Source organism: Agromyces sp. S2-1-8 (genome assembly GCF_021129215.1).
Classification (GTDB): domain Bacteria; phylum Actinomycetota; class Actinomycetes; order Actinomycetales; family Microbacteriaceae; genus Agromyces; species Agromyces chromiiresistens.
In genome coordinates this window covers 2,905,250-3,827,995 of record NZ_JAJOLP010000001.1, presented here as the reverse complement: position 1 = coordinate 3,827,995, position 922,746 = coordinate 2,905,250, and the positions used below count along the sequence as shown (strand labels likewise).

The following is a 922,746-nucleotide window of genomic DNA, read 5'->3' as shown; positions in this document are numbered from 1 at the left end:
AGCGGCTCGCCGAGTACCTCGTCCAGAACCGGCTCGCGTAAAGGGGATCGACATGACTGACTTCCAGGCCGACTCGATCCTCGTCCTCCTCGACCTCACCCCCTCTGGCGAGCTCACCAAGAGCGCCGCAGGACTGCTCGGCGCCGCCGCCGGGGTCGGCACTCCGGTCGCCCTCATCGTCGGCGCGGCCGGCGCCGGTGAGCAGGCCGCGGCCGATGCCGCCGCGCTCGGGGCGACCCATGTGCTCGTCGCCGAGGGCGCCGAGGCCGGTGCGCAGGTGACGGTGCCCGGGGCCGACGCGCTCGCCGCGGCCGCCGAGCTCGTGCGACCCGACGCGATCCTCGTCCCGAACTCCATCGAGGGGCGCGAGGTCGCCGGCCGCTACGCGGCCCGCTCGCGCTCGGGTCTCGCGGTCGACGCCGTCGCGGTCTCGCGCGACGCCGAGGGGGTCGTCGCGCATCACTCGGTCTACGGCGGCGCCTACAACGTCGACTCCGCGGTCACGTGGGGCGCCCCGGTGATCACCGTACGCGAGGGCGCGGTCGATGCCCGCGCCGAGGCGCAGCCGGTCTCGACCGAGCAGCTCGCGGTCGAGGCATCCGGTCGTCGGGCCGCCGCCATCGGGCGCGTCGACGAGGCGGTCGTCACGTCGTCTCGTCCCGAACTGCGCGGCGCGGCGAAGGTCGTGTCGGGCGGCCGCGGTCTCGGCTCGGAGGCGCAGTTCGCGCTCGTCGAGCAGCTCGCCGACGTGCTCGGCGCCGCGGTCGGCGCCTCGCGCGCGGCGGTCGACGCCGGCTACGTGCCGCAGTCGTACCAGGTCGGCCAGACCGGTGTCTCGGTGTCGCCGCAGCTCTACATCGCACTCGGCATCTCGGGCGCGATCCAGCACCGGGCCGGCATGCAGACGGCGAAGACGATCGTCGCGATCAACAAGGACGGCGACGCCCCCATCTTCGAGATCGCCGACTTCGGCATCGTCGGCGACCTGTTCACGGTCGTGCCGCAGCTGATCGCCGCGCTCGAGGCGCGGAAGGCGTAGCGACCGATGGCGACGTACGGGCGAACGACACGGCAGGGCCTGCCCCGCTTCGCGGGCGGCGACCCCTGGCCTCCGGTGTCCGAGGTCGCGGAGGCGGCGACGATGCCCGCGGGTGTCGTGGCGGCGACCGGTACCGCTGAGTCTCCGGCGGTCGCGGCGGCTGCCGCCCCGGCGACCGCGGTCGCGGCGACCGCGGCAGCCCCCGCGACGGCGGTCGTCGTCCTCGCTGCGCCGTCGCCACGGCCCGTGCGGCGCGGCCTCCCGCGCGTTCCCGGCGGCGAGCCATGGCCCCCCGCGTCGTCGGCTCCGGCCGCGGCGCTCGACTCGACGCCGCCGACGGATGTCGCGCCCGCGCCCCCCGCTACGGCGGCCCCCGCCGCCACGGCCCCGCCCGCCGCGAAGGTGGCTCCGGCAGCGACCCCCGCCGGCGCGAGCACCGTCGCCGGGGCGGTCGCCCTGCGACGCGGGCTGCCGCGCACGCCCGACGGCGACCCCTGGCCCCCGGCCGGCACTGCGCCCGCCCGGCCCGAGCGCGTCGTCGAGACGCCGGTCGCCGAGGTCGCCCCGACGGTCGAGGCCGCTGCCGTCGTCGCGCCCACGCCCACCGTCGCGCCCGCGCCCACTCCCGTCGCCGCGCCCGGTGCCGCGCCCCGGCGCGCCCCGATGCCGCAGCCTCGACGAGCGACTTCCGTCGCATCCACCCCGCCCGTCGCCGAACCATGGCCGAAGCTGTACGGACCGTACTCGCGCGCCGAGTGGGCCGCCGTGCTCGTCATCGGCGGGTTCGGGCTGCTGCTCGCGGGCACCGGGGTCGTCGTCGTCGTCAACTGGCTGCTCGCCACCGCGCCGATGCAGGACTTCATCGCGAGCTACCCGGGCGAGTACCACCTGCCCGAGTCGGCGCCCGTCGGCATTCCGGCGTGGCTCGGCTGGCAGCACTTCTTCAACGTGTTCCTGATCGTGCTCATCATCCGGTCGGGCCTGCAGGTGCGGACGCAGAAGCGCCCGACCGCGTTCTGGTCGCCGCGCTGGAACGCGAAGCGCAAGATCAGCCTCGCGCTGTGGGTCCACCAGTCGCTCGACATCCTGTGGCTCGTCAACGGCGTCGTGTTCGTCGTGCTGCTCTTCGCGACCGGCCAGTGGATGCGCATCGTGCCGACGAGCTGGGAGGTCTTCCCGAACGCGATCTCGGCGCTGCTGCAGTACCTCTCGCTCGACTGGCCGACCGAGAACGGCTGGGTGAACTACAACAGCCTGCAGCAGATCGCCTACTTCATGACCGTCTTCGTCGCGGCCCCGCTCGCGGTGATCACGGGCGTGCGCATGTCGGGGATCTGGCCGAAGAACGCGAAGACGCTGAACCGCATCTACCCGGTCGAGTGGGCTCGTGCCGTGCACTTCCCGGTGATGCTGTACTTCGTCGCCTTCATCATCGTGCACGTCGGGCTCGTGTTCGCGACCGGGATCTTGCGCAACCTCAACCACATGTACGCCAGCCAGGACGCCGTGAACTGGGTCGGCTTCTGGATCTTCGTCGCCTCGCTCGTCGTGATCGCGGTCGCCTGGATCGCAGCGCGGCCGCTCGTGCTCGCTCCCATCGCCCGCCTGTTCGGCAAGGTCAGCGGGCGCTGACGTGGGCGACGGTTCGGGGCGGCGCGACGAGATCATCGCGATCGCGACGAGGCTGATCGCCTCGCGCGGATACTCGTCGACGACGGTGCGCGACATCGCCGACGAGGCGGGCATCCTCTCGGGCAGCCTGTACCACCACTTCTCCTCGAAGGAGGCGGTGCTGCAGGAGATCCTGCGCGCGTTCATGGGCGACACGCTCGCGCACTTCGAGCGCATCGTCGCGAGCGAGGGCAGCTACCGCGAGCACCTCGACCAGCTCATCGAGCACGCATTCCTCACGATCGAACAGCGCCCCGACGAGGTGCGCATCTACCAGAACGAGACCGGGTTCATGATGACCCAGCCCGGCTTCGAGTTCCTCGCCGACGGGGCCGCGCGCATCGAGGAGCTCTGGCTCGAGCAGATCACGGCCGGCCAGGCCGACGGCGCCTTCCGCGACTCGGTCGATCCGCGGCTCGCGTTCCGGTTCATCCGCGACGCGGTCTGGTCGACGGTGTTCTGGTACCGGCCGGGTGGCAGCCACACCGCGGCGAGCGTCAGCGAGAACTACCTCGAGCTGCTGCACGCGGGACTGCTCGCCGACTGACCGTCACGGCGGCCGCGCCGGCGACCGCTCCGAGTCATCGGCCGCCGAGCAGGCGTCGGGCGACGATCATGCGCATGACCTCGTTCGTGCCCTCGAGGATCTGGTGCACGCGCAGGTCCCGGACGACGCGCTCGATGCCGAACTCCGAGAGGTAGCCGTACCCGCCGTGGAGTTGCAGCGCGGCGTTCGCCACGGTGAATGCGGCATCGGTCGCGAAGCGCTTCGCCATCGCGCACCTCGCCGTCGCGTCGGGCACGCCGTCGTCGATCGCGGCGGCGGCGTCGTGCACGAGCAGTCGCGCGGCGTGGAGTTCGGTCGCCATGTCGGCGAGCGTGAAGCGCACCGTCTGGTGCTCGGCGAGGGGGCGCCCGAACGTCTCGCGCTCCCGCACGTGCCGCAGGGCACGATCGAGCGCCCACTGCGCGCCGCCGAGCGAGCACGCCGCGATGTTCACCCGTCCGCCGTCGAGTCCCGACAGGGCGATCGGGAACCCGTCGCCCTCATCGCCCAGGCGGTGGCCGACCGGCACCCGGACGCCGTCGAGCACGACCTGCCGGGTGGGCTGGGCGCGCCAGCCCATCTTCTGCTCGTCGGGACCGAAGGACAGGCCGGAAGCCTCGGCCGGAACGACGATCGCGCTGATTCCGCGTGCACCCGGCTCGCCGGTGCGGGCGAAGACGAGGTAGACGGCCGAGACGCCGGCGCCCGAGATGAACTGCTTCACCCCGTTCAGCACGTACTCGTCACCCTCGCGCCGTGCCGTCGTGGTGATCGCCGCGGCGTCGGAGCCCGCCGACGGCTCGGTGAGGCAGTAGCTGGCGCGGTCGACGAGCGACGTCAGCCCGGGCAGCCAGCGCTCCCGCTGCGCGTCGTCGCCGTACCGATCGATCATCCACGCCACCATGTTGTGGATCGACAGGTAGGCCGCGATCGTCGTGTCGCCCTTGGCGAGCTCTTCGAAGACGAGCGTCGCGGTCAATCGATCGAGCGCCGAGCCCCCGACATCCTCGCCGACGTAGATGCCGCCCAGGCCCAGCAGGCCCGCCCGCTCGAGCGTGTCGAGCGGGAAGTGCTTCGTGCGGTCGCGCTCGTTCGCGAAGGGCGCGAGCTCGGTCGCCGTGAACTCGCGCACGGCGTCGACGATCGCCAGCTGATCTTCGGAGAATGCGTTCGACCCGGCCATCTCAGCCCTTCCACGTGCCGAGGCCGAGCCTAGTCGGAATGCCCGGTGCACCAGAGCGTTGCATTTCATCGTGTGCCGCCATCGGGGCGGCAGGAGGAGAGCAGCATGGCACGCATCGTCGTCATCGGAGGCACCGGCTACGCCGGCGGACACATCGCGACCGAAGCCGCGTCACGAGGACACGAGGTCGTGTCGGTGTCGCGCAACGAGCCGAGCGAGAAGGTCGCCGGCGTCGAGTACGTGCGCGGGTCGATCCTCGACCTCGACGGACTCGCGGCGCAGTTCGACGGTGCCGATGCCGTGATCTCGGCGGTCGCCCCGCGCGGCGACATGACCGACGAGGTGCCCGGTGCGCTGCGCGCCCTCGCCGACCGGCTCACCGGCACGCCCACCCGCCTCGGCGTCGTCGGGGGAGCGATGGGCAGCCTCTCCGCCCCGGGCGGACCGCGCCTCTACGACCTCGGCGTGCCCGAGCAGTACCTGCACGAGGCCACCGTCGGCATCGAGTCGCTCGACCTGCTCGAGGCGAGCGAGCCCGGGCTCGACTGGTTCCTCGTGCACCCTCCGAAGGTCTTCGGCTCGTGGCAGCCCGGCGAGCGCACGGGCGCCTACCGCACGGGCGGCGAGGTCGTCGTCGTCGCCGAGGACGGCTCGTCGTTCATCTCGGGCGCCGACTTCGCGATCGCCGTCGTCGACGAGGTCGAGAACGGCGACCACCGGCGCGAGCGGTTCACGGTCGGCTACTGATCGGTCACCCGCGCGTCGACGCGGCTCGGCACCGCCGGCACCGCTCGCGGCGGTGCCTCCTGTGGATGAATTCGTGCGGGAGCCGGCTGAGGCGCGTACCGTGGGAGGACGGGTCGTGATCGCCGAGCCTCGAGGCAACGACGACCGATCCGGCGGGCACCTCTGAACCAGCGCCCGAACGGAGCGAACCACCTGATGTCCTGGAGCGACGAGTCCGACGTCGACGACCGCAGCGAGTACCGGCCGCCGCGCGAGCGGGCGACCGGATGGCGGCTCGTCCGTCGCGTCGCCGTCATCGCCGGGTTCGCCGTCGGGGGCGTCGTCGGTGCCGTCGCGCTGGTGGTCGGCGTCGTGTTCGCGGTCAACGTGATGGGCACGGCGGCCAATCCGGGCGGGTTCGCCGCACCGGCCGCGTACGGCGCGAGGGTGGCGCTGCCCCCGGTCGCCTCCGAGCCCGACTCCGAGCCCGGGACGCCCGAGGCGACCGACGGCGAGACCCCCGAGGGGCCCACCGTGCTCTCGGAATCCGAGGTCGTGCCGCTTCCGACGGTCGACACCGAGTGGATCTCCCGCATCGCTGCCAACGCCGGCATCCCCGAGCGGGCGCTCGCGGCTTACGCGGCCGCGCACATCGTGCTCGCCGAGGAGGCGCCCGACTGCGGAGTCGACTGGGCGACGCTCGCCGCGATCGGCGACATCGAATCGGATCACGGCAGACACGGCGCGAGCTCGCTCGACGCGAGCGGGTACGCCGACCCGCCGATCATCGGTCCTGCGCTCGACGGCAAGGGCGTGGCCGCCATCGCCGACACCGACGGCGGCCGGCTCGACGGCGACACCACCTGGGACCGCGCGGTCGGCCCGATGCAGTTCATCCCCACGACCTGGTCGAAATGGGCGAGCGACGGCAACGGCGACGACGTCGCCGACCCGCACCAGATCGACGACGCCGCGTTGACGACCGCGCGGTACCTCTGCGCCTCGGGGGCGATGACCGACCCCGAGGGCTGGCGCGCCGCGGTGTACTCGTACAACCACGACAACGACTACGTCGACAAGGTCGCAACCGTCGCCAACGAGTACGCGGCGGCGGCCGTCGAGTAGGCCGAACGGGGCGACGGACGCCTCGTGGCCCGCGAGGCCGCCGGTCCACGCTGCCGGGCGGGGCTGCGAGCCGCAGCGCCCGGTCGGGGCGATGATGGTCGCATGTGGAGCTCGATGTTCGAACTGGACGTGTCGGTCTGGGAGAAGCTCATCCGCACGGCCCTGCTGTACGCGTTCCTGATCGTCGCCCTCAGGCTCAGCGGCAAGCGGCTCATGGCGCAGCTGACGACCTTCGACTTCATCCTGCTGCTGCTCGTCTCGAACACCGTGCAGAACGGGCTGATCGGCGACGACAACACCGTGAGCGGTGCCATCATCGGGGCCGTCGCGCTCTTCGCACTGAACGCCGCGCTCGCCTACGTCATGTTCCGCAGTCCGCGCGCGCAGAAGCTCGTCGCCGGCGATGCCGTGGTCGTGGTGCGCGACGGCAAGCCCGACGAAGCGGCCCTCCGCCGGCAGCGCTTCACGCATTCCGACCTGAAGATCGCGCTGCAGGATGCCGGCGTGCCACGCCTGAAGGACGTGAAGCGAGCGCGGCTCGAGCCCAACGGGCAGTTGCTCGTCCACGTCGTCGAGCACGACGGCCCGACGCGGGCCGAGCTGTTCGCCGCCGTGCAGGAGCTCAACGCGAAGGTCGACCGGCTCACCGCCCGGCTCGGCGACGGGAAGGCCGGCGACTGACCGATCAGGGCTCGAGGAGCTCGGCGAGCGCCCCCTGCACGGCCTCGAAGCGTTCCGCGCCCAGCCTGCGCGCGTAGGACGCTTCGATCGACGCGACGACGCGCAGGCAGTCGGCCAGCGCGCGTTCGCCTTTCGGGGTCGCGACGATGAGTCGCGCCCGCCGGTCGGCAGGGTCGGCGCGCCGCGAGAGGTAACCGCCCTGCTCGAGGTCGTCGACCAGTTCGCCCATCGCCTGCGGGGTCATGCCCGCCTGGGCGGCGAGCTGGGTCAGGCGCAGGCCGGTGCTGTCGAGCGCGCCGAGCAGCACCGAGTGGCGCACGCGCAGATCGGGGTAGCCGGCCCGCGTGAGCTGCTCGAAGACCTCGCCCTCGAACTCCTTCGCCAGGCGGGCGGCGAGCATCCCGAGGGGCAACGCCGGCGAGTGGGCCATGGCTCAACGGTAGCCGAGACGTAAATCTTCAAGTAGCCTGTTGATCAGGCAACCTGAATAAATAGCGGAGGAGACGACATGATCACGGCAGGTACTCGGATGCCGAACCTCGAACTGCAGAGCAGCACCGGCGAGCCCGTTCGACTGCTCGATCACCTGGGCGAGCGCGGGATGGTCGCGTTCTTCATGCGAACGACGACGTGCCCGGTCTGCAACGCGCACGTGCGCGACCTGGTCGGCCGGGCCGGCGAGCTCTCGGCGCGCGGCATCTCGGTGCTGATCGCCGTGCCCGAGGATCGCGACGAGGCGGCGGCCTGGAAGGATCGCCGCCGCGTGCCGTTCCCCGTCGTCACGGGCGCCGACGGCACGGCCCACGAGGCGGTCGGCCTCACGAAGCGCGTCTTCGGGTCGATGCAGCAGTCGGGCACCGTGCTCGTCGACGCCGCGGGGCTCGTGCGACACGCGCACGGGTCGACGCTGCCGACCGCCGGTTACGATCGACGGGCGCTCCTGGCCGCGATCGACGAACTCGCACCGGCCGCCAGGGTCTGACCCCGGCGGCACTAGGCTCGCGCCCATGGAACAGCCCGCCCTCACCGATGGCCGCCTCGCTCCGCCGACCGGATCGCGGCACCTCCTGCGGTGGATCCGGATCTGGCTGGTCGTCATGATCGCGGGGCTCGTGGTGAGCGGGGTCACCGCCTTCCCGCTCGACGTCGAGCTCGCGTTCGGTGCCGAGGTGCTGCAACGCCTCGGTGCCGCGGACTGGGCGCCGGGCGTCGTCGAGTGGGTGCAGCGCGTCGACGAGGCGTTGCGCGAGAGCTACCGTGCGCACCCCTTCCTCGCGTACGGCACCGACTGGCTCGCGTTCGCGCACCTCGTCATCGCGGCGGCATTCATCGGTCCCTACCGCGATCCGGTGCGCAACGTCTGGGTCACCCAGTGGGGGATGCTCGCCTGCCTCGGCGTCGTGCCGCTCGCGCTGATCGCGGGCTCGATCCGAGGCATCCCGCTCGGCTGGCAGCTGATCGACATCTCGTTCGGCGTGATCGGCATCGTGCCGCTCCTGATCGTGCTGCGGCTCACTCGCCGGCTCGAGCTGATTCAGGCGGCGACGAGCGCCGCGAGCTCTCCCATGTCGGTGAACACGAGCCCGGCGCCGGCGGCCGACAGGGCCGCGGGGTCGGTGCGCGTCGGCCCGAGCGGGGCGAAGCCGTAGACCGTCGCGCCTGCGGCGACGCCCGCGGTGACGCCGGCGACGGAGTCCTCGATGACGAGCGCCGTGGTCGGGTCGACCTCGAGCGAGCGGGCGGCGGCGAGGTAGACGTCGGGCGCGGGCTTCGTGCGCGCCTGCTCCATGCCGCTGAAGATGCGCTCGCCGAAGAACGGACGCAACCCGGTCGTGTCGAGTTGCAGCTCGACCTTGCCGCGGTCTGCCCCCGAGACGCACGCCATGCGCTCGCCGACGAGGCCCGCGATCGCCGACAGGGCGTCGGCGACCCGCGGGATCGGTGCGACCTCCGCCGCGAGGGCGGCGTCGCGCCGGGCCCGGAACCCGAGCACCCAGGCATCGTCGATGCGGAAGCCGGTGTGCTCGAGGATGACGCGCCACTCGTCGCGCAGCGAGCGCCCGAGGAAGTGTCGCACGACGTCGGCCTCGGTCGCCCGCCAGCCGAGTTCGCCCAGCATCTCGCGCAGTACCCGAAGCGTGATCCGCTCCGAGTCGACGAGCACGCCGTCGCAGTCGAAGAGCACCGCTGAGAACCGGGAAGCCGTCGTCGTCACTCGGCAAGGATACGGGGCTGCCGGGCGCTGCCCGTGCCTGCTGCGAGTGGACGGATATCGGCCTGCACGTGGATCTCCCAATCAGATCTGAAATCGTATATGATCGAGCGCAGGTCGTCGTCGACCCTTCACGGCGGCCTCCTCGGTGAGGCGCCGCGCGCGTCACCGGGCCCCTCACCAGACGAAGGAGTCGCACGATGAGCGCACCCGACCAGCCCGGATTCACCCCCACCGGCACGATCTCAGCGGTGGGCGACCGAAGACGGGTCGTCTTCGCGACGGTCGTCGGCACGACCGTCGAGTGGTACGACTTCTTCATCTACGCGACAGCGGCCGGCACGGTCTTCGCACAGCTGTTCTTCGCTCCGGCCGGCGAGCAGTTCGCGCAGATCCTGGCGTTCATCACCGTCGGAATCAGCTTCCTGTTCCGCCCCCTCGGCGCGTTCCTGGCCGGTCACCTCGGCGACAAGTACGGCCGCCGGCTCGTGCTGATGCTGACCCTCATCCTGATGGGTGCGGCGACGACGCTCGTCGGCGTGCTGCCGACCTACGAGGCGATCGGCATCGCGGCCCCGATCCTGCTGATCCTCCTGCGCATCCTGCAGGGCATCTCGGCGGGTGGCGAGTGGGGCGGCGCGGTGCTCATGGCCGTCGAGCACGCGCCGAAGCAGAAACGCGGCATGTTCGGGGCCTCGCCGCAGATCGGCGTGCCGCTCGGGCTCCTGCTCGCCTCGGGAACCATGGCGCTCATGGCGGTCATCGCCCCAGGCGACGCCTTCCTCGCGTGGGGCTGGCGCGTGCCGTTCCTGTTGAGCGTCGTGCTCATCCTCATCGGCTACTACGTGCGTCGAAAGGTCGAGGAGAGCCCGGTCTTCACCGAGATCGCCGAGCGCAAGGAGCAGACGCGCATGCCGATCGTGCAGCTCTTCCGCAGGCACGCGCTGCTCGTGCTCATCGCCGCGCTCGTCTTCGCCGGCAACAACGCCGTCGGCTACATGACGACGGGCGGGTACATCCAGCGCTACGCGACCGACGAGAAGGGCCCGATCGGGCTCGCCACCGCCGACGTGCTCGGCGCCGTGACGGTCTCGGCCGTCTCGTGGCTCGTCTTCACCTGGGTGGCGGGCTGGCTCAGCGACCGCATCGGCCGTCGCACGACGTACATCATCGGCTGGATCCTGCAGCTCGTCGGCGTCTTCCTGCTGTTCCCGCTCGTGAACACCGCGAACCTCGCACTGCTGACGCTCGGGCTCGTGACCCTCACGATCGGCCTCGGTTTCACGTACGGGCCCCAGGCGGCGCTGTACTCCGAGCTGTTCCCGGCCTCGATCCGCTTCTCAGGCGTCTCGATCTCGTACGCGATCGGTGCGATCCTCGGCGGCGCGTTCGCCCCGACCATCGCCCAGTGGCTCGTGCAGACGACCGGTTCCACCGACGCCGTCACGTGGTACCTGGCGGGCATGACGCTGATCGGCCTCGTGGCGACCCTGCTGCTGCGCGACCGCTCGGGCATTCCGCTCGGCCCCGACCACGAGGCCGAGCAGGAGAAGAGCCCGATCTACGGACTCGCGCGGGCCTGACGCCGGCGAGCGGCTCATCGTGCCGCGACGACCGAGCGACGAAGGGGCGGATGCCTGGGCCCAGGCATCCGCCCCTTCGTCACGTCAGCTCGACCCGCCGGCCGCGCGCGCCGCCTCGGCGGCGCGCAGGACCCACTTCGGCGTCTCGCCGTAGCGCTGGAACGGCACGAGCTCGCCCGCCGCGCTGTCGTCGATGAGCTGGGCGAGCCGGCGTTCGCGGGTCGCCTGCTGCTTCGCCTGCAGCACCCAGTGCGTCACCTGCCGGCGGTACGTCGGCGTCGCCGCCTCGAGGAAGGCGGATGCCGCGGGGTTCGCCTCGACTCGGGCGGCCCACTCGGGCGGCAGCTCTTGGTCGGGGTTCTCGTGCGAGTACACGCCCGTGCGATCTTCGCGCCGGCGGGCGTATGCGGCGAGGCCGGCTTCGGTCATGAGGCCCTGCGCGGTGAGCTCTTCGACGAGTGCGATGTTGACCTTCGACCAGATGCTGGAGGGCTTTCGCGGCGACCAGCGCTGGCGCGTCGCATCGTCGTCGATGCGCTGGGCGACCGAGTCGATCCAGCCGTAGCAGAGGGCGACCGGCACGGCCTGCTCCCACGTCAGCGGGCGATCGGCGACGTGCTTCTTGTAGAGGCCCATCCACAGCTCTGTCTCGGTGTCGTGGTTCGCCTCGAGCCACGCACGGAACTCGTCGGGCCCGGAGAAGAACACCGCGGGGCGTTCGGGCGTGCCGCCCGGGGTGCCGATCTGCTGCGCCATGCCGCGAGTCTGCCATGCGCCGCCGACACGTGCGGCGCCGCGCCGAGCCGACGCGGCGCGGCGCCGTTCAGCGCCGAGGCGTCCACCCCGGCGGCAGCGGCTCGTCGATCGTCGCCCGCTCGAGGTCGGCCGCGAGCGACCACCCCTGCGCGGCATCCGCTTCGTCGAAGCCACCCCGAGCGACGCGGAAGCCGACGTCCTCGTGGTGCATGCCGGGCGCACCGCCGCGCCGGGTCGACGCGCGCACGCTCCACGCGTCGTCGGCGAAGCCGCCGCCGCGGAACACGCGGTAGTCGTCGTAGCGCGCCGGGTCGAGCAGGTCCCAGCACCACTCCCACGTGTTGCCGAGCGTGTCGAACAGCCCGTTGAGGTTCGGCAGCTTGAGCCCGACCCGCTGCGGCGCGGAGACGCCGTCGGCCGCCGTCCACGCGACCTCGGCGAGCGGGCCGTAGTGGGGCCCCGTCGACCCGGCACGGCACGCGTACTCCCACTCGGCCTCGGTCGGCAGGCGATAGCCGTCGCTCGTCGCGTCCCAGTGGACGTCGAGCCCGTCGAACGCGTACGCCGGGTCGAGCCCCTCCCACTCGGAAGCGGCGTTGCAGAAGCGGATCGCCCGCAGCCAGCTCACATCGGCCGCCGGGCGAAGCGGATGGCTCGCGGTCTCGCCGATCGCCTCGGCGAGCTGCTCCTGGGTGACGGCGAAGCGGCCGATCTCGAACGATTCGAGCTCGACCGTCCACCGCACCTTCCGGCGCGCGTCGTGGAGGCCCACCATGCCCGCGGGCAGGCGCACCATCTCGAGATCGGGCATCAGCCGGCGTCGGCCTCGGGGACGAGCCGGATCGTGACGTCGTAGCGGCGCTCGCCCACCACCGTGGCGACGATGCGCTCGGCATGGTGGGCGTACTTGGCGCGGTACGCAGCGTCGAGGTCGCGCTGCACCTCGGCCGAGGCGCCCGCGAAGCTCACGTCGCGTTCGACACCGCCGGCCCTGACACGGCCCGTGCCGCTCGCGACGGCGCGGCGGTACCAGCCGGCCTCGGGGCCGTACGCCGAGCGCACGAAGAGGTCGTCGCCGACGCGGGCGACCCACATGGTGACGTACGGGCGCAGCGACCCGTCGGCGCGCCGAGACGCGAGCTGCAGCTCTTCGGCGGCGCCGACGCGGTCGAGCTCGTCGGCGGTCCAGTCGGTCATCGGCGGCTCCTTCGGTCTCGGATGATGTGCCGGCAGGTGAACGAGCCTACGCTCGAAGGAGGTCGCGGGACGGAGGACGGCATGATCCAGGTGCGGGTGCTCGGCATCGCGCTCGACCAGTCGGGGCAGCATCTCGTGCTGCTGCGTCCGCTCGCCGACGACCCGGACGGGCCGGTCGTCGTGCCCATCTGGATCGGCCGGAACGAGGCGAACTCGATCCTCATCGCACTCAGCAGCGAGTCGACCCCGCGCCCGCTCACGCACGACCTCATGACGACGCTGCTCGGCACCCTGGGCGCCCGCCTCGAGCGGGTCGAGGTGACGAAGCTCGACGAGGGCACGTTCTACGCCGAGCTCACGCTCGTCACCCGGCAGGGGCCGCGCATCGTCGATGCCAGGCCGTCCGACGCGATCGCGCTCGCCGTGCGGTCCGAGGCGTCGATCTGGATCGCCGAGCAGGTGCTCGAGGACGCCGGAATCCCGGCGGAGCTCGCCGGCGAGGCGGCGTCCGAGCCCTCCGGGTCGTCGCACCACGGGGATGCCTCGGGCGGAGCCGCCATGCCGATCGACGAGTCGAAGCTCGAGGAGTTCAAGCGGTTCCTCGACGACGTCGACCCCGAGGACTTCGAGGGCTGAGCGCCGCGCCGCGCGATGCGCGCGACGGCGCGGCAGAATGGCAGGCATGGATGCCTCGTTGCCGGCGCGAACCGTGATGCCGAAGCCGCAGTACGTGATGGCCGCCGACGGCACCCGCATCGCGACCTACACCTGGGGCGACGACGACGCGCCGACCGTGCTGTGCGTGCACGGGTTCGCCTCGAGCTGCAAGGACAACTGGGTCGACACCGGCATGGTGCGCGACCTCACGGCGGCCGGCTTCAGGGTGATCGGCGTCGATCAGCGCGGCCACGGTGCGAGCGGCACGCCGCACGAGGCATCCGCCTACCGCATGTCGGCGTTCGTCGACGACCTCGTGACCGTGCTCGACACGTACCTGCTGGTCGAGGGGGTGCGCTATCTCGGGTACTCGCTCGGCGGGCGCGTGGGCTGGCAGCTCGCGGTGCAGGCGCCCGAGCACGTGTCACGCGCGGTGCTCGGCGGCATCCCCGACGGGCGGCCGCTCGCCCGCCTGCAGATCGACCAGGCGCGCGCCTACGTCGACGAGGGCGCGCCCGTCGACGACCAGGTCACCCGCAACTACGTGACCCTCGCCGAGCGCGTGCCCGGCAACGACCTGCGCGCGCTCATCGCGCTCGCCGAGGGCATGCGACTCGGCGACGCCGACCCCGACCCGGCCGACCCGCCGCGCCAGCCGGTGCTCTTCGCGACCGGCACGGAGGACGCCATCGTCGAGCAGTCGCGCAGCCTGGCGGCGGCGACGCCGAACGGCACCTTCGTCGAAGTGCCGCGGCGGCACCACTTCAACACGCCCGGATCGCGGGTGTTCCGGCAGGCGGCGGCGGAGTTCCTCGCGGTCGGCTGATCGCGGCCGGGAGCGGCGCCGATCCGATCCCCGCGCCGCGCGATCGTCGGAGGGGTACCGTCGCCGGGTCGACTTCGATACGGTGAGTGCGTGCGCAGTCCGGGGGGAACGGGCAGGTCGAACGTGGCGGCGAGTCGCTCGCGGCGGCGATCCGGCGGTGGGCGAGCGCGGGCGGCCGTTGCCGTCGGCGCGCTGATCGCCGCGCTGTTCGCCCCGTTCGGGGCGGCCACCTCGGCGACGGCCGCGACCCTCCAGCCGTCGGGCCTCGCGACCGGCATGATCGTCGACGGCACCGTCGACCCCGGCACTCCGCCGAACACCTTCAACTGGGGCGACTTCATCACCGGCGTGCAGCCCGACAGCAGCTTCACGTTCACCCCGACCGGCCCGTACACGACGACCCAGGGCCTGGCGTCGACCGGCATCATCGAGGGTGCGTTCGACTGGGACAACAGCTCGCTGGCCGCTGCCTGCGCCGCGGGCGCCGAGCCGACCGGCGCCCCGCCGAGCCAGAGCCCGAACACCAACCCGTGGCTGCCAGGCACGGCGAAGCCGAACGAGAAGGGCGATCTCTGCTCGACGGCGTACGGGCTCGAGGTGGTCACCGATGCGGCGGGCACCCGCCACACCATCCTCTACGGGTACTGGACCCGCTACGTCGGCAACGGCGAGGTCAGCATCTTCCAGCACCTCGAAGGGCCCGGCAACGGGCGCTGCAACGACGTGCTGATCGAGTTCGACTACGAGTCGTCGGGCACCACGGCGCGAGTGCTGCGCTGGGCGCCGACCGCGGGAGACGCCTGTGCGAACCCACTCGGCGCCGGCACGTGGGTGGCACAGCCCGGCACGGCCGACTTCACCTGGGCGACGGGCATCCGGCAGGAGGGGCCGCCGCTCACGAACCAGCCGCTCGACACGTTCGGCGAGTTCGCGATCGACCTCAACACCTCCGGCATCTTCGCCCCGACCGAGTGCCGCACCTTCGAGGTGTCGGAGATGTTCACCCGCACGGGCAACTCCGCCCAGGCGAACATCCAGGACTTCGCCGACCACGCACCCGACGCCATGAGCCTCTCGAACTGCGGCGCGCTCACGGTCACGAAGGCGACCGTGCCCGACGACGTGGAGCCGACCGACGACTTCGGGTTCACCATCACCCGCGAGGGCGGACCGGTGATCCCGGGGCCGCCGCCCGTCGACTCGATCGTCGACACGCTCGCGGCCGGCGAGACGAAGACGTACGAGGACGTGCTCGTGAGCTCGCAGTACCACCTCACCGAGACGTCGATCCCACCGCCGTGGTCGCTCCAGTCGATCGTCTGCACGGCGATCCCGCTCGGCGGCGGTCCGCCGCAGGAGTTCGTCATCGACGACCCGTCCGACGCGTTCCTCGTCTCACCCGAGAACACGACCGACTGCGTCATCACGAATGCCGCGGCCGTCGTCACGGTCGAGAAGCAGACGCTGCCCGACGGGGCGGCCGGTGCCTTCGGGTTCGAGGTGACCGGCCAGGACGACGTCACGCTCGGCGACGGCGATCGCCGCTCGTTCGCCGTGCCCGTCGGCGAGGACGTGACCATCACCGAGGCGGCGGCCGACGGCTGGCTCGCGCCCGACATCGCGTGCGACGGCGGCGGCGCCGAGGTCGACGGTCGCTCGGCGACCGTGACGCCGGCGGCGGGCGAGAACATCACGTGCACGTTCACGAACACGCAGCTCGGCACGGTCATCGTGTCGAAGGAGGCGCACGGGGTCGACGGGCGGACGTTCTCGTTCGCCAGCGACCTGCCCGGTGGCGAGGCCTTCGACATCGAGGTGCCGAACGGCGACGGGACACTCTACGAGGAGACGTTCACGGGCGTGCCGCCCGGCGAGTACACGCTCAGCGAGGACTCGGACGCGGCCGATCCGCCGACCCGGCTCGCCGACCTCTCGTGCACCTACGGCGGCACCGATCACACGGGCGACACCGCTGCGCGCAGCATCGACTTCACCGTGCTGCCGGGCGAGACCGTGCGCTGCTTCTTCACGAACAGCCTTCCGGGCTCGATCGCCGTCATCAAGCGCACCGTGCCGGTCGAGTACGACCAGCTGTTCGACTTCGTGTTCACGCCGCCCGACGCGGCGCCGACGGGATTCCAGCTCAACGGCGACTCGACTCCGCCGAACGTCGCGCTCCGGTCGTTCGGGTCGCTCGAGCCCGGGTCGTACACCGTCACGGAGCCTGCGGACGTCGACGGCTGGACGCTCGAAGGACTCGACTGCAACGGCGCCGAATGGCAGCCGAGCGCGGACGGCCGCGGCGTCGTCGTCGACCTCGCCGACACCGACGCGGCGGTCTGCTTCTTCACCAACCGTGCCGACACGGCCTCGCTCACCCTGACGAAGACGGTCGCGGGCGCCGATGCGGATCTCGCGTGGTCGTTCGCGTTCGACCTCGTCGGACCCGACGGCACCACCATCGGTCGGACCGCGACCCAGGCAGCGCCGACCGTGCAGTGGGACGAGCTCGTGCCGGGTGCGACGTACACTCTGCGCGAATCGGGCGCCGCCCAGGCGGGGTGGTCCCGCGGTGCACCCGTCTGCGGCCTCGAGGACCTCGATCCCGCTACGGCGGGACTGCAGTTCTCACCGACGCCGGGACAGGCCGTCGAGTGCACGGTCGAGAACACCGCCGAGGCATCCTCGATCAGCGTCGCGAAGGTGGCCGCGGGCATCGGCGACGACTTCGCGTGGTCGTTCGACCTCGGCATCGATCCGGTGCCGACGGGCGAGTCGAGCCCGAAGGTCGTCAGCGGTGTCGGGCAGTCGGGCGAGATCGTGACCTGGGGTGCGCTGATGCCCGGCCGCAGCTACTCGATCACCGAGTCGGGTGCGTCGGGCTGGTCGAGCGACGTCGCCTGCACGGGGCTCGCGGACGAGGACCTCGAGGCGCCCGGGCTGCAGTTCACGGCGCCCGTCGGTCTGGACCTCGAGTGCACGATGACGAACCGGGCGACGGCCGGCACGGGCGCGCTCACCAAGACCTCGCTCGGCGGCGACGGCGAGTTCGAGTTCGTGCTCACCGACCTCGACCACGCGATCGACCCGATCACCGTGGGCGTCACGACCGCGGGCGGCGGCGCGGAGGTCGAGCTGCCGCAGATCATCCCGGGCGTGCGCTATTCGTTCGTCGAGGTCGACCGCCCCGACTGGATCGAGGGCGCGCTCACCTGCACGATCACGCCGGGCGACGGCGGCCCCCCGTTCGTGCTCGACGATCTCAGCGACTTCTCGGTGAACCCCGGCGACGTGGGCGCCTGCAGTGCGGTGAACTCCGCCTACGGCCGCATCGTCGTGGTGAAGGCCGTCGACGGGGCCGACGGCGAGTTCGGCTTCACCGGCGACTGGCGGTCACCGCCCGAGTTCACGATCACGACGAGCGACGGCACGGGGGCGGCAGCGTTCGACGGGGTCGTTCCCGGCAGCTACACCGTCGAGGAGCTCGCGCGCGACGGCTATGAGACGACCGGGCTCGCCTGCGTCGACGGCGCCGCCGACGGCACCCCGTCGACGACGGCAGACCTCGTCGGCTCGATCGGGCTCGACCCCGGCGAGACCGTCACCTGCACGTTCACGAACACCGAATGGGGCGTCATCGTCGTCGACAAGTCGACGACACCGCCAGGCTCGTCGCAGGAGTTCGGCTTCGAATGGGGGCCGGACGGCGGCGACGAAGCGGGCTTCGCTCTGTCGGATGCCTCGGAGCCGTTCACCACCGCGCCGCTCGCGCCCGGCGACTATCGGGTGACCGAGCTCGAGACCGCCGGGTGGGCGCTCGACGGGGTCACGTGCACCGGCGGGGCGTCGGAGCCGACGATCGACGGCGCGAACGCAGTGATCGCGCTCGGGCTCGGCGAGACGGTCGTGTGCACGTTCGCGAACTCGCAGGTGCCGCCGCCCGAGCCGCCCGAACCCCCCGAGCCGCCCGCGCCCGAGCCGCCGGACGCCGGGGCCCTGCCCGCCTCGGGTTTCGAGGCGCTGCAGCCGATGCTCGCCGCGATCGCGCTGCTGCTGGCCGGCGCCGGCGCGTACGCGCTCGGCCGGTCTCGCGATCGGCGCGCCGCGTCGGGTCCGCGCTGAGCGCACGCCGGGGCATCCGGCCTGTATCGGCCCCACCCCCGGTGTCGGCGCGAGCGCGTACGATGAATGCCGGACGGAACGGGTAGGAGCGAGGCGACCGGATGACTGACGAGCACCCCACGGTGGGCGGGTCGTCGGCGACGCACGCCCACGCCGCCACCGAGTGCCCCGAGTGCTTCGTCGAGTTGCGACGCGACGGCGACTGGTGGATGGCGCGGCCCGAGGGGTCGCGTCTGGTGGGCCTGGTCGTGGCCAGGGCCGACATGCCCCCCATCCTCGAGCAGCGCGAAGACCTGCTCGCGTTCGGGGTCGCGATCCTCGACTTCCGCTACCCGGCGCCCGAGAACGTCGGCGAGTCGTGGGAGCAACGACTCGCCCGGTTCTTCGGCACCCTGCACGGCGGCGACGTGCTCGTCGTCGCGAACGTGCACGCGCTCGGCCGCGACGTCGAAGAAGAGTTGCGCACGCTCGCCGAGCTTCGCCGGCGCGGGGTCGTCGTCAAGGTGCTGAGCCACGGGGCGCGGCACCTCGCGAGCACCGGGCTCGACTGATCGGCACCGGGCATCCGCGCGGCCGCGATGCGGGCACGAGCGTCGTGCGCACGGCCCGCATCGGTGCCCGAAGATCGCCGCTCAGAAACCGAACTGCTGGGCGGTCCCGAGATTGACGGGAGCGCTCACCACCGAGGGGATGCCGTCCTCCTCCACGGAGTCGGACGCCACGACCGCGTACGCGTTCGGCACCCCTTCAGATGACGGCGGCCCGAGCTCGGGTCCCGTCTCGAGCGCGACGATGCCGATGGTCTCGGGGTACCCCGGGTAGATCGGTTCGTCGGCGAGGTAGGCGGCGAGGTCGTCGCCGGGCGCGACCCCGCGCTGCGTGGTCACGGCGACGCCGTCACCGACGACCGGAAGGGTGAACTTCACCGCGACGTTCGTCGGCATGCGACCCGGTCCTTCGCCGAGATCGTCGCTGACGCGGATGCCCGGCCAGACATAGGCGAGGTACTCTTCCGCGCCCTCCTCCTCGACGGTCGGCACCTCGCCGAGCACCGCGGTGAGCGTCCCGACGATCAGGCCGGTGTCGTCCTCGTACGAGGTCGAGGTCACGACCTCGCCGGCGGCGTCTTCGAAGTCGAGGCCTTCGGCGCGCACGACGATCGTCGTCACGGCGGCGAGCCGATCCGCCGGCTCGGTGGCCGACTCGGTCGACGTCGGCCCGGACTCGTCGGGTGCGGGAGTCGCGTCGGTCGGCGGTGCGGAGGTCGCCGGGGTGGGCCCCGGGCCCGCGAACGGCGCCGGGCCTCCGGTGAAGGCGACGAGCGCGCCGCCCGTCACGAGCACGATGAGCAGCACCGCCGCGACGAGGCTGCCGACCAGCAGTTCGGTGCGGGGACGCCGTCGGGGCGTTCGTCGGGCCTCGGCCATGAGTCCGCCCTTGGCGGACGCCAGCAGGCGAGCCATCTCGTCACCGTTCGGTGGTTCAGTTCTCATCGACGGTCACCGCCTTCCTCAAGCGAATCCGACTGCGGGAGACCCGCTGCTTGACCGCGCCGACGCTGAGGCCGAGCTCGGTGGCGGCCTGCGCGTACGGCAGGCCGTCGAGGAGACACAGTTCGCAGACGCGGCGGTCGACCGGCTCGAGCCGCTCGATCGCGTCGAGCACCCATCGCAACTCCTCGCGGGCGGACTCGCGCGCCTGGTCCGCCCTGACGATCGACAAGTGCGCCGGCATCCATTCGTCGGGCAACGCGTCGGTGGCGGCGCGTGCACGCTTGCGGGCTGCGTTCGCGGCGATGTTGCGGCAGGTCACGAGCAACCAGGGCAGCAGCGACCGATCGAGCAGCGCGATCTCCGGGCCTCGTCGCCACAGTGCCAGGAACGTGTCCTGGACGATCTCCTCGACATCCATGCGGCTCGGCGCGAGCGCCCACGCATAGCGGGCGACCGTGTTCGAATGCCGGTCGAACGCCTTCGACAGGGCTCGCTGGTCGCCGGCGCCGATGCTGCGGAGCAGTTCGGCGTCCCCGGGTTCATCGTCCTCCACGGAGTACCTCCTCACTGCAGGAATGTCGCGGAAGCACTCGAAGGTCACACGCGGGCCTCGAACTTCTCGGTTTCGAGCGTTCACCCTGCCAGATTCCGACCCGCCCCGCGACGGCCTCGGGGTGGACGTCCCGACCCTCGCACGGGGGCGCGAAAATGAACGGCCGCATCCTCGCGCCCCGCCCGGGCGGCGTGCGGGGGCGTGCGTAAATGAATCCGCCGCGCCGGCGGCTCACCCGCGGGCGCCCCATGCTCGTAGGCTCCCTCGCGACGGCCGCATCGATGCCGCCGTCGACGGCTCGACGACCGAGCGGTTCGAGGACTCGATGAGGAGCATGAACGTGAGAGAGATCACCCGGGACGTCGTCGTGATCGGCGGCGGCGTCAGCGGTCTGGTGACCGCCCGCCGACTGGTCGAGGGAGGCGCATCGGTCGCGCTGCTCGAGGCCCGCGACCGCGTCGGCGGCCGCACCTGGTCGGACACGGTCGACGGCGAGTGGTTCGAGCTCGGCGGCCAGTGGATCTCGGCCGGCCAGGACGCCCTCGAGTCGCTGCTCGGCGAGCTCGGCAAGGAGAGCCATCCGCGCTACCGCGAGGGCCGCTCGGTCTACCTCGCGCCCGACGGGCGCCGCACCGAGTTCGAGGGCGACGACTTCCCGACCGCGTCCGAGACGGTCGCGGCGATGAACACCCTCATCGCCGCGCTCGATGCGCTCGCCGCCGAGCTCGACCCCGCCGCGCCGTGGGAGCACCCGCGCGCCGCCGAGCTCGACGCGATCAGCTTCAGCGCGTGGCTGCGCACCCTCAGCGACGACGAGGAGGCGATCCGCTCGTTCGACCACTTCATCGCCGGCGGCATGCTGACGAAGCCGGCGCACACCTTCTCGGTGCTGCAGGCGATGCTCATGGCCGCGTCGGCGGGCTCGCTGCACGAGCTCGTCGACGACGGCCTGCTGCTCGACCGGCGCGTCGTGGGCGGCATGCAGTCGGTGTCGACCCAGCTCGCCGACGAGCTCGGCGACGACGTCGTGTTCCTGTCGTCGCCCGTGCGGAGGCTCGACTGGACCGACGAGGGGCCGGGCCGCGCGGCATCCGTCGTCGCCGAGAGCGACGAGCTGCGGGTCAGCGCGCGCTTCGCGGTCGTCGCCGTGCCCCCGAACCTGTACTCGCTCATCCGCTACGAGCCGCACCTGCCGCGCGAGCGCATGGTCGCGCAGCAGCACCAGTCGATGGGCCTCGTCGTCAAGGTGCAGGCCGCGTACGACACGCCGTTCTGGCGCGAGCGGGGCCTCGCGGGTACGGGCTTCGGGCGCGATGAGTTCGTCTGCGAGGTCTACGACAACTCGACGCACGACTCGTCGCAGGGCATGCTCGTCGGGTTCGTCGTCGATGTCGAGGCCGAGCGGCTCTGGGCGATGCCCGAGGCCGAGCGCAGGGCCGCGGTGCTCGACTCGTTCGCCGCGTACTTCGGCGACGAGGCGCGGAACCCGGTCGCGGTCGCGATGTCGGACTGGGGTGACGAGGAGTGGACGCGCGGCGCCTATGCGTGCAGCTACGACCTGGGCGGGCTCAGCCGCTGGGGTCACCTGCAGAACGAGCCGGTCGGCCCGATCTTCTTCGCGTCGAGCGACATCCAGGGCGTCGGCTACCTGCACGTCGACGGCGCGATCCGCATCGGCGCCGACACGGCGAAGCGCATCTTGGCCGCGGGGTAGGGCGGCGACGGCGCGGATGGCTCGGCCGCGTGCCGAACTCGCGCGATGCATCCGCGCCCGCGCGCCGGCGCGGGCGCGGGCGCGCAGTGTGCTGCATCGCCGTCAGCGTGCGGGCGCGATGCGGTATCGCGCCGTGAGCCCGTCGAGCAGCAGTCCGAGTGCGAGCTCGAACGCGCGGTCGGCGACCAGCACGCGCTCCTCGACGAGTCGCCGGCGGTGCAGTGCGTACGCCTGGGCGACGATCCCGGGCGCCTCGGGGGCGTAGACGTCCTCGGGGCCGAGCGAGTCGATGGCGCCGCCGAACACGAGCTGCTCGATCGCCGAGATCGACGCGAACACCTCGGGCGGCGGGAAACCGGCAGCCTGGAACCCGACGATGACGCGCTGGTACATCTGCGTCGCCTCGGGGGTGTCGCGGATCGGCAGGTGCGCGTAGATCGCGACGCACTCCCGGTGCGCGCGCAGCACGCGAAGGTAGCTCCACGCCCAGCGTTCGGTCGCCGCTCGCCAGGGAAGCGGGCCGAAGCCCGAGACATCCACCTCGCGCACGAGGCGCTCCTGGATCCACCCGAGGATGACGGCTCGCGATGCGGCGTGGTTGTAGATGGCGCTCGGGACGACGCCCAGACGGTCGGCGAGCGCCTGGATCGTGAGTGCGCCGGCGCCCTTGCGGTCGACGAGGCGCAGCGCCTCGTCGGTGATGCGCTCGCGGTTCAGCACCGCGACGCGCGGCCGGCCGGCCCCGCGGCGGGGCGGCCGTGCCGCGTCGTCGGTCATGAGTCGGGGTGTTCCCGCGGGCCGAGGGGCCGCTCGAGCCGGCCGGTCAGCTCGCCGCGACCGCGGTCGCCGTCACCGCGGCGAGGCTCTCGCGCACGATCGCGAGGCCGCGCAGCAGCTCGTCGTCGGTGATCGTGAGCGCCGGCAGGAACTTCAGCACCTCGTCGAACGCGCCAGAGGTCTCGATGACGAGCCCGCGCGTGAAGGCCTCCTTCGAGATGCGCCCCGCGAGGCCGCGGTCGCCGTCGGAGACGAGGCCGTACATGAGGCCGCGCCCGCGCACGGTGAGTCCGAGCGACGGGTTCTCGGCGGCGATCAGCTCGAGCTCGCCGGCGAGGAGCGCCGACTTGCGGGCGACCTCGTCGACGAACGCCGTGTCGGCCCAGTACGCCTCGAGGGCGACACGGGCGGAGACGAACGCGAGGTTGTTGCCGCGGAAGGTGCCCGTGTGGGCGCCCGGCTTCCACACGTCGACCTCGGGGCGCAGCAGCACGAGCGACATCGGCAGGCCGGAGCCCGAGATCGACTTCGACACCGTCACGAGGTCGGGCACGATGCCCGCGGCCTCGAAGGCGAAGAAGGCACCGGTGCGGCCGACCCCCGCCTGGATCTCGTCGAGGATGAGCAGGATGCCGCGCTCGGCGGTGATCGCGCGCAGGCGCTGCAGCCACGGCACGCTCGCGACGTTGATGCCGCCCTCGCCCTGCACCGCCTCGACGATGACCGCCGCAGGCAGGTCGAGGCCCGATCCCGGGTCGTCGAGCATCTTCTCGAAGAGGTCGAGGGTGTCGACGTTCTCGCCGAGGTAGCCGTCGTAGGGCAGGCGCACGACGTCGTCGAGGGTGACGCCAGCAGCCTCGCGGTAGTGGCTGTTGCCGGTGGCCGCGAGGGCGCCCATGCTCAGGCCGTGGAACGCGTTCGTGAACGCGACGACGGTCGGGCGGCCGGTCGCCTGGCGGGCGACCTTGAGTGCGGCCTCGACGGCGTTCGCACCGGTCGGACCCGTGAACTGCAGCTTGTGGTCGAGCCCGCGCGGCTCGAGGATGAGGCGCTCGAACGCCTCGATGAACGCGCGCTTGGCCGAGGTCGCCATGTCGAGCCCGTGGATGATGCCGTCGCGCTCGAGGTACTCGATGATCGCGCGGGTGAACGCCGGGTTGTTGTGCCCGTAGTTCAAGACGCCGGCCCCGGCGAAGAAGTCGAGGTACTCGCGGCCGTCGGCGTCGACGAGGGTCGAACCGGTCGCCCGGTCGAACACCGTCGGGAACGAGCGCACGTAGCCGCGCACCTCGGACTCGCGGCGGTTGAAGACGTCAAGGTTCGCGGCGTCGCTCATGGCAGGCGGACTCCTCTGCAGATCAGGGTTTTGCGGTGCATCGAGCCTACGGCCTCGAACGGTGAGTCGGCTGCGAGCGGCCGCCCGGGGGGTCTGCCCGGGGATCAGGCCGTCACGGCGGCGTCGCCGTTGCGCCGCGACGTCGAGTCGCGGACGACGAGCTCACTGGCCGGATCGAGGCTCGACCAGTCGACGGGCTCTCCGTCGAGCAGGCGGATCAACGCGTCGACGGCGAGCCGCGCGGTCTCGACGGGGCGGAGGTCGAGCGCGGTGATGGTGGGGGTCGAGGTGCGGTTCATGACCGCGTCCGAGCCGGCGACGACGAGCAGGTCGTCGGGGACGCCGACGCCGAGTTCGCGGGCCCCTGCGACGAATCCCGCCGCGTGACGACCGGTCAGGCAGTACACGCCGTCGGGCGGGGCGTCGCCCGTGAGGAGTTCATGCGCGACCGTGCGACCGCCGTCGACTCCGCTCGTCTCGTCGCGTGCGCGAATCATCGGCTCGATGCCGTGCTCGGCGGCCCACTGCTCGTAGCCGCGCCGTGCGTGCGCGTTCCACGAGTTCTCGTCGGTGCCGGTCACGAGCGCGACCCGTCGCGCCCCGGCGTCGAGGAGGTGGTCGAGGGCGAGCCGCGTGTCGCGCTCGGTCTGCTGCGCGATCGCAGGGAAGGCGTCGGCGCGCGCGGGGTCGACGCCGACCGCGACGAACGGGATGCGCTTGCGGTCGAGCAGGGTGAGCGCGGGATCGTTGCGGATCGGCGCTTCGACGAGGCAGCCGTCGGCGGCGAGCGACGAGGGCGGCGCGCCGGGCTTCGTCGGGTCGGAGATGAGCATGAGCGAGTACCCGTGGTCCATCGCGGCCAGGGCGGCGGAGCCGGCGAACCGGAGGAAGTAGTCGACCCCCTCGGGCATCGCGGTGTCGAGCGACTCGAGCGGCCGGATCAGCAGCGAGATGACCCCGAGCTTCGACTGCCGGAGTCCGCGGGCCATGGCGTTGGGCTCGTAGCCGAGTTCGTCTGCGACGCGCTTGACCCGCTCGATGGTCTCGGCGCCGATCGTGCCCTTGCCGTTCAGCGCGTTCGAGACCGTCGTTCGCGAGACGCCGGCGCGCTCGGCGACGTCGTTGATCGTCGGTCTCGCCGCATCGATGGACACCCGGCCAGCGTAGCAAGCGGACTGCGCTGATCGCAGCAGGGATCCTCACAGAGAGAATCGATTTACGGAATCGATTTACAAGAATCGATTCTTCTAGTAGCTTCGCCGTAGCTCATCGCACTCGACGGCGTGAGATTCGACGGAGAAGCTCAGGAGGACACAGTGAAAACCGCAATGACAAGAGCATCGATCGCGCTCCTCGCGGTCGCGAGCCTGGGGCTCGCGGGATGCACGGCGGATCGAGGCGGCGATTCCGGCTCGACGCTCGACGAGGGCGAACTCCTGCAGCTCACGCCGGCCGCGACCGGCGAGGTCGACAAGGTCACGTGGAACTCGACCTACGGCGAACTCGCGACGCTCGACCCGGTCAAGGCGTTCAACTACCCGGAGAACACGATCCTCTCCAACCTCTGCGAGTCCCTGTTCCAGATGCAGCCGGACTTCTCGGTCGAGCCGAACCTCGCCTCGAGCTTCGAGGTCTCCGACGACGCACAGACCTACGTCTTCCAGATCCGTGACGACGTCACCTTCTGGGACGGCACGCCGATGACCGCCGATGACGTGGTGTTCAGCCTGAACCGCCACCTCGACCCCTCCGAGGGCAGCTACCTCGCATCGAGCTTCGCCGATGTCACGGGCATCGAGAAGACCGGCGAGTGGGAGGTCACGCTCACCCTTTCGGAGCCGAACACCATCCTCGACGAGGAACTGGCCACGAACCTCGGCGCGGTCGTGCAGCAGCAGCAGCGCGAGGCCGCGGGAGAGGACTACGGCAACCCCGAGGCCGGCGTCATGTGCACCGGGCCGTTCCAGGTGGGCGAATGGAAGCAGGGCCAGTCGATCTCGCTCGACCGCTACGACGACTACTGGAACGCCGAGAAGCGCGCCAAGGCGAAGGAGGTCGAGATCGGCTTCGTCGTCGACCCCACCGCCATCGCGACGGGGCTCTCGACCGGTGAGATCCAGGGCTCCTACGACGTTCCGCTGCCGGCACTCGGACAGCTCTCGACGAGCAGCACGGGCGCACTCTCGTACGGCGAGGGCATGCAGATCATGGCGATCATCTCGACCGGCAACGGCACCTTCGGCGACCCTGCAGTGCGGCGCGCCCTCACCCGGGCGACCGACCGCCAGGCCATCGCCGACACCGTCTACGAGGGCACGGGCACGCCGTCGCGCTCGATCGTGCCGCAGGGACCGTGGAACCACTACCCCGACGTCGCCGAGCAGCGCGACGCCGAGCTGCCCGACCTGAGCTACGACCTGGACGCCGCGAAGCAGGAGCTCGAGGCCGCGACCGTCGACCTCTCGCAGCCGATCAAGATCGCCTATCCGAGCGAGCGCTCGTTCTACGCCGACATCCTCAACGAGATGGCGAACGGTGCCAAGGAGCTCGGCCTCACCCTCGAGCCGACCGGCGTGCCGAGCGCCCAGTTCGGAGCGTTCTTCTCCGACCCCGAGGCGCGCAAGGGCTACGACGGCTTCGTCACCACCAACTACCTCTCGAGCCCGTCGCCGCTCGCGCACCTCGACAACGTCGCCTACACGGGCAGCCAGCAGAACTACGCGGGCTTCTCCGACCCCGAGATCGACGCGGCGATCGACGCCGCCTACGCGGAGAGCGACCCCGCCAAGCGGGCAGAGCTCACGGTCGACGCGGAGGCGCTCGTCATGCAGCAGCAGCCCTGGGTGCCGATCAACGACCTCGCGGTCCGGCTCTACCTCGACCAGTCGGTGACCGGGGTTCCCGCCTCCTTCATCTACCTGTACTACCCCTGGGCCGCCGACCTCGGCTCGGCCGAGTAGCCGGGTGCGCGCGGGAAGGGATCGTCCATGCTCTACGTACTGAAACGCCTCGTCGCACTGGCGCTGGTGCTGCTCGTCTCCAGCTTCATCGTGTTCAGCGGGATGTACCTCGCTCCGGGAAGTCCCGAGCAGTTCCTCGTGCAGGGGCGCACGGTCAGCCCCGAGGTGCTCGACGCGATCCGGGCGCAGTACGGGCTGGATGATCCCTTCCTCGTGCGCTACTGGAACTGGCTCATCGACGTGCTCCACGGCGACTTCGGCCGGTCCCTGCTGACGCAGCAGGATGTCTCGACCCTCATCGAGTCGCGCCTGCCCACCACGCTCTTCCTCGCGGCATACGCGGCGATCCTGATCGTGCTCCTCGGCGTCGGGCTGGGCATCCTCGCGGCCACGCGCTCGGGCGCCTTCGAGAAGGTCGTCGTGTTCGGCTCGAACCTCGGGTTCGCCGTGCCGACCTTCTTCGCCGCGCTCGTGCTGATGGCGCTGTTCGGTGCGAACCTCGGCTGGTTCCCGGTGTCGGGATCGGGGGAGGGGTTCGCCGACCGCGTCTGGCACCTGACGCTGCCGGCGATCGCCCTCGCGTTCCCGGCGATCGCGGTCGTCGCCCGGATCACCCGCACGGCGGTGCGTGAGGAGCAGGGCTCCGAGCACGTCGTGATGGCGGTCGCGCGCGGGGTGCCGAAGCGCATCGTGCTCGGTCGGCACACGATCCGCAACTCGATGCTGCCCGTGACCACGGTCATCGGCACGAACATCGCGGGCCTGCTCGCGAGTGCATTCGTGATCGAGTACGCGTTCACGCTCGACGGCATCGGATCGCTGCTCGTCAACTCCGTGCAGAAGAAGGACTTCGCCGTCGTCCAGGCGATCGCACTCATCATGGTGCTCGCGTTCGGCCTCATCAACCTCATCGTCGACCTGCTCTATGCCGTCATCGATCCGCGGGTACGACTCGCCAGGGAGGTGTCGGCATGACGAGTCGGCAGATCACCACGGAGCCGCCGGCGAACACCGTCGGCCAGGACACCGTCGCGGTGCAGGCGATCCGCCGGCAACGACTCGACGGCCCGGTCACGGGCTGGCGGCGGCTGCGCCTGCGGCTCGGCACCCTCGGGCTCGTCTGCGTCGGCATCCTCGCCGTCGTCGTGCTCACGGCCGTCTTCGCGCCGTACATCGCACCGTACGACCCGTACGTCGGATCGATCGTCGACCGGCACCTCCCGCCGAGCCTCGAGCACTGGTTCGGCACCGACCAGTCGGGTCGCGACATCTTCTCGCGCATCGTGTGGGGAGCGCGCACGAGCCTCATCGGCCCCACGGTCGTCGTGCTCGTGGCCGCCGTCTCGGCCTCGCTCCTCGCGCTGACCGCGGTGTGGTTCGGCGGCCGGGTCGACGCGTTCATCGGTCGCGTCCTCGACGTGCTGTTCGCGTTCCCGAACATGCTGCTCGCCATCCTCGCGGTCGCGATCTTCGGGCCGTCGCTGCTCACCGCCTCGATCGCGCTCGCCATCGGCTTCACGCCGTACTCGGCCCGCGTCATCCGGTCGGTGGCGCTGCGCGAGCGCAACCTGCCGTACGTGTCGTCTGCGCAACTGCAGGGCATCTCGGGACTCGTCATCACGGGGCGCCACATCCTGCCGAACGTGCGCACCCAGATCTTCACGGGCATGACCATCAACTTCGGCTACGCGATGATCGACCTCGCCGCGCTCTCGTTCCTGGGGCTCGGCGTGCAGCCGCCGACGCCCGACTGGGGCCTCATGGTCTCGAACGGCCAGGCCTCGCTGCTGCAGGGGTACTGGGAGCAGAGCGTCTTCGCGGGCCTCGCGATCGTGATCACCGTGGCCGCGCTCGGTTACGTGGGAGAGCAGCTCGGCGGACGCCGGGCGGCGGGAAGGACGCGCTGATGCTGAACGTCGAGCACCTGACGCTCGCGGTCGCCGACCCCGACACGGGCGAGGAGACCGAGATCCTGCGCGGCAACTCGTTCTCGCTCCGCCAGGGCGAGGCCCTCGGCCTCGTCGGCGAGTCGGGCTCGGGCAAGTCGATGACGTTGAAGTGCCTCCTCGGCATCGAGCCGGGCGGCGCCCGCGTCGGCGGATCGATCGAGCTCGACGGAACCGACCTGCTCGCCGCGCGCGGCGAGCAGCTCCGGCGGATCCGGGCGAACGACCTCGCGCTCATCGCGCAGAACCCGCACGGCGCGCTCAACCCCGTGCTCCGCGTCGAGCGGTTCCTCGTCGAGGGCATGGCCGATGCCCGCGGCATCCCCAAGGCGGCGGCGAAGGCCCGCGCCGCGGACTTGCTGCGGCAGGTGGGAATCACCGACACCGAGCGGGTGCTGGGCTCCTACCCGCACCAGCTCTCGGGCGGGATGCTGCAGCGCGTCGTGATCGCGGGGGCGATGTCGGGCGAGCCGAAGCTGCTGCTGGCCGACGAGCCCACCACGGCGCTCGACGTGACGACGCAGGCCGAGGTCGTGGCGATCCTCGACGAGAAGCGCCGCCAGCACGGGCTCTCGATGATCTTCGTGACGCACGACCTCGACCTCGCGGCGGCGGTGTGCGATCGGCTGGCCGTCATGAAGGACGGTGCGATCCTCGAGATCGGCACGCCCGACGACATCCGCGACCGGCCGAAGACCGAGTACACGCGTGCGCTCATGGCCGCCCGACCCCTGCTCCACCCGGCGGGGCGTGCGCCGGTGCCCGCGAACGGAACGGAGGCGCACGAATGAGCGAAGACCTCATCCTGGAGGCGGTGGGACTCCGCCGCACCTTCCATGTCGGGCGCCGGTCGAGCGTCACGGCGCTCGACGACGTCTCGTGCACGGTGCGCCGCGGCACCTGCCTCGCCGTCGTCGGCGAGTCCGGGTCGGGCAAGTCGACGCTCGCCCGCGTGATCGTCGGGCTCGAGACGGCCGAGGCCGGCGCGGTCCGCATCGACGGGAACGAGGTGCGACCGACCACGTCGCGATCGCGCCTGCGCGCGCGATCGAAGCTCGTGCAGATGGTCTTCCAAGATCCGCAGGGCTCGCTCAACCGGTCGCTGCCGGTCTCGGCGACCATCGACGAGATGCTGCGCGTGCATCGGCCCGACCTCGATCGCGCCGGGCGCCGGGCGCGGCTGCTCGAGCTCTTCGCCGAGGTGGGCCTCACCGAACGGCACGCCGACGCGAAGCCCTCTGCGCTCTCGGGCGGCCAGAAGCAGCGGGTCGCGATCGCCCGCGCGCTCGCCGCCGAGCCCGAGATCATCGTGCTCGACGAGGCGGTCTCGGCGCTCGACGTCTCGGTGCAGGCGCAGGTGCTCGACCTGCTCGCCCGGCTGCGCAGCGAGAAGGGGCTCACCTACCTCTTCATCACGCACGACCTCTCCGTCGTGCGCGCCGTCGCCGACGACGTCATCGTCATGCGCAGGGGCCGCATCGTCGAACGTGGGACGGTCGGCGAGATCCTCGACCGCCCGACCCATCCGTACACGAGACTGCTGCTCGAGTGCGCGCCCCAGCCCGGCTGGGTGCCGCGGCGCGGCGTCATCGAGCAGCTCGCCCACCAGCTCTGAACCGCGCCGGGAACCCGTCGCGCCATCTCCACCGCAACCGCTGAAGGAACGATCCATTGCACAGCATCACCGACCGCCTGCACGTCGTCGCGAACGGCGCCGATCCGCTCGAACGCGGTCGTGAACGGGGCGCGCAACTCCGCGACGCCCTGCCCGCAGGGCTGCGGACCTATCTCGAGCTCTTCGCGAAGTACGAGCTCGACGAGGCCGTCGTGCGCGACCTCGCCCTGAGCTGCGCCGACGCGGTCGGCGGATGGCGGCCCGCCCGGCTCGCCGAGATGGACGGGCTGGCCGCCGGAGCGGGGGTCGAGCCGTGGCACGTGTACGCGCTCAATGCGCGCACCGAGATCCTCTCGCAGGGCGTGGGCGCCGCGCCGGGCGAGTGCTCGACGATCGGCCGGCGGGTGCGGTTCGCCGACGGTTCGGTGCGCACCTTCGGACTGCAGACCTGGGACTGGCACCACCAGCTCGACGGCGAGTGGCACACGCACGAGACGCGCGGCGGCCGGTACGACGTCGCGGGCCTCACCGAGCACGGCATGCTCGGCAAGATCGGCGTCAACAGCGCGGGGCTCGCCCTGCACTTCAACATCCTCGGACACCGCACCGACGGTGCGGGCGGCGTGCCCGTGCACGTGCTGTCGGCGACGGTGCTCGAGGAGGCGGCCTCGGTCGACGAGGCGGTCGAGCTCGTGCGCGACGCGCCGCGCAGCGCGTCGAGCTCGTTCACGCTGCTCGACGCCGACACGGTCGTGACGACCGACATCACTCCGATCGGGGTGTTCGTCGTCGAGCCCGTCGACGGCACGGTCGTGCGCACGAACCACTTCCTGAGTCGCGAGGCGCAGGCACAGGAGAAGACCGAGATCTACCAGCCCGACTCCGACGAGCGTTACGGCCTGATCGCCGCCCGCTTCGCGGACTACCCCGAGCCGCGCACCGACGAGGAGCTGCTCGCCTTCCTCTACTCCGATCCGGGCCAGCCGCTGCTCTGCCACCGCCCCGACCTGACGCTGCCGTTCGGCGAGCGCTGGGCGACGCTCGCGACCGTGCAGCTCGACCCGGCCGCGCGCACGGCTCGCATCTCGAACGGCACGCCGATCGACGCCCGGGCGGGGGCCTGGCGGCAGCTCGTCGCCTGACCGGCCGGCCGGCCGACGGCCGCGCGGATGCCTCGGGGCGGCGCTCATGCGCCGGCGATCTCCGTCCTGCGGCGGATCCGGTGCTGCGCACGACTCGGTAGCGTGGCCAAGATGAGCGAACAGCCGAGGATCATGGCGGAGGCGGTCGGTGCCGAGGAAGCCGAGGGCGCCGAGCGGGTCGACGGTGCCGACCGGCACGTGCACTGGGCTTCGGTCGCGGTGTTCGCCGTCGTCTCGTGCGGGCTCGCCTGGCTCGTGGCCTGGCCGCTCTGGGCGCGCGGCGAGGGCATGGCCGACCCGTTGCTGCCGCTGGTCGCGACCGCCATGATGCTGACGCCGGCCGTGGCGACGCTCGCGGCGCTCGTCGTGGACCGGCGGACCCGCGGGCGGCGCCCGGCGCGCGACATCCTGCGGGGTCTCGGCATGTGGCCGTTGCGTCCGGCGCGGCGCACGATCGGGATGAGCGTCGTCATGGTCTTCGCCATGCCCCTGATGGTCGCGATCGGCTTGGGAATCACGTGGATCGCGGGGCTCGCGGTGCTCGACCCGGTCGGCTTCTCGGGGTTCGCCGAGGCGCTCGCCGGCGAGCTGCCGCCCGGCACCTCCATGCCCCCGGTGGGGCTCGTCGTCGCCCTGCAGCTCGCGATGATCCCGGTCGGCGCCGTCGTCAACGCCCCCTTCGCGTTCGGTGAGGAGGTCGGCTGGCGCGGCTGGCTGCTGCCCGCCCTGCGCCCGCTCGGCGTCTGGCCGGCGCTCATCGTCTCGGGCGCGTTCTGGGGGTTCTGGCACACCCCGCTCATCCTGCTCGGCTACAACTTCGGCCTCACCGACGTCACGGGCGTGCTGCTCATGGTGCTCTCGTGCACCCTGTTCGGCGTGCTGCTCGGCTGGACGCGCCTGCGAACGGGCTCGGTGTGGCCCGCCGTGTTCGGCCACGGGGCGTTCAACGCCTCGGCCGGGCTCGGCGCGCTGCTCGTGGCCGCCGGGTCGCCAGTGCCGCCCGCCTGGCTGTCCGGGCCGCTCGGTCTCATCTCCTGCGCGGTCTTCGCCGGCGTCGTCGCCGTGCTCGTCGCGGCGGGCCAGTTCCGCCGCTCGCGCCTCTCGGCCCGGCTCGGCTGAGCCGAACCGGGCCGGGCGGCGGCACCGCGGGCGTCAGCCGAAGGGAATCGCCCCGACGAGCACCCCGACGACGAGCATCACGAGCGAGACGAGCGTCGCCCGCCACAGCACCTTCTTGTGGTGATCGCCGAGGTTGACGCTCGCGAGCGACACGAGCAGCAGGATCGCCGGCACGAGCGGGCTCTGCAGGTGCACGGGCTGGCCGATGACCGAGGCGCGCGCCATCTCGGCGGCGCTGATGCCGTAGCTCGAGGCGCTCTCGGCGAGGATCGGCAGGATGCCGTAGTAGAACGCGTCGTTCGACATGAAGAACGTCATCGGGATCGACAGCACGCCCGTGATGATCGCCAGGTACGGGCCGAGCGCCGGCGGCACGATGTCGACGACCCACTCGGCCATCGCCGTGACCATGCCGGTGCCGTCGAGCACGCCGACGAGCACGCCCGCGGCGAGCACCATCGACACGACGCCGACGATGCTCGGCGCGTGCGCGACGATCTCGGCCGACTGGTCCTTGAGCTTCGGGAAGTTCAGGATGAGCGCGAGCGCCGACCCGATCATGAAGACGAACGCGAGCGGCATGACGTCGAGCACGAGCAGCACCATCACCGCGACGGTGAGCGCGAGGTTGAACCAGATGAGCTTCGGCCGCAGCGTGGGCCGGTCGGGGTGCAGCATCGTGTCGGCCATCGCCGTGTCGCGCTCGTCCTCGGCGACGGCGACGGGCGCGGGCGTGCCCGACCCGCTCACGGTGACGATGTTCGTCGTGGCGAGGGTCGCCCGCGCGCCGACCGAGCCCTGCGCGCCGCGCACGAGCCGAGGCACCTTCATGCCGAAGCGACCCGCGCTCGTGCGGCCGTCGGCCGCGGCATCCGCCCATTCATCGATCATGACGTTCGAGGTGGCGAGCGTGCCCAGGCGCTTGCGCTCGGCAAGGCCCAGCATCCAGGCGAAGGCGAGCGCGATCGCGAGGCCCACGGCGAGCGACGGCAGCATCGGCACGAAGATGTCGGTCGGCGAGATCTTGAGCGCGGTCGCGGCGCGCACGGTCGGGCCGCCCCACGGCACGATGTTGAGCGTGCCGTTCATGAGGCCGGCGACGCACGTGAGCACGACCGGGCTCATGCCGAGCCGCAGGTAGATCGGCAGCATCGCCGAGGTCGTGATGATGAAGGTCGTGGAGCCGTCGCCGTCGAGCGAGACGGCACCCGCGAGAAGCGCCGTGCCGAGCACGACCTTCGCCGGGTCGTTGCCGAGCATGCGCGTGATGAAGCGGATGAGCGGATCGAACAGCCCGACGTCGATCATGATGCCGAAGTACATGATGGCGAACATGAGCAGGGCCGCGGTCGGGGCCATGCCGCCGATCGCCTCCATCACCATGTCGCCGATGCCGAGCCCGGCGCCCGCGAAGAGGCCGAAGATCGTGGGCACCACGATGAGGGCGACCATCGGCGTGAGCCGCTTGGTCATGATGAGGGCCATGAACACGAGGATCATGGCGAATCCGAGGATCACGAGCATGGTGACGTCCTTGTCAGTGAGCGCCCGCACGGGGCTGGTGGGTCTCGAGGAGCGTACGGACTGCGGAGGCCGGCCGGCCGATAACTCGCATTGCGCCGCGTTCTGCGCGTAGCGTTGGTTCTGCGCATTCTGCTCACGACGTGCCGGGCCGGATGCCTCGGGGCGCGTGCTTCGTCGGCCGACGATGCATCATCGGATCGCGCACCATCGGGCCGACGAGCGCGGAGGGAGCCGCATGAGGTTCACCACCCGCATGCTCGTGACCCAGCTCGCTGCCGCGGCGGCGGTGATCGCGGTGTGCGCGGCGGCGTTCGCGTGGATCGGCGTGCAGCAGCTGCGCACGGAGACGCAGTCGACCGCGCTCGCGATCGCGCGAACCGTCGCCTCCGACCCGCAGTTGCGGCGGGCGGTCGCCGAGTACGCCGGCGACGCCGAGCTGGACGCCGCGGTGCTCGCCGACGGCGAGGTGCAGCGGCAGGCGACGGAGATCGCCCGGCGCACCGGTGCGCTCTTCGTCGTCGTGGCCGACGACGACGGGCTGCGGCTCGCGCACCCCGATCCCGCACGGCTCGGTGAGCGGGTGAGCACCGAGTACGAGCGGGTGCTCGCCGGCGAGGAGATCGTCACCTGGGAGCGGGGCACCCTCGGCGAGTCCGCCAGGGCGAAGGTGCCGGTGTACCGGCCGGGCGCCGGCCCGACCGGTCCCGGCGGCGGGAGCGCCGGCATCGTCGGCGAGGTGAGCGTGGGGTTCGCCCCGGCCAGCGTCCTCGCCGAGGTGCCGGGGCTCGTCGCCGCGATCGCCGCGGCCGTCGCGCTCGCGTTCGGCGTGGCCGCGCTCGCCGCCTTCCTCATCCGCCGCCGGCTCGAACGGCTCACGCTCGGCGTGCAGCCCGAGGAGCTCGGCGCGCTGCTGCAGAACCAGGCGGCCGTGCTCGACGGCGTGAACGACGGGGTCGTCGCCGTCTCGGGCGACGGCGTCGTTCGCGCGGTGAACCGATCGGCGCGAGACCTGCTCGCGCTCGACGAGGCGGCGATCGGCCGCCCGCTCGCAGAGCTCGAGCTGCCGCCCGCGCTCGTCGAGGCCATCCGCCGGGGACTCGACGGCGAGCCGCTCGCGCTCGGCGAACTCGTCACCGCCGACCATGTCGGCTACGTCGAGGCGCGACGGGTGCGCCGCGGCGACCGCGATCTCGGGGTCGTCGCCGTCGTGCGCGACCGCACCGACGTCGTCGCGCTCGCCGAGCGACTCGACGCGGTGCGCACGGCCACCAACGCCCTGCGCGCCCAGCGGCACGAGTTCGCGAACCGCATGCACGCCGTGTCGGGGCTGCTCGCGGTCGGGCGGATCGTCGACGCCCAGGAGTTCCTCGCCGAGCTGTCGAGCCGCGGCGCCGTGCCCGAGGCGGCGGTCGAGGCGATCGACGACCCCTTCCTGCAGGCGCTCGTCGGAGCGAAGGCGGTCGAGGCCGCCGAGCGCGGCGTCGAGCTGCGGGTCGCCGACGACACCCTCCTCGTCGGCATCGTCGACGAGCCCGAGGACGTGGCCGCCGTGCTCGGGAACCTCGTCGACAACGCGGTCACCGCCGCGGTCGCGGGCGACGAGCCGAGATGGGTGGAGCTCTCGCTCCTCGACGACGGCGACACGCTCGCGGTGACGATCAGCGACTCGGGCCGGGGCGTCGCCGACCCCGAGCGGCTCTTCGCCGGCCGCGCCGACGACGGTGCCGACGACGCGGAGGACACCGACGAGGCCTCCGATCGGGTGCACGGCCGCGGCATCGGACTGCCGCTCGCGCGACGCTTCGCGCGCCGGCGGGGTGGCGATCTCTGGCTCGTCGATGCGGGCGGGGCGGGTCGTGGCGCCGTGTTCGCGGCCCGGCTGCCGGCCGTCATGCACCGGCGCCCGACGGGCGACGGAGACGAAGGAGAGGTGCGGTGATGACCGCAGACGTGCGGGTGCTCGTGGTCGACGACGACTTCAGGGTGGCGGGGATCCACCACGACCTCGTCTCGGCCAGGCCCGGGTTCGAGGCGCTGCCGCCCGTGCGCGACATCGCGTCGGCGCGCACCGCGATCCGCGACTGGCGGCCCGAGCTGCTGCTCGTCGACGTCTACCTGCCCGACGGCGACGGCATCGAGCTCGCCCGTGAGAGCGGGCTCGACCGGTTCGTGCTGAGTGCCGCGAACGACGCGGCGACGGTGCGTCGTGCCCTGCGCTCGGGGGCGCTGCACTACCTCGTGAAGCCGTTCGAGGCCCGCACCCTGCAGGAGCGTCTCGACGGGTACCTGCGGTACCGCAACCTGCTCGCGGTCGAGTCGCCGCTCGCGCAGGACACGATCGATCGGGCGCTCGGCGTGCTGCACGGTGCGGCGCCGACCTCGTCGCGCTCGGGCACCCAGCAGTTGATCCTCGACGCCCTGGCCGACGGCGGTGAGGCGTCGAGCGTCGAGGTCGCCGAGCGCGCGGGGGTCTCGCGCGCGACCGCCCAGCGGCATCTCGCCGAGCTCGCCGCGCGCGGCGCGGTCACGGTGTCGCTCCGCTACGGCAGCGCCGGCCGACCCGAGCACCGCTATCGCAGCGGCTCGAGCTGAGCCGACCCGCGCGTGCCCGCGCGCCGGCCTCATCCGCCCGGGTGTGCACTCCTGGCGCGAATCCGGGCGACGAGTGCACACTCGATGCGCTGTCTTCAGGGGTTGGGGTTCGTGGCCTTGCCGTCGAGCCAGAGCGTGTCGGTCGTGTCGCGATGCACGCCGTCGGTGCCGACGTGCTTGGTGCTGATCTGCGGGCCCTTCGTGATGACGTGCACGAGCGCCATCGCGTGGCCGCGGCCGAGGCCGTAGTCGTCAGCGAGCCACGTGACGATGGGGGTCGCCTTGGTGGTCTCGTCGAAGCCGCGCTCGCGCGCGAGCTCGACGAACTGGCGCGGCGTGAGGCCGGTCTTCGTCTCGATGTTGTCGAGGTAGGCCTGGAACGACATGGGGTTCTCCTTCTCGAGTGGTCGGCGTGCGGGGTGACTCAGTCCGATTCGTCGGCCCAGGTCTGCACGATCGTCTCGGCGGCGTGGATGCCGATGAGCTGCAGGCGCCCCTCGCCGACGTTCTTGAAACCGTGCCACACTCCGGCGGGCGCGGTGGCGGTGTCTCCGGCGCGGGCGATGAGCTCGGTGTCGCCGACGGTGATGCGCGCGGTGCCCTCGAGCACGATCCACGTCTCGCTGTAGGGGTGCCAGTGCAGGTCGGCGCCCTGGCCGGGCTCGTTGTCGACGAAGAAGTACGAGATGCGGGCGCCGTGCTCGAGGCCGACGAATCGGCGCGTGCGACCGGTGCCGATGCGGAGTGCGTCGGCCGGCACGACGACGGGCGTGACGGGCGGGGTCATGGTGGGCGTCAGGGTGATCTCGGCGGCGTTCATGCTCTGCTCCTCGGTTCGGTTCGGTTCGGTTCGGTTGGTCCGGTTCTGGGATGCCGCGGCGCGAGTCGCGGGGGCGGTGCTCGGGCCGATCGGGCGGTTTCGTCTGCGAACAGCCTCGGCCCGCGGCATCCCGTCGCTGTAGTGTTTCGATGTGGATCGAAACTTCGTCGAGTTCCGGCTGGCCCCGGGCGACATCTCGGCGATCCGGTTCGGGATCTCGCCCGGTCACGAGCTCAGTCACGCGGTGCGCGTGCTGCAGCGGCCCGAAGCCCACCCGCTGCAGTGGGGATGGCTCCGCGCGGTGCGCGGCCGCGTGCCCCGAGAGGCGTTCGAACTGCTCGCCGTGGTGATCGGCGTCGACGGGTACATGCCCGACTTCCTCACCTCGGAGCCGGGCTGGGACCTCGAACCCGAGGAGGAGGCGGCCAGGATGCGCGTCGCGCCCGTCGAGCCGATGCTCGTCGACCTCAACAAGATGGTCGCGCGGTCGGAAGGCGCGCGGCAGCAGGCGATCCGGCGCATGATCGACGAGCCCGAGCGGGCGCGTGCGATGATCGCCGACGCGTGGAGCGAGGTGTGGGCGGCGGTGCTCGCGCCCGTGTGGACGCAGCTCGAGCGGCTGCTGCGGGCCGACATCGCGGTGCGTTCGCGGCGCATCGCGACCGCCGGGGTCGGGGCGATGGCCGGCGAGCTGCATCCCTCGGTGAGCTGGAGCGACGACGCCGTGCGGGTCGAGCTGCGCCTGCATCGCGAGGCGCTCGACTGCCGGGGGTCGGGGCTCGTGCTCGTGCCCTCGGTGATGTCGTCGTTCGGGTGCATGGTGCTCACCGAGCCGCCCGCGCAGCCCACCGTGTTCTACCCGGCGCGCGGCGTCACCGAGACGTGGGCGCGCGACCCGGCGTCGACCGCGGCGGCGCTCGGAGCGCTCATCGGGGCCGCGCGCGCAGAGATCCTGCTCGGGGCGCACACCGCGCGCACGACCTCGCAGGTCGCCGCCGACGTCGGGCTCGCGGTCTCGACCGCCTCGCATCATCTCGGCGTGCTGCGGGAGGGCGGGCTCATCGCCTCCGCCCGCGACGGCGCCCGCGTGATGCACCTGCGCACGCCGCTCGGCGAGGCGCTCGTGGGGGCGATGCTCTGAGCCGCGGCTACACGGCCGCCTCGTCGACCCAGCGGAGCACGCGGAGGGCGCGCAGCGTGTTCCAGCGGCTCGGCTCGCCCTCGGGGGCGTCGAGCGCGAAGTACACCTCGCCGTGCCACGGCTGCCCGGCGAGCCAGCGGCCGTCGTCGCCGCGTTTCGAGAGCAGCAGGTCGACGGCGTCGGCGACACGCGCATCGGGCGCGTCGCCCGCCGAACGGAAGTGGTCGAGCGCTCGCAGCACGTCGTAGAACCAGTAGGTCGGGAACGAGAAGTTGCGGTATCGGGGGAGCACGATCTCGCCGGTCGAACGCCGCCGGAACAGGTTGCGGTCGAGCAGGTACTCCTCGCCGCGACGGCGGGCCGCGGTCACGGCCGCGAGGTCGGCGGTGGGCGCCGCGGCGCCGTCGGCGACGGCCCCCGTGCCCGTGCCGCCCGTGACCGCCTGCTCGTACCGGAGCAGCCCCTCGAGCACGCAGAGGGTCGAGTCGAACGACGACCGCTCGGACTCCTCGCGGGGTTCGCAGTTCCAGCCGCCGTCGGGCAGCTGCTCGTCGAGCAGCCGCGCGATGATGCGGTCGCTGCCGGCGCCGAGCACGCCGAAGTACGCGCCGGCGGCGAGCACGCCGCCGTTGATGCACTCCTCGACCTCGCCGTGGAAGAACGGCAGGTCACCCCAGTAGTGCCACGTGACGCCGTCGCGCACGCGCGCGATCGCACGACGAACCGGCGGTGCCTCGGGTTCGACGCCGAAACGGTGCAGCGACTGCAACGACCACATGACGCTGCGGCGGTCTCCGTCTTCGCCGTACTCATCGTCGTTCCAGTACCCGCGGTCGTCTTGCAGGGCAGCAGGCGCGCGCCCCAGCCCTCGGTCGCGACCCTCGAGCGCTCGGCGGCGGCGCCCTCGGCGTCGCCCTGCAGATCGTGCAGCACCTGCCAGCGGATCGCCGGGTCGGCGTCGAGCAGCCAGTCGATGACGTCCATGCGGTCATCTTGGCCGCAACCGCCGACAGCCGCCAGCGGTTGCGGACGCCTCGCGGGCGGGCTCATCGTCGAAGGCGGGGGTGCGCCGCTGCGAGACTGGCTGCATGCTCCCTGCCGCACCTGCGCTTCCCGTCGACCTCGATGTCCGCGGGGACCGCTACACCCTCCGCCGCGCCACCCGTCACGACCTGCCGGCGCTCGTCGCGATGACCGCCGCCGATTCGCTGCGTCGCGACGACGACAGCTCCGACCCCGAGCACTTCGCGCGCTACGAGCGGGGCTTCGAGGCGATCGACGCCGACCCCGCCAACACGCTCGTCGCGGTCGACGATGCCGCCGGCCGCTTCGTCGGCACGATGCAGCTCACGATCATCCCCGGGATCTCGCGCGGCGGCGCCTTCCGCATGCAGATCGAGGCCGTTCGCGTCGCCGACGACCTGCGCGGCCGCGGCGTCGGCAGCGCGATGATCAGCTGGGCGGTCGACGAAGCGCGCGCGAGCGGCGTGGCGCTCGTGCAGCTCACCTCCGACGCCCGCCGGGTCGACGCGCACCGCTTCTACGAGCGGCTCGGCTTCGCGGCATCCCACGTCGGGTTCAAGTTGTTCACCTCGGCCTGACGATGACGGATGCCTCGGGTCGATGCCCGAGGCATCCGCCATCGCTGCGGGTGGAGCGAAGCGTCAGGCGGCCGGTCCGAGGTCGCGCATCGGGTTGCCGGCCGTCGGGTTCGCGGGCTTCACCTTGCGGCGCTCGCCGCCCACCACGACGGTGACGTTCGACATGTTCGGCGCACGGTCGGCGACGACGTCGTACGAGACGACCTCACCGTCCTTCCACTCGCAGCTCACCGAGTAGCCGCCGCGGGCGCGCAGCCCCGTGAACGACCCCGACGCGGCCCAGTCGGCGGGCAGCGCCGGCAGCAGTCGGATGACGCCGTCGTGGCTCTGCAGCAGCATCTCGGCGATCGCGCCGGTGATGCCGAAGTTGCCGTCGAGCTGGAACGGCGGGTGGTTGCACCACAGGTTCGACAGCGTGTTGTAGGTGAGCAGGCCGCGCACCATGACGCCGGCGCGCTCGGCGTCGCCGAGGCGGGCGAAGAGCGCGGTGCGCCAGGGCCACGTCCACGAGCGCCGGCTGTCGCCGGACACGGTCGCCGCGGTGAACGGCACGCCCTCCTTCTCGCCGCAGCGGGCCTTGAGCGACACGAGCGCCGCCGCCGCGAGCTCGGGCGAGGCCGCCGTGATCTGCCGGCCCGGGTACACCGCGAAGAGGTGCGAGGTGTGGCGGTGGATGTCGGTCGGGCTGTCGCGGTCGGTCTGCCACTCCTGCAACTGGCCCCAGCTGCCGATCTTGTTGGGCGCGAGCCGCGACTGCAGGTCGGCGACGGTCGCCCGGTACTCGGCGTCGACGTCGAGGGCGTCGGCGCAGTCGAGGTAGTTCTGGAACAGGTCCCAGATGATCTGCTGGTCGTACATCACGCCGTCCTCGCGCGGGCCGTGCTCGGGCGACCAGCCGTCGGGCGCCACCAGGCTGCCGTCGGGCAGTTCCTTGAGGCGGTCCTGCCAGAACTCGCAGATCTCCTTGATCATCGGATAGGCGACGTCGCGCAGGTACGTCTTGTCCTGCGTGAACGCCCAGTGCTCGTACACGTGCTGCATGTACCAGGCACTCGCGACCGTGTTCCACTCCCACGAGTTGCCGCCGAAGATGCTCTGCGAGGTGCGGGCGGTCCAGCCGCGGGTGTCCTCGCCGAACGCGTTGCGCGTCGCGACCCGGCTCGGCACCGCGACCTGCTGCACGAACGCGATGAGCGCCTCGTGCGCCTCGGGCAGGTCGGTCGTCTCGGCGCCCCAGTAGTTCATCTGGACGTTGATGTTGGTGTGGTAGTCGCTCGCCCACGCGGGCTGGTTCGAGTTGTTCCAGAGGCCCTGCAGGTTGGCGGGCAGGCCGCCCGGCCGCGACGAGCTCAGCAGCAGGTAGCGTCCGAAGTCGTACATCGACTGCTCGAGCGTCGGGTCGGACTCGCCCGCCCCGTAGCGTGCGAGGCGCGTCGTGGTCGGCAGCGCCAGCACCGAGGCATCCGTCTCGCCCCATTCGACCGCGGCACGCGACATGAGCTTCGAGACCTGGGCGACGTGCTCGTCGTGCAGGTCGTCGAAGCTGCGCCCGCCCGCCGCCTCGAGGGCGGCGTCGATGCCCGGCTGGGGCGCGGCGCCGCGCCACCCGTCGGCGGCGCTGAGCTTGTAGTCGGTGCGCGCGTCGAGGTGGAGCGTGATGACCGAGGCGCCCGACACCCGCAGGCCCCCGCCGTCGGCCGTCACCTCGCCGTCGGTCTCGGCGATGCGCACCGTCGCCGCGTGGCTGAGGTCGTTCGCCATCGTGCCCGCGAAGCCGATGCGCCGTGCCGCGGCGTCGACCGACGTCGGCGAGTTCTCCTGCTCGGAGGCGAGGGTGATCGTGCCCGTCAGCGCGCCGGCGGTGTCGCTCGTGTAGCGCAGCACGACCACGTCGGCGTCGCGGCTCGCGAACGCCTCGCGCAGCACGGTGCCGCCGATGGTCGCGAAGTGCGCGGTGTGAACGCCGACCGTGGGGTCGAGTGCGCGCCGGTACCCGACCACGTTGCGCTGTCCGCGCGTCGAGTAGCCGCTGCCCGTGAACGCGACGCCCGCGAGGCGGAACGCCCCGGGCGACGTGAACGTGAGGCGGTACCGGGTGTAGGCGGTCGAGTTCGCGAACGTGAAGGCCTTCGCCTCGCCGCGGGCGGCGAACGCGACGCCCGACTTCGTGTCGAGGGTCTTCCACGCGAGCCCGTCGTTCGAGGCGTCGAGCACCCAGTCGCGCGGATCGGCTCCGGGTGCGTCGGGTCCGCTCGTCAGCACGTACCCCGTGAGGGCCCGCTTCGCGACGAGCTCGAGCTGCCATGCGGCACCCGACCCGGCGTCGGCGACCTGCCAGACGGTGGACGCCTCGCCGTCGACGCTGCCCACGAGGGAATCGGCGTGGCCCGTCGGCGACGACACGTAGACGCTGCCGCCCGCCGCCAGCTCGACGCCGCCGAGCCCGATCTCGGACACCTGGAAGTGGCTCACCCCCGCCTTCGGCACGAAGTCGACGCGGTAGAAGCGGTAGGCGGTCGTGTTCTGGAACTCGTAGGTCTTCGTCTGGAAGCGCTGCTCGAACGGTGCGCCGGTGCGGCTGTCGAGCGTCGCCCACGTGCCGCCGTCGTTCGAGCCGAGCACCCGCCATTCCTGCGGGTCGCGGGCGGGCACGTCGTTCGCGCTCGTGAAGCTGTACGACGAGACGACGGCGGCGCTCGGCAGTTCGGCCTGCCAGAGCACGTGCGCGGGCGGACCGTCGATGCACCACTTCGTCTGCGGATTGCCGTCGTAGCTCTTGTCGACGTCTTCGGCACCCCAGATCTTGTAGGGGCCGCCGGGCGCGGTGACCTTGGGTCGTGCGCCGAACGCGATCGTGAGGGTGCCGAAGTCGCGGTACGAGCCGAAGCCGGTGACGCTCGTGTCGTACGCGCCGTCGGGCTTGCCGGCGAGGGCGTTGTCGTAGTCGTTGAGCCCGCCCCAGAGGCTCTGCTCGTTGAACTGCACGACCTCCTCGTCGGGGTTGCCGAAGAGCATCGCACCGAGGCGCCCGTTGCCGATCGGCAGCGCCTGCGTCTCCCAGTCGGTCGCGGGGGTGCCGTACCAGAGCGCCTTGGGCGAGAGGTCGGGAACGGGGATGCCTCCGCCTGCGGCGGCCGCCGCTCGGCCGCCGATCAGTGCGGCGGCGGGCTGGGCGGCGAGGAACTGGGGCACGAGCGGGGCCAGTGCGACGAGCCCGCCGAGCTGCAGGGCGCGTCGGCGCGGAATCTCGCGTTGGAGCATCGGGGAACCTCCGGAGCATCATTGATCTGGTGTTTGGTGGGGTAGTGCTCGACGTTCAGACGCAAACGGTGAGACTGGACCCATCCTGCCCGATTAAAGATCCGATGTATAGCCGCTGATTCTTCGACGAGTTCGAGCGAGTGCTGTCAGGTGAGGGCCCGCGCCATCAGCGCGACGAGCGCCGGGTCGAGCGTCGGCGCGGTCGCGAGCGAGACGACCCGCGAGAGTTCGAGGCCCGTGACCTCGAGCACGGCCAGGTCGTCGCGCTCGGGCGGCAGCGCGAGTTCGGGCACGAGGGCCACGCCGAGGCCGGCCGCGACGTACTCGACGACGACGCGGTAGTCGTCGCTGCGCGGCCCGATGGCCGGGTCGAAGCCCGCCCGCAGCGCCGCGGCGCGGAACCCCGCGTCGATCGGATCGTCGTCGTGGGTGCCGATCACCCAGCGTTCGCCCGCGAGATCGCGCAGCTGCACGCGGTCGGCGGCGGCGAGGGGATGTCGCGACGGGATCACGAGTGAGAAGCGTTCGGTGAACAGCGGGGTGCTGGCATGGCCGGGGGCGGCACGAGGCGCCTCCCCGGGGGCGGTGTACACGACCGCCGCGTCGAGGTCGAGCCGGTCGAGCGCCGCCTCGACCACGTCGAGCTCGGCCTCGGTCACGTGGGCGACGAGGCCCGCGCCGTCGAACGCGGCGACGAGTGCGGGCAGCAGGCGTGCGGCCGCGGTGGGGAACACGCCGAATCGCACGGTCCGCCGGGCGTCGTCGAGGGCGCCTCGGACCTCGTCGAGCGCCCGGTCGGTGCGCTCGAGGATCGCCGCGGCGTGCGGCAGCCACAGCCTGCCGGCGACGGTCAGCCGGGTGCCCGCCGCCGAACTCGCGACGACCGGCGCGCCGGTCGCCCGTTCGAGCCCGCCGAGGTGGTGCGCGACGGTCGGCTGGCTCCAGCCGAGCTCGCGCGCGGCGGCGGCGACCGAGCCCTGATCGGCGATGGCACGGAGTGCGCGCAGCTGGCGCAGGTCGATCATGCTCGCTCCGATCTTCGATGATCAATACGCCATATTGATGATTGCAGAAGAATCGCTATTCCGTATTGAATTCCGAGCGGGAACGATGGAAGCATGCCCACGCCCTATGCCGACGCCGTCGCCCGCTACGCCGAAGACGACCGCGCCCGGGTCTACGTGCCCGGCCACGCGGCCGACCCCGACGCCGCTCCCGCTCTCACCGGATGGTTCGGGGCCGAGCTGCTGCGCCGCGACGTGCCGCCGCTGCTCGCCGGCATCGACAAGGGACCCGGCAACCCGCTCGCCGAGTCGCTGGCGCTCGCCGCACGCGCGTGGGGCGCCCGTCGGACGTGGTTCCTCACGAACGGCGCCTCGCAGGGCAACCGCATCGCCGCACTCGCCCTCGGCGCCTACCGCGATGCTGCGGCCCCGGTCGTCGGCCAGCGGAGCGCCCACTCGTCGTTCATCGACGGCGTCATCCTCGCCGGGCTCTCGCCCCGCTTCGTCGCGCCCGCGATCGACCCGCGGCTCGGCATCAACCACGGGGTGTCGCCCGCCGCCCTGCGCGCCGCGCTCGCCGGCGTCGAGTCGCCGAAGGGCGTCTACCTCATCTCGCCGAGCTACTTCGGCGCGGTCGCCGACGTCGCCGCCCTCGCCGACATCGCCCATGCCGCCGGCGCGCCCCTCATCGTCGACGCGGCATGGGGCGCGCACTTCGGCTTCCACCCCGACCTGCCCGAGAACCCGCTGCGGCTCGGTGCCGACCTCGTCATCTCGAGCACGCACAAGCTCGGCGGCAGCCTCACCCAGTCGGCCATGCTGCACCTCGCCGGCGGGCCGTTCGCCGACGACCTCGAGCCGCTCGTCGAGCGCGCCTTCATGCTCACCCAGTCGACGAGCGCGAGCGCGCTGCTGCTCGCCTCGCTCGACCTCGCCCGCGAGACCCTCGAGACGGGCCATGGTCGCATCACCGCCTCGATCGCCGCGGCCGACCGCCTGCGCGACGAGATCCGGACCCGCGGGCGGTTCGGCATCGTGAGCGACGGATTCGGCGACTTCGACGACATCGTCGACGCCGACCCGCTGCGCGTGTCGATCGACGTCGCCCGCGGCGGCCTGCACGGGCACACCGTGCGCGACCGCCTCGAGCGCGAGGGCGTCTCGTTCGAGATCTCGACCGACTCGTGCGTCGTCGCAGTGCTCGGGGCCGGCGTGGTGCCCGACGTCGACCGCATCGCCGGGGCGCTGCATGCGATCGCGCCCGAGCGGGCCGCAGGCGAGGCATCCGAGCCGCTCGTCGCCACGGGTGGGCCGGCCGCGGTCGGCGCGTCGACCGGCGCCCCCGAACCGGCGCAGGTGCGGGATGCGAGGCCCATCGTCGCGCTGCCGTCACCGGGACCGCTCGCGATGCTGCCGCGCGAGGCGTTCCTGGCGCAGGGCGAGCCGGTACCGGTCGCCGCCGCGATCGGGCGGGTGTCGACCGACGCGCTCGCCGCCTATCCGCCGGGCATCCCCAACGTGCTGCCGGGCGAGGTCATCACGGCCGAGGTCGTCGAGTTCCTGCAGCGCATCGCCGCGACGCCGGGCGGGTACGTGCGCGGCGCGGTCGATCCGACCCTCGCGACCCTGCGGGTCGTGCGCGGGGCGACGGGCGCCGACGCCACCGGCCATGCGGTCGCGGCGTCGCCCGCCGACTGCGCCCTGTCGCTCGTCAGCTGACGTCGCGTCGCGCGACCTCGAGGCCGAGCCACTCGGCGAGCGATGCGATCTCGTCGTCGACCGCTCGCCGCGTCGCGCGATCGAACGGCACGTCCTCGTGCACGGCTTTCACGACGAGCACCCCGGCCGCACGATCGGCCTTGGCGTCGAGCTTGCCGACGAGACGGTCGCCCGCGAGGATCGGCAGCGCGTAGTAGCCCCATCTCCGCTTCGCAGCCGGCTTGTACATCTCGAGGGTGTACTCGAAGTCGAAGAGCTGCAGAGCGCGCTTGCGATCGTAGATCAGCCGGTCGAACGGCGACAGCAGCGCGGTGCGCCCCTCGAACGGCGGGCCGGATGCCTCGTCGCGGAGTCCCTCCAGCAGCACCGGGTCGACCCGCCACTCGCCCGGAACGCCGTCGACGACCGCGGGCTCGCCGGTGATCCCGACGTCGATCGGTTCGAGCGGCATCTTCGTGCTCTTGGCCCGCGCGATGCCGAGCGACGACAGTCGCCGGGCATTGCGCTCGGCCGTCGCCGCCTCGACGGTGAGCGCGCGGCCGTTCGCCGCTTCGGCGGTCGGGTAGACCCGCTCCGCGAGCGTCCACAGCCGCTCGCGGCCCTGCCGGCCCGCGATCGCGACCTCGCCCCGCAGGGCGAGGAACTCGAGCATGCGCCCGACGTTGCGATCGTGGGTCCACCCGGTCGACTCCCACGGCACCGCCGACGTGTCGGGGATGTCGCGCGACGGCAACGGCTCCCTGGCGCCCTCGAGGAGCTTCAGGACGTCACGACGGAAGTCGTCGTTCTGCTCGAGCCAGGTGCGGGAGCGCGGCCACTCGGGAAAGGACGCCATCTCGGGCCGCAGCAGTTCGAGGGCGTCGATCGGCCGGATGAGGGCGTCGAGCTCGAAGAGCGTGCGGTCGTGCTCGAGCGCCTCGACGAGGTCGCTCGGCCGGTAGGAGCCGCCGAGCCGGCTCCATGCGACGAGGTCGGCGTTCGGCGCGATCGCCGCGGTCGGGTCGATCTGCAGCAGGTCGAGGTCGCGCACGAGGCCGACGAGATCGGTCGGCCGGGTCGCCTCGAGCCGTTGCGCCCGCACCGCGAGGCGCCGCGCCGTGGTGGGGTCGAGTCGGTGCGGGGCACCCGTCGTTCCGGTCATCCGAGATCGAGCCGCATGATCACGCGGGGGTGGCCCGAGAGCACCGAGGTCGTGTCGGAGGCCTTCGTGAACCCGGCCTCTTCGAAGACCGCGCGAGTGCCCACGTAGGCCATCGTGAGGTCGACCTTCTCGCCGCGGTTGTCGACCGGGTAGCCCTCGATCGCGGGCGCGCCGTTCGCGCGGGCGAAGTCGACCGCGCCGGCGAGCAGGTGGTGCACGAGCCCCTGCTTGCGGTGGCCCGGGCGCACCCGGAAGCACCACACCGACCAGACGTCGACGTCGTCGACATGGGGGATGCGCCGGTTCTTCGCGAAGCTCGTGTCGGCACGCGGATGCACCGCCGCCCAGCCGACCGGCTCGTCGCCGTCGTAGGCGAGCACGCCCGGTGCCGGATCTTCGGCGCACAGCTCGCGCACGCGGGCCGAGCGGTCGGGCTCGCGCAGCGCGACGTTCTCTTTCGACGAGAGCAGCCGGTAGCTGAGGCAGAAGCACACGTTGGACGTCGGCTTCTTCGGGCCGATGACCGCGGCCACGTCGTCGAACACCGTCGCCGGTCGCACCTCGATCGCCATGGCTCCACTTTGCCAGAGGCCGCCGACGTTCGGCGACGACGGTCCCATCGGCCGGGGGTAGACTCGGCGACCGTGAATCGTGCTGACCTGCCCGCGAGTGCTCGCGGGCGTGAGGGGGTATCGGGCGCCGTGCGCGCCGCGATGAGATGACCCCGCCCGCGGTCCACGGCGCCAGGCGCCTGGGCCGCCGACGGTCGCGCCCGGAAGCGCCGCGGCCGTCGTCGTCTCGAGTCAGCAGGCCGCCCGAGCGGGCGGCGAACAGAACAGGTTCCGATTCCCATGCGTCCCATCACCGACGCGCAGATCCGCGCGTCCTTCGTCAACGCCACCGTCCGCGAGCGCAACACGCTCACCCTGCCCGCCGATTTCGCCGAGCTCGACTGGGAGCGCCGCGACTTCCTCGGCTGGCGCGACCGCAAGCTGCCGAACGTCGCCTACGTCGTCGCCGAGGTCGACGGTGAACTCGTCGGCGTCATGCTGAGGCGCGCCGAGGGTCGCATGCGCTCCCGGCCCCAGTGCGCCTGGTGCGAAGACGTGCACCTGCCGAACGACGTGCTCTTCTTCGTCGCGCGTCGAGCCGGCCAGGCCGGCCGCAAGGGCGACACGGTCGGCACGCTCGTCTGCGCCGACTTCCAGTGCTCGGCGAACGCCCGCAAGCGCCCGCCGACCGCCTACGTCGGCTTCGACGTCGAGGCGGCCCGCGAACGCCGCGTCGAGACGCTGCGCCAGAACGTGCTCGGCTTCATCCGCGCCGTCGGCGCGGGCGAGGGCTGAGCGACCTCTCTCCGAGGCCGGCTCCTCCGATGCGTCGGGTGAGCCGGTCCGGCGGGCGGCTCAGGAGGGCCGCCGGTCGAGCACGAGCGTCGCGAGCAGCACCTCGAGCGACGCCTGCACGCGTTCATCGGTCCACGCGCCGGGGTCCTCGATCGCCTTGACCTCGTAGCCGCGGCAGTACAGGTAGAGGATGTCGGCGATGTGCGCGGCCTCGTCGTGATCGACCGGCTCGCCGCCCTGCGCGATGTGCTCGGCGCCCGCGAGGAACTTGCCGTATGTGGCATCCGTGACGCCCCGTACGACCTCGTAGGCGCGGCGGTTCGCACCGCGCACATCGGCGATGACCTCGATCCACAGGCTCCGCAGCACGTTCTCCTCGGGGGAGGAGGTGCACATCCACCGGGCGAGCGCCGCGAGCCGCTCGACGCCGACGAGGTCGCCGAGGTGGGCCGCGCGCTCCTCGTCCCACTGCCCGCGCGCCTGCTCGAGGGCGTTCGCCATGAGGTGGGCCCGCGACGGCACGTAGTTCGTGATGAACGCGGTCGAACGGCCGAGACGTTCGGCGACGGCGCGCAGGGTCACGGCGCGGGTTCCGCGCTCCCGCGCGATCTCGACGGTCGCGCGGGCGATGTCGGCGAGCCGTTCGTCGTGGTCGACCTCGATCGGCACGGGCCCTCCCTCCGCTGGCTCGATGCTCGTTTGACAGCCTGCCATGGCGAGGGTACGTTTCAAAACACTGTTGTACAACACGCCGATATCTCGCTCCTCGAACGGGATGCCTCGGCCGGCCGCCGCTCGCGGCCGCACCCTCGACGGAGAGATGGAGCACACCTCGCATGACGGTCAACGGCGGCGTCTCGTTCTGGCTGCAGCAGGTCGGCGTGCCGACCCCCAGGCCGGCCCTTCCCGGCGACCTCGACGTCGACGTCGCGATCGTCGGCGGCGGCTACACCGGGCTCTGGACGGCGTACTACCTGAAGCGCGACCAGCCCGACCTCCGCGTCGCGGTGCTCGAACGCCGGTTCGCCGGGTACGGGGCCTCGGGGCGCAACGGCGGCTGGCTCACGAACTCGGTGACGGGCGGCCGCGGCCAGTACGTCTCGTCGCACGGCCGCGACGCCGCGATCGCCCAGCAGCGCGCGCTCAACGCGACCGTCGACGAGGTGATCGCCGTCGCGGCCGCCGAGGGCATCGACGCCGACATCCACAAGGGCGGTGAGTTCGAGGTCGCGCTCAACCCGGCGCAGCTCGCACGACTGAAGGCGGCCGCCGCCGAAGAGCAGTCGTGGCCCGCGACCGACGTCGAGGTGCTCGACGCGAAGGCCGCCGCCGCCCGCATCAACGTCGCCGGCGTGCAGGGCGGCATCTGGCACCCGCACTGCGCGCGCATCCACCCCGCGAAGCTCGCGCTCGGGCTCGCCGGCGCCGTCGAGCGACTCGGCGTCGCGATCTACGAGGGCACGACCGTCACCGAGATCGTGCCGGGCGAGGCGCGAACCGACCACGGCACCGTGCGGGCGCCGCACGTGCTGCGCGCGACCGAGGGCTTCACGCCCGACCTGCGCGGCGAGCACCGCACGTGGCTGCCGATGAACTCGTCGCTCATCGTGACCGAGCCCCTCGCTCCGGCGGTCTGGGACGAGATCGGCTGGAACGGCCGCGAGACCCTCGGCGACTTCGCCCACGTCTACATGTACGCGCAGCGCACCGCCGACGACCGCATCGCCTTCGGCGGGCGCGGGGTGCCGTACCGCTACGGCTCGCACGTCGACCAGGACGGCGAGACCCAGCTGCGCACGATCGAGAGCCTCACCGCGCTGCTCAACCGCTTCTTCCCCCAGACGGCCGGCGCCGCCATCGACCACGCGTGGTCGGGCGTGCTCGGCGTGCCGCGCGACTGGGCGGCGACCGTCGGGCACGACCGGGCGACCGGGCTCGGCTGGGCCGGCGGCTACGTCGGCACGGGCGTCACCGCGACGAACCTCGCCGGCCGCACGCTGCGCGACCTCGTGCTCGGCGACGACACCGAGCTCACCCGCCTGCCGTGGGTCGGCCACCGCGCGCGCAAGTGGGAGGTCGAGCCGCTGCGCTGGCTCGCCGTGCAGGCGATCTACGCGGCCTACCACGCCGCCGACCGCGGCGAGCAGCGCGGACGCGCCACGACCTCGCCGATCGCGAAGATGGCCGACCTCGTCGCCGGCCGCTGAGGCGCGACGAACCACCACAGGAGGACACCATGAGCGATCTGCCCGCCGCCACGTCGACCGTCGCGGGGCTCGCCCCGCTCGCCCGCGACCTCGGCCCCGCCGCGCCGAAGCCCACCGCCCTGACGGAGAGCGTGCTCGAGGCATCCGGCTCGCTGTGGGAGGTGCCGGGCGTCGACGTCGGGTACTGGGAGTGCACCCCCGGCCGATTCTCCGCCACCCGCGAGGGCTACACCGAGGTGTGCCAGTTCCTCTCCGGCCGCGTGACGATCGAGGTCGACGGCGAGGAGCCGGTGACGTTCGGCGCCGGCGACACGCTCATCACCCCGAGCGGCTGGCGTGGGGTGTGGGACGTGCACGAGACCGTGCGCAAGCTCTACGTCGTCATCGACAACCGCCGGCCGGCCGAGTAGCGCGAAGCGCATGGCCGGTCCGCCGCCCGTCGGACCGACCCGATACGGTCGGGCTCATGCAACCCTTCACGATCTCCGTGCCCGACGACGTGCTCGACGACCTGCGCGCACGGCTCGCCCGCACGCGCTTCACGACCCCGAGCGCGTCGGCGTGGGGCGCCGGGGTCGACCCCGCCTACCTCGCGTCGCTCGTCGCCTACTGGGCGAACGACTTCGACTGGCGCGCCGCCGAGGCGCGCCTCAACCGCTCCCCGCAGTTCATCGACCGCGGGCAGCACTTCGTGCACCTCCGTCGCGACGCAACCAGGCCGCCGGTGCTCCTCGCCCACGGCTGGCCGAGCAGCTTCATCGAGATGCTGCCGCTCGCCGAGCTGCTCGACGTCGACGTCGTGATCCCGTCGCTGCCGGGATTCCTCTACTCCGAGCTCGTCGACGGCCCGCTCACGAGGGCGGCGATCGCCGAGACCTTCCACGCGCTCATGACCGAGACGCTCGGCTACGAGCGGTACTTCGCGTTCGGCGGCGACATCGGCGGCGCGGCCTCGAGCTGGCTCGCGACCATGTACCCGCACGAGGTCGCCGGCCTGCATATGATCCACGGGCCGTTCCCGGCCGCCTTCGACGCCTCGCCGATCACGCCCGCCGAGCAGGCGTTCTTCGACGCCGAGGCGGCGTACGACGAGGGCGACGAGGGCTACAGCTCGATCATGGCCACCCGCCCCGACACGATCGCCGCCGCGCTCGCCGACTCGCCGGCAGGGCTCGCCGCGTGGATCGTCGACAAGTACCGCGACTGGAGCGACTGCGGCGGCGACGTCGAGTCCCGGTTCGACCGCGACGCGCTCTGCACGATCCTCACGCTCTACTGGGCGACCGGGTCGATCGGCACCTCGTTCCGGCAGTACCTCGACTACCCGCACAACGCGACCCGCCCGAACATCACGGTGCCCGTCGCAGTCACCCTCAGCAGCGAGCCGGGCATGCGGGGCTTCCCGCGGTCGATCGCCGAACGCGCCGCGACCGACCTCCGGCAGTACTCCGAGCCGGGCCGCGGCGGGCACTTCCTCGCGTTCGAAGAGCCCGAGCTCGTCGCCGACGAGCTCGGCGCGTTCATGCGGTCGGTGGGGTAGCCGCGGTCGGATGCCTCGGCGCGCGCCGCTCGTCGTCGAGGCGTCCGCGGGTCAGCGCGCGAGCGCGCGCAGCTGCAGCCACGCGGCCAGCCGCTCGTCGGCGTTCTCGAGTCGCACGCCGTGCGTCTCGACGACCCGGCGCAGGCGATGTCGCACGGTGTTCTCGTGCACGCCCAGGCGTTCTGCCGCCTGCGCGACGTTGCCGAAGCACTCGAGCCACACGAGCAGGGTCTCGGCGACGGCCCGCGTCGCCGCCGACCCGTGCAGGGCGTCGAGCCCGGGATCGCGCAGTTCGACACCGTCGGCGAGCAGCTCGGCGACGCGGTCGACGACGAGCAGCGGCCGCAGGCTCGCCGCGCTGACGATGCGGCGCCCGGATGCCGCGTCGCGCCCCGCGACGTCGAGCAGCCGGTCGGCGAGCTCGCGGACCCCCGCGACATCGCCGGATCGGTGAGCCGGCCCCGTGACCGCGATGCGAGCGCCCTCGCCGACGAGGCGGTCGACGAGCGGCAGCAGCGGTTCGGCGAGGGCCGTCGCCTCGTCGACGGTGCGCGCGGCGAACAGCGCGTAGACGCGTGAGCGATGGGCGACGGCCACGGCGTCGGGCCGGTGCAGCACGAGGTGGCGGATGACGGTCGAACGGAGCTGGGCGATCGCGGTCGGGCCCGCGCTCGGCACCTCGAAGGCGAGCAGCGCGGCGCCGCGCTCCTCGTCGATGCCGAGCTCGGCGAACTCGGTGCCGGTGAGGTCGATGCCCGTGAGCAGGGTGCGCAAGCGGTCCTCGCGCGGTCGCTGGTCGGTCGCGTGCGCGCGGAGGTCGTCGAGCAGGTGAGCGCCGGCGAGGGCGCTCGCACGCCGCATCCGCTCGTCCTGCTCGGGGCTCACCGGCCCCTCGCCCGAGGCGTCGATCGCCCAGATGCTGCCGAGGGGCAGTGCACCCGCACGAATGGCGAACGCGACCCGCGGCTCCTCGTCGCCGAGCCGCGGGTACTTGATCGGGCGATCGGAGCGCAGCACGGTGCGGTACTGGTCGTCGTTGTAGGGGGAGGCCGGCACCTGCCGGGCCAGGATGCCGTGGGTGCGGAGCGTGTCGATGAGCTGGCCGGGCACCGACGAGTAGGCGAGGATGTTCCGGCTGAGGTCCTCGATCGCGACCGAGCCGCCGAAGAACTCGGCGAGCTCGTTGGCGATCGCGAAGAGCGGTTCGGCGCCGCGCTGCGGAGCGGCGAGCGGCGTCTCGGCCTCGCCGAGCAGGCGAGTGAGCTGCGCATCGAGCAGCCGCCAGCTGATGCGGTCGGCGATGCGCACGAGGGGGAGGCCCGTCGCCTCGACGATCGCCGCGAGGGCGGGCACCCGCTCGGCGCTGCACTTGAGGGCGAGGCCGGCGGCGCCGTGCTCGGCGGCGCCGGTGGCGAGCGCGGCGATGCGCGAGGTGCTGAGCGACGCGGTCGACGGCGCGAGCAGCAGGGTCGACGAGACATCGCCGAACTCCTCGGCGGTGTCGACGAACTCGGTGCCCGTCACGGCGATGCCGGGTGCGGGCGGCCCGATGGGCGTCACGGTGCGCGGTCCGAGCTGGTCGACGAGCTCGGCGAGCGTCACCTGCGGGTGCGGTGGGCGCTCGATTGGAGAAATACCTGCATCCACACCGCAAAGCTATCCGAGATCGACAACCAATGGTGAACGAGATCTTCCTAGGCTGGCCACCGCGACGGCGACGGCGCCGCGCGAAGGAGGAACGATGACCGCGAACCGTCCAGCCCCTGCGGGCACCCGCCTCGGGGAGCTCTGGCGCATCCTGCCGGAGGAGTCGACGGCGAGCGCCGACGGCGTGCTCGAGATCGGCGGGGTCGCCGTCACCGAGCTCGCGGAACGGTTCGGCACGCCGCTGCACGTCTACGACGAGCAGGGGTTGCGCCGCCAGATCCGCCGGTTCGTCGAAGGGCTCCGAGACCGCTGGCCGAACTCCGAGGTGCTGTTCGCCTCGAAGTCGCTGCCTGCCGTCGGCATGTACCGGCTCGCGCACGAGGAGGGCCTCTCGATCGACATCGCAGGCGGCGGCGAGCTGCGGCTCGCGCTCGCCGCGGGCGTCGACCCCGAGCGCCTCTACTTCCACGGCAACGCGAAGACCGACGCCGAGCTCCGGCTCGCCCTCGACGCCGGCATCGGCGCGATCATCGTCGACAACGACGACGAGCTCGATCGGCTCGAGCGACTGCTCGACCGTCCACAGCGGCTCCTGCTCCGCGTCATCCCGGGCGTCGAGGCGAAGACGCACGCCTCGCAGGCGACGGGCGGACTGAACTCCAAGTTCGGGCTGCCCATCGACCAGGCCGCCCGGGCGATCGCGCGCATGCAGGCGCACCCGCTGATGGAGTTCGAGGGCGTGCACCTGCACATCGGCTCGCAGATCCTGGACGTCGCGCAGTTCGGCGAGGCGGTCGAGAAGATCTCGAGCGTCGGCACGTTCGGCACCTACGACGTCGGGGGCGGCCTCGGCATCGCCTACACGTACGACGAGGAGGCGCCGGAGGTCGCCGACTACCTCGACGCGATCGTCGCCGCAGCGCGGGCCCACCTGCCCGCCGACGCGAAGCTCATGATCGAGCCGGGCCGCTCGGTCGTGGCGCGCGCCGGCGTCACGCTCTACCGGGTGACGACCGTCAAGCGCACGGGCCGCACGTTCGTCGCGGTCGACGGCGGGCTCGCCGACCAGATGGACATCGCGCTCACCCAGCAGCGCTACGAGGCCGTCGTCGCCGACCGGCTGCTCGAGCCCTGGACGGAGTCCGCGCAGCTGGTCGGACGCCAGTGCGAATCGGGCGACCTCCTCGTCGACGGCGCCGCCCTGCCGGCCGCGCAGGTGGGCGACCTCGTCGTCATGGCGGCGACCGGCGCCTACGCCTACACGATGTCGAACAACTACAACGGCGCCCTCAAGCCCGCGATCGTGTTCGCGAGCGCGGGCGACGCCCGCCTCGTCACCCGCCGCGAGACCTACGACGACCTGCTCGCCACGCACGCGCCGGCCATGGCCGACGCATTCGTCTGAGGCATCCCCGACCGATCACCCCACCACGACAAGGAAGTCACCGATGATCGCACGCACCACCCTCCTGCTCGGCGCGACGGCCGTCGCCGTCGCCCTCGCCCTCACCGGCTGCTCGGGAGCCTCCGGCTCCGGGGCTGAGGCCGCAGCCGGCCCCGACCTGCCGGCCGGCGACGAGGTCTCGACGACCGTCGACGAGTCGCTGACCGATCTATTGCCCGACGACATCGTCGAGAAGGGCCGCATCGACGTCGCCGTCGACATTCCCTACCCGCCGATGGCGATGTACGGCGACGACAACCGCGAGATCGGCTTCGACCCCGAACTGGCGCGCCTCCTCGGCCAGAAGCTCGGCATCGACGTGTCGCTCAACAAGCAGGCCTTCGACTCGGTCATCCCGTCGCTGCAGGCCGACAAGAACGACCTCATCATGAGCGGCATGAACGACACCCCCGAGCGCGAGGAGACGCTGAGCTTCGTCGACTACACGTACGGCGGCTTCGCGATCGTCGTGCCCGAGGGCAACCCGAACGGCATCGGCACCCAGCAGGACCTGTGCGGCATGACGGTGTCGATCCAGAAGGCGACGGCGCAGGGCGAGATCCTGCGGTCGATGGACTGCGACGGCGACCCGGTCAACGTCACCGAGCTGCCGAGCGACCTCGACGCCCAGACGGCATTGCGCGCGGGAAAGAGCGACGCGTACGTCGCCGACGCCCTCGTCGCCGGCTACGTCGCCGACACCGTCGAGGGCGGTGACGCCTTCGACATCGTGCAGGACCCCGAGAACCCCGCCGGCTTCAGCCCGGTGTACAGCGGCATCGGCATCCTGAAGGACGAGGCCGAGCTCGTCGAGGCCGTGCGCCAGGCGCTGCAGGCGCTCATCGACGAGGGCACCTACCAGCAGGTGCTCGAGCGCAACAGCCTCGCCGACTACGGCGTGGAGGCCGCCGAGGTGAACCAGGGCGGCGAGGGATGACGGCCGTGGAGGCGCGGGGCGTCGCGCTCGCACCAGAGGCCACCGACGACGACGTCCGGGCCATCCCGCTCCGTCGTCCGTGGCGATGGATCAGCGCCGCCGTCGTGCTGCTGCTCGCCGCCGGGTTCGCGTACTCGGTGCTCACGAACCCGAACATCGACTTCGCGGCCATCGGCCAGTTCCTCGTCGACCCCCGCATCATCGACGGCGTCTGGCTGACGCTCCTCATCACGCTCGTCGCGATGGTCGTCTCGACGGTGCTCGCCGTCGTCATCGCGGCGATGCGGCTCTCGTCGAACCCCGTGCTGTCGAGCGTCGCGTGGTTCTACGTGTGGGCGTTCCGCGGTACCCCGCTGCTCGTGCAGATCGTGCTGTGGGGCTACCTCGGCCTCCTCTACGAGAAGCTCTCGATCGGCATCCCGTTCACCGACATCGTGTTCTGGCAGGCCGACACCAACCTGCTGATCACCGCGATGGTCGCCGGCATCCTCGCACTCACGCTCAACCAGGCGGCCTACTCCTCGGAGATCGTGCGAGCCGGCATGATCTCGGTCGACGAGGGGCAGCGCGAGGCGGCGTACTCGCTCGGCATGTCGCCGCTCTACACGTTCCGCCGGGTGCTGCTGCCGCAGGCGATGCGCGTGATCATCCCGCCCATGGGCAACGAGACGATCTCGATGCTCAAGAACACCTCGCTGCTCTCGGTCATCGCCGTGCTCGAGATCTACACGCAGGCGACGGTGATCTCGTCGCAGAACCTCAAGCAGGTGGAGCTGCTCATCGTCGCGAGCATCTGGTACCTGCTCATGACGAGCATCCTCTCGGTTCCGCAGTACTACCTCGAGCGGCGGTTCGGACGCGGCTCGAGCCGCAACCTGCCGCCGACGCCGTTCCAGCGCCTGCGCCAGGCGTTCGCATCGCGCCGGCCCGGCCCCGCGCCCGCGCCGGAGACGAAGGCGGTCAGCGCCGTATGAGCACCATCACCACCACCCGGACCGCGCAGGACGCCGCAGTGGACGCCCGCCCCCTCGTCGAGATCCGCCGCGTGCGCAAGAGCTTCGGCGCCCACCAAGTGCTGCGCGACGTCTCGCTCGCCGTGCCCGAGGGCACCGTGACCGTGCTGCTCGGCCCGTCGGGCTCGGGCAAGTCGACGCTGCTGCGCTGCATCAACCACCTCGAGTCGATCGACGGCGGCCGTATCATCGTCGACGGCGAGCTCATCGGCTACCGCCAGGCCGGGCACGACATCCATGAGATGACGCCGAAGCAGATCGCCCGCCAGCGACGCGAGATCGGCATGGTGTTCCAGCGGTTCAACCTCTTCCCGCACATGACGGCGCTCGAGAACATCGTCGAGGCACCGGTCGGCATCGCCGGCATGCCTCGGGCGAAGGCCCGCGCGAAGGCGACCGAGCTGCTCGACCGGGTCGGCCTCGCCGACTTCGCGGGGCACTACCCGGCGCAGCTGTCGGGCGGGCAGCAGCAGCGGGTCGCGATCGCCCGGGCGCTCGCGATGGGGCCGAAGCTCATGCTGTTCGACGAGCCGACCTCGGCGCTCGACCCCGAGCTCGTCGGCGACGTGCTGGACGTCATGCGCGAGCTCGCGAACGACGGCATGACGATGATCGTCGTCACGCACGAGATCGGGTTCGCGCGGGGCGTCGCCGACCAGGTCGTGTTCATGGACGGCGGCGTCGTGGTCGAGGCGGGCCGCCCCGAGGACGTGATCGACCGGCCGCAGCGGCAGCGCACGCGCGACTTCCTGGAGAGCGTGCGCTAGGGGAGCGCCGCCAGGAGGGCTCGGGCGACCGACCGCGAGGGGGAACGCGGCCGGTCGCCCATGATCGCGTGCGGGCTCGTCGCGCGACCCTGGCCGGATGCCTCGGCGGGCGCATCCGGCCGGCCGGTCACCGATCGGGGGAGTCGGCTCAGCCGAGTGCGACGAGCAGGCCCAGCAGCGAGCACGGCGATGAGCGCGGACGATCGCGGCGACGGGCATGGCGCTGAGCCGAGCGACCGCCGAGGCATCCGGCCGCCGCCTGCTCAGTGCGCGCTACGCGTTCTCGAGCTCGGCGATCACGACCTTCTTCTGCCGCATCATCACCTGGATCTGCTCGGGGCGCTTCGTCAGCTCGCCCATGTTCGCCGGGATGATCTGCCAGCTCACGCCGAACCGGTCCTTGCACCAGCCGCACTGCTCCGACTCGGGCACGTGCGAGAGCGCCGCCCAGTAGCGGTCGATCTCGGCCTGGTCGGCGCACGAGACGACGAACGAGATCGACTCGTTGAAGGTGAACAGCGGTCCGCCGTCGAGGCAGACGAAGTCGACCCCGTTCAGGGTGAACTGCCCGTTCAGCACCTTGCCGCTCATGCCTGCGAAGTGCTCGTCGAGCGACTCGTCGGGATACTCGTCGATGCGCGTGATGCGCGAGTTCGGGAAGACGCCGACGTAGTACTCCATCGCCTCGCGTGCCTGGTCGTCGAACCACAGGCACGGCTGGATGGGTGCGAGCTCGGCCATGTCGGAACCCCCTTGTTCGGCCCTTGCTTCCGGCGGCCACGATACGCCGGTCGGGTCGGTCGCGATACCGGGGGTGGCGGCTAGGCCGTGGACGCCTCGGCCGCCCGACGGCGTTCGAGGCCCTCGAGCAGCAGGTCGAGCCCGAACTCGAACTCGGTCTGGTCGTCGCACCAGCCGAGGGTCGAGTCGGGGTCGTCGTGCACGACGTCGGCGAGCATCGCGGCGAGGTGCGGGGCCAGCGCGGCGAACTCGGCGGGGTCGCCGGGCGGGTCGGCCGAGTTGTCGTCGTTGAGCTCCTGCACGTAGCCGTACATGCGGCTGCCGATCGCATGCAGTCCGTGGTGGATGAGGTCGTGCGAGAGCCCGCCGGCCCGCATGATGCCGACGACGCCGTCGGCGTACCGCACGGCGAGCACGCCCGGGGCACCGCGCGTGTTCATGAGGTTCGGCGCCCAGGGATGCCGCAGCAGCACCCGCCTCGCACCGAGGATCCGCGAGCGGAGCGCGGTCGGCCAGTCCGCGGCGTCCAGCTCGGTCGGCGGTGCGAAGCCGCCGATCTCGACCTCGACCTCGGCGAACACCTGCTCGACGAGTCCGTCGAGGATCGCGTGCTTGTTGGGCAGGTGGTAGTAGATCGACATCGCCTCGACGTCGAGCTCGTCGGCGAGGGCCCGCATCGTGAGGGCGTCGAGGCCGTCGCGGTCGGCGAGGCGCAGCGCGGTCTGCAGCACGCGCTCACGGCTGAGCGGGCTGCGCGTCGCGGTTCTGGCCATAGTTCACCGTACAACGTCAGGTAATCGGCTGGAGGGTCTGGACGTAGGCTCCGCGGCGGCGTATCTTACGACGTAAGACTTACGACGTAAGGGAGTGCATCATGTCCACCGCATCACGCCAGGGATCGACGTCCGACGCACCCGCCGCCACTCGCGGCGCCATGCGGGTCGCCCGTATCGACCGCTTCGGCGCGCCCGAGGTCGCGCGCGTCGTCGACGTGCCCCGCCCCGAGCCGGGGCCGGGGGAGCTGCTCGTGCGCGTACGGGCGTCGACCGTGAGCATCGCCGACCACCGCCTGCGCACCCGCCGGGTGCCGCGCGGGCTCGCGCTCGTCGTGGCGCCGACGATCGGGCTCTTCCGACCACGGCTGCGCGTGCTCGGCATGGATGCCGCCGGCGTCGTCGAGGCGGTCGGCGCGGGGGTCGTGCGATTCGCCGTCGGCGACGAGGTCGTCGTCATGCGCGGCTCGCGCATGGGGTGCCACGCCGAGTACGTCACGATCGCGGCCGACGGCGAGGTCGCCCGCAAGCCCGCGAACCTCTCGTTCGAAGAGGCCGTCGCCATCGTGTTCGGCGGACACACGGCGCTCCGCTACCTCGACCGCGTCGCGATCGGGCCGGGCAGCGAGGTGCTCGTGAACGGCGCCTCCGGCGCGGTCGGCTCGGCGGTCGTGCAGCTCGCGACGGCGCGCGGGGCCCGGGTCACGGCGGTCACGAGCGGACGCAACGCCGAGCTCGTGCGTTCGCTCGGGGCGTCTCGCGTCGTCGACCACACCCGCGAGGACTTCGCGGCGGGCGACGTCGACTCGGGGGCCGCGTCGGGCGGGCCGGCACGCTACGACGTGATCGTCGAATGCGTCGGCAACGCGCCGTTCGGCCGCGTCGCGCACCTGCTGCGTCCCGGCGGCGCGCTGCTGCTCGTGATCACCGACCTGGCCGGCATGCTGAGGGCGGGTCGGCAGGCGCGCCGGAGCGGGCTCGTCGTCGACCATCGCGGCGGCGAGCTGGGCGCCGACGGCATGGAGCGGCTCGTCGCCCTCGCCGAGACGGGCGCGCTGCGCCCCGTCATCGATCGCACGTACGCGCTCGACGAGATCGTCGAGGCCCACCGCTACGTCGACGGCGGGCACAAGCGTGGGAGCGTCGTGCTGCGCATGGGCTGAACCGCCGGCGACATGCAATCGTGGGGTTGCGCTCCGATCCACCTTGTGCAACTATGAAGTTGCAGGTGATCGATCGATCGCCGAGACATCCACTGCAGCATCCGCTGGAAGGAGCGCGACCATGGTGAGTCAGACCCGCAACGAGGCATCCGTCGTCGACGAGGGCGCATTCACGGTGCGACGCACGATCCGCATCGCCGCACCGATCGAGAAGGTGTGGCGCGCGGTCACCGAGCCCGAGCACATCTCGCGGTGGTTCGGGCAGACGGTGCTCGACGGCGCCGGTACCGGCGCGACCGGAACGATGACGTTCGAGGGGTACGGCGTGATTCCGATCCGCGTCGAGGCGATCGACGCCCCGCGCAGCGTGGCGTACCGCTGGGGCAACGACGACGCGGTGCGCCGTGCGGGCGGCGCGATCGACGAGACGACCACGACCGTCTTCACGTTCACCCTCGACGAGGTCGACGACGGCACCGAGCTCACGGTCGTCGAGACCGGGTTCGACCGCACGAGCGACCCGGCGGCGAACATGGCCGACCACGCCGAGGGCTGGGTCTCCGAACTCGACAAGCTCGTCGCCCTGCTCGAGGGCGACGCATGAGCACTGCGACGCTGGTTCCCGTGTTCGCGGCGCTCGGCGACGAGACGCGCTGGAGCATCCTCGCGGCACTCGGCGAGGGGGATGCCTCGGCGTCGGCCCTCGCCGGGCGCCTGCCGGTGTCGCGGCAGGCGATCGCGAAGCACCTCGCCGTGCTGCAGGAGGTCGGGGTGGTCGAGCCCGTGCGCGTCGGGCGCGAGGTGCGCTACCGCGTGCTCGGAGCGTCGCTCAGCGCCACGGCGGCACGCCTCGACGCGGTGGGGCGCGAGTGGGAGCGCCGCCTGGCCGCGATCAAGGAGATCGCGGAGGGGCTGTGACGGCTCTCCGGCTTCTCGAAGATGCCCCTGGGTATTCCCGGGTCGGCGAACCGTCGGGCGTGGTCGAGACCGTGCCCGCGCCCGCCGGGTCGACTCGCTCGAGTTCGTCGAGCAGCGCACCGCTCGAGGCATCCCGCCGGATCGAGGCGCCCAGCCGCTCGGCCGCGAGTCGGACGCGCCCGTCGCCCAGCACCTCGGCGACCGCCCTCGCGATGCGCGGCGACGCGGCGCGACGCGGCACGGCGAGGCCGGCGCCCCGCTCCGTGACCCGTACGGCGTTGTCGACCTGATCTCGTCCGTGGTGCAGGATCACGAGCGGGCGGCCCGCCGCGAGCGCCTTCATGACGGTGCCGTGCCCGCCGTGCGTCACGACGACGCTCGCGGCGTGCATCGCCGCGGCATGCGGGGCGGATGCCTCGACGACGACGTTCTCGGGAGCCCGGAGCTCACCGGGCTCGATCGAGGGCCCCGTCGTCACGAGCCCCCGCACGGGCAGCGCGCCGAGCGCGTCGACGATGCGCTGCAGGCAGTCGGCCTGGTTCTGGAAGGTCGACGACATCGCGACGAGCACGAGCGGCGCGTCACCGGGCGGCGGCGTCCACTCGGGGTCCGCCGCCCAGGCGGGATCATCGAGCACGGGGCCGACGAACCGCACGTTCGGGCCGAACGCACCGGCGAAGTCGAACTCGGCCGTGGTCAGCACGAGCTCGCGTCGCGCGCGGTGCAGCTGGTCCCACGTGGTGCCGATCGGGGCGAGGCCGTGGACCGCACGCACGTCGTTGAGCGCCGCGAGCGTGTAGCGGTCGAGGAGCCGCGTCGTGCCGCTCGACGCCACCCGGTCGCGCAGGCCGCCGAGCGGGCCGGCCATCGGCTTCAGGCCGGCACCGCCCGGCGGGCGCCCCGGAGCGGGCGCGATGTAGATGTTCGGCATGAGCACGTCGAACGGGATGCCTCGAGCCTCGGCGCCGATCATCGCGCCGACCGTGAAGAACGTGGTGACGACGAGGTCGGGGCGCGCCGCGTCGATGGCCGCGACGATGTCGTCGGCCTGGCCGGCCGCCGGGCCGGCGAGGTAGTGCTCGGCCATGCCGCGCGCCATCTCGAATGGATTGCGGATCGCCCAGTCGCGGTACAGGCCGGCGGGCGCGGCGCTCCAGGTGCGGACGTCGGCGCCGGTGCCGCGGGCCGCCTCGAGCATGCTCGCGTCGACGATCGCGGTGACGCGGTGCCCGCGCTCGACGAGTCGGCGCACGACCCCGAGCTCGACCGGAACGGTGCCGCCGCCGTCGGCGAGCGCGACGAGGTACGCGTGCGAGGCGGTGGCCGGCGCCCGGGCGTTCATGGGCGCGAGCCTACGGGGGTGGCCGTGCCGAGGCATCCGGGCTGACGCTGAGCCGCGGCACGGCCCCGCATCACCCGCCGAACACGCCGAGTTCCCAGATCGAGTAGCCGTAGTCGGTCGTACGCTCGGTGCACAGCACGCGCACGTACCTGGCGCTCGTCGGTGCGAAGGCGGCCGTGTCGAGTCCGCCGTCGCCCGACGTCGTCGACCACGCCGTGCGCCAGTTCTGGCCGTCGTCGGAGAGCTGCACGTCGTACTTCTTCGCGGCCGAACGCTCCCAGTTCACCGTGACCCGGCTGATCGGCAGCGACTCGCCGAGGTCGACGCGCAACCACTGCGGGTTCACGCCCCAGTTGCCGCTCGCCCAGCGGGTGCTGCCCTTGCCGTCGACTGCGCGCCCGGGGGCGTAGCTCGTGAACGGGTTCCACTCGCTCGAGCTCGCCGTCGCCGGCTTGCCGGTGGCGAGATTCTGCGTGCTCTCGTGGTCGAGCGTCGCCTGCCAGGTCTGCAGGTACGACTCGGCGCCCGACATGAGGTCGTCGACGAGGGCCTGCCCGCCGCCGGCGAGCCGCAGCTGCTCGATGTAGTCGGGGGTGAGGCCCGAGTGCGCGAACCCGTCGGTGTTGATGTCGAACGTGCGCTCGCCGCTCACCTGCCGGTCGACCGTGGTGCGGCCGTCGGCCGCGGTGAACGGGTACGAGACCGGCACGGGCGCGGTTCCTCCCGCCGGGTGGCTGCCGACGCCGTTGAAGTCGAGGCCGAAACCGTAGCCCTTGCCGTACTGCTCGCGCAGCGCGGCGCTCGCGCGCCATTCGCCGAGGAAGCCCTCGGCCGCATGCGGGTAGCCCGTCTTGAAGCCGCCGAGCCGGTAGAGGCGCTCGGTCCAGGTGTCGTCCATCCAGCTGTGGCTCGAGAGCACGCCGGGGTAGTCCTCGGCCTCGAGGATGTCGAGGGCACGGCCCGCGGCCTTCACGCTCATGTGATCGAGCTCGATCATCATGCTGCGCGACATCGCCGCGCGCAGGGCGTACTCGCCGAGCGAGGTGAGGCCGCGGGTGTTGCACTGCGCCCCCGACGGGTAGGTGGGCGGGTCGGCGCCGGGCAGCTCCTCGGGCACCTCGGCGTTGCCGATCGGGTTGTCGTGCGCGGGCCCGGTGCAGGCTTCGGTCTGCCAGTACGTGCCGGTCGAGTAGAACTGTCCGACGTTGATGATCGTGCCCTGCGTGCCGGTGTCGAAGCGCACGCCGCAGAGCGCGTTGTCGAACTTGTGGCAGAGGAACATGCTCGACACGCCCATCGCCTTGAACTCGTCGAGGCCGCGATCGATGTCGGCCTTCGAGCACTGCGCGACGTCGAGGATCATCTTGCAGCCGAACGGCTCACTCATCTCGACGCCGATGACGACGGCGAGCCGGCCGCTCTCGATGACCTCCCGCGCCTCGTCGGGGGTCGTCACGATGCGGAAGAAGCCCTTGCCGGGGCCGCCGTAGATGCCGTCGATGTACGACTCCATCTCGCGCACCTTCTGCGCTTCGAGGCGGATCGCGCCCATCTCGTCGCACGAGCGGTCCTTCGGCATGATCGGCAGCGAGCAGATCACGCCGTTCGTGACGAGGTCGTTGACGAGCACGCGCTGGCCTGCTCGCCACGAGCGCTCGATCCAGGCGTAGTACGAGGCCTGGTGGCTCATCGAGGTGGTCTTCGGCCAGTCCTCGAACGTCGGCCAGCCGACCGGGTCGTGGTGGCCGTCGGGGTCGCTCGTGAGGTTCTCGAAGAGGGCGCCGCTGCCGTCGGGGTAGTGCTCGGGGCAGTCCTTCAGGGCGTCGGCGACGCCGTTCGGCGAGAACGGGGCGCCGCAGATCATGCGGCCGCCGAAGCCCTCGTTGGAGTTGAGGTGGGTGTGCGAGTCGATGAAGCCGCGCACTTCGCCGCCGGGTGCGCCGGTGATCGGGGCCCCGGTGACGTTGAGCTCGACGTCGACGGCCGGGCGGGCGGGGGCATCCCACCAGTTCTCGGCGGCTTCCGCCGGAGCGACGGGGATGGTGATGAGCAGTGCGCCGATCGCGGCGATGCCGAGGATGGAGCGGATGGAGCGTCGTCGCCGACGGTCGGCGAGCGGTGTTGCGGCGGATCTCGAGTGAACGTGGTGCGCCATGTGAGCCTCCTTGCTCGATGGCACGCAGCGTATTGTGGGTCGATCGTCCCAGTCAAGCGTCCCAGAGTATTCGCGTGGGGCTCGGTCGGCTCATGCGGCGGTGAATGCCCCGAGCACGACCGCGATCGTCGCGTCGGCTGCGTCCTGCCAGGCGACGCCGTCGAGCAGGTCGTCGGTCGCGAGCGCGGCGACGCCGTGCACCGCGGCGAAGACGACCAGCGCCTGGCGCTCCACGTCGCCCTCGCGGATCTCGCCCTTCGCCTGTGCCTCGGTGATGAGCGCCACGACCGCGGCCATGCTCGCGCGGCTGACCTCGAGCAGTCGGGGGGAGGCGTCGGCGTGGTGCTTCGCCTTGTACATGAGGTCGAGGATCGCCGGGTGCTCGACCGCGAAGCCGATGTAGGCGAGGCCGGCCGCGCGCAGCCGCCCGTCGAAGCCCGGCTCGGTCGCGACAGCGGCCTCGAGCGCCGTGTTCATGCGCTCGAAGCCGGTGACGGCGATCGCGTCGAGCAGGGCGGTGCGGTCGGCGAAATGGCGGGCGGATGCCCCGTGGCTGACGCCGACGTCGCGCGCGAGCTGCCGGAGCGAGAGGGCGTCGAGGCCGTCGGCGTCGATCGTCTCCCAAGCGCGGGTGAGGAGCTCCTGGCGCAGGTTGCCGTGGTGGTACGCGCGTTCGGTCACCCCTGCACCCTATCCGAAAGTAGGCATTGACAACAATGCTGGCACTGTCTACATTTGCGGTTATGACCACCGACTTCACCGGAACCACCGCTCTCATCACCGGCGCGAGCTCGGGCCTCGGCTCCGAGTTCGCGACGCGACTCGCCCGCCGCGGCGCCGACGTCGTACTGGTCGCCCGCCGCGACGACCGGCTGCGCGACCTCGCCCGGCGCATCGAGCACGAGCACGGCGTGACGGCGACGCCGATCGCGCTCGACCTCGCGCGACCCGACGCCGCGTCGACGCTGCGGGCCGAACTCGAGGGGCGGGGCATCCGCGTCCAGACGCTCGTCAACAACGCCGGCTTCGGCATGAAGGGCGGCTTCGCCGAGGCGGATGCCTCGCGCATCGCCGAGCTCGTCCAGGTGAACGTCGCCGCGCTCGTGTCGATCACCCGCGAGTTCCTGCCCGACATGGTGCGCGACGGACGCGGTGCGCTCGTGAACATCGCGAGCACCGCGGCGTACCAGCCGTGCCCGAACATGGCGGTCTACGGAGCGTCGAAGGCCTTCGTGCTGAGCTTCACCGAGGCGCTCGCGTACGAGACGAGGAGCTCCGGCCTGCGCGTGCTCGCGCTGAGCCCCGGAGCCACGCGGACCGAGTTCTTCGACGTCGTGGGCACCGAGAACGCGGCGGTCGGCCGCTTCCGCACGACCGAGCAGGTCGTCTCGCTCGCCCTGCGTCGCCTCGACCGGCGCCGCACTCCCGCGAGCGTCGTCTCGGGCCGGGCCAACGCGCTGACCAGCAGGCTCGTCGGGTTCATGCCCCGAAGGCTCGCGCTGGGCGCCAGCGGGCGCGTCCTGTCGTCGTCGCGGTGACGATCGGCGCGTCAGCCCGTCGTGGTGAAGTCGCTCGTCACCGCACCGAACGGGAAGGGGAACCAGAGGCTGCCGCCCTGGTCGAGCACCTGCTGCACCGGCAGCATCCAGAACCACACCAGGCTGATGACGATCGAGCCGAGCGCGATCGAGATGATGACCACCCGGGTGCGGTCGAGCGAGCGCAGCGCGGCGAGCGGATCGGGACGCCGCGCGGCGGCCCCGAGCCCGACGAAGAAGGCGACGGCCATCGCGGCGACCACGATCCAGCTCGGACCGAGCGTGTACGTCTGGCACTGCGCGGCGGAGACGTCGCCGGTCTGCGCCGGGCAGGCGCTGCGGCTCGCGTGCGTGAGCGCGCCGTAGACGATCGCGGCGAACGCGCCGCTCAGCAGCAGCCCGCGAACCCGGAGCAGCAGCATCGCCCACCTCGGCGGCTCGGACTTCCGGGCGGGCGGCGACGTCGGTGCGTTCGCGGGCGCGGCTGCGTCGGTCATCGGACTCCGTTCTGCGGTCAGCCCATGTTGGCAGCGCACCGGTTGCGGTCGCAACGGTTTCCGCCTGCCGGGATGACGGCGGCTCGGCCTACGCTCGAGAGATGACGACCGATCGCGACATCGCCCGCTGGAGGCTGCGATCGCAGTCGCTCGCCACGCCCCGCGACGACGCCGAGCAGGTCGTGCGATCGCTGCTCGCCCTGCAGGCCGAGAACGCCTCGCAGTCGGCGTGGGCGGTCGCGACGCGCACCTCGGCGCCCGAGGCCGCCGACCTCGCCGATGCGCTCGCGTCGGGGCGCGTCATCCGCACCCATGTGCTGCGGCCGACCTGGCACTACGTGCACGCCGACGACGTGCGCTGGCTCCTCGAGCTGACGGCGCCGCGGGTGCTGCCGGTGTTCGACCAGCAGCTGACGCAGGTGGCCGATCGCATGACGGCGATCGCCGACACGATCGAGCGGGTGCTCGGCGAGGCATCCGATCGCACCAGGGCCGACCTCGGCGCCGCGCTCGCCGAACGCGGAACCGAGCTCACGGGGCAGCAGCTCATGCTCGTCGTCGGCAAGCTCGAGATGCTCGGGCTCGTCTGCAGCGGTGCGCCGCGCGACGGCGAGCACACGTACGCGCTCATGAGCGAGCGGGTGCCGCCCGCGCGTCCGTTCGATCGCGACGAGGCGCTCGCCGAACTCGCGCTGCGCTACTGCACGTCCCACGGCCCGGCGACCGAGCGCGATCTCGCGTACTGGGCGACGCTCACCGTCACCGACGCGCGCCGCGGCATCGCCGCTGCCGCCGACCGGCTCGAGTCGTTCGAGCACGACGGGCGCACCTTCTGGCACGCACGCGGCGGTCCGGCCGCGGGGGCGCTCGTACCGGCCGGTCACCTGCTGCAGGTGCTCGACGAGATGTACCGCGGCTACCAGGACTCGCGTTGGGTCATCGACTCCGAGGGGGTCGTGCCGCGCGAGCGCGAGACGGCGATCGGCATGGCCCTCGTCGACGCCCAGCTCGTCGCGGCGATGAAGCGCACGGTCACTGCGAAGGCGGTCACCTTCGCGCTGCGGCCGCATCGGGCGCTCGACGCGCGCGAGCGGCAGGCGATCGACGACGCTGCCGCGCGCTACGCCGCCTTCCTCGGGCTCGAACCCCGCGTGACGTTCGACGCCGCCTGAGCGACGTGCTCAGGCGGTGACCCACGACGGGTCGGCGAACAGCTGCTCGAGTTCGCCGACGAGGCGCGCGGTGTGGAATCCGTCGGCCGACGCGTGGTGGATCTGCACCGCCAGCGGCAGCAGCGTGCGCCCGTCGCGCTCGACGTACCGGCCGAGCGTGAAGATCGGCGCGAAGTGGTTCGAGCCGCCGTCGAGCTGGAGCGTGAACCCGGTGAAGCTCGCCCACGGGATGCTCGAGACGTCGAAGCCGTTCGCGGGCAGGCCGCCCTGCGGGAACATCTCGGTCGCCGACGACGCACTCGCGAGCACCTCGGCCGCCGCGTCGTGGAACCGCGCGAAGTCGGCGTCGTACGGCACCGACACCGCGGCGAAGGTCTCGCGCTCGGGGTTGAACACCGTGAACGCGGGCTGCACGACCGGCCACGTCGCCGGTGCCCCGTCGTCGGTGAGCGTCATGCGGAACTCGGGATGCCGGTTGACGACGTTCGCGATCGCCCAGATCTGCGCCGGATAGGTCTTGCGGGTCGAGGCGCGCAGCGCCGCGACGAACGCGGTCGCGTCGATCTCGACCGTCATCGCGTAGGTGCAGGGCACGCGGTGCCGGTAGTGCTCGAAGGCCTCGCGGCGGGGCCAGCTGTCGAGGTCGATCGGGGTGGGCGTCGGCATGCGTTCGATCCTTCCACGCCGACCCCGCCGATCGACGTCGCTCAGGGCGTGCGCCGCCGGAAGACGTCGAACAGCACCTTGAGCGTCAGCAGCCCCGAGACGATCACGAGGAGGTAGCCGAAGAGCTGGTAGAGCGTGAAGTCGGGCGCGACCTCCGGCCCGCCGTCGCTGACGAGCAGCATCGCCGCCATGATGCCGAACACCCCCGCGAGGAACGCGACGGCGACGAGGTTCACGAGATCGCGCACGAGCGAGCGGTCGCGACGGTCGGCGAACAGGCGCACGTTGAACGAGAGGCGTCCGTCGGCGAGCGCCGCGCTGATGCGGTCGGCGCGCCGGGGCATGCGGCGCAGCATCGGCAGCAGGCCGCCGATCTCGTCGACGGCGGTCGAGAAGAGCGCCGACGGGCGCGTCGCCTCGGCGACCCGGGTCTTGGCGAAGCCCTCCGCCTCGGTGAGCAGGTCGAACCCGGGCTTCACGAGGCGGAGCGTCCCCTCGAGCGTGCCGATGGCGCGGAACGCTGCGGCGAGATCGCCGGGCACCGCGATGCGGTTCTCGGCGAGAAGTCGCACCATCTCGGTCACGACGGTGGCATCGACCGTGCCGCCCGCGCCGAGCCGGCGCGACATGAACGCCCCGATCCGCCGGCGCAGGGCGACCTCGTCGAGGTCGTCGGGGAGCTCGACCAGCCCGATCAGTGCGTCGCCGAAGCTGCGGGCGTCGCCGCGGTAGAACGCGAGCAGCACCTCCCCGATCTGGCGCCGGAGTTCGGAGTCGAGCCGCCCGATCGAACCGAAGTCGAGCAGCACGATCTCGCCCGAGTCGACGATCACGATGTTGCCGGGGTGCAGGTCGGCGTGGAAGACGCCGTCGTCGATGATCTGCGTCATGGCCGAGGAGAAGAGACGGTCGGCCAGTTCGGCGCGCTCGTCGCCGGAGCGTCCCTGCAGGGCAGCCGGATCGCTGAGCGTGCGGCCTTCGACGAGGTCCATCACGAGCACGCGCTCACCGCTGAGCTCGGCGTGGTGGCGGGGCACGCTGACGCGCTCCCGCGCCGGATGCGTCGCGAGCGTCGCGCGCATCGCCGCCATGTTCGCCGCCTCGATGCGGTAGTCGAGCTCCTCGCGGAGGTTCGCGGCGAAGGCCTCGGCGAGCCCGCGTACGCCGAGCGACCGGCCCCACTCCGTCGACCGGTCGAGCTGGTCGGCGAGGCGCAGCACGATGTCGAGGTCGCGGTCGACGAGCGGCACGATGCCAGGACGCTGCACCTTCACGGCGACGGGCTCACCCGACGCGAGCGTCGCCCGGTGCACCTGCCCGATGGATGCCGCGGCGAGCGGGGTCTCGTCGAAGGCACCGAACACGTCGCCCATCGGCCGCGGCAGTTCGGCCTCGAGCAGGGCGCGCACCTCGGCCCATTCGGCCGGGGGCACCCGCTGCTGCAGCCGGCTGAGCTCGGCGACGAACTCGGGCGGCAGTACGTCGCTGCGCGTCGAGAGCACCTGGCCGAGCTTCACGAACGCGCCACCGGCGTCCTCGAGCGCGGCCCGAAGGGCGATGGCCTGCCGGGTGCGCTCGGCGTGGCCGGCGGCCGTCGGCTCGGCGTTGGGCCGGAACGGCACGAGTCCATGTCGAACGGCGATGCGCGAGATCTCGGTGTAGCGGCGGGTGCGCGCGGCGCTGCGCCGCAACGACGGCAGCCACTGGTCAGGCCGCTGGATGGATCCGGGCGGCACGATGATCTCGGCGATCACCAGGAACGCGACCGCCGCGAACATGACGATGCCGAGCTGCACCGGCAGGAGCGCGGCACTGTAGTCCTGCTTGCCCCAGACGACCTGCGACTCGAACCCGACCTCGGCGGCGAGGCCGACGAACCCCGCGATCACGATGCGCACGATGCCGACCCGCACGCCGAGCACGCGCCGGACGAACGCGGTCAGCACGGCCAGGAACAGCAGCGTGAGCGCGACCATGAGCGCCACGTTGAGCAGCACGTCGCCGACGTTCATCCCCGACTCCCGCCTGCGGCCGGGCGGCCGCCACCGCTCACGCTAGCCAACGCGGCGCGAAGCCGGCGCTGCACACGGCGTGGGACTCAGACGACCATCGAAAGTTGGACCCGCAACGCCGCGTTCGCACGTTGACGAACGGTCGACGCGAGTCGTCGGAACATCCGGGGCGCGCAGGCACCGTCGGTAGACTCGACGCCGGCTCCAGGCATCCGTCTCGCCACTCGGCCGCAGCGCGCCGAACGCACCCCGACCCCCGAAACCGAGGACCCTCGTGAGCCTGATCCGCCTGAACGACGTGAGCATCGAGTTCGACGGGCGGCCCGTGCTGAAAGAGGGATTCCTCAAGCTCAAGAAGGGCGACCGCGTCGGGCTCATCGGCAAGAACGGCACCGGCAAGTCGAGCCTGCTCGAGGTCGTGCTCGGCCGCCGCGAGCCGTCGGGCGGCACGCGCGACGCCACGCTCGGCACGACGATCGGGTACTTCTCGCAGTTCTCCGAGCTCGACGGCGAGCAGAGCATCCAGCAGACCCTGAGCGCCCACTTCGCCGACGTGCACGAGACGCAGGCCCGTCTCGACGAGATCGCGCTCGCGCTCGCCGAGCCCATGGGCGACGACGAGATGACGCGCCTCCTCACCGAGCAGGGCGAGCTGTTCGAGCGCATGGACCACATCGGCGGCTGGACCTACGAGACCACGATCGACACGGTGCTCACCCGGCTCGGCTTCGACGACGAGCGGCGCGCCCTGCCGGTCGATCGGCTCTCGGGCGGATGGCGAAACCGGGCGGCGCTCGCGCTCATCCTCGTGCAGGCGCCCGACGTGCTGCTGCTCGACGAGCCGACGAACTTCCTCGACCTCGACGGCGTCAAGTGGGTCGAGAACTGGCTGCAGACGTTCGCGGGCGCCGTGCTCGTCGTGTCGCACGACCGGCAGTTCCTCGACGGCGTCGTCGACCGAATCATCGAGATCGAGAACTATCGACTGCAGGAGTACGAGGGCGACTACTCGGCCTACGTGCACGCCAAGCAGTCGCGGCTCAAGATGCTCGAGAAGCAGTTCGCGCACGAAGAGGAGCTGCTCGCGTACGAGCAGGCCGCCGCGTCCGCCCGTCGCGAGGCGGCGCGCAACCCGTCGAACGCCGTCGCGCGCCGGCTCGCCGACATCAAGAAGCGGCAGGCGCCCCGCCCCATCGACCAGATCATCACCTCGATCTACGACGGGCTCAAGGTCTCGAACGACCTGCTCACCGTGACCGGGCTGACGAAGGGCTTCGGCGGCGACCCGCTCTTCGAGGGCGTGTCGTTCGACCTGCAACGCGGCGACCGGGTCGCGATCATCGGTTCGAACGGCTCGGGCAAGTCGACCCTGCTCGACGTGCTCACCGAGGATGCCGCGGCCGACGCGGGCTCGGTGCGCTGGGCGAAGGGCGCGCGGTTCGTGTCGTACAACCGGGTCTACGCCGAGCTCGACCTGACCGACACCGTGGGCCACGCCGTGAACGCCTACCCCGACTCGCTCGCGTTCACGGCGACGAAGAAGAGCGTCGCCCGGTTCCTCGCGATGCTGCAGTTCTCCGACGCCGACCTGCAGCAGAAGATCGGCAACCTCTCGGGCGGCCAGCGGGCGCGCGTGGCGATCGCCCAGTGCCTGCTCTCGGGTGCGGCCGTGATCGTGCTCGACGAGCCGACGAACCACCTCGACATCACCTCGACGCAGGTGATGGAGCGCGCGCTCACGCACTTCCCGGGCGCCGTGGTCGTGGTGTCGCACGACCGGTTCTTCGTCGACAAGCTCGCCGACCGCCTGCTCGTGTTCGAGGGCGGCGGGCGCGTCGTCGAGAAGCCCGCGACCGGAGCGCTGTAGGGCCGGCAACCCACGGCGCCCGCGGCCGTCGACCGGGGCACGCCCGCGATGTCGGCCGCGACACGCAACGGACTCGCCGCCCGGCGCCGCCCGGCACCCGGGGCACGCGAGAAGCGCGCCCGCGGTCACTCGGGCCGGTTGCCCGCCTCGCCGTTGATCGTGAACAGCGTCGTGACGCCCTCGTACATGACATGCGCGACGAGCCCGTCGACCGCGTGGGGGAGCGTGTGGCAGTGGTCGCTCCAGATGCCGGGGTTGTCGGCGACGAAGGCGAGGTCGTACGTCTCGCCGGGGTGCACGTCGAGGGTGTCGACGACCCACGGGCTGCCCGAGGCGGCGACCCCGTCGCGCGCGAGCACGACGACGTGGTGGCCGTGCAGGTGCATGGGGTGCACGTCGCCCGAGTCGTTGCGGACGTGCATCGCGACGACGTCGCTCTCGGCGACCTCGAACATGGGCACGTCGGGGAACATGCGGCCGTTGATCGTCCAGAAGTTGCCCGGGCGGCCGTCGATGATGCCGAACCGGCGTGAGATCACGTAGTCGAAGCTGCGGTCGGGCGAGGCCGCGTCGAAGGTGAGCGGCTCCGGCGTTCCGTAGGCGAGCAGGTCGAGGGTCGTCGACGGCTGGCGAACCGGCGGGGCGGATGCCTCGGCGGACGCGTCGCCGATGACGATGCTGCGGGCGCCGCCCACGTGCAGCCGCACAGCGCCGCGGTCGGGCGCCCGCACCGCGACATCCACCCTGCCGCCCGCCGGTACGAGCACGCGCTGCCCCTCGATCTCGCCGGGCTCGTGCACGTCGTGGCCGTCGACGGCGACGACGCGGAACGGTGCTCCCGCCCACACGGCGGCGGTGCCCTGGTCGGTGTTCACGACGCGCACCCGCACCGTCGAACCGGGCGGCGCCGAGACGCGCTCGTCGGCGACGCGGCCGTTCAGGGTGTGCTGGCCGCCGTAGATGTGCAGCAGCGCGGTGACGTCGAGCGGCGAGCCGTCGGTCGGGGCGGCGATCCGCCCGTCCGGCTCGGCCGGTTCGATCACGATCGCGCCGAGCAGTCCCCGCTCGACCTGCACGTGCGACACCTGGTGCGAGTGGTACCAGTAGGTGCCGGCGTCGGCCGCGACGAACCGGTAGACGTGGCGGCCACCGACGGGCACGGCGTCCTGCGTGATGCCCGCGACGCCGTCGGCGGCGTTCGGCACGTCGATGCCGTGCCAGTGCAGCGTCGCGCCGTCGGCCACCGACTCGTTCACGAGCACGACCTCGACGAGGTCGCCCTGCCTGGCGCGGATCTCGGGCCCCGGTGACGTGCCGTTCACCGTGTAGCCCTCGATCGACCGGCCGCCGGGCACGTCGACGGTGCCCTGCCGGGCGACGAGTTCGACGCGCACGTCGGCCGGGCGGTCGGGGTCGGCGGCGAGGTCGGTCACGCTCACGGTGTCGAGCAGGCCGGATGCCTCGGCGGCGCCGCCCGCCGCGGCGCCCTGCCCGCCGTGGCCCGCGTGCCCGGCTCCGCCGGTCGTACCTCCCGAGCCCATGCCCATGACGGAATACTCGCCCAGCAGCGTGGAGCTCCACGCGAGCGCACCGGCGCCGAGCGCGGTCGCGACCGCGACGCCGACGACGGCGCACCGCAGGAGGTCACGCCGCGACGGCATCGGTGCTCGCCCCCTCGGAGCGAGACCCCGACGCGGCGTCGGCACTCGCCCGATCGGCCAGTCGCGCCCGGCGCACGCGCAGCGCGGCGACGGAGGCCGCCACCACGATCGCGAGCGCGTTCGCCCCGTGGATGAGTCCGAGGTAGGGCGAGCCGACGATCGCGAAGCCGAGCGTCACCTGCAGCGCCACGAGCCCGAGCGTGAGCGCCGCCCACAGCTTCGCCCCGCGCACGCGCACGAAGAACGACACGATCACGAGGGCGAGCGCCACGAGCGGGATCAGCAGGCCTCCGACGAGCCCGTGGATCATGAAGCCGAGTTCGCCGACGCCGCCGGCCTGGAAGCTCTCGAGCAGCGCCTTGTCGACGACGCCGCCCTCGGCGATGAGATTGAGCATGCCGCCGAACGCGAACGCGATCGCCGCGGCCTGCACGACGACGGCGCCCGCGACGGTCCAGGCGAGGCCCGAGTACAGCTTGCGCATGATGCCTTCTCCTTCGTGCGGCGCCGGTCCGCGGCATCCGCTCGCCTTCGACGGTCGCGGAGTCCGGTCGGCGCCGGAACACGGCGGGCCGGATGCCTCGTGGCGGTGCACCGCACGCCGGATGGAGGCTGGCCCCCAAGGGCGGGTACGGACCGCCCCCTCCCGCGCGATGCCCGACAGGAGGACGATGGAACCGTGAACCGCAGGTGGGTCTGTCTCGCGACGCTCGGCCCGATCGGGGTCGCCGCGCTCGTCTACATCGTCGTGCAGCGCGGCTTCGTCGAGGCCGACGCCGACCACGGGCTCGCATGGCCCATCCTCGGAGCCGTGCCGCTCTTCGTGCTGGGCCTGTGGCTGCTCACCGTCTCGAGGTCGCGCACGGCGGTGCTCATCGCGCTCGCGGCGACGGCCATCCTCGTCGGGTCGGCATACGAGACGTTCGTGCAGCGCAACATCGAGCTCATCGTGGAGCCGTGGTTCCCGCTGTTCAACATGATCGGCCTGACGGCCGACGCGGCCGCCACGTCGGCGTTCCTCATCGTCTTCGCGACGTTCCCCGACGGCGTGCCCGAGCGGCGCTGGCAGCGCGTCCTCGTCGCCTTCCTCTGGATGCCGATGCTCGTGGGACCGCTGACGCTGCTCACCTCGCCGCACCTCGTGATGTCGCCCTACATCGGCATCTCGGGCGACGGCATCCCGAACCAGTACGCCGTGCCGTGGCTCGAGTGGGCGGCGCCGTTCGTGTACGCGGTCTTCGTCCAGTCGTGGCCCGCGGTTCTCCTCGCTCTCGCGGTGCTCGGCTCGCGTGCGCTGTTCGGCGCGCCCGAGGTGCGTGCCCGCACTCGATCGATGGCGATCACCGTCGTGGCCTCGGCTGCGGCGTTCCTCCTGTGGCCGGTGCTGCCGTGGCCCGGAGTCGGCGAGGTGATCGTCTACGCGACCCTCATCGCCATCCCGATCGTCGCCGTGCACGGCATCTTCCGCTACGGCGCCTTCGACGTCGCCCCCGACGACCGCGGGCGAGCCGTCTCGCGTTCGTCGAACCTGCTCATCACGGTCTTCTACGGCATCGCGGTCGCGACGCCGGCCATCCTGCTGTCGGGTCGGCTGCGCGTCGTGCCCGCGGTGCTCATCACCGCGCTCGTCGCGATCGCGCTGCTGCCGGTGCGCACGTGGATGCAGCGCTGGATCCACCGCCGGCTCTTCGGCGACCGCGAGCGGCAGTTCGAACTGCTCAGCGAACTGGGTGCGCGCCTCGAGGAGGCGGGCGAGCCCCGCGACCTCCTGAACCGGCTCGCCGAGGCGGTGCGCGACGGCCTCGATGCCTCGTGGGTGCGCATCCGGCTCGCGTCGGGCGACGGCGGGCTCGCCGCGGAACCGCTCGGCGTCGCCGGCGAGGACGGGGGAGCCGCCTCGCCGGCGCTCGCCGCCGAGCTCGTCCGCGGCGACGAGACCCTCGGCAGCATCGAGGTCGGGCCGCGCCATCACGGCGACTACAACGACGCCGAGCGCGCACTGCTGCGCACGGTCGCCGGCCAGGCCGCGGCATCCGTGGCGAACGTGCGCCTCACGGCGCAGCTCGCGGCGCAGCTCGAAGAGCTGACCGCCTCGAGGGAGCGGCTCGTGGCTGCGCAAGACGACGAGCGCCGGCGTCTCGAACGCGACCTGCACGACGGCATCCAGCAGAACGTGGTGGCGCAGATCGCGGGGCTGCGCCTCGCCCGCAACCGGTTGGAGCGCGGTCAACTCACCCCGGCCGAGCTCACCGAACTGCAGGACCAGGCCCGCGAGACGCTCACCGACCTGCGGGAGCTCGCGCAAGGGATCCACCCGCCCGTGCTGAGCGACAACGGGCTCGTCGCCGCCGTCGAGTCGGGTGTCGCGCGGTACCCGATCGCGCTCTCGGTCGACGCCGACGCCGCGGTGCGCGCCGAGCGGTACCCCGAGGATGTCGAGACGACCGCCTACTACGTCGTGCGCGAGGCGCTCGCGAACACGGCGAAGCACGCCGACGCGATGCACGCGACGGTGGTGCTCGCACGGTCGAACGGGCATCTGCGCATCTCGATCAGCGACGACGGTCGCGGCATCGGGGCGCCGGCGGGCGGCGCGGAGCCGGTGTCGCACGGCGGGCTCGCGAACATCCGGGACCGGGTCGCCGCACTCCGGGGGACGGTGCGCGTGTCGGCACGCGAACCCTCCGGCACGACCGTGCTCGTGGAGCTGCCGGTCGACGGGGTGGCCGGCGAGGAGCCGCCCGCGGCGCAGGGAGGCGCGCATGGATGACCCGGGCGTGCTGCGCGTCGTGATCGCCGAGGACAACTACCTCGTGCGCGAGGGGCTGCGGCGCCTGCTCGAGGACTCGGGCGAGGTCGACGTGGTCGCCGCGGTCGGCAACGCCACCGAGCTGCTCGATGCGGTGCGCCGCCTCGCGCCGCATGCGGTGCTCACCGACATCCGGATGCCGCCGAGCCACCACATGGAGGGCATCGAGGCCGCGCACGCCATCCGTGCGTCGTCGCCCTCGACCGGGGTGGTCGTGCTCTCGCAGCACGCCGACGAGAGCTACGCGCTCGCCCTGTTCGCCGACGGCTCGGCCGGCCTCGGCTACCTGCTGAAGGATCGCATCGGCGACCTCGAGGACCTCGTGCACGCGCTCCGAGAGGTGTGCACCGGCGGTTCGGTGATCGACCCGCAGATCGTCGACACCCTCGTGCGCCGCCGCACGGCGTCAGGGGCATCGAGCCCGTTGGCGCGGCTCTCGGCCCGTGAGCTCGAGGTGCTCCGCGAGATGGCCGCGGGAAAGACGAACGCCGGCATCGAGCAGTCGCTGTTCCTCTCGACCTCGACCGTCGAGAAGCACGTGAACGCGATCTTCACGAAGCTGCGGTTGCCCGAGTCCGGCGTGCATCGGCGGGTGGCGGCGGTGCTCGCCTTCCTGAAGAACGACGGCGCCGGGGGCGCCGACGAGGGCCGGGATCGGTGAGTCCGGGCTCAGCCGGCGCGCCCGACGGCTACTTCGCGGGCGCCGGCGCATCCGCCTGGGCCGAGAGCCACTCGGCGAACGTCAGGGTCGACAACCGGGCGCCGGGGCTCTCGGGCACGAGCTCGGTGCCGCGCAGCTTCGTGCCGAAGTAGGGCGCCTCGGGGTCGCCGACGACGATGCGCGCGTCGCCCTTCGCGGCGAGGCCGGCGCGGACGAACTCGTCCTGGCCGATTCGCTCGGGCCCGCCGATCTCGAGGGTGCCGTTCAACGGTGCGCCTGCGGCGACGCGGGCGACCGCTGCTGAGACGTCGGCGGCGGCGATCGGCTGCATCAGCCCCGTCGACAGGGTCGCGACGCCGTCGACGGTCGCCTCGTCGGCGATGCGGGTCGCGAACTCGAAGAACTGCGTGGCCCGCACGATCGAGTACGGCTGTCCCGACTCCTCGATGAGGTGCTCCTGCGCCACCTTGGCGCGCAGGTAGCCGCTGTGCGGCAGGCGCTCGGCGCCGACGATCGAGAGCGCGACGTGGTGGCCGACGCCCGCTCGGCGCTCGGCCTCGAGCAGCGTGCTCGTCGAGGTCGTGAAGAAGGCGAGCACGTCGTCGTCGGCGAACGACGGCGAGTTCGAGACGTCCACCACGACATCGGCGCCGGCGAGCGCCGCGGCGACGCCCTCGCCCGTGATGGTGTTCACGCCCGTGCCTGGCGAGGCGGCGACCGCTTCGTGTCCGTGCTCGGCGAGCAGTTCGACCACCTTCGAGCCGATGAGGCCCGTTCCTCCGATGACGACGATCTTCATGACTGGTGCCTTCCGTCCCGGGCTGCGGCCGATCCGCCGCCCTCACACAGCTCTGACCGGACACGCCGCGCGGTTGTGACGGATTCGACGGAGTCGGTCGATCTCGTCGGCCGGCCGTCGACCGCGCCGTTCACCGGACCGTCGGCCGGCCGTTCCAGTGGGCGAGCTTCGACGGCGCCGTCGACAGCCACAGCCCGTCGATCGCGTCGCCGCCGTCGACGCCGAGCACGCCGATCACTTCGCCGTCGACCTGTCGAAGCACGAGTCCCGGGCAGCCGTTGACCTGCGACGCCTCCAGCGAGGCATCCACCCCGTTCGTCAGCCGCTCGACGAGGGCGCGCACCACGCTGCCGCGCCCGACGAGTTCGCCGCCCGTCTCGTCGCCCGTGTCGATGACGAGCCGCACGTCGCGGTGCAGGCAGGCCGTCAGCGCGACGTCATCGCCCGTTCGCAGCGCCGCGAGAAGCCGGGCGGCCGGTTCACGAGGCGGCACGGGAAGCCAGCGCGCCGAGCTTGTCCGGGTTCATCATCCAGAGCACCTGGTCGATGCCGTCGCGACCCGTGACGATCGTGATCACGGCGAACGTCGCGCCCTCTTTCGAGAGCAGCACCGACGGCTGACCGTTCGTCTCGGCCTCGGTGAGGTCGACGCCGTCCCAGAAATGGGTGTGGAACGCGCGCACGAACTTCGCCACGCGCTCTCGCCCCACGACCGGCACCTTCGATGCACGCACGACTCCGCCGCCGTCGGAGTACGACACGACGTCCTCGGCGAGCAGTCGCTCGAGCGCGACGAGGTCGCCCGTCTTCGCCGCGGCGAGGAAGGCGGTGAGCAGCCGCCGCTGCTCCGACGCCGGCACCGCGCGGCGACGGTCGCCCGCGAGGTGCTTGCGGGCCCGGCTCACGAGCTGGCGCGCCGCAGCCTCCGAGACCTGCACGATCTCGCAGATCTGGTCGTAGGGGTACGCGAACGCCTCGCGCAGCACGTAGGCGGCGCGTTCGGTCGGGCTGAGCCTCTCGAGCATGACGAGCACCGCGAAGCCGAGCGCCTCGGCACGCTCCGCGCCGAGCGTGGGATCGGCGCTCGTGTCGACGGGTTCGGGCAGCCACGGCCCGACGTAGGTCTCGCGGCGGGCGCGCGCCGACTGCAGCGCGTTGATCGCGAGTCGCGTCGTCGTGGTCGCGAGGAACGCCGCCGGATCGTCGACGACCGTGCGGTCGGTGCCCTGCCAGCGCAGCCACGCGTCCTGCACGAGGTCTTCGGCCTCGCTTGCGCTGCCGAGCATGCGGTAGGCGATGCCGAACAGCCTTCCGCGCACGCGCTCGAACGCGGTCAGGGCGTCGTCGAGGTTCGCCTCCATGCGGGCTCCCGTCGGTCGGAGGGGTGGGACTGCAGCCGTCTCGCTGACTGAGACCGGATGCCTCGTGCGAATGTGACGGCTTCGCCGGAATCGGTGTGGGAGATATTCCGGATGATACGTCGGGATGCCTCGGGCGCGGGCCCGAGGCATCCCGGCACCGGCGCGCGGCACAGCGTTCGGGATCTCGCGGTCTTCAGTGCCATCCGTCCGTGACATCGACCGGGGTGCGGGGCAGGCTGGGGCGCATGGGCAAAGTGACGATCTCATTCGAAATGACGCTCGACGGGGCTTTCGACCAGATGGAGCACTGGTTCGACGAGAACGATCCGGGGCTGCAGCGGGCGAGCGACGAACTCGTGTTCGGGGCCGACGCCGTGCTGCTCGGACGACGCAGCTACGAGTTCTTCCGCGAGTACTGGCCGGCGCAGACCGACGAACGGGGCTTCGCCGCGCACTACAACGCGCTGCCGAAGTACGTCGCGTCGACGACGCTGACCGAGCCGCTCGACTGGAACTGCACCCTCATCGAGGGCGATGTCGCCGAGTACGTGCGCGGGCTCCTCGACCGGTACGACTCGATCATCTCGCACGGCTACGGCGATGTCGCGGCCGCCCTCGTCGATGCGGGGCTCGTCGACGAGGTGCACGCGGGAATCCACCCGTTCATCGTCGGCAACGCCGAGGACCGGCTGCGCTCGCCGCATCCCGTCGGCCTGCGACTGCTCGACACGCAGGTGTACGACTCGGGCATCATCGCGGCGAAGTACGCGCCGTTGCGCTGAGTTCGAGGCGACCGCGCCGAGCGACGAGCGCTGACCGGCAGAATGGGCGGATGCGCCTGCACGACGACGAGCTGCACATCGACGCCGCGCTCGTCGCTGCGCTGCTGCGCCGCGAGCGGCCCGCGTGGGCCGAGCTGCCGATCGTCGAGGTGGGCGCCGGCACCGACAACCACATGTTCCGCCTGGGCGACGACCTGCTGGTGCGGATGCCTCGCACGAGTGACAAGGCGGCGTCGCTGCGCAAGGAGCGGGAGTGGGTGCCGCGGCTCGCGCCGCGGCTGACGCTTCGCGTGCCGTCGCCCGAGCACGCGGGTGAGCCGAGCGGCGAGTACCCGTCGGAGTGGGCCGTCGTGCGCTGGATCGACGGCGCCGTGCCCGACGCGCACAACGTCGAGGACTGGGCGACGTTCGGCGCCGACCTCGCGACGTTCGTCCGCGAGCTGCACGCGATCGACCTGATGGGCGCCACCCGAGACGGCGACCTCAGCTGGTACCGCGGCGGAAGCCTTCGCGATGCCGACCGGTGGATCGGCGGCTACTTCGACGAGTGCCGACCGCTCGTCGGGCACGACCTCGACATCGACCTGCTCGAACGATGGTGGCGCGCGGCGGTGGAGCTGCCCGATTCGACGGCCGGCCCCGTGTGGCTGCACGGGGACCTGCGCCCGGGCAACCTCCTCGTGCGCGGCGGCCGCCTGCACGCCGTGATCGACTTCGGCGCGCTCTCGGTCGGTGCACCCGACGCCGAGCACGCGGCGGTCTGGGACCTGCCGGCCGAGGCCCGCGACGCCTACTTCGCGGCGGCGCAGCTCGACGAGGCGACCTGGCTGCGAGCCCGCGCCTGGGCGATCGGCGTCGCCGTCTCGGGCGTCGCGTACTACTGGGAGACGTTCCCCGAGTTCGTCGCGGAGTGCCGGGCGCGGCTGCACGCCGTGCTCGCCCGCTCGCGCTGAGCCGCCGCTCCCGACCCGGTGGGCCCGCGAGGTCGGCGCCGGCATGGTCCGACCACCTGTGCCGGTTCCGCCTCATCGTGAGGGGGAACCGGCACAGCTCGAGTGGACGACCCGCGGTCCGACGACCGGTGCCCTTCCGCTCGCACGAGCCGAAGGGCACCGGTTCAGCCGGTGGTGTCGAAACGGCGCCGCGCGCCTGCTCGACCGACCGGAGTGCTACTTCGCCGCGTAGATGCCGAACTCCCAGATCGAGTAGCCCCACGTGGTCTTGCGGTCGATGCCCTGCATGCGCACGTACTGCACCGGGTCGGCCTCGTCGACCGTGAACAGGTCGAGCGCGCAGGTCGAGTCGTCGACCGTGCGGATCGTCGTCCACGTCACGCCGTCGTTCGACGTCTGCAGCTCGTAGGCGTTCGCGCAGGCCGACTCCCAGTTGAGGGTGATGCCGCGCACGACCGTCGGCTCGGCGAGCTTCACCTGCACCCACGAGTCGTCGCTGTAGCCCGATGCCCAGCGCGTCGACAGGTTGTCGTCGTTCACGTTCTTGGTGCCGAACTGCGGCACCTCGACGCTCGACGCGGTCGCCGTGCCCTTGGGCGCGACGTTCACGACGTCACCGGCCTCCCACATCGCGAGGGTGAACCCGATGCGGCCGTGGAACACGTCGAGCACGCCGTCGGCGATGCGCACCTTGGCCTTGCCCCAGGTGTTGTCGGCCGGATCGACCACGATCGCGGCGGCCTCGGCGGCCGTCGCCTTCGCCGCGGTCGCGAGCGAGGCAGAGGAGGCCTCGTCGCCGTCGATCCTCGCCTGCACGGCGTCGAGCAGCGTGACGGTCGCCTCGCCCCACAGGGTCGTCGCGTCGAGCCATGGGCTCGCGTCGGAGAGGAACGCCGGGTCGGTCGGTCCGCTCCGGATCGCGTCGGGCGCCTCGGCGATGGCGACCGCGTACTCGCGCAGGTCGGCGACGGCGCCGGCCTTGTCGCCGGCCTCCCAGCTCGCCCAGAAGGCCGCGATGCGGGCGTTCAGCTCGGGCGACTGCGGCTGCCACGGCGCTCCGAAGCTCGGCGCGAGGTGGTTCAGGTCGGCGAAGACGCGCAGCGCAGCGGCGGTCGAGGCATCCCCGTTCGCGATGAATCGCAGTGCCTGCGACCAGTTGTGCTCGGCGTCGTACGCCTCGTCGTTCCACGTGAAGTCGGCGACGCCGAAGATCGCGATCTTGCTCGCCGCGGCTTGGTTCATCGGGTTCGAGACGATGCCCGAGAGGTACTCGCCGAGGCCGGCCTCGCGCTTGTCGTACGGTGCGAGCAGCAGGCGACCGGAGGTCTGGCCGTAGTCGTTCACGGGGTAGTTGTCCCAGAGGAAGGTCGGACCGCCGAAGACCGTCGCGGCCTTCTGCGCCTGGGCGACCGTGACCTCCTGCGGCACGACGCCCTCACCGGTCCACATCACGACGACGTCCTCGTCCATGGCGCGCAGTGCGGTCTTGTAGCCCGAGTCGGTCGTGTTGTAGTACTCGGTCGGCACCATCTGCAGCGGGTACGCGCCCTCGTGGGTCTCGATGAACTCCTTCTGCACCCGGTCGAGGAACCAGGCCTGTGCGATGCCGGCGGTGCGGCCGCTCGGCGCACCGAACTTCGTGCGGTCGGCGTCGCAGTGCCAGCGACCGTAGTCGATGTCGTCGAGCGGGATGTTGAACGCCCGCACCCCGAGGTCGTACATCTGCTGCAGCTTGCCGGTGAGCGCCTGGTAGTCGGCGTCGCTCGAGTAGCAGACGGTGTTGCCGGGGGAGAGGGCGAACGTGAACCGCACGTGGTTGTCGGTCGCCGTCTGCACGAGGTCGCCGAGCTCGGCGAGCTTGTCGGCGGGGTACGGGTCGCGCCACTTGTCGCGGTGGTACGGGTCGTCCTTCGGGGCGTAGATGTAGGTGTTCGCCTTGACGTCGCCGTAGAACCCGAGCTGGTCGAGGCGCTCCTCGTGGGTCCACGGGTTGCCGTAGAAGCCCTCGATCGTGCCGCGCAGCGGCATCGACGGGAAGTCGCTCACCGAGGCGCCGGCGATGCGGTAGCCGCCGTCGTCCTTCGGCACGAAGAGCTGCTCGAGCGTCTTGACGGCGTAGAACTGGCCCGCCGCGTCGACGCCGCCGAGCGCGACGGTGCCGAGCGGACCGCCCGTGGCGTCGGCGCGGATCGCGTAGCCCTCGGCGTGGTCGGGAACGTCGGTCTCGCCGAGCGCGGCCTGGATGTCGCCACGCGATGCCGCACCCAACTCGATCGTGAGCGGGGCGGTGCCCGAGCGCTTCGCGCGCTCGTCGATGCGGTCGACGCCGTGGGCGGTGAGGGTGTCGCGCAGTGCGGCGAGCGCGGCGGCGTCGGTGCCGCCGTCGACGACGACCTCGACGCGCGCGGGCACGTTGAGGTCGGAGCCGGCGCGATCGATCGACTGCGGGGTCGGGCTCACCGTGGGCAGGGCACCGGCCGGTGGGGCCGCCGCGGCCGGGAGCGGTACGAGCACCCCGGCCAGGGCGACGGCGCACACTCCCGCCGTGGCCAACGTCTTGCGGATCGATTGCATCATTGCCTCCAACTTCTCGACGACTCTGTCTCTGGGTGACGCGGTTCGGGGCCTCGGATGCCGCGGCGCATGCCGCCGGCCGTCGGCGCGCAGCACGACGCATCGCGGTAGGGAACGCGCAGACGGAGCCGGAGTCCCGCGGCCAATCCCCGACCGCGGGACTCGCGCCACGGGAAGAAATCCCGCGCATCAGGCCCACTTTGTTGACTTAGTAAACTAAGTTGGTTCGAACCTATGCGATTCGTCGTCGAGGCGTCAAGGGGCAAGATGATCTCGTGCCCCCCGATGTCACCCGCGCGACCGCATCACGGGTGCCGCCCGCGACACACTTCGCCCGATCGAGGAGACCATGACCGTGAGCAACGCCGGCCCGCAGCGCAAGTCCGACCTCCTGCGCCGCTTCGCGAGTACGGGTGGACTCGACGCGCAGACGGCGATCCGCCGCGAGAACCTGCTGCGGGCGCTCGCACTGATCGCGCGCGAGCCGGCCCCGGTCACCCGCGCCGTCATCGCGCGCCGCACCGGGCTCACCTCCGCAACGGCGTCGTCGCTCGTGGCCGAGCTCATCGAGTTCGGGCTCGTCACCGAGACCGGCCCTGCCGAGAGCACGGGCGGCAAGCGCGCGACCCGTCTCGAGATCGACACCGAGACGCACCTCATCGTGGTCGCGGTCGTGCGGACCCGCGCGATCGACGTCGCACTCGTCGACCTCGCCGGGCGCACGGTCGCGAGCAACCGGGTCGAGCTCGCGGGAGAGGTCGAGGTCTCGGCGGTCGTCGACGCCGTGCGCTCGCTCCTGCGCGCTGAGGGGGCCGAGTCGCGCGTGCTCGCCGCGTGCGTGCAGGTGCCCGGCGTCACGGCCGACGGGGTCGTCGTCGACAGCGTGCAGCTGGGCTGGTTCGGCGTGCCGCTCGCGAGCCTCCTCGAGGAGGCGATCGGCGCACCGACCTCGGTCGTGAACGACGTCGATGCCGAGGCGCTGACCGAGGCCGCCGACGCTGCCGACGGCGCGATCCGCCTCGTCGTGCACCTCGGCGAGGGCGTCGGCGCCGCCGTCACGAACGGCGGCACCCTCATGGCCGGCGCGACCGGCCGGGCCGGCGAGATCGGTCACGTGCGGGTCGTCTTCGAGGGCGCGCGGGCGACGTGCCGGTGCGGCCTGTCGGGATGCCTCGAGTCGGCCGCCTCGATGAGCGCGATGCTCGGCGACGCCTACACCGACGAGTTCGACGAGCACGACACGAGCCTGCTCGCCTCGACCGCCGAGTCGCGCGAGCGCATGGCCTTCGGCGCGCGCGCCCTGTCTCGTGCCCTGCGCATCATGTCGGCGTTGCTCGACCCGCAGGAGGTCGTCATCGCCGGCGCCGCCCCCGCCCTCGGCCCGCACTTCCTCGGCACGGTGCGCGACGAGTTCGAGATGTACCCGGCCAAGGGCACCGCGCCCGTGCCGATCCGCTACGGCCGGCTCGAGCTCGGCCGGTACCTCGGCCCGGCGCGCTCGGCGCTCGCGCCGATCCTCGGTGACGCCCTGCCGCTGACGGAGCGCCCGGCTGCAGGCCTCGCCCCGGTGATCGGTGAGGTGCACTGACCGAAGACGTCGGTCGGGTCGGTCAGTCGTCACGTCTGTGCACCGGTCGTGCCGTGGCCGGCGGAACGCCGATCTCGTCGACGGTGTGTCCGGTGCACGGGATCGCGGTGACACGGGCCTGCTGGACTCGAGCGACCACGAACCAGCGCATCGCGTCGCGCAGTCGGCACCAGCCGACCAGGTACCACTGGCCGTTGGTCGATGCGAACAGCACCGGTTCGACGTCGCGCGAGGTGTTCGTGCCGTCGGCCGAGGTGTAGCGGATGCGGACCACCCGCTGTTCGGTCATCGCCTCCTCGAGCGCCGACCTGACCGCCCGCCGCGGCGGGGCCGGCGCGTCGACCCAGACGCGATCCGCCAGACGTCGGGCTCTGGCCCGGGCGGCGGGATCGAGCACGTCGAGGATCTTCTGCATTCCGGACGAGGCGAGGTCGGAGTAGGGGGCATCCGGGGCGGCGGACACCGCAGCCAGGATCGCGACCGCCTGCGCGGGGCTCAGGCTCACCGGTCGAAGCGAGGCGATCTCAGACAGCCCGTAGCCGCCGCCGGGGCCAGGACGGGACCACAGGGCCGCGCCGCTGCGTTCGAGGGAAGCCAGGTCTCGCTTGATGGTGCGGACCGAGACGCCGAACTCGGCAGCCAGTCGGTCGGCGGTTGCACCGCGAGACCCTTGACGGCGCAACATCTCCGAGAGCGCATGCAGGCGTTCAGCTCTCTTCACCAGTGAATCATCCCAAATTCATGCCAGAAACAGTGACACCCAGCTGTCCATGCCGTCAGCGAGGGTGGGAGGCATGACGAGTGATGAAACGGAACCGACCATCTTCCTGATCCCCGGCCACTGGCTGGGGGCCTGGGCCTGGGACGACGTCGTCGAACACCTGCGTGCAGCCCGACACCGCGCCATCGCGATGACCCTGCCCGGGCTCGATTCCGAGGACGCGCAGCGGTCGTCACGGACCCTGGACGACCAGGTCGACGCGATCGAGCGTGCGCTGGCGCAGGAGGCCGCGACCGCCCACCGGTCGGCGGTGATCGTCGCGCACAGCGGCGCGAACGCGCCGGTGAGCATGGTGCTCGACCGGCACCCCGAACGGGTCCGCCGCGTGGTCTGGGTCGACAGCGGCCCGCTCGCACCGGGCAGCGTCTTCGCCCCCGACGCCCCCGCCGACCTCGAAGAGCTCGCCCTGCCCCCGTTCGAGGCGCTCGCAGCGCAAGCCAGCCTCGACGGGCTGAGTCCCGACGACCTCGAGCGTTTCCGTCGCCGCGCCGTGCCCGAGCCGGGGCCCGTCCTGCGCCAGGCCGTCACCCTCACCGACGACGCGCGCCTCGACATCCCCACCACGCTCGTGTGCTGCTCCATCTCGAGTGGCCAGATCCGGGAGCTGGCCGCCGCAGGGCATCCGATGTTCGCCGAGGTGGCCCGGCTGACGCACGTCGATCTCGTCGACCTCCCCACCGGCCACTGGCCCATGTGGAGTCGGCCAGCAGACCTTGCGCAGGTCATCGCCTCGGCAGTCTCCCCGACGCGGTAGTCCGCACCGGACTGCCCGCCTGCCCGTCCGAGCTACTCCCGCGCGCGAATCCGCCCTCGCGTGAAGGGCAGCACCGGTGCGACGTACACGAGCGATTCCGGATGCCCCGGCCCGAGCCCGAACTCCGCCGACCCGAATCGCCACACCCGGTTGTAGAGGTAGACCCCGATCGTCGTCGCCCGGTCGGCCGGCACCTGCCAGGTGCCGACGCCCCACTGGCTCGGCTGGCCGCGCCCGCCGATGACGACGGTCGGCCTGACACCCCAGTAGAGCGCGAACCACGGCTTGTGCAGCGTCAGCTCGATGCGTCGGGCGGCCTGGGGAACCGGGCTCATCGGGTGGCGGCGGCGGGTGCGGGGGAGGCGTGGGTCACGTGGTGAGTCTAGGTGGAGGCGGACGGGTCGGCAGGAGGTCCGCCGCTCACTGCAGGTGCTCGAGCTTCTTCGGGTTGCCGATGCCGTGGATGGCCGCGATGCGGTCGCCCGCGAACTCGAGTGCGAGCACCGAGACCACTCGGCCGCGACGTCGCACGACGATGCCAGGCGCGGCGTTCACCTCGGCCGTCTCGAAGTCGAGGCCGCGCCCGCCGACGCCGCGCAGCAGTTGCCGCGCGACCGTCTCGGCGCCGACGACGACCTCGGTCGAGGCATCCGGATAGAAGCCGTTCGAGTCGAAGTGCCCCTGCGCGTCGCCCGCCAGCACCGAGATGAGCCCGTCGAGGTCGCCCTCGGCGGCGGCGCGGGCGAACCGCTCCGAGAGCCGTCGGGCGACGCCTGCGTCGACCGAGAACCGGGCGTCGCCGTGCGCGGCGATGCGCCGGCGCGCCCGCGACGCCGACTGCCGCGCGCTCGCGACGCTCACCCCGAGCACCTCCGACACCTGGTCGAAGCCGAGGTCGAACACGTCGTGCAGCAGGAACGCGGTCCGCTCGGCGGGCGTCAGCTGCTCGAGCACGACGAGCAGCGCCATGCGCACCGAGTCGTCGAGCGTGACGCGGTCTTCGGGCAGGGTGTGCTCGTCGGTCACGATCGGCTCTGGCAGCCACGGGCCGACGTAGGCGCGCCGCGAGTGCTCGTGCGCGCGCAGCCGGTCGATCGACAGCCGTGAGGCGACGGTGACGAGCCAGGCGCGCGGGTCGTCGAGCGGTTCGTCGCCGCGGGCGAGGAGGCGCACGTACGTCTCCTGCGTGACGTCTTCGGCGTCGGCGACCGAGCCGAGCACCCGGTAGGCGACGTCGCGCACCACGCGTCGGTGCTCGGTCCACAGCTCTGCGAATTCGGTCATGTCAGTACGACGATCCACCCGGGCCCGGTGTGACGGCAAGGGCCGATGTCACGTTCGCGAGGCCTGGATCGTCTCCCTGGTATGAACGAGATGCTCTCCGCACGACCGGCCGACTCACGACGGTCGGGCAAGGATGCCTCGGCCGGACCGCCCATGCGCCTGGTCCATGCGACCGAGCCGGTCGCCCGGGCGCTCGCCGGCCGGAGGTGGATGCCGATCTGGGCGGTGATCCGCCACCGGGGCCGCAAGAGCGGCACCGCCTACGAGACCCCGATCGCGATCGTGCCGACGATCGACGCCGCGATCGTGATGATCGGCCTGCCGTGGGGCGTCAACACGAACTGGGCTCGCAACGTCGTCGCCGCCGGCGGCGCATCACTGCGCTGGAAGGCGCGCGACGTCGAACTCGTGCACCCGCGCATCGTCGACGCCGCCGTGGCGCAGCGCCTCGCGAAGGCGCCCTTCCGCCGGGTGCTGGGCCGCTTCCCCGCGGCGATCGTGCTCGACCGGGCGGCTCCGCCGGTCGAGTAGGCACGCGGCGGTTGCCCGGCCGCCGCCGGTCGACGATCGACGATCGACGAGGAGTTTTCGCCGCACCTGTCACACGCGAGCGCGGGCCGGTGTCTTACCTGCATCGACGGAATGTTCCGGGAACCGAACACCGGCCGTCGACCACCGCAGGAGGACACGATGACCACCCAGACCCGCATTCCGCCGACCGAGCTCACGGGTGTCTTCGGCACGGTCGTGAAGGTCGCGGCCCGCCGCATGCTCGGCCAGGTGCCCGACTCGATGGGCGTGCTCGCGCACCATCCCGCGCTCATGCGCGCGTCGATGGGCATCGGGCGCAAGATCGAGGCGCTCGACGAGCTCGACGACAACCTCGCGAGCTACGCCGTGATGGCGACGGCGGCCTACATCGGGTGCAGCTGGTGCCTCGACTTCAACTACTACAAGGCGCACAACGAGCGCCTCGACGAGGCGAAGGCCCGGCAGGTGCCGGCCTGGCGCGAGGCATCCGTCTTCACGCCCCTCGAACGCAACGTCATGGAGTACGCGGAGGCGATGAGCCAGACCCCGCCCGCCGTCACCGACGAGCTGTCGGCGGCGCTGCTCGACGAGCTCGGCCCGGCCGCGCTCATCGAGCTCACGGCGAAGGTCGCCTTCATGAACATGAGCTCGCGCATGAACCTCGCCCTCGGCATCCACTCGGAGGGCTACGCCGATGCGTGCGCCCTGCCGCCGCTCGCGACGAGGGCGACGACGACGGATGCCCCGGCCGAGGTCGTAGGCTCGGCATCATGACCGACGACCCGTTCGTCACCCACCGCACCCTGCTCTTCACGATCGCGTACGAGATGCTCGGCTCGGTGGCCGACACCGAAGACGTGCTGCAGGAGTCGTGGCTGCGGTGGAACGCCGTCGACCGATCCGAGGTGCGCGAGGAGCGCGCCTACCTCGTGCGGATCGTCACGCGCCAGGCGCTGAACCACCTGCGCACCAAGTCGCGGCGCCGGGAGTCGTACGTGGGCGAGTGGCTGCCCGAGCCGCTGCTCACGAGCCCCGATGTCGCGGAGGACGTGGAGTTCGCCGAGAGCGTGTCGATCGCGATGCTGACCGTGCTCGAGACGCTCGGACCCACCGAGCGCGCCGTGTTCGTGCTGCGCGAGGTGTTCGACGTGTCGTACGACGAGATCGCCGACGCGGTCGGCAAGACGCCGGCCGCGGTGCGCCAGATCGCCCACCGCGCGAAGACGCACGTCGCGGCCCGGCGGCCGCGGGTGGCGGTCGACCGCGCCGAGCAGGAGGCGGTGGTCGCGCGGTTCGTCGCGGCGATCAACTCGGGCGACCTGCAGGGCCTCATGGACGTGCTCGCACCCGACGTGGTGTCGGTCGCCGACGGCGGCGGCTTCGTGCGCGGCGCGGCGCCGAGGCCGATCGTGGGCGCCGACAAGATCGCCCGGTACCTGATCGGCGGCCTCGCGAAGCTCGGCCTGCCGTTCGAGGCGCGACCGACCTGGGTGAACGGCCAGCCGGCGATCCGCGGCGAGATCGACGGCGCGCTCGCCGGGGCGATCAGCTTCGAGATCGAGGACGGGCGCATCACCCGCATCTTCTCGATCGCGAACCCCTACAAGCTCGGCCACCTCGACGAGGAGGCCGAGCTGTCGCGCTGACCGCCGACCCCGGTGGTCGAGGAGCGACGAAGGAGCGTCTCGGGGCCCCTGCGCTGCCCGATCCGCGGGATGATTGAGGGGAAGCACTCGCCACCAGAGGGAGGCGATCCCCATGGCCTTCGACACCCCGAACGGCACCCGCGGCGCGCGCAGCCCGGCCGGCACCCGGCTCGAGCGGTGGGGCAACCAGCGCATGGCCGAGCACATCCGCCGCAAGGGCGACCGGCGCGGCAACAAGCTCGCGCTCGTGACGATCGGCCGCAAGACCGGGCGGGAGCGCGTGACACCCGTGCGCTGGTTTCCCGAGGGCGACGGCGCGCGGTTGATCGTCGCGTCGGCGAACGGCGCCGCGAAGAACCCGTCGTGGTACTACAACATCGCGGCGCATCCCGACCGGGTGCGCATCGAGTTCGCGGGCAAGCGCATCGACGTCACCGCCGAGCAGCTGCACGGTGCTGAGCGCGCGGCGGCGTGGGCGCAGATCACGTCGACGGCGCACGGCTTCGCGAGGTACGAGCGCGTCACCGATCGGGAGATCCCCGTGATCCGGCTGACGCCACGCCGCACGCCCCGCACGGATGGCGCCGCATAACGCGCACGGCTCCCTACGATGGGCGGCGTGGACTTCTCCTTCGCCCTCACCCCCGACCTCATCGCCGTCTTCGTCACGCTGTTCGTGCTCGAGATCGTGCTCGGCGTCGACAACGTCATCTTCATCTCGATCCTCGCGTCGAAGCTCCCGAAGGAGCAGCAGGCCAAGGCGCGCAACCTCGGCCTGACGCTCGCGATGGTGATCCGCGTCATCCTCGTCTTCTTCGCCGGCTGGATCATCACGCTGAAGGAAGACGTCGTCGAGCTGTGGGGCATGGGCTTCTCGGTGAAGGACTTCATCCTGATCGCCGGTGGCCTCTTCCTCGTCTACAAGGCGGTCACCGAGATCCACCACAAGCTCGAGGGCGCGGAGGAGGAGCACGGTGCCGCGCCGAGGCGCATCACGTTCGGTTCGGTGCTCGCGCAGATCCTGGCGCTCGACATCGTCTTCTCGCTCGACTCGGTGATCACGGCCGTGGGCATGACCGAGAACCTGCTCGTCATCGTCACGGTCGTCGTGCTCTCGTTCGGCATCATGCTGTTCGCGGCGCGCTTCATCTTCACGTTCGTGAACCGCCACCCGACGGTGAAGATGCTCGCCCTGTCGTTCCTGCTGCTGATCGGCGTGTTCCTGATCGCCGAGGGCTTCGGGGTGCACATCGACAAGGCCCTCATCTACGCGCCGATGGCGTTCGCGATCCTCGTCGAGGCGCTCAACCTCCTCGCCGCTTCGCGCAAGGCGAAGCGCGAGCAGCGCCGCCGCGAGCCCGTGCGGCTGCGGCCGCAGTACCCCGACGTCGACGAGTCGGTGGCGGTGGCCGCGGCGCTCTCGACGGGGGCCGGCAAGGGATCGGTCGGCCTGTCGGGCCGCCCGGTCGAGGGCGAGCAGGATGCCTCGGAGGAGCGCGCCGGGCTCGGTTGATCGGTCCGCGACGAGCGACCCCTCGTCTCGGGCATTCGCTTCCGAAGTGCAATCGAAAGGTTGCACTCTGTTCTGAATAGTGCAACTATCAAGTTGCACAATTCAGAACGAGATTCGGAGGTCGTGACATGCTGCTCGAGAACAAGGTGGCCGTGATCCACGGCGGTGGCGGTTCGATCGGTGGAGCGGCAGCGCGGGTGTTCGCCCGCGAGGGCGCACGCCTCTTCCTCACGGGCCGGTCGCTGCCACGGCTCGAGGCCGCGGCATCCGCCGCCCGTGCAGCTGGCGCAGACGTCTCGATCGCCGTCGTCGACGCGATGAGCCAGGCCGAGGTCGACCGGCACGTCGACGAGGTGGCCGAGATCGCGGGTCGCATCGACATCGCCCTCAACGCGGTCGGCTTCGACCACGTGCAGGGCCTGCCGATCGCCGAGACCTCGCTCGACGACTACCTGCACCCCGTGGACGGCTACCTGCAGACGAACTTCGTGACCGCGAAGGCCGCCTCGCGGCACATGATCGCGCAGGGCGGCGGCGTCATCCTCACGATCTCGACGCCGGGCGCCCGGCTCACCGGTCGCGGGCTGCTCGGCAACGCGGCCCAGTCGGCCGGGCTCGAGGGGTTCTCGCGCGCGCTCGCGGGCGAGCTCGGGCCCGACGGGGTCCGCGTCGTCTGCGTGCGCCCGCACGCCATGTCGGATGCGCTCGCGACCTCGTACACGGGCGACATGTTCGGCCGCACCGCGGCGGCCGGAGGCATCCCCATCGATGAATGGCTCACCGGGCTGGCGGGCATGACGGTGCTGGGCCGGCTGCCGGTGCTCGACGACGTCGCGGAGTACCTCGCGTTCGCCGCCTCCGATCGCGCCGGCTCGATGACCGGCGCGATCGCGAACCTGTCGGCGGGGGCGCTCGTCGACTGAACCGGCACGCTCCTCGAGGGCACCTGTCACAAATCGGGCCGCTGCGGCGTCGTATGTGCAGAGGGCCTGAGAGGAGACCGACGTGTCGGCAACGCAGGAGCGTCGAACGGGATTCACCGAGCGGGCGGCAGAGCGGCTGGGCCGCACGACCGCGGGACGGCGTGGTGCGGCGTTCGTCGCGGAGCTGCGGGGTCGTGTCGTGCCGGTGCACTGGACGAACCTGTTCGGGGTGGTCGCGATGGCGTGCCTCGTGGTCATCACGGTGACGGGCGTCATCCTCATGTTCTGGTACACGCCGTCGAACGCGACGGTCGCCTACGACGGGCCCTACCCGACGCTGCTCGGGGCGCAGGTCTCGGAGGCCTACGCGTCGACGATGCGCATCTCGTTCGAGGTGCCCGTCGGCCTGCTCGTGCGGCAGGCGCACCACTGGGCGGCCCTCCTGCTGCCGGCGGCGATCATCGCGCAGCTGCTCGTGACGTTCTTCACGGGCGCGTTCCGGCGGCCGCGGCGCGCGGGGTGGGTGCTGCTGTTCCTGCTGCTCGTCGCGGCGCTCGCGGGCGGCTGGAGCGGGTACGCGCTGCCCGACGACATGCTGTCGGGCACGGGGCTGCGCATCGTCGAGGGCATCGTGCTCGGCATCCCGTTCGTCGGCACCCCGCTGAAGGACCTGCTGTTCGGCGGTGCCTTCCCCGGCGAGATCATCGCGCACCTGTACCCGCTGCACCTCGCCGTGGTGCCGCTCATGGCGGTGCTCATCGCGGTGCGCGCCGCGCTGCTCCTCCGGCACCGCCCTCCGCGGTTCGCGGGGCCGGGCCGCACCGGCGTGCCGCTGCTGCCGACCGCCGCGGCTCGGGCGGGCGGCCTGCTCCTCATCGTCATGGGGGTGCTGATGCTGATCTCGGCGACGGTCACGATCAACCCCATCTGGCTGTACGGGCCCGCTTCACCGGGCGACGCCGGCGCCGGAAGCCAGCCCGACTGGTACACCGGTTTCCTCGACGGGGCGCTGCGCCTGGTGCCGCCGGGCTGGGAGCTCGTCGCGTTCGACCGCACCTGGACGCTCGCCGTGCTCGCCCCGCTCGCGGTCGTCACCGCCTACCTCCTGCTCGTCGCCGCGTACCCGTTCATCGAGGAGTGGATCCTCGGCGATCACCGCGAGCACCACCTGCTCGACCGCCCCCGCAACACCCCGACGCGCACGGGCGTCGGGGTGGCGGGCGTCGTGTTCTACGGCGTGCTCTGGGGCGCGGCCAGCGCCGACGTCATCGCGGCCGCGTTCAGCGTCAGCATCGAGGGCGTGGTGCTCGTGTTCCAGCTCCTGCTGCTGGCGGGCCCGGCCGTCGCGTTCGCGCTCACGCGGCGAGTGTGCCTCGGCCTGCAGCGACGCGACCGCGACATGCTGCTGCACGGGTTCGAGACGGGGCGCATCGTGCGCCTGCCGGGCGGCGAGTACGTGGAGGTGCACGAGGAGCTCGACCGCGACGAGCGCCGGCGCCTGCTCGACGTCGACCGGCCCGCCACGGCCGCCATCGCGGCGGCCACGACCGCACCGCGCGGACGCCCGCTCGAGCGGCTCCGTGCGCGCCTCGCGCGGGTCTTCTTCGACAGCCGCCTCGAACCGGCCGACCCGCCGCACGATTCCGTCGACAGCGAACGGGATGCCTCGGATCTGCGCATTCCGGTCGGGTGAGCCCGTTCGGGGTTCAGAATCGGTACATGGTCGAGATCTCGGACGACGACTTCGAGCAGATGGTCTCAGAGGTCTACGACGCGCTGCCCGACGAGATGGTGCGCGGACTCGAGAACGTCGCGGTGCTCATCGCGAACCAGCCGCCGGGGGAGCGGCCGCGGCTCTTCGGGCTGTACAGCGGGCGCCCGCTGAAGACGCGCGGGGTCTACGGCTACGGCGAGCTGCCCGACCGCATCACGCTCTTCAAGAACAACATGCAGGCCTACAGCCCCGACCTCGACGCACTGCGCACCCGGGTGCGCATCACGCTCGTGCACGAGATCGGCCACTACTTCGGCTTGGATGACGCGCGCCTCGGGGAGCTCGGCTGGGCGTAGCCCCCTTCGCCGGGGCGGGCGAGGTTCAGGTGGATGCCTCGGCCGCGTCGGCCTCGGCGTGCCGGGCGGCGATCTCGGGCTCGAGCAGGTGCCGCTTCGCGGCCTGCAGCGTGTGCGAGTACCCGACGAGCTCGTGCCCGACGACCTCGATCACGCACGAGAGCGACACGAGCCCGATGACCGTGACGAGGGCGGTGAGGTCGCCACCGGGTTCGAGGTCGATCGGCGCCCCGGCGTCGACGACCGTGGCGATGACGACCGCGGCCACGAGCGGCACGAGGTTCGCGATGAAGAGCGGCACGTGCGTGAAGTCCATGGAGTGCATCAGCACGCTCCAGATGAGGAAGACGAGCACGACCACGCACGCGACCGGCACCGCGAGCGCGAGGGTGATCTGCAGCAGGCTGAGCTCCTGGTGCTCGACGCCGACCGCGGCGACGTGGAGTCCCGCGCCGACCGCCGCGATCGCGCCGAAGAGGGGCAGGTGCACGTACCGCCAGCCCCAGGTGCGTTCGGGCCAGCGCTCGAGGATCGTGCGCGACGGGACGAGGTAGTACGCCCACCAGAGCCCGGCGGCGATCACGAGCCCTGCGGCGACGATCGCGACCGCCGCGATCGACCATCCCTGCTCAGCGACGAGAGCGCCGACGGCTGCGACCGTTCCGGCGATGACCTCGCCGATCGTGATGAGGGTGAGCAGTCCGAATCGCTCGGCGATGTGACCGGCGTTCCACGGCGCCCGACCGAAGCGGCGCTCGAGCACGACCGGCGCGATGAGCTCGGCGGTCGCGAGCACGACGATCGCGGCGATGGTGGCGCCCGTCGGGATGCCGGGGATCGTCGTGAGCAGCCAGCCGACCTGCGCGACCGCGATCACGGCCGCGTACGCGAGGGAGGTTCGCCGATGCGCCGGGTCCTCGCGCGCGGCGCGCAGCCAGAGCGCGATCAGCGGGACGCGCATGACGATGTAGCCGGCGACGAGCAGCATGTTGTTCGGGCTGGCTCCGTGCGCGGCATCCTCGAAGCTGACGGGCAGCCCGAAGATGAAGATCACGACCCCGACCATCTGCGCGACGACGGCGGCCCGCACGAGCGCGTCGTCGTTGTCGTAGGCCGACGAGAACCAGGTGAAGTTGAGCCACGCCCACGACACCCCGAATACCGCGAACAGGTACGCGCCGATGCCCGGTCCGACCTCGCCGACGAAGAGCGCATGCGCGAGCTCGTCGGCCGCGGCGGCGAACGCGATGACGTACGTGAGGTCGTAGAGCAGCTCGAGCGGGGTGACGGCACGATGCGGTTCGTCGGGGTTGCAGCCCCGCATGGGGCGCAGGCGATGCCTGAGGTCGAGCCTGAGCTGCGCAGTGAGGGACGGCGTCGTCATGGGGAAATGATGCGCCGGTGCGCGCCGCGCGTCGAGACCCTCGGCTTGCTCCGTCAGTCGAATCGCGCCGGCTAGGGCGTGATGTCGATGTCGACGTTGCCGAACGTGAACGGGATCGTGAAGGGCTCGCCCGGGCCCGGCGGCTCGAGCGGAATCGCGAAGAACGAGACCATCGTCAGCGCCGCCCAGGCGAGCGTGCCGGCGATGATGATGACCACCGCGCGGTCGATGATGCGCAGGGCGGATGCCTCGGAGCGGCCAGGCCGCAGCACGAGGGTGATCGCGACGATGACCGCCACCGCGATCGCGATGAACACGATGGGGCTCGGATGCAGGGTGAGGTTCACGCACGCCGAGTCGGCGGCGGCCTCTTCGCTCACCGCGTCGAAGCAGCCGCCCTTGCTCGCCGTTCCGAGGATCGAGTACCCGAGCGCGGCGCCCAGGGCCGAGAGGAGCATTCCCCGGATGCGGCCGATGATCGTCGCGCCCGGCAGGGGCGAAGCGACGCCGGCGGGTGTTCGGTCGAGCGTCTCGGACATCCGGTCTCCCTCGGTTCGGGCTACCGGCATCATGGCAGCGGCAGGCGCCGCCTCGCTACCTCAATTCGTGCTCGACCCCTGCCCGATGCCCAGCCACCCGTCGGGGCCTTCGCGATGCTGCTGCGAGGAGGTTGCGCCCGAGCCATCCTTCATCGCCTGCAGTTGACGGTCGACCTCGGCCTTCGCCGAGAGCGTCGCGAGCTGCCGCTCGATGTCGGCGTCGGGGGCGGCGGTGAGGTCTTTGAGCGCCCCGCTGGCGAGCAACTCGTCGGTGGCGGCGGCGCGCGCCTGCATCTGCGCGACCCGATCCTTCGCCCGGTCGAGGCTGGCGCCGACGTCGTTGATGCTCGCGCCGATGCCGGCGACCGCCTCGTTCGCCTTCACCTGCGCCTCGGAGGCGGTGTAGGTGGCCTTGATGGTCTCCTTCTCGACGCGGAACGCGGCGACCTGCTCGGAGAGCTGGCGCTCGCGTTGCTGCAACTGCGCGGTCTGCTGCTGCAGCGCGGAGTACTGGTCCTGCAGCTTCGAGACCTGCGACTCGAGCAGCGCACGGCGCTCGAGGGCCGCCCGGGCGAGGTCTTCGCGCCCCTGTGCCATGGCCTCGCGGGCCTGCTCGCCGAGCCGCTGGAAGCGGGCGCCCATCTCCTGCCCCTGCAGGTCGATGCGCTTCTTCGCCGTCGCCACGTCGGCGACCGCCTGACGCACCTGCTGCAGCAGCTTCACCTGCTGCTCGTAGCTGTCGTCGAGGGTCTCACGCGGGTCCTCGATCTTGTCGAGGGCCTTCTTGGTCTTGCTGCGGAAGATGGTGCGGACGCGCGAGGTGTTGTCGCTCATGGTCGGGTCTCCTTCAGGTCGAACGTCTGACGTGGTCGGCGTGCGGGCGTGCTCTGGGGGTGACCCGGTGGCCGGGTCGGGGCGACGCGTTCTTCGCGACGGTTGAGCCGCTGCAGCTCGTCGACGCCGACGGCGAGGGCGGCGACCTCGCGTTCCATGTCGGCGTGCAGGGCGCTGAGCGTGTCGTCGGTGGAGCCGGAGAGACCGGATGCGACGGCCGAGCGCAGCCGGCGCACGAGCCCCGCGACCTGGTCGACACGATCGGCGGCGAGCGGAAGCTCGGCGGCGAGCACGGCCTGGTCGGTCTCGCTCTCGAGCAGTCGCAGCTGCAGGCCGAGCGCCTCGCCCTCGGTCTTGATGCGGCGGAAGAGCCGCGGCAGTTCGCCGTGCCCGCCGCCGCTCTGCGCGGCGAGGTCGATCGCGGCCTGTCCGCTGTCGAGGGTGTCGCCGAGTCGCACGCGCAGGGCGAGCACCTTGCGGCGCGGGCCGTGGCTGAAGCCGGCACGGGTGCGCAGCGCTGTGGCGGCGACCGCCCTGTTGCGGCGGATGCGCCGGTAGACGGCTCGCACGACGAGCGCGACCGTCGTGATCGCGACCGCGACGAAAATCAGGAACGCGATGAAGATGCCGAGCAGGACCTCCACGATCACCACCCCCCGTCGGCATGGTCGTGGCGGTCGGGCGCGGTGCCGCGCCGTTCGAGATTCAGGTTCATGGCCCCCGCCTTCGTCCAGTTGCGAGGCGGCATCCTCACCGCATCGCAAACGCGATATAACGCAATTTACGCTCGACTCGGCCGAAGCCCTAGCGCTCCCTGCGAATTCGGAGCGTGGGCGCCCGTCGCGTTCGGGGCGGTTGAGCGAGCGAGCCGCCCGCAGCGCACGCACAGTCGTGACATTCGTCTCTGCCGATGCCCGACGCCGATTCGTAGCGTCGAAGGCATGAACACGACCACACCAGCAGTCCAGCCGAACGCCGTCGCCGACCGCATCGGTGTCGACGCCCCGCCATCCCGCCGCCGGCTCGCACGGGCGGCGACCGTCGCCGTCGCCATCGTCTCGCCGCTCATCGTCTGGGTCTTCGCGGTACCGCTCGCCGGACTCGACCTCGTCGCCGGTTCGGGGACGACCGCGCAGACGATCACCCCGGCGTCGATCGTCGTCGCGGGCCTCGTCGCGGGTCTCGCCGCGTGGGGGTTCCTCGCGCTGCTCGAGCGATTCACCCGGCTCAGCGCCCGCATCTTCGGCATCGTCGGGTGGACGATGCTCGCCCTCTCGCTGCTCGGCCCGATCGGGGCGGGCGGGTCTGGGGCGGTGATCGTCGCGCTCATCGCGATGCACCTCGTCACGGGTGCGACGCTCATGGTCGGACTGCCGATCGCCGCCCGGCGCCGCCCGACCGCGACGGAGCTCTGAGTAGATTGGCTGACGGACCGAGCCCCATTCGGAGTCGAACCGGGATGCGTGACGTGATGACGACGATCGATGAACCGCAGCCGACCCCGCGGACCGCGGCGTGGCTCGCCTACCGCCCGGCCGCGTGGCTCGCGCTGATCGCGGCGCCGCTGCTGCTGGTCGCCCCGTTCGTCTCGGCGATCGTCGCCGGCGATGCGGCGCGCGTCGCGTACGTCGTGCTCATCGGCGTCGCGTTCGGATTGGCGGTCTCCCGCCCGTTCGGGGCGGGTCGTCGCCCGAGTGCCGCGACGGAGCTCGCCTTCGTCGCCCTGCTGCTGCTCTGCGCCGGCTACTTCTTCCTCCAGCAGGGCGGTCAGGCGTTGCTGTTCCCCCTGCTCGCGGTGGCCGCCTCGCTCGCCGTCCGCCGGCGGTGGGCGATGGGCGTGGTCGGTTCGATCGCGGCGACGGGTGCGCTCGCCGTGGGGTTCGAGTCGTGGTCGCTCGAGGCGGCCGTGCTCGTCGGGTTCGCCGCGTTCGCGGGCGGTGCGGGCAACTACCTCGTGCAGTACTACGTGGCGCTGGCCCACGAGCTCGATCGCACCCGCGAGCGGCTCGCCGTCGCGGCCGTCGGCGAGGAGCGGCTGCGGTTCTCGCGCGACCTGCACGACCTGCTGGGGCACTCGCTGTCGGTGATCGCGGTGAAGGCCGAGGCGGCGCGCCGCCTGATGACCCCGGATCCGGATGCCGCGGCCGAGCACATCTCGGACGTCGAGCAGATCGCGCGCGAGGCGCTCGGCGAAGTGCGTTCGGTGGTGGCCGGTTCGCGGTCGGCGAGCCTCGGCGACGAGGTGGCGAACGCGCGTCGCACGCTCGAGCAGGCCGGGGTCGCGACATCCGTGACCCTGCCCGACCGGCCGCTGCCGGTCACGGTCGATGCCGTGCTCGGGTGGGTCGTGCGCGAGGGTGCGACGAACGTGCTGCGCCACTCGGTGGCGCGCGAGTGCGTGATCGCGGTCTCGGTGGTCGACGGCCGCGCGATCGTCGAGGTCTCGGACGACGGGCCCGGGCGGGCTGTTCGCGCGGTGTCGTCGACGGACGCGGCAGGATCGACCTTCGTGCCCGGCAACGGGCTGCGCGGACTCCGCGAGCGCGTCGAGGCCGCCGGTGGCGAGTTCGCGGTCGAGGTCTCGCCGTGGTTCCGTGTCACTGCTGCCGTGCCCCTTCCCGGGGAGGCGGGACGGTGAGCGGGGCGACGACCATCCTCATCGCCGAGGACCAGCGCATGATGCGCTCGGCGCTCGCGACCCTGCTCGAGCTCGAGCCCGACCTCACGGTCGTCGGCGCGGTCGAGCGCGGCGACGAGGTGGTGGCCGCCGCCGAACGCCTGCATCCCGACGTCGTGCTGCTCGACATCGAGCTGCCGGGCGCGAGCGGCCTCGACGTGATCGGGCCGCTGCGGTCGGCGGTGCCCGGCTGCCTCGTCGTCGTGGTGACGACGTTCGGCCGGCCCGGCTACCTCGCGCGGGCGCTCGCTGCGGGGGCGAACGGATTCCTCGTGAAGGACGACCCCGTCGAGCAGCTCGCCGCGGCGATCCGGCGGGTGCGAGCGGGGGAGCGGGTCGTGGACTCGAAGCTGGCCGCCGAGGCGCTCGGCGTGCGCGACAACCCGCTGACCGCGCGCGAGGCCGAGGTGCTGCGGGCCTCGGCCGATGGGGCGACGATCCACGACATCGCCGAACGGTTCTTCCTGTCGACGAGCACCGTGCGCAACTACCTCTCGAACGCGATCGGCAAGCTCGACGCCCGCAACCGCATCGAGGCGCTCACGATCGCCCGCGACCGCGGGTGGTTGTGAGGAGCACTTGGTCGTTCGAGTAGCGCGGAGCGCGTCTCGAGACCACCGCGCGAGCGGCGATCTACGTCATCGTCGAGCGAGATGATCCGCCGCACGGGGGAGGCCGGCCCCCGCGGCGTGCCAGCATGATCGGGCGCATGAGCGAAACGATCTTCACACCGGGAGCCGAGGTGGTCACGCCGCGCGGACGCGGCCAAGTCGTCGATGTGCGCGCGACCGCCTCGGGCAAGTTCGTCTTCGGGATCGAGGATGCCGATGGCGAAGTGAGCCACTTCACCGAGAAGGGGCTTCGGCTCGCGAGAACCTAGTGCGCGTGCCCTCTGACGGCTGACGACGAGGATGCTGCGACCGGTTCGGGCGCGGCAAGCGCCCGCTCTGCGCGCCGCCGCACCGGCGCATTCGCGATGAACACCCCGGCGACGAGCACGAGCCCGCCGACGGTCTCCCACACGTTCGGGATCTGCCCCAGCAGCAGCGCCGCCGACGCCATCGCCACGACGGGCGCGAGCAGCACCCACGGCACCACCGACGCCGAGCGGTTGCGCGCGAGCAGCGCGTTGAAGATCGCGTAGCCGACGAGGGTGCAGAGCCCGGCCGTGTAGAGCGTCGACACGACGGGCCGCCAGCCGAACGCCGCGATGCCCGCCGCGATCGCATCGGGCCCCTCGATGAGCGCCGACAGGCCGAGCGCCGGCAGCGGAACGACGAGCGACGACCACACCGTCAGCGACAGCGCGCCGAAGCGCCTCGCGGGCGCGACCGGGCCGGCCTTGCGCGAGATGACGTTGCCGATCGCCCACGAGAGCGCGGCGAGCAGGCACAGCACGACCGCGATCGCCGGCGCATCGCCGCCGCGACCGAGCGCCACGACGCCGAGCCCGACGGTGCCGACGAGCACGCCGATCGTCTGCATGCGGCTCGGGCGCTCGCGCAGGGCGAGCGCCGCCACCACGATCGTCAGCACGACCTGCGCCTGCAGCAGCAGCGCCGCGATGCCGGGCTGCAGCCCGAGCGCGATCGACGTGTAGAGCAGGGCGAACTGGCCGAGGCTCATGAAGAGGCCGACGCCGACGACGGTCTTCCAGCTCGCGAGCGGGCGGGGCACGACGACCACGGCGAGGGCCACGACCGCGAAGCGCACGGCGACGAAGAACAGCGGCGGGATGCCGGCCATGCCCCAGTCGATCACGACGAAGTTGAAGCCCCACATCGTCGCCACCAGGGCGGCCAGCAGCATGTCGCGTCTCGTCATGGAACCAGCTTCGCGCCGAGGCATCCGGAAACACCAGCGATCATTTCTGCGCTCGATTCGGTAGCATCCGTACATGATCGATCTCGAAGCCGTGGTCGCGCTGCGCGCCGTGGCCACCAACGGAAGCGTCGCCGCCGCGGCCGACGCGCTCGGCTTCACGCCGTCGGCCGTGTCGCAGCAGATCAAGCGCCTCGAGCGCGGCACCCGCGTCGCCCTGCTCGAGCGGGCCGGCCGCGGCGTCGTGCTCACCGACGCCGGGCGCCACCTCGTCACGTCGTCGGCGACCGTGCTCGCCGACCTCGAGCGCCTCGAGGCCGACCTGCACCTGGCCGGCGGGGTGAGTGCTGCCGACGGTGCGCCCCGCCGGGTCACGGGCGAAGTGCGCATCGGTGCGTTCTCCACCGCCGTGCGAGGCATCCTCGTCGATGTGCTGCCGCGCCTGCGCGCGGAGCACCCCGAGCTGCGGGTGCCGATGCGCGAGAGCGAGCCGTGGGAGACGATCGCGCTCGTCGCGTCGGGGCAGCGCGACCTCGGCATCGTGCACCGGTGGGGCGGGGTCGCGCTCGCGATGCCCGATCATCTCGTCGAGACGCCCCTGTTCACGGATGTCGCGGACGTGATCCTGCGGCGCGACCACAGGCTTGCGCTCGCCGGGGTCACTGAACTGACGCCGGCCGACCTCGCCGACGAGGAATGGATCGCGACGTTCGACTCGACCATCTGCCGGCAGTGGCTGAGGCGCCTCTTCGACGGCGTCTCGAACGCGCCGCGGGTCGTGCACGAGTCGATGGAGTTCGAGAACCACCTCGAGCTCGTGCGGGCCGGACTCGGGGTCGCCTTGGTGCCGCGGATGGGGCGGCCGGAGCTGCACCCGGATCTCGTGGCGATTCCGACGGTTCGCCCGGCGTCGACGCGCGGGGTGTCGGCGGTGCATCGGCGGAGCCAGGCGGACTCGCCGGCGCTGCAGGTGGTGCTGGATGCGGTGCGCGAGGTTGCGACCGCCGGGCTCGGCGGTTCCCGAGGCTCGCAGCGAGAGAATGCCCTGTGACCTCTTCGAACCAGCCGCGAACGAACCGAGGCCGCGGCATCCTCATCGTCGCGTTCGCGGTGTACCTCGCGCTCCTCGCATGGGTGGTGCTGTGGAAGCTCGACGTGCCGTGGATCGGCGAAGCCGCAGGCCTGACGAGGCCGATCAAGTTGGTGCCGTTCGTACCGGCCGGAGACGACGGGGCGAGCAAACCGGCTGAGCTCCTGATCAACCTCGCGCTCTTCGTGCCCTTCGGGCTGTTCGCCGGAGCCCTCGCGCCGGCCTGGAAGTGGTGGAAGACCGGCCTCGCCGCGCTTGCCACGAGCCTCGTGCTCGAGACGGTGCAGCACGTCATCTCGACGGGCAGCTTCGACACCACCGACCTCATCGTCAACACCGCCGGCGCACTCATCGGCTGGAGCATCTTCGTCGCCGTGCGCCGCGTCGCAGGCGAACGCACCTCGGTCGTCATGTCACGCGTCTGCGTCGCTGTCTCGGCCCTTTCGCTCGTCGCGGTGATCGCGTTCGTGGCATCGCCGCTGGAGTACGGCCCGCAACGCGACGTCGTCGTGGAGGGCTCGAACCCGACGCCGTAACCGGTGCGGGTGCGGCTTGCGATTCAGGCCGGGTCGATGCGCAGCACCGGCGCCGATTCGCCGACGGTGAGGTCGTCGACGATGCGGATGCCGCGTGCGAGGTCGTCGACCGCACCGATGACGGTGCCGAACCGTTCGCGGTCGCTGCACACGGCAGTGACGGTCACGAGGTGCGTGCCGAGATCCCACGTGTACGTGGCGAACGGCGGGCGACCGCCCGGCGGAAGCGGCATGGCGAGCTTCTCGCCCAGGCCGAGGTAGGTGCCGCGGAACTCCTCGGTGTCGTCGTACTCGATCGGCATCGAGGCCCGCGCGATGCGGATCTCGGGGGTCGCCGCCTGAACCTGGGCCATCACCACGAGCAGGTCGGGCTCGGCCTTCCAGACCCAGACGAGCACCCGCCCCGCCGCCTTGCGCATCAGCAACGGCACGGCCTGACTCAACGCCCACGCGCTGAAGCCGCCGCCGCGCTTCGAAGGCTCGGCGCTCGGCCCCTTCGCCTGCGACAGCAGCATGCCGATCGCCTGCTTGCGGGCGCGACGGCCGCGGAATCCGAGGGAGTCGGTGACGGGCACCCACTTGGAGCGGTCGGGTTCTGCGTGGAGTCGGGGCACGCTCTCAGCCTAGGAGGGACTCCTGTGCGGTGGGCGAGCGTTGGCGTCCGCCCGGGTGGCGCCGGGCCGGGTTCCGCCGACGCGTCGTTCAGACTGGGGGCGCACGAGCCGAGCAGCGTGCGGTCAAGCCCTGCCCGGTGGCGCTGGGCGGGCGGCAACCCATGCGCCGCGCGAGGCGGGCGCCACGAACCGCACCGCGCGCGCGGTCAGGCCGCCCGACCGTCGCGCAGCTCGAATCGCGCCCGCCCGCCGAGCCTGGGCAGCTGGTCGGGGTCAATGTGCGGTGGCGGAATGAACCACACCTCGCTCGGGCCCGCGTCGATCCTCCACCCGTCGCGGTGGATGCGGTGGTGGCAGAAGCTGCACAGCATCACGCCGTTCGAGAGGTCGGTCGGGCCGGTATCTCGCTCCCACCAGCGGATGTGGTGCGCCTCGACGTAGGCGATGTTCTGGCCGCACGAGGCGCAGCCGCCGTCGCGCTCGCCGAGGGCGAGACGCTGCGCCTTGGTGAAGAGCCGGGCCGCCCTACCGAGGTCGAGCGGGAGGCTCTCGCCGCCGAGCACGGCCGGGATGACCTCGGCGTCGGCGGCCATGCGACGCACGGTCGACGCCGGGACGGGCTGGTCGAGCCCGTCGATGTTGGCGTGCCCGAGGCCGCTCACGAGCGTGTCGAGGTCGACGCGCACGACGACCGTGGTCTTCGCGAGGGGCGTGAGGGTCTGGGTGCAGCCGAGTGTGTGGCGCGCGAGCGCGGCGAGTGCGTCGGCCTGGATCTGCGGGATCGAGCGGTCGTCGTCGACGACGGGCGCGTGGTCGCCGTCGACCGGCCGACGTCGGCGCAGCGCATCGCTCACGAGCGCCTCGATCGCGGCCTTGACCGGCGCGGCGCTCTCTGGGTCGAGCCGGGCCTGCAGGTGCACCATGCCGTGGCGGTCTTCGCGCATCGTCAACGAGCGCTCGGTGCGGAGTTCGTCGTCGCGGGGTTCGACGCCGTCGGGGTCGAGCCTCGCCTCAGCCTCGCGGACTCCGCGCAGGAGGGTCTCGAGCGGAACCTGCGCCGCCAGCTCGACGAGCGCCGCTTCGACGACATCGATTCGAGAGGCGTCGGCCCTCGCCCACGCCCGGTCGAGCATCGAGGTGATCGCGGATGCCGCGTCGAGACCGATCGCCGCCGTCGCGAGCGCAGCCGCCACGTGCGGATGCCTCGAGGGCGCCCGCTCGCCGCTGAAGGTGTGCCGCTCGGCGGTGGCGGTGCCCACCGCGATCAGCCGCTGCGCGTCGGTGCGCGATGCCCCGGTGGATGCCGCGATGAGCCGGGTCGGATTGTGGAACCCCTGCGCCTTCGCGAGCCCGGTCTCGCCGAACTCGGGCCCGGAGCGGCGCGCGACCTCGGCGGCGACCCGGGCGAGCACGGCGTCGATGTCGCGCCGCGTCTTCGCGAGGGCGTCGGTGACCCGGATGAGACCCGGGTCGCTCATCTGCTCGAGGTCGAACTGCGTCGAGCCGAAGCTCGCGCCCCACGCCGGCATCGCGCCGGTCCACGCCTCACGGAGACTCGCCACCTCGCGCTCGAGGGCGGCCAGCGCGTGCAGCGCGGCCTGCGCCGCGGGTGCGGTGTGCCCGGGTGGCGAGGTCTCTTCCATGGTTCAATCCTGTACCCACCCACTGACATTCGAGATCGCTGGAAATCAGTGATGATCTGGGATTCTGCCTGTGGATAATCGACGTACACGTGGCCCTGTGGAGGAGAAGTCGCGCGCCGTGGCATCCATCATTCGGCGTTGCACCGCGATTGCCGGGTGCGAGCGTCACTCGGACTCCGAGGCTGGTCAGGAGCGGCATCCGCCCGCTTCGGAGGCGAGTCGGCGATGATCGCATCCTTCGCCGCTCATCGGGTGCTCCCACCCGTGGTGCCGGGCGAAGTCGCGTTGGTCATGTAACCGAAGGAAGAAGGGGTGTAGGCGAAGGTTCCGTACGCCTCCGTCGGCACCTCGACGGTGAAGACTCCGTCGGGGTGGTCCAGGCCGTCGTAGAAGTCCCCGTAGACGAGCAGCGCCTCGGCCACGAGTCGCTCGGCAGCGCGTCGTTCCTCATCATTGGCGAAGCGGTATCGGGAGGTGCCGGCCTGCTCAGCGGCGATCGGGCTCGTGCCGAAGCCAGAGACGCGACCGACGAAGCGCTTGCCGGCTTCGGCGGCGACGGGCTCGAGCTCGTATTCGAACGGGATCACCCGCTCGCCCCACACGAGCTTCATCAGCCGGATCGCTTCGTACGCGCGCATGCCGAGGGGTACGAGCGCGGCATCTCGTTCTCGATCGACGACGCGGCGTTTCCGAGGCCGCTCGGGATCCGGTTCGATCACGAACACAGGGCGCTTCTCCATTCAATCGTCGACGATGACGGCAGCGAGCATCGCCACCGTCGCTTCAAGCGAAGGGTCCGGGTCAGTCGAAGCGGAGACGTCGGCTTCACGTGAGCCTATCGACGCCGTTCTCACGGCGTACTCCCCAGTTCGCGGGGAGTACGAATCAGGGCGACGAGCCCGCATGACCTGTCACGATGTGCCGGCATGGGCCGGGGGGGGCGAGGGGCGTCGGCTCTCGATGTGGACGCTCGTGGCCGAGCGTCTCGCCGAGTCGACCAGCGGCGTCGCGCAGGAAGCAACTCGGGAGCCGGTGCCTCCGCTCGCGACCGAACGCCGTGAGCGCGGGCCGATGCGGATCGAACGGAACGTCAGTTCGCCGGTGGCTTCGGTGGCGTCGCCGACTCAGGAGGCGGGATCAATGCGAAGCGCGGCAGCTTGAGCGCAGTCAGCCCGAAGGGCCTCATGGGGCTGCAAGATGGGAGATGTGGCGAATCCGATTCCGCGCTCGCTGACCAGCCGTGAGCGTGCCTTCCTCGACGCGCTCGTCGAGCCCGAGTTCCCCGGCGCAGTCGAACTCCGTCGGTAGGCGGCAGCCGCTGAGGTCAGTGGTGGCTGTGCCTGTGGGTGCGCCTCGGTCGACTTCGTGCTTCCCGCTGTCCGACCCGGGATGCGGATCATCACCGAGGCGATCCACCGCGACGGGACCGGGGAGGTCATTCTCTTCACACGTCACGCCCACACCGGCCAGGAGGTGCTCGCCGGTATCGAGTGCTTCTGGTACGAGGGCGACAGCATGACGCAGCTGCCCCCCGCCCAGCGAGTTCGAGATCAAGGCGTACGATCCCGATCGCCGCGGCGTCCGCGACTGATCTCGAGGCAGCTAGTCGGTCGCTACATCATCGACTGCAGCAGCTGCGTCGCCTTCTGGTTGTCGCTCGTCGCGAGCACGACCCGGTTTCGGGATGCCACGTAGACGAGCGAGATGTTGATGCCCGCCTCGGCGAGGGCCCGAGCCATCTCACCGAACACGCCCGGCGTGTCGAGTTCGGGCTCGGGCAGCGCTGGACTGACGATGACATCGGTCTCGGCATCGACCGTGATGCCGGCGCCCTCGAGCGCGGCCCTGGCGCCCGCGACGTCTTCGACGAGGATGTGGACGGCGCCCCGACCGCCCTCCATGATCGCGCAGAGGCCCTCGATATTCACGCCCGCGTTGCCGAGCGCCTCGCCGAGTCGAGCCCCCTCGCCGGGCTGATCCTCGAGGGTGACCAAGAGATCCTTCGCCATGACGGCACCTCCTTCTCGGGATGCCTCAGGTCTACGCCGGTGGGAGGGGTGCGTCAACGGATACCGGAGCAGCTCCGCGAGGACGTTTGGCGAGTCGATCGGCTCGTCGGGTACCGCGGACACGGTGTCGCTCCATGGATATGGGCCAACGGGTATCGGAGGTCGGTGGCTCGTGATCTGATGCTCCAATGGGGAAGTCGCGCGATAGAAGAGCACCAGCACCCGTCGATGTCCACGCGGAGGCAATTGCGCATTCACTCGATGTGATCACCCAGACAATTTCCGGGCTTGACCCAGACCGACTCGTCGAGGGGCTAGACGAGCAAATTCGTTCGGCAATCGCGAGGATGGTCGAGCTAATGCGCGGACAGAGCGCGCTCGAAGTAATCGAGCAGGGACGCCTCTGGGCGTTGCCTTGGCATTCAGGTCACCCGACGTACCAAGCCGGTATCGAGAACGGTTTTAGCTGTGTCGAGCTGATTGCGATTGTGGCCATGAAGACGGCGGGTTCGGCTGCGACTTCTACGACCCAACCAGCGGCGGTCATTGAAGAATGCCTCCAGATTGCCGAGGATTTGCGGCACCTGGCCAGTGTTCGAGCGGTCGCCGCCGCCGACGAAGATGATCCGCTCGGTTGGATCAGTGCCACCTTGCAGATCACAGAAATGTCGATGAGAGGTTCTTCGTACGCGGAGTTGCTAGAAGAAACCACCCGGGCTCTGTTCGGCGAGGAATCGGTTGATAAGCATCTTCGGGCCGCAATAGGCTTCGGCGTCTCCGAGGCGATTGTTGTCTTGACCAGCTTGAACGATCTCCAGACTAGGAACATGAATCGACGGAAGGAGGCCGCACTCCGAAAATACGAGAACACGAGGCAAAACCATGAACATGGGATAGCAAACGATGATCAACTGCGCGACGCGACTCGACAACTCGACCTTGCACTCCAGCCCGACGCGGTCGCGGCATCCGTTTCGGTCGCCGATGTTACTCGCGCCACTCAACTTCCCGCCGAGTTGGTGGGTGCGGTCTTCGACCGATTCACGTGGGCGCCGAGTCCCGTCATTGATGTTGAAGGGGCGGTTCGGGCATTTCTGACGGGCGACAATCCACTCCGTTCGAAACCAATCGTGCGGACGGATTCGGGCCGCGCCCTTCTCATACACCCGGCCCTCACCCAGGTGGCCATACGCGAGGGACTCGAGGCTGCGATGCGCTCGACGAGCGGTTGGGAGCCTTACCAAGCGCACAGGGGCAGTCTCTTGGAGCTGCGGACTCGGCAAGCATTCGAACGGCTGCTCCCGTCCGCTCGAGCGTGGCACGCATTTCGCTATTACGTGCCCGCGGACGGGGCCGAGAAGGCCATGGAACCCGATCACTACACCAAGCGTGTCGAGGGTGACCACTTGCTCATCGTGGATGATGTCGCCATCGTCATCGAAGATAAGGCGGTGGCGCTCAGCGCCCAGTCTCGATCTGGCACCAGTTTTCGCCTGCGCAAGGACCTTACGGGCATTATTACGAAAGCGGCTGAGCAGGCTGATCGACTGGTCCAGCGGATCAAAGAGGACGGTGGCGTCCGCATTCACGGACTGGGGTGGATCGACTTGGCTGGCGTGCGAGAGGTTCACACCGTGGCCGTCAGCCTTGACGACCTCACGTCAACATCAACTGCTACAGCGGAACTCGTGAAAGCTGGGTTGATTTCGGTGGAGTCTGTCCCGTGGACGGTCTCCATTCATGACCTCGATTTGATCGCAGAGCTGATTCGTCATCCGGCGGAGTTCCTCCTCTATCTTCGGAGACGCCGTCACTCCGAGGCGACAGTCCTCTATACAGCGACCGACGAACTCGACCTCTTCCTGTATTTCTTCGAAGCCGGCCTCTACGTTGAGGAGGACCCGGAACTGTTGAGGTCTACCTTCACATTTCTTCCGGCCGTCGGGGCGTCCGAGCGAGAGCGGTGGCGGCAACAGATCCCCGGAGTGATTACGAGCCGCACGGATCACCTTGATGCTTGGTACTTCGAGGACCACCTCCGTGGGCGACAGGGCAAGACCAGGCTGCCGTCGGCCCCTCCCAAACCACGTATGACTCCGACCCCTCTCGAACCGCTCATCGAAGGGATCGACAAGCAGGGCACCTACGGTGCTTACTCGATCGCTGCATCCCTGTTGTCCGGGGACGCAAGAGCGCAGCGGAGGATGGCACGCCATGGCGTCGACGTATCTAGGGCGTCTGACGGCGGGTCGATGGAGCGGACTATCACCACACCTCTACTTACGCTCGACGACGGCGGTTGGATCCTCGTGTGGGCGACTTGCCCAGCTGGCCGCGATCGCGAGAAGTGGGAGGTCGAGAAGCGTAAGTACCTCCGGGCTAAAGGGCATCAGCTAGGGGTCGCTAGATCTGCGCTGTTTGCCTTCGACGGGGCAACTGGAGAGATGTTCGGCGCCTACTACGAGGCGATACCTGACGAGCTCACTGAATCCGAGCAGGCTGTTGCCGCCCGGCTGCAGCCCGCGACCGCCATGCAGAGCACCGAGCACGTATTGAAGAAACTAGCAGGGCAGAGGGCGCAGCCCCGCCGGAGACGGAAGCGCCGGTAAGTGCGCCTTCCGACGGGAACCGGTTGCCGTGGCATGCTCACCTGAGATCTCAGTTGATCGGAGCGTGTGATCAAAGCGGCAGCCGTGATGCAGGGCAGGAACGCAGGCGACTCTGTCCTCTGGGAGCGTCCTCGCTCGGCGTGCAGCGCCAGCGCGTCATCGTCGCATTCGTCGCCTCCGTGATTTCGGGCCGCTTGGCTGGGCGAGGCTCGCTGCGGACTCGTTCGGGCGTGCGACACTCGGGCGATGAATATTCTGATGGAACTTGCCACAGAAGCATTGGCGCGTGGTTGGGTATCAGCTCGCGGCTCCATTGCCGCGTTGGCAACGGAAGCAAGGGATGCCGGATGGCTGTCAGTGCCGATTCGCCGCGGTGAACCTGAAATAACAACGTTGCGTGCAGTAACCGCAGAGGAAGCACATCCTCGTTCCTTGAGCGCGATGGTCGGCTTGGAGGGGCAGCCCCTTCACACAGATGGCGCCCACCTCCGACGAATGCCGGACATCGTAATCCTCGCGTCTTCGAGTCCGTCGTCCACTCCGACGCTACTGAGTAGGCCCAATTCTCCAACTGAGTCGCAGGCTCAGGGCGTCTTCCGCGTGACGGGTGAACGAGGCTCGTTCTATTCTGTCGCGACGGATGCCGATGGAAGGTGGCGTTACGACCCAGGCTGCATGACACCGGCCGACGAGAACGCGCGGCGAGCAGTGGGCGACTTTGAAAGTCTCCTGGTGAGGGCAGTGCGGCACGAATGGACGGAACCGAACATGTTGCTAATGATCGCCAACAGACGTGCACTTCATGCACGTGGTAAGGCCGTCGATCCGGCCACGCGCCGTGTACATCGAGTCGCATTTGTGAGTGGGATGGACGCATAATGCCAGTCCCCGAACACGGTGAATTATGGGCAAAGGCCAAGCTCTTCATCACGCGAGCCCTTGAGTCGGAGGGCGTCCGAGATTTCGAGGAAAGAGCCTTCTGGGCGGCTGCGGCCTTGGAGCTACTTGCGAAGGCGGCGCTGGCGCGAGTGTCTCCTCTGCTAATCATTCCGCCCGACGCAGAGGGCAAGAACGTGTTGGCGGCGCTAGGAGTCGTGGCGTACGACGGTTCACCGGTGGAAACGGTCGCGGCTAAGACGCTTTGGGCGCGCTCCGAACGAGCCTTTCGCCCGTTCGCGCAGAAGGAGGCTGCGCTCATAAGTGCTGGCCGAAACGAATATCTGCACGGTATAGGGACGGGGCTACCGAACCTGCCCGAGCATGTGTGGTGGGGACGGTACTGGAACCAAGCAAGCATCCTGGTTGTGGCCCTTGATCAGGATCTTCACGCGTTCGTGGGGGGCGTCCGGCTCGAACAAGTCGAACGCTATCTTCAGGGGCACACCCACCACGTTCAGGAACACGTCGACTCGCTGATCGCCCGGTCTCAACAGCGGCTCGCGCAGCGCGGGAATCCAGCGATCGCTGCTGGCCTTAGAGATGAGCTAATCCACGCTAGAGACCTGAGTGCAGGTCTCCTCTATGTGGAGACAGCCGCATGTCCGGCGTGTGGCGGAGACGGAGTGCTCGAAGGAGAGGAGACTGGTGGCCAAGAAATTGACTGGGACAGCGATCCGTGGAGTCCAATCGAAACGCTGGAAGTGTACGCAGACCACTTCTCGTGTCCGAAGTGTCAGCTCGTGCTGAATAGGGCGGAACTCATCGAGCTTGTCGATCTGCCCGTGAGATTCACTATCAAACGGGACTATGAGCCCGATGAAGAACCCGACTACGGCAATGATTAGGCTCTTGGAGCACGTCGGACGCCCACTTTTAGCTCGTGGCGGGGCCGCAGCTCGCACAATGGTCCGCTTCGAAGAAGCGCTCCGTCGTCCCGCTCGGCAATATCGGCAACAAGACGTGCGCCTGCTCCGAATGTGGTTGACGCCGTCCGCACAGGCCGTCCCGAAGTCGTCACCGACTCGAGCACTCGCGCGAGCTCGAGGAGCTTCGCCTCTGAGAACACATCCTCGGGCCCAGACGGTGCGATCCCGTCGAACGGCGGGTCGTACAGCACGCTGATCGGCACCGAGCCGGTGGCGGTGAGCTGCGTCATGATCAGGTCGACGAACGAGATCTGGCGCGCACTAAACCCCTGATCGGGCCCAACAGTTTCTAGTTGACAGGGGTCATTGGGTAGTGATCTAGGTTGACGAGGACAGGTGTGGATGTGTTGAACGCGGGCCCAACACAAACTGCCTGAAAGCGTTCAAGGCTCGCCACCGTGTCGCGGAACCCTTGACCAAGCACGCCCTCGACGTACTGGAGGCTCGTCTCATCGATCGTTCGGAGCACGATGTAGCTCTCGCATTGTGAGAGCGCAGACTTGCTAATGACAGCGGTGCGCTGGGATATCAGTACGAAACTCAGGCCGAACTTCCTTGCCTGCAGAATGTAGCGGCAACTCCTTGCAACGAAGTCACCCTCGTTGCGAGCGGCCGTGAAGTTCCATTCCGGAAGGAATGAATGTGCTTCTTCCAACAGGATGGTCCGGCTCACTCTTGTGCCAGTCATGTATTCGCTGCTCGCTTGCGCCATCGCGCCCTCGATGAACTCGGCAGCCTTCTGCGCCTGTACGCCGGCGGGCTCATGCACCCATGCGCCAGGCTGGTTGACTCCGACCGAGTCCGTCCACAGCTGCATTCCAAATCTTGACCGGTACTCGCCTGTGCCGTCTAACGCAAACACGATCGAGTTGGGTGCCATGATGTCGATCACCCTTCGCGCTATCGTGCTCTTTCCCATACCTGACATACCGAGGATGGCAAGGTGATGCCCCCGAAGGTGGTCAGGCGAAAGACCAAACGGCAGCTGGGTGCCGTTTACCGCGCCGATTCGTTCGTAGCCCGCTGGGAGATCTCCGCTCAGCTCCGCTGCGTCAAAAACTGGGACATATGGATCAGGAAGGTGGGAGCTGTGTTCGATCCCCGTCGCGGTGAGCTTCCCGAGGATGGCTGCGGAAGCGAACTCCGCGATCACAGCTGAGTTGTCCCAGGTTTCACGCACGAGTTCGCGGCCGTGGACCTGGTAGAGATGCTTGCCGCCGCCGTTCGGATCCTCGCAATAGAAGGTGGCACCGCGGGCCAGTGTGCCGAAAGGTCGAACTCTAAGCGCCTGATCAGTGGATCCTTCAGTGACATAGGCGACTGCGCGGCGGTCGGTGCTCTCGTGAGGCACAATCGTGCACAGTTGGCCACTTGTTGGAGCAACGTCGCTCCAGTGGCCCCTAATGGCGATTTGGACGCGATTTCCCCCCTTGTGCGCCAGCGTGCCAATGACAACACCTTTTGCGGTTCCCATCCCTGCCACGGTCACATCACTGCCAGGCACGAAGCGTTTGTCACTTGCGATGAGAAGCAGGTTCGGGTCAACGGCTGTTTCGATCGTTGCAAGCCCCCCAAGATCCGGCGTAGTGGATGCAAGGAGCTGATACCAGTCTGGAAATGCAATCAGTACGGCGATCAACGTACCGACGGCAAGTGGGACGACATTTGCCATCGGCTCGAGCATGGTCTGACGAACGAGCTCGATACCAACGGCAGAAAGGCCGAGCAACTGTGGGCGGCCGAATCGTGTGGCTGCCCACCGGGCACCGTCGCGTGTTCGGCCCGGAGGTACTGCCATAGCGACAATCGAGCAGGTGAGGACCGAGCCGGCAAGGACGAAGTAGGTCACCCAGAGTGCTTCAACACCAGTGCCGTTTGCGGTCAGACCCGCGCCAATTGCGCCGAGGCTGAACAGCATCGCGCTGGACACGCCAGTGAAGTAGGGCTCGACTACCGACACAGTTATGACTGTCGTGGCGGCAACCCAAAACCACCACTGAGTGAATGGATTGGTTTCCGCGATAAGGCTCGCCATGATCAAGACGAGCACTGAGGCGGTCGCCTGCCCGAGCCGTACTCTGCGGATCCAGGTTGCCGCGGGGGAAGATTCCTTAGAGGCTTTCACATTGCTCACTTACTGCGCCGGGAAACAAGAAGGACGGCTTCGGGTGGCGGCCGCGTCGCTCTTACGACCTTGGCATGACACCCGTTCGCCGCTCGGGGGAGGCGTGGCCCCCAAAATGGGGTACAGCAAGCGCCCCCGTCGGAGTGCAGCGGAATCCGGCTCTCCTGAACGATCAACTTATGACGATGGGAATACCCCCGCCGCCCCCGCGTTGAACTTGAGCGAACCACACTCAACTTCAACCAGGAGGCCAGGTGCCCAACGACTTCAACGAGGCCGGCGCAAGCTCGTTCGACGAGTTCCTTGCCCGATACCTCGCGGGTGAGCAGGCGCGACAGGCGCGGTCGATCGACCTCAGCCGGTTCCTTACCGCGCGCACCCAGAGCATTCTTCAGCAGGCTGGGCGCTTCGCCCTCGAGCGCGGGCAGACCGAGCTCGACGCCCTGCACATCCTGCGCGTGATCATCGAAGACGAGAGCGTGCAGCAGGCGATCCGCCGAGTCGGGGCGAGCCCCGAGCGCATCATCACGGCGACCGAGGCGCGTCTGCCCGGCGCCGGTGACGTCGCCGACATCAACGCGGCGACGATCACGCCGAGCGCGTCCCGCGCGCTGTTCCACAGCTACCAGGTGGCGCGCTCGAGCGGGTCGACCTACATCGACCCTGAGCACCTGTTCTTCGCGTTGGTGCTGGGGCAGGATGCGCCTGCGGGGCAGGTGCTGGCTCGGGCTGGTGTGACCGCTGAGGCGTTGACGCAGGGGATGCGGGAGGGCATCGACGGCGACGGATTTCGAGACGGCGCTGGCGCGCCTCCTCAATCCGCTGATTCTCCTCAACCCACTCAAAGTGAGACCCCGATGCTCGACAAGTTCGGCATGGACCTCACCGAGCGTGCCGCGAACGGGGAGCTCGACCCCGTGATCGGCCGTGCCGACGAGATCGAGCAGACGATCGAGATCCTGTCGCGCCGCACGAAGAACAACCCCGTGCTCGTCGGCGAGGCGGGCGTCGGCAAGACGGCGATCGTCGAGGGCCTCGCCCGCGCGATCGTCGAGGAGAGCGTTCCCGAGGCCCTGCTCGGTAAGCGCGTCATCGCGCTCGACCTGCCCGGCATGCTCGCCGGCACCCGCTACCGCGGCGACTTCGAAGAGCGCCTCACGAAGACGATGGAGGAGATCGCCGCCAACAAGGGCGACCTCATCGTCTTCATCGACGAGGTGCACACGGTCGTCGGCGCCGGTGGCGCGGGCGAGGGCGGCATGGACGCGGGCAACATCCTGAAGCCGCGCCTCGCGCGGGGCGAGCTGCACCTCGTGGGTGCGACCACCCTCAACGAGTACCGCAAGATCGAGAAGGACCCGGCGCTCGAGCGCCGCTTCCAGCCCGTGCGCGTGGGAGAGCCAAGTATCGAAGACGCCGTGCTCATCCTGCAGGGCCTCAAGCCCGCGTACGAGGGGCACCACGGCGTCGAGTACACGGATGCCGCGATCCGCGCCGCCGTCGAGCTCAGCGACCGCTACCTCAGCGATCGCGTGCTGCCCGACAAGGCGATCGACCTCATCGACCAGGCCGGCGCGCGCCTGCGGCTGCGCCTCGGCGTGAAGGTGGATGTCTCCGCGCTGCAGTCGCGACTCGGCGAGCTCGAGGCGGAGAAGAACGCCGCCGTGCGCACCGAGCACTACGAGGAGGCGTCGCGCCTGCGCGACGAGATCTCGAAGGTGCAGGCGAAGCTCGACGAGGTGACCGAGCAGGGTCGCGCCGCGGCATCCGATGCCACCGTCATCGACGAGGCCGAGATCGCCGCGGTGATCTCGCGGGCCACCGGCATCCCGGTGAACCGCCTCACCGAGACCGAGCGCGAGCGCCTCGCCGACCTCGAGGGCGAGCTGCACCAGCGCGTCATCGGGCAGCACGACGCGGTCACCGCGGTCGCCAAGGCCGTGCGCCGCAACCGCACCGGCATGGGCGACTCGCGGCGGCCGGTCGGCTCGTTCCTGTTCCTCGGGCCGACGGGTGTCGGCAAGACCGAGCTCGCGAAGGCCCTCGCCGACCGCCTGTTCGACGACGAGACCGCCGTGATCCGCTTCGACATGAGCGAGTTCGGCGAGCGGCACACCGTGTCGCGACTCGTCGGCGCCCCTCCCGGATACGTCGGCTACGACGAGGCCGGCCAGCTCACCGAGCGCGTGCGGCGCAACCCGTACTCGATCGTGCTGTTCGACGAAATCGAGAAGGCGCACCCCGACGTGTTCAACCTGCTGCTGCAGGTGTTCGACGACGGACGCCTCACCGACGGCCAGGGCCGCACGGTCGACTTCCGCAACACGGTCGTCGTGATGACCTCGAACCTCGGCAGCGAGTTCCTCGCGTCGCGGTCGGGTGCGCTCGGCTTCGTCGCGGGCGCGGATGCCTCGGGCTTCAGCTCGTCCGACGACGTGCGCCAGCGCGTCATGGGCAAGGTGCGCGAGGCCATGCGCCCCGAGTTCCTGAACCGCATCGACGAGATCGTGCTGTTCCAGAAGCTCGACCAGCCGCAGCTGGCGTCGATCGTGAAGCTGATGCTGGGTGCGACCGAGCGTCGCCTCGCGTCGCGCGAGGTCGGCTTCGAGGCCACGGATGCCGCGGTCGCGCTGCTCGCCGAGCGGGGTTACGAGCCCGAGTACGGTGCGCGGCCCCTGCGCCGGGTCATCCAGCGCGAGGTCGACGACCGCATCAGCGACCTGTTCGTCTCCGGCGCCCTCGGCGACGGGGGAGCGGTGCACGTCGACGCCCGTGACGGGGAGTTCGTCGTCGCGGCAGCGGGTGTGGTGCCGCTCGCGGCTTAACCACGTCTGCCGGTCGAGTGGCGACGAAGGAGCGTGTCGAGACCTCCTGAGGGGTCTCGATACGCTTCTCTACTCGACCGGCCGCGACTCCAGGAGCAGAAGAAGCTAGGCCGAGTCGGCGTCGGACAGGTCCTCGATCGCGCACGGACTCGTCCCGTCGAAGAGCACCCCGATTCCGTACGGGTCCGCGATCTCGAGCCGTGACTCCGCGAACCGGAGCATCCAGCTGCCATCAGCCCAGATCACCGCCTCGGGTTCACCGAACGGCGGTTCAGCGCCCTGCAGAGCCAGGAGCTCGACGTCGCTCAGCCTGTATTCCGGTTCACCGAGTCGCTGCTGCAGATACTCGGCGGCGAGATCGGTGAACTCGTCGAATCGCGCCACCACGACAGCGGCGAGCTGCAACACGCCCTGCTCAGGCGAGGCAGCCGGCTCGATGACGATGCTCACCGATCGATCATCGTCCCCGCCTGCGGAATCGAGGGTCGCCGTCCAGCATGCGATCGAATCGGGCGAGTCGATGCGTGCGAACTCGGTTCCGGCGATGTTCAGATGGGTGGGAATGTCGGGCACCGACCCAGTCAATCACCCAATAGGCACGGCGACGCCCCACCTCGATCGAACACCCGGCCCTCGTGATCGAGGACCGGGTGTTCGCCGCGTCAGCGGCAGCGTGCGCCTCCGTGACGGAGCCGGACTACGAGGTCGTCCAGGAGCAGGCTCCTCCACCGATGCCGTTGACGGTACAGACGACGCCGGCGTGCAGAGAGCGAGCGGCTTGCCTCACTTGTCGAAGGAGTTGACGTTCACGTAGGCGGGCGTCGCGTTGACCTGGAAGCTTGCCGTGGTCTTGCGCGGAGCGCGATCGCCGTTCGCAGTTGCCGCCGGGTCCCCTCCCCGACGGCGCGAACGTCGGAGTCGCGAATCGATCAGCGGCCGTGCCGTCAGTACGGGGACTGGAGTTCTTCGGCCGGAAGCAGCGCGGTGCCCGGGCTGCACCCGAGCTCGCCGGGCTGGAGCAGGATCGCCGTAGGGCCCGCGTTCGCGGTGACGGCGCCCAAGCCTCAGGCGCGCGGGGCCGGGCGCTCCTCGTTCAGACGGCCGCGCTCGCCGCAGTCGACGTCGGAGCGGAGGCGGCATCCGGCCGCTCGTTCGAGCCGCGGATGACGAACACGACGCAACCAAGGCCCAGCAGGCCGGCCACGAGGTACAGCACCGTTGCGATCGAGGCGACGTCGCCCGCATGTCCGACGCCGGTCGCGAAGACCGAGAAGTCCCACAGGCTGTGCAGCAGCATCGCCCAGACGAGCGACCCGGTCGTGCGGCGCAGGATGTAGAACACGGTGCCGCCGAGGAACGCCGCACCGACCTGGGGCAGCGTGGCCTCGACCGACGCGCCGAGCAGCACGTTGACGAAGTGCATGAGCGCGAAGAGCGCGGTGGTGATGAACCAGACCCAGCCCTCGCCGAGCCGGCCCCGCAGGGCGGTGAGCAGCAGGCCGCGGTTCACGAGCTCCTCCGTGAAGCCCACGAGCAGCAGCGCGAGCGACGCCCCGAAGAACGCAAAGGAGTATGCGCTCCAATCGGTGCCCGCGAGGTTCATCACCGCCGCGACCGCCGCCAGGATCGGCACGAAGATCGGCCAGCGGTGCCGGCTCGGCGCACGGTCGAACATCGCGGGACGCCACCAGCCGAGCAGGGTCGTCGTGATCGCGAGCAGCGCCGTCGCGATGATCAGCGAGATGCCGCCGCCGAAGAAGAGGTTGCCAGCGCTGTCGCCCCAGGTGTCGTACCGGATGCCGCTCGCGGACTGGATCGCGAAGATGATCGCGACGTAGGCGAGCCAGATCGCCAGGCCGATCCAGATGCGAGGGCGGACCTTCAAATGGTCTGCGGCGTTCGCGGTCATGGGCTTCCTCTCGAGGGGTCGAGGCGACGGGGCGTCGAGTCGACCGTATCGCGCGTGCCGCTTCAGGACGCTCGGCGTGCGGGTGCAGCGGCAGCCGCACGAACAATCACGGCCGACGGGCCGGGCGGCGCGCGACGAACTCACTCAGGCGAGTGCTCGCTCAACTCCGCGAGGCGGGCCGCCCCCGGCCCCGAGTGGGTCTTCACGCGATCGATGATGTCGTCGAGCACGGCCGAGTGCGGGGCATCACGTGGGATGCGCGCCGGATTGATCGCGACCGTCGACGCCCAGGAGGAGATGTCGCGTTCAGCCCCGAACGATCCCGCGTTGCGGGCGCCCACGGCCGTCATCCGCGCCCACGACGCCATCGAGTCGGGGTAGGGCGACGGCGGGCAGAGCCGGTTCTTCTCGTCGTCGTCGGAACGCGTGGCCTCGACGTAGCCGGCGATCGCCGCACCGAAGCAGGGGAACCCCGCCCGGATCGGCTGGAGCGTCATCGCGCCGGGCGACCAGACCGGCACGAGCGGGCGGTAGACGAGGCCCTCGCCGGCGCAGTGCACCACGAGCGCGTCGGAAGGGATCGTGATCGAGCCGTCGTCGAAGTGGATGCTTCCGCGTTCCGCGCGACGGAGGTGCCCGAGACGCACGACGTGCTCGATCGTGCGCAGCAGCTCGAGCTCCCACAGCGCGAGCGTGGGAGCCTTCGCCATCGTGGGCGTCACCGAACGGTCGACCCGCAGCATGATGCCCGCGTCCTCCATCCGCAGGAACAGGTCGTCGAGCGTGCTCGCCGCCTCGGCGGCCTCCATCATGTCGGCGACGAAACCGAGGAACACCTCGGGCACGGGCTGCACGACGGCGCGGTTCAGCATCCACGGGTCGCGGGGGCGCACCCACGTGATCGCGTCGGGGGCGACGCCGCGCCCCAGCAGCCAGACGCACGCATCGGTCGCGGTCTTGCCCGACCCCACGATCACGTAGCGGCTCGGCGGCCCGTCGAGGTGCGCGAGTTCGTTGACCGGCACGACCCGCGCGCCGTCGCCGACCTCGAAGGGCGGCGGCACCTCGGCCGGCACCCGCGGAGCGAGGTAATGCGCGTCGACGACGCGGCAGCGATCGGGCACCGCGAAACGCTCGCCCGAGACCCGCGAGACGAACGTATGGTCGCCGAGGTGCTCGCAGCCGGCGAAGAACTCGACCCGGCCCGACTCGAGCAGGCGCTCGGCGAGGATCCGCTCGTAGTACGCGCAGATCTCCGACTTCGTCGCCCGCTCCTGCAGCCCCGCCTCGGGCCCGCGGTGCTGCACGCGACCGCCGCCGAGCAGCGTCGACGCGACGCCGTAGAGCGCCGAGGCCTGGTGCAGGCGCACGAAGGGATAGGCCTCGAGCCAGTGCCCGCCGACGCTGTGACGTCGGTCGACGAGCGCCACCCGCGCGTCGGGCGCGTGGTCGACGAGGGCGTCGACGAAGGCCATCCCCATGGCGCCGGCGCCGACCACGAGGTAGTCGGCCTCGACCGGGGTGGACATGCGACCCTCCCGGCTACCCGACCTTGTCGGCGTGCCGGTGCACGACCCGCCAGCCGTCGTCGCCCCGCCGGTAGACCTGGGTGGCGCGCAGCGTGAAGGTGCGCGGCTGGCCGTCGACCGACCCCGCGACGCGTTCGTAGCCCACGGTGTACGCCATCTCGCCGCCGACGTCGAACGAGACGAGGTCGAACGCGTAGTCGGTGCAGTCCGAGAAGCTCGTCGCGAGCTCTTCGAACGCCTCGATCAGCTCGGCGCGATTCGTCGCGTTGCGCCAGGCGCCGAGCACGCTCACGGGTTCATCCTCGGCCCAGATCGCGCGCCGGGGCCCGTCGTCGCCGTTGAACATCGCCCGCTCGGCCCGCACGAAGTCCTCGTGCAGCCAAATCAAGAAATCCTCACGATCGCTCATGGTCTCAGGATCCTCCGGTCTGCGGCCCGGCACAACGAGCAGCGCGCCCGCGTGTCGGTGGTCAGCCGCGACCCCCGTTCTCGGGGCTAGCGGATCGTGCCCCACGGGGGCGAGTATCGGCCCTAGTTCCGCATCGAGCCCGACGATCGCGGATGGACGGCGCTGGCGCCGCCTCGAGGAGGACCCATGTCCCACGCGTCCCGCCCGCGCACCGTCGAGGTGCTCACCCTCGAGGCGCGGCGGCCGGCGCGACTCGCCCTCGTGCTGTTCACCGTGCTTGCGATGATCTTCGTGCTCGCTGCGCCGTCGGTCGCCTACGCCGCCGACGATGCGACGCAGCTGCGCTACGCGTGCGCCCAGAAGTCGAACGGGCTGCTGCGCGCGGCCTCGGGCGCCGGCGACTGCCGCCCCAAGCAGGAGACGGTCGTCACGATCTGGCCCGGGCCGACCACGCTCTGCGTCCAGCCCGACGGCTCGGTGCGCCGCTTCACCTCCGCGAAGTCGTGCACCGGCACGAAGCCGGCCGGCACCAAGCTCGTCGTGCCGACCACGACGGGCGAGCCGATCTCCTTCTGCGCGCCGAGCTCGGGCGTGCTGCGCCGGGTGGATGCCTCGACCGCCTGCCTCGCCGGGGAGCAGCGCTGGCTCATCAGCAACCACGACCCGAGCGCCCTCACCCTCTCGAACGACGACGTGCTCGAGAATGAGCCGGCGGGCATCGTCGTCGGCACGCTCGCCCTCGTCGACGGCGACCCCGCCGCGACGGCCGCGTTCGCGCTCGTGAGCGGCACGGGTGACGACGAGAACGCGAGCTTCACGATCACCGGCTCGACGCTGAAGACCGCCTCGAGCTTCGACTACGAGGCGAAGCAGAGCTACTCGATCCGGGTGCGCGGCACCGACGGCTACGGCGGCAGCCTCGAGCAGGTGTTCACGATCCACGTCGGCGACGTCGACGAAGACATACCGCCGACGGCGGTCGCCGACACCGCGACCGTCGACGAGGACAGCGGCGCCTCGGCCATCGACGTGCTCGCCAACGACAGCAACACCGACGGCGGGCCCATCGCGATCGACCAGGTGACCCAGCCCGACCACGGCACCGTCGAGGTCGCCGACGGCGAGGCGTCGCTCACCTACGAACCGAATCCCGCGTTCTGCAACGACCCGCCCGGCACCACGACCGACGACTTCACCTACACGCTCGCGCCCGGCGGGTCGACCACGACGGTCGGTGTGACCGTCACGTGCGTCGATGACCTGCCCGACGCCGTCGACGACGCGGCGATGATCGACGAGGATGCCTCCGCCACCGCGATCGACGTGCTCTCGAACGACCCCGACGCCGACGGCGGTCCCCGCAGCATCACGAGCGTCGTGCAGCCCGACCACGGCACGGTCGTCATCACGGGCGCCGGCACCGGGTTGACCTACCAGCCCGACCCCGACTACTGCACCGCTCCAGGCGGCGACCCCGACGTGTTCAGCTACACGCTCACCCCGGGCGACGCGAACGCGCAGGTCTCGGTCACGGTGACCTGCATCGCCGACGCGCCGCATGCCGACGACGAGGCCTTCGACGGTTCGAGCGCAGCGGTCGGCAACACCCTCCTCGTCATCGACGACCCGACCGACGGTGCGATCGACCCCGCCCGCCCGCACCTCGTCGTCGTGGGCGATCTGCTCGACGGCGACACCGACGCCGACGCCGGCACCGAGCTCGCGATCGTGTCCGGCGTCACCATGACCGAGCAGGGCGGCACCGTCTACATCGAGGCCGACGGCGACGTCGCCTACCTGCCGCCCGACGGCTGCACCGCCACCACCGACGGGTTCGAGTACGCCGTCACCGACGGCACGCTCACCGACACCGGGCACGTGACCATCGCCATCAGCGACTGCGTCTGGTACGTCGACAACGCCGCCGACGGCAACAGCGGCAACGTGAGCCGGCCGTTCGACACGATCGCGCAGGCCGCGGCGGCGAGCAGCGCGGGCGACGACATCTTCGTGTTCGACGGCGACGGCACCACGACCGGGTACTCGACGGCGATCGCGCTCGACGACGACCAGCAGCTCATCGGCGAGGCATCCGACCTCGTCGTCGGCGGCCGCACCCTGCACACCGGCGACCCGGCGAAGCGGCCGACGATCACCATGGCCTCGGGGATGTACGTCGTCGGACTCGGCGTCGGCAACCGCATCGCCGGGATCGAGGTGCACCCCACGACTGCGGGCGGCGGCATCGGCGTCGTCGACATCGCAGGCGACCCGGGCGGTGACGCGACCATCGACGACGTGCGCATCGTCGACACCGTCGAAGGGGGTATCGCACTCGCGCTGCAGGGCATGACCGGCACGAACCTGATCGGCGACCTCGAGGTCGACGTCGTCGGCTTCGGCGTGTTCGTCGACTCCACCCCGAAGGTCGTGTTCGACCCGGCATCGACTGTCAAGATCCGCACCACGGGGACCGGGTGGACCTTCCTCGCGCGACTCTGCAATCTCGAAGGAAGCCAGATCGACCAGGTCGTCACCGCCGGTGTGCCCAACGGCGGCGGCGTCAACCTGCAGCAGACGACCGGCGCCCTCACGTTCGGCGACCTCGACATCCGCACGAACGGCACGGGCCAAGCGGCATTCAGCCTCAGCCTGACCGGCCCGGTGACCGTGCCCGCGAGCGCGACCGCGAAGATCGTCGCGACCAACAGTCCGGCCGTCCACGTCGGCGCTTCGTCGGGCTCGAACCTCTCGTTCGACGAGGTGACCGCGACGAAGAGCGGCGTGTACGGCATCAACATCGACCAGATCGGCGCGGGCACGTTCTCGGCGGCGACCGGTGAGCTCTCGGGCGGCGGGTCCGGTCTCACCCAGTTCCGCGTGCGCGGCGGCAACGGCGACATCTCCTACGGCGGCTCGATCACCGACGGCCCGGCGACCGCGAGCGTCGACATCCAGAGCCGCACCGGCGGCACCGTCACGCTCTCGGGCTCGATCACCGACGGCAGCGACGCGGGCGGCGGCATCATCGTCGCGAACAACACCGGCGGCGCCACCGTGCTGTCCGGCCCGTCGAAGCACCTCGAGACCGGCGCCGTCGACGGAATCGAGTTCGGATCCTCCAGCGGGCACAGCCTCTCGATCACGGGCGGCGGCCTCGACGTCACCACGACGAGCGGCCGAGCGCTGGACGTCTCCACCTCGGGCACCATCGTCGTCACCGGCACGGGGAACAAGCTCGCGAGCACGACCGGCACCGCGCTCTCCATCGCGCTGACCGGCATCGGGGCCGACGACGTCACGTTCGAGCGCATCTCGTCGAACGGGGCGACCTCGGGCATCGTGCTCGCCGGCACGGGCTCGGCGGGCGGCCTGCACGTCACCGGCGGCGGCAGCACGATTCAGGGTGGGGATGCCTCGGGCGGCACGATCGCGGCCGCCACGGGCCACGGCATCTCGCTGCAGAACACGGTCGATGCCTCGCTCCGCAACATGCGCATCGAGAACAGCGCCGGCGACGGCGTCTGGGGCGCCAGCGTGGACGGGTTCTCGTTCACGAACGGCACCGTCACCGGCGCAGGCGACGGCGACGGCGAAGACGGCATCGCGTTCGACGGGGCGAACCTGGTGAACCTCTCGGGCGCGGTCGACATCTCGAACAACGTGCTCACCTCGAACGAGGCATCCGGCATCTCGATCGCCAACCGCGGGGGCACCATCTCCGGGGCGACGATCAGCGGCAACCGCATCGCGGACTCCGGCGACGAACTCACGCCGGGCTCGGCCGTGTTCGTGTCGGCGACCGGCAGTTCCGTCGGTGCGGCGACGATCACGAAGGCGACGATCTCGGGCAACGTGATCACCGACTTCCGCGACGGATACGGTGTTCGCGTGGTCGGTGGAAACCAGAACGGCCCGACGGAAGCGGTGCTCGGCACGCCGGGCAACTCGACGAACGTCATCGCGATCACCGGCAACCGAATGGACGGGGGTGCCGGCGGGCTCGAGCACCAGCCCGATCGATTCGTCGACGTCCAGCTGCTCGGTGCCGGTGACGGCAACCTCGACGTCTCGGAGAACGGCACGATCGCGGAGCCGATCCGTCACCTCGACTGCGACGGGATCGGCCTGCGGGCGGGCGGGCCCATGAACGTCACCGCCGAATTCGATGCCAACGTCATCGCAGCGGGCAACACGGGCGGGTGCGCCGGCATCAGTGCGACGGCGTTGTCGTTCGAGAACGTCGGCGCGACGCTCGCGGCGCGCATGACGAACAACAACGTCGGCGCGACCAGCGGACCAGGTGTGCGAGTCGACGCGTATGGCGTCTCAGCAGTCACCGCCCAGATCCTCAACAACACCGTGCAGGCCCCGACCGGGGGCGGGTACGGTGGAATCCGGACCGAGTCGGGCGCGACGGCGTCGGACGACGCCCGACTCTGCGTGAAGATCTCGGGCAACACCACCAAGGGCGGCACCAGCACAGGGGGCGTGGTCGCTCCCGGCATCCACCTCGCCAAGAACTCGACGAGCCCCACGACGAACGATTTCGGCATCGACGGGCTGCCGGCCGGAGTGACCGGGACACCCGGGGTCGAGAACTACGTCAACGGACTGAACGCGAGCGCGTCGGGCAGCATCGGCGTCAACGGAACACTGCTCGCACCGGCGACGACCGGTTTCACGAGCTGCACCGCGCAATGATGACCTTCTGCCTCGGGTGGCCGGACGAGGCCGGCGCCCGACGAGCCGAGACGGGAGCAACCCCGTGAGCCGGTTGGGAACACGGCTCACGGGGGCGGAGGTGCTCGTCGCTGCGCTGGTCGAGTGACGCCGACGCGGAGCGACTCCGCTGGTTGAGAAGCGCCGACGCGGAGCGGCGAAGCGTCTCGAAACCGGACGAGCAGGTCAGCGACGGGTCGCCGTGACGACCAGGTACTCCCAGCGCATCGTGCCGTCGCCGTCGCTCTTCAACTGCGTGTCGCCGAGCGCCGCGAGCGCGTCGTCGAGCGCCCGCACCGCGTCGGCGTCGTCGGCGATACGGCGGTAGACCGCGATCGTCGGGCCGTAGTTGGCCTTGAAGTAGTCGCGGAACTCGGCGCCCGTGGCGAAGCGGTCGATCGCGACCGAGTCGCGCTGCACCTCGACGCCGTCGACGGCGTCGCCGAGCAGTCCGCGCACGTGCGACTCGTCGCCCCAGAGCGGGGCGGGCTGCGCGCCCGGGGGCAGTGGCGCCGCGAACGGCTTCATCGCCCGGAACATGCGGCCGATGAACCCCTCGGGCGTCCAGCTGAGCACGCCGACGCGGCCGCCGGGGCGCACGACGCGCAGCAGTTCGCCCGCCGCCGCCTCGTGGTGGGGCGCGAACATGACGCCGATGGCCGAGATCGCCGCGTCGAAGGCGGCGTCGTCGAACGGCAGCCGTTCGGCGTCGGCCTCGACCCATTCGAGCTCGACGCCGGCGTCGGCCGCGTTGCGGCGGCCCGCCTCGAAGAGTTCGGGCACGAGGTCGCTCGCGACGACGACGGCGCCCTGTTCGGCGGCCCGGATGGCGGCGCTTCCGGTTCCCGCCGCGATGTCGAGCACGCGGTCGCCCGCGTTCACGCCCGTCGCGTCGACGAGCTTCGCGCCGAGCGGCCAGACGAGGTCGGCGGCGACCGCCGGGTAGTCGCCCGACGCCCACATGCTGCGGTGCCGGGACTTGAGTTCGCGGTCGGCATCACTGCCGATGCCGGCGGAGGTGGTCGGGTTCGATTCGGTCATCGGGGGCTCCTTCGGTCGGGTGATGACAACAGGAGCGAGTGTCGGCGCGGTGCGACGTCGCCGCATCCGTGCGCGCACGGAGATCGGGCTCGGGGCGGCAGGTTGCCTCGAAGGGCGCGGTGCGCCTCGCGTAGCCTGACCCGGTGACCAGCAGCGGACTCAGCCATGTGACGTTCATCGTGCGCGACCTCGACCGCATGGAGCGCATCCTCACCGAGGTGCTCGGCGCGATGCGCGTCTACGACAGCGGCCGCGACACCTTCTCGCTGTCGGAGGAGCGGTTCTTCCTCGTCGGCGAGGGCGACGCCGCGACCTGGGTGGCGACGATGCTCGGCGACGGCGGGCTGCCGCGCAGTTACAACCACGTCGCATTCCAGGTCGAGCGCGCCGACCTGCCCGCGCTTCGCAAGACGGTCACGGGGCTCGGCCTCGACGTGCGCCCGCCGCGGTCGCGCGTCGACGGCGAGGGCGAGTCGGTCTACTTCTACGACGACGACGGGCACCTCTTCGAGCTGCACGCGGGATCGCTGCGCGAGCGCCTCGCGGTGTACGCGCCGCCTGCCGCCGAATGACCGAGGCGCGAAGCGACGAACGCGTGTCGGAAACTCGCGTGGGTCTCCGATCCAGCAACGTCGCTTGCGTCTCGCGATGAGGCGCAACCGACCTTGCCGTGAAGCGCGACCGGTACCGGCGTCGGTCAGTCGGCGGCGACACCGGCGCCACGTGGGGCGCCGTCCGCCCAAGGCGCCGAACGGCCGAGCGCGAGCGAGCGCAGGCGAGCCGCGTACAGCGCGATCGCGACCGTCGTGACGGCGTAGAGCACGACGGCCTGCAGTGCGTAGGCCGGGTAGTCGATGATCCACAGCGGGGCGGTCGGATCGGTCGCGGCCGCCGGGTTGTCGTGCACGTACGGCACCGCCTCGCCGACGAGGTAGCCGGCCGCCTGGCCCGCGCCGTAGACGAGCACGAGCAGTCCGAACGCGAGCCACGCCTGCCCGGTGCGGCGACGCCAGACCTCGCGGGCGGATCGCAGCGCGGTGCGCGGCTCCCATGTGCCGGCCACCGGTGCGGCGATCGCGTTCAACACGGGCGCGAACACGATCGCGGCGGCGAGCAGGGCGACGAGCAGCAGCATCCCCACCATCAGCAGCGACTCGCTGCCCGCGCGACTGCGCATGAGCTGGGGGAGGAGCATGAGGGCGAAGAGCGGCAGGCAGCCGACGGCGACCGCCGCCCACCCGCGCAGGAACGTGACGAGAGACATGCCTCGAGCCAAGCGGACCCGCGCGGGCGGGCGGTATCGGGTGAACCCCCGAATGCCTCGCGCGTGGCGCGTCAGGCCGCCGCGGCCCGGGCGTCGCGCCCGAACTCGGCACCCAGCCGCCGCGCTTCGGCGTGCGCGGCGAGGCGACCCGGCTCGGCGTCGGCGATCGCGAGGTTCGGACGGAACTCGATCGAGTCGATCTCGCTCACGCCCGCCCAGCGCAGCCAGCCGTCGAAGAACGGCTGCTGGAAGTCGGCGCCGAACGACGGCGGACGGCCCTCGCCGTAGACCGCGCTCGAGTAGACGACTGCGGCGCGCTTGCCCTCGAGCAGGCCCGAGTACCCCGTCTCGCCGTCGAAGCCGAACACCCAGCCCGGCTGGCTCACGACGTCGATGAACTGCTTCGCGATGTACGGCACGCCCGAGTTCCACATCGGCAGGCTGAACAGGTAGAGGTCGGCGGCGGCGAAGCGCTCGAACGCGAGGCGCGCGCGGTGCCAGGCGATCTCCTCGGCGCCCTCGGGCTCGTCGCCCGCGAACACCCGCATCTTGGCGCCGGCCCCGTCGGGGCCGAAGGCGGGCAATGACCCGTCCCAGAGGTCCCAGTGCGAGACGGATGCCTCGGGCGAGACCTCCGCGAACGACTCGACGAAGCTCCGGGCGATGGCGAGCGAGTGCGAGGCCTCACCACGAGGCGAAGCGGAGATGTGCAGGAGCGTGGTCATGGCTCGATCCTTTCAAGTGTGTGCAAGCGCACATAAATCGACGAGGGCGAGTCTGGCATATGTGTGCGCACGCACGCAAGTGGTAGGGTTCGGGACATGAGCAAGCCGAGTGATGCCGAACGCGCCTGGGAGTCCCTGCTGCGCCTGCACGCCGCCGTGCTGCCCCGGCTCGAGCGGGCGGTCGCGACCGAGGGCGGCCTGCCGCTCAGCTGGTACGACGTGCTGCTCGAACTGCACGACGAGGGCGGGCCGCTCACGATGGGCCAGCTGGGCGAGCGGGTCGTGCTGAGCCGCACCCGCGTGAGCCGGCTCGTCGACGACCTCGTCGACGCGGGGCTCGTCGCCCGCGAGGCGAACCCCGACGACCGGCGCTCCGCCTACGCCGTGCTCACCGCCGCGGGGCGTCGGCGCTTCCTCGACGGGGCGAAGGCCTACCTGCCGGCGATCGACCGCGAGTTCGCGCCCGCCGGCGCCGACGGCGTGCACGCGCTCGCCGAGGCGCTCGAGGCGGCGCTCGCCGCCATCGACCCGAGCGCGCCGATCCGCAGCCGATAGCCTGACGGGCATGACCGCAAGGGACCGCACCGTGCGACGCCGCGCCCAGCGCGCCCGCGCCGGGCGCGAACTGCGCGACCTCAGGTTCGTCGAGGTGCCCGAGACGCGCGCGTCGGCCTTCGCCCGCACCGCGGTCGGCCTCGTGAACGCCTTCGCGGTCGGTGCCGGTGCGACGTGGCTGCTGCTGCTCGTCGCCGCGATCGTCGGCGACGAAGCGCTGGGCGACCTGTCGCGCGCCCTCGAGTTCGACGAGTTCCTCCGCGCGACGGTGCTGCCGCTCTTCGGACTCGCCGCGGTGCTGGCGCTCGCGATCCCACTGCTCGGAGCCCTCGATGCCGCGACGGCGCTGCGGCTGCTCGAACACCACGTGACCGCGAATCCCGGTCAGGTGCCGTCGGCGGCGCATCGCGGCCGACTCGCGATCCTTCCGGCCCGGCACCTCCGCCGTGCGGTGCTGGCCGTCGCGGTGATCACCATGGCCGTCGGCGGATTCTGCCTGCTGTTCGCGCTCGTCGACGACGAGGGACGAACCCCCGTCGTGTGGACGGTCGTCGGCGTCAGCGCGGCACTGGTGGTCGCATGGCTCGTGGTGCGGTCGCTGCTGCTCGGCGTCGAGGAGGGGCAGGAGGCCCGCCGTGCCGAGCTCGAGGTGGGCTGGGCGCGCTCGGTCGTCGCCGCCGACCTCGCCGAGGAGCGTCGGCGCGAGGCATCCCCGGTCGCAGACCCGCCCGCGCTGCTGCACCCTGGGTTCTTCGAACGCGTCGACCGCGCGCTCGTCATCGCCGTGTGCGCGCTCTTCGCCGTCGGGGCGATCTGGTTCGTCTCCGTCTGGCTGCGGCAGCCGTGCAAGCGCTGCGACGAACGCTACTTCGACGAACCGGTCGAGCGGTTCATCGACGGGCTGAGCCTCTGGGGCGGCGTCGCGATCGCCGGTGTGCTCGTGATCACGGCCGCCCTCGGCATCGCCCGGCTCGCGATGATGCGCCGCGTCGAACTGGCCGCGGTGCGCTGGGTCGCCGACGGCGGCCCGAGGCGTGCCCCCGAGGAGGTGGCCGACGCGCTCCTGCTCGATCCGCGCGCCGGGCGCTGGGCGTCGTCGGCGATCGTCGCCGCGATCATGCCGCTCGCGCTCTTCGTGATCGCGGGGCTCGCCGGAACGGACCTCGGGACCGCCCGCCCCGGCGTCGCGCTCGCGGTCGCCGTGGTCGTGGCCGCGCCGGTGCTTGCGACGTGGGTCGGCATGGCCGACCTGCGTGCCGCCGCCCGCGAGCGCAACCTGCTGCGCGCCGCCCTCTCGCCGGGCGACCCCGACCAGTCGTCGCTCGCGGCCCGCCGGCTCGCCGAACAGCGTCGGCGCTCGAAGCGCGATCGACGCGCGCAGCGGCGCGCCCCGGCCGGTTGAGCAGGGCCGGCGCCCGCCCGCTCCTCACCCGGCGGCGAGGGCGGATGCCTCCTGCTCGCGCCGCTCGGCGATCGCGAGGTCGGTCGGGTCGCCGACGCGCGGCAGCGGTCCGAGCGCGACCCAGATCACGGCCGAGAAGGTGAGCAGCACGCCGATCAGGATGCCGAGCTGCGTGCCGACGAGCTCACCGACGATGCCGCCCGCGGCGGCGCCGAACGCGATCGTGCCGTACGAGACCCAGCGCATGCTCGCGTTCACCCGGCCGAGCAGGTGGTCGGGGGTGCGCAGCTGGCGGATGGTGATGAGGATGACGCTCGACAGCGTCGCACCGGCGTCGCCCACCGCGAACACGAGGCCGAGCACGATCACGAGCGTCGGCGCTCCCCACGAGGCATCCGCGACCGGAAGCAGGAGCAGCACGAAGCACTCGGCGACCGCGGTCCACAGGATGGGGCGGCCCGCCCCGAACCGTCGCACGAGCGGCCCCGCGAGCAGCGACCCGGCCAGTGCGCCGGTCGCGCCGATCGCGAGGATGAGGCCGACCTGGAAGGCATCGAGGCCGAGCTGCTCGACGGCGTGCAGCAGGAACAGCACCATGACCCACTGGATGAACGGGTTGTAGAGCGCCGAGAAGCCGAGGTTGGCGACGAGGTACTTGTCGCGACGCACGTACGACATGCCCTCGCGCAGCTCGGTGGCGAACCCGGCGCGGCTGGTCGACGGCGACTCGGGCGCGCGGATGCCGGTGACCGAGACCGCCGAGACGACGTAGCCGACGGCCGTGACGAGCAGGGCGAGCGGGGCGGAGATGAGCTGCACGAGCATGCCGCCGAGGCCCGGCCCGCCCACCTGCACGGCGGCCGCGGTCGCCGCGAGGCGGGAGTTCGCGCGCTCGAGCCCCGACGGCGGCACGACGCTCGGCACGATCGACTGGTACGACACCTCGAACAGCACGGTGAAGCAGCCGATCGCCGCGGCGAGCAGCAGCAGCGCGGGCGTCGTCAGCACGCCGGCGACGGCCAAGGCGATGATCGCGACGGTCAGGGCCGCACGGCCCCAGTCGGAGATGACGATCATCGGGCGCCGCCGGTGCCGGTCGACGAGCACGCCGAGGGGGAGTGCGAGCAGCAGGAACGGCAGCCAGCGTGCGACGCCGAGCAGGCCGAGCTCGAGCGCGGATGCGTTCAGCATGAGCACGGCGAGCAGCGGCAGCGCGAGCTCGGCGACCTGCGCGGCGGCGACGCCGGCGCCCTGCGCGACCCACAGGCGCGAGAAGTCGGCGGAAAGCGGTGCGCGGCGCTGGATGTCGCGGACCGCAGCTCCGCGGCTGCTAACGGATGATCGTGCAAGCATGCATTACACACTGGCAGAAATGATCGAATGCGTAAAGCCCGAAGTGTGCATTAGAATCAAGGCATGGCGAATCCGGTCACGTACCGCCGGCGCGACACCCCCTTCGCGCAGATCGGCGGCGCCGTCGGGCTCGACCTCATGAACACGATGTCCGAGCGGCTCGCCCTCGACCGCATCGTCGACTACCTGGTCGACTACGACGAGGTCGTGCGGTTCGCCGTCGAGTCGGGGCTCGTCGACGCCGCGCAGGAGACGGTGCTGCACGGGCTCGCGGTGAGGCACCCGGACGAGGCCGCCGCCGAGTGGGAGCGGGTGCGCGAACTGCGCGAGGCGCTCTACGCGGCCTGCTACGAGGGCGGGCCGACCGACCTGGTCGCGCGCGAGCACGCCGAGGCCGCTGCGGCCGGCATGCTCGCGCGCGGGGGCGACGGATGGGGCTGGAGCTTCGACGTCGACCTGGCGCTCCCGCGCCGACGCCTCGCGCTCGCCGCGGTCGAGCTGCTGCTGCGCGACGACCTCGATCGGCTGGCGCAGTGCGCCGACGCCGAGTGCGGCTGGGTGTTCCTCGACACCTCGCCGCGCCACAACCGGCGCTGGTGCGTCGCCTCCGACTGCGGCAACCGCAACCGGGTGCGCGAGTTCTACGCGCGCCGGCAGGCGGCGGGCGCCGGCGCCTCCGCCGGGTAGCGCGCCGGCCGGCGCGTCATGCGGTCGGCGCCGCGGCCGGGATCGCGGCCGGCACCTCGTCGAGCGAGAAGTAGACGGGGATGCCGCGATCCCGTGCGATCGCGACGTCCTGGTCGGCCCCGCGCGACGCTCCGGGCAGGCGCAGCACCGCATCGCAGTGCTGGAGGAGCCGCTCGGCGGTCGGGTACATGACCTCGGCCGCCAGTGGATCGGACGGGCCGCTCGCTCCTGCGCTCGCGAGCACGGGGAGTGCCACCCACTCGCCGATCATCGGTACGTGTCCGGCCTGGAAGATCGGCCAGGCGGCCTCTTCGAGCCGCCGCAGGTTCTTCGCCATCAGTTCGGGATCACCGCCGGTGCCCGAGGCGTAGGGTCCGGCGATCAGAATCAACATAGGCTTGGTCATATCGGGCACAATACAGCAGAAACGTGCAAAAACAGGAAGGAACCCGAATGCTCGCCGCTGCACGCAAAGACCTGCTCCTGGAGCGTCTTCGACGCGACGGACGCATCGTCGCCAAGGAGGTGGCGGTCGAGCTCGGGCTGTCGGAGGACAGCATCCGCCGCGACCTGCGCGAACTCGACGCCGCGGGCCTGGCCGTGCGCGTGTACGGCGGTGCGCTGCCCGCATCCCCGGCCGTCGCCGACTACACCAGCCGCGAATCGGTGGCGCCCGAGAGCAAGCGGCGCGTCGCCGCGACCGCCGCTGCGATGATCGAGCCCGGCGCCACCGTGATCCTCGACGGCGGCACCACGACGCTCGCGATGGTCGATGCCCTGCCGAAGACGCTCGAGTGCACGATCATCACGCACAGCCCGACCATCGCGGCCAGCCTGCTCGACCACGCGGCCGACGTGTTCCTGATCGGCGGTCGCCTGTTCAAGCACTCGGCCGTCGCCTGCGGCGCAGCCGCGGTCGAGGCCGCCGGCACGATCAGCGCCGACCTCTTCTTCCTCGGCGTGACCGGAGTGCATCCGACCGCCGGCCTGACGACCGGCGACCCCGACGAAGCGGCCATGAAGCGCGCCCTCGCCTCACGCGCCGCCGAGACCTACGTGCTCGCGAGCGCCGAGAAGATCGGCACCGCCTCCCGCTACGCGGTCGTGCCGCTCGACGCCGTCGCCGGCATCATCACCGACGGCGAGCCGGGCAGCCGGACGCTGAGCGGACTCGCCGCGGCGGGAGTTCCGATCCTCTCGGCCGACGCGCACGCGCGCTGACCGCGTCGTCGGTCGTCGGTCGCCGGGCGTCGGCCGTGGCCGGGACGACGACGGCTGACGGATGCCGCGCTCGGGCTGCCGCCAGAGCGCAGGCAGTCCGCGGCGGGCGATGAGCCACTCGGCGACGATGAGGTTCGGCACCCAGCAGAGGAACGGGACGGCGGCGTACGCGTTCGCGAAGACGGCGTCGAAATCGGTACCGTCGGCGATGAACGGCAGCTGCACGAGCAGCAGCAGCGGCAGCCAGATGCGCAGCGTCACGGCCGCGTAGGTGAGGGCGAAGTTGCGCATCATCCAGGCGCGGTGGGTGTCGACGTCGTGGCGTCGGATCGCGCGGTAGGCGAGCCATCCCGTCACGAGCCAGAGCACCCCGAGCCCGCCGAAGCCGAAGAGACCGACGAGTCCGGCATCGTTGACGGGTGCGATGACGAGCGCCGCGATGCCGCCGACGCCGATCGCAGCGATATACACCCGGCCCGTCCAGCGGTGCACGCGCGGGCGCCGCTCGCGCAGGCCGCGCCAGAACTGCAGCGGTCCCAGGACGAGCGCGATGCCGCCGGCCACGATGTGCGCGTAGAACGCGATCCGGATCGGCAGCGGCTGCTCGGCGTAGTTGCCCGCCAGCCCGCCCGACGGCGACTCGGCGAGCTCGCGCAGCGGCGCGGTGAGATACGGCACGACCGCGAACGCGGCGATGCCGAGCGACGAGAGCAGCACCCACGTCCAGGCGATGCGGGTGCCGGTGCGGCGCGCTGCTGGGGAGGCCTCGGAGGTGTCGCCTGGTGTGCTCGGGCGGTCGGGAGCGGCGGTCTTCTGGGTGGTGTCGGTGGTCACAGCGGCAAGCTACGACCGCGCCGATCGTGCCGACAGGGGGCGAACCCCCGATTCGCGGAGGCGGTTCTCGCCCGTTCGGCCGTCGGTGGCGCGGGGTGTGGTCGTGTGGCCGTGCCGGGTGTGTTCGTGTGGTCATGTGGTGCGGGTACGCCGGGGTTGACGCCGGACGCGCGCCCGTGAAACATCGGCGGCATGAACACCGACCAGCAACAGCTCACGTCGATCGACTCGGTGACGCTCGAGGTCGACGACCCCGAGGCATCCGCGCGGTTCTACGACGGCGCCTTCGGGCTCGGCGAACGGTTGCGTCTCAGGCCGTCGGATGCCTCGACGAGCGGCTTCCGCGGATTCACGATGTCGCTCATCGTGGGCCAACCGACCGACGTCGTGCACCTGTTCGACGCGGCCGTCGCCGCAGGCGCGACCGTGCTGAAGCCCGCGGAGAAGTCGCTGTGGGGGTTCGGCGGCGTCGTGCAGGCGCCCGACGGCACGATCTGGCAGATGGCGAGCGAAGCCAAGAAGGACACCGGGCCGGCGACGCACCGCATCGAGAACGTCGTGCTGCTCATCGGCGCCGACGACGTGTCGGCGAGCAAGCGCTTCTACTCCGAGCGCGGGCTCTCGGTCGCGAAGAGCATCGGCGGCTACGTCGACTTCGCGATGCCGGGCAGTCCGATCGGGTTCGGCCTCTACAAGCGACGCGCACTCGCGAAGACCGTCGGCGTCTCTGCCGACGGTGCCGGCTCGCACCGCGTCGAGATCAACGGGAATGCCGCGGCGTTCGTCGACCCCGACGGATTCGCCTGGGCGCCTACGCCGTGAGCAGCTCGCCGATCTCGGGGAACGCCTGGCCGTAGCGGTCGACGAGCGATCGGGCGACGCCGACCGAGTCGACGAGCGGGTGCGCGGCGAAGCCGCGCCAGGCGAGCTCGCGCGAGCGCTCGTGCACGGCGCCGATGATGAGGCGCTCGGCCGACTTCACCTGCGTGATGAGGCCGAGCATCTCGCCCGCCACCGGCGCGATCGACCACGGGTGCACGCCGTCGGCGTCGACGACGCAGCCGACCTCGACGACGGCGTCGTCGGGCAGCTGCGGAACCAGCGTGTTGTTGCGCACGTTCAGGATCATCGTCGCCGAGCGCCCGCTCGCGAGCGCCGCCATGAGGTCGAGCGCCACCTGGTGGTACCCGCCGCCGTCGACGTCCGACTCGTGGCGCTCCTCGTCGTCGTCTCGGCTCTCGGCCATGTAGCTCGACTCGCGCTCGTGCCGCGCACGCATCCACGTCTCGAGCGGGTCGTCGCCGGGGGCGCTGTAGAACGCCGACTGCTGGCGGTCGATGAACTCGCCGCGGGTCGCCGCCGCCGAACGGATGCGTGCCGTCGCCTCGCGCGTGAAGTAGTAGTAGTACAGGTACTCGTTCGGCAGGGCGCCGATCGCACGCACCCAGTCGAAGCCCATGAGCCGCGCCTCTTCGATGCGTTCGAGCGAGGCGTCCGACTCGAGCAGCCGTGGCAGCAGTTCGTCTCCGCCGGCCGTGATCGATCGCAACCACCCCAGGTGGTTGAGTCCGACGTAGTCGAACGCGATGGCGTCGGCCGAGCTGCCCGTCGCAGCGGCGGCGCGGCGCATGAGGCCGATCGGGGTGTCGCAGATGCCGACGACCCGGTCGCCGAGCACGCGCTGCATCGCTTCGGTGACGATGCCCGCGGGGTTCGTGAAGTTGATGACCCAGGCGTCGGGGGCGACCCTGCGGATCGTCTCGGCGAGGCGGGTCATGAACGGCACCGTGCGCAGTGCGTAGGCGAGGCCGCCCGGGCCGACGGTCTCCTGGCCGAGCACGCCGAGGTCGAGGGCGGTGCGCTCGTCGAGGATGCGGCCCTGCGTGCCGCCGATGCGCACGGCGCTGAAGACGAAGTCGGCGCCGCGCAGCGCCTCCTCCAGGTCGGTCGTCGTCGTGATCGCCGGCACGTGCCGGCGCTCCTGCGCGAGGCGCGACACGATCGCCCCGATCGTCTCGAGTCGCGACGCCGACACGTCGTAGAGCGCGAGCTCGTCGATGCGCACGGGTGCGTCGTCGGCCGCGACCGCCTCGAAGACCTGCGGCACACGGAACCCGCCGCCGCCGATGATGGTGAGCTTCACGCGACCATCACCTCGACTCCCGCCTCGCGGAGCAGATCGAGGGTGGAGGCATCCGCATCGTCGTTCGTCACGACCGCCGAGATCTGGTCGGGGCCGCAGACGCTCAGCACGCCGACGCCGGGGAACTTCGAGCCGTCGGCGAGCACGACCGTGCGCTGGGATGACTCGATCATCGCCCGTTTGATCGGCACCTCCATGCCGGTGGTGTCGGAGATGGTGCCGTCGGCGCGGATGCCGCTCGTGCCGAGGAAGCACGTCGTCGCGCGGATCTGGGCGAGGGCCTGCTCGGTGAGCGTGCCGATCATCGAGTTGTAGTTCTTGCGCACGGCACCGCCGAGCACGATGAGCTCCACCACGTCGTCGTCGCGGAGCTCGTCGATGACCGCGAGGCTCGCGGTGATGACCGTGATGCGCCGGCCGCGCAGCTGCGCCGCGAGCAGGGCGGTCGTCGTGCCGATGTCGATGATGACGACGTCGCCCTCGGCGACCAGCTCGGCCGCACGCTCGGCGACCCGCGACTTCTCGGGCGCGTGCTGGCGCTCGACATCGGTGAACGGGATCTGGTCGGGCTCGATGCTGCCCCCGCCGCGCACGCGACGCAGCAGGCCCTCGGCGCTCAGCGCGTTGAGGTCGCGACGGATGGTCGAGAGCGAGACGCCGAACTGCTCGGCGAGCTCTTCGACCGTGACCTCACCGTCGGTGCGCAGGGAGTTCAGGATGTGCGCCTGTCGCGTTGCTGTGAGCATGAGCATGATGCTAGCAGTCAACTTCGAGCATGAATTGACAATTTCGCGCATGAATTGACGCAGCACCGTTCATTCGAGAGTATGTTCAGTCAAAGCCGATCGACGATCGCGCAGGCGATCGCAATCAAGGAGGATGCGTGGCTGAACGGGCTGCCGACGACGGCGTCGACGTGCTCCTCACCGGGCCCGTCTTCTTCGACCTCGTGTTCACCGGCGTCGACGGGGCACCGCGCCCGGGCACCGAGGTGTACGCAGAGGGCCTCGCGTCGAGCCCGGGCGGCGTCGCCAACCTCGCCGTCGCCACCGCCCGCCTCAGCCTCGGCACCGCGCTCGCGGCGACGCTCGGCGACGACGTCTACGGTCGCTGGTGCTGGGAGTTCCTCGCCGACCGCGAGGGCATCGACCTCGGCCGCTCGCGCCTCGTGCCCGACTGGCCCACGCCCGTCACCGTCTCGATCGCCTCCGGCAGCGACCGCAGCATGGTCACCCGCGAGGAGCCGGCGCCGTTCACCGCGGGCGAGCTCGTCGGCGACCGACCCGCCGCTCGCGCGACCTTCGTCGACCTCGGCGCCTCGCGCGGGGGCCGGGAGGTCGACGCCTGGTGGCGGGCCGCAGCCCACTCGGGCACGAAGATCTTCGCCGACCTCGGCTGGGACTCGAGCGGACGCTGGGACCCGGCCGACCTGCGCCTCCTCGCCGACTGCTACGCCTTCACCCCCAACGAGACCGAGGCCATGGCCTACACGCGCACCGACTCGGCGGCCGGCGCGGCCCGCGCGCTCGCCGAGCTCGTGCCGCTCGTCGTCGTCACGCGCGGCGAGCACGGTGCCGTCGCGATCGACTCGGCGAGCGGCGACGAGGTCGTCGTGCCCGCGGTGCCGACGAGCGGACGGGACGCCACGGGCGCCGGCGACGTCTTCGGTGCGGCCCTCGTGTTCGGCACCCTGCGCGACTGGGACCTCGAACAGCGGCTCTCGTTCGCGTCGCTCTGCGCGGCGCTCGCCGTCGAGCACCCCGGCGGCGCGGTCGGCGCCCCCGGCTGGGGCGACGTCGCCGACTGGTGGAGTCGTGCGCAGGGCGGCGACGATCGCGAGCTCGCGACGAGATTCGCCTTCCTGAGCGACGCCGTCCCCGAGGCATCCGGGCGCCGCAGAGCGGAGCTCACCTTCCCCTTCGCCGACTACGGCACCACAGCGGCCCGGCGATCGAATCCCGAGAAGAGAGGTACATCATGAGACGGAACACCCGACTGACCGCGGTGGCGCTGACGGGCGCCGCCCTCGTCGTCGCCCTCACGAGCTGCGCCCCCGGCACCGGTGCGAGCCCCGGCAACACCGCCGACACGGGCGACATCAGCACCGACATCTCGGATGTCGGCGACGTCACCCTGACCGTGTGGGACCAGGAGGTGCGCGGCGGCCAGAACGAGCAGATGGAGCAGCTCAACGCCGCGTTCATGGAGAAGTACCCGAACGTGACGATCGACCGCAACTCGCAGTCGTTCGACGACCTCGCGACCACGCTGCGGCTCGCCCTCACCGACGCCGACGCACCCGACGTCGTGCAGGCGAACAACGGCCGCAACACGATGGGCCAGTTCGTCGCCGCCGAGCAGTTGCGCCCGCTCGACGACTACGCCGAGGCGTACGGCTGGTTCGACCGGTACTCGCCGTCGGTGCTGCAGTACTCGACGTACAGCGATGACGCGAAGGTGTTCGGCGACGGCAACCTGTACGGCCTGCCGCAGGTCGGCGAGGTCGTCGGCGTCTTCTACTCGAAGTCCAAGCTCGAGGAGCTCGGCCTCGAGGTGCCGGCCGACTGGTCCGAGTTCGACGCGGCCCTGAAGACCGCGAAGTCGGCGGGGGAGACGCCGATGCTGCTCGGCAACATCGAGAAGTGGCCCGCGCTGCACGTGTTCGGCCCGGTGCAGGGCGACGACGTCGACGCCGAGGTCATCACCGACCTCGGCCTCGGCAACGCCGGCCAGAGCTGGACCACGCCCGAGAACGTCGCGGCCGCCGAGACCCTGCAGGGCTGGGTCGAGGCCGGCTACTTCAACGACGGCGTGAACGGCACCGACTACGACGCGGCCTGGCAGTCGCTCGCGGCCGGCGACGGCGTCTTCCTCATCGGCGGTTCGTGGCTCGCCGCCGACCTCGCCGACGCGATGGGCGACGACGTCGGGTTCTTCATCCCGAACACCGGCGACGGCACGCCCGCGACGACGGGCGGAACCGGCCTGCCGTTCACGATCACCTCGGCGGCCGACAACACCGACGTCGCCGCGGCGTACATCGACTTCATCACGAGCGATGAGGCGATGGACGTGCTCGCCGAGACCGGCAACCTGCCCGTCAACCGCACCGCCGAGCTCGCCCCGAGCGAGGGCGTGATGGCCGACGTGTTCACCGTGTTCGGCGACGTCACCGGCAACGGCAGCCTGCTGCCCTACCTCGACTACGCGACGCCGACCTTCGGCGACACGATGGGACAGGCACTGCAGGACCTGCTCGCCGGGCAGGCGACACCCGAGCAGTTCACCGAGACCCTCGAGGCCGACTACTCGGAGTTCGTCGAAAGCAATGGCTGACGGCACGACCACGGTCGGGCGGAGCGCCTCTCGGCGCTCCGCCCGATCGGCGTGGGTTCCCTGGGCGTACCTGGCCCCCGCCCTCCTGCTCTACGGGGTCTTCCTGCTGTTCCCGCTCGTGCGGGCCGCGCAGTTCTCGTTCTTCGAGTGGGACGGGCTCGGAGCCTCCACCTTCGTGGGGTTCGACAACTACGTCGAGATCATCTTCGACGAGCGCCTGCGCGAGGCCTTCTGGCACGCGCTCGTGCTCGTGTTCTTCTACGCGGTGCTGCCGCTCGTGATCGGCCTGCTGCTCGCGAGCCTGCTCACCCGCGCCCAGGTGCGCGGGCTCGGGTTCTTCCGCAGCGTGATCTTCCTGCCGCAGGTCATCGCGATGGTCGTCGTCGCCGTCACCTGGCGGCAGATCTACGCGCCCGACGGCCCGCTCAACGGGTTCCTGCGCATGATCGGGCTCGGCGCGCTCGCGCGTCCGTGGCTCGGCGACTACGCGTTCACGCTGCCCGCGGTCGGACTCATCGGCACGTGGGTGTGCACGGGCCTCGTGACCGTGCTGCTCATGGCCGGCATGAGTCGCGTGCCCCGCGAGCTCTACGAGGCGGCGCGGCTCGACGGCTCGGGCCCGGTGCGCGAGTTCTTCGCGATCACGCTGCCGATGGTGCGCGGCGAGATCACCGTGGCGCTCACGCTCACGATCGTCGCCGCCCTCAAGACGTTCGACCTCGTCTACGTCACGACGAGCGGCGGGCCGGGCACGTCGACGACCGTGCCGAGCTATGAGATCTACCGTCGGGCGTTCGAGCTCGGCGAGGTCGGTGTCGCGACCGCGGTGGGCGTCGTGCTCACCATCATCGTCTTCGCCATCAACGGCGTCGTGAACATGATCGGAGACCGCAAGTGAAGGTGTCCCCGATCGAACGAGGCGCGAACTACGTCGTGCTCGTCGCATTCGCGCTCATCGTGCTCGGCCCGATCGCCGTCATCGTCTCGCTCGCCTTCGGGCCGCAGAGCGCGTCGGCCGCACGCGAGGGCGGGCTGTTCCACCCCGAGAACTTCCCCGAGGCGTGGGAGATCGGCCGGTTCGGCCAGTACATGCTCAACTCGGTGATCGTCGCGGTGATCGTGGTCGTCGTGGCGGTGCTCGCGTCGATCCTCGCCGGGTACGCGCTCGGCACCATGAAGTTCCGCGGCGCGACGCTCATGTTCTACGTGTTCCTGCTCGGCATCATGGTGCCGACCGAGGCGTTCATCGTGCCGCTCTACTTCGACCTGCGGGTCGTCGGGCTGACGAACACGGTCTGGGGCGTCGCCGCGCCGCAGATCGCGATGTCGATCGCGTTCGGCACCTATTGGATGCGCACGTACTTCCGCACCTCGAGCCGGGCGCTCATCGACGCGGCGCGCCTCGACGGGGCGGGCTCGATGCGCATCCTCTGGCAGGTGCTCGTGCCGATCGGGCGCCCGGCGATCCTGACGCTCGTGCTGCTCACGTTCATGTGGACGTGGAACGAGTTCCTCATCCCGCTCGTGATGTCGCCGAGCGGGTCGGTGCGCACCGCGCCGCTCGGGCTCGCGTTCTTCCAGGGTCAGTACACGCAGGGCACGGCGCTGCTCGCCGCGGGCGCGGTCATGGTCGCGCTGCCGATCGTGCTGCTCTACGTGTTCCTGCAACGGCACTTCATCAAGGGCATGATCGAGGGCGCCGTGCGCGAGTGAGGCCCGCGCGCCGTCCGGCGCAGAGCGGGGTGCGCGCGTCGTCTCGGCGTGCACCCCGCATGGGCGTGCCCGCTGTGCGCAACTCCGCGCACGCGTTAATGCGTGAAACTGCGTGAAACTGCTTGATTGTTCGATCGAGTCTGCTCTAGCTTGATGGGAGATCGGGCGGCAGTCCGTCGTCCGAGCGTCCAACGGAGGACCGCATGAAACGACATCACGCCATGCTGCTGACCTCGCTGGTCACGGCCGCCGTACTCATGGGACCGGGTACCGCGATGGCAGCGACGATGGGCACCGAAACCCCGGCGGCCGATGCCGCCACGAAGCTCGAGGCGGGCGACCCCTCGATCGCGATCGACACCGAGCGCGGCAAGATCGACATCATGGGCATCTGGGCCCACCCCGACGACGACGCCGGGTTCACGACGCCCTGCGGCGTCTGGCACGACCTCTACGGCGTGCGCTGCGGCATCATCATGGCCACGCGCGGCGAGGGCGGCTCGAACTCGGTCGGCCCCGAGGCCGGCCCCGACCTCGGCCTCCGCCGGGAGAACGAGGACCGCACCTCCCACGTGCGCTCGGGCACGATCGACATCTTCAACCTCGACCGGGTCGACTTCTTCTACAACACCTCGGCGGCGCTCACCGCGCAGGTGTGGGACGCCGAGGAGACCCTGCGCCGCACCGTGCGCATCATCCGCGAGACCCAGCCCGAGATCCTGGTCGGCTCGACGCCGTCGCTCGCGGCCGGGCACGGCAACCACCAGTACGCGCAGGGCCGCATGATCTGGGAGGCCGCGGCCGCGGCCGCCGATCCCGAGATGTTCCCCGAACAGCTCGAGGGCACGGGCGCCGTCGACACCTGGCAGGTCAAGAAGATCCTCGCCGGCGGCCTCACGACCGGCTCGGGAGGCACGGCCGCGCCGAACTGCAACACCGGCTTCACGCCGGCCGCGACGAACCCGTTCACGGTCGTCGGCACGTGGACCGGCTACGACTCGCCGTACGTCTGGGCCGAGGGCAACGTGCAGGGCCAGCAGGCGGGCACCGCCAAGTCGTGGGCGCAGGTCGGCCGCGAGGGCGGTCGGGCGCACCCCACGCAGGCACGCGTGATGGAGAAGGGCCTCACCAACCCCACCTGCCAGCGCTACGGCGTCTCGCAGTCGATCGTGCCGATGCAGCCGAACAGCTCGCCGGCCTCCGCGAACGACGACGCGGTGCTCTACGGCGCCGTCGTCGCCGACCCCGGCGGCATGCCGCTCGGCTCCGAGTTCTCGCTCGCGGTCGACGACTACTACGAGGCCGCCGGCGAGCCGTTCGAGGTCACCGTCTCGGCGCGCTCAGGCGAGGGCGACCTCGGCGGCGGCACCGTGAGCCTCGCGGTTCCCGCGGGCTGGCAGGTCTCCGACCCCGTCGAGCTCGACGGCATCGGCGACGAGGATGCCTCGACGGCGACGTTCACCGTCACCCCGGCCGCCGACGCGGCAGCGGGCGTCTACAAGCTCGCCGCTTCGTTCGACGGCGAGGTCACCGCGTACAACGACACCCGCATCGCGCTCGTCGCGCCCGTCGAGGGTCGCTTCGAGCGCTGGGGCAACATGGCCGAGTACGAGCAGTGGACCCGCGACCACGACGCCTACGTGGGCGGTCGCTCGAACGCCGTCGCCCAGATCGGCGCCGGCGAGACCGTGACGGTGCCGGTCGAGGTGACCAACCGCACCGCCTCGACGGAGTCGGGTGAGGTCGCGCTCGCGCTGCCCGCCGGGTTCGTCGCCGACGAGGCATCCAAGCCGTTCACGGGGCTCGCCGCGGGCGACACCGCGACGGTCGAGTTCGTCGTCACGCACACCGACCCAGCCGACCCCGGCAGCCGCACGGTGACGTTCACCGCGACGACGACCTCGGGTGCGGGCACCTCGACCGAGAACGAGACGGTGTACCTCGTGCCGACGGTCGTGATCCCGCAGCTCGCCTCGGCACCGACCGTCGACGGCACCGCCGACGACGTCTACACGGGCGAGCCGGTCGACATCGGCACCCGGTGGGAGGGCGCGGCCTGCGCCGTCGAGGGCGTCGACTGCGGCGACGGCAGCCTCGCGAAGCTCGGCTGGTACGACGACGCGCTCTACGCGCAGATCCGCGTGACCGACGACGTGGCGAGCGCCGCCGCGACGCCCGACCGGTGCTTCGGCCACTGGCTCGTCGACTCGGTCGAGCTGCTGCTCGACCCGCGCGGCGACTCGGTCGACACGTCGACGACGTTCAAGCTCGGCATGTTCCCGTTCACCGACGATGCCGAAGCCGCCAACGGCAACGGCGAGGACGGCCCGTGCTGGTCGCGCGACGCCGACAACCACCAGGGATTCTCGACGGGGCCGCTCGCCGAGACCGTCGAGGGCGGGCTCAACGCCGTCGGCGTCGAGGTGGCGGTCGAGGTCGCCCGCGAGGCCGACGGCACCTACGCCGGCGGCGGCTACGACCTCGAGGTGAAGGTGCCGCTCGCGGCCCTGCCCGCCGCGGTCGGCCCGACCGGCGCCGTGCCGTCGGGCGACGCCGCGCAGAACGACGTCGACCCGCGGTACCTGGGGCTCAACGTGACCCCGTACGACTCCGACACCCAGGACTTCATCGGCCAGACCCGCACCGCGTGGTCGGCCTTCGGAAGCCAGCAGTCGGAGCCCTACCGCTGGGGTCACGCCTACCTCGACGGGTACGCCCCGCCGGCCGACCGGTCGACCGAGGCGTCGGCGCCGATCATCCCCGACACCGCCCTGCAGGGCGTGCAGTCGCCGCAGACGGTCGCGCAGTCGGCGACCAGGGGCGGCACGATCTCGGGGGTGCAGCCGAGCGATGCGATGAGCGTCACCGACGTCAAGGTCCAGCAGAAGAACGTGCGCATCTCCTACGACACCGAGGAGGCGGGCACCGTGCGCGTCTTCCTCTGGAAGGGCGATACGACGTTCATCCCGGTCTGGACCACGAGCTGCGCCGGCGACGTGTACGGCTTCGAGGCCTGCTCGCCGGCCGACGGCGCGGCCCCGCCGTGGGCGCCCGACATGAGCGGCCGACTGCTGGGCTCGTTCGAGCAGGCCGTCGACGCCGGGACGGGCAAGCTCGCCGTGCCGATCGACGCGGCCACCCGCGCGGCGCTCGCCGACGACGCCCGCATCCTCGTCTCGTACGCCGAGCAGGGCGGCATCGAGGCGGGCAGCGGCGACGGCGTCAACGCGTGGAGCTTCCCGATCGAGGCGACCAAGCCCGGCAAGGGCTGATCCGCCGCGCGAACGCCCGGCCCGCATCCAGCGGGCCGGGCGTTTCGCGCGTCGCCGGGAGGCCTCCGCGCGATCGGAGATCGCCGCAGGATCGGAAGGATCCGCGCCGGTCGGACCGAGACCGTGGCGATCCCCGATGTCGCGGTGCGCCCTACTCGGGCCCGTCCAGCCGCAGCCGCTGACCTCCGAACCGCTCGCGCAGCAGACGGTCGTGCGAGACGAGCACGACCGCGCCGGTGAACCGTTCGAGCGCGCCTTCGAGGTCTTCGACCAGGTCGGGCGACAGGTGGTTCGTCGGCTCGTCGAGCAGCAGCAGCTCGTGCGGCTCGCTCACGAGCAGCGCGAGCTCGAGCCGCCGCCGCTGCCCGTACGAGAGCGCGCCGACCGGCACCACGAGGTCCCGCGGATGGAACAGCCCGAGCGACATCAGCCGGGCCTCGGCCGTCTCGCGGTCCTCGCGGATCCCCGCCGCGTACGCCTCGAGCAGGGTGCGACGACTCGGCCGGATCGCGCTCTGCTGGCGCAGGTGCCCGATGCGCGGCGTGGCCGTCACCGTGCCGGCATCGGCGCGGAGCTCCCCGGTGATGACGCGCAGCAGGCTCGTCTTGCCGACTCCGTTGCGTCCGGTGATCAGCAGCCGGCCCCCGGGCGCGAGCACGAGGTCGTCGACGGATGCCTCGGCCACCCGTACCCCGGAGAGCACGAGCAAGGGGGCGCCCTCGACCTGGGCGTCGACCGAACCGGTGAAGGCCGTCGGCGCGAACGAGAGCGGCTTGGCCGGCGGGATCACGGGCGCGGCGAGCAGCCGCGACATCCTCGCCTTCGCGTTGCGGATGCGGCCCATCGCCCCGTGGTCGCGGCCACGGGGCCGGAACGCGCCCGTGCCCATGCCGGCCTTGTCGAGCTTGCGCGGGATCGCGGCGAGCCGCCCCGCGTTCGCCGCGACGAGCTCGCGGTTGCGGGCGAGCTCGGCCTTCCACGTCTCGTAGGCGAGCCGGTGCCGTTCGCGTTCGTTCGCCTTCGCGATGAGGTAGCCGGGGTAGCCGTCGCCGTAGCGCGCGACCGAGGCGGCGTCGACCTCCCAGATCACCTGCGTGAGCGCCTGCAGGAACGCGCGGTCGTGCGTCACCACGACCACGGTGCCGTCGTGCACCCGCAGGCGATCGACGAGCCACTGCCACGCGTCGTCGTCGAGATCGTTGCTCGGTTCGTCGAGCAGCAGCAGCTCGGGGTTCGCAGCCACCGTCGCCGCGAGCGCGACGCGCGAGCGTTCGCCGCCCGAGAGCGTCTCCCACGCGCGGTCGCGGTCGAGGCCGCCGACGCCCAGCGCGTCGAGCGATGCATCGAGCCGGGCGGGAGCGCCGTAGCCGTCGCGCGCCTCGAAGCGCTCGGTGATGGCCGCGTACTCGGCGAGGGCGTCGTCGAGCGCGGCACCCTCGAGGTCGGCGAGCCCCTGCTCGGCCGCGTGCATCTCGCGTTCGAGCCCGCGCAGCTCGGTCGAGCACGCGTCGATCGCGTCGTGCACGGTCGCGTCCGACGCCAGCTCGAGCACCTGGTCGAGCGCGCCGACGCCTCCGGCGAAGCGCGCGACGAGCTCGCCGGCGTCGGGGCTCAGCGCGCCGCCGATGAGGCGCAGCAGGGTCGACTTGCCCGAGCCGTTGTCGCCGATGATGCCGACGCGCTCGCCGGGGCGGAGCGAGAGTTCGACCCGGTCGAGCACGACGCGCTCGCCGAAGCGCTTGGTCACGGCGTGGAGGGAGAGTTGGCTGGTGGGGTACATGGAGGAAGCTCCTTCCCGGCCCGTCTCGCGAGGTCGCGAGCGCCGGTCGAGGTTCGTCGGCGGACACCGCCCGAAGGGGGTGCGCGCGAGCGTCGACGGCTGCGAGCCGAATGATCAGTGGCGGTCGATTGCGCGTCGATCAGCGGCGCTCAGCGCCGGCATCGATGCGGAAGCCGTGGAGCATTGCTCGACACGGCTCACCACTCAGGAGTAGATCAGCGTACCCATCGCCGAGCGACGTTAGTGGGCGCTTCGGCCGGTGTCAAGGGTCGGTGGCCCTCGCGCCCGACACGAGCGTCGCGTCGAGCCCGGCGATGAGTGCTTCGAGGCCCTGGTCGAACGTTGCGAGTTCGCGCATGCCGGCGACGTCGGCCGTCGAGGCGGCGGCGACCCCTGCGCCGGACGGGCGCTCGGCCGCATGGCTGCGCGCCCACACCACGAGGAACCCCGAGGCGTAGGCGTCGACGATGCCGAGCACCTGCCGGGCCTGGTCGGCCGTCAGGCCCGCATGCTCGAGGCCGGCGAGCACGCCGGCGAGGTGCGGTGCGACGGGAGAGGTGTCGTACGGGGCGAGCGCCAGCAGCTCGAACGCGTGCGGCACCTGCACGGCGAGGTCGCGGTACGACGCGAGCGTGCGGCGCACCGCCTGCTGCCACGTCTCGCCGGGCTGCTCGTGCAGGTCGAGGCGCTCGATCAGCTGCTCGACGATCGCGTCGACGAGGTCGTCGCGACTGCTGACGTGCGTGTAGAGGCTCATCGGCGCGCAGCCGAGCTCGGTGGCGAGGCGGCGCATGGTCAGTCCGTCGAGGCCGTCGCGTTCGACGAGGGCGATCGCCGCATCGGTGACCTCGCGGCGGGTGAGGGTCTGGCGTGCCGTGCGAGCTCGCGACCACGGCTTCGCCGGAACTGCCGCTTGACGTGAGGCCATGCGTGCAAGAGTATCGTCCGTACAGTGTACGGAAGCGTACGACGTACGGGTCGATCTCGACACGTTCGGCACGCCCGACGCGCTCGCGACCGACCCCCGCCCCACCCCGAAAGGCACCACATGGAACTCTTCCGGCTCACCGCCACCGAGGCATCCGAGCTGATGCGCCGGCGCGAGCTGTCGCCCGTCGACCTGCTCGAGTCGGTCATCGCCCGCACCGAGGCGACCGAACCCTCGATCAACGCGGTCACCGAGCAGTGGATCGACGAGGCGCGCGACGCCGCACGCACGTCGGAGTCGCGCTTCGCCGCGGGCGACGACCTGCGCCCGCTCGAGGGCATCCCGCTCATGCTCAAGGACGAGCAGCCCGTCGCGGGCCGGCTCCTCGAAGACGGATGCCTCCTGGAGCAGGGGCACGTCGCCTCCGAGACCCACCCGATCGTCGAGCGGATCCAGGCGGCAGGCGCCGTCATCCACGCCCGCACGACGACGCCCGAGTACTGCTGCGCGCCCGTCACCCACTCGAAGCTCTGGGGCGTGACCCGCAACCCGTGGAACACCGACCTCACGCCCGGCGGCTCGTCGGGCGGGTCGGGCGCCGTGCTCGCCGCGGGCTCGACCCTGCTCGCGACCGGCTCCGACATCGGCGGGTCGATCCGCATCCCGGCGTCGTTCTGCGGAGTCGTGGGATTCAAGCCCCCGTTCGCTCGGGTGCCGGGCATGGCGCCGTTCAACTCCGACACGTACTGCGCCGACGGGCCGATGGGGCGGAGCGTCGCCGACGTCGCGATGCTGCAGAACGTCATCTCCGGCCCGTGGGTCGGCGACGCGGCATCCCTGCGCGACATCGCGACCGTCTCGGGGACCGTGGGCTCGCTCGAGGGCGTGCGCATCGCCCTCTGCCTCGACCTCGGCGGCTACGACGTCGACCCGGCCGTCGAGCTCAACACGCGCACCGTCGCGCTCGCGCTCGCGGCTGCGGGCGCGACCGTCGACGTCGTCGAGCTGCCGTGGGGCCCCGAGCGCACGCTCGCGACCGCGTGGCCGCACTTCGGCGCCGTCATGGGGCCGTTCATCGAGTCGATCCTCGAGGGCGACCCCGCCCGGGCCGAGCAGCTCATGCCGTACACGCGGGCGTTCGCCACGGCCGCCGCCGAGGGCGGCGCCTACGTCGACGGACTCGTCGCCGAGACGGCGTTCTACCGCCCCTTCGCCGAGCTCATGACGGACTACGACGTGCTCGTCTGCCCGACGATCGCCACGACCGGGTTCGCCGCCGACGAGCCGTCGACCGACAGCGCCGCGATCTTCTCGAAGCTCATGACGCTGCCGTTCAACGTGATCGGCCGCGTACCGGTGCTCGCCGTGCCGTCGGGCATCGCGCCGAACGGCGTGCCGACGGGCGTGCAGATCGTCGGCCGCACGTACGACGACGCGACCGTCTTCCGCGTCGGCGCCGCCCTCGAGCAGGAGCTCGCCCTCTGGACCGATCCGGCCTGGTGGCCGGAGCTCTGACCCACCGGGCCGGGGCGGCCGCAGCCGCCCCGGCCCGAACCTCCCCCATTCCCTCCGTCACCACCGTCGCTGACCAGGAGCAACCATGACCTCCACGTCCACCACCCCCACGACCGCCGCCGACGGCACGCTCGCCCGCGGCAAGCTCGGCACCTTCGACATCTTCTTCTTCGTGGTCGCCGCGGCCGCCCCGCTCGCCGTCATGGCCGGCGCGGCCCCGCTCGCGTTCCGGCTCGGCGGCATCGGCGCCCCGGGCGCCTACGTGTTCAGCGGCATCGTATACATCCTGTGCGCGGCCGGGTTCACGGCCTTCGCCCGCCACGTGCGCAACGCCGGAGCGTTCTACGCCTTCATCGGGCGCGGCCTCGGTCGGCGCGCGGGCGGCGCCGCGGCGCTCGTCGCGCTGCTGTCGTACGCACTCATCTGCGGGGGCTTCTACGGGTTCCTCGGCTTCTACGCCGCCGAGACGTTCAACGGCATGCTCGGCGTCGACGTGCACTGGTCGGTCTACGCGCTCGCGGGTGTCGCGATCGTGGCCTTCCTCGGCTACCGGCAGATCGACGTCGGCGCCCGCGTGCTCGCCGTGCTCATGACCCTCGAGGTGCTCATCCTCGTCGTGCTCGCGATCGCCGTGCTCGCCACCGAGGGCACGGCGAACTTCACCGTCGAGCCGTTCGCGCCGGGCAACGTGTTCAACCTCGCCTCGGGCGGCATGTTCGTGCTCGCGCTCGGCGCGTTCATCGGCTTCGAGGGCACCGCGATCTATGCCGAGGAGGCGCGCGACCCCGAGCGCACGGTGCCCAGGGCGACGTACATCGCGGTCGGGTTCCTCGCCCTGTTCCACGGCTTCATCGCGTGGGTCGCCGTCGCCGCGCTCGGCATCGACGGCCTCACCGAGTTCTCGCTGTCCGATGCGTTCCAGGGCCTCTACTTCATGCTCGCCGAGTCGTACCTCGGCGCGTGGGCGTCGATGGTGATGGGGCTCCTCATCGTCACGAGCATCCTCGCGGCGACGATCGCGTTCCACAACGCGACCTCCCGCTACCTCTTCGCGCTCGGCCGCGACGGCGTGCTGCCCGCGAAGCTCGCGCGCACCCACGCCCGATTCCACTCGCCGGTGCTCGCGAGCCTCGTGACGACGATCGCGTCGGTCGTGCTCATCGCGATCACGCTCGGGCTGCGCGGCGACCCGTACCTGCACCTGCTGCTCTGGACGAACGGCGTCGGCATCATCGGCATCGTCGCGCTGCAGCTGCTCTGCATGGTCAGCGTCGTGCGGTTCTTCAGCCGCGACCGCCGTGGGCACGGCGTGTTCCGGGTCGTCGTCGCGCCCGTGCTCGGCGTGGTCGGCCTCGCGGCCGGCCTGTACCTGATGCTCACGAACCTCGACCTCCTCACGGGCCGCACCGACTGGATCAACTGGGTGCTCATGGCGACGCTCGTCGTCGCGGCCGCGATCGGTGCGCTCCGGCCGGGGCGAGCGCCGACATCGGTCGAGACCGAGCCGACGACCGAGGGCGCCGGGTCCGCGTAGCGCGTCGCGGGGGCGGCGGGTACGGCCGGGTCAGCCGGCGGATGCCTCGGGCGCGCCGCCGAGGGCGGTGGGCGAGTCGAGCGCGCCCGCGGCCGCCGCAGCGGCGGCGGGGTCGGCGCCGGCGAAGCGGTCGAACCGGAACGGCGCGAGGTCGACCGGCGGCGTCTCACCCTCGGCGAGGTCGGCGAGCACGAGCCCCATGAGTGCCGAGAACTTGAAGCCCTCGCCCGAGTCGCCGCAGGCGACGGTCACGCCGGGCAGCGGAGTGCCGATCACGAAGCGGCCGTCGGGGGAGTCGGTCCAGCTGCACACCTTCGCGTCGACGACGGCGGCCCCCGTCATGCCGAGCGCCGTGCGCGCGTAGTCGAGCAGCGTCGCGGTGCGGGCATCGTCGGGCGTGCGGTCGTCGTCGACGCCCCACCGGGCCTCGCGCAGCGGTGCGTCGAGGCCGAGCTTGTAGCCGACCCCCGGCGTCGCCATCGCGTAGAGCGTCGGCCGCTCGCCCGCAGCGATGTCGATGAGGTCGGGCAGGTCGTCGAACGCCTGCGCCGGGTCTGCGACGTGCACGACCTGCTCGAGGTGCGGACGCAGCGGCACCGCGAGCCCCAGGCGGTCGAGCAGGGCGGATGCCCCGGGGCCGGCCGCGATCACGAGGGCGTCGGCCTCGAGCACCTCACCGCCGGCCAGGTGCACGCGGCGGGGGCCGTCACCCGAGGCATCCGCCTCGACGTCGACGACGTGGGCGATGCGCAGCTCGCCGCCCGCCTGCTCGAAGCGCCGCAGTTGCGCGCGCAGCGAGACCTCGGCGAGCACGGGGCCCGCCTCGGAGGTGTAGATCGCGCCGCGCCCGTCGGGCACGAGCCCCGGGAAGCGGGAGCCGACACGGTCGGCGCCGAGGCGCAGGTGCGGGATCCCCTCCATCGCGAGCGCCCACTCGAAGCCGTCGAGGGCGGCCGCCTCGTCGCGCCACACGAGCCCGCGCCGCAGGAACACCGGCTCTCCGGCGATCGACGAGAGCCGCTCCATCGCCTCGAGGCTCTGCCGGGTCATCGCGATCTTCGCCGGGTCGGGGTCGGCGAGCCGCCAGATGCGGGTCGGTCCGTGCGAAGAGGAGAGGGCGTTGCCCGGCCCGTAGCGGTCGACGAGGGTGACGTGGTGGCCGCGCCCGGCGAGCTCGGCCGCGGCCGGAAGCCCCCAGGCGCCCGCGCCGATGACGATGATCTGCATGCCCTCCATCTTCGCCGGTGAGCGGGGTGCCTCGAGCCTCCCGTCGACTCGGCCGGTCACTCGTCGGCGGAGCCCTCGTCGCCGGCCGCCCTCGCCACTGAGACGATGAACCCGCTGACGGCGCCGCCGAGCGCGGCGAGCGGGCTGAGCACCATGGCGATCGACCAGACGATGTCCTGCGTCAAGCTCGTCGCGAGCCACGTGAAGCCCGGGCTCGCGATGAGCAGCGCCGACCACCAGGGGGCTTCGAACGCGAATGCCGCGAGCCCGCACACGATGCTCACGATGCAGCAGGCCACCGTGAGCGGACCTGCCCACGGATTCGAGTTCTCGGAGCCGAAGCTGCCGAGGCCGTCGGCGAGGACCGCCACGATGAGGGTCGGGCCGACCAGGATCGCGACGACGAGCCAGGCCGTGCGCAGTGCGGCCTCGGCAGGGAGCTCGGGCCTCGTCGAGTCGGTCATGCGCGCCAGTGTAGGGAGCGCGAACGTCGAGCGCGGCCCCACATCGAGGGGGTGCGGGGGCTGCGATCCGGGCGTCCCTCGAGGGGTGGCGGCCCGCACACCGATGTGATATACCCACAGGGGGTATAGATATCCGGTGATGCGCATCAGCGAGGAGGCATCCCGATGAACCGGCTCGAATCGACGGCGGCCACGGCCGATCGCACACAGCAGACGACGACGAGACAGCCCGCCTGGCTCATCGTCGTCGTGCTCGTCATCGGCGTCGCGAGCGGCGTCGGGCTGCTCTTCAGCGGCTATCCAGAGGCGCTCGGCACGACCGTGCCGATGACCGCCCTCGGCATCGCGACGCTCTGCTACCTCGCTGCGGCCGTCACCGGCGTGCGCTGGGTCGCCTGGCTCGTCGTCGTGCTCGGCACCGTGCTCGTGTTCGGCGCCGAGCTGCTCGACGTGCCGAGGTGGCTCGTGATCGCGGCGGCGGGCCTGGTGCTGGCGGTCGTCGGTGTCATCCGCCGTCCGCGGGTGACCGCTCCGCAGGTGGTGGCGATGCTCGCCTACTTCGGCGTCGCGGTCGTCGCCCTCGCGCTCGACCCGCGGGCCGGGCTCGCGATCGCCGGCCTCGCGCTCGCCGCCCACGCCGGCTGGGACGCCGTGCACTACCGCCGCAACGTCGTCGTCGGTCGCTCGCTCGCGCTCTGGTGCATGGGGCTCGACCTGTTCCTCGGCCTCACCTGCGTGGGGGTCGCGCTCGCCGCGTGATCGGCCGTCCGGTCGCGGCGCCCGCTCGCAGGGGTGCGGAGCCGCGGACGATCAGATGACGACGTCGACCGCGTCGTCGGCGAGCAGGCCCACGTACTGCGCGTCGACGAGGATCGGCAGGTGGTCGCTCGACCCGCGCGGCAGCGTCTCGACCCGGCGGATCTCGAAATCGGCCGACGTCGCGAAGTCGAAGTGCCCGCGGAAGTACTTGTACCGCGTGTACGTGCGGCTGTCGCTCAGCGTGAGCTCGTAACCCGCGTCGCGCACCTTCTCGGCCAGGTTGTCCTTGAAGACCGGGTAGTTGTAGTCGCCCACCATCAGCGTCGGCAGGTGCGGGCCCATGAGCTGCAGCGAGCCGAGCGCCGCATTGATCTGGTGCCGTCGCAGCGAGTTGAGCGCCGTGAGGGGTGCCGCGTGGAACGATGCGACGACGATGTCGCGCCCGTGCTCGCGGTCGGTGAGGCGTGCGCCGAGCAGGCGCTCGTGTGCCGGGCGGAGGATGCGGTCGTGCAACGACTTCTTGAGGGCGAAGGCGCGGATGTCGCGGGGCTCGAAGCGATCGGCGCGGTAGTACATCGCAAGGCCGAGCCGGTTGCCCGTCGTGGAGTGCGCGAGCCGGAGCCGGCCGACGGCCTCGGCGAGGTCGGTGGTGTCGCATTCCTGCAGGCAGAGCACGTCGGGGGAGTACCGCTCATCGAGCGCCGCCAGCTCGGAGATGGCGCGGTGCTTGCGCAGGTTGTAGCTGATGACCAGCATCCCCTCAGCCTAGGCGTTCGAAGGTGAACGCCGGCCGTGGATGTCTCGTCACGTCATCCTCGCCGGACGCTCGCCGCCAGGGCCGCGCGCACCTCCTCCTCGACGAGGTCGGCGTTGATCGCCGCTCCCGCCATGCTGCCGGCCGCCATCGCGAACGGCACCGAGGAACGGGGATCGGTCACGTTGCCCGCGGCCCAGACGCCCGGCACGCTCGTGCGGCCCATCGCGTCGACCACGACGAACTCGCCGCCCATCGGGTGCGGCGCACGATCGGCGCCGAGGCGCCGGAGCACGGGGTCGTTCGGCTCGGGCACGGGCCCGGCGAAGATCGCGTCGGTCGCGAGTTCCGTGCCGACAACGAGCCGGATGCCTCGAAGGCGGCCTCCGTCGTCGGCGACGACGGCCGCGACCGCGCGATCCTCCACCGAGATGCCGCGTGCGATGAGGCCGGCGCGCGCCTCGGCGGTCAGCTCGGCACCGTGCGCGAAGAACGTCACATCGACCGAGAGCTGCCGCATGAGCTGGGCCTGGTGCACCTGCGCGGCGCTCGCGGCGAGCACGGCGATGCGCCGGTCGCGCGCCTCCCACCCGTCGCAGTACGGGCAGATGAACGCGCCGCGGCCCCACTGCTCGGCGAGACCGGGCACGGGCGGCAGCGCGTCGCGCAGGCCGCTCGCGACGAGCAGTCGCCGGGCGTGCAGGCGCTCGCCGTCGGCGAGCTCGAGCGCGACGCGCGGCCCGCGGCCGTTCGGCTCCGCAGTGCTGCCGGGCTCCGCTGCGTCGTCGAGGGCGCGCGCGTCGACGGCGATCCCGCCGCGCACGGTCACGCCCTCGTATCGTTCGAGTTCGGCGCGTCCGTCGGCGAGCAGGTCGAGCGGCGAGGTGTGGTCGCGACCCAGCACGCCGTGCATGTGACCGGCGAAGCGGTTGCGCGGGCTGCCTTCGTCGAGCACGAGCACCCGGCGGCGGGAGCGGCCCAGCATGAGCGCGGCGCTGAGTCCGGCGCTGCCGCCGCCGACGATGATGACGTCCCACGAGGTCTGCTGCATCTTCCGATCGTCGGCCGCACATGATGGAATGGCAAGCAAGTTTGCCGAAACGGCAAGGGGACACCATGCCAGACGACGCCGAGCACCTGCACCTCGACCGCATGCTCGAGGGCGTCGCACCACGACTGCGAGCGCTTCGCACCCGCCGCGGGTTCACCCTCGCCGAGCTCGCTGAGGAGACCGGCATCTCGGCGAGCACCCTGTCGCGGCTCGAGTCGGGTGGCCGCCGGCCGACCCTCGACCTGCTCATCCGCCTCGCCGCGGTGTACCGGGCGAGCCTCGACGACCTCGTCGGCGCACCGCAGATCGCCGACCCGAGGGTGCACCCCAAGCCGTTCTACCGCGACGGCAAGGCGATCATCCCGCTCACCCGCAGCAACCCCGACGTGCACGCGTTCAAGATGGTGCTGCCCGGGCACCCGCCCGAGGCGCCCGTCGAGCGGCGGGCGCACGAGGGGTACGACTGGGTGTACGTGCTGAGTGGTCGCGTGCGGCTCGCGCTCGGCGACGAAGAGCTCGTGCTCGAGCCGGGTGAGGCCGCCGAGTTCGACACGCGCGTGCCGCACGGCACCGCGAGTGCGTCGCTCGAACCGGCCGAGATCCTCAACCTGCTGAGCGCCCAGGGCGAGCGCGTGCACCTCCGTGAGGCGCCGTGACCGGCGGTCCCGGCCGTGATCGCGCCGTGCTCGACCCGCCCGGCCTCGTCGCCCTAGGCTGGCGGCCATGCCGTTGATCTTCTCCGTCGTCGTCGTCGCGGGCATGGTCTACGCGCTCGTCGACCTCATCATGCGCGACGAGTCGCAGGTGAAGCACCTGCCGAAGTTCGGCTGGATCCTGCTCGTGGTGCTGCTGCCGCTCATCGGCACGATCCTCTGGTTCGTGCTCGGGCGCGAGTACGCGCCCCGCGGTGCCGGCCTCGGGGGCTTCACCCCGGCCGGGCGCAGCCCCGAGCCGTGCGTCGCACCGCCGGCGGTGCCGCGCGACACCCGCAGCACCGAGGAGCAGCTCGCCGACCTCGACCGAGAGATCGAGTTCTACGAGCAGCGCGCCGAGCTCGAGCGCCGTCGGCGCGAGCTCGACGGCGGCGCCGCGCCGGGCGGGTAGCGACGGCCGAGTCGCGACGGCCGATGCCTCAGCTCCCGAGCGCGGCCACCTCGGCGCGCAGGCGCCCGGGCTCGAGGCCGAGCGCCCATTCGGTCGCGTCGGTGACGAAGCGCCAGTAGGCGTCGGAGTCGAACGCGCCGGTGTTGTTCGCGTAGGCGCCGAAGCCGTCGATCGCGACGAAGATGCGCACGCACGCGGCGAACGCGTCGTCGGGCGCGAACACCCCGGAGGCGATGCCGGCGTCGACGAGCTCGGTGAGCCGGGCGCGGTCGAGCGCCTCCTGCTCCTCGAGCGCCTCGTCGAGTGCGGGGCTGAAACGGCTGAGATGGCGCGCGTTCAGCCACAGCCGCGAGATCGGGCGGGCCTCGGGGCTCTCGACCCGGGCGACGAGACGGGCCATGCGTTCGAGCGGCTCGCCGCCTTCGGGCACGAGCGTCTCGCGCTCGTCGGAGACGGCGTGCACGAACGCGGCGATGACGAGGTCCTCCGCGACGGGGAAGTAGTGGCTGATGAGCCCGGGCCGAACGCCGAGCCGATCTGCGACCGCACGCAGCGTGATGCCCTCGAGCCCGTCGTCGAGCGCGATCGCCGCGGCGGTCGCGACGATCTCCGCGCGACGCTCCGCCGGCGGCTTGCGGGCGCGGGTCGCCGGCGCGCTTGACATCATGTCGATCATGTTATTGGATAAGCGACCAATAGCCCATTGGTCAAGCGACCAATAGCAGCGTCGCCACCGGCAGGGCCCTGACGACGCGACCCAGGCCCCGCCGAGAGGATCCCCCGTGTCATCCCAGACTCCCGCAGCGTCGCAGGACTTCGTCGACGCGCCGACCCAGCCCGAGACCCGCGGCATCGAGGTCGTCAGCCCGTCCGAGCGGCACGGTCGTGCCCGTGACCTCTTCGGGGTCTGGGCGGCCCCCAACGTGAGCATCCTGAACTTCACGATCGGCGCGACCATGATCCTGCTCGGCCTCGAGATCTGGCAGGCCGTCGCCGTCATCGTCGCGGCCAACCTGCTCTGGGTCTTCCCGGGCCTCATCGCGATCGCGGGTCCCGCGGCGGGCACGTCGGGCTCGGTCATCAGCCGCGCCCTCTACGGCATCATCGGCAACAAGGTCATCATCGCCTTCACCGGATGGCTCGTCTCGGCCGTCTTCCTCGCGCTGAACTGGCTCGCCTCGTCGTTCATGGGTGCCGACCTGCTCGCGCAGTGGGGCTTCGCCGACCCCGTGCTCGGCCCCGTCGCCGTCACCCTCGTCGTCTCGGCGATCACGGTGCTCGTCGCGGTCTACGGCCACGGGCTCATCATCAAGAGCTACACCGCGATCTCGATCGGCCTGCTCGTGATCTTCCTCGCGGTGACCGCGTTCGCACTGCCGACCGTCGACTGGGGCTACCAGGCGCCCGAGGCGCTCACCGGAGTGCCCCTCTGGTCGGCCATCACGATCGGCTTCACGATCCTCGCCTCGACGCCGCTCTCGTACATCAACAGCCCCGACATCGCCCGCTACCTGCCGCGCGAGACGAAACCCTCGCACATCATCGCGGCGACCGCGCTCGGCGGTGCACTGCCCGGCATCTTCTTCACCGTCGTCGGCGCGCTCATCGTGACCGGGCTCACCGGTCCCCAGCTCGAGGCGGGCATCGAATCGGCCATCCTCGGGCTGCTTCCGACCTGGCTCGGCCCGCTGCTCGTGCTCGCGGTCATCGTCAACACGATCGCCCTCAACGGCATGACGACGTACACCTCGAGCATGGCGCTGCAGTCGGTCGGGGTGCCGATCCGCCGCATCCCGTCGGCGATCGTCATCGGCGTCATCGGCACCGCGCTCACCCTCTACCTCGTCATGTCGACGAACCTGCTCGACGCCGTCAACCTCATGCTGCAGTTCCTCGTGATCGTCTCGGGCCCGGCGATGGCGATCTTCGCGACCGACATCGTGCTGCGCCGCAACCGCTACGACGCGACCGACCTCTTCGACGAGGAGCGCGGCGGCAGATACTGGTACACCGCCGGCTGGAGCATCCCCGGCATGACGTCGGTGGTCGTGGGCGGCATCGCGACCGCGGCCTGCCTCTCGACCGACGTCTGGACGGGGCCGGTCTCGGAGGCGATGGGCTGGGTCGACCTGTCGGTGCCCGTGGGCATGATCGTCTCCGCGCTCGTCTATCTCGGCCTCTCGAAGACCGGCCTCGGTCGGTTCGAGGAGGTGCCGACCGCTCGGGCCGCACAGGTGGCGGAGGCCGCGCAGCCCGCGCGGGCCGCGAGCCCCGCCGACCCCTCGACCGAGCCCGCGGCATGATGGCGGACATGAGCGACGCGACCCTTCCGATCGATCCGCACGACCCCGCCGCGACCGGCCCGCACCCGCCGCGCTACCCGGGCGCGCCGGCCGGGGTGCCGACGCTCGACACCTGGCAGGAGTCGCCGGGCAACCGCTGGGCGTTCGGCGACCTCGGCGAGCTCGTGCCGACGGCGACGATCTCCCGCACCCCGCCGAGCGACCGCGCCGGCGCCGCGACCGTGCGGCTCGAGGCGTTCGGCGACGCGCTGCCCGACCTCGAACGCCGGCTCGAGGCCACGTTCACCGACGCGTTCCTCGTGCTGCGCGGCGACGAGGTGGTCGCCGAGTACTACAAGCCCGGCTTCGCGCCCGACCAGCGGCACCTGCTGATGAGCGTCTCGAAGTCGATCTGCGGCCTCACCGTCGGCGCGCTCGTCGACGCGGGTCGCATCGACCCGGCGCGCCGCGTCACCGACTACGTGCCCGAGTTGGCCGGCTCGGTCTACGACGGGCCGACCGTGCGCCACGTGCTCGACATGCAGGTCGCGATCGACTACGACGAGAACTACGTCGACCCGGCGGCAGAGGTGCAGACCCACGACCGCTCGGCGGGCTGGCGGGTGCGCCGACCGAGCGACCCCGTCGACACGTACGCGTTCCTGACGACGCTCCGCGGCAGCGGAGCGGTGGGGGAGTTCCAGTACTGCTCGGCGAACACCGACGTGCTCGCCTGGATCGTCGAGCGGGTCACCGGCGCCCGCTACCACGACGTCGTCTCCGAGCTGGTCTGGTCGAAGCTCGGCGCCGACCGAGACGCGACCATCACCGTCGACCGGTCGGGCTTCGGCTTCGCGAACGGCGGCGTCTCGTGCACGGCGCGCGACCTCGCCCGGGTGGGCCGCGCCGTGCTCGACGGCGGCGTCGCGCCCGGCGGCCGGGTCGTCTCCGAGGCGTGGGCCCGAGGCATCCTCGCCGGGGGCGATCGGGAGGCGATGACGTACGAGGGCTTCACGAGTGCGTTCCCCGGCGGCTCGTACACGGCGCAGTGGTGGTGCATGGGCAACGATCGCGGCAACGTGAGCGGCATCGGCATCCACGGGCAGAACCTCTGGCTCGACCCCGCGACCGACTCGGTGATCGTGAAGTTCTCGACCTGGCCCGACCCCGACACCGCAGAGTGGAACGCCCTGCAGGGCACGTTGCTCGTCGACGTGAGCGAGGCGCTCGACACGATCTGACGGGCGGGATGCCTCGGCGCGCACGCTGCGCCGAGGCATCCGTCACGCGTTCGTCATGCCCACGAGGGCGGATGCCCGGGCTCGCGTGATTCGGTGGCAGCCCGGAGGACGCGGCGAAACCCGAGCTTCTATCATTTCGATGGTTCAGCCCAGCCGCATCGCGGCACGCACCATCGGGAGGAGACGTGGACGGCACCCTCGCAATGATCGCGTCCGTCGCCGCCGAGGCGGACGACGCGTCGGACTGGGGACTCTTCCAGGCCGGCTTCATCGGGCCGCTCATCGACTTCGGCGTCGTCTGGGTCGCGGTCTGGCTCGTCGCGGTCGTGGCTGCGCGACTGCTCTCGGCGCTGAGGTTCTGGACGAGGCGGCCGACGACGCGGCACCGGAGCATGACGGCGAAGGTGCTCGGAGGCCTCATCACCGCCCTCGCCGCCGCCGCATTCGTCGCGGTCGGTGCGATGACGAGTGCCATCGCGCCGCTGACCCCGCTCGCGTGGGTCACGGTCGGACTCCTGGGCGCCGCCGGCGTCGTCGTGCTCGCCTTCGGCATGGCGACCACACCCTGGCTCAAGATCACGGTGACCGGCACGGGCGGCGCGACGAACGACGCGTGGGCCACCGAGGTGACGGTGCGCATGCGCGAGCTCAACGCCGACAACCCGAAGGGTCGCATCGAGCGGCCAGACGGATCCGACCTCAACGAACTCGTCGCGATCGCCGACCGCACCGACAACTGGGCGGTCGCGCTCGTCGGCGGCGCGATGGCGATGCTGCTCAACCTCACCCCGTGGCGACTCGAGGTGACGGTGTTCAACGCGGACTCGGGCGTCGCGCGGCTGCGCCGCAACGGCCGAGTCGTCGAGGACGCCTCCCTCCGGTTGCCCGCCCCGCCGGCCGACGGCGAGCATCCCGGTGAGCTGCTCACGCTCGCCGCGGCGTTCGCCGCCGTGAAGGTCGCGCACGAGTACCCCGACATCGTCGGCTTCTACAACACCGAGAACTGGCTCGGACTCGGGCTCATCGGCGTCGCGCGCCGCACCGACGATGCCGAACTCCGAGAGCGGTACATCGCGCGGGCGAGGGACGCCGATCCCCGAAGCATCCTGGTCGAATTCGAGGACGTCTACGAGCGGTACGCCGGGGTGACCGACGCGCGACGACTGCGCGAACTCATCGACCGGCTCGAACCCATGATCGAGGTCGCCGCCGAGCAGACGGGGCGGCACCTCGGACTCGCGGGCGCACAGCGCAAGCCCTGGCACGGCACGACACCGCCCGTCGACGCAGACCCGGCTCGCGAGGCCGCCGAGGCCGCTGCCGGGGCCCGGAGGCGCCGCCGGCAGTTCGACGAGCCGCCGATGCTCATGCTGCGGCTGCAGAGCTACTACCTCATGACGATGCGCAATTGGCTCGTCTCGGACGACGACGTGCTGAACGAGGCCACCGAGCGTCGGGACCGGCTCCGTCGGGCGACGAGCGTCGCGGGCGAACTCGTGGCCGCCCTCGGCGAGCTGAAGCAGGAGGAGGAGAAGCGGCGGCGGAGGGCCCAGTACGCCGACCAGCGCACGTCGCTCGAACGCATGGAGCAGCGCGCTGCGCTCGGCCTGCTGCTCCTCTCCGAGGAATGCCGGCGCCTGGGTGAGGCAGCGGACGACGAGGTCTCGCGCGAGCGGATCCGCCTCGCGACGGAGTGGAAGCGAGCCGCGATGGAGTCGGATGCGATCGAGGTGAAGTACTCCGTCGCGTGCTACCAGAGCCGTTGCATCGTCGACGAGGAATCGGGCGACGGGGCCGAGTTCGACGACCTCGTCCGGCGGCTCGGCGGCGTCTGCTGGGTCGACGAGTACCGCGACCTCGCGCTCGCCGATCCAGAGCTCGCCCCGCTCGTCGACCCTCGGCGGTCGGAGCGGCCGCGCCGTGTCCGGATGCGCGACGCGGTGCTCCTCGAGATGGAGGACGCCTGGCAGATCGAACGGTTCCGCAGGGTCAGGCTCCAGCTCGAACGGGCGGGGGTGCGTTCACCCGAGGACCTCGTCGTCCCCGCGACGCAGACGCGGGTCGTGCAGCGGTCGGACCTCGATGCGAACGACGTCGAGGCGCTCGCCGACGCCGCGCGCATCCTCCGGGCCGCGCTCGTGACGGAGTGCGACCTGATTCCCGACCGGTTCGACGGCCGCGACGCGGAGCGCGAGCGATGGGCGCGCCGGCGCGCTGCACGCGCGCTGCTCGACGACGGTCGGCACACGGTGTCGACGCTGCTGGCCGAGTACGCGGAGGTGCCGGAAGCGCTCATCGACGACGTCGCCCGGGCGATGTTCTGGCGGCCGGACGATGACGAGGCGGCCGCCGTCGCGCTCTACGTCGACCGCATGATCGAGCAGCTGCAGGGCCCGCGCGGGCTGTCGCTGCGCACGGAGGACGAGCCTGCGGCGTGATCAGGCCGCGCCGCTCCACGGCGCCGGCACGATGATCCAGGCGACCTCGGCGCCGCCGTCGCCGGCCTCCCACGAATGGGGCTCGCGACCCGGGAAGGTGAGGGCGTCGCCCTCGGCGAGCTCGACGACGCGGTCGACGAAGCGCGCCGTCACCGACCCAGAGATCACGTGCAGCACCTCGACGTCGCTCGAGATCGTGTAGAGCTCTGCGCCGCCGGATGCGCCGGGAGCCATCGACGACCGGATCACCTGCACGCGCGACTCGCCGCGCGGCGAGACGAGCCGCTCGACGACCCCGGTGCCGCCGAAGTTCACGCGCGGTGCGCCGTCGAGCGCGATGTGCTGGATCTCGGGCTCGGCGAAGAGCGAGCCGATCGTGAGCGAGAGCACCTGGCAGAGCTGTACGAGCGTGGCGACGCTCGGCGAGGTCTCGTCGCGCTCGAGCCGGCTGAGGAACCCCTTCGTGAGTCCGCTCGCCTCGGCGACCTGGGCGAGCGTCATGCCCTGGGCGGTGCGGGCGTTGCGGATTCGCGCGCCGATGGCGAGCGGGGAGCCGCTCGGACCGGGCGGGACGGGTCGTGGCATCGGTGCCCCCTTCGCAGTCGACGGCCGCGGCGTTGACAGCCCGGCACGGGCGACGTAGCATGGCCGCAAGTTTCCTCAAGGATATCAAAGGTTTACTGATATGCAACTCGATGACACCGAGAACACCTCCGGCGCCGCCGCATCGGGCGCTGTCCGGCCGACCCCCGTCGGACCCGTCGACGCGAGCCGCGTGCCCCGCTTCGCGGGCATCGCCACGTTCGCCCGCCTGCCGCGCCTCGACGAGGTGCCGCACGCGGACATCGCGGTCGTGGGCGTGCCGTTCGACAGCGGCGTGAGCTACCGTCCGGGCGCGCGCTTCGGCCCGTCGCACGTGCGCGAGGCCTCGCGCCTGCTGCGCCCGTTCAACCCCGCCCAGGGGGTGCTGCCCTTCGCCGTGCAGCAGGTCGCCGACGCCGGCGACATCGCCGTGAACCCGTTCGACATCGACGAGGCCGTCGCCGACGTCGAGGCCGGCGCGAAGGCGCTCGACGGGCAGGCCGACCGACTCGTCGTCATCGGCGGCGACCACACGATCGCCCTGCCGCTGCTGCGCGCCGTCACGGCGAAGCACGGCCCGGTCGCGGTGCTGCACTTCGACGCCCACCTCGACACGTGGGACACGTACTTCGGCGCGCCGATCACGCACGGCACGCCGTTCCGCCGCGCCTCGGAGGAGGGGCTCATCGACCTCACCGCGAGCATGCACGTCGGCACGCGCGGCCCGCTCTACGGCGTCGAGGACCTCACGGACGACGCCCGCCTCGGCTTCGCGATCGTCACGAGCGAGGACATCGAGGAGCGGGGCGTCGAGGCCGCGATCGAGCGCATCCGCACCCGCATCGGCGACAAGCCGCTCTACATCTCGATCGACATCGACGTGCTCGATCCCGCGCACGCCCCCGGCACCGGCACCCCCGAGGCCGGCGGGCTCACGAGCCGCGAACTGCTCCGCATCATCCGCGCGCTCGCCGACAAGCGCATCGTCGGCGCTGACGTCGTCGAGGTCGCCCCGGCCTACGACCACGCCCAGCTCACCGCCGTCGCGGCATCCCATGTCGCCTACGAGCTCATCAGCGCGATGGCGCCTCGCGCCTGACCTTCCCTCGCCGCCCACTCCACGATCGAAGGAGATCGACATGACCACCCGTGAACCGAGCCGCGACGAGGTGCTCGCCGCCGCCGACGCGATCGTCGACGCGTTCGCCGCAACCGACGGCCCCCGCTACTTCGCGGGCTTCGCCCCCGACGCGAGCTTCATGTTCCACACCGAGCCCGCCCGACTCGACGACCGCGCCGCCTACGAGGCCCTCTGGGCCGAGTGGACGGCGGGCGGCTGGCACGTGCTCGCGTGCGAGTCGGCCAACCGGCTCGTGCAGACCCACCCCGGCGGCGCCGTGTTCTCGCACGACGTCGCGACGCGGGTCGACACCGGTGACGGCGAGGACGCGTACCGCGAACGGGAGACCATCGTCTTCCGCGTCGACGGCGACGCGCTCCTCGCCGTGCACGAGCACCTCTCGCCCCTGCCCGGCGCCGGCGCCGAGGCATCCGCCGACTGACGACCCACCCCGACCTCCACCCCCGAGGAGAAGCAGCAATGTCGCTCTACACCCGTCTCGACCGCCGCCTCGCCGAGCAGGCCGACAACTCCGGGCCGGTCCGCGGCACGTTGTCGACGCCCCGCATCGGCATGATCTGGCTGGCGGCGAACCTCGTCGTCACCACCCTGCTCACCGGCACCCTGTTCATCCCCGCCGTCGACTACGGCGTCGCGATCACGATGATCGTGCTCGGCACGCTCGGCGGCGCCGTCGTGCTGACGCTCGTCGGCAACATCGGCACCCGCACGGGCCTGCCGACGATGGCGCTCACCCGAGGCGCGTTCGGCACCCGCGGCGGCTACCTGCCGATGGCGGCCAACGTCATCATCCTCATGGGCTGGAGCTGGGTGCAGGCGATGCTCGCGGGCGTCACCGTGAACTACCTGGTCGAGAGCCTCACCGGGTTCTCGAGCCCCATCCTCTTCTCGGTGATCTGCCAGGCCATCGTCGTCATCCTCGCGATCTTCGGCCACGAGGGCATCGCGCGCGTCGAGCCGTGGCTCGCCGTGCTCATGCTCGCGATCATCGCGTGGATCTTCGTCGTCGCGTTCACGGGCTTCGCGCCGAGCGCGTACCAGGCGATCCCCGTCGACGAGGCGATCGGGTACACCCCCGCGATCGTGCTCGACATCGTGATCGCGACCGCCGTGTCGTGGACGGTGCTCTCGGCCGACTTCAACCGGCTCGCGGTGTCGAGCCGCGCCGGCATCCTCGGCTCGGGCATCGGCTACACGCTGTCGACGGTCATCGCGATGACGCTCGGCGCGACGGCGATCGGCTACGTGATCCTCTCGGGCGGCGAGGCGGCCCCCTTCGACCCGGGCGTGCTCGTCGCGGCGTTCGGCGCCCCGATCGCGATCGTCATCTTCGTCTCGGTCATGGCGACGAACTCGATGGTCGTCTACGGCATGACCACCTCGATCGTGAACGCGAGCGCCGGGCGTGCGAGGCTGCGCTTCCTGCCGACCGCGCTCGTCGTGGGCGTGATCTCGATCGTCGGCTCGACGTGGCTCGCGCTGCTCGACCAGTTCACGACCTTCCTGACCGTGATCGGCGCGTTCTTCGTGCCGGTGTTCGCGATCATGATCGTCGACTACTACCTGATCAAGCGGTCGTCGTACGGCCGCGACCTGCTCGAGCACCGCGGCGGCCGGTACTGGTATCTCGCCGGCGTCAACTGGATCGCCGTCGCGGCGTGGGCGATCGGCGCCGTCGCGTCGTACCTCATGGTCTACGTGTGGCCGAGCCCGGTCGGCGCGACGATCCCCGCGTTCGTCATCACGTTCGTGCTCTACCTCGTCGCGATGCTGCCCGAGCGGGCGCGCAACGTGCGCGAACCGAGCGTGCACCTCGCCGAGGTCGAGGCGAACGACGACGCGGATGCCTCGGCGCATGCGTGAGCTCAGCCGGCCCGTCGTCGGGGGCATGCGGGTCTACCCCGGCGACCCCGACGTGCGCATCGAACCGGCGCTCGAGCTCGCCGCCGACGGGGTCGACGTCGCCCGGCTGCACCTCGGCTCGCACACCGGAACGCATCTCGACGCACCGTCGCACACGGTCGCGGGCGGTCGCACCACCGGGGCGATCGGCCTCGACGAGCTCGTCGGCGACGCGATCGTCGTGCACCTCGGCGGCCTCGCGCCGCGCTCGCACTACGGCCTCGCCGACCTCGAGGCGGCGCTCGGCGCCCCGCTGCCCGATCGGGTGCCGCCGATCGTCGTCGTCGACACCGGCTGGGCGCGGCTGTTCGACACCGACACCGCGCTCGAGCATCCGGCGATGGACCCGGCCGCCGCGGCCGAGCTCGTTCGCCGGGGCATGCACGTGCTCGCGGTCGACACCCTGAGCCCCGACCCGACGGTCGACGGCGGCACCGCGTTCCCGGTGCACGAGGCCGTGCTCGGCAGCGATCGGCTCATCGTCGAGAACCTCACCGGGCTCGAGGGGCTCGCCGAGCGGGTGCGCATCGGGTTCTTCCCGCTGCGCGTCGACCTCGACGGGGCGCCGGTCAGGGCGGTCGCGTTCGACTGACCGCGGCGGGGTTCGGGTGACCGCCGGTCGGGACGGGCGGTCAGCCGCCCGCGCGGATCGCCACGATGCCGGCGACGGCGCACAGGCTCGCGACGAGGCGCCACGGCCGGAGCCGTTCGCGGAACACGACGTAGCCGATCGCACTCGCGGCGATCACGCCCGTCTCGCGCAGCGCCGAGACGACCGCCAGCGGGGCCACCGACTGGGCCCAGACGACGATCGTGTACGCGGCGAGCGAGATCACCCCGCCGATCACCCCGAGCATCGCGTGCGTGCGCAACCCCAGCACGAACGCCCGGCGATCGGGGGCGAGGGCGAGGCACACGAGCGGGATCGCCGCGCCCTGCAGCAGGAAGAGCCACGCGGCGTAGCCCAGCGGCTGCCCCGAGGCGCGGACGCCGATGCCGTCGAGCACCGAGTAGACGGTCACGGTCGCGCCGACCGCGATCATGAGCAGCGTGCCGACCCGGTCGCCCGGTGCGCCCCCGCGCGTCCACGACAGCGAGAGCAGCGAGAGCGCGACGACCGCGATGCCGAGCAGCTGCACGGGGGTGAGCCGCTCGCCCAGGAGCGTCGTCGAGGCGAGCGTGATTCCGAGTACCGACAGCCCGCGGGTCAGCGGGTACGCGCGACCGAACTCGCTGCGCGCGTACGCGGCCGTCAGCAGCACCAGGTAGAGCGTCTGCGCGATCGCCGACGCGATGAGGTACGGCACGCTCGCCGCCGCGATCGGCGGCAGCACGAGGCATCCGACGGCCCCCGCGACGAGGTAGACGGCACCGATGAGCGCCGAGGCGACCAGGCGCGCGGGGATGGCCTTGGCGATCGCGTTCCATGTGCCGTGGAGCACCGCGGCGCCGAGCACCGCGGCGAGCACGATCGGGCTCACGAGGTGCCCTGGTCGCCCCCGGGGAGGTCGGCGAAGACCTCGGCGTCGACGGCGGTCACCTCGAGCAGGACGGCCTGTTCGGGGTGCAGCGCCGGCATCGCGACCCCGGCCGAACCGAGGGCCGCGCCGGTGAGCACGAGCCGGCCGGAGTCCCACCAGGCTGGGCGGTCGCCGGCATCGGGCTGCTCACCGAGGCGCACGGGCTCGACACGGTAGTCGCGGTGCGGCGCGAGCCCGGGCAACCGGATCCGGCCCGCGCCCGCCAGCGGCGAGCGCGCCCGGGACGAGTAGGCGTAGAGCGCGCGCGAGCGGTCGTGGGCCACGACCCCCTCGAGTGCGAGCGACGTGTCGGGGTGGTCGAGGCGCACGAGGTCGCCGTCGTGCAACAGCTCCCGGTGGCGGCGGTGCAGCGCGACCCAGTCGGCGAGCTCGGCGAGCTCGGCATCGTCGGCACGTCGCAGGTCGGTCTCGATGCCGAGGTGGCCGAACAGCGCCGTGATCGCGCGGTACGAGAGCGAGTGCGTGCGTCCGGTCGTGTGCGAGCGGGCCGAGGCGATGTGGGTGCCCATGAGCTCGGGCGGCACGAGCTGGGTCGTCCATCGGTTGATGTCGCCGCGGTCGAGCGGATCGTTGTTGTCGGAGATCCAGACCCGGTCGGTGCGCTCGAGTGCGCCGAGGTCGACCCGGCCGCCCCCCGACGAGCACGACTCGATCTCGAGGTGCGGGTACCGCGCCTTCAACTCGTCGACGAGCCGGTAGAACGCGGCCGTCTGCCGGTGCACGCCGGGTCGGCGGCCGGGTCCCGAGCCGGCGTCGACGAGGTCTCGATTGTGGTCCCACTTCAGGTACGAGATGTCGTACTCGTCGAGCAGCGCCACGAGCGCATCGCGGATGTGCGCGTAGCAGCCGGGATGTGCGAGGTCGAGCACCTGCTGGTGGCGCGACTCGACGGGCCATCCGTCGCGGGCCGACATGATCCACTCGGGATGGCTCCGCGCGAGCTCGGAATCGGGGTTCACCATCTCGGGCTCGACCCAGAGGCCGAACTGCATGCCGAGTCCGCGCACCCGGTCGACGAGCGGATGCAGCCCGTCGGGCCAGACCTCGCTCGACACGGTCCAGTCGCCGAGGCCCGCGCGGTCGTTGCGGCGGCCGCCGAACCAGCCGTCGTCGAGCACGAACCGCTCGACGCCGACCGAGGCGGCGAGCTCGGCGAGCTCGGCGAGCACGTCGAAGTCGTGGTCGAAGTAGACCGCCTCCCAGGTGTTGAGCGTCACCGGCCGCGGCGATCTCGGGTGCTGCCGGCGGGCGCGCAGCAGCCGGTGCACGCGGCGCGCGGCTTCGTCGAGCCCGTTGCCGTGCACGCCGTACACCCACGGGCTCGTATAGCGGTCGCCGGGCTCGAGCACGATCTCGCCCGGCAGCAGCAGTTCGCCGCCGCCGAGCAGTTGACGGCCGCCGAGGTCGCGTTCGAGCTGGTGCACGTGGTTGCCCGACCACGCGGTGTGCACGCCCCAGACCTCGCCGCTCGCGAAGCCGAACCCCGGCTCGCCGGCGAAGAGGAGGGTCGCCGCATCGAGGCCGGTTCGGCCGTGGCGTCCCTCGCGACGGTGCAGGCCGACGCCGACCTGCTGCCGCTGCGCTGCGCGCTCGCGGCCCCAGCGGCCCGCGAAGTCGAGCGTCTCTGCGGCGAACGGCGGAACGGGCAGGCAGAGCAGCAGCTCGTCGAGCCGGTAGGGCATCGGCTCGAGGTTCTCGAGCACGGCCCGGCATCGCACGACGCCCGACTCGGTGAGTTCGACGGTGAGCTCGAGGCCGAGCCCGGTCACCCGGTCGGAAGCCTCGAAGACGACCCGACCCGCGCCGCAGCTCACGAGGGTTCGTCCCGAGGCGCGAGCCTCGGCGGGCGACGCGATCCCGGTGTCCGCGAGCACGTCGAGCCGCCTCCCGTCGAGCCGGGCACCGGTCGTGGTGAAGCGAGGCGACCAGGCCGAGCCGTCGCGCGAGCCGCTGATGCCGGGCTGCCCGAGCCAGCCGCGGCTGTGCTCGGGAAGCAGCGAGAGCTGCACCGGCTCGTCGACCTCGCTCGCCGCGACCGAGGCGATTCCGGCGTCGGCGAGGGCGCCGAACCCGACGGCGTCGAGATCGCCGAGGTCGGGCCCCCAATGCACCACCGTGGGCAGTCCGCCCCCGCGCACGTCCAGCGCGAGCGCGACGCCGCCCGAGCGCAGGAGGAGGCCGAAATCTGAGACGACGGTCATGGGAGGGTTCCTCTCGCTGGGCGGTTGTGGATAGTGTTTACGTTGCCATGAAGCAAGGTCCGAATTCTTCCGCCCGAGCCTCGATCAACGACGTCGCGGCGCACGCCGGCGTGTCCGCGCAGACCGTCTCGCGGGTGGCGAACGGGCAGAACAACGTACGGCCGTCGACGCGCGATCGTGTGCTGGCCTCGATGCGCGAGCTCGGCTACCGTCCGAACAGCGCAGCTCGCAATCTCAAGTCGGGCCGCTTCCGCAGCATCGGCTTCGTGACCTTCAACCTGGCCACGCTCGGCAACGAGCGCACGCTCGACGCCGTGACGGTCGCCTCCGAGTCGGCCGGTTACACGACGACCCTGCTCTCGATCGCCGACCCCACCCAGCTCGACGTCGCGGGCGCGTTCGGCCGGCTCGAGGAGCAGGCGGTCGACGGCATCATCCTCGTCATGTCGGCGGAGGTCGGTCCGCTCGACGAGTGGACGATCACCGCCGGGCTCCCGGTCGTGATCGTCGACTCCGACGCCGAACTGCCGTACACGATCGTCGACACCGACCAGGAGCAGGGCGCGAGGCTCGCCCTCGACCATCTGCTCGGCCTCGGCCATCGCCGCATCGTGCACGTCTCCGGCCCGCAGAACTCGTACTCGGCGACCCGCCGCGCCGACGCATATCGTCGTGTGCTCGAGAAGGCCGCACTGCCGGTGCCCGAGGTGCTCGTCGGCGACTGGTCGGCCGCCTCCGGGCTCGCACACGGCCGCGCGCTCATCGAGTCGGGCGAGGTGCCGACCGCGATCTTCGCAGGCAACGACCAGATGGCGCTCGGCGTGCTGCACGCCCTGCACGAGGCGGGGCTGCGCGTGCCCGACGACGTGAGCGTCGTCGGGTTCGACGACAGCGACGAGGCGCTCGCCTTCTGGCCCGCGCTCACGACCGTGCACCAGAACTTCGACGACGTCGGCCGCAAGGCGACCGAGTCGCTGCTCGCGCTCATCGACGGCGGGGCCGTCGAGCGGCAGAAGATCCTGATCCCCACCCGGCTCGTCGTGCGCGACAGCACCGGGCCCGCCCGCGTCACCGCATAGCGGGCGGATGCCTCGTGCCGGCAGTGGGCCGCTGGAGTTCATCAGACCTCGGTCGGTCCGAGGTCGGGCCGGTCGGTGAACCGCGCCGTCGCCGAGACGAGGCCCGACAGTTCGAGCACGATGAGCTCGTTCTCGCCCGCCCGCACGAGCGGCGCGGGCACGTAGAGGGTGCGCTGCGGTCCGCGGCTCCAGTGCCGTCCGAGGTTGAAGCCGTTCACCCAGGCCACCCCGGCGCCCCAGGCCCGCGTATCGAGGTGCAGGTCGCTCGGCGCGTCGAGGTGGAAGGTGCCCGCCGCGAACGCCGGACCGACGACGGGGGCGGACGAGCGGTGGTCGGCGGCGGCGATCGCCGAGCGCACCCGATCGATGCCGAGATCCAGTCCGCCGGCACGCCAGCCCTCGAGCAGCCGCCCGTCGAGCGTCGCCGGCCCGATGAGCCCCTTCGCCTCGCCGAGGCGCGGGCCGTAGTTGACCCCGCCGAGATGCTCGACGAGCAGCGAGAGCCGCCCGGCGCGCGGCACCGCGATGACCCGCTCGCCGTGCTCGCGGTCGATCGTTCCGACCCGGGCGCCGTCGAGGAAGACGTGGGCGCGGTCGCGCACCTCCGAGAACGCGAGGAGACCGCCGTGATCGACGTCGACGGCGTAGTGCGAGAAGCCGCGGGGAGCGCCGAAGGCGGAGGCATCCGGCAGGCCCTCGTAGGTCGCGTCGCAGACGAGGTCCGTGTCGCCGACCGCCGCCCGGCGGTCGAGCGCGATGTCGATGACCGGCGCGTCGGTGCGCTCGGCGGGAGCCTCGTCGGGAACGGGCGCGTACTTCGCGATGACCTCGCGGAAGCGCCAGTACTTCTCGGTCGGGGTGCCGTCTTCGGCGAGCGGGGCGTCGTAGTCGTAGGAGGTCGCGATGGGTCGGTAGATGCCCTTGTCGTTCGCCCCGGAGGTGAACCCGAAGTTGGTGCCGCCGTGGAACATGTAGATGTTGACCGAGGCGCCCGCGGCGAGCATGGTGTCGAGCTCCGCGGCCGAGTCGGCGGCGGGCGTGGTGTGGTGCGGCTCGCCCCAGCTGTCGAACCAGCCGCACCAGAACTCGGAGCACATGAGCGGGCCGGTGGGCTGATGGCGTCGCAGCGTCGCGAGGCGCTCTGACGCGCGCGAGCCGAACGAACCCGTGCGGTGCAGCTCGTCGAGGCCGCCACGGGCGAGCATGCCGTCGAGGGGCTGGTCGACGGTCGTGAGCGGAACGCCGATGCCCGCATCGCGGGTGCGCTCGACGAGCGCCCGCAGGTAGTCGGCGTCGTCGCCGTAGGCCCCGTACTCGTTCTCGATCTGCACGAGCACGACCGGGCCGCCCTCGTGCACCTGGCGGGTGCGGACGACGTCGTAGACCGCGTCGAGGTACTCGCCGACGGCGTCGAGGTACGCGGGATCGCTCGATCGCAGCGTCACGGACGGGTCGGCGGTGAGCCATCCCGGCAGGCCGCCGTCGTGCCACTCGGCGCAGATGTACGGGCCGGGGCGCACGATCGCGAACAGGCCGGCCTCGTGCACGAGGTCGAGGAAGCGTGCGAGGTCGAGGCCGCCGGAGGTTCGGAAGGCGCCCCGCTCGGGGGAGTGCTCGTTCCACGGCACGTAGGTCTCGATGGTGTTGAGGCCCATCATCCGAGCCTTCCGAATCCGGTCGGCCCACTGGTCGGGGTGCACGCGGAAGTAGTGCATCGCGCCGGAGATCACCTGGAACGGTGCTCCGTCGAGCAGGAAGTCGGTCTCGCCGATCGTGAAGGAAGGCATCGGGGCTCTCTCGGAGGTGCTGGCTCGGGCGAAACGCTCGGAGCGGTTGTGGGGAGGCATGCCGCGGGGGATCTGCGCGAGCAGATCCCCCGCGGTTCGGTGCGGCTACTCGTTGACGGTGAAGCCCTGCGAGTTGCCGTACTCGACGAGGGTGTCCTGCCACTCGAGCAGGGCGGCGTTCAGGTCGCTCTCCGAGGCGAGCGCCTTGCCGACCGAGTCGCCGAACACGCTGTTCGCGTAACCCTGGTAGGGCAGGTACTGCCAGCCGGGGATGACGGACTCGGCCGCGGCGGCGCCGACCTCGTTCGCGGTCTGGTCGCCGTAGACCTCCGGCCAGGTGCGGCCGAGCCACTCGGGGTCGCTCATGGTCGCGGTCGTCGACGGGAAGCCGCCCTGGTTGACGAGGTCGCGGCCCTCGCCGGTGGCGAGCCACTGCAGCACGGCGGCGGCCGCCGCCTTGTGCTTCGACTGCTCGGTGACGGCGATCGCGCTGCCGCCGTTCTCGGCCGAGGCGGGCTGACCGTCGGCCGACGGCATCGGCGCGACCTTCCAGGTGTCGCCGGCATCGGTCGGGCCGCCGATCTCCCAGGCCCCCATCATGAGCGTGCCGAGCTTGCCGGCCGCGAGCGCCCGGTTCCACTCGTCCGACCAGGTCGGGACCTGCGACAGCTCGCCCTTCTCCAGCATGCCGCCCCAGAAGTCGGCGAACTGCTTCGAGCCCTCGTCCTGGAGGTCGATCGTCACGTTCTCGCCGTCGGTCTTGAACGGCTGGCCGCCGAACGACCAGATCATGCTCGTGAAGAAGCCGGCGTCGCCCGCGTTGGCGATGTACGCCTCGGGGTCGTAGGCGTGGATCTTCGCGGACGCCGCCGCGAACTCGTCCCACGTCTTCGGGGCCTCGGCCACGCCCGCCTTCTGGTAGAGATCGGTGTTGTAGATCATGACCATGGGGCCCGAGTCGAGCGGCAGGCCGACGAGCTCGCCCTGCACGTTGACGGCGTTCCACGTCGATGCGGTGAACTCGTCCTCGTTGTCGGCGAGGCCGTAGGGCGTCAGGTCGGCGAGGGCGTCGCCGAGCGTCAGCTGGGGCAGCGTCTGGTACTCGACGGGGATGATGTCGGGGGCCCCGGAGCCGGCCTTCACGGCGTTCTGCAGCTTGGTCACCGCGGCGTCGGGGTTGTCGACCTTGACGACCTCGATCGTGATCTTCGGGTGCTCCTTCATGAACGCGTCGGCCCAGGCCTGGGTGGTGTCGCCCCAGGTCCACCAGGTGAGCGTGGTCTCGGTGTCGAGGGCGGCCTCGATGTCGGTGCTCTCATCGCCCGACGCGCCGGCGGCGCAGCCGGAGAGCGCGCCGACGAGGAGTGCGCCGGTGCCGGCGACGACGCCGGCGCGCTTCCACAGGCGCTTGGTGGTGTTCTTCACGTGCGGTCCCTTTCTCGGGTGCTGTATCTGAGGTGTTTGCAGGTGTCTTGCGGGTGGTGCGGGTGGTGCGGGCCGACAGGGGCGGCTATTTCACGCTCCCCGCGGTGAGCCCCGACTGCCAGTAGCGCTGCAGGTAGAGGAAGGCCGCGGAGATCGGAATCACGGTGAGCAACGATCCGGTGATCACCAGGTTCGGGATGGGCAGGGTGCCGACGGCGGTCGACTTCGAGGCCCATTGGTTGAGGCCGACCGTGAGCGGGTACCACTCGGGGTCGCTCAGCATGATCAGCGGGAGGAAGTAGTTGTTCCACGTCGCGACGACGGCGAACATGAGCACGGTGATCAGGGCGGGAGCCAACTGCCGCAGCGAGATCGAGAAGAAGATGCGCAGTTCGCCCGCGCCGTCGAGGCGCGCCGCCTCGAGGAGTTCGTCGGGGATCGCCTCGGCGGCGTACACCCACACCAGGTAGAGCCCGAAGGCGCTCACGAGCGACGGGATGATGACCGACCAGGGAGTGTTCGTGAGGCCCATTCCGCTGAACATGAGGAACTGCGGGACCGCGAGCACGGAGCCGGGGATGGCGAGCGCGCCCAGGATGATGGCGAACACCGCGCGGCGTCCGGGGAAGCGGTACTTCGCGAGCCCGTACCCCGCGAGGGTGGCGAGCAGGGTGGCGCCGCCCGCGCCGACGACGACGTAGAGCAGGGTGTTCGCGAACCAGCGGGTGAACTCGCCGTCGTTGTACGTGAACACCTCGACGATGTTGTCGAAGAGGGCGAAGTCGGGTGCGAACCAGAGCGCGAAGGTGTCGTAGAGGTCGGATCGGCTCTTGGTCGCGTTGATCACGAGCCACACGAGCGGCACGACGCAGTACAGCAGCATGAGCATCATGAGGATCGTCAGCGTGATCGAGGCCCGGCGGTTGCGCGGACCGCGGCGCTGCGCAGGGCGGCTCGCGAAGGGCACCCGCCCGCTCGCGAGACGGCTCGGCCGACGGCCGGCGGTGGTGATCGATTCGGTGGCCATCAGCGCTTCTCCTGCTTGTTGCCCGTCGACTGCGCGAAGTACGCGACGACCATCGTGATGAGGCCCGAGACGATCGCGATCGCCGCGGCGTAGTTGAACTGCGAGCCGGCGAACGACAGGTTGAACGCGTACAGGTTCGGGGTGAAGTAGCTCGTGATGACGTTCGGGGCGATCGACTGCAGGACGGCCGGCTCGTTGAAGAGCTGGAAGCTGCCGATGATCGAGAAGATCGTCGCCACGAGGATCGCTCCGCGGATCGACGGGAGCTTGATGGCGAAGATCGTGCGGAACGCGCCCGCACCGTCGATCTCGGCCGCCTCGTAGAGCTCCTGCGGCACGGCCTTCAAGGCCGAGAAGAAGATCAGCATGTTGTAGCCGACGAACTCCCAGGTCACGATGTTGGCGATCGCGGGCATGATGTAGCTGTCGGAGAGGGGGGCCGGGATGGTCGTGCCGAGCCAGTGGTTGAGGTCGGCGACGAGCCCGAACTGGGAGCCGTACATGTAGCCCCAGATCATGACGGCGACGACGCCGGGCACCGCGTACGGCAGGAAGATGCTGAGTCGGTACAGCGGCACGAACCGCAGGCGCGCGCTGTCGAGCGCGAGCGCCACGAAGAGGGCGAGCCCGAGCATGATCGGCACCTGGACGCAGAGGAAGACCGTGACCCGGATCGTCGCGTCCCAGAACTTGGGGTCGGTCAGGGCGAGGGCGTAGTTCTCGAGCCCGACGAAGTGGGTGCCGCCGACCAGGGTCTCGCGGAAGAGGCTGAGGAAGATCGCGTAGGCGAGCGGCGCGATGAGCACGAGCGCGAAGACGAGCATGAACGGTCCGACGAACCACCAGCCCGCCCAGTCGCGGCGCACCCTGCGGCGACCGGTTCGACCCGTCGCGGCATCGGGTGCGACCCGGCTCGCGTACGTCGCGGCGGAGACGCCGGATGGGGGATCGGCCTGCACGTGCGCCGTGGTCATCTGCGGCCTGCTCTCGCACCTCGGGCGGGTGACGTCTTCGTCATGCGCGGTCGCACTCCTTCGTGAATGTTTGCGTTCCCAGTGGAGTATACGTCAGGATCATGTTTGCGCAAACACCAGTTATGCAAGACTGTCGGCGAAGGAGCCAGCACCGCATGATCAGCACCATTCACGTCGTCTTCAAGACGCACCTCGACATCGGCTTCACGGCGCTCGCCAGTGACATCGCCGACCGGTACCTGCACTCGTACCTGCCGAGGGCGATCGACCTCTCCGAGGAGCTCGAGCGGCGCGGCGGCCCTGCGCGGTTCACCTGGACGACCGGCTCGTGGCTCATCCACGAGTCCCTCCGATCCAGCGCTCCGGCCGAGCGGGCGCGGCTCGAGGAGGCGATCCGGAAGCGCCGCATCCACTGGCACGGCCTCCCCCTGACGACGCACACCGAGGTGATGGACCGAGCCCTCGTCGACTACGGCATCTCGATCGCGAAGCGCCTCGACGAACGGTTCGAACGTCGTACGCTCGCCGCGAAGATGACCGACGTGCCCGGCCACACCGTCGGCCTCGTCCCCGCGCTCGCAGCGGCCGGGCTCGACTACCTGCACCTCGGGGTGAACGGCGCCTCGGCGGTTCCCGAGGTCCCCGAGTTCTTCCGCTGGGTCGCACCCGACGGCAGCGAGGTCGTCGTGAACTACGCCGGCAGCTACGGAGCGACCGACCTCGGGCTCGCCGTCGTGCCCGGCGGCACCGACGCCCTGCACCTCGCGTTCACGGGCGACAACTTCGGCCCACCCTCGGCCGACGAGGTCGAGGTGCTCTTCGCGCAGCTCGCGGAGGCGCACCCGGATGCGCGCATCGTGGCCTCGGGCCTCGACGACTTCGCACGAGCCGTACTCGCCGTGCGCGACGAGCTGCCCGTCGTCGACGACGAGATCGGCGACACCTGGATCCACGGGGTCGGGGCCGACCCGCTGCTGACCGCGGGCCTGCGCGGCCTGCTCGGGCTGCGAGCCGAGTGGATCGCGAACGGCGACCTCGTCGAGGGCGATGACGAGTGCGACCGGTTCAGCGAGGCGCTGCTGCTCATCGCCGAGCACACCTGGGGCGAGGACCTGAAGACCTTCCTGCCCGACTACGCGAACTACACGAAGGACGACTTCGCGGCGGCCCGTTCGCGCGACGAGATCGACCTCGCCGCCAACCCCCCGGAGGCGGCGCGGTTCGAGTGGGCCGCGGAGCACGCCGGGGCGCAGGGCCTGCGCTACTCGGGCTTCGAAGCCTCGTGGGCGGAGCAGCGCGGCTACCTCGACCGTGCGGTCGATGCCCTCGCACCCGAACGCGGTGCGGCGGCGCGCGCGGCGATCGCCGGCCTCACGCCGACGTCGGCGGGCGAGACGCGGGGCACATCGAGCAGCGACGCCCGGCGCACACCCGTCGAGCGCGGCGACGACCTCGCGCTCGGCGGGTTCACGGTGCGGTTCGGCGACGACGGCTCGATCGTCTCGCTCGTCGACGAAGCGGGCCGGCAGTGGGCAGGTCCCGAGCATCGACTCGGTGCGTACCGCCATCAGACCTTCGACGAGCGCGACGAGGCGCGCTGGGTGGACGAGTACTGCCGCGACCTCGACGAGACCGGCTTCTGGGCGATCCCCGACCAGTCGAAGCCGGGGCTCTCGATCGCCGAACGCCAGCCGGCGCAGGTGTCCGCACCGGTGGTCGAGTCAGCGGGCCGCATCACCGAGGCCGATGCCGACCGCGTCGAATTCGAACTCGTCATGCCCGAGCGGGCCGCCGCGCTCTGGGGTGCGCCCCGCCGTCTGCGGTTGCGCTATCGATTCCCGCACGCCGACGCCCCGATCGGCATCGAGCTCGACGTGCTCGACCGCGAGGCGTCGCGGCTTCCCGAGGCGAGCTGGTTCGGCTTCCGCCCGAGGGTCGACGGCGACTGGCGTCTCGACAAGCTCGGCGTGCCGGTCGACCCCCGACGAGTCGTCTCGCGCGGCAACCGCAGCCTGCACGCGGTTTCCGCGATCGAATGCCGAGGTTCGCAGCACTTCCGCCTGCGCACGATCGACGCCCCGCTCGTCGCGGTCGGTGAGCCGCGCCTGCTCCGGTTCGACGATCTCGTGGCCGAGCCGGCGGACGGCCTGCACGTCAACCTGCACAACAACGTCTGGGGCACGAACTTCCGGATGTGGTTCGACGACGACCTCAGCTACCGCTTCGAACTGGAGCTCGGCAGGTGAGCGACGAGCTCGTGACGAGCCCGCCCGTCGTGATGGCGCCGCGCGCCGACGGGTTCGAGGTCGTCTGGGGTGTGAGCCGGCTCAGCCGGGGATGGCTCGAGTGGGAGGGGGCCGACGGCACGCGCGGCACCGCGACCGCCGACGCCTTCGGCATGGTGCCCCAGGGCGACCGGGTGCTGCGTGTCCGCACCGCGGGGTGGCCCGCCGGCACCGCCCTGCGCGTGCGCTCGGTCACCGAGTCGGTCGAGGCGCCGGCGGAGCGGCACGAGAGCGGGTGGAAGCCCGTGCGCACCCTCGACGCGGCATCCGATCGCGCGCGCTTCGCCGTGTGGAACGACACCCATCAGCAGGACGACACCCTGCGGGCGCTGCACGAGGCGACCCCCGAAGTCGACGTGCTCGTCTGGAACGGCGACCTCTGCAACGACTGGAAGGACCCGTCGTGGTTCACCTCGACGGTGCTGAACCCGGCGGGCCTCGACGTCAGTGCGGGGCGCCCCCTCGCGATCGTGGTGGGCAACCACGACGTGCGCGGCACCTGGGCGTACCAGCTCGAGGACTTCGTGGCGACGCCCGAGGGGCGGCCGTTCACCGCGTTCCGCATCGGGCCGGTCGCGTGCGTCGTGCTCCACACCGGCGAGGACAAGCCCGACGCCCACCCGACGTTCGAGGGGCGCGTCGCCTTCGAGCCGCTGCGCGCCGAGCAGGCCGAGTGGCTGCGCGAGGTGACCGCGCGCCCCGAGTTCCGGGACGCCCCGTACCGCGTCGTGTTCTGCCACATCCCGCTGCGCTGGATCGACGAGGCGGTCGTCGACTACGACGACGAGGGCTACGACTGGTTCAGCCGGATGAGCCGCGATGCCTGGCACGACGCGCTCGTCGAGTGGGGCGCCCAGGTCATCGTGTCGGGGCATACCCACTACCAGACGTGGATGCCGGCGACCGAGGACTTCCCGTACGCGCAGCTCATCGGCGGCGGGCCTGACTTCGACGTGACGAGCGAGGAGGCGGCCGCCTGGATCGACGGCGAGGCGAGCGCCGAGGAGCTCGTGCTCACGATGCGCGACCTCGCGGGCACGGTGCTGCAGGAGGTGCGGCTCGCGCCGCTCACCTGACCTCTCACGCCCGAACGAGCAGGGGCCGGGTCGCGATCGCGACCCGGCCCCTTTCGTCGTTCCTAGCCGAGCGTCCCGACGAACAACTCGTTCAGCCGCAGTCCCGAGCCCGAGGTCCATTGCAGCTTGAACTCGGAGATCTCCCCGAACCTGCTCAGATCGACATTGACATAACCGCCGGTCAGTGTCCCCGCATCGATCCACTCCTGACCGTCAGCCGGCTTGACCTTTAGGTCGACCTCCGATTCTTCGTCCTTGACCAGGATGAGGTTGGTCGCGTCGGGCGTGTTGACGTTGCTGTACGTCAATGCGCCGGCCGTGTCGCCCACGTCGACGGAGGTGAAGAGGTCGAGATCGAGCAGCCTCTCGAGGCCGCCCGGATCACCGGTGAGCACCGTGGTGTCTTCGTCGACAGTCGAATTGACCGCGACGTCCAGCACCTTGAGCCAGTTGCTCTGCACGCCGTCCGTCAGCTTCACGTAGCGAGCCGACTCGCCGCCGAGCTTCACGACGTTGTCGGCCCCGGCCTTGGCGAACGTGACCGGATCACGCCAGTTCGTCCCGTCAGAACTCAACTCGATGCGGCCCGAAGACACGAGGTCCTTCTCCGATCTGATCCACAGGTCGTAGACCGGGATTTCGCGTCCCAGATCGAAGACGAAGTGCCGGTCACCGCCCGCCCCTCGGAGCCAGAAGGACGTGACCGGGTCGCCGTCGACGATGTTCTCGACCTTTCCGGAGTAGACGCTCACGTTGTGCGCGCTCGCCGTGGGGCGGATGGAGCCGCCGAGTGCAACGGAGAGCTCCTGTAGCGCGATGTCCTGCGCGACCGTCGACGTGTTCACCACGCGAATGTACGTCGCTGCGTTGATGCGCGGATCCGACCAGTTCATCGCGGTCCATGCACGTCCGTCGGTCGAGAACTCGGCGCTCAGGAACCTCAGGTCATCGTCGATCCTCAGCGAATGCGCGTTCTTGAGCTTGTTGAAGCGGAAGCCGAAGTACTCTCCCGGCTCCACGGTGAGATCGCCGGAGCCTCGCAGCGCGACGGTCGATCCTTCGAAGGAGAGGGCACGACCCTGCAGACCGGCCACGTTCGTGAAGACCTCGGCAGGGTCTTCCACGTTCACGCGGAACTCCTTGACCGACAACCCGCGATTGGGCGAGCCGGTGACCTCATCCGTGAACTCGTCGGTGGCGCGGTAGCGCAGGAACTGTGCTTCGACGTCGAGTTGCCGAGCGGAGACCGAACTGCTGTCGAAACCGGCCACTTCGAACCAGGTGGCGTTGTCGATCGATGCCTCGAGCACGCCCTGCTTGTAGTAGTTCTTGGCGTCCATGCTGATGAGCACGTTGTCGATGCGCGTCGTTCTGCCGAGATTCACACCGAAGTACGCTCCACGGGACACGAATGCGCCCGATCCGGCCGCTGTGGACAGGTCGCCGTCCAGCATCTTCGGGTAGTCCAAGGTCGTGCTTCCGAAGCCATGCATCTTGGGCGGCAGCGAGAGCGCGTTCATGAGTCGAATCTCGACGAGCGAGAGGATCTCCTCGATGAAGGGAACGAGCTCCTTCTGCGCAATCACCTTCGGCGAAGACGAGACTGCGGCCTTGAGGCCGGCTCGCTGGTCCGAGATGAGGGTCATCGCAGCTCGGATCGACGCCGGATCATCCGGAGTGAGGTCGTCCAGGTCGAGGATTCCCTGAACCGTGGCCCTGCTCACTTGCGCGATCCGTTTGAGCTCGTCGAGCCAAGGCCCCACTTCTCCGGAGATGCCGTTCGATCCGTCGTACGCCTCGAGCGTGTCGATCGCGCTACTGATCTCGTCGAAGGATCGGATCAGGGTCGCGCCTGATTCGTCGACCTCACCGTCGGCAGCGAGCAGTTGTTTGAAGGAGGCCAGCTCCGGCAGCAGATAGGCGGACTCCGGGGTGTCGAACGGATTCAGGCCGGCTGAGGCATGGGCCGAGAAGATCCGCAACGCCCGGGCCGCCGTCGCATCGTCCGGGATGATGCGGGCGAACGAGGCCTGCCAACTCAGGTCTGCATTGTAATCGTCGGTGTTCCACGTGTAGTCCGCGACGCTGAAGAGGGAGACCTTCGATGCCTGGGCCTGATTCATCGGGTTCGCGGCGAAGCCGGAGACGTTCTCCACGCCCGCGTGCAGGCCCTTCGACGGTCCCATATGGACATATCCGGCGCGCCCGAGATCGTTGACCGGGTAGTTCCACCACATGTAGACGGGCCGGTCGATGTATTGCGTCACCCAGTCGATGGCGCTCTGCGAGACCGGCGACACCACGTTGTCGCCGGTCCACATGATCTCCACATCCTTCGGGAAACGGCTGATGCTCTTCAGGTAGTTGATCGTCGCTGGACTGCCGCCGTCTTTTCGGTAGTACTGCGGGCAGAAGATGATGGGGCGGACGTCGCCCTTGGGCTTGATGTACTCGCGATCGATGCGGGTGATGAAGTTCACCAACTGATCGTTGTTCGTCGCGGCGTCATCGAAGAAGATCGCGAACTGTCGGACTCCGATTTCGTAGAGCTGATCGAACTTGTCCTCGAGGGCTCGGACATCCGCATCGGAGCCGAGGTCGATCTTGCCGCCGACGTGTGCCGCCCAGACGAACTGCACGTTGGTTTCACGTCCCGTGTCGACCAACTCCTTCAGTTCAGCAAGCTTCTCGGCGGGATACGGCTCTCGCCAGCGGGCGGCGTGGTAGGGATCATTCTTCGGTCCGTAGAGGTAGGAGTTCATCTTGTGATCGCCACCGAAGACCATGAGGTCCTTCCGATTCTCGTGCGACCAGGGGGTTCCATAGAAGCCCTCGATGAATCCCCGGAACTTGACGTCCGCGTAGTCCTCGATCAGTGTGTCGCGGAGGACCACGCCCGCCTGGCTGAGGATCTGATCGAGGGTGGTCACGCCGTAGAACGCAGCGTCGTTGTCCCTGCCCTCGATGGCGACGACCCGATCGGCGGCATTGATCTCGAGTACGTAGCCGTCGTCATTGGCAATTGAACGAGCCGGGTCGTACGTCCCGTCGAGGTAGGCGTCATCGGCGCCCTCGTCGTCGTCGATACCCACCAGAACGTCGATGTCGCGCCGCGATGAGTCCGGGCTCGCCGTCGTCACCGCGAAGCCACGCGTCTCGAACAGTGCCTCCGCTTTGGCGGCGGTGTTGGGGCCGACGCCATCGTCGACGACGAGATTGATCGTCGTCTGTTCCGGAATCGCCATGCTTCTCGGCCCAGAGGTGCAGCTGTGGACCTTGGGATACAGGTCGTACTTGCACGGCCGCGTTGCGGACGGCTCCGCGTTCGCAACCCAGGGGGAAAGCAATGACAGCGTCAACGCTGACATCAGCACCGTTCCGAGCATCATTTTGCGGCCTGCTATCGGGCGCATCATCCAGCCTCCTCGACCCAGGGTGTGGGTCGGTGTTGCCTCTGATCCGTCGCGGTGACTCGTCACCGGCGACGAATCCGAGGAGTGTGAAAGTTGTGAACGCGTCGCCGCTGGAGGGCTTCGCGCTGGTGACTTTGTTGACTTAGTAAACTAAGTTGGAGTCGAACCTAGGCGATCGCGAAGTCTCGCGTCAAGCGTCGGCGGCCGATTCGCTCTCGATGCCGGGAACGGCCCGCTGGTCTCACCGGGCACGCGTGGACGCCGGCCGAGCAGCCGGGGCGGAATGAAGGGGCCGGGTCGCGATCGCGACCCGGCCCCGTTCGTCGTCCGCCGATCAGGTCAGCGGCTTGCAGAGCAGCGCGTCGGGCACGCCGCCGTGGTTCCAGTTGTAGGTGAAGGCAACGCCCGCGATGTACTCGGTGTCCTTGCACTGGCCCTTGTAGTTGCCGGGCGCCCAGTCGCTGGCGGTTGAGCCGCCGCCCGCCGGGCGGTTGTCGCCCTGGTCGAACCAGATCAGGCGGCCCTGGCTCGCCGGCAGCGCCGTGGTGCTCGTCGCGCAGGCGAGCTTCCACATCGCGGCCTTCGTACCGGTGCCGGTGCCGAGGCTGTAGCCGACGGCGACCTCGCCCGGGTTGCACTGCAGCTTGCTGTACCCCGGGGCCCAGTCGTTCGTGATGTTGCCCTCGCCGCTCTGCACGCGCGGGTTCGAAGTGGCGATGCCGCCGATGTCGGTGCAGAGGCCCCGGTTGGTGCTCCGCGCGATGCCCTGCAGGCGCTGGCTGTCGGGGCAGGTGCCCTTCCACTGGCCCGGCGACCAGTCGCCCGCCTGCAGCATGCGCAGCGACGACTGACTGTCGACGAAGCTGCCGCTGCCGATCATGTTCCAGCGCGGCGCGGAGGCCACGGGGCCGGTCTTGCCGTTCGCGTTCACGAGCTTCACCCACTGCGGGTATCGCCAGTCGTCGGCGATGCTGAGCTTCGTGCCGTCGGGCTTGTAGGCGAGCAGCGAGTAGCCGTCGGCGAAGTTCCCGGCGGCATCGGCCTGCGTCACGAGCGGCCACGCCGCGAAGTCGCTGTCGTTCGCGATCAGGATGTCGGTGAAGTTCACCCACCAGGCCTTGTCGAGCGCGCCGGTGTCGGCGGCGTGGCCGATGCCGAACTCGCTGAACCACACGGGGGCGGTGTAATGCTGGCCCGCCGTATTGACGTACGCGGCGGCCCGGTTCACCTCGGCCACGAGCTCGCTCTGGGTGAGGTCGCGGTAGCGGGGGTCGTGGGTCTCGCCGAGCCCCGTCGCACCCGTGTGCTTCGGCCCCGTGTAGGCGTAGATGTGCGCCGCGTAGACGAGCTTGTCGGGGTAGGGGAGCGCGTTCGAGAGGTTCGCGACGGGCTTGAGGTGCGGCCGGTCGTGGAAGAAGCCGTCGAGCGGGATGCCCTGCCAGTTGATGCCCTCCATGATGACGAGCACGTCGGGGTTCGCCTGCTGGATGGCGACGCCGGCCTTCTGGAACGCCTGGTAGAGATCGTTGCCGTCGCCCATGCCCCAGTTCGGGTCGTTCCAGACGTCGCGGCGGACCTCGTTGCGGAGGTCCATGCCCACGACGCGGGGGTTGTCCTCGTAGCGCTCGGTCAGCATCACCCAGTCGCTGATCCACTTCTCCGTGGTCTGGCTGCTGTACCACTTCGAGTTGCCGTCGTCGGCGCCGCAGCACCAGCGCGACGTCGTGGTGTGGTTGTTGAGGATCACCGCGAAGCCGTCGGCCGTGAGGGCGTCGACCACCGCGTCGAAGACCTGCAGCGGGGTCTTGCCCTTCAGCGAGGGGTTCGCCGCCACGGCGACGTCGGGCACTGGGGTGGTCATTCCGAGCATCTCGTTCGAGTACGACAGCCGGATGCTGTTGAGCCCGAGTCCGTGGAAGTCGCTCATCAGCGTCGCCATCGGCACGCGGTCGAGCCCCATGGGGATGTCGTAGCTCATGCCGCTGTTGTGGTTGGCCGGGTCGTTCTTGTCACCGCTGCCGTTCCAATGGCCCTGTGCGCCGTCCCAGTTGGCGGACTCGAGCTTGAATCGGTCGCCGTCGGCGTCGACGATGTACCGGCCCCTCGTGCTCAGCGGCGGCGTCCACGACGCCGCGAGCTGCGGCCCGGTGACCTGTGCGATCGGCGTCGACTCGGTCGCCGCATGCGCGGGGACGATGGCCGAGACGGCGAGCGCCGCGGTGACCGCGGCCACTGCGAGTGTCGCGATGCGACGATGCATTCGAACCTCCCTGTTCGTTTCTCCGCGTCGTCACGCTGTCGGGCTGCACTCGCGGCGACGCCTGGCGGTCGCAATGCTATGGGGGTGCCAGCCGCAATGTCAACGTAAACATGTTTGCGTTGCCAGAGCACGTCGGCGCACATCGGTCAGGATTCGAGAAGCGTCGGGGCGGGCCTCGCTCGTAGCGTGATCGACATGTCAACCATCGAATCCATTACCCTCGACGTCGACGACCCCACCGCCGCCGACCGCTTCTACACCGACGCCCTCGGCCTCGACGGACGGGTGCGCACACGGCTCGCCACTGAGCCGTCGACGGGCTTCCGCGGCTACACGCTGTCGCTCGTCGTCGCGCAGCCCGGCAACGTGCAGGCCCTCTTCGACGCCGCCGTCGCCGCCGGCGCCACGGTGCTGAAGCCCGTCGCCAAGTCGCTCTGGGGCGTCGGCGCATCGGTGCAGGCGCCCGACGGCGCGATCTGGAAGTTCGCGACCTCGGCGAAGAAGGACACGGTTCCCGTCGGCCGCGACTTCGATCGGCTCGTCCTGCTGCTCGGCGTCGACGACGTCCCGGCGAGCAAGCGCTTCTACGCCGAGCACGGCTTCGCCGTCGGCAAGAGCTTCGGCAGCTACGTCGACTTCGACACGCCCCGCAGCCCGATCGGCCTCGGCCTCTACAAGCGCCGCGCGCTCGCGAAGGACGCGGGCGTGCCCGAGGAGGGCTCTGGCTCGCACCGCCTCGTGATCGCGAGCGGCGACGGCGCGTACACCGACCCCGACGGCTTCGCCTGGGCGCCGGTCACGGCCCCCGCCGACGCGTGAGTCGTCGCGGTGCGGCTCAGGGCGTTCCGACCCTGAGTCGCACGTCGACGACGTCGCCCACCTCGAGCGACTCGGCGCTGCGCACCCACGCCTTCACGGGCACGATGTAGCCGCCGTCCTTCGGCCACAGCGCGGTCGGCCACTCGCTGTCGCCGATGCGCACGGTCGCCGGCACCATGCCCCAGCCGTAGCTCACGAACGGCGCGATCGCCGCGAGGTCGTCGCACGCTGCGTCGGGCACCGTCACGAAGTGCCACGGGGCGGGACCGCGCCAGAACCACAGCGCACCGCTGAAGTCGAGCTCCATCGGCTCAGGATACGGGTGGCGTGTTCACGCCGGCGCGTTCCACCGCCCGAGCTTCTCGGGGTTGCGCATGACCCAGGCGTTGGTGATCGCGTCGCCGCGCACCTCGATGACGGCGACGGTATCGACGATCCCGTCCTCGCCGAAGGCGAGCGTGAGCCCGTCGGCCGTCTCATGCAGCGACCACTCGAGCGCCGGACCGCGCTGGGTGAGGGTGCCGGCGATGAATCGGGCCACGCGGTCGGGGCCGAGCACGGGGCGTCGCGTCGCCGAGACGAATCCGCCCCCGTCGGAGTGGAGCACGACGTCGGGGTCGAGCAGCGACAGCAGCGACTCGAGCCGCCCCGTGCCCGCTGCGGCGACGAACGCGCGCACGACCTCGTCGTGGCGCTCGCGGCTGACGACGCCCGCTCGTCGCTCGCGCACGTGCCGGCGGGCGGAGGCGGCGAGCTGCCGGCAGGCCGCGGACGTGCGTCCGACGACCTCCGCGATCTCGGCGAACGGCATCGCGAACACCTCGTGCAGCACGAACGCGACCCGCTCGGCGGGGGTGAGCGACTCGAGCACGACGAGCAGCGCCGTCGAGACCGACTCGTCGCATCGCGCGATCGAGCGGGTCGTCGGCGGCCCGCACCGCGAACCGTGCGGCGTCGGCGGTCGGCAACGGCTCCGGGAGCCACTCGCCGACGTAGTGCTCGTGTCGCCGACGTGCCGAGCCGAGCTGGTCGAGGCAGATGCGGCCCACCGTGCGCATCAGCCACGCGCCGGGCCGGTCGACCGAGTCGCGGTCTGCGGGAGGCATCCGGTACCAGCGGGCGAAGCCCTCCTGCACCGCGTCCTCGGCGTCGGCCACCGTGCCGAGCATGCGGTAGGCGAGGCCGACGAGGGCGGGCCGCTCGGCGTCGAGCGCCTCGTCGCGCGCGTCGGTGGGAGCGATGGGCGCATCGGGCATGCCCCCAGCCTCGCACGCGGCGACGCGCCCGGCACCTTGCATTCCGGCGGGCTGCGTCGTCGAGATGGTGAAGGGGCGAACGGATGCCCCGCCCGCCGCCGCATCCGCGGCCCGAATGCAGAGGAGCCCATCATGAAGATCGCCGTTGCCGGGGGAACCGGAACCGTCGGACGCCACGTCGTCGACGTCGCCCGCGAACGCGGGCACGAGGTCGTGGTGCTCACCCGCTCGGCCGGGGTCGACGTGATCTCGGGCGAGGGACTCGCCCGGGCGCTGCAGGGCGTCGACGCGGTCGTCGACACGAGCAACGTGACGACGCTCGACGCGAAGAAGGCCGAGGCGTTCTTCACGACGGGGTCGCGGAACCTGCTCGCCGCAGAGGCCGCGGCCGGCGTGCCCCACCACGTGCTGCTCTCGATCGTTGGCATCGACCGTGCGCCGTACGGGTACTACGCGGCGAAGCTCGCCCAGGAGCGCGTCGTCGAGCAGGGCGACGTGCCCTGGACCATCCAGCGCGCGATGCAGTTCCACGAGTTCGCCGGGCAGATGCTCGAGGGCATGTCGTTCGCGGGCGTCCACCTCGCGCCGAAGGTGCGCACCGCGCCGGTCGCGGCGCGCGAGGTCGGCGAGCGACTCGTCGCGCTCGCTGAGGCCGGCCCCGCCGGGCACGTCGCCGACCTCGCCGGCCCGCGCGAGGAGCGGCTCGAGGAGATGATCCGCAAGCTCGCCAGAGCCCAGGGCCTGAAGGGACCGGTGCTGGCCGTGTCACTGCCCGGCAAGCAGTTCGCCGCGATGCGATCCGGCGTCACGTTGCCCGGTCCGGGCGCCGTGCGTGCGACCCGGACGTTCGACGAGTGGGTGGCCGACCGATAGCCTGCACCAGTGAAGACCATCGATCTCGCCGGCATCGCGGCGCCCAACGTCGTGCTCGGACTCATGCGCATCGAGCAGCTCGGCGACGACGAGGTGCGCACCCTCATCGGCACGGCCCGCGACGCGGGCATCGACTTCTTCGACCATGCCGACATCTACGGCGAGACGCTGCACGCCTGCGAGCGCCGCTTCGCCGAGGCGATGCAGCTGACGCCCGCGGAGCGCGAGCAGGTCACCCTGCAGACGAAGTGCGGCATCGTGAAGGACGGCCCGTACTTCGACTTCTCGTACGAGCACATCATCGAGTCGGTCGAGGGGTCGCTCGAGGCGCTGCAGACCGACTACCTCGACATCCTGCTGCTGCACCGCCCCGACGCCCTGGTCGAGCCCGACGAGGTCGCCCGGGCGTTCGACGAGCTCGAGGCGTCAGGGAAGGTGCGCGCCTTCGGGGTCTCGAACCACACGCCGAGCCAGCTCGAACTGCTGCGCCGCTCGGTGCGGCAGCCGATCGTCGCCAACCAGCTGCAGCTGTCGATCACGCACGCGCCGATCATCGCGCAGGGCATCTCGGCGAACATGCAGGGGTTCTGGCAGTCGACGATGCTCGACGGCGGCATCGTCGACTACTGCCGGATGAACGGCATCACGATCCAGGCGTGGTCTCCACTGCAGGCGGGGTTCTTCAGCGGCGTGTTCCTCGGGTCGGCCGACTACCCCGAGCTCAACTCGGCCATCGACCGGCTCGCCGAGAAGTACGACGTGGCGCCGATCGCGATCGCGACCGCGTGGATCACCCGGCACCCCGCGAACATGCAGGTCGTGCTCGGCACGACCAACCCGTCGCGCGTCGCCGACGCGGCGGCGGGCTCGGCCGTGCCGCTCACGCGCCCTGAGTGGTACGAGCTCTTCCGCGCCGCCGGCTACCAGGTGCCCTGAGCGCCCTCAGGCCGGTCGCCACCGAGGCCGTCCGTACCGACGCCTCGCGATCTGGTGGGCCGTCGCGCTCGCGCGCATCGTCGCGACGGCGCACCGCTCGCCGCGCTCAGCGGATCCGGCGGGGAATCGCGCCGGCGGCTGTGTGGATTTGTGGATGTGTGGACGCCTCGGGCGTGGATTTGTGGATTCATGGACGCCTCGGGTGTGGATTTGTGGACTTGTGGACGCCTCCACGGAAGTGGATCTCCCGCCCAGCCCGATTCAGCCCGATTCAGCCCGATTCAGCCCGATTCAGCGCGATCTCGTCGACGTGCCGGCCGTCGCCGGCGTCGACCTTGCGAACGCGGCATCGAGGATGCTGCGCCGGAGCCCGTTCGCCCGCTCGGCGAACCCGCGCTGCCGACGCACGTACTCGGCCTTGCCGTCGGGCGTCTCGATGCGCACGGGCTCGCCGCCCCACGGCTCCATGTCGTAGGGCGACGCCTGCATGTCGAGATAGCGGATGTCCCTGGCCAGCTCGAACGCGTCGAGCAGCAGCTCGCCGGGCACGAGCGGACCGAGCTTCACGGCCCACTTGTAGACGTCCATGTTGGCGTGCAGGCAGCCGGGCTGTTCGAGCCTCGGCTGCGTCTCGCGGGTCGGCTCGAAGCGGTTGCGCGGCACCGCGTCGGCCGTGAAGAACCGGTAGGCGTCGATGTGGGTGCAGCGCAGCTCGTGCGCTTCGACGACCTCGTCGGTCGCGGCCTGGCCGAGCCGCAGCGGCACGGGGTGGCGGTGCTCGCGCTGGCGGTACACCATCGCCCACTCGTGCAGCCCGAAGCATCCGAACGCGCCCTGGCGTGACGCCGTGAGCCGCAGCATGCGCTCGACGGTCGCGAGCATCGGTCCCTTCTCCGCCTGCATCGCGTCACGGTCGACGACGAGCGATCCGGGGGAGCGGCCGGCGCCGTACCAGCGCCACTCGGCGCGAGGCGTGCCGGCGGCGCCGTCGAGCTCGAGGCCGGGGCCGGGATGCCAGCGGCGCAGCAGGCTCGGCGAGTACGAGTAGTACGTGAAGAGGAAGTCCTCGATGGGGTGCTTCTCGCGCGCCGCTGCGCGGGCGCGATGACCGGCCGTGAGGGCGTCGGCCCGCTCGGCGTGCGCCCCGGCGCGGGCACGCCAGTCGTCGGCGGCGAGCACGGTGGTCATGCTCCAAGGGTACGTTCCCGGCCGGTCGAGGAGCGCGAAGCGCGTATCGAGACCACCGTCGGCGAGGGCTCGTGGTCTCGATACGCCCCTGCGCGCCCACTCGACCACGGATCGCATGTCGGCGGCGGGTGCGAGACTGGGCGCGTGCTGCTCCAAGAGCTCGTCACCACCGCCGACGCCGTCGCGTCGACCCGGTCGCGCCTCGCGAAGGTCGACGCGCTCGCCGAACTGCTGCGCCGGCTCGAACCCGACGAGATCGCGCCCGCCGTGGGCTTCCTCGTCGGCAAGCCGCGACAGGGTCGGGTCGGCGTCGGCTGGCGCGGGCTCGCCGCCGCGGTCGATGCCACGCAGGCGGCAGTCGAGCCGTCGCTCACGGTCGACGAGCTCGACGAGACGCTCGACCGGCTCGCCGCGGCGGGCGGTGCCGGCTCGTCGGGCGACCGTGCTCGCGAACTGGCCGACCTGCTCGGGCGCGCGACCGACCGCGAGCAGCACTTCCTCGGCGGCGTGCTGCTCGGCGAGATGCGCACGGGGGCGCTCGAGGGCGTGCTCACCGATGCGATCGCACGCGCGGCCGACCGGCCGGGCGACGTCGTGCGCCGTGCGGCCATGCTCTCGGGCGACCTCGGCGAGACCGCGCGGCTCGCGCTCACCGGTACGGTCGAACAGCTCGAGGCGGTCGGGCTCGTCGTGGGTCGGCCCGTGCTGCCGATGCTCGCCGCGACCGCATCGACGCCGACCGCCGCGATCGAGCTCACGGGTGAGGCATCCGTCGAGTACAAGCTCGACGGCGCGCGCATCCAGGTGCATCGCGAGGGCGACGACGTGCGGGTCTTCACGCGCAACCTCGCCGACGTCACGCACCGGCTGCCCGAGGTCGTCGAGGTGGTGCGTTCGCTGCCCGTGCGCGACGTGATCCTCGACGGCGAGACGCTCTCGCTCGACGAAGAGGGGGCGCCGCGCCCCTTCCAAGAGACGATGTCGCGGTTCGGCGCCGAGCGCGCCCGCGAGACGGTGCTTCATCCCTGGTTCTTCGACGTGCTGCATGTCGACGGACGCGACTTGCTCGACGAGCCGCTCGCGACGCGGCTCGCCGAGCTCGAGCGCATCGCGCCCGCGCACCGCATCCCCGGAGAGGTGACCGCCGACGCCGAGACGGCCGAGCGGGTCTCGGCCGAGGCGCTCGCAGCGGGGCAGGAGGGGGTCGTCGTCAAGGCGATCGGCTCGACGTATGCCGCCGGGCGGCGCGGGTCGAGCTGGGTCAAGGTCAAGCCGGTGCACATGTACGACCTCGTCGTGCTCGCGTGCGAGTGGGGTTCGGGGCGCCGCACGGGCTGGCTCTCCAACCTGCACCTCGGCGCACTCGATCCCGATGGCGAGTTCGGCGAGCCCGGCGGCTACGTCATGGTCGGCAAGACGTTCAAGGGCCTCACCGACGAGCTGCTGCGTTGGCAGACCGAGCGCTTCCAAGAGATCGAGGTGCGGCGCACCCCGCACACGGTCTGGGTCGAGCCCGTCACCGTCGTCGAGATCGCGATCGACGGCGTGCAGCGGTCGAGCCGCTACCCCGGCGGCATCGCCCTGCGCTTCGCGCGCGTCAAGGGCTATCGCGACGACAAGCGGCCGGCCGACGCCGACACGATCCAGACCCTGCGGGGGCTGCTGCGCGGGTGACGGCCGGTCGCCCGGCCGATACTGTGGCAGCGTGAACTGGCAACTGCTGGTTGTGCTCACCCTGCTCGTCGCGTCGATCGTGATGTTCGCGATCAACCGTCCGCGCATGGACGTCGTCGCGGTGGGTCTCCTCGTCGCCCTTCCGCTCACCGGGGTGCTGACGGTCCCTGAGACGCTGTCTGGGTTCTCCGACCCCAACGTCGTGCTCATCGCCGCGCTCTTCGTGATCGGCGAAGGGCTCTCGCGCACCGGGCTCACCTACCGGCTGGGCGACTGGCTCTCGGCGAGGGCCGGAACGAGCAGTACCCGGCTCATCGTGCTGCTCATGCTGGGCGTCGCGCTGCTGGGCGCCTTCATGAGCTCGACCGGGGTCGTGGCGATCTTCATCCCGGTCGTGCTGAGCATCGCCACGCGACTGCGCATCTCGCCGCGCCAGCTCATGATGCCGCTGAGCTTCGCCGCGCTCATCAGCGGCATGCTGACCCTCATCGCCACCGCGCCGAACCTCGTGATCGACGCCGAGCTCGTGCGTGCGGGCGAAGCGGGGTTCGGGTTCTTCTCGGTCACCCCGTTCGGGCTCGTGGTGCTCGCGCTCGGCATCGGCTACCTGCTGATCGCCCGCCGGTTCCTCGGCGCCGACACGGCCGACGACTCGGCAGCGGACGACCGCACGTACGGTCACCTCATGCGCGACTACCGGCTCGCCGACCGCGATCGGCGAGTGCAGGTCGGGCGCGGGTCGCCGCTCATCGGGCGGAGTCCCACCGAGATCGACCTGCACCGGCACGGCATGCGCGTCATCGCCGTGGAGCGCCGTCGGTGGCTGCAGCGCACGCTCCGCGTCACGGCGACCGGACTGTCGTCACCGGTCGTCAGGGGCGACGTGCTGCTCGTCGACGTCTTCGCACCTCGCGACGACCTCGCCGAGGACCTGCGCCGCCTGCACCTGCGCGTCCTCCCGGTCGACGAGGGGTTCCTCGCCGAGCGATCCCGCGAGGTGGGCCTCGGCGAGGTGATGCCGCCGCCGAATTCGGCCGCGCTGGGCCGGACCGTCGGCGAACTGCGCACCCGCGAGCTGTACCGGATCGACGTGATCGGCCTGCGTCGCGGCACCGAGGCGTTGCCGGGCTCGCTCGCCGCCGAACGCGTACGACTGGGCGACACCCTGCTCGTCGTCGGGGCCTGGGACGACGTCAAGCGGCTCACCGCCCGCAGCACGGACTTCGTCGCACTCGAGCTTCCCGCCGAGGTGCGCGAGCAGTCGCCCGCGGCGAACCGCGCGCCGTACGCGCTGCTCAGCGTCGTCGTCATGGTCGTGCTCATGGTCACGGGCATCGTGCCGAACGTGATCGCCGCGCTCATCGCGTGCCTCATGATGGGCGCGTTCGGCTGCATCGACATGCCGAGCGCCTACCGGTCGATCCACTGGCCGACGCTGTTGCTGATCGTGGGCATGCTGCCCTTCGCGCTCGCCCTCGAACGCACGGGCGGCATCGACCTCGCGGTCGACGCCCTGACCGGCCTCCTCGGCGAGGGGAGTCCCGTCGTGCTGCTCGCGGGCCTGTTCGCCACGACCGCGGTGATCGGGCTGTTCGTGTCGAACACCGCCACGGCGGTGCTCATGGGGCCCGTGGCGATCGCCACCGCCGAGAAGCTCGGGGCCTCGCCGTACCCGTTCGCGATGGTCGTCATGCTGGCAGCCTCGGCCGCGTTCATGACGCCCGTGTCGTCGCCCGTGAACACGCTCGTGCTCGGACCGGGCCGCTATCGGTTCGCGGACTTCATGCGGATCGGCACGCCGTTCGCCCTCGTCGTGATGATCGTGGCGATCACCATGGTTCCCTGGCTGCTGCCGCTGTACCCGAACGGTTGAGCCGTCTCAGCGCGGCGTGATCGAGTCGACGAACTCGTACGCCTCACGCGCGACCTCGCGCCACCGATCGACGCCCTCGCCGACGGGCACGACCGCCCACTCCCGCATCGGTCGCCCGCGCATCACCATGTTGTCGAGGCCGGACTCCTCGATGCGGTCGGCATCGAGCTTCACGACGAGGTCGCCCTGCGACGACACGAACGCGAAGAACTTGCCGCGCACCGACAGGCCCTCCGAGCCGAACATGCGGCCGAAGCCCACGTCGGGCTCGGCGAGCAATGCCGGCGCGAGCTCTTCGAGGAGTGCGAAGCCCTCGTCGCGCGTCGCCACGTCGTCGGTCCTCCCGCTCAGACGTTCACCCGTCGACCCTGATCCCCGTCACCGGGACTCCGGCCCGGTCGTACGCGAGGCCGATCGCGCCGCTGCGGTACGTGCGCGCGGGCTCGGCGAGGGTGAACGCCGCCGGCTTCGCCCCGTCGCGGAAGACCCGCTTGCCGGTGCCGAACGCGACCGGGTAGACGAACAGGTTCAACCGGTCGACGAGGTCCTCGTCGAGGAGGGTCTGCAGCAGGTCGCCGCTGCCGATCGTGTGGATCTCCGTGAACCGCTCCTTCACGGCGGGCAGGTCGCGTGCGGCGTCGCCGAGCACGGTCGTGCCCTCCCACTCCGCGTCGCGGAGCGTGCGCGAGACGACGAACTTCGGCACCGCGTCGAACTTCTCGGCGATCGGACCCGTCTGGTGCGGCCAGTACGCCGCGAAGATGTCGTAGGTCTTGCGTCCGAGCAGCAGCGCGTCGAGCCGGTCGATGCCGGCCATGATGTCGGCACCGTTCTCGTCGTCGAGGTACGGCGCCTGCCATCCGCCGTACGGAAACCCGTGCTCCTCGTCTTCGTCGGGGCCGCCCGGGGCCTGGTACACCCCGTCGAGCGTGACGAACAGGTCGGCGGCGATGATGCCCATGATTCGCTCCTTCGCATGCCGGGCGGTACGGGCGCCTCGGCTCGTCGTCGGTGCGGTTCGCGGGCGTGCTCCGCACCGCTCTCCATCATTCGCGCCTTCGGCCCGGGATGGAACCCCCGGGCGGGATGCCGCAACAGCAGCGTCACCGGGCCGCCGCCCGGGCCGCGGCATCCCGGTCACGGATGCCTCGGCCTCCGCCGGCCGAGCTGTAGGAACTCGCGCGCGGCACGCCCGTGCCGGGTCCCGGATGATCGGCGTGCCGCGCGAGAGTTCCTACAGCTCCGCCGGGGATGCCGCCGCCGACGTCGGCCGAGAAGCTGTCGTCCGCCCTCGGAAGAGCGCGCGATGCGCCGCGGGGCTCACGCCGAGCCGGCGCTGGAAGTGGTGACGCAGCGTGACGGCGCTGCCGAAGCCCGATCTCGCGGCGACGAGCTCGACCGGGACGTCGTCGCTCTCGAGCATCGACCTCGCGTGGTCGACGCGCTGCTCGAGCAGCCACTGCTGCGGACTCGTCGCCGTTCGATCGCGGAACCGCCTGGTGAAGGTGCGCCGGGAGAGGTGCACCGCCCTGGCCCACGAGTCGAGGTCGATCGGGTCGGCCACGCGCGCCCTGGCCCACGCCATCGCCACCTCGATGGGATCGTCGCCCGCGGGATCGGCGATCGGCACCGGGATGTACTGCGCCTGTGAGCCGCTGCGATGCGGTGCGAGCACGAGCGACCGGGCGTACCGGGTGGCCGCGGCGCTGCCGTGGTCGGCGCGAACGAGGTGCAGGCAGCAGTCGAGCGCGGCGGCGACCCCCGCGGAGGTGACGACGTCGCCGAGGTCCGACCAGAGGATGTCGCGGCGGACGACGACGCCGGGATGCTCGTCGGCGAGGCGGTCGGCGAGCGCCCAGTGCGTCGTGACCTCACGGCCGTCGGCGATGCCGGAGGCGGCGACGACGAACGCGCCGAGGCAGAGTCCGACGATGCGCACGCCGCGAGCGTGGGCCGTGCGGATCGACTCGAGCAGCCGCCCGGACGGCTCGCGATCGACGGACCAGCTCGGGATCACGATCGTATCCGCGTCGTCGAACGCCTCGAGCCCCGCGTCGACCGCGATCGAGAAGCCGGCTCCGGTCGTGAGCGAACCGGGCCGCTCGGCGCAGACCGTCACCCGGTAGAGCGCTTCGGCGCCGTCGAGGCCCGCCGCCCCGAGCACGAGCGTGGGCACCGAGAGGTGGAACGGGCTCATTCCGTCGAACGCGAGCACGACCACGCGGGGCAGGGGCGAGGCATCCATGTTGGCCTGATCTTATCGCAGCATCGCCTGCGGGCCACTGGCTCGAAAGTGTTCGAGCCGCGAGCATCGGAACATGACCGAAACCTCCACGTCCACGACCACCGCCGCCACCGCCCTGTCCGTCCGTCTGGTCGGCGGCCCGACGGTCGCGTTCGAGTACGCCGGCCTGACCTTCCTCACCGACCCCACCTTCGACGAGCCGGGCGTGTACCCCGGCCGCGTCGACCTGCACAAGCTCACCGGTCCGGCGCTCTCGCCCGACGAGCTCGGCCGCATCGATGTCGTGCTGCTCTCGCACGACGAGCACGCCGACAACCTCGACCACGCCGGGCGCGACCTGCTCGCCCGGGTGCCGAAGGTGTTCTCGACGCCCGGCGCGGCCGAGCGCATCCCAGGCGTGACGGGGCTCGAGAACTGGCAGACCGTGCAGGTCGGCGACGTCGAGGTGACCGGTGTTCCGGCGCTGCACGGCCCGGAGGGTGCCGAGGCCGTGACGGGCGTCGTGACCGGGTTCGTGCTGCGGGCCCCGGGCGAGCCGGTCGTGTACGTCTCGGGCGACAACGCCTCGGTCGACGTGGTGCGCGAGGTCGCCGAGCGGGTCGGGCCGATCGAGGTCGCGATCCTGTTCGCGGGCGGGGCGAACGTCGGCGCGTTCGGCGACGTCGACATCACGCTCAACTCGGGCACGGCGATCGCGGCGGCGCTCGCGCTCGGCGATGCGCTGATCGTGCCCGTGCACGCCGAGGGCTGGGGTCACTTCACCGAGGGCGTCGACGAGCTCGCGCGCGCATTCGCACGAGCGGGGCTCGCCGATCGCCTCCGCGTGCCCGTCCGGGGCGAGAGCGTCTCCGTCGGCTGATCGGCCCGCTCCCGACCGGGTGCCCGCCGTGCCGCGACGGCGGGCACCCGCACCGCGCACGACCGGCGCTCAGTGCTGCTCGCCCACCGGCCCGGGCGCCCCGGCCAGACGACGTCGCCAGACGACGACGTAGCCGGCCGCGGCCACGACCGCGACGACGGTCGCGGCCGTGAAGACCGACTCGACGCCGAACGAGGCCGCGCCGAGGCCGGCGATCGCCGAGCCGAGGGGCAGCGCGCCCCAGCTGATGACGCGCGACGCGGCGTACACCCGGCCGATGAGCCCGGCGGGCGTCGTCCGCTGCCGGATGACCGAGACGACGATGCGCCAGATGCTCGAGCCCGCCCCGGCGACGACGACGCCGGCGGCGACGGCCCACAACGGCGCGCCGAACGCCGACGGGGCGACGAGGGCGATCGTGCCGAGGCAGTCGACGAAGAGCAGCACGCCACTGCCGAACGTGCGTTGCAGCGCGCTCGTCACGAGCGACGCACCGATGCCGCCCGCGGCCATCGCCGTGAGCAGCCAGCCGTACGCGGCGGGGGAGAGGCCGAGCGGCCCTGGTGCGACGGCGTGCACGACGAAGAGCGCGAGCCACATGCCCCACACGAGGTTCATCGCCGCGGTGAGCAGCGTCAGCGAGCGCTGCAGCGGATGCCGCCACAGGAAGAGGATGCCGTCGCGCACCCGGCCGGCCCGGGCGGAAGGTGCGCCGCCGCCCGCCGTCGTCGCGACACCGGACCGCGACCGACGCCATCCCGCGGCCAGCCCGACGGCGGCGAGACCCGCGAGCGCGTACAGGCCGCTGCCCGTCGCGGCGGACAGCGCCGACGAGATGCCGACGAGCCATCCCGCGAGCGGTGGGCCGACGAGCTGGTTCGCGACGTTCACGGTCGCCTCGAGGCGGGCGTTCGCGCTCGTCAGGGCGCTGCCGGGCACGGTCGCCGGCACGGCGGCGACGAGCGACGTGTCGACGAGGGTCTCGGCGACACCGTAGACGAACGCGGCACCGAGCACGGCCGCGACGACGGGCCCGTCGAGCACGACGACGACGGTGAGCCCCGCGAAGGCGATCACGCGGATCGCGTTGACGGTCGCAAGCAGGCGCGGTGCCGGGACCCGGTCGACGATCCACCCCGCGTGCAGCCCGAAGAGCGGCCACGCGATCGTCGCGATCGTCGCGACGAGCGCGATCTCACCCGGCGACGCGCCGGCGGTGAGCGCGATGAGGGGCAGGGCGGTGAGCATGACCCCGTCGCCGAGGTTGGCGGCGCCCGCGCCGGCCCACAGCCAGCCGAACGGCCCGGGCTTCGTCGCCTCGTCGGTCGCCTCGTCGATCACCTCACCAGTAAAATGCTCCATAGCGGTGAGGCTACGCTTGGAGTGTGTAACCTGTCAATCCCATCGAACAGGTGAGAGAATGGGTCAGTGGAATTCGAACACGTCGCGAACTCCCTCGCGCTCGAACTCGTGAACTCGGTGACCGGCCGCGACCAGAAGACCGACTGGCTCGCCGACCCCGCGGTCGCCGCAGCGTGGGCCGACTCGCTCGGGCTGCCGCTCGAGGCGACGATCGACGAGCAGGGCCATCGGCGGCTCGCCCGGCTCCGCACCGCGATCACGGAGGTGTTCGCCGCGATCGCCGCGGGCGAGACCGGCGATCCCGCGGCGGTGCGCGTCATCGCGACCGCCCACGCCCGCGGCCTCGAGGCCCACGGATTCGTCGTCGACGGAGCATCCGTCTCGCGCGACTGGCCCGAGCGCTGGGGCGTCGAGGCCCTCGTCGCCCGCTTCGCCGAGTCGGCGGTCGACGAGCTCACGGGCGACCGGCTCGCGCGCGTGAAGGAGTGCCCGAGCTGCGGTTGGCTGTTCGTCGACACGAGCCGCAACCACGCGCGCCGCTGGTGCTCGATGGAGATGTGCGGCAATCGCGACAAGGCCTACCGGCACTACCATCGCCGTCGCACCGCGATCGACCCGGTGGAGGATGTCGCGGGCCCGGCGTAGCCTGTGCCGCGTGACGGCCGCGACCGCCGGCCGCTCGAGGAGGGACGGACGATGGCCAACCTGGTCGTGCACTTCGAGATCCACGCGAGCGAGCCGCAGCGGCTCGTCGACTTCTACTCCCAGCTGCTCGGGTGGAGCTTCACGCAGTTCGGCGACACGCCCTACTGGGTGATCGACACCGGTGAGGGCGCCATCGGCAACGTCGAGGGCAAGCCGGGCAACGGCATCAACGGCGGGCTCACGCAGCGACAGGGTCCTGCGCCCGAACCCGGTGCCGCGGTCAACGGCTGCAACATCGTGGTCGGCGTCGATGACGTCGATGCCCTCTTCGCGCGAGGCATCGAACTCGGCGGGACCGAGGCGCTGCCGCCCGAGGACATGGAGGGCGTCGGCCGCGGCGCCTACCTCCACGACCCCGACGGCAACCTGTTCGGGCTCATCACGCCGGTGATGAGCGACGGCACGACGGCCATGTAGTGCTCACCCCGCGCGCTCGAACCAGTCGAGTGCGAGCGCCGAGACGGCGTCGGAGGCGTCGTCGGTGATGAAGTGCGCGGCGCCGTCGACGAAGGCGAACTCGAGGCGGTCGGCGAACCGGGCCGGATCGCCCGAGATCCGCCGCACGAGGTCTTCGGTGAACGGCTCGTCGTGGCGGCCGAACACGATCAGCGTCGGGGCATGCAGGCGCTGCTTCTTGTAGGCCCCGCGGAAGATCCGGCCCGCCTCGGGCAGGATCATGCCGCGGTACAGCCTGCCGATCGCGCCGTCGATCTCGGGTCGGCGCGTCGGTGAGAGGTACGACTCCACCGTCTCGGGCGCGAAGCCCTGCGCCGCGTACTCGTCGGTGAAGAGCCAGGCGAGCGAGCGGCCGCGTCGGTGCAGGCTGAGCGGCGGCAGGTGATCGAGCCCGCTCATCAGCTTCGGGCTGAACGACATGAACGTCGGCGGCACCGAGAGCATCACCATCGAGGCGACGCGCTCGGGGTGGGCATAGGCGAACTGCGCTCCCGTGATCGCACCCATGTCGTGGCAGACGAGCCGCACCCGGTCGAGCTCGAGCACGTCGAGCAGGGCGACGAGGTCGTGCCGTCGCGTCTCGCGCCGGATGCGCGGGTCGTCGGCCGCCGTCCAACCCGCGCCGCGGAGGTCGGGGCAGATCGCCCGGTACCCGTGCTCGGCGAGCCGCGGTGCGATCTCGCGCCACTGCCACCAGTGCTGCGGGAATCCGTGCAGCAGCACGACCGGCTCGCCCTCGCCGATCGCGGCGACATGGCTGCGCAGGCCGGGCGTCTCGACGACGAAGTGGTCGAAGCCGGTCGCCGCAGGCAACGGCGGCGACCAGGTCGACGCGTCGGCGGGGACGGTGCGGGGAACGGATGCGTCCATGATGACCTCCGGCTACTCGGTGCGTGGGGACGGCTCGGTCGTGCGCCCGAAGTGGTCGAGCGCGAGCTCGGCGACCGCGTCGGGCGCATCGTCGACGATGAAGTGCGCGGCGTCGTCGACGAACGCGAGCCCGAAGTCGTCGGCGTACCGGTCGGCGTCGCGGCACAGTCGCCTGATGAGCGACTCGTCCCAGGGATGGTCGAGGCGGCCGAACACGACGAGCGTCGGGGGGTGCAGCCGCTGTCGGCGGTACTCGCCGCGTGCGAACCGCAGCGACATCGGTATCGCCATGCCGCCGAAGATCCGGCGGACGGCGCCGTCGACCTCGGGGCGCGACGCGGGCGCCAGGTGCGCCGCGACCGTCGCAGCCGACGGCGGGTGCGCGATGTGGCCCTCGTCGTAGAGCCAGTCGAGCGAGCGGCCCGGGCGGTGCGCGAGGAGCCGCGGCATGTGCCGGAACCCCGGCGCGAGCTTCGGGCTGAACCCCATGAAGAACGGCGGCACCGAGAGCTGCACGAGGGAGCGAACGCGCTCGGGATGCCGGTACGCGAGCTGAGCGGCCGGGATCGCGCCCATGTCGTGGGCGAGGAACCGCGATCGTTCGAGGGCGAGCGCGTCGAGGAGGGCGATCAGATCGTCGAGGTACGTCTCGGGCCCGATGCGCGGGTCGACCGCCTCGGTCCAGCCCGTGCCGCGCAGGTCGGGGCAGACGGCCCGATAGCCGGCGGCGGCGAGCCGTGGCGCGACCTCCCGCCACATCCACCAGTGTTCGGGGAATCCGTGCAGCAGCACGACGGGTTCGCCCTCGCCGATCGTCGCCACGTGGCTGCGCAGTCCGGGCGTCTCGACGACCAGATGCTCGAAGCCGGGCGCGTCGGGCAGCGGCGGCGACCAGGTGGGTGCTCGGGCCTCGAGCGTGTGGCGTGCGTGCTCGTCCATGACGACTCCTTCGTCGCGGCGCTACTACGTTCGTAGTAGGACTATGTTCATAGTAGACCCGAACGAGCGAGGTGTACATGCCCACGACCCGAGATCGTGCCCTCGATGCGGCGATCGAGCTGCTCGGCACCGAGGGGGTGCGCGCGCTCACCCACGCCAGGGTCGATGCGGCCGCCGGGCTGCCCGCCGGCAGCACCTCGAACTGGTTCCGCACCCGCAGGTCGCTCCTCGCCGGCTGCGTCGACCACCTCGCCGAGCAGGAGCGCGCCGACTTCGACTCCTCCGGCGCGCCGGCCCCTCGCAGCCCCGACGAGTTCGTCGAGGGGCTCTGCCAGATCTTCGACCTGCAGACCGGACCGCTCGCCGCGAGAACCCGAGCGCGGTACTCGCTGTGGCTCGAGCTCGGCAGCGACCCCGAGCTCGGCACCCCGCTGCGCCGGCAGCGACTCGAGTTCGAACGCTGGACGGAAGCGTTCCTGGTCGGCTTCGGCATGCCGCACCCGGCGACCGCGACGAAGACCGTCATGGCGCTCGGCGACGGACTGGTCCTGCACCGGCTCACCGTCGACCCGGTGCTCGACGCGCGACCCCTCCTCGAGCGGGCGGTGCGCGCACTCATGGCAGAGGCGTAGCGGTCGCACAGCCCGAGGCGAGGCATCCGGGCAATGCTCGCTGCCGACGTGAGGAGCCAGCCGTGACCGACCGAACCGACGCCCGATCGACGAACACCGCCCGCGAGGCCGACCGCCGCTGGGTCGACGCCGACGGCAACGAGATCGACGAGGACCACCGGGGCCTCGTCCACGACATCCGCACCCTCGTCGATCGCCGTCGCGCACTCGGCATCTTCGTCGGCATCGGGCTCACGACGCTGCCCTCGTCGGAGCCGGCGTCTACCTCTGGCACGGCGATCGCGCCGGGAACTACTCGTTGTGCTCCCCGGGCGTCGAGCACGAGAACTACCCGCGCGCCGTGCAGGCGACCGACGAGACGGGTACCGTGCGGTCCACCTCCAACTACCCCGCCTGCTATTCGGGGCGCCGGCCGCACATCCACTTCGAGATCTACTCCGACGTCGACAACGCGGTCGCCTCGGGGCCGATCGTGAAGACCTCGCAGATCGCGCTGCCCGAAGAGGTCGACTTGCTCGTCTGCGCGACGAGCGGCGATGAGCAGAGCGTGCGCGGCGCCACCCCGAGAACGAGGATGCCTCGTGCCGCAGGTGCGGCACGAGGCATCCTCGTTCGATCAGGGCCGGAGCCCCGTTGCTCAGGCCTTCCGGCGGCGGGCGGCCACGAACAGTGCGGCACCGACCAGCAGGGCGAGCCCGCCGGCGATCATCGGTGCGAGGCCGTCGAAGCCCGTCTCGGCGAGGTCGCCGTGACCCGGAGCCGCCGGGCTGGAGGGCGACGGGCTCGGCGACGGGCCGGGCCCGGGCGACGGCGTCGGCGTCACCGCGGCGGCGGTGTTCGTCACCGTGACCTCGACGTTCTCGCCGTCGGCGATCGTGACGGTCGAAGCGCTGAGCTCGGGCGTGCCCCACTCGATGCCGTCGATCGCGGGCAGGTCGACCTCTTCGAACGTGACGACCGTGCCGGCGGGCAGGTCCTGCGGTCCGTCCACGACCGTGCCGTCGGCCGGCAGCGAGAGTGCTCCGTCGACGGTCTCGCCGCCGAGGTCGTACGAGTACGCGAGCGTGAAGGTCGTGCCGGCGGGAACATCGCCCGCCGCGTCGCCCGCGATCTCCTTCGAGGCCGAGAAGCCGCCGGCCGTCGTGACGACGTCGGCTCCGGCGCGGTTCGTGACGCTCACGAGCGTGTTCGCGCCCTCGGCGATCGTGACCTGTTCGGGACTGATCGTCGGGGTGCCCCATTCGACACCGGGGACGGCGGGCAGGTCGACCTCCTCGAAGTCGACGATCGTGCCGACCGGCAGGTCCTGCGGGCCGTCGACGACCGTGCCGTCGGCGAGGAGGGTGAGCTGGTCGGTGACGGTCTCGCCGTCGAGGTCGTACGAGTACGCGAGCGTGAACTCGGTCTCGGCGGGCACGTCGCCGGCTTCGGGGCCGGACACGGTCTTCGCGGCCGAGAAGCCGCCGACCTTCTGGCAGCCGAGCGGGCCGCCGCCGGTCCAGGGGTAGTTGTGCAGCTCGTTGCCCGCGCCGCGGGTGGTGAGGTCGCCGCCGACGTGCACGCGACCGTTGGTCGAGGCTGTGATCTCGGCGTCGGCGTTCGGCGCGAGGATCGAGCCCATGACCTGGCTCGTGCCGCCGACGAGCAGCGTCGTCGTGTCGGTGAAGTTCCAGAGGATGCGCGATGCGGCGTTGCCGAACTCGGCGCTCGTGAGGTCGTCGACGCGCACGCCGTCGATCGCGAAGTAGTTCGGCGCGAACGCCACGTCGTCGCCGGTGACGTTGATGACGATCGGCGCATCCGTGGGCACCGAGGTGAACGTGATCTCGGTGATCGCCGAGATCGCACCGGTGTCGAGCGTGAAGACCTGCGGGTCGTCGCCGGGCGTGCCGACGAACTCGACCTGGTTGCCCGAGACGAGCGTGGTGCCGGTGGCAGGGTGGCCCGCGAGATCGGCCGAGGCGTCGGCGACGACGGTGTGGAAGTCGGCGTTCGGGTCCATCGCGGCGGCCTGGCCGAGGCCGGTCTGGATTCCGCCGCCGTTCGTGACGACGGTGCCGGTCGAGGTGCCGCCGACCTTCACGGCGCCGCCACCGGTGATGTTCGCACCGACGTCGAGCGTCGTCGTCGCGCCGACGACGAGGTCGCCGCCGACCGCGAGCATGGTCTCGCCGCCCGCCGGCACGATGCCCGAGCCCGCGCCGACCACGCCGACGTTGAACACGCCGCCGCTCGTCTTGTCGAAGGTCGCGTTGCCGCGCACGAGCAGGAGCCCCTCGGATTCGGCCGCGCTCGAGGTCGCGTGGAAGTCGCCTCCGGCGTAGACCGCGACATTCGAGTCGGTGTACGTGGGCACCGGGCCGATCGGCGGGGCTTCGCCGTCGGGCGGGCAGAGCGGCAGCGGTTCGGCGGCGTTGGCAGGCGCGGCGGGCGCCGCGGTGGCGAGTGCCACGGCGCCGATCAGGGCCAGGCTTCCGGCGGCGGCGATGGTCGCGCCCGTGCGGAGGGCGCGTCGGATTCGTTGGGGCTTCACGTCTCGGGCTCTCTGTGTTGCAGACGGGGGGATGAGTCGGCGTCGTGCGGGCGCACGATGGTACCACTCGAACAGAGAGACGGTGACGGCGGCGAATCATGACGCAGGTCGCGCGAGTTTTTCAGGTTTCCTTTCGAAGGGCCGGCTGGACGGGGCGTGTCGAGCGGGATGCACGATCGGATCGCATCGGTTAGGTTAGGGTTACCTAAGTAGCACGGAGGGCCCTGTGGCAGTCAGCAACATCGCGATCACGCACGCATCGAGCGGCGTCGTCGAGGCCGAGGTCACGAGGGCGGCGCGAATCTCGCCGCACTTCGTGCGCCTGACCGTCGCGGGCGACGGGATCGCCGACTGGCGCCACCTCGGATTCGACCAGTGGTTCCGGCTCGCGGTGCCGACCGCCGGCGACACTCGCTTCGACAACCTCGCCGAGACGTACGACATGGCCGGCTATCTCCGCTACCTGACGCTGCCGAAGGCGACGCGACCCGTCATCCGCAACTACACCGTGCGCGAGTTCCGCGCCGAGACGGGGGAGATCGACATCGACTTCGTCGTGCACGGCGAGGCCGGTGTGGCCGGGCCCTGGGCGAACGACCTGCCGGTCGGTGCGCGGGTCGCGCTCATCGACCAGGGTTGCGGATTCCAGCCGGTCGAGTCCGACTGGACGCTGCTCGTCGGCGACGAGAGCGCCCTGCCCGCGGTGCTCGGCATCCTGCGCGACCTTCCGCGCGACACCCGGGGTCACGCCATCGTCGAGATCCCCGACGCCGACGACTTCCAGCACGTCGATGCGCCGGCCGGCTTCGATGTGCACTGGGTCATCCGCCGGCCCGAAGCGCCCGCCGGGCGCACAGCCCTCGAGCACCTGCGCGAGCTGCCGTTCCCCGACGGCAGGGTCTACGCGTTCGCCGCAGGCGAGTCGAAGCTGGCGACCGGCGCCCGCCGCCACCTCGTGAACGAGCGCGGCGCGCCGAAGCGGAACGTGTCGTTCTGCGGGTACTGGCGCGCCCGCTGAGCGGCCGGGTCGCCGCGGTCGTAGACTGCGAAGATGGAGGCTCCGTCCAGCACCACGCTGGTCGTCGTCGGAGATGAGACGGCGAGTGCCATCCACGCGCTCGAGAGGTTCGCGAACGTGCGGGCCGCATCGCTGCCCGATGCCTCCGACGCCGAGGTCGCCCGTTGGTCGTCGGGTTCCGATGCCCCGTACGTCGTGCACGACCACGACCCGCTCGCGCACGTCGCCGCGGCCTGGGTGGAGTTCTTCGACGACCTCTCGACCTACGGCGTGCTCGAGCTCGAGATCGCCCGGGCGCTCGAGGCGGCAGGGCGGCACGATCTCAGCGTGCCCGACTACTACGTCGTGATCCACCCCGAGAACCTGCCGGTCACGTGGAAGCACTGGTGGCTCGGCGTGCTCGCGAGCGCGTCGCCCAGTCGCGTCATCCCGTGGCCCGATGCCGACGCCTCGCTCGCGCAGCTGCTGCGCCGGTTGCCCGCCGCGCGGGCGTGGCCGGAGGTCGGCACCTGGCTGCCCACGGTCGCCGCCGCGGTGCCCGACCGCGTCGGACTCGGGTGAGCTCGAGCCCGATGCCCCGGCGATTCAACCGGAAGCGGCTCGGGCGTACCGCTCGGAGTAGGTGCGCAGCACCGAACGGAGTTCGGCGGGCGACTCGACCGTGAAGTCCATGCCGAGCATGCCGATGTACGCCGCGATGGTCTCGAGGCTGTCGGCACCCGTCATCAGGACCGAGGTGCCGTCGTCGACCGGTTCGACGGCGCCGACCGCGGGATTGATGCGATCGAGCACGGCCTCGGCGGACGCGGCGATGTGCAGACGGGCGTGCACGTTCCAGCCCGTCGTCGCGATCGTGCGCATCGCGAAGGCCGTCGGGTCGCCGCCCGGCACCGGCTGCGGATCGAATCGCCGCCGGGTCGGCATGCGGGGCTCGATCCAGTCGACCCGGTAGGTGCCCCACACGCTGCTGCGCGGGTCGCGCGCGATCAGGTGCCAGCGTCGCTGCCAGCTCAGCAGCCGATAGGGCTCGACGAGCACGGGTTCGCCCTTGAAGTCGAAGCGGAGCCACTCGACGTCGCGGATCGCGGCGGCGACGGCCTGCAGCACTGCGGGGTCGACCTCGGGGTCGGGGGCGTCGGTCCCCGTGTTCTCGGGGGCGCGATCGACCGTTCCGTGCAGGGCGGCGACGGTCGGCCGCAGCCTGGCGGGCAGCACCTGCTCGAGCTTCGCGAGCGCCCGCCCGCTCGATTCCTCGATGCCGGCGACGCCGGTGGCGGCGCGCAGGCCGACCGCGACCGCGATCGCCTCCTCGTCGTCGAGCAGCAGCGGCGGCAGCTTGCCGCCGGCGCCGAGTCGGTAGCCGCCGGCCGCGCCGCGGGTCGCGTCGACGGGGTAGCCGAGCTCGCGGAGGCGATCGATGTCGTTGCGGATGGTGCGCGGCGTGACGTCGAGGCGCCGGGCGAGCTCGGACCCGCTCCAGTCGGGGCGAGACTGCAGCAGCGAGAGCAGGGCGAGGAGGCGCGCGGCGGTGTCGGTCATCGCGTCGATCTTCCTTCCGAATTAGGAACGAATCATGCCTATATCGAACGTACCGTCGAAGACATGAACACGACCAGCGCTTCCACCGCCATCCGCCCCTTCCGCATCGAGGTCGCCGAGGCCGAACTCGACGACCTGCGCGAGCGCCTCGCGCGCACCCGGCTGCCCCAGCCCGCCCCGGTCGACGACTGGGATGCCGGCACGCCGAACTCCTATCTCCGCGAGGCCGTGGACCGCTGGCGCGAACTCGACTGGCGCGCCGTCGAGGCCCGCATCAACGCGGTGCCGCACTTCATCACCGAGGTCGACGAGCAGCCGATCCACTTCATCCACGTGCGCTCGCCGCACCCGGGCGCGACGCCGCTGCTGCTCGCGCACACCTACCCCGGCTCGTCGGTCGACTACCTCGACCTCATCGGTCCGCTCGTCGACCCGGTCGCGCACGGCGGCCGCGCCGAGGACGCGTTCGACGTCGTGGTGCCCGACGCCCCGGGCTTCGGCTCCTCGAACCCGGTCGGGGCCGGTTGGACCACTGCCCGCGTGGCCCGCGCCTACGACGAGCTCATGCGCCGGCTCGGGTACGACGAGTACGGCATCCACGGCTCCGACAACGGCGCGCTCGTCGCCCGCGAGCTCGGCCTGCTGAACCCAGACGGCTTCCTCGGGCTCCACGTGCTGCAGCTCTTCTCGTTCCCCTCGGGCGACCCCGCCGAGTTCGAACGGCTCGAGCCGCAGGACTACGCGGGCCTCGAGCACATGCAGTGGTTCCAGTCGGTCGGCGGCTACAACACCATGAATGCGAGCCGTCCGCAGACCGTCGCGGTCGGGCTCAGCGACTCGCCGGTCGGGCTGCTCGCCTACAGCGAGCTCTTCAACTCCTTCGGCAACGGCACGTCGCTCGTGCCGCTCGACGCGATCCTCACCGAGGTCAGCGTCAACTGGTTCGCGAACGCCGCGGCGGGAATGAGCCGCATGTACCTCGAGGACGCCCGTGCGGCTGCGGCGGCGGCCGCGGCGGGGGACACCCCCGCCGTGAACGCGGCGCCCACCGGTGTCGCCGTGTTCGCCGACGACTTCCAGACGATCAGGGTCTTCGCCGAGCGCGACAACTCGAACATCGTGCACTGGAGTCGCTTCGACCGCGGCGGGCACTTCGCGGCGCTCGAGGTGCCCGAGCTCGTCGTCGGAGACATCCGGGAGTTCTTCGCGGGGCTGCGCTCGAGCTGAGCGCAGATCGCCGACCGGGATGCCGTGGGCCCGTGCTCACGGCATCCGCTCGCGTTTGCGCGCGCGAGTCGCCGGCTTAGTTGCTCGCGACGAAGCCGAGGGCGAGAAGCGGCGCGACGAGCGCGAGGAGCGCCGGCGCGGCGAGCAGTCCGATGCCGCCGAACAGCCCGGTGAGGGCGGCACCTCGGCCGATGCCGTCGAGCTGCCCCGCTCGATGCGCGCCGATCGCGCCGAACACGATCGCTAGCACCATGAGCACGAACGCGGGCAGGCCGCCGATCCAGACGAGGACGACCCCGACCGTTTGAGCCCTGGGGTCCGGAAGGAACGTGAGCATCATCGGGAGGAGCCAGAAGCAGACCCCGACGCCGAGCGCCCAGAAGAAGACGGTGCGGGCCCACCGCGCGATGCGATTCGTCGCGTCGGGCGCTGGCGGTCCCCAGCCCTGCAGCGGCTTCGGGGCGAACCCGGTCTCGGACCAGCGGTGCCCGTCCCACCAGCGGAGGACGTCCGGTGCCTCGGGGTCCTCGTACCATCCCGGCGGCGCCGAGATCGTCGGGTCTGCGCTCATCCTCTACCTCCTCGGGGGTTGGTCGATGCTATCGGGATACGGCGAAGGCGCGGACCCATGCGGGTCCGCGCCTTCCGCGCGACGTGCGGGCTGTTCGGTCAGGCGACCTGCCCCTGCGTCGCCTGCGCGTGCTCGGTCGCCCAGTTCAGCGCGAACTCGGCGACCTCCTCCCAGCCGTCCTGGCTGACGATGCGGTGCGTGCGGCCCGCGAACTCGCGGTACTCCACGACCGACGGGCTGCCGGTCTGCGTGTACTTCTTGACGATCGCCCGGCCGATCGCCGGCGGCACGACGTGGTCGATCTCGCCGGTGATGACGAGCAGCGGGGCGCGGTCGGGCTTCGCGTAGTCGACGTGGGTCACGCCGCCCTTCTCGTTGATCGTCGAGGCGACGCCCTCGAAGAAGACGCGGTTGTACGAGTTCACCGCGAACTCCTCCCACAGGCGGTCGGATGCCTCGCGGGCGAGGTCGTTGCCGAAGGTGAAGTGGAAGTGGGCCTTCGAGAGGGGCTTCGCGCCGTTGCGGTCGAACGGGTTCGCGAGGATCGGGAAGCCGGTGCGGAGGGTCGATGCCGGCAGCGTCGTGATGCCGGCGGCCTGCCCGGGCTCGACGCCCACGTAGGCGGCGCCGAGGCCGCGGTCGGCGAGCATCTGGGTGATCACGCCGCCGAAGGAGTGGCCCATGATGATCGGCTTCTCGGGGAGGGCGCGGATGATCCGCTCGTAGTGGTCGGCGATCTGCTTCAGGCCGATGCCCTTGAGCGACTCGGGGTTCGAGCGGATGTCGGCGACGTCGCGGTCGTCGATGCCGGGCCACCCCGGGACGATGACCTCGTGGCCGCGGGCCCGGAAGTACTCGGCCCAGGTGTCCCAGCTCTTCGGGGTCATCCAGAGTCCGTGGACGAGGACGATGGTGGCCTTGCTGCTGTTCGCGCCGGTGGTGTTCATGGTTCCTGCTCCTTGTGGTGGGGCGATCGGGTGACCGCTTCGTGATCTGTGAAGTAGAACGATCGTTCTATCTCTTTGTATTCCCGGACTGTACGCCCAGGGCGGAACGGATGTCAAGCAAAAAGAGAAAGATCGTTCTATCATCTTTGGTATGGCTGCACGAACCACCTCCACCGGCGCCTCCGCGGCGCGCGAACGGCTGCTCCAGACCGCGTCCGAGCTCTTCTATCGAGAGGGCATCCACGCCGTGGGCGTCGACCGCATCATCGCCGAGGCCGGCGTCACCCGCGCGACGTTCTACCGTCACTTCCCGAGCAAGGAGGATCTCGTCGAGGCCTACCTCGGCGTCGAGGACGCGAACATCCGAGGAGCGTTCGACGCGGCGGAGGCGTCGGGAGCCGAGCCGGGGCAGCTCGTCGGACTCGTGATCGAGGGGCTCGCCGACGACGTCGCACGGCATCACACGCGCGGTTGCCCGTTCATCAACGCCGCGGCCGAGTACCCCGACCCCGAGAGCGGCGTGCGGCGCGCCGTCGCCGAGCACCGCGAGTGGTTCCGGTCCGAACTCGAGAAGGTGCTCGGCGCCGCCGAGGCCGACGACCCAGGGGCGACGGCCGGTCAGCTCGTGCTGCTGCGCGACGCGGCGATGGTCGGCGGCTACCTCGACGGGTGGGAGCGAGTCCGTCCCTCGTTCATCGCCGCGGCGACGCGCACCGCCGGTCTCGATCGCTGACTCCCCGAGGCATCCCCCGCTTCGCGAGGTCGATGACAGCGTCGCCGAAGCGCGGTAGCGTGCCGGAATGACCTCAGCCCGACCGGTCGATCGCGACGCGATCGACGACCTCGAGCGCGAACTGCTCGGCCGCGTGCGCGGGCGCGTGCTCGAGATCGGTGCGGGCGAGGGCGAGAACTTCGGGGCGTTCGACCTCGATGTCGAGTGGATCGGCTTGGAGCCCGACGCCGACCGTCGCGCGGAGCTCGCGACGCGGGCGCGCGAGTGGCGTCACACCGCCGAGCCGCTCGGCGCGGTCGCCGAGGCGATTCCGCTGCCCGACCACTCGGTCGACGCCGTCGTCGGCACCTACGTGCTCTGCTCGGTGGCCGATCAGGCCGCCGCGCTCGCCGAGGTGCGACGGGTGCTCGTGCCCGGCGGCCTGGTGGTCTTCGTCGACCACGTCGCCGCGCCGCCCCGAACGCTGAAGCGGGCGGTGCAGCGCGTCGCGACGCCGATCTCCAAGCGGTGGTGCCACGGCTGCCATTGGGATCGCGAGACCGAGCGAGCGCTCCTCGACGCGGGGTTCATCGGCACCGACGTGCGACGGATGCGCGCGAAGTCGCTGCCGTTCGGCCCCGTGCCGATCCTCATGTTCGAGGGGCGTGCGCCGGATCGAACGACGACGTAACCCCGTCGAGCGCCGCCCGCGCGAGCATCGTCGACCCGGCCACCGCGGCCGGCATCGTGAACACCGCCCCGAGCGGCACCATGAAGCAGAGCTGGGTCGCGACGCCGAAGCCGAACATGGCCCCGCGATGCCCGCGCAGCAGCCTGCGGCGGTCGGCCCCGTGAAGGTCCCGCGCCGCGAAGGCGCGCGACACGAGCTCGGCGGCGAGCAGCCGTCCGGAGAGCACGACGCCCAGCACCGGGCCGACGACCGCGCCGACGAGCGGCACGAAGCCCACGAGCCCGACGCCGATCGCGATGAGCGCGCCGAACCCGATGAGCGCGAGGGAGTCGCCGACCGCGCGCCAGAACCCCGCGCCCTGCTCGGGAACGGGGCCGCCGAGGTCGGTCTCGACCGCGCGCCAGATGCGTTCGTAGAACGGGTCGCCGACCGCGAGCGTGACGGCCGTGAACGTGACCGCGGCCAGCACCACGGCGGCCGCGAAGACGACCGTGCCGAGCACGCCCCGCACGATGCCCGGCCAGGGGTCGACCCAGTCGTCGGCGAACGGCGTGAGCCAGTCGGTGATGGACGGCAGTCCGAATCCGAGGCCGACGAGCCCGGCGACGACCACGACGAACACGATCGCGGCGGGAAACAGGCCGAGGAACATGATGCCCGGCCGCTTCGACCAGAACGCGAAGCCGCGCGCGAGCATCCGCACGCCCGAGAGGAATCCGCCGATCACCCGCCCAGCCTAGGCGTGCGCCTCGGCCCCTCCCGAGCCATTGCGCACGCCGTCGGATCCTGCAAGACTCGCGCGACAGGTGCCGGCGAGTCGAAGCGAGGTCGCATGTCCCATCCGTGGCGGGTGCGTACGCGAGATGCCGCCCGCCGATGCGCCGGGGCGGCCGCGGTGCTGTCGGCGCTCGCGGTGCTCGCCGGATGCACGCCCTCGGTGAACGACCTGCCCGTGTTCGACCGCGAACAGCGGCCGAGCGACCTGCCGCCCGCGTTCGTGGACTTCCAGGACACGATCGATCGCGAAACGGTCCGTCGGGTCGGGGAAGACTCCATCGGCACCGTCTACTACGCTGCCGAGGACCCGCAGGATCGGACCACGTGCCTGATCATCCTGAGCGAGACCGACTGGTCGTCCGGGTGCGGGGGACTGCCCGTGAAGGTCAGCATCCCGTCGGGCCTCACCGCCACCCTCGAACCCGCCGCGGTCGCCGGCGACGAGCAGGTCGGCGACGTCGTCTCCGTCGAACTGCCTCCGGTGCGGGCCGACGGTCGTTGACGACATGACGCGCATGGTCACCGAACACGAGGTCGGGCTCGACGACGGGCGCGTCCTGCATGCCTACGACTCGGGGGCGGATGCCTCGGCGAGACTCACCCTCATGTGGCACCACGGCTCGCCCCAGACCGGGGCGCCGCTCGGCGCGGTGCTCGCAGCGGCGACGGCGCGAGGCATCCGGCTCATCTCGTACGGACGGCCGGGCTACGGGGGCTCTACGCCGAACCCGGGGCGCGACGTCGCATCGGCCGCAACCGACGCGGTCGCGGTCGCCGACGCGCTCGGCGTCGAGGGCTTCGCCGCCATGGGCGCCTCGGGTGGCGGCCCGCACGCCCTCGCCGGGGCTGCGCTCGCACCCGATCGCGTGATCGGCGTCGTCACGCTCGCCGGCGTCGCGCCCTACACCGAGGCCTTCGACTGGTTCGGCGGCATGCGGGCGCCCGGGGCGCTCCGCGCCGCCCGCGCGGGCCGGGCCGCCCGGGCGGCGTTCGCCGAGACCGACGAGTTCGACCCCGACGTCTTCCTGCCGGTCGACCTCGCCGCGCTCGAGGGGACGTGGGCCGATCTCGGTTCCGATTCGGCTCGAGCCGGGCGCGACGGCCCCGACGGGCTCGTCGACGACGATGTCGCCTTCGCGAAGCCGTGGGGTTTCGAACTCGAGCGGGTGGCGGCGCCCGTGCTGCTCGTGCAGGGCGATGGCGATCGCATCGTGCCGCGCACGCATGCGGCGTGGATGCTCGGCCGCCTGCCGAACGCCTCGCTGTGGATGCGCCTCGACGACGGGCACGTCTCCGTGCTCGACACGGTGCCCGACGCGATGGACTGGCTGCTCGAGCGGCTCTAGGCGATCGCGTCGAGCGCGCCCGCGAGGTCGCGCCAGAGGTCGTCGACCTGCTCGATGCCGACCGACAGCCGCACGAGCCCGTCGGGAATGGTGGGCTGCTCGGCCGGCCAGCGCCGGCGACGCTCGAACGTCGACTCGACCCCGCCGAGGCTCGTCGCGTGCACCCACAGTCTCGTGCGCCCGACGAGCGCATCGGCCGGCGCGGCGCCGCCGCGCACGACGATCGAGACGACCGCCCCGAAACCCGGGTAGCGCACCTCCTCGAGCGCGGCGTGGCCGTCGAGGCGACGCACGAGCTCCTGCGCGTTCGCCTGTGCGCGCTCGAGTCGCACGGCGAGCGTCCGCATCCCGCGCAGCGCGAGGAACGCCTCGAGCGGCGCGGGGACGGCCCCGGCGAGCGTGCGCCGCTGCAGGATCGAGTCGGCGCGCTCGTCGGACGCGGTCACCACGGCCCCCATCAGCACGTCGCTGTGGCCCGAGAGGTACTTCGTCGCCGAGTGCACGACGAGGTCGGCGCCGAGCGCGAGCGGACGCTGGAGCAGGGGCGTCGCGAACGTGTTGTCGACGGCGACGAGCGCCCCGTGCAGGTGCGCGGCGGCCGAGATCGCGGCGATGTCCGCGACCTCGAGGGCCGGGTTCGTCGGCGTCTCGAACCACACGAGCGCCGACCCCTCGCTCGCCGCGGCCACCGCAGCCGTGTCGGCGATGTCGACGAACTCGACACGCAGGCGCCCCTGGCCCGCGCGTTCCTCGAGCAGGGCGACCGTGCCCGTGTACGAGTGCCGCGGCGCCACGACGAGTCCTCCCGGCTCGACGAGGTCGAGCACGGCCGAGATCGCGGCCATGCCGGAGGAGAACGACACGCACCGCCCGCCCTCGAGCGCGCCGAGGACGTCCTCGAACGCCGTCCAGCTCGGGTTGCCGTAGCGCCCGTACTCGAGGTCGCCGCCGGCGACGTACGTCGAGGTCAGGTGCACCGGCACGTTCATCGGCGCGTCAGGCGCATGCGCGGGGCGACCGGCGATGACGGCGAGGGTGTCGGGATGGAGTTCTGAGTGGGCGGCCTCGTGCATGCCGAAAGGCTAGTCGAGCGCGTCGCGCGCCGCGGCGGCCTCGTCACGTGCCGACTCGGCGACCCGCGCCGCCCGGTCGCGATCGCGCGCGAGCCTCCGCCGCTCACGACCGCCCTCGGCGAGACGCTCCTCGAGACCGCGCAGCTCCTCGTCGAGCTCGTCGCGCCGGGCGGTGTCGGCGTCGATGCGCTCGTCGAGCGCCGCGAGTTCGCTCTCGAGGTCGTCGAGGGCGGCGGATGCCTCGGCGGCGTGCTCCTCGGCGGTTGATGCCGCGCGCTCGCGTTCCCGGCGCTCCTGCTGCTCGCGTTCCTCCCGCTCACGGGCGGCGTCCGCGGCATCGGCCTCGGTGCGTCCGGCCCCCTTCGAGCGTGCGGACCGCTTCGCCGGCCTCGCCCCGTCCGGTCCGCCCGCCACAGCGCCGTCGAGGTCCACGTCGACGCCCACCGCCTCGAGGCTGCGCACGAGCCGGCCGCTGCGCACGGCGTCGGCGGCCGAGGCATCCGCCATGCCGGCTTGCAGCGTCTGGGCGAGTTCGTCGAGCACGGGCTGGCGCACCGGGGCGCCGAGCTCCTCGGCGAGTCCGCCCGCCTCCTGCGCGAGGGCCGAGACGAGTCGGCGCCGTTCCTTCGCGAAGCGGGCGAGCGCCGCCGCGTCGAACCCGTCCTGCGCCTCGCGCAGCTCGTCGCCGAGCTCGAACAGCGCCTCGACCTCGTCGGCGCGGTGTCGCACGAGCTGGTTCGCGAGCCAGGCCGTGGGGGAGGGGCGCCGCAGCGCCGCCACGGCGTCGGCGAGCTCGCGATCGTCGTCGCGCAGCTCGCGAGCGCGGGCGTTGCGGGCGGCCGTGAACTCCTCGGGGCGGAGCGCGTACAGCGCTCCCGCCTCGTCGATGAGCGCATCGGCCGGCATACGGCCATCCTGCAAGATCGTGCGCGATTCCGACAGCCCGTGGTCTCATGGAGGCATGCGGGTCGTCGTGCTGACCGGGGCCGGCATCTCGGCCGAGAGCGGGGTGCCCACCTTCCGCGATGCCGGCGGCCTGTGGGAGGGGCACCGGGTCGAGGACGTCGCGACGCCCGAGGCCTTCGAGCGCGACCCCGAGACCGTGCAGCGCTTCTACGACGCGAGGCGGCACGCGGTCGCGCTCGCCGAGCCGAACCCGGCGCACCGGGCGCTCGCCCGCCTCGAGGAGGCGCTCGGCGACGACCTGCTCGTGGTCACCCAGAACATCGACGACCTGCACGAGCAGGCGGGCTCGCAGCGGGTGCTGCACATGCACGGCGAGCTGGCGCTCGCGCGTTGCACCGGATGCGGGACACGGTCGCCGGTGCCCGGCGACCTCGTCGGCCGGCCGGCCTGCCCGTCGTGCGGCGAGCGGATGCTTCGCCCCGACGTCGTCTGGTTCGGCGAGATGCCCTACGGCCTCGACGAGATCGAGGCGGCGCTCGCCGCGTGCCACGTGTTCGCCGCGATCGGAACATCGGGCGCAGTGTACCCGGCGGCCGGCTTCGTCGTCACCGCGGCCGAGCACGGTGCGCAGACGGTCGAGCTCAATCTCGCGTCGAGCGAGATCACCCCGCTGTTCGACGCCGTACGGCACGGGCCCGCGAGCGAAGTCGTGCCCGAGTGGTGCGACGAGGTGCACCGGTCGGTCGGGTAGTACGACGCGCGTCTCGCGACACCCGCCCCGAAGCGTCCACGGTCTCGAGACGACGCCGCGCGCCTACTCGACCGACCGGGGCGGCGACGCCGCGAGCCGCGTCTCGAGCGCGGCGAGCACCTGCACCTGCCCTTTGGTCACGAGCGTCCGTGCCTCGTCGATCGCCACCCAGCGCGCGTCATCGACCTCGGGGAACGCCTGCACGCGGCCCGAGCGGGGCGGCCACTCGAGCTCGAACGTGTTGCTCGCGACGACGGCGACGTCGAAGTCGGGAGCCTCGCCCGTGAACACGCGGATCAGCTTGCCCGATGCGTAGCGGAACTCGCCGAGGTCGGCGTAGTCGAGCTCGGGTGGCGCGACGCCGATCTCCTCGCCGAACTCGCGCCGGGCGGCGAGCAGCGGGTGCTCGGCCACGGCCTCGTACTCGCCCTTCGGCACCGTCCACGCGCCTTCGTGCTTGCGCGCCCAGAACGGGCCGCCCATGTGCGCGATGAAGACCTCGACACCCGCACCGAGGTCGCGATGCAGCAGCAGCCCCGCACTCGTCACCGGCATGATCGCGCACCTTGCACGGTCGTACCCGACGGGTAGCGTGGATCGGGAAACGCGAAGGAGTCGCCCATGGCACGCATCGTACTCATCGGCGGTCACGGCAGGGTCGCCCTGCACCTCGAACGCCTGCTCGCCGAGCGCGGCGACGAGGTCGACGCCGTCATCCGCAACCCGGAGCACGCCGACGACGTCGCAGCGACCGGCGCGACGCCCGTCGTGGCCGACATCGAGACCCTCGACGTCGACGGCCTGACCGCGCTGCTGCGCGGGCACGACGCCGTCGTCTGGTCGGCGGGTGCGGGCGGCGGCGATCCGCGGCGCACGTACGCGGTCGATCGCGACGCCGCGCTGCGCTCGATGGCCGCGGCCGACGCCGCCGGTGTGCGCAGGTACGTGATGGTCTCGTACTTCCGGTCGCCCGATCACTCGGTGCCCGCGGGCGACTCCTTCCACGCCTACGCGGAGGCGAAGGCCGCGGCCGACGAGCACCTCGCGACGACGACGCTCGACTGGACCATTCTCGGGCCGAGCCGGCTCACCGACGGCGACGGCACGGGCGGCATCGACGCCGAGGCGTCCGAGAGCCTGACCGTCGACCGGGCCGACGTCGCAGCGGTCGCGGCCGCCGTGCTCCTCGAGCCCGCGACGATTCGTCGCACGATCCGCTTCAATGCCGGCGCGACGCCGATCGCCGAAGCCGTCCGCTGAGCGCGGCGCCGGTGACGACCGCGCGACTACTGCTGGCGCGGTCGGCGCACGAGCGCCCAGAGCGCGGCGAGCAACCCGATTCCGCCGACCACCGCAATCGCTCCGAGCACCGACCACAGCATCTGTTCGACCGACATCGCCCACCTCCGAGTCCAGTGGCACCCATTCTGCTCCCGCAGGCGACCGGAACTCCAGCGTCGGCCGCGGTTCGTGCGAGGATCTGGGCATGTCCGCCTCTGAGCTTCCGCTGTCGCGTCGTGTCGGCCCCTCGCCCGAGCCGCAACGGCCGGCTCACCCCGACATCGACACCTGGCGCCCCGCAACGGTGGGCGACGTCGACGAACTGCTCGCGTTCCACGCCGACGTCGCGAGGGCCGACCACCCCGAGTGGATCGAGACGCGCGACGAGGTGATGGAGGCGTTCGAGGTCTCGCACATCGACCCTGCTCGCGACACCATGCTCGGTATCGACCGTGGCGGGCGCATCCTCGCCTCGGGCTCCGTCGTCGTGCCGACCGGACGAGAGACGCTCGTCCGCGCGATCGCGTTCGGCGCCGTGCGCCCGGAGGCGCGCGCCCGCGGGATCGGCCGGGCGCTGCTCGGCTGGCAGCTCGAGCGGGCGCGCGAACGACTCGCAGCGTTCGACGACGCGCTGCCGGGTTGGATCATCGCCTACGCCGAGGAACGGGCACCCGATGCGGGCGCGCTGCTCGAACGGGCCGGCTTGCCGCAGCGCCGTCACTTCTTCACGCTCGGCCGCGACGTCTCGCTTCCGATCGAGTCGATCGCGCCGCGTACCGACGACGTCGATCTCGTGCCGTGGGCGGCCGAGTGGACCGAGTCGACCCGCCTCGCCCGCAACGAGGCCTTCGCCGACCACTGGGGCAGCCAGTCGACCGCACCGGAGACGTGGAGCCGTATCGTCGGCGGCGAGCAGTTCGCGCCGTCGCTCTCGTTCGTCGCCGTCGAGCACGGCGCGGCCGGCGACCGCGTCGTCGGGTTCGTGCTCGCGCTCCGCAACGAGGGAGACTGGGCGGGCCAGGGCTTCAGCTCGTCGTACGTGCAGCTCGTCGGGGTGGTCCGCGAGCGGCGCGGGCGCGGCATCGCGCAGGGACTGCTGGCCCGGCATCTCGAAACATGCCGCGACGAGGGGCTCGACCAGTCCATCCTCGACGTCGACGCCGAGAGCCCGACCGGGGCGCTCGGGCTCTACGAGGGGCTCGGGTACGTGGTCGCCAACACGCACCACAGCCACGTGCTCGAGTACTGAACCCGCGCGGTGCATCCGTCAAGCCGTTGACGGATGCCTCGCAGCCGCGCAGGCTCGAATCGACGACGTGAACTCGACGAGCGGAGGCGGCATCATGACCGACGAGCGACGACCGGGGCCGACCCCGCGCGACCCCGACGACACGACCGGCGCAGAAGAGCGGCTCGATCGCGAGGGCGAACCCGCCGAGGCGCCCGACGGACCCGAGCGCGGCACCGACGCCAACGACGTCGAGGCAGACAACCCGGTCGAGGAGGACACGATCGAGACGATCGATCCCGACAACGCGCCCGCCTGAACATCGCCGGCTCGCCGCCCGTTCGGAGCTGATAGGTAAGGCAATCCTCAGAAGAAAGTCCGACTGATCTGCGGAAAATCGGCCCGCAGGTGCTGCGGTCGAGCGGGTGGCGGGGCTACCATCCGAACACAGCAGAGTCGCAACCGCCTCAGGAGGTCACCATGAGCATGACGCTCGACGAGATGCCCGCGGTCGCCGAGTGTTCGGTGGCCGGTTGCTCCTACAACGACCACTCGCACTGCCACGCGGCAGCCGTCACGATCGCCGGCTCGCCCGGCGACGCCGAGTGCGTCACCTTCATCCCGCTCGGCTCCAAGGGCGGGCTCGACAAGGTGCTCACGCACGTCGGAGCATGCCAGCGCTCGGAGTGCATCCACAACTCGAAGCTCGAATGCACCGCAGCCGCAGTGCGCATCGGCGCCGGCCACGACGACGCCGACTGCCTCACCTACGAAGTCGCCTGAGACCACCTGCCGAACGGGCCGTTCCGCGCATGCGGAGCGGCCCGTTCTGCTGTGAGCGGATCGCCCTGTCGTCGCGTACCGGCCGCGGTTAGCCTCGGGGCATGGGCAAGGTCGTCGAGTTCCCAACGGTCCCGCGCAGGTCGAAGCCGCTCTGGCGCGACGTGCTCGGCGAGGTGCTGCGAGGCGAGCGGCTCGCCCAGGAGCGGATCCTCACCGAGGTGGCGGCCTCGGCCGGCGTCTCACCGCAGTATCTCTCCGAGATCGAGCGCGGCCGCAAAGAGCCGTCGAGCGAGGTGCTCGGCGCCGTCGCCGAGGCGCTCGGGCTCGAGCTCTTCGAGGTCGCGCACCGGGTGGGCGAGGTGCTCGGCGCCCGCCACGAGGCCGAACGGCTGGAGGCCGAGCGGCGCGAGCGCCTCGACCACGAGCGCGCGCTCGCGTTCCGCGCCGACGCGCCGGCGAGGCATCCCGCCGTCGACGTCGGCACCGTGCTGGTGCTCGACCTCGACGAGGCCTCGGGCGCGATCGCCGACGGCGGCGCGACCGTCGCCGCGCCGCGCGGCGGCGTCTACCTGCTCGCCGCGTAGGCGGCCGCGCCGGCGCCGACCGGCACCCGTGCCGTCAGCACGTGGTCGGCGAGCCCGTACTCGACGGCCGCCGCCGCGGGCAGGATGAGGTCGCGGTCGGTGTCGTGCCGCAGGGTCGCCACGTCGTGCCCGGTGTCGGCGGCGAGGGCCGCCTCGAGCTCGGCGCGCACTCGCACGACCTCGTCGGCGTGGATGATGAGGTCGGGGATCGTGCCGCGGCCCTGCGTCGAGGGCTGGTGCAGCACGACCCGGCCGTGCGGCAGGATCGCACGCTGCCCCTTCGCCCCGCCGGCGAGCAGCACCGCCGCCGGTCCGCCCGCCTGGCCGACGCACGTCGTCGCGACATCCGGCCGGATGTGCTGCATCGTGTCGTAGACCGCGAGCGCCGCGCCGGGCGAACCGCCGGGGGAGTTGAGGTAGAGGCTGATCGGGGTGTCGTTCGACTCCGACGCGAGGTGCAGGAACTGCGCGATGAGCACGTTCGCGACGCCGTCGTCGATCTCGGTGCCGAGGTAGACGATGCGCTCAGAGAGCAGGCGGCTGTAGACGTCGAGCGAGCGCTCGCTGTTGCCCCGACGTTCGACGACGTAGGGGATCGTGTAGCTGGTCATGCGGGCACTCGCAATCCGGTCTGGGGCCGCACAGCCCTCGGGAACATCTCGTCGAAGCCGTCGACGACGCGGTCGATGAAGCCGTAGTCGACCGCCTCGTCGGCCGTGTACCAGCGGTCGCGCAGCGAGTCCTCGGCGATCTTCGCGATGGGCTGGCCGGTGTTCTCCGCGGTGATGCCGAGCACGGTGTCCCGGGTGTACCGCAGCTCGTCGGCCTGCAGCTCGACGTCGACCGCCGTGCCGCCGATGCCGGCCGAGCCCTGGTGCATGAGGATGCGCGCATGCGGCAGGGCGAAGCGCTTGCCCGGGGTACCGGCGCTCAGCAGGAACTGGCCGGCGCTCGCCGCGATGCCGTACGCGATCGTCGCGACGTCGTTCGGGATCGAGCGCATGAGGTCGGAGATCGCCAGCATGGCCGACACCGAGCCCCCGGGCGAGTTGATCCAGAACCGGATGTCGCGGCGGGGGTCGTCGCCGGCGAGGGTGACGAGCTGCGCGCAGAGGCGGTTGCCGCCCTGCTGGTCGAGCTCGTCGCCGAGCACGATGATGCGTTCATGGAAGAGCCGGGCGGTGAGCTCGGCGTCGATCGGCTGGATCGCCGGGGTCTGTTCGCTCATGAACCCAGCCTGCGCGGCGTCGGCGCACGGTGGGGCGGATGCTGCCGAGAGCAGTGCTGCTCTCGGCGGAGAGAATCCACTTGCTCCTCGGCTCTCGAGCTCAGGAGAGCTCGAGCTCAGGAGCGAGGCGCGGCGCGCTCCTCGCGACACGCTCCTCACTCGGCGCTTATCGCTGGTCGTTCCTCCCTGGTCGTTCCTCCCTGGTCGTTCCTCCCTGGTCGTTCCTCCCTGGTCGTTCCTCCCTGGTCGTTCCTCCCTGGTCGTTCCTCCCTGGTCGTTCCTCCCTGCTCGTTCCGCGCTGGTCGTTCCGCGTTCCGCGGTGGTCGTTCCGCGTTCCGCGGTGGTCGTTCCGCGTTCCGCGGTGGTCGTTCCTCGCTCCTCGCTGGCCCGCCAGGTGGCGGGGCCTCATTGGGAAGACGTGTGGAGTTGTGGACTTGTGTCCTGCAGGGGTGTGGAGTTGTGGACTTGTGTCCTGCAGGGGTGTGGAGTTGTGGACTTGTGTCCTGCAGGGGTGTGGAGTTGTGGACTTGTGTCCTCGTTCCCCGGAGCGATGTCCACGCAGGATCGACGCCGACGCGTGGAACCGACGCCGACGCGTGGAACCGATGCCGACGCGTGGAACCGGCGCCGACGCGTGGAACCGATGCCGACGCGTGGAACCGGCGCCGACGCGTGGAACCGGCGCCCCACGCGACGGACCGGCGTTCAAGGGACGGATCGACGATTCCCACGCGACGGGCCGGCGCTGAAGGGAGGGATCGACGATTCCCACGCGACGGACCGGCGCCCGCACGCGGGATCGGCAATGCCCGTACGCGGGACCGGAGTCCATGCGGGGGACCGGCTAACCCCGCGTGCGGGATCTACGCGGAGTCTCCGCGGCACCGGCGCCCAGGCGGGTGAAGCCGGCAGGGCGCACTCCCGACGAGCTCGGGAGGCCTCAGCGAATCGAGGCCACTACCCCGCGAGGGTGCGGACGACCGGGCCCTCGCTGAACTGGCACGACGTCGCGGTGAGCCGCTCGTCGGGGTCGAGCTTCGCGAGCACGGCGCCGGCGATGACGTAGAGCTGCTCGAGCTGCTCGGCCGTGAGCGCGTCGAACACGTTGGCGCGCACGGTGTCGACGTGCCCGGGCGCCGCCTCGGCCATGAGGTCGAGCCCGGCCTCGGTGATGGTCGCGTTCGTGGCGCGACGGTCTTCGGGACACGGGAAGCGGCGGATCAGGCCGCGCTCCTCGAGCCGGCGGGCGACGTGCGACAACCTCGGCAGTGTCGCATTCGTGCGGGAGGCGAGCTCGGTCATGCGCATCGTGCGCGAGGGGGCGTCGGCGAGCGCCATGAGCGCGACGTACTCGAAGTGGGTGAGCCCGGCGTCGCGCAGCAGCTGCGCGTCGAGCGCGCCGGGCAGGAGCTCGGCGACGGCGATGAGGCGCACCCACGCCGCCGATTCCTCGGCGTTGAGCCACTTCGTGTCGTCGGTCATGCGGCCAGTCTACCGCAATAGTTGACGGGACAACTTATTTGCCCTAGAGTGATGGTTGTCGAAACAAGTAATCGCGTCGACGAGGCGCGGGGAGGAAAGACAATGACGACCGTCAGCATCATCGGGAACGGCAACATGGGCCAGGCCATCGGGGGCATCGTCGCCGCAGGCGGCAACAGCGTCGAAGTGCTCGGCCGCGATCTCTCGCAGCCGGTCACGGGCGACATCGTCGTGCTCGCCGTGCCCCACTTCGCGATCGCCGAGATCGCCGAGGCGCGCCGCGCCGAGCTCGCCGGCAAGATCGTCGTCGACATCACCAACCCGCTGGACTTCGAGACGTTCGACTCGCTGGTTCCCGCTTCCGACAGCTCGAAGGCCGCCGAGCTCGCCGAGCTGCTGCCCGAGTCGCGCGTGCTCAAGGCGTTCAACACGAACTTCGCCGCGACCCTCGCCTCGAAGACCGTGGGCGACGAGGAGACGACGGTGCTCGTCGCGGGCGACGACGCGGTGGCCAAGCAGGCCCTCATCGACGTCGTGCGCGCCGGCGGCGTCAAGGCGATCGACGCCGGTGCCCTGAAGCGGGCCCGCGAGCTCGAGTCGATCGGCTTCCTCCAGCTCACGCTCGCCGTGCAGGAGAAGATCGGCTGGACCGGCGGCTTCGCCGTCGCGGCCTGACCTCCGCACCTCGCCGTATCGATCGAATCGCCCGGTTCCCCGCGGAGCCGGGCGATTCGGCGTCGGAGGGGGCGTCAGGCCAGGTCGCGCAGGTACGCCAACTGGGCGCGCATGGATGCCTCGGCCGCACCCCGCACCGAGGCATCCGTGTCGGCGTAGACGAGATCGGTGACCTCGCCGACCGTCGCATCCGCGCCGAGCCGGGCGAGCGCGGCGCGCACCTGGTCGAGTCGCTCGGCGCGGTGGGCGAGATACGCGTCGCAGATCGCGGCGAGGTCGGGCAGCTCGGGGCCGTGGCCCGGCAGGACCGCGACCGGGCCGGGGGTGCCGATCGCGCGCAGGCGCTCGAGCGAACCGAGGTACGGGCCGAGCGCCCCGTCGGGATCGGCGATGATCGTCGTGCCCCGGCCGAGCACGGTGTCGCCCGTGAGCACCGCGCGCGGCGGGTCTGCGTCGGCGGCGGCTCCGGCGCTCGCACCGGCTTCGCCGAGCAGTGCGAAGCACACCGAGTCGCGCGTGTGACCGGGGGTGGCGACGACTTCGAGCGCCAGGCCGGCGGCGACGATGCGCTCGCCGTCGGCGAGGGGGGCGGCGTCGCGGCAGAACGTCGGGTCGATCGCGCGCACCGGAGCCCCGGTCAGCCGGGCGAACGCGTCGATCGCCTCGGTGTGGTCGGCGTGATGATGGGTGATGAGCACGAGTTCGACGGGAGCGGCGGCGAGGCGGGCGAGGTGGCCGGCATCGGCGGGCCCCGGGTCGACGACGACGCTCGTGCGCGCGCCGGGCGCCTGCAGCACGTAGCTGTTCGTGCCGTCGAGCGTCATCGGGCCGGGGTTCGGCGCCAGCACGGCGCGCGCGAATCGCGACGGCCCCGCGGGGTCGACGTGCGGCTGGTCGGCGGGCTCCTGCATGTCGGCAGTGTAGCGGCGGCCTCGGCGCACGAGGTCTGGCCCGGCCGCGGCCACCGGCTTAGGCTGAAGGGATGGACACCGTGCCCGAGTCCCGGTCCACCTCCACCTCCGTCTCCGTCGCCGCCCCGCCCGCCACCGGCTCCGCCGCCACCGTCGTGCTGCTGAGGGACGGCGAGCTCGGCGTCGAGGTGCTCCTCGCCGAACGGCCGAGCGATCGCGGCTCGTTCGCGGGCGCCTGGGTGTTCCCCGGCGGTGCCGTCGACGACGGCGACCTGCACGGCACGCCGCGCGACGGCATCGACGCCGCCCGGCGTGCCGCGGTGCGAGAGGTCGCCGAGGAGGTGGGTCTCGTGCTCGCCGCCGACGAGCTCGTGCCGTTCTCGCGGTGGACGCCGCCGAAGGGGGCGCCCAAGCAGCTCACCACCACGTTCTTCGCGGTGCGCGTGCCCGACGGCGAGTTCCGGCTCGCCGCAGACGAGGTCGTCGCGGTCGACTGGCTGCGGCCGGCCGACGCGCTCGAGCGGCACGCGGCGGGCGAGCTCACGCTCTGGCCGCCGACGTGGGTCACGTTGCACGGCCTCGCGGGCGTCGACTCGGTCGACCACGCGCTCACCGCCTTCGCCTCGGGCGACGTGCTCGAGTACGTGGCGCGTCGCGACGACGCCCGGCGCATGGTGCTCTGGCAGGAGGACGACGAGGTGTCGGGCGCGAGGGGCCACCGGCACCGGCTGCTGATGGACCGCCTGCCCTGGGTCTACCAGCGCGAGTTCTGACCGTGGCCGACCTCACCGTCGTGGGCTCGGGGCCGAACGGCCTCGTCGCCGCGGTCGTCGCCGCCCGGGCCGGCCTCTCGGTTCGCGTGCTCGAGGCCGCCCCGACGCTCGGCGGCGGGGTGCGCACCGCCGAACTCACCCTGCCCGGGTTCCGGCATGACGTGTGCTCGGCCGTGCACCCCGCCGGGCTCGCCTCGCCCGTCTTCCACAAGCTCGGCCTCATCGACGGCCCGCATGCCCCCGAGTGGGTCGTGCCCGAGGTCTCGTACGCCCATCCGCTGCCCGGCGGGCGGGCCGGCATCGCCTGGCGCGACCTCGACCGCACGGCCGACGGGCTCGGCGTCGACGGTCCGGCGTGGCGCCGCCTCGTCGCACCGCTGCTCGCCCGCCAGCGGGGGGTTGTCGCGTTCACCGGTTCGCAGCTGCTGCAGGTGCCGCGCGACCCGATCGCCGCCGTGCGGTTCGGGCTGCGTGCGCTCGAACAGGGCACGGCCGCGTGGAACTCGCGCTTCAGGGGCGACGTCGCCCCCGCGCTGCTCACCGGGGTCGTCGCGCATGCCGCGGGCGCGATGCCCTCGCTCGCCTCGGCCGGCGCCGGGCTCCTGCTCGCGATGCACGGCCACGGTGTCGGGTGGGGACTGCCCGTCGGCGGGTCCCAGGCGATCGCCGACGCGCTCGTCGCCGAGCTGCGCGAGCGCGGCGCCGAGATCGTGACCGACGCGCCCGTTCGCGCGCTCGACGAGGTCTCGGGCTCGCGGGCGGTGCTGCTCGACACGTCGCCCGAGCTGCTGTTCTCGGCCGACCTGCCGGGCCGCTACGAACGGGCACTCCGCCGCTACCGCTACGGTTCGGGCATCGCGAAGGTCGACTTCGCGCTCGACGGGCCGGTTCCGTGGGCGAACCCCGCCGTAAGGCTCGCGCCGACCGTGCACGTCGGCGGCAGCCGGCGCGAGATCGCGCTCGCCGAGAACGCGGTCGCGCGAGGCCTGCAACCCGGGGTGAGCCTGCAGGTGTCGGGGCACGGCGGGGCGCCGAGGCATCCCTACGTGCTCGTCTGCCAGCCGAGCGTGGTCGACGCGACCCGCGCACCCGCCGGCAAGCACGTGCTCTGGGCGTACACGCACGTGCCGGCCGGGTCGACGCTCGACGCGACCGAGCTCGTGACCGCCGCCGTCGAGCGGTTCGCACCGGGGTTCCGCGACGTCGTGCTCGCGTCGGCCGCGAGCTCGGCGGCCGAGGTCGGCGCGTACAACGCGAACTACGTCGGCGGCGACATCTACTCGGGGGAGCTCACGCTCGCACAGCTCGTCAAGCGGCCCGTGGTGTCGACGGCGCCATGGCGCACACCCGTCGAGGGGGTGTACCTGTGCTCGAGCGCGACCCCGCCGGGGCCGGCCGTGCACGGCATGAACGGGTGGTACGCGGCGAAGCTCGCGCTCAAGGAGCGGTTCGGCATCGGCGCCTGAGGGGCTCTGAAGTCTCGAGGCGGTTCCGCTCCTATTCGCCCGACGGGCCCGGGCGTAGCGTGGACATGTGGACTGGACCGCCTGGTTCGACGCGCACGACTACGAGGTCGCCCGCCAGGTGCTGCAGCGCGGCGTCGCGGCGCTCGCCGTGGTCGCGTTCGTCTCGACGCTGAACCAGTTCCGGCCGCTGCTCGGCGAGCGCGGCCTGCTGCCGGTGCCCGAACTCCTGCGCCGGGCGAGTGCGCCCGGTGCGCGACTGCGGGGGCCGAGCCTCTTCCGCTGGGGGTACTCCGATCGTCGGCTCGTGGTCGTCGCCGCGGCCGGCATCGTGCTCGCGGCATCCCTCGTCGCCGGCCTGCCGCAACTGGGGCCGCCCTGGCTGCCGCTCGTGCTGTTCCTCGCGCTGTGGGTGCTGTACCTGTCGATCGTGAACGTCGGCCAGACCTTCTACGGCTTCGGGTGGGAGATGCTGCTGTGCGAGGCGCTCTTCACGGTCGCGTTCCTCGGCTCCGACGAGGTGCCGCCGCCGGTCGTGACGATCGTCGCGGTGTGGTGGCTCGTCTTCCGGCTCGAGTTCGGGGCGGGCATGATCAAGATCCGCGGCGGGCGCGAGTGGCGCGACCTCACCGCGCTCATGTACCACCACGAGACGCAGCCGATGCCCGGCCCGCTCAGCAGGCAGGCGCACCTGCTGCCGCCGTGGTTCCATCGGGGCGAGGTGCTCGGCAACCACTTCGCGCAGCTCGTGGTGCCGTTCCTGCTGTTCGTGCCGGGGCCGGCGGGCTCGGCGGCCGCGGCGGTCGTCATCCTCACGCAGCTGTGGCTCATCGTCACCGGCAATTTCGCCTGGCTCAACTGGATCACGGTCGTGCTCGCGGCCTCGGCGATCACCGATCCGGTGTGGCACTGGCTGATCCCCGCGATTCCGGCCGACCTCGGTTCGGATGCCTCGGGCTCGCCGCTCTGGTTCACGATCGTGGTGCTCGCGGTGGGCGCGCTGATCGTCGTGCTCAGCTGGTGGCCGCTGCGCAACCTGTTCGCGCACCGCCAGCTCATGAACGCGAGCTTCAACCGGTGGATGCTCGTGAACGCCTACGGCGCGTTCGGCACCGTCACGACGCGGCGCATCGAGATCGTCGTCGAGGGCACCGACGACGAGGTTCCCGACGAGGATGCCTCCTGGCGGGAGTACGGCTTCAAGGGCAAGCCGGGCGACCTGCGCGCGCTGCCGCGCCAGTGGGCGCCCTACCATCTGCGGCTCGACTGGCTCATGTGGTTCCTGCCGCTCGGCCGCATGTGGGAGCCGTGGTTCGCGGTGTTCCTCGAGCGGCTGCTCGCGGCCGATCCTGCGACGCTCGCGCTGCTCGCGCACGACCCGTTCGACGGGGCGCCGCCGCGCTGGATCAGGGTGCGGGCCTACCACTACCGCTTCGCGACTCGCGCCGAGCACCGCGCGACCGGCGATCGCTGGGTGCGCACCCTCGAGGGCGAGGTCATGCCGCCCGCGGGCCGCTGGGACTGAGACCGGCTGGGCTCAGCTCGCGGCGGCGGCCTCCACGGGGCGGTGCTCGATCTCGTCGACGCGGGCGCGCGGCATCGCGACGGCGGCGATGATCGTGAGCACCGCCGCGACGGCGACGGCGAAGAACACCGCGGCCGACGCGGCCTGGATCGCGACGGGGGAGTGGTCGCCGAGTCCCGACCGGGCGATCGCGCCGTTCGCGATCGCGCCGAAGATCGCGACGCCGACGGCACTGCCGACCGACCGCAGGAACATGTTGGCGCCGGTCACGACGCCGCGCTCCTCCCACGGCACCGACGACTGGGCGGCGATGAGCGTCGGCGAGGCGATGAGCCCCAGGCCGAGGCCGACGATGAAGCACGCGATCGCCGTGGTCACGACGTTCGGCACGAACGACACCGCGAACAGCGCGATGCTGCCGAGCACCGCGATCGTGATGCCGATGAGCGCCGTGTTCTTGAACCCGATGCGCAGGTACAGCCGGCCCGAGTTCGACGCCGAGATCGGCCAGCCGAGGGTGAGCGCGGCGACCGCGAGCCCCGAGACGATGGGCGTCGCGTCGGCCGTGATCTCGAGGAACGTCGGCACGTACGACGTGAGCCCGATGAGCACGGCGCCGACGCCGAGCGAGATGAGCGAGGTCGTCACGATGAGGCGGCGCGAGAAGACCCAGAGCGGCAGCACGGGTTCGGCTGCGCGCAGTTCGATGAACACGAACGCGACGAGCAGCACGGCGCCGACGCCGAAGGCGACGAGACTCTGCCACGAGAGCCACGCCCAGGCCTGTCCGCCCTCGAGCACGCCGAGGATCACGAGCGTGAGCCCGACGGTCAGCACGATCGAGCCGGTCAGGTCGATGCGATGCTTCTTGCGCTCGAACGACTCGTGGTAGGCCCGCCAGAGCATGAGCGCCGCGATGAGGGAGAGCGGGATGTTGATGAAGAAGATCCAGCGCCACGACAGGAACTCGGCGAACACCCCGCCGAGGGTCGGGCCGAGCACCGACGACGCCGCCCACACGCTCGCGATGTAGCCCTGCACCTTGGCGCGCTCGCGCACCGTGTAGATGTCGCCCGTGATGGTGATCGAGACCGGCAGCACGGCGCCGGCGCCGAGGCCCTGCACCGCGCGGAACACGATGAGCGACGTCATGTCCCACGCGAACCCGCAGAGCACCGATCCGACGAGGAACAGCGCGATGCCGACGAGCATGATCGGCTTGCGGCCGACGGTGTCGGCGAGCTTCGCGTACACGGGCACCGACACCGCCTGCGCGAGCAGGTAGATGGAGAACAGCCACGGGAACTGCGCGAACCCGCCGATGTCGCGCACGATCGACGGCACCGCCGTCGCGAGGATGGTCGAGTCGATCGCGATGAGCCCCGTCGCGAGCATGACCGCGATGAGCACCGGCCCGCGCTCGGATCGGAAACCCACACCTGCTGCGTCGCCCACGCCACTCCTCACCCGGGCGCGCGGCGGCGCCCCGTTGATCACAATCGCCGCGGCATCCGTTTCATTCCCGGGGGATGCCTCGGCGCGGCGGTAGCGTCGGCACCATGCGAATCCGTACGAAGCGTGCGCCGGCGGCGCCACCGCCCGCGGCCGAGGTGACGAGCGACGGCGATGCGCGCTCGCCCGAGGTGAAGATCCGTGCGTTCCGCATCGGGTTCGTCGGCGCGATCGGCGTGCTGCTCGCCCTCGTGCTCGGCGGCATCGTCGGGCAGCTGGGCACGGTCATCCTCTACGTCGCGCTCGCGCTCTTCCTCGCGCTCGGCCTCGACCCGGTCGTGAGCTGGATGCAGCGACGGGGGCTGCCCCGCTGGGCTGCGATCCTCATCGTGTTCGCCGTCGTGATCGGCCTGTTCGTCGGGCTGATCGCGACGATCGTGCCGATCGTGGTCGAGCAGACGACCTACGTCATCGAGAACTGGCCCGCGATCGTCGAGAACGCCCAGCACAGCGACCTCGTCATCTGGCTCAACGGCATCACCGGGTCCGAGGACGCGATCAAGGGAGCGATCGAGTCGGCCGGCGAGTGGCTCGCCGATCCGGCGAACCTCGGCTCGCTCGGCGGCGGAATCCTCGCCGTCGGCGCCGGCATCGCGGGCGGGTTCACCGGGGCGACCATCGTGCTGATCCTCACCCTGTACTTCCTCGCCTCGCTCGACTCGATGAAGCGCTACGCGGCGCGGTTCGTTCCTGCGTCGTCGCGTGCCGGCTACCGGGACGTGTCGGAGGAGATCACCGGGTCGGTCGGCCGATACGTCATCGGGCAGGTCAGCCTCGCCGCCGTCAACGGCGTGCTGAGCCTCTTCTTCCTGTCGATCATCGGGGCTCCCGCGCCGATCCTGCTCGCGTTCATCGCCTTCCTCTTCTCGCTGGTCCCCCTCGTCGGAACCCTCACGGGTGCGGTCATCATCTCGCTCGTCTGCCTCGCCGCCGGGCCGTACACCGCGCTCGCCGCGGCGATCTACTACCTGATCTACATGCAGGTGGAGGCGTACGTGCTGAGCCCCCGAATCATGAACCGCGCGGTCGCGGTTCCCGGAGCCCTCGTGGTGATCGCGGCGGTCGCGGGCGGCACGCTCGGCGGCGTGCTCGGTGCGCTCGTCGCCATTCCGGTCGCGGCGTCGCTCATCATCATCATGGAGAAGGTCGTCTTCCCGCGGCAGGACTCGATCTAGCCGGCGGCCCCGAGCCGGCCCGGGAGCGGCCGACGAACGAGGGCGCTGACACCCTCAGAACCAGATGCTGAGATGCGGGGTGCGCGGCGACGCGAACACGCGGTCGGCCAGCGCCAGCGAGCCGGGCGTCGTCTCGACGATGCGTCCGGCGCGGGCGAGCAGCGACGGCGCCACGTCGCCGAGGTAGATCGCACCGAGCTCGGCGACGCCGAGGCGCAGTCCCAACCCCTGTGCGGGCCTCGACCGGCGCGCGGCGCGAGCCGAGGCATCCCCGCCGTTCGACTCGGCCCGTCGCACCTCGGCGTGGCCCTTGGCCGAGAACTCGATCTCGAACCGGCCGGCCGCGTACCCCTGCGGGTCGTCGATGTCGAGCACGAGCGACCCCGGGCCCGAGTAGCGCCGCGCCTCGAGCGCGGCGACCGGGTCGAGGATGCGCAGCCAGAGGTGGTCGGTGACGTCGCTCACGGTGATCGCGCGCCGATCGGCGATGAGCCAGGGCAGCGCCTCGTCGACCGAGCGCAACCGGCCGCGCACCCGGGAGACGAGGTCGTGCTCGGTGAGGAATCGCCAGAGCGCGCGCTCGGCCTCGTCGGTCGCCGCTGCGAGGAAGTCGAACTCGAGCACGCCCGCAGGGTCGTCGTGCTGCGGACGGATCCGGTACACGACGAACCCCTGCGGCTGGTCGTGGCGGTCGTCGTAGCGGGCGACCCGAACGGCGCGCGATCGCTCGCTGTCGGGGTCGTGCGTGCCGAGCACCCGGTCGAGCAGGCCCGGCCAGCGGTCGATCTCGCCGGGCGTGCGGGCGACGGCGCGTCGGGCGATGGCGCCGGCGGCGGTGCGCATGACGTCGGGCGCGACGAACTGCACGCGACCGGGCTCGGCCGGAGTGATCCATTCGACGCGACGACGCTCGACCTCGACGGTCGAGATGCGCGCAGCGGGGGCGTACCCGTAGCGGGCGTAGAGCGTGGCCTCCGACGCCGTGAGCATCGCGAGCGAGGCGCCGGCCGCCTGCGCGTTGCGCAGCTCGGCCTCCATCATCGCGCGGGCGATGCCGCGACGGCGGTGCGTCGGGGCGACGGTGACCGACGCGACGGCCCAGCTGTCGACGCTGCGGCCGCCAGGCACGCTGAGCCCGGTCGGCCAGCTCGCGGTCGTGGCGACGGGAACCTCGGGCGCGTCGAGCGTCGGGTCGTAGACGGCGGTGACGCGGCGGTCGGCGATCACCGACAGTTCGCGGGCGAACTCGGCGGCACCGGCTCGCCCCTCGTTGAATCCGCGTCGGTCTGCCTCGACCCACGCCTCGAGGCCCTCGCGTTCATCGGGACGGACGACGCGGTACTCGAGGCCGCGCGCCGCGAGCGCGGCCTCGGCCTTCGGATCGAGCGGGATGTCTCGGAGATCGAACGGCACCGATCCAGCCTACCGACGCGGGGCACCGCACGGTCGGGCCGATCGATGCACGATCTCCGCGGCGGGGGAGGTCTCGGGCTTGATGGCGAGGCACCCGCGTCGGGTAGAATCGTGTCTTCTCGAATCCTTTCGAATCGATTCGAGTTCGGCGTCCGACGGCGTGCGCCGACGCATCCAGCCTTTCTCCCTCCCGCCTCGAGCACGCCAGGAACCGCATGTCCGCCACGAGCCCCATCCCCATCATCCGCCCCGACGACACGCGGTCGACGCCGGTCGTCTCGACGCACCCCGGCGACGCGCTGTCCAGCCGTCAGCGGCTGGTCTACGTGCTCGTGCTCGGCGCGCTCACGGCGCTCGGGCCGTTCACGGTCGACCTCTACCTGCCCGCGTTCCCGGTGCTGCAAGACGAGTTCGGCGTCTCGGCCGCCGCGGTGCAGATCACGCTGACCGGCACGATGATCGGGTTCGGCTTCGGCCAGCTCATCGTCGGCCCGTGGAGCGACAAGGTCGGGCGGCGGCTTCCGCTCATGCTCTCGACCGCACTGCACATCGCCGCATCGGTCGGCGCGGCGCTCGCGCCCGACATCGCGTGGCTCGCGGCGTTCCGCCTGTTGCAGGGCTTCGGGGCGGCGGCGGGCGGCGTCGTCGCGATGGCGATGGTGCGCGACCTGTTCGGCGGCAAGCCGCTCGTGAAGATGCTGTCGCGGCTCGCCCTCGTGAACGGCCTCGCGCCGGTGCTCGCGCCCGTGATCGGCTCGCAGCTGCTGCAGGTCATGGACTGGCGCGGCATCTTCTGGGTGCTCGCCGGCTACGGCGTCGTCGTCGTGCTGTGCGTCGCCCTCCTCATCGTCGAGACGCTGCCCCCGTCGCGCCGGCACGTGTCGGGACACTCGACGATGCGCGACCGGTACGCGGCGCTCTTCCGCGACCGCGTCTACCTCGGTGCGGCCCTCGTCGGCGGCATGGTGTTCACCGGCCTGTTCGGCTACCTGTCGACCTCGTCGTTCCTGTTCCAGGAGGTCTACGAGTTCACGGCCCAGCAGTACGGGCTGCTCTTCGGCGTCAACTCGGTCGGCATCATCATCGGTGTGCAGACGAGCTCGCGGCTCATGCGCGGGCGGGTCGCGCCGCAGTGGATCCTCGCGGTCACGACCGTGGTGCTCTTCGGCTCGGCGATCGCGATCGGCGTGCTCGACGTGACAGGTGCGGGGCTCTGGGGCACGATCGTGCCGCTCTTCCTGTTCATCACGGCGTGCGGATTCTCCTTCCCTGCGGTGCAGATCCTCGCGCTCGCGTCGCACGGCAGCGAGGCGGGCACGGCGGCGTCGCTGCTCGGCGCCCTGAACTTCGGGCTCGCGGGGCTCATCTCGCCCCTCATCGGCCTCATGGGCGTCGGCAGCGCCCTGCCGATGGCGGTCGTGATGACGGGCGCCGCGGCGGTCGCGATCATCGGCCTCTGGGCGCTCGTGCGCCCGAAGACGGTGCCGCCGCTCACCGACTGACCGGGGTCGCGCCGTTGCGCCGCCCCGCCACCACCTCGGGTTAGCGTTGGGGGATGCAGGCGGCGAAGACCATCGAGGCGAAGCAACGGGATGCCTCGGTGCGGACGATCCGGCGGCGTGCGCCGCTCATCGGAGGCATCGTCGCGATCGCGACCGCGGCGCTCCTCGGATTCGTCATCATGGGGCGCAACGGCGGCCTGCCGTTCGGCGTCGACGAGGAGTGGGTCGAGGAGATGCTCTCGCTCCGGGGCCCGGTGGGCGACATCTTCGCGTACTTCATGAACGCGCTCGGCGGCGGCATCGTCGGCGTGTTCATCGTGCCCGTCGGCACGGCGATCGTGCTGCTCCTGCTGCGCCGCCCATGGGGGGCGTTCTACTTCATCGTCGCCTCGGCCGCGAGTGCCGGCGTCGTGCAGGTGCTGAAGAGCGTGTTCAGCAGGGCGCGTCCCGAAGACATGATCGTGGTCTCCGACCACGGTTCATTCCCGTCGGGGCATGTCGCGAACGCGGCGACGATCGCGGTGGCGATCGGGGTCATCGTGCCACGCGTCTGGGTCTGGGTGCTCGGTGTCGCGTACACCGTGCTCATGGCGATCAGCCGCACCTACCTCGGTGCGCACTGGCTGAGCGACACGGTGGGCGGCGCGCTCGTCGGCGCCGGGGTCGCACTCGTGCTGTGGGCGGTGTTCGCCGTGCCGCTCGAGCGAGAGCGCCTCGAGTGGATCTCCCGCGTCTCCGAACGCAACGCCGCGCGCGCCCAGGCGCACGTCACCCCGCCGCGCGCGCCGCGCGCCTGACGCGCCCACTCCGGTGTCGAGTAGCGGTCGACGAAGGATCACGCGTCTCGAGACCCGGTCACCAGGTCTCGATACGCTCCTTCGTCGCTACTCGACCGCCGGACAGGCGAACGTCGCTATTCGACCGGAGTCGAGTGGTCGCCGCCCGCGAGCTGGTCGAGCACGTGGTCGAGCACCTCGCCGAGCAGCGCGAGCCCGTCGCGCACCCCGCCGCGCGAGCCGGGCAGGTTCACGACGAACGTCGTCCCGGCGACGCCGGCCACCCCGCGCGTGAGCAGTGCGGTCGGGGTCGTCGCGGTGCCGCGGCGACGCAGCTCCTCCATGAAGCCCGGCAGTTCGCGATCGAGCACGGCGGCCGTCGCCTCGGGGGTGAGGTCGGCGGGCGCGAGCCCCGTGCCGCCGGTCGTCACGATGACCGACGGCGACGCGTCGAGCGCCCGGCCGAGCGCAACGGCGAACTCGGCGCCGTCGGCGACCACCACGGGGCCCAGCACGTCGAACCCGCGATCGGCGAACCACGACGCGATCACCGGCCCGGTCGTGTCTTCGTAGACGCCCGCCGCGGCACGCGTCGACGCGACGAGCACGGTCGCGGCACGAGGCATCCCCTCGTCGGCCGACGAATCGGCGGTCGCAGCGTGCGCGGTCATTCCCGGCTCCAGTCGCCGCTCTTGCCGCCCTCCTTCGCGAGCACCATGATGTCGGTGATCACCGCGCGGTTGTCGACGGCCTTGATCATGTCGTAGAGCGTGAGCGCGGCGACGCTCGCGGCGGTCAGCGCCTCCATCTCGACGCCCGTCACGCCCTTCGTCGTCGCCGTCGCGATCACGCGCACCTGCGAGCCGTCGGCCGTGATGTCGACGTCGAGCTTCGTCAACGGCAGCGGGTGGCAGAGCGGAATGAGCGACGAGGTCTGCTTGGCCGCCATGATGCCGGCGATGCGCGCGGTGCCGATCGCCTCGCCCTTCGGCAGGGTGCCGTCGGCGATCATCGCGACGACCTCGGGGCGGGTGGTGAGCACGGCCTGCGCGCTCGCGGTGCGCTTCGTGATCGCCTTGTCGGTCACGTCGACCATGTGCGCGGATCCGTCGTCGCGCAGGTGCGTGAGGCGGGGCGGGGTGTCAGTCATCGATCCTCCAGACGTCGACGAGGGAGCCGGCGGGAAGCGCATCGACCCCGATCGGCAGGTGCACGAGCACGGTGGCGTTCGCATAGGCGTGCAGCAGGTGCGAGCTCGGGGCGCCGACCTCGACGGCACCGTCGCCGTCGATGATGCCGCGACGCACCTGATGGCGGCGCGCGGGCGAGACCACGTCGTGCGCGAGGCGCAGTCGGGCGCGGTTGCGGTCGGGCGTGAGCCCCTCGAGATGGCGCAGCACCGGTCGCAGGAACAGTTCGAACGACACGAGCGCCGACACCGGATTGCCGGGGAACGACACGACCGGCACGCTCACCGCGCCGGTGCTGCCGGATGCCTCGGCCGAGGCATCCTCGTCGGTGTGGTCGTCTCGGGGCGCGGCGGCGCGGCCGGCAGCGTCGCCCGGCCCGAGCGTCGCGGTGCCGAGTCCCTGCGGCCCGCCGGGCTGGATCGCGACCTTCGTGAACTCGACTCCGAGCGGCTCGAGCGCGTCGCGCACGACCTCGAACGCACCGGCGCTCACGCCGCCGGTCGTCACGACGAGGTCGACCGGCTCGCCGTCGGCGGGGTGGATGCCTCGGGCGATCGCCGCTCGCACCGCCTCGGGCTCGTCGGGAGCGACGGCGTCGACGACGTTCGCGCCGCACTCGCGGAGCGCGGCGGCGAGCATCGCCGTGTTCGCATCGTGGATCTGCCCGGGCCGCAGCGCCGACCCCGGCGGGCGCAGCTCGTGCCCGGTCGAGAGCAGCAGCACGCGCACTCGGCGGCGCACCGCGACGTGCGTGAGGCCGGCCGCCGAGATCACGCCGAGCTGCGCCGGACCGAGGCGTGACCCCGCCGGCAGCAGCAGCTCGCCCGCGGCGACATCGCTGCCCGCCGGTCGCACGAAAAGGCCGTGCGCCACGGGAGCGGTGAACGCGACGACCGAGCCGGCGGGGGAGTCGTGCCGTCCGCCGCCGAGCCCGATGAACGCCGGCGGGTCGGCGACCTCGATCTGCACGACGGCGTCGGCGCCGCGCGGAATCGGTGCTCCGGTCATGACCGGCGACGCGGTGCCGGGCGCGAGGTCGAAGATCGCGTCGCCGGCCGCGCTCGTCGGCCCGATCGGAAGGCGCACCGGAGCACCGGGGCTCGCTGCGGCGAGGTCGACCGCGCGCACGGCGTAGCCGTCCATCTGCGAATTGTCGAAGCCGGGCAGGTCGGCGGGGGAGACGAGGTCGTCGGCGAGCACGCGGCCGAGCGCGTCGTCGACCGCGACGACCTCGGCGCCGGCGCCGAGTCGCGCGCCCAGCGGATCGAGCAGTTCGTGCACGGCGCGCTGGTGTTCGGCGTAGGTGCGCATGCGGCCTCCTGCTGGTACGTCGTCGCCCAGTGGGCAGTGTAGTCGCGGCCCGCGCTCCCTGAGCCTGCCGAAGGGAGCCGGCCCGCTCCCTGAGCGCGTCGAAGGGAGCCCGGTCGCCCCTACGCCGTCGCGCCCTGGCGGCGCACCATCTCGCCGATCCAGGCGGGTGCGAACGGCGACGTGCAGTTCGGCGGCGTCGGGTAGTCCTTCAGCACCTCGAGCCGCTCGCCGATCGCGATCGCCCGATCGCGCCGGTCGGCGTGGTGGATGCCGATCATCGCGAGGCAGGTGTTCATCTCCCACTGCAGCGGCTCGGCCGCATCGCGCATCTCGAGCTCGATCTGGTCGAGCAGCGCGTCGAGGTCGACGAGTTCGGGCTGCTTCGCGACGACGTCGGCGGTGAGCGCCCAGCCTGCGGCGGCGACATACGGGTCGACGTCGGACAGCCAGGCGAGCCGCAGGGCCTCGCGGTGGGGGCTCTTCTTGACGATGTAGTTGACGAGCCAGTCGCGCACCTTGGGGGCGCGGGCCTCGCGCAGCATCGCGTCGAGCTCGGCCGCGTCGAACGACTTCGGCTTCGCGACGAGGATCGCGACGAGCCGCGCCGCGGTGTCGTCGGTCGCCCAGAGCTCGAGCGCGAGCTCGTGCTGCGTCTTGAGCTCCTTCGCCACGCCGCGCAGCTTCGTGAGGTTGACGCCGTGGTCGTCGCCATGGCGCTCGTTCACGGCGCGCATCTTCGGGTCTTCGAGCTCGGCGAGGCGAGCCAGCACGTCGGCCGCGGTCGCGTCGGCGGTCATCGTGGTCGTCGCAGTCACGTCGCCCCTCTCACCCTCCGGCGAACGGCGGCAGGATGTCGACCGTCGCCCCGACCGGGTGCGCGGGGTCGCGGCGCACGGTGCCGTCGACGAGGAACGAGCCGCTTCGCAGTACCCGCTCCATCGCGACGCCGTAGCGGGCGACGAGCTCGTCGCGGAGGGCGCCGAGGTTCGCGCCGTCGGCGATCTCGAGGCGCTCCTCTTCGACGCCGGCCGCCTCGGCGGCCGCCGCGAAGTACCGCACGGTCACGGGAGGCATGCGTCGATCGTACCCCGGCGCGGGATGCCTCGGGCTCACCGAGGCGCGAAAATGGAAGCAATCATCCATACAACGGAAGGCGGCGCGCGGGCCCTGCGTACAATTGGCGCATGCCATCGACCTCCGCAGCACGCGCGGCGCCGCGCGTCGGAGACGCGTGCCGCCGACCGCTGGTCGAGCCCGCCGCGCCGCTCACCCCCGAGCACATCGCCCGGTACAGCCGGCAGATCATGCTGCCGGGCTTCGGCGAGCTCGCGCAGCGCCGGCTCGCCGCGGCACGGGTGCTGGTGATCGGCGCCGGCGGCCTGGGCGCGACGGTCGTGCCGCTGCTCGCGGCGACGGGCGTCGGCACGATCGGCATCGCCGACGACGACGACGTCGAGCTCTCGAACCTGCACCGCCAGCTCGGGCACGGCCTCGCCGACGTCGGCCGGCCGAAGGTCGACTCGCTCGCCGACACGGTCGCGGCGACCGACCCCGAGATCCGCGTCGTGCGCCATCGCGAGCGGTTGACGGCGGCGAATCTCCGCGACATCCTCGCCGACTACGACCTCGTCGTCGACGGCAGCGACAACTTCCCGACCCGGTACCTCGCGAACGACGCCGCCCTCCTCGCGGGCGTGCCGCTCGTGTGGGGGTCGATCCTGCGCTTCCACGGCCAGGTGAGCGTCGCCTGGCACCGCGAGGGGCCGACGTACCGCGACCTGTTCCCGGTGCCGCCGCCGCCCGACGAGGTGCTCTCGTGCGAGCTCGGGGGCGTACTGCCGTCGCTCTGCGTGACGGTCGGCGCGCTCATGGCGGGCGAGGTCGTGAAGCTCGTCACCGGCGTCGGCACGCCGCTGCTCGGCAGGGTCACGACGATCGACGCACTCACCGGCCGCACGCGCGAGCTCGCGTACGAGGCGATCGCGGACGCGCCCGAGATCACCTCGCTCGTCGACTACGAGCTGTTCTGCGGGATCGAGCCGGTCGCGCTCCAGGGCGGCGTCGAGCACGAGGCATCCGGCCCGCGCATCTCGGCCGCCGAGCTGCTGCGCCGCCTGCGCGAGGGCGCTCCCATGCGGCTCGTCGACGTGCGCGAGCCGGCCGAGGCCGAGCTGCGCCGCATCGAGGGATCCGAGCTCGTGCCGCTCGGCGACCTGCTGATGGGTTCCGACCCGGCAGAGGGCGACGGCGCGATCGTCGTCTACTGTGAACGGGACGTCCGCTCGCGCCGCGCGGTGCGGGCGCTCGCCGAACGGGGCCACGTCGACGTGACGTACCTCGCCGGCGGCATCGACGGCTTCGCCGCCGTCGCCTCGGAGTTCGTGCGCCGATGACGGTGCCGACGAGTCGGAAGCGAGACGCATGAGCACGACCCTGGCCGCGATCACGGCGGAGCCCATCGACGAGCAGGCGGTGCGTGCTGCCGTCGAGGCCGACGAGAGCGGCGCGATCGTGCTGTTCTGCGGCGTCGTGCGCGACCATGACGGCGGCCGCGGCGTGCGATCGCTCGACTACCGTGCGCACCCCGAGGCCGAGCGGTTCCTCGCCGAGTGCGTCGAGCGGGTCGCCGACGAGACGGGGCTCGCGATCGCCGCGGTGCACCGGGTGGGCGAGCTGAAGATCGGCGATGTCGCGCTCTACGCGGCGACCGCGGCGGCGCACCGGGCCGAGGCGTTCGACGCGTGCGAGCGGCTCGTCGAGGAGATCAAGCGCACTGTGCCGATCTGGAAGCGGCAGCACTTCGCCGACGGCGTCTCGGAGTGGGTCGGGCTGTAGGAGCCTCGTCTCAACCCCCGATGTAGCTCATTTCGACCTTCTGCCGCGACGCCCGCAGCTCGGGCGTGAGCGTCGAGCGGATCTCGCTATAGCGGTCGTCGCGCGCGCCCCAGATGCCGGCCATCGCGCGTGAGAGTCCCTCGTCGTCGATGCCGGCGCGCAGCAGCGCCCGCAGGTCGTGCCCCTCGTCGGCGAACAGGCACGTGAAGAGCTTGCCCTCGGTCGAGATGCGCGCGCGGTTGCATGTGCCGCAGAACGCGTTGGTGACGCTCGAGATGAGGCCGATCTCGCCGCCGCCGTCGGCGTAGCGCCAGCGCGTCGCCGTCTCGCCCGGTGCGGTCGCGCCGAGCGGCTCGAGCGGCATCTCGGCGCCGATGCGCTCGACGATCTCGGCCGACGGCACGACCTCGTCGAGCGACCAGCCGTTCGAGGTGCCGACGTCCATGTACTCGATGAAGCGCAGGGTGTACGGAGTTCCCTTGAAGTGCCTGGCCATCGGCACGATCTCGTCGTCGTTGAGGCCGCGCTTGACGACCATGTTGAGCTTGATCGGGCCGAGCCCGGCCTCGTGCGCGGCGTCGATGCCGTCGAGCACGCGCGACACCGGGAACCGCACGTCGTTCATCGCCTGGAAGCGCGCGTCGTCGAGCGAGTCGAGCGACACGGTGACGCGCGCGAGCCCGGCGGCCCTGAGCGACGCGGCCTTCACGGCGAGGGCCGACCCGTTCGTCGTGAGGGCGATCTCGAGCGGCCGCCCGTCGGGGGTGCGCAGCTCCGCGAGCATCGCGACGAGCCCGTCGACGCCGCGCCGCAGCAGCGGTTCACCGCCCGTGAGACGAAGCTTCTCGACGCCGTTCGCCGCGGCGACCCGTGCGATGCGCGTGATCTCCTCGAAGCTCAGCAGCTCGTCGCGGTCGAGGAAGGCGTAGTCGCGTCCGAACACGGCCTTCGGCATGCAGTACACGCAGCGGAAGTTGCAGCGATCAGTGATCGAGATGCGCAGGTCGCGCATCGGCCGGGTGAGGCGGTCGACGACCAGTCCGGTCGCCGGAAGTCGGCGCGCGCGGGTGCGCGTCGTCGCGTCGTCGCGCGTCGGAACGGTCGTCGTCATGGTCACCCCCTCGTGGTGGCCACTACGGTAACACCGCCGCGGGCCGCCTCCGCAAACGGCGTCACCGTTCGGCGCGCAGCGAGACGTCGGCCTCGGCGACCGCGAAGGCGAGGCGCGACCCGGTGCCGAGGTCGAGCGCCACGGCCTGCGACGACGGCACGTCCGCCGCGAGCGAGGGGTGCTCGGCGACGTGGATGCGCACGCCCCCGGGGGCGGGTTCGACGAGCGCGACGGTGCCCAGCCATCGGTTCGGCTCGGTCAGGTCGACGGATGCCTCGGGAGCGACGTGCACGGCAGCCGGACTGAACACCGCCGAAGCCGGCGAGCCGGGGCGCAACGCACCGACGCCGCGCAGTTCGAGCCCGTCGGCCACGATTCGGTCGGCCGTGGCGGCCACGCCCGTCACGAGGTTGACCCCGGCGAGCGCCGCGATGAACGGCGTGCGCGGGTGGCCGAGCACCTCACCCGTCGGTCCCTCGTCGACGATCGCGCCGTCGTGCAGGATGGCGGCGCGCCGGGCGAGCACGATCGCGTCGAGCGGGTCGTGCGTCACGAGCACCGCGGGCGCCTCGAGTCGGGCGAGCTCATCGGCGACCAGCCGCCGCATCGACGCGGCGGCCTCGACATCGAGCGCGGCGAACGGCTCGTCGAGCAGCAGCACGTCGGGCTCGGCGGCGAGGGTGCGCGCGAGGGCGACGCGCTGCTGCTGCCCGCCCGAGAGCTCGGACGGGCGGCGGTCGCCGAGTCCGTCGAGGCCGACGCGCGCGAGCCAGTCGTCGGCCGCGGCGCGAGCGGTGCGGGCGGGAACCCCCCGGGCGCGCGGCCCGAACGCGATGTTCTCGCGGGCGCTCAGGTGCGGGAAGACCAGGGCGTGCTGGCCGAGCAGGCCGACGCAGCGGTCGGCGGGCGGCAGCGCGATCCGCCGCCGGCCGTCTGCGCCGTCGTCGGCGGGGAGGTCGGTGAGCGCGCGTGCCCCGAGGCGGACATGGCCGTGCGACGGCACGACATGGCCGGCGATCGTGCCGAGCAGCGTCGACTTGCCCGAGCCGTTCGGACCGAGCACGGCGAGCACGTCGCCGGGTTCGACGACGAGTCGGGCGCCGAGTGCGAACGAGCCGGCCTCGACGTGGACGTCGACGTCGAGGGCGCCTGCGGGTGTCGCCGCGATCGAATCGCCCGATCGCGGAGCGCCCGTGCGCGGGGGAGTCGGCGCGCTCATCGCGGTGCGTCCGCCCGCCAGCCGCGCATCAGCAGCAGCACCCCGATGGCGACGAGGATCAGCATGAGCGAGAGCGCGATGGCCGTGTCCTCCGCGACGCCCGCGCCGTTGAACGCCGTGTAGATCGCGAGCGGCATCGTGCGCGTCGTGCCGGCCGCGTTGCCCGCGAAGAGCGCGGTCGCGCCGAACTCGCCGAGCGCCCGTGCGAAGCACAGCACGACGCCGGCGACGAGCCCTGGAGCGACGAGGGGCAGCGTGATGCGGCGGAACACCGTGAACGGGCTCGCGCCGAGTCCCGCCGCGACGAGCTCGTAGCGGGTGCCCGCCGTGCGCAGCGACCCCTCGACCGAGATCACGAGGAACGGCAGGGCGACGAAGGTCTGGGCGATGACGACGGCCGTCGTCGTGAACGGGATGCGGAGGCCCAGCACGGCGAGCGCGTCGCCGAAGAGCCCCTGGCGACCGAGCAGCGAGAGCAGCGCGATGCCGCCGACGAGGGGCGGCAGCACGAGCGGCAGCGTGGTGAGCGTGCGCAGCACCGCGGCGACCGCGGGCCCCGAGCGGGCGATGACGAGTGCCAACGGCACGCCGAGCACGACGCACGCGATCGTCGCGATCGACGCCGTCGCGAGTGAGAGGCCGAGGGCCTGGAGGGCCTCGGGCGAGGTGATCGCCGCGGGCACGCCGGGCCAGTCGAGCCGCGCGAACAGCGCCGCGAACGGCAGCACGAGCACGCCCGCGCCGACGGCGGCGGGCGCGTAGAGCCACAGCGGGAAGCCCACCGTGACACGGTGCGCTTCCCGGCGCGCGGGTGGGGTCACGGGGCGGGATGCCGCAGCCGGGGTCACGGCGCCCCGAAGCCGAACGACGCGAGCACCAGCTGCCCCTCGTCGGACGCGACGAACTCGACGAACGCGGCAGCGGCGTCGGGATTCGGGGCGTCGGTGAGTGCCGCGAGCGGGTAGACGTTGGTCGCGGCAGCCGCGTCGTCGATCTCGACGCCCGCGACCGCGTCGCCCGCGGCCTGCACGTCGGTGACGTAGACGAGGCCCGCGTCGGCCTCGCCCGACTTGACCTTCGTGAGCACCGCCGAGACGTTCTGCTCCTCGCTCGCGGGCGTGATCGTGATGCCGGCGGCGTCGACGAGTGTCTGCGCCGCGCTGCCGCACGGCACCTCGGGAGCGCAGAGCACGACGGTGAGCGGGGTGCCGTCGGCGGACGTCGTGGCGCCGTCGGCGAGGTCGTCGAGCCCGTCGATGCCGAGCGGGTTGCCCGGGGCCACCGCGATCTCGAGCACGTTGGTCGCGAAGTCGACGGGGTCGCCGGCGAGCTGTGCGCCGGTGACCTTCGTCATGTTCTTCTCGTCGGCCGAGGCGAACACGTCGGCGTGCGCGCCCTCGATGAGCTGCGTCGCGAGCACCGAGGAGCCGTCGTACGTGATCGGCGCCACGTCGACCGACGGATGGGCCGCCTCGAACTGCGCGGCGAGCTCGTCGAAGGCCCCGCTGAGTGACGCGGCGGCGAAGATGGTCAGGTCGCCCTCCGGCTCAGCCGGCGAGGATGTCGCGGCCGCCGTCGCATCGTCGGCGGTGTCGGCCGAGGTGCACGCGGTGAGGGCGAGCGCGGCGAGGCCGATCACGGCGGGCACGGCGAAGCGGCGGAGGCGGGTCACGGCGAGGCATCCTTCTCGGTCTCGATGATGACCGTGGTCGCCTTGACCACGGCGACGCCGCGTGAGCCGACCTCGAGGCGCAGCTCGCGCGCGGCCTCGGCCGACATGAGCGAGACCACCCGGTGCGGGCCGCACTGCAGCTCGACCTGGGCCATGAGGCCGTCGATCTGCACGTCGGTCACGAGGCCGACGAACCGGTTGCGCGCGCTGCGGCGCACATGGCTGCGGTCGGCCACGGTCGCGGCGACCGCCTTCGCGCGTTCGGCGAGCTCGGCGCCGGGCACCACCTGAAGGCCGGCCTCGTCCTTCGCGGAGGTCAGCAGGCCGTCGTGCACCCATCGGCGCACCGTGTCGTCGCTCACACCGAGGAGCTCGGCGGCTTCGCTGATCCGATACTGCGTCATGATGAGGAGAATATCGCCGCATCTGCGGGAACGCAATCCATATGTCCACAATGTGGAAACGGGATTCCGAAAAGGTCTGGACGCACGCCTGCCCGGCTGCTAGCTTCGAACCCGGCCGCCGCAGGAACCCAGCTGAACGAGCGGCCGCCCATGAGTCGGATCAACGGAGATCCACCCGGTACCCCGGGGAGTCCACCGCGCCGGCGATGAACAGCAAGGAAGCCCTCTCATGGATTCGACCACCCGCGCCGGCGACGACGCCGCCGTGACGCAGTCCGACGGCACCGCCGGGACCGCAGATTCCCAAACCCCCGACCCGACCGAACCGCCGCTCGACACCTTCGCGGTCGCGAGCATCCCGAACCCGCTGCCCACCGGTGCGACGACCACCGTCGACGCCGCACCCAAGAACGCCTTCGACCGGTTCTTCGAGATCACGGCGCGCGGCTCGACGCTCGCCCGCGAGTTCCGCGGCGGCATCGTGACCTTCGTCACGATGGCGTACATCGTGATCCTCAACCCGCTCATCCTCGGCAACGTGCCCGACGTCGACGGCAACGTGCTGAACCCCGCGATGGTCGGCGCAGCCACCGGCCTCACCGCGGGCGTCATGACGATCCTGTTCGGCGTCTTCGCCCGACTCCCGTTCGCGATCGCGGCCGGACTCGGCATCAACTCGTTCCTCGCGGTCTCGGTCGTCGGACAGGTCACCTGGCCCGAGGCGATGGGCCTCGTCGTGATCAACGGCATCATCATCGTGCTGCTCGGGGCCACCGGCGCCCGCACCGCGATCTTCAAGGCCGTACCGCAGGCGCTCAAGGCGGCGATCACGGTCGGCATCGGCCTCTTCATCGCGTTCATCGGCTTCGTCGACTCGGGCTTCGTCAACCGCACCCCGGGCGGCCCGCCCGTGCAGCTCGGCGACGCCGGCTCGATCACCTCGGTGCCGACGCTCATCTTCCTGCTCGGCCTCATCACGATCGGCATCCTGGTCGCGCGGCGCGTGCCCGGAGGCATCCTCATCGGTATCGTCGCGACGACGATCGTCGCGATCATCGCGCAGGCCATCCTGAACCTCGGCCCGTCGTACGAGGATCCGAACGGCTGGCACATGACGATCCCCGAGCTTCCGACGTCGTGGGTCACGGTTCCCGACTTCGGCCTCGTCGGGCAGTTCGACCTCTTCGGCGCCTTCGGCCGCATCGGGGCGCTGAGCGCGACGATGCTCATCTTCACCCTCGTGTTCTCGAACTTCTTCGACGCGATGGGCACGATGACCGGCCTCGCGAAGAACGCCGGCCTCGCCTACAAGGACGGCACCTTCCCCCGCCTGCGCTCGGCGTTCGTCGTCGAGGGCCTCGGTGCGGTCGCGGGAGGAGCGACGTCGACGTCGTCGAACACCGTCTACGTCGACAGCGCCTCGGGCATCGGGGAGGGCGCCCGATCGGGTGTCGCGTCGCTCGTCGTCGGCGTGCTCTTCCTGCTCTCGATGTTCCTCACCCCGCTCACCCTCGTGGTGCCGATCGAGGTCGGTTCGGCCGCCCTCGTCGTCGTGGGCGCGATGATGATGGGGCAGATCAAGGAGATCAAGTTCTCGAACTTCGCGGTCGCGCTGCCGGCGTTCCTCACGATCGTGACGATGCCGCTCACCTACTCGATCGCGAACGGCATCGGCGTCGGCTTCATCGCCTGGACCCTCGTCAACGCCCTCTCGGGTCGCGCCAACAAGGTGCACTGGCTCATGTGGGTGGTCTCGGCGGGCTTCGCGCTCTACTTCGTGCGCGGCCCCATCGAGGCGATGCTGGCAGGCTAGACGCAGCCGGCACCGCGTCGACGGCCTGAACCGTGCGCACCTCGTGTGCGACGGGTCAGGCCGTCGCGGTGCGTCGGGGCGCGGCGCGGGCGATCGCGCCCGGCGGGCGATCGGCTGAGGCAACCCCGCGATCGTCGACAAGAGGAAGAGGAACGCACGTGACGGGATCGGTCTGGCGCGCACCCGGCATGCCGGCGCTGCTGACGATGGTCGCCGCGGGGTTCTCGGGCTATGCCGTGCTGCTCCCCGTCGCTCCGCAGTGGGCGGTCACGGGCGGGGCGGACGCCGCCGGCGCCGGACTCGTCACCGGCGTGTTCATGCTCTCGACCGTGCTGTTCCAGACCTTCGTGCCCGGCGCACTGCGCCGCCTCGGCTGGGGACCGGTGCTCGTCGCCGGGCTCGTGCTGCTCGGCGCGCCGTCGCTCGCTCACCTCGCGTCGAACGAGCTCGGGCCGGTGCTCGCGATCGCCGCGGTGCGCGGGGCCGGCTTCGCCGTGCTCACCGTCGCCGGATCGGGCGCGGTCGCCGATCTCGTCGAGCCCGCCCGGCGCGGCCGCGCGATCGGGGCGTTCGGGCTCGCCATCGCAGGCCCCCAGCTCGTGCTGCTGCCGCTCGCCCCCTGGGTCGCCGAGACCTTCGGATACCAGTGGGTGTTCGTCGCCGGCGCGCTGCCGCTCGTCGGCATCGTACCCGCCGTGCGACTCGCGCGACGCCTGCACGTCAGGCACGCCGAGCAGGCGGCCGAGACCGAGGCGGCGGGGCACGTGCACGCCGCACCCGGTCGGTGGGCGGCGCTGCGCGCGCTCGCGGCGCCCGTCGGCGTGCTGCTCGGGGTGACGCTCGCGGGTGGCGCGCTCATCACGTTCACCCCGCAGCTCACCGGCGACGCCGTCACGGTCACCATCGGGCTCGCTCTGCTCACGGCGATGGCGGCGCTCACCCGCTGGCTCGTCGGCGGACTGGCCGACCGCTTCGGCACGCACCGGCTGCTCTGGCCGTTCGTCGTGGTGACGACGGTCGGACTCGGACTCGTCGCGTGGGCCGCGATCGGTGCGGGTGCCGGGACGGCGGGCACGGGCGACGCAGCGGCATCGGGTGCGGATGCCTCGACCGTGCCGCTCCTCGTCGGGCTCGCCTTCGTCGGCGTGAGCTACGGCGCGCTGCAGAACCTCACGATGGGTGAGGCATTCGCCGTCGTGCCGCCGAGTCAGTCGGTGTTCGCGAGTGCCGTGTGGAACATCGGCTTCGACGCCGGCAGCGGCATCGGCGCGATCATCGTCGGCCTCATCGCGACCGGCAGCTCGTTCAGCGTCGCGTTCCTGGTGGCGGCCGCGATCTCGCTCGCGACCCTGCCGCTCGCGCTCCGCCGCCGCCCGGAGGTGCCAGCAGCTTGATGCGCCCGGGGTAGCCGCAAGGTCGCCCTGGGTAGCCGCAAGGTCGCTGGGCTGCTGGGTCGCTGGGCTGCTGGGTCGCTGGGCTGCTGGGTCGCTGGGCTGCTGGGTCGCTGGGCTGCTGGGTCGCTGCGCCGCTGCGCCGCCATGCAGCGCCGCCGTCCGGCTCCGCTCCGCGCCGCGGCCGTCGTGATGTCGCTCACGCGCTGTGACGAGGACGTCGACCGCACCAATCGAGGGTGCAGTCGACGCGCGGGTCTGGGCATCGAGTGCAGCTCCGATGCGTTCTGGATGGCACCGTCGGGCATACGCGCTCGGGAGGGACGTGCACAAGTCGACATGTGCACACGTTGGATGTCGACAAGTCGACAAGTGCACACGTCGGTTGTCGACAAGTTCACTTGTCGACAGGCTGTGTGGGTGGAGAGCCGGGGCGGGGAGCGGTCGCGATGCCGAGGGCGGGGGAGCGGTCGCGATGCCGGAGGCGGGGGAGCGGTCATGATGCCGGCAGTCGGAGCGACCTGCACTAGAGCGGGCGGTTGACGACCGCATGACCACAACGTGCGCGACCTATGGCCACATGGCCACATGGCCCCATGGCCCCATGGCCCCATGGCCCATGGCCCATGACCCCATGACCCCATCGCCGTGGAATGGACGCGCCCTGATCGGCGACGACGGTCGCCGGCGTCGACGGGGTGTTCAGCCGCGGCCGATGAACGGCATGCCCGCGGCGGTCGCCGTCAGCTGCGGCACGCTCACCTCTGAGGGCAGCGAGGCGAGCTGCACGATGAGGCCGGCGACGATCGCGACGTCCATGGTCGGTTCTACGACGCGGCGCCCGTCGGCCTGCAGCGCACCCTCGCCGACGAACCCGTCGAGCAGCTCGGTGCGAGCGTTGCCGACGTCGAGCTGCGTGCAGCTGATGCCGTACGGCCGGCCGTCGAGTTCGATCGACTTCGTGAGTCCGGCGATCGCATGCTTCGTGGTCGTATAGGCGACCGACCTCGGACGCGGCGACTGCGCCGAGATCGACCCGTTGTCGATGATGCGTCCGCCGCTCGGGTGCTGGGCAGCCATCTGCCGGAACGCCGCCCCGGCGCACAGCACCGCACCCGTCAGGTTCACGGCGACGACGGCCGCCCAGTCGTCGGGCCGCAGCTCGCCGACGTCGGCGATGGGGCCGGGCACGCCCGCGTTGTTCACGAGCACGTCGAGCCGCCCGAAACGCTCGACATGGGCGGCGACGAGTGCGTCGACCTCGGCTGCGTCGGTGACGTCGCACGGCACGACGAGCGCATCTGCATGCCTCGTGCCGTCGTCGCCCGTCGCGGCGGCCTCCTCGAGCGGAGCGCTGCGCCGCCCCGCGAGCGTGACGCAGAAGCCTGCGGCGAGCAGGGCCCGGGCGGTCGCCCGCCCGATGCCCGTGCCGGCTCCCGTGACGATGACCGATCGCGTCGGCGCGGTCATGCCGCGGATCCCGCGCCCGGAACCCGAGGGTCGTCGGCCGCGACGGCGACATCGGCCTCGGCCGCGTCGGCGACATCGGCCTCCGCCTTGTCGGCATCGGCGACCCGGGCCGCGTCGGCGCCTGCGGCCGCGTCGGCCCCCGCGTCGGTATCGTCGACCTCGGCCGGCTGCGCCTCCTCGATGAGCTGCAGGATGCGGGCCGCCACGCTCACCGCGATCGTCGCGGGCGCCTTGCCCGCCACCTCGGGGATGCCGATCGGCGTCGTCACCCGCGCGAGCGCCGCGTCGTCGTGGCCGAGCTCGGTGAGCTTCGCCTGGAACCTCACCCACTTCGACTTCGATCCGATGAGTCCGATCGATCCCAGACCCTCGCGGCGCAGTGCGCTGTCGGTGATCGCGAGGTCCTCGAGGTGGTCGTGGGTCATGATCAGCACATGGGCGCCGGGCGGCAGCCCAACGAGGCCCGCCTCGGGCACGGGCTCGTGGTGCACCCGGACGTCGGCGACGGCGTCGGCGAGCACACCCGAGACGCCGGGCATGCCGAGGCGCTCGGGCGCGAGCATCTCGGCCCGCGAGTCGACGAGGTGCAGTTCGAGCTCCTGCCGCGCGAGGATGCGCGCGAGCTCGAGGCCCACGTGCCCCATGCCGAACACGGCGACCGACGGCACGACCCGCACGGGTTCGAGCATGAGGGTGACCTCTCCTCCGCAGCACTGCACGCCGTACTCGGTCGTGGCCTTGTCGCTGAGCTTCAGGGTGAGCAGCTCGGGTTCGGCCGAGCCGGTCGCGAGCAGGTCGCGCGCTCGGTCGATCGCCGTCTGCTCGAGATTGCCGCCGCCGACGGTGCCGAACACCGTGTCGGGTGCGACGACCATCTTCGCGCCGCCGTTGCGCGGCGCGTGGCCGCGCACGATGGCGAGCGTGACGATCACCGCGGGCGTCCTCGCGTCGCGGAGGCGTCGGAGCGCGTCGAGCCAGTCCATCGTGCGCGACCTCCGTTCAAGAGTCCGCGCCCGCGAACGCGGGCTCGGGGCCCGCGTCGGCGCCGACGCCCGTGCGGCTCTGCTCCGAGGCATCCAACTCGGCGGATGCCTCGGCCCGCGCCGCCTCGACCGCCCAGTAGACCGCCTCGGGGGTCGCGGGGGAGCCGAGCACGACGCCGCGGCCGGCCGGGCCGAACGCCCCGACCGCCGTGCGGATCGCCTCGCGGGCGCTGAACGCGAGCATGAGCGGCGGCTCGCCGACAGCCTTCGAACCGTAGACCGCGCCGTCTTCGCGGGCGTTCTCGAACAGGCGAACATTGAACTCCTCGGGCATCTCCGAGAAGCTCGGCAGCTTGTAGGTCGAGGCCGACTGGGTGAGCAGGCGCCCGCGGCCGGGGCCGTCGGTCTCGTCCCAGCGGAGCTCCTCGAGCGTGAGCCATCCGACACCCTGCACGTACGCGCCCTCGACCTGGCCGATGTCGAGCATCGGCGAGAGCGAGTCGCCCACGTCGTGGATGATGTCGACGCGGCGCACCCGGTAGGCACCCGTGAAGCCGTCGACCTCGACCTCGGTCGCCGCGGCACCGTAGGAGAAGTACTTGAAGGGCGAGCCCTGCATGAGATCGGGATTCCAGTGCAGCCCCTCGGTGCGGTAGTAGCCCGCCGCCCAGAGCTGTACGCGCTGCAGGTACGCCGCCTCGGCGACCTCGGCGAAGCTCAGCCGCAGGTCGCGGTTGCCGAGGCCCGTGACGTAGCCGCCCTCGAAGCGCACGTCGCGCTCGTCGACGTCGAGCAGCCGACCGGCGACCTTCGCCATGCGCTCGCGGATCTGCTCGCACGCGTTCTTCACGGCGCCGCCGTTGAGGTCGGAGCCCGAGCTGGCCGCGGTGGCCGAGGTGTTCGGCACCTTGTCGGTGCGGGTCGGTGCGAGTCGCACCTGGTGCAGCTCGAGGCCGAGCGCGGTCGCGGCCACCTGCAGCATCTTCGTGTGCAGGCCCTGGCCCATCTCGGTGCCGCCGTGGTTGATGAGCACCGAGCCGTCCTTGTAGACGTGCACGAGCGCGCCGGCCTGGTTGAACGCGGCGAAGTTGAACGAGATGCCGAACTTGATGGGCGTGATCGCGAGTCCGCGCTTCACGTCGTCGTGCTCGGCGTTGAACGCCGCGACCTCGGCGCTGCGCGCGTCGAAGTCGCACTCGCCCTTCAGCTGCGACCAGATGAGCGGCATCCGCTCGGCGTCCTTCACCAGCTGGCCGTACGGGGTCGACTGGCCCTGGACGTAGAAGTTCTGCTCGCGCAGCACGGTCGGGTCGATGCCGAGCTCAGGGGCGATGCGGCCGAGGACGTCCTCGATGAGGAAGACGCCCTGCGGGCCGCCGAAGCCGCGGAACGCCGTGTTCGACGTCTTGTTCGTCTTCGCGATGCGCCCGTGCGCGTGCACGTTCGGAATCCAGTAGGCGTTGTCGAGGTGGCAGAGCGCGCGGCCGAGCACCGGCTCGGAGAGGTCGAGGCTCCAGCCGCCGTCGGCGGTGAGCGTCGCGTCGAGCCCCTGCAGGTACCCGTCGGCGCTCACGCCGACCTTCCACGTGATGTGGAAGGGGTGGCGCTTGCCCGTCATCGTGAGGTCCTGCGTGCGGTTGAGCCGCAGGCGCACGGGACGGCCGGTGAGCTTCGCGCCCAGTGCGGCGATCGCGGCGAGTCCGTGCGGCTGCATCTCCTTGCCGCCGAAGCCGCCGCCCATGCGGAGCTGCTGCACGGTCACCTCGTTCGAGGGGATGCCGAGCACGTGCGCGACGATCTCCTGCGTCTCGGACGGGTGCTGCGTCGAGCACTGGATGAAGTACTGCCCCTCGCTGTCGCGCACGGCGAACGAGGCCTGCGTCTCGAGGTAGAAGTGCTCCTGGCCGCCGAACTCGGTGACGCCCTCGAAGACGCGGTCGGCCTCCGCGATGGCGGTCGCGGCGTCGCCGCGCTCGACGGTGCGGGCGATGCCCTGGAACGAGCGGGCGTCGATCGCCTCGCGCACCGTGATGATCGACGGCAGCGGTTCGTACTCGACCTTCACGGCCTCGGCGCCGAGGCGGGCCGACTCGGGAGAGTCGCCGAGCACCCAGACGAGGGCGTGCCCGTAGAACATGGCCTCGCTCGGGAAGAGCGGCTCGTCGTGCTTGATGCCGGCGTCGTTGAGACCGGGCACGTCGTCGGCGGTGAGCACGCGCACGACGCCCGGCACGTCGTAGGCGGGGGCGACGTCGATCGTCACGCGGGCGTGCGCGTTCGTCGACTGCACGGGCCACGCGGTGAGCACCCCCGTCGAGAGGCCGGCGACGTCGTCGGTGTACATGGCGGCGCCGGTCACGTGCAGCGCGGCGCTCTCGTGCGCGGCACGACGGCCGACGACGGGGTTGGCGGGACGGTCGGCGAGGGCGCTCATGCCGACACCTCCTTGTCGTCGTGGATCGTGGTCGAGTAGAGCTTCAGCAGCGCACTGCCGAGCATGAGCGAGCGGTAGTCGCTCGAGGCGCGGTGGTCGCTCATCGGCGTGCCCTCGCCCTGCAGCACCGTCGAGGCCGCCTTGACGGTCGCGATGTTCCAGGCCTTGCCGATCAGTGCGGCCTCGGTGTCGTACGCGCGAAGCGGGGTCGCGGCGACGCCGCCGAGTCCGATGCGGGCGTTCGTGACGACGCCGCCCTCGAGGTCGAGTGCGAAGCCGAGCGCGACGCTCGAGATGTCGTCGAAGCGGCGCTTCGCGATCTTGTTGAACGCCGTGACGCGCGCGAGCGGGAGCGGGATGCGCACCGCGCGGATGAGCTCGTCGGGCCGGCGGATCGTCTGCCGGTAGCCCGTGAAGTAGTCGGCGAGCTCGACCTCGCGCTCGCCGTCGGCCGAGGCGAGCACCAGCCGGGCGCCGAGCGCGAGGAGCGCCGGCGGGGTGTCGCCGATGGGGGAGCCGGTGCCGAGGTTGCCGCCGAACGTGCCGCGGTTGCGGATCAGTCGCGACGCGAACTGCGGGAAGAGCTGGGCGAGCAGCGGCACCCGGCCGTCGAGCCGGCGTTCGACCTCGGTGAGCGGCAGTGCCGCCCCGATCTCGATCACGTCGTCGCCGACGCTGAGCGTGCGCAGCTCGTCGAGCTGTTCGACCGCGACCACGAGCGGGGCGCGGCGGCCGCGCAGGTTGACCTCGACGCCGAGGTCGGTCGACCCGGCCACGAGCAGTGCCGACGGTTCGTCGCGGATCAGTCGCAGGGTCTCGTCGAGCGTCGCCGGCCGGACGAACCGCCCGCCGCCCGCCGTGAAGTCGGTCGGCACCGCTGCGGGAGCGGGGCGGTCGCGGCGAGCGGCGAGCTCGTCGCCCGGCTCGGGCATGCCGAGCTCGTAGGCGGCGTCGCGGATCGGGCGATACCCGGTGCAGCGGCAGAGGTTGCCGCTGAGGGCGTGCAGGTCGAAGCCGTTCGGCCCGTGCTCGGCGTCGTGCACGAGGCATCCCTCGTCGTGCTCGTCGACCACGTCGTGCGCGTGGGCCGGCGCCGGAACGCGGTCGGCGCGGTAGTACTCGCCCGCCATGCTGCAGGCGAAGCCCGGGGTGCAGTAGCCGCACTGCGAGCCGCCCGCCTCGGCGAGCTTCTCCTGCACCGGGTGCAGCGACTCGGGGGAGCCGAGCCCCTCGGCCGTCACCACCTCCTGGCCGTTGAGCGCGGCGACGGGCACGAGGCACGCGTTGACCGCGGTCCACTCGGTGCCGCCGTCGGTGCCGGGCGTCGCGACGAGCATCGCGCACGCGCCGCACTCGCCTTCGGCGCAGCCCTCCTTGCTGCCCGTGAGCCCGGTGTCGCGCAGCCAGTCGAGCGCGGTGGTGTGGGCGGTGGCACCTTCGAGCGGGCGTCGAAGCCCGTTGACGGTGATGGCGATCTCGTCCATGGGATCTCCTCGGGTGAGGCGTCGTCGATGACGCCTGCGGCACCGGGGCCCCGGTGGCCCCACCTCGCACCGCGCCTGCTTCAGCAGTACATACCGATAGTACTGCGTCGGTGGCAGGTAGTTCTTGCGATTCGGAATCCCTATTTCGCAGAACGGATATTCAGTCGTGTGCTCGTGCGTGCGCGCGTGCGCGCGTCGCTCGCGTGCTCGCGTGCTCGCGTGCGTGCGTGCGTGCGTGCGCGCGTCGCTCGCGTCAGGCCACCCGGCGACTCAGCTCGGGCGCGCGGTGGAACCAGCGGGCGAAGAAGCCCCGTCGGTCGGCGCGCGCCGGAATGTAGATGTCGGGATCGACCTCGATCGAGGCGTAGCTCACGGCGAGCGGTCGGTTGACGCGCGCGGCGTCCTCGTGGTCGTGGCGGTCGCGCATCGTCACCCTCCTCTCCTCGAGCAGCTTCCGAATGACGGAAGCATAATTCTGAATCACGGAAAGAGTATGACGATGAGGGATGCCGCGTCAAGAGGTCTCCACCGAGCGTTGCCGTTCCGACCGAGGGTTGCCGAAGCGTCGGCATCATTCGGTCGGAACGGCGACACTCGGCGATCGGCGGATGCGGGTGCGGGTGGGGGTGCGGGTGCGGGTGCGGATGCGGGTGCGGGTGCGGGAGCGCGCGCGGGCGCGCGGGCGCGCGGGTGCGCGGGTGCGCGCGTGCGGGGGTGTGCGGCGCGAACCGCGTGGCGTTCGCGCGGCGTCAGGCGGCGGCGGTGGCGTCGGCGATCTCCTGCACGACCTCGCGCAGCACGGGGATGGCTCGCTCGGCGAAGTCCTCGTCGACGCGGGCGACCGGGCCCGACACCGAGACCGCCGTCGGGATGGGCGCACCCGGCACGGTCATCGCGTAGCAGCGCACGCCGATCTCCTGCTCGCCGTCGTCGATCGCGTAGCCGCGCTCGCGCGTGACGCGCAGGTCTTCGAGCAGTGCGTCGATCGAGTCGATCGAGTGCACGGTCGACTGGGGCAGGCCGGTGCGACTGATGATGTCGCGCACGGTGTCGTCGTCGAGCTGCGCGAGGATCGCCTTGCCGACGCCCGTCGCGTGCAGGTGCGAGCGGCGGCCGACCTCGGTGAACATGCGCATCGCGTGCGGCGACGGCGCCTGCGAGACGTAGATGACCTGGTCGCCGTCGAGGGTCGCGAGGTTCGCGGTCTCGCCGAGCCGCTCGACGAGCTCCTTCAGCTGGGGGCGGGCGAGCCGCCCGAACTGGCGGTTGGCCACCTCGCCCAGGCGCACCAGGCGTGGTCCGAGCGCGTAGCGGCGGTTCGCGAGCTGACGCGCGTAGCCGAGCGCGACGAGCGTGCGGAGCAGGCGGTGGATCGTCGGCAGCGGCAGTTCGGCCATCGTCGAGAGCTCGCTCAGCGTGACGTCGCCGCCGGCGTCGGCGATCAGCTCGAGCAGGTCGAACACCCTCGCGACCGACTTGACGCCTTCGGGCTGGCCCTCCGCCATGCGCTGCTCCCGTTCGTGATCGTGGCAGACCATATCCGCATCGCGGAAAACCTGCCGGGTTGCAGTCAACATACCGCACGACTCCACGATGGGCGGCGAGCGGATTCCCGTGCCGGTCACGGTCGCCGCATCCCGGGGTTGAGTTTCCGAATGGCAGACATTAACATCCGTAATACGGAAACCGCCGCGCTTGAAACAACGCGGGCATTCAAGAAAGTCGATCCGATGGCGAATCCCAGTCCCGGTTACTCCATTCAGCTCCGCGTCGAGGCGCCCGCCGGCGTCACCGCGACGAGCGAACTCGTCGTCGCGGCGGCCGACGCCGGTGCGGTCATCACCGCGGTCGACGTCAGCGAGTCGAGCACCGATCGCGTGCTCGTCGACCTCACCTGCTACGCCGGGAGCGCCGAGCACGCCGCCCAGGTCGCCGCAGCGCTCGCCGCACGCGAGGGCGTCGTCGTGCACGAGGTCGCCGACCGCACCTTCCGCCTGCACCAGGGCGGCAAGCTCGAGATCGTGCCGAAGACGCCGCTCCGCAACCGCGACGACCTCTCCCGCGCGTACACCCCCGGCGTCGCCCGGGTCTGCCTCGCGATCGCCGACCGCCCCGCCGACGCCCGCCGCCTCACCGTCAAGGGCAACACGATCGCCGTCGTCACCGACGGCTCGGCGGTGCTCGGCCTCGGCAACATCGGCGCGACCGCCTCGATCCCCGTGATGGAGGGCAAGGCCGCCCTCTTCAAGCAGTTCGCCGACATCGACGCCTGGCCGGTCGCCCTCGATACGCAGGACACCGAGGAGATCATCGGCATCGTCAAGGCCCTCGCGCCCGTCTACGGCGGCATCAACCTCGAGGACATCGCCGCGCCGCGCTGCTTCGAGATCGAGCGGCGCCTGCGCGAGGAGCTCGACATCCCCGTCTTCCACGACGACCAGCACGGCACAGCGATCGTCACGCTCGCGGCGCTCATGAACGCGCTGCGCGTCGTCGGCAAGCGCCTCGACACGGTGCGCATCGTCGTGTCCGGGGTCGGTGCGGCCGGCAACGCGATCATCCAGCTGCTCAAGGCCGAGGGGGCGGTGAACATCGTCGCCTGCGGCCGCAACGGCGCCATCCACCGCGGCGAGCGGTACGCCGACGAGCACCGCACCCGGCTCGCTTCGAACACCAACGCCGAGGGCCTCACCGGCTCGCTCGCCGAGGTGCTCGCCGGCGCCGACGTCTTCATCGGCGTGAGTGCCCCGAACCTGCTCGGCGAGGCCGAGATCGAGAGCATGGCCGACGACGCGATCGTCTTCGCCATGGCGAACCCCGACCCCGAGGTCGACCCGGTCGTCGCGGCCCGCCACGCGGCCGTCGTCGCGACGGGGCGCAGCGACTTCCCGAACCAGATCAACAACGTGCTCGCCTTCCCCGGCTTCTTCCGAGGGCTGCTCGACTCGGGCGCCGTCGACATCACGCCCGAGATGCTCGTGGCCGCATCAGAGGCGATCGCGTCGTGCGTGCGCGATGATGAACTCAACGCGAGTTACATCATCCCGAGCGTCTTCGACCCGGATGTCGCCCGTGCCGTCGCCGAAGCCGTCGCCGGCGCCGCGCACCGCGAAGACGCCCGGCAGGAGAGCGCTCCTGCCGCCGACACCGAGCCCACCGCAGAGACGCAGGAAGCCGCCGCATGAGCACCGACACCAGTTCCCTTCGGATCACCCGCCCCGCCGAGATCGACGGTGCCGACGAGATCCTGACGCCCGAGGCGCTCGCCTTCGTCGAGGCGCTGCACCGCGAGTTCGACGGGCGCCGCCTCGAGCTGCTCGCCGCCCGCACGGTCAAGCGCGACCGCATCGCCGCCGGCGGCACCCTCGACTTCCTGCCCGAGACGCGCGAGATCCGCGAGTCCGAGTGGCGCGTGGCCCCCGCCCCCGAGGCGCTCCTCGACCGCCGGGTCGAGATCACGGGGCCGCCGTCGCCCGCGAAGATGGCGATCAACGCCCTCAACTCCGAGGCGCGCGTGTGGCTCGCCGATCTCGAGGACGCCGCCGCCCCGAACTGGGAGAACGTCGTCGGCGGCATCCTGAACCTCCGCGACGCGGCGCGCGGCACGCTCGCGTTCACGTCTCCGCAGGGCAAGGCGTACGCGCTCCGCACCGACGTGCGTCGCCCCACGGTCGTCACGCGGCCCCGCGGCTGGCACCTGCCCGAGCGGCACGTGGTCGTCGACGGGCGCGAGGGCAGCGGCTCGCTCGTCGACTTCGGCCTGCACTTCTTCCACACGGCGAAGCAGCTCATCGAGAACGGCGAGGGCCCGTACTACTACCTGCCGAAGATCGAGAGCCACCTCGAGGCCCGCCTCTGGAACGACGTGTTCGTGTTCGCGCAGCAGTACCTCGGCATCGCCCGCGGCACGGTCCGCGCGACGGTGCTCATCGAGACGATCCCGGCCGCCTTCGAGATGGACGAGATCCTCTACGAGCTGCGCGAGCACGCCTCGGGCCTCAACGCCGGCCGCTGGGACTACCTGTTCAGCCTGATCAAGGTCTTCCGCGACGCGGGCGACGCGTTCATCCTGCCCGACCGGGCGCAGGTGTCGATGACGGCGCCGTTCATGCGCGCCTACACCGAGCTGCTCGTGAAGACCTGCCACCGACGCGGCGCCTTCGCGATGGGCGGCATGGCCGCCGTCGTGCCGAACCGCAACGACCTCGAGGTCACCCGTGCGGCCTTCGACAAGGTGCGCGCCGACAAGACCCGCGAGGCGAACGACGGCTTCGACGGCTCGTGGGTGGCGCACCCCGACCTCGTGCCCGTCTGCCGCGAGGTGTTCGACGAGGTGCTCGGGGCCCGCCCGAACCAGCTCGACAAGCTGCGCCCCGAGGTCGAGGTCACCGCGGCCCAGCTGCTCGACGTCGCCTCCGCAGGCGGCGACGTCACCGAGGCGGGCCTGCACGACAACCTCTACGTCGCGGTCGCCTACACCGCGGTCTGGCTGTCGGGCAACGGCGCCGTCGCGATCCACAACCTGATGGAGGATGCCGCGACCGCGGAGATCTCGCGCTCGCAGGTCTGGCAGCAGGTGAGGAACGGCGTCGTGCTCGCCGACACCGGCGACACCGTGACCGTCGAGCTCGTGCGCCGGGTGCTCGCCGAAGAGGTCGACCGCCTCCGCGGGGAGGTCCCCGCCGAGCGGTTCGCCGCCTACTACGAGCCGGCCGCCGAGCTCATCGAGGAGATCTGCACCTCCGACGAGTACGTCGACTTCCTCACCCTGCCCGCCTACGAGCTGCTGGGATGAGCATGGCAGCCAGTGACGTCGCGGGCGCACCGGGCACGGCGCTGCCAGGCGCCGCCGTGCCCCGCACCGCCCTGACCGCCGACGACCTGGCTCGCGTCGAGGCGCGGCTCGCCGACACCGACGAGCTGCTCGCGACCGTCTACCCGGGCGACGACGGCTCCCGCCAGCCCGTGCACACCGTGTACGTGCCGGCCGACACCTTCACTCCCGAACTGCCCGCGGCGTGGGGCCGCGCAGCCGAGGAGTCCGTGACTGCGAACGGCGGGTTCGAGGCGCTCGCCGTCCGCATCGGGGTGGATCCCGCACTCGCGGCGCGCATCGCGCCGCGAGTGCGGGAGAAACTCGCCCGCGAGCCCATCGAAGACCTTCGCCTCGACTTCGAGGACGGCTACGGCGACCGCGGCGACGAGACCGAGGACGCCGATGCCGTGCGCGCCGCCGAGCAGGTCGCCGCCGCCGTCGCGGCGGGGGTCGCGCCGCCGTTCATCGGCATCCGCTTCAAGTGCTTCGAGGCGCCCACGAGGGCACGAGGCATCCGCACCCTCGATCTCTTCATCGGTGCGCTCGTCGCGCAATCGGGCCCCGCCGGCCTGCCCGACGGGCTCGTGCTCACCCTGCCGAAGGTCACGACGGTCGCGCAGGTCGAGGCGATGGTCGACGTCGTGACCGCGCTCGAGCGCGCCCACGGGCTGCCCGACGGGCGCCTGCGCTTCGAGGTGCAGGTCGAGACGCCGCAGCTCATCCTCGGCTCGGGCGGCACGTCGCCCGTCGCGCAGCTCGCGGTCGCCGCGCCCGGACGCATCAGCGCCCTGCACTACGGCACCTACGACTACAGCGCCTCGCTGCAGATCGCGGCCCGTTACCAGTCGATGGAGCACCCCGTCGCCGACCTCGCGAAGGAGGTCATGCAGCTCGCGGTGGCCGGCACCGGCATCCGCCTCTCCGACGGCTCGACGAACATCCTGCCGCTGGGCGACCGCACCGAGGAGGCGTGGCGCCTGCACGCCCGGCTCGTGCGCCGCTCGCTCGAGCGGGGGTTCTACCAGGGCTGGGACCTGCACGCGCACCAGCTTCCGACCCGGTACCTCGCGACCTACGCCTTCTTCCGGGAGGGCTACCCCGAGGCATCCGCACGCCTGCGCAACTATCTCGAGCGCACGCCGGGCGCCGTGCTCGACGAACCCGCCACGGCCCGCGCGCTCGCCGACTTCGTGCTGCGCGGCGTCGAATGCGGCGCGGTCGGCGAGGCCGAGATCGTCGCCGACATCGGCATCGACCGGCGCGCGCTCACCCTGCTCGCGCATCCGAAGCTCGCCGCGACTGCGGCGAACGACTGAGGATGTCGCGACCCACCCCTGATCACGAGGAACACGCATGAGCTACTACACCCCGCAGGGCGGGCTGCCGCCGCAGACCGACCTGCTCACCGACCGCGCCGTCGTCAAGCAGGCGTACACCTTCATCCCGAAGGGCGTGCTGCGCGACATCGTCACGAGCAACCTGCCCGGCTTCCGCGGCACGCGGTCGTGGATCATCGCCCGGCCCGTCGCGGGCGGCGCCACGACCTTCTCGCAGCTCATCGTCGAGATCGCGCCGGGCGGCGGTGCCGAGAAGCCCGAGGTCGAGCCCGGCGTCGAGGGCGTCGTGTTCGTGACGACCGGCTCGCTCACGCTGACGCTCGAGGGGGAGCGGCACGTGCTCGAGGCCGGCGGCTACGCCTTCCTCGCGCCGGGGGCGGACTGGTCGCTCGCGAACGAGGGCGCGGAGCTCACGAGCTTCCACTGGATCCGCAAGGCGTACGAACCCGTCGACGGCATCGCGCCGCCGGCGTCGTTCGTCACCCGCGACCAGGACATCGAGCCCGTGCCGATGCCCGACACCGACGGGGCGTGGGCGACCACGCGGTTCACCGACTCGAACGACCTCGCGCACGACATGCAGGTGAACATCGTGACGTTCCAGCCCGGCGGATCGATCCCGTTCGCAGAGACCCACGTCATGGAGCACGGGCTGTTCGTGCTGCAGGGCAAGGCCGTCTACCGGCTCAACGACGACTGGGTCGAGTGCGAGGCGGGCGACTACATGCTGCTGCGCGCGTTCTGCCCGCAGGCCTGCTACGCGGGCGGCCCCGAGCCGTTCCGCTACCTCCTGTACAAGGACATGAACCGGCAGATCCGGCTCACCTGAGTCGCGGCATCCGTTTTCAGGACGGGGTGTGGGAAGCAGGGGTGTTCTGCGGTCGAAGACGGCCATGACACCCCGTGCCCGCCACACCCCTCCCTGAAAGGTGTTCACACACGGGCGCCCGGGACGTATCGTCGCCGGGCGCTTCGTCGTGTCCGGGGCGCCCCGCGCCGAGATGTCGGAGGAATCGGCCGTTCGGCTGGCGCTTCGAGCTCTGGGTGCTGAATTCTCCGACATCTCGTCGCGGATGCCGCGGCGAGCGTCCGACGAGGGTTGACGTCTCGCCACTCGGCGCCTACGATTTCATACAGCAGAAGAATTCTTCCGGAATACGGAAAAAGATACGCGAAGGAAGTCGACGATGACGTACACGGTGAACTGCTCGATCCTCCTCACCGAGCTGCCCCTGCTCGAGCGCCCCGCCGCGGCCAAGGCCGCCGGCTTCGACGCCGTCGAGTTCTGGTGGCCGTTCGCCGAGTCGGTGCCCGCCGACCGCGACGTCGACGCCTTCATCGGCGCGATCCGCGACGCGGGCGTGCAGCTGACGGGCCTCAACTTCAACGCGGGCGACATGCCCGCCGGTGACCGCGGCCTCGTCTCGTGGCCCGCGCGCTCGGCCGAGTTCCGCGACAACATCGCGGTCGTGGCCGGCATCGGCCGGGCGCTCGGCACGAAGGGCTTCAACGCCCTGTACGGCCTCCGGCAGGACGGCGTCGACACGGCCGAGCAGGACGCGGTCGCGATCGAGAACCTCGCGGCGGCCGCGGCCGGCGTCGCCCCGATCGGCGGCACCGTGCTGCTCGAGCCGGTCTCCGGGGCCCCGGCGTACCCGCTGAAGACGGCGGCCGACGCGCTGCGCGTGATCGACGCCGTGAACGCGGCCTCCGGCGCCGAGAACCTCAAGCTCCTCGCCGACTTCTACCATCTCGCGGTCAACGGCGACGACGTCGCCGCCGTCATCGAGGCGCACGCCCCCTCGTTCGGCCACATCCAGATCGCCGACGACCCGGGCCGCGGTGCCCCCGGCACCGGCGGGCTGCCGCTCGAGGCGTGGATCGCCCGCAGCCGCGAGCTCGGCTACGGCGGCCCGATCGGCCTCGAGTACAAGGCCCCGATCGACGAGGCGTTCACCTGGCTCGCCGGCGCCGAGCCGAGCGCTGCGACCAGTACCGCCGCCACCGCCTGACCGCCACGCGCAGGCACCGACCGACCCGCACGACGCAACACGAAGGACCAACTCATGAGCAAGATCGCGATCATCGGCCTCGGCATCATGGGCCTGCCCATGGCCAAGAACCTCGTCGCCGCCGGCCACGATGTCACCGGCTTCAACCGCAGCCAGGCGCCCATCGACGCGCTCGTCGCGGCGGGCGGCCGCGGTGCCGCGAGCATCGCCGACGCCGTGAAGGGCGCGGAGGCCGTCATCACGATGGTGCCCGACTCGCCCGACGTCGAGTCCGTCGTGCGCGGCGAGGGCGGCGTGTTCGCCAACGCCGAGCCGGGCACCCTGTGGATCGACAACTCATCGATCCGCCCCGACGTCGCCAAGGAGCTCGCCGAGGAGGCCGTCTCGAAGGGATTCGGCGCGGTCGACGCGCCCGTCTCGGGCGGCGAGCAGGGCGCCGTCGACGGCGTGCTCTCGATCATGGTGGGCGGCTCGGAGGGCGACTTCGCGAAGGCCCTGCCCGTGCTCGAGGGCATCGGCAAGACCATCGTGCACGTCGGCCCCGCGGGCGCCGGCCAGACCGTGAAGGCGGCCAACCAGCTCATCGTCGCCGTCAACATCCAGGCGCTCGCCGAGGCGGTCGTCTTCCTCGAAGCCTTCGGCGTCGACACCGACGCCGCGCTGAAGGTCCTGGGCGGCGGACTCGCCGGCTCCAAGGTCCTCGACCAGAAGGGGCAGAAGATGCTCGACCGCGACTTCGCCCCCGGATTCCGCCTCGCGCTCCACAACAAGGACCTGGGCATCGTCACCGCCGCCGCACGCCAGGCCGGCATCACCGTTCCGCTCGGCTCGGCCGTCGCCCAGCTCGTCACCTCGCTCGTCGCCCGCGGCGACGGCGGGCTCGACCACTCGGGCCTCTTCAAGCTCACGACCGAGCTCGCCGGCCGCGAATAACTCGCGCCGCGGCATCCACCCACGTTCTCCACCTCTCTCCGAAGGAGCACTCCCATGACCCGCATGCGCGCCGTCGACGCCATCGTGCAGATCCTGATCAAGGAGGGCGCCACCGAGGCCTTCGGGCTGCCCGGTGCCGCGATCAACCCCCTCTACTCCGCGATGCGCGCGAACGGCGGCATCCGGCACACCCTCGCCCGCCACGTCGAGGGCGCCTCGCACATGGCCGACGGCTACAGCCGCACCGGCGACGGCCGCATCGGCGTCTGCATCGGCACCTCGGGCCCCGCGGGCACCGACATGATCACCGGCCTCTACGCCGCGATCGCCGACTCCATCCCGATGCTGTGCATCACGGGCCAGGCGCCCGTCGCGAAGCTCGACAAGGAGGACTTCCAGGCCGTCGACATCGCCTCGATCGCGAAGCCGGTCACGAAGTTCGCGAAGACCGTGCTCGAGGGCGCCCAGGTGCCCGGCGTCTTCCAGTCGGCGTTCCAGATCATGCGGTCGGGCCGCCCGGGCCCCGTGCTCATCGACCTGCCGTTCGACGTGCAGATGACCGAGATCGACTTCGACATCGACACGTACGAGCCGCTGCCGGTGGCCAAGCCCGCCGCGACCCGCGCGCAGGCCGAGAAGGTGCTCGACCTGCTCGTCGCCTCGAAGCACCCCGCGATCATCGCGGGCGGCGGCGTCGTGAACTCGGGCGCCTCCGCGAAGCTCGTCGAACTGGCCGAGACCCTGGGCGTGCCCGTGTTCCCGACCCTGATGGGCTGGGGTGCGATCGGCGACGACCACCCGCTGGCGGCGGGGCTCGTCGGCATCCAGACCTCGCAGCGGTACGGCAACGCGAGCTTCCTCGAGAGCGACTTCGTGCTCGGCATCGGCAACCGGTGGGCGAACCGTCACACCGGCGGCCTCGACACCTACCGCACGGGCCGCACCTTCGTGCACGTCGACATCGAGCCGACGCAGATCGGCCGCGTGTTCGCACCCGACTACGGCGTGGTCTCCGACGCGGGCGCGTTCATCGACGCCCTGCTCGAGGCGGCCCGCGACCGTGTCGCCGAGCTGCCCGACTACCACGGCTGGGCCGAGGAATGCCGCGACCGAAAGGCGCGCCTGCAGCGCAAGACCAACTTCGACGACGTGCCGATGAAGCCGCACCGCGTCTACCAGGAGATGCTCTCCGCGTTCGGCCACGACACCACGTACGTCACCACGATCGGCCTGTCGCAGATCGCGGGCGCCCAGCTGCTGCACGTGTACGAACCGCGCCAGTGGATCAACGCCGGCCAGGCCGGCCCGCTGGGCTGGACGCTGCCCGCCGCGCTCGGCGTCGTGCGCGGCAAGCCCGAGGCGAAGGTCGTCGCGCTCTCGGGCGACTACGACTTCCAGTTCATGATCGAAGAGCTCGCCGTCGGTGCGCAGCACCAGCTGCCGTACGTCCACGTCGTGGTGAACAACAGCTACCTGGGACTCATCCGCCAGTCGCAGCGCGGCTTCGAGATGGACTACGAGGTGTCGCTCGCGTTCGACAACGTCAACACCCCCTTCGATCCCGCCAGCGTCGCCACCGGCTACGGCGTCGACCACGTCAAGGTCGCCGAGGGCCTCGGCTGCAAGGCGATCCGCGTCGAGCGCCCAGAGGACCTCGCGGCGGGCTTCGCCGAGGCCGAGCGCCTGAAGGCGGAGTTCCAGGTGCCGGTGGTCGTCGAGGTCGTCCTCGAGCGCGTCACCAACATCGCGATGGGCGCCGACCTCGACACCATGAACGAGTTCGAAGACCTCGCCGAGACGCCCGACGACGCGCCCGAGGCCGTCTACGCCCTGCTCGACTGACGCCTGTCCATCGTCCTCACGACACGGAAGACTGAACACATGCGCATCGTGATCGCGCCCGACAAGTTCAAGGGGTCGCTGTCGGCTCCCGAGGTGGCCGCCAGGGTCGCCGAGGGCGCCCGGCGCGTCGACCCCGCGATCGAGATCGACGCGATCCCGGTGGCCGACGGCGGCGAGGGCACGCTCGAGGCGGCGCTCGCGGCCGGCTTCGAGCGCCGCACGGCGCTCGTCGCCGGCCCGCTCGGCTCGCCGGTCGAGGCCGACTTCGCCCTGCGCGGCGACGAGGCGGTCGTCGAGATGGCGCGGGCGTCGGGGCTCGACCTGGTTCCGACCGGCGGGGCGGATGCCTCGGGCGCCACGAGCCTCGGCACCGGGCAGCTCATCGCGGCCGCCCTCGACGCCGGCGCCCGGCGCATCGTGCTCGGCATCGGCGGCAGTGCCTCGACCGATGGGGGAGCCGGCGTGCTGCAGGGACTCGGGGCAAGGCTGCTCGACGCCACGGGTGCCGAGCTGCCGCACGGAGGGGCCGCGCTCGCCGGGCTCGCCCGCATCGACCTCGACGGACTCGACCCGCGGTTGACCGAGACCGAGATCGTGCTCGCGAGCGATGTCGACAACCCGCTGCTCGGCTCGTTCGGCGCCGCCGCGGTCTTCGGCCCGCAGAAGGGCGCGACCCCCGATGACGTCGCCGTGCTCGACGCGGCCCTCGCGAACCTCGTCGCGGTGCTCGCCGAGCACGACCCGATCCTGGCGGTGCCCGCGCGCGTCGGCGCCGAACGACCCGGTGCCGGTGCCGCCGGCGGCACCGGCTTCGCCGCGCTCGCGGTGCTCGGCGCCGAACGCCGGCCCGGCATCGACGTCGTGCTCGAGTTCACCGGGCTCGAGGCCCGGCTCGCCGGGGCCGACGCCGTGATCACCGGCGAGGGCAGCCTCGACGCGCAGAGCCTCATGGGCAAGACGCCGATCGGCGTCGCCCGCGCCGCCCGGCGTGCGGGGGTGCCCGTCTACGCGGTGAGCGGCCGCCGCCTGCTGAGCGACGACGAGGTGCACCGCGCCGGGTTCGCCGCCGCTCGCGCCCTCGCCGAGCTCGAGCCCGATCCGGCTCGCAGCATGGCCGAGGCATCCGACCTCTTGACCCGACTCGCGGAGGAACTCGTGACCGACCTCATCGCCGACCAGGCATCCCAGCGGGCCACCGACCAGACGGCGTCTCCCGCCGGGTACGACGTGGTGTTCCGCGCAGCACGCGCGCTCGTCGCGAGCGACGGCGGACCGGTCGAACGCGCCGTCGAAATCGGCGTGCGCGACGGCCGCATCGCGTCGATCGCACCGCTCGGCACGGGCCTCGTCGGCGACGAGGTCGTCGAGCTCGCCGCCGACGAGGTGCTGCTGCCCGGCCTCGTCGACACGCACGTGCACGTCAACGAACCCGGTCGCACCGAATGGGAGGGCTTCTCCTCGGCGACCCGCGCGGCCGCGGCCGGCGGAGTGACCACCATCATCGACATGCCGCTCAACTCGATCCCGCCGACCGTGTCGGTCGCGGCGCTCGACGAGAAGCGGGCGGCGGCGGCCGGCCAGACCTTCGTCGACGTCGGCTTCTGGGGCGGCGTCGTGCCCGGCAACCTCGACGAGCTCGCACCGCTCGCGGCCGAGGGCGTGTTCGGGTTCAAGTGCTTCCTGCTGCACTCGGGCGTCGACGAGTTCCCGCAGGTGACCGCCGACGAGATGGAGCAGGCGATGCGGGTCATCGCCGAGCACGACTCGATGCTCGTGGTGCACGCCGAGGATGCGCACGTCATCGACGCGGCACCGCACGCCGGCGGCCCGGGCTACGCCGACTTCCTCGCCTCGCGCCCCCGCGAAGCGGAGGACACGGCGATCGCCGAGGTCATCGACCGTGCGACCCGCACGGGCGCCCGGGCGCACATCCTGCACCTCAGCTCCTCCGACTCGCTCGGGCAGATCGCCCGGGCCAAGGCCGCGGGCACGGATCTCAGCGTCGAGACGTGCCCGCACTACCTCACCCTGTTCGCCGAGGACGTGCCAGCAGGCGCGACGGCGTTCAAGTGCTGCCCGCCGATCCGCGAGGATGCGAACCGCGACGCGCTGTGGGCGGGCCTGCGCGACGGCGTCATCGACTTCGTCGTCTCGGACCACTCGCCGTCGACGCCCGAGCTGAAGTACGCCGGCGACGGCGACTTCGAGCTCGCCTGGGGCGGCATCGCATCGTTGCAGCTCGGCCTGCCGCTCATCTGGACCGAGGCGCGCGAGCGCGGCATCGGGCTCGATCGCGTCGTCGAATGGATGGCGCAGCGGCCCGCCGAGCGCGTCGGCCTCACCACCAAGGGGCGCATCGCGACCGGCCTCGCCGCCGACTTCGCGGTCTTCGCGCCCGACGAGCGATTCACCGTCGATGCGAAGGCGCTCGAGCATCGACACCCCGTCACGCCGTACGACGGCCGCGAGCTCACGGGAGCCGTTCGCGGCGCCTACCTCGCCGGCGCCCCCGTCGACCGCGAACGGGCCCAGGGCCGGATGCTTCGAAAAGGGAACGCGTAGCATCCCGGGGGCCGTGAGGCCGGACGGTCCGATACCGTACCGGCCCACGGCCGTATCCCGTTCCCGACCCCTCCACCCGCCGCCAACAACCACCCACCTCCCGCCAACCGAACCGGACCACCGGACCCCGAGAGGGACACCGGCGCCGAGGCATCCCGTCGACCGCTGAAACGGAGCACCTCATGATCAACTCGTCCGAAGAACTCGAAACCGGCCAGGCGGCCCCCGACTTCGCCCTGCCCGACGCGACCGGAACGGTGCGCCGGCTGAGCGACCACCGCGGCGGCCCCGTCATCGTCTACTTCTACCCGGCCGCGTTCACGCCAGGCTGCACGACCGAGGCGTGCGACTTCCGCGAGAACCTCGCCTCGTTCCAGTCGGCCGGCTACACGGTGCTCGGCATCTCGCCCGACCCGGTGTCGCGGATCGCGGAGTTCGCGGAAGCCGAGCAGCTCGCCTTCCCGCTGCTCTCCGACGAGGACGCGCAGGTCGCCAGGGCGTGGGGCGCGTGGGGCCAGAAGACGGTCGCGGGCCGTACGTTCGACGGGCTCATCCGCTCGACCGCGGTCGTCGACGACGAGGGGCGCGTCGCAGTGCTCGAGTACAACGTCGACCCGAACGGGCACGTCGGCCGGCTGCGCGAACAGCTCGGCCTGTAGGGGTCGACACCCCCTGAACCGGATGCCTCGTGGCGCGACTTCTTCATGCGAAATCGTTGCCCACGAGGCATCCGTTCGCTAAGATTGTCACATGCTGAAATAACAGTTCCACGATGCGAAACATGAGTTTCGTATATCCGTACACCGTGGATGCCAGCAGAATGAGAAAGTGACTCAAGCGATGAAGCTTGAACAGTTCAACGAAGCCGATCGTTCGGAGGCGATCGCCACGCTTCGACCATGCGTCGACGTCACGCGGTGGTGCGAGCACCTCGCCGACCGTCGACCGTACGGCTCGATCGACGAGCTCGTGAGCGAGGCCGTCACCGCGGCGTCGCCGTTCACGGCCGGCGAGGTCGAGCAGGCGCTCAGCCACCATCCCCGCATCGGGGAGCGTGCGAGCGGTGCGAGCACCGAAGCGGCCATGTCGCGATCGGAGCAGGCGGGCGTCGACCCGGCCGACGCCGAGATCGCACGGGCCCTCGCCGAGGGCAACGCGGCGTACGAGCAGCGGTTCGGGCGGGTGTTCCTCATCCGTGCGGCCGGCCGCTCCGCCGGCGAGATCCTCGACGCGCTCACCACTCGGCTCGGCAACGACGAGGCGACCGAAGACGCGGTCGTCGCCGAGCAGCTGCGCGAGATCGCCGTTCTGAGATTGAAAGGGGCCATCGCCGCATGACCGTTTCGCAGATCACGACGCACGTGCTCGACGCCCAGCGCGGCAGGCCCGCCGCCGGGGTGCCCGTCGAGCTGTACCGGCGTTCCGTCGGCGGCTCCGGAGCTTCCGGCTCCGCTTCCAGCGGGGACGGCTGGGAGCTCCTCGCGAGCGCCGTGACCGACGACGACGGGCGGGCGAAACAGCTCGGCCCCGAGACGATCCCCAACGGCGAGTACCGGCTGCGGTTCGACACCGGCGCCTACTTCGCCTCCACCCAGACCGACGCCTTCTACCCCGAAGTGCTGCTCACCTTCCTCGTCGCCGAGGAGGGTCGTCACTACCACGTGCCGATCCTGCTGAGCCCCTTCGCCTATTCGACCTACCGAGGAAGTTAGATCCACCATGACCGACACCCTGATCAACACCGTGACCACCACCGACACCGCCGCAGGCGGCGCGTCGAGCGCCGAGCCCGGCGCCATCGTGCTCGGCCCGAACCAGTACGGCAAGGCCGAGGTCCGCGTCGTCAAGGTCACCCGCGACACCGACCGCCACGAGATCGAGGACCTCAACGTCACCTCGCAGCTGCGCGGCGACTTCGCCGGTGCCCACCTCGACGGCGACAACTCGCACGTGGTCGCGACCGACACGCAGAAGAACACCGTGTTCGCCTTCGCCCGCGACGGCGTCGGCTCGCCCGAGGCGTTCCTGCTTCGCCTCGCCGACCACTTCATCGGCGAGTTCGACTGGGTGACCGGCGGACGCTGGCTCGCCGAGAGCTACGCGTGGGAGCGCATCACCGCCCACGGCCAGCCCCACGACCACTCGTTCGTGCGCAAGGGCCAGGAGATCCGCACGGCCGCGGTCATCGCCGACGGCGACACCCGCCACGTCATCGCGGGCCTCAAGGACCTCACGGTGCTGAAGACGACCCAGTCGGGCTTCGTCGGCTACCCGAAGGACCGCTACACGACCCTCCAGGAGACGACCGATCGCATCCTCGCGACGAGCGTCGCCACGCGCTGGCGCTACCAGCCGGGCGCCGAGGTCGACTACAACGCCGTCTACGACAGCGTGAAGGCGATCCTGCTCGAGACGTTCACCGAGAACTACTCGGCGGCGCTCCAGACGACCCTCTTCGAGATGGGCCAGGCGGTGCTCGAGGCGCATCCCGAGATCGCGGAGATCCGCTTCTCGATGCCGAACAAGCACCACTTCGTCGTCGACCTCGAGCCGTTCGGCCTCGACAACCCCAACGAGGTGTTCTACGCGAGCGACCGGTCGTACGGCCTCATCGAGGCGACCGTCACCCGCGAGGGTCTCGCCGAGGTCCCCGAGGTCTGGGCGTCGACCGGCGCCTTCTGCTGATCGGGTCGGCTCACGAGCGCCCCGTCCGGCTCCGCCGGGCGGGGCGCTCGCGCGCGGTGGCGGCGCGGCGCCACCTTGCCCGCTTCGCTTGTGTAGGAAGTTCCGTGACATCGCCGGCGTGTCGCCCGCCCGGCCGACGGCATGTCGCGAGAAACTCCTCCATCTCGGTCGACGACCTCTCCTCCCCACCTCGACACGTATCCGATCGGTGGCCGCTTCCACCGCGCGATCGCATTCGGACCAGCCGACACGGGCACGATCGCGTCATGACGGCGCTCCTCACGAAACTCCACCTGCTCGGCGAGATCGCCCGAGTCCGCACGCTGCGAGAACTGGGTGAGACGGATGCCTCGCTGCGAGTGGCCCTCCGCGCCGGAGCAGTCGTGCGGCCCCGACGTGGCTGGATCGCCTCGCCGACGGCAGACCGCGACCAACTCCGCGCGATCGCCGTGGGCGGCCGTATCGGCTGCGTCTCCGCGTTGCGTCGCCTCGGCATCTGGTCGGGCGTCGACGAGTCGTTGCACATCGCAGTGCCCCGATCGACACCGCGGGTCGACCGCGCACCGAATGTCGACGATCCGGGGAACTCGGGCGTCTGGCATCCGGTCGCTTCGGAGCGTACGCGAGAACGTGGCACCGTGCGGCTGGGGAGGGCAGGGCCGGTACGGCTGCACTACGTTCGCGAGCTGGATCCGGGCGCCGGTCGCGATTGGGTCGTCTCGCCCAAAGGAGCCCTCGCGACCGCACTTCGATGTCTGCCTCGGGAACATGCGAACGCGGCGATCGACTCGGCGCTTCACGAACGGGTGTTGACGCGTCGGCAGATCGACGACGTACTCGCCGCGCTGCCCGGCACCTGCCGGGATCTGGTGGACGAGTTCACCGGGATTCCTGAGTCGGGGGTGGAGAGCCTGTTCGTTCGGCGCCTCGCGCGCGCTGGATACCTGGTGGAACCGCAGGTCGGGCCGGCGGGACTCGGCCGGTTCGACGGTCTGATCGACGGATGCGTGTTGTTCGAGGTCGACGGTAGGGAGTTCCACTCGGGACGCGAGGAGTTCTACGCCGATCGTGATCGGACCCTGGTCTCGCAGTCGTTCGGGGTCCCGGTCGTTCGACCGAGTGCGAAGCACGTCTTGGACGACTGGCCGTTGGTCGCGACGACGGTGGAGCGGATGGTCGCCGATGCGAAGGTCGTGCTCAAGGCGCGGATGACCGGAATCCGACCGCTCGCATACGGGTCGGAGGAGTTCGATCTGTAGGAAGACTTGGCTCGGTCGCGGAGTGGCGTGCAGCGAAACGCGGGATGTCGGCGGGTTCTTCCTCCAGTTCATCGACGAGCAGGCGGCGGCGGCGGCCCTGTCGCCGGGTGAGAGGCCCGACCACTCCCGCGCGCCGCGGCGCGACCGCGCTCGGCTAGCCTCGACACATGGACGCTGTCGTCGCCGAGGCCCTTGCCGCCGCCGATCGCGCCGACCTCGGCGCGGGCGTCATCACGCGCGGGGCCGCCGAGCACGAGATCGAGGCGGTGCTCGCCCGGTTCGAGTCGACCTGGGGCGAGGGGCGCGGCCCCGACCACTCGATGATCCGGGCGCTGGCGCACGCGGGCGCGACGGTGCTCGTCGCGGTCGCCGACGACGAGGGCGGCGTGGATGCCTCGGCGACGCCGCCGTACGCGATCCCGGGTGAGCTGCTCGGCGCGACGCTCGGGTTCCTCGGCTGGAACGAGGGCCTCCACCTGCACTCGCACATGAACGCGGTCGCCCCGGCGGCGCGCGGGCACGGCATCGGGCTCGCGCTGAAGCTCCGCCAGCGGTCGATCTGCCTCGAGCACGGAGTCGACGAGATCCGCTGGACGTTCGACCCCCTCATCCGCCGCAACGCCCGCATGAACCTCGTGCGGCTCGGGGCCGAGGTCGCCGCCTACCTCCCCGAGTTCTACGGCGTGCTCGGCGACGAGATCTCGGGCGCCGACCGCAGCGATCGCTTCGAGGTGCGCTGGCGACTCACGTCGCCGCGGGTGCTCCGCGCGCTCGCCGGCGGCGCGCCTCCGCGCTGGTCGGGGGAGTCGGGCTTCGCGCTCGTGCCCGACTTCGAGGCATTCAGGCGGGATGCCGCGGCCGATGCCGTACGCATGCGCGAGGCATCCGTGCGCGCGTTCACCGAGATGGCGCGGCAGGGGCTGCGACCCGAGCTCGACGACGCCGGGGACTACGTGTTCACCGAGGCCGAGCCCGACTCCGAGGAGGCGAGATGACGACGAACCCGACCCGCATCGAGACGATCGCGCTGCATCGCATCGAGGTGCCCCTCGTGCGGCCGTTCGAGACGAGCTTCGGTCGCGAGACGGTGCGCGAAGCGCTCCTCGTGCACGTGAGCACCGACGCCGGCGAGGGGTGGGGCGAGTGCGTCGCCGGCCGCGAGCCCTTCTACTCCTCCGAGTACGTCGACGGCGCGGCATCCGTGATCGAACGGTTCCTCGGCCCAGCACTGCTCGCCGCGACCGCACACCGTCGCGCGTACGACGCCGCACACCACGCGGCCGAAACGGCCGGAGTCGCCGGAGCGGCAGGTGCCGACGGCCCCGGCACCCGCGGCGCCTCGGTGCCGCTCGCACGGTCGGTCGCCGGCACGCTCGCGTTCGTCGCGGGCCACCGCATGGCGAAGGCCGCCCTCGAGTCGGCCGTCCTCGACGCCGAGCTGCGCGCCCAGGGCCGATCGATGGGCGAGGCGTTCGGAGCGGAGCGCGAGTGGGTCGACTGCGGGGTCTCCGTCGGCATCGCGCCGACGCTCGAGGAACTGCTCGACGAGGTCACCGGGTACCTCGAGGCCGGCTACCGCCGTATCAAGCTCAAGATCAAGCCCGGCTGGGACGTCCTGCCCGTCGCGGCCGTCCGCGAGCTCATGGGACGCGACGGTCTCCTGCAGGTCGACGCGAACACGGCGTACACGGGCGACGACATCCCGCTGCTCGCGAGCCTCGACGCGTTCGACCTGCTGCTCATCGAGCAGCCGTTCGCCGAGGAGGACATCGCCACCCACGCCCGGCTCGCTGCCGCGTGCGAGACCCCCGTCTGCCTCGACGAATCGATCCTGGATGCCGCGACGGCGGTGGACGCGATCGATCGCGGCGCGACGAGCGTCGTCAACATCAAGCCCGGCCGGATGGGCGGTTACCTCGAGGCGCTGCGCGTGCACGACGCGTGCCGTCAGCTCGACGTGCCGGTGTGGTGCGGCGGCATGCTCGAGACCGGGATCGGCCGTGCGGCGAACGTCGCGCTCGCCGCGCTGCCCGGGTTCGCGCTGCCCGGCGACACGTCGGCCTCCGACCGCTACTACGCCGACGATGTGACCGAGCCGTTCGTGCTCGGCGACGGCGAGCACCGCGGGCAGCTCCGGGTGCCCGACGGCCCGGGTACCGGGGTCGCCGTGCGCACCGAGCTCGTGCGCGAGTGGGCGTCGCGGCCGGTCGTCGAGCTCTCGCAGCGGAGGCTTCTGTAGGAAGAACCGTCGGGTCCGCGGCGAGTCGCGGCGCGGCGCGACGCGCCGCGCGGTTGCGGAAGTTCCTCCATGCGCGAACGGGGCGCAGCATCGCTGACGGCCGGAAACGTCGCCGAGGCGGCTCAGAGCGCGAGATCGGCGGCGGTCACGCCGAGACGTGTGACCGACTCGGCGTGCGACGGGTCGTCGGCGATCGCGAACCACGTCGACGACAGTGCGCACCAGGCCACGAGCCAGTCTCGCTGCCGCGACGGCAGCACGCCGGTCTCGGCGACGACGATGCCGAACTGGCGCTCGAGCCGCCCGGGCATGAGCGCCCGCGCGTGCGACGGGTTGCAGAGCAGGTTGCAGTAGTCGAAGGCGGCCTCGCCGACGAGCCCCTTGGGGTCGATGACGAGCCATCCGCGCTCGCCGAAGTCGAGCACGTTCCCGTGGTGCAGGTCGCCGTGCAGCACGCGCGCGTCCCGCTGCGTCGACAGCAGCCGGTCGGCGTAGTCGGCGCCCTGCCGATGGAGCGGGTCGAGGTCGTCGGCGTGCGCGAACAGCTCGCGGAACCACTGCTCGAGCGGCACGAGGAGCGGCACCCCCGAGTCGGTGAGCGTGGGGAGCTCCGCCGGGTCGAGGTGCACGCGGCGCGCCGCTGCGCAGATCACCCGCGTCGCACCGTCGTCGTCGCCGTCGACGACCATGCGCACGAGGTCGCCCGTGCCGGTGGCCCGTTCGAGCAGCACCGCCTGCCCCTCGCGCTGCAGGACGCGCGCAGCGCCGTGTCCGTCGAGCTGTTCGAGCAGCTCGGCGCCGCGCTCCTCCTCCTCCACGTGGGCGACCTTGAGCACCGCCGCGACCCCGTCGATGGTTCTCACGGGGATCAGCGTGCTCGACGCCGTCGTCTGCGGGTCGCCCTCGGGATGCAGGCGCCAGCGGTGCAACCATTCGATGTCGGCGTGATGACCGGGGTCGACGGGACCGAAGTCGCTCACGAGGCGCGGCCAGTCGTGCCGCCGGAACGATCGCCGGGGCGGCCGCCGGGGAACGACAGCTCGCCGTTCTCGTCGCGGTACTTCGCCCACGGGTCGTAATCGACCTCGAGCGGTTCCTGCGGCGGCCGCTCCGCCTCGGGCACATGCTGCAGGTTCACCCGGATGCGGTACCAGAGCGACGAACTGCCTCGCATGCCGTCGACGAGCACGTCGGCCGGCTCGAGCCGGGGCACGACGTCGGAGTGACGTTCCTTCCACCGCTCCAGGCCCTCGAGGGCCTCGGGCTTCGTCTTGGCGCGGGCGATCTCGATGAGCGGCATCGTCGACTGCCGTTGCCCGGAGCCATCGCCCGAGCCGCGGCGCGGGGGCTTCTCGGCGGGGCCGAGCTCCTCGGCGAGTCGCAGCAGACCATCGAGACGGCCGACCGCGTCGTCGATGCCGGCCGCGGCGTCGCCGCGCTCGGCGAAGCGTGCGAGGACCGTCGCGACGGTGAAGCGCTCGGGACGACTCTCGCGGACCTCCGCCCAGTCGAGCGGGGTCGAGACGCGGGCGTCGGGCAGCGGACGCACCGAGTACGCCGAGGCGACCGTGCGGTCCTTCGCGTTCTGGTTGAAGTCGACGAACACGCTCTCGCCGCGCTCCTCCTTCCACCAGCGGGCGGATGCGAGGCCGGGAGCGCGGAGCTCGACCTCGCGCGCGAGCGTCTCGGCGGCGAGCCGCACCTCGGGATAGGTCCACTCGGGTGCGATGCGCACCGAGATGTGGATGCCGCGAGAGCCGGACGTCTTCGGCCAGCCGACCAGCCCGACGTCGTCGAGCACCTCGCGCGCGACGAACGCGACGTCGACGATCTGCGACCAGTCGACGCCGGGCATCGGGTCGAGGTCGACGCGCAGCTCGTCGGGATGGTCGAGGTCGCCGGCTCGCACGGGGTGGGGGTTGAGGTCGATGCATCCGAGGTTCACGACCCAGGCGAGCGCGGCCGCATCGTTCACGACGACCTCTTCGGCGGAATTGCCCGACGCGTAGTGCAGCGTCGCGGTCTCGATCCACTCGGGGCGCTTGTCGGGAGCGCGCTTCTGGAAGAAGGCCTCCTGGTCGATGCCCTTGACGAAGCGCTTGAGCACCATCGGGCGCCCACCCGCGCCGCGCAGCGCACCGTCGGCGACCGCGAGGTAGTACTTCACGAGATCGACCTTGGTGAGCCCCGGCTCGGGGAAGACGACCTTGTCGGGGTGCGAGATGCGCACCTCGCGACCGTCGACTTCGATGACCTCGTCCGCTCGCGCTGCAGGGCTCACGCTCCTCACCCTAGGTCGGCCGGTGGCCGGAGGGAACCCCCGCCGCCCGGGTCGCCTGCGCCGCTGCGGCGTAGCGCCGCGGGGTCTCGCCGATGACCGTGCGGAACTCGCGGGTGAAGTGCGCCTGGTCGACGAAGCCGAGCTCCGCGGCGAGGTCGGCGAGCGACGGCGGGTCGTCGGCGGCGAGCCGATGCGCGGCCTCCTGCATGCGGTATCGACTGATCAGCCACTTCGGGGTGAGGCCGAGCCGCGCGCGCACCAGACGCTCGAGCGCACGCAGCCCGAGCCCGCTCGCGTCGGCCAGCTCGCCCGCCCGCAGGATCGTGCGGTCGGTCTCGGCGAGCTCGACGACGCGCGCCGCGAGGGCTGCATCGGGGTCGAGGACGATGTGCTGCGCGCCGAGCCAGTCGGCGAACGCCGCGACCGCCTCGTCGTCGCGGCCGTCGTCAGCGGCCGTTCGGACTCGCGAGACGCCCGCCGCGGTGCCCCGCAGCCGCAACGCCTCGACCGGCACCGAGCCGCCGACGAGCGAGCGGACCTCGCCCGGCGCGATGAGCCCGGCGACGCCGGGCTGCAGGAGGGCGCCGACGGCCCAACCCTCGCCTTCGAGCCGTGAGACGCCGCGACCGATCGACGGACCGTGCAGCGCGGTGCCGTCGGGCTCGACGACGAGGTTCGCCGACGGGTACTCGAGCACGCCCTGTTCGATGACCACGCCGGCGGGCAACCGCCACCTCGGCACCCAGAAGTGCCGCACGACGTGCGCGACGGCGGCCGGCGCCGGGAATCGGGCCAGCCGCACGGGCGCGTCGGCGGCGTGCTGGGCGGCCGCGTCGGCCGCGATCGGTGCCAGACCCGGCTCGCCGCGCCTCGGCGCGAGCACGCCCTTGTCGGCGGCGCCGGCGCGCGTGCGCCAGTAGTCCGAGGGCTGCATGGTCCGAGTATGGCGTCGCCCGCCGACACCCGCCGCCCGGCCGCCCCCTCACCGAGTCGCTGTCGCGTTTCTGCAAGACGCCCGCCACGCGGCATCCGTACCGTCGAACCGAATCGACCGGCGGAGACCGACCGGGCAGAACCAGAGAGCGGAGAACCGACCATGTCCGATTTCGAGATGACCCTGTACGTCGCGGCCGAGCCGCAGCAGGTGTGGGACGCGATCACCGGCGACGAAGGCAGCCGTGCCGTCATGTGGGGCTCGGTGCTCCGCGGCGAGCTCGCCCCCGGCGAGCGCTACGAGTACGTCGGCCCGGGCCAGGACGGAGACGAGACCGTCCACGTCTACGGCGAGGTGCTCGCCGCCGAGCCCGGAGCGCTGCTGCAGCTCTCCGAGCACCCCGGCCCGACCTACCGCGAGAACCACGCGGAGCTCCGCAGCCGCATGACCTGGCGCATGAGCTCGGCGGGCGACGCGCTCACGAAGCTCACGTTCACGAACGACGAGTGGAGCGAAGGGCATCCCGCCGAGGCCGAGACGAGCGACACCTGGCCGCTCGTGCTCTCGAGCTTCAAGTCGTGGATCGAGACGGGACGCGCGCTGCCGTTCCCGGCATGAGGCGAGGCGCGCGAAGCCTCGTCAGAGCTTCGTGAGCTTCTTCGGGTCGGGCGTCTGGATGCCCTCCCAGCCGCGCTTCCGCCCGCTCGTTCCCGGGCGGGTGCTCGCGGCGTCGCGCGAGCGGTAGACGATGTACGGCCGGAACAGGTAGCCGATCGGCGCCGAGAACACGTGCACGAGTCGCGTGAACGGCCACAGCGCGAACAGCAGCGTCGCGCACAGCACGTGCAGCTGGAACATGAGCGGCACGTCGGCCATGAGCTCGGGCTGGGGCTGCATGAGGATGAGGCTGCGGAACCACGGCCCCACCGTGCCGCGGTACTCGTACCCCGGCCCGAGCACCTGGTACATCACGGTCGCGAGCGTGCCGAACAGGATCACACCGCCGAGGAAGACGTACATGACCTTGTCCATGCGCGTCGTCGCGAGGAACACCGGTCCGACCGTGCGCCGTCGGTAGATGAGGATCACGAGGCCCGCGATCGTGAGCAGTGCCGCGAACGAGCCGAGCACGGTCGCTCCGAGGTGGTACATGTGCTCGTCGATGCCGATCGCGTAGAGCCATTCCCGGGGGATGAGCAGGCCCACGACGTGCCCCGCGATCACCATGAGGATGCCGAGGTGGAACATCGGCGACCCCCAGCGCAGCAGGCGGTTCTCGTAGGTCTGGCTCGACCGCGTCGTCCAGCCGAACTTGTCGTAGCGGTACCGCCAGATGTGCCCGACGACGAACACCGCGAACGCCGCGTACGGCAGGGCGACCCAGAGCAGCACGTTCCAGGCGTCGTTCATGCGCGGACCTCCTCGTGCGCGGTGCCGACCGGCCGGTACGGCGGGATGCCACCGAGGAACGACAGTCCGACCGTCTCGGCGGGCGGCCCGTCGTTCACGAGTGCGAGATAGCGTTCGCGGGTCGCGTCGTCGAGCTCGGGGAGCGACCGGCACACGGCCCTGACGAGCCCGGCCCACGGGCTGCCCTGCTTCTCGAGGGCCTCCCGCAGCACCTCGAGCCCGTCGCGGTGGGCGGCGATCAGCTCGGATGCCTCGGGCGAATCGCTGCGGGCGGAGAACTCGAGCACGGCGGGCAGGAAGTCGGGCAGCTCGTCGGCGTCGAACTCCCACCCGGCGGCGCGGTACGTCTCGATGAACGAGACGAGCGCGGCGCCGCGCTTGCGGGTGTCGCCCGCCTGGAAGTACGTCAGGTAGAGGCAGCACTTGCGCTTGAGGTCGAAGGTCGCGACGTACTCGGCCTCGAGCGCGGCGGCGGGCGTCGACGAGACGTGCCCGAGGAACCCGAGGAACTCGCCGGACAGCTCGGGCGGCAGTCCCGGGACGGATGCCTCGACCGCGGCCGCGCGCTCGGCGAAGCCCTCGCCCGGGTAGTCGAGCAGCAGCGAAGCGGCCATGTGCGCGAGGCGACGCTGGTCGTCGCTCAGCGCGATGCGCGGAGCCGACGCGTTCGGCACCGAGCCGGGGCGGCGGAAGATGAGCGGCAGCCTGGCCATCATTCGCCCCCGTCGCCCACGCCGTCGCCCTTCGGCGGGAACAGGCCCTGCGGCGAGCCGTTGCCGTCCCAGTTGAGCAGGTTCACCCGGCCCGGTGTCGACGGCCGGTCGGCGGTCTGCCGGTTCTTCAGCGCGTGGAAGTTCTCGACCGCGACCGGCACCGGCTGGCCGCTCGACGAGCCGAAGGGGCCGGCGCCGCCCATGCCCGGGCCGCCGTCGTAGTCGAGCGAGCACGCGAGCTCGTCGAGCTCGCGTGCCTGCTCGGTGTGCGCGGCGGGGATGACGTAGCGCTCCTCGTACTTCGCGATCGCGAGCAGCCGGTACATCTCCTCGATCGTCTCGCCCGTCATGCCGACGGCGTCGGCGATGCGTTCGTCCTTGCCCTCGCCGAGGTTGATGCCGCGCATGTACGAGCGCATCGCGGCGAGCTTGCGCAGCGACGCCTCGACAGGGCGGGTGTCGCCCGCGGTGAAGAGGCCGGCGAGGTACTCGAGCGGGATCCGCAGTTTCGAGATGGCCGAGAACAGCGTCTTCGCGTCCTCGCCGTCGTTGCCCGACGAGGCCACGACGTCGACGACGGGGGAGAGCGGCGGGATGTACCAGACCATCGGCATCGTGCGGTACTCGGGGTGCAGCGGCAGCGCGACCCTGTACTCGTTGATGAGCTTGTGGATGGGGGAGCGCTGGGCCGCGTCGATCCAGTCCTCCGGGATTCCGGCCTCGCGCGCGGCCTGCACGACGGCGGGGTCGTGCGGGTCGAGGAAGACGCTGCGCTGCGACTCGAGCAGCTCGTGCTCGTTCTCGACGCGGGCCGCCTCGGCGACCTTGTCGGCGTCGTAGAGCACGAGCCCGAGGTAGCGCAGCCGCCCGACGCAGGTCTCGGAGCACACGGTCGGCAGTCCGACCTCGAGGCGCGGGTAGCAGAGCGTGCACTTCTCGGCCTTGCCGGTCTTGTGGTTGAAGTAGACCTTCTTGTAGGGGCATCCCGACACGCACATGCGCCAGCCGCGGCACTGGTCCTGGTCGACGAGCACGATCCCGTCCTCGACCCGCTTGTACATCGCGCCCGACGGGCAGGAGGCCACGCACGACGGGTTGAGGCAGTGCTCGCAGATGCGCGGAAGGTAGAACATGAACGTCTGCTCGAACTCGCTCGCGACGTGCTCCGACATGTGCTGCAGGATCGGGTCGTCCTGCATCGTCTCGCGGGAGCCGCCGAGGTTGTCGTCCCAGTTCGCCGACCACGAGATCTTCATGTCCTCGCCGGTCAGCAGGCTCTTCGGCTTCGCGACCGGGGTGTGCTCGCCCGCGGGGGCGTTGAGCAGCATGTCGTACTCGTAGGTCCAGGGCTCGTAGTAGTCGTGGATCTCGGGCAGTTTCGGGTTGGAGAAGATCGTCGCGAGCTTCTTGAGCCGGCCGCCCGAGCGGAGCTTCAGACGGCCCGACTTCGTGCGCACCCAGCCGCCGCCCCACTTCTCCTGGTCCTCGTAGCGACGCGGGTACCCGATGCCGGGCCGCGTCTCGACGTTGTTGAACCAGACGTACTCGACGCCCGAGCGGTTCGTCCACGCCTGCTTGCAGGTGACGCTGCAGGTGTGGCAGCCGATGCACTTGTCGAGGTTCATGACCATCGACATCTGCGCCATGACCTTCATCAGTACTCGACCTCCTGGCTGCGACGGCGGATCACCGTGACTTCGTCTCGCTGGTTGCCGGTCGGCCCCAGGTAGTTGAACGCGAAGGCGAGCTGCGCGTAGCCGCCGATCAGATGGCTGGGTTTCAGGAGCACCCGGGTCAGCGAATTGTGGATGCCGCCGCGGAGGCCGCTCGTCTCGGTCCGCGGCACATCCACCGTTCGGTCCTTCGCGTGGTACATGTACACCGTGCCCTCGGGCATGCGGTGCGAGACGATCGCGCGGGCGACGACGACGCCGTTGCGGTTGTACGACTCGATCCACTCGTTGTCGCGCACGCCGATCTTCTCCGCATCCTGCGGGCTCATCCAGATCGTGGGGCCGCCGCGCGAGAGCGAGAGCATGAAGAGGTTGTCCTGGTACTCCGAGTGGATCGACCACTTCGAGTGCGGCGTGAGGTAGCGCACCGCGACCTCGGCACGTCCGGCCGCCGCGGGGTCGCCGCTCGGCGCCGTCGATCCGGGAGCCGGCGAGTCGCCGAAGAGTCGCGCGAGGTCGAGCGGCGGCCGGTAGACCGGCAGGTTCTCGCCGAGCTCGCTCATCCAGTCGTGGTCGAGGAAGAAGTGCTGGCGCCCGGTGAGGGTGTGCCACGGCTTCAGGTGCTCGACGTTGATCGCGAACGCCGTGTACCGCCGGCCGCCGTGCTCGGAGCCCGACCACTCGGGACTCGTGATCACCGAGACGGGTCGCGACTGCACGTCGGCGAAGCGGATGCGCCCGCCCTCGTGGTCCTCCGCGAGCTGCGCGATGCGCTGGCCCGTGCGCTTCTCGAGCTGGCGGAAGCCCTGCACCGAGAGCCGCCCGTTGGTCGTGCCCGAGAGCGCGAGGATCGCCTCGCAGACCTTCACGTCGGTGTCGAGCAGCGGCTGCCCGGCGCCCGCGCCGCTCGTCGCGACCCCGTTGAGCCGTCCGAGCTCGGCGACCTCGGGGGTGGGGTCGAACACGATGCCCTTCGTGACCATGCCCGCCTTCACCGCGAGCGGGCCGAGCGTCGCCATCTTGTCGGCGATCGCGGTGTAGTCGCGCTCGACGACGACGAGCTTCGGCATCGTGACGCCCGGCACGAGCGGCAGCCCGTCCTCGACGATGCCGTGCGGAGTCGCCATCGCGTCGGGGGTGTCGTGCATGAGCGGCGCCGCGACGAGGTCGCTGCGCGTGCCGAGGTGCACGCGGGCGTACTCCGAGAGCCGCTGGGCGATGAGGTGGAAGATCTCGAAGTCGGTCTTCGTCTGCCAGGGCGGTGCGATCGCCGGGTTGAACGAGTGCACGAACGGGTGCATGTCGGTCGACGAGAGGTCGTGCTTCTCGTACCAGGTCGCGGCGGGCAGCACGACGTCGGAGAACAGCGTCGTCGAGGTCATGCGGAAGTCAGTCGTGACGAGCAGGTCGAGCTTGCCCTCGGGAGCGTCGTCGTGCCACTCGATGGTGTTCGGCCGGCGCTCGGGCGGTGCCTCGGCTGCGCGCACCGCCGAGTCGGTGCCGAGCAGGTGCTTGAGGAAGTACTCGTTTCCCTTGCCCGAGGAGCCGAGGATGTTCGCCCGCCACACGTTGAGCACGCGCGGGAAGTTCTCGGGCGAGTCGGGGTCCTCGCACGCGTAGCGCAACGACCCGTCCTGCAGCGAGTCGACGACGTAGTCCGCGGGTTCGCGGCCGGCGGCCCGGGCCTCGTCGACGAGGTCGAGCGGGTTGCGGTCGAACGTCGGGTAGCTCGGCATCCAGCCGCGCTTGGCCGACTCCACGAGGCAGTCCGCCGTCGTCCGCCCGGCGAACAGGCCCGAGGCCAGCGGCGAGGCGAGCTGATCGGCGGGCAGCCCGTCGTAGCGCCACTGGTCGGTCGCGAGGTACCAGAACGCGGTGCCGATCATCGCGCGGCCGGGTCTGGACCAGTCGCTCGCGGTGCCGTACTGCGTGTACCCGGTGACGGGCCGCACCTTCTCCTGGCCGACGTAGTGCGCCCAGCCGCCGCCGTTCACGCCCTGGCAGCCGGTCATCGTCGTGAGCGCGAGGAAGGTGCGGTAGATCGTGTCGGAGTGGAACCAGTGGTTCGTCCCCGCGCCCATGAGGATCATCGAGCGGCCGCCCGAGCGCTCGGCGTTGTCGGCGAACTCGCGCCCGATGCGCTCGGCCTGCTCGGCGGGGACGCCGGTGACCTCCTCCTGCCAGGCGGGCGTGCCGGGCGTCGACGGGTCGTCGTAGCCGGTCGGCCATTCGCCGTGCAGCCCGTCGCGGCCGACGCCGTACTGCGCGAGCAGCAGGTCGAACACGGTCGTCACCGTACGGCCCGCGACCTCGAGCGTCGGCACGCCCCGACGCACGACGCCGGTGCCGCCCTCGTGCTCCGCGCCCGGCTCGGGCGCGACGTCGAAGCGCGGCAGGTCGACGGCCGCGGTCGCGCCGAGCCATGCGGCGTCGTCCATGATCGAGAGCAGCGGGTCGACGCCCTCGAGGTCGAGGTTCCACTTGCCCTCGTCTTCGGTGCCGAACCGGTGGCCGAGCGAGCCGTTCGGCACGACGGGCTCGCCGCCCTCGCCGAGCAGCACGGTCTTGAACGCCGCGTTCGCCGACTCGGCCGCCTCGCCGCCGAGGTCGGCCGCGGTCAGGAACTTGCCCGGCACGAACCCGTCGCCCCGCGATTCGAGGGTGATCAGGTACGGGGCATCCGAATAGGTCTTCAGGTAGTGCACGAAGCGCGGGGTGCGTCGCTCGACGAGGAACTCGCGCAGGATCACGTGACCCATCGCCATCGCGAGTGCCGCGTCGGTGCCGGGGTGCGGGGCGAGCCATTCGTCGGCGAACTTCGTGTTGTCGGCGTAGTCGGGCGAGACGGTCACGACCTTCTGGCCGCGGTAGCGCGCCTCGGTCATGAAGTGCGCGTCGGGCGTGCGGGTGACCGGCACGTTCGAGCCCCACATCATGAGGTAGCTCGAGTTCCACCAGTCGGCCGACTCGGGCACGTCGGTCTGGTCGCCGAAGACCTGCGGGCTCGCGACGGGAAGGTCGGCGTACCAGTCGTAGAACGACTGCATCGTGCCGCCGATGAGGTTGACGAAGCGCGCGCCGGCGCCGTGCGACACCATCGACATCGCCGGGATCGGCGAGAAGCCCGCGACCCGGTCGGGGCCGTGCGCCTTGATCGTGTGCACGTGGGCCGCCGCGATGATCTCGAGCGCCTCGTCCCAGCTCGCGCGCACGAGCCCGCCCTTGCCGCGGGCCCGCTTGTACGCGCGGGATGCCTCGCGGTCGGTGACGAGCGCCTCCCAGGCCAGCACGGGGTCGCCGCCGACCCGGGCCTTCGCCGCACGGTACCGCTCGAGCAGCACGCTGCGCAGGTACGGGTAGCGGACGCGCGTCGGCGAGTAGGTGTACCAGCTGAACGCCGCGCCGCGGGGGCAGCCGCGTGGCTCGTACTCGGGGGAGTCGGGGCCGACCGAGGGGTAGTCGGTCTGCTGCGTCTCCCACGTGATGATGCCGTCCTTCACGTAGACCTTCCACGAGCACGAGCCCGTGCAGTTCACGCCGTGGGTGGAGCGCACGACCTTGTCGTGCGACCAGCGGTCGCGGTAGAAGACGTCGCCCTTGCGGCCGCCCTCGAGCGTCACGGTGCGGAGGTCGGGAGACACCTCGCCGGGCCGCACGAAGCGGCCGAGCTTGACGAGGGCATCGGCGAGCGCGCCGTCGGTGGCTGGACCGCTCGAACTCGGGGGCGTCTGACTCACGAAGGCCTCCTCGCCTGTGCGACGAACGCCGTTGCCGGCGCCGCCGGTGGTTGCCGCTTGACGCGGACACTACCGACCGTATTGGTCGCGACGGCGGTCTGTCGAGGCGTTTCACCGGGTTTATTCGATGTTCACGAACTCGGCCGAAATGGCTGGCCACACGGGTCATGCGCCCGGTACTGTCGGGCGCAGACGGCGGGTTCGCCGGCACATCGCACCGATCGGGGGCAGCGTTGAGCGAGTCATCGAAGCAGGCCGGGGCAGTGGCCGAGGCGCAGGGCGGTCCCTCGCTGAAGGGGCAGCTCGGACAGGTGCTGCTGGCCACCTTCGCCTCGGCGATCGGGTTCTGGGCGTGGATGCTCATCGCCCCGCTGCAGAAGACGTACGCGACCGAGATGGGGCTCGACGAGGGGCAGATCTCGCTCATGCTCGCGACGCCCGTGCTCGTCGGCGCGCTCGGCCGCATCGTGACGGGTGCCATGACCGACCGCTTCGGCGGACGCAGGATGTTCACCATCGTGCTGCTCGGCTCGGTGCCGGCCGTGCTGCTCGTCGCGCTCGCGGGCGAGATCAAGAGCTTCCCGCTGCTGCTCGTCGCGGGGTTCTACCTCGGCGTCGCGGGCACGATCTTCGCGGTCGGCGTGCCCTTCTCGAGCGCCTGGTACGAAGCGAAGCGACGCGGTTTCGCGACCGGCGTGTTCGGCATGGGCATGATCGGCACGGCGATCTCCGCGTTCCTCACGCCGCGTCTCGCGGAGTCGATCGGCTACCTGCCGACGCACCTCCTCGTCGCCGGCATCATGGCCGCGACGGCGATCATCGTCTGGCTGTTCCTGCGCGACTCGCCCGCCTGGGAGTCGAGCCGGCAGCCGCTCGTGCCGAAGGTCGTCAGCGCACTGAAGCTCCGCATCACGTGGGAGATGGCATTCCTCTACGGCATCGTCTTCGGAGGCTTCGTGGCCTTCTCGACGTTCCTGCCGAAGTACCTCACGACGATCTACCCCGACGAGGTCGACCCGGTCGGCGCGGGCACGCGCACCGCACTGTTCGCCACCGCCGCGGTCGTGGCCCGGCCGATCGGCGGTGCGCTCTCCGACCGCGTCGGTCCGAAGGTCATCTCGCTCATCTCGCTCGCGGGCATCGTGTCGCTCGCGTACATCGTCGGGCAGCAGCCGCCCGAGGGCATCGTGACCGGGGTGACGTTCATCCTCATGGCCGCGGCGATGGGCCTCGGCATGGGCGCGGTCTTCGCCTGGGTCGGGCCGTCGACGCCGAAGGACAAGGTGGGCGCGGTGACCGGCGTCGTCGCCGCGGCCGGCGGTCTCGGCGGGTACTTCCCGCCGCTCGTGATGGGTGCGACCTACAACGCCGAGACGAACTCGTACGCCCTCGGGCTGTGGTTGCTCGTGCTCGTCGGGGCCGTCGCACTGGTCGTGGCGGGAATGCTCCGCGACGCGCGCCCCGGCTCGGCGAAGGCGGCCCCGGGTCCGGTACCGGCGCCTCGATAGGATCGCCGCATGGCCGATGACGCGGTGAAGCAAGCTCAGGAGGCGGCCGCCGCTGCGGCCGAGGCGGCGAAGACGCTGCAGGCGCAGGCGGAGGCGGCGATCAAGGCCGCCGAGGAGGCGGCGGCGCTCGCGAAGGCGGCCGCCGAGGCGGCGACGAAGTCGGATGCCGCGGCCGAAGCCGTGGCGGAGGAACCCGCGTCGGAGGCACCACCCGCCGCGCCGGCGGCGGCCTCGCCCGAACCGGTCGCGGCGCCCGAGCAGGCCGCGGCCGAGGCATCCGGCCCCCTCGACGCGAAGCACATCGACGCGGTGCGCAGCGGGTACGCCTTCGAGGGCCCGGCCCTCGAGATGGGCGCCCTCGTCAACGGCGACGCGATGCCCGACGTGCCGGTGCGCATCCCGATCGCGATGACGAACCGGCACGGCCTCGTCGCCGGCGCGACCGGCACCGGCAAGACCCGCACGCTCCAGGTGCTCGCCGAACAGCTCTCCGCGGCGGGCGTCGCCGTGTTCGCCGCCGACATCAAGGGCGATCTCTCCGGCGTCGCGACGCCGGGCGAGGGCAACGAGAAGCTCCTCAAGCGCACGGCCGGCATCGGGCAGGACTGGACGCCCGCGAGCTTCCCGACCGAGTTCTTCTCACTCGGCGGCGTCGGCAGGGGCGTGCCCATCCGCGCGACGATCTCGGGCTTCGGGCCCCTCCTGCTGTCGAAGGTGCTCGGCCTCAACGACACCCAGGAATCGAGCCTCGGACTCGTCTTCCACTACGCGAACAAGAACAACCTCGCGCTGCTCGACCTCGAAGACCTGCGGGCGGTGCTCGCCTACCTCGTGAGCGACGAGGGCAAGGGCGAGCTCGAGGGCCTCGGCGGCCTCTCGAAGGCGACTGTCGGCGTGATCCTGCGCGAGCTCATCACGTTCGCCGACCAGGGCGCCGACGTCTTCTTCGGCGAGCCCGAGATCGACACGGCCGAGTTCCTGCGCACTGCACCCGACGGTCGCGGCGTGATCAGCCTGCTCGAGGTGCCGGGCGTCGCCGACAAGCCGGCGCTCTACTCGACGTTCCTCATGTGGTTGCTCGCCGATCTGTTCACCGACCTGCCCGAGGTCGGCGACCTCGACAAGCCGAAGCTCGTGTTCTTCTTCGACGAGGCGCACCTGCTCTTCAAGGACGCGTCGAAGGAGTTCCTCGCGCAGATCACCCAGACGGTGCGGCTGATCCGGTCGAAGGGCGTCGGCGTGTTCTTCGTCACGCAGACGCCGAAGGACGTTCCGGGCGACGTGCTCGCCCAGCTCGGCTCGCGGGTGCAGCACCAACTGCGCGCGTTCACGCCCGACGATGCGAAGGCGCTGCGGGCGACCGTGTCGACCTACCCGAACTCGGGCTACGACCTGGAAGAGACGCTCACCGTGCTCGGCACGGGCGAGGCGATCGTCACGGTGATGAACGAGAAGGGCGCGCCGTCGCCCGTCGCGTGGACGAGGCTTCGTGCACCGCGGGCGTCGATGTCGCCCTCACCCGACGCGGCGATCGATGCGGCCGTCGCCGCGTCGCCGCTTTCGGCGAAGTACTCGACGGGCATCGACCGCGAGTCGGCGCACGAGATCCTGACGAAGAAGCTCGCGGATGCCGCGGCGAGGGTGGATGCCGAAGAGGCCGCGGCGGCCAAGGCGAAGGCCGACGCCGAGTACGCGAAGATGCAGGCGAAGATCCAGGCCGACGCCGCGAAGGCCGACAAGAAGGCGCAGGCCGAGTACGACCGACTGATGAAGCAGACGTCGGGGAGTTCCCGGTCGTCGTCGCGGTCGCGGTCGAAGGAGAAGTCGGCGCTCGAGGAGGTGCTCGGCTCGCGCACCACCCAGACCGTGCTGAAGCAGGTCATCACCGGCATCTTCGGCATGGCCAAGCGCCGCTGAGGCTGCACTGATGAAGTAGCGCCCGACGAACGAGGACGCGTATCGAGACCCGGTACGGGAGGATGGGCGTGATGTTCCAGATCCGCCCGTACCGCCCAGCCGACCGCGACGACGTCGCACTGGTCTGCCTGCGCACCGCGGCAGCGGGCGGCGACGCGACGGGGGTGTACTCCGACGACACGCTCATGCCCGAGGTGTTCGCACTGCCGTACGTCGAGTACGCGCCCGAACTCACCTTCGTCGTGGCCGACGAGCAACGTGCCGCGGGTTACGTGATGGCCGTCGCCGACACGGCGGACTTCGTCGAGTGGTGGCGGCGCGAGTGGGCGCCGGGCTTCGCGGCGAGGCATCCCGTCGCCGCGCCGCCGACCGAGCACGCACCCGCGTTCACCGAGGCCGCCCTCATCGACGCGGGCGTGCACCCCGAGCGCATGCTCATCCCCGAACTCGACCGGTACCCCGCCCACCTGCACATCGACCTGCTGCCCGAACTGCAGGGGCAGGGCTGGGGGCGCCGGCTCATCGACACGGTGCGCGGTGCACTCGCCGAGCGAGGAGTCGCTGCGCTCCACCTCGGCCTCGCGGCCGAGAACACGGGTGCGCGGGCGTTCTACGACCGGCTGGGATTCCACGAGCTGCCGTCGAGCACGCCGGCGTCGCCGAAGCTCGGCGTCGCGACGCAGTGACCCGGCGGTCGAGGAGCGCGATGCCGTCGGCCGAGCAGCGCGAAACGCGTGTCGAGACCACTGGCCTCGCGGCTCAGGCCATGAGCGAGCGACGCTCGAACCAGTAGAGCAGCCCGGGATCGCTCTCGCGCAGTTCGGCGAGCGTCACCGGTTCGTCCCGCGTCGACTCCTCGACGTCGAGCACACCGGCGACGAGGTCCATCGCCGACGCGTCCCAGAACCGGCCGCGCATGCGGAACCGGCCGCGGCCGCTGCGGCACACGACGAACAGCTCGTCGGTCGTGTCGAGGCTGTTCGACCGGTAGAGGTCGAGCCGCAGCACCTTCGAGACGTCGCGGGCCGCGACGACCGTGGTGGTGCCGAAGAATCCGCGTTCGACGATGCCGTAGCGGCTGATCGACACCCGGGTGCGGCGGTAGGCGATCCAGGCGAGGCACATCAGCCCGCCGACGATCGCGGCCGTTGCCGCGACGATCGGCCACGACCCCGTCGGATCGAGCACCCACAGCTCGACGGCGAGCAGTGGAAGCACGAGCGCCGCTGCCGCGACGCCGTAGCTCCATCCGAGCGTGCGACGAGGCCTCAGGGTGATCACCCTGAGGCCGTCGCCCCCTGCTGCCGCCGCGCTGATGGAGGAGCCCCCTGCATCCCCACTCCTCGCTTCCACCGGTGCCGCTGACATCTCTCACATCATGCGCCTCGCGCGAGGTGCACGCTATTCGGCATTAATGAGGACACGGCGGGGCGCGACGCGCGCGGACGCGGCGATCGGACGGAAGGGGAAGAATGTGCCGGCGTCGTGGGGTCAACGAGAACGCCGTCGTCTTCGTCGACATCTCGGGCCCTCACGACCCGGCTCAGGACAGCATAGGCGCTGCCGGCGACGATGGTGGACATGGGGGCACGGGCGGATGCCTCGACGCAGAACACCCCTCGACCGGCATCGGGAAGATGCCGGCGAGGGGCGGTGCCGATCGCGTGACGGGCGTGATCGTTCTTGGCGGAGGACGGGGGATTCGAACCCCGGTGTGGGTGCTGTGCGCGCACCCGGCGTGATCGTTCTTGGCGGAGGATGGGGGATTCGAACCCCGGTGTGGGTGCTGTGCGCGCGCACCCGGCGTGATCGTTCTTGGCGGAGGATGGGGGATTCGAACCCCCGAGGGCTTTCACCCAACACGCTTTCCAAGCGTGCGCCATAGGCCACTAGGCGAATCCTCCAGTGACCCCCCACGCACCCGCCAGAGCCCGGTTACCCTTGCTGCGTTTCCGCCCTGGGGGAGTTGGCCTGGATAGCGCCACGTGGGGAGCCTCGGACAGTCTACCCGAGTCGAGCGGCCCCGCTGCACCGCGGGCCGCACGAGCCCCGCACCCGGAGGGAGCATCGCTCGGAGAAAGCCGGCCACAATTCCACATTTCCACACGTCGCCGGGCCACTGTTCCACTTGTCCACACGTCGCCCGTCCACAATTCCACTTGTCCACACCGTCTGCGGAGCGAAACCTCCGGCGGCGCCGCCGAGCGCGCATCGAGTAGGGGTCGAATCCGCCACCTCGCAGCCTGGTCGACTCGTGCCGACGTGACGGACTCGTGGTTGCACCTGCTGTGGTCATGTGGTCATGTGGTCGCACGAGGCGTGGTCACCTGATCTTGTGGTCGGTCTCGTGCACGGGGCGCGAGGGGGGGGCGATGGCCGGACTCGGCCGAGTCGAGGGTGGCGCCGTCGCGGGCGCGCTGGTCGGCATTCTCGCGCTCGCCGGGTGCGCCGCCCCATCGGTCGAGGCGCGCGCCGTCGGCCCGACGACCGTCCTCATGAGGGTCGGCGGCTCCGACATCGAGGAGCAGGCGGCCTTCGTCGGCAGCATCGACGTCGAGAGCGGATGCCTCGTGGCGCGCGCCGAGGGCGGTGACGTCATCGGCATCGTCCTGCCCGACGAAGCGCGGGTCGCGGACCTGGCGGGCTCGAGGTGGAGTTCGACGGTCTCGTCACGGAGGTCGGCGACCCGGTGTTGCTGGGTGGCGGTTATCGTGAGGCGGCGTCGGTCGGCAGCGTGCCCGACGAGTGCGAACACTCGGAGTACTTCCAGCCGAACGCCCGGCAGGGCGAGGAGCCCGCCGAATAGGCTGGATGCGTGGCGCACAGCATCTACATCTGCTCGGCCGAGGGCAACACCGGCAAGTCCACCGTCGCGCTCGGCACGCTCGACACGCTGACCCGACGCGCGGCGAAGGTCGGCGTGTTCCGGCCCATCGCGCGATCGACCGCCGAACGCGACTACGTGCTCGAGCTGCTGCTCGCCCACGACGGCGTGGTGCCGCTCACCTACGACGAGGCGATCGGCGTCTCGTACGACGAGGTGCACGCCGATCCCGATGCGGCGCTCGCGACGATCGTGCGCCGCTTCAAGGCCGTCGAGGGCCGCTGCGACGCGGTCGTCATCATCGGCTCCGACTACACCGATGTCGGCAGCCCCACCGAGCTCGCGTACAACGCGCGCATCGCCGCCAACCTCGCAACCCCGGTGCTGCTCGTGCTCGGCGGACGTGTCGGCGAGTACCAGGGGCGTGCACTCAGCGAGCGGCTCGGCGACAGCGACGCTCGCACGCCCGACGAGCTCGCCCAGCTCTCGGAGCTCGCCGTCGAGGAGCTCGAGCGCGAGCACGCCTCACTCCTCGGCGTCGTGGTCAATCGCGCCGACCCCGACCGGCTCGACGAGATCGTCGACGCGGTCCGTGCGGCGGGGCTCGGCCCGGTGGCGGGCGCGCGGCCCGGCGGCGTCGTCGCCGGCGAGGCATCCCAGGTCGCCGTCTGGGCCATCCCCGAGGACCAGTTCCTCGTCGCGCCCTCGATGCGCACGATCATGCAGGCCGTCGACGGCGAGCTCTACGCGGGCGACCCCGACCTGCTCGACCGCGAGGCGCTCGGCGTCGTGATCGCGGCGATGTCGATGGAGAACGTGCTCTCGCGGCTCATCGAGGGCTCGGTCGTGATCGTGCCCGGCGACCGCAGTGAAGTGCTGCTCGGAGTGCTCACGGCGCACTCGTCGCAGACGTTCCCGTCGGTCTCGGGCATCGTGCTGAACGGCGGCTTCCCCCTCTCCGAGCACATCGTGCGACTCGTCGAGGGCCTCAAGGCGGGGCTGCCGATCATCCGCACCGAGCTCTCGAGCTACGAGACCGCCCTCGCGATCACCCACACCCGCGGGCGGCTCGCCGCCGAGTCGCAGCGCAAGCGCGACACGGCCCTGTCACTGTTCGAGCACCACGTCGATGCCGAGGCGCTGCTCGACCGGCTCGAGATCGCGAGCCCCGAGGTCGTCACGCCACTCATGTTCGAGTACGGCCTGCTCGAGCGGGCGCGCCGCGAGCGCAAGCACATCGTGCTGCCCGAGGGCTACGACGACCGCATCCTGCGGGCTGCGGCGACCCTGCTCGCCCGCGACGTGGCCGACCTCACGATCCTCGGCGAGGAGATCGAGGTCCGCTCGCGTGCGATCGGGCTCGGCCTCGACATCTCGCGCGCGGCGGTGCTGTCGAATCACGACTTCGTCTACGTGACGCGCTTCGCCGAGGAGTACCAGAAGCGGCGCGCGCACAAGGGCGTCACGCTCGAGCAGGCGCGCGAGCGAGTGCAGGACGTGTCGTACTTCGGCACGATGATGGTCGAGCTCGGCATGGCCGACGGCATGGTGTCGGGCGCGGCGCACACGACCGCGCACACGATCCGCCCCTCGTTCGAGATCATCAAGACGAAGCCGGGCGTCGACATCGTCTCGAGCGTGTTCCTCATGGCGCTCGCCGACCGGGTGCTCGTCTACGGCGACTGCGCGATCGTGCCCGACCCGACGGCCGAGCAGCTCGCGGACATCGCGATCTCGTCGGCGCAGACCGCCGCCCAGTTCGGCATCGAGCCGCGCATCGCGATGCTCTCGTACTCGACGGGGGAATCGGGCGAGGGCGCCGACGTCGACAAGGTGCGCCGCGCGACCGAGCTCGTTCGCGAGCGCGCCCCCGAGCTCGCGGTCGAGGGGCCGATCCAGTACGACGCGGCCGCCGACGCGGCGGTCGCGCGCACGAAACTGCCCCAGTCGGATGTCGCGGGCCGGGCCACCGTGTTCGTCTTCCCCGACCTCAACACGGGCAACAACACCTACAAGGCGGTGCAGCGGTCGGCGGGCGCCGTCGCGATCGGGCCCGTGCTGCAGGGCCTGCGCAAGCCCATCAACGACCTCTCGCGCGGCGCACTCGTGCAGGACATCGTCAACACCGTGGCCATCACGGCGATCCAGGCGGCGGATGCCTCGTGAGCGTCGTCCTCGTCATCAACTCGGGCTCCTCGTCACTGAAGTACCAGTTGATCGAGGCCGGCTCCGGGCGCTCGCTCGCGTCTGGGCTGGTCGAGCGGATCGGGCGCCCCGGCGGGCGGGCGAAGCACGTCGTCTCGACGGACGGGCCCGACGGCGCCGACGGCGCCGACGGGGGCGGCGGGGGCGGTGACGAGGCATCCGTCACCCGTGAACGCGACGTCGAGGTGCCCGACCACTTCGCGGCCTTCGACGTGATGCTCGAGGCGTTCGCCGAGGCGGGGCCGCCGCTCGCGGCGAACCCGCCGGTCGCGGTCGGGCACCGGGTGGTGCAGGGCGGTGCGCGCTTCTTCGAGCCGACCGTCATCACCGACCTCGTGAAGATCAACATCGACGAGCTGTCGACCCTCGCGCCGCTGCACAATCCGGCCAACCTCGAGGGCATCGAGGCGGCGCAGCGGGCGTTCCCCGACGTGCCGCACGTGGCGGTGTTCGACACGGCGTTCCACCAGACGATGCCGCCGGCCGCCTACACGTACGCGATCGACCGCGACGTGGCGGCCAAGCACCGCATCCGGCGGTACGGGTTCCACGGCACATCGCACCGGTACGTCTCACGGGCCGCGGCGGAGTTCCTCGGCCGGCCGCTCGAGGAGCTGCGCCAGATCGTGCTGCACCTCGGCAACGGGGCGTCGGCGTGCGCGGTCGAGGGCGGTCGATCGGTCGACACGAGCATGGGCATGACGCCGCTCGAGGGGCTCGTCATGGGCACCCGGTCGGGTGACCTCGACCCTGCGGTGCTCCTGCACCTGCAGCGGCGCGCGGGGCTCGACGTCGACGGCGTCGATGAACTGCTGAACCGCCGCAGCGGCATCCTCGGGCTCGGCGGGCACGCCGACATGCGCGACCTCGTCGAAGCGGCCGGGGCGGGCGACGAGCGCGCGGCGCTCGCGCTCGACGTGTACGCGCACCGGTTGAAGGCGTACATCGGGGCCTATCTCGCGCAGCTCGGCGGTGTCGACGTGATCTCGTTCACCGCCGGGGTCGGCGAGAACTCGGTGCGCGTTCGGGCCGCCGCGCTCGCCGGGCTCGAGCGGCTCGGCATGGAGCTCGACGCCGAGCGGAACTCGGTGCGCTCGGGGCAGACCCGCGTGATCTCGACCGACGGCTCGCCCGTCACCGTGCTCGTCGTGCCGACGAACGAGGAGCTCGAGATCGCCCGCCAGGCGCTCGAGGCGATCTGAGCAACTCTGCAACAACTGTTGTGCAATAACTATTGCAGAGTTACCATGGCGGTGTGAGCGAACACGAGAACTCCATCGACCTGCGCGACGCAGGGGCCATGCGCGCCATGGCGCACCCGCTGCGGTTGCGCATCCTCGGCCTGCTGCGCATGCACGGGCCGCACTCGGTCGGCATGCTCGCCGAGGCGACGGGCGCGGCATCGGGGTCGATCAGCTACCACCTGTCGACCCTCGCGAAGTACGGCTTCGTCGAGCCCGCGCCCGAGCACGAGCGCGACGGCCGCGAGCGCTGGTGGCGGTCGGCGCACGAGATGACGAGCCTGAACGCCGAGTCGTACCTCGACGATCCCGACCGCCGAGAGGCCGCCGAGGCGATGCGCAGGACGGTCATCGACGCGTACCATCGCGAGCTGCTCGACGCGCTCGACGCCGAATTCGCGCTCGAGCCCGAGTGGATCGCCGCATCGGACTCGAGCGACGGGGGCGCGCAGCTCACGCTCGACGAGTTCCGGGAGCTCACCGCAGACCTGGCCGCCGTGCGCGAGAAGTGGTGGGCGGTCGGGCGCGAGCCGCGCCCCGGCACCCGAGCGGTGCGCTGGATCACCCACACGTTCCCGAGGACCGAGCAATGAGCGCCGAGATCGACCTCGAGCGGGTCGCGGATCTCCCGACGCAGGAGGACGCGCCTCGATACCCACCGGCGACCCGGCGGCTCCCGCTCTTCGCGAATCTCGCCGCCGCGCTGTTCTCGCTCGGGGGCAACGCCATCGCCCTGGTCGCGCTGCCGATCATCGCCCTCACCGAGACGGGCTCGCCGCTCGCCGCGGGGGTCGTCGGCGTGTTCTCCACGGTGCCGCTCGTGATCGGCGGCGCCCTCGGCGGCGTCCTCGTCGACCGCTTCGGCTACCGGGTGTCGAGCATCGTCGCCGACCTCGCGAGCGCCGTGACCGTGCTCGCGATCCCGTTGCTGCATGCGACCGTCGGCCTGCCCTTCGGCGTCATGCTCGCGCTCGTATTCCTCGGCGGCCTCCTCGACCCTCCCGGCGACACCGCCAAGACCTCGATGACGCCCGACCTCGCGGCGCTCGCGCGCTGGCCGATCGAGCGCGCGGCCGGCGCACAGGCGGCCGTGCAGCGGACGGCCGTGATGCTCGGCGCGGGCACGGCGGGCGCCCTCGTCGCCTTCCTCGGTCCGATGCCGGCGCTCGTCGTCGACGCGGGCGGGTTCGCCGTCTCGGCCCTGCTCGTGGCGTGCTTCATCCCGCGCACCGCCCGCACCAAATCGACCGACGGGCGGGCGCAGGAGCAGTCCGCCGCGACTCGCTCCGAGCGCGGCGGCTTCGTCGAGGGTCTTCGCTTCGTGGCATCCTCGCCGCTGCTGCGCTCGATCGTGCTGCTCGTCACGCTCACGAACGCGATCGACGCGGCCGGCATGACCGTGCTGAAGCCGCTCTACGCGACGCAGGTGCTCGGCGACCCGGCCCAGCTGGGCTTCATGGTCGGCTGCTTCGCGGCAGGCGCCCTCACCGGGTCGATCGTCTTCGGGGCGGTCGGGCATCGCTTCTCTGGACGGCTCATGTTCGCCGCATGCTTCATGGTGGCCGGCACGCTGCCGTACCTCACGATGGCGCTCGGCGCGCCGGTGCCGGTGCTGCTGCCGGTGCTCGCGCTCTCCGGATTCGCCGCAGGCGCGATCAACCCCATGATCTCGACCGCGATGTACGGCCTCATCCCCGACGGCATGCGCGCCCGCGTCTTCGGGGTGACCACGGCCGGTGTCGCCGCGACGATGCCGCTCGGCGCGTTCCTCGGCGGCCTCGCGGCCGAGCAGCTCGGCCTCGTTCCGACGCTCGCGGGCTGTGCGGCCCTCTACGTCGTGCTCGCATCGTCGCCGCTGTACCTGACGTCGTTCAGGGGGCTGCGGAGCTCGACCTGACCCCCGTTCGGGGGTGATTTTCCTCGCTTCCCCTATCGGGTGGCGCCGTGCCGCAATATGTTGAGCCCATGCGGCGCGGGGGGCGTCGCACGCTGACTCTGGGGGGACGTCACATGTTCGTCGCGCGCGCCCGTACGACCGTCGAACGGAGGCGCCGAGGAGCGCACCGAGCCGAAGACCCGCGAGGGCACCGGGCCCTGCGATGGCTCGCCGCCGTCGGGGTCGTCGCGCTCACCGCGGGCGGCGGTGCGATCTCCGCGCAAGCCGCACCGGGGGACACGTCGTACGCCGAAGGACAGTTCCTCTCGGGCACGCTGCTCGATTTCGTCGATCTGAGCGCTGTCGCCGGCATCGACGGCGAGACGGCCTCCAGCGACGGCGTCACCCCTGAGACCAATTCGACGAACCTCGACCTCTCGGCGCTCTCGGTGCTGAGCATCGACATCGGCGGCGGCGTGCAGGTGCCGCTGAACTTCACCGAGGCGGGCGTCGTCGGCCAGTACGCGAGCGCAGCGATCGACGGATCGTCGATCGGCGCCTCGGGGCTCATCTCGGACTCGGGTGCGATCGGCACCGGGGTCACCCCCGCGCCCGGCGTCGCGCCGGGCCCGATGAGCCTCGACCTGGCCCAGCTGCTCGGCCCCGAGTTCGCCACGACGATCTCCGACCTCGACGTCACGCTCGGCGCGATCAGCGCGAACGCCGCGGCGAACACCGGCGGTGCGCCCGTCGGCGACTACGAGATCGCAAGCGCGACGGTCGTCGTGGACAGCCCGGTCGTCGAGGGCATCACCGGCACGGTCGACGCAGCCGTGGCCGACCTCGACGCAGAGGTCGACGCACTCGCCGGTCCCGATGGACTGCTCGTTGAGGGCGTCCTCTCGGCCGTCAGCAGCGTCCTCGCGGTCGGAGGCCTGGGAGACGCCTCCGCGACCGTGACCGTCGACCTGCAGGCCGCGGTCGACGCCGTGCTCGACATGCCGCTCGACTCCGGCGGCGGCGTCGTCATCGACCTGCAGAACGGCACGATCACGCTCGACCTCGACCAACTCGTCGGAGGGCTCAATGACCTCGACCCGAGCACCGAGCTGCTCTCGAGCGCGGTGCTCACCGAGGTCACGAGCCAGGTCGCCGAACTCGTCGACGGACTCGTCGCCGATCTCGATCTCGCGGTCACGAACGCGCTGAACAACGCCGCCGTCTCCATCGACGTCGACATCAACGGACCGGCACCGCTGTCGCTCCCGCTCGTCAACGTCACGGTGACGGGAACGCTCCTGCAGATCTCCGACGGCACGGCGACGGTCGGCATCACCGCGCTCGGCGGCCTGCCGATCGGAGGACTCACCGACGAGATCATCCTCGATACCCTCGGCCCGATCGTGGACGCGGTGATCGACCCCGATACCGGCGCGCTCGGAACCTTCCTCACCACGCTGACCGACGACGTCCTGAACCCCGTCATCAACGAGTTGAACCCTGCGCTGCTCCTCCTCAACACGGTCGTGTCGCTGCTCGCGAACGTGCAGGAGCCGTCGCCCGGCGTCGCCGGCCAGGTCTTCGAGGAGACCGCCCTGCGCCTGAGCCTCCTGCCGACGACGATCGTGCCCGAACTCCTCGAGCTGAACCTCGCTCGCGCCCTCGTCGGACCGAATCTCGTGGCGCCGGTGCTGACGACGCTCACGCCCGACGAGGGTCCGACCGCAGGCGGCACGCTCGTGACGATCGACGGCACGGCGCTCGGCGGTGCGACCGCGGTCACCGTCGACGGTGTCTCGGTGCCCTTCACGCAGGTGAGCGAGACCCAGATCACCTTCTCGACTCCGCCGCACGCCGAAGGCCCGGTCGGGGTGACGGTCACGACCGCGGCGGGCGTGAGCGCTCCGCTCACGTTCACCTACGTGCCCGCTCCGGTCCTCACGACGCTGACGCCCGACGAAGGGCCGGCCGCAGGCGGCACCCCCGTGACGATCGACGGCACCGACCTGGCCGGGGCGACCGAGGTCTCGGTCGACGGTGTCTCGGTGCCGTTCACGCAGGTGAGCGACACGCAGATCACGTTCTCGACGCCCGCGCACGCTGCCGGCCCCGTCGACGTGACGGTCACGACCGCCGGCGGCGAGAGCGGCCCGCTGACGTTCACGTACATTCCTGCGCCGGTGCTCACCGACCTCGATCCCGAAGCGGGCCCGGTTGCGGGTGGCACTCCGGTGACGATCACGGGCACCGATCTTGGGGATGCCTCTGAAGTGACGGTCGACGGGGTGTCGGTGCCGTTCACGCAGGTGAGCGGCACGCAGATCACGTTCTCGACGCCCGCGCACGCCGCGGGCCCCGTGGACGTCGTCGTGACGACGCCGGGCGGCGACAGCAATGCGCTGCCGTTCACGTACTTCGACGAGCCCGTGCTCACGACCCTCACGCCCGACGAGGGCCCAGCGGCGGGCGGCACGCCGGTGACGATCGACGGCACGGCACTCGGCGGCGCGACCGAGGTGACGGTCGACGGGGTGTCGGTGCCGTTCACCCAGGTGAGCGACACGCAGATCACATTCACGACGCCGGCGCATGCCGCCGGCCCGGTCGACGTGGTCGTCACGACGCCGGGCGGCGCGAGCGACCCGCTCGTCTTCACCTACCTGCCCGGTCCGCTGCTCACGGGGCTCGACCCCGATGCGGGGCCGGTGGCGGGCGGTACGCCGGTGACGATCACGGGTACCGATTTCGGTGGGGCGACGGCGGTGACGGTCGACGGGGTGTCGGTGCCGTTCACGCAGGTGAGCCCGACGGAGATCACGTTCGAGACCCCCGCGCACACGGCGGGACCGGTCGATGTCGTCGTCACGACTCCCGGTGGTGAGAGCAATGCGTTGCCGTTCACGTACTACGACGTGCCGACGCTCACGGCGCTCTCGCCGGAGGAGGGGCCGACGGCGGGTGGCACGCTCGTGACGGTGACCGGGACGAACCTTGCCGGTGCGACTGAGTTGACGGTCGATGGGGTGTCGGTGCCGTTCACGCAGGTGGACGACACGACGGTTGCGTTCCAGACGCCGTCGCACGCGGCGGGCCCGGTCGACGTCGTGGTGACGACGCCGGGCGGTGAGAGCAATGCGTTGCCGTTCACGTACGTGCCGGCGCCGGTGCTGACCGATCTCGATCCGGATGCGGGTCCGGTGGCCGGTGGTACGCCGGTGACGATCACGGGTACCGATCTCGGTGGGGCGACCGAGGTGACGGTCGATGGGGTGTCGGTGCCGTTCACGCAGGTGAGCCCGACGGAGATCACGTTCGAGACCCCGGCGCACGCGGCGGGCGAGGTGAACGTGGTCGTCGTCACGGCGGGTGGGCCGAGCAACGCATTGCCGTTCACGTACTACGCGGTGCCGAGCCTGACGAGCCTCACACCCGACGAGGGACCGACCGCGGGCGGCACGTCGGTGACCGTCACGGGTAGGGCGCTCGGCGGTGCGACCGAGCTCACGGTCGACGGGGTGTCGGTGCCGTTCACGCAGGTGAGCGACACGGAGATCACGTTCGAGACCCCGGCGCATGCGGCCGGCCCGGTCGACGTGGTCGTCACGACGCCGGGCGGCGCGAGCGGTCCACTCGCGTTCACCTATGTGCCGGCGCCGCTGCTCACGGGGCTCGACCCCGATGCGGGCCCGGTCGCAGGCGGAACTCCGGTGACGATCACGGGCACCGATCTCGGCGGCGCGACCGAGGTGACGGTCGACGGGGTGCCGGTGCCGTTCACGCAGGTGGGCCCGACCGAGATCACGTTCACGACGCCGGCGCATGCCGCCGGCCCGGTCGACGTGGTCGTGACGACGCCCGGCGGGGACAGCAACGCACTCCCGTTCACGTACTACGCGGTGCCGAGCCTGGCCAGCCTCACGCCCGACGAAGGGCCCACCGCAGGCGGCACGCTCGTGACCATCGACGGCACTGCGCTCGGCGGCGCGACCGAGGTCTCGGTCGACGGCGTCGCCGTGCCGTTCATCCAGGTGAGCCCCACGCAGATCACGTTCTCGTCGCCGCCGCACGCGGCCGGACCGGTCGACGTGGTCGTGACGACACCGGGCGGCGCGAGCGATCCGCTGACGTTCACGTACATCCCCGCGCCGGTGCTGACGGCGCTGGCGCCCGACCAAGGCCCGGTCGCGGGCGGTACTCCGGTGACGATCACGGGCACCGACCTCGGGGATGCCTCGGAGGTGACCGTCGACGGGGTGTCGGTGCCGTTCACCCAGGTGAGCGACACGGAGATCACGTTCGAGACCCCGGCCCACGCGGCCGGTGAGGTCGACGTGGTGGTGACGACAGCCGGCGGCGACAGCAACGCGCTGCCCTTCACCTACTTCGACGAGCCCGTGCTCACGACCCTCACGCCCGACGAAGGCCCAGCGGCGGGCGGCACGCTGGTGACGATCACCGGCAGCGCGCTCGGCGGTGCCACGGAGGTGACGGTCGACGGGGTATCGGTGCCGTTCACCCAGGTGAGCGACACGCAGATCACGTTCACGACGGCGCCGCACGCGGCGGGTCCCGTCGACGTGGTCGTGACGACCCCGGGTGGCGCGAGCGACCCGCTCGTCTTCACCTACCTGCCCGGCCCGGTCATCACGGCGCTCGACCCTGACGCGGGGCCGATCGCGGGCGGCACGCCGGTGACGATCACGGGTACCGATCTCGGCGGCGCGACGGAGGTGACGGTCGACGGGGTGTCGGTGCCGTTCACCCAGGTGAGCCCGACGGAGATCGAGTTCGAGACTCCCGCGCACGCGGCCGGGGAGGTCGACGTCGTCGTGGTGACCGGCGGCGGTGAGAGCAACGCGCTGCCGTTCACGTACTACGCGGTGCCGACGCTCGCCGCGCTCGACCCCGACGAGGGACCGACCGTGGGCGGCACGATCGTGACCGTGACGGGCACGAACCTCGCAGGTGCCAGTGAGCTCACGGTCGACGGCGTCGCCGTGGCATTCACCCCGGTGAGCGACACGACGATCGTGTTCACGACTCCGCCCCACGCCGCCGGCGAGGTCGACGTGGTCGTCACCACACCCGGCGGCGAGAGCGACCCGCTCACCTACACGTACGTGCCGGCGCCGGTGCTCGCCGCGCTCGATCCTGACGCGGGTCCGGTCGCGGGCGGTACGCCCGTGACGATCACGGGTACCGATCTCGGTGGGGCGACCGAGGTGACGGTCGACGGGGTGTCGGTGCCGTTCACGCAGGTGGGCCCGACGGAGATCGACTTCGTCACGCCCGCCCACCTCGCAGGCGAGGTCGACGTCGTCGTGACGACCCCGGGCGGCGAGAGCAACGCCCTGCCGTTCACCTACGTCGCCGCGCCGGTGCTCACGGCGCTGGCGCCCGACGCGGGGCCGGTCGCGGGCGGTACGCCGGTGACGATCACGGGCACCGATCTCGGGGATGCCGCTGAGGTGACGGTCGACGGGGTGTCGGTGCCGTTCACGCAGGTGAGCGACACGGAGATCACGTTCGAGACCCCGGCGCATGCGGCCGGCCCGGTCGACGTGGTCGTGACGACGCCGGGCGGCGCGAGCGGTCCGCTCGCGTTCACCTATGTGCCGGCGCCGCTGCTCACGGGGCTCGATCCCGATGCGGGCCCGGTCGCAGGCGGTACTCCGGTGACGATCACGGGTACCGATCTCGGCGGGGCGACGGCGGTGACGGTCGACGGGGTGTCGGTGCCGTTCACGCAGGTGGGCCCGACCGAGATCACGTTCACGACGCCGGCGCATGCCGCCGGCCCGGTCGACGTGGTCGTGACGACGCCCGGCGGGGACAGCAACGCACTCCCGTTCACGTATTACGCGGTGCCCGCGATCACGGGGCTCGACCCGGATGCGGGGCCGGTGGCGGGCGGTACGCCGGTGACGATCACGGGCACCGATCTCGGCGGGGCGACGGCGGTGACGGTCGACGGGGTGTCGGTGCCGTTCACGCAGGTGAGCCCGACCGAGATCACGTTCGAGACCCCCGCGCACACGGCGGGACCGGTCGATGTCGTCGTCACGACTCCCGGTGGTGAGAGCAATGCGTTGCCGTTCACGTACTACGACGTGCCGACGCTCACGGCGCTCTCGCCGGAGGAGGGGCCGACGGCGGGTGGCACGCTCGTGACGGTGACCGGGACGAACCTTGCCGGTGCGACTGAGTTGACGGTCGATGGGGTGTCGGTGCCGTTCACGCAGGTGGACGACACGACGGTTGCGTTCCAGACGCCGTCGCACGCGGCGGGCCCGGTCGACGTCGTGGTGACGACGCCGGGCGGTGAGAGCAATGCGCTGCCGTTCACGTACGTGCCGGCGCCGGTGCTGACCGATCTCGATCCGGATGCGGGTCCGGTGGCCGGTGGTACGCCGGTGACGATCACGGGTACCGATCTCGGTGGGGCGACCGAGGTGACGGTCGATGGGGTGTCGGTGCCGTTCACGCAGGTGAGCCCGACGGAGATCACGTTCGAGACCCCGGCGCACGCGGCGGGCGAGGTGAACGTGGTCGTCGTCACGGCGGGTGGGCCGAGCAACGCATTGCCGTTCACGTACTACGCGGTGCCGAGCCTGACGAGCCTCACACCCGACGAGGGACCGACCGCGGGCGGCACGCTCGTCACGATCACGGGCACCGACCTGGGGGATGCCTCGGAGGTGACCGTCGACGGGCTGCCGGTACCGTTCACCCAGGTGAGCGACACCGAGATCACGTTCGAGACCCCGGCCCACGCGGCCGGTGAGGTCGACGTGGTGGTGACGACGCCCGGGGGCGAGAGCAACGCACTCGCGTTCACCTACGTGCCGACGGTGATCGACGACGTCGATCCGCCGAACGGACCTGAGGCGGGCGGCACAGAGGTGACCATCTCCGGTCAGTGCTTCACCGACGCGACCGAGGTGCTGTTCGGTGACGCACCGGCGACCTCGTTCGAGGTGATCGACGACGGCACGATCGTCGCGGTGGCTCCTGCCGGTACCGGCGTCGTCGACGTCACGGTCGTCGGCACCGAGGAGTGCGGCGAGGCGAGTCTGCCCGCCGGCTTCACGTACGAGTCGTCACCCGCATCGACGCCCGGAACGAAGCCGGGAGCGATCGCCTCGACCGGCGTCGACCTGATCGGGCCGCTCGTCCTGGGCGGCGGGGTGCTCCTGCTCGGCCTCGGCATGCTGTTCGTCGTGCGGCGGCGCTCCGGCCGGGCCTGAACCCGCGGACGGGGTGCCCGGCGCCGAGCGCCGGGCACCCCGTCGTCACCGAGCGAGGCGTGCGCAGTCGATGCAGAGCGTCGCGGTCGGCCGGGCGTCGAGCCGGGCGACGGTGATGCGCTTGCCGCAGCGGGCGCAGACGCCGTAGGTGCCGTCGGCGATGCGGGCGAGGGCGTGGTCGATGTCGGCGAGCTCCGCCTGCACGTCGGCGAGCACGGCGGTGCGCTGCGACCATTCCTGGGTCATCGTGGGCCCCTCGGGGTCGTGCTCGTCGTCGGCGCTCGCCTCGGACCGCGCATGGCGGACCTCGCTCATCTGGTCGTCGAACTCGGCGGCGCGCTCCTCGGCGTCGGCACGCTCGGCGAGCAACCGGGCCTGGAACCGTTCGAGCTGAGCCGGGGTCATCGTCGTCACCGTGATCACGCTCCTTCCGTCCGAGCATCGTACGCCCGAGGCATCCGGATGCCGTGTCGGACGCGGCAACTACGATTGATGCGTGGTCACCGCCCTATATCGCCGCTACCGGCCAGAGACGTTCGCCGAGATGATCGGCCAGTCCCAGGTGACGGAGCCGCTGATGACGGCGCTCCGCACCGATCGGGTCAATCACGCCTACCTGTTCAGCGGGCCGCGCGGGTGCGGCAAGACGACTTCCGCTCGCATCCTCGCGCGTTGCCTCAACTGCGCCGAGGGGCCGACCGACGCCCCGTGCGGTGTGTGCCCGAGCTGCGTCGAGCTGTCGCGCGGCGGGGGCGGCTCGCTCGACGTCGTCGAGATCGACGCGGCGAGCCACGGCGGTGTCGACGACGCCCGCGACCTGCGCGAGCGGGCGATCTTCGCCCCCGCGCGCGACCGCTACAAGATCTTCATCATCGACGAGGCGCACATGGTGACCTCCGGCGGCTTCAACGCGCTGCTGAAGATCGTCGAAGAGCCGCCCGAGCACATCAAGTTCATCTTCGCGACGACCGAGCCCGACAAGGTGCTCGGCACGATCCGGTCGCGCACGCACCACTATCCGTTCCGGCTCGTTCCGCCCGCGCCGATGCTCGAGTACGTGCAGCAGCTCTGCAACGAAGAGGGCATCGCGGTCGAACCCGGCGTGCTCGCACTCGTCGTGCGGGCCGGCGGCGGGTCGCCCCGTGACACCCTGTCGCTGCTCGACCAGCTGATCGCGGGCTCCGAGGGTTCGGCGATCGACTACGAGCGCGCGGTCGCGCTGCTCGGCTACACGCACGGGGCCCTCCTCGACGAGGTCATCGACGCGATCGGCGCGCACGACGCCGCCGGCGCGTTCGCTGCGGCCGACCGCGTCGTGCAGACGGGCCAAGACCCTCGTCGATTCGTCGAAGACCTGCTCGAGCGGCTGCGCGACCTCATCGTCGTCGCGGCCTCGACGCCCGAGGCCGCGGCCGCCGTGCTGCGGGGCGTCCCCGAAGACGAACTGGCGCGCATGGCCGTGCAGGCGCAGTCGTTCGGCCCGGCCGAGCTCTCCCGGGTCGCCGATCTCGTCAGCCAGACCCTCACCGAGATGACCGGTGCGACCTCCCCGCGCCTGCATCTCGAACTCATGCTCGCGCGCGTGCTCGTGCCGTCGAGCGACGACACCGAGCGCGGTGCGCTCGCGCGCGTCGAGCGCCTCGAGCGCCAGGTCGGCGCCGGGGGAGCGGCGGCGCCGATCGCGCCGCCTGCCGGCACGCCCGCTGCCGTCCGAGCCGAGGCGCCGGCTCCGCGCGCCGCCGAGGCACCGCGGGTCCCGGTCGAGCCCGCGCGCCCCGCCCGCGGTACCGAGCCCGCGGCGGCCGAGCCCGCCCGGGCGTCCGAGGTGATCTCGGCCGTCATGCCCGAGACCCCTCCGGCGTCCGCCGAACCGTCGGCCGGGCCTCCGGTGGCCGACACGTCCCCGGCCGAACCGGCGTTCGTGCGTCCGAGCGGGCCGATCACCGTGCAGCAGATGCGCGACGCCTGGCCCGAGGTGCTGAGCGTGCTCCAGCGCAAGAAGCGCACGGCATGGATGGCGGCGCTGACGGCCCAGGTGCTCGAGTACCGCACCGACGAGGCAGTCCTCGTGCTCGGCTTCACGAGCGCGGGCGACGTCGAGGGCCTGCGCAACGGCACAGGTGCGCAGAACTCGGCCGAGCTGCTCCGTGCGGCGATCGACGAGGTGCTCGGGGTGACGGTCAAGTTCGTCCCGCGCGTCATCGGCGGCGGCGCGCCGGGCGGTTCCGCACGTCCCGAGACGCCCCCGTCGGCACCCACGCGCCCGAGCGGCGATGGCGCCGGGGCGCTGGTCGCCGCGCCGGCGAGCCCGGCATCAGACTCCGCGACGCCGAATCGGGCAGGGGCCTCGGCGCCCGCGGTCGACGCGACGCCGAACGCGCCGAGCACCGTCACGCCCGCCTCGTCGGGGCCCGTCGACTCGTGGGCGACGGTCGCCATTCCGCGCGACCCCGAACCCGCATCCGACGCGGGCACGGCCGCGCCGCTCGCCCGCACCGCGACCGCACTCGCCGAGCGACCGGCCGCCGAGCCGGCGCCGGTCGCTCCGGGCACTCGCCCCGAGGCCACGAGCGACGCGCCCGATTTCGTGCCCGACGACAGCGAGGCGCCGCCCATCGACGACGAGCCGCCGTTCGATCCCGGTCCCGAACCCGAGCGGTTCGACCCGCCTGCGCCGACCCGGCCCGCAACAGCCCCACGGCCGGCACCGAGCCGGCCGCGCCAGGCGGCCGCGACGACCGACGGCGGTATCCAGCGGTACGGCGAGGCGGTCGTCCGCGAGGTGCTCGGCGCGACCTTCCTCGAAGAGATCGAGGTCCCAGGCAGCGGCTTCGGGGAGCGTGTGTAGCCCGTGTACGAAGGCATCGTCCAAGAACTGATCGACGAGCTCGGCCGGCTGCCCGGCATCGGGCCGAAGTCGGCGCAGCGCATCGCGTTCCACATCGTGCAGACCGAGCACTTCGACGTCTCGCGCCTCGCCGAGATCCTCCTCCAGATCCGCGACAAGGTGCGCTTCTGCGAGATCTGCGGCAACGTCTCCGAGCAGGCGACCTGCTCGATCTGCCGCGACCCGCGGCGCGACCCGTCGTTCATCTGCGTCGTCGAGGAGGCCAAGGACGTGGTGGCGATCGAGCGCACCCGCGAGTTCCGAGGGCTGTACCACGTGCTCGGCGGCGCGATCAGCCCGATCGACGGCATCGGCCCCGACGAGCTGCGCATCCGACAGCTCATGCAGCGGCTCGCCGACGGCTCGGTCACCGAGGTCATCATCGCGACCGACCCCAACCTCGAGGGCGAGGCGACGGCGACCTACCTCAGCCGGCTGCTCACCACCCTCGAGATCAAGGTGACGCGACTCGCCTCGGGCCTGCCGGTGGGCGGCGACCTCGAGTACGCCGACGAGGTCACGCTCGGTCGTGCGTTCGAAGGGCGTCGCGTCGTCACCTGACGGGCCCATTCCATCGTTCGAAGGAAGCCCCTCGCGTCGAGCGTGCACTCGTCGTCCGATTCAGGGCCGCGACCGCACGTTCGGCGGGTGAGCTCGGCGCGAGCCGGCGGGGGGAGTGCGCCGCCGGGCGGTTGACGCACGCCCGCGGCGCGCGTAGACCGAAGGCATGACCGAGACGAAGCGCGAGCAGGCATCCGAACGCACCGCGACCTGGGTCGACGGGTACGTCAGGGCGTGGCGCAGCAACGACCCCGACGACATCCGCGCCCTCTTCACCGACGACGCGATCTACCTCCTGGCGCCCGACGCGGAACCCCTGCGCGGGCACGAGGGCATCGTCACCGGCTGGCTCGAGCACGCCGACGCCGACGGCGAGTGGTCGTTCGAGTGGAGCGCCGTGCACGAGGCATCCGACCTCGCGCTCGTGCAGGGGCGCACCGAGTACCCGGCCGAACGCGACTACCTCAACCTGTGGGTGATCCGCTTCGCGCCCGACGGCCGTGCGTCCGAGTTCACCGAGTGGTACATGCCGCGCCCGCACGGCGAGTGAGCGGGCGCCGCCCGGCGTCACATGGCGGGGCGTGCATGCGGGCCGCCGTATGATGAAGCATCCGACGACGGGCCCGTCGGCCCGCGCGCGCCCAGAACCCCCTGGAGGCCCCGTGAGCTTGATCGTGCAGAAGTTCGGCGGGTCGTCCGTCGCCGACGCGGAGAGCATCAAGCGGGTCGCGAAGCGCATCGTCGAGACGCGCAAGGCGGGCAACGACGTCGTCGTCGCCGTCTCCGCCATGGGCGACACGACCGACGAGCTGCTCGACCTCGCGAACGAGGTCACGCCCATCCCCGCGCCGCGCGAGCTCGACATGCTGCTCTCGGCCGGCGAGCGCATCTCGATGGCGCTGCTCGCGATGGCGATCAAGAGCATGGGGCACGAGGCGCGCAGCTTCACCGGCAGCCAGGCCGGCATGATCACCGACGCCCAGCACGGCGCCGCCCGCATCGTCGACGTCACGCCCGTCCGCCTGCGCGAGGCGCTCGACGAGGGCGCCATCGTCATCGTCGCCGGCTTCCAGGGCTTCAACCGCGACACCCGCGACATCACGACCCTCGGCCGCGGCGGCAGCGACACGACCGCCGTCGCCCTCGCCGCGTCGCTCGACGCCGACGTCTGCGAGATCTACACCGACGTCGACGGCGTCTTCACCTCCGACCCGCGCGTCGTGAAGAAGGCGCACAAGCTCGATCGCATCACGAGTGAAGAGATGCTCGAACTCGCCGCGTCGGGCGCCAAGGTCCTGCACATCCGCGCCGTCGAGTACGCACGCCGCCACGGCGTGACCCTGCACGTGCGCTCGTCGTTCAACAACAACGAGGGGACGATCGTCTACGACCCCTCGCGTCTTCCCGAAGGAGCAGCTGTGGAAGAGTCCGTCATCGCCGGAGTCGCGATCGACCTGTCCGAGGCGAAGATCACGGTCGTCGGAGTGCCCGACAAGCCGGGCGCCGCGGCGAAGATCTTCAAGATCGTCGCCGGCACGAACGCGAACGTCGACGTCATCGTGCAGAACGTCTCCGCCGCCGCGACCGGCCGCACCGACATCTCGTTCACCGTGCCGAAGGCCGACGGCGAGAAGGCGCTCACCGCCCTCGCCGGCGCGCAGGACGCGATCGGTTTCGAGGCGCTGCAGTACGACGACCAGATCGGCAAGCTCTCGCTGGTCGGCAATGCGATGCGCTCGGCGACAGGGGTCTCGGCGAAGCTCTTCGAGGCGCTCTACCAGGCGGGCATCAACATCGAGATGATCTCCACGAGCGAGATCCGAATCTCGGTCGTCACGCGCGCCGACAGCGTGCACGCCGCCGCCCGCGCCGTGCACACCGCCTTCGACCTCGACGGCGACGACGACGCGGTCGTGCACGGGGGCACGGGCCGCTAGACGCCGGATGCCTCGGGCGCATGCCGACTGCCGGCCGGCGGCGGCCGGCCGAAGGCCAGGCCAGGAGGCATCCCGCCCCGAATCAGGGGAATGCTGCCAATTCGGGCCGGATTCACGCGATCCGGCCTGCGGCACATCCGAAGTCCTGCAAACTGAAGAGAACTCGAAAGCAAGAGGGTGACATGAGCAATGGTGTGAACATCGGCGTCGTCGGCGCCACCGGCCAGGTCGGCGCGGTCGTGCGGCGACTGCTCGAGGAGCGAGACTTCCCGGTCGCGCGGATCCGCTTCTTCGCGTCGGCGCGCTCGGCGGGCACGACGCTGCCGTTCAAGGGCGAGGAGATCGTCGTCGAAGACGCGTCGACCGCCGACCCGACCGGTCTCGACCTCGCGATCTTCTCCGCCGGCGCGACGCTCTCGAAGGCGCAGGCGCCGCGGTTCGCGGCCGCCGGCGTGACCGTCATCGACAACTCGAGCGGCTGGCGCATGGACCCCGAGGTGCCGCTCGTCGTCAGCGAGGTCAACCCGCACGCGATCGACGAGGCCGCGAAGGGCATCATCGCGAACCCGAACTGCACCACCATGGCCGCGATGCCGGTGCTCAAGGTACTGCACGACGAGGCCGGGCTCGAGCGTCTCATCGTCTCGACCTACCAGGCCGTCTCCGGTGCCGGGCTCGCCGGCGGCGAGGAGCTGCTCGAGCAGGCCCGCGCCGCCGTGGCGCAGGACGCGATCGGCCTCGTGCACGACGGTGCCGCCGTCGAGTTCCCCGAGCCCGAGAAGTTCGTGCGCCCGATCGCGTTCGACGTGATCCCGCTCGCGGGCTCGATCGTCGACGACGGCGACAACGAGACCGACGAGGAGAAGAAGCTCCGCAACGAGAGCCGCAAGATCCTCGAGCTGCCGGGCCTGCTCGTCGCCGGCACGTGCGTGCGCGTGCCGGTCTTCACGGGCCACTCGCTGTCGATCCACGCCGAGTTCGCGAACCCGATCACGCCCGAGCGCGCGACCGAGCTGCTTGCCGACGCGCCCGGCGTCGCGCTCTCCGACGTGCCGACCCCGCTGCAGGCGGCGGGCAACGACCCGAGCTACGTCGGCCGAATCCGCCAGGACCAGTCGGCGCCCGACGGCCGGGGCCTCGTGCTCTTCGTCTCGAACGACAACCTGCGCAAGGGCGCGGCGCTGAACGCCGTGCAGATCGCGGAGCTGGTGGCCGCCAAGCTGCCGGCGCGCGTCTAGCGTTCACCTCACCCAGTACGACACGGATGCCCCGTGGCCGATCGGCCATGGGGCATCCGTCGTTTGCGCGCCGCCGAGCAGTGTGAACTCGCGCGTCCGTGCGCAAGTCAGGAGTGGAGCGGCGTTTCGCGCATCGGCATCGCGCAGAACCGGGTGCGACACGCCTCCGCACGTGAATGACGCACCGACTGGGTATGCCGTTGCGCGTTCGTGACCTGCCGCACCTTGACGGAATTGAGTTTTGTATACAGAATAATGACGAGCAATCCCCCTCACGCCGGCTCCCCACGCCGGCTCCTCCTGCAATGACGAAAGAGGTAGCGGAATGGCCCGCTCGAACTCGAAGATGAGGCGTCTGCTGGCGATCGGTGCTGCGAGCGCCATCGCGATCGGACTCGCGGCGTGCAGCGGCGGGGGAGGTGGCAACGACGAGAACACCGTGGTGTGGTCGACCTGGGGCACCGCAGAGGAGCTCACCCGCTACGAGGACTTCAACAAGGAGTTCATGAAGCGCCACCCCGACATCACCGTCAAGCTCCAGCCGGTGGCCGACTACGGCGACTACCACTCGAAGCTGCTCGCCCAGCTCGCAAGCAACACGGCGCCCGACGTGTTCTACGTCGGCGACGACAAGATGGGCCAGTTCGTCGACTCGGGCCGGCTCATGCCGCTCAAGAAGCTCATGGAGTCGAAGGACAGCCAGACCAAGCCCGACGACTTCTACCCGGGCCTGTTCGGCGTGGCCGAGAAGGAGGGCGAGTACTACGGCGCCCCGAACGACTCGAACCCCGACGTGCTCTGGTACGACAAGGCGGCGCTCGAGGCGGCCGGCATCACCGAAGACCCGGCGACGCTCGCCGAGAACGGCGAGTGGACGACCGACAAGTACCTCGAGATGAACGCCAAGCTCAAGGACGCCGGCCTCACGGGCACGATGTTCTGGAACTACTGGGCCACCCATTGGAGCTGGCTGTCGTCGCAGGGCCTGCCTGCGCCGTACGACGAGTCGGGCGCGTTCACGGCCAACACCGACGCCGCGAGCGTGAAGGCACTCGACGAGTTCGGCGGTCTCTTCCAGGACGGCACGTTCGTCGTCGCCGACACGCTGCCCGAGGGCGCGGGCGCCGACAGCGTCTTCGTGACCGACAAGGCGGGCTTCTTCGTGCAGGGTCGCTACACGATCGGAACCGTCCAGACGGCCGGAAACCCCGACAACTACGACATCGTTCGCTGGCCGACTCCTGACGGTCAGGAGGCCCCGACGGGCGTCGCCGCCTCGTACCTCGCGATCAACGGCAAGACCGACGCGAAGGATGCGGCGTTCACGTTCTGGACCGAGTTCCTGAGCGCCGAGGGCCAGAAGTTCCGGCTCGAGGGCGGCGGCAACGCGGTCCCGTCGATCAAGGGCGCCGACGAGGTCGTGCTCGAGGACGGCTACCCCGCGCACGCGCAGACCTTCCTCGACATGCGCGACATCGGCTTCGAGGACTACGCCCCCGAGGCGCGCGTGCCCGGGCTCTCGATCGACATCAGCGACGAGTTCCTGAAGCTCTACGAGGGCAAGGCCGACGCGCAGGCGACGCTGGACGCCGCCGCCGACCTCGTCGCGGAGAAGTCGGGCGAATAGACGTGAGTCAGATCGCTTCCGGTGAGCGGATGCTGCAGGACCTCCCTGCGGCATCCGCCCCCACGCCGGGCCGGTTCCGCAAGGAGCCGGCCTGGCGTCGCCGCGACCGGCGTTGGGGGTACGTCTTCATCGCGCCCCAGCTCTTCGGCATGGCGCTGTTCGTAGTCGTGCCGTTCGCCGCGAGCCTCGTGCTCGCGTTCGCGAGCTGGGACGGCCTCGGCGACCTGACCTGGGTCGGGTTCGAGAACTTCACGGCCCAGTTCCAGGACGAGTTGCTCTGGAAGTCGATCGTCAACACGCTGATCATCGCGTTCGTCACCGTGCCGATCGGCCTGGGGCTCGCCGTGATCATCGCGGTCGCGCTCGAGAAGCTGAAGACGCGGACGCTCTACCTCATTCTGTTCTTCGCACCGGTCGTCACGTCGACCGTCGCGGTCGCGATGATCTGGCAGCAGATGTTCCGCGGCGACGGCGTGCTCTCGACGGCGATCTCGAAGATCTTCGGCATCGCGCCGCCCGACTGGCTGCAGGACCCGAAGCTCGCGCTGCTCGCGGTCTGCATCGTGACGATCTGGTCGTCGCTCGGCCTCAACGTGGTGATCTTCCTCGCGGGCCTCCAGAACATCTCACCCTCGGTCATCGAGGCCGCACGCATCGACGGCGCCGGTCCGTGGCGCCTGTTCACGAGCGTCCGCCTGCCGCTGCTCTCGCCGATCGTGTTCTTCTCGTCGGTCGTCGCGTTCATCTCCTCGCTGCAGACGTTCGACACGGTCTACGTGCTCGTGCAGAACGCCGGGCCCGACAACGCGACGCGCACGATCGTCTACCACATCTACGATCTCGGCTTCGGCAAGTTCGAGATCGGGCCGTCGAGCGCGGCGAGCGTCATCCTGCTCGTGCTGACGCTCATCATCACGGCGATCCAATTCGGCGCCCAGAAGAAGTTCGTGCACTACGAGGACGACGAAGCATGAGTCTCACGAATCCGCGCCTCGCCGACGGCACGCAGACGCCGCTGACCGACTCGACGGTCGCGATGAGCGCGCCCGGGTACCGCCCGTCGGCGCCCCGCACGGGCAAGGGCAAGCGCCGCCTCAGCTCGACCGTGCTGCACGTCGCACTCGTGGTCGGCGGCCTCGCGATGGTCTTCCCGTTCCTCTGGATGCTGCTGACCTCGTTCAAGACGCTGCCGCAGCTGCTGCAGGACCCGCTCGCGTTCCTGCCGCAGCCCTGGACGTTCGACAACTACGTCGATGCCTGGAACGCGGTGCCGTTCGGCCAGGCGTACCTCAACAGCCTGTACATCGCCGCGCTCGTCGTGGCCGGCACGCTGCTCACGGCCGCCATGGCCGGTTACGCGTTCGCGCGCATCCGCTTCCGCGGCGCGAAGGTGCTGTTCATCGTGTTCCTCGCGACGCAGATGATCCCGAAGCAGGTCACGCTCATCCCGTTCTACCTGCTCATGACGCAGCTCGGCTGGGTCGACTCGCACCTCGCGCTCATCGTGCCCGGCCTGCTTGCGAACCCGTTCGCAGTGTTCCTCATGCGCCAGTTCGTGCTGAGCCTGCCGAGGGAGCTCGAGGAGGCGGCACTCGTCGACGGCGCCGGACGCTGGCGCATCTTCTGGAGCATCATCCTGCCGAACCTGAAGCCGGGTCTCGCGGCGCTCAGCATCATCGTCGCGCTCGACGTGTGGAACGCCTTCCTGTTCCCGCTCGTGCTGCTGAACACGCCCGACCTGTTCACGGTGCCGCTGCTGCTGTCGAGCTTCCAGGGACAGTTCGGTTCGGTGAACTACGGCCTCGTGATGGCCGCGAGCGCGATCTCGACGATCCCGATGCTCATCGTGTTCGTCATCGGGCAGCGCCGCATCCTCAACAGCATGGCCGCCTCGGGACTGGGAGGGCGATGACGTTGGCCGGTCGAGCAGGCGCGCAGCGCCGTATCGAGACCATGGATGCCTCGGCGCTGGCCGGCCTCGCCGGCCGCCACCTCGACCTGGTGCAGGCCCCGTTCACCCTGCCGCGTTCGCGCGTGCTCGTGTTCCGGGCCGACCGCGCGGCGGTCGAAGCGCGTGGGGGCGTCGGCGCCGGCGCCCCTGCTTCGGCCGTGCGCGTGCACACGTCGGAGTACGAGCGCCGGCTCGACGACTGCCGCGTCATCGACGAACTGACCGTGCGGGATGCCTCGGGGCTGGCGCTGCCCGTCACCGGGGTGCTGCCGCACGCGATCGAGTTCGGCGACGGCGCGGCGACGCTCACGTTCGCCGGGGCCGGTGCCCTGTCGGTCGGCGGAGGCGCAGGCCTCTCGGTCGAGTGGACGACCCCCGACGGCGAGTCGACCCGAGTCGAGCTCGCGCCGGAGGCGCCCTCGGTGCGCCTGCACGTGGCGGCCGACCGCGGCGTGCGGCACGAGGCATCCACGTCGCACGGTGACGACCTCGCGGGCACCGAGGGCCTGTGGCTCGACTGGTTCGCGAAGTGCCCGCTCGTGCGCGACGACCTGCAGCAGATGGCCGCGTTCTGCTGGTGGGTGCTCGGCGCGAACATCGTCGAACTGCCCGGCCTCGGCGACGCGCGCGGCGTCGTGCCGTCGAAGGTCGGCTACGTCGGGGTGTGGCAGTGGGACGCGTACTTCATCGCGATGGGCCTGCGCCACGGCGACCCCGAGCTCGCGCGCGAGCAGCTCGAGATCGCGTTCCGGTTCCCGAGCGAGAACGGGCAGCTGCCCGACGTCGTGCACGAGGAGGGCGTGCTCGCCACGAGCGACGACCTGCCGCAGGCCGACCGCGACCGGTTGCGGCGTGCAGGGTCGCAGATCGCCGACCCGAACGCCCCGGTGCCGCTCACGAAGCCGCCGCTCGCGGCCTGGGCGCTCGGCAAGGTGCTCGAGGTCGAGGATGCCCCCGAATGGGCGGAGCGGCAGCTCGCCGTGATCCGCCGGTCGCAGGACTGGTGGTTCTCGGGCAGCGACCTCGACGGCGACGGCATGCCCGAGTACGGGCACCCCTACTCGTCGGGACTCGACGACAGCCCGATCTTCGACGGCCCGCTGCCGACGACGGCGCCCGACCTCGGCGCCTACCTCGTGCTGCAGGACCTCGAACTCGCCCGGCTCGCCGAGCGCTACGGGGCGGACGCCGCCGGCGACCCCGCGGCGCACCGGTCACGTGCCGCGCGCACGCTCGAGCTCCTGCTCGGCATGTGGGACGAGGCATCCGGCCGCTTCGAGGCCCGCGCGGCCGGCGAAGCGGTCGCGAGCGACGCGATCGTCGGGTTCATGCCGCTCCTGACCGGAGCACTGCCCGAGCCCGTGCTCGCGGCGCTCGTCGAGGCGCTCGGAGATCCCGAGCGGTACGCGCTGCCCTGGTCGGTGCCGACGGTCTCGGCCGCCGACCCCGACTTCTCGGCGACGCGCATGTGGCGGGGGCCGGTGTGGGTCAACACCAACCGGCTCATCGTCGAAGGCCTGCGGGCGTCGGGGCGCGAGGATCTCGCGCACGACCTCGCCGAGCGCACGGTCGCACTCGTCGTGCACGGCGGCGGGCCGCACGAGTACTTCAACCCGCTCACGGGCGAGAAGGCGCCGACCGCGACCACCGCGTTCGGCTGGTCGGCAGCGCTGTTCATCGACCTCGCGGTCGAGCTCTCCGAATCGTCGGCCGAATAGCGGCGAAGCGCAGATCGAGACCGCCGCCCCGAGGCATCCGCGGTCTCGATACGGCGCTGCGCGCCTGCTCGACCGACGCTCAGCAATGCAATTCCCAACCAGACAAGGAAGTCAGATGAGAACACGCACACTGCTCGCTCCCGCGGTCGCCCTCGGCGCCGCGGCTCTCCTCGCCGGATGCGCCCAAGTCAACCACCGAACGCGCGAGCGCCGGGCACGCTTCCGGTCTGTCGAGTAGGCGCACAGCGCCGTATCGGGATCACCGACACGCGATAGCTCCTACCCGTCCGTCTTCTTCGGGAATCGCTTCTTCGCCAGCGCGGGCAAGAGGTCGAATCGTCCCTCGATCAGGGCGAGGCGCTTGGCGCGGCCCCACCCTGCACCTGCTTCTCCGCGAAGTACGCTTCGTCGATCCGGTCGAACTCCTGCCGCAAGACGAGCGTCACGGGCCGACGCCGCTTCGTGTACTCGGCGCCGAGACCTGAGGACCTTCACGAGTCGTGGTCTCGATACGGCGCTTCGCGACTACTCGACCGACCTCCAGGAGTGGTGGTCTCGATACGGGCTTCGCCCCACTCGACCGACCTACGCGGTGAAGTAGGGGCTCGACGCGTTGTCGAGGATGCGGCGCATGCCGTGCAGCCAGTTGACCTTGAGCGCGGCGACCGCGCCCGGTACGTCGCCCTCGGAGAGACGGGCCGCGATGGCGGCGTGCTCGGCCGCGACGCGCTCGATCATCACGTTGTTCGGCACAAGCAGCGACTCGTAGCGGTGGAACGCCCCGCGCACGCTCTCGATCACATCGAGGAGGCGGCGGTTCGGGCAGGCCGAGAGCATGATGCCGTGCCACTCGTCGTCCTTCGTGACCACGAGGGCGTGCTCGACGACCTCCTGGTCGAACTCGGCGGCGAGCTTCGAGAGGCGGGTGCCGATCTCGCGCAGCTCGTCGACCGGGCTCAGTTCGAGCGCGAGGCTCTCGAGGGCGGCCATCACGGGAGCGAGGTCCTCGAACTCGCTCGCGCTGAGCGGCACGAAGCGGAAGCCCTTGCCGTTCTCGCTCGTGATCTGGCCTTCGCTCTCGAGGGCGATGAGGGCCTCTCGCAGCGGCGTTCGACTCACGCCGAGCTCGCCGGCGAGCTGCACCTCGTTGATGCCCTCACCCGGCTGCACCTCGCCCGCGCGCATGCGCGCGAGCAACTCCTCACGGACCTGCGAGCGCAGGTTCTTGCGTTCGATCGCCATGTGTTCGCCCTTCGGACCCCTCGGCCGTCGCGGTAAGCCTAGGGCTCAGCCCGGGCTTGACCGCTTCCGGCATCCGGTTTACGGTGTCTGTATACAGAATACATTCTGCACCGCAGACTGTACATCCCCGCGCACTCAGAGAGGAGCAGGTGTGACCGACGAGTCCCCTCGGCCGATCCGCCTCGACGCGCTCGCCTACGGCGGCGACTACAACCCCGACCAGTGGTCGGAGGAGGTCTGGCACGAAGACATCCGCCTCATGCGCGATGCCGGTGTCAACATCGTGAGCCTCCCGGTGTTCTCGTGGCCGCAGCTCGAGACCGCGCCCGGGGTCTACGAGTGGGGCTGGCTCGACCGCATCATCGAGCTCCTGTGGGAGGGCGGCATCAAGGTCGACCTCGCCACCGCGACCGCGACCCCGCCGTCGTGGCTCATCCGCAGCCACCCCGAGATGCTGCCGTCGAACGAAGACGGCCAGCGCCTCGAGTTCGGCTCGCGCCAGGCGTACTGCCCCAGCTCTCCGGTCTGGCGCGAGAACGTGGCGCGGATGACGCGCGCGATGGCCGAACGCTACGGCGAACACCCGGCGCTCGCGCTCTGGCACGTCTCGAACGAGTACGGCGATCACGTCTCGCGCTGCTGGTGCCCCGAGTCATCCGCGCACTTCCGCCGCTGGCTCGAGGCCCGCTACGGCGACCTCGACGGACTCAACGAGGCATGGGGCGTGAACGTGTGGGGCCAGCGCTACACCGACTGGGCGCACATCGAGGCGCCGCGCCGCTCGACCGGACCCGTGAACCCGACGCAGCTGCTCGACTTCGAGCGCTTCTCGTCGGACGCGCTGCTCGAGCTCTTCCAGCTCGAGGTCGACATCCTGCGCGAGGTCACGCCCGAGATCGGCGTCACCACGAACTTCATGTCGATCCTGCGCGACCTCGACTACTGGGACTTCGCCGCGGCCGAGGACCTCGTCACCGACGATGCGTACCCCGACCCCGCCGACCCGCTCGCGCACGTGCCGGCCGCCCTCAACTACGGCTACATGCGCTCACTCAAGGGCGGGCGGCCGTGGCTGCTGCTCGAGCAGGCACCGAGCGGCGTCAGCTGGCGCGACGTCAACGTGCCGAAGGCACCGGGCCAGTACCGGATCGGCAGCCTGCAGGCGATCGCCCACGGCTCCGACGGGGCGATGGTCTTCCAGTGGCGCCAGGCGAAGTACGGGCAGGAGAAGTTCCACTCGGCGATGGTCGGGCACCGCGGCGAGGCATCCCGCTCGTTCCAGGAGGCGAAGGCGTTCGGCGCCGAGCTGAAGCGCCTCGAGCCGGTGCGCGGCAGCCGCGTGCGCTCGCGCGTCGCGCTCGTCGTCGACCACGACTCGTGGTGGGGCTCGTCGGCGACCGAGTCGCTGCCCTCGCAGCGGCTCAACTGGCTCGCACAGGCCCGCGCCTGGCACGCGGCGCTGCACGCGCTCGGGCACGCGGTCGACACGGTGCGGGCGACCGGCCCGTTCGACGGCTACGACGTCGTCGTGGTGCCGAACCTGTACGTCTCGGATGCCTCGCAGGCCGAGGCGCTCTCCGACTTCGTCGCACGCGGCGGCCAGCTCGTCGTCGGTCCGTTCTCGGGCGTCGTCGACGACACCGAGAAGGTGCACGACGGGGGAGCGCCCGGCCCGCTGCGGGGCCTCCTGGGTGTCGAGGTCGACGAGCAGTGGCCGGTGCCCGACGGGATCGCCGAGCGCGTCGCGTTCGTCACCGGCGCCGAGTTCGACGCCCCGACCTGGGGCGAGTGGATCGAGGTGCACGACGGCACCGAGGTGCTCGCCCAGTACGCCTCGGGCGAGCTCGACGGCCGAGCGGCGATCACCATCCGTCGCTCGGGCAGCGCGCGAAGCGAGCGTCTCGAGACCACGGATCCCGCGGAGGGCGGTGGGCTCGATACGGGCTCCGCCCTCCTCGACCGACCGAGTGGCACCGCCTGGTACGTCAGCTGCGTGCTCGAGCGCGACGGGCTGATCGCCCTCTTCCGCGACGTGCTCGCCGCGGCCGGCCTGCCGGCGCGCGAGCGCATCGACCTCGACCTCGAGGCGGTGACCCGCAGCGACGAGACGACCGACTACACCTTCGTGCTCAACCACGGCCGCCGCGAGATCACGGTCGACGTGCCCGCCGGGGCGCGCGACCTGCTCACCGGTTCGACCGACGGCCGCACCCTCGCCCTCCCGCGCTTCGGCGCCGCCGTGCTCGCCACCCCGCGCGCGGCGAAGCCGCCCTTCATCACCCTGTCCGACACCACCGACTGAGGCACCATGACCGACACCTTCGTCCATCCGTACATCCCCAACACCGCGCCCGCGACGAAGCAGGCGATGCTCGACGCGGTCGGCGCCGCCTCGATCGACGAGTTCTACGCCGACGTGCCCGCCGACCTGCGCCTCGGCCGTGCGCTCGACCTGCCGGCGCCGCTCGTCGCCGAGCAGGACCTCGCGGGCCACGTCCGGGGCCTGCTCGGCAAGAACCGCTCGACCGTCGAGCGGCTGAGCTTCCTCGGCCACGGCACGTACCACCACTACGTGCCCGCCGTCGTCGACGAGGTCATCAACCGCAGCGAGTTCCTCACCGCCTACGCGGGCGAGCCGTACGAGGACCACGGTCGCTTCCAGGCACTGTTCCAGTACCAGTCGCTCATGGCCGAGCTGCTCGCCATGGACGTCGTGAACGTGCCCACCTACGACGGGTACCAGGCGACCGCCACGGGCCTCTCGATGGCGGGCCGCATGACCGGGCGCCGCCGCGTGCTCGTCGCGAGCGACGTGCTGCCGGCCAAGCTCTCGAAGGTGACCGACTTCGTGCGCGTGCACCTCGACCTCGAGTTCGTGCCGACGGTGAACGGCACCGCGGACGCCTCGGCCGTCGCCGCACGCCTCGACGACGACGTCGCCGCTGTCTGGGTCGAGACGCCGTCGGTGACCGGTGCGCTGGAGACCCGCCTGCGCGAGCTCGCCGACGCGGCCCACGCCGCAGGCGCCGTGCTCGTCGTGGGCACCGACCCGATCGGCTACGGCGTGCTCACGCCGCCCGCCGAGCAGGGTGCCGACATCGTCTGCGGCGACATCCAGTCGCTGGGCCTCCACCAGTGGTTCGGCGGCGCGCACGGCGGCTTCATCGCCGTGAACGACGACCCGAAGTTCATCATGGAGATGCCCTCGCGCCTCTTCGGGCTCGCGACGACCGACGTGCCCGGCGAGGTCGGCTTCGGCGACGTCGCCTACGACCGCACCTCCTTCGCGCACCGCGAGGAGGGCAAGGAATGGGTCGGCACCGCCGCAGCCCTCTGGGGCATCGCCGCCGGCGTCTACCTCGCGCTCATGGGCCCGCAGGGCATGCGCGAACTCGGCGAGCTGCTGCTCGCCCGCACCCGCTACGCCCAGCAGCGGCTCGCCGCGATCCCCGGCGTCGCGCTCGGCGACGGTGCGCTGCACCTGCGCGAGTTCACGGTCGACCTCGCGGGTGCCGGCCTCACGGCGCACGGCGTCGTCGAGTCGCTGCGCCGCCAGGGCATCGAGCCGGGCGTCGTCGTCGGCGAGCACCGGCTGCTCGTCTGCGTCACCGAGATGACCGGCCAGGCCGCCATCGACCGTCTCGCCGCCGCGATCGGCGCGCTCGCCGAGGCATCCACCCTCAACACCACTCAGGAGGACCGCGCATGACGCTCCCCATCGCACCCAAGCCCGCCCTCCGCCGCTTCCACCAGGCCAGCTGGGACGAACCCGTCATCTTCGAGCTCTCCACCCCGGGCGAGCGCGGCGTGCTCGTCACGCCGATCGAGCCGGGCGTGCGCGACGCGGTCGGCGACGTCGTCTCCGACCTGCCCGCGGGCCTCCGCCGCGACGTGCCGCCCGCCCTGCCCGAGATGGGCCAGCAGCGGGTGCTCAAGCACTACCTGCGGCTCTCGCAGGAGAACCTCGGTGCCGACCTCAACGTCGACATCGGCCAGGGCACGTGCACGATGAAGTACTCGCCGAAGATCAACGACCAGCTCATCGGCGTGCCGCAGCTCACCGCCATGCACCCGCTGCAGGACCCGGCCGACGCGCAGGGAGTGCTCGAGATCACCTGGAACCTCGAGCGCATGCTCGCCGAGATCTCGGGCATGGACGAGGTGTCGCTGCACACGCAGGGCGGCTCGGCCGCGATCTGGGCGAACGTCGCGATGATCCGTGCGTATCACGAGGCGAACGGCGAGGGCGAGCAGCGGCGCGAGGTCATCACGACGATCTTCAGCCACCCGTCGAACGCGGCGGCCGCGAAGGCGGCCGGCTACGACGTGATCACGATCTTCCCCGACGCCGAGGGCTACCCCGACCTCGCGGCGCTCAAGGCGGCCCTTTCGCCGCGCACCGCGGCGATCATGGTCACCAATCCGGAAGACACGGGCATCTACAACCCCGCGATCCGCGAGTGGGTGGATGCCGCCCACAGGGTCGGTGCGCTCGCCTCGTACGACCAGGCGAACGCCAACGGCATCCTCGGCATCACGCGCGCCCGCGACGCCGGCTTCGACGTGTGCCACTTCAACCTGCACAAGACGTTCTCGACGCCGCACGCGTGCGGCGGGCCCGGCGCCGGGGCGAACGCGGTGAGTGCCGCGCTCGCGCCGTTCCTGCCGGGGCCGCGCGTCGTGCGCGAGGTGGATGCCTCGGGCGAGGTGCGCTTCGACGTGCGCGAGGCGGGCCCGCAGTCGATCGGCGCGGTCGCGCCGTTCCACGGCGTCGTGCCGAACATCGTGCGCGCCTACTCGTGGATCATGGCGCTCGGTGCCGAGGGGCTGCTCGCGGCCGCCGAGATCGCGGTGCTCAACAACAACTACCTGCTCAAGAAGGTGACCGACATCCCGGGCGCCTCGGCGCCCTACGCCGAGGGCCGCCGCCGCATCGAGCAGGTGCGGTACTCGTGGCAGGAGCTCTTCGAGGAGACGGGCATCTCGTCGGAGGAGATCGGCGTTCGCCTCTCAGACTTCGGCATGCACTACTGGACGAGCCACCACCCGTACGTGGTGCCGCAGCCGTTCACGCTCGAGCCGACGGAGTCGTACTCGATGGCCGAGATCGACGAGTACGTCGCCGCGCTCGCCGAGGTCGCCCGCGAGGCACGCGAGACGCCCGAGGTCGTGCGCACCGCACCGCACAACCAGACGGTGCACCACACCCACCACGACGACCTCGACGACCCCGAGCGCTGGGCGATCACGTGGCGCGCCTACCGTCGCAAGTACTTCGGCGAGAGCCCGGCCCGTCGAGCGGCGCAGCGACTCGAGTCGACCGCCGCCACCGCGTCGGAGTCGGCCGCCTGAGCATGCTCGCCCTCGTCGTGAACCCCGTCGCCGGGGTCGGCGGTCCTGCGGGACTCGCCGGCTCCGACGGCGCGGCCGTGCAGGTCGAGGCCGCCGAGCGCGGCGCCCGGCCGCAGGCCGGCGAGCGGGCACGGGTCGCGCTCGAGGTCGTCGCGGCGCATCTCCGTCGGTCGAGCAGCGCCGACGGGGTCGACGCGTCTCGAGACCGCGCCCGTGTCGCCGGTCGTCCCGGTACGGCGCTGCGCGCCGCCTCGACCGGCCGTCTGCCCGTCGTGCTCACCGCGGCGGGTGCGATGGGGGAGGACGCGGTGCGCGCCGCCGGCCTCGAGCCGCGCGTCGTCTACCGGCCGAGCGTCGCCGACCACGCGACGTCCGCGGCCGCCACGACGGCGGCTGACACGACGGCCGCCGTGCGCGCACTCGTCGACGCCGGCGCGACCCTCGTGCTCTTCGCCGGCGGCGACGGCACCGCCCGCGATGTCGCGGCCGGGCTGTCGGAGGCCGGTCGAGGGACCGCGACGGGATCCTCTGCCGACGGCCGGAACGGCTCCGGAGGAACTTCCGTGCCGCACGCCGACGTCGTGGTCGACGATTCCGGCATGTCGCCGAGAAGTTCCTACAGAGCATCGGTGCCGACGGCGTGGGGCGGCCGCCCGGGTGCGGTGGCGGTCGCCGCGCTCGGCATCCCGGCCGGCGTCAAGATGTACTCGCCCGTCTTCGCGGTGAGCCCGCGCGCCGCGGGCGCGCTCGCGGCGGCGTGGTCGGCGGCATCCGGATCGGACGGCGCCCTGCCCGTGCAGGAGCGCGAGGTGCTCGACATCGACGAGGCGGCGATGCGGCGTGCGCGCGTCGAGCCGCGCCTCTACGGCACCATGCCCGTGCCCTACCGCGCAGGCCGCACGCAGTCGCGCAAGGCGGCGACGCCGGTGACCGAGCAGGCCGCCGTCGCGGGTGCCGCGCGCGGTGCGGCCATGGCGATGCGCCCGGGCATCCGCTACCTGCTCGGCCCCGGCGGCACGATGGCCGAGCTCGCCCGCGAGCTCGGGGTCGCGAAGACCCCGCTCGGCGTCGACGTCGTGCTCGACGGCCGGGTCGTCCGCGCGGGGGCGAGCGAGCACGAGCTCGTCGACGAGATCTCGCGCGGCCCCGCGAAGGCCGTCGTGAGCGTCATCGGCGGCCAGGGCTTCCTGCTCGGCCGCGGCAACCAGCAGCTCTCGGCGCGCGTGCTGCGCCTGCTCGACGACGACCCGCTCATGGTCGTCGCCCCCGAGCAGAAGCTCATCGACCTCGGCGGCCGCCCCCTGCTCGTCGACACCGGCGACCCCCTCGTCGACGCCCGCCTCGCGGGATTCGCGCGCGTGATCACCGGCCCCTCCACCACGAGCCTCTACCCTGTGCACGCGCCCGACGCCGAGCCATCCGAACCCTGAACGTGACCGGTCGAGCCCGACCGGCCCTACACACCCACCCCGAACCGAAGGAGAAGGCCATGCGCCTCGAGAACAAGCAGGCCATCGTCACGGGCGGCGCGGGCGGCATCGGCCGCGCCACCTCGATCGCCCTCGCAGCCGAGGGTGCGAAGGTCGCCGTCGTCGACCTGAACGCCGACGCGGCGGCCGCGGTCGCCGACGAGATCCGGGCGGCCGGCGGCACGGCCATCGCGATCGCCGCGGATGTCGCGAGCGAGTCCGACATCGAACGCGTCGTGCAGACCGTGGTCGACGAGTTCGGCGGCGTGAACGTCGTCTTCAACAACGCGGGCATCATCCGTCGCACGACCGCGGTCGAGACGACCGTCGAGGAGTGGGACCGCGTCTTCGGCGTGAACGTGCGCTCGATCTTCCTCATGTGCAAGCACGTCGTGCCGGTCATGGCGGCCGCGGGCGGCGGCTCGATCGTCAACACGGGTTCGGGCTGGGGCCTCAAGGGCGGTGGGCAGGCGATCTCGTACTGCGCCTCGAAGGGCGCCGTCGTCAACATGACCCGCGCGCTCGCCATCGACCACGGTCCGCAGGGCATCCGGGTGAACTCGGTCAACCCGGGCGACGTGAACACGGGCATGCTGCGCGACGAGGCCCGCCAGCTCGGCCAGGCCGAATCCGGATTCCTCGCCGAGGCCGCCGACCGGCCGCTGCGCCGCATGGGCGAGCCGTACGAGATCGCGGCGGCGGTCGTCTGGCTCGCGAGCGACGAGTCGAGCTACGTCACCGGTTCGGCGCTCGTCGTCGACGGCGGCGGCATCGCGTAGGCGGAGGTCGGTCGAGGAGCGCCGACGGAGGCGACGCGTATCGAGACCGCGCGCAACGGGCGCGTGGTCTCGACACGGCGCTTCGCGCCGACTCGACCGACCAGGCAGGGATCAGTCGTGCGGGATGGCGGCGACGACGTCGATCTCGACGAGGATGTTCGCGAGGCGCGAGCCGACCGTCGTGCGCACGGGGTAGGGCTCGGTGAAGAACTCGGCGTAGGCCTCGTTGTACTCGGCGAAGTCGGCGAGGTCCTCGAGGTGCGCGGTCACCTTCACGACGTCGTCGTGCGTGAGGCCGTACTCGGCGAGAACGGCGCCGATGTTGCGCAGCACCTGGCGGGTCTGCTCCTTCACGCCGCCCTCGACGACGAGGCCCGTCGCCGGGTCCTGCGGGCCGAAGCCCGCCGTGTACAGGAATCCGTTCGCGACGACGCCGTGGCTGTATGGCCCGGCGGGCTTCGGCGCGTTCGAGAGGGTGACGGCGGTCTTGGACATGGTTCCTCCTGTGTGGTGGTGGTGGTCGTGGTGCGTCGGTGGTCGTCGGGGATGCCTCGGCGTGAGACCCGAGGCATCCGTCAGCCGAGATCGCGGGCGATGAGCTCGGCGGTCTCGCGCATGGCGGGCAGGTCGGCCTTCAGCCGGTCGAGGTCGGCGACCATGCGGATCGCCGTGATCGAGAGTGCGCCGACGATGCCCATGGAACTGCGGATGGGCACGGCGATGCAGTTCACGAATGCCTCGAACTCGCGGTCGTCGGTCGCGTAGCCGCGGGCCGAGACGATGGCGAGCTCGCGGTCGAGTCGCTCGCGCGAGTCGATGGTCAGGTCGGTGTAGCGCTGCCACACGACGCCGTCGAGCACGGCGTCGCGCCCCGCACGGTCGAGGTCGGCGAGGATCGCCTTTCCGACGGCGGAGCAGTAGGGGATCACGGCCCGGCCGATTCGCGAGTACATGCGCACGCCCGACTCGTCCTCGGCCTTGTCGACGTAGACGATCGAGCGGTCCATGAGCGCAGCGAGGTGCAGGGTGTTGCCGGTGCGCCGCTGCAGGCGGCGTACGTGCTCGGAGCCGGCCTCGCGCAGGTCGAGCGAGTCGAGGGCCTGCTTCGAGAGGGCGGCGAGGTGCGTGCCGAGCGTGTAGCGGCCCGAGCCTCGCCTGCGCACCCAGCCGACCTGCTCGAGGGCCTGCAGCTCGCGGAACATGGTCGAGCGGTGGAGTCCGAACTCCTCGGCGAGCTCGGCGACCGTGCGCGGGCCGGCCGCGATGGCGTCGATGATGCGCGCCGCGCGCGTCACGCTCTGCGACATGTCAGGCCTCCAGCGGTTCGGTCGGTCGAGCGGCGCCCGACGAAGGAGGGCGCGCATCGGGACCACGGCCTCGATCGGCTCGCAGCCCCGTGCCCGGCGTGGCCCCCGTGAGCACCCCGTCGGCGAGCACGGGCACGCCCGCGACGAACACGTCGTCGATGCCGTCGGCGAACTCCAGCGGCGCGGCGTAGCTCGCGCCCGCGCCCACCCGGTCGGGGTCGACGAGCGCGAGATCGGCGATCGCGCCCTCGCGGACGACGCCCCGGTCGCCGAGCCCGAAGCGGCGCACCGCTCGCGTCGAGACGAGGGCCGAGGCATCGGCCCAGCCCAGCGCGCCCTGTTCACGGACCAGCAGCGCGAGGTACCGTGCGAACGAGCCGCGCGCCCGCGGATGCGGGTGCCGGCCGAGGAAGATGCCGTCGGATCCGCCGATCGCTCCGGGCAGCGAGAGGATCTCGGCGAGCTCGGCATCGCTGCGCTCGTGCTGCACCGCCATGACGACGTTGACCTCGAGCCGAGCGGCGACGAGCACGTCGAGCGCGAAGTCGATCGGGTCGCGCACCGTGCGGGCCGCTCCCTCGGCGAGGGTGAGACCGTGCGCCCAGTCGAACTCGGGTGCGGCGATGTGCGCGAGCGTCAGCATGTCCGGCCAATCGGGCCCGAGGCTCGCATACCCCGCGATCGTCGGGAACCAGTCGAGCCGCAGCCGCTCCCGCTCGACCGGATCGGCGAGGACCTGCAGCACCTCGTCGGCGGCTCGAACGGTGAGCTCGGCGGGCAGGATCGGCATGGCGAGGATCGAGCAGCCCCGCGTGTACGGGTAGGCGTCGAAGCTCGCGCGGTCGCCCGCCGACGCGAGCCGGCTGAGCTCGTGCCGCACGATCGCAGGCTCGGCGTGGAAGTGCGAGACATGCACCCGCACGCCGCTCGCCGCCGCGATCGCCGCGATCTCGTCGATGCCCGCGGCCGAGTTCGCCTCGTACCCGCCGCGCATGTGCGACACGTACACGCCGCCCGCGTCGGCGACGGGGCGGCAGAGCTCGGCGAGCTCGGCGGCATCGGCGAAGAGACCCGGCACGTAGTCGAGTCCGGTCGAGAGGCCCACGGCGCCGTCGGCCAGGCCGGATGCCACGAGCGCGCGCATCTCGGCGAGCTCGGAACTGCTCGGTGCCGCGGTGGAGCGGCCCATGACCGCGGAACGCACCGTACCGGCGGGCACGAGGGTCGCGACGTTGAGCGGGGTCGTCCCCTCGTAGGTCGCGAGCAGGTCGGCGACGCCGCCGCCCGCGTAGCGCGGGTGCCGCCCGTTGATCGCCGCGAAGTACTCGGTGCCGTACGCGCCGTCGCCTGGGGCGAAGCCGACGCCGTCCTGCCCGCCGATCACGGTGGTGACACCCTGCCGCAGCAGCGCCAGCTGCACGTCGGGATCGAAGACCGCCCCGTCGGCATGCGAGTGCGCGTCGACGAATCCCGGCATGAGCAGGCGTCCGCCGGCGTCGATCGACTTCGTCGGTCGCGGGGATCCCGGCGAAGGCGGACGTGGATCGAGACCACCCGCCCACGCGGCATCCGTGGTCCCGAGACGGCGCTGCGCGCCTGCTCGACCGGCGGATGCCGGCGCGATCCGCGCGATCCGCCCGCCCGCGAGCAGCACGTCGTGCGGCCCCCCTCGTTCACCCGCCTCGTCGACGACGCGCGCATTCCTGATCAGGACGGTCATGGCGACGATCCTCAGAAGTACGTGCGCACGAGGTCGACGACGAGGTCGCTGCCCGAATGCTCGACGACGGGGATCCACCGCCACTTGTCGAACGCCGTGCACGGGTGCGACAGCCCGAGCGCGACGACGTCGCCGATCGCGACGGGCAGCGTGCGGCCCGCCTCGGCGCGCAGGTACGCGTGCTGGTCGTTGACCGCCGTGACGGATGCCTCGCCGAGGGGTCGCAGGTCGGCGCCGGGCGCCCCGGCGACGCCGACCGGCATCGGCAGCCCCTCGTCGTACGGCAGGTCGCGCTTGCCGCCGTCGAGCAGCGCCAGCCCCGGCTCGGGGTGCGAGACGACGCGGGCGTGGCCGCGCATGGCCGCGACGAGTTCGGCGTCGATCGGCGAGATGCCGCGGTAGAAGCCGTCGTCGTGCACGAGCGTGGCGCCCGAGCGCAGCACCCAGCGAGTCGTGTGCACGTCGTGGTCGGCCTCGATGCCGGGTGCGAACACGTCGGCGACGAGGTCGAGGTAGGCGCTGCCGCCGGCGGTGACGACGAGGGGCCCGTCGGCGGGGTCGGCGAGGTCGCGCACCGCGTCGTGGAGCTCGAGCAGGTCGGCCAGGTAGTCGCGCACGGCGGCGACGGCGACCGAGGAGCGATCGTGCCCGAGGCTGCCCTCGTAGCCCGCGACGCCGGCGAGCCGCAGCACGGGGGAGTCGGCGATGCGGCGGGCGATGTCGATCGCCTCGTCGAGGCCGCGCGCGCCCGTGCGCCCGCCGCCCGCGCCGAGCTCGACGAGCACCGCGAGCGGGCGAGCGGGAGCGACGGATGCCGCGGCGAGTCCGCGCTCCATGGTCTCGACGGTCTCGATCGAGTCGGCCCACGACCAGAACTCGAAGTGGGCGTCGTCGTCCTGCTCGGCGGCGATCCACGCGAGGGCGTCTGGCGCCACGAGGGCGTTCGCGAGCATGAGCGACCGGACGCCGAACGCGCGGGCGGTGCGCACCTGGCCGGGGGTGGCGAGCGTGAGCCCGTTCGCCCCGGCGTCGAGCTGCAGCCGCCACAGCGCCGGTGCCATCGTGGTCTTGCCGTGCGGCATGAGCTCGAGCCCCCGCTCGTCGCACCAGCGCTGGATCGTCGCGGCATTGTGTTCGAGCGCCGCCCGGTCGAGCGCGAGCAGTGGCGTCCAGAACTCCGCGAGCCGCGGCGCGGTGGCGAGGAACTCGCGCACGGTGAGTCCGGCGGCACGGGCGGGCAGCCCCTTGTCGCCCGCCTCGAGGCGGAGATCGGTGGTCTCGGAGAGCGGGGTGAGGCGCGACATCCGGAGCTCACTTTCATTTGTTGCGTATGCTGCAACGCGTTTGCGCAGCAGTTGCACACCCGTCAGCATAGACCCGTGACCGACGCTCTGCTGCCCGAGATCATCGCCATCGGCGAGACCATGGCGCTCGTGACGCCCGCGCTCGCCGAGCCGCTCGAGCGCGCCGTCGACTTCCACCTCGACGCGGGGGGAGCGGAGTCGAACGTCGCCTCCCACCTCGCCGCGCTCCGCGGTAGGGCCGCGTGGGCGGGCCGGGTCGGCGACGACGCGCTCGGACGACGGCTCGTGGCGCAGCTCGCGAGCCGCGGCGTCGACACCCGTTTCGTCGAGCGCGATCCCGACGCGCCGACCGGACTCTACGTCAAGGACCCGGGCAACGGGGTGCAGTACTTCCGCGTGGGCTCGGCGGCGTCGCGCATGTCGCCGGCGTTCGCCGAGCGACTGCCCCTCGAGGGGGCGCGCGTCGTGCACCTCAGCGGCATCACGGCCGCGCTGTCGAGCTCGTGCGACGCGATGCTCGACGCGATGATCGAGCGCGTCGCCGCGACTCCCGCGCTGCTCAGCTTCGATGTGAACCACCGCGCGGCACTCTGGCGAAGCGCGGAGGCCGCCGCCGCGCGACTGCGCGCGCTCGCCGCCGCCGCCGATCTCGCCTTCGTCGGGCTCGACGAAGCAGCGCGACTGTGGGGCACCACGACGGCATCCGACGTGCGCGCGTTCCTGCCAGAGCCCGCCCGGCTCGTCGTGAAGGACGGCGATGTCGGCGCGACCGAGTTCGCGCGGGGCGTCGACGGCATCGACGCGGTCGAGCACGTCGCCGCGCACCCGGTCGACGTGGTCGAGGCCGTCGGCGCCGGCGACGCGTTCGCCGCGGGCTACCTCGCCGCGCTCCTCGACGACCGCGACGCCGCCGGGCGCCTGCGCGCCGGACACGACCGAGCCGTGCTCGTGCTCGGCGAGACGAGCGACTTCCCCCGCGACCCCCGCCGCTGAACCCACCGAGAGGCCCGACCCCCATGACGACGATCGACAACACCGCCTTCGACACGCTGCTCGCCGGGCGACCCCTGATGGCGATCTTCCGCGGTCTCGGCGCCCGGCGCAGCCTCGAGCTCGCACGGCAGGCGTGGTCGCTCGGCATCGACGTCGTGGAGCTGCCGATCCAGTCCGAGGCCGATCTCGAGGCACTGGCCGCGGTCGCCGAGGCCGGTCGCGCCGAGGGGCGCGTCGTCGGCGCGGGCACCGTCGTCGCCGTGCGGCACGTGGAGCAGGCCGCCGCGGCCGGAGCGGCGTTCACCGTGAGCCCCGGTCTCGACGAGCGGGTCGTGCGCGCGTCGTTCGAGGCCGGGTTGCCGCCCCTCCCCGGCGTCGCCACGGCGACGGAGGTGCAGCAGGCGATGGCCCTCGGCCTCACCTGGCTGAAGGCCTTCCCGGCCTCGCTCCTCGGCCCCGCCTGGTTCGGCGCCATGTCCGGTCCGTTCCCCGCGGCGCGCTTCGTCGCCACGGGCGGCATGGATGCCTCGAACGCGGGTGTCTTCCTGGCGAGGGGTGTGCGAACGGTGGCCGTCGGGTCGGCGTTCGAAGACCCCGAGCAGCTGCCGGCGCTCGCCGCGTTGCTCGCCGAGCGCTGATCCGGGCTCCTCGGGCTCCACGGCCCCTCGTCGGCGACGCCACACCGGCCGACTTCTCCGCGCCACGCGGGCCGAGGTCGCCCGTCGGCGCGCTCGAGGAGCGGCGCGGGCTCGTGTTCGGGTGTCCTCGAGGCATCCTGAATTAATTGGATGAATTGTTTCCGGTTAGATTCTTTTCTGTTAGGGTCGCTTCCAGTAGCGCCCTGCGCACCAGGCTCCTGCAGGCGGCGTCACTGCTCTTCCCACGCAACGAAGCACGAGAGGACTGTCGGAACGATGAATCGAACCAAGCGCTCCATCACGGTGGCATTCGCCGCCGGAGCGGCCGCTATCGCCCTCGGGATGTCCGGGTGCTCGCCCTCGACCGGATCCGACGGCGACGCCGCGGTCCTCCGCGTCTGGGCCGGCAGCGCCACCCCGATCAACAACAACTTCAACCCGTTCGCCGTCGACACGGCCGTGCACGCCACCTTCGGCGCCATCTACGAGCCGCTGTTCTTCTTCAACCAGCTGTCCGCCGACCCGCCCGTCGGGCTCATCGGCGACAGCTACGAGTACAGCGAGGACGGCAAGACCCTCACCGTCACCATCAAGCCCGACCTGAAGTGGAGCGACGGCGAGGACCTGACGGCGGAGGACGTCGCCTTCACGTTCGGCTACGGCTCGAACAAGACCGAGCAGTTCGTCTCGGCCGAGGCGACCGACGACACGACCGTCGTGCTCACCTACACGGAGCCGCAGTTCACCAGCGCCTCGCTGACGCTCGGCTCGACCTACATCATCCCGAAGCACATCTGGGAGGGCATCGACGACTTCATGGCCGAGACCAACCCCGAACCGGTCGGCTCGGGCCCGTACGTGCTCAAGGACTTCTCGGAGGCCGCGTACACGGTCGAGGCGAACGACCTCTTCCGCGACGGCGCGCCCGCCGTCGAACAGGTGCAGTACCTCGGCCTCGACTCGAACCAGTCGTCGCAGGACCTCTTGACCACCGGCAAGATCGACTGGGTCGGCCAGTTCATCGCGAACCCCGACGCCGTCACCGGCAAGGGCGACATCTCGACGCTCAACCTGCAGCAGGACCCGACGACGATCACCACCTGCGCGAACGCCGACCTCGGCTGCACCGGCCCCCAGACCGACCCCGCGGTGCGCCAGGCCATCAACCTCGCGATCGACCGGGCGACCATCCGCGAGAAGGCCTTCGCGGGCCTCGCGGGCGAGTCGTCGCCGTCGTTCACGCTGCAGCCCCGCGACGAGCAGTGGCTCGCCGACCCCGCGCTCGCCACGAGCCCGCAGGAGGCCGACCCCGCCGCGGCGGCCGAGGTCCTCGAGGCGGCCGGATACACCAAGGGCGACGACGGGTTCTACGGCAAGGACGGCACGGCGATCGAGATCGACCTGTTCTCGCCCGACGGATGGACCGACTACAACGATGCGGCGAAGCTCATCTCCGAGCAGGCCGCCGAAGCCGGCATCCGCATCAACGCACGCACCGTCTCCGACGCCGAGTACTGGACCCCGATCCAGAACGGCGACTTCCAGATGGCGCTCTTCGGCCTCACCCAGAGCCTCGTGGCCGACCCGTACTCGAACTACCACGAGTACTTCGCCGGCTCGTCGACCGCGAAGGTCGGCGAGGGCCCGCTCGACGGGCAGAACTACTCGCGCTACGCGAACCCCGTCGTCGACGAGGCCGTGCTCGCGGCCGGCGCCACGCAGGACGTGGCGACCAAGCAGGCGGCCTACGGCGCGATCCAGGCCGAGATCGCCCGAGACCTGCCGTACATCCCGGTGGTGCTCAACGCCTCGCAGTCGTTCTTCAACACCGAGAAGTTCACCGGCTGGCCGAGCGAGAGCGACCTGTACGCCGCTCCGCTGCCCTACCTCGCGGTCGCGAACGCGATGGTGCTCACGCACCTGAAGCCCGCCGAGTAGGCGCCGACGGTCCCATGGAACGAACCTTCCCCGCATCGAGGACGGCGGCAGCATGAGCTTCTACCTTCGGCGGGTCGCCTTCTACCTGGTGACCTTCTGGGCGGCGATCTCGCTCAACTTCCTGCTGCCGCGGCTGCTGCCGGGCGATCCGGCCGCGATCATGCTCGGCAAGCTGCGCCGAGCCAGCGGCGGGCGACCGCTCTCGGAGGAGACCGTGCAGGCGATCACGTCGATCCTCGGTGCGGGCAGGGACATGTCGCTGTGGGACCAGTACGTGGCGTACTGGGGCCGGCTGCTGCAGGGCGACCTCGGGGTCTCCTCGACGCGGTATCCGGCCCCCGTCGCCGACCTGATCTCGGCGGCGCTGCCGTGGACGATCTTCCTGGTCGGGACCGCGACCGTCATCTCGTTCCTGCTCGGCATCATCGTGGGCGCCTGGGTGGGATGGCGGCGCGGCACGAGGCTCGACCACCTCGTGCCGATCACCACCGTGTTCCAGTCGATCCCGTACTTCTGGCTCGCGCTCGTGCTCGTCGCGGTGTTCGCGGTGCAACTCGGGTGGTTCCCGATCGTCGGCGGCTACGACGTGTTCGAGTTCCCGGCGGGGCCGGAGTGGAGCTGGGCATTCCTCGGCAGCGCGATCTACCACGCGATCCTCCCGGCGACGACGATCGTGCTCTCCTCGGTCGGCGGCTGGCTGCTCGGCATGCGCAACATGATGGTCTCGACGATGTCGGAGGACTACGTGGTGACGGCCGAGGCGAAGGGACTCACCTCGCGGCGGACGCTCACGCGGTACGCCGCCCGCAACGCCGCCATCCCGAGCCTCGCGGGCTTCGGCATCGCGCTCGGCTTCGTCGTCGCCGGATCGATCGTGATGGAGCAGGTGTTCAGCTATCCGGGCCTCGGCAAGCTCATGATCCAGGCCGTGCAGGGTCTCGACTACGCGCTCATGCAGGGCGTGTTCCTCGTGATCACCCTCACGGTGCTGGTGGCGAACTTCATCATGGACCTCATCTACGGCTTCATCGACCCGAGAGTGCGACACAATGGATGACTCCCAGCCGACGCTCGATCGCGCGCCAGACGACTCGGGCTACGCGATGGGCGACGACGCCCCGTTCCAGGCCCCGGTCTCCGCGGAGGCGGTGCGCGAATCCGCGCGCGAGGCGAGTGCGACCGCGGCGTTCGCCGTCGCGCAGGCCGGCCGTGGCGGGCGGTTCCGCCACATCCTGCCGAGTCGCTCGGGCAAGCTCATCAACGGCCTCGTGATCGTCGGCCTGATCACGCTGTTCGGCATCTTCGGCCCCATGATCGCGCAGCCGCCGCGCGACTCCGACAACGACGCCCTGCTGCCGCCGTCGGCGGAGCACTGGCTCGGCACGACGAAGCTCGGCTACGACGTCTTCTCGCAGCTCGCGTGGGGCACTCGCGGGTCGTTGTTCATCGGGCTCGTCGCGGGGGTGGTCGCCCTCGTGCTCGCGATCGTCTTCGGCGTGTTCGCCGGCTACTTCGGCGGCGTCGCCGACGAGGTGCTGACGCTCTTCACCAACATCGTGCTCGTGATCCCGGGGCTTCCCGTGGTCATGGTGATCGCCGCGTACGTGCAGACGGCGGAGGGGCTCGGTCCGCTCGCGCGGAGTTCGCTGCTCGTCGCGCTCGTCCTCGGCATCACCGGCTGGGCGGGGTCGGCCGTCGTGCTCCGAGCGCAGGCCCGTTCGCTGCGCACGCGCGAGTACGTCGCCGCCGCACGGGTCGCCGGCGAGAGGCCCGCCCGCATCATCTTCGTCGAGATCCTCCCGAACCTCGTGCCGCTGCTCGCGGCCCAGTTCATCTTCGGCGTGATCTTCGCGGTGCTCGGCGAGGCCGGCCTCTCGTACCTCGGGCTCGGGCCGACCGGGTCGATCACCCTCGGCACGATGCTCAACGACGCCCAGACCGGGCAGGCCGTCGGCACCGGCGCCTGGTGGTGGTTCGTGCCGCCCGGCCTCATCATCGCCGCACTCGGTGCAGGGCTGTCGCTCATCAACTTCGCGATCGACGAGGTCGTGAACCCGAAGCTCAGGCTCGCACCCGAGAACGCCAAGCGCCAGCGACAGGCTGCGAAGGCCGGCAAGGGCGTCGCCGACACGGGAGCGTTCGCATGAGCCGCGCCGGCCGTGCGAACGGCATCGACCGCACCGGCATCCCCGTCGAGGCCGGCGTCACCGGAATCGACCCCTCCCGACGCGGCGAGCCCGTGCTGACCGCCCGGGACGTGTCGATCGAGTACGAGGTGGAGCCGCCCGTGAAGGCGGTGCGCGGCGCGTCGATCACCCTGCATCGCGGCGAGCTCCTCGGACTCGCGGGGGAGTCGGGTTGCGGCAAGACGACGCTCGCCTACGGGCTGAACCGACTGCTCAAGGCGCCCGCCCTCATGACGGGCGGCGAGGTGGTCTTCCACGACGCCTCGGGGCGCGACATCGACGTCGTCGGGCTCGACGGCGAGGCGCTCCGCACCTTCCGGTGGAGCAAGGTGTCGATGGTGTTCCAGGGGTCGATGAACTCGCTGAACCCGGTCATGAGCGTGCGCAAGCAGCTGCACGACGTGTTCACGACGCACCGGCCCGGCATGCGGCGCGCCGAGCGCGAGGCGAGGAGCGCCGAGCTGCTGAGCCTCGTGGGCGTCGACCCGGCACGGCTGTCGAGCTTCCCGCACGAGCTCTCGGGCGGCATGCGGCAGCGCGTGATGATCGCGATGGCCCTCGCCCTCGACCCGCAGGTCATGATCATGGACGAGCCGACGACCGCGCTCGACGTGGTGGTGCAGCGGGGGATCATCCGCGAGATCATGCGGCTGCGCGAGCGGTTGGGGTTCGCCGTCGTCTTCATCACGCACGACCTGCCGCTGCTGATCGAGATCAGCGACCGCATCGCGATCATGCTCGAGGGGCGGATCGTCGAGCAGGGCACGGCGGAGGAGATCTACCGCACCCCCTCGCACGAGTACACGAAGCGCCTGCTCTCGAGCTTCCCGAGCCTGCGGGGGGATCGCGGCGACTTCATCAGGACCGGCGTCGGGTCGGGCGCCGTCGAGGGAGGTGCCGCATGAGCGCGCACGGCACGGCGACGAGCGGCACGAGCGCGACTTCGGCGAGCCTCGAGGCCCGCAATCTCGTGAAGGACTTCCGCCTGCGCAGCGGGGTGAAGTCGCGCATCCTGCACGCGGTCAGGGACGTCTCGTTCACCCTCGAACCCGGCCGCACGATCGCCCTCGTGGGCGAGAGCGGCTCGGGCAAGTCGACGATCGCCCGCATGATGGCGAAGCTCGAGGCCCCGAGCTCGGGCGAGATCCTGCTCGACGGGGCGCCGAGTGCGACGGGCGGCTCGCGGCTCGCGAGCTACCGGCGCGACGTGCAGATGGTCTTCCAGGATCCGTTCGGGTCGCTGAACCCGTTCCATCCGATCCGGCACCATCTCGAGCGGCCCCTGCGGATCCACCATCCGAGGCTCTCGTCGAAGGAGATCGGTGCGCGCGTCGACGAGCTGCTGGAACGGGTGCGGCTGTCGCCCGCGTCGACCTTCGCGGATCGGCGGCCGCACGAGCTGTCGGGCGGCCAGCGGCAGCGCGTGGCGATCGCCAGGGCGCTCGCTCCGGGCGCGAGGTTCATCATCGCCGACGAACCGGTGTCGATGCTCGACGTGTCGATCAGGCTCGGGGTGCTGAACCTGCTCGCCGAACTCCAGCGGCAGGAGCAGCTCGGCGTGCTCTACATCACGCACGACCTGGCGACTGCGCGGCACTTCTCCGACGAGATCCTGGTCATGTACCGCGGCGAGATCGTCGAGCGCGGTCCGAGCGAGCGGGTGATCCTCGATCCGCAGCACGAGTACACGAAGACGCTGCTCGAGGCGGCGGCCGACCCCGATCGCCTCGGGCGGCTTCGTGACGAAGTGCGGAACGGCGGTTGAATGTCAATTCAGTAAAGAACGTTTTTAGATAGAGTTGCGACAGTGCGATCCGCACCAGGGGAGGGACGGCATGAACCAGATCGATCCGGGCACGCCCACGTGGCTCGCCGCGCGCAACGACCGCACGGCGTTCCGGCTCCTCCTCGAGCACGGTCCGCTCACCCGCTCGAAGCTCGGCGCACTGTCGGGGCTGTCCAAGCCGACGGCCACGCAGATGATCACCCGGCTCGAGCGGGTCGGCCTCATCCACCCGGTGGGCGAGGTCTCGGGGGGCCGCGGTCCGAACGCCGTCAGCTACGGCGTGCGCGTCGATCGCATCACGGGCGTCGCGATCTCGATCGTGGCCGGCGCCATCCAGGCGGTCGTCGTCGACGCGATCGACGGCGATCACCCGATCGTCGAGATCGAGGCGGCATCCTCGGGGCGCACCCCAGAGGGCGACGTCCGCGCGGCGGTGGGGGCGGCCTGCGAGGCCGCGGGCCTCGATCGTTCGTCGGTCAGCCGCGTCGTCATCGGCGTGCAGGCCGCGTTCTCCGTCGACGGAGACGAGCTCTCGCTCACCGACACGCTCCCGGGCTGGCCGGCGGTCGGCGCCCGCGAACGGATCGAGGCCGCCCTCGGGCTCGCCGCGACGATCGACAACGACGTGAACCTGGCGGCCATGGCCGAGCGCGCGGTCGGCGCCGCGCAGGACGCCGCGAGCTTCGCCCTGTTCTGGATCGGCGACGGACTGGGGGTGGGCGTCGACCTCGGGGGCGTCGTGCATCGCGGCGCGTCGGGCAGCGCGGGCGAGATCGGCTACCTCGGCGTGCCGAGGGCCGCGGCCGAGCTCGCCCCCGAGGCGAACGACCTCACCGACCTGCTGGGCGGGCCGGCGGTGGCCAGGCTCCTCGGCGCCGCCGGGCGGCCGCTCGCCACTGCGCTGCCGCGGCTCGCGGAAGACGATGTCGCGCTCGCCTCGCTCGCCGATCGGGTGGCGCTCGCCGTGCATCCGCTGCTCGCGATCCTCGACCCGGCGATGATCGTGCTCGGCGGTCCGACCGGCACGGCCGGCGGGGCCCGGCTCGCCGCGCTCGTCGCCGAACGGATCGACCCGGCCGACCATCCGAGGGTCGTGGTGCGCACGAGCGGCACCGGCGTGCAGCCGGTCCTGCTCGGCGCCCGGCAGCAGCTCGTCGAACAGATCAGGGACCAGCTCGAGGCCGATATCTCGCTCGCGGGCTGACGCGCCCGCACCTCACACCACCGACACGGATGCCGCGAGGCATCCGGCGGTCGACCACACCTGCGCGCAGCACCTGCGCGCCAGCCTGCTTCCAGCGGAATGAGGAGACATGAAACTCGCCATCGTCGGCGGTGGATCCACCTACACCCCCGAGCTCATCGACGGCTTCGCCCGGCTGCGCGAGACGCTGCCGCTCGAGGAGATCCGGCTCGTCGACCCCGACGAGCACCGTCTCGCCCTCGTCGCCGGGATGTCGCGGCGCATGCTCGCCCACGCCGGCCACCCCGCGCGCGTGATCGGCACGACCGATCTCGTCGCGGGCGTCGCCGACGCCGACGCGGTGCTCGTCCAGCTGCGGGTCGGCGGGCAGCACGCGCGCCACGCCGACGAGACCTGGCCGCACGAGGTCGGCTGCATCGGTCAGGAGACCACCGGGCCCGGCGGCCTCGCGAAGGCGCTGCGCACGGTCCCCGTGGTGCTGCGCATCGCCGAGGCCGTGCGCCGGCACGCGAAGCCCGACGCCTGGATCGTCGACTTCACGAACCCGGTCGGCATCGTGACCCGCGCCTTGCTCGAGGCCGGGCACCGTGCGGTCGGCCTCTGCAACGTCGCGATCGGGTTCCAGCGTCGCTACGCGTCGTTCTACGGCGTCGAGCACGACCGCGTGCACCTCGGCCACGTCGGGCTCAACCACCTGACCTGGGAGCGCAGCGTCACGATCGACGGGCGCGACCGGCTTCCCGACCTCCTCGCCGACCGGCTCGGCGACCTGGCCGACGAGGTGCACCTCGCACCCGAGCTGCTCGCACAGCTCGGCGTCGTGCCCTCGTACTACCTGCGGTACTACTACGCCCACGACGAGGTGCTGCGCGAGCAGCTCGCCGAGCCGACGCGGGCCGAGGCGGTGCAGGCGATCGAGCGCGAGCTGCTCGAGCTCTACGCCGACGAGTCGCAGCACGAGAAGCCCGCCGCGCTCGAGGGGCGGGGCGGGGCGTTCTACTCGGAGGCCGCGATCGAGCTGCTCGCCGCGATGCGCGACGGCGCGAGCCGGTCGCGGGTGGTGAACCTCCGGAACGACGGCGTGCTGCCCTTCCTGCCCGACGATCACGTGATCGAGGTGCCGGCCGTGTTCCGCGACGGGGGATTCGTCGCGGAACCGGTCGCGCCGCTGCCCGACGACATCTCGGGCCTCGTCTCGGCGGTCGCGGGCTACGAGCGGCTCGCGCTCGACGCGGCCGTGCACGGCGGACGCGACCGCGTCCTGCGCGCGATGCGGGCGCACCCGCTCGTGCTGCAGCACGAGCGGGCCGAACGGCTCACCGACCTGCTCATGGCCGAGAACGCCCGCTTCCTGGAGTGGGCATGACCGGCCGGGGCGGCGTGCCGCTCGTCGTCGCGGTCGACGGCGGCGGCTCCAAGACCGATGCCGTCTCGCTCGAGCTCGACGGCACGCTCGTCGAGCATCGTCGCGGTCCGGGCTCGAGCCCCCACTTCGACGGGCTCGACGCCTCGGCCGCGGTGGTCGACGAGCTCGTGCGGGCGGTCGCGGGCCGTCGCCCGGTCGTCCACGCGGGGCTCTACCTCTCGGGGCTCGACCTGCCCATCGAGATCGAGCGGTACGAGGCGGCCATCGGCCGGTGCGACTGGGCCGCGGCCTCGGTGACGGTCGACAACGACCTGTACGCGCTGCTGCGCGCCGGCACCGACGAACCCGACGCCGTCGCGATCGTGTGCGGCACGGGCGTGAACGCGATCGGACTCCGCGCCGACCGCGCCGAGGTGCGCTTCCCGTCGCTCGGGTCGCTCTCGGGCGACTGGGGCGGCGGTTCCGGCCTGGGCGAGGCGGCGCTCTGGCACGCCGCCCGCGCGATCGACGGGCGCGGCCCGTCGACGGCGCTGGTCGGCGAGATCGAGCGGCGCCTCGGCGTCGGCTCGGTCGGTGAGCTGATCGAGGGCCTGCACTTCGGCGAACGGGATGCCTCGGAGCTGATCTCGCTCGCCCCCGCGGTGTTCGAGGCGGCCCGGGCCGGAGACGCCGTCGCGATCGGTCTCGTCGACCGGCAGGCGACGGAGCTCGCGGACTTCGCGCGGGCCTGCCTCACGAGGCTCGAGCTGCTCGACCGCGAAATCCCGGTCGTGCTGGGCGGCGGCATCGCGCGATCGCGCGACGAACGCCTGCTCCGAGGCATCCGCTCGGAACTCGCGGCGGCCGCGCCGCTCGCGCGCCTGAGCGTCGTCGACGATGCCCCCATCGTCGGGGCGGCACTGCTCGCGCTGGAGGCCGCCGGCGGCGACGGCGCCGCGCTCGTGCGTGCACGAGCGGCCGTGTCGGCGGTCACGGCGGCCGAGCCGGCGCTGCTCGACGCGTGACGTCGTCGATGCCGGGGCGTACGCTCGGCCCATGAGCATCCCGCAGCGATTCTCGCTCGTCACGCTCGGCGTCGCCGACGTCGAGGCGGCGACCGCCTTCTACCACCGGCTCGGCTGGCACGAGGCCCGGTCCTCGGTGCCCGGCGAGATCACCTTCTTCGCGACCCCGGGCGGGGTCGTCGCCCTCTGGGAGACCGCCGAGCTCGCGAAGGACGCGGCGCTGGGCACGTTCCACGCGAACGCGCCCGGTTTCCGCGCCGTCGCACTCGCGATCAACCTGGGCTCGCGCGACGAGGTCGACGAGGCGATCGGCGACTGGGTGCTCGCCGGCGGCTCGATCTCGAAGGCCGCGGCCGCGACCGAGTGGGGCGGGTACAGCGGGTACGTCGCCGACCCCGACGGCAACCTGTGGGAGCTGGCGCACAACCCGGGCTGGCCGCTCGACGAGCGAGGGCTGCCCCAGCTCGGCTGAGATCCGGGGCGAAGAGTACCCCGGTCAAGGGCACCCTCCCCGCCCATCTAGACTGGAATCCGTGAATTCAGAGGAAACCGTCGACGTCGTGCTGATCGGCGGGGGCATCATGAGCGCGACGCTCGGCTCCCTGATCTCCCAGTTGCAGCCCGATTGGACGATCCGCCTCTACGAGCGACTCGGCGAGGTCGCGCAGGAGTCCTCCAACGCGTGGAACAACGCGGGCACCGGCCACGCCGCCCTGTGCGAGCTCAACTACATGCCCGAGAACCCCGACGGCACGGTGAGCGCGGCGAAGGCCGTCTCCATCAACGAGCAGTTCCAGATCAGCCGCCAGTACTGGGCGTACCTCGTCGCCCAGGGTGCGCTGCCCGAGCCGCACAACTTCATCAACTCGACGCCGCACATGACCTTCGTGCGTGGCAAGGCGAACATCGAGTACCTGCGCAAGCGCGTCGCCGCGCTCAAGGACGAGCCGCTGTTCCCCGACCTCGAGTACACGGAAGACCTCGAGCGCATCGCCGAGTGGACGCCGCTGCTCGCGAAGAAGCGCAACCCGAAGGCGCGCGTCGCCGCGACCCGCATCGAGGCGGGCACCGACGTCGACTTCGGCGCCCTCACCAAGTACCTCATGCACGACATGGCCGCGCGCGGCGCGTCGATCCAGACGAACCACCAGGTCACCTGGCTCAAGCGCCAGAAAGACGGAACCTGGAAGCTGCGGCTGCGCCACACCGTGGGCAACACCCCGAAGACGGTGCGCGCCCGCTTCGTGTTCGTGGGCGCCGGCGGAGGTGCGCTCGCCCTGCTGCAGCACTCGGGCATCCCCGAGATCAAGGGCTTCGGCGGGTTCCCGATCTCGGGCCAGTTCCTCCGCACCACCGACCCGAAGATCGTCGCCCAGCACCAGGCGAAGGTCTACGGCAAGGCCGCCGTCGGCGCTCCGCCGATGTCGGTGCCGCACCTCGACACCCGCGTCGTCGACGGCGAGACCGCCCTGCTGTTCGGCCCGTACGCCGGCTTCACGCCCAAGTTCCTGAAGACGAGCACCTGGTTCGACCTGCCGTTCTCGATCCGCCTGCACAACATCTGGCCGATGATCCAGGTCGGCCTCAAGAACTTCGATCTCGTGAAGTACCTCGTCGGCGAGCTCATGGCCAACCGCGAGAAGAAGATGAAGGCGCTGCGCGAGTTCATGCCGACGGCGAAGACCGGCGACTGGGAGCTCATCACCGCCGGCCAACGCGTGCAGGTCATGAAGAAGGACGGCGCGAAGGGCGGCGTGCTGCAGTTCGGCACCGAGGTCATCACGGGCGCCGACGGCACGATCGCGGGCCTGCTCGGCGCATCGCCGGGCGCCTCGACGGCCGCGCCCATCATGCTCGACGTGCTCGGTCGCTGCTTCCCCGACCGCATGGCCGATTGGGAGCCGAAGCTGCGCGAGATGATCCCGAGCTACGGCATGCGCCTGTCCGACGACCCGGCCGCGGCCGAGGCGTCGCTGAAGGCCACCGCCGACGTCCTGGGGCTCACCGCCTGACTCGACGGGCGCTTGCGCCGTCGTGCGACCGTCTGCTACGGTCGATCCCGCTATGAAGTGAGTACAGCCCACCGTCCCGCGCCTGAGGCGCCGTAGACATCGGGTGTGCTCACGGGGTTGACGAACGCCCACTGATCGCGACGGCGCTCTGCGCACCCATCTCGGCAATGCCCGGCGGGAACTCTCCTGCCTCCGAACGGTCGTCGCGCACGCAACCGCGATAACCGGCGACCGTTCGGAGGCCTTCCGCGAACGGCGGTCTCCATGCCGGTACAACTCTCCTTTTCCAACCATCTCCGGGCCGACGGACTGTCGGTCTCCTTCCCCGATCGGCGCATCTTCGCCGATCTCGGCTTCACCGTCGCGCCGGGCCAGCGCGTCGGCCTCATCGGCGAGAACGGGGCGGGCAAGTCCACGCTGCTCCGGCTCCTCGCCGGCGACCACGACGGGGATGCCTCGCCGTCGGGCCTGCCCGACGAGGCATCCGTCTCCGGTCGCCTGACCCGGCCGCGCCGCACCGCGCTGCTCGAACAGGAAGTGCCGTTCTCACCCGACGCGCGAGTCGGCCTCGTGCTCGAGTCGGCGCTCGCCGAGGTCCGGGCCATCGAGCGCGAGCTCGACGCCGCCGCCGTCGCACTCGGCGGCGCGGACGCCGAGGCCGCCTCCTCCCGGTACGCGGCGGCACTCGACGCCGCCGAGCGTGCGGAGGTCTGGACGGCCGAGACGCGCCGCGACGAACTGCTCGAGGGGCTCGGCGTCGCCGGCCTCGGCCTCGACCGCCGCATCGACGAGCTCTCGGGCGGCCAACGCTCGCGGTTCGCGCTCGCCGCGCTGCTGCTCTCGGCGCCCGAGGCGCTGCTGCTCGACGAGCCGACGAACCACCTCGACGACGCCGCCGCCGACTTCCTCGAGTCGCGGCTCCGAGCCTGGCGAGGACCCGTGCTCTTCGCGAGCCACGACCGGGCGTTCCTCGACCGGGCGGCGACCGGGCTCATCGACCTCGACCCGGGGCGGCAGGGCGCGCTCGCCGCGTCAGCCGCGGCCGGTCGCGGCGCGAGCAGCAGCGAGGTGCTGAGCGCCTCGGGCGGCACGGTGTTCGGCGGCGGATTCAGCGAGTTCCTCGCGGTGAAGGCCGACGAGCGGGCCCGCTGGCAGCGCCAGTACGAGGACGAGCAGGAGGAGCTGAAGCGCCTGCGCGCGGCAGTCGCCGACACGGCGCGGAACGTCGCGTACGGCCGAGCGGCGACCGACAACGACAAGTTCATCCGCCACTTCAAGGGTGAGAACGTCGCGCGCACGGTCGCGCGTCGCGTGCGCAACGCGGAGCAGCGACTCGAGACGCTCGAGCGCGAGCAGGTGCGCAAACCCCCGTCGCCGCTCGAGTTCGCCGGGATCCCCGCGGGTTCGCACGCGCTCGAGGAGGCCGCCGGCCTGCTCGTGCAGGTCGCCGACCTCGAGGTCGAGGGGCGACTGCGCCTCGACGAGCTGCAGCTCGCACCGCTCACGAGACTCCTCGTCACGGGTGCGAACGGCGCGGGCAAGTCGACGCTGCTGGGCGTGCTCGCGGGCGGGCTCGCGCCCGATCGCGGTACCGTGCACCGGCGCAAGGGGCTGCGGGTGCAGCTGCTCGAGCAGGACGTGCGCTTCGCCGACCCGTCGGCGACGCCGCGCGCGCTCTACGAACGGGTGCTCGGCGAACGCCGCGCCGGCCAGGTGCCGCTCTCGAGTCTCGGGCTCATCGCGCCGCGTGATCTCGAGCGGCCGCTCGGCACGCTGTCGGTCGGGCAGCAGCGGCGGCTCGCCCTCGCGCTCGTGATCGCGCGGCCGCCGCACGTGTTCCTGCTCGACGAGCCGACCAACCACCTGTCGCTCGCACTCGCGACCGACCTCGAGGAGGCCCTCGGCGGCTACCCCGGCGCCGTCGTCATCGCGAGCCACGATCGCTGGCTCCGCCGGCGCTGGGCGGGGGAGCGGCTCGAGCTGCACGCGGGCGCCGCCGTTCCGGCCGCGGTGGGGGACTGAGCGAGCGGATGCCTCGGGGCCGGGCCCGAGGCATCCATCCGCACTGTCCGATGCAGGCGACCTCGCTCGGAATCGCATTCGACTCTCGCCCGAATTTGGACGAGACTCGAATGAGCAATACGGACGCCGTGCCGGGTGTCGCTTGCGCCAGACTCGAATACATGTTCGAATGTACGAATGAGATGGAGCGGGCAGGAACTCGGCGTCGACCAGGTCGATGCGCTGCCCGGCCTCGCCCGGCTCAACAATCTCGTGCGCTCGGTGCAGACGCCCGAGTTCGCGGGCATCACGTTCCACGAGGTGCTCGCGAAGTCGGCGCTCAACCGGGTGCCGGGCCAGTCGATGATGCCGTTCGGCTGGACCATCAACCCGTATCGGGGCTGCAGTCATGCGTGCGTGTACTGCCTGGAGCCCTCGACGGCCATCATGATGGCCGACGGTCGGACCAAGGCGCTCTCCGACGTCGAGGTCGGTGACGAGGTCATGGGCACACGGCAGATCGGTCAGTACCGGAAGTACGTGGAAACGATCGTGCTGGCCAAATGGGCGACTCGTAAGGCCGCGTACCGCATTCGCCTGGCCGACGGTACTGTTCTCGTCGCGAGCGGCGACCACCGATTCCTCACGGAGCGCGGATGGAAGTACGTCACCGGAGCGATGGCAGGCGGGCCGGGTCGACCGTATCTCACCGTCGACGACCGCCTCATCGGATTCGGCGCAATGTCTGGGAGACCGGTTCCATCGACCGCGTCCGACGATTATCGCCGTGGATATCTGACGGGCATGATTCGCGGCGACGGCATGATGCTTCGACGGATCCACCCGCGTGCGACAGGTGGGGCGTTGGTCGCCCACCGCGTTCGTCTGGCGCTCGCTGACGACGAGGCGCTGTCGCGCTCGCGCCGATTCCTTGAACACTTCGGGGTGATGACGTCGCAATTCCGGTTCACTCCCGCCACGGCCACCCGCCGAGAGATGGCGGCGATCCGAACTTCGAAGTCCAGGGATTTCGACGCCGTCGGCGCCATCATCGAGTGGCCGCAGGATCCGGCCGAGGCGTGGCGTGCAGGGTATCTCGCCGGCATCTTCGACGCCGAAGGCTCGTGTGCTCGGGGCGTGCTGCGCATCAGCAATTCAGACGATGTCGTCCTCACCGCAGTCGAGCGCTCGCTGTCGCATTTCGACATTCCGTACGTCCGTGAGCCCGCCCGCGCGAACGGGGTGTCGAGCGTTCGGGTGCGCGGCGGGCTCCGCGCACGGAACGACTTCTTCTCGATCAGCCGGCCTGCGATCAAGCGGAAGCTTGCGCTCGCCGGCACCACGGTCAAGACAATGGCCGACCTCCGCGTGGTGTCGGTCGAACCGCTCGGTACGCAACTCGAGATGCTCGACATCACGACGTCGACCGGAGACTTCATCGCGAACGGGGTGGTGAGCCACAACTGCTTCGCTCGCCCGACCCACAGCTACCTCGACCTCGATGCCGGTGATGACTTCGATCGGCAGATCATCGTGAAGGTCAACGTCGCCGAGGTGCTCCGGCGCGAGCTCGCCCGGCCGTCGTGGCGGCACGACTCCGTCGCATTGGGTACGAACACCGACCCGTACCAGCGGGCCGAGGGGCGCTACGAGCTCATGCCGGGCATCGTCGACGAGCTCACGGCGAGCGGCACGCCGTTCAGCGTCCTCACGAAGGGCACCCTGCTGCGCCGCGACCTGCCGAAGCTCGCCGCTGCCGCCGAGCACGTGCCGGTCGACCTCGCGATGTCGATCGCGATCTACGACCCCGAGCTGCAGCAGTCGATCGAGCCGGGCACGCCGTCGACCAGGGCGCGACTCGCGACCGTCACGGCGGTACGTGAGGCGGGGCTCGACTGCGCCGTCTTCCTCATGCCGATCCTGCCCTACCTCACCGACACCCGCGCCCACCTCGACGAGGCACTCCGTCAGGCCAAGGCAGCCGGCGCGTCGAGCGTCCTGTACACGGCGCTGCACCTGCGCGGAGCCGTGAAGCCCTGGTTCATGCAGTGGCTCGAGCGCGCCCACCCCGAGCTCGTGCCGAAGTACCGGTCGATGTACTACGGCACCAACGCCTACGCGCCGAAGGAGTACCGCCGCTGGCTCGGTGAGCGCATGCAGCCGCTCATCCGCGCACACGGCCTCGCCCGCGGAACGGAGGATCCGGTCACGGGCGGGGTGCGTTCGTCGGCGGGGCGGGGCGGCAAGCGCACGACGCCGCCCCGCCCCGCCGGCGAGCTGCCCCTCGGGACCGCCGCGCCCGGCGATCCCGCCATGCTGTTCTGATTCCGCCCGCCGAGCCGCCGTGCGCGCCACGGCCTCGGCGTGCGCGTTCGCGATCGAGACGCGCCCCGGATGCGCGGAAGCGCGCAGAACTGGGATAATTCGCTGAGTCCGGTCCACATGGCGCGATCGGGCCGCCGGTCGCGAGTGGAGGTTCACGATGAGCCTGGGGTTGCCGGGGCATCTCGCACGCGACAGCCTGAGCCGGGCGCTCGCCTTCGCGGGACACTGCGCGGCCTTCGCATGCCTCGCCGTCTCGATCTCGGTCGGCGTCATCGTCGCCACGGTCGGCGGAACGCCCGGCGGGTGGGCGGGCGCCGCACTCGCCGCGATCATGGCGCTCGCGCTCGCCGCCGTCGCGCGGTTCCCGACGGTCACGCTCACCGTGCTCGCGCTCGTCATCGGCACCGGCATCATGATCGCGCTGACCGTGCTCATCATGCGGCCGGGCGGCTTCGCGACGACCAACAACGCCCTGCTCGCGATGCCGCGGATCGCCCTGCTGCTGGTCGGCGGTGCCGGCAGCGGATCGCTCATCGCGATCGTGTGGGCGTCGCTCGGCTACGCCCTCGGCGAGGCGGCGATGTTCCTCGGCGTCGCGCTCGTGGGCGGGGTGTATGCGCCGAACATGGCGGCGGCTGCGGCATTCGGCATCCTCATCGTCGTCAGGGTCTTCGACGGCGTCTCCCGCCGTTCCGACGCCCGCCAGGAGACCGGCCTGCACCGTGCGAGCCAGCAGACCCGTGAACTCGCCATCCGCCACGACTACGAGCTCAGGGCGACCGCGCGGCTGCACGACACCGCGCTCAGCCACCTCATCGCGATCGCATCGGCGGGCTCGGGCGTCGTCGACGAGCGGTTGCGCGCCGGAATCCGCCAGGATCTCGGCCTCATCGTCGGCCGGGACTGGGCGATCGACCACGCCGGCCCGACGACGGCAGGGTCACCGCAGCGTGCATCGACCGGCGCCCGCGCAGGCGGGAGCGACGTGGCACCCGCGACCGCCTCGGCCGCCGGCACCGGGGCGGGCGCCGTCGACGACACCGTCGCGACGACCGGGGGTCGATCTCGACGGCGTGCCGCCGCTCGGCGCACGAGCGCACCGTCATCGTCCGCCCGCCCCGATGGCGGCTCGGCTCGTGAGGTGGCTGCCGCCGACGGCGAGCCCTCGCTCGTGCAGGCGTTCACGGCGGCCGAGCACGCCGGCCTCACCGTGCGCGTCACGGGCGACGTCGGGGTGATGCGGGTGCTCGGCCCGGCGCGGGCGGAGGCGCTCGACGCCGCGGTCGCCCAGTGCCTCATCAACGTCGCCCGCCACGCCGGCGTCGCCGAGGCCGAACTCGCCCTCGGACTCGGCGGGGGAGAGGTGACGGTCGCCGTCATGGACAGCGGCGTGGGGTTCGACGAGTCCGCCGTGCCCGACGACCGCATCGGGCTGCGCACCTCGATCAGGGCCCGCATCGAACAGCAGGAGGGCACGGTGCGGCTGTGGTCGACGAAGGGCATCGGCACGACGATCGTGCTCACGGTTCCCGAGGGGGGTGCGTGAGCCGGTGAGACTGACCCAGCAGGAGGCCGACCCGATCGGCGCGATCACCGCCGCCCCCATCGTCGTGATCGGCGCCGTGCTCTCGCTCGGCACGTCGCTCGCGCTCACGTGGGTGCACCGCTCCGAGATCGTCGCACCCGTGGCGGCGGTCGCGGCGATCGTGCTCGTCGCCGCCGCCGGTGCGGTCGCAGCGGTGTCGGCGGCCCCGTCGCGGGCCCCGTTCACGGCGGAGCGCCTGTGGCTCGTGGTGACGCTCGCCGTGGGGGCGGCCATCGCCGAGTACATGAGCACCGTCGGGTCCAACCAGTACCTCTACGACGACTACGGGCCGGTCGTGATCGGCATGCTCATCCTCTCGGTCGCCCCGTTCTGCACCTGGCTCTCGCTCGCGCTCGCCGGAGTGCTCGCCTCGATCGTGCTGTCGATCCTCGTCGTCGGCGCTTCCGCCTACGTCGTCGCCGACGCCCCGGTCGCCGCGCTCATCGCCGTCAACGCGGCGCCCGTGGTCGCGCTCTCCGCCGCCGCCGCGGGCTACGCGTACGCGATCATCGCCGAGACGCTCGCGTGGCAGCGGGAGGCGAACCGGGCGGCGCTCCAGCGCGACTCGGAGCTGCGGGCCGGCATCGCAAGGTCCGTGCAGCAGAGCCGCGTCTCGGTGCTCGGCCGCGAGGTGCTGCCGTTCCTCGCGGGCGTGATGACCGCGGAGCGCATCTCGGTCGCCGATGCCGACCGCGCGCGCGAGCTCGCCGAAGAGCTCCGGCGGGCGCTTCGTGCGGGCATCGAGTCGACCTGGCTCGACGATCTCGCGGCGAACCTGCGGGTGAGCCGCGGTGTCGAGACCCTCGTCGACGACCCGACGGGCGCCGCCGACGTGCTCGGCGACGACCAGCGGTCGGCGCTCACCGCCCTCATCACGTGGCTCGCCGACACGGGCCGTTCCGAACGCGTCAGCGTCGCATTCTCGCCCGAGCCCGAGGGCGGACTCATCCGGATCGTCGCCGATCCCGCGGCGCGTCCACCGGCCAAGCGCGAACTCGATCGGTTCGTCGCCGTGGCTCGTGCCGTGGCGTTGGGTGCCGAATCGGTCTCGACGCGGGAGAATGTCACTGTGGAGCTGAGATATGTCATCGAGTGAACCGGCCGCGACGCCGCGCCATCGTCTCGCGATCCTCGACGACCACGGGTTGATCGTCGACAGCCTGGCGCGGTGGTTCGCCGATCTCGCGCCCGATTTCGAGGTCGTCGTGACCGCGACCTCCTGGATGGACCTGGTGCGCAGCCCCGCCTTCCCGGTCGACCTGGTGCTCATGGACCTCCAGCTCGGCGACAGCGTGTCGATCGAGTCGCGCATCCGGGCGTGCCGTGCCGCCGGCGCGCGGGTCATCGTCGTCACCGCACTCGACGACGACGAGTCGCGAGAACGCAGCATGGCCGCCGGTGCGGCGGGGTTCGTCTCGAAGACGCTGCCCGCCGAGACGCTCGTCGACTATGCACGGCGCGTGATGCGCGGCGAACGACTGCCGAGGCATCCACGACCGCAGGGGCGACCGGGCGAGGCGCCCGGCTCGCACACGACGATGTCGGGGGTGCACCTCAGCCCGGCCGAAGAGAAGGCGCTGCGCTACTACGCGCAGGGGCTCAGCACGCTCGAGGTCGGCCAGCGCATGGACGTCGGCTACGAGACGGCGAAGACGTACCTGCGACGGGTGCGCGAGAAGTACGCGAAGGTGGGCAAGCCGGCCAGCCGCAAGGCCGAGCTGATCCGTCGTGCCGCAGAAGACGGATTCCTCGAGTAGATGGCGAAACTGTACTTCCGCTATGGGGCGATGAACTCCGGAAAGTCGACGGCGTTGCTCCAGGCGGCGTTCAACTACGAGGAGCGGGGCCACCGGGTGCTGCTCGCGAAGCCCGCGGTCGACACGAAGGGCGACCGGGACATCGTGTCCCGGCTCGGCGTCGTGCGCGAGGTCGACTTCGTGATCGAACCCGACGCACCCGTGCTCGACCGCTTCCAAGGGCACCGCACCCGGGTCATCGAGGAGGCCGGCCGCGACGTGAGCTGCCTGCTCGTCGACGAGGCGCAGTTCCTCTCGTCCGACCAGGTCGACGACCTCCTGCGCATCGCGCTCATCGACGGCATCCCCGTGCTCGCGTACGGCATCCGCACCGATTTCCAGACGGTCGCCTTCCCGGGCAGCCGGCGCCTGCTCGAGGTCTCGCACTCGCTCGAGGAGCTCAAGACGATCTGCCGCTGCGGTCGCAAGGCGATCTTCAACGGCCGCCGGGTCGACGGCCGCTACATCTTCGACGGCGACCAGGTCGCCATCGACGGGGTCGAGGTCGCCTACGAGTCGCTGTGCGGCGTCTGCTACCTGCAGGAGTCCGGCGGGGTGCTGAACGGCCGTCACTGACGAGGATGCCTCGGCGCGAGCCGTGCCGCTGTCATCCCCGTCCGTCGGGCCGCGGCCACCTGCCCGAGGGTGGTGCCGACGAGGCATCCGCGTGATGATGGAGGCAGGAGGGCCGCCGCATGAGCGAAGTCGTCGTCGGAGTCAGCACCGCCGAGAGCGCCGGCCTGAGGGCGGTGCGCTGGGCCGCAGAACGGGCATCGGCGCGTCGCTGCCCGCTCCGGCTCGTGCACGTGGTCGACAGCGCCGTCGAGGCGACCGGAGACGCCCAGTTGCTGCTCGCCGCGCTCGTCCGGGCCCGCGCGTCGCTCGCCGACGCCGCCACAGTGGCGCTCGACGTCGACCCTGGTCTCGAGGTCGCCACCGAACTCGAGCAGGGATCGCCCGTCGAGGTGTTCGCGGAGCGGTCGCGGGGTGCGGAACTGCTCGTCGTCGGCAGCGACTGGCACGGCGGAAAGCGTCCGAGCCGGCGAGGTGTGCACAGCCTGCGCATCGCCGCAGCGAGCGAGGCGCCCGTCGTCGTCGTGCCCGACATCGACGTCTCGGCGCGTCGCGGCGTCGTCGTCGGCGTCGACGGATCGCAGGTCGGCGCGCGTGCACTCGCCTTCGCGGCCGACGAGGCGGAGCGGCGCGCCGTGCCGCTCGTCGCGGTGCACGCGTGGGACATGGCGCTGATGGCCGGCGGCGAATACGGCTACGGCCCCGCGATGGTCGCCGTCGACGACCTCACCGACGCAGCCCGCGAGGTGCTCGACGACGCGCTCGCTCCCGTGGCGTCCGCCCGTCCGGCACTCGAGATCGACCGGCGGGTCGAGGCGGGCGACCCGGTGACGGCGCTCGCCGAGGCGGCTGCCGAGGCCGAGTTGCTCGTCGTCGGCAGCCACGGCAGGGGTGCGATCGCCAGGTTCCTGCTCGGTTCGGTCAGCCACGGCGTGCTCTCGCGGCTCGAGGCGCCGACGGTCGTCGTGCGGTGAGCGCCGCGCCGGTCGTGCGATCGCCGCGCAGCCGGCTGCGCGCCGCACTGCCGGCCCGGGTCGACGGCATCGACGCCGCCCGCGGCCTGGCGCTCATCGGCATGTTCGTCGCGCACGTCGCGCCGGCCGCCGCAACGCTCGACGCGACAGAACTCCTGGCCATCGCCGACGAACGCCCGCGACTGCTCTTCGCCCTCACGGCGGGCTTCGGGCTCGGCTTCATCTCGGGCGGCACCCGCCCGATCGGCGAGGGGCGCGGGCTGCTGCGCCGTCAGATCACGATCCGCGCGCTCATCCTCATCGCGCTCGGGCTGCTGATCGCCGCGACCCTGAACCCGCTCGTGTACATCATCCTCGACGTGTACGGCGTCGCGTTCCTGCTCATGCTCCCGCTGCTGTTCCTGCCGCCGCGCGTCGCGCTCGGGCTCGGCGCCGTGCTGCTCGCGATCGCGCCCGGCCTCGCGGCGGCGGCGCAGTACAGCCCGGGGATCGTCGCCGCGGGCGAGGGCGAGGTCGGGCTCCTCGTCGGCTGGGTCCTGACCGGGGCGTACCCGGTGATCATCTGGGTGCCGGTCATGCTCATCGGCCTCGGGCTCGCGAGGCTCGGCGCCTCGGCTCCGCGAGTCGTCGCCTGGTACGCGCTCTGCGGCGCGGCGGTGGCGGCCGTGATGCTTCCGCTGACCCGGGTGCTGCCTGCCGAGACGGATGCCTCGGCGTCGGTGCTCGAGCACGCGGTCTCCGCCTCGGCGCTCGCCATGGGCAACGTCGGGGTGGCGCTCGTGATCGTCGCGGCCACGGTGACGCTCACCGGTCTCGCGAGGCCCGCCGTCCGCCGCGTCGCCGGCCGCGTGCTGTCGCCGGTCACGGCGATGGGGTCGATGCCGCTCACGATCTACACGCTGCACCTCATCGTGATCGCAGCGGCGAAACGCGCTGAAGACGGATACCTGACCGACGACTCGTGGGCGCTCACGTTCGGGCTGATCATCGGCAGCATGATCTTCGCGTGGTGCTGGCGCCGGTGGCTCGGTCGCGGACCGCTCGAACGACTGCTGCGCGCGGCGAGCGGCCGCAACCGCGAGAATGGAAGTCCCGCTCGAAAGGACTTGCCATGCGCATCTCGGTGATCGGCTGCGGCTACCTCGGGGCGGTGCACGCGTCGGCGATGGCCGAACTCGGACACGAAGTCGTCGGCGTCGACATCGACGCCGCGAAGGTGGCCGAGCTCGCTGCCGGCCGACCGCCGTTCTTCGAGCCGGGGCTCGCCGAGATCCTCACCTCCGCCACCGCGTCGGGTCGCCTGCGCTTCTCGACGGACATCGCCGACGCCGCCGACGCGGAGGTGCACTTCGTCGCGGTCGGCACCCCGCAGTCCGCGGGCACGAACGCGGCCGACCTGAGCTACGTCGACGCGGCGTTCGCAGCGCTCGCCCCGCATCTCGCCGACGGGGCGCTCGTGGTCGGGAAGAGCACGGTGCCGGTCGGCACGGCGTCCCGGCTGGCCGACCTGCTGGCCGCGGTCGCGCCGCAGGCGGAGGTCGCCTGGAATCCGGAGTTCCTGCGCGAGGGCTTCGCGGTCCGCGACACCCTCGAGCCCGACCGACTCGTGTACGGAGTCCGCGATCCCGGCGGGGACGGACGTGCGGCGTCGGTGCTCGATCGGGTGTACCGTGCGGCGATCGAGGCCGGAGCGCCGCGCATCGTGACCGACTACGCGACCGCCGAACTCGTGAAGGTCGCGGCGAACGCCTTCCTCGCGACGAAGATCAGCTTCATCAACGCGATGGCCGAGATCGCCGACGTCACGGGAGCCGATGTCACCGCCCTCGCCGACGCGATCGGCCATGACGCGCGCATCGGCCGCCGCTTCCTCAACGCCGGTGTCGGGTTCGGCGGGGGATGCCTCCCGAAGGACATCCGTGCGTTCACGGCACGCGCCGAAGAACTGGGGCGCGGCGAGTCCCTCGCCTTCCTGCGCGAGGTCGACGCGATCAACCTGCGCCAGCGGCAACGGGTCGTCGACCTCGTCGTCGCCGCACTCGGCGGACAGGTGCACCGCAAGCGCATCGCGGTGCTCGGCGTGACGTTCAAGCCCGAGTCCGACGACGTGCGCGATTCACCCGCGCTCGACGTGGCGGTGCAGCTCAAGGGGCTCGGCGCCGACGTGGTCGCGACCGACCCCGAGGGCATCGAGAACGCCCGTGCGCGGCACCCCCAGCTCGACTACGTCAGCTCGACCCGTGAGGCGTTGCGCGGGGCCGACCTCGTCGTGCTCGTGACCGAGTGGAGGGAGTACCGCGCGCTCGATCCCGTCGACTCGGCGCGACTCGTCGCGGGTCGCCGCATCATCGATGCCCGCAACGTGCTCGACGCAGCGGCCTGGCGCGCGGCCGGCTGGGAACTGCGGGGCATCGGGCGCCCCTGAACGTACGGATACGACAGAACCCCCTCCGATCTCGGAGGGGGTTCTGCGTGTGGTCGGGGTGACAGGATTTGAACCTGCGACCTCTTCGTCCCGAACGAAGCGCGCTACCAAGCTGCGCCACACCCCGGTGGCCCCGCAGGGCCTCAACAAGGATAGCCGATATTTCCGGCGCCGCTGACCAGTCCGCCTCATGCCTCGTGCCGACGCGCGGCACGAGGCATGCGGTTCGTCACCGATCGGCCGGAACGAGCGTGATCAGCGTCGCCTCGGGTGGGCAGGCGAAGCGCACGGGGGCGAAGATCGAGGTGCCGAGCCCGGCCGAGACGTTGAGGAATGCCGAGCGCAGCCCGTGCCGCCAGACGCTCAGCCCCTTGACCTGCTTGCGCGGGATGTCGCAGTTCGTGACGAGGGCTCCGAAGCCGGGCACGCAGACCTGGCCACCGTGGGTGTGACCCGCGAAGATGAGCTGGGCGCCGTGGTTCACGAAGGAATTGAGCACCCGCTGGTACGGGGCGTGCGCCACCCCGATGGTCACGGTGGGGCGAGGCGTCGATCTCCGAGCGCGACGAAGCGGACCGGGATCGGGCCAGGTCTCGTCGCCGAGCGGGTCGTCGGCGCGCAACTCGTCGATCGCGCCCGCGATGAGGTCGAGACGGTCGTAGCCCTTGTGCGGGTCGTCGACGCCGAAGAACTCGAAGTGCGTGCCGCGCAGGTCGAGGCTCGTCGCCGTGTTGTCGAGGTCCTGCCAGCCGAGCTCGGCGAAGTACGCGTGCAGCGCGTCGATGTCGAGCCGCTTCGACGTCACGCGGTGCCGCGACGGGCCCATGAAGTAGCCGAACGGGTTCTTGGGCACAGGGCCGAAGTAGTCGTTCGACCCGTTGACGAACACGCCGAGGATGCCTCGGAAGGGCTCGAAGGCCCGGCGGATGCCCTCGAGGCCCTGCTCGTGCCCGAGGTTGTCACCGGTGTCGACGATGAGGTCGGGCTCGAGGTCGGCGAGCGAGCGCACCCAGTCCTGCTTGTCGCGCTGCCACGGCGCCATGTGCAGGTCGGAGAGGTGGAGCACCCGGATCGGTTCGGCCCCCGCGGGCAGCACCGGCACCTCGGCGCGCCGGAGCGTCCACCGGGTGCGCTCGACGAGCGAACCCCACGCGAATGCGGCGACGCCCGCCGCGCCGATCGCCAGGGCGATCCGCGCGGCGGGCGTCAGTCGACCGTTCAACCGGCTTCCGGAGCTGTGCCGCCGTCGGTGCCGCCGTCGGTGCCGCCGCCCGGGTTGTCGCCGCCGTCACCGCCGCCGGTGAAGCGGCCGATCACGATCTTGACCTTGTCACCCGGCTTGGCGTTCTCGCCCGCGCCCGGCGACTGGGAGATGACGATGCCGTCCTTGCTCTGGTCGTCGGTGTCCTCGCGGTCGCGATCGACGCGGTAGCCGGCCGCGGCGAGCGTGGCCTCGGCCTGGTCGGCTTGCATCCCGGTCACGTCGGGCAGCGCGCTCAGGTTGCCGCGGCTGACCTTCAGCGAGATCGACGAGCCCTTCGGCGCCTGGCCCGAGGCCGACTGGCTGCCGATCGTGCCCTTCGGCTGGGCGGAGTCGACCTCGCCGTCCATCGTCCAGCCGAAGCCGGCGTCCTGCAGCGCCTTCTGCGCTGCCTCGGGTGCGAGGCCGATCACGCTCGGCACGTTCGCCTTCGGCGTCGTGAGGTACTTCTGGTCGGGCTCGGGGAACGCGTCGCCGCCGTACTTGTTGTTGGCGACGTCCATGATGCGCGGCCAGATGTTGTGTCGGAGGACCGCGGCCTCGGTACCGTTGATGTAGGTGTCGCGCAGGTTGACGAATCCGGTCGCGTTGTACACGCCGACCACCGTCGCGACCTTCGACGACGCGCCGCTCATCCAGGTGGCGACCGCGTCGTCGGTCGTGCCGGTCTTGCCGATCATCGGGGTGCCCGCGGTGTCCATCTTGTAGCGCGACGAGCGGCCAGTGCCGTCGGTCATGACGCGCTGCAGCGCGTACGTCATGCCGGCTGCGACGTCGGGCGTGATGGCCTGCGTGCAGGTCGACTTGGGCACCTCGATCGGCTCGCCGTTCGCATCGGTGATCTTGTCGATCGCGATCGGCGTGCACGACTTGCCGCCGCCCGCGACCGCGGCGAAGGCGGTCGCCATCGAGATCGGCGCGATCTCTTCAGTGCCGAGCACGGCCGAGGGGCCGAATGCGATGCGGTCGCCCTCGCTGTTGATGCCCTCGCCGAGCGGCTTGCCGTCGGCGCGGCCAGAGCTCATGAGCGCCGTCGCGGTGTTCTTGATGCCGCAGAGGTCGAGCTGCTTCGCCATCGCGACGAAACCGGTGTTCTCGGAGTTGACGGTGTTGTAGAGCGCCGACCAGTAGCCGCCGTTGCCGCCCTCGTCGTTGCGCGGGTCCCAGTCGCCGGCGTAGACGTTGTCGGCGGGGCAGCTGCTCTTGAACGTACCCCAGTTATTGCGCTTGCGTGCGTCCATGCTCTCGTTGACCGAGTGCCCCTCCTTCAGCCACTCGCCGAGGGTGAAGATCTTGAAGGTCGACCCGGGCTGGAAGCCGCTCGAACCGCCGTAGTCGATCGTCGAGTTGTAGTTGACCGCGTCGTAGCCGTCGCCGGTCACCTCGGGGTCGACGTTGTAGACGGTGTTCTGCGCCATCGCGAGGATGCGGCCGGTACCCACCTGCACCGAGACGGCCGAGGCGCCGATGTCGGCCTCGGGGATCGCCGTGGGCACGTTGTCGTGCACGGCCGAGTACGCCGCCGCCTGCAGGTCCATGTCGATCGTCGTGTAGATGTCGAGACCGCCGCGCTCGAGCATCGCCGCGCCCTCGTTCTCCTCGGTCTCGGGGTTGTCGAGCTTGTTCTTGATCTCCCACGTCACGTAGTCGCAGAAGTACGCGTAGCTCGGGGAGGCCTGGCAGCCGCTCGAGGGCTCGGTGATCTTGGGGGCGACGGGCTCGGCGATCGCGGCGTCGTGCTCCTCCTTGGTGATCTTCTTCTGCTCGAGCATCTTGTCGAGGATGTAGTCGCGACGCTCCTTGTTGCGCGCATACGGAACGGTCTCGCCGTCGACGACCGTCTTCGCGCCGTTGAGCTCGTCGTCGGGGTAGTCGAGGCGGAACTCCTCGGGGCTGTTCACGATCGCGATGAGGCTCGCGGCCTGCGCGAGCGAGAGGTCGTGGGCGTTCGTGCCGAAGTAGTACTGCGCGGCGGTCTGCACGCCGTAGATCTGCCCGCCGAAGCCCGCGATGTTGAGGTAGCCGCGGAGGATGTCGTCCTTCGAATACTGCTTCTCGACGGTGATCGCGTACCGCATCTCCTTGAGCTTGCGGTCGATCGAGGTCTCGGTGTGCTTCTCCCACGCCTCGAGACGCTCTTCCTGCGTCTTGGCCTTCGCCATGTCGTTCGAGACGAGCACGTTCTTCACGTACTGCTGCGTGATCGAGGATCCGCCCTGGGTGCCGGCGCCGCTCACCGTCGAGAGGGCACCGCGGATCGTGCCCGCGATGTCGATGCCGCCGTGGTCGTAGAACCGCGGGTCCTCACCGGCGACCGCCGCGTCCTTGAGGTACGGCGAGATGTACTCGAACGCGACCTCTTCGCGGTTGTCGTCGTAGAACCACGCCATCGGCGACGGCGTTCCGTCGGGCTTCACCGCGTAGATGGTCGACTTCTGCGCCAGCTCGCCGATCTCGAGCGAACTCGGAAGGTTCTCGAACATCGTGATGCTGTTGTTGGCAGCCATACCGGTGACGGCGAGTGCCGGGGTCACCGCGGCGGTCACGAGGACGCCGGCGACGACGCTCATGCCGACGAATCCGAGAATGCCGGTACCGACGTCGCTCATCGTGCGTTTTTGGGCAGACATATAGTGGAGCTTAACGGAGAAGGCTGGCAAATCCCGCTACGCGCGCTGGGCGTCGCATCCGGGCACGACACGCCGAGACCCGTCATTCCGCACGCATCGTGCACGAGACATCCAACGAGGGAGCCCATATGCCGGCCTGGGAGTACATCACCACTCCGCTGCTCATCCACAACACCGCCGCGATCCTCAACAACTGGGGCTCGGAGGGGTGGGAGCTCGTGCAGGTCGTCCAGGGGCCCGAAGGCGGGCTCGTGGCGTACCTGAAGCGCCCCAAGGGCGGCGAGTCGTCGCACGCTGCCCAGGCGGGTGCCGCGGCGGCCGCGCAGGCCGCGAAGCAGTTCGAGGGCGAGGGGCACGCCTGATGGCCGGATTCGAGGCCCGTCTCGCCGAGCTCGGCATCGAGCTCCCCGAGGTCGCAGCACCCGTCGCCGCCTACGTGCCGGCCGTCGTCACCGGCTCCCACGTCTACACGTCGGGCCAGTTGCCGTTCACGGCGGGCGCGCTCCCCGCGACCGGCAAGGTCGGCGACGGGCACGGGCTCGTGCCCGCCGACGACGCCAAGGCGTACGCGCGCACGTGCGTGCTCAACGCGCTCGCCGCGGTGCGCGCCGAGGTCGGCTCGCTCGACCGCGTGACCCGCATCGTGAAGCTCGTCGGCTTCGTCGCGAGCGACCCGGGCTTCACCGGTCAGCCCGGCGTCATCAACGGCGCCTCCGAGGCGCTCGGCGAGATCTTCGGCGACGCCGGCCGGCACGCTCGCTCCGCGGTCGGCGTCGCGGTGCTGCCGCTCGACTCGCCGGTCGAGCTCGAACTCGTCGTCGAGTTCGCCTGACGCACTGACCGAAGGCGGATGCCTCGGCGGGAAGCTTCCCGCCGAGGCATCCGTCGTCTGCGCGAGGCGCCTACTTCACCTGCTCGCTGATGATCTGCATGATCGACGTGTCGGCGAGCGTCGTCGTGTCGCCGATCTGGCGGCCCTCGGCGAGGTCGCGCAGCAGGCGCCGCATGATCTTGCCCGAGCGCGTCTTCGGCAGCTCGTTCACGATGAACACCTGACGCGGGCGCGCGATGGCGCCGATCTGCGTGGCGACGTGCTTGCGGAGTTCCTCGGAGGCGGCGGCCGTGTCGGCCTGGGCGGCCTCGGCCTGGCTCTGCTTGAGGATGACGAACGCCACGACCGCCTGGCCCGTCGTCTCGTCGGTCGCGCCGACGACGGCCGCCTCGGCCGTCCACGGGTGGGCGACGAGCGACGACTCGATCTCGGCCGTCGAGAGCCGGTGCCCAGAGACGTTCATGACGTCGTCGACGCGGCCGAGCAGCCAGATGTCGCCGTCCTCATCGCGACGGGCGCCGTCGCCGGCGAAGTACTTGTCGCCGAACTTCTCCCAGTAGGTCTCCTTGAAGCGCTCGGGGTCGCCCCAGATGCCGCGCAGCATCGACGGCCACGGCTCGGTGATGACGAGGAGCCCGCCGTCCTCGCCCTCGACGGGGGTGCCGTCGTCGCTCAGGATGTCGATCGAGATGCCGGGAATGGGCACCTGCGCGGAGCCGGGCTTCAGGTCGGTGATGCCGGGCAGTGCCGAGATCATGATCGCGCCGGTCTCGGTCTGCCACCACGTGTCGACCACGGGGATCGAGCCGCCGCCGATGACGTGGCGGTACCAGATCCAGGCCTCGGGGTTGATCGGCTCGCCCACCGAGCCGAGCAGGCGGAGCGACCGCAGGTTGAACTGGTGCGGGATCTGCCGGCCGAGCTTCATGAAGGAGCGGATCGCGGTCGGCGCCGTGTACAGGATCGAGACCTTGTACTTCTCGACGATCTCCCACCAGCGGCCGGGGTGCGGCGTGTCGGGGGTGCCCTCGTAGAGCACCTGCGTCGCCGCATTGGCGAGCGGGCCGTACACGACGTACGAGTGGCCGGTGATCCAGCCCACGTCGGCGGTGCACCAGTAGACGTCGGTCTCGGGGTGGAGGTCGAAGACGTTCTTGTGCGTGAACGCCGCCTGGGTCAGGTAACCGCCGCTCGAGTGCACGACGCCCTTCGGCTTTCCGGTGGTGCCCGAGGTGTAGAGGATGAAGAGCGGGTGCTCGGCGCCGAACGCCTTCGGAGCGTGTTCGCCTGAGGCCCCGGCGACCGTGTCGTGCCACCACACGTCGCGGCCGGCCTCGACGCCGACCTCGTTGCCCGTGCGCTTCACGACGAGCACCTTCTCGACCGAGCCGGCGGACTTCGAGATCGCCTCGTCGACCGTGGGCTTCAGCGGGAAGACCCGGCCCTTGCGGTACCCGCCGTCGGCGGTGATGACGAGCTTGGCCTCGGCGTCGTCGATGCGGGAGGCGAGGCTGTCGGAGCTGAAGCCGCCGAACACGACCGAGTGGATCGCGCCGATGCGCGCGACCGCGAGCATCGAGACGACCGCCTCGGGGATCATCGGCAGGTAGATGGCGACCCGATCGCCCTCGCCGACGCCGAGCCCCTCGAGCACGTTCGCCGCACGCTTGACCTCGTCGGTCAGCTCGGCGTAGGTGATGTCGCGGCTGTCACCGGGCTCGCCCTCGAAGTGGATGGCGACGCGGTCGCCGAGGCCGGCCTCGACATGCCGGTCGAGGCAGTTGACGGCGACGTTGAGCTCACCGTCGTCGAACCACTTCGCGAACGGCGGGTTCGACCAGTCGAGGGTGCGGGTGAACGGCTTCTCCCAGGTGAGCAGCTCACGGGCCCGGTCGGCCCAGAAGCCGACGCGGTCGGCCTTCGCTGCTTCGTAGAGTCCGTCGTCGGCGACGGCTTGGGCGGCGAACTCGGGGCTCGGACGGAAGCGCCTGATCTCCTCGAGTGCGTGATCGATCTGAACGGTCATGGTTCTCCGGTCGCTCCTTCGCGATCTGTTTCATCGGTTGGGTCGCCTGCCCCACCCAGCACACTACCCCGCGCCCGAGACCGTGTTGCGCGCGTGCAGAAACACATCGTGCGATTGCTCTTCCGCGCGGCTTTCGGAGGCGCTACTGTGCCTTTGCGCAGAGATTTCTGAGTGTCCGCACAAATGAGGACAAAAAATGCTTGCGCATTGTTTCTGAGGCCGTACACTGAGTACCGCCCGAACACTCGTTTCGAGGCCTGCAGCACCTGCGATTCCCCCCAATCCTTGTGCTGCCGAGGCGGCACCTGTTCCCCCCAATGGGTGCCGCCCCCTTCTTTTAAGGCACCGCCCCTGCTGAGCCAGCGTTCGGCGGAGCCCGGCGAGTCCTCCTCCACAGCGTCGTGGGGGAGGACTCTCTCCACATCCGGCCGACGGGATGCCTCGCGGCCGGCCCGGCTTCGTACGCTCGCCGCATGAGCCTCCCATTCGTCGCGACGCCGTCGTGGCGTGCGCATGCCCCGACGGCAGGGGCCGTTCGCGTCGACGGCGGCGCGCGCCGAGATGCGCGCGGGTCGAGCGGCACGTACGACGGCGCCGGCGGGTTCGGTGCGCCCGTCGTCGGCGAGGCCTCCGGCGACCACCCGTCGCCCCGAACCCTGCTCGGCGGGTCGATCGCCACGCCGGCCGAGCACCGGCCGTTCGTGCCGACACCGCCCGACGGTCCGCCGGGCGGGTCGACGGACGCCGATCCGATCGACCTGTCCGAGCTCGGCCCGCTCGAACCGTTCGCGGCCGACGGCCCCGTCACCGATCTGTTCCTCAACGGCGCCGCAGGCCTGTGGGTCGACCGCGGCGGGGGCGCCGATCGTGAACCCGCCTGGGCCGCCGACGAAGCGGAGGTGCGGGCGCTCGCCGTGCGCCTGATCGCGCGCGGCGGCCGGCACGTCGACGAGGCGACGCCGGCGGTCGACGTCCGGCTCGGCCGCGGCATCCGCGTGCACGTCGTGCTGCCCCCGGTCTCGACCGCGGGCACCCTCGTCTCGGTGCGCATCCCGCGGGCTGCCGGGCGGTCGCTCGACGACCTCGCGGCGGGCGGAATGCTCGACGAGGCGCAGCGCGCACGGCTCGCGACCGCGGTGGCCCGCCGAGAGAACCTGCTGATCACGGGGGCCGGCGGCACCGGCAAGACCACGTTGCTCGCGGCACTGCTGAGCGAGGCGCCCGAGCGCGAGCGCATCGTCGTCATCGAGGACGTCGCCGAACTGCAGCTCGCCCACCCGCATGCGGTCGCACTGGAGGCCCGCCAGCCGAACCTCGAGGGGACGGGACGCATCGGGCTCGACTCGCTGCTTCGCGAAGCGCTGCGGATGCGGCCCGACCGGCTCGTGGTCGGCGAGTGCCGGGGCGCCGAGCTGCGGGAGCTGCTCGCCGCGCTGAACACCGGCCACGACGGCGGCGCGGGCACGCTGCACGCCAACTCGCTCGTCGACGTGCCCGCCCGGCTCGAGGCGCTGGGGGCGACCGCGGGGCTCACGGCCGAGGCCGTCGCGCGCCAGACCGCGAGCGCCTTCGACCTCGTGCTGCACCTCGAGCGCATCGACGGCCGGCGCCGTCTCGCGCAAGTGGGGCGGTTCGTGGTCGACGGCGACCGGCTCGGAATCGAGGCGCAATGAGCGCCCGGCTGCGACGTCGGCGACGTGCCGACCCGGGTGCGGAGGTCGATGCGATCGCCGGCGTCACCGAACGCCTCGCCGTGCTGCTCGCGGCCGGCGTTCCCGCCGCCAACGCCTGGCGCTACGTGTCGATCGGTCCACGGGCGGAGCCCGCCCCGGGTCGCGCCGGCCGAGAACGGCACGCTCACGTCGACGAGCCGGTCGAGCCGTCGCCCGATGAGTGCATTCTCGCGGCCGCCGCGGCGGCGGCTGCTGCGGGCGACGACGTCGTCGAGGCGATCGAGCGGGCACGAGCGGAGCAGCCGGGCGCCGCACCGACCTGGGCGGTGCTGGCGGCCGCATGGTCGGTGGCCGCCGAGGCGGGTGCCCCGCTCGCCGCGAGCCTCAGGTCGCTCGCCCTCGTGCTCCGCGACGAGGCGCAGTTGCGACGCGACGTCGGCACCGCCCTCGCCGGACCGGCGGCCAGTGCCCGGCTCGTCTCGGCGCTGCCGGTGGTCGCGCTCGGCTTCGGCTCATTGCTCGGGTTCGACACCGTGGGCGTGCTGGTCGGCAACCCGCTCGGCCTCGCGTGCCTCGCACTCGGCGTCCTCTTCCTCTGGGCGGGGGCGCGGTGGAACCGCCGCCTCGCGCGATCGGCCTCGGTCTCGCGCGCCGATGCCGGTCTCGAGCTCGAACTGCTGGCGATCGCGATGTCGAGCGGTGCCTCGGTCGACCGATCGCGCGACCTCGCACGTCGCGCGATGCGACGTCACCTGTCGCTCGGTGGCGGCGACAACGCGGTCGATGGGGTCGTCGAGCTCGCGGCACGGGCCGGAGCGCCCGTCGCCGAACTGCTGCGTGCCGAGGCGTTCCGGGTGCGCCGCGCGGCCCGCACCGAGGGCGAGTCGAGAGCGGCGGCACTCGGGGTGCGCCTCATGCTGCCGCTCGGGCTCTGCGTGCTGCCCGCGTTCGTCCTGCTCGGGGTCGCGCCGCTCATGATCTCCGTCGTCACCGGCACCCTCGGCGGTGCGATGTGACGGCCCCTGCCTCGTGCCGCTCATCCGCCGGGCAACCGGCGCAATCGAAGGGAACACCGACATGCAGAACCGATCCACCGAGGCGATCGACGTCGTCGACGCGAGCGCCGACGGTTCGACGACCGCCGGATCCGACGCCCGGCACCGGGCGTCGGTCCGGCGATTCGTCCGCCGCATCGCGGGCGAGCGCGGTGCGGCGACCGCCGAGTACGCCGTCGCCACGATGGCCGCCGTCGGCTTCGCCGGGCTCCTCGTCGTCATCCTGCGCGGTGACGAGGTGCGCGGCATCCTCACCGATCTCGTGCGGAATGCGCTCACGGTCGGCTGATCGCGAGCGCGGCAGCGTGACGGCGGAATTCGCCGTCGCGCTGCCGGCGATCGCGCTGGTGCTCGCGGCATGCCTCGGAGCGGTGCAGCTCGCGGCGCAGCAGGTGCGGCTCACCGACGCGGCGGCCGACGCGGCCCGCGCGCTCGGTCGCGGCGAAGACGCAGGGCGGGCGCGCACGATCGCCTCGCATGTCGCGGGCGACGTGGCGATCGAGGTGTCGCACGACGGCGACATCGTCTGCGCCCTGCTCAGCAGCTCGGGCGCGGGACTGCTCGCCGCCGTGCGGCTCGAAGCCCGCTCGTGCGCGCTGGGCGGTGGACTGTGAGGTGCGACGTAGATCGCGTCCGCGAAACCGACACCGGCACCGACACCGGCGACGACGTCGCCGACCGCTCACGCGATGACCGGGGTGCGGCGACGGTCGTCGCGGTCGGTCTCGTCGGCGCGATCGTGCTCGTGGCGTCGCTCGTCGTGCCCCTCCTCGGTGCGTTCATCACATCGCAGCGCGCAGCGAACGCCGCAGACGCCGCGGCGCTGGCCGCAGCCGACGCATCGGCCGGGATCGTCGCAGGCGTGCCCTGCGAACTCGCGGCCGAACTCGCCGCCCGCAACGGTGCGAGCCTCACCGCCTGCGCACTCGACGGGCCGGTGGCGGAGGTCTCGGTGAACGCGAGCGTCCTCGGCCTCGTCATCTCGGCGAGGGCGCGGGCCGGCCCGCCGGGGTGGGTGGGCTGACTCCGGGGCTCAGTCGAAGACGGTCTCGATGAACCGGTAGTCGACCGCCGAGGGGCGATCGTCGCCCGGGGTCTCGAACTCGAGCCCGGCCGCGCGCGAGTAGATGTAGCGCTTGCCGGCGTCGGCGTTGAGCTCGAGCCGCGGCTTGGGGTCGCCCGTGTCGAGGAAGCCCGTCGCGACGGTCTTGCCCTCGAGCGGTCCGTCGATCAGCTTGGCCGTGTACGAGCCGTGAGATGACGTGTCCATGCGGCCATTCTCCTCCGCCGGGTGCGAACCGCAAGAGGGCGCGGCGAGTGGGCGCGAGAGGTTTCGACGCGGTGGAGTGGGCGTACTCCCGGTGGGAATGTGTATCGTGTGGCTGTCGGCGGAGCGTACCGCCGATCACGGCACACCGCTCGGGGGCGCGGCATTCGAAGTGCGTTCTCGTCTCAAGTGGAACAAAGAGGAGTCTGGTGTCAGGCGCGAAGAAACTGGTCATCGTTGAGTCGCCGACCAAGATGAAGTCCATCGCCCAATACCTGGGCGAGGGTTACGAGGTGCTGTCGTCGGTCGGCCACATCCGTGACCTGATCGAGCCGAAGAACCTGCCCGCCGAGCTCAAGAAGGGCCCGCTCGGCAAGTTCTCGGTCGACGTCGACAACGGCTTCGAGCCGTACTACGTCGTCTCCGACTCCAAGAAGAAGACGGTCGCCGAACTCAAGCGCGCGCTCAAGGGCGCCGACGAACTCCTGCTCGCCACCGATGAGGACCGCGAGGGCGAGGCCATCGCGTGGCACCTGCTGCAGGAGCTCAAGCCCAAGGTGCCGGTGCGCCGAATGGTCTTCCACGAGATCACGAAGGACGCGATCCAGAAGGCGAAGGACAACACCCGAGAGCTCGACACCGCGCTCGTCGATGCGCAGGAGACCCGGCGCATCCTCGACCGCCTGTACGGCTACGAGGTGTCGCCCGTGCTCTGGCGCAAGGTCGGTCCCGGCCTCTCGGCCGGCCGCGTGCAGTCGGCCGCGACCCGCCTCGTCGTCGACCGCGAGCGCGAACGGCTCGCCTTCGTCGCCGCGGGCTACTGGGACCTCGTCGGCACGTTCGCCACGGATGCCCCCGGCAGCGCGTTCGAGGCGAAGCTCGTCCGTGTCGGCGGCGAGCGCATCGCCACCGGTCGCGACTTCGACGACGCCGGAAGGCTCACGTCCAAGGCCGTCGTCATCGACGAGCCGACCGCTCAGACGCTCGCCTCCGCCCTTCGCGACGACGCCGTCGCCCGTCGCGTCTCGAAGCTCGAGACGAAGCCGTACTCGCGCCGGCCCGCCGCTCCCTTCACGACCTCGACCCTCCAGCAGGAGGCCGCGCGAAAGCTCCGGCTCTCGGCGAAGGACACGATGCGGGTGGCGCAGTCGCTGTACGAGAACGGCTACATCACCTATATGCGCACCGACTCGAACTCGCTCTCGCAGCAGGCGATCTCGGCCGCGCGGACGCAGGCGACCGCGCTCTACGGCGCCGACTCGGTGCCCGACAAGCCGCGTGTCTACGCCGGCAAGTCGAAGAACGCGCAGGAGGCCCACGAGGCGATCCGCCCCTCGGGCGAGGTGTTCCGCACGCCGGCGTCGCTCCAGGGCGCGCTGCGCGGGCGGGAGTTCGACCTCTACGACCTCATCTGGAAGCGCACGGTCGCCTCCCAGATGGCCGACGCCAAGGGACAGACGGCGACCGTCACGATCGAGGTCGGGCCGACGGCCGCCTCGGCGACGTCGCCGGCAGCGACCACGACGAAGATCGGCGGCACCATCGCCGAGTTCACCGCGAGCGGCACCGTCATCACCTTCCGCGGCTTCCTCGCCGCCTACGAAGAGGGTCGCGACGAAGAGCGCAATCGCGACGACGCCTCAGGCGATGCCAAGCTGCCGCAGCTCGCCGAGGGCCAGGAACTGTCGCTCGACGAGCTCGAGGCCAAGGGGCACGAGACGAGCCCGCCGCCGCGCTACACCGAGGCGAGCCTCGTCAAGCGCCTCGAGGAGCTCGGCATCGGCCGCCCCTCGACGTTCGCCTCGATCATCTCGACCATCCTCGATCGCGGGTACGTCACGCAGCGCGGTCAGGCGCTGGTGCCGAGCTGGATCGCGTTCTCGGTCGTGCGACTGCTCGAGGAGCACTTCGGCGACCTGGTCGAGTACGACTTCACCGCCGAGATGGAGGACGACCTCGACCACATCGCCGCGGGCGAAGCCGATCGCGTCGACTGGCTGTCGAGCTTCTACTTCGGATCCGACAAGCACCGCGGACTGCGACAGGTCGTCGACAACCTCGGCGACATCGACGCCCGCGAGATCAACTCCGTCGTGATCGCGCCCGACATCACGCTGCGCATCGGCAAGTACGGCCCGTACCTCGAGGCGGTCGACGCCGATGCGGCCGCCGACGCCACGCCCCGCCGTGTGAACCTGCCCGAGGGGCTCGCCCCCGACGAACTGACCGAGGCGAAGGCGCGCGAACTCATCGAGGCGCCCGTGCAGAGCGACCGCGTGCTCGGTGCGAACCCAGACAACGGCAAGCAGGTCGTCGTGAAGGACGGCCGCTTCGGGCCGTACGTCACCGAGCTCGAGCCCGAGCCGGTCGCCGAGGCGGCCGAGGCGACCGTCGATCCCGCGACGGGCGAGGTCGTCGAAGCGCCGAAGGCCAAGCGCGCCCCGAAGAAGGCGGCGGCTCCCAAGCCGCGGACGGCGTCACTGTTCAAGAGCATGCACATCGAGGAGATCGACCTCGAGACCGCGTTGAAGCTGCTCGACCTGCCCCGCGTGGTCGGCCTCGATCCCGAGTCGGGCGTCGAGATCACCGCGCAGAACGGCCGGTACGGCCCTTACCTCAAGAAGGACGCCGACACCCGCACGCTGCCGAGCGAGGACGCGATCTTCGACATCGACCTCGCCGGTGCGCTCGAACTCTTCGCACAGCCGAAGTACGGCGCCCGACGCGCCTCCAGCGCCCTCAAGGAGTTCGACAACGACCCCGTGAGCGGGAAGCCGATCAAGGTGAAGGACGGTCGGTTCGGCCCGTACGTGACCGACGGCACGACGAACGCGACGATCCCGCGCGCCGAGTCGGTCGAGGACATCACCTTCGAACGTGCGGTCGAGCTGCTGCAGATCAAGCGCGACAAGGGCCCGGCGGCACCGCGCAAGAAGGCACCCGCGAAGAAGCCCGCGGCGAAGAAGACGGCGTCCAAGAAGTGAGCGCGCCCGGCCTGTTCATCACCCTCGAGGGGGGCGACGGCTCGGGCAAGACGACGCAGGCCGAGCTGCTGCGCGAGTGGCTCGCGCACGACGGGCGCACCGTCGTGCGCACGCGAGAGCCCGGTGGCACCGCGGTCGGCGTCGAGGTCCGCGAGATCGTGCTGCACCACCGCGGCGACATCGCGCCTCGGGCCGAGGCGCTGCTCTACGCCGCCGACCGCGCCCATCACATCGCCACCGTCGTGCGGCCCGCGCTCGAGCGCGGCGAGGTCGTCATCCAGGATCGGTACATCGACTCGTCCGTCGCCTACCAGGGCGCGGGCCGGGTGCTCGACCCCGAAGCCGTTCGGGGCATCTCGGAGTGGGCGACCGAGGGGCTCATGCCCGACCTCACGATCCTGCTCGACCTCGACGCGACGGCCGCGCGCGGTCGCCTCGACGAGGCGCGCACGCGGTACGACCGGCTCGAAGCCGAGGCATCCGAGTTCCACGATCGGGTGCGCGCCGCCTACCTCGCGCTCGCCGAGGCCGACCCCGCGCGCTTCCTCGTCGTCGACGCGTCGAAGCCGGTCGACGTGATCGCGGAGGCCGTCCGCGAACGGGTCGCCGCGCTGCTGAGTGCCCGCTGAGTCCGCCGTCGGCGGCGGAAGGTAGCGTGGATCCCGTGAGCGTGTGGAGCGAGCTGACCGGCCAGGACGCGGCGATCGCCGTGTTCCGAGCGGCCGCGGAGGCCGCCGGCGCCCGACCCGAGGCATCCGCCCCGACGCGCGGCGTCGACGACGATGCGGCGACGGCCCCGACGGCAGGCCCGTCGCAGCAGATGACCCACTCGTGGCTCATCACAGGCCCCCCGGGCTCCGGCCGGTCGAACCTCGCCTACGCCTTCGCGACGGCGCTCATCTCGGGTGCGCCCGACGGCGACGAGGCGACGCGGATCCAGGTCGACGCGCGAAGCCATCCCGACCTGCACGTGCTCGCGACCGAGGGCGTCATCATCAAGCGCGACGACGTGCGCGACATCGTCAAGCGTTCGCACTACGCGCCGTCGATCGGGCGGCACCGCGTCATCATCGTCGAAGACGCCGACCGCATGACCGAGCACACGTCGAACTTCCTGCTGAAAGAGCTCGAGGAGCCGCCGGAGCGCACGGTATGGATCCTGTGCGCGCCGAGCGAGGCCGACCTCATCCCGACGATCCGGTCGCGCGTGCGCTCCGTGCGGCTGCAGGTGCCCAGCGTCACCGACGTCGCGGCCCTGCTCGTGCGTCGCGACGGCGTCGACGCCGGGCTCGCCGAGCGCGCTGCTCGCGAGGCGCAGAGCCACATCGGCATGGCGCACCGCCTCGCGACCGACCACGATGCGCGCGCCCGGCGCTCCGAGACCCTCGAGCTCGCGCTCGACGTGAAGTCGACGGCCGGCGCGGTGATGACCGCCGCGCGGTTCCTCGAGATCGCCGGCGACGACGCGAAGGCGATCACCGAGCTGCGCGACGCCGAAGAGCGCGAGCACGCGCTGCACTCGCTCGGCATCGCGCCGGGGCAGGCCGTGCCGCCCGCGCTCCGTCCGCAGTTGAAGGCCCTCGAAGACGATCAGAAGCGTCGGGCGACCCGCAGCCTGCGCGACGGCATCGACCGCATCCTCGTCGATCTCTCCTCGCTCTACCGCGACATCCTGCTGATCCAGCTCGGCGCCGACGTCGAGCTCGTCAACCGCGAACTCCTGCCGAGGCTCGAGCACGCCGCCGAACAGGCGTCGCCCGCGGGCACGCTCGCCACGCTCGACGCGATCCAGACCGCGCGTACCCGCATCGAGGGCAACGTCCAGCCCGCGCTCGCGCTCGAGGCCATGCTGGTCTCGGCCGTGCGCCCCCCAGAGACCCGAAGGGCCGCATGACCGACACGACCATCAGCACGTCGGGCCGCGGCGCCCGGTTCCCGAACATGCGGATGCCTCGTGGCCGGCGTGGCGCGGCCATCGCCGCCGCCCTCGTCGCGGTGCTGGCGCTGACGGGGTGCATGCCCTCGCTCCTCGAGCGGCCGCAGCCCGTCTCGACGCCGACCGGAGAGCACGTCCCGGCCGAGCTCGAGCCGTTCTACACGCAGGTGCTCGAGTGGGAGCGCTGCGGCGACGGGCTCGGCTGCGCGACCGCGAAGGCGCCGCTCGACTGGAGCGACCCGTCGGCGGGCGAGATCGACCTCGCCCTCGTGCGGCGGGTCGCGAGCGGCGACCGGCTGGGCTCGCTGCTCGTGAACCCCGGCGGGCCGGGCGGCTCCGGTTACGACTTCGTGCACGACTCGCTCGACTACGCCGTCGGGCAGCCGCTCCAGGAGCGCTTCGACATCGTCGGGTTCGACCCGCGCGGAGTCGGGCGGTCGACCCCGGTGACGTGCTACGAGCCCGCCCAGATGGACGAGTACCTCTACGGCGTGCAGCCGGCCGAGCGGGGCAGCGACGAGTGGATCGCCGCGGTGGGCGACGCGAACGCCGACTTCGGCGAAGCCTGCGCCGAGAACACCGGCGACCTGCTCGCGAACGTCGACACGGTGAGCGCGGCGCGCGACCTCGACCTGCTGCGGGCGGTGCTCGGCGACGAGAAGCTCAACTACCTCGGGTACTCGTACGGCACGTTCCTCGGGGCGACCTATGCCGACCTGTACCCCGAGAAGGTCGGCCGGCTCGTGCTCGACGGGGCACTCGACCCGTCGTCGAGCGACTACGAGGTGTCGAAGGCGCAGGCGGTCGGGTTCGAGGGCGCGTTCGACGCCTACCTCGAGGACTGCCTCGTACGCGACGGCTGCCCGTTCGACGGCACCCTCGACGAGGCCCGCGATCAGGTCGGGCGCCTCGTCGCCTCGGTCGACGCCAGTCCGTTGCGGGGCAGCGACGGTCGCACCGTGGGCGCCGACACGCTCGTCACCGCGATCATCTACCCGCTCTACAGCCCCGACATGTGGGGGTACCTCGACGACCTGTTCGACGCGACGATGTTCGGCGACGGCGACCCTGCGCTCGCCTATGCCGATGCGTACAACGGGCGCGACCCCGACGGCACCTACCTCGACAACTCGACCGAGGCGTTCCGTTCGATCAACTGCCTCGACTACCCGTCGCAGTCCGATGTCGCGGTGATGCGCGAGCGGGCGGCCGAGATCGCCGACGCGGCGCCGACCTTCGGACCGTACATGGGCTTCGGCGACCTGTCCTGCGGAAACTGGCCGCACGAGGCGAAGCGAGAACCCGCCCAACTGCACGCCGAGGGCGCCGATCCCATCTTGGTCGTCGGCACGACCGGCGACCCGGCGACGCCGTACGAGTGGGCCGTCTCGCTCGCCGACCAGCTCGACTCCGGCGTGCTCGTCAGTTATGACGGCGAAGGGCACACGGCCTACAACAAGTCGAACGCCTGCGTCGACGACGCGGTCGAGTCGTACTTCATCGACGGCACCGTGCCCTCGAGCGATCCGAAGTGCTGAGCGGTTCGACGCGTCGGCGAACGCGCCGTCGCCCGGCCCGAGGCATACGCGTCGCCGAACGCCGAGCGTGGTCATTCGCACCCCGGAGCATCCGCTAGTATTGTCTCTCGTGCCACGCGGTGCGCTTCGCGCGACGCGGGTCACGCCGCCTTAGCTCAGTCGGCAGAGCGTCTCACTCGTAATGAGAAGGTCGTGGGTTCGATTCCCACAGGCGGCTCCATTCGAAGGCCCCGGTTCGCCGGGGCCTTCGGCGTTTCGCGGGGTGTGCGCGAGCGCGGACGCCGAGGTCGGCGCGCACGCCTCGCAGACGTCGGCGCCCACGTCGGGGATGGGGCGTCGCGCACGATGGGCCCGGTTTCACCGGGCCCATCGCGCTCTCCCGCGGGAGGCAGCGGGAGTGTCGTCAGCCGAGCGCCGGCTTCACGAGCGTCGCGTAGTTCGCGTACCCGGTCGAGTTCGGGTGGAACGCCGCTGTCGTGTTGAACCAGCTGAAGCTGTTGATCCATGGTGAGGAGCTGCCGATGCCGTGCCCCGCGAAGGCGGCCTCGACGTCGACGAAGCCCGCGCCGTTGGCGACCGCGGTCGCCTCCAGCACGTCGTTCAGCAAGACGGTGTCGGCGTTGACGCGGGCGGCGTACGCGTAGCTCGACGGCTCGTTGAAGAGCTTCGGGTACCCGGCGAGCACGATCTTGCCGTCGGCGGCGAGCCGCGGCTTGATCTGGGCGATGACGCTCGCGACCCGGGCGGCGATGGTGCCGTCGGCGACCTTGCCCTCCGCCGCGGTGAGCTGCGACTGGCAGGTGCTGTTCGAGATGAGCACGAAGCAGTTCTGCATGATGCTCGAGAACCCGAGGTCGTTTCCGCCGACGGTCAGCGTCACGCGCTTCGTGCCGGCCGGGATCGCGGCGATCTGCCCGGCGGCCACCTCGATCGTCGAGGCGCCCGAGCACGCGGGGAACGCGGTGAGCTTGAGCTTGCGCTCCGCATCGAGGCGCCTCGGGTAGCTGTTGCTGCTGCGATAGCAGGTCGTGTCGAGGTAGCTGCCGCCGCCCTGGCCCGCGGCGAACGAGTCCCCGAGCGCCGCATACGTGAGCTCGGCCGTCGTGCCGCCGCCCCCGGGCTTGCCGCCGCCCTTCGCCGCGAACGCGGGCGACGCGCCCGCCAGCGCGAGCGCGGCGACGACGACCGCAGCTGCTGCGGCGGCGAAGTTCCGGCGGGCGTTCATGATGCCGACTCCAGGTACGCGCTGTGCAGGAGTTCCGCGTAGGCGTCGTAGCCCGCCGCGTTCGGATGGAGGAACGTGACCGGGTCGGCCGGGTCTGCACCGATCCAGGCCGCTGGGCCCGAAGCGGCCCCGTGCCCGGCGAACGCCTCGGCGACCGGCACGAACGAGACGGGCGCACCGCTCGCGGCGGCACCCGTCGCCGCTCCGCCGACGAATCCGTTGAGTGCGATCACGGCCTGGTCGATCGCGGTCGGGAAGCCCGGGACCGCGAGGTCGAAGGGGACCGGATAGCCGGTGACGAGGATCTGCGCACGTGGCGCGCGTTCGTGCGCCGCGGCGATGAGCGCCGCCATCCGGGGGCCGATGACGCCCGAGGCGAGCACCTGCTGCGCCGCGCCGTAGGCGGCCGCGCACGCGGGCGTCTGCGGGTCCGGCACGCACGCGGCGTAGACGGCTCCGATCTCGAGGTCGCCGGCGCCGGCGGTGATGGTGACGAGCGTCGTGCCCTGGTTGAGCTGGCCGAGCTGTTGCTCGACGACATCGGTGATCGAGGCGCCGCTGCAGCCGGCGTTGCGCAACAGGTTGATCCGGGGCTGGTCGTCGAGCAGGTTCGCGTAGCCCGCGCCGGTGCGCAGGCACGAATCGAGTGGGACACCCGCGCCCTGCCCTGCGGCGATGGAATCGCCGAGGGCGACGTACTTCGCGATCGGGAGCGCCGGGGGTGCCGCCTGCGAGGGCGACGCGAATCCCATCGGGATCGCGAGGAGGGCGGAGGCGATCAGGGCGGCGAGGATGCCGCGTCGATTCGGCCGGGGGGAAGGCGCGTTCATGGACCAACGCTAGGCGCGAAGGTGAGCATTCCGCATCTCCCAGATCAGGGGGTGCGCAACGTGCCCGCATCCTCGCGCCCGCCGTTTCGCGATGTCGCTCGAACACCCGGTCGGCGGACGTGCCGTCGCGGCAATAGTGTTGAGCGCATGACCGAACCTCTGCGCTGGGGCATTCTCGCGACGGGCGGCATCGCCCGCATGTTCACGAACGATCTGCGCCGCCACGGCTTCGACGTGCGGGCCGTGGGCTCGCGCTCCGAGGCATCCGCCGCTCGATTCGCCGACGAGTTCGAGATCGAACGCGTGCACGACAGCTACGAATCGCTCGTGAACGACTCCGAGGTCGACGTGGTGTACGTCGCGACCCCGCACCCCATGCACGCCGAGAACGCGGTGCGCGCGCTCGAGGCGGGCAAGCACGTGCTCGTCGAGAAGGCGTTCACGCTCAACGAGGGCGAGGCGCGTCGCATCGCCGACGCCGCCGAGGCGAACGGCCGAGTCGCGCTCGAGGCGATGTGGACGAGGTACCTGCCGCACATGGTGCGGATCCGCGAGCTCATCGAGGCGGGCGTGCTCGGCGAGGTCCGCGGCCTCATCGCCGACCACACGCAGCTGCTCTCCGAGGACCCGCTGCACCGGCTGAACGCGCTGGAACTGGGCGGCGGCGCGCTGCTCGACCTCGGCATCTATCCGATCTCCTTCGCGTGGGACCTGTTCGGCGAGCCCGCCGAGATCACGGCGACGGCGACGTTCAAGCCGACCGGCGCCGACGCACAGGTGTCGGCCGTCTTCGGGTACGAGGGCGGGCGCATGGCGTCGACGTTCTCGGCCTCGAACACGCAGGGACCGAACACCGCCGTCGTGCTCGGCTCGGAGGCCCGGATCGACATCGACACGGTCTGGTACTCGCCGACGACCTTCCGGGTGGTGCGCGCCGACGGCGAGGTCATCGAGGAGTACGTCTCGCAGGTCGATGGGCGCGGCATGCAGTACCAGGCCGCGGCGCTCGAACGCTGCGTCGCCGAGGGCCGCCTCGACGGCGGCGACATCCTGCCGACGCGCGAGAGCGTCGCGATCATGGGCACGCTCGACCGCATCCGCACCCAGATCGGGCTCGTGTACCCGGGGGAGTGAGCCGACCCCGCACGCGGCCCTCGGTGACGGAGCCGCGCCACGGTCGGGGATCTCCCTGAGTCGACCCCGAATCATCCGTGCGGAGGATGGCGCCCTGGCGCGGGGCCCCGCTAGGCTCCCGAGCAGGCCGCCCTGCCGGCGCACCGGGCCCCCGACCGGTCGACGCGATGCGAGGCCACGCACCGCCCACCGACCCGAAGGAGTTCCCGTGCCCGCTCGCCGACCCGTCGCCGGCCTCATCGCCGCCTCGGCAGCCGTCCTCATGCTCGCCGCCTGCACCGCAGGTCCCGCCGGAGGCGGAGGAGGCGAGCTCTCATACGAGGACAGCCCCCTCACGAAGTACCTCGAGGCGGTCAACGGCGAATGGACCGAGGAACGCGCGATCGCGGACGCGAAGAAGACCGAGGAGCTCAAGGCCGAGTGCATGGCCGGGGAGGGATTCGAGTACGTGCCCGTCGACCAGTCGCAGGGCATGTCGATCATGGGCGAAGACGAGATGGCCGAACGCGAGACCGAGGAGTGGGTCGCGTCCAATGGCTGGGGCATGGTCCAGACCCAGGAGGAGATGGAGCAGCAGCAGGAGGAGGCCGAGGAGTTCGTCGACCCGAACCAGCCGTACGTCGAGACGCTCTCGCCCAGCGAGCAGGAGGCCTACTGGGCGACGCTCTACGGCGTGCCGCCGAGCGAGGAGGAGATCGGCGAGGACGGCTCCTACGAGTACAAGTGGGAGGAAGCGGGCTGCGAGGGCGCCGCCCAGCATGAGATCAACGGCGACAACTACTGGGAGGACGAGCAGTTCGCCGACCTCAACGAGGCGATGGGCAAGCTGTGGGAGAGCACCGCGAAGCAGCCCGACATGATCGCGCTCGACGAGAAGTGGGCCGAGTGCATGGCCGACGCCGAGTATCCCGACTTCACGACGCGCAGCGACGCGCAGAACTCGATCATGGAGGCCCAGAACGCCCTCTACGAGGTCGGCGACGACGGCCAGACGTACGAGGAGCCGAGCGCCGAGACGCTCGCCGAGCTCAAGCAGCAGGAGATCGACGTCGCACTCGCCGACTTCCGCTGCGCGGAGAAGCTCGACTACCAGGACAAGCAGCTCGCCGCGCAGTTCGCACTCGAGGAGCAGTTCATCGAGGACCACGAGGCCGAGCTCGAGGAGCTCGTGGCCGCGTACGGCAAGGGCGAGGAGTGACCGACCGCGACGGGGTCGCCGGCGACGGCTTCGACGCGATCATCGACCCCGAGACATCGCGCGCCGAACTCCTGACGGAGGCCGAATACGGGCTCGAGATCGAACCCGCATCCGCCGAACCCGCACCGACCGAAGACCCGGCCGCCGACCCCGCCGTGCAGGGCTGGCGGCGGGTGCTGCGCGGCAACCGCGTGCTGTGGGTGCTCGCCGCCGTGGCGGTGGTCTCGCTCGCGGCCGGTGTGGGGCTGAGCTTCGTCATCGTGTCGCCGGGGCAAGCCGCCGCCGACGCCGCGGCGCCCGACGCCGGACCGATCACGGTGCCTGTCGAGTCGCGCACGCTCTCGAACGACGTGACGATCCGCGGTGACGCGGCGTTCGCCGACTCGGTCGAGGTGAAGCTCGAGACGGGTGAGCTCGGGGGACCCGCGGTCGTCACCGGGCGCGTGCCCGAAGTCGGTGCGACGCTCGGGCCGGCGTCGGTCGCGCTCGAGGTCACGGGCCGGCCGGTGATCGTGCTTCCGGGTGAACTGCCCGCATACCGGACGCTCAGGGCCGGGCTCTCGGGCCCCGACGTGATCCAGCTGAAGCAATCGCTGCGGGCGATCGGCCTCGACCCGGGCGACGTCGCCTCGAACGTGTTCGACTCCGCGACCGCCGACGCCGTCGCAGCGCTCTACGAACGGGTCGGCTACCCGCTGCCCGAGGCGCCCGAGGGCACCGACGATGCGGTGCGCGCCGCGCGCGACGGCGTGACCGCAGCCGAGGACCAGGTCTCCTCCGCGGAGCGCGCGCTCGCCGAGGCGGGCGGAGGCCCCAGTGCCGTCGAACGCGTGCAGCTCGACAACGCCGTTCGCTCGGCCGAGCGGGCGCTCGCCGCCGCGAAGGCGTCGGGTGATGCGAACGCCGTCGCGGAGGCCGAGGACGCGCTGAAGCTCGCTCGGGTCGAGCGCGACGCCGCGCTCGCGCCGCGCGACACCGCGGCCGAGCGCGCAGCGCTCGAGTCCGCCCGGGCGCAGCTCGGCGACGCGCAGGAACTCCTCGCCGAGGCCGAGACCGGCACGCTCGCCTTCCTGCCGGTGAGCGAGGTGCTCTACCTCGACGAGCTGCCCCGGCGGGTCGACGAGGTCATGGTCGAGCGCGGCTCGATCGTCGAGAGCGCGGCCATGCTCGTCTCGGGCGCGACCCTCGCGATCGAGGCATCGGCGGCCGAGAGCGACGCCGAGCTCCTGAAGGTCGGCGATGTCGCGACGCTCGCGGTTCCCGATGGATCCGAGCTGCAGGCGACGATCACCTCGGTCGCGCCGCGCGAGGCCGCGGGCGGCGACGCCGCCGAGTCGGGCCCGCGCTACGACGTCGTGCTCGCGCCCGTGAAGCCGACCGACGCGCAGGTGCAGGCCCTGCGCGGTCAGAACGTACGGGTCAAGATCTCGATCGGCGCGACCGACGGCGAGGTCCTCGCGGTGCCGCTCGCGGCGCTCACGGCCGGCCCCGGCGGCGAGTCGCGGGTCGAGGTGCTCGTCGACGGTGACGGTGCCCCGAGCTCCGGCGCCGACGCCGAGACCCGTCTCGTCGAGGTCGAGACGGGCCTCGCCGCCGAGGGGTTCGTCGAGGTGGTGGGCGATCTCGAGGAGGGAGACCTCGTCGTGGTGGGCGAATGAGCGACCGCATGCGGACGAGCCCGGCCCCCGTCGTCGAGCTCGTCGACGTCACGCGCTCGTTTCCCGGTCCGCCCGAGGTTCAGGCGCTCAAGGCCGTGAACCTCACGATCGGGCGCGGCGACTACCTCTCGATCGTCGGCCCGAGCGGCTCGGGCAAGTCGACCCTGCTCAACGTGCTCGGCCTCCTGGACCGCCCGACCGTCGGCGAGTACCGGCTCGGCGGCGTGCTCACCGGCACGCTCGACGAGGAGGCGCGCGCGGGGCTCCGCGCCCGCACGATCGGGTTCGTGTTCCAGGCGTTCCACCTGCTGCCGCGTCGCACGGTGCTCGACAACGTGCTGCTGGCGACGCTCTACAGCGGGGTGCCGAGGGCCGATCGGATGCCTCGGGCGCGCGCCGCTCTCGAGCGGGTCGGCCTCGCGCATCGGGCCGACTTCCTGCCGACGACCCTCTCGGGCGGCGAGCGTCAGCGCGTGGCCGTGGCTCGCGCAGTCATGGCTGCGCCGGAGATGATCCTCGCCGACGAGCCGACGGGCAACCTCGACGAGCGCACCTCGGGCGAGGTCATGGACCTCTTCGAGGAACTCAACGCGGACGGGCTCACGCTCGTCGTCATCACGCACGACCAGCAGGTCGCGGGTCGGGCGGGGCGAAGCATCCGCATCGCCGACGGACGGGTGAGCGAGCTGTGAGACGACGATCGCTGCTGCGGCGGGGCGGCGATGCCGGCCGCACGAGAGCCGCAGCGCCCGCCGTCGCCGACGGCGCGCAGCCCGACGCGACCCCGCGGGCCGACCGATTCACCGCGCAGGACCTGCTCGTCGAGGTCAGCCACGGTATCGGCGGACACACGGGCCGGCTCGTGATGACGACGCTCGGCACGGTGCTCGGCATCGCGTCGCTCGTCGTGACGATCGGGTTCGCGCAGACCGCGGCGGGTCAGATCAGCCGGCAGTTCGACGCGGTCGCCGCAACGCAGGCGGTCGTCGAGCCGGGCACGACCGACTCGGCGAACGGCGAGGTCGCGACGACGATGCTGCCGTGGGACGCGCCGGATCGCGTCGAGCGGCTGAACGGGGTCGAACGGGCCGGGCTCATCGGCGAGGTGTCGATCGGCGAGGAGCGCATCACCGCGGTGCCGGTCAACGATCCGTCGGCGGCGGAGGCGCTGAGCCCAGCGCTCGTCGCCACCTCGCCCGGCCTGCTCGACGCGGTACGGGGCGACGTGACCGCGGGCAGGTACTTCGACGCCGGCCACGACGAACGAGGCGATCGCGTCGCCGTGCTCGGCTCGCGCGCGGCCGAGAAGCTCGGCATCAACCGGGTCGACCGTCAGCCGTCGATCTTCATCGGCGAGCGGGCCTACACGGTCATCGGCATCGTCGACGGCATGGAACGGCGCGTCGACCTGCTCGACTCGGTGATCGTGCCGCTCGGTGCTGCGCGCTCGGATTTCGGGCTGCCCAGCGCGAGCGAGCTGCAACTGCGCATCGCACCGGGCGCCGGATCGCTCGTCGCGAAGCAGGCGCCCGTCGCGCTCGACCCGAACGCACCCGAGAACTTCGACGTGCAGGCGCCGCGCAGCGGGTCGACGCTGCAGGAGAACGTGCAGGCCGACATCAACGTGGTGTTCCTGATCCTCGGCGTCATCGCACTGCTCGCGGGCGGGCTCGGCATCGCGAACGTGACGCTGCTCTCGGTGTCGGAGCGCACCGGCGAGATCGGCCTGCGGCGCGCCCTCGGCGCGACCCGGCGGCAGATCGCCCGGCAGTTCATGGTCGAGTCGATCGTGATCGGCCTTCTCGGTGGGCTCATCGGCGCCGCCGTCGGCGTGTTCGCCGTCGTCGCGGTCGCGCTCGTACAGCAGTGGACGCCGATCGTCGACCTGCCCATGGTGCTCGGCGCGGCGCTGCTCGGCGCGGTCGTCGGTCTCGCCGCCGGCGCCTACCCCGCCCGCAAGGCCTCGCGCATCGAGCCGATCGCGGCGCTCCGCGCCGGCGTCTGAGCCGCGACCGTCCCTCAGGAACGTGACTGCGAAGCCGGCGCGGTCCCGCGCGCTTCCGGTCTTCGACGGCCGGTCGACCGCCACTCGTTCCTGAAACGGGATCGGGGGTGCGGCGCGTATGATGCCCGGGTGAACGACGAGACGGATGCCACGGGCGCGACGCCGCTCCCGGGTGACCCGCCGCGCGGGTCCGGTGACGAGCACTCGTTCGACGGAACGCCGTCGAGCGACGGTGCCGAGCGTGCCGACGACACGACCGATGCCGAAGGCACGACCGGTGCCGAAGACATGACCGGTGCCGAGCGTGCCGACGACACGACCGGTGCCGAGCACGCCGACGGCGACACCGGTGCCGACGAGGTCGACGCCGCGAGCGATGCGGGCACCGAGTCATCCTTCTTCGCCTTCGTGCGGAAGCACCGTGCACCGCTCGCCGTCGTCGGCGGCGTGGTCGCACTCGCGCTCGCCGGAACCGCCGCCCTGTTCGCGGGGTCGGCGACCGTCGCCGACCCGACCGCCGCGGCCGCGCCGACGCCGAGCGAGACCCCGACGCCGACGCCCGAGGCGAGGCCCGTGCCGACCGCTGCGCCGGTGAGCCGGATCCGCACCTGCTCGGTCGCCGACCGTGCGGCCGACGCGCGGCTCGCGAACCTGCAGGCGCAGGTGCTCAACGCGAGGACCGGCGAGGTGCTCTTCGACCGCGGGGGCGCGACCGCATCGCGCACGGCGAGCGTCATGAAGGTGCTCACCTCGGCCGCCGCGCTCTCGGTGCTCGGCCCCGACCACCGGGCGGCGACCACCGTGGTGAAGGGATCGGAGCCCGGCTCGGTCGTGCTCGTCGGCGGCGGCGACGTGACGCTCTCGCGCACGCCGTCGGGCGACGAGACCGCGTACCCGGGCGCCGCGCACCTCGACGAGCTCGCCGCGCAGGTGCAGGACGCGTGGGCGGCCGACCCCGCGAACCCGCCCATCACGAAGCTCGTCCTCGACGCGTCGTACTTCGGCGGCGACGAGTGGCAGCCGAGCTGGGACCTCGTCGAACGCGACGACGGATACATGTCGAACATCACCGCGCTGATGGTCGACGGCGACCGCGACGACCCGTACTCGAATACGTCGCGTCGCAGCGACGACCCGATCGGGCGCGCGGGCCAGGCCTTCGCCGACGAGCTCGGCGGCATCGCGACCATCGAGCGCGGCACGGCGCCCGCCGGCGCCCAGCAGCTCGGGCAGGTGCTCTCGCCGACCGTCGCCGAGCTCGTCGACAAGGCGCTCGTCGTCAGCGACAACACCGTCGCCGAGATGCTGGCCCGGCTCGTCGCGATCGAGACGGGATCGGGCAACACGTTCGCGGCGATCAACGCCGGCGTGCTCGAAGGCCTCGCCGGCTACGGCGTCGACACGGCCGGCATCGCGGTCGTCGACGGCTCGGGCCTCTCCGACGACAACGCCGTGCCACCCGCCTACCTCACGCGGCTCTTCGTGAAGATCAACGCCCGCGAGGGCCAGCTCGGCCATCTGCTCGATTCGCTGCCCGTCGCGGGCGAGCGCGGGTCGCTCGCCTACGACGACCGGTTCTGGGGCGACAACGCGGTGGCCGACGGGCGGGTCATCGCGAAGACCGGCTGGATCAACACGGGCTACACGCTCGCCGGCGTGATCCGCGCCGAGGACGGCACCGACCTCACCTTCGCGATCTACGCGCTCGGCGACGTCTCCGACGACGCGAAGACGGCGATCGACACCCTCGCCACCGGCTTCTACCTCTGCGGCGACAACCTCTCGAACCGGTAGCGGCGCCGGAGGGATCGTCGCCGGGGCTCCCGGTCGCGGCGCGACAGGGGGAGAATGGAGCCATGACACGGGCCCTGTTCATCATCGACGTGCAGAACGACTTCACGGAGGGCGGCGCACTCGGCGTCGACGGCGGGGCGGCCGTCGCCGCCGGCGTCAGCGAACTGCTCGCGAACCATCGCGACGCCTACTCGCTCGTCATCGCCTCGCGCGACTGGCACTCGAGCGACAACGACAACGGCGGCCACTTCGCGACCGACGCCGAGCCCGACTACGTCGACACCTGGCCGCCGCACTGCGTCGCGGGCACGCTGGGCGCCGAGTACCACCCGGCGCTCGCGGTCGACGAGATCGACGTGCACATCCGAAAGGGACAGGGTGTGCCGGCGTACTCGATCTACGAGGGCACCGACGACGCCGGCGAGAGCGTGAGCGAGGTGCTCGGGCGCCACGGCATCACCGATGTCGACGTCGTCGGCCTCGCCACCGACTACTGCGTGCGGGCGAGCGCGCTCGACGCGCTCGAGCACGGGCAGCACGTGCGCGTGCTCACCGATCTCGTCGCAGGCGTCGCACCCGAGTCCTCGATCGCGGCCCTCGCCGAGCTCGGCCACGCCGGCGCGGTCATCGAGACCTCGGCCGCGGTCGGGGCAGGCACCGCCGGAGAGGCCGGCGCCGAGGCATCCGGGTCTCCCGAATGATCGGTGCGACCGACCGGTCGCCCGCGCTCTACGCCGAGGGCGCCGACGGCGTGCTCATCGCGTACCGCGTGCACCGGGCGGCGACGACTCGGGACGACTCGGCGACGGCTGCGCTGCCACCGGTGCTGCTGGTGCACGGCTTCGCATCGACCGCTCGCGTCACGTGGGAGGGCACGGGCTGGGTGAAGGCGCTCAACGAAGCCGGACGCACGGCGGTCACGGTCGACCTGCGCGGACACGGCGAGAGCGACAAGCCGGTGGGCGACGACGACTACCGGCCCGAGCGGCTCGGGGCCGACCTCATCGCCGTGCTCGACACCGAGCGCATCGCGCGCGTCGACGCGGTCGGGTACTCGATGGGCAACCGGGTGATCTCGGCGCTCGCCGCACTCGCGCCCGAGCGGTTGCGCCGGGTCGTCGTCGGCGGTGCCGGACCGAACGAGTTGTTCGCGTCGTGGCGGCTCGACGAGGTGCGCGCGTTGCTGATCGACGGCGTGCCGACCGCGAACCCCGTGATCGAGCAGGTGCTCCGCCCCGCCATCGAGGCGGGAGCCGACCCCGAGGCGCTGCTCGCCGTCGTCGCCGGGGTGTCGGGCGCGCCGCTCGCGATCCCCGGCGACGTGCCGACGCTGTTCGTCGCGGGCGAGGCCGACCCGGTGCCGGCCGGAGCGCAGCAGCTCGCGCTCGACTGGGGTGCCGACTTCGTCTCGATCCCCGGGCGCGACCACGTGTCGACGCTGACCTCTCGGCTGTTCAAGGACGCGGCGATCGGGTTCTTGGCGGCTTCTGCAGGAGAAGTGCGCTGACGCGGCCCCGAGGGCGCCGTCGCGGATCCGCTCCTGCAGAAGCCTGACGCACTACAGCGTGTTGCCGAGCTTGAAGCCGTGCTCCTCGTCGCCCCGGCGCGTGTATGAGAAACCGTCGGCGCCGATCGTGACGGCCATCTCCGACGAGTCGGTTCGGGCGACGACGGGCTTGGGGTTGCCGTCGAGGTCGAGCACGAGGGATGCCTCGGTGTACCAGGAGGGCACGACCGGGTTGCCCCACCAGTCGCGGCGCTGGTTGTCGTGCACGTCCCACGTGACGACGGGGTTGTCGGGGTCGCCCGTGTAGTAGTCCTGCGTGTAGATCTCGACGCGGTGGCCGTCGGGGTCGCGCAGGTACAGGTAGAACGCGTTCGAGACGCCGTGGCGGCCCGGCCCGCGCTCGATCGCGTCCGACCGCCGCAGCGCGCCGAGCTTGTCGCAGATCGCGAGGATGTTGTGCTTCTCGTGCGTCGCGAACGCGACGTGGTGCATGCGGGGGCCGTCGCCACCGGTCATGGCGGTGTCGTGCACGGTGGGCTTGCGGCGCATCCACGCGGCGTACACGACGCCCTCCGCGTCCTGGATGTCCTCCGTGACGCGGAACCCGAGCGACTGCATGAAGTTCACCGCGCGGGGCACGTCGGGCGTGACCTGGTTGAAGTGGTCGAGGCGCACGAGCTCGCCCGGCGTGTGCAGGTCGTAGCGCCACGAAAGGCGCTCGACGTGCTCGGTCTGGTAGAAGAACTCGTACGGGAAGCCCAGCGGGTCCTCGACGCGCACCGAGTCGCCGATGCCCTTCGTGAAGCCCTCCGCGCGGCGCTCGACGCGGCATCCGAGCTCGGTGTAGAACGCGACCGCCTTGTCGAGGTCTTCGGGCGTGCGCACGCGGTACGAGAACGCGGCGACGGCCGCGATCTCGCCCTGGCGCAGCACGAGGTTGTGGTGGATGAACTCCTCGGTCGAGCGCAGGTAGATCGCCCGGTCGTCCTCCTCGGTGACGTAGAGGCCCAGCACGTCGACGTAGAACTCGCGCGAGGCGGCGAGGTCGGTGACGACGAGCTCCATGTACGCGCAGCGCAGGATGTCGGGGGCGGGGACCGAGGGCGTCGGCACCGGGTTGTCGGTGTGGATCGGGGCCTCCTGCGAAACGTAGAAGCCGGAGGAGGTGAGGGTCATGTCGTCGCGGTTGGTCATTTCAGCGTCCTTGCTCGGGTGGGTCGTCGGGATCGGCGCGGCTCAGCGGGGGTCGGGGTCGTCGAGGTCGGATGCCTCGTGCACCTGCTGCTTGCCGAAGGTGGGGTTGTGGGGTGCGCCGAGCGTGATGTGCACGCTCTGCTGGTCGGTGTAGAAGTCGATCGAGCGGTAGCCGCCCTCGTGGCCGAGCCCCGATGCCTTGACGCCGCCGAACGGGGTGCGCAGGTCGCGCACGTTGTTCGAGTTGAGCCACACCATGCCGGCCTCGACCGACTGGGCGAAGTTGTGCGCCCGCTTGAGGTCGTTCGTCCAGATGTAGGCGGCGAGCCCGTACTTCGTGTTGTTCGCCAGGGCGAGGGCCTCTTCCTCGGTGTCGAAGGGCGTGATCGCCACGACCGGGCCGAAGATCTCCTCCTGGAAGATGCGGGCGTCGGGCGCGACGTCCGCGAAGACGGTCGGGGCGACGTAGTTGCCCGTCGGGAAGCCCTCGGGGCGCCCCCCGCCGGCGACGAGCCGGCCCTCGGTCTTGCCGAGCTCGACGTAGCTCATCACCTTGTCGTAGTGCTCGGGGTGCACGAGCGCACCGACCTCGGTCGCGGGGTCGTGCGGGTGTCCGACCTTGACGCGCTTCGCCTGCGCCGCGTAGCGCTCGACGAACTCGTCGTAGACCTCGCGCTGCACGAGGATGCGGCTGCCCGCGGTGCAGCGTTCGCCGTTCAGCGAGAACACGCCGAAGATGCATGCGTCGATGGCGATGTCGAGGTCGGCGTCGGCGAAGACGACGGCGGGGCTCTTGCCGCCGAGCTCCATCGACAGGCCCTTGAGGTACGGGGCGGCGTTGCCGAAGATCAGCTGGCCGGTCGAGCTCTCGCCCGTGAACGAGATGAGGGGCACGTCGGGGTGCTTGACGAGCGCGTCGCCCGCGTCCTCGCCGAGGCCGTTCACGAGGTTGAAGACGCCCTTGGGCAGGCCCGCCTCCTCGAAGATGCCCGCCCAGAGCGACGCCGAGAGCGGCGTGAACTCGGCGGGCTTCAGCACGACCGTGTTGCCGGTCGCGAGGGCGGGGCCGAGCTTCCACGACTCCAGCATGAACGGGGTGTTCCACGGGGTGATGAGCCCGGCGACGCCGATCGGCTTGCGGTTCACGTAGTTCATCTGCTTGCCGGGCACCTTGAAGGCGTCGTCGGCCTGGGCGACGATCAGGTCGGCGAAGAAGCGGAAGTTCTCGGCGGCGCGGCGGGCCTGGCCGAGCGCCTGCGTGATCGGCAGACCCGAGTCGAACGACTCGAGCTCGGCGAGACGCTGGTCGCGCGACTCCACGAGGTCGGCGATCCGGTGCAGCACGCGCGACCGCTCGCGGGGGAGCATCCGCGGCCAGGGGCCCTCGGTGAAGGCACGACGCGCGGCGGCGACGGCGCGCTCGACGTCGGCCTTCTTGCCGGCGGCGGCGTGCACGTACGTCTCGTTCGTGACGGGGTTCAGCACCTCGAAGGTGTCGCCGTCGATCGAGTCGACGAACTCGCCGTCGATGTAGTGGCGGATGCGGTCGGGCAGGCCCTCGGGCGTGTGGTCGGTCATCTGTTGCTCACCTTCGTGTGGTCGTGGATCCGCCGGTCGGGCGGTCGGTCGGGCGGGCCTGCGCGGCCCGCAACGGGTCAGGGGGTCGGTACCGGGTGCCGCAGCTCGGCCTGGTGCTCGAGCACGGCGTCGAGCGTCGCGGTGCGGTGCGCACGCGCGGCGAGCTCGATCTCGAGGGGAGCGGCGCCCGCCTCGATCAGGGCGACGATGCGCTCGTGCTCGTCGACCGATTCGTGCGCGCGCCCCGGCACGAAGCTGAACGACGAGTCGCGCAGCACCTTCATGCGGTTCCAGCCCCGGTGCACGAGGTCGAGGATGTGCGGGTTCGGGCACTCCTCGTAGAGCACCGCGTGGAACTCGAGGTTGAGCTCGGTGAACCGGTGCGGGTCGAAGTCGTCGAGGCTCCGGCGCATGCGCTCGTTGATCTCGCGGGCGCGGTGCAGGTGCGCGGGCGTGAGCGCGGGCGCCGAGAGCGCAGTCGCCGCGCCCTCGACCAGGGCGAGCGTCTGCATGGTGTGCAGGTACTCGGTCTCCTTGATCAGCGCGACCTGGGCGCCGACATTGCGCTCGAACGTCACGAGCCCCTCGGCCTCGAGTCGCCGGATCGCCTCGCGCACGGGCACGACGCTCACGTCGAGCTCGGCCGCGATCGGGCCGAGCACCAGGCGGTAGCCGGGCACGAAGCGCCCGTCGTCGATGCGCTCGCGGATGAACCGGTAGGCGCGCTGCGACTTCGACTCGGTGCTCATCGCGCGGCCTCCGCGGCGGCGGCCTCGGCCGAGCGAGTGGCCTCGAAGCGCGCCCGCCACTCGGCGTTCATGGGGAACAACCCGTCGACGGACGCCCCACCCGCGACCTGCTCGGCGACCCAGGCGTCCTCGGCCTCCTGCGCGGCCGCCTCGGCCGCGACTTCCGCGGCGATCGCCGCCGGGATCACGAGCACCCCGTCGCCGTCGCCGACGATGACGTCGCCCGGCTGCACGGCCGCACCGCCGCAGGCGATCGTGACGTCGGTCTCCCACGGCACGTGCCGGCGGCCGAGCACGCTCGGGTGCGGCCCCTGGCTGAACACGGGGATGTCGAACTCGGCGACGGCGTCGAAGTCGCGCACGCCGCCGTCGGTCACGATGCCGGCGGCGCCGCGCACCTGGGCGCGGAGCGCGAGCACGTCGCCCACGGTGCCGGTGCCGCGCTCGCCGCGGGCCTCGACGACGAGCACCTCGCCCGGCGCGACGGTGTCGAACGCGCGCTTCTGCGCGTTGAAGCCGCCGCCGAACTCCTTGAACAGGTCGGGGCGGAACGGGATGAAGCGGAGCGTCTTCGCGGTGCCGACGATGCGGTCGCCCGGATGGTTCGCGAACACGCCCTCGATGAAGACGTCGTGGTAGCCGCGCTTGCGCAGCGCCGCCGAGACGGTCGCGACGGCGGCGCTCGAGAGGAGCTCGCGCACCTCGTCGGTCAACGCCGCAGGGGATGGCTCGGGGGCGGCGCTCGCCGCGGCGGCCTCGTCGCTCGCGGTCGGTGCGTCGAGCGGGCTGGCCTTGCCGGCGGCGACGGCCGCGGCGTGCTCGGCCTCGCTGCCCCACGCCTCGATGCGCTGCGCGTCGTCGACGGCGGGCTTGGTGCCGAAGTCGCCGAACGGGGCGTCGCCCTGCGTCACGGTCGTGACGAGACGGCCCGTCGAGGGGGCGCCGGGTGCGAGCGGGGCGTCGACCTCGACCTCGACGACGTCGCCGGGAACGACGACCGACGAGCCGGCGGGGGTGCCGGTGAGGATGACGTCGCCCGTCTCGAGCGTCATGTGCTGCGAGAGGTCGGCGACGAGGCGCCCGAACGGGAACAGCAGGGTGTCGGAGGTGTCGAGCTGCACGAGCTCGCCGTTGACCCAGGTGCGCACCCGCCACCCGTCTTCGCCGGCGACGCTCGCGGGGATCGCTGCCGGCCCGATCGGCGTGAAGCCGTCGCCGCCCTTGTTGCGCACGTTCGAACCCTTGTCGGCGGCGCGCAGGTCGTAGAGGCCGAAGTCGTTCGCCGCGGTGACCTGGGCGACGTGCCTCCAGCCGTCTTCGGGGGAGACGCGGCGGGCGGGCTCGCCGATGACGATCGCGATCTCGCCCTCGAAGGCGAGCAGCTCGGTGCCGGCGGGGCGCTCGATGGTGCCGCCGGTCGGGGCGAGCGAGGAGGCCGGCTTGAAGAAGTAGCTCGGCTGAGCGGGCGTGCGACCCCGCTGCGCGGCCCTCGACGGGTAGTTGAGGTGCACGGCGATGATCTTGCCGGGGGTCGGGATACCGAAGGTCATTGACGTCCTCGTCTCGTAATATCACAAATCATATACGATCTGCGGGGGCTTGTGAAGCGATGAATCGGCGGTCAGTAGCTCGCGCGCGGGGGTGTGCCCGAGGCATCCGAACCGGTCGTTCGCCGGGCGATGAAGCGGTCGGCGAGCGCCTCGGAGGCACGCGCGAGGATCGCGACGTCGGCGCCGACGGCGGCGAACGAGGCGCCCGCCGCAAGGTAGCGCTCCGCGTCCTCGGCGACGAACGCGTTGATGCCGACGGGCTTGCCGGCCGCCTGCGCCGCACGGATCGCCGTCAGCGCGGCCTCGACGACGTCGGGGTGCGAGGGCTGCCCGAGCAGGCCCATCGACCCCGCGAGGTCGGCCGGGCCGACGAAGATCGCATCGACGCCGTCGACCGCGAGGATCTCGTCGACGTTCGCGACGGCGGTCGCCGACTCGATCTGCACGGTGAGGCTCACCGTCGCCGAGGCGCCGGCGAGGTAACCCTCGACGCGATTCCAGCGCGACGAGCGGGCGAGCGAGGCACCGACCCCGCGAATGCCGTGATCGGTCGGGCCGGGGCGGTGGCCCGAGGCATCCCGCTCGGTGCTCGTCGCCGTGCCGGGGTACCGCACGGCGCGCACCAGCCGGCGCGCCTGCTCGGCCGTGTCGACCATCGGTACGAGCAGGTTCTGCACGCCGAGGTCGAGGTACTGCTTGATGACGACCGGGTCGCCGATCGGCGGGCGCACGACCGGGGCGACCGGGTACGCCGACACCGCGTAGAGCTGGTGGAGGATGGTCTGCAGGTCGTTGGGGGAGTGCTCGGCGTCGATGAGCAGCCAGTCGACGCCGCTGCCTGCTGCGACCTCGGCGATGAGCGGGCTCGCCGAGCACACCCACATGCCGATCTGGGGGCGGTCGGCGGCGGCGACGCGGTCGGTGAACGTGTCGGGCAGGTTCAGGCGAATCGGCACGTGATCGCCCCCAGCTGTCCGTAGTCGGCGTGCACGGTGTCGCCGCGCTCGACCCACATGGGCCGGGTGAACGAGCCGGCGAGGATGATCTCGCCCGCCTCGAGCGACTGCCCGTGCTGGGCGAGCTTGTTCGCGAGCCAGGCGACGCCCATCGCGGGGTGGCCGAGCACCGCTGCGGCGACGCCCGACTCCTCGATCGTCTGGTTGCGGTAGAGGAGCGCGCCGATCCAGCGCAGGTCGACCTCGTCGACCTTCACCGGGCGGCCGCCGACGACCATCGCGCCCATCGCGGCGTTGTCGCTGATCGTGTCGACGATCGTGCGGCCCTCGAGCTCGAGGTGCGAGTTGAGGACCTCGAGCGCGGGCACGACGTAGGCGGTCGCGTCGAGCACGTCGAAGACGGTCGTGTTCGGACCGGCGAGCGGCTTGGCGAGCACGAACGCGAGCTCGACCTCGATGCGCACGTTCGAGAACCGGTCGAACTCGATCTCGGCGCCCGACTCGAACACCATGTCGTCGAGGATGACGCCGTAGTCGGGCTCGGTGATGCCGGTCGCGACCTGCATGACCTTCGAGGTGAGGCCGATCTTGCGGCCGACGAGCCGGGCGCCGTCGGCGATGCGCCGCTCGGCCCAGACCTTCTGCACGGCGTACGAGTCGTCGACGGTCATGCCGGGGTACCGCGCGGTGAGCCGCGGCACGATGGTGCGGTCGCGATCTGCGGCGACGAGTTCGTCGGCGATCTGCTCGATGGTGGACTGGTTCAGCACGCGGGCTCCACTTCGTCGTCGGGCGCTCAGCACGATCGTATACGATCCTGCGTCGCCGTCACAGGGCGAGAACGGGCGGGATGCCTCAGCGGGAGTTCACCCGGATGATCTCGTGCTGGTACGGGGCGATGACCGACCCCGAGATGCGGCAGTCGAGCAGCAGGAACGACCGCTCGTCGACCGGTCGGGCCGCCCACTCCGCGAGCGCATCGAGGTCGCCGAGCGTGCGCACGACGACGCCCTCCGCCCCGAACGCCGCGGCCGCGGCGGCGAAGTCGGCCTCGGGGATGCGCATCGGCGCCTCGGCGAGCCCCTTGAGCCCGTAGAGATTGACCTCGGCGCCGTAGGCGGCGTCGTTCCAGATGACGGCGATGCCGCGGCCGCCGGCGGTGCGCACGGCGGTCTCGAGGTCGGCGAGCGCCATCAGGCCGCCGCCGTCGCCCGAGGTCAGCACGATCGTCGATCCGGGCTTGGCCGCCGCGGCACCCGCAACGCTCGGGAAGCCCTGGCCGATCGACTGGAACGCGGTGCCGACCATCATCATGCGATCGGGCGAGGCGACCGGCCAGTACATGTTCGCCCACCCGATGAAGTGCCCGCCGTCGGAGACGACGACCCGGTCCTCGGGCAGCAGCTCGGCGATGCGGCGCGCGGCCGAGCGCGGGTCGAGGCGACCGTCGGCGGCGAGTTCGTCGCCCTCGTCGTAGCGGCGCAGCGCGGCCGCGTCGATCGTGTCGCGCCAGCCGCTCGGCTCGGCGCCGAGCACCGCGAGCTCCCCGACGATCGCCCGGGCCGCGAGCGCGGCGTCGCCGCGCACGTAGCCGCCGACGTTGGGATGGGTCGCGGCGGGCGCGACGTCGACCTGGAACACCCGGGTGCCGGGCGCGAAGAGCTCGCCGAAGCGCATCGTGAACTGGTTGAGCGAGGCGCCGAACACGACCGCGACATCGGCGTCGTGCACGAGTGCCATCGCCCCGTCGGCGCCGAACCCGCCGGTGACGCCGAGGTCGTACCGACCGTCGGGGAAGACGCCCCGTCCGAGCGCGGTCGACGCGGTCACGGCGCCGGTCGCCGCGGCCAGCTCGCCGAGCGCCTCGCCGGCGTCGGCGAGCCACGCGCCACGACCCGCGAGCAGGAACGGCCGGCTCGCGCCGGCGAGGGCGCGGGCGATCTCGGCGATCGTGCCGCGGGCGTATTCCCCGGCCGGCCCGAGCGGTGCGGGATGCTTCGGGGCCGGTGCCTCCACGAGGGGTCCGGCCTCCGCCGCCGCGACGTCGTACGGGATCGCGAGCACGACCGGCAGGCGGTACGCGAGTGCATGCTCGACCGCGATGACGGTGGTCGCCGCGGCGTCGGTACGACCGACGGTGTAGGTGCGAGCGCCCACCGCGGAGGCGAGCGCGATCTGGTCGACGTCCCACGGGCGCGGACCGGAGGTGGGCTCGTCGCCGACGACGAGCACGAGCGGCACGCGGGCCTGCGCGGCTTCGGCGAGCGAGGTGAGCGTGTTCGTGAAGCCGGCGCCGTACGTCGACGTCGCAGCCGCGAGGCGCTTCGAAGCACGGTAGTGGGCGTCGGCGGCCACGACGCCGCCCGCCTCGTGGCGGACCGCCGTGAACGAGGCATCCGTCTCGCGTTCGAGTGCGTCGAGGAACCAGGCGTTGCCGTTGCCCATCACCCCGAAGACATGGTCGACGTGGGCGGCGAGGGCGTGGGCGACGTGGGCGGAGACGTTGGGCATGGCGAAGCCTTTCGAGACGGTGACGGACGTGATCGATTCCGTATGTGTCTCGCGGCAGGGGCCCGCTTCGTGCCCATTTTTCGAGCACCGGCGCGAGTGTCGCGCCTGGACGAGGACGAGTATACGACGGCGGCCGGGCCCGGGCCGACCGGCCCGGGCCCCGCCGCCCCGGTCAGATCCGCGCCTGCTTCGCAGCCAGCGGGGTGGGCTGCATCGGCTGGTCGTTCGCCGTGAGGTCGATGCCGAGGTCGCGGGCGTAGACGACGCGCGTCGCGATCGACACGTCGTCGCCCGACTCGGTGAGCTCGAACACGCGGCCGCCCCGCATGCGGTTGCGCTCGGCGCCCGGCAGGCCGTACGCGCCGAAGCCGGTGCCGGGCGCGTACCCGAGCAGCACGCCGTAGTAGTCGCCGACGTAGTCGTTGACGTGGTCGTGGCCGACGAAGACGCCCTTCACGTCGCCGCGCTCGAGGATCGCGTTGTACATGCCCGAATTGATGGGGCCGGGGCACTCGTCCTCGTTGCGCTCGCCGACGATGCCGTGCCGCGCCTTGCCGCGTGCCGCGTCGGCGGCCGTACGGGTGTCGACCCCGCCCCACCACATGAACCGGTGCTCCCACAGCGCGATGTGGACGAACATGAGGCCGGGGAGCTTGCGGCCGAGCCGCTGCTCGAGGCGCTGCGACTCATCGCGGTACCACGCGACCTGGTCCATGCGCAGCCAGTCCCAGGTCGGGTAGCCGGTGAAGTCCTGGCCGTTGATCGAACCCGGCGCGTAGCGGCCGGAGTCGAGCAGCCACAGCGCGAACGCGTCGCGGTTCTGCTTCGCCGACGAGGCGATCGACACGAGCGTGTTGCCGGTGCCGGTCACGTCGGCGATGTTCGCGGCGTTCATGTTGTAGTCGTACGACCGGTAGAACTCGAGCATGCCCGCCTCGTCGACCCCCGACTGCGGCAGCGAGTCCTCGTCGTGGTTGCCGTAGGTGACGGCCCAGGGGATGCCGCGGCTCTCCATCGGCCAGACGACGTTGTTGATCGCCTGCTTCACCGCGAGGCGCGTCTCGCAGCCGCCCGTGATGACGTCGCCGTTGATGACGACGAAGTCGGGCTGCTCCTGGTCGAGGGTCTTCTCCATGAGCTCGACGGTGCGCCGGTCGGTGAGCTCGTCGTCCTGCGTGTCGTTGAACTGGACGACCTTGAACGTGCCGTCGGAACGGAACCGCAGGCTCGGCCCGCTCGTGCTCGGGCGCCCGGCGGGGGAGCGGCGCGGGCTCGTGGTCGCGGCGTTCGCGGCTCCGGCCGGCAGCGCGGCGCCGACGGCGCCGAGCGCTCCGGCGGTGATGACGGCTCGGCGGCTCACGGGCAGTCGGTCGGGCATGGTCTGGTCTCCTGTTCGTCGGAAGGGCGACGGTCGCCGCTCGCGACGGTACGGCTCGGGGATGTCGCGGGCGCGACCTGCGGGTGAACGAAGCCCTCGTCCCGACGCGCGAGAGCGCCGACGCCCTGAGGGCGCCGGCGCTCCGAGGCATCCGTGCTCAGCCGTTGACGACCTGCGGAACCGACACCGCCTTCAGGCCCTCGACACCGAACTCGAGTCCGTACCCCGACTGCTTCACGCCGCCGAACGGGATCATGGGGTGCACGCCGCCGTGGGAGTTGATCCAGACGGTGCCGGCCTCGAGGCGCGCGGCGATCTCGCGAGCGCGGTCGCGGTCGCCCGACCAGACCGAGGCGCCGAGGCCGACCTCGACGTCGTTCGCGAGCCGCACGGCCTCGTCGATGTCGGAGTAGCGGACGATCGGCAGGGCGGGGCCGAACTGCTCCTCGAGGACGAGCGGGTTGCCTGGGTCGATGTCGGCAACGAGGGTCGTCGGGTAGAAGTGGCCCGCCTGCTCGCGATCGGGTTCGCCGCCGACGAGCACCCGGGCTCCCGAGGCCTTCGCCGCCTCGACGAGGCGGTCGACGACGCCGAACTGCATGCGGTTCTGCAGCGGACCGAGCACGTTCTGCTCGTCGAGGCCGACGCCCATGGGCATCTGCTCGGCGACGGCGGTGAGCGCTGCGCAGACCGCGTCGTAGACGTCGTCGTGCACGTACAGGCGCTTCATCGCGGCGCACGTCTGCCCGGTGTTGATGAATGCGCCCCAGAAGAGGCCCTCGGCGATCGCCGCCGGGTCGACGTCGGGCAGCACGATGCCGGCGTCGTTGCCGCCGAGCTCGAGCGTGAGCCGCGTGAGGTTGCCGGCGGAGGCCTCGATGATGCGCTTGCCCGTCGCGGTCGAGCCGGTGAACATGATCTTGCCGAACTCGGGGCGGGCGACCATCTCGGCGCCGATCGCGCCGTCGCCGGCGACCACCTCGAGGACGCCCTCGGGCAGCACCTCGTTCATGACCGCGGCGAGGGCGAGGCCCGAGAGCGTCGTGTACTCGCTGGGCTTGGCGACGACGGTGTTGCCCATGCGCAGCGCCGGGGCGATCTGCCAGATCGCGATCATCATCGGCCAGTTCCACGGCGTGATCGCCGCGACCGTGCCGACGGGGCGGTAGCGCAGCTCGGCGTAGGTCTCGCCGTCGTCGACGACGACCTCGCCCGGCAGCGGCGTCTCGGCGGTCGCGCGCAGCCAGCCGACGCACGCGCCGACCTCGAAGCGGGCGTTCGGGCCGTTGAGCGGCTTTCCCTGCTCGCGCGAGAGCACTCGCGCGAGCGGTTCGGCGGCGGCCTCGATCGCATCGGCGACCCGGTGCAGGGTCGCCTTGCGCTCGTCGTCGTCGAGCGCGGCCCACGCGCGCCGGGCGTTCGTCGCCCCGGCGATGGCGCGGTCGAGATCGGCCGTGCCATGCACGGGCACCGTGCCGATGAGCTCGCCGGTGGCTGGGTCGTGCACCTCGCGGCCCGGGCCGTCGGCCGGGGCGATCGCGGCGAGCAGTCCTGCTTCGCTGTCCATGGGGTCTCCTTCTCGGGTTCGTCGATCGGTTCGTTCGGTGGTCGTGGGCTCAGTGCGCGCAGTCGCAGGCGGCGCCGGTACCGCAGCAGCCCGAGGCATCCGCACGGCCGGCATCGGGCAGGTCGAGCGCGGGGTTACGGTCGAGGAAGCCGTGGGGCTTGAACAGGAATCCCGAGTAGTCGACCGGCATGATCGGCCAGTCCTCGGGGCGCGGGAGGTGGGTCGGCCCGAACACGTGCCAGAGCACGAGGTCGGTGCCGTCGAGGTCGCGGTCCGCCTGCTGCCACGCGGGGATGCCCGCGCCACCCGCGTGGGCGTTCGGGTAGTCGCCGGCGGGGAAGCGCTCGCCAGGGGAGTAGGCGGTCGCCCAGAGGTGCTTCGTGGCGAAGTTCGCCCGGCCCCACACGGTCGAGTCGGGCTGCGCGAGCAGGGTCGACTTGCCCTCGGGCACGAGCCAGAACGCGGTGGGCCGGCCGACCGCGTTGCGCCGCGAGGCGCTCGCGACCTGCCACACCCGCGAGGTCGCTCCGTTCGCGAGGCGGCCGGCCTCGGACTCGCGCGTGATCGGGGTGACCCGCCAGGTGAACGCGTTGCCGTAGGGATTCTCCGGTCCGGTCGGCACGCCGACCGCGTCGATCTCGGCGAGCGTGTTGTCGTCGCCGTCGACCGACACGTCGAGGCGGGCGCAGAACAGGTGCTGGTGCACCGGCGCGAAGAGGCCGGGCGCGATCTCGTTCGCGTGCGGGTCGTCGTGGCCGGGCTCGCCGGCGCCCGCGAACACGATGCCGGTGGCCTTCGCCTCCATCTGGATCGTGCCGTCGAGGTAGAGGTACCAGAAGAAGCCGTAGTCGTAGTTGCCGATCGTGGCGAAGTAGCTGATCACGAGGCGCCTGCTCCGCCGGACCTCGGGGCGCTCGCCCATCTCGTTGTGCTTCCAGAGGATGCCGTAGTCCTCCTCGTGCATGCACACGACGTTGGGCATGCGCACCGGGTTGCCGTGGTCGTCGGCGACGTGGGCGTCGAAGTAGTGGATGACGCCGAGGCAGTCGCAGCCGAGCTGCAGCGCGTTGGCGTTCTTGCCGAGCAGGTACTCGCCGGCGTCGAAGTAGCTGATCCAGAAGCGGGTCGGCGAGGTGTCGCCGTACGGCACCACCATCTCGGGAACGCTCGCACGGAAGAGCACGGGGCGGTGCTCGTCGCCGTCGCGGAAGGTCAGCTGGTGCAGCACGAGGCCCTCGCGCGCGTTGAACCCGACCCGGAACCGCCAGTTCTCCCACTCGACCTCGTTGCCGTCGACGTGGTAGCTCGGGCCCTCGGGCTGGGTGATCTCGATGGGCTTCAGGCTCGTGCGCGCGGGACCGGTCGACTCGGCGTCGTAGCGTCCGTCGAGGTCGGGCACGGCGGCGCCGTCGTGGTCCTCGACGCGGATCACCCGGCGCTCGGTGAGGTCGATGTGCACGATGAGGCCCTCGACGGGGTGCGACCAGTGGTTGTCGCCGGGCGAGTCCTTGAGGAAGGTGAGCGAGCGGATGACGCGGCGGCCGACCTCGTCGGACCGGTTGAAGAAGCCGGGGGCGAGCGGGCCGCAGAACGCGAGCCCGATGCGGTCGCCGAGGCCGCGACGCTCCATCGCGGCACGCCATTCGGGGGAGGACTTCACGATCTCGGCAGCGAGCTCGTACTCCTCGAACAGGTACTGCGGCTGCCCGTACGGCGGATGCTGCGGGTCGAGGTCGCGCCACTCGTCGATCTCGCCCGTGGTGAGGTTCACCACCGCTTCGGCCGCGCGGCCGCTGTCGAGCTCGAGGAGCGTGTAGCGCAGCCGCCGCTCGACGACGTCGCCCGACGTGAAGCCGGCGACGACCGCCTTGTCGGGTTCCTCGGGCGAGACGTTCGGGAACCGGGTCTGTTCGCCGACCCGGCCGGCCTCGACCAGGATTTCGCGCCCGCGCTCGAACTCCTCCGCGGTCGTGAGGTCGAGCGGGTGACGCACCTCGGTCGGGGCGACGGTGAGCAGGTCGTGGTGGTGCATGGGTCCTCCAGGGGGTCGTGATCAGTCTTCGCGCGGGGCGCGCAGGCGTCTTGTCGTTCCGGGCGCGGTGGTGTGCCGTGCGCGCACGGGTCGGTACGGGTACGGGTACGGGTACGGGGGCGGGTGCCGGCCGGTTACCGCTCGGCGCGGACCGCGCTGGGCGATCGGTCGAACTCCGCCCGGAACACCCGGCTGAAGTGCGCGGCGTCGGCGAAGCCCCATTCGCTCGCGATGCTCGAGATGGAGCGCTCGTCGAACAGGGGGTCGGCGAGGCGTCGGCGGCACTCCTCGAGGCGTCGGCGGCGCACCCAGCCCGAGACGGTCGCGCCGTGCTCGTGGAAGAGCGCGTGCAGGTGGCGGGGCGAGATGAAGTGCGCCGCGGCGAGGCTGCCCGGGTCGAGCTCGGCCGAACGGAGGTGATCGTCGATGTACCGCGTGACCTCGCCGAACAGGCGCGCTCGCGGGCTGGTCGATACTCGGGCGACGGCCAGCTCGTTCGACAGCATGGCTGCGACGAGGTCGACGCTCGTGCGGGCGAGTCGGTCGCCGCCGGGCCCGGCGACGAGCCCGAGGTTGCCGGCGAGGTTCGCGAGGTGGGGCACGACGACATCGCCGAGGCCGCCCGCGTCGCCGAGGGAGGTCGCGGTGAGCTGGCCGACGGCGTCGTGGGGAAGGTCGAGCGCGTGCGCCGGGAACATCAGCACGAAGGTGCTCGACCGCTCCTCGAAGGCGAGCGAGTACGGGTGGTCGGTGTCGTAGATCACGAGCGACCCGGGCCGCAGCACCGTCTGGCGTCCGTGCTGCACGAGGAGGCCCGTGCCCTCGAGCTGGAGGCCGACCTTGTAACAGCGTCGCGGCGAGTCCGCGATGAGCCTCGGGGTGCGCTCCACGAGGTGCTCGTCGGCCGAGACGATCGAGCAGTGGACCTCGCCCGCGGCGACGTGGCGGATGCCGCCCCCGAACGGATCCGGGCGGCCGGTCGTCACCCGGAGCGGCACGAAGGACTCGCTCACCGCCGTGCGGAATCGCGGGAAGTCCAGGCTCCCCGTCGTCGTCGCTCGACCCATCGCCACATTCCTCCTCGAACCGCCTCGATGGTTGCGAACACCATAGGACTATCCATTTGGATAGTCAAGGGTGGCAGGCGATGCGAGCGGGCGTCCGGTGAGGTTCTGGACGTGGCGCTCGGCGAGGTCAGCCGGCCCCCGCGTGCTCCTCCACGAGGCGGCGGATGCGGGCCAGCACTCGCTCGGCGTCGGCGTCGACCCCGAGCACGAGGCTCTTGAACACGAGCCCGTCGAGGGCGAACCAGATCACCTCGATGAACTCGTCGTCGTCGATGCCGAGCTCGATGAGACGATCGCGGGTGGCCCGTCGATATGTCTCGTAGTACTGCTCGACCGCGGGCCGAAGCTCGGGCCGGCGCCGCGACTCGAGCAGCAGCTCGTACTGGAACGCCTGCACCGCCGTGCTGAGCGAGGCGAGCGAGGCGAGCCCCTCGGCGAAGTGCGCCGCGTCGCCCGGCGCGCCGCGATCGGCCATGTTCGTCTCGCGCAGGCTCTCGTCGACGGCGTACGAGAGCGCCTCGGCGATCAGCTGGTCGCGGGTGCCGAAGTGATGGCGGACGAGCCCGTGCGAGACGCCGGCCTCGGCCGCCACCGCCCGGTAGGTCAGCGCGCGCAGGCCCGAATCGGCGACGACCGTGATCGTCGCGGCCAGCAGCGCCTGGCGGCCCGGGGTCGTCGGGGGCGGCGCGGGTGCCTTCTCGGGGACGAGCGCTGGGGAAGAAGGACGTTCACTGCTCACAGCGAGCACGATAGCGGCCCGACGCCGTCGCGGGGCCCCCGTGCCGGGGTGGTCAAGCACCGTGCGCCGCCGGTCAAGACGGCGCGGGAGCGGCGGGGCAGTATTGCGTCCACCCCGTCCCCCGTCGAACACTGGAGTTCACATGAGTGCGAGCACGCTCCCAGAGACGATCGAGCCCGAGCGCCGGACCCGCGGCCGTCTCGGCGTTCCGGCGATCGTCGTGCTGATCATCGCCGCGTCCGCCCCGCTGACCGTCATCGCCGGCGGCGCGACGACGGCCTATTCCGTCACCGGCTCCATCGCGGTGCCCGTCGGGTACCTCGTGCTCGCCGCCGTGCTCGCCGTCTTCTCCCTCGGCTACGCGGCCATGAGCCGGTTCATCACCAACGCCGGCGCCTTCTACGCCTACGCGGCGCAGGGTCTCGGGCGCCCGGTCGGCGTGGGCGTCGCGCTCATCGCACTCGTCGCCTACAACTGCATGCAGATCGGCATCTGGGGCATGTTCGGCTTCCAGGTGTCGGTGCTCGTCGGCGAGAAGCTCGGGCTCGACGTGCCGTGGTGGGTCGGCGTCGTCGTGTTCATCCTGGTCGTGGGCCTGCTCGGCGTGAACCGGGTCGACCTCTCGGCCAAGGTGCTCGGCGTCATCGTCGTGCTCGAGTTCGTCGTCGTGACCGTGTTCGACGTCGTCGCCTTCGCGAACCCGGCCGGCGGCTTCACGGCGGCGCCCATCTCGCCGGCCTCGCTCCTGCTGCCCGGCATCGGCGCCGTGCTCGTCTTCGGGATCGCCGCCTTCATGGGCTTCGAGTCCGCCGCCATCTACGGCGAGGAGGCGAAGGACCCGAAGCGAACGGTCGCCCGCGCCACCTTCGCGGCCGTCATCATCATCGGCGTGTTCTACGCGATCTCGTCGTGGGCGCTCGCGCTCGCCGTCGGCACCGACAAGATCTCGTCGGGCGGCATCACCCCCGAGGAGGCCGGGCCGCCGCTCTTCTTCGCCTTCGTCGCCGAGCGCCTCGGCCCGATCATGGTCGACTTCATGTCGCTGCTGTTCATCACGAGCCTCTTCGCCGCGCTCGTGAGCTTCCACAACGCCGTCGCCCGCTACGGCTTCGCGCTCGGCCGCGAGGGCGTACTGCCCGCCTGGTTCGCGAAGGTCCGGGAGCGCAGCGGGTCGCCCTGGGCCGGCTCGATCGCGCAGTCGATCGTCGCGCTCGCCGTGATCGCGGTGTTCGCGGTCGCGGGCGCCGGCAGCGAGCTCGGGCCGCTGTTCCCCGTCGTCACGCTCTTCAACTGGCTCACCAACACGGGCGCGCTCGGGCTCGTGCTGCTGATGGCGGTCGTGTCGCTCGCCGTCATCGGCTACTTCCGCCGCGACCCGCGCGACGTCGGGGTGGGCTCCCGCCTCGTGTCGCCCGTGCTCTCGTTCCTCGCGCTCGCGACCGTGCTCGTGCTCATCGTGCTGAACTTCAACGTGCTGCTCGGGCAGACCGACTCCGACCTCACGACGTTCCTCCTGCCCGCCCTCATCGTGCTCGCCGGCGTCGTCGGCATCGTCTGGGGGCTCGTGCTGCGCCGCCGGCGCCCCGAGGTCTACCGTCGCATCGGCCACGGGGCGGAGGGTGCGTCGGCCGAGCACCTCGGCTGACGCGAGACGTCACGCACTCGCCCGCCACGGCATGATGGACGCATGAAGACCGTGCAGCTGCGCCGCTACCAGATCGTCCCGGGCGAGTACGAGGCGTTCGTCTCGTGGTTCGAGGAGAAGATGCCCCCGGTGCGGCGCGCGACCGGCTTCGAGGTGGAGTTCGCCTACGGCGTGCCCGAGGCGAACGAGTTCGTGTGGGCGGTCAGCGTGCCCGGCGACCGGGCCGAGTTCGAGCGCGTCGAGGCGGCCTACGTCGTCTCGCCCGAGCGGGCGGCGGCGTTCGAGGGCATTCCCGAGCGCATCGCCGGCAAGCAGATCGGCTACGTCGACGACGTGCGGATCGGCTGAGTCCGACCCTCGAGTCGCCGCGAGCCGCGCCGGCTAGCGCCTTGCGGCTCTCGGCGAGGCATCCGGTTCGCCTTGCGCCGCCGCGCGGGCACGGCCGACCGCGTCCATGCCGGCGACGGCCTGCGCGAACCCGCGGTGGCCGCGTGTCGTGAACGCTCCGATGAGGTTCGCCACCGCGAGTGCGGGGCCGATGATGGCGAACGCGCCCGGCAGGAGCGACGCGATCGAGTAGCCCCCGATGCCGGCGAGGAAGCGCAGCAGGCGCCACGCCGCAGCAGGCCGGCGGCGCTCGGTCGCCTCGATGAGCACGACGCGCTCGCCGATCGTCACGCCGCCGGCGAGCACCGACACGGCCTGCGCGGCGATCGCGACCAGGCTCGTCGCGAGGGCGACGACTTGGGGGTCGAGCCCGTCGGGCACGCCGTCGGCGAGCACGTACACGATCGCCATCACTCCCACGGCGAGGCCGTAGCCGGTGAGCCACAGGGTGACGAGGTCGACGAGCATCGCGAGGAGGCGCCGGCCGGCCGTGACGGGTGAGGCGTCGTCGGCAGCGTCGGGCGACGACGGGGCATCGGAGCGCCTCCGCCACGGACGGAGGGCGGCCGCGGCGATGAGCGAGCCGAGCACGGCCCCCGCCGTGTTGGTCGCGAGGTCGCCGGTGTCGAACAGGCGGTACGCGCACGGAAACAGGCCCCACACGCCCGTGAGTTGCGTGAGCTCGATCGCGAGCGACACGAGTGCGCCCGAGACGGCCGCGACGAGGATGCCGCGGTCGAAGAGCGCCCGCACGAAGAAGCCGAGCGGCAGGAACAGCACCAGGTTGAGCACGAACTGCTGGAACGCCGCGTTGCGCAGCAGCGACCCGCCCTCCTCGGCCTGCAGCCGTGCGATGTCGGTGACGACCGCGAAGGGGTTGAGCTCGACGCCGACGCAGTCGTACGGCCCGTCGGGCAGGGGAAGCAGGGTGTACGCCCAGAGGCCCATGACGTAGAAGAGCAGGGCGATCCAGCCGAGCATCCTCGCGCCCGAGAACCCTCCGCGCCGGCGGTAGCTCAGCGCGACGAGCGGCACGAACACGAGCACGAGCAGGGCCGAGCCCACGAAGAGCGCGACGATCCCCGGCATGATGCGATCCACGAGACAGCAGTGTACGGAGGTCGCGCGCCGTCGCCGCACCGTCGCGCCGTGTTGCATCCGTTCGACGTCATGTACAGCAAGCGTGCATGAATGTCCACGTATGATCGAGACATCCCCGGAAAGAATGCGGCCAGCGCTGCCCACCGGCAGACGCAGTCGCACGACCCTGGTCGACGACGCCCACGTACGCTCGGCCGAGAAGGAAGACCGTGAGCCACGAGTTCGACGCCCGCCGTGCCGAATGGATCGCCAAGGAGGAGCTCGCCGAGCGGATGATTCCGCTCATCGGCGGCCTGTACCGAGACCACGGGGTGGTGACGTCCATCCACGGCCGCCGCCTCATCAACCGCTCCGCCATCGAGCTGCTGAAGGCGCACCGCTTCTCGCGCCAGGCCGGCGACGTCGAGCTCGAGCTCGCCGACACCATGCGCGTGCTCGAGGCGCTCCGCGAGATCCAGCCCGGCCCCGCCTCGATCGACATCGCCCGCATCGTCAGCCGCTACGCCGACGCCCGGGCGACCGGCGACTCGCGCGAGCTCGTGGACTTCGTGCGCGCCGAGATCGCGCCCGTCGCGGGCGGCGCCTCGCCCGAGGCATCCGGCACCGATGTCGTGCTCTACGGCTTCGGCCGCATCGGGCGCCTGCTCGCCCGCATCCTCATCGCCCACTCGGGCGGGGGCCAGGGGCTGCGCCTCCGCGCGATCGTCGTGCGGAAGGGCAGCGACAACGACCTCATGAAGCGCGCGAGCCTGCTGCGCCGCGACTCGGTGCACGGCCCCTTCGCCGGCACGATCGAGGTCGACGAGGAGAACGACACGATCCTCGCCAACGGCACGCTCATCCAGGTCATCTACTCGAACGACCCGGCCACGATCGACTACACCGAGTACGGCATCGACGACGCGATCGTCGTCGACAACACCGGCCGCTGGCGCGACGAGGCCGGCCTCAGCCAGCACCTGCAGTCGAAGGGCGTCTCGCGCGTGCTGCTCACCGCGCCCGGCAAGGGCGCGATCAAGAACATCGTGCACGGCATCAACACCGACGACATCACGGACGCCGATCGCATCCTCTCGGCCGCCTCGTGCACGACCAACGCGATCACCCCGGTGCTGAAGGCCGTCAACGACGCCTACGGCGTCGTGCGCGGCCATGTCGAGACGGTGCACTCGTTCACGAACGACCAGAACCTCATCGACAACTTCCACAAGGGCGACCGCCGGGGCCGCTCGGCGGCGCTCAACATGGTCATCACCGAGACCGGTGCCGCCAAGGCCGTGTCGAAGGCGCTGCCCGAACTCGAGGGCAGGCTCACCGGTTCGGCGATCCGCGTGCCCACGCCCGACGTGTCGCTCGCGATCCTCAACCTGCAGCTCGAGCGGCCGGCATCGAAGGCCGAGATCAACAGGTACCTCCGCCAGGTCTCGCTGACGTCGCCGCTGCGGCAGCAGATCGACTACATCGAGTCGCCCGAGGTCGTGTCGACCGACTTCGTCGGCTCGAATCGCGCCGGCATCGTCGACGGCCTCGCCACGATCGCCGACGGCACCGACGCGGTGCTCTACGTCTGGTACGACAACGAGTACGGCTACTCGTGCCAGGTCGTGCGCGTCATCGAGGCGATGGCGGGATCGCACCCGACCGTCTTCCCGGCACGCCGGCCGGTCGTGCTCGAGTCGCTCGAGCGCGAGGTCGCGCCCGTCGGCTGACCCCGGCTCCGATCGCGGATGCCCCGTGCGCGGGTTCGCGTGCGGGGCATCCGTCGTCCGGGGCGGGCGCTCAGGGTGAGAGCCGCGGCAGTGCGAGGGCAGCGACGAGGTCGTCGACGTCGGCATCGACGCGTCGGAACTCGAGGAACGGGCTGCCGTCGAATGCGGCGAGCTTCGCCTTCGTACCCAGCGACCCGAGCGGTGCGAGTTCGAGGATGGCGCCGTGCAGCAGGATCTCGGTGGCCACCTCGACGCCGATCAGCACCGGATCGGGCGGCGTCGCCACGATCGCCGCCTCGATCTCGACCGTGCCGGCTGCGTCGACCGTGCGCGGACCCGGGCCGCTCGAATGCACCTCGGCGAGGATGCGCCGAGCCTGCTCGAATTCCGGAGCGGCGAACGGGTCGGTGCCGTCGGCCGTGACCGCCCAAGCGGCGGAGTGCCGAGCAACGACGAGGCCGTCGTCGGCCCGGCCATCGATCTGGCCATGCGCCCTGAACCGGACGAACACGGTCTCGAGCGCCGAAAGCGCAGGCACGATGGCGAGTCCGCGGCGGCTGAGTCGGATCGTCCGGGGTTCCTCGTCGGGGTCGGTCGCGACCACACCGGAGAGGGACATGCACGGGCCCGGCCGGTCGATCACGGTCATTCCCGACGGCGCAACGGCCGGTGCTCCGTACGGTTCCGCTCGTACGACCTCCCATGTGACGAGCCAGCGGTGCAACTCGCGTTGCCACGCCGAGAATTGTGTCGCCCGTGACTCGGGCCGGGGGTCGCCGGGCTTCTCGGGCTGGATCGGGATCCGGCCCTCCCTCCAGTCGGCGAACGGCTGGAGGGGCGAGGGCGGTTCGGGCACTTCGGTGAAGGGATCCGGTTCAGGCACGGTCGTCCTCCGTCGGCGGCATCCCGTCGCGAAGACGGCGAAGTTCCGCGAGATCCGCCACGATCGCCTCGAGCCGGTCGGGCACGTAGCGGTAGTCGATGCATCCGCGGCCCGTCCTGCCGTCCATGCGGAGCCGGTTCGAATCGCCCTGTTCGAGCATGACCCATCCGTCGTGCACGAGGATGTCGGCGGACAGCCCGACGGCGATCTCGGGCGTCGCGCCGGCCTTCACGCGGATCGACGACTCGATGACGGCCTCCCCGTCGGCGGCGAGCCGCTGCGGCCCGCCGGCCGGATTGGTCGACGCCCAAGCGCCCGCGGGGCGCGCCTGCTGCCACTCGGCGGTGAGGAAGGGCGTCGCCGTGACCTCGTCGGCCACTGCTGCGGTGCGTGCCGTGTGCGCGACGACCACGGTGCCGTCCGCGGCACCGGTGAACCCGCCCGCCACGCGGAACCGGTAGTGGAGCCGCCCGTCGACCGTCGGTGCGGGCAGCACGACCTGTGACCGCCATCCGCTCCATGCGAGCATGGGCGAACCGGTGGCCGACAGCCAGCCGTTGTAGGCGAACCCGTTGCCGAGCTCGCGCGCCGTGAACCAGCCGACGTCGGAGGAGTGCACGTGCGACCCCTCGATGAAGGGAGGCAGGCAGATCGACCGCCAACCGTCGAGCCATTCGAGGATCGCCCGCTGCAGCTCCGAGAACCGGGTGATTCGAAGGTCGCGCACCGGTTCGGATCCGGTTGGCGGCCAGTCGGGACGGATCGGCGGAGTGCGATCACGGAGCCAGTCGGCGAGGGGCGCGAGCGAACTCGGCGGCTCGCCGGGGGTATCGGGGTGCGCAGGCATCTCGGACATCGTGAGCTCCTCTCGGCGACGCGACGCACGCTACGCGCCGGCTCCGCCACCGCCATCCGGGCGAGCACTGAACCCGACATAGGCTGGAGCCATGAGCAGCGAAGCCGTGATCGTCGATGTCGTGCGCACCCCGGTCGGGCGCGGAAAGCCGGGCGGACTCCTCTCGGGCGTGCACCCGGTCGACCTGCTCGCGGGCGTGCTCGACACGCTCGTCTCGCGCAGCGACCTCGACCCGGCCCTCATCGACGACGTCATCGGCGGCTGCGTCAGCCAGATCGGCGAGCAGAGCTACAACATCACGCGGAACGCCGTGCTCGCGGCCGGCTTCCCCGAGCACGTGCCCGGCACCACGATCGACCGTCAGTGCGGATCGAGCCAGCAGGCGGCGACCTTCGCGGCGCAGGCCGTCATCTCGGGCAGCGCCGACATCGTGATCGCCTGCGGGGTCGAGTCGATGAGCCGGGTGCCGCTCGGCACGAGCGCCGCGGGCGCCGACCCGTTCGGTTCGCGACTGCGTCACCGGTACCCCGAGGGGCTCGTGAACCAGGGCGTCTCGGCCGAGCTCATCGCCGCGAAATGGGGGTTCTCGCGCGACGAGCTCGACGCGTTCGCCGCGCACTCGCACGAGCTCGCGGCCGCCGCGGCCGAGTCGGGGGCGTTCGCGACCGAACTCGTGCCGGTGCCCGGCATCGACTCCCTCACCGACGAGACGGTGCGGCCCGGCACGAGCGTGGAGTCGCTCGCCGGACTCGACGCGGCGTTCCGCACCGACGAGCTCGCGTCGCGCTTCCCCGAGATCGACTGGCGCATCACGCCCGGCAACTCGTCGCCGCTCACCGACGGCGCCTCGGCCGCGCTCATCATGAGCGCCGAGCGCGCGTCGCAGCTCGGACTCGAGCCCCGGGCGCGGTTCCGCGCGTTCTCGGTCGTCGGCAGCGACCCGCTGTACATGCTGACGGGCGTCATCCCGGCGACGGCGAAGGTGCTCGGGCGCGCGGGACTGACGCACGACGACATCGACGCCTACGAGGTCAACGAGGCGTTCGCGTCGGTGCCGCTCGCCTGGCTCGCCGACACCGGGGCGGATGCCTCGAAGCTCAACCCGCGCGGCGGCGCGATCGCCCTCGGCCACGCGCTCGGATCGAGCGGCACGCGCCTGCTCACGACCCTCGTCAACCAGCTCGAGGCGACCGGTGGCCGCTACGGCCTGCAGACGATGTGCGAGGGCGGCGGCATGGCGAACGCCACCGTCATCGAGCGCCTCTGACCGACCCGCCCCACCCACCACCCACCACCCACTCCGGTTCATCGAGTGTTGCCGTTTCGACCGGGCGTCGCCGCGGCAGCGGAGACATCCGGTTCGAATGGAAACGCTCGGCGACCACACCAACGAAGGAGCACACATGGAACTCACCGGCGTATCCGCGATCGTCACCGGCGGGGCCTCCGGCCTCGGGCGTGCGACGGCGCGCGCCCTCATCGACGGCGGAGCCTCGGTCGTCGTCATCGACCTGCCCGGGCCCCGCGGCGAGGAGGCGGCCGCCGAACTCGGCGAGCGAGCCCGGTTCGTGCCCGCCGACGTCGCGAACGAGGCCGAGGTGCAGGCCGCGGTCGACGCCGCTTCGGCGATCGCGCCGCTCCGCGTGGCGGTCAACTGCGCCGGCATCGTGACGGCGAACCGCACGGTCGGCCGTGACGGTGCGGGCCCGCTCGACGCGTTCGAGCGCACGATCCGGGTGAACCTCGTCGGCACGTTCAACGTGACCCGCCTCGCCGCTGCGGCGATGGCCGCGAACGAGCCCGTCACCTCGTCGCTGCCCGGCGGACCTGCGACGGCCGAGCGCGGCGTCATCGTCAACACGGCGTCGGTCGCCGCCTTCGACGGGCAGATCGGCCAGGCCGCCTACTCGGCGTCGAAGGCCGGCGTCGCCGGCATGACCCTGCCGATCGCGCGCGACCTGTCGAAGCTGCTCATCCGCGTCATGACGATCGCGCCGGGCATCTTCGAGACGCCGATGATGGCCGGCATGCCGGACGAGGTGCGGGCCTCGCTCGAGGCGCAGGTGCCGCACCCCTCGCGGCTCGGCCACCCGACCGAGTACGCCGCGCTCGTGCGGTCGATCATCGCCAACCCGATGCTGAACGGCGAGGTGATCCGGCTCGACGGCGCGATCCGCATGCAGCCGAAGTAGGCGGGCGGCACTCCACGACGAGGATGCCTCGGGGCCGGCGATCGATCGATCGCCGGCCCCGAGGCATCCGGCTCTGCGGTGCTCAGGCCGCCGTGATGCGCTGCTGGGAGCGCGCCGCCTTGATGAAGCCTTCGATGACGTCCCACGCGGCGCCCGCGATCACGACCACGACGGCGATCGGCGCGATCACCTCGCCGGCATCGCCCCACGGCCACCCGACGGCCTCGAGCGCGGCGGGGTTGAAGAGCTGCCCGGTCGCGTAGAGCCAGAGGCCGGGCACGACCCACGCGGCGCCGAGCACGAGGTTCGCGCCGGCGAGGCCCCAGGTCCAGCCACGGAGGTACACGGCGACCGCGAACGCCGCCTCGAGCACGATGAGCACGAGGAAGTACGGCAGCCAGAAGCTCCACAGGGCGGGGTCGAGCAGGGGCATCGACGAGAGCGCGTCGACCCACGGCAGGCCGAACTGCTGCATGACGAGCAGCACGCCGAAGATGCCGAGCAGCACGAGCGAGGCGACGAGGTCGACGAGCCGGTTGGTGCGACCGTCCTCGGCGATCTGCGGCAGCATCTCGGGCTTCCACTCGAGGTCGATGCCGCGCTGGCCGGCGGCCGCGGGCGTGCGCTCGAGGATCGCGAACACGAGCGTCGTCCAGAAGCCGAGATGCACGGCGATCGAGAACGCGCCCGCAACGGCGCTGCCGATGACCTCGTCGACATCGGCGCCCGAGAGCAGCTGGCCGAGCGTGACCGCCGCGACGGCGATCGGGAGCACGACCGCGAGCAGGAACTTCAGCAGCCGCCACCAGACGAGGAAGTAGCGCGGCCCGATGAGCTGCAGCGGGCGGCCGACGTACTCGGCGGCGAGGGCGGCCGGGTCGCCGAGGGCGGTGAGGGCGGCGTGCTCGGCGTCGGCCGGCGTGCGCCCCTGCTCGACGAGCGCGTCGCTCGCGTCGCCGATGCGCTCGCGCAGCTCGCGCTCGAGCTCGTCGCGCTGGGCCTCGGGCACGCTGCGGGCGGCGGCCCACACGTAGCGGTCGGTGAGGGTGTTCGCGGTCATGATTCGTCTCCGTCGGTGAGGCCGGCGAGCGCGTCGTCGATGCGTCGCCAGTCGGTCATGAGGGTGTCGGCGAGTTCAACGCCGGTCGGGCTCGTGCGATAGAACTTGCGGGGCCGTGCCTCGTCGGTGTTCCACTCGCTCGTCAGCAGGCCCTGCTTCTCGAGGCGACGCAGCAGCGGGTAGAGCGTGTTCGCGTCGACGAGGATGCCGAGCGCGTTGAGCGACTCGAGCAGTGCGTAGCCGTAGTCGGGCGTGCGCAGCCGGACGAGGCAGGCGAGCACGACGGTGCCGCGGCGCAGCTCTTGCAGGTGCCCGGCGGTCGTCTCATCGGTGTTCATGGCTGATACGATACTGTGCGACACACACTAATGCAATAGAAACTTCATTGCGTGTGGTTGTCCCGGCCCGGTGCGCGACCGAACAGGCGCATCCGCGCGACCCGCCGTACCGCGCAGGTCTCGGCCCGGTGTGGCGACGGAGAAGTGCCTGTTCGGACGAAGAGGCCGTCAGCGGAAGTCGCCGCCTACTGCTCGGCGTGCGCCTCGAGGAACTCGTAGACCGAGACGTCGTCGACCCCGGGGAAGGTGCCCGACGGCAGCGGCGAGAGCACGTGCGCGTGCAACCTGGCACTCGGCCACGCCCGCCCGGCCCAGCGCTCGGCGAGCCCCGACGGCGCCCGGCGGCAGCACGACTCGTCGGGGCAGGTCGACACCGCGCGCACCGTGGTCTCGCGGCCGCGGAACCACTTGGCCTGCGCGAACGGGACGCCGACCGTGATCGAGAACTCCGCGGCATCCGTTCGCCCGGTCTGGGTCGCGCACCAGAAGGTGCCCGCCGGGGTGTCGGTGTACTGGTAGTTCTCGGTCGTGCGGTTGGTGTGCTCGAACGCGGTGCGCGCGCTCCACTGCTTGCACACCCACTGGCCCTCGATCGACCCGGTCACGTCGGTCGGCAGCGGCAGGCCGTCGTTCTCGTAGCCCTTGAGCAACGCCCCGTCGCCGTTCACCCTGAGGAAGTGCAGCGTCATGTCGAGGTGCTCGGTCGCGAGGTTCGTGAACCGCAGGGCGGCGGCCTCGTGCGTCACGCCGAACGCGTCGCGGAAGTCCTCGATCGCGAGCCGCTTCTCCTTCTTCGCCTCCTGCAGGAACGTGACCGACGCCTCCTGGGGCATGAGGCACGCCGCGGCGAAGTAGTTGATCTCGAGCCGCTGCCAGAGGAACTCGTCGTAGCTCGCGGGCGGCGTGTGGCCGAGCAGCCGGTGCGCCATCGCCTGGAGCGCCATCGAACGCAGCCCGTGCCCGCCCGGGATCGAGGCCGGCGGCAGGTAGATGCGCCCGTTGGCGAGGTCGGTGATCGAGCGGGTGGAGTCGGGCAGGTCGTCGACGTAGATGAGCTGGAAGCCGAGCCGCTCGGCCATCACGCCGACCTCCCGGTGGGTGAGCGCGCCGGACCGGTGGCCCGAGGCGCGCACCTGCTCCTCGGCGAGGGCCTCGATGTCGGGCAGGTAGTTGTGCCGCGCGCGCATGCGCTCGCGCTGGTCGGTGTTGGCACGCCGGGCCTCTTCGGGGGTGGCGATCGCCTCGGATGCACGCCGTTGCAGTTCGCGGTGCAGCCCGACGATCGCCTCGAGCGTCTCGTCGGAGATGCCGCGCGAGGGCTTCACGGCCGGCAGCCCGAGGCTCGCGTACAACTGGCCGGTCTGCGCGCGGCCGAGCTCGAGCTCGAGGGCCGCGCGGCGGCTCGGCGCCTCGCGCGAGAGCAGGTCGGAGAGCTCGACCCCGAGGGCGGCCGCGAGCGCGTCGAGCGTCGAGAGCTTCGGCTCGCGCTTGCCGTTCTCGATGAGCGAGAGCTGGCTGCCGGCCATGCCGACCGCGTCGCCGAGCTGGTCGAGGGTGAGCCCGCGCTCGCCGCGGAAATGGCGGATGCGGTGGCCGAGGGTCGCGAGATCGGGGGAGCCTGCCTTCATCCGTTAAGAATATCGAAAGATCGCAGATTCTTAACCCCCGAATTGGTCACCGGGATGCCTCGAACCGGCGCATTCTGGAAACACGAAGCGATCCGGCGCCGCGCCGGGCACCACTTGGAAGGGACGATGATGACCATCTCCGGGCTCTCGACCGACACGGACGGCACCCAGGCCTACGGCGAAGGCCACGCGCCGCGCGGCACCACCGACCCCGCGCTTCGGGCATGGGTCGACGAGATCGCCGGCCTCACCAAGCCCGACGCCGTCGTGTGGTGCGACGGATCGCAGCACGAGGCCGACCTCCTCGAGCGCCAGCTCGTCGCCGAGGGCAAGCTGATCAAGCTCAACCCCGAGTGGCGCCCCAACAGCTACCTCGCGCGCACCGACCCGTCGGACGTCGCCCGCGTCGAGGACCGCACGTTCATCTGCTCGACGTACGAGGAGGACGCCGGTCCCACGAACAACTGGCGCGACCCGCGCGAGATGCGCGACGAGCTCACCGAGGTCTTCGACGGCTCGATGAAGGGCCGCACGATGTACGTCGTGCCGTTCTCGATGGGCCCGCTCGGCGGCCCCATCTCGCAGCTCGGCGTCGAGATCACCGACTCGCCGTACGTGGTGCTGTCGATGGGCATCATGACGCGCATGGGCGAGCAGGTCTACCGCCTCATCGAGGCCGGCGAGCCCTGGGTGCGCACGGTGCACTCGGTCGGCTACCCGCTCGTCGACGGCGTCGGCCACCGCCGCGCCGAGATCGAGTGGCCCTGCAACGACACCAAGTACATCGTGCAGTTCCCGGACTCGCGCGAGATCTGGTCGTACGGTTCGGGCTACGGCGGCAACGCCCTGCTCGCGAAGAAGTGCTTCGCGCTGCGCATCGCGAGTGTCATGGCCCGCGACGAGGGCTGGCTCGCCGAGCACATGCTGCTCATCAAGGTCACCTCGCCCGAGGGCAAGTCGTACCACGTCGCCGCCGCGTTCCCGTCGGCGTGCGGCAAGACGAACCTCGCGATGCTGCAGCCCACGATCCCCGGCTGGAAGGTCGAGACGATCGGCGACGACATCGCCTGGATGCGCCCCGGCGACGACGGCCGCCTCTACGCGATCAACCCCGAGGCCGGGTTCTTCGGCGTCGCACCGGGCACGGGCGAGTCGACCAACCCGACCGCCGTGCAGACGCTCTGGGGCAACACGATCTTCACGAACGTGGCCCTGCGCCCCGACGGCGACGTCTGGTGGGAGGGCCTGACCGACGAGGTGCCGGCCGAGCTCACCGACTGGGAGGGCAACCACTGGACGCCCGCTTCGGGCCGCCCCGCCGCGCACCCGAACTCCCGCTTCACGGTCGCCGCCGCGCAGTGCCCGCAGATCTCCGACGACTGGGACGCCCACGACGGCGTGCCGATCGACGCGATCCTCTTCGGCGGACGCCGCGCGACGAACGTGCCGCTCGTCGCCGAGGCCCGCTCGTGGAAGCACGGCGTGTTCATGGGCGCGACGATCTCGTCGGAGAAGACCGCCGCGGCGGAGGGCACCGTGGGCGAGCTCCGCCGCGATCCCTTCGCGATGCTCCCGTTCTGCGGCTACAACATGGCCGACTACTGGGGCCACTGGGTGAAGATGGGCCGCGTGCTCGGCCAGGGTGCGCCGAAGATCTTCCAGGTCAACTGGTTCCGCAAGGGCGCCGACGGCTCGTTCCTCTGGCCCGGGTTCGGTGAGAACTCGCGCGTGCTCGAGTGGATCGTCGGCCGCGTCGAGGGCACCGCTGACACCGTCGAGACGCCGATCGGCCTCCTCCCGGCCGCCGATTCGCTCGACCTCGACGGCCTCGACATCACGGCCGAGGCGCTCGAGCAGCTGTTCGACGTCGACCGCGACTCGTGGCTCGCCGAGTGCGAGCTGACCGACGAGTACTTCGCCCAGTTCGGCGACCGCGTGCCGGCGGCCCTCAAGGCCGAGCTCGCGAGCCTGCGCTACCACCTCGAGCACGAGTCGGCCCCGGTGGTCGAGTAGCGAAGGGCCCCGAGAAGCCGCAAGCGAAGGGCGGATGCCTCGGGCATCCGCCCTTCGCCGTGTCCGGGCCCGCGGCACGCGGGAGGTCATCGGGCGCGCGGCGCCCGTGCGGGTCTAGCGTGGGCCGCAGGAGGCCCCCATGGAGTTCGGCCAGATCATCACCCGAGCCGGCGAGGTCATCGACGTCATCGGTGTCATCGCGATCGTCGTCGGCGTGCTCTACGCGATGATCGACGCCGCGATCCGGCGGGTGCGGAACACCGGCCCGGTCTACGAACGCTTCCGGCGAGTGCTCGGGCGCGGCATCCTCATCGGCCTGGAACTCCTCGTCGCCGCGGACATCATCCGCACGGTCGCCGTGACCCCGACGCTCGAGTCGGTCGGCGTGCTCGGCATCATCGTCCTGATCCGGACGTTCCTGAGCTGGTCGCTCGCGGTGGAGATCACGGGGCGGTGGCCGTGGCAGCGCCATGGCGCGACCGTCGACGGCGAGGCCGCCGACGGTGGCGCCGAACGGGTCCCGGTACCGGGGCGATAGCGCCGCTCGTCGCCGTCGCCGTCACCGCCGCCGCCGCGCCCGGCAGCAGCCCGGTTAGACTCGCCGGATGGCGCGCTTCGTGGTCGTGCTGCCGCTCTCGCCGCTCACCGTCGGCGACGAGTTCACGGTCGCGCAGTGGCCGTTGCACGTGACCCTGGTCGAACCGTTCGAGACCGAGCTCGACGCCGACGTGCTCGGCACGGCGCTCGCCGCCGTCGCGGGCTCACCGGGTGCCCGCGCGATCACGGTCGCGGTCGGCGACGACGCGATGTTCGGGCCCCGCCGCGACATCCTCGTGTCGCTCGTGCGCGACGGCGGCGCCATCGCGGCGCTGCGGGCCGCCGCGATCTCGGCGCTGCGCGGACTGGGGATCGATCTCGTCCGGATGCGCCAGGACTTCCGTCCGCACGTGACGGCGAAGCGGCACGGGCGCGTGGACCGCGGCGACCGCCTGCAGCTCGGCAGCCTCGCGCTCGTGCGGCTCCGCCCGCCGGAGACCTCGCACCACGGCCGGATCGTCGGATCCTGGCCGCTCGGCGAGGGCACGGCGGGCGGAGGCTGAGCGAATGCGCCTTCAGTCGGCCGTGTGCGGGTCGTCGAGGTGGCCGATGACGCGCAGCACGGCGGCCGGCGCGTAGCGGAACTCGACGGTGCCGCTCGCGCCCGGCTCGGCCGGGCCGACCCAGGTGCTCGACCCCTCGTGCAGACGCACCCAGCCGTCCTCGAAGAGCACATCGGTGCCGATGACGAAGGCCATCGCCGGGGTCTCGCCCTGCCGCACGGCGATCGATCCCTCGAACACCTGCGTCGCCTGCGCGTCGACGTCGGCGCGCGCCTGCACACCGACGAGCGGACGCGCGATGGGCGTCGCGAACCCGGGAGCCTGGAAGGGGCTCTGCTTGGCCGCGTCGGCCACGATGCCGAAGTTCACGCTCGTCGAGACGAGGCTGAGCGACGCCTGGCCGTCGAGCACGAGTCGGCTCGACACGCTGAAGCGGTAGAAGAGCCGGCCCGATTCGCGGGCGGGCGGCAGCACCGCGGCACTGGCCCAGTTGCGCGACCAGGCGAGGGGCTCGCCGTGGCGGTTCGGCGGGTCGTAGAGGCTCGCCGTGAGACGCACCGACCCGTCGGGGCGGGCGGGTGCGGCCTTGAGCGAGCTGCGGCCGCGGTCGTCGTCGGGCATGACGTCGCGCACGGGGGTGAAGGCCGGGAGTTCGAGCGGCTCCCAGTGGCGCAGCCAGCCCTGGACGGCCGATTGCACGCGGTCGAACGAACTGCCGAGGCCGGTGCGGCGGATCGTGGCGCCGTCGGTCGCGACCTCGGGCAGGTCGTCGATGAGGCCGACGGGAATCCCGTCGAACGGGTCGAGGTCGCGCGCGGTGGGCACGGTCGCGATGGTCATGGTGGGTCCTCCAGGGGGCGTGGGCTCAGGGCATCCGCTATCGGATGCGATGACTCCACGCTAGGAAGACGATCGCCGTCGTCCATCCGAGCAGGCACTGAGGTTCGCTCGGGATACCCCTGAACCGGCCGGGATGCCTCGGGGCCGCGCCGCGCCCGCCGAGGCAGCCGAGACGTGCCTCAGACGAGCAGCTGGTGCTCGGCCAGCTCGCGGTACAGCGGCACGGTCGCGACGAGCTCGGTGTGGGTGCCCTCGCCGACGACCCGCCCGTCGTCGAGCACGACGATGCGGTCGGAGTCGATCACGGTCGAGAGCCGGTGCGCGATCACGATGAGCGTGCGCCCGGCCGCGACGGCATCGATCGCCTCGCGCATCATCCGCTCGTTCACGCCGTCGAGCGACGAGGTCGACTCGTCGAGCAGCAGGATCGGCGGCGCCGCGAGCAACGCGCGGGCGATCGCGAGGCGCTGCCGCTCGCCTCCTGAGAGCATGATGCCGTCGTCGCCCACGGCGGCCCCCAGGCCGGCGGGGTCGCGGTCGAGCACCGTGCCGAGGTTGACCGCGCGCAGCACGTGCTCGCACTCGGCGTCGGTCGCGTCGGGCGAGCCGAGCAGCAGGTTGTCGCGCAGCGTTCCGGCGAGCACGGGGGCGTCCTGTTCGACGTACCCGATCTGCGCGCGCAGTTCGGTGCGGTCGATCGACCGGAGGTCGAGCCCGCCCATGCGCACGGCGCCGACCGACGGGTCGTAGAACCGCTCGATGAGGGCGAGGATGGTCGACTTGCCGGCCCCCGACGGCCCCACGAGCGCGATGCGCTGACCGCGAGGCACGTCGAACGACACGCCTCTCAGCACGGGCTGCCGCTCGGTGACGTCGGGCTCGGGAAGGTGCTCGTCGGGGGAGTCGTTGGCCGGGTCGGCCGGGTCCTGCCGGGTCGCGGCGTAGGCGAAGTGCACGTCGTCGAAGGCGACGGCGGGGGCGTCGGGGAGGAGGCCCTCGTTCGCGTCGCCGACGATGAGGGCGCGCGGGGCGAGCTCGCGGTCGTGCTCGTCCTCGTCGGGCAGGTCGAGGATCTCCTGGATCCGGCCCAGCGCGCCGAGCGCGAGGTTGACCGACGTGATCGCCCCGAACGCCTGCCCGAGCGGCAGGATCATCATGAAGAGGAACAGGATGAACGCGACGAGGTTCGCGACCGTGATCGCCCCCGAGGCGACGCGGTATCCGCCCACGCCGAGCACGACGAGGAACGACACCTGCATGGCGATGCCGGCGATCGGCACGATGAGCGCCGAGATCTTCGCGACGGCGACGCCCATGCGCCATGCTCCCTCGGCCTCGCCTTCGACGGCGGCGATCTCGCGCTCGGTGGCGCCGGCGGCGCGGATCGTGCGCACGGCGCCGATCGCCCGCTCGACGCTCGCCGCGACATCCCCGACCTTCGCCTGCGCGGCGTGCGACGCCTCGCGCACCCGCTGCGACAGCAGGGTCACGGTCGTGATCGCGATGGCGACGACGAGCACGGTGAGCCCGAGCAGCACGGGATCGATCACGAGCATGAAGATGAGCGCGCCGAAGAACGTCACGGTGCCGCCGATCGCCTCGACGAGCCCCTGGGTGAGCACGGCGCGAAGCATGGTCGTGTCGCTGCCGACGCGGGAGACGAGGTCGCCCGTGCGGCGGGTGTCGAACTCGGCGATCGGCAGGTGCAGCAGCTTCGCGATGAGCTTCTTGCGGCTCGAGAGCACGACGCCCTCGCCGGTACGCTGCAGCAGGTAGTGCTGGTAGCCCGAGATGACGCCGCTGACGACGACGAGGGCGACGAGGGCCCAGACGATCCAGCCGAGCGAGTCTCCGGCCTCGACGACCGTGATCACGCGGCTGACGAGCAGCGGCTGCGCGAGGCTCGCCAGTGCGCCGACGACCGAGAGCACGGCGACCCAGATGAGCACCGGCCGGTGCTCGAAGATGAACGGCAGCAGCTGCCGGAACGTCGCGCGCGGACCCGGTGGCTGCTCGCCGCGCCGCCCGAACGGCGAGGTGCGGGCGGGGCGTTCGGCTGCGCCGTCGGCCTGGTCGCGAGTGCGTGCCGGTCGTGGGGTGCGCCGGCGCGCTTCGCGCTCGGCTCGGCGGGTGGGGGTCTCGCTCGTGCTCATCTTCACTCTCTGGTCGCTGGCAGCCTGACGACGGTGGCGATCGGATGCCTCGCGCCCCCGTCGCTCGCGTCGTCGCCGCATTGCAGCCTACGCGCCCCGGCTGCGCCGGGCTCCCAGCCCTGTCGGCGGGAGGGCCCGTCCGGGCGCGCTCAGGAACGGCCGTACTTCTTGTGCACCGCCTGCTTCGAGACCTCGAGCGCGAGGGCGATGAGCTGCCAGCTCGACCCGCCCGCGCGCGCGCGGCGCACCGCGACGGCTTCGGCTCGGTCGAGCTCGCGGTTGAGCTCGATGCGCACGTGGTGCAGCTCGCGCAGGGCGCGGTAGGGGTCGTCGCCGTCGGCCGCGGCGATCGCGGTGCGGAGGGTGCGGTCGTCCATGCCGTCAACCGTAGTTGACGTGAGTCCTGCTCGTCAACGTGAGTTGACGATCCGCCGCGGAAGGTCCGTTCGGCTCAGCCGGCGGTGCCCGGGGCGGTGATCACCCGGGCGGCGACGCCGTGCCCGCCGAGCACCGCATCGCCGGTCGGTCGCCCGGCGAGGCGCGCCGCGAGGAACCCCGCCGCGAATGCGTCTCCCGCGCCGGTGAGGTCGCGCGCGCCGGGAACCGGTGCGACCGGGACCTCGGCGACGAGGGTGCCGCCCTCGAACACCTGCGTCGGCTCGGGTCCGTGCTTCACGACGATCGTTGCGGTGATCGACCCGGACCCGGGCCCGGGCCCGAGCCCGAGCAGGGCCGCCTCGGTCTCGTTCGCGAAGAGCACGTCGGGGGCGAGCGAGGCGAACAGGTCGAGCACCTTCGGCACCCCGAGCCCGGTGAGCAGGCCCGACGACGACGCGTCGATCGAGACGCCGGCTCCGTGCCGACGTGCCTCGCCGATGAGCGCGAGCACCGCCGAGCGTGCCGGCTCGAGCTCGAAACCGTAGCTCGGCACATGCAGCCATGAGACGCCGTCGAGCCAGGCGGGGTCGACCGTCTCGAGCAGGGCCGACGCCCCGCGATCGGGGAACATCGTGCGTTCGCCCGCCGGATCGACGATGACGACGACGGCGCCCGTCGTGCCGTGTCGCTGCACCCGGACCTCGGCGCCGCACCCCTCGAGTGCTGCGACCAGCGCGTCGCCCGCGGCGTCGGGCCCGACGCAGCCGATGAACCGGGTCGCCACGAGCGGTGCGGCGAGTGCGGCGACGTTCGCGGCGCTGCCGCCACGAGTGCGGAACACCCGTGCCGCCGTGTCGGTGCCGTGCCGCACCGGCTCGGAGGTCCAGACGACGATGTCCTCGACGAGGTCGCCGACGACCGCGAGGAGCGGCGGGCCCGAGGCATCCGCCCGCTCAGCCGGCGAGCTCACGCGCGATCTCCGCCCCGAGGGCGACGTTCGCCCGATACAGCTCGAGGTTGACCTCGAGGCTCTCTCCGCCCGTCGCCCGCTGGAACCGGTCGAGCAGGAACGGCGTCGTGTCGTGGCCCGTCACTCCTGCGGCCTCGGCTGCCGCGAGCGCCTCGCCGAGCACCCGGTCGTGCAGCGCCGGATCGAGCTGCCGGTCGGCCGCGATCGGGTTCGCGACGAGCACGGCCGCCCGCTGACCGAACTCGTCGCGCGCCCGGGCGAGCGCTGCGGCCTCCGCGGGGGAGTCGACCCGGTAGTCGAGGGCGAATCCCGAGTCGGCGACGGTGAAGGCCGGAAACCGCGTGGTGCGGTAGCCGACGACCGGCACGCCGAGCGTCTCGAGCCGTTCGAGCGTCGCGCCGATGTCGAGGATCGACTTCACTCCGGCGCTCACGAGCGTGATCGGCGTCTCGGCGAGCACGGGCAGGTCGGCCGACTCGTCGAAGCTCTCGGCGGCGCCGCGGTGCACGCCGCCGAGTCCGCCGGTCGACATCACCCGGATGCCGGCACGGTGCGCGAGCCAGGCCGTCGCTGCGACCGTCGTGCCCGCGTCGAGCCCCTTCGCCCGAGCGATCGGCAGGTCGCGCACGCTCGCCTTCACCACCTCGGCGGCCGTGCAGAGCCGCTCGATCTCGCCGCGGGAGAGGCCGACGACCGCGACGCCTTCGACGACGCCGATGGTCGCCGGTACGACGCCGGCGGCGCGCACCTCGGCCTCGCTCCGCAACCCGACCTCGAGGTTGCGCGGCTGCGGCAGGCCGTGGGTGAGGATGGTCGACTCGAGGGCGAGCACCGGCCTCCCCTCGTCGAGGGCGGCGCGCACCTCGTCGGACACGCGGATCGCGGCGGGCAGGGTGGGGTGCACGTCGGCGGGCATGCCGCAATGCTAGGCGCGGCGCCCGATCCGGCGGGGATGCCTCGCCCGGGGCGCACGCTCGGCTCTGTTGCCGCGTGTGACGGCCCGCCGGGACATCCGCACCCGCCGCGCGTATCGTCGCCTGCACGAACCGACCACGAGGAGCCCTCATGTCGCACCGCGAGCCGCACGCCGTCACCGAGCCCCGCACGGGCGCGGTCATGGGCATGCGCGGCTGCGAGCGGGCGCACGAGTGCTCGAGCGACCGCCCGGGCCATGGGCTGCACGCGATGCAGCTCCGCCTCTCGACGGCGACGCCCTCGAAGTGGGTCGACGCGATCGTCACGGCAGTCGACGGCGACGGGTTCGCGACGCTCGCCGCGATCGACGGCGGCGGAACGCGTCGCGTCTGGCACCACGACGCGTTCGCCGGCACGCTGCGGCTCGGCGACCCGGTCGCCGTGCACGCGGTGTACGGCGTGCTCGCGGCGGGCGGGCAGCGCTTCAGCGTCGCGGAGTAGCGCAGGGGTTCCGAGGGCTCGCTGCGCTCGCCCCCTTCGACCGCAGGGGGTCACGCCATGGGCATCGCCCCGCTCATCGAACTCATCATCTTCTCCATCGCCGCGACGCACTGATCGCATGCCATCGCGCACATGCGGCAGTGCTCGCTCATGTCGGCGTGCTGCATGCACTCGGCCGAGCAGGCGCGGCACATCAACACGGTCGCCTGCATCATCGACGTCATCACCTGCAGGTCCATGCCGCGCATCCGCAGCATCATGCGCATCATCGTGTCGCAGACGTCGGCGCAGTTCGCGCACATGCCGGCGCACCGGCCCATGCCCTCGCCCGCGTCGGCATCGGCGCACATGAGGCACGCCTGCATGCACGCGGAGAGGGCCTCCATACACTCCTGCATCATCGCGGCGTCCATGCCCTGCATCGGCATCTCCGTCGACGACATCGCGTCCTTCATCATGTCCATCGTCATGTTCACCTGCGCACCCGTCCGCCCCGGGCGGCCGAGCGCCGACGGTGCCGGCTGGAGCGGTTCGGCGGCCCTGATGCGGGCCATGCTACGCCGGGCGCCACCCTGCCAGAAGGGGCCGGGCGTGACGTTCTCGTGACGCTCGCGTGACGGTGTCCGAGTACGACGGAGGGCGGACGCCTCTGCCCGCGCGCGGCGAGGGGAGCGGCATCCGCCCTTCGGCGACCGAGGTGCCTACAGCACCGCCGACGACTCGAGCCCGGCCTCGTCGAAGTCGACGTCGCGGGTCTCCTTCGAGACCAGCAGCGCGACGAGCGTGAGCACGCCCATGACCGAGAGGTAGACGCCGACCCAGAACGGGCTGCCGCCGCCGGCGCCCCAGAGCGCGGTGCCGATGAACGGCGCGACGGCGGCGCCCAGGATCGACGACACGTTGTACGAGATCCCCGAGCCGGTGTAGCGGACGTTCGTCGGGAACAGCTCGGGCAGCAGGGCGCCCATCGGGCCGAAGGTCATGCCCATGAGTGCGAAGCCGATGATGAGCCATCCCATGACGCCCGCGAAGCCGGCCGAGAGCAGCGGCACCCAGAGCAGCCCGAAGACGATGATCGCCGACGTGACCCAGATGAGCGTCTTGCGACGGCCCCAGCGGTCGGCCCACGGGCCCGAGAGCATCGTGAAGATGCCGAAGAACACGACGCCGCCGATGAGCATGAGCACGAAGGTGTTGTACGCGTAGCCGAGACCGGGCACGGGGGCGTCGCCGGGCTTCGTGCCGTAGCCGAGCGAGAAGGTCGTCATCAGGTAGAAGAGCACGTAGGTCGCGAGCATGAAGAACGTGCCGAGGATGAGCTCCTTCCAGTAGCTCTTGAACACGCTCGCGAGCGGCAGCCGCTGGAGCTTGCCGCGCTTGGAGGCGTTGGCGAACGCCGTCGACTCGACGAGGCGGAGCCGCACCCACAGGCCGACGATCACCATCACGGCCGAGAAGAGGAAGGGGATGCGCCAGCCCCATTCGAGGAACTCGGTCGACGGCAGGGCGGAGTTCGGGTCGTCCGACGGCAGCAGCGCCGCGATGATGAGGAACAGGCCGTTCGCGATGATGAAGCCGATCGGCGCGCCGAGCTGCGGGAAGGTGCCGTACCAGGCGCGCTTGCCCTTCGGGGCGTTCTCGGTCGCGACGAGCGCCGCTCCCGACCATTCGCCGCCGAGCGCGAAGCCCTGTGCGAGGCGCAGGATCACGAGGAGGAGCGGTGCGAACCAGCCGACCGCGGCGTAGGTCGGCAGCACGCCGATGAGGAACGTCGCGATGCCCATCGTGAGCAGTGCGCCGACGAGCGTCGCCTTGCGACCGACCCGGTCGCCGAGGTGGCCGAAGAAGACGGCGCCGAGCGGGCGGGCGACCATGGCCGCGCCGAACACGGCGAACGACGCGAGCAGCGCCGTCGTCGGGTCGCCTGCCGGGAAGAACAGGTAGGGGAAGACGAGCACGGCCGCGGTCGCGTAGACGTAGAAGTCGTAGAACTCGATCGTCGTGCCGATGAGGCTGGCGAGGACCACGCGACTGCGTGGATTGGCGGGTGCTGCTGCTGCGGCCGTGGCCGCTGACGATGACGACATCGTTGCGAAGACTCCAAGGGTGATGCGGGTGACGCTGCACTCGGGCACGTCGGTCTGGCGCTCAGCCTGGGGCAGTGATGGAATCGTCGCTTGTGGCAACCCGGATACGATACGGCAGGGGTGCCTCGCCACCCCGCGATCGGGGGTGATCGGGGCCCCTCGCTGCGACGAACGGCGGTGATCGTGCGACGAACGGCGTCGGTCGGTCGGCCGAGGAGGGCCGAAGCGTCGGGTCCGAAGCCACCGCCCCGAGCCATCCGCCTCAACCGAAGGATCGACGCGTTGGGAGCCTCCGCCTCGTTAGGCTGAGCCCATGGATACCCTCTTCAGCGTTCTGCACGTCACCGCGGCCGTCTTCATCGTGGGCCCGATGGCCATCCTGCCGATGACGGCGATGCGCGCGGTGCGCGCCGGAAACGGCGCACAGGTCGCCACGCTCGCGAAGTCGACGATGATCTTCAGCTGGCTGTCGCTCGCCGTCTTCGTGTTCGGCTTCGGCGCGATGAGCATGGCGCCCGACGAGTACGACCTGTCGGTGACCACGCCGTGGATCCTCTGGTCGATCATCCTCTACGTCGTGGCCTTCGGCCTCAGCCTCTTCGTCGTCGTGCCCGCCATGAACAAGGCCGCCGCGGCGCTGCAGCCGAGCGGTGCGGATGCCTCGGGCGCGGCGACCGCCGAGGGCAAGGGCTACCCGGCGATCGCGGCCGGCAGCGGCATCGTCTCGCTGCTGCTCGTCGCGGTCGTCGTGCTCATGGTCTGGAAGCCGTAGGCCTCAGAGCGCGCGCAGCGCCCTCGCCGTCGCGATGGCGGCCTCGGCCGCCTCGCGGCCCTTGTCCTCCTTCGAGCCGGGGAGACCTGCGCGATCGAGCCCCTGCTGCTCGTCGTCGAGGGTGAGCACGCCGAAGCCGACCGGCTTGCCCGTGTCGATGGCGACGCGGGTGAGCCCGTCGGTCGCGGCCGACGACACGTACTCGAAGTGCGGCGTCCCGCCGCGGATGATCACGCCGAGCGCGACCACGGCGTCGGCGCCGGCCTCGAGCGCCGCCTTCGAGACGACCGGAAGCTCGAAGCTGCCCGGCACCCGTACGAGCGAGTAGTCGGCGCCGGCGCCCTCGAGCGTGCGCGTCGCACCGGCGATGAGGCCGTCGGTGATCTCGTCGTGCCAGCTGCCGGCGACGATCACGACCTTCAGGCCGCTGCCGTCGATGTCGAGGGTGGGGGATCCCTGTCCGCTCATGATGCGTGTCCTTCCAGGAGGGCTTCAGCCGCGGCATCCGCGAGCTGCTGGTCGTCGATGGCGTGGCCCATGCGGGACGCCTTGGTCTCGAGGTACCCCTGGTTCACCGCGCCGACGCCGACGACGAGCGGCAGTCGCTCGGTCACGTCGATGCCGTGCGCGGTGAGCTGGCGCACCTTCTCGGGGTTGTTGGTGAGCAGGCGCACCCGCTCGATGCCGAGGTCCGTGAGGATCGCGGTCGCGGACGAGTAGTCGCGGGCGTCGATCGGCAGGCCGAGCGCGACGTTCGCGTCGAGCGTGTCGAGGCCCTGCTCCTGCAGCCGGTAGGCGCGCAGCTTGTTGATGAGGCCGATGCCGCGGCCCTCGTGCCCGCGCAGGTACACGACGACGCCGCCGCCGCCCTGCCGGATGGTCTGCAGCGCCGCGTCGAGCTGCGGGCCGCACTCGCACTTCAGCGATCCGAATGCCTCGCCGGTCAGGCACTCCGAGTGCACGCGCACGATCGCGCCGGCCGGATCGGCGGCGGGGTCGCCCGCGATGATGGCGACGTGGTCGGCGCCGGTGCCGCGGTCGCGGTACGCCCGCACGCGGAAGTCGCCGTGCACGGTCGGCAGCGTCGTCTCGACCTCGAAGGCGACGGGCGAGGACTCGGGCACGGCGGCCGCGGCCGCCGAGTCGAGGTCGTCGCCGTCGTGCCACTCCCGCAACCAGTCGATGAGCGCGGCGACCGTCGTCACGGGAAGCCCCTCGCGCTCGCCGAGCGCGATGAGGGCGGGCAGGCGCATCATCTCGCCGTCGTCCTCGACGAGTTCGCCGATGACGCCGACGGGGGAGAGGCCGGCGAGGCGCATGAGGTCGACCGCGGCCTCCGTGTGACCGGCGCGCTCGCGCACGCCGCCGTCGACGGCACGCAGCGGAAGGATGTGGCCGGGACGGACGAGCCCCTCGGGGATCGACGACGGGTCGGCGAGCACTCGCAGGGTGTGCGCGCGCTCGGCCGCCGAGATGCCCGTCGAGTTGCGGTCGGCGGCGTCGACGGAGACCGTGTACGCGGTGCCGCGCAGGTCCTCGTTGCGCTCGACCATGAGGGGCAGCGACAGCCGGTCGGCGACGGAGTTCGGCATCGGCGCGCACAGGTAGCCGCTCGTGTGCCGCACCATCCACGCGATCCACTCCTGGGTCGCGAACTCGGCGGCCATGATGGCGTCGCCCTCGTTCTCGCGGGCCTCGTCGTCGGCGACGATGACGGGCTTGCCGGCGCGCAGCGCGTCGAGCACTTCGGGGATCGTGGCGAGGCTCATGCCGCACCTCCTTCGCGGGTCGGTGCGGACTCGGGCGTCCGGGCGGGTTGAGGATCACCGGGCCGCGTCTCGAAGCCCACCGACGAGGGCAGGGTGCGGTGGTCGCCGAACCGCAGCATGCGCGCCACCTGCCGCGCCACGATGTCGGTCTCGATGTTGACGAGGTCGCCGACCTCGCGCTCGCCGAGCGTGGTGGCGGTGAGCGTCTCGGGGATGAGCGAGACCTCGAACCAGTCGCCGTCGGCGTCGGCGCCGACGCTCGACACGGTGAGCGAGACCCCGTCGACCGCGATCGATCCCTTGTCGACGACGAGCGGCGCGTGCTCGGGGTCGAGCGAGAACCGCACGTAGCGCCACGCCTCACCGGGGCGGACCTCGAGCACCCGTGCGGTGCCGTCGATGTGCCCCTGCACGATGTGCCCGCCGAGGCGGTCGCCGACGCGTGCGGCGCGCTCGAGGTTGACCGCGAGGCCCTCGTGCGCGCCGTCGAGGGTCGACATCGCGAGCGTCTGCGCCATCACGTCGGCCGTGAAGCCCTCGTCGTCGAAGTCGACGACCGTGAGGCAGACGCCCGACACCGAGATCGAGTCGCCGTGGGCCACGCCCTCGACCGCGAGCGGGCCGCGAACGGTGAGGCGGGCGGCGTCGTCGGTGCGTTCGATGCGCGTGATGCGGCCGAGCTCCTCGATGATTCCGGTGAACATGTCAGTTCCCTCCAGGGTGGGTGGTCGGGTGGGCGACGAGCAGCACGTCGTCGCCGAGCCGCTCGACGGCGGCGAAGCGGAAGCGCCTGGCGTCGGCGATGGTGGGGATGCCGAGATCGCCGACGGCGAGCCGCGGGCCGCCGAGCAGCGCCGGCGCGACGTAGACGAGAAGCTCGTCGACGAGGTCGGCGGCGAGGAGCGCGCTCGCGAGCGTCGGCCCGCCTTCGACGAACAGGGAGCGGATGCCTCGGCGCTGCAGCTCCTCGAGGTCGGCGGCGAGATCGTCGCCGGTCGGGAAGATCGGCGGGTTGGGGTGCCGACGCACGGCGGCGTCGGCGGGGACCGTGCGGTGCCCGAAGACGACCGGCACGGGCTGCGCCTCGAGGAGGTGCCCGCGGTCGTCCCGCGCCGTGAGCGACGGGTCGTCGGCGAGCACCGTGCCGGTGCCGACCGCGATCGCGTCGGCCGCGGAACGACGTCGGTGCACGTCGGCGCGGGCGCCGGCACCCGTGATCCACTGGCTCGTGCCGTCGGCCGCCGCGGCCCGGCCGTCGAGGCTCGCGGCCCACTTCACGATCACGCGGGGGCGATGGCGGCGGGCGGCGAAGAGCCAATCGTCGAGCATGGCCTCGACCTCGTCGGCGAGCACGCCGGGCACGACCTCGACGCCGGCCGCGCGGAGCCGGTCGGCACCGCCTGAGGAGTGGTCGCCGGGGTCGGCGACCGCGTAGACGACACGTGCCACGCCGGCCTCGACGAGGGCGACCGCGCAGGGGCCGGTGCGCCCGGTGTGGTTGCAGGGCTCGAGCGTCACGACGGCTGTCGCGCCACGTGCGGCGCCGGGCGCGAGCTTCGAGAGCGCGTCGACCTCGGCGTGCGCGGTGCCTGCGCCGCGGTGCCAGCCCTCGGCGAGGATCTCGCCGGCGGGGGAGAGGACGACGCAACCCACCCGGGGGTTCACGCCCCTGGCCGGGCCGAGCTCGGCGAGCTCGAGGGCGCGGCGCATCGCCGAGGCATCCGCCCCGTGCTGTTCATCGACCGTCGTCATTCCCTCGTCCTGTCCGAGGCTCCGGGAATGCTCGGGTCGCCGCGGTGCGATCACCGCGGAGCCGGCCGCGCGCACGGCGCCGCCGACACGTGCCGCCTCCCATCCGGACTTTCACCGTCGGTACCGGATTTCCACCGGTTCAACCGTTCGCGTCGACCTCTCGATCGAACGCGCCCGGCTCGCGGACTGTCACCGCCGGCTCGGAATTGCACCGACCCCGGAGCACGTTTCTCGTGTTCGATCATAGGTCAACGCCCGCGGGCCCGGACTATTCCCGCTCCTCAGCCCGCGGTCGGCTCCACCAGCGCCCGCGCCGTGCCCTCGTCGACGATGAGGTCGGTGATGAGCCCGGCGGCGAGCGCGCCGCGCAGGCTCGCGAGCTTCGCGCGGCCGGCGACCACGCAGATGCGACGGGGGGCGTGCCGCAACACCGAGAAGTCGGGGCCGGTCGCACGTTCGTTCAGCGCGATTCCGTCGGTCGAGCCGTCGGCACGGTAGAAGACCGTCGCCACGTCGCCGACGGCGCCGTCGCGGCTCAGCCCCTCGTAGTCGGCCCGCTCGAGGTAGCCGCCCTGGTAGACGTGGCTCGGCACCTCGGCGAACGGCGAGCCGATGCCGAAGAGCGCGAGGTCGAGCCGGCCCTGGAGCTCGAGCAGGCGCCGCGTCGAGCGCTCGCGCCAGAACGCCTGCTTCGTCGCGGGGTCGTCGAAGAAGGCCGGCACCGGGAACTGCTGCACGCGGGCGCCGAACGCGTCGCCGAAGCGGCGCAGCAGCTCGCTCGCGTAGACGATGCCGGTCGTGCGCACGTTGCCGGCGCCGTTGAGCTGCACGATCTCGGTGTTGTGGGTGGCCTTCGGCACGAGGTGGCGGCTCATCGCCCCCATCGTCGAGCCCCAGGCGACGCCGACGAGCTGGTTCGAGTCGACGAAGCGGCCGAGAATCCGTGCAGCCGAGAGCGCGACGCGGTCGAGGCGGTCGACGTCGCTCGCATGGTCGGGCACCGGGATGACGTGGGCCGAGACCTCGAAGCGCTCGAGGATCTCCTGTTCGATGCGGCTCGGAAGGTCGAGCGGCGAGTGGATCGAGATCTCGACGAGCCCGCTCGCCCTGGCGTGGCTGAGCAGGCGGGAGACCGAGGATCGCGAGGTGTGCAGCTCGTGCGCGATCGCATCCATCGTGAGGTCCTGCATGTAGTACAGGTGCGCCGCGCGCAGCGCGTCCCGGGTCTTGCCGGGCACGGCCTCGTCGGCGTCCACCGTCGCGAGGAGTTCCTTGTCGATCATCCGTCCACCTTGCACATATGTTCACGCGGCTTGCAAGTTCGTGCTGCCGTGTTCACGATGTATTCATCCACACCCGGCAGGCTCGTGCAAGCCCGCCGTTCGCTCCCGAGAGGACAGTGATGTCAGCGCAATCGATGAACCGGAACCGCCGGCAGCCCGCACCCGCAGGTGCCGTCTCGGCCCGCGAAGCGGTCGCACGCCTGCGCGAGCGCCCGCAGGCCGCGGTGCTCGTGATCGGCGGCGGCATCAACGGCATCGCGACGTTCCGCGATCTCGCACTGCAGGGCGTCGACGTCGTGCTCGTCGAACGCGGCGACTTCGTCTCGGGGGCGTCGTCGGCGTCGTCGCACATGATCCACGGCGGCATCCGCTACCTCGAGAACGGCGAGTTCCGACTCGTCAAGGAGTCGGTCGAAGAGCGCAACGGACTCATCCGCATCGCCCCGCACTACGTCAAGCCGCTCGAGACGACGGTGCCGATCTTCTCGACCTTCTCGGGCGTCCTCTCGGCCCCGCTGCGCTTCCTGACCCACAAGTCGGGCAAGCCCACCGAGCGCGGGGCCGCCCTCATCAAGACCGGCCTCACGATCTACGACGCGTTCTCGCGCGACGGCGGCGCGGTGCCGCGGCACCGGTTCCACGGTGCGAAGCGCTCGCTCGCGGAGCTGCCGGCGCTGAACCCCGGCGTGAAGTACACCGCGACGTACTACGACGCGAGCATGCACGACCCCGAGCGGCTCGCCCTCGACGTGCTGTTCGACGGCCTCGCCGCGGGCCCCCTCGCCCGGGCGGTGAACTACGTCGAAGCGATCGGCCACGACGTGGCGGGCGTGCGCCTGCGCGACACCACGACGGGCGAGGAGTTCTCGGTCGCGGCCGACGTCGTCGTGAACACGTCGGGTCCGTGGACCGATCTCACGAACGCCGACCTCGGCGAGGAGACCCGGTTCATGGGCGGCACGAAGGGCTCGCACATCGTGCTCGACCACCCAGAGCTCCTCGCCGCGACCGCCGGCCGCGAGATCTTCTTCGAGCACGAGGACGGCCGCATCGTGCTCATCTACCCGCTCAAGGGCCGGGTGATGGTCGGCACGACCGACCTCGAGCACGACATGCGCGAGCCCGCGATCTGCACCGAGGAGGAGGTCGACTACTTCTTCGACCTCATCGCGCACGTTTTCCCAGCGATCCGAGTCGACCGGTCGCAGATCGTCTACCGGTTCTCGGGCGTGCGCCCGCTGCCCCGGCACGACGACACGCAGCCCGGGTTCGTCTCGCGCGACTACCGCATCGAACGGGCGGATGCCTCCGGCCGGCCGGGCACGAGCGTGCTCAGCCTCGTCGGCGGCAAGTGGACGACCTTCCGGGCGCTCGCCGAGCACCTCTCGGGCGAGGTGCTCGCGCTCCTCGGCGGCGAGCGGGTCGTGTCGACGAAGGGACTCGCGATCGGCGGCGGCGCGGGGTACCCGGCGACCGACGACGCGCGACGCGTCTGGCTCGTCTCGCACGGCGACGAGGTCGGCCGCGCCCGTGCCGAGGAACTGCTCGAGCGCTACGGCACCCGGGCTGCGGCCTATCTCGCCGACATCGAGGGCGAGCCCGAGACGCCCCTGGCGCACCACGACGGCTACAGCCGGAACGAGATCGCCTGGCTCGCCCGAAACGAGCGAGTCGTGCGTCTGCAGGACGTCGTGCTGCGGCGCACGAGCCTGGCCTTCACGGGTTCGCTCACCGCGCCGCTGCTCGACGAACTCGCCGCGGTCGTCGGCGCCGAACTCGGATGGCCGGCCGGGCGCATCGCGGCGGAGGTCGCAGCGACCGCGTCGCTGCTCGCCGAGCGCCACGGGGTGGAGCTGGGGGTCCCGGCGCCGGTCGAGTAGGCGCACAGCGCCGTGTCGAGACGACGGCGACGTGGTCTCGATACGCGCTCTCCTCCGTCGAACGCTCCTCGACCGACGGGTGCCGGAATCTGCACGGATGTGCACGCGGAAACGCCTCGCACCGGCCATTCCGGCGGGTACGTTTCATCGGGGCCGAATGCGGCCCGTTGCTCGGAACGGGCGGATGAGGCATCCGCCCCGCCTCTTGAAAGAAGGTCAACGTGGACAATCTCGGTCTCGTCTTCCTCTCGGAAGTCGTCGGCACCGCACTGCTCGTGCTGCTCGGCTGCGGCGTCGTCGCCAACGTCGCGCTCGCGAAGAACAAGGGTCACAACGGCGGCTTCCTGATGGTGAACATCGGCTGGGGCCTCGCCGTCTTCGCCGGTGTCATCGTCTCGTACGCCTCGGGCGCGCAGCTCAACCCCGCCGTCACGCTCGGGCTCGTGGCGAACGGCGCCCAGGAGTTCGGCTCGGGCGTGCCGGTCAACGTCGTCTCGGTGCTCACCTACATCGGCGCCCAGATGGTCGGCGCGTTCATCGGCGCGGTGTTCTGCTGGCTCGCGTACAAGCAGCACTTCGACGCCGAGCCCGAGGCCGGCAACAAGCTCGGCGTGTTCTCGACCGGCCCGGCGATCCGCTCGTACGGCTGGAACCTCGTGACCGAGATCATCGGCACCTTCGTGCTGGTGTTCGTCATCATCGGCTTCACGAACGGCGGAACCCCGGCGGAGCTCGGGGCGATCCCCGTGGCGTTCCTCGTCATCGGCATCGGCGCCTCGCTCGGCGGCCCGACCGGCTACGCGATCAACCCGGCCCGCGACCTCGGCCCTCGCATCGCGCACGCCCTGCTCCCGATCAAGGGCAAGGGCGGATCGGACTGGTCCTACTCGTGGGTGCCGGTCGTCGGCCCGATCATCGGCGGCATGCTCGCCGGGTGGGCCGCGCTCGTGCTGCTCCCCGTCCTCGGCTGACGCCGAGGCCTCCGCACCCACCACCATCACCACCATTAACTGACAGCAACGGAGTTCTCAGATGGCTGACTACGTCCTCGCGATCGACCAGGGCACCACCTCGTCGCGCGCGATCATCTTCGACAAGGCCGGATCGATCGTCTCGACCGGGCAGCTCGAGCACGAGCAGATCTTCCCCCGCGCGGGCTGGGTCGAGCACGACCCGGCCGAGATCTGGCGCAACACCGGCGAGGTGATCGGCCAGGCGCTCGGCAAGGTCAACCTGACCCGGCATGACATCGCCGCGGTCGGCATCACGAACCAGCGCGAGACCACGGTCGTCTGGGACCGGACGACCGGCGAGCCCGTCTACAACGCGATCGTCTGGCAGGACACCCGGACGCAGCCCATCGTCGACCGGCTCGCCGCCGACGGCGGCGTCGAGCGGTTCAAGGCGAAGGTCGGCCTGCCGCTCGCGACCTACTTCTCGGGCACGAAGGTCGTCTGGATCCTCGACAACGTGCCAGGGGCTCGCGAGAAGGCCGAGGCGGGCGACCTGCTGTTCGGTACGACCGACACCTGGGTGCTGTGGAACCTCACCGGCGGCGTCGACGGCGGCGTGCACGCGACGGATGTCACGAACGCGAGCCGCACGATGTTCATGGACCTCGAGACGCTGCAGTGGGACGACGAGATCCTCGCCGCGTTCGGCGTGCCGCGCTCGATGCTGCCCGAGATCAAGAGCTCGTCCGAGGTGTACGGCGTCGCGAACGAGCACTCGCTGCTCCGCGAAACCCCGATCGCGGGCATCCTCGGCGACCAGCAGGCGGCCACCTTCGGCCAGGCCGCGTTCGCGACCGGCGAGGCGAAGAACACCTACGGCACGGGCAACTTCCTGATCTTCAACACGGGCGAGGAGATCGTCCACTCGAAGAACGGCCTGCTCACGACGGTGGGCTACAAGCTCGGCGACGCGCCGGTGCACTACGCCCTCGAAGGCTCGATCGCGGTGACCGGTTCGCTGATCCAGTGGCTGCGCGACAACCTCGGCCTCATCTCGTCGGCCGCCGAGGTCGAAGAACTCGCGAAGTCGGTCGAGGACAACGGCGGCGCCTACTTCGTGCCCGCGTTCTCGGGCCTGTTCGCCCCGTACTGGCGACCCGACGCGCGCGGTGCACTCGTCGGCCTCACCAGGTTCGTCAACAAGGGCCACGTCGCACGGGCCGCCCTCGAGGCGATCGCGTTCCAGACCCGCGACGTCATCGAGGCGGTCAACGCCGACGCCGGCGTCGACCTCACCGAGCTCCGCGTCGACGGAGGCGCAACGGCGAACGACACGCTGCTGCAGTTCCAGGCCGACATCCTGGGCGTGCCCGTGGTGCGTCCGGTCGTCGCCGAGACGACCGCCCTCGGCGCGGCCTACGCGGCCGGTCTCGCCGTCGGATTCTGGTCGAGCCTCGACGAGCTCGCGCAGAACTGGCAGGAGGACAAGCGCTGGACGCCGTCGATGGACGACGCCGAGCGCGAGCGCCTCGACCGCAACTGGAAGAAGGCCGTCTCGAAGACCCTCGACTGGGTCGACGACGACGTCATCTGACGTCGAATGCCCCCACCGCAGGTTACGGTGGGTTCTCGGGCCGAGCGCATGGGGGTGCGCTCGGCCCTCTCTCGTGCGCGCGCGTACGAGGGTCGCGAGCGCCGCCCGCCGGAACGGGGGATCAGTCGACGGCGGGGTCGAGCCGCGCGCCGAGCACGGGCGCGAGCTCGTCGAGCGATGCGATCTCGATGACGCCGGCATCGGCAGCGGCCTCAGCGTCGGCGGCATCGGGCCGCGCACCGGTGCGATTGAGCCAGACGCCGACGAGCCCGGCACGGGCGGCACCGATCGCGTCGGTGACGAGGCGGTCGCCGACGTACGCGGCGCGGCCGACCGGGCCCGCCTCGCCGAACCGGGCAACCGCGAGTTCGAAGATCGCGGGATCGGGCTTCGCGACGCCGACGTCGCCGGAGGCGATCACGAGCTCGAAGCGCTCGCGCAGCCCGAGCCGGTCGAGCTTCGTCAGCTGCAGGTCGAGCTCGCCGTTGGTGATGACACCGAGTCGGACTCGGGGCAGGGCGGTCGCGACGGCGTCGAGCGCCGGCAGTGCGTCGTCGTGCAGCGACCAGGATTCGCGGTAGCGCTCGAAGTACCGCTCGAACCAGGCGCTCGCCGCCAGGTCGTCGAGCTCGTCGTCATGGGCGAGGGCGAAGTCGCGTGCCCGTGCCCTGCGCTGCCCCTCGTAGGTCGCCCGACCGGCGAGGTATTCGTGATAGTGCTGCTCTTCGAGTTCGTGCCAGAGGCGTTGCGCCGAGACGTGGTCGCCCGTGTATGCCCGCTCGCGCATGTGCAACACGATCGCCATGGCGACCGCCTCGCGATGCGCCATGAGCGTGTCGTCGAGGTCGAACAGCACGAGCGGTGCGGCCCCGGTTCGCGGAGCCGTGCTCGGGTCGTCGATCGAGGTCATGCCCCGTCGCCGAGGAGCGGCGCCCAGCTCGAGGGCGCGTCGGCCTCGGGTGTCGGACCGCGCTCGCCCGACCAGCCCGGCAGGTCGACGCCGTCGCGGCCGGGCACGGTCGTCGACCCGGTCGTGGTGTTGCGGAACCCGGCGGCCCTCGCGACCATCGCCGAGGCGATGTTGCCCCGGTTCGCGCGCCACGTGACGGGGTCGGTGCCGGCGAGTCCGACGAACGCCCAGTCGCAGACGGCGATCAGGGCTTCGGTCATGTACGCCGAACCGCGGTGGTCGGCACCGAGCCAGAAGCCGACCTCGCGCGCCTTCGTGCGGAGACCGATCACACCCATCAGCGGGCCACCCGACTCGGTGCGGATGGCCCAGGTCAGCTCGGTGCCGGCCTGCCACGCCTCGGGTACATACTCGTCGAGGAATCCCCGGGCGTGCGACTCGGTGTACGGCCAGGGCGTCGTGAGGAACTGCTCGAAGATCGGGTCCTGGCAGTAGCGGGCGACACGCTCGGCGTCGGCCGGCACGGGCAGGTCGAGCACGAGCCGGGGAGTCTGCAGCGTGACGGGGCGCACGTCAGCCCTTTCGAACGAAGCCGACGCGGTCGTAGACCTCGCGCAGCACCTTCTGAGCGCGTTCGGCTGCCCGGTCGGCGCCGATCGCCAGCAGGCGATCGAGCTCGGCCGGGTCTTCGAGGAGCTCGAGCGTGCGGGCGCGGATCGGCGTGAGCCGGTCGACGACGATCTCCGCGAGGTCCTTCTTCAGGTCGCCGTAGCCGCGCCCGGCATACCGGTTCTCGATCGCGGCGATCGACTCGCCCGAGATCGCGGCGTAGATGTCGAGCAGGTTCGAGATACCGGGCTTCGCCTGCGGGTCGTAGCGGATCTCGCGCTCGGCGTCGGTGACCGCGCTCTTGAACTTCTTCGCGGTGACCGCTGGGTCGTCCATGAGCTTCACGAGCCCGGCCTCGGAAGCGGCGGACTTCGACATCTTCGCCGTCGGGTCCTGCAGGTCGTAGATGCGCGCCGACTCCTTCGGGATGAACGCCTCGGGCACGACGAAGGTCTCGCCGTAGCGCGAGTTGAAGCGGCCGGCGAGGTCGCGGGTCAGCTCGAGGTGCTGGCGCTGGTCGTCGCCGACGGGCACGAACTGCGTGTCGTAGAGCAGGATGTCGGCGGCCATCAGCACCGGGTAGGTGAAGAGCCCGACCGTCGTGGCGTCGGCGCCGTACCGGCTCGACTTGTCTTTGAACTGCGTCATGCGGCTCGCCTCGCCGAAGCCGGTCATGGTGCCGAGCACCCAGGCCAGCTCGGTGTGCGCGGGCACGTGCGACTGCACGAAGAGCGTCGAGCGCTCGACGTCGACGCCGGCGGCGAGGTACTGGGCGGCGGTGCGGCGCACGTTGTCGTGGAGCGCCTTCGGGTCCTGCTGCACGGTGATCGCGTGCAGGTCGACGACGCAGTAGATCGGGTCGTACTCGTCTTGCATCGCGACCCAGTTGACGAGCGCACCCAGGTAGTTGCCGAGGTGGAGCGAATCGCTCGAGGGCTGCATGCCCGAGAAGACGATGGGGCGGGCGGAGTTCATGTATCGGTCCTCAGAGAAGAAGAGTCAGATGGCGTAGTCGACGACGACGGGAGCGTGGTCGGACCATCGCTCGTCGTAGGCGGCCGCACGGTCGACGACGTACGCGGCGACGGTGTCGGCGAGCGCCGGGGTCGCGAGGTGGTAGTCGATGCGCCAGCCGGTGTCGGTGTCGAAGGCCTTGCCGCGCTGCGACCACCACGTGTACGGACCGGGCACCTCGCCCGCGTCGCGTCGGCCGACGTCGACCCAGCCGAGCCCGGCGCCGGCGTTGTACGCCTCGTCGCCCTCGGCGCCGATGAACCGGTCGAAGTAGGCGCGCTCGGTGGGCAGGAAGCCGGCCTTCTTCACGTTGCCCTTCCAGTTCTTGATGTCGAGCGTGCGGTGGCCGACGTTGAGGTCGCCGACGACGACGGCGAGCTCGGAGTGGGCGGCGAGCTCGGGCAGGCGCTGCTCCATCGCATCGAGGAACTTGTACTTCTCGACCTGCTTCGGGGTGCCGTCTTCGCCCGAGTGCACGTAGGCGCTCACGACCGTGATCACGCGGTCGCCGACCTCGTAGTCGGCCTCGAGCCAGCGGCCGGCGCTGTCGAAGTCGGCGGCACCGAGCTCGACGCGGTGGATGTGGGCCCGGCGACGGCTCGCGATCGCCACACCGGCCCGGCCCTTCGCGGTCGCGGGGTCGTGCAGGATGTCCCATTCGTCGCCGAGCAGGCCCTGCAGGTCTTCGGTCGAGGCGCGCACCTCTTGGAGCGCGAGGATGTCGACGTCGCGACCGGCGAGCCAGTCGCCCATGCCCTTGCGGAATGCGGCACGCACTCCGTTCACGTTGACGCTGGCGAGACGGAGGGGCTTCGCAGAGGGCATGTCCTCGATCCTACGGGAGCCCTCCGACGTGCTTCGTCGTCGGTGCGCCGTCGTCCATCGCCTCGAGGTCGGCGAGGTCCTGCTCGGCACGCGCGAGCCGGCGCTTGGCGCCGAACTGCTCGAACCAGTTCGCCGAGGCCGTCTCGTTGCGGGCCTCGCGCACGCGGACGCGCGCGGCCGTGAGCAGCGCTTCGCGCTCGCGCTGGCGCGCCTCGGCTGCGAGCTGCTCGGCCGACACCACCCGCAGGCTCTCGTTCGCGTCGGAGGCCTCGACCGCGATCCAGCTCGCGGCGACGAGGATCACGATGCTCGTGAGGTGGAACCAGAGCAGGAGGCCGACGAAGACGGCGAAGGTCGCGAGGAGGGGATTGCTCGTGACACCAGACACGAGGAGACCGCTCAGCATCTGCATCGCCGACAGGGCGGCCGAGCCGAGCAGCGAACCGACCCACATGCGCTTCCACGGCATCGCGGCGCCCGACAGGAATCGGAACATGACGGCGAGGGCGAAGGTGTCGATGGCGAACACGACGAGGAGCGTGCCGAGCTGCACGCTGAACGCCTCCCAACCGTCGGCGTAGGGCAGGTTCAGCGCGTCGAAGACGGAGCTGATGAACGACGTCGTCGCGACCGAGAGCACCGATGCGAAGATCAGGATCGCCCCGAATGCGAGGCCGGCGAGCAGGTCGCGCGCCTTCAGCAGCACGTAGGCCCTGGTGTCCTTCGGCAGGCCGAAGATGCTGCGCACCGCAGTGCGCGCGTACGTGATCCACCCGATGGCGGTCCAGATGAGGCCGATGACGGCGATCGCACCCGTCCACCCGAGCACACCGCTCGACTGCTCGACGATCGCGTTGAGGTCGTCTCTGGAGATCACGCCGGTCGTGTCGGCGTCGCCGATCAGGCCCGGTGCATAGGTGTTGACGAGCTTGACGAGCGCGGCGAGCGTGTCGGGGTTGCTCGTGAGCCAGAGCCCCGCGACGGCGAAGAGCACGTAGACCGCGGCGAACACCGCGAACAGCGCCTGGTAGCTGAGGCCGGCGGAGAGCAGGAACCCGTTGCGGGCGAGGAAGTGCCGCCACACGCGTACCGGGAAGAGCGCCATCGTCTTCCGGGTGAGCGTCGACACCGTGCTGATCGGCTCTTCGAAGCGGTCGAGGATCGGCTGGCTGATCGCGTCGAACCGCTCCTTCGCGCTGGGCCCCGCATCGGAGGTCGCTCCCGGCTCGGCGGCGTCCGCCTGCTCGTCGCTCGGACCGGCGGCGGCCCCGCCCTTCGGCGTCGTCCTGCCGCGACGTCGGGGGGTTCGCTCACTCACGGTCCCAACGATAGCGAGCCGCACGCCCGCGGCCTCGCACGGCTCGTCCGACACGGTGGACGCCTCGGCCGAGGCCGCTCAGGGACTGCACTGAGGCGGCCTCCGCGTGTACCCCGAAATCGCCACATTCTGTACCCCGACTTCGGGGGGTCAGACGTGAGGATCCCTTGAAAACGGGGGACAGGCCGAGGAACATCGACCGGGCCGACCCGAAGGCCGAGCCGGTCGAACCAGCACGAGATGAGCGAAGTCATGCAACAACGCAGGAGAACCCGACCCGAGCACCGTAGGGGTGTTCGGGGGACAGCGAAGCGGAACCTCGGCGGCCTCGTCGCCGTCGTCGTGACCGGTGCGCTCGTGTTCGCCGGAGTCCCGGCGATCGCCTCAGCCGACGAGCCCGTCGCTCCCGCTGCCGCGGCGAACGACGCGGGCATCGAGGCGGCCGTCGCCGCTGCCGGCGATTCCGCCGCAGACCAGGCGGGGACCGACACGAGCGACCCGGCCCCCGACCCGTCGGCGGAGCCGTCGCCGGCCGCGCCCGCGGACCCGGGATCCGCGCCGGCCGGAGGACCCGAGCCGGCACCGGAACCCGAGACGGCGCCCGGGCCGTCGCCCGCGGAGGAGCCGGAACCGGCGCCGGAACCCGCTCCGGCCCCCGGTGCGGAATCGCCGCCCGGTACCGCGCCGCCCGCCGTCGAGACGCCGTCCCCGGCCGAGGCGACGACCACGCCGCGGGCGAAGGCGGCCACGCCGGCCGACTGCGCGTCGATCCCGATCGCGAACGACGACCGCAGCGCGCGCGACGACTGCCTCGCGAAGCAGCCCCGTCTCCGCGCCGCCGCGGCGGCTCTGGCCGCCACGGCGACGAACCCCGACCTCCAGCCGAGCTGCGGCATCGACATCGCGCTCGTGCTCGACAAGTCGGGATCGATCGGCGGCGACGGCATCGCGAACCTCACGTCGGCCGCCGACGCGTTCACGACGGCGCTCGTCGACACCGGCTCGCAGGTGTCGGTCACCGCGTTCGACCAGGACGCCACGGTGCTCCTCGGCGCGACCGACCTGACGAGCGCGAACCTCGCGGCCGTCCAGGGGTCTTACGCAGGCCTCACGAGCGACGGCTGGACGAACTGGAAGCGCGGCCTCGAGGTCGCCCACGGCACGTTCGGCGGCTTCGACGATGCCGTCGAGCTGACCGTGATGATCACCGACGGCAACCCGAACACGGTGGACCCGTCGATCGGCGGCGAGTTCCCCGACGGCTCGGCCGCGGCGCTCGACCCCGCGATCGCCGAGGCGAACTCGATCAAGGCCGCACCGTCGCACCTCTTCGGCATCGCCGTGGGCAGCGACCTCGACCTCGACCCGATCCGTGCGATCACGGGCGACGACGGCTACGCCGGCGACCTCGCGAGCGCCGACCACGTCGTGACCGCCGACTACGGCACGCTCGGCGCGCAGCTCAAGCAGATCGCGTTCGAACTCTGCGGCGGTTCGGTCTTCGTGCACAAGGAGATCGCCGGTCAACCGACCGCCGGCTGGGAGTTCTCGACCGACGACGCCGCGGTGGCGCCGTCGTCGCAGACGACCGACGGCAGCGGGGCGACCGCCGCGTTCGAGGTCACCGGCTTCACGACCGATGCGCGCACGGTCGAGTTCTCCGAGGAGGACCGGCCCTTCCACCACCGCACGAGCGTGGTGTGCCAGGACGCCGACGGGCCGCTGCCGGTCACCCTCGTCGGCGACCTCGGCTGGCGAGTCGAGGTCGGCATCGAGGCGATCGTGCACTGCAACGTGGTGAACGAGCTCGAGGCGCCGGTCTGGCGCGTCACGAAGAGCGCCGACCCGCCGAGCGGAACGGCCGTCGAGCCGGGCGACGAGATCGAGTACACGCTCGCGATCGAGCACGTCTCCGGTCCCGCCGCGACCGACCTCGAGATCTTCGACGACGTGTCGCAGCTGGCGCCGTACGTCGACTTCGACGGGTTCGTCGGTGCACCGCCCGTCGTCGAGTCGAGCTGGAACGTGCTGCACCCGGGGCGCCTCTTCCTGAAGCTCGCCTCGCTCGAGCCCGGTGAGACGCTGCAGGTCGCGTATCGCGTCGTCGTGTCCGACGACACGGCGCCGGGAGCGGTGCTGCGCAACCACGTCCTCACGAACTGCCCGGGCGGGGGGCCGGTCATCGTCGGTCCCGACGAGCCAGATCCCGTGGCCGACGAGTGCGTGACCGAGCATCCGACGCCCGGATTCGTGCTGTGGAAGACGAGCGATCCCGCCGACGGGCTCGTCGAACCCGGCGAGACGATCGAGTACACGCTGCACGCGTGGAACTTCTCGCAGGCCGAGGTGGAGGGCGCGACCGCGGTCGACGACCTCGCCGACGTGCTCGACGACGCGGCGCTCACCGAGCCGCTCGACCCGTCGCTGACGCTCGACGGCACGAGCCTCGAGTGGGCGGTGCCGACGCTGGCGGTCGGCTCCGGCGAGGCCACGGTGTCGTTCGAGGTCACCGTCGACGAGGATGCCTGGAACGCCGACCTCGTCAACGTCGTGACCCCCGAGGCGCCGGGCATCTGCCCGACGGAGGGCGAGGGCGGAGCACCGCCGGTCCTCGTCGAGCGGCTGGACGGCTCGTCGTCGCGCTCGCCCGAGGCATCCGTCGCCGCCGTGCCTGAGGTGACCGACTGCACGACCGGGCACCGCACGCCGAACGTCGACCTCGCGGTCGCGAAGACCGCGACGACGGCCGACGGCGACGCGGTCGACTCGGGCTCGACGCCGCCCGACGTCGTCTCGTACGAGGTGGTCGTCGAGAACCTCGGCGACGATCCCGCGTACGGCGTCGAGGTGACCGACGCGCTGCCCGAGGGCGTGGTGTTCTCGGCCGGGTCCGAGGTCGTGGCGACGGCGCCGCCGGGGGAGGAGGCCGACTGGACGATCGACGACTCGATCGACGGCGAGCTGACCTTCCGGTACGCCGGCCCCTTCGCGCCCGGCGCTACGGCGACGATCACGTTCGACGTCGAGGTCGGCGAGCTCGAGCAGCCCGACCCGACCGTGCCGATCCCCGATCTCGTGAACACGGTCTGCGTGTTCAGCGGTCCGGTGCCGGCACCCGAGCCGCCGGCACTCGTCGCTGCGCTCGACGTCGTCGGCCCCGGGGCCGATGGGCCGAGCCGCGATGCGAACCCCGAGAACGACTGCGACGACGCCTCGACACCGGTCAAGTCGATCGCGCTCGACGGCGCAGCGCAGTGCGTGAACGACACGCCCTGGTTCGAGTACTCGGTCACGCCGGTGAACGTCGACGCGCCCGAGGTCGTCCTCATCTGGTGGACGGCCGACGCCTTCGCGGCGCACGACCCGTCCATCGACGCGGGCGACGAGGCGGCGATCCTCGCCGACGGGGCGTCGCAGGTCGACGACCTCGAGGTGCCCGACGACTGGGCGCCGGGCGACGCCATCGAAGGCCGGCAGCTCTGGCCGGGTGCGGCGATCGACGAGAACGGCGACCCGATCGCCTGGCCGGGCTGGACCGAGCTGGCCGACGGCTCGTGGGTGCTCGACCCGGAGGCGCTGTTCTACGACCTCCGAGACGAGGCCGTCGTCGAGATCCGCATCAACCCGTCGACCGACGTGATCACGGTGTACCCGCCGGCCACGCCGAACTGCACCGCGGCCCCGCCCGAGAACGAGGCGCCGCCCGTGAGCCCCGAGCAGCCGTCGACCCCGTCGTCGATGGCCGCGACCGGTATCGACCCCGCGGGCCTGGTGTCGGGCGCCCTCGCCCTGCTCGTGCTCGGCGCGCTCGGCGCCGCTGCCGCGCGGGTGCGATCGCGCCGGGCGGACGGCGCGTGAGCGCCGCCTGATCGGGCAGGGGATGCCTCGGTGCGACGCGCGCCGAGGCATCCCCCTCTTCAGGGCACAAAAGCTGAGGAATCCTTGTCGGTGATGCGATGGGCGGCGCACACTGGCAGTGCTGACCCGTAACCCGAGCCGGCTCCGTACCCGATGTCAGGAGCTGTCATGTACCGTCATCCGCCTGCCCACCGAGCAGCCCGACCCGGAGGCGGGGGCGTGCGCGCCGCGCTCGCCGCCGTCACCGTGGGCGCACTCGTGATCTTCGGCGCCCCCATGGTGGCCGCCGCCGACGAGGCGCCCCCAGCAGAGCAGACCGTCGCGACCGCGACCGAGGCGCCCGCCGCCGAGCCCGCCGCCGAACCCGCACCGGCCCCAGAGGCGGAGGCGCCCGCCCCGGCGCCCGAGGTGGAAGCGCCTGCCCCGGCCGAGGAGCCGGTCGCCGAGCCGGCGCCCGAACCCGCGCCGGAACCCGCGCCGGTCGCCGAACCCGAGGCGGCGGCGCCGGTCGTCGACGCCCCGGCCGAGGAGGCACCCGCGGCCACGGCTCCCTCTGGCGACGCGCCCGCGGCGCGCTCGCTCGCGCCGGCCGCCGACGACGAGAACGGCGGACCGCCGGTCACGACGATCCCCGAGTGGAACGACCACGTCGCGATCTGCCATGCGACCGCGAGCGAGTCGAACCCCTACGTGTTCATCAGCCCGAGCGTCCGGTCGATCATCGATCCGAACGGCGACCCGAGCGATCCGTACTCGGGAGGTCACGCGCACTCGACCCATCAGGAGCTGCAGGACATCATCCCGGTGTTCGACTACTACGACGACGACGACGTGCTGCAGCACTTCCCCGGCCTCAACACCACGAAGACCGAGCTGACCGAGGAGGACTGCAACCCGGCCCCGCCGACGATCCAGCTCTTCGCCGAGGTGTGCACCGAGGTCGGAGGCACGCCGCCGGCGCTGAAGGTCGCGCTGCTCGGCCTGCTGCTGAACTTCGACTACACGATCACGGTGTTCGTGTCCGGCACCGACGACGTCGTCGCGACGTTCGACTTCACCGACCCCGACGGCGCCCTCGACCACGACTTCCAGCTCCCACCGGGAACGTACGACGTGGTGCTGCATCGCGAAGGCGACGACCCCGAGAACGACCTGCAGAAGACGGTCACCGTGAACCCCTGCCCGACGGCGCCCGTGCCGCACTGGCTCCTCCAGAAGTGGTCCGAGCCGGTCGACGGGGCGACGGTCGAGCCCGGTGACGTCATCACCTACACCCTCCAGGCCTACAACGACTCGGATGCCGTCGTGACCGGGGCGCAGGCGTTCGACGACGTCTCGGACGTGCTCGACAACGGCACGCTCGGCGTCCTGCCCGCTGGGCTCACCGGACCGGTCGGCGATGTGCTGACCTGGAACATCCCCGACCTCGAACCGGGGGCGACCGCGACCGTGTCGTACACGGTGATCGTCGGCGCTGATTCCGCAGGCACGCTGCTGCACAACGTCGTCAGGCCCGGGCCCGGCGGCGAGTGCCCGACCGACGACTCGATCGTCGTCGACGACGACCCGTGCGTCGTCGACCACCCGGTGATCGACATCGACCTCGTCCTCGTCAAGGACGAGGCGACCGAGAACGACGAACCCGTCGACTCGGGCGAGGACGACGTCATCACCTACACGCTGACGATCACCAACGAGGGGGATGACCCGGCGTACCGCAGCCTCGTCACCGACACGCTGCCCGACGGCGTCACGTACGTCGACGGTTCGGCCGTCATCGCGCCCAACCCGGGCGAGTGGGACCCGGTCGAGGTGGCGGACGGCGTGCTCACCGTCCAGCACAACGGCTGGATCAACCCGGGCGACGTCATCACGATCACGTTCGAGGTCACCGTCGGCGAGCTCTCTCAGCCCGCGTCCGACCAGCCGATCCCCGATCTCGTGAACGGCGCGTGCGTCGCGAGCGAGCAGTACCCCGACCCCGAGGTGCCCGAGATCGCCGCAGCCGAGGCCGAGGCATCCGAACCCGGATTCGACTCGAACCCCGACAACAACTGCGACGACGCCGAGACGCCCGTGAAGTCGATCGGCCTCGTCGGGCTCGCCCAGTGCGTGAACGACACCCCGTGGTTCACGTACGAGATCACGCCGTTCAACATCGACGACCCGAGCGCGAACCCGATCTCGCTGATCTGGTGGACCCCGGAGGCGTTCGCGAGCCGTGATCCGTCGATCCCCGCCGACGACGTCGCGGCACTCCTCGCCGACGGCGCCTCGCAGGTCGATCCGATCGCCTATCCCGACGGGTGGGTGAGCGGCGAGACGATCTCCGGACAGCAGCTCTGGCCGGGCGCGGCGATCGACGAGAACGGCGACCCGATCGCCTGGCCGGGCTGGACGCAGCTCGCCGACGGCACCTGGGTGCTCGATCCGAGCGCACCGTTCTACGACCTGCGGTCGCTGGCGGTCGCCGAGATCCGCATCAACCCGTCGAACGACGCCGACGTGGTCTACCCGCCGCCGACGCCGAACTGCAACGCGGCGCCCGACCAGCCGACGCCGCCGACGCCCCCGTCGACCCCGTCGTCGACCCCGCAGGGGCTCGCCGAGACCGGCGTCGAGACCGGCCTGATGCTGCCGTTCGCGGTGCTGCTGACGGCGATCGGGGCCGCGGCGATCGCGCGCGGCCTGCGCCGTCGTCGCGAGAGCTGAACCACTGGGTGCGGATGCCTCGTCGGGAGCGATCCCGGCGAGGCATCCGTCGTTCGTGCAACGACCGGATTCGGGGGACAGGCCGTTCCGGGTGCGACCTGTCGCGGGCGAATCATCCGGATGCATCGAATATGTACCCCGTTTCGAGGAATTCCGGCCGAAATCTGTACCCCAAAGGTGAGGATCCCCCCGTTTTGGTGCCAGCGCGGCCCTTCACGCCGCTGGTCCGCGCTGCGAGGATGAGCGCGAGTCCGCACCCACGGGCTCGCTGGTCCGCTTTCAGCGGACTTCGGGGTTCGTACCCGCGAACTCCGGAAAGGCTCGGTCGCCCGGGCCGGAATACAGCCGGAAGTGCCCACTTCCGAAACCCGAAGGCTGATGATGAACGTCAAGCGATCTCTGCGCACCCGTTCCACCGACCCGGCGACCGGCCCTCGGGCCCTGCGCCTCCAGATGAGGAGGGCGAGGCAGCGGCTGATCAGTGCGCTCGCGATCGCCGGCCTCGTCGCGACCGGCGGTGCCGTGTTCGTGGCGGTCGCGCCGGCGCAGTCGGCGGCTGCCGCCACGTTGTCGAACGGCATCCAGACGTCGTTCGAGATCGACGGCAACACCGCGGGGGCGAACGACTGGATCGGCGTCGTCGGATCCACGCCGAAGCCCGCGTACACCACGGCTTCGGGACATCAGTCGTCCGGCATCCTCCAGGCGCAGCGCACGGCGGACAGCGGGGCGACCTACGGCACGCCGGGCACGTGCGGCGCGTCGGAGACGCTGAGCGTGTTCCCCGGCGGTGCGAAGGTCGACGACGATCCGTGGAAGACGCTCATCAGCAACTCGGCGAACGCCAAGGGCGATGCCTGTACGGGTGGGTCGGCGTACGAGGTCGTCACCGTCAACGGCGTCGCTCACACGATCTTCTACGCCTACTGGACCCGCCTCTCGGGCAACGGCGACATGACGTCGTACGAGATCTTCCAGGGTCCGCAGGCCGGCCGCTCCGACGACTACCTCATCGAGTTCAACTACGATCCGGCCGGCAACCCGACCACGTCGGTTCGCGTGCTCTCGTGGGACGGCAACAGCTGGGAGCCGATCGGCAACCCGATCGTGTACCAGGCGGCCGTCGGCGGGAACACCGACACGAACACGAGCGGCACCGACGCCACGTTCGGCGAGATGGCCGTCGACCTCACCGCGTCCGGCCTGCTGCCGTCCGACGGCTCGTGCCGCTCGTTCCTCGATGCGGGCTTCATCACGCGCACCGGCAACAGCGACACGGCCACCCTCCAGGACATGCTCGTCTCGCAGAACCCCATCACGCTCTCGAACTGCGGCAACCTCGTCGTGAAGAAGATCGGCACCGCCGGGGGACCCGACGCGACGTTCAACTACACCGTCAACCGCACGGGCGGCGGCCTGGTGCACGACGGCACGCTGACCGGTCCGACCGACACGGTCGCCGGCAACAACGGCCTCGGCGCGGCGATCAAGATCGGCGACACCCACAACTGGGGCAACGTCTTCGCCGGCAACGACTACAAGCTCACCGAGGCGGCACCGCCGGCCCCGTGGGCGTTCAAGCAGACCTCGTGCTCGGTGACCAACCCGACGACGAACCAGGTCGAGTCGACGACCGACGGCAGCTTCAAGATGTACGTCGGCGCCACGACGACCTGCACCGTCGAGAACGTCACGTCGGGCGTCAAGATCACGAAGGTCGCGCAGGGCGATGCGGCCACGTTCGACTTCACGATCACCGGGCAGCAGGGCAACGTCCAGGTTCCCGGCAACTCGAGCTCGCAGGTGTTCTACTACACGCCGGGCTCGGTCGTCGACATCAAGGAGATCGCCGAGCCGGGCGACCCGAAGTGGAAGCTCCAGACGATCGCGTGCACCCCGCAGGGCGGCGCCTACCAGACCGATGTGCCGACCGCGTCCGCGTCCGTGCAGACCGTCGCCGGCCAGGTCATCGACTGCACGTTCACGAACCGCCAGGACGGTCAGATCAAGATCATCAAGAAGGTCCAGGGCGACAGCGGCGAGTTCGACTTCGAGGGCAACTGGACCGGCGGCTCGTCGTTCTCGCTGACCCCGGGTGAGAACGGCACCGCTGAGACGCTGTACGCCAGCGTCACGCCCGGTCAGTACAGCGTCAAGGAACTGACCCCGGCCCCCGAGTACGACGTGACCGCGCTCACCTGCGCCGGTGACGTCGCCGACGACACCTCGAGCGGCGACGTCGCGACCGGCGTCGGCACGATCGACCTCGACCCGGGCGAACTCGTCACCTGCACCTACACGAACACGCAGCGCGGCGACCTGACGGTCATCAAGCAGACCATTCCCGACGGCGCGACGCAGGTGTTCGACTTCACGGTCGAGGGTCAGCCGGACTTCTCGCTGCAGGACGACGCGCAGAAGGTGTTCGACAACATCAAGCCCGACACCTACACGCTCGAAGAGGTGAACCTGCCCGACGGCTGGAAGGTCGACAACATCTCGTGCGCGGTCGACGGCGGCGTTCCGTCGCAGACGACCTCGGCGACGCGCGACGTGGTGGTCGGCATCGGCCAGAGCGTCGTCTGCACCGTCACGAACGAGGCGACCAAGGGCAAGCTCGTCGTCGAGAAGCACGTCGAGAACGTGCCCGACGGCGTCGAGTGGGGCCCCTTCTCGCTGAGCCTCAGCGACGCCCCGGCGAGCGAGCAGAACCCGCAGACGGTCGACAGCGACGACCCGACCGCCGAGTGGGACAACCTGGTCGTGGGCAAGACCTACACGATCACCGAGACGGTGCCCGACGGGTGGACGCTCAAGAGCTTCACCTGCAACGTGACCGACCAGGACGGCGACGCGACCAACGCGTCGGTGACGTTCACGGTGACGCCCGGCCTCGTCGTCGAGTGCGACATCACGAACACGGCGAAGGCCGGCGAGGTGACGCTCGAGAAGACGGTGTCGGGGGTGGCCCCGGGCTTCGCATGGTCGTTCGACTTCACGATCGACCCGTCGGCCGGGGTGACGCCGTCGGCGACGCAGACCGTCTCGGGCACGGGCAACTCCACCGAGAGCATCACGTGGAAGAACCTCACGATCGGTGAGACGTACACGATCACCGAGACCGCGAAGCCCGGTTGGGAGTCGAGCCCGGTCGACTGCGGCATCGAGGATGCCGACCCGAACACGGCCGGCGACCAGTTCACGGTGACACCGGGATTCACCCTCACCTGCGAGGCGACGAACCGGGCCGTGCCCGCGACGGCGAAGGTCACCAAGACCGCGATCGGTGCGGCCGGCACCTTCACCTTCGTGCTCGACCCGATCGCTCCCGACGGAGCGCCGATCGAGCAGTCGGTGAGCGTGGCCGCCGGCGGGTCGGACTCCACCACGTTCACGAACCTCGTGCCGGGCACGAAGTACTCGATCGCCGAGAAGGCACCCGGCGGCGGGTGGACGGCGGGCGCCCTCATCTGCAAGGTGAAGGCGGTCGGCTCCGACACGTGGACCGACATCGACGAGACCGGGTTCACGGTGCAGCCGGGCGACACGTTCGAATGCACCATCACGAACACGGCGAAGGCCACCATCGTGATCGTCAAGAACATCGACGGTGACGACGCGACGTTCAACTTCACCGGCGACTGGGCGGGGTCGGGTCCGTTCTCGATCTCGACCGACCAGGGCACCGGCTCGACGACGTACAACGACGTGCTTCCCGGCACCTACCACGTGACCGAGATCCTCACGAACGCGCACGTCGGCACCCTGCAGTGCGCCGACCCCGACCAGGGTTCGAGCGTCGACGGCCTCGTCGGCACGATCGACCTCGACCCGGGTGAGACCGTCGTCTGCACCTACTCGAACACGCAGCTCGGCAAGATCATCGTCGACAAGGTCGTGCCGGGTGTCGACTCGATCCCCGGTGGCGCGACGCAGGAGTTCGACTTCGAGTTCGGCGACGACTCGTTCGCACTGACCGACGGCGACGACCCCTGGGAGTCGGCGCTGCTCGTGCCCGGTGAGTACACCGTCGAGGAGCTCGCCGAGGCGAACTGGCACCTCACCGGTCTCCAGTGCACGATCGGCGAGGGCGACACGTCGACCGTCGAGTACGACGACGCGCTCGCGACCATCGACCTCGCCGCCGGCGACGTCGTGCACTGCACCTACACGAACGCGCCCGACACCGGCGACCTGACGGTGCGCAAGACCGTCGACGGCGTGCCCGACGGGTACGACTTCGAGTTCGAGATCTTCCTGACGCCCGGTGACCCGGCGTCGCAGACGGTGACCGACGAAGACCCGAGCGTCAGCTGGAGCGACCTCGAGGTCGGCCAGACCTACACCCTCACCGAGGGCGACGAGTCCGGCTGGAACGAGGGCGACTTCGTCTGCAACAGCGGCCAGCTCGAGGATGCCGACGCGAATGCCGACGGCTTCCAGTTCCTGGTGACGCCCGGCCTCTCGATCAGCTGCACGATCGAGAACGCCGCGGTGCCCGGCAAGGTGACGGTCGAGAAGAGCGTCTCGGGCGTGCCCGATGAGTTCGAGTGGTCGTTCCAGCTCGCGATCAGCCCGACCGCCGGCGTCGTGGGCGACAGCCCGCAGACCGTCAGCGGGACGGGCGACACGACCGACACCGCGACCTGGTCGAACCTCGCGATCGGCGAGCAGTACGTCATCACCGAGCTGCCCGTGCCCGACGGCTGGACGGGCGGCGAGATCACCTGCTCGGTCGGCGGCGACCTGCTGACCGACGAGAACGGCGACGACGCCGGCTTCGCCTTCACGGCGACGCCGGGCCTCGAGGTCGAGTGCGAGCTCACGAACAAGGTGATCCCGCCGACCGGCGTCATCACCAAGGAGCTCACGTCGATCGCCCAGGCGACCGACGGAACGTGGGACCTCGAGTACGAGGTGACGGTGACGAACCAGAGCCCGGTGGCTCCGCTGGTCTACGACCTGACCGACGAACCGCAGTTCGGCGCCGGCGTCGTGATCAACGACGCCGAGGCATCCGGCCCGGCCGACAGCTCGGCCGCGACGTGGAACCCGATCGGCGACCCGCCGAGCTTCGTGCTCGCCGACGACACCTCGGTGCCCGCATCGCAGACCGACACCTACGTGATCACGATCAATGCGACGGTGCCGGCCGAGGTCTACGAGACCGGTCAGGACCAGTGCCAGGAGGGCGACAACGGCGGATTCCGCAACACCGCCTGGCTCACCGTCGGCCACGGCGAGCCGCAGGAGGCCACCGACTGCGACGTTCCCGGCCGCACGACCGTCACCAAGACGCTCGTCGAGAGCACCGAGGAGAGCCCGAACCCGTCGCGCGACGCCGTCACCGGCGACTGGACGGTCCGGTACGAAGTGGTCGTCACGAACCTCAGCGACGTCCGCGACCAGTACTACGACCTGAACGACGACCTCGGCTTCCCCGCCGGTGTCGAGATCGTCTCGGCCACGGCGACGACCGACGCGCCCGACACGGGCTCCGTCGACGTCGCCGACTGGAACGGCGACACCGTGACCGCGCTCGCCGACGACGCCCCGATCGAGAAGTCGGCCGTGCACACCTACGAGATCACCGTGGTGGCCGACGTCGACGAGATCACGGACATCGATGAGGCGACGTGCGTCGAGTCGACGAGCGGCAAGGGCTTCTTCAACGCCGCGACGCTCGACAACGGCACGATCGTCACCGACGTCGATGACTGCGCCAACATCCCGGTCGGTCAGATCACGCTGGCCAAGCACGTCGACCTGAGCGCGTTCGAGGGCATCGACCTCAGCGACCTCGGGCTCGGCGACGGCCAGCTGCTCCTGGCTGCGAAGGACTGGTGGCTCAAGGCCGCAGGCAGCGCCCACACGCTGCAGGTGCTCGGCCAGGCGGGCACCGTGTTCACGGTTCCCACGGGCGACTACGGGCTCACCGAGCAGGTGACCGCCGAGGCATCCGCGCACCCGCTGCTGAAGTACTTCTTCGCGAAGCTGTGGAGCTGCACGATCGGCGACGGCGATCCCGTCGAAGGCGCGCTCGCCACGGTCGAGGTGGGCAAGCTCACGAGCTGCGACATCACCAACAAGGCCGAGCTCGTCGACGTCGGCATCGAGAAGGCGTACGACCTCGGCGACGATCCCGACGGGTACATCGAGCAGGGCGACACCTTCGACTTCGTGCTGACGGTGACGAACCACTCGAGCATTCCGGTCGAGGGGCTCGACGTCACCGACGTGATCGACCCCGAGCTCGTGGTCGCCGGTGCGCCGACGTTCGAGGGCCCGGGCACCTGGGCGGAGACGGGCACGGCGGGCGACAACGAGTTCGCCGCCCACGGTGACGGGCCGTTCGCGCCGGGCGACGTGATCACGATCACGATCCCGGTGACGCTGCCCGCGGCGCCCGTCGAGACGCCCGACGCCGTCGGGCCGGACGACCCCGCCCCGACCGTCGAGCCGGTCGACCTCGACGACGTGCCGAACGAGGCGTGCGTGGCGATCACCGCCGGCGAGGGCGTCTTGCCCGACCTCATCGAGCGCAACAACTGCGACTCGGTCGAGGTGCCGAAGAAGGCGATCGACGCCGGCGCGTACGTGCGCTGCGTCGCCGATGTGCCGTGGCTCTACTTCGACATCGAGGTGTCCGACGGCGTCGAGCCGGGCGACATCACGGTGACCTGGACGAGTGCCGACGGCACGCTCACGAAGACGCAGACCGTCCCGTGGGACGAGCGCGACGGCAAGCTGCTCTGGCCGGGGGCAGCGGTCGACGAGAACGGCGTCCCGTACGAGTTCCCGGGCTGGCGTCCGATCACCGAGGAGGACCTCACGAACCCGCCCACCCCGGGCACGAGGTTCGGCGACCTGATCCTCGACGAGACCGTGCCGACGTACCCGTGGCGCGACATGGAGAACCCCGCGACGATCACGTTCTCGATCAACCCGTCGCAGTCGGTCCTCGCGGTCTACCCGCAGGCCCTCCCGACGTGCGCGATCGACCGTGAGCCCGAGGTGAGCATCGTGAAGGAGGCGAGCGTCACCCAGGCGAAGCCGGGCACCGACTTCGAGTACACGCTCTCCGTCAGCGCGACCGGCACCGGCGCGGCCGACCCGGTGGAGATCTTCGACGAGATCCCGTCGGAGCTGCGGGTCGACGACATCACGACCGCCGGCTCGCCGACCTTCCCGCGCTGGGAGGACTGCGAGGTCACGGGTCAGGACAGCGACGGCTACGGCGGCCTGCTGCACTGCGACCTGCTCGGGGTGCTCGGGCCCGACTACCCGGAGGCGCCGGACATCGTGCTCGACGTGCACGTCGATCCCGACACGACGTCGACCGAGGTCGAGAACATCGGCGAGGTCTGCTGGCAGAACGCCGACGACACGTCCGAGGACCCGGCCGTGGTCTGCGACGACGACTCGGTGACGGTGACGATCCCGCAGCCCAAGCCCGCGATCGCCGAGACCGGCTTCGCCGGTCAGCCGTTCATCTGGGGCGCTGCCGGGCTCGTCATCCTGGGCGGCATGCTGGTCGCCGCGGGCGTGGTGATCCGTCGGCGCAAGCAGCACGGGGCACCGCAGGCATAGCTCCGCACTCACCTTCCGGGGGTCGGGCCAGTAGGCCCGGCCCCCGGTTGTCTTGTCCCCCGATCAGAAGAATTCGAGTACCCCGCTTTCGGGTGACAAGAATTTCGTAAGTCCTGATCAGCGCGTATTCGAAACCTGTTCTGTCCCCCGTTTTGGTGCCAGCTGTACCCTGTTGTGTCCCCCGAATTCTCTGATTGACTCAGCGCAACTGCGCGACCTCCGAATGCCGCGGCATACCCGATCAGAAGGTTCGACGACCATGGACAGCTTGTTCGACCCGTTCCGCTCAGCCTCGAATCCCGACGGCCGTCGTGCGCGCCGCCGCCGCGCCGAGCGCCGGTCCCGATCGGTCCGCGCGACGATCGCGGCGATCACCGCGGGCGCCATGCTCGCGATCGGCCTGCCGACGATGGCGTTCGCCGCGGCCGGCGGCGTCGACGCGTCGGACGCCTCGTCGACGGCGTCGTCGCAGACGCCCGAGCAGCTCGCGGCGGACGCATCCGAATCGGAGCCGAGCGCGGGGGACGGCTCAGGCGAGGGGGCGGACGCCCGGGAGACGGGCTCGGATTCGGCCGCGACGCCGAGCGAGGCGCCCGCCGACGAGCCGACGACCGAGCAGCCGCCGGCCGAGCCCCAGTCCGGTGACGAGCCGCCCGCCGCCACCGAGACGCCCGACGTCGAGGCGCCCGAGGCGAGCGACCCGCCGAGCTCCGAGCCGAAGGCGACATCGGGCACCGACCCGCCGGCGGACCGGCAGCAGCAGGCGGCCGCGATCGCGCCGCTCGCGGCGTTCCCTGCGGACACGGCCGACTGCACGAGCAACTGCTCGGACCTGACGATGCGCATCGAGGTCGTCGGCGGGTCCGCGACGGCGGACGCCTGGACGCTGCACGCGATCCGCGCGAACGCCGCGCAGGACAACTACGACTTCGACGACGACGAGGAGCGCCCGGTACCGCGCAACTCGACGTACACGCTGTACGCCGACGGCGGCGCCGCCGGGTACTCGCTCACCGGGTTCGACTGCGACGTCAGCAGCCAGCAGGGTGCCGATCCGAGCTTCGACGCCGATGACCGCACGGTGACCTTCCCCAACTCCAACGGCCGCTGGGCCGACTGCACGTTCACGTTCACGCTCGTCGAGCCCGCCACCATCGCGGTCCGCGTCGGCGGCGACCGCACCGGCCCCGCGAGCGTCTCCGGACTCGCCGGCGTGCAGCTCGAACTGCGGGCCGACAGCGCAGGCACCCCCGGTGCGCTCATCGGCCAGCCGTGGTCGACCTGCACGTCGAACGCCTCGGGCGTCTGCACCTTCACCGTGCCGACCCCCGACGGCAGCCGCTACTGGGTCGTGCAGCGCGTCGCGCCGGACGACGTTCCGGCCGGCTGGTTCTCGAACGACACGCTCGCCATCGGTTCGACGCCCGGCTCGCAGGCGTACCGCTTCCGCACACCCGCCGTCGGCAGCGGTGACGACCTCGCCTCGAGCGCCGATTTCATGATCGCCTCGGGCAACGACAACAACCAGGCGTCGGGCGGCATCTGGCAGAACTCCCGCGTCAACCCGGTGGCTCCGCAGCAGTGCGGCATCGACGTCGCCCTCATCATCGACCTGTCGGGCTCGGTGGCACCGTACGAGACGCAGCTGAAGAACGCCGCGAAGGACTTCGTGGACGCGCTCACCGGCACCCCCTCGCAGATCGGCATCTACACGTTCAACAACGTCGCACCGGCCTCGGCCGGATCGAACCTGTCGATGACCCCCGTCTCGACGCCCGCCGGCGCCGAGACCGTCAAGGAGCACATCGACGACTTCGGCACCCCGACCGAGGCGACGAACTGGGATCGCGGCATCAGCCAGGTCGCCGCGAGCGGCATCGACTACGACCTCGCCGTCATCCTCACCGACGGCAACCCGACGGTGTACTCGAACGACGAGGGGCCGGGCAACCGCACGCGTTTCCGCGAGGTCGAGAACGGCGTGTTCTCCGCGAACGCGGTGAAGGCGCTCGGTATCCGCATGGTCGCGGTCGGCGTCGGCGACGGCATCGACGGCTCGCCCGACAACCTCGTCGCGATCTCCGGCCCCGATGCGGGCTCCGACTACTTCCAGACCGAGAACTACGAGGCGGCAGGCGAGACCCTGCGCGAGCTCGCGCTCGGCGACTGCGAAGGGTCGGTCTCCGTCGTCAAGCAGGTGGTCGACGAGGGAACGACCGGTGAGCAGAAGACCGGTGCGATCCCGACAGCGGGCTGGGAGTTCGCGGTCGACTCGAACGACCCCGAGATCACGCCCGCGACGCAGAGCGGCACGACGCAGGACGGCACCGGCGCGGTCAACTTCCCGCTCGAGTTCGACAACGCGTCGTCGGCGGGGTCGGTGACCGTCACCGAGTCGCAGCAGTCCGGCTACTCGCTCGTCACGACCGGCGGCAAGAACGCGGTCTGCACCGAGGTCGAGTCGGGTGACCCGGTCGCCGTCGTGAACGACGGTGCGGTCGGCTTCACGATCGACGTCGGCCCGACCGTCGCCGTCACCTGCACGGTCTGGAACCGCCCGCCCGAGCCGCAGGCCGACGTCCGGATCGACAAGACGTGGATCGTGAACGGGCAGACCTTCACCAACGGCAACCAGCCCGCCGGACTCACCGCGCAGCTGAAGCTCGACGGCGCGAACAAGCCGTTCGGGGTCGTGCAGACGGGATACACCGCGGGCGACGAAGTCGCGATCTCCGAGACGACCGGCGTCGGCGACCGCGACCTGTGCCGCGTGACGAAGAGCACGGTCACGCTCGCGAACGGTGAGGTCGTCGACGAGACGCTGCCGTACTCGCCGACCCTCGAATCCGGCGGCAACACGTTCACGCTCACGAACGTCGTCACCTGCACCGCGGAGCTCACGCTCGTGAAGAGCGTCGCGAACGGCGACGCGCAGCCGGCCGACTGGACGCTCGACGCCGTCGCCCCCGTCGGCGCGCTCGCCGGCCCGAACGGCACGAGCGGTGCGACCGCACCGGTCACCCCGGCGGTGCGCTATCCCCTCACCGAGGACGGCGATCCGCGGTACGTCCAGACGATCCTTCCGGGCGGCATCCCGACCCCGCCCGCGACCGGCAGCTGGAACTGCGTGCAGGTCGACGAGGAGGGAACCACGATCCCCGGGTTCGCCGACGGGATCAACGGCGGCGTCACCGTGCCCCTCGGCTTCCGGGTCAGGTGCACCGCGGTCAACCAGACGGCGTCGCTGACGCTCGTCAAGAACGTCGTCAACGATCTCGACATCGACGCCGACCCCGCCGACTGGACCCTGGTCGCGACGCCCGAGGCGCCGGCGCCCGCCGGCCTGGACCCAGTCGAGGCGACCTCGGGCGACACGGTCTTCGTGCGCCCCGGCCAGACCTACACGATCTCCGAGACCGGCGGCCCCGACGGCTGGGAGCAGACGTCGATCATGTGCCGCACGACGCCGAACGGCCAGTTCGTCGAGACGAACGAGATCACGGTGGCGGCCCTCGGGCAGGGCACGTGCGTCGTGCACAACGACCCGATCGCCCCGACGCTCGAACTCACGAAGATCGTGACCGGTGATGTCGCGCCCGCGGACGGCTGGACGCTCAGCGCGAGCCGTTCCGACGACCACCAGGTCGTGGCCCAGGGCCCGGGTGGCACGGGTGGCCCGGTCACCGTGCCGGCGGGCGTCGCGCTCGAACTCGCCGAGACCACCGACCTCGCGGACGCCGACCAGTTCGCCGCCGGCGTCTGGAGCTGTTCGCTGAACGACGGGCCGGGCGTTCCCGGTGCGGCCGTGCCCGCCCTCGGCGCCGGCGACGAGGTGTCGTGCACGGTCACGAACACGCTGAAGCCGATCACCCCGTCGATCACGAAGACGGCGGCGGTGCCCGTGCCGAACGCCGACGGCAGCTGGACCGTCACCTACGACGTCGTGGTGACGAACCCGAGCGCCTTCCAGCCGCTCGGCTACATCCTCTCCGACGAGCTGCACTTCGGCTCCGACGTCACGGTGAACAGTGCCAGCTACCAGCGCGTGCTGCCGCTGCCGGCCGGGTCGAGCCAGCCGTGGACGGTCGCGTTCGACCAGATCCAGCCGTTCGACGGCGAGCCCGCGCTCGCCGCGGGCACCTCGCACACCTGGCGGGTGACCGTGAACGCGACCGTCGACGACGGCGCCGACTTCGACGGCACGACCGCTCCGGCGTGCGATGAGCTCGAGCCGGGCACCGTCGGCTTCCTCAACACGGCGACGATGTACGTCGGACAGACCCCGTACGAGGCATCCGACTGCGCCCTGCCGGTGAAGCCGACGATCGCCAAGACCGGCGGCACGGCGGTCGACAACGGCGACGGGACGTGGACCCTGCCGTACACCATCACCGTCACGAACCCGTCGGCCACGACGAGCGTCGTCTACGACCTCGTCGACGAGCTCGACCTGCCGGCCGGCGCGGTCCCGACGGGTCCCGCGACGGTGGTCGCACAGCCCGTGCCGACCGTGGCCTCGTGGACGGGCTTCGCGCCGAACACCCTGCTCGCCGACGACGTGACGCTGCCGGGCACGGCCGGCCTCGACGAGCACGTCTACGAGGTGCAGGTCGTCGTGGAGATCGGCGCCGACCAGGCGGGCTTCCGCTGCCCGGGCGACGGCGGCCTCGACAACACCGCCACGCTCGAGTCCGGCAACCAGACCGACGGTGTCACGGGGTGCGTGACCCTCACGCCGCCGACCATGGCGATCGACAAGCAGGTCGCCGCCGGCTCGGTGGCCCAGCACTCCGACGGCCTCTGGAGCATCGCCTACGACCTGGTCGTGACGAACACCGGCGCGGCCGGCGGCACCTACTCGCTCGCCGACGCGCTGAGGTTCGGCGCGGGCGTCGACCTCTCGGCGGCCTCCTACGCCATCACGAAGGACGGCTCTCCGTTCCCGAGCGCGTGGGCCGGATCGGGCGCGATCGCGAGCGACGTCTACCTCGCGGCGGGCGACCCCGATCCGAAGCACACGTACCGGATCACCGTGACGGGCATCGCGCTCGACGGGCCTGCGCTGACGGACGCGCAGGCGCTCTGCCCGCAGGATGGCGCGAACGGCGCGTTCAACAACCTCGCGACGCTGACCGCCGGTGGGGCGATCCTCACCGACACCGCCTGCGACGCGCCGAGCGCGCCGACGGTCGAGAAGACGGGGGCGACGGCGGCGCAGCAGCCGGATGCCTCGTGGAACGTGAGCTACACCGTCACGGTCGACAATTCGGCCCCGGGCGCCAAGCCCGCCCACTACTCGCTGGCCGACACGCCCGCCTACCCGGGCGGCGTCGCCTTCAACACCGTGAGCATCAACGGCGGTCCCGCACAGCCGTACGCGGGCGGTGCGATCACCCTCGCGACGGACGCCCCGATCCTCGGCGGCGACCTGGCGGTCTACACCCTCGTGTTCAACGTCGACGCGCCGGCCGGCGCGGTGACGGCCGACGACCGGCAGTGCACCGAGAACGGCACACCGGGCAGGGGCTTCCTGAACACGGCGACGGTCACGAGCGGGGCGATCACCGACTCCGACTGGGACTGCACGCCCGTGCGGGAGGGCGGTCGCCCGACGATCGCGAAGTCGGACCCGACGGTGACGCAGGCCGGAGACGGCACGTGGACCGCGGTCTACGAGATCACGGTGACCGGCAACCCCGACTACGTGTCGACCTACACGCTCGACGACACGCTGCACGTCGGCGGCGCGATCGACATCGAGTCGGCCACGTGGTCGGGCGGGGGCGACGACGGCACCTGGGGCGCCGACCCGCAGACCGGCGACACCGCGACGATCGTCGGCCCGACGCCGAAGCCGATCGCCGAGGGGGCCACCCACACCTACACGGTGACGGTCACGGCGAAGGCGGACGAGGCGGCGTTCGCCGACCCGACGACCACGACCTGCGCGCCGACCGAGGAGTCGCCGAACGTCGGCTTCCTCAACCGGGCGACGCTCACGTCGGGCGGCGTGCCGCAGTCGGACGACGGCTGCGCCGTGCCGGCCCGGCCGGTGATCGCGAAGACCCCGATCGGCAGCGAGGCCGTGAAGTCGGGAGACCACTGGGAGGTGTCGTACGAGCTCACGGTGACGAACTCGAGCGCTACGCAGGGGCTCGTCTACGATCTCGCCGACACCCCCGACCTCGCCGGCGGCGTCACGATCACCGACCGCTCGGTCGAGAGCACCGACGTCACGGTCGACCCCGACTGGAACGGAGCCGACCCGGCCACCGACGTGATCGCCCTGGACCAGGCGCTCGCCGGGGGAGCGATGCACACCTACACGGTGACCGTCTCGTTCACGGTCGACGCCGACGCCGAGGGTCCGGCGCTCCGCTGCGGCGGCGACGACGGCCAGGGCCTCCTCAACCGGGCGGTCGTCACCTCGGGCGGCGAGTGGAGCGATGACGGCTGCGTCGACGTTCCCGTCGTCGTCATCGTCGACAAGGCCTGGGTCATCGACGGCGGCGATCCGATCGCCTGGGACGGCGACGACCTGCCCGCAGGGTTCGGCGCTCAGGGTCAGCTCGACGGCTCCGACGTCGACTGGGGTGCCGAGAGCGGTCCGTATGCGATCGGCGACGAGGTCGCGATCGGCGAGACCGACGTGGTCGTCCCGATCGGGTGCGAGATCGTCGACGCGGTCTCGAACGGCACGGGCGAACACCGGCTGGATGCCTCGGTGTCGACGTTCCTCGTCACGAACGAAGTCGAGTGCGTGCAGACGGTGAACCTCGAGAAGCACGTGGTGAACGCCCACGGCGGCGACGCGGTCGCGTCCGACTGGACGGTCTCGGCGACCGGCCCGGACGACGGATTCGGCGGCCCGGCCACGGCGAGCGGGGCGGTCGACCTCGACGTCGCGTACACGCTCGGCGAGGTGTCGCCCGCCTGGGAGGACGGCGTCGACTACGAGGTCTCTGCCACGTGGAGCTGCAGCTCGGAGCAGGGCGATGACGCGTTCACGCTCGTCTCCGACGACGGCGCGGCGACGGCGCAGCTGACCGTCGACGAGCTCGGCGCCACCGTCGACTGCGTGATCGAGAACACCGACATCGCACCCACCCTCACGCTCGTGAAGGACGTCGCGCCCGATTCGGTCGAGGCGGAGTTCCCGCCGACGCTGTGGACGGTCTCCGCCACCGAGGAGGGCGAGTCCGCGATCGTCGCCGGCGCGGGCACCGCCACCGGTGAGGTCGAGGCGAACGTCGACTACGTGCTGGGCGAGCTCGCGAGCGACTTCGACGGCGCCGACGAGTTCGACGCCGGCGCATGGAGCTGCGACGCGCCGGGCGTCCTCGACGACGACACCGTGAACCTCGAACCGGGCGACGACGTCACCTGCACGATCGTGAACACGGCGCAGCCCGCGGAGTACTCCCTCGACAAGCAGGTCATCGGCGTCGAACAACTCGACGACGGCACCTGGAGCATCGAGTACCGGGTCACGGTGTTCAACGAGAGCCACGTGTCGGCTGTCACGTACGACCTGGTCGACTCGCTCGCCGGGTTCGGCGATGGCATCGACATCGATGAGGCCGTGTGGACCGGACCGGACGGTGCCGAGGGCGAATGGGAGGACCCGGCCGGCGAGCCCGTCGAGGAGCTCGCGAACGACGTGGTCCTGCCCGCCTCGGCGGGGAGCCACGAGTACGTCGTGACCGTGCAGGCGACCGTCGCCGCCGATGCGGTGTGGGACGACCCGGCGACCGAGGAGGTCGAGGGATCGACGAGCTGCGTGCCGGGCGAGCAGGGGGGCTTCGCGAACACCGCCGTGCTCACCGTGGCCGGGGTGCCGTCGGGTGCCGACGCCTGCGACGAGCCCGGCCGCACCACGGCGACGAAGGTCGCGCACCCGGCGACGAGCCTCGGACTCGGCGACTGGGAGGTGACCTACGACATCACCGTCGGCACGGTCGGCGATCACGATCTCGTCTACGACCTCGACGACGCGCTCGCCTTCCCCGACGGCGTGACCATCGAGTCGGCGACCGCCGAGGATCCCGACGGCGATGAGGTGGCGGGGTGGAACGGGCAGGACGCCACGACCCTCGCGACCGCGCAGCCGATCACCGCGGGCGACACGCACGTGTGGACCGTCACGGTGCGCGCGAACGTCGCGTCGATCACCTCGATCGACCTCGCGACGTGCGAGGCGAGCGAGACCGGCGGCGGGTTCCTGAACACCGCCGAGCTGCGGAACGGCATGCTCGTCACCGAGCTCGAAGGCTGCACGGAGATTCCGGTCGGCAAGCTGAAGCTGTCGAAGACCGTCGACAACTCGGCGCTCCTCGACCTCGGGATCGATCCCTCCGAGCTGCTCGTCGCCGCCGACTGGAACCTCAGCGGCGACTCCGGATCGCTCCTCGCGCAGTTCCTGAACGGCGGCGGCGTCGAGCTCGTCGTGCCGACCGGTTCGTACCTGCTCGCCGAGCAGCTGGCCGCCACGCATGCGGGCAACCCCTTCGCCGCCTACTACCACCCCGATGCCTGGCTCTGCGGCGACGCCGCGGTCACGCACGCGCTGGTGGCGACCGGCGGCACCACGGCGTGCACCCTGAACAACGTCGCCGACTCGCTCGACGTCGGCATCGGGAAGGACGTCCTGCTGCCCGAGGGGACGACGGCCGTCCAGGCCGGCGACGCCTTCGAGTACACCCTGACCGTGACGAACCACGGCACGCTCGACGCGCCGGGGCTCGAGGTCGGCGACGTGCTGCCCGACGACCTGATCGTCACCGGAGCGGCGACCTTCGAAGCCGCCGATTCGCCGGCGCAGCCGGGAACGTGGGCGCAGACCTCGGGCGTCACCGAGAACGCGTTCGCGGCGACCTATACGGGGACGTACCCGGCCGGTGCGGTGACGACGATCACCATCCCGGTGCAGGTGGCCGTGCCCGCGCCGCTGCCGCCGGTTCCGCCGGTCGGACCCGACGACCCGGCACCCGAGCTGCCGACCGTCGACCTCGGAGACATCCACAACGAGGCGTGCGTGGCGATCGTCGCAGGCCAGGAGCCCGAGCTCACCCGGGTCATGCCCGTGGCCGAGGACGGGGTCATCCCCGACATGGTGCCCGAGAACGACTGCGACGACGTCGACGTGCCGACCAAGGCGATCGACTCGGCGGCTTACACCCGCTGCGTCAACGACGTGCCGTACCTCTACTACGACGTCGCGATCTCCGACGACGTCGAGCCCGGTCCGATCACGGTGACCTGGACGCCCGATCCGAGCGTCTACCCCGACGCCGAGCCGATCGTCACCGAGATCCCGTGGAGCGAGCGCGCGGGGCGCCTGCTCTGGCCGTACGGCGTCGTGGACGACGACGGCATCTCGATCGGGTGGCCCGGGTGGCGCCTCGTGGAGGAGGGCGACGTCGTCGGCGAGAACGGCATCGTCGCCGCGTGGGAGAACATGGTCAAGGACTCGAAGCTCGAGAGCTACGCGTTCGCGGACCAGGTGAACCCGATGACGATCACCTTCTCGGTCAACCCGAGCGAGTCGATCCTCGCGGTCTACCCGCAGGCGACGCCCGCGTGCGAGGTCGTGCGCGATCCGTCGGTCGAGATCGTGAAGACGGCGAGCGTCGACGAGGTGAAGCCGGGCGGCGCGTTCGACTACACCCTCTCGGTGACCAACTCGGGCCTCGGCGCGATCGAGAACATGGAGCTCTTCGACGAGATCCCGTCCGACCTGAAGGTCACGGCCATCACGACCGACGAGGCGCCCGCGTTCCCGCGCTGGGACGACTGCGCGGTGAACGACGCGGATGCCGACGGCTACGGCGGCACGCTGCACTGCGTGCTCACCGGCATGATCGGAGGAACCGAGCCGGATGCCCCGGACGTCGTGCTCTCCGTGGTGCTCGATCCCGAGTCGAGCGTCGGTCGCGTCGACAACACCGGCGAGGTCTGCTGGAACGACCCCGACGATGCACCGGTCGGACCGGAGGCCGAGGACGACGCGACGGGCGGAGACGGTGTCGCCCCGACCTCGGCGGTCGATCCCGAGCTTCCCGTGCTGTGCGACGACTCGACCGTCACGGTCACCGTCGTGACGGACCCGTCGCCGACCCCGAACCCGACCCCGGGCATCGCGTCGACCGGGTTCGCGGGGAGCCCCTTCCTGTGGGGAGCTGCCGGGCTGCTGCTGACCGGCGCGCTGCTGGTCGCGGTGACGATCGTCCGTCGCCGCCGGCCGGGGGAGCGGCGCACCGAGTAGCGCCCGACGGAACGGCCGCCGCCGCCCGAAGCCCCCCAGCTCGGGCGGCGGCGACCCGACAGGTCGGAGGTCGGCGCAGCGGGTGCGTCGACGCGAACGGGGCCGGTCGCCATCGGCGACCGGCCCCGTTCGAGGTGCTGCGAGGTTACGGCTTTCCGCGCATGACGGCCTGCTTCACCTCGGCGATGGCCTTCGTGACCTCGATGCCGCGGGGGCACGCCTCGGTGCAGTTGAAGGTCGTGCGGCAGCGCCAGACTCCCTCCTTGTCGTTGAGGATGTCGAGGCGGGTCTGCGCGTTGTCGTCGCGCGAGTCGAAGATGAAGCGGTGCGCGTTCACGATCGCGGCCGGACCGAAGTACTGGCCGTCGGTCCAGAACACGGGGCACGACGAGGTGCACGCGGCGCACAGGATGCACTTCGTGGTGTCGTCGAAGATCGCACGCTGGGCGACCGACTGCACGCGCTCCTTGCCCGCCTCGGGCGTCGAGGTCGCCACGAGGAACGGCTGCACCTCGCGGTAGCTCGCGAAGAACGGCTCCATGTCGACGATGAGGTCCTTCTCGAGTGGCAGGCCCTTGATCGCCTCGACGTAGATGGGCTTCGAGATGTCGAGGTCCTTGATGAGGGTCTTGCACGCGAGCCGGTTGCGGCCGTTGATGCGCATCGCGTCGGACCCGCAGATGCCGTGGGCGCACGAACGGCGGAAGGTCAGCGAGCCGTCCTGCTCCCACTTGATCTTGTGCAGCGCGTCGAGCACGCGGTCGGTCGCGTACATCTCGACGTCGAAGTCCTGCCAGCGCGGCTCGGTGTCGACGTCGGGGTCGAAGCGGCGGATGAGGAAGGTGACGGTGAACGACTGGATCGCGTCGGACGCCGATGCGCCGGGCTGCTGTGCTTCGAGCGTGGCGGTGCTCACGATCAGTACTTCCTCTCCATCGGCTGGTAGCGCGTGATGACGACCGGCTTCCAGTCGAGCCGGATGTGGTCGCTCGCGTCGGACGAGTGCGCGTCGCCCGACAGGTAGGCCATCGTGTGCTGCATGAACTTCTCGTCGTCGCGGTTCGGGAAGTCGTCGCGCATGTGACCGCCACGGCTCTCCTCGCGGTTGCGGGCGCTCGTGACGACGACCTCGGCGAGGTCGAGCAGGAACCCGAGCTCGACGGCCTCGAGCAGGTCGGTGTTGAACCGCTTGCCCTTGTCCTGCACCGCGACGTTCTTGTAGCGCTCGCGGAGACCCGCGATGACACCGGCCGCGTGGGCGAGTGACTCGTCGGTGCGGAACACCTGGGCGTTGCGGTCCATCTCGTCCTGCAGCTCCTTGCGGATCGCGGCGATCCGCTCGGTGCCCGTCGAGTCGCGGAGGCCCACGAGCATGTCGCGGACGGCGGCAGCGGGATCATCCGGCAGCGGCAGGAAGTCGACGCCCGAGTTCACGTACTCGACCGCGTTGCGACCGGCGCGCTTGCCGAAGACGTTGATGTCGAGCAGCGAGTTCGTGCCGAGTCGGTTCGAGCCGTGCACCGAGACGCACGCGCACTCGCCGGCGGCGTACAGGCCCGGCACGACCGTGGTGTTGTCGCGCAGCACCTCGGCGTTGTTGTTGGTCGGGATGCCGCCCATCGCGTAGTGCGCGGTCGGCATGACGGGCACCGGCTCGTACACCGGGTCGACACCGAGATAGGTGCGGGCGAACTCGGTGATGTCTGGCAGCTTCGTCTCGAGCACCTCGGCGCCCAGGTGGGTGCAGTCGAGCAGCACGTAGTCCTTGTGCGGTCCGGCGCCGCGACCCTCAGCGACCTCCTGCACCATGCAGCGCGCGACGATGTCGCGGGGCGCCAGGTCCTTGATGGTGGGGGCGTAGCGCTCCATGAAGCGCTCGCCGCTCGCGTTGCGCAGGATCGCGCCCTCGCCGCGGGCGCCCTCGGTGAGGAGGATGCCGAGCCCGGCGAGCCCGGTCGGGTGGAACTGGAAGAACTCCATGTCCTCGAGCGGCAGGCCCTTGCGCCAGATGATGCCGACGCCGTCGCCCGTGAGGGTGTGCGCGTTCGACGTCGTCTTGAAGATCTTCCCGAAGCCGCCGGTGGCGAAGATGATCGCCTTCGCCTGGAAGACGTGCAGTTCGCCGGTCGCGAGCTCGTAGGCGACGACGCCCGACGGCTGGGCGACGCCGTCGACCTCGGTCATCACGACGTCGAGGGCGTAGTACTCGTTGTAGAACTCGATGCCGAGCTTGACGCAGTTCTGGAACAGCGTCTGCAGGATCATGTGACCGGTGCGGTCGGCCGCATAGCAGGCGCGGCGCACCGGCGCCTTGCCGTGGTCGCGGGTGTGGCCGCCGAAGCGCCGCTGGTCGATCTTGCCCTCGGGCGTGCGGTTGAACGGCAGGCCCATGTTCTCGAGGTCGATGACCGCGTCGATCGCCTCTTTCGCGAGGATCTCGGCCGCGTCCTGGTCGACGAGGTAGTCGCCGCCCTTGACGGTGTCGAAGGTGTGCCACTCCCACGAGTCCTCTTCGACGTTCGCGAGCGCTGCGGCCATGCCGCCCTGCGCCGCGCCCGTGTGCGAGCGCGTCGGGTACAGCTTCGAGATGACGGCCGTCTTCGCGCCGGGGCCGGCCTCGATCGCGGCTCGCATGCCGGCGCCGCCGGCGCCGACGATCACGATGTCGTACTGGTGGTAGTGGACGCCGTCGATGACCTGGGTCTCGGCGTGGGTTTCGCTGGTCACGGGTCTCCTAGAGCGCGGCGCAGAAACTGGGGAGGAGGTCCGCCGGGGCGCCGGCGGGGCACGGGTCGAAGGTGAACACCACGAGCGTGCCGAGCACGATCAGCACTGCGGCCGCGGCGAACAGCGCGCCCTTCAGGAGCTTCTGCACCGTGCCGGGGTTCGTGTAGTCGTTCACGAGGGTGCGCATGCCGTTGGCGCCGTGGATGAGCGCGAGCCAGAGCATCAGCACGTCCCACCACTGCCAGAAGGGGTCGGCCCACTTGCCGCCGACGAAGCCGAAGTCGATGGCGTGGATGCCGTCGCCGAGCATGAGGTTCGTGAAGAGGTGCCCGAAGATGAGCACGAGCAGCAGCACGCCCGAGGCGCGCATGTAGATCCAGCCCCACTTCTCGAGGTTCGCGCCGCCCTTGCGGGCCGGTCGCGCCGGGGTGCGAGGAGCTTCGATGGTCGCAGTCATGTCGCTTCCCCTCAGTGTCCGAACACGTTCATCAGGTGGCGGGGCGTGAAGGCCAGCATCGTGACGGCCCAGAGGGCGACGACGACCCAGAACAGCACCTTCTGGTGGCGCGTTGCCCAGGCCCAGAAGTCGACCAGGATGATGCGCAGCCCGTTGTAGGCGTGGAACACGATCGCACCGACGAGGGCGACCTCGCCGAGCCCCATGATCGGCGTCTGGTACGCGCCGATGACCGTGTTGTAGGCCTCGGGGCTCACCCGCACGAGTGCCGTGTCGAGGATGTGCACGAGGAGGAAGAAGAAGATGGCGACACCTGTGATGCGGTGCAGCACCCATGACCACATACCCTCGTGGCCGCGATAGAGCGTGCCGCCCGGCTTCTGCTTCGCCGGCTTGTCGGGTGCGGTCAGGGTTCCTGCCGAGGTCTCTGGCATGAACAACCCTCCCTGGCTGTGTGAATCTCGTCCGGACATGCGGACGCAGGGGCACGACGGCCCGCTCCGAGTCTAGACCCGGCTCGCTCGCCATGCAGGTGAGGGCACCCTTAGCCGCTCGCCGCCGCGGCGAATCGGCGCCGGCCGGGTGCACGGCTATCCTGAGCGGATGACTCCCGAACCGCTCGAGGGCTTCTACACGATCATCCCGGCCGGGGGCGTGGGATCCAGGCTGTGGCCGCTCTCGCGCGCCGACGCGCCGAAGTTCCTGCACGACCTCACCGGCTCGGGGCAGACGCTCCTCAAGGACACGTGGGACCGCCTGGCCCCGCTCTCGGGCGACCAGCGCATCATGATCGTCACGGGCCGCGCGCATCGCGGCGCCGTCGAAGAGCAACTGCCCGACCTCGCCGACGCGAACATCGTGCTCGAATCCGAGCCGCGCGACTCGACGGCCGCGATCGGGCTCGCCGCGGCGATCCTCGAGCGCCGCGAGCCCGGGGTCGTCATCGGCTCCTTCGCCGCCGACCACGTCATCTCGGGCGACGCGCTCTTCCAGGCCGCGGTCACCGAGGCCGTCGCCGCGGCGAAGGCCGGGTACATCGCCACGATCGGCATCACGCCGACCGAGCCGGCGGTCGGCTTCGGCTACATCGAGTGCGGCGACCCGCTCGACATCCCGGGCACCGAGCACGCCGAGGCGGTGTCGAGCTTCGTCGAGAAGCCCGACCTCGCGACCGCGAAGCGCTACCTCTCGGGCGGCCGCCACCTCTGGAACGCGGGCATGTTCATCGCGCGCGCCGACCAGCTGCTCGCCGAGATCGCGCGCAACAAGCCCGAGCTGCACGCCGGACTCCTCGAACTCGCGGAGGCGTGGGACGACCCCGCCACCCGAGGCCCGGCGGTCGATCGGATCTGGCCGAAGCTCGAGAAGATCGCGATCGACTACTCCGTCGCCGAGCCGGCGGCCGCCGCGGGCCGGCTCGCCGTCATCCGCGGGCACTTCCAGTGGGACGACGTCGGCGACTTCGCCTCGCTCGCGAAGCTCAACACGGCAGGGCGGTCGGGCGAGCTCGCCATCCTCGGCGAGCACGCCCGGGTCCTCGCGGACGCCTCGAGCGGCATCGTCGTGAGCCGTTCGAAGCGGGTGATCAGTCTCATCGGCGTTCGCGATATCGTCGTGGTCGACACTCCCGACGCGCTGCTGGTCACCACGAGCGAGCACGCGCAGCGCGTGAAGGCGGTCGTCGACGCCCTGCGGCTCGGCGGCTCGAGCGACGTGCTCTGACCGAACGACATTCGACGGAGAGACAGGGTTCAGGATGCCTCGGACACAGCGCAGCATCGTCGTCGTCACGCTGGCCGTGGCATCCCTCGCCCTCGTCTCGTGCGCGACCGCGCCCGAGACCGGCCCCACCGACGCGGCGAGCGACGTCTGCGCGCGGATGGTGACGAACTCGGGAGGGCTCGAGGACCGTTCGTTCAACCAGTCGAGCTGGGAGGGCCTGCAGGCCGCAGAAGCGGAGTACGGCATCGAGGCCGAGGCGATCGTCTCGACCGGCGAGACCGATCTCGCGCCGAACGTCGCCCAGGCGGTCGACTCGGACTGCGAGCTGATCGTCACCGTCGGCTGGGAGCTCGCCGAGCCCACGACCGACCAGGCGTCCAAGAATCCCGACCTCGACTTCGTGATCGTCGACGAGACGGTCGAGGGCGAGAACATCAAGCCCGTCGTCTTCGACACCGCGCAGGCGTCGTTCCTGGCCGGCTACCTCGCGGCAGGCGTCTCGAAGACGGGCGTCGTCGCGACGTTCGGCGGCGGCAACCAGCCGCCCGTCACGCTCTTCATGGACGGCTTCGTCGACGGCGTCGCGAAGTACAACGAGGTGCACGGCACGAAGGTGCGGGCGCTCGGCTGGGACAAGGCGAAGCAGGACGGCGCGTTCACGGGCGACTTCGAAGACGTCAACAAGGGCAAGACGCTCACGCAGGGCTTCATCGACCAGGGCGCCGACGTGATCCTGCCGGTGGCCGGACAGGTCGGCGAGGGGTCGGCGGCGGCGGCGCTCGAGCACGACGGGGTCTCGGTGATCTGGGTCGACAGCGACGGCTACGAGACGCTCTCCGCCGAGTACCGACCCGTGATCCTCACGAGCGTGCTGAAGAACACCCAGGACGCGATGGTCGAGATCGTCGGCGACGTCGTCGGCGACGAGTTCACGAACGACCCGTACATCGGCAGCCTCGCCAACGGCGGGGTAGAGATCGCCCCGTACCACGACCTCGCGCCCCTCGTGTCGGAGGAGCTCGACGCCGAGATCGAGGGGTTGCGCCAGGAGATCATCTCGGGCGACCTGGTGGTCGACTCCCCGAGCGCTCCGCAGCGGTCCTGACCCCCGGGTACCGCTTCACCCCCGTTCGCGGGGCAGATCACTTGCTCATATGAGCAGAATGTCGCGTATTCATAACCATTGACGATCGCGCGCCCCGGGAACGATCGCGCTCGACGAAACATTGGGTAACGTGACATCGATCAGCCCCCGCGAAGGTCGGGGTCTTGCGTCTTTGGAGGACACAGTGAAGGTCACGACCAAGAAGGCCGCGCTCGGCGGTCTCGCGCTGCTCGGCAGCAGCGCACTGCTGCTCGCGGGCTGCGCATCCGCGCCCTCGGAGGAGACTGCCGAACCGACTGCGCAGGCGATCGACGGCTTCCAGCCGTGCATGGTCTCCGACGCGGGCGGTTTCGACGACAAGTCCTTCAACCAGCTCGGATTCGAGGGCATCACGAAGGCCGCCGACGAGCTCGGCGTCGAGGCGATCACGGTCGAGTCGAAGGACGAGACCGAGTACGCCCCGAACCTCTCGAGCCTCGTCGACCAGGGCTGCTCCGTCATCGTGACCGTCGGCTTCGCGCTCTCGGCCGCCACGGTCGAGTCGGCACTGGCGAACCCCGACATCGAATACATCATCATCGACGACGCGGCCGACAACGACTTCGACGGCACCGTCGACTCGGAGAACATCAAGCCGATCCTCTTCGACACCGCCCAGGCCGCGTTCCTCGCGGGCTACGCGGGCGCCGACTTCTCGGAGACCGGCGTCGTCGGCACCTACGGCGGCATGAACTTCCCGACCGTGTCGATCTTCATGGACGGCTTCGCCCAGGGCGTCGACTACTACAACGGCGAGAAGGGCACCGACGTCAAGGTCGTCGGCTGGGACCGCGCCAAGCAGGACGGCTCCTTCACCGGCGGCTTCGAGGCGAACGACCAGGCCCGCCAGACCGCGCAGGCGCTCATCGACCAGAACATCGACGTGCTGCTGCCCGTCGGCGGCCCGATCTACCAGTCGGGCGCGGCCGCCGTGCGCGACTCGGGCCGTGACATCGCGATGCTCGGCGTCGACGCCGACCTCACGCAGACCGACCCCTCGGTCGCCGACCTGATCCTCACCTCGATCCTCAAGGGCATCGACGTGGCGACCTACGACTCGGTGCTCGCCGCCGGCACCGGCGAATTCGACCCGGCCCCGTACGTCGGCACGCTCGAGAACGAGGGCGTCGGCATCGCGCCGTTCCACGACTTCGAGTCGAAGGTCTCGCCCGAGCTCCAGGGCGAGCTCGACGACCTGAAGGCCGCCATCATCTCGGGTGACGTTCCCGTCGAGTCGTACCTCTCGGCGCAGGAGTAGCTCGTGACCGCCTGATCGGGGAGGCCGGTTCGCCGGCCTCCCCGATCTGCGTTCCACCGGTCGCGCGCTTTCGCGCCGGCCGCAACATCTGAGCGGCCCGCGATCCGGGCCGCCGACATCCGCGCAGCATCTGCTGCAGATGCAGCGCGCTCACTAGGATTCTGAACATGAAGCTCGAACTTCGCGATATCACGAAGCGGTTCGGCAGCCTGGTCGCGAACGACCATATCGACCTCACCGTGGAGGCCGGAGAGATCCACTGCCTGCTCGGCGAGAACGGTGCGGGCAAGTCGACGCTGATGAACGTGCTCTACGGCCTGTACCAGGCCGACGAGGGCGAGATCCTCCTCAATGACGAGGTGCAGCACTTCTCCGGGCCCGGCGACGCGATGGCCGCCGGCATCGGCATGGTGCACCAGCACTTCATGCTCATCCCCGTGTTCACGGTCGCCGAGAACGTCATGCTCGGCCACGAGGCCACCAAGGGGGGCGGGTTCCTCGACCTCGACGCCGCCCGTCGCCGGGTGCGCGAGATCAGCGAGCGCTTCGGGTTCGACGTCGACCCCGACGCGCTCGTCGACGACCTCCCCGTCGGGGTGCAGCAGCGGGTCGAGATCATCAAGGCGCTCTCGCGCGACGCGAAGGTGCTCGTGTTCGACGAGCCGACCGCGGTGCTCACCCCGCAGGAGACCGACGAGCTGATGCAGATCATGCGGCAGCTCAAGGCCTCCGGCACGTCGATCGTCTTCATCACCCACAAGCTGCGCGAGGTGCGCGAGGTCGCCGACCGGATCACCGTCATCCGGCTGGGGAAGGTCGTCGGCGAGGCATCCCCGACCGCCTCGAACACCGAGCTCGCCTCGCTCATGGTGGGGCGTGCGGTCGAACTGACCGTGCACAAGGACGCGCCGAAGCTCGGCGAGGCGGCGCTCGTCGTCCAGGGCCTCACCGTCATCGACCACATCGGCCAACTCGTCGTCAACGACGTGAGCTTCGAGGTGCGCCGGGGCGAGATCCTCGCCGTCGCGGGCGTGCAGGGCAACGGCCAGACCGAGCTCACCGAGGCGCTCCTCGGACTGCAGCCGCGGGTGCGCGGCTCGATCGCGCTCGACGGCATCGAGCTCACGACCGAGAGCGTCCGCAAGATCCTCGACTCCGGCGTCGGCTTCGTTCCCGAAGACCGCAACGAAGACGGCCTCGTCGGCGAGTTCACGATCGCCGAGAACCTCATGCTCGACCGTTCCGACAGCGCGCCGTTCGTCAAGGCGGGCACCATCCAGCGCGGCGTCCTCGCCGACTTCGCGCGCGACCGGGTCAAGGAGTTCGACGTCCGCACGCAGGGCATCGACGAGAAGGTGCGGCAGCTCTCGGGCGGCAACGCGCAGAAGGTCGTGCTCGCGCGCGAGCTCAGCCGTGAGCTCAGGCTGCTCGTCGCCGCCCAGCCCACGCGCGGCGTCGACGTGGGGTCGATCGAGTTCATCCACAAGCGCATCGTCGAGACCCGCGACCGCGGCGTGCCCGTCGTCGTCGTGTCGACCGAGCTCGACGAGGTCGCCGCACTCGCCGACCGGATCATGGTGATGTATCGCGGCAAGGTCGTCGGCATCGTGCCGGGCGACACCCCGCGCGACGTGCTCGGCCTCATGATGGCCGGCGAACAGCCCGCAGAAGGAGCCGCAGCATGAGCGACGCGCAGAGCCCGCACGGCACGCCGCAGACCACCTCGCCCGTCGCCGACGCGACGCCGACCGGCACGACCCCGCGCGACACGTCGACCGTGCCGGCCCAGGTGCCCGAACCGTCGCGATGGCACACGATGTGGCAGCAGATCGTCACGGGCAACGCGCTCATCTCGGTGCTCTCGGTCGTACTCGCGCTCATCGTCGGCGCGATCATGATCGCCTTCACCGACGAGAACGTGCAGCAGGCGAGCGCCTACTTCTTCGCCCGGCCTGGCGACACGCTCATCGCCGTCTGGGACTCGGTCTCCGGAGCCTACGTGGCGCTCTTCCAGGGGTCGGTGTACAACTTCCGGCGCGACAGCTTCGTCGACGGCATCAAGCCGCTGACCGACACGCTCACCTTCGCCACCCCGCTCATCGCGGGCGGTCTCGGCGTCGGGCTCGCGTTCCGCGTCGGCATGTTCAACATCGGTGGTCGCGGCCAGATGCTGATCGCCGCCTCGGTCGCCGGCTGGCTCGCCTTCGGCTTCGACCTGCCGTGGGGCCTGCACATGCTCGTCGCGCTCATCGGCGGCCTGCTCGGCGGCGCCCTGTGGGGCGGCATCGCCGGCCTCCTGAAGGCGCGCACGGGCGCGCACGAGGTCATCGTGACGATCATGCTCAACTTCGTCGCCTTCTACCTGGTGTCCTGGATGCTTCGTACGCCGGGCCTCCTTCAGGCTCCCGGTTCGTCGAACCCGAAGACGCCGCCGATGGCGGAGACTGCACAGTTCCCGAAGCTGTTCCAGTGGATGGGGTTGCCGTACAACCTGCACTTCGGCTTCATCCTCGCGCTCGCCGCGACGGTGCTCGTGTGGTGGATCCTCAGCCGTTCGAGCCTCGGCTTCCGCTTCCGGGCCGTCGGCGAGAACCCGAACGCCGCGCGCGTCGCCGGCATCAACGTGCCGTCGATGTACGTCTACGCGATGCTCATCTCGGGTGCACTGCTCGGCCTCGCCGGCGTGAGCCAGGTGCTCGGCACGGTCACCACTGGCTTCACCGCCGGGATCGACGCGGGCGTCGGCTTCGACGCGATCACCGTGGCGCTGCTCGGCCGCTCCTCGCCGTGGGGCATCTTCCTCGCGGGCATCCTGTTCGGTGCGTTCAAGGCCGGCGGCTACTCGATGCAGGCCGCCGAGGGCGTGCCCGTCGACATCGTGCTCGTGGTGCAGTCGCTCATCGTGCTGTTCATCGCTGCGCCGCCGCTCGTGCGCACCATCTTCCGCCTGCCCGACCCATCCCGCGGGCCGAAACGACCGCGCCCGATCGTCACGAAGGAGGTGACGGCGAAGTGAGCACCGTCACCGAGCACCAGAAGGTCGCGCCGCCGCCCGACGCCCTCGCCAAGACCGTCGTCGTGAGCTGGAAGGCGCCGATCGCCTACGGCATCTTCACGCTCCTCGCCCTCGCGCTCGCGGTGTTCGCTCCGCCCGTCGGCGACACCACCTACCGGCTGGTCGCATCCGACAAGGACGCGATCAAGGTCGCCGACATCTCGGTGCCGGCCATGCCCGCGCTGTGGGCGGTCGTCGTCCTCCTCGCCGTCATCACGGTCGTGTCCGTCTGGCTGGTCGCCTCGAAGCGCCGGGTGCCGCTCTGGCTCACCGTCGTGTACGCGGTGCTGGTCCTCTTCGGCTTCCTGACCTGGGCCGGCGCGGGGGCGACCCTCCCGATGATCGGCCTGCTCTTCGGCGCGCTCAGCCTCTCCGTGCCGCTGATCTTCGGTGCGCTCACCGGCGTGCTCGGCGAGCGGGTCGGCATCATCAACATCGCGATCGAGGGTCAGCTGCTCGCCGGGGCCTTCACCTCGGCGGTGACCGCGTCGGTCGTCACTTCGTCGACGGGCGTCGTCTGGATCGGCCTGCTCGCGGGCGTGGTGGGCGCGATGATCGCGGGCATGCTCGTCGGCATGGTGCTCGCGGCGTTCTCGATCAAGTACTTCGTCGACCAGGTGATCGTCGGCGTCGTGCTCAACGTGCTCGTCCTGGGCCTCACGAACTTCTTCTTCTCGCAGGTGCTCTCGAACAACGCCGCCGTGCTGAACTCGCCGCCGAGGTTCCCGAGGCTGCCGATCCCGCTGCTCAGCGACATCCCCGTCATCGGCCCGGTCTTCTTCCGCCAGACGCTCGTCGTGTACATCATGTACATCACGGTCGCGGCGGTCTACGTCGGGCTCTTCCACACGCGCTGGGGCCTCCGCCTCCGCGCGGTGGGCGAGCACCCGCAGGCGGCCGACACGGTCGGCATCAACGTCAACCGCACCCGGTTCTGGAACGTCGCCTTCGCCGGCGCCATCGCGGGCTTCGGCGGCATCTTCTTCACCCTCGGCTCGGGTATCGCCTTCAACAAGGAGATGACCGCCGGCATGGGCTTCATCGCCCTCGCCGCCGTCATCTTCGGCGGCTGGGACCCGATCCGAGCCACGCTGGCCGCGCTCCTGTTCGGCTTCGCGTCGAACCTGCAGAACACGCTCTCGGTGATCGGCTCGCCCGTGCCGAGCGAGTTCATGCTCATGCTGCCGTACGTGGTCACGATCATCGCGGTGGCCGGACTCGTCGGCAAGGTGCGCGGGCCTGCTGCGGCGGGCAAGCCGTACATCAAATCCTGACCGGACGCCTCGGGGCCGGCCCGGCCCCGAGGCATCCGTCACCCATCTCGAACCGGGGGAGCAGCATGACCGCCACCGACGTGATCGACTGGGCCGAACTGCGCGAGCGCGCACGCGAGGCCATGGCCAAGGCGTACGTGCCGTACTCCGAGTTCCCCGTCGGAGCGGCGGCCGTCGTCGACGACGGCCGCATCGTGAGCGGCTGCAACGTCGAGAACGCCTCGTACGGCGTGACGCTGTGCGCCGAGTGCTCGCTCGTGTCGGCACTCGTGATGTCGGGCGGCGGCAAGCTCGTCGCGTTCACGTGCGTCGACGGGCACGGGGCGACGCTCATGCCCTGCGGTCGCTGCCGCCAACTGCTCTACGAGCACTCAGCCGAGGGCATGGTGCTCGACACCGTCTCCGGCTTCAAGACCATCGACGAGGTGCTGCCCGACGCATTCGGGCCGCGCCAGCTCGCCGAATTCCGAGGAGAATCATGACCGACGCCGCCATCGAACCGTTCGACGCGGTCGACCTCATCCGCGCGAAGCGCGATCGCCGTGAGCTGACGACCGACGAGATCTCCTGGCTCGTCGACGCCTACACCCGCGGGTACGTCGCCGACGAGCAGATGTCGGCGATGACGATGGCGATCTTCCTCAACGGCATGGGCCGGCGTGAGATCCGCGACATGACGATGGCGATGATCGCCTCGGGCGAGCGCATGGACTTCTCGGGCCTCGGCAAGCCGACGAGCGACAAGCACTCCACGGGCGGCGTCGGCGACAAGATCACGCTGCCGCTCATGCCCCTCGTCGCGACCTTCGGCGTCGCGGTGCCGCAGCTCTCGGGCCGCGGCCTCGGCCACACCGGCGGCACGCTCGACAAGCTCGAGTCGATCCCGGGCTGGCGCGCCGACCTCACGAACGACGAGATGTTCGCGCAGTTGCGCGACGTGGGCGGCGTCATCTGCGCCGCCGGCGCCGGGCTCGCGCCCGCCGACAAGAAGCTGTACGCGCTGCGCGACATCACCGGCACGGTCGAGGCGATCCCGCTCATCGCCTCGTCGATCATGTCGAAGAAGATCGCCGAGGGCACGGGTGCGCTCGTGCTCGACGTGAAGTTCGGGTCGGGTGCGTTCCTGCAGGACATCGAGCGCTCGCGCGAGCTGGCCCGCACCATGGTCGAGCTCGGGGAGGACGCCGGCGTCGCCACGAGCGCCCTCATCACGAACATGAACGTGCCGCTCGGCCTCACGATCGGCAATGCCAACGAGGTGCGCGAGTCGGTCGAGGTGCTCGCGGGCGGCGGCCCCGCCGACGTGCGCGAGCTGACGGTCGAACTCGCCCGCGAGATGCTCGCGCTCGCGGGCCGCGACGGCGACGACGTCGAGGCCGCACTCGACGACGGTCGCGCGATGGACACCTGGCGCCGATCGATCGTCGCCCAGGGCGGCGACCCCGATGCGCCGCTGCCCGTCTCGCGCGAGCAGCACGTCGTCACCGCCGACCGCGACGGCGTGCTCGTCGCCCAGGAGGCGCTGCCGTTCGGCATCGCAGCCTGGCGCCTCGGCGCGGGCCGCGCGCGCAAGGAGGACCCGGTGCACCACGCCGCTGGCATCGACCTGCACGCGAAGCCCGGCGACGCGGTGCGCGCGGGACAGCCGCTGTTCACGCTCCACGCCGACGAGCCCGCGCGCTTCGAACGCGCCCTCGCGGCGGTCGAGGGCGCCTGGCGCATCGGCGACGAGGGCGACCCGATCGACGACGGCGGGCCGCTCATCGCCGACCGCATCGGGCGCTGAGCCCCTCGGGCGATCGGGTAGCGGAGCGGCTCGAGATCCCAGCTTCGAGATTGCCGAGACTTCGCGGCAGCCGCGCCGCTATCGTTGTCTCGTGAACACGATTCCGACCGAGTACCGCCTCGAGGGCGACGGCACGAACATCCAGGCGCTGCCGAAGATCTCGCTCCACGATCATCTCGACGGCGGCCTGCGCCCGCAGACCCTCATCGAGCTCGCCGACGAGCTCGGTCTCGAGGTGCCCGCCGCCGATGCGGAGTCGCTCGCGACGTGGTTCACCGACCAGTCGAACTCGGGTTCGCTCGTCGAATACCTGAAGACCTTCGACCTCACCACCGCGGTCATGCAGACCCGCGCGGGGCTCACGCGCGTCGCACGCGAGTTCGTGCAGGACCTGGCGGCCGACGGCGTCGTCTACGGCGAGATCCGCTGGGCGCCCGAACAGCACCTCACCCGTGGTCTCACGCTCGACGAGGCCGTCGAAGCGGTGCAGGCCGGCCTCGAGCAGGGTGCCGACGACGTGCGGCACCAGGGCGGAGCCATCCGCACCGGACAGCTCGTCACCGCGATGCGCCACGCCGACCGCGGCCTCGAGATCGCCGAGCTGGCCGTGCGGCACCGCGACCGCGGCGTCGTCGGATTCGACATCGCCGGCGCCGAAGCGGGCTTCCCGCCGAGCCGGCACCGCACCGCGTTCGACTACCTCGCGAGCCAGTTCATGCCCGTCACCGTGCACGCCGGCGAGGCCGACGGTCTCGAGTCGATCCGCGGAGCGCTGCTCGACGGCCGCGCGCTGCGGCTCGGGCACGGCGTGCGCCTCGCCGAAGACCTGGTGATCGAGCGTCAGGACGACGAGAACACCTACGTCTCGCTCGGCCCGGTCGCGCAGTGGGTGCGCGACCGCGAGATCGCCCTCGAGACGAGCCCGTCGTCGAACCTGCAGACCGGTGCGATCGCGGCCTGGGGCGACGAGCTCATCGATCACCCGTTCGACCTGCTGTACCAGCTGGGCTTCCGGGTGACCGTCAACACCGACAACCGCCTGCAGTCGGGCACGAGCCTCACCCGCGAGCTCGCGCTGCTGAGCGACGCGTTCGGCTACGACCTCGACGACCTCGAGACCTTCCAGCTCAACGCCGCAGCCGCGGCCTTCCTGCCGCTCGACGATCGCGACGAACTCGCCGAGCTCATCCAAGACGGCTTCGACGAAGCCTGACGACGAGCCCTGCGGCCGGATGCCTCGCGCCTCCGCCGTCCGCCCGCCGCCCCCGAACGGACCCGAGATGAACCTCCCACCGCTGCCCGACGACGCCGTCGTCATCGGCGCGCACGCATCCGACTGGCGAGCCGCCGTCCGTGAGGCCGGCCGCGCCCTCACCCGGTCGGGTTCGACGCGCGCCGAGTACGCCGACCGCATGGTCGCCGTCATCGAGGAGTTCGGTGCCTACGTCGTGATCGCCCCGGGCCTCGCGCTCGCGCACGCGCGCCCCGGCCCCGACGTGCGACGCGAGGGCATCGCGGTGGTGACGCTCGCCGAGCCCGTGCCGTTCGGCCACCCGCACAACGATCCCGTGCGCGTCGTCGTCGGGCTCGCCGTGTCGAACGCCGAAGAGCACGTCGCCTCGGTCGCGACGCTCGCGAACGTCTTCAACGACCCGCACGCCGTCGGTCGCATCGCCCGCGCGGGCGACGCCGCCGAGGTGCGCGGGCTGCTCGGCCTCGAGGCCGCCGCGTGAAGATCGTGGCCGTGTGCGGTGCCGGCATCGGCACCTCGGCGATCCTGAAGGTGAACGCCGAGCGGGCCCTCGAGCGGCTCGAGCTGTCGGCCGATGTCGACGCGAGCGATCTCGCCGGCGTCGCCGTCGCTGCGGCCGATGCGCAGGTCATCCTCACCTCGACCGAGCTGTCGGGTGCGGTGCGCGAGGCGATCGGTCGCAGCTACACCGAGGTCGTCGAAGTCGTGAACTACTTCGACGTCGACGAGATCACGCGGCTGCTCGAGCGCTCGCTCGGCTGAGGCACGCGGTCGCTCCGGCGGTGCCGCCTGCGCGCTCGTCGCGCAACTGCGTGCCCGTCCCAGCGCATCGAGCGTGCACTCACCGCCCGCTTCAGGGCGAGGAGTGCACGCTCGAAGCGCTGTGGCGAGCCGCACTCCTCGAGTGTCGTCGGCGAGGGGACGTCGACCACCGCATGCTCGACGAGGTGGGGCCTCAGGCGACGAGCTCGCGCATGCCCGCCTCGAGGGCCGCGATCGTCGCCGTCGCCGCGGCACGGCGGTCGGCGACCGTGCCCCGGTCGGACACGGCGTCGAGATAGACCTTGAGCTTCGGCTCGGTGCCGCTCGGGCGCACCATCACCCGCGAACCGCCCTCGAGCACGATGCGCAGCACGTCCGACGGCGGCAGGTCGCCGAACCCGTCGGCGAGGTCCTCGATGCGCTCGACCCGGATGCCGCCGACCGACGCCGGCGGTTCGGCGCGCAGGCGCGTCATGACGGCGCCGATGCGCGAGAGGTCGGTGACGCGGATCGACACCTGGCCCGAGGCATGGCAGCCGAACTTCTCGACGAAGTCGTCGAGGTGGTCGGCGACCGTCTTTCCGGCGGCCTTCAGCTCGGCGGCGAGCGAGAGGAACGCGACCGCTGCCGAGATGCCGTCCTTGTCGCGTACGACATCGGGATTCACGAGATAGCCGAGCGCCTCCTCGAAGCCGAACACGAGGCCCGGTGCCCGCGAGATCCACTTGAAGCCGGTGAGCGTCGCCTCGAAGTCGAGCCCGTAGGCGCGGGCGACGGCCTCGAGCCCGGGGGAGGAGACGATCGAGCACGCGAGCGCGCCGTTCGGCCCGCCTTCGCCGGTGGCGGCACCGGCGGCACGGCGTGCGGCGAGCCATCCGAGCGTGAGGCCGACCTCGTTGCCGGTCAGGCGGCGGTAGCCGACGCCGTCGGGCGCCGTCGGGTCGGGGATCGCGATCGCGAGCCGATCGGCGTCGGGGTCGTTCGCGACGATGAGCTCGGCGCCGACGGCGCGGGCGCGCTCGAACGACAGGTCCATCGCGCCCGGCTCCTCGGGGTTCGGGAACGAGACGGTCGGGAACGCCGCGTCGGGGGCGATCTGCGCCTCGACGAGCGTGGGGGCGTCGAAGCCCGCGGCCTCGAGCACGCGCGACGCCGTCTCCCATCCGACGCCGTGCATGGCCGTGTAGACGACGCGGGGCTGCGCGGCCGGCGTGCCGGGGGAGGCGCTCGCGGCCGTCTGCCGCACGTACTCGTCGACGACCGACTCTGGGGCGAGCTCGAACGCTCCGCGAGGCAGCGCGGGCACCGCCGTCGCCGACGCGACGCTCAGGATGTGCGCCGCGATCTCGGCGTCGGCCGGCGCGACGATCTGGGACCCGTGGTTCGAGCCGCCGAGGTACACCTTGTAGCCGTTGTCGTTCGGCGGGTTGTGCGAGGCCGTCACCATGACGCCCGCCGAGGTGTCGAGATGGCGCACCGCGAAGGCGAGCACGGGGGTCGGCAGCAGGCGCGGCAGCAGCACGGCGCGCACGCCGGCGCCGGCGAAGACCTCGGCCGAGTCGCGGGCGAACACGTCGGAGTTCTTGCGGCCGTCGTAGCCGATCACGACCGACGGGGTCGTGCCGGGCTCGGCCCGCTCGAGCAGGTACGACGCGAGGCCCGCCGCGGCCTGCGACACGAGCACGCGGTTCATGCGGTTCGGTCCCGCGGCGATCTCACCGCGCAGTCCCGCGGTGCCGAAGGCGAGCCGGGAGTCGAAGCGGTCGGCGAGGTCGGCCGCGGCCGCGGCGTCGCCGCCGCGCACGGCCTCGACGATCGCGGCGAGCTCGGCGCGGGTCTCGGGGTCGGGGTCCTGCGCGATCCACGCCTCGGCGAGGGCGACGCGCTCGGCGTCGCGAGGGTCGAATTCGTGCGACATCCGTCGTCGTCCTTCCTGCGGTTCCTGCGCTGGGCCTAGAGCGAGGCGACGATCTTCGCGAGCAGGGCGCTGATCACGGGCTCGGCGGCCTGGCCGGCCTCGATGACCTCCTGGTGGCTGAGCGGCGTCTGCTGGATACCGGCCGCGAGGTTCGTGATGAGCGACATGCCGAGCACCTCCATGCCCGACTGGCGCGCGGCGATGGCCTCGAGCGCGGTCGACATGCCGACGATGTGCCCGCCGATGGCCTTCGCCATCTGCACCTCGGCGGGAGTCTCGTAGTGGGGGCCGGTGAACTGGCAGTAGACGCCCTCGTCGAGGGTCGGGTCGATCGAGTGCGCGAGGTCGCGCAGCCGCTGGGAGTAGAGGTCGGTGAGGTCGACGAACGTCGCGCCCTCGAGCGGCGAGTCGGCCGTGAGGTTGATGTGATCGCTGATGAGCACGGGCGTGCCGGGCTTCCAGTGCTCCTTGATGCCACCGGCGCCGTTCGTGAGGATCATCGTCGTGGCACCCGTCGCGGCCGCCGTGCGCACCGAGTGCACGACCCGGCGCACGCCGTGGCGCTCGTAGTAGTGGGTGCGGGCGCCGATGACCAGCGCGCGCTTGCCGGTCGGCAGCAGCACCGAGCGAAGCGTGCCGACGTGGCCCTCGACGGCGGGCTTCGAGAAGCCGGGCACGTCGGTCGCGGCGATCGTGTGCGTCGTCTCGCCGATGAGCTCCGCGGCCTTGCCCCAGCCCGAACCGAGCGTGAGGGCGATGTCGTGCCGCTCGACCCCGGTCAGGGCGGCGATCTGCGCCGCAGCCTCACGGGCGATGGCGAAGGGGTCAGCTGAGGGCGCGTCGAGCGGGTTGGCATCGTGCATCCCACCACTCTAGAACCCACCGGATGCTTCGGGCACGGCGCCGCTCATGTGCTGGCCGGGCACGGGGAACTGACAGAATATGAGCATGGCCTACGAGTTCGAGCGCACGCAACGGATCGCCGTCCTCGGAGGGGGGCCCGGCGGGTACGAAGCCGCACTCGCCGCGGCGCAGCTCGGGGCCGAGGTCACCCTGGTCGAGCGTGCGGGCGTGGGCGGTTCGGCCGTGCTCACCGACGTCGTGCCCTCGAAGTCGCTCATCGCCACGGCGGAGGCGTCGAACGCGGTGAAGGAGGCGGCCGACCTCGGCGTGCAGTTCTACGCGAAGGGCGAGGCCGACAAGGCCGTGAAGCCCCAGGTCGCGATCAACCTCGCCGCCGTGAACAAGCGGCTGCTCGGCCTCGCGGCGCAGCAGTCCGAAGACATGCGCTCGAACCTGCTCGAGGCCGGCGTGCACCTCGTGCACGGCGAGGGTCGCCTCGACGGTCCGAACGCCGTGATCGTCGCGACCGCCAAGGGCGGCACCGACTTCGACCGCATCGAGGCCGACACGCTCGTGCTCTCGGTCGGCGCGACGCCGCGCGTGCTGCCGACCGCGGTGCCCGACGGCGAGCGCATCCTCACGTGGACCCAGCTCTACTCGCTCCAGCAGGTGCCCGAACACCTCATCGTCGTGGGCTCCGGCGTCACGGGCGCCGAGTTCGCCTCGGCGTACCGCGCCCTCGGGGCGAAGGTCACGCTCATCTCGAGCCGGGACCAGGTGCTGCCCGGGGAGGACGCCGACGCGGCATCCGTCATCGAGAAGGTGTTCAAGCGCAACGGCATGAAGGTGCTGAACAAGTCGCGGGCCGAGTCGGTCGTGCGCGACGGCGACGGCGTCGTCGCGACGCTGTCCGACGGACGCCAGGTGCAGGGCTCGCACTGCCTCATGGCGGTCGGATCGGTGCCGAACACCCGTGACCTCGGCCTCGAGGAGGCGGGCGTGCAGCTCGCCGAGTCGGGGCACATCCGGGTCAACCGGGTCGCGCGCACGTCGATGCCGAACATCTACGCCGCCGGCGACTGCACGACGTTCATGCCGCTCGCCTCGGTCGCCTCGATGCAGGGGCGCACGGCCGTGTTCCACGCGATGGGCGACGTCGTGAACCCGCCCGAGAACCGGAACATCACCTCGAACATCTTCACGCAGCCCGAGATCGCGACCGTCGGCTGGACCGAGAAGGAGATCGAGGAGGGCGTCGTGCCGGGCGTCGTCTACAAGCTGCCGCTCTCGTCGAACCCGCGGGCGAAGATGATGGGCATCCGCGAGGGCTTCGTGAAGCTCTTCGCCTCGAGCGGTTCGGGCTCGATCATCGGCGGCGTCATCGTCGCGCCGAAGGCGTCGGAGCTCATCTTCCCGCTCGCGCTCGCCGTCGAGCACCGGCTCACGGTCGACCAGTTCGCCGAGGCGTTCCCGGTGTACCCGTCGCTGTCGGGCTCGCTCACCGACGCCGCGCGGGCCATGCACATCGTGCGCTGACGCGCGCGTCCCGACGCCCCGCCCGCACCGACCCGGGCGTACGCTGGGCACACGCAGCGCCGCGCCCGCGGCGCGATGACCGCTTGGGGGAGCGATGAACCTGCGCGTGAAATCGGTCGAGGCCTCGATCGCCGACTCGAGCGACGAGAGCCGCAGCCTCAAACGCTCGCTCGGCACCTGGGACCTCGCGCTCATGGGCATCGCCGTCGCGGTCGGGGCTGGCATCTTCTCGGTCGGGGCGCAGGCCGCGGCGAACTACGCCGGCCCGAGCGTGATCCTCTCGTTCGTGCTCGCTGCGATCACGTGCGGGCTCGCGATCATGTGCTACGCGGAGTTCGCCTCGACGGTGCCCGTCGCGGGCAGCGCGTACACCTTCACGTACGCCACGATGGGCGAGCTCCTCGCGTGGATCATCGGCTGGGACCTCATCCTCGAGATGTTCACAGCCGCCGCCGTGCTCGCGAAGTACTGGGGCGTGTACCTCTCCGAGGCGCTGCTCGCCTTCGGCGTGCCGTTCCCGGCGACCCTCTCCATCGGCGGGGTCGAGGTCAGCTGGCCGGCATTCCTCATCGTCGCGGTCTTCACCGTCCTGCTCGTCGCCGGGACGAAGCTCACGGCGCGCGTCGGCGCCGTGTTCACGCTCATCAAGGTCGCGATCGTGCTCTTCGTGATCGTCGTGGGCTTCTTCTTCGTGCAGGCCTCGAACTTCACGCCCTTCATCCCCGAGGCGGTGCCGACGACGGGCGGTGCCGAGGATGCCTGGACGCAGTCGCTCTTCGCCTGGCTCACGGGTGCCGCGCCGGCGCAGTACGGCGTGTTCGGCATGCTCGCCGCGGCCTCCCTCGTCTTCTTCGCCTTCATCGGGTTCGACGTCGTCGCCACGAGTGCCGAGGAGGTGCGCGAGCCCCAGAAGCGGCTGCCGCGCGGCATCTTCCTCGGCCTCGGCATCGTGACCCTGCTCTACGTGCTCGTCTCGATCGTGATGACGGGCATGGTGTCGTACACCGAGCTCGCCGCGGAGGAGACGCCGTCGCTCGCGACCGCGTTCCGGCTGGTCGGGCAGGACTGGGCGTCGGCCGTCATCTCGCTCGGCGCGCTCGCCGGCCTCACGACGGTGATCATGGTGCTGCTGCTCGGCCTCTCGCGCATCGTGTTCGCGATGAGCCGCGACGGGCTGCTGCCGCGATGGCTGTCGAAGACGACCGAGCACACGAAGACTCCCGCCCGTATCCAGATCATCGGCGGCACCGTGGTCGCGCTCGTCGCCGCCTTCACCGATGTGGGGCTCCTCGAGGAGATGATCAACATCGGCACGCTGTCGGCCTTCGTGCTCGTGTCGGTCGGCATCGTCGTGCTGCGTCGCACCCGGCCCGACCTGCCGCGCGGGTTCCGCGTGCCGTTGTCCCCGGTGCTTCCGATCCTGTCGGCCGCGCTCTGCGTCTGGCTCATGCTCAACCTCACGACGCTCACCTGGGTGCGCTTCCTCGTCTGGCTCGCGCTCGGCGTCGTCATCTACCTGCTCTACGGTCGGCGTCGCTCTCGGCTCGCCGGCGAGCGGGTCAGCGAGGTCGAGCTGCCGACGGCCCAGGGAACCTGACGGGTCGCTGCTCCGCTCCGATCCTGTCAACAGCGTTGACATCGATGTTCACCCGTCGATAGTCTCCGAATCATCCAGCGTCGATCGGGCGATGACGCCGCGACCGACCCACCGGTGAGGACGAGGTTCCAGGAGGCGGAGATGACCGCGACACGCGCGACGGGCACGACGACGACCACGGCCGGCGGGGGAGGTGTCACGCGACGGGCCGTGCTCGGGCTCGGCGCAGCAGGCGTGGCCGGTGCGGCGACCGTCGCGCTCACCGCTGGCGCTCGCCGGCCGGTCGGCACGGGCTCCGACCACCGCATGTGGGATGCGATCGTGCTCGGTGCCGGCGCATCCGGGCTCGGCGCCGCACGCACGCTCGCCGACGCGGGACGCAGCGTGCTCGTGCTCGAGGCGCGCGACCGGATCGGCGGGCGCATGTGGACCGATCGCACGACCATGTCCATCCCGATCGAGCGCGGTGCGGAGCTCGTGCACGGCAGCCGGGCCTCGACCTGGGACCTCATCGAGGCGGAGGGCATCACGACCCGGCGCCAGCAGTCGATCTGGGGCCGGCTCGCGCCCGGTACGCCGTGGCTCGACGGCACGACGTACGCGTCGTTGAAGTTCCCGCTCGGTGCGCCGGTCGGCCCGCTGCCCGAGCCGGCCGACGGCGAGACGGCGCTCGCCTGGCTCGAGCGCGTCGGCATCCCGCGCGAGAACTACCCCGTCCTGCTCGCCGCGATCGAGGTCGACTCCGAGCAGTTCGACGTGCTGCCGGCGGCGTGGGTCGTCGACACGGTCGCGTGGGCGATCGCCGAACAGGACGTCCCGGCGTCGACGCCGTTCCCGGATCCCTACGACGATCACCGTGTGATCGGCGGCTACGACCAGGTGCTCAGGCCGCTCGCGGCCGGGCTGCCGATCCGGCTCGGCGCGCGGGTGCACACGGTCGAGCATCGGGCCGGCCGCGTCGACGTGCACACGAGTCGCGGCAGCTACCAGGCGAAGACGCTCGTCGTGGCGTTGCCGGGCGGCGTGCTGAAGCACGGCGACGTGACCTTCGACCCGCCGCTGCCCGCCGACCGTCGCGACGGGCTCCAGGAGATCGAGTACCTGCCGGTGTTCAAGGGCATCCTGGAGTTCGCGGCGCCGGTGGTGCCGCCCGGCCACCCGGTCGCGCGGCAGTGGGACGTCATGACGACCTTCTCGAAGCGCCCGCCGAGCCTCTGGAACGCCTCACTCGGAACGCCCGGCTATCACGGGGAGATCGCGGTCGCGTGGGCGACCGGCGGTGTCGCGCAGGATCTGCTCGACCTGCCCGAGGCCGAGCGGCTCGCGGCGGCGCTCGACAACGTGCGCACCGCCGTCGGCGACCAGGGGTTGCAGGCCGTCAACGCCTCGACCTACGACTGGTCGAAGGACGAGTTCGCCCGGGGCGCCTACCCCGGCCCGTTCTCGCGACGCACCGGGCTCAACGGGCCGATCGACGACACGGTCTTCTGGGCCGGCATGGTGACGAGCACGATCCACTCGTCGCGAAACTCGGGCATCACGGCGGCGAAGCAGGCGCTCGCCGCGCTCGCACTCCGCTGAGGGTCCGTGCCGTGCCGGCACTCCCCGGACGGACGAACGGGATGCCGCGAGCGATGAGCTCGCGGCATCCCGTTCGTCCGCGGGGATCAGGCGTCGGCGATCGAGAGCAGCAGGTGCCCGCTCGACACGGTCGCGCCGGGCTCGGCGTTGATGCCGCCGATGACGCCGTCCTTATGGGCGACGATCGGCTGCTCCATCTTCATCGCCTCGAGCACGAGCACGAGGTCGCCCTTGACGACCTTGTCGCCCTCGGCGACGGCGACCTTCACGACGGTGGCCTGCATGGGCGCCTTCACGGCGTTGCCGGTGCCCGTGTCGACGGTGTGCGAACCGCTCCGGCGGCGCGGCGCGGCGCCGGCAGTGTGCGAGAGGGATGCCCCGCCGGCGAGTCGCTTCGGCAGGCTGACCTCGATGCGACGACCGGCGACCTCGACGACGACGTTCGAACGCGCGGCGGGGCCGCTCGTCTCTTCGAGCTCGCCCGACCACGGTTCGAGGCGGTTGTCGTACTCGGTCTCGATCCAGCGGGTGTAGACCGAGAAGGGCTCGTCGCCGGCCGGCGCGAAGGCGGGGTTGTCGACGATGTCGCGGTGGAAGGGCAGCACCGTCGGGAGCCCCGCGACCTCGAACTCGTCGAGGGCGCGTCGTGCACGCTCGAGCGCGTCCTTGCGATCGCGTCCGGTGACGATGAGCTTCGCGAGCAGCGAGTCGAACGCCCCCGAGATCTCGTCGCCGCTCGTGACGCCCGAGTCGACGCGCACGCCGGGCCCGCCGGGGAAGCGGAGCTGGTGGATCGGGCCGGGAGCGGGGAGGAAGCCGCGACCGGGGTCTTCGCCGTTGATGCGGAACTCGATCGAGTGCCCCTGGGTCACGGGGTCGGGGTAGTCGAGCACGCCGCCCTCGGCGAGGCGGAACTGCTCGCGCACGAGGTCGAGCCCGGTGACCTCCTCGGAGACGGGGTGCTCGACCTGCAGGCGGGTGTTCACCTCGAGGAACGAGACCGTGCCGTCCTGGCCGATGAGGAACTCGCAGGTGCCCGCGCCGACGTAGCCGACCTCCTTGAGGATGGCCTTCGAGGCGCTGTAGAGGGCCTCGACCTGGGCGTCGGTGAGGAAGGGCGCGGGCGCCTCTTCGACGAGCTTCTGGTGGCGGCGCTGCAGCGAGCAGTCGCGGGTCGACACGACCACGACGTTGCCGTGCTGGTCGGCGAGGCACTGGGTCTCGACGTGGCGCGGCTTGTCGAGGTACTTCTCGACGAAGCACTCGCCGCGGCCGAACGCCGCGACGGCCTCGCGGGTGGCCGACTCGAAGAGCTCGGCGACCTCGTCGCGTTCGCGGGCGACCTTGAGGCCGCGACCGCCGCCGCCGAACGCCGCCTTGATCGCGACGGGGAGACCGTGCACGTCGACGAAGTCGAGCACCTCCGAGGCGTCAGCCACTGGGTTGAGCGTGCCGGGCGCGAGCGGTGCGCCCACCTTCTCGGCGACGTGCCGCGCCGAGACCTTGTCGCCCAGCCGCTCGATCGCCTCGGGCGACGGCCCGATCCAGATGAGGCCCGCCTCGATGACGGCGCGGGCGAAGTCGGGGTTCTCGGCGAGGAAGCCGTAGCCCGGGTGCACGGCGTCGGCGCCCGAGCGCCGCGCGACCGAGAGGATCTTGTCGATGACCAGGTACGTGTCGGCGCTCGTGGTGCCGTCGAGGGCGTACGCCTCGTCGGCGAGCTTCACGTGGCGGGCGTCGCGGTCCTGGTCGGCGTACACGGCGACCGAGCCGAGGCCGGCGTCGCGAGCGGCGCGGATGACGCGGACGGCGATCTCTCCACGGTTGGCGATGAGGACCTTGGTGATGCGCGGCATAATCCCCAAGCCTATTGCGCGGGCACGTCACACCTTTGGGCGACCTCCACAAAATGAATGGATGTCTCTTGCGGCAGTCGACAATCGCGCGATCAGCCCGCGCGGTTCCACAGCGAGGTCCAGTCGACGCCGAGTTCGCGGACGAGGTCGCGCAGAGTCGACAACGAGAGGCCCACGACCGTCGACGGATCGCCCTCGACCCGTCGGATGAACGGCCCGCCGAGCGAGTCGACCGTGAACGCGCCCGCGACGAGGAGCGGCTCACCCGACGCGATGTACGCGTCGATCTCGGCCTCGTCGAGGGCCGCGAACCGCACGGTCGCGACATCGGGGCGCCCGACCGCGCCGTTCACCCGGCCGTCGCGGTGGTCGATGAGCCAGTGCCCCGACCAGAGGTCGCCGTGCCCGCCGTTCTGGGCGAGCCAGCGCGCCTTCGCGACCTCGGGCGTGTGCGGCTTGCCGTGGATCGCGCCGCTCGTGAGGAACGCCGAGTCCCCGCCGAGGATGAGCCCGTCGATCGGCTCGCCGCCGGGCTCGGCGCCCACGAGGGCCTCGGCCTTCGCGCGGGCGAGAAGCTGCACCATGTCGCGCGCGGCGAGCGGCCCGTGGTCGGCCTCGTGCGCCGCGACGGCGGCCTCCTCGTCGACGCCGGGCGGCACCGCGATCGGCTCGATGCCCGCCGCACGCAGGGTCTGCAGGCGGGCGGGCGACGTCGAGGCGAGGTAGAGGCGCATCCTCCCATCCTGCCCGCGGTCAGGCTGCTGTGGAATGCTCGACGCATGGTGAATCCCGATCGTCGACGCACCGACCGCTCGCGCCGCCGCCCGGCGGGAACCGGCACGACTGCGCGCCGCACGCCCCGCCCGGCCCCCGCCGAGCCCCGGCTCGACGGGCCGGTGCTCGAGCTCGACGTCGAGCGCATCGCCCACGGCGGTGTCGCCGTCGCACGGCATGAGGGTCGGGTCGTGTTCGTCGCCGACGCCATCCCGGGCGAGCGCGTCCGCGCCCGTGTGAGCGACAGCGGCAAGGCGAGCTTCTGGCGCGCCGACACGCTCGAGGTGCTCGACGCCTCGGCCGACCGCCGCGAGCACCCGTGGTCCGAGGCGGGCGTCGACCGCGCCCCCGAGCGCCGCGCGGGCGGCGCCGAATTCGGCCACATCGCCATGGCGCGCCAGCGTGCGCTGAAGGCCGAGGTGCTCGTCGACGCCCTCGCGCGGTTCGGCGGGATCGAACGGGCCGTCGAGGTCGAGGCGGTCGACCCCGCACTCGCGCCGGGAGCCGATGCCGAGCTCGGCACGGGCTGGCGCACTCGACTGCGACTGCAGGTCGACGCCGAGGGCCGAGTCGGCCCGTACGCCGCTCGGAGCCACCGGGTGGTGCCCGTCGCGTCCGTCCCGCTCGCCGTGCCCGAACTGGCCCCTCTCGCGCCCCTCGACGAGCGTTTCGCCGGGGCGCATGCCGTCGACCTCGTCGCTCCCTCGGTCGGAAACCCGTGGGTCGTCGTCGACACCGGCGAGACGACGCGGGGCGGACGCCGCCAGCGCGTCGAGGAGCAGGTCGGGGATCGTGTCTTCGGGCTCGACCGGGGCGGCTTCTGGCAGGTGCACCGCGCCGCCGCCGCCACCCTGACCGCGGCAGTGCAGCAGCTCGTCGACGCCGACCTGTTCGACCCCCGCGCCGCGAACCACGACCTCTACGGCGGCGTCGGCCTGCTCGCGGCCGCCGTCGGAGACCGCTTCGGCGAGACGGTGCGGATCACGAGCGTCGAGTCCGACGCCCGCGCGACCGAGCACGCCGGCGCCAACCTCGCGGACTGGGTCGGCGCCCGGGCGCTGACGGGGCGCGTCGACCGCTACCTCGACGAGCTCGCCGCGAGCGCGGGGCGCACCGAGCGCGACCGCCTGCGCGCCGCCACGGTGGTGCTCGATCCGCCGCGGTCGGGCGCGGGGCGGCAGGTCGTCGACCGGCTCGCCGAGCTCCGTCCGCGCCAGCTCGTCTACGTCGCCTGCGACCCGGTCGCGCTCGCCCGCGACATCGGGCTCCTGCGCGAGCACGGCTACGGGCTCGACGAGCTTCGCGCGTTCGACCTCTTCCCCAACACCCATCACGTCGAGGCGGTGGCCCGGCTGACGGTGCACGAGTAGCTCGGGGCCGCACGCCGCGACGCGGCCGGCGGGCTGCTCGAGCGCTATCGTGTACTCGAGCCCGCAACCGACGAGAAGGGGGACCTCGTGGCAGACGGCGCGCATCCGGCGACCGTGGCGATCGTCGACGACCACGAGGCCGTGCGGCTCGGCCTCCGGGCCGCCTGCGAGTCCGCCGGGTACGTCGTGGTGGCCGACACGGCCGACGTCGCGAGCCTGATCCCCGTCATCGACGGGCGTCCGTGCGACGTCGTGGTGCTCGACCTCTCGCTCGGCGACGGCACGACCGTGACCGAGAACGTGCGGGCCGTCCTCCGCACCGGCAGCGCCGTGCTCGTGCACAGCATCGCCGACCGCGTCGCGGCGGTGCGCGAGTCCCTCGCCGCCGGTGCCGCGGGCGTCATCCCGAAGGCCTCTCCGATGTCCGCGGTCATCGCCGCGATCGCGACGGTCGCCGGCGGCGGCGTGCTGAACAACGTCGAGTGGGCGAGCGCGATCGAGGCCGATCGCGACTTCGCGAAGGCGCAGCTCGGCCGGCGCGAACGCGACGTGCTGCACCTCTACGCCTCGGGGCTGCCCCTCAAGGCGGTCGCGATCCAGCTCGGCATCGCGCACTCCACCGCCCGTGAATACCTCGACCGCATCCGTGCGAAGTACGTCGAGGTCGGGCGGCCCGCCCCCACGAAGGTCGACCTGCTGCGTCGGGCGGTCGAAGACGGCATCCTGCCAGGGCTCGACTCCGACGGCGGAGATGCCCGCGCCTGAATGGCGGGTGCCCCGCCTCGCGCGGCGCCGTGCCACCGTGACCCGGGCCCAGGTCGAGACGATCGTCTCCCGGGCGCTCGGGCTGTTCGGCCTCGTGTTCGGCGCGCAGACGGTGCCGCTCGCGCTCGCGCAGGCCGATGCGCTCGGGCGGGGCTCAGGGGCCGCGCTCATGGCGGGGCTCTACGGGGCGATCGCCGCGCTCGCCGTGGCGACCGTCATGAAGTCGGCCGTGCGGGTCGCGTGCCTCGTCTTCGCCGGGCTCTACGCGGTCGCGCTCATCGTCTGGCCGTTGCTCGTCACCGACACCGAGGCGCTCGACGGATCGACCCCATGGCTCTACTACCTCTGCACCGTCGCGACGACCGCCGCCGTCGTCGCCCTGCCGCCGGTCTGGGCGGCCGCGTACACGTTCGTCGTGCCGGCGATCTACGGGGTGATCCGCGCCACGCCGTCCGGCGGCGGGGCGCCACCGCTGCTCGCCGTGCTCGACGCGGTCTACGCGATGGTGCTCGGCGTCGTGGTGCTCGCGATCATCACGATGCTCCGCGAGGCCGCCGAGTCGGTCGACAACGCGCAGGAGGCGGCGCTCGAGCGATACGACCTCGCCGCCAGGCAGCACGCCACCGAGACGGAGCGGATCAAGGTCGACGCCCTCGTGCACGACAGCGTGCTCACGACGCTGCTGTCGGCCGCCGCGGCGACCACGCCGGGCGAGCAGCAGCTCGCCGCGAGGATGGCGCGCGACGCGCTGCACCGGCTCGACGAGGCGGGTGCGACCGGACCACGGGCGCTCGACCGGGTCGGGCTCGCCGTGCTCGTGCGTCGCCTGCGCGCCGCCCTCACGACGTTCTCGACGCCGTTCACGGTGCGCGTCGTCAACGCGGCGGGCGTCGAGTTGCCGGTCGAGGCGATCGATGCGCTCTACACCGCCTCGGTGCAGGCGATGGTCAACAGCCTGCAGCACGCCGGTGAGCCGGGCCGCCGGGTCCGTCGCGACATCCGCATCCGAGGAGTTCGGGCGGGCGGCTGCGTCATCGAGATCTCCGACAACGGCGTCGGGTTCGACATCGCGGCGGTGCCGCCGGTGCGGCTGGGCCTCCGGGTCTCGATCGAGGAGCGGATGTCGAACGTCGGCGGCAGCGCAGACATCGACTCACGGCCCGGCCACGGCACGAACGTGACGCTGGCATGGCCGGCGGGGGCCGGGCACGCGCCGCGGACGGAGACGGGCCGGCTGGGCGGGCCGGCCGAGGACGGCGAGGGGGCCGACACGTGATCACGATCCCGCGCTGGCTCCTGCTCGTGCTCGGCGCGCTCTTCTCGGCCTACCACGTCGTCCTCGGCATCTACTCGATCGGCGTGCCTGCGTCGCCGTGGCCCGCGGCCGCCGCGCTCGTGCTCTACGCGGCGGCGACGACCATGAGCCTCTGGCCGACACGTCGCATCCGCATGCCCGACTGGCTGGCCGCCTTCGACCTCGCCGTGAGCATCGTCGTGCCGGTGCTCGTCACCGGCCAGCTCGATCCGTCCGCCGACAACGGCTACGCGACCTGGTACGTCGCTGCGGTCGGCACCCTCATGACCATCGCCGCGGCGCGTCGCCGGCTCGTCACGGCCTGGCTCGGCGTCGGCGCGCTCGCCGTGCAGACCGTCATCTGGGCGGGACCGTTGGCACTGGGCTCGCTCGGCGTGATCGGCAGCATCGTGTGGGTGGCGATCGCCCACATGCTCACGAGCGCGCTCACGAGCGCGGGCCGCGAGACCCGCCGGTACGCGCAGGCCGAGCGCGAGGCCGCCGCCTGGCAGGCGGCGCAGGACGCGCACCTGTTCGAGGGCCGCATGCGGCTGGCGCACACGAACCGCGTCGCCGCCCCGATGCTGCGCCGCATCTCCGACCTCGACGGCCGGCTCGACGAGGCCCAGCGTGCCGAGTGCCGCCTGCTCGAGGCGACGGTGCGAGACGAGATCAGGGGTCGGATGCTGCTCACCGACGCCGTTCGCGTCGAGGTGCACCGGGCGCGCCAGCGAGGCATCGACGTGACGCTCCTCGACGAGGGCGGCATCGACGACCTCGACGAGTCCGCCCGCGACCGCGTGCTCTCGCAGCTGGCGGAGGCGATCGCCGGCTCGCAGGCCGATCGGATCATCGCGCGGACCGCGGCGGAGGGCTCGCCCACCGCCGTGACGGTCGTCGGCCTGGTCGAGAGCGGTGAGTCCGAAGCCGGCATGGGGGACACCGACGACCTCGACGTCGAGCTCTGGCTCGAGATCCCGCGGGAATGAAGGAGGGGGACCGATCCTCGATCGGTCCCCCTCAAGCCCGAGCCACGGCGACAACCCGAATATCGCCCTGGCTCGCCCCCAACAGGTCATCGGTTACCCGACCGATGACTGTGGCGGCTCCAGTGGAGCCTGCAGAATCAATACTTCCCGATCCGCAAGCCCGATACCAGTCAGCATTTCGGGGGACACCCCGGTCCCCCCTGCGAGGTACACGAGACGACGGCATCGTGCGCCCCCGGCGCGAGACGGGTTCGGGCCGTCCTCGCGTATCGGGGGACACGCGCGCTCAGCGTGCCGAGCGCACCCATCGGCCGGGGCCGACCTCGACCGGGCTGCGGAAGGCGCGGCTCGATCGCACCCAGGGGTGGCGACCGGGTTCGGCCTCGGCGGCCGAAGCGTCGCCGGCGGCCTCGGCGTCGACGGCCGAGAGCAGCACCGCGGTCACGGCTGCCGCCTCCTCGTCGCTCACGGGCGTGAGGATGCGGAGGTCGGCCGCCCGAGGGTCGGCCTGGCGGTCTGCGACGGCTCCGGCCGAGGCATCCGAATCGTGATCGTTCATGGCCGGCCCCCTACAGCGGGATGTTCCCGTGCTTCTTCGACGGGAGGCTCGCGCGCTTCGTGCGCAGGGCGCGCAGCGCCTTCACGACGGCGACGCGGGTGGCAGCGGGCTCGATGACGCCGTCGAGCTCACCGCGCTCGGCGGCGAGGAACGGCGAGGCCACGTTGTACGTGTACTCGTTCGCGAGCTTCGTGCGCACCGCCGCCACGTCTTCGCCGGCCTCCTCGGCGCGCTTGATCTCACCGCGATAGAGGATGTTGACAGCCCCCTGGCCGCCCATCACCGCGATCTCGGCCGTCGGCCACGCGAGGTTGATGTCGGCGCCGAGCTGCTTCGAGCCCATGACGATGTAGGCGCCGCCGTAGGCCTTGCGGGTGATGACGGTCACGAGCGGCACGGTCGCCTCGGCGTAGGCGTAGAGCAGCTTCGCACCGCGGCGGATGACCCCGGTCCACTCCTGGTCGGTGCCCGGCAGGTAGCCGGGCACGTCGACGAGGGTGAGGATCGGGATCGAGAACGCGTCGCAGAACCTGACGAAGCGCGACGCCTTCTCGCCCGCGGCGATGTTGAGCGTGCCGGCCATCTGCGAGGGCTGGTTCGCGATGATGCCGACGGTGCGGCCCTCGACGCGGGCGAAGCCGACGACGATGTTCGGCGCGTAGAGCGGCTGCACCTCGAGGAAGTCGCCGTGGTCGACGACGCCCTCGATGACCGCGTGCATGTCGTACGGCTGGTTGGGCGAGTCGGGGATGATCGTGTTCAGCCGCTTGTCGTCGTCGGTGATCTCGAGCTCGACCTCGGAGTCGTAGACGGGCGCGTCGGTCATGTTGTTGTCGGGGAGGAACGAGACGAGCGTGCGCGCGTAGTCGAGCGCGTCGGACTCGTCGCTCGCGAGGTAGTGCGCGACGCCCGAGACCGTGTTGTGCGTGAGCGCGCCGCCCAGCTCCTCCATGCCGACGTCTTCGCCGGTCACCGTCTTGATGACGTCGGGGCCCGTGACGAACATCTGGCTCGTCTTGTCGACCATGATCACGAAGTCGGTGAGCGCGGGGGAGTAGACCGCGCCGCCCGCGGCGGGGCCGCAGATGATCGAGATCTGGGGGATGACGCCGGACGCCTGCGTGTTGCGGCGGAAGATCTCGCCGTACTTGCCGAGTGCGACCACGCCCTCTTGGATGCGCGCGCCGCCCGAGTCGAGGATGCCGATGATCGGCACGCCCACCTTGATGGCGTGCTCCATGATCTTGATGATCTTCTCGCCGGCCACCTCGCCGAGCGAGCCGCCGAAGATCGTGAAGTCCTGCGAGTACACCGCGACCTGGCGCCCGTGGATGGTTCCAGTGCCGATGACGACCGAGTCGCCGTAGGGCCGCTTCGCGTCCATGCCGAAGGCGTGGGTGCGGTGGCGCACGAACTCGTCGAACTCGACGAACGAGCCCGGGTCGAGGAGCTCGGCGATGCGCTCGCGCGCGGTCATCTTGCCCTTGGCGTGCTGCTTCTCGATCGCCGCCTCGCCCGACGCGGTCACCGCTTCGTGGTAGCGCAGCTTGAGGTCGGCCAGCTTGCCGGCGGTCGTGGAGAGGTCGGGGCCGTCAGTCGCTTCGGTCACGTCGTTCACTCTACCGGCGAGCATCCGGGCGACTTCGTTGAGGTTTTCCACAACCTCGCCCCCTGACCTTGTCGAAGGGAACGAGGTCGCCGCGTGGCTAGGGTGTGTGTCATGGGATGGGAGCGATCGCGCGCGGCGGTGCCGCGCTTCGAATTCCTCGACGAGGCGGGGTCGACGAACGACGAGCTGCGCGCGGCGGCCACGGGCGAGGATGCCGCGGCCTGGCCGCACGGCTCGGTCATCGTCACCGACAACCAGACGAGGGGCCGCGGCCGTCTCGGCCGCACGTGGCTCGCCCCCACGGGCAAGACGCTCGCGATCTCGCTCCTGCTCAGGCCGGAGCTGCCCGGCGGCCGCGTGTTCCCGCCCGACGCGTTCGGCTGGATCCCGCTCATGGCGGGGGCGGCGATGACCGAGGCCGTGCGCGCGGCGGTCGACGCCGCCGAATCCGTCGTCGCCGCGAGCGACCCCGAGTACGACGCCGACGACCGCTCGGGGGGCGTGTCGGTCGAGTTGAAGTGGCCGAACGACGTGCTCGTCTCGGACTACAAGATCTGCGGCATCCTGTCGGAACTCGTGCAGGGCGTCGCCGACGAGCCGCCCGCCGTCGTCGTCGGCGCCGGGCTCAACCTGACCCTCGACGAGCACGACCTGCCGACGCTCACGTCGACCTCGCTCCTCCTGGCGACGGGCGTGCGCCCCGACGGCGACGCCGTGCTCGCCGACTACCTCGGGCGGTTCCTCGCGATGTTCGACGACTTCTGCCGTGCCGGCGCCGACGCGGCCGTCGCCGGCATCGACCGCAGGGTGACGGCGCTGTGCGGCACGATCGGCGCCGAGGTGCGGGTCGAGCTGCCCGGCGATCGCGAGCTGCTCGGCCTGGCCGAACGGCTCGACGCCGACGGCCGGCTCGTCGTGATCGACCGCGAGAACGGTGAGCCGTGGTCTGTCGCCGCGGGCGACGTGACCCACCTGCGCTATTAATGGGCGTATGACGAGAGCCGACGCGCCGGTGACGGCCGCGCCGACCGTCCCGCCCGAGCGGGTCGTGGCACGGCTGCGTCGCCACGCGCGCGTGCTGATCCTCCCCGTGCTGCTGCTCATCGCGGTCTCGGCGGCCTCGGGCTATGCGGTCGGCCTCGTCGACGAGTCGTGGCAGCTGCTCGCGATCGGCGCCGGCGCGCTCCTCGTCATCGTGCTCGGCTGCCTGCTGCCGTACCTCGCCTGGCTCACCGGCCGGACCACGATCACGACCCGGCGCATCATCATGCGACGCGGGGTCTTCGTGCGGGTGCGCAACGAGATCGCGCACGCCCGTGTGCGGGAGGTCACCGTGCGGAAGACCCCTGGCCAGAGCATGTTCGGCTCAGGCGACGTGCGCATCGACGTCGGACACGAGGAGCCCGTCGTGCTGCGCGACCTGCCGAAGCCGCAGCTCGTGCAGTCCGCGCTCCACGAGCTCATGGAGGACGCCCACCGGACTCCGTTCGGCGGCGCCCAGGTCATGCCCGGCGTACTCGACGGCGACACCGTGGCGTGGGGCGGCCGCTGAGCGCGTAATGTTGTCGGGCGGCTCTCGCGCACCCGAGCGAGCCGCACGATGAAGGGTTCCAATTGGCCGACGAATGCATCCACGGTTTCGACGAAGGGCTCTGCGCCACCTGCTTCCCCCCGAAGCAGCCCGAGCCGACGGCGACGACGACGTCGCCGGTACGCGGATCGACGCGTGAGAACGCGCGCACGGCGACGCACTCGACCCGGACGGCGACGGCCGAGGCGTCACGGCCGTCGAGCCGTCCCTCCTCGTCGGCACGCCCGCTCACGGCGCCGCCGCTCGAGGTCGGCACGATGCGCATCTACCACGTGACCCATCTCGACAACCTCGCGAAGATCCTCGGTTCGGGCGCGATCGTGCCCGATTCCGGCGGAGCGAACCCGGTCGTCGACATCGCCGCCCCGGCGGTCCGCGAGTACCGTCGTACCGCCGAGGTACCCGGCACGGACGCCGTGCTCGCCGACTACGTGCCGTTCCTGCTCACCCCCGACGCCCATGTGTGGGACGCCGTGCGCACCGGGACGCCCGATCCCCGCCTCCGCGCCGACGCCGTCGAGCGACCAGCGGCCGACCACGTGCTGCTGGTCGGCTCGGTCGCCGCGGCCCGCGGGGCGCTCACCGCCTCCGGAACGATCGCCGCCAGTGCGACCGACGCGTCGCTCCCCGGCGCGCAGGTCGTGGCGGAGTGGGCCGACGTCGAGCGACTGCTCCGCCGGCTCGCGCACGACGACGAGACCGCACGCCTCGCGACGGCCGAGCTCCTCGTCCGCGGCGACGTGCCCCTCGAGCGGATCGCCCTCATCGCCGTCGCCAACGAGAAGGTGCGCGACCGCGTGCGGTCGGCGCTCGCCGCCGTCGGCGTGCGCGCCCGCGTCGCGGTCTACCCGCCCTGGTTCCTGCCCGCCGGCGACGACGTGGTCTGACCGGTCTCGGGGGCGCGGTCCTGCGACGTCCCGCTCTCGTCCGGCCGGTGCCCCGAGACCTCCTCGGCGGGCTCCTGCGACGTCGGCTCCTCGAAGATGGCGCGCTGCGCCTCTTCGACGCGATCGACCTGCGAGAGCCCGTCGGAGCGGTGGTGCCCGTAGACCCAGTACCGGTACAGCACGAAGCGGAACGCAGTGCCGAGGCCGAGGCCGATGACGTTGGACGAGACGTTGTCGGCCACGAGGTTCGTGAGCCCGAGGGCGTGGTGGCTGATCCAGAGGCACGCGAGCGAGATCGCCATGCCGCCGAGCGACACGACCACGTACTCGGCGAACTCGCGGAGGTAGTTGCGCCGCCGGTGCTTGCGGAACGTCCAGTACCGGTTGCCGAGCCAGTTGAAGACGATCGCGACGCTCGTCGAGATCGTCTTCGCGCCGATCGCCGACTGCGCCCAGCCGTCGGCCCCGAACATGCCGAGGCGCAGCGCGTTGAAGAGCGCCACGTCGATCACGAGCCCGATGAGGCCGACGACGCCGAACTTCAGCGCGTAGGCGAGCAGGCCGTGCCAGGCGCGTGCGGCGAGCCCTGCGGGGCGATCGGGCGCGACGGTGGACACCGCCACATCATATTCCCCGACCCGTAGACTGAACTGGGCGTCGGCCGGGCGCCACTGCGATGAGAACAGGGGTGCACGGAGTGCGGGTCGGTGTGATCGGCGGCGGACAGCTGGCCCGAATGATGATTCCCGCGGCGATCGAGCTCGGCGTCGAACTCCGGGTGCTCGCCGAGCAGGAGGGCATGTCGGCCGAGCTCGCCGCCGACCGGGTCGGCGACTACACCGACACGGCCACCGTGCTCGAGTTCGCGAGCGAGGTCGACGTGATCACGTTCGACCACGAGCATGTGCCGCAGGACGTGCTCCGCGCGATGGTCGACGCCGGTGTCCCGGTGCGCCCCGGCCCCGACGCGCTGCGCTTCGCGCAGGACAAGCTGCTCATGCGCGAGCGGCTCTCCGAGCTGGGCCTCCCGGTGCCCGACTGGGCGCGCATCGAGACGGCCGACGAGCTCGACGCGTTCATCGCCGACCACGGCGGCGCCGCCGTCGTGAAGACGCCGCGGGGCGGCTACGACGGCAAGGGCGTCAAGGTCGTGCGCAGTGCCGGCGAGGTCGCCGAGTGGTTCTCCACCATCGTCGAGGACGGCCGGCAGGGTGCGCTCCTCGTCGAGGAGCTCGTCGACTTCCGCCGCGAGCTCGCACAGCTCGTCGCGAGGCGGCCGAGCGGTGAGATCGCGGCCTGGCCCGTGGTCGAGACCGTCCAGGTCGGCGGGGTCTGCAGCGAGGTGATCGCCCCCGCGCCGCGCTCGGCCGGGCGGCTCGCGGAGGTCGCGGCCGACGTGGCCGTCACGATCGCCGAGGGACTCGGCGTCACGGGCGTGCTCGCCGTCGAGCTCTTCGAGACGACCGACGACCGCATCCTCGTGAACGAGCTCGCGATGCGCCCGCACAACAGCGGGCACTGGTCGATGGACGGGGCGACGACCGGACAGTTCGAGCAGCACCTGCGCGCGGTGCTCGACCTGCCGCTCGGCGCCACCGGCACACGCGACGAGTGGTCGGTCATGGTCAACGTGCTCGGAGGTCCCGCCGAGGGCTCGCTCACCGACCGCTACGCCGAGGCGCTCGCAGGGCACCCGACGGTGAAGGTGCACAACTACGGCAAGGCGCCGCGCCCCGGCCGCAAGATCGGCCACGTCACCGCGACGGGCGACGACCTCGACGCCGTCGTCTACGAGGCGCGGGCGGCGGCGGCATTCTTCCAAGACTGACGTCGACCCGCGGTGGGGCGTTGCGGGGTTCTCCCAGCGCCCGGCCGTACACTCGATCAAGTGACTGAGACGAACACCAGCCCGCTCGTCGGCGTCGTGATGGGGTCGGACTCCGACTGGAGCGTCATGCGCGACGCCTCCGCCGTGCTCGACGAGTTCGGCATCGCCCACGAGGTCGAGGTCGTCTCGGCGCACCGCACGCCCGAGAAGATGATCGACTACGGCAAGCAGGCGGCCGCGCGCGGCCTCAAGGTCATCATCGCCGGCGCAGGCGGCGCAGCTCACCTGCCGGGCATGCTCGCCTCGGTCACGACGCTGCCGGTCATCGGGGTGCCCGTGCCGCTGGCGAAGCTCGACGGCCTCGACTCGCTGCTGTCGATCGTGCAGATGCCAGGAGGCATCCCCGTCGCGACCATGGCGATCGGCGGGGCCAAGAACGCCGGCCTCTACGCCGTGCGCGTGCTCGGCGCGTCCGACCCCGCCCTGCGAGCGGCCCTCGACACCTACGCCCGCGACCTCGCGGCGCTCGTCGAGCAGAAGAACGAACGGCTGAAGCAGACGCGATGAGCGTGGCAGCAAGCCCCATCCGGTACCCGGATGTCGCGTCGCGCACCGTGATGACCCGCCGCGGCTGGTGGCTCGTCGTCCTCAACTTCCTCATCCCGGGCGCACCGCAGGTGCTCGCGGGCAATCGTCGACTCGGCCGCTTCGGGCTCGGCGCCACCCTCGTGCTCTGGGCGCTCGCGATCCTCGCGCTCGTCGCCTGGTTCTTCTGGCGTTCGGCGCTGTTCACGCTGTTCACGACGACGTGGAGCCTGTGGCTCGTCGCGCTCGCGCTCCTCTTCTACGGCGTGCTCTGGGTGGTGTTGACCCTCGACACGCTCCGGCTCGTGCGCATCGTGAAGACGGCGCCCTCCGCTCGCGGCTGGATCGCGGGGCTGACGACGCTCGTCATGGTCTTCCTCTCGGGCGGCGCGGCCTACGGCGCGTACCTCTCGATCACCGCGAGCGGACTGATCTCGTCGATGTTCGTCGCCGGCCCCACCGAGCCGCCCGACGAGAACGGCCGCTACAACATCCTGCTGCTCGGCGGCGACTCCGGACCCGACCGCGAGGGCATGCGCCCCGACAGCATGTCGGTCGTGTCGATCGACGCCGAGACCGGCGCGGCCGTCACGATCGGTCTGCCGCGCGACCTCGAGTACTTCCCGTTCCCCGAGGGGTCGCCGCTCGCCGACGTCTATCCCGAGGGCTACGGCGCGATCGACGGCTGCGAGGTCGACGTCTGCCAGCTCAACTCGGTCTACACCGAGGTGGAGCTCAAGAGCCCCGAGATGTATCCGAACGCCGTGGCCGAGGGGTCGGAGCCGGGCATCGAGGGCATGCGCGACGCGGCCGAGGGCATCACGGGGCTCGACATCCAGTACTACGCGCTCATCGACATGCAGGGCTTCGAGGCGCTCATCAACGCGCTCGGCGGTGTCGACATCGACGTCGAGACGCGCATCCCGATCGGCGGCGACGAGGACAACAACGGGGTCGACGGCTGGATCGAGCCGGGGCAGCAGCATCTCGACGGCTATCACGCGCTCTGGTACGGCCGGGCGCGCTACGGGGTGGCCGGCGGCGACTACGAGCGGATGGCGCGCCAGCGCGTGCTGCAGGAGGCGATCCTGCGCCAGTTCACCCCGACGAACGTGCTCGCGAAGTTCCAGGAGGTCGCGTCGGCCGGTGCCGACACGGTGAAGACCGACGTGCCGCAGTCGATGCTCGGGTACTTCGTGAACCTCGGCATGAAGACCAAGGAGCTGCCGATGGGTCACGTGGAGCTCACACCCGAGAACGACATCGACCCGACCGACCCCGACTACGAGTACATCCGGCAGCTCGTGCACGACGCGGTCGTGCCGCCGGCGACCGAGGAGCCGGCCGAGTAGGGCGGGCCTCCGCCCGGCCGCCGGCATCTCGGATGCCTCGGCGCGCGCCGCTCAGATCTCGGCGTGCAGCGCCCAGACGCGCTCGGCGGAGTCGCGCCAGCTGAACGCGTGCGCGCGGTCGGTGCCGGCGACCGAGAGCCGTTCGGCGAGGTCCGCGTCGCCGACGACGTCGGCGATGGCGCCGGCGAGCCGCTCGGCGTACCCGGCACCCCCGTCGCCGATCTCGACCGCACGACCGGCGTCGGCCGAGATCTCGACGTACGCGGGCGTGTCGGAGTGGACGACGGGCACGCCGAGGTGGAACGCCTCGATGAGGGACGTGCCCGCTCCCTCATCGTGGCTCGGCGCGACGTACGCGGTCGCCCCGGAGAGCACGGTCGCCAGGTCGGCCGGATCGGCGAGCTCGAGCGCCCGTACCCGCCCGGGCGCGACGCCGGCCTCTTCGGCGACCGCCGCGAGGTGCAGCTCGCCCCAGTTCTCGGGACCGAGCACCACGAGCGGCACGTCGGGGGCGCCCTGACGGCCGAGCGCCGCGAGCAGGTCGACGACCCCGCTGCGGGGGTCGAGCGACCCGCTCGTCACGAGGTAGTCGCGGGGCAGTGCGAACCGGGCGGCCCGGTCCGCCGCGTCGCGAGGCATCTTCAGGCCGAGCCGCGGTGCCGTGCCGATGACCCGGACGCGGTCGCCGAAGTCGGCGACCATCGCGAGCCGCTCGGCGAGCGCATGGGTCGGCACGACGACCGCGTCGGCGTGCTTGCGGGCCCGCTTGAGCATGCCCTTGTGCCACGAGACCGTGGTCGCGGTGAGCGACTCGGGGTGGGTCCACGCGAGGAGGTCGTGCACCGTCACGACCGTCTGGTCTCCGCTCGAGCGGTCGTGTCGCCGCAGCGGGGCGAAGAGACCGGGGGCGTGCACCATGCCGCCGCCGGGCGACGTGGTCAGGCCGAACTGCCAGGCGGCTGCGAGCTCGCGGCGCGCGAGGCTCGTCTTGTAGAGCCCGGACAGGCCCGGGAACCGGGCGAGCAGGCGGTCGTAGTCGTCGGGGAGCGATGACGAGACGATGCCCTCGACCTGGCAGCCGGAGGGCGCCGAGGCGATGAGCGACTCGGTCAGCGCCTCGGTGTACCGGCCGATTGCGCCGGGAACCGGCGCGACCACTTGGTCGACGATCATCCGAAGCGTCGTGGGCATGCCCCTCCTTCGAGCGTCACAGGCGACCCTCCAATCTATCGCGCCGCTACCCGGGAATCCGGCGAGAGCCCCGTGCTGTGGAAAGTCCGACGTCGGGGACAGGGCAAGATAGTGGGGAGCAATCCCGAGATCAGCGAGAGTCGATGAGTCCGTCACCTGTGCCACCGCGCGTCGTCGCCGTCGTCGTCGCCTACAACCGCGCAGCCCTCCTGACCGAGGTGCTCGCCGCGCTCGCGACGCAGCACGCCGCGCTCGCGAAGGTCGTCGTGGTCGACAACGCCTCGACCGACGACTCGGCCGACGTGGCGCGTGCCGCAGGCGAGCTCGTCGACCTCGTCTCGCTGCCGCGCAACACGGGCGGGGCCGGGGGGTTCGCCGCGGGCATGGCCGTCGCCCTCGCCGACCACGAACCCGACTGGCTCTGGCTCATGGACGACGACACCGTGCCGACCGCGTCGTCGCTCGCCGAGCTGCTCGCCGCCGTCGACGGCACCGACCTCGTCGTCGCGGGCTCCCGCGTCGTCTGGCACGACGGTACCGAGCACCCGATGAACACACCGCGGGAGAAGCCGTTCGTGGCTCGCGACGAGCGCATCGCCGCGGCTCGCCGCGGAGGCATCCCGATTCGCAGCACCTCGTTCGTCTCGATGCTCGTGCGAGCGGACGTCGTGCGCGAGGTCGGCCTGCCGATCGCCGACTACTTCATCTGGAACGACGACTTCGAGTACTCGACCCGGGCGTTGCGCGGCCGGCGGGGCGTGCACGTGCCCGCATCCGTGGTCGTGCACAAGACGAAGGTGCTCGGCGCGACCGACGCCGATCCCGGGCCCCGCTTCTACTACGAGGTGCGCAACAAGCTCTGGATGTTCCGCCGCTCCGCGAGCCTGTCGAGGGGTGAGAAGCTCCTCTACGGCGCCTCGAGCGTGCGCCGGTGGGTTCGCACGGTCGTACGGTCGAGCGACCGCACGACCCTGCGCGACGGCTGGCGGCGCGGCTATCGCGACGGCACGCGCACTCGGCCGCGGCCGAACGCGATGGCGCTCGACGGGCTCGGCCGCGCGAGCGACGCGGTGCGCCTGGTGGAACCGACGTGAGCACGCCCTTCTCGCTGCTCATGCCCGTGTACCGCGGCGACGACGCCACGCATTTCGCGAAGGCCTTCACCTCGAGCGTCGGCGACCAGACCGCCCGGCCGGCGCAGGTCGTGCTCGTGCAGGACGGCCCCGTCGGCGACGACCTCGCGGCCGCCATCGACCGCGTCGTCGCCGAGAGCCCCGTGCCCGTCACGCGCCACGTCATCGACGAGAACGTCGGGCTCGCGCGCGCTCTGGAGGCCGGCCTCGGGCGCTGCGAGCACGAGATCGTCGCCCGCATGGACGCGGACGACATCTCGCTGCCCGAGCGGTTCGCACGGCAGCTGCCCGTGATCGAGGGCGGCGTCGACCTCGTCGGCACCGGCATGTTCGAGTTCCTCGACGACGGCGGGGCGATCGTCGCCCGACGCACCCCTCGCACGGGCCACGACGAGATCTCGCGCTACGCACGCTTCCACGACCCGTTCAGCCACCCCACCGTCATGTACCGGCGCGCCGCAGTCGAACGCGCGGGCGGCTACCAGCCGCTGGGGCTCATGGAGGACTACTGGCTGTTCGCGAGGATGATCCACGCCGGGGCCTCGGTCGAGAACCTGGCGGAGCCCCTCGTGATGTACCGCGTGGGCGCGGGCGCGTACGCGCGCCGCGGTGGACGCGCGCAGTGGCGCAGCGAGCTCGAGCTGCAGCGGGCGCTGCGTCGGATCCGGTTCACCAGCCGCTGGGAGTACCTGCGCAACGTGACCGTGCGCGGGGCGTACCGGTTCGTGCCCGAGCGAGTTCGCAAGGTCGCCTACCGGCGGCTGATCGCGGGCGGCGGCAGCACGGACTGAACGGCCGTGCGCAGGCACGCCGGTGCCGTCGTGTCGGTGAGTCCGACGCGCGCGAGAACCCCGCATCTCCCGTTCGAGCGCCCTGATGGATAGCATGGGCGGGACCGGAGTTCGGGGGCGGGACGGTTCGGAAGATGCGTACAGGGTTGAAGCGGCGGATGCTCGCGGTCGTCACGGCACTGGTTCTGGCCGTCGGTTTGGCCACGGCCGACGGCATCGCCGATGAGGCGCCCGCGACGGCCGCGGTCGGCTCCGCGTTCAATCCGGGCATGATCATCAGCGACGCCGTGTTCTACAACAGCGGCACGATGACGGCGGCGCAGATCCAGTCCTTCCTCAACGCGAAGGTGCCGACCTGCCGGTCGGGGTACGTGTGCCTGAAGAGCTATCGGCAGACGACGACGTCTCAGCCGGCGCGGAGCGAGGGCTGCTCGGCATACGCCGGTCAGGCGAACGAGACCGCCGCGCTCATCATCTACAAGGTGGCGCGCGCATGCGGCATCAACCCGCAGAGCCTGCTCGTCCTGCTCGAGAAGGAGCAGGGGCTCGTCACCGACACGTGGCCGACCTCGAGGCAGTACCGGTCCGCGACGGGCTACGGCTGTCCCGATACGGCGGACTGCGACATCAACTACTACGGGTTCTTCAACCAGCTCTACAACGCCGCCTGGCAGTTCAAGAAGTACCGCGCCCGACCCGATCGCGCATACCGGGCCGGCCGGTACAACACGATCCAGTGGCACCCGAACTCCGCGTGCGGTACGTCGCAGGTCTACATCCAGAACCAGGCGACCGCCGGCCTCTACCTGTACACGCCGTATCGACCGAATGCCGCGGCGCTGCAGAACCTGTACGGGACCGGCGACGGTTGCTCGAGCTACGGCAACCGGAACTTCTGGCGCATGTTCACCGACTGGTTCGGCTCGACCGGGGGCTACACCGTCGATCCGAACCTGCTCTCCCTCTACAACTCGACCGGTGGCGCCACGGGCATCCTGGGGCCGGCGACGGACAAGCCCGTGCACTATGCCGACGGCGGCGCGGGGCAGGAATTCCAGCGCGGATGGGCCTACTGGCACTCGACGACGGGCGCCTTCCGCACGGCGGGCACCGTCGGCAGGTCGTACATCACGCTGAAGGGGCCCACCGGCGTGCTCGGCTACCCGCTCTCGAACCCGAAGAGCGAACCGCTCTCAGGGGCGAGCCAGCGGTTCCAGAAGGGCTCGCTCTATTACTCGCCGACGACGAAGATCCACATCGTCTCCGGCAAGATCCTCACGTCGTACACCACGCTGAAGGGCCCGTCGGGAGTGCTCGGCTTCCCGGTCTACAGTGCCATCGCCGGCCCGAACGGCGGCTTCGGCCAGCAGTTCCAGTACGGCTGGTTGTACACGTCGCCGACGACGAGCATCCATCGTGTGTCCGGCGCCATCGCGAAGTCGTACCAGGCGCTCAAGGGCCCGGCGGGCATTCTCGGCTACCCGATCGCCGCGCAGAAGTCCGCGGGCGACGGATGGGTCAGCCAAGCCTTCCAGAAGGGCGTGCTGTACTACTCGCCGAGCGGGGGAGTCCACTACGTCCTGACGAAGATGCAGGCCGGATACGCGCTTGCCGGCGGGGTCACCGGGGCGCTCGGCGCACCCGTCGACAGCACGAAGACCTACGGCAGCGGCCTCGGCCAGCAGTTCCAGAAGGGATGGCTGTACTGGGGGCCCGACACGGGCTTCGTGCGCAGCTGGGGGGCGATCGGGAAGTCGTATGCGGCGCTGAAGGGACCTTCGGGCCTCCTCGGGTTCCCGGTGTCGACGCCGAAGACCGCGGCGAACGGATGGACGACCCAGACCTTCCAGAAGGGTCTGCTCTACTACTCCTCGTCGTACGGCATCCACTACGTCCTCAACACGATGAACGCGGCCTACGTCAAGGCGGGCGGGCTGACCGGGAAGTACGGCATTCCGCGCGACAGCACGAAGTCGTACGCCGACGGCGGATTCGGCCAGTGGTTCAGCAAAGCCTGGGTGTACGTCTCCTCGAAGGGCGTCGGAACCACGACCGGCGTGCTCGGCACGTCGCATTGGAAGCTCGGCGGTGGTGGCGGTGTGCTCGGCTATCCGACTGCGGCGCAGAAGTCGGAGCCGGGCAGCGGTCTCAGCCAGCAGTTCACCGGCGGCGGCCTGTACTACTCGCCGAAGTACAGCATCCATTACGTGCGCAGCACGCTCAACACCGAGTACCTCCGCCGTGGCGGAGTCAGCGGTTCCCTCGGACATCCCCTCGGGAGCACCCTCGGGTTCAAGGGAGGCTACGGGCAGCGGTTCGTGAACGCCTCGCTCTACTGGTCCGAGGCGTCGGGGTACCAGACGACGAGCGGGGTCATCGCGACCTCCTATTCCGCGCTCGGCGGCCCCGACGGCGTGCTCGGCTATCCGGTCGCGCCGCAGCGCAAGGAGCCGGGCGGCGGCCTGAGCCAGGAGTTCCAGAAGGGATGGCTCATCTGGTCGCCGTCGTCGGGGATCGACCGGATCGCACGCCCGATCGGCGAGTACTACTTCCAGAACGGTGGGACCGAGGCCTTCGGCTACCCGAAGAACAGCACGGTGTCGAAGACCGGTGGAGTGCTCGAGCAGGAGTTCGCGAAGGTCCGGCTGCGCTGGACGAGCACGGGCGGTGTCGTGAAGTACTGAGTCCGACGGCGGTCCGGGTGACCTGAACCGGCCCGGCCGGGTCAGTCGCAGTCGACCGCGTAGAGTCCGATCTCTCCGTCGGCGTCGACGAGCGTCAGACCGTCGGCGTCGGCGTCGATGCCGGTCAGCCCGGGATACTGCTCGGCCCGTTCGTCCGTGCCGAAGATGAATCGGTCGCCGAAGTCGAGGACGTGCGTGACGCCGAGATCGTGCGCCGCGGCGCAGGCCTCGGGAGTCCCATCGGCCAGGCCTTCCGCGAGGGCCCAGTACGCGTCGGGGTAGGCGCCGCCGACATGCGGGAACAGCGTCCGGAGGCCCGTGTACGCGTACACCAGCGAACTCCCGTTCCATGGATTGCCGGCGATCACCGCGTCGTCGGGCACGAGTTCGGGGATCCGGTCGAGGAAGGCCACCTCATCGCGGGAGAGCATCACGCTGCGATCGTCGAGTCGGTACCGCGCGGCGACATAGGGGCTGCTGTCGGCGACGTTCGACGCGAACGGCACGCCGATCGCGACGAGGGTCACGACGATCATGGTGGCGAGCGCGGGCAGGCGCGGGGTGCGCCGGCCGCTCGTGCGTCCGAGGCGAACGCCCCGGGCGAGCCATCGGGCGACGCTCACGGCGCCGAGGGCCGCGAGCGGGATCGCGAGGACGGGCGTGAGGGCCGCGAGCCGGTAGGCATCGTTGTACCAGACGCCCGTGATGGCGGTGCGGAGCGGGCCCGCCGGCCAGCCGACCGCCACGGCGTAGAGGAGGACGCTCAGCAGGTAGGCGCCGACCGTCCAGCGCAGTCTCGGCCGCCAGCAGGCGACGACCAGCCCGATGAGCATGAACGCGCTCACGACCCAGGCGTAGTCGAGGTCGATGGGGCCGTTCGTCAGGGCCTCGCGAACCGCCGCCGGGAAGTTCCTGCTCGGCATCCAACCGTTGTCCATGGTCGTGGTCCGGGCGAACGCGACGGCCTCGACGGCGAACAGCGCGATCGCCCCGACGGACGAGAGCACCGCGACGCGGACCCGGCGCTCCGGTGCGGCCCGCCGGCTGGCGCGGACGACCGCGTACACGACGAGCGGGACGGTGAGGACGAAGAGGCTGAAGAGCGCGTTCGGGTGGGCGAGCGTCATCCCGCCGACGATCCACGCGGCGGCGAGGGCGAGCGCGACGGGCCGCATGCCGAGCATGGACCGCCGCTGGACCAACGCCGTGAGCAGCGCGAGCGCGATCGGCAGAACGGCGACGGCGAGCAGGTTCGGGTAGAGCACGCCGAACCAGAGGAGCATGGCCGGGAACGCCCCGAACACGGCGCTGAGGCCGCCGACGAGGAGGGCGTGGAACGGTGCCCTGCCGAACAGCACCCGTGCGAGGAACACGCAGGCCACCGTCCATACGACGGATGCGACCGCGAGCGCGACCGCGTTCGTCGCGACCGGGATGGACGCACCGGTCAGCTGGACGACGATCGAGACGATCGCGTGCCACAGCGTCGGATAGAAGCTCGTGACCCGCCCAGGCGTCGTCATCGTCATCGCGGTCGGCGAGGCGTTGCCGGTGTCGAGGATCCACTGCACCGCGTTCAGGTGGAAGACGGTGTCATAGGTCTGTGCCGGATCGCCCGGGGCGCCGATCTGGGGCGCGATGAACAGCAGGGTGAGCACGGAGCCCAGTACGACGGCGATCGACTGAGCAAGGAAGGGACGCCCCCATTCGTTCCGGCTTCCGCGTGCAGGGGCGATCGTCAGCCGGCGACGCAGCACGAGCAGGACGAGCGCGACTACGAGCGAGAGGATGAGGGGCGGGGCGATCGTCCAAGGCAGCCCGACCCAGGGCGCCACGACCGACGAAAGGCCGATCGATGAGATCGACGAGCCGATGGCGACGCCGACGAACGCGATGCCGCGGAGCCGGAGCGCGGCGGCGATGGGCGCGCCGATGCCGATGAGGAGCGCGACGACGGTCGCGAAGACCGGGGCGAATTCGAACCAGGACATCGCGCGTTCAGCCTGCGCAACCGTGATCGGCGAACGTGCCGCAGGACGATCGGGTGGAGGTCCGGTCGCGTGAGGGGGCGAAGGTCACGTGCTCGGCTCCATTTCTGAGGGACGGTCCATGCTACTCGACCGGTCGCGGCCGAAACCGGGCGTCAGCCGAGCGCGCCGAGCACGGCTGCGGCCGCGGAATCCCCGACCGCGTGAAGCGAGGCGTTGCGCTCGACCCACGCGGCGCGATGGCGCCGTTCGGCGGCCGCGCGGTCCGTGCCGTGGGCGCGCAGGAGCGCCAGCATGGCATCCGCGACGGCTTCGGGGGTGAAGGCGGCGTGGACGCCGAGGCCGTGCTCCCCGACGAGTATGCCGCCGCTGCTCGCATCGGATCCGGCGAACACGACGGGAGTGCCGCAGGCGGCGGCCGCGTACGTCTTCGTCGGACGCGCGAAGTCGTAGCCCAGGCCGGGCACGATGCTCACGAGCGCCCCGATCGCTCCGCGGATCCATTCGGCGGAGCGCTCAGGAGGAACGACTCCGCCGAACGTGACGGCGTCGGGTGCGGTCCGGGCCGCGAGCTCGCGCAGCTGCGCCTCGGAAGCGCCCTGACCGAAGAACCGGAGCTCGACCTCTGGGAAGTGTTCGCGCACGAGCGGCAGGGCCCGGATGAACACCTCCGGCCCCTGCCACTCCGACATCGTCCCGGTGTAGACGAAGTACGGTGCGCCGCCGTCGGCGGCGGGACCGTCGGGGGCGAACACGTCGGTGTCGATGCCGTTGCCGACGGTGGCGATCCGGTCCGGTCGGACGCCGAACCGCGCGATCCGGTCGGTGACCTCGTCCGAGATCGACAGCACTGTCGAGGCGTGACGCATCGTGACGCCCTCGAGCCAGCGGATGGCGGAGACGACGAATCGCGGCGCACCGATCGCCGCGACGCCGTCGGTCCAGATGTCGGCGGCGTAGTAGGCGTACGGGCGGCGCCGCAGTGCGCTGACCGCCGCGACGATGATGCCGGTGGTCGGTGGTGCTTCTGCGACGGCGAGGTCGAAGCGATTCCCGAGCAGCCGGAACACGAGGGGGATGTCGAAGCTGAGGTACTGGAGGTAGCCGCGCACGTTCCCGCCGGCGTCGCGGAGTGCGGGGAAGCGCGAGATCTCGAGGCCGGGCGACGCCTCATCGGTGCCTCGGGGCGCGGTGGGCGGCGGGGTGGTCGTGAGCACTCGCACGGTCGCCGAACGATCGATGAGCGACCGGGCGAGGGCCCGCAACCGGAACGCCCCGGCACTGACCTCTGGCGCGTACAGCCTGGTCGCGAGGACGACGCGGGGGGCGGCGGGGTTCTTGGGAGCCCTTGCGGGACTCACGCAACGACCTCGTGGAGCTCGCCATTCGACTCGGCGTAGCGGGCGCCCGTCTGCGGGCACACCCATTCCCCGTCGCCGAGCTGCTCGAGCGGCACACCGGCCCGGCCGACCCAGCGGATGCGGCGCGCAGGGACGCCCGCGACGAGCGCGAAGGCGGGAACGTCCTTCGTGACGACGGCGCCCGCGGCGACCGTCGCCCATGCTCCGATCGTGACCGGCGCGATGCAGACGGCACGTGCGCCGATGGAGGCGCCGCGCTCGATCGTGACGCCGACGGGCTCCCAGTCGGATGCGGTCTTGATCGATCCGTCCGGCGCGATCGCACGAGGGTAGGTGTCGTTCGTGAGGACGGCGGCCGGGCCGATGAACACGCCGTCTGCGAGCTGCGCCGGTTCGTAGACCAGGGCGTAGTTCTGGATCTTGCAGTCATCGCCGAGGCGGACGCCAGAGCCGATGTACGCGCCGCGGCCCACGATGCACCGCTCGCCGATCTCCGCGCCCTCGCGGACCTGTGCGAGGTGCCAGATCTTCGTGTCGTCGCCGATGCGTGCGTCGGGGGAGACGTCTGCGCTCTCCGCGATGGTTGCCACGATGGACTCCTTCTTGCTCATGGCGGGGTCTCGTCCCGGACGCCGCGGCGCCTCAGGAACGGTCGTCGGGGAGATCGCGCTTCGGGTCGATCCGCTCCTCGAGCCGCTCCAAGCGTACATTCTGCAGCGCGGACTCCTCGGCGAGCGTGCGCGTCTTGTCCTCGAGATCGGTCAGCTCCGCACTGTGCTGGAGATTGACCAGGAACAGCAGGACGATCGAGATGAAGAAGACGAGGTTGCTCGGGACGCCGACGCCGAGCACACCGGCGAGCCACGCGACGCTCGCGGGGAAGAGCGCACCGACGAGGGCGAACAGCGCCGCGAGGATCCACCAGATCGCGTGGCGTTCGCGGAGCCGGCGGCGCCGGAGGAGTTCGATCACGGACGCGAGTGCGATCAGGGCCGCACCGATTCCGAGGAGATAGGTCATGGTGCTCATTCGGGCACCCCGGCTCCCGTGAGGCGCACCCGGGGCCGGGTCATCGCGAAGACGAGCGCCATGCTCGCCCTCGCGAGATACGCCGCGGCCTTGACCGGATGGTGCGACGGCACGCCCCCCTGGCGATCGCGCATCGCCACGGGCGACTGCCGGATCCGGAGTCCGGCGCGCGCCGCGATCACGAGCGCCTCGACGGTGTCACCGAGGTACTCGGCAGGATAGGTCGCCGCGAACAGCGAGACCGCGCGCGGGCCGCTGGCCTTGAAACCGCTCGTCGCATCCGTGAGCGTCGTACCCGAGATGCGCCCGATGACGGAGGCGAGGACCTTCATCGCCCATCTCCGGGGGCCGCGGGCGCTGTACTCGCCCGTTCCGGCGAATCGGGCACCGATCACGATGTCGGCGTCCTCGAGTTCGGCGACCAGCCGTGGCACGTCCCGCGGGTCGTGCTGTCCGTCCGCATCGACCTGCACGACCGCCGAGTACCCGTTGCGCAGGGCGTAGCGGAAGCCGGCTCGCATCGCCCCTCCGACGCCGAGATTGAACGGGAGGTCGACCACCGTGACCCCGCGATCCCGCGCGACGGCGACCGTCCCGTCGCCCGAGCCGTCGTTGACGACGAGGCAGTCGATCGTGGGAAGGGCCTCCGAGATCTCGTCGAGCAATGGCCCGAGCGCCTGCTCCTCGTTGAACGCTGGCAGCACGATGAGCGGGCGCAGCGGAGTCGAGGGCATGACGGTGATACTAGCAATCGAACCCTTTCGAGAACGTGCGCGGAAGTCGCGCTCGTCTACGATCGATGCGTGAAGGTTCTCAGTGTCGTCGGCGCCCGCCCGCAGTTCGTCAAGCTCGCTCCCATCGCCCGGGCCGCCCAGTCTGCCGGCGTGGAGCACGTCATCGTCCACACCGGGCAGCACTACGACCCGATGCTGTCGGACGTCTTCTTCGACGACCTTCGCATCCCCGCGCCGACGGTGCACCTGGGTGTGGGGTCCGGCAGCCACGGAGTGCAGACCGGCGCCATGCTCGGTGCCCTCGACGCCGTGCTGGGCGAGCACGACCCCGACTGGGTTCTCGTGTACGGCGACACCAACTCGACGCTGGCGGCGGCCGTCAGCGCCGTCAAGCTGCACTACCCGGTCGCGCACCTCGAGGCGGGGCTGCGGTCGTTCAACCGGCGGATGCCCGAGGAGCACAATCGCGTGCTCACCGACCACGCGGCGGACCTCTGCCTCGCGCCGACGCAAGTGGCGCTCGACCACCTCGCCGCCGAGGGCCTCGCCGAACGCAGCGTGGTCGTCGGCGACGTCATGACCGATGTCCTGCTGGCCGTGCGAGACGCCGTCGCCGACGAGTACCCGAAGCTCCTGGAGGAGGCGGGACTTCCGGAGCGCGGCTACTACCTCGCGACGATCCACCGCGCTGAGAACACGGATGACCCCGATCGCCTCCGATCGATCGTCGAGAGCCTCGCCAGCCTCGACCGGCCGGTGCTGATCGTGGCGCACCCGCGCCTCGTGGCGAAGGCGGCCGAGCACGGCATCGAGCTCTCGACCGGCACGCTCGTGCCCCATCGTCCGCTGCGCTACCCCGAGCTCGTCTCGGTGGCGCTCCGCAGCGCGGGTGTGGTGACCGACTCGGGAGGTCTGCAGAAGGAGGCGTTCCTGCTGGGCGTCCCGTGCACGACCGTTCGGACGGAGACCGAGTGGGTGGAGACGGTCGAGCTCGGCTGGAACGTGCTCGCGGAGACGCATGAGGAGATCGCGCGCGCCGTCCAGCGGCCGGCGCCCGCGCCCACCGATGCGCAGCCGTACGGCGACGGTCGTGCGGCCGAACGCGTGATCGAGGCGCTGCTCGCCGGCTCTCGCGCCTGACATCGGCGCCATCCGACCGCGATGGCGCGAGTTTTCGGAGACGGTAGGATTGGCGGTCGTGCCTTGTGCCGTCGAGCAGAACTACGTAGTGAAAGGTGGGCGCGTGAGCGGTCCAGAGTTCATCCCTGCGGCGAAGCCGATCATCGGCGACGAGGAGCGAGCGGCGGTCGATGCCGTGCTTCGTTCCGGAATGGTCGCGCAGGGGCCTGAGGTCGCCGCGTTCGAGCGCGAGTTCTCCGAGGTCCTGCTCGACGGCAGGGCTGCCGTGGCCGTCAACTCCGGCACGTCCGGGTTGCACCTCGGCCTGCTCGCCGCCGGCGTCGGGCCCGGCGACGAGGTGATCGTTCCGTCCTTCACGTTCGCCGCGACCGCCAATTCGGTCGCCCTGACCGGCGCGACGCCGGTGTTCGCCGACATCGAGCCCGACTACTTCGGCCTGGACGTCTCGTCGGTCGAGTCGCTCATCACCGAGCGAACGGTCGGCATCATGCCGGTCCACCTGTACGGGCACCCGGCGAACGTGGGCGCACTCGGCGATCTCGCCGAACGACGCGGGCTGAAGCTGTTCGAGGACGCCGCGCAGGCGCACGGGGCGTCGCTCGGCGGCCGTCGGGTCGGAACGTTCGGCGCGTTCGCGATGTTCAGCCTCTACCCGACGAAGAACATGACGTCGGGCGAGGGCGGAATGGTCTCGACGGGAGACCCCGAGGTCGAACGACGACTCCGCCTGCTGCGCAATCAGGGTATGGAGCGCCAGTACCAGAACGAGATCGTCGGGTTCAACGCGCGGATGACCGACATCCACGCCGCGATCGGCCGAGTCCAGCTGACGAAGGTGGATGCCTGGACCCGGGCGCGTCAAGAGAACGCGGCGTTCCTCGACGCCAACCTGAAGGGCGTCGTCGTACCGCCCGTGGCGCCCGACGCCGTGCACGTCTACCACCAGTACACGATTCGCGTGGTCGACGATCGCGATGGCTTCGTCAGGGCGCTGAAGGAGGAGCACCAGGTCGGCAGCGGCGTCTACTACCCGATCCCGAATCACCGGCTCCCATCGCTCGCGCAGTATGCGCCCGGCCTCGACCTCCCCGAGACCGAGCGCGCCGCGCTCGAGGCCGTATCGCTGCCCGTCCACCCCTCGCTCACGCAGGGCGACCTGGAGCGCATCGCCGCCGCCGTCGAAGCCGTGGCAGGGGCCGGCGCCTGATGGCCGCGCTGCGCGCCGGCCTCCTCGGCGTCGGCATGATGGGCCGGCACCACGCACGGGTGCTCCGCGAACTCGACGGCGTCGAGCTCGTCGCGATCGCCGATCCCGGCGGAGACCCCCACGGCGTCGCGGGCGGTCTCGAGGTGCTCCCCGACATCGACGCGCTCATCGCGGCGGGCATCGACGTCGCGGTCGTGGCGGTACCGACGCGATTCCACGAAGATGCCGCGCTGAAGCTGGCGGACGCCGGGATCCACGCGCTCGTCGAGAAGCCCATCGCGGATTCGGTCGAAGCCGGTGCCCGCATGGTCGATGCATTCCGCGAGGCCGGCCTCGTCGGCGCGGTCGGACACATCGAGCGCTTCAACCCGGCGTTGCAGGAGCTGCGCCGCCGGCTCGAGGCCGGCGAGCTGGGGGCGGTCTACCAGATCCAGACGCGGCGGCAGGGTCCCTTCCCCTCGCGAATCGCCGATGTCGGGGTCGCGAAGGACCTCGCGTCGCACGATGTCGACCTCACCGCGTGGGTCGCGCAGAGCGAGTACGAGACGGTGTTCGCGCAGACCACCTTCAAGAGCGGGCGCGAACACGAGGACATGATCGCGATCACGGGCCGACTGGCGTCCGGGGCGATCGTCAGCCATCTCGTGAACTGGCTCAGCCCGATGAAGGAGCGGGTCACCGTCGTGACGGGTGAGCGCGGAGCGTTCGTCGCCGACACGTCCACGGGCGACCTCACGTTCTACGCGAACGGCACCATCCCGCTCGAGTGGGAGTCCGTGACGGCGTTCCGGGGAGTGTCCGAGGGCGACGTGACGCGCTTCGCCTTCCCGAAGCGGGAGCCGCTGCGGGTCGAGCACGAGGCCTTCAGGGACGCGGTGCTCGGCAAGCCGAGCGACGTCGTGACGATGGAGCAGGCGCTGCGGACGCTCGCCGTCGTCGAGGCGGCGCTCGAAAGCGCCCGCGAGGGCAAGGTTCTGCAGCCCTAGCACCATGAAGCAGATCGCTCGCACGCTTCGGCGGCTCCTGCCGTTCCTGCCGCACTCGGCCCGGCGGTTCCTCCTCGTGTTCTCACTGGTATCCGCGGGGCTCGCCGTCGTCGACGTCGTGGCGTTGATGCTGCTCGCCCTGACGCTCGCCGCGGTGATCGCCGGTGGTCCGTTGTCGCTGCCCGTCATCGGCGCGATCGACGAAGCCCAGGTGCTGTGGCTGGTCCTCATCCTCGCCCTGGTCGTCATCGGCAAGTCGGCGGCCAACGTCTGGCTCCAGTGGATCGCCACGCGGCGGTTCGCCTCCTACGAGCTCGCGATCGGCCAGCAGCTCTTCGGCGCATACATTCGCGCGTCCTGGACGGACCGACTGTCGCGCAACAGCGCGCAGATCGTCGCCATGACCGACAGCGGCATCGCCAACGTCGTGGCCGGCTTCCTGCTGCCGCTCACGACGCTGCTGGGCCTCCTGGTGACCTCCGTCGGCGTGGTCGGCGTCATCGTGTTCGCGCAGCCGGCGACGGCGCTCGTGACGGTCGTCTACCTCGGCGGCATCGCCATGCTGCAGTACGTCGTGCTGAGCGGCAAGACGCGACAGGCGGGCAGGGTCGCTCGCGATTCGTCGTTGCGCGTCGCGGCGCTGATCTCGGGGATGGTCGCGTCCCTGAAGGAGATCACCCTGCGGGACAAGGCGGACGAGGTCAGCGAGGTCATCCGGAGGAATCGCGCCCAGACCGCGCAGGCGCGCGCGAACGCGAGCTTCCTCTCGACGGTCCCGCGGTTCATCTTCGATGCGGCGATCATCGGCGGCTTCCTCATCGTCGGAGGAGTCGCGTTCCTCTTCGGGGGACGGGAGGAGGCCATCGCCGCGATCGCGCTCTTCGGCATCGCCGGATTCCGGCTCGTTCCATCACTCACCGGCTTCCAAGCGGTCATCACCCGGACCATGACGTCCGTCCCGTACGTCGATGCGGTGGTCGCCGACATCGAGGCGTCGACGAAGTTCCTCGCCGATCGTGAGGTGCTCGGCAAGGCGCCGCTGCCGGGCCAGCCCCGAGTGCTCGAACTGACGGACGTCGCGTTCACCTTCCCCGGCAGCGACATCCCGGCGGTGCGCGAGGTCGACCTGCGTGTTCCGATGGGATCGACGATCGGCATCGCGGGTGCCTCGGGCGCAGGCAAGTCGACCCTCATCGACCTGCTGCTCGGCCTGCTGACGCCGACCGGTGGACAGATCCGCATCGACGGGCTGCCGCTCGAGGACGTGATGGATGCCTGGCGCAAGCACGTCGCGTTCGTCCCGCAGGAGGTGACGCTCTTCGACGGCACGATCGCGCAGAACATCGCCCTGACGTGGGGTGACGACGTCGACCTGGCCCGAGCCGAGCAGGCCGCCCGCCGTGCTCAGTTGTGGAGCGTGATCGAGCAGCGTGCGGACGGCCTGAATGCGCGCGTCGGCGAGCGTGGGCTCACGCTCTCCGGCGGCCAGCGCCAGCGCCTCGGCATCGCCCGTGCGCTCTACACCGATCCGCTCGTCCTCGTCCTCGACGAGGCGACGAGCGCGCTCGACACGAAGACGGAATCCGACGTCGCCTCGGCGATCCGGGAGTTGCGCGGCGACGTCACCGTGATCGCCGTCGCGCACCGCCTCAGCACGATCCGCGATTCCGATGTCGTCCTGTTCATGAAGGACGGAACGGTGGCGGCGCAGGGCGATTTCGCGACGGTCGTGGCGCAGAGTCCTGAGTTCGCGGCGCAGGCGAAGTTGGCCGGGCTCGCATGACCGGCGTCCTGACGGGCATCAAGCGGAAGGCCGGGATCGCGTACCGACTCGTCGTCGGACGGCTGCCCGATCGGGTCTCGCGCTGGCTCCGGCCGCCGTCGCGCCGGTTCTCGCCCGCGGACGTCCCGCCGCCGGTGACCGCACCCTCCGGCGAAGCCCGCCTCTACGTCGCCCCCGCGAACTTCGCGGCCCAGGGCTACCGCTGGGCACGCTCGGCCGAGCGGTTGCCGGGTGTCGGCGCCGTCAACATGCAGTACCGCACACGCGGCGACTTCGGGTTCCCGGCCGACTACTCCGTTCCCGAGATCGTGTTCACCTCGTCGGGGGACTGGGGGCGGCGGCAGCGGGACGCCGTGGCGGAGCGGTTCACGCATGTGCTCATCGAGGCGGAGCGGCACCTCTTCGGCCTCGCTTTCCAGGGGTTCGTGGAGCGAGAGGCGATCTGGCTGCGCGACCGCGGGCTCGCGGTCGGCCTCGCGAGCCTCGGAACGGACCTGCGCCTGCCCAGCCGCCACGCCCAGGTCGACAAGTGGTCGCCGTTCCGGGACGCGGATCAGGATTGGATCCGAGCGCTCGAGGCGCGCGCGCTCAAGAACCGGCAGCTCTTCGCCCGGCTCGACGCGCCCACCTTCGTCGCGACGCCCGAACTCCTGCTCGACTGGCCGGCGGCGTCGTGGCTTCCGATCGTGGTCGACCCGGCCGAGTGGAAGGCGGAACGCGAAGCGCTGTCCGGCGGAACGCCAGTGGTCCTGCACGCTCCGACGAACCCGGCGGTGAAGGGCACCGCGCTCATCGAGCCGATCGTGAATCGCCTGTCCGACGAGAAGGTCGTCGACTACCAGCGGATCGTCAAGGTCCCCGCGAACGAGATGCCGGGTCGCTACTCGGACGCCGACATCGTCCTCGACCAGTTCACCCTCGGCATCTACGCGACGACGTCGATCGAGGCGATGGCGGCGGGTCGACTGGTGATCGCGCATCTCCACGATCAGGTCCGGGACCACATCCAGCAGGTGAGCGGACGCGAGGTGCCGGTGGTCGAGGCGACCCCCGACACCCTTGAAGAGGTGCTCCGTGACGTCGCCGAGCGTCCCGAGGCGTATCGGCCGATCGCGAACGCCGGTCCTGCCTTCGTCGAGGCCGTCCACAACGGGGAACTGTCGGCGCGCGTGCTCGCGCCGTTCCTGGGGCGGACACCATGAGCGGGCGCCACCTCCTGCTCACCGCATGGGCGTTCGCGCCGGCCAGAACCAGCGGTGTGTACCGTGCCATCGGACTCGCGAACGCCTTCGCGGCGCGCGGATGGGAGGTGACCGTCCTCACCGCTCCACGGAAGCTCTTCTCCGATGAGGGACTCATCGACGCGTCGCTGTCCGCCCAGGTCGGCGAACGGGTGCGCAGGGTCGAGGTGCCGTTCTCCTCCGGCCTGTACGCGAGCGACGTCGGCGACTGGACGCGCGCGCAGGCGCGATTCCCCGAACTCTGGGGTGCTGTGCGCGGACTTCCGTTCCCGGAGGCGGGCTTCGGCGGATGGCGTCGCGAGCTCGTGCGGGCCGCCGAGGAGATTCACCGCGCGCGACGCGTCGACGTCGCACTCGGCACGGCGAGCCCGTCCGTCGACTTCATCCCCGGCTGGCACCTGAAGCGCCGGCACGGGGTTCGGAACATCATGGATTACCGCGACGCCTGGACGATCGACGTCTTCACCGGCGGGCGGAATCCGCGCGCGACGCGACGTGCGGAGCGCTGGGAGTCCCGACTGATCGAGTCCGCGGACCAGATCTGGTTCGTGAACGAGCCGATTCGTGGTTGGCACGCCGCGAAGTACCCTCGGTCGAGCGAGCGGATGCGGGTGGTCCCCAACGGGTTCGACACCATCGACGGCGTCTCGCCCGCCGTTCCCCTCGTGTCCGCAGCCCCGGATCGTCCGCTGACGTTCGGCTACATCGGCACCATCAACCACGGCCAGTTCCCCGCCGAGGAACTCCTGGCGGGCTGGGTGCGGGCCCGCGAGCGCTCGCCCGAACTGGCGCGGGCGAGGCTCGTGCTTCGAGGCCACCTCGGGCGGACTGGGATCGCCGGCGAACATCTGGAGAGCTTCCTGCAGCGCGGTTCCGCGGTCGGCATCACCTACGAGGGGCCGGTGGCGAAGGCGCAGATCCCCGAGGTGTACGCAACCTTCGACGCGCTGGTGCTCGCCCTGGCGAGCGGGCCCGGGGTGACGAGCGGCAAGGTCTTCGAATTCGCGGCGACCGGCCTCCCCGTCGTCTCGGTGCACGATCCGTCGAGTGCGGCGTCGGCGGTCATGGCGGGTTCGCCTGCGTGGTCGCCGTCGGCCTCGATGGCCGCCGACGACATCGCCGATGCGCTCATCGCCGGCGCCGCGCAGGCACGCGCGCAGACCGACGGATCGAGGGCTGACGCGATCTCATGGGGAGCCCGTTGGGAGCGCGGGCATCAGCTCGAGGCCGCCGTCGACGGTGTCGATCGCTTGCTCTCGGTGAACGGTGGTGGCCGATGAACATCGTCGTGCTCGCGCCCAGCGGGCGCCATTCGGCCGAGGACCTCCCGGGGCTGACCGACGAGGACAGCGTGACCGTGGTCTGCTGGAGCGGCCCCGCCGTGCCGGAGACCGACGGGTGGGTGACCCTGCGGCAGTCGCACCGATCCGCCAGGCTGGTCGCGGCGCTCTCCCACACGTTGCCGGGACGGATGCTCGTGCGGGTCCTGCCGCTCGACGGCGGCGTTCGATTCTGGCGCGCTTCGGCTTCGGCTGCAGAGGTGGAGCGCCGGATCGGGGACGCGGACATGATCATCGCCGCCGAACGCGACGCCGGGTTCGCAGCATGGAAGTGGCTGCAGCGCGGCGAGCGCGGTGGTTCGACCACGGTCGCCGTGCGCGGGTACGCCGCGGCGCGGACCAGGATCGCACACCGGTGAGCGGTCTCGGCTCCGTCCTCGCCCCTCTGGCGCCGATGCTCGCTCGCCTCGTTCCCGAGCCGCTGCTGCTCCGGGTCCTTCCATCGGGGTTGCGCTGGGATCCGACCGGCCTGGCGGTCGCCGTCGCCCCGTCGTCACGGGTCGCCGTGTTCATCGGTCCGGCGAACTCCGCAGGGCAGGGGTTCCGGTGGGCCAACGCCATCCGGAACGACCTCGACGGGGCCGCGGCCGTCAGCCTCGCGACGATTCCGCGCGGGGCTCGGAACCCTGCGTTCCCGGTGGACGTCGCGGTGCCGTTGGCGGCCACCGTCTTCTCGCGGCGCTGGCAGCGCGCCCAGCGCCGCGAACTCGTCGAGGGGTTCTCGCACGCGCTGATCGAGTCCGGTCGGCACCCGTTCCGCGGCGCGCTCGGGGGATCGGCGGCGGACCCGCTCCGCGAGCTGTCGCGATCGGGCCTGTCCGTCGCGTTCCTCTGGCACGGGAGCGACATCCGGCTCCCGAGCGCGCATGCCCGGAGCGAACCCGACTCGCCGTTCGGGCGTTCCGGCTCCTATCCCGACGATCAGACCGCCAGGCTCGAACGCAACGCCGCGGCGAACCTCGAGGCGGTCGCCGAATCCGACTTCCCGGTCTTCGTGTCGACGCCGGGTCTCCTCGACGTCCCGCGGGCGGTCTGGCTCCCCGTCGTCGTCGACATCGACTCGTGGACCGCACCCGACGCGCCGCTCACCTCGGACCGCCCGGTCGTCGCCTACGCCCCGAGCAATCCGGCGATGAAGGGCGATCCCTCGATCGACGCCCGGCTTCAACGGTTGGATGCGCGTGGCGTCATCCGGTACCGCCGCCTCGAAGGCGTGCCCGCAACGGAGATGCCGGGGGTCTATCGGGCCGCGGACATCGTGCTCGACCAGTTCCGCCTGGGCGACTACGGCGTCGCGGCCTGCGAGGCCATGGCCGCCGGCCGCGTCGTCGTCGGTCACGTCTCCGACCGCGTGCGAACCGAGGTCCAGCGGGCGACCGGCCGGGAGCTGCCCATCGTCGAGTCGCGCATCGACGCGGTCGAGGAGACCGTGCTCGCCCTCCTCGACGATCGGGCGGGTGCGCGGGCGATGGCGGCCTCCGGGCGCGCCTTCGTCGAGGCGGTCCACGACGGGCGAGCGTCTGCGAGGACGCTGTCCGAGTTCCTCGGCACCTCCGCCGCATCCGAAGCCAGTGATCAGGAGCGACCATGACAGCATCCCGACCAGCCCGCATCCTCTGCATCTCCTTCTCGGACATCACCGCTGACGCGCGCGTGCTCCGGCAGCTCGACGTGCTGTCGCGCTACGGGCACGTCACGACGCTGTCCTACGGGCCACGTCCTGCCGCCGCGGACGATCACATCGAGATCGACAGCGCGCTGCCGTCGCTGCCCCAGACCCTCGGCGGCGTGCTGAAGCTGGGTCTCCGCCGCTATGCATCGGTCGAGCTCGATGCGCCCGCGGTGAAGGCGGCGCATCGGCTGCTCGCTGGCCGCGAGTTCGACGTCGTCGTCGCCAACGAGGCCCGCGCGCTTCCCCTGGCGTTCACCGTGGCGGGTTCGCCGAAGATCTGGTGCGACCTGCACGAGTGGGCCCCGGCCGAGCGCTCCCACGTGCTGTCGTGGCGACTCCTGGTCGCTCCGTTCATGGACTGGGTGTGCGCACGCTACCTTCCGCGGGTCGATGTCGCGACGTCCGTGGGTGCGGCCATCTGCTCGATGTACGAGGAGCGCTACGGCGTCACCACCGAGCTCGTGCGGAACGCCAGGCCGTTCGCCGACGGACTGGGGCCGTCGCCGATGGAGAACGACCGCATCCGGCTCGTGCACAGCGGAGGCGCGGTGCCGGGTCGCAACATCGAAGCGCTCATCGATGCGGTCGACGACCTGGGGGACGGCTACAGCCTCGATCTCTTCCTGATCGCAGCCCGGCAGGGCGATGCGTACTGGAAGAAGCTGCTCGCCAGGATCGAGGCGAGCCCCCGCACGACGTTGCACGAGCCCACGACTCCGAGCGGACTCCCCGCAGCGCTGAACCCCTACGACCTCGGGGTGTACCTGCTCCCGCCGCACACGCCGAATCACCGCCTCGCATTGCCGAACAAGCTCTTCGACTTCGTCCAGGCGCGGATCGGGGTCGTCTTCGGACCGGGGGACGAGACCAGTCGCGTCATCGACGACAACGGCATCGGAGCCGTGACCGCCGGTTACGAGGCCGACGACCTCACGGCGACCATCTCCGCCCTCTCGCGTGAGCAGATTGCGGCGTTCAAGCAGGCGGCGGATGCCGCGGCGGAACGATTGTCCTCCGATGCCGACATCGCCGTCGAGGAGCGGATCATGGCGCGCCTGACCGGGAGCCGGCCGCAGGACGTCGACGAGGGATCGGATAGGATCGGGGAGTGAACAGGTGGCTGGAACGAGCGCAATGAGCCGGGTATTGGTCGTCGGGTACGGCACCGCCGGCATCGGGATCGCCGACGATGCGAAGGCGCTCGGAGATGAGGTCGTCGGGTTCCTCGACGACGTGAAGCAGGACCCGCAGGTGCTCGGCCGCCTCTCGGATGTCAATCGTGTCGTCCGCGACCACGCCGTCGACTCGGTGTACTTCGCCATCCCGACGATCGATGCGGCCGGGCTGCGCGAGTTCCTCACGGGGCTGGAGCAGACCGGCCTCCAGTTGTCGATGCTGCCTCGGACCTACGACACGATCAGCCGTGAGACCGTCAGCGTCAGCGACCTGACCGACGTCGACGTCCTCCAACTGGTCGGGCGTCGGCCGGTCAAGCACGACATGCTGGACGCCCGACGGATGGTGGAGGGCCGCAGGGTCCTCGTGACCGGGGCGGCCGGCTCGATCGGGTCCCGGCTGGTGGAACACCTGCTCAACCTCGACGTCGCGACGGTCGTCGCCGTCGACTGGTGGGAGACCGGCCTGTTCCACCTCGCGAACCGACTCGACGACGAGCGGCTGGAGGTCGCCGTCGCGGACGTGAAGAACGTCCGTCGACTCGAGCGGATCTTCGACGCCGCGCGTCCCGAGCTCGTCTTCCACGCCGCGGCTTACAAGCACGTGCCGCTGATGGAGGAGAACCCGTCCGAGGCGATTGCGAACAACGCGCTCGGGGCGGAGAACGTCCTGCGCCAGGCGATCGCATCCGGGGCGAGTCATGCCGTCTATGTCTCGACCGACAAGGCGGTGCGACCGGCCAACGTCATGGGTGCCACGAAACGACTGGGTGAACTCCTCCTCGGCGACCTCGCGCGCGACTCGGGCGCGACGAAGCTGACGGCCGTGCGATTCGGGAACGTCCTCCAGAGCAACGGCAGCGTGATGGAGACGTTCCGACGACAGATCGAGCAGGGCGGACCGCTCACGGTCACCCATCCCGATGTCACGCGCTTCTTCATGACGATCGACGAAGCGGCCCATCTCATCATCCAGTCGGCCCTGCTGGGCGCGAACGGCGACATCTGCGTGCTCGACATGGGCGAGCCGGTGCGCGTCATGGATCTGGCCGAGAGTCTCGTGAAGGCGACGGCGCCGCACATCGACATCGAGGTCACCCAGCTCCGCCCGGGCGAGAAGCTCTACGAGGAACTCACGTACAACCCCGAACTCGCCACGAGCACGGCCAACAGCAAGGTGTTCATCCTCCAGGTGGAGGAGGAGATGGACGTGCCGGTGGCGGAGATCCGACGGACGCTCGATCGTGGGCGCGCGGGCGACCTCTCCGACGAGGACGCGCGAGCCGCGCTCGTGCAGATGGGGTTCAACATCGACCCGCGCCTGCCGCAGGCAGGGTCGTGACCGGACGCATCCCCGAGCACACGATCCTCGTGACGGGCGGGCGGGGCCGTCTCGGTCGGCTGCTCGTCCGTGACCTGCGCGAACGCGGTTCCCGAGTGGTCTCGCTCGGCCGGACTCGACCCGACGTGCACCACGACGACGAGATCGTCATCGACCTTCGGGATGCCGGGGCGGTGGCCGACCTCGCACGGCGAGTCGAGCCCGAGATCATCGTGCACCTCGCGTCCGTCCTGCACGGCGACGACCTGGTCGTGCAGAACCGGCTCATCGACTCCGCCGTCGTGGGTGCCGCGCGCGAAGCCCGCATCGGACGGGTCGTGCACGCGTCGTCAGGTGCCGTCTACGGGACGACCGCGACCGAGGCGCGTCGGGAGGACTCCGCACTCGCCGGTGACAGCCCGTACGCGACGTCGAAGATCGCGGGGGAGGAGCTGTTCCGCAGGCTCGCCGCGGATCGCCCCGAAGCGGCCGTGACGACCCTCCGGATCTTCAACATCGCCGGACCCTCGTTCCCAGACTCCCTGGTGTACAAGCTCGTGCACGCCACCCCGGCCGCACCGGCAACGGTCCTGGCCCCCGATCACTTCGTCCGTGACTACATCCATCAGGGCGACGTCGTCTCGGTGCTTCGAGCGGCCGCCGATGCCGAGCACTCAGGTCATCGCGTCATCAACGTGGGCGCGGGGGCGGCGGTCTCGACGCGGGTGCTGCTCGACCGGCTGCAGGTCGAGGACTCCCGGGTCATCGTGAAGGACGGCGGGCCGAGCACCAACTGGGCCGACGTCTCGCGCATGGTCGACGAGCTCGGAGTCGTGCCGAGCCGCATTCCGACCCTCGCGTGGGAATCGGCGACGCTCTCGGACTAGTCGCGCGCGGCGGCCAGGAGCGTCCGCGCGGGGGCGATGCCGTAGACGGCCTTCGCGTCGGCACCGGCCCAGCGTCGCACGCTCTTCCAGGCGGCGAGGATCCCGTCGCGCTCGAGTGCGACGATCAGGTCGGCGGCGGCGACGCGTGCGCGAAGCTCCCGGTGATGACGGGCCGCGCCTGAGAATCGCCGCCCGGGGTCGAGCGGGCTCAGTCGCAGCAGGTTGCGGCCGGCCGCGGAGCCGCCCAGGGCACGCTCGGCACTGCGCGTGAGGGACATCAGCGCCGGCTGCAGCACGATCGAGTGCACGTCGGCATCGGGCGCTGCCCGGGAGACCACGGTGATCCGGTCGCGCTCGGGGTCCGGCGCGAGCTGCCGAATCGCCGACGCCGTGGCGCCGGATGGGGCGAAGAGCACGATGTTCATCGGGGAACCCCCGCAGCGCGGCGATCCTCGACCATTGTGCGAAGCGATGCGATCTGGGGGCCGAGCTGCCGGTCGCGCTGGAACTGCGTCGCCCACTCGCGCGCGGCCCGGCGCTCCTCCGGGGTCTGGTCGAGCGCCGCGTGAGAGGCCGCGACCAGCGCGTCGGCGATGGTCTCCGGCTCGAGGTCGGCGACTGGGAACCAGGCGGGAGCATCGCGAAGCACGTCGCTCGCCGCGTTCCCGGGGTCGTGCACCGAGACGATGGGCAGCCCGGTGGCCGCGTACTCGTACACTTTGCCGCTGGTCACGTAGCGACCGGTGCCGAGGGCGAGCAGGAGCGCGTCGAAGCGCGCGTAGACGGCTCCGATCTCCTTCTTGGCGACTGCCCCGTGATAGCTGATGCCGTTCTCGGCGAAGGCGCCCATCTGTCGGGCGATCGCCTCGTTGGGGGTGCCGGCATGGTTCAGGTGGCCCCAGAGCTCGATGCGCGAGGCAGCGAGCAGCGGCGAGCGCGTCCGAGCCAGGCGCCACCCGTCGATGAGCCGATCGACCGGGACGGCCGCCGACATCGTACCGATGTAGCCGAAGACCAGACCCTGCTGGGAGGGTCGCCGGGTCGTCGTCTCGGGAGGCGCGTCGTAGCCGTTCGCGACGACGTGGAATCGGTCGGCCCGGGTCGGGTACAGGTCGGCGTGCCAGCGCAGGATCGGCTCGTTGACGAACCAGACGGCGTGGGCGTCCTCGACGAGCCTGCGCTCCCATTGCGCCACCGCGCTGCCCTCAGGCGACACGCGATCGCCGCTGAAGACGTCGAGCTGCCAGGCATCGCGGTAGTCCATCACGTAGGGCACGCCGAAGCGCTCGTGCAGGACGTGACCGGGAATGAAGTCGACATGCGGGTTCGCCGAGCCGAGGACGAGGTCGATCGGGTGACGCTCGTGGACCTCGACGGCCGCCGACTCGAGGGCGGGACGCCACCCGCCGTACGTCCGCTCGGGGAACGTGCGCTGTTCTCGACGCGCGTTGAGGACGTTCCACAGCTCGGGTGCCGCGGCACGCGATCGAGGCCATCGGCGCAGGTCGCTCTCGAACGCTGCAGCGTGGAACGGCACCCGAACGATGCTGATGGAGGGGTCGACGGTGCGCTCGAGCGATTCGTCGATACCCGTCGACATCGTGAAGGTCTCGCGCGGAGCCGTCAGCACCGTGACGTCCCAGCCGGCCGCGGCGAAGGCGTTCGCGGTGGCCCAGGCACGATAGACACCGCTGCCGCGGCAGGGGGGGAACCCCCATGCGACGTACAGGAGGTGCGGGCGGTGCTCGCCGGCGGAAGCGGGGGTCGGCGTCGGAGCACTCACGCTGCGGCGCCTCCCAACCGTCGATGTCCTGATGCAGTCTACCCGGTCGTCCGCCGGGGCTCGCCCGGTGCGGGCGTGCCCGATTCGTCGACCTAAGATGTTATCCATGCGTATCGCCGTCGTGGCCCTCGGAAAGATCGGCCTCCCTCTTGCTGTGCAGTTCGCCGATCAGGGCCACGAGGTCATCGGCGTCGATGTCAACCAGGCCGTCGTCGACCTCGTGAACTCGGGCACCGAGCCCTTCCCGGGCGAGGCCCACCTCCAGGAGAAGCTCGCCGAGCTCGTGCCCGCCGGGCGCCTGCGCGCGACGACCGACTACGCCGACGCCGTGCCGGGCGCCGACGCGGTCGTCATCGTGGTGCCGCTGTTCGTCGACGACGCGACCTGGGAGCCCGACTTCGGCTGGATGGACGCGGCGACGCGCTCCCTCGCCGAGCACCTCACCCCCGGAACGCTCGTCTCCTACGAGACGACGCTGCCGGTCGGCACCACCCGCGGCCGCTGGAAGCCGATGATCGAGGAGATCTCGGGCTTGGCCGAGGGCACCGACTTCCACCTCGTGTTCTCGCCCGAGCGCGTGCTCACGGGCCGGGTGTTCGAAGACCTGCGCAAGTACCCGAAGCTCGTCGGCGCGATGAGCCCCGAGGGCACCCGCCGTGCGGTCGAGTTCTACGAGGCCGTGCTCGAGTTCGACGAGCGCCCCGACCTCGCCCGAGCCAACGGCGTGTGGGACATGGGCTCGCCCGAGGCATCCGAGATGGCGAAGCTCGCCGAGACGACCTACCGCGACGTCAACATCGGGCTCGCGAACCAGTTCGCGCTCTACGCCGACGAGATCGGCGTCGACGTCTACGCGGTCATCGAGGCGTGCAACTCGCAGCCGTTCAGCCACATCCACCGCCCCGGCATCGCCGTCGGCGGGCACTGCATCCCGGTGTATCCGCGCCTCTACCTCTCGACCGACCGCGACGCCGAGATCGTGCGCACCGCGCGCCTGCTCAACGCCTCGATGCCCGAGCGGCTCGTCGGCCAGGCCGCGGGCGTGCTCGGCGACCTCGCGGGCCTCACCGCCGTCGTGCTCGGCGCCGCGTACCGCGGAGGTGTGAAGGAGACGGCCTTCTCCGGCGTCTTCGCGACCGTCGAGGCGCTCGAGGCCCGCGGGGCGAAGGTGCTCGTCCACGACCCGATGTACACCGACGACGAACTCGCCCGCTACGGATGGACGGCGTACCACCTCGGCGCGCCCGTCGATCTCGCGATCGTGCAGGCCGACCACGCCGACTACAAGACCCTCGCCGCGAGCGACCTGCCCGGCGTGCGGCTCGTCGTCGACGGCCGCAACGTCACAGCCGCCGACCGCTGGGTCGGCACGCCGCGGCTCGTGATCGGTGCGGGGGGCGCTCGATGACCGATCTCGTCGTCGTCGGGTCGGGGTTCTTCGGTCTCACCATCGCCGAGCGTGCGGCGAACGAGCTCGGCCTCACCGTGCAGGTCATCGACCGTCGCGACCACATCGGCGGCAACGCCTACAGCGAGGTCGACCCTGCGACCGGCATCGAGGTGCACCGCTACGGAGCGCACCTGTTCCACACCTCGAACGAGAAGGTGTGGGAGTACGTCAACCGCTTCACGACCTTCACGAACTACGTGCACAAGGTCTACACGAACCACAACGGCGTCGTGTTCCCGCTGCCGGTGAACCTCGGCACGATCAACCAGTTCTTCGGCGCCGCCTACTCGCCCGACGAGGCCCGGGCGCTCATCGCCTCGCAGGCCGACGAGTTCGACACCAAGCAGGCGGCGAACCTCGAAGAGAAGGCGATCTCGCTCATCGGGCGCCCGCTCTACGAGGCGTTCATCCGCGACTACACGGCGAAGCAGTGGCAGACCGACCCGACCGAGCTGCCGGCCGAGGTCATCAGCCGTCTCCCGGTGCGCTACAACTACGACAACCGCTACTTCAACGACACGCATGAGGGCCTGCCGGTCGACGGCTACACCGCATGGATCGAGCGGATGGCAGACCACCCGAAGATCGACGTCAGGCTCTCGACCGACTTCTTCGACGCGTCGCAGCCGTTCAACAAGGCGGCCGTCGTCGGCAACGTGCCCGTCGTCTACACCGGACCCGTCGACCGCTACTTCGACTCGTCGGCCGGGCACCTGAGCTGGCGCACCCTCGACTTCGAGCGCGAGGTCGTGCCGGTGGGCGACTTCCAGGGCACGTCGGTCATGAACTACGCGGATGCCTCGGTGCCGTTCACCCGCATCCACGAGTTCCGCCACTTCCATCCCGAGCGCGAGTATCCCTCCGACAAGACGATCATCATGCGCGAGTTCTCGCGTTTCGCGGAGCACGGCGACGAGCCGTACTACCCGGTGAACACCCCCGAAGACCGAGCGGCGCTGCTCGCCTATCGCGAGCTGCAGGACCATGAGCCCGACGTGTACTTCGGCGGGCGCCTGGGTACCTATCAGTACCTCGACATGCACATGGCGATCGGTTCGGCACTGAGCATGTTCCAGAACCGGCTCGTGGAGCGCTTCGCGCGCTGACATCGCAGACGAGAACGGCCCGGGGCGGATGCCTCGGGCCGTTCTCGTCGGGTCGGCGACTACTTCTTCGTCGTGAAGTGCGGCGCCCACGCCTCGGGCGAGGTGATCTCGGGCAGCGCAGCGCGATACTCGCGTGCGAGCTCGGGCCAGCGCTTGCGCAGCTCGCGGTGCAGGCGCCGGCTCTCGCGCAGCAGGCGCCGGAAGGTCTTCGGGTCGCGCGTGTACCGGACCTTGCCGGAACCATCCGCGGTCGACACGAGTGCGCTGTCGAAGTGGGGGAGCCGGAACCAGGTGCCGTCGCGCTTGGCGAGCTCGACCTGGGGTTCTGCGACGTTCTTCGGCGCGGGCCGGGTGAACCACTGGCGCACGGTCATCCTGACGGTGAACAGCACGAGCGCGACGCCGCGCGGTCCCTTCGGTCCTGCCGCGGTCTTCGGCACCGGGTAGACGCGTTTGCCCTCCACCGTCATCGGGATCTCGGACTCGTGCCGGAGCACGGTCTTCTCCGGGAAGTCGGCGGCCGCGGCGCGGAGTTCGCCGAGGATGGTCGCCATGCCGAGCTGCATGTGCACGGGCCCCGACAGGATGTCGCGGAGCGCGCGATGGCGCAGGGTCACGGGGTAGTACTGCATCGAGAGCAGGTGCTTGAGGTCCCACCGCTCGCTGTCGCGGGCGAGCAGCCCGCCGTTGGGGTAGGGGGAATGCAGCAGGCCCGCGACGATTCGGTTGCGGGCGTGGAAGTAGGCCTGCCAGTCGATCGAGTCGTCCTTGTCGAGCCATGACACGTGCCACAGTGCCATTCCGGGCAGGGTCACCGTCGGATAGCCGGCGTCGCGGGCGCGCAGGCAGTACTCGGCGTCGTCCCACTTGATGAAGGCCGGAAGCGAGAGCCCGACCGACCGGATGACCTCGGTCGGGATGAGGCAGAACCACCAGCCGTTGTAGTCGGCGTCCATGCGGGCGTGCATCCACCGCGTCTGCCGAAGGTTCGAGAACCGGAAGTCGTGCGGGACCTCGTCGTGCGGCTGGGCGTGCCAGACGAACGGCTTGAGGTCGACCGTCTCGGCGAAGGCGTGCAGCACCGGGCGGTTCAGCAGGTCGAACATGTGCCCGCCCACGACCACGGGGCGGGTCGTGTGCCGGGCGAACCGCACAGCGCGTGCGATGCTCTCGGGCTCGACCGTGACGTCGTCGTCGAGCAGGATGAGGAAGTCGCTCGTGTCAGCCTCGAGGGTCTCGGCCATCGACCGCGCGAACCCGCCGGAGCCGCCGAGGTTCGGTTGCTCGATCATGGTCAGCGTGTCACCGAGACGTTCGGCGACCTGGTCGAAGCCGGGTTCGTCGACGACGCGCTGGTTGCCCTGGTCGACGATGTAGATGCGGTCGATCACGTCGCGCGCCGTCTCGTCGCCGGCGAGGGCCTCGAGTGTGCTGACGCAGTAGTCGGGCTTGTTGAAGGTCGTGGTGCCGATGGAGGCGCCGCCCGAGCGCAGCTCGGAGGCATCCGTCTGCCAGCGGCCGTCTGCGACGACCACGTCGGCGTCGCCCGCCACGATGTCGAACCAGTACCAGCCACCGTCGCCGAAGGTCGTCACCGGCAGCTCGATCTCGTGGCGCACCGTGCCTGCGAACGGCTCGGAGGCGACGCGCTGCGGGACCCCCTGTGCGGTCGAGCGATAGACGAGCAGGGTGCCCTCGCCGCTCGTCTCGACCGAGAGGCGGATTCGCTCGACGTTCGTCCACTGCTGCCAGTACGAGGCGGGGAAGGCGTTGAAGTAGCTCGCGAACGAGACGCGTTCACCGGAGGAGATGCGGAAGCGATCGCGCCCGAGCACGTCGTCGAGGTGCGCGCGGTCGCTCACCCGGACTTCGCGGTCGCCGACCTTCGCCCAGACGTCGGCGTCGACGTACAGCGAGATGACATCGGGGTCGGCGTCCTGTGGGAAGACGACGCGTTGGATCTCGTTCCAGGTTGCGCTCACGCTGCGGTGCTCCGTGTGTGTGGGGGTGGTATCGCGCCGCGGCGCGCGACTACGAGCCTACCGGTTCGGCCCGGCGAAGTCTGGGGGACAGGGTCACGAGCTGGACGCCGAGCACGCAGAGTTCGGCGACGGCGAGGCCCCACGCCACGCCCGGCGCGCCGATCCAGAGCAACAGCGGGTACATGAGGAGGGTGCCGACGATCGCACCGACGATCGTGCTCGTCGCGAGGGCCTTCGTGAGGCCGAACGCCGTGAGGCAGGCGAAGCCCGTGATCTGCGAGGCGAGGATCGCGGCGAGGTTCACGGCCATCGGGACGGCGAGATCGAACGGGATCGTCAGCGTGCCCCCGGAGAGCAGGTCGCCGATCCAGGGACCGGCGAGCGCATAGGCGAGGCCGCCGACCGCGCCGAGGCCGAGCGCGATGGCGGTGACCCGCCGGGCGCGCGCCGACTGCACGTCGGGAAGGGGGTTCGGCACCCAGCCCTGGGCGATCTGCACCACGGGGCGCGTGGAGTAGAGCGCGAGCCGGACGATGCGCTCGGCGAGTGCGTAGACGGCGGTCGCCTGAGGCAGGAAGAGGTCGATGAGCACGATCGGCACGTTGACGTAGATCGACGCCGTCGCACTCATCGCAACGGGGCTCGCCTGGCCGGCCAGGTTGCGCACGGCGCGCACCGGGGAGAGTCCGAAGCGCCACCCCCGGTACCTCGCGAGGATGTTCCAGTTCGCGATGAGCGCGGACACGACGACGCCCGCGAGCTGCAGCGCGGCGAATGCGATGACGTCGCCGGTCGCGACGAGCACGAGCGCGCCGATGACGGTACCCGCGATGCGCGGCATGGTGTCGATGAGCAGGAAGCGCATCGGGCTCGCCTCGCCGACGTAGAACCATCCGGCGCCGAGCGCGACGAGCACGCCGCTCGCGACCGTGAGCGCCGCCAGCAGTGCGTCGCCGTCGACGATCGAGACGGCGATGACGATCGCGATCGGCACGATCACGAGGCAGAGCCACACCCGGCTGAGCAGGGAGTCGAAGTAGTACGCGCCGCGGTCGGCGTCGGGGCGGCTCGCGATCTCGGTCGGTCCGACGACGCCCCATCCGTACACCGCGAAGACGGACGCGAAACCCGCGACGGCCTGCGCGACCGCGATCGTCGCCCACGAATCGGCGCCCGCTGCGACGATGATGGCCGGGATGACCGCGAGACTCACGACGCCGCTGATCGCCACCGAAAGGCCGTATCCGCCGGCGTACCGCAGCGCGGTCTTCGTTTTCACGCGCGCGACCTCCTTCGCGATCGGGTTCGGGCAGTCGGCGCCCGGGGTGTCGTGCGCGTTCCCGGCTATTCTCCCCCAGAAACGGGGACGTGAGGAACGGACCGCGGATGGGTGGATCGCACGCGTTCGCATAGACTCGGGACATCCCCTGGCCAATTGTCCGCCGACCCGAAGGAAGCGTGTTCGTGACTCTCTTCCGACGCGGTGCCCGGCGCGCATCGCTCAGAGTCGGGCGTCGGGGCCTCGTCGTGCGGTTCGACTCACCCGCGATCGGCCGCACGGTCGACGTCGAGATCAACGGCCGGAAGCTGTGGACCACGCTGGTGCCCGAGGCGGGCGGCCGGGCCGCGCACGTGCGCTGGCCCACGGTGCTGCACAGCCACCTCGACGGAGCGGGTACCGTCGTGCTGCGTGATCAGCGCAACGGTCTCGCGCTCGCCGAGGGCCGTTTTTCGTGGCCGGCGAAGCCCGGGGCGGTGGGCCTCGCCGAGCTCGTCGCCGCCGGGCAGATCATCGACAAGTGGGGCAAGCTCACCGACGCCCCCTCAGATGCATTGCATCGCCGGCTCATGGAGTCGATGCAGACCGTGCTCGACGACCTCGACGAACTGGGCTATACCGCGGCGATCACCGGTGGCACGCTGCTCGGAGCGATCCGCGAAGGCCGCATCCTCGCGCACGACGACGACATCGACCTGCTCGTCTACCTCGGTGAGGTGGCTCCGCCTGACGTCTCGATCGCGTCGTACGCGCTCGAGCGCCGCATTCGCGACCGGGGCCATGAGGTCGTCCGGCACAGCGACGCGCACCTGCAGGTGATGTTCGCGGGCGAGGAGTCCGGCGGCGCCGCAGGGCAGGTCAACCCGCTCGGATCGACGGTGCACGTCGACCTCTTCCTCGGCTTCCACGATCAGGGCGTCTACAACCAGCCGATCGCCGTGCGTGGAACCTTCGCGCCGGCGTCGCTGCTGCCGCTCGGCGAGGTGACGCTCGAGGGCGTGGCCGTGCCGTCAGTCGCCGACGGCGACGCCTGGCTCGCACTCTGCTACGGCACCGGATGGCGCACGCCCGACCCGTCGTTCCGCTTCCGCACCCCGTCGTCGACACGGCGGCGTTTCGAGAACTGGTTCGGCGTCTACGACCTCAATCGAGACTTCTGGGAGCGTCACATCAGGCTCGGGCGTTCGCGCCACTGGCACGGCGACGTCGAGCGGCTGCTCGCGGCGACGAGTCCCGGCGACCGGATCATCGACCTCGGCTGCGGCGACGGCGAACTCGCCGCGTCGCTCGCTGCCGCAGGCCGCCGGGTCGTCGCCGTCGACTACGCGCGTGCGGCACTCGCAGCGGCGTCGTCGCGCACCGGGCTCAGCGTGCAGCGCCTCAACCTCGCCGACCGGCGCGCGGTGCTCGACTTCATCGCCGACGAGCTCGCCGTCGGCGGCACTCGGCATTTCCTGCTCTCGAACGTGCTGCACACGCTCACTCGCGATGCTCGAGCGAACACGTTCCTGATGCTTCGAGCCCTCATCGATGCGGGCTCGGTCGTACTCGCCTCGTTCTCGGTGAACGCATCGTTCGTCTACGATCACGATCGCCCCGACACGTGGCACCTGCCGCTGAAATGGCTCCGCGACGAGGCATCCGCCTTCGGGCTCGATTGCGCCGTCGAGAGCCGGCAGATGCGCAAGACGGCCGCCGGACCGCGCACGGTCGCCACGGTCAGGCTCTACAGTACGAAGGTGGCCGCGTCAGCGGCCCGGGAGGAGGCACGGTGAACCGGTTCGAGGCGGCACTGCGCAAGCTGAAGCGCCGAGGCCCGGCCGTTCCCGAGTCGGCCGAGGTCGCTCGGTTGCAGGGCGAGATCGACGCGCTGCGCGCCGAGATCGACGAACTGCGGGTCGATTCGCGCCGCATCGCCGAGCTCTACGACCTTGTCTTCGAGCGCCTGCGCGAGCATGGCGAGCGGCAACCCAAGGGCTGACGCTTCTCGTATCGAGCAGCGCCGACGCGCAGCGGCGACGCGTATCGCGACTCCGCGACCTCAGCGCTTGGCCGAGGCGACCTGCACGTCGACGACCTGGCCCGTGAGGTCCGAGTCGAGCAGGCGCAGCGACACCGCCGCCACGTGCTCTGGGTCGAGCAGCGTGTGGGTCGGCTCCTCGCCGAACGCCTTCGTGCGCATCGGCGTGCGGGTGCGCTGCGGGTTGAGGCAGTTCACGCGCACCCCCGACTCGGCCCATTCGTCGGCGAGTGCCTGCGTGAGGTTCACGACACCCGCCTTCGTCGCGGAGTACATGCTGTAGCCGGCTCGGCCGCGTGTGTAGGAGCTCGACGTGAAGAGCAGCAGTTGGCCCCTCGACGCCTCGAGGTACGGATACGCCTCCTGGGCGATCTTCGCCGGGGCGAGCAGGTTCGTCTCGAGCGTGTTGCGAAGCCGCTTCTTCGAGGTGTCGGTGAGGTTCGCGATCGAGAGCACACCCGCCGTGATCACGACATAGTCGATCGGGCCGTCGGCGGCTGCGGCCATCAGCGCACGACGCACCTGCTTGCGCGAGGTGACATCGGTGCCGGTGGCCGACCGGCTGAACGAGTGCACGCGCGCTCCGGCGGCCTTCGCCTGCTCGGCGATGCTCGCACCGATCCCGTAGCTGCCGCCGAAGACGACGACCGACTTGCCGGAGAGATCGAGCGAGTCGGTGCCGTCGGCCGTGTGCGACGTGAGCGAGGTGGTCTGCAGCTGGAAGATCTTGTCGGCGATGTGGATGTCGAGCGGCTCGGTGATCTTCATGTTCTCGGCGGTGCCTGCGACGACCTTGATCGGCACGTCGGGCAGGTACTTGAAGATCACACCGCAGTCGTCGGTCGCGGCGAAGTCGGGGTCGCCCGCGGCGAGCTCGTACGCCCTCCGGATCGTCGAGAGCCGGAACGCCTGCGGGGTCTGACCGCGGCGCAGGCGCGAACGCGCCGGGATGCCCGTGATGATCGACCCCTCGTCGACCTCGATGATCGTGTCGGCCGAGGGGATGGCGGTGTCGACGGCGTCGTACTCGTCGAGCGCCGTGACGCAGTCTTCGATGATGCGCTCGTCGACGAACGGGCGCACCGCGTCGTGGAACAGGACCTTCGCGTCGCCGTCGTCCGGCAGCGCCGCGAGCGCGAGCTTGGTGGTGTCGTTGCGCGTCTCGCCGCCGGGCAGCACTGCGGTGAGTTTCGTGAACCGCGGGTCGGTCTTGAGGTGGTCGAGCTCGTGGAGGGAGCCCGCGTTCATCATGACGAGCACCTCGTCGATGAGCGGGCTGGCTTCGAGCGCTTCGAGGGTGTGCTCGACGATCGCTTTGCCCGCAATGCGGATGAGCTGCTTCGGCATGCCGAGACCGACGCGAACGCCGATGCCGCCGGCGAGGATGATCGCGATGGTCGAGGAGGACGGGGTCATCGGGTGGAAGCCTTCAGCGTCGTGATCGCGTCGCCGATCGCCCCGTCGAAGACCACTTCGCCTCGCCGGAGCACGATGCCCCTGCTGCAGAGGTCGGACACCATCCCGAGGTCATGGCTCACGATGAAGAGCGTCTTGCCGGCCGCGACGATCTCACGGATCTTCGTCTTGCACTTCTCACGGAACGGGGCATCGCCGACGGCGAGCACTTCGTCGACGAGGAGGATGTCGAGCTCGGTGTGAATGGCGACCGAGAATGCGAGTCGCACGAACATGCCCGAGGAGTAGTGCTTCACCTCAGTGTCGATGAACTCACCGATCTCGCTGAACTCCACGATCTCGTCGAAGCGAGCATCGATCTCGTCTTTCGACATACCCAGGATTGCGGCGTTCAGGTAGACGTTCTCGCGCCCGGAGAGGTCGGGGTGGAAGCCCGCGCCGACCTCGATGAGACCCGCGACGCGTCCGCGGGTCAGGACTCGACCGGCGTCGGGGCGCAAGACGCCGGAGACGAGCTTGAGCAGGGTCGACTTTCCGGAGCCGTTGTAGCCGAGCAACGCGATCGCCTCGGAATCGCCGACCGTGATGTCGATTCCGTTGAGCGCCTGGAACGACGTCGAGGTCCGCTTGCGCTTGAGCCAGGCGACGAAGGTCTCCTTGAATGACTGCGTGTGGCGGAGGGTATAGGTCTTCCGAACGCCCTCGACGATGATCCGAGGCGGTTCGAGTTCAGAGGTCTTGGGCAAAGCGACCCTCCAGCTTTCGGAATACGAACTGGCCGATGAGCAGCATGACGAGAGCGACGACGACCGAGATCCCGGCGAAGAACCAGAGATGCTCGGGTCGTTCGGCGGTCTCACTCGTCGTGGGGAACCAGAACGCCGAGTGGAAGAGTTCCACCGCCGAGGTGAGCGGATTGAGCATGTACAGGTCGAACAACCAGGTCGGCAGCTTGTCTCGCACCATCGTGAACGAGTAGAGCACCGGGGAGGTCCAGGTCGCGAACATGAGGATGAGGTCGACGAGGTTCTGCGAATCACGGTACGAGACGTTGATGGAGCCGAAGAACAAGCCGAGCCCGGTCGCGATGAGGAGCACGATGAAGATGGCGAGCAACGCCCCTGCGAGCTGCACGAAGGTCGGCACCCAGCCGAAGACCAGGCACACCACGATGAGGATGCTGAGCTGCGGAAGGAAATGCACGAAGGCGATGAAGACGTCCGCGATGGGGAAGAGTTCGCGTGGAAGGTAGATCTTCTTGACGAGCGCCTTGTTGTTGACGATCGACTTCGTCGCATTGCCGAAGGCCTCGTTGAACAGGTTGACGACCACGATCCCCGAGAACAGGTAGATCGGGAACGCCTCGATACCTCGCGAGAGGTTGAGGAAGACTCCCATCACGACGTAGTAGATGAAGAACTGCGCCGTCGGCTTGACGTACGACCAGGCCCAGCCCAGGACGGAGCCGTGGTACCGCGTCAGGATGCCCTTGCGCACCAGCAGCCGCAGCAGGTATCCGTAGCTGAACACGTCGAGGATCCCACGTCCGGATCCGGGTACGGAGAACGCCGAGAGGTCGACGGGTTCGGTCTTGGACATCTCGACGATTCTATTCGCCTCGCGCCCGCGAGAATGCCGAGCGTTCGCAGGAGCCGCTCAGCTTCGCTTGAGCGCGTCGCGCCAGCTCATGTCGCGGGCGGCCTTGACCGCGCAGATCACGACGAGCATCCAGCCGCCCTCGTAGAGCGCGAAGCTCTCGGCGGCGCTCGTCACCGCGATCGCGACGAGCACGAGCGCCGGCCACAGGTAGACGACGCTGCGACGGTTCGAGGCCAGCAGCCACGAGCGCACGAGCGCGACGCCGATGAGTGCGGCGAATGCGAGCGCGCCGATGACGCCGACCTGGAAGTAGGCGTCGAAGTAGGCGTTGAGCGCGGATTCGTGCGCCCGGCCGACACCGGCTTCGAGCCAGGTGTACGGCGGAGCATCGGGCCACTTGCCGACCCAGCCCCAGCCCTGCAGCGGGTTCAGGCTCAGGTAGCGCGAGAGCTCGCGCCAGAGGTCGAGCCGCACGTCGAACTCGGCGCGTGCGTCGAGCAGCTCGATGATCCGGATTCGCAGGATCCAGCCGGTGACGAGCGCCGCGGCGACGAGTACGAGCAGTCCGAGCTGCCAGCGCCACCGGTTCTGTTCGGGCACGCGGCGGAGACCGTAGAGTGCGGCGAGGGCGACGAGGGCCGCACCGAGCGCGATCCAGGTGGTCGGCGAGCCCGCGAACACGACGCACAGCGCCGCGAGCGCGATCGAGAAGATCGTGCGGGTGCGCGTCACGATATGCGTGCGCCACTCGACGATGAAGGTGATGAGCGCGATGAGCGCCACGAACCCGAGCAGGTTGCGCGACCCGAAGATTCCCTGGATCGGGCCCAGCGCGGCGATGTTCCCCTCGACGCCCAGGAACTGGATGGGCTGATCGACGAGGATGCCGGAGAACACCTCGAGCGCGAGCGAGACGCCGAGCAGCAGCCGGAAGGTGTCGCCGAACGCACGAACGATCTGGATCGTGTCGCGCATGAGCGCGATGTAGATACCGAGTACCGCGTACGCGACGAGGTAGGCGACCCGCACGGCGGAGGCGAGCGGAGTGTTGCTCCAGAGCACCGAGGCTGCGCTCCAGCCGACGAACACGAGGATCGTGAGCGGCAGGATGCCGTACCACTCGATCGCCCGCCATCGCGTCACGAGCGAGGCCGCGCAGAGCATCAGCAACCCGCCGAGTGCTGCGAGGAGCCCGGGCCAGCCGATGAGCGAGCGTACCGCGTGCGTGGAGAACGCGAGCCCGATCGCGATCAGCGCGAGTGCCTGGGCGAACCGTGCCGATCCCACGAACTCGCGAACCGCGCCCCAGCTCAAGCGTCGTCCTTCGACGAGTGGTTCGAGGGGGAGCGGAGCGACGTCTCGAAACCCATTCCACCCGGCAGCCTTCGCCGGTCGGTCCCGGCCACGAGGGGCTCCGGCTTCCACTGCCGCTGCTTCGTCGCCCAGGCGATCGCGATGAGCAGCGCCCATCCGCTCTCGACGAGCAATCGGCTCTCCGCGAGGCTCTGCCCGATGAGTGCGACGATCAGGAGCAACGGCAGCAGGGCAGCGGCAGAATACGGGACCGCCCGCCCCGAGGCGTCCATCGGTCGGTCGACGGCGAGGAACCACGACCGCCAGAGCGCGCCGATGACGACGGCGGCGAACGCGAGCAGCCCGACGACGCCGATCTGCATCCAGACGTCGAGCCAGGCGTTGTGCGCCTGCAGGTACACGACGCCCTTGCGCACGGCGAGGTCGTCGAACGGCTCGACGAACGGGTTCCAGTAGCCGACCCAGCCCCACCCGAACCACGGCCGTTCGGTGATCATGCCGATCACCGAACTCCAGATGTCGAGCCGGCCGGTGAGGTCGTCGCCTTTGCCGAACACATCGAGCAGGCGCCCCCAGAACACCACGAGCAGCGAGACGGAGGCCACCAGTGCGCCGCCGGCCGCCCAGTAGACGCCGCGTCGACGATCGGGCCCGACGCGTCGCGCCCAGAGCGCGAACGCGAGGGCGACCGCCACGACGGCCGCGACGAGGATCACGGTCGCCGACCGGGTCAGCGCGAATGCCGTGCCCGCGACGACGAGCCAGAAGATGCCGCTCGCGCGGCGCATGGCGCCGGAGGCGAGCATCGTCCCGAACACGATGATCGCGAGCAGGGAAGCCATCGCCAGCAGGTTGCGGCTCGCGACCACGCCTTCAATCGGGCCGCCGTCGAAGAGCAGCGCACGCGACCAGTAGAACGCCATCGGCAGCTTCTCGGCACTCGCATCGAAGTCGGGGAAGTTCGGCAGCAGCGGCTCGCGCACGAACGCCGCGACCCAGAACTCGAAGAGCAGCGACAGCGCGAGCACCCACTTGAGCGCGGCGGACAGCGCGTGGACGAGGCGCGGCCAGCTGAGGCACAGGGCGATCGCGACGCCGACGAACGTCGTGACGAGCGTGAGTGCGATGCCCAGCGCCGAGGCGCCGGGGTAGAACGACCACGCGATCGAGAGCGTCGCGACGACGAGGAAGACCAGGGTCGATTTCGGTACGCGCCGCCACTTCCACGTCGGCTTCGTGGTGACGACGAGCCAGATGGCGCCGACGACGACGAGCGCGGCGACGATGCCGAAGCCCCACCACCCGAGCAGATTGCGCCAGAACTGGCCCGCGAGCAGCGTGAAGAGCGCGAACGTCGCATACGCGCCGATGAGCGCGTTGCGCCGTGGGGACTCCATGCGGACAAGGCTACCGCGCGGCACTCGGCGGATCGGCGAGCGGAGGTGCATCCCCGCGCGGAACGAACACCCGGTCGATCAGCCGGTCGGCGGCGTTGCCGTCGTCGAGCGGCGTGAAGCTCGATCGGAACTGCGCACGCGCCGCAGCCCATTCAGCGCCGAGCCGATCCGGGTCGCGCAGCAGGTCGACGACCGCATCGGTCGTCGTCGCCCTCGGCCCTGGCGCCGTCGGCGCGTAGTCGAAGAATCCGGGTCGCTCGGCGAAGTACCGCCCCTCGTCAGGGGTGAAGAAGATCATCGGCTTGTCAGTCAACGCGTAGTCGAATCGCAGCGAGGAGTAGTCGAGGATCCCCGCGTCCGAGGCGAGGATCAGGTCGTTGATGTCGGGGTGGTTCGTCACGTCGATCGCAGAGCCGGCGGACTCCGCAGCACCGCGCGCGTTGAACGGGTGCCCGCGCGTGAGAACCCGGTACCCGGACCCGAGCTTTCGCGTGAGGGCGTCGGTGTCCAGGAACTCCGAGGCCGTGGCGGACATGTCGTCTGCGGAGAGATAGTCGCGGAAGGTCGGTGCGTAGAGGACGGCGAAGTCGCCGTCGGCCAGTCCCAGTGCTCGACGGGCACGCGAGCGCCGCTCGGCGGCGCTCGCGTCGAGCAGCGCATCGTTCCGGGGATACCCGATCTCGAGGATCTCCGTCTCGGCGGGATCGCGGTCGCGGAAGAATTCGAGCAGGTACGGCGTCGCGTACGGGGCGGGGGAGACGAGGTAGTCCCATTCGGCCGCGCGCCGGTGGAAGGACTCGATGCGCTCGGGCGGGAAGCCCAGCCTTCGCCACCAGGCGGCCCCGTTCGCCTTGAAGGGGTAGCCGTGGAAGGTCTCGATGACCACTTGGCCCTCGCGCTTCTCGAACCAGTCGGGCTGGTGCACGTTGACGACGACGTAGTCGGCCCGCACGAAGGCTTCGAAGTACTCGCGCGAATTCTCGATCACCCGTCGGCCGCCTTCGGGCACGGCCGTCGAGTGGTCGCGTGCGGCCCAGACGAGTTCGAGGTCGGCGCCGCGCTCTCGCAGCCGCTCGTGCAGGGCAAGAGCCGTGTCGTTCGCCGACTCGCTGTAGAGGCAGCGGAACAGCACCATCGGACGCTCCGACTCGCCGGCGGCCTTCAACGCTTCGAGTCGGAGCCGTTCGATGTTGCCCGGGCCGCGGTCCTGAACCGGGCGGGCCACGTCGATGTCCACGACGAGCGTGTTCCAGTCGTCCGCCCGGACGGTGATCTGCTGGGTGCCGGTCAGCAGTGCGATGGGAAGGCGAAGGCGCAACCCCTCGTCGATGGCTGTGTCCCGTCCGGCGGACGTGATGCGGTACACGCCCCGGGGCAGGGGCATCGCGGCGCGGCCGAACTCGTCGATCGTGAGTGGAAGGGTGAGCGCATTCTCGCCGGGAGTGCGCGCGACGGGCACGCGCCGGCTGCCGGAGACCGCGGCGAAATCGCCGTCCGGGCGATCCTCGGTCGAGAGCACCAGCACGTCATCGGCGAGGGACACCCCGGAGAAGCAGTTCGTCTCGCGGCGGTGCACCGTGGCCGTGGCCGCCGGTACGGCGACTCCCGATGCCGTCCTCGTCTGCGTCCGCAACCCGGTCAGCCCATGACCTTCGACCCCGGCCGTGTCGTCGACCTCGACCCAGTGCCAGGCGCCGTGCTCATCCTGGGCCGTCACGTACCAGTCGCCGGGCCCGTGACCCGTTGCCGGCATCGGTCGGCCGATCCGGAGCGTCGCCCGCTGCACTCCGTCGCGACGTTCGACGCGGGCTTCCCGCCGTCGACGCCCGAACCGATCCATCGGGCTCACGAGCGCAACGCGCTGGAAGGTCCCGCCTGCCAGGCCGATCGTCGCCCGCGAACCGTCCGTCGCCCACGAGATGACCGACGCCGACGCGCGCCCGGTTCGGAGCACGGCGTCGTCGCCGTGCCCGGTGACGAGGTCGAGCCGGAGTCCCGTCGCGAGCGTCGTGCTGGCGAAGCTCGGGTGCGGGCTCGGACGGGTCGCGAGGCCCGTGCGCACGAGCGCGTCCGACCGGAGGGTCAGGCGGAGCCGGTAGTCCTCAGGATGATCCGCGAGCCGATCGAACGGCACGAACACCCGCAGCATCTGGCTCGAGCGATCGACATACGGTGTCGATCGGCTCGCGAGTTCGGCAGGGGCGTGGAGCCACTCGCTCGCGACCGGGAGACCGATCTCGCCGCGATCCGGTACGAGCTCGACGGCGGCCAGCAACTCGGCTGCGTGCGGGTCGTGGCCGTCGATGTATGCGATGATTCCGAGTTCGATGCCGTCCTCGAGGCGCCGCGCGTGGGCGACCTCTGCGACGAGGGCGGATTCGCGGGGCGACAGCTTGAATGCCGACTCCGGTCCTGCAATGATGCCGTCCGCGGCATCTGGGTGCGCGTAGAGGGCGTCGCCCCGGAGCTCGGCGTGGTAGAACTCGCGTCGCCATCCATCGCGCTCGAGGAATCGAAGGGCGGCCTTCCGGTCACCGGCGGCCACGATGTGCGTCAGCAGCTTGCTCCGAGCATCGATCTCGTCCCAAACGGAATCGAGGTCGATCTGGTCGACGAGGTACTGCACGGACGCTGCGAACACAGCCCAGGCCTCGTCGGACATCTCGCGGATGAGCATGAAGAACTCGGTGAGGTTGTTCGAGATGATCTGGGCGAGGCGGGCACGCCTCGCCTCGGCGTGGCCGTATTCGGCGAGGACATCCAGCGAGGCACGGACGGCGCCCCAATGATCGGTGATGTTGCGGACGCTCGTGACCTGCTGGGAGATCGAAGTCTGGTCTTCGCGCATTCGCCAGTTGATCGACACGGTCGACAGCACGTCGAACGACCGGGCCATCGCATAGGCCCGGGCCGACACGGCCTGATCCTCGTAGAGCACGCCGACCGGGAACGCCAGTTCGGAGGCATCCCAGAACGCCCGACGGTAGACCTTGCTCCAGGCGACGGCATTGACCTGGATCTCGGGGAACTCCTCGAGGGTGCACGCGAACCGATCCCGCGCGTGAGCGGCATGGATCCACGGAGCAGCGGGCGGGAACCCGTTGCGATACTTGCGCCGGTACGGGGAGACCGCGAAGTCAGACCCGGTCGCTCGCAGCGACTCGATCGCCTGCGTGAAGACGTGCCGGTCGACGACGTCGTCGCTGTCGATGAAGGTCAGGTACTCGCCGCGTGCATTGGCGGCGCCCGTGTTGCGTGCCGAGCTCAGGCCGCCGTTCTCCTGGCGGATCACGACGATCCGCGGGTCGCGCTTGGCGAGGCGTCGTGCGATCTCACCGCTCCGATCGGGCGAGCCGTCATCGACGACGATGATCTCCACGTTCCGGTAGTTCTGTCGTCTGAGAGACGAGAGGCACTCCTCGATGTAGGCCTCGACGCCGTAGGCGGGAACGACCACGCTGAGGAGCCCGGCCTCCGACCGAACACCGCGGGAAGCGCGAAGACGGACTCCCCGTGCCCAGCCCAGGCCGTCGCGCACGCGGTCGCGCAGCGGCAGGAGTGAGTCGTGGGCGAGGAGGTCGATGATCGCGTGGCGCAAGTGGGTGTACTCCTACGACGGCTGTGTGTCGGTGGTGGGTGTCGAGCGGTGTACGACGCCCGGGCTCGCCCGAAATGGGACGCGCGCTCGATCAATCGTAGAATGTCCTGCGGCCCCCGCCGCTTGCGAACACGAAGGCGCGGTCGGAGCCCGGTCCGCCTGTTCGGCGGTCATGCGATTCCTGCTCTCGACACTCGGAGGCCCGCCCTATGACGCAAGCACGTCCGACACTCTCGTTGGTCATCCCGGTCTACAACGTCGAACGCTGGCTTCCGGAGTTCCTCGAAAGTATCGCCGCCCAGGGGGCCGCACTGGACTCCGCCGAGGTGATCTTCACCATCGACGGGGCGACCGACCGCAGTGAGCAGGTCATCCGCGACTGGGTCGCCGAGCATTCGCGGATCAGGACTCAGATCGTCACGAAGGAGAACGGGGGACTCAGCAGTGCGCGGAACGCCGGGATGGCGGTGGCCTCCGGAGTCTGGATCAGCTTCCCCGACCCTGACGATGTGCTCGGCGCGGGCTACGTGCGCTCCCTGATCGATTGCGTCGAGCGGGACGACGTCGACGTCGCAGTCGCCCGATTCCTGCCCTTCTTCGGCAGTCCCGCGAGTGCGACGGACTCGCACCCGTTCCGTTTCCGCTTCTCCCGTGGAACGCGCGTCGTGGATATCGATGAATCGCCCCGGTTCTTCCCCTTCGCCGTGAATTCGGCGGCGTTCCGGCTCGACGCGATCCGTTCGATCGCCCTGGAATTCGATGACCGTGTCTCGACGGTGGAGGACGGTGTCTTCACCGCTGAGGTCCTCGCCAGCTCACCGCGCCGCAGGATCGCGTTCGTCGCCGAGGCGGAGTACTTCTATCGGAAGCGCGATGACGGAACCTCGCAGCTCGACAACGCGTGGACGCGAGCAGACCGATTCGATGGCGCGTTGGAGCACGGCTTCGCTCGAGTCGCCCAGAAGTACTTCTCCGACATGCCGGTGCCGCGGTGGCTGCAGTACATGATGCTGTACGACCTTCAGTGGTACTTCAAGATGGACTTGAGGAACGATTCGCCGACGGCCGGACTGAGCGTCGCGGAATGCGTCGCGATCAACCGCCGATTCGAGCGATACCTGAGTCACATCTCCAGGCATGTCATCCTCGAGTACAACGTGACCGACATCCCGCCTCACATTCGGGAAGCGTGGATCCTCCGAAGCACCGGCGCGCTCGCCGATCAGGATGTGTACCTCACGGAGCTCGATTCTGCTCGTGGACTCGTCTGCATCCGATACTTCACCGACTCCGTGGACGCCACCGAGACCATTCGTCTCGATGGCGTCGAAGTGCAGCCGTTCGCCTCGAAGACGCGCGCGTTCGTCTATTTCAGGGAAGCGTGGCTGTGGGAGCGGATCATCTGGGTCTCCGCGATGCAGGACGTCACCGTTCAACGGGCGGGTCGGTCGATGCCGGAACGACTGAGGTTCGGGAACCCGGGCCAGGCGATCATCGAGGCGACGCCGGGCCACATCTGGCAGAAGCTTCGACGAGCGAATCCGCCGTTCAAGAACCACCCGCGCACAGTTGCAGCGGTTCGTTCACGGGCGACCCTGGCCGCCCGCGTCGCGAATCGAGCACGGCGCGAGTTGACCAAGTCGCGGCAACGGGAGTGGCGCAGGTATGCGAAGTCTGCCTCCGCGGCGAAGCAGTACGCGAACGCATGGCTGCTCATCGATCGGGACACGATCGGGCGCGACAACGCGGAGTCCCTCTATCGCTATCTCGCGCAGCATGAGCCCGAGGTGAACGCCTACTTCGTCGTCGATCGAGAGTCGCCCGACTACACGCGGCTGAAGCGCGAGGGATTCCGCGTCGTCGCACACCGGTCTCGTGAACATCTCGCGCTCTGGTACCACGCGCGGCATCTGATCTCGTCGCAGATGGACCACTACATCCTCCACCCGTTCCCCGAGAAGGCGCTCTGGAAGGCCGCTCCGACGTTCACCTTCCTCTCGCACGGCGTCACCCATAACGACCTCTCGCGGTGGATGAACGCGAAGCCCATCGGCCTCACGATCACGGCGACCGAGCAGGAGCAGCACGAGTTCACCAGATCGGGGGGAGCATACAAGCTCACCTCGAAGGAAGTCGTGCTCACGGGGTTCCCCAGGCACGACGAACTCGAACAGCTGGCGTCGAATGGCCGACGCGACCTCCTGCTGATCATTCCGACGTGGCGCAAGTCGCTGCTCGAACTCGTCGATGGGAAGACCAACGAGCGCAGCGCGCTCGAAGGCTTCCGGGACTCGCGGTATTTCCGTTCCTGGATGGAGGTCGTGGCGAGCGATCGGCTCCGAAGCCTCGCTGAGCGGACGGGCCTGCAAGTGGCCTTCGCCCCGCATCCGAACATGCAGGGTCACATCCTCCCATCGGATGTTCCGGACTGGGTACAGCTCGTTTCGTACGCTGAATCCGACATCAAGACATGGATCGCGAGATCGAGACTCGCGGTGACCGACTACTCATCGCTTGCGTTCGAAGCGGCGTACGTCGGTTCCGGCGTGGTCTACTACCAGTTCGACCATGATGAGTTCTTCTCTGGCAGCCACGCGTTCCGCCGGGGCGAATTCAGCTACGAGACCGATGGTTTCGGACCGGTGGTCGCGGGCCATGACGAGGTCATCTCGGCGATCGAGTCGTCGATCGTCGATGGCGACGCCTTCGATCGCATCTACGGCGACCGCATTCGACGGGTCTTCGCGTTCCGGGACGGTCGGGCGTCCGAGCGGACGGTGGCCGCTATTCGAGCACTCGAAACGCGAGTCGGCTAGCACGATTGCGACACCGAATCTGCGACTGAGCAGTCCGAAGTCGCTCGATCATCTCGAGAGATCATCGGGCGGACTCCGGACTGCTCGGCGGAGCTCCCGATGAGGAGCGGTCGTCATCGCTACTCGGGTGACGAGGTGTGGAGACGTCTCCCCGAGGTGCGCAGACCCGCCATCAAGCACCCTTCGGATCCGGCAGCTGATCCGGACCCGCTACGTGCGGATGCCCCGCAGCCTTCGCCACTGCCTCCCGGCGGCGTCGGCCAGCCGGACCGCGCGGCGCGAGAGGGCTCGCTCCAGCTCGCCGTCGCGAATCTCGAGATCCCGTTGCGATCGGGTCAGGGCACGATGCGCGGCCGCGAGCTGCTCCCGGTGCGCCTCGAGCTCCGATCCCAGCGAATCTCGGTCGCGCTGCAGGGAGTCGAGGTTCTCCCGCAGGGACGCCGCCGTCGATGAGAGTTCAGCCATCGCGGATTCGAGTTCGTTGATGCGCTGAGACTGCCGCTCGCTCGTCAACCGTTCCAGCCCGAGGAGGTCTGACACGCGAGTCACCTGTTCGAGCGGCACATGCCATCCACCGGTCGCCGGGAACGGAGCCGCCGGCGTGAGGTCTGCCGCGGGCATCGTCGCTGCGCCTCGGATCTCCGAAGATATCGCGTCCCACCAGGCGCGGAGTTCGCGCTGGCGGGTCGAGCGAACACCTGCGATGTGCTCCGCGAACTCATCCGCCCGAGCGGCGAGCTCCACGGCCATCGCTTCCACGCCGCCGCTGAACCACGTCTCCGCCGGGGCCACGAAAGCGGACAGGCCGGTGTTCTCGAGCGCGCCGCGCATCCGGATCGAGGAGTAGTAGTTGAGCGCGATGCCGATGGCAGGAGTTCCCACCATGGGTGCGAACACGACGGGGTGATAGCGCGTCGAGATCGACAGGATCGCGTGGGCGGTATGGCTGATCGCGTCGCGCGCCATCATGATTCCGGTGGCCCGCACACGGCCGCTCTTCGTCGAGCCGATGATCTCGGCGTGCACGCGTTGGTCGACACCGGTCGGATCCCCGTGCAACGGTCCCATGTGGGGGATGAGCACGACGTCCGCGTCGAGCTCGGTTGAGAGGCGGTCGAGCGTGTGTGCGATCTGGTCGATGTACTCGACGTCCGTCAGCCCTGATCCCTCGGGATTCGGGGCGAAGCTCCCGACGATGTAGCGTCCGGTCGGCCGCGCGAGCGGAGAGGGTGAGAGTGCTGCGGCGTCATCCATGGTGTGGGTGACCGGTGTGTGTCGGGAGATCAAGCGGTGGCTCGCGGTGTCGCGGGCTCCGAACAGTCGTGCTGACCTTGCGATCTCGATCACGAGGGCTTCGTCGACGTCATCGGTGAACGGGCCGACGGTCTGACTCGAGACGAAGACAGGGACGTCGAACCGGCGTGCGAGTCGTACTGCGCACAGCCGGTCGAGAGCGAGATGGAAGTACCGGGAATTGAGATTGCCGCCGCCCGCGATCAGGAGGGCTTCGGACGAGGCGATGGCCGCGATCGCCGGGTGGGTGCGATCGGCCTCATCGACCACACGATCGAGCCACGCGAGCGAGCGTGCTCGGTCCCATCGCCCCGAGAAGCCGAAGCGCGGGACCGCTGGGAGGCCGTACAACTCAGTGGCCGCATCGGGATCGCCGGCGGTCAGGATCAGATCTTCGTGACCACGAAGACGCAACTGCTCGATTGCGGCCTCGGTCATCGCGTCATCCCCGAGATGGTAGTGATTCCGCCAACCGATATCTCCGATGATGACGATTGACATTCCGCTCCAGGTGATGTGGGGCCGAGCCGGCTGAGAGCATTCAGGCTATCAGTGGCTCTCGCTCGGGCGTAGCCGAACGAGTGGGACGTGACGGGAACGGGCGTGGTGCAGCTCCGGTCAGGTGATCGTCGTCGCGGTCGATGCTGACGGTTCCCACGATCGGCTCGCATCGGATCGCGCAGAAGCGGACACCGTCATGACGACCGGCCCGTCGATACGCTGGGAGTCACGCCGACGAGAGGACCATGCACGGATGTTCGTGACGATCGACAACACCCCGCGCGACTACGCCTGGGGCTCGCGCACCGCGATCGCCGACTACCGCGGGCGCACCGCGTCGGGTGACCCAGAGGCCGAGCTCTGGCTGGGGGCGCACGCCGGATCGCCGTCGAAGATCGTCGACGCGGCATCCGTCGGCCATGCCGACCTCGCCGAGTGGATCGCCGCCGACCCGGTGACCGCGCTGGGGCCCGAGCTCGCGGCACGGGGCGCGAGGTTGCCGTTCCTGCTCAAGGTGCTCGCCGCGGGCGCACCGCTGTCGCTGCAGGCCCATCCGACGCCCGCACAGGCGCGAGCCGGCTTCGCCCGCGAAGAGGCCGAGGGAGTCGCGATCGATGCGTACGACCGCAACTACAAGGACGAGTTCCACAAGCCCGAACTCATCGTCGCGGTGAGCGAGACGTTCGACGCGCTGTCGGGGTTCCGCCCGCTCGACGAGGTGCAGGGCCTCCTCCGCGTGCTCCGCGCCGCCGATGCGGCGTCGGCCGAGCCGCAGCCGGGCGCGCTCGACCTGCTCGCCGAGCACCTCGCCGAACCAGAGCCGCTGCGGGCGACCGTCGAGTGGCTGCTGCGCGACGGCCGCGGCGGCGACTCGGGTGAGGCGAACTGGGTGATCGAGCGGGTCGTCGCGCTCGCCGCATCGCCCGAGGCGGCCGTCTCCCCGTACGCACCGTCGTTCGAGACCGTCGGCGCACTCGCCGACGCGTATCCGGGTGACCCGGGCATCGTCATCTCGCTGCTGCTCAATCGCGTGCGGCTGCGCGCGGGCGAGTCGCTCTACCTCGCTGCGGGCAACATCCACGCCTACCTCGACGGGCTCGGCATCGAACTCATGGCTGCGAGCGACAACGTGCTGCGCGGCGGCCTCACCCCGAAGCACATCGATGTGTCGGAGCTCGTCGACGTGCTCGACTTCACACCCGGGGCGCCGCCCCGGCTCCAGCCCGAGCGGCCGCGCGCCGGCGTCGAGACGTTCCGTCCCGACGTGCCCGACTTCGTGCTGCACCGGCTTTCGGGCGCTGCATCGGGCGATGCGGATGCCTCCGGCGCGGCCGCCGACGCCGCGCCGGCCGCCGACCTCGACGGGCCCGCGATCGTGATCGCCGACGGCGGGCCGGTCGTCCTGCGCGGCGAACTCGGCGAGGCGCATCTCGAGCGCGGTGAGATCGCCTACGTCACCCCCGACGAGCGGCGTGTCGTGGTGAGCGGGCCGGGCGTCGCCTGGGTGGCGACGAACGGCGTCGGCTGAGGGCGGGCTCGAGGCCTCCGCCTCGGAGCGACGGTCAGCTCGCGACGCGCATGCCGAACAGGCGTCGGTAGGCGGTCGGAGTCGTCTGCAGCACCTTGACGAAATGGTGTCGCATGACGGCAGCGGTGCCGAAGCCGGTCTCGCGGGCGATCTCCTCGAGGTTGAGATCGCTCTCTTCGAGCAGCTGCTGCGCCCGCAGCAGTCGCTGACGGTTGAGCCATGCGTTCGGCGTCGTGCCGGTCTCGGCCCGGAATCGGCGGGCGAACGTGCGGGGCGACATCAGCGCCCTGCGCGCGAGCAGGTCGACGGTGAGGTCCTCGTCGAGGTGCTCGAGCATCCACGCGGTGATCGTGGCGAACGAGTCGCTGCGGCACTCGACCACCGGCGTCTGGATGAACTGCGACTGGCCGCCGTCGCGCTGCGGTGGCACCACCATGCGGCGGGCGATGATGTTCGCGGCGCTCGCCCCGAGCTCGGTGCGCACGACGTGCAGGGCGGCGTCGATGCCGGCGGCCGTTCCGGCGCCGGTGACGACCTTGCCGTCTTGCACGAAGAGCACGTCGGGGTCGACCTCGGTGTCGGGGAAGTCGGCGGCGAGGCGGTCGGAGTACATCCAGTGGGTCGTGGCGCGGCGGCCGGCGAGCACGCCCGCCTTGCCGAGCATGAAGGCGCCCGAGCAGACGCTCAGCACCCAGGCGCCGCGGGCGACGGCGTCGCGGAGCACCTCGGCGATGCGCTCGTCGACCGGCTGGTCGATGAGCGCGGCCGGGACCGCGACGAGGTCGGCGGTGCGAGCGAAGTCGAGGCCCTCGTGCACGACGAGGTCGAAGCCGAGCTTCGTCGACACGGTGCCGGGGTCGGCGGCGACGACGTGGAAGTCGAAGACCGGACCGCCGTGCTCGGATCGGTCGATGCCGAACACCTCGCAGATCACGCCGAACTCGAACGGCGCCATCTGGGGAACGGCGAGACAGGCGATGGAGCGGAGCATGCGGACCTCCGGATGTCGGCGAGTCGATGGCAGGAATGAGTTGTTCTGTGTCAACTCTGCCACTGTCGGCAGGATCTTGCAATCCATACATTAACTGCCATGTCCATCTTCATGATCCTCCTCATCGCCGTCCTCGTCGCGCTCGCCGTGTGGGGTGTCGTCGCCACCGTCGCGGGGCTCGGTCGCGACGGCTACGGCAGGCCCGAGATCCGGGACCGGGTACGGCACGTCGAGCGGCTCGGATGACCCGGGGCCTCGAGCCGTCCCGCCGCCACCCCTCGGCCCTGGCCTGCCGGGGTCTCGAGGCGCTCGCCGCGCTCGCTCCTCGGCCCGCTCGACGCCCCCGTTAGGATCGTGTGGGCGCCGGAGACACCGCCGCCGGAGAGGCGGAACATGAGCTGGCTGGTCACCGGGGGAGCAGGCTACATCGGTGCGCACGTCGTGCGGGCGTTCGCGGCGAAGGGCATCGACACGGTGGTCGTCGACGACCTGTCGTCGGGCCGTCGCGGCTTCGTCGCCGACGGCACGCCATTCGTGCAGGGCTCCATCCTCGACGGACGCCTCCTCGAGTCCACCCTCGAGCGCTACGACGTGCGCGGCGTCGTGCACCTCGCCGGCTTCAAGTACGCCGGCGTCTCGGTGCAGCGCCCCCTTCACACGTACCAGCAGAACGTCACGGGCACGTCCACCCTGCTGGCGGCAATGGAGTCGAAGGACGTCTCGCGCATCGTGTTCTCGTCGAGCGCGGCCGTCTACGGCACGCCCGACGTCGACCTCGTCACGGAGTCGACCCCGAAGCATCCCGAATCGCCCTATGGCGAGTCCAAGCTCATCGGCGAGTGGCTCCTCGCCGACCAGGGCCGCGCGGCGGGGCTCGCGCACACGAGCCTGCGCTACTTCAACGTCGTCGGCTCGGGCACCCCCGAGATCTTCGACCCGAGCCCGCACAACCTCTTCCCGCTGGTGTTCGACGCGCTGCTCGACGGCCGTACGCCCCGCATCAACGGCGAAGACTACCCGACGCCCGACGGAACATGCGTGCGCGACTACATCCACGTCGCCGACCTCGCCGAGGCGCACGTCGCGGCCGCACAGCGGCTCGACGCCGGCGAGCCGATCGAGCCGGTCTACAACCTGGGCTCGGGCGACGGCGTCTCGGTCGGGGAGATCATGCGCACCGTCGCCGACGTGACCGGCATCGAGTTCGCGCCCGAGATCGCGCCGCGCCGCGCCGGCGACCCGGCCCGCATCGTCGCCTCGGGCGAGCTCGCCGCCCGCGACCTCGACTGGAGGATGCGCCACACGCTCGCCGAGATGGTGCGCACGGCGTGGGAGGCTCGCCGCGCCGCTGCGTGAGCCGACGATTCATAACGTCTCCCCAACACACCGGCGTGTCGCGTGCCGCGTGAAGCCTCGACAGGTGATTGAGGGTTTACCATCTGCGACTTGACTCGCGGGAATTACATGGGTGTAATTGTTCATGACACACCCTTCGGGTGGTCGGTACAACTGGGTGGGAGACGATATGGCGAGTCCTGAATATCGTTCTGGAGTACCTGACGATTGGTTCGTCGATCCGGTCAGGCTGGGAGTACCCGGTGTGCGCCCGGCGGTCGATGACGACAATCCGTTGGCGTGGCAGAGCGACGCATTGTGCGCGCAGACCGATCCCGAGGCGTTCTTCCCTGAGAAGGGCGGATCGACGAGGGACGCGAAGAAGATCTGCACCGGCTGCGAGGTCCGCGCCGAATGCCTCGAATACGCGCTCGGCAACGATGAGCGGTTCGGCATCTGGGGCGGGCTCTCCGAGCGCGAGCGGCGCAAGCTGCGCAAGCGAGCGGTGTGAATTCGCGGGGCCTGCTTCGGCAGGCCCCGCACTCGTCTTCGCGGGTTTCGAGGCGCGCCCGGGGGAGTCTCCCGACGAGCGGCGTGCGCCGCTTAGGCTGACTGCGATGTTCCCCAGAGTCACCGCCGTCCTCGTCGTGCACCACGGCGGCGACCATCTCCGTCAGACGCTCGAGGCGATCCGCTCGCAGGAGCGCGCTCCTGATGCGCTCGTCGTCGTGCTCACCGAGGCCGACACGGTTGCGCGAGAGCAGATCACGAAGATCTCGCCCACCCACTTCGTCGACCTCTCCCAGCGTCTCTCCTTCGGCGAAGCAGTGCGCGCTGCCGATCGCGTGCTCGACGAGCCCGACTCCGATGGCGATGCCCTCTGGCTGCTCGCCGAGGACAGCGCGCCCGCGCCAGATGCCCTGGCCCGCCTCGTGGCGACCCTCGAGACGGCCAAGTCGGTGGCGATCGCCGGGCCCAAGCTCGTCGAATGGCACGAGCCCGACCGCATCGCCCGCTTCGGCCGCTCCGTCACGCGCCTCGGTCGCAGCGTCACCCTCGTCGCCGACGAACTCGACCAGGGTCAGCACGACGGCATGAGCGACGTGCTCGGGCTCGACCCGGCGGCGATCCTCGTGCGGCACTCGGTGTGGCGCACTCTCGGCGGCTTCGACCCGGGCCTGCCCACCGTCGACGACGCGCTCGACCTGTCGATCCGGGCCCGCCTCGCCGGGCACCGCGTCGAGGTCGTACCCGAGGCGAAGGTGCGATTCGCGGGCGCCGGCGTCGCCGGGCCCGAGACGGGCCCGAAGGCGCGGACGACGCGCCGGCGCGTCCGCAACACCCGCGCGGCGCAACTGCACCGGCGTCTCGTCTACGCACCCCTCGTCCTCGCTCCGCTGCATTGGCTGACCTTCCTGCCGCTTGCGGTGCTCCGCTCGATCCGGCTGCTCCTCGTGAAGGCGCCCGGCGCCATCCCCGGCGAGTTCGCGGCCGCCGTGACGACGATGTTCTCGGGCGCCCGCGTGCCGCGTGCCCGCCGCAGGCTGAAGTCCGCCCGCACGGTCGGCTGGTCGGCGATCGCGCCGCTGCGCATGCAGCCCGACGAGATGGGCCGCCGCCGGCAGCACGCCGCGGAGGCCCGCCGCGAACGCGCGCGCGGGCGCAAGCACGAGCTCCAGTTCCTCGGCACGGGCGGTGGTTGGGTCCTGCTCGCCTCGATCGTCGCGTCGATCGCGCTGTTCTCCTGGCTCTTCGGCGCGGGCGGCGTGAGCGGAGGCGGCCTCGAGCCGCTCTCGAACGGCCTCGACGCACTCTGGCGCAACGCCGCCTACGGCTGGCGCGACATCGGCCCCGGATTCATGGGCGGCGCCGACCCGTTCGCCGGGGCGCTCGCCGTGCTCGGATCCGTGACCTTCTGGGCGCCGTCGACCGCGCTCCTGTTGCTGTGGCTCCTCGCGATCCCGGCGGCGGCGCTCGGCGCCTGGTTCGCGGCATCGCGACTGACCGAGCGCGGGTCGCTCCGGGCGGTCGCCGCATTGATGTGGGCGTTCGCCCCGCCGTTCCTGATCGCCCTCGGCGACGGGCGCCCCGGGGCCGTCCTCGCACACGTGCTGTTGGCATGGCTCGCGTTCGCGGCGTTCGGCGCCGCGACCTCGTGGGCGGCTGCCGCGACCGCATCGCTCCTGTTCGCCGCGGTGATCGCCGCGGCGCCGAGCCTCGCGCCGGCGCTGCTCATCGCCTGGATCGTCGCGCTCGCCGTGAGCGGGCGGGCCGCCGTCCGGCTCGTGGGCCTGCCCATCCCCGCGATCGTGCTCGCCGCGCCGCTCGTGATCGGGCAGATCGACCGGGGCAATCTGCTCGGCCTGCTCGCCGACCCCGGGCTGCCGACCGAGAGCACCGTGCCGTCGGTGTGGCAGCTCGCCCTCGGCCTGCCCGACGGCTCGTGGGGAGGCTGGAACAGCTTCTTCGCGACCACGAGCGTCGATTTCCGCATCGCCGTCAGCGCGCTCGTGCTGCCGCTCGTGATCGTCGCGCTCACCGCGGTGCTCGCGCCGGCCTTCCGCTCCGCCGTGCTCGCGCTCGGGGCGGCGCTGCTCGGCTTCGCGACCGCCCTGCTCGCGACGCACCTCGCACTGTCGAGCTCGGGTGCGACCGCTGTGCCGCTGTGGTCGGGTGCCGGTCTCAGCCTCGCCTGGATCGGGCTCGTGCTCGCCGCCGTCGTCGCGCTCGACGCGCTGCGACGAGGCCGTGCGCTCGTGGCATGGGTCGTGCTCGCCGCCGTCGTCGCCGCCGTCGTGCCGACGGCGATCGACCTCGCCACGGGCACGGTCGCCGTACGGCCCGCCGCGGTGCGCACGCTGCCGGCGTTCGTCGGTGCCGAAGCCGAGAACGACTCCCGCGTCACGACGCTCCGCATGACGCCCGACGCCGACGGCAGCCTCCGCGCGACGCTCGAGCGCGGCGCGGGGACCACGCTCGACGAGCAATCGACCCTCGACGCCACCGCACTGACGCTCTCGGCCGATGAGGAGCAGCTCGCCGAGATCGCGGGCAACCTCGCGTCGCGGAGCGGCTTCGACCCGGAGGCCGCGGTGCGCGAGTTCGGCGCTTCGTTCGTGCTGCTCGACGACCCCGAGGTCGACGACCGCGCCGCGGTCGCCACCGCCGAGCGAGCGCGTACCGCGCTCGACGGCAACGCGGCGCTCGTGGCCGTCGGCGAGACCGACTTCGGCACGCTCTGGCGGTTCACGTCGGCAGAACCGGATGCCTCGGCGGCGCAGATCCCGCCGGAGGCGAGCAGCTGGCTGGTCGGCGCGGTCGCCGTCGTGCAGCTCATCGTGCTCGGAGCGACGCTGCTGCTCTCGATTCCGACGGGTGCCGGCCGCGAAGCCGACCGGAGTCCGCAGCGTCGACCCGCGCGGCGCCCGCTGATCCGTGCACGCAAGCCGAAGCCGGTCGCGGCAGCGGGCGGGGCGGAAGATGCGAGCGGCATCGTCGCCGCCGGATCCGACGACGGGATGACGTCGCCACCGGGGAGCGGATCGCTCGAGCCGGCCCCGAAGACCGAGCCCGTCGACGACGAGCCGCAGGCCGCGGCCTTCTACGACGAGCATCCCACGACGGCAACCGACGACGTCGAGCCGTCCGCCGACGCGACCGACGGTGGCGAGCCGGAGGCGTCCGAACCGCCGCGAACCGAACCCGAGCCCGACGCGACCGAAGGAGACGACGATGGCCGCTGAGCGCAACCTCGGCCGCCGGCTCGCCCGGATCGGCGCACGCGGCCTCGCCGTCGTGATCGCGGCCGGCATCGCCGTCGGCGCCCTCGCGGCGGCCGCGCTGGTGCCGTGGCCGGAGCACCGCATCACGCCGCCGTCGCTCGTCGTGAAGCCTGCCGAGACGGGACAGCTGCGGGTGTGCCCCGGCCCGCTGCTCTCGCTCGGCGACGACCCCGATGAGGCGACGACCGCGAGCTCGGTCGGGACGACCTCCGTGACGCACGGCGCCGTCCCCGACGATGCCGAGGTCGCCGAGACCCCACTCGCCGCCCCCGAGAATCCTCGTGCCGACCGCGACGGCACCCCGCTCGCGCTGACCACCGAGGCCGGTGCGGTCGAGGCGGGCATGCTCGCCGGTGCGCAGGGGCAGCAGGTCTCGCGCGACACGATCGCCGGATACGCCGCGGCCGCCTGCGACGAGGTCGTCACCGAGGCGTGGCTCGTCGGCGGCGCCACCGACGTCGGGCGCTCGGGGCTCGTGCTGCTCTCGAACCCGACCGCCGTCGCGTCGACCGTCGATGTCCGCGTGATCGGCGAGGGCGGCGCGGTCGACGCACCGTCGGGTCTCGGCATCACGGTGCCGGCCGGCGAACAGCGCGTCGTCTCGCTGGCCGGGCTCGCCCCGAACCTCGCCTCGCCCGTCGTGCACGTCACGAGCACCGGCGGTGGGATCGCCGCGTCGCTCGAGCACACCGTCGTCGAGGGGCTCACGCCGGCGGGCGTCGAACTCGTCGGGCCGACCGCGACGCCCGCCGAGGTCCAGATCATCCCCGGCTTCACCGTGCCGGTCGACGGCGGCGTCGACGCGACGGACGACCACGCCGAGGGCGACGCCTTCCCGGCAGTGAGGCTCCTCGCGACCGGCGACGATCCCGTGCAGGTCTCGATCGACATCGCTCCCGAGTCGGGCGGTGGAGGCGGCAGCATCGATGCGACGCTCGAGCCGGGGATCGTCAGCGACGTGCCGCTCGGCGACCTCGATGCGGGCGAGTACACCATCGCGCTCGAGGCCGACGGGCCGATCGTCGCCGCCGCGCGCGCGACGACCGGCTCCCCGCAGGCGCAGACCGACCCCGACGGGGACGACCGCGAGGCATCCGTCGACCTCGCCTGGACCGCGGCGACGCTGCCGCTGCTCGACACGGCGGTCATCGCAGTTCCGCGCGGGCCGAACCCGGTGCTGCACCTCGCGAACCCCGGCGACGACGAGGTCGAGGCGACGCTCACGGTCGACGGCGATGAGCGCGAGGTGCGGATCGCCCCTGGCACGACCGAGGCGATCGAGGTCGAGGCACGCGGTGTCGTCGAACTCGACGGGACGGCCGGATTGCACGCGACCGTGGCGTACTCGGGCGAGCGGGCACTGTCCTCGTTCCCGGTGCGCCCACCGGGGCCGCTCGACTCGCCGTTGCGGGTGTTCCCGCACTGACGGCCGCGGCGGGGCCTCGTACGCGCTTCGCGCTACCGGATCACCGGGGTCAGAAGTGGCGATACCGCCCGGGGGCGAGTTCCCACGGGTCGCGCCCGAGGAAGTCCGCGATCGCGCGGAACACGCAACTCTCGACCAGGAGCTTCTCGTCTTTGTCTTCACCCTCCTGCAGCCGCAGGAACCGCACGATCGGCAACCGGAAGAAGACGATGCGCCGCTCGTCGTGGTAGACCTTCCACCGGTCGATGTGATCATCGTGAATGGCCTCGGCCGGCGCCTGGGCGACCTCGAAGACGACCCCCTCGAGCTCGGGCCAGAGGCCGCGCAGGTACGACACCGTCGTCGCGACCGTGAGCTCGAACTCGTCGAGCCGGTTCGTGAGCATCGGGAGGTGCGGACCGGTCACCGGCGAGCGCATGCCGCGCCCGTGGCGGTCGCGGGCGAGCCGCCTCGGAGAGCGCGGGTCGGCGACACGACGAGAGCGGGGCATACCCTCCATCGTAATGGCGGGGGTCGTCGCTAATCTTGATCTGCCATGAGACGTTGTTCGCGCACCGCATGCGCCGCCGAGGCGGTCGCGACCCTGACCTTCGACTACGCCGATTCGATGGCCGTGCTGGGGCCGCTCGCGACCGTGCCCGAGCCGCACGGTTACGACCTGTGCGCCCGCCACGCCGAGCGCACGTCGGCACCCGTCGGCTGGCAGGTCGTGCGGCACGTCTCACTCGGTGAGGTAGGTTTCAAAGCATGAGTCCCGCTGCAGCGTCCGGCGCTCGTGCGCGCCTCGAGGCGATCGTGAAGGCCTACGACGTCCGCGGGATCGTGGGCGAGGGGCTGACCGACGAGACCGTCGAGGCGCTCGGAGCGGCCTTCGTCGACGAGGTGGGCGCCGCAGGCGGCCGCGTCGTCGTCGGCCATGACATGCGCGACTCGTCGCCCGGGTTCGCGGCGGCGTTCGCGGCGGGCGCATCGGTGCGCGGAGCCGACGTCGTCTCGATCGGGCTGTGCTCGACCGACGAGAGCTACTTCGCATCCGGTTCGCTCGACGCCCCGGCCGCGATGTTCACTGCGAGCCACAACCCCGCCGCGTACAACGGCATCAAGTTCTCCCGCGCCGGCGCGCAGGGCATCTCGCTCGACACCGGACTCGCGGCGATCCGCGATCGCGCCGCCGACTACCTCGAGGGCGGCATCCCCGTCGCAGAGACCGCCGGCGCCGTGACCGAGGCCGACGTGCTCGCCGACTACGCGGCGTACCTGCGGTCGCTCGTCGACCTGTCGAGTGTTCGCCCGCTGAAGATCGTCGTCGACGCCGGCAACGGCATGGGCGGGCTCACCGTCCCCGCCGTGCTCGGCGAGGCTGCCGGCCTGCCCGCGCTGCCGCTCGAGATCGTGCCCCTGTACTTCGAGCTCGACGGCACCTTCCCGAACCACGAGGCGAACCCGCTCGAGCCTGCGAACCTCGTCGACCTGCAGCGCGCCGTGGTCGAGCACAGCGCCGACCTCGGACTCGCCTTCGACGGCGACGCCGACCGGTGCTTCGTCGTCGACGAGCAGGGCGGCGCGGTGAGCCCCTCGGCCGTCGCAGCGATCGTGGCACTGCGCGAGATCGCACGCGTCACCGCGGCCGGCGAGACCGGGGTGAACGTCATCCACAACCTCATCACCTCGCGCTTCGTGCCCGAGACGATCGAGGCGGCCGGGGCGATCCCCGTGCGTACGCGCGTCGGGCACTCGCTCATCAAGGACCAGATGAAGGCGACCGGGGCGGTGTTCGGCGGCGAGCACTCGGCCCACTACTACTTCCGCGACTTCTGGGGCGCCGACAACGGCATGCTCGCCGCGATGCACGTGCTCGCCGAGTTCGGGGCGCAGTCGGCACCGCTGTCGGAGGTCGCCGCCCGCTTCACGCCGTACTCGCTCTCGGGCGAGATCAACTCGGTCGTCGACGACGTGCCCTCGGCCTACACGCGCGTGGTCGAGGCGTTCACCGGCCGCGGCGAGTTCGACGAGCTCGACGGACTGACCGTCACGGGCGTCACCGCGGGAGACGAGCCGTTCTGGTGGTTCAACGTGCGCCCCTCGAACACCGAGCCGCTCCTGCGGCTCAACGTCGAGGGCGGCGACGAGCCGACCATGGCCGCGATCCGCGACGAGGTGCTCGCGCTCATCCGCGTCGAGTAGGAGTCCTCGGCCGACACGAGTTACGCGACGTCGCCCATCGCGCGGGCCTGCGAGAATGGTCGGCATGAGCATCGAGCCCGCCACCATCGCCCTCCCGTTCAAGGTCGCCGACCTCTCGCTCGCCGAGGCGGGGCGACACCAGCTGCGGCTCGCCGAGAACGAGATGCCGGGGCTCATGGCGCTGCGAGCCGAGTTCGGCGCCGCGAAGCCGCTCGCGGGGGCCCGCATCGCCGGCAGCCTGCACATGACCGTGCAGACCGCGGTGCTCATCGAGACGCTCGTCGCCCTCGGGGCGCAGGTGCGGTGGGCGAGCTGCAACATCTTCTCGACGCAGGACGAGGCGGCCGCCGCGGTCGTCGTCGGTCCCGAGGGCACCGTCGACGCGCCCGCGGGGGTGCCGGTGTTCGCCTGGAAGGGCGAGACCCTCGACGAGTACTGGTGGTGCACCGACCGCATCTTCGACTGGAGCGCCGAGGCGACGGCGGCCGGCGCCGACTGGATCGGGCCCAACATGATCCTCGACGACGGCGGCGACGCCACGCTGCTCGTGCACCGCGGTCGCGACGTCGAGGCCGCGGGCGCCGTGCCCGAGGCATCCCCGGGCGACAGCGCGGAGTACCGCGTGGTGCTCGACACCCTGCGCCGCTCGCTCGAGCTCAGCCCCGACCGCTGGACCCGTATCGCCGCCGAGCTCAAGGGCGTCACCGAAGAGACGACGACCGGCGTGCACCGGCTCTACGAGCTGCACGCCGCCGGCGGGCTGCTCTTCCCGGCGATCAACGTCAACGACTCGGTCACGAAGTCGAAGTTCGACAACAAGTACGGCATCCGCCACTCGCTGCCCGACGGGCTCAACCGGGCCACCGACGTGCTCATGGGCGGCAAGGTCGCGTTCGTCGTCGGCTACGGCGACGTCGGCAAGGGCGCCGCCGAGGCGCTGCGCGGCCAGGGCGCGCGCGTCATCGTGAGCGAGGTCGACCCGATCTGCGCGTTGCAGGCCGCGATGGACGGCTACCAGGTCGCCCGCGTCGAGGACGCGGTCGGCGAGGTCGACATCTTCGTCACGTGCACGGGCAACAAGGACGTCATCCGCCTCGAGCACATGCTCGCGATGAAGCACCTCGCGATCGTCGCGAACGTGGGCCACTTCGACAACGAGATCGACATGGCCGCGCTCGAGTCGCTCGCGGGCGCCGAGAAGGTCGAGATCAAGCCCCAGGTGCACGAGTGGCGGCTGCCGACCGGCCGCTCGATCCTCGTGCTGAGCGAGGGACGCCTCATGAACCTCGGCAACGCCACCGGCCATCCCTCGTTCGTCATGTCGAACTCGTTCGCCAACCAGGTGCTCGCCCAGATCGAACTGTGGACCCGTCCCGACGCGTACCCGGTCGGCGTGTACGTGCTGCCGAAGCACCTCGACGAGAAGGTCGCCCGCCTGCACCTCGACTCGCTCGGCGTGCAGCTCACGACGCTGAGCCCCGAGCAGGCCGCCTACATCGGCGTGCCGGTCGAGGGCCCGTACAAGGTCGACCACTACCGGTACTGAGCGCGCGCATCCGCTCGTCGGCGAGCCGGCGGGCGGCGTGCGGCGTGCGGCGCCACGCCGGAGTCCGACGTGCGTGCGGCGCGGATGCCTCGTGGCCGACGTCAGCGCTCGGGGAACCCGGCCGGGCGCGACGTGAGCACGGGCGCGAGTGCGGCGATGCGCGCATCTTCGAGCGAGAGCGCCGCGGCGTCGCGTTCGCGGCGGAGCGCGGCGACCCCGGCGAGGAAGAGCTCGGGCGGCGCGGCCGGCACCGGCGACACGTAGGGGGAGACCTCGGTGGCGAGCGACGCGGCGACGCGTGCGCGGCTCTCGGGCACGAGGTGCTCGACGTTCGCGAAGAACGACGCGACGCGTCGCGCGAGCGGGTCGGGCAGTCGTGCGACGTCGGCGGTCGTCGCCCACGCCGCGAGCTGCACCGGCACGCCGAAGGCGTTCGACGGCGGCGCAGGCACCCGCTCGACCTGCGAGTGGGTGCCGGCGAGGATGTCGCCGAGCCGCTTCGACGACGGATTGAGGAAGCCGACGAGCAGCGCGAGCCCGCCGAACGTCATGTAGATCTCGACGACGCCGACGAGCGCGCGGATGAACGCGTGCCGGAATCCGCTCGCGCCGCCGTCGTCGCGGACGACCCGGAGTCCGAGCGCGAGCTTGCCGAGGGAACGCCCGCGGGCCGCCGTCTCGACCGCCGTCGGCACGATCACGATGACGGTCACGATGCCCGCGATCATCGCCGCGCGCAGCGCCGCCTCGTCGGCGCCGAGGCTCGCGACGATCCAGAGCAGCCCGAGGATGAGCGCGATGCTCACGAGCACGTCGATCGCCGCACCGCCGGCGCGCATGAGCACGCTCGCGGGGCGCACGTCGAGCGAGACCGCCTCGCCGGTGAGCACGCCGTCGTCCTGGAACCGGCCGACGCGCACGAAGGCGGCCCCCTGGGGTGCCGTGCCGGTCGGAGACGCCATGGGTAGTATTCAAGCAGATGGACCTCGAAGCCCTCGCCGCCGCACGCCACGACGACTGGCAGCGGCTCGACGCGCTCGCGCGCGGATCGCGGCGCTTGTCCGGCCCCGAGACCGATGAGCTCATCGAGCGGTACCAGGCCGCGGCATCCGACCTGTCGCTCGTGAAGTCGACGGCGGGCTCGACCGCCCTCGGCGACCGTCTCTCGCTGAGCCTCTCGCGGTCGCGCCTGCGCTTCACGGCCGCGCCCGAGAATCCGCTGCGCCGGCTCGCCCGATTCGTCGCGGCCGACCTGCCTGCCTCCCTCTACCGGCTTCGCTGGCCGACGCTCGCGGTCGCCCTCGCGACGTTCGTGATCGCCGGGCTCTACGCGTGGTGGATCATGGGCGATCCGCGCGTGCTCGCCTCGCTCGGCTCTGAGCGCGAGCTCCGCCAGATCGCGGAGGAGGGTTTCGTCGCCTACTACTCCGAGCACCCGGCCGGCTCGTTCGCGGGATCGGTGTGGTCGAACAACTGGTGGGTCGCCGCACAGTGCGTCGCGTTCGGCATCCTCGGGGTGTGGGTGCCCTGGGTGATCATGCAGAACGCGCAGAACCTCGGCATCAACGCCGCCATCATGTTCACGTACGACGAGGGCGACACGTTCTTCCTCTACATCGCGCCGCACGGCCTGCTCGAGCTCACGTGCGTGTTCATCGCGGCGGCGGCGGGACTGCGCATCTTCTGGGCGTGGGTCGCACCGGGGCCGAGACCGCGGGGCGTCGCGCTCGCCGAGGACGCGCGGGCGCTGTTCACGGTCGCGATCGGGCTCGTGTTCTTCCTCTTCGTCGCCGGCGTCATCGAGGGCTTCGTCACCCCGGCGCCGTGGCCGTGGCCCGTGAAGATCGGCATCGGCGCACTCGCGCTCGGCGCGCTCCTCTTCTACATGCTCGTCGTCGGTCGCCGTGCGTGGCGGGCCGGCGCGACCGGCGACCTCGTGGATTTCGAGGCGGGCGCGACCCGCATCGTCGCCGGCTGACGCGCGACCTCCGCCCAGGTCCGTTCCTTCAGCCTCCTGGTCGGGAGGCTGCCTCATCGGGTGGGGAGGGCGGACACGACGAAGGCGGATGCCTCGGGGGCATCCGCCTTCGTGCGATCGCGGCCGTACGGCCGGGCGAACCTACGCCGTGAGGCGCGTCGGCCGGTCGAAGACCGCCTTGTAGATGATGCCGGCGAGCAGCGCACCGACGATCGGTGCGACGATCGACGCCCAGAGCTGGCTCAGGGCGAGCTGGCCGCCGAAGATCGCGGTCGCGATCGAGCGGGCCGGGTTGAACGAGCCGTTGGTGACGTACCCGGCGACGAGCACGAGCACCGTGAGGGTGAGGCCGATCGCGAGCGGGGCGAGGTTCGACGCGGCGCGGCCGGCCGAGGTGACGCCGAGGATCACGAACAGGAACACCGCGGTCGCGATGATCTCGGCGATGAAGAACGACACGAGGCCGAACCCGCCCGGGGAGAGCTCGTCGTAGCCGGTCGACACGCCCTGGAAGATCGCCATGTCGAACTTCGGCCCCGTGGAGAGGATGCCGAGCAGCACGACCGAGCCGAGGATGCCGCCGACGATCTGCGCGACGATGTAGCCGAGCGTGTCGCGCCAGGCGAACCGGCCGGCGATCGCGAGCCCGAGCGTGACGGCCGGGTTGAAGTGGCCGCCCGAGATCGGGCCGAAGGCGTAGATGCCCACGACGACGGAGAGGCCGAGGCCGAAGGCGACGCCGAGCAGGCCCACGCCGTCGGCCGCCGAGAAGATCGCCGTGCCGATCACGCCGAAGACGAGGATGAAGGTGCCGAGGAGCTCGGCGGTGAGCTTCTTGCCGGTCGAGGGTGCATCGACGGCGGGTGCTGTGTCGGACATCTGAGTGCCTTTCGTTGGGACCGGCTCGGCGGATCGAGCGGTCGGCGGACGCGGCGCACGGCCTCGACGGCGCCTTCCAGAGCGTAGCGACCCCGAACTCGTCGGCGCGTGAACCTCGGGCGAATGTCTCGAATCGAGTCGTCGTGCAACAGCGTGCGTCGCATCGCCTCAGAGCTGCCCGGAGGCCTTCAGGTCGAGGTAGCGGTCGGCGAGGGCCGGCGGCAGCTCGGGCGGCGACGCCGACACGGTCTGCCCGCCGAGCCTGCGGATCGCGGCGGCCACGCGTTCGCCGTCGTCGAGTCCGCGCTGGGCGGCCGCGGCCCGGTACACGGCCTCGAGGTCGTCGTGCTGACGGCCGGCCTCGATGAGCGCGGGGTCGGCGACCGACGCCACGACGACCGTGTGCCGCGAGGTGAGCTGCGGCAGCATCGAGAGCAGACCGCGTGAGCTGCCGGGGGAGTCCGCGGCGGTGAGCAGCACGACGAGCGCGCGCCGGCTCGTGACCTGGCGGACGAGCCCCGGCACGAGCGACCAGTCGGCCTCGAGCAACTCGGCGTCGATGCCCGCCATCGTGTCGACCATGCGGGCGAGCAGGTCGGGTCCGGTCGCGCCGTGCACGCGCCCGCGGAGACGCCGGTCGGTCGCGAGGAAGTCGACGCGGTCGCCCGCGTGCGTGGCGAGCGCGGCCAGCAGCAGGGATGCCTCGTAGGCGGTGTCGAGGCGGGGTTCGTCGGCGATCCGCGCGGCGGCGGTGCGTGAGGTGTCGGCGACGATGACGATGCGCCGATCGCGTTCGGGACGCCACGTGCGCACCATCAGCCGGGCGTTGCCCGGCACCTCGGGGTCGATGTGGCGCGCGGTCGCGCGCCAGTCGATCGAGCGCACGTCGTCGCCGCGCACGTACTCGCGGATCGAGTCGAACTCGGTGCCCTGGCCGCGGATCAGCAGCGGTGTGCGACCGTCGAGCTCCCGCAGGCGCGTGAGCCGCGACGGCAGGTGCACCCGCGAATGGAACGGCGGCAGCACCCGCACGCGGCCGGGTGCCGCGAGGGTCGCCTGGCGGGCCCAGAGCCCGAGCGGCCCGGCCGAACGGATCGTGACCTGCGCCGTCCGCCGGTCGCCCCGGCGCACCGGCACGAGCCGCAGGGTCATGCGGCGCCGCTCGGCGGGCGGGATGACGAGGCGAGTGCGGTTCGCACCGTCGACGCCGGCCGACGGCTCCCACCCGTCGCGCACGGTGGCGCGCATGGTCCGGCCGCCGAGATTCTGCACCACGAGCACCGAGGCGACCGGTTCACCGAGGCGGACGCGCTCGGGCAGCTCGCGCGCGAACGCCACCCGTCGCGGCGACGCCGCGATCGAGAGGTCGACGGCGCCGGCGCCGACCACGACGAACAGCCAGCCGACGAGCGCGAGCCAGGCCTCGGGCGCGCCGGTGAGCCCAGCGATCACCACGGGGACGACCCCGAGGGCGACGAGCAGGACGAAGCGGCCGGTCAGCGCCATCGGAACGGCTCCGTCGTGATCGGCGTCGGGTGCACCCGCCCCGCGTTCAGAGCGGCACCTGCACCTGCTGCACGATGCCGCGCAGCACCTGGTCGACCGACACGCCCTCGAGCTCGGCCTCGGGGCGCAGCTGGACACGATGGCGCCAGACCGGCAGCAGCATCGCCTGCACGTGATCGGGCGTGAGCGAGTCGTGGCCGGTGAGCCAGGCCCAGGCCTTCGCCGCCGCGAGCAGTCCGGTCGTGCCGCGCGGGCTCACGCCGAGCCGCATCGACGGGCTTCGGCGGGTCGCCCGGGCGAGGTCCACGAGGTAGGCGAGCACGTCGTCGGAGACGCGCACGGCGGCCGCGGCGGAGCGGGCACGGGCGAGCTCGGCGGCGCCGAGCACCGGCTCGACGCCGGCCGCGGCGAGGTCGTGCGGGTCGAACCCGTCGGCGTGCCGGCGCAGCAGCGAGATCTCGGCGTCGCGCTCGGGCACGTCGAGCACGAGCTTCAGCAGGAAGCGGTCGAGCTGCGCCTCGGGGAGGGCGTACGTGCCCTCGTACTCGATCGGGTTCTGGGTCGCGGCGACCATGAACGGATCGGGCAGCGGCCGGGTGATGCCGTCGGCCGAGACCTGGCGCTCCTCCATCGCCTCGAGCAGCGCCGACTGCGTCTTCGGCGGCGTCCGGTTGATCTCGTCGGCGAGCAGGATGTTCGTGAACACCGGTCCCTCGCGGAACGCGAACTCCCCGGTGCGCGGGTCGTAGGCGAGCGAGCCGGTCACGTCGCCCGGCATGAGGTCTGGCGTGAACTGCAGGCGACGCGTGTCGAGCTCCAGCGTGCGGCTGAGCGTGCGCACGAGCAGCGTCTTCGCGACGCCCGGCACGCCCTCGAGGAGGACGTGCCCACGCGTGAGGAGGGCGATGATGAGGCCGGTCACCGCGCCGTCCTGCCCGACGACGGCCTTGCCGACCTCGACGCGGACCCGGTTGAGGGCGGCGCGCAGCTCGGCGTCGGGCGAGGCGGCGGGCGCGACGGGTGCGGCGGGCGCGACGGGTGCGGCCGGCGCAGCCGGGGTGGCGGGTGCCGCCGTGGCTTCGCGCGGGATCGGGTCGTTCGCGATCGGGTCGGTCATGGTCGCCTTCCTGGTCCGGTCTCGGGTGCGAGTCTCGCACGTACGTCGGCTTCGAGGTCGCCGAGCTCGCCCGCGAGGCGCACGAGGTCCGCGTCGCCGACGGGCTGCGCGTCGACGAGCAGCTGCCGCACGGCCACGGGGTCGCGCCCCGTCGATGCGGCGACCGCCTCGGCGAGGCTCGCGACGTCGACCGCGCGCGGGAGCCGCAACGCCTGCGCGAGCCGGCCGATGGAGCCGATGCGCAACTGGTCGAGTGCGTGCAGCCTCGCCGTGTTCCGCGCGTACAGGCGCGCGCGGCCCTCGCTGGTCTCGCCGGCGGGCACCTGCACGGGCAGGTTCTCCGCGACGAGCGGTCCGAACCGGCGACCGCGCCACACTCCTGCGGCGATCGTGAGGATGACGGCGAGGGCGAGCACGGGCGAGACCCAGCCGGGCGTGAGCTCGGCGATGGTGGGCGCTTCGCCTGCGGCGGCGTCCGTCGGCCCGGGCAGGTACCAGGCGAGGCGCTCGGACGCACCCGTCAGGCCGATCGCGAGCGCCGCATTGCCGTGCTCGGTGATGCGGCCGTTCTCGAACGACGTCGTCGCAGGGACGAGCGTGATCTCACCGCCCCGCCCCTCACCGGTGACGACGGCGAATGCGTCGCCCTCGTCGCGGAAGCATCCCCGCCATCCGTCGGCCGCCGCGTCGTCGTCGACCCTGAGCAGCCCCTGCCCGTCCGACAGCGAACCGGCCCGGCGCGCGGCGGGCACGTCGCAGGCGACATCGTCGAGCGGCCCGCTCGCGAAGCCCGCGAGCCGGACGCCGGGCGCGAGCGCCTCGAGCGCGACGAAGTCGGGGGCGACGACGACGAGCCGGTCGGCGTACAGCCCGAGCTTCGAGTAGCGGTCGGCCGTGAGCACGCCGAGCTCGTCGTACACGAGCACCGTCGATCCGGACTTCGCCGCGTCCAGTGCGAGGTCGTAGCTGTCGACGGGAGTCACGTCGACGCCGTGTCCGCGCAGGACTTCGACGAGCGCCTTCGCGCCGCCGGGCGCCGCATTGTCGGAACCGAGGAGCGGGCCGCCGCCGCGGGCCGTGCCGCCGATGAGGTTGATCGCGAGCACCCCGAGCGCGACGAGGGCGGCGAAGACGATCCAGATGCGCCGGCGACGCAGTGTGGCGCGGATCGTGGGGGTGAGCGCGGTGGCTCCGGCCGGTGCGGCGGGGTCGTCCGGCGCGGTGGGGGGCGGCGCCTCGAGGGACGTCGTGGCGGGCGGGCTCATCGCACCGCCTCCGCCTCGACGTCCGCCGCTCCCGCCGGGCGCGTTTCGGCGATGCGGCGCTCGAGGCGGGTGAGCTCGTCGTAGCCGACGACGTCGCCCGTGCCGTCCGAGTAGCGGACGTCGTCGAACGCGGCTGCCGCGGAGGCGAGGGACCCGGCCTCGGAGGGGAAGGGTCGGGCCGCGGCATCCGCGAAGGCGCCGGCCGTCGTGCCGGGATGGACCTGGACCAGATCGCGGTCGACGATGCCGCGTACGAGCGCACGGAATCGCTCCTCGATCGCGCGCGGCCAGTCGCCGGCGCGGGCCGCGGCGTCGGCGGCCGCGCGGATCTCGCCGAGGTCGCGCACGTCGTGGTCGTCGAAGAGCGGCAGGGGGGTTCGGCGGGCGCGTCGCAGGCGCGGCAGCCCGAACACGAGGAAGGCGACGACGACGAGCGCGACGATCACGAGCACCACGATGAGCGTGACGACAGGCCCGGGCACGCCGCCGGCTCCGCCGAGGAGGTCGGCGATCCAGTCGCGGATCGCCTGCATAGCGAGATCGAATGCCGTGGGCTTCGCGTTCTGGTACTCGGGTTTCTGCAGTTCGTCCTCGAGCCACCGGCGCGCCTCGGGCGCGTCGGGATCGAGCGGGGTCGCGAGGAGCACGATCAGCGCGGGGTCCAGGTCTCGCCAGCCGAGGCGTCGGGCACGGGGCCGTCGTGATGCGTCGCCGCCGGACCGGACATGGTCGGAGTGGCATACGGATCGCCGGTGGGCCGGCCCGCGTCGCGGTCCTCCACGTGGCGCGCGAGTTCGAGGTCGAGGCCCTCCCGGCGCATCCGCAGGTCGATGTAGATGACCGCGACGAGCGCCGCCTGCACGACGGCCGTGATCGCGCTGATCACGATCGTGAGCACGAGCGATACGACGACGGTCGCGATCATGATGCCGATCGAGGCGCCCGAGCCGGTCGGGTCGATGACCCCCGCGAGGATAGTGCCGATCAGCGAGACCGGCTGCGTGACGAGCTGGCTCGCGAAGTAGAGGATGACCGCGACGAGGAGCAGCGTGCCGAACGTCCGCCAGAAGTAGCCGGTCGTCAGCCGCCACGAACGGCGCACGGCCTGTGCGACGCCGGCGCGCTCGAGCACGATCGCGCTCGGCACGACGGCGAGCTTCGTCGTGAGCCACGCTGAGAGGACGAGGAACCCGAGCCCGCCGACGAGCCCGATCACGAGTCCGCCGATGGCGCCGGCCGGGCCGCCCGTGATCGCGGTGCCCGCGACCGCCGCGGCCGCGATGAGGGCGACGAAGCCGATCACGGCCAGCAGTACCGCGCCCGTGACGATCGCCGTCCAGCCGAGCAGCGGGCCGAACCGGCGAGCGGCCCGTCGCCAGAGCGCACCGAACGCGAGGCGTTCGCCGATCGTGCCGCTCGCGACCTCGACGACCATGACGCCCTGCAGGAACGCGCTCGCGACGAGCGTGATCGCGATGGGCACGAGCATGAGGAGCAGGAACCCTCCGACCGCACCGGACGCCAGTGCGTCGGCGTCGTCGGAGGTCGCCGCGCTCTCGACGCGGTTGAAGATCAGGATCATGAACGGGACGATCACGGCGAGCGTCGCGACGACCGTGATGAGCTGCACGATGAGACCGGAGCCGAAGGTCGCGGCCGGGTTGCGCCGCAACGTCTGGAACGGCGCCCACAGCAGGGTGCCGAACCCGAGCGGCCTCAGCGGCAGGAGCCCGGGCTTCGGCGGCGGCGCCCACCCCGGCACGGGCGGCGGAAATCCACCGGCCGGCGGCAACCCGCCGTGGGGCGGGTACGGGGCGGGAGCCGAGTACGAACCCGGAGCCGGATACGAAACCGGAGCCGGGTACGCGGGCGGCGGGTAGTCGCCGCGGGGCGGGGTCGGGGCGACGGGCGGCGGGTACGCGGGCGGCGGGTACTGCCCGGGCGGCGGATTCCCCCCGGCGGGCGGCACGGCCGTGGGCGGGACCGGTGGCTGGGCACCGTTCGCGCCACCCGGCGCCTGCCAGTCGTGATCCGACACGTCTACGCGCTCCTTCCGGCGGGGTGCCCCCATGCTCGCACATTCGGCCGATGCGCACCCTCGACCGGTTACGCTGGGGGACACCGGATTCCGCCGGGCGATCGGCTGCTGACAGGAACGAACGGGATGACTCCACGCGTACTCGTCGTCGACGACGACACGGCCCTCGCCGAGATGATCGGCATCGTGCTGCGCACCGAGGGCTTCGAGCCCGTCTTCTGCGCCGACGGCGGCGCCGCGGTCGCCGCGTTCCGCGAGCACAAGCCCGACCTGGTGCTGCTCGACCTCATGCTTCCCGGCATGGACGGGATCGAGGTCTGCGGCCGGATCCGCGCGGAGTCGGGCACGCCGATCATCATGCTCACGGCGAAGAGCGACACGGCCGACGTGGTCAAGGGGCTCGAGACCGGCGCCGACGACTACATCGTGAAGCCGTTCAATCCGAAGGAGCTCGTCGCCCGCATCCGCACGCGGCTGCGGCCCACGCCCGAGACGGCGTCGGCGACGCTGCCGATCGGCGACCTCGTGATCGACGCGGCCGGCCACGAGGTGCGCCGCGGCGACAGCCGCATCAACCTGACCCCGCTCGAGTTCGACCTGCTGCTGACGCTCGCCTCGAAACCGCAGCAGGTGTTCACGCGCGAGATGCTGCTCGAACAGGTGTGGGGCTACCACTACAAGGCCGACACCCGCCTCGTGAACGTGCACGTGCAGCGGCTGCGCGCCAAGGTCGAGCACGACCCCGACAACCCCCGGATCGTGATGACGGTCCGCGGCGTCGGCTACCGTGCCGGCGCCACCACCTGAGACCGGGCGACGGGCGGATGACGGAGGCCCATGCCGCGGCGATGCCGTTCGCCGGATCGTGGCGAGAGCAACCGAGGCGGCTCGCGGCACTGTGGCGGCGCTCCCTGCAGTTCCGCACGGTCGCGATCACGCTCGCCCTCTCATCCCTCGCCATCTTCGTGATCGGCCTCTACATCTCGTTCAGCGTCGCCTCGAACCTCTTCCAGAACCAGCTCGACGAGTCGCTCGGCGCATCGAACAACGCGACCACCGCGGCGCAGAGCATCCTCAACTCGTCCGACGCGAGCGACCGTGCGTCACTCCAGGCCCTCATGAACTCGACCGCGCGCACCGTCCAATCCGTGTCGGGGTCGACCGCGATCGCGTACTTCCGCATCGACGAGGAGCCGAACAGGGTCGCTCCGCCCGATCGCGGCGCGCCCGCGCTCGACGGCGTCATCACCGAGGAACTGCAGCAGCGCGTCGCCGACAACCCGGAGGGGCAGTTCTGGCAGTCGGTCGCGCTCGAGGACGGCGCCGGCGGAACCGATCCGGGTGTCGTCGTGGCGTCGAGCATCACCGTGCCGCAGGCCGGCCGCTACGGGCTCTACATCGGCTACAACTTCGCCGACGCGCAGGAGACGCTCGCCTTCATGCAGACCGTCGGCATCATCGGGGCGATCGCGCTGCTCGCCCTGCTCAGCGCGATCACCCTGCTGGTCGTCCGCTGGGTGATCGAACCGATCCGCTCCGCGGCGGCCACGAGCCGCCGACTCGCGGCGGGCGACCTCGGGGTGCGCATGCCGTCGAAGGGCGAAGACGAGCTGGCCACCCTCGCCGCCTCGTTCAACGGCATGGCCGACAGCCTGCAGGCCCGCATCCGCGAGCTCGCCGAGCTCTCGGTCATGCAGCAGCGATTCGTCTCCGACGTCTCGCACGAGCTGCGGACCCCGCTCACGACGATCCGGCTGGCGGGCGACGTGCTGTACGGCCAGCGCGACGACTTCGCAGGTCCCACCTCGCGCACCGTCGAGCTGTTGCACACGCAGACCGACCGGTTCGAGACGCTCCTCGCCGACCTGCTCGAGATCAGTCGCTACGACGCCGGCTCGGTCGAGCTCACGACCCAGCCGACGAACCTCGTGCACCTCGCAGGCGACGCGATCGAGTCGATGCACGAGCTGGCGCGCGAGCACGGCTCGGAGCTCCGGCTCGTCGCACCCGGCGGGCACCTCGACGCCGATGTCGACCCGCGCCGGATCCGGCGCATCGTGCGCAACCTGCTCGGCAACGCGATCGAGCACGGCGAGGGCAAGCCGATCGTCGTCGCCGTCGACAGCAACGAGTCGGCGGTCGCGTTGTCGGTGCGCGACTACGGACTGGGAATGACCGAGGTGGAGAGCGCCCGCGTGTTCGACCGCTTCTGGCGCGCCGACCCGAGTCGCACCCGCACGATCGGCGGCACCGGGCTCGGGCTCGCGATCTCGCTCGAGGACGCGGTCGCCCACGGCGGCGTGCTCGACGTCTGGTCGAAGCCCGGGGCCGGCAGTGTGTTCCGGCTCACCCTGCCCCGCACGCGCGACGCCGAGGCGGTGGTGTCGCCGCTGCCGCTCGAACCCGACGACGTCGATGCGACCGGACCGCCGCCCACGGGCGTCGTGACCGCGATCGACCTGGATGCCTCGGACGGAGGTCGGCACGATGCGTAGACGCCCGTTCGCGGCATCCCTGCTGCTCGTCGTCGCAACCATGCTGACGGGTTGCGTCGCCCTGCCCACGTCAGGGCCGGTAGGGGTCGGCCACCCCGATCCGGTGGAGGAATCGCTCGAGCTCGACACCTTCGTGCGCGGCCCGCAGCCGGGCGCCTCGCCCGAGCAGATCGTGCTGGGCTTCATCGATGCGGCGGCGAGCCCGCGGGGCAACTACCAGGTGGCGCGGCAGTACCTGACCGACGAGTTCTATCCCGAATGGCATCCCGACGCCGGGACCACGATCGACGTGCGCGCCGACCGCACCATCGATGCGCCGAAGGTCGCCGACGGCGCGACCGAGTCGGAGGTCTCGGTCACGGCGACGCCCGCCGCAGCGCTCACGGCCACCGGGCAGTACGAGCTGCCCGAGACGACCGCCGAGGCGACGCTGCCGTACCGTCTCGTCACCGTCGACGGCGAGTGGCGCATCGCCGAGGCGCCGCAGGGCCTGCTGATCGACGAACTCACCTTCAGCGAGGTGTACCGCTCCTACGAGCTCTACTTCTACTCGGCCGACTTCCGCTACCTCGTGCCCGACCTGCGCTGGTTCGCACGCACCGATGCGGCGCAGACGAACGTCGTGCGGGCACTGCTCGCCGGACCGGCCGAATGGCTGCTCCCCGGAGTGAAGACCTCGTTCCCGGAGGGCACGGCGCTCGAGCAGAGTTCGGTGCCGATCGCGAACGGCACCGCGAGCGTCGACCTGTCCGGGGCGCAGTTCGAGGACACGCGCACGGTGCAGCGCATGCAGGAGCAGCTCGACGCGACCCTCGTCGGCAGCGTGCGAGACGTCAGCGACGTCGCCCTGTCGATCGACGGGGCACCCCAGGACCCGCCGCCGCTCGCCGATCCGCCGATCCAGAATCCCGCGGTCGATCCGCGACCCGTCGTGTACGACGGCACGAGCTTCGGCCACCTGGCCTCGTCGAACGACGAGATCGAGCCGATCGACGGCGTCTCGCCCCAGGTCGAGGGACTCGCACCCGACGGAGCCGCGGTCGGCGCCGGCGGAACGTCGGTCGCGGTGCGGAACGATGCGGGGGTCTCCCTCGTGCGGGCGGGCGAGGAACTCGCCGAGCTCGACCCCCGCCCCGGCCTCATCGTGCCGGCGATCGACCCGCAGGGGGTCGTGTGGTCGGTGCCGGCGGCCGCGCCGGGCGAGCTGGTCGCGTACCCGCCGTCGGGCGACCCGATCCCGCTCGCCGTGCCGTGGGTCGGCTCGACGATCGCCGCGCTCGAGGTGTCGCGCGACGGCACGCGCATCATCGCGCTGCTCGGCGACGGCACACGCGCCCGGTTCGTCGCCGCGTCGATCGAGCGCGACGAGAACGGCCTGCCGGTCGCGCTCGGCAAGACCGTGCTGCGACTCGCGAGCATCGCAGGCACGCCGCGCGACGTCGCCTGGCTCGATGCGAACCGGGTCGCCGCCCTCGTCGAGCTCCCGGGCGGCGACACCCGCGTGCTCGTGCAGGACCTCGGCGGCGTGCCCGACGACACCGCCGGTCCGGCCGACGGCCGTTCGCTCGACGCCGGCAACGGCGAGCGGAGCCTGCGCGTACTCACCTCCGGCGGGGCCCTCGAGGTGCCGAGCGGCGTCACCTGGCAGGAGCGGGCGACCGACCTCGGTTTCGTGTCGGTGCAGATGCCCGACTGAGCCGACCCGTCCTCCCCAGGCGCCGGCTGCCGACATCGTCCGCGTGCGGCTCGGCCCGCGGCCCCGACGCTCGTGATCCGGGACAGTCTGGTCGCATGAACGCCGGGCTTCGCACGCTCACCGCACTCGCCGCGGCCGCCGGGGGAGCCGTGCTCGACGCGCTCGCCGTGCTCGTGCCCGTCGTCTGCGCCGGGTGCGGACGGCCCGACCGGAGCGTCTGCGGCGAATGCCGCGTGCAGCTCGCCGGATCGCCGCGGGCGGTCCTCCGGGAAGGCCCAGAGGGCGCGTTCGCCGTGCACGCGGCGCTCGAGTACGAGGGGGTCGCGGCCGCGGTGATCGGCGCCTTCAAGGACGGCGGACGAACCGACGCCGCGCCCGTGCTCGCGACCGCCCTCGGCGATGCGATACGAGCGGCGCTCGACGCGGTCGCACCCCATCGGCCCGGCGGCGAGGTCGGCCACGCCGCGGCGAGCGGTCGAGACCCGAGCACGCCGATCGAGATCGCCGTCGTCCCGTCGACGCGACGCGCGATGCGCGAGCGCGGCTACGCCCCGGTCGAGTTGCTGCTCGCCCGGTGCGGCCTGCGCCCGGCCCGGGTGCTGCGACTCGCTCGCGAACGCGCCGACCAGGCGGCGCTCGGGGCCGACGCGCGACGCGCGAACGCCGCCGGGGGCCTCACCGCCGACCGTCCGCTCGCCGACCGCTCGTTCCTGCTCGTCGACGACGTCCTGACGACGGGCGCGACCATGGCGGAGGCCGCCCGCGCGCTGCGTGCGGCAGGGGCGTCGACCGTCGGCGCGGCCGTGCTCGCCGAGACCCCGCTCCGCCATGTTCGGCTCTCGGCGAACTCGACGGAAACACTCCGTGACTTTGCCGGGCGGGCGGGCTACGGTGGCAGGACAGGCGTGGTCGATCCACCCTTCAGAACCGGGTGACACGCCGGTGAACGGAGGTCGTCATGGAACTGAACATCGTCGGACGAAACCTGGGGATCACGGACCGTTTCCGCGCCTATGCGACGGAGAAGTCCGAGAAGGTCACGCATCTGACCGACCGCGCCATCTCCCTCGACGTGAAGCTCAGCCGTCACAACGAGAAGAACGGCAACCCCGGGCTCGATCGCGTCGAGCTCACGCTCTTCGGCAAGGGGCCCGTCGTGCGGGCCGAGGCCGACGGCACCGACAAGTACGCGGCGTTCGACGTCGCACTCGGGCGATTGCTCGAGCGGATCCGCCGCGCGAAGGACCGGCGCAAGGTGCATCGCGGCGGCAACCACCGGCACACCTCGCTCCGCGAGGCGGCCGAGGCCGGCTTCAACGGGGTCGGCGTCCAGGCGGCCGGCGTCGAGGTGCTCGAACAGGTGCGCACCGGCAGCATCCCGGTGGTCGAGACGACCGACGAGATGGGCGACGACGAGGTCTACACGCCCGTCGTGATCCGTCGCAAGGTGTTCGCGTCGGCACCGATGACCGTCGACGAGGCGCTCTACTTCATGGAACTCGTCGGACACGACTTCTACCTCTTCATCGACTCCGAGACGAGCCGGCCGAGCGTGGTCTACCGCCGCAAGGGCTGGGACTACGGCGTCATCGGCCTCGACGAGCACGGCGAGGGTGCGATCGACACCCCCGTGACGAGCGGGCGCGAGCCCGTGGCATCCTGATCGGAACAGGCTTCGCCGACGACCCCGCCACCGCATCCGAGGATGCGGTGGCGGGGTCGCTCAGGTCGCGGCCCACTAGCATGGCTATGATGACCGCTGCACAGGCGGCAACGGGCGCCGAGGCCACCCGAGGCCTGCACCCGATGATGCGGCGCCGATGAAACAACAGGAGAACATTCGTGGCTTCGATTCTTGAAAAGGTCCTCCGCGTCGGCGAGGGTCGAACCCTCAAGCGGCTCGAGAACTACGCGGCGGCGGTCAACGCACTCGAAGAGGGCTTCAAGGCGCTCAGCGATGACGAGCTGAAGCACGAGACGGTCGAGCTGCGCGAGCGCTACGCGAGCGGCGAGTCGCTCGACGACCTGCTGCCCGAGGCCTTCGCAGCCGTGCGCGAGGCGAGCCGGCGGACCCTCGGCCTCCGCCACTTCGACGTGCAGCTCATGGGCGGCGCCGCCCTGCACCTCGGCAACATCGCCGAGATGAAGACCGGTGAGGGCAAGACCCTCGTCGCGACGACCGCGGCCTACCTCAACGCGCTCACCAGCCGCGGCGTGCACGTCATCACGGTCAACGACTTCCTCGCGAGCTACCAGTCCGAGCTGATGGGTCGCGTCTTCCGCGCCCTCGGCATGACGACGGGCTGCATCGTGGCCGGCCAGACGCCGCAGGTGCGACGCGAGCAGTACGCGGCCGACATCACCTACGGCACGAACAACGAGTTCGGCTTCGACTACCTGCGCGACAACATGGCCTGGCAGGCCTCCGACATGGTGCAGCGCGGCCACCACTTCGCGATCGTCGACGAGGTCGACTCGATCCTCATCGACGAGGCGCGTACGCCGCTCATCATCTCTGGCCCCGCGTCGGGCGAGGCGAACCGCTGGTTCGCGGAGTTCGCGCGCCTCGCCGACCGCCTCGTCGCCGGCGAGGACTACGAGGTCGACGAGAAGAAGCGCACCGTCGGCGTGCTCGAGCCCGGGATCGAGAAGGTCGAGGACTACCTCGGCATCGACAACCTGTACGAGTCGGCGAACACGCCGCTCATCTCGTTCCTCAACAACTCGATCAAGGCCAACGCGCTGTTCAAGCGCGACAAGGACTACGTGGTGATGAACGGCGAGGTGCTCATCGTCGACGAGCACACCGGCCGCATCCTCGTCGGCCGTCGCTACAACGAGGGCATCCACCAGGCGATCGAGGCGAAGGAGGGCGTACAGGTCAAGGCCGAGAACCAGACGCTCGCGACCGTCACGCTGCAGAACTACTTCCGCCTGTACGACAAGCTCTCCGGCATGACCGGTACCGCCGAGACCGAGGCGGCCGAGTTCATGTCGACGTACAAGCTCGGGGTCGTGCCGATCCCGACGAACAAGCCGATGGTGCGCATCGACCAGCCCGACCTCGTCTACAAGAACGAGGAGGCGAAGTTCGCGCAGGTCGTCGAGGACATCGTGGAGCGCCACAAGAAGGGCCAGCCCGTGCTCGTCGGCACGACGAGCGTCGAGAAGAGCGAGTACCTCTCGCGCCTGCTCGCGAAGAAGGGCGTGCGGCACGAGGTGCTGAACGCGAAGAACCACGCCCGTGAGGCGGCGATCGTCTCGCAGGCGGGCCGGCTCGGTGCGGTCACCGTCGCGACGAACATGGCCGGCCGCGGCACCGACATCATGCTCGGCGGCAATGCCGAGTTCATCGCCGTGCAGCAGATGCACGAGAAAGGGCTCTCGCCCGCCGAGACGCCCGACGAGTACGAAGCCGCCTGGGACGACGTGTTCGAGGCCGTGAAGGCCGAGGTCGCGGTCGAGGCCGAGAAGGTGCTGGCCGCCGGCGGTCTCTACGTGCTCGGCACCGAGCGCCACGAATCGCGCCGCATCGACAACCAGCTGCGCGGTCGATCGGGCCGTCAGGGCGACCCGGGCGAGAGCCGGTTCTACCTGTCGCTCACCGACGACCTCATGCGCCTCTTCAACGCGGGTGCCGCAGAGAGCCTCATGTCGCGCGGGGTGCCCGACGACGTCGCGATCGAGTCGAAGGTCGTGACGCGAGCGATCCGTTCGGCGCAGTCGCAGGTCGAGGCGCGCAACGCCGAGATCCGCAAGAACGTCCTCAAGTACGATGACGTGCTGAACCGCCAGCGCGAGGCGATCTACTCCGACCGCCGCCACATCCTCGAGGGCGACGACCTGCACGAGCGCACCCAGAAGTTCCTCGACGACGTCATCGACGAGGTGCTCGACCAGCACACCGCCGACGGCAACCCCGACGAGTGGGACTTCGACGCGCTGTGGGCCGAGCTCAAGACGCTCTACCCGATCGGCATCACGATCGACGAGGTCGTCGCCGAGGCCGGCGAGAAGGGCCGCGTGAACCGCGAGTTCGTGCGTCGCGAGATCATCTCCGACGCGAAGCTCGCCTACCAGCGCCGCGAGCAGCAGCTGGGCAGCCCCGCGATGCGCGAGCTCGAGCGCCGCGTCGTGCTCTCGGTGATCGACCGTCGCTGGCGCGACCACCTCTACGAGATGGACTACCTGAAGGACGGCATCGGGCTCCGTGCGATGGCCCAGCGCGACCCGCTGGTCGAGTACCAGCGCGAGGGCTACGCGATGTTCCAGCAGATGATGGGCTCGATCCGCGAGGAGACGGTCGGCTTCCTGTTCAACCTCGAGGTCGAGGTCGCCCCGCAGGCCGGAGCCGGCGCGGCCACCACGATCGAGGCCAAGGGACTCGCGCGCGAGTCGACGCCCGACGAGAAGCTCAGCTACACCGCGCCGAGCGACTCGGGCGGCGTCGAGGTGCGCAACCAGCGCGGCCAGGTGCAGCAGGCGGCGACGCAGCGCGCCCGTCGCGCCGTCGCCGAGAGCCAGTCGCCCCAGCAGGCCGTCGAGGGCGGAGAGCGCGGGGCGTTCGGCCAGCGGTCGGGCGGCGAGGCGCCGCAGAACCGCGCCGAGCGTCGTGCGCAGGAGCGCAAGGGTCGCTGAGCTCGGCGTGACCGACCCGATCGCCGTCGTCTCCGCGGGGAGGCTGCGCGGCACCCGCTCCGGCGGGGTCGCGCGCTTCCTCGGCGTGCCGTACGCGGCGGCGCCGTTCGGCGACCGCCGCTTCGCGGCCCCCGAGCCGCATGCGGGATGGGCGGGCGAACGGGATGCCTCGTCGCCCGGCGCCACCGCGCCGCAGGCGCCCTACGGCGGCGGCCTCGAGCGGGTGCTGCCCTCGATCGAGGTCGACGGCAGTGAGATCCTCAACCTGAACGTGTGGTCGCCGGATGTCTTCGGCTCGGGCGCCGTCGCCGATGCGCCCGGGTCGAGTCCGGTGATGGTGTGGGTGCACGGCGGCGCCCTGACACGTGGTGCGAACGCGCTCGACAGCTACGACGGAGCACCGTTCGCGCGCGACGGCATCGTCTTCGTCTCGGTGAACTACCGGCTCGGGTCCGAGGGGTTCTCGGTGCTCGACGGCGCACCGCTCGACCTCGGGCTCCTCGACGTCATCGCGGCGCTGCGCTGGGTGCGTCGTGAGATCTCGGCCTTCGGCGGCGACCCGGCCCGCGTCACCGTCGCGGGGCAGTCGGCCGGTGCGTCGCTCATCGCCGCCGTGCTCGCCCATCCCGAGGCATCCGGCCTCGTCGACCGGGCCATCCTGCAGAGCGGGCCGCTCGCGGCGCGACCGCGGGAGAAGGCCGGCCGCATCACACGGCTCATCGCCGCGGACCTCGGCATCGCCTCGACGCGAGACGCGTTCGCGGCGGTCGCGCCGAGCGACCTCGTGGCCGCGCAGCAGCGGGTGACGCAGGGAACGACCCCCGTCACGGGCGGGCCCGGGTTCGCGATCGCGATCGGCGACGGGCTGCCCGATCCCGAGCAGGCGCTCGTGGCCGGCTCGGCCGACGAGGTTCCGATGCTCATCGGGTGCACCGCTGAGGAGGCCCGGTTGTGGCTGCATCCGACGGGGCTCGTCGCGCGGATCGGCCGCCGGCACCTGCTCGCCGCGCGTCTCGCGTTCCGCATCCGTGCCGGCACGATGCGCCGCTACCGTCGCAACCGGCCCGGCATCGGACGGGGCGACCTGTTCGGCGTGCTCGCCACCGACCTCCTGCTGCGGTTGCCGATCAACCGGCTCGCCGACGCCCGGCTCGACCGCGGTGCCGCGACGTGGGTGTACGAGTTCGGCTGGCGGAGCCCGCGACTCGAGCTGGGCGCCGCGCACTGCATGGAGCTGCCCGCCGTGTTCGACCGGCTCGACGCGCCCGACGCGTCGGCGCTGACCGGGGGAGCGGCCCCGGTGTCCCTCGCGGTCGAGATGCACGGCGCATGGGTGTCGTTCTGCCGTGACGGCGACCCGGGGTGGGAGCGGTGGAGCCGCGAACGGCCGGTGCGCACCTTCGACGCGGAGACCCGCACCGTGCTCGCTCCGCGAGAGGACGAACGCGCCTCCTGGTCGTGACGACCGCGCACGCGGGGCGTCGCACGATCGCATGGCGATGACCCGGTGCTGCGGCGCACCCGAGATGCGCGGCGCACCGAAGCATGCGGCACCGGCTCGCGTGCTGGGCCCCGGCCGACGGATCGGGTGGTGCTAGAGCACGCCGATGGCGCTCGCGCGCCAGCGCTGGTCGAGCCCTTCGAGTCGGATCGCGACGGCGCGCGAGCGCGCCCGCTGGTGCACCATCACGACTGCCTCGACCACACCGTCGGCGGGTTCGCAGATGTGCACGTTGCCGACCGAGAAGGCCGGGCGCTGGGGCGACTGGCCCTTCACGCGGCGGGCCCTGGCTGCGAGGACGACGCGCTTCGAGAGGTTGCGGTAGACCTCGTCGGTCACCCACCGGGCCAGCTGCTCGAGGTCGCGCGCCCCGGCGAGCGACTCGATCACGCAGTGCGTGAGATTGCGCAGCAACTGCTCGGGGTCGGGCAGCTGGTCGCGCCGAGCCCGTTGCCGGGCGAAGTACTCGTCTTCGTCGTCGAGGTGGCGGGCTGCAGCGCCCTGCACGGCCGTCGTTCGGGCGGCGGCATCGCGTACGGTCATCTTCGCTCCAGTAGGGCTGGCGGTCGCGAGCCTCGCAGCGTCGCGACGGGAACCACCCCCACTCGGGGGACACGGTGGATTCCTGAAGCGAATGTAAGCATGCCTGCCGAAGGTGTCAAGAGAATTCTCCGGCTGTGGAGAACTCCGCGCGCCGTCGTCGTCGTCGAGGTACCGTCGCGGGTATGCGCTGGGACCAGCTGTTCGCCGACCTCGAGGGTCAGCTCGATCGCGAGCACCTCGACGAGCAGCGCGCGCTCGAGCTCGAGGAGGAACGGCTCCGCCTCGGCCGGCTGACCCTGCGCGACCGCATCGCGGCGCTCACCCGGTCGTCCGAGTCCGCCGCCGAGTCGGTCGTGCGCATCGAACTGCAGGGCGGCGGCGTCGTCGGCCTGCGGCCGCTCGCATTCGGGCGCGACTGGCTGAGCGCGGAGACCCGGCACCACGGCCGGGTACCCGACCAGGTGGTCGTGCCGTTCACGGCGATCGCCGCGATCCTTCCGGGTCGCGAGCAACTCGAGCCGAGCCTTGCTGCGGTACCGGAGGCTTCGGTGCGCCTCGCCGAGCGGATCGGGCTGCCGTTCGTGCTGCGCGACCTCTCGCGCCGCAGGACGGCCGTGCAGCTGACGACGGTCGACGGCATCGCGCACGGCACGATCGACCGCGTCGCACGCGACCACCTCGACCTCGCGCTTCACGAGCCGGGCGCCCCGCGTCGTGAGCGCGACGTGCACGGCTACCGGATCGTGCCCCTGGCGCGCCTGCTGCTGGTCCGGTTCGACTGATCGGCCGGGCGGCGCGAGGAGCTCGCCCGTGCCCGCTCCGCCCCTTGGCAGCTCCGCGCCGGGCCGGCGGGCGGTCGCGCCGGCCTTGCAGGGCGCGGGCGGATCAGTCGACCGGGCGGATGCGACCGGCGCGCGCGCCGGAGAGCTCGGTGATGTTGGCGAACTCGCCCTCGTTCCACGCGACGTCGACGCGCGTCGCTTCGTACCGCAGCTCGATCCACACCTCGAGCTGGGCGCGCTCGATGCGCCACGGACCCGAGCTGCCCACGCGGATCGCGGGGAGCTCGCCGCTGCGGATGAGCGCGTCGACCGTCGCCACGTCGACGGCGAGGATCTCTGCCGCGTCGGCGATCGTGAGGAAGCGGCCGATCGCGTCGCCCGAACCTGGTGAGGTCATGTCTCGATTATCGACCCGTCGCGTCGACCGCAGGCGGCGCCGCGGCCGTTGTGGATAACTTCGGGACGAACTTCGCGGATGGGGTGACGATGGTGTCCGGCGCATGCGCGCCGGGAGGAGGAGCGAGACCAGATGACCGGTCGCAACCGACGTGAACGCGGCGCCGTTCGACTCGACCCGAGGCTGCTCATCGGGATCGTGCTCGTCGCCGGCTCGACCATCGGCGTCTGGGCGCTCGTCGACGGCCTCGACGACACCGTCGACGTCTACGTGGCACGGGAGACCCTCACACCGGGCGCCGAGCTCGAGCTCGATCGGCTGGACGTCGAGTCGGTCCGCCTCGGCACGGCCGAAGCAGGCTATCTCCGGGTCGACGACACCGACGACGGGCTCGTCGTCACCCGCACCGTCGGCAAGGGCGAGCTCGTGCCCGCCGCAGCCGTCGGCGATGCCGACGCCACCGGGCTCTCCGTCGTCGTGGTGCCGAGCCGAGGCACCCTCGCACGCGGTCTCGACGCAGGGTCGAGGGTCGACGTGTGGTCGGCGCGCGCGAAGGACCGCGGCGGATTCGAGGCGCCCAAGGTGCTCGTCGCCGACGCCGAGATCGCGGGCATCGTCGAGGACGACGGCATGGTCTCGTCGGGCGGGGCCTCGGTCGAGGTCCTCGTCCCGAGCGACCGGGTCGCCGCCGTGCTCGAGGCGCTCGCCACCGGCGATGCCATCGACCTCGTCGCATCCGGCTCGGGCGACTGAGATGGCGCGGATCGCACTCGCGCTCGACGCCGCGACCGAGGAACGGCTGCTCGCCGACCTCGTCGAGCACGGGCACACGGTCGTCGCGCGGCTCGTCGGCTGGCGCGACCTCGTCGACAGCCTCGACGTCCTCGCGCCCGAGGCGGTCGTCGTCGGCGCCGGGCGGGGCACGCTGAACGCCGAGCTCCTGCGTGCCTGCGACGAGCGCGGCATCCGGCTCGTCGCCGTCGCGGGCGATGACGCGGAGCGGGCGCAGGCGGCCGCCCTCGGCGTGCACGAGATCGCCGGCCGCGGCGCCGGATGGCCCGAGATCGAGCCGCTCGTCGCCGGGGCGGCACCGCTGCCGTCGCGGTTCGACTCCGGTTCCGCGGCACGGCCGGAGGCTGCGGTCATCGCCGTGTGGGGCCCGGCCGGCGCGCCCGGGCGCACGACGATCGCCGTCAACATCGCCGCGGAGCTCGCCGCGGCCGGCCATCGCGTCGCGCTCATCGACGCCGATCCGTACGGGGGTGCGGTCGCACCCGCGCTCGGCCTCCTCGACGAGACACCCGGGTTCGCCGCCGCGTGCCGCCTCGCCGGCGCCGGTTCGCTCGACCGGACCGAGCTCGAGCGCGTCGCGCAGCGTTACACCTCGCCGCGCGCGTCGTTCGACGTGTACTCGGGACTCGTCGGGCCCAACCGATGGCCCGAGCTCGCGCATGCGCGCGTGAGCTCGGCGCTCGAGGCGATGCGCGGGCAGTTCGAGTACCTCGTGGTCGACACCGGGTTCAGCCTCGAACGCGACGAGGAGCTCACGAGCGACCAGTTCGCGCCGCGACGCAATGCCGCGACGTTCGCGGTCCTCGAGGCGGCCGACCGTGTCGTCGCCGTCGGCCTCGCCGATCCCGTGGGCCTGTCGCGACTCCTCCGCGGCCACGGCGAACTGGTCGCGCTCGTCGACCCCGAGCGTGTCGACGTGATCGTGAACCGGGTCCGCCAGAGCGCCCTCGGCATCGACGCCCACGCCCAGGTGCGGCAGACCCTGCAGCGGTTCGCCGGCATCGACACGGCCACCCTGCTGCCGCATGACGGACGCGCCGCCGATGCGGCGATCCTCGGTGCACGCACCCTGCGCGACGCCGCGGGCCGGGCACCGCTGCGTGCGGCGCTCCGCGATTACGTGCTGCGTGCGATCCTCCCCGAGCCGGCGCCGCGTCGGCGAGGGTTCGCGCTGCCGGTGCTCCGCCGGGCCGAGCTCGGGTGAGGCCTGCGGCCCCGCTGCGTCGCGCGCCGCGAGCTCCGCCGCCGAGCGGCCAGGCCGATCGATCACGGCTCCGCCGGCTGCGTGGCGACGAGGCATCCGCGCACTACGCTGGGTCTGTGTCGACCCTCAGTGATCTCGTCCTCGCCCAGGGCCGCAGCAGTCAGGCCGACGTCGACTGGCTGCACATGCTCGTCGGCGACCTGCAGCTGCTCGCCGATCTCGCCTTCGCCGACATCGTGCTCTGGGTGCCGTCGGGCGACGACGACTTCGTCGCCGTCGCGCACTCGCGGCCGTCGAGCGCGGCGACGCTCTTCTACCGCGACTTCGTCGGCCAGGAGATCAAGCCGCAATGGCGCGACCTCGTGACGGCGGCGTTCGCGACCGCGACGATCGCCGACTCCTCAGCGCCCGACTGGTACGAGGAGATGCCGACCCGGGTTCGGGCCGTGCCCGTCATGCGACGCCTCACCGACACGGGGACCGCCATCGCCCCCGAGCCGGTGGCGGTCATCACCCGGCACACCAACCTCGGCGCGACGCGCACCCCGAGCCGGCAGGAGCTCACGTTCAACGAGTGCGCCGAAGAGCTCTTCCAGATGATCGCGTCGGGCGACTTCCCCGACCTCGGGGCGCCCACGGGCCCGCGACGGGGCGCGCCGCGAGCGTCCGATGGGCTGATCCGCCTCGACGTCGACGGCGTGACGACGTTCGCGAGCCCGAATGCGCTCTCGGCGTTCAACCGCATGGGCTTCGACGACGAGCTCGAGGGCGAGTCGCTCGCCGAGGTGACGACCGGACTCCTCGGCGGCAAGCTCGTGGTCGACGAGTCGCTGCCGCTCGTGGTCACCGGCCGCGCACCCTGGCGCACCGACGTCGAGTCCCGCGGGGTGACGGTGTCGCTCCGGGCGATCCCGATCCGCCGGCGCGGCGAGCGCATCGGTGCGATCGTGCTCACGCGCGACGTCACGGAACTGCGCCACCAGGAGCAGGAGCTCATCACGAAGGACGCGACGATCCGCGAGATCCACCACCGCGTCAAGAACAACCTGCAGACGGTCGCGTCGCTGCTGCGCATCCAGGCGCGTCGCACGCACTCCGACGAGGCGCGCGAGGCGCTCACGCAGGCGATGCGCCGCGTCGGGGCGATCGCCGTCGTGCACGACACGCTGTCGACCGGCCTCAGCCAGAACGTCGACTTCGACGAGGTGTTCGACCGGGCGCTGCTGCTCGTCGCCGAGGTCGCGTCGGCGCACAACACGACCGCGCACCCCAAGCGGCAGGGCTCGTTCGGCGTGCTGCCGAGCGAGTACGCGACGCCGCTCGCGCTCGCGCTCACCGAGCTCGTCACGAACGCGGTCGAGCACGGACTCGCGGGGCAGGAGGGCGATGTGGAGATCATCGCGAACCGCTCCGACACGATGCTCACCGTGCAGGTGCGCGACACGGGCGCCGGCCTGCCCGAGGGCAAGGTCGGCGAAGGCCTCGGCACGCAGATCGTGCGCACGCTCATCCAGGGCGAGCTCGGCGGCACGATCGACTGGCACACGGTCGTGGGCCGCGGCACCGAGGTGACGATCGACGTGCCGCTGCGCTGGATCACCCAGGCGTAGCGGGCTGCACCGACGCGGCGACAGGCCCGTCGTACCGTCGCGGCACTCGCACGCCGGTCAGGACGCGCTCGCGGAGACCGGCCCGACCGGCGTCCGAGCCTCTGAAGCGATGGTGCGCCGGGTGCGCGCGGCTCGGCGGCGCGGAGCGCGCGGGGTCTCAGCCCGCGCGGCGGGCGCGAGCGGCGCGGCGCTTGAGGGCGCGACGCTCGTCTTCGGAGAGGCCACCCCACACGCCCGAGTCCTGACCGGTCTCGAGGGCGTACTGCAGGCAGATCTCGGTGACGGTGCAGCGGGCGCAGACGGCCTTGGCCTTCTCGATCTGGTCGACGGCGGGGCCGGTGTTGCCGACCGGGAAGAAGAGTTCCGGGTCTGCGGTGAGGCAGGCGGCCTTGTCGCGCCAATCCATGGAGATGCTCCTTGCGGGTGTTCGTTCGCAGACGTGCGTGATTGCACGTGCCCGTTCGGGCTGCTGCAGGGGGAAAGTCGAATCTCGGGAAGTAGGATCATGACTGATCGGCTCACCACCCTGTGAGCATCAATTCGACCTTGTAAATGGTCGCATAGCCCCGAGTCCGAATCAATAGCCATGAATGGGATAACCCTGTGAATCGACGCGACGACCGGCCCGACGCGACAGGCGGCGTCCCGTCCGCGGCATCCTCGTCGGCCGTTGCCGACGGCGGGGCCCGCACCGCGCTCGTCGTCGTGAGCGCGCTGCTGTTCGCCGAGGCCCTGCTCGTCGCGGGCCTGCTGGGCTGGCTCGTGGTCGACCTCTTCTCGCTCGAGCCGTCGTCGATGGCGACGGCGATCGCGCTCATCGTGCTCGTCGCGATCGGTGCGATCTGGGTGTGGGCGGTCGCCGTCGCGTCGCTGCGTCGGGCCCCGTGGTCGCGTGCAGCGGCCATCGTGTGGCAGATCCTGCAGCTGTCGGTGGCCGTGGGGGCGTTCCAGGGCCTGTTCGCGCGGCCCGACGTCGGCTGGCTGCTGCTCGTGCCGGCCGTGACCGTGATCGGGCTCTTGCTGTGGACGCCCGTGCGCATCGCCTACTCGCGCCCCGAGGACCGCCCCGTCGAGGAGGCGCCACCCGGAGCCTGAGGCCGCGGGAGGCCGCCGACGCGGTGGGTCCGGCCCGGAGACACGGGAGCCCGGTCGCACGCGCGACCGGGCTCCTGTCGGATCAGGCGACGGACTCAGCCGTCGAGGCCGAGCTCGCGGCGCACGCGTGCCACGTGCCCCGTCGCCTTCACGTTGTACATGGCGCGCTGGATGCGGCCGTCCTCGTCGATGATGAAGGTCGAGCGGATCGAGCCGACGACGATCTTGCCGTAGAGCGACTTCTCGCCCCACACGCCGTACTGCTGCTGCACCGCGAGGTCGGGGTCGGAGAGGAGGGTGAAGTTCAGGCGGTCGCGCTCGGCGAAGCGGGCGAGCTTCGCGGCGTCGTCCTTCGAGACGCCGATCACCCGGATGCCGGCGCTCTTGAAGGAGTTGAGGCTGTCGCGGAAGTCGCACGCCTCGGTCGTGCAGCCGGGGGTCATCGCCTCCGGGTAGAAGTAGAGGACGACCTTCGACCCGCGCAGCGACGAGAGCGTGACGGGGTCGCCGTGCTGGTCGTCGAGCGTGAAGTCGGGGGCGAGGTCGCCAGGGCCAAGTCGTGCATCGGTCATGCCTTCCATCGTAGGCAGCCTTCGATGTGCGGATGCCTCGGCCGCTGCCGAGCGACCGCCGAAGCAGGTCAGGCGAAGGTCTCGAGCAGGCGCTGCAGCGAGTCGAGGCGGGCACGGCCCGTGTCGCCGAGCTCGCCGGCGTCGACGGCTTCGACGATCGCGCAGTCGGGCGCATCGGGCAGGTGCGTGCAGCCGCGCGGGCAGCGCTCCGCGATGCGCGCGAGGTCGGTGAACGCGCCGAGGATGTTCGCCGGATCGACGTGCCCGAGCCCGAACGAGCGCACTCCGGGGGTGTCGATCGCCCAGCCGGTGCGACCGTCGTGCTCGATGCGCAGCGACACCGTCGACGACGACGTGTGCCGTCCGCGGCCGGTCACCACGTTCACGTGCCCCGTCGCACGGTGCGCGCTCGGAACGAGCGCGTTCACGAGGGTCGACTTGCCGACGCCCGAGTGGCCGACGAACACCGTGCGATGGCCGACGAGCGCGTCGGCGATCTCGTCGAGCGGCATCGCGTCGGCACGCGAGCGGAACACGGGCAGGTCGAGCCCCGCGAAGTTCGCGAGGAACGCACCAGGATCGGCGAGGTCGGTCTTCGTCATGCAGAGCAGCGGCCGGATGCCGGCGTCGAAGGCGGCCACGAGGTACCGGTCGATGAGGCGGATACGGGGCTCGGGGTCGGCGGCGGCCACCACGATGAGCATCTGGTCGGCGTTCGCGACGATCACGCGCTCGACCTCGTCGGTGTCGTCGGCGCTGCGGCGCAGCAGCGTGGTGCGCTCCTGCACGCGCACGATGCGAGCGAGCGTGCCCTCGGAACCCGAGACATCGCCGACGAGATCGACCCGGTCGCCCGTGACGACCGACTTGCGGCGGAGCTCCGATGCGCGGGCGGCCGTCAGCTCGTGCTCGTCGGGGCCGCCGTCGTCGACGAGCACGGTGTAGCGCCCACGGTCGACGCCGAGCACGGTGCCGGTCACCGCGTCGGCGTGCTCCGGTCGCACCTTGGTGCGCGGGCGCGAGCCCCGGCGGTTGGGGCGCACGCGAACGTCGGACTCGTCGAACTCGGGCTCGTCGTCGTCATCGTCGGTGCTCCACCACGTCATGCCAGCAGCTGCTCCCAGAGCTCGGTGAACTGGGGCAGCGTCTTCGACGTCGAACCGATGTCGTCGACGACGACATCGTCGACGGCCAGCCCGACGATCGCGCCGGCGGTCGCCATGCGGTGGTCGGCGTAGGCGTGCCAGACTCCGCCGTGGAGCTCGGCCGGCTCGACGCGCAGTCCGTCGTCGAGCTCGGTGACGCGCCCGCCGAGGGCGTTGAGCTCCGCCGCGAGGGCCGCGAGGCGGTCGGTCTCGTGGTGGCGGATGTGGCCGATGCCCGTGAACGTCGACGGCTCGCCGGCGAAGGCGGCGAGGGCGACGAGGTTGGGCACGAGCTCGCCGGCCTCCGAGAGGTCGAGATCGACGCCGCGGATGCCGCGACCCGCGCCGTCGGCGGCCTTCGGTGCGTGCACGGTGAGCCGGTCGCCGTCGCGCTCGACGCGAGCCCCGAAGCGGGGGAGCAGCTCGGCCAGCTGCGCACCGACCTGCGTGGTCTCGCTCGGCCAGCCCGTGATCGTGACGGAACCGCCGGCCACGAGCGCCGCGACCAGGAAGGGGGCGGCGTTCGAGAGGTCGGGCTCGATGTCGACGTCGACGGCGTGGATCGGACCGGCGGCCACGGTCCAACGGCCGGTCTCGGGACTTTCGACCGCCACGCCGCGTGCCGCGAGGGTCGCGATCGTCATCTCGATGTGCGGCATGCTCGGCAGGCGGTCGCCGACGTGGCGCAGGTCGAGTCCGTCGTCGAACCGCGCTGCGGACAGCAGGAGACCGGAGACGAACTGGCTGGACGCCGACGCGTCGATCTCGAGGGAGCCCCCGGCGACGCGGCCCGTGCCGTGCACGGTGAACGGCAGGGTGCCCCGACGGTCGTCGTCGAGATCGACGCCGAGGCCCGTGAGTCCCTCGATCACGCCCGACATCGGTCGCTTGCGTGCGTACTCGTCGCCGTCGAAGGTCGTCGGGCCGAGCGCGAGCGCCGCGACCGGCGGAAGGAAGCGCATGACCGTGCCCGCCAGGCCGCAGTCGATCGTCGTCGAGCCGACCAGTTCCTCGGCGGGCGTCACCCGAAGGTCGTCGCCGAAGCCGCCGTGCCCGGGAACGCGCTCGAATCGCGTGCCGAGTGCGCGCAGGCCCTCGATCATGAGCTCGCTGTCGCGCGACCAGAGCGGGGCGCGCAGGGTGGACGGGCCGTCGGCGAGGGCGGCGAGCACGAGCTCGCGGTTCGTGAGCGACTTCGAGCCGGGCAGCGCCAGTGCCGCGGTCAACGGGGCGGTCGCGCGCGGCGCGCGCCACGAGGCATCCGCATCGGTCTGTTTCATGTCGCCGTACGGGTCGAACTCGGGTTCGGAATACCTCGAAATCTGCATCGGTTATCAACAGTAGCGTCGCAGGGCCAGGGGAGCGCGACGCGGAAGGAGATGGTGCGCGTGTCGCTTGCCGTGCTCGAGCGCCCGACGAGGGCGGTCGCCGACGATCTAGGATTGCTCGTGATGACTGCCGACGAGATCGACCAGGCGCCCAGCGGTTCGGAAGCCCCCGAAGAGGCCCGACCGCTCGGCGAACTCTTCGAAGAGCAGGCGCTGCCGTTCCTCGACCAGCTCTACGCTGCTGCGTTGCGCATGACGAAGAACCCGGCCGACGCGCAGGACCTGGTGCAGGAGACCTTCGTCAAGGCCTACGCGGCGTTCGCGCAGTTCAAGCAGGGCACGAACCTGAAGGCGTGGCTCTACCGCATCCTCACCAACACCTTCATCAACAGCTACCGCAAGAAGCAGCGCGAGCCCTACCAGGGCACCATCGACGAGCTCGAGGACTGGCAGCTCGGCGGCGCCGAGTCGACGACCGCGCGGTCGAGCCGCTCGGCCGAGGCCGAGGCGATCGACCACCTGCCCGACAGTGCCGTGAAGGACGCGCTGCAGGCCCTGCCCGAGGACTTCCGGCTGGCCGTCTACTTCGCCGACGTCGAGGGATTCTCGTACCAGGAGATCGCCGACATGATGAACACCCCCATCGGGACCGTGATGAGCCGCCTGCACCGTGGCCGGCGGCTGCTGCGCGAGTCCCTCGCCGACTACGCCCGCGAACAGGGATTCGCCGCGGCCGAGAAGGCGCCGAAACCTGCGAGGAGCACGAAATGACCGACTGCGGTTGCGAGAAGGCCCGGGCCGAGCTCGAGGAGTTCCTGCACAACGAGCTGCAGGCCGCCGACGCGGTCGACATCCGCGAGCACGTCGAGAACTGCGTCGACTGCCAGGCGGAGCTGCGCGTGGGCGTCGCGATCACCGAGGTCGTGCAGCGCGCGTGCCGCGAGAGCGCGCCCGACGAGTTGCGGGTGCAGGTGCTGACGAAGATCCGCTTGTACCAGTCGACCCACACGGTGACCGTCGCCGAGTAGCGCGGGTTCAACCGTTCGTTCGATGTGCGACGGGTCTCGTCGCCCGTAGCGTCGGGGTGTGATCGAAACTCGTGCCCGTCGTCGCGTGCCCACGTGGCTGCGCGTCCTCATCCCCGTCGTCCTCATCCTCGTCTGGTTCGCCGCGTTCGGCGCCGGCGGCTCGTCGTTCGGCTCGCTGAGCAAGCTGTCGGTCAACGACCAGAGCCAGTTCCTGCCGTCCTCCGCCGAGGCGACCGAGGTCGACGCCCTGCAGGAGGCGTTCCGCGACACCGAGACGATCCCGGCGATCGTGGTCGTCGCGACCGACGACGGCACCGACCTCGACGACGCGCAGCTCGCCGCCGTCGACGACCTGCGCTCGGCGTTCGCCGACGTGCCGGGCGTCATCGATGACGAGGTATCGCCCGCGATCGCCTCAGACGACGGCGAGGCGGTCGAGATCGTCGTGCCGATCGAGTCGGGCGACGGGGCCGAGCGCGCGTCGGACGTCGTCGGCGAGCTCCGCGCCGCCGTCGACGACGTGCCGATCGAGGGGGCGACGGTCGCCGTCGCCGGGCCGGCCGGCTTCAGCGCCGACATCGCGGGCGCCTTCAGCGGCATCGACGGCCTGCTGCTCGCGGTCGCGCTCGCCGCCGTCTTCGTCATCCTCATCGTGGTCTACCGCTCGCCGCTCCTGCCGCTCATCGTGCTGTTCACGAGCATGTCGGCCCTCTGCGCGGCCGTGCTCACGGTCGTCTCGCTCGCGAAGGCCGACGTCATCGTGCTCTCGGGGCAGACGCAGGGCATCCTCTTCATCCTCGTGATCGGCGCCGCGACCGACTATGCGCTGCTGTACATCGCGCGGTATCGCGAGACACTCGCCCGGTACGAGCGCAAGTGGGATGCCACGTGGGCGGCGCTGCGCGGATCGTGGGAGCCGATCGTGGCGAGCGGCGGCACGGTCATCGTCGGGCTGCTCATCCTGCTCGTGAGCGAGCTGAACTCGAACAAGGCGCTCGGCCCCATCGCCGCGATCGGAATCGTGTTCGCGCTGCTGTCGGCCCTCACCCTGCTGCCGGCTCTCCTCCTCTGGGCCGGCCGTGCGGCGTTCTGGCCGCGCAGGGTCGCGCACGCGGGCGATCCCGACGCCGACCTCGCACACGCGAAGCACGCGGCGGGCGTCGTGCACGGTGCATCCGCCCCCGACGAGCGCGACCTGCCCGACCGCGGCCTGTGGGCCGGTGTCGGCCGCCTCGTCTCCCGCCGGCCGCGCACCGTCTGGATCGTGTCCGTGCTCGCGCTCGCCGGCATGTCGCTCGGCCTCGCCCAGCTCGACGCCGACGGCGTGCCGTCGAGCGAGTTCGTGCTCGGTGAATCGCAGGCGCGCGACGGACAGGCGACGATCGGTGAGCACTTCCCGGCCGGGTCTGGCACCCCGGCGGTCATCATCGGACCGGAGGACGAGCTGCAGGCGATGGCCGACGTGGCGCTCGCGACCCCCGGCGTCGACTCGGTGTCGGTGGTCTCCACCGATTCGCCGTCGGGCTCGGCACCCGTCACCGGGGACGGCGTGCAGGCGTTCGGCCCGCCCGGAACCCCCGCGCCGGCGCCCACCGTCGTGGACGGCCGCGTCCTCGTGCAGGCCACCCTGTCGGACGCCTCGGACTCGCTCGAGGCCGAGGCGACCGTCGCCTCGTTGCGCGACGCGCTCGACGAGGTCGGCACCGACGTGCTCGTCGGCGGCCAGACGGCGGTCGCGCTCGACACGAACGACGCGGCGATCGCCGATCGCACGCTCGTCATCCCGCTCGTGCTCGCGGCGATCCTCGTGATCCTCATGCTGCTGCTGCGCTCGATCGTGGCGCCGCTCATCCTCATCGGCAGCGTCGTGCTGTCGTTCGCCGCCGCGCTCGGCGCCTCGGCGCTCGTGTTCGAGCACGTCTTCCACTTCCCTGGCGCAGACCCGTCGGTGCCGCTCTTCGGATTCGTGTTCCTCGTCGCGCTCGGGGTGGACTACAACATCTTCCTGATGACGCGCGTGCGCGAGGAGTCGCTGCGGTTCGGCACGCGGCCCGGCATCATCCGCGGGCTGCGGCTCACGGGCGGCGTGATCACCTCGGCCGGGCTCGTGCTCGCCGCGACCTTCGCGGCGCTCGGGGTACTGCCGATCCTGTTCCTCGTGCAGATCTCGTTCATCGTCGCGTTCGGCGTGCTGCTCGACACGTTCCTCGTGCGCACGCTGCTCGTGCCGGCGCTCGCCTACGACCTCGGTCGCGCGATCTGGTGGCCGAGTCGCCTCGCGCGCGGCGAGCTCTGACCTCGATCCGACGCGAATACGACGAAGCGGGATGCCGTGGAGGCATCCCGCTTCGTCGTACCGGCCGATCGGCTAGAGCGTGGTGGCCCGGCGCACCAGCTCGGCCTGCTCGGCCGCGTGGCGCTTGGCCGACCCGGTCGCGGGCGACGCCGCGGGCTGTCGGGCGACGACCTCGACGGGGCGCGGCCCGAGCTTGTTCGTCTCGATGATGAAGTACGGCCAGGCGCCCTGGTTCTCGGGCTCGTCCTGCGCCCACATGAGTTCGGCGTCGGGGTAGGCGTCGACGACGGCCTTCAGCTCGACGGCCGGCAGCGGGTAGAGCTGCTCGACGCGGACGACGGCGACCTCGGTGTTCTGCTGCTTGTCGAGCTCGGCGATCAGGTCGTAGTAGATCTTGCCCGAGACGAAGACGACGCGCTTGACCTTCGAGCGATCGGTGATGCGCGCATCGTCGATCACCGGCTCGAACTTGCCCTGCGTGAAGTCGTCGACCGGGCTCGTCGCACCGCGCAGGCGCAGCATCGCCTTGGGCGTGAAGACCACGAGGGGCTTCCGCGGACGGGCGTACGCCTGCCGGCGCAGCAGGTGGAAGTACGATGCGGGCGTCGAGGGGCGCGCGACCGTCATGTTGTTCTCGGCGCAGAGCTGCAGGTAGCGCTCGATGCGGGCGCTCGAATGGTCGGGGCCCTGGCCCTCGTAGCCGTGGGGGAGCAGCAGCACGACGCTCGAGCGCTGGCCCCACTTCTGCTCGGCCGAGGAGATGAACTCGTCGATGATGGTCTGCGCGCCGTTCGCGAAGTCGCCGAACTGCGCCTCCCACAGGACGAGCGCGTCGGCCCGCTCGACCGAGTAGCCGTACTCGAAGCCCATGGCCGCGTACTCGCTGAGGAGCGAGTCGTAGATCCAGAAGCGGGCCTGGTTCTCGGCGAGGTTCTGCAGCGGCAGCCACTCCTGGCCGTTCACGCGGTCGTGGAGCACCGCATGGCGCTGCACGAACGTGCCGCGGCGGGCGTCCTGGCCGGCGAAGCGCACCGGCGTGCCCTCGACGAGCAGTGATCCGAGCGCGAGCAGCTCGCCGAAGCCCCAGTCGATGTTGCCGTTGCGGCTCATGTCGTGGCGCTTCTGCAGCAGCTGCTGGATCTTCGGGTGCACCGTGAATCCGGCGGGCTTGTTGTTGAAGGCGTCGCCGATGGCGTGCACGACCTCGAGCGAGACGCCGGTGGTCTCGAGCTCGCCGGTGGCGGGCTCGGGCGGGTGCACCTGCGCGGTCGCGCCGACCACGTCGATCGCGCCCGTCTGCACCGCGTGCGTCTCGGCGAAGGCGCGCTCCATCCGGTCCTGGAAGTCGCGGTGCGCCTCTTCGTACTCGGCCTCGGTGATGTCGCCGCGACCGACGAGCGCCTCGGTGTAGAGCTTGCGGACGCTGCGCTTGGCCTCGATCAGGTTGTACATGAGCGGCTGCGTCATCGAGGGGTCGTCGCCCTCGTTGTGGCCGCGGCGGCGGTAGCAGACGAGGTCGATGACGACATCGCGCTTGAACTCCTGGCGGTATCGGAACGCGAGCTCGGCCACCCGCACGACGGCCTCGGGGTCGTCGCCGTTCACGTGGAAGATGGGCGCCTGGATGGTCTTGGCGACGTCGGTCGAGTAGATCGACGAGCGGGCGTCGCCCGGCACCGTCGTGAAGCCGACCTGGTTGTTGATGTTGACGTGGATGGTGCCGCCGGTGCGGTAGCCGCGCAGCTGCGACATCTGCATCGTCTCGACGACGACGCCCTGGCCGGCCATGGCGGCGTCGCCGTGCACGAGGATCGGCAGGGTCGAGAAGGTGCCGATCGGCTTGCGGTCCTGCTTCGCGCGCACGATGCCCTCGAGCACGCCGTCGACGGCCTCGAGGTGCGAGGGGTTCGCCGCGAGCGAGACGGGCACCTGGTGTCCGTCGTCGGCGGTGAAGGTGCCCTCGGTGCCGAGGTGGTACTTCACGTCGCCGGAGCCGTGCGCCGACGCCGTGCCCTCGAACTCGCGGAACACCTGGCCGTACGTCTTGCCGGCGATGTTGGTGAGCACGTTGAGCCGCCCGCGGTGGGCCATGCCGATGGCGACCTCGTCGAGGCCCTCTTTCGCGGCACCCTGGAGGATCTCGTCGAGGAGGGCGATGACGGACTCGCCGCCCTCGAGGCTGAATCGCTTCTGGCCGACGTACTTCGTCTGCAGGAAGGTCTCGAACGCCTCGGCCTCGTTGAGCTTGCGCAGGATGCGCATCTGCTCGTCGTGCGTCGGCTTCTCGTACGGGCGCTCGACCTCGTTCTGGATCCACTGGCGCTGCACCGGGTCCTGGATGTGCATGTACTCGATGCCGATGGTGCGGCAGTACGAGTCGCGCAGGACGCCGAGGATGTCGCGCAGCAGCGCCTTGCGCTTGGCGCCGAAGCCGCCGGTGACGAACTCGCGGTCGAGGTCCCAGAAGGTGAGCCCGTGGGTCGCGATGTCGAGGTCGGGGTGCGAGCGCTGCACGTACTCGAGCGGGTCGGTATCGGCCATCATGTGACCGCGGACGCGGAACGAGTTGATGAGCTCCTGCACGCGGGCGGTCTTGTCGATCGCGCTCGCGACGTCGACGGCGATGTCGGGCGCCCATCGGATGGGCTCGTAGGGGAGGCGGAGCGCGGCGAAGATGCCCTCGTAGAAGTCGCGCTGGCCGATCAGCAGCTCGTGGACCTTCTTCAGGAACTCGCCCGAGCCGGCGCCCTGGATGACCCGGTGGTCGTACGTCGACGTGAGGGTGATGGTCTTGCCGATCGCGAGGTTGGCGAGCGTCTTCTCGCTCGCGCCCTGGAATTCGGCCGGGTACTCGAGGGCGCCCGCACCGATGATGCAGCCCTGGCCCTTCATGAGGCGGGGCACCGAGTGCACGGTGCCGATGCCGCCGGGGTTCGTGAGCGAGATCGTGGCGCCCGAGAAGTCGTCGGCCTTGAGCTTGTTCTGGCGGGCCCGCGAGACGAGGTCTTCGTAGGCGGTCAAGTACTCGTTGAACGTCATCGTCTCGGCGCGCTTGATCGCGGGCACGAGGAGCGCACGGGTGCCGTCGGGCTTCGGGATGTCGATCGCGATGCCGAGGCCGATGTGCGCGGGCTTCACGAGGCTCGGCTTGCCGTCGACCTCGGAGTAGTAGACGTTCTGGCTCGGGAAGTCCTTGAGCGCCTGGATGAGCGCCCAGCCGATGAGGTGGGTGAAGCTGATCTTGCCGCCGCGGGTGCGCCGCAGGTGGTTGTTGATCACGATGCGGTTGTCGATCATGAGCTTCGCCGGCACGGTGCGCACGCTCGTCGCGGTCGGCACGGTGAGCGACGCGTCCATGTTCGCGGCGAGGGCCTTCGGCATGCCCTTGAGGGTGACGACCTGGTCTTCCTCGGGGGCCTCGGCGACGACCGGCTGCGGGCTCGTGACGGGCACGTCGGCCGGAACCGGCTGGGTGCGCGGCGCGACGGAGGTGGTCCGTGCCGCGGGGGTCTGGCCGATCACGGGGATCGGCGCGGTCGCCGGCGCGGGCTGCGCAGGGGCATCGGCGGCGGGGGCCGCCGGCTCGGCGCCCGTCTGGGTCGGCGCATCCGGCTGCGCGGAAGCGGCCGGTCCGGCCGGCGCGGGCGCTTCGGCTCCGACGCCGTTCGACGCGGCACCGCCGTCGGTCTGCACGCGGTGGTACTGCTCGAGCACCGGCCACCAGGTCTTGTCGACCGATTCGGGATCGGCGAGGTACTTCTCGTACATCTCGTCGACGAGCCACTCATTGGCCCCGTATTCGCCCGACGCCGTCTCGTCGGCTCCCGCCCCGGTCAATTGGCTCGACACAGCCTCTCGCCCACTCTCTCCGTTGATGCTGGTTTGCGGAGATCGACCCGGCCGCGCACGCGAACGTGGCCGATCACCCACACAAGCCTAAACCCCGCGCGCGGCGCCCGGCGCACGTCGTCGCGCGCCGCCTACGCTGGGGGCATGGAGTTCTACCGAACCGCGCCGACGCACGACCTCACCTACTCCGACGTGTTCCTCGTTCCGAGCCGCTCGGGGGTCACGAGCCGGCTCGACGTCTCGCTCGCACCCGACGACGGTTCCGGTGCATCGGTGCCGATCGTGTCGGCCAACATGAACTCCATCACTGGGCCCCGCCTCGCCGCGACGCTCGCCCGCCGCGGCGGCATCGGGGTCCTCCCGCAGGACCTCCACCTGCAAGACCTGGCGGAGTCGATCCGATGGGTGAAGGCGCAGTCGCCGGCGTTCGACACGCCGCACTCGTTCGCGCCGGGCACGACGGTCGCGGAGGCGCTCGAGGCGATTCCGCCCGTCGACGGCCACGGCATCGTGCTGCACGACGAGAGGGGCGATTATGCGGGATGCCTCGTGGCCACGCGTCTCGCGAGCGCGCTTCCCGACGCCCGGCTCGGCGACCTCGTGCACGGCGGCATCCCGTCGCTCGACGCCGAGGACGTCGACACCCCGCGTCGCGCGTTCGATCTCATGGTCGATGCCGACCTCGAGTTCGCCCCCGTGCTGCAGCACGGCCGGGTGGTCGGCACGCTGAGCCGGCGCAGCGCCCTGCGCGGAACGATCTACTCGCCGAACGTCGATGCCGACGGTCGGCTCCGGGTCGCCGCCGCGGTCGGCATCAACGGCGACGTCGCGGCGAAGGCGACGGCGCTCGCCGCGGCCGGGGTCGACATGCTCGTCGTCGACACCGCGCACGGGCACCAGGAGGGCATGGTGCGCGCGGTGTCGATCGTGCGCGATCTCGACCTGGGGCTGCCGATCGTCGCGGGCAACATCGTCACCGAGGGCGCGGTCGCCGACCTCGTCGAGGCGGGCGCCGACGTGCTGAAGGTCGGTGTCGGACCGGGCGCGATGTGCACGACGCGCATGATGACGGCCGTCGGCCGCCCGCAGTTCTCGGCGGTGCTCGAGACGGCCGAGGCGGCCCGCGAGCTCGGCGCGCGGGTCTGGGCCGACGGCGGCGTGCGCTATCCGCGCGACGTGGCGCTCGCGCTCGCCGCGGGCGCCTCGTCGGTCATGATCGGCTCGTGGTTCGCCGGCACGATCGAGGCGCCCGGCACGCTCCGGCGCGACACGTCGGGTCGCCTGTTCAAGGAGAGCTGGGGCATGGCGTCGACGAAGGCGGTGCGCGAGCGGTTCGACCGGCTCTCCGCGTACGACCTCGCCCGCAAGGAGCTCTTCGCCGAGGGGATCTCGTCGTCGTCGATCTACCTCGATCCCCTGCGCCCGTCGCTCGAGGACCTGCTCGACATGATCACCTCGGGCGTGCGCAGCTCGTTCACCTACGCCGGCGCCCGCACGCTCGACGAGTTCCGCGAGCGCGCGCTCGTCGGCATCCAGTCGGCGGCCGGCTACGAGGAGGGCAAGGCGCTGCCGGTCAGCTGGTAGGCCGCTGCGCCGCGCTTCGGTGCGGTTCGCCCGGGATACCCGCGTCGTCGCCGATATACTGGATCGACAATGGACGATCCTCCCTCTGCGACTACGCCCGGCCATAGACCCTCGCCCGTGACCGTTCGGGGAGGTCGCGTTGTCTGAGTGGATACTCCTCGGCATCGGATTCCTCCTCACGATCGGCACGGGCTTGTTCGTTGCGAGCGAGTTCGCACTCGTCAATCTCGATCGCGCCGACCTCGAGGCTCGCCGCGAGCGCGGCGAGAGCCGGCTCGGCATGACGATCGCCGCGCTGAAGATCACCTCGACCCACCTGTCGAGCGCACAGCTCGGCATCACCCTCACGACGCTGCTCACCGGCTACACGATGGAGCCTGCGATCTCGTCGCTGCTCGCAGGTCCGCTCACGGCGGCCGGGCTGCCCGAGGCACTCGTCCGGCCGGTCGGGGCGACCACCGCGGTCGTGGTCGCGACGCTGCTGTCGATGGTGCTCGGCGAGCTCGTCCCGAAGAACTTCGCGCTCGCCCTCCCGCTCGCCACTGCGAAGCTGGTGATCCCGTTCCAGGCGGCGTTCACCTGGGTGTTCCGGCCGGCCGTGGTCCTGCTCAACGGCAGCGCGAACGCGCTCCTCCGGGCGATCGGCATCGAGCCGAAGGAGGAGCTCTCGGGGGCGCGCTCGGCCGAGGAGCTGTCGTCGCTCGTCCGGCGCTCCGCAAGCGCCGGGCTGCTCGAAGCGGACACCGCCACGCTGCTCGGTCGCACGTTGAGGTTCGCCGACCACGACGCATCCGACGTCATGACGCCGAGGCCCAGGGTCGCCGCCGTGCAGCGCCTCGAGCCCGCCGAGGCCGTGCTCGAGCTGGCCCGGCAGACCGGGTTCTCGCGCTTCCCCGTCTACGACGAGAATCTCGACGACATCGTCGGCGTGGTGCACGTCAAGCAGGCCGTCGCGGTGCCGCGCGAGCGGCGGAGCGACGTGCCGGCCTCGGCCCTCCAGTCCGACGCGCTGCGGGTGCCCGAGACGATCAAGCTCGACGCGCTGCTCGGCGAGCTCCGCGGACGCGGATTCCAGATGGCGGTCGTGGTCGACGAGTACGGCGGGACCGCGGGCGTCGCGACACTCGAGGACCTCGTGGAGGAGCTCGTCGGCGAGGTGGCCGACGAGCACGACCGCACACGCGCGGGCATCGTGCGCCGCGGCGACGTCGTGAGCTTCCCGGGCATCCTGCGTCCCGACGAGCTCGAGGAGCGCACCGGCATCCACGTGCCCGAGAACGGCGACTACGAGACCGTCGCCGGATTCGTGATGTCGGCGCTCGGGCGGCTGCCCGTCGTCGGCGACGAGGTGACGATCGACGAGGGCACGCTCGTCGTGCAACGGCTCGACGGCCGGCGCATCGACCGGTTGCGGTTCGTGCCGAAGCCCGTGCCCGCCGAGCCCGGCGACGACGAGGAGGCGGGTCGATGAGCGACTGGATCGGAATCGTCTGGCTCGTGGTGCTCCTCATCGCGAACGCCTTCTTCGTCGGCGCGGAGTTCGCCGTCATCTCGGCGCGCCGCTCGCAGATCGAGCCGCTCGCCGACGGGGGGCGACGCAGCGCCAAGACGGCGCTCTGGGCCATGGAGCACGCGACGCTCATGCTCGCGATGAGCCAGCTCGGCATCACGGTCTGCTCGCTGCTCATCCTGAACGTCTCGGAGCCCGCGATCCACCACCTGCTCGAGGTGCCGCTGCACCTCACCGGGTGGTCGGAGGAGGTCGTGGCGACGGTCGCGTTCGTGGTGACGCTCGTGCTCGTCTCGTACCTGCACGTCGTGTTCGGCGAGATGGTGCCGAAGAACCTCTCCTTCTCGGTGCCCGACAAGGCGGTGCTCCTGCTCGCGCCGCCGCTCGTGTTCCTGGCGCGCATCTTCAAGCCGATCATCGTCGCGCTCAACGCGACGGCGAACGGGGTGCTGCGGCTGTTCGGCGTCCAGCCGAAGAACGAGGCCAACTCGACGTTCACGCTCGAGGAGGTGCAGACGATCGTCGACCAGTCGCGCCGCGAGGGCGTGCTCGACGATGCGAGCGGCACGCTCACTGCGGCGTTCGAGTTCACCGCGAAGCGCGTGAAGGACGTCGCGGTGCCGGTGTCGGCACTCGTGAGTCTCCCGCCGGGGGCGACGCCCGGCGACGTCGAGCGGGCGGTCGCCCGCCGCGGGTTCTCGCGGTATCCGATCCTCGATGCCGACGGCGAGCCCGACGGCTACGTGCACCTGAAAGACGTGATCGACCTCGACGACGACGAGTTCGACGATCCGATCCCGGCCAAGCGGGTGCGCCGGCTCGTGTCGATCTTCGACGGCACCGACCTCGAGGACGCACTCGCCACGATGCGGCGCCTCGGCACGCACGTCGCCCGCACCTTCGAGGAGGACGGCGCGACCAGCGGGGTGATCTTCCTCGAGGACATCATCGAGGAGCTCGTCGGCGAGGTGCAGGACGCGACTCGGCGCGGATAGGGGCGCGGGTGTCTCGACACGTCGCATCGTCCCCTCCTCGATCGCGATCGGAGGCGTAGACTTGGCTCGGCCCGAGGAACCCGAGGAAAGATCATGTTCGAGAAGATCATGGCGTCTGCGGTGCTGCCCGCCGCGGACATCGCCCGTTCGCGGCAATGGTGGCACGACGTGCTGGGCCGCGACCCGCTGATGGAGGACGACGAGTCGCTCTTCTACGAGATCGGCGGCGTCGTGGTGATGGTCTACCGCACCGACTACGCCGGTACCGCGCAGAACACCGCGTTCAACCTGTTCACCGACGATCTCGACCGCGACATGACGGCGCTGCGGACGCTGGGGGTCGTCTTCCACGACTACGACCTTCCCGGGCTCACGACCGTCGACGGCGTCGCCGACCTCGACGGCGAGCGTGCCGCCTGGTTCAGCGACAGCGAGGGGAACATCTTCGCCCTCGGCGAGATGTCGCCGGAGCGGAGCGAGGCGGCGGCGCGACTGCGGGAGGCGATGACGCGCGGCGCGTGATGGCGCCCGTCACCATTCGCCGTCGTTGAGCTCGGGCCGAGCCCGCAGGTACTGGCTCGGCCACATCGAGGTGCCCGCACCGAGTTCGTGCGCGGCCCGCATCGCGAAATGCGGGTCGCGCATCATGGCCTTGCCGAGCATCACCGCGTCGGCGCGGCCCTCCGCCACGAGCGCCTCGGCCTGCGCGGCGTTCGTGATGCGGCCGACGGCCGACACCGGGGCATCCGATCGTTCGCCGACGTACTCGGCGAACCGGGCCTGGTACCCGGGGCCGACGGGGATGTCGGCCGAGGCGACGAGACCGCCGGTCGAGACGTCGAAGAAGTCGGCGCCGGCCTCCTCGGCCCAGCGGGCGACCTGTGCGGTCTGCGCCTCGTCCCAGCCGCCCGGGGTCCAGTCGGTTGCCGAGAATCGCACGAAGAGCGGCATCGCCTCGCCGATCTCGGCGCGGACCGCGCGCACGACCTCGAGCAACAGTCGGGCGCGGTTCTCGAGGGTTCCGCCCCACTCGTCGGTGCGCCCGTTCGACAGGGGCGAGAGGAACTGGTGCACGAGGTAGCCGTGGGCGGCGTGCACCTCGACGAGGTCGAAGCCCGCGCGAACGGCGCGCGCGGCGGCTCGACGGAAGTCGTCGACGACGCCCGCGATGCCGGCCGCGTCGAGGGCGACCGGCTCGCGCAGCCCGTCGAAGGCGATCGCCGATGCCGACACCGTCGTCCAGCCGCCCTCGTCGAGCGGCTGCGAGCCCCGGCGGCGCATGGGCTCGGGCCAGACCGAGGCCTTGCGGCCCGCGTGCGCGAGCTGCAGACCCGCAGCCGCGCCCTGCGACCGGATGAACCGGGTGATGCGCGCCCAGGCCTCGACGTGCTCGTCGCCCCAGATGCCCGTGTCGTGATCGGAGATCCGTCCCTCGGGACTCACCGCCGTGGCCTCGGCCATGACGAGCCCGGCGCCGCCGGCCGCCATCGCGCCGAGGTGCACGAGATGCCAGTCGCCGGGCGCGCCGTCGCGGCCCGTGACCGAGTACTGGCAGAGCGGCGGCACCCACACCCGGTTGCGGATCTCGAGCCCGCGGATCGTGATGGGCCGGAAGAGCGCGGGCAGGTCGCCCTCGCTCACGCGAGGCTCCGGAGCCAGCGCTCGAGCCCCGAGGCATCCGTGAAGACGTGGCCGTCGCCGCCCACAGCTCGGGCGCCCTCGACGTTCTCCGACTTGTTGTCGACGAAGAGCAGGTCGGATGCCTGGATGCCGAGCTCGTCGATGACGTGCTCGTAGATCTCGGCGTCGGGTTTCACGAGGCGCAGCTCGCCGCTCACGAACACGCGCTCGAACAGCGGCGCGAACGAGCCGTGGCGAAGCCATCCCGCGTAGTCGGCGCCCGCGTTCGACAGCAGGGCGAGCCGGGTGCCGCCGGCAGCGAGGGCGTGCACGACCGCGAGCGTTCCCGGGTCGACCGAGAGCCACCCGCGGTGGTCGATCGCCCACAGCTCGTGCACGTCGATCTCGCTCCACTCGACACCGAGGTCGAGGGCGACGGCCCGCCAGTAGTCGGCGATCGAGGTCGTGCCGCGGTCGAGGCCGTCGCGGTGCGCCCAGTACGCCGACCAGAACGCGCCGGTCGCGGTGCCCGAACCCGGTTCGACGCCCGCCCGGGCCAGGAGGGCCCCACGGTCGGCTCCGCTCGGCTCGCGCGAGATGACCTCGCCGTAGTCGAACACGACGACTCGAGGGGACAGGCTGATCGGGGCGAGGGCTGTCGGAGACATCACCCTCCAACCTATCGTTGGAGCATGGGCACCGAGTGGCAGGACTGGACGGCCGCCGACGCGGCCCGCTGGGTGCGGGCACCCGGCATCGACGACGACAAGTACTCCCGCGGGGTGCTCGGCGTGATCACGGGATCGAGCGACTACCCGGGGGCCGCGGTCCTCGGTGTCGAGGCGGCCACTCGGGCCGGCGTCGGCATGGTGCGCTACACCGGGCCGAGGGGCGTGCGTGCCGCGGTGCTGCTGCGCAGGCCCGAGACCGTGACGGTCGCCGGCCGCGTGCAGGCGTGGCTGATCGGCTCGGGCATCGATCCGGGGCGGCGTTCGTTCGTGCTGCAGGGCGACCTGCAGCACGCGCTGGCGTCGCGGTTGCCCGTCGTGCTCGACGCGGGTGCGCTCGACCTCGTCGGGACGCACACGGCACCCACGGTCATCACGCCCCACGCGCGTGAACTCGCGACCCTGCTCACCTCGCGCGAGGTCGACACGACGGTCGAGGCGGTGCGCGCCGACCCGGGCGGGTGGGCCGAACGCGCCGCGCACGAACTCGGGGTCGCCGTGCTGCTGAAGGGCGCGGTCACGCGCATCGCCGACCCGGCGGGTTCCCGCATCGCGGTGACGGCGCCGACGCACTGGCTCGCCTCCGCGGGGACCGGCGACGTGCTCGGCGGGGTGCTCGGCGCCCTCGTTGCGACGCACCACGCCGAGCTCGCCGTCGACGCGGGCGTCATCACGAACCTCGCGGCGACCGCGGCCTGGATCCACGGCGAAGCGGCGCGACGTGCGAGCGAGGCCGTCGCGGGGGGCCCGGTCGCCGCGCTCGACATCGCCGCGGTCGTCCCGACCGTCGTGGGTGAGCTGATCGCGAGCTGAATCGGGGCGGCGAACCGCTTGGGCCCCCGCGCGGGGAGGCACGGCTCGCGTGAACCCGGTCAGCTGGTGAGGTAGCGCGCGAGGAACTCACGCGTACGGGCCTCGCGCGGCGCTCCGAAGAACTCGGCGGGCGGCGCGGCCTCGATGATGCGACCGCCGTCGAGGAACACGACGCGATCGGCCACCTCGCGGGCGAAGGCCATCTCGTGCGTCGCCATCACGATCGTCGTGCCGCCCTCGGCGAGCGAGCGCACGAGCGCGAGGACCTCGCCGACGAGCTCGGGGTCGAGCGCGCTCGTGATCTCGTCGAGGAGCAGCAGCTCGGGTTCGGTCGCGATCGCGCGCACGATCGCGGCGCGCTGCTGCTGGCCGCCCGAGAGCCGGTCGGGGAACGCGCGGGCGTGCTCGGCGAGGCCGATGGAGGCGAGCAGCTCGAGCGCGCGCCGTTCGGCGTCGCGGCGAGGCATCCGGTGCACCAGTCGCGAGGCGAGCGCGACGTTGTCGAGCACGCTGAGGTGCGGGAACAGGTTGTAGTGCTGGAACACGACGCCGATGCGGGCCCGCACGGCGTCGGCGTCGACCCGCGGATCGCTCACGTCGTCGCCGCGGAGCCGGATCACGCCGTCGTCGATGGGTTCGAGGAGGTTGACCGTGCGGAGCAGCGTCGACTTGCCCGAGCCGCTCGCGCCCACCAGGGCGACGACCTCGTGCGCGGCGACGTCGAGGTCGATGCCGTCGAGCACCACCTTCTCGCCGAAGGCGCGGCGGACGCCGCGGAGGCTCAGCACGGTGCCGGTCGCGTCGGTGGCGACGATCGTGGGGTCGCCGCCGCTCATACGATGCTGCCGATCTGCTCGCGGGAGCGCATGCGGGCGGTCACCCAGTCGGTGAGCCGGATCATCGGCCACGCGAGCAGCACGAAGAGCAGGCCGGCCACGACGTACGGCGTGTAGTTGAAGTAGTGCGCCTGCTCGATCTGCGCCGCGCGAACGGCATCGACGGCGCCGAGCACGGAGATGAGCCCCACGTCCTTCTGCATGGCGACGAAGTCGTTCATGAGCGCCGGGGTCACCTTGCGCAGGGCCTGGGGCAGCACGACCCGGCGCATGGTCTGGCCGTGGCTGAGCCCGAGGGCGCGGGCGGCGAGGCGCTGCGAGGGGTGCACGGCCTCGATGCCCGCCCGGAACACCTCCGAGACGTACGCCGAGTAGGTGAGGATCAGCGCGATCGTGCCCCAGACCGCGACCGGCACGCGCGGGAAGAAGTCGAGCCCCGGCACGCCGAAGCCCACGAGGTAGAGCACGATGATGAGCGGCACCCCGCGGAACAGGTCGGTGTATCCGGCTGCGAGCGCCCGGAGCGGGAAGAACACCGGCTCGCGGAGGGTGCGCAGGCTCGCGAGCAGCAGTGCGAAGACGATGACGCCGATCGATGCCGCGACGAGCACCTGGATGTTGAGCCACAGCCCCTGGAGGATGCGCGGCAGCGAGGCGAGGGCGACCTCGGGGTCGAAGAAGGCGTGCTGCACGGCGGCCCAGCCGGGCGAGCCGATGAGCGCCCAGGCGATCAGCACCGCGAACACGACGGTCGAGAGCGCGCTGATGAGCACCGAACGACGCGTCTGGCGGCGCCGGTACCCGCGTCGCTCGAGCTCGAGCGCGCTCGGCTGCCATGCCGCGGCGGTACCGGAGGGCGCGCCGGTCGCGCCGTCGCCGGAGGAGGGGGTGGTGATCACGACAGCAACGCTATCGGCCCGTGCGCGCCGGGCGGCGCGTCACGCTGCCGTGCTCACTCGAGGACCGGTGCCGTGTCGTCGCCGCCGAGCCACTCGGCCGCGAGGTCGTCGAGCGTGCCGTCGGCGCGGAGCGCGTCGACCGCGGCCGTCACGTCGGCGGTGAGCGGGGAGTCCTTCGCGAGCACGATGCCGAACTCGTCGCCGCCCTCGGAGGTCTCGGGCAGCTGTCCGATGATCTCACCGCCGTCGAGCTCGGCCCCCGTGAGGTAGAACGCGGTGGGAAGGTCGACCACGATCGCGTCGACGGTGCCGCTCTGCAGCGCCAGCTTCGCGTCGTCGTTGGTGTTGAACACCATCGCGCCGGCGGCCGGCTGGATGACCTGCTCGATCGCGTCGAAGCTCGTGGTGCCGGTCTGCGCGCCGATGAGCAGCGGCTTGAGGTCGGCGATCGACGACGCGCCCGACGCGGGCGAGCCCTCGACCGTGATGACGACCTGGGTCGTCTCGTAGTACGGCGACGAGAAGTCGACGCTCTCGGCCCGCTCGTCGGTGATCGAGAACTGCTGCAGGTTGAGATCGAAGTCCTTCGGGCCGGGCGCGATGGCCTGGTCGAAGGTCGTGCGCACCCAGACGACGTCGTCTCGGGCATAGCCGAGCTCGTCGGCGACGGCGTAGGCGACCGCAGCTTCGAAGCCCTTGCCGCTCTCGGGGGCGTCGTCGAGCACCCAGGGGAAGTAGGCCGGTTCGCCGGTGCCGACCGTCAGCTTGCCGGGGGTGACGTGCCCGTCGTCGGCGGTGCCGTCGTCGCCGGCGCCCGTCGACGCGCAGGCGACGAGGACGAACGCAGCAGCGCCGGCGCCGACCAGGGCTGCGATCGAGCGTGCGAACGGGCGCCGGGACGAGGTGCGTCGGGTCATGGGGGCCTCCGGGGTGGTCGTGGCATCCAGCATCGCGGATGTCGCCGACACTACGCCTGCGCGTGGCGGAATGTGACGCTCGGCTAGGATCTTCCGCGTGACGGGGGACGAACGCGAGGCGACGGGCGTCGCGTTCCGGCGATGGCTCGGCGGGCGCGGGGCCCTGTGGGTGGGCTTCGTCGTCGCGCACGGCCTCGTCGTGTGGCTGAACCTCGAGGCGCCGGGCCTGCCGATGGGCGACGTCACCGGCGTCTACCGGATCTGGGCGGAGAACGCGGCGCACGGCTGGCTGCGCATGGGCATCGACGCCCCGTGGGTCTACCCGATCCTCGCCTTCGCGCCGATGTCCGCGGCGCTCGCATTCGGCGAGGCGTACGTCGCCCAGACCTGGCTCGCGATCGTCGTGCTGCTCGACGCGATCGCGTTCTCGATCCTGATCGGGCGCGCCGCGCTCTCGCGCCGGCGCCGGCTCGCGGCATGGTGGTGGCTCGCGTTCATCGCGCTGCTCGGCCCCATCGCGCTCGGGCGCATCGACGCGGTGACGGTGCCGTTCGCGATCACCGGCCTGCTGTGGGCCGCCGGCCGGCCGCGCGTCGCGGCGACCCTGCTCACGATCGGCGCCTGGGTGAAGGTCTGGCCGGCCGCGCTCGTCGCCGCGCTCGTCATCGCCGTGCGCCGGCGGCTCGAGGTCGTCACGGTCGCCGTCGTGCTCAGCATCGGCATCCTCGGGGTGAGCCTGCTCGCCGGTTCCGGCATGAACGCCGTCGGCTTCATCGCCGAGCAGGCCGGCCGCGGACTCCAGATCGAGGCACCCGCCGCGGTGTTCTGGCTGTGGCGGATCGTCGCCGGTGCCAAGGACGTCACGATCGTCTACGACCGTGACATCCTGACGTTCCAGATCGCCGGCCCGGGGGCCGGGACCGCGGCCGCGCTCACGACCCCGCTGATGATCGTCGGGGTGCTCGTCGTCGTCGCGTTCGGCATCCGCGCGGCGCGTCGCGGCGCGTACCTCGGGCTCCTGCTCGCGCCGCTCTCGCTCGCGTTCGTGGTCGTGCTCATGCTCGCGAACAAGGTCGGCTCGCCGCAGTTCGTGACGTGGCTCGCCGCGCCCGTCGTGCTCGGCCTCGTGCTGCGCCCGTCGCGCTTCGTCGTGCCGGCCGTGCTCGCGGCCGCGATCGCGCTGTTCACCCAGATCATCTACCCGTACTGGTACGGCTGGCTCCTCATCGCGAACCCCGCGTTCGTCTTCCTGCTTACCGCGAAGGTCGTGCTGCTCGTGGCCGTGCTCGTCTGGGCGCTGCGAGCCGTGTGGCAGGCTGGTTCCCGGCGGGACGGGGCGCCGACGATCGCGTGAGCGCCGGGCCGTGCCGCCGGAGGGATGGTCGAACATGCTGGTCGCATTCTCCGTCGCGCCGAGCGGCACGGGCCGTGCAGACGGGTCGGTGCACGACGCCGTCGCGGCGGCCGTGAAGATCGTGCGCGAGTCGGGGCTCCCGAACCGCACGACGTCGATGTTCACGGAGATCGAGGGGGAGTGGGACGAGGTCTTCGACGTCGTCCGTCGTGCCACCGAGGCCGTCGGGGCGTACGGGTCGCGGGTGTCGCTCGTGCTGAAGGCCGACATCCGGCCGGGGTTCACGGGTGAGATCGACGGCAAGCTCGAGCGGCTCGAGGCCCAGCTCGACGGCTGAGTCCCACCTCACCGCGCCGGATCGGGCGCAGGTGGTCGCCCGCAGCGCGCGTGCTGGTCGGGGCAGTCGGTGCGGCCGGGTTGTCGAATCGATTCGATCCGTGCGAGAATCGGTCGGTGACCCCAGATCTCTCCGGGCCGACGACGTTGTCGCCGGCCCGCGTTCGTTTCGCGCTCCTCGCGCTCGCCCTCGGCGGCTTCGGCATCGGATCGACCGAGTTCGTGGCGATGGGCCTGCTGCCCGACCTCGCGCTCGACCTCCTGCCCGGCATCCACGCCGAATCGGCCGACGCGGCGAACGCGACGGCCGGCTGGATCATCTCGGCGTACGCGCTCGGGGTCGTCGTCGGCGCGCCGACCATCGCGGCCGTGGCCGCGCGCTGGCCGCGCAAGCGACTGCTGCTGGCCCTCGTCGCCGCGTTCACGATCGGCACCGTGGCGTCGGCGGTGCTGCCGTCGTTCGGGCTCGTGCTCGTCGCCCGATTCCTCTCGGCCCTCCCGCACGGCGCGTACTTCGGAATCGCCTCGCTCGTCGCCGCGAGCCTGATGGGTCCCGGCAAGCGCGGTCGCGGCGTCGCGCTCGTGCTGTCGGGCCTCACGATCGCGAACGTGATCGGCGTCCCCGCGATCACGTGGCTCGGGCAGGCCACGAGCTGGCGGGTGGCCTACCTCGCCGTCGCCGCGATCTTCGCGCTCACGTTCGTCGCGGTCGCCGTCGCGGTGCCGTGGCAGCCCGGCGACCCGGCGGCGAGCGTGCGCCGCGAGCTCGGCGCGTTCACCCGGCCGCAGGTGTGGTTCGCGATCGCCATCGGCGCGATCGGGTTCGGCGGCTTCTTCGCCATGTACAGCTACATCGCTCCGCTCGCGACCGAGGTCACCGGACTCGCGACGGCGGCCGTGCCGCTCGTGCTCGTCGCCACCGGCCTCGGAATGACGGTCGGCAACCTCGTCGGCGGCCGGCTCGCCGATTGGAGCGTGCGTCGCACGATGTACCTGTCGTTCGCGGCGCTCGCGGCCTCGCTCGCGCTGCTGGCCCTCACCGCGCAGTTCGCGGCGGGGCTCTTCGTCGGCGCGTTCCTCATCGGGGCGACCTCGTCGGCGCTCGCGCCGACCATCCAGACCAGGCTGATGGATGTCGCGCGCGACAGCCAGTCGATCGCAGCTGCGTTGAACCACTCGGCGCTGAACATCGGCAACAGCCTCGGCGCCCTGCTCGGCGGCACCGTGATCGCCGCCGGCTTCGGCTACGTCGCACCGATCTGGGTCGGCCTCGTGCTCACGATCGCCGGCATCGGGCTCGCGCTCTGCAGCTTCGCGATGGACCGGGCCCTGCGCGGCCGCGGTGTTCACGTGCCCTACGCGACCGGAGCCACCCCGGCCGTCGACGTCTGAACGGGTGAGCGGCACCGGGCAGGTCACCGATGAAGGATGCCGCCGTCAGTCGGACTGCAGCAGGATGCCGTCGGCGATCGCGCGCTTGCGCAGCGCGACCTTCGTGCCGACGTCGTACCCGGCGGCACGGTACTTCTCACGGATGCGCTTGAGATAGCTCTTCGCCGTCTCCTCCGAGATGCCGAGCTGGAAGGCGACGGCCTTGACCGGCTGGCCGGCGCCGTAGAGCGCCATCACGCGACGCTCCTGCGCCGAGAGCTTCGGCACCGTGCCGTCGTCGAGCAGCGCGGCCTCGAGCTCGGGCGTCAGGTACGACTCGCCGAGCATCGCCGACCGGATCGCCTCGATGATCGATTCGACGGGCTCCGACTTGACGAGGTAGCCCATCGCACCGGCGCTGAGCGCCTCGCGAACGACGGCGGGTTCGGAGTAGTTGCTCATGAGCATCGTCTGCACTTCGGCGGACTTCAGCATCGAGAGCTTGAGCGAGATCGGGATGTTGTCGCGCAGGTCGAGGTCGAGCAGCACCACGTCGACCGGGAAGTCGGGGTGGGCGAGCAGCTCGGACCACGAGGGCACGGCCGCGACGAGCTCGATCTCGGCCGAGGCGCCGCGCAGCCACTCGGTGAGCGCACCGAGCAGCATTCGATGGTCGTCGACGATCGCGAGTCGGATCGGTGGAGCGGTGTCGGGCATTCAGCTTCCCCTCGGACGGGCCGCGGTGGCGGCCGACGCACTCGCCGGGACGGTCGGGTCCGCCCGGCACTCGATGTCGATGCGGAAGGCAGCGGGGCCGCCGACGACATCGTGTGTTCCGACATTACCGATAGCGTCCCACGTCGCGGCGTCCAGACGTCGGTGTGCGACGCCGTCGATCTCGATGCCGATGAGCACGACCGGTGCCGTTCGAGCCGCTTCCGACGTCGCGTGCTCTTCGTCGTCGACCTCGGAGTCGGACGTCGTGACGACCACCGAGATCGGCGTCGTCTGGCCCTTCCTGCGCTCGCCGCCCAGCAGCCAGAGCGCGAGCAGCAGGTTGTCGCGCTGCGTCTTGCCGAGGTAACCGGCGGCGCCCTCGGGATCGTCGACGACGACGTGCTCGCTCAGATACGCGGACTCGGTCACGGCGTGTCGCAGCCAGGTGTCGGTGCGACCCTCGATGAGACGGGCTCGAAGCGCGGCGGCGAGCTGACCGGCCCGCTCCGCGGCCTCGGCGGGCAGCGGGATCGCGATGCGCCCCGATCCCACGTCGTCGAGCAGGGTCTCGGCATCGAAATCGAGCTGCGCGAGCTCCTCCGAGGCGCGCATGCCGACGGGGGAGGGCGGCGTCGCGACGGTGCTCTGCACGAGCGAGAGATCGAGCTCGCGCACGACGAGCCGGCGGAACCCTCGGATCGTGACGACGGCGAGCACGAGCGGCAGCACTGCCGCCGCGGCCACCGCGAGGCCGGTGGCCGTGTACGGCCCGGCCGACGCGGCCTGCAGGAGGGCCGCAACGGCGAGCACCACGCCGGTGGTGATCGCGACGGCGAGCGGCACGCGCGTGCCGCGGATCGCCGCGACCGGCATGAGGACGGCCCCCGTCGCGGCCGCGGCCGTCGGCGTGACCCCGAGGTGGAGCAGCCCCCACGTCGCGGAGACGTCGAGCCAGATCGGTACGGCCAGTGCGACGAGCAGGAAGACGTAGAGCACGTCGGGCAGCGGCTGGTCGCGCGAGAAGATGCGCGAGACGACCCCGATGCCGATGATGACGGCGAGGGCGATCCAGGCCGGCCACGGCCCCGGCCCCGGTGGGAAGAGCGGCGCGAGGATGATCGCGCGCGCCAGGAACCACAGGATGACCACGCCGCCGGCGACCGCGATGCCGGTCGCGAGTCGACGCCCGCCGTGGCGGTCGCGCACGTCGCCGACGGCGCGGACCGCCCGCGCCGTGCGCGACGGCCGCCGGAACCCGTTGGCGCCGGTCTGCTCGATCGTCCCCGTGGTCACGGCTTCGGCACCTCGAGCATGACGGTCGTCCCCGAGCCTGGCGACGAGAAGATGCGGGCGCGCCCGCCGACGGTGTGAAGTCGGCCGACGACCGACTCGGCGTAGCCGAGCCGGGCCGGGTCGACGGACTCCGGCGCGAATCCGTGGCCGGCGTCGGTCACCATGGCCCGAACCGTGCGGTCGTCGTCGCTGACGGTCACGTCGGCCTCGTTGACCCCGGAATGGCGGCGCACGTTCTCGAGGCACTCGCCGAGCGCGCCGAGCAGGGCATCGAGCGTCTCGCGCGGCAGCGCGAGCTGTCCGACGCCGTGCCAGTTGACATCGAGGCCCATCCGGGCGAAGCGCTGCCTGACCGACTCGAACGTCGTCGACAGCAGGTCCTCGTCGGAGTCGGGCGAGAAGATCGCGTTCGAGGTGTTGTCGAGGGAGGCGCCGAGGCGGAGCTGCTTCAGCAGCCGTGCGTCGTCGCCCGCCTGCTGCCGGAGCGCGGCGGCACCGACGCCGACGCCGGAGTGGGCGAGGAGGCTCAGCGTCGCGAGCACCGTGTCGTGCAGCACGCGGGCGTCCTGCCGCTGCCGGGCCTCGGTCTCGCTGGCGATGCGTTCGGCCTCGTGGGCCCGGCCGATCTCGTCGATGCGAGCCGCGGCGCCGGCGATGCCGTGGTCGAGGGCGAGGCCGATCGCCGAGCCGACCGACCAGCCGGCGATCGTCGCGACGATGATGGTCGGCTTCGTGTGCCCGCTGACCACGATGACGCCGGCGACGACCACCGAGAGCGCGCCGAGCGACACGACGAGCGGCACGCCGCCCGGACGCACGATGAGCGTGATCGCCACCGACGGCGCGGCGGCCGCGCCGGTGAGCGACATCGCGGCGAACGCGACCGGGTCGACCTCCGCCGACCCGAGCACGGCCACGGTCGCGAGCGAGCTCGCGACCACTCCGAGCGCCGCGGGGACGCTGCCGTGCGCGGTGTGCACGACGACGAGGACGGCGGTGACGAGGCCGAGCAGGACCACCACTCCGAGCTCGAGCGGCCCGGCCGAGCTCGGGATGAGCATGCACGCGAGCGCCCCGATCGCGCCGGAGAGTCCGGCGATCCTCGCGATTCGGCGGAGGAGCCGATCGCGCTCCTTGTGGATGCGCTTCATGTCACCCCCTCGGCACGACGAGCGCGCCCGCGCAGGCACCCGTCATCTCGAACACTAGTCCAGTAGTGGCTCGAAATGGGCTGCTCCGCGGCGAATCCGCGACGGCCGGCACGGCCCGCACCGGACGGGCGCGCCGGTCGGCGGCCCCTCCGCTCACGCGGCGAGCAGGCGGGCGAGCTCGGCGCCGACCGCGTCGCGCTCGATGAGGAACGCGTCGTGACCGAAGTCGCTCTCCACGACCACGGGCGTCGGACCGTGCACGCTCCGGGCGAGGCCGGCGGCGATCTCGACCTGCCCCGCGAGGGGGAAGTAGCGGTCGCTGTCGACGCCGAGCACGAGGCTCTTGGCCTGCACCCGGGCGAGGGCCGCGGCGACGCCGCCTCGCCCTCGGCCGATGTCGTGCGAGTTCATCGACTCGGTGAGCACGATGTAGCTGTTCGCGTCGAACCGACGGGTGAACTTGTTGCCGTGGAAGTCGAGGTACGACTCGACCGCGAAGCGGCCCTCGCCGCCGAGCGGGTCGAGACCGGACTGCCAGCTGCGCTCGAACCGGTCGTTGAGTTCGGCGGCCGTGCGGTAGTTGAGCATCGCCATGCGTCGCGCGAGCGCGAGCCCGCGCGTCGGGCCCTCCCCGTCGGGAGCGTCGTAGAAGGCGCCGGCGCGGAATGCGGGGTCGGTGCGGATCGCCTCGATCTGCACGGAATTGAGCGCGATCTGGTCGGCGGTGGTGGCCGCGGGAGCCGCCAGCACGGCGATGCGTTCGACGGCGTCGGGCGCCTCGATCGCCCACTCGAGCACGTGCATGGCGCCCATCGACCCGCCGATGACGGCGGCGAACCGCTCGATGCCGATCGAGCGTGCGAAGGCGATCTGCGCCCGCACCTGGTCTCGAATGGTGAGGAACGGGAAGCGAGCCCCCCACTCGCTGCGGTCGGGGGCGAGCGAGGCGGGCCCGGTCGAACCCTGGCAGCCGCCCACGACGTTCGGCGCGACGACGAACCACCGGTCGGTGTCGACGGCGAGCCCCGGCCCGACGACGCCGTGCCACCACCCGGCGCTCGCATGCCCGGCGCCCGCCTCGCCGATGACGTGGCTGTCGCCGGTGAGCGCGTGCAGCACGAGCACGGCGTTGTCGCGCTCGGCCGACAGGGTGCCCCACTGCTCGTACGCGATGCGGACCCCCGGCAGGACCCCGCCCGACTCGAGCCCGAGGTCGCCGATGCCGACGAACCGACGATCGCCGACGGGGTCGCCCTCGCGCCAGGCGCCGGTCGCCGGCGCGCGCCCGAGCAGGGCGAGCGCGCCCGCCTCGGGCACGAATCCCGCCGGAACCACGTCGGCCGTCGTCTGCCAGTCCATGCCTTCGATTCTCCCGCGCCGGCCGAGCCGATCGTCCATTGTTACGACCCGGGCGCCGGCGGCACCGCACTGACGCGGTGCCGAAAGGGCGGATGCCTCGAGCCGGCGTGGGCTCGAGGCATCCGCCCCTCGGAACGACGTCAGACGCGAGCCGCGTCGGTCGCCGCGCGAGCGGCCGCGAGGCCCGCCTCGAGGTCGGCCTTGAGGTCGTCGATATTCTCGATGCCGAGCGAGAGGCGCACGAGGCCGGGCGTCACGCCCGTCGTGAGCTGCTGCTCGGGCGTGAGCTGCGAGTGGGTCGTCGACGCCGGGTGGATGACGAGCGAGCGCACGTCGCCGATGTTCGCGAGGTGGCTGAACAGCGACAGGCCGTCGACGAGCGCGCGGCCGGCGTCGACGCCGCCCTTGAGCTCGAACGAGAGCACCGCCCCGACGCCCTTCGGGGCGTACTTGTTCGCCGCCGCGTACCACGGGCTCGAGGGCAGGCCCGAGTAGTTGACGCTCGCGACCTCGGGGTGGTTGTCGAGCCACTCCGCGATCTCCTGCGCGTTCTGCACGTGGCGCTCGACGCGCAGCGACAGCGTCTCGATGCCCTGGATCAGCTGCCACGCGCTCGCCGGGGCGATCGCCGCGCCGAGGTCGCGGAGCAGCTGCACGCGCGCCTTGATGACGTAGGCGAGGCCGTCGCCGACCGCGGTCGTGTAGCTCGCGCCGTGGTACGAGGGGTCGGGCTCGGTGAGGCCCGGGAACTTCGCGACGTTCTTCGACCACTCGAACCTGCCGCCGTCGACGATCACGCCGCCGATCACGGTGCCGTGGCCGCCGAGGAACTTCGTCGCCGAGTGGATGACGATGTCGGCGCCGTGCTCGAACGGGCGGATGAGGTACGGCGTCGCGATGGTGTTGTCGACGATGAGCGGGAGGCCGGCCTCGTGCGCGACGCCCGACACGAGCTCGATGTCGAGGATGTTGATCTTCGGGTTGCCGATCGTCTCGGCGAAGAAGAGCTTCGTGTTCGGCCGGACGGCGCGGCGCCACTCGTCGGGGTCGTCCTGGTTCTCGACGAACGTGGTCTCGATGCCGAGCTTCGCGAGCGTGTACTTGAAGAGGTTGTACGTGCCGCCGTAGATCGACGACGACGACACGATGTGGTCGCCGGCCTCGGCGATGTTCAGCACCGCGAACGTCGACGCCGACTGGCCCGATGCCAGCAGCAGCGCGCCCGTGCCGCCCTCGAGCGCCGCGATGCGCTCTTCGACGACGGCCTGGGTCGGGTTCTGGATGCGCGTGTAGATGTTGCCGAACTCGGCGAGCGCGAACAGGTTCTGCGCGTGCTCGGCGTTGTCGAACACGTACGACGTGGTCTGGTAGATCGGCGTCGCGCGGGCCTTCGTGACGGGGTCGGGCGCAGCGCCCGAGTGGACCTGCTTGGTCTCGAAGCGCCAGTCGGCGTTGCTGGTCATGGATGTCTCCTCGGAAGTCGTGCGCGGCCGGGTCGAGCTGGTCGTGCCAGTCGCGATGGCGTTGTCGAGTCACGTTAGGCGCGGCGGTGGAGTCGGGCAACGGAGCCCGCAACACGGCGTCACGGGCGAGGCAGGCGTGCGCCCGCTCCGTGCGGGCTCGGGGTCAGTGCCGCTCGGGGTCGGGCGGCAGCACGATCGTGCCGGTCGCGGTCGACGGCTCTGGGCGGAACAGCCACCGTGCGCGCGGTTCGACGAGCGGGCGGAAGACGCGCCGGACCGGTTTCAGGGAGAGCACGATCGCGATGCCGACGCAGAACGCGATCATCGCGGGCAGCACCCAGAACGGCTGGTCGCCCGCGAGGATGCCCGACTCGCGGAACGGGAAGAGCACGAACGGGTGCAGGAGGTAGATGTACATGGTCGCCCGGCCGAAGGGCGTGAACCAGTGGGCGCCCCGGGGCATGAGCACGAGGAACGCGACGGCGAGCACCATCGCGGACAGGAGCAGGACGAGGCGGATGGCGCCCGACCACGGCTCGTCGTAGCCGATCGCCTCGTAGGACTCGTCGTAGAGCATGAAGCGGCGGAGCTTCAGGTCGCGGAGCGTCTCGATCGTCATCGGCATGACGGCCAGCACGACGGCGAACAGCGCGATCGCGCCCGCTCGCCAGCGCCAGGTCACGGCCGGGCGGAGCTCCAGCCAGCGTCCGGTGACCTGCCACTGCCTGAGCTTCCAGCCGAACACGAAGAAGGGCAGCATGCCGAAGGTGCGTGTGAGCGCGAAGGTCGAGTCGATCGTCTCCGTGTAGCCGGCGCCGATCGAGATGACGATCGCGATCAGCAGGGGGTAGCGCAGCAGCACGAGGTACGGCAGCACGATGCGCCAGGCGGCGAGGGCGATGAGGAACCACAGGGTCCACGACGCGGTCGTGAAGTCGAGGTCGAAGTCCCCGCCGAGGAGCCAGCGGAGGACCGTCCAGATCGTCTCGAAGATGAAGTACGGGAAGACGATGTCGGTGAGGATCTGCCGCAGCGCCCTGGCGTTCGGCGGCCCCGACTTCGCGAAGTAGCCGCTCACGACGACGAAGACCGCGACATGGAACGAGTAGATGAACAGGTAGACGCTGTATGCGCTGTCGGACTCGGCGATGAGCGGCAGGATGCCGTGCCCGACGACGACGAGCGTGATCGCGATCCAGCGCGCGTTGTCCCACAGCGGCACCCGCTTGCGGGTCGGCCGGGGGTGGTCGATCCTCGTGTGCATCACTCCATTCAAGCGCACGGTTCCCGAAGACCGCGGCCGGTTGCGGGCAGAATGGGCGCATGGCGAAACTTCGTGCGGTCGTGACGGGTGCGAGTTCGGGCATCGGGGCGGCCACGGTACGGGCGCTCCGGGCGGCCGGATGGGACGTGGTGGGCGTGGCCCGCCGCGAGGAGCGCCTTCGGGTGCTCGAGGCCGAGACCGGGGCCTCCGTGTTCGTCGCCGACCTCACGCAGCAGTCCGACGTCGACGCGTTGCGCGATCACCTCGCCGCGACCGGCCCCGTCCACGCCCTCGTGAACAACGCGGGCGGGGCGAAGGGGCTCGACTCGGTCGAGGCTTCGGAGATCGACGACTGGGCGTGGATGTTCGAGGTCAACGTGCTCGCCCTCAAGCGCGTCACGAGCGCCCTGCTGCCGTTGCTGCGACAGGGCGCGATCTCGCGCGGCGTCGCCGACATCGTGAACGTCACGTCGATCGCCGGGCACACCGCCTACGTCGGCGGCGGCGGGTACAACGCGGCGAAGTTCGCCGCGCACGCGCTCACCGAGGTGCTGCGGCTCGAGCTCAACGGCGAGCCGCTGCGGGTGATCGAGGTCGCGCCGGGCCTCGTCAAGACCGACGAGTTCGCCCTCGTGCGCTTCGGGGGCGACCGCGCCCGGGCCGACGCCGTGTACGAGAACGTGCCGGATCCGCTCGTCGCCGAGGACATCGCCGGCGTGATCGTCGACGCCGTGCAGAAGCCCCGGCACGTCGACCTCGACCTCATCGTCGTGAAGCCGGTCGCGCAGGCCGCGCCGTACCGGCTGACGAAGGGCCCCCTCGCCGTCCGTGGAACGGATGCCCCATGACGACCGATGCCGCGTCAGCGGAGCGGCCGGCCCCGCGTCGGGATGCATGGGAACGGCGCACGACGATTCCGCTCGTGGTGCTCGGCGTCGTCTTCATCGTCGCCTACACGATCTACGTCCTCGCTCCGTGGATTCCGCGCGGGCCGGGTTCGCCGCTCTTCGTCGCGCTCGTGGTCGCCTGGCTCGTCTTCGTGACCGACGTGGTCGTGCGGATCTCGCTCACGCCCCGCGGCGGCCGCTGGGCGTTCATCCGCTCCCATCCGGTCGACGTCCTGTCGGCGATCGTGCCGCTGTTCCGCGCGTTCCGCGTGCTCGCCCTGTTGCGCAACGTGCCGTACCTGCAGCGACGCAGCGGTGCGGCGGTGCGCGCCAACATCATCATCTACGGCACGACCTATGCGATCGTCTTCGTCTACTTCATCGCGCTCGCGACCCTGCAGGCGGAACGGGGCGCACCGGGTGCGACGATCACGACGTTCGGCGATGCGATCTGGTGGGCGATCGTCACGGTCGCGACCGTCGGCTACGGCGACATGTACCCCATCACCACCGAGGGGCGGTTCTACGCCGTCTTCCTGATGGCCGGCGGCGTCGTGATCGTGGGCACCGCGTCGGCGACGATCATCTCGTACATCGGCGAGCGGGTCGGCCAGGCGCGGTCGGACCGCGAGGTCGAGGCGGCGGCGCGGCGGGCCGCCGCGCGCGATCGCCCGATCGGTCGGGACGAGTCGGGCGGGGGAGCGGCGCACGGATCGCCGGCCGACGGAGCGGATCGCTGACCCGCCCGCCGCGGCGGCCCGATACGATCTCCAGATGACGTTCGATGCGAATGACGCCGGCCTCGGAGTGCCCGAGATCCGCCGCGAGATCCTCGATTGGGACCGGTTCGGCGAGGCGGCTCGCTCGCTCGCCGGCGATGTGCTCGGCTCGGGCTTCAAGCCCGATGTCGTGATCGCGGTCGCCCGCGGCGGGCTGCTGCTCGCGGGTGCGATCGCGTACGCGCTCGGCACGAAGCAGTGCGGCTCGATCAACGTCGAGTTCTACACCGACATCGAGCAGGTGCTGCCCGAGCCCATCGTGCACCCGCCGATGCTCGACGCGCCCGCGCTCGCGGGCCTCAAGGTGCTGCTCGTCGACGACGTCTCCGATTCGGGGCGCACGCTCGCGAAGGTGCTCGAACTGCTCACCGAGGTGGGCGCCGACGTGCGCACGGCGACGCTCTACACGAAGTCGCGCACCATCCTCGTGCCCGACTACAGCTACCGCGACACCGACGACTGGATCGTGTTCCCCTGGTCGGCGCTGCCGCCGGTCACCGCGCCGACCGTCGAGGGCACCGCGTGAGCGTCCACCTCGTGGGCGGCGGCTGGCCCGCCGACGGCGACACCGCGGTCTTCTCGCGCTTCATCGTCGAGGCCGCGCACCGGGCGGCGTCGGCCGGCCGCGCCGAGCCCCGCATCGCCGTGGTGGCGGTGCGCGACGGCGACGCCGAGGCGCATGCGGCGAAGCTCGTCGAGGTCGCTGCGGCGGTCGGCGCGTTCGTCCCGGTCGTGACGGCGGTCGCCCACGGCGGCGACGTGCCGCCGTCGGCCTTCGCCGACGTCGACGGCGTGATCGTCGGCGGCGGCAACACCCCCGCGTACCGCGACGCGCTCGAGCCGCGGTTCGGCGAACTGCGACGGCTCGTGGCCGCGGGTACCCCCTATCTCGGATTCTCGGCGGGCGCGATGATCGCCGCGGAACGGGCGCTGATCGGCGGCCGGGCCATCGGCGGGGTGACCGTGTCGCCCGAGTCGGGCGACCAGGGCCTCGACGAGGTCACCGTCGCGCCCGGCATCGGACTCGTGGACGTCGCGATCGACGTGCACGTCGCCCAGTGGGGTGCGCTCTCGCGTCTCGTCGCCGCGGTCGAGGCCGGCATCGCCGAAGGCGGCCTCGGCATCGACGAGGAGACGGTGCTCATCGTCGGCGAGGGCGGCCTCGAGGTGCAGGGCCGCGGCAGCGTCTGGCGGGTGCTGCCCGCCGAGCACGGCGTCGTCGTCTCGACGATCGGCGCGTGATGTCCGGGAAGCGCCTCGACGAAATCGCCGGAGCCGGGCCGATCGGCGCCGAGGCCGCCGGGCCGGGCAGCAGTGCGAACGTCCACCTGGTCGGCGGCGGTGCGCTCACCGGCGCCGATGCTCGGTTGTACGCGCCGTTCGTCGCCGAGGCCGCCGCACGCGGCCGAGCGATGGGTCGCACCCGCCCGCGCATCGCGGTGATCTCCGTGCATCCCGACGGCCCGGGCCGGGCCGCAGTGCTCGTCGACGTCATCTCCGCGGCAGGCGAGTTCGATCCGCACGTGACCGCCGTGCACGGCGGCGAGGAGATCGGGCTCGCCGCGCTCGCCGACGTCGACGGCATCGCCGTCGGCGGCGGCATCGTCGAAGAGGTGCGCGCGGGACTCGAGCCGCTGTTCGACGAACTGCGACGGCAGGTCGCCGACGGCGTGCCGTACCTCGGCGTCTCGGCCGGAGCGATGATCGCCGCCGAGGGCTCGCTCGACGGCGGCTCGCGCATCGACGGCATCATCGTCTCGCCCGAGGACCCCGACGAGCCGGGCTCGGAGCTCGGGATCGGGGCGGGCATCGGGCTCGTCGACATCGCCGTCGAGGTGCACGTGGCCCAGCGCGGCATGCTCTCCCGCATCGTGGCCGCGGTGGAGTCGGGCCTCATCGACGGCGCGCTCGGCATCGACGAGCGCACGGTGCTCATCCTGGGCGAGGACGGACTCAGGGTCGAGGGTTCCGGCAGCGTCTGGCGGGTGCTTCCCGCCGAACACGGTGTCGTCGTCGCGACGGTCGGCGCGTGATGCCGGCGAAGAGCCTCGGCGAGCTCGCCGAAGCCGGCCTCATCGACCCGGGCTGGGCAGGCGCCCTCGCGCCGGTCGCCCCTCGCATCGCGGCGATGGGCGACTTCCTGCGTGCCGAGACGGCGGCCGGTCGCGGCTACCTGCCGTCCGGAGACCGCGTGCTGCGCGCATTCGGGGCGCCCCTCGCCGACGTGCGCGTGCTCATCGTCGGACAGGACCCGTACCCGACCCCAGGGCATCCCATCGGGCTCTCGTTCGCGGTCGACCCGCACGTGCGACCGGTGCCGCGGAGCCTCCAGAACATCTACCGCGAACTGCACGACGACCTCGGCGTCGCACCGCCTGCGCACGGCGACCTCACGCACTGGAGCCGGAACGGCGTGATGCTCCTGAACCGCGTGCTCACGGTACGGCCGGGCGAGGCCGCCTCGCACCGCGGCAAGGGCTGGGAAGAGGTGACCGACCACGCGATCAGGTCGCTCGTCGGCCGGGGCACCCCCCTCGTCGCCATCCTCTGGGGGCGCGATGCGCAGGGCCTGAAGCCGCTGCTCGGCGACACCCCGGTGATCGAGTCGGCGCATCCGAGTCCGTTGTCGGCGTCGCGCGGCTTCTTCGGATCGCGGCCGTTCAGCCGGGCGAACTCGCTGCTCGAGGCGCAGGGCGCCGACCCGGTCGACTGGCGCCTGCCGGCATGAGCGCCGCCATGGCAGCGGCGGCTCACGCCGAGGCATCCCGAAACCTGCTCGCAATCTCGCCGACGTAGTCTGACGGCATGCTCGAGGAGGAATACCAGGAACGCCGGGTGCTCCCGCATCACCTGCGGAAGCCCGCGCCCGTCGAGGCGCCGTTCGAGTACTCGTTGCGCGACGCCGTTCCGGCCGACCTGCCGAGCGTCCGCGAGATCTACAACCACTACGTCGCGAACTCGACGGTCACGTTCGACGAGGACCCGATGACGCTCGCCGAGTGGCGCGCGAAGTTCGTGCAGCTCGCCGACCTCGGCATGCCGTTCATCGTCGCCGAGTCGCCGACGGGGCAGCTGCTCGGCTACGCGCTCGTCGCGCCGTGGAAACCGAAGCGCGCCTACCGGTTCACCGTCGAGGACTCGATCTACCTCGGACCGGCGGCGACCGGCAAGGGCCTCGGTCGGGTGCTGCTCGGCGAGCTCATCGAACGCTCGAAGGCCGCCGGCATCAAGGAGATCATCGCCGTCATCGCCGACCAGGGCGCCGAGGGCTCGCTCGTGCTGCACGAGCGGTTCGGATTCACCGAGATCGGACGGATGGGCCGGGTCGGATTCAAGTTCGACCGGTGGCTCGGCACGATCCTCATGCAGCGTTCGCTGAAATAGGGCGGATGCCTCGCGGCCGCACCGCTCGGTCGACGGTGCCGCCGGCGGCGGGCCGGCACCGCCGTAGGCTCGGGGCATGACCGAGCTGCACGAGCACACCGCCCTCGACCAGTACCGGCTGCTCCAGGCGGGGGAGGTGTCGCCGACGGAGCTCGCCGCTCACTACCTCGGGCGGGTCGAACGGCTGAACACCGAGGTCGGCGCATTCGCGACGGTGACGCCCGAGCTCGCCATCGCGCGAGCCGGCGTCGTCGAGCGCGACGTGCCGCGGTCGAGACCGCTGTGGGGGCTCCCGCTCGCCGACAAGGACCTGCAGCTCCGCGCGGGCGTGCCTGCGGAATTCGGATCGCGTGCGTTCGCGGACTTCGTGCCCGACGAGTCCGACGAGTTGGTCCGCGCCGTCGACGCGGCGGGTGCCGTGAGCCTCGGCAAGACGGCGACGCCCGAGTTCGGCCTGCCGTCGTACACCGAGGGCCTCGCCTTCCCGCCGGCGCGGAACCCGTGGAACCTCGAGCTCGGGGCGGGCGGGTCGAGCGGGGGAGCGGCGGCCGCGGTCGCCGCCGGCATGCTGCCGTTCGCCCCCGGTTCCGACGGCGGCGGCTCGATCCGGATCCCGGCCGCCGCCTGCGGACTCGTCGGCGTCAAGCCGTCGCGCGGCCGGGTGCCGGCCGGGCCGGGCCTCGCGAGCCTCGCGGGCCTCGGCGTCGCGGGTCCGATCGCCCGCACGGTCGCCGACGCCGCGCTGCTGCTCGACGGGCTGATCGCGCCGCTCGGCTATCCCGCAGCGCACCGGTACGCACTGCGCGCGCCGGGCGACGACGGGCCGTTCCTCGGCGCGGCGATCCGCGGCGAGGGGCGCTACCAGCTCGGAGTGATGACCGATTCGCCGTGGGACGACTGGGTCGAGATCTCGATCGAAGCGCCGGCGATCGCCGCGCTCGACCAGGCGATCGGCGTGCTCGACGGAATGGGCCACGGCATCGAACGGGTGCCGGCCTCGCCGGAACCGGGCTACGCCGACGCGTTCCGCACGGTCTGGCAGGCGGGCGCGGCGACGATCCCGGTCGACGGCGACCGCGAGGCGCTGCTCGAGCCGCTCACCCGCTGGCTGGTCGAGCGCGGACGCACGGTGCCCGCCCGGCAGCTCGCCGAGGCGCTCTCCTGGCTCACGGGATTCGAGGAGCGGGTGATCCGCCGCTTCGCGTCGTTCGACGCGATCGTGACCCCGGCGCTCGCGCTGACCCCGAGGCCGGTGGGCTGGTACGACGCGGTCGACGGCGAGCGCAACTTCGCCCAGCAGGTGCAGTTCACTCCGTTCACCTCGTTCGTGAACGTCTCGGGGCTGCCGGCGATCACGGTGCCCGTCGCGGAGACCGACGACGGGGTGCCGCTCGGCGTGCAGCTCATCGGCCGACCCGGCGGCGAGGGCGTGCTGTTCTCGATCGCCGCGCAGCTCGAGCGTCGGAGCGGCCGCAGCACGCGGCATCCCGCCCTCTGGGCATCATGACGAAGCGGATTTGACGAGGTTAGGTAAGCCTCACCTATAGTGGAGGCATGCTCGGTCTCGACCTCACGATCTCCTACAACGGCACGCCAGTCGTGCACGGCGCGGAGCTCCACCTCGAACCGGGCAAGGTCACCGCCCTCGTCGGACCGAACGGCAGCGGCAAGTCGACGCTGCTGCGTGCGCTCGCACGGCTGCACCGACCCGACTCGGGGCGCGTGCTGCTCGCCGGCGGCGACGCGCACACCGTCTCCGACGGGGCGCCGGGAACGGCCGACGACCTCGCCGAGCGGGGCGTCGACGCCGCAACGCTCAGCGCGCGCGAGTTCGCCCGGCGGGTCACGCTGCTCGCCCAGAGCCGCCCGACGCCGGGCGGGCTCTCGGTGCGCGAGCTCGTCGAGTTCGGGCGCCACCCGCACCGCGGCCGCTTCATCGCGGGCGATGCCGGCGGTGCCGCGATCGTCGACCGGGCGATGGAGTTGACGGGCGTCGCGGACCTCGCGGCGCACGCCGTCGACGAGCTCTCGGGCGGACAGCTGCAGCGCGTGTGGCTCGCCGCCTGCCTCGCGCAGGACACCGGGGTGCTCCTCCTCGACGAGCCGACCACCTACCTCGACCTGCGCTACCAGGTCGAGCTCCTCGACCTCATCCGCGAACTCGCCGACGAGCACGGCGTGACGATCGGCGTCGTGCTGCACGACCTCGACCAGGCGGCGGCGATCGCCGACCGCATCGTGCTGCTCGAGTCCGGCCGCGTACGTGCCGTCGGCACCCCGGCCGAGGTCCTCGTCAGCGACGTGCTGAGCTCGGCCTACGGCATCCGGGTCGACGTCGACGTCGACGAACGCGGCTGCATCACCACGTGCCCCATCGGCCGCTACAACACCAGGCAGCGCAGTCCGCGCCTCGCCGTCGCCTGACCCGAATCCCCGACCACCCCCATGCGCGGGCACCGCTGTGCCTGCGCGCCCGACCATGAGGAATCCTCTGCCATGAGAACACCCGCCATCGCCCTCAGCGCCGTCGCCGCGGCATCCCTGCTGCTCCTCACCGGATGCGGCACGACCGAGGCGCCCGAAGCGGCGACCGACGCCGACGCGGCGATCACCGTGACCGACGACCGCGGCGAGGAGATCGCGCTCGACGCGCCCGCGGAGAAGGTCGTCGCGCTCGAATGGAACACGGCAGAGAACCTCGTCGCCCTCGGCGTCATGCCCGCGGGCGTCGCCGACGTCGCCGGCTACACGGCCTGGGTGCAGTCCGAGCCGCTCGACGAGGGCGTCACCGACGTGGGCATGCGCGGCGAGCCCTCCGTCGACGCGATCGCGGGCCTCGCCCCCGACCTCGTCGTCACCACGACCGACCTGCCAGAGACCGTGATCGCGCAGGTCGAGGAGTTCGCTCCCGTGCTCGTGGTGCGCGGTGCCGACGCCTCGAACCCGATCGGCCAGATGGAGTCGAACCTCGAGCGCATCGCCACGGCGACCGGTACCGAGGAGGAGGGCGAGGCGCTCCTCGACGGGTTCCACGCCGAGATCGACGAGGGCAAGGCCGCGATCGAGGAGGCGGGACTCGCCGGCACGCCGTTCATGATGAGCGACTCGTGGGCCTCGGGCGGCCAGGTCTCGATCCGACCGTTCACCGAGGGCGCCCTGCTCACCGCCGTCACCGAGGAGCTCGGCCTCGAGAACGCCTGGACGGGCGAGGGCGACGCCGACTACGGCCTCGGCTCGACCGACGTCGAAGGGCTCACCGGCCTCGGCGACCTGCAGTTCCTGTACATCACGAACGGCGAGGCCGACGCATACGCGGTCGACCTGGCCGACAACGCGGTCTGGAAGTCGCTGCCGTTCGTGCAGTCGGGCAACGTGCACCGCCTGCCCGACGGCATCTGGATGTTCGGCGGCCCCTCGTCGATGAACGACTACATCGATGCGGTCGTCGACACCCTCGCGGGCTGAGACGACCGTGTCGTCCGCCGCGTCGGCCGGGAGCCGTGAGCGCCCCCGGCTCGGCGCGGTCCTGCTGCTGGCCGTCGGGGTCGTCGTCGCGACGCTCCTGGCCGCAGTCCACGTCACCCAGGGGTCGTCGGGTGTCGGGCTGCCCGAACTCGTCGGCCTCATCACGGGCACCGGCGGCGACGACCAGTCGGCCGCGATCTTCCTCGCCTCCCGGATGCCGCGGCTCGCAGCCGGCGTCGTCGTCGGCATCGCGCTCGGGGTCGCCGGCCTCATCCTGCAGTCGGTCTCGCGCAACGTGCTCGCCTCGCCCGACACGCTCGCGGTCAACGCCGGCTCGTACCTCTCGGTCGTCGTCGTCGCCGCATTCGGCATCTCCCTGCCCGTGATCGGCGGCGGTGCCGTGGCCTTCATCGGCGGCCTCGCCGCCGCGGGGCTCGTGCTGGCGCTCTCGGCGAGCGGCTCGCGCGGCGCGACCGGCGGCTCCGGCGGATCGGGCGGCACCGTCCGCCTCGTGCTGGCGGGCTCCGCCATCGCGCTCGCCCTGACGGCGCTCACGACCATGCTGCTGCTGCTCTTCCCGGAGCGGACGACCGGGCTCTACGCGTGGAGCCAGGGCACCCTCGCGCAGACCGGTATCGGCCCCGCCGCGCAGCTCGCGCCGGTCGTCGGCGTCGCCGTCGCGGCACTCTTCGTGCTCGCACGCCAGTTCGACCTCGTCGCGCTCGGCGACGACACCGCGACGGTGCTCGGCGTCGACGTGCGGCGCACCCGCCTCGTCGGCGTCGTCATCGCCGTGCTGCTGTCGGCCTCGGCCGTCGCCCTCGTCGGTCCGATCGGCTTCGTCGGCCTCGCCGCGCCCGCGATCGTGCGGCTCATCGCCGTGCGGGTGCCGGGCATGCAGCGGCACGTCCTGCTCATCCCTGCGGCGGCGCTCATGGGCGTCATCGTCGTGCTGGGCGCCGACGTGCTGCTCCGGCTCGCCTTCGGCGGGGAGGCGGCCGTCGAAGTGCCGACGGGCGTCGTCACCACCATCTTCGGCGCGGTGTTCCTCATCGCGCTCGCGCTGCGGTCGCGCGCGACGAGCGAGGCCGCGAGCGGGTTCGTGATCGGCACCGGGCTCTCACGGCGGGGGCGCGCATTCGTGATCGCCGGGGCCGCCGTGCTCCTCGTCATCCTCGCGTTCGTGTCGCTGCTCCTCGGCGACGCGAAGCTGCTCGGCGGCGACGTGCTCAACTGGGCCACCGGGCAGGCGGGCCCGCTCGTCGAGTTCGTCATGAACACGCGCGCCCCGCGCGTCGCCGCCGCGATCCTCGCGGGCGCGGCCCTCGCCGTCGCCGGCACGGTCGTGCAGGCGGTCTCGCGCAACCCGCTGGCCGAACCCGCGATCCTCGGCGTGACGGGCGGCGCGGGCGTCGGCGCGGTGCTCGTCATCACCTTCTGGCCGCTCGCGAGCTTCGTCGCGGTCACGACCGGCGGACTCGTCGGCGCGGCGGCCGCGGCCCTCATCGTGTTCGGCCTGTCGCTTCGCGGCGGGCTCGCGACGAGCCGGCTCATCCTGGTCGGGCTCGGCGTCTCGGCTGCGGCCTCGGCGATGGTCGCGATGCTCATCATCGCGACCGACCCGTACAACGCCGCGAAGGCGCTGACCTGGCTCTCGGGGTCGACCTACGGGCGGACGTTCCCGCAGCTCATCCCGCTCGTCGTCGTGCTCGCCGTCGCGCTGCCCCTGCTGGTCGCGACCCGGCGCGAACTCGACCTGCTCGCGTTCGACGACGACACCCCTCGGGTGCTCGGCGTGCGACTCGGCAACGCACGGCTCGGCCTGCTCGCGATCGCGGTCGCGCTGACCGCGACCGCCGTCTCGGCGGTCGGCGTCATCGGCTTCGTCGGGCTCGTCGCGCCGCACGCCGCACGAGCCCTCGTGGGCGCCCGCCATGCGCTCGTGCTGCCGCTCGCGGCGCTCCTCGGCGCACTGCTCGTGACCGTCGCCGACACGATCGGCCGCACCGTCATCGCGCCCGGGCAGCTGCCCGCGGGACTCGTGACGGCCGTCGTCGGCGCGCCGTACTTCGTGTGGCTGCTCTGGCGCTCGCGCCGTACCGCCTGACGAACCGGCGGGCCGCTGCGCGACCCGCTCCCGCTCGATCCGACCCCGACCCCACGACAGGAGCCAGCTCCATGGCCAAGCCCGGATACCGCGTCTTCGAGACCGTCGTCGGCGAGATCCGAAGGATGTCGCCGCACTTCGTGCGGGTGACCTTCCGCGGCGATGATCTCAACGACGTCGGCTGGGACGGACCCGACCAGCGCATCAAGGTCGTCCTCCCGCTCGAAGGCGTCCCGGAGGGGGACGACGGGTTCGGCTGCTTCCCGAGGGGCGACGACTGGTTCGGCGACTGGCGTGCGCTGCCAGACGAACGGCGCAACCCGATCCGCACGTACACGATCCGCGACGCGCGCCCCGAGACCGGTGAGCTCGACGTCGACTTCGTCGCGCATGGCGACTCGGGGCCGGCATCGCGCTGGATCGCACGTGCTGAGCCGGGGGAGCGGATGCTGCTCGTCGCGCCCGATGCGACGAGCGACGAGCCGCCCGGCGGGTGGGAGTGGCACCCCGGCACGGCCGGCACGCTGCTCATCGCCGGCGACGAGACGGCGGTGCCGGCGATGAGCGCCATCCTCGCGCAGCTTCCGGCATCCGCGCGAGGCGCCGCATTCCTCGAAGTGCCCGCCGCGGGCGACGTGCTCGACATCGAGGCGCCGCCCGGGGTCGTCGTGCAGTGGTTGCACCGCGGTGGCGACGAGCACGCTGAAGCGACCTACGGTGCCCGGCTCGTCGAGGCGGTCCGAGCCTGGGCCGACGACGAGCTCGGCGCTCGGGGCGCCGCCCGGGCGGAGGCCGCCGCCCCCGCCGATGCCGAGCTGCCCGCACTCGCCGACGACGAGATCCTCTGGGAGGTGCCCGAGGCCACGGCCGACGACGGCGTCTACGCCTGGCTCGCCGGCGAGGCGACGGCGATCACGACGCTCCGCCGCCATCTCGTCAAGGGCCTCGGCGTCGACCGCCGGCGCGTGGCCTTCATGGGGTACTGGAAGCTCGGCCGCGCCGAGGGGTAGCGCGCAGGTAGCCGCCCGCCTCGAGCCCGGCTTCGATCTCGAAGCGGTTGCGCAGCGGATCGCGCCCGGCGATGAGGTAGAGCACGGGCAGCAGCATGCCGTACTTGCGCCACTGGGCCTGGTGCACCGCCTCGTGGCCGAGCACCCGGTCGCCGTCGTTCGACCCCGTGAGGTAGCACCCGCCGACGCACGACCCGCCGCGACCGTAGGTCCACTTCGGCATGCCGGTGAACACGACGAGGCCGTTGCGGACGGTCACGGGGCCGGTGCTCCAGAGGAAGCCCCACGTGAAGCCGACCGCGGTCGCCCACCAGTAGCCGAGGCGGCTGATCCGCGAGTCGGTGAGTCGCACGCGGAGGGTGCGACTCGATGCGGGTGCGGTCATGCGGCGGGCTCCTCGTCGGTCGTCCCGGTGCGTCGCGAACCCCGAGGTTCCCCTCCCGCTGCGGCCGCGACGCCCTGTTCGGCCGCCTCCGGACGGCCGAGGGCCTCGAGGAGCCGAAGCCAGACCTCGCTCATCGTCGGGAACGCGGGAACGGCGTGCCACAGCCGGTCGACCGGCACCTCGCCGACGATCGCGATCGTCGCCGGATGCACGAGCTCCGCGACGTCGGGCCCGACGAACGTGGCGCCGATCACCGTGCCGAGCTCGCCGTCGACGACGAGCCGCGCCCGACCGGTGAAGCCGTCGGCGTGGATGCCCGCGCCGCTCACGGCGGCGAAGTCGACGTCCGCGACGCGGACGTCCCGTCCGGTGCGACGGGCGGCCTCGGCGGTCATGCCCACGGCCGCGCACTCGGGCTCGGCGAAGACGATCTCGGGAACGGCCGAGTGGTCGGCGGTCGCGGTGTGCGCGCCCCACGGCGCGAGGTCGAGCGGGCGACCGGTGGCGCGTGCGCCGATGAGGTCGCCGACGGCGCGGGCCTGGTACTTGCCCTGGTGCGTCAGGAGCGCACGGTGATTGACGTCGCCGACCGCGTACAGCCACGGCGTCTCGTCGTTGACGGCCGCCAGCACGAGCAGGCTGTCGTCGACATCGAGCCAGGCACCCGGCTCGAGCCCGACGGTCTCGAGCCCGAGCGAGCCGGTTCGAGGGTGTCGGCCGGTGGCGACGAGCACCTCATCGGCGACGAGCTCGTCGCCGTCGTCGGTCATGATGCGGACCGCCCCCTGCTCGTCGCGGGCGACGCGCACGGGTTCGACGCCGAGACGCACCGTCGCCCCCAGTCCGCGCAGACCCTCGGCCACCGCCTCGCCCACGAAGGGCTCCATCGCACCGAGCAGCCCGTGGCGGGCGAGCAGCACGACCTCCGTGCCGAAGCCGGCGAAGGCCGTGGCCGCCTCGACCGCGACGGCGCCGCCGCCGATGATCGCCAGGCGGCGCGGCGGACGCTCGACCGACGTCGCCTCCCGGCTCGCCCACGGCGCGGCCTCGACGAGTCCGTCGACCTCCGGGATCAGGGGATCCGACCCGGTCGCGACCACCACCGCATGTCGGGCCACGAGGGCGAGGTCCGAACCGTCGGGGCGCTCGACGACGACCCGGCGCGGCCCGTCGAGCCTGCCGTGTCCGCGTTCGAGCGCGATGCCGACGCTCTCGAGCCACCCGACGGCGCCGTGGTCGTCCCAGTCCGAGACCCACTCGTCGCGCCGGCGCAGCACCGCCGGCACGTCGAGCGCGCCGGTCACGGCCTCGGCCGCGCCGGGGACCCGTTGCGCCGCCCGCAGCGCCGCGGCACTCCGCAGCAGGGTCTTCGACGGGATGCACGCCCAGTACGAGCATTCGCCGCCGACGAGCTCGTGTTCGACGAGGACCACCTCGAGTCCGGCCGCCCTCGCCCGGTCGGCGACGTTCTCGCCGACCGGCCCGCCGCCGATCACGACGACATCCGTCTCGCGCTGCATCCCCGTCATCGGCGCCTCCCGTCGCGGCCGCAGTCGTCCTTCGCCACGGCCGACGAACCCCAGCCTAGGCCCGCCCGGGGGCGGGTCGCCGCGGATCAGGAACCCTGACGGCTGCCCGACGTCAACGCCCCGACGAGGCGCAGGATCGTCGGCAGGTCGTCGACCGCCCTCTCCGGACTCGCGGGGGTGAAGCCCGCGATGGCGGCACCCGCGAGCGGGAACCGACCGGCCACCTCGCGCAGGAGGGTCGCGAGCTCCGCGGCTCCGACACCGAACGGCATCGGGTACGAGAGTCCCGCGAGCGCCGACGGGTCGAGCACGTCGAGGTCGACGTGGACGAAGACGTGCGAGGCCCCCGTCGCCTCGAGCTCGCCGATCACGACGGTCGGGTCGGAGAGGTCCTCGACCGTGAGCACGGGGATCTCGTGCTCGTCGATGAACCGGCGCTCCTCGTCGTCGATGGCGCGCACGCCGCCGAGCACGAGCCGTGCGGGGGGCACCCGGGTCGCCTCGTCGAGCGCGAGTCCGTCGGCGCCCTCGCCGGTGATGGCGCGGAGCGCCATGCCGCCGAAGCCGCCCGACGGCGAGCTCTCCGGCGTGTTGAGGTCGGGGTGCGCGTCGAGCCAGAGCACGGCGAGGTCGCCACCGGTGCGTTCGACGGCGTGGGCGACGGCGGCGAGCGAGGTGCCGCAGTCCCCGCCGATCGTCAGGGCCCAGTCGGGCACGAGCGCGAGCGCCTCGGCCGCCGCATCCCGGACCCGCCGGATGGTGCTGTAGCGACGAACCCCGGTGCCGAGCGATTCACCCGCTTCGACCGGCACGTCGACGGTGACGGTCGCGGAGCTCGGCAGGTCGCCGAGGATCGCGGCCGCGCCGTCGGCGAGGCTCATCGCACGGGACGACACCGAACCCTGCCAGAGCGGGACGACGACGAAGGTTGCTGGCATGCCTTCCAGTATCGCGCCGCCTGGCGCCGCACGACCAGCGCGACGGCCGATGTCGCCGACCATCGGGGGCGGGCCACACGATCGCATCGGCGGCCGACGGCTCCGACGACGGGGCGGATGCCTCGGGGCCGACCCCGAGGCATCCGCCCCGTCGCGCCTCGTGCGTCAGCCGCCGATGGCGCCCTGCGAGCCGCCCGCCTTCAACGCGGCGAGCCGCGCGTCGACCTCGGTGAGCTCGCCGAGGTCGTCGAGCTCGTTGAACTGGGCGTCGAGGCTCGACGCAGCGAGCTCGGCCTGTCCGCGAACGACGGCCTCCTCGCGCCGGATCTTGTCCTCGAAGCGGCCGATCTCGCTCGTCGGGTCGAGGATGTCGATCGACTTGACGGCGTCATGCACCTGCTTCTGCGCCTGCGCGGTCTTCGCCCGGGCGACGAGCTCCGATCGCTTGTTCTGCAGCTGGACGAGCTTCTCCTTCATGCCGTTGAGGCCCGCCTTGAGCTTGTCGACGACGTCGGTCTGCGCGGAGATCTGCGGTTCGGCGGCCCTCGCCTCGTTCTCCGACGAGATCTGGCGACTGAGCGCCACCTTCGCGAGGTTGTCGAACTTGTCGGCGCCCGCGGCATCGCCAGCGGCGCGCAGCTCGTCGCCCTTGCGGCTCGCGGCGACCGCCTTCTCGCCCCATTCGCGGGCGGCCTCGACGTCTTCGCGGTGGTCGTCCTCGAGGAGGCGCAGGTTGCCGATCGTCTCGGCGATGGCGGCTTCGGCGTCGGCGATCGAGTTGGTGTAGTCGCGCACCATCTGGTCGAGCATCAGCTGCGGGTCTTCCGCCTGGTCGATGAGCGCGTTGATGTTGGCTCGCACGAGCTGCGAGATCCGTCCGAAGATGGACTGCTTGGTCATGGTTACTCCCTCGTTCGTTGGCTGGTTTCGGTCGTCGGGCGGCCTGGGCGGCCGTGGGGTGATGCCGTGCTCGGCGATGCGTGGCGGTTCAGAATCGGCCTCCGCTTCCGCGGCGGCCGCTCGAGCCCGAGCCGCCGAAGCCGCCGCCGAATCCGCGCGATCGGCCCGAGCCGCCGAAGCCGCCGAACCCGCCCGATCCCGTGAACCCGCCGAACCCGCCCGAGCTGCGGGAGCCGCGTGAGCCGCCGCCCATCGAGCCGCCGATGATGCCGCCGATCACGGCGGCGAGCAGTTCGCCGCCGTCGACGCCGAAGTCGCCGGCCCCGCCCTGGTCGAAGCCGCCGACGTCCTGCTGGGCGATGGCCAACGCCGAGGCGGCGAGCTGCTGGGCGCGCTCGGCGGTGGCGAGTGCTGCGGCGGGGTCGATCGGTGCGGTCTGTTCGGCCTGCACGATGAGGCGGCCGGCCTCGGCGAGGCGGGTGCGCGCGTCGGCGCCGACGGCGCCGCGCCGGGCGACCATGTAGTCCTCGGCCGACTGCGCCTGGGCCCTCGCGGCCTGCAGCGTCCGCTGGAGCTGCGTCCCGAGCTTCGCCGCTGCAGCGGCGGCGTCGCGGGCACCCTGGATCGCGCCGTCGATCTCGGCATCGGCCTTGGTGAACCGCGCCTGGAGCTCGATCGGGTCTCGCCCGGTCGCGGCGACCGCGGTTCGCAGGGCGGATGCCTCGGCGGCGACCCGTTCGGCGACCGCAGCCGCGTCGGCGCCGAGCGAGCGGGCCGTCTCGACGTCGGCATCGAGCTCGTCGACGCCCGCCGCGACCGTCCGGTCGGCCGCGGCGAGCTCGTCGGCGAGCCGGTGGACCGCTGCGGCGAGGAGCTTCGCCTGGTCGACTGCCGCCTCGGCGGTCCGGATGCCGAGTGCGGCGGGGCCGGACTCGCCACGGGAGAGCGCCGCCGTCGCCTCGGCCAGCGTCGTGCGGGCGAAGGCCATGCGCGCCTCGGCCTGTGCCGGGTTGTCCGCGACCGGCGCGAGCGCCGAGGCGGCGTAGACGCCCTGCAGCTCGGCGAGCCGCTGCCCGGCGGGTGCGATGCCGGCTTCGACCGTGCCGGCGAGGGCGTCGACGCGGGCGAGCGCCTCCGGGGCGTTGCGCTCGACGTCGCGCAGGGCGTCGAACTGCTCGACCTGCGCGTCGAGGATGCCGTCGGCCTCGCCGGCGAGTCGGGCGATGTCCTGATACCAGCCGCGACGTTCGTCGTCGGTGTCGGGCTCGGCGTCGTCGAGTCGCTGCTGCAGTGCGAACGCCTCGCCGAGCTTCGCCTTCGCCTGGTCGAGCGCGGTGCGGAAGTCGGCCGTCGCCTGCTCGCCGAACGACGCGACGGCGAAGCCGAGCTCCTCCTCGCTCGTCCGCACGGCGTCGTCGGCCTGGACGAGCGCGGTGCCGGCCTGGCGCCGCAGCTCGTCGATCGACGGTGCCGGCGGTGCCGGCGGGATTCCGGGCTTCCCGGAGCCGGCCGCAGCGCGCCGCTTGCGACGGGCGAGGACGAACCAGACGATGAGGACTGCGGCGCCGGCGATCACCAGCAACCAGATCGCGCCCGTGCCCCCGCCCTGTCCCGTCGACGGCTCGTCACCGGGATCGGCTCCGGGCGCGACCGGACCGCCGTCGGCGTTCGCGTCGGCGATCGCCGACGCGCCGGCGATCGCGGCGCCGGCCCAGTCCTCTGCGCGGAGCTCGGGTTCGATGACCTGCGTCGAGATGCGCTGCAGCTCGGCGTCGCTCAGTGCGGCGTCGCTCGAGGCCGAGAGGTAGTACTGCCGGCCGTCGACCGCGACCGCGAGCAGGTAGTCCTCGGTGCCGAGGCCGTTGTCGATCGCCGTCTGCTCGGCCCACGCCTCGGCCGTCGCGGGATTCGTGAACTCGCCCACGTAGGCGACGAAGAGCTGGCGACCGCTGCGGTCCGCGAGGTCGCCGAGCGCGCGCTCGACGTCGTCGAGGTCGCCGCCGAGCACCCCCGCCTCGTCGACGACGGGGGAGGAGCCGAACGAGACCGGGTCGTCAGCCCACGCGGCGCCCGCGCCCGACAGGGCGACCAGCGCTCCCGCGACCATCGCGACGATCACGGACCACGTGCGCTTCGAACGCATGCACCAGCGCCTTCCCCACTCCGAACGGACGAGTCCGAGTCTATGGCGGGGCGTGGCCGATCGTCCATGCGGTTGCATCGGGCACGGCGGCCGTGGTCGGCGGCCGGCGGCGCATCCGCTTCAGGGGCCCCGGAACGCATTCGAGCGGGGAGCCGGAACCGGCTCGACCCGCTCGATCGCAACGTGCCCCCGGAGGGATTCGAACCCCCGACCTACGGTACCGGAAACCGGCGCTCTATCCCCTGAGCTACGGAGGCGCACAGTTGAAAACCCTACCATCATCCGGGCCTCGTCGACGCCCGTCGACGAGCCCTCGGGGGTCAGGGCAAGGCGAGTCGCGCGACCGTGCCGAGCAGGTCCTCGCGCACCTTCGCGGTGACGAACGCGGTCGTGCCCTGCAGCACGGCGTCGCCGTCGACGTGGGTGGCCACGACCTCGGGGTACCAGCGGCTGAGACGCCGGATGTCGCGCTCCACGGCCTCGGCGAGGCGGCTGCCGCCCACCGCCGCCGTCGGCCCGGCGAGCACCACGAGTCCCGGGTCGAGCATCGCGAGCACCGGCAGGGCGATGTGCGCGATCCGCTCGCCGAGTTCGTCGACGATGACGTCCGTCGCGTCGCTCGCGGCGACCGCGGCGAGGAGCCCGGGGAAGTCGTCGGCCTCGACGCCGTGCGCCGCCGCCAGCCGGCGCAGGCCGATCGCCCCGACGAGGTCGCCGCTCGTCGTGGCTCGGTCGTCGAGCTCGCGCGCCTCGGCCGACAGCGGCAGGAAGCCGATCTCGCCCGCGCCGCCGAACGTGCCGCGGTAGAGGTCGCCCGCCACGTCGAACGAGGCGCCGACGCCGTTGCCGAGCCAGAGCAGCACGAACACGTCGCGGCCCTCGCCGGCTCCGGTCTCGCGCTCGGCGACCGCGGCGAGGTTCACGTCGTTCTCGATGTAGACGGTGACGCCGAGCGCCGCCTCGAGCGTCGCCCGCAGACCGGTCGTCGGCCAGCCGGGCAGGGTCTCGCTGAACAGCGCCCCCTCGCCGCCCGGGTCGACGTAGCCCGCGGTGCCGATGCCGACGGTGTGGACCGCGGCCGGGTCGGTGCCCGCCGCCGCACTCGCCTCGAGGATCGCCCGGCGCACCTCGTCGACCGCCGACCGCTCGCCGACGTCGCGCGGGAGCCCGATGGTGACGAGCGGCCGATCGCTGCCCGCGGCGTCGACGACCCGTGCGCGCAGTTCGAAGGCGTCGATCGCGATGGCGACCCCGAGCGGCCGATCGATGCGCGCCGCGTACAGGGTGGCGTTGCGGCCGGGGCTGCCCGCGACCTGGCCGCGCTCCTCGACCACGCCCGCCGCGATCAGCCGGCTCATCATCATCGATGCCGTCGGCTTCGAGACGCCGACGAGCTCGCAGATCCGGTTCCGCGTCAGCGGGCCGTGGTCGAGGAGGGCGGACAGGCCGACGCGGTCGTTGACGGCTCCCAGCCAGGAGGGAGTGCCCTGCGTCTGTCGCGTGGGCCCGGCCATCACGCGGCCTCGAGATTCGCGATGACCGCGCTCACGAGCGTCTGGGCGTCGCCCGGCTCCACGAGCTCGGTCGAGGCGATCACGATCCAGTAGGGGCCCGTGAACACCTGCGCCTCGCCGTTCTCGCCCGTGCGCTCGAAGTACCCCTCGACGTCGGGCGGCGTGCCGTAGGTCGGGACCGGGTGCGACGAGAGCGCTGCGTCGTTCTTGCGCGCCTCCAGGGCCGACTCCGGCGGCGTGGCGACGGCGACCTCGATGAGCGCGCCGTTCGTCTGGTTGACGAGGCCGCACGTGGTGCCCGCCTCGTCTGCGACGCCCGTGATGCCGTCGGCCTGCGGTTCATAGCCGGGTGCCGGGCTGTAGTTCGGGTTGAAGGCGTAGACGTCGTCGGGGGTGAGCAGCACGTCGCACGCGATCTCGAACGGGGTGGCGGGCTCCTCGGTCGGGACGGGGCTCTCGCTCGCGCCGGGCTCGGGCGCCTCGGACGCCGGGGGAGGCGTGGCGGAGCCGCTGGGATCGGGAGCGTCCTGGGCGCACCCGGTGAGCGCGAGCGCGGCCGCCGCGACGATCACCGCGAAGACGGTCGGGCGGTGACGGAGCGGGTGGGGCGAGCGCGGCATGTGACGAACCTTATCAATGAGGCGGATAGGATTTGCGGGTGACTCCCGCCGATCTCGCGAACGCCCTGTACGACCTCGTCCTCGCCCTGGTCGAGCGACGTCGTGCCGCCGGCGTCGAGGTCGACCTCCGGCTCGAGCCGGGCGACGTCGTGCTCGAGCGACCGAAGCTCCGCGAGCACGGCGACTGGGCGTCGTCGATCGCCCTGCGCATCGCCAAGCCGCTCGGAATGAACCCGCGCGAGGTCGCGGGCGAGCTCGCGCCCGCGCTCGCCGGAATCGACGGCGTGGCCAGTGCGGAGATCGCGGGCCCGGGCTTCATCAACATCCGCCTCGACGCCGCGGCCGCCGGGGCGCTCGCGAAGACGATCGTCGAGCAGGGCGCCGACTACGGGCGCAGCGACTCGCTCGCCGGCTCCGTCATCAACCTCGAGTTCGTCTCCGCGAACCCGACGGGGCCGCTCCACATCGGCCACACCCGCTGGGCCGCACTCGGCGACTCGATCAGCCGCGTGCTGCGCGCAGCCGGCGCCGAGGTGGCGAACGAGTACTACATCAACGACGCCGGCAACCAGATGCAGATCTTCGGCGCCTCGGTGCTCGCAGCGGCCAAGGGCGAGCCGACCCCGGAGGGCGGCTACCCGGGCAGCTACATCGCCGACCTCGCCGCCCGCGTGCTCGAGCGCGAGCCGAGGCTCGCCGAGTTCGAGCACGATGTCGCCCTGCACACCGCGACCGAGATCGCGTACGAGCTGCAGCTCGCCGAGATCAAGGCCTCGCTCGAGCGCTTCAACGTGCACTTCGACGTCTGGACGAGCGAGCGCCGACTGCACGCGAAGGGCGACGACGGCCTCAGCGACATCGACACGGCGCTCGCCCGGCTTCGGGCGCAGGGCCACGTCTACGACGCCGACGACGCGGTGTGGGTGAAGACGACCGACTTCGGCGACGACAAGGACCGGGTGTTCGTGCGCGGCAACGGCGTGCCGACCTACTTCGCGGCCGACTCCGCGCTCTACCTCGACAAGGGGGACCGCGGCTTCAAGCACAAGATCTACCTGCTCGGTGCCGACCACCACGGCTACGTGCACCGGCTCAGGGCCCTCGCGGGCGCCGCGGGCGACGACCCCGAGCGCGATGTCGAGGTGCTCATCGGCCAACTGGTGAGCGTGAACGGCGCCCGGCTGTCGAAGCGCGCGGGCAACATCATCGAGCTCGACGATCTCCAGGCGTGGCTCGGCACCGACGCGCTGCGGTACACGCTCGCCCGGTACCCGGCCGACTCGCCGCTCACGATCGACCCCGAGATCCTGCAGCGTCGCGGCAACGACAATCCCGTGTTCTACGTGCAGTACGTGCACGCCCGCACGACGCAGCTCGCGCTGAACGCGCAGGCGTCCGGCGTCGACCGTTCCGCGTTCGCGCCCGAGCTGCTCGAGCACGAGACCGAGTCGGCGCTGCTCGGCGCACTGCAGGAGTTCCCGCGCATCGTCGCCCAGGCGGCCGAGCTGCGCGAGCCGCACCGCGTCGCTCGCTATCTCGAGGAGCTCGCGGGGCTGTTCCACCGCTGGTACGACAACTGCCGCGTGCTGCCGCTCGGCGACGAGCCGGTGGGCGACCTGCACCGCACCCGTCTCTGGCTCAACGACGCGACCGGCCAGGTCATCCGCAACGGCCTCGACCTGCTCGGCGTCTCGGCGCCCGAGCGCATGTAGCACTCCGCATCCGAACGAGGGGGCACCGATGAGCGACGAGCAGCCGACGATCCCACTGGACGTCGAAGACCCGGAACCCGCGCCCCGCAAGCGCCTCGGCCGAGGGGCGAAGATCGGCATCGTCGTGGCGGCGGTCGTCGTCGGCCTCGTGGCGATCGCCGTGGTGGCCGACGTGATCGCGCGGGGCGTCGCCGAGCAACGGGTCGCCGAGGAGATCCGTGCGAACCTGCCCGACCAGGTCGAAGGCGACGTCGACGTGACGATCGGCGGCTTCTCGGTCATCGCGCAGTACCTCTCGGGCTCGATGGACGAGGTCGCGCTCAGCGCACCCGACCTCGAGGTCGACGGCGCGCCGATCGATGCGCAGGTCACGTTGCAGCAGGTGCCGGTCGACCTCGCGTCGCCCGTCGGGCACCTCACTGCGACCGTCTCGACCGACGAAGCCTCGCTCAACCGGCTGATCGACGTCCCGGGTGCGACCGGCACCGTGACGCTCGGCGACGGGACGGTGGGCTACGAGGGCAGCGTCGAGGTGCTCGGCGCCCCCATCTCCTATCAGGTCACCGCGGCGCCGACCGCCGCGGGCGACCGGATCCTGCTCGAACCGGTCGGCGTCGAGGTCGGCGCGGGCGGTGCATCGTTCGACGTGTCCGGGCTCATCCAGCGGCTCATCGGCGACGACCCCGTGCCGGTGTGCGTCGCCGAGCACCTGCCCGAGGGCATCGAGGTGACGGGCGTCGCGGTCGCACCGGGCGCGGTGCGGGTCGACCTCGCGGGCGACGACGTCGAGCTCGACGGCGATGCGCTCGGCCGCACCGGCCACTGCGACTGACCGCCGATTCGGCCGGGCCCGCACGCCTCGGTAGACTCGCGGGTAGTCCGACCCACAAGGTCGGCACGCATCAGGCTTCAGGGACCGATCCGGGTTCGCTCGCCGCGAGCGACCGTCGATTCGTTCCCTCCTGTGAGGTTCCCGTGGCATCCGTTCCCGCAGACCCCGGCGCGCAGCGCGCGCCGGCCGACGTCAACGCGCTCGTGCCGCAGGTCTGGCCCGCGAGCGCACGTCGCGACCCCGCGGGCCGCATCGAGATCGCCGGCCTCGACGCCGTGTCGCTGGCCGAGCGGTTCGGCACCCCCCTCTACGTCGTCGACGAGTCCGAGGCGCGTTCGCGCGCCCGACGGACGCGGCTCGCGTTCGAGGCGGCGGCACGCGCGGCGGGCACCGATGTGACCGTCTATTACGCCGGCAAGGCGTTCCTGTCCGGCGAGGTCGTGCGCTGGGTCGTCGATGAGGGGCTGGCGGTCGACGTCTGCACCGGTGGCGAGCTCGCGGTCGCGCTCGCAGCCGGGGCCGAGCCCGCCCGATTGGGCTTCCACGGCAACAACAAGTCGCTCGCCGAGATCGCCCGCGCGGTCGAGGTGGGCGTCGGTGCGCTCATCATCGACAGCGAGGTCGAGATCGAACGCGTCGCAGGCGCGGCGGCGCGCGCCGGGCGCCGGCAGCGGGTACGGCTGCGGGTCAACAGCGGGGTGCACGCGTCGACGCACGAGTTCCTCGCAACCTCGCACGAGGACCAGAAGTTCGGCGTGCCGCTCGAACGCGCGGTCGAGCTCGGCGAGCGCATCCGCGCGCACGACTCGCTCGAGTTCCTCGGGCTCCACTGCCACATCGGCTCGCAGATCTTCGACGCCGAGGGCTTCGCCGAGTCGGCCGCCCGGCTGCTCGCCGCGCACGCCGACCTCTCGGCCGTCGAGCCGCTGCCCGAACTCAATCTCGGCGGCGGGTTCGGCATCGCCTACACGGCCGCCGACACCCCGCAGCCGATCGAGGAGATCGCCGACGGGATCGTCGCCGCGGTCGTCGCGGGGTGCCGCGAACGGGGCATCGCAGTGCCGCGGCTCGCGTTCGAGCCGGGCCGGTCGATCATCGGCCCCGCCGGCGTCACGCTCTACACCGTCGGCACGGTCAAGCCCGTGCCGATCGAGGGGGGCGCACGGCGCTACGTGAGCGTCGACGGCGGCATGAGCGACAACGCCCGCACGGCGCTCTACGGCGCGGCGTACTCGGCCAGGGTCGCGAACCGCGTCTCCGACGCCGCCCCCGCGCTCAGCCGGGTCGTCGGCAAGCACTGCGAGGCGGGTGACGTCGTCGTCGACGTCGAGCACCTGCCGGCCGACACGGCGCCCGGCGACCTCGTCGCCGTCGCGGCCACCGGCGCGTACTGCTGGTCGCTCGCCTCGAACTACAACCACGTGCCCCGCCCGCCCGTCGTCGCCGTGCGCGACGGTGAGGCCCGCGTCATCGTGCGCGGCGAGTCGATCGACGACCTGCTCGCCCGTGATCTCGGGCTCGAGGCACCCACCGTCGCGACGAGGACCGTCGCGACGAGCACCGTCGAAGGGAACCCCGCATGATCGAGTACCGGTCCATCCGAGTCGGACTGCTCGGGGCGGGCTCGGTCGGCTCGCAGGTCGCACGGCTGCTGCTCGACCATGCCGACGAGCTCGCGCAGCGGGTCGGCGCGCGCCTCGAACTCGTCGGCATCGCCGTGCGCGACCTCGGGGCGCGGCGCGACACCGACCTGCCCGCCGAGCTGCTGACGACCGACGCAGAGGCCCTCATCCTCGGCTCCGACGTCGTGATCGAGCTCATGGGCGGCATCGAGCCCGCCCGCACGCTCGTGCACCAGGCGATCGCCTCGGGCGCCGACGTGGTCACGGGCAACAAGGCGCTGCTCGCCTCCCACGGCCCCGAGCTCTTCGCCGCGGCCGAGCAGGTCGGCGCGCAGCTCTCGTACGAAGCCGCGGTCGCCGGGGCGATCCCGATCATCCGGCCGCTGCGGGAGTCGCTCGCGGGCGACCGCATCGAGCGCATCCTCGGCATCGTGAACGGCACGACGAACTTCATCCTCGACCGGATGGACCAGACCGGCGCCTCCCTCGAGGACGCGCTCGCGACCGCGACCGAGCTCGGCTACGCCGAGGCCGACCCGACGGCCGACATCGGCGGCTACGACGCAGCGCAGAAGGCAGCCATCCTGGCGAGCCTCGCGTTCCACACGAGCGTGCCGGTCGAGGCCGTGCACCGCGAGGGCATCACGGGCGTCTCGGCGGCCCAGGTCGAATCGGCGCGCCGGGCCGGGTACGTCGTGAAGCTGCTCGCGATCTGCGAGCGCCTCATCGACGCCGAGACCGGCGACGAGGGCGTCTCGGCCCGCGTCTACCCGGCGCTCGTTCCGCGCAGCCATCCGCTCGCCGCCGTGCACGGGGCGAACAACGCCGTGTTCGTCGAAGCCTCCGCCGCAGGGCCGCTCATGTTCTACGGCGCGGGCGCCGGCGGAGTGCAGACCGCCTCCGCCGTGCTCGGCGACCTCGTCGCCATCGCCCGGCGCCGGGTCTCGGGCGGGCCCGGCACGGCCGAGTCGACGCACGCCGAACTGCCCCTGCTGCCGATCGGGCGCATCACGACGCGGTACGCGATCACCCTCGAGGTCACCGACGAACCGGGCGTGCTCGAGCAGATCGCGCGCACGTTCGCCGAGCACGGCGTCTCGGTCGAGCAGCTGCAGCAGACCGTCAGCGAGGGGTCGCGGCGCGCGACGCTCGTGATCGGCACCCACGAGGCCACCGAGTCGGCGCTCGCCGACACGGTCGCCTCGCTCGCCGAGAGCCCCGTCGTCGCCTCCGTCGCATCCGTCCTCCGAGTCGAAGGAGCCCAGTGAACACCCCGAACCCGACGCCCACCCCCAAGCCCGGCTCGCGCCAGTGGCGCGGTGTCATCCGCGAGTACGCCGACCGTCTCGACGTGACCGACGCGACCCCGATCGTGACGCTCGGCGAGGGCGGCACGCCGCTGCTGCCGGCCCCCGCACTGTCGCGTCGCACCGGCGCGGACGTCTGGGTGAAGTTCGAGGGCATGAACCCGACCGGCTCCTTCAAGGACCGGGGCATGACGATGGCGGTCACGAAGGCCGTCGAGCACGGGGCGAAGGTCGTGATCTGCGCCTCGACCGGCAACACCTCCGCATCGGCCGCCGCCTACGCGACCCACGCCGGCATCGGCGCGGCCGTGCTGCTGCCCGAGGGCAAGGTGGCGATGGGCAAGCTCAGCCAGACGATCGCGCACGACGCGAAGCTCATCCAGGTGCAGGGCACGTTCGACGACTGCCTCGACATCGCGCGCGACCTCGCCGCGAACTACCCCGTGCACCTCGTCAACTCGGTGAACAACGACCGCATCGAGGGCCAGAAGACCGCGGCGTTCGAGGTCGTCGAGGTGCTCGGCGACGCACCCGACCTGCACGTCGTGCCGGTCGGCAACGCCGGCAACTACACGGCGTACACGCGCGGTTACCGCGAGGACATCGCGGCGGGCAACGCGACCCGGATGCCGCGCATGTTCGGCTTCCAGGCCGCGGGCTCCGCGCCCATCGTGCGCGGCGAGCCCGTGCGCGACCCCGACACCATCGCGAGCGCGATCCGCATCGGCAATCCGGCGTCGTGGGAGCTCGCCCTCCAGGCGCGCGACGAGACCGACGGGTACTTCGGCGCCATCGAGGACGCCGCGATCCTCGAGGCGCAGCGCATCCTCTCGGCCGAGGTCGGGATCTTCGTCGAGCCGGCCTCGGCGATCTCGGTCGCCGGCCTGCTCGAGCGAGCGGCCGCCGGCGCCGTGCCGCGGGGTGCGCGCGTCGTGCTCACGGTCACCGGCCACGGCCTGAAGGACCCGCAGTGGGCCCTCCGCACGGCCGACGGCTCCGACGTCGAGCCGACGGTCGTGCCGGTCGACACCGCACAGGTCGCCGCGGCGTTGGGACTCGCCTCATGACGGGCACGCTCGTCGCCGACGCGACCACATCGCTCGTCGGCCGTACCGTCCACGTCAAGGTGCCCGCCACCTCGGCGAACCTCGGGCCCGGCTTCGACACCCTCGGGCTCGCCCTCGCGCGCTACGACGAGCTCGAGGTCTCGGCGACGCCGGCGGGCGTCGAGGTCGAGGTGCACGGCGTCGGCGAGGGCGAGGTGCCGCTGGACGCGTCCCACCTCGTCGTGCGCGCGATCGCGCACGCGTTCGAGCGCGCGGGCGTCGCGCTGCCCGGGCTGCGGCTCGTCGCGCACAACGCGATCCCGCACGGCCGCGGCCTCGGCTCGTCGGGCGCGGCGATCGTCGCAGGGGTGATGGCGGCGAAGGGCCTGCTCGACGGGGTCGTCGACTTCTCGGCCGACGACCTGCTCGAGCTCGCGACGGAGCTCGAGGGCCACCCCGACAACGTGGCGCCGGCGCTCTTCGGCGGACTCACGATCGCGTGGGTCACCCCCGAGGGACCCCGCCACAAGAAGCTCATCGTGCACCGCGGCGTCTCGCCGCTCGTGCTCGTGCCCGAGCACGAGATGTCGACGGCGCTCGCGCGTTCGCTGCAGCCCGAGCAGGTGCCGCACGAAGACGCGGTCTTCAACGTCTCGCGCTCGGCGCTGCTTGTCGCGGCGCTCATCCAGAGCCCCGAGCTGCTCTTCCAGGCCACGGAGGACAAGCTGCACCAGCACTACCGCGCGGCGGCCATGCCCGAGACCGACCGGCTCATCCGGGCACTGCGCGAGGCGGGACACCCCGCCGTCGTGTCGGGTGCCGGCCCGTCGATCCTCGTCCTCGCGAACGACCCGAGCGCCCGAGCAGCGGCGATCGACCTCGTCGAGCGGACGGCCGACACGGTGTGGCAGGCGCTGCCGCTCGCGGTCGACTTCAAGGGCGCGACGGTCACCGTCGCCTGAGCCGCGCTGCCCGCCGACGGCCGGCACGCCGCGACGTGCGCCGCTGCTGCTCGGTCGCGCTCGTCGCAGTCGGATGCCTCCACGCGATGTTTCTCCACAACGGGGCGTCGCGTGGCAGGCTGGGCGGCCGCACGGTGTTAGACTGACTGCGCACCCGGCGGGTGAAGCGGCTGATACGTCAGACCCGACACCGCTCACGAGCCGCATCGTGCAATTCCCGGCAATCTCTTGCTTTCGCACTTGCGCAGTCTGCGCCGCGCGCGCCGACCTCGCTCGAGTCTGCGATCAACTCTCCTGCCGCGCAACCACATGCGCCAGGGGAAAGGACAACACCCAGTGACCAACGCATCCGACCACGCCGCGCGCGTGGCGAACGGCGCCCCCCTCACCGGCCTCAAGGTCGCCGAGCTCCAGGAGCTCGCCGCCTCGCTCGGCATCGTGGGCGCATCCAAGCTCCGCAAGGGCGAACTCGTCGAGGCGATCACCGCGCGTCAGGCCGAGGGCGACGCCGCCCCCACGCTCGACGTCGACGGCACCGCCCCCGTCGAGGCGGCCCCGGTGGCCGACGCACCGAGCGCGCCGGCCGAGGCGGCTCCGTCGACCGACCCCGCGCCCGCTGACGCCGCCCCGGTCGACGGCGCCCAGGCGGCGACGGCCGAGCCCGTCGCCGCGGAGGCATCCGCCCAACCGCGTCGCGGCCGCCAGCCCCGTCGCGCGACGAGCGCGACGACCGCAGCCGTGCAGCACGTGAACGGCGGCGGTGCCGGTGTCGGCCTCGTGCCGACCGCGAACGACGACGACGCCCGCGAGGCCGCCCGTGCGGCCGTGCGCGAGGAGCTCGCCGCCGCGACCGGCGAGAGCGCCCGCGATGGCGCCCGCACCGAGGGCGCCGACGGCGAGCAGCCCGCAGAGGAGCCGCGGCAGGGCGGCCGCCGCAACCGCGGCCGTCGCGGCGGCGGCGACCGTGCCGAGCGCGGCGAGCGCGGCGAGCGCGCCGAGCGCGCCGAGCGCGGTGACGACGCCCAGAAGGCCGACGCCCAGAAGGGCGAGGCCCAGAAGGGCGGCCGCCAGAACGGCAACGGCCAGAACCAGAACGGCGACGCGCGCAAGGGCGACGACCAGAAGTCCGCCGACCGCCAGGGCGACGCCGACAAGGGCAAGCAGGGCGACAAGGCCCAGGGCGGGCAGGGCGGCCAGAACCAGGCCGACAAGGGCGAGGGCGAGGGCGGCCGTCGCAGCCGCTACCGCGACCGCAAGCGCCGCGGCCAGGGCGGTACCGGCGACGAGCTCGAGCCCGAGATCCTCGACGACGACGTGCTCATCCCGATCGCGGGCATCCTCGACGTCCTCGACAACTACGCGTTCGTGCGCACGACGGGCTACCTGCCCGGCCCGAGCGACGTCTACGTCTCGCTCGGCCAGGTGAAGAAGTACCACCTGCGCAAGGGCGACGCCGTCGTCGGTGCGATCAAGCAGCCGCGCGACGGCGAGCAGTCGAGCCGCCAGAAGTACAACGCGCTCGTCAAGGTCGACTCGGTCAACGGCCAGTCCATCGACGAGGCCGCCGCACGCGTCGACTTCCAGAAGCTGACGCCGCTCTACCCGCAGGAGCGCCTGCGCCTCGAGACCGAGCCGACGAAGCTCACGCAGCGCATCATCGACCTCGTCGCCCCGATCGGCAAGGGCCAGCGCGGCCTCATCGTCGCGCCGCCGAAGGCCGGCAAGACGATCGTGCTGCAGCAGATCGCCAACGCGATCTCGCAGAACAACCCCGAGGTCCACCTCATGGTCGTGCTCGTCGACGAGCGCCCCGAAGAGGTCACCGACATGCAGCGCACGGTCAAGGGCGAGGTCATCGCCTCGACCTTCGACCGTCCGGCAGAAGACCACACGACGGTCGCCGAGCTCGCGATCGAGCGGGCGAAGCGCCTCGTCGAGCTGGGCCACGACGTCGTCGTGCTGCTCGACTCGATCACGCGACTCGGCCGCGCCTACAACCTGGCCGCACCCGCCTCGGGTCGCATCCTCTCGGGCGGCGTCGACGCGTCGGCGCTCTACCCGCCGAAGCGGTTCTTCGGTGCCGCGCGCAACATCGAGAACGGCGGCTCGCTCACCATCCTCGCGACCGCGCTCGTGGAGACCGGCTCGAAGATGGACGAGGTGATCTTCGAGGAGTTCAAGGGCACGGGCAACAGCGAACTGCGCCTCTCGCGCCAGCTCGCCGACAAGCGCATCTTCCCGGCCGTCGACGTCAACGCGTCGTCGACCCGGCGTGAGGAGATGCTGCTCAGCCCCGACGAGGTCAAGATCACGTGGAAGCTGCGTCGCGCGCTCGCGGGCCTCGACCAGCAGCCCGCGCTCGAGGCCGTGCTGGGCCGCCTGAAGGAGACGCAGTCGAACGCCGAGTTCCTGCTGCTCATGCAGAAGTCGATGCCGGTCGCCGGCCACGGCAACTCGCACGGGCACGAGACCGACCACCGCTGAGGCCGAGGTGTTCGAATCGGTTCAGCCGCTGCTCGATGAGCACGCGCAGCTCCAGGAGGAGCTCGCCGACCCGGCGCTGCACGCCGACGCCGTGCGTGCGAAGAAGGTCAACCGGCGCTACGCCGAGCTGAGCCGGATCGTCGCTGCGAACCGGGCGTGGCACGAGGCGCAGGACGACCTCGACGCGGCGCGCGAGCTCGCCAAGGAGGACGACGCCTTCGCAGAAGAGGTGCCCGCCCTCGAGGAGGGGCTCGCGCAGGCGCAGGAGAAGCTCAGGCGCCTGCTGATCCCGCGCGACCCCGACGACGGGCGTGACGTCATCATGGAGATCAAGGGCGGCGAGGGGGGCGCGGAGAGCGCCCTCTTCGCGGCCGACCTCCTGCGCATGTACATCCAGTACGCGCAGTCGAAGGGGTGGAAGACCGAGCTCCTCGAGCGCAACGAGTCCGACCTCGGCGGGTACAAGGACGTGCAGGTCGCGATCAAGTCGAACGCGACCGATCCGGCGCAGGGCGTCTGGGCGCATCTCAAGTACGAGGGCGGCGTGCACCGCGTGCAGCGGGTGCCCGTCACCGAGACCCAGGGCCGTATCCACACCTCCACGACGGGCGTGCTCGTCTTCCCCGAGGTCGACGAGCCCGAAGAGGTCGACATCAACCAGAACGACCTCAAGATCGACGTGTACCGCTCGAGCGGGCCCGGCGGCCAGTCGGTCAACACGACCGACTCGGCGGTGCGCATCACCCACCTGCCGACGGGCATCGTCGTGTCGATGCAGAACGAGAAGTCGCAGCTGCAGAACCGTGAGGCGGCGATGCGCGTGCTGCGGGCCCGCCTGCTGGCGCGCCAGCAGGAGGAGCTCGCCGCGGCGGCCTCCGACGCGCGCAAGTCGCAGATCCGGTCGATGGACCGGTCCGAGCGCATCCGCACGTACAACTTCCCCGAGAACCGCATCGCCGACCACCGCACCGGCTACAAGGCGTACAACCTCGACCAGGTCATGAACGGCGCGCTCGACCCGCTCATCGAGTCGGCGATCCACGCCGACGAGGAGGCCAGGCTCGCCGATCTCGGCACCGAGTAGGCGCGCCGGCGCGATCGAACGACGACGGATGCCTCGGGGCCGGCCCCGAGGCATCCGTCGTCTGCGATCAGATGTGCCAGTCGTGCACGCCGCGCGCCGCGTCGGCCGTCGCGTGCGAGAGCGGGCGCACGGTCGCGGGCACGCCGACGACGAGCGAGTGCGGGGGAGCGCCGCGGGTTACCACGGCGTTCGCGCCGACGGCGCTCCACGCGCCGATCGTGATGTCGCCGAGGATCTTCGCCCCGGCCCCCACGGTGACGCCCTCCTCGAGGGTCGGGTGGCGCTTGGTGCCCGGCGGGGTGTGCCTGGGCGCCTTCCCGCCGAGGGTGACGCCGTGGTAGAGCATCACGTCGTCGCCGACGACGGCGGTCTCGCCGATGACGACGCCCATTCCGTGGTCGATGAAGAACCGGCGCCCGATGGTCGCGCCGGGGTGGATCTCGATGCCCGTCAGGAATCGGGCGAACTGCGAGATGAGCCGGGCTGGGAACCGCCAGCCGGCGACCCACATGCGATGGGTGAGCCGGTATGTCCAGATGGCGTGCAGGCCCGAGTACACGAGGAAGACCTCGAGGCCGCTCCGTGCCGCGGGGTCGTGGGCACGGGCGGTCTTGAGGTCTTCCTTCAGGCGCGAGCGGATCGTCACGCGATCAGTCAAGCAGACCCTCGTACAGGACGGTCGAGAGATACCGCTCGCCGTAGCTCGCGACGATCACGACGATGGTCTTGCCGGCGTTCTCGGGACGCTTGGCGAGCTCGAGGGCGGCGTACACCGTCGCACCCGACGAGATGCCGCCGAGGATGCCCTCCTCCTGACCGAGCCGGCGCGCGGTCGCGACGGCCTGGTCGATGTTGACGTCGAGCACCTCGTCGTAGACGGTGCGGTCGAGCACGTCGGGTACGAAGTTCGCGCCGATGCCCTGGATCTTGTGCGGGCCGGGCTGGCCGCCGTTGAGGATGGGCGACTCGGCCGGCTCGACCGCGACGACCTGCACCTCGGGCTTCCGCTCCTTGAGCACCTGGCCGACGCCCGAGATGGTGCCGCCGGTGCCGATGCCCGCGACGAAGATGTCGACGCCGCCGTCGGTGTCGTCCCAGACCTCCTCGGCCGTCGTGCGGCGGTGGATCTCGACGTTGGCCTGGTTCTCGAACTGGCGGGCGAGGATCGCGCCGGGGGTCGAGGCGGCGAGCTCCTCGGCCTTCGCGACGGCGCCCTTCATGCCCTCGGAGCCCGGGGTGAGCACGAGCTCGGCGCCGTACGCCTTGAGCAGCGACTTGCGCTCCTTCGACATGGTCTCGGGCATCGCGAGGATGACCTTGTAGCCCCGCGCCGCGCCGATCGCGGCGAGGGCGATGCCCGTGTTGCCGCTCGTGCCCTCGACGATGGTGCCGCCGGGCTTCAGCTCGCCCGATGCCTCGGCGGCGTCGACGATGCCCACGCCCAGGCGGTCCTTGACGCTCGCGGAGGGATTGTAGAACTCGAGCTTCGCGAGCACGGTCGCACCGGCGCCCTCGGTGAGGCGGTTCAGTCGGACGAGCGGCGTGCGGCCGAACGCCTGCGTGATGTTGTCGTAGATCTGAGCCATGGTCGGGCCTTTCTCGAGGGGCGGTGCGAGCGTGCCCAGCCTATGGGCGCGGCCGGGGCCGTGGGCGTGCGTTACATTCCATTGCGTGGATGCACCCGTTGAACAGCCAGGCCGGTCGCTGCGCGAGGTGCGCGACGAGATCGCGGCGACGCTCGCCTCGGCGGGCGTGCCCGACCCCGACGTCGACGCGGAGCTCCTCATCGGGCACGTGCTCGGGCTGAGCCGAGGCGGGGTGCAGGCGCGTCTCGTCGTCGGCGTCACGATCGAGACCGAGGATGCCTCGGCGCTCGCGTCGCTCGTCGCGCGGCGTGCCCGGCGCGAGCCGCTGCAGCACCTGACCGGCCGGGCGGCGTTCCGTTCGCTCGAGCTCTCGGTCGGCCCCGGCGTGTTCGTGCCGCGGCCGGAGACCGAGGGCGTCGCGCAGCTCGCGATCGACGCGCTGCGGGCGGCGGCCGAGCCAGAGCCGATCGGCGTCGACCTCGGCACGGGATCGGGCGCCATCGCGCTCGCGCTCGCGACCGAGGTGCCGCACGCGCGGGTCTGGGCGGTCGAGAAGTCGCCCGAGGCGTACGTGTGGACGCGCCGCAACGTCGAGGAAGTGGGGGCGCCGAACCTCGAGCTCGTCTTCGGCGACCTCGCCGACGCGCTGCCCGAGCTCGACGGCCGGGTCTCGGTCGTCGCGTCGAATCCGCCGTACATCCCGCTCGGCGCGATCCCGCGCGATCCCGAGGTGCGCCTCCACGACCCCGAGGCCGCGCTCTACGGCGGGGTCGACGGGCTCGACGTCGTGCGGGTGCTCTCGCAGCGCGCGCTCGCGCTGCTTCGGCCGGGCGGCGTGCTCGTGATCGAGCACGGCGAGGCGCAGTCGGCCGACATCGCCGCGATCCTCGCCGCCGACGGATGGCGCGCGATCGCCCACCACCGGGACCTGACGGGGCGCGACCGGGCGACGACCGCCCTGCGCTGAGCTACTTCGCCCGTTCGGCCTTCTCGCGCGCGGCCTTCTCGCGCTCGAGGGCGTGCTTGATCGCCTCGCGCTCGCGCTTCTGCGCCTCACGGAGCGCCTTCTGCGCCTCGCGCACCGACTTCTCGGCCTCGCGCCTGGCCTTCGCGGCGTCGCGCACGCGCTGGTCGCGGGGCAGGTCGAGCTGCGGTGGGAGCTCGGGAAGCGGCTCGGGCTCGGCGGGGGCGGTCGTGCCGCCCTGGTGGTCGACGTGGTGCTCGATGCCGTCGAGGATGCGGAGGAGCCCGAACGAGAAGTCCTCGTCCGTCTCGCCGGGGTGGGTGCCGGGCTCGGCGACGTACCCGCCGGCGGCGAGGAGCGGGCTCAGGTACGGGAATCGCTCAGGGGTCACGAGCTCCGAGAGTGCGGCGAAGGCGCTCTCGCCGGTGACCTCGCGCGGGTCTGCGGCCGCCTCGGCGGCGGCCCGGAGGTCGCGGTCCTGCGCACTGGTCGCGCGGGCGTAGCTCGTGAGCAGCAGCAGGGCCGACATCTTCTCGCCGTCGCTGAGCGGGAGGTCGCGGACCTCGCGCAGGAACCAGTCCACGATGAGCAGGCTGTTCGGCGTGATTGGGGCTCCCGAGATCGGGATGTCGACGAGCCACGGGTGCTCGCGGTAGGCGGCGCGCATGGCGAGCACCCACGCGGTCACGCCATCGCGCCAGGCACGCTCGACGTGCTCGTCCGGCACGGGCGGCTCGACGGCGCCCTCCTGCATCAGCAGGATCAGGTCGTCCTTGCTCGTCACGTACCGGTAGAGCGACATCGTGGTGAATCCGAGCGACGCGGCGACCCGGCTCATCGACACCGCCCCGATGCCCTCGGCATCCGCGATCTCGATCGCGGCGTCGACGATGCGCTCGATCGAGAGCTCGCGCTTCGGGCCGCGCTGCGGGTGGGCGGCGACGCCCCAGGCCAGGGCGACGCCGCGGGGGAGTTCGGGGTCGGCTCGCTCGTCGCTCATTCGGCTCCAGTCGGTCGGCGTCGGCCGGCTCGGGCCGGCTTCGGGTTGACCTCAGTCTAGAACTGTGTATTACTTAAACAACAGTGCATGACATAAACAGTTTGCGCCATACGCAACAGTGGTGCGAATCCCGACCGACAGGAGCACGACATGCAACTCGCCATCGAAGCGCGGGGCCTGCGCAAGGCCTTCGGCCGCACCGAGGTGCTCGCGGGCCTCGACCTCGCGGTCCCCGCCGGCAGCGTCTTCGCGCTGCTCGGGCCGAACGGCGCCGGCAAGACGACGACCATCAACATCCTCACGACCCTCGTGGCGCCCGACTCCGGCACCGCCGCGGTCATGGGTCGCGATCTGCTGCGCGAGCCGGCCGCGGTGCAGCAGTGCATCGCCCTGACGGGCCAGGCGGCCGCCGTCGACGAGGTGCTCACGGCGCGCGAGAACCTCGTGATGATGGGCCGGCTCTCGGGGCTCGCCCGGCGCGACGCCCGGCTCCGCGCGACCGAGCTCATCGCGCGCTTCGACCTCGAGCAGGCCGCCGACCGCCGGGTCGCCACCTACTCCGGCGGCATGCGTCGCCGACTCGACCTCGCCCTGAGCCTCGTCGTGCAGGTGCCGGTGCTCTTCCTCGACGAGCCGACGACCGGTCTCGACACCCGCAGCCGCCAGGAGCTCTGGGCCGTCATCCGCTCGCTCGCCGACGCGGGTACGACCATCTTCCTCACGACGCAGTACCTGGAGGAGGCCGACCGGCTGGCCGATCGCATCGCCGTGCTCGACCGCGGGCGCATCGCCGCCGAGGGCACGGCCGACGAGCTCAAGTCGCGGGTCGGCGGCGATGTGGTCGAGCTGCGCGACGCCGACGGCGTGCTGCTCCGCGAACTGCCCACCGACGGCAGCGTGCACGGGCTGCGGGCCGCCATCGACGAGCTCGACCGGGCCGCCCTCGCCGGGGCCGACGGCGTCCAGGTGACCATCCGCCGGCCGAGCCTCGACGACGTGTTCCTCGCCATCACGGCCGATCGTCCGGCGGCGGCGGCCGAGGCATCCGCCCCCGAACTCATCGCCACGAACTGAACGGAGCCCGACATGACCACGCTCACCGCAGCCCGTGCCGCCGCCGGGCCCGACGCCGTCGCACATCGTCCGCGCGTGCGCGGCTTCACCGCCGAGCGGGTGTTCATCACCCGCAGCTTCATCCACACCATCCGCGACGTCGACACAATGATGATGGCCGTCCTGCTGCCGACGATGCTCATGCTGATGTTCACCTACATCTTCGGCAACGCGATCGACCCGTCGGGCGGGTACGTCGACTACGTCGTTCCCGGCATCATCCTGCTGTGCGCCGGATTCGGCGCCTCCACGACCGCGATCTCCGTCTCGCGAGACATGTCGACGGGCATCATCGACCGGTTCCGCACGATGCCGCTGCGCAGCGGCGCGGTGCTCACGGGCCACGTCGCCGTGAGCCTCGTGCGAAACCTCATCGCCACGGCGATCGTGATCGGCGTGGCCCTGCTCGTCGGGTTCCGGCCGTCGGCGACCCCGCTCGAATGGCTCGCCGCCTTCGGCATGGTCGCGCTGTACATCCTCACGATCACGTACCTCTTCGCCGCGATCGGGCTCGCCGCACCGTCACCGGAGGCGGCGAGCGGCTACGGCTTCATCCTGCTGTTCCTGCCGTACGTGTCGAGCGCGTTCGTGCCGGTCGACACGATGCCCGAGTGGCTCCAGTGGGTCGCCGAGAACCAGCCGATCACCCCGGTCATCGAGACGATCCGCGCCCTGCTCATGGGCACGCCGGTCGGCGATTCCGCGTGGTGGGCGGTCGGCTGGTGCGCCGCGATCATCGCGATCGCCGCGGCCTGGGGAGCGTGGCTGTTCCGCCGCAAGTCCGGCCGCCGCTGAGCGGCGCGGCGTCGCGTCGGATGCCTCGGGCCCGTGCGGCCCGAGGCATCCGATCGTGGCCCGGCGCTGGTCTAGAATCGGGCAGGTCATGACTGCCACCTACGACTGCTCGGTCGACTCCCAGCTGCTCACCGGCATGCGACTCGCGCGGGGCGCGATCGGGCGCGGCGAACTCGTCGTGCTGCCGACCGACACGGTGTACGGCGTCGCCGCCGACGCGTTCAACGCGAAAGCGGTCGCGCGCCTGCTCGAGGCCAAGGGCCGCGAGCGCACGTCGCCGCCGCCCGTGCTCATCCCCGGACTGCCGACCCTCGACGCACTGGCGACCGAGGTGCCGCCCGCCGTGCGCGACCTGGTCGCCGAGTTCTGGCCGGGCGGGCTCACCGTCATCCTCCGCGCCCAGCCGTCGCTCCAGTGGGACCTCGGCGAGACCCGCGGCACCGTCGCGCTGCGCATGCCCGCGAACCCGATCGCCCTCGAGCTCCTCTCCGAGACCGGTCCGCTCGCGGTCTCGTCGGCCAACCTCTCGGGCCTGCCGTCGGCGACCACCGCCGGGGCCGCGGTCGAGATGCTCGGCGAATCGGTCGCCGTCTATCTCGACGGGGGCGAGGCCGGCACCGGCTACGAGGCCATCGGCGACCGGCCGGGCGACACGTCGTCGACGATCGTCGACGCCACCGGGCTCACCGAGTCGGGCGGCGTGCTGCGCATCGTGCGCGCGGGCGTCGTGTCGCGCGAGCGCATCGCCGCGGTCGTGGGGGAGGAGCTGCTCGAGCCCGCCGACGACGAGCCCGAGGCGTCCGAGCAGCTCGCGGACGAGGCATCCGCGCCCGTTGACGGTGGCGCGCCCGCTGACGGTGCCGCGCCCGCCGAGGGTTCCGCGCCCGCCGACGACGCGGACGCCGCCGTCTCATGACCCTGTTCCTCACCCTCGCGCTGCTCGCCGCGCTCGTCACGTTCGGCGGCTCGATCCTCGTCTGGAAGCTGAGCCTCAAGTACCGGCTGTACCCGAAGATCCGCGAGCGCGACGTGCACACCCGTCCGACGCCCCGGCTCGGCGGCGTCGCGATGTTCGTCGGCGTGCTCGTGGCGATCGGCGCGGCGGCGTTCATCTCGACGCTCGGCATCCAGCGGTTCGCGAACGTCGCGATCATCTTCCAGAACCCCGCGCAGATGCTCGCGATCCTCGGCGCGGCGCTGCTCATCGTGCTCATCGGCGTCGCCGACGACATCTGGGACCTCGACTGGACGACGAAGCTCGCCGGGCAGTTCATCGCCGCCGGGCTGATCGCCTGGCAGGGCGTGTCCATCGTGTCGCTGCCGATCGCCGGCATCACGCTCATCCCGTCGTGGGTCAGTGCGACGCTCACCGTGTTCACGATCGTGCTCGTGATGAACGCGGTCAACTTCATCGACGGCCTCGACGGGCTCGTCGCAGGCGTCTCGCTCATCGCGAACGGCGTGTTCTTCCTCTACACCTACCTGCTCGTGCAGCAGACGTCGCCCCTCAACTACTTCAACCTCGCGTCGCTGCTCGCGGTCGTCGTCGTGGGGGCGTGCGCCGGGTTCCTGCCGCTCAACTGGCACCCCGCGAAGCTCTTCATGGGCGACGCGGGGGCCCTCCTCATCGGCCTGCTCATGGCGACCTCGGCGATCGCGGTGACCGGCCAGATCAACCCGGTCGGCGTCGGCTTCAGCGAGCTGTTCGCCGCGTTCATGCCGATCATCCTGCCGTTCGTGGTGCTGATCATCCCGTTGCTCGATTTCGGCATGGCCGTCATCCGGCGCCTGCGCGCGGGCAAGTCGCCGTTCGCGGCCGACCGGAAGCACCTCCACCACCGGCTGCTCGACATGGGGCACTCCCACCTCAACGCGGTGCTCATCCTGTACGGCTGGACGGCGGTCGCCTCGGTCGGATGCCTCCTGACGTACGTGCTGCCCGTCTACTTCCACCTCAGCACGTGGTGGGCGTTCGTGTTCCTCGGCGTGGGCTTCCTCGCGTGCACGATCATCACGCTCGCCCCGCTCGGGCGGCGCAAGCGGCTGACGGTCGCCGCCGAGGAGCGCCCGTCGACGGCGACGCCCGCTGGGCCCGCCGCTACCGGGCCCGACGCCCCGATCGACGAACTCGCAGGTTCGTCCTCGGTAGAATCGGGCGACCCCTCGACTGGAGCATGATGACCGACGCCCGGCCCGAACCCGCCGACCGAACCCCCACCTCGAACCCCGTGCTGAAGCGCGCACTCGCGTGGGGTGGAGTGCTCGCGGCGGTGATCCTCGTCGTGAGCGCCGTGCTCGGCTACGTCTTCGCCGGCATGCCCGGCCTCTGGGGTGGTCTCATCGGCACGCTCATGGCGGTCGTGTTCATGGGCATCACCGCGGGCAGCATCCTCGTGGCGAACCGGTTCGCCGGGAGCGACCTGTTCGTCGGCATCTTCTTCGGAATCGTGCTCGGCGGATGGTTGCTCAAGTTCGTCCTCTTCATCGTGCTCGTGTTCGTCCTGCGAGGCGCCTCATGGCTCGACCCGATGGTCGTGTTCCTGAGCCTCGTGGCGGGCGTCATCGCCTCGCTCGTGGTCGACGTGCTCGTCGTCGCGAAGTCGCGACTGCCGTACGCGAGCGACGTCGAACTGCCGAAGGCGCCCGAGGACGAATAAGCTTCGATTCCGAATTCGTCTGCTCGTAGAAGTCTTGCTAGAGTAATGGCGATCCCCCACGGTTTTCGCCCTGCTCAGGCCTGTGCGAAATCCGTTTCCGATGTTCGTCGTCGCGAGAGCCCCTGCTCCACGCCCCGAAACAGGAGAGAGCCCTGCTAGCACACGCTCTGAACCAGCTGGTTCTGACCGCCGCCGACGAAGGCGGATTCCACGGGCCCAGTCTCGACGAGTTCTTCCCCGAAATCTTCCTCTTCGAGGGCACGCCGTTCGCGATCAACCGGGTCATGATGGTCCGCATCATCGCGATCATCGCGCTGCTCGTGATCTTCTGGCTCGGCACCCGCCGCATGCGGGTCGTGCCCGGGCGCTTCCAGAGCCTCGTGGAGATGGGCCTCGACCTCGTCCGCGTGAACATCTCCGACGATCTGCTCGGCAAGAAGGACGGCAAGCGGTTCCTGCCGATCCTCACGACGATGTTCTTCATGATCCTGTTCATGAACCTGACGGGCATCTTCCCCGGCCTGAACATCGCGGGCACCTCGGTCATCGGCGTGCCGTTCGTGCTCGCGGCGATCTCGTACGTCACGTTCATCTACGCGGGCGTCAAGAAGAGTCCCGCGAACTTCTTCAAGAACGCGCTGTTCCCCGCGGGCGTGCCGTGGCCGGTGTACTTCATCGTCACCCCGATCGAGTTCATCTCGACGTTCATCATCCGACCGGTGACGCTGACGCTCCGACTCCTGATGAACATGCTCGTCGGCCACATGCTGCTCGTGCTCTGCTTCTCGGCGACCTGGTTCTTCCTGTTCTCGGCGCCCGGCTGGTTCAAGCTCATGGGCGTCGGCACCTTCGCCTTCGGGTTCGCCTTCACGGTGTTCGAGATCCTCGTCGCGGTGCTCCAGGCGTACGTCTTCACCGTGCTGACGGCGGTCTACATCCAGCTGGCCGTCGCCGAAGAGCACTGATCGCACGACTCGGGCATCCCCGCCCACAACTCCACCACAACGAAAGGTAAACAACGTGGACGCAACGACCGTTCTCGCGGAGATCAACGGACACATCGCCTCGGTCGGTTACGGCCTCGCAGCCATCGGCCCGGCCATCGGCGTGGGCATCGTCGTCGGCAAGACGATCGAGGGCGTCGCTCGCCAGCCCGAGCTCGCCGGCCGCCTGCAGGTCCTGATGTGGATCGGTATCGCCTTCACCGAGGCGCTCGCCTTCGTCGGCATCGCCGTCGCCTTCATCCCGTTCCCGTAAACCCTCCAGCCCCGCGAGGAGTCAACACATGCTTCACTCTGTAGTGAGCGCCGCGGAGGAGAGTACGACGCGCAACCCGCTGATCCCCGAGGTCTACGACCTCGTCTGGTCGGGGGTCATCTTCGTCATCCTCCTCCTCTTCTTCTGGAAGTACGTGCTTCCGCGCGTCCAGAAGCTGCTCGACGAGCGTGCTGAGGCGATCGAAGGCAACATCGCGAAGGCCGACGAGGCCCAGCGCAAGGCCGAGGCGGCCCTCGAGGAGTACACCGCCCAGCTCGCCGACGCGCGCACCGAGGCCGGACGCATCCGCGAGACGGCCCGCGAAGACGGCAAGAAGATCGTCGCCGAGGCGAAGGACACCGCCGTCGCCGAAGCCGCTCGCGTCACCGCGAGCGCCCAGGCGCAGATCGAGGCCGAGCGCCAGAGCGCGCTCGTCTCGCTCCGCTCCGAGGTGGGCACGCTGGCGATCGACCTCGCGTCGGGCGTCATCGGCGAGTCGCTCTCCGACGACGCGAAGGCGACCGCGGTCGTCGATCGCTTCCTCGCCGACCTGGAGGCCTCCGAGGCGGCCGCCGGAGGGAAGAAGTAATCCATGGGTAGCGCTACGAGAGAGGCCCTGGCCGGGTCGCGGGCTGCGCTCGCCGAGCTCGGCCGGGCCGAACTTCCGGTCGCCGAGGGCCTCCTCGCCGCCGGCCGGGTGATCGGTTCGTCCGCGCAGCTGCGCACGGCGCTCACCGACGCCGAAGCCGACGTCGCCCAGAAGCGCGCGCTCGTCGAGCGCGTGTTCGGATCGCAGCTTCCGGCCGAGTCGGTCGCACTGCTCGTGACCGCGGCGACGCGCCGCTGGTCGTCGGGCGACGACTTCCTCGCGGGTGTCGAAGACCTCGGCTACCGCGTCGCGGCCGACTCCGCCGCGAAGGGCGTCGACATCGACGCCGAGCTCTTCGCGTTCGACCGTACGGTCGCGTCCGACTCCGAGCTCGAGCTCGCGCTCGGTTCGAAGCTCAGCGCGCCCGAGGCGAAGACGCGGCTCGTCAACCGGCTGCTCGACGGCAAGGCCGCGCCGCAGACCGTCGCGATCGTGCGCCATCTCGTCGAGCAGCCCCGCGGCCGTCGCATCGGCGAGGCGCTCAGGCACGCGGCATCCGTCGTGGCCGACCAGCGCGGGTTCGACGTGGCGACCGTCACGACCGCCGTCCCGCTCTCGGCCGAGCAGCTCGGTCGCCTCGAGCAGGGCCTCGCCGCCCAGGCCGGGCGCCCCATCCGATTCGACACGATCGTCGACCCCGCCCTCATCGGCGGAGTCCGCATCCAGATCGGCGACGACGTCATCGACGGCAGCGTCGCCAGCCGCCTCGGCTCGCTGAGGCAGAAGCTTGCCGGCTGACGCCGGTTGAAACCACGACCGGCGTGCAGCGCCGCCACACAGAGAAGCTGAAACCGGCGCCCACACGGCCCGGCCCAGAAAAGGAAATGGCAATGGCAGAACTCTCCATCAGCCCCGACGAGATCCGTTCGGCTCTCTCGGAGTTCGTCTCGTCGTACGAGCCGGGCCAGGCGCAGAAGACCGAGGTCGGGTACGTCACCGACGCCGCCGACGGCATCGCGCACGTGGGCGGTCTCCCGTCGGTCATGGCGAACGAGCTCGTTCGCTTCGCCGACGGCACGCTCGGCCTCGCGCTCAACCTCGAAGAGGACGAGATCGGCGTCGTCGTGCTCGGCGAGTTCACCGGCATCGAAGAGGGCATGGAGGTGACCCGCACGGGCGAGGTCCTCTCGGTGCCCGTGGGCGAGGGCTACCTCGGCCGCGTCGTCGACCCGCTCGGCAACCCGATCGACGGTCTCGGCGAGATCACCGGCATCGAGGGCCGCCGCGCCCTCGAGCTGCAGGCGCCCGGCGTCATGCAGCGCAAGTCGGTGCACGAGCCGCTCCAGACCGGCATCAAGGCCATCGACGCGATGATTCCGGTCGGCCGCGGCCAGCGCCAGCTCATCATCGGCGACCGCCAGACCGGCAAGACCGCGATCGCGATCGACACGATCATCAACCAGAAGGCGAACTGGGAGTCCGGCGACCCGTCGAAGCAGGTCCGCTGCATCTACGTCGCGATCGGCCAGAAGGGCTCGACCATCGCCTCGGTGAAGGGCGCCCTCGAAGACGCCGGCGCGATGGAGTACACCACCATCGTCGCCGCCCCGGCCTCCGACCCGGCGGGCTTCAAGTACCTCGCGCCGTACACCGGCTCGGCCATCGGCCAGCACTGGATGTACGACTCGAAGCACGTCCTCATCATCTTCGACGACCTGTCGAAGCAGGCCGAGGCGTACCGCGCCGTGTCGCTCCTCCTCCGCCGCCCGCCGGGCCGTGAGGCGTACCCCGGTGACGTCTTCTACCTGCACTCGCGTCTCCTCGAGCGTTGCGCCAAGCTCTCCGACGAGCTCGGCGCCGGTTCGATGACGGGCCTCCCGATCATCGAGACCAAGGCGAACGACGTCTCGGCCTACATCCCGACGAACGTGATCTCGATCACCGACGGCCAGATCTTCCTCCAGTCCGACCTCTTCAACGCGAACCAGCGCCCGGCCGTCGACGTCGGCATCTCGGTCTCGCGAGTCGGTGGCGACGCGCAGGTCAAGTCGATCAAGTCGGTCTCGGGCACGCTGAAGCTCGAGCTCGCCCAGTACCGCTCGCTCGAGGCCTTCGCGATGTTCGCCTCCGACCTCGACGCGGCGAGCCGTCGCCAGCTCGCCCGCGGCGCGCGCCTGACCGAGCTGCTCAAGCAGCCGCAGTACTCGCCGTACCCCGTCGAAGACCAGGTCGTCTCGATCTGGGCCGGCACGAAGGGCCACCTCGACGAGGTTCCGGTCGAGGACATCCTCCGCTTCGAGGCCGAGTTCCTCGACTACCTGCGCCGCAACACCGACGTGCTCGACGTGCTCCGCTCGACGAACAAGCTCGAGGACGAGACCATCTCGAAGCTCGAGTCGTCGGTCTCGACCTTCAAGGGCGAGTTCCAGACCGGCGAGGGCAAGCCGCTCGCCTCGGTCGGCTCGGAGCAGTTCGAGGCCATCGCCGCCGAAGACGTCAACCAGGAGAAGATCGTCAAGGGTCGCCGCTGAGGCGATCGGACGATCTGAACCGCTGACGTAGGGATACAGGAGAGACATGGGAGCGCAACTTCGGGTCTACCGGCAGAAGATCAAGTCTGCCCAGACGACGAAGAAGATCACCAAGGCGATGGAGCTCATCGCCGCCTCGCGCATCCAGAAGGCGCAGGCGAGGGTGGCGGCTTCGACGCCGTACTCGCGGGCGATCACCCGTGCCGTCTCGGCCGTGGCGACGTACTCGAACGTCGACCACGTGCTGACGACCGAGCCCGAGAAGATCGAGCGTGCGGCGATCGTGATCCTCACGAGCGACCGCGGCCTCGCCGGTGCGTTCAACTCGCAGGTGCTTCGCGAAGCGGAGGAGCTCGCCGAGCTCCTCCGCTCGCAGGGCAAGGAGGTCGTGTACTTCCTCGTCGGGCGCAAGGCGGTCGGGTACTTCCAGTTCCGGCACCGCGAGTTCGAGCAGGACTGGGTCGGATCGAGCGAGAGCCCCGAGTTCGAGCTGGCCAAGGAGATCGCGGACGCGGTGCTCGAGTCGTTCCTGCGCGACGCCTCCGACGGCGGCGTCGACGAGATCCACGTCGTCTACAACACCTTCGTCAGCATGATGACGCAGACCCCCACGGTCGTGCGTCTCCTGCCGCTCGAGGTCGTCGAAGGCGTCGAAGAGCCCGATGCCACGGTGCAGCCGCTGTACGAGTTCGAGCCCGACGTCGAGACCGTGCTCGACGGCCTGTTGCCGGTGTACATCGAGAGCCGCATCTTCAATGCCCTGCTGCAGTCGGCCGCCGCCAAGCACGCGGCCACGCAGAAGGCGATGAAGTCGGCGTCCGACAACGCCGACAAGCTCATCACCGACTACACCCGCCTGGCGAACAATGCCCGCCAGGCCGAGATCACGCAGCAGATCTCCGAGATCGTGGGCGGCGCGGACGCGCTCGTCGCCGCCAAGTAGCAATCCAGAAAGAGTGAGCAGAAATGACTGACACCATCGACATGGTCGCCGACCAGGCCGTCGCCGTCGGCCGCATCGCCCGCGTGACGGGCCCCGTCGTCGACATCGAGTTCCCGCACGACTCGATCCCCGAGATCTACAACGCCCTCCAGACCGACGTCACCATCGGCGGCACGACCACGACTCTGAACCTCGAGGTCGCGCAGCACCTGGGCGACGACGTCGTGCGTGCGATCGCCCTCAAGCCGACCGACGGCCTGGTCCGCGGCCAGGAGGTTCGCGACACCGGCGCCCCCATCTCGGTGCCCGTCGGCGACGTCACCAAGGGCAAGGTCTTCAACGTCATGGGCGAGGTGCTGAACCTCGAGCCCGGCGAGACCATCGAGGTCACCGAGCGCTGGCCGATCCACCGCAAGCCCCCGGCCTTCGACCAGCTCGAGTCGAAGACGCAGCTCTTCGAGACCGGCATCAAGTCGATCGACCTCCTCACCCCGTACGTGCAGGGTGGAAAGATCGGCCTCTTCGGCGGTGCGGGCGTCGGCAAGACCGTCCTCATCCAGGAGATGATCCAGCGCGTCGCGCAGGACCACGGCGGCGTGTCGGTGTTCGCCGGCGTCGGCGAGCGCACCCGTGAGGGCAACGACCTCATCCACGAGATGGAGGAGGCGGGCGTCTTCGACAAGACCGCCCTCGTCTTCGGCCAGATGGACGAGCCGCCCGGGACGCGTCTGCGCGTCGCCCTCTCGGCCCTCACGATGGCCGAGTACTTCCGCGACGTGCAGAAGCAGGACGTGCTGCTCTTCATCGACAACATCTTCCGCTTCACCCAGGCGGGCTCCGAGGTGTCGACGCTGCTCGGCCGCATGCCCTCCGCTGTGGGCTACCAGCCGAACCTCGCCGACGAGATGGGCATCCTGCAGGAGCGCATCACCTCGACGCGCGGCCACTCGATCACCTCGCTGCAGGCGATCTACGTCCCGGCCGACGACTACACCGACCCGGCCCCGGCGACCACGTTCGCCCACCTCGACGCCACGACCGAGCTCTCGCGTGAGATCGCGTCGAAGGGTCTGTACCCCGCGATCGACCCGCTGACGTCGACGTCGCGCATCATGGACCCGCGCTACCTGGGCGCCGACCACTACCGCGTCGCGACCACGGTCAAGCAGATCCTCCAGAAGAACAAGGAACTGCAGGAGATCATCGCCATCCTCGGTGTCGACGAGCTCTCCGAGGAAGACAAGATCACCGTGGCCCGCGCGCGCCGGATCCAGCAGTTCCTCTCGCAGAACACCTACATGGCGAAGAAGTTCACGGGTGTCGAGGGTTCGACGGTCCCGCTGAAGGACACCATCGAGTCGTTCGACGCGATCGCCCGGGGCGACTTCGACCACGTCGCCGAGCAGGCGTTCTTCAACGTCGGCCCGATCTCCGACGTGGAAGAGAAGTGGGCGCAGATCCAGAAGGAGAACGGCTGAGCATGGCCGCCCTCAACGTGAGCGTCGTCTCGGCCGACCGCGAAGTGTGGTCGGGCGAGGCGGCCATGGTGGTCGCCAAGACCGTCGAAGGCGAGATCGGCATCCTCCCGGGGCACGAGCCGATGCTCGCGATCCTCGCGAGCGGCGAGGTGCGCGTCACCCTGCCGGGCGGCGAGAAGATCACCGCCTCGGCGGAAGACGGATTCCTCTCAGTCCAGTCCGATCAGGTGCAGGTCGTCGCGTCCCGCGCCGAACTCGCCTGAGGGGGAGCGGATGCCGGGGGAGCAACCGTTCGACCGTCAGTTCGGTGACCTGAGCGTCACCCAGCTCATCGTCATGGCCGGGCTGCCGGGTGCGGGCAAGTCGACGATCGCCCAGATCGTCGGCGCCCGCCTCGGCGCCACGGTCGTGTCGGTCGACCCGATCGAGTCGGCCATTCTGAAGGCCGGGATCGACGCCGACCAGCCCACCGGCCTCGCCGCGTACCTGGTCGCCGAGGAGATCGCCGAGAAGGAGCTCGCCTCCGGCCGAACCGTCATCGTCGACGCGGTGAACGCCGCGGAGGCGGCGCGACTGCAGTGGCGGGACCTCGCAGCCCGCACCGACGCCCGGCTCCGGGTGATCGAGGTCGTCTGCTCCGACGAAGCGCTGCACCGCTCGAGGCTCGAGAAGCGCGAGCGCGGCCTGCCGCACCTCGAGGAGACCACCTGGCGAGCCGTCGAGCAGAGCCTCGAGGGCTACGCCGCCTGGACCGGCCCGTCGTCGGCGCTTCCGCGCGTCACCATCGACAGCATCGAATCGCTGGGCACGAACGTCGAAGCCGCACTCGCATTCATCGGTTCGTAGTGCTGCTGCTTCTCCCGCCGTCCGAGACGAAGCGCGACGGCGGCCCCGGTGCGCCATTGTCGCTCGACGCGCTCTCCTTCGACGGCCTCCGAGAGCCGCGGGAGCAGCTGACCAGCGCTCTCGTCGACCTCGCGGCCGACCACGACGCGACGATGCGGGCGCTCAAGCTCGGACCGCGCCAAGCCGCCGAGGTCGCGCGCAACCGCGAGCTCGCCACGGCCCCGACGATGCCCGCGATCGACCGCTACACCGGTGTGCTCTTCGACGCCCTCGACGCGCCGACGCTCGACGACGCGGCTCGCGAGTTCGCCGCTCGCACGGTCATCGTGCATTCCGCACTCTTCGGCCTCGTCGGTGCGCTCGACCCGATTCCCGCATATCGGCTCTCGCACGACTCGCGAGTGCCCGGCGTGCGCCTCAAGTCGTTCTGGCGCGATCACCTCGCCGGCGTGCTGGAGCGCGAACCCGGTCTGATCATCGACCTCCGGTCGGAGGGCTATGCGGAGCTCGGCCCGGCGCCCGCCCGCCGGGACAGCGTGTACGTGCGCGTCGTCTCGATCGACGGCGCCGGCCGCAAGCGCGCCCTCAACCACTTCAACAAGCAGGCGAAGGGGCGCTTCACGCGGGCCGTGCTCGCTCGGCGCCCCGAGCTCGCCACCGTCGACGACCTGATCGACTGGGCAAAGGTCGAGGGGTTCTCGATGCGGCTCGGCGAAGACCGCGGGGCGACCCAGCCGCGCGAGGTCGAACTCGTCGCCTGAATCGCCGTCTCGCGATCCCGGGTCCGCCATCTCGCGAGTGCGACGGCTTCCTGCACCACCGACGCGTGCAGCCGCGCCCTGTGGCCCGCCACCGTGCACCGTGCACGAGGAGGAAGACGGGGGCGGGCCCGTTGCGCATCGCCTCGAGCTGACCGCTGGGTCCGGTCGAACACGACCGGACCCAGCGGACTCAGACGGGAGACCTCAGAAGCGGTGTCTCAGTTGCCGTAGAGTGCGACGACGCCCGCGCGGTCGCTGCTCGTCATGGACAGGTCGTCGGACGAGCCGTTGCACTGCGGGTAGTGCATGATCGACGCCGAGTCGTACGGCGTCAGCGGACGCCAGTTGTTGTCTTCGAAGCACGTGCCCGATTCGGGGCGCGTGTGCTCGTGCCGGAAGCCGAGGGTGTGGCCGAGCTCGTGGCCGAGGATGTTGGTCGGCGTCCAAGCGCCCGAGCTCCAGATCGAGTCGTCGATGAGCACGTTCTGCTGTCGGTCGGGCGAGCTCGGGAAGAAGGCGCGAGCGATGTACTGCGAGGTCTGCACCGGCTCGACCGAGAACAGGACCGACTTGTTGCGCGTCGTGCACTGGCTGTCGGCGCTGCTCACGTAGACGAAGTCGATCTTCGACGATGCGGACTCCCAAAGGGCGGCGCCGCTCGCCATCGCACTGACGACGTCGGCGTGACGAGTGCCGAACTTCGTGCTGACGCAATAGGTGAGGTTGCCCACCTGCGAAGCGGACCACTTGTCGTCGGCGCCGTTGACCGTGTTGACGATGAGGCCGTCGGTCGGCGTCTCGGGTCCGACGAGCTGCTCGTAGAACGACCGCAGGTCGCTCTGGCCCGAGATCAGTTCGTCTCCGTTGACGATGTAGCCGCCGTCGATGTCTCGGTACGTCGATGCCGCGAACTCCTGGTAGGAGGGGACGTCGGAATCGAGCGGGGTTGCGCCGGCAGCCGGGATGACGGTGCCGACAGTGAGCGCGGCAGCCGCGGTGGCGGCCAGCGCGAGCGTTCTCGTGAATCGCATGCAGTGCTCCTTCTATGATGAGCGTCTCCGCTCGCCCAGCCGGCGAGCGGCTTCGGATCGATGGTCCGGGCGTCGTTGCCTGTCCCCCGAAGTGGGCTCAACGTAGCCTGCGGGATTCGACGGTGTCAAGGATCTCAGGGGCGTGCCGCGCGCCCGGCCCGGCGGCCGTCAGGCGCCGCCGTGATGCCTCGCCCTGAAGCAGCCGGCGACGTGATCGTCGACCATTCCCGCGGCCTGCATGAGCGCGTACATCGTGGTCGGGCCTACGAAGGCGAACCCGCGGCGGCGCAGTTCTCGGCTCATGGCGATGGACTCCGGCGTCGTCGCCGGGACCTCGGCGAACGAGGCCGGCGCGATCGTTCGCGGTGGCGGTGCGAACCCCCAGAGCAGCTCGTCGAGGGAGCGATCGAGGGCGAGGGTGGCGCGGGCGTTCGTGATCGTCGCCCGGATCTTGCCGCGGTGCCGGATGATGCGGGCGTCCCCGAGCAGGCGCTCGACATCGTGGTCGGTCATCTCCGCCACGCGTGCGGGATCGAATCCGTGGAACACCTCCCGGAACGCCTCGCGGCGGCGCAGGATCGTGATCCACGACAGTCCGGCCTGGAATCCCTCGAGGCAGACCTTCTCGTAGAGCCGTACCGGATCGTGTTGCGGCGTGCCCCACTCCTCGTCGTGGTAGCGGCGGTACTCGGGGTCGCTCGCGCCCCACGCGCAGCGGGCACGACCGTCGTCGCCGACGACGACGTCGGGGCGGGGGATGACGCTCACGCGGCGAAGCCGATGCGCTCGTGCCCGAGCAGCCAGAGCTTGGTCGGGATGCCCTCACCGGCCGAGTAGCCGGTGATCCGGCCGTCGGCCGCGAGCACGCGATGGCAGCCGACGAGGATCGGCACCGGATTGGCCCCCACCGCACCACCGATCGCACGCGACGCGCCGGGCCGGCCGACGGCCGCGGCCAGCGATCCGTACGAGGTCGCCTCGCCCCAGCCGAGTCTCGAGAGCTCGCGCCACACCGACTCCTGGAACGGGGTGCCGTGCCACCGGACGGGCACGTCGAATTCGGTGCGCGTGCCGGCGAAGTACTCGTCGAGCTCGCGCCTCGCGTGTTCGAGGACGGGATTGGAGCGCTCGGGCTCGCCGTCGCGGGGGAGGACGCCGTCTCGTTCGATCGTCAGCGCGGTCACGGCCGCATCGTCGGCGACGACCTCGAGCCGGCCGATCGGGCTGTCGAGGCGGATGAGGTACTCGTTGGTCATGCGTCGAGCGTAACTGCGGCCGCTGACGGCGGCTCGCGGAATTCAGACATCGCGGAACACCCGAGTGAGGCCGCGACGGTCGAGGACGGGTGGCCGTCCCGTCCTCCACACCTCCGTGGGCGGCGACCGAACCTGCGCGGCGAGCCTCAAGTGGTCGACGGCAGCCAGTCTCGGTCCATGACCACGATCATCCGCGCCGGTTCGGCGCAAGAGTTCCTCGCCCTCGTGCCGAGGCTCGCAGGCTTCATGCCGGCGCAGTCGCTCGTGTGCGTCGCGTTCGAGGGGCGCCGCACCCTCGGCGTCCTGCGTCACGACCTGCCGCGCCGGTCGCGCGATCGCACTGCGCTCGTCTCGGCCGTCATCTCGTCCCTGTGCAGGATGCCGGGCGTCGATGCGATCGCACCGGTCGTCTACACCGACGAGGGGTTCGCCGACCACGGCGGCGCGCCCGAACGGAGGCTCGTCGAACTGCTGTGCCGTCGCGCCGCGGAAGCCGGCTTCGGCGTGCGCGACGCGCTCTGCCGTGCCGCCGACGGTTGGGGGTCCTTCCTCGACGCAGAGCTGCCGTCCGGCGGGCGGCCGCTCGAGGAGCTCGACGTCGTGCCGGCGCGCGGCCTCCATCCGCACGACGAGCTCGCCGAGGGGCCGTCGGCGCCGGCGAGGCTGCCGGAACCCGACGAGCACCGCGCCGCGGCGATCGCGCGCGAGCTGCGACGGATCGAGCGAGCCGACGCCGGCGACACGATCTTCCGTGCGCTGGGCGACGACGTCGACCCCGTCGAGCTCGTCGAACGGCTGCTCGCACCGCGGGCGTCCTCGGCGCTGCGGCGGGCGTGGTTCCTGCACCTCGCTTCGCGACCGGTGTTCCGCGACGGCATGATGCTGCAGTTCGCCTTCGGCCCCGTCGTCGGCGCCGCGGCGCACGACGACGCCGTCGACCTCGCCGAACGCGCAGAGGCCCAGGGCGAGTCGGTCGATGCGCTCATCCGCCGAGAGTTCGCCGGGCACGGCCCGGGGCTCGAGGTCAGCGAGTTCCTCTCGCGGCTCATGCTCGGCAGGACTGGCCTGCAACCGGATCGCGCGCGGCTCGAGCGCGCACTCGTCGTCGTGCGCGAGGTCGTCGCAGACGCCCCGGCGAGCCATCGCTCGGGCCCGCTCTGCATCGCCGCATGGCTCTGCTGGGCGCTCGGGCGCGGATCGGCCGCCGGTGCGCTGCTCGACGCCGTGCTCACTGCGGACCCCGACTACTCGATGGCTCGGCTGCTCGAACACTACCTCGGCACGGGAGCGCTGCCGGACTGGGCGTTCACTCGACCCCCACGACTCGATGAGGCGTGACGGCCGAAGACGACGAACCCGGTGGCGGACTCACGGGAGCCCGCCACCGGGTTCGAAGGACGAAGGGGCAGCGATCAGATGCGGTTCGACGCCTCGGTCAGCACGCTCCGGAGGATCTGCTCGATCTCCTGGAACTCGGGCACGCCGATCGTGAGCGGCGGCGAGAGCTGGATCACGGGATCGCCTCGGTCGTCGGCGCGGCAGTAGAGGCCGGCGTCGAACAGCGCCGTCGAGAGGAAGCCGCGGAGCAGCCGCTCGGACTCGTCCTCGTTGAAGGTCTCGCGCGTGGCCTTGTCCTTCACGAGCTCGACGGCGAAGAAGTAGCCGGCACCGCGCACGTCGCCGACGATCGGCAGGTCGCTGAGCTTCTCGAGCTCGGCGCGGAACAACGGCGAGTTCTCCCGCACGTGCTCGAGGAGGTGCTCCTCTTCGAAGATGTCGAGGTTCTCCAGTGCGACCGCGGCCGAGACCGGGTGACCCGCCCACGTGTAGCCGTGGTAGAAGGTCGTGTCGCCCTTCGAGAACGGCTCGTAGATGCGCTCGTTGATGATCGTCGCGCCCATCGGGGCGTAGCCCGAGGTCATCGCCTTGGCGCAGGTGATCATGTCGGGCACGTAGCCGTACTCGTCGCAGGCGAACATGTGGCCGATGCGGCCGAAGGCGCAGATGACCTCGTCCGAGACGAGCAGCACGTCGTACTTGTCGCAGATCTCGCGCACGCGCTGGAAATAACCGGCGGGCGGCGGGAAGCACCCGCCGGAGTTCTGCACGGGCTCGAGGAAGACGGCCGCGACGGTGTCGGGGTCCTCCATGAGGATCTGCTCCTCGATGCGGTTGGCAGCCCAGATGCCGAACGCCTCTTCGCTCTCGGTCGGCGCGCCCATGTCGGCGGCGCGGTAGAAGTTCGTGTTCGGCACGCGCAGGCCACCGGGGGTGATCGGCTCGAACGGCGCCTTGATCGGCAGTCCGGTCACGGCGAGAGCGCCCTGCGGCGTGCCGTGGTACGCGAGGGCGCGCGAGATGACCTTGTACTTGCTCGGCTTGCCCATGAGCTTCCAGTAGTTCTTCGCGAGCTTGTAGGCGGTCTCGACCGCCTCGCCGCCGCCGGTCGAGAAGAACACGTGGTTGAGGTCGCCGGGTGCGTAGCCGGCGAGGCGGTCGGCGAGCTCGATCGCCTTCGGGTGCGCGTACGACCAGATCGGGAAGAACGCGAGCTCCTCCGCCTGCTTGGCGCCCGCCTGCGCGAGACGCTTGCGGCCGTGGCCGGCGTTGACCACGAAGAGTCCCGCGAGGCCGTCGATGTAGCTCTTGCCGTTGATGTCGAAGACGCGGTGGCCCTCGCCGCGGGTGATGATCGGCACGCCCGAGGTCTCCATCGTGGACTGCCGGGCGAAGTGCATCCAGAGATGGTCCTTCGCCTGTTGCTGCAGTGCAGCGTTGTCGTAGACCGTGTCGGTCATGTTCTTCCCTTCTTAGCGAGTGCCCCAGTTGTAGAACTGCTTCTGGAGCTTGAGGTAGACGAACGTCTCGGTCGCGTTCACGCCGTCGAGGCTGCGGATGCGCGTGTTGAGCAGGGTGATGAGTTCCTCGTCGTTCTCGCACACCACCTCGGCGAGCAGGTCGAAGCTGCCCGCGGTGAGCACGACGTAGTCGATCTCGGGGATCTCGCCCAGCTGTTCGGCCAGGACGCGGGTGTCGCCGGACGCGCGGATGCCGATCATCGCCTGCCGGGTGAAGCCGAGCTGCATGGGGTCGGTGACCGCGACGATCTGCATCACCCCCGACTCGGTGAGTCGTTGCACGCGCTGGCGCACGGCCGCCTCGGACAGTCCGACCGCTTTGCCGATGTCGGCGTACGACCGACGGCCATCGGCCTGCAGCTGCTCGATGATCGCCTTCGACACCTCGTCGAGCTGCACGGGTCGATGCCCGTTGGAACGACCTGCGTTCGTCATGGCTCGATTGTGACAGTGAAGGATGCCTCTGGCAAGTGATTCCGTCGATTCTCGAGCCATTCACGACTGATTCCATGGTGCTGGCTGGTAATCGAGGTCCATCTCGGGCGTGCGCCGCGGCCTCGGCTGGTGGATGCGCGTCGCGCGGCGCGGTCCGGTCGGTGGAAGACTGGACGACATGCCACGAGGGACGGTGTCGAGCCACGCGATCCCGGGCGCCGCAGCCTGGGACGCCATCGTCGGCGAGCGCTTCGTCGTCGTGCTCGCCGCCCCCGCAGCCGATGACGTCCTCGCGGCGCTCGCCGGTGTCGCCGCCGACCACGGGCTGGCGCTCGAGTCGCTCGTGGCTGCGATCCCGGCGCGGCTTGATGACGACGAGCAGGATTTCGCGCTCGTGTGGTGGATGGGCGACGACCCCGGATCCGTGACCGCCGTCGTGCGCGGGGGAGCGGTCGTCGACCTCGAGTCGCCCGGCGGCAGTCGACGATTCGACGGGCGAGGCATCAAGCCCTGGCATCTCGCGGAGTTCCACGACGTGTCGGCCGTTCGACTCACCGGCGCCGCATCCGTGCTCGAACCCGTCACGGGTGGCACGGTCGTCGCGCACGCGCGGGCGAGGCTGCGAGCGTCCGCCGTCGAATGGCAGCGCGCCGTCGCCTCGGCCGACGCGGACACGGTCTACAGCGCGAGCGCGGCGGCCATCGACGCCGAGGACGGCGGCACGGGACCGGATGGCACGATCGCGGCGTCGGCCCCGGAGCTCCCGGCCCCCGCGCTCCCGCAGGTGCGCGTGGCCGGGGGAGACCCGTTCGTGCCGCAGGGCTCGGTGCTCATCGGCCGGAGGCCCGGTGCCCCGAGGATCCCGGGCGTCCACGGCGTGCCCCGGCTCATCGCCGTCGACTCGCCGGGCAGGATCGTCTCGTCGACCCACCTCGAGCTCAGGGTCGAGGGCGCACGTCTGGTCGCGAGCGACCTGCGCTCGACGAACGGCACGACCGTGATCGGGCCGCGCGCGCCCCGGCGATTGCGTGCGGGCGAGTCGATCGTCGTCGTGCCGGGCATGAGCCTCGATCTCGGAGACGATACGATCGTCGAGATCCTCCCACCCCCCGGAGTCGATCACCCCACGCGAGACAGGCCGAACACGTGACGCAGATAGGCAACGGCAACGCGCGCCATCGGATCGCGCTGCCCGACGGCACCGAGATCACCCTCGCGTGGGCCGCGATCACCGACACCGGCCTGCGGCGCGAGGTCAATGAGGACAGCTACGTGGCGCAGGCACCCGTCTTCGCGGTGGCGGACGGCATGGGCGGACATGCGGCGGGCGATTTCGCGAGCGCCGCCGTCGTGACGCGGCTCGCCGAGCACGGCGGCAAGCCGGTCATCGGCACGGCCGAGATCGACGCGTCGCTGCATCGCGCCGTGCAGGACATGGGGCGGGGCGCCGGCGTCACCGACGAGGGCAGCGGGACCACGGTGACCGGCGCGGCCCTCGGGCTCATCTCGGGCGAACCGGCATGGATCGTCTTCAACATCGGAGACTCGCGGGTCTACCGCCTCGTCGGCGGCGTCCTCGAGCAGCTCACGGTCGACCACTCGATCGTGCAGGAGCTCGTCGATGCCGGGCAGATCACGCGCGAAGAGGCCGACACGCACCCGCACTCGAACGTCATCACGCGGGCGGTCGGATTCCACGAGGCGCCCATCCCCGACTATCGGGCGATCGCCGTCGAGGAGGGCATGCGGCTGCTCGTCTGCTCCGACGGGCTCACGAAGGAGCTCACGTCCTACGGCATCCGCCACTTCCTCGTCGCCAATCCGAAGGCCGAGAAGGCCGCCACCCAGCTGGTCGACGCCGCACTCGGAAACGGCGGGCGCGACAACGTGACGGTCGTCGTGATCGACGTCGTCGAGGTCGTTCCGCCCCCGTCCGAGCCCGGCGAGCACGACGACGACGCAGGTGAGACCGCGAGGGCCTGACCGCCCCGCGGCGGTGCGCCCGCGGCGACCTACAATGGGGGGCAGCGGGCCCACGTCGGCACCGAACCCTGCCGCGCCGTCCCGATGAGCGCTGTCCCGATGAACACTGGGAGGATCGTGTCGCGACGACTGCCGTCCACCCCGCCGACCCTTCCGGGCTTCGAGTTCATCCGCGTGCTCGGTTCGGGCGGCTTCGCCGACGTGTTCCTCTACGAGCAGAACATGCCGCGCCGGCTCGTCGCCGTGAAGGTGCTGCTCGCCGGCGTGGTCAACGACGACCTCCGGCAGATGTTCCAGGCCGAGGCGAATCTGATGGCCCAGCTGAGCTCGCACCCCTCGATCCTCACGGTGTACCAGGCGAGCGTTGCCGCCGACGGACGCCCGTACCTCGTGATGGAGTACTGCTCGGCTTCGATCGGCCAGCGCTACCGTGCCGTGCAACTGCCGCTCGGTGAGGTGCTCTCGATCGGGGTGCGCGTCGCGAGCGCCGTCGAGACGGCCCACCGATCCGGTGTGCTGCATCGCGACATCAAGCCGTCCAACATCCTGACGACCGCATACGGTCACCCGGTGCTCAGCGACTTCGGCATCGCGGCAACGCTCGGCCAGGCCGAGACCACCGAGGCGGTCGGACTCTCGGTGCCGTGGTCGGCACCCGAGGTGCTCCGCGACGAGACCAGCGGCACCGTCGCGAGCGAGGTCTGGGCCCTCGGAGCGACGGTCTACTCGCTGCTCGCCGGGCGGAGCCCGTTCGAGGTCCCGGGCGGCGACAACTCGCCGCAGGCGATCACGGCACGCATCGGGAAGTCGAAGCTCGCGCCGACCGGCCGCATCGACGTGCCGGCGAGCCTCGAGGCGGTGCTCGCCCGGGCGATGTCGAAGCAGCCGAAGGCGCGACAGTCCGGGGCGCTCGAGTTCATCCGCGACCTGCAGGCCGTGGAGGAGGAGCTCGGGCTCCCGCAGACGCCGATCGAGGTGGCCATGGACGACTGGGCGCTCGCGACCGCCGTCGACCTCGACGAGCGGACCCGCGTGAGTCCCGCCCGCTCCGGCATCGACCAGGCGCGGCGGCGACGGCGATCAGCCGCGCGAACCACCGTCGATCCGGCGTCGGCGGAGACGACCGCGGGTCGCGCGCGATCGACACCACCCACCGCTCGCCGACTCGCATGGGGCATCTCGATCGCGGCCGTGCTGCTCGTCGCGCTCGTCGGGGCGGGCATCGCGACGGTGATCCAGAACACCAGAACGATTCCGGTCGTCACCGATCTGCGCGGCGCCGCCGCGGGCGAAGAGGTGACGTTCGAGTGGAGCGATCCGGGTCTCCGCCAAGGTGACGCGTACCTCGTGCTCGTCGACGGCGAGGCATCGCCGATCCAGCGCGCGACGATCCTGTCGGTCGATGCGGCGGGTCGCGACCGTGTGTGCGCGAGCGTGACCGTCACACGCGACGGGAAGCCGGGCACGCCGAGCGCCGAGCGCTGCGTCGACGTCGAAGGGGTCGGGTGATGCGACTCGCGATCCCGCGTCGTCATCGGTCCGCCATCGTCACCGCGGCCGCGGTCACGGCCGTCGTCGCGGTCGTCGCCACGATCGCGGTCACGAGCGGCGGGTATGCGGCGCAGCGCGTCGAGCTCGGCGACGCCGCCGTCTGGGTCGCGAACGAGCGCTTGCAGTCGGTCGGCCGCGCGAGCACCGCCGCGCTCGAGCTCAACTCGATGGTCGAGACGGGCGGCGGCTCGACGATCGTGCAGCGCGGCGCGACCGTGCTCGTGTTCGACCCCGACCGCTCGAGCGTCGGCGTCGTCGACGCCGCGGACTCGACCCTCACCGACACCGTGCCGGTTCCCCCCGACGCCTCGACCATCGCGCTCGCGGGCGACCAGGTCGTGATCGCCGCCGACGGCGAGCTCTGGACGACCCCGATCGACGACTTCGCCGATTTCGAGGAGAGCGCGGACTCCGATCTCAACTTCGGACCGGGCGCCGTCATCTCGGCCGCGCCGTCCGGCCTGCTGTTCGCGTACACGCCGTCGACCGGCGATCTCGCGGAGGTCTCGGCCGCCGACGGCGACCAGATCGCCGCCGACTGGTCGCTCGAACCGTTCCCGACCGACCACGAGGTGCAGCTGACCTCGGTCGGTGGTCGCTGGGCCGTCTTCGACGCGGACGACCGGGTGCTCGAGCTCGACGGTCGCCGGGTCGAGCTCGCCGACGAGATCGGTGCGTCGGCGGCGCCTCGGCTGCAGGTTCCGGCCGACGAGGGCCATGAGGTCTGGATCGCGCATCGAGGCGGGCTCGTCGCGGTTGATCTCGACAGCGGTGCAGTGCGCTCGGCCGTGACGGATCTCGACGGGACGCCCGCGGCGCCCGTCGTGCACTCGGGCTGCGTGTACGCGGCCTGGGCCGGCGGTTCGGCGTGGCGCTCGTGCGACGACGGCGACCGGCCCGTCGAACTCGGCGCGGCGAGCGACGAGCTCGCATTCGCCGAGAACGGCCGGGCCATCGTGCTCAACGACCGCGCCAACGGTCGGACCTGGGTCGCCGATCGCGGCTTCGAGCGCATCGACGACTGGCAGCGACTGATGAAGACCGAGCGCGATGATCGCGAGGTCGAGCGCAACGACCCCGACCGCGATCCCGAGATCGAGAAGCGCCGGACGCCGCCCGTCACCGAGGACGACGAGTTCGGCGCGCGACCGGGCCGGACGACGGTGCTGCCCGTCCTCCTGAACGATTACGACGCGAACGGCGACGTGCTCGCGATCGCCGGGGTGGACGCGGAGCTGCCCGAGTGGGCGCGGCTGGACGTCATCTCCGACGACCAGCAGCTCCAGCTGACCCTCGATGCGGACGCAGCGGGCACCGTGCGCTTCGACTACTCCGCCGACGACGGGCACGGCGGTTCGAGCCGGGCCTCGGTGGCGGTCTTGGTACGCGCCGCGGAGGAGAATGCGCCGCCGGTCCAGCGTCGATCGATCCGTGCCGACGTCGGAGTCGGCGAGCGGGTGTCGACAGCGGTGCTCGGCGACTGGGTCGATCCCGATGGCGACCCGATGTTCCTCCGGCGCGCCGAGGTCGCGGAGCCCGATCAGGTCTCGTCGACGGCCGAGGGCACGGTCGGGTTCATCGAGCGCGGCGGGACGGGCGACGGCCGCACGGTCTCGCTCGTCGTCTCGGACGGCCGGGACGAGACGGTCGGCACGCTCGAGGTCGACGTGCATCCGGCCGGCGCCGTCCCGCTCGAAGCCGAGCCGTTCATCGCCCTGGCCACGGCCGGCCGCGAGATCGTCATCGATCCGCTGCGTCACGTGCGAGGCGGCGGCGGCCGGGTCGAGCTCAGCGCGGTGCCGGCGAAGCCCGACGTGACGATCACCCCCGACTACGACGGCGGCACCTTCCGGTTCACGAGCGACGAGATCGGCACCCACTACCTCGAGTACACCGTCACCGACGGAGCCACGCCGGCCACGGGCTTCGTCCGCGTCGAGGTGCAGGCGCCACCCGACCGCGACACCACTCCGGTCACCGTGCCGCACACGGCCTTCGTGCGAGTCGGGCAGCCGGCGGACATCGACGTGCTCGCGACCGACATCGACCCGACCGGCGGCGTCCTCGTCGTGACGGATGCGGAGCGGTCCCGGCCGGGCGACGGATTCCGCGTCGAGGTCGTCGACCACCGGCTGCTGCGGGTGACGCTCATCGCACCGCTCGAGACCGGCTCGACCGTGTTCGGGTACCGGGTCAGCAACGGGCTCGCCGAGGCGGCCGGCCAGGTGACGCTGGTCGAGATACCGGAACCCGAGGCCGCCCAGCCTCCGGTCGCGGCGCCCGACACGATCTCGATGCGCACGGGCGACGTCATCGACATCCCCGTGCTCGAGAACGACGAGCAGCCCGACGGGCTGCCGTTCGAACTCGTTCCCGACCTCGTGGAGGAGCCCGACGCCGGACTGCTCTTCGCGTCGGGCGAACGGTTGCGCTACTTCGCCCCCGAGGTGGCGGGCGACTACCGTGCGCGCTACCGCATCGAGTCGGGCGGCCAGGTCGCCGATGCCGTCGTCACGATCTCCGTCCGCGAGGCCGAACCCGAGACGAACACACCGCCCGTACCGGAGACGGTGACGGCGCGCGTCATCGCGGGTGAGAAGGTGCGCATCCCCGTCCCGCTGTCTGGCGTCGACCCCGACGGCGACTCCGTGCAACTGCTCGGCCAGCAGTCGAATCCAGAACGCGGTGTCGTCGAAGCGACGGGCCCGGACTGGCTCGACTACCGGGCCGGCGTCTACGCGTCCGGCACCGAGGAATTCGCCTACTCGGTCGTCGACGCCCTCGGTGCCCGCGCGGAGGGCACGGTGCGCGTCGGCATCGCTCCGCGCGTCGACCGGCCTGCCGCCCCGATCGCGGTCGAAGACCTCGTCACCGTGCGTCCGGACCGCACTGTGACGGTGCAGGTGCTCGACAACGACTCCGATCCCGGTGGCGGCGATCTGCGCGTCATCCGCGTCACGAGGAACCGCGGCGACGCGACGGCCCGCACCGTCGAGGAGGGGCGTATCGAGGTCGACGTCCCGCCCGGCTCCGGCAAGTCCTCCTTCATCTACACGATCGAGAACGAGGCGCTCGGACAGGCCACGGCCTTCCTCACGGTGGTCGCGGACCCGGATGCCCCGCTCGCCCGGCCCGAGGCATCCGACACGGTGCTCGGCCTCACCGACATCGTCGGCGAGGAGTCCGTCGTCGTCCCGGTGCTGGAGAACGTCTTCCTCGCCGACGGCGACGTCGACGACGTCGGCGTCGACCTCGTCGACGGGTACCGGCGTGGCGCCCAGGTGCTGCGTGACGGGTCGATCAGGGTCGAGATCGAAGACCGTCGACGGGTCGTGCCGTTCGTCGTGAGTCACCCGGAAGACCCGAGCCTGGTGGCCTATGCCTTCATCAGGGTCCCCGGACGAGACGACGCCCTGCCGCAGCTGCGCGCCGATGCGCCCGATGTCGAGGTCGCGAGCGGCGAGAGCGTCGAACTCGAACTCGCGGACTTCGTCATCGCCGCGTCCGGCAAGCCCGTCCACATCACGGACGAGGCGAGCGTGCTCGCCTCGCACAGCGACGGGACCTCGCTCGTGGTCGATCGCGACACCCTGAGGTTCCGAAGCGAGCAGGGCTACTCCGGTCCGGCCTCGATCTCGTTCACCGTGACGGACGGCGACGGCCCCGATGACCCGACCGCGCGCACGGGCACGATCGTGATCCCCATCGAAGTGCGTGCGAACGACGACGAGCCGCCGGCCATCACCGGCACCGTGATCGACTTCGAGCCGGGCCAGACGAAGCAGATCGACCTGCGCCGACTGACGAGCCCGCCCGCCGCGACGGCATCGGCGGACCTCAGCTACCGGGTGCTGCCGCCGCAGGCCGAGGGCTTCGACGTGCGTCTCGACGGCGACGAGCTCACGGTCGCAGCGCGCGCCGACACCCCGATCGGCGCGCGGTCCGCCGTCGTCGTCGACGTCGCCGATGCGTCGGGATCCGGCTCGGGCGGGCGCATCGAGCTGCGCGTCGTGCCCTCGACGAAGCCCGTCGCCAGCCCGATCGACGACCGGGCGATCGCAGCCCGCGGGCGGACGACGACGATCGACGTGCTCGCGAACGACGAGGAGACGAACCCGTTCCCCGAGACGCCGCTGCGCGTCGTCGCCGTCGACCTCGAGGGAATCGGCGACGGCATCGAGATCACGCCGAGCGCCGATCGTTCGACGCTCACCGTGACGGCGGCAGCCGATGCGCCGCCCGTCAACACGACGGTGCGGTATCAGGTCGAGGACGCGACGGGCGAGGCGTCGCGACGAGCCTGGGGCTCCGTGACCGTTTCGGTCCAGGACCGCCCGGATCCCGTCGTCGCGCCGACCGTGACGGGCTTCGGCGACGGCACGCTCGACGTCGCCTTCGGGGCCGGCGGTTTCAACAACTCGCCCATCACGGGCTACGAGATCGCGCTCACCGACCCCGGCACGGGCGATGCGCTCGCCACCACGATGTGCCAGGCCACGACCTGCACCGTCGACACCGCGGGCAACGGCCGCGGGAACGCCGTCGACGTACGCATCCGGGCGCGCAACGGCATCGGCTTCTCCGATCCCCAGGTCGCGCCCGGACCCGTCTGGTCCGACGTCATCCCCGCCCCTCCCGGCGGCCTCACCGCGCTCCCGCTGGACGGGCGGCTGGGCATCGAATGGGACCCGGTCGCGACGGGATCGGGGAGCCCCGTGCACTCGTACGTGGTCACGGTCGCCGGAGTCGCGACGGAGGTGGCCGCGGCATCGGCCTGCACGCCGAGCGAATGCCGCGTCGACTCGCAGGCCCTCGCGAACGGCAGCCGGGTACCCGTCAGCGTCAGCGCACGCAACGAGGCGTATCCCGCGCTCGCCGTGTGGACTGCGGCATCGACCGCCGGCACGCCCTTCGGGCCGCCCGTCGCCGGATCGATCGATGTCGCGGGCGACGCGGCCGCGGGCGCGGTGACCGTCACCTGGTCGCCGTTCGCGGCGAACGGCGACGCCGTCGCGGGCTATTTCGTGCAGCGGCTCGTCGACGGCGCGACCGGGGTTCCGAGCGGGGCGCAGTCATGCCAGGTCACCTCGCCGGCGCCCGGCAGCGTCGTACCCCCGTCGTCGGGAGGCAGCGTCGCCGAGACGGTCCGCGTCGGCCCCGAGGCATCCAGCCTGCGGTTCTCGGGGACTGCCGGGGAGTCGACCCGCTACTCGTTCATCGTCTGGGGCTACAACCGGGCGGGGTGCGCGCACACCGCGGTCGCCGGGACCGTCGTGCGGCCGGGCCCCGGGGGCGTCGACGGCGTCGACAGCGAGATGGCGTGGAACGGGCCGGAGGTCTGGGACCGCTACATCGACGACGTCGACGTCGCGGCCTCGCGGATCGAGATCGTGGGCGTCGACGATCAGGGGACGCAGATCGCCGGAACGAAGCGCGAGTTCCGCGGATCCGGCTGGCTGCGGGAGCTGCTGAACGAGCGGTTCGACTTCGGCGAGACCGGCCGGTTCCAGGTGCGCGGGTGCACCGTCTGGGGAAGCTGCGGACGCTGGTCGGACATCCTGCCCGCCGGAGAGTCGCCCACCCTCACGTTCGCGCTGCCGAGCCGGCAGTGGGACTCCCGCCGCTCGACGTGGTCGTGGACGGACGCGCCCGACAATTCTGGCCTCCCGGTCGAATTCAGCTGCGGAGTGGACGGCGATGCGCGGGGTCGCCCCGCGCAGACCCCGACGAGCTGCGAGATCGTCGGGGCCGGGCCAGGGGACACGGTCTGGTTGGATGTCAGGATCGCCGGCGTGAGCGCGCGATACGAGGCGAAGAACGAGGAGAAGCAATGACGATGACCCCCGACGAGGCCGCCGGCTTCGCTGCGACGCTCGACCGGCTGGTCGGCGCCGTGGAGGAGGTGCTGCTCGGCAAGAACCGCGTCGTGCGGCTCGCGTTCACCGCCCTCCTCAGCGAAGGCCACCTGCTCCTCGATGACGTGCCGGGAACCGGCAAGACCTCGCTCGCCCGCGCGATGGCGCAGTCGGTGTCGGGCACGAGCAATCGCGTGCAGTTCACGCCCGACCTGCTGCCGGGCGACATCACGGGCGTCACGGTGTACGACCAGCGCGAGGGGGTGTTCGAGTTCCACCCCGGCCCGGTGTTCGCGAGCATCGTGCTGGCGGACGAGATCAACCGGGCGAGCCCGAAGACCCAGTCGGCGCTCCTCGAGGTGATGGAGGAGGGACAGGTCACGGTCGACGGGCAGACGCATCCCGTCGGGCACCCGTTCATGGTGATCGCCACCCAGAACCCGGTCGAGCAGGCCGGCACCTATCGGCTGCCCGAGGCCCAGCTCGACCGCTTCGTCATGCGCACGTCGATCGGCTACCCCGACCACGCGTCGACGATCCGGATCCTCGAGGGGGCCGACCAGCGCGCGCACGACCAGCGGGTCGAGCCGGTCGTCGACGCGGAAGAGGTCGTCGCCCTCGCAGCGCTCGCGCGCACGGTGTACGTCGATCCGACGATCCACGACTACGTCTCGCGCCTCGTCGACGCGACCCGCACGGCCCGCGAGGTGCGACTCGGCGTGAGCGTGCGCGGCGCGCTCGCGCTCATCCGGACGGCGAAGACGCATGCGGCCGGCCGCGGCCGGCACTACGTCGTGCCCGACGATGTGAAAGCGCTCGCCGAGCCGGTGCTCGCGCACCGGCTCATCCTCGATCCCGAGGCCGAGTTCGACGGCGTGACGACGTCGAACCTGGTCGCGCAGGTGCTCATCGAGACCCCGCCGCCATCGACGAAGCAGGTCGTGTGAGCCTTTCCGCGACGCGAACGACGATCCCCGAGGAGGCACGGAAGCAGGGCCTGCTCGCGGTCGTCATCGCGCGTGCGGTGCTCGGCGGTCGATCCGCCGCCGGCGCGGCGATGCGGTGGACCGCCGCCGTGCGCGGCGTGGTCACGCCGCTCGGCTGGTCCGTCGCCGCAGCGGCGGCCGTCTCGCTCGCCGTCGGCTACAGCTGGGGGCTCGTCGAGATCATCGCGCTCGGCTGGGCCTTCGTCGTGCTCGTCGCGGTCGCGGCGCTGTGGCTCGTCGGGCGCGGTGCCGGCGAGGTCCGCCTGTCGTTGCCGACGCCTCGCGTCGTCGTCGGCGATCACGCCGAGGCGCGCCTCGTCGCGAGCAACCCCGGTCCGCGGCGCTTCGGCGGCGTGCAGCTCGAGGTCCCGGTCGGCGAACGGGTGATCGAGCGCGTGCTGCCGGGCCTGCCGCGCGGCGGCACGGTCGACGAGGTGCTCCGCATCCCGACCGAACGGCGCGGGATCGTTCCGATCGGACCGGCGCGGACGGTGCGCGCCGACCCGATCGGGCTCATGCGGCGCGAGATCGTCTGGTCCGACACGGCCGAGCTCCGGGTGCACCCGCGCACGGTGGCGGTGTCGGCGCTCAGCACGGGGTTCATCCGCGACCTCGAGGGATCGCCGACCCGCGACCTCACGACGAGCGACATCGCGTTCCACGCGCTCCGCGAGTACCTGCCGGGCGATGACCGCCGATACATCCACTGGCGGTCGAGCGCGAAGACCGGCACGTTCATGGTGCGCCAGTTCGAGGAGTCGAGGCGAAGCCGGCTGATGGTGCTGCTCGACCTCGAGCCCGGCGCGTACACCGACGACGCCGAGTTCGAGCTCGCGGTGGGCGCCGCGGCATCGGTCGGGGCGCGCGCCATCCGGGACGCGCGGAGCGTCGCGTTCGTGGTGTCCGGGCGCCACGCCGGTCGCACGGGTGCGATGCGCGAGCTGCCGACCGTCTCCCGCGACCGGCTCGTCGACGCCCTCTGCGTCGTCGAGCGCGACGACCGCGTCGCGCCGCTGCCGGACGTCGCGCGGAGCGCGGCCGAGACGCTGCACGGGCTCTCGCTCGCCTTCCTCGTCACCGGCTCGGCACGCGGGGTCGGTCCGCTGCGCTCGGCGGCGAGCCGGGTACCGGCCGGGGTCGAGGTGGTCGCCGTGCAGTGCGCGCCGGAGTCGCAGCCGACGGCACGCACCGTCGGCGGCCTGACCGTGTTCGGCATCGGCTACCTCGAGGACCTGCGTGCGATGCTCGCGAGATCGGCCTCGGTCGCATGACGGCGCGGATGGGACCCGGACCGGTTCGGGGTTGGTCGGTCGCGATCAGCATCGCGCTCGTCGCGGCGATGCTCGCGGCGGCGATGATCCCGTGGTGGCCGATCTACGAGAGCCCCGCGTTCTTCGCCGCCGCGGGAGCGGCGATCCTCGCCGGTTGCGGGATCGGCCTCGCCGGGGCGCGCTGGTCGTGGCCCGCCTGGCTCGTCGCCGTCGCCGTCGTGGCCGCGTATCTCGTGCTGGGGGTTCCGGTCGCGGTGCCCGACCGGGCGCTCTTCGGCGTGCTGCCGACGCCCGACGGACTCGTCGAGCTCGTCGCGGGCGCCGCCCTGTCGTGGAAGCAGCTCGTCACGATCGCGGTGCCGGTCGGCTCGTATCAGGCGCTGCTCGTGCCGCCGTTCCTGCTCGGTCTCGTCGCCTCGACCGTCGCCGTCACGATCGCGTTGCGCACGAACCGCCCCGCCGCCGCGGCGCTGCCGCCCGCGCTGCTGCTCGTCGCGGGCATCGCGCTCGGCGTCGTGCACGACGACTTCGCCCTCGAGGCCGGCCTCGCATTCTTCGTCGCTGCCGTCGCGTGGTTCGTGCGGATCGGGATCGCCGACCGGCGGGCGATCGCGGGCGGCCGCCGAGTCGAGACGACGCTCGCCGACGCACGGCGCGTGCTCGGGGCATCCGCGCTCGTCGCCGTCGCGCTCGTCGGGGCGACCGCTGCGGCGGTGGCGCTGCCGACGCCGCCGCGCAGCGTCGTCCGCGCCGAGCTGCAGCCGCCGTTCGAGCCGAACGATCACGACAGCCCGCTCGCGGGGTTCCGCACGGCCTTCGCCCCCGACTCCGCCGATGAGCCGATGCTCGACGTGCGCGGCCTGCCGGAGGGTGCGGGACTCGTGGTCGCGGTGCTCGACACGTACGACGGCATCGTGTACTCGGTCGGCGGCTCCGACGGCTCGGGTCCGTCGGGCCGGTTCAGCCGCGTGCCGTACCGGCTCGACCAGCCCGTCGACGGCGGCACGACCGAACGCATCGATGTCGCCGTCGAGGGCTACCGCGACGTCTGGGTGCCGGGCATCGGCCGGCTCGAGCGCATCGAGTTCGCCGGGCCCCGCGCCGACCGGCTCGCCGAGTCGTACTTCTACAACGACGCCACTGGCACCGGTGCGGTCGTCGACGGCCTCCGGTCGGGCGACCGGTACGTCGCGGACTCGGTGGTCCCGGCGTCGCCGTCCGACCTCGCATCACTCGAACCCGGTACGAGCGTGATGCCGCCCCTTCCCGAACTGCCTGCTCGCCTCGTCGACCTCATCGACGAGTGGGCGCCGGCGACCGCGACGCCGGGCGAACGGCTCGCCGGGGTGATCGAGGGATTCCATCGCGACGGATACGTCAGCCACGGGCTCGAGGGCGAGGAGCCGAGCCGGTCGGGGCACGCGCTCGACCGGATCGAGGAGCTCGTGACGGAGCAGCCGATGGTCGGCGACGGCGAGCAGTACGCCGTCGCCGCGGCGCTCATGGCCCGCGAGATCGGCTTCCCGGCACGCGTCGTCGTCGGCTACCTGCCGGGTCCAGGTTCCGAACGGGATGCCTCGACAGGGAGCGTGCGCTTCACGAGCGCCGACCGGCAGGCGTGGATCGAGGTGCAGACCTCCGACGGGGCGTGGCTGCCGATCGATCCGAATCCCGTGCCACGACCCATCCCCGAGCGCGAGCCCGAGCAGGCCAAGGTCGTGTCGCGCCCCGAGTCGGTGCTGCCGCCGCCCGCGGAGCGCACGCCGCTCGTCGACGACGATGCCGGTCCCGGCTCGACGCCGGATGGCGGCGACGACGGCGACGATTGGCTGCAAGCCATGTTCGCAGGCCTTGAGATCACCGGTATCGTGCTCGTCGGCGCGGTCGCCCTGTGCAGCCCCTTCCTCGCGATCGTGGTGGCGAAACTCCGGCGGCGTCGCCTGCGCCGACGCGCGCCGACGGCGGTCGAGCGCATCGAGGGCGGCTGGCTCGAGTTCGCCGACTCGGCCGCGGACTACGGGTACGCGATCGTGCCGACCGCGACGCGCGCCGAGCAGGCGGCCACGGTGGGCGGGCTCGCCCCGCTCGTCCTCGCGTCCGTCGTCGACCGTGCGGTCTACGCACCCGGGGGACCGGGTCACGGCGACGACCACCGCGTGTGGGAGACGGTCGACGAGCTCCGCCGTCGACTCGGCGTCTCGCGGAGTACTCGCGACCGGCTCCGGGCGGCGATCTCGCTCAACTCGCTCGGCGGGTACGCTGTCAGCCGGAGAGGAGTGCGTTCGTGAACTGCCGGATCTGCGGTGCCGAGTTGCCCGCCGACGCGATGTTCTGCGGCGAGTGCGGCAGTTCGACGAGCGCGACCCCGGAGTCGCGCCGCAGGCCCGATCCGCGTCCGGGCGACACGACCCGGGTCGAGCGGCTGCCGCGCACGTCGCAGCGCAACAGCGGGGTGATCAGCGTTCCGATCGAGGGATTCCGGCCGGCCGAGCCCATCGAGGATGCACCGGCTCCGGCCGACCCGTCGGTCGCCGAGCCCGGTCGCCCGCGCTTCTCGCTTCGGTTCAGCACCGGCGAGACGCGCACGGTGTTCGGCTCGGGGCTCATCGGCCGGAAGCCGATGCCGCAGCCCGGCGAACGGTTCGACCACCTCGTGCAGATCGCCGATCACACGCTCTCGGTCTCCAAGACCCATCTCGAGTTCGGCGAGCACGAAGGAACGATGTGGGTCGCCGACCGGTTCTCGAGCAACGGCACCGTCGTGCGACGTCCCGACGACGGCGCGCTCCGGTGCGAGCCCGGCCGCCGCTATCTCGTGCCTCGCGGCAGCCGGGTGGAGCTCGCCGAGCAGTACTTCTCGGTGGACTGACCCGTCCTCCACAGTCGCGTCGCGGCCGGATCGGTGCACGGCGGGCGGCGGACGCACGACGACCGGGGTGCACGGATGTTCGGATGACCGGGTGGACCAGACCGAGCTCGCCGAACCCGTCGTGCATCTGCCGCTGAGCCTGCCGCCGGCGCCGGCCGAGCCGGAGCGACCCGGCTTCCCGATGCTCGCGGCGGTCGCGCCCGTCGCCGGGGCCATCGCGCTGTGGGCGGTCACCGGGTCGATGTACTCGCTCATGTTCGCGGCGCTGGGGCCGCTGGTGGCGGTCGCCTCGGTGCTCGACGCTCGTCGGCAGGTCCGCCGTCGCCGGCGCCGTGCGGAGCTCGAACGTGCGGGGCTGCTCGCGTCGCTCGAGGCGGAGATCCACGCCCGTCACGATGAGGAGCGCCGTGCGGCCTGGCGGGCGACCCCATCGGCTGCCGCACTGGTCGAGCGCGCGGTCCGGCCTGCCTGGGCAGGCGAGCGCCCGGGGCCGGTCGTCGTCGGCGTCGGCGCCGTGCGCAGCGCGGTCCGCGTCGACGGCGTGGTCGCCGATGCCCGCGACCGCGCCGTGCTCGAAGCGGCTGCCCGGCTCGGCGGCGCACCGGTGGTGGTCGACGCGTCGCAGGGCATCGCGTTCGTCGGGTCGCCCGGACTCGCGCGGGCGGCTGCCCGCGCGGCCCTCGTGTCGTGCGCGCACCACGCCGATCCGCGCACGGTGGAGCTCGACCTCCCCGACGCGCCCGAGTGGGCGTGGGCCGCTCGACTGCCGCACGCGGGCGACGGCGGCGACCGGGACCGCTCGGTGCGGCATGCGGTGCGCGTCGGCGCACCGGCCTCCGGGCGCGCGGCGGGTCCGATCCGCGTCGTCGACCAGGTGGCCGATCCCGAACAGGCGAAGCGCGTCGGTGCGCCGGCCGCGGCGCGCATCGTGATCGCGAGCGACGTCGGGTCGCTTCCGCCGGGCCTCGGAGCCGTCGTGCGACTGCTGGGCCCGGGGCGCGCCCGCCTCGAGACGACGACGGGCGCCGCGCCGGCGACGATCGAGCCCGTGCTCGTGTCGCGCGCGGCGGCGCGCGGGTGGAGCGAGTCGGCCGCCGCGCTCGCCGAGCGGATCGCGGGTCCGCAGGCGTCGCTGCTGCCCAGTCGCGTCGCGCTCACCGAGTTGCCTGCGCCGGCAGCCGGTCGCAGAGGCGTCGAGCGTGCGAGCCTGGCCGTCGCGGTCGGGTGCACGGCGACCGGCCCGCTCGAGCTCGACCTCGTGCGGCACGGCCCGCATGCACTCGTCGGCGGGACGACCGGCAGCGGCAAGAGCGAGTTCCTGCTCGCCTGGCTCACCGCGCTCGCGCGCGCGTACGCGCCGGATGAGGTGTCGTTCCTGCTCGTCGACTTCAAGGGCGGCGCCGCGTTCGAGCCCATCCGCGAGCTGCCGCATGTGACCGGTGTGGTCACGGACCTGGACGGTGCGGAGGCGCGACGCGCCGTCGAGAGCCTGCGCGCGGAGCTGCGCCATCGTGAGTCGGTGCTCGCCGACGCCGGAGCGCGCGACGTGCGCGAACTGGCCGACGCGGTCGATCTCCCGAGGCTCGTGATCGTCGTGGACGAGTTCCAGGCGATGATCGAGCAGTTCGGGGAGCTCGGCGCGGTCGTCGCCGACATCGCGGGGCGGGGACGCTCGCTCGGCGTGCACCTCGTGCTCGCCTCGCAGCGACCGAACGGCGTCGTGCGCGAGCAGATCACGGCGAACTGCGCGATCCGGGTATCGCTCCGAGTCATGCAGCGATCCGACAGCCTCGCGGTCGTCGGCACCGAGGCCGCGGCCGCGATCCCGCCCGACGCGCCCGGTCGTGGCGTCATCGATCGGGGCGACGGCGACGCCATGCTGTTCCAGTCGGCCGTCGCCGACCAGGCCGCCGTGCTCGGGGCGAAGGTCGCCGCCGCGGGCCTCGGCAGGGCGCGCCGCCCGTGGCTCGATCCGCTCCCGGCGGTGATCACGAGCGAGGAGCTCGCAGCGTTCACCGCCTCGATCGCAGGCCGATCCGCGGCGGGAGGCTCAGAGGCCGGACTCGTCTTCGGCATCGTCGACGAACCCGATCGGCAGCGGCGCGGTGCTGCCGAGTGGCGCGCGGGGTCCGACGGGCACCTGCTCGTCGCCGGGACGCCCGGCAGCGGGCGGTCGAGCGTGCTCGCCTCGCTCGGCGAATCAGCGACGCGGCGCAGCGGTCCCGGGTCGGTCGTCCGATTGACCGGCGCCCGCAGCGAGGTGTGGGACACGCTCGAGTCGCTCGAGCATGCGATCGCCGCGCACTCGGCCGTCCGGTTGCCGCACCTCGTGATCATCGACGACCTCGATCGGCGGTTCCGCACCTGGCCCGACGACTACCGCGCGCTCGCTCTCGAGCGAATCGGCCGTCTCGCGCGAGAGGGCCGCGGCCGCGGCGTCGCGGTGGTCGCGTCGGTCGTGCAATGGCTCGGCGTCCCGCACGAGCTGCGCGATGCGTTCGGCGCGCGCCTGCTCCTGCGCCAGCCCACGAAGGCCGACCTGCTGCAGGCGGGGGGAGTGGGGGAGCTGTGGCGGGCCGACGACGTCCCCGGGGCGGGGCAGTGGCGCGGTCATCGCGTGCAGTGCGCCCTGCCTGCGGCCGCATCGGCCGCGGCCGGCCCTCGTCCCGTCGACCCTCGCCCGGACGCTCACGAGTTCGGGGTCTCGCCCGCCGGTGCAACGCCACCCGTCGAACTCGCCGAGGGCGGTCGGTACGCCGTCGTGACGGTCGACCCCGCCGGCGACGCCGAGCGGTTCGGAGCGCTCGGCGCGATCGTCGTCCCGGTGGTGCCGGGCTCGCCTGTCGCGCCGGTCGACGTGGGCCCGGCGACCGCGACGTCCGCGACGCCCACGGTCTTCGTGGGCAGTGCCGACGGGTGGTCCGCGAACTGGTCGCTGGCCGCCCCCGTCCGCGAGCGGGCCGTCGTGCTCGTCCGAGGCGGGGCGACCGAGTACCGCGCGCTCGTGACCGAGCGGGGCCTGCCGCCGCTTCTCGACGACGGCGCCGGGCAGGGGTGGATGCGACCGCCGGGCGGCCCTGCACGTCGGATCAGTTGGCCTGCAGGCGGGTCGGCAACCGAATCCGCTGTCCCGGACGCGATCCGGAACTGATTCCGTGCAGAACGTTCTCAGAAATTAACGATTCGGACACCATGTACTGCACAACCGGTGCACCCTGTGTCAGGATCATCCCACCCCGTATGCGCTTGCCACCGAAATGGAGTCCCCCGTGAGCTCTCGGCCCCTGCCTCAAGACCCGATGATCCGTGCACTGATCGCGAAGGCGCGCCAGTCGCAGCTGAATCGCCGAACCCTCCTCGCCGGCGCCGGCGCCGGCGCGACCGCCCTCGCGCTCGCCGCCTGTTCGACCGGCGGCGGCAAGGCGAAGCCGACTCCCGCCGCCGACAAGTCGGAGACGGACAAGACCCTCAACTGGGCCAACTGGGCCGCGTACATCGACGAAGACGACGCGGGCAACTACCCGACGCTCCAGGCGTTCACCGAGCAGACGGGCATCGAGGTCAACTACGACGTCGCCGTCGACGACAACAACACCTACTACGGCAAGGTGAAGGACCAGCTCGCGCTCGGCCAGGACATCGACGCCGACCTCGCGGTGCTCACCGACTGGATGGCCGCCCGATGGATCCGCCTCGGCTACACCCAGGCGCTCGACCACGCGAACATCCCGAACCTCGCGAACCTCAACCCGGCGCTCCGCGACCCCGACTTCGACAAGGGCCGCGAGTTCACCGTGCCCTGGCAGGGCGGCTTCGCCGGCATCGCCTGGAACAAGGAGGCGATCCCCGGCGGGCTCACGAGCGTGTCCGACCTGTGGGACCCGTCGCTCAAGGGCCGCATCGGCGTGCTCTCCGAGATGCGCGACACGATGGGTTGCATCATGCTCGAGAACGGCACCGACATCGCCGGCGACTGGGGCGACGACGAGTACACCGCCGCCATCGAGATCCTGCGCGAGCAGGTCGAGAACGGCCAGGTCCGCAACATCAAGGGCAACTCGTACCTCGAGGACCTGAAGAGCGAGGACACCCTCGCCGCCATCGTGTGGTCGGGCGACATCACCGTGATCAACGCCGAGGCCGGCGACAAGTGGGAGTTCGCCCTCCCGTCGGCCGGCGGCACGCTGTGGAACGACAACTTCCTCGTGCCGATCGGGTCGCCCCGCAAGACGAACGCCGAGACGCTCATCAACTACTACTACGAGCCCGAGGTCGCCGCCGAGGTCGCCGCGTGGGTGAACTACATCACGCCGGTCGTCGGCGCGAAGGAGGCCGCCGCCGCGATCGACCCCGAACTCGCCGAGAACCAGCTCATCTTCCCGAACGAGGAGACGCTGCAGCAGGCGCACATCTTCCGCTCGCTGTCGGGTGCCGAGGAGCAGAAGTACCAGGCCGAGTTCCAGAGCATCCTGCTGGGGTCGTGACGATGGCGATCCGAGAATTCGCCGAACGCGGGGCCGACCTCGAACTCGTCGGCATCCAGAAGCGGTTCCCCGGCTTCACGGCCATCGAGAACCTCGACCTGAAGATCCCCGCCGGCTCGTTCTTCGCCCTGCTCGGTCCGTCGGGCTGCGGCAAGACGACGACGCTCCGACTCGTCGCCGGCCTCGAGGAGCCGACGCAGGGCCGCATCCTCATCGGCGGCAGCGATGTCACGAGCACGCGGGCGCACGAGCGCCCCGTGAACACGGTCTTCCAGAGCTACGCGCTCTTCCCGCACATGACGATCATCGAGAACGTCGCGTTCGGGCTCAAGCGCCGCAAGATCGCCGACCCGATGGCGAAGGCCCACGAAGCGCTGAAGCTCGTCGAGCTCGATCACATCGCGCAACGCAAGCCCCAGCAGCTCTCGGGCGGTCAGCAGCAGCGCGTCGCGCTCGCCCGTGCGATCGTGAACCGCCCGGCGCTGTTGCTGCTCGACGAGCCGCTCGGCGCACTCGACCTCAAGCTGCGCCGCCAGATGCAGCTCGAGCTCAAGGCCATCCAGGAGGAGGTGGGCCTCACCTTCCTCCACGTGACCCACGACCAGGAGGAGGCCATGACCATGGCCGACACCGTCGCGGTCATGAACAAGGGCGCGATCGAGCAGATGGGCGCTCCCGAGGAGCTCTACGAACTGCCTCGCACGGCGTTCGTCGCGAACTTCCTCGGTCAGTCGAACCTGTTCACCGGCCAGGTCGTCTCGACGACCGCCGACGCGATCACCGTCGAGTCGGCCGGGGCGCGCATCGTCGTGCCCGCGGCTCGCGCGCAGCGCCATCAGGGCGAGGTCACGGTCGGCGTCCGGCCTGAGAAGGTCTCGCTGCACCGGGAGGCGCCCGCCGCCGACGCGAACCGCAACGTCCTCGCTCCCGGTCGTGTCGTGGACGTGTCGTTCTCGGGTGTGAGCACCCAGTACCTCGTCGAGATCCCGGGCCACGGCACGGTCATGGTGTTCGCCCAGAACATCGGCTTCGGGCCCGTAGCCGGCCTCGGCAGCGAGGTGTGGATCAGCTGGGCCGTCGAGCACGGCTTCGGCCTCGAAGACGGCCCCGACGAGACCCGCTTCCAGGACGACGCGTCGACGACCTCGCTCGCCGCGCTGCACCGCGAGGCGCTCGTCTCGGAGCTCGAGGAGCACTGACATGGCCTTCGCAGCGTTCTCGACCGCCGAGGCGCAGCCGCAGGCACAGCGAAAGCGCAGCCCCATCGCGCTGTTCCTGCTGCTGCCCGGCATCGCCTACCTGGTGCTGTTCTTCCTGACCCCGCTGGTCTCGCTCATCCTCACCTCGCTGCAGGCGCCGAGCGAGTTCGGCGACATCGGCGTCTACGACTACGCCTTCAACTGGCAGAACTACGTCGACGTCGTCACCCTGTACTGGCCGCACATCCTGCGTTCGTTCGGCTACGCGCTCGTCGCCACGATCGCGGCGCTCGTGATCAGCTACCCGCTGGCGTACTTCATCGGCGTCAAGGCGCGCCGCTGGCCGCTCCTGCAGAGCCTCATGCTCGTGCTCGTGATCGCCCCGTTCTTCATCAGCTTCCTGCTGCGCACGCTCGCATGGAAGCAGATCCTGTCGGACGAGTCGTTCATCATCACCTCGCTCAAGGCCCTGTCGCTGATGGCCCCCGACGCCCACTTCACGGGCACGCCGTTCGCCGTGATCTTCGGTCTGACGTACAACTTCATCCCGTTCATGACGCTGCCGCTGTACACCACGCTCGAGCGCCTCGACGTGCGGTACCTCGAGGCGGGCAGCGACCTGTACGCGAACCCGTTCCACGTGTTCCGCAAGGTCACCATCCCGCTGTCGATGCCCGGCATCGTCGCGGGCACGCTGCTCACCTTCATCCCCGCCGCGGGCGACTACGTGAACGCGAGCCGCGACTTCCTCGGCGGTCCAGACACCCAGATGATGGGCAACGTGATCGAGGCGAACTTCCTCGTGCTGCTCAACTATCCGGCAGCGGCGGCGTTGTCGATCATCCTCATGGCGGCGATCCTCGTGCTCGTCGGCATCTACGTGAAGCGCTCTGGGACGGAGGACCTGCTGTGAGCGGAGAAGTCCAGGCGGCCGCCGTCCTCGGCGGGCTCAGCGAGAACGAGCAGCTCGACGCGAACAAGCCGGCCGGCGGCCGGGTCCGCCCGCGCCGGCTCGGGCTCGGCGACTGGCTGCTGCCGGTCTACACGGTCATCGCCTTCGTGTTCCTGCTGATCCCGATCGCGTACACGTTCGTGTTCAGCTTCAACGACTCGATCAAGTCGAACATCTCGTGGCGCGGCTTCACCTTCGACAAGTGGATCAACGTCTGCAACGTCGAGGGCGGCGCGGTGTGCGAGGCCTTCGCGAACAGCATCGTGATCGGCCTCGTCGCGACGGTCGCCGCGACGGTGCTCGGCACGATGATCGCCATCGCGATCGTGCGCTACCGGTTCCGGGCACGCTCGGCGATCAGCCTGCTGCTGTTCCTGCCGATGGCGACCCCCGAGGTCGTGCTCGGTGCCGGCCTCGCCGCCCAGTTCCTCGCGGCCGGGGTGGCGAAGGACATGACGACGATCATCCTGGCGCACACGATGTTCTGCATCAGCTTCGTCGTGGTGACGGTGAAGGCCCGCGTGGCGAGCCTCGACCCGGCCCTCGAAGAGGCCGGTCGAGACCTCTACGGTTCGCCCGCACAGGTGTTCTGGCGGGTCACCTTCCCGCTCCTCATGCCGGGCATCGCGGCGGCCGCACTGCTGTCGTTCGCGCTGAGCTTCGACGACTTCATCATCACGAACTTCAACTCCGGTTCGGTGTCGACGTTCCCGAAGTACATCTACATCTCGGCGGCGCGCGGCATCCCTGCGGAGGCGAACGTCATCGCGTCGGCGGTGTTCATCATCGCCCTCGTGCTCGTGGTCGGCGCCCAGGTCTCCCGGGCGGCGCGCCAGAAGCGTCTCGCCAGGCTGGGCTGACGACCGGCTGCTGCGCCGCCGGTCGCCGGCGGCGCGGCAGCAACGAACGAGGGATGCCTCGGCGGGATGGATCCGGCCGAGGCATCCCCGTTCGTCGTGCGCGCGGCGCGCCGCGGCTCAGACGGTCGCGCGGACCTCGCCGACGCGCCGCTCGCCGCCCATGACCCAGAGGTCGAGCTCGGTCTGCACGTCGTCGATCGCGGCGTCGTCGACCGCGCCCGCAGCGGCGAGCAGCCGCAGTGCGATGATCGTCGACGCGCGGTTCGAGCCGTCGAGCACCTTGACGGCGGTCGTCGTGCCGTCGGGGGCCGACATGATCATGACGCCCTCGGCGCCGAACTTCGCGAACACGCCGAGGCGCTCGATCGCGACCGTGTCGGGCTGGCCCGGGCCGGCCACGGCCCAGCCGTGCTCGCGCGCCGCGGCGGTGAGCGCCGCGGATTCGCGGTACAGCGCGAACGGCGATCCGGCCTGGGCGGTCGTGATCTTGTGGACCCCGCGGGCGAGCCCCGTGAGGCTCACCGCGTGCACGGGGGCTCCGCACCCGTCGATCGCGGTCGCAGCCGGCCGTTCGCCCGTGAGGCGTTCGAGCACGTCGAGGATGCGCTTCTGCAACGGATGCTCGGGGTCGAGGTAGCCGCCCGGCGGCCACTCGTTCGCCGCGCATGCCAGCAGCATGGCGGCGTGCTTGCCCGAACAGGTCATGTAGCCGCGACGCTTCGGCGAGCCGCGGCGGATGAGCTCGTCGCGGGCGACGCGGTCGCCCGGCATGGCGGGCGGGCAGCCGAGCGACGACTCGGGGATGCCGGCACGGGCGAGCAGACCCTCGACGAGGGCGACGTGCGCGGCCGTGCCGGAGTGGCTGGCCATCGCGATCGCCGCGTCCTCGCCGCGGAGCGCGACGCCCGACGTCATCACGGCGACGGCCTGGAACGGCTTCATCGCCGAGCGAGGGAAGACGGGGGTCGCGACGTCGCCGAGCGAGCGCACGACCTCGCCTTCTGGGGAGAGCACGACGGCGGAGCCGGCGTGCCGGGACTCGATGAAACCACTGCGTTCGACCACGGCGAGCTGGACGGAATCGGCGACGGAGAAGGTACCGGACACGGGCTCAGCCGAGGGCCGCGAGGCCGTCGTCGAGCACGCGCAGGCCGTCTTCGATGAGCTCGTCGCTCATGGCGAGGCTGGGCAGGAATCGCAGCACGTTGCCGTACGTGCCGGCGCTGAGGAACAGGACGCCCTGCTGCGCGGCGTAGGCGACGAGCGACGCGACCGCCTCGGGGTTCGGACGCTTCGACGTGTCGCGGGTGCCGGGCTCGACGAGCTCGATCGCGATCATCGCGCCCTTGCCGCGGATGTCGCCGATCGTGTCGTAGCGCTGCTGCAGCCGCTCGAGCCCCGACATGAGCGTCGCCTCGATGCGGCGGCCCTCGGCGAGCAGGTCGTTCTCCTCGATCGCCTCGAAGACCGCGATCGCCGCCGCGCACGCCACGGGGTTGCCGCCGAACGTGCCGCCGAGGCCGCCGGGGTGGGAGGCATCCATGATCTCGGCCCGGCCGGTGACCGCCGCGAGCGGGAGGCCGCCCGCGATGCCCTTCGCGCTGAGGACGAGGTCGGGCTCCCACCCGAAGTGCTCGCTCGCGTAGTAGCGGCCGGTGCGGGCCATGCCCGACTGGATCTCGTCAGCGATCATGACGACGCCGTGCTCGGCGCACCACGCCTGCAGCGTCGGCAGGAAGCCCTCGGCCGGCACCATGAATCCGCCTTCGCCCTGGATCGGTTCGACCACGAGGCAGGCGAGGTCGGCGGCGCCGACGACCTTCTCGAGATAGCCGATGGTGCGGGCGGCCGCGTCGGCGCCCGAGAGGCCGTCTCGGTAGGGGTACGAGCCCGGCGCGTGGTAGACGTCGCCGGCGAAGGGGCCGAAGCCCGCACCGTACGGCATGGCCTTGTAGTTCATCGCCATCGTGAGGTTCGTTCGGCCGTGGTACGCGTGGTCGAGCACCGCGACGGCGCGGCGACCGGTGTGCTTGCGGGCGATCTTCACGCCGTTCTCGACGGCCTCGGCGCCCGAGTTCACGAGCACCGACTTCTTCGCCCAGTTGCCGGGCGTGTGCTCGGCCAGCAGCTCGGCCACGCGCACGTACTCCTCGTAGGGCGTGACGGTGAAGAGCGTGTGGATGACGTCCTGCAGCTGTGCGGCGGCCGCGGCGACGACGCGCTCCTCCGTGTGGCCGATCGTCGTGACGCCGATGCCGGCGCCGAAGTCGAGGAACCGGTTGCCGTCGACGTCGACGAGGATCGCGCCGTTCGCACGCTCGATGAAGACGGGCAGTGCGCTCGACACGCCGGCCGAGACGACGTTCGCGCGACGGGCCTGCAGCTCCTGCGACTTGGGGCCGGGAACGGCGGTGACGATCTTGCGCTCCTGCGGCACGGTGTACACCGGCGCGGCTGCGGTCTGGGCGGGCATCTGGGAGTCAGTCATGGTGCCTCCACCATATCGCCGCAGGCCCCCGCGCTTCGAGGCCGGGAGCGGTCGGGACCGCCGGTGGAGGCGGCAGAATCGGAGGAGGAGTCGGGAGGAGACGGCATGCTCGGGCGGCACGAGTACGAGGTCGAGGTCGAGTGGCAGGGCGACCGCGGCACGGGCACCAGCGGGTACCGCGCGTACAGCAGGCGCCACGTGGTCCGGGTCGCGGGCAAGGAGCACGAGATCGCGGGGTCGAGCGATCGGGTGTTCCACGGCGATGCCGAACGCTGGAACCCCGAGGATCTCCTCATCGCGGCGCTCAGCCAGTGCCACATGCTCTCGTACCTGCACGTCGCGACCAACCACGGCGTCGTCGTGCGCGGCTATGCCGACGTCGCGGCTGGGATCATGCAGGAGGACGGCCGCGGTGGCGGCCGGTTCACCGAGGTCGTCCTGCGGCCACGGGTCGTGGTGGCGGATGCCTCGATGCGCGAGCTCGCGCTCGAGCTGCACGCCGAGGCATCCGAGAAGTGCTTCATCGCCGCCTCGGTCGCGTTCCCGGTGCGGCACGAGCCGACCGTCGTCGTCGCCGGCTGAGCCGCGGCCGTGCGGTGGCCGGGCGCCCCCGCGGCGCGACCAGCGGCGCGCCCGAGGCCGGCGCGGTCAGGCGCCGGGGCCGTCGGAGGCGGGTCGCGCGGGCAGCGTGGGACCGGGCGGGCACGTGTGACCGCCGACCAGTCGCGTGCACTCCGGCAGGAAGCCGGGATAGCGCTCGGCCTCGGGGTCGCCGAACCAGCGGTGCCAGAGACGCCAGAAGTTGAGGTTGCCGAACGCCGAGCAGTCATCGCCCGCCTCGGGATCGGCGAGGGTCGTGTCGCTCGGCTGGTAGGGCGTGTAGTTGTAGAGGTTGGCGGTCGCCTGGTTGCGGATCGCGACCTTCGCCGCACCGCAGGCCGCATCGGGATTGAACGCGACGCGGACGTTGCCGATGCGGTACTGGCGCTTCGGCTCCTCGGTGTACTGCCGGAACTGCCACGCCGCGTTGTACACCTGGTTGAAGAACCCGAAGTACTCCTGGTCGCAGTCCGCGGTGTCGGGACAGCCGTACCCGGTCGCCCGCAGGTACCCGTCGGCGCTCGGACGGGTGAGCAGCGACTGCTCCTTCTGCAGCAGCACGAGCAGTGTGCGCGGGCTGATGCCGCACGCCCGCGCGGCCTTCGCGATGATCGCCGACGCGCGCTCGCGATACTCGCCCTCGTACGCGGCGCAGTGCTCGCCGCCCACGGCGGGCTGCGTCGTGGTCGTCTGCCGGTAGTCGGCGAGGCACGGCACATCGCCGTCGGGGCGGCAGTCGATGCCCTCGAGGAAGGCCTGGATCTCACCCGCCGACATCGCTGCGCTGTCGTAGAACGCGTCGTCGCTGACGATGAAGCCGGGGTCGAACCCGGTCGTCGCGTCGGGGATCGCGAACTCGGGTGTCGGCGTCGCACGGTTCGCCGCGCCGCCCTCCCACGTCGCGTCCCGACCGTCGGGCGGGGCGCACGCCGCGAGCCCGACCACGGCGAACAGGGCCGCGGCCGCGAGCCCGGCGGCGCGCACGATACGCGTGCGCGCGGCGGTGCGGGCACGGGCGACGGGCTTCGCGGAGGTCACCGGAGCGACGATACCGGGTGCGTGCGCGGCCGGGCTGGGAATCGCGTCAGATCCGCTCGCGCGGCACGACCTTGTCGGCGAGCTTCGCCAGCGCGCCCTGCGGCGGGGCCTCGTTGTAGACGCCCGCGAGCTCCTGGCCGCTGAGCGCGTGGATCGCGGCCATGATCTCGTCGGTCGCCGCGCGTCGGGCGCGCCCGCTCGTGGCGGCGCCGTGGCGGGAGACGTCGATGGGTTCGCCGAACCGCACGGTGACGGGGCGCACCCGGGGGAACCTGGCGCCGACCGGCTGGATCTCCTGCGTGCCGATGAGCCCGACGGGCACCACCGTGGCGCCCGTCATGAGCGCGAGCCACGCGACGCCCGTGCGGCCGCGGTACAGGCGGCCGTCGAGCGATCGCGTGCCCTCGGGGTAGAGGGCGAAGGCGTTGCCGCCCTCGAGGATGCCGCGGCCCGCGTCGAGCGCCTCCTGCGCCTGCGATCCGGCGCCGCGCTCGACCGGCACCGCGCCGATCGCGCCGAAGAAGGTGCGCGAGAGCCAGCCCGAGAACCCGGTGCCGGTGAAGTACGTCGACTTCGCGAGGAACTGCACGGGTCGCGGCGATGCGAGCGGGATCACGATGCTGTCGACGAACGACAGATGGTTCGAGGCCAGGATCACCGGTCCGGTGGCGGGCACGTGCTCGGCGCCCGTGATCTTCGGGCGGTACACGAGCCGCACGAGCGGTTTCAGGATGCCTCGGAAGATGCGGTAGACCGGACCCTGTCGCACCTGCTTGATCGACGGAGCACTCACCATCCGACCATACGAGCCGCGATATGCGACCGACGGCATATTGCCCCGGCGGTGCGGAAAGCCGCACATGCGGGAGAATCGGGGCATGGAAGCGATCGGCGACGACGAGCTCATCGAGCTCGCGGGCGGCGACACGCGCGTGCTGGTGGCCACACGGGGCCGCCGCGGGCCGGCCGCCGATGCGGTGCTGCGCCGGCTGGTGGCGCACGGATCGGGCGTGCCGTCCGAGGACGTCGAGCTCGTGCACGCGTGCGAGGTCTGCGGCAACCGGCACGGTCGGCCCTCGGTCGGGTACCCGACGACGCCGACCGGGGCGCCGTGGTTCGTCGACGTGGGCGTGGCCGGCGAGGTCGTCGTCGCCGCGGCCGCCACGAGTCGCAGGGTCGGCGTCGGCATCGAGCCCGCGGGCGACAGCGTGCGCGAATCGGTCGACGAGGCCGCCCTCCATGCGAGCGAGCGCGCCGCGCTCGCGGCGCTCGACCCGGCCGAGCGGCCGCGGGCGCGGGCGCTCATCTGGGCGCGCAAGTCGGCGCTGCTGCGCGCGATGGGGCACACCGGCTTCATCGAGCCCTCGACGCTCGCGGTCACGATGCCGGGCGATGACGGCGGAATCGGTCGCATCGAGCGCACGGTGCCCGAGTTCGGGCCGGGCTGGCGCGGCGTCCGATTCCACGACCTGCCCGTCCCCGAGCCGGTGGTCGCGTCGGTCGCCGTACTCGTGTGACGGCCGGCCGTCGGTCACCGTCGTCGACGGCGCAGGTCCCGCGAGGCCGGCGCGCCGTAGGCTGTGCTCGTGCGCAGCGTCATCATCCTCGGGTCCTCGGGTTCCATCGGCGTCCAAGCCCTCGACGTCATCAGGGCGAACCCGCGCCGGTTCGAACTCGTCGGCCTCGGCGTCGGCTCGAACCGGGCGCTCCTCGCCGAACAGGCCGCGGAGTTCGGGGTCGAGCACACCGCCGTCGGCATCGACGAGGCCGTGCAGCTCGTGCGCGACGTCGACGCCGACGTCGTGCTCAACGGCATCACCGGGTCCGTCGGCCTCGGACCGACCCTCGCCGCGCTCGAACGCGGCGCCACACTCGCCCTCGCCAACAAGGAGTCGCTCATCGTCGGCGGCGACCTCGTCACCCGGCTCGCGAAGCCGGGGCAGATCGTTCCGGTCGACTCCGAGCACTCGGCGATCGCGCAGGCGCTGCGCTCGGGCACCGACGACGAGGTGCGCCGGCTCGTGCTCACGGCGTCGGGCGGCCCGTTCCGCGGCCGCCGCCGCGAGGACCTCGCCGGCGTCACGCCGGCGCAGGCGCTCGCGCACCCCACCTGGGACATGGGCCTCGTGATCACGACGAACTCGGCGACCCTCGTGAACAAGGGCCTCGAGGTCATCGAGGCGCACCTGCTGTTCGACGTCGACTACGACCGCATCGACGTCGTGGTGCACCCGCAGTCGATGATCCACTCGATGGTCGAGTTCGTCGACGGCTCGACGATCGCGCAGGCCTCGCCGCCCGACATGCGCCTCCCGATCTCGCTCGGCCTCGACTGGCCGAACCGCGTCGCCGCCGCGGGCCGCCCGATCGACTGGACGCAGGCGCAGGCCTGGACGTTCGAGCCCCTCGACGAGGAGGCGTTCCCCGCGATCCGACTGGCCAAGCAGGTCGGTCGCGCCGGCGGCGAGTATCCGGCCGTCTTCAACGCGGCGAACGAGCAGGCGGTCGCGGCGTTCCACGCGGGCCGCATCGGCTTCCTCGACATCGTCGACACCGTGCGCGACGTGGTCGAGCACCACGAGGCGTCCGGCCCGGTGACCCTGGCGTCGCTCGCGGCCGCCGAGTCGGCGGCCCGGCGCGCCGCCGACGCGCGGATCGCCCGCTCAGCGGATCGATAGCGCTCGCCCAGCGCGCTCCGAGCCGCCCGCAGTACGCTGTCGACCGTGGATTCCGTGCTCGCGTTCGTCATCGGCGTCGCCATCATCGTCGTCGGCCTCGCCGTGTCGATCGGCCTGCACGAGATCGGGCACCTGGTGCCCGCGAAGCTCTTCGGGGTCAAGGTGACCCAGTACATGATCGGCTTCGGGCCGACGGTGTGGTCCCGACGCAAGGGCGAGACCGAGTACGGCGTGAAGGCCATCCCGCTCGGCGGCTACATCTCGATGATCGGCATGTTCCCGCCCGGCAGGAAGGGCGAGGTGAAGGCCGACTCGACGGGCTTCTTCCGCGGGCTCGTGCAGGACGCGCGCGACTCGAGCGCGGAGTCGATCACGCCGGGCGACGAGGATCGGGCGTTCTACCGGCTCCCGGTGTGGAAGCGCATCGTCGTGATGTTCGGCGGCCCGTTCATGAACCTCGTGCTCGCGACCGTGCTGTTCGGCGTGCTGCTCATGGGCTTCGGCGTGACGCAGGCCTCGACGACGGTCGGCACCGTCTCGGAGTGCGCACTGCCCGCGACGAGCGAGCGCCAGACCTGCGAGCCCGGTGATCCGAAGGCGCCGGGCGCCGCTGCCGGCATCGAGCCCGGCGACCGCATCGTCTCCGTCGCCGGCGAGCCGATCGACTCGTGGTCGGAGTCGACCGCGATCATCCGCGAGCACCCCGGCGACCCGGTCGCGCTCGTCGTCGAGCGCGACGGCGCCGAGGTCGCGCTCACCGTCACGCCCATGCTCAGCACCCAGTACGCGATCGGCGAGAACGGCCAGGTCGTGAAGGACGCCTCGGGCGCGCCGGTCACGGTCGACGTCGGGTTCGTCGGCATCGGCGCGGCATCCGAGACGGTGCAGCAGCCGATCACGGCCGTGCTGCCGGCCGTCGGCGACCAGATGAACGCCGTCGCCGGAGTCATCTTCAACCTGCCGCAGCGCATGGTCGACGTCGCACAGGCGGCGTTCGGCCCCGAGGAGCGCGACCCGAACGGGCCGATGTCGGTCGTCGGCGTCGGCCGAGTCGCCGGCGAGGTCGCCGCGCTCGACGACGTCGCCGTCGTCGACAAGGCGGCCTGGATGGTCGGCATCCTCGCCGCGCTGAACGTCATGCTCTTCGTGTTCAACATGATCCCGCTGCTCCCGCTCGACGGCGGGCACATCGCCGGGGCGCTCTGGGAGGGCATCAGGCGGGGCTTCGCGAAGCTGTTCCACCGACCGGATCCCGGGCCCGTCGACCTCGCCAAGCTCATGCCCGTGACACTCGCGGTCGTCGTCGTGTTCGGCGCGATGAGCGCGCTGCTCATCTACGCCGACATCGTGAAGCCGGTCTCGCTCTTCTGATGCCCGCGCGCGTCGAGCGGGCCGGCGCGTACTCCCGCGGGAGTACCCGATGAGCCGCCGCCGGGCAGACGCCGCCCGGCCGGGCCGGCGATACGATCGGGCCGTGCCCGATCCACGCAGCCCCGTCGAGACCTGGAACGGCCGTCCGCCGTGGGCGGGCGGGCCGCCGTGGGCGGGCGGCGAGCGCCGGCCGCCGGCCGGGTTCGTGCTCTGGGCACCCGTCGTCGTCAGCCTGCTCGTGCAGCTGCCCGCGGCGATCGGCATCGCGTTCTGGCTCCGGCTCGACGCGGGCACGGCCGCGCTGCAGATCGCCCTCGCCGTCATCGGGCCGTTCGCCCTGCTCGCCTCGCGGCGGTTCCCGGGTCCGACGGTCGCCGTCGTGACGCTCGCGGCGCTCGCCGACGTGCTGCTGACCCCCGATGCAGGGCCGCCCTACGCGGCCCTCGCGTTCGCCATCGTGCTCGGCGTCGCGCGCGGCGCCGTCGTCTGGGCCGCGGCCTCGGTCGTCACGGGCTGGGCCGCGGCGATCGCACTCGGCCCCGTGCTCGGCGTGTCGTGGCATCCGGCGCGGATCGCGATCACGACGCTCGCGCTCGCGGCGTGCTTCGGCATCGGCTGGTTCGCCCGGGCCCGCCGGGCACGCTTCGCCGCCATGCGCGCCGAGGCGGCGAACCGCCGGCGCACCGCCGAGGAGCGGGAACGGGTGCGCATCGCCCGCGAGCTGCACGACGTGATCGGGCACGCCCTCTCGCAGATCAACGTGCAGGCGAGCGTGGGACTGCACCTCATGGACCGCGATGCCGAGCAGGCTCGCACCGCGCTCGCGAACATCAAGGAGACGTCGAAGACCGCGCTCGACGAGGTGCGGAGCGTGCTCGGCGTCATCCGCGACGGCGACGGCGGGGCGCCCCTCGTGCCTCAGGCCGAGCTGGCCGAGCTCCCGCGCCTCGTGCGCGGGCTCGCGTCGCCCGGATTCTCGGTCGCGCTCGACGACCGGCTCGACGCGCCGCCGGGGCGGGCCGTGCAGTTCGCCGCCTACCGCATCGTGCAGGAGGCGCTCACGAACGTCGTGCGGCACGCGGGCGCACGCCACGCGGACGTCGTGCTCGAGCGGGCGGACGACCTGCTCGTCGTGACGGTCGACGACGACGGGAGCGGACTCGGCGCCGCCGCGGACGAGGCCGGCGAAGGCCGCGGCATCCTCGGCATGCGCGAACGCGCCGCACTCCTCGGCGGCACCGTCGAACTCGGTCGCGGTCCGCTCGGCGGCACGCGGGTGCGTGCCGAACTGCCCTGGGGAGGCACCGCATGACGATCCGCGTCGCACTCGCCGACGACCAGGTGCTCGTGCGCGCCGGCTTCCGCGCGCTGCTCGACGCGGAGCCCGACCTCGACGTCGTCGGCGAGGCGTCGACCGGCGAGGAGCTCCTCGGCCTCGTGCGCCGCGAACCCGTCGACGTCGTGCTCATGGACATCAGGATGCCGGGCGGCGACGGGCTGTGGGCCACCGAGCAGATCGCCGCGGACCCCGCCCTCGCAGGAGTGCACGTCGTGATCGTGACGACGTTCGAGCTCGACGAGTACGTCGCGCGGGCCGTACGAGCGGGGGCGAGCGGCTTCCTCGTGAAGGACACCGAGCCGGTCGACCTCATCCGTGCGGTTCGGGTGGTCGCAAGCGGGGAGGCGCTGCTCTCGCCGGGCGTGACCAAGCGGCTCCTCGCGCGCTTCGCGACCGGCCTGCGCGATGCCGACGAGGCATCCCTCTCGGTGCTCACCGAGCGCGAGCGCGAGGTGCTGCGCCTCGTCGGCCAGGGGCTCACGAACGACGAGATCGCCGAGCGGCTCGTGCTGAGCCCGCTGACCGCGAAGACCCACGTGTCGCGCATCATGCAGAAGCTGCACGCTCGCGACCGGGTGCAGCTCGTGGTCGTCGCGTACGAATCGGGCCTCGTCGCGCCCGGCTGGCAGGAGTAGCCGGGCCGCTCCGGCCCGGCGGCGGCGGGTCGTACCCCGCGGCGGCGCGGATGCTCCCGGGGGAGCAGTCGAAGTGCCTCCGCCGGGCGGATTCGCCGCGGCCCCGTGGTCGCGAGACTCGAATCGACGGTCGAGACGCGACCGCACGAATCAACCGGGAGCACCTCATGTTCACGACCCTCGCCGCCACCGCGGCCACCCACGCCGGCCCCTGGGCCGCCGGGTTCGGGTGGGTCTTCTTCCTCATCCCGATCTTCTGGATCCTCGTCATCGGGCTCATCGTCTTCCTCGTGAGCCGCAATCGCCGCCGCTACTGGGCCGAGGCCCAGGCGTCGGGCTACGGGCCGCCGTGGGCGCGCGGCGCCCGCACGGCCGAGCAGACGTTGGCCGAGCGATTCGCGCAGGGCGACATCGACGAGACCGAGTACCGCGCACGCCTCGAGGTGCTGCGCGCGAACCGGCCGAACGCCTGACGCCGAAGGACGACGCGGATGCCGCGGCCGAGTGCCGCGGCATCCGCGTCGCCGTGCGGCCTCAGCGCAGGATCTCCTCGAGCGCCGCGCGCTGGTGGCGGTGGCCGACGGTCTCGTAGCCGACCACGACGACGATCGGCGCGCACGCGGCGATGACGATGCCGACGGGCAGGCTCGCGCCGGCCGCGACGGCGACGAGCGCGAGTGCGAGCACGACGATGCTGCCCAGGAAGAGCCCGATGTGGAAGGGGTCGAACCGACCCATCAGGAAGCTGTAGAGCGTGAACAGCGCCGTGAGGAAGATCGCGACCGGCACGACGACGGTGCCGAGTGCCGCGACGTCGTCGATCGGCGCATAGCCGGCGATCTCGTTCGCCGCGACGTGCAGTCCCGCGCCCGTCGCCGCGAGCGCCCCGAACACGATCATGTGCCCGTAGCCCCACACGTACGAGCGGCGACGGAACCGGGCGAGCAGCTTGCCGGAGGGCATCGTGAAGTAGGTCCACCACAGGCCGAACGCGAGCAGGGTGCCGCCGAACGCGACGAGGCCCGCGTCGAGCGACCATCCCTCCGCCTCGACGGCCGCAGAGATCGCGAGGATCGTGCCGAGCACGACCTCGCCGAGCGTGATGATGACGAGCAGCCCGTAGCGCTCGGCGATGTGGTGCGGATGCCACGGCGTCGAGCCGCCGCCGCGCTCGGCGAGCGGCGGGATCGCCATCTCGCAGATGCCGAGCAGCAGCCAGATCCACAGCGTGAGCGCGAAGGGCAGGTTCACGACGATGAGCACGATCCACGCCGCCTGCACGATCGCGAGATAGCCCGCGTAGCGCAGCGCCGTGCGCCTGGAGGACGGGTCGTGCCGGGCGATGCGCAGCCACAGGGCGATCGTCGCGAGGCGCATGATGACGTACCCCGCGATGATGACGCCGTTGTCGACGTGCTCTCCGCCCTCGATCGAGTGGAAGAACTCGGGCATGCCGAGCGCCATCACGAGCACGCCGACCATCTGCACCATGGTGGCGACGCGCACGTAGGCGTCGTCGTTGTCGTACGCGCTCGCGAGCCATGTGTAGTTGATCCACGCCCAGCAGATCGCGAAGACCGCGAGCGAGAACGCGATGATCGCCGAGGAGAAGTGCCCGAGCTCGAGCAGGTGCGCGGCCTGGGTGCCGGCCTGGCTGAACGCGACGACGAAGGTGAGGTCGAAGAGCAGCTCGAGCGGGGTCGCGGCGCGATGCGGCTCCGACGGGTCGCGCCCGACCATGCGGCGCAGGCGGTGGTCGAGCGGGGGGTGCGCTGGCGTCGTCATGCGCCTATCGTTTCAGGATTTCGCAGGCTCGTCAGGACGATTCGGCCGGGATCGTCCTCAGCGCTGGACGATCCCCTTGAAACGGTGTCGTGATGGATGCCTCGGCGCGGGGCCGAGGCATCCATCACGATCGTGTCAGCGGCTGAGCAGGAGCGCCTCGCCCTGCCCGCCGCCGCCGCAGAGGGCGACCGCGGCGTTGCCGCCGCCGCGGCGGGAGAGCTCGAGCGCCGCGTGCAGCGCGAGTCGCGCGCCCGAGGCGCCGATCGGGTGTCCGAGGGCGATCGCGCCGCCGTGCACGTTCACCCGTTCGAGGTCGAGGTCGAGGTCGCGCGCCGACTGCAGCGACACGGCGGCGAAGGCCTCGTTGATCTCGACGAGGTCGAGGTCGCTCGCCGCGACCCCGCCCTTCTCGAGCGCGGCGGCGATCGCGTTCGACGGCTGCGAGTGCAGCGAGTTGTCGGGCCCCGCGACCTGGCCGGCCGAACCCACGAGCGCGAGCCACGGGAGGCCCCGCGACTCGGCCCACTGGCGGCTCGCGACGACGACCGCCGCGGCCCCGTCGGAGAGCGGCGAGGAGTTGCCCGCAGTGATGGTGCCCTCGGCGGCGAACGCCGGACGCAGCTTCGCGAGCACCTCGACGGTCGAGTCGGGGCGAACGCCCTGGTCTTCGGCGACGACCACGGGGTCGCCCTTGCGCTGCGGGATCTCGACCGCGACGATCTCGTCGGCGAAGACGCCAGAGGCCTGCGCGGCGCCGGCGCGTGCGTGCGAGGCGGCGGCGATCTCGTCCTGCTCGGGACGCTCGATGCCGTAGCGCGTGTTGACCCGCTCGGTCGAGGCGCCCATCGACTCGTGGTCGAACGCGTCGGTGAGGCCGTCGTGCGCGGCGTGGTCGACCATCGTCCAGTCGCCGTAGGTCTTGCCGGCCCGGGAGCCGGGCAGCAGGTGCGGCGCGTTCGTCATGGACTCCTGGCCGCCGGCCACGACGACGTCGGCCTCGCCGAGCCGGATGAGGCGCGCCGCATCGGTGATGGCCACGAGCCCCGAGAGGCAGACCTTGTTGACGGTCGTGGCCGGCACGCGCCAGGGGATGCCCGCAGCGACGGCCGACTGCTTGGCGGGGTTCTGGCCCGCACCGGCCTGCAGCACCTGGCCCATGATGACGGCGTCGACGTCGTCGGGGGAGACGCCGGCCCGCTCGAGCGCGCCGCGGATCGCGACGGTTCCGAGCTCGACGGCGGACTGCGAGGCGAGGTTGCCGTTGATGCGGGCGAACGGGGTGCGGGCGCCGGCGATGATGACGACGTCGGGCGTGCTCATGGTGGGTGACTCCTTCGTCAGCAGGTGGGGTGTGCTTCCAGTCTAGGTTCCCCGGGCGGGGCCGCCGCCGCTCGGGCGATGTGCAGAACTGCACATCGAGGCTGCGATTCTCGGCATCGACGCTGCAGGCGTGCGCATCGAATACTGGGGAGCGCAATCCGGGCGCCGCACCTGTCGCGGGGCCGTCACCACAGCCGTTCACCGTTGAGAGGCACACACACCATGCGGGTTACGAAGAGGTATCTCGCGACGGCCGTCATCGCCGCCGCATCCATCGCCCTGGTCGGTTGCGCACCGACCGCCACCGCGGGCGGAGGCGATGCGTCGGGCGACGCAGCTCCCGTGAAGGTCGCGATGATCACGAGCCAGTCGGGTCCGCTCGCCGCCTACGGCGAGGCCTACACCGAGGGCTTCGAGGCCGGCCTCGACTACGCCACCGACGGCACGGGCGCCGTCGACGGGCGCGAGCTCGACATCGAGTGGCTCGACGACCAGGGCAACCCCGACACGGCCGTCTCGCTCGCGAAGGACGTCATCGGCCAGGGCACGCAGATCATCGCAGGCACCGTCGTCTCGGGCATCGCGACCGCGCTCGCCGAGCAGGCCGAGCAGAACAAGATCCTCTACATCTCGGGCCCCGCCGCGGCCGACGCGATCACCGGTGTCAACGACTACACCTTCCGCTCCGGCCGGCAGACCTACCAGGACGTCGCGACGGCCGGCACCTTCATCGGCGACCCGGCCGGCAAGAAGGTCGTCGTGTTCGCGCAGGACAACGCGTTCGGCCAGGGCAACCTCGCAGGGGTGCAGGCGGTGCTCGGCGGCCAGGGCGCGACGGTCGAGGGCGTGCTCGTCGCCGAGGACGCCACCGAGTTCACGCCCTTCGCCCAGCAGCTCGTCGCCGCCTCGCCCGACCTCGTCTTCGTCGCGTGGGCCGGCGCCTCGTCGGGCGCGATGTGGACGGCACTCGCCCAGCAGGGCGTCTTCGACGCCGCGCCCGTCGTGACCGGCCTCGGCGACGTCGCGACCTACGGTGCCTACGGGGATGCCTCGAGCGACATCTCGTTCCTCAACCACTACTTCGCCGGCGCGTCGGGCACCGACGTCGAGACCGCCATGATCGAGCACCTCGACGAGGCCGGAGCGACGCCCGACCTGTTCTCGCCCGACGGCTTCGTCGCCGCGCAGATGCTCGTGCAGGCGGTCCGCGAGGGCGGCGACAGCGTCGACGGCATGGTCGACGCGCTCGAGGGCTGGACGTTCGACTCGGTCAAGGGCGAGATCACCGTCCGCGAGGAGGACCACGCGATGATCCAGCCGATGTACCAGGCGAAGCTCGTGCAGGACGGCGACGCCTGGGTGCCCGAGCTCGTCGACACCGTCGACGCCGAGACGGTCGCCCCGCCCGTCGCCGGCGAGTGACCGCATGACGAGCGACCACGCGATGCTCGCACTCGAGGGGATCGGGCTCCGCATCGGCGGGGCCCGCATCCTCGAGGGGGTCTCGCTCGAGGTGCCCGCGGGCCAGATGCTCGGGGTGATCGGGCCGAACGGCGCCGGCAAGACGACGCTCTTCAACGTCGTCTCGGGCGTCGTCCGCCCCACCGCCGGGCGGGTGGTCCTGGACGGCGTCGACGTCACCCGCGAGCCCGTCCACCGACGAGCCACGGCCGGGCTCGGCCGCACCTTCCAGACCTCGAGCCTCTTCCCCGAGCTCAGCGTGCTCGAGAACGTGCGGCTCGCCGCGCAGGCCCGCCTCGGCGGCGCCACGAGCCTCGTGCGCATCCCGCGCGCAGGCGACGCGGCGACGACGCGCGCCCTCGACTGCCTCGAGGAGGTCGGCCTCGCGCACCGCGCCGACGCCGAGGCGTCGGGTCTCGCCCACGGCGAGAAGCGCAAGGTCGAGATCGCGATGCTCCTCGCGCAGGACCCGAAGGCGATCCTGCTCGACGAGCCGATGGCCGGCGTCGCCTCCGGCGACGTCCCCGCGATCACCGAGGTCATCCGCCGGCTGCACCGCGGCGGGCGCACCGTGCTCATGGTCGAGCACCACATGGAGGTCGTGCTCGGCCTCGTCGACCGCGTCGCGGTCATGCACCACGGCGAACTGCTCGCCGTCGACACCCCGGAGGCCGTCATGGCGAACCCCACCGTGCAGTCCGCCTACCTCGGGGAGGCGATGTGACCGAGTCGATCCTCGACGTCCGCGGCCTCACCGGGCGCATCGCCGGGCAGCAGGTCATCGAGGACGTCACGTTCGAGGTGCCCGCGACCGGGGTCACCGCCCTCCTCGGGCGCAACGGCGTCGGCAAGACGTCGACCGTGAAGTCGGTGCTCGGCCTCATCGAGCGTTCGGGCGAGGTCCGACTCGCGGGGGAGCGCATCGACGGCCTTCCGACCCATCGCATCGTGCAGCGCGGCGTGGGCTACGTGCCCGAGGACCGCGAGGTGTTCGGCGGCCTCACGGTGGCCGAGAACCTCCGGCTCGCCGAGCGCGACGCGGCACCGCGGCGCGAACTGGTCGAGCGGCTCTTCCCCGACCTCGTCGAGCGCCGCGCGCAGCGCGCGGGCACCCTCTCGGGCGGGCAGCAGCAGATGGTCTCGCTCGCCCGGGCCCTCGTGAACGACAACCGGCTGCTGCTCGTCGACGAGCCCACGAAAGGGCTCGCGCCGCGCATCGTCGACGAGGTCGCCGCGGCCCTCGCGACGGCGGCCGAGACGGTGCCGATCCTCCTCGTCGAGCAGAACCTCCACGTGATCCGCCGGCTCGCCGAGCGCGTCGTCGTGCTCTCGGGCGGCACGGTCGTGTTCACAGGCACGGCGCACGAGTTCCTCGACGACGAGGCGCTCGTGCAGCGCCACCTCGGGGTGCACGACGCGAGCGAGGCCGCCTGATGAGCACCGTCGTCCTCCTCGTCATCACCGGCCTCGGACTCGGGGCCCTGTACTTCCTCGTCGCGAGCGGGCTCTCGCTCATCTACGGGCTCATGGGCGTCCTGAACTTCGCGCACGGCGCGTTCCTCACGATCTCCGCGTTCCTCGGCTGGGAGGCCGGGCGGAGGGTCTCCGACGGAACATGGTGGGGACTCGCCGTCTCTGCGCTGGTCGGCATGGCCGTCGGCGCGCTCGTCGCGGCCCTCACCGAGTACTTCCTGATCCGGCGGCTCTACGAGCGGCACATCGAGCAGGCGCTCGTCACCGTCGGGCTCTCGCTCGCCGCCGTCGCCCTCTTCGAGGGCATCTGGGGCACCGACCCGATCTACACCGCGAAGCCCGAATGGCTCACGGAGACGACCGAGATCCTCGGCGCGAGGATCCCGAACGACCGGTTCCTGCTCATCGCGTGCGCCCTGGTCGTGCTCGGCGGCATCGTGCTCTTCCTGCACCGCACCCGCTACGGCCTCATCATCCGGGCCGGCGTGGAGAACCGGCAGATGGTGTCGGCGCTCGGCATCGACGTGCGGCGGTCGTTCACGCTCGTCTTCGCGATCGGGGGCGCCGCAGCCGGACTCGGCGGGGTGCTCGCCTCGGTCTACTACGGCTACGTGTCGGCCCACCTCGGCAGCGTGCTGCTCATCTTCGCGTTCATCGTGACGGTCATCGGCGGGCTCGGATCGCTCACGGGCGCGGCCGTCGCCTCGGTGCTCGTCGCCGTGCTGCAGCAGTTCGCCAACTTCTACCTCGGCGGCACCGGCGACCTCGTCGTCGTCGTCGCGCTCGCCGTGGTGCTGCTCATCCGCCCGCGTGGGCTCATGGGGAAGGTCGCATGATGTCGAGACGGACCCGTTGGCAGAACACGGCCCTCCTGCCGGTGATCGGCGGCGTGCTCGCCGTCGTGGGGCTCGCCGTGCTGCCGCTGCTCGCGATCGACGTCCCGGGCGTCCTGCCCGGCCCCACCTACACCCCGGGCACCCTGCAGCTCCTCGCCTACGCGATGCTCATCGCCGCACTCGCCCTCGGCTACCGCATGATGTTCGGCCTCGCCGGCCTGTTGTCGTTCGGGCACGCGCTCTTCTTCGCCGCGGGCGCGTACGGCCTCGGCATGACGCTCGAGGCGTTCGCACCGCCCGAGTGGCCCGGCGACCTCATCTTCGTCGTGTCGATCCTCGTGACGCTCGTCGGCGGGCTCGTCCTCGCGATGACCGTCGGCGCGCTCGCCCTGCGGGTCACCGGCATCTCGTTCGCGATGGTGACCCTCGCGTTCGCCCAGGCCGGCTCGGTGCTCATCCGCCGCAACCCCGGCGGGGCGACGGGCGGCGACGAAGGGCTGTCGCTCGACATCGAGCACGTGCCCAGCGCGCTCGTCGGCGTGGTGAACACCCGCAACCTCTACTGGCTCGCGCTCGCGGTGCTCGTCGTCGTGTACCTCGTCGTGCTGTGGGTCGAGCGGAGTCGCGCCGGGCACGTCGCCGCTGCGACGCGCGAGAACGAACTGCGCGTGCGCGTGCTGGGCCTCCGCCCCTACACCGTGAAGCTCCTCGTGTTCGTCGTGGCCTCGGTGCTCGCCGTCGTCGTCGGCATGGCCTACCTGCTGCTGCAGTCGGGCGCGTCGCCGCGCATCGCGACCGCCGACTTCACGCTCACGCTGCTCGTCATCGTCGTGCTCGGCGGAGTCGGGTACCGCTGGGGCGCGATCGTGGGCGGCATCGTCTACACGATCCTCGACCAGCGGCTCACCGCGCTCGCCGGTTCCGACGCCGTCGCCGGCCTGCCCGCCGTGCTGCGGGTGCCGCTCAGCGAGCCGCTGTTCATCCTCGGCACGTTGTTCGTCCTCGTCGTGCTGTTCCTGCCGGGCGGCATCGCGGGCCTGCCGCAGCGCATCCGGTCGGGCCGCGTCCGGCATCCGCTCGAGGCGGAGGAGGCGACCGATGCGTGAGCACGAGACATCCCACCAGACCCACGACGCCGCGCGGGAGCGCGGCCGACAAGGAGGAAACGTGACCGATCTCACTGGGCGACGCGCCGTCGTCACCGGGGGAGCGAGCGGCATCGGCGCCGCCTGCGCGCGTGCGTTCGCGAGCGCGGGTGCGCACGTCGTGATCGCCGACCTCGACGCCGACGCCGCCGCCGCGCTCGCGGACGAGCTCGGCGGCGAGTCGTGGGCGGTCGACCTCGCCGACACCGCGGCGCTCGCCGGCCTCTCGCTCGAAGCCGACATCCTCGTCAACAACGCGGGCATCCAGCACGTCCGCCCGATCGAGGAGTTCGAGCCCGAGCGGTTCTCGTTCATCCTCCGGCTCATGCTCGAGTCGCCGTTCCTGCTCATCCGCGCCGCGCTGCCCGGCATGTACGAGCGGGGCTTCGGACGGGTCATCAACCTCTCGAGCGTGCACGGCCTGCGGGCGTCGCCGTTCAAGTCGGCCTACGTGGCCGCCAAGCACGGGCTCGAGGGGCTCTCGAAGGTCACCGCGCTCGAGGGCGGCTCGCACGGCGTCACGTCGAACTGCATCGACCCCGGCTACGTGCGCACGCCGCTCGTCGAGAAGCAGATCGCCGACCAGGCGCGGCTGCACGGCATCACCGAGGAGGAGGTGCTGCCGAAGATCATGCTCACCGAGTCGGCCGTCAAGCGGCTCGTGGAGCCCGCCGAGGTGGCGAGCCTCGCGCTCTGGCTCGCGGGGCCCGACGCGGGCATGGTGACGGGAGCGAGCTACACGATGGACGGCGGATGGAGCGCACGATGACAGGCGCCGCCTTCACCGCCGCGGTCGCGGGCGGCGCGCTCGCGGGCGGCCAGTGGCACGAGGATGCCTCGGGGCTGCCGATCCTCGCGGTGCACGGCATCACCGCCAGCCATCGCGCATGGGACCTGCTCGCCGACGGCCTGCCCGACCGCCGGGTGATCGCCCCCGACCTGCGCGGTCGCGGTCGCAGCAACCGGCTGCCTGCGCCGTACGGACTCGAGCAGCACGCCGACGATCTCGCGGGCGTGCTCGACGCGCTCGGCGTCCCGCGCGCGTTCGTCGTCGGGCACTCGATGGGCGCGTTCGTCACCGTGCGCCTCGCCGAGCGCCACCCCGACCGCGTCGCGGGCATCGTCCTCGTCGACGGCGGACTGCCGATCCCGGCGCCCGCGGGCGTCGCGCCCGAGGACCTGCCGGCGCTCCTGCTCGGCCCGGCGCTCGAGCGGCTGGCGATGACGTTCCCCGACCGGGCGGCGTACCTCGCGTTCTGGCGGCGCCATCCCGCGATGGGTCCGTACTGGAGCGACGCGATCGAGGCGTACGTCGACTACGACCTCGAAGGGGAGCCGCCGGCACTGCGCAGCGCGGCGAATGCCGATGCGGTCGCCGTCGACGCGCTCGAACTCGACGGGTCGGCGGGGTACGCCGAGGCGCTCGCCGCGCTGCCCGGTCCGGTCGACTTCCTCAGGGCGCCGCGGGGCCTGCTGGACGGCGCGCCCCTGTACGCCGCGCCGCTCGTCGCTGCGGCGACGGAACGGCTCCCGCAGCTCGTCGTCCACGAGGTCGACGACGTCAACCACTACACGATCCTCATGACGGCCCTCGGCACCGGTAGCGTGATCGATGTGATCCGCACCCGCATCCAGGCCGCGGAGACACAGGAAGGTGCATCGTGACACTCGACAAAGTCGTCGGGTCCGCCCAAGAAGCGGTCGCCGACATCCCCTCAGGAGCCAGTCTCGCCGTCGGCGGGTTCGGGCTCTGCGGCATCCCGATGGTGCTGATCCAGGCCCTGCTGGACGCAGGGGTCGACGGGCTCTCCGTCGTCTCGAACAACTGCGGCGTCGACGATTGGGGGCTCGGCGTGCTGCTCGCGAAGCAGCGCATCGCCAAGATGACCTCCTCGTACGTCGGCGAGAACAAGGAGTTCGAGCGGCAGTACCTCTCGGGCGAGCTCGAGCTCGAGCTGACCCCGCAGGGCACGCTCGCCGAGAAGCTGCGGGCGGGGGGCAGCGGCATCGCCGCGTTCTTCACGCAGACCGGCGTCGGCACGCAGGTCGCCGAGGGCGGCCTGCCGCGGCGCTATCACGCCGACGGCACCGTCGCCGTCGCGAGTCCGCCGAAGCCCGTGCAGACCTTCGAGGTCGCGGGGGAGCCCCGCGAGTTCGTCATGGAGGAGGCGATCACGACGGACTTCTCGCTCGTGCACGCGCTGAAGGCCGACCGGTTCGGCAACCTCGTCTTCGACAAGTCGGCGCGGAACTTCTCGCCGCTCGCGGCGATGGCCGGGCGCATCTGCATCGCCCAGGTCGAGGAGCTCGTCGAGCCCGGCGACATCGATCCTGACGCCGTGCACCTGCCCGGCGTGTACGTCGACCGTGTGGTCGTGGTCGGCCCCGAGATCGAGAAGCGGATCGAACGCCGGACGGTGTCGGTCGAGAAGGCGGCATCGCGCGAGATGCCGGAAGGAGCCTGAGCCATGGCACTCACCCGCCTCGAGATGGCGGCCCGCGCCGCCCGTGAACTCAGCGACGGATCGTACGTGAACCTCGGCATCGGCCTGCCGACGCTGGTGCCGAACTACGTGCCCGAGGGCACGACGATCCTGCTGCAGTCGGAGAACGGCATCCTCGGCGTCGGGCCGTACCCGACGGAGGACGCGGTCGACCCCGACCTCATCAACGCCGGCAAGGAGACCGTCACCGTGCTCCCCGGCGCCGCGTACTTCGACTCGGCCCTGAGCTTCGGCATGATCCGCGGCGGCAAGATCGACGCCGCCATCCTCGGCGCCATGCAGGTCTCGGCGCGCGGCGATCTCGCCAACTGGATGATCCCCGGCAAGATGGTGAAAGGACCCGGCGGCGCGATGGACCTCGTGCACGGCGCCCGCCGACGCATCGTGCTCATGGAGCACGTCGCGAAGGACGGCTCGCCGAAGATCGTGGACGAGTGCTCGCTGCCGCTCACCGGCAAGGGCGTCGTCGACCGCATCATCACGGACCTCGCGGTGATCGACGTCACGGCCGACGGGCTCGTGCTCGTGGAGTGCGCGCCGGGCGTCAACGTCGACGAGGTCGTCGCCGCGACGGAGCCGCCCCTCGACACCTCCGCGGTGGGGTAGCCGTGGTCGACACGATCCTGCCCGGCATCCTGGCCCGGCAGGTGGCCACGCCGCGCCTTCGCGCCGGGGTGCTCGAGCGCCCCGCGGTGCCGGGCGAGCAGTCCGCGACCGTCGTCTTCGTCCACGGCAACGTCTCGTCGTCGTTGTTCTGGCAGCCCGTCATGCTCGCGCTGCCGGCCTCGGTGCGCGCGATCGCGATCGACCTGCGCGGCTTCGGCGACAGCGAGACGCTGCCGGTCGACGCCACGCGAGGGGTGCGCGACTTCTCCGACGACGTCGCATCGGTGATCGACGAGCTCGGCCTCGGCGCCGTGCACCTCGTCGGCTGGAGCATGGGCGGCGGGGTCGCCATGCAGCTCGTCATCGACCGCCCAGAGCTCGTCGCGAGCCTCACCCTGCAGTCGACGGTCTCGCCGTACGGCTTCGGCGGCACCCGGCTCGACGGGACGCTGCTGGTCGACGATGCGGCGGGCACGGGCGGCGGGGGAGCGAACCCCGATTTCGTCGCCCGGCTCGCCGCGGGCGACCGCACCGAGGAGTCGCCGACCTCGCCGCTCACGGTGTACCGGTCGAGCTACGTCGCGCCCGGTTTCGCCTCCGAGCTCGAGTCGATCTGGGTCGCCTCGATGCTGTCGACCGCCACCGGCGTCGACCACTACCCCGGGGATGCCTCGGGCTCGGCGAACTGGCCGGGGTTCGCGCCCGGCGGGCGGGGCGTGCTGAACACGATGGCGCCGACCCACTTCGACACCTCGGCCATCGTCGACGTCGCCGAGAAGCCGCCCGTGCTGTGGATCCACGGTGCACAGGACGCGATCGTCGGCGACGCCTCGTTCTTCGACCTCAATCAGCTCGGCAAGGCCGGCATCATCCCGGGCTGGCCGGGCGACGAGGTCGCACCGCCGCAGCCGATGGTGTCGCAGACCCGCGCCGTGCTCGCCCGCTACGCCGAGCGCGGCGGGGCGGTCACCGAGGTCGAACTGGACGGCTGCGGGCACTCGCCCCATCTCGAGCGGCCGGCCGAGTTCCTGGAGGCGCTCGTCGCGCTCATCGCGACTGAGGGCGAAGGGATGCCTCGGGCTGCATCCGCCTGAGGCATCCACTCGCGGCCGACGCTCGGCCTCGCGCAACTAGACTTGCCTCGTGCCTGCTGTGAATCTCGGAATGCCGAAGGTCCCCGAAGTCCTGGCCCCCCGACGCAAGTCGCGCCAGATCAAGGTGGGCAAGGTGCTCGTGGGCGGCAACGCCCAGGTGAGCGTCCAGTCGATGACCACGACGCCGACGACGAACATCAACGCGACGCTCCAGCAGATCGCCGAGCTCACGGCGTCGGGCTGCGACATCGTGCGCGTCGCCGTGCCGAGCCGCGACGACGCCGAGGCGCTGCCGATCATCGCGAAGAAGAGCCAGATCCCGGTCATCGCCGACATCCACTTCCAGCCGAACTACGTGTTCGCCGCGATCGACGCCGGCTGCGCCGCGGTGCGCGTCAACCCCGGCAACATCCGCAAGTTCGACGACCGCGTCGGCGAGATCGCGGCCCGTGCGAAGGCTGCTGGGGTGTCGCTCCGCATCGGGGTCAACGCCGGCTCGCTCGACCCTCGCCTGCTCGAGAAGTACGGCAAGGCGACGCCCGAGGCGCTCGTCGAGTCGGCCGTGTGGGAGGCGTCGCTCTTCGAGGAGCACGACTTCCACGACTTCAAGATCTCGGTCAAGCACAACGACCCGATCGTCATGGTGAAGGCGTACCGCATGCTCGCCGAGCGCGGCGACTGGCCGCTGCACCTCGGTGTCACCGAGGCGGGTCCCGCGTTCCAGGGCACGATCAAGTCGGCGACGGCGTTCGGCATCCTGCTCGGCGAGGGCATCGGCGACACCATCCGCGTCTCGCTCTCCGCGCCGCCCGTCGAAGAGGTCAAGGTCGGGCTGCAGATCCTGCAGTCGCTGAACCTGCGCGAGCGCAAGCTCGAGATCGTGTCGTGCCCGTCGTGCGGGCGTGCGCAGGTCGACGTGTACACGCTCGCCAACGACGTGACCGAGGGCCTCAAGCACGTCACCGTGCCGCTCCGCGTCGCCGTCATGGGCTGCGTCGTGAACGGCCCCGGCGAGGCGCGCGAGGCCGACCTCGGCGTCGCGAGCGGCAACGGCAAGGGGCAGATCTTCGTGAAGGGCGAGGTCATCAAGACCGTGCCCGAGGCCGAGATCGTCGAGACGCTCATCGCCGAGGCCCAGCGCATCGCCGACGAGATGGGCACCGACGCCCCGGTGGGCGCACCGACGGTCGTCACGCCCTAGCGTCGTTCGGCACGCCCTGCGCGTGAGTCGTCGCCCGTTCGGCGCCGCCGCTTGTGAGAGTGCTCACGCCGCGCCGAACCGCACCGTGCCGGTGCCGATGTCGGCCGCCTCGAGCACGACCTCGATCGCGCCGCCCGGCGCGGCGTCGGCCGGCGCGGGGCAGCTCGCCGTCACCGCGGGCGTCTCGAGCTGGAAGACCGCGCGGTCGCCCCTGAGCTCGAGCACGGTCGCGGTGAACCGCTCGCCGACCCGGTCGCGCAGGAGCGCCGCCTCGACCCGTGCGATCGACTCCGCGCCGAGGCGCCCCGCCCGCTGCTCGGAGGCGGCCATGATCGCAGGCAGCTCGGCGAGCGACGCACGCGCCCAGGCGGGCACCTCGCGCCCGGCGACGATCGCCTCGCACACGACGAGGCCCCATCGGTCCACGAGCCGGCGGATCGGCGCCGTCACGTGAGCGTACGGCGCGGCGAGCGCCGCCTGCATCGTCTCCGCGGGCGGTGCGCCGTCGAACGCGGCGTAGCCGGCACCGCGGAAGAGCCCGCTCGCGGCCTGCAGGACCGCGAGCGCCACGGGGTCGGCGCGGTCGAGTCGACGCAGGTACTCGCCGTACGACTCGTCCTCGGGCCACGGAAGCCCGAGCGCGACGGTCTGCCGGCGGAAGGCGGCGAGCCGCTCGTCGTCGGGGCTCGGCATGGTGCGCAGGATGCCGACACCCGCACCCAGCATGATCGACGCGGCGGCCATGCCGGTCAGCAGAGAGAGCTGCGCGTTCCAGTCCTCGACCGGCAGCGGCGTGCGGCGCGCGAGGTCGTAGCCGCCGTCGCTGCGCACGATCTCCTCGTCGGGGGTGTTGAGGCTCGCGCCGCCGCGGCGGCGTTCCTGCTCGATGCGGGCGCGCCCGATCTCGCCGAGGAGGGCGACCGGCGACTCCCGGTCGCCGTCGTCGATGAGCGCCTGCGCCCCGGAGTAGTCGAGGCGCGCCCGGGAGCGAACGAGCGCTCGCTCGACCGCCGTCGTCCCGAGGGTGCCGTCGGCGGCGAGCTCGAAGCGCCACACGTAGGCGGTACGGTCGACGCCGGGCAGGAGGGACGCCCGGTCGTCGCCGATGACCGGCGGGTGCAGGGGCACCCGACCGTCGGGAGCATAGAGCGTCTGCCCGCGCTCACGCGCAGCCCGGTCGACCGATCCGCCGGGCCGCACGAAACCGGGCAGGTCTGCGATCGCATAGTGCACGAGGAAGCCGTCGCCTCGGCGCGCGAGGTGCATCGCCTGGTCGAGGTCGGTCGACCCCGCCGGGTCGATCGTCGCGAACGGCAGGTCGCGCAGGTCGCGACCGGGTGCCTCGGGCCGGGATGCCTCGGCCTCGGCCACGACCTCGGGTGCGAAGCCGTCGGGCAGCGCCATCGACGCACGCAGGTCGGCGAGGGACGCGGCGAGCTCGCTCTGCGCGACGGACGGAGCCAGGTGCGGTCGGCGGGCGGGCATGCGCCCAGCCTACGAGTCGCCGGACGGACCGAGCACCCGCGAGAGGTGCCGCAGCACCGCCTCACCCCACTCCGCGGTCTCGTCGTCGGTGGCCTGCGCGAGGCATCCCCACCACGTGTGCGCCCGGTTCACCGCGTGCGTCGTCTCGGCCGCGGCGACGAGCCGGGCCCACTCGGCGTCGTCGAACCGCGCGACGTCGGCCCAGGCCTCGCGGAATCCCGCGACGACGGGCTCTGGGTCGATGCCGCGGTACTCCATCACGGCGCGGGGCACGAGCAGGGCCTCGACCGGGTGCGCCCACTGCGCGTCGCCGAAGTCGAAGAGGCGCAGCCCGTCAGAGGCGTCGTCCGAGGCGAACACGTTGCCGGGGTGCAGGTCGCCGTGCTGGAGGGTCGCGGGCAGGCCGCCCTCGTCGAGCGCCTCGGCGGCGAGCGCGACGCGGTCGGCCGCGGCCACGAGCGAGGCCGCGGTCGCCGCATCGGGCGCCGAGGGATGACCGGTGGGCAGGGCGAGCACGAGCCCGAGCAGCTCGGCGAAGCGGGCCGGCACGGTTCCGGGGGAGCAGTCGGGCACGCCGGCGCCGAGCACTTCGGCCGAGCGCCCGGCCAAGGAGCGCTGCACGCGCGCCCACTCGTCGATGACGCGCGACCAGTCCTCGGCGGCGGGGTCGTGCCGATCTGCGAGCGTCGCTCCGCGGTCGGCGGTGAGCATCCAGCCCCTGGAGGGGTCGGCCGCGATCGGGGCGTCGACATCGCCCGGAAGGAGCGTTGCGAGTCGCGCTTGGAGGGCGGGCTCGAACGACTGCGCGCGGCAGTTCGCCTTGAACCAGTACCGGGCGGCTCCCGACGGTCCTGCCACCTCGACGACGAGTTGCGTCGACCACGGGCGCACCCGCGGCTGTCGGGTCCCGACGACGACGACGTCGCGCCCGGCGAGCGACTCCGCGATCCAGCGGTCGGCTTCGGCCCGCCAGGCCTCGGAGGAGACCTCGACGGAGAACGGTGCGTTCGACTCACCCATGCGAGCACATTAGGCCATGCGCGAGCCGTCGGGCCGAGGCCTGAGGTCAGGGGTGCCTACGCAGTCGCCTACGCAGGATTGCGAATGCGGTCGTCCGCCCCGACCCCTACCGTGTGCGCTGGCGCGGGGCGTCCGCGCCGAGGCACTCGATCGAAGGAGCACGTCATGAAGCATCCGCGTCGCCTGGCCCTCGTCATCGCCCTCGCAGGAGGGCTCGTCCTCCCGTTCGCCGGCGCCGCCGCCGCGAGCGGCCACGGCTGGGTCGACGACCCGCCGAGCCGGCAGGACTACTGCTCGCAGGGGCTGACCTCGTTCGCCTGCGGTCAGGTCGAATACGAGCCGCAGAGCGTCGAGGCGCCCAAAGGGTCGCTCCGGTGCAGTGGCGGCAACCCTGCGTTCGCGATCCTCGACGACGCGACGAAGCCGTGGCCGCGCAAGGGCGTCGACGACACCGTCACCATCCAGTGGCACCTCACCGCGCGCCACGCCACGGAGAGCTGGGAGTACTTCGTCGACGGTGCGCTGTGGAAGCGCGTCAACGACTTCGGCGCCCAGCCGGCCGCGACCGTGCAGCACATCCTCACGGGGCTGCCGGCGGGCGAGCACACCATCCTCGCCCGCTGGAACGTCGCCGACACGACGAACGCCTTCTACAGCTGCATCGACGTGAACGTCGGCGGCCCCTCGAGCGGCGGCGGCTCGGGCGACGACTGCCCGGTCGCGTGGCAGGCCGACCAGGTGTACACGGCCGGCCAGCAGGCGAGCTCGGGCGGCCGCACGTGGGCGGCGAAGTGGTGGACCCGCGGCGAGGTGCCGGGCTCGGGCGGCGAGTGGGGCGCCTGGCGCGACCTCGGGCCCTGCCCGGCCTGACGCGCGAGCACGCCGCGGAGACCTCCCTCCGTCGCGCGATCGCGGCGGCCGGATGCCTCGGGGCCGCGCGGCCCCGAGGCATCCGGCCTTCTCAGTAGAATCGTCGGGTGCCCACACGCCTTTCGAACTTCTTCCTCCGCACGCTCCGCGAAGACCCCGCCGACGCCGAGGTCACGAGCCACCGACTGCTCGTCCGCGCCGGCTACATCCGGCGCCAGGCGCCGGGCATCTTCGCGTGGTTGCCGCTCGGCCTGCGCGTGAAGGCGAAGATCGAGCGCATCGTGCGCGAAGAGATGGAGGCGGCCGGCGCCCACGAGGTGCACTTCCCGGCGCTGCTGCCGCGCGAGCCCTACGAGGTCACCGGCCGGTGGACGGAGTACGGCGACGCGCTCTTCCGCCTGCAGGACCGCAAGGAGGCCGACCTGCTGCTGGCCCCCACGCACGAAGAGGTCTTCACCCTGCTCGTGAAAGACCTGTACTCGTCGTACAAGGACCTTCCGCTCACGATCTACCAGATCCAGGACAAGTACCGCGACGAGGCGCGCCCCCGTGCGGGGCTCCTGCGCGGTCGCGAGTTCACCATGAAGGACGCGTACTCGTTCGACGTCTCCGACGAGGGGCTTGATGCCTCGTACCAGGCGCAGCGCGACGCGTACGAGCGCATCTTCACCAGGCTCGGCCTCGAGTACGTCATCGTGAAGGCCGACGCAGGGGCCATGGGCGGCTCGAAGAGCGAGGAGTTCCTGCACCCGACGCCCGTCGGCGAAGACACCTTCGTGCGCTCGGCCGGCGGCTACGCAGCGAACGTCGAGGCGTTCGAGACGCTCGCGCCCGAGCCGCTGCCGATCGAGGGCCGGCCCGAGGCGCGCATCTTCGACTCGCCGAACACCCCGACGATCCTGAGCCTCGTCGACCACGTCAACGACCACGAGCCGCGCGCCGACCGGCCCTGGCACGCAGCCGACACGCTGAAGTGCGTCGTGCTCGCGTTGACCCACCTCGACGGCACACGCGAACTCGTCGCCGTGGGCATGCCCGGCGACCGCGAGGTCGAGCTGAAGCGCGCCGAGGTGGCGTTCGCCCCGGCCGAGGTCGAGGCCGCGACCGAGTCCGACTTCGCGAAGCACCCCGCGCTCGTCAAGGGCTACATCGGGCCGTGGTCGCCCGAGGGCCCCGTGCTCGGCGAGGAGTCGGCGAGCGGCATCCGCTTCCTCGTCGACCCGCGCGTGGTCGACGGCACCGCCTGGGTGACCGGCGCCAACCTGCACGAGAAGCACGTGCTCTCGCTCGTCGCGGGCCGCGACTTCGTCGCCGACGGCGTCATCGACATCGCCGACGTGCGCGCCGGCGACCCCGCTCCCGACGGCTCCGGCCCGGTCGAGCTCGCGCGGGGCATGGAGATCGGGCACGTCTTCCAGCTCGGCCGCAAGTACGCCGAGGCGCTCGGACTCAAGGTGCTCGACGAGAACGGCAAGCTCGCGACGGTGACGATGGGCTCGTACGGCATCGGCGTCACGCGCATCCTCGCGATCATCGCCGAGCTGCACAACGACGACAAGGGCCTCATCTGGCCGCCGTCGGTCGCCCCGTTCGACGTGCACGTCGTCGCCACCGGCAAGGACCAGGCGGCGTTCGAGGCGGCGGACCGCATCGTGGCCGACCTCGAGGCGTCCGGCCGCGACGTGCTCTACGACGACCGGCCCAAGGTGTCGCCCGGCGTGAAGTTCGGCGACGCCGAGCTCATCGGCGTGCCGACGATCGTGATCGCGGGCCGCGGTGTCGCCGACGGCGTCGTCGAGGTCTGGGACCGGGCGACCGGCGATCGCTCCCAGGTGCCGATCGACGGCGTGGTCGCCGCGCTCGACGCCTGAGCCCGCTCGTTCGCCGGGAGCGGGCGCTCGTTCGGCCCGCGCCGGCGGCCGCGGCGCCCAGCGAACGTCGGCTCAGCGCCCCGGCGCGGCATCCGCGAGCAGGCGGCGGAGTTCGGCGGCCGTCTCCTCCGACTGGGCGATCAGCGCCTCGAGCCGCGCACTGAGCTCGGCGGGTGACGCGGCGCCGGCCGCCTCCCGGGCGGCGACGGGCTCGGTCTCGTCGACGATGGCATCGGCGTCGCCCGCCGCCGTCGTGCCCGTGTCGACGGGCGCCGCGACCGCGCCTCCGGCGACGTCGTCCACGGTCGCATCGGCGGGTGCCGTCTCCGGCTCGAGTGCGGCGTCGGCGGCCTCCGCCGCCTTCTGCGGCCCGAGGAAGAGGTTCGCGAGGTAGCCCGTGAACGTGCCGAAGATGCCGACGCCGACGATGATGATGAGGGCGCCGATCAGGCGGCCCGGGTTGGTGACGGGGTACTGGTCGCCGTAGCCGACGGTCGAGATCGTGACGATCGTGTACCAGATCGCATCGGACGCCGAGGTGATGTTGGCGCCCTCGGCATCCTCTTCGACGGCCAGGATCGAGATGCTGCCGAACTGCAGCACGAGCACGCCGAGCAGCAGGAGCGTCATGAGCGTGCTGTTCGCCCGGTCGTGGATGAGCGTGCCCCAGATCGTGCGGAGGCCGAGCTCCCGCAGCAGCCGGATCACGCGGAGCACGCGGAACAGCCGCAATACCTTCAGCTCCGCGAACGGCAGGCTCGCGAGCAGGTCGGCCCACCCGAATCCGCGGAAGAAGTAGCCCGATGCGGACGGTGCCGTCGAGATGCGGTAGATGAAGTCGGCGAGGAAGATCGCGCTGAACAACGCGTTCATGACGGAGAGGATGAGCTGCAGCGACTCCTCCGCGTGGAAGAGGTACATCAGCACGAGGTTCGCGATCGAGAGGATCGAGAGCAGGCCGATGAAGATCTCGTAGGCGGTGTTCTTGAGTTCGCTGCGCTGGCGCTGGATGCGCCGCTTCGCGCGGGAGCTGGGCATTCGGGCGTCCTCCGGCTCTGGCGGCCCATCGGCCGCGCGGTCTCGATCGTGGGCGATACCGATTCTTCAGGATCGCGGGGGCACGGCGTGGGAGGCGCGGCTCGTCGTCCGGGTCGCGCCGGACCCGATCGTTCGGACGGCGTTCATGTTCCGGACACCCCCCATCCCGTGGGGCTTCGGTTTCGGCGTGCAGCCTGCACTCGACCCCCTTGACCGACGGCGTGAGGAACGATCCGTGACGATCACCGACATCCAGCTGCTCCCGATGGCCGACCACGTGCGCGGCAAGCGCTCGGCCGTGACCTGCCATTTCAAGTGCGCCAATGCCTGCATCGGGCCGGAGTGCAACACGACGACCAACGCGCACTTCCGCGATGTCGCCTCGGCCGCGCTGACGCGCCGGGCCCTGCTCGGCTTCGGCGCGGCCGGCGCAGTGGGCATCGCGCTCGCCGCGGCGTCGCCGAGCGGCTCGGCGTTCGCCGCTCCCGGCGGCGGGGCGTCCGGCGCGACGGGCGGGCTTCCGTTCGACGCGATCGACCCGGTGCCGATGCTCGTCGACGACGTGACGGTGCCGGCGGGCTACACGTGGCAGCCGATCATCCGCTGGGGCGACCCGCTCTTCTCGAGCGTGCCCGCCCTCGACTTCGAGCACCAGACGCCGGAGGCGCAGGCCGGCCAGTTCGGCTACAACTGCGACTACCTCGACATCCTGCAGGACCGCAGCGGCCGCACGGGCGTGCTCGTGAACAACCACGAGTACGTGAACCCCGCCATCATGTTCGCCCCCTCGACCGACGCCGCCGTGCTCGACGAGCGCGCGGCGATCGCGAAGGCTGCGCACGGCTTCTCGGTCGTCGAGCTGCGCCGCTCGAAGCTCGGGCAGCCGTGGCGCTACCTCATCGACGGACGCCGCAACCGCCGCATCACCGCGGACACCGTGTTCGAGGTCACCGGTCCCGCTGCAGGCAGCGTCCTCCTGCAGACCGCGGAGGACGCCGAGGGTCGCTGGGTGAAGGGCACGCTCGGCAACTGCGCGGGCGGCACGACGCCGTGGGGCACGGTGCTCTCCGGTGAGGAGAACTTCGACGGCTACTTCGTCTGGGCGGCCGACACCGCCGGGCAGAAGCGCTACCGGGCCACGCCGAGCACGAAGTCGACCTACACGTTCGAACGCATCGATCCGCGCTTCAACGCGAAGGACCCCGGATTCGTCAACGAGCCGAACCGGTTCGGCTGGATCGTCGAGATCGACCCCGAGGATCCGACCTCGACGCCGCGAAAGCACACGGCGATGGGCCGGTTCAAGCACGAGGGCGCGAACGTCATCATCGGCGAGGACGGTCGCGCGGTCGCCTACATGGGCGACGACCAGGCGAACGACTACATGTACAAGTTCGTCTCGAAGCGCGTGTTCGACCCCTCGGGCTCGAAGGCCGCGCGGCGTCGCAACATGACCCTCCTCGAGGAGGGCGACCTCTACGTCGCGAAGTTCACCGGCGACTCGCCCGCGGCCGAGATCACCGGCACGGGTGCACTGCCGAGCGACGGCGCCTTCGACGGCTCCGGCGTGTGGATCCCGCTCACGCAGGACGGCGAGAGCGTCATCCCCGGCATGTCGACCGAGGAGGTGCTCGTCTACACGAGGCTCGCGGCCGACACCGTCGGAGCGACGAAGATGGACCGGCCCGAGGACGTGCAGCCCAACCCGCGCACCGGCAAGGTCTACGCGGCCCTCACGAACAACTCGGGCCGCACCCGCGCGCAGGTCGACGAGGCGAACCCGGTCTCGCTCGTCTCTCCGACCGGGTCGGTCACGGGCAACCGCCACGGTCACGTGCTCGAGCTCACCGAGACGGCAGGGCAGTCGGGCACCACGTTCGGCTGGACCATCCTGCTGCTCTGCGGCGACCCGTCGATCGACGGCGAACGGCCCTACTTCTCGGGGTTCCCCGCCGAGCTCGTCTCGCCGATCTCGTGCCCCGACAACATCGCGTTCGACTCGGTCGGCGACCTCTGGATCTCGACCGACGGCGCGCCGAGCAAGATCGGCTACAACGACGGGCTCTTCAAGGTGGGACTCGAGGGGGAGGAGCGCGGGCGCGTGCAGCAGTTCCTCTCGGTGCCGCGCGACGCGGAGACGTGCGGGCCCGTCATCCACGATCGCGAAGGCATGGTGTTCGTCGCGGTCCAGCACCCGGGCGAGGAGGGCACGGTCGCCGAGCCGCATTCGTACTTCCCCGACTACGTGCCGACCCACCGCCGCGACTCCGGGCTGGTCGCGGCGCCGCGACCGTCGGTCATCCAGGTGTGGCGCGGCTGAGGGGGTTCGCCGCGTCATGGGGGGATGCCGCGTGGTCGGGGGGCCACGCGGCATCCGGTTCGTCAGCGGCGTCGGACGGGATGTCTCTGCGGCCGACCGCTGCGGGCGTGGCAGGCTGGCCTCGTGAGTGAGTTCGTCGCGTCGTCGCCCGATGCCCTGCCCGACTCCGTCGGCGAGGCGGTCGCCGCCCTCGTCGCCGAGATCGGCGCCGGGCGGAACCGAGCGCTCATCGAGCGCATCCTCGCGTCGGGGGCGCGGCTCGGGCTCGACGGCACCGACCGGCTCGACCTGAAGATCACCGCGGCGGCCCTCGAGGAGATGCGGCAGGCGTTCCGTTTGTTCGCGCCGTACACCGCCGTTCCCAAGGTCACCGTCTTCGGGTCGGCACGCATCGCCGCCGACGACCCGCTGTACCGCCAGGCGCAGGGCGTCGCCGCCTCGCTCGCCGATGACGGCTGGATGGTCGTCACCGGGGCAGGACCGGGCATCATGCAGGCGGCGGCCGAAGGCGCCGGTCCCGCGCTCGCGATCGGCGTGTCGATCCGACTGCCGTTCGAGGAGAAGCCGAGCGCCGCGATCGCCGTCGACGAGCGGCTCGTCACGATGAAGTACTTCTTCACCCGCAAGCTCATGCTCATGAAGGAGTCGCGTGGATTCGTCTGCCTGCCCGGCGGGTTCGGCACGCTCGACGAGACGTTCGAGCTCCTCACCCTGCAGCAGACCGGCAAGGCTGAGCCCATGCCGATCGTGCTGCTCGACGCCGAGGGGGGCACCTACTGGACGAGCCTGCGGCGGTACGTCGAGACCGAGCTCGCACCGCTCGGCATGGTCTCGCCGGGCGACCTCGATCGCGTGCTGATCACCGATTCGGTGGATGAGGCGGTCGCCGAGATCACCGGCTTCTGGCGCAACTACGACTCGCTCCGCTGGGTCGGCGACCGCCTCGTGCTCCGGCTCAACGCCGAACCGAGCGATGCCGAGGTCGCCGAGCTCGACCGTCGCTTCGGGCGGCTGCTCACGAGCGGGCGCTTCGCCCGCACCGAGCCGCTCGCCCCGGAGCAGGCCGACCGCGACGCGCTCGACAAGCCGCGACTCGTGTTCGAGCTCGACCCGCACCGGGTCGGCGAGCTGCACGAGGTGATCCGGGCGATCAACGCGCTGCCCTCGGCGCCCGCCAGGGCGACCCCGCCGTCGGTGCCGGGGGACTGACCGCCGGGTTGCGGATGCCTCGAACGGACCCGTTCCGCGGGTGACGGCGGCTCGCGGCATCCGATAGGCTTGAATGTCCGCTCCGAGGGGAAGCGGCCTGAGAGCTGAATAGAGGAGGCCGGAGATGGATATCGACCTCAGCATGCTTCGCATGGTGGAGCGCGAGAAGGAGATCCCGTTCGAGGAACTGGTGCAGATCATCGAGCAGGCGATCCTGATGGCCTACCTCAAGCACCAGAACCCGAACCAGCACGGGCATTCGAACCCGAACGGCGCCCGCGCCGAGCTCGACCGCAAGTCGGGGCACGTCACGATCTACGTGCCCGAGCTCGACGACGAGGGCAACGTGATCGGCGAGGCCGACGACACTCCGAACGACTTCGGTCGCATCGCGGCGTTCGCCGCGAAGCAGGTCATCATGCAGCGCCTGCGCGACATCGCCGACGATGCGGTGCTCGGCGAGTTCCGCGGCCGTGAGGGCGACATCGTGGCGGGCATCATCCAGCAGGGGCCGAACCCGAAGATGGTGCACATCGACCTCGGGACGGTCGAGGCGATCCTGCCTCCCGAAGAGCAGGTTCCGGGCGAGGAGTACCCGCACGGCCAGCGCATCCGCGTGTACGTCACGAGCGTCGCGAAGGGGGCGAAGGGTCCGTCGATCACGGTCTCGCGCACGCACCCCGCGCTCGTGCGCAAGCTCTTCGCGCTCGAGGTGCCCGAGATCGCCTCGGGTGTCGTCGAGATCGTCTCCCTCGCACGTGAGGCCGGCCACCGCACCAAGATCGCGGTGCGTGCGAACCAGCCCGGTGTGAACGCGAAGGGCGCAGCGATCGGCGAACTCGGCCAGCGCGTGCGCGCCGTGACCGCCGAGCTCGGCGCCGAGAAGATCGACATCGTCGACTGGTCCGACGACCTCGCGACCTTCGTCGCCTCCGCCCTCTCGCCGGCGAAGGTGACGAGCGCCTACGTGATCGACGAGCAGACGCGCGCGGTGCGCGCCCTCGTGCCCGACTACCAGCTGTCGCTGGCGATCGGGAAAGAGGGGCAGAACGCCCGGCTCGCCGCGAAGCTCACGGGAGCGAAGATCGACATCCAGCCCGACTCGATCCTCGAGCAGGGCTGACCGCCGCGAGGCGGTTTCGACCCCGGTCGGTGGCCCCGTCGGCGGGGCATGAGCGCAGAGTGTAAGATGGAACCCGTCAGAACGTGCATCGGATGCCGTTCGCACGCCCCGCGATCCTCGCTTCTGAGGGTCGTTCTCCAGGAATCCCAGGTGGTCGCAGACGATGCGGCCGTGCTTCCGGGGAGAGGCGCGTGGTTGCATCCGACGCTCGAGTGCTACCGCCTCGCAGTCCGGCGTCGTGCTTTCGCGCGGGCGCTCCGCATCCGCGGCGAGGTGAGCACCACCAACGTAGAGAACAGGCTGAACGGCTAGTGATCACCAATGAGTGACAAGTAATGAGCGGCTCGAAATGAGTCCCGTCCGCCATTGATGGTCTGCCCCTGTCCGGGTGCAGGCCCGGAACAGGAGAGAAGTGGCTGCCAAACCACGCGTACACGAGATCGCATCCGAACTCGGTGTCGACAGCAAGATCGCCCTTGAGAAGCTCAAGGAGATGGGCGAGTACGTCAAGGGACCCTCGTCGTCCATCGAACCCCCCGTCGCACGTCGCCTGAAGGCGGCGCTCGAGGCCGACGGCGCCGCGAAGGGCGCCGCACCGGCGGCCCCGGCCGCACCCGCCAAGGCCGGGGTGAAGCCCGGTCCCAAGCCGGGCCCCAAGCCCCCCGCGGCTCCGGCCCCCGAAGCTCCGGCTCCCGCCGCGCCCGCGCCGGCCGACGCGCCGCTGACGGTCGCCGAGCGCCAGGCCCAGGCCGAGGAGAAGGCGGCGCAGGCCGCCGCCGAGAAGGCCGCTGCCGAGCAGACGGCTGCCGAGAGCACGCCCGCCCCGGCGAAGTCCGGCGATGCGGTGAAGCCCGGCGGCGCCGCGAAGCCCGGCGGCGCGGCTCCCCGCCCCGCCCCGAAGCCCGGCGCCCCGCGCCCCGGCAACAACCCGTTCTCGAGCTCGCAGGGCATGGGCTCCCGCCCCGCCCAGCCGCGCCCGGGCAACAACCCGTTCTCGAGCTCGCAGGGCATGGGCCAGCGCCCGAGCCCCGGCAACATCCCGCGGCCCCAGGCGCCGCGGCCCGGTTCGCCGCGCATCGGCGCCCCGCGTCCCGCGGGCGGAGGCCGCCCAGGCGGGTTCCAGCGTCCCGGCGGTGCCGGAGCACGTCCCGGCGGTCCCGGCGGTGCCGGTGCCGGTGCGGGCGGCGGCTTCCAGCGGCCCGGCGGCGGCTTCGGCGGCCCGCGTCCCGCGGGTGGCGGCGGTCGCGGACGTGGTCCCGGCGGCGGCACGGCCGGTGCGTTCGGTCGTGGCGGCGGCAAGTCGAAGTCGCGCAAGTCGAAGCGGACGAAGCGGGCCGAGTTCGAGATGCGGGAGGCTCCGTCGCTCGGCGGCGTGAGCGTTCCCCGCGGCGACGGCAACACCGTCATCCGTCTGCGTCGAGGCTCCTCGATCTCCGACTTCGCCGACAAGATCGACGCGAACCCCGGTTCGCTCGTGACGGTGCTGTTCCACCTCGGTGAGATGGCGACCGCGACCGAGTCGCTCGACGAGGCCACCTTCGAGGTGCTCGGCGCCGAGCTCGGCTACAAGATCCAGGTCGTCTCGCCCGAGGACGAGGACCGCGAGCTCCTCGAGGGCTTCGACATCGACCTCGACCAGGAGCTCGAGGACGAGACCGACGAGGACCTCGCGCAGCGGCCCCCGGTCGTCACCGTCATGGGCCACGTCGACCACGGCAAGACCCGACTGCTCGACGCCATCCGCAACGCGAACGTCGTCGCGGGCGAGGCCGGCGGCATCACCCAGCACATCGGTGCGTACCAGGTGCACACCGAGCACGAGGGCATCGACCGTGCGATCACCTTCATCGACACCCCGGGTCACGAGGCGTTCACCGCCATGCGTGCCCGCGGTGCGCAGGTGACCGACATCGCGATCCTCGTGGTCGCCGCCGACGACGGCATCATGCCGCAGACGATCGAGGCGCTGAACCACGCCCAGTCGGCCAACGTGCCGATCGTGGTCGCGGTGAACAAGATCGACAAGCCCGACGCCAACCCGGCGAAGGTGCGTCAGCAGCTCACCGAGTTCGGCCTCGTGGCCGAGGAGTACGGCGGCGACGTCATGTTCGTCGACGTGTCGGCTCGCGAGGGCATCGGCATCCAGGAGCTGCTCGACGCGGTCCTGCTCACCGCCGACGCCGGCCTCGACCTGCGTGCGAACCCGAACAAGGCCGCGCGCGGTGTCGCGATCGAGGCGAAGCTCGACAAGGGGCGTGGCGCCGTGGCGACCGTGCTCATCCAGTCGGGCACGCTCAAGGTCGGCGACGCGATCGTGGCCGGTACGGCCTACGGCCGCGTGCGCGCCATGGCCGACGAGAACGGCGACCCCGTGACCGCCGCGACCCCGTCGCGTCCGGTGCAGGTGCAGGGCCTCTCGAGCGTTCCGCGCGCCGGCGACACGTTCCTCGTCACCGACGAGGACCGCACCGCCCGCCAGATCGCCGAGAAGCGCGAGGCCGCCGAGCGCAACGCGCAGCTCGCCAAGGCCCGCAAGCGCATCTCGCTGGAGGACTTCACGCGTGCACTCGAAGAGGGCAAGGTCGAGGCGCTCAACCTCATCATCAAGGGCGACGTGTCGGGTGCCGTCGAGGCGCTCGAGGAGTCGCTCATGAAGATCGAGGTCGACGACTCGGTGCAGCTGCGCATCCTCCACCGCGGTGTGGGTGCGATCACCGAGAGCGACATCGACCTGGCCACGATCGACAACGCGATCGTCATCGGGTTCAACGTGCGTCCCGACGTGAAGGCGCGCGAGCGCGCCGCCCGCGAGGGCGTCGACGTGCGCTTCTACTCGGTCATCTACAACGCGATCGACGACATCGAGAACTCGCTCAAGGGCATGCTCAAGCCCGAGTACGAGGAGGTCCAGTCGGGTGTCGCCGAGATCCGCGAGGTGTTCCGCTCCTCGAAGTTCGGCAACATCGCCGGTGTCATCGTGCGCAGCGGTACCATCACGCGCAACGCGAAGGCCCGTGTCATCCGCGACGGCGTCGTGGTCGGCGACAACCTCGCCATCGAGTCGCTCCGCCGGTTCAAGGACGACGTCACCGAGGTCCGTACGGACTTCGAGGCGGGCATCGGCCTCGGCAAGTACAACGACATCCAGGTCGGCGACGAGATCGAGACCATCGAGATGCGCGAGAAGCCTCGCGTGTGACCGAACGGCCCGGGGCGGCTCGCCGCCCCGGGCTTCGCTCGGAAGGAGCACTGACCACCATGGCTGATCCGGCACGTGCCAGGAAGATGGCCGACCGCATCAAGGAGATCGTCGCCCGGCGTCTCGACAAGGGCCTTCGCGACCCGCGTCTGGGCTTCGTGACGATCACCGACGTGCGCGTCACGGGCGACCTGCAGCACGCGAGCATCTTCTACACCGTGTACGGCACGGACGAGGAGCGTCGCGACTCCGCGCTCGCGCTCAAGGCGGCCACCGGGATGCTTCGCAGCGAGGTCGGCCGCAACATCACGGCGCGGCTCACCCCGTCGCTCGAGTTCATCGCCGATGCGATCCCCGAGAACGCCGAGCACATCGAGGAGCTGCTGCGCGAGGCGCGCACGCGCGACGAGGAGACGACTGCGCTCGCGGCGACCGCCGAGTATGCGGGCGAGGCCGACCCCTACGTCAAGCCGCGCGAGCTCGACGACGAGGCGGACGACGAGTTCGACGAGGCCGAGGCGCGCTGATCGCGGGCGGCTGCCGTCCGGTCAGCCGTGCCGTGGTCCGCGCACGCCGAGCAGTGCGCCCTGCACCTCGGCGACCCGGGCGCGCAGCGCTGCGATGAAGGCGAGCACCGTCGGCTGCCGCAACGCCTCGGGGCGGCAGACCAGCCAGTAGGGGAGCCGCTCCTCGATCGCATCGGGGAACAGTCGAACGAGATCGTCGTGCCGGTCGGCGAGGAACGCGGGCAGCAGGCCGAGGCCGGCGCCGGCGCGGGTCGCGTCGACCTGGACGTACACGTTCGTGCTCGAGACGGTGTCGACCATGCCCTGCGTCGGGCGGCGCGCCTCGTCGAGCGCGTCGACCTGCAGCATCGACTCGATGAAGTAGACGAGCGGGGCGCCCGCGAGCTCGCGCGGTGAGGCCGGGGTTCCGTTCGCCGCGAGGTAGTCGCGGCTCGCATAGAGCCCGAGCACGTAGTCGGCGACGTGGATCGCCTCGGCCTTCTGCACGTGCGGCTTGCCGACGACGACCTCGAGGTCGATGCCGACGCGCTGCTGCGTCGCACGGCGCTGCGCCGCGACGATCTCGAGCGTGACTCCGGGATGCTCGCGGCGCACCGCCACGATCGCAGGCGACGCGATGAACCCGCTGAACCCGTCGGTCGCCGAGAGCCGGACGACGCCCGTGAGGGTCGTGCCGCCGGGTCGCAGGCCGTTCATCGCCTGCTCGACGGCCTCCGCCGATGCCACGGCGTGCTCGCCGAGCGGTGTGAGCACCCACCCCGAGGCGCTGCGCGCGAGCACGCGCCCGCCGAGGGCGTTCTCGAGCGCGTCGATCCGCCGAGCCACCGTCGTGTGGTTGAGGCCGAGCTCGGCGGCGGCGAGGGTGTAACGGCCGGCCCTGGCGACCGCGAGCAGCACGAGCAGGTCGTCGGGGCTCGGTGCGGGGCGCGGGTCGGAGGCGAGGGTCATCCCTGCATGCTCGCACACCCGACCGGTGCGTGCAGGCGGCGGTTCCGCGGTTCAGGCGTCGGGCAGCGCGAGGCCGCCGTCGACCTCGACGGCGAGGCCGTCGGCGACGAGTCCCGAGACGGCGCGGTCGAGCTGGCCGCGGTCGGCCCAGACGACCGACAGCTCGTCGCGCGTCACGGGACGGTGGGCGGCGCGGAGCTCGCGCATGACGAGGCCGCGCACCTGCCGGTCGGAGCCCTCGAATCTCGCCTGCCGGGGCTTGCGCGGCCCGACGTACGGCGGGTGGCCGGCGGCGCGCCACGCGCATCGATCGCGAATGGGACACGAGCCGCACTGCGGCGCGCGCGCCGTGCAGACGGTCGCCCCGAGCTCCATGGCGGCCGCGTTGAACGCCCGCGCCGCGTCATCCGCCTCGGGAAGCAGTGCGGTCATCGCGGCGAGGTCGCGCACCGTCGACGGGGGAGCGGGCTCAGCCCGGCCGTCGACGGCGCGGGCGATCACGCGCCGGGTGTTCGTGTCGACGACGGGTACGCGAACGCCGAACGCGAACGCGGCGACCGCGCGTGCCGTGTACGGGCCGACGCCCTGCAGGGCGAGGAGCGCATCGACGTCACGCGGCACCTCGCCGCCGTGCCGCTCGACGATCTCGACCGCGGCCCGGTGCAGCCACAGCGCCCGGCGCGGGTAACCGAGGCGGCCCCACGCGCGCACCGCTTCGGACGCGGGCTCCGCGGCGAGGCTCGCCGGGGTCGGCCAGCGCTCGACCCACGCCTCCCAGCGCGGGACGACCCGGTCGACCTGGGTCTGCTGCAGCATGAACTCGCTGACCAGCACGGCCCAGGGCGAGACGTCGGCGGCGCGCCACGGCAGCGGGCGGGCGGCGCCGTCGAACCACGCGACGACCACGTCGGCGATCGAGGAGGCATGCGCGCGAGGCATCCCTCCAGCCTAGGGCGACCCGGACGCCCCGCGGCTATGCTCGCTCGTATGCGCCTCGTCACCACGCCTCGGGTCGCGTTCCTCCGCGAACTCGCCGCGGAGATCGCGCAGCGGTACGGCCGCGGCCGGATGATCGTCGCCGTCGACGGTCCCGTGCAGAGCGGCAAGACCGCCCTGGCGGACGATCTCGGAGCGGTGCTCGAAGAGGCGGGGCACGCGGTGTTCCGCGCGCGCATGGAGGGGTTCCATCGTTCCCGCGCCGCACAGGACGCGTTCGGCGACGACACCGCGGAGCGCTACTACCGGTACGGCTTCGACGAGTCGGCGCTGAAGCGCGTGCTCGTCGAGCCGTTCCGCATGGCCGGCTCGACCGCGTTCGTCACGCGCGTGCTCGACCCCGCTCGCGACGCATGGGTCGAGCCGAGGTGGATCACCGGCCCCGCCGACGCCATCCTCGTGCTCGACGGGCGCTTCGTGCTGCGCGAGCGGCTCGACGACCTCTGGGACTACCGCATCGTCGTCGACGGCGAGCCGGTCGATGCCGCCGACCGGCTCGCCTACGCCGATCGCGACCCGCGCGCCGTCGCCGACGCGCTCGTCGATCTCACCGAGCCCGAGCGGCCGATCAGGCGCTGATTCGCACCTCACGAAGGCCTTCTGCGATGTACCCCGATCGGAGTACCCCGTCTTCGGGGGACATCTGTGCCGATCTGTGCCCGAAACGGTAGCGCGTCCCCCTCTTTGAGGACATAATGAACTGATTGCCCAAGCCCCCGGCAGGCAGCGAAACCCGACGCAACACCCGAGCACCACCCGAATTACCCGAACATCCCGCAGAGATCGGCGCGACCACCCGTTCGCGCCGATCGTCGCTGCGCGATCGACCCGACCCCGCGCGTGCACCGCACGCCGCCCGTCGGGTCGATCGCCCAGCGACCGCGCCCTGACGCGCTCTCCGCTCGTTCGCTCCACCCGGTTTTCGCCGCCCCCGCTGGGCCGAACCCAGGAGATATCCCGAATGAGCAAGCTCGGCGTCGGTCTGACGCACGATGCCCACGGCGACGTCCGCATGCGGAAGCGCCCCACTCACAACCCGGTGCGGCGCCTCGCCGCGGCCGTGGCCGCGCTCGCGCTCGGCGCGGGCCTCGCGCTCGTCGGCGTTGCCGCCCCCGCGTCGGCGCACCACAACACGATCACGGCCGAGGCCGTGTGTTCGACGGACGGCACGACGGCCGACATCACGTGGACCGTCGCGAACTCCGAGGATCTCCAGGAGACGATCACGAAGTCGTCCGACGAGTCGATCGTCGCGACCGGGACGACGATCCCGGCGAGCGGCGAGGTCACGTTCGTGCAGCAGGGCGCCGCGCTCGGCGAGACGCACGAGCTGAAGCTGTCGGCGAAGTGGTCGAACAACCAGAAGGCGAACAACGCCGGCGCCATCACGCTCGACAGCGCGCTCTGCGGCGACGGGGGCGGCCAGGGCGAGATGAAGGTCTGCCCGAGCTACCTCCCGAACGGGACCGACAAGATCGACACGACCGGCGACCCGAAGACCGTGACGGTCACGGCGCCCGACGGCAAGCTCATCGACTACTACTGCGTGAAGGCCGGCTCCGTCAAGAACGGCAACGGTCCGCAGATCATCGACGTCGAACCGCCGGCGAAGACGGTGACGATCACCTACCCCGGCGGCAAGGCGATCAGCCACTACTCGGTGCACTACGTCGACGAGCCCGGGCAGCCGCAGATCGTCACGATCGAGGCGGCGCCGTCGCACATCGACCTGTGCGGCATCGGCAACGACACGTTCCAGCTCCCCTCCGACACGCAGGCGATCGACTGGTCCTTCATCGGATCGGTCGCATCCGGTGAGGTCACCGTGAGCGCCGCGGCGAAGCTCGGCTACATCTTCGCCGAAGGCGCGAAGACCTCGTGGACGTTCACGTTCACCGACGAGCCGTGCGAGGAGGAGCCCGAGGTCATCACGATCGACGTCGTTCCCACGTCGGCCGACCTCTGCGGCACCGCGAACGACGGCTACACCCTGCCGAGCGACACCGACGCCATCGCCTGGTCCGAGTCGGGCTCGGTCGCCGAGGGCGAGGTCGTGGTCACTGCGACCGCCAAGGACGGCTACCGATTCGCCGACGACGCGACGACCTCCTGGACGTTCGCCTTCACGGACGAGCCGTGCGAAGAGGAGCCCGAGGTCGGCGTCATCGAGGTCGTCCCGACCATGGTCGACCTCTGCGGCACCGCGAACGACGGCTACACGGTTCCGAGCGACACCGACGACTACAGCTGGTCGACGACCGGTTCTGTGGCCGAGGGCAAGGTCGTCGTGACCGCGACCCCGGCCGAGGGCTACGTCTTCGAAGAGGGTTCGCAGAGCGAATGGACGTTCGTCTTCACGAACGAGCCGTGCGCCGAGCAGCCCGAGGTCGTCACGATCGAGATCGGGCCGCGGTCCGTGGACGCGTGCGGCACGGCGAACGACGGCCACTACCTCCCCGAGGACACCGACGCCATCACCTGGAACGTGACCTCGGTCGAGCCCGGCGTGGTGACCGTCACCGCGACCGCCAACCCCGGCTACGTCTTCGCCGAGGGCGTGCAGACGAGCTGGACGTTCACCTACACCGACGAGCCCTGCCGCGCCACGCTCGAGGGCTCGGTCGCGACGGGGGTCTGCGAGGCGAACGCGCCGTGGATCTTCTTCACCGTGCAGCTCGACGACCCCGACGGCACCGTGCAGAACCGTGCCGTGCAGCTGGTGCTGAGCGACGGAACGAACACCGAGACGCTCGAACTGGGCGAACTCGATGAGGACGGCACCCTCGAGGGCCGCACGCTGTGGCCGGGCGCCTCGGTCGACGACGAGGGCAACGCCGACGGCTGGCCCGGCTGGGAGCAGCTCGAGGACGGGACGTGGGCCGAGACCGACGGCAACTTCGCCTGGACCCGCGACCTCACGAGCGCCACGCTCGTCGTGAACCCCGAGCTCTCGGTCGCGCTCAGCTACCCGCCGGCGACGCCGGACTGCGTGGCCGCTCCGCCGGTGCCCGAGACCCCGGGCGAGCCCGGTGGCGAGGGCGAGGCGCCGTCGACCCCGACCGCGTCCGGTGGCTCCGACCTCGCCGAGACCGGCTTCGCCGGCACCTCGATCGCGATCGTCGCGGGGGTGATCGTGCTCGCGGGCGCCGCCTTCGTGGTCGTCGCACGCCTGCGCCGCAAGAAGGCCTGAGGCCCGAGCGGCGCTGATCAGGCGCACTGAAGGAGGGGGTCCGGTTCGCCGGGCCCCCTTCGTCGTCGCTCGGACCGGGCGGGCTGCCTCGGGCGGCAGTCGCCCGAGGCATCCGCGTCAGACGGGCACTGCCGCGAGCACGCGCTCGTCGGGAAGGGGAGCGCCCGCCGCCTCGACCTCGTGCACGAGTGCCGTGAGCGCTCGACTCACGGGCGCGTCGCGGCCGACGGCGGCCGCCTCGCGCACGACGGCGCCGTTGAGGAAGTCGATCTCCGTCGGCTGCCCGCGACGTACGCTCTGCTGGGTGGAGCCGAGGTTCGGCACCGAACCCATGCGCACGCGCATGAGCCACGGCAGCACCTGCCCGAGTGCGAGCGGCAGCCGGGCGAAGAGCCGCAGCCGCCGGTCGCCCAACCCTTGGAGTGAACCGAACCGCACGCCGCGTGCGATGCCGACGCGCACCGTCTCCCGCATCGACGCGGCGACCACCCGGCGCAGCCTGCGATCGTCGATGACCGCCTGCACGCTGCGGCCGACGATGGCGGGCACCGCGTTGACCATGTTCACGACGAGCTTCGTCCACTGGGCGCCTCGGAATCCGGCGATCGCGACGACCGGCACGGCGTCGGAGAGGATGCGCGCCAGGCGAACCGACTCGGCGTCGGGTTCTCCGTCGCCGCGGCCGAGGTAGCTCGTCGCCGGCGTCGTCACCCGCACGACCCCCGGCTCGGTGTAGTTCGCCGCGATGATCGAGAGCAGGCCGACGCACGTCGACGCCGGGAGCAGGCGCTCCGCCGTCGCGACGCCGTCGAGGCCGTTCTGCACGACGACGACGGGGACGCCGTCGACGAGCGCCGCATTGGCCTCGATGGCCGCGGCCGCGTCCTGCGCCTTCGTGCAGACGAGCACCAGATCCGGGCGCACCGACAGCGTCTCGGCGGCCGCGACGCTCACGTGCGCATCACCGTATCCGCCGCTCAGCCGGATCCCGTGCTCCCGGATCGCCGCGAGCCCCGCGCCCCGCGCGGTGACCTCGACGTCGTGTCCCGCCCTGGCGAGCAGCGCCGCGAACGTCCCGCCGAGCGCGCCCGCGCCGATGATGCCGATCTTCACGGCATCCAGCGTAGGGCCGCGGACCTCGTCGGCCCGCCGGGCGGCGCGGCCGCCCCGTCGGCCGCGGCCGTCCCGGCTGTTAGCCTGTAGGGCGTGAACAGCGGCATCCTCCTCGTCGACAAGCCGCAGGGAATCACCAGCCACGACGTGGTCGCCCGCATGCGCCGGCTCGCCGGCACCCGCAAGATCGGGCACGCGGGCACGCTCGACCCCATGGCGACCGGCCTGCTCGTGCTCGGCGTCGACAGTGCCACCCGGCTGCTGCACTACCTCGTGGGCCTCGACAAGGAGTACTTCGCGACGGTGCGCCTCGGCTTCGGCACGACGACCGACGACGCCGAGGGCGACCCGCTGCCGCGAGCGCCGGAGGGCGATGCCGTCGTCGCGGCGCTCTCCGAAGCCGGCGACGGCGGCGCCGAGGAGATCCGCACCGCCATGCACGCCTTCACGGGCGAGATCGACCAGGTGCCGAGCTCGGTGAGCGCCGTCAAGATCGACGGCAAGCGCGCCTACCAGCGGGTGCGCGACGGCGAGACGGTCGAGATCACGCCCCGCCGGGTGACGGTGTCGGCCTACGACCTGCTCGCGGCCCGGCCCGCGGGCGACGGATGCCTCGACCTCGACGTGCGCGTCGAATGCTCCTCCGGGACCTACGTGCGGGCGCTCGCCCGCGACCTGGGCGCTGTGCTCGGCACTGCGGCCCACCTCACCGCGCTGCGACGCAGCCGCATCGGCCGATTCGCGGTGGACGAAGCCGGAACGCTCGAGGGATTCGACGTCGCGGAACGGCTCATCGCCCCCGCCGACGCGGCCCGGCGCGCCCTCCCGGTCCTCGACATCACCGACGGCGAGGCCGTCGACCTCGGCCACGGCAAGCGCATCGCCGCGGGGGCCGCCGCTGCCGCCGAGTCATCCGAAGCCGTCGCCGCGATCGCGCCGGGCGACCGCCTCGTCGCGATCGTCGAGCGCCGCGGCGCGCAGTGGAAGGTCGTCACCGGATTCCCGCAGGAGCAGAGCGCATGATCGACTGGTTCACCTGGCTGCAGCTCGCGGTCGCCGTCGCAGCCGGCCTGCTGTGCCTCGCGCTCGGCCTCGCCGGACGCAAGCCCAGCGACCTCAGCCTGGGATCGGTCGCGGTCGTCGAGGTGCTGCTCGTGGCGCAGGTCGTGATCGCGATCGTCGCGCCGCTCGTCGGCAACGCACCGACCGGGAGCGCCCTCGAGTTCTGGGTGTACCTCGTTGCGGCCGCACTCGTGCCGCCCGCCGCCGCCTTCTGGGCACTGCTGGAACCGAACCGGTGGTCGACGGTCGTGCTCGGCGTGGCGGCGCTCGCGGTCGCCGTGATGGTCTATCGCATGTACCAGATCTGGACCGTGCAGGGCATCTGAGGTCCTGTGCTTCTGAGAGAATCGAACGTCATGGAACGACTGCAGAGCGCCCCCGCCCCGACCGGACCGGCCGGCACCCGCACCCGCATGAGCGGCGTCGGTCGCGTGCTCGTCGCCGTCTACGGGGTGCTCGCCCTCGCGGCGCTCGGCCGGTCGTTCGTGCAGATCGTGTCCAAGTTCGACGAGGCCCCGCTCGCGTACGCGCTCTCGGCGCTCGCGGCGGCCGTCTACGTGGTCGCGACCATCGCGCTCGTGCGGCCGGGGCGGGCCTGGTACCGCGTCGCCTGGGTGACGCTCACCTTCGAGCTCACCGGCGTGCTCGTCGTCGGCGCGCTGAGCATCATCGATCCGGCCCTCTTCCCGCACGACACCGTGTGGTCGTGGTTCGGGCGCGGGTACCTGTTCATCCCGCTCGTGCTGCCCGTGCTCGGCATGTGGTGGCTCGCGAAGCACCGGCCGGTCGAGGCGGGCGCCGCGTGAAGACCTTCAAGGGACTCGATGCGGTGCCGCACGGCTTCGGGCCGACGGCGGTCACGATCGGCAAGTTCGACGGCGTGCACCGCGGCCACCGCGAGATCATCGCGCGGCTGCGCACGATCGCCGAAGCGCAGGACCTGGCGACGGCGGTCGTCACCTTCGACCGCAACCCGCTCGCGCTCCTCGCGCCCGACAAGTGCCCCGAGTCGCTCGTGAGCAACCGGCAGAAGCTCGAGCTGCTCGCGACGACGGGCCTCGACGCCACCGTGCTGCTGCCGTTCGATCGTGCGCTGGCGTCGGTGCCGGCGACGGAGTTCGTCGAGCGGGTGCTCGTCGACACCCTGCACGCGAAGGCCGTGCTGGTCGGCCGCGACTTCCGCTACGGCGCCCGCGGCGCGGGCGACGTGGCGCTCCTCGCCGACCTCGGCGCGACGTTCGGGTTCACGGTCGAGGTCGTCGACGACGTCGCCCCCGACGGAGAACGTCGCGTCTCGTCGAGCTGGGTGCGCGAGCTCCTCGCCGAGGGCGACGTGCGCCGCGCGACCGAGCTCCTCGGCCACACGCCGACCGTCTCAGGCATCGTCGTGCACGGCGCCGCCCGCGGGCGCGAGCTCGGGTTCCCGACCGCGAACCTGACGCCCGAGTCGGAGGGGCTCATCCCGGCCGACGGCGTATACGCGGGCTGGCTCACCGACTCCGGCACGCGCTATCCGGCGGCGATCTCGGTCGGTGACAACCCGACCTTCGAGGGCGTGCCGAAGAAGCAGGTCGAGGCGTACGTGCTCGACCGCGAGCTCGACCTCTACGACCACGTCGTCGACGTCGAGTTCGTCGAGCGGATCCGTGGGATGGTCGCGTTCACGACCATCCCGGCGCTGATCGACACCATCCGCGACGACGTCGAGCGCACGCGCGGCATCCTCGGCCTGTGACCGGTGCCGCACGGCCGCTCTGGGCGGGACGCGCCCTCGCCCTGATCGGCATCGCGCTCGTCGCGTTCAACCTGCGCACCGGCGTCGCGTCGCTCTCGCCGATCATCGTACGGGTCGAGCACGAGATCGCGTTGGCGCCCGTCGTCGTGGGCCTGCTCGGCATGCTGCCGCCGCTCTGCTTCGCCGTGTTCGGCATCGCGACGCCCCCGCTCGCGAAGCGCTTCGGGCTCGAGCCGCTGCTCGTCGGCGCGCTCATCGCCCTCACGGCGGGTCTCGCCTGGCGCGGTCTCGCCGACTCGGCGCTCGCCCTCGTCGCGGCCGGAGCCGTGATCTTCGCCACGACCGGAATCGGCAACGTGCTGCTTCCGCCGCTCGTGAAGCGGTACTTCCCTGATCGCATCGGACTCGTGACGACGATCTACGTGACGGCGATGTCGATCAGCACGTTCGTTCCGCCCCTCGTCGCGGTGCCGGTCGCGGATGCGGCGGGCTGGCGCGTCTCGATCGGCGCCTGGGCCCTCGTGGCGGTCGTCTCGGTCGTGCCCTGGATCGCGCTGCTCGTGCACCCGAAGCGGGACGCCCGCGACGCGCTCCCGGAGGAGCCGGCCGCGGGCGGTCTCGGGCGCGTCGTGCGTTCCCCCGTCGCGTGGGCGCTCGCCGTCATCTTCATCGTGAGCTCGTTCAACGCCTACTCGGCATTCGCCTGGCTGCCCCGGGTGCTCGTCGACATCGCGGGTGTGACGCCGGCGCAGGCCGGCGCCCTGCTGTCGCTGTACGCGGCGATGGGGCTGCCGGCGGGCATCGTCGTGCCGATCGTCGCGGCCCGGTACGGCCGGGTCCGCCTGCTCGTCGCGGTGTCGATGGCGGCCTTCGTGCTCGGCTACCTCGGGCTGCTGCTCGCGCCCGAGACGGCCACCTGGCTCTGGGTGGCGCTCGCGGGGATCGGTCCGCTGATGTTCCCGCTCGCACTCGTGCTCATCAACCTGCGTTCGCGCACCCACGCCGGCGCGGTCGCGCTGTCGGGCTTCGTGCAGTCGATCGGGTATCTCGTGGCCGCCGCGGGGCCGCTGCTGGTCGGCTTCGTGCACGCGACGACGGGCGACTGGACGGTGCCGATCATCCTGCTGCTCCTGTCGATCGTGCCCGGTGCGATCGCGGGCGTCGTCGCCGCGAAGCCGCGCTACGTCGAGGACACCGGCCCGCGCTGACCGCCCGCACGGCGGCCGAGCGGCGCCGGCGGTCGGGAACCCCCCTCACGCTCCTGCGGTGCCACGCGCCGACGGCAGCTGAACCCGTGCCCGGGAGACGGCGTCCGGGGGCGCGTCGGACATGCTCGACGCGCCGCGAACCGGTGCGGCGTCAGACGACGAGGTCGGGACGGTGCACGAGCGCGGCCGCGCCGATGAGCGGGCCCTCGTCGGAGAGGCCCGAGGGCACGATGTCGACCCTGGTCGCGAAGCTGAACGCGGTGCGCTCGGCGACGGCGGCGCGGGCATGGTCGAACAGCACGGGGGACACCCGGGAGAAGCCGCCGCCGATCGCGACGAGATCGAGGTCGAGCAGGTTCGTCGCCGAGGCGATCGCCTGGCCGATCGCTCGGCCCGAGCGTTCGACGGCGGCGATGGCGACCGCATCGCCAGCCGCGTGGGCGCGGGCGAGATCTTCGCCCGTGGTGCCCTGGAAGCCCTGCGAGCGCGCCCAGGACACGGTTCGCGGACCGGATGCGACGGCCTCGAGGCAGCCGCGGCCGCCGCACGCGCACCGGTCGTCGAAGCCGCCGACCTCGATGTGGCCGATGTGGCCGCCGTTGCCGGTCGGGCTCGCGACGGCGCGACCGCCGATCACGATGCCGCCGCCGACTCCGGTCGAGACGACCATTCCGAGCAGGTTCTCGGCCTGCTGGCCCGCGCCGACCCAGTGCTCGGCGAGGGCGATGCACAGCCCGTCGATGCGGAGGGTGACGGGAACGCCCGGCACCGCCTCGACGAGCAGGTCGCGCAGCGGGTGCCCGCGCCAGGCCGGCACGTTCAGCGGCGACACGCGACCGGTCGCCACATCGATGGGCCCGGCCGACCCTGCGCCGACGCCGACGAGCCCGGCATCGCCCGGCAGGGAGGCGAGGGCGTCCGCCACGACCGCGCGCACGGCGTCGTCGAGTTCGGCCGCTGCGGCGGTCGGGCCGGTGGGGCGGCGGTGGCGGGAGCCGGGCAGGAGGCGGCCGGTCTCGTCGACGAGGGCGGCTTCGACCTTGGTGCCGCCGAAGTCCACGGCGAGCGCGAGGGGCGTGGGCATTGCACCAGCATAGGCGCGCAGCATCCGTGCCCGGAATGCTCATATGAGCAGGAAGGCCCGCGAGTGTTGCCGCTGAGCACCGCGCTGCCTACGCTGGGAGGGAGGCGGACGGAGGCGCATGGACGAGATCGACGAACTCCTCTCGATCAGGGCGGCCGAGCTCTACTACGAGGAGAACAAGACGCAGGACGAGATCGGGCAGGCACTGAACCTCACCCGGTGGAAGGTCGGTCGACTTCTCGCGCAGGCGAAGCACCGGGGGTTCATCCGCATCGAGATCGTGCACCCGCGCGCGAGGCGTCTCCCGATCGAGCGACGCCTGCGCGACGAGCGCGGCCTCGACGACGCGATCGTCGTGTCGTCAGCCGGCGTCGCATCGATCGAAGAACTGCAGGCCCGCACGGCCCAGGCGGCCGCCGACTACCTCACCGCGCTCCGGCCCGTTCCGCGCACCCTCGGCGTGAGCTGGGGGCGCACCCTGTTCGAGATCTCGCAGCACCTGCGCAACGGCTGGGCCACCGGCGTGAACGTCGTGCAGATCAACGGCGGTGTGAGCCTCAACCGTCGCGCGGGCACCGCCGCGGCGACGGCGGTCTCGATCGCGCAGAAGGGCGGCGGCCAGGCGACGCTCCTGCCGAGCCCCGCGATCCTCGAGCGGCTCGAGACGAAAGAGGCGATCGAGTCCGACCGCGTCGTCGCCGGAGTGATCGAGCTCGCCAGGTCGGCCGACGCGTACCTCTTCAGCGCCGGCGCGGCCGACCACAACTCCGTGCACGTCGAGAGCGGCTACCTGTCGCCGACCGACGTCGACCTGCTCGTCGCCAAGGGTGCGGTGGGCGACGTCGTGGGGCGCTACATCGACTCCGACGGCAACATCGTCGACCCGGCGCTCGACGCGCGCACGGTCGGGCTCACGCTCGACGAACTCCGCGCCGCACGGCTCGCGATCGCGGTGGTGGCAGGCCCGGCCAAGCACGCCGTGGCCGACGCCGTCGTGCGCAGCGGCCTCTGCTCGGTGCTCGTCACCGACGAGGCGACCGCACTCCATCTCCTCGACGGCTGACGCCGTCCACCCATGAACGAAAGCCAGGTCACCCCCATGTCAGCTCCGGTCAACCCCGGCACCGCGCTCGTCACCGCGCGCGAGCGAGCGCTCGCCGTGCTCGGCGGCGAGCCCGACGACCAGACCCTGGGCCGCTACCTCCACGGCATCCCCGGGGTCGACGCGGTCGGGCTCGAGCAGCGCGCCGCCGCCCTCGGCACCCGGTCGATCAAGACGACCTCGAAGCGCTGGGCGCTCGACAAGATCATCTCGCTCATCGACCTCACGACGCTCGAGGGCGCCGACACCCCGGGCAAGGTGCGCTCGCTCGTCGCGAAGGCGATGAACCCCGACCCGGCCGACCCCACGGTGCCGCGCGTCGCCGCGGTGTGCGTGTACGGCGACATGGTGCCGTTCGCGATCGAGGCCCTCGGCGCCGCGCACGGCGACCCCGACGACGGGCTCATCTCGGTCGCCGCGGTCGCGACCGCCTTCCCGTCGGGCCGCTCGTCGCTCGAGATCAAGCTCGCCGACACCGCCGAGGCGGTCGCCGCGGGCGCCGACGAGATCGACATGGTGATCGACCGCGGCGCCTTCCTCGCCGGCCGATACGGCGAGGTCTTCGACCAGATCGCGGCCGTGAAGGAGGCCTGCCGTCGCCCCGACGGCACGAGCGCGAGCCTCAAGGTGATCCTCGAGACGGGTGAGCTCGTGACGTACGACAACGTGCGTCGCGCGTCGTGGCTCGCGATCCTCGCGGGCGGCGACTTCATCAAGACCTCGACCGGCAAGGTGGCCCCGGCGGCGACGCTGCCGGTGACGCTGCTCATGCTCGAGGTCGTGCGCGACTGGCACCGCCTCACCGGCCACCGCGTCGGCGTGAAGCCGGCGGGCGGCATCCGCTCCTCGAAGGACGCGATCAAGTACCTCGTCACGGTCGCCGAGACCGTCGGCGAGGAGTGGCTCGTGCCGCACCTGTTCCGCTTCGGCGCCTCGAGCCTCCTCAACGACGTGCTGCTGCAGCGGCAGAAGATGACCTCCGGGCACTACTCGGGCGCCGACTACGTGACGATCGACTGACTGGACTGAACATGAGCTTCCTCGACTACGCGCCGGCCCCCGAGTCGCGCGCGATCCTGTCCCTCCGCGACAGCTACGGCCTCTTCATCGACGGCGAGTTCGTCGACGGCCGCGGTACTCCCTTCCAGACCATCTCGCCCTCGAGCGAAGAACGCATCGCCATGATCGCGAACGCGAACGAGGCCGACATCGACGACGCGGTCGCCGCGGCCCGTCGCGCCTACGACCGGGTCTGGTCGAAGATGAGCGGCCGTGACCGCGGCAAGTACCTCTTCCGCATCGCGCGCCTCGTTCAGGAGCGAGCCCGCGAGCTGGCCGTCGCCGAGTCGCTCGACAACGGCAAGCCCATCAAGGAGTCGCGCGACGTCGACGTGCCGCTCGTCGCCGCCTGGTTCTTCTACTACGCGGGCTGGGCCGACAAGCTCGACCACGCCGGTCTCGGCGCCGATCCGCGTTCGCTGGGCGTCGCCGCGCAGGTGATCCCGTGGAACTTCCCGCTGCTCATGCTCGCGTGGAAGATCGCGCCGGCGCTCGCCGCCGGCAACACGGTCGTGCTGAAGCCGGCCGAGACGACGCCGCTCACGGCGCTCATCTTCGCGGAGATCCTGCAGCAGGCCGACCTGCCCGCGGGCGTCGTGAACATCGTCACGGGCGCGGGCGACACGGGCGCGGCCCTCGTCGCCCACGAGGGCGTCGACAAGGTCGCCTTCACGGGGTCGACCGCAGTCGGCCGCGCCATCGCGAAGCAGATCGCCGGCACCGACAAGCGCGCGACCCTCGAGCTCGGCGGCAAGGCCGCGAACATCGTCTTCGACGACGCGCCGATCGACCAGGCGATCGAGGGCATCGTCAACGGCATCTTCTTCAACCAGGGCCACGTCTGCTGCGCCGGCAGCCGCCTGCTCGTGCAGGAGAACATCCACGACGAGGTCGTGGAGCGGCTGAAGACCCGCCTCTCGACGCTGCGCCTCGGCGACCCGCTCGACAAGAACACCGACATCGGCGCCATCAACTCGCGCGAGCAGCTCGACCGCATCCGCGCGCTGAGCGACGCGGGCGTCGAGGAGGGCGCCGAGCGCTGGAGCGTTCCGTGCGAGATCCCCGAGAACGGGTTCTGGTACGCGCCGACCATCTTCACGAACGTGCAGACCTCGAGCCGCATCGCGCGAGAGGAGATCTTCGGTCCGGTGCTCTCGGTGCTGACCTTCCGCACGCCGCAGGAGGCGATCGCGAAGGCCAACAACACGCCGTACGGCCTGTCGGCGGGCATCTGGACCGACAAGGGCAGTCGCATCCTCGCGGTCGCCGACCAGTTGCGCGCGGGCGTGATCTGGGCGAACACGTTCAACCGCTTCGACCCGAGCTCGCCCTTCGGCGGCTACAAGGAGTCGGGCTACGGTCGCGAGGGCGGCCGGCACGGCCTCGCCGCCTACCTGTCGCCCGCCCCGATCGGCCGTTCGGCCGCGCAGGTCACTGCCGGCCGGTCGGGCGCGCAGCGCCGCATCGAGGGCGCGGATGCCTCGGCCGAGGCATCCGCGTCGAAGCCGAAGCCGCGCGCTCGACGAGCGGGCGCCGCGAAGAAGGGAGCCGCGAAGTGAGCCGCCTCGCCGTGCCGAAGACGTACAAGCTCTACATCGGCGGCGCGTTCCCGCGCAGCGAGTCGGGGCGCACCTACGAGGTGGTCGCGGCCGACGGCCGCTTCCTCGCGAATGCCGCGAAGGCGTCGCGGAAGGACGCGCGCGACGCGGTCGTCGCCGCACGCGGCGCCGTCGCCGGCTGGGCCGGCGCGACCGCGTACAACCGCGGCCAGGTGCTGTACCGCATCGCCGAGGTGCTCGAGGGCCGTCGCGCCCAGTTCGCCGCCGAGATCGAGGAGGTCGAGGGCGTCTCCCGCGCCGTCGCCGCCGCGCAGGTCGACGAGGCGATCGACCGCTGGGTCTGGTACGCCGGCTGGGCCGACAAGTTCGCCCAGGTCGCGGGCAACGCGAACCCGGTCGCGGGCCCGTACTTCAACATCTCGGTGCCCGAGCCGAGCGGTGTCATCGCGGTCATCGCACCGCAGGACTCGTCGCTCGTCGGCTTCGTCTCGGCGCTCGCGCCGGCGCTGGTGGCGGGAAACTCCGTCGTGATCGTGGCGAGCGAGCGCTTCCCGCTGTCGTCGATCAGCCTCGCCGAGGTGCTCGCCACGAGCGACGTGCCGAAGGGCGTCGTGAACGTGCTCACCGGCTCGCCCGCCGAGATCGCGCCGTGGCTCGCGAGCCACGCCGACGTCAACGCGATCGACCTCGTCGGCGCGGGCGGGCTCGACTGGGTCTCGCTCGAGATCGACGCGGCCGACACGCTCAAGCGCGTGCTGCGTCCCGAGAACGGGCCGGATGCCGCGGCTCCCGCTCTCGGCCGCATCACGGCATTCACCGAGACGAAGACCGTCTGGCACACGAAGAGCCTGCGCTAGGCGGCGCGCGATGTCGGGCCGGCGAGGCGCGTCGGACGAGCGGGGTCGCCTCGTCTCCGACCCGTTCGAGTACCGCGTCGCGAAGGACGGCGCGGTCCTCGTGTCGCGCGGCGGCCGCGTCGTCGTGACGGTCGGCGGCTCGACCGCGGCCCGGCTCACGGCCGGGCTCGAGCGAGCCGAGGCCGCCGGCGACGACATCGCGGCGCAGCACCTGCTCGCCCGGGTCACCGGCAACTACCGCCGAGGCAACGAGCGGCGGTGACGGGTGCGCGGCGGTCGCGCTCGGCGGCCGCCGCCGATCTCCCGCGCACGAGCGCGACGATGCAGGCGGCCGTGCCGGCGGAGGGCTGAGTCCGCTCGCCGACCGGCCCGTTGCGCGGTGGTGCGCGTGCGGCCGCGGCATGCGCGCGGCACGAGGCATCCTCGGCCGAATCGCATGGTAACGAAACGATAACGGTGGTGCTAAAGTTTCCTGCACCGGTCGCCCGACGAAGCGTGATCGGTGGAAAGGCCCGAACCCGTGACGCACGCCTCGCGTGCGGTCGCCCCGACGACCGCACGTCGGCGGCCGAGTGCCGCCGCACCCGCGACCCCGACCCGATTCCGATTCATCGCCGCCCTCGCCCACCCGCCCCGACGTACGCTCCGCGCCGTCCTCGCGGCGGTCGCCGTAGCGGTCATGGCGACGGTGCTGTTCATCGCCCAGTCGCCGCCCGTCGTCTACGCGATCGACGTGTTCGGCGCGCTCCGCCAGCCCGGCGAGCCGGCGTTCACCGTCGGGCATCGCGGTGATCGGGCGACCGCGCCCGAGAACACGATGCCCTCGCTCGAGCTCGCGATGGACGAACTCGAATTCGTCGAGACCGATGTGCAGCTCAGCCGAGACGGCGTGCCGGTGCTCTTCCACGACACGACCCTCGAGCGCATCACCGGCGACCGTCGCAGTGTCGGCGATCTCGACCTCGACGAGCTCGAACGGCTCGACGTCGGCGGTTGGTACGCGCCCGAGTACGCCGGCGCGAAGATCCCGACCCTCGATGCGTTCCTCGCGGAGCTCGCCTCGCGCGACCAGGCCCGGGCGCTCGTCGAGCTCAAGGCCGACTGGAGGCCCGACGAGGTGCGGCTCGTGACCGACCTCGTCGAGCGTCACGGCCTGCGCGGCCGGGTCGTGTTCCAGAGCTTCAGCATCGAGACGCTCACCTCGCTCCAGGCCGCAGCGCCAACGCTGCCGCGCATCATGCTCATCCGCGAGCTGCCGGCGAACCCGGTGCCGCTCGCCGAGCACCTCGGGCTCATCGGGTTCGCCACGACCGTCGACTCCGTCACGGCCGTGCCGGGGGCGCTCGAGCGTGCGCACGAGGCCGGGATCGCCGTGCTCTGCTACACGCTCAACAAGCTCGAGCACTGGGAGGCGGTGAATGCGCTCGGGGTGGACGGCATCATCACCGATGAGCCGAGCGAGCTCGACGCCTGGCTCGCGGAGACGGCGCCCGGCACCTGAGGTCGAGTCGGGCCGGTGGCGCTCGGCGGCAGCGCTCGCACCCGCGGCGGGATCGCGGTGCGAGCGTTCAGCCGCGGTTGGAGAGCTCGAAGATGCGCACGAGCTCGGCGACCGCCGCCTCGCGCTCGTCGCCGCCCGCCTCGTACTGGTGGGTGACGTGCGTGCGCAGGTGGTTCTCGACCAGCAGCTTGTTGAGCGACCCGAGCGACTTCTGCACGGCGAGCGACAGGGTGATGATGTCGACGCAGTAGTCGTCGTTCTCGATCATCTTCTCGATGCCGCGCAGCTGGCCCTCGATGATCTTCGTGCGGTGCAGGGCGCGCTTCTTGATGTCCTCGATCACCATCTCAGGATAGCGCGTTTGCACCCGATACCCCTAGGGGGTATATTCGAGCCCATGACCACGCTCGACGACTCCCAGGTGCGCACGATCGACCTCGACATCGAGGGCATGACCTGTGCGAGCTGCGTGGGGCGCGTCGAGAAGCGCCTCGGCCGGCTCGACGGCGTCGAGGCCGCCGTCAACCTCGCGACCGAGCGGGCACGCGTGCGATTCCCGTCGACGACCTCGATCGACGCGCTCGTCGACGCGGTTCGACAGGCGGGCTATACGGCGACCCCGGTCGAGCGCGATGCGGGGCGGGATGCCGCGGCGCCGGCGCGGACGGGGGAGTCGCCGATCGCGGCCGAAGGGCCCCGCACGTCCACCGCGACGCGCTCGCCCCGAACGGCGGAGGCGCCGGCGCTCGGCGCCGGCGCCGAGACATCCATCGCGGACGACCCGCTGCGCACCCGGCTGATCGTCTCTGCGGTGCTCACGGTGCCGGTCGTCGTGATCGCGATGATCCCGGCGCTGCAGTTCACCTACTGGCAGTGGCTGTCGCTCGCGCTCGCCGCACCGGTCGTCGTGTGGGGCGGCTGGCCGTTCCACCGCGCCGCCTGGGTGAACCTGCGGCACGGCTCGCTCACGATGGACACCCTGGTCTCGCTCGGCACGCTCACGGCGTTCGCCTGGTCGCTGTGGGCGCTCTTCCTCGGGCACGCCGGCATGCCCGGCATGACGCACGAGTGGACCTTCGGCGTGCGGGGCACGCCCGGCGGCGACGTGTACCTCGAGGTCGCGGCGGGCGTCATCACGATCATCCTGCTCGGGCGGTACATCGAGGCGCGCTCGAAGCGCCGCGCCGGCCGCGCGCTGCGCACCCTGCTCGAACTCGCCCCGCGCGAGGTGACCGTGCTGCGCGGTGCGGCCGGCGCGACGGTCGAGACCCGCGTGCCGATCGCCGACCTCCACCCCGGCGACCGCTTCGTCGTGCGCCCGGGCGAGCGCATCGCCGCCGACGGCACCGTCGTCGACGGCGAGGCGAGTGTCGACGAGTCGATGCTCACGGGGGAGCCCGCGCCGGTCGACGCCGCGCCCGGCAGCGAGGTCACGGCGGCGACCATCGTGCACGGCGGCAGCCTCGTCGTCGAGGCGTCGCGGGTCGGCGCCGACACCCGGCTCGCCCAGATCGCCCGCCTCGTCGAAGACGCGCAGCTCGGCAAGTCGCGCGCGCAACGGCTCGCCGACCGCATCTCCGCCGTGTTCGTGCCGATCGTGATCGCGATCGCCCTCGGCACCGCGATCGCGTGGATCGCGACCGGCAGCCCGGTCGAACAGGCGATCACCGCCGCCGTCGCCGTGCTCGTCATCGCGTGCCCGTGCGCGCTCGGACTCGCGACGCCCATGGCGATCCTCGTCGGAACGGGACGCGGGGCGGAGCGCGGCATCCTCATCACGGGGCCTGAGACCCTCGACCGCATCGCCGGCATCGACACGATCCTGCTCGACAAGACCGGCACGCTCACGACCGGGCGCATGCGGCTCGGCGAGGTCGTGACGGCCGGGTCCGTCGTCGTCGCCGCCGGCGGAGGCGGGTCGGCCCGCATCACGGGCGACGGTGAGCGAGCGGCGGATGCTGCGACCGACGCGACGACGGCGCTCGCCGTCGCCGCCGCGCTCGAGCAGCGGTCCGAGCACCCGATCGCGCGCGCCGTCGTCGCCGGCGCCGCCGAGCGCGGCGTCTCCGTGCCCGCCGTGCGCGACTTCCGCGCCCACGCGGGCCTCGGAGTGACCGGCGTCGTCGACGGGCGGAGTGCCGCGGTCGGTCGACCGGCGTTCCTCGAGGAGTCGGGGCTGCGCCTGCCGACGGAGCTCGCGCGCCGCATCGCCGACTCCGACGCGACGGCCGTCGCCGTCGGCTGGGAGGGCGAGGTGCGCGCCGTGCTCGAGGTCGGCGACGCCACCCGACCAGGCGCCCGCGCCGCGATCGACCGGCTGCGGGGCCAGGGGCTGACCCCGGTGCTCCTCACGGGCGACGCGGAACGACCCGCCCGTCGCATCGCCGCAGAGCTCGGGATCGACGAGGTGCACGCCGGCGCGAGCCCCGAGGACAAGCTCGCGGTCGTCACCGGCCTGCAGTCCGGCGGCCACAAGACGGCAATGGTCGGCGACGGCGTGAACGACGCCGCAGCGCTCGCCGCGGCCGACCTCGGCATCGCGATGGGCGGCGGCACCGACGCGGCGGCGAGCGCGAGCGACCTCGCGCTCACCCGCGACGAGCCGGGAGCCATCCCCGACGCGATCTCACTCGCGCGCGCGACGCTGGGAACGATCCGCGGCAACCTGTTCTGGGCGTTCGCCTACAACGTCGCGGCGATCCCGCTCGCCGCCGCCGGGTTCCTCAACCCGATGATCGCGGGCGCCGCGATGGCGTTCTCGAGCGTGTTCGTCGTGCTCAACAGCCTGCGGCTGCGCCGCGCCTGAGCTCCGAGCCCGGGCCGACGTCCGAGCACGCGCCCGACGGCGACGAGGCGGCGGACTCCCGCGCGTTCTGGGGATCACCCCGCACGATGCGGGCCGCTAGCGTGGGAGGCATGCCGCTTCGTCGTCCGCTCCGCCGGGCCCTCACCGCCGTGGTCGCCGCGATGGTCGTGACCGGGCCGTTGCTCGTCGGCGTCGGGGCCGGCCATGCGGATGCGGCGCCGTCGGCGTCGTCGGCGTCGAAGGCCTCGTCCTCCGCCGCCGGCCAGGGCGGAGCGCCGGCGCCCGTCTCGGCGATCGGTCCTCGCGCAGGCGTCGACGACTTCACGTTCTCGTCGTTCGACGCCGTGTACGAGCTCTCGCTCGACGCCGAGGGGCGCTCGATGCTCGGGACCACCGAGACCCTCGTCGCCGAGTTCCCCGAGTTCGACCAGAACCGGGGCATCCGCCGCGCCATCCCGCTCGACTACGACGGCCACCCGACCGACCTCGTCATCGAATCGGTCACCGACGGCACCGGTACCCCGCGCGCGTTCGAGACGGAGACCGACGAGGACGGCGAGTTTCTGCTCGTCACGATCCGGGCCGACGACTTCGTGCACGGCCGGCAGACGTACGTCATCGACTACCGCCAGCGCAACGTCACCCACGTGCCCGATGACGCCGCGATCGACGAGTTCTACTGGGACGTCAACGGCACCGGGTGGGCGCAGCCGTTCGGCGTCGTGCGCGCCGAACTCCGGTTCGGGGGAGCGCTCGCCGACGGCTTCACCGGCGCGGTGGCCTGCTACCGCGGCTGGAGCGGTTCGAGCACCCCGTGCGACGGCATCACCACCGACGAGGGCGCCGACGGTGAGACGGTCGTCGTCGCGCAGGCGGCGTCGATCGGACCCTACGAGAACCTCACGATCGCGGCGGGCTTCCGCGCGGGCACCGTCGTGCCGCGCGACGACGCCTTCTGGTCGTCGCCCGCCGCGGTCGGCGGCGGCATCGCGGCCCTCGTCGCCGTCGGCGCCGCACTCGCAGCCCTCATCGCCCGGCTCACCCGGTGGCGCGACCATCCCGGCCGCGGCACGATCGTGGCGCAGTACGAACCGCCCGAGGGCGTGTCCGCATTCGTCTCCGCAGATCTCGTTGGACAGCCCGGCAAGGGGGTGACCTCGACCATCCTCGAGCGCGCCGTGGCCGGCGAGGTGCGCATCGTCGAAACGGGTCGGCGCCGTTACGCCGTCGAGTACGTCGGCGGCACCACGCCGGCCGACGAGCACGCGAGCGCCGTCACGCGGTCGCTGTTCGGCTCTCCGCCCGCGCGCGGCGCCGTGCGCGACCTGAAGTCGCGCGACACCGCGCTCGGGCGACGCCTGCTCGCGATCCGGCAGCGGGTGACGAAGGGCGTCGTCGCCGCCGGTCTCCGGCGCCGCCCCGACCGCGGCCTGCGCGTGCTGCTCGGGCTCATCGCCGTCGTCGCGGCCGCGTTGAGCGTCGTCCTGGGCATCGTCGCCCTCGAGGGCGTCATGGGCGGCGCATGGCCTGCGATCTGCTTCGTCGTGGCGCTCGCCGCCTCGCTCATGACGCTCGGCCTGGTCATCGACGTACGCCCGCTCACCGAGCACGGGCGCGAGCTTCGCGACCACCTCGAGGGCCTCCGGCTCTACATCCGGCTCGCCGAGGCCGACCGACTGCGCGTGCTGCAGAGCCCGAGCGGTGCCCTGCGGGTCGACGCGACCGATCAGCGCGCCGTGCTGAAGCTGAACGAACGCCTGCTGCCGTACGCCGTGCTGTTCGGCCTCGAGCGCGACTGGAGCCGCGAACTCGCCGTGCTCTACGAGCGCGAGGGCAGCGCTCCCGAGTGGTACTCGGGCCGCGACGGCTTCAACGCGGCGTGGTTCGCGGCAGGCGTCTCGTCGTTCTCATCGGCGTCGAGCAGTTCGTGGTCGGGCTCGAGCTCGAGTTCGTCGTCGAGCGGCTCGGGCGGCGGCGGCTCCTCCGGCGGTGGCGGTGGCGGCGGCGGGGGCGGCGGCGTCTGAACCCCGCTCGCCTCGATCACTCGTCGTCGGCCGCGGGCACCCGCTCGTCGCGCAGGTCGACGCGGCGCTCGGCGTCGACGCCCGGCAGTTCATCGTCGAGCGCGTCGTCGAGCGAGCGTTCGTCGTCGTCGTGCGCCTCGTCGGCCTCATCGAACTCGGTGTCCTGCGACACCGTGAAGTCGTCGTCCTCGGGCGCGAACTCCGCGCCCGCCCCCGCGAGCTCGTCCATACTCCAAGGGTAGGCGGGTCGGCGCCTCAGGGGTAGCCCTCCGCCATATGCTCGCCCCATGGCCGACTGGATGCTGGCGGGTCTCGCGGGCCTCATCGCGGGCGGCGCACTGCTCGCCGGCGCCGTCATCGCCTGGTTCGTCGACGTGCCGACGCGCATCGTCGCCGGCATCATGGCGTTCGGTTCGGGCGTGCTCGTCTCGGCGCTCGCCTACGATCTCGTACTCGAGGCGCAGGACGAGGGCGGTTTCTGGCCGACGGTCGTCGGCTTCGCGGTCGGCGCCGTGGTGTACGTGCTCGCGAACCGCCTGCTCGACCGGTTCGACCAGCGCAACCCGCGCGGCACCGGGCAGGACCCGGGCACCGGCACCGGTATCGCGATCGGGGCGCTGCTCGACGGCCTCCCCGAGTCGGCGGTGCTCGGGCTCAGCATGGTCGGCGGCGCAGGGGTGAGCGTCCCGGTGTTCGTCGCGGTCGTCATCTCGAACCTGCCCGAAGGACTCAGCTCGACCGCCGAGCTGAAGGCGAACGGCCGTTCGCGCGCCTACGTCTTCCTGCTGTGGACGGGCATCGCCCTCGCGAGCGGGCTCGCCTCGCTCGCCGGCTACACGCTGCTCGACGACGCGTCGGGCGAGCTCACGGCGTTCATCACGGCGATCGCAGCGGGGGCGATCCTCGCGATGATCTGCGACACGATGATCCCCGAGGCGTTCCGCACCGCACACGCCTTCACGGGGCTCCTCGCGACCGCGGGCTTCCTGCTGAGCTACGCCGTGCATGTCGCCGGGTGAAGCCCCGGTTTCCCGTTCTGAGCCCCGGTCCCGCTAGAATGGGCACCGCGCCCGACGAATCCGTTCTTCGGCCGACCGTGCGAGCCCCGCTCGCCGCTGCTCGGTTCGGGATTCGGCGTACCGCGTCGCGCGGCCTCCGAGCCGTGGCAGTCGGCCCGATCACCCATCGGTGCCGCAGGGGGCGTGCCGGGCTCCGGCACGAACGAACGGGAGAACAATGGCCCAGCAGAGGCAGCGGCAGCGCACGCGTTCGCGCGACGACGACGCGCCCATCATCCCGATCCTCGCCCGCAAGGTGCGAGAGGTCGAGCAGAAGGCGCAGAAGGGCAAGCTCGGCCCGACCAACCGGCAGAAGTTCCAGGTGATCGCCCTGCTCATGCGCGAGGAGCGAGCCCGCGTGAAGGCCGACTCCGAGATCACCGACGCCGCCCGCGCCGAACTGCTCAAGCGCCTCGACGGCATCGCGCAAATCCTCGCGAAGACCGCGGCGCGCGACACGAGCCTCATCCAGCTGCTCGAGCCCGACGCCTCGATCTCGACGGTCGCGCAGCGATTCCGCCGCGACTGGCTGCTCGAGTCGGGCGCCGAGCTCAGCCCCGACGAGCTCATCATCACCCGTGAGGCCGAGCCGGTCGTGCCGCAGCTGTCCGAGAACCAGGTCGTGCCGCGCTCCGTGAAGTCCCGCCAGCTCGCGAACCCGTTCCTCGCCCCCGACTTCTCGAAGGCCGTCGCGCCCGTCGTGCCCGTGCGCCGGCTCGCGAACTGGGAGCTGCTCGGCCCCCTCTTCAAGGCGTTCGAGCAGGGCTCCGGCGGCCAGGCCGCCACGATGGAGCTGCCCGAGGCGCCGAAGGTCGACCGGCTCGCACCCCGCGGCCTCGAGCTCATGAAGCACCAGGCGCGCTTCATCGAGAGCGCCCGCAACGGGCACCGCACGTTCCTGCTCGCCGACGAGCCCGGCCTCGGCAAGACAGCCCAGTCCGTGCTCGCGGCATCCGTCTCGAACGCCTACCCGCTGCTCGCGGTCGTGCCCAACGTCGTGAAGATGAACTGGGCTCGCGAGGTCGAGCGCTGGACCCCGCACCGTCGCGCGACCGTCATCCACGGCGACGGCGACACCCTCGACGCCTTCGCCGACGTCGTCGTCGTGAACTACGACGTGCTCGACCGGCACATGGCGTGGCTCTCGACGCTCGGTTTCCGCGGCATGGTCGTCGACGAGGCGCACTTCATCAAGAACCTGCAGTCGCAGCGCTCGCGCAACGTGCTCGCGCTCGCCGACCGCATCCGGCGCGCCACGCCCGGCGGCGACCCGCTGCTGCTCGCGCTCACGGGCACCCCGCTCATCAACGACGTCGACGACTTCCGCGCGATCTGGCAGTTCCTCGGCTGGATCGAAGGCGACAAGCCCTCGCCCGAGCTCCTCGGCAAGCTCGAGGAGACGGGGCTCACCCCCGCCGAACCCGGCTTCTACGCCGAGGCGCGGCGCACCGTCATCGACCTCGGCATCGTGCGACGTCGCAAGGTGGATGTCGCGGCCGACCTTCCGGCCAAGCGCATCGCCGACCTCCCCGTCGAACTCGACGACGAGCTCGGCCGCTCCGTGCGCGCCGCGGAGCGCGAGCTCGGCAACCGCCTCGCCTCGCGCTTCCGTGCGCTCGTCGAGGCGCGCCACCTGCGCATCGGCGACCTCGACGAGGACACCCGCGACCAGTTCATCCGGGCGGTCGCGAGCGCCGAGCTCGAGGAGTCGAAGTCGGCGAAGTCCGGCGAGAACGTCTTCACGATGGTGCGGCGCATCGGCCAGGCGAAGGCCGGCCTCGCGGCGGACTACGCGGCGCAGCTCGCCCGGTCCGTCGGCAAGGTGGTGTTCTTCGCGAAGCACATCGACGTCATGGACCAGGCCGAGGCGGCGTTCGCGTCGCGGGAGCTCCGCACCGTGTCGCTCCGCGGCGACCAGACCGCCCTGCAGCGCCAGGCCGCGATCGACGCGTTCAACAAGGACCCCGAGGTGCACGTCGCCGTCTGCTCGCTCACCGCGGCCGGCGTCGGCGTCAACCTGCAGGCCGCGTCGAACGTCGTGCTCGCCGAGCTCAGCTGGACGGCCGCCGAGCAGACCCAGGCGATCGACCGCGTGCACCGCATCGGCCAGGAGGAGCCCGTGACCGCGTGGCGCATCATCGCCGCACACACGATCGACGCCCGCATCGCCGAGCTGATCGACTCGAAGCAGGGCCTCGCGGCGCGCGCGCTCGACGGCCAGGACGTCGAGCCGGGCTCGGCCGATTCCGTGCAGCTCGACGCTCTCCAGCACCTGCTGCGCCAGGCCCTCGACGGGGCGCTGTAGCGCGGCTGGTCCCGCTCGCGGCCTCAACGCGGTCACCTCCCTCGTGACCGACCACCACGACACCCCACTCGCCGCGGTCCCGAACGGCGGCAACCCCACGCTTACCGCGGTACGACGGTTGTACACCGACCCCTTCGGCGACACCCGCGGCACCTCGAACGCGTCCACCGTGCCCGGCGACATCCAATTCCTCGGCAAAAACCGCGACGCAGGATCAGGACTCACCCTCCTCGGCGCCAGACACTACGACGAAACCGTCGGCGCGTTCATCAGCGTCGACCCCATCCTCGACCTGACGGATCCCCAGCAATGGAACGGATACGCGTACGCGGGCAACAGCCCACTCACCTACGAAGACGCATCCGGGCTCCTGATCCAAGGTACGACCGACAACAGCACGTACAACCCGCACAAGCCTGGCAAAGGCAGGGACAAAGAAACGATGAACACGAACACCAGTCGCGACGCGGGTGATCTCGACGGCTCCGACCCAATTCCGACGATAGGTGTTGCCCAGCCGACGACCTCGGCTCCTCCGGAATGTGGAGGAAGTTATTGGTGCAAATCTGCCGACTACACGCTCACCGCATGCTTTGAGTACTGTGTCGCGATGGGGGCGATGGCAAGGGAAGACGGGGTATTGCTCGGGAGCTTCGAGATCGGTGCCGGGCCGCGAGCGGAGCTTTCGTTCACGGCTGGCACGGGATACAACAGAAGTGCAGGGCTGGGAGTAGGGGCGAGCGCATCCGCTGTCGCTGGCGTTGGCTACTACGGAGAGTTCGGGGTTGGCTTGGACTCCGCAACGAGTTGGGGGCTTCCCTACCCGATACTTGTTCCCGAGGCAGGACACGGCTGGGAGTACGGGCTCGGTGGCGGACTCTCTGTAATGGGTGGACTCATTGCGGAGTTGTGGAGGTGGAAGTAGCCGATGACACCGCACATATCAGAATTGAACTTCGGGCCAGCGATTGTATTGGGGCTCCTTGGATTAGCTGCCAGCGTGCTTATCTTTCTGAAACGTCAAGAGCTGACCCGGCGGATTCAGGGCAACTGGCTGATGGGCCCACTGCTCGCGAAGCGCGCCGTGCAGGGAATGATATGGGCCGCCGTAGTCTTGTTTGCTGTGGTTGGAACTGCCCTCTTGATACTGGTCATGGTTGTTGGCGCAAGCGGATAGGCAAGTTCGAATGAAGCGAAATCTGGACCCGTTCTCCACTCGAGGTGCGACCTTCAATGTGGTCGTCTGGGGATGCGCTGTCGTTGGCGCAATTCTCTTCGCGGCAACCAGCCAGCCCCAACTTTGGTCGATGGTCGCTGGTTTCGCAGTCCTGGAACTGGTCTTCATCGGCGTGCTGTTGATCGTTCGACGAAGAGGTGGGGGCAACCCTAAATCCAGTCTCGGGCGGTGCCGGGGAGGGTCGTGGGGGCGGATCGACGGTCGATGAAGCGGAAGCGAATCTGAACCGCTGCGGGTTTGATGCCGCATTCTTTCGAGTTGAAAGGATGGCACCGATCCTGCCCAGGTTCAGATCGCGAAGGGGCTGTGGTCACAGTACTCGGCTGCCAAACGCGACCGGGAACGCGCCGCGGCGCTGGTGGCGCAGGAGCGGCGGGTGATGTTCCGCGACCCGTCCGACTACGACGAGCTGTTCGGCATCGACTTCTACCCAGCCACCGGGGAGGTGTTCTGATGGGTGCCGCTACCGACACCGCCGCGACCCTCGGCTACCTGATCCGCGCGTTGAAGGCGCCCACGATCGGGCGGGGCTGGGAACAACTCGCCATCACCGCCCGGGACCAGGGATGGTCGCACGAGGAGGATTTAACCCGGATCCACCGATGAGCCTGTGGTCGGTGTCGACGTCGTGATCAGTGTCGGGTGAGGCTGTTTGGGCAGGGTTGTGTTCCGGGCGTCGCATCCCGGTCGTCCACTGGGCGCTTGGCGGCGGACGATGCGCGTCAGGGCGCTGGGGGATGGACTGAGAGGCACGGGCCATCGTCCCTTGAACGTCGCGATGCCGTACAAGTTTGCTGTGCTCGTTGGGGCGCTTTCGGCAGACACGACGGCAAGCGAGCTTGCCTTCGCTGGGACTCGGCAGCCTTCAGCTCGGGTGCTACCTTGATCGCGCAGTTGGCACGATGCTTGCGGCATTCTGGCGACCTCGATTCGAGTGCCCGACCGAAACGTCTCACCAGAGTCGAGGTTCGCTAGACTTCCGAACGTCGTGCCCCGATGAAGCGGCTCCACCGACGATTCCCCCCTCACCCCCAAGGAGTCCAGCGAGCATGAAGATCGGCATCCTCACCTCCGGCGGCGACTGCCCCGGCCTGAATGCGGTGATCCGCGGCGCCGTGCTCAACGGCGTGATCTCGCACGACACCGAGTTCGTCGGGTTCCGCTGGGGCTGGAAGGGCGTCGTCGAGGCCGACATCATGCCGATCACCCGTCACGACGTGCGCGGCCTCTCGAAGCAGGGCGGCACGATCCTCGGCTCGAGCCGTACCAACCCGTTCGAGGGCGAGGGCGGCGGCCCCGAGAACATCCAGCGCATGCTCGACGAGCACGGCATCGACGCGATCATCGCGATCGGCGGCGAGGGCACTCTCACGGCCGCCCGCCGGCTCCACGACGAGGGCGGCATCAAGGTCGTCGGCGTGCCCAAGACGATCGACAACGACCTCGCCGCCACCGACTACTCGTTCGGCTTCGACACGGCCGTCGAGATCGCGACCGAGGCGATCGACCGCCTGCGCACGACCGCCGACTCCCACGGCCGCTGCATGGTGCTCGAGGTCATGGGCCGCCACGTCGGCTGGATCGCGCTGCACTCGGGCATGGCCGGGGGAGCGCACGCCATCCTCATCCCCGAGCAGCCGCAGTCGATCGAGCAGATCTGCGAGTGGGTCGAGTCGGTCCGCGACCGAGGCCGTGCCCCGCTCGTCGTCGTCGCAGAGGGGTTCACGCTCGACGGCATGGACGAGGCGCACTCGCACAAGGGCCTCGACGCCTTCAACCGCCCGCGGCTCGGCGGAATCGCCGACATCCTCGCGCCGATGATCGAGGAGCGCACCGGCATCGAGTCGCGCGCGACCGTGCTCGGCCACATCCAGCGCGGCGGTGCGCCATCGGCCTACGACCGCGTGCTCGCGACCCGCCTCGGCATGGCCGCCATCGACGCGGTCTACGCCCACGCATGGGGCTCGATGGTGACGCTGCGCGGCACCGACATCGAGACGGTGTCGATCGCCGAGGCCGTGGGCACGCTCAACCGGGTGCCGCAGTCGCGGTACGACGAGGCGCGCATCCTCTTCGGCTGAATCCGTGTACGACGTCTGCGTCTGCTACCTGCTCCGCGAGCGCGACGGGGTCACCGAGGTGCTCCTGGGCCGCAAGAAGCAGGGTCTCGGCAAGGGGCGCATCGTCGCACCCGGTGGCAAGCTCGAGCCCGGTGAGACCGCGGCGGATGCCTCGGTGCGGGAGATCCTCGAAGAGGTCGGCCTCGTCGTGGCCGCCGAGGACCTCGAGCCGCGCGGGCTCATGACGTACCACTTCCCCCACCGCGAGAGGTGGAGCCAGCGCTCCCACGTGTTCGTCGCCCGTGCCTGGCGGGGCGAGCCCGAGGCATCCGACGAACTCGACCCCGAGTGGTTCGCGCTCGAAGCGGTGCCGTACGAGGCGATGTGGGACGACGCCCGGCTCTGGCTGCCGGGCGTGCTCGCCGGCGGGCTGGCCCGGCGCACCTTCGTCTTCGGCGAGGATCTCGCGACGGTGGTGTCAGAGGGGCCTCCCGTCGCGTAGGATCGACGCGGCCCTGAACTCCAGGTGAACCGCTCCCTCTCGCAAGAAAGACGCCGGTGGATACGCCCCTCATCGTCGTGCTGGTCATCGCACTGGCGCTCTTCTTCGACTTCACGAACGGCTTCCACGACACGGCGAACGCCATGGCGACGCCGATCGCGACCGGTGCGCTCCGGCCGAAGGTGGCGGTCGCCCTCGCGGCGGTGCTGAACCTCGTCGGCGCGTTCCTCTCGACCGAGGTCGCCATGACGATCTCGGGCGGCATCATCAAAGAGGGGCCGGGGGGCGTGCTCATCACGCCCGAGCTCATCTTCGCGGGCCTCATCGGCGCGATCGTGTGGAACATGATCACCTGGCTGCTCGGCCTGCCGTCGTCGTCGAGCCACGCCCTGTTCGGCGGGCTCATCGGCGCAGCGCTCGTCGGCTTCGGCGTCGGCGCGATCGACTTCTCGGTCGTGCTGTCGAAGGTGATCCTGCCGGCGCTGCTCGCCCCGCTGACCGCGGGCCTCATCGCCTACATCGCGACGAAGCTCGCCTACGCCATCACGCGCCGCCACGACGGCAAGCCCGACGGCCGCGACGGCTTCCGGCACGCGCAGATCTTCTCCTCGTCGCTCGTCGCACTCGCCCACGGCACCAACGATGCGCAGAAGACGATGGGCATCATCACGCTCACGCTCGTCGCCGCGGGCGTGCAGGCGGTCGGCAGCGACGTGCAGCCCTGGGTCATCGTGACCTGCGCCGTCGCGATCGCGCTCGGCACCTACATGGGCGGCTGGCGCATCATCAAGACGCTCGGCACCGGCCTGACCGACGTCAAGCCCGCGCAGGGCTTCGCCGCCGAGACGGCGACCGCCGCGACGATTCTCGCGTCGAGCCACGTCGGCTTCGCGCTCTCGACCACGCAGGTCGCCTCGGGCTCGGTGATCGGCTCCGGCCTCGGTCGTCGGGGTTCGAAGGTGCGCTGGCGCACCGCCGGCCGCATCGGCATCGGCTGGCTCATGACCCTGCCGGCCGCCGGTGCCGTCGGCGCGCTCGCCGCGTTCGTCGCCCTGCAGCTCGGCGTCGTCGGCATCATCATCGACACCGTCGTCGGCGTCGCCGTCATCGCCGGCATCTTCCTCTGGTCGCGGCGCAGCGAGGTCTCGGCGAACAACGTCGTCAGCGAGGTGGCCGACTCCGGCCGCGCCGTCAAGATCAAGCGCAACCCGAAGCCGAAGAAGAAGGTCAAGAAGTGATCGACTGGCTGGCATTCGTCCTCGTCCTCGTGTCCGCCCTCGTCGGCACCGCGGTCGTCGTCTCCGCGTACTCGCTCGGCATCCGGCTGCTCACCATCTCGGGACGCACGCCGATCGTCACGCCCGCAGAGTTCACCGACGCCATCACGATCGTCACGCCCGCCGAGATCAAGGCCGCGGAGAAGCGCGCCAAGAAGGCGGCGAAGAAGAGCCCGCTCTCCGAAGGCCAGAAGCGCGCCGCCCTCGTGGGTGCGTGGGCCTGCTTCGCGGTGAGCGCCATCGCCGTCGTCTACGGCATCTACCTGATCGTCGGCGACCACGTCATCAAGCTGCTGGGCGGGTGATGCCGGCGGGGCGACCCGCCGCACCCGGTCACGGCCATGACGTCATGACAGTCCACCCGTCGTGCGACCCTGCCGCACGTCCCTCATCGAAGGTTCCCGGATGACCACTGCAACGCCTCCCACGACCGACCCGACCGAGCCCGCCGGCGAGAAGCCGGTCGGTGCGTTCGACCGCTACTTCGAGATCTCCGCGCGCGGCTCGAACCTCCTGACCGAGGTACGCGGCGGCATCGTCACGTTCGTCACGATGGCCTACATCGTGATCCTCAACCCGATCATCCTGTCGAGCGGCACCGACATCGACGGGCAGCAGCTCGACTTCATGCAGCTCTCGGCCGTCACGGGGCTCACCGCCGGTGTGATGACGATCCTGTTCGGCGTCGTCGCGCGACTGCCGTTCGGCTTCGCGGCGGGCCTCGGCATCAACTCGTTCCTCGCGGTGTCGGTCGTCGGGCAGGTGACCTGGCCCGAGGCCATGGGCCTCGTCGTCATCAACGGCCTCATCATCGTGGTGCTCGCGGCGACCGGTCTGCGCCGGTTGATCTTCGATGCCGTGCCGATCCAGCTGAAGCTCGCGATCACCGTCGGCATCGGCCTGTTCATCGCGTTCATCGGCTTCGTCGACGCCGGCTTCGTGACGGCGACCGGTGTCGGTTCGCCGCCCGTGGGCCTGGGCGTCGGCGGTTCGGTCGCGACGGTTCCGTCGCTCATCTTCGTCTTCACCCTGCTGCTCACCGGGCTCCTCGTCGCGCGCAAGGTGCGCGGCGGCATCCTCATCGGCCTCGTCTCCGGAACCGTCGTCTCGGTCGTCGTCGAGGCGATCATGAACCTCGGGCCCAGGGTCGCCGGCGGCGAGGTCGTGAACCCCGGCGGCTGGGGCCTCTCGGTGCCCGAGCTGTCGGGATCGCCCGTGAGCGTGCCCGACCTCTCGCTCGTCGGCCAGGTCTCGTTCGGCAGCTTCGAGCGCATCGGGGTGCTCGCCGCGGTCATGCTCGTCTTCACCCTCGTCTTCACGAACTTCTTCGACGCGATGGGCACGATGACCGGCCTCTCGAAGGAGGCGGAGCTCGCCGACGCGAAGGGCAACTTCCCGCGGCTGAAGTCGGCGCTCGTCGTCGAGGGCGTCGGAGCCGTCGTCGGCGGCTACACCTCGGCCTCGTCGAACACGGTGTTCATCGAGTCGGGCGCCGGCATCGGCGAGGGGGCGCGCACGGGCGTCGCGAACCTCGTGACCGGCGCGCTGTTCCTGATCGCGATGTTCTTCACGCCGCTCGTGTCGATCGTGCCCACCGAGGTCGCCGCGGCGGCCCTCGTCATCGTCGGTGCGCTCATGATGTCGCAGATCAAGGGCATCGACTTCAGCGAGTTCTCGGTGCTGCTGCCGGTGTTCCTCACGGTCACGGTCATGCCGCTCACCTACTCGATCGCGAACGGCATCGGCGCCGGCTTCATCAGCTGGGTCGTGATCCGCTCGCTGTCGGGCCGGGCGAAGGAGATCAGCCCGCTGCTCTGGGTGGTCGCCGCCGGCTTCCTGATCTACTTCGCGCGCGGGCCGATCGAGGCGCTCCTCGGGGGCTGACCCGCCTGCGTGTTGCCGGGTTCGGGGACCCTCCCGGAGCGCAGGGGTCGACCCCGGCTTCGGCGTACGCCTGGGACTCCGAGTCCGGCGACAGCACGCGGATGCCTCGTGCCGCATGCGGCACGAGGCATCCGCGTGGCCATCGCGACTCGAGTGGCGTCAGTTCGTGCCGCGCACCTTCGAGATCGCGTTCATGCCGTGGTAGACGACGAGCGCCGCGATCGTGCCGAGCGCGATGCCGCCGAAGACGACGTTGCCGAACTCGATGGTGAAGTTGGCGATGCCGATGACGAGCGCCACGGCGGCCGTGAACTGGTTCACCGGCCGCGTGAAGTCGACCTTGTTGTCGACCCAGATCTTCACGCCGATGATGCCGATGAGGCCGTAGAGCGCGACGGTCGCCCCACCCAGCACGCCCTGCGGGATCGTCGCGACGAGCGCGCCGAACTTGGGGGAGAGGCCGAGCAGCACGGCGACGATGCCCGCGATCCAGTACGCCGCGGTCGAGTACACGCGCGTCGCGGCCATGACGCCGATGTTCTCGCCGTACGTCGTCGTGCCCGAGCCGCCGAACATGCCTGCGATCGTGGTGGCGAGGCCGTCGGCGAACAGCGCGCGGCCGGTCTGCTTGTTGACCGAGGCGTCGGTCATCTGGGCGACACCGCGCACGTGGCCCACGTTCTCGGCGATGAGCACGAGCACGACCGGGAGGAACGCGGGCAGGAGGCCCCACACCGCCGGGTCGGCGAACGGGTTCGTCGCGAGGTGGAAGTCCGGCAGGCCCACCCACGCCGCCTTCTCGAGGGCCGCGAAGTCGACCTGTCCCTGGATGACGGCGGCGATGTAGCCGACGACGACGCCGACGAGGATCGAGATTCGGCCCAGCATGCCCCGGAAGAGCACGGTCGTGAGCAGGATCGCCGTGAGCGTGATCAGGGCGGTGAGCGGGGCGGCGTCGAAATTGACCTTCGCGACCGGGGCGAGGTTGAGGCCGATCAGAGCGACGATCGCACCGGCGACCACCGGCGGCATGAGCACGTCGATCCAGCCCGTGCCCGTCCACAGCACGAGTGCGCCGATCGCGGCGAGCAGGAGCCCGACGCTGACGATGCCGAAGAGGGCGGCGCCCATCGGGTCGTCGAGCTGCGTCGAGCCGAGCGCCGCGAGCATCGGGGCGATGAACGCGAACGACGAACCGAGGTAGCTCGGCAGCCTGTTCTGCGTGATCACGAGGAACAGGAGCGTGCCGATGCCCGAGAACAGCACCGTGGTGGCCGGCGGGAACCCGGTCAGCAGCGGCACCAGGAACGTCGCACCGAACATCGCGACCACGTGCTGCGCACCGATGCCGATCGTGCGCGGCCAGCTGAGGCGTTCGCCGGGGGCGACGACCTCGCCCGGTGCGACGTGCTTGCCGTCGCCGTGCAGGGTCCAGGGCAGGTTCATGGGTCTCCGATCGACATCGAGGGGCGGAAGTCCTCAGATCGTATCGGGGGGATACCCCCATACCGCCAGCCCCGGCGCGCTTCTAGCGTTGAAGTACAACCGAGAAGGAGCACACACCATGACCACCGTCACCGACACCGCAACCCAGGCGCCGTACCAGGGGCAGCCCGCCGCGCCCGTCGCGGAGTCGCGCGGCTTCAGCATCGCGAGCCTCGTGCTCGGCATCGTCTCGATCGTCGCGAGCTACAGCTTCGTCGTCCCGATCGTCGGGCTCGTGCTCGGCATCATGGCCCTCAAGCGCGAGCCCGCGACCCGCACGACGGCGATCTGGGGCATCGTGCTGAACGCCGTCATGCTCGCGGGTGCCGTGGTCGTCGCGCTCGGCGCCGCCGTCTTCGGCCTCGTGATGCTGCCGTTCGCGTTCCTCTGAGCCGAACGCCGATCCGACCCGCGCGGGGCCCGAGCACAGCTCGGGCCCCGCTCGTCGTCGGGGCCGTTCAGGCGTAGAAGCCGCGCAGCAGCGCCTCGGTGCCCGTGAGGTGCTCGGCCATCGCCGCGGCGGCCTCGTCGGCGGATCCGCGCAGGATGGCGCTCACGATCGCCCGGTGCTGCTCATCGGAGTGCGCGATGTTCGGTGCGAGCAGCGGGATGCCGTCGAGCAGCTCGTTGACTCGCATGCGCACCTCGGCCACGAGCGGCGTCACCGACTCGGCGCCGATGACCTCGGCGATGACGAGGTGCAGCCGCGAGTCGGCGACGCGGTACTGGCCGGGTTCGGCGGCGGCGCACTCCTCGCACGCCTGCCAGAGGCGATCGCGATCGCCCGCGGTGAGCTCGCTCTCGGCTGCGCGGCGGGCGACGCCGACCTCGACGACCGCGCGCAGCGCGAGCGTGTCCTCGAGCCGGGCGCGGTCGACCGTGCGCGCGCCCGTCGTCGACCGCTCGGGCAGCGGATCGGAGACGAACGTGCCGCCGTAGCGGCCGCGCCGCGAGACGACCCACCCGGCCTCGGCGAGCGAGCCGATCGCCTCGCGCAGGGTGTCGCGGCTCACCTCGAGGGTGACGGCGAGCTCGCGCTCGGCGGGCAGCCGCTCGCCGGGCGGGATGAGCCCGAGGCGGATGGTCTGCAGCAGGCGCTGCACCGTCTCCTCGAACGCGTTCGCGGGCCGGGCGGGCCGCAGGAGGAGCCCGGCGTCGAGGACGTCGGGGCTCTCCTGCGGTACCTGGTCCATGCTCCGAGCTTAGAGCGGCGTCACGTACGCGGCGCTGATGCCGCCGTCGACGAGGAAGGTCGAGCCGGTGATGAACGAGGCGTCGTCGCTCGCGAGGAACGCGACCGCCGCGGCGAGCTCCTCGGGCTTCGCGAAGCGGCCGACCGGCACGTGCACGAGGCGTCGCTGGGCGCGCTCGGGGTCCTTCGCGAACAGCTCCTGCAGAAGCGGCGTGTTCACGGGCCCCGGGCAGAGCGCGTTGACCCGGATGCCCTGGCGGGCGAACTGCACGCCCAGCTCGCGGCTCATCGCGAGCACGCCGCCCTTCGAGGCCGTGTACGAGATCTGCGAGGTGGCCGACCCGAGGACGGCGACGAACGAGGCGGTGTTGATGATCGAGCCGCGACCCTGCGAGACCATGTGCCGCAGCGCAGCCCGGGAGCACAGGTAGACGCTCTTGAGGTTGACGTCCTGCACCTTCTGCCACGCGGGCAGCTCGGTGGTCTCGATCGAGTCGTCGTCGGGCGGCGAGATGCCCGCGTTGTTGAACGCGACGTCGACCGACCCGTAGACGCGGGCCGCCTCGTCGAAGAGGTGGTTCACCTGCTCCTCGTCGGTGACGTCGACCTGCACGAACAGCCCGTCGACGTCGGCGGCCGCTGCGGCGCCGGTCACGGGGTCGAGGTCGCCGATGACGACCTTCGCGCCCTCGGCGGCGAAGCGCTTCGCGGTCGCGAGACCGATGCCGGAGGCGCCGCCCGTGACGACGGCGACGCGGCCGGCGAGGCGCTGGGTGAGATCGATCGGTGCGGTGGCCATGGTGCTCCTTGCTGGTTCGGCGGCGGGTGCCCGGTGCGGGCGCGGTGGGTGGGCGGTATCAGTCGACGGCGATGAAGACGTTCTTGGTCTCGGTGAACGCGAGCGGCGCGTCGGGGCCGAGCTCCCGGCCGAGCCCCGACTGCTTGAACCCGCCGAACGGCGTGGCGTAGCGCACGGAGGAGTGCGAGTTGACCGAGAGGTTGCCCGACTCGACACTCCGGGCGACCCGGATGCCGCGGCCGATGTCGCGCGTCCAGATCGACCCGGAGAGCCCGTACCGCGACGCGTTCGCGAACGACACGGCGTCGGCCTCGTCATCGAAGGGGAAGACCGTCACGACGGGTCCGAAGATCTCCTCGGTCGCGGTCGGCGCGGTGCGCGAGGGCGTCAGCACCGTCGGCGGGTACCAGAATCCCGGGCCGTCGGGTGCGCTGCCGCGGAACGCGACGTCGGCGTCGTCGGGCACGAACGAGCGCACCCGGTCGCGGTGGGCGGCAGCGACGAGCGGCCCCATCTCGGTCGCCTCGTCGGTCGGGTCGCCGACGACCACGCCCTTGACGGCGGGCTCGAGCAGTTCCATGAAGCGTTCGTAGACGCTCCGCTCGACGAGGATCCGGCTGCGGGCGCAGCAGTCCTGGCCGGCGTTCTCGAACACGCCGTACGGCGCGGTCGCCGCGGCCTTCTCGAGGTCGGCGTCGGCGAACACGATGTTCGCGCTCTTGCCGCCGAGCTCGAGGGTCACGCGCTTCACCTGCTCGGCGCAGCCGGCCATGATGCGCGTGCCGACCTCGGTCGAGCCCGTGAAGACGACCTTGCGCACGGTCTCGTTCGTGACGAACCGCTCACCGACGACCGACCCCTTGCCGGGGATCACCTGGAAGAGCCCTTCGGGCAGGCCCGACTCGAGCGCCAGCTCGGCGAGCCGGAGGCTCGTGAGCGGCGTCCACTCAGCGGGTTTCAGCACGACGGCGTTGCCGGCCGCGAGTGCAGGGGCGAAGCCCCACGAGGCGATCGTCATCGGGAAGTTCCACGGCGTGATGACGCCGACGACACCGAGCGGCTCCTGGAAGGTGACGTCGAGGCCGCCGGCGACCGGGATCTGGCGGCCGAAGAGGCGTTCGGGTGCGGCCGAGTAGTACTCGAGCACATCACGGACGTGCCCGGCCTCCCACCGCGCCTGCACGATCGGGTGACCGGAGTTGCGCACCTCGAGCGCGGCGAGCTCCTCGAGTGCACCGTCGACCGCCGCGGCGAAACGACGGAGGGCCCGAGCCCGGTCGACGGGTGCCACGGCCGCCCAGTCGCGCTGCGCGACGGCGGCCCGTGCGATCGCGGCGTCGGCCTCCTCGACCGTGGCCGGCTCGACGGTCGCGACGATGCGTTCGTCGGCGGGGTTGACGATCGTGCGGGTCATGGTCGGGTCCTCTCGCGGTCGGTGCGGGCGGCGCGGTGCGATCGGGCGGCCTCGACGAGGCCGGCGAACAGGCGACGGTCGGCGGCGTTCTCCTCGGGGTGCCATTGCACGCCCACGCCGAAGGCCGCATCGGGCAGTTCGACCGCCTCGATCACCCCTTCGGCGGTGCGGGCCGTGACGACGAGCCCGTCGGCGACCTCGTCGAGCGCCTGGTGGTGGTAGACGTGCACGGGCAGGTCGCCCGTGTCGCCGACGAGGCTCGCGAGCCGGGAGCCGGGTGCGACCTCGACGGTCGTCTCGCCGAACACGGCGGGGCCGGGTTGGTACGCCTCGGTGCCGACGACCTCTGGCAGGTGCTGGTGCAGCGTGCCGCCGAGCGCGACGTTGAGCATCTGGGCGCCGCGGCAGATGCCGAGGAACGGCAGGTCGGCCTCGATGGCGGCGGTGAGCAGCGCATCCTCCCAGTCGTCGCGGTCGATGCGCGGCGCGCCGGTGCGCTCGTGCGGCGCCTGGCCGTAACGCGCCGGGTCGACGTCGGCGCCGCCGGCCACGATGAGACCGTCGAGACCGGCGAGCACGGCACGCGCGATTCCGGGGGAGACGGGCTGCGGCGGCAGCAGCACGGCGATGCCGCCGGCGTCGGTGACGGCGTCGAGGTACACCTTCGGCAGGAACGAGGCGGGCACGTCCCACACTCCGGTCTGCGCCTGCTCCAGGTAGGTGGTCACCCCGATCACCGGCGCGGATGCCTCGGCCGTCGCCGAGGCATCCGCACGGCCCCCCGGCCCGACCACTGAGTCGCTGAAGTCAGAGACGTTCGAAGCCACGCACCCGCTCCCAGTCCGTGACGGCCGCGTCGTAGGCGGCGAGCTCGACGCGCGCGTTGTTGAGGTAGTGCTCGACGACCTCGTCGCCGAAGGCGTCGCGCGCGACGGCCGAGGCGGCGAAGAGGTCGGCAGCGTCCCGGAGCGTCGCCGGCACCCGCGAGACATCGGACTCGTAGGCGTTGCCGGCGAAGAGCTCACCGGGCTCGAGCTCCTGGTCGATGCCGTGCAGGCCGGCCGCGATGAGCGCCGCGACCGCGAGGTACTGGTTGACGTCGCCGCCGGGCACCCGGTTCTCGACGCGCATGCCGTGGCCGTGGCCGACGACGCGCAGGGCGCACGTGCGATTGTCGAGTCCCCAGGCGATCGCGGTCGGTGCGAAGCTGCCGGCGACGTATCGCTTGTACGAGTTGATGTTCGGCGCGGAGAACAGGGTCAGCTCGCGCATCGCGGCGAGCTGGCCGGCGAGGAAGTGCCGGAAGAGCTTCGACATGCCGTGCGGGGCGTCGGGGTCGCTGAAGACGGCTTCGCCGCCCGCGCCGCGCAGGGAGATGTGGATGTGGCAGCTGTTGCCCTCGCGCTCGTTGAACTTCGCCATGAAGGTGATGGCCTTGCCGTGGCGGTCGGCGATCTCCTTCGCCCCGTTCTTGTAGAGCGAGTGGTTGTCGCACGTGGTGAGCGCGTCGGCGTAGCGGAAGGCGATCTCCTGCTGGCCGAGGTTGCACTCGCCCTTCACGCCCTCGCAGTACATGCCGGCGCCGTCCATCGATCGCCGGATGTCCTGCAGCAGCGGCTCCATGCGGGTGGAGGCGAGCAGCGCGTAGTCGATGTTGTAGTCGCTCGCGGGGGTGAGGTCGCGGTAGCCCTTGCGCCAGGCGTCGCGGTACGAGTCGTCGAAGACGATGAACTCGAGCTCGGTGCCCACGAAGGCGGTGAGCCCCCGCTCGGCGAGGCGCTCGAGCTGGCGCTGCAGGATGCGGCGGGGCGACGGCTCGACGGGTGCGCCGTCGAGCCACCGCAGGTCGGCCGTGACGAGCGCGGTGCGCTCGAGCCACGGGGTCATGCGGAGCGTCGCGAAGTCGGGGATGAGCGCCATGTCTCCGTAGCCGCGCTCCCAGCTCGACATCGCGTAGCCGTCGACCGTGTTCATCTCGACGTCGACCGCGAGCAGGTAGTTGCAGGCCTCGGCGCCGTGGGCGCCGACGTCCTCGAGGAACAGCCTCGCCGAGACCCGCTTGCCGACGAGCCGGCCCTGCATGTCCGTGAAGGCGACGATCACGGTGTCGACGTGATCGTCGGCGACCGCGCTGCGCAGCTGGTCGAGCGTCAGGTGACCGGTGGGTGACGACATCCGGGCTCCTCCTCGAGTTGGAATGGTCGGTGGTGGCGACCATTACACCACACCATCGGTGGGGGCGTGAGCGAAATCGTCATGACCGGGTGAGCCTGATGAGGGAACCAGCTCGAAAAATGGTCTGTACAAGCGACCATTGAGCGCCCTATCATCGTGCCCACCACATCGCACCCCCGCGCGCCGCCGACCGGCCCGCGCGATGACCGCAAGGGAGCAGCATGGCCAAGGACACGCTCAAGGTCTCCGGCGTCACGTACGCGACGGCCGACGAAGGGTACTTCGAGAAACGGCGGTTGAAGCGCTCGGCGGGCGTCTGGGGGCTCTGGGGCCTCGCGGTCGCCGCCGTCATCTCGGGCGACTTCTCGGGCTGGAACTTCGGCATCGACTTCGCCGGCTTCGGGGGCATGCTCATCGCCTTCGCCATCCTCATCGTGATGTACTACGGCCTCATCTTCTCGATCGGCGAGATGAGCTCGGCGATGCCCCACACGGGCGGCGCCTACTCGTTCTCGCGCGCCGCGATGGGGCCCTGGGGCGGATTCGTCACCGGTCTCGCCGAGACGATCGAGTACGTCGCGACGACCGCCGTGATCGTGTACTTCTCGGCCGCCTACGCCGACGGCATCACGAGCGAGCTGCTCGGCTTCTCGATGCCCGCCTGGATCTGGTGGGTCATCCTCTACGTCGCCTTCATCGCGCTCAACTCGGCCGGAGCGAGCATCTCGTTCAAGTTCGCGATCGTCGTGTCGATCATCTCGATCGCGATCATCCTCGTGTTCAGCGCGATGGCGCTCTTCTCGGGCCAGTTCTCGTGGGACGCGCTCTGGGACATCGCGCCCGACCCCGGCCAGACCGAGTTCCTGCCGCACGGCGTGCTGCCCATCCTGTTCGCGCTGCCGTTCGCGATGTGGTTCTTCCTCGGCATCGAAGAGCTGCCGCTCGCCGCCGAGGAGTCGCACGACCCCGTCCGCGACATCCCGCGCGCGGGCCTCATCGCCCGCGCGACGCTCATCATCACGGGTCTGCTCGTGCTGTTCCTCAACACGGGCGTCCTCGGCGCCGAGGCCACCGGCACGGCGGGCGAGCCGCTGCTCGACGGCTTCCGCGCGATCGTCGGCGACGGCGCCGCCGCGGTGCTCGCCCTCTTCGCGCTCATCGGCCTGCTCGCCTCGCTCCAGGGCATCATGTTCGCCTACGGCCGCAACATGTACTCGCTGTCGCGGGCGGGCTACTACCCGAAGTTCCTCTCGCTCACCGGCAAGCGGCAGACGCCGTGGGTCGCGCTCGTCGCGGGCGCCGTGATCGGGTTCGCGGCCCTCGTCGTGCTCGACGTGCTGGCGCGGATCGACGAGGAGGGGGCGGGGGCCGTCGCCGGCGCGATCGTGCTCAACATCGCGGTCTGGGGTGCGGTGCTCGCCTACCTCCTCCAGATGGTCGCCTTCGTCATCCTGCGGCGGAAGTTCCCGAACGCCAAGCGCCCGTACGTCAGCCCGTGGGGCGTGACGGGCGCGGTCGTCGCGGCGATCATCGCCGCGCTCATCTTCCTCGGATTCCTGCTCAACCCCACGTTCGTGCCCGCGATCATCGCGATCGCGGTCGTCTACGTCGTGATGCTGATCGGCTTCGGGGTCTGGGGCCGGCACCGGCTGATCCTCTCGCCGGAGGAGGAGTACGCCGTCTCCGGCGGACTGCACGGCGACCCGCAGGCGGAGGGCTACGGCGGCGCCGTCGAGGAGGAGCTGCTCGCGACCGACGGGGTCGACGAACCGGATCGCGCCTAGCGGCGCGGACGGAGCGGCGGCGGGCGTGGGGGCGCCCGCCGCCGCTCCGTGCTTCCACCGGTGCCATGGCCGCCACGGGGCGACGGCGGGTCGCGAGCCGGGCAGAGCGTCCCGACGGCGAGCACTCTCCGGACGCCCGGATGCGGAAAGCGGCATCACCCGAACGGTAGGCTCGAGGCGACGACCGCGCGGCGATCCCGCGCTCACCGAGGCGATGGAGCCGGTCCGGCGCGTCGATCCCCGACGCGGCGCACGGCTCCGTGGAGGAAACACTGATGCACGAGCCCGAAGCGACCGAGGCGACCCGTACCGAGACCGATTCGCTCGGCTCGGTCGAGGTTCCGGCCGACGCCTACTGGGGGGTGCACACCAAGCGGGCGCTCGACAACTTCCCGATCTCGAAGCGCCCCATCTCGGTCTACCCCGAACTCGTCGTGGCGCTCGCCTCGGTCAAGCAGGCGGCGGCGCGCGCGAACCGGCAGGTGGGCGTGCTGAACCAGCAGAAGGCCGCGTGGATCGACGAGGCGTGCCAGCGCATCATCGACGGCGAGCTGCACGACCAGTTCATCGTCGGCGTCATCCAGGGCGGGGCGGGCACGTCGACGAACATGAACGCGAACGAGGTCATCGCGAACCTCGCGCTCGAGATCGCGGGTTACCCCAAGGGGCGCTACGACGTGCTGCACCCGATCGACGACGTCAACCGCAGCCAGTCGACGAACGACACGTATCCGACCGCGGTGAAGATCGCGATGGCGTTCTCGCTGCGCACGATGCTCGTCGAGCTCGACCAGCTGCGCATCGCGTTCAGCCGCAAGGGCCGCGAGTTCCACGAGGTGCTGAAGGTCGGCCGCACGCAGCTGCAGGATGCCGTGCCGATGACGCTCGGCCAGGAGTTCCACGGCTTCGCGACGACCCTCGGCGAGGACATCGACCGCTTGCGCGAGACGATCAAGCTGCTCGGCGAGGTCAACCTCGGGGCGACCGCGATCGGCACCGGCATCACCGCCGACCCCGGCTACGCGGCATCCGTCGTCGAGCACCTGAGCGCGATCACCGAGCTGCGCCTCGAGACGGCGCCCGACCTCATCGAGGCGACGAGCGACACGGGCGTGTTCATGACGTTCTCGAGCGCGCTCAAGCGCAGTGCGATCAAGCTCTCGAAGATCTGCAACGACCTGCGACTGCTCTCGTCGGGCCCGCAGGCCGGACTCGGCGAGATCAACCTGCCGCCCATGCAGGCGGGCTCGTCGATCATGCCGGGCAAGGTCAACCCGGTCATCCCCGAGGCCGTGAGCCAGGTCGCCTACTCGGTCGCGGGCGCCGACGTCACTGTCATGATGGCGGCCGAGAGCGGCCAGCTGCAGCTCAACGCCTTCGAGCCGGTCATCGCGCACTCGCTGCTGCAGTCGATCACGTGGATGCGCCAGGCCTGCTGGACGCTCCGCGTCAACTGCGTCGACGGCATCACCGCGAACACCGAGCGCCTCGAGCAGATGGTCGCCTCGAGCGTCGGCGTCATCACCGCGCTCATCCCGTTCATCGGCTACACCGAGGCGGCCAAGCTCGCGAAGCTCGCCCTCGCGAGCGGCCGGCCCGTCGCCGACCTCGTCGTCGAGGCCGGCCTCATGAGCCGTGACGAGGTCGTCGCCCAGCTGCAGCCGTCGAAGCTGTCGGGCATCCGGCCGATCACGACCGTCATCCCCGTGCAGCACCTGCAGGGCGAACCGCACGAGTGACGCGGATGCCTCGGGGCGGGCGTCTCGCCGACGTCGGCCCGAGGCATCCCGTCTCTGCGGGCGCACCGGTGCGGTCAGGCGGGGGAGTCGAGTGCCTCGCGGAGCGCGGCGAGGGCGTCGGCCAGCGCCGCACGCCGACCGGCGTCGAGCACGGCGAGGCGCGCTCGGAGCGACGTCGCCACGAGGGGGGTCGCTTCGTCGAGGAGGCGACGTCCTTCGCCGGTGAGTTCGACGAGTGACGACCGGCGGTCGGCCGGATTCGCGCGCCGAGCGACCCATCCGGCCTGCTCGTGCCGATCGACGGCCTTGCTGACGGCCCCCACCGTGATGCCGATCTCTCGTGCGATGTCCTGCACCCGGCAGGCCTCGACGGTGGCGACGACGTTGAGCACGTCGTAGCTCGACAGCGGCAACCCGTGCGCCGCCTGCAACTCGTCGGAGAGCCGCTCGTACCAGAGCGTCTCGACGCGCACGAGCTGGAGGAAGAGGGCGAGATCCGCGGACATTGTTTCCTTGTAATTAGATTGACAGGAATCTGATTGACCGTAATATCGATTCCTGGGAAGCAATCTACGCGAGGAGGAGCCCCATGTCACGATTCGAGTTCGACCGACTCTCGGCCGACTACGCCGCGTCGAGGTTCGCCGCCGACGCCACCGTCGCCGAGATGCGGACCGCGTTCGCCGCGGGCGCCGTCCCGCCGCCCCCGGGGTTCGCGGCCCGCGACACGGTGCTCGGCGGCCGTCCGGCGATCGAACTCGTGCCCGGCGACGGGGGAGCAGGGGCACTCCTCTACCTGCACGGCGGCGGGTACGTCATCGGTTCCGCCGCGACCGGCGTCGGCATGGCGGCGGCGCTCGCCGAGCGGGCGGGGACGACCGCCTACTCGCTCGACTACCGGCTCGCACCCGAACACCGTTTTCCGGCGCCCGTCGACGACGCGCTCGCCGCATTTCGCGAGCTGGTCGATCGGGTCGGCGGGCGGCGTCTGGTCGTCGCGGGCGACTCGGCCGGCGGCGGGCTCGCCGTCGCAACCCTCGTCGCCGCACGCGACGCCGGGCTCGAGATGCCGGCGGCCGTCGCGGTGTTCTCACCGTGGGCCGACCTGACGCTCAGCGGCGACTCGTTCACGGACCGGGTCGGCGACGACCCGTTGTTCAGCCAGGCCGACATCCGCGGCTACGCCGATCGCTACCTCCCGGAAGGCGGCGCCGCCGAGGTTGCGGCGTCACCGCTCGCGAGCCCGGTGTTCGCAAGCCTCCGCGGCCTGCCGCCCATGCTCGTGCAGGTGGGCACCCGTGAGCTCCTGCTCGACGACGCAGTGCGGCTCGCGGCCAACGCGGCGCACGACGACGTCGAGGTCGTGCTCGAGGCTGCCGCCCGGGCGCCGCACAACTACCAGACGTCGCTCGACGCGCTCGAGGCGTCGACGGCGGCACTGGATCGGGCCGGCGCCTTCCTCGGTCGGCACCTCGGCGCGGGCATCGGTCGAGCGGAGCTCGTGTCGTGATCGGGCGGCGTGGCGTCAGATCACGCGGCAGTGCGTCGTGAGCGACCCGATGCCGCCGATCGACACCGTCACGGTCGAGCCGTCCTGCAGGAACACCTGCGGGTTGCGCGAGTAGCCGGCGCCGCCGGGACTGCCGGTCGAGATGAGCGTGCCCGGCGGGATGGTCGCCGAGCGCGAGAGGTACGCGATGATCTCGGGGACGCTGCGCACCATGTCGCCGGTCGAGGCGTCCTGCAGGATGCGGCCGTCGAGGTTCGTGGTGAGCCAGAGGTCCTGCGGGTCGGCGACCTCGTCGGCGGTCACCACGACCGGCCCGGTCGGGGTGAAGCCGTCGAACGACTTGCAGCGCGACCACTGGGCCTCGGAGAACTGGATGTCTCGCGCCGTGATGTCGTTGACGACGGTGTAGCCCCAGACGTAGTCGAGGGCGTCGCGCTCGTGCACGCCGCGGGCGGGCCGGCCGATGATCACGCCGAGCTCGGCCTCGTAGTCGACCTGGTGGGTGAGGTCTTCGGGCCAGGTCGTCGTCGCGCCGTGCGCTCCGAGGGAGTTCGGCCAGAGCGAGAAGATCGTCGGCGCCGTCTCGTGGCGGAGCTTCAGCTCCTGCGAGTGGGCCGCGTAGTTCGCTCCGATGGCCAGGATGTGCGGCGGCCGCAGCACGGCCGACGAGTGGCGCAGTTCGCTCACGGGCGTGAGCTCGGCGCCGGCCTCGAGAGCCGTGTCGACGGCGGCGCGCACCTCGGCGAGGCCCTCAGGGCCGCGTTCGATGAGGTCCTGCAGGTCTCGGGGGGAGTGCTCGAGCACCTCGTCGAGGAAGAGCGCCGCTTCGGCGACGACCACCGCGAGCCGTGGGGTCGATTGGCCTTCGGCTCTCAGGTGCGCGAACTTCACTCGTCCACGCTATCGCGCCGTACGCCGGGATCGTTTGTCGACATGTACAAGCCGACGGCGGCGACCTTCCACGAAGGCGACAGTCGAATTCCATGATGCGAAAGGATCTCGCCTCCCGCGCGTGGCCTACGACGCGTTCCGGCGGTCGTTCCCGGTCGGGCCCGGATGCCTCGCGGCATCCCGCCGGACCGAAAACGGTCCCGCCGGAGCAGGTGAGCCGTAGCGTCGCCGGGTCAGGCGGGACGCAACCGGAGCTCCTGCATGCCCCCGTCGACTGCGACCTCGATGCCCGTCGTCGAGCCCGAGGCCGGGCTCGCGAGGTAGGCGACGGCGCCGGCGACCTCGTCGGCGGCCACGAGCCGGCCGTGGGGCTGGCGCGCTTCGAGGGCGGCGCGCTCCGCCGCGGGGTCGGGCGCCTGGGCGAGCAGCCGGCCGATCCACGGGGTGTCCGCCGTGCCCGGATTGACCGCGTTCACGCGGATGCCCTCGCGCAGGTGGTCGGCCGCCATCGCGCGGGTCAGCGCCGAGACCGCGCCCTTGCTCGCACTGTAGAGCGCCCGCTCGGGCAGGCCCGCGGTCGCCGCGATCGACGACGTGTTGACGATCGCGGCGGCGGGGGACCGCCGCAGGTGCGGCAGCGCCGCACGGGCGACCCGCATCATGCCGAGCACGTTGATGTCGAGCACCCGGTGCCACTCGTCGTCGGCGTTCGCCTCGATCGTGCCCTGGGCGCCGATGCCGGCGTTGTTCACGACGATGTCGAGCCGGCCGAACTCGGCGACGACGCGCTCGACCCCCGCCCGCACGCTCGCGTCGTCGGCGACGTCGACGGCGACCGCCAGGTCGGCGTCGGACGCTTCGGGCCGGAGGTCGAAGACCGCGACCCTGGCGCCCCCGCGTCGCAGGCGCGTCGCGATCGCGGCGCCGATGCCCGACGCCCCGCCCGTGACGACGGCGACGAGGCCGTCGAACTCACCGGGGTCGGTCGGCTGCTGGCTCATGTTCGCTCCTTGGAGATCGTTCACTGCTTCGGGGAGGGGTTCAGGCGTCGACGTATCGCTGGCGCTGGCGGCCGAGCCCGTCGATCTCGATCTCGACGACGTCGCCCGCACGGAGGTAGGGGAAGCGGCCAGACAGGGCGACGCCCTCGGGGGTGCCCGTGAGCACGAGGTCGCCGGGCTCGAGCGCGAGGAACCTGCTGAGCTCCCATACGATCGTGTCGATGCCGAAGATGAGGTCGCTCGTGCGCGAGTCCTGGCGGGGCTCGCCGTTCACGAAGCTGCGCAGGCGCACGTCGTCGGCGTCGAGCTCGTCGGGCGTCACGAGCCACGGGCCGGTCGGGCAGAACCCTGGTGCGCTCTTGCCCTTGGACCACTGACCGCCCGAGACCGCCAGCTGCCAGTCGCGCTCCGAGAGGTCGTTGGCCGTCACGAACCCGGCGATGTGCGCACGCGCCTCGGCGGGGGAGCGGAGCCGGCTCGCGCGTCGCCCGATCACGATGCCGAGCTCGACCTCCCAGTCGGTCTTCTCGCTGCCCGGCGGGATCGTCACGTCGTCGTCGGGCCCGACGACCGTGTTCGGCGACTTCATGAACATCACGAGCTGCTCGGGCGGGGCCGACCCCGATTCCGCGGCGTGCGCCGCGTAGTTCATGCCGATGCAGTAGACCGCGCCCGGTCGGGAGATCGGCGCCCCGACGCGGAGGCCGGCTGCGCCCGTGAGCTCGGGCAGCCGCCCCGCCGCGAGTGCGGCCGCGGCGCGATCCGGGCCGTCGCCGGCGAGGAAGGCGCCGTCGATGTCGGCGGTGAGGCCCCGCAGGTCGAGCACGCGCTCGCCGTCGAGCAGCACGGGGATCTCGGAGCCGGCGTCGCCGAGCCTGGCGAATCTCATTCTGGTGGTCCTTCCGGTCACGGGCACGCGAACATCTGAAGTATGCGCGAGGCTTGGTGATGATTCACGGCGATTCTTGCATACTCCGAGGCAGTTGACATCCGAGACATCCGATGTTTATGCTCAAGGCGCCCACGAAAGGACGCCATGAGCAGGATCGTCAGTGTCGACACCCGGGATATCCGGTTCCCGACCTCCCTCGAACTCGACGGGTCGGATGCGATGAATCCCGACCCCGACTATTCGGCCGCCTACCTCGTCATCCGCACCGATGCGGCCGACGGGCTCGCCGGTCACGCCTTCGTCTTCACGATCGGCCGTGGCAACGACGTGCAGGTCGCCGCGCTCGACGCGCTCCGCGGGCACCTCCTCGGCCGCGACGTCGACACCCTGCTCGGCGACATGGGCGCGGCCTGGCGCCTGCTCGCGCACGACTCGCAGCTGCGCTGGCTCGGCCCCGAGAAGGGCGTCATGCACATGGCGATCGGCGCCGCGCTCAACGCCCTGTGGGACCTCAAGGCCAAGCGCGCAGGGCTCCCGCTCTGGCAGCTGCTCGCCGGGCTCAGCCCCGAGGAGCTCGTCGCCCTCATCGACTTCCGCTACATCTCCGACGCCGTCACCCCCGCCGAGGCGCTCGAGCTCTTCCGCGCCGCAGAGCCCGGGCGCGCCGAACGCACCGCGAAGCTCCTCGAAGGCGGCTACCCCGCGTACACGACGACGCCCGGCTGGCTCGGCTACTCCGACGAGAAGCTCGACCGGCTCTGCCGCGAAGCCGTCGCCGACGGCTACCCGCAGATCAAGCTCAAGGTCGGCGCCTCGCTCGACGACGACATCCGCCGGCTCGGCATCGCCCGGGCCGCCGTCGGAGAGGACTTCCCGATCGCGATCGACGCGAACCAGCGCTGGGGCGTCGACGAGGCGATCGAATGGGTGCGAGCGCTCGCCGGGTTCGACCTCGCCTGGATCGAGGAGCCGACGAGTCCCGACGACGTCCTCGGCCACGCCGCGATCGCCCGCGGCATCGCGCCGGTGCGCGTGGCCACGGGCGAGCACGTGCAGAACCGCATCGTCTTCAAGCAGCTGCTGCAGGCCGGCGGCATGCACGTCATGCAGATCGACGCGGCGCGCGTCGGCGGGGTCAACGAGAACCTCGCGAACCTCGTGCTCGCGGCGAAGTACGGCGTGCCCGTGTGCCCGCACGCCGGCGGCGTCGGGCTGTGCGAAGCGGTGCAGCACCTCTCGATGTTCGACTACGTCGCGCTCTCCGGCAGCATGGAGGGACGCATGATCGAGTTCGTCGACCACCTCCACGAGCACTTCGCCACGCCCGCCGTCGTCGAGCGGGGGCGCTACCTCATCCCGACCGCGCCGGGTGCCGGCACCGAGATGCTCGCCGCATCGATCGAGCGCTACACCTGGCGCGGCTCGCACGTGATCGACGACCCGACCGAGGTGCCCGCATGAGCGGACCCTTCACCGCCGAGCGTCTCGGTCCCCTCGGCTACGGGGCGGCCTCGATCGGCAATCTCTATCGCGAGGTGAGCGACGACGACGCCCGTGCCGCCGTCGACGCGGCGTGGGAGTCGGGCGTCCGGTACTTCGACACCGCGCCGCACTACGGCCTCGGCCTCTCGGAGCGCCGGCTGGGCGAGGCCCTGCGCGACCGACCGCGAGACGAGTTCGTCGTCTCGACGAAGGTCGGCCGGGTGCTCGACCCGAACCCCGACTTCTCGGGCGGCGACGACATGGCCTTCGACTTCGCGGTGCCCGACCGCACCGTGCGGCGCTTCGACCCCGGCGAGGCGGGCATCCGGCGCAGCATCGAAGACTCGCTCGAGCGGCTCGGCATCGACCGCATCGACATCGCGTACCTCCACGACCCCGACGCGTACGACCTCGACCGGGGATTGGCCGAGGGCCTCCCCGCGCTCGCCAGGCTCAGGGAGGAGGGTGTCGTCGGCGCGATCGGCATCGGCACGAACAGCGCGGATGCCGCGGCGCGAGCCGTTCGCGAGGGCGACCTCGACCTCGTCATGATCGCCGGGCGGTACACCCTGCTCGAGCAGCCCGCGCTCGCCGAACTGCTGCCGCTCTGCAGCGAGCGGGGCGTCGGAGTGGTCGCGGCCGCGGTGTTCAACTCGGGCCTGCTCGCGACCTCGACGCCGGGCGCGACCGCGCGGTACGACTACGGCGCCGTCCCTCCCCGGCTGCTCGAGCGCGCGCGCCGGCTCGCCGCGGCGTGCGAGGCCGAGGGCGTCGAACTGCCCGTCGCCGCGATCCAGTACCCGCTTCAGCATCCCGCGGTGCGCGCGGTCGTCGTCGGGTCGGCTCGCGCCGCCGACATCGCGCAGAACGCGCGGCGCGTGCACGCCCCGCTGCCCGACGGGCTCTGGTCGCGACTCCGCGAAGAGGGGCTCATCCCGTGACCGCGGCCCGCACGATCGACGCCCACCTCCACCTGTGGACCCGCTCGGAGGGGGCCTACCCCTGGATCACGCCCGAGCTCGGACCGCTCTACGCCGACTTCGGCCCCGGCGACGCCCGGGTGGAGCTCGACGCCGCCGGAATCGATGCGGCCATCCTCGTCCAGGCCGCCGATTCCGCCGCCGACACCCGATTCATGCTCGACGTCGCCGCGCGGCACGAGTGGGTGGCCGGCGTCGTCGGCTGGGTGCCCCTCGACGACACCGCTGCCGCGATCGACGCGCTCGACGACCTCTCGGAGGAGCGTCGGCTCCGAGGCATCCGCCATCTCGTGCACGACGACCCGCGCGACGACTTCCTCGACCTGCCGGCCGTGCGGTCGTCGCTCGCCGAGGTCGCAGCGCGCGGCCTCGCGTTCGACGTGCCCGATGCGTGGCCGCGCCACCTCGGTGCCGCCCGTCGCCTCGCGGCTGAGCTCCCCGCGCTCACCGTCGTGATCGACCACCTGGCGAAACCGCCCGTCGGTGGCGACGGCTTCGACGAGTGGCGTCGGGAGTTCGCCGCGACGGCCGCCCTGCCCAACACGGTCGCGAAGTTCTCGGGGCTCCACCTGCCCGGGGTCGCCTTCGACGAGTCGTCCGTGCGACCGTTGTTCGAGGTCGCGCTCGACCTGTTCGGCGCCGACCGGCTCATGTACGGTGGCGACTGGCCGATGTCGGTGCCGCACGGCGGCTACGCATCGACCTGGCGCGTGATGCGCGCGTGCCTCGACGACCTGGCCCCGTCCGAGCTGGCCGCGGTCCTCGGCGGTACGGCCGAGCGGGTGTATTGCCTTGAGTAATCCGATCTCTGCGCCGCTTTCGCTACGGATTCGCAACGTTCATCGCTGAAACCTCATGAAACATCGGATGAGTAGTACACTCATCACCACATCTCAAGGAAGAGAGGCCCACGTGCTGAGTGGCATCAACCCGATCCTCGGCGGCGAGTTGCTGGCCGCGCTCGATCGGCTCGGCCACGGCGACGAACTCGTCGTCGCCGATGCGAACTTCCCGGCGCACCGGGTCGGCGCCGCCGTCGTCGAAGCACCAGGCATCGCCGCCGCGCAGGTGGTCGAGGCCATCCGCACGGTCGTGCCGCTCGACGGCTACGAGGGCGCGTCGGTGCTGCTCATGACCGCCGAGGGCGGCGAGCGGCTGCCCGTGCAGCACGAGCTCGTCGCGGCCGCGGCCGTGGCCGACGACCGCGTCGGCGAGCTCGAGCGGTTCGCGTTCTACGAGCGGGCGGCCGGCGCTCGACTGATCGTCCGGACGGGCGAGCTCCGGCCCTACGGCAACCTCGTCCTGCGCAAGGGCGTCGTGAACGCCTACCGGTCGACTGGAGCGGCGCAGTGACCGCGGCGACCGGCACCCTGCTCGAGGTCGAGGGCGTCAGCAAGGGCTTCCCGGGCGTGCAGGCGCTCGCGGACGTGCAGCTCGAGCTCCGGCACGGCGAAGTACTCGCCCTCGTCGGCGAGAACGGCGCCGGCAAGTCGACGCTGATGAAGCTGCTCGCGGGCATCTACACCCCCGACGCCGGCACGTTCCGCCTCAACGGCCGGGAGCTGTCGATCGAGGGTCCGCGCCACGCGCAGGAGCTCGGCATCTCGATCATCCACCAGGAGTTCAACCTCATGCCCGACCTCACGGTCGCGCAGAACATCTTCATCGGCCGCGAAGAACGGCAGGCCGGGCTGTTCCTCGACGACCGGGCGCTCAACCGCCGGGCGCAGGAGCTGTTCGACCGGCTCGGCCTCGCACTCGACCCCGCCGAGCGGGTCGAACGGCTGACGGTCGCCCGGCAGCAGATGGTCGAGATCGCGAAAGCGCTCTCGTTCGACGCCAAGGTCCTCATCATGGACGAGCCGACCGCGGCGCTCAACGACGCCGAGGTCGACGTGCTGTTCGGGCTCATCGAGCGGTTCCGCACGCCGGAGACGGGGGTCATCTACATCTCCCACCGCATGGAGGAGCTCGCCCGCATCTCCGACCGCGTCAGCGTGCTGCGCGACGGCCGGTACGTCGGCACCCGCGTGACCGCCGAGACCGAGCCGCGCGAGATCATCTCGCTCATGGTCGGTCGGGAGATCAAGGGCGAGCAGCGGCCGGTCCCGAGGCATCCCGAGGGCGAGCCCGTGCTCTCCGTGCGCGGCCTCTCGACCAAGCACCTCCTGCGCGACGTCGACTTCGAGGTGTACCCGGGCGAGATCCTCGGCTTCGCGGGGCTGATGGGCGCGGGACGCACCGAGGTCGCCCGCGCCGTCGTCGGGGCCGACCGGCGCGAGTCCGGCGAGATCCGCATCCGCGGCACGGCGGTCGACATCGCGAACCCGGCCGAGGCGGCCCGGCTCGGCATCGGCTACCTCTCCGAGGACCGCAAGCAGCTCGGCGTGCTGCTCGAGCGCAGCGTGCGCGAGAACATCGTGCTCTCGTCGCTGCGCGACTACGCCTCGGGCCTCGGCTTCGTGCGCGACCGGCGCATCGAGGCCACGGGGCGCGAGTACGTCGAGCGGCTCCGCATCAAGACCCCCTCGACCGCGCAGCTCGTCCAGAACCTCTCCGGCGGCAACCAGCAGAAGGTCGTCATCGCGAAGTGGCTCGTGAAGGACTGCGACGTGCTCATCTTCGACGAGCCGACCCGCGGCATCGACGTGGGCGCGAAAGAGGAGATCTACGTGCTGCTGCGACGGCTCGCCGACGAGGGCAAGGCGATCGTCATGATCTCGTCGGAGCTGCCCGAGGTGCTGCGCCTCTCCGACCGCATCGCCGTCATGGCCGAGGGCCGGCTGACCGCCGTGCTCGACAACGCCGAGGCCACCCAGGAGAACCTCATGGACTACGCAACCCGATTCTCAAGCGAAGGAACGATCGCACGATGAGCCCGACCACGACGAAACCGGAATCCGGCCGCCCCGACGCCGCGACGACGCCGTCGACGAGCGCGTACGCCGCGATCGACGCCGGCAAGCCCCGAATGGCGTGGCTGCGCGGCTCGCTGCAGCAGCTGCTCGCCTTCGCGAGCCTCATCGTGATCGTCGCGGTGTTCTCGTTCGCGAGTCCGCACTTCTTCACCGCCAACAACCTCGTGTCGATCCTCACGGCGGCGACCGTCACCGGCATCCTCGCGCTCGGCACGACGTTCGTCATCATCACGGGCGGCATCGACCTGTCGATCGGCACCGGCATGGTGCTCTGCGGCGTGATGGCGGGCGTGTTCCTCACCTACCTCGGTTGGCCTCTCTGGGCCGGCGTCACGGCGACGATCCTGTTCGGCGCGCTCATCGGGCTCGTCAACGGCGTGAACGTCTCGGTGCTCGGCATCCCGCCGTTCATCGCGACGCTCGGCATGATGCTCATCGCCGCAGGCCTCTCGCTCGTGATCTCGGGCACGAAGCCGATCTACTTCTCGGAGACCCCCGAGTTCCAGTCGATCATGAACCTGTCGATCATCCCGGGCATGCGGTTCCCGCTCGGCGTCGCGATCTTCATCGTCATGATCGTCGTCGCCGCCGTGCTGCTGTCGAAGACGATCCTCGGCCGCTACACGTTCTCGATCGGCTCGAACGAGGCGGCCACCGCGCTGTCGGGCGTGAACGTGCGGCGTTGGAAGATCATCATCTACACGCTCGCGGGCCTGTTCGTCGGACTCGCCGGCGTGCTCAGCGCCTCGCGCCTCTCGTCGGCCCAGCCGACGGGCGGCATGGGGCTCGAGCTCGAGGCGATCGCCGCCGTCGTCATCGGCGGCACGTCGCTCCAGGGCGGCAAGGGCTCGATCGTCGGAACCGTGATCGGCGCACTGATCATGGCCGTGCTCACGAACGGCCTGCGCATCATCTCGGTCCCGCAGGAGTGGCAGTCGGTCGCGGTCGGCATCGTCATCCTCGTGGCCGTCTACCTCGACATGCTGCGGCGCCGACGCGCCTGAGCGGCATTCGGCCGAGGCATCCGCCCGCAGGCGGGGCCGCGGCACCACCCACCACCCCAACCCCCAACAAGTACCACCTGCACCACCTACACCAAGGAGTGAGCATGTTCAAGAAGCGCGCACTGGGCGCCGTCGTCGGCGCCGTCGCCGCGGCCCTGATCCTCGCGGGCTGCGCGAGCGACGGCGGCGACTCGGGATCCGCCGACGGCGGCAGCGGCGAGAAGCCGTACGTCGCCCTGGTCTCGAAAGGCTTCCAGCACCAGTTCTGGCAGGCCGTGAAGACGGGCGCCGAGCAGGCGGCCGAGGAGTTCGACGTCGAGATCACGTTCGAGGGCCCCGACACCGAGGCCGACGTCGACCAGCAGATCCAGATGCTGCAGACCGCCCTCGACAAGAGCCCCGCCGCGATCGGGTTCGCCGCGCTCGACAGCCAGGCCGCGGGCCCGCTGCTGCAGCAGGCGAAGGACTCGAACATCCCGGTCATCGCGTTCGACTCGGGCGTCGAGAGCGACATCCCGCTGACGACCGCCGCGACCGACAACCTCGCCGCCGCCGCCGAGGCCGCGAAGCACATGGCCGAGGCCGTCGGCCACGAGGGCAAGGTGGCGCTCGTCGTGCACGACCAGACCTCGGTGACCGGCCAGCAGCGCCGCGACGGCTTCGTGTCGTACATGGAGGAGAACGAGCCGAACATCGAGATCGTCGACGTCCAGTACGGCGGCGGAGACCAGGCGAAGTCCGCCGACCTCGCGAAGGCCATCATCGCCGCCCACCCCGACCTCAAGGGCATCTACGGCTCGAACGAGGGCTCGGCGATCGGCGTCGTGCAGGCGGTGAAGGAGCTCGGCATCGACCCCGCGAAGCTCGCGGTCGTCGGCTTCGACTCGGGCAAGGCGCAGATGGACGCCATCCGCGACGGGCTCATGCTCGGCGCGATCACGCAGAACCCGATCGGCATCGGCTACGAGACCGTCAAGGCCGCGGTCGAGGCGATCGACGGCGAGGAGCTGCCGAAGACGATCGACACCGGGTTCTACTGGTACGACGCGTCGAACATCGACGACGAGGAGATCCAGGCCGTCCTCTACGAGTGACGCCCTGGGGACGCCTCGGGGGCGCCGGCTTCGGCCGGCGCCCCCTTCTTCGTGGCGGGCGAGGCCCCGCGCGGGCGCACCCAGGCGGACGCGGCGCGGGCGCTCAGCGGATCAGAGGGCCGAACGCAGCCACTGCTCGACGCCCGACACGTGCACCACCGTGAGCGCCGCGGCGAGCTCGGCGTCGCCCGCGGCGATCGCGTCGAGGATCGCATGGTGTTCCTGCAGGGTGCGCTCGACGGCGCTCTCCTGGGTGATGCCGCGCCAGATGCGGGCGCGCACGGTGTGGCTCGAGAGCGAGTCGATGAGGCTCGCGAGATAGCTGTTGCCGGTCGCGTCGGCGATGCCTCGGTGGAACTCGAGGTCGTGGGCGACGAGGCCCTCGACGTCGGCGGCGTGATCGACGCCCGCCACCGACTCCCGGAGACGCTCGAGGTCGGGCTCGGCCGCGTGCCGGGCGGCGAGCGAGGCGGCGGCCGGTTCGAGGATGCGACGCACCGCGAAGATCTCGAGCACCGAATGGTCGTCGTGCAGGTCGACGACGAACGACATCGCCTCGAGGAGCAGCCGGGGCTCGAGACTCGTGACGTACGTGCCGTCGCCGCGGCGCACGTCGAGCACGCGGATCACCTCGAGCGCCTTCACGGCCTCGCGGAGGGACGAGCGCGAGAGGCCGAGCCGCTCGCTCAGCTCCTTCTCGGGCGGCAGGCGATCACCGGGCGCGAGCTCGCCCGACATGATCATCTCTTTGATGCGCAGGATCGCTTCGTCGGTGACGGCCATGCCGGAATCGTAGCGCGTCCGGCGCCAGACATCAGATCTCTGCGGCTGCGGCGCGCCACAGGTGCATCGACGCGTAGCTGCGCCACGGCGCCCATGCTGCGCCGAGCGCGTCGAGCTCGGCTGCGGAACCGGGCAGTCCGAGGCGCTCGGCACCTGCGCGCAGGGCGAGGTCGCTGGTCAGCAGGATGTCGGGCGCCCGGGTGACCCGCATCGCCACGTAGCCGGCCGTCCAGCGGCCGATGCCGGGAATCACGATCAGGTCGCGGTACAGCTCGCCGCGATCGCGGTCGGCCGAGACGACGAGTTCGCCGGAGTCGAGGCGTGAGGCGACGTCGATGATCGTGCGGATCCGGGTCGCCGGGCCGCGCAGCACGTCGATGCCGTGCTCGGCGATCGCCGACGCGGTCGGGAAGAGCCGCAGCAGCCCTTCGCCGCCGACGGGGCCGGGCCGATCGCCCGGCACGAGCGGTTCGCCGAGCTCGGCCGCCAGTCTCGACAGCGTCGTGCGCGCGGCCCTGACCGAGATCTGCTGGCCGATGAGCGCCCGGAAGACGAGTTCGTGCGCGTCGAGGCACCCCGGCATGCGGAGGCCGGGGTGCGCGGCGACCGATGCAGCGAGGGCCGGGTCGGCGCCGAGCGCGGCATCGATCGCGACGGCGTCGGCGTCGAGGTCGAAGAGGCGGCGCACGCGGGCCACGAGCGGGGGCAGGTCGGTGAGCGACGCGAGCCGCGCCTCCACCTCGATCGCGGGCGACCGCTCGTCGCCGCTCGACTCGAGCGAGACGACGGCCGGGCCGCCCGGAAGGCGCAGCGATCGCGTGAAACGGCCGCCGTCGGCGACCTCGACCCCGTCGACGGCCCGCGCGGCGAGCCAGGCGAAGACGCCGGCTGCGTCGAACGGGGCTCGCGCGGGCAAGCGCAGTCGCACGAGCCCGTCGCCGCTCGGTACGCGACGTTCGGCCGATCGCGCGGTCAGGCGCAGCTGTCGCGGGGTGCGCTCGTAGACCGCCTTGACCGTGTCGTTGAACTGCCGCACGCTGCCGAAGCCTGCCGCGAACGCCACGTCGGCGGTCGGGAGGTCGGTCGAGGTCAGGAGGACCCGCGCGGTCTGGGCGCGGTGCGCTCGAGCGAGCGCCAGCGGCCCGACGCCGAGCTCGGCGGTGACGACGCGGGTGAGGTGCCGCGGCGTGTAGCCGAGGTGCGCGGCGAGGCCGGGCACGCCCTCGCGTTCGACGACGCCGTCGGCGATGAGGCGCATCGCACGGGCTGCGAGGTCGTCGCGGAGGTCCCATTCGGGGGAGCCGGGCACGGCATCGGGAAGGCACCGCTTGCACGCCCGCAGCCCGGCGTCGTGCGCGGCCGCGGCGGTCAGGTAGAAGCTGACGTTGCCGGGCTTCGGCGCGACGGCGGGGCAGCTCGGCCGGCAGTAGATGCCCGTCGAGTGCACGCCGGTGACGAACTGGCCGTCGAACCGTGCGTCGCGCGCCTGCATGGCTCGGTAGCGCTCGGCGAAGACCGGGTCGTCGAGCGGGTCCTCGATGCGCGTGGCGGAGATGGTCATGCACTCAGCCTCGCACGGCCCGCCGACAACAACTCGCGGAAATCGGACGTCGCCGCGGCGTGGCTAGGGTTGAGGCATGCCGCACGTCCTCGCCCAGCTCAACGACGCCCTCGGCGCCGCCGTCACCGTCGACCCGGCCGCGCTCGAGGCGACCCGCGAAGACCGCTCGGGATGGCGCAGCGACAGCCCGCCGCTCGCCGTCGTGCACGCGGGGTCGGTCGACGACGTGCAGGCGGTCATGCGCATCGCGCACGCGACCGCGACCCCCGTCGTCGTGCGCGGCGCCGGCACCGGCCTCGCCGGCGGCGCCATCGCGAGCCCGGGCGCGATCGTGCTCGACCTCTCGCGGATGGACCGCATCATCGAGATCTCCGAGGCCGACGAGCTCGCGGTCGTCGAGCCGGGCGTCATCAACGGCGACCTCAACGATGCGCTCGCGCCGCTCGGGCTCTGGTTCGCGCCCGACCCGGCGAGCCGCGCCATCTCATCGATCGGCGGCAACATCGCGACGAACGCCGGAGGCCTGCTCTGCGCGAAGTACGGCGTCACCCGCGAGGCGGTGCTGGGCCTCGCGGTGGTGCTCGCCGACGGCCGCCTGGTGCGCCTCGGCCACCGCACGGTCAAGGGCGTCACGGGGTACGACCTCACCGCCCTCTTCACGGGGTCCGAGGGCACCCTCGGGGTCATCGTCGAAGCGACCGTGCGGCTGCGGCCGATCACGGCGGGCACCCCGGTGACCGTCGCCGCCGCGTTCACCGACGTCGAGGCCGCGGCCGCCGCGTGCGCGGCGGTCACCGCCGCCCGCATCCGACCCGCGGTGCTCGAGCTCATGGACGCGGGCGTCGTGGCCAGGGTCGCCGCGTACCTCGGTGACGACGCGCTCGCCGGCACGCCGCTCGAGACGACGGCACCGGGCGAGACGTTCCTCATCGCGCAGGCCGACGACGGCTCCGCGGCCGCCGAGGCCGCGCGCATCGCCGAGCTCTTCGCCGCGGCGGGCGGACGGGTCACGCTCTCGCACGACGCAGAGACGGGCGAGCGGCTGCTCGACATCCGGCGGGCGATGCACCCGGCGCTCGCGGCGAGCGGCCAGGTGCTCATCGAGGACGTCGCGGTGCCGCGCAGCGCGTTGCCGGCCATGTTCCGCGCCATCGAGGAGATCGGGGCACGACGCGGCGTCGAGATCCCGACGATCGCGCACGCCGGCGACGGCAACCTGCATCCGAACTTCGTGTTCACGGGAGACGAGGTGCCCGAGCACATCTGGGCGGCGGCCGACGAGATGTTCCGCGCGGCCGTGGCACTCGGCGGCACCCTGACCGGCGAGCACGGGGTGGGCGTGCTCAAGCGCCGATGGCTCGCCGAGGAGCTCGGCGACGACGTGTTCGAGCTCCAGCGGGCGGTCAAGGCCGCCTTCGATCCGACCGGCATCCTGAATCCCGGCGTCATGTTCGAGGCATCCGCGCCGACCGGTTGACGCGCCGGGAACGGAGGAGGTCTCCACGCCGCCGAGGGACCGCCGCGGTTCGGTAGGCTGCCCCGGTGAGCCACGTCGCCCCCGGCCCAGCCCCGCAACCCGCCGCCCCCGCTTGGGCGGCGCCCGTCCGGGCGCGGAGCGGCGGCACCGTCTTCGCCGTGATCGGCATCGTGCTCGGCGGATTCGCCGCACTGCTCGTGATCGCCTACCTTGCGATCGCGCTCGGCGCCTCGACCCTCGTGATCGGCTCCCTGCTCGCCCTCGTGCCGCTGGCCGGCGTGCTGCTCGCCATCCGCTGGGTCGACCGCTGGGAGCCCGAGCCGCGCGGCGCGCTGTGGTTCGCGTTCCTCTGGGGCGCGGCGGTCTCGGTCGTCGTCGCGCTCGTCGTCGATCTCGGCGTGCAGCTCGCGGTGGCGTTCGTCTCGCCCGGCGGCGGGGCCGACGAGGCCGTCGGGGCCGTCGTGCAGGCGCCCGTCGTCGAGGAGGTCGCGAAGGGCTTGGGCGTGCTGCTCGTCTACGCCTTCGCGAGGTGGCAGTTCGACGGGCCGGTCGACGGGCTCGTCTACGCCGCGACGGTCGCGGCGGGCTTCGCCTTCACCGAGAACATCATCTACTTCGGGTCCGCCCTCATCGAGGGCGGTGCAGAATCGCTCGGCGCGACCTTCGTCGTGCGCGGCATCTTCTCGCCGTTCGCGCACGTGCTGTTCACCGCCTGCACGGGGCTCGCGATCGGCATCGCCGCGCGACGCGGTGCAGGCGGCGGCGTGATCGGCTGGTTCCTGCTCGGACTGCTCGCCGCGATCGCGCTGCACGCGCTCTGGAACGGCTCGCTCGCCTTCGGAGACGACGCGGTCGGCCTCTACCTCACCGTGCAGGTGCCGATCTTCGCCGGTGCCGTCCTGCTGGCCGTGCTGCTGCGTCGCGAGGAGGTGCGCACGACGCGCCGCCGGCTCGGCGAGTACGCGGCCGCGGGCTGGTTCAGCCCGGCGGAGGTCGACCTGCTCGCGACGCCGGCCGGCCGACGACAGGCACTGGCGTGGGCTCGTGCACAGCGCCCGCCGCGGACGGCGGGAATGCGACGGCTCATCACCGACGCCACGCACCTCGCCTTCGCCCGGCAACGGATCGCGTCGGGTGTGGGCGGGGCGAAGTCGGTCGCCGACGAGCAGGCGCTGCTCGCCGCGATCGTGTCCGAGCGTGCGGCGCTCATGCGCTGAGTACCGCAACGGCGGCGAGGCGAGCCACCGGATATGATGTCGGCATCCGCAACGACGCGATCGGAGACGGCGTGCCCGTGCCGCAGCGACCCCCTCGGGGCTTCGATGCCGATGCCCTGCGCGACCGACTCCTGCGCGCCCAGGACGACGCCCTCGCCTCGGGCGCGGTGCCCCCGACGCTCCGGCCGGTGGTTCGCGCCTCGTGGGAGCGAGCGCTCCGCGGGGCGATCGACCCGGCGCACGCGCTGCCGAGCATGGAGCTCGATGAGGACGGGTTCCGGGCCTACCGCGAGACGCACGCGCTCGCACCGGTGATGCCCGTGATCCGGCGGCTGCTCGTCGACGATGCGGGTGAGGCCGGCCTGGTCGTCGCCGTCGGCGATGAACACGGACGCCTGCTGTGGGTCGAGGGCGATCCCGCGCTTCGGCATCGGGCCGAGGACATGCTGTTCGTCGCGGGCGCCGACTGGTCGGAGTCGACGGTGGGCACGAACGCGCCCGGCACGGCGCTCCAGGTCGACCGCGGCGTCCAGATCCGCGGCGCCGAGCACTTCAACCGCATCGTCCATCCATGGAGCTGCACCGCAGCTCCGGTGCACGACCCGCAGACGGGCGCCGTGCTGGGCGTCATCGACATCACGGGCACCGATCACGCGGTGGCTCCGCACACGCTCCCACTCGTCATGGCGACGGTGGCCGCGGTCGAGGCCGAGCTCAAGCTCGCGCACCTCGAGTCCGCCGTGCGCAGCACGCTCCGGCGGACGCGGATCCGGCCGGTCGAGCCCGCGGCGACCGCGCTCGACGTGCTCGGCCTGCGCCGCCCCCGTCTCGGCGGTCGCGAGCTCGGCCTCCGCCACGCCGAGATCCTCACGCTGCTCTCCTGGCATCCGCGCGGCCTTCCTGCCGAGCGCCTCGCCGCACTCGTCTACGGTGACGAGTCGAGCACGGTGACCCTGCGCGCCGAACTCGTGCGGCTGCGGCGAACGCTCGACGCCGCGGGTGAGCCTCCGATCGCGTCCCGCCCCTACCGCCTCGTCCGGCCGCTCGCCCTCGACGCGCACGAAGTGCTCGCGCGCCTGCGCCGCGGCGCCCGCCGCCGGGCGCTCGACGCGTACCAGGGGCCCTTGCTGCCCGACTCCGCCGCGCCCGGCATCGTCGAGATCCGCGCCGAGGTGGCGAGCCGACTTCGCGAATCACTCCTCGCGGATGCCGCCCCCGAGCTCCTCCTCGACTACGCCGAGCGCGACGAGGGGCGCGACGACGTCGAGCTCTGGCGCGCCGTGCTCCGGCTGCTGCCCCCGCGGTCGCCGCGCCGTGCGTCGGTCGTCGCCCACCTCGAGCGACTCGACGCGGCGCTCGGCTGACCGGCCGCCTCCCGTCGACCGCGTGGTCCGCGCATCCCGTCGACCGGGCGCAACGCAGGTGCAACGTCCGGGCAACCGGGACGCAACCCCGCCCGGCCTACGGTGACGTCGTCCCAGCACGGGGCATCCGACAACGACGTCAAGGAGACACGATGACCGTGTACGCCGCGCCCGGCACCCCCGGCGCGCTCATCGAGTTCAAGCCGCGCTACGAGCACTTCATCGGCGGCGAGTGGGTGAAGCCCGAAGGCGGCGCCTACTTCGAGAACATCTCGCCCGTGAACGGAAAGGCCTTCACCGAAGTCGCCCGCGGCACCGCCGCCGACATCGACGCCGCGCTCGACGCGGCGCACAAGGCCGCACCCGCGTGGGGCCGCACGAGTGCCGCGCACCGCGCCGGCATCCTCAACGCGATCGCCGACCGCATCGACCGCAACCGCGAACTCCTCGCCGTCGCCGAGACGTGGGACAACGGCAAGTCGATCCGCGAGCCGTTGAACGCCGACCTCCCACTCGCGAGCGACCACTTCCGCTACTTCGCGAGCCTCATCCGTGCGCAGGAGGGCAGCTTCACGCAGCTCGACGAGGACACGGTGGCGTACCACTTCCAGGAGCCGCTCGGCGTGGTCGGGCAGATCATCCCCTGGAACTTTCCGCTGCTCATGGCGGTGTGGAAGCTCGCGCCGGCCCTCGCCGCGGGGAACGCCGTCGTTCTGAAGCCCGCCGAGCAGACGCCCACCTCCATCCTCGTGCTCGTCGAGCTCATCGCCGACCTGCTTCCGGCGGGCGTGCTCAACGTCGTGAACGGCTTCGGCGTCGAGGCGGGCAAGCCGCTCGCCTCGTCGAGCCGCATCCGCAAGATCGCCTTCACGGGCGAGACGACGACCGGACGGCTCATCCTGCAGTACGCGTCGAACAACATCATCCCCTCGACGGTCGAACTCGGCGGGAAGAGCCCGAACATCGTGTTCGAGTCGGTGGCCGATCGGCGCGACTCGTTCTACGACAAGGCCCTCGAGGGCTTCAGCCTGTTCGCCTTCAACCAGGGCGAGGTCTGCACCTGCCCGAGCCGCTCGCTCATCCAGAGATCGATCTACGACACGTTCCTGGACGACGCGATCGAACGGACGAAGCAGGCGAAGCAGGGCAACCCGCTCGACACCGAGACCCAGGTCGGCGCGCAGGCGTCGAACGATCAGCTCGAGAAGATCCTGAGCTACATCGACATCGGCAAGCAGGAGGGTGCGAAGCTGCTGCTCGGCGGTGAGCGCGCCGACCTCGGCGGCGACCTCAGCGAGGGCTACTACGTGCAGCCGACCATCTTCGAGGGCCAGAATCGGATGCGCCTGTTCCAGGAGGAGATCTTCGGCCCGGTCGTCGCCGTCACGAGCTTCACCGACTACGACGACGCCATCTCGATCGCGAACGACACCCTCTACGGACTCGGCGCCGGCGTCTGGAGCCGCAACGGCAATGAGGCGTACCGCGCCGGCCGCGACATCCAGGCCGGGCGGGTGTGGGTGAACAACTACCACGCGTACCCGGCGGGCGCCGCGTTCGGCGGGTACAAGTCGTCGGGCATCGGCCGCGAGAACAACAAGCTCGCGCTCGACCACTACCAGCAGACGAAGAACCTGCTCGTGAGCTACAACGAGAACCCGCTCGGGTTCTTCTGAATCGGGGCCGCGTTGTCGCTCGAACGATTCGCGGACGGCGTCGTCGGCCGGGTGGTGATCGCGGGGGAGTGGTCGTCGCGGGTGGAGCTCTCACCCGCGGCGGCGACGCTGCTCGACCGCCTCTGGTCGATGCACGGTCCCCTCATGTTCCACCAGTCCGGCGGGTGCTGCGACGGCAGTTCGCCGATGTGCTACCCGGCGGGCGAGTTCGTCACGAGTGAGGCCGACGTGCTGCTCGGCGAGCTCGAGCTCGGTCGGGATGCCTCGGGGTCGGCGCGCGTCGCCGGCTTCTGGATGTCGGCCGAGCAGTTCGCCTACTGGCGGCACACCCACCTCACCGTCGATGTCGTCCCGGGTCGCGGCAGCGGGTTCTCGATCGAGGCGCCCGAGGGCGTTCGCTTCCTCATCAGGTCTCGGCTGATGCAGGACTGAGGTCACCGCAGGGCGGCGGAACCGCCTGCCCCTGTCGTGCTCCCGGCGTGCCGGAACGCAACAGAAATCCGCCGCCCTGTGGTGTGGCACTGCCGACATCTCTACGGGGCGACGGATCTCTTAGGGTTCCAGCGTGCATGGTGTTCGCCAGTAGCGCAAGACCCCGGTGGACATCCGTCCGCGATGGACACGGGCACGTGGAATCCGTTTTGATTGAGGGCATGACCGATACGAACAGCAAGCCCGAGATCGACGCTCCCGAGGGCCCGGCCCCCGTCGAGCTCGTCATCGAAGACCTCGTCGTCGGCGACGGCGCCGAGGCCCAGCCCGGCTCGACGGTCGACGTGCACTACCTCGGCGTCGAGTTCGACTCCGGTGAGGAGTTCGACTCCTCGTGGGGTCGCGGACAGTCGATCAACTTCCCCCTCTCGGCCCTCATCACGGGCTGGAAAGAGGGCATCCCCGGCATGAAGGTCGGCGGTCGCCGCCAGCTCATCGTGCCCCCGCACAAGGCGTACGGCCCCGCCGGCGGCGGTCACCCGCTGTCGGGCAAGACCCTCATCTTCGTCATCGACCTGCTCGGCGTCAGCTGAGTCGGTCCGTGCTGTGAAGGCCGGTGGGCGAGCGCCCGCCGGCCTTCGTCGTCGTTCGGCTACGATTCGAGCGTGCTGCCCGCCTTCGCCCCCTACCTCGTCGTCTCGATCGGGCACCTCGTGCTCCAGTACGTCGGCCCCGCCTGGAGCGTGACCGCGACGAAAGCGCTGCTCATGCCGCTGCTCGCGCTCGCCGTCGTGATCGTCTCCCGTCGTTCGGGCGCGCCAGTGCCGGCCCTGCTGCTCGCCGGCATCGGGCTGTCGTGGGGCGGCGACGTGCTGCTGACGTTCCCGGGCGACCCCTGGTTCGTGGCGGGCCTCGCCTCGTTCCTGGCGGCGCACGTCGCCTACATCGTGCTCTTCCTGCGGATGCCTCGGGCCCGGCGTCGCCCGCCGGCCTGGGCGCTCGTCTATCCGCTGTGGGTCGTCGCGATGCTCGCCCTCCTGCTGCCCGGTGCCGGCGCGCTCGCCGTGCCGGTCGTCGCGTACGCGCTCGTCATCGGCGCGATGGCGGTGAGCGCTTCGCTGCACGGCGGCTGGATCGCCCTCGGCGGTGCCCTGTTCGTGGTCTCCGACTCGGTGCTCGCGATGGGGCGCTTCCTGCCCGGATACGAGTTCGCGGCGCACGACCTCGCCGTGATGTCGACCTACCTCGCGGCGCAGGGCCTCATCGCGTTCGGGGTGCTGCTGGCGGTTCGCGGTGCGGCGGCGCCGTCTCGCGCACCCGGTCGACCAGTTCTCGCCACGGACCGGTGACCTGGCGCTCGGCGAGCAGCGCCTCGTGCGGGGCGCACTCGATGCGGTAGACGTAGCGGTCGGGCTCGGGGGGAGCGGGGGGCACCTCGCGCCACGGCAGCTCGCCGATGAGCACGACCCAGGCGTCGGGGTCGGGCTGCTCGTCGACCTCGACGCGCCACGTGGTGCGGAGGCCGGCCAGACCCCCGGTGCGCTGCACGATGACCTCCATCGTGCTGGATGCTACTCCTCGATCAGGCGCCGCGCTCGGCCCCGTCGGTCGCCGGCAGCACGCCGACGGTCTGCCAGCCCGTGCGCACCGCGCGGGCCTCTCGCGAGTCGGCGCCGAAGCGCCGCTCGGCCTGGCGAACCGTCTCGGCCGCGAACTCGGCGAACGTCGCCGTCGGGCTCAGCCGCCCGGAGGTGAGCGTGTCGTACCAGATGCGGCCGACGTGCTCCCATGCGAAGCCGCCGAGTTCGCGCGCGGCGAGCGCGAACGCCCGGTTCGGGATGCCCGAGTTCAGGTGCACGCCGCCGTTGTCGTCGGTCGTCTCGACGTAGTCGCGCATGTGCGCGGGCTGCGGGTCGCGGCCGAGCACGTCGTCGTCGTAGGCGGTGCCGGGTTCGAGCATCGACCGGAGCGCCCTGCCCTGCACCTCGTCGGTGAAGATGTCCTCGCCGATGAGCCAGGTCGCTGCCTCGGCGTCCTGACCCAGCGCGTACTGCTCGACGAGCGCGCCGAACGCGTCGGAGGCGTGCTCGTTGAGTGCGCCCGGCTGACCCTGGTAGCGCAGGCCCGCCGTGTGCTCGGTGACGCCGTGCGCGAGCTCGTGGCCGATGACGCTCAGCGAATCGGTGAAGCCGCGGAACACCTCGCCGTCGCCGTCGCCGAACACCATGCGCTCGCCGTCCCAGAACGCGTTGTCGTAGCGCTCGCCGAAGTGCACGGTCGCCTCGAGCGGCATTCCGGCGCCGTCGATCGAGTCGCGCCCGAAGACGCGGTCGAACAGCCGGTGCGTGTCGCCGAGCCCGTTGTAGGCGTCGTCGACCGACTCGTCGCCCGTCGCGCGTTCGCCCTCGCGCCGCACGAGCCGGCCCGGCAGCCGCTCGGCGTGCTCCGCATCGGAGATGCGGCGGTCGGGCTGCGACGGCGCGTCGGGCAGCGCGGCGGGCAGTCGCGGCTCGGCGCGGTCGGGCGGCAGCAGCGGCGGCGTCCCGCGCAGTTCGCGTCGCGGCGCGTCGTGCAGCAGCGAGCGCCGGGCCGCCTCGGCGGCGAGCGGGAACCGGTGGGTGGCGTCGGCGATGCGGTCGAGCAGGTACGGAGGGACGATCGTCTGCTGCATGACTCGATCGTCGCACCGGCCGGCGACATCGGCGCCGCGCCGCGCCATAGGCTGGTGGCGTGACCAGCGCCCCGCTCCTCGGCCTCCTGCTCGACGTCGACGGTCCCATCGCGAGCCCGGTGACCCGGTCGATCGCGATCCCGTCGATCGCGCGCGATCTCGCGGCCCTCGCGAACGACGGCAACGCCGTGGTGTTCAACACCGGCCGGTCGGACGCCTTCATCGCCGAACGGGTCGTGCCGCCCCTCGTCGACGCGGGACTCGAACCCGGCGCGCCCGTGTGGGCGATCTGCGAGAAGGGGGCGGTCTGGGCGGCGATCGATCGTGGCGGGCTCGGCGAGGTCTTCGTCGACCTCGACCTCGCCATGCCCGAGGAGTTCACCGCCTACATGCGCGACGTCGTCCGGTCGCAATTCGACGAGGTCGCCTTCTTCGACGAGACCAAGCGCGCGATGGTGTCGGTCGAGCAGCACGTGCACGTGTCATCCGGCGACTACCTCGTGGCCCAGCCGCGCTTCGACGCGCACGCGCATGCGGCGCTCGCGGCCCGGGGCTTCGGCACGGTGCAGGGCGACGAGGAACGACCGGATGCCTCGGGCCGCGTGCACTGGCGGGTCGACCCGAGCATCATCGCCACCGACGTCGAGTCGGTGCGGCTCGGCAAGGATCTCGGCGCGGCACGCGCGATCGAGCTGCTCGCCGAACGCGGCGTCCGTCCGCGGCACTGGCGAACGATGGGCGACTCGCGGGGCGACTACCGCATGGCCGACTGGCTGCACGAGCGGGGCGAGTCGGTCAGGCACGTCGACGTGCGCCCCGCCGACGGCGTGCCCGCGACCGGGTACCCGGTGCTCACCGCCGGCGATCTCATCCACGACGAGGCCGGGGGGCTGTTCCTCGGCCGCTGGGCCGAGGCGTCGCGTCGCGGCGACCTCGGCGACGACGAATAGGGCGCACGCCGATGCCGAAGATCGACCTTGCCGACACCGCCGACGCGGCGGCGTTGCGCGCGCACCCGATCGCGCTCGTGCCCGCGGTCCTGGTGTGCGGCGCCGCCGTGCTGCTGTTCGGGTTCATGGCGCCGATCGCGGGCTACGCGATGATCGCGGTCGGGCTCCTCGCCGCGTGGCTCTGCGACCGTTCGGGGCGCACCGAGCGGCTGCTCGCCGACCTCGCGCTCATCGCGATCGGGCTCGTGATCATCTCGACCATGTCGCTGAAGGCCGACCTCAGCGATGCGGGCATGGTCCGATTCGCGCTCGTGCTGGGCCTCGCGGTCGCGGTGCCGTTCCTCGTCTCGCGCTTCGTCTACCGCGAACGGGTGATCCGCTTCCCCTGGCGCACGGGCCGCCGGTGGACGCGCACGCAGTGGGCCTACCTCGCGGGCGTCACGCTCGCCGGCTGGCTCGTGCTGCCGGCCTACTTCATCGGGTCAGGGGTCTACGAGAACTGGCCGGCGGTCGACGGTGCGAACGAGATCGGTCGGCTCGCGGTCGGGGTGACCGCGGTCGGCACGTGGGACGAGCTGTTCTTCATCTGCACGGTCTTCGCGCTGCTCCTGCGGCACTTCCCGGCCTGGCAGGCGAACCTCCTGCAGGCGACGGTCTTCGTCTCGTTCCTGTGGGAGCTCGGCTACCAGAGCTGGGGGCCGCTGCTCACGATCCCGTTCGCCCTCGTGCAGGGCTACACGTTCAAGCTGACGAAGTCGCTGACCTACGTGCTGGTGGTGCACCTGCTGTTCGACCTCGTCGTGTTCCTCGTGCTCGTCTACGCGCACACGGGTGCTCCGGCGATCTTCCCGTTCGTGCCCTGACCGCCGTCGCGACGCGCCGTGAGCGCTACTTCAGCTGCCCGCGCACCTCACCGCCGGGATACGTCGGCGTGTGCACGTTGACGTAGTACGCGCGCGGGTTCTCGGCGATGGCGTCGAGCACGGCCGCGTCGGCGTCGGCGCAGTCCTCGACGGTGAAGGCCGTGGCGTTCGGCACCGAGAGCGGCACGACGACGCCGCCGGCGACGCCGCGCGGGGCGAGGTGGATGTGCGCGGCCACGGCGCCGGCGGTGAGCCCCTCGACCTCGAGGGTGTAGCAGAACTCGCCGTCGGCGATCTCGAAGGCGATGAAGCCGTGCCCGCCGCCGGTGGCGCCGGTCGTCTCCTGCTCGTTGTTCAGCGGAATGGCCGGTGTGCCCGGTGGCCTGGCCTGCGCGGCGGCGGCCGCCGTGGTGAGCGTGAGTGCGGCGGCGGCCGCGAGGGCGAGGACGGCGGTGCGGGTCCGATGCTGCGCAATCATGATGAATGCTCGCTTCCTTCGGGTCACGACGCACGCTACGCTGCGCGGCGGTTCGCCTCAACCCCGCCGCGGTTCGCCTGCCGCGCGCGACGCGTCAGTTCCGCTCGACGACGGCTCCGTGGCCGGCGAGCCAGTCGAGCAGCACCTCGGCGTGGTTGACCTGCGTGTCGCGTGCGCCGTAGAGCAGCGTCACGCGATCATGCTCGCGCCCAAGCTCGAGCAGTGCGTCGGCTGCGGCGTTCTCGTCGAGTTCGGCGCGGTAGCGCGACGCGAAGTGCTCGAAGTCGCCCAGCCGGTCGGCGGCGTGGTGCCACTCGGTGCGCAGCTCGGGGGAGGGGGCGACCGCCTTGTCCCACAGGTCGAGCTCGGCGCGCTCCTTGCTCACGCCTCGCGGCCACAGCCGGTCGACGAGCACCCGGTAGCCGTCGCCCGCTTCGGCGGGCTCGTACACGCGCTTGATCACGAAGGCCATGCGCCCAGTCTCGCCGGGCGCGCTCGCCGAAGCAACGGATGCCTCGTGCCGCGGGTCGCGGCACGAGGCATCCGTCTCGTCGGAAGGGCGATCAGATCGCCGACCAGCCGCCGTCCGAGGCGAGCACGACGCCCGACACGTTCGCCGAGTCGTCCGACAGCAGCCAGGTGATCGCGGCGGCGAGCTGCTCGGGCTCGGCCGGCACGAGCGCGAGCGCGCCGAGCACCGGGCCCAGCACGCGGCCCGCGTGCTCCGACTTGAAGGGCGCCTCGATGTTCGTCTTCACGCCGCCGGGCGCGACCGCGTTCACGCGGATGCCCGATCCCGAGTACATGACCGAGGTGTTCTTCGTGAAGCCCACGACGGCGTGCTTCGAGGTCGTGTACGCGGCACCGGCCGAGGCGCCGCGCAGGCCCGCCTCGCTCGTGACGTTGACGATCGAGCCCGTGCCCTGCTCGACCATCTTGGGCAGCACCGCGCGGGTGAGCCGCATGACGGCGGTGACGTTGACGTTCATGACCCGCTCCCAGGTGGCGTCGTCGATCTCGGCGGCCGGCAGGAAGGCGTCCATGATGCCGGCGACGTTCGCGAGCACGTCGACCCGCTCGCCGGCGGCGGCGACGAGCGCCTGCACGTTCTCCTCGACGGTGATGTCGCCCGCGACGGCGACGATGTCGAGCGAGGGGTGCTCGGCGACGAGTGCGTCGAGGCGCTCCTTCGAGACGTCGGCCGCGATCACGCGCGCGCCCTCGGAGGCGAGTCGCACGGTGGTCGCGAGGCCGATGCCGGACCCGGCGCCGGTCACGATCGCGACCTTGCCGTCGAAGCGTCCGGGGGTGATGGCGGTGTTCATTGCTGCTCCTCAGCGGTGAGTGCGGCGTCGTGGGATGCGCGGCGTCGCGGTGGGTTCGCCGGTCGGGTTCGCGACCGGTCCACCAGTTATAACACTGAGTGTCATAAAATGTTCCCCATGCGACCCCGGGCACGCGAGAATGGCGGTGTGACGATGGATGCCTCCCCGAACGCCCGCCCGACCGGCGACGGGTCCTCGCGTGCGCCCCGCGGGCGCCCGATCGAGGTCGACGCCGATGCGCTCGCGGCGATCGCGCTCGCCCTCTTCGCGGAGCGCGGGTTCGACGAGGTCACGATGGCCGACGTCGCCGACGCCGCCGGGGTGAGCCGCCGTACGCTCTTCCGGTACTTCCCGTCGAAGCCCGACCTCGTCTGGGGCGGCTTCGACGAGGCCCTGGCGCGGTTCGAGTCGGCGATCGCGCCGGCGGCCGACCGGTCCCCGGCCGCCGGCGGCGGCGCGTCGGAGGCGGGCGGACGTGCGTCCATCGCCGCCCTCCATCGCGCCTACGTCGCCATGGCCGAGTTCCCGCCCGAGCTCATCGAGGTGACGCGGCAGCGCCTGCGCATCATCGATGCGTACCCCGCGGTGCTCGCCCACGGGCTCGCGAAGTTCGGCGCCGTGCACGAACTCCTCGAGCCGTACCTGGGCGACCCGGCGTCGCTTCGGGCGCACCTGCTCGCCGACCTCTACGTCACGACGGGCTTCAGTGCGATGCGCTGGTGGGCGCGCAGCGGCGACGGCACTCCGGCCGAGGCGGTCGACGCGGCGCTCACCCTGCTCGAGCGGCCGTTCGACTGAACTTCGGACGCGCTCCGCGTCGTGCTGGGTGGTCGGCCCCGAGGCATCCGCTCTGCTAGAGTATTGAGGTTGCCGTGAAACCGGCCGCGCATCAAGAGAGCCCAGGCATCCCGCCCCGGGCAGCGCGCAACGAGAAGAAAGGGGATCCCATCTATGGCACTCGAAGCAGACGTCAAGAAGGCGATCATCGAAGAGTACGCGACGCACCCCGGTGACACTGGATCCCCCGAGGTCCAGATCGCGCTGCTCACCAAGCGCATCAAGGACCTCACCGAGCACCTGAAGGAGCACAAGCACGACCACCACTCGCGTCGTGGCCTGCTGCTCCTCGTCGGTCAGCGCCGTCGTCTCCTCGGCTACCTCGCCGATGTCGACATCGCGCGCTACCGCTCGCTCATCGAGCGTCTCGGGCTGCGCCGCTAAGCACGGCAGTCCGCGCGGCTCTCGACGACACCGCGAACTTCTTGCGAAGGCCCCCGCCGAATCGGCGGGGGCCTTCGTCATGTCGGGATGCCTCGTGGTGATGCCGCAGATCCGACGGCCGGCTCGGCTCGCCGTTCAGGCGCTGCGCGCCCGGTGCGCCCTCGCCGCCATCCGGTTGCCGCAGCGCGTGCTGCAGTAGCGCCGCGAGGCGTTCTTCGAGAGGTCGGCGAAGATGCCGGTGCAGTCGTCGGCGGCGCACTCGCGGAGCCGGGCGGTCTCGTCGGCGCGCACGACGTCGACGAGCGCCATCGCCGCCTCGACGAGCATGCGCTCGGCGAGCGGCGCGTCGGGCGAGGTGGCGTGGATGTGCCAGTCGGAGCCGTCGTGGCGCACGAGGCGGGGGAGGGCGCGCGCCTCCTCGAGGATCGCGTTCACCTCGTCGACGACCTCGTCGCGCGGCCGGCCCCAGAGTGCGCGCAGCCGCTCGCGAGCCTCGCGCACCTCGTCGAGTTCGCGGGTGTCGCCGTCGTGCCGGCCCGAGTACTGCCACGCCGCGATGAGGGCGGTGAGCCGGGCCGTCGTCGCGAGCTCGTCGTCGCCCGACTCCGACGCGCCGGGCACGGTGTCGGCGAGGGCCGCCATGAACTCGAGCGCTGCGACGGTGTCATCGGTGAAAATCATTTGACTCCTGACCTTGGTGAGGGGTACTGTCACGAGCATAACGGTCTTCACTCATGACGCGGCAGTCTTTGCGGCGACACGCAGGGTGGCGGCGACGATCGGGCTGGGAGGCGACATGACGTCACGACGACGCGGGGTGCTCGGCATCGCGCTCGGACTCGCGGCAGGGCTCTCGTTCGGCATCGGCGGCGTGTTCGTGAAACCGTTGCTCGAAGCCGGCTGGTCGCCCGGCGCGGCGGTGCTCGCGCGCATCTCCATCGCCGCGCTCCTGCTCGCCGTCCCGGGCCTCATCGCGCTCCGCGGCGACTTGCGGCCGCTGTGGCGCGCCAAGTGGACCGTGCTCCTCTACGGGCTCGTGGCCGTCGCCGGCGTGCAGTTCTTCTTCTACGCCTCGCTCGAGCGCATCCCGGTGTCGATGACGCTGCTCATCGAGTACCTCGCCCCGATCGCGCTCGTCCTGTTCGCATGGCTGCGCACGCGGCGTACGCCGCAGCGGGTCGTGCTGGCCGGCTCGGTGCTCGCGCTCGCGGGCCTCGTGCTCGTGATCGGCCCAGGGGGCGGCGGCCTCGACCCGCTCGGGCTCGCCTTCGCCGCGCTCGCGATGATCGGCGTCTGCGTCTATTACGCGATCGGCGAGACGGCGGCCGACCAGCTGCCGCCCGTCGCGCTCATCGCCGCCGGCTTCGTCGTCGGCGCCGTCGCCCTCGCGGTCGCCGGCCTGACCGGACTGCTCCCGATGCAGGCGACGACCGCCGATGTCGCGTTCCTCGGCGCGCAGGCACCGTGGTTCGTCCCGCTCATCGCGGTCGGTCTCGTCTCGACGGCGTTCGCCTACACCGCCGGCATCGCCTCGATCGGCATGCTGGGCTCGCGGCTCGCCTCCTTCCTCGGGCTCTCCGAGGTCGTGTTCGCCGCGATCGCCGGCTGGATCCTGCTCGGCGAGGCCCTCGGTCCGCTGCAGATCCTCGGTGGGGTGCTCATCCTCGGCGGCATCGTGTGCGTCAAGCTCGAGCGGCCGGAGGCACGGGGAGTCCCGGCGGTCGAGCTCGGGGCCGAGCCGGTGCCGGTGACGGCCTCCCTGCCGGTCGTCGAAGGCCGGCGCGCAGCGCCGCCCGCTGCCGACGGGCGCGCGAGCGACCCCGCCCCGCACCCGCATCGAGCGGCCTAGGCTGGCGCCATGCGATTCGGCATCGTCATCCTGCCCCAGTTCGACTGGCCCGACGCCGCCCGGTACTGGCGCGCGGCCGAGTCCTACGGATTCGACCACGCCTGGACCTACGACCACCTCGCGTGGCGCAGTCTCGCGGGCCAACGATGGCATGCCACCGTTCCCACCCTCACCGCCGCGGCGATGGTCACCGAGCGCATCGGCCTCGGCACGTTCGTCTCGCATCCGAACTACCGCCACCCGGTCACCCTCGCGAAGGACATCGCGACCATCGACCAGATCGCGGGCGGCCGCGTGCTGCTCGGCATCGGCTCGGGCGGCACCGGATTCGACGCCCATGTGCTCGGACAGCCCCAGCTCACGCCCCGCGAGCGCGCCGACCGGTTCGAGGAGTTCGTGCACGGCCTCGACCGACTGCTCCGGTTCGAGGAGCCCGGCAGCGAGGGCATCTCGTTCGCGGGGGAGTGGTTCACGGCCGACGGCGCCCGCATGGTCGGGGAACCGGCCCAGCGACCGCGCATGCCGCTGCACCTCGCCGCGAACGGCCCGCGCGGGCTCGCGCTCGCAGCCGCCGTCGCCGACGGCTGGATCACCACGGGCGGCGACGACGACGGCACGGATGCCTGGTGGCAGGGCGTCGCCCGCCTCGTCGAGCGGCTCGATGCGGCGTGCGACGCGGCCGGGCGGGCGGGCGCGTCGATCGCGCGCACGCTCTCGCTCGACTCGGAGGCGCGGCTGAGCCTCGCGAGCGTCGGTGCCTTCGAAGAGGCGGTCGGGCGCGCCCGCGAACTCGGCTTCACCGACGTCGTCGCGCACTGGCCGCGGCCCGACGGCATCTACGCGGGTGACGAGCGGGTGCTCGACGAGGTCGCGGGCCGGCTCGACGCACTCCGCTGAACCCGGCTCCGAGGCATCCCGCGATAGCCTGTAGGGCGTGTCTGCGCCCCGCCGGAAGCCCCTGCTCGCCTGGGAGCCGCTGCCGTACCTCGTCGTCGTCGTGCTGCTCATCGCCACGAGCGCCATCCGCCCCGAGTCGCCGCCATGGCTGTTCTGGCCCTTCACGATCGCCCTCGTGGCCGCGATCGGCTGGGTCGTCGCCGGGCTCGTGCGTCGCCGCTCGACCAACCCCGACCAGTGGGGCGACCTCGCGACCCTCGACGGGCTCGAACTCGTGGACGCACCGCACCTCGAACGCGAGGTGCGCGCGGTCGCACCGGTGGCCGATGTCCGCAGGCACCAGCCCGCGCTCGAGCTCGCGCGACTGCACGGCGGGCCCGACCAGCCGGCGGTCCTCGTGCCGCGGGCGAATCGATGGCTGTCGCGGCGGTACCGCATCGGCGTCCAGCTCGTCGGCGGCGACCGGCCCCGCCACGCCGGATTCCTCGGCGAGGCGATCGACGAGCACTGGCGCGATCGGCTCGACGCGCTCGCCCGTCGCGGCGGCTACGTGCGGGTGCCGGCCCGCATCACCGGCGCCGCACGCCCGTTCGGCGTCGAGCTCGACCTGTCAGGGCTCGAACACGCGGTGCCCGCGACGACGAGCACGCCGGAGGCGGGCTGAGCCGCCGATCGGACGTCAGACGCCGTCGGTACCCGTCGCCCGGCCGTCCTCCTCGGAGTCGAGCTGGGCGCGCACCTGGTCCATGTCGAGCGCGCGCACCTGCGAGACGAGCTCGTCGAGCATCGGGCGGGGCAGCGCGCCCGCCTGGGCGAACACGCCGATGCCGTCCTTGAAGGCCATGATCGTGGGGATCGACGTGATGTTCATCGCCGCGGCGAGCTGCTGCTGGTCTTCGGTGTCGACCTTCGCGAACACGAGGTCGGGATTCGCCTCGGCGGCCGCCTCGTAGTTGGGCGCGAACTGACGGCACGGGCCGCACCACGCCGCCCAGAAGTCGACGAAGACGGTGCCGCCTTCGAGGATGGTCTTCTCGAAGGTGTCCAAGGTGAGCGCCACGGTAGCCATCGTTCCAGCCTAGGCGACGAGTCTGAGCGGGCGCCGAGCCACTATCGTGATGGTCGTGGCGGCGATCGACGAGGCGAGGGTGCTCGACGAGGCGCTGCCCGACATCGACTGGCACGTGCTCCCGCCCGGCACCGAGCGCACCGACTTCGCCGGACCGAGCGGCCGGCTCGCCCGCATCGCGCTGGGTCCGCCTGACGGCCGCCGCGTCGTGCTCGTGCCGGGGGCGACGGGGTCGAAGGAGGACTTCGTCCTCATGATGCCGCTGCTCGCAGCGGCGGGCTACCGGGTCGAGTCCTACGACCTGGCCGGCCAGTACCAGTCGTTCGAGGCCGGCCCGTGGAACGTCGACCCGCCGCGCGCCCGCTACGATCAGCGCCTCTTCCTCGACGACCTGATCGCGGTCCTCGACGACGGGGCGGGCTCGGCGCACGTGCTCGGGTACAGCTTCGCGGGCACGCTCGCGGGCCTCGCCCTGCTCGAGCGACCCGACCGGTTCGCGAGCCTGACGCTCCTGAGCTCGCCGCCCGAACCCGGACAGGCGTTCCGCGGCGTGAAGCGGATCGGCGCGCTGAGCGGGTTCACGACGCCGCGGCAGGGCGCCGCGCTCATGCTCTGGGGCATCCGCAACAACCTCAACAGGGTGCCGCCCGGCCGGCTCGCCTTCGTGCGCGAGCGGTTCGCGCTCACTCGCCGTGACAGCGTCGACGACATCATCGGCCTCATGATGGCGACCCCCGACGTGCGTGCCGAACTCGCCGCGACGCCCGTGCCGAAGCTCGTCGCGGTCGGCGAGCACGACCTGTGGCCGCGCGAGCTGCACGAGCGGTCGGCCCGTGAGCTCGGCGCCCGGTTCGCCGCCTACCCGACGGGCCACAGCCCCTGCGAGACCGCGCCGCACCAGCTCGTGCGCGACATGCTCGCACTGTTCGACGCGAGCGGGCCGGTCGACGGCCGGTGAACGGGATGCCTCGTGCGGGGCGCGTCGATGCATCCTCGCGCCGCCCGTGGTCAGGCCGGCAGGGCCTCGTCGCCGTCGGTGTCGCGGTCGACGGCCGTCTCGCGCAGCCCGGGGGCCTCCCAGACCCAGGCGGGAGCCCGGCGTCGCTCGGCACGGCGCGTGAGCGGCGGCCACTCGCGGGACTCGACCGACATCGTGTGGAACGCCATGCGGACCCGGCGCCAGAGCCCCGCCGCGCTGTCGAACGGGCGCGCGGACACCTCGACCGCGAGCCCGCGGTCGCGCACGACCGTCATGCCGGGCTGCATCCACCACGCGAGATCGAGGTCGTCGTGCACGTCGGCGCGGTCGCGGTGCACGAGGTGCCGGAGGCGCCGCCACGCGTCGGCTCGCATGGCGTAGTTGGAACCGAAGATGGGCGGGTGGCCGAGGAGCGCGCCGATCACGGTGAAGTAGCCGCCGATGTAGATGTTGCGCGCGATCCAGCGCACGAGCGCGGTGCGTCCGTAGAACGTGCCGCCGTTCGTGACGACGGTCGGCCGGTCGCGCGCCGACATGCGCCGCTCGATCTCCGCGAGCCAGTCGGGTGCGGGCACCGAGTCGGCGTCGAGGCGGGCCAGGATCTCGCCACGGGCGGCGTCGAATCCGGTCGCCGTCGCAGGCCAGATGCCGCGGTGCGGCTCGACGAGCACCCGTGCGCCGGCAGCGCGCGCGACGGCCGCCGTGTCGTCGGTCGAGCCGTTGTCGACGACGATCACCTCATCGGCGGCGCGGGTCTGGGCCGAGATCGCCCTCAGGCACGCGGCGAGGAACTCCGCATCGTCGAGACTCGGAATGACGACCGAAATCGTGCTCATCAGGCCGAGTGTATCGCCGCGCGAACGATCGGGCCGATCGGGAATACCGTGGCTACGACACCCGTTGGACCCGATGTATGCAGACGCATAGAATTGACGCATCACCAGATGAGCCCAGGAGCAGCATCATGCAGTTCGGTATCTTCACCGTCAGCGACATCACCCAGGACCCGACGACCGGTCGCACGCCGACCGAGGCCGAGCGCATCCAGGCCACGGTGACGATCGCCAAGCACGCCGAAGAGGTCGGCCTCGACGTCTTCGCGCTCGGCGAGCACCACAACCCGCCGTTCTGGTCGTCGTCGCCGACGACGACCCTCGCGTACATCGCCGGGCAGACCTCGACGCTTCAGCTGTCGACCGCGACGACGCTCATCACGACGAACGACCCGGTGAAGATCGCCGAGGACTACGCGATGCTCCAGCACGTCTCGGGCGGCCGCGCCGATCTCATGCTCGGCCGCGGCAACACCGGCCCCGTCTACCCGTGGTTCGGCAAGGACATCCGCCAGGGCCTGCCGCTCGCGGTCGAGAACTACGAGCTGCTGCACCGCCTGTGGCGCGAGGACGTCGTCGACTGGTCGGGCAAGTTCCGCACCCCGCTGCAGGGCTTCACCTCGACGCCGCGCCCGCTCGACGGGGTGCCCCCGTTCGTCTGGCACGGTTCGATCCGCACCCCCGAGGTCGCCGAGCAGGCCGCGTTCTACGGCGACGGCTTCTTCGCCAACCACATCTTCTGGCCCGCGTCGCACACCCAGCGCATGATCGCGCTGTACCGCCAGCGCTACGAGCACCACGGTCACGGCACTGCCGCGCAGGCGATCGTCGGTCTCGGCGGGCAGGTGTTCATGCGCAAGAACTCGCAGGACGCGGTGCGCGACTTCCGTCCGTACTTCGACAACGCGCCGGTCTACGGGCACGGGCCGAGCCTCGAGGAGTTCACCCAGCAGACGCCCCTCACCGTCGGCAGCCCGCAGGAGGTCATCGACAAGACGCTCGGCTTCCGCGACTACGTCGGCGACTACCAGCGCCAGCTCTACCTGCTCGACCACGCGGGGCTGCCGCTGAAGACCGTGCTCGAGCAGCTCGACCTGCTCGGCGGCGAGGTCGTTCCGGTGCTGCGCGAGGAGTTCGCGAAGGACCGCCCGGCCGAGGTGCCGGATGCCCCGACGCACGCGTCGCTCGTGCGCGCGAAGTACGGCGACGAGGCGCCTCGCCAGGCGACGCCGAACGCCAACCGCGGTGACAACCTCACCGTCGGCTCGCCCTACCAGGACACCGATGTCGACGCGACGGCCGCGCGGCAGTCCGGGTCGGCCTTCGGGCCCGCCGCGACCCGTCAGGGGGTGGCGCGATGACCGCCAAGAAGATCGTCGTGGTCTCGGCCGGCCTGTCGACGCCGAGCTCGACCCGTCAGCTCGCCGACCGGCTCGCCGCCGACGCCGTGGCGGCGCTCGGCGAGCGCGGCGTCGAGGCCGAGGTGCGCACGTTCGAGTTGCGCGAGCTGGCCCACGACATCACGAACCACCTGCTGCTCGGGTTCGCACCGCCGAAGCTCGAGGAGGCGCTCGACGCGGTCGCGTCGGCCGACGGCCTCATCGCCGTCACGCCGATCTTCACCACGAGCTACGCCGGGCTCTTCAAGTCGTTCATCGACGTGATCGACCCGCAGGCGCTCACCGACCTGCCCGTGCTGATCGGTGCGACCGGCGGCACGCCGCGGCACTCGCTCGCGATCGACTACGCGATCCGCCCCCTGTTCACCTACCTGCACGCGGTGCCGGTGACGACCGGCGTCTTCGCGGCGACGAGCGATTGGGGCGGCTCCGACGGCGACGGCGTGCGTTCCCTGCCCGACCGCATCTTCCGCGGGGCGGAGGAGTTCGCAGATCTCGTCGAGCGCACCGACCGCTCGCAGCTCGTGAACGATCCCTTCCAGCTCGACCGGCCGTTCGGTCACCTCATCGGCGGACTGGCGGGGGAGTAGCGGTCTCCTCCTGAACCCCGACCGGCTCCGCGTGCTCGCGAGGCCGGTCGGGCGCCGTGGCCGGGCGCGGCCGACGCGATCCGTGGTCGCGGCGTTCGACCCGGCGCTCGCCGTCGGCGTCGTGCGGACGATCCACGAGCGAGCCCGGCGTCAGGTCGTAGACGCCGTCGTGAGGCTTCGCCGCCGGCCCGGTCTCGATGCCGCGGAACCAGGGCGCCCACCAGAGCACCGTCCCGGCGACCCACGCGGAGACGAGGAACGCGATGGCGGTCTGGAGCGCCTCGAGGCCGGCCGCCGCCTCGACCTCGGGGCGGAGCGCGCCGTCGACCAACGCGTTCGTGCCCGTGTCGACGTCGAGTGCGTCGAACTGCGAGATCGATTCGAAGATCCATCCGGTCAGCGCCACGGCGAGCGCGGTGAGCACGCCGGCCACGAGCACGACCGCGATCAGCTGTCGCCACCGCATCGCCTGCGCGAACAGGGTGGCGGCGAGCGCCGCCGCGACGACGGCGGCCGCCGTCGCCCCCGGGAGCATGCCGGACCACGGTGCATCGAGGCTCGACGCCATGCTGCTGAGGACCACGGCGAGCTGGGCGGTCACGGCCACGGCGGCCGCACTGAGCACCACGGCGACGACCCAGCGCCAGGGCCGTGAGGGGCGAGCCGAGGGAACCGTGCGGAGGCGCCTGCCTGCGATCTCGGCCACCGCGACTGCGGCAAGGAGCGTCACCCAGAACGGGACGCCCCACAGCGGGTAGTAGAGGCAGGCGAGCACGAAGAGGCCGATGAAGCCGAAGGCGAGCACGACGAGCGCTGCCCGCACCGGCCGAGACCGCCGTTCGGCATGGTGGATCACCGCGAACTGACGCGAGTCCGCGTTCGTCACATCGGCGACGATGCGGGCGTGCGCCCGGTGCGCCCGGGCGCTCGAGACGAGCCGCAGCACGACGAACGCGACGAGCGCCGCCGTGACGACGGCGATGAACGCGCCGCTGTCGCCGATGGTCGCGGAGGGCTCGAGCGTGCTGTCGAGCTGCGGCCAGGTGAGCAGCACGCCGCAGGCGATGATCACCGATGCGAGGACGAGTCGCGGTGGAGACAGCAGCGTCGGGACGAGGACGAGCAGTGGTCGAAGCAGCCAGTGCATCAACCGCGTCGGCGAACCGCCACCGCTTCCGCGCACCATCGCGGCCGAGACCGTCCGAACCGTTCGCGAGGCCAGAGCGAGCCGATAGCCCGAGCCGAGCGCCTCGATGTCCTGGGCGCCGCGCACGAACTGCCCGCGGATGCCGTCGGGCTCGCCCGACGACACCGCATCGGCGTAGGGGCGCGCGCCGGCATCGCGATCGAGTTGCCGGAGGAGAGCGTCCTGTACGCGCTCGACGGCGTCGTCGACGTCGAGCGCGCCGCGCGGCGGGTCGGCGGCCGGCCGGTCGGGGCCCTGGTCGGTCGCATCCGTGCCGTCGGGCGCCGGCGCGGCCTCCATGCTGTCGAGCAGCCGGACGAGCCCGGCCGCGGCGTCGAGGCGGCCCCACCACCAGTCGTTGCGACGCCACGCACGGCTCATGAACCCCGCGAAGGCGGCGATCCGGAGGCCCGCCAGCTTCGAGGTCGAGCGGAGTGCGCCGTCGTCGAGCAGTCGCGCGACGGTCTCGCGATCGAGCTGAGAGGGGTCCTTCGCGAGAACCGCACGGTACCCCTCCAGGATCTGTGCGTCGAGCAGCGTGCGGAAGTGACCGACCCTGGCGGGCTGCGTGTCCGAGCCGATCGTGTGGAAGCGGATCGTGGAATCGGGCAGCGGAATGCCGCTGCCGCCGAAGATGAGCGGGAGTTCGCGCGCGAGCACGATGCGCTCGCCGGGCGCGGGGAAGCGGTACCACGGCGAGTCCGACCACCGGGTGGACCGATCGCTCGCGAGTTCCACCCCGGCATGCTGCAGCCAGCCGACGATGCGGTCGAGCTCCGCCCACAGTGCGTCGCGGCCGCGCGGGGATGCCGCATTGCCGGCGAGCCACGCGACGGCGAGGTCGCGGGCACGTTCGGGAGTGAGCGAATGCTCCTGGCGCGACATCCCGTCGACCTCGTCGACGACCCCGGAGACCGCTGCGTCGCGGTAGTCGCGCGCGCGCCGGAGGGTGGCGTAGAGCGCCTCCCGAACGGCCTGGCGAGTGCGGTCGGCGGTGCCCGGACGGTCGCCGAGCACGGCGTCGAGCTCGGCGAGCCCGATCGAGCGGAACGCGTGGTCCTCGATGGCCCTCACCCACGCGAGGCACGCGAACGCGGCGTCGACGAGCGCCTGCGCGCCCTTCGAGATCGCGTCGGGCGGCACGCCGTCGATGCCGTCGGCGACGAACTCGCCGATGACGGAGCGGAGCACCGGGGCGAACCGGCCGATGTCGAGGCGGTCGAGCGCGCGGTGCGGCGGACGTTCGAGGAGGTCGGTGCCCAGTGCCCACTCGCCGGGGCGGGTCAGCACGTCGCGGAGGAGCTCGAGATCGGTCGCCGAGCGCATGCTCGCGTACGCGAGCTCGTCCGGTGTCGCTGCGCCGTCGGAGCCGGTCGCGGGGCGGGTGTCGAGTCGAACGGCCAGCAGTGCGCCACGACCCTTCGCGACGATCTGCGAGGTGCGTGCAGCATCGACGCCGTCGATCTCGTCTTCGCCGTTCTCACCGCTCGCGCGCTTCCGCACCGCCGCGAGGATGGGTGAGAGGAACCTGGAGAGCGGATCCTGCCGCTCGGTGCGGGGATCGGGCGGGAGCTCGGGAACGGGTCCCTCGTACCGATTGGCCCGGATGAGCCAGTGCGACGTCTCCTTCGGCGATGGGTCGAGGTAGACGAGCACCCGGTTCACGTGCTCGTTCGCCGGGATGTTGCGCACCGCCCGCAGCGCCCGGTCGATCGGGATGTTGTCGAGCACGCCGCCGTCGACGACGCGGAAGGGATGGTGCGCGCCGTCGACGCGATGCGCACTGAACACGTTGCGCATGTCGGGCGGGTTCGTCACGACGTCGGGTGCGGCCAGGGCGTCGTCGCTCGAGTAGATGAGCGCGGGCTCGAAGGCGCCGGGGAACGACGAGGTCGTGCGCGCCGCGTACGCGATCCGTCGTACGTCGCGGTCGAATCGGACGTTGCGGGGATCGTTGAGCCGGTCGACCCTCGGGACGGCCCGGTCGGGTACCGGGTCCCCGTCGGTGCCGACGAAGCGGAAGTGCGCGTGACCTTCGGCCGCACTGCGTTCGCTCGTGTCACGGCCGTCGATCAGCGTCGCCGACAGGTCGACGACGACGTGCGGTGCGATGAGCGCTCGCCGGCCGGATGTCGGGATCTCGCCGTCGGCGGGGCGGCCGATGTCGGTGAGCTCCTTCGTGAGCTCGCTCCAGAAGTACTCGTCGCCGCGGAACACGGAGTCGAACGCCGCCGGCTTGCCGGGTTGCAGCAGGCTCCACGCCGACCCGGCGCGGAGCCAGACCGGCAGGAGGCCGTTGACGTCGACCCCGGCGCGCTGGGCGACCGCGTACATGACGGCGTTGAGGCCCCCGGCGCTCGCGCCCGCGAGCACGTCGAACTCGACGCGGTCGTATCCGCGCGAGTACAGGAGCCGGGCGTAGAGATCGGCCCGCTCGACGAGGCTTCGATCGGGAGCCGTGTCCGAGGGGTCGATGAGCAGCGCCTGCGCCGCCGGGTCGGACTCCTTTCGGTAGATGCGGATGTGCCGGAGGATGTCGAGCTCGGCGACGGCCCCGCCGATCCAGACGGCGAGGCTGACACCGCCCTTCATCGCGAGTGCGACGCGCAGGCCGCGCGAATGGAACGGCCGGGCGCCCTCCGGCAGGTACACGCGCGGGTTCGGGTCGGGCACCGAGGCCGGCCCGTGCCGGCCGGGTGCGGCGTCGGTGCCGGCCGGGTACGGGAAGTCGCCGTACTCGAGGTCGCCGTCGCGCCCGCGGGGCCGGGCAGGATCGAGCACGAGCTTCACGTAGTCGTGCGGCACCGTCGCATCGGACATCGCGGACTCCTTCGTCCCAGCCGCGGCCCGTCGACGGGCGGGCCGCGCACAGCGTAGGACGGCGTTCGCGGCGAGGCATCAGGGAAGGCACTGAAGACGCTGGTCGCGCCATGATTCCTTTGGAATCCCACGAAGCCAGGTGAGAGATCCTCGATATCACTCGTGCGACCGTCCTCGCGGCGGTAGCCTTGCAATCGGGACGCGGCCGGAGGGCCGCGAACGCCACGCGCATTCCGATCGGGGCGGGTCACGAGGTCTCGCGGGTCGACGACGGCCGGGTCACCGGTTTCGAAACCCGATCGGAAGGATCCACCATGTTGATTCGCAAGGCCATGGCCGCACTCGCCGCAGCTGCGGCGCTCGTGCTCGTCGGCGCCGGCCCCGCCATGGCGGGCGGCAGCCCCCACTTCATCAAGAGCGCCACGAGCGCGTCGGCCGACGGGACCAGCCTCGTCGTCCAGTTCAAGGAGGCCGGCCTGTCGTCGGGCTCCATCGAGACCGTCCAGGCGACGGCGCATCTCGACGCCACGTACCAGTGCATCAACGGCGGGGGCAACAACCCGAGCGATCCGAAGAAGACGACCATCTCGCAGGACGTCTCGGAGAGCGGGGTCTTCACCGCCGGCAAGAACGGCAACCTCGTCGGATCGCTGACGCTGTCGCCGCCCGCGGCGGCCGACGTGCTCGACTGCCCGAACGGCCAGACGTCGACGTTGACCGCGGTGACCTGGTCGAATGTCAGGGTCGACGACCTGACGAGCGGTGCCTCGATCATGTTGAAGGGCACGTTCAGCTCGGGCTCACCGGTCTGATCGGCACGCACGGACCCGGCGGGGGCGCGGCTGCGCCCCCGCCGGCTCGTGTGCCGGCCCGCGGCGTCGACGCTCAGTCGTCGAGCACGAAGGTGACCTCGAGCGTCACCGACCAGGCCGTGATGCGGCCATCGGCCGCCTCGACCTTCTGCTCCTTGACCCACGCGCCGCTGACGTTGCGAAGCGTCTCGGCGGCGCGGGCGACGCCCGCGGCGACCGCGTCGTCGAAGCTCACCTCGGAGCGGACGGTGATGGTGGTGACTCGTGCGACGGAAGACATGGGTTCCTCCTCGATTCCATCGGCGTACCGCCCATCATCCGCCTCACGGCGCGCGACCGCGAGGGGTTGACCGGTGCGGGCCCGCGTCAGCCGCTCTTGCGGCGGAACTCGCGCTTGTGCGAGGCGGGGCCGTGCGCGTCGTGCGCCTGGCCGCCGCCGTCGAGGTGCGCCTCGCCCTCGCGCTGCTTCGATGCCTTGTTCTTGCGCTCGAGCGCCTCGCGGAACTTGCGCTTGGTCTCGTCGGTAGGGCCCGCGGGCTTCGCGTCGTCGGATGCCATGGGTTCGAGTCTGGCATGGATGTCGCGGCGGATGCCCCACGAGCGGAGGAGCGGCGAGCACGATCCGGAGCGTCGACCACGCGACATCCGCAGTTCACGGCCTCAAAATGCTCGCTCTGCTAGCATGGCAGGCGGTCACCCGTGCGATTCGTCCTGGGTGCCGTCTGGAGCAGGCCGGCAGGAAGCTGGTCCCCTGTGGTGGATCACCGAGCACGCATCGGTGGACTTCTACTGGTGGCCAGCGTGAACGCAAGCTCTTGCGATTCGTAATGCCTGTTCCTGCTCCTTCGTACGAGTCGCGCCCACACGGGGTGCGACGTTAAACAAAGGAGAGGCCTCTTGGAAGGTCCTGAAATCACGTTCGCCGAGACCGTCATCGACAACGGCAAGTTCGGCACGCGTACCATCCGCTTCGAGACCGGCCGCCTCGCCCAGCAGGCGCAGGGCTCGGCCGTCGCGTACATCGACGAAGAGACCATGCTGCTCTCGGCGACGAGCGTCTCGAAGCAGCCGAAGGAGCACTTCGACTTCTTCCCGCTGACGATCGACGTCGAAGAGCGCATGTACGCCGCGGGCCGCATCCCCGGCTCGTTCTTCCGTCGCGAGGGCCGCCCCTCGACCGAGGCGATCCTCACCTGCCGTCTGATCGACCGCCCCCTGCGCCCCTCGTTCGTCGAGGGCCTCCGCAACGAGGTCCAGGTCGTCGTCACGGTGCTCGCGATCGAGCCCGACGAGCTCTACGACGTGCTCGCCATCAACGCCGCCTCGCTCTCGACCCAGCTCTCGGGCCTGCCCTTCTCGGGCCCCGTCGCCGGTGTGCGCGTCGCGCTCATCGACGGCCAGTGGGTCGCGTTCCCGAAGCACTCGCAGCTCGAGGAGGCCGTGTTCAGCATGGTCGTCGCCGGCCGCGTCGTGACCGAGGCCGACGGCTCGCAGGACGTCGCGATCATGATGATCGAGGCCGAGGCGACCGACAACGCGTGGGACCTCATCCAGGGCGGCGCCGTCAAGCCGAACGAAGAGGTCATCGCGCAGGGCATCGAATCGTCGAAGCCCTTCATCAAGCAGCTCGTCGAGGCGCAGCTCCAGGTCGCGAAGACGGCCGCCAAGCCGGTCGCCGACTACCCGACGTTCCCGCCCTACCAGCCCGAGGTCAAGGAGGCCGTCGCGGCCTTCGCCGGCGCCGAGCTCAAGGACGTCTACCAGATCGCCGGCAAGGTCGAGCGCCAGGACGCCGACGACGCCCTCAAGGCGCGCACCAAGGAGCACATCGCGGCCAAGGTCGAGGCGGGCGAGCTGCCCGAGTCGGCCATCGCCGAGGTGTCGGCCGCATACAAGTCGGTCACGAAGAAGGTCATGCGCACGCGCGTCCTCGAAGAGGGCGTCCGCATCGACGGTCGCGGCCTCGCCGACATCCGGCCGCTCGACGCGGAGGTGCAGGTCGTGCCCCGCGTGCACGGCTCGGCGATCTTCCAGCGCGGCGAGACCCAGATCCTGGGCGTCACCACGCTGAACATGCTCAAGATGGAGCAGCAGATCGACTCGCTCTCGCCGGTGACGAAGAAGCGCTACATGCACAACTACAACTTCCCGCCGTACTCGACGGGTGAGACGGGTCGTGTGGGTTCGCCGAAGCGTCGCGAGATCGGCCACGGCGCCCTCGCCGAGCGCGCCCTCGTGCCGGTGCTGCCGTCGCGCGACGAGTTCCCCTACGCGATCCGCCAGGTGTCGGAGGCGCTCGGCTCGAACGGCTCCACCTCGATGGGCTCGGTCTGCGCGTCGACGCTCTCGCTGCTCAACGCGGGCGTGCCGCTGAAGGCCCCCGTCGCGGGCATCGCGATGGGCCTCATCTCCGACACCGTCGACGGTGAGACCCGCTACGCGGCGCTCACCGACATCCTCGGTGCCGAAGACGCCCTCGGCGACATGGACTTCAAGGTCGCCGGCACGAGCGAGTTCGTCACCGCGATCCAGCTCGACACGAAGCTCGACGGCATCCCCGCGTCGGTGCTCGCCGGCGCGCTGACCCAGGCGAAGGACGCCCGCACGACGATCCTCGCCGTGCTCAACGCCGCGATCGACGCGCCCGACGAGATGGCGCCGACCGCGCCGCGCGTCATCAGCGTGCAGATCCCCGTCGACAAGATCGGCGAGCTGATCGGCCCGAAGGGCAAGACGATCAACGCCATCCAGGACGAGACCGGCGCCGAGATCTCCATCGAGGAGGACGGCACCGTCTACATCGGCGCGACCGACGGCCCCTCGGCCGAGGCCGCCCGCGCCCAGGTCAACGCGATCGCCAACCCGACCAACCCCGAGGTCGGCGAGCAGTTCCTCGGCACGGTCGTGAAGATCGCCGCGTTCGGTGCGTTCGTCTCGCTGCTGCCCGGCAAGGACGGCCTCCTCCACATCTCGGAGGTGCGCAAGCTCGCCGGCGGCAAGCGCGTCGAGAACGTCGAAGACGTTCTGGGCGTCGGCCAGAAGATCCTCGTCGAGATCACGAAGATCGACGACCGCGGCAAGCTCTCGCTCGCCCCGGTGCTGCAGGAGGACGCGGACTCCGAGGGTCGCGGCGCGACCGGCGAGCACGCCGAGGCTCCCGCCGAGGGTGCCGACGCGTAATCGCACCCAGCACGCACGCGGATGCCCCGCCCGATCCATTCGGGCGGGGCATCCGTCGTTCACGGCCGGGGGAGGCCGGCCGCCGCTTCGGTGATCCGCACCGATTCGGAACGATGCGGATGCCTCGCTCCGAAGTCGTGGCGATCGCCGAACTCCCGGCGCGGCGCGTGAGCCGGCTCAGAGCAGGCGGGTCGTGGCGCGGCCCGTGAGCGCGTCGCGCTCGGCCAGCGCCCTGCGGGCGGCGGTCCGCGCCTCGAGCCGGTCGAGCTGGCGTTCGCGGTCGTTGCGCCGGCTCGCGAGCCGGAGACCCCAGCTCGCGAGGCCGAGCCCGCCGCGCACAGCGAGTGCGGCGAGGGCGCCGGCGCCGGGAGAGAGGGGAGAGAGGGTTGCGTTCGTCATCATCGCTCCTTCGGAGTCGTGGTGTCGTCGGTGACCTGCCCGCGCACGAGCGGGAAGGCGTTGAGGTGGATCTGCACCGGGCGCGAGCCCGGCGACGGGGTGAGCTTGTAGAGGTCGCCGTACTTCATGAAGACGACGTCGAGCTCGGCGACGAGTGCGCCGAGCTGCTCGGCGGTGAGCCGGAGGTTGATCGTGTCGCTCGTGGCGATGTCGAGCCATTCGGCGTCGAAGATCTGGTCGCCCTCGGTGACGAAGTCGCGGAAGTTCTGCTCGCGTGTGCGCATCCACTCGTCTTCGACGAGCTTGGCGGCGAGTCGTTCGGCGCTGCCCGGCGGCAGCGAGCGGGCGTCGGGAACGGCGACTGAACCGGGCACCCGCTCCCACCAGCGTTCGCGACCCTTGCCGCGAGCGGTGTTCTCGCGCACGAGGCCGGACCGCTCGAGCTGGCGCAGGTGGTAGCTCATCGACCCGCTCGATTCGCCGAGTCGTTCGCCGAGCCCGCTCGCGGTGAGCGGGCCGTAGGCCGACAGCTCGTCGTAGATGCGCACTCGCAACGGGTGGGCGAGCGACTTCAGCGCCGAGGTCGACAGCACATGGTCGATGCCGGGGTGGCGGGTGCTGCTCGGCTGGTCCTCGAAGTTCTCCGGTGTCGTCGTCATGTTGCAAAGATAGCGCTGCAAAGGAAGCTTTGCAAGAGTTTGTTTGCAATCAATCGTTTGCAACTCCGTCCCGGTCGGTGCCGAGCCGGGCGATCGTCGCCTCGGCGAGGCGTCCGGCGCTGCCTGGAGCGAGATCCAGGTACAGCATCGGCTCGATGAGCTCGAGCTCGAGCACGCCGAGACGGCCGCCGAACCGGACGACGTCGAACCTCGCGTACAGGAGGTCGAACGGCAGCACTGCGAGCATCGCCTCGACCGCGGCGAGGTCGTCGGGGTCGGGAACGACGCGCTCGATCGACCCGCCGTAGATGCCATGGGCGCGGAAGTCGCCGGCGGCCGGGCGCTTGCGCAGCACGTGGCTGTGCGTCCCGCCCAGGAACGCGAACGACAGTTCGCCCTCCGCGACGATCGATGCGGCGAACGGCTGCACCATGACCTCGGCGTCGTGCGGGAGCGCCTCGAGCATCGCGGCCAGGTCGCTCGCCGTCGTGCGGACGACGCCCGACCCGCCGACTCCGATCGCCGGCTTCACGACGAGCTCGTCCCAGCCGGCGTCGTCGACCGCGGCGAGCACCCGTGCCGCATCGACCCGTCGCCCGCGCACGACCGGCACGATCGGCACGCCCATGCGCTCGAGGTCGTCGAGGTAGCGCTTGTCGGCGTTCCAGCGCACCGCGTCGACGGGGTTGAGGAGGAGGCACCCCGAGTGCGCGATCCCGTCGGTCGCCTCGAGGAACGCGTCGACGTGGTCGACGTAGTCCCAGGTGCTCCGCAGCACCGCGGCGTCGTAGCGACTCCAGTCGACGGTCGGGTCGCTCCAGGCGACGGCCTCGGCGTCGACGCCGCGTTCGCGGAGCGCCTCGAGCAGCCGGTGGTCGTCGGCGAAGAGCGACTCCACGTCGGGGATGCGCCACGTGACGAAGCTCGGGAGCCGCTCGCATCTCACGACCGCCACGTGCATCGGTCAGCTCCCCGAGGTGAGCAGCGGTCCGAGTCGATAGGGGATGAGCTCGCCCATCGCGAGCGAGGTCTCGGTGCGTTCGACGCCGTCGACCGCGAGGATCTCGCCGTCGATGCGGAACAGGTCGTGCGCATCTCGGCAGACGACGCGCACGAGCAGGTCGATCGACCCCGAGAGCCCGTGCGCCTGGATGACCTCGGGGATCTCGGCGATGCGGTCGACCACGTCGCCGAGCAGCTTCTGCCGGACGTGGACGGCGATGAACGCCTCGAGCGGGTAGCCGAGCGGCGTGGGGTCCATGCTGCGCTCGAACGAGAGGAACGCCCCGGATGCCTCGAGCCGCGCCATCCTCGCCTGCACGGTGTTGCGCGACAGGCCGAGCCGATCGGCGAGGGCGACCACCGTGGCGCGCGGGTCGGGTGCGAGCGCCGAGAGCAGGGCACGGTCGACGGCGTCGTAACCGGTCATATCGCCAGACGATAGCACGCATCGCTCGGCTTCGACTTGGCAACATGCTCAAGCGATCGGTGCATGCTTGAGCGGTGTGACCGATCGACGTATGCTCGCCGTATCCGGCAGAGCGGCCGGTGCGGGCTGCCCACGAAGCGGGTCCGCCGAAAGCGAGGATCGACGATGACCCCATCCGACCGAGACGCCACGGGGCTGTTGACGCGCCCCGATCCGTTCGTCCAGCTGATCACCCCGACGGGCGAGCGCGTGCGCGACGACGTCCACGACCCGTGGGTCCGCGACATCGACCTCGATGTGCTCGCGCGGCTGTACCGCGACATGGTCGTCGTGCGCCGGCTCGACACCGAGGCCACGGCCCTGCAACGCCAGGGCGAACTGGGCCTGTGGCCCCCGCTGGCCGGCCAGGAGGCCGCCCAGATCGGGTCGGCGCGCGCCCTCCGCGGCGACGACTTCGTCTTCTCGAGCTACCGCGAGCACGCCGTCGCCTGGGTGCGCGATGTGCAGCCGGCCGAGCTCCTGAGCGTGTGGCGCGGCACCGCCGCGAGCGGGTGGAACCCCTACGAGCACAACATGGCCGTGCCGCAGATCATCATCGGCGCGCAGGCGCTGCACGCCACCGGCTACGCGATGGGAGCCCGCTGGGAGGGCACCGACACCGCGGCCATCGCCTACTTCGGCGACGGCGCGACCAGCGAGGGCGACGTCAACGAGGCGCTCGTGTTCGCCGCGAGCTTCGACGCCCCCGTCGTGTTCTTCTGCCAGAACAACCAGTGGGCGATCTCCGAGCCGGTCGGACTGCAGTCCAAGCAGCCCCTCGCGCGTCGCGCCGACGGCTTCGGCATGCCGGGCATCCGCGTCGACGGCAACGACGTGCTCGCCGTCCTGGCGGCGACGCGCATCGCACTCGATCGCGCCCGCCGCGGCGAAGGGCCGACCTTCATCGAGGCCGTCACCTACCGGATCGGCCCGCACACCACCGCCGACGACCCGACCCGCTACCGTACCGAGCCCGAGCTCGCCGAATGGCGCGAGCGCGACCCGATCGCGCGCGTGCTGGCGTTCCTCGAGGCCTCGGGTGTCGACGCCGAGGGCCTGCAGCGCGACGCGCAGGCCGAGGCCGACCGCGTCGCCGCCGACCTGCGCGCGGCGATCACCACGCTCGCCGACCCCGAACCCATGTCGGTGTTCGACCACGTCTACGCCGAGCCGAACAGCCACCTCGACCGCCAGCGCGACCACTACGCCCGCTACCTCGCGATGTTCGACGACGCGAGCCACGAGGCATCCGGCTCTGAAGGAGGCGCTCGATGACCCAGCTGACCCTTGCGAAGGCCCTCAACGCGGGGCTGCGCCACGCGCTCGCCGACGACGAGAAGGTCGTGCTCATGGGCGAGGACATCGGCACGCTCGGCGGCGTGTTCCGCGTCACCGACGGGCTGAAGGCGGAGTTCGGCGCGCACCGCGTCGTCGACTCGCCGCTGTCGGAGGCGGGCCTCATCGGAACGGCGGTCGGGCTCGCGTACCGTGGATTCCGCCCCGTCGTCGAGATCCAGTTCGACGGCTTCATCTATCCCGGCTTCGACCAGATCGTCGCCCAGGTCGCCAAGCTGCACTACCGTTCGCGCGGCACGGTGAAGATGCCGATCACGATCCGCGTGCCCTTCGGCGGCGGCATCGGTGCGGCCGAGCACCATTCGGAGTCGCCCGAGGCGTACTTCGCGCACACGGCGGGCCTGCGCGTCGTCGCGTGCTCGAACCCCGCCGACGCGCACCTCATGATCCGCCAGGCGATCGCGAGCGACGACCCCGTGCTCTTCTTCGAGCCGAAGCGCCGCTACCACGTGAAGGGCGAGGTCGACCTCGACGCGAGCCTCGCCGACGCACCGCCCATGGGCGTCGCGTCGACGCTCACCCGCGGCGACGACGTCACGCTCGTCACCTACGGCGCGCTCGTGCAGACCGCCCGTGACGCGGCGACGGCGGCGGCGGAAGACGGCGTCTCGATCGAGGTCATCGACCTGCGCTCGCTCGCGCCGATCGACTACGCACCCGTCGAGGCGTCGGTGCGTCGGACGGGACGCCTCGTGATCGCGCACGAGGCGGGACAGCAGGGCGGCATGGGCGCCGAGATCGCGGCGTCGATCACCGAGCGGTGCTTCGAGTTCCTCGAGGCGGCGCCCGTGCGCGTCACCGGCCACGACATCCCGTATCCGCCGGCCAAGCTCGAACGGCACCACCTGCCCGACCTCGACCGCATCCTCGACGGGGTCGACCGGGTGCTCGGCCGTCCGAACTCGCTGAGCGGAGTGGAGGCATGACGACGATGATCCGCGACTTCCCGTTGCCCGACCTCGGCGAGGGCCTCACCGAGAGCGAGATCGTCGCCTGGCGGGTCGCCGTCGGCGACCGGGTCGAGCTCAACCAGATCGTCGCCGACGTCGAGACCGCGAAGGCCGTCGTCGAACTGCCGACGCCGTACGCGGGGGTCATCACCGCGCTGCATGCCGCCGAGGGCGAGACGGTCAACGTGGGCGAGCCGCTCTTCTCGTGCGACACCGGTGAACCGCTCGACGACGGCGAACCGGTCGGGGCGGCGGATGCCTCCGAGTCGGGCGCCTCGACCTCCGATGCCCCCGAGCCCACGCTCGTCGGCTACGGTGCGCGCGACGAGGGCGGCCCGAAGCGGCGTGCGCGCCGCGCGCCCGGCGGTGCCGCTTCCGCGGCGGCGACAGCACGCACCGGCACGCCCTCCGCGACGTCGGCGGAGGCGACGACCGGGCCGGCCGCCGCCGAAGCGCCCGCGCAGGCGGGGGAGCGGCCCGAGCGACCCCGCTCGACGCCGCCGGTGCGCAAGCTCGCCCGTGACCTGGGCGTCGACCTCGAACAGATCGCGGGCACCGGCCCGCGCGGGCTCATCACGCGCGACGACGTCGAGCGCGCGGCGTCCTCGCCCGGGGTCGCGGCTCCCGCGGCCGGTGCCGTCGGCGCAGTGCCCGCCGCGGCGGCCCGCGGCCGTGCCGACCGCCCGGCGGAGACGCGCATCCCGATCCGCGGCGTGCGCAAGCACACCGCGGCGGCGATGGTGCGCAGCGCCTTCACCGCGCCGCACGTGACCGAGTTCCTCACCGTCGACGTCACCGAGACGATGGAGCTCGTGCGCAGCCTGCGCGAAGACCGCGCGCTCGCGTCGCACCGGGTCACCCCGCTCGCCGTCGTCGCGAAGGCGCTCTGCATCGCCGCTCGCCGCACGCCCGACGTCAACGCCCGGTGGGACGACGACGCGCAGGAGATCGTGCAGTTCGGCGGCGTCAACCTCGGCATCGCCGCCGCGACCGATCGGGGACTCGTCGTGCCGAACATCCCGGCCGCAGACGAGCTGACGCTGCTCGAGCTCGCCGACGCGATCACCGCGCTCGCCGAGACCGCCCGCGCAGGGCGCACGAGCCCCGCAGACCTCGCAGGCGGGACGATCTCGATCACCAACATCGGCGTGTTCGGCATCGACGCGGGCACGCCGATCCTCAACCCGGGTGAGGCGGCGATCCTCGCGATGGGGGCCGTGCGACGCCAGCCGTGGGAGCACCGCGGTGAGATCGCGCTGCGCGAGGTCATGACGCTCAGCCTCTCGTTCGACCACCGACTCGTCGACGGTGCGCAGGGCTCGCGGTTCCTCGCCGACATCGGCGCGATCCTGCGCGAGCCGGGTCGCGCGCTGACCATGATGTGACGGCCGGTACCGAACTCGGGAGATCGGCGGCGGCTCGCCGTTCCGTCGTGCGATCCGCGGCGGGCACCCCGGGTTCGGTTCCGGGTGGGACCGCACCCCTACCGGCGGGTCGTAGCCCGGAGGATGATGGCAGCATGAACGACCCGCGGCGCATCCTCACCCCGGCCGAGACCGCCGACGACCTGGCGGGAACGGCGTTCGTGCACACCGGCGACCGGATCGACGGCGCCTACCGCACCGATGACTTCGCGAGCGCGGTCGAGCTGCTCGACGAGGTCGCTGCGGTCGCCGACGCCCTGAACCACCATCCCGACGTGCGGCTCGGCTGGGGGCGCATCGAGTTCGAGCTGAGCTCGCACGACGTGGGCGGCGTCACCTCGCGCGACGTCGAGCTCGCCCGCCGGATCGACGCGCTCGCCGACGGGCAGGGTGCGCGGCCCGGCAACTGACGGGCAGGGCGCGCGGCCCGGCAGTCGTCGCGAACTGCGCGGCACGCGATCGGCCGGGGCTCGGGGTTCGCCGCAGTCGGGCCGGACCGGTGGGCGGCACACCCGCGAGGCATCCGCCCGCGCCGATCAGCCGAGCTGGTAGACGCGTTCCTCGATCTCGGTGCCGCGTGCGTTCGCGAACCCCGTCTCGGTGCCGACCTGCTCGAATCCGAGCCGCTCGAGCACCGCGATCGAGCGGGCGTTGTCGGCTGCGACGCGAGCGCGCACGGGGCGCTCGCCGAGCGTGTCGAGGAAGAGGCGCATCGCACGGGTCGCGATGCCGCGGCCCCAGTACGCACGGTCGATCCAATAGGTGATCTCGGGCGTGCCCTCGTCGAACCAGCGGGCGACGCTGCCCACGATGTCGCCGTCGACGCGGACGGTGCGGGCGTCGATGCCCGGATCGTCGAAGAGTCGTCGCCAATGGGCGTCGAACATCGCCCGATCGCCCGGGTCGGGCGGCGTGAACGCGGCCATCTCGACCGCGACGGGGTCTTGCTCGATCAGGAACAGTGCATCGAGATCGCCGACGCGGGTCGCGCGCAGCGTCACGACATGAGGCTCGCCCATGCCATCTCCTCCAGGATGCCGCGGACGATGCCCTCGGCAGGTCGGCGCCCGGGGATGCGGGCGCTGTGCGGAGTGGAGTTCAGGAGTCCGAAGGCGGCGTGTGCCCGGACCCTGAGCTCCGCCTCGGCCCGATCGGGCCGGAGTCTGGAGAGCACGTCGACCCAGTTCTCGACGTACCGGCGCTGGAGGAGGCGGACCTCGTGACGGGCGCCGCGGTCGAGCTGCTCGAGCTCGCGGTCCTGCACGAGGATGACGTCGGCCTCGCCCAGCGCGAAGTCGACGTGGTGGGCGATGAGCGCGCGCAGCGCGTCGTCGGGGCCGGATGCCTCGCCGAGGACCCGCTCGGCCCCGTCGAGGAGGGCCCGGCTCGCGCCCTCGAGGATGGCGGCGAGCACCGCGGCCTTGCCGGGGAAGTGCCGGTACACCGCGGGGCCGGAGACGCCAACGGCGGTGCCGAGGTCTTCGATCGTGACGCCCGCATAGCCGCGCTCGGCGAAGAGCGTCGCCGCGGCGGCGAGGATGGCGGCGCGACGGTCGGCCTTCTGGCGGCCGCGCTCGGTGAGCGCTGCCGGTGCCTCGGGCACGGGGGCGGGGCTGCTTGCCATCTCGGTTAACGCTCGCTAACATCGGGAATCGAGTTAGTGCACACTAACCGAAATCACGTGCCGTCCACAAGGGGGCGCGCCGCCGCCGGCGAAGGGGCCGACGGCGGATCGACCGAGACGGGGCGAAATGGTCACGCTGCAGACGCACATCGACGCCGATGGCGAGGCGGGGCGTGCGAACGCCGCCGCCCATGCCGAACTCGTGGAGGAGCTGCGCGAGCGGCTCGCCGCCGCGGCGCTCGGCGGGCCCGAGGCATCCCGGGAGCGCCATGTCGCCCGTGGCAAGCTGCTGCCCCGCGACCGGGTCGACCGCCTGCTCGACGAGGGCAGCCCGTTCCTCGAGGTCGCGCCCCTCGCCGCCGACGGCCTGTACGGCGGCGACTCGCCGGGTGCCGGCATCATCACGGGCATCGGGCTCGTGCACGGCCGTCCCGTGATGGTCGTCTGCAACGACGCGACCGTCAAGGGCGGCACCTACTACCCGATGACGGTGAAGAAGCACCTGCGCGCGCAGGAGATCGCGAAGGAGCATCGCCTCCCGTGCGTGTACCTCGTCGACTCTGGCGGCGCGTTCCTGCCCCTGCAGGACGAGGTGTTCCCCGACCGCGAGCACTTCGGCCGCATCTTCTACAACCAGGCGCAGCTCTCGTCGATGCGGGTCCCGCAGCTCGCCGCCGTGCTCGGCTCGTGCACGGCGGGCGGCGCCTACGTGCCGGCGATGAGCGACGAGACCGTGATCGTGCGGAACCAGGGCACCATCTTCCTCGGCGGCCCGCCCCTCGTGAAGGCAGCGATCGGCGAGGTCGTGACGCCGGAGGAGCTCGGCGGCGGCGACCTGCACTCGCGGGTGTCCGGTGTCACCGACCACCTCGCAGAAGACGACGAGCACGCGCTCGAGCTCGTGCGCGACATGGTCGCGACGCTGCCCGAGCAGCCGGCGCGGGCGTGGGCGGTGCGCGAGCCCCGTCCTCCGGCCGTCGACCCGGCGGGCCTCACCGCAGCCGTGCCGATCGACGTGCAGCAGCCCTACGACGTGCACGAGGTGATCGCGCGGCTCGTCGACGGCAGCGAGTTCAGCGAGTTCAAGCCCGAGTACGGCGACACCCTGGTCACCGGCTTCGCCCGCATCGACGGCCACCCGGTCGGCATCGTCGCGAACAACGGCGTGCTGTTCAGCGAATCGGCGATGAAGGGCGCGCACTTCATCGAGTTGTGCGACCAGCGCGGAATCCCGCTGCTGTTCCTGCAGAACATCTCGGGGTTCATGGTCGGCCGCGACGCGGAGGCGGGCGGCATCGCCAAGCACGGCGCGAAGATGGTGACCGCGGTCGCCACGACCCGGGTGCCGAAGCTCACGGTCGTGATCGGCGGCTCGTTCGGCGCCGGCAACTACTCGATGTGCGGGCGGGCGTACTCGCCCCGGTTCCTCTGGATGTGGCCGAATGCGCGCATCTCGGTGATGGGCGGCGAGCAGGCGGCCTCCGTGCTCGCGACGGTCAAGCGCGACCAGCTCGCGATCAAGGGCGAGACCTGGGCGGATGACGCGGAGGAGGCGTTCCGCGCCCCGATCCGCGCGCAGTACGAAGACCAGGGCAGCCCGTACCATTCGACGGCCCGGCTCTGGGACGACGGCATCATCGCGCCCGAGGACACGCGCACGGTGCTCGCCCTCGCGCTCGAGCTCGCGAGCCGCACTCCGCTGCCCGAGCCGGCGTTCGGGCTCTTCCGCATGTAGTGACGGCGACGGCTCGGGCGCTCGGGCGCCCCGCCGTTCGCAGCGTCAGCGAGCGGATGCCTCGGCCGCGCGCTCGATCGCGTCGACGATCGCCGGTACGCCGCCGTGCCAGGGCATGCCGTGGCCCGGAAGCACCCAGCTCGCCGCGACGCCGTCGAGCCGATGCAGGGAGGCGAGCGCCTCGGCGGGGTCGTCGGTGAAGGGGGCGGGCTGCGGACCTTCGGCGCCCGTGAGCACGTGCCTGGTCGTCAGCGCGTCGCCGACGAACACGGCGTCGACCGCGGGAACGTGGATCGCGACGCTGCCGGCGGAGTGCCCCGGCATGCCGATGATGCGCGGCGAGCCCGGCAGGTCGAGCACGTCGCCGTCGCGCATCGGCACGACCTCGGTGAGGTGCGTCGTGCGCAGGCCGCCCGTGCGCGCCGCGTACCAGAGGAACCTCGCGGTCGCGCCGAGCTTCACGTGCCCCCATCCGGGCTTCGACGACTCCTCGCCCCGCGCGCGGGCCGCGTCGGCCTCGTGGACGTGGACGGGCACGCCGTGGTCGCGGCGCAGGCGTTCGGCGAAGCCGATGTGGTCGGTGTCGCCGTGGGTGAGCACGACGCCCCGGACGTCGTCGACCGTGCGGCCCATCGCCGCCAGCTCGTCGATCAGCTCCGGCCACTGCCCGGAGAGGCCTGCGTCGATGACCGTCACGCCCTCGGGTGCGTCGACGAGGTAGACGGCGACGATGTCGTTGCCGATGCGGTGGAGCGACGGGGCGAGCTGCATTTCGGTATCCTCTGCGTTCTCGGTGTGGACGATGATGGCTATGCTACATAGCCATCATGGCTATGCGCAATAGCCTAAGCTCGATTCCGACATCGCATGAGGGGAGCACGAGATGCCCGCACCCGATCGCACCTCGCTCGAGGAGATCATCGCCGCCGGCCGCACCGTCGTCGAGTCCGCCGGCCTCGACGGCCTGACGATGCAGGCCGTCGCCGATCGCGTCGGCGTGCGAGCGCCGTCGCTCTACAAGCGGGTGCGCAACCGCGGCGCGCTCGTGGCGCTCGTGGCCGAGGCGACCGTGCGCGACCTGGCCGCCCGCCTCGACTCGGCGGCGCCGTCCGGCGGCGACGCGCGTCGCGGGCTCGTCGGGCTCGCCCGCGAGCTCCGTGCGTTCGCGCACGAGTGCCCCGTCGCGTTCGGCCTGGTGTTCGCACCCGGCGGCGGGGGAGTGTCGCAGGGGGTCCTCACGGCGGCGAGCGCCCCGGTGCTGCGCGTCGCCACGGCGCTCGTCGGCGAGTCCGATGCGCTTCCCGCCGCGCGCACGATCACCGCCTGGGCGAACGGCTTCGTCACGATGGAACTCGCGGGGGCGTTCCGGCTCGGCGGTGACGTCGACCGCGCGTTCGACTACGGCGTCGAGCGACTCGCCGAGGCGCTTGCCAATTCAGTTAACGAGCACTAACATCAGTTCCAGTTAGTGCGCGCTAACTGGAGAGCGCGCTGCGATGGTGCAGAGAGGCGCGAATGGTCACGCTCGAGGGCTTGCCCGGCGATGCCGGCTCCCGACTCCCCGCCGAGGTCGATCCCCGCCCGCGCCCGTTCGAGCGCGTGCTCGTCGCGAACCGCGGCGAGATCGCGGTGCGCGTCATCCGCACCCTTCGTCGGCTCGGCATCCGCTCGATCGCCGTCTACTCCGACGCCGATGCCGACGCGCCGCACGTGCGGCTCGCCGACGACGCCGTCCGCATCGGCCCCGCAGCGGCCGCCGAGAGCTATCTCGATGCCGACCGCCTCGTCGCTGCGGCGCTCGCGACGGGTGCCCTGGCCGTGCACCCCGGGTACGGCTTCCTGTCCGAAGACGCAGACTTCGCCGCCGCCTGCGCCGCGGCCGGCATCGCCTTCGTCGGCCCCGGCGCGCGCGCCCTCGAGATCATGGGCGACAAGATCCGCGCGAAGCAGCATGTCGCGGCGTCGGGCGTGCCGACGGTGCCCGGCGTCGCCGATCCAGCGCTCGACGACGCGGCACTCCTCGAAGCCGGTGCGGCGGTGGGGTTCCCGCTCCTCGTGAAGCCGTCCGCCGGCGGCGGCGGCAAGGGCATGCAGATCGCGCGAGACGCCGAGCAGCTGGCCGCGGCGCTGCCGGCCGCGCGCCGCATCGCCCGGGCCGCGTTCGGCGACGACACGCTCCTCCTCGAGCGGCTCATCGAGCGCCCCCGGCACATCGAGGTGCAGGTGCTCGCCGACGCCCATGGCCGCGTCATCCACCTCGGCGAGCGCGAGTGCTCGCTGCAGCGCCGCCACCAGAAGGTCATCGAAGAGGCGCCGTCGCCGTTGCTCGACGCGGACACCCGCGCCCGCATCGGCGAGGCGGCCTGCGACGCCGCCCGCAGTGTCGACTACCGCGGCGCCGGCACGGTCGAGTTCCTCGTCTCCGACTCTGCACCCGACGAGTTCTTCTTCATCGAGATGAACACCCGGCTCCAGGTGGAGCACCCCGTCACCGAACTCGTCACCGGCATGGACCTCGTCGAGCAGCAGCTGCGCATCGCCGCGGGCCAGCCGCTCGCTGTACGGCAGGACGACGTGAGGCTCACCGGGCACGCGATCGAGGCGCGCGTCTACGCAGAGAGCCCCGAGCGCGGCTTCCTCCCGTCGACGGGTGAACTGCTCATCTGGCGCGAGCCGGCGGGCGACGGGGTGCGGGTCGACGGCGGCATCCGCTCGGGCCAGACGATCACCGCCGACTACGACCCGATGCTCGCGAAGGTCATCGCACGCGGGGCCGACCGGGCCGAGGCCCTCACGCGGCTCGACGCGGCGCTCGCCGGCACGGTGGTGCTGGGCATCGACACGAACCTCGCGTTCCTCCGCCGCCTCCTCGCCGAACCGGCGGTGCGGCGCGGCGACCTCGACACCGGCCTCATCGACCGCATGCCGGAGCCCGAGTCCGACGGCGTTCCCCCCGAGGTGCTCGCCGCCGCGCAGGCGGCACGCGCCTCGGCGGCCGTCGATGCCGCCCGCGAGGCCGGCGGTCGTGCCTGGCAGCTCGCCCGCGACTGGCGACCCGGTCGACCGGGCACCCCCTCCGGCGCCGCAGCGCACTCGGCGTCTGCGGACGCCGTCGCGACCGCCGGCGACGGCGCGACCTGGGTGCACACTCCGCACGGTACCTGGCGGGTGCCGGCTCCCGATCGTCGCGCCGACCTCGACGCCCGACTCGCGATGATCGAGCGCGGCGGCCTCGTCGACCCCGAACTCCGTGCGCCGATGCCCGGCACCGTGACCGCCGTGCTCGTCGCCGACGGCGACCGGGTCGAGCCCGGAGACGCCGTCGTCGCGATCGAGGCGATGAAGATGGAGCACCGCGTGACCGCGACCGTCGCCGGCATCGTGCGGCTGTCGGTCGCGATGGGGCAGCAGGTCTCGCGAGACCAGCCGGTCGCCCGAGTCGACGCATCGCCCGAGGCATCCACCCGCATCGACGGCACCGCCGACCGCGACCCGGTCGCGGCCGCCCCGAGCACCCCACCGGCATCGTCGGGCGCACTCCACGAGGGTGCGCACCCGAGCACCCCACCAGGAATGAGGATCACGACGTGAGCACCGAGCTGAGCAGCGAAGAGCAGCAGCTGTACGACATGGTCTGCGAGTTCGCCGACACCGTCGTCGCACCGCAGGCGTACGAGGCGGACCGCACGCACACCCTGTCGATGGACGTCGTCGCGCAGATGGGCGAGCTCGGGCTGTTCGGGCTGCCGTTCCCCGAGGAGGTCGGCGGCCAGGGCGGCGACTACGTGGCGCTGTGCCTCGCGATCGAGGCCCTCGCCCGCGTCGACCAGTCGATCGCGATCACGCTCGAGGCTGCGGTCGGCCTCGGCGCGATGCCAGTCTTCCGTCACGGCACCGAGGAGCAGAAGGCCGAGTTCCTGCCCGACCTCGTCGCCGGTCGCGCGCTCGCCGGCTTCGGCCTGACCGAGTCCGAGGCCGGTTCCGACGCCGGCGCCACCCGCACGACGGCGGTGCTCGACGGCGACGAGTGGGTCGTGAACGGCTCGAAGCAGTTCATCACCAACTCGGGCACGCCGATCACGAGGTTCGTCACGGTCACGGCCGTCACCGGCGAGCGCACCCGGGCCGACGGATCGGTCGCGAAGGAGCTCTCGACGATCATCCTGCCGAACGGCACACCCGGCTTCACGGTCGCCCCCGGCTACGACAAGTCGGGCTGGCGCGCGTCCGACACGCACCCGCTGACGTTCGACGACGTGCGCGTGCCCGCGGCGAACCTGCTCGGCGAGCGCGGGCGCGGCTTCGCCAACTTCCTGCAGACGCTCGACGAGGGCCGCATCGCGATCGCGGCGCTCGCGACGGGTGCTGCGCAGGGCTGCCTCGACGAGGCGCTCGCCTACGCGAAGACCCGCAACGTGTTCGGCGTGCCGATCGCGTCGCACCAGTTCATCGCCTTCACGATCGCCCAGATGCAGGCCCGCGTCTACACGTCGCGCCTCGCCTGGCACGACGCGGCCCGACGCGCCGACGCGGGCCTCCCGTTCAAGAAGGAGGCGGCGATGGCGAAGCTCGTCTCGAGCGACGCCGCGATGCTGAATGCTCGCGACGCCACCCAGATCTTCGGCGGCATGGGCTTCATGAACGAGAGCCTCGTGGCCCGGCACTACCGCGACTCGAAGATCCTCGAGATCGGCGAGGGCACCAACGAGGTGCAGCTCATGGTGATCGCACGCGAGCTGGGCCTCGCCGGGTAGCGTTCGAGTCGAGAGGGATGCCTCGGGCCGACCGAGGCGGGAGGGAGCGGGCGATGCCCGGCGAATCGACCGACCTGCCCGAGGTGCGCCGCGAGGTGCTGCAGCGGGGGCTCTGGTTCGACGAGTTCGAACCCGGCACCCGCTACCTGCACCGGCCGGGTCGCACCGTCACGGAGGCCGACAACGTGCTGTTCACGACGCTGACGATGAACACCCAGTCGCTGCACCTCGACGCCGCGTGGGCCGAGGGCCAGCCGTTCGGCGAGCGGCTCGTGAACTCGATGTTCACGCTCGCGACGATCGTGGGCGCCTCGGTGGCCCAGCTGACCCAGGGCACGATCGTCGCGAACCTCGGGTTCGCCGAGGTCGCGTTCCCCGCACCGCTCTACCACGGCGACACCCTGTACAGCGAGACGCTGGTCGTCGCGGTGCGCGAGTCCGCCTCACGGCCCGGTCAGGGCATCGTCACCCTGCATCACGTCGGGCGCAACCAGCACGGGGTCGAAGTCGCCCGGGCGACGCGGTCGGTCCTCATGTGGACGCGCGAGGCGGGGGAGCGGCAGGCATCCGAGTCCGCGAGCGGTTCCGCTGCCGCCGGCGCGCGCGGCGCCGAGCGCACCGACGAGGAGGAATGATGGCCGACCGACCCGCCTTCCGCTTCGGGCCGGCGATCCTGTTCTGCCCGGCGGATCGCCCCGAGCGATACGCGAAGGCGCTCGACCGCGCCGACGCCGTCATCGTCGACCTCGAAGACGCCGTGGCGCCGGGTGCGAAGCCCGAGGCCCGCGCAGCCCTCGTCGACACGCCGCTCGACCCCGAGCGTGTGATCGTGCGCGTTAACCCCGCCGGCACCGAGGACTTCGCCGCCGACCTCGCCGCGATCGCCGCGACCGACTACCGCACGGTGATGCTCGCCAAGTGCGAGGGCACGGCCGACCTGGTCGACCTCGCCGAGCTCGAGGTCGTCGCGCTCTGCGAGACGGCGCGCGGCGTCATGTCCGCGGCCGAGATCGCGGCGATCCCCAACGTGTCGGCGCTCATGTGGGGTGCTGAAGACCTCGTCGCGTCGCTCGGCGGCTCGTCGAGTCGCGGGCCCGACGGCGGCTATCGCGAGGTCGCGCGGCACGCCAGATCTCAGGTGCTGCTCGCCGCCGGGGCGCACGGCGCCGCGGCGATCGACGCCGTCCACCTCGACATCGCCGATGTCGAGGGTCTCCGCCTCGAGGCGGAGGATGCGGCGGCCGTCGGCTTCGCGGCGACCGCGTGCATCCACCCCTCGCAGTCCGCCGTCGTCCGGTCGGCGTACCGGCCCGAGCCCGAGCGCGTGGCGTGGGCGCGCGCGGTGCTCGAGGCGGCCGAGGGCGAGCGCGGGGTGTTCGCGTTCCGGGGGACGATGGTCGACGCACCAATGCTCGCCCAGGCCGAAGCGGTGCTGCGGCGCGCCCGCCGCTGAACCGCGCGCTCGGTTCATGAGACTGCCTCAGGATCCCCTTGAACGGGGGACATCCGCGGTCCCGCTGCAAACGATTCGATAACGGTTCACCCGTTCTCCGCCGAATCGGCGCAGAAACAGCCATCGATCTGCATATCCTCAGAGCCAATCCTGGGGAGGAGGAGACGAGTGGCACGACACGTCTACCGCGGCAGCGCGGCGAGCGCTGCGGGGGCGGCGATCGCCGAGATCGACATCGACGCGATCGAGCGCGCCGAGTCGAGCGAGCCCGAAGCGGCCCGCCTGCGCGTCGAGACCGTCGCGTCCAACCCGCTCTCCGGGCCGATCACCGTGCCGGCGCGTGTGCCCATCGGAGGCACCGGCATCGAGGCCCAGCCGTTCGCGCTCGGGGCGTCGACCTTCGGCTGGACGCTCGGCGCCGACGACGCATTCGCGGTGCTCGACCGCTTCGCCGGCGTCGGCGGCTCGCTCCTCGACACGGCCGACAGCTACGCCGCGGGGCGCAGCGAGTCGATCATCGGCATGTGGCTCGAGTCGCGCAGCGCGCGCGCCCGGATGTCGGTGATGACGAAGATCGGCCAGCACCCCGATCACCCGGGCCTCGCGCCGAAGCAGATCAAGGCCGCCGTCGAGGCCTCCCTCTCGCGGCTCGGCGTCGAGCGCCTCGACCTCGTGCACTTCCACGGCGAAGACCCCGAGGTCCCGCTCGAAGAGAGCCTCGGAGCCGTCGACGCGCTCATCGCCGCCGGCAAGGTGGGGGCGATCGGCGCAAGCGACTTCGGTCCCGACCGGCTCATCGAGGCGCGCGTGCTCGCCGCGAACGGGCTGCCCCGCTTCCAGACGTTCACGACCCGGTACAACCTCATGGAGCGTCGTTCCTACGAGGGTGCTCCCGAGCTCGTCGCCCACGCGCAGGGCCTCGCCGTGCTGCCCTACTTCGCCCTCGCGAACGGATTCCTCGGCGGCCAGGTCCGCCGTCGTGCCGACGTGCGGCACGACGCCCGCGGAGCGCGCCAGGCCAAGCACCTGGGGCGTCGCGGTCACCGGGTGCTCGCCGCCGTCGATGCGGTCGCCTTCGCCCACGGCGTCCAGCCCGCGACGATCGCACTGGCCTGGCTGCTCGCGAAGCCGACGGTCGCAGCGCCGGTCGCGAGCGCAACGCGACCCGAGCAGGTCGAGGCGCTCCTCGCCGCCGCCGGCATCGAGCTCACGCGCTCCGAGCTCGTCGAGCTCGACCGCGCCTCGGCGTGAGTCGCGCGGCCGTCGAGCCGACCTGCTTTCCATGCCCGGGTGGCATAGGCTGTTCGGGATGAACGGCGCCGTCGACCTCCCACTCGGCCAGGCCGAGCTCTCGTTCGAGGCGACGGGCGGCTCGCGCGTGCGGCGTTCGGTGCTCCCCTCGGGCGTCCGGGTGCTCAGCGAGCAGGTTCCGGGCAGTCGCAGCGCGACCGTCGGCTTCTGGGTCGCGGTCGGCTCGCGCGACGAGCAGGGGGCGGATGCCTCGCGGCCGGCGAGCCTCGGGTCGACCCACTTCCTCGAGCACCTGCTGTTCAAGGGCACCGCGAAGCGCACCGCCCTCGACATCGCGATCTCGTTCGACTCGGTCGGCGGCGAGCACAACGCGCTCACCGCGAAGGAGTACACCTGCTACTACGCGAAGGTGCAGGATCGCGACCTGCCGATGGCGGTCGAGGTGCTCGCCGACATGTTCACCTCGTCGCTGCTCGACGCGGGCGAGTTCGAGACCGAGCGCGGCGTCATCCTCGAGGAGCTGTCGATGGCGGGCGACGACCCCGCCGACGTGGCCAACGAGCGATTCTTCAGCACCGTGCTCGGCGAGCACCCGCTGGGCCGTCCCATCGGCGGTGATCCCGCGACGATCCGGGCCGCCACCCGCTCGGCCGTGCACGAGCACTACCGGGCGAACTACCGCCCGCAAGACCTGGTCGTCACCGTCGCGGGCGCGGTCGACCACGATGCGCTCGTCCTTGATCTCACGCGCGCCCTCGGGGTCGCGGGCTGGCGGCTCGACGAGGCGGCCGACCCGGTGCCGCGCCGCTCGACCGCCCCGGCGACCCTCGACACGGGGCATCCGCTGACGGTCGTCGAACGACCGACGGAGCAGGTCAACCTGCTCGTCGGCGTTCCCGGGCTCGTCGCCACCGATGAGCGCCGCTCGACGATGAGCATGCTCAACGCGATCTTCGGCTCGGGCATGTCGTCGAGGCTCTTCCAGCAGGTGCGCGAGCGCCGCGGGCTCGCCTACGCCGTCTACTCGTTCGCGCCGGCCTACTCCGACGCCGGCCTCTTCGGCATGTACGCGGGCTGCGCCCCGTCGAAGGCCGGCACCGTTGCCGAGCTCATGCGCGACGAGCTCGAGCGGCTCGCCCGCGACGGCGTGACCGCCGAAGAGCTGCGACGTGCGGCCGGCCAGCTCGCCGGCGCCTCGGCGCTCGCGCTCGAAGACTCCGACACCCGCATGAGCCGTCTCGGCCGGGCCGAGCTGACGCTCGGCGAGTTCGCAGACCTCGACGAGGCGCTCCGGCGCATCGCACGCGTCACCGTCGACGACGTGCGGGCGCTCGCCGCCGACCTCGTCTCCCGCCCGTTCTCGGTGGTCGCCGTGGGTGCGATCGACGAGACGGCGTTCACCGGCGCGATCGACCAGCTCGCGCCGAGCACCGATGTCGCCTGACGCGACCCGACGAGCAGTACAGGAACGAACCCTTGGCACATCACCTCTATCTCGTGCGGCACGGCGAGCAGCTCGACGCCGAGCACGGCCTGCCCGACGGCCCGCTGTCACCCCGTGGTCGCCGTCAGGCGGAGCTCCTCGCCGAGCGGCTCGGCGGCATCCCGTTCGACCATGCGTGGCACTCGCCGCTGCAGCGGGCGACCGAGACCGCCGAGATCATCGCGGCGAAGATGCCGGCGTTGAACCCCGAGCCGTCTCCGCTCCTGTTCGACTGCATCCCCTCGGGGCCCGCCCCCGAGACGCCGAAGTTCTACGACCCGTTCTTCGGCTCCGTGACCGAGGACGAGATCGAAGCCGGCAACGCGCAGATGGCCGATGCGGTCGCCGAATTCCTGCGCTCGCACCGCGACGACCGGCACGAGCTGCTCATCACGCACAACTTCGTGATCGGCTGGTTCGTCCGCGAGGTGCTCGGCGCTCCCGACTGGCGCTGGGTCTCGATCAACCAGGCCAACGCCGGGCTCACCGTGCTGACGCAGAAGCCCGGGCGACCGTGGAGCCTCGTGGTGCACAACGACCTCGCGCACCTGCCGCCCGAGCTCCGCACCGGCCTGCCGGAGCCGTTCTCCATCTGAGCCGCACGCTCCCACCCGGGCTCGCCCCCACCCAGGCTCGCTCGCACCGTGCACCCGTGGAGGAACATTCCAGCCGCGCACGGCGCGTCGCGCCCGTGCCCTCGGCGTGTCGACGGGTGCTCCCTACAGATCGGCGCCGACCGGCTTGCCGTACCAGTTCGTCGCGTTCGGGTTCGCGTTGTACGGCTCGATGTCGACGTATCCGGCCGAGCGGTAGAGACCGCCGGCCGCCTCGAGCGAGGCGTTCGTGTCGAGCACGAGCTCCTGCGCGCCGAACTCGATCGCCCGTCGCTCGAGCTCCGCGAGCAGCCGCTTGCCCTCGCCACGACCCCGGCCGGCCGGGGCGAGCCAGAGGTGCTTGACCTCGAACCTGATCTCATAGGTCTCGGGGCGACGCTGGATGCGCCGGACGCCGCCGCAGCCGACGAGCTCGCCGCCCCGCTCGTCGTCGATCACGACGAGGAACACGCCGGCGGGCGGCGTGAACTGCGAGGCATCCGGCCAGGTCGGGCGGTACTCGCCCTGCTCGGCGGGAAAGCCCGCCGCGCGCTCGGCGAAGTACGCCTCGAGCAAGTCGTGGGCGTCGGGATCGGTCACGGCGGCCTCGCGGTATCGCAGCATGCGTCGAGCATATTCGGGACGCGGCTGCGTGGAGCACGGGCCTCGGTAGACTCGACGGGTGACGATCAAGGTCGCCGTGGCCGGAGCCACGGGCAAGATGGGGCAGCTGGCGATCCGACTCATCGAGGCGGCCGACGACCTCGAACTCCACGCTGCGCTCGGCTCGGGATCGAGCCTCGACGAGATGCTCGGCGCCGACGTCGCGCTCGACGTCACCCATCCGGCGGCGAGTCCCGCCATCGTCGAGTTCGCCGCAGGCGCAGGCATCCCCATCGTCGTCGGCACCTCGGGCTGGTCGCGCGACCGCATCGCCGAGATCACGAAGTTCGTCCGCGGACACGACGACGCCGGTGCCGTGCTGTTCGTGCCGAACTTCTCGATCGGCAGCGTGCTCGCGACCGCGTTCGCCGCGCTCGCTGCCCCGTACTTCGATTCGATCGAGATCATCGAGGCGCACCACGCGGGCAAGGTCGACTCGCCCTCGGGCACCGCCGTGCGCACCGCAGAACTCATCGGCGAGGCGCGCGGCGCCGCCGGCCCGGTCTCGGCGCCGCATGCCGATCAGCGCGCCCGCGGCCAGCTCGTCTCCGGCGTGCCCGTGCACAGCCTGCGCATGGCGGGCACGCTCGCCGAGCAGCGCGTCGTCATGGGCGGCGACGGCGAGACCCTGACCTTCACCCACTCGACGCTCTCGCCGAGTTCGTACGAGGCGGGCATCCTGCTCGCGCTGCGGCGCGCGACCGAGGCATCCGGGGTGAGCGTCGGCCTCGACGCCCTGCTCGACCTCGGCCTCGCAGGCGGCGCGCCTGCCGGCGCCCGATGACCGCGGCCGGCGGCCGCCGGGCGCTCACCGCGAAGTCGGGCGCGCTGATCATGGCGGCGTTGCTCGCGCTCTACCTCGCGCTCGTCGGGTGGCGCGCCGTGCAGTTCATGGGCACGGGCGAGCCGGTCGCGATCGTCATCGGCATCGCGCTCCTCGTGCTGCCGATCATCGCCGCGTGGGCGCTCTGGCGCGAGCTCGCGTTCGGCATCCGCTCGCAGGAGCTCATCCGGCGACTCCACGACGAGGGCGGTACCGACCTCGGCCTGCCGCTGCGCCCGAGCGGGCGCGCCGACCGCGACGCCGCCGACGCCGAGTTCGGCCGGTTCAAGGCCGAGGTCGAGGCCGACGAGGCGTCGTGGCGGGCCTGGCTGCGGCTCGGCCTCGCGTACGACGCGGCCGGCGACCGCCGTCGTGCGCGGCAGGCGGTGCGCACCGCTATCGAGCTCGACCGCCGGCAGCGCTGATCATCGCGTCGATCGCCGACTCGACGGTCGTGTGCGCGAATCGGTAGCCGTCGTCGATGAGCCGTTGCGGCCGGACCTTCTGGCTCGCGAGCAGCAGTTCGTCGGCCGCGCTGCCGAGCGCGAGCTCGAGCACCTTCTCGGGTACGCCGAACGCGTGCGGGCGCCGCATCCGCTCGGCCATGGCGCGCATCACCCGGTCCGCCGTCGCCGGGGTCGGCCCGACGAAGTTGACCGGCCCCGACAGCTTCGAGTCGAGCAGGTGCACGAGCGCGCCGACCTCGTCGTCGAGGGCGATCCACGGCCAGTGCTGGCCACCCGTGCCGAGTCGGCTCGACAGGCCGAACTTCGTGAGCGTCGCGACCCGCTGGAACGCCCCGCCGCCCGAGCCGACGACGAGGCCGGTGCGGACGAGCACGGTGCGGGTCTCTTCGGGAGCGAGCGACGCCGCGGCCTCCCACCGGCCGACGACCTGGGCGAGGAACCCGCTTCCGGCGCTGGAGTACTCGGTGAGCAGCTCGCCGGGGCGGTCGCCGTAGTACCCGACCGCCGACGCGCTGAGGAAGACCGACGGCGGCGTGCGGGCCTTGCGCATCGCGTCGGCGAGCGTGCGAGTCGCGCCGATCCGCGACTCGAGGATCTCGTCGCGGTAGCGCTTCGTCCACGGCAGTCGCGCGAGCGAGGCGCCGGCGAGGTTCACGACCGCGTCGACGCGATCCATCACGGTGAAGTCGATGATGCCCGCGGCGGGCGACCAGGACACCTCGTCGGCCTCGTGCGCGCGACGGCGCACGAGACGGACGACCTCGTGGCCGCGTTCGCGGAGCCGGGCCGAGAACGTGGTGCCGATGAAGCCCGTGGCACCGGCGATCAGGACCCGCATCGATCAGGCGAGTTCGGCTTCGATCGTGATCGGGATGCCGGCGAGCGCCTGCGAGATCGGGCATCCCGCCTTCGCGTCGTTCGCGAACGCCTCGAACTCGGCCTCGCTGAGGCCGGGCACGCGTGCGCTCACGAGCAGGTGGCTGCCGAGCACGCCCTTGCCGGGTTCGAAGGTCACGGCAGCGGTCGTCTGGATGCTCTCCGCGGGGTTTCCGGCCTCGGCGAGGGCGAGCGAGAGGGCCATCGAGAAGCACGACGAGTGCGCCGCGGCGAGGAGCTCTTCGGGGTTCGTCGTGTTGGCGACGCCCTCGGCGCGCGCCTTCCAGTTGACGGGGAAGTTCGCGAGCCCCGAGGAGTCGAGGGCGACGTCGCCCGACCCTTCGAACAGGGTGCCCTTCCAGACGGTGGTCGCTTCACTGGTGAGTGCCATCGGGATCCTCCACTTCGAGCCGGGCTCCCAGCCTAGCGGGGGAGCAGGGGCCGTCGGCAGGCGGGTTCGACGGCTGTGGATGCCGCAGGCTCACGCCGTCCGGATCACCCGGGCCCGCACGAGCCAGAGGTACAGCCAGCAGCCGAGGCAGAAGCCGAAGACCGAGTTGAGGAAGGCGGCGAAGAACGCGATCGCCGCCGCGATCGGCACGGCGAGCGGAGCGCCGAGCAGGGCGAGCACGATGCCCGCGAGCGTCACGGCGAAGCCGACGCCCTGTGCGAAGGTCGGCGGTCGCGGGTCTTCGAGCTCGGCGGGCGGCGCGAGCCCGGGTCGCACGAGCTTCCGGAAGATCAGGCCGTAGGGGTGCCGTCGGATGCCGGCGAACGCGCCCCACGCGAAGAGGGCGGCGACCGCGACGAGCAGCCAGAAGGCGGCGGCCGAGGCGCCGCCGACGGCGAGCACGACCGTGGCGAGCAGCAGCACCGCCGTGATGCCCGCGCCGAAGCGGGGACCGCGAGGGTCGATGCCGGCCGGTTCGCGTCCGTCAGCGGATGTCGACATGCTGCCTCCCGAGCACTTCGTCGAGTCGAGCGCGCACCACGTCGGCGCGCGGCGCCCCGCCGATGCGCGTCCGTACGATGCCGTCGGCATCGACGACGAGCGTCGTCGGGGTCTGGGTCACGTCGAACCGGCGGGCCAGATCGGCGCGATGCGTGAGGTCGACCTCGACGTGGCGGGCCCCGGGCGTCTCATCGGCGATGCCGCCGAGCAGGCGCGCCGCGGCCGGGCATCGGCTGCAGAACTCGGTGGAGAACTGCACGAGCGTCGCCCGCTCGCCGAACCGGCCGGCTTCGACGCCGAGCGAAGCCGGGCGCACGCGCTCGCCCGATCCGCCGACCGCGCGCCCCTGCCGTGCGCGCCAGACGAGCCCCACCGCGGTCGCGGCGGCGACGAGTGCGGCGCCGATGGCGAGCGCGGCGACGAGGTCCATGAACCGACGGTACGGCGGCTCCGCCGCGCCACGACGACTGTGACGACGAATGACGCCCGCCACGAGGCATCCGCGGGTTAGCCTTGACCTGATGTCCGAGACGATCGCCACCCCGTACGAAGACCTCCTGCGCGACGTGCTCGAGCACGGCGAGCCGAAGACCGACCGCACCGGAACGGGCACGCGCAGCGTGTTCGGCCGCCAGCTGCGGTTCGACCTCTCGAAGGGGTTCCCGCTCGTCACGACGAAGCGCGTGCACTTCAAGTCGATCGCGTACGAGCTGCTGTGGTTCCTGCAGGGCTCGTCGAACGTCGGCTGGCTGCAGGAGCACGGCGTCACCATCTGGGACGAGTGGGCCGATGCGCAGGGCGAGCTCGGCCCCGTCTACGGCGTGCAGTGGCGCTCGTGGCCGACCCCGTCGGGCGAGGTCATCGACCAGATCGCCGACGTCGTCGCGCAGATCCGCGAGAACCCGGATTCGCGCCGGCTCATCGTCTCGGCGTGGAACCCGGCCGACATCCCCGACATGGCGCTCGCGCCGTGCCACGCCCTCTTCCAGTTCTACGTCGCCGACGGCCGGCTCTCGTGCCAGCTCTACCAGCGCAGTGCCGACCTCTTCCTCGGTGTGCCGTTCAACATCGCCTCGTACGCGCTGCTGACCCACATGGTGGCCGCGCAGACCGGCCTCGAGGTCGGCGACTTCGTCTGGACCGGTGGCGACTGCCACATCTACGACAACCACGTCGAGCAGGTGCGCGAGCAGCTCGCCAGGGACCCGTACCCGTACCCGACGCTCCGCCTCGCTCGGGTGCCCGCCTCGATCTTCGACTACGAGTACGACGACTTCGTGGTCGAGGGCTACCAGCACCACCCGGCGATCCGCGCGGCCGTCGCCGTATGAGCGAGGATGCCCCGGCACCGAACCGCTCGGGAGCGTCGGTGCCTGGCTCGGCGTCAGGCCCGGCATCGCGCGTCCCGCGCATCGGACTCGTCTGGGCCCAGGCGGGCGGCGGCGTGATCGGGCGCGACGGCGGCATGCCGTGGCACGTGCCCGAGGATCTCGCGCACTTCAAGGCCGTGACGCTCGGCATGCCGGTGATCATGGGGCGCAAGACCTGGGACTCGCTCTCGCCCCGGTACCGTCCGCTGCCGGGGCGCCGCAACATCGTCGTGACGCGGCAGGCCGACTGGGCCGACGACGGAGCCGAGCGCGCCAGATCACTCGACGAGGCGCTGGCGCTCGTCGCCGGCGACGAGCGGGTCTGGGTGATCGGCGGCGGGCAGCTGTTCGCCGAGGCGATCGACCGGGCCGACCTCCTCGAGGTGACCGAGCTCGAGCACACCGGGGGATTCGCCGCCGAGCCGGGCGACGTGCACGCCCCCGCCGTGCCCGAGGGCTTCGAGCTCGTCGCCGTCGACCCGCCGGCCGGCGAGCACGCCTCCCGGAGCGGCATCCGCTACCGCTTCCTCACCTACCGCCGCGCCTGACGCCGCCGCCCGCCCCGTATCGCCACCAGCCGGGCGCGGTGCGCGCCGAAGTGTCGGAGGATTCCGGCTACGAGGCGAAGTCGAGGCGGCCCGTGTGGGTTTCCTCCGACATTTCGGCTGTGCTGGCCGACCCGGCGCAGACGAGATGTCGGAGAATTCGATTCCGGTCGTCCGTCTGCCGGCTCGACGCGGAGATTCCCCGACATTCCGATCGAGTCCACTCGTCCTCCACACCCGCAAGACTTCCCCAACGATCCACCGGCTCGGCTTCGCAGAGTGATCGGGCTTCGACCGGAGGACAGCATCGCTGCATGCCCATCGACACGTATGAGGTCGAGCGCTGGTGCGACCGGCTCGGCGGCGTCGCGCGCACCGCCGATCTTCTGGCGGTCGGTGTCGATTCGAAGTCCATCGGCCGGGCGCGGCGCGAAGGCGCCATCGAACGGGTTCGATCCGGTGTGTACGCCTCGACGACCGCTGCCGCCGAGGTGGTGACGGCCGCGCGGCACGGAGGGATGCTCGGCTGCATCTCGCGTCTGCGACGCGCCGGCGTGTGGCTGCTCGACGACGACGATCGGGTGCATGTCTCGATGCCCGAGCACGGGCGTCGTCACCTGCATGACGGCTGCGCATGCGTGCTGCACTGGACGGGCAGCGGGTCGGCGCTCGGGGAGGGCACCATCGTCGACGCGCTCGCACAGGTGCTCGGGTGCCGGGGCGGCGAGACCTTCTTCGCTGCGCTCGAGTCCGCGATGCGGAAGGGGCTGATCGACCGAGCGGGCGTGGGCCGCCTTCGCGCGAGGGTACCCGCGAAGCACCGTCGGCTCGTCGACTTCGCTCGCTGGGACGCCGACAGCGGCCTGGAGTCGCTGTTGCGGCTGCGTCTTCGGCGCCATCGCATCGAACTGCGCTCACAGGTACTGATCGACGGGGTCGGCCGGGTCGACTTCGTGCTCGGCGATCGGCTCATCCTCGAAGCAGATGGCAAAAGCAACCATGTGGACGGATTCGCCGACGCGCTGCAGGGAAGGGCCGCCCCCGCGACGGCCACCGCATCGAAGCGACACAAGGACCTCGTGCGAGACGCCGCGGCGGCCGAACGCGGGTACGTCACCCTGAGGTTCGATTACGCGCAGATCATCCATGACTGGCCCCGCGTCGAGGCGGCTGTCCTCGCCTGCGTCGCGCGCGGGCTGCACCGCACGTGGAGTCCCGCTCGTCGGTCCGGCAGCCGATGACCCTCGTGACGAGGCTCGACGTGACCCATCGAGTCGGGGCGGCGACGCGGCATCCCGTCGAACCGATACGCTGGTGGGCGTGACCTCAGAGAACCCCTTCGGACAAGTGCTCGTCGCGCTCGTCACGCCGATGACGGCGGACGGCGAGGTCGATTGGCCCGGGGTCGAGAAGCACATCGACGATGTCATCTCGGCAGGCGCCGACGGCATCGTCGTCACGGGAACCACCGGCGAGACGTCGACCCTGACCGACCCCGAGAAGATCCGGCTCGTCGAGGTCGGCAAAGACGTGGCCGCCGGCCGCGCCAAGATCATCACCGGCGGCGGCTCGAACGAGACCGCGCACGCCATCGAGCTGTACCAGCACAGCGAGAAGGCCGGCGCCGACGGCATCATGATCGTCACGCCGTACTACAACAAGCCCACCCAGGCGGGCATCCTCACGCACTTCCGCATGGTCGCCGACGCGACCGACCTGCCGGTCATCCTCTACGACATCCCGGGTCGCACCGGAGTGCCGATCAAGTACGAGACCATCCTGCGGCTCGCGAAGCACCCGAACATCCTCGCCGTGAAAGACGCCAAGGGCGACTTCTCCGAGGTCAGCCGGGTGCTCAACCAGACCGACCTCATGTACTTCTCGGGCGACGACGCGAACGTGCTCCCGCACCTGTCGATCGGCGCGACCGGCCTCATCGGCGTCACCGCGAACATCGCGCCGGCGCCATACCGCACGATCGTCGACGCGGTGAACCGCGGCGACCTCAAGGCCGCGACCGAGGCGCACCAGAGGCTCGAGCCGCTCGTGCGGGCGACCATGACCCACGTCCCCGGCACCGTCGCGGCGAAGTACATCCTGCACGGCCTCGGCCGCATCTCGAGCCCGCGGGTGCGCCTGCCGCTCGTGGGCCCCGAGGAGTGGGAGGCTGCGCTCATCGAGGACGAGATCGACCTCGTGCGCGGCGTCGAGGGCGTCGACTTCCACAACTTCCGGCCCGACCGCAACGCCGCCGCCGGCGGCGCACTGCCGAAGGTCGCGGGCACGACCCGCTGACCGGGCGAGCCCACCACGAGACATCCGCGATGCCCGAGCGCATCGCACCGAACTGAACACCGCGAACGTAAGGAGGGCACTGTGCCCGACACCGTCATCGATCCCGCTCCGCTCGAGGTAGGGACGCTCCGCATCATCCCGATCGGCGGCCTCGGAGAGGTCGGCCGCAACATGACGAGCTACGAGATCGACGGCAAGATCCTCATCGTCGACTGCGGCGTGCTCTTCCCCGAGGAGCACCAGCCCGGCGTCGACCTGATCCTGCCCGACTTCGGATTCCTCCGCGACCGGCTCGACGACATCGTCGGCGTCGTGCTCACGCACGGCCACGAAGACCACATCGGCGCGGTGCCCTACCTCCTGAAGCTCCGGGGCGACATCCCCCTGATCGGCTCGAAGCTCACGCTCGCGCTCGTCGAGGCGAAGCTCAAGGAGCACCGCATCGCGCCGTACACCCTCACGGTGAAAGAGGGGCAGCACGAGGAGATCGGCCCGTTCGACCTCGAGTTCATCGCGGTCAACCACTCGATCCCCGATGCGCTCGCCGTCGCGATCATCACCGATGCGGGCACCGTGCTCGCCACGGGCGACTTCAAGATGGACCAGCTGCCGCTCGACGGCCGGCTCACCGACCTGCGCGAGTTCGCGCGGCTCGGCGAGGAGGGCGTCGACCTCTTCATGGTCGATTCCACGAACGCGGATGTCCCGGGCTTCACCCCGCTCGAGCGCGAGATCGGCCCCGTGCTCGACCAGGTGATCTCGCGCGCGCCGAAGAAGGTCGTCGTCGCGAGCTTCTCGAGCCACGTGCACCGGGTGCAGCAGGTGCTCGACGCGGCGCACGCGAACGGCCGCCGGGTGGCGCTCCTCGGCCGCAGCATGGTGCGCAACATGACGATCGCGGCCGACCTCGGCTACCTCGACGTGCCCGAGGGCGTGCTCGTCGACTACAAGAAGGCCGGCGACATCCCCGACGACAAGATCGTCTACATGTCGACGGGCTCGCAGGGCGAGCCGATGGCCGTGCTCAGCCGGATGGCGAACCGCGACCACCAGATCGAGATCGGCGAGGGCGACACGGTCATCCTCGCCTCGAGCCTCATCCCGGGCAACGAGAACGCGGTCTACCGCGTCATCGACGGCCTGACGAAGCTCGGTGCGAACGTCGTGCACAAGGCCAACGCGAAGGTGCACGTCTCGGGCCACGCGGCCGCGGGCGAGCTGCTCTACTGCTACAACATCCTGAAGCCGGCGAACGTGCTGCCGATCCACGGCGAGTACCGCCACCTGCAGGCGAATGCGAAGCTCGCCCGTGACACCGGCATCCCCGCGGCGAACACCTTCATCGGCGAGAACGGAACGGTCTACGACATGACCGACGGCGTCGTGCGCGAGGCCGGCCAGCTCGACCTCGGCTTCGTCTACGTCGACGGGTCGACGGTCGGCGAGATCACCGACGCCGATCTGAAGGACCGCCGCATCCTGGGCGAGGAGGGCTTCATCTCGGTGATCGTCGTCGTCGATGCCACGACCGGTCGCGTCATCTCGGGCCCCGAGATCCACGCCCGTGGATTCGCCGAGGACGACGCCGTGTTCGAGGACGTCAAGCCGAAGATCGTCGCAGCGCTCGCCGATGCGGCGCAGAACGGGGTGCGCGATTCGCACGCCCTGCAGCAGCTCGTGCGCCGCACGCTCGGCACCTGGGTGAACCGGCGACTGCGCCGGCGCCCGATGCTCGTGCCGCTCGTCATCGAGGCGTAGCCCCGCTCGCCGCGGTGTGCGGGGGCGATCGACGCGGTCCGTTCCCGACGTCCGCGCGCGGCGCCTCGGCGACGGCCGGTCGATCCCCAGCCGCATGCAGCCGCTCGTAACACCGCCGTGACACGGTTGCCGTACCCTCCCGTCATGACGACCTACTCGCTCCGCCCCGCGGCTCCGGCCGACGGCGCGTTCCTCGCCGACATGGTCGTCGAGGCGGCGAACTGGCGTCAGGGAGCGGCGCGCCCTCGGCACGACGTCCTCGCCGACCCGGTCTCCCGCGGCTACGTCGCGGGCTGGCAGCGGCCGGCCGATCGAGGCGTCGTCGCCCTCGACGGCGATGGCGATCCGGTCGGCGCGGCCTGGTACCGCCTGTTCCCGGCCGATCGTCGTGCGCACGGGTTCGTCGCGAGCGGGGTCCCCGAGTTGATCATCGGGGTCCGGCCGCTGTGGCGCGCGCAGGGCGTCGGCCGCGCGCTGTTGCAGGAGCTCGCGCATGCCGCGCGGTCGTCCGGCCATGCGCGGCTGGCGTTGTCGGTCGAACACGGCAACTTCGCTGCGGCGCTCTACCGCTCCGAGGGATTCGCGGTCGTCGAGACGAGCGGACGACGCGACACCATGGTGCGCACGCTGCTCGCCTGAGCGGCGCGGCCACGAGCACGGATCGCAGACACTCGCCCCGCGCTCCCGGGGGAGGTCGGCCGTCGGCCGTAACCTTGACCCCATGGCTACGGGCACCAAGTCGAACGGGCGCGCCTCGGGCACCTCGTCCCGCGGCGGCAGCTCGCGCACCGCATCTGCGAAGACCGCGCCGACGAAGAAGCTGCCGGCGCAGACGCGCGGCGCGGCCGCGAAGAAGCCGGCCCAGACGTCGGCGGGGCCGAACATCTTCGTGAAGGCGTGGATGGGGCTGGCGCACCTCGCGGGCGGCGCCGCACGCGCGCTCGGGCCCGAGACGCTGCAGAAAGACGAGCGTCGCGACGGACTGCCCTTCTTCATCGTCGTGCTCGCCATCGCCGGCGCGGTCGTCGAGTGGTTCTTCATCAACGAGCCCGTCGCGCAGACCCTCGACTCGTGGACGTTCGGCGGCCTGTTCGGCAGGGTGGCGTTCGCGCTCCCCGTCATCATGCTGCTGTTCGCCGTGTGGCTCTTCCGGCATCCGAGTTCGGTGCACGACAACACGCGTATCGGCATCGGGCTCCTCCTCCTCCTGCTGAGCGTGTCGGCGTTGTGCCACATCTTCGGCGGCCAGCCCGAGCCGAGCGACGGCATGGCGGTGCTCGCGCGTGCCGGCGGCATCCTCGGCTGGATGCTCGCCACCCCGCTCATCCTGCTGATCACCGAGGTGGGCGCGGCGATCGTCGTGATCCTCCTCGTCGTGCTCTCCGTCCTGATCATCACGAAGACGCCTCCGAACCGGGTCCCGGCGCGGTTCCGCGAGCTCTACGACTGGCTGTTCGGCGCCCCCGACGAGGTGCCCGCCGATGAAGCGGATGCCTCGGCGAAGCCGTCGCGTCGCCGCAAGGAGAAGAGCGTCCCGACCGAGCTCGACGGCATCGACGACGAGGCCGACGACGCCGCGCCCGGGCTCGTGCCCTGGTGGCGGCGAAATGCGCAGGGCCGCGAAGAAGATCCGGAGTTCGAGGCGTCGGGCATCGACGGCATCACAGAGGTGTTCGGTGCGGGCTCCGCCGCCGGCAGCTTCGACAGCCCCATCGAGGGGGCCGGCGGGGCCGACGCGTACGGCACCGAGCTGCTCGGCGACCTCGAGCGCGCCGAATCCGCGGTCGCGAACTTCGCCGGCGACGGTTCGAACGCCGGCATCGGGCTCCGCGGCGACGACGCCGGTGCGACCCAGGCGATCCCGCTCTACGACGCGGCGGCCGACTTCGCGGCCGATGCGAACGGCGCCGGTGCCGAGGCATCCCTCGTTCCCGCCGACGCCGACGCGGCGGAGCAGCCCGACCGTCCGTACTTCCTGCCCTCCGCCGCGACCCTCGCTGCCGGGCCGCCGGCGAAGTCGCGTTCGCAGGCGAACGACGACGTCGTGCGCCAGATCACGGGTGTCCTCGACCAGTTCTCGGTGGACGCGAAGGTCACGGGCTTCTCGCGCGGTCCGACCGTGACGCAGTACGAGATCGAGCTCGGGCCGGGAGTCAAGGTCGAGCGGGTCACGGCGCTGTCGAAGAACCTCGCCTACGCGGTCGCGTCGAACGAGGTGCGCATCCTGTCACCGATCCCGGGCAAGAGCGCGATCGGCGTCGAGATCCCGAACGCCGACCGCGAGACGGTGACCCTCGGCGACGTGCTGCGCTCGCACGCCGCGGTCGGCGCGAAGCACCCGATGACGATCGGCGTCGGCAAGGACGTCGGCGGCGGCTACGTCGTCGCGAACCTCGCCAAGATGCCGCACCTCCTCGTCGCGGGCTCGACCGGCTCGGGCAAGTCGAGCTTCGTCAACTCGATGATCACGAGCCTGCTCATGCGCGCGAAGCCGAGCGAGGTGCGCATGGTGCTCATCGACCCGAAGCGCGTCGAGCTCGCCCCGTACGCGGGCGTGCCGCACCTCATCACCCCGATCATCACGAACCCGAAGAAGGCCGCCGAGGCGCTGCAGTGGGTCGTGAAGGAGATGGACATGCGGTACGACGACCTCGCGTCGTTCGGCTTCCGCCACATCGACGACTTCAACAAGGCCGTCGTGAACGACGAGATCATCCTGCCGGCGGGAAGCGAGCGCAAGCTCAAGCCGTACCCGTACCTGCTCGTCGTCGTCGACGAGCTCGCCGACCTCATGATGGTCGCCCCGCGCGACGTCGAGGACTCGATCGTGCGCATCACGCAGCTCGCGCGTGCGTCGGGCATCCACCTCGTGCTCGCGACGCAGCGGCCGTCGGTCGACGTCGTCACGGGCCTCATCAAGGCGAACGTGCCGTCGCGACTTGCGTTCGCGGTGACGAGCGTCACCGACTCGCGCGTCATCCTCGACCAGCCGGGCGCCGACAAGCTCATCGGGCAGGGCGACGCGCTCTTCCTGCCGATGGGGGCGTCGAAGCCGTTGCGCGTGCAGGGTGCCTGGGTCACCGAGGCCGAGATCGAGAAGGTCGTGACCCACGTCACGCGCCAGGCGCGTCCCGAGTACCGTCAGGATGTCGCGGCCGCCGTCGAGCGGAAGGAGATCGACTCCGACATCGGCGACGACCTGGAGCTGCTGCTCGCCGCGGCGGAGCTCGTGGTGTCGACGCAGTTCGGCTCGACGTCGATGCTGCAGCGCAAGCTGCGCGTGGGATTCGCGAAGGCCGGTCGCCTCATGGACCTGCTCGAGTCGCGCGAGATCGTCGGTCCCTCGGAGGGCTCGAAGGCGCGCGACGTGCTCGTGACGGCGGAGCAGCTGCCGGGCGTGCTCGCGAAGCTGCGTGGTGAGCCGAGTGCGCCTGCGGCACCGCCGCAGGCGACGGCGCCGCCCGCCGCGGCAGCGCCCGCGCCCGTCGCGCACGAGGTCGACGACCGCTACGACGACCCGGTCGGCCGCATCCCCGAGGGGCTCGAGGAGGTCGAGGCCGAGGGTGACGAAGACGCCTGGGGCCTCACCGGCCGCGACTGAGCGCCCGGTATCCTTGGCCGTATGACCTCCTCCGCCGAAGGGCGCGCCCGATCGGCGAACTGGAACCTGCCGAACGCGATCACGATCGTGCGGATCCTGGCCGCACCGGTCTTCTTCTGGCTGCTGCTCGCCGATGACGGAGCCGACGGCCCCCTGCGGTGGTGGGCGGCAGCGCTGTTCATCGTCGCCATCGCGACCGACGGCATCGACGGACACATCGCCCGCAGTCGCGGGCTCGTCACGGACCTGGGCAAGATCCTCGACCCGATCGCCGACAAGCTGCTCACGAGCGGTGCGCTCGTCTGCCTGTCGATCCTGGGCGAGCTGTGGTGGTGGGTGACGATCCTCATCGTGGTGCGGGAGGTCGGCATCACCGTCTGGCGGCTGGTCGAGCTCCGACGCGGCAACGTGGTACCCGCCTCGTCGGGCGGCAAGCTCAAGACGGTCGTGCAATCGGTCGCGATCTCGCTCGCGCTCGTGCCGCTCTGGACGATCGTCGGCGACTGGATCCTCTGGGTGAACTGGGTCGCGATGGGCCTCGCCCTCGTGCTCACGGTCTGGTCCGGACTGCTCTACGTACGCGATGCGGTCCGACTCGCGCGGGGCCGGGCGGCATGAGCGGGCCGGGCGCGCTCCAGGCCGAAGCGGCCGCGCGCCTCATCGCCGAGCTCACTCGCCGACGCCTGCGCATCGCCGTCGCCGAGTCGCTCACGGGCGGGCTCGTCGTCGCCGAGCTCACGAGCGTCCCCGGCGCCTCGCTCGTCGTCACGGGCGGCATCGTCGCCTACGACACCGCCGTGAAGCATACGCTGCTCGGCGTCGACGCCGGGCTGCTGCGTCGCGAGGGCGCAGTGCACCCCGAGGTCGCCCGGCAGATGGCGATCGGTGTGCGCACCGCGCTGGCGGTCGACGGACACCCCGCCGACATCGGGGTCTCGACGACGGGCGTCGCCGGGCCCGACCCGCAGGACGGCAGGCCCGTCGGCACGGTGCACGTCGGACTCGCGATCGGCGACCGGGTCGACGCGATCGACCTGTCCTTCACGGGCGACCGCGCGTCGATCCGTCGGCAGACCGTGCACGCCGCGATCGGTGCGCTGCTCGCGGGCCTGCCGGCGGCCTGATCCTGGGCGGCTCGCGGCGGGACGCATCCCGGTCGAGGGGTCCGAGGCGCTCGGATCCGTCGCCTCGCCGCCCGCTCGCAGGCGCGATCCGAGGGAGCGGAATACTCTTCGTGAACACCCTGTTACACGTGGCAGGTTCACACGAAAGCCCCAGTGTGCGACGCTAGATTCGAAGACATGAGCATCAGGTAGACTGACGCTCCCGTTTCCGGCTCCGGCGGAGTCGAGGCAGTGTAGAAGGAGGTTCCCCGATGGTTCTGGTTCGACAGGAGATCGGCGATGTGTTGAGGGACTTCCGCCTGCAGAAGGGGCGCACGCTCCGGCAGGTCGCGTCCAAGGCGAGTGTCGCGCTGGGGTACCTCAGCGAGGTCGAACGGGGGCAGAAAGAGGCGTCCTCCGAGATCCTCGCCTCAGTGGCCGAAGCGCTCGACACGCCCATCTCGGTGATCATGCACGAGGTCGGCGACCGCATCGCGGTGCTCGAGGGCCTCTCGGTGGTGCCCGACAGCCTGCCCGACGAGCTCGTCGCCGAGTTCGACGCCGACATGATGGTCCGCTGACCCGATCGTTCTTACCCGTACTCCGGCCGGTCTTCTGACCGGCCGGAGCCGTTTCCGGAGGTGCCATGAAGCTCAGCGAGTTCCAGTTCGCCGTGGATGCCGAGTTCGGCCCGGGGTACGGCGGGGTCGTCGTGAACGACCTGGTGCTCGCTCAGCTCGGTGGGCGCACGGCTCGCGAGGCGCTCGACGCCGGCGTGCGGCCGCGCGACGTCTGGATCGCCCTCTGCGAGGCGACGGACGTCCCGGAGCAGCGACGGCACGGCGCCGGCCGACCCGTCCCGGGTCGGCCGGAGGGCGCCGCGCGCTGACGCCGCCCGCGCATACCGAAGAGCTGTTCGACACGCCGCGCCCGGGTTCGAACATCCGTTCGGTTCTGCGGTACTGTCCTCAACAGCAGGAGGAACGAGGCATCCCTCCACATCCCCACCCGTGAGGGCGTCGGATGTCGGTGGCCGGTCATACGGTCGATGCGTCGGAACACACCGCAACCGCCTTGTCGCGAGACGTCGCGGGTCAGCACCGGGGCCCGAAGCGTGGAACGACAGCCTAGAGGCAGCAGCACACGAGCATCGAAGGAGCCCACACCATGGCATCACCCGCAGACCGCGAGAAGTCTCTCGAAGCCGCCCTCGCGCAGATCGACCGCCAGTTCGGCAAGGGGTCGGTCATGCGCCTCGGCAGCGAAGAGCGAGCCCCCGTCGAGGTCATCCCCACCGGTTCGATCGCCCTCGACGTCGCCCTCGGCGTCGGCGGGCTCCCGCGCGGCCGCATCGTCGAGATCTACGGTCCCGAGTCCTCGGGCAAGACGACGCTCACGCTCCACGCGATCGCCAACGCCCAGCGCGCCGGCGGCATCGCGGCGTTCGTCGACGCCGAGCACGCGCTCGACCCCGAGTACGCCAAGAAGCTCGGCGTCGACATCGACGCACTGCTCGTGTCGCAGCCCGACACGGGCGAGCAGGCGCTCGAGATCGCCGACATGCTCGTGCGCTCGGGCTCGATCGACCTCATCGTGATCGACTCCGTGGCCGCACTCGTGCCGCGAGCCGAGATCGAGGGCGAGATGGGCGACTCGCACGTCGGCCTCCAGGCCCGTCTCATGTCGCAGGCGCTCCGCAAGCTCACGGGCGGCCTGAACCAGACGAACACCACGATGATCTTCATCAACCAGCTCCGCGAGAAGATCGGCGTGTTCTTCGGCAGCCCCGAGACGACGGCGGGCGGCAAGGCTCTCAAGTTCTACGCCTCGGTCCGCATGGACATCCGCCGCATCGAGACCCTGAAGGACGGCTCCGACGCGGTCGGCAACCGCACGCGCGTGAAGGTCGTCAAGAACAAGATGGCCCCGCCGTTCAAGCAGGCCGAGTTCGACATCCTCTACGGGGTCGGCATCTCGCGCGAGGGCAGCCTCATCGACTACGGCGTCGACCAGGGCATCGTCAAGAAGTCGGGTGCCTGGTACACCTACGACGGCGATCAGCTCGGCCAGGGCAAGGAGAATGCGCGCAACTTCCTGTTGCAGAACCCCGACATCGCCGCCGACATCGAGCAGAAGATCCTCGTGAAGCTCGGCATCGGCGCAGCGGGTGCCGCTGCACCGGCCAACGTCGAGTCGCTCGACGCGAAGCGCAAGGGCGCCTGAGCGCCTGAGCCGTGACATGGGAGATCGAGTGACCGGGGAGGGCAGCAGCATGCGCGACGCGTCGGTTGAGCACCTTGCCCCGGTCACCTATCTGCCGTGGGTGGCCGACGAGGGCTCGTCCGGCTCGACGGTCGATGAGCCCGGTCGCGGCCGGCCGGCGCGTGGGGCGGGGGTCGAGCGCGACACCCGCGCACGCCGACATCCACGGTCGAACGACGACGCGGCGCCCTCGCCCGACGAGACGGGCCTCGAGCGCGACGAACGCATCGACCGTCTCGTCGTCTCACGCCTGCGGCGATCGGCGCTGTCGATCGCCGAGGTGAGATCGGTGCTCGTCGAGCACGGGCTCGACGAGCCCGAGGTCGAGTCCTGGATCGAGCGGTACGAGCGCTACGGCTACCTCGATGACGCCCGGCTCGCCGAGCAGGTCGTGCACAACCACGGCGTGCGGCGGGGTCGCGGTGCCGGCGCCATCCTGCACGAGCTCGGCCGACGGGGCATCGATCCGACCGTCGCCCGAGCGGCGGTCGACGATCTCGATCCCGAGGCCGAGCGCGAGAACGCGACGGCCGTCGCGGTGCGACGGGCTCGCCAGCTGACGGGGCTCGACCGGGCGACCGCCGAACGACGGCTGTCGGCCTTCCTCCAGCGGCGCGGCTACTCGGGCGAGGTCGTTCGCGAGGCGGTGACGACGGCGCTCGCAGCCGACGACTCGTAGAATGGTGCGATCATGAGCACCATTCACGAGGTCGCCGACGCCCGGGCGACGGAGCCCGCACCGCGCACCTACGAGGTCCGCACCTTCGGGTGCCAGATGAACGTCCACGATTCCGAACGACTCTCGGGCTCGCTCGAGGCCGCCGGCTACGTCCCTGCGAACGGCGCCGAACCCGACGTCGTCGTGATCAACACGTGCGCCGTCCGCGAGAACGCCGACAACAAGCTCTACGGCAACCTCGGGCACCTGGCCGGCGTCAAGCGCCGCCACTCCGGCATGCAGATCGCCGTCGGCGGCTGCCTCGCCCAGAAGGACAAGAACGTCATCCTCGAGAAGGCGCCGTGGGTCGACGTGGTGTTCGGCACCCACAACATGGGGTCGCTGCCGAGCCTGCTCGAGCGTGCCCGGCACAACGACGAGGCGCAACTCGAGATCCTCGACGCACTCGAGGTCTTCCCGTCGACGCTGCCGACGAAGCGCGACTCGACCTACAGCGGCTGGGTCTCGATCTCCGTCGGCTGCAACAACACGTGCACGTTCTGCATCGTCCCCGCACTGCGGGGCAAGGAGAAGGACCGCCGGCCCGGCGACATCCTCGCCGAGATCCAGGCCCTCGTCGACGACGGTGCCGTCGAGGTGACCCTGCTCGGACAGAACGTCAACTCGTACGGCGTCGAGTTCGGCGACCGCCAGGCGTTCGGCAAGCTCCTCCGCGCCGCAGGCGAGATCGACGGGCTCGAGCGCATCCGGTTCACGAGCCCGCACCCCGCTGCGTTCACCGACGACGTCATCGATGCCATGGCCGAGACCCCGAGCGTGATGCCGCAGCTGCACATGCCGTTGCAGTCGGGTTCCGATCGCATCCTCAAGGCGATGCGACGCTCGTACCGGTCCGAGAAGTTCCTCGGCATCCTCGACCGCGTGCGTGCCAAGATTCCGAACGCCGCGATCTCGACCGACATCATCGTCGGCTTCCCCGGTGAGACCGAGGAGGACTTCCAGGAGACGATGCGCGTCGTCGAGGCCGCCCGATTCGCCTCTGCGTTCACCTTCCAGTACTCGATCCGTCCCGGCACTCCGGCCGCCACGATGGAGCACCAGGTGCCGAAGGAGGTCGTGCAGGAGCGCTACGACCGCCTCATCGCCCTGCAGGAGCGCATCTCCTGGGAGGAGAACCTGAAGCTCGTCGGCACGACGGTCAATCTCCTCGTCGCCACCGGCGAAGGCAAGAAGGACGCCGAGACCCACCGCCTGAGCGGTCGCGCCGAAGACAGCCGTCTCGTGCACTTCGAGGTGCCCGAGGGCTCCGAACTGCCGCGCCCGGGCGACGTCGTCACGGTCGAGATCACGCAGGCCGCCCCGTTCCACCTCCTCGCCGACTCGGTCGACGGCGCCCCGTTGCGGATCCGGCGCACTCGCGCGGGCGACGCGTGGGATCGCGACCAGGCCGAGAGCTGCGGCGTGCCCGCGGACACCGGCTCGACGAGTCCCGGCCGGGTCTCGCTCGGGCTCCCGACCCTGCGCATCGCGAACGAGCCGCTCGTGTCGCCCGGCGTCGGCACGTTCCCGATCTACGACCCGACCGACGGCCAGCGCTGACGTGACGCTCATCGCCGTCGTCGGCGCGACCGGCACCGGCAAGTCGGCCTTCGCGCTCGACCTCGCGGAGGCGTTCGATCGCGCCGGGTGCACCGCCGAGGTCGTGAACGCCGATGCGATGCAGCTGTATCGCGGCATGGACATCGGCACCGCCAAGCTCGCGCTCGGGGAGCGCAGGGGGGTGCCGCATCACCTGCTCGACGTGCTCGAGGTCACCGACGAGGCATCCGTGGCGGCGTACCAGGCCGAGGCGAGGGCGCGCATCGACGAGATCACCGGTCGCGGATCGGTCGCGCTGCTGGTCGGCGGATCGGGTCTGTACGTCTCGTCGGTCATCCACGACTTCCGGTTCCCCGGCACCGATCCCGACGTGCGTGCGCGCCTCGAGGCCGAGCTCGCCGAGCAGGGTCCCGGCATGCTGCACGCGCGGCTCCGCGAGATCGATGCCGAGACCGCAGCGAAGGTCGACCCGCTGAACGGGCGCCGCGTCGTCCGTGCCCTCGAGGTGATCGAGGTCACCGGCTCGCCGGCGGCGGCGAGGATTCCCGACGATCCGGTGCCGTGGCGACCGCATCGCATCGTGCACCTGCGCAGCGACCGCGCGCGGCTCGTCGCGCGGCTCGACGCCCGCGTCGACGACATGTGGGCGTCCGGCCTCCTCGACGAGGTGCGCGGACTCGTCCCGCTCGGCCTCGAGCGCGGGGTCACCGCGCGCAAGGCCATCGGCTACGCGCAGGCGCTCGCCGAGCTCCAGGGCCGGATGCCTCGTACGGACGCGGTCGCCGAGACGCAACAGCTCACCCGCACGTACGCGAGGCGGCAGGTCGGCTGGTTCAAGCGATACCGGGACGCGGTGCAGATCGACGCCGATGATGCCGTCGCGAGAAGCGCCGAGCTCGGCCGGCAGGCCGCCCTAGACTGAGTCGCATGCCGTTCGATCTGCGATTCACCAAGGGCCAGGGCACGGGCAACGACTTCGTGCTCTTCAGCGACCCAGAGGGTGAGAACGAACTCGAGCCCACGCAGATCGCGGCCGTCTGCGACCGGCGTTTCGGCGTCGGCGCCGACGGGCTCATCCGCGCCGTGCGCTCGCAGAACCTCGCCGACGGTGCAGCGGCGCTCGCAGCCGATCCGCGCGCGGTCTGGTTCATGGACTACTGGAACGCCGACGGCACCGTGTCCGAGATGTGCGGCAACGGCATCCGCGTCTTCGTGCGGTACCTGCTCGACCAGGGGCTCGCCGAGTTGCATCCCGGCGACGAGATCGCGATCGGCACCCGGGCCGGAGTGCGCACGGTGACCCGCACGGCGTCGGGCTTCCAGGTCGACCTCGGCACCTGGCGCCTCGCGGGCGGCGAACCGCTCGTGCGCGCGAAGCAGCTGCCCGTCGCGCGGCCCGGTCTCGGCATCGACGTGGGCAATCCGCACGTCGTCGTCGCCCTCGCCGACGACGACGAACTCGAGGGGCTCGACCTCGCCTACGCGCCCATGCTCGAACCGGTGCCCGCTGCGGGCGCCAACGTCGAGTTCGTCGTGCCCGCCGAGCCGCTCGTCGAAGACGGCGTCGGCCGCATCCGCATGCGCGTGCACGAGCGCGGATCGGGCGAGACGCTCTCGTGCGGCACCGGTGCCGTGGCCTCCGCACTCGCGGTGCGGTACTGGGCCGGCGCCGGTGCGCCGAACGACTGGCGCGTGCAGGTGCCGGGCGGGGTGCTCGGCGTCCGCATGTTCGAGGCGTCCGACGGCGAGCACGTCGCGCTCGCGGGCCCCGCCGAGCTCGTCTTCGACGGCGTGCTCACGCTCGCATGACCCGCGGCGCCACCGGTCGGGCCGCCGCGTCCTCCTTCCCCTGGCTCCTGCTCGTCGGCATCTCGCTCGTCGCGCTCAACCTGCGCGGCCCGCTCGTCGCGATCGCGCCCGTCATCGAGGAGATCGAGGCCTCGCTCGGCCTCTCGCCGACCGCGGCCGGCCTGCTGACGAGCCTGCCCGTGCTGTGCTTCGCCCTGGGCACGCCGATCGCCGCGTGGACGATCCGGCTGACCGGTGCCGAGCGGGCCGTCGCGATCTCGCTCATCGGCACCCTCATCGGCACGATCGTGCGATCGGGCGGCACGACCTGGGCGGCGTTCGCGGGCACCGTCATCATCGGCCTCGCGATCGCGATCGGCAACGTCGTCGTGCCGGTCGTCATCCGGCGCGACGTCCCGCCCGAGCGCGCGCAGCTCGTCACGGGCGTGTACTCGGCCATGATGAACGTCGGCTCCATGCTCACGATCGCGGTGACGGCGCCGCTCGCCGAGCTGATCGGCTGGCAGTGGGCGACCGCGATCTGGGGCGTGCTCATCGTGGTGGCTCTCGCGGTGTGGGGCGTGCACCTGCGGCGCGTCACTGCCGAGAGCCGCGAGGCGCGCGAGGCCGCCGCGCTCGCGGTCACCGGTTCACTGGCCGCCGTCACCGGACCGACCGGCGTCGTCGCCCCCGGCGAGTACTCGGCGTGGCGCAACCCCATGACCTGGCTGCTCGCGGCGGCATTCGCCGCGCAGTCGTTCTCGTACTACGGACTGAGCGCCTGGCTGCCGAGCCTCTACGCCGACGTGTACGACCTCGATACGATCGCCGCCGGCAACGTCGCGTCGCTCTTCCAGCTCGCGGCCGTCGCGGGGGCGCTCGGTGTGCCGTTCCTCGGCCGACTGCGGCCGGCCTGGGTGCAGCCGGCCATCGTCGGCGTGCTGTGGACGACGCTGCCGCTGGGCCTGCTCCTCGCCCCGGAGGCGTGCCTCGTGTGGACCGTCACCGGCGGTATCGCCCAGGGCGGCGGATTCGTCGTCATCATCGCGACCGTCGTGCGCATCACCCGTACCGACCGCGAGACCACGCAGATGTCGGCGCTCGTGCAGGCCGGCGGCTACCTCGTCGCGGCGACGGCGCCACCCGTGCTCGGCGCATTGCACGAATCGAGCGGCGCATGGGCCCTGCCGCTCGTCGCGGTGCTCGTCGCGACGCTCGCGTTCCTCGTGCTCACGACCTCGGCCTCCGTGCGCTCCGCCCGCCTCATCGACCGCAGGGCGCGATAGCGGGTTCGACGGACGGGCACCCGGTCAGCGGCGCACGTCGAGCACGCGGAAGCCCTTGGAGTTCGCCGCGCGTTCGACGTCGAGGCCGAGCTCGGCGCCGATCCAGCGCTGCAGGGACTCGGCGCCGAGGTGCTTGGCGACCACGAGCCACGCGGCGGCCTCGGCGGAGTCGTCCAGCCGGGTCAGCCATCGCGAGAGCATCTCGTGCAGCTCCTGCTTGCCGACCCTGATCGGCGGGTTCGACCAGATCGTCGCGAAGCGCACGTCGTCGGGAACATCGTCGGGCCTGACGGCGTTGACGTTGTGGAGGCCGAGCCGGGCGGCGTTGCGCCGCGTGAGGTCGAGGGCGCGCTCGTTGACGTCGACCGCCCACACCGTGGCCTCGGGCGACCGCATCGCGAGGGTGAGCGCGATGGGCCCCCATCCGGTGCCGAGGTCGAGCAGGTCGCCCGCCGCCGGGGGAGCGGGCACGGCGTCGAGCAGTACGCGGGTGCCCTGGTCGAGGTGCTCGGGGCTGAACACGCCGCCGGCGGTCATGAGCTCGACCTCGCGACCGGCGAGCGCCACGCGGATGGTACGGGTGCGGGCTTCGCTCGAGGGCGCGGCGGAGAAGTAGTGGTCGGAACCCATGTAGGGGAACCTATCGCAGCGATCGGAAGTAGGGTTAACACGATGAACGAAGCCGAACAGAACACCGCCGACGACGCGGTCGAGCGAGTGCTGCGGGGCGCGGAGACGAAGGCCGGGGTCACCCGGTTCGGTTCCGGTGCGGCCGAGGCCATGATGGTGCACGGCTCCGACGCCGCCTCGGGAGCCGACACCGACGGCGAGCAGTACGACCGTGAAGAGCGTGCGGCGTTGCGTCGCGTCGCCGGCCTCTCCACCGAACTCGAAGACGTCACCGAGGTCGAGTACCGGCAGCTCCGGCTCGAGAACGTCGTGCTCATCGGCGTCTACTCGCAGGGCTCCCTCGACGACGCCGAGAACTCGCTCCGCGAGCTCTCAGCCCTCGCCGAGACTGCGGGCGCCCGGGTGCTCGACGGCGTGCTGCAGCGGCGACCGCACCCCGACCCCTCGACGTACCTCGGCCGCGGCAAGGTCGAAGAGCTGAGGCACATCGTCGCCTCGCTCGGCGCCGACACGGTCGTCGCTGACACCGAGCTCGCGCCGAGCCAGCGGCGTGCACTCGAGGACGCCGTCAAGGTGAAGGTCATCGACCGCACCGCCGTCATCCTCGACATCTTCAGCCAGCACGCGAAGAGCCGGGAGGGCAAGGCGCAGGTCGAGCTCGCACAACTCGAATACCTCCTCCCGAGGCTTCGCGGCTGGGGCGAATCGATGTCCCGCCAGGCCGGTGGCCAGGTGGGTTCGGGCGGCGCGGGCATGGGCTCGAGAGGTCCCGGTGAGACGAAGATCGAACTCGACCGCCGTCGCATCCACTCGCGCATGGCCAAGCTCCGGCGCCAGATCGCGGGCATGAAGCCAGCGCGCGAGGCGAAGCGGGCGAACCGCCGTCGCAACGCGGTGCCGTCGGTCGCGATCGCCGGCTACACCAACGCCGGCAAGTCGAGCCTGCTCAACCGCATCACGGGTGCCGGCGTGCTCGTCGAGAACGCGTTGTTCGCGACCCTCGATGCGACGGTGCGTCGCAACACGACGGCCGACGGCCGCGTCTACACGATCGCCGACACGGTCGGCTTCGTGCGCAACCTTCCGCACCAGCTCGTCGAGGCGTTCCGCTCGACGCTCGAAGAGGTCGGCGACGCAGATCTCATCGTGCACGTCGTCGATGCGGCCCACCCCGATCCCGCCGGGCAGATCGCGACCGTGCGCGACGTCATCGGCGAGGTCGGCGCCCGCGACATCCCCGAGCTCGTGGTCTTCAACAAGGCCGACCTCGTCTCGGCCGAGGACCGCCTCGTGCTCCGCGGGCTCGAGCCCGACGCCGTGTTCGCCTCGGCCCGTACGGGCGAGGGCATCGCCGACGTGCTGGCCGCCATCGGCGAGATGCTGCCCGACCCCGCGGTCGAGGTCGAACTGCTCGTGCCGTACGACCGCGGCGACATCGTGTCGGCCCTGCACGAGCAGGCGCGCGTCCTCGAGCTCGACTACGTCGAAGACGGCACGCGCGTTCGTGCGCTCGTCTCGCCAGAGCTCGCCGGCCAGTACGCGGAGTTCGTCGCACCCGTCGCCGCCGCGTAGCGCACCGGCCGAACCACCGGATGCCCCGGCAGGCGCCGAGGCATCCGGGTCGTTGCCGCACTCCGAGCGTGTCGACGTCATTCCCGGTCACATTGGCCGGCGGCGCCGTGCCATCGCGTAACGTCGCTCCTGATCGTCGACGACGGGCCGGATGCCCGTCGCCAGGAGCGACCGCCGAGCCCGGCACCCGCCCGCGTGACCCATCCGCCGTGAGGCGGTGGCCGCGGCCTGCCGTGCCACCACCGCCATGCGGCACCCATCGAGGAGTCCGACATGGCTGCGACCGGAGCCGCCGGCACCCGGGAGACGGGTGACTGTACCGACCGCCCGCCGATCTCGTTCGAGCTGTTCCCGCCGCGCTCCGACGCCGCGGCGATCGCGCTCGGGCGCACGATCGACCGGCTGGCCGAGGTCGACCCGGCCTTCATCTCGGTGACGTTCGGGGCGGGCGGGTCGCAGCGCGGCCGCTCCCTCACCGTGCTGCGGTACATCCTCGAGCACACCTCCGTTGAGCCGATGGCGCACCTGACCTGCGTCGGCTCGTCGCACGCCGAGGCGAACCGCCTCGTGCGCGAGTTCCTCGACGCGGGCATCACGAGCTTCCTCGCGCTGCGCGGCGACCCACCGGAGGGCGACGACCCCGACGCCGGTCTCGGCGACCTCGGCACCGCGGCGGAGCTCGTCCAGCTCATCCACCGGGTGCAGGAGGAGCGCGAGCCGTTCGGAGAGTCGGGCGTCCCCGGCGCGCCCGGCGCCCGCCGAATCGGAGCCCGACCCCGCCCCGAGCGGGTCGCGGTCGCGGCGTTCCCGACGGGCCACCCGCGTTCGCGCGGGCTCGCGCAGGACGTCGACACCCTGCTCGCGAAGGAGGTCGCCGGGGCGACCCTCGCGATCACGCAGCTGTTCTGGCACGCCGACGACTACCTCGGCTTCGTCGAACGGGCGCGCACGGCCGGGGTGACGATCCCCATCCTGCCGGGGCTCATGCCGGTCACGAATCCGGCCCGACTCGCGCGCTTGACCGAGCTCACCGGCGTCGAGCCGCCGGCGGACCTCGCGATCGACCTGGAGATCGAGCCCGACGGCGAGGCCCGCGCCAGGATCGGCGAGGAGTACGCGGCGAACCTCGCTGGCGAGGTGCTGCGGGGCGGCGCCCCGGGCCTGCACCTCTACACCTACAACCGGCACGAGACGGTGCTCTCGGTGCTCGACCGGCTCGGACTCGGCGTCCGCGCCGGGCGGAGGACCTGACCGGCGGCTCCCGCCGCATCGACGATCACTTCACCACCACCGGCCCGGGGCCCGATGCCCCGCGGTCGATGTCGACGACCCGCGACCGGCGCGGTGCTTCGGCCTACCCGGAAATCGAAAGGAACGAGTCATGACCGTACCCACCACCCGCTTCCCGTCCGGAACCGTGCTCGGCTATCCGCGCATCGGTCGGCGCCGGGAGCTCAAGCGCGCGGTCGAGGCGTTCTGGGCCGGCACGATCGACGAGGCCGAGCTCGAGGCGCGAACCCGCGCGCTGCGCTCGAAGACGCGTGAGCGGCTCGCCGAGCTCGGACTCGAACGCACGGGCTCGGCGATCCCCGAGACGTTCTCGTACTACGACCAGGTGCTCGACGCGGCCGTCGCGTTCGGCGCCGTTCCGGCGCGATTCGCCGACCTGCTCGACGAGCAGGGCGGGCTCGACCTCACCGCCTACTTCACGATCGCCCGCGGGGAGGGCGAGCGTGCTCCGCTCGAGATGACGAAGTGGTTCGACTCGAACTACCACTACCTCGTGCCCGAGATCGGCCCCGAGACGGAGTTCTCGCTGCACGCCGAGCGTCTCGTCGCCCAGTTCGCCGAGGCGAGGGCGGAGGGCTTCGTGACCCGGCCGGTCGTGGTCGGCCCGGTCACCTTCCTGTCGCTCGCGAAGGCCGCCGACGGCGCGCCCGACGGGTTCCGCCCGATCGACCGGCTCGCCGACCTCCTGCCCGTCTATGCGGCGCTGCTCGCGGAACTCTCGGCGGCCGGCGCGGAGTGGGTGCAGCTCGACGAGCCGGCGCTCGTCTCCGAGGCGATCGACGTGCCGAGCGAGCTGGTGCTCGATGCCGCGGCGACGGCCTACGCGTTGCTCGGTGCGCTCGACCGGCGCCCGGCGATCTTCGTCGCGGCGCCCTACGGGTCGCTCGACGACGCGCTCCCGGTGCTCGCGGAGACGCCCGTCGAGGCGATCGGGCTCGACCTCGTACGGGGCGCGGTGCCGACGGCCCTCGATGCGAGGACCGAGACCGCGCTGCGCACGAAGACGCTCGTCGCGGGCGTCATCGACGGGCACAACATCTGGCGTGGCGACCCCGGCACCGCGCTCGAGCGGGCTGAGGGGCTGCGCGACCGGGCGGGCGCCGTCTCAGTCTCGACGTCCACCTCGCTGCTGCACGTGCCGCACGACGTCGACGACGAGTCCCGACTCGACCCGCGGCTCGCGAGTTGGCTCGCCTTCGCCGATCAGAAGGTCGGCCAGGTCGCAACGCTCGCCCTCGGCCTCACGAACGGGCGCGACACCGTCGCCGAGCGGCTCGCCGAGGCATCCGCGGCACTGGCCGACCGTGCCGCCGCACCCGGGGTGCGGGTGCCCGCGGTCCGCGACCGCCTCGCCGCCCTCACGGAGGCGGACTTCCACCGCGGCGACGAGGCCGAACGGCTCGCGGCGCAGGCGGCCCTCGGACTGCCCGAACTGCCGACCACGACGATCGGCTCGTTCCCGCAGACGAGCGACCTGCGCATCGCCCGCGCCCGTCTCGGCCGGGGCGAGCTCGACGCCGACGCGTACGCCGGCGTGATGCGCGCCGAGATCGAGCGGGTGGTGCGCCTGCAGGAGGAGCTCGGCCTCGACGTGCTCGTGCACGGCGAGCCGGAGCGCAACGACATGGTGCAGTACTTCGCCGAGCTGCTCGACGGCTTCGCCGTCACCGAGCACGGCTGGGTGCAGTCGTACGGGTCGCGCTGCACGCGGCCCTCGATCCTCTGGGGGGATGTCTCGCGTCCGGCGCCCATGACGGTCGAATGGTCGGCCTACGCGCAGTCGCTCAGCGACAAGCCGGTCAAGGGCATGCTGACGGGACCGGTGACGATCCTCGCGTGGTCGTTCGTGCGCGACGACCAGCCCCTCGGCGACACCGCCCGGCAGGTCGCGCTGGCCCTGCGCGACGAGATCGCCGACCTCGAGGGGGCGGGCATCCGCATCATCCAGGTCGACGAGCCCGCACTCCGGGAACTGCTGCCGCTCAAGCGCGCCGACCAGCCCGCGTACCTCGACTGGTCGGTCGGCTCGTTCACGCTGGCGACGGCCGGCGCTGCGCCCGGCACGCAGGTGCACACCCACCTGTGCTACTCGGAGTTCGGGGTGGTGATCGACGCGATCAAGGGACTCGACGCCGACGTCACCTCGATCGAGGCCGCGCGCAGCCGGATGGAGGTCGTCGACGACCTCTCGGCGAGCGGCTTCGACCACGGCATCGGGCCCGGGGTGTACGACATCCACTCGCCCCGCGTGCCGTCGACGGCCGAGCTGCAGGAACTGCTCGAGCGCGCGGCGGCGGCGATTCCCGCCGGGCGGCTCTGGGTGAATCCCGACTGCGGTCTCAAGACGCGCGGCTACGACGAGACGGTGGCGTCGCTCGCGAACCTCGTCGAGGCGACCCGTGCGGTGCGGGCCGGACTCGCACGCGGGCTCGCGGCGCCGGTCGCCGGATGAGGCGGCGGGCGGATGCCGCGTGAGCGGCATCCGCCCGATGCTCGGCGCCTTCGCATCGTTCGCCGGGGCGATGCACAGGCGGGCGGCGTACCGTCATCGCATGCGACTCGCGGTTCACGAGACGGGCGCGGGCGCCCGCACGGCCATCCTCATCCACGGCATCATGTCGGACTCGCGCGCATGGCACCGCGTCACGCACGAACTCGAGGCGCAGGGCTTCCGGGTGCTCGCGGTGGACCTCGCCGGACACGGGCGCAGCCCGCGGGCGCGTCGGTACTCGCCCGCCGCATGGGCCGACGACGTGGTCGAGACGGTCGAGCCCATGCTCGACGGGCCCCCCGACGTCGTGCTCGGGCACTCGCTCGGCGGCCTCGTCGCGAGCCTCGTCGCCGACCGGCTCGCGCCGCGGGCGGCGATCTACGTCGATCCCGCGTTCGCCTTTCCGACGGGTCTGCGCGGCCTGGCGTACAAGGCCTTCTTCGCGATCGCCCCGAGGCCGCGGCGCGGGGCGCTCGTGCGGATGAACCCGAAGTGGAGCGCGGTCGACGTCGACATCGAACTGGCGACCCTCCGCGACTGGGACAAGCGGACCGTGCTGGGCTTCGCCGACACCAGGCCGCTGGTGCCGCCGGCCCGACTCGTCGCCCCGACGCTCGTGCTGCTCGCCGAGAAGAGCCTGCTCATCACCGAGCGCGTCGCGGCCGACCTGCGCCGACGGGGCATGACCGTCGCGACGGTGCCGGGCACGGGTCACACGGTCTTCCGCGACGATCATGCTGGGTTCATGGACGCGGTGATCGGCTGGCTCCGTTCGGTGGCGCAGCCTGCGGGCGCGATCGCCGCAGGCGCGACGAGCGCATAGCGTCCTCCGGACGCACGTCACCCGACGTCCCCGGCCTCGCCGATCGCGCGCCGCCGGCGCGGCCGCGGGCTCAGACCGCGCGCAGCACGGCGACGACCTTGCCGAGGACCTCGGCCTGGTCGCCGAGGATCGGCTCGAACGCGGTGTTGCGCGGCAGCAGCCAGGTGTGGCCGTCGCGCTGGCGGAACACCTTGACGGTCGCCTCGCCGTCGAGCATGGCGGCCACGATCTCGCCGTTCTCGGCGGTGCGCTGCGAGCGCACGACCACCCAGTCGCCGTCGCAGATGGCCGCGTCGATCATCGAGTCGCCGACGACCTTGAGGATGAAGAGCTCGCCCTTGCCGACGAGCTGGCGGGGGAGCGGGAACACCTCGTCGATCTGCTGCTCGGCCGTGATCGGCACGCCGGCCGCGATGCGGCCGACGAGGGGGACCATCGCAGCGTCGCCGACCGGCGCGGGATCGCCTGCCGACGCAGGGCGCTCGTCGAGGCCCGGCAGCTCGATGAGCACCTCGAGCGCGCGGGGGCGGTTCGGATCGCGCCGCAGGTAGCCGGCGAGTTCGAGCTGGTTGAGCTGGTGCGTGACGCTCGACAGCGATGCGAGGCCGACGGCGTCACCGATCTCGCGCATGCTCGGCGGGTAGCCGCGTGTCGCCACCGAACGCTGCACGACCTCGAGGATCGCGATCTGCTTCGCGCTCAGGCTCTTGCGGCGGCGTGCCCTGCCGGTCTCGCGCACGTCGTTGTCGCTCTTCACGGTTCCGCCCCTCGTTGCGACCGCCTTCGCGATCGGATGTCGGTGGTGTCTGATCGACTGTTCCCAGACATTCGAAACTGTATCCACATGCGGCGGGAGCGGCAAACATTCGTTCGAGTGTGTCGCGAGATCGCTCCCCGAGAAACCCGCACTCCGATGCTTGCAGTCGAAGATGGTCGAAGATATATTCGGAACAGAGATTCGCATCCGGCCCTCCCGGCCGAGGGCCGGATGCGATCCCACGCAGGAGGGTGACATGAGCGCAGCGATCGTGACGAACGAGTACCGTTCCGGTGTTCCGGTGCCCCGCGCAGGCCGTGTCGACGGCGGTGCGGAGGCTGCACCGCGCACCCGCCTCCGGCTGACCCGTCGCGGGCGCGCTGTCTTCACGACCCTCGCCGCACTGCCGATCGTCCTCTGGGCGCTCGCAGCCGTGCTGAACGCCGGCGGTGCGGCCGCCGACCTGGCCGGGGGCGATTCGCTGCAGTACGTCACGGTGGGTGCCGGGGGCTCGCTCTGGGAGATCGCCGAGGCGATCGACCCGTCGGCCGACCCGCGCGACACGATCGCCGAGATCGTCCGGCTCAACGGGCTCGACGGTGCGACGATCGAGCCGGGCCAGCGCCTCGCGGTCCCCGCTTCGGAGTAGGCGGTCATACGAGGTCGCACGCCGGGGCGTCACGGGTCGCGTGGCTAGGCTGGTTCGGTGACGAGTCTCGACGACCTCCCCATCCGCGACGACCTCCGTGGTCGCGACCCGTACGGTGCGCCGCAGAAGGCGGTGCCCGTCGCCCTCAACGTCAACGAGAACACGCATGCCATCCCCGAGGACGTGGCGCACGACATCGTCGCCCGAGTCGCCGCCGCGATCCTCCGGTTGAACCGATACCCCGATCGCGAGTTCACCGAGCTGCGAGAGGCGCTCGCCGGCTACCTCGGCCACGGGCTCGCACCCGAGCAGATCTGGGCCGCCAACGGCTCGAACGAGGTGCTGCAGCAGGTGCTGCAGGCGTTCGGCGGGCCCGGCCGCTCGGTGCTCGGATTCGCGCCGACGTACTCCATGTACGCGCTGCTCGCCTCGGGCACGGGCACCCGCTGGATCGCCGCCGACCGCGACGACGACTTCGAGCTCAGTGCCGAGACGGCGGTCGCCGCCGTTCGCGAGCACGACCCCGACCTCGTCTTCCTCTGCGCACCGAACAATCCCACGGGCACGCCGCTGTCGCTCGACACGGTGCGTGCCGTCGCCGACGCGGCACGGGGCATCGTCGTCGTCGACGAGGCGTACTTCGAGTTCGCCGACCCCGGTGCCCCGAGTGCGCTCACGCTGCTCGAGGGGCGGCCGCGGCTCGTGGTCTCCCGCACGATGAGCAAGGCGTTCGCGTTCGCGGGCGCCCGCGTCGGCTACCTCGCCGGCGACCCCGCCACGATCGATGCCCTGCGGCTCGTGCGCCTGCCGTACCACCTCTCCGCGCTCACCCAGGCCGCCGCGCTCGGCGCGCTCGCCCATGCCGACGAGATGCTGGCGATGGTCGACGACATCCGCCGCCAGCGCGAGCGAATCACGACCGAGCTCGCGCGACTCGGCTTCGCCCCGCACCGCAGCGGATCGAACTTCGTGCTGTTCGGCGGGGTCGACGACCCGCACGCCGTGTTCGAGGGGCTGCTCGCGCGAGGCATCCTCATCAGGGAGCTCGGCATCCCCGGGCACCTGCGCGTGACTGCGGGCACCGAGGCCGAGACCACCGCCTTCCTCGAGGCGGTCGCCGTGTTCGCGCCGGCGGCCGTCGCGACGAGCGGCGCGGCCGGTGGCACCACCGAGAATAGGATCGAGTCATGACCGCCCAGCCCCGATCGCGCACCGCGCGCGTGCAGCGCGAGACGAGCGAATCGAGCATCGACCTGTCGATCGACCTCGACGGCTCGGGCTCGAGCGACATCGAGACCGGCGTGCCGTTCTACGACCACCTGCTCACCGCGTTCGCGAAGCACTCGCTCACCGACCTCACCGTGCGCGCGTCGGGAGACCTTCACATCGACGTGCATCACACCGTCGAAGACACCGGCATCGTGCTGGGGCAGGCGATCCGCGAGGCGCTCGGCGACAAGCGCGGCATCTCGCGCTACGGCGACGCGCTCGTGCCGCTCGACGAGGCGCTCGCGCAGGCGGTCGTCGACATCTCGGGGCGGCCGTTCCTCGTGCACACCGGTGAGCCGGAGGGCTTCGAGTTCCACCTCATCGGCGGTCACTTCACGGGCTCGATGGTGCGGCACGTCTTCGAGGCGATCGCCTTCAACGCCGGGCTCACCGTGCACGTCACGGTGCTCGGCGGGCGCGACCCGCACCACATCGCCGAGGCCGAGTTCAAGGCCTTCGCGCGCGCATTCCGGCAGGCGAAGGCGCTCGACCCGCTCGTCAGCGGCATCCCGTCGACCAAGGGTGCGCTGTGAGCCGCAACCGGCGCGTCGTGGTGCTCGACTACGGGTCGGGCAACGTGCACTCGGCCGCGAAGGCGCTCGAACGCGCTGGCGCGGAGGTCGAGGTCACGGCCTCACGTGCAGCGGCGATGGAGGCCGACGGCCTCGTCGTGCCCGGCGTGGGCGCGTTCAAGGCCGTCATGGACCAGCTCCGCGCGGTGCGCGGCGACGAGATCATCGACCGGCGCCTCGCCGGTGGCCGGCACGTGCTCGGCATCTGCGTCGGCATGCAGGTGCTCTTCGAGCACGGCGTCGAACGCGGCGTCGACACCGAGGGGCTCGGAGAGTGGCCCGGGGCCGTCACCGAGCTTCCGGCCGAGGTGCTGCCGCACATGGGCTGGAACACCGTCGTGCCCGACGCGGGCTCGGTGCTGTTCGACGGCATCGAAGACGAGCGCTTCTACTTCGTGCATTCGTTCGCGGCGCAGTCGTGGCACCTCGACGTGATGCCGCCGTTCCCGCAGCCGAAGCTGACCTGGGCCGAGCACGGCGGGCGCTTCCTCGCCGCGGTCGAGAACGGTCCGCTGTCGGCGACGCAGTTCCACCCAGAGAAGTCGTCGGACGCGGGCATCCGGCTGCTCTCGAACTGGCTCGGCGCACTCGCCTGAGTCATCCGACCGTCATGCGACACGTCGCGCGCGGCGCGGGCGACTATGATCCTGTGACTGTGCCGGCCGTCACTGCGCCGGGTGAAACACGGCCGACGGCGTATCGCGATCGAGGACAGTAGTGATGAGTGAGTTCAACAAGACCCCCGGCCTCGTGCTGCTGCCGGCCGTCGACGTCGCGGGCGGCAAGGCCGTCCGCCTGACGAAGGGCGAGGCCGGCACCGAGACGAGCTACGGCGACCCGGTCGACGCGGCCGTGGACTGGGCCGACCAGGGCGCCGAGTGGATCCACCTCGTCGACCTCGACGCGGCGTTCGGCCGCGGGTCGAACGGCGGCATCCTGAAGAAGGTCATCCGCCAGGTGCGCGGCGTGAACGTCGAGCTGTCGGGCGGGATCCGCGACGACGAGTCGCTCGAGCACGCTCTCGAGATCGGCGCCAAGCGCATCAACCTCGGCACCGCAGCCCTCGAGAACCCCGAGTGGGCCGCCTCGGTCATCGCCCAGTACGGCGAGGCCATCGCCGTCGGCCTCGACGTGCGCGGGACGACGCTCGCCGCCCGCGGCTGGACGAAGGACGGCGGCGACCTGTGGCAGGTCATGGACCGGCTCGAAGAGGCGGGTGCCGCGCGCTACGTCGTGACCGACGTCACGAAGGACGGCACGCTGCAGGGCCCGAACGTCGAGCTCCTGCGCCAGGTGATGGACCGCACGCACCGCCCCGTCGTCGCCTCCGGCGGCATCTCGAGCCTCGACGACCTCGCCACGCTGCGCGAGCTCGTGCCGCTCGGCCTCGAGGGCGCGATCGTCGGCAAGGCCCTGTACGCCGGCGCCTTCACGCTCGCCGAGGCCCTCGACGTCGCGAGCAACTGAGCCGGCGCGCATGACCGCTGATCTCGGCAACGCTGCGGACGACGAGGATGCCTCGGGCACGACGCCCGGCGGCACCGCGCGGCCGCTTCCCGCGCATCTCGCGGATTCTGCGGGGGTACCGTGGGCGGGCCGGGCGTTCGACGAGAACCCGCACGCGGGCGACGACGGCTCGACCCCGGCGGCCCTCGGTGCCGCGCTGCGTGCATTCCACGACGGAGACGGCTCACAGGCCGGTGTCGTCGCCGCGTTCGGCGCCTCGAGGCTGCTGATCCCGCTGCTCGCCGAGCTCGGCGACGGGGGAGCGGAGACCGGCGCGCACGGCCACGCCGTCGACAAGAGCCAGGAACTCTCGATCGTGACGGTCGACGGGCCCGACGGGCGTCGCGTGCTGCCGGTGTTCTCGTCGGTGGACACGATGCGCGCCTGGAACCCGGTCGCCCGTCCTGTGCCCGCCGACGGCGTCCGGGTGGCGCTCGCCGCGGCCGACGACGGCACCGAGCTCGTCGTGCTCGACCCGGCATCGCCGGGCGAGTTCGTGCTGCGCCGACCCGCCGTGTGGGCGGTCGCCCAGCAGAAGCCGTGGACGCCGCCCTTCGACGACGAGGCCGTGCGCCGGGCGTTCGAGCGCTCGATCGGCAGCGAGCTCGCCGTGCTCGGCGTGGACCTCGCCGCGGGCGACCCGCTCGCGCGGCTCGCCGGGCCCGAGCTCGTCGTGACGCTGCGGCTCGTCGACGGACTCACCCGTGAGGAGCTCGATGCCACGACCGCTCGGCTCGCGCGGCGCTGGGCGGAGGACGACGCGATCGCGACAGGGGTCGACTCGCTCGCCGTGCGACTCGTCGGCGGTCGTCGCGACGCCTGAGCGTGCGGAAGCAGGCAGTGCCGCCTCAGCCGTGCGCGCGAGCCCGCCCGAACTGGGCATTGACCGCGTGAGCATCGCGGAGCATCATCTGGAACGCGCACGTGTGCGCGGAAGTCAGGTGGAACATGGCCGAGCGACCGTCGGCCGCCGGAGCGCGGCGACCCGAATACGACCGACCGCTGGAGATCGCGTCCGACCGGGCGAGACGCTGGCTCGACGGCGTCGCCGAACGTCCGATCCCGCCCGAGATCGATGCCGATGCGGCGAAGGAACTGCTGGGTCGGGCGCTGCCGAGCCGCGGTGAACCGGCAGCACAGGTGGTCGAGCGGTTGGCCGACGGCGTCGAACCGGGACTGCTCGGCATCGGCTCGCCGCGCTTCTTCGGCTGGGTGATGGGCGGGGTGCAACCGGTCGCCCTCGCCGCCGACTGGCTCGTCTCGGCGTGGGACCAGAACACCGGGCTGCGGTTCGCGACGCCCGGCGTCGCCGCGGTCGAGGAGCTCGCAGGGGAGTGGATCGTCGATCTGCTCGGCCTGCCCGCCGGGTCGGCGGTCGGCTTCACCACCGGGGCAACGATGGCGCATTTCGTCGGGCTCGCGACCGGTCGCGACGAACTCCTGCGGAGGGCCGGCTGGGATGCGGCGCAGGACGGCGTCTTCGGAGCGCCGCGCGTGCGCTTCGTCGTGGGCGCAGAACGGCACGGTACGGTCGACCTCGCCGGGCGCTACCTCGGCCTCGGGGCACCGGTCGTCGCCGCCGCGGACGACGAGGGGCGCATCGACGTCGGCGCGCTCGGAGCGGTGCTCGCCGCCGATCCCGATCCGGCGATCGTCGTCCTCCAGGCGGGCAACATCCATTCCGGATCGTTCGACGACTTCGCCCGGGCGATCGGGGTCGCGCACGAGGCCGGCGCCTGGGTGCACGTCGACGGCGCCTTCGGGCTGTGGGCGGGAGCCAGCCCGCGCCTGCGGCACCTCGTCGCGGGGTACGAGGCGGCCGACTCGTGGTCGACCGATGCGCACAAGACGCTCAGCGTGCCGTACGACTGCGGCATCGCGATCGTGCGCGACGAGCACGCGATGCAGCGGGCGCTGAGCATGCATGCGAGCTACCTGCAGGCGAGCGACGCCGTCGCCGACCCGCACGAGCGGGTGCCCGAGCTTTCGCGGCGTGCTCGCGGCGTTCCGACGTGGGCGGTGCTGCGCGCCCTCGGGCGCGAGGGCGTCTCCGAGCTCGTCGAACGGCTCGTCGACTCCGCGAAGCGGATCGCCGTCGGCGTCGCTCGCCTGCCAGGCGTCGAGGTGCTGAACGACGTCGTCTTCACCCAGGTGTGCCTCGCGCTCGCCGACGATGCGGCGACGGAGGCGCTCTCGTCCCGGCTCTGGGAGGAGGGTGAGGTGCTCGCGATGACGTCGCGGTGGCGCGATCGCGCGGTCGTGCGGTTCTCGGTGAGCAACTGGGCGACCGACGCCACCGAGGCCGATCGCACGGTCGCCGCCGTCGCCCGCGCCCTCGCCGCAGACCCGCGCTGAGAACGGTTGTCGGCGGCATCGGATTGAATGGAGCCATGACCGATGCGCTTGCGGCCTTCTCGGAGGCGACGCGCACGTGGTTCGCCGAGGCGTTCCGCGCGCCCACCGCGGTGCAGCAGGGCGCCTGGCGGGCGATCGGGAGCGGCGCCCACGCGCTCGTCGTCGCTCCCACCGGATCGGGCAAGACCCTGTCGGCGTTCCTCTCGGCGATCGACCGGCTCACGACCGAGCCCGCCGCCGAGCCCGGTACCCGGGTGCTCTACCTGTCGCCGCTCAAGGCGCTCGGCGTCGACGTCGAGCGCAACCTCCGCGCGCCGCTCACCGGCATCGCCCGCGTCGCCGAGCGCCTCGGCGCCACGCCGCCGAGCGTGAGCGTCGGGGTGCGCTCGGGCGACACGCCCGCGAACGAGCGTCGGGCGCTGCTGCGCACGCCGCCCGACATCCTCATCACGACGCCCGAGTCGCTCTTCCTCATGCTGACCTCGCAGGCGCGTGAGACGTTGCGCTCGATCGAGACCGTCATCGTCGACGAGATCCACGCGGTCGCCGGCACGAAGCGCGGTGCGCACCTCGCACTGTCGCTCGAGCGCCTCGACGCGCTGCTCGAGCGTCCGGCCCAGCGCATCGGGCTCTCGGCGACCGTGCGGCCCGTCGAAGAGGTGGCCCGGTTCCTCTGCGCGAGCGCACCGGTCGAGGTCGTCGCGCCGCCGGCCGACAAGCGATTCGACCTGCGCGTGGTCGTGCCCGTCGAAGACATGGCGCAGCTGCCCGCGAACGACGATGCGACGGGCTCGATCTGGCCGCACGTCGAACAGGCGATCCTCGATCGCGTGCTCGAGCACCGCTCCTCGATCGTCTTCGCGAACTCGAGGCGGTTGGCCGAGCGGCTCACCGCCCGCCTGAACGAACTGCACCTCGACGAGCTCGAACGCGCCGAGCTCGTCACCGCGGCGGCCGCGGCCGGGCCCCCCGCGGCACTCATGGCGCAGTCGGGCCAGACCGTCGGTGCGCCGGCCGTCATCGCCCGCGCCCATCATGGCTCGGTCAGCAAAGAGCAGCGCGCCGACATCGAAGACGACCTGAAGTCGGGGCGGCTGCGCTGCGTCGTGGCGACCTCGAGCCTCGAGCTCGGCATCGACATGGGCGCGGTCGACCTCGTCGTGCAGGTCGAGGCGCCGCCCTCCGTCGCGAGCGGGCTCCAGCGGCTGGGGCGCGCGGGGCACCAGGTCGGCGAGGTGTCGCGCGGCGTCATGTTCCCCAAGCACCGAGCCGACCTCGTGCACACGGCGGTCGCGGCCGAACGCATGCTCGGTGGGCTCATCGAGACCATGCGGGTGCCGGCGAACCCGCTCGACATCCTCGCCCAGCAGACGATCGCGGCCGCAGCCGTCGACGAACTCGACGTCGAGGGCTGGTTCGCGACCGTGCGCCGCGCGGCCCCGTTCGCGACGCTGCCGCGCTCGGCCTACGAGGCGACGCTCGACCTCCTCGCGGGCCGATATCCGTCGGACCGCTTCGGCGAGCTCCGGCCGCGCGTCGTCTGGGACCGCGAGGCCGGCGTCGTGACCGGGCGCCCCGGGGCGCAGCGGCTCGCCGTCACGAGCGGCGGCACCATCCCCGACCGGGGCATGTTCGGCGTCTTCCTCGTCGGCGGCGACGAGACCACCGGCCGCCGCGTCGGCGAGCTCGACGAGGAGATGGTCTACGAGTCGCGCGTCGGCGACGTCTTCGCGCTGGGCGCGACGAGCTGGCGCATCCAGGAGATCACATTCGACCGCGTCAACGTCGTGCCGGCCTTCGGCCAGCCGGGCCGCGTCCCCTTCTGGAAGGGCGACGGGCTCGGGCGGCCCGTCGAGCTCGGCCGCGCGCTCGGAGCGTTCATGCGCGAGGTGTCGACGGCGACCGAGCCCGAGGCTCGCTCGCGCATCGCGGCCTCCGGGCTCGACGAGAACGCCACCACGAACCTCATCGCCTTCCTCGCCGACCAGGCGCGCGCCACGGGGGCGGTGCCGAGCGATCGCACCCTCGTGGTCGAGCGCACCCGCGACGAGCTGGGCGACTGGCGCGTCATCCTGCACTCGCCGTTCGGCATGCCCGTGCACGCGCCGTGGGCGCTCGCCGTCGCGGCGCGGGTGCGCGAGCGGCACGGGGTCGACGGCGCCGCGGTCGCGGCCGACGACGGCATCATCGTGCGCATCCCCGACACGGGCGACGAGCCGCCCGGCGCCGACCTCTTCCGCTTCGAGGCGGCCGAGCTCGAGCAGCTCGTCACCGACGAGGTCGGCGGTTCGGCGCTGTTCGCGAGTCGATTCCGCGAGTGCGCGGCGCGCGCCCTGCTGCTGCCTCACTACCAGCCCGGGCGCCGGTCACCGCTCTGGCAGCAGCGGCAGAAGGCGGCGCAGCTGCTCGAGGTCGCGAGCGCGTTCCCGACCTTCCCGATCATCCTCGAGACGGTGCGCGAAGTGCTGCAAGACGTCTACGACGTGCCGGGCCTCGTCGAGATCGCCGCCGACCTCGCCGCGCGCCGGGTGCGCCTCGTCGAGACCACGACCGAGTCGCCGAGCCCGTTCGCGAGCACGCTGCTGTTCGGCTACGTCGGCGCGTTCATGTACGAGGGCGACTCGCCGCTCGCCGAGCGCCGCGCGGCGGCCCTCGCGATCGACCAGTCGCTGCTCGGCGAGTTGCTCGGCCGGGTCGAGCTGCGCGAGCTCCTCGACCCCGGCGTCATCGAGCGGACCGAGCGCGAGCTCCAACGCCTCGATCCCGAGCGCCGTGCTCGGGGCACGGAGGGCGTCGCCGACCTGTTGATGGCGCTCGGCCCGCTCACCGACGACGAGATCGCCGTGCGTGTCGATGAGTCGACCGACCCGGCGTCGGCCGTGGCCGAGCTCGTCGCGGCGCGGCGAGCCGTGCGCGTCGGGTTCGCCGGTCGCGAGCACCTCGCCGCCGTCGAAGACGTGGGCCGCCTCCGCGACGCCCTCGGCGTTCCGGTGCCACCGGGCGTGGCCGTCGCGTTCGGCGAGCACGTGGCCGACCCGATGGGCGACCTCATCAGCCGGTACGCCCGCACCCACGGACCGTTCGCCGTCGACGAGGTCGCCGACCGGTTCGGAATCGGGGTGGCGGTGGCACGGGCCGCGCTACGCCGACTGGCCGACGAACGGAGGGTCGTCGAGGGCGAGTTCCGCCCCCACGGCACGTCGACCGAGTGGTGCGACGCCGAGGTGCTGCGGCGGCTCCGTCGGCGCTCGCTCGCGGCCCTCCGGCACGAGATCGAGCCGGTGCCCCAGCGCGCCCTCGCGCGGTTCGTGCCGGCATGGCAGCAGGTCGGCGGCGGGTTGAGGGGCATCGACGGGGTCGCGAGCACGATCGAACAGCTCGAGGGGGTGCGCCTGCCCGCCTCGGCCTGGGAGTCGCTCGTCCTGCCGTCGCGTGTCGCCGACTACAGCCCCGCCATGCTCGACGAGCTCATGGCGAGCGGGGAGGTGCTGTGGGCCGGCGCCGGAGAACTCGCCGGCGACGACGGCTGGATCACCCTGCACTCGGCCGAGACGGCACCGCTCACGCTGGCCCCGCCGATCGACACCGACCTCACGCCGCTCCAGCGCGAGGTGCTGGTCGCACTCGGGTCGGGCGGCGCGTTCTTCTTCCGTCAGCTCGCCGACGCCGTCGGCGCCTTCGGCACCGTGCCGTCCGAGTTCGGAGAGGCCCCCGTCGACGACGGCGCCCTCGTCGAGGCGCTCTGGGGCCTCGTCTGGGCGGGTCTCGTCACGAACGACACCTTCTCGCCCGTGCGGGCGCTCACGAGCGGCGGGCGCAGCGCGCACAAGGCATCGCGACCGGTACCCAGGGCGCGGATGCTGCGGGGCCGGTCCCTCCCGCGGGCGACGATGCCGAGTCGCACCGGCCCGCCGTCGGTCGCCGGTCGATGGTCGATCCTGCCGGTGGCCGATTCCGACCCCACCCGCCGCGCCCACGCGCTCGGTGAGATGCTGCTCGACCGCTACGGCGTCGTCACGCGCGGCGCCGCCGTCGCAGAGGGCGTGGTCGGCGGCTTCGCGCTCGTCTACAAGACCCTCAGCGGCTTCGAGGAATCCGGTCGCGCCCGCCGTGGGTACTTCGTCGAGCGCCTCGGCGCCGCCCAGTTCGCAGCGCCGGGGGCCGTCGACCGACTGCGGAGCCATTCCGACCTCGACACGCGCGACGCCGACGCGCCCAGGGTGCTCGCACTCGCCGCGACCGACCCGGCGAACGCCTACGGCGCTGCGCTGGCGTGGCCCGACCCCCCGGGCGAGAGCTCGCATCGGGCTGCGCGAAAGGCCGGTGCGATCGTCGTGGTCGCCGACGGCGAGCTGGTCGCCTATGTCGAGCGCGGCGGCAAGACCGTGCTCGTCTACACCGAGGACGACGAGCTCCTCGCGCTCGCCGCGGGGTCGGTCGCGAGCCTCGTCACGGCGGGGCGGGTGCGGCGGATCGCGGTGGAGTCGGTGAACGGCGCGTTCGTGCTCGGCACCCCGTTCGGGGCGGCTCTGCGGGCGGCGGGGTTCGGGGAGACGCCGAGGGGACTGCGACTCGATGCCCGAAGGTGACTCCGTCTTCCAGGTCGCCGCGATGCTGCGTCCGGTGCTCGCGGGGCACGAGTTCGCCCGAACCGACTTCCGGGTGCCCCGCTACGCCACGGTCGACCTGGCGGGCGAGCGCGTCGACGAGGTCGTGAGCCGCGGCAAGCACCTGCTCATCCGCACGCCCGGGCACACCATCCGCACCCACCTCAAGATGGAGGGCGAGTGGCGCGTGTTCGCGTCGGGGGAGCGGTGGACGAAGCCGGCCCACCGGGCGCGTGTCGTGCTCGCCACGACCGAGGCGGAGGTCGTCGGATTCGACCTCGGCGAGGTCGAGGTCGTCCCGCGTGCGGAAGACGCCGCGATGCTCGCCCACCTCGGCCCCGACCTGCTCGACCCCGGCTGGCGGCCTCAGCACACGGCTGAGGCCGTCCGTCGCCTCGGCGAGCACCCCGAGGCGCCGGTCGCGGTCGCCCTGCTCGACCAGCGCAACCTGGCCGGGCTCGGCAACGTGTACGTCAACGAGCTGTGCTTCCTGCGGGGTGTCCGCCCCCACCGCCCGGTCGGCGAGGTGACCGACCCCGCAGGAGTCGTCGATCTCGCCCGCCGCCTCATCGTCGCGAATCGCGACCGGCGTGCGCGGGTGACCACCGGCGTCGACCGGCGCGGGCAGCGGCTCTGGGTCTACGGCCGTGGCGGCGAGCCCTGCCGGCGCTGCCGCACGACGATCGAGCGGGGCGAACTCGGTCGAGCACGAGCGGATTCGGTCACCGACCCGCAGGAGCGCGTCGTCTTCTGGTGCCCGAGCTGCCAGCGCTGACCGCGCGCGAGCTTCGGGCGCCCGTCAGCTGACCGGGCCGGTCCACTTCTCGCCGGGACCTTGCCCGATCGCGTCGGGGATGGGCGACGCCTCGCGGAAGGCGAGCTGCAGCGAGCGCAGTCCGTCGCGGAGCGACCGCGCGTGCATGTCGCTGATCTCGGGGGCGCCCGCCGTGATGAGCCCGGCGAGGGCGTTGATGAGCTTGCGCGCCTCGTCGAGGTCGAGCTGCGAGTCGGGGTCGTCGGCGAGGCCGACCTTGACGGCCGCCGCGCTCATGAGATGGACCGCCGTGGTCGTGATGATCTCGACGGCCGGCACCTCGGCGATGTCGCGCGTCGCCCCCTCGACCTCGCCGGCGACCGTCTCGTCGTACGCGACGCGTTCGGCCGCGTGATCGTCGGCGACGATCCGCTCGGACTCGGGGGTGGACTCGTCGAAACCCGCGTCGGCGGGCGAATTCCAGGTCACAGACATCCTCTGCTAGACTACTTCGGGCTCCGGGGCTTCTCCCCGGTACGAAAGTGGAGATCCTCCCACCCGCGCATACCGCTTCATCAAGGTTACCGGGTCGATTGCACTCCGCTTCCACGCCGCCGATCGCGAGATCGACGTGTGGAAGTAGACAGGGTGCCGTATGAGCCGCGGTGAGAATCCGCGCGAATACGTGAATCTCCTCCTTCGGCGCATGAAACAGCTTGAGTAGAGGAGTACACGCATCAGCGATCCGCGTACCAACGACCGTATCCGTGTTCCCGAGGTCCGCCTCGTGGGTCCTGGCGGAGAGCAGGTCGGCGTCGTGAAGATCGAGGTGGCCCTGCGGCTCGCGCAGGAGGCCGACCTCGACCTCGTCGAGGTCGCACCGAACTCGCGTCCGCCGGTCGTCAAGATCATGGACTACGGCAAGTACAAGTACGAGGCTGCGCAGAAGGCGAAAGAGGCCCGGCGCAACCAGGCGAACACCATCCTCAAAGAGGTCCGGTTCCGCCTCAAGATCGACAAGCACGACTACGAGACCAAGATGAAGCGCGCCGTCGGCTTCCTGAAGGCCGGCGACAAGGTCAAGGCGATGATCCTCTTCCGCGGCCGCGAGCAGTCGCGTCCCGAGATGGGTGTCCGCCTCCTCCAGCGCTTCGCGGAAGACGTGGCGGAGTTCGGCACGGTCGAGCACAACCCCACGATCGACGGCCGCAACATGGTCATGGTCATCGCGCCCCTGAAGAACAAGTCCGAGGCCAAGGCCGAGGCGAATGCACAGCGTGCTGCGGCGAAGGCCCGGCCGGCGGCGGAAGCCCCGGCCGAGTCCGACTCGCAGACGGCCGAGCCGACCGAGGCGTAGGCCGAACACCCCGTCCGTCACCCGCGTGACGGCAGAACCAAGGAGAAACACGAGATGCCGAAGCAGAAGACCCACTCCGGGTCCAAGAAGCGCTTCAAGATCACCGGCACCGGCAAGATCAAGAAGCAGCAGGCCGGTATGCGCCACAACCTCGAGGGCAAGTCCTCGGTGCGCACGCGCCGTCTGAACCAGGACAAGGTCGCCTCGGCGCCCGACACCAAGGTCATCAAGAAGCTTCTCGGCCGCTGAGCCGCGAGACCCGCTAAGGAAGAAACAGAGTCATGGCAAGAGTGAAGCGCGCTGTCAATGCGCACAAGAAGCGTCGGGTCATCCTCGAGCGCGCCGAGGGCTACCGCGGTCAGCGGTCGCGCCTCTACCGCAAGGCGAAGGAGCAGGTCACCCACTCCCTCGTCTACTCGTACAACGACCGTCGCAAGAAGAAGGGCGACTTCCGTCGCCTGTGGATCCAGCGGATCAACGCGGCCTCGCGTCAGAACGGCCTCACCTACAACCGCCTCATCCAGGGCCTCGGCCTGGCCGGCGTCGAGGTCGACCGGCGCATCCTCGCCGAGCTCGCGGTGAACGAGCCCGCCACGTTCGCGGCGCTCGTCGAGACCGCGAAGAAGGCGCTGCCTGCCGACACCTCGGCCCCGAAGACCGCCGCGTAAGCGCGACCTTCCGTCTCGAACGGCCCGGCACCCTAGGTGCCGGGCCGTTCGTCGTCCGAGGGATGCCGCAGCCGGGGCATCCCCTTGAATAGACTGGGACCATGCTCGAGAACCCCCGCTCGCCACGCGTCCGCGCTGTCGCGAAGCTCGCCAAGAAGGCGGCGAGAGCCGAGAGCGGGTTGTTCCTGCTCGAGGGACCGCAGGCCGTCGCCGAGGCGCTCGAGTTCCGTCCCGAGCTCCTCGTCGAGCTCTTCGCCACGCCGACCGCGCTCGATCGGTACCCCGAGATCGCCGAGGCGGCCGTCCGCGCCGGGCTCACCGCCCAGTACGTCACCGAAGAGGTGCTCGCGTCGATGGCCGACACGGTCACCCCGCAGGGATTCGCCGCCGTGTGCCGGCAGTTCCCGACCGCGGTGAAAGACGTGTTCGCGGCGTCCCCGAAGCTCATCGCGATCCTCGAAGAGGTGCGCGACCCCGGCAACGCCGGCACGATCGTGCGCGCGGCCGACGCCGCCGGCGCCGACGCGGTGATCATGACGGGCCGTGCCGTCGACCTCTACAACCCGAAGGTCGTGCGCTCGTCGACCGGATCGATCTTCCACCTCCCGGTCGCGATCGGCGCCGACCTCGACGACGTGCTCGAACGCGCGCGCGCGGCCGGGCTCACAGTCCTCGCCGCCGACGTCAAGGGCGAAGACCTGCTCGCAGCACGCAACGACGGCGTCCTCGCGAAGCCGACCGCCTGGCTCTTCGGCAACGAGGCGCGGGGTCTGCCCGACGAGCAGCTCGCGCTCGCCGACCGGATCGTCACCGTGCCGATCTACGGGCACGCCGAGTCGATGAACCTCGCCACGGCGGCCTCGGTGTGCCTCTACGAGAGCGCTTTCGCGCAGCGCAGCTGATCATCGAGCCGGCCCCGTCTGGTCACGAATCGGTAAACGCGCCGCGAATGCTCTAGTGGCGAGGGCCGAAGTCTCCCTAGTTTTGGGGGTATGCAACCGAGTGATCAGTCCCCGCCGACGTCGAACATCTCGGCGCGGCGCGGTGAGCCGCTCGTGGTCGTCGACCACGTCGAGAAGCACTACGGCCAGTTCCACGCCCTGAAGGACGTGTCGCTCACGGTGCACAGGGGCGAAGTCGTCGTCGTGATCGGCCCGTCGGGGTCGGGCAAGTCGACGCTCTGCCGCACGATCAACCGCCTCGAGACGTTCACGACCGGGTCGATCCGCATCGACGGCGACGAACTGCCGCAGGAGGGCAAGGAGCTCGCGGCGCTGCGCGCCGACGTCGGCATGGTGTTCCAGTCGTTCAACCTCTTCGCACACCTGACCGTGCTCGACAACGTCACCCTCGGGCCGATCAAGGTGAAGCACCAGTCGAAGGCCGATGCCGAGCGGGCGGCGAAGGTGCTGCTCGATCGCGTCGGTGTCGGCGAGCAGGCCGACAAGCTGCCGGCGCAGCTCTCGGGCGGGCAGCAGCAGCGCGTGGCGATCGCCCGCGCCCTGGCGATGAATCCGAAGGTCATGCTCTTCGACGAGCCGACGAGCGCCCTCGACCCCGAGATGATCAACGAGGTGCTCGACGTCATGGTCGGCCTCGCGCAAGACGGCATGACCATGGTCGTCGTCACGCACGAGATGGGGTTCGCGCGCAAGGCGGCCGACCGCGTCGTGTTCATGGCCGACGGGCAGATCGTCGAGGAGTCGACGCCCGAGGAGTTCTTCACGAATGCGCAGAGCGCCCGTGCGAAGGACTTCCTCTCCAAGCTCATCACCCACTAGACGTCCGCGCTCGGCGCGGCGACCGTACCGGATTCGACACCAGGAGGACAAAGATGCGCAGGACAACACGAATCGCCGGTGCGCTGGCGGGCATCGCCGTCGCGGCGCTCGCACTCAGTGCGTGCAACAGTGGCAGCCCGGGCGACTCCGGCACCGACGGTGCGACGGACGATGCCGGCGGCGACACCGCACTGTGGGAGGTGGCCACCGATGTGCAGCTCGAGGGCAGCCCCACGTTCGATGCCATGACCGAACGCGGCAAGGTCGTCATCGGCGTGAAGAACGACCAGCCGGGCCTCGGCTACGAAGACGCCGCGTCCGGTGAGCGCAGCGGATTCGACATCGGCATCGCCCAGTGGATCGCGGCCTCGCTCGGCTTCGACGAAGACCAGATCGAGTACCAGACCATCCCGTCGGCGAACCGCGAGCAGGCGCTCGTGAACGGCGACATCGACTACTACGTCGGCACGTACTCGATCACCGACAAGCGCAAGGAGCAGATCGACTTCGCCGGCCCGTACTTCATCACCGGCCAGGGCCTGCTCGTCGCCGCCGACAACGAGGACATCAACGGCCCCGACGACCTCGAGGGCAAGATCGTCTGCTCGGTGACGGGTTCGACGCCGCTGCAGCGCATCCGCGACGAGTACAACCCCGGCGACACGGTCGAGTACGACACGTACTCGCAGTGCGTCGAGCAGCTGAAGGCCGGCGCGGTCGACGCGATCACGACCGACGAGGCGATCCTCGCCGGCTACGTCGCGCAGGACCCCGACGCGCTGAAGATCGCGGGCGAGCCGTTCAGCGAGGAGCGCTACGGCGTCGGCCTCCAGAAGGGCGACGCGGCACTGCAGGAGCACATCAACGCGCTGTTCACCGACGGCAACGACGTCTGGCAGGCGCTGTTCGACGAGAACCTCGCGCCGGCCGGCATCTCGGGCGAGCAGCCCGAGGTCGACCCGACGAGTTGATCACCCGGGGCGGGGGCGCAGAGCGCCCCCGCCCCGTTCCCGGCACCGCAACCGAAGCGTCCGACCCGCACTGAAGGGAGCACGATGGGCATCATCACCGACAATCTCGACCTCTGGGGCGAGATGATCGTCGGCACGCTCCTGCTGTTCTTCGCGGGGGGAACCCTCGCGCTCATCCTGGGCACCATCGTCGGTGCGATGCGCGTGTCGCCGATCCCGATCGCTCGCGGAGTCGGTGCCTTCTACGTGAACACCGTGCGCAACACCCCGCTGACGCTCGTCTTCTTCGCCTTCGCCTTCGCCCTGCCGCCGCTGCTGGGGCTGCGGCTCACCGGTGCGGTTTCGATCACCCTCGCGATCTGTGCGCTCGGCATCTACACCGCCACCTACGTGGCCGAGACGATCCGCTCCGGCATCAACACCGTTCCGGTCGGCCAGGCCGAGGCGGCACGTGCGATCGGGCTGACGTTCGGACAGGTCATGCGGTTCGTCGTGCTGCCGCAGGCGTTCCGCTCCGTGATCCCGCCGATGATGAGCGTCTTCATCGCGCTGCTCAAGAACACGACCGTCGCCGCCGGGTTCTCGATCGCCAACCTCGGGTCGGTCCGCGCCTACCTCAGCGAGCGCGGCGAGAACCAGTTCGTCGCGATCCTCTGGGTGATGGCGATCTTCGTCGCCCTCGTGCTGCTGCTGTCATGGGCGCAGCAGACATTCGAGCGCCGTTGGAAGGTGGCCCGATGACCAGCGTCCTCTACGATGTGCCCGGCCCCCGGGCGATCGCCCGCAACCGCATCCTCGGCGTCATCACCGTCGTCGTGGTGCTGGCGATCCTCGGCTTCATCCTGTGGCGGCTCTGGGCGACGGGGCAGTTCACGGCCGAGAAGTGGAGCGCATTCACCTACACGAACGTATGGGTCCAGATCGGCATCGCGACCCTGAACACGCTCGCCGCGTTCGGCGCGGCCGCGGTGGGCGCACTCATCGTCGGATTCGTCCTCGCGATCGGCCGGCTCTCCGACCACGCGTGGCTCCGACGCCCGGTGGGTGCGGTCGTCGAGGTGCTCCGCGCCGTTCCCGTGCTCGTCTTCATGTTCCTGCTCTACTACGGGCTGCCGGTCATCGGCGTGAAGATGGACCCGTACTGGGCGGTGGTCATCGCCCTCATCGCGTACAACGGCTCCGTGCTCGCCGAGGTCATCCGCGCCGGTGTGGAGTCGCTGCCGAAGGGCCAGTCAGAGGCCGGGTACGCGATCGGCCTGCGCAAGGCCGGCGTGATGCGACTCATCCTGCTGCCACAGGCCATCCGCGCGATGATGCCCGTGATCATCGCCCAGCTCGTCGTCACGCTGAAGGACACCGCACTCGGCTACATCATCACGTACGAGGAACTGCTCTTCTACGCGCGCTACATCGGCTCGCAGTCGACCTACGGCTCGCCGATCGTCCCGGCGACGATCATCGTCGGCACGATCTACATCCTGCTCTGCCTGATCCTCTCCTACATCGCCTACCGGGTCGAGCGCCGGCTCCGACGCACGCACCGCACCGTGATCACCGTCGACCTGCTCGACGAGAACATCACCACGACCCGGGCGGTCGCCGTGCAGGCCGGCCTGGACTCGATCGGCGGCAGCGAAGGGACAGGTGGCGGCCTCCGGGGCTGAAATGCGACGAGCCTCGACGCGGCGTCGGCCACGAGGTGGCGCGCCACGCACGGTACCGCCGCGCCGGTAGACTCGGTTCTCGTGCCAGAGCCCCTCGAAATCACCGAGTCCGCGGTCCAGTCCGCCGTCGACGCGGCCCTCGCGGCCATCGCGTCCGCCGGCGACTCCGCCGCGCTGAAGACCGTTCGCACCGAGCACACCGGCGACAAGTCGCCGCTCGCGCTGCTGAACGCCGAGCTCCGCAACGTGCCCAACGAGCAGAAGGCCGCACTCGGCAAGCTCGTGGGCGGCGCGCGCGGCCGGGTAGGCCAGGCGTTCGCCGCCCGCGAGGCCGAGATCGTCGAGGCCGAGGCGGCCGCGCGGCTCGTCGCCGAGGCCGTCGACGTCACGGCCCTGCCCTCGCGGTTCAACGCGGGCGCGAGGCATCCCCTCGCCCTGCTGCAGGACCGGGTGTGCGACGTCTTCACCGGCATGGGCTGGGAGATCGCGGAGGGACCCGAGGTCGAGAGCGAGTGGTTCAACTTCGACGCGCTGAACTTCGACGCCGACCACCCCGCGCGCGCGATGCAGGACACGTTCTTCGTCGACCCGCCCGAAGCCCACCTCGTCATGCGCACCCACACGAGCCCCGTGCAGATCCGCTCGATGCTCGAGCGCGACCTGCCGCTCTACGTGCTCGCGCCGGGCCGCGTGTATCGCACCGACGAGTTCGATGCGACCCATCTGCCCGTGTTCATGCAGTTCGAGGGCGTGGCGGTCGACAAGGGCCTGACGATGGCGCACCTCAAGGGCACGCTCGACCACTTCGTGAAGTCGATCTTCGGCGAGGAGGCGAAGATCCGCCTCAGGCCGAGCTTCTTCCCGTTCACCGAGCCGAGCGCCGAGCTCGACTTCTGGCACCCGACGTTCAAGGGCGGCGCGCGCTGGATCGAGTGGGGCGGCTGCGGCATGATGCACCCCAACGTGCTGAGGGCGGCGGGCATCGACCCCGAGGTCTACACGGGCTTCGCGTTCGGCATGGGCATCGAGCGCGGACTGATGCTCCGCAACGACGTGCAGGACATGCGCGAAATGGTCGAGGGAGACGTCCGCTTCTCCCAGCAGTTCGGAATGGTGGTCTAACGATGACCGGCGCAGCCCTCTCAAACGGTGATATCTCCCAGCAGTTCGGAATGGTGGTCTAAACGATGACCGGCGCAGCCCTCTCAAACGGTGATATCTCCCAGCAGTTCGGAATGGTGGTCTAAACGATGCGAGTACCTCTCAGCTGGCTCGCCGAATACGTCGAGCTCGTCCCGGGAACGACGCCCGAAGACGTGCATGCCGCCCTCGTGAAGGTCGGCCTCGAAGAAGAAGACGTGCACACGTTCGAGCTCGAGGGCCCGATCGTCGTGGGCGAGGTGCTCGAGTTCGTCGAGGAGCCGCAGTCCAACGGCAAGACGATCCGGTGGTGCCAGGTCGACGTCGGCGAGGCGAACGGCGGGGTGCGCGGCATCGTCTGCGGTGCCCGCAACTTCTTCCCCGGCGACCGGGTCGTTGTGACGCTGCCCGGCGCCGTGCTGCCCGGCCCGTTCCCGATCGCTGCCCGCAAGACGTACGGTCACGTTTCCGACGGCATGATCGCCTCGGCCCGTGAACTCGGCCTCGGCGACGACCACGACGGCATCCTGCGCCTGTCGACCCTCGGTATCGACGCGCCCGTCGGCTCCGACGCGATCGCGCTGCTCGGCCTCGACGACGCGGCGATCGAGATCAACGTCACGCCCGATCGCGGCTACGCGTTCTCGATCCGCGGCGTCGCCCGGGAGTACGCGCACGCGACGGGTGCGGTGTTCCGCGATCCGGTCGAGCTGACCCCGGCGACCGATGCCTCGGCCGACGGCTTCCCCGTCGTCATCGACGACCGAGCGCCGATCCGAGGCAAGGTCGCGTCGAGCGCCTTCGCGACGCGCATCGTGCGCGGTGTCGACGCCTCGCGCCCGACGCCCGCGTGGATGATCGCGCGGCTGAAGCTCGCCGGCATCCGGTCGCTGTCGGTGCTCGTCGACATCACGAACTACGTGATGCTCGAACTCGGCCAGCCGATCCACGGCTACGACCTCGACACGCTGCGCGGCGGCATCGTCGTGCGCCGTGCCGAGCCGGGCGAGCCGTTCACGACGCTCGACGGCAAGCAGCGCACCCTGCACGCCGAAGACATCGTCGTCACCGACGACCGGGGCCCGATCGGCCTCGCGGGGGTCATGGGCGGCGCCGAGACCGAGATGAGCGACACGACGCAGAACGTGCTCATCGAGGCCGCCCACTGGGACCCGGTGTCGATCGCCCGCACGGCGCGCCGGCACAAGCTTCCGAGCGAGGCCGCGAAGCGCTACGAGCGCGGCATCGACCCGACGATCGGCGCCGTCGCCGTCGCACGCGTCGCCCAACTCATGGTCGACCTCGCGGGTGGCACGGCCGACGCGGGAGGTTCGCTCATCCAGACGACGACCGACCGGGAGGCGATCGACCTCCCCGACGGCTTCGTCTCGCGTGTCATCGGCGTCGAGTACACGAACGACGAGGTGCACGACGCGCTCGCCGAGATCGGCGGCGTGCTCACGCGCGTCGAGGGCGGCTACTCGGTCGTTCCGCCGGCATGGCGGCCCGACCTCACGGGCCGCGAGGAGCTCGCCGAGGAGGTCGCCCGGCTCGTGGGCTATCACCGCATCCCGTCGGTGCTGCCCGTCGCGCCGCCCGGCCGGGGGCTCACCCGATCGCAGCGGCTCCGCCGCCAGACGGCCGATGCGCTCGCCGCGGCGGGTTCGGTCGAGGTGCTCTCGTTCCCGTTCGCGACCGACGACGAGAACCGCACCTTCGGCAGTGTCGACGGCGAGCCGGTCGCGTCGGTGCGCCTCGCGAACGCACTCGACCAGTCGACGCCGTTCCTGCGCCGATCGCTGCTTCCGGGGCTCATCGCCGCGGCCAAGCGCAACCGCTCGCGCGGGCTGCTCGACCTCGACCTCTTCGAGATCGGCCTCGTGTTCCTCCCCGAGCCCGGTCACGTCTACGGGACGGCCGAGCTGCCGGCCGGCGACGCCAAGCCCGGCGACGAGACGCTCGCCGCGCTCGACGCGGGCATCCCGCCGCAGCCGCGCCACCTCGGCGTGCTCCTCGTCGGCGACCGGGTCGCCAAGCAGCCGGGCGTCGCGGCCGAGCCGTACGGCGTGGCCGACGCCCTCGACGCGGCGCGGCGGGTCGCGCTCGCGACGGGGGCCGAGCTCGAGATCGTGCAGGGTTCGCACCACGCGCTCCACCCCGGCCGCACGGCGGAACTGCGGGTGGGCGGTCGCCCGGTCGGCTTCGCCGGCGAACTCCTGCCCGCGCTCGCCGAGGCCGACGACCTGCCGCGCGTCGTCGCGGTCGTCGAACTCGACCTCGACGCGATCATCGCGGCCGCCGACCCCGCGGTCGAGGCGTCCTCGATCGGCACCCTCCCCGCAGCGACGCAGGACCTGTCGCTCGTCGTGGGCGCCGAGGTGCCGGCGGCCGAGGTCGCCGCGGCCGTGCGCGAGGGGGCGGGCGAGCTGCTCGAGCACCTCGAGCTCGTCGACGACTACCGTGGCCAGGGCGTGACCGAGGGGTCGAAGAGCCTCACGTTCGCCCTGCGCTTCCGCGCGGCCGACCGCACCCTGACGGCGGCCGAGGCGAGCGCGGCGAAGCTCGCAGGGGCGTCGCTCGCGGGCGAGCGCACCGGAGCCGTGATCCGCGACTAGGCGGAGCGCGCCCGTGCATCCCTGACCACCGGGTCATCGAGAGTGCAGTCGTCGCCTGAAATGGGGCCGCGACTTCACTCTCGCTCGTCGTGCTCGCTCGTTGCGCACGCACACACGGCACACCCCGCCCCGCGGGCGACGTCACCGCGCGACATCCGGCGACGCCCGGTTTGCAGGCGCCGTCGTCGCCTCGATAGGGTCGGAGCATGTCCATCACCCGGTTCGCCGCCGCACGCCACGCGCGTGTCGAGGTCGTGCGCAGCCGACGCCGTGGCGGGCGCCGAATCTCGGCGACCCCTGCGACGGCCTAGCGGGCTGTCGCGGGGCGTCGCCGGAACATCGCCCCGACCGCACAGACCCTAAGGTGGATTCCATGACGTACTCCGTCGCCGTCTCCGGCGCGTCCGGCTATGCCGGGGGAGAGATCCTTCGCCTCCTGGCCGATCATCCCGAGCTCCAGGTCCGCACCGTGACCGCCCACTCGAACGCCGGCCAGTCGCTCGCCGCGGTGCAGCCGCACCTGCGCACCTACACGCACCTGACGCTCAAGGAGACGACGGCCGAGACGCTCGCCGGCCATGACGTCGTCTTCCTCGCGCTGCCGCACGGCGCGTCGGGCGCGATCGCGGCAGAGCTCTCGCCCGACACGCTCGTGATCGACTGCGGCGCCGACCACCGGCTCGAGTCGGCGACCGACTGGGCCGAGTTCTACGGCGGCGAATTCCACCCCGCGTGGGAGTACGGCGTGCCCGAGCTGCCGCGTCTCACCGGCACGCAGCGCGACCGCCTCGCGAAGGCGAAGCGCATCGCCGCCCCGGGGTGCAACGCCTCGACGGTCGCCCTCTCGCTCGCTCCCGGCATCCGCGCCGGGGTCGTCGAAGACCGCGACCTGGTGTCGGTGCTCGCGGTCGGCCCGTCGGGGGCCGGCAAGAGCCTCAAGGCGCACCTGCTCGCAGCCGAGATCCTGGGCTCGGCGAACCCGTACTCGGTCGGCGGGGTCCACCGGCACATCCCCGAGGTGCAGCAGGCCCTCCGGTGGGCGGGCGCCGCCGAGCCGACGCTCTCGTTCACCCCCGTCATCGTGCCCATGTCACGTGGGATCCTCGCGACCTCGACGGCCCGCATCATGCCCGGTACGGATGCCTCGGCGGTGCGCGCCGCCTGGGAGGACGCGTATGCGGGGGAGCGGTTCGTGCAGCTCCTCCCCGAAGGGCAGTTCCCCCGCACCGCCGACGTGCTCGGCGCGAACACCGCGCTCATGGGACTCGCGATCGACGAGCGCGCGGGCCGCGTCGTCGTCGTGACCGCGGTCGACAACCTCGTCAAGGGCACCGCGGGTGCCGCCATCCAGTCGGCGAACCTCGCGCTCGGCCTCACCGAGTCGACCGGCCTGCCCGTGAACGGAGTGGCCCCGTGACCGTCACCGCCCCCGCCGGATTCGAAGCCGCCGGCATCGCCGCCGGCATCAAGCGCACCGGCGCGCTCGACCTCGCCCTCGTCGTCAACCGCGGGCCTTCGCAGCAGGCGGCGGTCGTGTTCACGTCGAACCGCGCGCAGGCGAACCCGATCATCTGGTCGAAGGAGGCTGCGAAAGACGGCCTCGTGTCCGCCGTCGTGCTCAACTCGGGCGGCGCGAACTGCTTCACCGGGCCCGAGGGCTTCCAGGTCACGCACCGCACCGCCGAGGCGGCTGCTGCCGCGCTCGGCGTCTCGGCCGGAGACGTGCTCGTCTGCTCGACCGGGCTCATCGGCGAGCAGCTCGACGGCGAGATCCTCGAAGAGGGCGTGCTGAGCGCCGCCAACCGGCTCTCGGCAGATGCGGCAGCCGGCGACGACGCGGCACGGGCCATCATGACCACCGACACGAAGCCGAAGACCGTCGTCGTCGACGGCGCGGGGTGGCGCATCGGCGGCATGGCGAAGGGCGCCGGCATGCTCGCCCCCGGGCTCGCCACGATGCTCGTCGTCATCACGACCGACGCCGACCTCGAGGCATCCGCGCTCGATCGTGCGCTGCGGCGGGCGACCCGGGTGAGCTTCGACCGGCTCGACTCCGACGGCTGCATGTCGACCAACGACCAGGTCACCCTGCTCGCGAGCGCTGCGTCCGGCGTGGCGCCCGACGAGACGGTGTTCACCGCGGCGCTCACCGAGGCCTGCCTCGACCTCGCCGCGCAGCTGCAGGCCGACGCCGAAGGCGCGAGCCACGACATCGCGATCGAGGTGCGCGGCGCGGTCAGCGAGGACGACGCGGTCGAGGTCGGCCGCGCGGTCGCCCGCAACAACCTCTTCAAGGCCGCGATCTTCGGCAACGACCCGAACTGGGGACGCGTGCTCGCCGCGATCGGCACGACGCGGGCGCCGTTCGATCCCTACCTCGTCGACGTGACGATGAACGGCGTGCGCGTGTGTCACGCCGGCCGGCCCGACCGGCCGCGCGACGAGGTCGACCTGACGCCCCGCGCCACGCACGTGCTCGTCGAGCTGCACGCGGGTGAGGCGTCCGCGACGATCCTGACCAACGATCTCACGCACGACTACGTGCACGAGAACAGCGCGTACGCGAGCTGATGATGGGCGATTTCGACGGAACGGATGCCTCCGGCGAGGCCGGAGAGGTCGCCGGCGCCGGTGAGAAGGCGCGGGTGCTCATCGAGTCGCTGCCGTGGCTCAAGCGCTTCCACGGCGAGACGATCGTCGTGAAGTTCGGCGGTAACGCGATGGTGAGCCCCGAGCTGCAGCGGGCGTTCGCCGAGGACATGGTGTACCTCCGCTACGCCGGCATCAAGCCGGTCGTCGTCCACGGCGGGGGTCCGCAGATCTCGTCGATGCTCGAGCGGCTCGGCATCGAGAGCGAGTTCCGCGGCGGCTACCGGGTGACGACGCCCGAGGCGATGGACGTCGTGCGCATGGTGCTCTCCGGCCAGGTCAACCGCGAGCTCGTCTCGCTCATCAACGAGCACGGACCACTCGCCGCGGGGCTCTCCGGCGAAGATGCGGGGCTCTTCACCGGCCGTCGCCGAGGGGCGGTGGTCGACGGCGTCGAGGTCGACCTCGGTCTCGTCGGCGACGTGGTCTCCGTCGATCCCGAGGCGGTCGTGGCGCAGCTGCACGCCGGGCGCATCCCGGTCGTCTCGTCGATCGCCCCTGACGGCGATGCGCCGGGGCAGTCGCTCAACGTGAACGCCGACTCGGCGGCCGCGGCGCTCGCCGTGGCGCTGCGGGCGGCGAAGCTCGTCATCCTGACCGACGTCGCCGGCCTCTACCGCGACTGGCCGAACCGCGACTCGCTCGTCTCCGTCATCGGCGTGCCCGAGCTCGAGGCCCTGCTGCCGTCGCTCGAGTCGGGCATGATCCCGAAGATGCGGGCCTGCCTCGAGGCCGTCGAGGGCGGCGTCGCGAAGGCCGCGATCATCGATGGCCGGGTGCCGCACTCGATCCTGCTCGAGGTCTTCACCCGGCAGGGCATCGGCACCGAGGTCGTCCCGGCAGGAGGCACGGCATGACCGACTGGCAGCAGCGATTCGACTCCCGCATCATGCGGTCGATCGGCATGCCGCTCGCGAAGCTCGAGCGTGGCGACGGCGCGTGGGTGTGGGATGACTCGGGCAAGCGGTACCTCGACTTCCTCGCGGGCATCGCCGTCAACGCCCTCGGCCACGCGCATCCCGTGTTCGTCGAGGCCGTGTCGGCCCAGGCGGCGAAGCTCGCGCACGTGTCGAACTACTTCACGACCGAACCGGCGCTCGAGCTCGCCGAACGCATCACGCGGCTCGCAGGCGCCGGCGACGAGGGCCGGGCGTGGTTCGGCAACTCGGGCGCCGAGGCGAACGAGGCGGCGTTCAAGCTCGCACGCCTGAACAACTCGGGCGGTGCCCGCACGCGCATGCTCGCGCTCGTCGACGGCTTCCACGGCCGCACGATGGGCTCGCTCGCGCTCACGGGCAAGCCGCACATGCGCGACCCGTTCGAGCCGCTGCCGGGTGGCGTCGAGCACATCCCGGCGACGATCGAGGCACTCGAAGCCGAGCTCGACGACGCGGTGTCGGCGCTCATCCTCGAGCCGATCCAGGGCGAGGCCGGCGTCGTCGAGCTGCCGCCCGGCTTCCTCGAGGCGGCGCGCGAGCTCACCCACCGCCACGGGGCGCTGCTCATCGTCGACGAGATCCAGACCGGCGCCGGGCGAACCGGGGCCTGGTTCGGGTTCCAGCACGCCGGCATCGCACCCGACGCGATCACGGTCGCCAAGGGCATCGGCGGCGGCATCCCGATCGGCGGACTCGTCACATTCGGCCGCGCGTCGTCGCTGTACACGAAGGGCCAGCACGGCTCGACGTTCGGGGGCAACCCGCTCGCGACCGCCGTCGCGAACGCGGTGCTCGGCGAGATCGAGCGGGCCGACCTCGTCGGCAACGCCGCCCGGCGTGGTGCCCAGCTCCGTGAGCGCATCCTCGCGCTCGGCTCGCCGCTCGTCGCGGGGGTCCGCGGGCGAGGCCTGCTCGTGGGTGTCGGCCTCGACGAACCGGTCGCGGCGCGCGTCGTCGCGGCCGCGATGGACGAGGGGCTCATCGTCAACGCGGCGAACGACTCGACGATCCGCATCGCCCCGCCCCTCATCATCGGCGACGTCGAGCTCGACGAGTTCGACGCCCGCTTCGGCCGTGCCCTCGAGCGCGTCGCCGCCGCCTGACCTCTCCTCCCTCCGAACCGAACGGACCGCATGACCCGCCACTTCCTCCGCGACGACGACCTCACGCCCGCAGAGCAGGCCGAGGTGCTCGACCTCGCCGCACGTCTCAAGGCCGACCGTTACTCCGCGCGCCCGCTCGAGGGACCGCAGACGGTCGCCGTCATCTTCGACAAGACCTCGACCCGCACGAGGGTCTCGTTCTCCGTCGGCATCGCCGACCTCGGCGGCGTGCCCCTCGTGATCAGCTCGAGCGAGAGCCAGCTCGGCGGCAAGGAGTCGGTCGCCGACACCGCCCGCGTGCTCGAGCGGATGGTCGGGGCGATCGTCTGGCGCACGTTCGATCACGCAGGTCTCGAGGAGATGGCCGCCGGAACCGCGGTGCCCGTCGTCAACGCACTCAGCGACGACTTCCACCCCTGCCAGCTGCTCGCCGACCTGCAGACCATCCGCGAGCGGAAGGGCGCGCTCGCAGGGCTCACCCTCGCCTACTTCGGCGACGGGGCGAACAACATGTCCCACTCGTATCTGCTCGCTGGCGCGACCGCGGGCATGCACGTACGCATCGCGGCACCCGCGGCGTACGCCCCGCGGCCCGACATCGTCGACGACGCGATCCGCATCGCCGCGTCCACGGGCGGCTCGGTGCTCGTCACCGACGACGCGAGCGCGGCGGCGAACGGCGCCGACGTGGTCGTGACCGACACCTGGGTGTCGATGGGGCAGGAGGACGAGAAGGCCGAGCGGCTCGCGACGTTCGGCGACTACCGGGTGACCGAGGCGATCATGGCCGAGGCCGGCGACGACGCGATCTTCATGCACTGCCTGCCCGCCTACCGTGGCGTCGAGGTCGACGGGGCGGTCATCGACGGCCCGCAGTCCGTCGTATGGGACGAGGCGGAGAACCGCCTGCATGCCCAGAAGGCGCTGCTGACCTGGCTCCTCGACCGGAAGGACGCATGATGACCACCGAGCACGGTACGAACGAGGGATCGCTCTGGGGCGCCCGCTTCGCGACGGGCCCATCGCCCGAGCTCGCCCGGCTCTCGAAGTCGACGCACTTCGATTGGCAGCTCGCGGGATACGACCTCGCCGGCTCGCGTGCGCACGCGCGTGCGCTCGCCGCGGCCGGCTACCTCGACTCTGGCGAGCTCGCCGCGATGCTCGCGGGCCTCGACACGCTCGAGGCCAAGGTGATCTCGGGTGATCTCGTCGCGGCCGAGGGCGACGAAGACGTGCACGGCGCGCTCGAGGCGGCGCTCATCGACGTCGTCGGCCCCGAACTCGGTGGCAAGCTGCGCGCCGGTCGCAGTCGAAACGACCAGATCGCCACGCTCGTGCGCCTCTACCTGAAGGACCACGCGGCGACGATCGGGCAGCAGCTCGTGCACCTCATCGACGCCCTCGCGGCTCAGGCCGACGCCCACCGCGACGCGATCATGCCCGGCCGTACGCACCTCCAGCACGCGCAGCCGGTACTCCTCGCGCACCACCTGCTCGCCCACGCCTGGGCGCTCTCGCGCGACCTCGAGCGAATCGTCGACTGGATGAAGCGCGCAGACGTCTCGCCGTACGGCGGGGGAGCACTCGCCGGCTCGACGCTCGGCCTCGACGCGGCCGCCGTCGCCCGCGACCTCGGGCTCGCAGCGCCGGCCGAGAACTCGATCGACGGCACCGCGAGCCGCGACGTCGTGGCGGAGTTCGCGTTCGTCACCGCCATGATCGGCATCGACCTGTCGCGCATCTCCGAGGAGATCATCCTCTGGAACACGCGCGAGTTCGGCTTCGTCACGCTCGACGACGGGTTCTCGACGGGATCGTCGATCATGCCGCAGAAGAAGAACCCCGACATCGCCGAGCTCGCCCGCGGCAAGTCCGGTCGCCTCATCGGCAACCTGACGGGGCTGCTCGCCACGCTGAAGGCCCTCCCGCTGGCGTACAACCGCGATCTGCAGGAGGACAAGGAGCCCGTGTTCGACTCGGTCGAGACGCTCGAGGTGCTGCTGCCCGCGTTCACGGGCATGGTCGCGACCCTGACCTTCCACACCGACCGCATGGCGGAGCTCGCGCCCGCGGGGTTCTCCCTCGCGACCGATGTCGCGGAATGGCTCGTGAAGCGGCACGTGCCGTTCCGCGATGCCCATGAGATCACGGGCGCGCTCGTGCGCTACGCCGAGCAGCACGGTCTCGATCTCGACGCCGTCGACGACGCCGCGCTCGCGGCGATCTCGCCCCACCTCACGCCGGAGGTACGCGAGGTGCTCACGATCGAGGGCTCCGTCGCCAGTCGCGACGGCGTGGGCGGCACGTCGCCGGATCGTGTCGCCGATCAGTTCGCCCGCCTCGCGGAGCGGGTGCGTCATCTCGTGGCCGGACTGCCGGAGGCGTCGAACTGACGCAGCTGATCACGCCCGACCGGTCGTTCTTCGAGCAGGACCCGGTGCAGCTCGCGCCGCTCCTGCTCGGGGCGGTGCTCGCGTACCGGTCGTCCGACGGCGAGGTCGCGATCAGACTGTCGGAGGTCGAGGCCTACCGCGGCGTGGGGGAGGACCCCGGGTCGCACGCGTTCCGCGGACGTACGCCGCGCAACGCCGTGATGTTCGGCGAGCCGGCGCACCTCTACGCGTACTTCAGCTACGGCGTCCACGTCTGCCTCAACATCGTCGCGCGACCCGCCGGGACCTCCTCGGCGGTGCTCCTGCGCGGGGCGACCGTCGTCGCTGGCATCGACGTCGCGCGACGGCGTCGACCCGGTGTCAACGATCGCGACCTCGCTCGCGGCCCGGGACGGCTTGCGAAGGCGCTCGGCGTTCCGCTCGACGCGGACGGCAGCGACCTGCTCGCGGCGCCGTTCGGGCTGCGTCTGCCGGCGACCCCGCTGCACCACGTGAACGGTCCCCGCACCGGAGTGAACGGGGCGGGCGGCGGCAGTGCCTATCCCTGGCGGTTCTGGCTGCCGGGCGACGAGGGCGTCTCGCCGTACCGACGACACGCGGGCGCCGTCGATCCGACCGGCTGAGCCGTCGGTCGCGAGGGCCGGCGACGACGGGATGGCTCAGCTGATCGCGAGGTGCACGACGAGTGCGGCCGCACAGGCCCAGATGAGGCTGGCGAAGGTGCCGATGATGAACCGCTCGCGAGCCTCGGGGGCTTCGAGCTCGGTGAACCGGCCGACGCCCTTGACGGCCACGACGATCGCGAGCGCCTCCGGGAACCCGGCGATGATGGCGCCCGCCGAGGCGATGCGTTCGAGCACGCCGATCGTGAGGCCGCCGCGCAGCACCTCGCGCCGTCGTTCGGTCGTCTGCAGGCCCGGAGCGGCGCTCGGGTCGACACGGCGGTCGGTGACGATGATGCCGCCGTGCAACCCCGGCGAGACCGCGCCGCCCATCGCGAGCTCGAGGGCGGTGCCCGCCGCCGCGCTGCCGCCGAAGACCGCGATCGCGAGCCCGAGCAGGACGACGATCGGCGCGAGTCCGAACGGGGCGGTCGTGGTCGCGGTGGCTGCGGCGACGAGGGCGATGCCCAGGGTGCCGGTCGCGAACCAGATGTAGGCCCGCCTCGGCTTGAGCGAGGCGAGCACCGAGAGCACGGTGGCCGCGGCGAGCGAGATGAGCAGGGCCGACCAGGTGATCGCGTCGGCGAGGACGATGAGGTTCATGCGCGAGCTTCCGTCGAGGCATCCAGATGCTCAAGCAGCCTAGCGAGCGCAGGAGCCGCATCGAGCTCGGCGCGGATGTTCGCCGACTTCATGCGTGAGCTGATCGCGGGTGCGCTCACGCCGAGTTCGTCGGCGATGTCGGTCTGCCGCGCGCCGGCGACGATGCGGTCGTAGACCTCCCACCCCTGATCGGAACGGCGTTCGCGCAGCAGCAGGGCGAGGGTGAAGAGCGCCTCGACGTCAGCGGCGCTCGGCCCGCCGGTCACGTCGCCGCCGGCCTCGACGGCGATCCGCGGCGAGCTCTTCTTCGCTCGTTCGACGGCGTCGCGGGCGGCGAAGAACGCCTCGCCGCTCGCCTCCCTGATGTCCTCGGGCAGCGGTTCGCGCACCGGACCGCAACCGATCCCGACGCTCCAGCCGCCGTCGCGCGTGAGGTCGAAGACGACGTCGACGACCGTCCGCCCGTCGCGGGTGAGGAGCTGGATCTCGTCGCCGGCGTTGCGGGCGACCGGAAGCAGGAGCGCCGCGCCGTGCGCAGCTTGGATGCGGTCGCGGGCCGCTCCGGCGAGATCGGCCTTGGTCCGGCTGGCCACTTGGTCTGCGGTGACGACGATCATCTCGGCTCCTTCACCTTGAATCCTTCACTCGATACAAGATAAGCATACAGGGCTAATTCAGTATCGCTTAGTGATGCAGCCTGATCCGGAGCGCTGATACTCTGACGGGGTGTCAGACCCCGTGATCCTCTCCACCCAGCAGAACGACGCCTCATTCGACGACGTCTGGGACGAGCTCGTCTGGCGCGGCCACGTGCACGTGTCGACCGACCAGGCCGCGCTGAAAGAGCTCCTCGCGGGCGAGCCGATCACGTATTACTGCGGGTTCGACCCGACGGCGCCGAGCCTGCACCTCGGCAACCTCGTCCAGCTCATCGTCATGCGCCGGCTCCAACTCGCCGGTCATCGGCCGCTCGGCCTGGTCGGCGGTTCGACCGGTCTCATCGGCGACCCGCGCCCGACCGCCGAGCGCACCCTCAACACGAAGGAGACCGTGGCCGAGTGGGTCGGTCGCCTGCAGGGGCAGGTCTCACGATTCCTCTCCGCCGAGGGTGAGAACCCGGTGCGTCTGGTGAACAATCTCGACTGGACCGCCGGGCTCAGCGCGATCGACTTCCTGCGCGACATCGGCAAGCACTACCGCGTCGGCACGATGCTCAAGAAGGACGCGGTCGCCTCGCGACTGAACTCCGATGCCGGCATCAGCTACACGGAGTTCAGCTACCAGTTGCTGCAGGGCTACGACTACCTCGAGCTGTTCCGGCAGTACGGCTGCCTGCTGCAGACCGGCGGAAGCGACCAGTGGGGCAACCTCACGAGCGGTACCGACCTCATCCACCGGGTCGAGGGCCGGAGTGTGCACGCGATCGGCACGCCGCTCGTGACGAACGCCGACGGCACCAAGTTCGGCAAGAGCGAGGGCAACGCGATCTGGCTCGACGCCGACATGTGCAGCCCGTACCGCTTCTACCAGTTCTGGCTCAACACCGACGACGCCGACGTGATCGCGCGACTCAAGGTCTTCACGTTCCTCAGCCGAGCGCGCATCGAGGAGCTCGCGGCCGCGGTCGAGAACGAGCCGTTCCGTCGCGAGGCCCAGCGCGTACTCGCCTCCGAGGTCACCACCCTGGTGCACGGGGCGGATGCCACGGCCGCGGTCATCGCCGCATCGCAGGCGCTGTTCGGACAGGGCGATCTCGCTTCGCTCGACGCCGCGACGCTCGAATCGGCGTTGCGCGAGCTGCCCAACACGACCACGTCGCCCGACGCGCCGATCGCCCAGGTGCTCGCCGACACCGGACTCGTCGCGAGCGCGAGCGAGGGGCGGCGCGCGATCGCGCAGGGTGGTGTCTCGCTCGACAACGTACGCGTCGACGACGAGAAGGCGACGCTCGCCGACTTCGTCCGTCCGGGGGCGATGGCGGTGCTTCGCCGGGGCAAGAAGACCATGGCCGGCGTCTTCGTCGTGTGACGAGTTCCGTTCGGCCGACGGCCCCGCATCGCAGCCCGCGATGCGGGGCCGTTCCGCATCCAGCCTGCGCCGGCTCGCGGGCCGGCTCCCGACCGCCGATGTCGTCATCGGAGTCGGGCGCGAGAACCGCGGATTTCCGGGCGACACGCCCGGGATGCATCGTCGAGTTGCGAGGGTGCCGCCATCTCCGTAAAGTATTCATTCGTTGCCCCACAGGAGCGGAGAGCGGAAAGGCCGAGAGCCCCCGCGGATCCTCCTCAAGCGGCACGATGATTCCGAGCCAGACAGTTTTCTACGCCTGGCTTGAAGCATCCGGGTGCGTCCTCATGGGATGACCGGGTGGGAACTACAACGAAGCTCCGGATGATCGGCCTGATCTTGGTCGTGAAGCGGGTGCGTCCGTTCCTTGAGAACTCAACAGCGTGCACTATGTTCAATGCCAATTTATTGAACCCCAGCCGGTCTTTGGATCGGTGGGATTCCTTTGATTGATGGACAATTTGATTTTTTGAAGTCAGTTGTTTCTCTGTCAGTGATTTGAACTCCTCGATGCCTTTGGGTGTTGGGAACCATTTTTTTTGGAGAGTTTGATCCTGGCTCAGGACGAACGCTGGCGGCGTGCTTAACACATGCAAGTCGAACGATGAACCAGGTGCTTGCACTTGGGGATTAGTGGCGAACGGGTGAGTAACACGTGAGTAACCTGCCCTGGACTCTGGGATAAGCGTTGGAAACGACGTCTAATACCGGATAGGACCTTGCACCGCATGGTGTGGGGTGGAAAGTTTTTCGGTTTGGGATGGACTCGCGGCCTATCAGCTTGTTGGTGAGGTAATGGCTCACCAAGGCGTCGACGGGTAGCCGGCCTGAGAGGGTGACCGGCCACACTGGGACTGAGACACGGCCCAGACTCCTACGGGAGGCAGCAGTGGGGAATATTGCACAATGGGCGCAAGCCTGATGCAGCAACGCCGCGTGCGGGATGACGGCCTTCGGGTTGTAAACCGCTTTTAGTAAGGAAGAAGGGGCCCTTTGGGTCTTGACGGTACTTGCAGAAAAAGGACCGGCTAACTACGTGCCAGCAGCCGCGGTAATACGTAGGGTCCGAGCGTTGTCCGGAATTATTGGGCGTAAAGAGCTCGTAGGCGGTTTGTCGCGTCTGCTGTGAAATCCCGAGGCTCAACCTCGGGCCTGCAGTGGGTACGGGCAGACTTGAGTGGTGTAGGGGAGACTGGAATTCCTGGTGTAGCGGTGGAATGCGCAGATATCAGGAGGAACACCGATGGCGAAGGCAGGTCTCTGGGCACTTACTGACGCTGAGGAGCGAAAGCGTGGGGAGCGAACAGGATTAGATACCCTGGTAGTCCACGCCGTAAACGTTGGGCGCTAGATGTGGGGACCTTTCCACGGTTTCCGTGTCGTAGCTAACGCATTAAGCGCCCCGCCTGGGGAGTACGGCCGCAAGGCTAAAACTCAAAGGAATTGACGGGGGCCCGCACAAGCGGCGGAGCATGCGGATTAATTCGATGCAACGCGAAGAACCTTACCAAGGCTTGACATATACGAGAACGCGCCAGAAATGGTGAACTCTTTGGACACTCGTATACAGGTGGTGCATGGTTGTCGTCAGCTCGTGTCGTGAGATGTTGGGTTAAGTCCCGCAACGAGCGCAACCCTCGTCGCATGTTGCCAGCACGTTATGGTGGGAACTCATGTGAGACTGCCGGGGTCAACTCGGAGGAAGGTGGGGATGACGTCAAATCATCATGCCCCTTATGTCTTGGGCTTCACGCATGCTACAATGGCCGGTACAAAGGGCTGCGATGTCGTAAGGCGGAGCGAATCCCAAAAAGCCGGTCTCAGTTCGGATTGAGGTCTGCAACTCGACCTCATGAAGTCGGAGTCGCTAGTAATCGCAGATCAGCAACGCTGCGGTGAATACGTTCCCGGGCCTTGTACACACCGCCCGTCAAGTCATGAAAGTCGGTAACACCCGAAGCCGGTGGCCTAACCCTTGTGGAGGGAGCCGTCGAAGGTGGGATCGGTGATTAGGACTAAGTCGTAACAAGGTAGCCGTACCGGAAGGTGCGGCTGGATCACCTCCTTTCTAAGGAGCAACTCAGAAGCTTTCGGGTTTCTGCAGTGCATACCAGATCAAGGCCGAGTGTGTCTTGCTGGTTGCTCATGGGTGGAACATTGACATAGGTATCCAGGCCAATGGTTCTGGTTCAGTACGCCTCGCTTCGGTGGGGTTGGAACGACTGGAGTTTGCGGGTTGGGTACGTGCACGCTGTTGGGTCCTGAGGGACCGGACATGGCCATCACCTTTCGGGGTGTGGTTGGGGATGGTTTCCCTTCAGGCCTTCATCGATGCCGGCGGTTGCTGGTGGGTGTGGGGGTTCTGGCCGTCTGTTGAGAACTACATAGTGGACGCGAGCATCTTAGATTGACCCTTCGGGGTCGATCACAAGATTTCGATCACATGCCCTTTCGGGGGTGTGTGTGACTAATCATTGGTCGCCGCCGGCTTTCGGGCTGGTGGCTTCTTATAACTCATGTGATTTCAAGTTTCTAAGAGCAAACGGTGGATGCCTTGGCATCTGGAGCCGAAGAAGGACGTCGTAATCTGCGATAAGCCTCGGGGAGCTGATAAACGAGCTGTGATCCGAGGATTTCCGAATGGGGAAACCCCGCCAGGCCCTTTGGGTGACCTGGTGACTCCCGCCTGAATATATAGGGCGGGTAGAGGGAACGTGGGGAAGTGAAACATCTCAGTACCCACAGGAAGAGAAAACAACCGTGATTCCGTGAGTAGTGGCGAGCGAAAGCGGAAGAGGCTAAACCGGTCATGTGTGATACCCGGCAGGGGTTGCATGGTCGGGGTTGTGGGACCTTTCGGACTGTACTGCCGTGCAGTCACGGTGACGCGTGTGCGATAGACGAACCGGATTGAAAGCCGGACCGGAGTGGGTGTGAGTCCCGTAGTCGAAATCGTGCACGGCCCGGAGAGGTATCCCAAGTAGCACGGGGCCCGAGAAATCCCGTGTGAATCTGTCAGGACCACCTGATAAGCCTAAATACTCCCAGATGACCGATAGCGGACAAGTACCGTGAGGGAAAGGTGAAAAGTACCCCGGGAGGGGAGTGAAATAGTACCTGAAACCGTTTGCTTACAAACCGTTGGAGCCTCCTTGTTGGGGTGACAGCGTGCCTTTTGAAGAATGAGCCTGCGAGTTAGTGATCTGTGGCGAGGTTAACCCGTGTGGGGCAGCCGTAGCGAAAGCGAGTCTGAATAGGGCGATTCAGTCGCAGGTCCTAGACCCGAAGCGAAGTGATCTATCCATGGCCAGGTTGAAGCGACGGTAAGACGTCGTGGAGGACCGAACCCACTTCAGTTGAAAATGGAGGGGATGAGCTGTGGATAGGGGTGAAAGGCCAATCAAACTTCGTGATAGCTGGTTCTCTCCGAAATGCATTTAGGTGCAGCGTTGCGTGTTTCTTGCCGGAGGTAGAGCTACTGGATGGCCGATGGGCCTCAACAGGTTACTGACGTCAGCCAAACTCCGAATGCCGGTAAGTGAGAGCGCAGCAGTGAGACGGTGGGGGATAAGCTTCATCGTCGAGAGGGAAACAACCCAGACCACCAACTAAGGTCCCTAAGCGCGTGCTAAGTGGGAAAGGATGTGGAGTTGCACAGACAACCAGGAGGTTGGCTTAGAAGCAGCCACCCTTGAAAGAGTGCGTAATAGCTCACTGGTCAAGTGATTCCGCGCCGACAATGTAACGGGGCTCAAGCACGCCACCGAAGTTGTGGCATTGACATTTGTGGTAGGCCTTCGTGGTCCAGCCGTGTTGATGGGTAGGAGAGCGTCGTGTGCCGGGTGAAGCGGCGGTGGAAACCAGCCGTGGACGGTACACGAGTGAGAATGCAGGCATGAGTAGCGAAAGACGGGTGAGAAACCCGTCCTCCGGAAGACCAAGGGTTCCAGGGTCAAGCTAATCTGCCCTGGGTAAGTCGGGACCTAAGGCGAGGCCGACAGGCGTAGTCGATGGACAACGGGTTGATATTCCCGTACCGGCGAAGAACCGCCCACATGAAATCAGGAGTGCTAAGCATCCCAATCCGCGTGGATCCCTTCGGGGACGATCGCGAGGCGGCATGCGACCCCATCTGGTGGAGTGAGCGTATTAACAGGTGTGACGCAGGAAGGTAGCCCAGCCCGGGCGATGGTTGACCCGGGGCAAGCGTGTAGGCCGAACCGTAGGCAAATCCGCGGTTCATCAAGGCTGAGACGTGATGCGGATGAAAAGTGGGTGATCCTATGCTGCCGAGAAAAGCATCGACGCGAGGTTCTAGCCGCCCGTACCCCAAACCGACTCAGGTGGTCAGGTAGAGAATACCGAGGAGATCGAGAGAATCGTGGTTAAGGAACTCGGCAAAATGCCCCCGTAACTTCGGGAGAAGGGGGGCCCGAACCGTGAATGGACTTGCTCCAGGAAGCGGGGAGTGGCCGCAGAGACCAGTGGGAAGCGACTGTTTACTAAAAACACAGGTCCGTGCCAAGTCGCAAGACGATGTATACGGACTGACGCCTGCCCGGTGCTGGAAGGTTAAGAGGACCGGTTAGCCGCAAGGCGAAGCTGAGAATTTAAGCCCCAGTAAACGGCGGTGGTAACTATAACCATCCTAAGGTAGCGAAATTCCTTGTCGGGTAAGTTCCGACCTGCACGAATGGCGTAACGACTTCCCAGCTGTCTCAACCGCGAACTCGGCGAAATTGCAGTACGAGTAAAGATGCTCGTTACGCGCAGAAGGACGGAAAGACCCCGTGACCTTTACTACAGCTTGGTATTGGTGTTCGGTGTGGCTTGTGTAGGATAGGTGGGAGACTGTGAAGCTGGCACGCTAGTGTCGGTGGAGTCGTTGTTGAAATACCACTCTGGTCACTCTGGATATCTAACTTCGAACCGTGATCCGGTTCAGGGACAGTGCCTGGTGGGTAGTTTAACTGGGGCGGTTGCCTCCCAAAAAGTAACGGAGGCGCCCAAAGGTTCCCTCAACCTGGTTGGCAATCAGGTGGCGAGTGTAAGTGCACAAGGGAGCTTGACTGTGAGACTGACAGGTCGAGCAGGGACGAAAGTCGGGACTAGTGATCCGGCAGTGGCTTGTGGAAGCGCTGTCGCTCAACGGATAAAAGGTACCTCGGGGATAACAGGCTGATCTTGCCCAAGAGTCCATATCGACGGCATGGTTTGGCACCTCGATGTCGGCTCGTCGCATCCTGGGGCTGGAGTAGGTCCCAAGGGTTGGGCTGTTCGCCCATTAAAGCGGTACGCGAGCTGGGTTTAGAACGTCGTGAGACAGTTCGGTCCCTATCCTCTGCGCGCGCAGGAAATTTGAGAGGATCTGACCCTAGTACGAGAGGACCGGGTTGGACGAACCTCTGGTGTGCCAGTTGTTCCGCCAGGAGCACCGCTGGTTAGCTACGTTCGGAATGGATAACCGCTGAAAGCATCTAAGCGGGAAGCCGGCCTCAAGATGAGATTTCCATCCCCTTCGGGGGGAGAGGCTCCCAGCCAGACGACTGGGTTGATAGGCCGGATGTGGAAGACAGGACTAACGACTGTCGGAGCTGACCGGTACTAATAAGCCGATAACTTGATTATCACTACACCCACACGATTTGAACTCATTCAAGTAAAGGCCGTGTGCGTGGCCCTGATGACTCGCGTCCACTCTGTGGTTCCCAACAGACGGAAACACAAACTCAACACAGAACAAACACACCCCACACCAAGGGGTGTGTACACCGAGACCACCAAACCCACCCACCAAGGGTGAACACGGTTTGGTCCTAGAGTTTCGGCGGCCATAGCGCGAGGGAAACGCCCGGACACATTCCGAACCCGGAAGCTAAGACTCGCAGCGCCGATGGTACTGCAGGGGGGACCCTGTGGGAGAGTAGGACACCGCCGGACATTCTTTGAATGGCCACCCCCTGTGCTCAATAGCGAGCACAGGTGGGTGGCCATTATTCGTTAACAGCGGATCTGGCGCGGCCCGGCAGTACGGTTGAGTCGACGAGACTCCCATTCGACAGGAACATCGTGAGCGATTCGAACAAGGACCGAGACGGCCAGGAGCGACCCCAGCGGAGCGGCGGCTCGTCGGGTCAGCGAGGATCCGGTTCGACTGCCGGCCGCAAGCCGTATGGCGACCGGGACGCGAAGCGCCCGTATGGCAGCAGCGGTGATCGGAAGCCGTACGGTGACCGGGACAAGAAGCGATCGTACGGCGATCGGGATGCGACACGCTCGCACGGCGGCAGCGGTGATCGCAAGCCGTACAGTGACCGGGACGCGAAGCGCCCGTACGGTGGTCGCGATGAACGGAAGCCCTATGGCGACCGCGACCAGAAGCGTCCGTACGGTGGTCATGATGATCGCAAGCCGTACGGCGACCGCGACCAGAAGCGTTCGTACGGCGACCGCGACGCGACCCGTTCGCACGGCAGCAGCGGCGACCGCAAGCCCTACGGCGACCGCAAGCCCTACGGTGACCGCGACCAGAGGCGGTCCTACGGCGATCGCGACGCGAAGCGCCCGTACGGTGCCCGGGATGACCGCAAGCCGTATGCCGACCGGGATCAGAAGCGTTCGTACGGCGACCGCGACGCGACCCGTTCGCACGGCGGCAGCGGCGACCGCAAGCCGTACGGCGATCGCGATGCGAAGCGCCCGTACGGCGGTCGTGATGACCGCAAGCCCTACGGTGACCGCGACCAGAGGCGGTCCTACGGCGATCGCGACCAGAAGCGCCCGTACGGCGGCCGGGATGACCGGAAGCCCTATGGCGACCGCGACCAGAAGCGCCCGTACGGCACGCCCGGTTCCGGCCACGCAGGCGGCCGGCACGACGGCGATCGCCGTGGGGCACCGACCGAGGCGTCGCACGAGCGGCACGGCGCGGCCGACCTTCCGGTGCGTCCGCGGCACGACGATCCGTTCCTGCCTGCGGAGATCGAAGCCCGCCAGCTCGACAAGGTGGCCCGCGCCGAGCTCAAGACCCTGAGCAAGGAGAACGCGGACTGGGTCGCACGGCATCTCGTCGCGGCATCCGAGTACCTCGATGACGACCCCGAGCTCGCGCACCAGCACGCGATGTCGGCTGCCCGCCGGGCGGGGCGCATCGCGGTGGTGCGCGAGACCCTTGCGATCACGGCATATGCGACGGGCGACTTCTCGCTCGCACTTCGCGAGTTGCGCACCTACCGTCGCATCTCCGGCAACAACGACCAGCTTCCGTTGATGGTCGACAGCGAGCGCGGCGTCGGTCGTCCCGATCGCGCCCTCGAGGTCGGTCGCGCGGTGGACCGCAACGAACTGCCGGTGGCCGTGCAGGTCGGCTTGGCGATCGCGATGTCCGGTGCGCGGCTCGACCTCGGCCAGCCGGAGCTCGCGCTCGCGGAGCTCGAGATCCCGCAACTCGACCCCGATCGCGCCTTCTCGTACAGCCCCGCGCTGTTCTCCGCCTACGCCGAGGTGCTCGAAGAGCTCGGACGCGACGGCGACGCCTCCCGATGGCGTGTGCTCGCCGCGCGCGCCGAAGCCGCGTTGGCGGGTCCGGCCGAGGCCGAGCTCATCGAGATCTTCGAGCTCGAGTCCGACGAGCCCGCCGACGCCGAAATCGATGACCAGGCGTTCGAGGCCGACGTCGAGATCGGGAACGAGGAGCACGTCGCGGACGGCGACGCCGCGATCGATGAGCTCGTCGAGTCGTCGGAGGACACGGCGTCGGGCGACCCCGGAGACGTGCTCGAGGACGACGTCCGAGCGGTGCTCGCCGAAGGCGACGCTCTCGACGGCGAAGACGCGACCGAGGACTCCGCCGATGGCGCTGTTCCGAGCGAGGACTGAGCCCACGACACCGCTCGACGGCGTCGACGCGGTGTTCGCCGATCTCGACGGCGTCGTCTACGCGGGCGCCGGCGCGATTCCGCATGCGGTCGAGAGCCTCAACCTCGCGAAGCGTTCGCGAGCGGTCGGGTACATCACGAACAACGCGTCGCGCAGCGACGCCTCCGTCGCGGGCCACCTCACCGACCTCGGCCTCGAAGCGGCGCCGAACGATGTCGTCACGTCGCCCCAGGCGGCCATGCGACTCCTCGAGGGCCACGTCGCGCCGGGCGCACTCGTGTTCGTCGTCGGCGGCGAGGGCATCGAGGTCGAGTTGCGCAAGCGCGGCTATCGGGTGACGCGGTCGGCCGACGACGGCCCCGATGCCCTCGTGCAGGGGTTCACCCCCGAGATCGGCTGGAAGGACCTCGCCGAGGCCGCGTTCGCCCTGCATGCCGACGACCCGGGCATCGACGGCGCGGATGCCTCGCGCGGAGGCATCCCGTGGATCGCGACGAACATGGACTGGACCATACCCGTCGCCCGCGGCATCGCCCCCGGCAACGGCACCCTCGTCTCGGCCGTGCACACGGCGGTCGGACGACTGCCCCTCGTCGCCGGCAAGCCCGAGACGCCGATCTTCGACGAGGCGCGCCGGCGGTTCGACGCCGCGAACCCGCTGGTGGTCGGCGACCGACTCGACACCGACATCCTCGGGGCGAACCGGGCCGGGATGGCGAGTGCGATCGTGCTCACGGGCATCGACCGGGCGAAGCAGCTGCTCGCCGCCGATGCGGCCAGCCGACCCGACTTCATCCTCTCCGACCTGCGGGGACTTCACGAGCCCTATCCGACGGTCGAGCGCGTGCGGGGCGACGTGGTGAGGGTCGGCGCGGCTCGCGTGCGCCTCGCCGGCAACCGCGTCGAGATCGTCGCCGAGGGCGACGGCGGCCTCGACCTCCTGCGCGCGGCGTGCGCGACGATCTGGGAGTCGGGCATCGGCATCCATGTGCTCGACGTCCCGGCGCGCCTCTACGCGTGATCGACCGCGTGTCGTGCGCGCGAGGTAGCGTGGTCGGGTGAGCATCGACCACGAGCACGACCCGAGCGACTCCTCCGACGAGGTGGCCGAGGGCACCAGGGCCGCCCTGGCCGACATCGAGGGGCTCCCGATCGAGGAGCGCGCGCCGGGTTACGAGGCGCTGGCCGCGCGCCTCCGCGAGGAACTCGAGCAGTCCGACCCGTCGGGCGCATCTCGGTCGTCATGAGCCACGAGCGTCTCGATGCCGCCCTCGCGGCGCGCGGTCTCGTGCGTTCGCGCACGCAGGCGGCCGCACTCATCGCCGAAGGGCGGGTGTCGGTCGACGGTCGCCCCGTCGTGAAGGCGTCGTTCAAGGTCGGGCCGGACGTGCTGCTCTCGGTCGAGGCATCCGACCACTACGTCAGCCGTGCCGCGCACAAGCTGGTCGCCGCGCTCGACGGATTCGCCGTCGACCCGGCGGGCCGCGTCGCGCTCGACGCTGGCGCGTCGACCGGCGGCTTCACCCAAGTGCTGCTCGAACGCGGTGCGCGCACCGTGCTCGCCGTCGACGTCGGCCACGGCCAGCTCGCGCCGGAGCTGCACGGCGCGCCCGGTCTGGTGCTCGTCGAGGGCTGCAACGTTCGCGGGCTCACGCCCGATTCGCTCGCGGCGGCGACGGGCGTCGACGAGCGTCCCGCCCTCGTGACCGCCGACCTCTCGTTCATCTCGTTGACGACCGTGCTGCCCGCACTGCGCGCGACCGCGACGGCCGACGCAGACCTCGTGCTCCTCGTGAAGCCGCAGTTCGAGGTCGGCCGCGGGGGAGTACGTGAGGGGATCGTCCACGATCCGGCACTGCGCTCGGAGGCGGTCATGAACGTGCTGTGGGCCGCGCACGACCTCGATCTCGGCACCGTCGGCGTCCTGTCCTCCCCAATCGCCGGCTCGCACGGAAACCGCGAGTTCCTCGTCCACCTTCGGGCGACGGGCGGTGCGAATCCGACAGAATGGTCGGGTCGGGTCGACGCGCTGACGAGAGGAGAGCACGGGTGAACGACGCACGCCACTTCCTCGTGGTCTCGCACACGGGCCGGCAGTCCGCGCTCGAGGCGACGGGGGCGGTCTGCACGCAGCTGCTCGCCGCGGGCGCCGTGCCGGTGATCGCCGCCGAGCACTGGGAGGACGTGCACGCCTTCGTGCCCGAGCTCGACGGCGGCGTCGTGCGCTTCGAAGACACCGATCCCGCAAGCATCGAGCTCGTGATCGTGCTCGGCGGCGACGGTACGATCCTTCGCGCGGCCGAGCTCATCCGCGACCACCCCGTGCCGCTGCTCGGCGTCAACCTCGGTCACGTCGGGTTCCTCGCCGAGAGCGAGCGCGACGACCTCGGCTACACCGTCTCCCGGGCGCTCTCGCGCGACTACGTCGTGGAGGAGCGCATGACCCTGTCCGTGCGGGCGAAGGTCGGCTCCGAGGTCGTGTACGAGAGCTGGGCGCTCAATGAGGCGACCGTCGAGAAGGCCGAGCGCGAGCGCATGCTCGAGGTCGTGATCGAGGTCGATCGCCGGCCGCTCTCGTCGTTCGGCTGCGACGGCGTCGTCATGTCGACGCCGACGGGTTCGACCGCCTATTCGTTCTCGGCGGGTGGGCCGGTCGTGTGGCCGAGTCTCGAGGCCCTGCTGCTCGTGCCGCTCAGCGCGCACGCGCTGTTCGCCCGCCCGCTCGTGGTCGGTCCCGAGTCGTCCCTCGCGGTCGAGATCCTGCAGCGCACCGAGACCGCGGCCGTCATCTGGTGCGACGGGCGGCGCACATTCGACCTGCCGCCCGGGGCCAGGGTGATCGTGCGCCGCTCCGACACCCCTGTGCGGCTGGCACGGCTCCATGAGGCGCCGTTCACCGACCGGCTCGTGAACAAGTTCCAGTTGCCGGTGACGGGGTGGCGCGGGCCGGCGGGCCGCGAATGAGCACGAGAGGCCGGGATCCGATGAGGGAGGGCGCGAGTTGATCGAGGAGCTCGGCATCCGCGACCTCGGCGTCATCGCCGAGGCGACGCTGCCGCTCGGGGCCGGGTTCACGGCGGTCACGGGTGAGACGGGCGCAGGCAAGACGATGGTCGTGACCGCGCTCGGGCTGCTGCTCGGCGCTCGCTCCGACGCCGGAGCCGTGCGGTCCGGCGCGAAGCAGGCCTGGGTCGAGGGGCGATGGATCGTGCCCCAAGAGGGAGCAATCGCCGACCGCGTCGCCGAGACCGGCGGCGAGGTCGAGGCCGGCGAGCTGCTGCTCGGACGTTCGGTCTCGTCCGAGGGGCGCAGCCGCGCCGTCGTCGGCGGTCGGAGCGCTCCGGTCGGGGTGCTCTCCGAACTCGGTGACGAGCTCGTGGTGGTGCACGGGCAGGCCGACCAGCAGCGGCTGCGCTCGGCCTCGGCCCAGCGCGACGCACTCGACCGCTTCGCCGGCGCGCCGCTCGCCGAATCGCTCGAGGCGTACCGCGACGTGTTCGACCGCTGGAGGGCCGACGCCGCCGAACTCGCGCGCCTGCGCGACGAGCGCGACGCCCGCGCGCGGGAGGCCGAGGCGCTGCGAGCCGACCTCGACGAGGTCGAGGCCGTCGATCCGCAGCCCGGTGAGGACGCCGAACTCCACGAGCGTGCCGAACGGCTCTCGAACCTCGAAGAGCTCCGCCTCGCCGCCGCCCAGGCGAAGGCGCTCGTCTCGGGCGACGAGGTCGTCGACGACGCTCCAGACGCGGTGACGCTCATCGAGGCCGCACGGCGGCACCTCGAGCGGGTCGCCGAGCACGACGCGGCGCTCGCACCGATCGCGGAGTCGCTTGCGAACGCCGGCTTCCTCCTGGCCGACGCGGGCACCGAGCTCGCCGGCTACCTCACCGGGCTCGACACCGATGGCGCCCGCGAGCTCGAGCTCGTGCAGGAGCGCCGGGCGGTGCTCGCCGGCCTCATCCGCCGCCACGGCGATCTCGACGGCGTGCTCGCGTTCCGGCGCGACGGCGGGCTGCGACTCGTCGAGCTCGACGGCGACGACGAACGCATCGCCGAGCTCGACATCGCCGTCGCCGAGCTCGCGGCCGAGGTCGATCGACTCGCCACCCGCATCACCGAGCAGCGCACCGAGGCGGCCGCGCGGCTCGCCGAGGCCGTGACGCACGAACTCGCGGCCCTGGCCATGCCCGACGCGGTGCTGAGCGTCAGCGTGGAGCCGAGCGCCGAGCCGACGACGCACGGGCGCGACCACGTCGCCATCCTGCTGCGGCCGCATCCCGGTGCCGAGCCCCGCTCGGTCTCGCGCGGCGCGTCCGGCGGCGAGCTCTCGCGGGTCATGCTCGCGATCGAGGTCGTGATCGCCGGCACCGACCCCGTGCCCACGTTCGTCTTCGACGAGGTCGACGCGGGTGTCGGCGGCGCCGCGGCCATCGAGATCGGGCGTCGCCTCGCCCGCCTCGCCGAACGCTCGCAGGTCATCGTCGTCACCCACCTCGCCCAGGTCGCCGCGTTCGCGACGAACCACCTGAGCGTCGTCAAGGGCACCGATGGCGCGGTCACCGCGTCGAGCGTGCGACAGCTGCAGGGCGCCGAGCGCGAAGCCGAGATGGCGCGGCTGCTCTCGGGGCTCGCCGATTCCGAGAGCGGGCTCGCGCACGCGCGGGAGTTGCTCGAGATCGCCTCCGAACGGGCGGCCTGAGATCACCGGCCGCAGGGCCGAACCGACCGGGGCCGATCGGCCCCGCACGACGAAGGGGGAGCGCGTGGGGCATGTCGCGGCAAGCGATCGGGAACGTGGGTTAGAATACAAGCCCGTGGTGGATGAACGCGGAAGAGCGCAGAGCGCAGACAATAACGACACGACCAAGCACATCTTCGTGACCGGTGGTGTCGTTTCTTCGTTGGGCAAGGGACTCACCGCCGCGAGCCTCGGCAACCTGCTGACGGCGCGCGGCCTCCGGGTGGTCATGCAGAAGCTCGACCCCTATCTCAACGTCGACCCCGGCACGATGAATCCGTTCCAGCACGGCGAGGTCTTCGTGACCGACGACGGCGCTGAGACCGACCTCGACATCGGCCACTACGAGCGCTTCCTCGACATCGACCTGTCGCAGGCGGCGAACGTCACGACCGGCCAGATCTATTCGACGGTCATCGCGAAGGAGCGTCGCGGCGAGTACCTCGGAGACACGGTGCAGGTGATCCCGCACATCACCGACGAGATCAAGCGCCGCATGCGCCTGCAGGCGACCGAGAGCCCGAAGCCCGACGTCATCATCACGGAGATCGGCGGCACGGTCGGCGACATCGAGTCGCAGCCGTTCATCGAGTCCGCGCGCCAGGTGCGTCACGAGCTCGGCCGCAAGAACGTGTTCTTCGTGCACGTCTCGCTCGTGCCGTTCATGGGCGCCTCGGGCGAGCAGAAGACGAAGCCGACCCAGCACTCGGTCGCAGCGCTGCGCTCGATCGGCATCCAGCCCGACGCGCTCGTGCTCCGCAGCGACCGCCCCGTCACCGAGTCGAACAAGCGCAAGATCGCGCTCATGTGCGACGTCGACGAGGCCGCCGTGGTGAACGCGGTCGACGTGCCCTCGATCTACGACATCCCGACGATGCTGCACGAGCAGGGCCTCGACTCGTACCTCATCGACGCGCTCGGTCTCGGCGAGAAGGCCGACGCCGTCGACTGGTCGGGCTGGAGCGACCTGCTTCGCGTCGTCCACGACCCCAAGCACGAGGTGAGGATCGGCCTGGTCGGCAAGTACATCGACCTGCCCGACGCGTACCTCTCGGTGACCGAGGCGCTCCGCGCAGGCGGTTTCGCGAACGACGCGAAGGTCAACATCGAGTGGATCCCGTCCGACGAGTGCCAGACGCCCGAGGGGGCGCAGAAGCACCTCGCCCATCTCGACGGCATCTGCGTGCCCGGCGGGTTCGGCGTGCGCGGCATCGAGGGCAAGCTCGGTGCGTTGCACTTCGCGCGCGACAACGGCATTCCCGTGCTCGGCCTGTGCCTCGGCCTGCAGTGCATGGTCATCGAGTACGCGCGCAACGTCGCGGGACTGCCAGGTGCGTCGTCGAGCGAGTTCGACCCCGACACCGAGTTCCCGGTCATCGCGACGATGGAGGAGCAGGTCGAGATCATCTCGGGCGGCGACCTCGGCGGCACGATGCGACTCGGCCTCTACCCGGCGAAGCTCGGCGAGGGCACGATCGCGGCCGAGCTGTACGGCTCGACCGATGTCAGCGAGCGCCACCGGCACCGCTACGAGGTCAACAACGCGTACCGCGATCGCATCGCCGAGGCGGGCCTCGTGTTCTCCGGGCTCTCGCCCGACCGCAACCTCGTCGAGTACGTCGAGCTTCCGCGCGACGTGCACCCGTTCTACGTCGGCACGCAGGCGCACCCCGAACTGCGCAGCCGCCCGAACGACGCGCACCCGCTGTTCCGCGGCCTCGTCGGCGCAGCGCTCGAGCGTCAGCAGGCGAGCCGCCTCTTCGACGTCAACAATGGCTGAAGCTGCTGACGCGGCCGTCGGCGGGTCGTTCGATCGTCTCGCCGACGACCCCGTCGAACTCGCGATCATCGAGAGCGAGGAGGTCTTCGCCGGTCGGGTCTGGAGCATCCGGCGCGAGACCTTCGAGCTCGGCGGCGCGCCGATCGTGCGCGAGTTCATGGACCACACGGGCGCCGTCGGCGTGCTCGCGCTCGACGAGCACGACCGTGCGCTGCTCATCAAGCAGTACCGCCACCCGGTGCGCATGCGCGACTGGGAGATCCCGGCGGGCCTCCTCGACGTCGCGGGCGAAGACCCGCTCGCAGCCGCGCAGCGCGAGCTCGCCGAAGAGGCCGACCTCGAAGCATCCGAGTGGGCGGTGCTCGCCGACTTCGCGACCTCTCCCGGGGGCAGCGACGAGGTCATCCGCGTCTACCTCGCGCGCGGTCTGCGCGCGAGGCCCGAGGCGTTCGACCGCGAAGACGAAGAGGCCGAGCTCGAGACGCGGTGGGTGCCGCTCGACGAGTGCGTCGACGCGGTGCTCGAGCGGCGCGTGCACAACGGCCCTCTGGCGATCGCGGTGCTCGCCGCGCACGCGGTGCGCGGCCGCGGGTGGCGCGGCCTCGGCGAGGCGGATGCCCCGTGGCCGAGTCGCACCGCACCGGTACGGGGCGCGTCGGCACCGTGACGACCGCCGCGCGGGTCGACGGGTACCTGCGGCATCTCGCCGTGGAGCGCGGCCTGTCGCGCAACACGACGGCGTCGTACCGGCGCGACCTCGCGATCTACGCCGGTTGGCTCGCCGACCGCGGCCCGGGCGACCTCGACCTGGTCACCGAACGCGACCTGTCCGACTTCGTGCGCTTCCTCGGCGCCGAGCGCGATCCCGTGCTCGCGACCTCCTCCGTCGCACGAGTGCTGTCCGCCGTGCGCGGGCTGCACCGGTTCCTCGCCGAGGAGGGCGAGCTCGCCTCCGACGTGTCGCGCGAGCTGCGCCCCCCGAAGCTCCCGGCCCGGCTCCCCAAGGCGATCCCGGTCGAAGACGTCGAGGCGCTCATCGCCGCCGCGGGCGGTGACGAGCCGGCGCAACTGCGCGACGCCGCCCTGCTCGAACTCCTCTACGCGACCGGCGCCCGCGTGACCGAGGCGATCTCGCTCAACGTCGACGACCTCATCGACGACGAGGTCGTCCGCCTGTTCGGCAAGGGCGGCAAGCAGCGGGTCGTGCCGCTCGGCAGCTACGCCAGGCGGGCGATCGGCGCCTACCTGGTGCGCGCCCGGCCGGTCTTCTCGGCGCGCGGGCAGGCGACTCCGGCCCTGTTCCTCGGTGTGCGCGGCCGGCGGCTCTCGCGCCAGGCGGCGTGGGACGTCATCCGCGCAGCGGCAGAACGGGCGGGGATCGAGGCATCCGTCTCACCGCACACCCTTCGCCACTCGTTCGCGACCCACCTGCTCGAGGGCGGGGCCGACGTGCGGGTCGTGCAGGAGCTGCTCGGGCACTCGTCGGTCGCGACCACGCAGATCTACACGCTCGTCACAGCCGATACACTCCGGGAGATGTACACGGCAGCACACCCACGTGCTCGCTAGAATCGACCCAGCCCAGATCCGAACAGGGCCGACAGCGAGCGGCCCCGGCCCCAGGAGAGAAGACGACACGTGACGCAGCACAAGCACGACTCGGCGGACGGGATCGCTTCGCTGGAGCCGGAGCTGGGTCCGACGGGTCGTCCGCACCGCGAGTTCCCCGATCCGAAGCCGCTCACGTCGCACGGGCCCGCGCGCATCATCGCCCTGTGCAACCAGAAGGGCGGCGTGGGCAAGACCACGACGACGATCAACCTCGGCGCGACCCTCGCCGAGTACGGCCGCCGCGTGCTCGCGATCGACTTCGACCCGCAGGGCGCGCTGTCGGCCGGTCTCGGGGTGCAGACGCACGACGTGCCGACGATCTACGACCTGCTCCTCTCGCGCCAGCTCGAGCCGAAGGACGCGATCCAGCAGACGACCGTCGAGGGCCTCGACGTCATCCCGGCGAACATCGACCTCTCGGCGGCCGAGGTGCACCTCGTCACCGAGGTCGCCCGTGAGCAGATCCTCGCGGGCGTCCTGCGCCGCGTCGCACCCGACTACGACGTCATCCTCATCGACTGCCAGCCGTCGCTCGGGCTCCTGACCGTGAACGCGCTCACGGCGAGCCACGGCGTCGTCATCCCGCTCGAGTGCGAGTTCTTCGCGCTCCGCGGCGTCGCCCTGCTCATCGAGACGATCGACAAGGTGCGCGACCGCCTCAACCCGGCCATCGCGCTCGACGGCATCCTCGCGACGATGTACGACGCTCGCACGCTGCACTCGCGCGAGGTGCTCGAGCGGGTCGTCGACGCGTTCGGCGACAAGGTGCTCGAGACGGTGATCACACGCACGGTGAAGTTCCCCGACGCGACGGTCGCGGCGACGCCGATCACCGAGTTCGCTCCCGAGCACCAGGCCTCGAAGGCGTACCGGCAGCTCGCGAGGGAGCTGGTCTTCCGTGGCGCGGTCGCCTGAGCGGGCGCCCGCCGACGAGGCTGCATCAACCGACGGCGCCGCGGTGACGGATGCCTCGGCCGGGGGCGACGACGCCGGGTTCCGGGTCGCACTGACCAACTTCGAGGGGCCCTTCGACCTGCTGCTCTCGCTCATCGCGAAGCACGAGCTCGACATCACCGAGGTCTCGCTCTCGAAGGTGACCGACGAGTTCATCTCCTACCTGAAGGGCCTCGACTCCGAGGAGGAGCTCGACCGTGCGAGCGAGTTCCTCGTGGTGGCGGCGACGCTGCTCGACCTCAAGGTGGCGGGCCTGCTGCCGCAGGGCGAACTCGTCGACGCCGAGGACGTCGCGCTGCTCGAGGCGCGCGACCTGCTGTTCGCCCGCCTGCTGCAATACCGCGCCTTCAAGGAGGCGGCTCGCTGGTTCAGCGGTGAGCTCGACGCCGAAGCCCTGCGCCACGCTCGCACCGTGCGGCTCGAGGAGAAGTTCCGGCAGCGGGCGCCCGAGCTCGTGTGGACGCTCTCGGCCGATGACTTCGCCGCGCTCGCGACGCTCGCCCTCACCCCGCGCGAGATCCCGGTCGTCGGGCTCGACCACCTGCACGCGCCTCTCGTGTCGATCCGCGAGCAGGCCGCTCAGGTCGTCGCCGTGCTGCGCCGCGGCGAACCGGTGACCTTCCGACAGTTGATCGCCGGGGTCGCCCAGCGGGGCGTCGTCGTCGCGCGCTTCCTCGCCGTGCTCGAGCTGTACCGGCACGCGGCGATCGGCTTCGACCAGATCGAGCCGCTCGGCGAGCTGACCTTGCACTGGGCCGCCGAGCACTGGTCCGACGAGAACCTCGAGAGCCTGGGGGCCGACTATGACGAATGAGACCACGCACGCGGAGGAGGGCGTCGAGTCGGCGCCGCCCGCCGTGTCCGGCGACGGCCAGGAATCGCCGACGCCGTTGGCTCCTCACTCTGCCGACGACGGCCCCGAACTGTCGGTGGCGACCCCGCTCGATGTGCCCGGCCAGCCACGCCTCGACCTCGACCGCGCGATCGAGGCGATCCTGTTCATCGCCGACGAGCCGCAGAGCGTCGTCCACCTCGCGGCTGCGGTCGCCCGTCCGGTCGCCGAGGTGCGCGCCTCGATCGCACGACTGCGCGACGACTACGACGGCGGCGCCGCGTCGGGCGAGCCGCGCACGGACCTCGCCGCCGAGGAGGCGACGGCACGAGGCATCCGTCGCGCCTTCGAGCTCCGCGAGGTCGGCGGCGGCTGGCGGTTCTACGTGCGCGGCGAGTACGACGCCCTCGTCACCGACTTCGTGGTGACCCAGTCGTCGACGCGGCTCTCGCAGGCCGCGCTCGAGACGCTGTCGGTGATCGCCTACAAGCAGCCGATCTCACGCTCGCAGGTCGCGTCGATCCGGGCCGTCAACGTCGACTCGGTCGTGCGCACGCTGCTCGGCCGTGGGCTCGTCACCGAGGTCGACACCGACCCCGAGACCGGGGCGATCCTCTACGGCACGACCGAGTTGCTGCTCACCAACCTCGGCATCAACTCACTCGACGAGCTGCCGCCGATCTCGCCGCTGCTCGACGACGGACAGGGAGGATTCGACCTCGATGGCTGAATCGGATGTCGCAGGCGTGCGCCTGCAGAAGGTGCTCGCCGCCGCCGGCGTTGCGAGCCGGCGCGTCGTCGAGGAGTACATCCTCGCGGGACGCATCGAGGTGAACGGCCGCATCGTCACCGAGCTCGGCACGCGAATCGACCCCGAGAGCGACCTCGTCTCGGTCGACGGCGTCGCCGTGCAGCTCGACACCGCGAAGCGCTACTACATGCTCAACAAGCCGACGGGCGTCGTCTCGTCGATGCGCGACGAGCAGGGGCGCCCCGACCTCCGCCGGTTCACCGACGACCTCGAGGAGCGCGTCTACAACGTCGGCCGGCTCGACGCCGAGACGAGCGGCCTGCTCGTGCTCACGAACGACGGCGAGCTCGCGCACGTGCTCGCGCACCCGTCGTTCGGGGTCGAGAAGACCTACGTCGCGAAGGTGCGCGGCCGGCTCACCCCGCAGACGCTGCAGCGACTCAAGCAGGGCATCGAGCTGGACGACGGCCCGATCAAGGCCGATCGCGCGAAGATCCTGCAGACGCAGGGCGACGACAAGCACACGATCGTCGAGATCACCCTGCACTCGGGCAAGAACCGCATCGTGCGTCGCATGCTGAAGGCGGTCGGCCACCCGGTCGTCGACCTCGTGCGTCGCCAGTTCGGCCCCCTGCACCTCGGTACACTGAAGGCCGGTCAGCTGCGGGAGCTGACGAAGGACGAACGCGGCCGGCTGCTCACCATCGCCAGGGCCGCAGGTGGCGGCGCACCCGCCCGAGAGGGGCACTGACGTGGTCGAATCGCGGCTCACCGGCCCGGTGCGCGTCGTCGGTGCCGGCCTGCTCGGCACGAGCGTCGCACTGGGGCTGCGGGGCCGAGGCCTCGACGTGATCCTCGCCGACGCCTCGCCGACGCACGTGGCGATCGCGACCGATCTCGGCGCCGGGCGTCCCGCCCGGCCCGACGACGCGCCCCAGCTCATCGTGGTCGCGGTGCCGCCCGACGTGACGGCGCGCGTCGTCGCCGACGAGCTCGCGGCGTTCCCCGACGCGATCGTGACCGACGTCGCGAGCGTGAAGGCCGGGATCCTCGACGAACTCGTCGACCGCGGCGCCGACGTCTCGCGGTACATCGGCTCGCATCCGCTCGCCGGGCGCGAACGCGGCGGCCCGCTCGCCGCCCGAGCCGACCTCTTCGCGGGCCGGCCCTGGGTCGTCGCCGCGCACGACGCGATCAGCTACCAGCGCGCCGGGGCGATCGACGACCTGATCCTCGACCTCGGGGCGACCCTCGTCGAAATGACCCCGGACGAGCACGACCGCGGGGTTGCCCTCATCTCGCACGTGCCGCAGGTCGTGGCGAGCGTCATGGCCCGCCGGTTCATCGACGCGCCCAATGCGGCGCTCGGGCTTGCAGGGCAGGGCGTGCGCGACGTCACCCGCATCGCCGCGAGCGACCCCGACCTCTGGGTGCAGATCCTCGGCGCGAACTCGGCGCCCGTCCGCGACATCCTCGTCGCCTTCCGCGACGACCTCGACCGCTTCATCGACGCGCTCGGCGATCCGGCGGCACCCGGCGCCCGGCGCCGCGTCGCCGAGGAGTTGACCGGTGGCAACACCGGCGTCTCGCGCCTGCCGGGCAAGCACGGCACCGACAAGCGCTTCACGACCGTCGTCGTCATGGTTGACGACCGGCCGGGCCAGTTGGCGCGGCTGCTCGCCGAGATCGGCGAGATCGGCGTCAACCTCGAAGACCTGCGGCTCGAGCACTCGCCTGGACGACAGGTCGGCCTCGCAGAAGTGCAGGTCGTGCCCGAGGCAGCCGACCGACTGACCCATGAGCTGGCCGAGCGCGGCTGGCGCATCGCCGGCTGAGCCGGCCCGAACCACCACCAAATGGAGGCATCCGTGGAGATCCCCGTCGTCGTCGCCGTCGATGGCCCCGCCGGCAGCGGCAAGTCGAGCGTGTCGAAAGCCGTCGCCAAGCGACTCGGGTACGGATTCCTCGACACCGGCGCGGCGTATCGCGCGTTCGCCTGGCACGTCGAGGCGTCGGGCGTGGACACCGACGACGCGGACTCCGTCGTCGCGTGCCTCGCGAGCTTCGACTACCGCATCGGCACCGACCCGGCCGGATACCGCGTGCACGTCGGAGCGACCGACGTGACCGAGGCGATCCGCGACCCGCAGATCTCGGCTGTCGTGAGCCGTGTCGCCCGTGTGCCGGAGGTGCGCACGCACCTCATCGAGCTGTTCCGGTCGATCATGACCGCCGAGGTGCGCCCCGGCATCGTCGTCGAGGGTCGCGACATCACGACCGTCGTCGCCCCCGACGCGCCGGTGCGCGTGCTGCTCACGGCCTCCGAGGAGGTGCGGATGGCCAGGCGCGCCGCCGAGCTCATCGGCAGCTCGGTCGATGCCGTCGGCGAGGCCATGCGCAAGCGCGACGCCGCCGACTCGAAGGTGGTCGAGTTCATGACCGCCGCCGAGGGCGTCACGACCGTCGACTCGACCGAACTCGACTTCGACCAGACCGTCGACGCGATGATCGCGGTCGTCGAGGCCCGCGCCTGACGAGGCCCGATCCGGTCGTTCCCGCGACCGCCCCGTCACGCGGGAGACCGCGGCGGCATCCCGAGTTCCCAGCCGGCATACGGCAGACTGGTAGCCGCGCGCATTCGCGCCCACGATCTTTCCAGGAGACAGCATGACCGACCAGCGCGACGAGAACCTGCGCGACGAGTACGGCGACGTCGCGGACGACGGCCTGGCCGAGCGGCTCGCCGACGTCGACGACGAGCTCGCCGAGCAGCGGGCGGCAGCCCTGCGCTCGGGCCTCAGCGACTACGAGCTCGACGACGACGACCTCGAGGTGCTCGAGCTCTCGGAGGAGGGCGAGGAGGGCATCCGATACCTGCCCGCCCTTCCGGTCATCGCGATCGTCGGTCGCCCGAACGTCGGCAAGTCGGCGCTCGTGAACCGCATCCTCGGTCGCCGCGAGGCCGTCGTCGAGGACACCCCCGGCGTCACCCGTGACCGCGTCTCGTACAAGGGCGAATACCTCGATCGTCGTTTCACGCTCGTCGACACCGGCGGCTGGGAGCCCGACGCGAGGGGCATCGACGCCTCGGTCGCAGCCCAGGCCGAGGTCGCGATCGACCTCTGCGACGTCGTGCTCTTCGTCGTCGACGCGACCGTCGGCGCCACTGCGACCGACGAGCACGTGGTGCGCCTGCTGCGCAAGACGAAGAAGCCCGTCTTCCTCGTCGCGAACAAGGTCGACGACGCCCGCCAGGAGCCCGAGGCCGCTGCGTTGTGGAACCTCGGACTCGGTGAGCCGTATCCGGTCTCCGCGTTGCACGGCCGCGGCGTGGCCGACATGCTCGAGCAGGTCTTCAAGGTGCTGCCGCAGGTCTCTGCGGTCGCGAAGGAGGAGTTCGGCGGCCCCCGCCGGGTCGCCATCGTCGGCCGGCCGAATGTCGGCAAGAGCTCGCTGCTCAACAAGGCCGCAGGCGAGGAGCGGGTGGTCGTCAACGACCTGGCCGGCACCACGCGCGATCCCGTCGACGAGCAGATCGAGCTCGGCGGAAAGATCTGGCGGTTCGTGGACACGGCGGGCATCCGCCGCAGGGTGCACCTGCAGCAGGGCGCCGACTTCTACGCGTCGCTGCGCACGCAGGCCGCCCTCGAGAAGGCCGAGGTCGCGGTCGTGCTGCTCGATGTGACGCAGCCGATCTCCGAGCAGGACGTGCGCATCATCGACCTCGTGCTCGAGTCGGGTCGTGCGCTCGTGCTCGCCTACAACAAGTGGGACCAGCTCGACGACGACCGCCGCCGTTACCTCGAGCGGGAGATCGAGCAGGACCTGCACCACGTGACGTGGGCGCCCCGGGTGAACATCTCGGCGCGCACCGGCCGTCATCTCGAGAAGCTCGTCCCCGCGCTCGAGACCGCGCTCGAGGGTTGGGACACCCGTGTCCCGACCGGCAAGTTCAACGCCTTCCTCACCGAGCTCACCCAGGAGCACCCCCATCCGGTGCGCGGCGGCAAGCAGCCGCGCATCCTGTTCGGCACCCAGGCGGGCAGCCGCCCGCCGACATTCGTGCTGTTCACGACGGGGTTCCTCGACCCGGGCTACCGCCGCTTCATCCAGCGGCGCCTGCGCGAGGTCTACGGCTTCGAGGGCACGCCGATCGTCGTGAACATGCGCGTGCGCGAACGCCGCCAGCGCTAGCGTCGGCGGCACGGGGAGCGGCCCATGGAGGTCACCGTCCGGGTGAAGCCCGGCAGTCGCAAGGGTCCGCTCGTCGAGGCGACCGACGACGACCCGGCGGCGTCGCTGACCGTCTTCGTGCGCGAGCGCGCCGTCGACGGTGCGGCGAACGCCGGCGTCGTCGCGGCGATCGCGTCGCACTTCGGCGTGCCGAAGCGCGACGTCGAGATCGTGCGCGGCGCGACCGCGCGCGTCAAGCGGGTGCGGGTCGACCTCGGGGCGCCCGATGCATGAGGATGCCTCCGGCCGGGCGCGCGCGGTCGTCATCGCAGCCCTCGCGGAGTATTCGGCCCGGCTCTCGGCGCTCGCTCCGGCGGTGTCCGCTGACGAACACGACGCGGTGCACCAGGCGAGAGTGCTCGTCCGCCGGATTCGCAGCGTGCTCGCCGCGTACCGGAGGCTGTTCGACCGCGCCGAGGTCGCTCACGTTCGCGACGAACTCGCCGGGCTCGGCGATGTGCTCGGCCGCGTGCGGGATCTCGAGGTTCGGGTCGCCCAGGCGGAGGCGCGCCTCGATGCCCGGGTGCCCGCCGCGATGCGGAGGCGACTCGTCGACGACGTCCGAGCCCGGCACCGACGTGCGCATGCGCGACTCGTCGCGGGGCTCCGCTCCGGCGGTCCGATGGCGGCGCCGATCGATGGGTTCCTCGCCGCCCAGGCGCCGGCGCGGCGCGGCGCGCCCGAGACCCGGGCGGCGCTCGAGGTGGGGCTGGCCGGGCCGCTCGTGGCGGAGGCAGCGCGCGTGAGACGGGCATGGGCACGGGCAGGAAGCGACCTCGCATCGCTGCATCGCCTTCGCCGAGCCGCGCGACGACTGCGTTACGCCGTGGACGCCGTGACCGACGGGCCGGTGCCGGTGTTCGGCGATGAGGCGCGGGCCGTCTCGGTCGCGGCGGAGGCGGTGCAGGACCTGCTGGGCGCGCATCGGGATGCATGCCTGTTCGCCGACGATCTCGCCGCCATCGGCGGCGACGGCGACGGTGGCGATGGTGGCGGTGGCCAGGCGTCGATCGCCGCATACCGCGAGCTCGCGGCGGCTGTGCAGGCCGAGGCTGCCGCTCGGTTGCGCGGGCTGCCCGCGGCGATCGACGAGCTGCACGTGCGCGCGCGGGTGTTCGAGCGCGTCGGTGACTGACGCGTGGGCTCGATCAGAGCTCGCGGATGATCGCCGCCCGTTGGGCCTCGTACTCGCCCGGGGATACGACACCGCGATTCCGCAGGTCGTCGAGCTCTCGGAGGCGCGCTTCGACCGACCGTGGGAGCGCGGCGGCGCGGTCGTCGACTGCGCCCTGGCGTCGGGTGACGAGCACGATGGGGACGACGATCGCGGCGACGACCAGCGCGAACACGAGCAGCACCCCGAAGATGACGAGGACGTGCCAACCACCCATTCCGTAGAACATGAGGTCATCGTAGCGCCGCCCGCACGCGCGATGCCGGCAGGTTCGCCCCGCCTTCCCCGCCTCAGTCGAGCTGGAGTTGCATGATCGCGCGATCGGACCGCGGACGCGCCACCTCGTTGAAACCGGCGTCGACGAACATCGAGACGGTGCCGTGGTAGAGGTCGGCGGCAGGGGTCTTCGCCCGCTCGGCCGGATCGATGGCGTACCCTTCGAGCACGCGGGCGCCGTTCGCGCGCGCGTAGTCGACGGCGGCGACGGCGAGCGCACGACCGACGCCCCGCATGCGGTACTCACGGGGGACGACGAAGCACGACACGGCCCAGACGCTCTCGTCGTCGAAATCGGGCTCGGGGGTCGCACCGGCGATGATGCGACTGCGCTGCAAGCGGGGGAGCCTCGGCCGCGGCTCGACGGCGCACCAGCCGACCGGGGTCTCGTCGTCGTAGGCGAGGAGGCCCGGACCGGTGCCGGACGCCTCGAGCTGATGATGCAGGAGGTCTCTCATGTCGTCGGGGGACGCGGTGCGCCAGTCGGCGGGCGGGAGCTTGAACCACTGGCACCAGCACCGGGCGGGGTCGCCCTTCGTGCCGAACACGGCCTCGACATCGGCGAACGGGACATCGCCCGCCGGCACGACGCGTAGCGGATTCGGCTCGAGCTCACCGCTCAGATCGCTCATCATGGAGCCCACGCTAGCGGTCACCACCGACATCGCCACGGCGAATCGTGAATGTAGGTAACAATGCAGTAGACTCACGATATGACGCCCGAGATCACCGTGCTCGACCGCCTCCTGGAGGTGAGCGAACTCTTCCAGAAGGACATGGCGCGCGCGTTCGCGGGCACCCCGCTCACGCCCTCGCGCGTGCGGGTGCTCTGGGATCTCGCGGCGAACGGCCCCTCGACCCAGCACGCGCTCGCGGCCCGGCTCGAGGTGAGCCCCCGCAACGTCACGGGCCTCGTCGATGCGCTCGAGGCGGGCGGATACGTCCTGCGTTCGCCCCATCCGCATGATCGCCGGGCGATCGTCGTCTCGCTCGAGCCATCCGCAGCGACACTGATGGCGAACATGCAGCAGGAGCATGCCGACCTCACGGCCGATCTGCTCGGCGCGGTCGCGCCGGGCGACCGGGCGGCGCTCGAGCGCGGCATCACCGCCATCGCCGAGCGCCTCCGCGACCTCGTCGCGGAGGCGGCCGACGGCCCGGCGGGTGCGTCGTGAGCACCGCGGTGGGCACCGACCGCGCGGCCTCCGGCCTGCGCGGCGCCTGGGAGGTCGTGAAGCGGGCGCTTCGAATGGAACTCGCCATCTACGCGAGCATCGGGCGTTTCATCGCCCGGCGCCCCGCGATCGAGCGCGGCGGCGCGGGGTTCGGCTACCATCGGCCGGTGCTGACGGTGCTCATCATCTTCATCGTGCTGTCGGCGGTGGAGATCCCGATCTTCGATCTCGTCGTGCATCGCTGGCCGGCCGTGCGCATTCCCCTCCTCGTGCTCGGCATCTGGGGGCTCACGTGGATGTTCGGGCTCCTCTGCGCCTACCTCGTCCGGCCGCACACGGTCGGCCCGGCCGGCATCCGGGTGCGTGCCGGGCTCGAGACCGACGTGCTGCTGCAATGGGACGACATCGCCTCGGTGGCGCGTCGACTGCGCGTCGACGAGCCCAAGTCCCCGAAGATCGTCGAGACGGGCGACGGTGCGGATGCCGCGCGGATGCTGCTGCTGCGCGTCAACAACGAGACCGTCATCGAGATCGAGCTCGAGCGGCCCACCCCGGTGCTGCTGCCCGGGCACGGTGCCGCCGGGGGAGCGCAGCTCGTCGACGCGGTGCGCATCTGGGTCGACGATCCGACGGCGTTCATGGACGAGGTGCGCACGTACCTCTAGTGCTCGGCGACCGGGAACCGCCCGGCCTCGATCGCCGCGCAGAAGGCCTCGTAGTCGGCGCGCGACTGCTCGGCGTACGCGAGCGACCACTCGGCGATCGCCGCGTCGAACCGTTTGCTCCGGCCCGTGTATCCGGCGATGAACCCGGCTCGCGGGCTCTGGGAGTGCGCACGGGCGAGCTTCGTCGCGCAGGCCTCGACGTAGTCGAAGAACGCCGGTCGATCGAGGTCGGCGAGGTCGAACGAGGCGTTCAGATCGCGGAACTGGCGCACGTAGTATCCCCGGCCCTCGACGGTGATGTGCCCGAGGAACAGGTCGGAGGTGGACTGCAGGATCCGCTGCAGCGTGACCACCCGTGCGCCGCCCGTGAGTTCGTCGATCCGGGCCGACGGCGGCCGGTCTTCGCGATCGCGCAGTCCGCCGAACTCGTCGAGCACCGACCGGCCCGCCTCCTTCACCTGCAGGATGACGATGTCGCCGTGCGATCCGGCGAAGACGACGATGAAGCACCGGGTGCCGACGCTGCCCACGCCGACGACTCGGCGAGCGACATCCGTCGCCGTGTACTGGGACATGAGCATCGCGACGTCGGGCGGAACGGTGCGCAGGTAGTCCTCGACGATGCCGCCCAGGCGCGCCTCGATCTCGGCGGGCACGTGGGTCAGCGTGGGCGGCTGCTCGCGGATGAACGGCGCCCCCGAGGCATCCCGATCCATGATCTTGGCCGCGACCCGCTCGGACGTGCGCTTGGACGCGTCCTTCACGACGCGCCGGATCGCGAGACGCGAACTGGCGTGCCTGCCGCCGGCGGGGTTGCCGAGGTCGCGGAGGTAGAACCGCTCGACGGGGGAGAGGTCGGTCATGCGGTGGATGCTTCGCCGGTAGGCCGCGACCGCGTGAGCCGCCGCCTCGCGGCCGGTGTCGTCGTCGAACCCGTTCGACCGGGCGCCGATCACGACGCTCGTGGCCAGGCGCTTGAGGTCCCACTCCCACGGGGCGAGCGATGCCTCGTCGAAGTCGTTCAGGTCGAACACGAGGCTGCGGTCGGGCGCGGCGAAGACGCCGAAGTTGCTGATGTGCGCATCGCCGCAGGCGACGACGAAGAAGCCCGTGTCGATCGAGCTCGCCAGGTCGGCCGCCTGCAGCGCGGCCGTGCCGCGGAAGAACGCGAATGGGCTCTCGGCCATGCGCGCCATGCGGAGCGGCACGAGCGCCTGCAGCCGGTCGGCGTTCTGGCGCTCGATGATGCCGAGCGGGTCGCGATGCTCGGGTGGTTCGTAGCGCGCGTGCCTCGAGCGCTTCGCATGCTGCCGCGCCTCGCGCCCTGCCTCGCGGTAGGAGTCGCGCGCGGCGACCGTGCCGTGCTCGTAGCGGAGTCGCCCCACGGGGTCGGTCGTCGACATGGCTCGATCGTGCCACAGGCGTGCGTCGGGGGATAGGCCGCGAGCGGGGGTGCAGGTGTCGACGTGCGCGCGTGCACGAGCACCCCTCCGGATACCGCTATGATGGTCAAGTTGCCTCGGCGAGATGCCGGAGCATCGGGCTGTGGCGCAGCTTGGTAGCGCACTTGACTGGGGGTCAAGGGGTCGCAGGTTCAAATCCTGTCAGCCCGACGCAAATGCCCCGGTGAGAATGAATTCTCACCGGGGCTTCGT

805 protein-coding genes, 5 tRNA genes, 3 rRNA genes, 1 other RNA gene, 4 pseudogenes and 1 riboswitch (1 of these 819 running past the window's edge) are annotated in these 922,746 nt (G+C 71.3%); of the genes and pseudogenes, 514 read left to right on the top strand and 304 right to left on the bottom strand.

The genetic code is table 11. The features are described 5' to 3' along the window. The 4 genes in view from LR269_RS17410 to LR269_RS17395 are tightly spaced (at most 11 nt apart) and all read left to right on the top strand, a layout consistent with a single transcriptional unit that may run on beyond the window. Positions 1-41, top strand: the end of a protein-coding gene (locus tag LR269_RS17410) for an electron transfer flavoprotein subunit beta/FixA family protein (RefSeq protein WP_231432015.1). It extends 736 nt beyond the left edge of the window; the window shows 41 of its 777 coding nt (coding positions 737-777); its start codon lies beyond the left edge, outside the window; the stop codon is at positions 39-41. Between the two features lie 11 nt (positions 42-52). Further along, entirely contained in the window at positions 53-1,039 is a 987-nt protein-coding gene (locus LR269_RS17405; RefSeq protein WP_231432014.1) for an electron transfer flavoprotein subunit alpha/FixB family protein, read from the top strand. 6 nt (positions 1,040-1,045) lie between these two features. Next, on the top strand, positions 1,046-2,671 hold the full coding sequence (locus LR269_RS17400; protein ID WP_231432013.1) for a cytochrome b/b6 domain-containing protein: 1,626 nt from the start codon (positions 1,046-1,048) through the stop codon (positions 2,669-2,671). Position 2,672: 1 nt separating this feature from the next. Continuing rightward, positions 2,673-3,257 carry a TetR/AcrR family transcriptional regulator gene (locus LR269_RS17395; RefSeq protein ID WP_231432012.1) on the top strand — a complete coding sequence of 195 codons (585 nt, stop codon included), beginning with the start codon at positions 2,673-2,675 and terminating at the stop codon, positions 3,255-3,257. A 34-nt stretch (positions 3,258-3,291) separates the two neighbouring features. Here the strand turns inward: LR269_RS17395 and LR269_RS17390 are convergent, their stop codons facing one another. Further along, complete coding sequence (locus LR269_RS17390) at positions 3,292-4,440, bottom strand: acyl-CoA dehydrogenase family protein (RefSeq protein ID WP_231432011.1); 1,149 nt, start codon at positions 4,438-4,440, stop codon at positions 3,292-3,294. Positions 4,441-4,545: 105 nt separating this feature from the next. On the opposite strand from LR269_RS17390, the gene LR269_RS17385 reads away from it, so the two are divergent. From LR269_RS17385 to LR269_RS17375, 3 genes are all read left to right on the top strand, one after another. After that, complete coding sequence (locus LR269_RS17385) at positions 4,546-5,187, top strand: NAD(P)-dependent oxidoreductase (protein WP_231432010.1); 642 nt, start codon at positions 4,546-4,548, stop codon at positions 5,185-5,187. Between the two features lie 195 nt (positions 5,188-5,382). Next, entirely contained in the window at positions 5,383-6,291 is a 909-nt protein-coding gene (locus tag LR269_RS17380; protein ID WP_231432009.1) for a lytic transglycosylase domain-containing protein, read from the top strand. Positions 6,292-6,393: 102 nt separating this feature from the next. Further along, a complete protein-coding gene (locus tag LR269_RS17375) occupies positions 6,394-6,972 on the top strand; it encodes a DUF421 domain-containing protein (protein WP_231432008.1) in 579 nt (192 codons plus the stop codon). A 4-nt stretch (positions 6,973-6,976) separates the two neighbouring features. Here the strand turns inward: LR269_RS17375 and LR269_RS17370 are convergent, their stop codons facing one another. Beyond that, positions 6,977-7,402 (bottom strand): MarR family winged helix-turn-helix transcriptional regulator, encoded by a 426-nt coding sequence (locus LR269_RS17370; protein ID WP_231432007.1) that lies wholly within the window; start codon positions 7,400-7,402, stop codon positions 6,977-6,979. A 78-nt stretch (positions 7,403-7,480) separates the two neighbouring features. Between LR269_RS17370 and LR269_RS17365 the strand changes: the two genes are divergently transcribed. Together LR269_RS17365 and LR269_RS17360 are read left to right on the top strand one after the other, a co-directional pair. Continuing rightward, positions 7,481-7,954, top strand: a complete 474-nt coding sequence (locus LR269_RS17365) for a peroxiredoxin (protein WP_231432006.1) — start codon at positions 7,481-7,483, stop codon at positions 7,952-7,954. Positions 7,955-7,979: 25 nt separating this feature from the next. Next, complete coding sequence (locus tag LR269_RS17360) at positions 7,980-8,621, top strand: hypothetical protein (RefSeq protein ID WP_231432005.1); 642 nt, start codon at positions 7,980-7,982, stop codon at positions 8,619-8,621. Here LR269_RS17360 and LR269_RS17355 read toward each other — a convergent pair. Further along, complete coding sequence (locus LR269_RS17355) at positions 8,507-9,187, bottom strand: HAD family phosphatase (protein WP_231432004.1); 681 nt, start codon at positions 9,185-9,187, stop codon at positions 8,507-8,509. The genes LR269_RS17360 and LR269_RS17355 overlap by 115 nt on opposite strands. 197 nt (positions 9,188-9,384) lie before the next feature. Between LR269_RS17355 and LR269_RS17350 the strand changes: the two genes are divergently transcribed. Next, positions 9,385-10,767: an MFS transporter gene (locus LR269_RS17350; RefSeq protein WP_231432003.1), complete on the top strand. Its 1,383-nt coding sequence runs from the start codon at positions 9,385-9,387 to the stop codon at positions 10,765-10,767. An 84-nt stretch (positions 10,768-10,851) separates the two neighbouring features. On the opposite strand, the gene LR269_RS17345 is transcribed toward LR269_RS17350, so the two are convergent. From LR269_RS17345 to LR269_RS17335, 3 genes are all read right to left on the bottom strand, one after another. Beyond that, on the bottom strand, positions 10,852-11,523 hold the full coding sequence (locus tag LR269_RS17345) for a YdeI family protein (RefSeq protein WP_231432002.1): 672 nt from the start codon (positions 11,521-11,523) through the stop codon (positions 10,852-10,854). A gap of 67 nt (positions 11,524-11,590) precedes the next feature. Continuing rightward, positions 11,591-12,334, bottom strand: a complete 744-nt coding sequence (locus LR269_RS17340) for an SUMF1/EgtB/PvdO family nonheme iron enzyme (protein WP_231432001.1) — start codon at positions 12,332-12,334, stop codon at positions 11,591-11,593. Continuing rightward, positions 12,334-12,720 carry a DUF2255 family protein gene (locus LR269_RS17335; RefSeq protein WP_231432000.1) on the bottom strand — a complete coding sequence of 129 codons (387 nt, stop codon included), beginning with the start codon at positions 12,718-12,720 and terminating at the stop codon, positions 12,334-12,336. The genes LR269_RS17340 and LR269_RS17335 overlap by 1 nt, the downstream gene beginning before the upstream one ends. 81 nt (positions 12,721-12,801) lie before the next feature. On the opposite strand from LR269_RS17335, the gene LR269_RS17330 reads away from it, so the two are divergent. The 4 genes from LR269_RS17330 to LR269_RS17315 all read left to right on the top strand — a co-directional run bounded on the left by LR269_RS17330 (position 12,802) and on the right by LR269_RS17315 (position 18,876). Beyond that, positions 12,802-13,356, top strand: coding sequence for a bifunctional nuclease family protein (locus LR269_RS17330; RefSeq protein WP_231431999.1), 555 nt, complete (start codon positions 12,802-12,804; stop codon positions 13,354-13,356). A 46-nt stretch (positions 13,357-13,402) separates the two neighbouring features. Further along, positions 13,403-14,203 (top strand): alpha/beta fold hydrolase, encoded by an 801-nt coding sequence (locus LR269_RS17325; RefSeq protein WP_231431998.1) that lies wholly within the window; start codon positions 13,403-13,405, stop codon positions 14,201-14,203. Positions 14,204-14,326: 123 nt separating this feature from the next. Beyond that, on the top strand, positions 14,327-18,325 hold the full coding sequence (locus tag LR269_RS17320) for a DUF5979 domain-containing protein (protein ID WP_231431997.1): 3,999 nt from the start codon (positions 14,327-14,329) through the stop codon (positions 18,323-18,325). Positions 18,326-18,426: 101 nt separating this feature from the next. Next, positions 18,427-18,876, top strand: a complete 450-nt coding sequence (locus LR269_RS17315) for a recombinase family protein (RefSeq protein ID WP_231431996.1) — start codon at positions 18,427-18,429, stop codon at positions 18,874-18,876. 81 nt (positions 18,877-18,957) lie between these two features. Here LR269_RS17315 and LR269_RS17310 read toward each other — a convergent pair whose 3' ends face one another. Together LR269_RS17310 and LR269_RS17305 are read right to left on the bottom strand one after the other, a co-directional pair. Continuing rightward, positions 18,958-19,788, bottom strand: coding sequence for a hypothetical protein (locus LR269_RS17310; protein WP_231431995.1), 831 nt, complete (start codon positions 19,786-19,788; stop codon positions 18,958-18,960). Between the two features lie 19 nt (positions 19,789-19,807). Further along, positions 19,808-20,371, bottom strand: coding sequence for an RNA polymerase sigma factor (locus LR269_RS17305; RefSeq protein WP_231431994.1), 564 nt, complete (start codon positions 20,369-20,371; stop codon positions 19,808-19,810). Positions 20,372-20,711: 340 nt separating this feature from the next. On the opposite strand from LR269_RS17305, the gene LR269_RS17300 reads away from it, so the two are divergent. Further along, positions 20,712-22,085, top strand: a complete 1,374-nt coding sequence (locus LR269_RS17300) for an NAD(P)/FAD-dependent oxidoreductase (RefSeq protein ID WP_231431993.1) — start codon at positions 20,712-20,714, stop codon at positions 22,083-22,085. A gap of 102 nt (positions 22,086-22,187) precedes the next feature. Here LR269_RS17300 and LR269_RS17295 read toward each other — a convergent pair whose 3' ends face one another. From LR269_RS17295 to LR269_RS17285, 3 genes are all read right to left on the bottom strand, one after another. Continuing rightward, positions 22,188-22,862 (bottom strand): TetR/AcrR family transcriptional regulator, encoded by a 675-nt coding sequence (locus tag LR269_RS17295; protein WP_231431992.1) that lies wholly within the window; start codon positions 22,860-22,862, stop codon positions 22,188-22,190. Between the two features lie 46 nt (positions 22,863-22,908). Then, positions 22,909-24,198, bottom strand: coding sequence for a diaminobutyrate--2-oxoglutarate transaminase (ectB, locus tag LR269_RS17290; protein WP_231431991.1), 1,290 nt, complete (start codon positions 24,196-24,198; stop codon positions 22,909-22,911). 104 nt (positions 24,199-24,302) lie between these two features. Beyond that, entirely contained in the window at positions 24,303-25,352 is a 1,050-nt protein-coding gene (locus LR269_RS17285) for a LacI family DNA-binding transcriptional regulator (protein WP_231431990.1), read from the bottom strand. A 174-nt stretch (positions 25,353-25,526) separates the two neighbouring features. Between LR269_RS17285 and LR269_RS17280 the strand changes: the two genes are divergently transcribed. The 7 genes from LR269_RS17280 to LR269_RS17250 all read left to right on the top strand — a co-directional run bounded on the left by LR269_RS17280 (position 25,527) and on the right by LR269_RS17250 (position 32,980). Continuing rightward, positions 25,527-27,158 (top strand): ABC transporter substrate-binding protein, encoded by a 1,632-nt coding sequence (locus LR269_RS17280; RefSeq protein WP_231431989.1) that lies wholly within the window; start codon positions 25,527-25,529, stop codon positions 27,156-27,158. A 27-nt stretch (positions 27,159-27,185) separates the two neighbouring features. Beyond that, on the top strand, positions 27,186-28,133 hold the full coding sequence (locus tag LR269_RS17275) for an ABC transporter permease (protein WP_231431988.1): 948 nt from the start codon (positions 27,186-27,188) through the stop codon (positions 28,131-28,133). Then, positions 28,130-29,065: an ABC transporter permease gene (locus LR269_RS17270; RefSeq protein WP_231431987.1), complete on the top strand. Its 936-nt coding sequence runs from the start codon at positions 28,130-28,132 to the stop codon at positions 29,063-29,065. Before LR269_RS17275 ends, LR269_RS17270 begins: the two co-directional genes overlap by 4 nt. Next, a complete protein-coding gene (locus LR269_RS17265) occupies positions 29,065-29,895 on the top strand; it encodes an ABC transporter ATP-binding protein (protein ID WP_231431986.1) in 831 nt (276 codons plus the stop codon). The genes LR269_RS17270 and LR269_RS17265 overlap by 1 nt, the downstream gene beginning before the upstream one ends. Beyond that, positions 29,892-30,719 (top strand): ABC transporter ATP-binding protein, encoded by an 828-nt coding sequence (locus tag LR269_RS17260; RefSeq protein WP_231431985.1) that lies wholly within the window; start codon positions 29,892-29,894, stop codon positions 30,717-30,719. The genes LR269_RS17265 and LR269_RS17260 overlap by 4 nt, the downstream gene beginning before the upstream one ends. A 56-nt stretch (positions 30,720-30,775) precedes the next feature. Then, on the top strand, positions 30,776-31,861 hold the full coding sequence (locus LR269_RS17255; protein WP_231431984.1) for a C45 family peptidase: 1,086 nt from the start codon (positions 30,776-30,778) through the stop codon (positions 31,859-31,861). A 111-nt stretch (positions 31,862-31,972) separates the two neighbouring features. Beyond that, complete coding sequence (locus LR269_RS17250; protein ID WP_231431983.1) at positions 31,973-32,980, top strand: CPBP family intramembrane glutamic endopeptidase; 1,008 nt, start codon at positions 31,973-31,975, stop codon at positions 32,978-32,980. 33 nt (positions 32,981-33,013) lie between these two features. Here LR269_RS17250 and LR269_RS17245 read toward each other — a convergent pair whose 3' ends face one another. After that, positions 33,014-34,504 carry a CitMHS family transporter gene (locus LR269_RS17245; RefSeq protein ID WP_231431982.1) on the bottom strand — a complete coding sequence of 497 codons (1,491 nt, stop codon included), beginning with the start codon at positions 34,502-34,504 and terminating at the stop codon, positions 33,014-33,016. Between the two features lie 235 nt (positions 34,505-34,739). On the opposite strand from LR269_RS17245, the gene LR269_RS17240 reads away from it, so the two are divergent. Next, a complete protein-coding gene (locus LR269_RS17240) occupies positions 34,740-36,443 on the top strand; it encodes an ATP-binding protein (RefSeq protein ID WP_231431981.1) in 1,704 nt (567 codons plus the stop codon). Continuing rightward, positions 36,443-37,096: a response regulator gene (locus LR269_RS17235; protein WP_231432390.1), complete on the top strand. Its 654-nt coding sequence runs from the start codon at positions 36,443-36,445 to the stop codon at positions 37,094-37,096. The genes LR269_RS17240 and LR269_RS17235 overlap by 1 nt, the downstream gene beginning before the upstream one ends. Before the next feature lie 95 nt (positions 37,097-37,191). On the opposite strand, the gene LR269_RS17230 is transcribed toward LR269_RS17235, so the two are convergent. Both LR269_RS17230 and LR269_RS17225 read right to left on the bottom strand, forming a co-directional pair. Continuing rightward, the gene (locus LR269_RS17230) at positions 37,192-37,482 is read right to left on the bottom strand and encodes a DUF4287 domain-containing protein (RefSeq protein WP_231431980.1); all 291 of its coding nucleotides are present in this window, start codon (positions 37,480-37,482) and stop codon (positions 37,192-37,194) included. A 38-nt stretch (positions 37,483-37,520) separates the two neighbouring features. Then, a complete protein-coding gene (locus LR269_RS17225) occupies positions 37,521-37,916 on the bottom strand; it encodes a cupin domain-containing protein (protein WP_231431979.1) in 396 nt (131 codons plus the stop codon). 151 nt (positions 37,917-38,067) lie between these two features. Between LR269_RS17225 and LR269_RS17220 the strand changes: the two genes are divergently transcribed. Next, on the top strand, positions 38,068-39,057 hold the full coding sequence (locus tag LR269_RS17220; RefSeq protein WP_231431978.1) for a DUF5937 family protein: 990 nt from the start codon (positions 38,068-38,070) through the stop codon (positions 39,055-39,057). A gap of 7 nt (positions 39,058-39,064) precedes the next feature. Here LR269_RS17220 and LR269_RS17215 read toward each other — a convergent pair whose 3' ends face one another. Then, positions 39,065-39,835, bottom strand: coding sequence for a hypothetical protein (locus tag LR269_RS17215; protein ID WP_308191667.1), 771 nt, complete (start codon positions 39,833-39,835; stop codon positions 39,065-39,067). Positions 39,836-40,145: 310 nt separating this feature from the next. Here LR269_RS17215 and LR269_RS17210 point away from each other — a divergent pair, with 310 nt between their 5' ends. Further along, complete coding sequence (locus tag LR269_RS17210) at positions 40,146-40,658, top strand: GNAT family N-acetyltransferase (protein ID WP_231431977.1); 513 nt, start codon at positions 40,146-40,148, stop codon at positions 40,656-40,658. A gap of 63 nt (positions 40,659-40,721) precedes the next feature. Here the strand turns inward: LR269_RS17210 and LR269_RS17205 are convergent, their stop codons facing one another. Both LR269_RS17205 and LR269_RS17200 read right to left on the bottom strand, forming a co-directional pair. After that, positions 40,722-43,919: a glycoside hydrolase N-terminal domain-containing protein gene (locus LR269_RS17205; protein ID WP_231431976.1), complete on the bottom strand. Its 3,198-nt coding sequence runs from the start codon at positions 43,917-43,919 to the stop codon at positions 40,722-40,724. A 146-nt stretch (positions 43,920-44,065) separates the two neighbouring features. Beyond that, on the bottom strand, positions 44,066-44,944 hold the full coding sequence (locus LR269_RS17200) for a LysR family transcriptional regulator (protein WP_231431975.1): 879 nt from the start codon (positions 44,942-44,944) through the stop codon (positions 44,066-44,068). A 93-nt stretch (positions 44,945-45,037) separates the two neighbouring features. On the opposite strand from LR269_RS17200, the gene LR269_RS17195 reads away from it, so the two are divergent. Continuing rightward, on the top strand, positions 45,038-46,642 hold the full coding sequence (locus LR269_RS17195) for an aminotransferase class I/II-fold pyridoxal phosphate-dependent enzyme (protein ID WP_231431974.1): 1,605 nt from the start codon (positions 45,038-45,040) through the stop codon (positions 46,640-46,642). On the opposite strand, the gene LR269_RS17190 is transcribed toward LR269_RS17195, so the two are convergent. Both LR269_RS17190 and LR269_RS17185 read right to left on the bottom strand, forming a co-directional pair. Beyond that, complete coding sequence (locus tag LR269_RS17190; protein ID WP_231431973.1) at positions 46,635-47,783, bottom strand: DNA glycosylase AlkZ-like family protein; 1,149 nt, start codon at positions 47,781-47,783, stop codon at positions 46,635-46,637. The two genes, LR269_RS17195 and LR269_RS17190, sit on opposite strands and share 8 nt — an antisense overlap. Then, positions 47,780-48,355 (bottom strand): GNAT family N-acetyltransferase, encoded by a 576-nt coding sequence (locus tag LR269_RS17185; RefSeq protein WP_231431972.1) that lies wholly within the window; start codon positions 48,353-48,355, stop codon positions 47,780-47,782. The genes LR269_RS17190 and LR269_RS17185 overlap by 4 nt, the downstream gene beginning before the upstream one ends. A gap of 279 nt (positions 48,356-48,634) precedes the next feature. Here LR269_RS17185 and LR269_RS17180 point away from each other — a divergent pair, with 279 nt between their 5' ends. Continuing rightward, positions 48,635-49,129 (top strand): FBP domain-containing protein, encoded by a 495-nt coding sequence (locus LR269_RS17180; RefSeq protein WP_231431971.1) that lies wholly within the window; start codon positions 48,635-48,637, stop codon positions 49,127-49,129. A gap of 60 nt (positions 49,130-49,189) precedes the next feature. Here the strand turns inward: LR269_RS17180 and LR269_RS17175 are convergent, their stop codons facing one another. Further along, complete coding sequence (locus LR269_RS17175) at positions 49,190-49,798, bottom strand: TetR/AcrR family transcriptional regulator (protein ID WP_231431970.1); 609 nt, start codon at positions 49,796-49,798, stop codon at positions 49,190-49,192. 167 nt (positions 49,799-49,965) lie between these two features. Between LR269_RS17175 and LR269_RS17170 the strand changes: the two genes are divergently transcribed. From LR269_RS17170 to LR269_RS17160, 3 genes are read left to right on the top strand one after another with little or no spacing between them, the layout of a single operon-like run. Then, positions 49,966-51,336, top strand: a complete 1,371-nt coding sequence (locus tag LR269_RS17170) for an FAD-binding oxidoreductase (RefSeq protein ID WP_231431969.1) — start codon at positions 49,966-49,968, stop codon at positions 51,334-51,336. Positions 51,337-51,365: 29 nt separating this feature from the next. After that, positions 51,366-51,746, top strand: coding sequence for a cupin domain-containing protein (locus tag LR269_RS17165; protein ID WP_231431968.1), 381 nt, complete (start codon positions 51,366-51,368; stop codon positions 51,744-51,746). A gap of 56 nt (positions 51,747-51,802) precedes the next feature. Further along, the gene (locus LR269_RS17160; protein ID WP_231431967.1) at positions 51,803-52,876 is read left to right on the top strand and encodes an epoxide hydrolase family protein; all 1,074 of its coding nucleotides are present in this window, start codon (positions 51,803-51,805) and stop codon (positions 52,874-52,876) included. Positions 52,877-52,927: 51 nt separating this feature from the next. On the opposite strand, the gene LR269_RS19065 is transcribed toward LR269_RS17160, so the two are convergent. After that, positions 52,928-54,523 carry a CdaR family transcriptional regulator gene (locus tag LR269_RS19065; protein WP_231431966.1) on the bottom strand — a complete coding sequence of 532 codons (1,596 nt, stop codon included), beginning with the start codon at positions 54,521-54,523 and terminating at the stop codon, positions 52,928-52,930. Between the two features lie 94 nt (positions 54,524-54,617). On the opposite strand from LR269_RS19065, the gene lysA (LR269_RS17150) reads away from it, so the two are divergent. Genes lysA (LR269_RS17150) through LR269_RS17135 form a run of 4 tightly spaced genes read left to right on the top strand, consistent with a single transcriptional unit; the run spans position 54,618 to position 58,684 of the window. Continuing rightward, complete coding sequence (gene lysA, locus LR269_RS17150) at positions 54,618-55,928, top strand: diaminopimelate decarboxylase (protein ID WP_231431965.1); 1,311 nt, start codon at positions 54,618-54,620, stop codon at positions 55,926-55,928. A gap of 43 nt (positions 55,929-55,971) precedes the next feature. After that, positions 55,972-56,904, top strand: coding sequence for an ABC transporter substrate-binding protein (locus LR269_RS17145; RefSeq protein ID WP_231431964.1), 933 nt, complete (start codon positions 55,972-55,974; stop codon positions 56,902-56,904). After that, the gene (locus tag LR269_RS17140) at positions 56,901-57,878 is read left to right on the top strand and encodes an amino acid ABC transporter permease (protein WP_231431963.1); all 978 of its coding nucleotides are present in this window, start codon (positions 56,901-56,903) and stop codon (positions 57,876-57,878) included. The genes LR269_RS17145 and LR269_RS17140 overlap by 4 nt, the downstream gene beginning before the upstream one ends. Continuing rightward, positions 57,875-58,684, top strand: a complete 810-nt coding sequence (locus LR269_RS17135; protein WP_231431962.1) for an amino acid ABC transporter ATP-binding protein — start codon at positions 57,875-57,877, stop codon at positions 58,682-58,684. The genes LR269_RS17140 and LR269_RS17135 overlap by 4 nt, the downstream gene beginning before the upstream one ends. 273 nt (positions 58,685-58,957) lie before the next feature. Here LR269_RS17135 and LR269_RS17130 read toward each other — a convergent pair whose 3' ends face one another. Both LR269_RS17130 and LR269_RS17125 read right to left on the bottom strand, forming a co-directional pair. Further along, a complete protein-coding gene (locus LR269_RS17130; RefSeq protein WP_231431961.1) occupies positions 58,958-59,425 on the bottom strand; it encodes a VOC family protein in 468 nt (155 codons plus the stop codon). Positions 59,426-59,505: 80 nt separating this feature from the next. After that, positions 59,506-60,198 (bottom strand): TetR/AcrR family transcriptional regulator, encoded by a 693-nt coding sequence (locus LR269_RS17125; RefSeq protein ID WP_231431960.1) that lies wholly within the window; start codon positions 60,196-60,198, stop codon positions 59,506-59,508. Positions 60,199-60,299: 101 nt separating this feature from the next. On the opposite strand from LR269_RS17125, the gene LR269_RS17120 reads away from it, so the two are divergent. The 3 genes from LR269_RS17120 (at position 60,300) to LR269_RS17110 (ending at position 62,279) form a co-directional block, all read left to right on the top strand. Then, positions 60,300-61,361, top strand: a complete 1,062-nt coding sequence (locus LR269_RS17120) for an NAD(P)-dependent alcohol dehydrogenase (protein WP_231431959.1) — start codon at positions 60,300-60,302, stop codon at positions 61,359-61,361. Between the two features lie 121 nt (positions 61,362-61,482). Beyond that, entirely contained in the window at positions 61,483-61,965 is a 483-nt protein-coding gene (locus LR269_RS17115; protein WP_231431958.1) for an SRPBCC domain-containing protein, read from the top strand. Next, positions 61,962-62,279, top strand: a complete 318-nt coding sequence (locus LR269_RS17110; RefSeq protein WP_231431957.1) for a metalloregulator ArsR/SmtB family transcription factor — start codon at positions 61,962-61,964, stop codon at positions 62,277-62,279. The genes LR269_RS17115 and LR269_RS17110 overlap by 4 nt, the downstream gene beginning before the upstream one ends. On the opposite strand, the gene LR269_RS17105 is transcribed toward LR269_RS17110, so the two are convergent. The 3 genes from LR269_RS17105 to LR269_RS17095 form a co-directional block, all read right to left on the bottom strand. Then, positions 62,254-63,621, bottom strand: a complete 1,368-nt coding sequence (locus LR269_RS17105) for a glycosyltransferase (RefSeq protein ID WP_231431956.1) — start codon at positions 63,619-63,621, stop codon at positions 62,254-62,256. The two genes, LR269_RS17110 and LR269_RS17105, sit on opposite strands and share 26 nt — an antisense overlap. Before the next feature lie 70 nt (positions 63,622-63,691). Next, positions 63,692-65,776 (bottom strand): discoidin domain-containing protein, encoded by a 2,085-nt coding sequence (locus LR269_RS17100; protein ID WP_231431955.1) that lies wholly within the window; start codon positions 65,774-65,776, stop codon positions 63,692-63,694. A gap of 90 nt (positions 65,777-65,866) precedes the next feature. Next, positions 65,867-66,457: a TetR/AcrR family transcriptional regulator gene (locus LR269_RS17095; RefSeq protein ID WP_231431954.1), complete on the bottom strand. Its 591-nt coding sequence runs from the start codon at positions 66,455-66,457 to the stop codon at positions 65,867-65,869. 62 nt (positions 66,458-66,519) lie between these two features. Between LR269_RS17095 and LR269_RS17090 the strand changes: the two genes are divergently transcribed. Beyond that, entirely contained in the window at positions 66,520-67,314 is a 795-nt protein-coding gene (locus LR269_RS17090) for an SDR family oxidoreductase (RefSeq protein ID WP_231431953.1), read from the top strand. 11 nt (positions 67,315-67,325) lie between these two features. Here LR269_RS17090 and LR269_RS17085 read toward each other — a convergent pair whose 3' ends face one another. Next, on the bottom strand, positions 67,326-67,811 hold the full coding sequence (locus LR269_RS17085) for a hypothetical protein (protein WP_231431952.1): 486 nt from the start codon (positions 67,809-67,811) through the stop codon (positions 67,326-67,328). 101 nt (positions 67,812-67,912) lie between these two features. Here LR269_RS17085 and LR269_RS17080 point away from each other — a divergent pair, with 101 nt between their 5' ends. Beyond that, a complete protein-coding gene (locus tag LR269_RS17080; protein ID WP_231431951.1) occupies positions 67,913-68,983 on the top strand; it encodes a winged helix DNA-binding domain-containing protein in 1,071 nt (356 codons plus the stop codon). A gap of 9 nt (positions 68,984-68,992) precedes the next feature. Here the strand turns inward: LR269_RS17080 and LR269_RS17075 are convergent, their stop codons facing one another. Together LR269_RS17075 and LR269_RS17070 are read right to left on the bottom strand one after the other, a co-directional pair. After that, positions 68,993-69,649 carry a CatA-like O-acetyltransferase gene (locus LR269_RS17075; protein WP_231431950.1) on the bottom strand — a complete coding sequence of 219 codons (657 nt, stop codon included), beginning with the start codon at positions 69,647-69,649 and terminating at the stop codon, positions 68,993-68,995. A 41-nt stretch (positions 69,650-69,690) separates the two neighbouring features. Beyond that, complete coding sequence (locus LR269_RS17070; RefSeq protein ID WP_231431949.1) at positions 69,691-71,661, bottom strand: AarF/ABC1/UbiB kinase family protein; 1,971 nt, start codon at positions 71,659-71,661, stop codon at positions 69,691-69,693. A gap of 274 nt (positions 71,662-71,935) precedes the next feature. Between LR269_RS17070 and LR269_RS17065 the strand changes: the two genes are divergently transcribed. Further along, positions 71,936-73,528, top strand: coding sequence for an ABC-F family ATP-binding cassette domain-containing protein (locus tag LR269_RS17065; protein ID WP_231431948.1), 1,593 nt, complete (start codon positions 71,936-71,938; stop codon positions 73,526-73,528). Between the two features lie 125 nt (positions 73,529-73,653). On the opposite strand, the gene LR269_RS17060 is transcribed toward LR269_RS17065, so the two are convergent. Both LR269_RS17060 and LR269_RS17055 read right to left on the bottom strand, forming a co-directional pair. Continuing rightward, positions 73,654-75,189 carry a multicopper oxidase family protein gene (locus LR269_RS17060; protein ID WP_231431947.1) on the bottom strand — a complete coding sequence of 512 codons (1,536 nt, stop codon included), beginning with the start codon at positions 75,187-75,189 and terminating at the stop codon, positions 73,654-73,656. Continuing rightward, positions 75,173-75,673: a hypothetical protein gene (locus LR269_RS17055; protein WP_231431946.1), complete on the bottom strand. Its 501-nt coding sequence runs from the start codon at positions 75,671-75,673 to the stop codon at positions 75,173-75,175. Before LR269_RS17055 ends, LR269_RS17060 begins: the two co-directional genes overlap by 17 nt. Positions 75,674-75,868: 195 nt before the next feature. Here LR269_RS17055 and LR269_RS19060 point away from each other — a divergent pair, with 195 nt between their 5' ends. Beyond that, the gene (locus LR269_RS19060) at positions 75,869-77,959 is read left to right on the top strand and encodes a sensor histidine kinase (RefSeq protein WP_231431945.1); all 2,091 of its coding nucleotides are present in this window, start codon (positions 75,869-75,871) and stop codon (positions 77,957-77,959) included. Then, positions 77,952-78,659 (top strand): response regulator transcription factor, encoded by a 708-nt coding sequence (locus tag LR269_RS17045; RefSeq protein ID WP_231431944.1) that lies wholly within the window; start codon positions 77,952-77,954, stop codon positions 78,657-78,659. Before LR269_RS19060 ends, LR269_RS17045 begins: the two co-directional genes overlap by 8 nt. 28 nt (positions 78,660-78,687) lie before the next feature. Here LR269_RS17045 and LR269_RS17040 read toward each other — a convergent pair whose 3' ends face one another. From LR269_RS17040 to LR269_RS17030, 3 genes are all read right to left on the bottom strand, one after another. Continuing rightward, complete coding sequence (locus LR269_RS17040) at positions 78,688-79,458, bottom strand: SDR family oxidoreductase (protein WP_231431943.1); 771 nt, start codon at positions 79,456-79,458, stop codon at positions 78,688-78,690. 130 nt (positions 79,459-79,588) lie between these two features. Further along, positions 79,589-79,951 (bottom strand): hypothetical protein, encoded by a 363-nt coding sequence (locus LR269_RS17035; protein ID WP_231431942.1) that lies wholly within the window; start codon positions 79,949-79,951, stop codon positions 79,589-79,591. After that, positions 79,938-80,819 carry an RNA polymerase sigma-70 factor gene (locus LR269_RS17030; RefSeq protein ID WP_231431941.1) on the bottom strand — a complete coding sequence of 294 codons (882 nt, stop codon included), beginning with the start codon at positions 80,817-80,819 and terminating at the stop codon, positions 79,938-79,940. The genes LR269_RS17035 and LR269_RS17030 overlap by 14 nt, the downstream gene beginning before the upstream one ends. Positions 80,820-81,064: 245 nt before the next feature. Here LR269_RS17030 and LR269_RS17025 point away from each other — a divergent pair, with 245 nt between their 5' ends. Beyond that, positions 81,065-81,601 (top strand): dihydrofolate reductase family protein, encoded by a 537-nt coding sequence (locus LR269_RS17025; protein WP_231431940.1) that lies wholly within the window; start codon positions 81,065-81,067, stop codon positions 81,599-81,601. A 50-nt stretch (positions 81,602-81,651) separates the two neighbouring features. Further along, positions 81,652-82,554, top strand: coding sequence for an aminoglycoside phosphotransferase family protein (locus tag LR269_RS17020; RefSeq protein WP_231431939.1), 903 nt, complete (start codon positions 81,652-81,654; stop codon positions 82,552-82,554). A 216-nt stretch (positions 82,555-82,770) separates the two neighbouring features. On the opposite strand, the gene LR269_RS17015 is transcribed toward LR269_RS17020, so the two are convergent. After that, positions 82,771-85,131 (bottom strand): beta-N-acetylglucosaminidase domain-containing protein, encoded by a 2,361-nt coding sequence (locus LR269_RS17015; RefSeq protein ID WP_231431938.1) that lies wholly within the window; start codon positions 85,129-85,131, stop codon positions 82,771-82,773. Between the two features lie 346 nt (positions 85,132-85,477). On the opposite strand from LR269_RS17015, the gene LR269_RS17010 reads away from it, so the two are divergent. After that, positions 85,478-86,716 carry an ROK family transcriptional regulator gene (locus tag LR269_RS17010; protein WP_231431937.1) on the top strand — a complete coding sequence of 413 codons (1,239 nt, stop codon included), beginning with the start codon at positions 85,478-85,480 and terminating at the stop codon, positions 86,714-86,716. Positions 86,717-86,738: 22 nt separating this feature from the next. Here LR269_RS17010 and LR269_RS17005 read toward each other — a convergent pair whose 3' ends face one another. Then, entirely contained in the window at positions 86,739-87,437 is a 699-nt protein-coding gene (locus tag LR269_RS17005; RefSeq protein WP_308191666.1) for a YafY family protein, read from the bottom strand. Between the two features lie 73 nt (positions 87,438-87,510). Between LR269_RS17005 and LR269_RS17000 the strand changes: the two genes are divergently transcribed. After that, positions 87,511-88,251, top strand: a complete 741-nt coding sequence (locus LR269_RS17000) for an alpha/beta fold hydrolase (protein WP_231432388.1) — start codon at positions 87,511-87,513, stop codon at positions 88,249-88,251. 32 nt (positions 88,252-88,283) lie between these two features. Here the strand turns inward: LR269_RS17000 and LR269_RS16995 are convergent, their stop codons facing one another. Together LR269_RS16995 and LR269_RS16990 are read right to left on the bottom strand one after the other, a co-directional pair. Beyond that, entirely contained in the window at positions 88,284-88,586 is a 303-nt protein-coding gene (locus LR269_RS16995) for a hypothetical protein (RefSeq protein ID WP_231431936.1), read from the bottom strand. An 85-nt stretch (positions 88,587-88,671) separates the two neighbouring features. Beyond that, entirely contained in the window at positions 88,672-89,535 is an 864-nt protein-coding gene (locus tag LR269_RS16990) for a sigma-70 family RNA polymerase sigma factor (RefSeq protein WP_231431935.1), read from the bottom strand. 81 nt (positions 89,536-89,616) lie between these two features. Here LR269_RS16990 and LR269_RS16985 point away from each other — a divergent pair, with 81 nt between their 5' ends. From LR269_RS16985 to LR269_RS16950, 8 genes are all read left to right on the top strand, one after another. Continuing rightward, complete coding sequence (locus LR269_RS16985) at positions 89,617-90,066, top strand: nitroreductase family deazaflavin-dependent oxidoreductase (RefSeq protein ID WP_231431934.1); 450 nt, start codon at positions 89,617-89,619, stop codon at positions 90,064-90,066. Positions 90,067-90,225: 159 nt separating this feature from the next. Then, the gene (locus LR269_RS16980; protein ID WP_231431933.1) at positions 90,226-90,840 is read left to right on the top strand and encodes a carboxymuconolactone decarboxylase family protein; all 615 of its coding nucleotides are present in this window, start codon (positions 90,226-90,228) and stop codon (positions 90,838-90,840) included. Further along, positions 90,837-91,712, top strand: coding sequence for an RNA polymerase sigma-70 factor (locus tag LR269_RS16975; RefSeq protein WP_231431932.1), 876 nt, complete (start codon positions 90,837-90,839; stop codon positions 91,710-91,712). The genes LR269_RS16980 and LR269_RS16975 overlap by 4 nt, the downstream gene beginning before the upstream one ends. Before the next feature lie 112 nt (positions 91,713-91,824). Beyond that, positions 91,825-92,304, top strand: a complete 480-nt coding sequence (locus LR269_RS16970; protein WP_231431931.1) for a nitroreductase/quinone reductase family protein — start codon at positions 91,825-91,827, stop codon at positions 92,302-92,304. Between the two features lie 18 nt (positions 92,305-92,322). Continuing rightward, positions 92,323-93,225, top strand: a complete 903-nt coding sequence (locus LR269_RS16965) for a TerC family protein (RefSeq protein WP_231431930.1) — start codon at positions 92,323-92,325, stop codon at positions 93,223-93,225. A 128-nt stretch (positions 93,226-93,353) separates the two neighbouring features. After that, positions 93,354-94,148 (top strand): SDR family NAD(P)-dependent oxidoreductase, encoded by a 795-nt coding sequence (locus LR269_RS16960; RefSeq protein WP_231431929.1) that lies wholly within the window; start codon positions 93,354-93,356, stop codon positions 94,146-94,148. 82 nt (positions 94,149-94,230) lie between these two features. Further along, positions 94,231-95,841, top strand: coding sequence for a cytochrome b N-terminal domain-containing protein (locus LR269_RS16955; protein WP_308191665.1), 1,611 nt, complete (start codon positions 94,231-94,233; stop codon positions 95,839-95,841). Between the two features lie 26 nt (positions 95,842-95,867). Then, positions 95,868-96,218: a metallopeptidase family protein gene (locus LR269_RS16950; protein WP_231431928.1), complete on the top strand. Its 351-nt coding sequence runs from the start codon at positions 95,868-95,870 to the stop codon at positions 96,216-96,218. Between the two features lie 25 nt (positions 96,219-96,243). On the opposite strand, the gene LR269_RS16945 is transcribed toward LR269_RS16950, so the two are convergent. The 4 genes from LR269_RS16945 to LR269_RS16930 all read right to left on the bottom strand — a co-directional run bounded on the left by LR269_RS16945 (position 96,244) and on the right by LR269_RS16930 (position 99,619). Next, complete coding sequence (locus tag LR269_RS16945; RefSeq protein ID WP_231431927.1) at positions 96,244-97,602, bottom strand: low temperature requirement protein A; 1,359 nt, start codon at positions 97,600-97,602, stop codon at positions 96,244-96,246. A gap of 71 nt (positions 97,603-97,673) precedes the next feature. Next, on the bottom strand, positions 97,674-98,141 hold the full coding sequence (locus LR269_RS16940) for a hypothetical protein (RefSeq protein WP_231431926.1): 468 nt from the start codon (positions 98,139-98,141) through the stop codon (positions 97,674-97,676). 60 nt (positions 98,142-98,201) lie between these two features. Beyond that, positions 98,202-98,975, bottom strand: a complete 774-nt coding sequence (locus LR269_RS16935; protein WP_231431925.1) for a PspA/IM30 family protein — start codon at positions 98,973-98,975, stop codon at positions 98,202-98,204. After that, positions 98,972-99,619 (bottom strand): hypothetical protein, encoded by a 648-nt coding sequence (locus tag LR269_RS16930; RefSeq protein WP_231431924.1) that lies wholly within the window; start codon positions 99,617-99,619, stop codon positions 98,972-98,974. The genes LR269_RS16935 and LR269_RS16930 overlap by 4 nt, the downstream gene beginning before the upstream one ends. 297 nt (positions 99,620-99,916) lie before the next feature. Here LR269_RS16930 and LR269_RS16925 point away from each other — a divergent pair, with 297 nt between their 5' ends. The 4 genes from LR269_RS16925 to LR269_RS16910 all read left to right on the top strand — a co-directional run bounded on the left by LR269_RS16925 (position 99,917) and on the right by LR269_RS16910 (position 102,532). After that, complete coding sequence (locus tag LR269_RS16925; RefSeq protein WP_231431923.1) at positions 99,917-100,390, top strand: DUF6069 family protein; 474 nt, start codon at positions 99,917-99,919, stop codon at positions 100,388-100,390. A gap of 56 nt (positions 100,391-100,446) precedes the next feature. Continuing rightward, positions 100,447-101,613 carry a sensor histidine kinase gene (locus LR269_RS16920; RefSeq protein WP_231431922.1) on the top strand — a complete coding sequence of 389 codons (1,167 nt, stop codon included), beginning with the start codon at positions 100,447-100,449 and terminating at the stop codon, positions 101,611-101,613. Further along, positions 101,610-102,224 carry a DNA-binding response regulator gene (locus tag LR269_RS16915; protein ID WP_275506363.1) on the top strand — a complete coding sequence of 205 codons (615 nt, stop codon included), beginning with the start codon at positions 101,610-101,612 and terminating at the stop codon, positions 102,222-102,224. The genes LR269_RS16920 and LR269_RS16915 overlap by 4 nt, the downstream gene beginning before the upstream one ends. A 137-nt stretch (positions 102,225-102,361) precedes the next feature. Then, the gene (locus LR269_RS16910; RefSeq protein ID WP_231431921.1) at positions 102,362-102,532 is read left to right on the top strand and encodes a hypothetical protein; all 171 of its coding nucleotides are present in this window, start codon (positions 102,362-102,364) and stop codon (positions 102,530-102,532) included. Here LR269_RS16910 and LR269_RS16905 read toward each other — a convergent pair. Then, on the bottom strand, positions 102,529-103,476 hold the full coding sequence (locus LR269_RS16905; protein WP_231431920.1) for an EamA family transporter: 948 nt from the start codon (positions 103,474-103,476) through the stop codon (positions 102,529-102,531). The two genes, LR269_RS16910 and LR269_RS16905, sit on opposite strands and share 4 nt — an antisense overlap. Positions 103,477-103,549: 73 nt before the next feature. On the opposite strand from LR269_RS16905, the gene LR269_RS16900 reads away from it, so the two are divergent. Beyond that, the gene (locus LR269_RS16900) at positions 103,550-104,524 is read left to right on the top strand and encodes a LysR family transcriptional regulator (protein WP_231431919.1); all 975 of its coding nucleotides are present in this window, start codon (positions 103,550-103,552) and stop codon (positions 104,522-104,524) included. After that, positions 104,521-105,099 carry a VanZ family protein gene (locus LR269_RS16895; protein WP_231431918.1) on the top strand — a complete coding sequence of 193 codons (579 nt, stop codon included), beginning with the start codon at positions 104,521-104,523 and terminating at the stop codon, positions 105,097-105,099. Before LR269_RS16900 ends, LR269_RS16895 begins: the two co-directional genes overlap by 4 nt. Before the next feature lie 23 nt (positions 105,100-105,122). On the opposite strand, the gene LR269_RS16890 is transcribed toward LR269_RS16895, so the two are convergent. The 4 genes from LR269_RS16890 to LR269_RS16875 form a co-directional block, all read right to left on the bottom strand. Next, positions 105,123-105,713, bottom strand: coding sequence for a hypothetical protein (locus tag LR269_RS16890; RefSeq protein ID WP_231431917.1), 591 nt, complete (start codon positions 105,711-105,713; stop codon positions 105,123-105,125). 206 nt (positions 105,714-105,919) lie between these two features. Continuing rightward, on the bottom strand, positions 105,920-107,356 hold the full coding sequence (locus tag LR269_RS16885) for an HNH endonuclease signature motif containing protein (RefSeq protein WP_231431916.1): 1,437 nt from the start codon (positions 107,354-107,356) through the stop codon (positions 105,920-105,922). Between the two features lie 245 nt (positions 107,357-107,601). After that, positions 107,602-107,994 carry a hypothetical protein gene (locus LR269_RS16880; protein ID WP_231431915.1) on the bottom strand — a complete coding sequence of 131 codons (393 nt, stop codon included), beginning with the start codon at positions 107,992-107,994 and terminating at the stop codon, positions 107,602-107,604. A 975-nt stretch (positions 107,995-108,969) separates the two neighbouring features. Then, positions 108,970-109,365 (bottom strand): hypothetical protein, encoded by a 396-nt coding sequence (locus LR269_RS16875; RefSeq protein ID WP_231431914.1) that lies wholly within the window; start codon positions 109,363-109,365, stop codon positions 108,970-108,972. Positions 109,366-109,553: 188 nt separating this feature from the next. On the opposite strand from LR269_RS16875, the gene LR269_RS16870 reads away from it, so the two are divergent. Beyond that, positions 109,554-111,974 carry a hypothetical protein gene (locus LR269_RS16870; RefSeq protein ID WP_231431913.1) on the top strand — a complete coding sequence of 807 codons (2,421 nt, stop codon included), beginning with the start codon at positions 109,554-109,556 and terminating at the stop codon, positions 111,972-111,974. 878 nt (positions 111,975-112,852) lie between these two features. Further along, positions 112,853-113,758 carry a hypothetical protein gene (locus LR269_RS16865; RefSeq protein ID WP_231431912.1) on the top strand — a complete coding sequence of 302 codons (906 nt, stop codon included), beginning with the start codon at positions 112,853-112,855 and terminating at the stop codon, positions 113,756-113,758. Between the two features lie 370 nt (positions 113,759-114,128). On the opposite strand, the gene LR269_RS19055 is transcribed toward LR269_RS16865, so the two are convergent. Continuing rightward, positions 114,129-115,973, bottom strand: a complete 1,845-nt coding sequence (locus LR269_RS19055) for a helicase HerA domain-containing protein (protein ID WP_231431911.1) — start codon at positions 115,971-115,973, stop codon at positions 114,129-114,131. 245 nt (positions 115,974-116,218) lie between these two features. Between LR269_RS19055 and LR269_RS16855 the strand changes: the two genes are divergently transcribed. Continuing rightward, positions 116,219-118,789 (top strand): ATP-dependent Clp protease ATP-binding subunit, encoded by a 2,571-nt coding sequence (locus LR269_RS16855; protein ID WP_231431910.1) that lies wholly within the window; start codon positions 116,219-116,221, stop codon positions 118,787-118,789. Between the two features lie 105 nt (positions 118,790-118,894). On the opposite strand, the gene LR269_RS16850 is transcribed toward LR269_RS16855, so the two are convergent. The 4 genes from LR269_RS16850 to LR269_RS16835 form a co-directional block, all read right to left on the bottom strand. After that, positions 118,895-119,239: a hypothetical protein gene (locus tag LR269_RS16850; protein ID WP_231431909.1), complete on the bottom strand. Its 345-nt coding sequence runs from the start codon at positions 119,237-119,239 to the stop codon at positions 118,895-118,897. Between the two features lie 643 nt (positions 119,240-119,882). Then, positions 119,883-120,698: a CPBP family intramembrane glutamic endopeptidase gene (locus tag LR269_RS16845; RefSeq protein ID WP_231431908.1), complete on the bottom strand. Its 816-nt coding sequence runs from the start codon at positions 120,696-120,698 to the stop codon at positions 119,883-119,885. Positions 120,699-120,838: 140 nt separating this feature from the next. Then, entirely contained in the window at positions 120,839-122,227 is a 1,389-nt protein-coding gene (locus LR269_RS16840; protein WP_231431907.1) for an NAD(P)-binding protein, read from the bottom strand. Between the two features lie 13 nt (positions 122,228-122,240). Further along, the gene (locus tag LR269_RS16835) at positions 122,241-122,636 is read right to left on the bottom strand and encodes a DUF4440 domain-containing protein (RefSeq protein ID WP_231431906.1); all 396 of its coding nucleotides are present in this window, start codon (positions 122,634-122,636) and stop codon (positions 122,241-122,243) included. Positions 122,637-122,822: 186 nt separating this feature from the next. Here LR269_RS16835 and LR269_RS16830 point away from each other — a divergent pair, with 186 nt between their 5' ends. Next, positions 122,823-127,340, top strand: coding sequence for an S-layer family protein (locus LR269_RS16830; RefSeq protein WP_231431905.1), 4,518 nt, complete (start codon positions 122,823-122,825; stop codon positions 127,338-127,340). A gap of 204 nt (positions 127,341-127,544) precedes the next feature. Here the strand turns inward: LR269_RS16830 and LR269_RS16825 are convergent, their stop codons facing one another. After that, the gene (locus LR269_RS16825; protein WP_231431904.1) at positions 127,545-128,399 is read right to left on the bottom strand and encodes a class I SAM-dependent methyltransferase; all 855 of its coding nucleotides are present in this window, start codon (positions 128,397-128,399) and stop codon (positions 127,545-127,547) included. 143 nt (positions 128,400-128,542) lie between these two features. Here LR269_RS16825 and fosX point away from each other — a divergent pair, with 143 nt between their 5' ends. Further along, positions 128,543-128,971, top strand: a complete 429-nt coding sequence (gene fosX, locus LR269_RS16820; protein ID WP_308191664.1) for a FosX/FosE/FosI family fosfomycin resistance hydrolase — start codon at positions 128,543-128,545, stop codon at positions 128,969-128,971. 125 nt (positions 128,972-129,096) lie between these two features. Here fosX and LR269_RS16815 read toward each other — a convergent pair whose 3' ends face one another. Together LR269_RS16815 and LR269_RS16810 are read right to left on the bottom strand one after the other, a co-directional pair. Then, complete coding sequence (locus tag LR269_RS16815) at positions 129,097-129,663, bottom strand: hypothetical protein (RefSeq protein WP_231431903.1); 567 nt, start codon at positions 129,661-129,663, stop codon at positions 129,097-129,099. 71 nt (positions 129,664-129,734) lie between these two features. Beyond that, the gene (locus LR269_RS16810; protein WP_231431902.1) at positions 129,735-130,388 is read right to left on the bottom strand and encodes an FMN-dependent NADH-azoreductase; all 654 of its coding nucleotides are present in this window, start codon (positions 130,386-130,388) and stop codon (positions 129,735-129,737) included. A gap of 96 nt (positions 130,389-130,484) precedes the next feature. Between LR269_RS16810 and LR269_RS16805 the strand changes: the two genes are divergently transcribed. Together LR269_RS16805 and LR269_RS16800 are read left to right on the top strand one after the other, a co-directional pair. Beyond that, on the top strand, positions 130,485-130,943 hold the full coding sequence (locus LR269_RS16805; protein ID WP_231431901.1) for a MarR family winged helix-turn-helix transcriptional regulator: 459 nt from the start codon (positions 130,485-130,487) through the stop codon (positions 130,941-130,943). A gap of 10 nt (positions 130,944-130,953) precedes the next feature. Continuing rightward, positions 130,954-132,345: a hypothetical protein gene (locus LR269_RS16800; RefSeq protein WP_231431900.1), complete on the top strand. Its 1,392-nt coding sequence runs from the start codon at positions 130,954-130,956 to the stop codon at positions 132,343-132,345. A gap of 24 nt (positions 132,346-132,369) precedes the next feature. On the opposite strand, the gene LR269_RS16795 is transcribed toward LR269_RS16800, so the two are convergent. Continuing rightward, positions 132,370-133,698, bottom strand: a complete 1,329-nt coding sequence (locus LR269_RS16795) for an MFS transporter (RefSeq protein ID WP_231431899.1) — start codon at positions 133,696-133,698, stop codon at positions 132,370-132,372. A gap of 63 nt (positions 133,699-133,761) precedes the next feature. On the opposite strand from LR269_RS16795, the gene LR269_RS16790 reads away from it, so the two are divergent. Continuing rightward, on the top strand, positions 133,762-134,385 hold the full coding sequence (locus LR269_RS16790; RefSeq protein ID WP_231431898.1) for a CGNR zinc finger domain-containing protein: 624 nt from the start codon (positions 133,762-133,764) through the stop codon (positions 134,383-134,385). 16 nt (positions 134,386-134,401) lie between these two features. On the opposite strand, the gene LR269_RS16785 is transcribed toward LR269_RS16790, so the two are convergent. Further along, positions 134,402-134,779, bottom strand: coding sequence for a DUF4406 domain-containing protein (locus LR269_RS16785; RefSeq protein WP_231431897.1), 378 nt, complete (start codon positions 134,777-134,779; stop codon positions 134,402-134,404). 59 nt (positions 134,780-134,838) lie between these two features. On the opposite strand from LR269_RS16785, the gene LR269_RS16780 reads away from it, so the two are divergent. Next, on the top strand, positions 134,839-135,606 hold the full coding sequence (locus LR269_RS16780; RefSeq protein ID WP_231431896.1) for a DeoR/GlpR family DNA-binding transcription regulator: 768 nt from the start codon (positions 134,839-134,841) through the stop codon (positions 135,604-135,606). A 120-nt stretch (positions 135,607-135,726) separates the two neighbouring features. On the opposite strand, the pseudogene LR269_RS16775 reads toward LR269_RS16780, so the two are convergent. Continuing rightward, positions 135,727-136,284 (bottom strand): annotated as a pseudogene (locus LR269_RS16775) (DUF2306 domain-containing protein); the annotation flags it as partial. A 348-nt stretch (positions 136,285-136,632) separates the two neighbouring features. Between LR269_RS16775 and LR269_RS16770 the strand changes: the two are divergent. Continuing rightward, complete coding sequence (locus tag LR269_RS16770) at positions 136,633-137,262, top strand: glyoxalase (RefSeq protein ID WP_231431895.1); 630 nt, start codon at positions 136,633-136,635, stop codon at positions 137,260-137,262. On the opposite strand, the gene LR269_RS16765 is transcribed toward LR269_RS16770, so the two are convergent. Next, the gene (locus LR269_RS16765; RefSeq protein ID WP_231431894.1) at positions 137,252-138,583 is read right to left on the bottom strand and encodes a 6-phospho-beta-glucosidase; all 1,332 of its coding nucleotides are present in this window, start codon (positions 138,581-138,583) and stop codon (positions 137,252-137,254) included. The genes LR269_RS16770 and LR269_RS16765 overlap by 11 nt on opposite strands. Beyond that, positions 138,580-139,329, bottom strand: coding sequence for a DeoR/GlpR family DNA-binding transcription regulator (locus LR269_RS16760; RefSeq protein ID WP_231431893.1), 750 nt, complete (start codon positions 139,327-139,329; stop codon positions 138,580-138,582). The genes LR269_RS16765 and LR269_RS16760 overlap by 4 nt, the downstream gene beginning before the upstream one ends. Positions 139,330-139,466: 137 nt before the next feature. Here LR269_RS16760 and LR269_RS16755 point away from each other — a divergent pair, with 137 nt between their 5' ends. From LR269_RS16755 to LR269_RS16735, 5 genes are all read left to right on the top strand, one after another. Next, the gene (locus LR269_RS16755; RefSeq protein ID WP_231431892.1) at positions 139,467-140,564 is read left to right on the top strand and encodes a PfkB family carbohydrate kinase; all 1,098 of its coding nucleotides are present in this window, start codon (positions 139,467-139,469) and stop codon (positions 140,562-140,564) included. Then, on the top strand, positions 140,561-141,919 hold the full coding sequence (locus LR269_RS16750) for an ABC transporter substrate-binding protein (RefSeq protein ID WP_231431891.1): 1,359 nt from the start codon (positions 140,561-140,563) through the stop codon (positions 141,917-141,919). Before LR269_RS16755 ends, LR269_RS16750 begins: the two co-directional genes overlap by 4 nt. Next, complete coding sequence (locus LR269_RS16745) at positions 141,912-142,817, top strand: carbohydrate ABC transporter permease (RefSeq protein ID WP_231431890.1); 906 nt, start codon at positions 141,912-141,914, stop codon at positions 142,815-142,817. The genes LR269_RS16750 and LR269_RS16745 overlap by 8 nt, the downstream gene beginning before the upstream one ends. Then, positions 142,814-143,632, top strand: coding sequence for a carbohydrate ABC transporter permease (locus tag LR269_RS16740; protein WP_231431889.1), 819 nt, complete (start codon positions 142,814-142,816; stop codon positions 143,630-143,632). The genes LR269_RS16745 and LR269_RS16740 overlap by 4 nt, the downstream gene beginning before the upstream one ends. A 203-nt stretch (positions 143,633-143,835) precedes the next feature. After that, entirely contained in the window at positions 143,836-146,904 is a 3,069-nt protein-coding gene (locus LR269_RS16735; protein WP_231431888.1) for an NEW3 domain-containing protein, read from the top strand. A gap of 151 nt (positions 146,905-147,055) precedes the next feature. Here the strand turns inward: LR269_RS16735 and LR269_RS16730 are convergent, their stop codons facing one another. Continuing rightward, positions 147,056-148,684: an ABC-F family ATP-binding cassette domain-containing protein gene (locus LR269_RS16730; protein WP_231431887.1), complete on the bottom strand. Its 1,629-nt coding sequence runs from the start codon at positions 148,682-148,684 to the stop codon at positions 147,056-147,058. A 262-nt stretch (positions 148,685-148,946) separates the two neighbouring features. Continuing rightward, entirely contained in the window at positions 148,947-149,612 is a 666-nt protein-coding gene (locus LR269_RS16725) for a TetR/AcrR family transcriptional regulator (protein WP_231431886.1), read from the bottom strand. Between the two features lie 120 nt (positions 149,613-149,732). Here LR269_RS16725 and LR269_RS16720 point away from each other — a divergent pair, with 120 nt between their 5' ends. Both LR269_RS16720 and LR269_RS16715 read left to right on the top strand, forming a co-directional pair. After that, entirely contained in the window at positions 149,733-151,127 is a 1,395-nt protein-coding gene (locus LR269_RS16720; RefSeq protein ID WP_304504454.1) for an amidase, read from the top strand. Positions 151,128-151,212: 85 nt separating this feature from the next. Further along, the gene (locus LR269_RS16715; protein WP_231431885.1) at positions 151,213-152,661 is read left to right on the top strand and encodes an APC family permease; all 1,449 of its coding nucleotides are present in this window, start codon (positions 151,213-151,215) and stop codon (positions 152,659-152,661) included. A 30-nt stretch (positions 152,662-152,691) separates the two neighbouring features. Here LR269_RS16715 and LR269_RS16710 read toward each other — a convergent pair whose 3' ends face one another. Both LR269_RS16710 and LR269_RS16705 read right to left on the bottom strand, forming a co-directional pair. Further along, on the bottom strand, positions 152,692-153,888 hold the full coding sequence (locus tag LR269_RS16710) for an FAD-dependent oxidoreductase (protein ID WP_231431884.1): 1,197 nt from the start codon (positions 153,886-153,888) through the stop codon (positions 152,692-152,694). A 56-nt stretch (positions 153,889-153,944) separates the two neighbouring features. Then, positions 153,945-154,352, bottom strand: coding sequence for a hypothetical protein (locus LR269_RS16705; RefSeq protein ID WP_231431883.1), 408 nt, complete (start codon positions 154,350-154,352; stop codon positions 153,945-153,947). Between the two features lie 165 nt (positions 154,353-154,517). Here LR269_RS16705 and LR269_RS16700 point away from each other — a divergent pair, with 165 nt between their 5' ends. Next, on the top strand, positions 154,518-155,111 hold the full coding sequence (locus tag LR269_RS16700; protein WP_231431882.1) for a hypothetical protein: 594 nt from the start codon (positions 154,518-154,520) through the stop codon (positions 155,109-155,111). A gap of 51 nt (positions 155,112-155,162) precedes the next feature. Here the strand turns inward: LR269_RS16700 and LR269_RS16695 are convergent, their stop codons facing one another. Together LR269_RS16695 and LR269_RS16690 are read right to left on the bottom strand one after the other, a co-directional pair. Then, complete coding sequence (locus LR269_RS16695) at positions 155,163-155,867, bottom strand: endonuclease/exonuclease/phosphatase family protein (RefSeq protein ID WP_231431881.1); 705 nt, start codon at positions 155,865-155,867, stop codon at positions 155,163-155,165. A gap of 53 nt (positions 155,868-155,920) precedes the next feature. Next, the gene (locus tag LR269_RS16690) at positions 155,921-156,916 is read right to left on the bottom strand and encodes an NAD(P)/FAD-dependent oxidoreductase (RefSeq protein ID WP_231431880.1); all 996 of its coding nucleotides are present in this window, start codon (positions 156,914-156,916) and stop codon (positions 155,921-155,923) included. 65 nt (positions 156,917-156,981) lie between these two features. Between LR269_RS16690 and LR269_RS16685 the strand changes: the two genes are divergently transcribed. Both LR269_RS16685 and LR269_RS16680 read left to right on the top strand, forming a co-directional pair. Beyond that, complete coding sequence (locus LR269_RS16685; protein ID WP_231431879.1) at positions 156,982-157,572, top strand: helix-turn-helix domain-containing protein; 591 nt, start codon at positions 156,982-156,984, stop codon at positions 157,570-157,572. 67 nt (positions 157,573-157,639) lie between these two features. After that, the gene (locus LR269_RS16680) at positions 157,640-158,020 is read left to right on the top strand and encodes a PLDc N-terminal domain-containing protein (RefSeq protein ID WP_231431878.1); all 381 of its coding nucleotides are present in this window, start codon (positions 157,640-157,642) and stop codon (positions 158,018-158,020) included. 28 nt (positions 158,021-158,048) lie between these two features. Here LR269_RS16680 and LR269_RS16675 read toward each other — a convergent pair whose 3' ends face one another. After that, positions 158,049-158,687, bottom strand: a complete 639-nt coding sequence (locus tag LR269_RS16675; protein WP_231431877.1) for a TetR/AcrR family transcriptional regulator — start codon at positions 158,685-158,687, stop codon at positions 158,049-158,051. 115 nt (positions 158,688-158,802) lie between these two features. On the opposite strand from LR269_RS16675, the gene LR269_RS16670 reads away from it, so the two are divergent. The 3 genes from LR269_RS16670 (at position 158,803) to LR269_RS16660 (ending at position 163,981) form a co-directional block, all read left to right on the top strand. Continuing rightward, positions 158,803-160,323 carry a cytosine permease gene (locus LR269_RS16670; RefSeq protein ID WP_231431876.1) on the top strand — a complete coding sequence of 507 codons (1,521 nt, stop codon included), beginning with the start codon at positions 158,803-158,805 and terminating at the stop codon, positions 160,321-160,323. 8 nt (positions 160,324-160,331) lie between these two features. Next, entirely contained in the window at positions 160,332-161,543 is a 1,212-nt protein-coding gene (locus tag LR269_RS16665) for a serine hydrolase (RefSeq protein WP_231431875.1), read from the top strand. A gap of 203 nt (positions 161,544-161,746) precedes the next feature. Continuing rightward, entirely contained in the window at positions 161,747-163,981 is a 2,235-nt protein-coding gene (locus LR269_RS16660) for a hypothetical protein (RefSeq protein ID WP_231431874.1), read from the top strand. On the opposite strand, the gene LR269_RS16655 is transcribed toward LR269_RS16660, so the two are convergent. After that, the gene (locus LR269_RS16655) at positions 163,982-164,566 is read right to left on the bottom strand and encodes a helix-turn-helix domain-containing protein (RefSeq protein ID WP_231431873.1); all 585 of its coding nucleotides are present in this window, start codon (positions 164,564-164,566) and stop codon (positions 163,982-163,984) included. 100 nt (positions 164,567-164,666) lie between these two features. On the opposite strand from LR269_RS16655, the gene speB reads away from it, so the two are divergent. Genes speB through LR269_RS16635 form a run of 4 tightly spaced genes read left to right on the top strand, consistent with a single transcriptional unit; the run spans position 164,667 to position 168,198 of the window. Further along, a complete protein-coding gene (gene speB / locus LR269_RS16650) occupies positions 164,667-165,662 on the top strand; it encodes an agmatinase (RefSeq protein WP_231431872.1) in 996 nt (331 codons plus the stop codon). Between the two features lie 40 nt (positions 165,663-165,702). Next, entirely contained in the window at positions 165,703-166,125 is a 423-nt protein-coding gene (locus tag LR269_RS16645) for a nuclear transport factor 2 family protein (protein WP_231431871.1), read from the top strand. A 38-nt stretch (positions 166,126-166,163) separates the two neighbouring features. Beyond that, positions 166,164-167,567: a cytosine permease gene (locus tag LR269_RS16640; RefSeq protein ID WP_231431870.1), complete on the top strand. Its 1,404-nt coding sequence runs from the start codon at positions 166,164-166,166 to the stop codon at positions 167,565-167,567. Next, positions 167,560-168,198: a cyclase family protein gene (locus LR269_RS16635; RefSeq protein WP_231431869.1), complete on the top strand. Its 639-nt coding sequence runs from the start codon at positions 167,560-167,562 to the stop codon at positions 168,196-168,198. Before LR269_RS16640 ends, LR269_RS16635 begins: the two co-directional genes overlap by 8 nt. A gap of 40 nt (positions 168,199-168,238) precedes the next feature. Here LR269_RS16635 and LR269_RS19050 read toward each other — a convergent pair whose 3' ends face one another. Then, positions 168,239-169,087: a DMT family transporter gene (locus LR269_RS19050; protein ID WP_231431868.1), complete on the bottom strand. Its 849-nt coding sequence runs from the start codon at positions 169,085-169,087 to the stop codon at positions 168,239-168,241. Beyond that, positions 169,084-171,348 (bottom strand): alpha-galactosidase, encoded by a 2,265-nt coding sequence (locus LR269_RS16625; RefSeq protein ID WP_231431867.1) that lies wholly within the window; start codon positions 171,346-171,348, stop codon positions 169,084-169,086. The genes LR269_RS19050 and LR269_RS16625 overlap by 4 nt, the downstream gene beginning before the upstream one ends. Positions 171,349-171,395: 47 nt before the next feature. Here LR269_RS16625 and LR269_RS16620 point away from each other — a divergent pair, with 47 nt between their 5' ends. Then, positions 171,396-172,427 (top strand): LacI family DNA-binding transcriptional regulator, encoded by a 1,032-nt coding sequence (locus tag LR269_RS16620; RefSeq protein ID WP_231431866.1) that lies wholly within the window; start codon positions 171,396-171,398, stop codon positions 172,425-172,427. Positions 172,428-172,468: 41 nt separating this feature from the next. Here the strand turns inward: LR269_RS16620 and LR269_RS16615 are convergent, their stop codons facing one another. The 4 genes from LR269_RS16615 to LR269_RS16600 all read right to left on the bottom strand — a co-directional run bounded on the left by LR269_RS16615 (position 172,469) and on the right by LR269_RS16600 (position 177,640). After that, positions 172,469-174,214, bottom strand: a complete 1,746-nt coding sequence (locus LR269_RS16615) for a beta-galactosidase family protein (RefSeq protein WP_231431865.1) — start codon at positions 174,212-174,214, stop codon at positions 172,469-172,471. A gap of 105 nt (positions 174,215-174,319) precedes the next feature. Then, the gene (locus LR269_RS16610; protein WP_231431864.1) at positions 174,320-175,639 is read right to left on the bottom strand and encodes a sugar ABC transporter substrate-binding protein; all 1,320 of its coding nucleotides are present in this window, start codon (positions 175,637-175,639) and stop codon (positions 174,320-174,322) included. Between the two features lie 85 nt (positions 175,640-175,724). Continuing rightward, positions 175,725-176,666, bottom strand: coding sequence for a carbohydrate ABC transporter permease (locus LR269_RS16605; RefSeq protein ID WP_374201146.1), 942 nt, complete (start codon positions 176,664-176,666; stop codon positions 175,725-175,727). Further along, the gene (locus LR269_RS16600; protein ID WP_231431863.1) at positions 176,666-177,640 is read right to left on the bottom strand and encodes a carbohydrate ABC transporter permease; all 975 of its coding nucleotides are present in this window, start codon (positions 177,638-177,640) and stop codon (positions 176,666-176,668) included. The genes LR269_RS16605 and LR269_RS16600 overlap by 1 nt, the downstream gene beginning before the upstream one ends. Before the next feature lie 155 nt (positions 177,641-177,795). Between LR269_RS16600 and LR269_RS16595 the strand changes: the two genes are divergently transcribed. Together LR269_RS16595 and LR269_RS16590 are read left to right on the top strand one after the other, a co-directional pair. Further along, positions 177,796-179,886: a DUF5054 domain-containing protein gene (locus LR269_RS16595; RefSeq protein ID WP_231431862.1), complete on the top strand. Its 2,091-nt coding sequence runs from the start codon at positions 177,796-177,798 to the stop codon at positions 179,884-179,886. Beyond that, positions 179,883-181,001, top strand: a complete 1,119-nt coding sequence (locus tag LR269_RS16590) for a metallophosphoesterase (RefSeq protein ID WP_231431861.1) — start codon at positions 179,883-179,885, stop codon at positions 180,999-181,001. Before LR269_RS16595 ends, LR269_RS16590 begins: the two co-directional genes overlap by 4 nt. Positions 181,002-181,063: 62 nt before the next feature. Here LR269_RS16590 and LR269_RS16585 read toward each other — a convergent pair whose 3' ends face one another. Together LR269_RS16585 and LR269_RS16580 are read right to left on the bottom strand one after the other, a co-directional pair. Then, a complete protein-coding gene (locus LR269_RS16585) occupies positions 181,064-184,417 on the bottom strand; it encodes a beta-N-acetylglucosaminidase domain-containing protein (protein ID WP_231431860.1) in 3,354 nt (1,117 codons plus the stop codon). Between the two features lie 331 nt (positions 184,418-184,748). Continuing rightward, a complete protein-coding gene (locus tag LR269_RS16580) occupies positions 184,749-186,674 on the bottom strand; it encodes a glycoside hydrolase family 5 protein (protein WP_231431859.1) in 1,926 nt (641 codons plus the stop codon). Positions 186,675-186,869: 195 nt separating this feature from the next. Between LR269_RS16580 and LR269_RS16575 the strand changes: the two genes are divergently transcribed. After that, on the top strand, positions 186,870-187,493 hold the full coding sequence (locus tag LR269_RS16575) for a glyoxalase (RefSeq protein ID WP_231431858.1): 624 nt from the start codon (positions 186,870-186,872) through the stop codon (positions 187,491-187,493). 16 nt (positions 187,494-187,509) lie between these two features. Here the strand turns inward: LR269_RS16575 and LR269_RS16570 are convergent, their stop codons facing one another. The 3 genes and pseudogenes from LR269_RS16570 to LR269_RS16560 all read right to left on the bottom strand — a co-directional run. Beyond that, entirely contained in the window at positions 187,510-187,800 is a 291-nt protein-coding gene (locus tag LR269_RS16570) for a DUF1905 domain-containing protein (protein ID WP_231431857.1), read from the bottom strand. 24 nt (positions 187,801-187,824) lie between these two features. Beyond that, the gene (locus LR269_RS16565; RefSeq protein ID WP_231431856.1) at positions 187,825-188,364 is read right to left on the bottom strand and encodes a sigma factor-like helix-turn-helix DNA-binding protein; all 540 of its coding nucleotides are present in this window, start codon (positions 188,362-188,364) and stop codon (positions 187,825-187,827) included. A 193-nt stretch (positions 188,365-188,557) separates the two neighbouring features. Continuing rightward, positions 188,558-188,662: pseudogene (locus tag LR269_RS16560) on the bottom strand (sigma factor); the annotation flags it as partial. A 219-nt stretch (positions 188,663-188,881) separates the two neighbouring features. On the opposite strand from LR269_RS16560, the gene LR269_RS16555 reads away from it, so the two are divergent. Together LR269_RS16555 and LR269_RS16550 are read left to right on the top strand one after the other, a co-directional pair. Then, entirely contained in the window at positions 188,882-189,622 is a 741-nt protein-coding gene (locus LR269_RS16555) for an SDR family oxidoreductase (protein ID WP_231431855.1), read from the top strand. 9 nt (positions 189,623-189,631) lie between these two features. Next, positions 189,632-190,558: an aldo/keto reductase family oxidoreductase gene (locus LR269_RS16550; protein ID WP_275506415.1), complete on the top strand. Its 927-nt coding sequence runs from the start codon at positions 189,632-189,634 to the stop codon at positions 190,556-190,558. A gap of 291 nt (positions 190,559-190,849) precedes the next feature. On the opposite strand, the gene LR269_RS16545 is transcribed toward LR269_RS16550, so the two are convergent. Next, positions 190,850-191,746: a 3-methyladenine DNA glycosylase gene (locus LR269_RS16545; RefSeq protein ID WP_231431854.1), complete on the bottom strand. Its 897-nt coding sequence runs from the start codon at positions 191,744-191,746 to the stop codon at positions 190,850-190,852. Between the two features lie 144 nt (positions 191,747-191,890). Here LR269_RS16545 and LR269_RS16540 point away from each other — a divergent pair, with 144 nt between their 5' ends. Beyond that, entirely contained in the window at positions 191,891-193,420 is a 1,530-nt protein-coding gene (locus LR269_RS16540; protein WP_231431853.1) for an ATP-dependent DNA ligase, read from the top strand. A gap of 31 nt (positions 193,421-193,451) precedes the next feature. Continuing rightward, entirely contained in the window at positions 193,452-195,293 is a 1,842-nt protein-coding gene (locus LR269_RS16535) for an SLC13 family permease (protein ID WP_231431852.1), read from the top strand. A gap of 6 nt (positions 195,294-195,299) precedes the next feature. Here LR269_RS16535 and LR269_RS16530 read toward each other — a convergent pair whose 3' ends face one another. The 3 genes from LR269_RS16530 to LR269_RS16520 form a co-directional block, all read right to left on the bottom strand. Further along, positions 195,300-195,623 carry a TfoX/Sxy family protein gene (locus LR269_RS16530; protein ID WP_231431851.1) on the bottom strand — a complete coding sequence of 108 codons (324 nt, stop codon included), beginning with the start codon at positions 195,621-195,623 and terminating at the stop codon, positions 195,300-195,302. Between the two features lie 25 nt (positions 195,624-195,648). Beyond that, positions 195,649-196,254, bottom strand: a complete 606-nt coding sequence (locus tag LR269_RS16525) for a dihydrofolate reductase family protein (RefSeq protein WP_231431850.1) — start codon at positions 196,252-196,254, stop codon at positions 195,649-195,651. A gap of 273 nt (positions 196,255-196,527) precedes the next feature. After that, positions 196,528-197,538: a GlxA family transcriptional regulator gene (locus LR269_RS16520; RefSeq protein WP_231431849.1), complete on the bottom strand. Its 1,011-nt coding sequence runs from the start codon at positions 197,536-197,538 to the stop codon at positions 196,528-196,530. A 73-nt stretch (positions 197,539-197,611) separates the two neighbouring features. Between LR269_RS16520 and LR269_RS16515 the strand changes: the two genes are divergently transcribed. Then, positions 197,612-198,397, top strand: coding sequence for an MBL fold metallo-hydrolase (locus LR269_RS16515; protein WP_231431848.1), 786 nt, complete (start codon positions 197,612-197,614; stop codon positions 198,395-198,397). Positions 198,398-198,466: 69 nt separating this feature from the next. On the opposite strand, the gene LR269_RS16510 is transcribed toward LR269_RS16515, so the two are convergent. Continuing rightward, positions 198,467-199,759, bottom strand: a complete 1,293-nt coding sequence (locus LR269_RS16510; protein WP_231431847.1) for an MFS transporter — start codon at positions 199,757-199,759, stop codon at positions 198,467-198,469. A 66-nt stretch (positions 199,760-199,825) separates the two neighbouring features. Between LR269_RS16510 and LR269_RS16505 the strand changes: the two genes are divergently transcribed. Together LR269_RS16505 and LR269_RS16500 are read left to right on the top strand one after the other, a co-directional pair. Further along, positions 199,826-200,404, top strand: coding sequence for a CGNR zinc finger domain-containing protein (locus tag LR269_RS16505; RefSeq protein WP_231431846.1), 579 nt, complete (start codon positions 199,826-199,828; stop codon positions 200,402-200,404). A gap of 51 nt (positions 200,405-200,455) precedes the next feature. Beyond that, complete coding sequence (locus LR269_RS16500) at positions 200,456-200,881, top strand: VOC family protein (RefSeq protein ID WP_231431845.1); 426 nt, start codon at positions 200,456-200,458, stop codon at positions 200,879-200,881. 3 nt (positions 200,882-200,884) lie between these two features. Here the strand turns inward: LR269_RS16500 and LR269_RS16495 are convergent, their stop codons facing one another. Both LR269_RS16495 and LR269_RS16490 read right to left on the bottom strand, forming a co-directional pair. After that, on the bottom strand, positions 200,885-201,790 hold the full coding sequence (locus LR269_RS16495; protein ID WP_231431844.1) for an alpha/beta fold hydrolase: 906 nt from the start codon (positions 201,788-201,790) through the stop codon (positions 200,885-200,887). Between the two features lie 12 nt (positions 201,791-201,802). After that, the gene (locus tag LR269_RS16490; protein WP_231431843.1) at positions 201,803-202,729 is read right to left on the bottom strand and encodes an alpha/beta fold hydrolase; all 927 of its coding nucleotides are present in this window, start codon (positions 202,727-202,729) and stop codon (positions 201,803-201,805) included. A 77-nt stretch (positions 202,730-202,806) separates the two neighbouring features. Here LR269_RS16490 and LR269_RS16485 point away from each other — a divergent pair, with 77 nt between their 5' ends. Then, positions 202,807-203,361: a TetR/AcrR family transcriptional regulator gene (locus tag LR269_RS16485; protein ID WP_231431842.1), complete on the top strand. Its 555-nt coding sequence runs from the start codon at positions 202,807-202,809 to the stop codon at positions 203,359-203,361. 432 nt (positions 203,362-203,793) lie between these two features. On the opposite strand, the gene LR269_RS16480 is transcribed toward LR269_RS16485, so the two are convergent. Continuing rightward, complete coding sequence (locus LR269_RS16480; RefSeq protein WP_231431841.1) at positions 203,794-203,967, bottom strand: hypothetical protein; 174 nt, start codon at positions 203,965-203,967, stop codon at positions 203,794-203,796. A gap of 31 nt (positions 203,968-203,998) precedes the next feature. Continuing rightward, positions 203,999-205,894: a choice-of-anchor A family protein gene (locus LR269_RS16475; RefSeq protein ID WP_231431840.1), complete on the bottom strand. Its 1,896-nt coding sequence runs from the start codon at positions 205,892-205,894 to the stop codon at positions 203,999-204,001. A gap of 226 nt (positions 205,895-206,120) precedes the next feature. Between LR269_RS16475 and LR269_RS19045 the strand changes: the two genes are divergently transcribed. Further along, the gene (locus LR269_RS19045) at positions 206,121-206,912 is read left to right on the top strand and encodes a siderophore-interacting protein (RefSeq protein ID WP_231431839.1); all 792 of its coding nucleotides are present in this window, start codon (positions 206,121-206,123) and stop codon (positions 206,910-206,912) included. Positions 206,913-206,945: 33 nt separating this feature from the next. Continuing rightward, positions 206,946-207,473 (top strand): hypothetical protein, encoded by a 528-nt coding sequence (locus tag LR269_RS16465; RefSeq protein ID WP_231431838.1) that lies wholly within the window; start codon positions 206,946-206,948, stop codon positions 207,471-207,473. Between the two features lie 24 nt (positions 207,474-207,497). Here the strand turns inward: LR269_RS16465 and LR269_RS16460 are convergent, their stop codons facing one another. Next, positions 207,498-208,451 (bottom strand): YafY family protein, encoded by a 954-nt coding sequence (locus LR269_RS16460; RefSeq protein WP_231431837.1) that lies wholly within the window; start codon positions 208,449-208,451, stop codon positions 207,498-207,500. Positions 208,452-208,514: 63 nt separating this feature from the next. Here LR269_RS16460 and LR269_RS16455 point away from each other — a divergent pair, with 63 nt between their 5' ends. Next, entirely contained in the window at positions 208,515-209,678 is a 1,164-nt protein-coding gene (locus LR269_RS16455; protein ID WP_231431836.1) for an epoxide hydrolase family protein, read from the top strand. Between the two features lie 76 nt (positions 209,679-209,754). Here the strand turns inward: LR269_RS16455 and LR269_RS16450 are convergent, their stop codons facing one another. Then, complete coding sequence (locus LR269_RS16450; RefSeq protein ID WP_231431835.1) at positions 209,755-210,249, bottom strand: DUF2510 domain-containing protein; 495 nt, start codon at positions 210,247-210,249, stop codon at positions 209,755-209,757. A 98-nt stretch (positions 210,250-210,347) separates the two neighbouring features. Further along, a complete protein-coding gene (locus LR269_RS16445; RefSeq protein ID WP_231431834.1) occupies positions 210,348-211,196 on the bottom strand; it encodes an alpha/beta hydrolase in 849 nt (282 codons plus the stop codon). A 151-nt stretch (positions 211,197-211,347) separates the two neighbouring features. Here LR269_RS16445 and LR269_RS16440 point away from each other — a divergent pair, with 151 nt between their 5' ends. Further along, complete coding sequence (locus LR269_RS16440) at positions 211,348-211,929, top strand: TetR/AcrR family transcriptional regulator (RefSeq protein ID WP_231431833.1); 582 nt, start codon at positions 211,348-211,350, stop codon at positions 211,927-211,929. 67 nt (positions 211,930-211,996) lie between these two features. Further along, on the top strand, positions 211,997-212,599 hold the full coding sequence (locus LR269_RS16435) for a class I SAM-dependent methyltransferase (protein ID WP_231431832.1): 603 nt from the start codon (positions 211,997-211,999) through the stop codon (positions 212,597-212,599). On the opposite strand, the gene LR269_RS16430 is transcribed toward LR269_RS16435, so the two are convergent. Beyond that, positions 212,559-213,326 carry an EI24 domain-containing protein gene (locus LR269_RS16430; RefSeq protein ID WP_231431831.1) on the bottom strand — a complete coding sequence of 256 codons (768 nt, stop codon included), beginning with the start codon at positions 213,324-213,326 and terminating at the stop codon, positions 212,559-212,561. The two genes, LR269_RS16435 and LR269_RS16430, sit on opposite strands and share 41 nt — an antisense overlap. Positions 213,327-213,449: 123 nt before the next feature. Between LR269_RS16430 and LR269_RS16425 the strand changes: the two genes are divergently transcribed. Both LR269_RS16425 and LR269_RS16420 read left to right on the top strand, forming a co-directional pair. Next, on the top strand, positions 213,450-213,878 hold the full coding sequence (locus tag LR269_RS16425; RefSeq protein WP_231431830.1) for a hypothetical protein: 429 nt from the start codon (positions 213,450-213,452) through the stop codon (positions 213,876-213,878). A gap of 13 nt (positions 213,879-213,891) precedes the next feature. Further along, positions 213,892-214,722, top strand: coding sequence for an alpha/beta fold hydrolase (locus LR269_RS16420; protein ID WP_231431829.1), 831 nt, complete (start codon positions 213,892-213,894; stop codon positions 214,720-214,722). Here the strand turns inward: LR269_RS16420 and LR269_RS16415 are convergent. Continuing rightward, complete coding sequence (locus LR269_RS16415; protein WP_231431828.1) at positions 214,719-215,795, bottom strand: PLP-dependent aspartate aminotransferase family protein; 1,077 nt, start codon at positions 215,793-215,795, stop codon at positions 214,719-214,721. The genes LR269_RS16420 and LR269_RS16415 overlap by 4 nt on opposite strands. Before the next feature lie 9 nt (positions 215,796-215,804). Next, complete coding sequence (locus LR269_RS16410; RefSeq protein ID WP_231431827.1) at positions 215,805-216,701, bottom strand: hypothetical protein; 897 nt, start codon at positions 216,699-216,701, stop codon at positions 215,805-215,807. A 55-nt stretch (positions 216,702-216,756) separates the two neighbouring features. On the opposite strand from LR269_RS16410, the gene LR269_RS16405 reads away from it, so the two are divergent. Further along, a complete protein-coding gene (locus LR269_RS16405; RefSeq protein ID WP_231431826.1) occupies positions 216,757-217,452 on the top strand; it encodes an NAD-dependent deacylase in 696 nt (231 codons plus the stop codon). Between the two features lie 63 nt (positions 217,453-217,515). Here the strand turns inward: LR269_RS16405 and LR269_RS16400 are convergent, their stop codons facing one another. Beyond that, positions 217,516-218,007 carry an NUDIX domain-containing protein gene (locus tag LR269_RS16400; RefSeq protein WP_231431825.1) on the bottom strand — a complete coding sequence of 164 codons (492 nt, stop codon included), beginning with the start codon at positions 218,005-218,007 and terminating at the stop codon, positions 217,516-217,518. A 66-nt stretch (positions 218,008-218,073) separates the two neighbouring features. On the opposite strand from LR269_RS16400, the gene LR269_RS16395 reads away from it, so the two are divergent. The 5 genes from LR269_RS16395 to LR269_RS18915 all read left to right on the top strand — a co-directional run bounded on the left by LR269_RS16395 (position 218,074) and on the right by LR269_RS18915 (position 221,328). Beyond that, positions 218,074-218,712: an NAD(P)H-binding protein gene (locus LR269_RS16395; RefSeq protein WP_231431824.1), complete on the top strand. Its 639-nt coding sequence runs from the start codon at positions 218,074-218,076 to the stop codon at positions 218,710-218,712. A 226-nt stretch (positions 218,713-218,938) separates the two neighbouring features. Next, the gene (locus LR269_RS16390) at positions 218,939-219,982 is read left to right on the top strand and encodes a GNAT family N-acetyltransferase (RefSeq protein ID WP_231431823.1); all 1,044 of its coding nucleotides are present in this window, start codon (positions 218,939-218,941) and stop codon (positions 219,980-219,982) included. A gap of 67 nt (positions 219,983-220,049) precedes the next feature. After that, positions 220,050-220,280 (top strand): hypothetical protein, encoded by a 231-nt coding sequence (locus LR269_RS16385; RefSeq protein WP_231431822.1) that lies wholly within the window; start codon positions 220,050-220,052, stop codon positions 220,278-220,280. Positions 220,281-220,441: 161 nt separating this feature from the next. Next, on the top strand, positions 220,442-220,744 hold the full coding sequence (locus LR269_RS16380) for a DUF1540 domain-containing protein (RefSeq protein WP_231431821.1): 303 nt from the start codon (positions 220,442-220,444) through the stop codon (positions 220,742-220,744). A 101-nt stretch (positions 220,745-220,845) separates the two neighbouring features. Next, on the top strand, positions 220,846-221,328 hold the full coding sequence (locus LR269_RS18915; protein WP_304504453.1) for a helix-turn-helix domain-containing protein: 483 nt from the start codon (positions 220,846-220,848) through the stop codon (positions 221,326-221,328). Here the strand turns inward: LR269_RS18915 and LR269_RS16370 are convergent. The 3 genes from LR269_RS16370 to LR269_RS16360 all read right to left on the bottom strand — a co-directional run bounded on the left by LR269_RS16370 (position 221,310) and on the right by LR269_RS16360 (position 224,038). Beyond that, positions 221,310-221,939 (bottom strand): ClpP family protease, encoded by a 630-nt coding sequence (locus LR269_RS16370; RefSeq protein WP_231431820.1) that lies wholly within the window; start codon positions 221,937-221,939, stop codon positions 221,310-221,312. The two genes, LR269_RS18915 and LR269_RS16370, sit on opposite strands and share 19 nt — an antisense overlap. Further along, positions 221,936-222,556: a ClpP family protease gene (locus tag LR269_RS16365; protein ID WP_231431819.1), complete on the bottom strand. Its 621-nt coding sequence runs from the start codon at positions 222,554-222,556 to the stop codon at positions 221,936-221,938. The genes LR269_RS16370 and LR269_RS16365 overlap by 4 nt, the downstream gene beginning before the upstream one ends. 957 nt (positions 222,557-223,513) lie before the next feature. Then, complete coding sequence (locus LR269_RS16360; protein ID WP_231431818.1) at positions 223,514-224,038, bottom strand: MarR family winged helix-turn-helix transcriptional regulator; 525 nt, start codon at positions 224,036-224,038, stop codon at positions 223,514-223,516. Positions 224,039-224,140: 102 nt separating this feature from the next. Here LR269_RS16360 and LR269_RS16355 point away from each other — a divergent pair, with 102 nt between their 5' ends. Further along, a complete protein-coding gene (locus LR269_RS16355; protein WP_231431817.1) occupies positions 224,141-224,713 on the top strand; it encodes an NADPH-dependent F420 reductase in 573 nt (190 codons plus the stop codon). A gap of 74 nt (positions 224,714-224,787) precedes the next feature. Here the strand turns inward: LR269_RS16355 and LR269_RS16350 are convergent, their stop codons facing one another. Then, the gene (locus LR269_RS16350; RefSeq protein ID WP_231431816.1) at positions 224,788-225,624 is read right to left on the bottom strand and encodes an MBL fold metallo-hydrolase; all 837 of its coding nucleotides are present in this window, start codon (positions 225,622-225,624) and stop codon (positions 224,788-224,790) included. Positions 225,625-225,695: 71 nt separating this feature from the next. On the opposite strand from LR269_RS16350, the gene LR269_RS16345 reads away from it, so the two are divergent. The 3 genes from LR269_RS16345 to LR269_RS16335 all read left to right on the top strand — a co-directional run bounded on the left by LR269_RS16345 (position 225,696) and on the right by LR269_RS16335 (position 229,385). Next, positions 225,696-226,397 (top strand): NUDIX hydrolase, encoded by a 702-nt coding sequence (locus tag LR269_RS16345; RefSeq protein ID WP_231431815.1) that lies wholly within the window; start codon positions 225,696-225,698, stop codon positions 226,395-226,397. 2 nt (positions 226,398-226,399) lie between these two features. Continuing rightward, a complete protein-coding gene (locus LR269_RS16340; protein WP_231431814.1) occupies positions 226,400-227,863 on the top strand; it encodes an NAD(P)/FAD-dependent oxidoreductase in 1,464 nt (487 codons plus the stop codon). Between the two features lie 67 nt (positions 227,864-227,930). Next, positions 227,931-229,385 (top strand): lipase maturation factor family protein, encoded by a 1,455-nt coding sequence (locus tag LR269_RS16335; protein WP_231431813.1) that lies wholly within the window; start codon positions 227,931-227,933, stop codon positions 229,383-229,385. A gap of 12 nt (positions 229,386-229,397) precedes the next feature. Here LR269_RS16335 and LR269_RS16330 read toward each other — a convergent pair whose 3' ends face one another. Next, a complete protein-coding gene (locus LR269_RS16330; protein WP_231432381.1) occupies positions 229,398-230,780 on the bottom strand; it encodes an MDR family MFS transporter in 1,383 nt (460 codons plus the stop codon). Positions 230,781-230,944: 164 nt separating this feature from the next. Here LR269_RS16330 and LR269_RS16325 point away from each other — a divergent pair, with 164 nt between their 5' ends. After that, positions 230,945-232,072 carry an AI-2E family transporter gene (locus LR269_RS16325; RefSeq protein WP_231431812.1) on the top strand — a complete coding sequence of 376 codons (1,128 nt, stop codon included), beginning with the start codon at positions 230,945-230,947 and terminating at the stop codon, positions 232,070-232,072. Between the two features lie 54 nt (positions 232,073-232,126). Here the strand turns inward: LR269_RS16325 and LR269_RS19040 are convergent, their stop codons facing one another. Beyond that, entirely contained in the window at positions 232,127-233,485 is a 1,359-nt protein-coding gene (locus LR269_RS19040; RefSeq protein ID WP_231431811.1) for a GNAT family N-acetyltransferase, read from the bottom strand. Positions 233,486-233,700: 215 nt separating this feature from the next. Here LR269_RS19040 and LR269_RS16315 point away from each other — a divergent pair, with 215 nt between their 5' ends. Together LR269_RS16315 and LR269_RS16310 are read left to right on the top strand one after the other, a co-directional pair. Next, entirely contained in the window at positions 233,701-234,987 is a 1,287-nt protein-coding gene (locus LR269_RS16315) for a multidrug effflux MFS transporter (protein ID WP_231431810.1), read from the top strand. A gap of 53 nt (positions 234,988-235,040) precedes the next feature. Further along, positions 235,041-235,784, top strand: coding sequence for a phosphatase PAP2 family protein (locus LR269_RS16310; RefSeq protein ID WP_231431809.1), 744 nt, complete (start codon positions 235,041-235,043; stop codon positions 235,782-235,784). 116 nt (positions 235,785-235,900) lie between these two features. On the opposite strand, the gene LR269_RS16305 is transcribed toward LR269_RS16310, so the two are convergent. From LR269_RS16305 to LR269_RS16285, 5 genes are all read right to left on the bottom strand, one after another. Beyond that, positions 235,901-236,434, bottom strand: coding sequence for a molybdenum cofactor biosynthesis protein B (locus LR269_RS16305; protein ID WP_231431808.1), 534 nt, complete (start codon positions 236,432-236,434; stop codon positions 235,901-235,903). Then, positions 236,431-236,913: a cyclic pyranopterin monophosphate synthase MoaC gene (gene moaC, locus LR269_RS16300; RefSeq protein WP_231431807.1), complete on the bottom strand. Its 483-nt coding sequence runs from the start codon at positions 236,911-236,913 to the stop codon at positions 236,431-236,433. The genes LR269_RS16305 and moaC overlap by 4 nt, the downstream gene beginning before the upstream one ends. Continuing rightward, on the bottom strand, positions 236,906-238,264 hold the full coding sequence (locus tag LR269_RS16295; protein WP_231431806.1) for a molybdopterin molybdotransferase MoeA: 1,359 nt from the start codon (positions 238,262-238,264) through the stop codon (positions 236,906-236,908). Before LR269_RS16295 ends, moaC begins: the two co-directional genes overlap by 8 nt. A 119-nt stretch (positions 238,265-238,383) precedes the next feature. Continuing rightward, positions 238,384-239,061, bottom strand: a complete 678-nt coding sequence (locus LR269_RS16290; RefSeq protein ID WP_231432380.1) for a DNA alkylation repair protein — start codon at positions 239,059-239,061, stop codon at positions 238,384-238,386. Between the two features lie 28 nt (positions 239,062-239,089). Beyond that, positions 239,090-239,338, bottom strand: a complete 249-nt coding sequence (locus LR269_RS16285) for a MoaD/ThiS family protein (protein ID WP_231431805.1) — start codon at positions 239,336-239,338, stop codon at positions 239,090-239,092. A 110-nt stretch (positions 239,339-239,448) separates the two neighbouring features. Here LR269_RS16285 and LR269_RS16280 point away from each other — a divergent pair, with 110 nt between their 5' ends. Both LR269_RS16280 and LR269_RS16275 read left to right on the top strand, forming a co-directional pair. Further along, on the top strand, positions 239,449-240,657 hold the full coding sequence (locus tag LR269_RS16280; protein WP_231431804.1) for a ThiF family adenylyltransferase: 1,209 nt from the start codon (positions 239,449-239,451) through the stop codon (positions 240,655-240,657). Between the two features lie 28 nt (positions 240,658-240,685). Next, positions 240,686-241,099, top strand: coding sequence for a molybdenum cofactor biosynthesis protein MoaE (locus tag LR269_RS16275; protein WP_231431803.1), 414 nt, complete (start codon positions 240,686-240,688; stop codon positions 241,097-241,099). Between the two features lie 10 nt (positions 241,100-241,109). On the opposite strand, the gene moaA is transcribed toward LR269_RS16275, so the two are convergent. The 5 genes from moaA to LR269_RS16250 form a co-directional block, all read right to left on the bottom strand. Next, on the bottom strand, positions 241,110-242,210 hold the full coding sequence (gene moaA, locus LR269_RS16270; protein WP_255679996.1) for a GTP 3',8-cyclase MoaA: 1,101 nt from the start codon (positions 242,208-242,210) through the stop codon (positions 241,110-241,112). Positions 242,211-242,271: 61 nt separating this feature from the next. Then, positions 242,272-243,429: a sulfate/molybdate ABC transporter ATP-binding protein gene (locus LR269_RS16265; protein WP_231431802.1), complete on the bottom strand. Its 1,158-nt coding sequence runs from the start codon at positions 243,427-243,429 to the stop codon at positions 242,272-242,274. Beyond that, complete coding sequence (locus tag LR269_RS16260; RefSeq protein ID WP_231431801.1) at positions 243,426-244,211, bottom strand: ABC transporter permease; 786 nt, start codon at positions 244,209-244,211, stop codon at positions 243,426-243,428. Before LR269_RS16260 ends, LR269_RS16265 begins: the two co-directional genes overlap by 4 nt. A 62-nt stretch (positions 244,212-244,273) precedes the next feature. Further along, complete coding sequence (gene modA, locus LR269_RS16255; protein ID WP_231431800.1) at positions 244,274-245,101, bottom strand: molybdate ABC transporter substrate-binding protein; 828 nt, start codon at positions 245,099-245,101, stop codon at positions 244,274-244,276. Then, a complete protein-coding gene (locus LR269_RS16250; RefSeq protein WP_231431799.1) occupies positions 245,098-245,505 on the bottom strand; it encodes a molybdopterin-binding protein in 408 nt (135 codons plus the stop codon). The genes modA and LR269_RS16250 overlap by 4 nt, the downstream gene beginning before the upstream one ends. Before the next feature lie 229 nt (positions 245,506-245,734). On the opposite strand from LR269_RS16250, the gene LR269_RS16245 reads away from it, so the two are divergent. Both LR269_RS16245 and LR269_RS16240 read left to right on the top strand, forming a co-directional pair. Continuing rightward, positions 245,735-247,318 carry an NCS2 family permease gene (locus tag LR269_RS16245; RefSeq protein WP_231431798.1) on the top strand — a complete coding sequence of 528 codons (1,584 nt, stop codon included), beginning with the start codon at positions 245,735-245,737 and terminating at the stop codon, positions 247,316-247,318. A 158-nt stretch (positions 247,319-247,476) separates the two neighbouring features. Then, positions 247,477-248,712 (top strand): MFS transporter, encoded by a 1,236-nt coding sequence (locus LR269_RS16240; RefSeq protein ID WP_231431797.1) that lies wholly within the window; start codon positions 247,477-247,479, stop codon positions 248,710-248,712. A gap of 699 nt (positions 248,713-249,411) precedes the next feature. Here LR269_RS16240 and LR269_RS16235 read toward each other — a convergent pair. The 6 genes from LR269_RS16235 to LR269_RS16210 form a co-directional block, all read right to left on the bottom strand. Continuing rightward, a complete protein-coding gene (locus tag LR269_RS16235) occupies positions 249,412-250,179 on the bottom strand; it encodes an SDR family oxidoreductase (RefSeq protein ID WP_231431796.1) in 768 nt (255 codons plus the stop codon). Beyond that, positions 250,176-251,162 carry a xanthine dehydrogenase accessory protein XdhC gene (xdhC, locus tag LR269_RS16230; protein ID WP_308191663.1) on the bottom strand — a complete coding sequence of 329 codons (987 nt, stop codon included), beginning with the start codon at positions 251,160-251,162 and terminating at the stop codon, positions 250,176-250,178. The genes LR269_RS16235 and xdhC overlap by 4 nt, the downstream gene beginning before the upstream one ends. A 16-nt stretch (positions 251,163-251,178) precedes the next feature. Next, positions 251,179-253,596, bottom strand: coding sequence for a xanthine dehydrogenase molybdopterin binding subunit (gene xdhB, locus LR269_RS16225; protein ID WP_231431795.1), 2,418 nt, complete (start codon positions 253,594-253,596; stop codon positions 251,179-251,181). Then, on the bottom strand, positions 253,593-255,080 hold the full coding sequence (locus LR269_RS16220) for a xanthine dehydrogenase small subunit (RefSeq protein WP_231431794.1): 1,488 nt from the start codon (positions 255,078-255,080) through the stop codon (positions 253,593-253,595). Before LR269_RS16220 ends, xdhB begins: the two co-directional genes overlap by 4 nt. A gap of 253 nt (positions 255,081-255,333) precedes the next feature. Beyond that, positions 255,334-255,507 carry a hypothetical protein gene (locus tag LR269_RS16215; protein ID WP_231431793.1) on the bottom strand — a complete coding sequence of 58 codons (174 nt, stop codon included), beginning with the start codon at positions 255,505-255,507 and terminating at the stop codon, positions 255,334-255,336. 322 nt (positions 255,508-255,829) lie between these two features. Then, a complete protein-coding gene (locus LR269_RS16210) occupies positions 255,830-256,585 on the bottom strand; it encodes an IclR family transcriptional regulator (protein ID WP_231431792.1) in 756 nt (251 codons plus the stop codon). 225 nt (positions 256,586-256,810) lie between these two features. On the opposite strand from LR269_RS16210, the gene LR269_RS16205 reads away from it, so the two are divergent. From LR269_RS16205 to menC, 15 genes are all read left to right on the top strand, one after another. Continuing rightward, positions 256,811-258,265: an NADP-dependent malic enzyme gene (locus LR269_RS16205; protein WP_231431791.1), complete on the top strand. Its 1,455-nt coding sequence runs from the start codon at positions 256,811-256,813 to the stop codon at positions 258,263-258,265. Then, the gene (aceB, locus tag LR269_RS16200) at positions 258,262-259,875 is read left to right on the top strand and encodes a malate synthase A (RefSeq protein ID WP_231431790.1); all 1,614 of its coding nucleotides are present in this window, start codon (positions 258,262-258,264) and stop codon (positions 259,873-259,875) included. Before LR269_RS16205 ends, aceB begins: the two co-directional genes overlap by 4 nt. Then, entirely contained in the window at positions 259,872-261,212 is a 1,341-nt protein-coding gene (locus tag LR269_RS16195; RefSeq protein WP_231431789.1) for an aldolase, read from the top strand. The genes aceB and LR269_RS16195 overlap by 4 nt, the downstream gene beginning before the upstream one ends. Before the next feature lie 37 nt (positions 261,213-261,249). Beyond that, complete coding sequence (locus LR269_RS16190; RefSeq protein WP_231431788.1) at positions 261,250-262,062, top strand: bifunctional allantoicase/(S)-ureidoglycine aminohydrolase; 813 nt, start codon at positions 261,250-261,252, stop codon at positions 262,060-262,062. Between the two features lie 358 nt (positions 262,063-262,420). Beyond that, the gene (locus LR269_RS16185) at positions 262,421-263,245 is read left to right on the top strand and encodes a hydroxypyruvate isomerase family protein (protein WP_231431787.1); all 825 of its coding nucleotides are present in this window, start codon (positions 262,421-262,423) and stop codon (positions 263,243-263,245) included. Between the two features lie 54 nt (positions 263,246-263,299). Beyond that, on the top strand, positions 263,300-264,178 hold the full coding sequence (locus LR269_RS16180; protein WP_231431786.1) for a 2-hydroxy-3-oxopropionate reductase: 879 nt from the start codon (positions 263,300-263,302) through the stop codon (positions 264,176-264,178). Positions 264,179-264,232: 54 nt separating this feature from the next. After that, positions 264,233-266,020 (top strand): glyoxylate carboligase, encoded by a 1,788-nt coding sequence (gene gcl, locus LR269_RS16175; protein WP_231431785.1) that lies wholly within the window; start codon positions 264,233-264,235, stop codon positions 266,018-266,020. Between the two features lie 39 nt (positions 266,021-266,059). Beyond that, positions 266,060-268,582: an allantoinase AllB gene (gene allB / locus LR269_RS19095; protein ID WP_374201143.1), complete on the top strand. Its 2,523-nt coding sequence runs from the start codon at positions 266,060-266,062 to the stop codon at positions 268,580-268,582. A gap of 182 nt (positions 268,583-268,764) precedes the next feature. Then, the gene (gene bcp, locus LR269_RS16160; protein WP_231431784.1) at positions 268,765-269,241 is read left to right on the top strand and encodes a thioredoxin-dependent thiol peroxidase; all 477 of its coding nucleotides are present in this window, start codon (positions 268,765-268,767) and stop codon (positions 269,239-269,241) included. 181 nt (positions 269,242-269,422) lie between these two features. Beyond that, complete coding sequence (uraD, locus tag LR269_RS16155) at positions 269,423-269,920, top strand: 2-oxo-4-hydroxy-4-carboxy-5-ureidoimidazoline decarboxylase (RefSeq protein ID WP_231431783.1); 498 nt, start codon at positions 269,423-269,425, stop codon at positions 269,918-269,920. Beyond that, positions 269,917-270,294 (top strand): hydroxyisourate hydrolase, encoded by a 378-nt coding sequence (uraH, locus tag LR269_RS16150; RefSeq protein ID WP_231431782.1) that lies wholly within the window; start codon positions 269,917-269,919, stop codon positions 270,292-270,294. Before uraD ends, uraH begins: the two co-directional genes overlap by 4 nt. A gap of 7 nt (positions 270,295-270,301) precedes the next feature. Next, positions 270,302-271,267, top strand: a complete 966-nt coding sequence (pucL, locus tag LR269_RS16145; RefSeq protein ID WP_231431781.1) for a factor-independent urate hydroxylase — start codon at positions 270,302-270,304, stop codon at positions 271,265-271,267. Between the two features lie 266 nt (positions 271,268-271,533). Next, positions 271,534-272,526: a hypothetical protein gene (locus LR269_RS16140; RefSeq protein ID WP_231431779.1), complete on the top strand. Its 993-nt coding sequence runs from the start codon at positions 271,534-271,536 to the stop codon at positions 272,524-272,526. A 167-nt stretch (positions 272,527-272,693) separates the two neighbouring features. Continuing rightward, on the top strand, positions 272,694-273,521 hold the full coding sequence (locus LR269_RS16135) for a hypothetical protein (protein WP_231431777.1): 828 nt from the start codon (positions 272,694-272,696) through the stop codon (positions 273,519-273,521). Beyond that, positions 273,518-274,765 (top strand): o-succinylbenzoate synthase, encoded by a 1,248-nt coding sequence (gene menC, locus LR269_RS16130; RefSeq protein WP_231431776.1) that lies wholly within the window; start codon positions 273,518-273,520, stop codon positions 274,763-274,765. The genes LR269_RS16135 and menC overlap by 4 nt, the downstream gene beginning before the upstream one ends. 122 nt (positions 274,766-274,887) lie before the next feature. Here the strand turns inward: menC and LR269_RS16125 are convergent, their stop codons facing one another. The 3 genes from LR269_RS16125 to LR269_RS16115 are packed head-to-tail and all read right to left on the bottom strand — an operon-like array spanning position 274,888 to position 277,980. Next, positions 274,888-275,745: an aminoglycoside phosphotransferase family protein gene (locus tag LR269_RS16125; RefSeq protein WP_231431775.1), complete on the bottom strand. Its 858-nt coding sequence runs from the start codon at positions 275,743-275,745 to the stop codon at positions 274,888-274,890. Then, on the bottom strand, positions 275,742-277,046 hold the full coding sequence (gene ligD, locus LR269_RS16120; protein ID WP_231431773.1) for a non-homologous end-joining DNA ligase: 1,305 nt from the start codon (positions 277,044-277,046) through the stop codon (positions 275,742-275,744). Before ligD ends, LR269_RS16125 begins: the two co-directional genes overlap by 4 nt. Positions 277,047-277,056: 10 nt before the next feature. Next, positions 277,057-277,980, bottom strand: coding sequence for an AraC family transcriptional regulator (locus tag LR269_RS16115; RefSeq protein WP_231431772.1), 924 nt, complete (start codon positions 277,978-277,980; stop codon positions 277,057-277,059). Between the two features lie 177 nt (positions 277,981-278,157). On the opposite strand from LR269_RS16115, the gene LR269_RS16110 reads away from it, so the two are divergent. Beyond that, positions 278,158-278,598, top strand: coding sequence for an SRPBCC domain-containing protein (locus LR269_RS16110; RefSeq protein WP_231431771.1), 441 nt, complete (start codon positions 278,158-278,160; stop codon positions 278,596-278,598). Positions 278,599-278,619: 21 nt separating this feature from the next. Here the strand turns inward: LR269_RS16110 and narI are convergent, their stop codons facing one another. Genes narI through LR269_RS16090 form a run of 4 tightly spaced genes read right to left on the bottom strand, consistent with a single transcriptional unit; the run spans position 278,620 to position 285,513 of the window. Beyond that, entirely contained in the window at positions 278,620-279,390 is a 771-nt protein-coding gene (gene narI / locus LR269_RS16105) for a respiratory nitrate reductase subunit gamma (RefSeq protein WP_231431770.1), read from the bottom strand. Next, complete coding sequence (gene narJ, locus LR269_RS16100; RefSeq protein ID WP_231431769.1) at positions 279,387-280,103, bottom strand: nitrate reductase molybdenum cofactor assembly chaperone; 717 nt, start codon at positions 280,101-280,103, stop codon at positions 279,387-279,389. The genes narI and narJ overlap by 4 nt, the downstream gene beginning before the upstream one ends. Continuing rightward, a complete protein-coding gene (gene narH / locus LR269_RS16095) occupies positions 280,103-281,758 on the bottom strand; it encodes a nitrate reductase subunit beta (RefSeq protein ID WP_231431768.1) in 1,656 nt (551 codons plus the stop codon). The genes narJ and narH overlap by 1 nt, the downstream gene beginning before the upstream one ends. After that, positions 281,758-285,513, bottom strand: coding sequence for a nitrate reductase subunit alpha (locus LR269_RS16090; protein ID WP_231431767.1), 3,756 nt, complete (start codon positions 285,511-285,513; stop codon positions 281,758-281,760). Before LR269_RS16090 ends, narH begins: the two co-directional genes overlap by 1 nt. A 233-nt stretch (positions 285,514-285,746) precedes the next feature. On the opposite strand from LR269_RS16090, the gene LR269_RS16085 reads away from it, so the two are divergent. From LR269_RS16085 to LR269_RS16075, 3 genes are all read left to right on the top strand, one after another. Further along, complete coding sequence (locus tag LR269_RS16085; RefSeq protein WP_374201141.1) at positions 285,747-287,021, top strand: nitrate/nitrite transporter; 1,275 nt, start codon at positions 285,747-285,749, stop codon at positions 287,019-287,021. 9 nt (positions 287,022-287,030) lie between these two features. After that, entirely contained in the window at positions 287,031-288,938 is a 1,908-nt protein-coding gene (locus tag LR269_RS16080; RefSeq protein WP_231431766.1) for a helicase HerA-like domain-containing protein, read from the top strand. A gap of 71 nt (positions 288,939-289,009) precedes the next feature. Further along, positions 289,010-289,624, top strand: coding sequence for an N-acetyltransferase (locus LR269_RS16075; protein ID WP_231431765.1), 615 nt, complete (start codon positions 289,010-289,012; stop codon positions 289,622-289,624). Between the two features lie 73 nt (positions 289,625-289,697). Here the strand turns inward: LR269_RS16075 and LR269_RS16070 are convergent, their stop codons facing one another. The 3 genes from LR269_RS16070 to ffs all read right to left on the bottom strand — a co-directional run bounded on the left by LR269_RS16070 (position 289,698) and on the right by ffs (position 290,936). After that, positions 289,698-290,219: a hypothetical protein gene (locus LR269_RS16070; RefSeq protein WP_231431764.1), complete on the bottom strand. Its 522-nt coding sequence runs from the start codon at positions 290,217-290,219 to the stop codon at positions 289,698-289,700. A gap of 535 nt (positions 290,220-290,754) precedes the next feature. After that, a tRNA-Ser gene (locus LR269_RS16065) sits at positions 290,755-290,842 on the bottom strand. Continuing rightward, positions 290,840-290,936: signal recognition particle sRNA small type (ffs, locus tag LR269_RS16060), an RNA gene on the bottom strand. Before ffs ends, LR269_RS16065 begins: the two co-directional genes overlap by 3 nt. A 652-nt stretch (positions 290,937-291,588) precedes the next feature. Here ffs and LR269_RS16055 point away from each other — a divergent pair. From LR269_RS16055 to LR269_RS16030, 6 genes are all read left to right on the top strand, one after another. After that, positions 291,589-291,744 (top strand): hypothetical protein, encoded by a 156-nt coding sequence (locus LR269_RS16055; protein ID WP_231431763.1) that lies wholly within the window; start codon positions 291,589-291,591, stop codon positions 291,742-291,744. Positions 291,745-291,753: 9 nt separating this feature from the next. Beyond that, positions 291,754-293,928: a phosphate acetyltransferase gene (pta, locus tag LR269_RS16050; protein WP_231431762.1), complete on the top strand. Its 2,175-nt coding sequence runs from the start codon at positions 291,754-291,756 to the stop codon at positions 293,926-293,928. Beyond that, entirely contained in the window at positions 293,925-295,169 is a 1,245-nt protein-coding gene (locus tag LR269_RS16045) for an acetate/propionate family kinase (RefSeq protein WP_231431761.1), read from the top strand. The genes pta and LR269_RS16045 overlap by 4 nt, the downstream gene beginning before the upstream one ends. Before the next feature lie 53 nt (positions 295,170-295,222). Then, a complete protein-coding gene (locus tag LR269_RS16040) occupies positions 295,223-295,801 on the top strand; it encodes a helix-turn-helix transcriptional regulator (RefSeq protein ID WP_231431760.1) in 579 nt (192 codons plus the stop codon). Then, positions 295,798-297,105: an MFS transporter gene (locus LR269_RS16035; protein ID WP_231431759.1), complete on the top strand. Its 1,308-nt coding sequence runs from the start codon at positions 295,798-295,800 to the stop codon at positions 297,103-297,105. Before LR269_RS16040 ends, LR269_RS16035 begins: the two co-directional genes overlap by 4 nt. A gap of 113 nt (positions 297,106-297,218) precedes the next feature. After that, positions 297,219-304,331 (top strand): IPT/TIG domain-containing protein, encoded by a 7,113-nt coding sequence (locus LR269_RS16030; RefSeq protein ID WP_231431757.1) that lies wholly within the window; start codon positions 297,219-297,221, stop codon positions 304,329-304,331. Between the two features lie 45 nt (positions 304,332-304,376). Here LR269_RS16030 and LR269_RS16025 read toward each other — a convergent pair whose 3' ends face one another. Next, on the bottom strand, positions 304,377-304,736 hold the full coding sequence (locus LR269_RS16025; protein ID WP_231432376.1) for a TraR/DksA C4-type zinc finger protein: 360 nt from the start codon (positions 304,734-304,736) through the stop codon (positions 304,377-304,379). Between the two features lie 91 nt (positions 304,737-304,827). On the opposite strand from LR269_RS16025, the gene LR269_RS16020 reads away from it, so the two are divergent. From LR269_RS16020 to LR269_RS15980, 9 genes are all read left to right on the top strand, one after another. After that, the gene (locus tag LR269_RS16020) at positions 304,828-307,179 is read left to right on the top strand and encodes a DNA polymerase III subunit gamma and tau (RefSeq protein WP_231431756.1); all 2,352 of its coding nucleotides are present in this window, start codon (positions 304,828-304,830) and stop codon (positions 307,177-307,179) included. Positions 307,180-307,182: 3 nt separating this feature from the next. Then, on the top strand, positions 307,183-307,779 hold the full coding sequence (gene recR, locus LR269_RS16015; protein ID WP_231431754.1) for a recombination mediator RecR: 597 nt from the start codon (positions 307,183-307,185) through the stop codon (positions 307,777-307,779). A 166-nt stretch (positions 307,780-307,945) separates the two neighbouring features. After that, positions 307,946-308,329: a nuclear transport factor 2 family protein gene (locus tag LR269_RS16010; protein WP_231431753.1), complete on the top strand. Its 384-nt coding sequence runs from the start codon at positions 307,946-307,948 to the stop codon at positions 308,327-308,329. A 112-nt stretch (positions 308,330-308,441) separates the two neighbouring features. After that, positions 308,442-309,716: an aspartate kinase gene (locus LR269_RS16005; protein ID WP_231431751.1), complete on the top strand. Its 1,275-nt coding sequence runs from the start codon at positions 308,442-308,444 to the stop codon at positions 309,714-309,716. A gap of 182 nt (positions 309,717-309,898) precedes the next feature. Further along, positions 309,899-310,954, top strand: coding sequence for an aspartate-semialdehyde dehydrogenase (locus LR269_RS16000; RefSeq protein ID WP_231431750.1), 1,056 nt, complete (start codon positions 309,899-309,901; stop codon positions 310,952-310,954). Positions 310,955-311,300: 346 nt separating this feature from the next. Then, the gene (locus LR269_RS15995) at positions 311,301-312,581 is read left to right on the top strand and encodes a sugar ABC transporter substrate-binding protein (protein WP_231431749.1); all 1,281 of its coding nucleotides are present in this window, start codon (positions 311,301-311,303) and stop codon (positions 312,579-312,581) included. A gap of 2 nt (positions 312,582-312,583) precedes the next feature. Continuing rightward, complete coding sequence (locus tag LR269_RS15990; RefSeq protein ID WP_231431747.1) at positions 312,584-313,555, top strand: carbohydrate ABC transporter permease; 972 nt, start codon at positions 312,584-312,586, stop codon at positions 313,553-313,555. Then, on the top strand, positions 313,552-314,493 hold the full coding sequence (locus tag LR269_RS15985) for a carbohydrate ABC transporter permease (protein WP_231431746.1): 942 nt from the start codon (positions 313,552-313,554) through the stop codon (positions 314,491-314,493). The genes LR269_RS15990 and LR269_RS15985 overlap by 4 nt, the downstream gene beginning before the upstream one ends. 2 nt (positions 314,494-314,495) lie before the next feature. Beyond that, positions 314,496-316,250: an amylo-alpha-1,6-glucosidase gene (locus tag LR269_RS15980; RefSeq protein WP_231431744.1), complete on the top strand. Its 1,755-nt coding sequence runs from the start codon at positions 314,496-314,498 to the stop codon at positions 316,248-316,250. Between the two features lie 585 nt (positions 316,251-316,835). Here LR269_RS15980 and LR269_RS15975 read toward each other — a convergent pair. Then, complete coding sequence (locus tag LR269_RS15975) at positions 316,836-317,492, bottom strand: GntR family transcriptional regulator (protein ID WP_231431743.1); 657 nt, start codon at positions 317,490-317,492, stop codon at positions 316,836-316,838. Positions 317,493-317,643: 151 nt separating this feature from the next. On the opposite strand from LR269_RS15975, the gene LR269_RS15970 reads away from it, so the two are divergent. Genes LR269_RS15970 through LR269_RS15950 form a run of 5 tightly spaced genes read left to right on the top strand, consistent with a single transcriptional unit; the run spans position 317,644 to position 325,092 of the window. After that, positions 317,644-319,794, top strand: a complete 2,151-nt coding sequence (locus tag LR269_RS15970; protein WP_231431742.1) for a beta-galactosidase — start codon at positions 317,644-317,646, stop codon at positions 319,792-319,794. Between the two features lie 6 nt (positions 319,795-319,800). Then, positions 319,801-321,201 carry an aminomethyl-transferring glycine dehydrogenase subunit GcvPA gene (gene gcvPA / locus LR269_RS15965; protein ID WP_231431741.1) on the top strand — a complete coding sequence of 467 codons (1,401 nt, stop codon included), beginning with the start codon at positions 319,801-319,803 and terminating at the stop codon, positions 321,199-321,201. Continuing rightward, positions 321,198-322,844 (top strand): aminomethyl-transferring glycine dehydrogenase subunit GcvPB, encoded by a 1,647-nt coding sequence (gene gcvPB, locus LR269_RS15960; RefSeq protein ID WP_231431740.1) that lies wholly within the window; start codon positions 321,198-321,200, stop codon positions 322,842-322,844. The genes gcvPA and gcvPB overlap by 4 nt, the downstream gene beginning before the upstream one ends. Before the next feature lie 2 nt (positions 322,845-322,846). Then, entirely contained in the window at positions 322,847-324,274 is a 1,428-nt protein-coding gene (locus tag LR269_RS15955) for an ATP-NAD kinase family protein (protein ID WP_231431738.1), read from the top strand. Positions 324,275-324,333: 59 nt separating this feature from the next. Next, on the top strand, positions 324,334-325,092 hold the full coding sequence (locus tag LR269_RS15950) for an SDR family NAD(P)-dependent oxidoreductase (protein WP_231431737.1): 759 nt from the start codon (positions 324,334-324,336) through the stop codon (positions 325,090-325,092). Between the two features lie 111 nt (positions 325,093-325,203). Here LR269_RS15950 and LR269_RS15945 read toward each other — a convergent pair whose 3' ends face one another. The 4 genes from LR269_RS15945 to LR269_RS15930 all read right to left on the bottom strand — a co-directional run bounded on the left by LR269_RS15945 (position 325,204) and on the right by LR269_RS15930 (position 329,423). Further along, complete coding sequence (locus LR269_RS15945; RefSeq protein ID WP_231431735.1) at positions 325,204-325,587, bottom strand: RidA family protein; 384 nt, start codon at positions 325,585-325,587, stop codon at positions 325,204-325,206. A gap of 80 nt (positions 325,588-325,667) precedes the next feature. Continuing rightward, positions 325,668-326,399 (bottom strand): IclR family transcriptional regulator, encoded by a 732-nt coding sequence (locus LR269_RS15940; protein WP_231431734.1) that lies wholly within the window; start codon positions 326,397-326,399, stop codon positions 325,668-325,670. Position 326,400: 1 nt separating this feature from the next. Next, positions 326,401-328,119: an amidohydrolase family protein gene (locus LR269_RS15935; RefSeq protein WP_231431733.1), complete on the bottom strand. Its 1,719-nt coding sequence runs from the start codon at positions 328,117-328,119 to the stop codon at positions 326,401-326,403. A gap of 11 nt (positions 328,120-328,130) precedes the next feature. Further along, positions 328,131-329,423 carry an alanine racemase gene (locus LR269_RS15930; RefSeq protein WP_231431732.1) on the bottom strand — a complete coding sequence of 431 codons (1,293 nt, stop codon included), beginning with the start codon at positions 329,421-329,423 and terminating at the stop codon, positions 328,131-328,133. A gap of 75 nt (positions 329,424-329,498) precedes the next feature. Here LR269_RS15930 and LR269_RS15925 point away from each other — a divergent pair, with 75 nt between their 5' ends. From LR269_RS15925 to LR269_RS15825, 21 genes are all read left to right on the top strand, one after another. Continuing rightward, complete coding sequence (locus LR269_RS15925; RefSeq protein WP_231431731.1) at positions 329,499-330,416, top strand: sugar kinase; 918 nt, start codon at positions 329,499-329,501, stop codon at positions 330,414-330,416. Positions 330,417-330,439: 23 nt separating this feature from the next. Next, positions 330,440-331,054: a bifunctional 4-hydroxy-2-oxoglutarate aldolase/2-dehydro-3-deoxy-phosphogluconate aldolase gene (locus tag LR269_RS15920; RefSeq protein ID WP_231431730.1), complete on the top strand. Its 615-nt coding sequence runs from the start codon at positions 330,440-330,442 to the stop codon at positions 331,052-331,054. 276 nt (positions 331,055-331,330) lie between these two features. Continuing rightward, on the top strand, positions 331,331-332,992 hold the full coding sequence (locus LR269_RS15915) for an ABC transporter substrate-binding protein (protein ID WP_231431729.1): 1,662 nt from the start codon (positions 331,331-331,333) through the stop codon (positions 332,990-332,992). Positions 332,993-333,044: 52 nt separating this feature from the next. Then, a complete protein-coding gene (locus LR269_RS15910; protein WP_231431728.1) occupies positions 333,045-334,049 on the top strand; it encodes an ABC transporter permease in 1,005 nt (334 codons plus the stop codon). After that, positions 334,042-335,139 (top strand): ABC transporter permease, encoded by a 1,098-nt coding sequence (locus LR269_RS15905; protein WP_231431727.1) that lies wholly within the window; start codon positions 334,042-334,044, stop codon positions 335,137-335,139. Before LR269_RS15910 ends, LR269_RS15905 begins: the two co-directional genes overlap by 8 nt. Further along, positions 335,136-336,083 carry an ABC transporter ATP-binding protein gene (locus LR269_RS15900; RefSeq protein WP_231431726.1) on the top strand — a complete coding sequence of 316 codons (948 nt, stop codon included), beginning with the start codon at positions 335,136-335,138 and terminating at the stop codon, positions 336,081-336,083. The genes LR269_RS15905 and LR269_RS15900 overlap by 4 nt, the downstream gene beginning before the upstream one ends. Next, positions 336,080-336,943: an ABC transporter ATP-binding protein gene (locus LR269_RS15895; protein ID WP_231431725.1), complete on the top strand. Its 864-nt coding sequence runs from the start codon at positions 336,080-336,082 to the stop codon at positions 336,941-336,943. The genes LR269_RS15900 and LR269_RS15895 overlap by 4 nt, the downstream gene beginning before the upstream one ends. Before the next feature lie 70 nt (positions 336,944-337,013). Then, positions 337,014-338,168: an ROK family transcriptional regulator gene (locus LR269_RS15890; protein ID WP_231431724.1), complete on the top strand. Its 1,155-nt coding sequence runs from the start codon at positions 337,014-337,016 to the stop codon at positions 338,166-338,168. 109 nt (positions 338,169-338,277) lie between these two features. After that, the gene (locus LR269_RS15885) at positions 338,278-339,534 is read left to right on the top strand and encodes a 6-phospho-beta-glucosidase (RefSeq protein ID WP_231431723.1); all 1,257 of its coding nucleotides are present in this window, start codon (positions 338,278-338,280) and stop codon (positions 339,532-339,534) included. After that, positions 339,531-340,538 carry an N-acetylglucosamine kinase gene (locus tag LR269_RS15880; RefSeq protein WP_231431722.1) on the top strand — a complete coding sequence of 336 codons (1,008 nt, stop codon included), beginning with the start codon at positions 339,531-339,533 and terminating at the stop codon, positions 340,536-340,538. The genes LR269_RS15885 and LR269_RS15880 overlap by 4 nt, the downstream gene beginning before the upstream one ends. Positions 340,539-340,569: 31 nt before the next feature. Then, the gene (locus tag LR269_RS15875; protein WP_231431721.1) at positions 340,570-341,010 is read left to right on the top strand and encodes a VOC family protein; all 441 of its coding nucleotides are present in this window, start codon (positions 340,570-340,572) and stop codon (positions 341,008-341,010) included. Between the two features lie 61 nt (positions 341,011-341,071). After that, positions 341,072-342,550: a malate:quinone oxidoreductase gene (locus tag LR269_RS15870; RefSeq protein WP_275506505.1), complete on the top strand. Its 1,479-nt coding sequence runs from the start codon at positions 341,072-341,074 to the stop codon at positions 342,548-342,550. A gap of 264 nt (positions 342,551-342,814) precedes the next feature. Continuing rightward, positions 342,815-344,572, top strand: coding sequence for an ABC-F family ATP-binding cassette domain-containing protein (locus tag LR269_RS15865; protein ID WP_231431720.1), 1,758 nt, complete (start codon positions 342,815-342,817; stop codon positions 344,570-344,572). Positions 344,573-344,749: 177 nt separating this feature from the next. After that, the gene (locus LR269_RS15860; RefSeq protein ID WP_231431719.1) at positions 344,750-346,876 is read left to right on the top strand and encodes an intein-containing Rv2578c family radical SAM protein; all 2,127 of its coding nucleotides are present in this window, start codon (positions 344,750-344,752) and stop codon (positions 346,874-346,876) included. A gap of 157 nt (positions 346,877-347,033) precedes the next feature. Continuing rightward, positions 347,034-348,422, top strand: coding sequence for a sensor histidine kinase (locus LR269_RS15855; RefSeq protein WP_231431718.1), 1,389 nt, complete (start codon positions 347,034-347,036; stop codon positions 348,420-348,422). Positions 348,423-348,426: 4 nt separating this feature from the next. Next, a complete protein-coding gene (locus LR269_RS15850) occupies positions 348,427-349,557 on the top strand; it encodes a hypothetical protein (RefSeq protein ID WP_231431717.1) in 1,131 nt (376 codons plus the stop codon). Continuing rightward, on the top strand, positions 349,544-350,218 hold the full coding sequence (locus LR269_RS15845) for a response regulator transcription factor (RefSeq protein WP_231431716.1): 675 nt from the start codon (positions 349,544-349,546) through the stop codon (positions 350,216-350,218). The genes LR269_RS15850 and LR269_RS15845 overlap by 14 nt, the downstream gene beginning before the upstream one ends. Then, positions 350,219-350,833, top strand: a complete 615-nt coding sequence (locus LR269_RS15840; protein ID WP_231431715.1) for a thymidine kinase — start codon at positions 350,219-350,221, stop codon at positions 350,831-350,833. It abuts the gene before it with no gap. Positions 350,834-350,952: 119 nt separating this feature from the next. Further along, positions 350,953-351,804 carry a universal stress protein gene (locus tag LR269_RS15835; protein WP_231431714.1) on the top strand — a complete coding sequence of 284 codons (852 nt, stop codon included), beginning with the start codon at positions 350,953-350,955 and terminating at the stop codon, positions 351,802-351,804. Beyond that, positions 351,801-352,931, top strand: a complete 1,131-nt coding sequence (locus LR269_RS15830; protein ID WP_231431713.1) for a heparan-alpha-glucosaminide N-acetyltransferase domain-containing protein — start codon at positions 351,801-351,803, stop codon at positions 352,929-352,931. Before LR269_RS15835 ends, LR269_RS15830 begins: the two co-directional genes overlap by 4 nt. Continuing rightward, positions 352,916-354,229: a UDP-glucose/GDP-mannose dehydrogenase family protein gene (locus LR269_RS15825; protein WP_231431712.1), complete on the top strand. Its 1,314-nt coding sequence runs from the start codon at positions 352,916-352,918 to the stop codon at positions 354,227-354,229. Before LR269_RS15830 ends, LR269_RS15825 begins: the two co-directional genes overlap by 16 nt. A gap of 50 nt (positions 354,230-354,279) precedes the next feature. Here the strand turns inward: LR269_RS15825 and LR269_RS15820 are convergent. The 3 genes from LR269_RS15820 to LR269_RS15810 all read right to left on the bottom strand — a co-directional run bounded on the left by LR269_RS15820 (position 354,280) and on the right by LR269_RS15810 (position 358,099). Next, positions 354,280-354,356, bottom strand: a tRNA-Pro gene (locus tag LR269_RS15820). 102 nt (positions 354,357-354,458) lie between these two features. Further along, on the bottom strand, positions 354,459-355,451 hold the full coding sequence (locus LR269_RS15815) for a metallophosphoesterase (protein ID WP_231431711.1): 993 nt from the start codon (positions 355,449-355,451) through the stop codon (positions 354,459-354,461). After that, positions 355,448-358,099: a transglycosylase domain-containing protein gene (locus tag LR269_RS15810; RefSeq protein WP_231431710.1), complete on the bottom strand. Its 2,652-nt coding sequence runs from the start codon at positions 358,097-358,099 to the stop codon at positions 355,448-355,450. The genes LR269_RS15815 and LR269_RS15810 overlap by 4 nt, the downstream gene beginning before the upstream one ends. Positions 358,100-358,248: 149 nt before the next feature. On the opposite strand from LR269_RS15810, the gene LR269_RS15805 reads away from it, so the two are divergent. Together LR269_RS15805 and LR269_RS15800 are read left to right on the top strand one after the other, a co-directional pair. Then, positions 358,249-358,482, top strand: coding sequence for a DUF4177 domain-containing protein (locus LR269_RS15805; RefSeq protein ID WP_231431709.1), 234 nt, complete (start codon positions 358,249-358,251; stop codon positions 358,480-358,482). Then, on the top strand, positions 358,482-358,952 hold the full coding sequence (locus LR269_RS15800) for a RidA family protein (RefSeq protein WP_231431708.1): 471 nt from the start codon (positions 358,482-358,484) through the stop codon (positions 358,950-358,952). The genes LR269_RS15805 and LR269_RS15800 overlap by 1 nt, the downstream gene beginning before the upstream one ends. A 70-nt stretch (positions 358,953-359,022) precedes the next feature. Here the strand turns inward: LR269_RS15800 and acs are convergent, their stop codons facing one another. Then, positions 359,023-360,978, bottom strand: a complete 1,956-nt coding sequence (acs, locus tag LR269_RS15795) for an acetate--CoA ligase (protein ID WP_231431707.1) — start codon at positions 360,976-360,978, stop codon at positions 359,023-359,025. Between the two features lie 473 nt (positions 360,979-361,451). On the opposite strand from acs, the gene LR269_RS15790 reads away from it, so the two are divergent. The 5 genes from LR269_RS15790 (at position 361,452) to LR269_RS15770 (ending at position 364,730) form a co-directional block, all read left to right on the top strand. Continuing rightward, positions 361,452-362,651 carry a TadA family conjugal transfer-associated ATPase gene (locus LR269_RS15790; RefSeq protein WP_231431706.1) on the top strand — a complete coding sequence of 400 codons (1,200 nt, stop codon included), beginning with the start codon at positions 361,452-361,454 and terminating at the stop codon, positions 362,649-362,651. Then, entirely contained in the window at positions 362,648-363,667 is a 1,020-nt protein-coding gene (locus LR269_RS15785; RefSeq protein ID WP_231431705.1) for a type II secretion system F family protein, read from the top strand. The genes LR269_RS15790 and LR269_RS15785 overlap by 4 nt, the downstream gene beginning before the upstream one ends. A gap of 85 nt (positions 363,668-363,752) precedes the next feature. Continuing rightward, the gene (locus tag LR269_RS18830) at positions 363,753-363,995 is read left to right on the top strand and encodes a DUF4244 domain-containing protein (protein WP_374201169.1); all 243 of its coding nucleotides are present in this window, start codon (positions 363,753-363,755) and stop codon (positions 363,993-363,995) included. 16 nt (positions 363,996-364,011) lie between these two features. Further along, positions 364,012-364,320: a TadE family type IV pilus minor pilin gene (locus LR269_RS15775; RefSeq protein WP_231431704.1), complete on the top strand. Its 309-nt coding sequence runs from the start codon at positions 364,012-364,014 to the stop codon at positions 364,318-364,320. Further along, positions 364,317-364,730, top strand: coding sequence for an Rv3654c family TadE-like protein (locus LR269_RS15770; RefSeq protein ID WP_231431703.1), 414 nt, complete (start codon positions 364,317-364,319; stop codon positions 364,728-364,730). Before LR269_RS15775 ends, LR269_RS15770 begins: the two co-directional genes overlap by 4 nt. 9 nt (positions 364,731-364,739) lie before the next feature. Here the strand turns inward: LR269_RS15770 and LR269_RS15765 are convergent, their stop codons facing one another. After that, positions 364,740-364,976: a hypothetical protein gene (locus LR269_RS15765; RefSeq protein WP_231431702.1), complete on the bottom strand. Its 237-nt coding sequence runs from the start codon at positions 364,974-364,976 to the stop codon at positions 364,740-364,742. 206 nt (positions 364,977-365,182) lie between these two features. Here LR269_RS15765 and topA point away from each other — a divergent pair. The 5 genes and pseudogenes from topA to LR269_RS15740 all read left to right on the top strand — a co-directional run. Next, positions 365,183-367,954: pseudogene (topA, locus tag LR269_RS15760) on the top strand (type I DNA topoisomerase); the annotation flags it as partial. Then, the gene (gene tmk / locus LR269_RS15755) at positions 367,954-368,586 is read left to right on the top strand and encodes a dTMP kinase (RefSeq protein ID WP_231431700.1); all 633 of its coding nucleotides are present in this window, start codon (positions 367,954-367,956) and stop codon (positions 368,584-368,586) included. The pseudogene topA and the gene tmk, both read left to right, overlap by 1 nt. A 35-nt stretch (positions 368,587-368,621) precedes the next feature. Then, positions 368,622-369,851 carry a DNA polymerase III subunit delta' gene (locus tag LR269_RS15750; RefSeq protein WP_231431699.1) on the top strand — a complete coding sequence of 410 codons (1,230 nt, stop codon included), beginning with the start codon at positions 368,622-368,624 and terminating at the stop codon, positions 369,849-369,851. Beyond that, on the top strand, positions 369,848-371,431 hold the full coding sequence (locus LR269_RS15745) for an alpha/beta hydrolase (RefSeq protein WP_308191661.1): 1,584 nt from the start codon (positions 369,848-369,850) through the stop codon (positions 371,429-371,431). The genes LR269_RS15750 and LR269_RS15745 overlap by 4 nt, the downstream gene beginning before the upstream one ends. 144 nt (positions 371,432-371,575) lie before the next feature. Continuing rightward, positions 371,576-371,651 (top strand) — tRNA-Thr (locus LR269_RS15740). Positions 371,652-371,834: 183 nt separating this feature from the next. Here the strand turns inward: LR269_RS15740 and LR269_RS15735 are convergent. After that, complete coding sequence (locus LR269_RS15735; RefSeq protein ID WP_231431698.1) at positions 371,835-372,656, bottom strand: SGNH/GDSL hydrolase family protein; 822 nt, start codon at positions 372,654-372,656, stop codon at positions 371,835-371,837. Next, a complete protein-coding gene (locus LR269_RS15730) occupies positions 372,653-373,486 on the bottom strand; it encodes an SGNH/GDSL hydrolase family protein (protein ID WP_231431697.1) in 834 nt (277 codons plus the stop codon). Before LR269_RS15730 ends, LR269_RS15735 begins: the two co-directional genes overlap by 4 nt. Positions 373,487-373,633: 147 nt before the next feature. Between LR269_RS15730 and LR269_RS15725 the strand changes: the two genes are divergently transcribed. The 8 genes from LR269_RS15725 (at position 373,634) to LR269_RS15690 (ending at position 382,782) form a co-directional block, all read left to right on the top strand. Then, a complete protein-coding gene (locus tag LR269_RS15725; protein ID WP_231431696.1) occupies positions 373,634-374,620 on the top strand; it encodes a Gfo/Idh/MocA family protein in 987 nt (328 codons plus the stop codon). A 208-nt stretch (positions 374,621-374,828) separates the two neighbouring features. Next, positions 374,829-375,818, top strand: coding sequence for a hypothetical protein (locus LR269_RS15720; protein ID WP_231431695.1), 990 nt, complete (start codon positions 374,829-374,831; stop codon positions 375,816-375,818). After that, on the top strand, positions 375,815-377,476 hold the full coding sequence (locus LR269_RS15715) for a hypothetical protein (RefSeq protein WP_231431694.1): 1,662 nt from the start codon (positions 375,815-375,817) through the stop codon (positions 377,474-377,476). Before LR269_RS15720 ends, LR269_RS15715 begins: the two co-directional genes overlap by 4 nt. A gap of 8 nt (positions 377,477-377,484) precedes the next feature. Further along, complete coding sequence (locus tag LR269_RS15710) at positions 377,485-378,168, top strand: ABC transporter ATP-binding protein (protein ID WP_231431693.1); 684 nt, start codon at positions 377,485-377,487, stop codon at positions 378,166-378,168. Next, a complete protein-coding gene (locus LR269_RS15705) occupies positions 378,165-379,481 on the top strand; it encodes an ABC transporter permease (protein ID WP_374201138.1) in 1,317 nt (438 codons plus the stop codon). Before LR269_RS15710 ends, LR269_RS15705 begins: the two co-directional genes overlap by 4 nt. A gap of 129 nt (positions 379,482-379,610) precedes the next feature. Next, a complete protein-coding gene (locus tag LR269_RS15700) occupies positions 379,611-381,275 on the top strand; it encodes a D-alanyl-D-alanine carboxypeptidase (protein ID WP_231431692.1) in 1,665 nt (554 codons plus the stop codon). 62 nt (positions 381,276-381,337) lie between these two features. Beyond that, complete coding sequence (locus tag LR269_RS15695; RefSeq protein WP_231431691.1) at positions 381,338-381,976, top strand: isochorismatase family protein; 639 nt, start codon at positions 381,338-381,340, stop codon at positions 381,974-381,976. Continuing rightward, on the top strand, positions 381,973-382,782 hold the full coding sequence (locus LR269_RS15690; RefSeq protein ID WP_231431690.1) for an alpha/beta fold hydrolase: 810 nt from the start codon (positions 381,973-381,975) through the stop codon (positions 382,780-382,782). Before LR269_RS15695 ends, LR269_RS15690 begins: the two co-directional genes overlap by 4 nt. Before the next feature lie 51 nt (positions 382,783-382,833). Here LR269_RS15690 and hpaD read toward each other — a convergent pair whose 3' ends face one another. The 12 genes from hpaD to LR269_RS15630 form a co-directional block, all read right to left on the bottom strand. Then, positions 382,834-383,976, bottom strand: a complete 1,143-nt coding sequence (gene hpaD, locus LR269_RS15685) for a 3,4-dihydroxyphenylacetate 2,3-dioxygenase (RefSeq protein ID WP_231431689.1) — start codon at positions 383,974-383,976, stop codon at positions 382,834-382,836. 42 nt (positions 383,977-384,018) lie between these two features. Then, positions 384,019-385,554 carry a 5-carboxymethyl-2-hydroxymuconate semialdehyde dehydrogenase gene (hpaE, locus tag LR269_RS15680; RefSeq protein ID WP_231431688.1) on the bottom strand — a complete coding sequence of 512 codons (1,536 nt, stop codon included), beginning with the start codon at positions 385,552-385,554 and terminating at the stop codon, positions 384,019-384,021. A 77-nt stretch (positions 385,555-385,631) separates the two neighbouring features. Next, positions 385,632-386,303, bottom strand: a complete 672-nt coding sequence (locus tag LR269_RS15675; protein WP_231431687.1) for a GntR family transcriptional regulator — start codon at positions 386,301-386,303, stop codon at positions 385,632-385,634. After that, positions 386,300-387,853, bottom strand: coding sequence for a fumarylacetoacetate hydrolase family protein (locus tag LR269_RS15670; RefSeq protein ID WP_231431686.1), 1,554 nt, complete (start codon positions 387,851-387,853; stop codon positions 386,300-386,302). The genes LR269_RS15675 and LR269_RS15670 overlap by 4 nt, the downstream gene beginning before the upstream one ends. Before the next feature lie 71 nt (positions 387,854-387,924). Then, on the bottom strand, positions 387,925-388,809 hold the full coding sequence (locus LR269_RS15665) for an HpcH/HpaI aldolase/citrate lyase family protein (RefSeq protein ID WP_231431685.1): 885 nt from the start codon (positions 388,807-388,809) through the stop codon (positions 387,925-387,927). Further along, a complete protein-coding gene (gene hpaH, locus LR269_RS15660) occupies positions 388,794-389,579 on the bottom strand; it encodes a 2-oxo-hept-4-ene-1,7-dioate hydratase (protein ID WP_231431684.1) in 786 nt (261 codons plus the stop codon). Before hpaH ends, LR269_RS15665 begins: the two co-directional genes overlap by 16 nt. An 85-nt stretch (positions 389,580-389,664) precedes the next feature. Next, the gene (locus tag LR269_RS15655) at positions 389,665-391,320 is read right to left on the bottom strand and encodes a thiamine pyrophosphate-binding protein (protein ID WP_231431683.1); all 1,656 of its coding nucleotides are present in this window, start codon (positions 391,318-391,320) and stop codon (positions 389,665-389,667) included. Positions 391,321-391,492: 172 nt separating this feature from the next. Beyond that, positions 391,493-392,698 (bottom strand): metallophosphoesterase family protein, encoded by a 1,206-nt coding sequence (locus tag LR269_RS15650; RefSeq protein ID WP_231431682.1) that lies wholly within the window; start codon positions 392,696-392,698, stop codon positions 391,493-391,495. 157 nt (positions 392,699-392,855) lie between these two features. Further along, positions 392,856-394,265, bottom strand: a complete 1,410-nt coding sequence (locus LR269_RS15645) for an aldehyde dehydrogenase family protein (RefSeq protein WP_231431681.1) — start codon at positions 394,263-394,265, stop codon at positions 392,856-392,858. A 49-nt stretch (positions 394,266-394,314) separates the two neighbouring features. Beyond that, a complete protein-coding gene (locus LR269_RS15640) occupies positions 394,315-396,297 on the bottom strand; it encodes a primary-amine oxidase (protein ID WP_231431680.1) in 1,983 nt (660 codons plus the stop codon). Between the two features lie 134 nt (positions 396,298-396,431). After that, entirely contained in the window at positions 396,432-397,364 is a 933-nt protein-coding gene (locus LR269_RS15635; RefSeq protein WP_231431679.1) for a helix-turn-helix domain-containing protein, read from the bottom strand. A 127-nt stretch (positions 397,365-397,491) separates the two neighbouring features. After that, on the bottom strand, positions 397,492-398,103 hold the full coding sequence (locus LR269_RS15630; RefSeq protein WP_231431678.1) for a TetR/AcrR family transcriptional regulator: 612 nt from the start codon (positions 398,101-398,103) through the stop codon (positions 397,492-397,494). Between the two features lie 142 nt (positions 398,104-398,245). Between LR269_RS15630 and LR269_RS15625 the strand changes: the two genes are divergently transcribed. Together LR269_RS15625 and LR269_RS15620 are read left to right on the top strand one after the other, a co-directional pair. Continuing rightward, the gene (locus LR269_RS15625; RefSeq protein ID WP_231431677.1) at positions 398,246-399,748 is read left to right on the top strand and encodes an APC family permease; all 1,503 of its coding nucleotides are present in this window, start codon (positions 398,246-398,248) and stop codon (positions 399,746-399,748) included. 42 nt (positions 399,749-399,790) lie between these two features. After that, positions 399,791-400,096 (top strand): hypothetical protein, encoded by a 306-nt coding sequence (locus tag LR269_RS15620; protein WP_231431676.1) that lies wholly within the window; start codon positions 399,791-399,793, stop codon positions 400,094-400,096. A gap of 33 nt (positions 400,097-400,129) precedes the next feature. On the opposite strand, the gene LR269_RS15615 is transcribed toward LR269_RS15620, so the two are convergent. After that, on the bottom strand, positions 400,130-401,236 hold the full coding sequence (locus LR269_RS15615; protein WP_231431675.1) for a VanZ family protein: 1,107 nt from the start codon (positions 401,234-401,236) through the stop codon (positions 400,130-400,132). A 209-nt stretch (positions 401,237-401,445) separates the two neighbouring features. On the opposite strand from LR269_RS15615, the gene LR269_RS15610 reads away from it, so the two are divergent. Then, positions 401,446-402,945 (top strand): glyceraldehyde-3-phosphate dehydrogenase, encoded by a 1,500-nt coding sequence (locus tag LR269_RS15610; protein WP_308191660.1) that lies wholly within the window; start codon positions 401,446-401,448, stop codon positions 402,943-402,945. 70 nt (positions 402,946-403,015) lie between these two features. Here the strand turns inward: LR269_RS15610 and LR269_RS15605 are convergent, their stop codons facing one another. Together LR269_RS15605 and LR269_RS15600 are read right to left on the bottom strand one after the other, a co-directional pair. Then, positions 403,016-403,564: a hypothetical protein gene (locus LR269_RS15605; RefSeq protein WP_231431674.1), complete on the bottom strand. Its 549-nt coding sequence runs from the start codon at positions 403,562-403,564 to the stop codon at positions 403,016-403,018. Between the two features lie 256 nt (positions 403,565-403,820). Continuing rightward, positions 403,821-404,684: a hypothetical protein gene (locus LR269_RS15600; protein ID WP_231431673.1), complete on the bottom strand. Its 864-nt coding sequence runs from the start codon at positions 404,682-404,684 to the stop codon at positions 403,821-403,823. A gap of 91 nt (positions 404,685-404,775) precedes the next feature. Here LR269_RS15600 and LR269_RS15595 point away from each other — a divergent pair, with 91 nt between their 5' ends. Together LR269_RS15595 and LR269_RS15590 are read left to right on the top strand one after the other, a co-directional pair. After that, a complete protein-coding gene (locus LR269_RS15595; RefSeq protein WP_231431672.1) occupies positions 404,776-405,951 on the top strand; it encodes an acetyl-CoA C-acyltransferase in 1,176 nt (391 codons plus the stop codon). A gap of 136 nt (positions 405,952-406,087) precedes the next feature. Continuing rightward, positions 406,088-406,876, top strand: coding sequence for an SDR family NAD(P)-dependent oxidoreductase (locus tag LR269_RS15590; RefSeq protein ID WP_231431671.1), 789 nt, complete (start codon positions 406,088-406,090; stop codon positions 406,874-406,876). An 82-nt stretch (positions 406,877-406,958) separates the two neighbouring features. Here LR269_RS15590 and LR269_RS15585 read toward each other — a convergent pair whose 3' ends face one another. The 3 genes from LR269_RS15585 to LR269_RS15575 all read right to left on the bottom strand — a co-directional run bounded on the left by LR269_RS15585 (position 406,959) and on the right by LR269_RS15575 (position 409,902). Further along, positions 406,959-407,936 carry a permease prefix domain 1-containing protein gene (locus LR269_RS15585; protein ID WP_231431670.1) on the bottom strand — a complete coding sequence of 326 codons (978 nt, stop codon included), beginning with the start codon at positions 407,934-407,936 and terminating at the stop codon, positions 406,959-406,961. Further along, the gene (locus LR269_RS15580; RefSeq protein WP_231431669.1) at positions 407,933-408,274 is read right to left on the bottom strand and encodes a PadR family transcriptional regulator; all 342 of its coding nucleotides are present in this window, start codon (positions 408,272-408,274) and stop codon (positions 407,933-407,935) included. The genes LR269_RS15585 and LR269_RS15580 overlap by 4 nt, the downstream gene beginning before the upstream one ends. Positions 408,275-408,459: 185 nt before the next feature. After that, on the bottom strand, positions 408,460-409,902 hold the full coding sequence (locus LR269_RS15575; protein ID WP_231431668.1) for a helix-turn-helix domain-containing protein: 1,443 nt from the start codon (positions 409,900-409,902) through the stop codon (positions 408,460-408,462). 129 nt (positions 409,903-410,031) lie between these two features. On the opposite strand from LR269_RS15575, the gene LR269_RS15570 reads away from it, so the two are divergent. The 3 genes from LR269_RS15570 (at position 410,032) to LR269_RS15560 (ending at position 413,015) form a co-directional block, all read left to right on the top strand. Next, a complete protein-coding gene (locus LR269_RS15570) occupies positions 410,032-411,915 on the top strand; it encodes a phosphoenolpyruvate carboxykinase (GTP) (protein ID WP_231432370.1) in 1,884 nt (627 codons plus the stop codon). A gap of 139 nt (positions 411,916-412,054) precedes the next feature. Next, positions 412,055-412,453 (top strand): DUF1622 domain-containing protein, encoded by a 399-nt coding sequence (locus LR269_RS15565; RefSeq protein ID WP_231431667.1) that lies wholly within the window; start codon positions 412,055-412,057, stop codon positions 412,451-412,453. Positions 412,454-412,520: 67 nt separating this feature from the next. Beyond that, positions 412,521-413,015, top strand: a complete 495-nt coding sequence (locus LR269_RS15560) for a 2'-5' RNA ligase family protein (RefSeq protein WP_231431666.1) — start codon at positions 412,521-412,523, stop codon at positions 413,013-413,015. Positions 413,016-413,027: 12 nt separating this feature from the next. Here the strand turns inward: LR269_RS15560 and LR269_RS15555 are convergent, their stop codons facing one another. The 5 genes from LR269_RS15555 to LR269_RS15535 all read right to left on the bottom strand — a co-directional run bounded on the left by LR269_RS15555 (position 413,028) and on the right by LR269_RS15535 (position 418,272). Continuing rightward, entirely contained in the window at positions 413,028-413,855 is an 828-nt protein-coding gene (locus LR269_RS15555) for a hypothetical protein (protein WP_231431665.1), read from the bottom strand. Between the two features lie 179 nt (positions 413,856-414,034). Beyond that, positions 414,035-416,008, bottom strand: a complete 1,974-nt coding sequence (locus LR269_RS15550) for an ABC transporter ATP-binding protein (RefSeq protein ID WP_231431664.1) — start codon at positions 416,006-416,008, stop codon at positions 414,035-414,037. A 149-nt stretch (positions 416,009-416,157) separates the two neighbouring features. After that, positions 416,158-416,385 carry a hypothetical protein gene (locus tag LR269_RS15545; RefSeq protein WP_231431663.1) on the bottom strand — a complete coding sequence of 76 codons (228 nt, stop codon included), beginning with the start codon at positions 416,383-416,385 and terminating at the stop codon, positions 416,158-416,160. 74 nt (positions 416,386-416,459) lie between these two features. Continuing rightward, complete coding sequence (locus LR269_RS15540; RefSeq protein ID WP_231431662.1) at positions 416,460-417,356, bottom strand: PfkB family carbohydrate kinase; 897 nt, start codon at positions 417,354-417,356, stop codon at positions 416,460-416,462. Continuing rightward, entirely contained in the window at positions 417,340-418,272 is a 933-nt protein-coding gene (locus tag LR269_RS15535; RefSeq protein ID WP_231431661.1) for a pseudouridine-5'-phosphate glycosidase, read from the bottom strand. Before LR269_RS15535 ends, LR269_RS15540 begins: the two co-directional genes overlap by 17 nt. A gap of 149 nt (positions 418,273-418,421) precedes the next feature. Between LR269_RS15535 and LR269_RS15530 the strand changes: the two genes are divergently transcribed. Beyond that, a complete protein-coding gene (locus LR269_RS15530; RefSeq protein ID WP_231431660.1) occupies positions 418,422-418,772 on the top strand; it encodes a hypothetical protein in 351 nt (116 codons plus the stop codon). 50 nt (positions 418,773-418,822) lie between these two features. Here LR269_RS15530 and LR269_RS15525 read toward each other — a convergent pair whose 3' ends face one another. Continuing rightward, complete coding sequence (locus LR269_RS15525) at positions 418,823-419,194, bottom strand: aldehyde dehydrogenase (RefSeq protein WP_231431659.1); 372 nt, start codon at positions 419,192-419,194, stop codon at positions 418,823-418,825. A 279-nt stretch (positions 419,195-419,473) separates the two neighbouring features. Beyond that, positions 419,474-420,859 (bottom strand): MFS transporter, encoded by a 1,386-nt coding sequence (locus LR269_RS15520; protein ID WP_231431658.1) that lies wholly within the window; start codon positions 420,857-420,859, stop codon positions 419,474-419,476. 313 nt (positions 420,860-421,172) lie between these two features. On the opposite strand from LR269_RS15520, the gene LR269_RS15515 reads away from it, so the two are divergent. After that, complete coding sequence (locus tag LR269_RS15515) at positions 421,173-421,631, top strand: DUF2269 family protein (protein WP_231431657.1); 459 nt, start codon at positions 421,173-421,175, stop codon at positions 421,629-421,631. A 3-nt stretch (positions 421,632-421,634) separates the two neighbouring features. On the opposite strand, the gene ribH is transcribed toward LR269_RS15515, so the two are convergent. The 5 genes from ribH to LR269_RS15490 form a co-directional block, all read right to left on the bottom strand. Next, a complete protein-coding gene (gene ribH / locus LR269_RS15510) occupies positions 421,635-422,099 on the bottom strand; it encodes a 6,7-dimethyl-8-ribityllumazine synthase (RefSeq protein ID WP_231431656.1) in 465 nt (154 codons plus the stop codon). Then, a complete protein-coding gene (gene ribA / locus LR269_RS15505) occupies positions 422,096-423,400 on the bottom strand; it encodes a GTP cyclohydrolase II (protein WP_231431655.1) in 1,305 nt (434 codons plus the stop codon). Before ribA ends, ribH begins: the two co-directional genes overlap by 4 nt. Then, positions 423,397-424,104: a riboflavin synthase gene (locus tag LR269_RS15500; protein ID WP_231431654.1), complete on the bottom strand. Its 708-nt coding sequence runs from the start codon at positions 424,102-424,104 to the stop codon at positions 423,397-423,399. The genes ribA and LR269_RS15500 overlap by 4 nt, the downstream gene beginning before the upstream one ends. A gap of 1 nt (position 424,105) precedes the next feature. Beyond that, on the bottom strand, positions 424,106-425,152 hold the full coding sequence (ribD, locus tag LR269_RS15495; RefSeq protein WP_231431653.1) for a bifunctional diaminohydroxyphosphoribosylaminopyrimidine deaminase/5-amino-6-(5-phosphoribosylamino)uracil reductase RibD: 1,047 nt from the start codon (positions 425,150-425,152) through the stop codon (positions 424,106-424,108). 85 nt (positions 425,153-425,237) lie between these two features. Further along, a riboswitch (FMN riboswitch) is annotated at positions 425,238-425,382 on the bottom strand. Positions 425,383-425,433: 51 nt separating this feature from the next. Beyond that, on the bottom strand, positions 425,434-426,435 hold the full coding sequence (locus tag LR269_RS15490; RefSeq protein WP_231431652.1) for a sugar-binding transcriptional regulator: 1,002 nt from the start codon (positions 426,433-426,435) through the stop codon (positions 425,434-425,436). A 134-nt stretch (positions 426,436-426,569) separates the two neighbouring features. Between LR269_RS15490 and LR269_RS15485 the strand changes: the two genes are divergently transcribed. From LR269_RS15485 to glpK, 3 genes are all read left to right on the top strand, one after another. Continuing rightward, positions 426,570-428,315 (top strand): glycerol-3-phosphate dehydrogenase/oxidase, encoded by a 1,746-nt coding sequence (locus LR269_RS15485; RefSeq protein ID WP_231432369.1) that lies wholly within the window; start codon positions 426,570-426,572, stop codon positions 428,313-428,315. 221 nt (positions 428,316-428,536) lie between these two features. Beyond that, positions 428,537-429,286: an MIP/aquaporin family protein gene (locus tag LR269_RS15480; RefSeq protein ID WP_231431651.1), complete on the top strand. Its 750-nt coding sequence runs from the start codon at positions 428,537-428,539 to the stop codon at positions 429,284-429,286. Between the two features lie 61 nt (positions 429,287-429,347). Further along, on the top strand, positions 429,348-430,862 hold the full coding sequence (gene glpK / locus LR269_RS15475; protein ID WP_231431650.1) for a glycerol kinase GlpK: 1,515 nt from the start codon (positions 429,348-429,350) through the stop codon (positions 430,860-430,862). A 121-nt stretch (positions 430,863-430,983) separates the two neighbouring features. Here the strand turns inward: glpK and LR269_RS15470 are convergent, their stop codons facing one another. The 5 genes from LR269_RS15470 to LR269_RS15450 are packed head-to-tail and all read right to left on the bottom strand — an operon-like array spanning position 430,984 to position 435,538. Further along, the gene (locus tag LR269_RS15470; RefSeq protein ID WP_231431649.1) at positions 430,984-431,772 is read right to left on the bottom strand and encodes an HAD family hydrolase; all 789 of its coding nucleotides are present in this window, start codon (positions 431,770-431,772) and stop codon (positions 430,984-430,986) included. Next, complete coding sequence (locus LR269_RS15465) at positions 431,769-432,344, bottom strand: GNAT family N-acetyltransferase (protein WP_231431648.1); 576 nt, start codon at positions 432,342-432,344, stop codon at positions 431,769-431,771. The genes LR269_RS15470 and LR269_RS15465 overlap by 4 nt, the downstream gene beginning before the upstream one ends. 1 nt (position 432,345) lies before the next feature. Next, positions 432,346-433,356, bottom strand: a complete 1,011-nt coding sequence (trpS, locus tag LR269_RS15460) for a tryptophan--tRNA ligase (RefSeq protein WP_231431647.1) — start codon at positions 433,354-433,356, stop codon at positions 432,346-432,348. A gap of 24 nt (positions 433,357-433,380) precedes the next feature. Then, on the bottom strand, positions 433,381-434,220 hold the full coding sequence (locus LR269_RS15455) for an exodeoxyribonuclease III (RefSeq protein WP_231431646.1): 840 nt from the start codon (positions 434,218-434,220) through the stop codon (positions 433,381-433,383). 10 nt (positions 434,221-434,230) lie between these two features. Continuing rightward, positions 434,231-435,538, bottom strand: coding sequence for a YihY/virulence factor BrkB family protein (locus LR269_RS15450; protein WP_231431645.1), 1,308 nt, complete (start codon positions 435,536-435,538; stop codon positions 434,231-434,233). 342 nt (positions 435,539-435,880) lie between these two features. On the opposite strand from LR269_RS15450, the gene LR269_RS15445 reads away from it, so the two are divergent. The 4 genes from LR269_RS15445 to LR269_RS15430 all read left to right on the top strand — a co-directional run bounded on the left by LR269_RS15445 (position 435,881) and on the right by LR269_RS15430 (position 459,962). Then, positions 435,881-439,396 carry a VWA domain-containing protein gene (locus tag LR269_RS15445; RefSeq protein ID WP_231431644.1) on the top strand — a complete coding sequence of 1,172 codons (3,516 nt, stop codon included), beginning with the start codon at positions 435,881-435,883 and terminating at the stop codon, positions 439,394-439,396. Between the two features lie 219 nt (positions 439,397-439,615). Further along, positions 439,616-442,108 carry a DUF11 domain-containing protein gene (locus LR269_RS15440; protein ID WP_231431643.1) on the top strand — a complete coding sequence of 831 codons (2,493 nt, stop codon included), beginning with the start codon at positions 439,616-439,618 and terminating at the stop codon, positions 442,106-442,108. Between the two features lie 378 nt (positions 442,109-442,486). Continuing rightward, positions 442,487-449,698 (top strand): collagen binding domain-containing protein, encoded by a 7,212-nt coding sequence (locus tag LR269_RS15435; protein WP_231431642.1) that lies wholly within the window; start codon positions 442,487-442,489, stop codon positions 449,696-449,698. Between the two features lie 259 nt (positions 449,699-449,957). Next, a complete protein-coding gene (locus LR269_RS15430; RefSeq protein ID WP_231431641.1) occupies positions 449,958-459,962 on the top strand; it encodes a DUF11 domain-containing protein in 10,005 nt (3,334 codons plus the stop codon). A gap of 145 nt (positions 459,963-460,107) precedes the next feature. Here LR269_RS15430 and LR269_RS15425 read toward each other — a convergent pair whose 3' ends face one another. From LR269_RS15425 to sdhC, 4 genes are read right to left on the bottom strand one after another with little or no spacing between them, the layout of a single operon-like run. Further along, on the bottom strand, positions 460,108-460,878 hold the full coding sequence (locus LR269_RS15425; protein ID WP_231431640.1) for a succinate dehydrogenase iron-sulfur subunit: 771 nt from the start codon (positions 460,876-460,878) through the stop codon (positions 460,108-460,110). A gap of 2 nt (positions 460,879-460,880) precedes the next feature. Continuing rightward, positions 460,881-462,689: a succinate dehydrogenase flavoprotein subunit gene (gene sdhA, locus LR269_RS15420; protein ID WP_231431639.1), complete on the bottom strand. Its 1,809-nt coding sequence runs from the start codon at positions 462,687-462,689 to the stop codon at positions 460,881-460,883. Positions 462,690-462,696: 7 nt separating this feature from the next. Further along, a complete protein-coding gene (locus LR269_RS15415; protein WP_231431638.1) occupies positions 462,697-463,146 on the bottom strand; it encodes a succinate dehydrogenase hydrophobic membrane anchor subunit in 450 nt (149 codons plus the stop codon). Positions 463,147-463,157: 11 nt separating this feature from the next. Further along, a complete protein-coding gene (sdhC, locus tag LR269_RS15410) occupies positions 463,158-463,580 on the bottom strand; it encodes a succinate dehydrogenase, cytochrome b556 subunit (protein WP_231431637.1) in 423 nt (140 codons plus the stop codon). A gap of 169 nt (positions 463,581-463,749) precedes the next feature. Between sdhC and LR269_RS15405 the strand changes: the two genes are divergently transcribed. From LR269_RS15405 to LR269_RS15355, 11 genes are all read left to right on the top strand, one after another. Then, complete coding sequence (locus tag LR269_RS15405) at positions 463,750-464,868, top strand: mannose-1-phosphate guanylyltransferase (protein WP_231431636.1); 1,119 nt, start codon at positions 463,750-463,752, stop codon at positions 464,866-464,868. A gap of 34 nt (positions 464,869-464,902) precedes the next feature. Beyond that, complete coding sequence (locus LR269_RS15400; RefSeq protein WP_231431635.1) at positions 464,903-465,973, top strand: BMP family protein; 1,071 nt, start codon at positions 464,903-464,905, stop codon at positions 465,971-465,973. A gap of 184 nt (positions 465,974-466,157) precedes the next feature. Then, positions 466,158-467,270, top strand: coding sequence for a BMP family protein (locus LR269_RS15395; RefSeq protein ID WP_231431634.1), 1,113 nt, complete (start codon positions 466,158-466,160; stop codon positions 467,268-467,270). Between the two features lie 167 nt (positions 467,271-467,437). Then, positions 467,438-468,955 (top strand): ABC transporter ATP-binding protein, encoded by a 1,518-nt coding sequence (locus LR269_RS15390; protein WP_231431633.1) that lies wholly within the window; start codon positions 467,438-467,440, stop codon positions 468,953-468,955. Beyond that, entirely contained in the window at positions 468,952-470,286 is a 1,335-nt protein-coding gene (locus tag LR269_RS15385; RefSeq protein ID WP_231431632.1) for an ABC transporter permease, read from the top strand. Before LR269_RS15390 ends, LR269_RS15385 begins: the two co-directional genes overlap by 4 nt. Continuing rightward, on the top strand, positions 470,283-471,599 hold the full coding sequence (locus LR269_RS15380; RefSeq protein ID WP_231431631.1) for an ABC transporter permease: 1,317 nt from the start codon (positions 470,283-470,285) through the stop codon (positions 471,597-471,599). Before LR269_RS15385 ends, LR269_RS15380 begins: the two co-directional genes overlap by 4 nt. Positions 471,600-471,664: 65 nt before the next feature. Further along, positions 471,665-472,081 carry a cytidine deaminase gene (locus tag LR269_RS15375; protein ID WP_231431630.1) on the top strand — a complete coding sequence of 139 codons (417 nt, stop codon included), beginning with the start codon at positions 471,665-471,667 and terminating at the stop codon, positions 472,079-472,081. After that, positions 472,078-473,385, top strand: a complete 1,308-nt coding sequence (locus LR269_RS15370; RefSeq protein ID WP_231431629.1) for a thymidine phosphorylase — start codon at positions 472,078-472,080, stop codon at positions 473,383-473,385. The genes LR269_RS15375 and LR269_RS15370 overlap by 4 nt, the downstream gene beginning before the upstream one ends. Positions 473,386-473,485: 100 nt before the next feature. Then, positions 473,486-474,598, top strand: coding sequence for an adenosine deaminase (locus LR269_RS15365; protein WP_374201168.1), 1,113 nt, complete (start codon positions 473,486-473,488; stop codon positions 474,596-474,598). Between the two features lie 67 nt (positions 474,599-474,665). Next, positions 474,666-475,118, top strand: coding sequence for a PTS sugar transporter subunit IIA (locus tag LR269_RS15360; protein ID WP_231431627.1), 453 nt, complete (start codon positions 474,666-474,668; stop codon positions 475,116-475,118). Continuing rightward, complete coding sequence (locus tag LR269_RS15355) at positions 475,115-475,399, top strand: PTS sugar transporter subunit IIB (protein WP_231431626.1); 285 nt, start codon at positions 475,115-475,117, stop codon at positions 475,397-475,399. The genes LR269_RS15360 and LR269_RS15355 overlap by 4 nt, the downstream gene beginning before the upstream one ends. 193 nt (positions 475,400-475,592) lie before the next feature. Here LR269_RS15355 and LR269_RS15350 read toward each other — a convergent pair whose 3' ends face one another. After that, the gene (locus LR269_RS15350) at positions 475,593-477,317 is read right to left on the bottom strand and encodes a phospho-sugar mutase (RefSeq protein WP_231431625.1); all 1,725 of its coding nucleotides are present in this window, start codon (positions 477,315-477,317) and stop codon (positions 475,593-475,595) included. Between the two features lie 35 nt (positions 477,318-477,352). After that, a complete protein-coding gene (locus LR269_RS15345) occupies positions 477,353-478,180 on the bottom strand; it encodes a purine-nucleoside phosphorylase (protein WP_231431624.1) in 828 nt (275 codons plus the stop codon). An 85-nt stretch (positions 478,181-478,265) separates the two neighbouring features. On the opposite strand from LR269_RS15345, the gene LR269_RS15340 reads away from it, so the two are divergent. The 3 genes from LR269_RS15340 (at position 478,266) to LR269_RS15330 (ending at position 482,874) form a co-directional block, all read left to right on the top strand. Then, entirely contained in the window at positions 478,266-479,696 is a 1,431-nt protein-coding gene (locus LR269_RS15340; RefSeq protein WP_231431623.1) for an NAD(P)H-quinone dehydrogenase, read from the top strand. A gap of 94 nt (positions 479,697-479,790) precedes the next feature. Next, positions 479,791-481,293, top strand: a complete 1,503-nt coding sequence (locus tag LR269_RS15335) for an amino acid permease (protein WP_231431622.1) — start codon at positions 479,791-479,793, stop codon at positions 481,291-481,293. A gap of 141 nt (positions 481,294-481,434) precedes the next feature. Further along, entirely contained in the window at positions 481,435-482,874 is a 1,440-nt protein-coding gene (locus LR269_RS15330; protein WP_231431621.1) for an NAD(P)/FAD-dependent oxidoreductase, read from the top strand. A gap of 86 nt (positions 482,875-482,960) precedes the next feature. Here LR269_RS15330 and LR269_RS15325 read toward each other — a convergent pair whose 3' ends face one another. Continuing rightward, positions 482,961-484,730, bottom strand: coding sequence for a biotin carboxylase N-terminal domain-containing protein (locus LR269_RS15325; RefSeq protein WP_231431620.1), 1,770 nt, complete (start codon positions 484,728-484,730; stop codon positions 482,961-482,963). A 92-nt stretch (positions 484,731-484,822) separates the two neighbouring features. Further along, a complete protein-coding gene (locus tag LR269_RS15320; protein WP_231431619.1) occupies positions 484,823-485,464 on the bottom strand; it encodes a nucleoside triphosphate pyrophosphatase in 642 nt (213 codons plus the stop codon). Positions 485,465-485,509: 45 nt separating this feature from the next. Between LR269_RS15320 and LR269_RS15315 the strand changes: the two genes are divergently transcribed. From LR269_RS15315 to LR269_RS15300, 4 genes are all read left to right on the top strand, one after another. After that, on the top strand, positions 485,510-486,874 hold the full coding sequence (locus LR269_RS15315; RefSeq protein ID WP_231431618.1) for a class I SAM-dependent RNA methyltransferase: 1,365 nt from the start codon (positions 485,510-485,512) through the stop codon (positions 486,872-486,874). 87 nt (positions 486,875-486,961) lie between these two features. Next, positions 486,962-487,639 carry a response regulator gene (locus tag LR269_RS15310; protein WP_231431617.1) on the top strand — a complete coding sequence of 226 codons (678 nt, stop codon included), beginning with the start codon at positions 486,962-486,964 and terminating at the stop codon, positions 487,637-487,639. Beyond that, positions 487,626-488,915, top strand: a complete 1,290-nt coding sequence (locus LR269_RS15305; protein ID WP_231431616.1) for a sensor histidine kinase — start codon at positions 487,626-487,628, stop codon at positions 488,913-488,915. The genes LR269_RS15310 and LR269_RS15305 overlap by 14 nt, the downstream gene beginning before the upstream one ends. Beyond that, entirely contained in the window at positions 488,912-489,922 is a 1,011-nt protein-coding gene (locus tag LR269_RS15300) for a hypothetical protein (protein ID WP_231431615.1), read from the top strand. The genes LR269_RS15305 and LR269_RS15300 overlap by 4 nt, the downstream gene beginning before the upstream one ends. A 286-nt stretch (positions 489,923-490,208) precedes the next feature. Here LR269_RS15300 and LR269_RS15295 read toward each other — a convergent pair whose 3' ends face one another. Both LR269_RS15295 and LR269_RS15290 read right to left on the bottom strand, forming a co-directional pair. Next, positions 490,209-490,481, bottom strand: a complete 273-nt coding sequence (locus LR269_RS15295; protein WP_231431614.1) for an acyl-CoA carboxylase epsilon subunit — start codon at positions 490,479-490,481, stop codon at positions 490,209-490,211. A gap of 10 nt (positions 490,482-490,491) precedes the next feature. Continuing rightward, positions 490,492-492,114 carry an acyl-CoA carboxylase subunit beta gene (locus LR269_RS15290; protein ID WP_231431613.1) on the bottom strand — a complete coding sequence of 541 codons (1,623 nt, stop codon included), beginning with the start codon at positions 492,112-492,114 and terminating at the stop codon, positions 490,492-490,494. Positions 492,115-492,201: 87 nt separating this feature from the next. On the opposite strand from LR269_RS15290, the gene LR269_RS15285 reads away from it, so the two are divergent. From LR269_RS15285 to LR269_RS15275, 3 genes are all read left to right on the top strand, one after another. Beyond that, entirely contained in the window at positions 492,202-493,074 is an 873-nt protein-coding gene (locus tag LR269_RS15285; protein WP_231431612.1) for a biotin--[acetyl-CoA-carboxylase] ligase, read from the top strand. Between the two features lie 7 nt (positions 493,075-493,081). Further along, positions 493,082-493,642 carry a PH domain-containing protein gene (locus LR269_RS15280; RefSeq protein WP_231431611.1) on the top strand — a complete coding sequence of 187 codons (561 nt, stop codon included), beginning with the start codon at positions 493,082-493,084 and terminating at the stop codon, positions 493,640-493,642. Positions 493,643-493,704: 62 nt separating this feature from the next. Then, complete coding sequence (locus tag LR269_RS15275) at positions 493,705-494,568, top strand: DarT ssDNA thymidine ADP-ribosyltransferase family protein (protein ID WP_231431610.1); 864 nt, start codon at positions 493,705-493,707, stop codon at positions 494,566-494,568. On the opposite strand, the gene LR269_RS15270 is transcribed toward LR269_RS15275, so the two are convergent. Then, positions 494,526-495,185 (bottom strand): GtrA family protein, encoded by a 660-nt coding sequence (locus LR269_RS15270; protein ID WP_231431609.1) that lies wholly within the window; start codon positions 495,183-495,185, stop codon positions 494,526-494,528. The two genes, LR269_RS15275 and LR269_RS15270, sit on opposite strands and share 43 nt — an antisense overlap. A 59-nt stretch (positions 495,186-495,244) precedes the next feature. On the opposite strand from LR269_RS15270, the gene LR269_RS15265 reads away from it, so the two are divergent. The 3 genes from LR269_RS15265 to LR269_RS15255 all read left to right on the top strand — a co-directional run bounded on the left by LR269_RS15265 (position 495,245) and on the right by LR269_RS15255 (position 498,333). Next, positions 495,245-496,396, top strand: a complete 1,152-nt coding sequence (locus LR269_RS15265; RefSeq protein ID WP_255679981.1) for a 5-(carboxyamino)imidazole ribonucleotide synthase — start codon at positions 495,245-495,247, stop codon at positions 496,394-496,396. 99 nt (positions 496,397-496,495) lie between these two features. Next, a complete protein-coding gene (gene purE / locus LR269_RS15260) occupies positions 496,496-496,963 on the top strand; it encodes a 5-(carboxyamino)imidazole ribonucleotide mutase (protein WP_255680535.1) in 468 nt (155 codons plus the stop codon). Then, positions 496,960-498,333 carry an LCP family protein gene (locus tag LR269_RS15255; protein ID WP_231431606.1) on the top strand — a complete coding sequence of 458 codons (1,374 nt, stop codon included), beginning with the start codon at positions 496,960-496,962 and terminating at the stop codon, positions 498,331-498,333. The genes purE and LR269_RS15255 overlap by 4 nt, the downstream gene beginning before the upstream one ends. Positions 498,334-498,384: 51 nt before the next feature. Here the strand turns inward: LR269_RS15255 and LR269_RS15250 are convergent, their stop codons facing one another. Then, positions 498,385-499,524 (bottom strand): glycosyltransferase, encoded by a 1,140-nt coding sequence (locus LR269_RS15250; protein WP_231431605.1) that lies wholly within the window; start codon positions 499,522-499,524, stop codon positions 498,385-498,387. Positions 499,525-499,667: 143 nt separating this feature from the next. Between LR269_RS15250 and LR269_RS15245 the strand changes: the two genes are divergently transcribed. The 3 genes from LR269_RS15245 to LR269_RS15235 all read left to right on the top strand — a co-directional run bounded on the left by LR269_RS15245 (position 499,668) and on the right by LR269_RS15235 (position 504,132). Beyond that, complete coding sequence (locus LR269_RS15245) at positions 499,668-500,618, top strand: glycosyltransferase (protein WP_231431604.1); 951 nt, start codon at positions 499,668-499,670, stop codon at positions 500,616-500,618. Beyond that, positions 500,615-501,448, top strand: coding sequence for a glycosyltransferase (locus LR269_RS15240; protein ID WP_308191659.1), 834 nt, complete (start codon positions 500,615-500,617; stop codon positions 501,446-501,448). The genes LR269_RS15245 and LR269_RS15240 overlap by 4 nt, the downstream gene beginning before the upstream one ends. Positions 501,449-501,582: 134 nt before the next feature. Then, positions 501,583-504,132, top strand: a complete 2,550-nt coding sequence (locus LR269_RS15235) for an LGFP repeat-containing protein (RefSeq protein WP_231431603.1) — start codon at positions 501,583-501,585, stop codon at positions 504,130-504,132. A 41-nt stretch (positions 504,133-504,173) separates the two neighbouring features. Here the strand turns inward: LR269_RS15235 and LR269_RS15230 are convergent, their stop codons facing one another. From LR269_RS15230 to LR269_RS15210, 5 genes are all read right to left on the bottom strand, one after another. After that, entirely contained in the window at positions 504,174-506,123 is a 1,950-nt protein-coding gene (locus LR269_RS15230) for a DUF6541 family protein (RefSeq protein ID WP_231431602.1), read from the bottom strand. 152 nt (positions 506,124-506,275) lie between these two features. Then, positions 506,276-507,481, bottom strand: a complete 1,206-nt coding sequence (locus LR269_RS15225) for a glycosyltransferase family 4 protein (protein ID WP_231431601.1) — start codon at positions 507,479-507,481, stop codon at positions 506,276-506,278. Beyond that, positions 507,478-508,092: an acyltransferase gene (locus LR269_RS15220; RefSeq protein WP_231431600.1), complete on the bottom strand. Its 615-nt coding sequence runs from the start codon at positions 508,090-508,092 to the stop codon at positions 507,478-507,480. The genes LR269_RS15225 and LR269_RS15220 overlap by 4 nt, the downstream gene beginning before the upstream one ends. 31 nt (positions 508,093-508,123) lie before the next feature. Then, positions 508,124-508,501: a DUF2304 domain-containing protein gene (locus tag LR269_RS15215; RefSeq protein ID WP_231431599.1), complete on the bottom strand. Its 378-nt coding sequence runs from the start codon at positions 508,499-508,501 to the stop codon at positions 508,124-508,126. 5 nt (positions 508,502-508,506) lie between these two features. Beyond that, entirely contained in the window at positions 508,507-509,244 is a 738-nt protein-coding gene (locus LR269_RS15210) for a glycosyltransferase family 2 protein (protein ID WP_231431598.1), read from the bottom strand. Positions 509,245-509,313: 69 nt separating this feature from the next. On the opposite strand from LR269_RS15210, the gene wecB reads away from it, so the two are divergent. The 11 genes from wecB (at position 509,314) to LR269_RS15155 (ending at position 521,996) form a co-directional block, all read left to right on the top strand. Continuing rightward, complete coding sequence (wecB, locus tag LR269_RS15205; protein WP_231431597.1) at positions 509,314-510,384, top strand: non-hydrolyzing UDP-N-acetylglucosamine 2-epimerase; 1,071 nt, start codon at positions 509,314-509,316, stop codon at positions 510,382-510,384. A gap of 103 nt (positions 510,385-510,487) precedes the next feature. Then, positions 510,488-511,591: a DegT/DnrJ/EryC1/StrS aminotransferase family protein gene (locus LR269_RS15200; RefSeq protein ID WP_231431596.1), complete on the top strand. Its 1,104-nt coding sequence runs from the start codon at positions 510,488-510,490 to the stop codon at positions 511,589-511,591. Further along, entirely contained in the window at positions 511,591-512,577 is a 987-nt protein-coding gene (locus LR269_RS15195; RefSeq protein WP_231431595.1) for a Gfo/Idh/MocA family protein, read from the top strand. The genes LR269_RS15200 and LR269_RS15195 overlap by 1 nt, the downstream gene beginning before the upstream one ends. A gap of 4 nt (positions 512,578-512,581) precedes the next feature. Next, positions 512,582-514,360 (top strand): ABC transporter ATP-binding protein, encoded by a 1,779-nt coding sequence (locus LR269_RS15190; RefSeq protein ID WP_231431594.1) that lies wholly within the window; start codon positions 512,582-512,584, stop codon positions 514,358-514,360. Further along, positions 514,357-515,562 carry a glycosyltransferase gene (locus tag LR269_RS15185; RefSeq protein ID WP_231431593.1) on the top strand — a complete coding sequence of 402 codons (1,206 nt, stop codon included), beginning with the start codon at positions 514,357-514,359 and terminating at the stop codon, positions 515,560-515,562. The genes LR269_RS15190 and LR269_RS15185 overlap by 4 nt, the downstream gene beginning before the upstream one ends. Continuing rightward, the gene (locus LR269_RS15180; RefSeq protein ID WP_231431592.1) at positions 515,559-516,881 is read left to right on the top strand and encodes a glycosyltransferase; all 1,323 of its coding nucleotides are present in this window, start codon (positions 515,559-515,561) and stop codon (positions 516,879-516,881) included. The genes LR269_RS15185 and LR269_RS15180 overlap by 4 nt, the downstream gene beginning before the upstream one ends. Beyond that, a complete protein-coding gene (locus LR269_RS15175; protein WP_231431591.1) occupies positions 516,878-517,300 on the top strand; it encodes a hypothetical protein in 423 nt (140 codons plus the stop codon). The genes LR269_RS15180 and LR269_RS15175 overlap by 4 nt, the downstream gene beginning before the upstream one ends. Continuing rightward, entirely contained in the window at positions 517,297-518,532 is a 1,236-nt protein-coding gene (locus tag LR269_RS15170) for a hypothetical protein (protein WP_231431590.1), read from the top strand. Before LR269_RS15175 ends, LR269_RS15170 begins: the two co-directional genes overlap by 4 nt. Beyond that, entirely contained in the window at positions 518,529-519,725 is a 1,197-nt protein-coding gene (locus LR269_RS15165; RefSeq protein WP_231431589.1) for a hypothetical protein, read from the top strand. Before LR269_RS15170 ends, LR269_RS15165 begins: the two co-directional genes overlap by 4 nt. 22 nt (positions 519,726-519,747) lie before the next feature. Beyond that, positions 519,748-521,130 (top strand): polysaccharide biosynthesis protein, encoded by a 1,383-nt coding sequence (locus LR269_RS15160; protein WP_231431588.1) that lies wholly within the window; start codon positions 519,748-519,750, stop codon positions 521,128-521,130. Beyond that, a complete protein-coding gene (locus LR269_RS15155; RefSeq protein ID WP_231431587.1) occupies positions 521,127-521,996 on the top strand; it encodes an NAD(P)-dependent oxidoreductase in 870 nt (289 codons plus the stop codon). The genes LR269_RS15160 and LR269_RS15155 overlap by 4 nt, the downstream gene beginning before the upstream one ends. On the opposite strand, the gene LR269_RS15150 is transcribed toward LR269_RS15155, so the two are convergent. Together LR269_RS15150 and LR269_RS15145 are read right to left on the bottom strand one after the other, a co-directional pair. Beyond that, positions 521,993-522,421: a hypothetical protein gene (locus tag LR269_RS15150; protein WP_231431586.1), complete on the bottom strand. Its 429-nt coding sequence runs from the start codon at positions 522,419-522,421 to the stop codon at positions 521,993-521,995. The genes LR269_RS15155 and LR269_RS15150 overlap by 4 nt on opposite strands. Further along, entirely contained in the window at positions 522,418-523,779 is a 1,362-nt protein-coding gene (locus LR269_RS15145) for a glycosyltransferase (RefSeq protein ID WP_231431585.1), read from the bottom strand. Before LR269_RS15145 ends, LR269_RS15150 begins: the two co-directional genes overlap by 4 nt. Before the next feature lie 106 nt (positions 523,780-523,885). Here LR269_RS15145 and LR269_RS15140 point away from each other — a divergent pair, with 106 nt between their 5' ends. Together LR269_RS15140 and glf are read left to right on the top strand one after the other, a co-directional pair. Continuing rightward, the gene (locus tag LR269_RS15140; RefSeq protein WP_231431584.1) at positions 523,886-525,187 is read left to right on the top strand and encodes a nucleotide sugar dehydrogenase; all 1,302 of its coding nucleotides are present in this window, start codon (positions 523,886-523,888) and stop codon (positions 525,185-525,187) included. Further along, positions 525,184-526,335, top strand: a complete 1,152-nt coding sequence (gene glf, locus LR269_RS15135; protein ID WP_231431583.1) for a UDP-galactopyranose mutase — start codon at positions 525,184-525,186, stop codon at positions 526,333-526,335. Before LR269_RS15140 ends, glf begins: the two co-directional genes overlap by 4 nt. A 59-nt stretch (positions 526,336-526,394) precedes the next feature. Here the strand turns inward: glf and LR269_RS19035 are convergent, their stop codons facing one another. Continuing rightward, a complete protein-coding gene (locus tag LR269_RS19035) occupies positions 526,395-528,317 on the bottom strand; it encodes a glycosyltransferase (protein WP_231431582.1) in 1,923 nt (640 codons plus the stop codon). Between the two features lie 49 nt (positions 528,318-528,366). Further along, a complete protein-coding gene (locus LR269_RS15125; protein ID WP_231431581.1) occupies positions 528,367-529,596 on the bottom strand; it encodes a lipopolysaccharide biosynthesis protein in 1,230 nt (409 codons plus the stop codon). Between the two features lie 185 nt (positions 529,597-529,781). On the opposite strand from LR269_RS15125, the gene LR269_RS19030 reads away from it, so the two are divergent. Continuing rightward, positions 529,782-531,371, top strand: coding sequence for a methyltransferase domain-containing protein (locus LR269_RS19030; RefSeq protein WP_231431580.1), 1,590 nt, complete (start codon positions 529,782-529,784; stop codon positions 531,369-531,371). Further along, positions 531,368-531,577: a hypothetical protein gene (locus tag LR269_RS15115; protein WP_231431579.1), complete on the top strand. Its 210-nt coding sequence runs from the start codon at positions 531,368-531,370 to the stop codon at positions 531,575-531,577. The genes LR269_RS19030 and LR269_RS15115 overlap by 4 nt, the downstream gene beginning before the upstream one ends. Positions 531,578-531,637: 60 nt before the next feature. Here LR269_RS15115 and LR269_RS15110 read toward each other — a convergent pair whose 3' ends face one another. Genes LR269_RS15110 through LR269_RS15085 form a run of 6 tightly spaced genes read right to left on the bottom strand, consistent with a single transcriptional unit; the run spans position 531,638 to position 540,940 of the window. Further along, positions 531,638-533,032 carry a bifunctional cytidylyltransferase/SDR family oxidoreductase gene (locus tag LR269_RS15110; protein WP_231431578.1) on the bottom strand — a complete coding sequence of 465 codons (1,395 nt, stop codon included), beginning with the start codon at positions 533,030-533,032 and terminating at the stop codon, positions 531,638-531,640. Continuing rightward, positions 533,029-533,778, bottom strand: coding sequence for an ABC transporter ATP-binding protein (locus LR269_RS15105; protein ID WP_231431577.1), 750 nt, complete (start codon positions 533,776-533,778; stop codon positions 533,029-533,031). Before LR269_RS15105 ends, LR269_RS15110 begins: the two co-directional genes overlap by 4 nt. Then, positions 533,762-534,631 carry an ABC transporter permease gene (locus LR269_RS15100; RefSeq protein WP_231431576.1) on the bottom strand — a complete coding sequence of 290 codons (870 nt, stop codon included), beginning with the start codon at positions 534,629-534,631 and terminating at the stop codon, positions 533,762-533,764. The genes LR269_RS15105 and LR269_RS15100 overlap by 17 nt, the downstream gene beginning before the upstream one ends. Before the next feature lie 57 nt (positions 534,632-534,688). Continuing rightward, positions 534,689-535,945, bottom strand: coding sequence for an O-antigen ligase (locus LR269_RS15095; RefSeq protein ID WP_231431575.1), 1,257 nt, complete (start codon positions 535,943-535,945; stop codon positions 534,689-534,691). Then, positions 535,942-537,342: an O-antigen ligase gene (locus tag LR269_RS15090; RefSeq protein ID WP_231431574.1), complete on the bottom strand. Its 1,401-nt coding sequence runs from the start codon at positions 537,340-537,342 to the stop codon at positions 535,942-535,944. Before LR269_RS15090 ends, LR269_RS15095 begins: the two co-directional genes overlap by 4 nt. A gap of 10 nt (positions 537,343-537,352) precedes the next feature. Further along, positions 537,353-540,940: a CDP-glycerol glycerophosphotransferase family protein gene (locus LR269_RS15085; RefSeq protein WP_231431573.1), complete on the bottom strand. Its 3,588-nt coding sequence runs from the start codon at positions 540,938-540,940 to the stop codon at positions 537,353-537,355. Positions 540,941-541,149: 209 nt separating this feature from the next. Here LR269_RS15085 and LR269_RS15080 point away from each other — a divergent pair, with 209 nt between their 5' ends. Next, positions 541,150-543,756 carry a CDP-glycerol glycerophosphotransferase family protein gene (locus LR269_RS15080; RefSeq protein WP_231431572.1) on the top strand — a complete coding sequence of 869 codons (2,607 nt, stop codon included), beginning with the start codon at positions 541,150-541,152 and terminating at the stop codon, positions 543,754-543,756. Between the two features lie 210 nt (positions 543,757-543,966). Here the strand turns inward: LR269_RS15080 and LR269_RS15075 are convergent, their stop codons facing one another. Beyond that, positions 543,967-545,550 (bottom strand): polysaccharide pyruvyl transferase family protein, encoded by a 1,584-nt coding sequence (locus tag LR269_RS15075; RefSeq protein WP_231431571.1) that lies wholly within the window; start codon positions 545,548-545,550, stop codon positions 543,967-543,969. A 253-nt stretch (positions 545,551-545,803) separates the two neighbouring features. On the opposite strand from LR269_RS15075, the gene manA reads away from it, so the two are divergent. Continuing rightward, positions 545,804-547,078 (top strand): mannose-6-phosphate isomerase, class I, encoded by a 1,275-nt coding sequence (gene manA, locus LR269_RS15070; RefSeq protein ID WP_231431570.1) that lies wholly within the window; start codon positions 545,804-545,806, stop codon positions 547,076-547,078. A 34-nt stretch (positions 547,079-547,112) separates the two neighbouring features. Here the strand turns inward: manA and LR269_RS15065 are convergent, their stop codons facing one another. After that, positions 547,113-548,069 (bottom strand): GlxA family transcriptional regulator, encoded by a 957-nt coding sequence (locus LR269_RS15065; RefSeq protein WP_231431569.1) that lies wholly within the window; start codon positions 548,067-548,069, stop codon positions 547,113-547,115. 99 nt (positions 548,070-548,168) lie between these two features. Here LR269_RS15065 and LR269_RS15060 point away from each other — a divergent pair, with 99 nt between their 5' ends. From LR269_RS15060 to LR269_RS15040, 5 genes are all read left to right on the top strand, one after another. After that, positions 548,169-548,315 (top strand): hypothetical protein, encoded by a 147-nt coding sequence (locus LR269_RS15060; protein WP_231431568.1) that lies wholly within the window; start codon positions 548,169-548,171, stop codon positions 548,313-548,315. A 147-nt stretch (positions 548,316-548,462) separates the two neighbouring features. Continuing rightward, positions 548,463-549,425, top strand: coding sequence for a UDP-glucose 4-epimerase GalE (gene galE, locus LR269_RS15055; RefSeq protein ID WP_231431567.1), 963 nt, complete (start codon positions 548,463-548,465; stop codon positions 549,423-549,425). 169 nt (positions 549,426-549,594) lie between these two features. Next, positions 549,595-549,915, top strand: coding sequence for a WhiB family transcriptional regulator (locus tag LR269_RS15050; RefSeq protein ID WP_231431566.1), 321 nt, complete (start codon positions 549,595-549,597; stop codon positions 549,913-549,915). 106 nt (positions 549,916-550,021) lie between these two features. Then, entirely contained in the window at positions 550,022-553,147 is a 3,126-nt protein-coding gene (locus LR269_RS15045) for a glycosyltransferase family 2 protein (protein WP_231431565.1), read from the top strand. Continuing rightward, complete coding sequence (locus tag LR269_RS15040; protein ID WP_231431564.1) at positions 553,137-554,612, top strand: DUF5719 family protein; 1,476 nt, start codon at positions 553,137-553,139, stop codon at positions 554,610-554,612. The genes LR269_RS15045 and LR269_RS15040 overlap by 11 nt, the downstream gene beginning before the upstream one ends. 49 nt (positions 554,613-554,661) lie before the next feature. Here the strand turns inward: LR269_RS15040 and LR269_RS15035 are convergent, their stop codons facing one another. Continuing rightward, complete coding sequence (locus LR269_RS15035) at positions 554,662-555,102, bottom strand: hypothetical protein (protein ID WP_231431563.1); 441 nt, start codon at positions 555,100-555,102, stop codon at positions 554,662-554,664. A gap of 45 nt (positions 555,103-555,147) precedes the next feature. On the opposite strand from LR269_RS15035, the pseudogene LR269_RS15030 reads away from it, so the two are divergent. The 3 genes and pseudogenes from LR269_RS15030 to ahcY form a co-directional block, all read left to right on the top strand. Then, a pseudogene (locus LR269_RS15030) lies at positions 555,148-555,327 on the top strand (DUF3499 family protein); the annotation flags it as partial. 32 nt (positions 555,328-555,359) lie between these two features. Then, positions 555,360-556,796 carry a phosphomannomutase/phosphoglucomutase gene (locus tag LR269_RS15025; RefSeq protein ID WP_231431561.1) on the top strand — a complete coding sequence of 479 codons (1,437 nt, stop codon included), beginning with the start codon at positions 555,360-555,362 and terminating at the stop codon, positions 556,794-556,796. A 64-nt stretch (positions 556,797-556,860) separates the two neighbouring features. Further along, complete coding sequence (gene ahcY / locus LR269_RS15020) at positions 556,861-558,342, top strand: adenosylhomocysteinase (RefSeq protein ID WP_231431560.1); 1,482 nt, start codon at positions 556,861-556,863, stop codon at positions 558,340-558,342. Between the two features lie 101 nt (positions 558,343-558,443). Here ahcY and LR269_RS15015 read toward each other — a convergent pair whose 3' ends face one another. Beyond that, a complete protein-coding gene (locus LR269_RS15015) occupies positions 558,444-559,304 on the bottom strand; it encodes an RDD family protein (RefSeq protein WP_231431559.1) in 861 nt (286 codons plus the stop codon). A 17-nt stretch (positions 559,305-559,321) separates the two neighbouring features. On the opposite strand from LR269_RS15015, the gene LR269_RS15010 reads away from it, so the two are divergent. Beyond that, a complete protein-coding gene (locus LR269_RS15010; RefSeq protein ID WP_231431558.1) occupies positions 559,322-560,320 on the top strand; it encodes a stage II sporulation protein M in 999 nt (332 codons plus the stop codon). A gap of 141 nt (positions 560,321-560,461) precedes the next feature. Here LR269_RS15010 and LR269_RS15005 read toward each other — a convergent pair whose 3' ends face one another. The 6 genes from LR269_RS15005 to LR269_RS14980 form a co-directional block, all read right to left on the bottom strand. Next, on the bottom strand, positions 560,462-561,199 hold the full coding sequence (locus LR269_RS15005) for an aquaporin (protein ID WP_231431557.1): 738 nt from the start codon (positions 561,197-561,199) through the stop codon (positions 560,462-560,464). Between the two features lie 168 nt (positions 561,200-561,367). Next, positions 561,368-562,705, bottom strand: a complete 1,338-nt coding sequence (locus LR269_RS15000; RefSeq protein WP_231431556.1) for a DUF58 domain-containing protein — start codon at positions 562,703-562,705, stop codon at positions 561,368-561,370. A 46-nt stretch (positions 562,706-562,751) separates the two neighbouring features. Next, positions 562,752-563,822 (bottom strand): MoxR family ATPase, encoded by a 1,071-nt coding sequence (locus LR269_RS14995; RefSeq protein ID WP_231431555.1) that lies wholly within the window; start codon positions 563,820-563,822, stop codon positions 562,752-562,754. Then, entirely contained in the window at positions 563,819-565,087 is a 1,269-nt protein-coding gene (locus tag LR269_RS14990) for a DUF4350 domain-containing protein (RefSeq protein ID WP_231431554.1), read from the bottom strand. The genes LR269_RS14995 and LR269_RS14990 overlap by 4 nt, the downstream gene beginning before the upstream one ends. Beyond that, entirely contained in the window at positions 565,084-565,734 is a 651-nt protein-coding gene (locus LR269_RS14985; RefSeq protein ID WP_231431553.1) for a DUF4129 domain-containing protein, read from the bottom strand. The genes LR269_RS14990 and LR269_RS14985 overlap by 4 nt, the downstream gene beginning before the upstream one ends. Positions 565,735-565,736: 2 nt before the next feature. Further along, positions 565,737-566,849 (bottom strand): glycerophosphoryl diester phosphodiesterase membrane domain-containing protein, encoded by a 1,113-nt coding sequence (locus tag LR269_RS14980; RefSeq protein ID WP_231431552.1) that lies wholly within the window; start codon positions 566,847-566,849, stop codon positions 565,737-565,739. 402 nt (positions 566,850-567,251) lie between these two features. Here LR269_RS14980 and mtrA point away from each other — a divergent pair, with 402 nt between their 5' ends. The 7 genes from mtrA to LR269_RS14945 all read left to right on the top strand — a co-directional run bounded on the left by mtrA (position 567,252) and on the right by LR269_RS14945 (position 577,416). Beyond that, positions 567,252-567,932 (top strand): MtrAB system response regulator MtrA, encoded by a 681-nt coding sequence (gene mtrA, locus LR269_RS14975; protein WP_231431551.1) that lies wholly within the window; start codon positions 567,252-567,254, stop codon positions 567,930-567,932. A gap of 17 nt (positions 567,933-567,949) precedes the next feature. Beyond that, positions 567,950-569,620, top strand: a complete 1,671-nt coding sequence (gene mtrB / locus LR269_RS14970) for an MtrAB system histidine kinase MtrB (protein ID WP_231431550.1) — start codon at positions 567,950-567,952, stop codon at positions 569,618-569,620. After that, positions 569,613-571,316: a GerMN domain-containing protein gene (locus LR269_RS14965; protein WP_231431549.1), complete on the top strand. Its 1,704-nt coding sequence runs from the start codon at positions 569,613-569,615 to the stop codon at positions 571,314-571,316. Before mtrB ends, LR269_RS14965 begins: the two co-directional genes overlap by 8 nt. Before the next feature lie 95 nt (positions 571,317-571,411). Then, the gene (locus tag LR269_RS14960) at positions 571,412-572,251 is read left to right on the top strand and encodes a ComF family protein (RefSeq protein WP_231431548.1); all 840 of its coding nucleotides are present in this window, start codon (positions 571,412-571,414) and stop codon (positions 572,249-572,251) included. Between the two features lie 23 nt (positions 572,252-572,274). Then, on the top strand, positions 572,275-572,979 hold the full coding sequence (hpf, locus tag LR269_RS14955) for a ribosome hibernation-promoting factor, HPF/YfiA family (RefSeq protein ID WP_231431547.1): 705 nt from the start codon (positions 572,275-572,277) through the stop codon (positions 572,977-572,979). A gap of 179 nt (positions 572,980-573,158) precedes the next feature. Further along, complete coding sequence (secA, locus tag LR269_RS14950; RefSeq protein WP_231431546.1) at positions 573,159-575,954, top strand: preprotein translocase subunit SecA; 2,796 nt, start codon at positions 573,159-573,161, stop codon at positions 575,952-575,954. A gap of 7 nt (positions 575,955-575,961) precedes the next feature. Continuing rightward, positions 575,962-577,416, top strand: coding sequence for a carboxylesterase/lipase family protein (locus tag LR269_RS14945; protein ID WP_231431545.1), 1,455 nt, complete (start codon positions 575,962-575,964; stop codon positions 577,414-577,416). A 132-nt stretch (positions 577,417-577,548) separates the two neighbouring features. On the opposite strand, the gene LR269_RS14940 is transcribed toward LR269_RS14945, so the two are convergent. Further along, a complete protein-coding gene (locus LR269_RS14940; protein WP_231431544.1) occupies positions 577,549-577,998 on the bottom strand; it encodes an Rv3235 family protein in 450 nt (149 codons plus the stop codon). A gap of 182 nt (positions 577,999-578,180) precedes the next feature. Between LR269_RS14940 and LR269_RS14935 the strand changes: the two genes are divergently transcribed. Further along, entirely contained in the window at positions 578,181-578,780 is a 600-nt protein-coding gene (locus LR269_RS14935) for a hypothetical protein (protein ID WP_231431543.1), read from the top strand. A gap of 103 nt (positions 578,781-578,883) precedes the next feature. On the opposite strand, the gene LR269_RS14930 is transcribed toward LR269_RS14935, so the two are convergent. After that, positions 578,884-579,177 carry a helix-turn-helix domain-containing protein gene (locus LR269_RS14930; RefSeq protein WP_231431542.1) on the bottom strand — a complete coding sequence of 98 codons (294 nt, stop codon included), beginning with the start codon at positions 579,175-579,177 and terminating at the stop codon, positions 578,884-578,886. A 132-nt stretch (positions 579,178-579,309) separates the two neighbouring features. Here LR269_RS14930 and LR269_RS14925 point away from each other — a divergent pair, with 132 nt between their 5' ends. The 3 genes from LR269_RS14925 to LR269_RS14915 all read left to right on the top strand — a co-directional run bounded on the left by LR269_RS14925 (position 579,310) and on the right by LR269_RS14915 (position 582,783). Further along, on the top strand, positions 579,310-579,930 hold the full coding sequence (locus LR269_RS14925; RefSeq protein ID WP_231431541.1) for a hypothetical protein: 621 nt from the start codon (positions 579,310-579,312) through the stop codon (positions 579,928-579,930). A 1-nt stretch (position 579,931) separates the two neighbouring features. After that, on the top strand, positions 579,932-581,173 hold the full coding sequence (locus LR269_RS14920) for a P-loop NTPase (protein ID WP_231431540.1): 1,242 nt from the start codon (positions 579,932-579,934) through the stop codon (positions 581,171-581,173). A 116-nt stretch (positions 581,174-581,289) separates the two neighbouring features. Beyond that, the gene (locus LR269_RS14915; protein WP_231431539.1) at positions 581,290-582,783 is read left to right on the top strand and encodes a sensor histidine kinase; all 1,494 of its coding nucleotides are present in this window, start codon (positions 581,290-581,292) and stop codon (positions 582,781-582,783) included. A 157-nt stretch (positions 582,784-582,940) separates the two neighbouring features. Here the strand turns inward: LR269_RS14915 and LR269_RS14910 are convergent, their stop codons facing one another. Beyond that, positions 582,941-583,189 carry a WhiB family transcriptional regulator gene (locus LR269_RS14910; protein WP_055859573.1) on the bottom strand — a complete coding sequence of 83 codons (249 nt, stop codon included), beginning with the start codon at positions 583,187-583,189 and terminating at the stop codon, positions 582,941-582,943. Between the two features lie 197 nt (positions 583,190-583,386). On the opposite strand from LR269_RS14910, the gene LR269_RS14905 reads away from it, so the two are divergent. Then, a complete protein-coding gene (locus LR269_RS14905; protein ID WP_231431538.1) occupies positions 583,387-583,878 on the top strand; it encodes a hypothetical protein in 492 nt (163 codons plus the stop codon). Between the two features lie 95 nt (positions 583,879-583,973). On the opposite strand, the gene bcp (LR269_RS14900) is transcribed toward LR269_RS14905, so the two are convergent. The 3 genes from bcp (LR269_RS14900) to aroA form a co-directional block, all read right to left on the bottom strand. Next, the gene (bcp, locus tag LR269_RS14900; RefSeq protein WP_231431537.1) at positions 583,974-584,450 is read right to left on the bottom strand and encodes a thioredoxin-dependent thiol peroxidase; all 477 of its coding nucleotides are present in this window, start codon (positions 584,448-584,450) and stop codon (positions 583,974-583,976) included. A 68-nt stretch (positions 584,451-584,518) separates the two neighbouring features. Further along, complete coding sequence (gene rsgA, locus LR269_RS14895) at positions 584,519-585,556, bottom strand: ribosome small subunit-dependent GTPase A (RefSeq protein ID WP_231431536.1); 1,038 nt, start codon at positions 585,554-585,556, stop codon at positions 584,519-584,521. After that, complete coding sequence (gene aroA, locus LR269_RS14890; protein WP_231431535.1) at positions 585,553-586,923, bottom strand: 3-phosphoshikimate 1-carboxyvinyltransferase; 1,371 nt, start codon at positions 586,921-586,923, stop codon at positions 585,553-585,555. Before aroA ends, rsgA begins: the two co-directional genes overlap by 4 nt. Before the next feature lie 51 nt (positions 586,924-586,974). Here aroA and LR269_RS14885 point away from each other — a divergent pair, with 51 nt between their 5' ends. Genes LR269_RS14885 through LR269_RS14875 form a run of 3 tightly spaced genes read left to right on the top strand, consistent with a single transcriptional unit; the run spans position 586,975 to position 590,247 of the window. Next, positions 586,975-587,694, top strand: coding sequence for a sigma-70 family RNA polymerase sigma factor (locus tag LR269_RS14885; RefSeq protein WP_374201136.1), 720 nt, complete (start codon positions 586,975-586,977; stop codon positions 587,692-587,694). Continuing rightward, positions 587,691-587,951 (top strand): zf-HC2 domain-containing protein, encoded by a 261-nt coding sequence (locus LR269_RS14880; RefSeq protein WP_231431534.1) that lies wholly within the window; start codon positions 587,691-587,693, stop codon positions 587,949-587,951. The genes LR269_RS14885 and LR269_RS14880 overlap by 4 nt, the downstream gene beginning before the upstream one ends. 58 nt (positions 587,952-588,009) lie before the next feature. After that, positions 588,010-590,247 carry an MMPL family transporter gene (locus tag LR269_RS14875; RefSeq protein WP_231431533.1) on the top strand — a complete coding sequence of 746 codons (2,238 nt, stop codon included), beginning with the start codon at positions 588,010-588,012 and terminating at the stop codon, positions 590,245-590,247. Between the two features lie 72 nt (positions 590,248-590,319). Here LR269_RS14875 and LR269_RS14870 read toward each other — a convergent pair whose 3' ends face one another. Further along, complete coding sequence (locus tag LR269_RS14870; protein WP_231431532.1) at positions 590,320-594,096, bottom strand: multifunctional oxoglutarate decarboxylase/oxoglutarate dehydrogenase thiamine pyrophosphate-binding subunit/dihydrolipoyllysine-residue succinyltransferase subunit; 3,777 nt, start codon at positions 594,094-594,096, stop codon at positions 590,320-590,322. Between the two features lie 144 nt (positions 594,097-594,240). Here LR269_RS14870 and LR269_RS14865 point away from each other — a divergent pair, with 144 nt between their 5' ends. The 4 genes from LR269_RS14865 to LR269_RS14850 all read left to right on the top strand — a co-directional run bounded on the left by LR269_RS14865 (position 594,241) and on the right by LR269_RS14850 (position 598,707). Continuing rightward, on the top strand, positions 594,241-595,680 hold the full coding sequence (locus LR269_RS14865) for a GuaB1 family IMP dehydrogenase-related protein (protein WP_231431531.1): 1,440 nt from the start codon (positions 594,241-594,243) through the stop codon (positions 595,678-595,680). Between the two features lie 139 nt (positions 595,681-595,819). Next, a complete protein-coding gene (locus tag LR269_RS14860; protein WP_231431530.1) occupies positions 595,820-597,151 on the top strand; it encodes a hemolysin family protein in 1,332 nt (443 codons plus the stop codon). Next, positions 597,148-598,185: a hemolysin family protein gene (locus LR269_RS14855; RefSeq protein WP_231431529.1), complete on the top strand. Its 1,038-nt coding sequence runs from the start codon at positions 597,148-597,150 to the stop codon at positions 598,183-598,185. Before LR269_RS14860 ends, LR269_RS14855 begins: the two co-directional genes overlap by 4 nt. 93 nt (positions 598,186-598,278) lie before the next feature. Continuing rightward, on the top strand, positions 598,279-598,707 hold the full coding sequence (locus LR269_RS14850) for a VOC family protein (RefSeq protein WP_231431528.1): 429 nt from the start codon (positions 598,279-598,281) through the stop codon (positions 598,705-598,707). A 9-nt stretch (positions 598,708-598,716) separates the two neighbouring features. On the opposite strand, the gene LR269_RS14845 is transcribed toward LR269_RS14850, so the two are convergent. Further along, positions 598,717-599,811 (bottom strand): NADH:flavin oxidoreductase/NADH oxidase, encoded by a 1,095-nt coding sequence (locus LR269_RS14845; protein WP_231432366.1) that lies wholly within the window; start codon positions 599,809-599,811, stop codon positions 598,717-598,719. A gap of 11 nt (positions 599,812-599,822) precedes the next feature. After that, positions 599,823-600,473 (bottom strand): HAD family phosphatase, encoded by a 651-nt coding sequence (locus tag LR269_RS14840; protein WP_231431527.1) that lies wholly within the window; start codon positions 600,471-600,473, stop codon positions 599,823-599,825. Between the two features lie 24 nt (positions 600,474-600,497). On the opposite strand from LR269_RS14840, the gene LR269_RS14835 reads away from it, so the two are divergent. Continuing rightward, the gene (locus LR269_RS14835; RefSeq protein ID WP_231431526.1) at positions 600,498-601,346 is read left to right on the top strand and encodes an ADP/ATP-dependent (S)-NAD(P)H-hydrate dehydratase; all 849 of its coding nucleotides are present in this window, start codon (positions 600,498-600,500) and stop codon (positions 601,344-601,346) included. 59 nt (positions 601,347-601,405) lie between these two features. Here LR269_RS14835 and LR269_RS14830 read toward each other — a convergent pair whose 3' ends face one another. Genes LR269_RS14830 through LR269_RS14820 form a run of 3 tightly spaced genes read right to left on the bottom strand, consistent with a single transcriptional unit; the run spans position 601,406 to position 603,998 of the window. Beyond that, a complete protein-coding gene (locus LR269_RS14830; protein WP_231431525.1) occupies positions 601,406-602,182 on the bottom strand; it encodes an amino acid ABC transporter ATP-binding protein in 777 nt (258 codons plus the stop codon). Then, positions 602,179-603,081 (bottom strand): amino acid ABC transporter permease, encoded by a 903-nt coding sequence (locus tag LR269_RS14825; RefSeq protein WP_374201134.1) that lies wholly within the window; start codon positions 603,079-603,081, stop codon positions 602,179-602,181. Before LR269_RS14825 ends, LR269_RS14830 begins: the two co-directional genes overlap by 4 nt. Positions 603,082-603,134: 53 nt before the next feature. Beyond that, positions 603,135-603,998 carry an ABC transporter substrate-binding protein gene (locus LR269_RS14820; RefSeq protein ID WP_231431524.1) on the bottom strand — a complete coding sequence of 288 codons (864 nt, stop codon included), beginning with the start codon at positions 603,996-603,998 and terminating at the stop codon, positions 603,135-603,137. 97 nt (positions 603,999-604,095) lie between these two features. On the opposite strand from LR269_RS14820, the gene LR269_RS14815 reads away from it, so the two are divergent. From LR269_RS14815 to LR269_RS14805, 3 genes are all read left to right on the top strand, one after another. Beyond that, a complete protein-coding gene (locus LR269_RS14815) occupies positions 604,096-605,352 on the top strand; it encodes a glycosyltransferase 87 family protein (RefSeq protein ID WP_231431523.1) in 1,257 nt (418 codons plus the stop codon). Positions 605,353-605,386: 34 nt separating this feature from the next. Further along, the gene (locus LR269_RS14810) at positions 605,387-605,689 is read left to right on the top strand and encodes a thiamine-binding protein (RefSeq protein WP_231431522.1); all 303 of its coding nucleotides are present in this window, start codon (positions 605,387-605,389) and stop codon (positions 605,687-605,689) included. A 116-nt stretch (positions 605,690-605,805) separates the two neighbouring features. Next, complete coding sequence (locus LR269_RS14805) at positions 605,806-607,080, top strand: MFS transporter (protein ID WP_231431521.1); 1,275 nt, start codon at positions 605,806-605,808, stop codon at positions 607,078-607,080. A 45-nt stretch (positions 607,081-607,125) separates the two neighbouring features. On the opposite strand, the gene LR269_RS14800 is transcribed toward LR269_RS14805, so the two are convergent. From LR269_RS14800 to LR269_RS14775, 6 genes are all read right to left on the bottom strand, one after another. Continuing rightward, complete coding sequence (locus LR269_RS14800; RefSeq protein WP_231431520.1) at positions 607,126-607,776, bottom strand: response regulator transcription factor; 651 nt, start codon at positions 607,774-607,776, stop codon at positions 607,126-607,128. Continuing rightward, the gene (locus tag LR269_RS14795) at positions 607,777-609,069 is read right to left on the bottom strand and encodes a hypothetical protein (protein ID WP_231431519.1); all 1,293 of its coding nucleotides are present in this window, start codon (positions 609,067-609,069) and stop codon (positions 607,777-607,779) included. Next, positions 609,066-610,220, bottom strand: coding sequence for a sensor histidine kinase (locus LR269_RS14790; RefSeq protein ID WP_231431518.1), 1,155 nt, complete (start codon positions 610,218-610,220; stop codon positions 609,066-609,068). Before LR269_RS14790 ends, LR269_RS14795 begins: the two co-directional genes overlap by 4 nt. Positions 610,221-610,373: 153 nt before the next feature. Beyond that, complete coding sequence (locus tag LR269_RS14785) at positions 610,374-611,579, bottom strand: homoserine O-acetyltransferase (protein ID WP_231431517.1); 1,206 nt, start codon at positions 611,577-611,579, stop codon at positions 610,374-610,376. A 140-nt stretch (positions 611,580-611,719) separates the two neighbouring features. Then, complete coding sequence (locus tag LR269_RS14780) at positions 611,720-613,099, bottom strand: bifunctional o-acetylhomoserine/o-acetylserine sulfhydrylase (protein WP_308191677.1); 1,380 nt, start codon at positions 613,097-613,099, stop codon at positions 611,720-611,722. Between the two features lie 106 nt (positions 613,100-613,205). Continuing rightward, a complete protein-coding gene (locus LR269_RS14775; RefSeq protein ID WP_231431515.1) occupies positions 613,206-614,306 on the bottom strand; it encodes an acyltransferase family protein in 1,101 nt (366 codons plus the stop codon). Between the two features lie 59 nt (positions 614,307-614,365). On the opposite strand from LR269_RS14775, the gene LR269_RS14770 reads away from it, so the two are divergent. From LR269_RS14770 to LR269_RS14715, 12 genes are all read left to right on the top strand, one after another. Next, on the top strand, positions 614,366-615,154 hold the full coding sequence (locus tag LR269_RS14770) for an SDR family NAD(P)-dependent oxidoreductase (protein ID WP_231431514.1): 789 nt from the start codon (positions 614,366-614,368) through the stop codon (positions 615,152-615,154). After that, positions 615,151-615,933, top strand: coding sequence for a potassium channel family protein (locus LR269_RS14765; RefSeq protein ID WP_231431513.1), 783 nt, complete (start codon positions 615,151-615,153; stop codon positions 615,931-615,933). Before LR269_RS14770 ends, LR269_RS14765 begins: the two co-directional genes overlap by 4 nt. Before the next feature lie 34 nt (positions 615,934-615,967). Further along, complete coding sequence (locus LR269_RS14760) at positions 615,968-616,498, top strand: phosphoribosyltransferase (protein ID WP_231431512.1); 531 nt, start codon at positions 615,968-615,970, stop codon at positions 616,496-616,498. Continuing rightward, positions 616,495-617,214, top strand: a complete 720-nt coding sequence (locus LR269_RS14755) for a Type 1 glutamine amidotransferase-like domain-containing protein (protein ID WP_231431511.1) — start codon at positions 616,495-616,497, stop codon at positions 617,212-617,214. The genes LR269_RS14760 and LR269_RS14755 overlap by 4 nt, the downstream gene beginning before the upstream one ends. Then, positions 617,214-618,005 (top strand): Type 1 glutamine amidotransferase-like domain-containing protein, encoded by a 792-nt coding sequence (locus LR269_RS14750; RefSeq protein ID WP_231431510.1) that lies wholly within the window; start codon positions 617,214-617,216, stop codon positions 618,003-618,005. Before LR269_RS14755 ends, LR269_RS14750 begins: the two co-directional genes overlap by 1 nt. Beyond that, positions 618,005-618,700 (top strand): uracil-DNA glycosylase, encoded by a 696-nt coding sequence (locus tag LR269_RS14745; RefSeq protein WP_231432364.1) that lies wholly within the window; start codon positions 618,005-618,007, stop codon positions 618,698-618,700. Before LR269_RS14750 ends, LR269_RS14745 begins: the two co-directional genes overlap by 1 nt. 77 nt (positions 618,701-618,777) lie before the next feature. Continuing rightward, positions 618,778-619,356: a GNAT family N-acetyltransferase gene (locus tag LR269_RS14740; RefSeq protein WP_231431509.1), complete on the top strand. Its 579-nt coding sequence runs from the start codon at positions 618,778-618,780 to the stop codon at positions 619,354-619,356. 76 nt (positions 619,357-619,432) lie between these two features. Beyond that, positions 619,433-620,863, top strand: a complete 1,431-nt coding sequence (locus tag LR269_RS14735; RefSeq protein WP_231431508.1) for an amidase — start codon at positions 619,433-619,435, stop codon at positions 620,861-620,863. A 47-nt stretch (positions 620,864-620,910) separates the two neighbouring features. Then, positions 620,911-621,780 (top strand): ABC transporter ATP-binding protein, encoded by an 870-nt coding sequence (locus tag LR269_RS14730; protein ID WP_231431507.1) that lies wholly within the window; start codon positions 620,911-620,913, stop codon positions 621,778-621,780. A 72-nt stretch (positions 621,781-621,852) separates the two neighbouring features. Further along, positions 621,853-622,821: an iron-siderophore ABC transporter substrate-binding protein gene (locus LR269_RS14725; RefSeq protein ID WP_231431506.1), complete on the top strand. Its 969-nt coding sequence runs from the start codon at positions 621,853-621,855 to the stop codon at positions 622,819-622,821. Further along, positions 622,793-624,928 (top strand): iron ABC transporter permease, encoded by a 2,136-nt coding sequence (locus LR269_RS14720; RefSeq protein ID WP_255679974.1) that lies wholly within the window; start codon positions 622,793-622,795, stop codon positions 624,926-624,928. The genes LR269_RS14725 and LR269_RS14720 overlap by 29 nt, the downstream gene beginning before the upstream one ends. A gap of 71 nt (positions 624,929-624,999) precedes the next feature. Then, positions 625,000-625,938 carry a siderophore-interacting protein gene (locus LR269_RS14715; RefSeq protein ID WP_231431504.1) on the top strand — a complete coding sequence of 313 codons (939 nt, stop codon included), beginning with the start codon at positions 625,000-625,002 and terminating at the stop codon, positions 625,936-625,938. Here the strand turns inward: LR269_RS14715 and LR269_RS14710 are convergent. The 8 genes from LR269_RS14710 to LR269_RS14675 form a co-directional block, all read right to left on the bottom strand. Then, complete coding sequence (locus LR269_RS14710) at positions 625,901-626,323, bottom strand: Fe-S oxidoreductase (RefSeq protein WP_231431503.1); 423 nt, start codon at positions 626,321-626,323, stop codon at positions 625,901-625,903. The two genes, LR269_RS14715 and LR269_RS14710, sit on opposite strands and share 38 nt — an antisense overlap. Continuing rightward, positions 626,320-627,843: an NAD(P)/FAD-dependent oxidoreductase gene (locus tag LR269_RS14705; protein ID WP_231432363.1), complete on the bottom strand. Its 1,524-nt coding sequence runs from the start codon at positions 627,841-627,843 to the stop codon at positions 626,320-626,322. Before LR269_RS14705 ends, LR269_RS14710 begins: the two co-directional genes overlap by 4 nt. A gap of 95 nt (positions 627,844-627,938) precedes the next feature. Further along, the gene (locus LR269_RS14700; RefSeq protein ID WP_231431502.1) at positions 627,939-628,790 is read right to left on the bottom strand and encodes an arginase family protein; all 852 of its coding nucleotides are present in this window, start codon (positions 628,788-628,790) and stop codon (positions 627,939-627,941) included. A gap of 165 nt (positions 628,791-628,955) precedes the next feature. Beyond that, positions 628,956-629,690 carry a PspA/IM30 family protein gene (locus tag LR269_RS14695; protein WP_231431501.1) on the bottom strand — a complete coding sequence of 245 codons (735 nt, stop codon included), beginning with the start codon at positions 629,688-629,690 and terminating at the stop codon, positions 628,956-628,958. An 88-nt stretch (positions 629,691-629,778) separates the two neighbouring features. Continuing rightward, positions 629,779-631,833: a TPM domain-containing protein gene (locus LR269_RS14690; protein ID WP_231431500.1), complete on the bottom strand. Its 2,055-nt coding sequence runs from the start codon at positions 631,831-631,833 to the stop codon at positions 629,779-629,781. A gap of 184 nt (positions 631,834-632,017) precedes the next feature. Beyond that, positions 632,018-632,090, bottom strand: a tRNA-Arg gene (locus LR269_RS14685). A gap of 63 nt (positions 632,091-632,153) precedes the next feature. Further along, the gene (locus tag LR269_RS14680; RefSeq protein ID WP_231431499.1) at positions 632,154-633,347 is read right to left on the bottom strand and encodes an ROK family transcriptional regulator; all 1,194 of its coding nucleotides are present in this window, start codon (positions 633,345-633,347) and stop codon (positions 632,154-632,156) included. After that, positions 633,347-633,967: an iron ABC transporter ATP-binding protein gene (locus LR269_RS14675; protein WP_231431498.1), complete on the bottom strand. Its 621-nt coding sequence runs from the start codon at positions 633,965-633,967 to the stop codon at positions 633,347-633,349. The genes LR269_RS14680 and LR269_RS14675 overlap by 1 nt, the downstream gene beginning before the upstream one ends. A gap of 38 nt (positions 633,968-634,005) precedes the next feature. Here LR269_RS14675 and LR269_RS14670 point away from each other — a divergent pair, with 38 nt between their 5' ends. The 8 genes from LR269_RS14670 to prfA all read left to right on the top strand — a co-directional run bounded on the left by LR269_RS14670 (position 634,006) and on the right by prfA (position 645,016). Beyond that, complete coding sequence (locus LR269_RS14670) at positions 634,006-635,679, top strand: arginine--tRNA ligase (RefSeq protein ID WP_231431497.1); 1,674 nt, start codon at positions 634,006-634,008, stop codon at positions 635,677-635,679. Positions 635,680-635,707: 28 nt separating this feature from the next. Next, positions 635,708-636,511 (top strand): DUF2993 domain-containing protein, encoded by an 804-nt coding sequence (locus LR269_RS14665; protein WP_231431496.1) that lies wholly within the window; start codon positions 635,708-635,710, stop codon positions 636,509-636,511. Positions 636,512-636,654: 143 nt separating this feature from the next. Continuing rightward, entirely contained in the window at positions 636,655-638,094 is a 1,440-nt protein-coding gene (gene lysA / locus LR269_RS14660; protein WP_231431495.1) for a diaminopimelate decarboxylase, read from the top strand. Then, entirely contained in the window at positions 638,091-639,401 is a 1,311-nt protein-coding gene (locus tag LR269_RS14655; RefSeq protein WP_231431494.1) for a homoserine dehydrogenase, read from the top strand. Before lysA (LR269_RS14660) ends, LR269_RS14655 begins: the two co-directional genes overlap by 4 nt. After that, on the top strand, positions 639,398-640,507 hold the full coding sequence (gene thrC, locus LR269_RS14650; protein WP_231431493.1) for a threonine synthase: 1,110 nt from the start codon (positions 639,398-639,400) through the stop codon (positions 640,505-640,507). The genes LR269_RS14655 and thrC overlap by 4 nt, the downstream gene beginning before the upstream one ends. Further along, entirely contained in the window at positions 640,504-641,448 is a 945-nt protein-coding gene (thrB, locus tag LR269_RS14645) for a homoserine kinase (protein ID WP_231431492.1), read from the top strand. Before thrC ends, thrB begins: the two co-directional genes overlap by 4 nt. Before the next feature lie 336 nt (positions 641,449-641,784). Beyond that, positions 641,785-643,932, top strand: a complete 2,148-nt coding sequence (rho, locus tag LR269_RS14640) for a transcription termination factor Rho (RefSeq protein WP_231431491.1) — start codon at positions 641,785-641,787, stop codon at positions 643,930-643,932. A 7-nt stretch (positions 643,933-643,939) separates the two neighbouring features. Beyond that, a complete protein-coding gene (gene prfA, locus LR269_RS14635; RefSeq protein ID WP_231431490.1) occupies positions 643,940-645,016 on the top strand; it encodes a peptide chain release factor 1 in 1,077 nt (358 codons plus the stop codon). A 67-nt stretch (positions 645,017-645,083) separates the two neighbouring features. Here the strand turns inward: prfA and epsC are convergent, their stop codons facing one another. Together epsC and cysK are read right to left on the bottom strand one after the other, a co-directional pair. Beyond that, positions 645,084-645,662, bottom strand: coding sequence for a serine O-acetyltransferase EpsC (epsC, locus tag LR269_RS14630; protein ID WP_231431489.1), 579 nt, complete (start codon positions 645,660-645,662; stop codon positions 645,084-645,086). A gap of 4 nt (positions 645,663-645,666) precedes the next feature. Then, positions 645,667-646,602, bottom strand: coding sequence for a cysteine synthase A (cysK, locus tag LR269_RS14625; RefSeq protein WP_231431488.1), 936 nt, complete (start codon positions 646,600-646,602; stop codon positions 645,667-645,669). Positions 646,603-646,687: 85 nt separating this feature from the next. On the opposite strand from cysK, the gene prmC reads away from it, so the two are divergent. Beyond that, positions 646,688-647,569, top strand: a complete 882-nt coding sequence (gene prmC / locus LR269_RS14620; protein ID WP_231431487.1) for a peptide chain release factor N(5)-glutamine methyltransferase — start codon at positions 646,688-646,690, stop codon at positions 647,567-647,569. A gap of 1 nt (position 647,570) precedes the next feature. Here the strand turns inward: prmC and LR269_RS14615 are convergent, their stop codons facing one another. Then, on the bottom strand, positions 647,571-648,566 hold the full coding sequence (locus LR269_RS14615; RefSeq protein ID WP_231431486.1) for a TetR/AcrR family transcriptional regulator: 996 nt from the start codon (positions 648,564-648,566) through the stop codon (positions 647,571-647,573). Positions 648,567-648,716: 150 nt separating this feature from the next. Between LR269_RS14615 and LR269_RS14610 the strand changes: the two genes are divergently transcribed. The 15 genes from LR269_RS14610 to LR269_RS14540 all read left to right on the top strand — a co-directional run bounded on the left by LR269_RS14610 (position 648,717) and on the right by LR269_RS14540 (position 661,536). Further along, a complete protein-coding gene (locus LR269_RS14610; protein WP_231431485.1) occupies positions 648,717-649,640 on the top strand; it encodes an ATP-binding cassette domain-containing protein in 924 nt (307 codons plus the stop codon). Positions 649,641-649,652: 12 nt separating this feature from the next. Next, a complete protein-coding gene (locus LR269_RS14605; RefSeq protein ID WP_231431484.1) occupies positions 649,653-650,474 on the top strand; it encodes an ABC transporter permease in 822 nt (273 codons plus the stop codon). Between the two features lie 88 nt (positions 650,475-650,562). Next, positions 650,563-651,390, top strand: coding sequence for an L-threonylcarbamoyladenylate synthase (locus tag LR269_RS14600; protein WP_231431483.1), 828 nt, complete (start codon positions 650,563-650,565; stop codon positions 651,388-651,390). Beyond that, positions 651,387-652,652, top strand: a complete 1,266-nt coding sequence (locus LR269_RS14595) for an MraY family glycosyltransferase (protein WP_231431482.1) — start codon at positions 651,387-651,389, stop codon at positions 652,650-652,652. The genes LR269_RS14600 and LR269_RS14595 overlap by 4 nt, the downstream gene beginning before the upstream one ends. After that, a complete protein-coding gene (locus LR269_RS14590; RefSeq protein ID WP_231431481.1) occupies positions 652,652-653,131 on the top strand; it encodes a hypothetical protein in 480 nt (159 codons plus the stop codon). The genes LR269_RS14595 and LR269_RS14590 overlap by 1 nt, the downstream gene beginning before the upstream one ends. Before the next feature lie 167 nt (positions 653,132-653,298). Next, on the top strand, positions 653,299-654,096 hold the full coding sequence (gene atpB, locus LR269_RS14585; protein ID WP_231432362.1) for a F0F1 ATP synthase subunit A: 798 nt from the start codon (positions 653,299-653,301) through the stop codon (positions 654,094-654,096). Between the two features lie 55 nt (positions 654,097-654,151). After that, complete coding sequence (atpE, locus tag LR269_RS14580) at positions 654,152-654,388, top strand: ATP synthase F0 subunit C (protein ID WP_231431480.1); 237 nt, start codon at positions 654,152-654,154, stop codon at positions 654,386-654,388. Between the two features lie 28 nt (positions 654,389-654,416). Continuing rightward, a complete protein-coding gene (locus LR269_RS14575; protein ID WP_231431479.1) occupies positions 654,417-654,977 on the top strand; it encodes a F0F1 ATP synthase subunit B in 561 nt (186 codons plus the stop codon). Positions 654,978-654,980: 3 nt separating this feature from the next. After that, the gene (locus tag LR269_RS14570) at positions 654,981-655,775 is read left to right on the top strand and encodes a F0F1 ATP synthase subunit delta (RefSeq protein ID WP_231431478.1); all 795 of its coding nucleotides are present in this window, start codon (positions 654,981-654,983) and stop codon (positions 655,773-655,775) included. 92 nt (positions 655,776-655,867) lie between these two features. Continuing rightward, the gene (atpA, locus tag LR269_RS14565; RefSeq protein ID WP_231431477.1) at positions 655,868-657,508 is read left to right on the top strand and encodes a F0F1 ATP synthase subunit alpha; all 1,641 of its coding nucleotides are present in this window, start codon (positions 655,868-655,870) and stop codon (positions 657,506-657,508) included. A gap of 46 nt (positions 657,509-657,554) precedes the next feature. Next, complete coding sequence (locus LR269_RS14560) at positions 657,555-658,451, top strand: F0F1 ATP synthase subunit gamma (RefSeq protein ID WP_231431476.1); 897 nt, start codon at positions 657,555-657,557, stop codon at positions 658,449-658,451. Between the two features lie 23 nt (positions 658,452-658,474). Next, entirely contained in the window at positions 658,475-659,929 is a 1,455-nt protein-coding gene (gene atpD / locus LR269_RS14555; RefSeq protein ID WP_231431475.1) for a F0F1 ATP synthase subunit beta, read from the top strand. Between the two features lie 2 nt (positions 659,930-659,931). Then, positions 659,932-660,192, top strand: a complete 261-nt coding sequence (locus LR269_RS14550; RefSeq protein ID WP_231431474.1) for a F0F1 ATP synthase subunit epsilon — start codon at positions 659,932-659,934, stop codon at positions 660,190-660,192. Positions 660,193-660,202: 10 nt separating this feature from the next. After that, on the top strand, positions 660,203-660,775 hold the full coding sequence (locus LR269_RS14545; protein ID WP_231431473.1) for an ATP-binding protein: 573 nt from the start codon (positions 660,203-660,205) through the stop codon (positions 660,773-660,775). Next, positions 660,775-661,536 (top strand): YaaA family protein, encoded by a 762-nt coding sequence (locus LR269_RS14540; protein ID WP_231431472.1) that lies wholly within the window; start codon positions 660,775-660,777, stop codon positions 661,534-661,536. Before LR269_RS14545 ends, LR269_RS14540 begins: the two co-directional genes overlap by 1 nt. A 218-nt stretch (positions 661,537-661,754) precedes the next feature. Here the strand turns inward: LR269_RS14540 and LR269_RS14535 are convergent, their stop codons facing one another. The 3 genes from LR269_RS14535 to LR269_RS14525 form a co-directional block, all read right to left on the bottom strand. Next, entirely contained in the window at positions 661,755-662,567 is an 813-nt protein-coding gene (locus LR269_RS14535) for a M57 family metalloprotease (protein ID WP_231431471.1), read from the bottom strand. 168 nt (positions 662,568-662,735) lie between these two features. Then, on the bottom strand, positions 662,736-663,326 hold the full coding sequence (locus tag LR269_RS14530; RefSeq protein WP_231432361.1) for a DNA-3-methyladenine glycosylase I: 591 nt from the start codon (positions 663,324-663,326) through the stop codon (positions 662,736-662,738). Between the two features lie 5 nt (positions 663,327-663,331). Further along, positions 663,332-663,823 (bottom strand): methylated-DNA--[protein]-cysteine S-methyltransferase, encoded by a 492-nt coding sequence (locus LR269_RS14525; RefSeq protein WP_231431470.1) that lies wholly within the window; start codon positions 663,821-663,823, stop codon positions 663,332-663,334. Positions 663,824-664,000: 177 nt separating this feature from the next. Between LR269_RS14525 and LR269_RS14520 the strand changes: the two genes are divergently transcribed. Next, positions 664,001-665,161, top strand: coding sequence for a DUF4192 family protein (locus tag LR269_RS14520; protein WP_231431469.1), 1,161 nt, complete (start codon positions 664,001-664,003; stop codon positions 665,159-665,161). A gap of 74 nt (positions 665,162-665,235) precedes the next feature. Here the strand turns inward: LR269_RS14520 and LR269_RS14515 are convergent, their stop codons facing one another. Together LR269_RS14515 and LR269_RS14510 are read right to left on the bottom strand one after the other, a co-directional pair. Further along, positions 665,236-666,621 carry an aspartate aminotransferase family protein gene (locus LR269_RS14515; RefSeq protein ID WP_231431468.1) on the bottom strand — a complete coding sequence of 462 codons (1,386 nt, stop codon included), beginning with the start codon at positions 666,619-666,621 and terminating at the stop codon, positions 665,236-665,238. A 12-nt stretch (positions 666,622-666,633) separates the two neighbouring features. Beyond that, the gene (locus tag LR269_RS14510) at positions 666,634-667,116 is read right to left on the bottom strand and encodes an Lrp/AsnC family transcriptional regulator (protein WP_231431467.1); all 483 of its coding nucleotides are present in this window, start codon (positions 667,114-667,116) and stop codon (positions 666,634-666,636) included. Between the two features lie 178 nt (positions 667,117-667,294). Here LR269_RS14510 and LR269_RS14505 point away from each other — a divergent pair, with 178 nt between their 5' ends. The 13 genes from LR269_RS14505 to LR269_RS14445 all read left to right on the top strand — a co-directional run bounded on the left by LR269_RS14505 (position 667,295) and on the right by LR269_RS14445 (position 689,126). Then, entirely contained in the window at positions 667,295-668,266 is a 972-nt protein-coding gene (locus LR269_RS14505) for an FHA domain-containing protein (protein WP_231431466.1), read from the top strand. Continuing rightward, a complete protein-coding gene (locus LR269_RS14500; protein WP_231431465.1) occupies positions 668,263-669,099 on the top strand; it encodes a PP2C family serine/threonine-protein phosphatase in 837 nt (278 codons plus the stop codon). The genes LR269_RS14505 and LR269_RS14500 overlap by 4 nt, the downstream gene beginning before the upstream one ends. Before the next feature lie 117 nt (positions 669,100-669,216). Beyond that, positions 669,217-670,608: a serine/threonine-protein kinase gene (locus tag LR269_RS14495; protein ID WP_231431464.1), complete on the top strand. Its 1,392-nt coding sequence runs from the start codon at positions 669,217-669,219 to the stop codon at positions 670,606-670,608. Beyond that, on the top strand, positions 670,608-676,484 hold the full coding sequence (locus LR269_RS14490) for an Ig-like domain-containing protein (protein ID WP_231431463.1): 5,877 nt from the start codon (positions 670,608-670,610) through the stop codon (positions 676,482-676,484). The genes LR269_RS14495 and LR269_RS14490 overlap by 1 nt, the downstream gene beginning before the upstream one ends. Continuing rightward, entirely contained in the window at positions 676,481-677,452 is a 972-nt protein-coding gene (locus tag LR269_RS14485) for a MoxR family ATPase (RefSeq protein ID WP_231431462.1), read from the top strand. Before LR269_RS14490 ends, LR269_RS14485 begins: the two co-directional genes overlap by 4 nt. Then, on the top strand, positions 677,449-678,762 hold the full coding sequence (locus tag LR269_RS14480; RefSeq protein WP_231431461.1) for a DUF58 domain-containing protein: 1,314 nt from the start codon (positions 677,449-677,451) through the stop codon (positions 678,760-678,762). The genes LR269_RS14485 and LR269_RS14480 overlap by 4 nt, the downstream gene beginning before the upstream one ends. A gap of 8 nt (positions 678,763-678,770) precedes the next feature. Then, the gene (locus LR269_RS14475) at positions 678,771-681,050 is read left to right on the top strand and encodes a transglutaminase domain-containing protein (protein WP_231431460.1); all 2,280 of its coding nucleotides are present in this window, start codon (positions 678,771-678,773) and stop codon (positions 681,048-681,050) included. Further along, a complete protein-coding gene (locus LR269_RS14470) occupies positions 681,047-681,631 on the top strand; it encodes a zinc-ribbon domain-containing protein (RefSeq protein ID WP_231431459.1) in 585 nt (194 codons plus the stop codon). Before LR269_RS14475 ends, LR269_RS14470 begins: the two co-directional genes overlap by 4 nt. Positions 681,632-681,722: 91 nt before the next feature. Continuing rightward, positions 681,723-684,782, top strand: coding sequence for an FtsK/SpoIIIE domain-containing protein (locus LR269_RS14465; RefSeq protein WP_231431458.1), 3,060 nt, complete (start codon positions 681,723-681,725; stop codon positions 684,780-684,782). A gap of 118 nt (positions 684,783-684,900) precedes the next feature. Continuing rightward, a complete protein-coding gene (locus LR269_RS14460; protein WP_231431457.1) occupies positions 684,901-686,115 on the top strand; it encodes a spermidine/putrescine ABC transporter substrate-binding protein in 1,215 nt (404 codons plus the stop codon). Positions 686,116-686,117: 2 nt separating this feature from the next. Beyond that, complete coding sequence (locus LR269_RS14455) at positions 686,118-687,314, top strand: ABC transporter ATP-binding protein (protein WP_231431456.1); 1,197 nt, start codon at positions 686,118-686,120, stop codon at positions 687,312-687,314. Between the two features lies 1 nt (position 687,315). Then, complete coding sequence (locus tag LR269_RS14450) at positions 687,316-688,227, top strand: ABC transporter permease (protein ID WP_231431455.1); 912 nt, start codon at positions 687,316-687,318, stop codon at positions 688,225-688,227. A gap of 116 nt (positions 688,228-688,343) precedes the next feature. Beyond that, a complete protein-coding gene (locus LR269_RS14445) occupies positions 688,344-689,126 on the top strand; it encodes an ABC transporter permease (RefSeq protein WP_231432360.1) in 783 nt (260 codons plus the stop codon). A gap of 117 nt (positions 689,127-689,243) precedes the next feature. Here the strand turns inward: LR269_RS14445 and LR269_RS14440 are convergent, their stop codons facing one another. Both LR269_RS14440 and gabT read right to left on the bottom strand, forming a co-directional pair. Beyond that, a complete protein-coding gene (locus tag LR269_RS14440) occupies positions 689,244-690,233 on the bottom strand; it encodes an asparaginase (protein ID WP_231431454.1) in 990 nt (329 codons plus the stop codon). A gap of 4 nt (positions 690,234-690,237) precedes the next feature. Next, positions 690,238-691,614 carry a 4-aminobutyrate--2-oxoglutarate transaminase gene (gene gabT / locus LR269_RS14435; protein WP_231431453.1) on the bottom strand — a complete coding sequence of 459 codons (1,377 nt, stop codon included), beginning with the start codon at positions 691,612-691,614 and terminating at the stop codon, positions 690,238-690,240. 105 nt (positions 691,615-691,719) lie between these two features. On the opposite strand from gabT, the gene LR269_RS14430 reads away from it, so the two are divergent. Then, positions 691,720-692,196, top strand: a complete 477-nt coding sequence (locus LR269_RS14430) for an OsmC family protein (RefSeq protein WP_231431452.1) — start codon at positions 691,720-691,722, stop codon at positions 692,194-692,196. Between the two features lie 66 nt (positions 692,197-692,262). Here the strand turns inward: LR269_RS14430 and LR269_RS14425 are convergent, their stop codons facing one another. Together LR269_RS14425 and LR269_RS14420 are read right to left on the bottom strand one after the other, a co-directional pair. Next, on the bottom strand, positions 692,263-693,252 hold the full coding sequence (locus LR269_RS14425) for a hypothetical protein (protein WP_231431451.1): 990 nt from the start codon (positions 693,250-693,252) through the stop codon (positions 692,263-692,265). Positions 693,253-693,298: 46 nt separating this feature from the next. Beyond that, positions 693,299-694,048 (bottom strand): 1-acyl-sn-glycerol-3-phosphate acyltransferase, encoded by a 750-nt coding sequence (locus tag LR269_RS14420; protein WP_231431450.1) that lies wholly within the window; start codon positions 694,046-694,048, stop codon positions 693,299-693,301. An 82-nt stretch (positions 694,049-694,130) separates the two neighbouring features. Between LR269_RS14420 and LR269_RS14415 the strand changes: the two genes are divergently transcribed. The 6 genes from LR269_RS14415 (at position 694,131) to LR269_RS14390 (ending at position 699,748) form a co-directional block, all read left to right on the top strand. After that, positions 694,131-694,769: a 4'-phosphopantetheinyl transferase superfamily protein gene (locus tag LR269_RS14415; RefSeq protein WP_231431449.1), complete on the top strand. Its 639-nt coding sequence runs from the start codon at positions 694,131-694,133 to the stop codon at positions 694,767-694,769. A 69-nt stretch (positions 694,770-694,838) separates the two neighbouring features. Beyond that, positions 694,839-695,930: a 1-deoxy-D-xylulose-5-phosphate reductoisomerase gene (gene dxr / locus LR269_RS14410; protein WP_231431448.1), complete on the top strand. Its 1,092-nt coding sequence runs from the start codon at positions 694,839-694,841 to the stop codon at positions 695,928-695,930. A gap of 45 nt (positions 695,931-695,975) precedes the next feature. Continuing rightward, positions 695,976-697,301 (top strand): RIP metalloprotease, encoded by a 1,326-nt coding sequence (locus LR269_RS14405; RefSeq protein ID WP_231431447.1) that lies wholly within the window; start codon positions 695,976-695,978, stop codon positions 697,299-697,301. A 103-nt stretch (positions 697,302-697,404) separates the two neighbouring features. Beyond that, positions 697,405-698,613 carry a sensor histidine kinase gene (locus LR269_RS19025; protein WP_231431446.1) on the top strand — a complete coding sequence of 403 codons (1,209 nt, stop codon included), beginning with the start codon at positions 697,405-697,407 and terminating at the stop codon, positions 698,611-698,613. After that, on the top strand, positions 698,610-699,275 hold the full coding sequence (locus LR269_RS14395; protein WP_231431445.1) for a response regulator transcription factor: 666 nt from the start codon (positions 698,610-698,612) through the stop codon (positions 699,273-699,275). The genes LR269_RS19025 and LR269_RS14395 overlap by 4 nt, the downstream gene beginning before the upstream one ends. A 167-nt stretch (positions 699,276-699,442) precedes the next feature. Next, a complete protein-coding gene (locus LR269_RS14390) occupies positions 699,443-699,748 on the top strand; it encodes an SHOCT domain-containing protein (RefSeq protein WP_231431444.1) in 306 nt (101 codons plus the stop codon). A 61-nt stretch (positions 699,749-699,809) separates the two neighbouring features. Here LR269_RS14390 and LR269_RS14385 read toward each other — a convergent pair whose 3' ends face one another. Together LR269_RS14385 and LR269_RS14380 are read right to left on the bottom strand one after the other, a co-directional pair. Next, a complete protein-coding gene (locus LR269_RS14385) occupies positions 699,810-701,060 on the bottom strand; it encodes a low temperature requirement protein A (protein WP_231431443.1) in 1,251 nt (416 codons plus the stop codon). A 135-nt stretch (positions 701,061-701,195) separates the two neighbouring features. Beyond that, entirely contained in the window at positions 701,196-702,380 is a 1,185-nt protein-coding gene (locus tag LR269_RS14380) for an acetyl-CoA C-acetyltransferase (RefSeq protein WP_231431442.1), read from the bottom strand. A 222-nt stretch (positions 702,381-702,602) separates the two neighbouring features. Between LR269_RS14380 and LR269_RS14375 the strand changes: the two genes are divergently transcribed. From LR269_RS14375 to ispG, 11 genes are all read left to right on the top strand, one after another. Beyond that, positions 702,603-703,802 carry a substrate-binding domain-containing protein gene (locus LR269_RS14375; protein ID WP_231431441.1) on the top strand — a complete coding sequence of 400 codons (1,200 nt, stop codon included), beginning with the start codon at positions 702,603-702,605 and terminating at the stop codon, positions 703,800-703,802. Positions 703,803-703,806: 4 nt separating this feature from the next. Further along, on the top strand, positions 703,807-704,565 hold the full coding sequence (locus tag LR269_RS14370) for an ABC transporter ATP-binding protein (RefSeq protein WP_231431440.1): 759 nt from the start codon (positions 703,807-703,809) through the stop codon (positions 704,563-704,565). Beyond that, positions 704,562-705,275 (top strand): ABC transporter ATP-binding protein, encoded by a 714-nt coding sequence (locus tag LR269_RS14365; protein ID WP_231431439.1) that lies wholly within the window; start codon positions 704,562-704,564, stop codon positions 705,273-705,275. The genes LR269_RS14370 and LR269_RS14365 overlap by 4 nt, the downstream gene beginning before the upstream one ends. Beyond that, positions 705,275-706,150 (top strand): branched-chain amino acid ABC transporter permease, encoded by an 876-nt coding sequence (locus LR269_RS14360; protein WP_231431438.1) that lies wholly within the window; start codon positions 705,275-705,277, stop codon positions 706,148-706,150. The genes LR269_RS14365 and LR269_RS14360 overlap by 1 nt, the downstream gene beginning before the upstream one ends. Further along, complete coding sequence (locus LR269_RS14355; RefSeq protein WP_374201132.1) at positions 706,147-707,256, top strand: branched-chain amino acid ABC transporter permease; 1,110 nt, start codon at positions 706,147-706,149, stop codon at positions 707,254-707,256. Before LR269_RS14360 ends, LR269_RS14355 begins: the two co-directional genes overlap by 4 nt. Positions 707,257-707,317: 61 nt before the next feature. After that, positions 707,318-708,064, top strand: a complete 747-nt coding sequence (locus LR269_RS14350) for a 3-hydroxybutyrate dehydrogenase (RefSeq protein WP_231431437.1) — start codon at positions 707,318-707,320, stop codon at positions 708,062-708,064. Next, positions 708,061-708,960 (top strand): alpha/beta hydrolase, encoded by a 900-nt coding sequence (locus LR269_RS14345; protein WP_231431436.1) that lies wholly within the window; start codon positions 708,061-708,063, stop codon positions 708,958-708,960. The genes LR269_RS14350 and LR269_RS14345 overlap by 4 nt, the downstream gene beginning before the upstream one ends. Continuing rightward, positions 708,957-709,760, top strand: a complete 804-nt coding sequence (locus LR269_RS14340) for a CoA transferase subunit A (protein WP_231431435.1) — start codon at positions 708,957-708,959, stop codon at positions 709,758-709,760. Before LR269_RS14345 ends, LR269_RS14340 begins: the two co-directional genes overlap by 4 nt. A gap of 3 nt (positions 709,761-709,763) precedes the next feature. Further along, a complete protein-coding gene (locus LR269_RS14335) occupies positions 709,764-710,405 on the top strand; it encodes a CoA transferase subunit B (RefSeq protein ID WP_231431434.1) in 642 nt (213 codons plus the stop codon). 2 nt (positions 710,406-710,407) lie between these two features. Next, on the top strand, positions 710,408-711,499 hold the full coding sequence (locus LR269_RS14330) for an alpha/beta fold hydrolase (RefSeq protein WP_231431433.1): 1,092 nt from the start codon (positions 710,408-710,410) through the stop codon (positions 711,497-711,499). A 70-nt stretch (positions 711,500-711,569) separates the two neighbouring features. Then, a complete protein-coding gene (ispG, locus tag LR269_RS14325) occupies positions 711,570-712,700 on the top strand; it encodes a flavodoxin-dependent (E)-4-hydroxy-3-methylbut-2-enyl-diphosphate synthase (RefSeq protein ID WP_231432358.1) in 1,131 nt (376 codons plus the stop codon). Between the two features lie 63 nt (positions 712,701-712,763). Here ispG and LR269_RS14320 read toward each other — a convergent pair whose 3' ends face one another. Then, complete coding sequence (locus LR269_RS14320) at positions 712,764-714,185, bottom strand: RNB domain-containing ribonuclease (RefSeq protein WP_231431432.1); 1,422 nt, start codon at positions 714,183-714,185, stop codon at positions 712,764-712,766. Between the two features lie 9 nt (positions 714,186-714,194). Beyond that, complete coding sequence (locus LR269_RS14315) at positions 714,195-715,205, bottom strand: phosphotransferase (RefSeq protein WP_231431431.1); 1,011 nt, start codon at positions 715,203-715,205, stop codon at positions 714,195-714,197. A 165-nt stretch (positions 715,206-715,370) separates the two neighbouring features. On the opposite strand from LR269_RS14315, the gene LR269_RS14310 reads away from it, so the two are divergent. Then, the gene (locus tag LR269_RS14310; protein ID WP_231431430.1) at positions 715,371-716,075 is read left to right on the top strand and encodes a lytic polysaccharide monooxygenase; all 705 of its coding nucleotides are present in this window, start codon (positions 715,371-715,373) and stop codon (positions 716,073-716,075) included. A gap of 107 nt (positions 716,076-716,182) precedes the next feature. After that, on the top strand, positions 716,183-717,946 hold the full coding sequence (locus LR269_RS14305; protein WP_231431429.1) for a proline--tRNA ligase: 1,764 nt from the start codon (positions 716,183-716,185) through the stop codon (positions 717,944-717,946). 72 nt (positions 717,947-718,018) lie between these two features. Here the strand turns inward: LR269_RS14305 and LR269_RS14300 are convergent, their stop codons facing one another. Further along, entirely contained in the window at positions 718,019-718,984 is a 966-nt protein-coding gene (locus LR269_RS14300; protein WP_231431428.1) for an ion transporter, read from the bottom strand. A 265-nt stretch (positions 718,985-719,249) separates the two neighbouring features. Between LR269_RS14300 and LR269_RS14295 the strand changes: the two genes are divergently transcribed. The 6 genes from LR269_RS14295 (at position 719,250) to rbfA (ending at position 727,362) form a co-directional block, all read left to right on the top strand. Beyond that, positions 719,250-721,304 (top strand): PhoX family phosphatase, encoded by a 2,055-nt coding sequence (locus tag LR269_RS14295; RefSeq protein ID WP_231432357.1) that lies wholly within the window; start codon positions 719,250-719,252, stop codon positions 721,302-721,304. Positions 721,305-721,427: 123 nt separating this feature from the next. Then, positions 721,428-722,513: a TIGR00730 family Rossman fold protein gene (locus LR269_RS14290; RefSeq protein WP_231431427.1), complete on the top strand. Its 1,086-nt coding sequence runs from the start codon at positions 721,428-721,430 to the stop codon at positions 722,511-722,513. Between the two features lie 124 nt (positions 722,514-722,637). After that, a complete protein-coding gene (gene nusA, locus LR269_RS14285) occupies positions 722,638-723,636 on the top strand; it encodes a transcription termination factor NusA (RefSeq protein ID WP_231431426.1) in 999 nt (332 codons plus the stop codon). A gap of 48 nt (positions 723,637-723,684) precedes the next feature. Further along, on the top strand, positions 723,685-723,948 hold the full coding sequence (locus LR269_RS14280) for a YlxR family protein (RefSeq protein ID WP_308191657.1): 264 nt from the start codon (positions 723,685-723,687) through the stop codon (positions 723,946-723,948). Positions 723,949-724,048: 100 nt separating this feature from the next. Further along, on the top strand, positions 724,049-726,835 hold the full coding sequence (gene infB, locus LR269_RS14275) for a translation initiation factor IF-2 (protein ID WP_231431424.1): 2,787 nt from the start codon (positions 724,049-724,051) through the stop codon (positions 726,833-726,835). Positions 726,836-726,894: 59 nt separating this feature from the next. After that, on the top strand, positions 726,895-727,362 hold the full coding sequence (gene rbfA / locus LR269_RS14270) for a 30S ribosome-binding factor RbfA (protein ID WP_231431423.1): 468 nt from the start codon (positions 726,895-726,897) through the stop codon (positions 727,360-727,362). Between the two features lie 21 nt (positions 727,363-727,383). Here rbfA and LR269_RS14265 read toward each other — a convergent pair whose 3' ends face one another. Beyond that, positions 727,384-728,310 carry a LysR family transcriptional regulator gene (locus tag LR269_RS14265; RefSeq protein ID WP_231431422.1) on the bottom strand — a complete coding sequence of 309 codons (927 nt, stop codon included), beginning with the start codon at positions 728,308-728,310 and terminating at the stop codon, positions 727,384-727,386. A 51-nt stretch (positions 728,311-728,361) separates the two neighbouring features. Beyond that, entirely contained in the window at positions 728,362-729,249 is an 888-nt protein-coding gene (locus tag LR269_RS14260) for an A/G-specific adenine glycosylase (protein WP_231431421.1), read from the bottom strand. A gap of 48 nt (positions 729,250-729,297) precedes the next feature. Here LR269_RS14260 and LR269_RS14255 point away from each other — a divergent pair, with 48 nt between their 5' ends. Continuing rightward, a complete protein-coding gene (locus LR269_RS14255) occupies positions 729,298-729,885 on the top strand; it encodes a hypothetical protein (RefSeq protein ID WP_231431420.1) in 588 nt (195 codons plus the stop codon). Between the two features lie 382 nt (positions 729,886-730,267). Beyond that, positions 730,268-732,496 (top strand): hypothetical protein, encoded by a 2,229-nt coding sequence (locus tag LR269_RS14250; protein WP_231431419.1) that lies wholly within the window; start codon positions 730,268-730,270, stop codon positions 732,494-732,496. Positions 732,497-732,613: 117 nt separating this feature from the next. Here LR269_RS14250 and LR269_RS14245 read toward each other — a convergent pair whose 3' ends face one another. Continuing rightward, positions 732,614-733,609 (bottom strand): ketopantoate reductase family protein, encoded by a 996-nt coding sequence (locus LR269_RS14245; RefSeq protein WP_231431418.1) that lies wholly within the window; start codon positions 733,607-733,609, stop codon positions 732,614-732,616. 93 nt (positions 733,610-733,702) lie between these two features. Here LR269_RS14245 and truB point away from each other — a divergent pair, with 93 nt between their 5' ends. Genes truB through LR269_RS14220 form a run of 5 tightly spaced genes read left to right on the top strand, consistent with a single transcriptional unit; the run spans position 733,703 to position 737,614 of the window. Then, entirely contained in the window at positions 733,703-734,632 is a 930-nt protein-coding gene (truB, locus tag LR269_RS14240; RefSeq protein WP_231431417.1) for a tRNA pseudouridine(55) synthase TruB, read from the top strand. Next, positions 734,629-734,997, top strand: coding sequence for a hypothetical protein (locus LR269_RS14235; protein WP_231431416.1), 369 nt, complete (start codon positions 734,629-734,631; stop codon positions 734,995-734,997). The genes truB and LR269_RS14235 overlap by 4 nt, the downstream gene beginning before the upstream one ends. Before the next feature lie 30 nt (positions 734,998-735,027). Then, on the top strand, positions 735,028-735,477 hold the full coding sequence (locus tag LR269_RS14230; RefSeq protein ID WP_231431415.1) for a hypothetical protein: 450 nt from the start codon (positions 735,028-735,030) through the stop codon (positions 735,475-735,477). After that, on the top strand, positions 735,474-736,406 hold the full coding sequence (locus LR269_RS14225) for a bifunctional riboflavin kinase/FAD synthetase (protein WP_231431414.1): 933 nt from the start codon (positions 735,474-735,476) through the stop codon (positions 736,404-736,406). Before LR269_RS14230 ends, LR269_RS14225 begins: the two co-directional genes overlap by 4 nt. Further along, positions 736,403-737,614 (top strand): MFS transporter, encoded by a 1,212-nt coding sequence (locus LR269_RS14220; RefSeq protein WP_231431413.1) that lies wholly within the window; start codon positions 736,403-736,405, stop codon positions 737,612-737,614. Before LR269_RS14225 ends, LR269_RS14220 begins: the two co-directional genes overlap by 4 nt. 151 nt (positions 737,615-737,765) lie before the next feature. Here the strand turns inward: LR269_RS14220 and LR269_RS14215 are convergent, their stop codons facing one another. Then, positions 737,766-738,698: an ROK family protein gene (locus LR269_RS14215; RefSeq protein ID WP_231431412.1), complete on the bottom strand. Its 933-nt coding sequence runs from the start codon at positions 738,696-738,698 to the stop codon at positions 737,766-737,768. A 118-nt stretch (positions 738,699-738,816) separates the two neighbouring features. Between LR269_RS14215 and LR269_RS14210 the strand changes: the two genes are divergently transcribed. From LR269_RS14210 to LR269_RS14185, 6 genes are all read left to right on the top strand, one after another. Next, entirely contained in the window at positions 738,817-739,761 is a 945-nt protein-coding gene (locus LR269_RS14210) for a sugar-binding transcriptional regulator (RefSeq protein WP_231431411.1), read from the top strand. 36 nt (positions 739,762-739,797) lie between these two features. After that, positions 739,798-740,820: a deoxyribose-phosphate aldolase gene (gene deoC / locus LR269_RS14205; protein WP_231431410.1), complete on the top strand. Its 1,023-nt coding sequence runs from the start codon at positions 739,798-739,800 to the stop codon at positions 740,818-740,820. Between the two features lie 11 nt (positions 740,821-740,831). After that, positions 740,832-742,418 (top strand): aldehyde dehydrogenase family protein, encoded by a 1,587-nt coding sequence (locus LR269_RS14200; protein WP_231431409.1) that lies wholly within the window; start codon positions 740,832-740,834, stop codon positions 742,416-742,418. Continuing rightward, positions 742,415-743,275: an aldehyde dehydrogenase family protein gene (locus LR269_RS14195; protein ID WP_231431408.1), complete on the top strand. Its 861-nt coding sequence runs from the start codon at positions 742,415-742,417 to the stop codon at positions 743,273-743,275. Before LR269_RS14200 ends, LR269_RS14195 begins: the two co-directional genes overlap by 4 nt. Positions 743,276-743,285: 10 nt before the next feature. Further along, positions 743,286-743,537: a hypothetical protein gene (locus LR269_RS14190; RefSeq protein WP_231431407.1), complete on the top strand. Its 252-nt coding sequence runs from the start codon at positions 743,286-743,288 to the stop codon at positions 743,535-743,537. Positions 743,538-743,795: 258 nt separating this feature from the next. Continuing rightward, entirely contained in the window at positions 743,796-744,776 is a 981-nt protein-coding gene (locus LR269_RS14185; protein ID WP_231431406.1) for a glycerophosphodiester phosphodiesterase family protein, read from the top strand. 67 nt (positions 744,777-744,843) lie between these two features. On the opposite strand, the gene LR269_RS14180 is transcribed toward LR269_RS14185, so the two are convergent. Continuing rightward, positions 744,844-745,119, bottom strand: coding sequence for a metal-sensitive transcriptional regulator (locus tag LR269_RS14180; protein WP_275506703.1), 276 nt, complete (start codon positions 745,117-745,119; stop codon positions 744,844-744,846). Positions 745,120-745,173: 54 nt separating this feature from the next. Here LR269_RS14180 and LR269_RS14175 point away from each other — a divergent pair, with 54 nt between their 5' ends. Together LR269_RS14175 and LR269_RS14170 are read left to right on the top strand one after the other, a co-directional pair. Further along, positions 745,174-747,582: a cation-translocating P-type ATPase gene (locus LR269_RS14175; RefSeq protein WP_231431405.1), complete on the top strand. Its 2,409-nt coding sequence runs from the start codon at positions 745,174-745,176 to the stop codon at positions 747,580-747,582. A 110-nt stretch (positions 747,583-747,692) separates the two neighbouring features. Further along, positions 747,693-749,606, top strand: coding sequence for a DUF2207 domain-containing protein (locus tag LR269_RS14170; protein WP_231431404.1), 1,914 nt, complete (start codon positions 747,693-747,695; stop codon positions 749,604-749,606). A gap of 16 nt (positions 749,607-749,622) precedes the next feature. On the opposite strand, the gene LR269_RS14165 is transcribed toward LR269_RS14170, so the two are convergent. Further along, a complete protein-coding gene (locus LR269_RS14165) occupies positions 749,623-749,835 on the bottom strand; it encodes a hypothetical protein (RefSeq protein ID WP_231431403.1) in 213 nt (70 codons plus the stop codon). A gap of 58 nt (positions 749,836-749,893) precedes the next feature. Between LR269_RS14165 and LR269_RS14160 the strand changes: the two genes are divergently transcribed. From LR269_RS14160 to LR269_RS14120, 9 genes are all read left to right on the top strand, one after another. Continuing rightward, on the top strand, positions 749,894-750,625 hold the full coding sequence (locus LR269_RS14160; RefSeq protein ID WP_231431402.1) for a ZIP family metal transporter: 732 nt from the start codon (positions 749,894-749,896) through the stop codon (positions 750,623-750,625). A gap of 217 nt (positions 750,626-750,842) precedes the next feature. After that, on the top strand, positions 750,843-752,969 hold the full coding sequence (locus LR269_RS14155) for a DEAD/DEAH box helicase (protein WP_231431401.1): 2,127 nt from the start codon (positions 750,843-750,845) through the stop codon (positions 752,967-752,969). A 43-nt stretch (positions 752,970-753,012) separates the two neighbouring features. Beyond that, a complete protein-coding gene (locus LR269_RS14150; RefSeq protein WP_231431400.1) occupies positions 753,013-753,894 on the top strand; it encodes an RHS repeat-associated core domain-containing protein in 882 nt (293 codons plus the stop codon). Between the two features lie 765 nt (positions 753,895-754,659). After that, positions 754,660-754,812 carry a hypothetical protein gene (locus LR269_RS14145; RefSeq protein ID WP_304504452.1) on the top strand — a complete coding sequence of 51 codons (153 nt, stop codon included), beginning with the start codon at positions 754,660-754,662 and terminating at the stop codon, positions 754,810-754,812. A gap of 443 nt (positions 754,813-755,255) precedes the next feature. Continuing rightward, positions 755,256-756,287 carry a 6-phosphofructokinase gene (locus LR269_RS14140; RefSeq protein WP_231431399.1) on the top strand — a complete coding sequence of 344 codons (1,032 nt, stop codon included), beginning with the start codon at positions 755,256-755,258 and terminating at the stop codon, positions 756,285-756,287. Between the two features lie 4 nt (positions 756,288-756,291). After that, positions 756,292-756,768: an 8-oxo-dGTP diphosphatase gene (locus tag LR269_RS14135; RefSeq protein WP_231431398.1), complete on the top strand. Its 477-nt coding sequence runs from the start codon at positions 756,292-756,294 to the stop codon at positions 756,766-756,768. 56 nt (positions 756,769-756,824) lie between these two features. Continuing rightward, a complete protein-coding gene (locus tag LR269_RS14130; protein ID WP_231431397.1) occupies positions 756,825-758,006 on the top strand; it encodes an inorganic phosphate transporter in 1,182 nt (393 codons plus the stop codon). Next, complete coding sequence (locus LR269_RS14125; RefSeq protein ID WP_231431396.1) at positions 758,003-758,350, top strand: peptidase; 348 nt, start codon at positions 758,003-758,005, stop codon at positions 758,348-758,350. Before LR269_RS14130 ends, LR269_RS14125 begins: the two co-directional genes overlap by 4 nt. 100 nt (positions 758,351-758,450) lie before the next feature. After that, a complete protein-coding gene (locus LR269_RS14120; RefSeq protein ID WP_231431395.1) occupies positions 758,451-759,929 on the top strand; it encodes an NCS2 family permease in 1,479 nt (492 codons plus the stop codon). Between the two features lie 159 nt (positions 759,930-760,088). On the opposite strand, the gene LR269_RS14115 is transcribed toward LR269_RS14120, so the two are convergent. Further along, positions 760,089-761,375 carry a uracil-xanthine permease family protein gene (locus tag LR269_RS14115; protein ID WP_231431394.1) on the bottom strand — a complete coding sequence of 429 codons (1,287 nt, stop codon included), beginning with the start codon at positions 761,373-761,375 and terminating at the stop codon, positions 760,089-760,091. A 118-nt stretch (positions 761,376-761,493) separates the two neighbouring features. Here LR269_RS14115 and LR269_RS14110 point away from each other — a divergent pair, with 118 nt between their 5' ends. Beyond that, positions 761,494-761,805 carry a DUF4190 domain-containing protein gene (locus tag LR269_RS14110; RefSeq protein ID WP_231431393.1) on the top strand — a complete coding sequence of 104 codons (312 nt, stop codon included), beginning with the start codon at positions 761,494-761,496 and terminating at the stop codon, positions 761,803-761,805. Positions 761,806-761,872: 67 nt separating this feature from the next. Here LR269_RS14110 and LR269_RS14105 read toward each other — a convergent pair whose 3' ends face one another. The 5 genes from LR269_RS14105 to LR269_RS14085 are packed head-to-tail and all read right to left on the bottom strand — an operon-like array spanning position 761,873 to position 766,994. Next, positions 761,873-762,607, bottom strand: coding sequence for a FadR/GntR family transcriptional regulator (locus LR269_RS14105; protein WP_231431392.1), 735 nt, complete (start codon positions 762,605-762,607; stop codon positions 761,873-761,875). Positions 762,608-762,616: 9 nt separating this feature from the next. Continuing rightward, positions 762,617-763,405, bottom strand: coding sequence for a 3-oxoacyl-ACP reductase (locus LR269_RS14100; protein WP_231431391.1), 789 nt, complete (start codon positions 763,403-763,405; stop codon positions 762,617-762,619). Between the two features lie 58 nt (positions 763,406-763,463). Next, entirely contained in the window at positions 763,464-764,819 is a 1,356-nt protein-coding gene (locus tag LR269_RS14095; protein WP_231431390.1) for an aldehyde dehydrogenase, read from the bottom strand. After that, complete coding sequence (locus LR269_RS14090) at positions 764,816-765,613, bottom strand: gamma-glutamyl-gamma-aminobutyrate hydrolase family protein (RefSeq protein ID WP_231432355.1); 798 nt, start codon at positions 765,611-765,613, stop codon at positions 764,816-764,818. The genes LR269_RS14095 and LR269_RS14090 overlap by 4 nt, the downstream gene beginning before the upstream one ends. Before the next feature lie 13 nt (positions 765,614-765,626). Next, on the bottom strand, positions 765,627-766,994 hold the full coding sequence (locus LR269_RS14085) for a glutamine synthetase family protein (RefSeq protein ID WP_231431389.1): 1,368 nt from the start codon (positions 766,992-766,994) through the stop codon (positions 765,627-765,629). A 221-nt stretch (positions 766,995-767,215) separates the two neighbouring features. On the opposite strand from LR269_RS14085, the gene LR269_RS14080 reads away from it, so the two are divergent. Beyond that, positions 767,216-768,778, top strand: a complete 1,563-nt coding sequence (locus tag LR269_RS14080; RefSeq protein ID WP_231431388.1) for an amino acid permease — start codon at positions 767,216-767,218, stop codon at positions 768,776-768,778. Positions 768,779-769,053: 275 nt separating this feature from the next. Beyond that, a complete protein-coding gene (locus LR269_RS14075; protein WP_231431387.1) occupies positions 769,054-770,517 on the top strand; it encodes an aspartate ammonia-lyase in 1,464 nt (487 codons plus the stop codon). A gap of 74 nt (positions 770,518-770,591) precedes the next feature. Here LR269_RS14075 and LR269_RS14070 read toward each other — a convergent pair whose 3' ends face one another. Beyond that, the gene (locus LR269_RS14070) at positions 770,592-771,023 is read right to left on the bottom strand and encodes a MarR family winged helix-turn-helix transcriptional regulator (RefSeq protein WP_231431386.1); all 432 of its coding nucleotides are present in this window, start codon (positions 771,021-771,023) and stop codon (positions 770,592-770,594) included. Between the two features lie 83 nt (positions 771,024-771,106). Between LR269_RS14070 and LR269_RS14065 the strand changes: the two genes are divergently transcribed. Next, positions 771,107-772,027, top strand: a complete 921-nt coding sequence (locus tag LR269_RS14065; protein ID WP_231431385.1) for an alpha/beta hydrolase — start codon at positions 771,107-771,109, stop codon at positions 772,025-772,027. A gap of 15 nt (positions 772,028-772,042) precedes the next feature. On the opposite strand, the gene LR269_RS14060 is transcribed toward LR269_RS14065, so the two are convergent. The 3 genes from LR269_RS14060 to LR269_RS14050 all read right to left on the bottom strand — a co-directional run bounded on the left by LR269_RS14060 (position 772,043) and on the right by LR269_RS14050 (position 774,808). Continuing rightward, positions 772,043-772,918, bottom strand: a complete 876-nt coding sequence (locus tag LR269_RS14060) for a fumarylacetoacetate hydrolase family protein (protein ID WP_231431384.1) — start codon at positions 772,916-772,918, stop codon at positions 772,043-772,045. A 233-nt stretch (positions 772,919-773,151) separates the two neighbouring features. Further along, on the bottom strand, positions 773,152-773,919 hold the full coding sequence (locus LR269_RS14055; RefSeq protein ID WP_231431383.1) for an SDR family NAD(P)-dependent oxidoreductase: 768 nt from the start codon (positions 773,917-773,919) through the stop codon (positions 773,152-773,154). Between the two features lie 40 nt (positions 773,920-773,959). Beyond that, the gene (locus tag LR269_RS14050; RefSeq protein ID WP_231431382.1) at positions 773,960-774,808 is read right to left on the bottom strand and encodes a fumarylacetoacetate hydrolase family protein; all 849 of its coding nucleotides are present in this window, start codon (positions 774,806-774,808) and stop codon (positions 773,960-773,962) included. A 147-nt stretch (positions 774,809-774,955) separates the two neighbouring features. On the opposite strand from LR269_RS14050, the gene LR269_RS14045 reads away from it, so the two are divergent. The 7 genes from LR269_RS14045 to LR269_RS14015 all read left to right on the top strand — a co-directional run bounded on the left by LR269_RS14045 (position 774,956) and on the right by LR269_RS14015 (position 782,289). After that, a complete protein-coding gene (locus LR269_RS14045; RefSeq protein WP_231431381.1) occupies positions 774,956-776,272 on the top strand; it encodes an L-fuconate dehydratase in 1,317 nt (438 codons plus the stop codon). Beyond that, positions 776,269-777,234: an aldo/keto reductase gene (locus LR269_RS14040; RefSeq protein ID WP_231431380.1), complete on the top strand. Its 966-nt coding sequence runs from the start codon at positions 776,269-776,271 to the stop codon at positions 777,232-777,234. The genes LR269_RS14045 and LR269_RS14040 overlap by 4 nt, the downstream gene beginning before the upstream one ends. Beyond that, positions 777,231-778,073 carry an amidohydrolase gene (locus LR269_RS14035; protein WP_231431379.1) on the top strand — a complete coding sequence of 281 codons (843 nt, stop codon included), beginning with the start codon at positions 777,231-777,233 and terminating at the stop codon, positions 778,071-778,073. The genes LR269_RS14040 and LR269_RS14035 overlap by 4 nt, the downstream gene beginning before the upstream one ends. 112 nt (positions 778,074-778,185) lie before the next feature. Then, complete coding sequence (locus LR269_RS14030; protein ID WP_231431378.1) at positions 778,186-778,626, top strand: RbsD/FucU family protein; 441 nt, start codon at positions 778,186-778,188, stop codon at positions 778,624-778,626. Beyond that, positions 778,623-780,149 (top strand): sugar ABC transporter ATP-binding protein, encoded by a 1,527-nt coding sequence (locus LR269_RS14025; protein ID WP_231431377.1) that lies wholly within the window; start codon positions 778,623-778,625, stop codon positions 780,147-780,149. The genes LR269_RS14030 and LR269_RS14025 overlap by 4 nt, the downstream gene beginning before the upstream one ends. Next, positions 780,146-781,195 carry an ABC transporter permease gene (locus LR269_RS14020; RefSeq protein ID WP_231431376.1) on the top strand — a complete coding sequence of 350 codons (1,050 nt, stop codon included), beginning with the start codon at positions 780,146-780,148 and terminating at the stop codon, positions 781,193-781,195. Before LR269_RS14025 ends, LR269_RS14020 begins: the two co-directional genes overlap by 4 nt. 104 nt (positions 781,196-781,299) lie before the next feature. After that, positions 781,300-782,289: an ABC transporter substrate-binding protein gene (locus LR269_RS14015; RefSeq protein WP_231431375.1), complete on the top strand. Its 990-nt coding sequence runs from the start codon at positions 781,300-781,302 to the stop codon at positions 782,287-782,289. A 111-nt stretch (positions 782,290-782,400) separates the two neighbouring features. Here LR269_RS14015 and LR269_RS14010 read toward each other — a convergent pair whose 3' ends face one another. After that, a complete protein-coding gene (locus LR269_RS14010; RefSeq protein ID WP_231431374.1) occupies positions 782,401-783,072 on the bottom strand; it encodes a FadR/GntR family transcriptional regulator in 672 nt (223 codons plus the stop codon). Between the two features lie 31 nt (positions 783,073-783,103). Continuing rightward, a complete protein-coding gene (locus LR269_RS14005; RefSeq protein ID WP_231431373.1) occupies positions 783,104-784,633 on the bottom strand; it encodes an AlkA N-terminal domain-containing protein in 1,530 nt (509 codons plus the stop codon). A 76-nt stretch (positions 784,634-784,709) separates the two neighbouring features. Here LR269_RS14005 and LR269_RS14000 point away from each other — a divergent pair, with 76 nt between their 5' ends. The 7 genes from LR269_RS14000 to LR269_RS13970 all read left to right on the top strand — a co-directional run bounded on the left by LR269_RS14000 (position 784,710) and on the right by LR269_RS13970 (position 792,148). Next, positions 784,710-786,110 (top strand): FAD-binding oxidoreductase, encoded by a 1,401-nt coding sequence (locus LR269_RS14000; RefSeq protein WP_231431372.1) that lies wholly within the window; start codon positions 784,710-784,712, stop codon positions 786,108-786,110. Positions 786,111-786,175: 65 nt separating this feature from the next. Then, a complete protein-coding gene (locus tag LR269_RS13995) occupies positions 786,176-787,327 on the top strand; it encodes a PrsW family intramembrane metalloprotease (RefSeq protein WP_231431371.1) in 1,152 nt (383 codons plus the stop codon). 77 nt (positions 787,328-787,404) lie between these two features. Further along, on the top strand, positions 787,405-788,691 hold the full coding sequence (locus LR269_RS13990) for a GAF domain-containing protein (RefSeq protein WP_231431370.1): 1,287 nt from the start codon (positions 787,405-787,407) through the stop codon (positions 788,689-788,691). Between the two features lie 152 nt (positions 788,692-788,843). Beyond that, entirely contained in the window at positions 788,844-790,367 is a 1,524-nt protein-coding gene (locus LR269_RS13985; protein ID WP_231431369.1) for an aldehyde dehydrogenase family protein, read from the top strand. A gap of 12 nt (positions 790,368-790,379) precedes the next feature. Further along, positions 790,380-790,799 (top strand): DUF779 domain-containing protein, encoded by a 420-nt coding sequence (locus tag LR269_RS13980; RefSeq protein ID WP_231431368.1) that lies wholly within the window; start codon positions 790,380-790,382, stop codon positions 790,797-790,799. Between the two features lie 221 nt (positions 790,800-791,020). Then, positions 791,021-791,392: an FKBP-type peptidyl-prolyl cis-trans isomerase gene (locus LR269_RS13975; protein ID WP_231431367.1), complete on the top strand. Its 372-nt coding sequence runs from the start codon at positions 791,021-791,023 to the stop codon at positions 791,390-791,392. A gap of 72 nt (positions 791,393-791,464) precedes the next feature. After that, positions 791,465-792,148, top strand: a complete 684-nt coding sequence (locus LR269_RS13970; protein ID WP_231431366.1) for a lysoplasmalogenase — start codon at positions 791,465-791,467, stop codon at positions 792,146-792,148. Here the strand turns inward: LR269_RS13970 and LR269_RS13965 are convergent. Then, complete coding sequence (locus LR269_RS13965; protein WP_231431365.1) at positions 792,060-792,359, bottom strand: protealysin inhibitor emfourin; 300 nt, start codon at positions 792,357-792,359, stop codon at positions 792,060-792,062. The genes LR269_RS13970 and LR269_RS13965 overlap by 89 nt on opposite strands. Before the next feature lie 22 nt (positions 792,360-792,381). Continuing rightward, positions 792,382-793,470 (bottom strand): M4 family metallopeptidase, encoded by a 1,089-nt coding sequence (locus LR269_RS13960; protein ID WP_231431364.1) that lies wholly within the window; start codon positions 793,468-793,470, stop codon positions 792,382-792,384. A gap of 59 nt (positions 793,471-793,529) precedes the next feature. On the opposite strand from LR269_RS13960, the gene LR269_RS13955 reads away from it, so the two are divergent. Further along, positions 793,530-794,420, top strand: a complete 891-nt coding sequence (locus LR269_RS13955; protein WP_231431363.1) for a hypothetical protein — start codon at positions 793,530-793,532, stop codon at positions 794,418-794,420. Between the two features lie 11 nt (positions 794,421-794,431). After that, positions 794,432-795,283 carry a type II CAAX prenyl endopeptidase Rce1 family protein gene (locus LR269_RS13950; RefSeq protein ID WP_231431362.1) on the top strand — a complete coding sequence of 284 codons (852 nt, stop codon included), beginning with the start codon at positions 794,432-794,434 and terminating at the stop codon, positions 795,281-795,283. Positions 795,284-795,308: 25 nt separating this feature from the next. Here LR269_RS13950 and LR269_RS13945 read toward each other — a convergent pair whose 3' ends face one another. The 3 genes from LR269_RS13945 to LR269_RS13935 all read right to left on the bottom strand — a co-directional run bounded on the left by LR269_RS13945 (position 795,309) and on the right by LR269_RS13935 (position 797,086). Further along, complete coding sequence (locus LR269_RS13945; protein ID WP_231431361.1) at positions 795,309-795,761, bottom strand: CHRD domain-containing protein; 453 nt, start codon at positions 795,759-795,761, stop codon at positions 795,309-795,311. A 94-nt stretch (positions 795,762-795,855) separates the two neighbouring features. After that, the gene (locus LR269_RS13940; RefSeq protein ID WP_231431360.1) at positions 795,856-796,233 is read right to left on the bottom strand and encodes a DUF488 domain-containing protein; all 378 of its coding nucleotides are present in this window, start codon (positions 796,231-796,233) and stop codon (positions 795,856-795,858) included. 91 nt (positions 796,234-796,324) lie between these two features. Continuing rightward, positions 796,325-797,086 carry an SDR family NAD(P)-dependent oxidoreductase gene (locus tag LR269_RS13935; RefSeq protein WP_231431359.1) on the bottom strand — a complete coding sequence of 254 codons (762 nt, stop codon included), beginning with the start codon at positions 797,084-797,086 and terminating at the stop codon, positions 796,325-796,327. A gap of 117 nt (positions 797,087-797,203) precedes the next feature. Between LR269_RS13935 and LR269_RS13930 the strand changes: the two genes are divergently transcribed. Continuing rightward, a complete protein-coding gene (locus LR269_RS13930; protein WP_231431358.1) occupies positions 797,204-797,884 on the top strand; it encodes a TetR family transcriptional regulator in 681 nt (226 codons plus the stop codon). 153 nt (positions 797,885-798,037) lie between these two features. Continuing rightward, a complete protein-coding gene (gene rpsO, locus LR269_RS13925) occupies positions 798,038-798,307 on the top strand; it encodes a 30S ribosomal protein S15 (protein ID WP_231431357.1) in 270 nt (89 codons plus the stop codon). Between the two features lie 135 nt (positions 798,308-798,442). Here rpsO and LR269_RS13920 read toward each other — a convergent pair whose 3' ends face one another. Beyond that, positions 798,443-798,988, bottom strand: coding sequence for a CGNR zinc finger domain-containing protein (locus LR269_RS13920; protein ID WP_231431356.1), 546 nt, complete (start codon positions 798,986-798,988; stop codon positions 798,443-798,445). A gap of 115 nt (positions 798,989-799,103) precedes the next feature. Between LR269_RS13920 and LR269_RS13915 the strand changes: the two genes are divergently transcribed. The 3 genes from LR269_RS13915 to LR269_RS13905 are packed head-to-tail and all read left to right on the top strand — an operon-like array spanning position 799,104 to position 801,717. Next, on the top strand, positions 799,104-800,156 hold the full coding sequence (locus tag LR269_RS13915; RefSeq protein ID WP_231431355.1) for a DMT family transporter: 1,053 nt from the start codon (positions 799,104-799,106) through the stop codon (positions 800,154-800,156). A gap of 9 nt (positions 800,157-800,165) precedes the next feature. Next, positions 800,166-801,053, top strand: coding sequence for an LLM class flavin-dependent oxidoreductase (locus LR269_RS13910; protein WP_231431354.1), 888 nt, complete (start codon positions 800,166-800,168; stop codon positions 801,051-801,053). 37 nt (positions 801,054-801,090) lie between these two features. Then, positions 801,091-801,717 carry a hypothetical protein gene (locus LR269_RS13905; RefSeq protein ID WP_231431353.1) on the top strand — a complete coding sequence of 209 codons (627 nt, stop codon included), beginning with the start codon at positions 801,091-801,093 and terminating at the stop codon, positions 801,715-801,717. 15 nt (positions 801,718-801,732) lie between these two features. Here the strand turns inward: LR269_RS13905 and trxA are convergent, their stop codons facing one another. Next, positions 801,733-802,122, bottom strand: coding sequence for a thioredoxin (trxA, locus tag LR269_RS13900; RefSeq protein ID WP_231431352.1), 390 nt, complete (start codon positions 802,120-802,122; stop codon positions 801,733-801,735). A 49-nt stretch (positions 802,123-802,171) separates the two neighbouring features. Here trxA and LR269_RS13895 point away from each other — a divergent pair, with 49 nt between their 5' ends. Then, positions 802,172-803,080, top strand: coding sequence for an alpha/beta fold hydrolase (locus tag LR269_RS13895; RefSeq protein WP_374201167.1), 909 nt, complete (start codon positions 802,172-802,174; stop codon positions 803,078-803,080). 50 nt (positions 803,081-803,130) lie between these two features. Here LR269_RS13895 and LR269_RS13890 read toward each other — a convergent pair whose 3' ends face one another. Continuing rightward, positions 803,131-803,937, bottom strand: coding sequence for a glycosyltransferase family A protein (locus tag LR269_RS13890; protein WP_231431350.1), 807 nt, complete (start codon positions 803,935-803,937; stop codon positions 803,131-803,133). A 128-nt stretch (positions 803,938-804,065) separates the two neighbouring features. Here LR269_RS13890 and LR269_RS13885 point away from each other — a divergent pair, with 128 nt between their 5' ends. After that, positions 804,066-805,295, top strand: coding sequence for an LLM class flavin-dependent oxidoreductase (locus LR269_RS13885; RefSeq protein WP_231431349.1), 1,230 nt, complete (start codon positions 804,066-804,068; stop codon positions 805,293-805,295). Then, positions 805,292-805,924, top strand: coding sequence for an FMN reductase (locus tag LR269_RS13880; RefSeq protein ID WP_231431348.1), 633 nt, complete (start codon positions 805,292-805,294; stop codon positions 805,922-805,924). Before LR269_RS13885 ends, LR269_RS13880 begins: the two co-directional genes overlap by 4 nt. Here LR269_RS13880 and LR269_RS13875 read toward each other — a convergent pair. Then, the gene (locus LR269_RS13875; RefSeq protein WP_231431347.1) at positions 805,899-809,930 is read right to left on the bottom strand and encodes a DUF3376 domain-containing protein; all 4,032 of its coding nucleotides are present in this window, start codon (positions 809,928-809,930) and stop codon (positions 805,899-805,901) included. The genes LR269_RS13880 and LR269_RS13875 overlap by 26 nt on opposite strands. A gap of 314 nt (positions 809,931-810,244) precedes the next feature. On the opposite strand from LR269_RS13875, the gene LR269_RS13870 reads away from it, so the two are divergent. After that, positions 810,245-810,742: a hypothetical protein gene (locus LR269_RS13870; RefSeq protein ID WP_231431346.1), complete on the top strand. Its 498-nt coding sequence runs from the start codon at positions 810,245-810,247 to the stop codon at positions 810,740-810,742. Positions 810,743-810,815: 73 nt separating this feature from the next. Here LR269_RS13870 and LR269_RS13865 read toward each other — a convergent pair whose 3' ends face one another. Beyond that, complete coding sequence (locus tag LR269_RS13865; RefSeq protein ID WP_231431345.1) at positions 810,816-811,022, bottom strand: dodecin family protein; 207 nt, start codon at positions 811,020-811,022, stop codon at positions 810,816-810,818. A gap of 86 nt (positions 811,023-811,108) precedes the next feature. Then, positions 811,109-811,300: a DUF5302 domain-containing protein gene (locus tag LR269_RS13860; protein ID WP_231431344.1), complete on the bottom strand. Its 192-nt coding sequence runs from the start codon at positions 811,298-811,300 to the stop codon at positions 811,109-811,111. A gap of 339 nt (positions 811,301-811,639) precedes the next feature. Between LR269_RS13860 and LR269_RS13855 the strand changes: the two genes are divergently transcribed. Next, positions 811,640-813,922 (top strand): polyribonucleotide nucleotidyltransferase, encoded by a 2,283-nt coding sequence (locus tag LR269_RS13855; RefSeq protein ID WP_231431343.1) that lies wholly within the window; start codon positions 811,640-811,642, stop codon positions 813,920-813,922. A gap of 177 nt (positions 813,923-814,099) precedes the next feature. Here the strand turns inward: LR269_RS13855 and LR269_RS13850 are convergent, their stop codons facing one another. From LR269_RS13850 to LR269_RS13835, 4 genes are read right to left on the bottom strand one after another with little or no spacing between them, the layout of a single operon-like run. Beyond that, on the bottom strand, positions 814,100-814,321 hold the full coding sequence (locus tag LR269_RS13850) for a hypothetical protein (protein WP_231431342.1): 222 nt from the start codon (positions 814,319-814,321) through the stop codon (positions 814,100-814,102). Beyond that, positions 814,321-814,980, bottom strand: coding sequence for a transcriptional regulator (locus tag LR269_RS13845; protein ID WP_231431341.1), 660 nt, complete (start codon positions 814,978-814,980; stop codon positions 814,321-814,323). The genes LR269_RS13850 and LR269_RS13845 overlap by 1 nt, the downstream gene beginning before the upstream one ends. 49 nt (positions 814,981-815,029) lie before the next feature. After that, positions 815,030-815,935 carry a RimK family alpha-L-glutamate ligase gene (locus LR269_RS19020; RefSeq protein ID WP_231431340.1) on the bottom strand — a complete coding sequence of 302 codons (906 nt, stop codon included), beginning with the start codon at positions 815,933-815,935 and terminating at the stop codon, positions 815,030-815,032. A 9-nt stretch (positions 815,936-815,944) separates the two neighbouring features. Next, positions 815,945-816,409, bottom strand: coding sequence for an Lrp/AsnC family transcriptional regulator (locus LR269_RS13835; protein WP_231431339.1), 465 nt, complete (start codon positions 816,407-816,409; stop codon positions 815,945-815,947). A gap of 165 nt (positions 816,410-816,574) precedes the next feature. Between LR269_RS13835 and pdhA the strand changes: the two genes are divergently transcribed. From pdhA to LR269_RS13815, 4 genes are all read left to right on the top strand, one after another. After that, positions 816,575-817,723: a pyruvate dehydrogenase (acetyl-transferring) E1 component subunit alpha gene (gene pdhA / locus LR269_RS13830; RefSeq protein WP_231431338.1), complete on the top strand. Its 1,149-nt coding sequence runs from the start codon at positions 816,575-816,577 to the stop codon at positions 817,721-817,723. Continuing rightward, a complete protein-coding gene (locus LR269_RS13825; protein ID WP_231431337.1) occupies positions 817,720-818,730 on the top strand; it encodes an alpha-ketoacid dehydrogenase subunit beta in 1,011 nt (336 codons plus the stop codon). The genes pdhA and LR269_RS13825 overlap by 4 nt, the downstream gene beginning before the upstream one ends. A gap of 5 nt (positions 818,731-818,735) precedes the next feature. Beyond that, positions 818,736-820,139 carry a dihydrolipoamide acetyltransferase family protein gene (locus LR269_RS13820; protein ID WP_231432354.1) on the top strand — a complete coding sequence of 468 codons (1,404 nt, stop codon included), beginning with the start codon at positions 818,736-818,738 and terminating at the stop codon, positions 820,137-820,139. Between the two features lie 134 nt (positions 820,140-820,273). Beyond that, positions 820,274-820,588, top strand: a complete 315-nt coding sequence (locus LR269_RS13815) for a 4a-hydroxytetrahydrobiopterin dehydratase (protein ID WP_231431336.1) — start codon at positions 820,274-820,276, stop codon at positions 820,586-820,588. Positions 820,589-820,714: 126 nt separating this feature from the next. On the opposite strand, the gene LR269_RS13810 is transcribed toward LR269_RS13815, so the two are convergent. Together LR269_RS13810 and LR269_RS13805 are read right to left on the bottom strand one after the other, a co-directional pair. Beyond that, positions 820,715-821,197, bottom strand: coding sequence for a GNAT family N-acetyltransferase (locus LR269_RS13810; protein ID WP_231431335.1), 483 nt, complete (start codon positions 821,195-821,197; stop codon positions 820,715-820,717). Beyond that, complete coding sequence (locus tag LR269_RS13805; RefSeq protein WP_231431334.1) at positions 821,176-821,802, bottom strand: TetR/AcrR family transcriptional regulator; 627 nt, start codon at positions 821,800-821,802, stop codon at positions 821,176-821,178. Before LR269_RS13805 ends, LR269_RS13810 begins: the two co-directional genes overlap by 22 nt. Positions 821,803-821,929: 127 nt before the next feature. Here LR269_RS13805 and LR269_RS13800 point away from each other — a divergent pair, with 127 nt between their 5' ends. Next, a complete protein-coding gene (locus LR269_RS13800; RefSeq protein ID WP_231431333.1) occupies positions 821,930-823,537 on the top strand; it encodes a carboxyl transferase domain-containing protein in 1,608 nt (535 codons plus the stop codon). Between the two features lie 45 nt (positions 823,538-823,582). On the opposite strand, the gene LR269_RS13795 is transcribed toward LR269_RS13800, so the two are convergent. Continuing rightward, positions 823,583-824,308: an MBL fold metallo-hydrolase gene (locus LR269_RS13795; RefSeq protein ID WP_231431332.1), complete on the bottom strand. Its 726-nt coding sequence runs from the start codon at positions 824,306-824,308 to the stop codon at positions 823,583-823,585. Positions 824,309-824,420: 112 nt separating this feature from the next. Between LR269_RS13795 and LR269_RS13790 the strand changes: the two genes are divergently transcribed. From LR269_RS13790 to LR269_RS13755, 8 genes are all read left to right on the top strand, one after another. Continuing rightward, positions 824,421-824,990: a TetR/AcrR family transcriptional regulator gene (locus tag LR269_RS13790; protein WP_231431331.1), complete on the top strand. Its 570-nt coding sequence runs from the start codon at positions 824,421-824,423 to the stop codon at positions 824,988-824,990. Between the two features lie 62 nt (positions 824,991-825,052). After that, positions 825,053-827,128, top strand: a complete 2,076-nt coding sequence (locus LR269_RS13785) for a biotin carboxylase N-terminal domain-containing protein (protein WP_231431330.1) — start codon at positions 825,053-825,055, stop codon at positions 827,126-827,128. After that, positions 827,125-828,291, top strand: a complete 1,167-nt coding sequence (locus tag LR269_RS13780; protein ID WP_275506737.1) for an acyl-CoA dehydrogenase family protein — start codon at positions 827,125-827,127, stop codon at positions 828,289-828,291. Before LR269_RS13785 ends, LR269_RS13780 begins: the two co-directional genes overlap by 4 nt. A gap of 53 nt (positions 828,292-828,344) precedes the next feature. Next, positions 828,345-828,926 (top strand): MaoC family dehydratase, encoded by a 582-nt coding sequence (locus tag LR269_RS13775; RefSeq protein ID WP_231431329.1) that lies wholly within the window; start codon positions 828,345-828,347, stop codon positions 828,924-828,926. Beyond that, on the top strand, positions 828,926-829,744 hold the full coding sequence (locus LR269_RS13770) for a CoA ester lyase (RefSeq protein ID WP_231431328.1): 819 nt from the start codon (positions 828,926-828,928) through the stop codon (positions 829,742-829,744). Before LR269_RS13775 ends, LR269_RS13770 begins: the two co-directional genes overlap by 1 nt. 168 nt (positions 829,745-829,912) lie before the next feature. Then, a complete protein-coding gene (locus LR269_RS13765) occupies positions 829,913-830,995 on the top strand; it encodes an aldo/keto reductase (RefSeq protein WP_231431327.1) in 1,083 nt (360 codons plus the stop codon). Positions 830,996-831,053: 58 nt separating this feature from the next. Beyond that, positions 831,054-832,439, top strand: coding sequence for a pitrilysin family protein (locus LR269_RS13760; protein WP_231431326.1), 1,386 nt, complete (start codon positions 831,054-831,056; stop codon positions 832,437-832,439). A 32-nt stretch (positions 832,440-832,471) separates the two neighbouring features. Continuing rightward, positions 832,472-833,074 carry a histidine phosphatase family protein gene (locus LR269_RS13755; RefSeq protein ID WP_231431325.1) on the top strand — a complete coding sequence of 201 codons (603 nt, stop codon included), beginning with the start codon at positions 832,472-832,474 and terminating at the stop codon, positions 833,072-833,074. Positions 833,075-833,197: 123 nt separating this feature from the next. Here LR269_RS13755 and LR269_RS13750 read toward each other — a convergent pair whose 3' ends face one another. After that, positions 833,198-833,695, bottom strand: coding sequence for a GNAT family N-acetyltransferase (locus LR269_RS13750; protein ID WP_231431324.1), 498 nt, complete (start codon positions 833,693-833,695; stop codon positions 833,198-833,200). Between the two features lie 58 nt (positions 833,696-833,753). On the opposite strand from LR269_RS13750, the gene dapB reads away from it, so the two are divergent. Together dapB and LR269_RS13740 are read left to right on the top strand one after the other, a co-directional pair. Continuing rightward, positions 833,754-834,518 (top strand): 4-hydroxy-tetrahydrodipicolinate reductase, encoded by a 765-nt coding sequence (gene dapB / locus LR269_RS13745; RefSeq protein ID WP_231431323.1) that lies wholly within the window; start codon positions 833,754-833,756, stop codon positions 834,516-834,518. Then, positions 834,515-834,982, top strand: a complete 468-nt coding sequence (locus tag LR269_RS13740; RefSeq protein ID WP_231431322.1) for a tetratricopeptide repeat protein — start codon at positions 834,515-834,517, stop codon at positions 834,980-834,982. The genes dapB and LR269_RS13740 overlap by 4 nt, the downstream gene beginning before the upstream one ends. Here the strand turns inward: LR269_RS13740 and LR269_RS13735 are convergent. From LR269_RS13735 to LR269_RS13720, 4 genes are all read right to left on the bottom strand, one after another. Next, positions 834,954-835,862, bottom strand: a complete 909-nt coding sequence (locus LR269_RS13735; protein ID WP_231431321.1) for a TIGR01777 family oxidoreductase — start codon at positions 835,860-835,862, stop codon at positions 834,954-834,956. The genes LR269_RS13740 and LR269_RS13735 overlap by 29 nt on opposite strands. A gap of 3 nt (positions 835,863-835,865) precedes the next feature. Further along, on the bottom strand, positions 835,866-836,291 hold the full coding sequence (locus LR269_RS13730; RefSeq protein ID WP_231431320.1) for an OsmC family peroxiredoxin: 426 nt from the start codon (positions 836,289-836,291) through the stop codon (positions 835,866-835,868). 90 nt (positions 836,292-836,381) lie between these two features. Then, positions 836,382-836,852, bottom strand: coding sequence for a DUF4395 domain-containing protein (locus LR269_RS13725; protein WP_231431319.1), 471 nt, complete (start codon positions 836,850-836,852; stop codon positions 836,382-836,384). Continuing rightward, on the bottom strand, positions 836,836-837,282 hold the full coding sequence (locus tag LR269_RS13720) for a thioredoxin family protein (RefSeq protein WP_231431318.1): 447 nt from the start codon (positions 837,280-837,282) through the stop codon (positions 836,836-836,838). Before LR269_RS13720 ends, LR269_RS13725 begins: the two co-directional genes overlap by 17 nt. Positions 837,283-837,373: 91 nt before the next feature. Between LR269_RS13720 and LR269_RS13715 the strand changes: the two genes are divergently transcribed. From LR269_RS13715 to LR269_RS13635, 17 genes are all read left to right on the top strand, one after another. Beyond that, positions 837,374-838,183: a thymidylate synthase gene (locus tag LR269_RS13715; RefSeq protein ID WP_231431317.1), complete on the top strand. Its 810-nt coding sequence runs from the start codon at positions 837,374-837,376 to the stop codon at positions 838,181-838,183. A 38-nt stretch (positions 838,184-838,221) separates the two neighbouring features. Next, entirely contained in the window at positions 838,222-838,770 is a 549-nt protein-coding gene (locus LR269_RS13710; protein WP_308191655.1) for a dihydrofolate reductase, read from the top strand. Positions 838,771-839,081: 311 nt separating this feature from the next. After that, entirely contained in the window at positions 839,082-840,008 is a 927-nt protein-coding gene (locus LR269_RS13705; protein WP_231431316.1) for a type IV toxin-antitoxin system AbiEi family antitoxin domain-containing protein, read from the top strand. 79 nt (positions 840,009-840,087) lie between these two features. Beyond that, a complete protein-coding gene (dapA, locus tag LR269_RS13700; RefSeq protein ID WP_275506746.1) occupies positions 840,088-841,062 on the top strand; it encodes a 4-hydroxy-tetrahydrodipicolinate synthase in 975 nt (324 codons plus the stop codon). An 81-nt stretch (positions 841,063-841,143) separates the two neighbouring features. Next, positions 841,144-842,820, top strand: a complete 1,677-nt coding sequence (locus LR269_RS13695) for a ribonuclease J (RefSeq protein WP_231431315.1) — start codon at positions 841,144-841,146, stop codon at positions 842,818-842,820. Between the two features lie 144 nt (positions 842,821-842,964). Then, the gene (locus tag LR269_RS13690) at positions 842,965-843,459 is read left to right on the top strand and encodes a GNAT family N-acetyltransferase (RefSeq protein ID WP_231431314.1); all 495 of its coding nucleotides are present in this window, start codon (positions 842,965-842,967) and stop codon (positions 843,457-843,459) included. Positions 843,460-843,541: 82 nt separating this feature from the next. Then, on the top strand, positions 843,542-846,421 hold the full coding sequence (locus LR269_RS13685) for a DNA translocase FtsK (RefSeq protein WP_231431313.1): 2,880 nt from the start codon (positions 843,542-843,544) through the stop codon (positions 846,419-846,421). Between the two features lie 21 nt (positions 846,422-846,442). After that, entirely contained in the window at positions 846,443-847,039 is a 597-nt protein-coding gene (gene pgsA / locus LR269_RS13680; protein ID WP_231431312.1) for a CDP-diacylglycerol--glycerol-3-phosphate 3-phosphatidyltransferase, read from the top strand. Beyond that, entirely contained in the window at positions 847,036-847,545 is a 510-nt protein-coding gene (locus LR269_RS13675; RefSeq protein ID WP_231431311.1) for a CinA family protein, read from the top strand. Before pgsA ends, LR269_RS13675 begins: the two co-directional genes overlap by 4 nt. 251 nt (positions 847,546-847,796) lie before the next feature. After that, a complete protein-coding gene (locus LR269_RS13670; protein WP_130351053.1) occupies positions 847,797-848,105 on the top strand; it encodes a helix-turn-helix domain-containing protein in 309 nt (102 codons plus the stop codon). A gap of 65 nt (positions 848,106-848,170) precedes the next feature. After that, positions 848,171-848,413: a DUF3046 domain-containing protein gene (locus LR269_RS13665; RefSeq protein WP_231431310.1), complete on the top strand. Its 243-nt coding sequence runs from the start codon at positions 848,171-848,173 to the stop codon at positions 848,411-848,413. Between the two features lie 278 nt (positions 848,414-848,691). After that, positions 848,692-849,747 carry a recombinase RecA gene (gene recA, locus LR269_RS13660; protein WP_231431309.1) on the top strand — a complete coding sequence of 352 codons (1,056 nt, stop codon included), beginning with the start codon at positions 848,692-848,694 and terminating at the stop codon, positions 849,745-849,747. 49 nt (positions 849,748-849,796) lie between these two features. Further along, a complete protein-coding gene (locus LR269_RS13655) occupies positions 849,797-850,465 on the top strand; it encodes a regulatory protein RecX (protein WP_231431308.1) in 669 nt (222 codons plus the stop codon). 12 nt (positions 850,466-850,477) lie between these two features. Further along, positions 850,478-852,064, top strand: coding sequence for a tRNA (N6-isopentenyl adenosine(37)-C2)-methylthiotransferase MiaB (gene miaB / locus LR269_RS13650; protein ID WP_231431307.1), 1,587 nt, complete (start codon positions 850,478-850,480; stop codon positions 852,062-852,064). A gap of 1 nt (position 852,065) precedes the next feature. Next, positions 852,066-852,986 (top strand): tRNA (adenosine(37)-N6)-dimethylallyltransferase MiaA, encoded by a 921-nt coding sequence (miaA, locus tag LR269_RS13645; RefSeq protein ID WP_231431306.1) that lies wholly within the window; start codon positions 852,066-852,068, stop codon positions 852,984-852,986. Positions 852,987-852,991: 5 nt separating this feature from the next. Next, the gene (dapF, locus tag LR269_RS13640; protein ID WP_231431305.1) at positions 852,992-853,873 is read left to right on the top strand and encodes a diaminopimelate epimerase; all 882 of its coding nucleotides are present in this window, start codon (positions 852,992-852,994) and stop codon (positions 853,871-853,873) included. Next, the gene (locus LR269_RS13635; protein ID WP_231431304.1) at positions 853,870-855,138 is read left to right on the top strand and encodes a CynX/NimT family MFS transporter; all 1,269 of its coding nucleotides are present in this window, start codon (positions 853,870-853,872) and stop codon (positions 855,136-855,138) included. The genes dapF and LR269_RS13635 overlap by 4 nt, the downstream gene beginning before the upstream one ends. A 24-nt stretch (positions 855,139-855,162) precedes the next feature. Here LR269_RS13635 and LR269_RS13630 read toward each other — a convergent pair whose 3' ends face one another. Further along, complete coding sequence (locus LR269_RS13630) at positions 855,163-855,768, bottom strand: class I SAM-dependent methyltransferase (protein WP_231431303.1); 606 nt, start codon at positions 855,766-855,768, stop codon at positions 855,163-855,165. A gap of 42 nt (positions 855,769-855,810) precedes the next feature. Here LR269_RS13630 and hflX point away from each other — a divergent pair, with 42 nt between their 5' ends. The 4 genes from hflX (at position 855,811) to LR269_RS13610 (ending at position 861,944) form a co-directional block, all read left to right on the top strand. Next, on the top strand, positions 855,811-857,340 hold the full coding sequence (gene hflX, locus LR269_RS13625) for a GTPase HflX (RefSeq protein ID WP_231431302.1): 1,530 nt from the start codon (positions 855,811-855,813) through the stop codon (positions 857,338-857,340). A gap of 273 nt (positions 857,341-857,613) precedes the next feature. Continuing rightward, complete coding sequence (locus tag LR269_RS13620) at positions 857,614-858,591, top strand: methylenetetrahydrofolate reductase (protein ID WP_231431301.1); 978 nt, start codon at positions 857,614-857,616, stop codon at positions 858,589-858,591. Between the two features lie 130 nt (positions 858,592-858,721). Then, a complete protein-coding gene (gene metE / locus LR269_RS13615) occupies positions 858,722-861,082 on the top strand; it encodes a 5-methyltetrahydropteroyltriglutamate--homocysteine S-methyltransferase (RefSeq protein ID WP_231431300.1) in 2,361 nt (786 codons plus the stop codon). Between the two features lie 100 nt (positions 861,083-861,182). Further along, positions 861,183-861,944: an alpha/beta fold hydrolase gene (locus LR269_RS13610; protein ID WP_231431299.1), complete on the top strand. Its 762-nt coding sequence runs from the start codon at positions 861,183-861,185 to the stop codon at positions 861,942-861,944. A 70-nt stretch (positions 861,945-862,014) separates the two neighbouring features. On the opposite strand, the gene lexA is transcribed toward LR269_RS13610, so the two are convergent. Continuing rightward, positions 862,015-862,701: a transcriptional repressor LexA gene (lexA, locus tag LR269_RS13605; RefSeq protein WP_374201129.1), complete on the bottom strand. Its 687-nt coding sequence runs from the start codon at positions 862,699-862,701 to the stop codon at positions 862,015-862,017. A 256-nt stretch (positions 862,702-862,957) separates the two neighbouring features. On the opposite strand from lexA, the gene LR269_RS13600 reads away from it, so the two are divergent. From LR269_RS13600 to LR269_RS13560, 9 genes are all read left to right on the top strand, one after another. Further along, complete coding sequence (locus tag LR269_RS13600; RefSeq protein WP_231431298.1) at positions 862,958-863,350, top strand: LysM peptidoglycan-binding domain-containing protein; 393 nt, start codon at positions 862,958-862,960, stop codon at positions 863,348-863,350. A 57-nt stretch (positions 863,351-863,407) separates the two neighbouring features. Beyond that, positions 863,408-864,541: a histidinol-phosphate transaminase gene (locus LR269_RS13595; RefSeq protein WP_231431297.1), complete on the top strand. Its 1,134-nt coding sequence runs from the start codon at positions 863,408-863,410 to the stop codon at positions 864,539-864,541. Beyond that, positions 864,538-865,152 carry an imidazoleglycerol-phosphate dehydratase HisB gene (gene hisB / locus LR269_RS13590; protein WP_231431296.1) on the top strand — a complete coding sequence of 205 codons (615 nt, stop codon included), beginning with the start codon at positions 864,538-864,540 and terminating at the stop codon, positions 865,150-865,152. The genes LR269_RS13595 and hisB overlap by 4 nt, the downstream gene beginning before the upstream one ends. Further along, on the top strand, positions 865,149-865,787 hold the full coding sequence (gene hisH / locus LR269_RS13585; RefSeq protein ID WP_231431295.1) for an imidazole glycerol phosphate synthase subunit HisH: 639 nt from the start codon (positions 865,149-865,151) through the stop codon (positions 865,785-865,787). Before hisB ends, hisH begins: the two co-directional genes overlap by 4 nt. A gap of 124 nt (positions 865,788-865,911) precedes the next feature. Further along, positions 865,912-866,658: a bifunctional 1-(5-phosphoribosyl)-5-((5-phosphoribosylamino)methylideneamino)imidazole-4-carboxamide isomerase/phosphoribosylanthranilate isomerase PriA gene (gene priA, locus LR269_RS13580; protein WP_231431294.1), complete on the top strand. Its 747-nt coding sequence runs from the start codon at positions 865,912-865,914 to the stop codon at positions 866,656-866,658. A gap of 10 nt (positions 866,659-866,668) precedes the next feature. Beyond that, complete coding sequence (locus LR269_RS13575) at positions 866,669-867,520, top strand: SseB family protein (protein WP_231431293.1); 852 nt, start codon at positions 866,669-866,671, stop codon at positions 867,518-867,520. A 125-nt stretch (positions 867,521-867,645) separates the two neighbouring features. Beyond that, the gene (locus tag LR269_RS13570) at positions 867,646-869,052 is read left to right on the top strand and encodes a pyridoxal-dependent decarboxylase (RefSeq protein WP_231431292.1); all 1,407 of its coding nucleotides are present in this window, start codon (positions 867,646-867,648) and stop codon (positions 869,050-869,052) included. A 35-nt stretch (positions 869,053-869,087) separates the two neighbouring features. Continuing rightward, positions 869,088-873,641, top strand: coding sequence for an ATP-dependent helicase (locus LR269_RS13565; RefSeq protein ID WP_231431291.1), 4,554 nt, complete (start codon positions 869,088-869,090; stop codon positions 873,639-873,641). Beyond that, complete coding sequence (locus LR269_RS13560; RefSeq protein ID WP_231431290.1) at positions 873,628-874,434, top strand: DNA-formamidopyrimidine glycosylase family protein; 807 nt, start codon at positions 873,628-873,630, stop codon at positions 874,432-874,434. The genes LR269_RS13565 and LR269_RS13560 overlap by 14 nt, the downstream gene beginning before the upstream one ends. Positions 874,435-874,458: 24 nt before the next feature. Here LR269_RS13560 and LR269_RS13555 read toward each other — a convergent pair whose 3' ends face one another. Then, positions 874,459-874,842, bottom strand: a complete 384-nt coding sequence (locus LR269_RS13555; RefSeq protein ID WP_374201166.1) for a DUF1844 domain-containing protein — start codon at positions 874,840-874,842, stop codon at positions 874,459-874,461. Between the two features lie 307 nt (positions 874,843-875,149). Here LR269_RS13555 and infC point away from each other — a divergent pair, with 307 nt between their 5' ends. The 17 genes from infC (at position 875,150) to LR269_RS13470 (ending at position 892,315) form a co-directional block, all read left to right on the top strand. Beyond that, positions 875,150-875,770 (top strand): translation initiation factor IF-3, encoded by a 621-nt coding sequence (gene infC, locus LR269_RS13550; protein WP_231432349.1) that lies wholly within the window; start codon positions 875,150-875,152, stop codon positions 875,768-875,770. Between the two features lie 54 nt (positions 875,771-875,824). Then, positions 875,825-876,019: a 50S ribosomal protein L35 gene (rpmI, locus tag LR269_RS13545; protein ID WP_231431288.1), complete on the top strand. Its 195-nt coding sequence runs from the start codon at positions 875,825-875,827 to the stop codon at positions 876,017-876,019. A gap of 32 nt (positions 876,020-876,051) precedes the next feature. After that, a complete protein-coding gene (gene rplT / locus LR269_RS13540) occupies positions 876,052-876,438 on the top strand; it encodes a 50S ribosomal protein L20 (RefSeq protein ID WP_231431287.1) in 387 nt (128 codons plus the stop codon). Between the two features lie 101 nt (positions 876,439-876,539). Further along, positions 876,540-877,340 carry an RNA methyltransferase gene (locus tag LR269_RS13535; protein ID WP_231431286.1) on the top strand — a complete coding sequence of 267 codons (801 nt, stop codon included), beginning with the start codon at positions 876,540-876,542 and terminating at the stop codon, positions 877,338-877,340. Between the two features lie 90 nt (positions 877,341-877,430). After that, positions 877,431-878,219 carry an amino acid ABC transporter ATP-binding protein gene (locus LR269_RS13530; protein WP_231431285.1) on the top strand — a complete coding sequence of 263 codons (789 nt, stop codon included), beginning with the start codon at positions 877,431-877,433 and terminating at the stop codon, positions 878,217-878,219. A gap of 53 nt (positions 878,220-878,272) precedes the next feature. Beyond that, positions 878,273-879,190, top strand: a complete 918-nt coding sequence (locus tag LR269_RS13525) for a glutamate ABC transporter substrate-binding protein (protein WP_231431284.1) — start codon at positions 878,273-878,275, stop codon at positions 879,188-879,190. An 84-nt stretch (positions 879,191-879,274) separates the two neighbouring features. After that, positions 879,275-879,931, top strand: coding sequence for an amino acid ABC transporter permease (locus LR269_RS13520; protein WP_231431283.1), 657 nt, complete (start codon positions 879,275-879,277; stop codon positions 879,929-879,931). Next, positions 879,928-880,854, top strand: coding sequence for an amino acid ABC transporter permease (locus tag LR269_RS13515; RefSeq protein WP_231431282.1), 927 nt, complete (start codon positions 879,928-879,930; stop codon positions 880,852-880,854). The genes LR269_RS13520 and LR269_RS13515 overlap by 4 nt, the downstream gene beginning before the upstream one ends. A gap of 81 nt (positions 880,855-880,935) precedes the next feature. After that, positions 880,936-881,976: a phenylalanine--tRNA ligase subunit alpha gene (gene pheS / locus LR269_RS13510; protein WP_231431281.1), complete on the top strand. Its 1,041-nt coding sequence runs from the start codon at positions 880,936-880,938 to the stop codon at positions 881,974-881,976. A 128-nt stretch (positions 881,977-882,104) separates the two neighbouring features. After that, positions 882,105-884,609: a phenylalanine--tRNA ligase subunit beta gene (gene pheT / locus LR269_RS13505; RefSeq protein ID WP_231431280.1), complete on the top strand. Its 2,505-nt coding sequence runs from the start codon at positions 882,105-882,107 to the stop codon at positions 884,607-884,609. 373 nt (positions 884,610-884,982) lie between these two features. After that, entirely contained in the window at positions 884,983-886,026 is a 1,044-nt protein-coding gene (gene argC, locus LR269_RS13500; protein WP_231431279.1) for an N-acetyl-gamma-glutamyl-phosphate reductase, read from the top strand. Beyond that, complete coding sequence (gene argJ, locus LR269_RS13495; RefSeq protein ID WP_231431278.1) at positions 886,023-887,180, top strand: bifunctional glutamate N-acetyltransferase/amino-acid acetyltransferase ArgJ; 1,158 nt, start codon at positions 886,023-886,025, stop codon at positions 887,178-887,180. The genes argC and argJ overlap by 4 nt, the downstream gene beginning before the upstream one ends. A gap of 2 nt (positions 887,181-887,182) precedes the next feature. Further along, a complete protein-coding gene (argB, locus tag LR269_RS13490; RefSeq protein WP_231432348.1) occupies positions 887,183-888,115 on the top strand; it encodes an acetylglutamate kinase in 933 nt (310 codons plus the stop codon). Continuing rightward, positions 888,112-889,299, top strand: coding sequence for an acetylornithine transaminase (locus LR269_RS13485; protein ID WP_231431277.1), 1,188 nt, complete (start codon positions 888,112-888,114; stop codon positions 889,297-889,299). Before argB ends, LR269_RS13485 begins: the two co-directional genes overlap by 4 nt. 30 nt (positions 889,300-889,329) lie before the next feature. Further along, the gene (argF, locus tag LR269_RS13480) at positions 889,330-890,259 is read left to right on the top strand and encodes an ornithine carbamoyltransferase (RefSeq protein ID WP_231431276.1); all 930 of its coding nucleotides are present in this window, start codon (positions 889,330-889,332) and stop codon (positions 890,257-890,259) included. After that, entirely contained in the window at positions 890,259-891,692 is a 1,434-nt protein-coding gene (gene argH / locus LR269_RS13475; protein WP_231431275.1) for an argininosuccinate lyase, read from the top strand. Before argF ends, argH begins: the two co-directional genes overlap by 1 nt. Next, on the top strand, positions 891,689-892,315 hold the full coding sequence (locus LR269_RS13470; protein WP_308191676.1) for a DNA-3-methyladenine glycosylase: 627 nt from the start codon (positions 891,689-891,691) through the stop codon (positions 892,313-892,315). Before argH ends, LR269_RS13470 begins: the two co-directional genes overlap by 4 nt. A 36-nt stretch (positions 892,316-892,351) precedes the next feature. Here LR269_RS13470 and LR269_RS13465 read toward each other — a convergent pair whose 3' ends face one another. Beyond that, positions 892,352-892,957: a hypothetical protein gene (locus tag LR269_RS13465; protein ID WP_231431273.1), complete on the bottom strand. Its 606-nt coding sequence runs from the start codon at positions 892,955-892,957 to the stop codon at positions 892,352-892,354. Next, complete coding sequence (locus LR269_RS13460) at positions 892,954-893,574, bottom strand: DNA-binding protein (protein WP_231431272.1); 621 nt, start codon at positions 893,572-893,574, stop codon at positions 892,954-892,956. Before LR269_RS13460 ends, LR269_RS13465 begins: the two co-directional genes overlap by 4 nt. Before the next feature lie 109 nt (positions 893,575-893,683). Here LR269_RS13460 and tyrS point away from each other — a divergent pair, with 109 nt between their 5' ends. The 22 genes from tyrS (at position 893,684) to LR269_RS13350 (ending at position 918,936) form a co-directional block, all read left to right on the top strand. Then, positions 893,684-894,985: a tyrosine--tRNA ligase gene (tyrS, locus tag LR269_RS13455; protein ID WP_231431271.1), complete on the top strand. Its 1,302-nt coding sequence runs from the start codon at positions 893,684-893,686 to the stop codon at positions 894,983-894,985. 575 nt (positions 894,986-895,560) lie between these two features. Further along, positions 895,561-897,092: ribosomal RNA gene (locus LR269_RS13450) — 16S ribosomal RNA — on the top strand. Positions 897,093-897,546: 454 nt separating this feature from the next. Next, positions 897,547-900,652 (top strand): 23S ribosomal RNA (locus LR269_RS13445). A gap of 195 nt (positions 900,653-900,847) precedes the next feature. Further along, positions 900,848-900,964, top strand: a 5S ribosomal RNA gene (gene rrf, locus LR269_RS13440). Together the 16S, 23S and 5S rRNA genes form the textbook arrangement of a ribosomal RNA operon. Positions 900,965-901,093: 129 nt before the next feature. Beyond that, positions 901,094-902,902: a primosomal protein gene (locus LR269_RS13435; protein ID WP_231431270.1), complete on the top strand. Its 1,809-nt coding sequence runs from the start codon at positions 901,094-901,096 to the stop codon at positions 902,900-902,902. Then, positions 902,877-903,923, top strand: a complete 1,047-nt coding sequence (locus tag LR269_RS13430) for an HAD-IIA family hydrolase (protein ID WP_231431269.1) — start codon at positions 902,877-902,879, stop codon at positions 903,921-903,923. The genes LR269_RS13435 and LR269_RS13430 overlap by 26 nt, the downstream gene beginning before the upstream one ends. Positions 903,924-903,960: 37 nt before the next feature. After that, positions 903,961-904,149, top strand: coding sequence for a hypothetical protein (locus LR269_RS13425; RefSeq protein WP_231431268.1), 189 nt, complete (start codon positions 903,961-903,963; stop codon positions 904,147-904,149). Then, on the top strand, positions 904,146-904,955 hold the full coding sequence (locus LR269_RS13420) for a TlyA family RNA methyltransferase (protein WP_231431267.1): 810 nt from the start codon (positions 904,146-904,148) through the stop codon (positions 904,953-904,955). The genes LR269_RS13425 and LR269_RS13420 overlap by 4 nt, the downstream gene beginning before the upstream one ends. Continuing rightward, entirely contained in the window at positions 904,910-905,866 is a 957-nt protein-coding gene (locus tag LR269_RS13415; protein ID WP_374201128.1) for an NAD kinase, read from the top strand. The genes LR269_RS13420 and LR269_RS13415 overlap by 46 nt, the downstream gene beginning before the upstream one ends. A gap of 37 nt (positions 905,867-905,903) precedes the next feature. Then, positions 905,904-907,601 (top strand): DNA repair protein RecN, encoded by a 1,698-nt coding sequence (gene recN / locus LR269_RS13410; RefSeq protein ID WP_231431265.1) that lies wholly within the window; start codon positions 905,904-905,906, stop codon positions 907,599-907,601. A gap of 118 nt (positions 907,602-907,719) precedes the next feature. Continuing rightward, positions 907,720-909,420, top strand: a complete 1,701-nt coding sequence (locus LR269_RS13405; RefSeq protein ID WP_231431264.1) for a CTP synthase — start codon at positions 907,720-907,722, stop codon at positions 909,418-909,420. Beyond that, positions 909,413-910,087, top strand: coding sequence for an NUDIX hydrolase (locus LR269_RS13400; RefSeq protein WP_231431263.1), 675 nt, complete (start codon positions 909,413-909,415; stop codon positions 910,085-910,087). The genes LR269_RS13405 and LR269_RS13400 overlap by 8 nt, the downstream gene beginning before the upstream one ends. Continuing rightward, the gene (gene xerD, locus LR269_RS13395) at positions 910,042-910,989 is read left to right on the top strand and encodes a site-specific tyrosine recombinase XerD (RefSeq protein WP_374201127.1); all 948 of its coding nucleotides are present in this window, start codon (positions 910,042-910,044) and stop codon (positions 910,987-910,989) included. The genes LR269_RS13400 and xerD overlap by 46 nt, the downstream gene beginning before the upstream one ends. A 69-nt stretch (positions 910,990-911,058) precedes the next feature. Next, complete coding sequence (locus LR269_RS13390) at positions 911,059-911,946, top strand: ParA family protein (protein ID WP_231431262.1); 888 nt, start codon at positions 911,059-911,061, stop codon at positions 911,944-911,946. After that, on the top strand, positions 911,930-912,799 hold the full coding sequence (locus LR269_RS13385) for a ScpA family protein (RefSeq protein ID WP_374201126.1): 870 nt from the start codon (positions 911,930-911,932) through the stop codon (positions 912,797-912,799). Before LR269_RS13390 ends, LR269_RS13385 begins: the two co-directional genes overlap by 17 nt. Further along, complete coding sequence (locus tag LR269_RS13380) at positions 912,789-913,547, top strand: SMC-Scp complex subunit ScpB (protein ID WP_231431261.1); 759 nt, start codon at positions 912,789-912,791, stop codon at positions 913,545-913,547. The genes LR269_RS13385 and LR269_RS13380 overlap by 11 nt, the downstream gene beginning before the upstream one ends. Next, positions 913,540-914,319, top strand: coding sequence for a pseudouridine synthase (locus LR269_RS13375; protein WP_231431260.1), 780 nt, complete (start codon positions 913,540-913,542; stop codon positions 914,317-914,319). Before LR269_RS13380 ends, LR269_RS13375 begins: the two co-directional genes overlap by 8 nt. A 1-nt stretch (position 914,320) precedes the next feature. After that, positions 914,321-915,403, top strand: coding sequence for a prephenate dehydrogenase (locus LR269_RS13370; RefSeq protein WP_231431259.1), 1,083 nt, complete (start codon positions 914,321-914,323; stop codon positions 915,401-915,403). Between the two features lie 21 nt (positions 915,404-915,424). Continuing rightward, positions 915,425-916,102 (top strand): (d)CMP kinase, encoded by a 678-nt coding sequence (cmk, locus tag LR269_RS13365; RefSeq protein ID WP_231431258.1) that lies wholly within the window; start codon positions 915,425-915,427, stop codon positions 916,100-916,102. A 133-nt stretch (positions 916,103-916,235) separates the two neighbouring features. Then, complete coding sequence (der, locus tag LR269_RS13360; RefSeq protein WP_231431257.1) at positions 916,236-917,762, top strand: ribosome biogenesis GTPase Der; 1,527 nt, start codon at positions 916,236-916,238, stop codon at positions 917,760-917,762. Positions 917,763-917,786: 24 nt separating this feature from the next. Next, complete coding sequence (locus tag LR269_RS13355; RefSeq protein WP_231431256.1) at positions 917,787-918,035, top strand: DUF167 domain-containing protein; 249 nt, start codon at positions 917,787-917,789, stop codon at positions 918,033-918,035. Beyond that, entirely contained in the window at positions 918,028-918,936 is a 909-nt protein-coding gene (locus LR269_RS13350) for a CHAD domain-containing protein (protein WP_231431255.1), read from the top strand. The genes LR269_RS13355 and LR269_RS13350 overlap by 8 nt, the downstream gene beginning before the upstream one ends. Before the next feature lie 13 nt (positions 918,937-918,949). Here LR269_RS13350 and LR269_RS13345 read toward each other — a convergent pair whose 3' ends face one another. Together LR269_RS13345 and LR269_RS13340 are read right to left on the bottom strand one after the other, a co-directional pair. Then, a complete protein-coding gene (locus LR269_RS13345) occupies positions 918,950-919,204 on the bottom strand; it encodes a hypothetical protein (RefSeq protein WP_231431254.1) in 255 nt (84 codons plus the stop codon). A gap of 61 nt (positions 919,205-919,265) precedes the next feature. Beyond that, a complete protein-coding gene (locus LR269_RS13340; RefSeq protein WP_231431253.1) occupies positions 919,266-919,886 on the bottom strand; it encodes a GNAT family N-acetyltransferase in 621 nt (206 codons plus the stop codon). A 78-nt stretch (positions 919,887-919,964) separates the two neighbouring features. On the opposite strand from LR269_RS13340, the gene LR269_RS13335 reads away from it, so the two are divergent. Continuing rightward, entirely contained in the window at positions 919,965-920,426 is a 462-nt protein-coding gene (locus LR269_RS13335) for a MarR family winged helix-turn-helix transcriptional regulator (RefSeq protein ID WP_231431252.1), read from the top strand. Continuing rightward, entirely contained in the window at positions 920,423-921,091 is a 669-nt protein-coding gene (locus LR269_RS13330; protein ID WP_231431251.1) for a hypothetical protein, read from the top strand. The genes LR269_RS13335 and LR269_RS13330 overlap by 4 nt, the downstream gene beginning before the upstream one ends. On the opposite strand, the gene LR269_RS13325 is transcribed toward LR269_RS13330, so the two are convergent. Next, positions 921,088-922,494: a DUF2252 domain-containing protein gene (locus LR269_RS13325; protein ID WP_231431250.1), complete on the bottom strand. Its 1,407-nt coding sequence runs from the start codon at positions 922,492-922,494 to the stop codon at positions 921,088-921,090. The two genes, LR269_RS13330 and LR269_RS13325, sit on opposite strands and share 4 nt — an antisense overlap. 136 nt (positions 922,495-922,630) lie before the next feature. Between LR269_RS13325 and LR269_RS13320 the strand changes: the two genes are divergently transcribed. Further along, positions 922,631-922,704 (top strand) — tRNA-Pro (locus tag LR269_RS13320). Positions 922,705-922,746 lie beyond the last annotated feature (42 nt).

Coding starts and splice junctions, on each gene's coding strand:
- LR269_RS17405 (WP_231432014.1), top strand. CDS start 53: ATGACTGACTTCCAGGCCGACTCGATCCTCGTCCTCCTCGACCTCACC.
- LR269_RS17400 (WP_231432013.1), top strand. CDS start 1,046: ATGGCGACGTACGGGCGAACGACACGGCAGGGCCTGCCCCGCTTCGCG.
- LR269_RS17390 (WP_231432011.1), bottom strand. CDS start 4,440: ATGGCCGGGTCGAACGCATTCTCCGAAGATCAGCTGGCGATCGTCGAC.
- LR269_RS17385 (WP_231432010.1), top strand. CDS start 4,546: ATGGCACGCATCGTCGTCATCGGAGGCACCGGCTACGCCGGCGGACAC.
- LR269_RS17380 (WP_231432009.1), top strand. CDS start 5,383: ATGTCCTGGAGCGACGAGTCCGACGTCGACGACCGCAGCGAGTACCGG.
- LR269_RS17375 (WP_231432008.1), top strand. CDS start 6,394: ATGTGGAGCTCGATGTTCGAACTGGACGTGTCGGTCTGGGAGAAGCTC.
- LR269_RS17370 (WP_231432007.1), bottom strand. CDS start 7,402: ATGGCCCACTCGCCGGCGTTGCCCCTCGGGATGCTCGCCGCCCGCCTG.
- LR269_RS17365 (WP_231432006.1), top strand. CDS start 7,481: ATGATCACGGCAGGTACTCGGATGCCGAACCTCGAACTGCAGAGCAGC.
- LR269_RS17360 (WP_231432005.1), top strand. CDS start 7,980: ATGGAACAGCCCGCCCTCACCGATGGCCGCCTCGCTCCGCCGACCGGA.
- LR269_RS17350 (WP_231432003.1), top strand. CDS start 9,385: ATGAGCGCACCCGACCAGCCCGGATTCACCCCCACCGGCACGATCTCA.
- LR269_RS17345 (WP_231432002.1), bottom strand. CDS start 11,523: ATGGCGCAGCAGATCGGCACCCCGGGCGGCACGCCCGAACGCCCCGCG.
- LR269_RS17340 (WP_231432001.1), bottom strand. CDS start 12,334: ATGCCCGATCTCGAGATGGTGCGCCTGCCCGCGGGCATGGTGGGCCTC.
- LR269_RS17335 (WP_231432000.1), bottom strand. CDS start 12,720: ATGACCGACTGGACCGCCGACGAGCTCGACCGCGTCGGCGCCGCCGAA.
- LR269_RS17330 (WP_231431999.1), top strand. CDS start 12,802: ATGATCCAGGTGCGGGTGCTCGGCATCGCGCTCGACCAGTCGGGGCAG.
- LR269_RS17325 (WP_231431998.1), top strand. CDS start 13,403: ATGGATGCCTCGTTGCCGGCGCGAACCGTGATGCCGAAGCCGCAGTAC.
- LR269_RS17315 (WP_231431996.1), top strand. CDS start 18,427: ATGACTGACGAGCACCCCACGGTGGGCGGGTCGTCGGCGACGCACGCC.
- LR269_RS17310 (WP_231431995.1), bottom strand. CDS start 19,788: ATGGCTCGCCTGCTGGCGTCCGCCAAGGGCGGACTCATGGCCGAGGCC.
- LR269_RS17295 (WP_231431992.1), bottom strand. CDS start 22,862: ATGACCGACGACGCGGCACGGCCGCCCCGCCGCGGGGCCGGCCGGCCG.
- ectB (WP_231431991.1), bottom strand. CDS start 24,198: ATGAGCGACGCCGCGAACCTTGACGTCTTCAACCGCCGCGAGTCCGAG.
- LR269_RS17280 (WP_231431989.1), top strand. CDS start 25,527: ATGACAAGAGCATCGATCGCGCTCCTCGCGGTCGCGAGCCTGGGGCTC.
- LR269_RS17275 (WP_231431988.1), top strand. CDS start 27,186: ATGCTCTACGTACTGAAACGCCTCGTCGCACTGGCGCTGGTGCTGCTC.
- LR269_RS17270 (WP_231431987.1), top strand. CDS start 28,130: ATGACGAGTCGGCAGATCACCACGGAGCCGCCGGCGAACACCGTCGGC.
- LR269_RS17265 (WP_231431986.1), top strand. CDS start 29,065: ATGCTGAACGTCGAGCACCTGACGCTCGCGGTCGCCGACCCCGACACG.
- LR269_RS17260 (WP_231431985.1), top strand. CDS start 29,892: ATGAGCGAAGACCTCATCCTGGAGGCGGTGGGACTCCGCCGCACCTTC.
- LR269_RS17250 (WP_231431983.1), top strand. CDS start 31,973: ATGAGCGAACAGCCGAGGATCATGGCGGAGGCGGTCGGTGCCGAGGAA.
- LR269_RS17245 (WP_231431982.1), bottom strand. CDS start 34,504: ATGCTCGTGATCCTCGGATTCGCCATGATCCTCGTGTTCATGGCCCTC.
- LR269_RS17240 (WP_231431981.1), top strand. CDS start 34,740: ATGAGGTTCACCACCCGCATGCTCGTGACCCAGCTCGCTGCCGCGGCG.
- LR269_RS17235 (WP_231432390.1), top strand. CDS start 36,443: ATGACCGCAGACGTGCGGGTGCTCGTGGTCGACGACGACTTCAGGGTG.
- LR269_RS17230 (WP_231431980.1), bottom strand. CDS start 37,482: ATGTCGTTCCAGGCCTACCTCGACAACATCGAGACGAAGACCGGCCTC.
- LR269_RS17225 (WP_231431979.1), bottom strand. CDS start 37,916: ATGAACGCCGCCGAGATCACCCTGACGCCCACCATGACCCCGCCCGTC.
- LR269_RS17215 (WP_308191667.1), bottom strand. CDS start 39,835: ATGTGGTCGTTGCAGTCGCTGCACCGTTTCGGCGTCGAACCCGAGGCA.
- LR269_RS17210 (WP_231431977.1), top strand. CDS start 40,146: ATGCTCCCTGCCGCACCTGCGCTTCCCGTCGACCTCGATGTCCGCGGG.
- LR269_RS17205 (WP_231431976.1), bottom strand. CDS start 43,919: ATGCTCCAACGCGAGATTCCGCGCCGACGCGCCCTGCAGCTCGGCGGG.
- LR269_RS17200 (WP_231431975.1), bottom strand. CDS start 44,944: ATGATCGACCTGCGCCAGCTGCGCGCACTCCGTGCCATCGCCGATCAG.
- LR269_RS17195 (WP_231431974.1), top strand. CDS start 45,038: ATGCCCACGCCCTATGCCGACGCCGTCGCCCGCTACGCCGAAGACGAC.
- LR269_RS17190 (WP_231431973.1), bottom strand. CDS start 47,783: ATGACCGGAACGACGGGTGCCCCGCACCGACTCGACCCCACCACGGCG.
- LR269_RS17185 (WP_231431972.1), bottom strand. CDS start 48,355: ATGGCGATCGAGGTGCGACCGGCGACGGTGTTCGACGACGTGGCCGCG.
- LR269_RS17180 (WP_231431971.1), top strand. CDS start 48,635: ATGCGTCCCATCACCGACGCGCAGATCCGCGCGTCCTTCGTCAACGCC.
- LR269_RS17170 (WP_231431969.1), top strand. CDS start 49,966: ATGACGGTCAACGGCGGCGTCTCGTTCTGGCTGCAGCAGGTCGGCGTG.
- LR269_RS17165 (WP_231431968.1), top strand. CDS start 51,366: ATGAGCGATCTGCCCGCCGCCACGTCGACCGTCGCGGGGCTCGCCCCG.
- LR269_RS17160 (WP_231431967.1), top strand. CDS start 51,803: ATGCAACCCTTCACGATCTCCGTGCCCGACGACGTGCTCGACGACCTG.
- lysA (WP_231431965.1), top strand. CDS start 54,618: ATGACCGCGAACCGTCCAGCCCCTGCGGGCACCCGCCTCGGGGAGCTC.
- LR269_RS17145 (WP_231431964.1), top strand. CDS start 55,972: ATGATCGCACGCACCACCCTCCTGCTCGGCGCGACGGCCGTCGCCGTC.
- LR269_RS17140 (WP_231431963.1), top strand. CDS start 56,901: ATGACGGCCGTGGAGGCGCGGGGCGTCGCGCTCGCACCAGAGGCCACC.
- LR269_RS17135 (WP_231431962.1), top strand. CDS start 57,875: ATGAGCACCATCACCACCACCCGGACCGCGCAGGACGCCGCAGTGGAC.
- LR269_RS17130 (WP_231431961.1), bottom strand. CDS start 59,425: ATGGCCGAGCTCGCACCCATCCAGCCGTGCCTGTGGTTCGACGACCAG.
- LR269_RS17125 (WP_231431960.1), bottom strand. CDS start 60,198: ATGGCCAGAACCGCGACGCGCAGCCCGCTCAGCCGTGAGCGCGTGCTG.
- LR269_RS17120 (WP_231431959.1), top strand. CDS start 60,300: ATGTCCACCGCATCACGCCAGGGATCGACGTCCGACGCACCCGCCGCC.
- LR269_RS17115 (WP_231431958.1), top strand. CDS start 61,483: ATGGTGAGTCAGACCCGCAACGAGGCATCCGTCGTCGACGAGGGCGCA.
- LR269_RS17110 (WP_231431957.1), top strand. CDS start 61,962: ATGAGCACTGCGACGCTGGTTCCCGTGTTCGCGGCGCTCGGCGACGAG.
- LR269_RS17105 (WP_231431956.1), bottom strand. CDS start 63,621: ATGAACGCCCGGGCGCCGGCCACCGCCTCGCACGCGTACCTCGTCGCG.
- LR269_RS17100 (WP_231431955.1), bottom strand. CDS start 65,776: ATGGCGCACCACGTTCACTCGAGATCCGCCGCAACACCGCTCGCCGAC.
- LR269_RS17090 (WP_231431953.1), top strand. CDS start 66,520: ATGACCACCGACTTCACCGGAACCACCGCTCTCATCACCGGCGCGAGC.
- LR269_RS17085 (WP_231431952.1), bottom strand. CDS start 67,811: ATGACCGACGCAGCCGCGCCCGCGAACGCACCGACGTCGCCGCCCGCC.
- LR269_RS17080 (WP_231431951.1), top strand. CDS start 67,913: ATGACGACCGATCGCGACATCGCCCGCTGGAGGCTGCGATCGCAGTCG.
- LR269_RS17075 (WP_231431950.1), bottom strand. CDS start 69,649: ATGCCGACGCCCACCCCGATCGACCTCGACAGCTGGCCCCGCCGCGAG.
- LR269_RS17070 (WP_231431949.1), bottom strand. CDS start 71,661: ATGAACGTCGGCGACGTGCTGCTCAACGTGGCGCTCATGGTCGCGCTC.
- LR269_RS17060 (WP_231431947.1), bottom strand. CDS start 75,189: ATGCCGTCGCGGCGTGACCTCCTGCGGTGCGCCGTCGTCGGCGTCGCG.
- LR269_RS17055 (WP_231431946.1), bottom strand. CDS start 75,673: ATGCGCAAGCTGTACTCGGGCCTCGCCTGGACCGTCGCGGGCGCCGTC.
- LR269_RS17045 (WP_231431944.1), top strand. CDS start 77,952: ATGGATGACCCGGGCGTGCTGCGCGTCGTGATCGCCGAGGACAACTAC.
- LR269_RS17040 (WP_231431943.1), bottom strand. CDS start 79,458: ATGAAGATCGTCGTCATCGGAGGAACGGGCCTCATCGGCTCGAAGGTG.
- LR269_RS17030 (WP_231431941.1), bottom strand. CDS start 80,819: ATGGAGGCGAACCTCGACGACGCCCTGACCGCGTTCGAGCGCGTGCGC.
- LR269_RS17025 (WP_231431940.1), top strand. CDS start 81,065: ATGGGCAAAGTGACGATCTCATTCGAAATGACGCTCGACGGGGCTTTC.
- LR269_RS17020 (WP_231431939.1), top strand. CDS start 81,652: ATGCGCCTGCACGACGACGAGCTGCACATCGACGCCGCGCTCGTCGCT.
- LR269_RS17015 (WP_231431938.1), bottom strand. CDS start 85,131: ATGATGCAATCGATCCGCAAGACGTTGGCCACGGCGGGAGTGTGCGCC.
- LR269_RS17010 (WP_231431937.1), top strand. CDS start 85,478: ATGACCGTGAGCAACGCCGGCCCGCAGCGCAAGTCCGACCTCCTGCGC.
- LR269_RS17000 (WP_231432388.1), top strand. CDS start 87,511: ATGACGAGTGATGAAACGGAACCGACCATCTTCCTGATCCCCGGCCAC.
- LR269_RS16995 (WP_231431936.1), bottom strand. CDS start 88,586: ATGAGCCCGGTTCCCCAGGCCGCCCGACGCATCGAGCTGACGCTGCAC.
- LR269_RS16990 (WP_231431935.1), bottom strand. CDS start 89,535: ATGACCGAATTCGCAGAGCTGTGGACCGAGCACCGACGCGTGGTGCGC.
- LR269_RS16985 (WP_231431934.1), top strand. CDS start 89,617: ATGAACGAGATGCTCTCCGCACGACCGGCCGACTCACGACGGTCGGGC.
- LR269_RS16980 (WP_231431933.1), top strand. CDS start 90,226: ATGACCACCCAGACCCGCATTCCGCCGACCGAGCTCACGGGTGTCTTC.
- LR269_RS16975 (WP_231431932.1), top strand. CDS start 90,837: ATGACCGACGACCCGTTCGTCACCCACCGCACCCTGCTCTTCACGATC.
- LR269_RS16970 (WP_231431931.1), top strand. CDS start 91,825: ATGGCCTTCGACACCCCGAACGGCACCCGCGGCGCGCGCAGCCCGGCC.
- LR269_RS16965 (WP_231431930.1), top strand. CDS start 92,323: ATGGGCGGCGTGGACTTCTCCTTCGCCCTCACCCCCGACCTCATCGCC.
- LR269_RS16960 (WP_231431929.1), top strand. CDS start 93,354: ATGCTGCTCGAGAACAAGGTGGCCGTGATCCACGGCGGTGGCGGTTCG.
- LR269_RS16950 (WP_231431928.1), top strand. CDS start 95,868: ATGGTCGAGATCTCGGACGACGACTTCGAGCAGATGGTCTCAGAGGTC.
- LR269_RS16945 (WP_231431927.1), bottom strand. CDS start 97,602: ATGACGACGCCGTCCCTCACTGCGCAGCTCAGGCTCGACCTCAGGCAT.
- LR269_RS16940 (WP_231431926.1), bottom strand. CDS start 98,141: ATGTCCGAGACGCTCGACCGAACACCCGCCGGCGTCGCTTCGCCCCTG.
- LR269_RS16935 (WP_231431925.1), bottom strand. CDS start 98,975: ATGAGCGACAACACCTCGCGCGTCCGCACCATCTTCCGCAGCAAGACC.
- LR269_RS16925 (WP_231431923.1), top strand. CDS start 99,917: ATGAACACGACCACACCAGCAGTCCAGCCGAACGCCGTCGCCGACCGC.
- LR269_RS16920 (WP_231431922.1), top strand. CDS start 100,447: ATGACGACGATCGATGAACCGCAGCCGACCCCGCGGACCGCGGCGTGG.
- LR269_RS16910 (WP_231431921.1), top strand. CDS start 102,362: ATGAGCGAAACGATCTTCACACCGGGAGCCGAGGTGGTCACGCCGCGC.
- LR269_RS16905 (WP_231431920.1), bottom strand. CDS start 103,476: ATGACGAGACGCGACATGCTGCTGGCCGCCCTGGTGGCGACGATGTGG.
- LR269_RS16900 (WP_231431919.1), top strand. CDS start 103,550: ATGATCGATCTCGAAGCCGTGGTCGCGCTGCGCGCCGTGGCCACCAAC.
- LR269_RS16885 (WP_231431916.1), bottom strand. CDS start 107,356: ATGGAAGAGACCTCGCCACCCGGGCACACCGCACCCGCGGCGCAGGCC.
- LR269_RS16880 (WP_231431915.1), bottom strand. CDS start 107,994: ATGCGCGCGTACGAAGCGATCCGGCTGATGAAGCTCGTGTGGGGCGAG.
- LR269_RS16875 (WP_231431914.1), bottom strand. CDS start 109,365: ATGGCGAAGGATCTCTTGGTCACCCTCGAGGATCAGCCCGGCGAGGGG.
- LR269_RS16870 (WP_231431913.1), top strand. CDS start 109,554: ATGGGGAAGTCGCGCGATAGAAGAGCACCAGCACCCGTCGATGTCCAC.
- LR269_RS16865 (WP_231431912.1), top strand. CDS start 112,853: ATGCCAGTCCCCGAACACGGTGAATTATGGGCAAAGGCCAAGCTCTTC.
- LR269_RS16845 (WP_231431908.1), bottom strand. CDS start 120,698: ATGACCGCGAACGCCGCAGACCATTTGAAGGTCCGCCCTCGCATCTGG.
- LR269_RS16840 (WP_231431907.1), bottom strand. CDS start 122,227: ATGTCCACCCCGGTCGAGGCCGACTACCTCGTGGTCGGCGCCGGCGCC.
- LR269_RS16835 (WP_231431906.1), bottom strand. CDS start 122,636: ATGAGCGATCGTGAGGATTTCTTGATTTGGCTGCACGAGGACTTCGTG.
- LR269_RS16830 (WP_231431905.1), top strand. CDS start 122,823: ATGTCCCACGCGTCCCGCCCGCGCACCGTCGAGGTGCTCACCCTCGAG.
- LR269_RS16825 (WP_231431904.1), bottom strand. CDS start 128,399: ATGACCGAATCGAACCCGACCACCTCCGCCGGCATCGGCAGTGATGCC.
- LR269_RS16815 (WP_231431903.1), bottom strand. CDS start 129,663: ATGTCTCTCGTCACGTTCCTGCGCGGGTGGGCGGCGGTCGCCGTCGGC.
- LR269_RS16810 (WP_231431902.1), bottom strand. CDS start 130,388: ATGACCACGCTCCTGCACATCTCCGCTTCGCCTCGTGGTGAGGCCTCG.
- LR269_RS16805 (WP_231431901.1), top strand. CDS start 130,485: ATGAGCAAGCCGAGTGATGCCGAACGCGCCTGGGAGTCCCTGCTGCGC.
- LR269_RS16800 (WP_231431900.1), top strand. CDS start 130,954: ATGACCGCAAGGGACCGCACCGTGCGACGCCGCGCCCAGCGCGCCCGC.
- LR269_RS16795 (WP_231431899.1), bottom strand. CDS start 133,698: ATGCTTGCACGATCATCCGTTAGCAGCCGCGGAGCTGCGGTCCGCGAC.
- LR269_RS16790 (WP_231431898.1), top strand. CDS start 133,762: ATGGCGAATCCGGTCACGTACCGCCGGCGCGACACCCCCTTCGCGCAG.
- LR269_RS16785 (WP_231431897.1), bottom strand. CDS start 134,779: ATGTTGATTCTGATCGCCGGACCCTACGCCTCGGGCACCGGCGGTGAT.
- LR269_RS16780 (WP_231431896.1), top strand. CDS start 134,839: ATGCTCGCCGCTGCACGCAAAGACCTGCTCCTGGAGCGTCTTCGACGC.
- LR269_RS16770 (WP_231431895.1), top strand. CDS start 136,633: ATGAACACCGACCAGCAACAGCTCACGTCGATCGACTCGGTGACGCTC.
- LR269_RS16760 (WP_231431893.1), bottom strand. CDS start 139,329: ATGCTCACAGCAACGCGACAGGCGCACATCCTGAACTCCCTGCGCACC.
- LR269_RS16750 (WP_231431891.1), top strand. CDS start 140,561: ATGAGACGGAACACCCGACTGACCGCGGTGGCGCTGACGGGCGCCGCC.
- LR269_RS16745 (WP_231431890.1), top strand. CDS start 141,912: ATGGCTGACGGCACGACCACGGTCGGGCGGAGCGCCTCTCGGCGCTCC.
- LR269_RS16735 (WP_231431888.1), top strand. CDS start 143,836: ATGAAACGACATCACGCCATGCTGCTGACCTCGCTGGTCACGGCCGCC.
- LR269_RS16730 (WP_231431887.1), bottom strand. CDS start 148,684: ATGTACCCCACCAGCCAACTCTCCCTCCACGCCGTGACCAAGCGCTTC.
- LR269_RS16725 (WP_231431886.1), bottom strand. CDS start 149,612: ATGGCCTCACGTCAAGCGGCAGTTCCGGCGAAGCCGTGGTCGCGAGCT.
- LR269_RS16720 (WP_304504454.1), top strand. CDS start 149,733: ATGGAACTCTTCCGGCTCACCGCCACCGAGGCATCCGAGCTGATGCGC.
- LR269_RS16715 (WP_231431885.1), top strand. CDS start 151,213: ATGACCTCCACGTCCACCACCCCCACGACCGCCGCCGACGGCACGCTC.
- LR269_RS16710 (WP_231431884.1), bottom strand. CDS start 153,888: ATGCAGATCATCGTCATCGGCGCGGGCGCCTGGGGGCTTCCGGCCGCG.
- LR269_RS16705 (WP_231431883.1), bottom strand. CDS start 154,352: ATGACCGACTCGACGAGGCCCGAGCTCCCTGCCGAGGCCGCACTGCGC.
- LR269_RS16700 (WP_231431882.1), top strand. CDS start 154,518: ATGAACCGGCTCGAATCGACGGCGGCCACGGCCGATCGCACACAGCAG.
- LR269_RS16695 (WP_231431881.1), bottom strand. CDS start 155,867: ATGCTGGTCATCAGCTACAACCTGCGCAAGCACCGCGCCATCTCCGAG.
- LR269_RS16690 (WP_231431880.1), bottom strand. CDS start 156,916: ATGCAGCAGACCTCGTGGGACGTCATCATCGTCGGCGGCGGCAGCGCC.
- LR269_RS16685 (WP_231431879.1), top strand. CDS start 156,982: ATGCCAGACGACGCCGAGCACCTGCACCTCGACCGCATGCTCGAGGGC.
- LR269_RS16680 (WP_231431878.1), top strand. CDS start 157,640: ATGCCGTTGATCTTCTCCGTCGTCGTCGTCGCGGGCATGGTCTACGCG.
- LR269_RS16675 (WP_231431877.1), bottom strand. CDS start 158,687: ATGATGTCAAGCGCGCCGGCGACCCGCGCCCGCAAGCCGCCGGCGGAG.
- LR269_RS16665 (WP_231431875.1), top strand. CDS start 160,332: ATGAGCGACGCGACCCTTCCGATCGATCCGCACGACCCCGCCGCGACC.
- LR269_RS16660 (WP_231431874.1), top strand. CDS start 161,747: ATGATCGCGTCCGTCGCCGCCGAGGCGGACGACGCGTCGGACTGGGGA.
- LR269_RS16655 (WP_231431873.1), bottom strand. CDS start 164,566: ATGCCACGACCCGTCCCGCCCGGTCCGAGCGGCTCCCCGCTCGCCATC.
- speB (WP_231431872.1), top strand. CDS start 164,667: ATGCAACTCGATGACACCGAGAACACCTCCGGCGCCGCCGCATCGGGC.
- LR269_RS16645 (WP_231431871.1), top strand. CDS start 165,703: ATGACCACCCGTGAACCGAGCCGCGACGAGGTGCTCGCCGCCGCCGAC.
- LR269_RS16640 (WP_231431870.1), top strand. CDS start 166,164: ATGTCGCTCTACACCCGTCTCGACCGCCGCCTCGCCGAGCAGGCCGAC.
- LR269_RS16635 (WP_231431869.1), top strand. CDS start 167,560: ATGCGTGAGCTCAGCCGGCCCGTCGTCGGGGGCATGCGGGTCTACCCC.
- LR269_RS16625 (WP_231431867.1), bottom strand. CDS start 171,348: ATGACCGTCGTCTCAGATTTCGGCCTCCTCCTGCGCTCGGGCGGCGTC.
- LR269_RS16620 (WP_231431866.1), top strand. CDS start 171,396: ATGAAGCAAGGTCCGAATTCTTCCGCCCGAGCCTCGATCAACGACGTC.
- LR269_RS16615 (WP_231431865.1), bottom strand. CDS start 174,214: ATGCCTTCCTTCACGATCGGCGAGACCGACTTCCTGCTCGACGGAGCA.
- LR269_RS16605 (WP_374201146.1), bottom strand. CDS start 176,666: ATGGCCACCGAATCGATCACCACCGCCGGCCGTCGGCCGAGCCGTCTC.
- LR269_RS16600 (WP_231431863.1), bottom strand. CDS start 177,640: ATGACCACGGCGCACGTGCAGGCCGATCCCCCATCCGGCGTCTCCGCC.
- LR269_RS16595 (WP_231431862.1), top strand. CDS start 177,796: ATGATCAGCACCATTCACGTCGTCTTCAAGACGCACCTCGACATCGGC.
- LR269_RS16585 (WP_231431860.1), bottom strand. CDS start 184,417: ATGATGCGCCCGATAGCAGGCCGCAAAATGATGCTCGGAACGGTGCTG.
- LR269_RS16580 (WP_231431859.1), bottom strand. CDS start 186,674: ATGCATCGTCGCATCGCGACACTCGCAGTGGCCGCGGTCACCGCGGCG.
- LR269_RS16575 (WP_231431858.1), top strand. CDS start 186,870: ATGTCAACCATCGAATCCATTACCCTCGACGTCGACGACCCCACCGCC.
- LR269_RS16570 (WP_231431857.1), bottom strand. CDS start 187,800: ATGGAGCTCGACTTCAGCGGTGCGCTGTGGTTCTGGCGCGGTCCCGCC.
- LR269_RS16555 (WP_231431855.1), top strand. CDS start 188,882: ATGAAGATCGCCGTTGCCGGGGGAACCGGAACCGTCGGACGCCACGTC.
- LR269_RS16545 (WP_231431854.1), bottom strand. CDS start 191,746: ATGACCACCGTGCTCGCCGCCGACGACTGGCGTGCCCGCGCCGGGGCG.
- LR269_RS16525 (WP_231431850.1), bottom strand. CDS start 196,254: ATGGGCATCATCGCCGCCGACCTGTTCGTCACGCTCGACGGGGTGTAC.
- LR269_RS16520 (WP_231431849.1), bottom strand. CDS start 197,538: ATGGATGCCTCGCCCCTGCCCCGCGTGGTCGTGCTCGCGTTCGACGGA.
- LR269_RS16515 (WP_231431848.1), top strand. CDS start 197,612: ATGACCGAAACCTCCACGTCCACGACCACCGCCGCCACCGCCCTGTCC.
- LR269_RS16510 (WP_231431847.1), bottom strand. CDS start 199,759: ATGGAGCATTTTACTGGTGAGGTGATCGACGAGGCGACCGACGAGGCG.
- LR269_RS16500 (WP_231431845.1), top strand. CDS start 200,456: ATGGCCAACCTGGTCGTGCACTTCGAGATCCACGCGAGCGAGCCGCAG.
- LR269_RS16495 (WP_231431844.1), bottom strand. CDS start 201,790: ATGGACGCATCCGTTCCCCGCACCGTCCCCGCCGACGCGTCGACCTGG.
- LR269_RS16490 (WP_231431843.1), bottom strand. CDS start 202,729: ATGGACGAGCACGCACGCCACACGCTCGAGGCCCGAGCACCCACCTGG.
- LR269_RS16485 (WP_231431842.1), top strand. CDS start 202,807: ATGCCCACGACCCGAGATCGTGCCCTCGATGCGGCGATCGAGCTGCTC.
- LR269_RS16480 (WP_231431841.1), bottom strand. CDS start 203,967: ATGCCTCGTGCCGCACCTGCGGCACGAGGCATCCTCGTTCTCGGGGTG.
- LR269_RS16465 (WP_231431838.1), top strand. CDS start 206,946: ATGGAGGCTCCGTCCAGCACCACGCTGGTCGTCGTCGGAGATGAGACG.
- LR269_RS16460 (WP_231431837.1), bottom strand. CDS start 208,451: ATGACCGACACCGCCGCGCGCCTCCTCGCCCTGCTCTCGCTGCTGCAG.
- LR269_RS16455 (WP_231431836.1), top strand. CDS start 208,515: ATGAACACGACCAGCGCTTCCACCGCCATCCGCCCCTTCCGCATCGAG.
- LR269_RS16450 (WP_231431835.1), bottom strand. CDS start 210,249: ATGAGCGCAGACCCGACGATCTCGGCGCCGCCGGGATGGTACGAGGAC.
- LR269_RS16445 (WP_231431834.1), bottom strand. CDS start 211,196: ATGAACACCACCGGCGCGAACAGCAGCAAGGCCACCATCGTCCTCGTC.
- LR269_RS16440 (WP_231431833.1), top strand. CDS start 211,348: ATGGCTGCACGAACCACCTCCACCGGCGCCTCCGCGGCGCGCGAACGG.
- LR269_RS16435 (WP_231431832.1), top strand. CDS start 211,997: ATGACCTCAGCCCGACCGGTCGATCGCGACGCGATCGACGACCTCGAG.
- LR269_RS16420 (WP_231431829.1), top strand. CDS start 213,892: ATGGTCACCGAACACGAGGTCGGGCTCGACGACGGGCGCGTCCTGCAT.
- LR269_RS16415 (WP_231431828.1), bottom strand. CDS start 215,795: ATGCACGAGGCCGCCCACTCAGAACTCCATCCCGACACCCTCGCCGTC.
- LR269_RS16410 (WP_231431827.1), bottom strand. CDS start 216,701: ATGCCGGCCGATGCGCTCATCGACGAGGCGGGAGCGCTGTACGCGCTC.
- LR269_RS16405 (WP_231431826.1), top strand. CDS start 216,757: ATGCGGGTCGTCGTGCTGACCGGGGCCGGCATCTCGGCCGAGAGCGGG.
- LR269_RS16400 (WP_231431825.1), bottom strand. CDS start 218,007: ATGCCGGTGACGAGTGCGGGGCTGCTGCTGCATCGCGACCTCGGTGCG.
- LR269_RS16395 (WP_231431824.1), top strand. CDS start 218,074: ATGGCACGCATCGTACTCATCGGCGGTCACGGCAGGGTCGCCCTGCAC.
- LR269_RS16390 (WP_231431823.1), top strand. CDS start 218,939: ATGTCCGCCTCTGAGCTTCCGCTGTCGCGTCGTGTCGGCCCCTCGCCC.
- LR269_RS16380 (WP_231431821.1), top strand. CDS start 220,442: ATGAGCATGACGCTCGACGAGATGCCCGCGGTCGCCGAGTGTTCGGTG.
- LR269_RS18915 (WP_304504453.1), top strand. CDS start 220,846: ATGGGCAAGGTCGTCGAGTTCCCAACGGTCCCGCGCAGGTCGAAGCCG.
- LR269_RS16370 (WP_231431820.1), bottom strand. CDS start 221,939: ATGACCAGCTACACGATCCCCTACGTCGTCGAACGTCGGGGCAACAGC.
- LR269_RS16365 (WP_231431819.1), bottom strand. CDS start 222,556: ATGAGCGAACAGACCCCGGCGATCCAGCCGATCGACGCCGAGCTCACC.
- LR269_RS16360 (WP_231431818.1), bottom strand. CDS start 224,038: ATGACCGACGACACGAAGTGGCTCAACGCCGAGGAATCGGCGGCGTGG.
- LR269_RS16355 (WP_231431817.1), top strand. CDS start 224,141: ATGACGACCGTCAGCATCATCGGGAACGGCAACATGGGCCAGGCCATC.
- LR269_RS16350 (WP_231431816.1), bottom strand. CDS start 225,624: ATGCAGGAGCCCGCCGACCAGCCGCACGTCGACCCCGCGGGGCCGTCG.
- LR269_RS16345 (WP_231431815.1), top strand. CDS start 225,696: ATGGACACCGTGCCCGAGTCCCGGTCCACCTCCACCTCCGTCTCCGTC.
- LR269_RS16330 (WP_231432381.1), bottom strand. CDS start 230,780: ATGCTCGCGACGGGGCTCATCGCGATCGACTCGACCATCCTCGCGACG.
- LR269_RS16325 (WP_231431812.1), top strand. CDS start 230,945: ATGCGAATCCGTACGAAGCGTGCGCCGGCGGCGCCACCGCCCGCGGCC.
- LR269_RS16315 (WP_231431810.1), top strand. CDS start 233,701: ATGTCCGCCACGAGCCCCATCCCCATCATCCGCCCCGACGACACGCGG.
- LR269_RS16310 (WP_231431809.1), top strand. CDS start 235,041: ATGCAGGCGGCGAAGACCATCGAGGCGAAGCAACGGGATGCCTCGGTG.
- LR269_RS16305 (WP_231431808.1), bottom strand. CDS start 236,434: ATGACCGCGCACGCTGCGACCGCCGATTCGTCGGCCGACGAGGGGATG.
- moaC (WP_231431807.1), bottom strand. CDS start 236,913: ATGACTGACACCCCGCCCCGCCTCACGCACCTGCGCGACGACGGATCC.
- LR269_RS16295 (WP_231431806.1), bottom strand. CDS start 238,264: ATGCGCACCTACGCCGAACACCAGCGCGCCGTGCACGAACTGCTCGAT.
- LR269_RS16290 (WP_231432380.1), bottom strand. CDS start 239,061: ATGACCGCCGACGCGACCGCGGCCGACGTGCTGGCTCGCCTCGCCGAG.
- LR269_RS16285 (WP_231431805.1), bottom strand. CDS start 239,338: ATGCCTCCCGTGACCGTGCGGTACTTCGCGGCGGCCGCCGAGGCGGCC.
- LR269_RS16280 (WP_231431804.1), top strand. CDS start 239,449: ATGCCATCGACCTCCGCAGCACGCGCGGCGCCGCGCGTCGGAGACGCG.
- LR269_RS16275 (WP_231431803.1), top strand. CDS start 240,686: ATGAGCACGACCCTGGCCGCGATCACGGCGGAGCCCATCGACGAGCAG.
- moaA (WP_255679996.1), bottom strand. CDS start 242,210: ATGACGACGACCGTTCCGACGCGCGACGACGCGACGACGCGCACCCGC.
- LR269_RS16265 (WP_231431802.1), bottom strand. CDS start 243,429: ATGAGCGCGCCGACTCCCCCGCGCACGGGCGCTCCGCGATCGGGCGAT.
- LR269_RS16250 (WP_231431799.1), bottom strand. CDS start 245,505: ATGACGCAGTATCGGATCAGCGAAGCCGCCGAGCTCCTCGGTGTGAGC.
- LR269_RS16245 (WP_231431798.1), top strand. CDS start 245,735: ATGGATTCGACCACCCGCGCCGGCGACGACGCCGCCGTGACGCAGTCC.
- LR269_RS16235 (WP_231431796.1), bottom strand. CDS start 250,179: ATGACCGCGCCGACGCGATCGGTCATCGTCACGGGAGCCGGCACGGGC.
- xdhC (WP_308191663.1), bottom strand. CDS start 251,162: ATGGACTGGCTCGACGCGCTCCGACGCCTCCGCGACGCGAGGACGCCC.
- xdhB (WP_231431795.1), bottom strand. CDS start 253,596: ATGAGCGCCCTCGCCGACCGTCCCGCCAACCCCGTCGTCGGCCGTCGT.
- LR269_RS16220 (WP_231431794.1), bottom strand. CDS start 255,080: ATGGACGAGATCGCCATCACCGTCAACGGGCTTCGACGCCCGCTCGAA.
- LR269_RS16215 (WP_231431793.1), bottom strand. CDS start 255,507: ATGCGCGACCGCCACGACCACGAGGACGCCGCGCGCGTCAACCGACCG.
- LR269_RS16210 (WP_231431792.1), bottom strand. CDS start 256,585: ATGGCGGAGGGCCAGCCCGAAGGCGTCAAGTCGGTCGCGAGGGTGTTC.
- LR269_RS16205 (WP_231431791.1), top strand. CDS start 256,811: ATGGCGAATCCCAGTCCCGGTTACTCCATTCAGCTCCGCGTCGAGGCG.
- aceB (WP_231431790.1), top strand. CDS start 258,262: ATGAGCACCGACACCAGTTCCCTTCGGATCACCCGCCCCGCCGAGATC.
- LR269_RS16195 (WP_231431789.1), top strand. CDS start 259,872: ATGAGCATGGCAGCCAGTGACGTCGCGGGCGCACCGGGCACGGCGCTG.
- LR269_RS16190 (WP_231431788.1), top strand. CDS start 261,250: ATGAGCTACTACACCCCGCAGGGCGGGCTGCCGCCGCAGACCGACCTG.
- LR269_RS16185 (WP_231431787.1), top strand. CDS start 262,421: ATGACGTACACGGTGAACTGCTCGATCCTCCTCACCGAGCTGCCCCTG.
- LR269_RS16180 (WP_231431786.1), top strand. CDS start 263,300: ATGAGCAAGATCGCGATCATCGGCCTCGGCATCATGGGCCTGCCCATG.
- gcl (WP_231431785.1), top strand. CDS start 264,233: ATGACCCGCATGCGCGCCGTCGACGCCATCGTGCAGATCCTGATCAAG.
- allB (WP_374201143.1), top strand. CDS start 266,060: ATGCGCATCGTGATCGCGCCCGACAAGTTCAAGGGGTCGCTGTCGGCT.
- bcp (WP_231431784.1), top strand. CDS start 268,765: ATGATCAACTCGTCCGAAGAACTCGAAACCGGCCAGGCGGCCCCCGAC.
- uraD (WP_231431783.1), top strand. CDS start 269,423: ATGAAGCTTGAACAGTTCAACGAAGCCGATCGTTCGGAGGCGATCGCC.
- uraH (WP_231431782.1), top strand. CDS start 269,917: ATGACCGTTTCGCAGATCACGACGCACGTGCTCGACGCCCAGCGCGGC.
- pucL (WP_231431781.1), top strand. CDS start 270,302: ATGACCGACACCCTGATCAACACCGTGACCACCACCGACACCGCCGCA.
- LR269_RS16140 (WP_231431779.1), top strand. CDS start 271,534: ATGACGGCGCTCCTCACGAAACTCCACCTGCTCGGCGAGATCGCCCGA.
- LR269_RS16135 (WP_231431777.1), top strand. CDS start 272,694: ATGGACGCTGTCGTCGCCGAGGCCCTTGCCGCCGCCGATCGCGCCGAC.
- menC (WP_231431776.1), top strand. CDS start 273,518: ATGACGACGAACCCGACCCGCATCGAGACGATCGCGCTGCATCGCATC.
- LR269_RS16115 (WP_231431772.1), bottom strand. CDS start 277,980: ATGCAGCCCTCGGACTACTGGCGCACGCGCGCCGGCGCCGCCGACAAG.
- LR269_RS16110 (WP_231431771.1), top strand. CDS start 278,158: ATGACCCTGTACGTCGCGGCCGAGCCGCAGCAGGTGTGGGACGCGATC.
- narI (WP_231431770.1), bottom strand. CDS start 279,390: ATGAACGACGCCTGGAACGTGCTGCTCTGGGTCGCCCTGCCGTACGCG.
- narJ (WP_231431769.1), bottom strand. CDS start 280,103: ATGGCCAGGCTGCCGCTCATCTTCCGCCGCCCCGGCTCGGTGCCGAAC.
- narH (WP_231431768.1), bottom strand. CDS start 281,758: ATGAAGGTCATGGCGCAGATGTCGATGGTCATGAACCTCGACAAGTGC.
- LR269_RS16080 (WP_231431766.1), top strand. CDS start 287,031: ATGGCCGATGACGCGGTGAAGCAAGCTCAGGAGGCGGCCGCCGCTGCG.
- LR269_RS16075 (WP_231431765.1), top strand. CDS start 289,010: ATGTTCCAGATCCGCCCGTACCGCCCAGCCGACCGCGACGACGTCGCA.
- LR269_RS16035 (WP_231431759.1), top strand. CDS start 295,798: ATGAGCGCCGAGATCGACCTCGAGCGGGTCGCGGATCTCCCGACGCAG.
- LR269_RS16030 (WP_231431757.1), top strand. CDS start 297,219: ATGTTCGTCGCGCGCGCCCGTACGACCGTCGAACGGAGGCGCCGAGGA.
- LR269_RS16025 (WP_231432376.1), bottom strand. CDS start 304,736: ATGACCCCGGCTCAGCTCGAACGGTTCCAGGCCCGGTTGCTCGCCGAG.
- LR269_RS16010 (WP_231431753.1), top strand. CDS start 307,946: ATGACCGAGACGAAGCGCGAGCAGGCATCCGAACGCACCGCGACCTGG.
- LR269_RS16000 (WP_231431750.1), top strand. CDS start 309,899: ATGAGCAATGGTGTGAACATCGGCGTCGTCGGCGCCACCGGCCAGGTC.
- LR269_RS15995 (WP_231431749.1), top strand. CDS start 311,301: ATGAGGCGTCTGCTGGCGATCGGTGCTGCGAGCGCCATCGCGATCGGA.
- LR269_RS15985 (WP_231431746.1), top strand. CDS start 313,552: ATGAGTCTCACGAATCCGCGCCTCGCCGACGGCACGCAGACGCCGCTG.
- LR269_RS15975 (WP_231431743.1), bottom strand. CDS start 317,492: ATGGCGATCGAACGCAAGAACCTGCGCTCGCAGGTCCGTGAGGAGTTG.
- gcvPA (WP_231431741.1), top strand. CDS start 319,801: ATGACCGACACCTTCGTCCATCCGTACATCCCCAACACCGCGCCCGCG.
- gcvPB (WP_231431740.1), top strand. CDS start 321,198: ATGACGCTCCCCATCGCACCCAAGCCCGCCCTCCGCCGCTTCCACCAG.
- LR269_RS15955 (WP_231431738.1), top strand. CDS start 322,847: ATGCTCGCCCTCGTCGTGAACCCCGTCGCCGGGGTCGGCGGTCCTGCG.
- LR269_RS15950 (WP_231431737.1), top strand. CDS start 324,334: ATGCGCCTCGAGAACAAGCAGGCCATCGTCACGGGCGGCGCGGGCGGC.
- LR269_RS15945 (WP_231431735.1), bottom strand. CDS start 325,587: ATGTCCAAGACCGCCGTCACCCTCTCGAACGCGCCGAAGCCCGCCGGG.
- LR269_RS15940 (WP_231431734.1), bottom strand. CDS start 326,399: ATGTCGCAGAGCGTGACGCGCGCGGCGCGCATCATCGACGCCATCGCG.
- LR269_RS15935 (WP_231431733.1), bottom strand. CDS start 328,119: ATGACCGTCCTGATCAGGAATGCGCGCGTCGTCGACGAGGCGGGTGAA.
- LR269_RS15930 (WP_231431732.1), bottom strand. CDS start 329,423: ATGTCGCGCCTCACCCCGCTCTCCGAGACCACCGATCTCCGCCTCGAG.
- LR269_RS15920 (WP_231431730.1), top strand. CDS start 330,440: ATGACGACGATCGACAACACCGCCTTCGACACGCTGCTCGCCGGGCGA.
- LR269_RS15915 (WP_231431729.1), top strand. CDS start 331,331: ATGAATCGAACCAAGCGCTCCATCACGGTGGCATTCGCCGCCGGAGCG.
- LR269_RS15910 (WP_231431728.1), top strand. CDS start 333,045: ATGAGCTTCTACCTTCGGCGGGTCGCCTTCTACCTGGTGACCTTCTGG.
- LR269_RS15905 (WP_231431727.1), top strand. CDS start 334,042: ATGGATGACTCCCAGCCGACGCTCGATCGCGCGCCAGACGACTCGGGC.
- LR269_RS15900 (WP_231431726.1), top strand. CDS start 335,136: ATGAGCCGCGCCGGCCGTGCGAACGGCATCGACCGCACCGGCATCCCC.
- LR269_RS15895 (WP_231431725.1), top strand. CDS start 336,080: ATGAGCGCGCACGGCACGGCGACGAGCGGCACGAGCGCGACTTCGGCG.
- LR269_RS15890 (WP_231431724.1), top strand. CDS start 337,014: ATGAACCAGATCGATCCGGGCACGCCCACGTGGCTCGCCGCGCGCAAC.
- LR269_RS15885 (WP_231431723.1), top strand. CDS start 338,278: ATGAAACTCGCCATCGTCGGCGGTGGATCCACCTACACCCCCGAGCTC.
- LR269_RS15880 (WP_231431722.1), top strand. CDS start 339,531: ATGACCGGCCGGGGCGGCGTGCCGCTCGTCGTCGCGGTCGACGGCGGC.
- LR269_RS15875 (WP_231431721.1), top strand. CDS start 340,570: ATGAGCATCCCGCAGCGATTCTCGCTCGTCACGCTCGGCGTCGCCGAC.
- LR269_RS15865 (WP_231431720.1), top strand. CDS start 342,815: ATGCCGGTACAACTCTCCTTTTCCAACCATCTCCGGGCCGACGGACTG.
- LR269_RS15860 (WP_231431719.1), top strand. CDS start 344,750: ATGAGATGGAGCGGGCAGGAACTCGGCGTCGACCAGGTCGATGCGCTG.
- LR269_RS15855 (WP_231431718.1), top strand. CDS start 347,034: ATGAGCCTGGGGTTGCCGGGGCATCTCGCACGCGACAGCCTGAGCCGG.
- LR269_RS15845 (WP_231431716.1), top strand. CDS start 349,544: ATGTCATCGAGTGAACCGGCCGCGACGCCGCGCCATCGTCTCGCGATC.
- LR269_RS15840 (WP_231431715.1), top strand. CDS start 350,219: ATGGCGAAACTGTACTTCCGCTATGGGGCGATGAACTCCGGAAAGTCG.
- LR269_RS15835 (WP_231431714.1), top strand. CDS start 350,953: ATGAGCGAAGTCGTCGTCGGAGTCAGCACCGCCGAGAGCGCCGGCCTG.
- LR269_RS15825 (WP_231431712.1), top strand. CDS start 352,916: ATGCGCATCTCGGTGATCGGCTGCGGCTACCTCGGGGCGGTGCACGCG.
- LR269_RS15810 (WP_231431710.1), bottom strand. CDS start 358,099: ATGAGCGACGTCGGTACCGGCATTCTCGGATTCGTCGGCATGAGCGTC.
- LR269_RS15805 (WP_231431709.1), top strand. CDS start 358,249: ATGCCGGCCTGGGAGTACATCACCACTCCGCTGCTCATCCACAACACC.
- LR269_RS15800 (WP_231431708.1), top strand. CDS start 358,482: ATGGCCGGATTCGAGGCCCGTCTCGCCGAGCTCGGCATCGAGCTCCCC.
- acs (WP_231431707.1), bottom strand. CDS start 360,978: ATGACCGTTCAGATCGATCACGCACTCGAGGAGATCAGGCGCTTCCGT.
- LR269_RS15790 (WP_231431706.1), top strand. CDS start 361,452: ATGAGCCTCCCATTCGTCGCGACGCCGTCGTGGCGTGCGCATGCCCCG.
- LR269_RS15785 (WP_231431705.1), top strand. CDS start 362,648: ATGAGCGCCCGGCTGCGACGTCGGCGACGTGCCGACCCGGGTGCGGAG.
- LR269_RS15765 (WP_231431702.1), bottom strand. CDS start 364,976: ATGGACACGTCATCTCACGGCTCGTACACGGCCAAGCTGATCGACGGA.
- LR269_RS15745 (WP_308191661.1), top strand. CDS start 369,848: ATGACCGACACGACCATCAGCACGTCGGGCCGCGGCGCCCGGTTCCCG.
- LR269_RS15735 (WP_231431698.1), bottom strand. CDS start 372,656: ATGAACGCCCGCCGGAACTTCGCCGCCGCAGCAGCTGCGGTCGTCGTC.
- LR269_RS15730 (WP_231431697.1), bottom strand. CDS start 373,486: ATGAACGCGCCTTCCCCCCGGCCGAATCGACGCGGCATCCTCGCCGCC.
- LR269_RS15725 (WP_231431696.1), top strand. CDS start 373,634: ATGACCGAACCTCTGCGCTGGGGCATTCTCGCGACGGGCGGCATCGCC.
- LR269_RS15710 (WP_231431693.1), top strand. CDS start 377,485: ATGCGGACGAGCCCGGCCCCCGTCGTCGAGCTCGTCGACGTCACGCGC.
- LR269_RS15695 (WP_231431691.1), top strand. CDS start 381,338: ATGACACGGGCCCTGTTCATCATCGACGTGCAGAACGACTTCACGGAG.
- LR269_RS15690 (WP_231431690.1), top strand. CDS start 381,973: ATGATCGGTGCGACCGACCGGTCGCCCGCGCTCTACGCCGAGGGCGCC.
- hpaD (WP_231431689.1), bottom strand. CDS start 383,976: ATGACCAACCGCGACGACATGACCCTCACCTCCTCCGGCTTCTACGTT.
- hpaE (WP_231431688.1), bottom strand. CDS start 385,554: ATGACCGACCACACGCCCGAGGGCCTGCCCGACCGCATCCGCCACTAC.
- LR269_RS15675 (WP_231431687.1), bottom strand. CDS start 386,303: ATGAGCACCGAGTCGAAGTCGCAGCGCGCCTACCGGTTCATCCGCGAG.
- LR269_RS15670 (WP_231431686.1), bottom strand. CDS start 387,853: ATGACCTTCGGTATCCCGACCCCCGGCAAGATCATCGCCGTGCACCTC.
- LR269_RS15655 (WP_231431683.1), bottom strand. CDS start 391,320: ATGCCCAACGTCTCCGCCCACGTCGCCCACGCCCTCGCCGCCCACGTC.
- LR269_RS15650 (WP_231431682.1), bottom strand. CDS start 392,698: ATGCCCGACCGACTGCCCGTGAGCCGCCGAGCCGTCATCACCGCCGGA.
- LR269_RS15645 (WP_231431681.1), bottom strand. CDS start 394,265: ATGGACAGCGAAGCAGGACTGCTCGCCGCGATCGCCCCGGCCGACGGC.
- LR269_RS15640 (WP_231431680.1), bottom strand. CDS start 396,297: ATGCACCACCACGACCTGCTCACCGTCGCCCCGACCGAGGTGCGTCAC.
- LR269_RS15635 (WP_231431679.1), bottom strand. CDS start 397,364: ATGGGTCGAGCGACGACGACGGGGAGCCTGGACTTCCCGCGATTCCGC.
- LR269_RS15625 (WP_231431677.1), top strand. CDS start 398,246: ATGAGTGCGAGCACGCTCCCAGAGACGATCGAGCCCGAGCGCCGGACC.
- LR269_RS15620 (WP_231431676.1), top strand. CDS start 399,791: ATGAAGACCGTGCAGCTGCGCCGCTACCAGATCGTCCCGGGCGAGTAC.
- LR269_RS15605 (WP_231431674.1), bottom strand. CDS start 403,564: ATGTCCCTCTCCGGTGTGGTCGCGACCGACCCCGACGAGGAACCCCGG.
- LR269_RS15600 (WP_231431673.1), bottom strand. CDS start 404,684: ATGTCCGAGATGCCTGCGCACCCCGATACCCCCGGCGAGCCGCCGAGT.
- LR269_RS15595 (WP_231431672.1), top strand. CDS start 404,776: ATGAGCAGCGAAGCCGTGATCGTCGATGTCGTGCGCACCCCGGTCGGG.
- LR269_RS15590 (WP_231431671.1), top strand. CDS start 406,088: ATGGAACTCACCGGCGTATCCGCGATCGTCACCGGCGGGGCCTCCGGC.
- LR269_RS15585 (WP_231431670.1), bottom strand. CDS start 407,936: ATGACCGCGAACACCCTCACCGACCGCTACGTGTGGGCCGCCGCCCGC.
- LR269_RS15580 (WP_231431669.1), bottom strand. CDS start 408,274: ATGAACACCGATGAGACGACCGCCGGGCACCTGCAAGAGCTGCGCCGC.
- LR269_RS15575 (WP_231431668.1), bottom strand. CDS start 409,902: ATGAAGGCAGGCTCCCCCGATCTCGCGACCCTCGGCCACCGCATCCGC.
- LR269_RS15570 (WP_231432370.1), top strand. CDS start 410,032: ATGACCATCTCCGGGCTCTCGACCGACACGGACGGCACCCAGGCCTAC.
- LR269_RS15565 (WP_231431667.1), top strand. CDS start 412,055: ATGGAGTTCGGCCAGATCATCACCCGAGCCGGCGAGGTCATCGACGTC.
- LR269_RS15560 (WP_231431666.1), top strand. CDS start 412,521: ATGGCGCGCTTCGTGGTCGTGCTGCCGCTCTCGCCGCTCACCGTCGGC.
- LR269_RS15555 (WP_231431665.1), bottom strand. CDS start 413,855: ATGACCATCGCGACCGTGCCCACCGCGCGCGACCTCGACCCGTTCGAC.
- LR269_RS15550 (WP_231431664.1), bottom strand. CDS start 416,008: ATGAGCACGAGCGAGACCCCCACCCGCCGAGCCGAGCGCGAAGCGCGC.
- LR269_RS15545 (WP_231431663.1), bottom strand. CDS start 416,385: ATGGACGACCGCACCCTCCGCACCGCGATCGCCGCGGCCGACGGCGAC.
- LR269_RS15535 (WP_231431661.1), bottom strand. CDS start 418,272: ATGCCCGCCGACGTGCACCCCACCCTGCCCGCCGCGATCCGCGTGTCC.
- LR269_RS15530 (WP_231431660.1), top strand. CDS start 418,422: ATGTCGCACCGCGAGCCGCACGCCGTCACCGAGCCCCGCACGGGCGCG.
- LR269_RS15525 (WP_231431659.1), bottom strand. CDS start 419,194: ATGCAGGGCATGGACGCCGCGATGATGCAGGAGTGTATGGAGGCCCTC.
- LR269_RS15520 (WP_231431658.1), bottom strand. CDS start 420,859: ATGTCGTCATCGTCAGCGGCCACGGCCGCAGCAGCAGCACCCGCCAAT.
- LR269_RS15515 (WP_231431657.1), top strand. CDS start 421,173: ATGGATACCCTCTTCAGCGTTCTGCACGTCACCGCGGCCGTCTTCATC.
- ribH (WP_231431656.1), bottom strand. CDS start 422,099: ATGAGCGGACAGGGATCCCCCACCCTCGACATCGACGGCAGCGGCCTG.
- ribA (WP_231431655.1), bottom strand. CDS start 423,400: ATGAGCCTCGCCACGATCCCCGAAGTGCTCGACGCGCTGCGCGCCGGC.
- LR269_RS15500 (WP_231431654.1), bottom strand. CDS start 424,104: ATGTTCACCGGAATCATCGAGGAGCTCGGCCGCATCACGCGCATCGAA.
- ribD (WP_231431653.1), bottom strand. CDS start 425,152: ATGACGACGGTCGATGAACAGCACGGGGCGGATGCCTCGGCGATGCGC.
- LR269_RS15490 (WP_231431652.1), bottom strand. CDS start 426,435: ATGATCGACAAGGAACTCCTCGCGACGGTGGACGCCGACGAGGCCGTG.
- LR269_RS15485 (WP_231432369.1), top strand. CDS start 426,570: ATGAACCGGAACCGCCGGCAGCCCGCACCCGCAGGTGCCGTCTCGGCC.
- glpK (WP_231431650.1), top strand. CDS start 429,348: ATGGCTGACTACGTCCTCGCGATCGACCAGGGCACCACCTCGTCGCGC.
- LR269_RS15470 (WP_231431649.1), bottom strand. CDS start 431,772: ATGACCTCGATCGACGACCCGAGCACGGCTCCGCGAACCGGGGCCGCA.
- trpS (WP_231431647.1), bottom strand. CDS start 433,356: ATGAACTCCGCCCGCCCCATCGTCTTCTCGGGCATGCAGCCCTCGAGC.
- LR269_RS15455 (WP_231431646.1), bottom strand. CDS start 434,220: ATGCCCTCTGCGAAGCCCCTCCGTCTCGCCAGCGTCAACGTGAACGGA.
- LR269_RS15435 (WP_231431642.1), top strand. CDS start 442,487: ATGATGAACGTCAAGCGATCTCTGCGCACCCGTTCCACCGACCCGGCG.
- LR269_RS15430 (WP_231431641.1), top strand. CDS start 449,958: ATGGACAGCTTGTTCGACCCGTTCCGCTCAGCCTCGAATCCCGACGGC.
- LR269_RS15415 (WP_231431638.1), bottom strand. CDS start 463,146: ATGACTGCGACCATCGAAGCTCCTCGCACCCCGGCGCGACCGGCCCGC.
- sdhC (WP_231431637.1), bottom strand. CDS start 463,580: ATGCCAGAGACCTCGGCAGGAACCCTGACCGCACCCGACAAGCCGGCG.
- LR269_RS15405 (WP_231431636.1), top strand. CDS start 463,750: ATGACTCCCGAACCGCTCGAGGGCTTCTACACGATCATCCCGGCCGGG.
- LR269_RS15400 (WP_231431635.1), top strand. CDS start 464,903: ATGCCTCGGACACAGCGCAGCATCGTCGTCGTCACGCTGGCCGTGGCA.
- LR269_RS15390 (WP_231431633.1), top strand. CDS start 467,438: ATGAAGCTCGAACTTCGCGATATCACGAAGCGGTTCGGCAGCCTGGTC.
- LR269_RS15385 (WP_231431632.1), top strand. CDS start 468,952: ATGAGCGACGCGCAGAGCCCGCACGGCACGCCGCAGACCACCTCGCCC.
- LR269_RS15375 (WP_231431630.1), top strand. CDS start 471,665: ATGACCGCCACCGACGTGATCGACTGGGCCGAACTGCGCGAGCGCGCA.
- LR269_RS15370 (WP_231431629.1), top strand. CDS start 472,078: ATGACCGACGCCGCCATCGAACCGTTCGACGCGGTCGACCTCATCCGC.
- LR269_RS15360 (WP_231431627.1), top strand. CDS start 474,666: ATGAACCTCCCACCGCTGCCCGACGACGCCGTCGTCATCGGCGCGCAC.
- LR269_RS15350 (WP_231431625.1), bottom strand. CDS start 477,317: ATGTCGCACGAATTCGACCCTCGCGACGCCGAGCGCGTCGCCCTCGCC.
- LR269_RS15345 (WP_231431624.1), bottom strand. CDS start 478,180: ATGCACGATGCCAACCCGCTCGACGCGCCCTCAGCTGACCCCTTCGCC.
- LR269_RS15340 (WP_231431623.1), top strand. CDS start 478,266: ATGGCCTACGAGTTCGAGCGCACGCAACGGATCGCCGTCCTCGGAGGG.
- LR269_RS15335 (WP_231431622.1), top strand. CDS start 479,791: ATGAACCTGCGCGTGAAATCGGTCGAGGCCTCGATCGCCGACTCGAGC.
- LR269_RS15330 (WP_231431621.1), top strand. CDS start 481,435: ATGACCGCGACACGCGCGACGGGCACGACGACGACCACGGCCGGCGGG.
- LR269_RS15325 (WP_231431620.1), bottom strand. CDS start 484,730: ATGCCGCGCATCACCAAGGTCCTCATCGCCAACCGTGGAGAGATCGCC.
- LR269_RS15320 (WP_231431619.1), bottom strand. CDS start 485,464: ATGCGCCTCTACCTCGCCTCGACGTCGCCCGCCCGCCTGCAGACCCTG.
- LR269_RS15315 (WP_231431618.1), top strand. CDS start 485,510: ATGGTGAATCCCGATCGTCGACGCACCGACCGCTCGCGCCGCCGCCCG.
- LR269_RS15305 (WP_231431616.1), top strand. CDS start 487,626: ATGCCCGCGCCTGAATGGCGGGTGCCCCGCCTCGCGCGGCGCCGTGCC.
- LR269_RS15295 (WP_231431614.1), bottom strand. CDS start 490,481: ATGAACGATCACGATTCGGATGCCTCGGCCGGAGCCGTCGCAGACCGC.
- LR269_RS15290 (WP_231431613.1), bottom strand. CDS start 492,114: ATGCTCGCCGGTAGAGTGAACGACGTGACCGAAGCGACTGACGGCCCC.
- LR269_RS15285 (WP_231431612.1), top strand. CDS start 492,202: ATGGGATGGGAGCGATCGCGCGCGGCGGTGCCGCGCTTCGAATTCCTC.
- LR269_RS15280 (WP_231431611.1), top strand. CDS start 493,082: ATGACGAGAGCCGACGCGCCGGTGACGGCCGCGCCGACCGTCCCGCCC.
- LR269_RS15265 (WP_255679981.1), top strand. CDS start 495,245: ATGAGAACAGGGGTGCACGGAGTGCGGGTCGGTGTGATCGGCGGCGGA.
- purE (WP_255680535.1), top strand. CDS start 496,496: ATGGGGTCGGACTCCGACTGGAGCGTCATGCGCGACGCCTCCGCCGTG.
- LR269_RS15255 (WP_231431606.1), top strand. CDS start 496,960: ATGAGCGTGGCAGCAAGCCCCATCCGGTACCCGGATGTCGCGTCGCGC.
- LR269_RS15250 (WP_231431605.1), bottom strand. CDS start 499,524: ATGCCCACGACGCTTCGGATGATCGTCGACCAAGTGGTCGCGCCGGTT.
- LR269_RS15245 (WP_231431604.1), top strand. CDS start 499,668: ATGAGTCCGTCACCTGTGCCACCGCGCGTCGTCGCCGTCGTCGTCGCC.
- LR269_RS15235 (WP_231431603.1), top strand. CDS start 501,583: ATGCGTACAGGGTTGAAGCGGCGGATGCTCGCGGTCGTCACGGCACTG.
- LR269_RS15230 (WP_231431602.1), bottom strand. CDS start 506,123: ATGTCCTGGTTCGAATTCGCCCCGGTCTTCGCGACCGTCGTCGCGCTC.
- LR269_RS15220 (WP_231431600.1), bottom strand. CDS start 508,092: ATGAGCAAGAAGGAGTCCATCGTGGCAACCATCGCGGAGAGCGCAGAC.
- LR269_RS15215 (WP_231431599.1), bottom strand. CDS start 508,501: ATGACCTATCTCCTCGGAATCGGTGCGGCCCTGATCGCACTCGCGTCC.
- LR269_RS15210 (WP_231431598.1), bottom strand. CDS start 509,244: ATGCCCTCGACTCCGCTGCGCCCGCTCATCGTGCTGCCAGCGTTCAAC.
- LR269_RS15195 (WP_231431595.1), top strand. CDS start 511,591: ATGGCCGCGCTGCGCGCCGGCCTCCTCGGCGTCGGCATGATGGGCCGG.
- LR269_RS15190 (WP_231431594.1), top strand. CDS start 512,582: ATGAAGCAGATCGCTCGCACGCTTCGGCGGCTCCTGCCGTTCCTGCCG.
- LR269_RS15185 (WP_231431593.1), top strand. CDS start 514,357: ATGACCGGCGTCCTGACGGGCATCAAGCGGAAGGCCGGGATCGCGTAC.
- LR269_RS15180 (WP_231431592.1), top strand. CDS start 515,559: ATGAGCGGGCGCCACCTCCTGCTCACCGCATGGGCGTTCGCGCCGGCC.
- LR269_RS15175 (WP_231431591.1), top strand. CDS start 516,878: ATGAACATCGTCGTGCTCGCGCCCAGCGGGCGCCATTCGGCCGAGGAC.
- LR269_RS15165 (WP_231431589.1), top strand. CDS start 518,529: ATGACAGCATCCCGACCAGCCCGCATCCTCTGCATCTCCTTCTCGGAC.
- LR269_RS15160 (WP_231431588.1), top strand. CDS start 519,748: ATGAGCCGGGTATTGGTCGTCGGGTACGGCACCGCCGGCATCGGGATC.
- LR269_RS15150 (WP_231431586.1), bottom strand. CDS start 522,421: ATGAACATCGTGCTCTTCGCCCCATCCGGCGCCACGGCGTCGGCGATT.
- LR269_RS15140 (WP_231431584.1), top strand. CDS start 523,886: ATGCGTATCGCCGTCGTGGCCCTCGGAAAGATCGGCCTCCCTCTTGCT.
- glf (WP_231431583.1), top strand. CDS start 525,184: ATGACCGATCTCGTCGTCGTCGGGTCGGGGTTCTTCGGTCTCACCATC.
- LR269_RS15110 (WP_231431578.1), bottom strand. CDS start 533,032: ATGACCCCGTCCTCCTCGACCATCGCGATCATCCTCGCCGGCGGCATC.
- LR269_RS15100 (WP_231431576.1), bottom strand. CDS start 534,631: ATGTCCAAGACCGAACCCGTCGACCTCTCGGCGTTCTCCGTACCCGGA.
- LR269_RS15090 (WP_231431574.1), bottom strand. CDS start 537,342: ATGGAGTCCCCACGGCGCAACGCGCTCATCGGCGCGTATGCGACGTTC.
- LR269_RS15080 (WP_231431572.1), top strand. CDS start 541,150: ATGACGCAAGCACGTCCGACACTCTCGTTGGTCATCCCGGTCTACAAC.
- LR269_RS15075 (WP_231431571.1), bottom strand. CDS start 545,550: ATGTCAATCGTCATCATCGGAGATATCGGTTGGCGGAATCACTACCAT.
- manA (WP_231431570.1), top strand. CDS start 545,804: ATGTTCGTGACGATCGACAACACCCCGCGCGACTACGCCTGGGGCTCG.
- LR269_RS15065 (WP_231431569.1), bottom strand. CDS start 548,069: ATGCTCCGCTCCATCGCCTGTCTCGCCGTTCCCCAGATGGCGCCGTTC.
- LR269_RS15060 (WP_231431568.1), top strand. CDS start 548,169: ATGTCCATCTTCATGATCCTCCTCATCGCCGTCCTCGTCGCGCTCGCC.
- galE (WP_231431567.1), top strand. CDS start 548,463: ATGAGCTGGCTGGTCACCGGGGGAGCAGGCTACATCGGTGCGCACGTC.
- LR269_RS15050 (WP_231431566.1), top strand. CDS start 549,595: ATGGCGAGTCCTGAATATCGTTCTGGAGTACCTGACGATTGGTTCGTC.
- LR269_RS15045 (WP_231431565.1), top strand. CDS start 550,022: ATGTTCCCCAGAGTCACCGCCGTCCTCGTCGTGCACCACGGCGGCGAC.
- LR269_RS15040 (WP_231431564.1), top strand. CDS start 553,137: ATGGCCGCTGAGCGCAACCTCGGCCGCCGGCTCGCCCGGATCGGCGCA.
- LR269_RS15035 (WP_231431563.1), bottom strand. CDS start 555,102: ATGCCCCGCTCTCGTCGTGTCGCCGACCCGCGCTCTCCGAGGCGGCTC.
- LR269_RS15025 (WP_231431561.1), top strand. CDS start 555,360: ATGAGTCCCGCTGCAGCGTCCGGCGCTCGTGCGCGCCTCGAGGCGATC.
- ahcY (WP_231431560.1), top strand. CDS start 556,861: ATGAGCATCGAGCCCGCCACCATCGCCCTCCCGTTCAAGGTCGCCGAC.
- LR269_RS15015 (WP_231431559.1), bottom strand. CDS start 559,304: ATGGCGTCTCCGACCGGCACGGCACCCCAGGGGGCCGCCTTCGTGCGC.
- LR269_RS15010 (WP_231431558.1), top strand. CDS start 559,322: ATGGACCTCGAAGCCCTCGCCGCCGCACGCCACGACGACTGGCAGCGG.
- LR269_RS15005 (WP_231431557.1), bottom strand. CDS start 561,199: ATGTCCGACACAGCACCCGCCGTCGATGCACCCTCGACCGGCAAGAAG.
- LR269_RS15000 (WP_231431556.1), bottom strand. CDS start 562,705: ATGGCGCTGACCGGCCGCTTCGTCCTGCTCGTCGCCCTCGGGGTCGTC.
- LR269_RS14995 (WP_231431555.1), bottom strand. CDS start 563,822: ATGACCGACCCGATCGCGAACGACCCGATCCCGCGCGAAGCCACGGCG.
- LR269_RS14990 (WP_231431554.1), bottom strand. CDS start 565,087: ATGAGCCCGCCCGCCACGACGTCCCTCGAGGCGCCGCCCCCCACCGCG.
- mtrA (WP_231431551.1), top strand. CDS start 567,252: ATGACTCCACGCGTACTCGTCGTCGACGACGACACGGCCCTCGCCGAG.
- mtrB (WP_231431550.1), top strand. CDS start 567,950: ATGACGGAGGCCCATGCCGCGGCGATGCCGTTCGCCGGATCGTGGCGA.
- LR269_RS14965 (WP_231431549.1), top strand. CDS start 569,613: ATGCGTAGACGCCCGTTCGCGGCATCCCTGCTGCTCGTCGTCGCAACC.
- LR269_RS14960 (WP_231431548.1), top strand. CDS start 571,412: ATGAACGCCGGGCTTCGCACGCTCACCGCACTCGCCGCGGCCGCCGGG.
- hpf (WP_231431547.1), top strand. CDS start 572,275: ATGGAACTGAACATCGTCGGACGAAACCTGGGGATCACGGACCGTTTC.
- LR269_RS14940 (WP_231431544.1), bottom strand. CDS start 577,998: ATGACCGTACGCGATGCCGCCGCCCGAACGACGGCCGTGCAGGGCGCT.
- LR269_RS14935 (WP_231431543.1), top strand. CDS start 578,181: ATGCGCTGGGACCAGCTGTTCGCCGACCTCGAGGGTCAGCTCGATCGC.
- LR269_RS14930 (WP_231431542.1), bottom strand. CDS start 579,177: ATGACCTCACCAGGTTCGGGCGACGCGATCGGCCGCTTCCTCACGATC.
- LR269_RS14925 (WP_231431541.1), top strand. CDS start 579,310: ATGACCGGTCGCAACCGACGTGAACGCGGCGCCGTTCGACTCGACCCG.
- LR269_RS14920 (WP_231431540.1), top strand. CDS start 579,932: ATGGCGCGGATCGCACTCGCGCTCGACGCCGCGACCGAGGAACGGCTG.
- LR269_RS14910 (WP_055859573.1), bottom strand. CDS start 583,189: ATGGATTGGCGCGACAAGGCCGCCTGCCTCACCGCAGACCCGGAACTC.
- bcp (WP_231431537.1), bottom strand. CDS start 584,450: ATGACCGATGCACGACTTGGCCCTGGCGACCTCGCCCCCGACTTCACG.
- rsgA (WP_231431536.1), bottom strand. CDS start 585,556: ATGACGTGGTGGAGCACCGACGATGACGACGACGAGCCCGAGTTCGAC.
- aroA (WP_231431535.1), bottom strand. CDS start 586,923: ATGCAGATTTCGAGGTATTCCGAACCCGAGTTCGACCCGTACGGCGAC.
- LR269_RS14885 (WP_374201136.1), top strand. CDS start 586,975: ATGGTGCGCGTGTCGCTTGCCGTGCTCGAGCGCCCGACGAGGGCGGTC.
- LR269_RS14880 (WP_231431534.1), top strand. CDS start 587,691: ATGACCGACTGCGGTTGCGAGAAGGCCCGGGCCGAGCTCGAGGAGTTC.
- LR269_RS14865 (WP_231431531.1), top strand. CDS start 594,241: ATGGAGTTCTACCGAACCGCGCCGACGCACGACCTCACCTACTCCGAC.
- LR269_RS14855 (WP_231431529.1), top strand. CDS start 597,148: ATGAGCGACTGGATCGGAATCGTCTGGCTCGTGGTGCTCCTCATCGCG.
- LR269_RS14850 (WP_231431528.1), top strand. CDS start 598,279: ATGTTCGAGAAGATCATGGCGTCTGCGGTGCTGCCCGCCGCGGACATC.
- LR269_RS14840 (WP_231431527.1), bottom strand. CDS start 600,473: ATGTCTCCGACAGCCCTCGCCCCGATCAGCCTGTCCCCTCGAGTCGTC.
- LR269_RS14835 (WP_231431526.1), top strand. CDS start 600,498: ATGGGCACCGAGTGGCAGGACTGGACGGCCGCCGACGCGGCCCGCTGG.
- LR269_RS14830 (WP_231431525.1), bottom strand. CDS start 602,182: ATGAGCGGCGGCGACCCCACGATCGTCGCCACCGACGCGACCGGCACC.
- LR269_RS14820 (WP_231431524.1), bottom strand. CDS start 603,998: ATGACCCGACGCACCTCGTCCCGGCGCCCGTTCGCACGCTCGATCGCA.
- LR269_RS14810 (WP_231431522.1), top strand. CDS start 605,387: ATGCTGGTCGCATTCTCCGTCGCGCCGAGCGGCACGGGCCGTGCAGAC.
- LR269_RS14800 (WP_231431520.1), bottom strand. CDS start 607,776: ATGCCCGACACCGCTCCACCGATCCGACTCGCGATCGTCGACGACCAT.
- LR269_RS14790 (WP_231431518.1), bottom strand. CDS start 610,220: ATGAAGCGCATCCACAAGGAGCGCGATCGGCTCCTCCGCCGAATCGCG.
- LR269_RS14785 (WP_231431517.1), bottom strand. CDS start 611,579: ATGGACTGGCAGACGACGGCCGACGTGGTTCCGGCGGGATTCGTGCCC.
- LR269_RS14775 (WP_231431515.1), bottom strand. CDS start 614,306: ATGCACACGAGGATCGACCACCCCCGGCCGACCCGCAAGCGGGTGCCG.
- LR269_RS14770 (WP_231431514.1), top strand. CDS start 614,366: ATGGCGAAACTTCGTGCGGTCGTGACGGGTGCGAGTTCGGGCATCGGG.
- LR269_RS14765 (WP_231431513.1), top strand. CDS start 615,151: ATGACGACCGATGCCGCGTCAGCGGAGCGGCCGGCCCCGCGTCGGGAT.
- LR269_RS14760 (WP_231431512.1), top strand. CDS start 615,968: ATGACGTTCGATGCGAATGACGCCGGCCTCGGAGTGCCCGAGATCCGC.
- LR269_RS14750 (WP_231431510.1), top strand. CDS start 617,214: ATGTCCGGGAAGCGCCTCGACGAAATCGCCGGAGCCGGGCCGATCGGC.
- LR269_RS14745 (WP_231432364.1), top strand. CDS start 618,005: ATGCCGGCGAAGAGCCTCGGCGAGCTCGCCGAAGCCGGCCTCATCGAC.
- LR269_RS14740 (WP_231431509.1), top strand. CDS start 618,778: ATGCTCGAGGAGGAATACCAGGAACGCCGGGTGCTCCCGCATCACCTG.
- LR269_RS14735 (WP_231431508.1), top strand. CDS start 619,433: ATGACCGAGCTGCACGAGCACACCGCCCTCGACCAGTACCGGCTGCTC.
- LR269_RS14730 (WP_231431507.1), top strand. CDS start 620,911: ATGCTCGGTCTCGACCTCACGATCTCCTACAACGGCACGCCAGTCGTG.
- LR269_RS14725 (WP_231431506.1), top strand. CDS start 621,853: ATGAGAACACCCGCCATCGCCCTCAGCGCCGTCGCCGCGGCATCCCTG.
- LR269_RS14720 (WP_255679974.1), top strand. CDS start 622,793: ATGCGGTCGTCGACACCCTCGCGGGCTGAGACGACCGTGTCGTCCGCC.
- LR269_RS14715 (WP_231431504.1), top strand. CDS start 625,000: ATGGCCAAGCCCGGATACCGCGTCTTCGAGACCGTCGTCGGCGAGATC.
- LR269_RS14710 (WP_231431503.1), bottom strand. CDS start 626,323: ATGACCGCACCCGCATCGAGTCGCACCCTCCGCGTGCGACTCACCGAC.
- LR269_RS14705 (WP_231432363.1), bottom strand. CDS start 627,843: ATGCAGCGCGAGACGGATGTCGTCGTGATCGGCGGCGGGCCGGTCGGC.
- LR269_RS14700 (WP_231431502.1), bottom strand. CDS start 628,790: ATGCCAGCAACCTTCGTCGTCGTCCCGCTCTGGCAGGGTTCGGTGTCG.
- LR269_RS14695 (WP_231431501.1), bottom strand. CDS start 629,690: ATGACCAAGCAGTCCATCTTCGGACGGATCTCGCAGCTCGTGCGAGCC.
- LR269_RS14690 (WP_231431500.1), bottom strand. CDS start 631,833: ATGCGTTCGAAGCGCACGTGGTCCGTGATCGTCGCGATGGTCGCGGGA.
- LR269_RS14680 (WP_231431499.1), bottom strand. CDS start 633,347: ATGGCCGGGCCCACGCGACAGACGCAGGGCACTCCCTCCTGGCTGGGA.
- LR269_RS14675 (WP_231431498.1), bottom strand. CDS start 633,967: ATGCCGCGCTCGCCCCACCCGCTCCGTCACCGCCCGACCGTCTTCGCG.
- LR269_RS14665 (WP_231431496.1), top strand. CDS start 635,708: ATGAGCGACGAGCAGCCGACGATCCCACTGGACGTCGAAGACCCGGAA.
- LR269_RS14655 (WP_231431494.1), top strand. CDS start 638,091: ATGATCGAGTACCGGTCCATCCGAGTCGGACTGCTCGGGGCGGGCTCG.
- thrB (WP_231431492.1), top strand. CDS start 640,504: ATGACGGGCACGCTCGTCGCCGACGCGACCACATCGCTCGTCGGCCGT.
- cysK (WP_231431488.1), bottom strand. CDS start 646,602: ATGGCTCAGATCTACGACAACATCACGCAGGCGTTCGGCCGCACGCCG.
- LR269_RS14615 (WP_231431486.1), bottom strand. CDS start 648,566: ATGAGCGACGAGCGAGCCGACCCCGAACTCCCCCGCGGCGTCGCCCTG.
- LR269_RS14610 (WP_231431485.1), top strand. CDS start 648,717: ATGCAACTCGCCATCGAAGCGCGGGGCCTGCGCAAGGCCTTCGGCCGC.
- LR269_RS14605 (WP_231431484.1), top strand. CDS start 649,653: ATGACCACGCTCACCGCAGCCCGTGCCGCCGCCGGGCCCGACGCCGTC.
- LR269_RS14600 (WP_231431483.1), top strand. CDS start 650,563: ATGACTGCCACCTACGACTGCTCGGTCGACTCCCAGCTGCTCACCGGC.
- LR269_RS14595 (WP_231431482.1), top strand. CDS start 651,387: ATGACCCTGTTCCTCACCCTCGCGCTGCTCGCCGCGCTCGTCACGTTC.
- LR269_RS14590 (WP_231431481.1), top strand. CDS start 652,652: ATGACCGACGCCCGGCCCGAACCCGCCGACCGAACCCCCACCTCGAAC.
- LR269_RS14575 (WP_231431479.1), top strand. CDS start 654,417: ATGCTTCACTCTGTAGTGAGCGCCGCGGAGGAGAGTACGACGCGCAAC.
- LR269_RS14570 (WP_231431478.1), top strand. CDS start 654,981: ATGGGTAGCGCTACGAGAGAGGCCCTGGCCGGGTCGCGGGCTGCGCTC.
- atpA (WP_231431477.1), top strand. CDS start 655,868: ATGGCAGAACTCTCCATCAGCCCCGACGAGATCCGTTCGGCTCTCTCG.
- LR269_RS14560 (WP_231431476.1), top strand. CDS start 657,555: ATGGGAGCGCAACTTCGGGTCTACCGGCAGAAGATCAAGTCTGCCCAG.
- atpD (WP_231431475.1), top strand. CDS start 658,475: ATGACTGACACCATCGACATGGTCGCCGACCAGGCCGTCGCCGTCGGC.
- LR269_RS14550 (WP_231431474.1), top strand. CDS start 659,932: ATGGCCGCCCTCAACGTGAGCGTCGTCTCGGCCGACCGCGAAGTGTGG.
- LR269_RS14545 (WP_231431473.1), top strand. CDS start 660,203: ATGCCGGGGGAGCAACCGTTCGACCGTCAGTTCGGTGACCTGAGCGTC.
- LR269_RS14535 (WP_231431471.1), bottom strand. CDS start 662,567: ATGCGATTCACGAGAACGCTCGCGCTGGCCGCCACCGCGGCTGCCGCG.
- LR269_RS14525 (WP_231431470.1), bottom strand. CDS start 663,823: ATGACCAACGAGTACCTCATCCGCCTCGACAGCCCGATCGGCCGGCTC.
- LR269_RS14520 (WP_231431469.1), top strand. CDS start 664,001: ATGACCACGATCATCCGCGCCGGTTCGGCGCAAGAGTTCCTCGCCCTC.
- LR269_RS14515 (WP_231431468.1), bottom strand. CDS start 666,621: ATGACCGACACGGTCTACGACAACGCTGCACTGCAGCAACAGGCGAAG.
- LR269_RS14510 (WP_231431467.1), bottom strand. CDS start 667,116: ATGACGAACGCAGGTCGTTCCAACGGGCATCGACCCGTGCAGCTCGAC.
- LR269_RS14505 (WP_231431466.1), top strand. CDS start 667,295: ATGCCACGAGGGACGGTGTCGAGCCACGCGATCCCGGGCGCCGCAGCC.
- LR269_RS14490 (WP_231431463.1), top strand. CDS start 670,608: ATGCGACTCGCGATCCCGCGTCGTCATCGGTCCGCCATCGTCACCGCG.
- LR269_RS14485 (WP_231431462.1), top strand. CDS start 676,481: ATGACGATGACCCCCGACGAGGCCGCCGGCTTCGCTGCGACGCTCGAC.
- LR269_RS14475 (WP_231431460.1), top strand. CDS start 678,771: ATGGGACCCGGACCGGTTCGGGGTTGGTCGGTCGCGATCAGCATCGCG.
- LR269_RS14455 (WP_231431456.1), top strand. CDS start 686,118: ATGGCGATCCGAGAATTCGCCGAACGCGGGGCCGACCTCGAACTCGTC.
- LR269_RS14450 (WP_231431455.1), top strand. CDS start 687,316: ATGGCCTTCGCAGCGTTCTCGACCGCCGAGGCGCAGCCGCAGGCACAG.
- gabT (WP_231431453.1), bottom strand. CDS start 691,614: ATGACTGACTCCCAGATGCCCGCCCAGACCGCAGCCGCGCCGGTGTAC.
- LR269_RS14430 (WP_231431452.1), top strand. CDS start 691,720: ATGCTCGGGCGGCACGAGTACGAGGTCGAGGTCGAGTGGCAGGGCGAC.
- LR269_RS14420 (WP_231431450.1), bottom strand. CDS start 694,048: ATGGTGAGTGCTCCGTCGATCAAGCAGGTGCGACAGGGTCCGGTCTAC.
- LR269_RS14415 (WP_231431449.1), top strand. CDS start 694,131: ATGGAAGCGATCGGCGACGACGAGCTCATCGAGCTCGCGGGCGGCGAC.
- LR269_RS14395 (WP_231431445.1), top strand. CDS start 698,610: ATGACGATCCGCGTCGCACTCGCCGACGACCAGGTGCTCGTGCGCGCC.
- LR269_RS14390 (WP_231431444.1), top strand. CDS start 699,443: ATGTTCACGACCCTCGCCGCCACCGCGGCCACCCACGCCGGCCCCTGG.
- LR269_RS14385 (WP_231431443.1), bottom strand. CDS start 701,060: ATGACGACGCCAGCGCACCCCCCGCTCGACCACCGCCTGCGCCGCATG.
- LR269_RS14380 (WP_231431442.1), bottom strand. CDS start 702,380: ATGAGCACGCCCGACGTCGTCATCATCGCCGGCGCCCGCACCCCGTTC.
- LR269_RS14375 (WP_231431441.1), top strand. CDS start 702,603: ATGCGGGTTACGAAGAGGTATCTCGCGACGGCCGTCATCGCCGCCGCA.
- LR269_RS14370 (WP_231431440.1), top strand. CDS start 703,807: ATGACGAGCGACCACGCGATGCTCGCACTCGAGGGGATCGGGCTCCGC.
- LR269_RS14360 (WP_231431438.1), top strand. CDS start 705,275: ATGAGCACCGTCGTCCTCCTCGTCATCACCGGCCTCGGACTCGGGGCC.
- LR269_RS14355 (WP_374201132.1), top strand. CDS start 706,147: ATGATGTCGAGACGGACCCGTTGGCAGAACACGGCCCTCCTGCCGGTG.
- LR269_RS14345 (WP_231431436.1), top strand. CDS start 708,061: ATGACAGGCGCCGCCTTCACCGCCGCGGTCGCGGGCGGCGCGCTCGCG.
- LR269_RS14335 (WP_231431434.1), top strand. CDS start 709,764: ATGGCACTCACCCGCCTCGAGATGGCGGCCCGCGCCGCCCGTGAACTC.
- ispG (WP_231432358.1), top strand. CDS start 711,570: ATGCCGAAGGTCCCCGAAGTCCTGGCCCCCCGACGCAAGTCGCGCCAG.
- LR269_RS14320 (WP_231431432.1), bottom strand. CDS start 714,185: ATGCCCGCCCGCCGACCGCACCTGGCTCCGTCCGTCGCGCAGAGCGAG.
- LR269_RS14315 (WP_231431431.1), bottom strand. CDS start 715,205: ATGGGTGAGTCGAACGCACCGTTCTCCGTCGAGGTCTCCTCCGAGGCC.
- LR269_RS14310 (WP_231431430.1), top strand. CDS start 715,371: ATGAAGCATCCGCGTCGCCTGGCCCTCGTCATCGCCCTCGCAGGAGGG.
- LR269_RS14300 (WP_231431428.1), bottom strand. CDS start 718,984: ATGCCCAGCTCCCGCGCGAAGCGGCGCATCCAGCGCCAGCGCAGCGAA.
- LR269_RS14295 (WP_231432357.1), top strand. CDS start 719,250: ATGGCCGACCACGTGCGCGGCAAGCGCTCGGCCGTGACCTGCCATTTC.
- nusA (WP_231431426.1), top strand. CDS start 722,638: ATGGATATCGACCTCAGCATGCTTCGCATGGTGGAGCGCGAGAAGGAG.
- LR269_RS14280 (WP_308191657.1), top strand. CDS start 723,685: ATGAGCGCAGAGTGTAAGATGGAACCCGTCAGAACGTGCATCGGATGC.
- rbfA (WP_231431423.1), top strand. CDS start 726,895: ATGGCTGATCCGGCACGTGCCAGGAAGATGGCCGACCGCATCAAGGAG.
- LR269_RS14265 (WP_231431422.1), bottom strand. CDS start 728,310: ATGACCCTCGCCTCCGACCCGCGCCCCGCACCGAGCCCCGACGACCTG.
- LR269_RS14260 (WP_231431421.1), bottom strand. CDS start 729,249: ATGCCTCGCGCGCATGCCTCCTCGATCGCCGACGTGGTCGTCGCGTGG.
- LR269_RS14255 (WP_231431420.1), top strand. CDS start 729,298: ATGCGCCTCGTCACCACGCCTCGGGTCGCGTTCCTCCGCGAACTCGCC.
- LR269_RS14250 (WP_231431419.1), top strand. CDS start 730,268: ATGAGCAAGCTCGGCGTCGGTCTGACGCACGATGCCCACGGCGACGTC.
- LR269_RS14235 (WP_231431416.1), top strand. CDS start 734,629: ATGATCGACTGGTTCACCTGGCTGCAGCTCGCGGTCGCCGTCGCAGCC.
- LR269_RS14230 (WP_231431415.1), top strand. CDS start 735,028: ATGGAACGACTGCAGAGCGCCCCCGCCCCGACCGGACCGGCCGGCACC.
- LR269_RS14215 (WP_231431412.1), bottom strand. CDS start 738,698: ATGCCCACGCCCCTCGCGCTCGCCGTGGACTTCGGCGGCACCAAGGTC.
- LR269_RS14210 (WP_231431411.1), top strand. CDS start 738,817: ATGGACGAGATCGACGAACTCCTCTCGATCAGGGCGGCCGAGCTCTAC.
- deoC (WP_231431410.1), top strand. CDS start 739,798: ATGTCAGCTCCGGTCAACCCCGGCACCGCGCTCGTCACCGCGCGCGAG.
- LR269_RS14200 (WP_231431409.1), top strand. CDS start 740,832: ATGAGCTTCCTCGACTACGCGCCGGCCCCCGAGTCGCGCGCGATCCTG.
- LR269_RS14190 (WP_231431407.1), top strand. CDS start 743,286: ATGTCGGGCCGGCGAGGCGCGTCGGACGAGCGGGGTCGCCTCGTCTCC.
- LR269_RS14175 (WP_231431405.1), top strand. CDS start 745,174: ATGACCACGCTCGACGACTCCCAGGTGCGCACGATCGACCTCGACATC.
- LR269_RS14170 (WP_231431404.1), top strand. CDS start 747,693: ATGCCGCTTCGTCGTCCGCTCCGCCGGGCCCTCACCGCCGTGGTCGCC.
- LR269_RS14165 (WP_231431403.1), bottom strand. CDS start 749,835: ATGGACGAGCTCGCGGGGGCGGGCGCGGAGTTCGCGCCCGAGGACGAC.
- LR269_RS14160 (WP_231431402.1), top strand. CDS start 749,894: ATGGCCGACTGGATGCTGGCGGGTCTCGCGGGCCTCATCGCGGGCGGC.
- LR269_RS14155 (WP_231431401.1), top strand. CDS start 750,843: ATGGCCCAGCAGAGGCAGCGGCAGCGCACGCGTTCGCGCGACGACGAC.
- LR269_RS14145 (WP_304504452.1), top strand. CDS start 754,660: ATGGGTGCCGCTACCGACACCGCCGCGACCCTCGGCTACCTGATCCGC.
- LR269_RS14140 (WP_231431399.1), top strand. CDS start 755,256: ATGAAGATCGGCATCCTCACCTCCGGCGGCGACTGCCCCGGCCTGAAT.
- LR269_RS14120 (WP_231431395.1), top strand. CDS start 758,451: ATGACCACTGCAACGCCTCCCACGACCGACCCGACCGAGCCCGCCGGC.
- LR269_RS14115 (WP_231431394.1), bottom strand. CDS start 761,375: ATGAACCTGCCCTGGACCCTGCACGGCGACGGCAAGCACGTCGCACCG.
- LR269_RS14110 (WP_231431393.1), top strand. CDS start 761,494: ATGACCACCGTCACCGACACCGCAACCCAGGCGCCGTACCAGGGGCAG.
- LR269_RS14105 (WP_231431392.1), bottom strand. CDS start 762,607: ATGGACCAGGTACCGCAGGAGAGCCCCGACGTCCTCGACGCCGGGCTC.
- LR269_RS14100 (WP_231431391.1), bottom strand. CDS start 763,405: ATGGCCACCGCACCGATCGATCTCACCCAGCGCCTCGCCGGCCGCGTC.
- LR269_RS14095 (WP_231431390.1), bottom strand. CDS start 764,819: ATGACCCGCACGATCGTCAACCCCGCCGACGAACGCATCGTCGCGACC.
- LR269_RS14085 (WP_231431389.1), bottom strand. CDS start 766,994: ATGTCGTCACCCACCGGTCACCTGACGCTCGACCAGCTGCGCAGCGCG.
- LR269_RS14080 (WP_231431388.1), top strand. CDS start 767,216: ATGGCCAAGGACACGCTCAAGGTCTCCGGCGTCACGTACGCGACGGCC.
- LR269_RS14075 (WP_231431387.1), top strand. CDS start 769,054: ATGCACGAGCCCGAAGCGACCGAGGCGACCCGTACCGAGACCGATTCG.
- LR269_RS14070 (WP_231431386.1), bottom strand. CDS start 771,023: ATGTCCGCGGATCTCGCCCTCTTCCTCCAGCTCGTGCGCGTCGAGACG.
- LR269_RS14065 (WP_231431385.1), top strand. CDS start 771,107: ATGTCACGATTCGAGTTCGACCGACTCTCGGCCGACTACGCCGCGTCG.
- LR269_RS14055 (WP_231431383.1), bottom strand. CDS start 773,919: ATGAGCCAGCAGCCGACCGACCCCGGTGAGTTCGACGGCCTCGTCGCC.
- LR269_RS14050 (WP_231431382.1), bottom strand. CDS start 774,808: ATGAGATTCGCCAGGCTCGGCGACGCCGGCTCCGAGATCCCCGTGCTG.
- LR269_RS14045 (WP_231431381.1), top strand. CDS start 774,956: ATGAGCAGGATCGTCAGTGTCGACACCCGGGATATCCGGTTCCCGACC.
- LR269_RS14040 (WP_231431380.1), top strand. CDS start 776,269: ATGAGCGGACCCTTCACCGCCGAGCGTCTCGGTCCCCTCGGCTACGGG.
- LR269_RS14020 (WP_231431376.1), top strand. CDS start 780,146: ATGAGCCCGACCACGACGAAACCGGAATCCGGCCGCCCCGACGCCGCG.
- LR269_RS14015 (WP_231431375.1), top strand. CDS start 781,300: ATGTTCAAGAAGCGCGCACTGGGCGCCGTCGTCGGCGCCGTCGCCGCG.
- LR269_RS14010 (WP_231431374.1), bottom strand. CDS start 783,072: ATGGCCGTCACCGACGAAGCGATCCTGCGCATCAAAGAGATGATCATG.
- LR269_RS14005 (WP_231431373.1), bottom strand. CDS start 784,633: ATGACCATCTCCGCCACGCGCATCGAGGACCCGCTCGACGACCCGGTC.
- LR269_RS14000 (WP_231431372.1), top strand. CDS start 784,710: ATGCCGCACGTCCTCGCCCAGCTCAACGACGCCCTCGGCGCCGCCGTC.
- LR269_RS13985 (WP_231431369.1), top strand. CDS start 788,844: ATGACCGTGTACGCCGCGCCCGGCACCCCCGGCGCGCTCATCGAGTTC.
- LR269_RS13975 (WP_231431367.1), top strand. CDS start 791,021: ATGACCGATACGAACAGCAAGCCCGAGATCGACGCTCCCGAGGGCCCG.
- LR269_RS13965 (WP_231431365.1), bottom strand. CDS start 792,359: ATGGAGGTCATCGTGCAGCGCACCGGGGGTCTGGCCGGCCTCCGCACC.
- LR269_RS13960 (WP_231431364.1), bottom strand. CDS start 793,470: ATGCAGCAGACGATCGTCCCTCCGTACCTGCTCGACCGCATCGCCGAC.
- LR269_RS13950 (WP_231431362.1), top strand. CDS start 794,432: ATGCCGAAGATCGACCTTGCCGACACCGCCGACGCGGCGGCGTTGCGC.
- LR269_RS13945 (WP_231431361.1), bottom strand. CDS start 795,761: ATGATTGCGCAGCATCGGACCCGCACCGCCGTCCTCGCCCTCGCGGCC.
- LR269_RS13940 (WP_231431360.1), bottom strand. CDS start 796,233: ATGGCCTTCGTGATCAAGCGCGTGTACGAGCCCGCCGAAGCGGGCGAC.
- LR269_RS13935 (WP_231431359.1), bottom strand. CDS start 797,086: ATGAACACCGCCATCACCCCCGGACGCTTCGACGGCAAGGTCGCGATC.
- LR269_RS13930 (WP_231431358.1), top strand. CDS start 797,204: ATGCGACCCCGGGCACGCGAGAATGGCGGTGTGACGATGGATGCCTCC.
- rpsO (WP_231431357.1), top strand. CDS start 798,038: ATGGCACTCGAAGCAGACGTCAAGAAGGCGATCATCGAAGAGTACGCG.
- LR269_RS13920 (WP_231431356.1), bottom strand. CDS start 798,988: ATGATTTTCACCGATGACACCGTCGCAGCGCTCGAGTTCATGGCGGCC.
- LR269_RS13915 (WP_231431355.1), top strand. CDS start 799,104: ATGACGTCACGACGACGCGGGGTGCTCGGCATCGCGCTCGGACTCGCG.
- LR269_RS13910 (WP_231431354.1), top strand. CDS start 800,166: ATGCGATTCGGCATCGTCATCCTGCCCCAGTTCGACTGGCCCGACGCC.
- trxA (WP_231431352.1), bottom strand. CDS start 802,122: ATGGCTACCGTGGCGCTCACCTTGGACACCTTCGAGAAGACCATCCTC.
- LR269_RS13895 (WP_374201167.1), top strand. CDS start 802,172: ATGGTCGTGGCGGCGATCGACGAGGCGAGGGTGCTCGACGAGGCGCTG.
- LR269_RS13890 (WP_231431350.1), bottom strand. CDS start 803,937: ATGAGCACGATTTCGGTCGTCATTCCGAGTCTCGACGATGCGGAGTTC.
- LR269_RS13885 (WP_231431349.1), top strand. CDS start 804,066: ATGCAGTTCGGTATCTTCACCGTCAGCGACATCACCCAGGACCCGACG.
- LR269_RS13880 (WP_231431348.1), top strand. CDS start 805,292: ATGACCGCCAAGAAGATCGTCGTGGTCTCGGCCGGCCTGTCGACGCCG.
- LR269_RS13875 (WP_231431347.1), bottom strand. CDS start 809,930: ATGTCCGATGCGACGGTGCCGCACGACTACGTGAAGCTCGTGCTCGAT.
- LR269_RS13870 (WP_231431346.1), top strand. CDS start 810,245: ATGTTGATTCGCAAGGCCATGGCCGCACTCGCCGCAGCTGCGGCGCTC.
- LR269_RS13865 (WP_231431345.1), bottom strand. CDS start 811,022: ATGTCTTCCGTCGCACGAGTCACCACCATCACCGTCCGCTCCGAGGTG.
- LR269_RS13860 (WP_231431344.1), bottom strand. CDS start 811,300: ATGGCATCCGACGACGCGAAGCCCGCGGGCCCTACCGACGAGACCAAG.
- LR269_RS13850 (WP_231431342.1), bottom strand. CDS start 814,321: ATGACGAACGCAACCCTCTCTCCCCTCTCTCCCGGCGCCGGCGCCCTC.
- LR269_RS13845 (WP_231431341.1), bottom strand. CDS start 814,980: ATGACGACGACACCGGAGAACTTCGAGGACCAGCCGAGCAGCACCCGC.
- LR269_RS13835 (WP_231431339.1), bottom strand. CDS start 816,409: ATGACCGGTTACGACGCCGTCGACCGTGCCCTGCTCTCGGCGCTCGCA.
- pdhA (WP_231431338.1), top strand. CDS start 816,575: ATGACCCCATCCGACCGAGACGCCACGGGGCTGTTGACGCGCCCCGAT.
- LR269_RS13825 (WP_231431337.1), top strand. CDS start 817,720: ATGACCCAGCTGACCCTTGCGAAGGCCCTCAACGCGGGGCTGCGCCAC.
- LR269_RS13820 (WP_231432354.1), top strand. CDS start 818,736: ATGATCCGCGACTTCCCGTTGCCCGACCTCGGCGAGGGCCTCACCGAG.
- LR269_RS13815 (WP_231431336.1), top strand. CDS start 820,274: ATGAACGACCCGCGGCGCATCCTCACCCCGGCCGAGACCGCCGACGAC.
- LR269_RS13810 (WP_231431335.1), bottom strand. CDS start 821,197: ATGGGCGAGCCTCATGTCGTGACGCTGCGCGCGACCCGCGTCGGCGAT.
- LR269_RS13805 (WP_231431334.1), bottom strand. CDS start 821,802: ATGGCAAGCAGCCCCGCCCCCGTGCCCGAGGCACCGGCAGCGCTCACC.
- LR269_RS13800 (WP_231431333.1), top strand. CDS start 821,930: ATGGTCACGCTGCAGACGCACATCGACGCCGATGGCGAGGCGGGGCGT.
- LR269_RS13795 (WP_231431332.1), bottom strand. CDS start 824,308: ATGCAGCTCGCCCCGTCGCTCCACCGCATCGGCAACGACATCGTCGCC.
- LR269_RS13790 (WP_231431331.1), top strand. CDS start 824,421: ATGCCCGCACCCGATCGCACCTCGCTCGAGGAGATCATCGCCGCCGGC.
- LR269_RS13785 (WP_231431330.1), top strand. CDS start 825,053: ATGGTCACGCTCGAGGGCTTGCCCGGCGATGCCGGCTCCCGACTCCCC.
- LR269_RS13775 (WP_231431329.1), top strand. CDS start 828,345: ATGCCCGGCGAATCGACCGACCTGCCCGAGGTGCGCCGCGAGGTGCTG.
- LR269_RS13770 (WP_231431328.1), top strand. CDS start 828,926: ATGGCCGACCGACCCGCCTTCCGCTTCGGGCCGGCGATCCTGTTCTGC.
- LR269_RS13760 (WP_231431326.1), top strand. CDS start 831,054: ATGAACGGCGCCGTCGACCTCCCACTCGGCCAGGCCGAGCTCTCGTTC.
- LR269_RS13750 (WP_231431324.1), bottom strand. CDS start 833,695: ATGCTGCGATACCGCGAGGCCGCCGTGACCGATCCCGACGCCCACGAC.
- LR269_RS13740 (WP_231431322.1), top strand. CDS start 834,515: ATGACCGCGGCCGGCGGCCGCCGGGCGCTCACCGCGAAGTCGGGCGCG.
- LR269_RS13735 (WP_231431321.1), bottom strand. CDS start 835,862: ATGCGGGTCCTGATCGCCGGTGCCACGGGCTTCATCGGCACCACGTTC.
- LR269_RS13730 (WP_231431320.1), bottom strand. CDS start 836,291: ATGGCACTCACCAGTGAAGCGACCACCGTCTGGAAGGGCACCCTGTTC.
- LR269_RS13725 (WP_231431319.1), bottom strand. CDS start 836,852: ATGTCGACATCCGCTGACGGACGCGAACCGGCCGGCATCGACCCTCGC.
- LR269_RS13720 (WP_231431318.1), bottom strand. CDS start 837,282: ATGGACCTCGTCGCCGCGCTCGCCATCGGCGCCGCACTCGTCGCCGCC.
- LR269_RS13715 (WP_231431317.1), top strand. CDS start 837,374: ATGTCCGAGACGATCGCCACCCCGTACGAAGACCTCCTGCGCGACGTG.
- LR269_RS13705 (WP_231431316.1), top strand. CDS start 839,082: ATGCCCATCGACACGTATGAGGTCGAGCGCTGGTGCGACCGGCTCGGC.
- LR269_RS13690 (WP_231431314.1), top strand. CDS start 842,965: ATGACGACCTACTCGCTCCGCCCCGCGGCTCCGGCCGACGGCGCGTTC.
- LR269_RS13685 (WP_231431313.1), top strand. CDS start 843,542: ATGGCTACGGGCACCAAGTCGAACGGGCGCGCCTCGGGCACCTCGTCC.
- pgsA (WP_231431312.1), top strand. CDS start 846,443: ATGACCTCCTCCGCCGAAGGGCGCGCCCGATCGGCGAACTGGAACCTG.
- LR269_RS13675 (WP_231431311.1), top strand. CDS start 847,036: ATGAGCGGGCCGGGCGCGCTCCAGGCCGAAGCGGCCGCGCGCCTCATC.
- LR269_RS13670 (WP_130351053.1), top strand. CDS start 847,797: ATGGTTCTGGTTCGACAGGAGATCGGCGATGTGTTGAGGGACTTCCGC.
- LR269_RS13665 (WP_231431310.1), top strand. CDS start 848,171: ATGAAGCTCAGCGAGTTCCAGTTCGCCGTGGATGCCGAGTTCGGCCCG.
- recA (WP_231431309.1), top strand. CDS start 848,692: ATGGCATCACCCGCAGACCGCGAGAAGTCTCTCGAAGCCGCCCTCGCG.
- LR269_RS13655 (WP_231431308.1), top strand. CDS start 849,797: ATGCGCGACGCGTCGGTTGAGCACCTTGCCCCGGTCACCTATCTGCCG.
- miaB (WP_231431307.1), top strand. CDS start 850,478: ATGAGCACCATTCACGAGGTCGCCGACGCCCGGGCGACGGAGCCCGCA.
- dapF (WP_231431305.1), top strand. CDS start 852,992: ATGCCGTTCGATCTGCGATTCACCAAGGGCCAGGGCACGGGCAACGAC.
- LR269_RS13635 (WP_231431304.1), top strand. CDS start 853,870: ATGACCCGCGGCGCCACCGGTCGGGCCGCCGCGTCCTCCTTCCCCTGG.
- LR269_RS13630 (WP_231431303.1), bottom strand. CDS start 855,768: ATGGGTTCCGACCACTACTTCTCCGCCGCGCCCTCGAGCGAAGCCCGC.
- hflX (WP_231431302.1), top strand. CDS start 855,811: ATGAACGAAGCCGAACAGAACACCGCCGACGACGCGGTCGAGCGAGTG.
- LR269_RS13620 (WP_231431301.1), top strand. CDS start 857,614: ATGGCTGCGACCGGAGCCGCCGGCACCCGGGAGACGGGTGACTGTACC.
- metE (WP_231431300.1), top strand. CDS start 858,722: ATGACCGTACCCACCACCCGCTTCCCGTCCGGAACCGTGCTCGGCTAT.
- LR269_RS13610 (WP_231431299.1), top strand. CDS start 861,183: ATGCGACTCGCGGTTCACGAGACGGGCGCGGGCGCCCGCACGGCCATC.
- LR269_RS13600 (WP_231431298.1), top strand. CDS start 862,958: ATGAGCGCAGCGATCGTGACGAACGAGTACCGTTCCGGTGTTCCGGTG.
- hisB (WP_231431296.1), top strand. CDS start 864,538: ATGACCGCCCAGCCCCGATCGCGCACCGCGCGCGTGCAGCGCGAGACG.
- priA (WP_231431294.1), top strand. CDS start 865,912: ATGAGTGAGTTCAACAAGACCCCCGGCCTCGTGCTGCTGCCGGCCGTC.
- LR269_RS13575 (WP_231431293.1), top strand. CDS start 866,669: ATGACCGCTGATCTCGGCAACGCTGCGGACGACGAGGATGCCTCGGGC.
- LR269_RS13570 (WP_231431292.1), top strand. CDS start 867,646: ATGGCCGAGCGACCGTCGGCCGCCGGAGCGCGGCGACCCGAATACGAC.
- LR269_RS13565 (WP_231431291.1), top strand. CDS start 869,088: ATGACCGATGCGCTTGCGGCCTTCTCGGAGGCGACGCGCACGTGGTTC.
- LR269_RS13560 (WP_231431290.1), top strand. CDS start 873,628: ATGCCCGAAGGTGACTCCGTCTTCCAGGTCGCCGCGATGCTGCGTCCG.
- rpmI (WP_231431288.1), top strand. CDS start 875,825: ATGCCGAAGCAGAAGACCCACTCCGGGTCCAAGAAGCGCTTCAAGATC.
- rplT (WP_231431287.1), top strand. CDS start 876,052: ATGGCAAGAGTGAAGCGCGCTGTCAATGCGCACAAGAAGCGTCGGGTC.
- LR269_RS13535 (WP_231431286.1), top strand. CDS start 876,540: ATGCTCGAGAACCCCCGCTCGCCACGCGTCCGCGCTGTCGCGAAGCTC.
- LR269_RS13530 (WP_231431285.1), top strand. CDS start 877,431: ATGCAACCGAGTGATCAGTCCCCGCCGACGTCGAACATCTCGGCGCGG.
- LR269_RS13525 (WP_231431284.1), top strand. CDS start 878,273: ATGCGCAGGACAACACGAATCGCCGGTGCGCTGGCGGGCATCGCCGTC.
- LR269_RS13520 (WP_231431283.1), top strand. CDS start 879,275: ATGGGCATCATCACCGACAATCTCGACCTCTGGGGCGAGATGATCGTC.
- LR269_RS13515 (WP_231431282.1), top strand. CDS start 879,928: ATGACCAGCGTCCTCTACGATGTGCCCGGCCCCCGGGCGATCGCCCGC.
- pheT (WP_231431280.1), top strand. CDS start 882,105: ATGCGAGTACCTCTCAGCTGGCTCGCCGAATACGTCGAGCTCGTCCCG.
- argC (WP_231431279.1), top strand. CDS start 884,983: ATGACGTACTCCGTCGCCGTCTCCGGCGCGTCCGGCTATGCCGGGGGA.
- argB (WP_231432348.1), top strand. CDS start 887,183: ATGGGCGATTTCGACGGAACGGATGCCTCCGGCGAGGCCGGAGAGGTC.
- LR269_RS13485 (WP_231431277.1), top strand. CDS start 888,112: ATGACCGACTGGCAGCAGCGATTCGACTCCCGCATCATGCGGTCGATC.
- argF (WP_231431276.1), top strand. CDS start 889,330: ATGACCCGCCACTTCCTCCGCGACGACGACCTCACGCCCGCAGAGCAG.
- argH (WP_231431275.1), top strand. CDS start 890,259: ATGACCACCGAGCACGGTACGAACGAGGGATCGCTCTGGGGCGCCCGC.
- LR269_RS13465 (WP_231431273.1), bottom strand. CDS start 892,957: ATGAACCTCATCGTCCTCGCCGACGCGATCACCTGGTCGGCCCTGCTC.
- LR269_RS13460 (WP_231431272.1), bottom strand. CDS start 893,574: ATGATCGTCGTCACCGCAGACCAAGTGGCCAGCCGGACCAAGGCCGAT.
- LR269_RS13430 (WP_231431269.1), top strand. CDS start 902,877: ATGGCGCTGTTCCGAGCGAGGACTGAGCCCACGACACCGCTCGACGGC.
- LR269_RS13420 (WP_231431267.1), top strand. CDS start 904,146: ATGAGCCACGAGCGTCTCGATGCCGCCCTCGCGGCGCGCGGTCTCGTG.
- LR269_RS13415 (WP_374201128.1), top strand. CDS start 904,910: ATGGTCGGGTCGGGTCGACGCGCTGACGAGAGGAGAGCACGGGTGAAC.
- LR269_RS13400 (WP_231431263.1), top strand. CDS start 909,413: ATGGCTGAAGCTGCTGACGCGGCCGTCGGCGGGTCGTTCGATCGTCTC.
- LR269_RS13380 (WP_231431261.1), top strand. CDS start 912,789: ATGACGAATGAGACCACGCACGCGGAGGAGGGCGTCGAGTCGGCGCCG.
- LR269_RS13375 (WP_231431260.1), top strand. CDS start 913,540: ATGGCTGAATCGGATGTCGCAGGCGTGCGCCTGCAGAAGGTGCTCGCC.
- cmk (WP_231431258.1), top strand. CDS start 915,425: ATGGAGGCATCCGTGGAGATCCCCGTCGTCGTCGCCGTCGATGGCCCC.
- der (WP_231431257.1), top strand. CDS start 916,236: ATGACCGACCAGCGCGACGAGAACCTGCGCGACGAGTACGGCGACGTC.
- LR269_RS13355 (WP_231431256.1), top strand. CDS start 917,787: ATGGAGGTCACCGTCCGGGTGAAGCCCGGCAGTCGCAAGGGTCCGCTC.
- LR269_RS13350 (WP_231431255.1), top strand. CDS start 918,028: ATGCATGAGGATGCCTCCGGCCGGGCGCGCGCGGTCGTCATCGCAGCC.
- LR269_RS13345 (WP_231431254.1), bottom strand. CDS start 919,204: ATGTTCTACGGAATGGGTGGTTGGCACGTCCTCGTCATCTTCGGGGTG.
- LR269_RS13340 (WP_231431253.1), bottom strand. CDS start 919,886: ATGATGAGCGATCTGAGCGGTGAGCTCGAGCCGAATCCGCTACGCGTC.
- LR269_RS13335 (WP_231431252.1), top strand. CDS start 919,965: ATGACGCCCGAGATCACCGTGCTCGACCGCCTCCTGGAGGTGAGCGAA.
- LR269_RS13325 (WP_231431250.1), bottom strand. CDS start 922,494: ATGTCGACGACCGACCCCGTGGGGCGACTCCGCTACGAGCACGGCACG.